The organism is Nocardia brasiliensis, from assembly GCF_011801125.1.
Classification (GTDB): Bacteria; Actinomycetota; Actinomycetes; order Mycobacteriales; family Mycobacteriaceae; genus Nocardia; species Nocardia brasiliensis_C.
In genome coordinates, this window is the sequence record NZ_CP046171.1 from 3,890,466 (window position 1) to 4,813,211 (window position 922,746).

Sequence of the window (922,746 nt, forward strand, 5' to 3'; positions counted from 1 at the left end):
GGGCACACCCAGTGCGGCGGCGACGGCTTCGATCTGCGGGCCGACCCCGTCCATGGTGCGCTTCGGATCGAAGAAGACCACGTTCACCCCGGCCGCGCGCAACTGATCCCGCAGCTGCGGCGTCACCGTGACGTCGTCGGTGAGGAACACCGAAGGACGAAGCGCCAGTACGCCTTCCAGGTTCAGCGACCCGTTGCCGCCTGCCACGATCGGCACGTCGTGGATCGCGGGGTTGGCCACGGTGCCGCGCCCGATCAGCTTGGGCCCCAAGCCGAGTGCGTACACGACCTGGGCCAGCGTGCCGTAGCGGTCGACGGCGATGATGCGGCTCGCGTCGGTGATGGTGACGTCGGTGCCGTCGAACGAGCGCACCGTCACCGGCAGGGCGGGTGTCGGCTCCGGCCCGATCGGCACCGGATCGAGGTCGGTGAGCTTCGCCGTCGCGGGCCCGCGCTGACCGGAGTTCGTTGCGGCACTGTCGGTACCGCACGCCGCGGTGCACACCACCAGGGTGAGCGCGAGCAGCGCGAGCGCCCACCGGACCAGCCCGCCGCCGCGCCGTGCCCGGACCGACCGCTGTGCCGACGTCGCATGCCTCATGAAGGCAAGCCTAAGACGTGCCGCGCGAGGGCAGGCAGGCGGCACACGCGCGGTTGATCATTCGGTGCGAGCGCTCACGTCGTCCAGCGCGGCCGCGATCGCGCGGGGCAGCTCGAGCGCCTCGGCGGCGAGCACGCCGGTGAGCTGGCCGATATCGCGGGCCCCGACGATCATGCTCGCCACACCGGGACGATCCCTGATCCAGGCCAGCGCCACGGCGAGCGGCGAGGTGCCGAGCCCGTCCGCGGCGGTGACCAGCGCGTCGACCACGCGGGTCGCCCGCTCGTCGAGACTGTCGCGGATATCGGCGGCGGTCGACTCGTCGGCACCACGCGAATCCGCGGGCACCCCGTCGCGGTACTTGCCGGTGAGGATGCCGCCCGCGAGCGGAGCCGAGGCGATCACCCCGACCCCGTGGTGCTGGGCGGCGGGCACGAAATCGGTTTCCGCGCCCCGCGCGAGCAGCGAGTACGGCGTCTGCGCTGCGCTGGTCGGGGCGAGCGCGGCGAGGCTGGCCAGCTGCCAGGCGTTGAAACCGCGCACCCCGGCGTAGCGGACCTTCCCGGACCGGACCGCGAACTCGAGCGTCGCGGCGACCTCCTCGAGCGGCGTCCGCGGATCCCACACCCCGACACTCCAGATGTCGAGGTGGTCGGTGCCCAGCTCGAGCAGCGTCCGGTCGAGCTGACGCAGTAACGCGCGCCGGGAGGTGTCGACGTCGGTGTGCGTGGCGTCCGGCACGGCGGGGCCGACCGGGGCGGGCGTGACCCGCGGGGCGATGCCCGCGCAACCACTGAGCACCAGATCGTCACGGGAGACCAGATCGCCGAGCAACTCGGCCAGGATCCGCTGTGCGCCACCACCGGTATAGGCCGGGGAGGTGTCGACGAGGGTGCCGCCCGCTTCGACGAACGCCACCAGCTGTACCCCGGCGTCGTCGGTATCGGTGTGCGTACCCCAGGTATGGGTCGCCAATCCGATCCTGGACACTCGTAGGCCACTGCGGCCGACCGTCCGTTGTTCCATCACCGTGCCCACGCAATCGTCACGGCGCCAAGCCTAGAGCGTGCGCGGGCCTGCGGTCGCCCACCGCGCAGTGGGGTCGCGCGTCGTGGCAGTCGTGCGCGGCGTCCGGGCATGGCAGCGGCGGGCATGCCCCCGGCGCGCCGACACTGTACTGTCGCTGCGGGATTGCGGCCGAGATCACGGCACCGCGACCCACCTGTTGACCAATTGCCCAGTCGGAACGAATCTTTCGGGCAGCACGGATGGAGGCGGAATGAGTGACCGGGAGGCTGCATGACCGGCGAATCGATGACCTGGTTGCAGGCGCTGGTGCTCGGCCTGGTGCAGGGACTGACAGAGTTCCTGCCGATTTCCTCGTCCGCGCATCTGCGCATCGTGTCGGGGGTGTTCTTCGGTGACGACGCGGGCGCCTCGTTCACCGCGGTCACCCAGCTTGGCACCGAGGCCGCCGTGCTGGTGTATTTCGCCAAGGACATCTGGCGGATCGTGCAGGCCTGGTTCACCGTGCTGGCCCGCAAGCTGTCCGCGGCACGGGAGACGGTTCCGATCACCGACCAGGTGACGACGCGACTGCCCACCGTGACGGACGCGGCGGCCGAACGCTATTTCGACGAGGAACGCCAGCGCGAACTCGACTACCGCATCGGCTGGTATGTGATCATCGCCACCATCCCGATCGGCGTGCTCGGGTTCCTGTTCAAGGACGTGATCCGCACGGCGGCGCGCAACCTGTGGCTGATCTCGTTCATGCTCATCGCCTTCGCCCTGGTGATCGCCGCGGCCGAGTACTACGGACGCAAACAGCGCCCGATCGAGCGGCTGACCACCCGCGACGGCCTGGTCATGGGTTTCGCGCAGTGCCTCGCCCTGATCCCCGGTGTGTCGCGCTCGGGCGCCACCTCCTCGGCGGGCTTGTTCCTGGGGCTGACTCGCGAAGCGTCCGTGCGCTTTTCGTTCCTGCTCGCGATTCCCGCGGTGACCGCCTCCGGTCTGTTCAGCATCCCGGACGCGTTCAAACCCGCTGGTGAGGGGCTCAACGCGAGTGGACCGCAGCTGCTGGTGGCGACCATCCTGGCGTTCGCCGTCGGGTACGCGTCGGTGGCGTGGCTGCTGAAGTTCGTGGCGAAGCATTCGCTGGACTGGTTCGTGGGATACCGCATCCTGCTCGGGCTGACCGTGATGGGCTTGCTCGCCACGGGGGTCGTGTCGGCCACGTGAGCGATCGCATCGGCCTGCCCGTGCGCGGCGGCCACACGACCGGCCGGGCCGTGCGCGGCGGCGCTCCGGTGACGAATACGCTTAGGCTGACTACATGACGGTGATTCTGCTGCGACACGGTGTGTCGACCTCGAACACCGCCCGCACCCTGGCCGGTCGAAGTACCGGCGTCGAGCTGACCGAGCGCGGCGAAGAGCAGGCAAGGGCCGTCGCCGAACGGCTCGCCGGGCTGCCGATCGAGCGGATCGTGCATTCGCCGCTGCTGCGCTGTCAGCGCACGGTGGCACCGCTGGCGGAGAAATTCGGGCTGGAACCGGTATTCGACGATCGACTCATCGAGGTCGACTACGGCGACTGGACCGGGCGCCCGATCAGCGAACTGCTGGAGGAGCCGCTGTGGAAGGTGGTGCAGCGGCACGCCTCCGGCGCGGTGTTCCCCGGTGGGGAGGGCCTGGCCCAGGTGCAGAGCCGCGCGGTCGCCGCGTTGCGCGAGCACGACCGGGCCCTGGCCGAACTGCACGGCGGTGACGCGCTGTGGGTGGCCTGCACGCACGGTGACGTCATCAAATCGGTGCTGGCCGACGCGCTGGGCATCCATTTGGACGGGTTCCAGCGGATCATGGTCGAGCCCGCCTCGATCAGCGTGATCCGCTATACCCCGACCTCGCCGTACGTGTGGCGGTTCAACGACACCGGCGCCGATCTGTCGGCGTTGTCGAATCAGCAACGACCTGTTGCCGATTCACGCTCCGCGGGACAGCAACCCGCGGCGGATCCGGACGGCCCGGTGCCCGGCGGCGAGCTGGGTGGGGCGGGGAGTGCGGATAATGGGAATGCGGAGCGTTGAGATTCCTTGTACACGGATAGTCGGCGGCGCCGCGCCGCGGATAGTCGATCAGGGCCACGTATCAGGAGGTGCATGTGTCACGCGCAATCCATGTATTTCGCACCCCCGATCGTTTCGTCGCCGGGACTGTCGGTGAGCCGGGCGATCGCGCGTTCTATCTGCAGGCCGTCCAGGAGCCGAGAGTAGTCAGCGTGCTGCTGGAAAAGCAGCAGGTGAAGGTGCTCGCCGACCGGATGGGCCTGCTGCTGGACGAGGTGGCCCGCCGCTTCGGCGCCGAGGTGCCGCCGCAGGCCGAGGACATCAGCGACAGCGCCCCGCTGCTTATGCCGGTCGACGCCGAGTTCCGGGTCGGCACGATGGGGCTCGGCTGGGACGCCGACGCGAACGCCGTGGTGGTGGAGTTACTCGCGATCACCGAAACCGAGGTGGACGAGTCGGTGGTGCTCGACGACACCGAGGAGGGGCCGGACGCGGTGCGCGTGTTCCTGACCCCGATTCAGGCGCGCGAGTTCGCGTTGCGCTCGACTCGGGTGATCGCGGCGGGGCGTCCGCCGTGCCCGCTGTGCGGTGAGCCGCTGTCGTCGCGGGGGCATATGTGTGTGCGGACCAACGGTTACAAGCGCGGAGACATCTTCGGCGCGGCCGAGCTAGAGGAGTGAACGGTGACGCGGGCCGGGGATCGGTTCCACAGTGGTGAGTTGACGGTGATCGGGCGGATCAGTACCGCCAGCAACGTGACCCTGGTCTGCGACATCCTCGACGACGGCGAGCCACCGCTGCGGGTGGTGTACAAACCGGTGCGCGGTGAGCGTTCGCTGTGGGACTTTCCCGATGGCACGCTCGCCGGCCGGGAGGTGGCCTCCTATCGGATCTCGGCGGCTGTCGGCTGGGGCGTGATCCCCGAGACGATCCTGCGCGATGGCCCCTACGGGGTCGGCATGGTGCAGCGGTGGGTGGACGGCGTGGACAACCACACAGAGCGCGGGAATCGACTCGACCTGGTGGACCTGGTGCCGCAGGGTTCGGTGCCCTCCGGGTTCTGCGAGGTGCTGCGCGCGCAGGACCCCGCGGGCAACGAGGTCTCGCTCATCCACGCCGACGATCCACGACTACAGCGCATGGCCGTGCTGGACGTGTTGCTGAACAACGCCGACCGCAAGGGCGGGCACGCGCTGGAAGGCACCGATGGACAGGTCTACGGGGTCGATCACGGCATCTGCCTGCACAGCGAGCACAAGCTGCGCACGGTGCTGTGGGGGTGGGCGGGTCAGCCGTTGAGCGAGGCGCTCGTCGCCGACATCACCGCCTTCGCCAAGGAACTGCCCGGCACGGTCGCCGACGAGCTGGCCGAGCACATCACCGACGCCGAGATCGAAGCGCTGATCGATCGCACCCAGGAACTCGTGGACGACCCGGTGATGCCGGCACCGCGCACCGCACGCCCGATTCCCTGGCCCGCGTTCTGAGCACGGCGTGCAGGTTTGCGTGCAGTGCCGAATTCGATTGAGGCGCTTGCGGTTCGGCGGGTAGGGCGCCCGGTCGGGTGAGTCGGTGCCGGTTTCGACGCGCACCCGCTGCCCGGCGGGCAGGGCGTGCGAGTTCGCATCCCGTGCCGATCGCCGCGTGTGACCCGGGTATTGCCCTCGACGGGCGCACGCGCTAGCGTCGCGCGCAGCCGGTGCGCGGACGATCGACATCGGCGCCGCGGGCACCCGGTGACAAGGGACTCTGCGAGAGCGAAAACCTTGACATCCCATGATTCGGCGATTTCCGCAGGTCGCGCGCGGCGTATCAGAGTCCTTCGGCGGGGGATCGGCCGGGGCGGACGGCGCGGATCTCGACCCCACCTTTACCCTCGAATTATGCAGTCCTGGTCCGATATCGCCCTACCCACCATCCCCGGAGCAGGGCCACCGTTGCGGTTGTTCGACACCGCCGACCGTCAGGTGCGGCCGGTCACACCCGGCGCCACCGCCACCATGTACGTCTGCGGGATCACCCCCTACGACGCCACCCACCTCGGTCACGCCGCCACCTATCTGACCTTCGATCTGGTGAACCGCGTGCTGCGCGACTCCGGGCATGAGGTGCACTACGTACAGAACGTGACCGACGTGGACGACCCGCTGTTCGAGCGTGCCGAACGCGACGGCGTCGATTGGCGCGACCTCGGCACGCGCGAGATCGAACTGTTCCGCGAGGACATGTCCGCGCTGCGCATCGTGCCGCCGCGCGAATACGTCGGCGCGATCGAATCCGTCGACGAGGTCGTCGAATTCGTGCAGAAGCTGCTGGCCTCCGGCGCCGCGTACGTGGTCGACGACGCCGAATACCCCGACGTGTACTTCCGGGCCGACGCCACCGAACAGTTCGGTTACGAATCCGGCTACGACCGCGAAACCATGGAGCGCCTGTTCGCCGAGCGTGGCGGCGACCCCGATCGGGCGGGCAAGCGCGACACCATCGACGCCCTGCTGTGGCGGGCCGCGCGTCCCGGCGAACCGTCGTGGCCCGCGCCGTTCGGTGCGGGGCGGCCCGGCTGGCACATCGAGTGTTCGGCGATCGCGCTGAACCGGATCGGCCCCGAGTTCGACATCCAGGGCGGCGGTAGCGATCTGATCTACCCGCACCACGAGTACTCCGCCGCGCACGCCGAATCCCTCATCGCGGGTCGCCGTTTCGCCCGGCACTATGTGCACGCCGGCCTGATCGGGTTGGACGGCGAGAAAATGTCGAAGTCCAAGGGCAACCTGGTGCTGGTCTCCACGCTGCGCCGCGGCGGTGTCGACCCGTCGGCCATCCGGTTGGGTCTGCTCGCCGGTCACTACCGTCAGGACCGCATGTGGACCGACGCGGTGCTCGACGCGGCCAAGGCTCGCCTCGACCTGTGGCGGCGCGCCACCGCGCTGTCCAGCGGCCCCGACGCCGCCGACACCATCGCCCGCCTGCGCCAGCACCTCTCCGACGACCTGGACACCCCCAAAGCCCTGGACGCCGTGGACAACTGGGCCCGCCAAGCCCTCGACTACGGCGGCCCCGACCAGACCGCCCCCACCTCCCTCCGCACCGCCATCGACGCCTTACTCGGCATCACCGTCTGACCCCGGGGAAGCGGGGACCACCCCACCCCGCCTCCTCCGGCCGACACCCAGGCGGCGACACGCCGCTGGAAACCTGGTCGCCTGATCACCAGGTAATGGTGGCGGCATCGCCCGAGAGCCCTCCGCCACCATTACCTGGTGATCAAATGTCCAACACCTGCCCGTTGCCGGGGAGTGGTCGCGCGCTCGCCGACCTGAGTGGAGCGCTCCAATTCCCGAGCCACCTCATGCGGGACGTCGGCTCGGGACGGCGCCGCGCCTTGCTCCACCTGCACGGCTACCGGCGCGAATGGGTCAAGCCGCGCTTCATCGAAGTGTCCGCGCGCGACCTCGACCCCGAAGTACGGGCGACGACCGCACACGTCATCGCGACACGCGGCGCACGCACCCACCGCACAGTGCTCGACCAACTCCGCGACGACCCGGCTCCCCACGTGCGCAAGACGGCCGCGCAAGCGTTCGGTCGCCTCTCACCCCGACACGGCCCTGCGCTCCAACAGCACACCTTCGGCTTGCGTCGATCCTCGGCAAGGGCAACGGTTCCGCGCAGTCCGAGCGGTTCCAAAACCCTGGACGCCGTGCACAATTGAGCGCGGCTCGGTCAGTCGCGCGCAACAGCTCGCCGAGCCCTTGACCACGGCGGCCACGATGCCACTTTCCCCGCCTCGATCCGAACCGCCAGGGATGCCCGCCCTGCGTCACCGTGCGACGGGAGGTACGGGCCACGCCGCGCACCGCCAGTCCGCACCGTCCCACGTCAGCAGAAACGGCGCCGCATGATCGAGCGGCCTGCCCCACACCGAACTCCCGAGCCCGCACAGCCGCGATACCGTCACGCTGAGCGCGGCCACGTGACCGACAACGACGATCGTCTCCCGGGGATGCGCGTCCGCGATCGACGTGAAGGCGCTACTCATCCGAGCCACCACCTCGAACCCGGACTCACCGTCGCTGACCCGCCGCGCCAACTCGCGCGCGACGATCCAGTCGCGCAGAACCTCGGCGGTCCGGCGGCGGGCCGCGGGATCCGTCGACCGCCTCGTCGGTGCTGATCCCGACCTCGTCCAGTTCGGGCAGCGATCCGGAGCCCTCGCTCCGCTGCGAAGGGAACGGCGGAGCAAGGCCGGTTCGTAGGCTGCGCCCGTCAGAGCCCGGCCAGTACTCGATCGAGGGTTGCCTGGCCCAGAGGTCCCCAGGATGGCTGGCCGCGATCTCCGTTCTGTCCCAGGAGCATCCGCAACAGGCATTTCAGGCGGTTTGGCGCGTGCGTAATGCCGTGCTGCAGTAGATCGCCGAGATCGGCTCCGCACGCAGTGCGTGGGCGGCTTGGTCTTGGCCGTGGGGGTGAGCGGTGCGGCGGGGACGGCGCCAGCGATCTGGGCGACGACGTTGTCGGACTCGGCGTGCCGTAGGCACCAGATTCGGCTGCCGGTCACGGCTCGCGTCTCGGGTTCCGGAGCGGTCGGGAGGAGCGATTTCAAAACAGTTCGGAAATTTCTGTCGGGGGATGTCGAGAATGCTGGGGTGGCTCCGTCCCCGGGGCACGAGCAGCCGAACGGCAGCGCTGAGACGAAGGAACCGACCATGCACGCCAACGAGATCACCGAGATTCTGACCAAGCCGCTGAGCCAGGAACTGCTGGCCCGCGACCTGCTGCGCATGGCTTACGTCGCCAAGGACGGCACGCCGCGCAACATCCCGATCGCCTTCACCTGGAACGGCGAGCAGATCGTCGTGTGCACCACGAAGAACGCGGCGAAGGTGCCCGCGCTGCGGCACGCGCCCGAGGTGGCATTGACCATCGACACCGAGGTGCACCCGCCCAAGATCCTGCTGCTGCGCGGCCGCGCCGAACTGGACGAGGTCGACGGCATCCCAGAGGAGTACCTGCAGATGAACGGCACCTACGAGATGACCGCCGAGCAGCGCGTCGAATGGGAGGCCGAGGTGCGCTCGCTGTACGACGGCATGGTCCGCATCGTCATCACCCCCACCTGGGCCAAACTCATCGACTTCGAGAACACCCTCCCGTCCGCCGTCGAAGAACTGGTCCAGCAACGCGCCGAACGCCAGAACGCCTGAGCACACGCCGCATGGAGAGCGGCACGGCGGGTGCCGCGGAGCTGAGGAGTCCATGGCACTTCAGCACGGGGAGCGCACGGCTGGTGCGGAACAGTGGAGGAGGCTATGGCACTTCAGCACGGGGAGCGCACAGCCGGTGCTGAACAGTGGAGGAGCCCATGGCGATCGGTACGGCCGGTGCCGAACGGAGGCGGAGAGCCCATGGCATGGCGATTGGGCTGGACCATACGGGGATCGTGGTCGAGGACCTCGTGCCGCTGTCGGTTCTTCGTCGAACTCGGTCTGGAGCTGGAAGGCGAAACCGTTGTGGTCGGCCAGTGGGTGGATCAGCTCGTCGGCTTGGGGGAGTGGCGGGCGAATGTCGCGTTCTTGCGCGTCCCCGACGGCAGCGGTCGGATCGAGCTGCCGACCTTCCAACACCCGTGCGGCACGCCGTGAGTCGGTCAACGACCCGTGCGGCACGCCGCGACCCGGTCAACCACCCGCACCGCACGCCACGAGCCAGTCAACACCCCGGGCATCCCGCGCCTCACTTTCGTGGTCGAGTCTGCCGCCGACACCTTCGACCGCCTGCGCCCCCACAGTGCCGAACGCGATCGCGCAATACGAGGACATCTACCGTTACTGCTACGCCCGCAGCCCGGGCGGCGTGATCATCGGCCTCGCCGAGGAACTCACCCGACCGCGTCCACCCCTCCAGGAACGCACCCAACTCAGCCGCGCCCGCGTCCTTCGGCCGACACACAGGCGGCGACACGCCGATGGGAACCTGGTCGCCTGATCACCAGGTAATGGTGGCGGCATCGCCCGAGAGCCCTCCGCCACCATTACCTGGTGATCAATTGACCAACTGAATACCTCACCCGTTGACCTTGGCGATCACCCGCTCCGCGAACCGGGACAGGTTGGTGATCTTGGTGTCGAGGGGCTCGGTGTCCTGCTCGAGGGTGTAGGGGAGGCGGAAGCCGACGATGACGTCGGTGACGCCCTTATCCTCGAGCCGTTTGACGCCGTCGACGGTGAACCCGTCGAGGGAGATCACGTGGATCTCGAAGTCCTCGCGGGTGCCGTATTCGGCACGCAGCGTGTCCAATTCGACCAGGAGACGGTCGAGTTCGTCGCCGTCGCCGCCGGCGTGCATCCAGCCGTCGCCGCGTTGCGCCGCGCGCCGCAGGGCGGGCTTGCTGTGGCCGCCGACGAGGATCGGAACGGGCTCGCTCGGCACCGGACTGATCTTGATCGGCGGAATGTCGTAGAACTCGCCGTGGAACTCGAAGTAGCCGCCCGCGGTGAGCCCGCGCACGATGTCGATGCACTCGTCCATGCGTGCGCCGCGCTTCTCGAACGGCACGTCCATGATCTCGAAGTCGTCGGGCCACGGGCTGATGCCGACCCCGAGCCCGAAGCGGTTGCCGCTCAACGCCGCCACCGACGCGGTCTGCTTGGCGACCAGGACCGGCGGCCGGATGGGCAGCTTCAATACGAACGGCGTGAACCGCAACGTGGTGGTGGCCGCCGCCATCGCCGCGCTGAGCACGAACGCCTCGATGAACGGCTTGTCCTCCAAGAACTCTCGATTCCCGTCCGGCGTGTACGGGTATTTGGCATCGGAGTCGCGCGGATAGGCGATGCTGTCCGCGACCGCCATGGAGGTGTACCCCGCCGCCTCCGCGGCGCGGGCCAGCGGGATGTAGTACGCCGGGTCGGTCATCGTCTCGGCATAGGTGAAGCGCATGTCTATCGCCTTCCTGGCACCACGGGTGCGGCACCGCGTGCGTCCCGGCGCGGCGCCCGAAGCACGAGCCTCCCCGAGACAGGTTCCACTCGGGATGCAGGCCGACCTATTCGAGATGCTCGGCATTCAGGTTCGCCCCGCCGTCGGCGCCGAATCCTGCAACCCCACCCGCCCAACTAAACACGAGTGCTTAACACAGTCAAGGTGTGTGTTTAGTAGAGTCTGGCTATGCACATCGCCGATTCGCGTGCGGCACTGCTCGACGCGGGGGAGCGGCTCATCGCCGAACGCGGGGTCGAGGTACCGCTGCGCGATATCGCCGCGGCCGCGGGCAACCGCAACAACTCCGCCGTGCACTACTACTTCGACTCACGCACCGGCTTGATCGAAGCCATCGTCGACCGCCGCATGAACTGGCTCGAGGACCGGCGCATGCAGCTGCTCGCCCACTACGAGGCCCAGGGCAGCGCACACGACCTCGACACCCTCGTCACCATGCTCGCCGCCCCGATCCTCGAACTCGTCGCCGCCGACGGCGTCACCCACTTCGGGCGCTTCCTGGAAGTCGTGCGCGCCCACCCCGTCATCGCCGATCCCCGCCGCCTCGCGGGCGCCGACCGTGCCGCCGTCCGCATCATCGCCACCCGGCTCAGCGCCGCCCTGCCAGACCTCACCCCGCGCAAACGCAGGCAACGCCTCGAAACCATGGCCACGGTCATGTTCGCGCTCATCGCCGACTACGAACGCGCCCTCGAAGCCGGCGTCCGCACACCCCACCCCGACGACACCGCGGAGATCACCGCCATGATCGTCGCCATGCTCACCGTGACCCGCTGAAAACCGCCGCCGAATGCCCGATCGCGGCGAACCCGTACCCGATGTGATCTACGCCCGACCCGAACCCGGCCTACCGGAAACGACCACACCCCTGGGATACGGTCGCGGAGTGGAACTCCTAGGCATTCACCACGTGGCGATCATCGCGTCCGACTATGTGCGCTCCAAGCGGTTCTACACCGAGACACTCGGGCTCGCCGTGATCGCCGAGCACTACCGGGCCGAGCGCCGCTCCTACAAACTCGACCTCGCCATCCCCGGCGGCAGCCGGATCGAGCTGTTCTCCTTCCCCGAACCACCCCAGCGGGTGAGCCGACCGGAAGCCGCCGGGCTACGCCACCTCGCGTTCGCCGTGCGCGACGTCGCCGCCACCCTCGACGCGCTCACCGCCAAAGGCGTACGCACCGAAGAACTCCGCGTCGACGAGATCACCGGACAACGGATGGCGTTCTTCTTCGACCCCGACGACCTGCCGCTCGAACTCTACGAAGTCTGATTCATCCCGCGCGCCCGCCGCGCCAATTCGACTGTCGCCGCCCGCAACTCATCGATCGCCCCGATCGGCTCCGCGTAACCCACCCGGGTCCGCGCCACCCCGCGCGGCGTCACCACCCGCAGATCCAGTCCATACCGGTCCGCGCGCTCACAACTGGCCTCCGTCGCGTCCGGATACCCGCCCAGCGCCTGCGCCATCGCCAGCAACGCGGGCGCGTGATCATCGTTGAGATGCGCGATCGCCCCCGCCGCCACCGGCACGATCGGATCCGCCGACACCGCGGCGTACTGCTCGGCGCTCGCCGAATCCATCCGCCCATACCCGCCGACCCAGCGCACCCGGCGCACCCGCAACACCCACAGCGAGAAATCGCTGTAATCGATGTAGTGCTTCGCCGCGGGCACCGCCGCAAGATGCGCCTCCCGCGCCGCCTCGGCCTCCGCGCCCGTCGGCCGCTCCACCACACCGGCGAGGGTGATCCTGGTCCCCGCCAACGGATCCGCGGGCATATCCGGCGCCACGATCGCCACACTCGCCCGCGGATCGGCGGCCAGATTCCGGCCGTGCTCGGCCAGGCGCGACACACACAGCACCGGCTGCCCGTCCAGCAGCCCATACGTCACGAACGACGCCCACGGCGTGCCGTCCTCGCTCAAACTGGCCAGCGTCGCGGTATTCGTCGCGGCGGCAACCGTTCTCGCCTCCTCCGCCGCCGAAGGCCGAGCCGAATTCGCCACCGGCCCCGTGGGCTGCGGAATCGAGGGCGCGTCGCCGGGGTCACCATGGTCGAGAGTCATGCCGTTCATCCTCTCCTGCCCGCCCGACACGCGGACGACGGGTCTGTCTCCGAGCTGCCGTCTTTCAGCCTGCCACGTCGAATCCCCCTGCACGGCGGAGTCGGTGGACCGGATTGGGCGCGCGAATCGCGCGCGAATAGACCAGACTTGCCGGGTGACCCGATACGCATTCGACGCCGACCGCAACGTACTAGTCGCCACCTGGGCGACCGGACGCGGCGACCTCGCGCAGACGGTAGCCGTGCTGTCCAGGCAGGTGACCCACGATCAGGCAACCAATCTGGCGTCGAACCTGACCACGCTGTCCCGGTTCCACTGGCGCACCTACACCCACCCCGCCAGCGCGGCAGGCGACCCCGACATCCCCAACAGCGAAGCCTGGCGCCGCGCCGAAGAACGCCGCAACTTCAAAGAGGTCGAAGCAGGCCTGCGCAACCCCAACCTGCCCTCCGCGGAAGGGCTCGTCGTCTCCTACAGCGGCGTCGTCGAATCCGCGCACCGCGTCGGTCGCACCCTGCACGACATCGACGACCCGGTCCTGCGCGACACCATCGCCGCCGAAGTCAGCGCCGAACAGGCCGCCATCGAATCCGCCGAACGCGGTGACCTCTCCGGCCGCGCCCGCCAAGCCGTCGAACTGTCCCGCCCCGACGTCTCCCCAGCCCAGGTGCAGGCCGCCGACGACCTGCTGCGCGCCGACCCGCTCGGTTCCATCGAGCTGTTCACCGAACTCGACCCCGCCTCCGCCGCCGTGGCCGCCGCACACTGGCTGCTCGCCGCCGCCGAAGTCGCGGGCGAGATGGCAGGCGTACCCGCCACCGATGTCGTCGTCGAGGCCGACGACATCGAGGCACTCCAGGTCGAGACCCCCACCCTGGTGCTCGAGCGTCTCGACGCGGGGGAGAGCCCCACCGAGGTCGTGGTCGACCTCATCGCCGAGGCGATGGCCGTGCACGAAGGCCGCGTCCCCGCGCCGTGGGCGGTCGTCGGCCGGGTCGCCGAGATCGAGGAACAGGCCCGTACCTTCGAGGTCGACGCCGACACCCGCGAAGCCATGCTCGCGAGCTTCCGGATCAGCCGCCTCGACCCCGCCCGCCCCGCCCTCGACCTGCTCGAAGACCTGCTCGACGGCATCCGCGGCTGTCTGCTGCTCTATGCGGCCCACGCCGAGGACGAGGACGACGTCGAAGCCCTCTTCGCCGCCGACGTACGCATCGAAGCCGACTCCGACCCCGAGCACCTGCTCTAGCGGCAACCGCGATGTCGGCACGGTGTGCGTAACGGCATGCCGTGCCGACCTATCGTGGTCAGCTCAGCGCCTCCTCGACCGCGCATTCCGGCGCCGTGCTCAACCAGCGGACCAGACTCTCGTACACCGCGTAGTGGTTGAGCAGGGAGAAATGATTGGCCGCCGGAACGTGCAACCCGTTCGCGTCGTCGAAACCGATCCGCCGCGTCCGGTTGCGCCCCGCCGCACTGGTCGTGAGCACCAGGCCGTCGCCGATGATCCGCCCCAGCGGATGTCGATACCGACACGTCACGCACGCGGTCACGAAGTAGTGCGCCGCCCCCTCCAGCAGCGGGACCTCCTGAATCGCTCTGCGCCGCAACGTGTCGGTATCGACATCACGCCAATCCGCGTCGACCAGCGAACCCTGTCGCAGATCGCGGATCCCCGCACTCCGCCGCCGCAGCAACCGCCCGAACGGGCGCGTCTCCGGCACCCGCACCAACGCCGCGGACCCGACATGCGCCAACTGCTCCAACGGCGCCCCGAGATGCGGCGAACCGAGACAGACCAGATGTCGCACCCGCCGCACCCACGCCTGCCCGGACTCACTCGCGTCGAAACACGCCCCGCGCGCGACCAGCCCACCCATCGAATGCCCCACCAGCGACACCTGCTCGATCCGCACCGGCCAATGCGCCACCACCCGCCCCAGCAACTCGCTCAGCTGCCGCGCGTTCTCCGAGATGTGCAGGCCACTGTTGTAGCGGACCTGCAGCGTGCTGTACCCGAGATCCTGCTCGATTCCCTCGGCGTAGCTCGTCCGTCCGCCCAACCGCCACGCGTGCTCGGTCTCCACCAGCCCGTGCAGGAACACCACCACATGGGAACTCGGCCTTGTCACAGACTGGCCGATCCGCTCGGGCGCCACCGGCTGCCCGTCCACCCGCAACGTCATCGGCCCGGCGAGGATCGGTCGGGACTGTTCCAGGTCGTCACCGATGAATCCCTGTAGCGCCCCGAGGAATCCCGCCCCGAACACTGTGCGCGACGGCGGCTGCGCGCCGGGCAGATCCGCCGTCCGCTCGGCCAGCCTGCCCGCCGCCACCGCCGAACCACGCACGATCCGATACACCCCATCGGCGATCGCATCGTGGAGCACCGCGACCGGCTCGACGGCCGGACCGACCCCCAGCCGCACCGTCGCGAACACCCGGCCCGCGATCGCTCGATGCACCGCCGCGACCCCCGCGACCGCGCCGCCGAGCTCATCGCCCGCCAACCGGGCGAGGGCACGCACCTCGGCCTGTCGCTGCGCCGTCTGCTCACTCATGATTTCAGTGTACGGTCGTGCACTGAAATCGTCGCAGTGAAGCGGCTACGGCACCCGCGTCACGCCCACCGCGGACTCGGTGAGGCTGCCCAGATACAGCGTGCCCTCGTGCTCGACCACACCGGTCACCATCGCGAAGTTCGTGCCCTCGGTCTGCAGGTCGTGCACCACATTGCCGGCGAAGTCGATCGCAAGCACCCAGATCGTCTTCGCCGGCTTGGGCTGCAACCGGTCCGGCAGCAGCCACGCGATGCGGCGCAGAATGCCGGGCAGCGGCAGCAGCCGGTCCAGGATCGGGTTACGCGCGGCGGGCAGCGTGATCCAGATCAGCCCGTCGCTGCCGAGGCCGAGATTGTCCGGGAAGCCGGGCAGATTCTCGATCAGCAGATCTCGGGTGCCCGCTTTCGGCCCGGTCAGCCAGTGCCGCGTCAGCCGGTAACCGCCGGTCTCAGCGACCACCACGCACGACCTGTCGGGTGCGAGCACCACCCCGTTCGCGAAATGCAGCCCGTCGAGCAGGACGTCGACCTTGCCGGACGGATCACGCCGGAACAGTCGACCCGTCCCGGAATGCTCCATCAGGTCGCCCATGTACTGATCGAGCGGAAACCGACTGCTCGACGAGGAGAAGTAGATGGTGCCGTCCGGGTCGCGAACGACGTTGCTGGCGAAGGGGAGTGGCGCGCCCTCGAACTCGTCGACCAGTACCTCGAGCGTGCCGTCCGGCCGTAGTTCCAACAGTCCGCGTTCGAAATCGCAGATCAACACGGTGCCCTCTGGGTCGGCGTGCAGGCCGAGCGGTCGTCCACCGGTGTGCACGAGCAACCGGACGTCGCCGGTCACCGGGTCGATGCTGTGGATCGCGCCGTCCCCCGTTCCGGCGAGTATTCGTCCGTCCGGCGCGCGCACCACGTCCTCCGGACCGGCCGCGGGCAGCTCCAATCGGCGGACCGTGGGAAGCGGTGGGGTGCTACGGGTTTCGCGCGCTCGCCGCGGAGCGGGGGGAGGGGTCCAGCGTTGCGGAGTCATCGTGGATGCGAGCACGTCTCAGGGTAGCGCCGGGGTAGGGGCTACCTGGTGGATTCGGGAATCGGCAGGAGGGGCCACGTTCGGTCGAACACTGTACAAGGCCTCAGTCGATTGACTATTGAATTAACATGTCCATACGTAGATATGCGCATTTAACTATGAGAGTCCGTATTTACAAATCCTGCGGTAGGAGAGTGCGCACGATCAAAAGAACTGCCTAGACGACAGGGGCACACTCTCCAGACGACCGCTACGGCTGGTGCGTGATCGCGTACCAGAGCACCGCCATGGTGCCGACCACGAAGAGCGGGGACAGGATCCACGTCTCCAGCTTGTTTCCGGTGCGCTCGATGACGGGCAGGCTGGTACGCAGCTTGAACGGCCAGAACAGGCGGCAGCCGCGGTCGGTGAGGCAGTCGCCGAGCAGGTGGGTGAGGGCGCCGAGGCCGACGCAGAACGGCAGCCAGACGGGTTTGTCGGCGATCCAGTGGTCCATCGCGAATGTCCCGGCCACGGCGAGCACGACGACGGTGCCCCACGCGGAGAAGCCGTCGCCGGGCGGGCAGAGATGCAGCGCGCGCACGGCCAAGGCCAGCAGGAAGAACACCAGCCCCAGGGTGAACCAGCGACCGATCCAGTGCTCGCCTGCCCACGTCCCGTAGGTCACCGCGGCTACGAAGGCCAGGGAATGCGTGGCGTGGCGATGTCCGCCCGACACCCACGAGATGATCTTGCAGAGCGAATAGGAGAGCGGGCCGAGCACATGCGCGATCGTTCCGTTCGGGTGGTCGGCGTCCGGCAGCAGGGCGGCGCCGGCCGTGAGAAACGTGCCGAGCAACAGATCGACGGGGCCGAGATGTCCGGTGGCGCCTTGAATCGCGGGGTAGGTCAAGATCGCGACGGGCAGCGTCGCTGCCGCCGCCGACCAGGCCAAAGCGCCACTGGTCGCATGAGAATGTCCAAGCACCGATTGAACGTTAGTTCACCTCACGAGTATTCGGCGAATGCCGGTTCAGTGATCTTGGTAGCCAAGAACATCCAGCTGGGGGAGGTGGGGTTCGCCTCAGGCGGAAGGGGGTGTGGGCGCAGGTCGTGCGCATCGGAGGGGCTAGGGTGGGTGTCTCATATGACGGAAGAACAAGCGAAAGGCGCACGCGCAGCGATCCTTTGAGGTCGTCTTTAAATCCCATGCCGGTACGCTCCTGTGCGCATATATGCATATAAATCTCTACCTTGCCGATCCGACATCTCGAACGCTCTCCATAAAAGACTGCACGGGCAGGGGAGACCTGCACCTCTCACGGTCGAGCGAAGGGATCCACGATCCGGTGTAGCGCATGCAGATCCGACTCCAGGGTGTAGAACACCCGCAGTGCGCCCACGAACGCGAACAGCCCGCATACGCACAGCGCGACGATCGAGGCGATCACCGTCTGCTGCTGGGTCGGATCGAGGAACGCCACGCCCGCGGCCACCCCGAATAGCGGCACGGAGGCGGCGATGCCGAGGTAGATCCGGCTACGCCGCGCCAGCCGATGCAGCTGCACCGCCTCGCCGGGGAACCCGTGGCCCGCGGCGACCAAACCGGGGTAGTACCAACGGAGTACGAAGAAGGTCACCGGGAAGTAGGTGTACACCACCGCGACGGCGGCCGCGACCAGGTGTGAGGCGATCAGGTTGATCAGCAGCCCGGGGGAGAGGTCGCCGATCTGCTGGAGCTTGACCAGGAAGACCCCGAGCGCGAGCACCCACCCCGTGAACGCGACGGTGGCGATGCGGTCGCTACAGGCGAGGGTGTCCGCGCGCGCTTTGGCCAGGGTCTTGTCGTCGTAGCGTTTGCCGCGGCGCAGGCCTTCGGGCACGAGGAAGACCAACCGGCACCAGTACAGCAGTAGCCCGATGCCGATCGGGTAGCCGATGGCGGCGGTGATCAACGCGAGCCGGGTGAGCTCGGTGCGCCCGTCGACGCTGAGTTCGAGGTCGAGCAGCTGGGTGTTGTGTCCGGCGAGGTACATGCCGCCGAGCAGTTGACCGAGCGCGCTGGACAGCGTGACGACCGGCATCGGACGCATCCGCAACCGCCCGCGCAGGCTGTGCGATGGCGGGTCGATGAGGTCGCGGGCGGTGCGGTCCAGGGCTAGGTTCAGTTGCTCGGCTAGTTCGGCGCCGGTGCGGTAGCGGTCCTCGCGGTCCGGGGAGAGGCAGGTGAGCAGCGCGTGGCGCAGGATCTGCGGGCAGTCGGCGGGTGTGCCGTTGCGGTGCTCGTCGATCGGCCGCCTACGCAGCTCGATCATCCGGGTCAGTGAGGTGTCGGATTCGCCGATGCCGATCTCGTCGGCGAAGGGGAGTCGTCCGGTCAGGAGCTCCCACAGGACCACCGCGAGGGCGTAGAGGTCGCTGCGGGTGTCCAGATCGGCGGCGGTGGTGGGCAGCGTCGGGTGACAGGCCTCGAGCTGTTCGGGCGACATGTACGCCAGCGAACCACCGAAGTACGCCACGGGACTCGCGCCCGGAATGTGGGTGCTGAAGCTGATATTGAAGTCGGCGAGCTTGGGTTGACCTTCGACGGTGAGCAGCACGTTGGCGGGTTTGATGTCGCGGTGCAGCACCCCGGCGCGGTTGGCGTAATCCAGTGCGGTGGCGAGCCTGCGGCCGAGCCAGGCGACGGCCTCGGGCCAGGTGAGGTTCGCGATCTCGGTGCGGGTGGTGGACGGTTGGGGCGTGAGGACGCCGCCCGCGCTGACCGCGGTGTCGACCGCGTCGAGCAGCAGTTGTCCGGTGCGCTTGTCGATCGGTGTCGTGCGGAGCAGTCGCAGCACGCCGAGCAGGGTGCCGCCCGGCACGTACTGCATGTACATCAGCTTGAGGTGCTGTTCGGTGATCTGCTGCTGGTCGAACACGCGCACGATGTGTTCGTGGTCGAGTTGGGCGAGGGTCTGCGGTTCGCTGCCGCGGTCGCGGGAGATCTTCACGGCGACAAGGCGTTGCATCGATCGCTGCCTTGCGAGGAAGACGCGCGCGAACGCGCCCTGTCCGAGCCCGATGAGCAGGTCGAAGTCGCCGATGGTCGCGCCGGGCGCGATGGTGTCGAGTGCGTTGGCGGTGGTGGCGTCGGCGAGCAGCGTGGTGCGGAAGTTCTCGCCGGTGTCGAGGCGTTCGGCGATCTGCGCCATCTGCGTGGCGAAGTCGTGTTCGTATTCGGTGAGGTCGAGGTCGTCGCCGCCGCGGCTGCGCGCGGTGATCTCCTCGTAGATGAGGTCCGGTGGCAGCGGGGCTGTGTCGAGTTCGGGGAACTGGGCCCGGTAGTCCGCGAGGCGTTTGCCGATGCCGGAGACGCGCCAGCGGTGCTGGAGGTCGACCTTGATCAGTTCGATGAGGGCGGATCGGCGAAGTGCGGCCTCGGCCGGCAGGTGTGCGGCCAGGTCCGGCGGTTCGTCGGCGCCCTCCCAAGCGCTGTCGAATCCGACGACCAGTTGCGTCAACGCGCTTTGCGTCGCTGTCACCCGGTCGCCACCATAGTGCGTTTCCATGTGGCCCACCCGATCGAAATGGCTTCCCGAGCCCCTCACCGAGCTTAAACGATCACCTCGGTCGGGACCTTCGAATTATCCGCCACCGCGGCCTCATGCAACAAACTATTGCGCATCGACCGATGGTGGCCTACCGTAACGTGCAACATAATGTTGCATATTGAAAGGCTTGGAGATGGAGTACGGACGCATCGAACGGTCCCTGTACATCGACGCCGCCCCGGAGGTGGTCTACGAGGTCGTCAGCAGTCCGGAGCACCTGCGCGAGTGGTGGTCCGACGACGCTTCGCTCGCTCCAGCACCCGGCGCGGTCGGCGAATTGGTGTGGGGAGACCGCGACGGACCGGATGCCTTCATCGCCCCGCTGACCGTCGTCGACGCCCGCCCGCCCGAGCTGTTCTCCTTTCGCTGGGGCCATCCGGCCGACGAACCCGCCGACAGTGGCAACTCGCTGTTCGTCACCTTCGAGCTGACCCCGTCCGGAACGGGAACGACCCTGCGGATGACCGAGGTGGGTTTCCGGGAACGGGGTTGGGGGATCGCCGAACTGGAGCAGGCGTACAACGACCACATTGCCGGCTGGAACCGGCACCTGCCCGACCTGGCCGAGTATGCCGCGAAGGTGGGTGCGGCCCGATGAGCGCCGCGGTCGACGACGAGCTGTGGTCCGCGATAGGGGACCCGACCCGGCGCCGCATGCTCGACCTGCTGCTCGCCGAGGGCGCCGGAACCGCCACCTCGTTGAGCGCGCACCTACCCGTGACCAGGCAGGCGATCGCCCGCCATCTCAGCGTGCTCGACCGCGTCGGCCTGGTGCACGGCACGCCGTCCGGTCGCGAACACCGGTACCGCGTCGACGACGCCCAATTGGCGCGCGCCGTCGCTCAACTCGAAGCGGTCGGTTCCGCATGGGACGCGCGACTGCGGCGCATCAAGAAGATCGCCGAAGCGATCCAACGCGACAAGGACAACTGACAAATGCTCGACCGGGTCGGGATCGAATCCTCGACCGACGTCTACGCCGCGCTGACCACGATCGACGGCCTGGCCAACTGGGTGGACCACCAACACCCTCGGCGACGGGTAGGCGAGGTGGTCAGGCGTTCGGCTGCATAGGGCAGTCAGTTACTTGACATAATGTTGATTATCGGCACAAGAACGCAGGCGCAGGAAGGGGTGCTTTGGCGACCGTATGTCGCTGGTGCATACGGTGTTTCGTGTGACGGCTCTCCGGCGTCGGCCCGATGGCTCGGGATTTCCTCGTGGGCTCTGCGTCTTTGTGTCGGTTCGTTGCGGCTTGAATGTCCCCTGAGTGATTCATGGCCTGTGGAAATATTCCGGCGGCTTGGCGGATTGGTCGTAAAGTATTGGATCGGGCCTAGATTGGGATACCCACGGCTCCTCCCCTTGGTCCACCCACCTACCTTCAAAACGTCACTGTGACGTTTTGAAGGTAGGTGAGTGACCTATCACCTTGCGGGCCAATGACTCTGAGTCCGAACTTCTCGCGGGTACCTATCGGTTCGCCTCAGCGGAGCATCGGATAGCAGAACCGCTCCAGCTCCACGCGGGACAGCACACCGAAACGCCCATAACCGGACGAACCCTCATCAGTCACGCCGACATGAAATCGCCAGCACAACACCAAGATTCACCCCGTCGGCTTAGCGTGACTCCCGGATGCTCCTCAACCCCCTGAGCGTCGACGTGCGCGCGACCGCCGGGCGGGCGTCGATCGAGGAAGTCGAAGACCTCCTGGAGCCCTCCCGCGGCACGCTGGAAGATGGTCGCCTGATCAGGAGGAACTGGTGGCGGCATCGGCCGAGAGGCTCCCGCCACCAGTTCCTCCTGATCAAACGACCGGGACCTGGCCGTCCCCCCTGGGCTTGAAAGGCGCTATGCGCTGCGAACTTTGGGCGAGGCTGTCGGGCTATTCGCTCGACGGCGTGGATGGTCGAGGTTTCCTCATTGGCTGTCTATTGCCAGTCCAGCAGTTCTTGATTGGCTCTGTTCTGGATGGCCAGTTGTCGGCGATCCTGGGTCGGTGTTGATTCGTCGGTTGGTTGCGTTGTATGTCGGGCTGTGGTTGTACGGGTTCTCGATGGCGGTGATGGTGCGGGCCGGGCTCGGATTGGACCCGTGGGATGTGTTCCATCAGGGCGTGGCGGGTCATGTACCGCTCAGCTTCGGCGCGGTGACGGCGGTGACCGGAATCGTGGTGCTCTTGGCCTGGATTCCGTTGCGGCAGTGGCCTGGCCTGGGCACGGTGAGCAATGTGCTGGTGATCGCGGTGTCCGTCGATGCGGGGCTCTGGTTGCTTCCGGCTTGGGAGTCGATTCCGGCGCGAGCGGCCGCCATGGGTGCCGCGGTGTTCTTGAACGCGGTCGCGACGGTCCTGTACATCGGCGCCGGCATGGGGCCTGGTCCGCGTGATGGACTGATGACTGGACTGGTCGGGCGGACGGGCATCTCGGTCTGGAAGGTGCGCACCACCATCGAAGTCACCGTCCTGGTAACCGGCTGGATCCTCGGCGGCAGCGTGGGCGTCGGCACCCTCGTCTACGCCTTCGGCATCGGTCCCCTGATCCAACTCTTGATCCCCACGGCCTCCCGGTTCCTCCCGGGGTTCGACCCACATCCCAAACCGCAACCGGCCCCGGCCATCGCAGCCTGAATGCGCTCACCCAGTCAGGATTGAACGGTCCACGCTCCGGGCCGGATTCGATCCGCTCGTCACCCAATTGGTCGGCCGCCGGTTCGGCGGGCGACCACGCGGTCTTGCGGATGTCTGCCACGGTCAGCGTGTCGAAGTATCCCGTCGGTGGTCGAGCCGGGCGCGGACCCGACTCCCCCGCCACTATCGCGCCACTTCCCCACTGCCTCAAGAATTGTCACTGTGACGATATGGGCCTGCCTTCGCGGCTCTGACCTCTACAGTTACTCGGAATCGTCACAGCATCGCGTGAGCGCGCCCTCGTAGCCACCGAAGATCGACGTCACCATGGATCGGCGTGGAAAGCGCGAACTTCACCACCTTGCCCCACATCGGCAGGCCGGTGAGGGCCCGTTCGTCGACGATCATCGCTCCGATGCCGAAGACGGTGAGCAAGGGCCATCGCGGCGGCAGCAAGAGCATCCAGCGATGCCCGTACGGGAAGGCGAGTCGTCCGGCCGGTGCACGGTGCCGCATCGGTTCACTGCGGCCTGAGGTCCTCTGAGCGATCCACGGTCATGTGAAGGCCGGACCTGGGTTCCAGCGGGCTACCCAACCTCGTCAACAACCCGCCCAGGCCTCCACCGGGACAGCCGTGCCACGCCGAGTACCACGATTACGAGAGCACCGTGGAGGCCCCAGAGTGCGAGCCAGGGACGAAGGAAGCCGACTTCGGTGTACTGCCCCCGGTCGCCGACGCAGTAGAGGGAGTAGTTGGTGCTCTGGCCTTCGGCGTCGTGGTAGGTGTCGGAGACGACGATCGGTTCGTTGTAGGGTTCGGCGCAGAACAAGGGGGCGGTGAGTTTCGCTTCGCCGGGCCAGATGGCAATGGGCAGTACGCATCCCAGGATGGCGGTGCCCGCGAGGACGGCGGCGAGGGTGGCCAGGAGTTTCGGGGTGCGGCGTGGTGGTCGGGCGGCGTGGTCGTTCATGCCTGTCGCATTCGGAGCATGTTTCCGGCTTGGTCGAATTGGGCGATCATGGTGGTGCGGGCCGAGGCGACGTTGACGGTGATGATGATCTCGGTGCCGATGCGGTTGACCACGATGGCCGAGACGTAGCCGTGCTCGACGTCGGTTCGGTCGAGTGCGGTGTCGACGATCTGTTCGAGCGCGTTCAGGCCGGAAACGTCTCGGACGGCGAAGGATTCGCGGTCGAGGTCGGCGCGCACGGAGACGTGGACGGGCTCGGGTCCGTGCAGGGCGCCGTCGATGTAGGTGTAGTCGTCTTGTTGGTCAGGACGGCTGGGAACGCGGATGCGCAGGCGTACGGCGGTGTCTTGTCCCACCAGGTCGTGATGGTCGCTGAAGTAGCGACTGAGCTGGGGTGGTTGGTCGATCAGGGTGAGCCGGGCCTGGCTGGAGTCGGGGGTGGTGAACAGGATGACCGAGGCTTGGATGTCGTCGACGCCGAGACGCCGGTGCAGTGCGTCGAAGGCGGCGGCGGGCAGAGCGGAGACGAGCCCGCCACCGCGGGTGCGCAGGGTGCGTTCGAAGTCGGCGCGGTCGACGGCGCCGATGCAGCCGGTGGTGGTCGCGGCGATCAGGAGCGCTAGGAGTGCTGCCGTCGGGCGGAAGCGGCGCGGTGACATGGTCGCATCGTATAGCGCTGGGGCTCCGGGAGATTGCGGATAGATGGCCGGATGCTAGGTTTCCGCTGTGCTGGACAATTGTCCGGTTGTGGGAATCGGGTCGGGGTGTCAGGAGACATGGTGCGCGGATTGTCGCGAGTGCTGTCGGTGGGTGTGGCGCTGGGAACGGTGTCGGCGTGGGGTGGCGTGCCGGTCGCGTCGGCGGCGCCGGCGTTCGGTGAGTATGTGGCGCTGGGTGATTCGTGGGCGGCGGACGCGTCGTTGAGTCAGCCGACGGATGAGTTCGTGCCGTTGGCGTGTGGGCAGAGTCGGGGCAACTACGCCAAACAGGTGGCGGCGGCGCTGGCGGTTCCGGTGTTCCGGGACGCGACGTGTGGTGCGGCGACGACGGCGAATATGACGGCGCCGCAGCGTCTCCCGCTGGGGGTCAATCCCCCGCAGTTCGATCGGCTGAGCGCGTCGACGGATCTGGTGACGCTCGAGATCGGCGGTAACGACGCGGGGTTGGCGGCGACGGTGCAGACCTGTCTGACCTCGGACCCGGCGGTGTCGCCGTGCCTGGATTCGCTGGTGTCGGGCGGGGTCGATCAGATGTCGGTGAATATCGAGGCGGCCGAGCGCAGGGTGACGGACGTGGTGACCGGGATTCGGGCGCGGTCGCCGCGGGCGCGGATTCTGCTGCTGGACTACTTCCAGGGGGTGCGCACCGGTGCGGGGTGTTTTCCGCTGGTGCCGATCTCGGATGCTGACGCGGATTGGTTGGGGCGCAAGCTGATCGAGTTGAACGCGATGTTGGCGCGGGTGGCGCGGGCGACGCGGATCGAGTTCGTGGACACCTACCGCACCAGTGGTGGTCATGATGCCTGCCAGCCGCCCGGTGTGCGCTGGGTGGAGGGATTGGTGCCGTTCTCGTCCGATCCACTGGGGCCCGCGGTGCCGTTCCATCCGAATCAGCTCGGCGCCGACCATCAGGCGCGCAGTGTGCTGGCCGCGTTGGCCGAGTGAGCGGCTCGATATCCGCCCCAGGAACGTAGAGACACTTACGGTTCGTTGGTAGCCTGGGCGAAACCGGCAGAAGGTGAAAACCGATGGGTGCTACCACGATCGCCCGGCAGTGCACGTTGTGCGAGGCACATTGCGGAATTCTGGTCACCACCGAGAACGAGCGGGTGACCCGGATCGAGGGCAATCCCGACGACGTCCTCTCGCGGGGATACATCTGTCCCAAGGCGACCGCGATGGGCGGGCTGCACCACGATCCCGATCGGCTGCGGACCCCGGTGAAACGGGTCGGTTCGCGTTTCGAGCCGATCGGGTGGGACGAGGCGTTCCGGGAGATCGGGCAGCGGCTGCGCGCGGTGCGCCACGAGCACGGGCCCAGCGCGATCGGGATGTACCTGGGCAATCCGGCCGCGCACAGTTCCTCGGTGATCTACGGGGCGCTGCTGCGCGCGGTGCTGTTGACCAGGAACTTCTATTCGGCGTCGTCGATCGACCAGTTCCCGCAGGAGTTCGTGGCGTGGCGGATGTTCGGGTCGAACGTGCTGATGCCGGTGGTCGATATCGATCGGACCGAGCGGCTGGTGATTCTCGGCGCCAATCCGGCGGTGTCGAACGGGTCGATCACCACGATGCCCAACGCCAAACAGCGGATTCGGGAGGTGCGCAGGCGCGGCGGAAAGGTGGTGGTCATTGACCCGCGCCGGACCGAGACCGCCCGCCTGGCCGACCAGCATGTGGCGGTGAGTCCCGGCGGCGACGTGTATCTGCTGTTGGCGATGCTGCATGTGCTGGTGCGCGAGAACCTGTGCGACGAGCGCGCGATTCGGGCCCAGTGCACCGGCTGGGACGAGCTGCGCGGGTTGGTCGCCGAGGCGACGCCGGAGCTGCTGGCGCCGCACGCGGGTGTGGACGCGCGGATCATTCGTGAGCTGGCGCGCGAGCACGCCGCGGCGGGTTCGGCGGTGCTGTACGCGCGCATCGGGGTCTGCCAGCAGGTGACGGGCACGCTCACGCACTGGCTGGTGAACGCGATCAACGCGGTCACCGGGAATCTGGACCGTGCGGGCGGGCAGATGTTCGCGACCCCGCCGATCGATGCGGCACGGTTCGCGAAGTATCTGCCCGTCGGGTACGGAGCGTGGACCGACCGGTCCGGGACCTACAAGTCGTTCCGCACCGAGTTGCCGGTCGCGGCGCTGGCCGACGAGATCCTCGACCCTGGTGCCGGGCAGATCCGCGCGATGATCACCTACGCGGGTAACCCGGTGCTGTCGACACCGCAGCGGGGCAGGCTCGGCGCCGCGCTGGACTCGCTGGAGTTCTATGTCGCCATCGACATGTACATCACCGAGACGACCAAACATGCCGACATCATCCTGCCGCCGATCTCGCCGCTGGAACGCGAGGACGTCAACATCCTGTTCCCGGTGTTCAGTGTGCGTAACAACCTGCGCTATGACGCGCGGGTGTTCGAGCCGCCCGCCGAGGGGTTGGAGGATTGGCAGATCTTGGCGCGGATGATCACCGAGGTGGTCCCGTTGCCCGCGCGCCGGTTCACCGGGCGAGTGCTCACCGGTGTGTTCGAGCAGTTCAGTCCGTTGCGCATCGCGACCGTCGGTGTCGCGACCGGCCCGTACGGTGTGCTGCGGCGTGGGCGCAAGGGGTTGACCGTCGGGAAGGCGCGGGCGGCGGTGGGCGGGATCGACCTGGGTCCGTTGACGCCGCGGTTGCGTACGTTGATCGGGACCAGGGACCGCAAGGTGCGTCTCGCGCCCGCGGATTTCCTTACCGCGGCCGGTGCTCTGCTCGCCGACGCGCGGCGCGGTCACACCTTGACCAGTCCGGCCGACGGCTACGACCTCAAGCTGATCGGGCGCAGGCATCTGCGCAGCAACAACTCCTGGCTGCACAACGTGCCTGCCATGGTGAAGGGCCGCGACCGCTGCACCGCGCTCATGCATCCCGATGACGCGACCGCGCGCGGCCTGGTCGACGGCGCGCCGGTCACGGTCAGCTCACCCACTGGCGCCATCGTGGTGCCGCTCGAGGTCAGCGACGACATTCGGGCGGGCACGATCGCCATCCCGCACGGGTGGGGTCACGGCGAGCCCGGTGTCGGCTGGACGGTCGCGGCGTCCTCCCCCGGCGCCAACGTCAACCTACTGCACGATCCCGCCCTCACCGATCCGTTCTCCGGCACCTCCGCGGTCAACAACACCTGGGTGACCGTCACGGCGGCGAGCCAGGATGCTGCGGGCGCGGTCGAGAAGGCGGACGTCGCGTCCGCGTGATCCGGCGGACTCGCCCAGGTCTTACGCGCGGGCTGCCGCCGGACCAGTCGAGCGCCGCCGTCACCCCCGGTGCGGGTCCGCTGCTCGGCATGAATCGCACTGCCCGTGCGGCACCGCGCTCATCGTCACCGACGCCGCGGACCGCCGGACCGTATGCGACACAACACCATCTGCCCGACGCCTCGGGCCGCGCATCCCGATGTCATCGCCGCGCACAGCGCAACAATATTCAGCTACACACCGTGACGCGGTAGCCGATGCGGATCTCGCGGCCGATATACGCGGCGCCGCTGAGGTATAGCCAGCGGTCGGTGCCGCCACGGGGATCGGGCGCGTAGGCGGCTTGCGCGTACTCGACGCCGAACGGGAAGTTGCCCGACGTCGAGGTGGCGATGCCGGTCATCAGATACGCCTCGGCGAGCAGCCGCGGTTCCGGCGCACCCGCGGGCAGCGCGGGCGCCGTCGGGACGAAGAAGCCGAACTGCTCCGGTGGTGCGCCGGAACCTTGAACGAGCATGCCGGTGACGAACAACCGGGCTATTCCGGTGTGTACCAAGCATTCCGGGGTCAGCGGCAAGGGCGGTGCGGGCCGCAGCTCGAGTTGGAACGCCATGCGCCGAACTTTACGTTCACCCCCGCCCCCTGTCCCCGCGACGACATCACCATCCCGTCCCGATCAGCACACGAAAAAGTCAGCATCGTGCGCGACGAACTCGCCGCACTCACTTCAGGCGTCAGGCGCCGAGGGGCGGATGCTCACCAGCAGGGCGTGGAGTTCTTCGACGATGTCGTCGAGCGGGGTCAGGCTGTGGCGGGCCCGGCAGAGGGCGATCGCGCCTTCGAACGAGGTGACGGTGAGGGTGGCGAGGCGGGCGGCGCGCGCTTCGGGGATGCCGTCGCGCACGAGCATGCCGGCCAGGGCACGTTGCCAGCGGTCGAAGGATTCGGCGGCGGCGCGGGCGAATTCCGGTGCGTCGTCGTTGGTTTCGACGGCGGCCGCGAAGACCGGGCAGCCGGCGCGGAAGTCGCTGTCGAGCAGGGTGTGCCGCCACATGTCGGCGAACTGGGCGAGCGCGGAGGTGGGGTCGTGGTCGAGGGTCAGGCGTTCGATGTACTCCGACATCACCGTGCCCGCCGCCACCACCGCCTCGTTGATCAGTTCGGTGCGTCCGCCGGGAAAGTGGTGATACACCGACCCACGCGGCGCGCCCGTGCTCGCGAGCACCCGATCCACACTCGTCGCACTGGCCCCGTGCACCCGCAGCGAGTCGATCGCCCCTTCGACCATCCGCCGTCGCGCATCCCCCGGACGCGGCCGTACGGAACCATCACCTCGAGCTCGGCGTGTCGCTGCCATACCGCCATGTTATGGGACCTGCCATAAAACCCACACATCCCCAGCACCCAGACGTGCCAGGCCGACGACCTCATCGCGTCGGCAAGTCGATTCGAGCCCCGGGCGCGTGCGTTTCCAGGCCCTAGTCTCGTGACCGCACCGCGCCGCCGAATCCAGTAGTCCACCAACCGCTGGTGGACGTGCTCGTGCGCGGCGTGGTCGGCGCGCTGGCTCTCGCGGGTGGCAGCGGATTCGTACCCGACGGGGCACCCGGGTCTACCGCTACCGACATCGAGCCCGACGGCGCCGTGCTGAGCGACGACCACCGGATATGGCTGGCGGCAGCCGAACTGGACGGTACCCCGGCGGCTGGAAGGCCGCGGACACCGAAGCCTACGGACTACACACAGCGGAAATGGCATGGCATGCCATGGTGCAGTCGATGCCGGGGGCTATTTCGTTGCGTGGGTGTGGAAGTCGAGGAAGGCGGTGAGGGTCTCGGTGGGGGCCTCGAGCTGGGGGTAGTGGCCCACGTCGAGTTCGACGACGTCGGGGTTCGGGAGGAGTTCGCGGTAGCGGTGGACCATGTGGGCGCCGGAGACGGGGTCGCGCACGCCGTCGATGAGCCGGGTCGGGGCCGGGGTGCCGCGCAGCGCGCCGACCCAGCGTTCCCGATGTCTGCGCCGCTCACCCATGTACCGGATCAGTTTGTGTCCGTTGCGTTTGCCGTGCTTGCTGCACCACAGCAACCAGAACTGGTTCATTTCCGCCTCGCTGGGGCGGGTGTCGGGGCCGAACACCGCGGCGAGACTGGCGGTGAAGACCCGTTCGGTGCCGAAGACGCCGGCCAGCGGTCCGAGTGGTCCGGCGAGCAGGCGTTGCGCGGGGCGGGCGCGATGGGTTTCGGGGAACAGTCCCCCGTTGAGCAGGCACACCGATTCGATGAGCAGTGAATCGTCCCCGGCGGCACGGCGCTCGATGTCGCGGGCCAGTAGCTCCTGGGTTACGGTGTCGCCGTAGTCGTGGGCCAGGATGTGGAAACGGTCGACGCCTTGTTCGCGCAGCAGGTGTTCGTGCAGATCGGCCTGGTCGGCGATCGTGTAGGTGTAGTTGCGCGGTTTGGCCGACCAGCCGAAGCCGATCATGTCCGGTGCGAGCACGCGGGTGAACCGGTCGCAGAGCCCTGACCAGAGCCGATGCCAGTCCCAGGACGCGGTCGGGAAACCGTGGACGCAGAGCAGTGTGCCGTCGGTCCCCGTGCCGCCGTCGCGATAGAAGATCTGGTGGCCGCAGTGGGTGAACCGGCGACCGTTGGCCCGCCAGAACGCGAATTCCTCCATGCCTACCTCCTTGTCGCCGACAAGCATGGCCCGTCGACCGGTCCGGCACAGGAAATCCGTCGACGCCGGACACGTCATCTACCGCGCTCGGGGTTGCCGCGGATGCGCTCTGCGAGAATGCCACGGTGCATGTCGCGATCGGTTTGGTGGTTCTCGTGGCGTCGGCGGCAGCGCTGGCGGCCTTGGCGCGCAGGTTCGGCGTGTCCGAACCGTTGGTCTTGACGCTGGCCGGAGTGGCGGCCTCGTATCTGCCGTTCGTGCCCGAGATCCATCCGGACCCGGAGATCATTCTGCTCGGCCTGCTGCCGCCGCTGCTGTACACGGCCGCGATCCGTACCTCGCTGGTCGACTTCCGCGCGAACGTGCGAGCGATCGTATCGCTGTCGGTGGGTCTGGTGCTGTTCACGACGTTCGCGGTGGCCACGGTGGTGTGGTGGCTGCTGCCGGTGCCGTTCGCGGTGGCGGTGGCCGTGGGCGCGGTGGTCGCCCCGCCGGACGCGGTCGCGGCCACCGCGGTGGCGCGCCGGATCGGGATGCCGCGTCAGATCGTCACCCTGCTGGAGGCGGAGTCGCTGTTCAACGACGCGACCGCGCTGGTGGCGTTGCGGACCGCGATCGCGGCGTCGGCGGGCGCGGTGTCGGTGTGGACCGCGGGCGGTGACTTCCTGCTCGCCGCCGGTGGTGGCGCGGCGGTGGGTGTGGCGGTCGCGTATCTGCTCGCACTGCTGCGCCGCCGGATCACCGACCCGGTACTGGACACCACGTTGTCGTTCCTCGCGCCGTTCGCCGCCTATCTGCCCGCCGAGGGCATCCACGCCTCCGGGGTGATCGCGGTCGTCACCTGCGGGATGATCCTGGGCCACGGCGCGCCGGTGTGGCAGAGCGCCGCCTCCCGGATCGCCGAACGCATCAATTGGCGCACCATCCAGTTCATTCTGGAGAGTTCGGTGTTCGTCATCATCGGCTTGCAGGTGCGCGCGATCCTCGAGGGCGCGTGGAGCAGCGGGCTCGATCACCGCACCCTGGTGATCACGGCGCTCGCCGTGCTGGTGACCACGATGCTGGCGCGGCCGCTGTGGATCTTCCCGTGGTCGTTGCTGGTTCGCCGGCTCGGCCGTTCCGGCGCGGTCCCGCTGCGGCATTCGGCGGTCGTGTCCTGGGCGGGCATGCGCGGGGTGGTCACTCTCGCCGCGGTGCTGTTGCTGCCCGAGGACACCCCGCAACTACCGGTGCTGAAGTTGCTCGCGCTGGTGGTGGTCGCGGGAACCCTGCTGCTGCAAGGTACTTCGCTGCCGTGGCTGGTGCGGCTGATCCGGTTGCGCGGTCCCAGCCACGCCGAGGACGCGCTGCGCAAAGCGAGTCTGCTGCAACAGGCCACCTCGGCGGGCCTGGCCGCGCTCGACCGCGCGGTCACCGCGGACACGCCGCCCGAGGTCGTGCAGCAGTTGCGTGATCGCGTCGCGTGGAAGGCCAACGCGGCGTGGGAGCGGTTGGGGCGCGCGGAATCCGAGTCGGCGACGCCCACCGCCGAATACCGCAGACTGCGCCTGGCGATGCTCGCCGCGGAACGCGAAACCGTCCTGCGCGTGCGCGATTCGGGCACCGTGGACTACGAGATCCTGCAGCACGTGCTGGCCCGGCTCGATCTGGAGGAGTCGATCATCGACCGGTACGACGAGGCCGACGACGACCGGGTCGAACCGCTCGCCGTCGCGCTGTCGGAGGACAGTTGCGCGCATCTGCGCGCCGCGCCGCTGGTGCTGAACCCAGACAAGCCCGACGAGTGCGCCGAATGCCGTGCCGAGGGATCGACCTGGGTGCATTTGCGAATGTGCCTGGCGTGCGGGCACATCGGCTGCTGCGACTCCTCGCCGGGCAACCACGCGACCAAGCATTACACCGGCAGCGGGCATCCGGTGATCCGTAGCGTGGAACCCGGCGAGGCGTGGCGCTGGTGTTATGTCGACGAGCTGCTGGGTTAGCGGCGCGCGTGGGAATAGATCAGCCGCGCGTACTCGGCGAGCAGCTTGTCCAGCGAGACGTCCTCACCACCCGCGGCGATCTGCTGGTACCCGATGAGCATCGACATCCCCAGGGAGGTGACGGTGGCGGCGGTCTCCGCGTCACCGACCACACCCATGATCGCCTTGTGCACGGTGCGCCTGCGGGATTCGTCGACCCGTTTGAGGGCCAGGTTCACCGACTCGTCGTTGGCGGCCCACGCGCGGATCGCCGCCTCGGCGGCGTGATGCAGGCCCGCGGCGAGATCGGACATGGCACGGATGTCATCGTCGGGGTTGCCCTGATTGAACTTCAGCGTGCGCAGGATCAGCACCTGCCGGTTCTCCCAATGCTCTAGCAGCGCGTCGACGAAACCCTGCCAGCTGCCGAAATGGTGATAGAACGAGCCGCTGGTGACACCGAGCCGCCGGCACAGCACGCCGATGTTGAGCCCCTTGAACCCCAGTTCGGCGAGCACCTCCAGAGCGCTGTCGAAGTACTGCTCCTTGGTGACCACACGTGACATGCCGGGCGCCGTTCTGTTCGTTCGGGCAGGGGTGGGAGGACCGAACAGTACCCCATCGCCGGGTCGGTGCGTACGCGGATATCCCAGGCCGGGCCACTCTTTTCCGGCAACCATCAGTAGCAGTTACCTTGCGAAATATGTAGTGCGCGTGTGCAATCGGGCCTGATTGATGCCGCCGAACTCTACGTCGCCCACCCGCGGGGTGCCGGTCGGCGGTCGTGACACGCCGCATCAGCACGGCGGCGGCCTTCGGTCGAAATCCCAACGCCGCTGGCGCTCGCGCTCTGCGGTGCCCAGCTCTATACGGCCCCGAGTAACAGAGCGGACGCTCTGTTATCATGGGCGCATGCCCCGGCCGCGGACACACGATCCCGACGCCGCGCTCGATGCCGCGGAATCGCTGGCAGTGGGTTCAGGTCCGGCCGCGGTGACCACGCGCGCGGTCGCCGCCGCCACCGGAATCTCCAACGGCGCGATCTATCACACCTTCGGCTCCCGCGCCGAACTGCTCGCCCGCACCTGGCTGCGTGCCGCGCACCGCTTCCAAGCTCTGCAAACCGGACTGGTCGACGCCGCGCTGAGCGGTCCGGCTCCCGACGCCGTCGCCGCGGTCCTGGCCGCCGCCGAAGCCCCCTCGAGCTTCGCCGAACAGTTCCCGACCTCGGCGCGGCTGCTGCTGGTCGTTCCCCGCGACGAACTGCTCGCCGACGCCCCCGGCACCGTCGCCGCCGAACTCGCCGCCACCGACAAGACCCTGGTGGACCTGCTCATCCGGCTCACCCGCCTGCTCTGGGGCCGCCGCGACCGGCGAGCTGTCGACGTGCTCACCCTGTGTCTGGTCGACCTGCCCACCGCCATCCTGCTGCGCCGGGACCGGCTCGCCAATCCTCTTGCCCGCGAACAACTTCGTGCGGCGGTACAGGCCGTCCTCGCGCTCGGCCCACCGCCGTGACCCTGACGAATCACCCGATCATCAGCACCTCGAGTTAGGAATCTCGATGCCCACCCTGAGCTTTCACGACAAGATCGCCGTCCTCGACCTCGGCGACCACGAGAACCGTTTCACCCCGGAGTTCCTCGGCGAGGTGAACGCCCACATCGACGCCGCTCTCGACGCCGACGCGCAAGGGCTGGTCACCACCGCGAGCGGCAAGTTCTACTCCAACGGACTCGACCTGGAGTGGTTGAGCGCCAACAGCGATCGCGGCGACTGGTACGTCGCCCAGGTGCAGGCCCTGTTCACCCGCGTGCTCACCCTGTCGGTGCCGACCGCCGCCGCGCTGCCCGGGCACGCCTTCGGCGCGGGCGCCATGCTCGCCATCGCGCACGACTACCGAGCCATGCGCGCCGACCGCGGCTACTTCTGCTTCCCCGAAGCCGATATCCGCATCCCGTTCACCCCGGGCATGGCCGCGCTCATCCAAGCCAAACTCACGCCCAAGGCCGCGATCGCCGCGATGACCACCGCCCGCCGCTTCGGCGGCACCGACGCCCTCGCCTACGACATCGTCGACGCCACCGCTGACGAAGGGGAAGTCACCGCCGCCGCCCTGGCCATGCTCGCCCCGCTCGGCGGCAAAGACCGCGGCACCCTCACCGCCATCAAGAACACCATGTTCGCCCCCGCCATCGCCGCCCTGGCCACCGGCCGCGGCTGACGCGCGGCCGGTGCTACTCGCTGACCGGAGCCACCTTGTCGTCGGGTTCGGATTCGGTGTCCGGCGGTAGCGCGGTCACCGCGTCGATCTGTTCGCCGATGTAGCGGACGACGACGGCGACGACCGCGGTGACGGGCACGGCGAGGAAGGCGCCGACGATGCCGTACAGCGAACCGCCCGCCGTCACCGCGAGCAGGACGACCACCGCGTGCAACTGCATGCTGCGGCTCTGCAATACCGGTTGCAGCACATTGCCTTCCAGTTGCTGCACCGCGAGCACGATGCCGAGCACGATCAACGCCGTGGTCAACCCGTTGCCGACCAACGCGACCAGCACCGCGAGCGCGCCGGCCACGAACGCGCCGACGATCGGCACGAACCCGCCGATGAAGGTGATCACCGCCAGCACCATCGCCAGCGGCACCCCGAGGATCACCAGTCCGGCGCCGATGAACACCGCGTCGATCAGGCTCACCAGCGCCTGCGTGCGAATGAACCCGCCGAGGGTGGCCCAGACCCGGTTGAGCACCTCCTCGATGTGGCGTCCGCTGCGGCTGCCGAGCACCGCGTGCAACCAGGGCAGCAATCGCGGCCCGTCCTTGACGAAGAAGAACGCCAGCACCAGCACCAGGAACAGGGTGACCAGCGCGGAGGTCGCGGTGCTCACCCCGGAGAACACGCCGGTCGCGATCTGCTCGGCGCTGGACTGCAACCGGGTCACGATCGCATCGACCGCGGAGCTGAGCTGTTCGTCGCGGATGCGCAGCGGCGGGCCCTGCAACCAGTCACGCACCTTGTTCACGCCCGCGGTCGACTTGTCGGCCAGCTCCGGTGCCTGATCCACCACCGAGGGCACGATCAACGCGACCACGCCGGCGAGCACGGCCAGGAAACCGACCACGGTGATCGTCGCCGCCAACCCCGCCTTCAACCCGTGCCGCACCAGCCACCGCGTCGGCGGCCACAACACCGTGGCGACCACGATCGCCAACGCCACCGGCAGGATGACCACCCACAGCTTGCCGATCAGATACAGCAGCACCCAACTGCCGCCCGCGATCGCGACCACGCACAGCCCCCACTTCGCCAGCCACAGCAGCCCCGACCCGATCACCTCACCGCGATCACGGACCGCACGCGCACCGTGCTCCTCCGGCTCGCTGTCCGCCGTTTCCTTCGGCTCACTCATGCCCGCGCCTCCCTCGACTCCAGCACCGGTGCGCCGTTACTTGACGCTCGACCCGGCCACAGTCTCGCATGCCGACCCGCCCACAACGCACGCACAACGCGCCGATCCGCTGGACCCACACCCGGTTACGGTCTCGCAGGTGATCACGCGCTGGGCCCTGCTACGCGTACCTGCCCGCGGTCATACGTCGTCCCTGACTGATCGCAGCGGTGGTGCGCGGCGGGTATCGGCACCCGCCACGCACGCCGAGAACCGGTGCCGATCTACGCCCGAAACACCGGCCCGCCCCTCGCGATCCAGGCCAGGCGGACCGGGGCGGCGGGTAGTGCGTTACGAGGACTCCGCGACCGGCGGTTCTGCGGCCGACAGGTGGGTCTCGAAGAAGGCGAAGATGCGTTCCCAGGCGTCGCCTGCGGCGTCCTCGCTGTAGCCGAGGCCGGTGACGCGCAGGACCGGGTCGGCCGGGGTGAGGTTGGCGAAGGAGTGGGTGACCCGCGGATAGACCTTGACGTCGTGCTCTACACCGAACTCGGTCAGGGTCTGTTCCAGTTTGGCGGGTTTGCCGATCAGCATCGGGTCACGCGCGCCGAAGCTGGCGACCACCGGGCAGGCGCCGTCGAGCACCGACCGGTAGTCGGCGAACAGCGACGGATAGAACGGCGCCGACGCGTCGAACCCCTTGGGCGCCACCAGCAGCGCGAACCCGCCACCCATGCAGAACCCGACCACGGCAGTGCGACCGGTGCAATCGGGCTGGGCGACCAGGTGATCACGCGCGGCCAGCACGTCACGCACCGCGGGACCGTCACCGGTGGACACCAGCGCCCGGTAGATCGAGCGCACGCAGCGGACCCGCCCGCGGGAGAACAGGTTCGGCGCGACCACCAGGTAGCCCTTGCCGGTGAGCAGCTCCATCGTGCGCCGCAGATCGGCACTGAACCCCATGGCGTCGTGCACCACCACGACCCCGGGCCATGGCCCCGGGCCCGACGGCCGCGCGATCATCGCCTCCAGCCGTCCGTCCGGGGTCGCAAGCTCAATCGTGTCCATGCCCCCAGAATCTAGGCCAGTGTCTCAGACATGTACAGGCCGGTCCGTACGTTGGTCCGGCGATCAGGAGGAACTGGTGGCGGCATCGGCCGAGAGGCTCCCGCCACCGGTTCCTCCTGATCAATCGACCAGCATCAACGGGGCGTCTGGCTGGGGAGGCGAAGGCCCTTGAGCGACACCGCGTTCAAGGCCACGATGATGCTCGAACCCGACATCGACATGGCGGCGATCTCCGGGCGCAGGGTGAACCCGAACGCCGGAACGAATACGCCGGCCGCGATCGGCAACGCGATTGTGTTGTAGCCGACCGCCCACGCCAGGTTCTGATGCATCTTGCGCAACGTGGCGCGCCCGATGCGCAGCGCGGTCGGCACATCGAGCGGGTCCGACCGCATCAGCACGACATCGGCGGTCTCGATCGCGACATCGGTGCCCGCGCCGATCGCGATACCCAGATCGGCCCCGGCCAGTGCGGGCGCGTCGTTCACCCCGTCGCCGACCATCGCGACCTTGCGCCCACCACGTTGCAACTCGGCGATCTTCGCCGCCTTGTCGCCGGGCAGCACCTCCGCGATCACCGTGTCGATACCCAGCCCCGCCGCGATCCGTTCCGCCGTGGCCCGGTTGTCGCCGGTCAGCATCACCACCTCGACACCGAGCTCGTGCAAGGCGGCGACCGCGGCCGCCGAGGTCTCCCGCGGCGCGTCGGCCAACCCGATCACCGCGGCCGCGACCCCGTCGATCGCGACCAGCACTGCGGTGTGACCCGACTCGGCCAGCCGATCACGGTGCGCGTCAAGGGAACCCAGATCGATCCCGGCACGGTCGAACAGCCGCCGATTCCCGACCGCCACGCGCCGCCCGTCCACGACGGCCACCGCACCGTGCCCGGGAATGTTCTCGAACTTGCCGGCGGACAACAAGACCCCGCCCTCGGCACGGCGAACGATCGCGGCGGCCAAGGGATGCTCGGATTCGCGTTCCACCGCGGCGACCAACGCCAGCACCGTGTCCTCGGTGAACCCGTCGGCGGTGTACACCTCGGTGACCTCGGGTTCGCCCTTGGTCAGGGTGCCGGTCTTGTCCAGCACCACCGTCTGGATGCGCGCGGCCGCCTCGAGCGCGAGCGCGTTCTTGAACAGCACACCGCGTTTCGCGCCGAGGCCGGTGCCGACCATGATCGCGGTCGGCGTCGCGAGACCCAGCGCGTCCGGGCAGGTGATCACCACGACCGTGATCGCGAACAGCATCGCCGTCGCGAACGACGCACCCACCAGCAGCCACACCGCCAGCGTCAACGCGCCGCCGAACAAGGCGACCAGCACCAGCCAGAACGCCGCCCGATCGGCCAGCTGCTGCCCCGGCGCCTTCGAATTCTGCGCCTGCTGCACGAGATCCACGATCTGCGCCAGCGCGGTATCCGCGCCGACCTTCGTGGCTTCCACCCGCAACGTGCCGTTGGTGTTCAACGACCCGCCGATCACCGCGGCGCCCGGTTCCTTGTGCACCGGCAGGCTCTCCCCGGTCACCATCGACTCGTCGACGTCGCTGTCGCCCTCGCGCACCACCCCGTCCACCGCGATCTTCGCGCCCGGCCGCACCAGCAGCACGTCACCCACCAGCACCTCGGCGGTCGGCACCTCGACGGGCACACCGTCGCGGAGCACCTCCGCCTTGGGCGGGGCCAGATCCAGCAGCGTGCGGATCGCGTCGTTCGCGCCGCCGCGGGCCCGCATCTCGAACCAATGTCCCAGCAGCACAAAGGTCGCCAGCATCGTCGAGGCCTCGTAGAACACCTCGCCGCCGCCGGTCAGCGTGATCGCAAGCGAATACAGCCAGCCCGCCCCGATCCCCACCGCGACCAGCACCATCATGTCCAACGTGCGCGCACGCAACGCCGCCACCGCGCCGGTGAAGAAGATCGCCGACGAGTAGAAGATCACCGGCACGCTCAACAACAGCGCCCACACATCCTGCCGCCACCCGAACGGCACCGGCAGATGCAGCCCGAACATGTCCGTGGCCATCGGCGACCACAACATCACCGCCACCGAGAAAACCGCCGCCACCACAAACCGATTCCGCATATCCGCCGCCATATCGGCCATGGACATCCCCGCGTGCCCCCCATGCGCCGCATGCCCTGCGTGGGTGGTGCCGTGGTCACCGCGGTCGGCCTCTGCGGGACCGCCGTCACCCGCCCGGCCACGGTGCGCCGCGTGGGTGCCATGTTCGGTGTGACCGTCGTGCTCAGCGGCCGGTCCGGAAACGCTCTCGTGCGCGGCGGATCGGTCTGCCACAGCCGATGTTTCGTGCGGAACCCGGCTCGATTGGTCGGCGGGTTCGAGGAGGGGGTCGCAGAGATGGGTGGGGACCGAGCGGCCCGCGCAGTGGTAGCCGCAGTCGCGGATCCACTGTGCGAGTTCGGCTACCGAGGTGCGGGCCGGGTCGTAGGTGACGGTGGCGGTGTGCGCGGCCGGGTTGGCGGCGACGTCGAGCACGCCGGGCCTGCGCCGCAACACCGCGGTGACCACGTTGGCCTGGCTGGCCCAGCGCACCGCACGCACGTCGAGGACCGCGGTGCGGTATCGCGTTGTCGTGCCCTGCGTATCGTCGTTCACGGCGTCACTCCTAGCGTCGTTCCAGGCCCGATAGCCCCACCGACCATATACCCCTACGGGGTAGGTGTCTATCCGGCACGCTGTGCCGTGCCCGGGTGCGGCGACCGCGTACCGCTACGACGCCGCCGAGATGACCACACCAGACCTGCCACGTTCGCCAGGCGCTCCGCTGCGGTCACGACGGGCCGCTGGCGTCGAGGTCACCGTCCCGGTAACGGCTGGATCCTTGGAACCGAAGTCCTGCTGGACGCGATGAAGGTTCCACCCCCTCGAGCGCCGAGCTCGCGCAATGCCACCTCGATCACCCCGGGATCCCGTTGCTCGACGAGGAATCGAGGAGCGAACGCCGATCGAACGGGCGTGGCCGGCCTGGTGCGCCCTGGGGTATCACCGCCGGTGCGCCGGCCACCAACGCGCCATCGATCATCACCACCCTGTCGAATTCCCCAGCGCGAGAAGGCAAATGGCACGAAACGGTCCGGGCGGCGATGCGTGACACTTACCGTCTCAGGTAGATCTTCGGCAGGAGCGGGGTTTGGGTGATGGATGAACCTACAACGTGTTGTGCGGCGTTTCAGCGGGTGGCCGCGATCGACCCGGACGCGATCGCCGTCCGGTCGATCGGCGGCGAACAGAGTCTGACCTGGCGGGAGTATGCCGCGCAGGTCCGCGAGATCGCGGCGGGGCTCAGCGCGCTCGGGGTGGGGCACGGTGACACGATCGCGCTGATGATGGCCAATCGGGTGGAGTTCTACCCGCTCGAGGTCGGCGCGCAGCACACCGGAGCCACCTCGTTCTCGGTGTACAACACCCTCGCGCCCGAGCAGTTGAACTATGTGTTCGGCAACGCGGGCAACCGGGTGGTGATCTGCGAAGCCCAGTACGTCGACCGCGTCCGCGCGTGCGGCGTGCCGATCGAACATGTGGTCTGCCTCGACGGCGCACCAGCGGGCACGATCGGCGTCGAGGAACTGAAAACGCTGGGCCACGCCGACTTCGACTTCGAGGCGAGCTGGCGTGCGGTGCGCCCCGACGACGTGCTCACCCTCTGCTATACCTCGGGCACCACCGGCAATCCCAAAGGCGTGGAACTCACCCATGCCAACCTGCTGTTCGACGCGCACGCGTTCAACACCGTGCTGCCGGTCGAGTTCGGTGACCGCCAAACCTCCTACCTGCCGACCGCGCACATGGCCGACCGGTTCACCGCGCTCTACCTGCAAGAGGTGTTCGGCACCCAGATCACCGTCGTACCCGACCGCACACAACTGCCCGCCGCCTTGCTCGACGCGCGCCCGACCATCTGGGGCGGCGTGCCGCGGGTGTGGGAAAAGTTCAAGGCCGCCATCGAATTCGCGGTCGCCAACGAACCCGACGACACCGCGCGCGCGGGCCTGAACTGGGCACTCGGCGTGGCCGCCCGCAAGGCCGACGCGCAATTGGCGGGCCAGCCGATCGAGGAGGAACTGGCCGCCGAATGGGCGAAGGCCGATGCCGCCGTGCTGTCCGCCTTGCGCGCGAAACTCGGCCTGGACCAGGTGAAATGGGCGATGTCGGGCGCGGCGCCGATCCCTGCGGAGACGCTCGGGTTCTTCTTCGGCCTCGGCATCCCGATCTCCGAGGTCTGGGGCATGTCGGAGGTGACCTGCATCGCCAGCGTCGCCGCGCCGGAGGACGCCCGCCTCGGCACCGTCGGCCGACTGCTGCCCGGACTCGAATGCGCCTTTGCCGGCGACGGCGAATTCCTCATCCGCGGCCCCTCGATCATGCGCGCCTACCGCGACGAACCGGCCAAGACCGCCGAGGCGCTCGACGCGCAGGGCTGGCTGCACACCGGCGACATCCTCACCCGGGACGCCGACGGCTACCTGCGCGTGGTGGACCGCAAGAAGGAACTCATCATCAACTCCGCCGGAAAGAACATGTCACCGGCCAACATCGAGAACGCCATCAAGGCGGCCACCCCGCTGATCGGGTCCATCGCCACCATCGGTGACCGTCGCCCGTTCAACACCGCCCTCATCGTCATCGACGCCGAGACCGCCGGACCCTATGCGGCACAACACCAGCTGCCCGACGCCTCGGCGGCAGGCCTGGCCGCCCATCCCGATGTCATCGCCGCGATCGCGCGCGGCGTCGCGGCGGGCAACACGAAACTGTCACGGGTGGAACAGATCAAACGCTTCACCGTCCTGCCGACGTTCTGGGAACCCGGCGGCGACGAGATCACCCTCACCATGAAGCTGCGCCGCAAACCCATCGCCGCGAAATACGCCCACCAGATCGAGCGGCTCTACGCCCCCGACTGTCCGCCCGAGGTGCACGAGCCCGCCTGAACGGGGACTGGACAGATGATCACCAGGTAATGGTGGCGGCATCGCGCGAGAGGCTGCCGCCACCATTACCTGGTGATCGCCTGACCAATTCGGCACGCGCGTCCTAGAGCGCGAAGGTGAGCAGTTCGGGGCGGAGGTAGTCGGCGGGGTCGTGCAGGGAACGGAGTTCGGGCCGGGCCGTGGCCGGGATGCGAGCCAGCTCGCCGAGCAGGGGCGGATCGTAGGCGGCGGCGCCCGCGGTGACACCGGGCAACCAGTTGTCGTGGTGGGACGGGACGAACATCGTGGGCGCCACCGCCTCGATGTAGCGGCGCGGGTCGCGCAGCCCGTTGGTGAGCTGGTTGAACCCCTGCACCGCCCCGATGTGCAGGTCAGTCGGGGGCAGGCTCGCGAACACGTCGAACACGCGCGGCGCTTTCTCGGTGAGCGGACCGGTCGAGTCGTGCCAAGCCAGCGAAAACCCGGGTACCCGGAATTGATAGAACAGCGACCCGCCTTCGGGGTCGTTCAACCGCGGCACGTTCTGCAAGACGCCCGCGACCGTCGGTGGATGCTGCACCAGCGCACACAATTCCGGCAGCGGGAAGAACGGCGCCGACCCGCCGGGCCGCTCGGGCGCGGTCGGTGCGGAATGCAGGTGCCGGATCGCGGTCACCTCGACGGCGCCGACCGTGAAATCGTGCCGCTCCCCCGGCAGCGACTGCGCGTCACCCAGCGCGACCGTCTCGAAACCGGGATCGGGGGCCTGCGCGCGGATGGTGCTCCCGTGCTCGGCCGTGCCGTACACCACCGCGCCGCACGCCTGCGCGATCCGTCCCGCGTCACCCGCGTGGTCGAAATGCCCGTGGCCGATGAAGATCGCCTCCGGCGCCAGATCGGCCAGGTCCTGCGGGGTCGCGGGCACGTATCCGGTGCTGGTCAGCCGGGGCACCCACGCGTCGAGCAGGAACACCGATCCGCCGATGGCCAGTGCGTAGGTCGTGCAGCCCACCCACGCCAGCACCACCCGATCCGCCGCGACCGCACCGGTCCGCGCGTCCACCGTCTCGACCCCGAAGAACCGTTGCCGCGCCGATACCGTCCGCGGCGCACCGGGATCGGCGGACGCCGTCAACCGGCCCGCCGCCAGCAGCGCGCCCGCGCCGAGCACACCGCCCAGCATCGTCCGTCGCCCGATCAACCGGCCCGCGAAGTTGCACATCGCAGTACCCCATCACGGAACCCGCCCCGCGGCAACCATTCCCACCGCCGTCGGGCAGAGGTGGTTCTCACTGGCCCGCCGACGTGCTCGAGGCAGGCACACGCCCAGAGTTCGAGCGCAACCATCACGCGCGATCAACGCGTTGATGTGCCGACCGCCGGTCCCGGAACCGGCGGCGCGAGGCCCGAGTCCCGGAGCGTGCGATGCCACCCCGAGAACTCACCGATCTTCTTGTGACGCTTCAGAACCCGGCTTGCGCAAGGGCGCTCCGACGTGGTGCAGGTGGGTGAGTGCTTCGCGGTAGGAGCGGATCAGGCCGGTTTCGTGGTAGGGCACGGCGATCTCGGCGCAGTAGTCGCGCACGATCACCTGGGCGCGACGCAGGTGCGGCGTCGGCATGCTCGGGAACAGATGGTGTTCGATCTGATAGTTGAGCCCACCGAGAGCCAGGTCGGTGCACACACCGCCGCGCACATTGCGCGAGGTCAGCACCTGACGGCGCAGGTAGTCGGGGCGGTCGTCACCGGTGAGCGTCGGCATGCCCTTGTGGTTCGGGGCGAAGATGCAACCCATGTAGAGGCCGAAAAGTCCCTGGTGCACCGCGAAGAACACGAGCGCCTTGTCCGCGGGCAACACCGTGCCCAGGGCGATCGCGTACGCGGCGAAATGACCCAACAGCAGCGCGCCCTCGAGCCCACGATGTTTCAGCGACCGGTTCTGCAACGCCCGCACCCCGGCCACGTGCAGGTTCAACCCTTCCAGCAGCAGCATCGGAAAGAACAGGTAGGCCTGCGCACGCCCGATGAGCCGGGGCAGGCCGCGGCTGGCTCGGGCCTGCCGCTGGGACCAGACCAGGATGTCGGGCACCACGTCGGGGTCGAGGTCCTCGTGGTTCGGGTTGGCGTGATGACGCGTGTGCTTGTCCTGCCACCAGCCGTAACCCAAACCGATACCGGCATTGCCGACGATCCGTCCCACCAGCTCGGTCGGGCGGCGCAACCGAAAGACCTGACGGTGCGCCACATCGTGCATGAGCAGCGCGACCTGGGCGAACGTCACCGCGAGAAACGCCGCGACCAGCACCGTCCACCACGAGTCGCCGACGAGCGCGAACGCCGTCCACCCGCCCACGAACGCGCCGCCCACCAGGCCGAACCGGACCGCGTAGTAGCCGGGACGCCGGTTCATCAACCCCGCCTCGGTGATCCGGCGCAGCAGCCGGGCATAGTCGCCGTCGGCGCCGCGACGTGGTCTCGATTCGGGTGTAAGGGCAGCTGTCGTCATGCCGACCGACGCTATCGGCGAGATTGTCGTCGCCTGTAATCCCTTGGTATGACACGGAATCGGACCGCGGAGTGAGATCCGGCGCGGCCCGCACTCGAACGCGGTGCCGCAGCGCGGCTTCACTCCGCCCCGCAAGAACAGAGCGCCACGAATGCTGTTCACGCACATCGGCTTCGACCACGATCGGATCTCGCAGCGGTCGCGCGCCACACCGGCATCCAGCGCTGCCGTGCGTTGCTGATGTCCCGCGCATGTGTCCGTCGAGCGACACACGTGCCCGGGACACGAAAGTATGCGCTCCTCAGCGCAGGTGCCCGGCCTCGACCAGATCGTCGAACAGCATCTGGTCGACGGGCGGCACCAGCGCGCGGTCGGCGTAACCGAACCACGCCATCTCCTCGATCTCGCTGCTGACCGCCAGGGTGCCGCGATAGTCGGCGGTGTAGCAGCTCATCCGGACGACCAGGCCCGTCTCGGGTCCATGCACCGCTTCGTAGGTGCCGACGTGCGCGACCGTCTCCGGCAGCAACGCCACCGTGAGTTCCTCTTCGATCTCACGCAGCAGCGTCTGCAGATCCGACTCCCCGGATTCGCGTTTGCCGCCCGGGATGTAGAAGACGTCCTTGCCGCGTGGCCGGGCGCACAGGATCCGCCCGTCCTCGATCCGCACCCACGCCACCGTGTCGATCAGCCGCCCGTCCGTCACCCACGCACCCTAACCACCAGCCGCCACCCGCACCGCACCGACTCGGTAGGCGGAGGGAAGGGGGCTCCGACAGTACCCGTACCACCAGGATCTCCCGGACGCCCGAAACGCCTGTCACCGTGTTCGAGTCGGCTCCCAGCATCTGGGCCGGGTCGGCACATTCTTCCATGACAGAAGGGACCCGAGACCAATGTCGGACAACCAATTCACCACGCACACAGAACTTTTCGATCTGAGCGGAAAGCACGCCCTCGTTACCGGCGGCACCAGGGGTATCGGGCTGATGATCGCGCGCGGCCTCCTGCAGGCGGGCGCCCGAGTCGTCATCAGCGCGCGCACAGCAGATACGTGCGCGCAGGCACAGCGTCTACTGTCCGAATTCGGTGACGTTCGAGCGATCCCCGCCGACCTGTCCAGGCACGACGAGTGCCTGCGCCTCGCCGACCTTGTCGAGGCCGACTCCGAACGCCTGGACATCCTCGTCAACAACGCGGGCGCGATGTGGCGCGAGCCGCTGGCGACGTTCCCGGACGAGGCCTGGGACGCGGTGCTCGACCTCAACCTCAAGTCGCCGTTCTGGCTGGTGCAGGCGCTGCTGCCCGCACTGCGCAAGGCGGGCGCCGCCGATGATCCCGCGCGGATCATCAACATCGGCAGTATCGCCGCCATCCATGTCGCCGAGTCACCCAATTACTCCTACGCCGGCAGCAAAGCCGCACTCCACCAACTCACCAGGGTGCTCGCCAGAGAACTGGGCCCACAGCACGTCACGGTGAACGCGGTCGCCCCGGGAGTGTTCCCGTCGCAGATGATGGCGCCCGCGCTCGATGCGATCGGCGACACGATCGCGGCGGCGGCCCCGCTGCGCCGGCTCGGCCGTGCCGACGACATGGCCGGTGTCGCCGTATTTCTCGCCAGCCGAGCCGGGGCCTACCTCACGGGCGCCATCATCCCGGTCGACGGCGGCATCGCGACGACCGCGACGGGTACCCCCTAGATGGCCGCGCGAGGCTTTGCGGGCAGCTGACGTGTCCTCGGCGAACACCTCCAAAGCGGGTTCTCCCGCATAGCCGTCGGGGTACTCGCAGTACCTCCCTGGGCCTGCGGAACGCGCATACCGTGGGGGGATGGCCACGAGGGATCTACGCACCGATATCCGGGAGTTTCTCAGCTCGCGTCGTGCCCGCATCGCACCCGAGCAGGCGGGCCTGCCCGCTTACGGCGGTAACCGTCGGGCCAAAGGTCTGCGTCGCGAGGAAGTGGCGCTCTTGGCGGGCGTCTCGGTCGACTACTACGTGCGCATGGAGCGCGGCAGCCTCGCCGGTGCCTCCGATGGCGTGCTCGCCGCGTTGGCCGCCGCCTTGCAACTCGACGAGGCCGAGCGCGACCACCTGTTCCACCTCGCGCGCCGATCCACGGCACCCGGCGGCCTGCGCCGGCGCAGGCCTGCCGTTGCGGTGCGCTCTACGCTGCAGCAGGTGCTCGACGCCATCGCCGACGCGCCCGCCTGGATCTGCAACGGTCGCTATGACGTGCTCGCCACGAACCACCTTGCCCGCGCGCTGTATTCACCGTTGCTGGCTGACCCGCGACGGCCGGCGAACACTGCGCGGTTCGTCTATCTGACTCCCGAGGCGGCCAGAGATTTCTTTGTCGACTACGACCGGGTCGCCGGTGACGTGGCCGCGAAGCTACGCATGGAAGCCGGCCGCGATCCGCACGACGAGGAGCTGATCGCCCTGGTCGGCGAACTGTCGACGTGCAGCGAGCTGTTCCGGCAGCGGTGGGCGTCTCAGGATGTGCGGCTGCACCGATCCGGACGCAAGCGGCTGCACCATCCGATCGTCGGCCGGCTCGACTTGGACGTCGAGTCCCTGGAACTGCCCGCCGAACCCGGCCTGTACCTCACCGTCTACACCGCCCCCGCGGGCACGCCGACCGCTGACAACCTCGCGCTGCTGGCGTCGTGGGCGGCCACCCAACCGACACATCCCTGAACTCCCGCACCGGAATCGAGCACCGAACTCGGCGAATGTGACGGCCGTCGCACCCCGGGCGCAGTCTTTACTTCTGCTTTACCATGAGCTGGCAGGAAGATTACATCGATCGAAGGGTGCTCCAATGAACGATCTGATCAAGACCCTCGCACAGGATGCCAACTGGGAGAAGTGGGTGGCCGTCAACTCCGACTCCGGAGCCAAGGACGGGTGCATCTCCAAGGCGGGTTGTATTTGCAAGACGGGCTGCATCTCCTAGTCGCGGCCCCGGGGCCGAGCCGGGCTCGGCCCCGTCCGCCAGGATCCCTATGACCGATACCGCACTTACCCGCCCCCTGCCGAGCGCGTTCGTCGACGCGGCCCGCGACATCCCGTTCTATCGGGAATCCGCGGCGGCCAACGCCTTTCCGATCATCACCAAAGCCGAACTCGCCGAATCGTTCCCGGATTCGTTCCGCACGCCGCGGGTCGATGCCGCGCTGAAAAACGGCGCCGCCCAGTATGTCTGGTCGACCGGCACCAATCACGCCAGGATGCCGCTCATCCGCCCGCCGCTGTTCCTGCTGAAGACCTACTACGCGGTGTGGCGCTCTCATCCCGAGATCGGCGAGACCTTCGCCGCGGGCGTGCCCCGGGTCTCGCTCACCACCCGGCTGGCAACCGAGCATGTCGCGCGGGTCAACGAGGCCGAAGGCGGTGCGCCGCAGGACCTGGCGCGGCGCTGGCTCGACGAACGCACCGTCTACGTCAACCAGGAACTCGACCCCGCGACCTGGTCCGCTGCGGCGCTGGCGCGCATGCTCGCCGAAATCGACGCCGTGCGAACCGAAATCGGCGGCGGCCGTTACCATCTCGACTGCTCCTCCTATCATGCCGCGCATCTGCTGCTGGCCGCCGGTGCCCGCTTTCCACGTCCGGTCAGCGCGATCCACGGCTACGAGTTCACCCCGCGCAACGTGCGCCGATTCCTCACCGAACGCCTCGACTGCCCGGTCGTGGAGCTGTTCGGCAGCACCGAACTCGGCTACCTCTACTACGGCGACACCCAGGGCCGCTACCATCCGCACCTGGTCGACATGGAGGTCGAGCTACAGCCGATTCCCGGCACGCGCGGCATCCACAGCCTGGTCGTGTCGAGCATCCGCAACCCGTTCATGCCGCTGCTGCGCTACAACACCGGCGACTGCGTGCACACCACCGACGGATCGCCCGACCCGGCGCGCATCGCGCGGTTCTGCGGACGCGAGAAGGAACTGCTCTACACCGACACCGCGATCACCTCCCAGGCCGAACTCGACGACGTCGTCGCCGCGGTCAGCCCGCGCGTGTTCGTCTACCAGTTGTCGGTCCCGCGCGCCGAACTGACCTACACCACCTTCGACGGTGCCGCACTGGAACCCGCACTCGAAGCCGAACTGGCCGCAGCGACAACGACATTGACCGGTATGCCGGTCACGGTCGCACACCGAACCCACATTCCGATCGGTAAGTCCGGCAAGTACGCCTGGCTGGTCCGATGAAGGAGCAGGCGATGACCGAGCAGGAAATCCTCGGCGACCTCTATCAGGAGACGGTCGACTACACCCGCGAACACAACCAGGTCGACGAACCCACCGCGCGGATCCAGGTCCGCGAGGCCGTGCGCTACCTGACGCTGGTCTCCGCGCACCGCGAGCAGCTCAGCGGTCTGTTCCTGCCGGTCGAGCAGGCGATCGACGAGGTGTGGCACTACCTCATCCTGCAGACCCGCGAATACCTCGAACTGTGCGAGAATCGGCTGCCCGGCGGCTATTTCATCCACCACCGCTCGATCTCCTACGGCGACTACGGGCAGCGCCAGCCCTCCCGCGAGGTGATGATCGAGCAGTTCCTGCGCTGGATTCCGCTGTACTGCGGGCAATTCGGCGGTTTCGACGCCGATGGCGGGCGCTGGTGGACGATGGTGCGCTTCCTGCACGAGGAGCTGGGCTACAGCCTCGCCGACATTTCGGCGCTAGCGCCCGCCGCCGCGCCGCGCTGACCGCAACGCGGCGGCGATCACCAGCGCCGCCAGCACGAGCTGCACCAGCAGCACCGTGACCATCGCGCTCTGCTGACCCGAGGACCGCACCACCACACCGAACACCGAGCCCAGCACCGCGGCGCCCGTGGCGATCGAGACCTGCTGCGCGGTGAGCAGCACGCCGCCGCCCATGCCTGCCAGCTCGGCGGGCACGAGCGAGAGCAGGTGGGCGTTCATGGTGCCGAGCGTTATGCCCTGCCCGGTGCCGATGACCAGCATCGCCACACAGATCGGCGGCGTGCTCGGCACGCCGACCCCCACCGCCATCGCGGCCAGGCCAAGGCCCTGCACCGTCGCGCCCAACGCGATCGCGCCGACACCGAGGCGCGCGCGCAGCCGCGGCACCGTGAACGAGGACACCAGGAAGCCCAACGCCATCGGCGCGGTCAACAGTCCCGCGATCAGCGGCGCGTGTCCGAGACCCTCCTGCAAGGTTTGAGGCAGCGCGTAGAGGAACCCACCCGCGCCGGCGAAGAACGGCAGCATCAAGACCAGCGCCCACCGCAACTCGGCACTGCCGAACAGTCCCGCGGGCACCAGAACCGGCTTGCCCGCGCCGGCATTGCCACGCTGGTGCGCCAGCCACGCGACGCCCAACGCCGCCGTCACCACTGCGAGCGCCACGGTGCGTGGGCCCAGCGTGGTCGACAACGCCGCGGTGAGCAGGAACGACAGCACCGTCAACGACAACAGCGCACCGCCGCGCCCGTCGACGCGCTGTTCGATGTTCGGCGCGGTGTCGGGCACCATGCGCGGCAACAGGAGCACCGCGACCAGCCCCAGCGGAATATTGATCAGGAACAACCACCGCCACGCCCCGCTGCCGCCCACCAGGTCGAGCAGCGCGCTCCCGCCGATCAAGCCGACCAGCGCCGAAACCCCGCTCATCGAGGAATACCAGCTGATCGCCCGTTCCCGGCGATCCCCGGCGTGCGCGGTGACCAGACCGAGCACCTGCGGCAGCACGAACCCGGCCGTGATCCCCTGCACGACGCGCCCACCCACGAGCACACCGAAACTCGGCGCGGCCCCGCACAGCGCCGAGGCGAGCAGGAATCCCACGGTCGCCGACCACAGCACCCGCCGCCGCCCGAACCGGTCACCGACCCGGCCGCCGACGATCAGCAGCGACCCGAACCCGGCCAGATAACCGACCAGCACCAGACTCAACAGCGCCGAGCCCTCGGCGAGCCCGAAATCGCGCCGGATACCCGGCAACGCGACACCCGCGAGGAACGTGTCCATCATCGGCACGAACGCGCAGGACAGCACCAAAGCGATGCCCGGCGTACGCAATACGCGTGCTTCGGTCAGCGCACCCCCGTGCCCGCTCATCACTTACCCGGCACGTACCGGCACCGTGTCGCGGCCCAGTGCGAGGGCCAACCGCGCCACCGCCGCGTCGAGTCCCCGCTTCGGCAAGGGTGCGCCGTCGAACATCGAGATCACCGCGGTGTCCTCGACCCATTCCCAGGTCCCGGTGATGCGCCCGCCCACAACGACGATCGGCGAGATCCAGCCCGCCGTGCGGCTCACCTTCGCGCGATGATCGCCCGGCAGCAGCACGGTGTCACCGGTGCCCGGCCCGAGCACGTACTGATCGAAACCGCCGAGCAGGTGCACCGAGCCGCTCGGGCGCGTGTCGGCGAGTTCGTCGGCGTCCACGCTGCGCACGTAGCCGCGCCTGCCCTCCACCTCGACCTCGGTGATGGCCGCGCCCAGCTCCGAGAACCACCGGCGCAGGACGGTTTTGCGTAGGCTGCCGCGGCTGAGCCACGCGTCGAACGCCTCCGGCGTGGCCGGCCCGTAGGCGCCGAGGTAGGCCGTGATCGCCTGCGGGGCCGCGACATCCGGCTCGGGCAGGCCGGGCCAGTCCTTGATGATCTGGGCCGGATCGGCGAAGGTGATCTTGTTGCCCTGCGCCGGTCCGTGACAGATCGCGCCCTGCCAGGCAAGCGGTTTGAGTAGCGCGCCCCAGCCGGAACGCAACTGTTCACCGAGGTCCGCGAAGCCCGGTTCGGCGACGATCGCGGCGACCAGTTCCTCCCGGGTGAGTGTCTTACCGTCCAGCACCCGGCGTACCTGTTCGGTCAAGGCCGCGACCTGGGCGGGCGACGCACCGAAGTTACGCTCCCAGGCCGGCTTCTCCCAGGTGCGGGCCGAGGCGATCAGCGCGAGACCGGCCGCGGCCGTCGCCGGGGTCAACGCGTGCAGTGTGCCGCGCATCGCCCACGTCTTGACCAGGGTGCCTTCCGCCAACGCGCGCACCAGCGCATCCGGCTCGGGTGTCGCGGCGCGCAATGCGACCGCCAACTCCGCCGACGAGGTGACCTGGGCCTGCACCCCCGCCAGCCGCGCGACGATCTCGGGCACAGAGTCGGCGGGCGCGGACACGTACTGCCGCCGCAACCGCCACGCGAAAACCTGATCCCACGTGAGTCGCACGGGTCTCCTAAAAAACTCAGCCAAGAAAGGTACTACAGAATGCCACGGTAGCGGCCACCACGCCGAAACCGGTGACCGTGGCGGCGATCACGCCGAGCAGCGCGGTGCGGGTGGTCGCCCGCCGGATCGCGCTCACCGGGTCGAGCAGTCGTTCGGCGCGAACCAGCACGGCCGTGCCCGCCGCGGCCAGCGCACCCGACGGAACCGGTTCGGTGACACCGAGGATCGCGAGCAGGCCGCCGAGCAACGGCTCGGAACCGTATTTGCCCGCCGCCTTGTCGTCGGCGCACATCTCGAGCAGACGGCCGATCTCGGTCGCGCCCATGGTGACCAGGCGCAGACCGGGCAGGGTGGTCGCGATGCCGCGCAGCACCGCGGTCAACGGTGCGTGCCTGCCCGCCAGGTGTGCTTGCTCGTGCGCGAGAACCGCGTCGAGCTGGTCGGGGGTCAGCGCGTCGAGCGCGCCGCTGGTGACGACGATGGTGTCCGGCTTGCCCGGCACGCAATAGGCTTGGCGCTGCGGCGAATCCAGCACCAGCGCGTCGATGCCGGGCACCTGGCGCCCGACCAGTCGCAACGCCTTCGCGTGCGCCCTGGTGCGCCTGCGCATGTCCTTGACCACCGACACCGCCCGCGCCACCACCGCGATCGTGCACGCGGCGACCAGCGCGCCGACCGCGAAGGTCGCGGCCTTGGTGGCGCCGCTGCCGTCCTCGTGCAACGGGGTCCACATGATCGCGAAGCAGGCACGCAACGCTTCGTGCGGATGTCCCCAGTAGGTGGCGAACTCGACCGTGAGCATGGTCGCCGCCGCGGCCCACGCGCCGAGCGTGCCGGTGATCGCCACGACCCACGCGACGATGCCAAGGCGCGGTGCGTTGCCACGCCGGGTCAACCGGGTCAGCACCGGCGGGCCGAGCACGGCCACCACGATGCCGTAGAGCATCAGAGCTACGGCCAGGGTCATGGGGCGGCGCCTTCGGCGCCCGGCGGTGCGTCCGGGGTCTTGCGGGCGGTGAGCCTGCGTAGCGCGGCACGCAGGCCCGCCGATTCCTCGGCGGTGATCCGGTCGACGAAATGACTCAGCACCAGATCGGAGCGCCCGCCCGAGCCGAGCGCCTCCAGCATCAGCCTGGCGCTGTGTTCCTCGCGGGTCAGGGTGGGCCAGTACTTGTAGGCCTTACCGGAGCGCTCGCGCGCGAGCCAGCCCTTGCGATGCAGGTTGTCCATCGTGGACATGACGGTGGTGTACGCGATGTCGCGCTGTGCGGCCAGTTCGTCGAATATCTCGCGAACCGTGGTGTCCTCCGCGTCCCGATCCCAGATGCGGTCCATGATCACCGCCTCCAGGTCTCCAAATCCGCGCACTGTACCGACTCCCTCATCCAAAAGTGCCCTGCTGTCGGGCCAGAATACCGGTTCCTGCGGATTACTACGTAGTTGAATCGTAGATTCACCGGGTTGGTGGCCACGCACGGGGTTCCGGTCGTCGGCGGTCTATGCGAACATATGTTCGTGTCCGACGCGCCCGCCTCCCGTTCGCGGATCGCCGCGCGCGCCGACGCGTCGATCCTGCACGCCGACCTCGACTCCTTCTATGCCTCGGTCGAACAGCGCGACAACCCGCGCCTGCGCGGCAAGCCGGTGATCGTCGGCGGCGGGGTCGTACTCGCGGCGAGCTACGAGGCGAAAGCGTTCGGGGTGCGCACGCCGATGAACGGCGGGCAGGCGCGGCGGCTGTGCCCGCACGCCATCGTGGTGCCGCCGCGCATGTCGGCCTACGCCGAGGCGAGCAAAGCCGTGTTCGAGGTCTTCCACGACACCACCCCGGTGGTCGAGGGCATTTCCATCGACGAGGCGTTCCTCGACGTGGGCGGACTGCGGCGCATCGCGGGTGCGCCCGTCGACATCGCCGAGCGGTTACGCGCGCGGGTGCGCGCACAGGTCGGCCTGCCGATCTCGGTCGGCATCGCGCGCACCAAGTTCCTGGCCAAGGTCGCCAGTGCGGTCGCCAAACCGGACGGGCTGCGCGTCGTCGCGCCGGACGGCGAACTCGACTTCTTGCATCCGCTGCCGGTCGAAAGGCTGTGGGGCGTCGGCGATGTCACCGCGCGTGCCTTGCATGAACACGGCATCACCCGGGTCGGCCAGCTCGCCGAGCTCGGGGAGAGTCCGTTGCGCGCCATCCTCGGTCCCGGCGCGGCGCGACATCTCTACGCGTTGGCGTGGGCTCGGGATCCGCGCCGGGTCGAGACGGGCGTGCGCCGTCGCTCGATCGGCGCGCAACGCGCCCTCGGACGCGTCCCGCATCCGCCCGATGAGATCGAGGCCTACCTACACGGTCTCACCGACCGGCTCGGGCGGCGGTTGCGCGCGGCCGAGCGCATCGCGCGAACCGTGGTGCTGCGCCTGCGCTTCGACGATTTCGCCCGCGCCACCCGCTCGCACACCCTCGCCGAGGCCACCGATCACACCGAGACCCTGCTCGGCGCGGCCCGCACGCTGCTCGCGGCGGCCACCCCGATGATCGAGGAGCGCGGCCTCACCCTGATCGGCCTGGCCTTCACCAACCTCGAGCACGCCGACCCCTATCAACTTCCCCTCCCCTTCGACCATCGCCCCGGCAACACCCTCGACGCCACCCTGGACAGCCTGCGCCACCGCTTCGGCTCCACCGCGATCACCCGCGCCGCCCTGCTCACCCGCGGCGAAGGCCTCTCCGTCCCGCTCCTACCCGACTGACCCCGTTACCCGTCGAGCTCCCCGAACAAGATCGTCGCCGGGAACGGGCTTTCCAGCGTCACGGCCTCCTGGTGGGTGTCGACCAGGCGGTACACCCGGGTCGCCCAGTCGAGGCGATACTCCTGAATCATCTTCACGTACAAACTCGCATCCAGATGGACGACGAGGTAGACGGGAATGCCCTCGTAGGCGTATTCCGCCAGTTTGTCGACGGTGTCGGTGTAGCCGGAACCGGGCGACACCACCTCGACGACCAGCAGGGCATCGCCGGTGGTCAGCTTCGTTCCGCGCTCGACACACCGATAGACGGTGACGTCTGGTCGACGAAACGAGAACGCGCCGTCGCGATTCTGCCGCCGGGTGAAGCGAACGTCGACATCGGTCGACACTCGCGTGCACGGGTCCTGCGGTTTCACCGCTTCCAGATGGTTGGCCAACCGGCGAGCGACGTCACTGTGCTCAGGAGAGCCGCTCTGACAACGAATGATGTTGCCGTCGATGACCTCGATGAGTTTGCGCAGCTCGTCCGGCAGCACGTCGTAGTCGGCCTCGGTCATTTCCAAGGCGCCCGGATCGTCGGCCCATACCGGAAGAACGCTCACTGACTGCCTCGCTCGGAGTAGGGCTATCGGTCGATGGTCATGCTACGCGGGCCGGTGGCACGGGCTGGTGATCGTTGAGAGGCCGTGGCGGGTTCAGGGGGTGGGTTGGGGGCGGGTGGCGGCGAGGGCTTCTTCTTGGATGCGGGGGAATTGGGCGGCCATGGCTTCGGCGAGGGTTTGCGCGGCCGAGAGGGGGCGGACCATGACCGTGAGGGCGTCGATCTTGCCGGTCTCGTCGTAGTGCAGGAAGTCGCAGCCGTTGACGGTCTTGCCGTTGACGGTGGCCTCGAAGACGAGGGCGTGGTCGCGCCCGTCGGCATCGCCGATCTCGCGCAGGTAGCGGAAGTCCTCGAAGACGCGCAGCACACCGCGCAGGATCGCGGTGGTGATCGCCTTGCCCGGGTAGGGCTTGAAGGCGACCGGGCTGGTGAAGACGACATCGTCGGCGAACAGCGCTTCCATCGCCTCGACGTCGCGGGCCTCGACCGCCTCGCGGAACGTGGTCATATCCCACCTCGCATATGCAACTCGTTGAATAGGATCGGCTCGACACTAACCCAGCAACCGGCCCTTTCACCAGGGGTGCATCCGATGCGGGTCGGCAGCGCGTGCCGAAACCGGCCCGCTCAGTGAGAACGCTTGGGGCGCTTGTCCATCAACCGCAGGATCAACGGCGTGAAGATCAACTGCATGGCCAGATCCATCTTGCCGCCGGGCACCACGATGCAGTTGGGCCGCGACATGAACGAGTCGTGCAGCATCGAGAGCAGATACGGGAAGTCGATCACCTTCGGATCGGCGAAGCGGATCACCACGAAGCTCTCGTCGGCGGTGGGGATGCTGCGCGCGATGAACGGATTGGAGGTGTCCACGGTCGGCACCCGCTGGAAGTTGACGTAGGTGTGGGAGAACTGCGGGCAGATGTATTTCACGTAGTCGGGCATCCGGCGCAGGATCGTGTCGATCACCGCCTCGCTGGAATAGCCGCGTTCGGTCTTGTCCCGGATGACCTTCTGAATCCATTCCAGATTGACGATGGGCACCACCCCGACCAGCAGATCCGCGTACTGCGCGACATTCACGCTGTCGGTGATCGCGGCGCCGTGCAGCCCCTCGTAGAACAGCAGGTCGCTGCCGGGCGCCAGGTCTTCCCACGGGGTGAACGTGCCCGCGGGCTGCCCGTAGGGTTCGGCCTCGCGCTCGTCGTGCAGATACTTTCGCACCTGCCCGACCCCCGTCTCGCCGTAGTCGCGAAACAACTGCTCGAGCTCCTTCAGCAGATTCGCCTCCTCCCCGAAATGCGAGAAGGTCAGATTGCGACTCTGCTCGGCCTCGGCCATCGCCAGCTTCATCTCGTTGCGGTCGTAGCGGTGGAACGAGTCGCCCTCCACCACAACGGCGTTGATCCCTTCGCGGCGGAAGATCTCTTGGAAGGTCCGCGTGACGCTGGTCGTGCCCGCACCGGATGATCCGGTGATGGCGACGACGGGGTGTTTGACCGACATGGCACCTCCTCGATGGCCGGACAGAACTCAATGCGGCGCGGGCCGGAACAGGGAGCGCGTCCCGAACAGTGAGCTGTCGAAGCTGGGCCCCGCGTCGGGCTCGCTGTGATAGCGCTCGATCCGCTCCACCTCGTTGCGCGAGCCGAAGATCAGCGGCACCTGGTGATGCACGTCCTCCGGTGGCACCTCGAGCACCCGTTCCCCGCCGGTGGTCGCCCACCCGCCCGCCTGTTCGACGATGAACGCGATCGGATTGGCGCCGTAGAGCAGCGAGACCCGGCCCGGACGCCGCGGGGGCCGGTTGTCGTGCGGATAGAGATAGACCCCGCCGCGGGTCAGGATGTGGAAGGTGTCGGCGACCAACGAGGCGACCCAGCGCATGTTGAAGTCGCGCCCGCGCGGCCCCTCCACGCCGTCGAGACACTCGTGCACGTACCGGCGCACCGGACGTTCCCAGAACCGCTCATTGGCGGCGTTGATCGCGAAACCTGAGGTGTCCTCGGGGATGCGCATGCGCGGGTGGGTCAGCACGAACGCGCCGATCTCGCGATCGAGGGTGAACCCGTCCACCCCACGGCCCGTGGTGAGCACCAGCATCGTCGCCGGGCCGTACAGGGTGAAGCCCGCGCACACCTGATGCACCCCGGCCTGCAGGAAATCGGCTGCCGCCGGCCCGGTTTCGCGCGGCTCGGGGGCGCGCAGCACGCTGAAGATGGTCCCGACGGGCAGATTCACGTCGATGTTGGACGACCCGTCGAGCGGATCGAACGCCAGCAGATACTTGCCGCGCCGATGCGCGTCGGGCACCGGATGAATCGCCGACATCTGTTCGGAGAGCAGCGCGGCCAGATGCCCCGTCCACTGCGTCTCGGCGACCATGATGTCGTTGGCGATCGCGTCGAGCTTGCGATGCACCGTCGGCGGCAGATTGTCCGGCTCCGCCGCGCCCAGCGAGCCGACAATGGCTCCCCTGGTCACCTGATTGGCGATGATCTTCGTCGCCGTCGCCACGACATTGACCAGGGCGGAGAATTCACCGGACGAGCCGGGATGGCGATGCTCCTCCTCGATCGTATAGCGGGTGAGCGTCTTCAGTCCTTCTGGCATGGGCGCCTCTCCTCACGCCGGAGCCCGCGCGGTCGGCCCGTCCGGCGGGTCGGTGGTCACTCGGCCGTGCTCGAACACGCTGCTGCCGTAGACATCCCGGTCGGTCAGCGTGATCAGATCGGACTTGCCGAGCGGGCGATGCAGCTCGACAAGCCGTTTCGCCTGCCGCAGGCGGCAGCGGTCCAGGGCGTTGCGCACGCTGCGCGCGTTGGAGAACCGCGGCCGGGCCATCCGCAGCGTCAGATACTCCGCGAACGCGGCGTGCGCGGCCGCGTCGAACCGGAAGTTCTCCCGCGCCACCATCAATTCGGCGATGCCGAGCAGTTCCGCGTGGGTGTAGTCGGCGAACTCCAGGTGGTGGGCGACCCGCGAGGACAGGCCGGGATTGGCGGAGAAGAAGCGCTCCATCCGATCCGGATAGCCGGCGAAGATCACCACCAGGTTGGCGCGCTCGCTTTCCATCTCCTGCAACAGGATCTCGATGACCTCCTGCCCGTAGTCGCGCTCGTTCTCCGGGCGGAACAGGTAGTAGGCCTCGTCGATGAACAGCACCCCGCCCGCCGCCTTGGCCAGCGCCTCCTTGGTCTTGGGCGCGGTGTGGCCGATGAACTGGCCCACCAGATCGTCGCGGGTGACGGTGTGCACCTTGGGTTTACGGATGTAACCCAGCGCGTGCAGCATCTCGGCCATGCGCAGCGCGACGGTGGTCTTGCCGGTGCCGGGACCGCCCGTGAAGCTCATGTGCATGGTGGGCCGCGACGCACTCAACCCGAAGCGCTGCCTGGCCCGATCGACCAGCAGCAGCGCCGCGATCTCGCGCACCCGGCCCTTCACGTTCGCCAGGCCGACGAGCTCGGCGTCGAGCCTGCGCAACGTCTCCTCGACGTCGTTACCCGCGATATCGGTCGAAAGGTCGAGCAGCGCATCGGCATCCAGCGGTTCCGGCTCGGCCTCGACGGCAGGCTCGGGGCGCACCGGCCTGCCGTCACCGGCGCCGGGGCGGTGCAGCCGGAAACCGTTCTGCTCAGCCGCCATACCGCCGCCCCTGGCGGTCGTCGGTGGCGTAGGAGTGGAACCCGTACTGCTGGCGGCGATCCGAGCCTTCCGCGCGGGTCAGCACGAAGCCGGGTTCGTCGGCCGGACGCTGCACCAGAAAGCTCAGCGCGGTGGTCTGCCTGCCGTAGCGGGCATCATAGGCCAGCACCCGGACGTAGTGGTGCGGGAAAGTCGCACGGCAGGCGTTGATCTCGGCGAGCACACCGTCGGGCTCGTCCAGATCGAACAGCGGCAGACCCCACATCTCCCAGTAGGCGTTACGCGGATGCGGATCGTCGGTGTACTCGATCGACACCGGCCAGCTGTTGAGCAGCGCGTACCGCACCTGCGCGGCGATCTCGGCATCGGTGAATTCCGGCAGGTAGGAAAAGGTTCCGTGACGCAGATACATGAGCGGGCTCCTGGGCGGTCAGCGGGTCGCCGTCGGCACCGCGTCGGGTGCGTCGGTGGCGGCATAGTCGAAGGTGACATCGCCCCAGGTCGCCAGCGCGACCTCGAGCGGACGGCAGATCTCGGCCGCCTTACGCAGCACGTCGGGCCCCTCCTTCAGCAGATCGCGGCCCTCATTGCGCGCCTTGACCACCGCCTCGAGCGCCACCCGGTTCGCCTCGGCGCCGGCCGCGATGCCCAGCGGATGGCCGATGGTGCCGCCGCCGAACTGCAGGATCACGTCGTCGGCGAACAGATCGAGCAGCTGATGCATCTGCCCGGCGTGGATACCGCCGGAAGCCACCGGCAGCACCCCGGGCAGGCTCGCCCAATGCTGGTCGAAGAAGATCCCGTTGGCCGGGTTGGCGGGAATATGGTTCTCCCGCAACGTGTCATAGAACCCCTTGGTCGTCGCCGGATCGCCCTCCAGCTTCCCGACGACGGTGCCCGCGTGCAGGTGGTCGACACCGATCAACCGGCACCACTTGGCCAGCACCCGGAAGCTCACCCCGTGCGTCTTCTGCCGCGTGAACGTCGAATGCCCGGCCCGGTGCAGGTGCAGCAGCACACCGTTGCGCCGCGCCCAGTGCGACATCGACTGCATCGCCGTGTAACCCACGGTCAGATCCATCATGATCACGACGCTGCCCAGCTCCTTCGCGAACTCGGCCCGCTCGTACATGTCCTCCATGGTCGCCGCGGTGACATTGAGGTAGTGGCCCTTGAGTTCGCCGGTGTCGGCGATCGCGCGGTTCACGCCCTCCATCGCGTACAGGTAGCGATCCCGCCACCGCATGAACGGCTGGGAATTGATGTTCTCGTCGTCCTTGGTGAAATCCAGTCCGCCCTTGCACGCCTCGTACACCACGCGGCCGTAATTGCGCGCCGACAGACCGAGTTTCGGTTTCACCGTGGCGCCGAGCAACGGCCTGCCGTACTTGTTCAGATACTCCCGCTCCATCACGACACCGTGCGGCGGGCCCTGGAAAGTCTTCACATACGCCACCGGAATACGCATGTCCTCGAGCCGCAGCGCCAGCAAAGGCTTGAAGCCGAACACATTACCGATGACCGAGGAGGTCAGGTTGGTGATCGAACCTTCTTCGAAAAGGTCGAGATCGTAGGCGATATACGCGAAATACTCACCCGGGCGGCCGGGCACCTCGTCGATCCGATAGCACTTGGCCTGATACTTCGTGTGCGCGGTGAGCCGGTCGGTCCACACCACCGTCCAAGTGGCCGTCGAGGATTCACCGGCGACCGCGGCCGCCGCCTCGATCGGATCGACGCCCGGCTGCGGGGTGACCCGGAACGCGGCCAGCACATCGGTATCGGAGGGCTGATAGTCCGGCGCGTAATACCCCATCGAGGCATACGACTGCACACCCGGATCCCACCGGTCCCGCTCGCTTGCTTCGGCCATCGTTCCTCCCGGGGTCGGTGATCGGCAGGCGCTTTCCGGTGATTCAGGTTGTGCGCCTTGCGAATTCCAGGATGACGGCAGCGTCGACAACAAACAATTTGATTGTTCCTGCGTAAACTCAACCGAAAAGTCAGGTTTCGGCGCGCACGGGATCGGGAAAACGGCGCGCGGCAGGGCGGAAAACTTCCACCGGCCGCTGCGAACACCCCGGAGCGCGCACCACTCCGGGGTGTTCGAGCGCGGCGCGGCAGGGGAGACACGCGCCGCGGTCGGGTTGACCCTGACAGCTCCGATGTTTCCACAGATCACCGCTCCCCCGACGCCGTCAATTCCTCTGGCACCAGAGTCACCGTCGATCTCTGCTACCGTCGGCGGATGGCAGCGGTCAGTGCAGCCAGGATGGAAACCTTCCTGGTCGTGGCCAGATTGAGCAGCATCCGGCGCGCCGCCGCCCAGCTGCACATCACCGAGGCCGCGGTCTCCGCCGCCGTCGCGCACGTCGAGAAACAGTTGGGCGCCAAGCTCATCGCCAAATCCGGGCGCGGGATCACGCTCACCGAGGCCGGACGGATCTACGCCGAATACTGCCGCAGCATCCTCGGTTTGATGAACGAGGCGCACGCCGCGGTCCAGCAGGCCGAAACCGGGCGACTACGCATCGGCGTCGTCGCCACCGCGGGCGAGTACGTGCTACTCGGCCCGCTCGCGTCGTTTCGTCACCGCTTCCCCGATATCGAACTCAGCCTCTCGGTCCACCCGCGCGACGTGCTGTTCCTCGAATTGCAGCACCACGAAACCGATCTCGTCATCGCGGGCCGCCCGCCCCGCAACACCGGCCTGGTCATCCGCGCGCGCCGGGCCAGCCGCCTCGTCGTCGTCGGCACACCGAATCAGGATCCCGCACACGCCACCTGGCTCTTACGCGGCCGCGGCTCCGGCACCCGCGACGCCACCCTGGCCCTGCTGGACCAACTCGATCTCGCCCCACCGACCCTGACCCTCGGCAGCCACGGCACCGTGCTCGCCGCGGCCCGCGCCGGGCTCGGCGTCACCCTCATCCACAGCGACGCCGTCTCCCAGGACCTCGACTCCGGTGCCCTGCACATCCTTCCGGTCACCGGCACCCCCATGGACCGCCCCTGGCACGCGATCACCACCCGCACCCCCACCCCCACCACCCGCCTTTTCCTCACCCACATCTGCGCCCCCACCGAAGTAGGCCCCGACGCCTTCGATCCCGCTTGAGGATTCGCGGTCCGGACCGGGCAGCTGGTCAGATCTCGCGGACGCCGGTGGGCGGCATCGGGATAGCTCGCCCCGCATACCGGGCGCGCCGAACTCCGGCCTCCGCAATGGCCGAGCAAGGCCGGGACCGCCGACAGTAGGGTTTCAGTCACCCAGGAAGCGTTGGAGTTCGGTGGTGACGAACTGAGGGTTCTCTTCGACGAGCCAGTGGCCCGCGTGCGGGACATCGGCGGCCTGGACGATGTTGGTCATCCGGGTCGCGGTGGTGGCGCGGACGGGGTCGAGCTGGCCCTGTGCGGTCAAGAGCAGGGTGGGAGCGGTCACCGGGGCCGCGGCTACGGTGTCGCGAACATCCTGGTCCAGCGCGCGGTAGAGCTCGAAACCGGCGGACAGGACCTCGGGCTTGCGGTAGGTCCGCGCGAACTCGTCGATCTCGGCGGGGGTGAACGGTGAACGGTCCGCGGTGCCACCGAAAGCCGTTCCGCCGAAGGACACCTGCGGGTAGAACAGGGCGAGGTATTCGCGCACGTCGTCGCCCACCACGGCTTCGGGCACGCGCCGCTGCGCGTGGAAGGCGATGTGCCAGCTCAGGGAGCGGTAGGTGGGTCCGTCGATCGCGGGACCGGGCAACGGCAGATCGAGATACCCGAGGCGTGCGGTGTCGGCCGGAAACAGGCTCGCGTACTGGAACGCGACCGCCGCCCCGAAGTTATGGCCGATCACCTGTGCGTCGCGCACCCCGAGCCGGTCGGCGATGAGCGTGTGCACGTACCGCGCCAAGGTGGCCTTGTCGTATCCGCTCGGCGAGCCCGTACTATCCCCCAGACCGGGCAGGTCGACGGCATAGACGGTGTGCTTCTCCGCCAGCGCGGGCATGATCGGCCACCATCCGAACCAGGTCTGCGGCCACCCGTGGATCAACACCACCGGCGACCCGCTACCGCCCTTCACGTAGTGCATGCGCACGCCGTCCACGTTCGCGAACTCGTGCCGGAAGGTGCTCTCGAACACCGAATCACCTTGCGTGGCACTGGCATACGGGGGCGCCGCGTCGGCAGCAGTCGTCGCGCATGCGGTGGTACCGGTGGCCAGCAGCAACGTGAACACGAGAGCCGCCACCGCGCGCGCGGAAAGCCTCGGCCGGGAGATGGATTTCATGGGTTTCCTGTTCGAAGTAGTCGAGTTGAATGAACGGGACTCGGCCGCGTCGCGACTGCATCCGGTTGCCCGCGTTGGCAGGCGAGTTGGTGTGCGAGCGGATAACCGCCTCAGCGACCGGTCGCCCCATCGATCAGTTCGCGAAGGATGTCGGCGTGGCCCGCGTGTCGCCCGGTCTCCTCGATCATGTGCACCAGCGCCCAGCGAACACTGGGCGCCGGACGTCCCGGGCGCGGGATAGGCGCGGCGAGATCCCCACAGCCGTCGAGGATTTCGTTCGACCGCTCGACGGCCGCCCGATAGCCCGCGACCACCTCGGCGACGGAGTCGTGCGGCGCCGCATGGAAGGTCGCCTGCCAGTCGGTCACGGTATCGCCGAGGAACATCGAGCGTTCGACGGCGGTCAGGTGGGTGAGCAGGCCGAGCAGATTCGTGCCCGATGGCACCGCGGCTCGCACCTGTGGTTCCGGTGCGCCGTCGACCTTCGCGGCAATCGAGTCGCGCAGATAGTCCAGGAACCCGCGCAACGTCTCAGCCTCGCTGTTGCCGGTTCGTGGCGGCGGAACGTCCTTACGGCGCTTGATGGTCGGCATGCCGGTCTCCTTTCGATGGTCAGGCGATGCGGCGAACGAGCAGCAGGCGGTCGATCACCTCGGCGGTGCGGCCGTCCGGCCCGCGCGCAACCCGCGCGGACGCGACCGCTCGGTCGAGTCGGCGACTGTTTCGACCAGCCGATCGTTCGGTGTCGGGTCGCCGGCCGGACGTGTCGCATAGACGCCGTCCCAGAACGTGACCGCCTCGGTGGTGCTCATCGGGGGCTCCTTTTGTCGATACGCGCCCAGTCTCGCCAGCGACACCAGGACTTGGCACGAAAACTTGCGGTTCCGGCAAGATGTGCGGCATGGACCGCGAAACCGAAGAAGTGCTCGGCGTGGTCGGCCCCCGCCTGCGCGCCCTGCGCCGCGAGCGCGGCATCACCCTCGCCGACCTCGCCGCGCGCACCGGCGTCTCCGAGAGCACCCTGTCCCGGCTGGAAAGCGGACAGCGCCGCGCCACCCTGGAATTGCTGCTGCCCCTGGCCCGCACCTACGACGTTCCGCTCGACGATCTCGTCGGCGCGCCGAGGACCGGCGACCCCCGCATCCACCTCAAGCCGATCCGCCGCTACGGCATGATCTTCGTGCCGCTGTCCCGGCGGCCGGGCGGAATCCAAGCCTTCAAGATGATCATCCCCGGCACGCCCGAACCGCTCGAGCCGACGCCCCAGACCCACGAGGGCTTCGAATGGCTCTACGTGCTCAACGGACACCTACGCCTGGTCCTCGGCGACCGCGACTACACCCTGCCCCCAGGCGAGGCCGCCGAATTCGACACTGCCGTCCCCCACTGGCTGGGCAGCGCCGACGCCGCCACCGTCGAACTCCTCATCCTCTTCGGCCCCCAGGGCCTGCGAGCCCACGTCCGCGCCGAACCACCCCAGCCGAAAGAGCATTAGCGATAGAGACCTTCGCCTCTCACATCAGTTGCCCCCGCATCGAGGCAAACTGGTCCGCCGCGTTCGGGGTCGGACACCTGGGTCACTTGAGTCGTATCGGTTTGTCGCCGAGGATGGTCGGATGTCGGCAGTGCGGTTCGTGCGGCGCGGGGATGGGCTCAGCTATGAGTTCGTCCGCGACGGGGAAGCTCATGGATTTCCGGCCTATCGACGGGTCGACCTCGGCATCTGGTGCCTGCGAATGCCGGACTTCGGCTGGGCGGTGTGCGCGCGGGACGGCACGGTGTCCAGTCGTCCATTCGACGACCCGGGCCAAGGCGAACTCCCGCCCGAGGGCGCGTGGGTCAGCCGTAAGGGCGACCGCTCGTATGTCTACGACCTCAGCCGTGTCGATGCTCCTGCCGTGACGGGACACGAATAGCGGAGGGCGGTGGCTTCGATCCGGAGGGTCCTGCTCTGGCACGGACAGCAGGCCCAAGTCCCGTCGATGCGACCGGCTACGCGATGTGGCTGCGGTACAAGGTATGCCGAAGGTTGGGCGCGGGTTATAGCTGGCCGTGTTGGGAGTCGAAAGTTACTGTACGGCTGCCTAGTTGGACTTGGGCGCCGGGGATGAGTTTTACCGGGTGGCCGGGGATGGCGCGGGACCAGTCCTGGTGGCCGGGTTGGCGGATGTGGGTGCCGTTGGTGGAGCCGCCGTCGACGACGGTGACATCCCAGTCGACGAGACGGATCTCGGCGTGTGCACGCGACATTCCACCGGAACGATCCTCGAGCCGCACCGGGTGCGCCCCGCGTGCCACCGCGGGTGCGTGTTCGGGTTCGCGTCCCAGCACGCAGTCGCTGTCGAGCACGAACGAGGTGCCGTCGTCGAGCAGCAGCAGACCGAGCGGCGGGCGCACGCCGTCGGTGAGCACACAGGTCAGCTGATCCATCCGGATACCGCACACCGCGCAGAACGACACCCGAGGATCGTTGAGATGGTCACGGGCACACTTGAATCCCTTCACCACCACACCCGGGCCGCGAGACTCCACTTCGGCGCGATGCGGCGTCCGCGCCGAAGTCGGCACCACGGTCTCCTGCAGGTCGATCTCCGACACCGCGCCGCCGAAGCGCACCGGCCCCGAACCGAGTTGGTCCTGCGGTCCGGTCTGCGATTGCGCCGAGGGTTTCACCAGACGCGGCGGCGTCACACTTGCCGACGGCCGCTGCGACACCGGCTCATCGGCCGCCACCGAGTCCTGCGGACCACCACTATCGCCGCGCTCCCCGCCACCCGCCGACGGCGGATACGAGGTCGGCCCCTCATCGGCCGCCACTGCATCCTGCGGACCACTATCGCCCTGCACACCGCGCTCCCCGCCACCCGCCGACGGCGGATACGAGGTCGGCCGCTCATCGGCCGCGACGATATCCTGCGGCGCACCGCCCTGCGCACTACCATCTCCGCCGCCCGCAGGCGGCATATACGCCGTAGGGCGCTCATCCGCTCCGCTCACCGCCCCCGCGACAGCCGCAACGTATTCGGTCGGCGCGTCACTGCCCGCGGGCGAGATCGGCGTGACGTGCCCCGCACGCGAACCACCCTCGTGCGACCCGCCTCCGGGCCACTTTTCGGCGGAGCTCGCACGATGCCGCACGACTCCGGCCGAATCGTCCGCAACCGAACCAGGCCGGGCACCGCCAGCCGGTTCACCACTGGCGGCTGAGCCGTGCGCGGTCGGCGAGGCGCCGGTGCTCGCACCCGAATGCCCTTCTCCCGCAGCTGGTTCGACCGCGTCGCCGGATACCGCCGCGTGTTCCGTCGAAACGGCACCGTCCGGCACGATATCCGGCGCCGCGAATTCCGCGGCCGCACCGCGTTGCGCGGGGCTCTCGTTCGCACCCGGCGCTTGACCACTGCCAGCGTCGGCCAGGGCCCGGCGGCCGAACGCCGGGCGGTGCGAGGCATCTCGTGAACCGCCGCCATCAGCGGGGTGCTCCGCCAACCCGGCCGACGAGGAATCTTGCGCCGCAACCCGGTCATCAAAGGGCGAGTCGGGCAAGGCATCTCGTCGGTGACCGGCAGCGGTCCCCGAACGCGAGGCCGACGAGTCATCCGGCGGAGTGCGTTGCCCGTGCGCCGAGCCGGGCGCATCTCCCTGCGGCGTGCCGCGTCCCACTGCCGGACCATGCGCCGACCCGCCGACAGACGACGGACCTGCCGCGCCACTATTCGGTGCCGCACCCTCGACCGGCGCAGCCGCCGTCCCATGCGCCTGCGCAATTCCGCTCACGCGACGTTGCCCACTGTACAAGGGTGAAACCTGCTGCGCGCCTGAGGAAGCCGCGTCCGGATCGACCGACGCACACTTGCGTAGATCAGCACTCCCCGCACCTGAGCCCTGCGAGAGGCCGGGTGTCGCGTGCGGCTGCCCACCGGCTCCGCGGATACCTCCGCCGGTAGGCACGGCATCAGACGACCACCCGCGCTCGCCCCCAGCAGTGCGCGCAACGCCCTCGGGTTCCGCACCGAACCACAGCACCGCCCCCGACCCCGGTGTCGTTCCCTCCGTCAACGCGAACACCCCACGCGCAGGCAAGCTTTCGATATCGAGACCGCTCTCGTCGACGAACAGGCCGACGCCCACCGCCGGGGCGGGCGTCACGACCCGGTCGACGGTGAATCCGGCTTCTCTGCCGCGCAACACTTCCGGCCGGGCGCCCCGGTCGAGGACCGCGCTCACTCCGCCGTGCAGGAATACCGCGATCCCGGTGTCGGTCGGGGTGAGCACGCCGAATTCGACTTCGTCCTCGTCGCCGCCGGCCAGGCTCATCAGCCAATTGGTGGCCAACCGCGCGACGGTGCGCCCACTGCGGCGTGGTTCGTCGATGGTGACCTGCCGGACGATCCCGAGCAGCGCGGTCATGGTGCGTCCCGCGATCGATGCGTAGGTGACGGGCGCCGCCGAACGGTGCGCGACGACGACGAGCACGCCGCCGGCGCTCGCGACGAGGTGGGCGCCGGGAAGGACCTCGATCTGCCTGTTCACAGGAACCTGCCACCTTGGAATCGCCAGCGATGGAACGGCACCCGCATCGGCCCGTTCACGACGAGCCAGAACACCAGCCAGGTCACGAGGAACTGGATGAGGAACGCGGCGAGCGGGGGGTGCAGGTGCTCGGGAAGCACCATGGTGGTGTTGTGCACGAGCACCCACATGAGTGCCCCCTCGTTGAGCACGGTCAGGAAGCCGAACAGCGTCGGCCAGTCCTTTTCCCAGCGGAACTGTTGCAAGAAATGGTAGAGCAACTCCCACAGCACGCCGACCAGAACGGTGGCCAGCAGCACCGACAGCGTCACTCGATAGGCCTGGCCGAGGCTCAGCGAACCGGTCGGCAGCAACGGCGTGATGACCAGCGCGACGAAGGCGCCGAGCACACTCAGCGCGAGCACCCGGGTTTGGATACGCCCGTTCAACGTTGGCAGCATCAGCTCAGATCTTCTTGTTCGTGACCCATGACCACCACTGGCTCGTCGAGCGCAGCGGACCCATCCTGCGGCAGAACCCCAACGCCGCGAGATCGTCGGCGATCTCCTGCGCCGCGATCTGCAACCCGAGGAACGTGTCGACGCCGATGAACGGCCCGCCGAGCGTCGCGCTACCGGATGCATAGATGCGTCCGGTGCCACTTCGGGTGCCGATCAATTCGAAGGTGGTGTCGACGTCGAGCCGACCGACCGGATTGCGCCCGGCCCCGGCATGATCGAGCAGATCGGCCAGCAGGCGGTGTTCGCGGATGTCGGCCTCGAGTCCGGTGCAGTCGATGATGTAGTCGACCGTGGTGTCGAACGGCTGGGTCGGCGGCGGCACCGGCAGTTCGGCGGTGCGGTCCGGCAGGATCGTGGCGACCACACCCTGGCGCCCCACGGCGGGCCGCGGCGCGCGCATGGTCCCGGCCATCACCTGATACCACCCTTCGGCTCGTCCGCGCCGCAACTGCTTCTGCCACGAGTTCCGGATCGGTGTGTTGGTGCCGGAGATCTCCCGGTACGCTTCGGCGCGCTGTTCACCCTGCAGGTTGCGGATCTTCTGTTTGAGCTGTCCGCCCCACACCGATTTCGGGTAGTTGAACCCTTGATACGCCCAGCCGTGCGCGCCCGGTCGCCGGTTGAACACATTCTTGCCGTGCGCCTTGGCGACATAGGTGCGGAACAGATGCAGGATCTGCGTGTTCAGGTGCAGCCGGTGCCGATCGTCGATGAGCCGCTGCAGCACCCGGCTCGCGACGATCCCGCTGCCGCGGATCATCACCGTCCCCGCTTTGCGCTGCAACGCTTGGTAGACGTGCTCGTGCGGCTCGTAGGCATTGACCACGCGGGTGGGATCGCGATGGGTCTCGCGGTACTCCTGCAGATCGGGCAGCAGCTTGAGTCCGGGATAGCCCACCGCCACATGCACATACGTGCTGCGGAACGCGACCCGCTTGGTCGGCGTGGAATCGGCGGGCGGGGTCAGGATGGTGAAGTAGCCGCCGCCCTCGCGCTTGCGCACCATGCGAACATGCCCGCGATGCAACGAGTTCGCGTACCCGATGCGGTGGAATTCGCGTTCCATCCCGACGAACGCCTGCCCGGCGCGCGGGGTGTAGTAGTTCGCGAAGATGGGTTCCACGAACACATTCCACAGCGGTTTGATCGACTTGTCGGCGATCGCCTCGCGCACCGCGTACGAGGGAAAGCCCCACATGTTGTCCGGCTCGGACGCGGAATCGCTGCGCAGTCGCTCGCCGCGCGGGATCTGCGAGACCCTGGTCAGATATTCGTACGACGACCACGGGTGCTGTTGCGGACCGAGCACCGCCATCGCCTGGGCGGGCACCCCGTAGATGCGCAGGGTGTCATAGGTGACGAACGAGCCGATCCCGCTGCCGATCGTCACGAACGGCACGTCGATCACCGGGATCCCCGCACCGTGCACCATGTCGTCGGTCCAGACGTCGGTATCGACGAGGACCTGTGTGAGATCACCCCGCATTACGGGGATGCTACCGGCGGATTCTTATGGATAACTTGCGATTACCCTGCAGATCGCGGGCGCCCGCGCCGACGCGCGGCGCGACCCGCACGACGCGCGAGAAACCATGGATCTGATCGAAGATGCCACGGGGTCGGGCGCCACGGAAGTAGCATGCGGTCGTGGCCGACTCACTGCGGGTCCTCGTGTACAGCAATGACGCCGATACTCGGCGCCAGGTCATCGTGGCGTTGGGTAAGCGCCCCCATCCGGAGCTACCCGCGCTGGACTACCTGGAGGTAGCCACCGGGCCGGTGGTGATCCAGCACATGGACGCGGGCGGGATAGATCTCGTCATCCTCGACGGCGAATCCGCCCCGACCGGCGGGCTCGGCATCGCCAAGCAACTCAAGGACGAAATCGAGCACTGCCCACCGGTACTCGTGCTCACCGGCCGGCCCGACGACGCCTGGCTGGCCAAGTGGTCACGCGCGGAGGCGGCGGTCTCGCATCCCATAGATCCGATCCGGCTCACCGAGGCCGTGGTCGGGTTGCTACGCAACCGTTCGGCAGCCTGAACGGTTCCGCCGTACCACTTTTGTCGGACGCAGTCATGCAGAGTGTGCATTGATCGAAACCTCGTTCGTAGCCACTCAACTCGTCACCCGTTTGCGAATTGATCGCCGCGCGCTGTGCGCCGAGCGGTCGCCGAGGCGGGCCGATGCGGTGAGGCTCACCTAACAGCAAAAGCCTGGCCATCGACCGAAACCCGCTCCGAGGAGCGGTTTTTCACGACACCGACTGACCGGTCGACCAACGTCACGTGACAGCCCTTGCGATTACCACCGTTTCAGTCATAAATCGGCGTCACGAATTAGATCAAACGCAGCAGTCAAAGCCACGGCACCCAGACATATCGGTTGTAGGCTGTGCCCTAGCTCACAGGTGCGCGGGCACAGCCATCACCCCGCGCCGAGCAGGCCATGGGGCGAGTCTGGCCGAGGCGGACAACGACGTCAGCCCGCCTCGGAAGCTGCCGTCCGGCTAACGGGCGGCCCACCCGCAGGCTCCCGCCCACAAGGAGGGGCCGGCTCACACCAAGGGAGAGGGCAGTCGTGAATATCGAAATGCCGACTCTTGTACTAGGCGCGGTCGCCGCGGCGTTCGCGGTGTTCACCGTCATCATGGCGGCCCTCGTCGGCCCCAAGCGGTACAACCGGGCCAAGCTCGAGGCCTACGAGTGCGGCATCGAGCCCACTCCGCATGCCGTGGCCGGCGGCCCGGGAAATGTTACGGGTCAACGCTTTCCGGTGAAGTACTACCTCACCGCCATGCTGTTCATCATCTTCGACATCGAGATCGTGTTCCTCTACCCGTGGGCAGTCCACTTCGATGCACTCGGTCTCTTCGGTCTCGCCGCGATGGCGCTGTTCATCTTCAACGTCTCCGTGGCCTACGCCTATGAATGGCGCCGCGGCGGACTCAGTTGGGACTGACTGCCGCACAGCGTGTTCGGGCGACGAGTGGAAGTGAAGGTTAGTCGGATATGGGTCTCGAGGAAAAACTGCCCAGCGGCTTGCTGCTGAGCACGGTCGAAGATTTCGCCGGATATCTGCGTAAGGGCTCACTGTGGCCCGCCACCTTCGGTCTGGCCTGCTGCGCCATCGAGATGATGGCCACGGGCGCAGGCCGTTTCGACATTGCCCGCTTCGGCATGGAGGCGTTCCGCGCCTCGCCGCGGCAGGCGGATCTGATGATCGTCGCGGGCCGGGTCAGCAACAAGATGGCACCGGTGCTGCGACAGGTCTACGACCAGATGACCGAGCCGAAATGGGTTCTCGCCATGGGTGTTTGCGCGTCATCGGGCGGGATGTTCAACAACTACGCGATTGTGCAGGGCGTCGACCACGTGGTGCCGGTGGACATCTACCTGCCCGGCTGTCCGCCGCGGCCGGAGATGCTGCTGAACGCGATCCTGACGCTGCACGCCAAGATTCAGGAGATGCCGCTCGGGGTCAATCGGGAGGAGGCCGTGCGCGCCGCCGAGCAGGCGGCCCTGGCCGCGACGCCCACCATCCGGATGGAGGGGCTGTTGCGATGACGTTCGACTCCCCCGACAACAACACCACCACCGCCGCGCACGACGAGATCGACGCCGCCGCGACGGCGGGACCGGAAGGCACACGGCCCATTCCGGAACAGCCGGACGAGGTGATCGGTACCCGGCACGGCATGTTCGGCGTGCGCGGCAGCGGCGACACCTCCGGCTACGGCGGGCTGGTGCGCCCGGTCCGCCTGCCGGGCAGCTCACCGCAGCCCTACGGCGGCTACTTCGACGAGATCGTCGCCGCGTTGCGCGCCGCGCTCGAGCAGACGGGCATCCCGCTGGAGACGGCGCTGGAGAAGGTGGTCGTCTTCCGCGGCGAACTCACCCTGCACGTGCGACGCGAACATCTGGTCGCGGTCGCGCGCGCGTTGCGGGACACGGCCACACTGCGTTTCGAGCTGTGCCTGGGCGTGAGCGGGGTGCACTACCCGGAGGACACCGAGCGCGAACTGCACGCGGTGTATCCGCTCATGTCGATCACGCACAACCGGCGGCTGCGGCTCGAAGTCGCGGCGCCCGACGCCGATCCGCACATCCCGTCGCTGTACGAGGTGTATCCGACGACGGACTGGCACGAGCGGGAAACCTACGACTTCTTCGGCATCCTCTTCGATGGGCATCCCTCGCTCACCCGAATCCTGATGCCGGACGACTGGCGCGGTCACCCCCAGCGCAAGGACTACCCGCTGGGCGGGATCCCGGTCGAGTACAAGGGCGCGCGGATACCGCCGCCCGACGAGCGGAGGGCATACAACTGATGACCACATCACGCAGTGAGCCTGCCTCACACAGCGATTCCGTACGGGGTGACCGGGTGAGCGGTGTGCCGAACGAAGCCGAGACCGGCGCCACCGCCGCGGAACCCACCGTCGTCACCGTCGCCGGGCAGGACTGGGAAGAGGTCGCCGAGTCGCTGCGCGGCGCGGGCGAGGAACGCATCGTCGTCAACATGGGCCCGCAGCACCCGTCCACGCACGGTGTGCTGCGGCTGATCCTGGAGATCGAGGGCGAAACCGTCACCGAGGCCCGCTGCGGCATCGGCTACCTGCACACCGGGATCGAGAAGAACCTCGAGTTCCGCAACTGGACCCAGGGCGTCACCTTCGTCACCCGGATGGACTACCTGTCCCCGTTCTTCAACGAGACGGCCTACTGCCTCGGCGTGGAGAAGCTGCTCGACATCACCGACGCGATCCCCGAGCGGGTCAACATCATTCGCGTCATGCTGATGGAGCTCAACCGGATCTCCTCGCACCTGGTGGCGCTGGCCACCGGCGGCATGGAACTCGGCGCGCTGACCCCGATGCTGTTCGGTTTCCGCGAACGCGAGCTCATCCTCGACGTCTTCGAGACGATCACCGGCCTGCGGATGAACCACGCCTACATCCGGCCCGGCGGCCTGGCCCAGGACCTGCCCGACGACGGTGTGCGCAAGGTCAGGGAACTGCTGGCGCTCATGCCGAAACGGCTGCGCGACATGGAGCAGCTGCTCACCGCCAACCCGATCTGGAAGGCCCGCACCCAGGACATCGGCTACCTCGACCTGCAGGGCTGCATGGCACTCGGCGTCACCGGTCCGGTGTTGCGCGCCACCGGCCTGCCGCACGATCTGCGCAAGGCACAGCCCTACTGCGGTTACGAGAACTACGAATTCGACATCCCCACCACCACCGGCTGTGACTGCTACGGCCGCTACGTGATCCGGGTGGAGGAGATGAAGGAGTCGTTGAAGATCGTCGAGCAGTGCCTGGACAAGCTGCGGCCCGGCCCGGTGATGGTGGACGACAAGAAGATCGCCTGGCCCGCCGACCTGCAGATCGGCCCGGACGGACTCGGCAACTCCCCCAAGCACATCAGCAAGATCATGGGCAGCTCGATGGAGGGCCTGATCCATCACTTCAAGTTGGTCACCGAGGGCATCCGGGTGCCCGCGGGCCAGGTGTACACCGCGGTCGAATCGCCGCGCGGCGAGCTCGGCGTGCACACGGTCAGCGACGGCGGCACCCGGCCGTTCCGGGTGCACTACCGCGACCCCTCGTTCACCAATCTGCAAGCGGTGGCGGCGACCTGTGAGGGCGGCATGGTCGCCGACGTCATCGCATCGGTCGCCAGCATCGACCCCGTGATGGGCGGAGTGGACCGGTGAGCACGTCCGCCACCGGGGCCGCGGCGCGGCCCCGGTCGACCCATACCTGTTCGGAGGCGCACCGATGACCGAAATCATGTTGAAGCTCAGCACGCGGCCCGAACCGTTCCAGCCGTTCGTCCGCGAGCGGCTCGAACTCGACGCCAAGCAGATCATCGCCCGCTACCCCGAGCCGCGCTCGGCCCTGCTGCCGCTGCTGCACCTGGTGCAGGCCGAGGAAGGCTGCGTCACCGGGACGGGCATCGACTTCTGCGCCGACCAGCTCGGCCTGACCGGCGCCGAGGTCACCGCGGTCGCCACCTTCTACTCGATGTACCGGCGCACCCCGACCGGCGACTATCACGTGGGCGTGTGCACCAACACGCTGTGCGCCGTGATGGGCGGCGACGCCATCCTCGCCGCGCTCGAACGACACCTCGGCATCACGCACGGCGACACCACCGCCGACGGCAAGATCACCCTCGAGCACGTCGAATGCAACGCGGCCTGCGATTTCGCCCCGGTGATCATGATCAACTGGGAGTTCTTCGACAACCAGACCCCCGAATCGGCGCAGGCCCTGGTGGACGCGCTGCGGGCCGGGCAGACGGTGACGCCGACCCGGGGCGCGCCGCTGTGCACGTTCAAGGAGACCGCGCGCATTCTCGCCGGGTTCCCGGACGAGCGGCCCGGGGTGCTCGACGGCGCGGCGGGCCCGGCCACGTTGGCCGGGCTCGAGGTCGCCCGCGAGCGGGGCCTGCGGGCGCCCGATCCCGCGCAAACCTCGGTGCTGCCACAGGATTCGGAGGACTGACATGACGTTGACCCCCGTCCTCACCCGGTACTGGGACGACCCGCAGTCCTGGACGCTCGACACCTACCGCCGCCACGACGGCTACCAGGCGCTGCGCAAGGCACTGACGATGCAGCCGGACAACGTCATTCAGACCGTCAAGGACGCCGGACTGCGCGGCCGTGGCGGCGCCGGCTTCCCCACCGGCATGAAGTGGAGCTTCATCCCGCAGGGGCCCGGACCCGACGGCGTCACCAAGCCGCACTACCTGGTGGTCAACGCCGACGAGTCCGAACCCGGTACGTGCAAAGACATCCCGCTCATGCTGTCGAGTCCGCACGCGCTGATCGAGGGCGTCGTCATCGCCGCCTACGCGATCCGCGCCGCGCACGCGTTCATCTACCTGCGCGGTGAGGTGGTGCCGGTGCTGCGCAGGCTGCAGGCCGCCGTCGCCCAGGCCTACGAGGCAGGCTTCCTGGGCAACGACATCCTCGGCTCCGGCTACGACCTCGAGCTCATCGTGCACGCGGGCGCGGGCGCCTACATCTGCGGTGAGGAGACCGCGCTGCTCGACTCGCTGGAGGGCAGGCGCGGCCAGCCCCGGTTGCGGCCGCCGTTCCCCGCCGTCGCCGGGCTCTACGCCTGCCCGACCGTGGTGAACAACGTCGAATCCATTGCCAGCGTGCCCTCGATCATCCAGTACGGCACCGAATGGTTCCGGGCCATGGGCTCGGAGAAGTCGCCCGGCTTCACGCTCTACTCGCTGTCGGGACATGTGCACCGGCCCGGCCAGTACGAGGCGCCGCTCGGGGTCACCCTGCGCGAGCTGCTCGACTACGCGGGCGGCGTGCGGCACGGACACAAGGTGAAGTTCTGGACTCCGGGCGGTTCGTCGACCCCGCTGTTCACCGCCGCCCACCTCGACGTGCCGCTGGACTACGAGGGCGTCGCCACGGCCGGATCCATGTTGGGCACCAAGGCTTTGCAGATCTTCGACGAAACCACCTGCGTGGTGCGCGCGGTGCTGCGCTGGACCGAGTTCTACGCGCACGAGTCGTGCGGCAAGTGCACGCCGTGCCGCGAGGGCACCTACTGGCTCGTGCAGCTGCTCGCCCGGATCGAACAGGGCCGCGGCACCGAGGCGGACCTGGACAAGCTGCTCGACATCAGCGACACCATCAACGGCAAGTCGTTCTGCGCGCTCGGCGACGGCGCGGCGAGCCCGATCGTCTCCTCGCTGAAGTACTTCCGCGACGAATACGTCGACCATCTGCGGCTCGGCGGTTGCCCGTTCGACCCGGCGCGGTCCACCGCATGGGCAAAGGAGGCAAAATGACTGCATCACGCAGTGATTCGATGAGGGGTGGCGGCCGGGAGACGGGCGGGCCGGCATCACGCAGTGATTCGATGAGGGGTGGCGGCCGGGAGACCGATCGGCCCGCCACGGCGCATCCGAGCCCGCGCGAGGCCGCGCCCGCCGATCTGGTGTCGGTCACCATCGATGACACCACCGTGAGCGTGCCCGCGGGCACCCTGGTGATCCGGGCGGCCGAGCTGATCGGCATCCAGATCCCGCGCTTCTGCGATCATCCGCTACTCGACCCGGTCGGTGCCTGCCGCCAGTGCATCGTCGAGGTCGAGGGGCAGCGCAAGCCGGTCGCCTCCTGCACCATGACCGTCACCGACGGCATGGTGGTGCGCACCCAGCTCACCTCGCCGGTCGCGGACAAGGCCCAAGAGGGCGTGATGGAGCTGCTGCTCATCAATCATCCGCTCGACTGCCCCGTCTGCGACAAGGGCGGGGAATGCCCGCTGCAGAACCAGGCGATGTCCACCGGCCGGGTCGAGAGCCGCTTCGAGGGCGAGAAGCGCACGTATCCCAAGCCGATTCCGCTGTCGTCCGCGGTGCTGCTGGACCGGGAACGCTGCGTGCTGTGCGCGCGGTGCACCCGCTTCTCCCAGCAGGTGGCCGGCGATCCGTTCATCGAACTGCTGGAACGTGGTGCGCTGCAACAGGTCGGCACCGCGCAGGCCGAGCCGCTGGATTCCTACTTCTCCGGCAACACCGTGCAGATCTGCCCGGTGGGTGCCCTCACCGGCACCAGCTACCGGTTCCGGGCCCGGCCGTTCGATCTGGTGTCGAGCCCGAACGTCTGTGAACACTGCGCCTCCGGCTGCGCCCAGCGCACCGACCACCGGCGCGGCAAGGTGCTGCGCCGCCTCGCCGGGGACGACCCGCAGGTCAACGAGGAATGGAACTGCGACAAGGGGCGCTGGGCCTTCGCCTACGCCACCGAACGCGACCGCCTCACCACCCCGCTGGTGCGCGGCTGGGACGGGAACCTCGCCCCGGCGTCGTGGTCCGAGGCGCTGGCCGCGGCCGCGGAAGGCCTGGCGGCGGCCAACGGCACCGCGGGCGTGCTGGTCGGCGGCCGGGTCACCCAGGAAGACGCCTACGCGTACGCCAAGTTCGCGCGAATCGCCCTGAGTACCAACGATATCGACTTCCGGGCGCGGGCTCACTCGGCCGAGGAGGCGGACTTCCTCGCCGCCCGGGTCGCCGGGCAGGGCATGACGGTGAGCTACGCCGACCTCGAGACCGCGCCGGTCGTGCTGCTCGTCGGGTTCGAACCCGAGGAGGAATCGCCGATCGTCTATCTGCGGTTGCGCAAAGCCGCACGGAAGCGGCGCCTGCCGATCTACTCCCTGGCCCCCTTCGCCTCGCGCGGCCTGGACCGGATGGCGGGCACGCTGCTTCGGGCCATGCCCGGTGCCGAACCGCATCTGCTCGACGCCCTCCGCGATGGCGAAACCGCGACGCCGGGAATCGATCCCGCGCACTGCGCCGAGCTCGCCCGACTGCTGCGCGCACCCGGCGCGGTGATCATGGTCGGCGAGCGGATGGCGGGCATCGCCGGTGCGCTCTCCGCCGTGGTCCGCCTCGCCGACGAGACCGGGGCCGCGCTGGCCTGGGTGCCGCGGCGCGCCGGCGAACGCGGCGCTGTGGAGGCGGGCGCGCTGCCCGGCCTGCTGCCTGGTGGTCGCCCGGTAGTCGATCCGCTTGCCCGGCAACAGGTTCGGGCCGTCTGGAACGTCGCGGACCTGCCCGCCACGCCGGGCCGGGACACCGCGGCGATCCTGGAGGCCGCCCCCGGACTCGGCGCGCTGGTGATCGGCGGCGTCGACGTCACCGACCTGCCGGACCCGACCGGCGCGCTGGCCGCCATCGACGCGGCCCGCTTCGTGGTCAGCCTCGAACAGCGGCACAGCGCGGTCACCGAGCGCGCCGACGTGGTGTTCCCGGTGGCCACCGCGATGGAGAAGTCCGGCACCTTCCTCACCTGGGAGGGCAGGGCGCGTCCGTTCGCGGCGGCACTCGGCGACGACATGGTGCGCAGGCAATCCGCGCCGCTGTCGGATCAGCGGGTGCTGCAGGCCATCGCCGAGGAGATGAAGGTCGGCCTCGACCTGCCCGACACCGAGGCCGCGCGCGCCGAGCTCGCCGAACTCGGCGCGTGGGACGGTGCGCCCGTCGCGGCGCCCGCGCATCGGCCGCACCCGCTCACCCAGCCGGCGCCGGGCACCGCGGTGCTGGCCAGCTGGCGGATGCTGCTGGACGAGGGCCGGATGCAGGACGGCGAACCCAACCTCGCCGGCATCGCCAGGCCTGCGGTGCTGCGGCTGTCCCCCACCACCGCGGCCGAAATCGGCGCGGTCACCGACGATCTGGTGACCGTCGCGGGCGAGCGCGGCAGCATCACGCTGCCGCTGATGATCAGCGACCTGCCCGACCGGGTGGTCTGGGTGCCGCAACACTCCCCGGGCAGCTCGATCGCCGAACAATTGGCCACCCAGCCCGGCGGCCTCGTCACCCTCCGACGCGCCGACGAGCGGATGAAGGAGCACAGGCATGAGTGAGCGCAGCGAACGAATCGACCACACAGCGTGCTTCGCTCATGCCGGAGCCGAGCGTAGCGAGGTGCGGGCATGAGTGATCTGAGTCTTTTCGGCCACGATCCGTTGTGGCTGGTGATCGCGAAGTCGCTGGCCATCTTCGTGTTCCTGCTGCTCACCCCGATGATCGCGGTGGTCGCGGAGCGAAAGATCGTGGCGCGCATGCAGATGCGCATCGGCCCGAACCGGATCGGCCCGTACGGCATGCTGCAGAGCATCGCCGACGGCGTGAAGATGGCGCTCAAGGAAGACATCGTCCCGGCCATCGTGGACAAGCCGATCTACATTCTGGCACCGGTCATTTCGCTGATCCCGTCGGTGATGGCGTTCGCGGTGATCCCGTTCGGGCCCGAGGTGTCGGTGCTCGGCCATCGCACCGCGTTGCAGCTGACCGACCTGCCGGTGGCGGTGCTCTACATCCTGGCGATCACCTCGATCGGGGTGTACGGGATCGTGCTCGCCGGCTGGTCGTCGGGTTCGACCTATCCGCTGCTGGGCGGGTTGCGCTCGACCGCGCAGGTGATCTCCTACGAGATCGCGATGGCACTGTGCTTCGCCACCGTATTCCTGCTCGGCGGCACCATGGCCACCTCCGGCATCGTCGAGGCGCAGGAGGGCACCTGGTATGTCTTCCTGCTGCTGCCCTCGTTCCTCATCTACTGCGTCTCGATGGTCGGTGAGACCAACCGGGCGCCGTTCGACCTGCCCGAGGCCGAGGGCGAACTCGTCGGCGGCTTCCACACCGAGTACTCCTCGCTCAAGTTCGCCATGTTCATGATGGCCGAATACATCAACATGGCAACGGTTTCCGCGCTGGCGACCACCCTGTTCCTGGGTGGCTGGCACGCGCCGTGGCCGCTGAACATGTGGGACGGCGCGAACAGCGGCTGGTGGCCGGTGCTCTGGTTCACCGCCAAGGTGTGGATGTTCCTGTTCGTGTTCATCTGGCTGCGCGGCACGCTGCCGCGCCTGCGCTACGACCAGTTCATGAATCTGGGCTGGAAGCTGCTGATCCCGACCTCGCTGCTGTGGGTGATGCTGGTGGCCACCGCGCGGGTGCTGCAGGCCGAGGGCTATCACGTGCAGACGCCGTTCCTGGTGATCGGTGGCCTGCTGCTCTCGGGCCTGATGATCGGGATGTTCCTGCGGGCCGGCCGCAGGGCGGGCGCGGCACCGCCCGCCGAGCCGGAACCCGCTGTGCCCACCGCGGATTCGGCGGTGTTCCTCGGCTTCCCGACCCCGCCACTGCCCGAACGTCCGCGCGCGGCGGCCACGCCGGGCCTGCTCGATCCGCTGGCCGGGTTCGCGGTCACCGCGGCGACCATGTTCAAGAAGCCGAACACCGAGTTCTATCCGGAGCAGAAGGTCCCGACGGCGCCGCGCTATCACGGGCGACACCAGCTCAACCGGCACCCGGACGGACTGGAGAAGTGCATCGGCTGCGAACTGTGCGCCTGGGCCTGCCCCGCCGACGCCATCTTCGTCGAGGGCGCGGACAACACCGAGACGGCCCGGTTCTCGCCCGGTGAACGCTACGGGCAGGTCTATCAGATCAACTACCTGCGCTGCATCGGCTGCGGACTCTGCATCGAGGCGTGCCCGACCCGCGCGTTGACGATGACCAACGACTACGAGATGACCGACGACAACCGCGCCGACCTCATCTACGAGAAGGACCGCCTGCTCGCGCCGCTGCAGCCCGGCATGACCGCGCCGCCGCACGCGATGTACCCGGGCACCGACGAGGGCGACTACTACCGCGGCAACGTGCCGGGCGGGGCGTCCGACACCAACGGGGCGCACGCGGTGAACGGCTCCGACGATTCCAAACAGCCCGCCGTGGCGGGCGTGGAAGGAGGGGCGCGGTGAACGAATTCATCCTTGCCGCAGAGCCGCTCACCCGCACCTCCACCGGCGAGGCGGTGAACTTCTGGGTGCTCGCCCCGTTGGCCACGATGGGCGCGCTCGGCATGGTCTTCGCCCGCAAGGCGGTGCACTCGGCGATCTGCCTGGCCGCGACGATGGTGATCCTGGCGGTGTTCTACATGGCCCAGGACGCCCTGTTCCTCGGCGTGGTGCAGATCGTGGTGTACACCGGCGCGGTCATGATGCTGTTCCTGTTCGTGCTCATGCTGGTCGGCGTCGACTCCGCGGAATCGCTGCGGGAGAACCTGCGCGGGCAGCGGTTCGCGGCGGCTGCGGTGGGTCTCGGTTTCGGCCTGCTGCTGATCAGCGGCATCGCCCGCGGCATCCGCGAGTCCGGCATCGCCTTCCCGGCAACCGGTTTCGCCGGGCGCGACGTGATCGGCGAGCTCGCCGAGCTGATCTTCGTGCGCTACGTGTGGGCCTTCGAACTCACCGGCGCGCTGCTCATCACCGCCACCATCGGCGCGATGGTGCTGGCGCACCGTGAACAGTTCGGGCCGCGCATCGGACAGCGGGAGATGTCGATCCGCCGCTTCCGCCAGGCCGGGCACCGGCCCACCCCGCTGCCCACCCCCGGCGTGTACGCCAGGCACAACGCGGTCGACATCCCGGCCAGGCTGCCCGACGGCTCCTTCGAGGAACTCTCGGTCAGCACCATCCTGCGGCACCGCCGCACCCGGGCGCTGACCGAGGCGGCCGTCATCTCGGTCGGTACCGAGACCACGAGCGACGAGGAAGGCAAGCGGTGAATCCCGAGAACTATCTGTTCCTGTCGGCCCTGCTGTTCACCATCGGCGCGGCGGGTGTGCTGCTGCGGCGCAACGCGATCGTGGTGTTCATGTGCATCGAGTTGATGCTCAACGCGGTGAACCTCGCGTTCGTCACCTTCGCCCGGTTGCACGCGAACCTGGACGGTCAGGTGTTCGCGTTCTTCACCATGGTGGTGGCGGCGGCCGAGGTCGTGGTCGGCCTGGCCATCATCATGACCATCTTCCGTGCCCGCCGCTCGACCTCGGTCGACGACGCCAACCTGCTGAAGTTCTGACATGGACACCACAGCACTCTGGCTGCTGCCAGCACTGCCGCTCGTCGGCGCGGTCGTCCTGCTGCTGAGCGGACGGTTCAGCGACAAATGGGGTCATCTGCTCGGCACCGCGATGGCGCTCGGGTCGTTCGTGGTCGCGGGAATCGCGTTCTTCGACATGCTCGGGCGCGACGGCGACCAGCGCGCGGTACACACCGAGCTGTTCCAGTGGGCGCCGGTCGCGGGACTGCAGGTCGACTTCGGGCTGCAACTCGACCAGTTGTCGATGTGTTTCGCGTTGCTGATCACCGGTGTCGGCTCGCTGATCCACATCTACTCCATCGGGTACATGAGCCACGATCCAGCACGACGCCGGTTCTTCGCCTACCTCAACCTGTTCCTCGCGGCGATGCTGCTGCTGGTACTGGCGAACAACTACCTGGTGCTCTACCTCGGCTGGGAAGGCGTCGGCCTGGCGTCCTACCTGCTGATCGGGTTCTGGCACGAAAAGCCCTCGGCGGCAACGGCGGCCAAGAAGGCCTTCGTCGTCAACCGGGTCGGTGACATGGGGCTGGCCATCGCGATGTTCGTCATGTTCGCGACCTTCGGCTCGATCGATTTCGGCACGGTGTTCGCCGCGGCGCCGCAGGCGGGCGAGGGCACGCTCACCGCGATCGGGTTGCTGCTGCTGCTCGCCGCGTGCGGCAAGTCCGCACAGGTGCCGCTGCAATCCTGGCTTGGTGACGCGATGGAGGGCCCCACCCCGGTGTCAGCGCTCATCCACGCCGCGACCATGGTGACGGCCGGTGTCTACCTGATCACCCGTTCCGGACCGATCTTCGACCTGTCCCCGGACGCGCGGCTCGGCGTGGTGCTCGTCGGCGCGGTGACGCTGCTGTTCGGCGCGATCATCGGTTGCGCCAAGGACGACATCAAGAAGGCGCTCGCCGCGTCCACCATGAGCCAGATCGGTTACATGATGCTGGCCGCCGGCCTCGGCCCGGCCGGATACGCGTTCGCCATCATGCACCTGCTCACGCACGGCTTCTTCAAGGCCGGGCTGTTCCTCGGCGCGGGTTCGGTGATGCACGCTATGGACGACGAGACCGACATGCGCCGCTACGGCGGATTGCGCACCCTGCTTCCGGTCACCTACGTCACCTTCGGGCTCGGTTATCTGGCGATCATCGGGGTGCCGCCGTTCGCCGGCTTCTTCTCCAAGGACAAGATCATCGAGGCGGCGTTCAACCAGGGCGGCACAAGCGGTTTGGTGCTCGGCACGGTGACGCTGCTCGGCGCGGGCCTCACCGCGTTCTACATGACGCGGGTGATGCTGATGACGTTCTTCGGCGAACGGCGCTGGAAACCCGACACCCATCCGCACGAGTCACCGGCCGTGATGACCGGACCGATGGTGCTGCTGGCGTTCGGCTCGGTCGCCGCGGGCGCGCTGTTCGTCTTCGGTTCCGCACTGCAGAACTGGCTGGCGCCGGTGGTCGGCGCGCATCATGGTGAGGAGACCGTCCCGGCGGCCGTCGTCACCGCGCTCGCGCTGGTCGTGGTCGCCGCGGGCGTCGGCTTCGCCTACTACCAGTACGCGCAGCGCACCATCCCCGAAACCGCGCCGCAGGCGGTGTCCGCGCTGACCGTCGCGGCCCGCAAGGACCTCTACGGTGACGCGTTCAACGAGGCCACGTTCATGCGACCGGGTGGCTACCTGACCCGCGCGCTGGTCTTCCTCGACAACCGCGGCATCGACGGAATCGTCAACGGCACAGCGGCTTTGATCGGCGGACTGTCCGCACGCATCCGCCGGGTGCAGTCCGGGTTCGTTCGCTCCTATGCCCTTTCCATGTTCACCGGCGCGGCCCTGGTGGCTGCCGCCCTGCTGGCGGTGAGGTTGTGGTGACGGACTTTCCCTGGTTGACCATCCTGTGGGCGGCGCCCGTGCTCGGCGCCGTGATCGTGCTGCTGTTGCCCGCGGGGCAGCGGTTGCTCGCGCGAGTGCTCGCGTTGAGCGTCTCGGTCGCGGTGCTCATCTTCGCGGTGGTGCTCGCGGTGCGCTTCGATCCCGGTGGGGCGCAATACCAGTTCGTCGAGGACCACGAGTGGATCCCGGCGTTCGGCGCGGGCTACACCGTCGGCCTCGACGGGATCGCGTTGGTGCTGGTGCTGCTCACCACCGCACTCGTGCCGCTGCTGATCCTGGCGGGCTGGCACGACGACCGGGAGGTCGGCAGCGGCCGCCGGGTCTCGCACACCTACGTCGCGCTCACCCTGCTGGTCGAGGCGATGGTGCTGATCTCGTTCGTCTCGCTGGACATCCTGCTGTTCTACGTCTTCTTCGAGGCGATGCTCATCCCGATGTACTTCCTGATCGGCGGCTTCGGGCCACGGTCGGCGGACGCGCAGTTGCGCGCGCAGCGATCGCGGGCCGCGGTGAAGTTCCTGCTGTACAACCTGTTCGGCGGGCTGATCATGCTGGCCGCGGTGATCGGGTTGTACGTGGTGACCGCGCGCGACGGGCTCGGCGCGGGCGGCTCGGGCACCTTCGACTTCCGGGTCGTAGTGGCGGCCGCGAACTCCGGCCAGCTCGGCGCGGCGCCCGCGGTGCTCAACGCGCTGTTCCTCGGGTTCATGTTCGCGTTCGCGGTGAAGGCGCCGCTGTGGCCGCTGCACACCTGGCTGCCGGACGCCGCCGTGGCCGCGACGCCGTCGAGCGCGGTGCTCATGATGGCGGTAGTCGACAAGGTCGGCACCTTCGGCATGCTGCGCTACTGCCTGATGCTGTTCCCCAGCGCCTCGGATACCTATGCGCCGCTGGTGATCACGCTCGCGGTGATCGGCATCCTCTACGGTGCGCTGCTGGCGATCGGCCAGACCGACGTGATGCGGTTGATCGCCTACACCTCGATCTCGCACTTCGGCTTCATCATCCTCGGCATCTTCGCGATGACCAGCCAGGGCCAGACCGGGGCGACGCTGTACATGGTCAACCACGGCATCTCCACCGCGGCACTGTTCTTGATCGCCGGATTCCTGGTCTCCCGCAAGGGTTCCCGGCTCATCGCAGAGTTCGGCGGGGTGCAGAAGGTGGCGCCGGTGCTGGCCGGCACGTTCTTCATCTCGGGCCTGGCCACCCTCTCGCTGCCCGGCCTCGCGCCGTTCGTCAGTGAATTCCTGGTGCTGATCGGCACCTTCGGCCGCTACCAGTTCGCCGCCGTCGTCGCGACCGGCGCGCTGGTGCTGGCCGCGGTGTATGTGCTCTGGCTCTACCAGCGGATGATGACCGGGCCGGTCAAGGAGGGTAACGAGCGCCTCTACGACCTGGTGCCGCGTGAACTCGCGGTGGTGGTGCCGCTGATCGCGGCCCTGCTGTTCCTGGGCGTCTATCCGAAACCGATGCTGAACTTCATCAATCCCGCGGTGAGTCAGACGTTGACGACCATCGGCAAACACGATCCCGCACCGGCGGTTCCGGAGGCGGGCAAGGCCGATCAGCCTGGAGGTGTTCACAAGTGAGTCACATGGCCTCCTACGAAACCTCGCTCGCCGCCGCGATACCGGCGCCGAGCATCGAATACGGCTATTTGTCACCGATGCTCATCGTGTTCGGCGTCGCGGTGCTCAGCGTGCTGGTCGAGGCGTTCGCCGGTCGGCGCTACCGGTTCGGCGGGCAGGCGCTGCTGAGCCTGGCCGGACTCATCGTCGCGCTCGTCGCGGTGGTGCTGCTGGCCGGCACCGACGCCACCGCCGTCGGCGGGGCCGTCGCGGTCGACGGCGTGACGCTGTTCCTGCAGGGCACCATCCTCGTGGTGGCGATTCTCGGCGTGCTGTTCATGGCCGAGCGGGGTGCCGACCGTCCTGTGCGGCCGCGCAGCGGGCCAGGCACGTGGAGCGCGGCCGCGGCCACCCTCGGGCGCGGCGTGGACGCGTTCACCCCGCAGGCATCGTCGGTGCCGGGCAGCGCCAGCGAAAAGGTCGCGCTGCGTGCGGGTATCGCGACCACCGAGGTCTTCCCGCTGACCTTGCTCGCCGTCGGCGGCCTGCTGCTGTTCCCGGCCGCCAACGATCTGCTCACCATGTTCGTCGCGCTCGAGGTGCTCTCGCTGCCGCTGTACCTGCTGTGCGGGCTCGCCCGGCGCAAACGATTGCTGTCCCAGGAAGCGGCGCTGAAGTATTTCCTGCTCGGCGCCTTCTCCTCGGCGTTCTTCCTCTACGGCGTCGCGCTGCTGTACGGGCAGGCCGGGACGGTGCGGCTGGCCGGGATCGCCGACGCCATCGCCGCGCATCCGGACAACGCGATGCTCGCGCTGCTCGGGGTGGCGATGCTCGCCGTCGGGCTGCTGTTCAAAATCGGCACGGTGCCGTTCCAGTCGTGGGTGCCCGACGTGTATCAGGGTGCGCCGACACCGGTTACCGCGTTCATGGCGGCCGCCACCAAGATCGCGGCAGTCGGTGCGCTGTTGCGCGTGCTGCAGATCGCGGTGCCCGGCCTGCGCGACGACTGGCGGCCGGTGCTCGGCGCCATCGCCATCGCCACCATGGCCGTCGGTGCGGTCATGGCGATCACTCAGACCGACGTCAAACGGATGCTCGCGTATTCCGCTGTCGCCCATGCCGGTTTCATCCTCACCGGCTTGGTCGCCGCCAACACCAAGGGCGTCGCCGGGGTGCTGTTCTATCTGGTGGCCTACGGCGTCGGCACGCTGGGCGCGTTCGCGCTCGTCAGCCTGGTGCGCGACGCCGCGGGCGACGAAGCAACCTCGTTGAGCCAGTGGGCCGGGCTCGGCCGCCGCTCCCCCTGGCTGGCCAGCGTCTTCGCCCTGTTCCTGCTCTCCTTCGCCGGCATCCCGCTCACCAGCGGATTCGTCAGCAAGTTCGCGGTATTCGAGGCCGCGGCCGCGGGCGACGCCACCACCTTGGTGATCGTCGGCGTCATCTGCAGCGCGATCGCCGCGTTCTTCTACGTCCGCGTGATCGTGCTGATGTTCTTCACCGACCCACCCACCGACGCCCCCGTCATCGTCACCCCGTTCCTCACCACCGCGGTCGTTACCTTCGGCGCCGGCGCCACCATCATCCTCGGCCTCTTCCCTCAGGTGCTGCTGGACCTCGCCGACCGCGCCGCCACCTTCGCCCGCTGACCAACCCCACTGAGCCGCACACCCACCCAGGGTGTGCGGCTCAGTCCTTCCCACCCCGGATTCCCGCCACCCCACTTCTGGTCATCCGATCACCAGGTAATGGTGGCGTTGAGCTCTCGACCGATGCCGCCACCATTACCTGGTGATCAACCGACCAACAACTCGAAACCCTTTGGCTTCCATTACGCCGGACCTCGTTGCGCCGCTACAACAGTCACCCACGCTCGAGGCCGTGCGACGCGTTGCGGGTGTGGACACGGACTATAGGTCCGTGGGCCATCCCGGACCGACACGCACCCGAGCGCGTGCCGTATCGAGTCGACACATGCTCAAGCCCTTGCCATCCCGGACCGACACGCGCTCGAGCGATTGCCAAATCGGACCCACACGCGCTCGAGCCTTTTGCCATGTCGGGTCGGGCACGCGCTCGAGCGATTGCCATATCGGACCCACACGCGCTCAAGTCCTTTGCCATTTCGGTCGGGCACGCGCTCGAGCCCGTGCGGTGTGCGGGGCCCCCACACCGCCCGCGCCATGCGCGCCGCGCGGCGAGCAACACGGTTCGACTCGCAGGTCGGCCGATCAGGAGGAACTGGTGGCGCAAGCCTCTCGGCCGATACCGCCACCGGTCCCCCTGATCAGCCGACCGACTCGGCACCGCTGCGCTTCCATTGCGCGGCGCGGCGCGCCGGTATTCATCCCGCACGCCGCGCGAGGTCGGGCACGTGCCCGTGCGCCATGCGAGGTCTCCCGCTCGCCAACCGATCCAATGCGCGCCGCGCGGCGCGCGACACGCCCGGCGACGCGCTGGAGGGCCGTTCAGGGGGAACTGGTGGCGGAGCCCTCTCGGCCGATGCCGCCGCCAGTTCCTCCTGATCGGCCGACCATTTCCGTGCCGCGGCCCGAGTCGAGTGCCGGGGCGCTAGCGCGCCGTGCTCGGTGAGGAAGCGGGTCGTCGGATCGGGTTCCGTCATGGGCATCGCGCAGGGTCGGCAGTGCGTACCAGTACGACACTGGGCGGGTCAGTGCAGGTACGAGGCGCCGTTTACGTTCAGGACCGAGCCTGAGGTCCAGGTTGCTTCCGGCGAGGCGAGATACCTGACCGCGGAGGCGATCTCGGCGGGTTCGGCGACTCGGCCGAATGGGCTTTGGGCGCGCACGTCGTCGGTGACGCGGTGCGCGACGCGTTCGGTGGCGACGAAGCCCGGGGCGACCGAGGCGACGGCGATCCCGTGCGGCGCCAATTCCACGGCCAGCGACTGGCCCAGCGCGTGCACGCCTGCTTTTGTCGCGCCGTAGGCGGTGTATTCGGGTTCGCCACGGAAGGCGCCGCGCGAGCCGATGTTCACGATGCGGCCCGCGATCCCTTTGTCGATCATGTGCCTCGCTACGAGATACGACACATTGGCCGTGCCGAACAGGTTGACGTCCAACGTTTCCCGCCAGGCCCGCTGCCACTCGGCATAGTCGGTATCGAGCACCGGCTGCGCGATGTTCACCGCCGCATTGTTGACCAGCACGTCGATCGCCCCGAGCCCCTCGATGGCCGCGTCGACGAACCCCGCCACCGCCTCCGGCGAACGCACATCCCCGCCGACAAGCACGTGTCCGCTCCCCGGCAACTGTTCCAGCGTCTCCGCCGCATCGTCACGCCTGGACGAATAGTGCACCGCCACCCGGTCGCCGCCCGCCGCGAACGCCACCGCGACAGCCCGCCCGATCCCCCGCGAAGCCCCCGTAACCAACACACCTCTACTCACCACCCCACCAAGCCTGCCATCCCGCCGCACAGTGGTCCCCACGGAGTGGTGCATCTCCTCGGCGCTCTGGCACGGCGAATGCCGCGCGAACGGTGCCCAGCGTTGACGCCTCGGCGTAACAGATCCGCCGGGCGAGACGGCGTGCACCGAACCCGAGGACTGCCGGTTGCCCACGCACGCAAAGAGTGACCCACCAGGCCGTCTCAGCCGCAGTCCGCGTCCAGGAGAAGATCATTGGTGAAATGCACTAGTGGAGCGGGGATCTCCTGGCAAATGCGCTAGTGACGTAGGACACGTTGGGTGGCAACGTGACTTAGCGTGGCAAGAGCGACACGGCGTCTCGGACAGTCGAAACAGCAGGGGCGGGGGCGCGGTACGCGCCGAAATGGTTGGGCCGCAATGGTCGTGATGACGGTAGTCGCCGCCGGTCTGCTCCCGGCGGGTTCGGCGACGGCTGAGCAGCCGCCCGCGTCGGCGGCTACCGATCGGCAGGAACAGCCTGTCGCGACTCGCGACGGCATCGCCGTATCCTACGTCAGCTTTCTGCTGCCGCTACCGGCGAGTGCCGCACCGCATCCGGCGTCGTGTGAACGCACCGGGTACCTGCGCTACCGCGCCGTCGGCAGCCCGCAGGACGCGCGGGACGCGGATGCCGTCGTGGTGCAGCAGGCCGGAATGATCGGCGGCGCAGTCAATTCCGACGGTGTCGCGGCGAATACCGTGCGTTCGGCCAAGTCACTCGGTCGCAACGTCGAATTCTGGGCGCTGGCCCGGCGCGGGTCCTGTTTGGATGAGACAGTCGGTTTCGATTACGCGCTCGAGACCGGCAACTACTTGGACGCGGTCGACTACTACTTCAACGGCAAGCCGATCGAGGGCCGCACTTTCCCCGGCTTCAAGACCTCGGCCGAGCTGCCGATCCTGGACGCGTTCGGCGTGGAGCGAGTGGTTCGCGACCAGTACGAGATCATGCTGCACGAATTGCCGGATCAGGCTGAGCGGCAACGTAAATACGTGTGCACCGGCATCTCGATGGGCGGGCTCGTCACCGGGTTCTTCTCGGACTGGGACTTCGACGGCAACCCGGCCACGCAGGCCGACGCGGGTTACAACCAGTGCGCCGCCTTCGCCGCACAGGATTCCATGGTGTCCTCCGACCCGGCCGCGATCCAGAACACTCCGTTCTTCCGCGACGTCACCGAGGCCATCACCGGCCCGGCGAACGGAGTTCTCAAAGCCGGTTTCGACAGCGGTGTGCTGCCGATGCGCACGCTCGGGCCGATGCCGGTGATCGGCACCAAAGCGATGCTGCTCTATCGATTGGCCGGACTCGCCGCGCATTTGGAGCCGGACGCGGAAAGCCAACTGCTGGCCCACATCCACGATCCCGAGCTCGAGGCGACGCTCACCACGCTGTTCAGCCCGAGCTGGGCGGCCACCGTCACGGGCGGGGCGAGCGGTGAGGGCACCATCCGGGACTACCGGTTCACCAACGCGGCGTTGCTCGGCACCCTGATCGACAACAACTCCGGCAATTTCGCGCTGCTGCAGCAGGGGCTCGGCGCACTGTCCGGCGGACCGGTGGCCGAGAAGACGTTCCCGAATCACGGTGGTCTGACCCAGGTTCCGGTGCTCGGCAACTACCTGCGGATGAGCGCCGGACCGCAGACCAGGATGGGGCCGACCGACCGCACCGCGCTGTATACGTGGCGCAACTACAACGACGTCGTCGGTGTCCCGTGGACCGCCCCGAATCGGGAGACCGCCGACATCCACGAGGTGGCACGGCAATTGGGCACCGGCTGGCCGAGCGCTTACTGGGAGACCTACTTCCCGTTGCGGATCATCGTCGACATCGCCGCCGGGTTCGGCGGCGCACGCACCGGCGACATGGTGAACCTGCGCTACCACAACATGAGTCGCACCAAACCGAACTTCATCGCCTACGCCGGCGACAGCGTCGTCCAATACGGTGTCGGCACTTGGCTGCCCGCCCCGCCGACGGCCCAGGTCGAACAACTCCCCGGCTACACCCACGTGGACACGATCGGCGCCGCGGCCGTGCAGAACAACGGAAAACCGGACTACAGCGGGCAATATCTCGCCGAGTTCATCCGGGGTTTGACCCCGTAGTCGTCGGTGACCGGGCGCCGGACCGCCCTGGTCACCGACGCCGGGCGCGCCTTCGTCTCGGGCTGCCCGGTGCTCGTCCTGGGCGGCGGTGTGGGCAGCGCCGCCGCCCAGGCCACGGCGGCCGCTTCGAGCAGTCCCGCCGATGACACAATCTTCGGATGGCCGCCCCCAGAACTGTCTCACCCCAACGAATCTCGGCGATGCTGGCGTCCTGCGGCGACTTCGAACTGGTCGAACTGGTCGACACCGGTCGTGTCATCAACGTGGGCGTGGGCGGCGGCGCGACGCTTATCGAGGTCGACGGGGTGCCGGTCTTCGCCAAGCGTATCCCGTTGACCGACCGGGAACTGGCCGAGCCCGGTTCCACCGCGAACCTATTCGATCTACCGATGTTCTGCCAGTACGGAATCGGCGGCCCAGGCTTCAACGCCTGGCGCGAACTGGCTGCCAACATCATCGTCACCGACGCCGTGCTGGCCGGCGAGACGCGCTCGTTTCCGATCCTCTACCACTGGCGGGTCCTGCCCGGCCGCGCACCGATCGCCGACGAGCACGCCGATATAGACGCGGTGGTCACTGCGCAGGGCAACAGTCCGGCCGTGCGTGCCCGCCTCGAGGCGCTGGCCGCCGCACCGAGCAGCCTGGTGTTGTTCTCCGAGTACATTCCACATCCGATAACCGACTGGCTGCGCGAAGACCCCGCCGGTAAAGCGGCCGCGGTCGAGGAGCAGTTCTCCGAGATTGTGACGTTCCTGCGCGATCGCGGGTTGCTGCACATGGACGGACATTTCGGCAACATGCGCACCGATACCGAGCGGATCTATCTGACCGACTTCGGGCTGGCTCTCTCGGCGGACTTCGACCTGTCCGACAGCGAACGTCTCTTCGTCGAACAACACGCCTGCTACGACGCCGATTACGCCGCGATGCGTCTCGTCAACTGGCTGGTGACCGATATCCCGATGCTGCCCAGCGGCAGTCCGATCACCCGCAACGAGTACGTACTCCAGTGCGCCGGTGGGCATATCCCGCCGGACGTGCCACCGGCGATCGCCGCGATCGTGGCCCGCCACGCGCCCGCCGCCGCGAAGATGAACGCCTTCATCTGGAAGCTATTCGACGGCGAGGTCCACGCCGGGTACCACGAGATGTAAAGGCCATCGCCCCAACACAACTCGCGGCAGCTCGTAGCTCAGCGGGTTGAGCTCGAGCGTTCGGCGGCGGCCAGTGTGGCGGCGTGTGCGCGCAGGATGCGGCGGTGCTCGGGGCAATAGTCGAGCTGCTCGTGTCGGCAGTCGAGCAGGTGTCGCAAGACCACTTGCGCCTGCTGGATCTGCTCGATCTGCTCGTCGAGTTGGCGCACCTTGCCCGAGGTCATTGCCCGCCAACTTGATTCGTCACCATCGGACTGAGCGACAAACCGCGCGATCTCGGCGAGCGTGAAGCCGGCCGACTTGAGTAGATCGATGAAGGCGACCTGTTCGACCGCGCGTTCGTCGAAGCACCGTTTGCCACCCGCGCGTCCTGATGTTTGCAGCAGACCCTTGCGCTCGTAGAAGCGCAGCGCCGACGAAGCGAGTCCGGTGCGTTCGCGGAGTTCGGATATCGATAGTTCACCCATTGACTTGAACCGTAGTTCAACGTGAAGGGTTGACGGAAGCACGCCGTGCCCGCGGCGATAGACACCGGATTCGTGAGGAGTGGCAGTGGCTGACACAGCAGGTGTGGCGGTGGTGACCGGAGCCGGGCGAGGGATCGGGCTGGCGATCGTGCGCGCACTGGTCGACAACGGATTCACCGTGGTCGCCGGCAGTCGCACGATCACCCCACAGCTGCGCGCGGCGACTCCGGACGCGGTCGAGGTGGATCTGACCGGCGCGGACGGCTCGGTCCGCCTGATCCGCCACACGATGGACCGGCACGGCGGTATCGACCTGCTCGTCAACAATGTCGCAGGTACCTCGACCCCGGCCGGTGGCTTTCTCGCGCTCGGCGACGACTCGTGGCAGCACACCTTTGACGCGACGCTCATGTCAACCGTTCGCACGACCAGGGCAGCGTTGCCGAGTCTGCTGCATCGGCAGGGCACGATCGTCAACATCGGCTCGATCAACGCCAGACTGCCGCAGGCGCGGTTGGTCGCCCAGTCCGCCGCGAAGGCCGCGGTGTCGAATCTCGGCAAAGCGCTCGCCGAAGAGTTCGGCGGACAAGGTCTGCGCGTGAACACGATCTCCCCCGGCCCGGTGCTCACCGACCTGTGGACGACCCCCGGCGGCCCCGGCGACACCCTCGCCCGAAAAGCGGGCGTTCCGCTCAGCGACGTCGCGGCGCAACTACCCGCGATACTGGGCATGTCCACCGGCCGATTCACCAGCCCCGAGGAGATCGCGGCCCTCGTCGTGTTCCTCGCATCCGGCCACGCGCCGAACATCAGTGGCGCGGAACTGATCATCGACGGCGGCATGCTCAAGACCCTCTAGCTCGGAACCTCGGCGATCCTGCCGCGCCCCGACCTGGACGGTCGATCACCAGGTAATGGTGGCGGCGGCCTCTCGGCCGATACCGCCACCATTACCTGGTGATCAAGCGACCAAGATGCGCCACGCGCCGTACAGGCGGGGACCGGTTGCGAGATAACCGGTTCCGTCCGGTATCGCCGACCTGCGGGAGGATGCTGCCCATGGATCGCCTCATCGACCTGGACCTGGCCGCCGCCGAGATCCTCTCGCGCTTACCCGCGTGGACCGCGTCGGGACTGGTTCCCGGCCCGCTCACCTGGCGCGACGGGACGGCGCGCTGGCCTCGGCCACTCGAGACCGAGCGAACCCTCGTCACCGATCCCGACTCGGTCGGAGTGCAGATCGAGGATGGCGACGAACGAAATATCGTGCGCATCGTCCTCTTTCGTGGCGGGTGGGCCGATGTCGACGCCCTGGCCGGCGGCGAAGGCATAACGGAGAACCCGGACGTCAGCAGCGTGGCGGAATTCGGCGCCCTCCTCGACTCGGCGATCACACGGTTCATGAACGTCCGACGGCCACCGGCGATCTGAGCACACCCACTCGGCCGCCAAGACACCGGCTTTCCCGGCGACGCCAAAGCCAGCACGATGAGGCCTGATGCCAACGCGGAACCTCAACCGTTCGAAGCACTCTGCGAACTCGTTCCAGCTGCCACACCTGACCGCAACGGCTCGCGACGCCTCCGAACAACCGTGACATCGAACCCGATCGGGGACGGACCACACCTCTCGGAGACTGCGCCACGACGTGAAGCCAGGTCGCCCTGACCGGCAACCCGATCGACACCGCGCGCACCTTCGCCGGCCTCGCGGGCAAGTGCCCGCGCGTCGATGAGACGTGCACCCCTGACTCTGACTACGCAGCCGCGGCGCTGCTGGCCGCATTGCCAAACCTAGTACCTCTAGGTTATAAACTAGGGGCACAAGCAAAGGAGGGTCGACGTTGATGGCACGGGCGGGGCTCACCGCGGAGCGGATCACGCGGGCGGCGGCCGATCTCGCGGACGCGATCGGGTTCGACGGCGTCACGATGTCGGCGCTGGCCAAGCAGTTCGGGGTCAAGGACGCGAGCCTGTACTCCCACGTCAAGAACCTGCAGGAGCTGCGGGCGCGGGTGACGATGCTGGCGGCGGTGGAGAAGACCGAACTCATCGCGACCGCCGTCGCGGGGCGCGCGGGCCGTGACGCCCTCGCGGCGTTCGCGCACACCTGGCGCGATTACGCCCTGCGCCACCCGGGTCGCTACGCCGCGACTCAAGCGCCGGTGCCGCCCGGACTGGTGAATCCCGACCCCGCCCTCGCCCGCGGCATCGAACTCACCTACGGCATGCTGCGCGCCTACGGGCTGGCCGAGCCGGACCTCACCGACGCGGTCCGACTGCTGCGCAGCACTTTTCACGGCTATGCCGCATTGGAGGCCGGCGGCGGGTTCAACCATTCCCGCGACACGGCGGCCTCCTGGGAACGCATCATCGACGCCCTGCACGTCACGCTCGAGCAGTGGCCCCGCGAGAAGAAGGATGAATCATGAAGTCCGGCACGCTGCAAGTCCCTGGCGCAACGCTGTTCTATGAGGAACGCGGCAGCGGCCCGCTGCTTGTTCTGCTGCCGGGCAGTGGCGCCGACGCCGCGATGTTCGATCATGTCGCACAGGTGCTGGTGCCGCACTTCACGGTGCTGGCCGCCGACCCGCGCGGCTATTCGCGCAGCCCGCTCGACGGCCCGCCGGTGGATCAACGGGTCGAGGTGATGAGCGACGACATCCATCGCCTCATTGAAGACCGCGCTCCCGCAGGCGAATCCGTCTACGTCTTCGGGGCCAGCGGCGGTGCGGTGGTCGCGCTGGATCTGCTCGCTCGCCACCCCGAGCGGCTGGCCCTCGTCGTCGCCCACGAACCGCCGTCGTTCGGCGTGCTGCCCGACGCGGCGGACCATCGCGCGTTCGTCGACGAGGTCTACGCCCTGTTCCACCGCGAAGGCGCGGCCGTCGCCGGCGCCCATTTCGCGGCCGGTGTCGGCGCGCAACTGCGCGGCATGCCGGACCCGGCGACGCTGCCGCCGCGCGCCGCCGACATGGTCGCCCGGGTCATGGCCAACCTCCCGATCATGCTGGAACACGAACTGCGGCAGATCACTTCGTATCTACCCGACGAAACCGCGCTCACCGAGCACGCCGACCGACTCGTGCTCGCCGTCGGCGCCGAGTCCCCCGGCACCCTTCCCTACCGACCGGCCACCACCCTCGCCGAACGCCTCGGCGCCCGGCTGGTCGAATTCCCCGGCGGCCACGGCGGCCTCAACCAACACCCCGGACCCTTCGCCCAAAAACTCCTGGACCTCCTTCTCTCCGCCCGCACCGGCCCAAGCGCCACATAGAACACTCGTCGAAATCGGTCATATCAGGCTGGGTCAGTCGGGCGCTGCGCGGCAATCGACGGCGGTCCCGCGAGTGCCGCCAGCCGGTCGACTACCTCGGCCAACGGTTTGCTCGTATCGATCTCGACAGTCGCCACCGAGCGCAGCAATGGTTCGATTTCGGCGATATCGGCCATGATTCGTTCGCGTTCTGCGGCGGTCTTGCCGAAGGGGTTGGTGTCGCGATGCGCTATGCGGTCGAGGATGACCGGCACCGGGGCGCTGAGCAGGACGATCTCGTCGAATCGAGGATAGAACCGGACCTGGTTGCTTACGGCGCCTCCGATGAACAGTGGTTGGCCGGACCGTTCGTGGTGTGCGAGCAGTGCTTCGACGCGCGCTTCGCGCCACTGTGGCTCCGAGCCGGTGCCGTCGGCGTGTGGAAGTTCCTCGATCCAGTCGCCGTAATCGGTGTCCACCACCGGGAATCCCCGGTGCGCCAGCGCGATCAGCGCCGTGGATTTCCCGGTGCCGGACATGCCTGTCACCAAAATAGCCGCCACCGGTGGATCGTATGGGAGACCACGTCACTGCGCTCGAGGCGTACAGGCGTTGCGGCGCAACGTATATGCCGCTTGCTAATTGTCAGATCCGAACGATGCCGCAAGCTCAACAACTCTGCGCCGGGACCTGCTGTACGCCCACAAGGGGCATAATCCGCGCTCGCCTGCTCGACGCCTAGTCCGAGCAATCCTGGCTGTGAACGCGATAATCGCTTGAACCGCAGAGTATTACGAGGTTCGTCGCCGAGCAGGCTCGCGCCGATGACGGCGTCGGGATCGAGCGGGGCCGCCCGCGGCAGGTTCAGCGTGCGCGGTCGAAGACCAAGGCCATCTCACCCGATTCGCCGCTCTCCTGGTGAGTGAGCGTCCACTTCGAACCAGGCAGGCCGTCGTCGAACAACCGCTGTCCGCCCCCGGCGATCTCGGGGGTGATCATGAGGTATAGCCGGTCGATCAGGTCCGCGGCGAGCAGTGCCTTGACCACGGTCGGGCTGGTGTTGACGAGTATCTCGCCCTCGCCGGTCGTTCGGAGGTCGGTGATGACGTCGGCGGCCGGCGCGTCGACCACACGGGCGCGTTCCCACGGCGCTTCGGCCAAGGTGCTCGACAGGATCACCTTGTCGGTATCCACCAGCCACTTCGCGTACCCACGTTCGCGCGGATCGGCGTTTTCGTCTGTGGCGACTGTCGGCCAATATCCCAGGAATCCTTCGGCGCTGTTGCGGCCGAGTACCGCGATCGTCGCGTTCTCCCAGATGCGAGTGAGGTAGTTGCGCGCGACCTCGGTGCTGGCGTATGGGACGATCGCGCTGAGATCGCCGGGTCCGCCGGGTCCGTTGTAGCGCCCGTCGAGGGTGAGGCTGATGTTCGCGGTGACCCTGCGTGTGGTCGAGTTCGTCATGGCTGTACTTCCTTCTTCTTGTTGGTGATGACGTTGGCGAGATTGTCGAGTACCTGGCCCCAACCGGTTTCGATCCCGGCGATGTAAGAAACGGCCTCCACCGTCGTTTCAGCAATGCTCAGATCAAGATGCAGGAGGGTGCCCTCCGGGACGGCCGTGAGCCTCAGGTCGTAGTTGCTGGTGAACGCGACCGCCCCTGCCTCGTCGAGCACCGAGAGGTCGAAGACGAGCTGCTCCGGTTCGCTCGCGGCCTGGACTGATCCCACAGAGCGATACCGCCGCCCCTCGGGATCGAGGTAGTCCAGAACGGCGCGACCGCCCGGCTTCGCCTCAACGACGCAGTCGGTGACCTTCAATGAAGCCGGGGCCCACCAGGATTGGAGCAGACTCGGATCGGTCCAGTACTGCCATGCGAGCTCCTGGGGCGCGGCGAGTATGCGCTCGAAGGAGAAGGCGCGCCCGTCCGCCCACCTATCCCGGTCCGCGACCGCGGTCTCGACTTCGATGGCGGTGCGATAGCGCGCGAGCACATCCCGCTCGTCGGCGTGCGCCGCGATGGTCTCGTTCAGTGACCGCAGGCGACGTTCGAGGTTCTGTAGCGGCGCGGCTTCTATTGCGTACACGCGACGCTGCCCGAGTGGGAAGACCGTGACGAGGCCGGCTCGAGCCAGGGTCTGTAGGTGCTTAGTGGTCTGCGGCTGCCGGAGTCCGGTCAGTTCGGCAAGTTCACCGACAGATCGGGGCCGCACGGCAAGAAGTTCGACCATGCGCCACCGGGCGCCGTCTCCCAGTGCTGATGCGATCTCATCCACGACTCAAAGTATTCACTTTGTAGAATATTCTTGTCAAGGAATATTTGCGTTCTCCTCGACGCCGCCGCGGCGGCAGATCCCGGCTTCTATCGCGTAATCGACCCCGCCGGAACCCGAAACACCGATGCGCTCGCGTTTCAGGTGCGGCGGACGCCGGTGACGTCGGCGGGTGGGAACCGGCCGGTCACGCAGGTGCCGCTCATCTGGTCGCCCGTGGTGGTCATTTCGAAGGTCAGGCCGAGGCGCATCAGGCTCCGGGTGAGGGTTTGCCGCCAGCGCAGCGAGGTGCCGTCGAGCGTGATGTCCTCGAGCGCCATCTTCTTGCCTTTGCCGCGCGCGGTTCCGGTGAGAACTCCGTTGTCCAGCTGGAGTTCCAGGACGACGGGGATGTCGCCGAGCGGGGTGGCGACGGTCAGATCCCAGATCCCTGCTACCGACATGCTGCGCTCATCCTTCCGGTGGTCCGGCACCGCCCCACGGTATCGGCTGAATGATCATGGCCGCCAGTGGCTTCCGGTGTCGTCGGAAGGTCGCGTGAGTCGTTCCTGATGTGCCGGAAGGGTTTCCGGGGCGCGCCGCCAGGCGGGAATCGACAGATAGGTGACCGCCCGGAGCAACCATTCGACCGGACCGTAGCGGTGACCGCGCAACCACCAGTCACTTGCCACCACCTGCACGGCGTAGGTGAGCAGGCCGATGCCGAGGACACCGGCGGGCGGCACCGTGTCGACCAGCCCGAACCCGTAACCGGTGTAGACGACCATCAACACGACGGACTGGAAGATGTAGTTCGAGGCCGCCATGCGTCCGGCCGGTGCGAGCCATCGCAGCATCGGCGCGGTGCGCGCCGACTGGGTGAGGCAGATGATGCCCGCGACGTAGGCGAAGGTCATCAGCGGATTGACGAGTTCTTGCAGCCCGGCCCAGTAGAACCCGGGGTCGAACCAGTTCTGTCCGGCGCCGAAGTTCACCACCGTGATCGGCAACCCGATCGCTAGGCCGCCGATCAACACCCGAGGCGCCCAACGCCGCAAGACGTCTCGATTCTCGAACAGTTGCCGTTTGCCCGCCGCCATACCGATCAAGAACATGCCGAGACTGGTCACGCCCTGGGTGAACCAGATCAGCACGAGGAAGACCGGCGCGGTCCCCGTCTGGATGGCGAAGGTGTCGGCGAACGATCCCGAGTATCCGTCGTGCATTCGCCGCAGGTCGAAGAAGACGCCGAGCTCCGAGAGGTCATCACCGCCACTGCCGGGAATGAACATCCACCCGCACCACACGATGTAGAGCACGACGCCGGTGATCACCGCCGTGCGCGGCCGCAGTTTCTTCAACGTGATCAGGACCAGGCACAGCATCGCGTACAGGGTGAGGATGTCGCCGATCCACAGCAGGAACACGTGCGCGAGACCGACGGTCAGCAGGGCCGCACAGCGCCGCAGCAGTCGCGCGTTCGCCGACACCCCGGCCCGCTGCGCCGCGGCGATCTGCAACGTGAACGAATAGCCGAACAGGAACGCGAACAGCAGGTAGAACCGGCCGACGAAGAAGGCGTCGACGAATCCGCCGACCACATGGTCGATCGGTCCGTCCCAGTGCGGTCGCAACTGGTCGTCCGGTCCGCTGAACGACCACAGCGTGGTCGCGACAATCGCGTTGGTGATCAGGATGCCGAACAGCGCGAAGCCTCGCAGAATATCGACTTCGGCGATCCGGCGACCCGAGATCCCGTCAGGGACAACCGATTCGGACATGGGATGAAAGTAGGCGTCCGCGCCGATCCGCCGCATCGGCCATCGGACTGACCCCGATACTGAAACGGACATATCGCAACCGCGACCTGCGGGGTATTGACAACCACCGTCGGTCGGTCACACCAGGTCGCCGACCTCCAGATAGATCTGGCGTCGCACCGCGATCTCGGCCAGGAATCCTTGCGCGCCATCGCGGAACGCCGCGACGGTCAGCTCGCCGGCCCGCAACCGTGGCCCGGTGAAGTCGCGCTGCCCGAGCAGGATCGGCTGGGCCCGTTCGAAACCGCGCCGCGCGACGTGGTCCGGCAGCGCGCCGCCGAGCAGGTCGGTCACGGAGCCGGGCACCAGCTCGGCCGAGACGATCTGATCGAAGCTGGGCCGCCGGACGATCCGGTGCGCAAGATACAGCCGATCCGGCCGGCCGAAACACAGGTGGGTCGGGGTGCCGCAGTCGCCGTCGCGATCGAGTTCCGCGAAATGCAGGACCCGGCTGACGGTGGCCCGCACCTGCTCGGCGATCACGAGGCCGCCACGTTCGCGTCGTCCCCGGATCAGCGCGCCGTGGAAGGAGCGCCGTGGGCCGGGGCGTTGCGGGTCGAGTTCGGCGATCGGCAGGTCCCCGGGGTCGAAGGTATGGATATCGGTGTATCCCACGCGCCGGTCCGCCCCGATGGCCCGGCGGCCACGCTCGTCGAATTCGACGGCGAGCAGCACCTGATAGTTGTGCGGCACATCGAACGTGGGCCGGTAGGACAGGTAGCAGTCGAGTCCGGTACCGAAAACCACCATGCTGTGCATGCCTGCGCCGCCTGCCATTTCGGGCCGATGGTGTGCCCCCGGCCTGCGCAGGTGCGCGACGTTCACGACCTCGCTCCGCTCGTACGCCGGTGCGGCTCGGCCGTGTCGTAGGTTCGCTCATACATCTCGAGCTCCTTTCTAGCCACTCACAGAGTGACCAGAACGGCGCCGGATGCCACGAGTGCCCGGCTACTCGAATCCGGCCGGACCGCCTACTCGCGCGTCGCGCGTGTGCTGCGCGATGCCCGTGATCAGGGGTCGAGCCGCACCGGCCGTGGCCGTGACAGCCCCGACAGATCGAGCACGCCCTGCCGGACCGCGGCGACGCTGAGCACTTCCATCGTCGAGATCACGATCACCAGCAGGCCTATCACCAGTGCGAGCACGTCCAGTGAATCGAACGGCAGCACCCCGACGACGATGCCGAGCACGACGGTGCCCAGACCGAACACCTCCTGCCTGCCGCTGCCGTGCAACTCCGGGGACCACACCGCGACCGTCGCGTGGCAGATGCCGCGCACCGACCAGCCCAGCCCGACCCAGAACGAGAGCAGCAGGGGCGAGTTGCCGCCGCTGAAACACAGCACAGCGAGCAACGTCGAGGTCAGACCGCTGACGAAGATCAGCACGCGCAGGGCGGGCGCCACCCGCGCGCTGAACGCGATGATCACCTGCAACGCGGCATTGACCAGCAAATACGCACCGAGCAGCAGTTCCGCGGTCGGCAACGTCTTGTGTGGCCATACGGCTATGACCACACCCAAAATCATCGAACAGGCACCGGACACAAGGATCGCGTACCGGGCTGTCCCGGCCAATGGGTCCGCACGCCCTTGGAGCTCGCCTTCGGGCATAGCCCCCATAATATGGGCGTTCGCCTAAGTTAGCCGCGTGTTTGCTTTCACTCGGTGCGGCGGGCAGGCATGGACGAACAGAATTTGCCGACTAGCCCACCCCGGGCCGCGTCGACAGCGCAACGCTGCGCACCCGCACCCCGTCCGCGAGCTGCCACGGCACGCTCACCTGTCCCGCGGTCGACACCGCCTCCGGCCGCAGCACGCGATGCACCCGGACCACGTCCCCGATATCGGTATGACCGTCACCGTCGACCGCCGGTGCGGGCGCGGGCAGCACGAGCTCGACGGGCGTGACACGGATCGACGGATCCGGCTTGCCGCTGTCGTGCTGGGCCTGCGGCTCGGCGGTTCCCGCCACCAGCGCCGCGATCTGCGCCTGCACCACCGGGTCGCGGGTGCCGTCGTAGAGCCAGCGCTGACCGAGCACACCGTGCATCGACGTGCCGACGAGTGCTTCCTCGGCGTCGTCGAGCGGTGCGCCACGGTAGGCGAACGGCACCAGGTACCCGACCGGCTCCACGCCCGCGCCGTCCACGATCACCAGGAACTCGATGCCGACCGCCCCCGCGGGATCGTCGAGTCGGAAGCCTCCGGCCCGCCGCAACACCGGCCGCCCCGTGCCCCGATACCACGGGCGGGTCGGCAGCCAGGTGGTCAGTAGTTCCAGCTTCGTCGGCACCATCGTCGTCTGGTGGATGACAGCCATCCGCGCGTCCTCCTTCGCCCGCCCCGCTCGACTGCCGGACGTTCGGCTCGAGCATAAGCGACCGAAAACGCCCACGGCTGTGGGCAATCCGAGTGTGTCCGGGCGATCATGCCGCTCGGCACACCGGCCATCTGGTGGTTGGCGTTCCCGGTGCTGGGGTGGGCGATCTGGCAGTCGGCGACCGGCGGGACTGGCGCTACCTCGCCGTACTCACCGCGTACGGCGCCGCGTGGCTGCCGTGGTTCGCCACCCTGGACCGGCAGATGTACTACTTCTACGCCAGCGCGATGGCGCCGTTCCTCGTCATGCCGCTGGCCCTGACGCTCGGTCAAATGCTCGGTCGCGCCGCGCAATCCAGAGAACGCCGCGGCACCGGGTTGCGCGCGGTCTGTCTGTATCTGGGCTTGGTGGTGGCCGACTTCATCTGCCTGCACCCGATTCTGACCGGGCTGCCGATTACCGCCGCCAGCTGGCAAGACCATCTCTGGTTGCCGAGCCGGCGCTGACCACGTCCGTGTCCCCCGGTACCGAACATACGCTCAGTCCAGACAGAACTCGTTGCCTTCGACGTCCTGCATCGTCAGACACGACTCGTTCTCCTCGTCGGCCTCCAGCAGCCGCACCCGGACCGCGCCGAGCGGAATCAGCCGGGCGCATTCGGCTTCCAGCGCGGCCACGCGTTCGGCGCCGACAAGACCGGTCCCGACCCGAACATCGAGGTGCACCCGGTTCTTCACCACCTTGCCTTCCGGCACGCGCTGGAAGTACAGACGGGGGCCGACACCCGTGGGATCCTTCGCCGCGAACCAGGCATTCCGTTGCTCCGGTGGCAGCGTGCCGTTGTACTCGTCCCAGCTGGCGAACCCGTCCGGCGGTGGCGGCGCGACATACCCCAGTACCTCGCACCAGAAGCGCGCGACACGTTCGGGATCCGCGCAGTCGAAGGTGACCTGGACCTGTCTCACCGATGTCATGGGATCACTTTAGGGGCGCGGGCCGCCATCACGCACATCCTTTACGCACCGAACGCCCCTTGTCCCACAAGGAAACTGATCCGATAGGCCCGCGCATGCGGACCATTGGCGACTCGCGCATCGACGCCTCCGTCGAGCGTGAAATAACGGCGCGTCGAATTGGTCGATTGATCAGGAGGAAATGGTGGCGGCAGCCTCTCGGACGATGCCGCCACCATTTCCTCCTGATCGGCCGACCACTTTCACCCAGCACCCAATTCGCTGAGATATCTCTCTTATTGTGCCGAGCGGGAATTCGTGGCTTCCAGGGCGTCGTTAGGCTGCGGGTAGCGCCTTGACCTGCGGGTTGTCAAAGTTGTACGGCCGCAGCGACGTACGAAGTTCGTGACGGCGGCCGTCGTGCGTGGAATGGGACATCGACGCGACATCGGTATGGTCGCGTTCATGGAGCGAAGTTTTCATTCGGCCGAACAACTTTTGACTGCACTGCGCGCGGGTGAGGTGACCTCGGTAGAGCTGACCGACGAGGCGATTACCCGGATCGAACGCGAAGACAAAACAATCAACGCGATCTGCGTGCCCGATTTCGACCGGGCCCGCGCGGCCGCGCGCCGCGCCGACGAGGCGCGGGCACGCGGCGAGTATCGACCACTGCTCGGTCTCCCGATAACGGTGAAGGAGTGCTACAACATCGCGGGACTGCCCACCACCTGGGGCGTGCCGGAGCATCGCGACTACGTGCCCGACGAGGACGCGCTGTCGGTGTCGCGGGTCGAGGCGGCGGGCGCGGTCGTGCTCGGAAAGACCAACGTGCCGTTCATGTTGAACGACATCCAGAGCTTCAACGACATCTACGGCACCACCAACAACCCGTGGGATCTCACTCGCACGCCGGGCGGTTCGTCCGGCGGGTCGGCGGCGGCGTTGGCGGCCGGATTCGGCGCGCTCTCCCTCGGCTCCGATATCGCCGGTTCACTGCGCACGCCCGCGCACTTCTGCGGCATCTTCGCGCACAAACCGACGCTCGGGCTGGTGGCGACCCGCGGCATGGTCCCGCCCGGCGTGCCCGCGCTGCCCGCCGATCGCGATCTCGCGGTGCTCGGCCCGATGGCGCGCACCGCCCGCGACCTCACCCTGCTGCTCGACATCATGGCCGGGCCCGATCCGCTCACCCAGGGCATCAGCTACCAGCTGGCGCTGCCGCCGACCCGCCATGAGCGCCTGGCCGACTTCCGCGTCCTGGTGCTCGACGAACATCCCGTGGTGCCGACCGGGTCCGCGGTGCGAGCCGCGCTGAACCGCGTCGCCGACGCGCTGACCGCCGCGGGGGCGCACGTGGCCCGGCACAGTCCCCTGCTGCCCGACCTCGCCGAATCCGCGACCATCTACACCCAGCTGATGGTCTCCGATGTCGCCGCCCGATATCCCGCGGACAGGTTCGAAGCGATGCGCGCCACCGCGGCCGCGCTCGACGCGCAGGACGACAGCTTTCAAGCCGTCTGGCTGCGCAGCGCGATCCTCGACCATCGCGGCTGGGTCGAGGCGAACAGCCGACGCGAACTACACCGTCAAGGGTGGCGAAACCTGTTCGCCGAGTTCGACATCGTCGTGTGCCCGATCACCCCGACCCCCGCGTTCCCGCACGACCACACCGAACTCGACGAGCGCCGCATCACCATCGACGGCACCGACCACTCCTTCAGCGACCAGTTCGCCTGGGTCGGCGTGGCCACCATGCCCGGCCTGCCCGCCACCGCCATCCCCGCGGATCACACCCCCGACGGCCTGCCGGTCGGCGTGCAACTCATCGGCCCGATGTTCGAGGACCGCACCCCGCTACGCCTGGCCGAACTGCTCGAGCAGGAACTCGGCGGCTTCCGCGTCCCGCCGGGGCTGCAGCTGAACGGATAAGCGGCTTCGGGCTGGGCGCGAGTCTTGGCCGATCTCGCCATCGAGACCACCGACGAAATCCAACTGCGTCGCTGGATCGACGAGGTCGTCCCGGACACCCGACACTGCGCGGCTGAACGCTCGTGCTCGGTCAGGGGTGTAGCCGCCCCCGACCGAGCACGACTCCGCTCCGCTCGCTCACGAGGCCCCTGCCCGCGCCGGTCGATCCGCGGCCGGGCGGCGGGCCTCGGCCAGCAGCTCGTCCAGTTGCGCTTCGGCGCGTTCGGCGCGGGCGAGGGTTTGCGCGCGGGCCTCGTCGAGCGCGTCTATGCGGTGGGCCGCCTCGGCGCGCGCCTTCTCCACCGCCGCAGCCGATTCCGCACGTGCCGCCGCGATATCGGCGGCCGCGGTGCGGCGGGTTTCGGTGAGTTCGGTGCGGGCGTTGTCGAGCTCGACGCGGACCCGGCGCCATTCCTCGCGCGCCTCGTTGGCGGCTTCGATCCGTTCCATCGCAGCCTGCTCGGCACGTTCGGTCGCGCGCTCGGCGTCGGCGGCACGCTGCACCGCGAGGTCGCGTTCGGATTGCGCCGCCGCCACTTTGGCCGCCGACTCACGTTCCGCGTGCGCGATCTCGGTGGCGGCCCGCCGTTCGGCGCGCTCGACCTGCTCGGCTGCCTCCTTGCGGATCCGCTCGATCTCCTCGGCGGCTTCGCGCCGGGCTGTGCGGATCTCGGCTTCGGCCTCGCTGCGCGCGGCGAACACGTCGTCGGCGGCCTGACGGGTGGCACGTTCGACCTCCCGCAGCGCGTCGTCGCGGGTGCTTTGCGCGTCGGCGATCGCGGCCTCGGCTCGCTCGGCCGCGCCGGCCGCGTCATCGGCCGCAGCCTCCGCCAATGCCCGCGCCTCCTCGGCCTCACGACGCGCCTGTTCGGCCGCGACAGTGGCCATTTCAGCCTCGGCGATCCGCCGTGCCGCATCGGCCTGCACCGCCTGGACCTGCGCCTCCGCCACCGACGGATCACCGAGCGTGGACAGCTCCGCGACCGCCGCGTTCAGCGTGTTCCCGAGTTGATCTGCCAGACCACGGAACTGAATCAGCAGCTCATCCGCACGTAGCCGAGCCGCCGTGACCGGCCCCTGCGGCGTCACAGTGACGGAACCCTCCGCACCCTCCGACTCCTGTTGTAGCCGTTGCCTTTCCCGCCACGCACGCCATCTCGTGTGATCCGGGTGATCACAGTATTCCGAAGGGCGACCAGGCCCTCCACCACGCGTGATGGGACGAGCACAGCCCGGGTAGTTGCAGACGTTGGACACCCGAATATCGTAGCGTTGGTTTCGTCAATAATGACGTATTCACACGAAACGAAACCTGTCGTGTCGCAACATGGTTCGCCGACTGACCCCCTCATCCTGACCTCCGATAAGTGAACATTATCGGGGGTCAGCCCTTGGGTCAGCTACCCAATCTCGCTGCTGCTATTACGTTTACGTTTGGTTGGTACATACGAAACGAAACTGCTACGCAACGTCCTGAAAACTGTGCACCCTCTCCTCCCGAACGACACTCCCTGCGCGACCAGGCAAAGGGGTCGGGGTCACCTTCTTGATGGTGGTGCCGGTGACCACCGAACTATTCGCCTCGAGCGGGGGAATCCGCGGCGTCACACAGCCCCTGGCCGAGGCTCTGTCCGCCACCGATTTCACCGGCTACCGCCTGGTACCGGCCACCGGCGAAGCCTCCGAATTCGCGGAAGATCCCAAGGCCCTCGCCATCCCCACCCTTTACGCGCTCGACATCCACGGTCGTCCAGGTATTGACGACTTCGCGTTCACTCGCAGACTCATCGTGTCCGAACGCGCCGCCGACTTCCTGTGCGCACGCGACCCTGCACTGTCGAAGACGCGATGGGAAGTAGACCAGAACGGCCGAATGACCCGCCGCAGCGTATTCGACTGAACACGGGCATAACGCATGCCGGCCCAGCGAGAAGGGCACGACGCTGACCGGTCCAGGTTTAGTCGGTGCGACCGAAGTATTTCGGCGCAGTGCGGGTGGACCTGGTGTTTGGGTGCCTTCGTGCCAAAGCGCACCTCGCCGGGCGTTTCGTCCGCGGCCGATGCAACAGCTCTGAAACCAGCGCGAGAACGTCCGGTGTAGGCGACTTGGACCCTGCGCCCAGGCGGCCCCGGCGGGGCCCCGAGTCCTCGACGTGGTAGCCCACGGGCGCCGGCACCGACCACACCGGGATAATCATCTCGCCGATACTGCCTTGCACCGCAACACATTTCGAACCGTATAGGCACTCCCTATGGCACCTGCTGCTATTTGGTCTTTGCCGGTCGTCGTTTCCCCGGCATACGGTGAAACGGTTCGACGAGGTGCGCTCCGCACGGTTCAGCGATAAATGCGCACCGCTTCAATTCTCGTCGATCGAATACCCATGCGATCGAAAGGGCACATGGCATGACCATGTTCGAAAACAACTCGGCGACGGGCGAACTCGTGGGACGGCGGGCGTTGGTCACGGGTGGTTCGCGCGGTATCGGGGCGGCGGTGGTGCGCCAGCTGCTGGCGGCGGGGGCGCAGGTGGTCGCCACCGCCAGGTCCGCGACGAGCACCGTGCCGGACGGCGCTGCCTTCGTCGCCGCGGACGTGCGGACCCGAGCGGGGACCGAGGCGTTGGCGGGGGCCGCGCAGGAGATGTTCGGCGAGATCGACATCGTGGTGCACAACGCGGGCGGGGCGCGACCGTTCGAGCGCAGCTCGGCCATCCCGGACGAGCAGTGGCAGGAGGCGTTGGACCTGAACCTGCTGGCGGCGGTGCGGCTGGACGCCCTGCTCACACCCGCGATGCGGGAACGGCGTACCGGCGCGATCGTGCACATTTCCTCGGCCGCGGTCCCCGCGGCGGTGGGTCCGTTCCTGCACTACACGGCGGCAAAAGCGGCACTGGAGAACTACAGCCGTGGGCTCGCGGCCGAACTCGCGCCGTTCGGCATCCGGGTCAACACCGTCCTGCCCGGCCGCACCGCGACCCCGGGCGGCGAGGCCACCCGGAAGCTGTGGGCAGAGCTGGTCCCGTCCGAAGAAAACGGTGTCGGCGCGCTGCCGCCGCTGGGGCGTGATGGGCAGCCCGACGATATCGCCCATGCGGTGTCGTTCCTGCTCTCCGAGCGGGCGGGCTGGTTGACGGGGAGCAGCCTCGTCGTCGACGGCGGCGAATTCCCCCGGGGATGAAGCGAATACGAAGGAGAAGGGCATGTACAGCGACAAGACCGCGGTGATCACCGGCGGTAGCACCGGCATGGGATTCGAGATGGCGCGTCAGTTGGTGGACGGCGGCGCCCGAGTGGTGATCACCGGACGCTCGCGGGAATCGCTCGACGCCGCGCAGGAAAAGCTCGGCACAAACGCGCTCACCGTTCGAGGCGATGTGTCGGCATTGGCCGACCTGGATGCGCTCACCGAGCGGGTGCGGAGCGAATTCGGCACGCTCGACGCGCTTTTCGTGAACGCGGGGATAGCCCGCGCCATACCGTTCGAGGAGACGACCGAGCAGTTCTACGACGAACTGTTCGCAATCAACGTCAAGGGCGCGTGGTTCACCGTGCAGAAGCTGGCCCCGCTCTTGCGCTCGTCCGCAGGGGTGGTGCTCACCACCTCGAACGCGAATGTCATGGGCATGCCGAGCGCCGGTGTCTACTCGGCAGGCAAGGCGGCGTTGCGTTCGATGGCCCGTACTCTCGCCAGTGAGCTGCTCCCCCGTGGCATTCGGGTCAACGCGGTCAGCCCCGGCCCGATCGATACGGGCATCCTCGACAGCGGCATGACCGAGGCAGCCGCCGCACAGTTCAAAGCCGAGCGGACCGCGGAGAACCCCATGCGGCGGTTCGGCACCGTGGACGAGATAGCAAGAGCAGCACTGTTTCTCGCCTTCGATGCCACCTACACCACCGGTGCCGAACTGGTCGTGGACGGCGGCGCTACCCAGCTCTGAGTTCGTCGGCCCGCACCGGGGTGAACGACGCGGACCGGTGCCACGTTTCCTGCCGCAACAGCTCGAGCAGGGCCGTCTCGGCCGGGCCCGCGTTGTGCCGGATCGCGGCCAGGATCGGTTGCGAGACCACCGGAAACACCGGGCGGGCCAGGTGCTCGTACCCCTGGGGCACCGCGGAGGCGGGCACGAGCGTGACGCCGAGCCCGTGCGAGGCCCAGCGCACCGCCGTCGCCGCCTGGGATACCCGAGCGGCGGTGCTCGGGGTGAGTCCGTTGTCCCGCAGGACTTCTCGGAGCACGCCGTCGAGGGCGCTGTCCCGGTCGAACCGCACCCAGGGTTCGTCGGCCAGCTCGCGCAGTTCGACCCGGTCCCCCGCGAGCAGGCGGTGTCCGTCGCTGAGCACCACGACGAATTCCTCGTCGCCGAGGTGATGGGCGTCGGCCGAGCGTTCGTCGCAGGGCGCGGTCACCAGCACGAGGTCGAGCACACCTTGACGGCCCATCCGTTCCAGCTCGGCCGGATTGGGCTCCTCGAAGACGGTCACCTCGAGGCGGGGAAAGCGGCGGCGCAGCGCGGCCAGCGCACTCGGCAACTGCCGCGTGCCGAGACCGAGCTGCGCCGCCACCAGCAACTCACCCACCAGCTCCGCGCCGGACGCGCGCGCCGCCGCCCGCGCCCGCCGCGACGCGCTCACCGCGACCTGAGCCTCGCGCAGGAACGCGCGACCGACGACGGTGGGCACCAACCCGGTCGGGGTGCGCGCGAAGAGCGTCACGCCGAGCTCGCGCTCCAGGGCACGGATCTGCTGGGACATCGAGGGTTGCGCCACGTGCAGCAACTCCGCCGCCGCCGTCACCGAGCCCGCCTCGGCGACGGCCAAGGCGTATTCGTACTGCCGAAGGGTCATCGGTGACTGTCCCTCTCTACCGTGGATCGCGGTCCGCCTCGCGGTGTTCCTCCGCAATCCTAGGTTCGGGCGGTCAACACGCCTTGTCGAGCTGTTCTCGCAGGATGTCGCCGTGGCCCGCGTGCCTGGCGAACTCTTCGATCATGGCGAGCAGGGTCCAGCGCATGCTGACCGTGCCTTCGAGGGGATTGTCCTTGGTCTCGTCGAGGTCGAAGCGGGCCGCGATCTCCCGGGAACGCGCGCTCGCCCGCTCGAATTCGGCGATGACATCGGCCAGCGACTCGTCCTCGGCGACGGCGAAGGTTCCTTCGTCGCGCCGCGAGTAGCCGTCGCATTCGGCCTCGTCCAGCTCGGCCCAGAACCGCTGGAACCAGATCCGTTCCGCGCCCGCGGCATGCTTGATCAACGAGATCGGCGTGGTCAGCGACGCGACCAGCTTGCGGCGCGCGTCGTCCTCCGACAGTCCGCGCACGGTCTCGATGAGCGCCTCCCGGTTGCGGTCGAGCATGTTCTCGATGAGTGCGCGTTCGCCACCGACGGTGATTCGGTTGGTATTCATGGGCTTTCACTCCTTCTGTCATGTGCTCGCGGGAAGTGCGAGCTGATCGCAGGGGTGCACAAAGCGTCCGGTGTCAGAACATCCGGGAAACGCGAATCGCTCGCCGCTGAGAATGCGGACACAGCATGATGCGGGCCTTCGGCGCCGCAGGCGAGGCCTGTGCGAAGACCTACCGCCGAAAGTCAGTATGTCGCAGATTCCGATCTCCGGCTACTCGTTATCCGGGACCAACCCGAATCGAACCGGCCGTCGACGCGAAGCATATGGCTGAACCCGTTGCCGAGCAGCACTATTCGCGATGCCGCCTGCTTCGAGCAGTTGCGCGGCGACCGAGTGCACCCGACCGGCGGAACCTACTCATGCCACGATGGGCCGATGACTCCGGCTCCACACGACCGCGCATCCACCGCCGGCTCGGCGCGGCCCAGCGCCTACGACAGCTTCGCGCAGGGCTACACCGCGGAGAGCGAGACCAGCCTGCTGACCGCGTATTACAACCGTCCAGCGCTGCTCGAACTCGCGGGCGACATCCACGGTCGGCGGGTTCTCGACGCCGGCTGCGGCGCCGGTCCACTGTTCGACGCACTGCGCGCGCGAGGCGCCGACGTGACCGGCATCGACGCCAGTGCGGGCATGCTGGAACTGGCCCGGCGGCGCCTCGGCCCCGAGGCGGACCTGCGGGTGGCCGACCTCGCCGACCCACTCCCCTTCTCCGACAACACCTTCGACGATGTCGTCGCCTCCCTGGTCCTGCACTACCTCGAGGATTGGGGCCCGACGTTGGCGGAGTTCCGTCGCGTGCTTGCCCCCGGCGGCCGCCTCATCGCCTCGGTCGAGCACCCGTTCGCCAACTTCCTGGCGCAGCGCCTGAACGGGAACGAGACCAACTACTTCCGCACCCGCAACCGGACCGAAGAGTGGACCATGGGCGGACAGACCGCCCACCTGAGCTTCTGGGATCGCCCCTTGCACGCCATGACCGACGCCTTCACCGCCGCCGGCTTCCACATCGACGTCATCAGCGAACCGCCCGCCGCCCCCGCCGCCCGCGACCTGGCCCCCGACCTCTTCGACGAAGCCACAGGCACCCGCTTCCTCTGCTTCCTGTTCTTCGTCCTACACACCAACTGACCCGTACCGGGGCCGCGCGAGGAAGGGGTTCGTATGCGTGATCGACCTGAGGTTCGGACAGCTTCGGGAGTGGTGCGGGGCGAGTGGACGGGTGGGGTCGCGGTGTTCCGTGGCATTCCGTATGCGCGTCCGCCTGTCGGCGCGCGACGATTCGCAGCGCCGGTTCCGGCATTGTCGTGGGACGGGGTCAGGGAGGCAGCGGAGTTCGGTCCTTCGGTGCCGCAAGCCGGTTGTGCCGGTGCGGATTCCGGGGACTGTCTGACGTTGAACGTGTGGTCACCGGATCTCGGTCCCGCTCGACTCCCGGTGCTGGTGTGGATTCATGGGGGCGCATATCGGGAGGGCGGGTCCAGCAACCCGCACCACGACGGCACGCTGCTGGCCGCGGCGGGTGCGGTGATGGTAACGCTGAACTACCGCACGGGATTCGAGGGCTTCGCGCACATCACTGGTGCACCGGACAACCGTGGGATTCTCGATCAGGCGGCCGCGTTGCGGTGGGTACAGGACCAGGTGGCCGTGTTCGGCGGTGACCCGGGCACCGTCACGGTGTTCGGTCAGTCCGCGGGCGCGGGTTCGGTGGCGGCACTGCTCGCCATGCCGATGGCGGCCGGATTGTTTCGGCGGGCGATCGCTCAGAGTGTTCCCGGCACCTACTTCACACCGGATCTGGCCGCGGCGGTATCGGCATCGATCGCCGCGGAAGTCGGTGTGCGGGCCGACGTCGACGAACTGACCCGAATCACGCCGCGCGCCTTGGTCGATGCGACAGACGCGATGGTGCGGCGGATGCCCGAGTTCGTCGATTCCTGGGGTCCCATGGCGCTCACGCCGACCCCGTTCTCCCCGGTCGTCGACGGCGACGTACTGCCCGATACGCCGTGGCGGGCGCTCGCCCACGGGACCGCGCACGATATCGATCTGCTGGTCGGTCACACACGAGATGAGTACCGGCTCTTCAATACTCGCCGCGGCGACACGGTGTCGGATGCGGAGCTGGCGACCACCTTCGGCCGCCTGGCACCCGGTATCGACTACCGCACAGCCTTTCCCGGCGCCACGAACGCCGAGTTGTACGAAACGGTCAACGCCGACTGGCTCTTTCGCATGCCCAGTGTGCGGCTGGCCGACGCACACTCCGTCGGCGGTGGGCGGACTCGGCTCTATGAGCTCTGCTGGAGTTTCCGTCAGGACCAGGGCGCCTCGCACAGCCTCGATGTCTTGCTCGTGTTCGGCACACTCGGCGTGACGGAGGTCCGTGCGCATCCCCGCGCGCACCCGGACGCCGCAGAAGAACTCACCGCCGTAGGCGACGCCATGCGGGCCGATTGGCTGGCCTTCGCCACCACCGGCGACCCGGGCTGGGCCCCATATGATTCGCGGTCCCGCACAACTCGCGTCTACACCGGGGTACCCGAGACCCAGCCGTATCCCGAGGAACCTTCCCGTCGGATCTGGGCCCTGCATCCCTTCGCGCCCCTCGATCTGAGGAGCAGCTGATCGTGGCGGTGGTTATCGGGGTGGGGGCTGCGGGGTGCGGCCTGGTGGCGCCGGGACCGGTTCTCGAGGGGGCGGGGGCGGTGGGGGTGAATAGGGTTCCACCACAATGGCTTTCGGCGGGTTCTCTACTGGTCCCGCGTCTGTCGGCGTGTATGGGGCTGGGTGTTTGGGGCTGCTGTCGGTGGGCTGGGCCGGGTAGGACGACATCGGGGTGGATTCCATAGTGCCGACCTGGGTCCTCGGGCCAGGCAGATCTGTGGCCGCCGCCCAGGGGTCGGTGGACGCGCGCCGGTCGATGAGGGTGGTCGTCGAACCGTCGGACCGGTACTGATAGGCCTCGGTGCTCGGGTACTGGGTGATCTGCCCGCCCGCGACGACCTCGCCGCCTTTACGGGTGATCGTCATGTCACCGTCGACGTGTGCCACCGGTTTGGCGATCTCCGGGGCGTAGGGGTCGACCGCGGAGTACTGCACCTTCAATGAACCGTCCGCGCCTTGAGCCACCCGGACGTCGGGCACTCCGGCACCGGCTTGCCTGCCGTCGACCGACACCGTCGGGTTCTGCCGGGCGATCAGCAGGCCGTTCTCCATGTCGACATACAGCGACACCCGCGACGCCTCGGCCGCCGCGTCGGCGGAGGGGCCGCGGTTGTCTCCGCGCATCGGATAGACCAGGCGGCCCTCGAGCCAGTCATTGATATTGAGGGCGATATTGTTCACCTCGTCCGTCGGGATGTACATGTTCTGCCGGTACAGACCGGCACCGGTGACCGGGTCGAACCGCACCGCCACGATATTGGCGTCAACGCCTTGGTATTTGGGGTCGTAGGTGTGCCGATCGAGGGCTTCGGCCATCCGCCAGTCGTTCTCCGACACCGGATCTCGGTGGTAGACGGCACGGAACGCGGCGATCTGGTTGGCGCGTTTCTGTTCGTCCGTGCGTTGTATCGGCGCGACCGCGGCGAACTCGACGTTCAACGTGATGCGAATACCTGCCAGCTCCTGCTGGATTCGGCTATCGGCGGCCGAGACGGCATCGGCGGCCGCGACGATCCGCCGTTCCCAGTCGGCGCGGGTGAGCTCTCGATCCGGCGCGGGCACGATGCCCGCTGGGTGATAGACCGAAATCGGGACTGCGACGAACATGCCGCCCCCGCTCGGCACCACGAAGCCCGCGCTCTCCGCGCCGGAGATCAGACCGCGCGCGGAGTTCAACGGCGCGTGGATATCCCAGTAGCCCTGTTCGAGCCGGCGCGCCGCGTCTTCCAAGGCATCGACAAGTGAGAATGCCTTCTTACGGTCGCCGACAGCGCGGTCGTGCGCTGCCTCGGCCGCCTTACCCCGCCAGTCGACATCGGTGACGGAGGTGACGTAGCGGTCGAACAATCCCTCGATCTTCGCGCCGCATTCCCGGAACTCGCGTGCGATGGTCAGCAGCGGCTGCGGGTCGTATTCGTCGAGTTGCCGCCTGGACGGGGTCAGCCTCACCTTGGTGCCCCCCATTCGCCGGATTCCTTGGTGTACGTCGCGGCCAGGATGTCCGCCGCGTTGTCCCCCTCGGCATCCCGGAACGTGACCGTGGCATCGTGCATGAGACCGCTGATCTCGCGCAGCCGCCCCGCCACGGCCGGGATCAAGGCCGTTTCGACATCACCGGCCAGCCCGGTCGCCTCGCCGACCGCGCGCAGCATCTCACCCGAGGAAAACAGCGGCAGCATGCCGTCGTAGATCGCCAGCCCGGCGGCCTCCTCGCTCAATCCGTATAGCAGATTCGACTTCACACGGAGCTTTTCCAGGTCGGCTTCCAACGTCATCGACAACCCCCTTGCGACTCGGGGGACGCGACGCCGGCCGCCCCCCGCTGATATCGAACACGCCGAACGGTATTCACCACGTCGTCCGGCTCGGTCGCCATGCTATCCACGCACACGCCGCTGGTCGGAAATATCTTCCGGATATGTCAATTCGGCCACCCCCTATTTATAAGGTCTTGATCACTATCCGGAGTGCGATGGAAGGGGTTGTGGCGCAGGCGGACCCACATACCGTGCGGACGGGCGGATCATCTTCGCCGCCTCGGCCTGTTCGAGAATATTGGCGCTCCAGCCGACCACCCGACTGGCGGCGAAGGTAGGTGTGAACATCGCGCGGGGAATGCCGCACAGCTCCATCACGACCCCGGCATAGAATTCCACATTCGCGTACAGATGGCGTCCAGGTTTGAGTTCGGCGAGCAATTCGGTGACGCGCCGCTCCACGCTCGTCGCGAATTCGACCAGATCCCCGCCCATCTCGACGGCGATCGACCGGAGCAACCGCGCCCGCGGATCCTCCGTGCGATACACCGCGTGCCCGAAACCCATGATGCGCGCACCACCGGCGATCTTGCCGGTCACCCACTCATCGATCCGCTCAACCCGCCCGATCTCGTCCAACCCCTCGAGCGCCCGATCCGGCGCGCCACCGTGCAGGGGTCCGGAGAACGCCCCGATGCCGGCGATGACAGCCGAAGCGATGTCGGCCCCGGTCGCGGCCACGACCCTGGCCGCGAAAGTGGACGCGTTGAAGCCGTGGTCGATGGTGGCGATCAGATACTGTTCGATCGCCCGTGCCGCTTGGCTTTTCGGCTCCTCGCCGGTCAACAGGTACAGCCAGTTCGCGGCCGCGGACAGGTCCGCGCGAGGCGCCAGCGGCGTGAGCCCGCGGCGTAGCCGGTGCAGAGCCGCCAGCATCGTCGGCGTCACCGCGCAGATCAACAGCGCGTGTTGCTTACGCAGCGCGGGGTCGCAGTCCCACAGCGGCGGCAACTCGCGGATACCCGCCAGCAGCGACAGCGCCGTACGCAACCCAACCATCGGATCGAACCCGGCTGGGGGCGACAACATCGGCAGCAGGTCCGCGGGCAACGCGCGCAGCCGCGCCGTCTCGGCGGTGAACGCGGCCAGTTCCGCGTGCTCGGGCAATCGCCCCTCGAAGAGCAGAAACCACACTTGCTCGAAGGTGCACGCGGTCGCCAGCTCGATCGCGGAGTACTGACGGTAGTGGTAGAAGCCCTCTCGACCGCGCACGTCGCCGAGCCGGGTCTCGGCAGCCACCACGTGGCGCAAACCGGCGGGTACCTCGATCAATTCGTCGTGTGCGTGGATGGCGTTGCTCGTCATGTTCAGACCTCCTCTTGACTGAACTGTGCGAGCATGATGCATTACAGTCAATATTGATCGAGTCAATATAAGCGGGGAAGGGCCAGGTCGTGGCCGAGAAAAGTGACGCACGTTACCTGAGCACCGCCGAGGTGGCGAGCCGGCTCGAGATCAAACCCGCGACGGTATACGCATACGTCAGCCGGGGATTGCTGACCAAGCTCCCGGCGGCGGACCGGCGCGGCAGCCTGTTCCGCGAGGACGAAGTGGCGCGCCTGGCCCGCGGTCGCCGCCGCGGCACGGGCCACCGCAGCACGATCGACGATGTCACGACAGCGATCTCCGCCATCGACGACGACCGCCTCTACTACCGGGACCACGACGTCGCCGAGCTGGTCGCCGTGCACTCGGCAGAATCGGTGGCCGGCCTGTTGTGGACCGGCGAGGCGGTGCCGCAGGAATTCGCCGCGCCCGCACCCATGCTTGCCACCGTGCGCGCCGCGGTGGACGCACTCGACCCCGGGGTGCGGTCGACAGATCGGATGCGGGTCGCGGTCACGGTCGCCAGCGCGAGTGACCCGCTGCGCTTCGACTTGTCCACGCCGGGTGTACTGCGCACCGCACGCATACTCCTCGCGGTCGAGGCGGCCGGTCTCGGTGCCGCCCAACATGATTCGGGCACGCTCGCCGAACGAATCGCGCCGATCCTGACCGAGGAGCCCGTGCCGGCCGAATTGCTCGATACGGCACTGACTTTGCTGGCCGAGCACGGGCTGGCCGTCTCCACCGTCGCCGCTCGGGTCGCGGCGAGTGCGCGTGTGCATCCCTACGCGGTGGTCTCCGCCGGGCTCGGCGCCCTGGACAGCCAATACCACGGCACCGCAAGCACTCTCGCCTACCGGTTCCTGAGCGAGGCAATCGGCGACCCGCTCGGCGCGGCGTCCGAACGGCTCCGTCTGGGCGGCGGGCTGCCGGGTTTCGGGCATCTCGTCTATCGCTCGACCGACCCGCGCGCCGAAATACTGTTGGAGAAGCTCCGCGCAGTGCCGGCAGCCGCTCCCGCGTTCGCCGCGGTCGACACCATCGCCGACCAGCTCGGCGCACCGCACGCCGCGGTCGCGAACATCGACCTCGCACTCGCGGTACTCATGCACGCCTATCGCATGCGTCCCGATGCCGGCGAAACGCTCTTCGCTCTCGCACGCACCATCGGGTGGGTCGCGCACACGCTCGAGGAATACACCGAGCCTCCGCTGCGCTTTCGTCCCACCCGCCGTGGCGGCGCCTATGCGGAGACCGGGAGCATCGCTACTACGTAGGCGACGGGGCGGCCGTCTTGGATGCAGGAGTGTTCGGCGCACTCGGCGAAGCCGAGTTGGCGCACCAGCTGCCTGCTGCGCGCGTTCCATGCCTGGATGACCGCGCGGACCGGGGTCGAGGGGTGGTCGCGGCGCAGTTCGGTCAGCACGGCGCTGCCGAATTGTTTGCCGTGGCCCTTGCCGACCCAGCGCGGGTCCATGCCGACGCCGAGATCGATGATGCCGGGGTCGGCGGCGATGCCGGGCACCCGCGCTTCGGGGCCGGTGCAGAAGAATCCGACGAGGCGGCCGTTACTGGCGTCGGCCACCGCCCGGTAGCCGTCGACGGCGCTGGGTAGCTCGTCGTCACCGGTCAGGTTGTAGATCTGCCACGGTCCGCCGTACTGCCACCCGACCACCTCGCGGGCATCGTCGACGGTCAAGGGACGCACCACCAGGTGATCGGACCATCCAGCGCTCATGTCACGATCGTCTCGCAAACTCGCGGCACATTCGACGCGTTTGCGTTTTCCGGCAGACTCGAGCCCATGCCGGTTCCACCATTAGTAGCACGAACCACCGCCAGGTATCTCGCGTTGGCCGACGCCGAGGCGCCGGGACTGGTCGCAGGTCTGTATCTGGAAGGCTCTGTCGCACTGGACGATTACCGCCCCGACGTGAGTGACATCGATTTCGTCGCCGTCACCGCCGAGCCGCCGGATCCCGCGACGCTCGCCGCACTCGGCCGGGTCCATGCTCGACTCGCCGACCAGCAGCCTCGCCCGTTCTTCGACGGCACCTACCTCACCTGGGACGACCTCGCCGCAGGCCCGGCAACCACTACCGGGCGCCCGGTCATCCTCGAGGGACGCTTCGAGCCGGCGGGCGGGGACCAGAGCCCGGTCACCTGGCACACCCTCGCCCAGAGTGGCGGGCCCGACATAGCGACGATCGATGTGTGGACCGACGCGGCCGCGCTGGCGGCCTGGCAGAACACCAACCTCGACGACTACTGGGCGCGCGGTCTCACCGCCGCGACTCGGTTGCTCAGCAAGAACGGTCTCGGTCTGCTCACCGATTACGGCACGGTCTGGACCGTCACGGGGATCGCGCGGCTGCACTACTCGATCATCACCGACGAGATCACGTCCAAGGACGGTGCGGCGATGTATGCCCGCGAGCACTTCCCGCAGCGGTGGCATAAGCTCATCGATGAAGCACTTCGGTTGCGTCGCAACAGCTCTCAAAGGTCCAGTTACTGGACGCGGTTCGCGCGCCGCCGCGATATCCTCGAGTTCGGGCGCACTGTGATCGCCGATGCGCATGCGGCGTATGCGAGGCGTTACTCAGGCGGGTAGTCGATAACTGTGCGACTCGCACTCGAGTTTCCATGCGGCTCACCGATACCGCAGCGAGTCGATGTGGAAGTCCGTCGAAACCCGGCCGCCCGCAACGCCCTATCCACTGACCGGCGCGACCACCGGGTCCGGATGGGCGGCTCGCGGACCGAATTGCGCTGCCAGAGCGGCCTGTTCGTGCCGGAGCACCGACCAGTTGTGCAAGTAGCCGGGATGGTCGGCTACTTCGAGCAGCACCGCGGCACCGAAAACGCGGTAGGTTCGTGCGGCGCGAACGGTGGTGCGCCCGCCGTGCAGGTTGGCCTGCCCGCGCAGAACGAAAAGGTGAGAGTCGACGTAGACCTGCGTGCCGGGCGCCGGATCGGCCGCGGCAGTCCACCCGTCACGTAACTCCCGTGCCGCGTGTTCCCCTTCGCCGCCGACACGGAAGCGAACCTCCAGCCCGCGCCCGCCCTCCGGCACCGACCAGGACACGTTCAGTCCCGCACCGGACGGGTCCTCCGCGCGGCCCGCCGCGCCGACCGCGATCAACACATAGCCCTGCCCGGCCAGTTCCGCGCACGCCTGGGCGACGTCGTCGAGGTAGGTCTCGCCGGGAAAGGTGAAGTCGTAGTGGTGCATGTCGTTGATGGTGGACAGCACCGCCTCGACCGGAACGCCCTTGGCGACCTCGCGTTCGACCAGCCGCTGCATATCGCCCACGTCGAGCAGGGAATCGGGGGCCTCGGCGGGCTCCTCGAAGAGCCGGTCGGTGTCGCCACGCGCGATCATCACCGATTTCGCCAGGAACCGCGCGGCTCGGGAGCTGACTTGATAGACCGCCTGCACCGGATCGGGATCGTCGCCGCGGCCGAACGTCTCAGCGATCACCCGGCACAGCTCGTCCTCGGCCGGCACGCAGCGCGCGGCGATGTCGTGGGTCTGGTCGCGCAGGGCTTGCACGTCGTCGCTGAAAGGCACCCGCGTCTCCGCGAGAAACAGGTCGATCACCCGGTCGAGCACCATCAGCCCCTCGGCGCCGTGGATCGCGATGTCGAGCACATACGCCAATCGATACGCCCGGACCGCCGCCTCCTGCGCACGTAGCACCGCCGCGCTCGGATAACCCAGTACCGCCGCGACCACATCCGCGTTGTCCATACCCACCTCAGCTCCGCGCGGCCAGGATCGCCGCGAACCCCGACACCGTATCCGGGTGGGTGGTCCGGATCGGAATCCACGACCGATTTCGGGTTTCCGCCGCACCTCTCGAATGCGACACCGCACCCGCGAATCGGGGCATGCTCGACGCGCAGGATGGTGCTACCGCGAATTCGACTGTGGCGGCGGCAGAATGAGAACCGGCGTCGAACAGGGAGTTGATCGATGGAAGAGCGGTCCGCGGTGGTCGCCGTGCCGGAGTCAGTACGTGACGAGCTACGCCGTGGTGTGCGCAGCGTGCTGGTGGACGCGGCGGCGTTGCGGTTGGTGCGCGAACGGTTCGACGACGTGCAGGCCGGGTCGCTGCGGCGATATCTCGAGGCCTCACAGTCGGCGAACACGTTGCGCGCGTATCGAACCGATTGGATCGCCTGGTCGGCGTGGTGTCTGGCCGAGACGAGGCAGGCGATGCCCGCCGACCCGCTCGATGTGGCGGTGTATCTCGCGGCCGCGGCCGACGCGCGCCGCGACACCGGCGGCTGGGCGTTCAGCGCCGCGACGCTGGAACGGAAGTCGGCCGCCATCGCGGCCGTGCACGCCGCCAACGGGCTGCCCTCGCCGACCCGATCCGATGTCGTCCGCCTGACCCTGCGCGGCATCCGGCGCACCCGCCGCACCCAGCCGACCCGCAAACGCCCGGTCCTGTTGCACACTCTCGACCAACTGCTGGCAGGCCTGCCCGAACCCGGCTGGCCCACCGAACCGGCCCGCCGCCGTGACGCGCTCATGCTGCTGGTCGGCTTCGCGGGCGCGCTGCGCCGCAGTGAGCTGGCGGGCCTGCGGGTCGCCGACGTGGAGGTCCGCGTCGATCACGCCACCGGCGAACCGGTGCTGCTTGTGCGCTTGCCGTCGACGAAAACCGACCCCACCGGCGTTGCCGAACAGCGGGTCGCGTTGCCGCGCGGTCAGCGCCCGCACACCTGCCCCGTATGCGCCTTCGCCGATTGGGTGCGGTTGCTCGAAATACACACCGCCGAAGGCACTTCGGGCCTGCGCGCATGGCTCGCCGACGGCGCGGGCACCGATCCGGCACTGCACCGCTGCCACGGCTTCACCGGCACCGCAATGGCCGCCGACCCCGACCTTCCGTTGTGCCCCACCATCAATCGGCACGGCACGATCGCCACGACGCCGATGTCGGGCCGCGCCGTCGCCGAACTCGTCAAACGCTACGCCGCCCGCGCCGGCCTGGACCCCGACCTGTTCTCCGGCCACTCCCTGCGCGCCGGTTTCGCCACCCAGGCCGCCCTCGGCGGCGCCAGCGACCGCGAGATCATGCGCCAGGGCCGCTGGTCCAACCCGCGCACCGTACACGGCTACATCCGCACAGCGAATCCGTTGGAAGACAACGCGGTAACCAAACTCGGGCTGTAGGCGGCATTGTGCGCCCGCGCACCAGATCCGGCCAGATCGGACACCGTGAGCGATATCGACGCCGAGCGCACCATGCTGGAAAGCTGCGCAAGGGCGCCCCGTACGGCAGCGGCCCATCGCGAGTGTGCAGCCACTGGGCACCGGGAAGCGGTCCCACACTCACACCCGAAGAAGCCCCCCGCGCCCGGGGCGAGTCGGTGCCGGTTCGACCGGCCACAGCGGTGCCGTGCCGCGATCTCAGGACGCGTCGCGTGACCGCTGCGCCGGGCGAGCGGCGGTTATGCGACGCAGAACTCGTTGCCTTCCGGGTCGGCCATCGTCACCCACTCGGAGGGGCCTTGTCTGCCCTCGTACAGCACCTTCGCGCCCATGGCGGTCAATCGCTGGACTTCCTCGGCACGCTCGGCGGGATCGACGCGGATGTCGAGGTGCAGGCGGTTCTTCACCGATTTGGCTTCGGGAACCAGCTGGAACAGCACGCGCGGACGGTCCGGGTGCCGGATCGCCGCGCCGACCTTCCATTTCAATTCACCGTTGTGCGTGGTGGTCTGGTCTTCGGTGGCGTGTCCCTGCGCCACCATGCTCCGGATGAAGTCCGCGTCCTGCGGCTCGACCTCCCACCGCAGCGCCTCCGCCCACCAGTCGGCCAGAGTGTGCGGGTCGGCGCTGTCGACGACGACCTGAAATTTGTAACCCATGCCCCGAACCCTAGCCATAGGGTCCGACATGTCCGCTATGCGTCACTCTGGGGGTATGGAGAGAATTGACCGAGCCCACCCAGAAGATCACCGAACGTCATTGGCCCAGATGGCGTTTCGCTCCTATCGGCAAGGCCGTGGCCGGCTATCCGATGGCCATCTCGGAACGCTGGATGCGCCCCATATCGCTGGACGAGATTGCCGCAGAGCCGCACCGCCGAAAGCGAGAAGCGGACATCACCTCACCCAGTGAGACACGGCCGCGCCTGTAGCGTCGTGTAGTGACCACTCCAAAGGCTCGGTCGAGTACCAACAGCGCTGCCGCATACGACACGATCGCGGAGGCGTACGCGGCCGAGAACGCAACCAGCCTCTTGAACGAGTACTACAACCGGCCCGCGATCCGCGAGCTGCTCGGCGATGTACACGGAAAGCATGTATTGGATGCCGGATGCGGTTCCGGTCCGACGCTGGTCGATCTCATCGAAGGCGGAGCCACGGCGGTCGGCCTCGACGGCAGCAGCGCCTTGATCGACATCGCCCGAGATCGCGTCGGGGCGGACACCGAACTGCTCGTCGCTGATCTAGGCGATCCGTTGCCATTCGACGACGAGACTTTCGACGACGTAGTTTGCTCGCTGGCTTTGCACTATCTCGAAGACTGGCACCGACCGCTCGCCGAGATGCGCCGCGTGCTCAAACCAGGCGGTCGCGTGATCCTCTCGATCGAGCATCCGCTCGTGATCTGGTTCACCGAGCGCCAGGATGGAAACAAGACGAACTACTTCACCACCCGCCCTCGGCACGTGACCGACATGGCCGGCGCGGAGGCGGACCTCGTGTTCTGGGACCGCTCACTGTCGACGATGTTCAAGACATTCCTCGAATGCGGATTCCGCGTGACGCATCTCGATGAACCGGGACCGTCTCCCGAAGCGGTCGAACGCTTTCCCGACGTCTTCAAGGATGGAGGCGACCCACGATTCCTCGCGTTTCTGTTCGTAGTCCTGGAAGCATGACCTCCGTCGCCGCGCTGCCAAGACCACGCGCGTATCGCGCCTCCAGCGAGGAACGTCGGCTGCCTGCCGCGGATGGGCGCTCAGACGGGAATGGTTTGTTTGATGAGGAGGGCGCCTGATTGTCGGGTCGTCGGCACCGGGCCTCCGGTGTACATCGCGACGGGGGTGCCGGAACTGTCCACGGCCGTGATCGCCGCGGGCGCGAGCGTTCCGCCGCTGACGACGAGTGTGGGCACTCCGTCCACGTATCGGAGGCTCAGCATGGCCACCTGCTCGGGCTCGATCTCGATCTCGGTGGCCGGGTTCTCGCTCGATTCGGTGTTCTCGCGGTTCGCTTCGTCGGACATGGGGCGATGCCTCCTCCTGGCCGGGCGAGCGCCGACCGATACCCATGGTCCCATGCATGATCGCGCGAGGTTCCGGATCGATTGTGTCCCACGCAAACCGCGCCTCCAGTGGGGCCCGGCAGGCGTCGGGTCGGGTCGAAGCAAGTTGTATCCGAGCCGTCGGTCGCGACTACGAAGGCATTGTGACCTCGCGTGGCGCTTTGTCGAAGCGCAGGCCGCGCCATGAGGGATGTCGTAGTCGTCCGTCGCCGGTCCATTCGGTGAAGCTCACCTCGCCGACGAGTTGGGGTTCGACCCATACAGCATCCGGGACGGGGGCTTCGACTACGGGGGTGTCGCGTTGCAGCAGTTGGAGTTTCGCGCGCAGGTCGGCCAGGATGGCTTGGGTGAATCCGGTTCCGACGTTGCCGATGTAGACCAGTTCGCCGCGGTCGTTGTTGACGGCCATCAGCAGCGAGCCGATCTGGCCCGTGCGTCGGCCTGCGCCCGGCTTCCAGCCGACGACAATGACCTCTTGCTCGCGAATGTTCTTGGCTTTGAGCCACAGTGGGCTGCGGCGCCCGGGTTGGTAGGGGCTGTCGAGGCGTTTACAGACGATGCCCTCGAGGCCGAGGCGGCGCGATTCGTCGAGGACGGCGCCACCCGGACCGGACAGGCGGGGCGGAGTTTGCCAGTGCCGACCGTGGAGGTCGAGTTGTTCCAGTAGTTCGCGTCGCTGCTGATACGGCAGATCGATCAGGGAGCGATCGCCGATGTGGAGCAGGTCGAAAATCATGTAGGTGATCGGAGTGGTGTTTGCCAGGGCACTGACAATGGCGGGGTTGCGTTGATGCATTCGCGGCTGGAGGGCCTCGAACGAGGAGCGTCCGTCGTCGGTCAACGCGACGATTTCACCGTCGATGACGAAGGGCAGATCCGAAGGCGCCAAGGCGGCGAGTTCAGGCCAGGCCGCGGTGATGTCATTGTCGTTGCGCGAGCGAATGCGCAGCTCTTCGGCAATGTAGCTGATGGCGCGGATGCCGTCGAACTTCACCTCATAGTTCCAGCGCGCGTCGTCGTGGGGCACGAGGCCGGCCGTAGCCAGCATCGGCGCATAATGCGGTAGCCCCGCCACTACCGCCTCGTCGCCATCGCCGGTCCTCTCACGAACAGTAACGTTGCTAGACTATTGCTAGAATGATACCGACCGGTCCAACCGACGGTTGTTGTCTGCGCACCGAATTTCGCGAGTTCGAGTGAAGCCGCTATTGAACCCCGGCGTGACGGGCCCGGACTTGACGCAGGAGGTCAGATGACGCCACGAAAGCCGGACATCCTCGCCGACCCGCCTGTCGAACTCACTCGTGAGCAGAAGCAACGCGGGCTGACCAGCGCCCGTAGGGCAGCACGCGAAGCGCAGCAATCCCTCACATTGACGAAGAAGAAGCAATATCGGCGTTATCGCGCGATCGTTGGCGACGCCTATCTCGACTGGCCGCGCTGGAAAGCCGCCTACCTTCGCGAATACAACCGACGGATCAGACTCGAACCCGCGTCGATGAGTCATTACCTGGGCAGCAGCATGGGAAGCCCTTGATCGCGAATCAGGACACCGGCCCATCGACACGGCAAAGGCTCGAGCTACAGCACTCAGGACGATCCCGACGATCAGCGTTTTCGCCGGGCCCGGACATCGCTGGTATCAATGCCGATCGTGGGGTCAGTACCGGAGTTCGCCGGTGTAGTCGCTGGGGTGAACGACGATGTAGTGGGAGTCCCCGATGGACCGGTCTCGGTACGCGATGACCTTGTCCTGCAACCGATTTCATTGCGTGAGCTGCTTCTCGATCAGCTCGGGAGCCTGGGTCCATCGACTCGGGCGGGCGAATCTGAACACGTTCACCACCATGTAGCCGATCTCGTTGCCGTCGATCACGCCGATATCCGCTTACGCCACCATGCACCCATTCGACCGTCCGTCGGGTGTCGGCCTCGTGGACTCTGCGGGAGGCAAGCCACATACTGCTCGGGTGAGCGATCTTGTGGTGCGGACCGAGGGAGCTGGGCCGCCGGTGGCGCTGGTGCACGGCGGCGCGGGCCCGAAATCGACTTGGGCAGGGCTGGATTCACTCGCCGACCGCTGGACGGTGCTGCAGGTGTACCGGCGCGGCTACGACCCGAGCCCGCCCCCGCCCAACGGTCACCAAGACTTCCTGGTCGACGCCGCCGACCTCACCGCGCTCTTCCGCACCCACCGCCCACACGTGGTCGCTCACTCCTACGGGACGCTGGGCGCGGTACTGGCCGCGGCGGCCGACCCGCGTACCGTCCGTTCCCTGACCCTCATCGAACCACCGCTGTATGTCGTCGCCCCCGACGATCCCGAGGTGGTTCATCTCGAACGCCTCGGCGACGCGGTCCTCACCCACGGCCTCGACGCCGACCCGGAGGTGCTGCGCGAATTTCTCGCACTCTCGGGCGCACCCGGCGTCGACGCGGCCCAACTCCCGGACCCGGTGGTCGCCTCCGTCCGTCGCGCATTGGGCGCCCGCCTGCCCGGCGAAGCCCATCCCGACTGGTCCGCGTTGCGCGCCGCCGAAATACCCACCCTGGTAGCTTCCGGCGGGCACACCCCCGCGCTCGAGCGAATCTGCGACGCACTCGCCGAGGTAACACACGCTCAGCGCCTCATCGCCCCCGGCGCAGGCCACTTCGTCGCCGCCGCCCCCGGTTTCGCCGACCAACTCGCCCACTTCCTCGCCGCACACGACGCCCGATAGGAGCCCGACCCGCGACGCGAGCCCCAGCACCGAGCCGGTCACCCGATCAGGAGGAAACTACGGCGGCATCCGCCGAGAAGCCCCCGCCACCAGTTCCCCCTGATCAACCGCCCAGCGCGTCGAGCGCGCGTGTCGCGCCACACGAGCGAGTAGACGCCCGCCGCGTGCCGCAGAGCGCGCGGCACGAACGCGCGGCGGGCGCGCCGCGTACCGCGAAGAGGGCGGAGCGCAAGAGGGCACGGCGCTGTGCGGCGCACCGAGCGTCTGATGCAGAGCGCACGCCCAATAAGGCCCGGAGCCTATGGCACAGGGGCGGGCACGCGCCTCGACAATGGCCCCCTGGCGCGAGGCGCGCATGCCCCCGGGGCAGGGCGCGCATGCCCCCTGGCGCGAGGCGCGCATGCCCCCTGGCGCGAGGCGCGCATGCCCCGGGGCAGGGCGCGCATGGCCCATGGGGCGAGGCGCGCATCACCCACGGGGCAAGGCACAGAATGCATGACGATGTGCAGAGCACGGGTATACCGCGAGACGAAACGTGCGTGGCACCACCGCAACGGAGAACGCGCGCCGCATACGGCGCACGACGCCGCCCCGAAGCACCGCCCCGAAGCACCGCCCACGGTATCGACACCAGGCTTCGCCGACAGCGACCCCACATCCCCGCAGCCCAATCCCCTGCGCCCCAACCCCTCCCACGTCACCCGCAAGGGCGGGAACCGGCACCAACCGGCAAAGACTGAAGCAGAAAGAACGGGATCATCGGCCCACCAAGGGCCGGAAGCGAAAGGGATTCTTCCCTTTCCGGTATCTATTTTATATCGCACCCCCGGTCTTGCGGCAAGGCCGGGGTAAGGGTGCACAATCGTCGGCCTGAGCTGGAATCCCATTCGAATCGGGGGTGTCGAATTGTGTCGTGATCCGCGGCCTGGGCATGCCGCCGGTGGCGGAGTGAGCCAGGTTATGTTTTCGATCCGGAAAAAGTTAGGGGCACATGTCAACCGAGGGCTATGACGCGGAACTGGCGGCCGAGCGCGGCTATATCGCCGATCTCTACGCACGTCTCGACGCTGAGCGCGCACGGGTCAAGGGCCAGTACGGTGCGGCGTTGCGGGGCCGGGAGGTGAGCGCGATGGAACGCGAGGATCAGGTGCGTGCGCTGGCCAAATCGGTGCAACGCTATGACGTGGCCGACAACGGATTGTGTTTCGGCCGGCTCGACACCGTCGCAGGCGAACGGTCCTATATCGGCCGGATCGGGTTGTTCGACGAGACGAACGAGTTCGAACCGCTGCTGCTGGATTGGCGGGCGCCCGCGGCGCGCGCGTTCTATGTGGCGACGGCGGCGAATCCGGAGAACATGCGCAGGCGCCGACAGTTCCATACGCGCGGGCGGCAGGTCGTCGATTTCACCGACGAGGTGCTGGGGCGTCCGGAGGGCGCCGAGCGGGGTGACGCGGCCTTGCTGGCGGCGGTGAACGCGCCGCGCGGGCCGGGCATGCGTGACATCGTGGCGACGATCCAGGCCGAACAGGACGAGATCATCCGGCACGAGCATCAGGGCGTGCTGGTGATCGAGGGTGGTCCGGGCACCGGTAAGACCGTGGTGGCGTTGCATCGGGTCGCCTACCTGCTCTACACGCAGCGTGAGCGGATGGAACGGCAGGGCGTGCTCGTGGTCGGGCCCAATCCGGCGTTCCTCGACCACATCGCGCACGTGCTGCCGTCACTGGGCGAGACCAATGTGGTGTTCACGACCACCGGCGATCTCGTGCCGGGACTGCGCGTGACGGCCGAGGACGGTCCGGAGGCCGCGCGGCTCAAGGGCGCGTTGCCGATCTTGGACGTGCTCGCCGCCGCGGTGGCCGACTGCCAGCGCATCCCCGCGGCACCGGTGCCGATCGAACTGGCCGACGTGACGGTCCGCATCGACGCCGAGATCGCGCAGTGGGCCAGGGAAGAGGCGCGCGCGAGCGGGCTCCCGCACAACGAGGCGCGCAAGGTGTTCTACGACGTCCTCACGTGGGCACTCACCGAACGCGCCATCGCCCGCATCGGCAAGGGCTGGCTGACTCGCGCCGACAAGCAGGCCTGGGAGGACCTGCGCGAGGACCTGCTCACGGAACTGGCCACGCACGCGGCGTTCACCGCGGCACTGGATGCGTGCTGGCCGATCATGACACCGGAAAAGCTGCTGGCTCAGTTGTATTCGTCACGAGATCGGCTGCGTGCGGTGGGCGCCGACGCGGCATTGTGGCGCGCGGACGGGTCGGCGTGGACGGTCTCGGACGTGCCGTTGCTCGACGAGCTGCACGATCTGCTCGGTCCCGACAAGCCCGCCGACGACAGCGCCGAGCGGGAACGCCGGGAGGAAGCCGAGTACGCCGCGGGCGTCCTGGATGTCATGGTCAGCCGCGAGGACATGATGGACGACGAGGATCACCTGTTCGCCCAAGACCTGCTCTACGCCGAGGATCTGGCCGACCGGTTCCTCGAACGCGACACCCGTGATCTCGCCGAACGCGCTGCGGCGGACCGCGATTGGACCTACCGGCATGTGGTGGTCGACGAGGCCCAGGAGTTGTCGGCGATGGATTGGCGGGTGCTGATGCGTCGCTGCCCCGGCAAATCGTTCACGGTGGTCGGCGATCTCGCGCAACGTCGCTCGGCGGCGGGCGCGAGTTCGTGGGCGGCGATGCTGGAACCGTATGTGCCGGGTCGCTGGGTCTACCGGTCGCTGACGGTGAACTACCGCACCCCGGCGGAGATCATGGCGGTCGCGGCCGCGCTGCTCGCCGAGTTCGCACCCGCGGTGAAGGCTCCGGAATCGGTGCGCGCCTGCGGGGTGCGGCCGTGGTCAAGGCTCGTCACCGAGGACGAATTGCCTTCGGCCATCGAAGCGTTCGTGCGCGACGAGGCAGACCGGGCGGGAACCAGCGTGGTGATCGGGCCGCCGGACGTGCCGGGCACGGTGACCGCCGCGGCGACCAAAGGCCTCGAATACGATGCCGTGCTGGTCGTTTCACCGGAGCGGATCCTCGCCGACGGACCGCGCGGTGCCGCCGAGCTCTACGTCGCACTCACCCGCGCCACCCAGCGCCTGGGCGTCCTGCACGAGGGGCCACTACCCCGGTCCCTGTCCGGGCTGGCTGAACTCGACATGGACACGGCCAGCCCTACACCCACACAAAAAGTGTTGTCGCCCTGATCTTTACGTGCCCCACCCGATGCCCGCCCCCATCATGGGCGGCGGGCATCGGCCACACCCCCGCCGCCGGTCACCGTGTCTGGACGACCTCGGTCAGCGGGAGGGCGCCCGTGGCGACGGCAATGGCGGTGTCGAGGTCGAGGTGGAGCTCACGGCCGGGAATGGGCGCGGGACCGTCGCGATGGGTGACGTTGCCCGCGTCGTCGACGGTGACATGGAAGATGGTCTCGCCGATCTGAATGGTGACGGTCTCGCCCGAGAAGTGTTGCGCGACAGCCCGTCCCAGCGGTAGCGCGAACCAGTGGGCGCGCACGGCGTCGGTGGCGCGGCGTTCGCCGAGCAGCGGTGTGCCCCAGACCGACAGCGCGTCGAGCACCGGGCGCAGGGCGGCTCCGGCGGCGGTGAGCTCGTAGCGCGCGGTGCTCGCGCGCGGGCCGACCCGCTGGCGGGTGAGGATGCCGTCGCGCTCGAGGTCCTTGAGCCGGGCCGCGAGGATGTCGGTGCTGATGCCGGGCAGGTCGGCGAACAGGTCGCTGTATCGGCGTGGGCCCGAGGACAATTCGCGCACCACCAGCAGGCTCCAGCGGTCCCCGACGACATCGAGGGCACGGCCGACGCCGCAGTAGTGATCGTAGCTTCGGTGTGGCACGCCACCCACTGTAGCTTGCTACTTGGAAAATCCAAGTGCAGACTTGGATTTTCCAAGTAGAGTGGGGCGCAGTCGCCGCGAGAAGGGAAGTTCATGCAGGTCAAGCAGTCCAGCAAGCTGTCAGGGGTGTCCTACGAGATCCGCGGACCCGTGGCCGAGCAGGCGGCACGACTCGAGGCCGAGGGCCACCACGTGGTGAAGCTCAACACCGGCAACCCGCTGCTGTTCGGGTTCGAGGCGCCCCCGGAGATCCTGCAGGACATCGTGCGTACGCTGCCCGCCTCGAGCGGCTACTCCAGCTCGAAAGGACTGCTGCCCGCGCGCCGTGCGGTGGTGCAGTACTACCAGACCCTCGGTCTCACCGAGGTCGACGTCGAGGAGGTGTTCCTCGGCAACGGCGTCTCCGAACTGGTGATGATGGCGATGACCGCGCTGATCGAGAACGGCGACGAAGTCCTCGTGCCCGCACCGGATTTCCCACTGTGGACCGCGGCGACGACGCTCAACGGCGGGCGCGCGGTGCACTACATCTGCGACGAGGCCGCCGACTGGTATCCCGACCTGGCCGATATCGAAGCCAAGATCACCGACCGCACCCGCGCCCTGGTGATCATCAACCCCAACAACCCCACCGGGGCGGTCTATCCCCCGGAGGTACTGCGCGAGCTGCTCGAGATCGCCCGCCGACATCAGCTGGTCGTGTTCGCCGACGAGGTCTACGACAAGATCCGCTACGACGGCTCCACCCACACCGCGGCCGCCGCCCTGGCCCCCGACCTGCTGTGCCTGACCTTCTCCGGACTCTCGAAGTCCTACCGCTGCGCGGGATTTCGCTCCGGCTGGCTAGTGGTCTCCGGGCCAACCCAGCACGCGGCCAGCTACCTGGAGGGGCTGACCATGCTGGCCGGAATGCGCCTGTGCGCGAATGTTCCCGCCCAGCAAGCGATTCAAGCAGCACTCGGTGGCCATCAGAGCATCTTCGATCTCACCATGCCCACCGGGCGGCTGCGCGAGCAACGCGACCGGGCCTGGGAGGCGCTCAACGCGATCCCCGGCATCAGCTGCGTCAAGCCACAGGGCGCGATCTACGCGTTCCCGCGCATCGACCTGCACATGTACCGGATCAACGACGACGAACAGTTCGTGCTGGATCTGTTGCTGCAGGAGAAGATTCACATCGTGCAGGGCACCGGGTTCAACTGGCCGCACCCCGACCACTTCCGCATCCTCACCCTCCCGCACGCCGACGACCTGGAGGCGATCATCGAACGCATCGGCCGGTTCCTGGCCGGCTATCGGCAGTACTGAGCAGGGTTCGGGCGAGGGCGGGCAGCACCTCGGAGCATCCGGCGTCGACGATGCGGGTCGCCAGCTCGTCACCGCGGGTCGCGCCGCGGTTCACGATCACCACGGGCTTGCCGTGTTTGGCGGCGTGCCGCACGAAACGCAGCCCCGACATGACCGTGAGCGAGGAACCCGCGACCAACAGCGCGTCCGCTTCGTCGACGAGGGCGAAGGAGGCGGCGACCCGATCCTTGGGCACGTTCTCGCCGAAGTACACGATGTCGGGTTTCAACATGCCGCCGCAGCGCGCGCAGTCGAGCATCCGGAAGCCCGCGGTATCGGCGACCACCGCGTCCGCGTCCGGGGCCACCTCCACCCCGTCGGTGGCGACGCCCTCGGCGAAACCCGGATTCGCCGCCTCCAACTGCTCGGCCAGCGCCATGCGCGAGATCCGGGCCGCACAGCCCAGACAACACACCTGCGCGTAGGTGCCGTGCAGATCGATCACCCGGCGCTGCCCGGCCTTGGTGTGCAGCAGATCGACGTTCTGGGTGATCAACCCGCTCACCACACCCATCCGCTCCAGCCGGGCCAGCGCGGCGTGCCCGGCGTTCGGCCGCGAAGCGTCCATCCGGCGCCAGCCGACATGGTTACGCGCCCAATACCGCTGCCGGAAGACCGGATCACCGACGAACTGCTGATAGGTCATCGGGTTGCGGGGCGGCGAAGCCGGACCGCGGTAGTCGGGGATGCCGCTGTCGGTGGAGACACCGGCACCGGTGAGCACCGCGACACGGCGCCCGGCCAGCACCTCGGCCAGCGCTTCGACGTCCGCGTCGAGCCGCGGCGTGGTGATCTCCGGCATGCCGTCCAGGGTACGTCGGCTGCTCAGACCCGCCGCATCACCGAGACCACCTTGCCGAGCACGACCGCCTCGTCACCGTCGATCACCTGGTAGGCCGGATTGCGCGGCTCGAGGTAGACGTGCCCGTTGCGCCGCCGATACACCTTCACCGTGGCCTCGCCCTCGATCATCGCGGCCACGATCTCCCCCGAATGGGCCTCGTTCTGCTTGCGCACCACGACGATGTCACCGTCGCAGATCGCCGCGTCGATCATCGAGTCACCGCGCACCCGCAGACCGAACACGGTGCCGCGGCCGACGAGCTGGCGCGACATGGTGACCATGTCGTCGGTGTGCTCCTCGGCGAGGATCGGCGTGCCCGCCGCGATGTCGCCGACCACCGGCACCGCCACCGAGTCCTCGTTCGTTTCCCGGGGCGCGCTCGCCTGCAGGAACATCCGCACGTCGATCGGGCGCGACATCGTCTCGCTGCGCCGCAGGAAACCCTGCTCCTCGAGACTGTTCAGATGCTTCGACACCGACGACGAGGAACGCAAACCCACCGCGTCCCCGATCTGGCGGGAGTTCGGCGCGTACCCGTGGCGCACCACCCAATCCCGGATGGTGGCAAGGATCCGCTGCTGGCGCTCCGGCAGCCGGGAGGTGTCGAGATGCTCGAGGTCGTCGTAGGTCACGCGGGCATCCTAGAGGTCACCGCCGATCTCCGTGCCGCACAGGCCATCGCAGGGAGTGTCGCCCCGCCGCACGCTCAACCGTTGCGGCCACGCTCGGATGCGCTTCGCTCGACACAGAATTCGTTGCCCTCGAGGTCGAGCAGCGTCACCCGACCGTTAACCCAGCACCGTCCCTAGCGGAGGATTTCGGGGGCTCGGGTGACGGTCAAGGGTGGCGGTGTGCCTTCGTAGCGTTCGATCTCCACCAAGGACAGTTGACCGGTGCAGCCCTGGGACAGGCGGGAGGAGGGGCGGTCAGGAGTGAGGGCGTTCGGGTTGCCGTGGCGGCAGAAAGTCGGGTCGGCGGGGTCGGGGTCGTACCAGGCGCCCGTCGACAACTGCGCCACCCCGGGACGGACCGCGTCGTCGACGATCAGCCCGGCCAGGCAGCTGCCGCGCGGGCTGAGCAGGCGCACCACATCGCCGGAACGCAGGCCACGCGCGTCCGCGTCCTCGGGATGCAACCGGACCGGTTCGCGTCCAGCGACTTTCGTGGACTGACTGAACGCACCGACATCGAGTTGGCTGTGCAGCTTCGAACGCGGCTGATTCGCCACCAGCTGCAACGGGAACCGCGCCGCCTCCGGCGCACCCAACCACTCGTCGGGCTCGAGCCACACCGGATGCCCCGGGCAGTCTGCGTAACCGAACCCGTCGATGGTCTCGGAGAAGATCTCGATCTTGCCGGTGGGGGTGCCCAGCGGATACCGCTGCGGGTCGGCCCGGAACCGCGCGCCGAGCACCTGGTCCGGGTCCGGGACCGGCAGCTCCAATTCACCACTGGCCCAGAACGTGTCGAAATCGGGCAGCGCGTGCTCGGTGAAACGCGACCGCCACCCCGTATAGAGGTGGCGCAGCCACTCCCGCACGGTGCGCCCCTCCCCGAACTCCTTACCCACCCCGAGCCGTTCGGCCAGCTCCACGAAAACGGCGTAGTCGTCGCGTGACTGACCGTGCGGCCGGGTGATCGCCTTCATCGCGAAGAAGACCCGGTCGTTCTCACCGGCCCCGTAGTCGTCGCGTTCGATCGACATGGTCGAGGGCAGCACGATATCGGCGTGCCGGGCCGTGGCCGACCAGAAAGGATCGTGCACCACCACCGTCTCCGGCCGGGCGAACGCCGCACGCAACCGGGCCAGATCCTGATGATGGTGAAACGGATTCCCGCCGCACCAATACACCAGCCGGATATCCGGATACACCAACTCCTGCCCGTTGTAGTCGAACGACCGACCCGGATTGAGCAGCATGTCGGCGATCCTGGCCACCGGAATGAACGTCGCCACCGGATTGTGCCCCTGCGGCAGCCGCGGCGGCGAGAACGCGCGCGCCGGCTCCCCCAAACTCGCCGCCGAACCATAGCCGTGCCCGAAACCGCCACCGGGCAAACCGATTTGGCCGAGCATCGCCGCGAGCACCACACCCAGCCACAACGGCTGCTCCCCGTACTGCGCGCGTTGCAGCGACCAGCTGACCGTCACCACGGTCCGCGCCGCCGCCATCTCCCGCGCCAGCGAGTGGATCCGCGCGGCGGGCAGGCCGGTGATCGGCGCGGCCCACTCCGGCGATTTCGCCACGCCGTCCACCTCCCCGCGCACATAGCCGAGGAAACGGTCGTAGCCGACGGTGTACTTGTCCAGGAACGCACGATCGGCCAGCCCGTCCGCGTCCAGCACCTGCGCCAACGCCAGCATCAGCGCCGCGTCGCTCCCGGGCCGGGCCGCGAGCCACTCCGCGTGCGCCGCGGCGGGGATATCGTCGCGCAAGGGCGAGACCGACACAAAACGGCAGCCCCGGGCTCGCGCGGCCGCGATCCAGCCCGTCGTATTGTGCCGGGACACGCCGCCCGGCGCGACCGCCGCGTTCTTCGGCGACAACCCACCGAAGGCCACCACCAGCTCCGTGTGCTCGGCCAGCACCGATTTCGAGGTCGCCTGCTGCATCACCCAGCCCAGCTCACCGATCACATGCGGCAACAACACCTGCGACACACCGAGGCTGTAGCTGTTGACGTGATACACGTACCCGCCGAGGCAGTTCAGGAACCGATGCAACTGACTCTGCGCATGATGAAACCGGCCCGCGCTCGCCCACCCGTAGGACCCGCCGTACACCGACTCGGCCCCATGCTCGCGATACACCCGGCCCAGCTCCCCGGACAACAGATCGAGCGCCGTCTCCCAGGACACCGGAACGAACGGCTCCTCGCCCCGGCCCGGCGCGCCCGGACCGTGCTCGAGCCAGCCCCGCCGCACATACGGTTGATCGATCCGCGTCGGATGATGCTGGGCGGAGGCCACATTGTCGATCAGCGCCATCGGCTCCGGATCCGCGCCCCACGGCCGCACCGCCGTCAGCCGCTCACCGTCGCTGTCCGCCTCGAAAGCTCCCCAGTGCGTCAAATGCGTGGTCACCAACCCACCGTAACCGGGGCCGCCGACAAACGGTGTGCCACCAAAACCACCGGCGGCGCACGCCTTTGCGCTACCTCAGCGGCGCCGCAACAAGAACATCCGGAACTGCCTGCCGCCCGAGAGCTCGTACTCCATCTCGTAGCCGGGCCAGAACTCCACCGCGAGATCCCACGCCGCTTTGCGCTGCACCCCGGTGAGTTCGACGACCTCGACCTCGAACCGCTCCCCCTGGTGCCGAACGGTCGCCGTCGCCGCGGCCCGCAGATTGGCCGACCACGACGGGTGCCGCGCACTCCCCCAATTCGAGCCGATCACCAGGAAGTCCTCGCCCCGCGGTACATACAGCAGCGACGTCGTGCGCGGCGTCCCGGTCTTGCGACCCGCGACGGTGATCTCGATCGAGGGCAGCCCGGCCAGATCGAGCACACCCTTGCGTCCACCGCTCCAGCGCCGAATCGTCCGCTCCAGCGGTAGCACCACCGGCGCGCCCCGCATCACCCAGCGCTGACGGGCCAGCTGTCGCGCGAACGACGGCAACGGATTCGACACCATCCTCGAATCCTGACACGTCCGGCCCCCACCTCCGCCTCGGCAGGCCCGGACGAGGGCGATCTCACAGCCGGGCGGGCCCGCCGCACCGCAAAGTCGTTGACGGACAACACCGCACGCGTCGACATCGCAACCCACCGTGCAACCCCTGGCACACCCCTACCCGGTCAGATCAATGCGATCGCCGCGCCCAAGCCGGCGAGCGTGACGGCCTGCAGCGCGACACGCACATGAATGACACTGTCCCACTTATCCTGCAGCGCACGCGCATTCGGTGGAGTGGCGCCGGCCTGGGCCGCGGCGGTCTGCACCGTGTTGATCGGCTTCGCGACACGCACGTACACCACCAACCAGATCGCCAGGGCCGCCACCGCGACGCCCGCGGCGATGGCGGCCGCGACCTGACCACCGACGGCCGCCAGCACAACCGTCAGCACCGCGGTGATCACCCCGCCGGCACCGAACACCGGCATCCGGCGGTCACCGTAATAGTGACCCCAGCCCGCCGAGAACGTCAGGGTGCTGTCGTCCAGGCGCGCGTACACCGACCGGGTGATCAGCGCGTAGCAGGCGTCCGTGCCGTAGATGATCGCGTTCGCGAGGACCGCGACGATGGCGACGATCTGGGCGGCTGAGCTGAGCATGAGTGGAACTCCATTTCATCAATCTAGCGTTGCTACTCAACCTAGCATGACTAGCTTCGATCGTCGCAAGACATCGCCGATCATCGACGCACATAGCGGGGAGCTATTGACCGACAACCGCTTTCCCAGGAGCACTGCACCGACGCCGGTACTTTGGAGAACGCGCACATTGGGCGCGACCTACCGGAAAGGACACAGACACTTGACGATCGGTGCCTCGGGGCCGCAGCCCACCCACCCCTCCCGCAGGCACCGCTGATGTTCGCGCGCTGGGGCGAGCTCGTCCACCGATTCCGATTCGTCGTGCTCACCGTCGTCGGCGCGGGCATGCTCGCCCTCGGCGGGTACGGCTACGACCTCGGAAACCACCTCGGCACCGGCGGATTCGAAGACCCGACCTCCGAATCCGCACAAGCCGCCCGGTTAGCCGACGCGGCCTTCGGACGCGACCACAACGCCGACGTCATCGTGCTCTACACCGCACCGCCCGGCGTGGCCCTCGACGATCCCGCGTTCAGCGCCGCGATCATCGACAACCTCAACCGCCTCCCGCGCAAACACCCGCAGATCGACAAGATCAACGGCGCCTACTGGCCCACCGAGCACGCCCCCGGCCAACCCAGCTACTTCGGCAAGCCCGACCAGAACCGCGCCTTCGCCTCGATCGCCATCAAAGGCGACAACGACACCGACATCGTCAACAACTTCCGCGCCGTCAAAGACGCCTTCTACATTCCCGGCGTCGACGTCCAAGTAGCAGGCCTGCAACCGATCGCGGGCGCGCTCATCGACACCCTCGCCGACGACCTCCAGCGCATGGAGCTGCTCGCGCTGCCCGCCGTCGCCGTCCTGCTGTTCTTCATCTTCGGCGGCCTCGTCGCCGCGGCACTGCCGCTGATCCTCGGTGGCCTCACCATCATCAGCGCCAACGGCATCGTCCGCCTCGTCACCGAATTCACCCCGGTCAACTCGTTCGTCTCCAGCGTCGTCACGATGATCGGCCTCGGCCTCGCCATCGACTACGGCCTGTTCATCGTCAGCCGCTTCCGCGAAGAACTCGCCGAAGGCTACGACACCCCCACCGCGGTCCGGCGCACCGTCATGACCGCGGGCCGCACCGTCGTGTTCTCCGCCACCATGATCGTCACCAGCCTCGGCGGCATGCTCTTCTTCCCCCAGGGCTTCCTGCGCTCACTCGCCTACGGCTCCATCGCGACGGTCTCGCTGGCCGCACTCTCCGCGATCACCATCCTGCCCGCGATCCTCGGTATCCTCGGACCCCGCGTAGATCTGCTCGGCGTCAAACGCTTCAGCCGCACCAAAACCGCCGACGAGGTCGAGAACGGGCTCTGGGGTCGCAGCACCCGGTGGGTGATGAAACACCCCACCAAGATCGCCATCCCGCTCACCATCGGGCTGCTCATCCTGATCGTCCCGGTCAAGAACATCGCCTTCGGCACCTTCAGCGAAACCTACCTGCCGCCAGACCATTCCACGCGCACCGCGCAGCACAGCTTCGACACCACATTCCCCCTGCGCAAACCTGACGCACTGCAACTCGTCTTCGTCACCGACGACACCGACGCCACCCGCCAAGCCAACCGCAACGCCATCGGGGCACTGCTGAAACGAGCCGACCAGGCACCCGGGCTCGCCGAGCAAAAGCCTGGCGTACCAGGCCAATTCGCCGTCCCGACCGCCTCGACCAGCCAACCTGGCATCTACCGCACCGAAGCGCCACTGGCCGACTCCACCGACACCGCGGCGGCCGACGCCACCATCGACTACCTCCGGACGATGGACGTGCCCGACAACATCACCATGCTCGTCGGCGGCCAACCCGCGATCAAGAAAGACACCATCGACGGCATGCTCGGCCGCATCCCGTTCATGGTCGCCGTGGTGTTGTTGCTCACCACCCTGCTGATGTTCCTGACCTTCGGCTCCCTCGTACTGCCGATCAAGGCCGCGCTCATGAGCGTGCTCGGCCTCGGCTCCACCCTCGGCATCCTCACGCTGATCTTCGTCGACGGCCACGGCGCGAACCTGCTCAACTTCACCCCGCAACCGATCCAAGCCAACGTGCTCATCCTGATCATCGCGATCATCTACGGGCTCTCCACCGACTACGAAGTATTCCTGTTGTCCCGCATGGTCGAAGCGCGTGCCAAAGGCGCGACGACCACCGACGCCATCCGCATCGGCACCGCGCACACCGGCGGCATCATCACCGCCGCCGCGCTCATCCTGCTCGTCGTCACCGGCGCGTTCGCCTTCTCCGACCTGGTGATGATGCAGTACATCGCCTACGGCATGATCGCGGCGCTGTTCATCGACGCCACCATCCTGCGCATGCTGCTCGTCCCCGCCGTCATGAAGTTGCTCGGCGACGACTGCTGGTGGGCGCCTGCCTGGATGAAACGACTGCAGCAGCGCGCGGGCCTCGGCGAACCCGCCCTCGATGACGAGCACCCCGCTACCCCCGGTAAGTCGGAGATCGTCGAAACCACACCGGCCACCGTCCGGCTCGCCGAATTCGAGCCGCAACAGCCTCGGCACTGACAACCGAATCCGCTGTCAGCAGACACGCATTCGGCGCGACCGCCCGTCGAACTAGCCTCGAGTGCTCCGAGAGGGAGGTCGAAAAATGCCAACGCCGATCAAGTTCTCCATGGCCGCCGACGTGATCGCGGTCGGGTCGTTGCCGGAGTTCGCCCTCGGCTGCGAAGCCGACGGATTCGACACGCTGATGGTCCCCGACCATCCCGGCGCGTGCGCCGCGCCGTTCGTGGCCCTGGCCGCCGCCGCGACCGCCACCGAGACGATCAAACTCGGGACCAACGTCGTCAACGCGGGCATGTGGGAGCCCTTCCTGCTTGCCGGCGAGGTCGCGACGCTCGATCTGCTGTCCGGCGGACGGGCGGTGTTTGGGATCGGCGCCGGGCACACACCGGCGGAGTGGACCATGCAGGGACGCGAGCAGCCATCGGCCGCAACACGGGTAGCCCGGATGATCGAGGTCGGCGACACGACCCGGCGGCTGCTCGCCGGTGAGAAAGTCACCTTCACCGGCAAGCACGTCCGGCTACAGGAAGCGCTGCTCGACCGGCCGCGACCGATCCAGGAACCGATCCCGTTCCTCGTGGGCGGCAACGGGAACCGCGTCCTGCGCTATGCCGCGGAGACCGCCGACATCGTCGGATTCTCCGGCCTGGGCCGTACCCTGCCCGACGGTCACAACCACGAAACCCGCTGGAGTCGCGCAGAAATCGACGAACAGGTCGCGAAGGTACACCGCACCGCGGCGGGACGCACACCAGTCCTCGAAGCCCTCGTCCAGCACGTGGAGATCACCGATGACGCCGAGGCCGCCTGCGCGCGGTTCGCCGCCGACGTACCGACCACCAATGTCGCCGAACTGCTCAGCGCACCGTACGTCCTGATCGGCACCGTGGACGAGCTGGTCACCGAACTGCGCGAGCACCAGCGGCGCTGGGGCTTCGACCGATTCGTCATCCGGTCCGCCGCCCGATCGGCCGGTGCAGAGCTATTGCGGGCGCTCCGCACCGCAGGCTAGCCGAACGAACACGCACTCCCTCTTCGGTGCTGGTGACTTAGTTGGGGGTGTGTGTTCGGTGTTAGGTGATGCGTGCCGGTGGTTGAGGTGAGATGTATACATGTTCCGATGCGCATATCTACGTATGACTATGTCTTTTCTAGGGTCAGAACCACCGGTGATCGCCGGCGCTCCCCTCGATCGACCTTCCACACCCAGCGCCGCCCCTACCCTGGCCGACACTCTCAGTGAGACAACCGCACTCCCCCAGTGCGCAACCGCGGCCCGGCGGACATTCGACCAGATACGCTGTCCCCCACGCTCCCCCAGCGCCGTCTCGTCGTGTCGAACAGGAGTCCGGATGCGAGCCCAGCGTCGTAACCTCCCGATCACCCTCCCCCGATGAACGAAACCCCGGATCCCACAGCGACTCTGCGCCGATGGGAGGACTCCGGCGCCATCTGGCGGGTGCTCGCCCGCACCACCGCCCGGGTGACCATCGGACTGTTCGAATGCACCGGCGGCCAGGAGGTGGACCGCTTCACCTCCACCGATCCCGCCTTGCTGCGGTTCATCGGCGATCGTTGGAGCAACGAGGACTGACCGCTCAGCGCCGCCACCCGAGCATGGCGAGCAACGCGTCCACCTGGAGATCGAACAGTTCGGTGCGGTCGGTGAAGGTGTCCGGGCCGTACATGTCGAAGATGTCGGCACTCACCGCGCCGACGAAGCTCGCCCAGAAGGTGATCCCGCGCGCGTACAGCCAATCGGGCATGGACAGGCCGAATTCGGCCCGGATGCGCTCGAAATCGGCTGCCAGGACGGCCGATACGGCGGGCTCGGGATCGGGCGCGTGCAGCAGGCCCGCTTGGTATGCCTCGGCGAACAGGGTCTGCAAGCTGACGATCACCCGGGTGCCAGGCGTCGTGGTCTGCTCGACGGGGGCGTCGTAGCCGGGGACGGGCGTGCCGAATAGCAGTCCGTAGCGGGCCGGCTCGGCGTGCGCCCAGCGGCGGACCGAGTGACAGAGGGTGCGGATCCGCGCGATGGGATCGTCCGGCGCACTGGCCAGGTCGGCGTCGACCGCGTCACCGAGCGCGTTGTAGCCGTCGACGACCAGTAGCGTGAGCAGTTCGTCGCGGCTGCGCACGTATCGATACACCGCCGAGGACACCACGCCGAGGTCGCGGGCGACCGCGCGCAGCGACAACGCCGCGGCGCCGTCCGAGGCGAGATGCTCGCGGCCGATACGGACGATGTCGTTCATGGTCTGCGCCCTGGCACGGGCGCGCGGGGTGGTCGGCATACCCCACCGTGCAATATTAAGAGAGCGCTGTCAACAACAGTGAGCGCCGCTCTTTGAGCTGGGCATCGGGACAGCTCGAGCAGGCCAGCCCTGGTTCGGCAGACAAGCTACTCGGTAGTAGTGTTAGCCGAGTCACTGGCGACACGATCGAGGAGTTCACCATGGACCAGCGGACGACGGATTTCGACGTCCTCATCGTCGGCTCCGGCTTCGGTGGCAGCGTCACCGCATTGCGACTGGTCGAGAAGGGGTACAAGGTCGGCGTGCTCGAGGCGGGACAGCGCTTCGCCGACGACGAATTGCCCAAGACCAGCTGGGAACTGAGGAAGTTCCTCTGGGCGCCCAAGCTCGGCTGCTACGGCATCCAGCGCATCCACCTGCTGCGCGATGTCCTGATCCTCGGTGGCGCCGGTGTCGGCGGTGGCTCGCTGAACTATGCCAACACGCTGTACGTGCCGCCGGAGCCGTTCTTCAAGGACGCGCAGTGGCGCGACATCACCGACTGGCAGGCCGAGCTCGCGCCTTACTACGAGCAGGCGCAGAAGATGCTCGGGGTGGTGCGCAATCCACACATGACCCCCGCCGACGAGGTGTTCAAGCAGGTAGCCGACGACCTCGGGGTCGGCGACACGTTCGTGCAGACGCCGGTCGGTGTGTTCTTCGGTGAGGCGGGAAAGACCGTCACCGACCCGTATTTCGGCGGCGTCGGGCCCGAGCGCACCGGCTGCGTCGAGTGCGGCGACTGCATGGTCGGGTGCAAATACGGCGCCAAGAACACCTTGGTCAAGAACTACCTCTACCTCGCGGAAAAGGCAGGCGCGCAAGTCGTTCCGATGACGACGGTGACCGATCTGCGGCCGCATCCGGACGGCACATGGGACGTGTCCACCGCACGCACCGGCGCTTGGCTGCGCAAGCAGCCCAAGACCTATACCGCCGCCAATGTGGTGCTCGCCGCGGGCACCCGCGGCACCCAGAAGCTGCTGTTCGAGATGCAGGACAAGGGCGCGCTGCCGAACCTGTCCCCCCGCCTCGGCCAGCTGACGCGGACCAACTCCGAGTCGATCGTCGGCGCCGCGACCAAGAAGGTCACGCCCGGTGTCGATTTCACCAAGGGTGTCGCGATCACCTCGTCCATCCATCCGACGCCGGACACCCATATCGAGCCCGTTCGCTACGGCAAGGGCTCCAATGCCATGGGCCTGTTGCAGACGCTGATGGTCGACGGCGGCGGCCGGGTGCCGCGCTGGCTGCGCTTCCTCGGCCTGGTGCTGCGGCATCCGATGAACCTGCTCAGCTTCCTGAGCACCAAGAACTGGAGCGAGCGCACCATCATCTCGCTCGTCATGCAGCACCTGGACAATTCGATCACCACCTACACCAAGCGGGGCTTGTTCGGCCGCAAGATGACCAGCAAGCAGGGCCATGGCGAGCCGAACCCGACCTGGATTCCGGTGGGCAACGACGTGACCCGGCGGGTGGCCGACAAGATCGGCGGGATCGCGGGCGGCAGCTGGGGCGAGATCTTCAACATCCCGCTCACCGCGCATTTCCTCGGCGGTGCCGTGATCGGCGCCGACGCCGAACGCGGCGTGATCGATGGCTACCACCGGGTTTTCGGCTACCCGACGCTGAGTGTCGTGGACGGCGCGGCGGTTTCGGCGAATCTCGGCGTCAATCCGTCACTGACCATCACCGCCCAGGCCGAGCGCGCGGCCGCGTACTGGCCGAACAAGGGCGAGGCCGACACCAGGCCGCCGCTCGGCGCCGGCTACCAGCAGATATCACCGGTCGCGCCGGTGCGCCCGGTGGTGCCCGCGAACGCGCCTGCCGCACTGGTCCTTCCGATCGTGCAGGTCAAGCAGACCCCGGCCGCGGGCTGAGATTTCACCCGGCGGCGGCCGTGGCGTGGTAGCGCGCGCGATGTTCGAGCCACGGTCGCCGCTGTTCCTCTTCGCTCATCGCGAGCAGGGCATGCAGCTGCGCCCACTGGGTTTCGTCGGTGGGCGTGTAGATCTGCACCCACGCGCCGTGCACGGCCGGCAGTGACATGCTCGTGATGAACATCTCCAGGTCACCGATCGCCAGATGCCGGATCTGCTTGATCCGTTTGCTCGGCGTCGCGACGTCGTTGCGGGCCCACAGGGTGGCGAAATCGGTGCTCTCCGTGCACATCTCCTCGATGAACTGCTGCCAGCTCGGATCGTCGAGGTTCTTCGCGTACGCCCCGCGCAGGTAGGCGACCATGCGGCGCAGATCGTCCCAGCTGTGCTGATAGGTGTTGCAGCACGACGGCGTCAGGAACACCCGGCGCGCGACATTGCGCTCCTCCAGCAGGAAACCGGGGCACAACGCCTCGTACGAGCTGTTGAAGGCCAGTACGTCGTAGCGCGCGCTGAGCAGGGCGGCGGGCAGCGGCACTAGGTGGTCGAGGATGGTCTGCATCTCCTCGGGCAGTGCGCTGTTCGTGTGCCCACTCGGCACGGTGGGCACGTCGGCCAAGCGATACAGGTGGGCCCGTTCGGCGTCGTCGAGGGCCAGGGTCCGCGCGACCGCGTCGAGCACCTGCACGCTGACGTTGATCTGCCTGCCCTGTTCGAGCCAGGTGTACCAGGTGACCCCGATACCGGACAGCTGCGCGACCTCTTCCCGACGCAGGCCGGGAGTGCGCCGCCGCGGTCCGGGCGGCAGCCCGACGTCGCTGGGCGAGATCTTCGCCCGGCGCGACTTGAGGAAGGTTCCGAGCTCCGCGCGGCGCGCTTTGCGCACCGCGCGAACGTCCAGCACATCGGTCATCGTTAGATCGTGCCCTATTCGGCTAGGGGTATCCAGGTGCTGCTGGTACCCGTTTCAGCGGCCGCACCGGACGAATCGGACCGCCGCATTCCCCGGCATGTCGCCCGAAAAACCACTACTACCAGGGGGAATACCGCGCCGAACACGCCCCCGACAGTTCGGGTCATGCTCCCCGCTGACTTATTCTGTAAGTTACTCGCTTGTGCGCAAATCCCGGCAGCTGGACTTTCCACGCACGGGCCCAACGCTTTTCATACTGACCGCAACCGCGGTACTAGCGGTGATCCTGCTGTTCGCCACGGTCGATCCGTGGCTGGATCGGGCGGGCATCCTGGCCGGTGGGCTCGATGTACATGTGTATAGGGATGGCGCGTGGCGCATCCTGCACGGTCTCCCGCTCTACACGGAACCGACAGTGGCGGGGCTGCTCTATACCTATACGCCCTTCTCCACGCTCGCCTTCATCCCGATCGTGGCGGTGCCATGGGCGGCGGTCAACTACACCGGCATGGTCTTCAACCTGCTGGTCCTGTTCGGCTGCATCCTGCTGAGCTGGCGCCTGCTGGGGTATCGGAGCAGCGCAAGGGTCGCCGTCGTCAGTGCGCTACTGACCCTCACCTGCGCGTTTCTCGAGCCGGTGCGGACCACTCTGTTCTACGGACAGATCAACCTGCTGCTGATGCTGCTCGTGCTGTGGGACTTCACCCGGACCGAGCGGAGCAAGCTGCGCGGCATCGGGGTCGGCCTCGCCGCGGGCATCAAGCTGGTCCCGATCTATTTCATCGCGCAGTTCATCGCGCTGCGGCAGTGGCGCTCGGCGGTGACCGCGGGCGCGACATTGTTCGCCACCATCGCCGTGGCCTGGATCGTGCTGCCCGCTGATTCGCGCGAATACTGGACCTCCACCTTCTTCCAGTCCAATCGCATCGCCGACGACATGCACCCGTCCAATCAGTCCGTGCGGGGCGTGATCGCGCATCTGACCCACCACCCGGCGCCCATGTGGCTGTGGTTGCTCATCGCCGTGCCGCTCGCGCTGATCAGCCTCGTGCTCGTCGCGGGGCTCTACCGGCACGGTGAATACCTGCCTGCGGTCACGCTGGCCGGGCTCACCGCGTCCGCGGTGTCGCCGTTCTCCTGGGACCACCACTGGGTCTGGTACGTCCCGCTGCTGGTCTACCTGGTGCATCGCGCGCAGACCCGCCCGCTCTGGTGGCTCGCCGCGGCAGCGCTTTTCGTCTCGGTCGGCGCGTGGACCTGGGAGTACGACCCGAACTACGTTGTGGTGGGCCTGTTCCTGTTCCCGCCGTGGTGGCCGCTGGCGCAGGTGCTGATCAACAGCTTCGTCGTCGTGTACGCCGTGGTGCTGGTCGGCATGGGCGTGCTGCTGCTTCGCTTGCGCCGCACCGAAACCGAACGCACCGACGCCGAGCCCGCCCTCCCCTGACGGAGCCCAGGCTCGGCGCGCGGTGCAGGTTCAGAGCAGTCCGAGGTGCCGCAGGTCGGTGACGTACTTGTCGATCAACGCCGGGGACAGGTGCGGGATGTCGTTGTCGGGGCCGATGCGGGCCGCCTGCACCGCCGCCTGGAAGTTCTTGGCGGGCAACGCCGAACCCCGCACCGCGCGCAGCGGACGCCGGTACGCGTCGAGCAGCGGGAGCAGTGACGCGTCGCGCTGCTTCTCCGGCAGCGCGCGGATCGCGGTCTCCATCCGCCGGAACCACTCGCCGTGATCCTCGATCCGCTGGATCGGCACGCCGAAATCGGCCAGCCAGTCGACGAACTCGTCCAGCGAGATGCCGTCGTCGTACGGGTTCCACACGTCGTAGGTGTGGAACCCGGCGTCGGTCCGAGCGCCGAGGGTGGTGATCGCCTCGGCGACGAAATCGGCGGGCAGCCCGTCGTAATGGGCGCGCTGGCGCCGGCCCGCACTGTCGGTCACATAGAACGAGTACGGCGCGATGCCGGTGAGCACCAGGCTCAGGATGAGCCGGGTGAACACGTCGGGCACATTGAGCTGACCGACGTAAGTGCTGTGCGCCAGGATCATGTCCGAGCGGAACACCGCGACCGGAAGCCCGCACAGGTCGTGGGCTTGGCGCAGCAGGACCTCGCCCGCCCACTTGCTGTTGCTGTAGCCGTTGGCGTATCCGGCATCGATGGTGCGCACCGCGCTCATCTCCCGGATATCGAGATCCTCGTCGAAGACCGCGGGATCGACCTGAGTGGCCACCCCCACCGTCGACAGGTAGGTGACCGGCTTACGCCGCTCGGTGAGCGCCAGCCGGATGATCTCGGCGGTGCCAACCACGTTCGGCCCGAACAGCTGGTTGTACGGCAGCACGTGGTTGACCAGCGCGGCCGGATGCACGATCAGATCGACGGTCGCGGCCAGTCGCCGCCAATTCGCCTCGTCCAGGCCGAGATTCGGGTCACCGATATCGCCGGCGAGCACCTCGAGGTGTTCGGCCGCGAGTTCGCGGTAGTGCGCGAGCAGCGCGGGATCGCCGCTGTCGAACACCGCGTCCAACCGCTTGCGCGCCGCGGCGGCGTCACTACCGCGTACGAGGCACACGAGCGTGCCGCCGGTCTCGTGCAATCGCTGCAGCCATTCCAGGCACAGGAACCGGCCCAGATAACCGTTCGCGCCGGTGAGCAGCACGGTCCGCGCCTGTTCCGGTGCGGGCGCAACGGTTTTCGCGGCGGACAGGGTGTGCGCGTCGATGAACTTGTCCAGCGTCAGGTCCGCGGCCCGCACCTCGGTACCCGGCCCGTGCACCGACAGCAGGGTCGGCCGCAAGGACCCCGACTCTCGTTGCGCCTCGATGTATTTCGCCAGATCGCCGAGCGTGTTGGCCGGGCTGACGATCACCCCGACCGGCACCTCGACGTCCAGCATGTCCTGGAGCAGGGTCGAGTACGACAGCGCGGTCAGCGAATCGCCGCCCAGGTCGGTGAAGTGCGCGTCCGGCCGCAGTTCCGTCGCGGCCGCGCCGAGCAGTGAGCGGGCCACCCGCGTCACGGTGTCGAGTACCGGGCGGTCGGCGGCCGTGCGGCGCAGCTCGGTAAGTTCGGCGGCACGATCCTGCTCGATATCGCGGTAGAGCTGCTCGAGCCGGTCGCCGTAGTGCGCTTTCAACTTGGGCCGCAACAGTTTCGCGATGCCGGAGAGCAGGCCGTTCTCGACGGTGAACGGCTCGGTCTCGATCAGGAACTCGCGCGGCAGCTCGTAGGATTGCAGCTCGGCTTCCTTGGCGATCTGCTGCAGCGAATCGGTCAGCGCGGACTTCAGTGCGTCGGTGACGCCGTCGGCGAGCGCCGCCGCGGTCGGCACGATCACGGCGAGCAGGAATGACCGCTCGCTGTTGCCGTAGATGAAGATCTGGCGGATCAGCGGACTGGTCGCGAAGACGGACTCCAGATGCGCGACCGCGACGAACTCGCCCTGGGCGAGTTTCAGGACGTTGTTGCGCCGGTCCAGGTAGACCAATCGATCCGGCTCTAGTTCGGCGACGATGTCACCGGTCTTGTAGAAACCGTCGGCGTCGAATATTTCCGCCGTCACCTCGGGCCGCCGGAAATAGCCCTGGATCATCGACTCGGTCTTCAACAGGAGCTCGCCGCGCGGATGCGGACGATCGGTCAGGAAGTAGCCCAGTTCCGGTACGTCGACGAGCTTGTAATCGAGCACCGGCGGGCGCTGCACGACGTTGTCCTGCAGCACACCGACGCCCGCCTCGGTCGAGCCGTAGCCGTCGTGCAGTTCCAGATCGAGCAGCGATTCCATGAACGCGCGCATCTCCGCCGAGAGCGGCGCGCTGCCCGCGATCGCCCCGAGCAGCCGATCACCGACGTAGTTCAGGCGCAGCTCCGCCAGTAGGTCCTCTTCGAGTTCCGGGCTCGCGTCACCTTGCGGCGCGCGCCGCGAAAGCTCCGCCTGATAGCGCTGGAAGAGCATGTCGCAGACGCGCGGGACCAGGAACATCTCGGTCGGCCGGACTATGCCGAGGTCCTCGAACAGCGTCGACATATCGCTTTTCGCGGTGAAGTACGCGGTGCCGCCGCGGGCCAACACACCGGAGAAGGCGAACCGTCCCGCGATATGACTCATCGGCATGTAGCACAGCGTGATCCCGACGCCCTTCGGCCCGCCCAGCCAAGCCCTGCGGTTCAACGCCTCGGTGTACATGGCGCCCTTGGGCGTGCCGGTGCTGCCGGAGGTATAGATGAGCAGCGACAGCGGGTCCTCGTCGGGCTCGGGCACGTAGAGCGGCGCCGGCGGCAGCGCGCTGCCCCGGGCACGCACCGCGTCCAACGTCTCGACCACGACCGAACTGCCCGCCTCGGCCAACCGCCTGCGCGCGGACTCGAGCGCCTCGCGGTGGTCGTCGTCGGCGGGACGGTAATCGAACACCACCAGCCGTCGCGGCGCGGCGCCCGCGGTCAGCAACTCGACGGCGACATCGAGGTGATCGGGGGTCGCGGCCAGCACCCGTGGTGCGGTCTCGTCCAGGATCGCGGCCAGCTGCGCGACCGCGGCCCCGGATTGAAGCGGCACCGTGACGAGGCCGAGGTGGACGTTCGCCAGATCGAGGGTGCCGTAGTCGATGCTGGTGAAACCGAGCAGGGCAACGAAATCTCCTGCGCGCAAGGGATGTTCGGGGTCGCCGTGCCAAGCTGCGGCCACCTCGCCGACGCGCGCCCACAGCTCGCGATAGGTCAGTGTCTCGAATTCCGGCAGCAGCCGGAACGTAGTGCGCGCGGTCCTACTGTCGGTGACCGCTTCGACCGCCCGCTGCCCCACCGCCGGACGGTCCGCATAGCGCTGCATGACGGTGGCCACGATCTGTGGCAGCCGCAGGCCCGACCCCTTGATCGCCGCGGTCACCTCCTCGTCGGGCACCGCGGCCTTCACCTGCTCGTCCTCGCTGAAAAGCTGTGCGATCCGACGCCGTAGCCGATCGCTTCGCGAATCAGTCGTCATGTCGCAAGTCTCCCTCGTTCGCAAGTAGGAAAGCCCTGTGCCCGCAAAACACGTTAGCCTATCTAATTATTCCATTGAACCCCTCGAATCACCGATAGGCCGAGTGGCATTTCCCACAGCAACCGAAATAATGTAGCGAAATGCGGACCATTCGGACCGAACGGTTATCCAGGTGTTGCGGATACCCGTTTTATTGGGCTCCTGTCACCCGTGCCGCCGGGGCACCAAGATCGAAGACATGACCCAGATCTTGTCGCAGCCGGTGGCCGCACCGGCGGCGTATGGCGCGCGGCGCGCCCTCCCCATCCTCGCCGTGATCCTGACCGGACAGTTCATGGCGGTGCTCGACGCCTCCATCGTCAATGTCGCGATTCCGTCTATTCGCAGTTCGCTGCACACCTCCGGCGCCGCCCTGCAACTGATCGTCGCGGGGTACGTGATCGCGTACGCCGTCCTGCTGGTGACCGGAGCCCGCCTCGGCGATCGATTCAGCCAGCGCCACATGTTCATCGCCGGACTCGCGGTGTTCACCCTCGCCTCCCTGCTCTGCGGGTCGGCGTGGAACGAGGTGTCGCTCATCGTGTTCCGGTTCGCGCAGGGCGTCGGCGCGGCGGCGATGGTGCCGCAGATCATGACCCTCATCCAGCGCAACTTCACCGGCAATGCCCGCGCCAAGGCACTCAGCGTGTACTCGGCGATCATCTCCGGCGGCATGGTCGCCGGCCAGGTACTCGGCGGGCTCATCGTGACCGCCGATGTGCTCGGCACCAGTTGGCGCGGCGTGTTCCTGGTGAACGTGCCCATCGGGGTGGTGCTGCTGGCGGTGGCGCCGCGCATCCTGCCGACCGCGACCGAGCGCTTCGACCGCAAGCTCGATCTCGCCGGGCTCGGTGTGCTCACCGCCTCGGTGCTCGCCCTGGTGCTGCCCTTGGTGCTCGGTCGCGAATTGGATTGGCCGCTGTGGTCCTGGTTCTCGCTTGGCGCCTGCGTGGTCGGCTTCGCCGCCTTCGTCGGTATCGAGCGCGCCGTCGCGCGCCGCGGCGCCGAACCCCTGTTCTCGCACCGGGTGCTCGCCGCGCCGGGGCTGTTGCTCGCCGCCGCGACCCTGTTCGTCGTCATGGCGACCTTCGGCGGCTGGATGTTCGTCATGGCCATCCACCTGCAGACCACGCTCGGCTACAGCGCGCTGCACGCCGGACTGCTGTTCATTCCCATGGGGGTGACCTTCGCGATCACCGGCCTCAACTGGGAACGCATCCCGAACCGACTGCACGCGAAGATGATTCCGTTCGGCCTCGTGCTGGCCGCGGCGAGCATGGTCGCGGTGGGCGCGCTGCTGCGCGACGGCGCCGAGGTCGGGGCGCTCGCACTGGTGCTGCTCGGGGTGTGCGGCGTCGGCAACGGTCTCGCCTTCAGTCCCTTGATGACCAAGACCCTGGCCAAGGTGCCCACGCACCTGGCCGCGGATGCCAGCGGCATCCTGGTGACCAACGTCCAGCTCGGCATCGTGGTCGGCATCGCCACCTTCGGCACATTGTTCCTCGGCCTGGCAGGCGCCACCACGCTCAGCGCCGCGCACGCGCTCGGCGGCACCGCCATCGCCGAGGGTGTCACGGTGCTCGTCGCCGCGGCACTGTCGGTCCGCGCCGCGAAGTAGTGCCCCGCGCGAATCCCGGGATCCGCACCGCGGGCCCGGGATTCGCGCGTCCGCGTTCGAATCAGCGCGAGGCAAACCGTCGCGCCCGGCCGCCACCGGCAGCAAGCTCGAGGGGGCTGCCTCGCCCGGAAACGGGGCGGGCGCACGATTCTCACAGCGGAAGTAGGTGTCGGATGGGCGTTTTCGCGCTCGGCATAGAACTCGACGGCGAAGGCTTCCATCCCGAGGCATGGCGGCGCGCCGCCCACGCACCGGAGCGCCTGCTCACCGGCGAGACGGTCCGCGACCGCGTCGCCGCGGCCGAGAACGCCGGCTTCACCTTCGCGACGTTCGCCGATTCCCTGCTGCCGCCGCGGGAGATCGCGGGCCGGATCGACGCGGTCACGCGCGCGTCGTTCGTCGCGGCGACCACCAGCACGATCGGGCTGGTACCCACCGTAGCCACCACCTACGCCGAGCCGTTCCACACGTCCTCGCAGATCGCCACCCTCGATTACGCCTCGCGCGGCCGGGCCGGCTGGATCGCCGAAGGCATCGACGATCCGCTGGTCGCGCACGCATGGGGCCGCCCGCCCGTGCTCGGCGCCGACGAAGTGGCAAGGGAGCAACGCGATTCCATCGAGGTCGTGCGGCGGCTCTGGGACTCCTGGGACGACGACGCGGTGATCCGCGACTACCCGAACGGCCGCTTCCTTGATCGGAACCGGCTGCACTACATCGACTTCCAGGGCGAACGGTTCTCAGTGAGGGGCCGGCGATCGTGCCGCGGCCGCCGCAGGGCCAGCCGGTGATCTTCGGCGCGGACGGCGACGTGGACGTGCGGCTCGTCGCCGCCGACTCGGTGTCGAGCGCCATCGATGCGGCGCGGCAGGCCCGCGCGTCGGGCACGCCGCTGGCCTTCGCCGAGATCGACGTCACCTTGGACACCCCGGCCTCGACCGCGGCCGAACGACTGGGTGCCGCACCGTCCAATTACCCTGCCCGACTGGCCTTTTCGGGACCAGCGGTGGCGCTGGTCGAGCTGCTCACCCACCTCAGCGAACATCTGGACGGGGTGCGACTGCACCCGGCGGTGCTCGACGAAGACCTGCCGGTGCTCGTCCGGCAGGTGCTGCCCGCGCTGCTGCGCACCGGCGTCGCCCGTCGGCCGGTGCCCGGCTCGACGCTGCGCACCGGCCTCGGCCTCAGCCGCCCCGTGAACCGTTACGCCGCAACGCATCAGACAGGAACGGCCCGATGACCGACCAGCCACGCCCGGATGCCCAAGTCCATTTCGGTGTGTTCTTCCAGGGCGTCAACCACACCACCATCTGGTCCGATCCGGCGAGCGGTTCGCAGATCGACTTCGAGACCTTCCGCCGGGTCGCGCAGACCGCCGAACGCGGCCTCTTCGACGCGTTCTTCCTCGGCGAGGGGCTGCGCTTGCGCGAACAGGACGGCCGGATCCTCGAACTCGACATCGCGGGCAGGCCGGACGCGATCGCGCAGCTGGCCGCGCTGGCGGGCGTCACCCGGCACATCGGCCTGGTCGCCACTCAGAACACCACCTACAACGAACCCGCCGACCTGGCCAGGCGGCTCAGCGGGCTCGACCTGATCTCCGGCGGCCGCGCCGGCTGGAACGCCGTCACCACCGACAACGCCTGGACCGGGGAGAACTTCCGGCGCGGTGGGTTTCTCGACCACGCGCTGCGCTACGAGCGGGCCGGTGAGTTCCTCGCCACGGCCCGAGCGATCTGGGACTCCTGGCGCGACAACGCGATCGCCTCCTCGCCGCAAAGTCCTGGATGGGTGACCGAAGACGCCGTACGGCCGGTCGAACGGTCCACCGACCACTTCCGTGTCAGGATCACCCCTACCCTGCCGCGCAGCCCGCAGGGGCACCCCGTCATCTTCCAGGCCGGCGATTCCGCCGCGGGGCGCGACTTCGCCGCCGCCAATGCCGAGGTCATCTTCTCCAGGCACGGAACGCATTTCGACGACGCGCTCGCGTTCGCCACCGACATCAGAGCCCGATTGCGCGCCGCGGGGCGCCCCGAAGACGACATCAAGATCCTGCCCGGCACCCAGATCGTGCTGGCGGAGAAGGAATCCGAGGTCGAGGAAAAGGTTCGCTGGGTCAAGCAGGGGCAGTACACCGGACAGACGGCGCTCTCGCTGGCCGGTCAGGTGTGGGGACGGGACTTATCTCAGCTCGACCCCGACGGCCCGCTGCCCCAGGAGGACCCGCTGCCGCGACCCATCGCCGAGACGCGCGGCTCACCGCGGCACGGCCAGGACCCGGTGCACATCGCCCGCGAGTGGCGCGCTCGCGCGGAGGCCGAGAATCTTTCGCTGCGCGAGGTCGTCATCGCCGCCACCGAGCGTTCCGGTTTCGCGGGCACGCCCGCGCAGGTCGCCGACGAACTGGCGCACTGGGTCCGCCAAGGCGCCGTGGACGGTTTCAACATCTCGCCCTACCTGGTGCCGAGCGGACTCGACGAAATCGTCGACCTGCTGGTGCCGGAACTCCAGGACCGCGGCGTCTACCGCACCGAATACACCGGCAACACCCTGCGCCACCATCTCGGACTCCGCCCACCCCTCACCCACCGCGGTTAAGCCATGCCGCGCAGGCCCGGCCGGTGTTCGGTGTCGCGATCGAACGCCGCAAGCGGATGTGGCACGACCGGCGCTGCGGGGCGTGTAGGTGTGTGGCAGGCCGACGGCATCGCCGGTGGGGTGCACCGGATCATGGCCGATTGGGGCGCGTCCGGCGCGATCGTGCGGTGACCGCGGCAGGATGGTGGTGCAGTTGCCGCAATCATGCACCGTGCGCTGTCGCCGCTGGTACCGCTGAAACAACTCTCTCGGAACATGATTCGAGGCCCGGTCGCGCGGGACGCGACCGGGCCTCGAACAGTGCGCTCAGAGCAGCGATTCGATCTCGGCGACGAGCGCGGCGGCATCCGGGGCGACGGTCGGCCGGAACCGGCCTGCCACCTTGCCGTCCCGGTCGATCAGGAACTTCTCGAAGTTCCACTGCACCTCGCCCGCCGATCCGTCGGCGTCGGCGGTCTGCACCAGCGTCTCGTAGAGCGGGTGCTGCTGCTCGCCCTTCACATCGGCCTTCGCCAGCAGCGGGAAGTCGACCCCGTAGGTGGTCGAGCAGAATTCCTGGATTTCCTCGGCCGTGCCGGGTTCCTGGCCCATGAACTGATTGCACGGCACGCCGATCACGGTGAATCCGCGCGGCCCGTAGGTCTGCTGCAGCTGCACCAACCCGGAATACTGCGGCGTCAGTCCGCATTTGGAAGCCACGTTGACCAGCAGCACGACTTTGTCGCCGGCCAGCTCGGCCAATGTGGTCGCCTCGCCGCTCAGCGTCTGTAGCGGTACGTCTCGAAGAGTCATTCGTATCGGACCTGCCAATTCTTGATTCCGTTGATCCACCCCGACCGCAACCGTACCGGATCGGCCACCTGGGCGATCTCGGGCATGGCGTCGGCAATGGCGTTGAACATCAGGTCGATTTCCAAGCGGGCCAGGTTCGCGCCCACGCAATAGTGGGCGCCGGTGCCGCCGAAACCGACATGCGGATTCGGGTCGCGCAGCACATCGAAGGTGAACGGATCGGTGAACGCCGCCTCGTCGAAGTTGGCCGAGCCATAGAACAATCCGAGACGCGCACCGCGCCGGATCGGCTGCCCGCCGACCTCGGCATCGGCCGTCGCGGTGCGCTGGAACGCGCTGACCGGGGTGGCCCAGCGGACGATCTCGTCGGGCGCGGTGCGCGGCCGCTGTTCCCGATACAGCTCCCATTGCTCCGGATTGTCCACGAACGCTTTCATGCCGTGCGTGATCGCATTGCGTGTCGTTTCATTGCCCGCCACCGACAGCAGGATGACGAAGAAGCCGAATTCGTCGGAGCCGAGGCCGGCGCCGTCGACATCGGCGTGCACGAGTTCGGACACGATATCCCCCGCCGGGACCGCGCGCCGTTGTTCGGCCAGCTGCCAGGCGTAGCCCAGAATTTCGGCCGAGGCCAGCGCGGGATCGCCGTAATCGGGGTCGTCGTAGCTGAGCATCTGATTGGACCAGTCGAAGAGTTTGCGACGGTCGGCCTGCGGTACGCCGAGCAACTCGGCGATCGCCTGCAGCGGCAGCTCGCAGGCGACCTGTTCGACGAAATCGCCGCCGCCCGTCTTCTTCGCCGCGTGCACGATGGCGTGCGCGCGTTCGGTCAATGCCGCGCGCAAGCTCTCGACCGCGCGCGGGGTGAATCCCTTGGTGATGATCCTGCGGAACTTCGAATGCTTCGGCGGGCCCATATTGATCAGCAGCACGCCGTTCGCGGCCTGCTGTTCGGGCGTGATGTCGTCACGCAGCCGGATGATCGAGCCGTTGCGTTCGGAGGAGAACAGCTCGGCATTGCGCGAGATCTCTTTGACGTCGTGCAGGGTGCTCACCACCCAGTAGCCACCATCGCGGAACCCGCCGGAACGATCGTCCGGTTGCGGGTTCCACCACACCGGCGCGGTGCGGCGGAGCAGGGCGAATTCCTCGACGGGCCTTCGCGTCTCCCACAGCCCGGGGTCGGTGAAGTCGAATCCGGCGGGCAGTGACGGGGTCGCCATGAGTGCCTCCTCAGCGCGGCGGACCGCGCGCGACCGCCACCGGCGCGGCCGAACGCGAATGCCGTCGACCGCGCCGGAATGCGGCTCAGCGCAGCCTGGTTCGGCGCATCAGCCGCAGGGACATCAGCGTCGTCTTGACCTGCTTCTCGTAGGGCTGCCCCGACCTGGCGGCGAGCACCTGACGTTTGAGCACACCGACATTCACCGTGTCGGTGTACTTGAGCAGTCCTTGATCGCCGTGCCTGGCGCCGACACCGGACTGCTTGATGCCACCCGACGGGGTCGCCTTGGCCGCATAGGTCGCCACGAAACCGTCGTTGATGTTGATGTTGCCCGATTCCAACTGTGCGGCGATTCGGTTGGCGCGCGCCAGGTCCCGGGTCCACACGCTGGCGTTCAGGCCGTAGTCGGTGGCGTTGGCGAGCCGGACCGCCTCCCGTTCGTCGTCGAAGGGATAGACGCTGACCACCGGACCGAAGGTCTCCTGCGTCGCGTGCACCATGTCCGAGGTGACGCCCGTGAGTACCGTCGCCTCGTAGAACGCCGGGCCGACGTCCGGGCGCGCCTTGCCGCCGACCAGCACCGTCGCGCCCTTAACACGGGCATCATCGACGTGCGCCGCGACCCGGTCACGGTGCTGCACCGACACCAGCGAGCCGAATTCGGGCCGGTAGTCGTAGGCGGCCCCGATCCCCTCGTTCAGCCGCCGCGCCGCGGCGACCAGCCCGCGCACGAACTCGTCGTACCGGCTGCGGTGCACGTAGATCCGCTCGATGTGCATGCACGCCTGGCCGGAGTTCGCGAAGACCGCGAACGCCGCGCCCGCGACAGCCTCGTCGAGGTTCGCGTCCTCGAGCACCAGCATCGGGTTCTTGCCGCCGAGTTCGAGACTGCACCCGATGAGGTTGCGCCCGGCGCGCTCGCCGACCACCCGCCCCGTCGCGGTGGAGCCGGTGAACATGACGAAATCCACGGCGTCGATCAGGCCGGGTCCGATATCGGGGCCCTCGCCGCAGACCACCTGGACCAGCCCGCGCGGCAGACCGGCCCGGTGCAGCAACTCGACGCCGAACAGCACGCAGAGCGCGGTCTTGTTGTCCGGCTTGAGGATCACGCCGTTGCCGGCCATCAGCGCGGGCATCGCGTCCGACAGCGCGATCGCGAACGGGAAGTTCCACGGCGCGATCACCGCAACCAGTCCCTTGGGCCGATGCTCGGCGGTCGAGGTGGTCAGCAGTGGAAGCGCGCCCCCGCGCCGCTTCGGCCGCAGTACCCGGCGCGCGGTCTTCAAGTAGTGACTGATGACCATCGGCACGTCACAGGACTCGTCGACGGCCATCCTGCGCGTCTTGCCGCAGCCGAGCTGGATGAGGTCGGCGATGGTCTCGACCTCGGTCAGGATCAGCTCGTGCGCGCGTTCGAACACCCGCAGCCGTGCACGCAGCGGCAGCGCGGCCCATTCCCGTTGCGCGGCACGGGCACTCACCCCGGCGACCCGGACATCGTCGGGCGTGGACTGCGGCAGCTCGCCGAGCACGGCGCCGGTGTAGACCTCCGTCATCGGATACGGCGCGGCGGTGCCGTCCGCCGCGACCAGGCCGGACAGGCGCTCGATCAGCGCCCCCGTGATCCTGGCGGGCAGCGCGGCCGCTTGCGTGCTGGTGGTCTCAGTGGTCATCGGGATTTCTCCATGACGTGCGGGTACGGCGCAGTTGTAGGGTCTGGCGCGTTCCTCGAATTAGAACACGTTCTCATTGTCTGGCGTGGCGGTTCCGGCACCCGATTCAGTCGGCTCGATGGTCCGGCCGGTGCGCCGCCGCGTGCTCGAGCGCCCAGCGATAGTCCGGCTTACCGCTCGGCGTCCGGCCGACCACGTCGACGAGCCAGATCTGCTTGGGCACCTTGTAGCCGGCCAGATGACGGCGCATATGGGCATCCAGCGCCACGAAGTCCAACGATCCGGTCACCGAAACGACCGCGGCGACCTGGTGTCCCCACCGCTCGTGCGGCACGCCGATGACCACCGCGTCATAAATCGCCTCATGCGCTTTCAGTACGCCCTCTACCTCTTCGACGAACACCTTCTCACCGCCGGTATTGACCACGGTGTTGCCCCGACCGAGCAGCGTGACCGTCCCGTCCTGCTCCACCACGGCCCGGTCGTCGGTCACCACGATGCGCGCGCCGTCGACCGTCTTGAACAGCTTCGCGGATCTGACCGGGTCCTTGTAGTAGCCCAGGGGCACCGCGCCGGTCTTGGCCAGCCAGCCCTGCTCCCCCGGCCGCACCGGTCGTCCGTCGTCGTCCACCACGACCGAGCCGCGTCCGGTCCGCACGCGAGGGCCCTGCCCCGGGTTGTCGTCCTTCTGCGCGAAACCGATGCCACCGAAGCCGGTTTCGGACGAACCGATGGAGTCGGTCACGACCAGCGACGGAAACAGCTCCAGGAGAGCGTTTTTCACCGGTTGCGAGAGCAGCGCCGCACCGGAACCGACCGCGAGCAGGCTCGACGCGTCGACCGGCGCGGCCCGATACGCGTCGAGCAGGGGCCGCGCCATCGCGTCACCGGTGATCACCATGACCTGCGGCCGGTGCCGGACCACCGTCCGCCACACCTGCCGCGGGTCGAACCGCGGCGCGAGCACGACGGCATTGCCCGACCACAGCGCCGCGAACGTCGGCATCATGGCGGCCGCGTGGATCAGGGGCGGCAGCACCAGCCACCTACTCTGCTCCCCCTGCGCACCGGCCCTGGACTGCTCGAACTCGTCGGCGACCGGGACGCCGGTGTGGAAGTCGATGCCGCCGCCGAGCACCCGCCACATGTCCTCCTGCCGCCACAGCACGCCCTTCGGCAGGCCGGTGGTGCCGCCGGTGTACATCATGAACAGGTCGTCGGCGCTGCGCTCGACCTCGATTCGGGCGGGCGCACCCCCGGCGAGCGCGTCGGCGTAGTGCACGGCGTCCACCGGCGGATCGGTGTCGGCGCGGTCGTCAGGGACCACGATCCGATGCCGCAGCAACGGAACTCGGGCCGCCGCCTGATGCACCGCCTGGGCGTACCCCGCGTTATAGACCAGGGCTTGCAGGTCGGCATTGCGGTAGACGTAGCGCAGTTCCTCGACGCCGTAGCGATAGTTGATGTTGATCGGCACGGCCCGGATCTTGAAACAGGCCAGCAGGGTTTCCACGGTCTCGATGCCGTTGTGCATCTGGAAGCCGACGTGGGTGCCCTTCCCGATGTCAACCGAGGACAGGTACGCGGCGAGCCGGTTCGCGCGGGCGTCCAACTCGGCGAAGGTACGGCGTCGCGCGCCCTCCAGCAGGGCGACGCGGCCAGGCATCGCGTCGACGGCGTGTTCGAACAGGTCGGCGAAGTTACGGGCCACGGCAATTCACTTTCTCGATACCGGCTACACCGCCGTCAGCGGCGGGGGGATGCCGCTCGGCGAAGACGAAGGCCGCTGCTCGTCTTGCGCGCGGACCGGTTCCTCCGGCTGCACCTCGACGAGCACCAGGTGCGCACCGCGCGGCGCCGAGACCACCGCGGCCACCGCCGCGGCCAGATGCCGCGGGCGCAGCATGTTGGGATGACGCGCGAAACCCCAGTCCTGCCAGGACTCGAGCAGCGGACCGATGACCTCCGGCGTCGAATCCATGCCCATCCCGGTCAGTGTCGGCCCCGGCCGCACCAGGCAGGCCCGAACCCCGGTGCCCGACAACTCCATTCGCAGCTGCGTGACCATTGCCTCCAGCCCCGCCTTCGCCGCGCTGTAGGCGCCCGTGCGCGGGCGGGGATCGGGTGCGCAGTCCGAGCTGATCACGACGATGTCACCGCGACGGCGGGCCAGCATGCCCGGTAGCAGCCGATGCACCAACCGGTGCGCCCCGCCCAGATGCACCTGCACCTGCCGCAGGAATCGCTCCGGGTCCATCTCGTGCACCGGCGCGAACTCGATGTCGCCCGCACCGGAGACCAGGATCTCGATGGGACCCAACGCTTCTTCCGCGGCGCGGGCGAACGCGTCGACCGAGGCGGTGTCGGTGACATCGAGCCGGTGGGCGAACGCCTCGCCACCATCGGCCCGAATCCGCTCCGCCAATTCCGCGCACCGCTCGGCGCGACGCGCGCCGAGCGCCACCGGGTGCCCCAACTCGGCCAGCGCGACGGCGGTGGCCGCGCCTATCCCCGAGGACGCCCCAGCGACCAGCACCGGACGCCGCGCGGGGTGGGATTCGAAGCGCGCCACTACTTCACCTCCACGGCGATCGGGAGCTGGGCGAAACCGCGCACGTTCGACGAGTGCACCCGCCGCACGCCCGACTCGACGACCGCGTACGAGCGCACCCGGGAGACGAACTCGCGCAACGCGACCGACGCCTCCAGCCGGGCCAGGTGTGCGCCGAGGCAGTAGTGCACGCCCGCACCGAAACTCGCCACTGCGGACTTGTCGGTGCGGTCGAGGCGATAGCTGTCGCCGTCGGCGAACACCGCGGGATCCCGGTTGGCCGAGCCGATGAGCAGCAGCACCTTGGCCCCGGCGGGCACCGTCGCGCCGTGATAGTCCAGGTCCACGGTCGCGGTCCGCGCGATCACCTGGGTGGAGGTGTCGTAGCGCAGGGTTTCCTCCACCCAGTCCGGCACCAGTGCGGGCGCGGCGGCTACCTTCGCGTACTCCCCGGGATAGCGCGCGCCCCAATACAGCGCGTTCCCCAGCAGTTTCGTCGTGGTCTCGTTGCCTGCCACCACCATCAGGAAAAGGAAACCGATGATCTCCGCGTCCGACAGAGTGTCACCGTCGATTTCGGCATCCAGCAGCGCCGAGGTGAGATCGCCGGTCGGCTTGCGCCTGCGCTCGGCGACCATCTCGCTGTAGTAGGTGAGCATCTTGATCGACGCCTCGATCGCTGCCTGCGGAAGGTCGAAGGTGCCGTCCTCGCGGTGGACCACCAGGTCGGCGAGCCCGCGGATGTCGGCGCGGTCGCACTCCGGCACGCCCATCAGCTCGGAGATGACGTCCATCGGCAGCTTGCCCGCGACCTCGTCGATCCAGTCGAACGCACCGCGGGCGAGCGCGGGCTCCAGATACGACAGCGTCAATTCCTCGATCCGGCCGCGCATTTCGGCCACCCGCTTCGGGGTGAAGCCCTTGTACACCAGCCTGCGCATGCGCAGGTGCCGGGGATCGTCCATGGCCAGAAACGACATCACCCGGTGCGCGTGCGGACCCCACGCGGCCGGATCGAGCGTCACCCCGTTCGCACTGGAAAGCCTTGCGCTGTCCCGGAATCCGGCGACGACGTCGGCGTGCCTGGACAACGCCCAGAAATCCAGTTCGGCGTTGTGGTGGAGCGGCGCTTCGGTGCGCAGCCGCCGATAGGTGGGGTACGGGTCTTCGTGCCAGCGGTAGTCGTACGGATCGAACGTCAAGGGTTCCACGCCGGCCGTCATCGCAACCCTCGCAGGTTCGAGAACAAGTTCTCCCGACCATACCCGCGCGGCACCGCCGCGGGCGACACATAACTGGACATGTGTCTGGACAGTACCATCGGCCCCCACCTTCGACCACGGTTCCGCTGGATTGACACCACCATCGCGCACCGGGGCGGCGACGCGCCCGGGAACGACAGAGATTTCTCGACACCGAGGCGAGCGAACGCGACGAATGATGGAATTAGAACGCGTTCTTGCGATGATTCGCGCGGTACGCCTATATTCCGTACACCTGTCCAGACAGCATCGGAGCAACGGATGAACAGCCTCGTGCCCGCGACCGGTGCGCGCCAGCTGATCGGCGGCGAACTCGTCGCCGGCGGCGACGGGGTTTTCCGCACCGTCAACCCGGCGACCGAGGAGGTGCTCGGGCACGCCGCCAACGCGAACGCCGCCGACCTGGACGCCGCGGTCACCGCGGCACGCAAGGCGTTCGACGAGACAGCGTGGTCGCGAGACCACGGCTTTCGTGCGCATTGCCTCGAACAATTGCGTACGGCACTGCGCTCCCGGATCGAGGAGTTGCGCGAACTCACCATCGCCGAGGCGGGCGCGCCCGCGATGTTCACCAAGGGGCCGCAGCTGGACGGCCCCATCGCGGACCTGGCGTATCCGGCGTCGCTGGCCGAAAACTACTCCTGGGAAACCGATCTCGGTACCGCGACGCCGATGGGCATCAAGACCCGCAGGCGGCTGCGGCGCGAACCGGTCGGCGTGGTCGGCGCGATCACGCCGTGGAACTTCCCGCACCAGATCACCTTCGCCAAGCTCGGTCCCGCCCTCGCCGCCGGAAACACGGTGGTGCTCAAGCCCGCTCCCGACACCCCGTGGTGCGCCGCGGCGCTCGGCACCGTCATCGCCGAGCAGACCGATATCCCCGCGGGCGTGGTGAACATCGTGACCTCGGCCGACCACGGCATCGGCGCGCGGCTCGCCGAGCACCCGCTGGTGGACCTGATCAGCTTCACCGGCTCCACCCGGACCGGCCGTGCGGTGCTGCGCGGCGCGGCCGCGACGGTGAAGCGGACGTTTCTGGAGTTGGGCGGCAAGTCGGCGTGCATCGTGCTCGACGACGCCGATATCGCGGCAGCCTGTGCGGTGGCGGCCTTTTCGGTCTGCGTGCACGCCGGACAGGGTTGCGCCCTGGCCACCCGCCTACTGGTGCCGCGCGCCGCCTATGCCGTGGCGGTGGACGCCGCGGCCGCGACGCTCGCCGGGATCGCACCGGGCGATCCGGCCGATCCCCGCACCGTCTGCGGTCCGCTCATCTCCGCGCGGCAGCGCGACCGCGTGCAGCACTATCTGGACATCGCCCGCGCCGAGGGCGGCCGGGTGGTGGTGGGCGGCGGCAGGCCCCGCCGCCGCCGGGACCGCGGCTTCTTCTTCGAACCGACACTCATTGCGGACGTACCGAATTCGGCCACCGTGGCACAGGAGGAGATTTTCGGACCGGTGCTGGTGGTGCTCCCCTACGACGGCGACGAGGACGCGATCCGGATCGCCAACGACTCCCCCTACGGGCTGTCCGGTTCGGTGTGGGGCACCGACCCCGCCCGGATTCGTCGCGTCACCGAGGGTGTGCGCACCGGGACATTGAGCGTGAACGGCGGCGTCTGGCACAGCGCCGACGCGCCGTTCGGTGGCTACAAGCAGTCCGGCATCGGCCGCGAGATGGGCGTGGCCGGGTTCGAGGAATACCTGGAGACCAAGCTCATCGCGACCGCCGGATGAAGGAGCACACAGCCATGGCACGGGTCGGATTCATCGGGCTCGGCGTGCTCGGCGCGCCGATGGCCAAGCGGCTGTTGGAATGGCCCAGCGGGCTGACGGTTTGCGATGTCCGTGCGGCGGCGGTTCAACCGTACGCAGCGGCGGGCGCGGCCGTCGCCCGGACCCCGGCCGCACTCGCCGAGCAAGCCGCCGTGATCTCGGTGGCGGTCGTCGACGATGACCAGGTGCGCACGGTGCTCACCGGGCCCGACGGGGTACTGCGCACCGCGGCGCCCGGCACGGTCGTGGCGGTGCACTCCACGATCAGCGACCACACGGCCGAACAGCTCGCCGCCGAATGTGGCGCCCGCGGTGTCGAATTCGTCGACGCACCGGTCAGCGGCGGCACCCCCGGCGCGAAGCAGGGCAGGCTCGCGGTGCTCATCGGCGGCAGCGAGACGGCCTATGCCACCGTGCGCGCGCCGTTCGGCTGCTTCGCCGACCTCATCGTGCACGCCGGGCCGGTGGGCGCGGGCACACGGATGAAGCTGGCGCGCAACCTGATCCACTTCATCGCCTTCACCGCGGCCACCGAGGCGCAACGTCTCGCCGAGGCAGCCGGGCTCGATCTCACCGTGCTGGGCAAGGTGGTTCGCCACTCCGACGCTGTCGCAGGCGGTCCCGGCGCCATCATGCTGCGCGACCGCACGGGCCCGATCGCCGACGGCGACTTCTGGTCGCCGATCCTGCGGCACGTGCGGGATCTCGGCGAGAAGGACCTCTCGCTCGCGCTCGACCTCGGTGCCAGGCTCGACGTGTCGCTCCCGCTGACCGAACTCGCGCTGGCCCGCCTCGGCACCGGACTCGGTGTCGGCGCATCGACCTCCGAAGGGGAAACCGCATGACCGACCACGGTTGCGCCGAGACCACGCGAGCGCGTGGCCTCGCCAAGATGGCCGAGGTGTACGGCACCGAATTCCAGGACTATCCCGGCAGCCACTTCGCCGTCACCGCCGACCATCTCTTCGCCGACATCTGGTCGCGCACCGAACTGTCGGTGCGCGATCGCAGGCTGTTGCTGCTCGGCGCGCTCACCGCGCAGGGCGCCATCGACACCGCGGGCATCCAGATCGGCGCCGCGCTGCGCAACGACGAGCTCACCGAGGAGCAACTGCACGAGATCGCGGTCTTCCTCTGCCACTACGTCGGTTGGCCGAACGGCACCAAACTCGACCTACTGGTGGGCACCATTGTGGCGCAACAGAAGAAGGCCGCCCGCGCCGAGCACGACGACCGCGCCGAGTGAAGGAACCGAACATGTCCGATGCCAATACCCTTCGCCCCCTGCGTGCGAGCGCCATCACCGACTGGGACCTGCGGGCCGACGTGGTCGTCGCCGGCTACGGCATCGCCGGGGTCTGCGCGGCCATCGAGGCGGCCCGCGCGGGCGCCGAGGTGCTGATCCTGGAGCGGACCGGCGGCTGGGGTGGCGCGGCCGCGATGGCGGGCGGGTTCATCTACCTCGGCGGCGGCACACCGCTGCAGCAGGCGCTCGGCTTCGAGGACACCCCGGAGAACATGGAGACCTTCCTGCTCGCGGCCCTCGGGCCGGGCGTGGACCGGGCCAAGGTCGCCGATTATTGTCGCGGCAGCGTCGAGCACTACAACTGGCTGGTGGCCAACGGGGTGCCGTTCCGCGAGGCGTTCTGGGGCGAGCCTGGCTGGGAACCGCCACACGACGAGGGCCTGATGTACTCCGGCGGCGAGAACGCCGCGCCGTTCAACGCGCTCGCGAAACCCGCTCCGCGCGGGCATGTTCCGCGATTCGCGGACAAGAAGATCGGCCGCCGCAGCGGCGGCTACATGCTGATGAAGCCGCTCGCGGAAACCGCGGAATCCCTCGGGGTCGGTGTCGAATACGACATGCGCCTCGGCCGGCTCGTGGTCGACGACGACGATCGGGTGGTCGGGGTGATCGCCCGGCGCTACGGCACCGAGGTGGCGATCCGCGCCGAACGCGGCATCGTGCTCGCCACCGGCAGTTTCGCCTATCACCAGCAGATGGTCGAGGGCTACGCGCCGCGCCTGATCGGCAGGCCCGCGGCGGCGATCGAGGAACACGACGGCATCGGCATCCGCGTCGCCCAGGCGCTCGGCGCGGAGCTGGCCCACATGGACGCGACCGAAGTGGCGTTCTTCGGCGACCCGCAGCTGCTCGCCCGCGGCATCCTCGTCAACGGGCGCGGGCAACGGTTCATCGCCGAGGACACCTATCCTGGCCGGATCGGGCAGGCGACACTGATTCAGCAGGACAACCAGGCGTTCCTTGTCATCGACGAGACCGCCTACGAGGCAGGCCTGGCCACCGAGACCGCCACCCCGTTCTTCCGGCAACCCCCGACCTGGGCGGCCGAGACCGTCGCCGAGCTCGAGGCGGAGATGGGGCTGCCCGAGCTGGCGTTGCGGTCCACCGTCGACTGTTACAACCTGCACGCCGCCGCAGGCAAGGACCCCTTGCTCGGCAAGAAGCCGGAATGGCTACGGCCGCTGCGTGGTTCGCTGGCCGCCTTCGACATGCGCGGTTTCACCGCGGGTTTCACCCTCGGCGGGCTGCGCACCGACCTGGATTCGCGGGTGCTGCACGTCTCCGGTGCGCCGATCGCCGGGCTGTTCGCGGCCGGACGCTGCACCTCGGGACTCTGCGCGGGCGGGTACGTCAGCGGCGCTTCGCTGGGTGACGGCAGCTTCTACGGGCGCAGAGCGGGTCTCGCCGCGGCCAAGAGCTGACCCGGCCGTAGTAGGATCCGGTCACATGTCCGAACCCGAGTCCATCGCGCTCGAGGCGACCCGGCGCAGGTTGTCCGGGAAGCAGGCCGACACCGTCGACAAGCTCACCAGGGCGGCGGTGGAAGTCCTTGCCCGCGAAGGATTCGCGGGCATGACCATCCGGATGGTCGCGGCGGCGGCTGGGGTCGGGGCCGCGACCGCCTACACCTACTTCTCCTCCAAGGAACACCTCGTCGCCGAGATCTTCTGGCGGCGCTTGATGGCGGCGCCCTCGCCCGCCAGCACGGACCAGGACCCGGTGGTCCGGGTCGTCGCCGAACTGCGCGCGATCGCGATGCTGGTCGCCGACGAGCAAGAGCTCTCCGGTGCGGTCACCAGCGCGCTGCTCGGCCGCGACCCCGACGTCGAGCATCTGCGCGGGCGCGTCGGCGCCGAGATCCGCGCCAGGATCATCCGCGCACTCGACCCCGACCCGGACCCCGATGTGGTGGAATCGCTGGAACTGCTCTACGCGGGCGCACTGGTGCGCGCGGGCATGGGCTACGGCTCCTACGCCGAGATCGCCGACCGCATCGAGAAATCCGCGCTGCTCATCCTGCGCTGAATTCGCGACAGAACCCAGGCCCGCCCCGGTGTGACTTGGCTCCGGTTATAGCGAAATCGAACCCCGGTTCCCGCGTTGCTCGTATCTTGCTCATAGGCAGCGCGGATCGGAGTGGACAGTGCAACTAGGTGGGCTTACCGCGGACTACGTCATCGTCGGTGCCGGCTCCGCGGGCGCGGTGCTGGCGAACCGGCTCAGCGCCGACCCCGGCACCTCGGTGGTGCTGCTGGAGGCGGGCCCGCGGGACACGAACCGGTTCGTGCATATCCCGGCCGGTTTCGCGAAGTTGTTTCGCTCCGAGGTGGATTGGGACTATCTCACCGAACCGCAGCCGGAGCTGAAGAATCGGCAGATCTACTGGCCGCGCGGCAAGATGTTCGGCGGGTCGTCGTCGATGAACGCGATGATGTGGGTGCGCGGTTTCCGCGCCGACTACGACGAGTGGGCGTTGCTGGCCGGTGCGGAGTGGGGGTTCGCCGCCGCGGTCGATCAGTTCCGGCGGATCGAAAAGGTCGAGAACGCACAGTATCCCGACGAGGGCACCGACGGCCCGATGTTCGTCTCGCGCCAGCGCAGCCCCCGCGCCTCCACCGCGGCCTTCCTGACGGCGGTGCAGGAGGCCGGGTTCGGGGTCGAACCGGCGAATCGACCTGAGCCGGAAGGCTTCACCCAGACCATGGTCTGCCAGCACGGCGGCCGACGCTGGAGCACCGCCGACGGCTACCTGCGCCCCGCGCTGCGCCGGCCCAACCTCACGGTGCGTTCCGAGGCGCCCGCCACCAGGGTGCTGTTCGACGGAACCCGTGCGGTCGGGGTCGAGTACCACCAGGGTGGCGGCCCGCACACGGTGACCGCGCGCCGCGAGGTGATCCTCTGCGGCGGCGCGGTCAACAGCCCGCAGCTGCTGATGCTTTCGGGCATCGGCGACCGGGACGAGTTGGCGCGCCTGGGTATTCGCGCGCTGCACCATGCCCCGGAGGTGGGCGCCAACCTGCAGGATCATCTCGTCGCCGGCATCGGCTACGGCACCGACGGCGACACCCTGTTCGGTGCGGAGAAGCCGCGCCAGCTGCTCGACTACTTCCTCCGGCACCGCGGCATGCTCACCTCCAATGTCGCCGAGGCTTACGGATTCGTCCGCAGCAGCCCCGATCTCGACATCCCGGACCTCGAACTGCTCTACGCGCCCGCGCCCTTCTATCATGAGGGTCTCGTCGATCCGACCGAGCACGGCGTCATACTCGCGACGGTGCTGCTGCGCCCGCACAGCCGCGGCCGCATCACGCTCGCCGCACCCGATCCGGCCGCAAAGCCGGTGATCGACCCACGCTATCTGTCCGACCGCGCGGGCACCGACCGGGCCGCGATCATGGCGGGCCTGCGCATCTGCGCCGATATCGCCGCGACACCCGCGATGCGGGCGGTGCTCGGCCCGCTGATCTATCCGCCGCAGGCGCCGAACGACCTCGAGGCCACCCTCGAGCTGACCCTGAACGGCTACTCGCACACGCTGTACCACCCGGTCGGCACCTGCCGGATGGGCACCGACGCGGGCAGCGTCGTCACGCCGCAGCTGCAAGTGCGTGGCGTGCAAGGACTTCGCGTGGCCGACGCCTCGGTCATGCCGATGCTGATCCGCGGGCACACGCACGCACCCGCCGTCTTCATCGGCGAACAAGCGGCCCGCTTCATCCGCAACGGCTGAGCCCGCCGCTCAGGTCAGCACGCACAGCGCGACCGAACCGGCGGCGAGCAGCAGATACGGCAACGGGTAGCCGAGGTCGGTGTACGCGCGGGCGCGTAGCACCGTGGCGAGCGCGCCGAGGAAATAGAGGACAAGGCAGATCCCGGACGCCAGCCCGAGCGGCCGGTAGACGAGCCCGGCCAGCAGGCCGAGCGCACCCGCCAGCTTGATCGCCGCGAGCGGATAGAGCGTCCACTCCGGTAGCCCGTAGCCGCGCATGTTGGCGCGCACCCACTGCGCGCGGAACACATCTATTCCGCTCGCGACGAGCGTGGCCGCCGCGGCGGCCACGGTGACGAGAACATAGGCAGTGGACATGGTGCACCCTCCTTATTCGACTCGGGATCGGTCTGCGATCGTGGATCCCTCGACCATCTGACGAGTGCCGGAGCGGAAAGGTGACCGATGCCGAATCAGGAGGTGCTGGCGCGACGCTTCGAGTCCCACCGCACCCACCTCGGCGCGCTCGCCTACCGCATGCTCGGCTCGGTCGCCGAGGCCGACGACGCGGTGCAGGAAGCCTGGCTGCGGCTGGCCCGGCACGAGGGCGCGGCGCCGGACAATCTGATCGCCTGGCTCACCACCGTGGTCTCGCGAATCTGCCTGGACATGCTGCGAGCGCGAGCGGCGCGCCGCGAGGAGCCGCTCGAGCCGCAGGCCGAGCTGGGCGAGGCGGCCTACGACAGCGACCCGGAACACGAAGCGATATTGATCGATTCGGTGGGTCGGGCGCTGCTGGTAGTACTCGACACGCTCGGTCCCGACGAGCGGGTGGCGTTCGTGCTGCACGATCTGTTCGCGGTGCCGTTCGAGCAGATCGCGCCGATCGTGGGCCGCACGCCCGCGACGACGAAAAAGCTGGCCAGCCGGGCGCGGCGGCGGACCCGCGGGGAGACCGGAACCACGACAACCGAACTCGCCGAGCAACGCCGGGTAGTCGAGGCCTTCTTGGCCGCCGCGCGTGGCGGTGATCTGAACGCCCTGCTGGCGGTGCTCGCTCCCGATGTCGTACGGGTGGCCGACCCGGCCGCACTGCTCGCGGGCATGGCGGAGATCGTGCGCGGCGCGCAGGCGGTGGCCCGCGAAACCGTGCTGCTGCAACGCCGTTCCCAGGTTGCGACACTCGCTGTGGTCGACGGAGCCGTCGGCATTCTGGTCGCCCCGCGCGGCAAACTGCTGCTCGCGCTGACCGTCACGGTGCGCGCCGGGCGGGTCGCGGGCTACACGGTGATCGCCGATCCGGCCCGGCTGCGCGCGCTCGACCTGGCCGTCCTGCCCGACTTGTGACGCGTCACAAACACCAACCGACCAGTCTCTGTAGGTCGCCGAGAAGATCGCGATTCGTTCCACCACCAGCACCGACCTATTAGTGTGAATGCGCCGCACAGCTAAATTCCGGGGGCGGAAGGAGTCGTCAATGTCGATCGACAGTTCGGCCAGGCAGAGTCTCACGCTTGCCGGGAAGCCGATGTCGTCCCCGCTCAAGGACGTTCGGGCGTTATCGCGCCAGATGGTCGGGCACTTCGTTGCCAATGTCATCCCCTGCGGCACGTTGCCCGCCGACGCCATCTCCGGCGATGTCACCACCATCACCCGGGTCTGCCTGGAGTTCGCGGTCAGCGTGCTCGACGGCCAGGACATCCCGGAGAAGCTGCAGCGCATCCGCGACGCCGCGGCGGCGTGGGCGCGCGAGGGCGTGCCGATCGATACCATCCACCACGCCATCCACGAGGGCTTCAAGATGGGCCTGGACCTGGTGGTCTCCGACGCCTCGATCAAGGACTACGACAGCCTGGTCGACGGCGCCAAGATGGTCCTGGAGATCCTGGACATGATCAGCTCAGCGATCTCGGTCGCTTATATCAAGGAGCTGCGCTCGGTGGTCAGCGAGCACCACACCGCGGTGCACACCCTGACCTCCGCGCTGCTCGGCGGGCACAGCACCTCCACCATGGCCCGCGAGTGCGGCATCGCCATCGCGCCCTCGTATGCCGTGCTGGCCGTGGCGATCCCGCCGCATCGCGAGGAACAGAACCCGATGATCGACCACAAGGTCGTCGCCCGGCGCAAGCTGCGCCGGGTGCAGGCCGAGCTGGCGACCCGCTGCGGTGAGAGCGCGCTGTCGCTGCTGAGCGTGGACGGCGGCACGGTGCTGATCCCCTCGTCCACCTTCGACAACGAGGGCTATGACGCCCTGGTGAACCAGCTGACGCTCGCGGCGCAGGTCGGCATCACCGCCACCATGGTCGAGGCCACGCCCGAGCAGATCCCCAACGCCGCCGACCAGGCACACGAGTTGCTGGACATGGTGCAGCGCCTGGAGGCGGTCGCCGGCTTGTACCGGTTCGACGAGCTCGCGCTCGAGTATCAGCTCACCCGCCCCGGACCCGGCCGCGAGTACCTGGGCCAATTGCTCGACCCGCTCGACGAGCACCCCGAACTGCTGGAGACGTTGCAGCGCCACATCGGCAACAACCTCAACCGGCAGCGCACGGCCCGGGTGCTACACGTGCACACCAACACGGTCGACTACCGGCTCAAGCGGATCGGTCAGCTCACCGGCTTCGACCCGTCCCAACCCTCCGGGCTCTGGTATCTGCGCTCGGCACTGGTGGCCCGCACCTACCGGGCCAGCTGAGCCTGCGCCACACCGCCACCCGGCCGCTGCGGCCGGATAGTGCTCGATCGCTCGCGACTTCTCGGCGTGTGCCGCGTGTCATGTCGCGTTCTGCCTGGTCGGCCTCGCTGTCCGCTGTTCGGCGGACAGCGAGCGCGGGTATCGCCACCCGATAATCGGCAGGACAACTCGACAGTGTCCGCGCATCCGGACCCGCGCAGAAGGAGTCACGATGAGTTCCGTTCAGGCGAACCCGGATTCGCTCCAACAGCTCAAGGGCGACATCGATCGATCACAGCGGGAGATCGAGCGGGCGTTCACCAGGGTACGGTCCTCGCTGCGCGGCGCCGAGTGGCGCGACAGCGTGAAGGACCAGTTCGAGCGCGATCTCGACTACGTGCTGCGTTCGATCGCCGCGTTCGACGACAACGCCAATCAGCTGAAGCGATACCTGGACAAGAAGACCCAGATCCTACAGAACTACCAGGAGCGGTGAACGATGGCGCTGTTCGGTGACCGGCCGCGCTCCGCGCACTCGAGCCTCGGCCCCGGGCGGGTCGCGCTGCTCGATCCCCGTGACGAAGGAAATCCCAAGCAGTCCACCTTCATCGGGCTCGACCAGGCCGGACTCAGCCTGTTGATCTACGGCCCCGGCGACATCCGCCGCTGCTTCACCGCGCTCACCGATGCGGCGCCCGCGTTCCGCAGGGCCGAACTCGCCTCGGAGTCACCGTATGTCGGCTGCTTTCCCGGGCACAGCGCGATCCTGTGGATGGCGTTGGACGGACCGGACGGCTCGGCGATCGCCGTGCATTGCTTCCCGCACTGCGACACCGACTTCACCACCGCGCAGATCGCGAAACGGGTCAGCGGACCGCAGGGCACACTGCGGCCACCGTGGCAGTTCGGCATCGGCACGGTCGGCGCCAGGGTTCCGGTGGGCTTCGCCGACATCTTCGTTGCCGCACAAGCGATCCCGCTCGGCATGCTGCCCGGCCTTGAGCGGTTGCCGACGCCGGTGACCGAGGGACGCGGCAGGCTCTGACCCACCCACCCGTCGTGTCGGACATTCGACCGACAGACAATGTTGCCGAATCGTGACAACGTCAAGGGTTAGCGGACGAAACGGAACGGGCATCCGGCGAGGACCGCACCGTCGTTGCAGACCAACGGCGCCCAAGGAACTTCCAGGGCATTGTTTTCTCTGAACTCGGTCGCCGGGCCACTTTGCAGCGCGACCGCAGGCGGAAGGTTTGGGCACCGATCGTGAACCGTCGACAAACGTATGAGGTGACAGTCGCCGCCGCGGCGCTCAGCGAACTCATTCTCGCGGTGCACGCGGCCGCCGGGCAGGCGGGCGGACAGTCCGGCCGCCGTTGGCATTACGGCAACGTCGTCGGGATCAGCACGCCACGGGTCCGTGATCTCACCCTGGCGAAGGTGCACGCCAAACACGTGATCGGCCGCCGCGCGATCGCCGCGATCACCGTCGCCGCGCAGCGCGAGGTGGCCGTCGACGTCGTCTTCGGACTCGACGACAAGGTGGCCTCGGCACAGTTCTTCTGTGCGACAACACAGTCCGAGAGCTTCCTGGAGCAGGAGACGTCGTGGGCGGAGTATCTGGCCGCCTGCACCTGCGCGACGCTCACCGCGACCGACGTCGCCGCGACGATGTCGGCGCAGTACGCCACGGCCGCCGAGTGAAACCCCGTGGCGCGTGCCGCGGTCAGAGGCCGCCGCCACCGCCGATCAACCACGGGTTGAAGGTGCAGACCAGATCGGGATGACCGGCCGGATCGAGCGCGCGCAGCGCGATCGACAGCGCGCGCGGGGAATACATGATCGTCTGGTGATCCGACAGGTCCTGCTCGCAGCCGTCCTGCAGGGTGATGTTCTCGACCGAGGCGCCCGCGCCGGGACGCAGGAAGGTCGAATGGTACGGCGTCACGATCTCGTCGTACCGGGTGCCGACCACGGTGTAGTCGATGCCGGGCACCGTGTCGCCCTCGGCGTTCAACTGCCCGACGAAGTTCGAGCCGACCGTCTGCTGCACCGCCGCGTCACCCACCAGGACACCGGCCGCGCCGATCACGTTCAGCCCGACATTGTTGATCATCCGGCCGAGCAGGCCGATGCCGTCGAGGGTCGTCCCGTGATGGGTGCCACCGAAGCTGACCAGATGGCCCACCTTGTCCGCGCCGCCCTCGAACTTGGTGTACCAGTTGGCCATTGCCGCACCCTGCGAGTAGCCGATGAGGTCGACCTGCCCCGCGCCGGTGGCCGTGCGCACCCGGTCCACGAAATCGGCCAGCTGCCGGGCCGAGTCGGCGATGTCACCGGTGCCCATCAGACCGGGCAGCAACGGCGGTAACCCGCCGCCCTGGGCCGGACCGGAGCGGCCGTAGTTGAAGGCGAAGGTGCACAGGCCCGCGTCGCGCAGCGGTCCGCTCATGTAGGCGAAGCTGTTGTAGGCGTTCATCCAGGTGCCGTGCAGCAGCACGACCGGACGCGGATGCGCCGCGCTCGGCCTGCAGTCCCAGTCGTTGCTGCCTGCGGGCCCGGCGTCCGGATGCCCGAGGCCGTAACCGAAGGCCGCCAGGAACGACCGCTGCGGCGGACCGTAACCGACTGTGTCACTGGCGAATCCGCCGGACAGGCCGGATATGCTGTCGGACGCGGCGATCGGCGCCGGCCGCCCGCGCACCCCGATCAACTCGGCTAGCCGTTGCGGCACCGATGATTCCGGCGGCGCGGCGTTCGCCTGCGTGCTCGTCGCCCCGAGCACGAGGAGCACCACCCCCAGCAACACCGCGACGATCGGCAACCGACCGGCGGACCTCAGTTTCATCACACGCCTTCCCGCTTCGCACACCATGACCGAACCACCCGCGCAACAACACGATCCGATGCGGGAAGGCCCGGATCCCCTGCACGTGGTCCCGGACCTTCCCGCACCGGATCGGCGCGTCTTCGAGCAAAACAGCGTCCGATGGAGGCAAGGAGAAGGATTGGCCAACAGCCGGTGAACCTGGTTCAGCACGCCTTCAGCGAGTACAGACCGAGCCGTGCGCGCGCCCGCCGCGCGGTCGATGACGCCCTCGGACTCACAGCGATCCGCCGCCGCCGACCGCCCACGGATTGAAGGTACATGTCAGGTCCGGGTGTCCGGCCGGGTCGAGCGCACGCAGCGCGATCGACAGCGCGCGTGGCGAGGCGCCCGGCGGTGCGGCGTCGGGATGGGTGAGGCCGTAACCGAAGGCCGCCAGCCACGAGGTCATCGGCGGGCCGTAACCGACTGTGTCACTGGCGTATCCGCCGGACAGCCCGCAGCTGCTGCCCGAGCCGCCGTAGCAGTCGCCGGACCCGCTACCCGAACCCGTGCCGCTGCCCGAGTTACAGGCGGAGCCCGACGAACTCCCGGAGTTCGCGACCGGCGCGGCCTTACGCCCCGCGGCGATGTAGTCGGCCAGGTCCTGCTCGGTCGGCGCCGGCGCGGGCTCAGCCTGCGCGTCGACGCCACCGACACCGAGCACCAGCACCGCCACACCGGCCAGCACCGCCGCTGCCGACCGTCGCGTGGTCGTTCGTTTCATTGCACGCCTTCCTATTTCGCACGAAGAGTTCACCCGCGCCGGGCACAATGCCGATCCACGGCGCGCGGCTGCGCCACACGCTAAATCCGCCGGAATGCGCCGCCCAGCGCCGACCGCGTTATCTGGACAGGTCACCAATGGCGTTGTCGCGCTTAGGTAAACGGCACAGTTCCGGAACTCCTCCCAAAGCGGGCGCGCCCGAAGCCGTGAATTCTCCAGAAAGCGCCGGGTCGCCTGTTGCCGCGCCACGCGGTGGTCGAGGATGAGCCGATGGCCGAGGTCAATACGTGGACGCTGGCCGACCAGCGGTGCCGGGCGCGCGCCCCCTATCTGGTCGACCCCACCCGGATTCGCGAATTCGCGCGCGCCGTGCGGGATTTCCATCCGGCGCACTGGAGCGTCACTGCCGCCGCCGATCTCGGTTACCGCGGCCTGCTCGCCCCCGTGCCGTTCGCCTGCGCCATTCTCGGCGATGTCCAGCGCGAATTACTCGATACGATCCGCGCCGACTACCCGGCTGCTCGAATTCTGCACGCGGATCAGGTGATCGACACGGTGCGCCCGCTGGTCGCGGGCGATCGGCTGACCGGCGACCTCGCCGTCGAATCCACGCGCCAGTTCGCGGACTACGACGTGCTCACGATCAGGAGCGTGCTCACAGATCAGCACGCCGCGGTGGTCCAGACGGGTTCGACCGCCCTGCTGGCCCGCACCGGACCGGCCGGTGCGCGCATGGCCGAGACGATCCGCGCGATCGGGACCGGCGATCCACGCCCGCCGCGACCGAGCACGGTCGAGCACCGCGGGCCACTGCCGCGACCGCCGGTTCCGGTGCGGCACAGCACTGCCCGCGCACTCACGGTGGGCGAGGAACTCGCCCCGCACCGGATTCGGCTCTGCTTCGACGACGTGCTGCACTACGCCGCGATCGTCGGACACCACGGCCCAGACTCCCCCGACGCGGCCACCGCGACCGACACCATGAAACTCGGCCTCGCCGCGGCCTTCCTCAGTACTCGCCTCGGCGACCCGGCCGTGATCACCCGCCTGCGCGCCCAATTCGCGCACTTCACGCACGCGCTGCGGATCGCGCCGGGCGCCACCCGGGAGCTCGAATTCCGCGGCCGCGTCGCCGCGCTGGACGCACGGCGCCACCGCGCGACCATCGCGCTCGACGCCCGCTGCGACGGACGCCCGGTGTTCGGTTACGCCGCCGCCGAAGTCGCGCTGCCCCGGCGCGATCGAGTGCTCACGCGGCCGATCTCGCTCGCGCGGCGGACAACCCGGTGAGCAGGGCCAGCCGCCGGTGCGACTCCAGCCGCGCCGCACGGTCGAAGGTGCTGGTGTGCACCAGGATCTCGTCGGCGCCGGTGGCCGTCACCAGCTGCTCGAGTTGTTCGGCGACCTCGTCCTCGGTGCCGTGCACGTGCCCGGTCATCGACTCCTCGAAGATCCGGCGTTCCCGCTCGGTCATGGTCATCGCCTCGATCTCCGCGGGCGGGATCAGGCTCGGGAACTCGCCTCGGGTACGCGAGTACGCGGCCGACCAGGCCTCCGGCAGCAGCAGCCGACGCGCCTGCACGGTGGTGTCGGCGATGACGACCGAGCCCGAGACGATCACGTACGGTGCGGCGCCCCACGCCGTCGCGCGGAAACCGTCTCGGTAGCGCGCGATCGCCTCGATCATCCGATCCCGGCCGCCGATCGCCGCGATCACCAGCGGCAGGCCGAACCGGGCCGCCCGCTCCGCCCCCGATCCGGTGGCCAGCAGATACGCCGGAACCCGCAGACCCTCGGCGGGCCAGCCGTGCACGCCGTCCCGGCCGTGGGTGAAATAGTCGAGCAGCTCGCTCAGTTGGGCGTCGAAATCCTCGGCGTCGCGCTTGTCGTGCCCCAGCGCCCGGCGCACGCCGTCGGTGAAACCGACCGAGCGGCCGAGGCCCATGTCGATCCGGCCCGGATACAACGAGTCCAGCACGCCGAACTGTTCGGCGACGACCAGCGGCTGATGGTTGGGCAGCATGACCCCGCCGGTGCCGATCCGGATGCGCTCGGTCGCCGCCGCGGCGGCCGCGGCCAGCACGGTCGGCGCCGAACCCGCGACGCCGGGCACGCCGTGATGCTCCGAAACCCAGAAGCGGTGGTAGCCCCATTCCTCGGCGAGCCGGGCGAACTCGACCGTGTCCCGCAGCGCCGCGGGATGGCTCTGGCCGCGCCGGACGCGGGAGCGGTCCAGGATGGAGAACCGGACGGAGGGAAGTGCCGAGGTCATATCTGGAGTCAACGCGATCGTGGCGCCGTGATTCCCGCTCACTTCGGCGACGGCGGCGCCAAGGTCGGCGCCAGCGCCCGCCACATGCGGGGCAGCTGGGCTTCGAAATCGGGCCAGGTGTGCATGCCTGCGGGCGTGTACTCGACGGCGGCGGGGATCCGCAGTTCCCCCAGGCGCGCGGCGAAGCGTTCGGTGCAGGTGCGCGCGCCCGCTTCGAGCGCGGCACCGCCGCCGGCCAGCCGCAGCGCGTCGACGACCGAGGGCGCCCGGGCGATCGCGACCAGATCGGCGTCGGTCGGGGTACCGTTCGCGGCCGCGAGATAGATCGCGGTGCCGCGCAGCGCCGCGGCGCCGAGCAGGCTGTCGTGCGCCGCCCACTCCGGTGAAGACGGTGGGCCCCACAGATTTTCGACGTTGCCGCCGCGCGAGGCCACGGTGATCGTGGTGACCGCGTGGCCGAGCGGGTCGGCGGTGGAATAGCAGCCGCTCAGGCCCGCGACGGCACGGTAGCGGCCGGGGTGGCGCTGGGCCAGCATCATCGCCGCCTGCGCACCCATGGAGACGCCCGCGATGGCGCGCTGCCCGTCGGCTTTCAGCAGCGATTCCACGATCGGCGGCAATTCCTCGGTCAGGAACGTCTCCCACCGGTTGAGCCCGAGCGCGGCGTCGTGCCGGACCCAGTCGCTGTACATGCTGCCGGTGCCGCCGCTGGGCAGCACCACGTCCACCGGTTTGTCCGCGAAGAACTCCGCCGCCCCGCCCTTGCTCAGCCAGCCCGAGGTGGCCTCGCCGTCGACACCGTCGAGCAGATACAGCGTCGGGCGTGCGGCCGCGCCCGTGCCGCGCAGCACGTCCACCTCGATCACCCGGCGCATCGCCGCGGACGCGATCCGCAACTGGTCGCGGTGCGGGCCGATGCTCTCGATGGACAGCAGTCCGGTCCGCGTCATGGCGGGATCGATCGCGGGCGGCGGAGCGCTCGGGACACCGGGCACCTCGTCCGCGTGCGCGGGCACGACGCCCAGCACGGTGATCGCGGCCAGCGCCGCCGCGGTGATCGGCCCTCGGCTGCTCATCGCGGCGCGGCGCGGCGTTCTGTTCCGGCCGCTACCCGATGGTCGTCACCGCGTCCGAGGACGAGACCGGTGCCGCCAGACGGCATCTCGATATTCCGATCGACCATTTCGGCGGCGTTTTCCAGCGGTGTCACCGAGATCATCCGGTGATAGGAGCGTGGATTTGTCCGACGCGGTTCATCATTGAGCAGGCGGTCGGTTTCAGTCGGCGCGGTGATCACTCGAACTCCTCTGCTCGGCGTGGTGCGCACGCCGAATTCGACGGTATCGCTGAATAATCAGGCGGAACGACCGATTTCGTGATTCTTGGTGTGGGTGACGACCGGAACCGGACCCTCCTGTTCGCCGTCACAACGGGGCGCCACCGCCGGATCACAGACCCGATAGAGGCCGGGCGGACGCCCGGCCGCCCGCATCCGGTCCAGCAGATCGTGGGTGTGCGCGGCCAATTCGGGGATGTGCGCGGTCTCGCCGGTCGCGACCACCGCGGTCAACGACACCTCCGCGGCCTCGCTCAGCAGGGTGAGCACGTCGGCGGTCAGCGCGGGTGCGCCGACCCGCGCGTGCGGGGCATCGACCGGAACCAATATGGTGCCGCCCGCCGCGGAGAGCAGCGGCAACGCGCGCGAGCCGAGCGGATCGGCCAGCGCGGCCTGCAACCTGCGGAGTTTGCGCCGGGCGGCCAGGGTGCCCGCACCGGGTCTTCGCTCGTCCGGATGGGCCGGAATGTTCAGCGCCACCACCTGATAGCGGGTGGCGACCGCGATGCCGGTCTGTGTCGCCAACTCCCCCACCGCGTGCCCGCCGAGCAGCGCGGAGACCAAAGTCTGTGCGGCCGTTTGATGTTCGCGGGCGACCACCCGATGCTCGTCCACGTAGGCCGTCGCCGCACTCAGCGTGACCAGCTCCAGCACCCGCAGGATCAATCGCGCACCCGCGATCAGCTCGTCGTTGTCGGTGCTCGCCGCCACGAAGTCGAGGCCGGAACGGATTTCGTCGTGATACGCGCCGAGCACCGTTTCCAGCGCCACCCCTTCGCGCGCCGATCGCGCCGCGACGCCGGCGATCTCGGGCGGCGCGCCTACCGGAGTCTGCCAGTGTGGCGTCCGCCGGTCCGCGGCCGCCAGCACACAGCCGCGCATGGTGCGCACGACCTCGCCACGCTGACCACGGCCGGTGTGCTGCGCCAAGTAGTCCAGCAGTTCCGACGCCAGACCCTCGGTGCCCGAACTCATCCGTATAGCCGTCATGACTCACGAAGGCTAGCGGCGAATTGTGTTCGAATCGGGAGACGACGGCGGAATCGGGTAAGTCATCAGTCCGCGCCGCGCTAATTGGGTGAAATCACAAGTCCGCGAGCCTATTTGGACGTACCGGTCGCCTCGAAAGATTGCTTTCGCTTACCCGCAACACATTACCGCCGCCGAATTGTCGGCCACCTACCGACCCCTGGACACACGGAAAACGACGCAGCGCCGACCGCGCATTCCGGCGCTGCGTCGGGCTCACCCTAGAACGCGCGGTACACACTTCAACAGGTGAAGCCACTGCTGTCATGAACACTCACCGCGCCCGCGCGCCCCGGGTTGGTAGTCCACCCAAACTCGCCGGTCAGGCAGCTCGCGGCGGGTACTGGCGCGCAGACCACACCCGGGGCGGCCGCATCGGTAACGACGAACAGGTGTGCAGCGACACGGTGCACGGATACCATCGAGCGCTGCGCCCCGTCCGGCGACGCGGCTGAGGCAAAGTTAGTTTCGAAGGGCTACAACCACAGATGAGCGGTACGCGAGAGAAGCTGGAAGAGCTGCGGGGCATCCTGGAGCTCGCCGAGGAGCCCGCCGGCGAGGTCGGCATCGCCAAACGCAAGGCGAAAGGCATACCCAGCGCCCGCGCCCGCGTCCGCGCCCTGCTCGATCCCGGCAGCTTCGTGGAGATGGGCAAGCTGGTCCGCCAACCGGGCGCCAACAACGCCATGTACGGCGACGGCGTGGTCACCGGCCGGGGGTCCATCGACGGACGCCCCGTTGTGGTGATCGCGCACGATCAGACCGTGCACGGCGGCTCGGTCGGCGAGATGTTCGGCCGTAAGGTCGCCGCCGCGATGGAGTTCGCCTACGAGAAGGCCTGCCCGGTGGTGGCGATCAACGACTCCGGCGGCGCGCGCATCCAGGACGCCGTCACCTCGCTGGCCTGGTACGCGCTGATGTGCCGACGGCAGGAAGAGCTGTCCGGCTACGTGCCGATGGTGGCGATCATGCTCGGCAAGTGCGCCGCCGGTTCGGTGTACGGACCGGTCAACATGGACGTGCTGGTAGCCACCGAGAAGTCCTACATGTTCGTCACCGGGCCCGAGGTGATCAAGGCCGTCACCGGCGAAGTGGTCAGCGCCGAAGAACTCGGCGGCGCCGCGGTCCAGGCCGTGAACGGCACCCTGCACCACGTCGCGCCCGACGAGCAGGCGGCCTTCGACTGGGTGCGCAACTACCTGAGCTACCTGCCGACCAGCTGCCTGGAACAGCCGCCGCTGGTGAATCCGGGGCTGGAACCGGAACTCACCGCGCACGACCTCGAGTTGAACTCGATCATTCCGGACTCGGACAAGGTCGGCTACGACATGTACGAGATCCTGCTGCGAATCTTCGACGACGGCGAGTTCCACGAGATGGCCGCGGCGACCGCACGGAATCTGATCACCGGCTTCGCCAGGGTCGACGGCCGCAGCGTCGGCGTGATCGCCAACCAGCCGCAGGTGCTCGGCGGCGCGCTGGACGCCCAATGCTCGGACAAGGCAACCCATTTCATCCGGCTGTGCGACGCCTTCGGTCTGCCGCTGATCTTCGTCGTCGACACCCCCGGCGTGCTGCCCGGTGTCGAGGAGGAACGCAACGGGGTCATCAAGCGCGGCGGACGGTTCTTCCGCGCGGTGATCGAGGCGACCGTGCCGATCGTGACGGTGGTGACCCGCAAGGCCTACGGCGGCGGCTACGCGGTGATGGGCTGCAAGCAGCTCGGCGCCGATATCAGTCTGGCCTGGCCGACCGCGCGGATCGCGGTGATGGGCGCGGAGAGCATGGTCGGCATCATCGGCCGCAAGCAGCTCGAGGCCACCCCGCCCGCGCAGCGCGCGGCCGCGCGCGAGCAGATGATCGAGTTCTACAACGCCACGATCGCGACCCCGTGGATCGCGGCCGAGCGCGGCTACGTGGACGCGGTCATCGAACCAGCGCAGACCCGCTTGGAGATTCGCAAGGCACTGCGGCTGCTGCGCGAAAAGGACACCACCAAGCCGAATCCGCGCAAGCACAGCCTGATGCCGGTGTAAGCAGGGCGCCTCGGTTGTGTTGTCTCACAACACAACCGGGTACTCGATCATGAGGTCTCCGGACACCGGTCGCGGGTAGCCCTCGCGACCCCTCGATCCGCTAGTCTCGGTCCCATGCCCACGCGTCGTTTCGCCGCGACACCGTTGGGCACGCAGCGTGCCCGCCGCCTGCACCCTACTGGTTGCGGAAGAACCCTACCCTCCGTCGGCGGGCGCGCCGCACTCTCGTTCAGCTGTGGCTGCCCCAGCGCAGATCGGCTGTGGCCCATTCCATTTCCCACATCCGCAGGCGCTTGCGGTCGAGGCTGTGCCGCAGCGCGAAATAGCATGCCGCCAGTACCGCCGTGACGCCGACGAGCGCGCCGCCGGTGAGCAGCACCGCCTTGCTCAGTGCCTGGCTCTGCGACGGCGGCTCGACGATCCGGCCGGCCTCGTCGAGCCAAATCGTCACGTCCTGACCGGGTTCGACGACCGTGGTCGATTGGTAGTCCTCGGTGTGACTGGTGCCGTCGGGATCGGTCCAGGCCACCTTGGCGGGCATGATCGGCGCGTACAGCGGCGCCTTGCCTGTCGCGGTCACCACCGCGTCCACCTGGTGCAGCTCGGCCATTTCGGCGTGCACCGCGGCGGTCTCGGTGCGGTACACCGAGGCGCCGATCGTGAGCACAAGCAGCGGCACGAGCAGAGCGAACAGCAGCATCAATCCGGCGGCGACCAGGGTTTGCACGCGATCTTCTCTGCGGCGCATCGGATTTCGATCCAGCCCGACGCGGCGGCAGGTCCTGCGGTACATATTCACCGACCCTGTTGTCATGACGGTGACTCCTCGCTCCGGAATTCGGTGGTGAGTGCGACCAGGGTGTCGAAATACCCTTCGATCAAAGCGGGCAAACGGTCCGGATCGTCGCCTGCGGCCCACGTCTGCAACGCCGCCAGCAACAAACCCGCGCCCACGGCGACCGCGGCGGCCGGACGCAGGTCGAGCGCCGGGTCGACACCGAGCCGATCGGCGATGATCCGCACCGATTCTCGCTGACCATCGACCCGAATTCGCTGATATCCGGCGAACAATTCGGGCTCGTCTTCGAATCGCTGGAATAACGTCCACCGCCTGGCCAAAAGCACCGACCGGGTGCCCCCGTATTCGGCGTCGAACCAGTCGTGGACGGCGTTGCGATAGGCCAGCAGGGGCGGCTCGCCGAGCGGCCGCCTGCCCAGCGCCGCGTTGAAGAGGTGGACGTCTTGGTCGACCTCGCCCAGCACCGCCTCGGTGATGGAGGTGAAATGCCTGCTGAAGGTGCGCCGGGTGACGCCGGCCCGTACCGCGATGTCCTCGACGGCGACGGCGTCCAGGCCCCGCTCGGTCAGCAGGTCGAACGCGGCCCGCGACAGCGCTTCCCTACTGCGCCGGGTGCGCAGCCTTCGGCCATCCAGATCGACACCGATGTCGCTCATAACCGCAGCGTACCACCATATTGTCCCATCGGGACAATACCTCGCCGCCGGATACCGGTCAGGCGTGACCCGAGGGCTGATCCAGAATGCGCGGCTGGCGCCTGCGCAGCGCCTCCAGCAGGCCGACGGTGTATTCCGGCGGCGCGGCGTGCACCGAAAGTTGGTTCGCCACAGCGCGATACGCGTCCAGATCGGCCTGCTTCTCCAAATAGAGCGCGCTGGTGAGCTGCTGTAGATAGACGACGTCGGGCAGGTCCGACTCAGCGAAGCGGAGCATGGTGAACGCACCGTCGGCCAGCGCCGGACCGCCGACGTGGTCGGCGAGCACCTGCATCGTGACGTTCTGCCGGGTCACCGCGCGCAGCAGGTACTCGATCTGGGCGTTCCACACCGCGGAGCCGCCGATCGGGCGGCGCAGCGCGGCCTCCTCCACGACCACCCACAGTTGCGGCGGATTCTTGCGTTCCAGGATCTCCTGCCGTCCCATGCGCAGCGCGACCCGCCGTTCGATCGCGGCCTGCGGTTCGGCCGAGTGCGCCAGCGAGAGCAGGGCCCGCGCGTATTCCGGCGTCTGCAGCAGTTCCGGCACCGCCCGCGGTTCGTACGAACGGACCAGTGTGGCGGCCTGTTCCAAGCCGAGATAGGTGTCGTACCACTTGGGTAGCCAGTCGCTGTCGCGATGCCACCAGCCCGACGCGTTCGCCTGCCGCGCCAGCGCCAGATACTCCTCGACCTCGGCCGGATCGGTGACCTGGTAGAGATTCAGCAGGTCGATCAGGTCCCGTTCACGGAAACCGGTGCGGCCCAATTCGAGCCTGCTGATCTTCGAGTGCGAGCCGCGAATCGCCTCGCCCGCGTCCTCCCTGCTGATGCCCGCCGCCTCGCGGAGCTTGCGCAACCGACCGCCGAGCACCATACGCAACACGGTGGGTCCGCCCGCCGGTGTCGCGCCGGCGCGCGACGAATCGGTCGACTGTCGTACCTCCGCAGCACGCATACCCCGAGTCTGCCATGTGAAGCTTGTCAGTTTCTACTGACGAAAGACCCTGTCGCGGTCGTGTCCGGCTGGTGCCGGACCCGCACTGGGCCCAGCACCAGCCGCCGTCGGCCCGGCACCAGCCGCTCTTAACCCGGCACCAGCCGCTATCGACCTGGCACCAGCCACCTTTGGCCCGGCACCAACTGCTGTCGGCCCCGGCACCAGCCGCTATCGACTCAGCGCAGCGCGATGTCGGCTATCGCGCGCCCGAACAGCTTGCGGCCGTCGCAGGTCGCGGTGAGCGTGACGGTGGCGGTGCGCCGCTCGGCATCGAGATCCTTGATCTTGCCCCGGAATTCGAGCACGCTCGCCTTGGTCGCGGCGACCGGGGCGAAGCCCGCGAACCGCACGCCGTAGCCGGTGACCGCGGCCGGATCACCCAGCCACGAGGTCAGGTATCCGGCGCCGAGCCCCATCGTCAACAGACCGTGCGCCACCACATCAGGCAGGCCCGCGCTGCGCGCGACCGCGTCGCTGAAGTGGATCGGGTTCGAATCACCGGACACCCCTGCGTAATTCACCAGATCACCGCGCGAGAGCAGCATCGAACGGGTGGGCAGGGCCATCCCGACCGACAGGTCCTCGAAGCGGGGCAGGGTGTGCGGGGTCCTGGCGCGGTCGCGCGGATCGGCGACGGGCGCCTCGTCGAAGCATTCGACGAGACCGGATTCCTCGCCGAGGCTCGTCCGCCGCGCGGCGGCGTCGATCCGGTCGGCGCCCGACTGACCGCTCATGATCACACCGTCGACCGTGGTGCGCAGTTCGGTGGCGATCTCGACGCCGGTCTGCGCCACGGCGGTCGAGGTCGCGGTCTGCAGCAGTTCCTTGTGCTGGTTGGTCAGCACGTTCTTGGTCACCATGAAGTCTTTGTCGCCGAACTGCCGAAACGACTCGATATAGGAGACGCACTCGAGCCGATCGCCCGCCAGTACCGGCCGATGCACCTGGATCGACTGCTCGGTCTGCAGCACCTGACCGATGTCGTAGGCGGTGAGCACGGTCTCGAACATCTTGCGCTGCATCAACATCAGCATGATCGAGGTGAAGGTCATCGGCGCGAGCAGTCCGTCGTAGCCGAGTTCGGCAGCGGCGTCCTCGTGCCAGTGCGCCGGGTGCTGTTCCTGCACCGCTCGCGCGAACTCCCGGATCTTCTCGCGGCCCACCTCGTAGGGCTCGGTCATCCGGTAATGGCGCCCCACCAAGGCCTGTGCCTGTTCGGACGCGCTGATCGTGATGTCGTTCATGTGCCTCTTTCGCGAATCCGAGACGTCTAGCTCGCCCGGACCGGCCAACACTACCGAAGCGGCGGTCGGGTCGCACAGCGCGGCCGGTGGGGACCGACGCCGCCCCGGCCGCCCGCGGGCGAAGGGGCTATCGCTCCTACATCGCGGCTTTCACCGGGCTCGGTAACAGCATCCGTTCAGGGGGCTGGACAGCTTGCGCGTCGGCAGCAAACGCTCAGCACTCATCGGGTGCGGCGACGCCTCGCAAACGTTGATCGAGCCAGTGCATCGCCTCCGGATAGCCGAGACCACCCGCGATGATGTGCTCGCCCGGCACACCGCGATACACCGCGGGCACGCCGAGCGCACACTGTTCGCGATAGAGGTTGCGGGCGCCCTCGGCGGGGATCCAGAACTCCTGGTCCCCGTTGTAGATGTAGAGCGGTGTCGCAGCAGGCATTCCGGCCATCCTGGTCACCCGGTAGATATCCGTGGCCACCGCCGAACGCAACGGGTCGGGGATGTTGGCGGCGATGTCTATCGGCAGCATCAGCACGCCGATCGCCCCATAGGTACTGCCGCAGGCGTTCTTCAGCGGTGAGGTCGCCACCCACTGCGCCAAATTGTTCATCCTGGCCAGGATTTCCGGCCGCTCCCTGCCGATCCCGAACACCGCGGCCATGAAAACCGCCGAGGCGAGATTGCCGTTCATACTGCGCGACAGGATCTCGAAGTCCGCGGGCACGCCGCCCAGCGCCGCACCGACGATGCGGTCGGTCAGCTCCGGCGCGTAGCCCGCGATCAGCTTCACCGCGCCATGGGTCGCGATCGCGCCGCCCGAGTAGCCGGTGAGGCCGAACCGGCTGGCGCCGAACTCATCCGGCGACAGCGCGCGCACCGCCCTGATCGCGTCCAGCACGGCGTGGCCCGCGGTGAACGGCTCGGCGTAGGCCATCCACGGCCCCTCGTGATCGGGGATCAGCACCGCGTAGCCGCGCAAGGCCGCGACATGGGTGGTGGGCGGGATGAAGTCGGTGACGTTGGTGTCCGGGTGCAGTCCGTGCGCCAGCGTGTATCCGGGCGTGCACGCGCGCCCGAGCGCGTCGATCGGCAGGTTGTTCACCACCACCGGTCGCGGGCCGGGCCCCGGCCATGCCGCCGCGGGCACCACGAGGGTCGCGGTGGCGAAGGAGGGATGGCCGTTGGCGTCGGTGGTCCGATACTTGAGCAGCCGCGCCTGCCGGATCGGCAGCACCAGCAGCGGTGCCGTAGTCGCGGTGACATCCCTGACCTCGATGAGCTCGCCGGGCACTAGATCGGCGAGGCCGGCGGGCCAGGCGTCGAAGATCGGGTCGCCCACGTCGTCGGGCCGCACCGCGGCCCGCAACGCGACCACCGCAGGCGCGGCACCGGTCGCCTCCCACACCGGTGACGGTTCGACCGGCGCGGGCGCGATCGGCGGCGGCGGAATCACCTGGTCGATCAATTCGTGCAAGGGCGGGAGCGCATTCGGCGGCGGGAATTGCGCGAAAAGTTCCGGCAGCGACGGCAACTGGGGCAGTGCGGGCGGGGCAGGCGGCGGCTCGGCGGCCGCCTGCCCCGTCATCGCCGGGTACACGAGCAGAAGTGCCACGGCAATGGCAGGCAAGCATCTCATGGCACACGCCTTTGGGTGCGGACATCGGACTGTCTGGCGCCCGGAGACGCGACCTTCGGCCGTCGGAGAGTCCCCTGTGCTACCGAGGCCAGACCGTCAGGCTAACCCGCCCGGTCGGCGCGGCTCACGCGCTGCCGCCGAGTCGTAGGAGACACGTGGCCGAACCGCAACAACCGAGCCGCACACCCGGTTCGGCACGGGGCATGCGGCTCGGTCGCGGTCGCCGGTTCAGCAGTTGCTCGGGGCAGGCTCCCCACGCAAACGCGCGTCCAGCCAACTCAGCGCCGCCGGGATGCCGAGCACCGCCGCGGTCAGGTGATCGGGGACCGGAATCTGCTCGGACTGCACCTTCGCACCCGCTGCACACCAGCGCTGGATGGTGTTGACCACCGCGTCCACCGGGATCAGCCCGTCGATCGGCGAATGCCACTCGAACACCGGCGTTCTCGGCACCCCGGCGTAGAGCTCCAGGCTGTTCTCCTCGACCACGGCGCGGGCGGTGCGGTCGTTGATCATCGAGGTGGTCTTCGCGAAGTCCAGCGCGCCGCGACCGGCACCCGCTGCCAAGATGTCGTTGGTGCAGCTATTGGCGATCTGCGCCCGCGCGGCGAGTCCGCGCTCGTTCAGCTGGTCGCTGAGCGGAAAGCGCTCGGGATACTCCCGTTCCAGCCCCAGGCCGGCCGCCAGCGCCAGGCCGAACACGGGATGCGCGCTGAGGCCGAGCGCTTCGAGCATCTTGACCAGGTTCATCGGCACCCCACCCATGGCGGCGCCGGCGAGCTCCAATTCGGGCGCGTAGGTCGGCGCCAACGCCGAGGCCCACGCGGTGGCCATGCCGCCGCCGGAGTAGCCGACCAGCGCCGTCTTGCTGTGCCGCACCCGCAGTTCGTCGACCTGCTTGACGGCGCGAATTCCGTCCAGGGTGATCTGACCGCCGAGTTTCGCGGCGCCGTAGGCGAAGTTCGGCCCGAGGTGATCCGGCAGCGCGACCGTCCAGCCGCGCTGCAGCAGCACATTCCAGCCCGGGGCCTCCCGCACGACCAGGTTCGGATCACCGGTGTAGAGGACCTTCGACACCGAGCACTCGGCGCCGAGCCCGTTGATGATGTGCTGGAACGACAGCAGTGGCCCGTCTTGGACATGCGCGCGCGGCGTGAGCACCGTCGTGGTCGCGGCGATGGGCTTGCCGGTGGAGCTGGTGGAACGGAACCGCACCAGCGTAACCGTGGTGTCGGGGAAGATCGGCAGCGGCGGCATCGGTTTGGTGGCGAGCACATCGCCGGGCTGCTTGTCCGCGATGTCGGCCGGTGTCGCGTAGAAGGGGTCGGGGTCGGGCGCCGGATAGAGCGGCGCGCTGTGGCCCGCGCCCGCCATGGTGGCCACCAGCATCATGCCCGCTGCCATGGCACCGAATATCCGCCCTGATCGGGCGCGGGAAGATCTGCTTGCCGTTGATAGAACCTGGCTCATCGATAGGCACCTCTCGAATGATCCAACGTTGTGATCATCCTCGACAAACTCCGCGCCGAACGGCAGCGGCCGCGGCGATCGTGTTGAGAATTCACAAGTTTGGAGCGACCGGTCTGTGCCGGGGCGGAGCATTGGCTGGTGCGGAAGCCCCGTCAACCCCTATCGTCGCTGTGACATATCCAGCCAATGGGACCGAACATGTGCTGAACCATGGTGTTCGCCTTACCTTCACACATACCGGTGCGTTACCCGACCGGCGGGAAGGAGACCGCGGCATGGACAGCGGCGCGCATAGGCTCGCTCACGACACGCAGGCCGAGGAGACGCCGACCCGGCGCGTCACCGTCTATTTCGACGGACCCACACCCGAGGACGCGCTGATTCTCGAATACGCCGCGAGCAACACCGAGGCCTGGGAGTTCACCTCGGCGGCCCTGTACGCCGGGCTCACCGTCACCGTGGACGGCAAGGTACGCCCCGGATTACGCCGACTCCCCTGCCGATCGCTCTGGCACTGAACAATTTCCGCCGCCGGACGGCCGGAAGTTCCACATTCTCGGCACATTCTGCATATTTGCATCGCATGCGTGTTCACATCATGCGCAGTTATCGCCCGCTTTTCCGCGAAAACCGTTCATCGAACCGCGTTCCGACCGGGCACATTTCGACAGCACGCCCCGCTCCGGCACACTGTGCGGGTACTAGACCGGATCGAGCACGCGATGCAGGAACGCCACCGAATCGGGTAACGAGGTCCGCGCGGCGCCGAGATGGTCGCCGGCATAGACACGCGTCTCGAGATCGGCACCGGAGCGATACAGCTCGGCGATCAGCTTCGCGGTCATCGGGGCGGGCACCTCCAGATCGGCCAACCCCTGACCGATGAACAGCGGGACCGTGTAACCCGAGGTGGGAATCTGCAACATCGCCCTGGCCGCCGACCACAGTGCCGGATCGTCGAGCGGTTTGGCGAGCATCGCACCGATCGGCACGTCGGCCAGCCGGGCGTTGGCGTCGGCGATGCATTCGGTCTCGACGACCCGCAGTGCCGCCAGACCGGTCGGTGTCAGGTAGTCGTCGACGTCGAGTTCCGGTGCACTGGCCCGCAATCCGGCCAGCAGCATCGCGACGTAAGCGGGCGTCTTTTCCAACGGCAGACGCGGAATCCACGGACCCGCGATCGCGATCGCCAGCTCGAGGTTCGACGGCGGGCCGGTGGCCGCGGCACCGCGCAATTGCAGTTCCGGCGCGTCGGCGGGCGCGATCGAGGCGGTGAACAGCGCCGCCTGCGCGCCCTGCGACTGGCCGAGCACCGCCCACTTGGTGCCGAGGTCCCGCTCGACCGACCGCGCGGCGCGGACCGCATCGATCACGCTGCGCGCCTGCGACGGACCATCCAGATAGGGGTGCGTGCCCGGCGTACCGAGCCCGACGTAGTCGGTGATCACCACCGCGTAGCCGGCCCGCAGCAGCTCCGGATACAACGTGTCGAGATAGTGGGCGCGTGGTTCGAGGGTGAACGCGCACTGGTCGGCGATGCCGGTAGTGCCGTGCGCGTAGGCGACGATCGGCCAGCCGCCCTCCGGCGGCGTCCCGGGCGGCACATAGACCACCCCCGTGCTCTGCATCGGTCCGCGTGGTCCGCGCGACCAATAGGTCAGTCGCTCGGCGGTCGCCGCGCCGTCCACCCGAAATCGCCCGGTGAGTTCCGCCAGATTCGTCACCGTTCCCGGCGTCTCACCCGCCCCCGCCGTCGCAGGCGTTGCCAGCGCGACCGCCACCGAGACCACGACTCCGACCGCCCCAGCCATGATCCGTGTACACATCATCGACCGACTATCCCCAGCGGGTCGAGCGACGGCAAGCCACCACAATCAGTGGCGCACGCAGGGTCTCGACCTCGGAAACTGTCGAGGATACCGGGTGGTCGCTAGGCTCGGGTGGTCAAATTCAGCGGCGCGACGGCCCCGGCCTCGACGCGGAAGGAGTCCGAATGTCACGCCAGGACCGGTCGGTTCGCGGTCGGCGCCACACCGACTCGACACCTCGGGCCCGCACCGTCGCGGCGCTCTACGGAGCACTGTCCTGCGTCGCGCTGTTGCCCTCGCTCACGGCATGCGGGGCCGACGCCCCCGTCGCACGCCCCGGGGTATCCCCTCCTACTACCGCAACAACTCCCCCACCCGGCCCGCCCAGCGTGACCCGGGCGCCGACCACGACACCCACCGTCGACCCGTACGCCGGTCTGCCGTTGATCGATCACCTGACGTGGACCGACACGATCGACGGGTCCAGGCTGCTCGTCTTCCCCACCGAGGCCGGACGCAAGACCACCGCGGGCGACGCCGGTGATCGGGCCTGGCAAGAGGTGCTTACCCGCGACCCCGCGGCGGGTACCCCCGGAATGGCCGACCAGTTCCGCTGCCACTGGGTCTGGGCCCGGCTGATCCGACCGGATAAACCCAGCTGGAATCTGGAACCGTGGCGCCCGGCGGTCGGCTATCAGGCCACCGTCGACGCCCAATGCAACCCCGGCGGCCCTGAACGCTGACCGGGCCGCAACTCGCTATCGAAAGGACGCAGGCATGCGCGTTGTCATCGCAGGCGGACACGGCAAGATCGCCATGAAACTCGCCGAGTTGCTCACCGGCCGCGGCGACGAGGTCGCGGCGCTGATCCGCAATCCGGACCACGCGGCCGATATCACCGCCATCGGCGCCGAGCCCGTGCTGCTCGACCTGGAGCAGGCCGCACCCGAGGACGTACTCGCCGTCGTGACCGGTTCGGACGCAGTGGTTTTCGCCGCGGGCGCCGGGCCGGGCAGCGGCGTGGCGCGCAAGTACACCGTCGACCGCGACGGCTCCATCCGGCTCGCCGAGGCGGCCGAACAGGCGCGAGTGCGCCGTTTCGTGCAGATCTCCAGCATCAACGCCGGCCAACCACCGGCGGCGGGCACCGACGAGGTCTGGGCCGCCTATCTCGACGCGAAGACACAGGCGGAGGACGACCTGCGCAAGCGCGATCTGGACTGGACGATTCTGCGCCCCGGCCTTCTCGTGGACACCCCGGGTAACGGATCGGTCACCCTGACCGTACCGCCGGTTCCGCGTGGCGACATCCCCAGAGCCGACGTCGCGCAGGTCATCGCCGCGCTACTGGCCGCGACACACACCGTGCACCTGACACTCGAACTCGTCGCGGGCAACACACCAGTTGCCCAGGCGGTGGCCGCGCTCGCGACGGGCGCGAACGATGGTGCCGCCCTTACCGATTGATGTTGCCGTCGATGTTCTGAACAGGAGTTGAACCGTGTTCAGCCCGGCGCGACCCGCACCGCTGTTTCAATATCAGCTCTATACCGACGATGAGGCCGCGTCGGCGCATCGATTCACCGAACATTTCCTGGCCGTGCACGACGCGGCCGCTCGATTCGCGCAGCCGAGCGCGCACGTCGATTTAGACATCGATGACTTATTCGGAACGAGGTGAAACACCGCCTACCGGAGCCCGCTTCAGCAAACTTTCAGACGCTAAACCCGCACGTGCGCTTGCAAATCGATCGTGCAGATGTACTTGCATATGAAAGGTACAGCGACCTAAACTCAGTCCCGCAACGCTTTACAGGGGACAACCAGGGGAGGCCGCATGGGCGAGCCGAAGGCCGAAGCCGCCGTGGGTCCGCTGCCGCCAAACGTCAGGGGCGTTCGAATGAACCAACCACTTTCCGGCGTCCGGTTCGGCATAGCCGATGCCGCACTGGTCGACCAGCCAGCGAACGGTACACAAATGATGAGCACACCGTCGGCCCGGAGCGGCCACAGAACCAGCGCGTACTCCCGGGAGACCGCCGTCGCGTTCGTCATCGACGCGGTCGAGTCCACCGGCGCGGCCACTCGGCACGATTTCGACATCGACCGAATCGTCACCACCGCACACGATGTCGTCGACGACTGGGACTTCCACGCCATGCAGCCGGCGACCTTCTGGCGCATCGCATCCAGTTTCATCCGGCAGTAGCCCACCGGGCGGCTCGGCATGGATACCGTAATGCCTTGTCCCGCAAGCCCTGAGCCATCTTGCTCCACTGGCGATGATTCAACCTCAGGCACAGGGATTGCGGCGCAAGGCATTACGGGTTCCACACTCGCCGAATCGGCCGATGCAGTTCGGACCGAGTAACCCCTCGCTCGCGCCGAACTACCGACAGGCGCTCGCACCGATCCCCTCGGTGCGGGCGCCCCGTCGTCTGATGCCCGTGTCGAATCTCGCGGCGCCCGAGCACCGTAGGCGGGTCCGGCCGCGATCGGCGAGGTCACCGATCGACCGTCACGTGACAACATTTCCGCCGTAGTAGACGCACGCTCGGTGCCGTCACACCGGCCCCGAAAACCGGAAAACCACGCCCGTCCTCGTGGCGGTGCGTGGCGTTCTGGGAGCCCCGTAGCGGGGCGACTCATAGCTCGGCGGCGTATCCGGCGAGGATCTCCATCGACTTCTCCGGCCGCTCGGCCTGGACGCTCAGCCGGTCCATCACCGACAGATACAGCGCGAGATCCTGCCTGCGGTCCAGGTACAGGGCGCTGGTCAAGTGCTCGAGATACACGATGTCGGGCAGTTCGGCCTCGGCAAAACGCAGAATGCTGAACGAGCTACCGGCGGCGGCGTGCTCGCCTGCCGAATAGGGCAACACCTGGATGGTCACGTTGGGCAGCTGGGCCAGCTCGATCAGATGCTCGAGCTGCTCGCGTTGCACGCGGGGGCCGCCCACGGGCCGATGCAGCGCCGCTTCGTCGATCACTGCCCACACGACCGGCGGATCGGTCCGGTGCAGAATCTCTTGCCTGCGTTGGCGAACCTGAACCCGCCGATCGGTGTCGGCGTCCTCATACCCGAGCGCCACCACTGCCCTGGCGTAGTCGGGGGTTTGCAGGAGTCCCGGAACAAGATGCGCCTCGTACGTGCGGATCTTGCTCGCGGCTTGTTCGAGGCCCAGGTAGGTACCGAACCACTGCGGCAGCAGGTCGCTGTAGCGATGCCACCAACCAGGTTCGTTCGCCTGCCTGGCCAACTCGAGGAACCGCTGGCGCTCCTCGACGTCGTCGACGCCGTAGAGGGTCAGCAGATCCCGGATATCACGTTCCTTGAAACCGGTGCGGCCCAACTCGAGACGGCTGATCTTCGCGTGCGAACCGCGGATCGCATCGCCTGCCGCCTCGCGGGTGATGTTCTTGCTCTCCCGCAGTTTTCGCAGCTGGCCACCCAGGGCGATGCGGAGCACCGTCGGGCCTCGTTCTGCGACAACGGCATCGACATGTCCATCGTCACTGGGTTCAGCGATCATCGAGTTCGTCTCCGATACTCCGGGTTGCCCTCAGTGTGTCACAACCACCTGTCGCGAAACACACCGCACCGATCGCTAATGTTACCGCTCAGCTCGTCAAATAGTCGAACTCCCCCGCCTTCGCGCCGCGCACGAACGCGTCGATCTCCGGACGGGTGTAGAACAGGGTTCCGCTCTCCGGATCACGCGAGTTACGCACTGCGACCTGGCCGTTGGTCGCCTCGGCGACCTCGACGCAGTTGCCGCTGGGGTTGCTGAACGAACTCTTACGCCAGGTTCCGATGACCTTGTTCATGGATGTATCCGACATGTTCCCCACTCCTCAGTATCGCCAGTTGTTGCAAATCGGTTCGTGCATCTGCACTCTCAAACGTTCTTGCATTTGCACCAACAGTTTGGACGATAGCACGATGTTCGCCGCTACGCCTCTACTAATTCGGACCACTTGGTCCGAGTTCTGACGCACGCCCGTTTCGACCAACGGGTACGGACCGGACGCCCTCGACCTAAGCCCCCTGACCTGCACGAATACCGCAGGGGTGCACCATCGCTCGGCCGGTCGCGGCACGTCCGCCGAGGGCCGAACTCAGCCTTGCCGAGGTGCCGCCAGCCGCGTGCCAGGGCACCGCGACCGCCCATCGGAGCCATCGCCGGGCCACCGGGCCGCCGCCCGCCCGCTGCCACGTGGGGCACATCCGGAGCTATCGGACAGACGCCCAAGACCGTTTCGTGACTAACAAGATCACGAGAGCGCACCGGCGCACGGCGCGACCGCATCGATCGAAGACATCACCGCAAACTCCCGCGTCAAGCCGAATAACGCGCAGCCGGGCGGCATCGGAACCATGGCGCTGTGCGGAACGCACGCCGACAGCCCGGCCCACCCCGAGCGCCACCGAACAGCTATCGGAACCCCGCACATCCCTGGGTTCGGCCGCATAGTTCGCAACACCGCGTCGCGAAGGACGTAACAGGCACGTTCCCCCTAGTTCATTGACGCCGTCCGTGCAGATGTACTTGCATCTGTAAGCGACGGCGGCCTAAACTCGGTGCCATATCGGGGAGGTACGCAGGGAGTTCGAGCCGGCGGCGCCTACACAGCAACCTCCCCACACGCCACACGCGAGGGGCGGTCGAATGAGCCAGCCATTCCGGACTCCCCGTCGGGTCGCCGTCATCGGCGGCACCGGCGTCGAGCTGCCGCGGCAATGTCCTGCGCCGGAATACCCAGTGTCCGACTGCGGTGTCGAACCGCCGGGCCTTACCTATCGAATGGCGCGCGACATTTTGTCGGCCCACGAAGTCCACGGACCGCAATGCAGGCAGTGGCTCGCTGCCGCCGCTTACCTTTCGGCCGGCCTGGACGACGAGTAGTCTCCCGATTCGCTTGGCGCCCATCGATGTTCGAACGGGGCCAATTGCGACCCAGCGTAGCGTCGCGCCGGACAAATGTCTTGTGCACTGTGTCAGGTCACGTCCAGATCACTCGATGATGTCGTAGGCTCCCAATAGATCTCATCGATAAGCCACCACGCGCAGCACCCTTTCGTATAGTGAGCCGAACGATTCGGGCCCAGGTCTATTAGCCCGACGTGGCAATGGAGCGACCCGAATGACCTTCTCCGCGCTGGATATTTCCGCTGATCCGTCCGACACAGCGCTCGAAATCGGTGGCCGCCCGGCCTCGATGCCGCTACAAAATACCGACCGGGTTGCTTCGCGAATGGTGGGATATTTCGCCACCTGCATGGCACCGTGTCGCACCCTGCCCGGCGAGCAATTACGCGGGGACGTCACCAAACTCACCCGCAGCTGCCTCGGCCTGGTCGCCGAGATGTTCGATCGCCGTGCCGTGCCCGGCGACGAACGCCTCGGCGAGGTCCGCGAGGCGGCCACCCAGTGGGCGCGCGAAGGCGTACCGCTCAGCACCATCCTGCGCGGCTACCACGAGGGCGTGCGCATCGCGTTCGGTCTGGTCACCGCGCCCGCCAAGGCCGACGACGTGCGCGAGTTACTCGTCGCCAGCGACCTCATGCTGGAACTGCTGGAGGCGGTTACGGCGGCGGTGGCCGACGCCTACATCGAGGAACAGCACCTCGTGGCCAAGGAGCACCAGACCGCAACGCAGACCCTGGCCTCGGCGCTGCTCAGCGGCCGTGGCAGCTCCGCGCTGGCCAGGCAGGCGGGCATTCCCATCGCCGACGCGTATCAGGTTGTCGCCCTGTCGCTTTCCGAACACGCCGACGAGCGCGACCCACGGGTGGACGCGCACGTCGCCGCCCGGCGCAAGCTACGCAGGTTGCAGTCGGCGCTGGCGACCGCATTCGCCTCGCGGGCACTGGCATTGCTCAGCACCAAGGGCGGTACCATGCTGGTCCCGATCGGTGACGACGGCGAAACCGCCATGACCACAGAGACATTGGCGCGCCTGGCCGAGGCCGCCGAGGTGCCGCTGACCGCGACGGTCGTCGCCAGCGATACCGACGAGATACCCGAATCCGCCGACCAGGCACACGAATTGCTCAATCTGGTCCGGGTCGGCGGCAAGCCCCCCGGCCTCTATCAGATGGCCGATCTCGCGGTGGAGTATCAGCTCACCCGCGGCGGTCCCGCCACCCGGCGCATCGCCACCGTGCTCGCCCCGCTCGACGCGCACCCCGAGTTGTTCGAGACCATGCGCGCCTACCTCGGTAACGATATGAACCGGCAGCTCACCGCGCGGCAACTGTACGTCCACCCGAACACCGTCGACTACCGGCTGCGCCGAATCGCCCAGCTCACCTCGATAGATCTGGCCACCTCCGCCGGGATCTCGCAGGCGGCCATCGCCCTGCTCGCGCGCGATCTGGACCGCAGCGTCACTCGCAGGCTGTGACCCCGACGTGACCTGTAACGGATTCGTGCTGGTCACCGGGACGCCGAATTGAGATCCTGAAACTGCCGCTGACATCTGGATGGTGAAGCATGCGAATAGCCGAGATCCTGCGCAGAAAAGGTTGCGACGTCGCCACGGTCGCACCGGATACTCCGGTACGGAGCTTGTTGGCCACGCTGGCCGAGCACAACATCGGCGCGGTGGTGGTGACTCCGGACGGTGACGGCATCGTCGGCATCGTCTCCGAACGCGACGTGGTGCGCACGCTGCACGCGCGGGGCGCGGAGCTGCTCGACACCCCGGTCGCGGAGATCATGACCACCGACGTGCGCACCTGCGCGCCGGACGACGAGATCAACAGCCTGCGAAACACCATGACCGAGCACCGGATTCGGCACCTGCCGGTGGTCGGCGAGGGCAGGCTGGTCGGCATCGTCAGCATCGGCGACGTGGTCAAGAGCGCGATCTCGGAGCTGGCCACCGAACGCCAGCACCTCGTCGAGTACCTGCAGGGCAAGTACTGACCCGAACGCGCTGGTGCCGCGTCGAGAAACGTACCGAAGTTCTTGGACGGGGCGCTAGATGCTGCCGAGATCCTTCGACAGCCAGTGCTCCGGTCGCAGGTGCACCACCACCTGCTCACCGAACTCCTCGGCCTGCTTCAGATACGCGTCGATCGCGTCGCCACTGAGATAACGCTCGACCATCTCGCGATGCTGTTCGTCGGTGAGCGCAGTGACCGAGGAGACCGGGCCCTCCACCGTCACGTACCGCACGCTCGGCGCGAGGTGCTGCACCATCAGGGTGAACCGCCCTGCGGCGTCGATGGCCTTCAGCTTGCGCGAATCCGCCCCGGTGATCACCCACGGCTCGCCGCCGGGCCGGTACTGATACCAGACGGGCACGCTGAGCGGGCCGCGATCGGCGCCCGCCGCCACCGACAACGCGGCGATATGCGGCTGGGCGAGGAACTCTTGACGCTCTTTCAAGGTCAAAGCCATGACCCCCAGACTAGCCGGAAACCGGTGGTGTGAAAGGCGTTGCCCACGAGAAACCTTCGAAGAGCTCAGCAAAAGTGCGTATCGTTGGGGGCGTCCCAGCGCATCCGGCTCAGCGCGTTTTCGGAGGGAGCGTCACGTTGCGATCCCACGCCTCGCGGTCGCACGTCGTGCGACCACCGGCTGAGCGGTCCTCCCCTGCGCCCGACCAGGCCGCGGTACGCAAGCTGTTCCCCGCACTGGCCGAATCCACCGAGGTGTACCTCGACAGCGCGGCGACCACGCAGAAGCCGCGACCGGTCATCGACGTGATCACGCAGTACCACAGCTCGCGCACCGCCAACGCCGGGCGCGGCACCTACCCGTGGGCCACCAGCCTGACCGGGCGGCTGGCCCGCATCCGGGAGCGCGCCGCCGCCTTCATCGGCGCCGAACACGCCGACGAGGTGGTGTTCACCGGCGGTGCGACGGCCGCGCTCAACGCCGTCGCCCTGTCCTGGGGCCTGGCGGTGCTCGACGACGGCGACGAAATCCTGTACAGCCCAGACGATCACGCGTCCAACGTGCACCCGTGGCAGCACCTGCGCGGGCTGCTCGCGCGATTCGGGCGCAGGCTCGAGCTGGTGCCGTACCGGGTGACCAGGACCGGGCAGGCCGACACCGCCGACATCCTGGCCAAGGTCGGCCCGCGCACCCGGCTGATCACCACCAGTCATCTGCATCACGTGTACGGCGGGCTCACCACCTTGGCGCAGCTGCGCGGCCTGCTCGATCCCGAGATCCTGCTGTGTTTCGACTGCAGCCAGAGCGGTGGGCACCTTCCGGTCGATGTGACCGAGCTCGGCGCGGATTTCGCGATCTTCGCCGCGCACAAGATGTTCGGCACTCCGGGCACCGGAGTCCTGTACTGCCGCAGGCGCGTCCACGATCGGCTGGTGCCGTTCCTGCCCGGTGGCAATTCCGGGGTGCGGGTGGGCGCGGACGGCCTGGTGCCCGAGGCGATGCCCGCGCTGCTCGAGGGCGGCACGCACAATATTCCCGGCATCCTCGCGCTCGGCAGCGCGCTGGAGGTGCTCGAGTCATTCGACGTCGCGGCCATCGCCGCGCACAATCGCCTGCTGACACTGCGCCTGATCGACGGGCTGCGACCCATCCGCGGGCTCGAGTTCCGACCGGGGCCCGCCTACGCGCCCGGCCCGGTCGGTTACGGCATCCTGTCGTTCACGCTGGAGGGGATCTCGGCGGCGGATCTCGGGTTCGTCCTGAGCGAATTGGGTTTCCTGGTCCGGACCGGCCTGCACTGCACCGTCGCGCCCGAGGAGCATGCCGCGGGCAACGACGACTCGGTCCGGGTCAGCACGCACATCTACAACACCGCCGACGAGATCGACCGGTTCACCAAGTGCGTCATGACGATTGCCGAGGAGGTCACATGACCATGGACACCCCGCGTTACGACCGCAGGGCCGCATCCCGGGTGCTGGCGGGGCTGGCCCAGCCCGGACTGTTCGGCACCGAACTCACGCTCCCGCGACACCGCCGCGTCGAATACACCTGCACCGCACTGCGTACCGAGCCGAACAGCCATCTCACCTACTCCCAGCGGCTGTACCTGGAACGGTTCATGCGGCCGTGCCGTCCGTACCAGGTGACCAGCGCGACGCACCGGATCACCTGGACCGACAGCGACGGCATCCCCAACACCGGGCACTTCCGCGCGGACGGGCTCGGCCCGCTGGTGCCGATCGCTATGCGCGAGACGGTACTCACGCTGTGGCACGGGCTCGAGGCCAATACCGCGCTCGCCGAACGGATCTCGGCGCTCGCACCGCGCGAGCACGCGGTATTGGACGGGACGACGACCGACCACGACCCGCACGACATCTTCCGGGTCGGCATCGAGGCAGCGGGCCGCGCCCTCGCCCAGCACGCCCTGCTCGCCAGGCAGACCCCCTATCGCGGCGCCGCCGAATTCGCCAGGGGCATCCACGAATCCGGCTTGTTCGCGGCCGTCGCGACGCGATGGTACTGGGAGCTACAGGCTTCCACGTATCGGCGTGGCATGATCCCGGTGACCCTGATCGCCCAGCCCGACGGCACGGTGCGCTACTCCGCGGAGACCGTGGCGACGCTGCGGGCGATGAAGGACGCCACCATCTCCGACGCGCACACGGTGATGCGGCGCGCCACCCACGTCGAAGGCCTGTCGGTGGCCGAGGCGATCGCCAAATACCACGACGATCTCGACCTGATCTCCCGCCAGTACGCCCTACTACCCGCGGGGACCAGACCCGCTTGCCTGGCCGCGATGCCGCACCATCTCGGCGGCGGGCACTACAGCATCCTGCCGGTGGTGGTCGATCGTTTCGTCGCGGTGTTCGACAAGCTCGTCGGGCGCTGCGAGCCGGTCGAGGTGAGCGCCGAGCCGGCCGACGCGCACGCCGATCGCGCGGCCACCGCCGAGGATCAGGTGTTCTACGTCCCCGACATGACCTGCAAGCACTGCGTGCGCACGATCGGCGGCGTGCTCGAGTCGATGGACATCCGGGTGGTCGAGATCGACCTGATCAGCAAGCGCGTGATCGCCGAGTTCCGCAGCCCGCGCAACCGGGCGCGGGCGTTCGAGGCGATCCGCGACGGCGGCTACAACCCGGTCGCCGAGCAACCGGAGGCGCCCGCCGCGGACGCCGTCGCGGCTCAGCCGTCGGAATCCGCGGTATGACGGCAGCGCCTCCGGCGCTACCGGCGAAGATCCATCCGCTGGTGCGCGCCTATCTCGATACCCCCGGCGCGGTGGCCGATGCCGTGCGCCGCTTCGGTGCGCCGGTGCACCTGCTGTTCCCCCAGGTGTTCGCCGAGAATCTGGCCCGGTTCCGCGCGCTGCTCGAGCGCCGGCTGCCCACGCACCGAATCTGCTACGCGCACAAGGTCAACCAGTCGGCGGCCTTCGTCCGAACCGCCGAGCGGGCCGGCATCGCGATCGACGTCGCCTCGCCGCAGGAGCTGGCCAGCGCACTCGGTGCCGGGTTCGCGCCGCCACGCATCGAGGTCACCGGCCCGAAAGGCGAAGCGTTCCTGCGTGATCTGATCGCCGAGGGCGTGACCATCAACGTGGACAACCTGTGGGAGTTACAGCGGATCACCGAACTCGCCCCTGCGGCCGCCGAGGTCCCGGTGCTGCTGCGCGTGTGCGGCTTCCGTGCCACTCAGGTGAGCCGGTTCGGCGTGCCGCTGCGCGAGGTCGGCGCCGCGCTGGACCTGCTGTGCGCGCACCTGGATCGAATCACGTTCCTCGGCTTCGCTTTTCACCTGGATTCCGGGGACGCGGGTGAGCGTGTCCGCGCGGTCGAGGCCTGTCTGGCGCTGGTCGAGGAGAGCTACACGCGCGGGCTCACGCCCTCGGTACTCGATATCGGCGGCGGGTTCCGGCAGGTCTTCACCGCCGACGCCGCGCGTTTCGACGAGTACGTGCAGGCGCTGCGCAGCGCTCTGCTCGGCCTGCGGCCGCCGATGAGCTGGGGCAACAACACATTCGGGTACCAGGTGGCCGACGGTGCGGTGCACGGCATTCCGGTGTTCCACAAGTACGCCAACACGGTCGCGGCCACCGACATGCTCGACGACGTGCTCGCCGCACCGCTGGAGCGCCACGGCGGACGGACCGTCGCCGCGGTGCTGTCGGACAATCTGCTGGACCTGTGGCTGGAGCCGGGCAAGGCGCTGGCCGATCACGCGGGGGTGACCGTGGCCGAGGTGGAGTTCGTCAAGGAGATCGCCGATGGTCGAGTGCTGGTCAACATCGACCTCAGCCGAGACTGTGTGACACCGGCCGATCAGGAGGTGATGGTCGATCCCGTCATCCTGCCGCGGGCCGGGCGGCGCGCGGCCGAAAACGAGCCTGTCGGTGTGTATTTCGCCGGACGACTCTGCCTGGAGCGCGACCTGATCACCAATCACATCGTGTGGCCCGCCGAGCTGCCACGCCCCGGCGACCTGGTGGTGTTCCCGAACACCGCCGCCTATCACATGGACCTGTCCGCGGCGAGCGCCTCGATGCGCCCGCCGCCGCGCAAGCTCGCCGTCGTCGATACCGGTGCCGGCTTCCGGGTCTGCCACGACGCCGAGTACCGCCACGAAGTCGGGCCGACCCCACCGCACGTCCGCAGGCAGCTGTCGGCGCCGCGCACGCACACCGAGGCGCGCTGATGCGCTACGACCACATCACCGAACTCATCGGCAACACGCCCCTGCTGCGGCTGGACCCGGCTGTGCACGGTCTGCCCCAGGTCGAGTTGTACGCGAAACTGGAGTCGCACAACCCCTTCGGCTCGGTCAAGGATCGGGTCGCGTGGGGCATGATCCGCGACGAACTCGATGCCATCGCCGCGCGCGGGCAGACCTTCATCGAGGCGTCGAGCGGCAACACCGCCAAGGCGCTGCGGCTCCTCGGCGCGGTCCACGGCGTCGGGCTGCGCGCGGTGACCAACCGGATCAAGGTCGCCGAGGTGCGCGAGCTGCTGCAGGTGTTCGGTACCGAGATCGTCGAACTGCCAGGGCTTTCCGAGTGTCCCGATCCGACGACACCCAATGACGTCTACGCGGTGATCGAGGCGACGATGGCCCAGCATCCTGGCAAGTATCACCATGCCTCGCAGTACACCAACGAGAAGAACATCGAGGCGCACCACCACGGCACCGGCCGGGAGATCCACGAGGACCTCGCCGCCGACGGGATCACCAGGATCGACTATCTGATCGGCGGTCTCGGCACCACCGGGTCGACCAGGGGCACCGCCACCTATCTGCGCAAGCACAACCCCGAATTGCGCACCGTCGCCGTGGTTTCCGAACGCGCCGACTTCATCCCCGGAATCCGCTCGGAGAGCGAGATGTGGGAGGTCGGCCTGTTCCAGCCCGACTTCTACGACAGCATCGTGACCGTCGAGGCCGCCCGCGCGGTCGACGCCACGCTGCGCCTGGCCACCGGCTACGGCATCCTGGCCGGGCCGACCAGCGGCGCGAGCTACGTGGCCGCGCTGGACACCCTTGCCGCCGAGGCGAATTCGCCGCGCGACACCGATGATCCGATCGTCGCGGTGTTCATCGTCTGCGATCGCTTCGAGCCGTACCTGTCCTACATCAAGAAGCGGCGGCCCGACCTCTTCGCCGCCGCCACCCGCGCGTCGGCGCCCACCGCCGCCGAAGTGGCCGCGGCGCCGACCCTTTCGCCTGCCGAACTCGCCGAACTCGACCGCACGGGCAAGCCGACCATCGTCGACACCCGCGGCGCGATGGCCTACCGGATCGGGCATGTGCCCGGCGCGCTCAACATTCGCGACGATCAACTCGAGGACATGTTCGCCCAGGGCATTCCGTTCTCCCGGTCGCGGCCACTGGTGTTCGTCTGCCCGGTGGGCGAGCTCTCGCTGCGGTTCGCGGCGCGGGCCGGGCAAGCCGGATACGACGCCGCCGGGCTGGCGGGCGGGGTGGCCGCCTGGCGGGCCGCGGGTCTGCCGCTCGAACGCGGCTGACCCATCACCGCATTCCGGGCGTGTCCCGCGGCCATCGCGGGCAGACTACCCGTGAGCGCAGCGCGTGCTGCGGTACCGCCAATGCCCGAAAGAGATGGTTCATCATGTTCGGCTCGCACCCCTCCCTCGCCGCCGCGGCGACCTCGTTCGGCGCCGTCGCCGCCGCGCTGGTGATCACCGCGCCCGCCGCGCCCGCGACGGTCAATGCCGTCGGCGTGGCACCCGGACTCAGCTTCGGCAGCTCCACCGCGTTCGGCACCGGTTGCAGCTACATCGCCACGGCCACCGCCGCACCCGGCGACGTGGTCGGCTTCTTCGATCCCCTCGCCACCTTCGATCCCGGCGGCTGGATCACCGTGCCCAGCTCCGGCACGGTGACCGCGAAGTGGACGCCGCTGGTCCCCGGCGAGCACACCATCTTCGCGGTGGGCAACGACGCCGCGTTCGTCTCGACGAAGGCGACCGTGGGCGCGGGCGTCAACCTGGGCTTCGTGTGCCTGGTGCTGCCCTGACGACGACATGCGCGGTCCGACGACCGAGGCACCACTGAGAACTGGCCCGGCGACCGCCGGTGGGCCGGTGGTCGCGGGTCGGCCTTGCCGGGGCCGACCAGGCACTAGTGTGGTGCCGTGCAATCAGGCGAGGAATCAGACGACGAGGCGGGCCCACGGATCTGGGGCGGCACAACCCTCACCGAGCGCCGCGAGGCCCGGCGCACCGCGCTGCTCGAGGCCGCGCTCGATCTGATCGGCGAGGCGGGCGCGAGCGGGGTGACCATGCGCGCGGTCTGTCGCAAGGCCAATCTCACCGATCGCTACTTCTACGAGAGCTTCAGCAGCCGCGACGAACTGCTCGACGTGCTCTACCGGCAGGTCGCCATCGAATTCCTGCACCCGATGACCGCGTTCGCCGCGGCCGACGAGCCGTCGCGGGACCGTGAGCTGGCCGCGATCCTGGTCGACAAGGTGCTCGCCGACCCGCGCAAATCCCGGCTGTTCCTGGTCGAGCCGTACTCCAGCACCGGCCTCGGGCAGACCACCATCTCGGTGATGCCCGAGTTCACCCGGTTGATGCAGGACCATCTGTTCGCCCACATCGATGACCCGGTCAAACGCAGGCTCGCGGCCGTCACCATGGCCAGCGGCAACGCGGGCATGTTCTCCGCGTGGCTCAACGGCTCGCTGCGCGCGACCCGCGACGAGATCGTCGATCACTGCGTCGCGGTGCTCACCGCGTACCGCTCGATGTATCGCGACTGACCGGTATCGCGGCCGACCGGTATCGCGACCGACCCGGCGGGGCTCGGACACCACGTGCGCGGCTCAGGCACAACGGGATTGGGTGCTGCGACCGCGATCACACCGGGTTGCCAATGCTTCCATTCGGGTGTTTACTGGCCAGCGCAAGGTGCCGATCGTTCGCTGAGGCTCCTTCACGGAAACAGGCCAGCGACCCCGAACGTCGAGAGACGCCCCGGGTCAGGACAGGTCTCCCCGGCTTAAGGGGTGATCCCGATTGGCTCCCGGCGCGCCGGGTTCACGCCGTGAAGTGCCAAAGGTCTTACGAGGAGGGGTGCCCACCGGCGTTTTTGCCGGGTTCCCCTGCTGCGCTCTGCCACGATCAGATCACGACGCCCGGTGGATGCCGTGCGCCCGAGCGGCGAGGGAGGTGAGCCGGATGCCCGGCGGTAACAGTCCGACTACCAGTTTGCCAATTATTCACCCAGCGACACCCCCGCCCATCACCCGAAGGCGAACACCGCGACATACCCTCGCGCGGTGTCCGGCGCACGCGCGCCGGCGAGTAGACCCCGGGGCGATGGCAGGCTCGTGACCCGGCCCAGCGTCGGCTCGGCGTAGTCACCGGCGGGCTGCGCTGATCTGTTCAGGAGTGCGGTCATGACGACACTGGAAATGATCCTCCGGCTGCTCACCGGCGTCGGCCTCGGCGCGGCCATCGGCTTCGAGCGGCAATATCGGGCCCGGATGGCGGGCCTGCGTACCAACGCGCTCGTCGCCGCGGGGGCCACCCTGTTCGTGCTGCTCTCCGCGCACGGCTTCGCCGGTGCCACGGCGGATCCGACCCGGGTCGCGGCGCAGATCGTGTCCGGCATCGGCTTCCTCGGTGCGGGCGTCATCATCCGCGACGGGCTCAACGTGCGCGGCCTCAACACCGCGGCCACGCTGTGGTGCGCGGCCGCCGTCGGCGCGCTCGCCGGCGCCGGGATGTACAGCACCGCCCTCGCGGGCACCGTCGCGGTCGTCGCGGTCAACATCGCGTTGCGGGCCGCCGGACGCGCGGTCGACCGGCAGCCCGAGTCGGGCAACGAGCAACCAGCGGCGTACGCGTTCGCCGCCGTCACCAACGACGAGAACGAGGCGCACGTGCGGGCGCTGCTCGTACAAGCGTTGACCCGCACCGACTTTCAGCTCGTCTCGATCTCGAGCGCGAACACCGGGACACCGGGGCGGGTCGAGGTGCGCGCCGAGCTGTTCGGCGATCAGCGCGACGACCGGCAGATGGAGTCGGCGGTCAGCAGGCTGAGCCTGGAGCCATCGGTGACCAGCGTCGGCTGGCACATCGCCGGGTCCACCGAGGCGAAGGGACCGCGGGCATGACCCTGTTTCGCGCCTATGCCGCGGGCACGGCGCTCGACCGGCCCCGCAATCGGTACGCCGACGTCGTCGTCTTCGTCGGCGCGGCCGTGCTGGTCTGGCTGATCGTGCGGGTGTCGGCGAGCGCGAACGTGCCGTTCGACCAGGCGCACGCGCCCGCCGCGGTCTCCACCGACCCGGATCGGCTCCCCTACTACGCGGCGCGCTCGCTGCTGCGCATGTTCGCCGCGCTCGGGCTCTCGATCGTGTTCACCTTCGCCTACGCCACCGCGGCCGCCCGGCTGCGGCGGGCCCGCACGGTGCTGCTGCCGCTGCTCGACATCCTGCAGTCGGTGCCGATCCTCGGGTTCCTATCGATCACCGTGGCCGGGTTCATCGCGCTGTTCCCCGGGTCGCAGCTCGGCCTCGAAAGTGCTTCCATCTTCGCCATTTTCACTTCGCAGGCGTGGAACATGGCGTTCGCGTTCTACCACAGCCTGGCCGCCCAGCCGCGCGAGCTAGACGAGGCAGCGCGCAATCTGCGCCTGTCGCGCTGGCAGCGGTTCTGGCGGGTCGACGCGCCGAGCGGGATGATCCCGCTGGTCTGGAACGGGATGATGAGTTTCGGCGGCGGGTGGTTCTTCCTGGTCGCCTCCGAGGCGATCAGCGTCAACAATCACGAGTACGCGCTGCCCGGCATCGGTTCCTACGTCGCGACCGCGACCTCGGACGGCGATCTCGGCAAGGTGTTCATCGCGATCGGCGTGATGGTGCTGATGGTGGTCGGGGTGAACTTCCTGTTCTGGCGACCGCTCACCGCGTGGGCCGAACGGTTCCGGGTCGAAGACACCGGCGCGGCCGACGCGCCGCGCAGCATCGTGCTGAACCTGTTGCGCCGCTCCCACATTCCGCTACTGCTCGGCAAGGTGTGCGGTCCGCTGATCGCGCCGCTGGATCGGGTCATGAGCGTGTTCGGGCTCGCGGAGTACCCGCTGCATCGCTCACCGCTGCGGCAGCGCGCCGGTGATCTGGTGTTCGCCGCCGTGATCACGGTCGCCGTCGCCTACGGGGCGTACCGGGTGGCCGGCTACATCGACTCGACCGCGGGCTTCGGCGAGGTCTGGCACGCGTTCGGGCTCGGGTCCCTGACCCTGCTGCGGGTGGTGGTGCTGCTGGTGCTGGCGACCGTGGTGTGGGTGCCCGTCGGCGTGTGGATCGGGTTGAACCCCAAGGTGTCCCGGCTCGCGCAGCCGGTGGTGCAGGTGCTGGCCAGCTTCCCGGCCAACTTCCTGTTCCCGTTCATCACCGCCGTACTCGTCTGGAGCGGCGCCAGCCTGAACTGGGCGGGCACGGTGCTGATGGCGCTGGGGGCGCAGTGGTACATCCTGTTCAACGTCATCGCGGGCGCCAGCGCGGTGCCGACCGACCTGCGCGAGGCCGCCGCCAACCTGCAACTACCGCGAAACCTGTGGTGGCGCAGGCTGATTCTGCCAGCCATCTTCCCCAGCTATGTCACCGGCGGGATCACCGCGGCCGGTGGCGCGTGGAACGCCTCCATCGTCTCGGAGGTGGTCGACTACGGCTCGACCACCCTTGTCGCGGCCGGGCTCGGCTCCTACATCCACGAGGCGACCAAAGTCGGTGATTCGCCGCGGATTCTGATCGGTGTGCTGGTCATGAGCAGCTACGTGGTCGGCATCAACCGGGTGTTCTGGCGGCGGTTCTACGCGCTCGCGCAGCGGAGGTACTCGCTGTGAGCGCCGTCGCGTCCGCTCGGACGTCCGCCGCACCCTCGGCCTGCCCGCGAGATCACCTGGGCCGGTTCATTCTTCGCTCGACAGGAGGTCGATCATGACCACGTCCACCACTTCGGAGGTATTGCTCGACATCACCGCGGTCGGCAAGCGTTTCACCGGCGCCGCCGGCGACGAGCTGCGGGTGCTCGACGGCATCGACCTGCAACTGCGCAGCGGGGAAATCGTCGCGCTGCTCGGCCGTTCGGGCTCAGGCAAGTCCACGCTGCTGCGCATCATCGCCGGACTCATCGCGCCGTCCGACGGCGCGGTCCGCTACCGTGGCACGCCGCTCAACGGCAGCAATCCCGGTGCCGCACTGGTCTTCCAGTCGTTCGCGCTGATGCCATGGCTCACCGTGCAGGACAATGTCGAGCTCGGTCTCGCCGCGCGGAACGTGGCGCCCGCCGAACGCAGGCAGCGCGCGCTCGCCGCGATCGACATGATCGGGCTCGACGGCTTCGAATCCGCCTATCCCAAGGAGCTTTCCGGCGGCATGCGCCAGCGCGTCGGGTTCGCCCGCGCGCTGGTGCTCGAGCCGGACCTGCTGCTGATGGACGAGCCGTTCTCCGCGCTCGACGTGCTGACCGCGGAGAACCTGCGCACCGAGCTGGTCAACCTGTGGGCCACCGAGGACTTCCCCACCAAGGCGATCTGCGTGGTCACCCACAACATCGAGGAGGCGGTGCAGCTGGCCGACCGGGTGCTGGTGCTCGGTTCGAATCCGGGTCGGATCATCGCCGAGATCGCCGTGCCGCAGCAGCGCCCGCGGGATCGGCGGGCCCCGTGGTTCGAGGCCATGGTCGACCAGATCTACGGGCTGCTGACCGGCCGGGACACCGAACCCGTTGTCGCGGGGCCGGATAAGGCCACGCCGACGGCCCAGCCGCTGCCCGACGCCTCGGTCGGTGGCCTGGCCGGTCTGGTCGAGCTGGTCTACGCCGGCGGCGGGCGCGCCGATCTGCCCGACATCGCCGACGAGCTGAACTTCGAGATCGACGATCTGCTCCCCCTCGTCGACGCCGCCGAGATGCTCGGTTTCAGCACCGTCGCCGACGGCGATGTTCTGCTCACCGACATCGGCACCGAGTTCACCACGGCCGACATCCAGGAGAGCAAGCGCATCTTCGCCGAGCAGGCCCGCCACCGCGCGCCGCTGGTGCGCACCATCTGCAAGGGTCTGGCGGGCAGCTCCGACGGCAGCCTGCGCGCCGGCTTCTTCCTCGACCTGCTCCGGCGCGGCTTCGGCCCCGACGACGCCCGCCGCCAACTCGACATCGCCATCGACTGGGGCCGCTACGCCGAGCTATACGACTACGACACCGACTCCGACAAGATCACCGCCGACCCGGCCGCCAAGGTCTTCGCCGGCGTGCGCGGACGCTGGACGGCGTAGCCGTCTTACCTCGCGGGGTAATCGACTGACCGGCGACGGGCGAGCACGCTCGAAGCATGGCATCCAACACTGTGACCACCCCTGGCCCGGCATCGGCCGGACCGCTGCGCGGCCTCGCGGTGGGCCGGATCGTCCTCGGGGCCGTGTAAGAGTCCGTGCGCCGCACGAGCCACCGTGATGCCGCGACCTCCGTGTCGACCGCCACCGGCTCCGGGCATGAACCATCGCGAACTGTGCGCTACCCCGCGAGGCGGCCGCGCCAGTGCGCGAGGGTGGTTTGGGTGCGGATAGTGGCGGCGTGGGTCGGTCCGAGGGCGCGTAGTTCAGCCACCAGCAGGACCTCCAATTCGGCGATGGCTTCGCGCACTTCGCCGTGCTCGGCCTGCCGGGAGGCCAGATCGTTGCGGGTGGCGAAGGTGTCGGGATGGTCGGGGCCGAGCACCCGCAGCCGATCGACCAGCAACTGTTCGAGTTCGGCGATGGCGCGCGACAATTCGCCCGCGTCGGCCAGGTAGGCGGCCAGTGTGCTTCTGGTGGTGAGTGTGTCGGGATGGTCGGCGCCGAGCACCCGGCGCCGGTCGTCGAGTAGACGCGTGAATTCTGCTCGGGCACCGGCAATATCGCCACTGCGGGCGCGAAACGCCGCTAGGTTGTTGCGGGCGCTGAGGGTCGCTGGATGATCCGGCCCGAAGATGCGCAGGCAGTCCGCGAGCAGCTGTTCGAACTCGCGCAGCGCCGCCGCCACGTCACCGTGTTCGCCGTGCCAGTACGCGAGGCTGTTGCGGGTGCGCAGCGTCTGCGGGTCGTCCGGGCCGAGTACCCGGGCGCGATCGGCGCGCAGCGACTCGAAATCGAGGATCGCGCCGACCAGGTCGCCCTGGTCCGCGCGATTGGACGCCAAATCGTTGCGGGTGCGCAGAGTGTCGGGATGATCAGGACCGAGCAGCCGGATCTGATCGGCGAACAGGCGCTGATAGTCCGCCCGCGCCCCCGGATAGTCACCGCAGCGCGCCCGATAGGTGGCCAGATTGGTGCGCGTGCCAAGAGTTTTCGGGTGATCGGGGCCGAGCACACGCAGCCGGTCGTCGAGCAGCCGCTCGAACGCGGTGATGGCGCCGAGATAGTCACCGCTCTCGGCCCGGTGATAGGCCTCGCGGCTGCGGGTGGTCAGCGTGTCGGCATGATCCGGGCCCAGCGCTTGCACGAACGCGGGCACCCACGCGCCCCACAGGTCCCGGTTGTCGGCGGCCCGCGCCGTCTGCAACATCTCCAGGAAATGCAGTGCACTGCCCGAATCCCCGTACGCCAGGCAGTGCCGCACCGCCGAGCCGCGCGCGTAATCGGCGGCGCGGTCGCTCTGACTGCGCTTGATCGCCGCGACGATGGCCCGGTGGGTGTCCTCAAGCCGCACACCGAGTTTCGCGCATTCGGCACGCAGGCCGGGCAGCAGCGCGCCGTGCGTCACGCCGATCGATTCCCGCAGTGTGCCGGGGTGGCTGCGGGTCACCAGCGTGCCGAGCGCCACCGTGATATCGCGCAGCCGGGCGATGTGCAGGTCGCTGCCGAGTGCGGCCAGCGCCGCGTCGGCGAGTTCGAGCGGCAGTACCGGCCCGACGCCCGCCGCGACGAGCAGACCGAGGAATTCGCCTGCGGCGTGCCCTGTTTCGGCGGGCAGACCGCGCAGTGCCGCCGCGACCCGCAGCGCTACGATCCGGTCCAGACCGATGCCAGCGGCCACGGCGCCGTCGGTGATGCTCGGCGCCACCTCGAGCAGCATGCGCGCGAGCAGCCAGCCACCGGAGACCACGTGGCTGTCGCTCGCTTCGGCGGTCGGCGTTTCCGAGAGCAGACCCTGGATCCAGCGCACCCAGTCCGCCGGATCGGCCGGCGCGCCGGTACCGCGCGCCGAACCGACCACGGTGGCGATATCGTCGGCGGCGGGCTCACCGACCTCGATGCGATGCATGTGCGCGAGCGTGGGCTCGTACTCGACGCCGGTGCCGTCACGAACCCCAGCGATCACCCGAACATGGCGCAGCTCTTCGCGTTTGGTCAGATCGCGGATGGCGGCGCAGAGCAATCGCCTGGTGCCCTCCTGCGGCTGATTCAGCCCGTCGAGCACCAGCGTCACCCGCCGGCCGACGGTGGAAAGCCGCGCCAGCGGGTGGCGCACCGCGAGGTCGAAGATGTCGAACTCGTCGCGGGAGCGGTGCGCGCGCACCGCACGCGCCGCATCGGCGAAACCGGGTAGCCGCGCGCTCAATTGCGCGGACAGCTCGGCCGCGACCGCCTCGATCGAGCTGCCCGCGGTGAGAAAGACTGCCGCGGTGATGTATTCGGGGGTCACCGCCAACCCCTCGACCAGGCTCGGCCGAATCAGCATGGCCAGCAACGTCGATTTGCCCGCACCGGCCGGGCCGATCACCACGCGCAGCCGATGCGCGCCCGCGTCGACGATGGCGTCGAGCTGCTCGCGCACGTCGGGGGTCACCAGCAGGCCGCGGGTGAGCTGATCGACGAAACCCGCCGCGGAGCGTCCGCTCACAGCGTCGCGATGCCGTGCGGTGTTGGGCACCAACCACAGTCCGGGGTCACCGCCGTGCACCGCGCCCGAGGTGAACGAAAGGTACTGCGGCTGTTGATGCACGCACTCCCCGGCGATCGGGTCCACCAGGTCCGCGGGCAGCAGATTCTCCCCGCGCAGCGGCAGCCCCGAGCCGAACGTGGACAGCATGGTCCTGGTGAAACACCCGGAGAACGCCGGGCCGTCGCCCGCCGCGACCAGCATCTCCATCCGCCCGGACGCCTGCGCGAGCAGATCGGTCCACCGCCGCGCCGCGCCGAGCACCCCCTGTCCGGTCTCGCAGGCGTCGACCAGCACAACCAACCCGTCGAGTGCCGACTCGTTCAACCGTTCCCTGATCTCCTGGGTCAGATGAAAGGCGTTGTGCGAGTTAGGGATAGCGGGCGAATCATGGCCAAGCAGATAGAAATCCTCGGCATTGGTCGCGACGCCGTGGCCGATGAAGGCGAGCAGCAACGTCGCCTGCCGCCGCGCGGCCGCCGCGAACGCCTCGTCCACCGCCGTGACCAGTTGCGCCGCTGTCGGATTCAGCACCGGGCCGTCCCGGTCCGTGGCCGCGCGCCACCCGCCCACCTCGGTCAAGCTCGCATACAAACCCGTGGCGAGCTCGCCGGTGAATCCCAACTCCCCCAGCGCCACACATTCGGACCCGACCACCAACGCGAGCCGTCCTCCCATGCAAGCAACATACCCGCGCCCGACTCGGCGCAATGACACACCCACGGCCTGGGCATTCAACCCCCTAGCGCCCTGCGGCGCACCCCGACCGGCCGGACTCGGCACCGACGCGCGACCCGACCGCCATGGTCACAAACCGGATTCACCCCGCCCGGTTGCTTGGGAATCGCACGGGCCGGGCCGTAGGGTGTCCACTCGAAGTGTCAGTGGGAGGAGATCGGTGCGATGGGCGACCCCGTGGTCGGTTTGACGGGTACGCTCACTACACCTATCCGGGGCGCGGGCATGCTCGGGGAGGTCTTGGTGGCGATACGCGGGGGCACAGAGCTGTATATCGCCCGTGCGGCAGAGCCGATTTCGGCCGGAACGGCCGTATTGGTCATCGACGCCCATCCCGGCCGCATCGTCGATGTGGTGCCCTGGATCCCGTTGACGCCGGATCCGGCCGAAGAGGATTGAAACAGTAAGGGAGGGACCCGTGCTGGGTTACCACGTACCAGACCCGGACGAGGCGATGCTGATCAGCGGCGCCAAGACCAAGGATGATGCGCCGTTCAAGGTGGTGATCGGGCGCGGCAGCTGGGTGGTCCCGCTGTTCCGCAAGGTCAGCTACCTCTCGCTGGCCATGTTCGAGGCCGAGATCAAGGAGCGGCTCGTCACCAAGCAGGCGATCCAGCTCGAGGTCCGCGCGGTGATCGCGTTCAAGGTCGCCAACGACACGCAATCCATCGTGAATGCGGCGCAGCGCTTCCTGTCCGAACAGGAAAAAGAGATGTCGGTGCTCACCGGCCGCATCTTCTCCGGCCATCTCCGCTCGATCATCGGGTCCATGACCGTCGAGGAGATTATCCGCGAACGGCAGAAGCTCGCCGACGAAGTGCTCGTCGCCTCCAAAGTCGAGATGAGCAACATCGGGCTCTGGGTCGATTCGTTCCAGATCCAGTCCATCGATGACGGCAACCTCGGCTACATTCAGGCGCTGGCCGCACCGCACAACGCCACGGTGCAACGGGACGCGCAGATCGCGCAATCGCAGGCCGCACAGCTCGCGGCGCAGGCCGAGCAGGAATCACTGCGCAGGCAGGCCGAATACGAACGAGAAACCGCGATTCTGCGCGCGCAGTACCAGCACGATATCGACAAGGCGAATGCCGAAGCCGCACAGGCCGGTCCGCTCGCCGAGGCGAACGCGCTGCAGGAGGTGCTCGCGGCGCAGGCGGTCCAGGCGCGCAAGGAGGCCGAGCTGCGCGAGCAGCAACTGCAGACCGAGGTCGTGAAACCCGCTCAGGCCGAAGCGGATCGGGTGCGCATCCTGGCTGAGGCCGAGGCCGACCGCACCAGGATCCAGGCCGCCGCTGCCGCCTCCAACAACCGGATCGCGTTGGACCAGTTGCTGATCGAGCAACTGCCGGAAATCGTCAAGCAGGCCTCGAACGGGCTGGCGAACGCGAATCTGACCGTACTCAACGGTCCGGACGGAGTCGGCGAACTGGTGAACGGAATGGTCGGTCAGGGACTCACCGTTTTCAATTCATTGCAAAAAGCGCTTTCGTCCAACGACGAGGATAAGGCGGGATAAGGTGACCGGGTAGTGACCGCGTGGCGAGGAGTGGGTGTTGGTGTCCATCGGGAAATTGGTCTCGTTCGACAGCTCTCGGGGATTCGGTTTCATTCGACCGGAGGACGGCGGTCCGGACGTATTCGTGCACGTCAACGACATCGGGCTGGATGAGGACGAGTTACGCCAGGGCCGGGTTTTCGAATTCGACATGACCGAGGGCGACCGCGGTCCCAAGGCGGTGAACCTGACCGTGGTCGGCGGCCAGCCGAACCCGCCGGTGCCCGTCCACAAATCGAAACACCGGGCCAACTCCGGCCACCTCACGGTCGCCGAGCACAAACGCCTCATCACCGAGCTGCTCCTGGACGCGAGCCCCGCGCTGACCGCGGGGGAGATCCTCACCATCCGCGACCGCCTCACCGCGTTCGCCGAACAACACGGGTGGCTCGACAGCTGACCCGGCCGTTTCGCCGCGGCCGTCAATTCCCGATCTTGTCGGCCGCGGCGCATACGATCTTCGGCAAGTGCCGATGAATTCTGCTCGAACATGCCGTCTGCATCGGTAAGGAACACGAACCGAGGAGGGTAGCTCGCGTGGACTTACCGGTGATGCCACCTGTCCGGCCGATGCTGGCCAAAACCGCGCCGGGCGTGCCCCGCGAATTCGGGCTGAGCTACGAGCCGAAATGGGACGGCTTCCGCTGCATCGTCTTCCGCGACGGTGCCGAGGTGGAACTCGGCTCGCGCAATGATCGCCCGTTGACCAGGTATTTCCCCGAGGTCGCCGAGCTGCTGCGTGCGGCGCTGCCGGACCGGTGCGTTGTCGACGGGGAGATCGTCGTGGTCACCGAGGGTGGCCTGGACTTCGACACCCTGCAGAACCGGCTGCATCCGGCCGCGTCCCGGGTGAACAAGCTGGCGGTGCAGACGCCGGCCAGCTTCGTCGCGTTCGATCTGCTCGCCCTCGGCGACCGGGATCTCACCGAGGAGCCGTTCGCCGAGCGCAGGCGACTGCTCGAGACCATCCTCGACACCAAACCCGCGCGGGTGCATCTGACCCCGATCACCCGGGACCCCGATGTCGCCGAGGACTGGTTCACCCGGTTCGAGGGCGCGGGTTTCGACGGCGTCATGGTCAAGGCCGACGGCCTGGCCTACCTGCAGGACAAACGGGTGATGCTGAAGGTCAAGCACGAGCGCACCGCCGACTGCGTGGTCGCGGGCTTCCGCTGGCACAAGGACGGTCAGGGGGTGGGATCGCTGCTGCTCGGACTCTTCGACGACGACGGCAACCTGCATCACGTCGGGGTGGCCAGCAGCTTCACCGCCGCCCGGCGCAAGGAACTGGTCGACGAGCTCGCGCCGCTGCGGGTCGACGCGCTGGCCGATCATCCGTGGCGCGAATGGGCGGACGCGGGCGCGCAGGCCAAAGCCGACGGCAAGATGCCAGGCGGGGTGAGCCGCTGGACCGGCGGCAAGGACCTCTCGTGGGAGGCGCTGCGCACCGAGCTGGTCGCCGAGGTCCGCTACGAGCACGTGCAGTCCGGCCGGCTCCGGCACGGCGGCAGGCTGGTCCGTTTCCGCACCGACCGCACCCCCGAGTCGTGCACCTACGCGCAGCTGGACGAGGCGCCGCCCGCCGAGCTGAGCGAGATCTTCAGCGAGGCGAAACCATGAGTGCGTCGGTCGATATCGAGGTCGACGGCCGCACCGTCACCATCAGCAACCCGGACAAGGTCTACTTCACCAGGCGCGGCGAGACCAAGCTCGACCTGGTCCGCTACTACCAGGCGGTGGCCGAGCCGTTCCTGAACGTGGTCGGCGGGCGGCCGCTGCTGCTGGAGCGCTATCCCGATGGCGCGTCCGGGAAGTCGTGGTTCCAGAAGCGGGTGCCCAAGTCGGCGCCGGACTGGCTGCACACCGTCGAGGTGTCCACGCCGAACGGCACTACCAGCGACGCGCTGGTCGCGCACGACCTCGCGCACATCCTGTGGGCGGTGAACCAGGGCTGCCTCGGCTTCCACGTGTGGCCCAACCGCGCCGACAACCTGAAGATCGCCGACGAGTTGCGCATCGACCTCGATCCCTCCCCCGGCATCACCCTCGACGACCTCAAACAGGCCGCCGTGCTGACCCGCGAGCTGTGCACCGAGCTCGGCATCGAATCCAGGATCAAGACCTCCGGTTCGCGCGGCCTGCACATCTACGTGGCGCTGGCACCGAATTGGGACGGCTACCAGGTGCGCGCGGCAGCCGTCGCGCTGGCCAGGGAGCTCGAGCGCAGGCATCCGGACGAGATCACCGCGCAGTGGTGGAAGGAAGAACGCGGCCATCGCGTATTCGTCGACTTCAACCAGAACGCCCCGCACAAAACGGTTTTCGGGGCGTGGTGCGTGCGGCCGAAGGTCGGCGCCCAGGTCTCCACGCCGATCAGCTGGTCCGCGCTGGCCGATGTGGTGCCCGACGAACTCACCATCGCCACCGTGCCCGCCCGGCTGGCCGAGCTCGGCGATCCGTGGGCCGATCGGGTGCCGCAGTCCATCGCGCCGCTGCTGGAGATGTCGGAACGCGATATGGCGTCGGGCCTGTTGGACGCGCCGTGGCCGCCGCAATATCCGAAGATGCCGAACGAGCCGCCGCGCGTGCAGCCGAGCCGGGCCAAGAAGGAGGAGTAGGCCGCCAGGCCACTCTTTTGTTGTCCCCCGCTACTCCGTCGTCCCCCGCTACTCCGTTGTCCACAGCGCCCAGGTGCCGCTGCGGCCGGGGTTCTCGCAGATCAAGGCCCGCCCGTCGGCGGTGCGGGCGGTCTTGCCCGTGGTCCCATCGCATTTCGCGCCGGGCTGCTGGGTCGTCGTGGCGATGCTGACCGGACCCGACCACAGGTAGCTGCTCGAGCCCTGCAGGCAGAGCAGCGTGGTGCCGTCCGCGCCGGTGCCGATCTGCCCGACCTGCGCTTCGGTGCAGGCCGAACCCTTCTTCAGATTGCTCTGCGGCACGGAGGTCGCGGTCAGGCTCGGTGCCGCCGACGGCGGCACCACCGTGGTGATCACCGTCGTCGGTGGCCGCTCCGCGCTCGCCTGCGCGGAGAGGTTCATCGTCGGTTTTGCGGCGCGGGTCACGCTGTCCGGCAACACATTTCCGGCCAGAACGAAGAACCCGACCAGCGCGGTCACCTCGGCGACGCCGATCAGCAGGGCGAACAGCGCCATCACCCGGCCCCGGGGATGGGAGAACGCGATGAAGCCGAATACGATCGCGACCGGGAACAGGCCGAGCAACGCCGCGACCAGCGCCACGATCGCGTACGGGTTCACGATCGGCGGGATCTCCACCCGCAGCCGCCCGGTCCGACGCCGGCTCGGCGCGGGATCCTGCCAGCGTTCGTCCGGCTCCGGCTCGCCCCAGCGCTCCTCCTCCGCCTCCGACCACCGATCGTCCTGCTGCGCTGTCGCAGGCCAGCGTTCCGTTTCACGGCGTTCTGCCCGTGCCATGCCAGGTTCCCTCTCCACACCACACACCGCGCAGGAACCTCGGACACTCCGGACCCGCCCCGATATCCCGACCCACAATAAGGGGCCGACGGCGACTGGAACATCCGAAAGGTCGAAATACGGTGACGCGACCGTAATAACGAACCAACAACGTTGCGCGCGAATTCGTGCGCGGAGGTTCATGCTGAGCACATCGTGCGCCCGCGCACGCACCCCGTGGCACTGACCTTGCGCTGACTCCTAGGAGGATCCAATGTTCGGTAGCACCACACCCGAAGGTCACGGCAATCGGCCGTGGCATGCGCAAGCCGGCGATCTGCTCGGCGACAACTACAACGTGCCGGGCCTGATCCTGTGCGCGCTCGGCATCGTCGCGATGGCGTGCACGCTCACCGCGGCGGGATACGGGTTCGGCGAGTGGGTTCAGATCGGCGCGATCGCGACGGCCGCGCTGTGGATTCTCGGTGTCGGCGCGCTGCTGGTCGAGCACCGGCGCGAGGAGGTCATCGAGTTGAAGTACGGACGGCAGGGCCACGCGCCGGGTACCCGCCGTCCGGTCCGCTACAGCGCGGCGCCGCGGCCCGCCGAGACGGACCTGGCGCAGGGCGGCTGACCCCGGCGACCGCGGGCACGCTCAGTGCCTGCGGTCCACCCGGGGCAGCGACTCGGTGACCAGGGTCATCAGCATGTCGACGAGCAGCTCGTGCACCTGCGGCCTGGTCAGCGTGCCGCGGGTGATCCATTCGCGCCCTGCCACTTTCACCAGCCCGCCGTAGGCACGGACCATCGCGCGCAATGCCGCACTGCGTGCGGAATCGGCGAGGCCGATCATCAGCAGCAGGCGTTCGGCCGCGGCGTCGTCGGCCTGATCGAGGATCTGCTGCACCTCGGGGTCGTCCCCGACGCCCTCGTGACTGGTCACCTTCACCCAGGTACTGCCGTGTTCGGCGATGGTATCCAGCAGCCAGTGCACACTCGCATCGACGCGCTCGCGCTCGGTGCCGGTGGGCACGATCATGTCGTCGAGCTTGGGCAGCGTCACCATCCGGCGGACGACCGCGAGATACAGATCGCGCTTGTTGCCGAAGTAGTGATTGATCAGACCGCGGGCGACGCCGGCGCGCTGGGCCAGCTCGGCGGTCGAGACCGCGGCGTAGGGCCGCTCGCCGAACATGTCGATCGCGCACGCGAGGATCTGCGCCCGCCGTTCGTCGGGTTCGAGCCTGCGGCGGCGCGGCGACACAGCACCGTCCGCGGTCGCCCTCGTGGTATCAGAGAGACCGGGCAATGAGATCCTTCATCACCTCGTTGCTACCCGCCAGGATGCGCAGGACGCGGGCGCCGGTGTAGAGCTGCGAAATCGGATACTCCGTCATGTAGCCGTAGCCGCCGAACAGTTGCAGGCAGCGGTCAACCACGATACCCAGCTGGTCGGTGAGCCAGTACTTCGACATCGCCGCGGTGGGGATATCCAGCTCGCCGCGCAGATGCTTGACGATGCAGTCGTCGAGGAACGTGCGGCCGACCTTGGCGATGGTCGCGCACTCGGCGAGCTCGAACTTGGTGTTCTGCATCGCGAACAGCGGCTTGCCGAATGCCTCGCGGCCCTTGGTGTAATCGATCGTGAGCTGGACCGCCTGCTCCATCATCGCGACCGCGATGATGCCGGTGACCAGGCGTTCCTGCGCCAGCATCTGCATCATCTGATAGAAGCCGAGGCCCTCGGTCTCGCCGAGCAGGTTCGTCACGGGCACGCGCAGGCCGTCGAAGAACAGCTCGGCGGTGTCCTGCGCCTTGCCACCGATCTTGTTCAGGATGCGACCGCGTTTGAAACCGGGGGTGTCGTCGGACACGTCGGCGTAGATCAACGAGACCCCGGCCGCGCCCTTGGTCGGATCGGTCTTGGCGGCGATGATGATGCCATCGCACAGCCAGCCGTTGGTGATGAAGATCTTCGAGCCGGTGATGACGTACTCGTCGCCCTCGCGCACCGCGCGGGTCTTGATGTTCTGCAAGTCCGAGCCGGTGCTCGGCTCGGTCATGCCGATGGAAAGCACGATCTCGCCCGCGGCGGCCTTGGGCAGCACCCTCCGCTTGAGCTCCTCGGTGCCGAACTCCTTGATGTAGGGCGCGATGATCGAGGTGTGCACGGGCATGCCGAGCGCACCGTCACCGGCGCGGGTCTGCTCCTCGATGATCGCCGCCTCGTGCGCGAAAGTGCCGCCGCCACCGCCGTATTCGGCGGGGATCGCGGTGCACAGCAGGCCGAGCTCGCCCGCGCGGTTGTACAGCCCGCGGTCCGGGTGACCCTGCGCGACGAACTTCTCCTCGTGCGGAACCACGTCCTTTTCGAAGAAAGCCTTCGCCAGGTCGCGAACCGCCTCGACCTCGTCGTCACTCCATGCGGCGCGTGCCATCTCAGATCCTTTGCTCGCTCTGTCCTTGCGCACCAGATTTACGCACTATTGGCGCTGTGTCAACAAGCCTGGCCCGCGACCGCGCCGCGACGAACGAAACCGCTGGTGAGTGGTCAGCCCGTGGGCTGTTGCGTCTGATTGACGGCGGCGAGCGAGGTCAGGATCGGGATCTCCGGATCGGCGGAAATGCCCTGCCTGCGCAGGAACCCATCGATCAGACCCCACACGAATTCGGTGGCCTGGTCGACGAACTCGACGGTGCGGGCGGCAGGCGTCGGATCGGCCAGCCACAGGTCGGTGATCGAGACCACCACGCCGACCACCGCGCGCGAGAGATAGTCGATGCCCGCGGTGTCGATCGGAATGGACTCGGCGATCTCGCGCGCCTGGCGGGCGAAGCGATCCGACGCGGCACGGCCGAGATCGAATTGCAGCACGGTGTCGTCGGAGCGCTGGGTCACCTGCGCCTGACCGAGGAAGCGAAAGACATTGGGATGCTGCAGAATACTGTCGGCATACCCGGTCAGCACCCGGCGCAGCGCGGCGCGGGGTGGTTGCAGCATGAGCGTCAGATCGTTGCCCGCGGCGGCCGCGGCGGACTTCGCCATCCGGTTGCCGATCTCGGTGTAGAGATCGGCCTTGTCGGCGAACTGCCGATACAGCCGCGGCTTGGTCATCGCCGCCTCGCGCGCGATGTCGTCCATGCTCGGGCGCGGCCCGGCCCGATCGATCACCCGAATCGCGGCATCGACGATCTCCGCGCGGGAGCTCGCCGATTGGCGGGAACTGGGACGGGGCACGACCGCAGCATACACGTACCGCCAGTACGTTTATGAGCGTGAGGTACGCCATAGTCTGGGCGTAGCACTCGCGCTGGTCGGCTTTACTTCGTACTGTCGGTATCGGAAAACGTACTGGCGGTACGGCTCGTGGCCGACCGGCAGCTCGCCCCCGAACGAGGCTGACAACATGACCAACCTGATCGACACCGATACGCCCCGCCCGGACCGACAGTGGACGGTGACCGCCGACGGCGCCGATCTCGCCGTCTTCGAATGGGGCGACCCCGCCGCCGAACCGCTGGTGCTGGTGCACGGCCTCACCGATACCCATCGGGTCTGGGCCACCGTCGCCGCCCTGCTGAGCGACGGATTCCGGGTGATCACCTACGACGTGCGCGGACACGGCAGGTCGGACAGCCCGCCCCTGCTCGCGGACTTCCGGCTGGACCGGCTGGCCGCGGACTTCTTCGCCGTGATCGATGCCGCGAGCCCGAAGCAGCCGGTGCACGCCTGCGGGCACGGCTGGGGTGCGGTGCAGCTGTGGGAGGCGGTGTGTGATCCGCGGGCGAACACCCGTATCGCCTCGTTCACCGCCATTTCCGGCCCCAACCTCGATCACCTCGGGCTGTGGCTGCGCGCGGTCGTCCCGCACGCCAAGGGCATCCTCGGCGATCTCGGCTGGTGGCTGCACGGCGCGCGCTGGACGCTGCGCCCGATCCCGGTCGCGCGCAGGCTGTATCCCCCGCGGGTGCGCGCACTGCTGGTCGAGCGGCTCGGCGGGCTCTCACCGATACCCGCGCGGATCGCCCGCACCTGGCGCACCGACCTCGTCGCCGGCGGCCGGATCGCCCAGGCCAACCTGCTGCACCACCTGCGTCGCCCCCGGCTGCGGCGCACCGCGGTGCCCGTGCAACTGCTGGTCGACACCACCGATCCGTTCGTGCCCGCCGCCATCTACGACACCTCGATTCGCTGGGTGGACCGGCTGTGGCGCTGCGCCGTGCCCGCCGACCATTGGCTGCCGGTCACCGAGCCGCTGCTGGTCGCCGAGGCGATCGCCAACTTCGTCGACGACCTGCGCGCCGACCGGGCCGCGATCACCCCGCGCAGCAGCTGACCCACCGCGATCCGGCTGCGCGCCCGCACAATTCGACACCGATTACGGAGATCTCATGCCGCACCCGCTGGCCCAGACCCTCGGCGCACCGCTGCCCGACGAGTTCGAGCGGCTGACCGAGGCCGACCTCGCCGCACTGGACCACCTGCTGCGCACCGCCGTCAGCGCGCGCGGCGAACGCCTCGGCGCGGCGGTCGAATCCTCGTTGCAGCTGATCCCCCGGCTCATGCGCCCGGCCGTGAAGAAGGCGCTCGGCCTGTGAGCGCGCGACTGATGGTGCGCGCGGAGACGACGAAGCTCGCGCGCCTGCTCGATCTCGCCGATCCGGCCGAACTCGCGTTCCTGCACGATCTTTCGCCCGAGGCGATCCGCGCGTTCCGGGAGCGCGCCACCGATCTGCTCTTCGATCGCGACGCCGCGCGCATGCGGCGGGTCGCCGCGGCGACGAAACTGGTGCCGACCGTGATCAGTGCCAAGGCGGCGGAGCGCGCGTTCGGCCCGGTGCTGTGCGCGGCCGTCGCGGGGTCGGTCGAGCCCGCCCGCGCGATCGATATCGCGAAGGCGCTGCCCGCCCGCTTTCTCGCCGAGACCGCCGTCCAGTTGGACCCGCGGCGTACCGCGGACATCATCGCCGCGGTGCCCACCCCGTTGGTCGTCGAGGTGGCCGGGGAGCTGTCGCGGCGCGACGACCATGTGACCATGAGCCGGTTCGTCGGCGTCGTGCCCGAGGACGCGATGCGCGCCGCGGCGCCCGTGCTCAGCGACGCCGATCTGTTGCGGGTCGGGTTCCTCATGGAGGACAAGTCCGCGCTGGACCGGCTGATCGCATTGTTCACCGACCGGCTTGCCGGGGTCATCCGGGCCGCGCACGAGCAAGGCCTTTGGGCCGAGGGTATCGATCTGCTCGACAGCGTCGGACCGCAGACCCGGGCGGCGCTCGGCGATATCGCGGCCGAGCTCGGTGGCGCCGTGCTCGACGGCCTGATCGAGGCCGTGCGCGAGCTGGACGCCTGGGCCTCGCTGCTGCCGGTGACGAGCGCGATGAGCCAGGACAGCCTGCGGGCCTTCGCCGAAAGGCCCGCGGTACAGGAGGAATCGGTGCTCGCCTCGATCATGGACGTCGCGCTGCGACACGGCTATTGGCTGGATCTGCTCCCGCTGGCGACCCAGCTGCGGCCCGAACAGCTGGCCCTGCTCGCCGCGCGCCTGGCCGAGAAGCCGGACGACGAGCTCGGCGAACTGGTCGCCCAGGCCGACGCGGCCGGCCTGTGGAACGCCATGCTCCCGATCGCCCTCGCGATGACCGACGACGAGCGGCGGCGCATGGCGGGCCTGCCCGTCATGGCCGACCCCGCGGTGTTGCGGGCGGTGATCGGCACCACCGCCGAGCACGAACTCTGGTCTCAGGCATTGCCTTTGGTGGACGCGCTGCCCGCGACCGCGACGCCGATCCTCGCCTCCTACCTCGCCGAACTCGATCGCGCGCAGTTGCTCGCCGCCCTGCTGGTCGCGGTGCGCTGCGACACCATCGACACCCTCGTCGAGATCGCGCTGGCGCAGGACGCGGCAGGCCGGGCCAGGGTGCTCGAACTCATCGACGGCTTGGACGAGCTCGACGAGTTCCTCGCCGCGCTCACCGCGGACACCCCGAAGGTGGTGTGGGACGGACTGATCGAGGTCCGCACCGAAATCCCCCCGACCTTGCGCGAGCGCGTCGCGGCACGAGCCGAGCATCTCGGCCGCGTCACCGAGGCAACGGATCTGCGCGCCGGGTAGCCCGATTCGAACGCCCTACAGAACATCGGATGAGGTGATATTTTCGGGGCGATGACGGGATCGGGGGGTTCGGGGCCCTCGCGCCCCGACGAGAAGGGCTGGCTCGACCAGCCGCTGACGCCCACCGCGCCGCCGCAGGTCTATCCGGACGGAACGGTGCCGCCGCGGCGCGCGGTGGCCTGGCGTGCACCCGGCCACGGGAAGCGCCACTGGGCGCTGATGGCCGTGGCGGCGGTGGCCGTGGTCGGAGTCACCGCCGCGCTCAACACTTCCCGTACCGATCGCGCCACGGCGCCCGCGCCCGATCTCCAGGGCTTTCACCATGTCGACGATCTCTGCGCGATCACCGACACCGCCCCCTATCTGAGTGCCGGGTTGAAGCTGACGCCGACCGCCGCGGCGGGTCCGAAATACCCGCTGCACCAAACCCAGCTGCACCCCGCCGTCGACACGATGGAGTGCACGATCCGGTTCAGCACCGCGGGAGCACTCGATCGTGCCGCGGACAGCACGGTGCGGGCACGGGCGGTGGTGCACAAGAAGTCCGATCCCCGCCCCGAGTTCACCGCCCGGTTCGAGACCTGGACGCAGTCCCCGCTGCTGGCGCACGACGAGATCACCGCGGTGCGCGGCCTCGGCGAAGAGGCGTATCTGGTCCGGCGCAAGGACGACCGCGATGCCCGGCCGCACACCGTCAGCCTCGCGGTGCGCCACGGGTGGACCACCTACGAGATCAGCTGGTCGCGACTGTCTTCGCTGCCCGCCACGTCCGCCGCCAAACCGCCGACCACCGAGGCGGCGATCGCGCTGCTGCGCCGGACCGCGGCGACGACCCTGCGCGTACTGCGCGCCTGACCGGGCGCCGCGGACACAGCGCAAGGCAACCGGGCGGCAACCCGCCGCGCGCGTTTGCGACAATGAGTGGGTCGATTTCCCAGCTCAGCAAAAGGATGCCTGTACCACCGATGGCCGAAACCACGATTGATCCGGACGAGCTCGCGACCTGTCTGCGCGTACTGGACCAGGCCGGGCGGCTGGAGAAGGACCATCCCGACTCGGTGGCGGTGCAGCGCGCGGTCGGCCACATGTTCAAGAAGCTCAAGCAGCGCCGCCGCATCGAGGCCAGGGCGGCGGTGTCGGCGGCCGATCGCGAGGTCGTCGCCGCGACCGCGACCGGCTCGCCGCAGCGCATCGACGACGAGACCGCGGGGATCCCCTTGGCCTCCAGTGCGGCCGGGGCCACCGCGGGCACCCTGATCCGGCCGCGCCCCTGCTACATCTGCAAGCAGAAGTACACGCAGGTCGACGCGTTCTATCACCAGCTCTGCCCGGAATGCGCCGCGCGCAGCCACAGCAAACGAGACGCCCGTACCGATCTGACCGGGCGGCGGGCCCTGCTCACCGGCGGCCGCGCCAAGATCGGCATGTACATCGCGCTGCGGCTGCTGCGCGACGGCGCGCACACCACGATCACCACCCGCTTCCCCAACGACGCGGTCCGCCGCTTCGCCGCGATGGAGGACAGCGCCGACTGGCTGCACCGGCTGCGCGTGGTCGGCATCGACCTGCGCGATCCCGCCCAGGTCGTCGCGCTCGCCGACGATGTCGCCGCGCAGGGGCCGCTGGACATCCTGATCAACAACGCGGCCCAGACCGTGCGCCGCTCCCCCGGCGCCTACAGCGCACTGGTCGACGCCGAAGCCGGGCCGCTGCCCGCCGGCGCGCTGCCCGAGCTGGTCAGTTTCGGCAAGACGATGCAGGCCCACCCCACCGCGCTCACCGCCTCGCTCACCCCGTCGCTGTCCGCCGCCGATATCGCCGAGCTCGCGCTCGTCGCGGGATCGGCCACCCCCGAACGCATTTCGCGTGGCGTCGCGATCGACGCGGGCGGCTTGGTGCCCGACCTCGCGCACACCAACAGCTGGGTGCAGACCGTGGCCGAGGTCGACCCGACCGAACTGCTCGAGGTGCAGCTGTGCAACTCGGTCGCGCCGTTCATCCTGGTGTCCCGGCTGCGCCCCGCCATGGCCGCGGCCGCCGCGCGACGCAAATACATCGTCAACGTGTCCGCGATGGAGGGCCAGTTCTCCCGGGCTTACAAGGGCCCGGGGCATCCGCACACCAACATGGCCAAGGCGGCGCTGAACATGTTGACCCGCACCAGCGCGCGCGAGATGCTCGAGACCGACGGCATCCTGATGACGGCGGTGGACACCGGCTGGATCACCGACGAGCGCCCGCACTACACGAAGATGCGCCTGGCCGACGAGGGTTTCCACGCACCCCTGGACCTGGTCGACGGCGCGGCCCGGGTCTACGACCCGATCGTGCAGGGCGAGCAGGGCACCGATCTCTACGGTTGCTTCCTCAAGGACTACCAGCCCTCGCCGTGGTGAGGCGGCCGCGACCAGCGCGCCGCTAAGCTGGTGAGGTGCTGTATCGGCTGCTCGCCGATGCCACCGCCGCCGTGCATTTCGCGTTCGTGGCGTATGTGGTGATCGGCGGATTCCTGGCGTGGCGGTGGCCGCGCGGTATCTGGACGCACCTGCTCGCCTTCGGCTGGGGATTCGCCACCGTACTGTTCGGATTCGAGTGCCCGCTCACCCATTTGGAGAACTGGGCGCGGCACCGGGCGGGCGAGGCCGGGCTGCCGCCGAGCGGTTTCATCGACCACTACCTCACCGGGGTGATCTATCCCGACAGTGCGCTCGGCGCGGTCCGGGTGTTGGTCGCGGTGTGCGTCGTGCTGTCCTGGGTGGGTTATGCCGTGCTGCGACGGCGGGCAGCCGGACCGACCACCCGCCTACCTGCGGCTCGCTAACTCTTTGCGCGGCAATACTTCTCGGCGATCACGCGGGCGCGCGTCGCTCGCCAAGCCGGGCCGCGACGATGCGAGCCACCGCGGCGGGGTCTTCGTCGACGAAGAAGTGACCGCCGGGAAAGGTTGTGCGCTCGAAGCTTCCGCCGGTGAACTCGCGCCACTGCTCGGCCTGCTCCGGTCGCATCGTCGGGTCCTCGGCGCCGACCAGCGCGTCGATCGCGGTGGTGAGCGGCGCACCCGGCTGATATCGGTAGGTCTCCACCGCCTGATAGTCGCCGCGCACGGCGGGCAGCACGAGTTCGGCGAGACTCGGTTCGTCACGCAGCATTTGGATCGGCGCCGGGTCGGCGGCCAAGCGCTCCAGGTCCGCGATCAAATCCGCGTCGGCGCCCAGGTGCAGCCGCTGGGTCTCCACGAAAGTCGGTGCGGGACGGCCGGACACGAACAGACCCGTCAGCGCCTGCCCGTCGCGCTCCAGTCGCCGCGCCGTCTCGAACGCCACGGTCGCCCCCATGCTGTGGCCGAACAACGCGAGCCCGTCGAGGTTTCCGAGGCGCAGTATCTGTTCGGCAATCCGATCGGCGAGCACCGCCAGCTCGGTGATCGGCGCCTCGCCGAGCCGGTCCTGCCGACCCGGATACTGCACCGCGACGACCGCGGTGCTTGCGCCGAAACATTGTGCGAATTCACGATATGCGGTCGCGGGACCACCACCCGGCGGGAAACACAGCAGGTAGCGGCGGGGAGCCGGGTCGGCGCGCAGCACCCGTAGCCACTGGCCCGACTCGATCTTCATGCCCACGTAGATCTCCTTCTCAGCTGGAACTATTACGCTCGTTCGGGTGAACGCGCACACACGGCTGGTCCATGACTACGAAGCCGGAATCGGTGTCACCCCCTCCGCCATTACGCCTGCCCCCGACCCCGGCAGCAATCTCGCTGCGACACTACCGGTCTGGGCGCTGGCCGCCGGATCGGTCGCCGCGCTCACCGCCGCGGCGAACCGGCTGCGCGCGGCCCGCGGCCTCGATCCGGTGGCGCACCGCATCGACCCGGCCCGGATTACCGCCGCGTTCTCCAGCGAGCGGCTGCTGCGCTTCCACGGCGCGCCCGCCGCGATGTTCGCCGACCTGTCCGGCTTCTTCCCCACCTACGACGGATGGGTTCGCACCCACGCCAACTACCGCCATCATCGCGAGCGGCTGCTCACCGCGCTCGGCCTGCCCGACGACGCGCCCGTCGATCTCGCGGTCGCGCAGATGGCGATGAGTCGCGCCGCCGACATCGAGGAGCACGCCGCGGCGCACGGCGCCATCGCGGTGCGGGTGCGCACCGAACAGGAGTGGGCACAGAGTCCGCAGGGACGCTCCGCGGCGGCCGGGCCGATCGTCGCGATCGAGCGCCGCCCCGATCGCGGCGAGCCCGGATTGCCCATGGGCGCAGCGCCTTTCCAGCCGCTGCGCGGCCTGCGGGTGCTCGATCTGACCCGGGTGATCGCCGGCCCGGTGGCGACCAGGACCCTCGCCCTGCTCGGCGCGGACGTGCTGCGGGTCGATCCGCCACACCTGCCCGAGATCCCGTGGCAGTACGCCGACACCGGGCAGGGCAAGCGCTCCACACTGCTGGATCTGCGCGAGCGCCTGCCGCAGTTCAACGAGCTCCTCGCCGCCGCCGACGTGCTGGTCACCGGCTATCGACCGGGGGCGCTCGCGCATGCGGGGATCACCGCGCGGACCCGCCCTGGACTCGTACACGGCCGGGTCTCGGCGTGGGGTGAGCTCGGACCGTGGGGCGGTAGGCGCGGTTTCGACAGCATCGTGCAGGCGGCCTCCGGGATCGCGATCGCCGAGGGCGCGCCCGCGGTGCCCGGCACCCTGCCCGCCCAGGCGCTCGATCACGCGTCCGGCTATCTCCTCGCGGCGGGCGTGATCGACGCGCTCACCGCACGAGCCACCGACGGGATCGGCCGTGACGTGCGAGTCGCGTTGGCACGCACGGCTTCCTGGCTGCTCAACGCCCCGGAGCGGACGCCACGGCACCCGCAGGCCGCCGCACCCGATCCGGCGATGGCGGTTTACCACGGCGAAGCCTGCACCGCCGCGCCCGCGATCGCGGAGTATCCCGCCTACACCTGGCCGGCGCCCGCCTTCGGCAACGATCGTCCCGCCTGGCCGTTGCGGACGCACTAGCGCGGGCTGGCGCCGGTGTTCGGCATCACCACCGAGCTGATCGTCGGCTCCGCGCCGCCCGAGCAGGCGGGCGCGGCCTCCGGCGTGTCCGAGACCGGCGCGGAACTCGGTGGCGCGCTGGGCATCTCGATCCTCGGCAGCATCAGTATCGCCCTGTACCGAGGCGATCTGGCCACGACTCTGCCCGCAGGGTTGCCCGAGCAGGCCGGTCAGTCGGTGCGTGACACCCTCGGCGCCGCGGTGCAGACGAGCGCGGCGCTGCCGGGTGAGCTGGGCGCGGCGGTGCTGCGGGCGGCACGCGAGGCATTCCTGCACGGTGTGCACGTCACGGCGGGGATCACCGCCGTTGCCGCCGTGGCTATTTCGGTGATCGCGGTGTTGCGGCTGCGGCACATCCCCGCGGGCGTGCTGAACGAGGAGGATTGAGCGGCGGGGTCATCGATCCGCGACGGTGTCGCCGGTGATCGCCGTCAGCGCCTCGGCCAGCCGGTTGCCGTCGGGCAGCTTGCCGTCGGGCGCGATGACCCACAGCACGCCGAGGCCTTGCACCAGCACGAAATACAGCTGGGCGATCGCCTCGGCCTGCTCCTCGGTCAGGTTCGGGTGGGCCTCGCGCAGCGCTGCACCCATCTCGCCGTACACCGTCGGCAGGTTCTCCGCGTAGAACTCGCGCGCCTCGCTCGACCGCGCGACGCGCACGATGTTCTCCAGGCTCGCGACCATGCTGTCGCGGTTGCGCGCGAACACCTCGGGCATCGCGTTCCACAGCTGCGCGAATCCGGCGAGCAGCGAGACATCACCCGCGTCGCGGATCAGCGACTCCATGCTGTCGCCGATGGCCGTGCCGAGTGCGTCGGCGAGCGCCTCGGTGATCAGCTGCTCCTTCGAGCCGAAGTGGTAGCCGATCGCGGCCAGGCTCACGCCCGCGGCGGCCGCGATATCCCTGGCCGTGGTCTTGGCGACGCCGCGCTCGACGATGGCCTTGCGCGCACCCGCCAGCAGGTCTTCCCGGTTCCCCATGTGGCCAGGCTACAACGTGCTGAGACAAATGTGCCAGACGCTTGTTTCAGACAGGTCCCGCGCGATGGGCGTCGGGGGCGTGGTTAGTCTCGTGGGGTGCGGCAGAAGATCATCATGGATGTCGATACCGGGGTCGACGATTCCCTCGCGCTGCTCTACCTGCTCGGCTCGCCGGAGGCAGAGATCGTCGGCATCGCGTCGACCGCGGGCAACGTCCCCGCGCCGCAGGTCGCGGCGAACAACCTGGCCTGGCTGGATGTGTGCCGTGCCCCCGAGATCGAGGTCGCGCTCGGCGCGCTCGAACCGTTGGCCGTCCCGCTGCGCACCACCGAGGACACGCACGGCCCGCAGGGCGTCGGTTATGCCGAACTACCCGTGTCGGAGCGCCCGCTGTCCGCGCGCACCGCCGCCCAGATGTGGGTCGATCTGGTGCGCGCCCACCCCGGCGAAATCGTCGGCCTCTGCACCGGGCCGCTCACCAATCTCGCGCTCGCGCTGCGGCTCGAACCCGAGCTGCCGACCCTGTTGCGGCGCCTGGTGATCATGGGCGGCGCGTTCAATCATCCCGGCAACACCACGCCGACCAACGAATGGAACGTGCACGTCGACCCCGAGGCCGCCAAGGAGGTGTTCGACGCGTTCTCCGCCGCGCCACCCGAGCGCAGGCCGATCGTGTGCGGGCTCGACATCACCGAGACCATCGAGATGCGGCCCAAGCACCTGGCCTTGCTCGCCGAACGCGCGGGCAGCCTTCCCGTCGAGGCGGTTTCGGAGACCGACCCGGCCGGGGTCAGGTCGGCGGCGAGCAACCCGATCATCCGGCACGTCACCGACGCGGTGCGGTTCTACTTCGACTTCCATCAGCTGCACGGCCTCGGCTACCTCGCGCACATGCACGACCCGTTCGCGGCGGCGGTGGCGCTGGACCCCACTGTGGCCGTCACCCGACCGGCCACCGTCGACGTCGAGCTCGCCGGGACACTGACCCGCGCGACCACGGTCGCCGACTGGGCCGGCATGTGGGGCCGGGAACCCAACGCCGACATCGTGATCGGTACCGACCAGGAGTTGTTCTTCGATCGCCTGATCAGCCGAATCGGGGACTTCGCCCGCGCGGTGCACCCGGGCGCGTCATGAGCGGCGACCAGGACGACACCGCCTACCTCGCCGCGTTCCGCGCCAGGCTCGGGCTGCCCGGAATCATCGACGTGCACACCCATTTCATGCCGGAACCGGTGCTGCGCAAGGTGTGGGCCTACTTCGACTCGGCCGGACCGCTCACCGCACGCCCCTGGCCCATCGCCTACCGGGACGACGAGCAGGTGCGGTTGAAGACATTGCGCGGGTTCGGCGTTCGCGCGTTCAGTGCGCTGGTCTACCCGCACAAGCCGCGGATGGCGGCCTGGCTCAACGAGTGGACCGCCGAATTCGCCGAGCGCACACCGGATTGCCTGCACACCTCCACGTTCTATCCGGAGCCGGGCGTCGAGACCTACGTTCGCGCCGCGCTCGAACGCGGGACGCGCCTGTTCAAGGTACATATCCAGGTCGGCCGCTTCGATCCGGGCGATCCGCTGCTCGATCCGGTGTGGGCGCTGCTGCAGGAGTCCGCGACGCCGGTGCTGATCCACTGCGGATCCGGGCCCGTCCCCGGCGAATTCACCGGCCCCGCGCCCATTGCCGCACTGCTGCGCCGCTTTCCGCGGCTGCACCTCGTCATCGCGCACATGGGCGCGCCCGAGTACACCGAATTCTTCGATCTGGCCGAGCGATACCCGCGGCTGCGGCTGGACACGACCATGACCTTCACCGACTTCTTCGAAGAGGTCGATCCGTTCCCGCACGCGGAACACGGCAGGATGCAGGCACTCGGGGATCGGATTCTGTTCGGCAGCGATTTCCCGAACATCCCCTACACCTACGACCATGCCGTGTTCGCGCTCGAACGCCTCGAGCTGGGCGATGATTGGCTGCGCCGGGTCTGCTATCACAACGCCGCGGCGCTGTTCGACCTCGCGTAGCCTTCAGACCGCCGCCACGGTGAACCGGGTGCGCCGGTGCGCGGGCTCCTGGGCCTCGTCGAGCAGCGCGACCGCGAAGTCCTCCATCGAGATGACGCAACCTGATTCGCCTCCGCCGCCCAGCCCTCGATACTCGCGGGGACGGCGGTCGACAAGGGGTCGGAAATCTGTCTAGACTGTCTAGATGGAGCCGCTGTCGAGTGAGACGGGAGATGTCGTGACGCAATGGCAGGTCCAGGAGGCGAAGCAGCGATTTTCCGAGGTGCTACGGGCGGCGGAGAGCACGCCGCAGACCATCACGCGCCACGGTGACGCGGTCGCTGTGGTCATCGATATCAACGAGTACCGCAGGCTCACCCGGCCGGATATCAGCTTCGTCGACCATCTGCTCGCCACGTTCACCGGTCTCGGCGACGAGGTCGCCGAGGTGGTCGACGAGGTCACGGCGGAACGGAAGCTCAGCAAGCCGCGCGAGGTCGACCTGTTCGACGCGTCCGCCGCCGAGCCGTCGGCCGGGTGATCGTCCCGTGAGCTACCTGCTCGACACCAACGTCCTGTCCGAACTGATGCGCCCGAAACCCGCACCCGCGGTGCTCGATTGGTTCCGTGCGGCACGCGAGGCCGACCAGTGGTTCAGTGTCATCACCCTCGGCGAACTACGCCGCGGCGTCGCGCTGCTACGCCGGCGCGACCAGCACACCCGCGCGGATAAATTCAACGCCGCCATCTCCGGCATCGAGTCCCGCTACGGCGACCGCATCCTCCCCGTCACCGCCGACATCGCCCGCACCTGGGCCCGCCTCGACTCCCCCACCCTCGACATGGCCGACGGCCTCATAGCCGCCACCGCCCTAACCCACGGCCTCACCGTAGTAACGCGAAACACCAAGGATTTCGAAGAAACCACCGCGGTCCTCATCAACCCGTTCGTGGCACGGTCAGTGTTCGTCGAAGGCTCGTAGGAGTTCTTCGGCGGCTAGGGCGGCGGTCAGGGTGCCTTCGCGGACTTGGGATTCGATTGTGGGGCGGATGGCTTTTACGTGGGGGTTGTCGGTCAGGCGGCGCAGGAGTTGGTCGTGCACCATGGTCCAGGTCCAGTCGATCTGCTGGCGGCGGCGCTTCTCGTCGAACTCGCCAGCGTCGGTGAGGACGCGGCGATGCTCGAGCACGGTGTCCCAGAACTTGTCCAGGCCAATGCCTTCCAGGCCGCTCATGGTGAGCACCGGTGGGCGCCAGAGGGCGTCGTGCGGGTGGATCAGGCGCAGTGCGCCGGTGAGCTCGCGCGCGGCGGCCTTGGCCTCCATCTCGTGCTTGCCGTCGGCCTTGTTCACCGCGACCAGGTCGGCGAGCTCCAGCACGCCTTTCTTGATGCCCTGCAACTGATCTCCGGTGCGGGCCAGGGTGAGGAAGCAGAACACGTCGACCATATTGGCGACGGTCACCTCGGACTGGCCGACACCGACGGTCTCGACGAGGATCACATCGTAGCCCGCGGCCTCGAGCAGCACGATGGTCTCGCGGGTCGCCTTGGCCACGCCGCCCAGGGTGCCCGCGGTGGGCGAGGGCCGAATATAAGCGTTGCGCTCCACCGACAGTCGCGCCATCCGGGTCTTGTCGCCCAGGATGGAACCGCCGGTGCGAGTGGAGGACGGGTCGACCGCGAGCACCGCGACACGGTGCCCCTTACCGATCAGTTCCATGCCGAGCGCGTCGATGAACGTCGACTTGCCGACGCCGGGCACACCGGTGATGCCGACCCGATTCGACACGTTCGCGGTCGCCGAACTGTGCGGGTCCGGGGTCAGCCGTAACAGCAACTGCTGGGCCAGCTCCCGGTGATCCGAACGCGTCGATTCGACCAGCGTGATCGCCCGCGCCAGCGCGGCCCGCTCCCCCGCCTGGATCCCCTGCGCCAACGCCTCGACATCGATCGGCCTGCCACGGGACGGGCGAGCCCCTGGCGCATCCGCCCGACGCTCGCCCGTGCTCGCGGGAGTCTCCCGACCGGTCATTCGGTGGCGGCGGAAGTGTCGGCGCCGCTGCCGATTTCGTGACCGAGCTGGTGCGCCAGCTTCTTCAGCAGGTCGATCGCGGCGTCGGCGATCACGGTGCCGGGCGGGAAGATCGCCGCGGCCCCCGCCTCGTACAGCGCGGCGAAGTCGTCCGGCGGGATCACGCCGCCGACGATCACCATGATGTCGGGTCGCCCCGCCTCGGCCAGTGCCTGCCGCAACGCGGGCACCAGCGTGAGGTGGCCCGCCGCCAGCGACGACACACCGACGACGTGCACGTCGTTGTCGGCCGCCTGCTGCGCCACCTCTTCCGGGGTCTGGAACAGCGGGCCCACGTCGACGTCGAAACCGAGGTCGGCGAAGGCAGTCGCGATCACCTTCTGTCCTCGGTCGTGGCCGTCCTGGCCCATCTTCGCGACCAGGATGCGCGGACGACGACCTTCCGCCTCGGCGAATTCCTCGACCAGTTCGCTCGCGGTGGTGATGTTGGTGACCTTGCCTGCCTCGTCGCGGTACACACCGGAAAGCGTACGGATCTCGGCCTGATGCCTGCCGTAGACCTGCTCGAGCGCGTCGGAGATCTCACCGACGGTCGCCTTGGCGCGGGCCGCGTCGATGGCCAGGGCGAGCAGGTTGTTGGCCATGCCGCCCTCCGTCGAGGCCGCGGCCCTGGTCAGGGCGGCCAGCGTGCGCTCGACCTCGCTCGAATCCCGTTCGGCGCGAAGGCGGCGCAGCTTCTCGATCTGCTCGGCCCGCACGCGGGAGTTCTCCACCTTGAGGACCTCGACCTGCTGATCCTCTTCGGCCTGATACTTGTTGACCCCGATCACCGGTTGCTGACCGGTGTCGATCCTGGCCTGGGTGCGGGCCGCGGCCTCCTCGATGCGCAGCTTCGGGATGCCCTCGCCGATCGCCTGCGCCATGCCGCCGTGGGCTTCCACCTCTTCGATGTGCGCGCGGGCCCGGTTCGCCAGCTGGTGGGTCAGCCATTCGACGTAATACGAACCGCCCCAGGGGTCGACCGGCCGGGTGGTGTTGGACTCCTGCTGGATCAGCAGCTGGGTGTTGCGCGCGATGCGGGCGGAGAAGTCCGTCGGCAGGGCCAGCGCCTCGTCCAGCGCGTTGGTGTGCAGCGACTGGGTGTGGCCCTGGGTCGCGGCCATCGCCTCGATGCAGGTGCGCGCGACGTTGTTGTAGGCGTCCTGCGCGGTCAGCGACCAGCCCGAGGTCTGCGAATGCGTGCGCAGCGACAGCGATTTCGCGCTCTTCGGCTCGAACTTCGCGACCAGCTCGCTCCACAGCAGGCGTCCGGCGCGCAGCTTGGCGACCTCCATGAAGAAGTTCATGCCGATCGCCCAGAAGAACGACAGCCGCGGCGCGAACTTGTCCACCTCCATGCCCGCGTCGATGCCGGCGCGGATGTATTCCACACCGTCGGCGAGGGTGTAGGCCAGCTCCAGATCCGCGGTCGCTCCCGCCTCCTGAATGTGGTATCCGGAGATGGAGATCGAATTGAACTTCGGCATCTTCGCGCTGGTGTAGGCGAAGATGTCGGAGATGATCCGCATCGAGGGCTTCGGCGGATAGATGTAGGTGTTGCGGACCATGAACTCCTTCAGAATGTCGTTCTGAATGGTTCCGGCCAGCTGCTCCGGCGCGACGCCCTGCTCTTCGGCCGCAACGACATACAGCGCCAGGATGGGCAACACCGCGCCGTTCATCGTCATCGACACACTGACCTGATCCAGCGGGATGTGGTCGAAGAGCTGGCGCATGTCGAGGATGGAGTCGATGGCGACACCGGCCATGCCGACGTCACCCTGCACGCGCGGGTGATCGGAGTCGTACCCGCGGTGGGTGGCCAGGTCGAAGGCGACCGAGAGTCCCTTCTGCCCCGCTTGCAGGTTGCGGCGGTAGAAGGCGTTCGAGTCCGCCGCGGTGGAGAAGCCGGCGTACTGGCGGATGGTCCACGGCTGGTTGACGTACATCGTCGGGTAGGGCCCGCGCACGAACGGCGCGACGCCGGGGACGCTGTCGAGTGGATACCCCTCGGCCACCACGGCATCGCGGTCGGCCTTGGTGAACACCGGTGGCACGTCGATGCCTTCGGGCGTCGCCCAGGTCAGCTGCTCGGGCGCGTAGTGGTTGGCGGTGGCGGCCGCGCGCACATAGGCGTCGACCTGCGCGGCATCCACCGCCGCGGGCGCGGCGGCCGGGTCGGTCAGCGCCACGTCGGCGAAACTGCCGACCACGTGTTTGATTTCCCTGGTCGTCATCAGGCTCCCACCTTCTCCAACAGGCCGGACAGCGCCGCGACCGCATCGATCTTCGCCGCGAGGAATCCGTCGGGTCGTTGTGCCTCACCGAGTTCGGCGACCGCCTTGGCGGCACCGGCCAGCAGCACCGTCTCGACGCCCGCCGCGCGCAACTGTGCCACCGCCGCCCCGGCTTCGGCGCCATAGCGTTTGTCCGAGCCGCACAGCACCGCGATCGGCGCGCCGGCTTCGGTTGCCGCCGCGGCGATTCCGTCGATCGCCAGCGGCCCCGGGTTGATGGATTCGATCCCGCCGGAGGCCAGCAGGTTCGCGATGAACGTCACCCGCACGTTGTGCTCGGCCACCGAACCAAGGGGCACCAGCAGCGCTTTCGGTCGCGCGCCGTGCGCGGCGAGGTAGGCGTCGGACCGGTTGCGCAGTTCCTCGAACACCGCGCCGTAGCGGGCGACGCGACCCGGCAGCCGTGCGGCCTCCGACAGCGGCTGCTCGGCCAGGTTCGGGAATTCGTTGACGCCGGTGACGGCCGTCTTGCGGTGTGCGACATCGGCATCGCGGGCCGTCCTGGTCGCGCCGATGCGCTCGGTGAGCAGCCCGGAGTCCAGCGCGGCGAGATAGCCGCCCGCGGCCTCGATCTCCTGCATGAACTCCCACGCCTTCGCGGCGAGCTCGCTCGTGTAGTCCTCGACGTACCAGGAGCCCGCCCCCGGGTCCTGCACGAAACCGAGCCGGGACTCCTCGAGCAGCAGCAGCTGCGTGTTGCGAGCCATGCGATCCGCGAACGACTTCGAGACGCCGAGCTCGCCGTCGGGCAGGGCCGAGTCGAACGGCAGCACGGTCACCGTGTCCGCGCCGCCGACCCCGGCGCCGAACGCGGCCAGGGTGGTGCGCAGCAGGTTCACCCACGGATCGCGCTGGGTCATCATGGCCGCGGAGGTCACCGCGTGCTGGGGTGCGCCGCCCAAGTCCGGCGCACCGCACACCTGCGCGACGCGAGCCCATAGTCGGCGCGCCGCACGGAATTTCACGATGGTGGCGAACTGGTCGTCGGTCGCCGCGAACCGGAACTCCAGCTGCGCCAACGCGTCCGCGATGTCGAGCCGTTCGGTGAGCGCGCGCAGATACGCCAGACCCGCCGCGATCGCGGCACCGAGCTCCTGCGCGTCCGAGGCGCCTGCGTCGTGGAAGGCGGTGCCGTCCACCGTGATCGCACGCACGGTCTCGGCGCGGCCGGCCGCCGACTCGGCCAGCGCGATCGCCTCGGGCAGCCCGAGATCGGCCCGGTCGGCGAAGCGGCTGGTCAGCGGGGCGGCACCGAGCGAGACCCGGATGTCGGCCCTGGTACCGGCGTCGTAGCCGTCGAGCGTGGTGAACACCTGGGCGGCGGCCGCCGCGGTCGCGGGGCCCGCGTCCAGGGTCAGCGGTGCGAGATCGAACAGCACACCGGTCAGGGCGGCGGGCAGCTGCGCGACCGGCACGCCACGCTCACCAACGCCGAGCCACAGCGCGCTGATTCCGCTCTCCAGCCCAGCCATGATCTCGCGGTGCACCGCTGCCGCATCGGATCCGCCGAAATATGCGCTCACGTGCCACCCGCGATGCACATCGCGGGTGGCGTCACCGCCGCGCACGAACGGAAAGGTGCCGGGCAGCGACTGCTCCGGCAGTTCGTTCCGCCGCGTGTACAACGGCGCGATAGTCAGCCCGTCGTAGGTGGTTTCGTCGAGGAGATGCTCGGCCTCCTCGGGCAGTTCGGCGATTTCGACGCGCCGGACCTTCGCCAGCACCCCCGCCACACCCTTGCGCCACGCGGCATACTCGGGCACCGGTTCCGTCCCGGGCTCTGAAGCAATCGGCATAGCTTGCTGTTCCTCTTCCACTCGACTGCAGGCGCACCCGTGGTTTGTCCCGAAAACCTCCGCATTCGCCCAGTTCAGCGACCACTTAGGTTAACGAGCATTCGTCCCGTTTCCTCTGATGCTAGCGGCACCCGCCGCACACGTTGCTCCCTAGTACCACTACCACCCGGTAATCTGGCCCCGGTGACCAGGCTGATCCGTGACCCCCGCGTGCTCGCGCTGCTCGTCGGCGTTGCCGCGCTTTTCGTCGCGGCGCTGCTGGTCCCGCTGCCGAGTCCGCAGCAGATCCAGCAGTGGGCGAGCTCGGTCGGGCCGGTCTTCCCGTTGGTCTTCTTCGTGGTGCACGCGCTGGTGACGGTCGCGCCGATTCCGCGCACCGTGTTCACGGTCAGCGCCGGGCTGCTGTTCGGCCCGGTGCTCGGCATCGCGCTCGCGGTCGGCGCGACGACGGTCAGTGCGGCACTGGCCATCCTGCTGGTGCGGGCGCTGGACCGCGAGCAGGTCGCGTCCCGGCTGACCCATCCCGCGGTCCGCGCGGTAGACGAGCGCCTGCGCCGCAGGGGCTGGCTCGCGGTCGGTTCGCTGCGGTTGATCGCGGCCGTGCCGTTCTCGGTGCTCAACTACTGCGCCGCGCTGTCCTCGATCCGCTTCTGGCCGTACATGATCGCCACGGTGCTCGGCGTGCTGCCCGGCACGGTCGGCACGGTGATTCTCAGCGACGCGCTCACCGGCGACACCCATCCGGCGATGATCGTGTTCTCCTGCGTGCTGATCGCGATCGGTGTCGCGGGCTTGATCATCGACGCCCGGATGACCACCGCACCCGAGCGGGAGCTCGAACCCGAGCCGGTCGCCGTAGCCGACCAGCCGGACGCGCAGCGCTTGCTCAGTCGACGGTGAGCTCGATCGGCACCGCGATCACGTCGACCATCGCGCCGTTGCGCAGCACTGTCACGGGCAGCTCGGCGCCGATCGCATCCGCGAACAGCTGCCGCTGAATGCCTTGCGCGTCACGAACTTCCGCTCGGGCGACGCTCAGCACCAGATCCCCGCGCCGCAATCCGGCGGCATCGGCGGGACCGCCGCGGACCACCTCCATGATGCGCACCCCGGCGGCCTGGCCGGTTCGCTCCGCCACCGTCGCGGGCAAGGGCGCGGGCATGCCGACCAGACCGAGGTAGGCACGCCGCACCCGCCCCTCGGTGTGCAGCGTATCGATGATGCGCAGGGTGGTCGCGTTGATCGGAATGGCAAGGCCCAGACCGATACCGGCGACCGCCGTATTGATGCCAACCACCCGCCCGGCCGAATCCGACAGCGCACCACCGGAATTGCCGGGGTTAAGGGCGGCGTCGGTTTGAATGACATCCTCGATCACCCGCCCGGCGCGACGCGAGGCGACCGGCACAGCGCGACCGAGCGCGCTGACCACACCGGCCGTGACCGAACCCGCCAGTCCGAGCGGACTGCCCACCGCGACAACGAGTTGACCGACGACAAGGGTGTCCGCGTCGCCGAGCGACACCGCGCCCGGTGCGCCGTCGCGTGAGCGCAGCACGGCCAGATCCGACAGCGGATCGATGCCGACCACCTCGAATTTCGCTTCGACGCCGTCGGCGAAGACCACCTCGCCGCCGCGCGCCGATCCGACCACATGCGCGTTGGTGAGCAGAGATCCATCGTCGGTGAACACCACAGCCGATCCGCTCCCCCGGCGCGTGCGCACGCTCGCCACGTGCGGCGTGACCGACGCGGCCACCGAGATCACCGTGCGTGAATAGGCATCCATCGCGGCATCGTCGTCCACGGCAGCCACTCCTGTTCGGGTCGGCACCAACCCTTACAGAATGCCCGCGGAATTCGGCGGACGCAGCCGAGACGGCGCCTAAGTCCGCGGAGCTACCGTGGCGCCTTCGAAGAACTCGTCGCGGGTCATGGTGAGCCGGTTGGTCACCAGCTCGAGGGCCAGCTCCAGGACCTCGTGTGCGGTGGGCGCGACCACCTGGGACTGTTCGAGACGGCTCGTTCCGCATTCGACGCGGACCCGGCAGCGCCAGCCCGCACCGGCGGGATAGGGCTGCGGCCGACCGATCGTCACGCCGAAACGCACACCGTCGCGCAGGAATTCGTTGGTGGCCAGCAGGTCGTCCTGCGGCGCGATCATCATGGTCATGACAGTCACGCCCTGAGACGGAGCAATGTTGCAGCTACAAGTTGGTTCCTCATCAGATGCTCCCCAGGACTGCTCGAAAAGTAAGGGCACTTGCGACCATCGGTCCTTAGCGAAGGTAATCCCTTTTTCCGATCTCCGCAACCTTTCAGCAAACACTGAGCGAGTGGCCGCGCCGCTCGGCGTTTCCGAGCGGCCGAACGCCAATCTCGAACGCCCCTTGCCCAAACCGTCTGAGACGGTATCGTACTAGTAGTACCGCATACTGACGGTACCGAGCCCAACGAGGTGCGAAATGACCGAGCAACGGGTGCGCACAGCGCCACGCACAGGCAGCGGCTATCCGAAGGCACGGCGGATCAGATTCCGTTTCGGCGACCCGGTTCCCATGGACAAGTACTACGCGGGCGGGGACATGGTATTCAGCCATTTCATCGCCGGACTCTCCGCAGGCTTCCCGCCCGGCGAGGAGTCGTTCATCCGCTCGGTACGCCGGTTCGCCGATCAGATCACCGATCCGGTGCTCAAAGAGCGGGTGGCCGGATTCATCGGCCAGGAGGCGACCCACGGCCGGGAGCATCGGCGGCTCAACGACCGGCTCATCGAAATGGGTTATCCCATCGAATGGTTGGACGCGCCGAGCGTGACCGAGCGGCAGAAGCGCCTGGAGCAGCGCATCCCCGCACGGTTGCACCTGGCGGCCACCGCGGCGGCCGAGCACTACACCGCCGTGCTGGCAGAGCGCGTGCTGTCCAGCCCGGAGATCCAGGCGCTCGCCGGCGACGAGGAGGTGCGAAACCTGTTGAACTGGCATGCCTTCGAGGAACTGGAGCACAAGTCGGTGGCCTTCGACGTCTACCGCGCGGTGGGTGGCACCGAGACGATGCGCATCCTCACCATGGCCACGCTGGTCGCGCTGACCGTCCCGCTCACCGCCGTCAGCCTGACCGTCTCGCTCAGCCGCGACCCGGACGCCCGGCGCTATCCGCTGAGCCTGGCCAGGGAGGCGTTCACGCTGTTCCGCGGCCCGGTGTTCCGCGGCCTCGGCCGCGAACTCGTGCTGTACCTGCGACCCGGTTTCCATCCCGACGACATCGACTCGCGCGAGCTGTTGCGGCGCTGGCAGCAGGAGCTGTTCGGCGCCGAAGGCTCCCTCGTCGGGCACCTGCGATGAACGCGGGGGCTCCCGACCACGAGGTGATCGTGGTCGGCGCGGGCTTCGGCGGTATCGGCGCCGCTATCGCGCTGCAGCGCAAGGGCATCCACGACATCCTCGTGGTGGACAAATGGGACCGGGTCGGCGGCACCTGGCACGCCAACACCTATCCGGGTGTCGCGGTCGATATTCCGTCGTTCATCTACAGCTTCTCCTATGAGCAGCGGGGCGACTGGTCGCGGATCTTCGCGCCCGGCACCGAGTTACGCGAGTACGCGGAGTCGATGGTCGACAAGTACGGGCTGCGGCCCAAGCTGCGGCTGAACACCACCATCGTCTCGGCCACCTACGACCAACAGGAGCGCCGCTGGCTGCTCGGCACCGACGGCGGGCCAACCCTCACCGCCCGCTACGTGGTGATGGCGATCGGCGGGCTGGAACGCCCGAAGCTGCCCGACATTCCGGGCCTGCACGACTTCGGCGGCACGCTGATGCACACGGCGCTCTGGGACGACGACGTGGCGCTGGCGGGCAAGCGCGTCGCGGTGATCGGCACCGGCGCCACCGCGCTGCAACTGGTGCCCGCGGTCGCCGACCAGGTCGCCCACCTGAGCGTGTTCCAGCGCACGCCGATCTGGGTCTTCCCGAAAACCGATGCGGCGGTGGGCCGGATCGGCCGCGCGATCCTCGGGCGGCCGTGGCTGCGCTCGGGCATCCGGATGCTGGGGACGGTCGCCACCGAGGTGGGCATGGGCGGCATGGTGGTCGGCCCGACCTGGCTCTCGGACGCCGGACGCCGGATGGCCGAGATCCCGGTCCGGCGCTGGATGCGCGCCCAGGTGCACGATCCGGTCGTGCGGGAGAAGCTGATTCCGGCCTACGGCCTCGGCTGCAAGCGCCCGTCGATGTCGAACGACTATCTCGCGACATTCAATCGCCCCGACGTCAGCCTGGTCACCGAGCCGATCGCATTCGTCGGCGAGCACGGCATCACCACCGTCGACGGCAGCGAACACGCCGTCGATGTGCTGATCTGCGCCACGGGATTCAAACTGTGGGAAAAGGATTCGATCCCGCCGTTCCCGGTGACCGGGCGCGACGGATGCGATCTCGGCGAATTCTGGGACCGGCACCGGTTCCAGGCCTACCAGGGCGTGTCGGTGCCCGGTTTCCCGAACATGTTCACCATCACCGGCCCTTACGGTTTCGTGCTCGGCTCGTATATCTGGATGATCGAGGCCACCGCGGCGCATCTGAGCCGCGCCATCGCCGAGACCAAACGGCGGGGCGCGACCGAGTGCGAGATCAGCCGCGAGGCCCACGACGAGTACTTCGCCGAGTGCCTGCGCCGCCAGGAGAAGAACTTCCTGTTCACCTCCGCCTGCGCGGGATCGAACACCTATTACCTCAACAGCCACGGCGATTCACCGTTCCGTCCGTCCACGCACGGCGAGATGTATTGGCACAACCGCCATTTCGACCTCGACAACTATCACTACCGGCACCCCGTCCCCGCCCGCACGGCAGCAGGCGCGGTGCTCGAGGAGTCCGCATGAAGCGCACCGGAATACATCCCGAACTGGTCGTGGTGACCGGCGCGGGCAGCGGCATCGGCAGGGCGATCGCCCTGCGCTTCGCCAAGGCGGGCGCCCACGTCGTGGCCTCCGACCTGGACAAGGACGCGGCCCTGGCCACCGCCGCCATGATCCACGCGCGCGGCCAGCGCGCCGACGCGGCCGAGTTGGACGTCACCGATCCGGACGCCTGGGTGCGGTTCGCCCGTGACGTGCTCGCCGCGCACGGTGTGCCCGACGTGCTGGTCAACAATGCGGGCATGCTGGTCAGCGGCGCGTTCGTGGACCTGTCCCCCGCCGACTGGGAGCGCCAGCTGAGCGTGAACCTGCTCGGCGTGGTGCACGGGTGCCGGGTATTCGGCGCACAGATGATCGACAACGGCAAACGCGGCCACATCGTGAACATCGCGTCCGCGGCCGCGTTCACCCCGACGCCGGTGATGTCGGCCTACTCGGTGTCCAAGGCCGGGGTGAAGATGCTCACCGAGTGTCTACGACTCGAGTTCGGGCCCAAGGGCATCGGTGTCAGCGCGATCTGCCCCGGCGTGATCAACACCAAGATCGGCGAGCACGCCGTCGCCGTCGGCGTGGATCAGGAACTGCTCGCGCGCGGCAAGGAACTGGCCAGGCGAGTGCAGGACGCGGCAGCGAAACTGCCGTTCGCGCCGCTGAGTCCGGATCTGGTGGCGCGGGCGGCGCAGCGGGCGGTCCGCTACGATCTCGCGGTCGTTCCGGTGCGGGCCGAGGCCTGGCTGGGCTATTTCCTGCTGCGGCTCGCACCGGGGGTGAACCGGCGCATCGCCCAGCCCCTCGATCTCGCGCGGATGGAACGGATCGGGCGGCGAGCGCTGCGCGTGCTCGATCCGTCCCACTCGATTCCGCCTGCCCCGCAGCCGGTTTCGGCGCAAGCCGAGGTGCGCTGACTCACTCGGTGCGCAACGCAAGGTGCACCGGCAGATCGACGTCGATCGGTAGATCGTTCAGCTTGGCGACGCCGTGCAGCATGCCCTCGGCGATCACGCTGACATGCTCGGCGAACCGTTCGGTGGACATCACCTCGGCGCGAGCCCGGTTGGCGCCGAGCCACCAGTCGGTGGCCGAGCCCACCGCGCCGAAAATGGCGTACGCGGTCAATTCCAGGCTGCCGGTGTCGACGTCCTGACCGGCGAGCCGCTCCTCGATCAGCTGCGCCGCCAGCAGCGCCGAGCGCCGGGCCACCTCGATCGCCCGTTCGGGCTGTTCGGCCTGCTGGGCCATCCTGCTGTGCACCAGGAAGCGGAAGACGTCGGGCTGTTCCTCGACCACCGCGACGTACTCGGCGATGGCGGTGTGCAGCAGGTCGGCCAGCGAATCGGTGGTCAGGCTGATCCGGGTCAGCACGCGCTCCCACAGCGTGCGCTGCACCCGGTCCAGGATCGCCAGGTACAGATCGGTCTTGTCGGCGAAATGCCGGTACAGCTTCGGTTTGGCGCAGCCTGCGGCCCGCGCGATGTCGTCCATGCTCACGTCGGGCCCGTGCTCGGCGAGCGCGCGGAACGCGGCATCGACGAACTCACCGCGCACCTGCTCCCGGTGCGCACGCCAGCGTTCGGTCCTGGCGTCCGGGCGCGGTGCCGCGGGCGAGCTGCTACCGGCGGCCGTCATGACTGTCATGATATTGAACCGCGCGCCCGATCACCCCGGCGCGCCCGCACGCCCGCTCAGCGCAGCCAGCCCTTGCGCTTGATGTAGGCCAGCGGAATCACGGCCGCGACCAGGGTCATCAGCGTGGTCGCGACGAAACCGTGCTGCCACTGCAGCTCCGGCATCCAGGTGAAGTTCATGCCGTAGAAGGTGGCGATCAAGGTCGGCGGCAGGAAGACCGCGGTGATGATGGTGAACACCTTGACGATCTGATTCTGTTTGACGTCGAGCCAGGTCATCACCGACTGCTGCAGGTAGCGCACCTTGTCGTGTTCGAAGCCCGCGTGCTGTTTCACCCCGTCGATGTCGGCGATCAGGATGGCGATCAGACTCTCCAGTTCCTGGCTGCGCACGGCGACGTCGGCCATCAGATGCCGTGCCGCACGGGCCAATTGGAGCTGGGTCTCCTGGGTGCGCGAGACGATCTCCTCGGCCGCGTTCATCCGGGACATGATGCCGCGCATGTCGGCGACGCCGATTTCGCGGCCGCGGCGGTCGTAACCGTTGGTGGCCATCTCGATCTCGTCGTTCATCGCCTCCAGCGCGTCGCTGGCGTAGTAGATCACCCGCTCGGAGGCCTCGTTGAGCGCCCACAGCAGCGCGTACATCACCCCGTGCGCGGAACCGGTGAGCGCCGGATTGCGCCGCATCTTCGCGATCGCCTTGTCGAACGGGACGAAATGCTCGACCGGCTGACAGGTCACCAGGAATTCGGCGCCGAGCGCGAACACGATCGTCTCGCGTTCGATGGCGTCGCCGCGCTTGTAGTTGGCCACCACCGGCAGGTAGAGGAAATTGTCGGTCTCCCAGACCCGTTGGCGCGCGGCCGCGAAATCGACGCCGAGCCGCTCGCGCAGCGCCGCCGCGGTCTCCGCGTCATCCGCCCCGAGCGGAATCCAATGTCGTTGCAGGACTTCGGTATCGAACCGACCGGTGGCCACGGCGTCACCGATGGACGGCATCGGTCAGCGCTCGTAGGAGGAGTGGGCAGGCGACACCGACGACGAGCCGACCGGCTGCTGCGGATGCGCGTAGTGCATGGTCAGCAGTCCGGCGCTGATCAGCAGGTAGAGCACGGTCGTGAACCAGATGGCCTGACGCTCCAGATTCGGTGCGCGGTGCGGTGTTTCGGCCCTGTTGAACATGGTCGCCATGGCTCACCCCGCCGAGTTGGTCGGTCGATCACGGTTGGATCGGTTACGCACGCGGAATCGCGTACTCATTATTAGAAACCCGCCGGCGCGCGTTCGTCAATCAATTGCGCAAGTATTCGGTGCACCGTCACGCTACGCTCGGGTGGGAGGCGGATGTGACCGAGCACGGCGAGCCGGACCTCATCCCGGCGGCTGAACTACACGACGCGGCAGCGGTTTTCGGGATGCTCGCGGCCACCGCCCGGCTACAGATCCTCTGGCTGCTCAGCCGCGGCGAGCGCGATGTCGGCACCCTGGCCGCCGAAATCGGTCAATCCGTACCGGCGGTCAGCCAGCATCTCGCGAAACTCCGACTGGCCGGTTTGGTGAATATGCGCAAAGCGGGCAGGCGCAATGTGTACTCGATCGCCGATTCCGGCATCGCCGATATCGTGCGGCTCGCGTTCCGGCACCATCGGCGCCGCGGCGGATCGATGCCGGGCGCGTCGCCGCAGGGCTGACCTGGCACGGGCACAGTGACCAAGATCGCCCCTGCTCAGGTGGCCGCTCCCGGCGGGTCTGGGTACCGTCGCCTGATCCCACCCGAGATCGATGCAGAAAAGGGGGCGGTGATGAGGTCGTTCGCTGCCCGCACCGGCGGAATCGCCGCGCTCGCGCTCCTGGCCGCCGGTTGTGCCACCGCCGCACCCGAGGCCGTACCGCCGCGCGCCGCGCACCCCTACGCCGACTGCGCTCCGGTGTCGGCCGATCAGATCCGCGACGCCGTGCACGCCACCGCCCTGCTCGCCCACCACACGCCGCAGGCCTGCCGCTGGGACGCCCAGATCGGCGCGGGCGACGCGAGCGTCAGCTTCGTCTTCTCGGCAGAGGACTCGCTGCAGCAGATCTGGGACCGCGCCCGCGCCGACGGCTTCCGGACCGAGCACCTGGTGATCGCCGAACACACCTTCGGCACGGTTACCGCCGCCGCCTTCTACCTCCGCAACCCGCACGACCTCGGCGACTGCGGGGTCGCCGCCGCCGCGCACGGCTCGATCATCTGGCGCGTCCAGAATCGCACGGACGCAACCACACTCGACCCGTGCGCTGCCGCACGCCAACTCGCCACCCTGATGGTCGACCTGTCGCCCTGACGCGGCGCCGGCCCGCCTCAGAACAGGAAGTAGCGCTGGGCCATGGGGAGTTCGGTGGCGGGTTGCTCGGTCCAGACCTCGCCGTCGATGCGGACGGTGAAGGTGTCGGGGTCCACCTCGATGCGCGGCATGGCGTCGTTGTGCGGCATGTCGGCCTTGGTGCGGGCGCGAACATTCTTGACGGGCACCAGCTTTCGATGCACACGCAGCCGATCGGCGAGGCCGTCCTCGATCGCCTGCTCGGCCACGAAATGCAGGGAGGTGGCGGCGGCGACAACCGGGGCGGCGCCGAACATCGGGCGCGGCAGCACCGGCTGCGGGGTCGGGATGGAGGCGTTGGCGTCGCCCATCGCGGCCCAGGCGATCGCGCCGCCCTTCAGCACGGCATGCGGGCGCACCCCGAAGAACGCGGGCTCCCACAGCACCAGATCGGCCAGCTTGCCGACCTCCACCGAACCGATCTCGTGATCGAGACCGTGCGCGACCGCCGGGCAGATGGTGTATTTCGCGATGTAGCGCCGCACCCTGGCGTTGTCGGCGGCGCCGTCGCCGGGCAGCGCGCCGCGGCGGCGCTTCATCACGTGCGCGGTCTGCCAGGTGCGCATCACCACCTCGCCGATGCGTCCCATGGCCTGGGAATCGCTGCCGATCATGGAGATCGCCCCGAGATCGTGCAGCAGGTCCTCGGCCGCGATGGTGGACGGCCGGATCCGGCTCTCCGCGAACGCCAGATCCTCCGGGATGGACGCGCTGAGATGGTGACACACCATGAGCATGTCGAGATGCTCGTCGAGGGTATTGACCGTGTGCGGCCGGGTCGGGTTGGTGGAACTGGGCAGCACGTTGAGATGCGCTGCGACCGTGATGATGTCGGGCGCGTGCCCGCCGCCCGCACCCTCGGTGTGGTACGCGTGGATGGCGCGGCCCGCGATGGCGGCGAGGGTGTCCTCGACGAAACCGGCCTCGTTCAGGGTGTCCGAGTGCAACGCCACCTGCACCCCGGCCGCGTCCGCCACGGTCAGGCAGGCGTCGATCGCGGCGGGGGTGGAACCCCAGTCCTCGTGCAGCTTGAAACCGGCCGCGCCGCCGCGCAATTGCTCCCACATGGCCTCGGCGCTGACCGTATTGCCCTTGCCGAGCAGCACGATGTTCAGCGGCCAGCCGTCGGTCGCCTCCAGCATGCGGGCCAGGTGCCAGTCGCCCGGCGTCACGGTGGTCGCCTTGCTCCCCTCGGCCGGGCCGGTGCCGCCGCCGATCAGGGTGGTGATGCCGCCACCGAGCGCCTCGTCCATCAGCTGCGGACAGATGAAGTGCACGTGACAGTCGATCGCGCCCGCGGTGAGGATGCGGCCGTTGCCCGCGATGATCTCGGTGGACGGACCGACCACCAGGTCGGGATGCACGCCGGTCATCGTGTCGGGGTTGCCCGCCTTGCCGATGCCGCAAATGCGTCCGTCCCGGATGCCGATGTCGGCCTTGATGATTCCCCAGTGGTCGATGATGACCGCGCCGGTGATCACGGTGTCCGGGGTGCCCTCGGCGCGGGTCGCGCGCGACTGTCCCATCGACTCGCGCAGCACCTTGCCGCCGCCGAAGACGGCCTCGTCCCCCGCGAGTCCCGGCCCGCCGCTGCGGTCTTCGGTGATCTCGATCAGCAGATCGGTGTCGGCCAGCCGAATCCGGTCACCGGTGGTCGGGCCGAACAGCTCGGCGTACCGGGCGCGGCTCAACTCGGTCACGATGCCTCCATGGTCCGGTGCGCACCCCGGCCGACGGGCGAATCCTGGTGCGGCAGATCAGATAACGGGTGGTTCACCGCTCGTCCAGGCGTCCGGGCGGGGTCAGGCCGATGCCGTGGACCTCGCGGGTGCCGCCCAGCGGCACCAGCGAGACACGCTGCCCGAGACCGGGTTCGAAGCGGATCGCGGTGCCTGCCGGAATGTCGAGCCGGTGGCCGTGCGCCGCGTCCCGATCGAACCGCAGCGCGGCGTTGGCCTGTGGGAAGTGCACGTGGCTGCCGACCTGCACCGGCCGGTCGCCGGTGTTGACCACGTCGAGTTCGAGCCGCGGCGCGCCCGCGTTCAACGCGATGGTGCCCTGCGCGCAGAGGTATTCACCGGGAATCATGCCGCGCGTCCTTCTAGGCGATCGGGTGGTGGACGGTGACGAGCTTGGTGCCGTCCGGGAAGGTGGCCTCGACCTGCACGTCGTGGATCATCTCCGGCACGCCGTCCATCACGTCGGCGCGGGCGAGCACGGTGCGCCCGGACGACATCAGCTCGGCGACCGAGCGACCGTCGCGCGCGCCCTCGAGCACGTGGTCAGTGATCAGCGCGATGGCCTCGGGATGATTGAGCTTGAGGCCACGAGCCTGTCTGCGCCGGGCCAGCTCGGCCGCATAGCTCAGCAGCAGCCGTTCCTGCTCGTGCGGCGACAGGCGCATCCGGGCTCCTCACCGGGTCGGGTTGTATGGGTGAGCGACATTCTGGCACGCCGTTCCGGCCGCGCGGCGCGAGCGCCCCGCTCAGCGCTCGGCGGGCAGGTTCTGCAGCCGGACCTGACCGCGCGCCACGATCCGCTGCTGCTCGTCGGTGATCACCACGACCCACAGCTGTTGCAGCCTGCCGCGATGGATCGGCGTCGCCTCGCCGTAGAGCACGCCATCGCGCACCGCGCGCAGGAAATCGGTGTTGTTGTTCACGCCGACGACCGTGCCGCGCGCGCCGTACCAGATGCCGCCGCCGACGCTGGCGAGCGTCTCGATGATCGTGCAGTACACGCCGCCGTTCTGGATGCCAGCGGGCTGGTAGAGCCGCGAAGTGACCGGCCACTCGCCGCGCACCCGGTCCGGAGACGTCTCGGTGTAGCGCAGGCCGATGAGGTCGGTGAAGGTCCCCTCGCTCGCCTTCGTCATCGACTCGGGGGTGACCTCCGCCATGAATTCGCCCATGGTGGTCTGCTGCTCTGTCATGTCGTCCACTTTCGCACAGCGGTTGCCACCGATTTCCGCTGGCTCAGTTGCCCGCCAGCGTGACAGCGCGCCCGTAGAGCGGCTGGGTCGGACGATTGCTGTGCGGGAACAGCGTCCGATAGCGCTCGGCACTCGCCGGCCCCACGGTGCTCGGATGTTCGAGCACGGTCCACGCGACACCCTCGCTACACGGTGGCGTGGTGAGCGACCCGCGGTAGCGGAACTGGTCGAGATCGGCGGGCAGCAGTGCCCGCAGATCGAGGCCGCCCACCGCGGCCGTGGCACCCGGCGTCGCCGGCGCGGCCGCGAGAATCGGGTCCAGGGGCGATGATTCGGCCGCGGCCCGCAACAGCACGCCGAGCACCGCGAGCGCCCCAGCGGCGTCGCGGTGCACGAGGTGCAGCTCCATCGCCGCGCCGGCGCCGTCGACGGTGTGTTCGCTGGGCAGGTGGAAGTGGAACTGGGTCAGCTCGTAGTCCACGCCGTCGACGACGAGCCGATTCCCGTTGCCCGCCGCGACATTCGCCTGCACGGTGTGCCCGTTGTGCAGCAGGTCGAGCCCGGGCACGGACCCGTAATCGATATCGATGTGCTCCTGCGGCGCGAGCCGGGTGTGGCTCGGCAGGTCCACCGGTGATTGTTCGTGACCGCTGCGACAGGTCAGGTAGGCGCGATCGAGTTCGGCCCAGCGCTCGGGGCCTGCGGCGGCGTAGTCCCAGTGCGGCGCGCCCGGCGGCGCCACGTGACCGCGCAACCGCGGCCCGGCACCGCCGCACCCCGCGACGAGCACGAGCACCGCCGCGACGGCCGCGCCAACGAAACAACGACGACGTGCGAATCCACGGACGAGCACCCGGCACACTCCTCGGCCCACGATGAGTAGCCGAGAAGGCCCGCAGCACAGCTGCGAACACACGGTCAGCCACTCGAAATCGGACGAATCCCCCAGGGGTTCAGGGGAATTCACGTCCGCGACGGCGTCAGACATTAGACCCGGCGACGCGCGCCACGCCAGAAGACGACAGAGCGACTTGGGTCACACCCGGACAGAGCTGAGGGCCCCACCCGGAAGTGGGGCCCTCAGCGGCAATGGATCGGGGGTCACCGCAGCCCTCGGGACTCTCGCTCAATCCTTACGCCGGTTATGAGTATAGGCGAGGCTTACCTAACTAAGCAAGCCCGTCGTGCGACGCACCGGCAATCCCCTGCGCTCCAGCGCGGCCAACAGGCCCTGACCTCGACGGGTGCCGACCACCGCGTCGGTGCGCGCCAGGTCGGGCACGTAAGTCGAAGCGCCCGCGATGGATTCGCCGACGAGCTGCCAGAACCGCCGCGGGCTCAGACCCGAGTACCGCCCGAGGCTCGACTGGATGAGCGTCAACGACGGTTCACACCGATGCGCGAGCCAGACATACATCGCGCCCTCGCACGGCAGCGCCACCACACCGGGTTCACCGGCCAGCGTGTCGCCGTCGACCACGCGAATCGTCGTGTCGCCCAGGCCCGCCCAGTCGATACCCCCGTCGTTGTCGGTGTGGATCCACAGATTCTCCAGTCCGGGATCCCAGGCCCGCCCCGCCGAGACCAGCAGCGCGGTCACCCGGCCGACCACCGCGTGAATCAATGCCGTGGCAACAACTTCCGCCGCGACGTCGGCACGGATCATCTCCGCCGCGTGCCTGCGATACATCAGCTCGATGCGCCCCTCGCGCACCCCGTCGGCCAACCGCCACCACCGCCGCTTGCCCTGCTCAGCCATCGCCGCCACCGCATACACGCGCGGATGTTCCGGCTGCAACGCGCGCAAGCCGGCACAGGCGTGATCGAACGCCATGGTGGTATGGCGTGGCGGGCAGGTGGTCATGAGCTCGGGCATTGAACGAACCTCCTGAGGGGTTGGCCGTCGCGGCGGGCACAACAAGATAGGTTAGGCTTACCAGACCAACCAGTACTGTGCTAGACCGAATCAGGAGTAGTTCGTCACCGTGACCACGCTTGGGACCGCACGGCGGCGGCGACTGACCGGACTGCTCGTCCTGGCCGCCCTGCTCCTGCTCACCACGATCGCGAGCATCGCGATCGGAACCAGGTCGCTCGCGCCGGGCACCGTGTACGAATCCGTGCACCACGCGCTCACCTGCGCGGGCGGCCCGTTCGACTGCCCCGCCGAATCCACCGCTGAGGAAATCGTACGGGGACTCCGGCTGCCACGCACGGTACTGGCGCTGGCCACCGGCCTGGCCCTCGGCATGGCGGGTGCGCTGATCCAGGGCTACACCCGCAACCCGCTCGCCGACGCGGGCCTGCTCGGATTGAACGCGGGCGCGGGCTTTTTCGCGGCGTTGAGCATCTACCTCTTCGGCCTCACCACGCCCAACCAGTACATCTGGTTCGCGTTTCTCGGCGCGCTGGTGGCCGGCGTCGCGGTGTTCGGCGCCTCGGCGGTGGGCGGCGGCAAAGCCAGCCCGCTGAGCCTGGTGCTGGCCGGCGCGGCCGTCACCGCGTTCCTGCAGGCCATGACCCAAGCCGTGGTGCTGCTCGACGCCACCGCGCTCGACACCTACCGCTTCTGGGTGGTCGGCACCATCGCGGGCCGCGATGCCACGGTGCTGTGGCAGGTGCTGCCGTTCCTGGCGTTCGGCGTCCTGCTGGCCGTGACCGCCGCACCCGGCCTCAATCTGCTGAGCCTCGGCGACGAGGTGGCCCGCGGGCTCGGGGTGAACATCGGCCGCAGCCGCGCCCTCGGACTCGCCGCGGTGGTGCTGCTGTCCGGCGCGGCCACCGCGGCGGTCGGGCCGATCGCCTTTCTCGGGTTGATCGTGCCGCACATCGCCCGCGTCGTGACCGGGCCCGACTTCCGCTGGATGATCCCCTATTCCGGGTTGATCGGCGCGATCCTGCTGATGGTCGCCGATATCGTCGGCCGGGTGGTCGCCCGGCCCGGCGAACTCCAGGTCGGCGTCATGCTCGCCGTGATCGGCGCGCCCTGCTTCATCGCGTTCGTGCGCCGTCGAAAGCTGGTGAGCCTGTGAGTATCTCGCTCAAAGCCCGGGGCCCCCGGCCCGCACTGCGGGTCGGCCCCGTCTCGCTGGTGCTGCGCCCGACCATGGTGTTGATCGTCGCCGCCCTGGCCGCGGCGATGCTGCTGCTGTTCTGCCTGGACATCGCCACCGGCGACTCGCACATCCCGCTCGGCCGGGTGATCGACGTCCTGTCCGGCGGTGGCACCAGGGCGCAGCGGTTCATCGTGCTCGACTCGCGCCTGCCCCGGGCGCTGACCGCGCTAGTCGTCGGTGCGGCACTTGGTCTTTCGGGCGCGATCACGCAGTCGATCCTGCACAATCCGCTCGCCGCGCCGGACATGCTCGGCATCACCACCGGCGCGAGCCTCGGCGCGGTGATCGTGCTCGTCGGCGCGGGCGGCACCGGCCTCGCGGCAACCCTCGGGGCGCCGCTGGCCGCCCTGACCGGCGGGCTGCTCACGGCCGCGGCGATCTACCTGCTCGCCTGGGGGCGCAGTCCGACCGGCGAACAAGGCGTGACCGGGCTGCGACTGGTCCTGATCGGCGTCGGCATGAATGCCGTGCTGCTGGCCGGCATCAGCTGGCTGATCACCCGAGCCACCCTGCAGGACGCGCAACTGGTGCAGTTGTGGCTCAACGGATCGCTGAACAACGCCGACCGATCTCGTTTGCTCCCAGCGGCATTCGCGCTCGCCGTGGTGAGCGTCGTCGCGCTCGGCTCGGCGCGCACCCTGGCGGCGCTGCGGCTCGGCGCCGAGACCACCCGCTCGCTCGGCGTGCGCATCCAGACCCAGCAGGCGATCCTGATCGGCGCGGCGGTGGTCAGCTCCTCGGTGGCGACCGCGGCGGTCGGGCCGGTGACCTTCGTCGCGCTGGCCGCGCCGCAGATCGCGCGCCGGCTGCTGCGCACCCCCGGCGAACCGCTGATCGGATCCGCGCTCCTCGGTGCCATCCTGGTGGTCGGTGCGGATATCGCGTCACGCTCGGTGTTTCCCGCCGACCTGCCGGTCGGCATCGTCACCGCCGCGATCGGCGGTCCGTTCCTGCTCTACCTGCTCATGCGAATGAATCGGAAGGCGACGCTGTCATGACCACAGATGCCGTGCGGGGCGCCGAGCCGACGCCGACCCGCCTCGCCGCCGACGACGTCAGCCTCGGCTACGGCGACCGGGTGATCGTCGACGGGCTCACCCTCGACATCGCCCCCGGCGTGATCACCACCGTGATCGGCCCGAACGGCTGTGGCAAATCCACCCTGCTGCGCTCGCTCGGCCGACTGCTGCGCCCGCGCCAGGGCCGAGTGCTGTTGGACGGCAAGGCCATTTCGACGATGAAGACCAAGGATGTGGCCAGGGTGATCGGCATGCTGCCGCAGTCGCCGGTCGCGCCGGAGGGCCTGACCGTCGCCGATCTCGTCGCGCGCGGCCGTCATCCGCACCAGTCCTGGTTCCGGCAGTGGTCGGTGGACGACGAGGCCGAGGTGCGCACCGCGCTGGAGCAAACCGGCATCGCGGATCTGGCCGAGCGCGCGCTCGACGAACTGTCCGGCGGCCAGCGCCAGCGCGCGTGGATCTCGATGGCGCTCGCGCAGGGCACCGATATCCTGCTGCTCGACGAGCCGACCACCTACCTCGATCTCGCGCACGCGGTCGACGTGCTCGACCTGGTCGACCGGCTGCACGCCGAGCTCGGCCGCACGGTGGTGATGGTGCTGCACGATCTCAACCTGGCGATCCGCTACAGCGACGAGCTGATCGTCATGCGCGAGGGCCGGATCGTCGCGCAGGGCCGTCCCGCCGACATCATCGACGTGCGGTTGCTGCGTGAAGTCTTCGATCTGGATGCCTCGGTGCTGCAGGATCCGGTGTCCGGTCGGCCGATGATCGTGCCGATCGGCACCCGGCACGTGATGGGCAAAGCAGGTGGGCCCGTGATGTCCAAATCCGCCGCGTATGACAAATGACACACCAGCTATTCCATAGTTACGACACCGTGTAGTACGCATCGGCGTCGTTGAGTACCTAAAATTGTGGAATGGCAGGACTTGGTGAACTCGAGAAAGCGGTCATGGACCAGTTGTGGTCAACCGACGAACCGCAAACCGTCCGGCAGGTGCACGAGGCCTTGGCCGCACGCCGCGAGCTCGCGTACACCACGGTGATGACAGTGCTACAACGCCTCGCGAAGAAGAACCTCGTGGTCCAGCAGCGCGACGACCGTGCGCACCGCTACGCGCCGGTGCACACCCGCGACGAACTCGTGGCCAGTTTGATGGTGGACGCACTGCAGCAGGCCGACGCCGCGGGCAGCCGCGCCGCGGCCCTGGTGCACTTCGTAGAACAGGTCGGCAAGGATGAGGCTGCCGCGCTGCGCGAGGCACTCGCTAAGCTCGAAGCATCCGAGGACACACCGCCACCGCAGTAGACTCCTCGCGACCTTGCCCCCAACGCAGTGAGCTGAGTCGATGAACGCAACCGCGCCGGTATTCGCCGGTCTCGCATTGCTTCTCGCGGGGCCGGCCCCGGCCCTGCTCAGCCGGGCGACCTGGACTTACCGGACGCCCCGCGCAGCACTCGTGCTCTGGCAGGCGATCGCGCTGGCCGCCGTGCTCAGCGCGTTCGGCTCCGGACTCGCCATCGCGGCCGAGCTGCTCGTGCCCGGTTCGGACGGTCGCCCGACCACGGCGCCCACCAGGGAGATCGACGCGCTCGGTCTGCCGCTGTGGCTCGCCTACGTTTTCGTGTTCATGCTCACACTGCTGGTCGGTGCGCGGCTCATCTACGCGATCGTGCGGGTCGGGGTGCACACCCGCAGGCGCCGCGCGCGCCATCGCATGCTCGTCGACCTGCTCGACCAGAGCGGCCCGCACCGGCGCGCCGCCGACATCCGGGTGCTCGCCGCCACCGAACCCATCGCCTACTGCCTGCCCGGCCTACGCCAGCGCGTGGTGATCAGCGAGGGCACGCTGACCAACCTCGACGACGCCGAGATCACCGCGATAGTCAGCCACGAGCGCTCGCACCTGCGCGCCCGCCACGACCTGGTGCTCGAGGCGTTCACCGCGGTGCACGAAGCGTTTCCGCGGGTGGTGCGCAGCAAGGCCGCGCTCGGTTCGGTGAAGCTGCTGATCGAACTGCTCGCCGACGATTCGGCGGTCAAGGTGACCGGCCCCAAGCCGCTGGCCCGCGCCCTGGTCGCCTGCTCCAAGTCGACCGCCCCGCAGGGCGCGCTGGCCGCGGGCGGACCCACCACGCTCATCCGCATCCAGCGCCTCACCGGCCGGATCGGGGACGTGCGCGTGGCCACCGCCGCATACCTGGGTTCGGCGGCCATTCTGGTCGTGCCGACCATGGCCGTCGCGGTACCTTGGCTGGTCGAATTGAGTCGGCTGTTCCGCGGCTGAACTCATAGGACGTATCCTGGACACTTGGCCTACCGCATGGTCGGCCGCATCGCTGCTTCGCGCTGCGCCCCGAAACCACCTGTCCGCAGCGCGCGGTGCACCGTGACGGTCACCGCTCCGACCCACTCTGAACAGCACGTTCCGCTGTGCGAACGTGCCGTCGCTACGAAAGGCACACACCACTCGTGACCCCCTCGACCACCGTCGCCGCGGCGCCCACCGTGTCATTTACGGACCTGGGCCTGCCCGCCGTGCTCGTGCAGGCACTGCGGCGCGACGGCATCGAGGCACCGTTCCCCATTCAGGCCGCAACGGTGCCGGACGCCCTGGCGGGCAAGGATGTGCTCGGCCGCGGCCCGACCGGATCCGGCAAGACCCTCGCCTTCGGATTGCCCATGCTGGCCCGGCTCGCCGGCGCCGCCTCGCAGCCGGGCCGCCCGCGCGGCCTGGTCCTGGTGCCCACCCGCGAACTGGCCGCGCAGATCGAACGCTCGCTCGACGCACCGGCGCTGGCGCTCGGCCTGCGGGTCGCCTCGGTCGTCGGCGGCGCGCCGATCAAGCGCCAGGCCGACCGCCTGGCCCGCGGCGTCGATCTGCTCATCGCCACCCCCGGCCGCCTCGCCGACCTGGTGCTGCAGCGCTCCGCCTCGCTGGCCGACGTGCGGATCACCGCGCTCGACGAGGCCGACCACATGGCCGACATGGGCTTCCTGCCGCAGGTCACCAAGCTGCTCGATCAGACCCCGAAAGACGGTCAGCGCCTGCTGTTCTCGGCGACGCTCGACGGCGAGGTGGACAAGCTCGTCAAGCGCTACCTGAACTCCCCCGTCACCCATTCGACCGCACCGCCCGCCGCGTCGGTCGCGACGATGACCCACCACCTGCTGTTCGTCCGGGACAAGATCGCCAAGCGCGGTGTCGCCGCCGAGATCGCCGCGCGTGACGGCCTGACCATCATGTTCGTCCGCACCAAGCACGGCGCGGACCGGCTGGCCAAGCAGCTGCGCGGTGTCGGCATCCCGGCGGGCGCGCTGCACGGCGGCAAGGCGCAGAACAACCGCACCCGCACGCTCGCGGCCTTCGCCGACGGTTCGGTGCCGGTGCTGGTCACCACCGACGTGGCCGCGCGCGGTATCCACGTGGACGGCATTTCCCTTGTGGTGCATGTCGATCCGCCCGCCGAGTCGAAGGCCTACCTGCACCGCGCGGGCCGTACCGCGCGCGCGGGCGAGGACGGCGTTGTCGTCACGCTGGTCATGGACGAGGAACGGCGCGACGTCGAATCGATGACCCGCAAGGCGGGCGTCGAGGTCAAGGGCATCGCGGTGCGTCCCGGCGACCGCACCCTGATCGCGATCACCGGCGCCCGCCAGCCCTCCGGCATTCCGGTCGCGGCGCCGACGCCGCCCAAGCAGGTTGCGGCCGAGGGCGGTTCGGGCACCGGACGACGCCGTTCCGGCGCCGCTGGCCGCCGTTCCGGCGCGGCCGACACCGAGGCCCGTCCGGCGCGTGCCGGACGCTCAGCGGGCGGCACAGGGCGCGGCGCGGGCCGCCGGAGTGCCGGTGCCGCCAAGGGATTCGGCGACGACGGCACGACCGGACGGACCACCGGCGCCCGCGCCGATGGCTCCGGCAAGAACCGTTCCGGTGCGGGGTCCGCTGCCGGTCGCGGCGACAGCGCGGCCAGATCCGGCGCGGCGGGTCGCGGTGGACGTGGCGCGGCCGCGCCCAAGATCGGCGCGGGTCGCGGCGCCGCGGCGACCGGCGGGAGCCGCACCGCCGCCGGCGGATTCGTGGGTACCGGTGCCCGATCCGGCGGCAGCGGCACGGGCGACACGCCCGGCAAGGCCCGGCGACGCGCCGTGCGCCCGCAGCACGCGCCGAGCACCCGCAACCACGGGGCAAATTAGCGATCGGACCGGGCATCCGCGGGTCGCCGCCGCTTACGCACTGCTCGTCGCGCTGTTGTCCGCTGTGCAGCGGTCACGCGGCCGAGCGGGCAGCGGCGGCGGCGCCCGCGCGGGAATCGCGACGCGCGGAGCCCGACACGCCCGGTAGACACGCTGTGAGGTTCGTCTCCACCGGATGCCGCGGAATTGCGCACCACCACCGGGACTTGGTTATCATCGGTTAAGTGCAGTTTCTCCCTGGCCATCAGCCGCCGTATGACCTGACCTACGACGACATCTTCCTCGTCCCCAACCGGACCGATGTCGCCTCCAGGTTCGATGTCGACCTCTCCACCGTCGACGGCACCGGCACCACCATTCCCATCGTCGTGGCCAACATGACCGCGGTCGCGGGACGTCGCATGGCCGAGACCGTCGCCCGTCGCGGCGGCATCGTCGTATTGCCGCAGGATCTGCCGATCAGCGCGGCCGCAGACACCATCGCCTTCGTCAAGAGCCGCTCGCTCACCGCCGATACGCCCGTCACCCTCGACCCGGAGCGTTCGGTCTCCGAGGCCGTCGCCCTGATGCACAAGCGTGCGCACGGCGCGGTCGTGGTGGTCGACGCGGGCCGCCCGGTCGGCGTCGTCACCGAGGCCTCGTGCACCGATGTCGACCGCTTCGCCCGACTGCGTGACGTCGCGATCACCGACTTCGCGCAGGCCCCGGTCAGCACCTCGCCGCGCGAGATCTTCGAACTGCTCGACCGCGCGCACGCGCACCTCGCGGTGCTCACCGCCGCCGACGGCACCCTGGCCGGCGTGATGACCCGCACCGGCGCCGTGCGCGCCGGCATCTACCAGCCCGCCGTCGACGAGCGCGACCAGTTGCGGGTCGCCGCCGCGGTCGGCATCAACGGCGACGTGGTCGCCAAGGCCAAGGCCCTGGCCGACGCGGGCGCCGACGTGCTGGTGATGGACACCGCACACGGCCACCAGGCCAAGATGCTCGAATCCCTCAGCGCCGTGCGCGATCTCGGCCTCGGCGTGCCGCTGGTAGCGGGCAACGTGGTCTCCGCGCAGGGCACCCGCGACCTGGCCGCCGCGGGCGCCGACATCATCAAGGTCGGTGTCGGACCCGGCGCCATGTGCACCACCAGGATGATGACCGGCGTCGGCCGCCCGCAGTTCTCCGCAGTCGCCGAATGTGCCGCCGCCGCAAAGGAACTCGGCGTGCACATCTGGGCCGACGGCGGCGTGCGGCACCCCCGCGACGTCGCGCTCGCGCTGGCCGCGGGCGCGTCCAACGTGATGATCGGCTCCTGGTTCGCCGGCACCTACGAATCCCCCGGCGACCTGCGCGTCGACCGCGACGGCAATGCCTACAAGGAAAGCTTCGGCATGGCCTCCAAGCGTGCCGTCGCGGCCCGCACCGCCTCCGACAGCGGCTTCGACCGGGCCCGCAAAGCCCTGTTCGAGGAAGGCATTTCGAGCTCGCGCATGCGGCTGGACCCCGAGCGCCCCGGCGTCGAGGACCTCATCGACCACATCTGCTCCGGCGTGCGCAGCGCCTGCACCTACGCGGGTGCGCGCAGCCTCGCCGAGCTGCACGACAAGGCGGTGCTCGGCGTGCAGTCGGCCGCCGGCTTCGCCGAGGGACGGCCGCTGCCCAGCGGTTGGTGAGCACCGTCCACTGATCCACCTACCCGGCACGGCGTCCGACACGCTCGTGCCGGGACACCCACCGGCCCACGCGTTCGCTCGTGTGGGCCGGTAACATGGGGTTGCCGGCTCCCGGCAGCACATCACCGGCTTCGCGAAAGGATCCAGTTGTCACCCGCGTCCAAGGGCGCAGCACAGGAGGGCTCCTCTACCGAGCCGGGTGACAAACCCGGCGTCCTCCTACTCCCCAGCGTCCTCCGAGTTCGAGCCCCATTCCCGAGCGGCGGGTTTCCGGCCCTCAGGTGGTGCCGGCGATGACCGTCGCATTCACCGTGCTCAGCTTGCTCGGCTTCATCGCGCTCACCGCAGGCACCGCGCTGTTCGTGGCCGCCGAATTCTCCCTCACCGCCCTGGAACGCAGCACCGTCGAGGCGCACGCGCGCGAGGGTGACGTCCGGGCCAGGATGGTTCGCCAGGCGCATCGCACCCTGTCGTTCCAGTTGTCCGGCGCCCAGCTCGGCATCACGATCACCACGCTGATCACCGGCTATATCGCCGAGCCCGTGCTCGCGCGACTGCTCGATCCGGTGTTCACCGGCCTCGGGCTCAGCGACGGCGCCGCCGCCGGTGTCTCGCTCGCGCTCGCGCTGGTGCTGGCCACCTCGCTGTCGATGATCTACGGCGAGCTGGTGCCCAAGAACATCGCCATCTCCAAACCGCTGGCCACCGCGCGCGTCACCGCCGCGCCCATGGTCGCGTTCTCCGTGGTGTTCAAGTGGCTGATCCATTTCCTCAACAACACCGCCAACTGGGTGGTGCGCCGCTTCGGCGTCGAACCCGCCGAAGAATTGCGTTCCGCGCGTTCCCCGCAGGAGCTCGGCTCGCTGGTGCGCACCTCCGCGCTGCGCGGCGCGCTGGATTCGCGCACGGCACAGGTCATCGACCGGTCGCTGCAGTTCGGTGCGCGCAGCGCCGAGGAACTGATGACGCCGCGGGTGAAGATCGAGTCGCTGGACAAGCTCGACACCATCGCCGACCTGATCGAGGCCGCGGGCCGCACCGGCTATTCGCGTTTCCCGGTGATCGACGGCGACCTCGACAACACCCTCGGCGTGGTGCACATCAAGCAGGCGTTCACCCATCCCGCGGGCGTGCGCCGCACCATCCCCCTGCAGATGCTCGCCCATCCGGTGCCGATCGTGCCCGCGAGCCTGGACGGCGACGAGGTGCTCGAGCGGATCCGGGCCGACGGCATGCAGGTCGCGCTGGTCGTCGACGAATACGGCGGCACCGCGGGCATCGTCACCATGGAGGACATCATCGAGGAGATCCTCGGTGACGTGCGCGACGAGCACGACGAGGAAGAGCTCGACGTGCGCCGCGTCTCCGACGGCTGGGACTGCTCGGGCCTGCTGCGCATCGACGAGGTGTCCAGGGCCACCGGCTACGACGCGCCGGAGGGCGAATACGAGACGCTCGGCGGCCTGGTGCTCACCCGCCTCGGCCGCATCCCGGAACCGGGCGACGAGGTGCTGCTGCCGAATCCCCGTTCCCAGCAATGGTCTTCAGAGGATTCCCCGGCCTCCGGCGGCTGGATCGCCCGGGTAGAACGGATGGACGGCCGCCGCATCGACCGGGTCCGGTTGATCCCGGTCGCCCCGGACGAACTCGCGCTGCGGCGCTTCCAGCACCAGGAGCCGAACCCGGACGAGTCCGGCACGGCGGCCGATCGCGAACAGGAGCACAGTCATGGGTGACCTGTTCGGTGTGGCCCTCACCGTGGTGCTGCTGGCAGGCAACGCCTTCTTCGTCGCGGCCGAGTTCGCGCTGATCTCGGCGCGCCGGGACCGGCTGGAGGCACTGGCCGCGCAGGGAAAGCGCAACGCCGACACCGTGATTCGCGCGGGCGAGAACCTGTCGATGATGCTCGCCGCCGCCCAGCTCGGCATCACCATCTGCTCGATCCTGCTCGGCCGGGTGGGCGAACCCGCGGTGGCGCATCTGTTGCAGGGACCGTTCGAGTTCCTCGGCTTGCCCGAACAGCTGCTGCACCCGGTGGCATTCGCCGTCGCGCTCGCCATCGTGGTGATCCTGCACATCCTGTTCGGCGAGATGATCCCGAAGAACATCGCCCTGGCGGGCCCGGAACGCAGTGCGCTGCTGCTGGTTCCGGTGCACCTGCTGTGGTTGCGGCTGGCGCGTCCGCTCATCGCGTTCTACAACCTCGCCGCGAACCTGACGCTGCGCATGGTCCGGATCGAGCCCAAGGACGAACTCGACGCCACCGTCTCCTCGGTCGAGCTGGCCGAGATGATCGGCGAATCCCGTTCCGAGGGACTGCTCGACGAGGAGGAGCACCGCAGGCTCACCCAGGCGCTCGGCACCAGCGACCGCGTCGTCGCCGACGTGATGGTCGCGCTCGACACCACTCGCACGGTGCCGTTGCGCGGCAACGGAACCACGCTCGGCGACATCGAATCCGCCGTCGCCGAAACCGGATTCTCCCGCTATCCGGTACAGGCAGGCGACGGTTCGCTGGTCGGCTATCTGCACGTCAAGGACGTGCTGGACAAGGTCGCCGACGAGACGGCGGGCCCGGAAACGCCCATCCCCCGCACCGACATCCGACCGCTGCCGACCGTCAGCATGCACACGCCGCTGTACGAGGCGCTGGCCCGGTTGCGGCGCACCAACAGCCACCTCGGTCGCGTCGTGGACACCCGCGGCAATACCACGGGCATCGTGGCGCTGGAGGACCTGGTGGAGGAGTTCGTCGGCACCGTCCGCGACGGGACGCACCGGATCATCGAATGAGCGCGGCCACCACCACGGTGCTCACCGAGCCGCAGTGGCGGGCGGAGGCCGCCACGCACCTCGACCGGCTCGACGCGCTCGTCGGCCCGTATCTCGAACGGCGCGCCGCCGGTTCGACGCATCCGGTGATCGACTTCCTGTTCACCTACTACGGGCACAAACCCGCGCAGTTGCGCCGCTGGCATCCCGGCTTCGGCGTCGCGCTCACAGGCGCCAGTGAATACGACGGCGCGCGCGGCTATCACCGGGTCGACGGGGTGTACACCGCCGACCCCGCGTACCTCACGCGCCGTCGCGACACCCTCGAGTTCATCGCGAAGTTGTTGCGCGCCACCGCGGCTCGCCCCACTCAGCTGTCCTGCTTCGGGCTGCACGAGTGGGCGATGGTCTACCGCACCGACGACATCCGCCACCAGCAGGTGCCGCTGCGCCTCGGCCGCTCCGGCACCGACGCGGTGGTCGAATCGATGTCGCTGCGCTGCACCCACTATGACGCGTTCCGCTTCTTCACCCCCGAGGCGATCGGCCGCAACGCCGAACCGCTCACCCGCGCCGACCAGGTGCTGCGCGAACAGCCTGGCTGCCTGCACGCGAACATGGACCTCTACAAGTGGAGTTTCAAGCTCGCCCCGCTGGTCTCGTCCCGGCTGATGCTGGACTGCTTCGAACTGGCCTGCGCCGCGCGCGAACTCGACATGCGAGCCAGCCCCTACGATCTGTCCGACTACGGGTACACGCCGGTGCGCATCGAGACGGCGGCCGGACGCGCGGAATATGTCAGAACGCAGTCGGCACTGGCCGAACGCTCCGGCGAGTTGCGCGGGATTCTGCTGACGGCGTGCGAGCGGCTGCTGAGCCAGGAATCGCGGCTGACCAGCGACTGAACGCCCAGCACAGCGCGCGATCAGGAACCGCGCGCCGGTCGGCAGTGCCAATTTCGGCCGAACCCTTCCTTAAGTTAACAGTAGTTACTACTATTCAGTCAGTTCGACGACTGTCCCAGTCAGTTTGGGGCGGTCGGGTAAACCTGCTGAAGCTTGGGGAGTTCGACGATGCGCTCACTGGCACGCCTGCGCGACACGAAGCCGATGGTCCTGGTCATGGTCGGCCTCGCGGCCGCGCTCATGGTGCCGAGCAGTGCTTCGGCCGACCTACAGTCCGATATCCAGAACGCCGTGCAGGAGTTCCTCGACGTCGGCCGCACCGCCGTACCACGCGCCGAGTGCGGACCGGGCGCCGCGCCGGAGAACGGCATGCAGGGCGATGTCACCGCCGCCGACCGAGACAGTGGACGCAGCACCCAGGGCTATCGCTGCAACATGTCCTTCGTCGGCGGCTTCGCCGGGCGCGGCGCAGGCATTACCTCGACCAGCTTCGAGCACTGCGCCTACATGGGCTCCTTCTTCCCCGGCGACCTGATCAGCGAGGGTCGCGGCGTCCAGGTGCTCGACGTCTCCGATCCGGCGAACCCCCGCCCCACCGGCACGCTGACCGAACCCGCCATGCTGGCGGGCACTTGGGAGAGCCTGAAGGTCAACACCGCACGAAAGCTGCTGGTGGGCACCGGCGTTCCGGTCGGCACCGGCGTCGGCTACCTCTCGGTCTACGACATCTCCGACTGCGCGCACCCACGCCTGCTCAACCCGGGCCCCGGCACGAACATGCTGATGCCGCTGCCCATCACGACCCACGAGGGCGGCTTCTCCCCCGACGGCAACACCTACTGGGCCTCCGGCATCGCCCCCGGCTTCGTCAGCGCGGTCGACCTGACCGATCCGGCGAACCCGCGGGTCATCTGGCAGGGACTCACCGGCATCGAGGCGCACGGCTTCGGGATCAGCGCCGATGGCAATCGGATGTACCTGTCCGCGCTCGGCGGCTTCACCGTGCTCGACATCAGCGCCGTGCAACGCCGCGACCCGAACCCGCAGGTACACCACATCGGGCGGGTGTTCTGGACCGACGGCTGGGCCACCCAGCACAGCGTCCCGGTGACCTATGACGGCAAGCCCTATCTCTACACCGTCGACGAGGGCGGTTCCGGCGGTGTGAAACTCATCGATATCTCCGACGACACCGCACCCAAGGTCGCCGCGAAGATCAAGCTGGAGATCAACCTGCCGCAAAACCAAGATGCCAATATCGGTTCGTCCATGGGCGGTTCGGCCTTCGCCTACGAATCGCACTACTGCGCCGCCGACCGCAGGGACAATCCGACCGCGCTCGCCTGCGGCTGGATCTCCTCTGGTATCCGCGTTTTCGATATCCGCGACCCGCGCGCCATCCGCGAGATCGCCTACTACAACCCGCCCGCCCGCACCGGACAGAACCTCAGCCTCTGGAACTCGCCGCACGCGCTGGCCTCGATCATCGGTGTGCCGCTGATGAATACGCCGAGCGCGGCACGCGCCGTGCTGGAAGGGCAGTTCAATCCGCTCGACGCGCTGACCCCGCGCACCGGCAAGCTGGCCTTCGGCGACGTGTCCACCGACTGGTGCTTCTCACCGCCGGAATGGCGTGGCTCGCAACTCTATGTCGCTTGCTCCGACAACGGATTCATGGTGTTGCAACTCGACAACGACGTGTATTCGCCGCCGGCGGACCAAGAATCGATCGTCGGGTCCTAGCCATGCCGCGTTGGATCCGCACTGCCGCCCTCGTCTCGGCCGTCTTCGCCCTGCTCGTGCTCGGCGCCGCCTTGCGTCCCCTGGCGCTGCCCGAGAAGCACACGGCGACACCGATTCTCAGCTCCGTGGAGATCGGCTTCAGCCAGGACATGACCGCCCACCACCAGCAGGCGCTGCTCATGGTGCAACGCCTCGACCCCGGCGTCGATCTCACGGTGCTGCGCCTGGCCCAGCAGCTCGACAGCACCCAGCGCCTCGAGCTCGGCACCATGCTCGGCTGGCTGCGGCTGGCGAACGCCGCGCCGCTGTCGCCACGGCCAATGGCGTGGATGCCTGCGGACGAGTCCGCGCCGCACCAGCATTCGATGCCGGTCGCGCAGGCCGAGCCGAAGGCGCCGCCCGGCACCGTCATGCCGGGCATGGCAACGACCGCAGAGCTCGACGCCCTCGCCGCCGCCCGCGGCCGTGACGCCGAAATCCTGTTCCTGCAATTGATGTATCGCCACCACCGCGGCGGTATCGCGATGGCGCAGGCGGCCGACCAGCTGATCGCCGCGGGCCCGGTGAAGGAAACCGCGCGATCGATGATCCATGCGCAAGCCCAGGAGACCGGGCTGATGGGGATGCTGCTCACTGAGCGTGGCGCAGCTCCCCTGCCCTGATCGGTAGATCCGGCTCATCGCCCCTGCAGCGACTTGACGTTGTCACCGAAGGTCCAGCCGCGCGAACCGTCCCAGTTGAGCGACCAGGTCATCAAGCCCTTCAGGCTGTTCGCCGCGCCGGTACCGTAGTGGTTCCACGCCTGAGCCACCAGGCCCGGTGACATGTAGCCGCCACCCGCACCGGGTTGCGCGGGCAAACCGGGGACCTGCTTGTCGTACGGCACCTTGATGGTGGTGCCCTGAATCGTCAAACCGTTGGCCAGACAATCGGTTTGCGCGACAAAGCCCTGCACCGTCCCGGCCTGATACGAGTCGCCGGAGCAGCCGTACATGCTGCCGTTGTAATACTGCATGTTCAACCACCACAGGCGGCCGTTGTCCGCGTACTTCTTGATGATCGGCAGGTAGGCGCCCCAGATCGAGCCGTACGTGACGCTCCCCCCGGTGACATACGCCGTCTCGGGCGCCATGGTCAGACCGAAGCCCGCCGGCATCTGCGCCAGCACGCCGTCGATGATCCGGATCAGGTTCGACTGCGAGGCCGAGAGGGTCTTGATGTTGCCGGAGCCAGTGAGTCCCGTCTCCAGGTCGATGTCGATGCCGTCGAAGTTGTACCGCTTCAGGATCGGCACGATCGTCGCGACGAATCGGTCCGCGACCGCACTCGAACTCAGGTCGATGCCCGCCGCCGCGCCGCCGATGGACATCAGAATGGTCGCACCCGCGGCTTTGGCCTCACACATCTGCGCGGGCGTCGCCACCTTCACGGTGCTGTCCATGCCGTCTTCCCAGCGAGCCGTGCCGTTGGACTCGATCACCGGGAACGCCGCGTTGATCACGTTGTGGCCGTGCGCCGCGATGCGCGCATCGGTGATCGGAATCCAGCCCATCCCCGGGTGCACACCGTTGGACGCGCCGTCCCAGTTCTCCCAATACCCTTGCAGCACTTTTCCGGTCGGCTTCGGCTTGGTCGCACACGTGTCTCCCTGCGCCGCGTGCGCCCCCGGCACGACCCCGACGACCAGCGCGCCCACCACGCCCGCGACCGTCACCAAACTCCGCACCAATATCGAGCGCCGCCCCCCACCCGGGCCATTTGTCCTTTTCATAACCAAGTAGAACCACAGCACCGAGATCAAACTCGACCGTCACCAACTGGGGACCGATCCTTTTCTCCCCGACCGCCTCCTGAACTGCCACGGCGGCGCACCCGAAGGCGCGATGGGGAGATCGAATGCCCCACCCGGCCCTCGAGCGAACGAGTCCACTCGGCCGTCCTTGCTGTTTTTGGACCGTGGCTGGTTGTGGACTTCGAGAAACACCGGGTCAATACATAGCTAGATGCGCATATCGCAGTAAAAGTATGCTTCTGGCGATCTAATCGCCCTCGGCACCGGCGTCCTCGACGCGTCCGGTCAGGCGGCGGGCGAAGGTCGGATCCGCCGGGCAGGTCACCGCGAGGTCGTACCAACCGTCCTCGGTGGGCCAGTCGAGGGATTTCGTGGTGCCCGCGGGCAGGGTCACCTCGTGGGCGGTCGTGCCGAAACGGCGCGGCGTCACGACGAGCGCGACCTGCTCTCCCCCGCCGTTGGCCAGATCCAGTGCTAGCCGGCCGCGCCGGATCAGCTGGCGCACAACGATATCGGCGGCGGCACCCGCGGTATTGCCGCGCAGTTCGTGCCAGAAACGATTCGGGCCTTGCACCACGATGTCGTAATCGCCCGTGACCGTGCACAATTCGGTGATCTCGTCGACGACATCGTGGTGCACGGGGAAACCGGTCGCATCGGCGTAGTCGTAGACGGCGAAGTGAGCCGGACGCGCGCCGCTGTTGCGCAGGGTGAGCGCGAGTCGGGTCGGCGAGCGCAGCACCGCCGACACGGTGGGCTGATAGGGCAACGCCCGCGCCGGGCGAGCGCCGGGCTCCTGCGCCGGAACCGACTGCGCGGGTGGCGGATCCGGCATCCATCGCGGTACCGGCGCGGGCACCGGCCCCGGACGACGCAGACGAGGCGGCCTTCCTGCGACGTGGAAGTCGAACGCCGAGGTCAAGTCGCCGCAGACAGTGCGCCGCCAGTCGCTGATATTCGGCTCGGCCACACCGGTCCAGGCTTCCAGGAAACGCAGCACCGAGGTGTGGTCGAACACCTCGGAATCCACGAAACCACCGATGCTCCACGGCGATACCACCACCATCGGCACCCGCGGCCCGAGCCCGATCGCCTGCCCCTGGTACCAGTCGTCGCCTTCGCCGTGCGCGGGTCGCGGCGGCACAGGCGGCGGCACATGGTCGAAGAAGCCGTCGTTCTCGTCGAAGTTGATGAACAGTGCGGTCTTCGACCAGGTCTCGGTGTCCGCGGCGATGATGTCGAGCAGCTCGTAGATCAGGTTCGCGCTGACCACCGGGGTCGAACCGGACGGATGTTCGCTCAGCGCCTGCGGCGGCACCAGCCACGTCACGGCGGGCAGCGCGCCCGCCGTGACGTCGGCGCGGAAGCGTTGCAGCAGCGTCCCCGGCGCGCTGCGGTACATGGCACGGTCGAACAGACTGCGCTGCCCTGCGTCCAGGCCGTCGAGTGCCGCGTCGAGCTGGGCGAGCAGGCGCTGCCGATCTGCCTCGGGCAGCGTGAGCAACGCGGTGTAGAGCTGTTCGGTCGTCCGGTAGCCGCCGTCGACCTGCGCGAGCACCCGCGCGCCGATCCGCTTGAACGGCGCGAAATACTCGACCGGGTTGTCGGTGAAGTTGTCCCATTCCTGGTAGATCTGCCAGGACACGCCCGCGGCCTGCAACCGTTGCGGATAGGTGGTCCATTCGTAGCCGGGATGGTCCACCTCGTAGGCGTCGTTGGCCACGGCGCGATTTCGCGTTCCCGGCTCGAATCCGGTGGTGCCGGTGAAGAAGTAGTTCCGGTTCGGGTTGGTGCCGCCGAACATCGAGCAGTGGTAGGCGTCGCAAATGGTGAAGGTCTCGGCCAGTTCGTACTGAAGGGGAATGTCGCGCCGCTCGTAATAGGTCATCGTGGCAGGCGTTTTGGCGGGAACCCAGTTGTCGTACCAGCCCTGAGCCCACGCCGCGGTACTGCCGTGCCACTCGTGGTTCAGCGCGTCGAGGTACTGGATGTCGCTGTCCGGACGGCCCGCCCGCGCCGCCGCTTCGCGCAGCGAGAACGGCAGCACCTCCGCGGCCGGTGCGGGCGGCTGCCCCGGCGGCACCGGCCACGGTTGCCGGAAGACCGATCGCCCGTCGCGCAACCGCAGCGGCGACTCGTCCCCGAAGCCGCGCACCCCGCGCAACGTCCCGTAGTAGTGGTCGAACGAGCGGTTCTCCTGCATCAGCAGCACCACGTGCTCGATCCCGGCGAGCCCGCCGCGCCGCATCGGCGCGGCCATCGCGCGGTGCAGCGCGGGCGGCAGCAGCGAGGCGGCCGCGCCCGCCGCCACGGAGCCGAACAGGTGTCGACGCGACATTGAGACCATCCCGCGGATGCTAGAGCCTGCGGTTTGCCGGGGCGTGAACAGACGAAACGCTACCGCGATCCCCGGCTGAGTCGGTCCAGGCGCGCAGCTTCTCCGGGTTACGGATCACCCAGATGCGCGTGATCCGCCGATCCTCGACGTCGAAGGCGTAGACCGAGACGATGGTGCCGGCGAGCAGCGCCACCAGCCCGGGTTGGCCGTTCACCGTGCGTTCGGTCAGCGTCACCTCGGGCGCGCCGCTCGGCGAGCACGGGCTGGGCATCGACGTGTCCGCGGCCCGGCTCCAGGGCTGAGCCTCCGGTGGGGCCGATGCCGAACGGCAAGCGGCCCACCGGCGTTCAGCCGCGGCCCGCGTTGCGCGCGGTGCCACGGTGCGCCGGTACCGTGGCGGGATCCTCCGGCCACGCGTGTTTGGGGTAGCGCCCGCGCAGGTCCGCGCGTACCTGCGGCCAACCGGTCCGCCAGAACGACGCCAGGTCCGCGGTGACCGCGACGGGGCGCTGCGCTGGCGAGAGCAGGTGCAGCACAAGGGGAACGCGCCCGCCGGCCAGGCGTGGCGCTTCGGCCCAGCCGAACACCTCCTGCACCTTCACCGCGAGCACCGGCGAGTCGGTCGCGTAGTCGAGGCGGGGACGGCTACCGGAGGGCACCGTCAGCCTTTCCGGCGCCAATTCGTCCAGCTGGGCGGCCTCCGGCCAGGGCAGTAGGCGACGCAAAGCCGCCCCGGCGTCCACCCGGGCCAGGTCGGCGCGGTTGCGGGCGGTGGCCAGTTCCGGTCCGAGCCAGAGATCGGCGGTGCCGAGCAACGACTGGTCGTCGACCGCGGGCCACGGCGCCCCGAGGGTGCGGTGCAAGAAGTCGAGGCGGTGCCGCAACGCGACCGCCTCGCCGTCCCACCGCAGCAGTTCCAGTCCGGTCGTGTGCAGTCCGTCGCGCACGGCGGCGGCGAGCAGTGCGCGGTCCGGATCGCGAATCGGCCGCTCCGACAATACGATCGCGCCGAGGCGCTCGGTCCGCCTGGACACCACGTCGCCGTCCGACCAGGCCACCTCGTCCACGGTGGTCACCAGGCTCGCCGCCGCGCGCCGCGCGAGCTGTTCGTCGGCCGCGGCCGCCAGCCGGATCTGCCCCTCGGACCGCCCCGGATCACGCGTCGCCACACCGACCGCCAGCCACTGAGCCTCCCCCACACCGGAACCGGGCGGCAACGTCACCGCGGTGCCGCCCGCCATGAGGTAGCTCGCCGAGCCAGGCGCGCGCCGACGCGCGAGGCGTTCCGGATAGGCCAGCGCCACAACGAATGCCGGATCGTCGCGACCGTCGGCCGCCGCGACCGCGCGGGTCAGTCGGTCGACCTCGCGCTGCCAGCGCCCCGGCCGCTCCCGGCGCAGCGCGCGCAGGCCCGACACGAGATCGACGCCGTCGAGCAGGGTGTCGTCGTCGAGAACGGTCACCACCTCCGCCGCCGCCCGCGCGCCGACCACGGGGGCGCCGTCGAGCAACGCGCGCGCCAATCGCGGATGCAAGCCGAGCTGCGCGATCTGCCGCCCACGGTCGGTGACCGTGCCGTCGTCGTGCACCGCGCCCAAGGCGCGCAACACTTCTCGGCCCGCGGCCAGCCCACCGGTCGGCGGCGCGTCCCACCACGCGAGGCCGTGTCCGTCGGCCGTGCCCCAGCACGCGAGCTCCAACGCCAACCGGGTGAGGTCCGCCGTGCGGATCTCCGGCTCCGGGTAGGCGGGCAGCGTGGCGTGCTCGTACTCCGGCCAGCAGCGCCACACCGCGCCGGGCGCCTCGCGGCCGGCGCGGCCCGCGCGCTGCTCGGCCACCGCCGCCGAAACCCGCACCGTCGCAAGCCCGGACAGCCCGCGACCGCGATCGATGCGCGGCACCCTGGCCAGGCCCGAATCCACCACCGCCCGCACGCCAGGCACGGTCAGACTCGATTCGGCCACCGCCGTGGCGAGCACCACGCGCCGCCGGGCGCCCGGCCGCAGCGCCGCGTCCTGCCCGGCCGTGGCGAGCCTGCCGTGCAACGGAACGACATCGATACCGCTCAGGTCAGCGAGAAGTGCTGTCGTCCGGCGGATCTCACCGGCCCCCGGCAGGAAGACCAGCACGTCCCCGTCGGTCGCGGCGAGCGCGGCCCTGGTCGCACGAGCCACGTGTGCTTCGACCCGCTCGCGCGGGGCCTGCGGCACGTACGTCGTGCGCACCGGGTGGGTCCGCCCCTCGACCCGCAGCACCGGCGCACCGCGGTCCGCGTCCAGCAGCGCGGAAAGCCGCTCGGCCGCAACGGTTGCCGAGGTGGCCAGCACCCGCAGGTCCGGTCGCAGCCCGGCCCTGGCGTCGAGCAGCAACGCCAGCAGCAGGTCCGCGTCGAGGTGCCGCTCGTGACACTCGTCGAGCAGCACCACGGCCACCCCGGACAACTCGGGATCACCCTGTAGCCGCCGCACGAGCAGGCCGGAGGTGACCACCTCGATCCTGGTGTCCGGCCCGACGCGACGCTCCCCGCGCACCGAGTAGCCGACGGTCTCGCCCACCCGCTCCCCGAGCAATGCCGCCATCCGCGCGGCCGCGGCGCGCGCGGCGATCCGGCGCGGCTCGGCCACCAGCACCCGGCCGGTCGCCGCCGCCAAGGCCAGCGGCACCAGAGTCGTCTTCCCCGTGCCCGGCGGTGCGACCAGCACAGCGGTCCCCCGCTGCGCCAGGGTGGCGACGAGCTGATCGAGAGTGGCGCGGACCGGTAGGTCGGGCAGTTCGGGCAGTTTCATCGGCAACCAGTCTGCCGTCGCCCGGTCGCCCGCGGACAACCACCCACCGTTCCGGTCGGCGGGATCAGGGCTCGATCAACCCGGCGCGGATGGCGTAACGGGTCAACGCCAGTCGGTCGCGCAAACCCAGCTTCTGCATCACGTTGGCCCGGTGCCGGTCCACGGTCTTCACGCTGATGAACAGGTCACCGGCGATCTCCCGGGACGAGAAGCCCTCGGCGACGAGTTTGACCACCTCTTCCTCGCGCGGTGTGAGCAGGCTGCGGGGCAGCGACTCCCCGTCGCGCGCGCGGTGCAGCCAGTCCCGGATCAGCGAGTTCACCGCGCCCGGATACAGGTATGACTCGCCGCGCAGGGTGGCCCGGCAGGCCTCGAGCAGATCGCGGTCGGCCACGGACTTCAGCACGTAGCCGGACGCGCCGACGCGCAGCGATTCGAAGAAGTACTGCTCGTTGTCATACATCGACAGCATCAGAATCCGCACCTGCGGATGATTGTTCGCGATCTCGCGCGCGGCCTGGATCCCGGTCAGCCGCGGCATCGCGATATCGAGGATCGCCAGATCCACCGGCGTCGCGGCGATCTGCTGGATCGCGTCGTAGCCGTTGGCCGCCTCGGCGACCACGGTGAGGTCGGGTTCGGCGTCGAGGATCAGCCGCAGACCCGAACGCACCAGGGCGTGGTCGTCGGCGAGCAAGACCCGGGCCGGTGCCGCGGTTGTCACGAGCTACCTCCTGAATCGTGGTGCGGGATGCGCACGCACACCTCGGTGCCGTGTCCCGGCGCCGAATCGATGGTCAGCGTGGCGTTCACGAGCAGGGCGCGTTCGCGCATGCCGCGAATGCCCGCGCCGTCCTCGACCACGCCGCCACGTCCATTGTCGCGAACCCGCAGCACCAGATTGTCCGAGCGCACGGACAAGCTCAACCGCACCGCGGTGGCCTCGGCGTGCCTGGCGATATTGGTCAGACTCTCCTGCGCGATGCGGTAGCAGACGAGCTCGACCTCCTCGGCGAGCCGGGGAAGATCGCGATCCACCTTGCGCGCCACGGTGATCCCCGCGGTGTTCGCGAACTCACCGCACAGCGCCGCGAGCGCGCTGGCCAGGCCCAGGTCGTCGAGCACGTCGGGGCGCAGCCGCCGGGCGATGTTGCGTACCTCGTCGAGGCACCCGCGCACGGTTTCCTGCGCGTCGTGCAAGACCTCGGCCACGTCGGTGGGCGAGCGATCGGCCGCGCGTTTCATCGAAAGCAGTGCGACGGTGAGGCTCTGGCCGATCTCGTCGTGCAGCTCCCTGGCGATCCTGCGGCGTTCCCCCTCCTGCGCCGCCAGCGCGGACGCGCTCGCCGCGGTGCGCTCGGTGGCCAGCCGGTCCACCATCGCGTTGAACGTATCGATCAGGTGCGACAGATCGCCGTTGCCGCGCTCGTCGAAGCGGCCGCTGCGCCGCAGCGGGTCCACCCGACGCATCGAGGCGATCAGCCCGTCGAGCGGCGCCAGGCTCGTCCGCAGCAGCAGCGCGTTCGCGGCCAGGATCACCGCGAGACCGATCAGCAACACCGGGATCTCGGTCAACCGCACCCGCGCGGACACCGTCGCGGGCGAGACCGCGAGCACCAGCGTGCCGAGCGTGAACACCGCGCCGTTGATCAGGAAGATGCGCCGGAACAGTGCCCGACCCGGCGTCCACGGTCGCCGCCGGAACAAGCCACCTGCACTGTCCGGTCGGTCCATCCCTCCAGTCTGTCCATGCGCGCGCGAGGTGTCCATGGGGTCGGCCACCCATTCCGCGCCATCTCGACTACATAGCCGCTACCTGCGGAGATGAGTAACAGCACCGATGGTTCAACGGAGCGGCACCGACAACACTGGAAGTCGGAAATCACGGGACCACGGGAGGAACAGCCGGCATGGATGTCGACCGAACCACTGTGCCTGGACGAGGCACGGTGCACCATTTCCTGGCCCGCGGCGGCGCTCGGTTCGCCCTGCTCACCGCGTCCGACGGCGACAAGCACGTCCTCGTCTACGACGACACCGGTGACGAACCGGTGCAGATCGTCGCGCTCGAGCCCGACGAGGCCGACCAGTTCGCTCAGTTGCTGCACAGCGCCCCGCTCCCCGACCGGGTCGCCCGCCTCGAACGCCTGCTCGACACTCTCGCCGACGATCGGAACCGGTGATGCCCACCTTTCCCCCGCACGCGCAACGGGACCTAGCCATGCAAGCACGTGAGATCGCGATTCAGTTGCCCACCGTCCGGGTGGGCGACCCCGTCGCCAAGGCCATGCGGCTGATGGTGGTCAATCGACTACCCGGGATGATCGTCGTCGACGACGCGGACCGGCCGATCGCCGTGCTGCCCGGCACCCAGGTGCTGCGGCTGGCCATCCCGAGCTCGTACCAGAACGATCAGGCGCTGGTCCGCACGATCGACGAGCTGCACGCCGAACTGTTCTGGCAGGAGCCAGGCCGGTGGACCGTCGGCGACTGCCTGCCAGAGACCATCGCCAAACCGGCCACCGTCCGCCCCGGCGCCACCCTGCTCGAGGTCGCCTCGCTGATGGCGCAAAAGCACAGCCCGCTGGTCGCCGTCGTCGACCGCGATCGCACGCTGCTCGGCGCGGTGACCCTGGAACGCCTGCTGCTGAGCCTGGCCATCGCCGGACCCGAGGACTGAGCCCGCCGGGCCGCACGAGGTGATCGGCGTGAATCAACTACTGGCCCTGACCATTTTCGTCGGCGCGTTCTGGTGCATCGCCACCGAGCGCGCCGACAAAGTCAAGATCGTGCTCGTCGCGGCGGGCCTGATGACCGTGCTCGGCCTGGCGCCGGGCGAGCAGGTGTTCTACTCCGCGCACAACGGGATCGACTGGAACGTCATCTTCCTGCTGCTCGGCATGATGATCATCGTCGGCGTCGTCAAACACACCGGCCTGTTCGACTTCCTGGCTATCTGGGCGGCGAAACGCTCGCGCGGCAACCCGTTCCGGCTCATGGTGATGCTGATGGTGATCACCGCGGTGGCCTCGCCGCTGCTCGACAATGTCACCATCATCATGCTCGTCGCGCCGGTGACCATCGTCGTCTGCGACCGGTTGCGGCTGCCCGCGCAACCGTTTCTCATCGCCGAGATCCTCGCCGCCAACATCGGCGGCGCGGCGACCCTGATCGGCGACCCGCCTAACATCATCATCGGCAGCAGGGCGGGCTTGAGCTTCAACGACTTCCTGGTGCACATGGCGCCCGCCGTCACCGTGATCTTCGTGCTGTTCGTCTTGTTCACCCGGTGGTTGTTCCGCAAACATCTGCGCCAGGATTCGGCGCACGTCGATGTCGTGATGGCGCTGCACGAGCGGCGCGCCATCACCGACCCGAAGCTGCTCGCCCGTTCCCTGCTAGTGCTCGCCGCCGTCGTGGTCGGCTTCGGACTGCACTCGGTGTTGCACATCGCGCCCTCGATCATCGCGCTGCTCGGCGCCGGTGCGATGGTGTTGATCTCCGATCTCGACGTGGGCGAGATCCTGCGCGAAGTCGAGTGGGGCACACTGGTTTTCTTCATGGGATTGTTCGTGATGGTCGCCGGTCTCGTGCACACCGGCGTGATCGATCGCATCGGCGCGGCCGCCGTCAGCGCCTTCGGCGACAGCCCGCTGCTTGCCTCGGCCACACTGGTTTTCGGCTCCGCCGTGGTCGCCGCCTTCATCGACAACATCCCCTACACCACCACGATGGCGCCCGTGGTCGAGGGCTTGGTCACCGAAACGCCCAATCCCGTGCACGGACAGGCACTGTGGTGGTCGTTCGCCTTCGGCGCCGACTTCAGCGGCAACGGCACCGCGGTCGCCGCCAGCGCCAATGTCGTCGCCCTCGACATCGCCCGCCGCGCCGGCCACACCATCACCTTCTGGACCTTCACCAAATACGGCATCCTCGTCACCGCGCTCAGCACCATCCTGGCCTGGACCTACATCTGGGCGCGCTACTTCTGAATATCGCTGCGGCCCCGCGTGTTCCACTCAGTACAGATAGACCACGGCATCGTTGCCCCGCGGCAACCGACGAGTCCGGCCGCCACGGTGCACGTCATGGCACAGGTGCGTCCGGTGACCGCCTGCAGGCGACCACCACGCGCGGCCGAACCGAACTCGTTGATCGGCCGAGCCAGCGTGGCGTCGTCGGTCCCGCACCGAAGCGGCCGATTCTGGTCGCACCGCACGGCCGTCTCCCGCGTCGGCCTTGTCCAGCCGCGACGGGACCAACGCCGCACGCGGGCGAGCTCACCGGCGCTGGGACAGCGGTCCCGCGGCCGAGCAGCCCGCGCAATTCGTGATGGCCGAACCGACTTCCGACCCGCCCGTTCCCCGTCGATCGATCCACCGTGGGCTTACTTCGAATAGGCCACAGGGTCAACGCTTTTCGCGCTCTCCAGCGGAGTTCGCGGTCCGCGTGAGAGCATCGACGGCCATTGCGCGGCCCGCCGAGGGACGGAATGGACAGTGATACAACGTCATCCGGCCGACCCCGGCGTGGTTATCCATCGAACAGCCGGCATCGTTCCGCCGGGGGCGCATCGACAGGTCGCCGAACGTTGTACGGGCGCCCGCCTAACAGCGATACAGGCGGATCTTAAATATGTTGCGGTGGTGCTGTTTTCGCGTGTTTAGGTGCGTCTTACAGTTTGGGCGATCGGCGGATTCTCGCAGTATTGTCGACGGCGTCGAGCCGGGCGCTGGTGCCGGTTCATCGAGAACTCGGAGGTTTATAGTCCATGCCGAATGCGGGCAGTCGTCGTAGTTATCGCGGGAAGCATCGCCTCGCGCAATCATCCGGGAACGGCAGGCCCCGGCTATTCGCGACACTGCTCGCCGGTGCCCTGCTCACGCCCGCCGGATTGAGCCTGACGGTGGGGACCGCGGCGACCGCGCAGGCCGCGAGTTTCAATTTCCGGGTACCGACCCAGGGTTATGACAAAGACGGCCGCGCGATCATCCACTACAACAACACGATTCATGATCCCGCGATCGAGACCGCGGTCAAACACCTGAATGCGACGCCCGGCCTGAATTTCGTGCTGCAACCGGGAACGGGCAAGAACGCGATCAATATCAGCAACGAACACTTCCAGGGTGACGTCGCCGGACTCGGCGGCTGGGACAACGGCCCGTTCGTCAAACTCGACCCCAAGAACGCCAATTTCGACCCCGACGACCGCACCGAGATCGCCGCGCACGAACTGCTGCACGCCATCGGCCTCGACCACAACGACAGCGGTTGCAGCATCATGGCGAGCACGGTCAACCGCTGCGGTGACGGACCGAGCCCGCTCGGCAAGAACGAAGTCAACGAACTCAACCAGATGTACAAACGCGGCAAGCCGAGCGCGAATTCACCGTCCGACAGCACCCCGCAGAAAGGCGACCCCGGAGAATCCGGGGACCCGGGAGATTTTGGTGATCGCCCGACCCTGCCCAACGCACCGGGTCCGAAACCGCAGCAGCAATCCGGTGACGATCAGCAGTCCACGCCGGGCGACTGGCCCGATTGGTTCGGCGACGACCAGGGCGGCGACCAGCCGGGCGGCGACGAATCGTTCGGCGATCCCTTCGATATGTTCGGTGATCCCTCCGATATGTTCGGCGATCCCTCCGGCGGCGACCAGACCTTCGGTGACGACTACGGCGATCCGTTCTCGAACCCGGACAGCAATTCGTTCGGGGTGGACGATTTCGACGACGGATTCGACTGGCAGGGCGGTGACGACGCGAGCCCGTTCGGTGACGGCGACCTTTTCGGCGGCGACTACGGCGACCCGTACGACATCGATACGAACTTCGATTGGTTCGGCGATACCGGCGCGAATCAGACGTTCGATATCGCCGATATGTTCGGCGGCGACAACGACAACACCTTCGATTGGTACGGCGGCGACGGCGGCGGCTTCGATTGGTTCGGCAACAGCAACCAGAACGACTACTTCGGCAACCTGGCCGGTCTGTTCTAGCCCCCACCCCGGCGTGTGCACACGAGTCACGCAAGTCGATGTTTGACCCTCACGCAACAGGGAACGCAGTTATACATCACGCCGATTACCGGAGGACAGTCTCATGGCAGTATCGCGCATCGACCGCAAAGAACCGGCCCTCATCGACAATGTGCCCGGACTGCTGCTGGCGCTGCTGCTCGTGGCCGTGCTCGCCGCGATCGTGCTGAGTTACACGCTGACCGCGGCGATCCCCGCCTGACCACGAGCTCGCGCGCCCGCTAGGCCGGCTCGGCCGTGGCCAGCTCGACCTCGGGTGTGTCGATAGGGTCGTCGATCCGCACGGGATAGCGGTAGCTGTAGTCCTCTCGATCGAAACGGGTCGCTTTGCGGTAGGTCTTGAACAACGACCACGGCCGCAGATACGGCGACTTGCCCTGCGAGTTGATGAAGTAGCTGTTGGATCCTTCGCACCGAGTTTCCAAGTAGTAGGACAGGTTACGGCCGCTGCGCAGCATCTGCCGATGGAAGCGCTCCTGCGCCTGCGGCCGCACCTCCACCGCCACGGCCCCACGCCCGCGGGTCTCGGCGATGACGGTGGCGATGTGGCGCATCGCGTTCTCCACGAAATAGTGGAACGCGGTGCCCGTCCACGAGTACGGACCGATCATGATGAAGCGGTTCGGCACGCCATGCACGGAGGTGCTGTAGTACGCCTTGAGCTCCTCGGTGTTGTAGAACACGCCGAGGTCGAAACCGTCGCGGCCGAGCACGGTTCCGGGCTTGTAGCTTTCCGGATCGGAGAACACCTCGTAGCCGGTGGCGAGCACGAGTGCGTCGATCTCGCGTTCGACACCGCCCGCGTCTCGGATCGCGTGCGGCGTGATCTCGCCGATGCCCGCGGTGATCAGTTCGACGTTGTCGCGGTTGAGCGTGGGCAGGTAGTCACCACCCGCACCGCCGCGGATGCACACGATGCCGAACCCGGGCCGTAGCTGCTCGCGGATCCGCTTGTCCTTCACCTTGATTCGCACCCAACCGGCGTAGGCGCTACGCCCGACTGCATCGACGAGCCGGGCCCCGAGCCGCCACAGCGGCGCGGGCGTGAACACCGCCACCCGCAGCATCGAGTCGACCGCGGCCTGGGCGAGCCCGTTCACGAGCGCCGAACCGCCGGGCAGCGCGAGCATTCGCTGCATCCACGGCCGCAGCACGAAATCCGGCTTCGGCAGATAGACCTGCGGAGTGCGCTGATAGATGTCGAGTCGCTGCACCTGAGCGGCCAGCTTGGGCGCGATCTGCATCGTGCTCGCGCCGACACCGATGATGGCGACGCGCTTTCCGGTGAAGTCGTAGTCGTGGTTCCAGCCCGCCGGGTGCATGCGCACCCCGGCGTAGGAGCCGAGCCCGGGGATATCGGGGTCGGTCTTCGGGTTGATGTAGGCGCCGACGGCGCTGATCACGAACCGGGCGGTGATCATCTCGCCGGTGTCGACGTGCAGCCGCCACAGCGCGTTGTCATCGTCCCATTCCTCGCGAACGATGGTGGTGTGGAACCGCATTCGGCGCGGCAGATCGTAGTCGGCGGCCACCTCGCGCAGGTACTCGAGTATCTGGTCGCGTTTGGCGAAGAGCCGGTCCCAGTCGGGCTTGCGGGCGAACGAGAACTGGTAGGTGGTGCTGGGGATGTCGCAGCCCGCGTCGGGATAGCTGTGGCTGTACCAGGTCCCGCCGAGACCGCCGATCCGGTCGACGATCAGGAAATCGTCGATGCCGATCTCCTGTAGCTTCACCCCGGCGCAGATCCCCCCGATGCCCGCGCCGATCACGACTACTTCGTATTGCGGTGCCAGGGTACCGGTTTCGCTCATTTGACGCCCTCCTCAGCGCGAGGCACGCGCGCTTCGGCGACGGGCCCGCCGTTGGTGTCGATCAGGCCCGGCCGCGGCTGCCCCGTCCGGGCGATCTCCGCGACGCGACGACGGAACACCGGCCCCACTCCGGCGAGCCGATAGGCGGCGCGCCACACCGGCGGGAACCAGACCGAGAAGCGCAGCGGCAGGCGCGGAGTCACCGCGACCGTCCAGACCAGCCGCGTGCGATCGGGCCCGAGCTCGGTGAAGGTCATGTCCTCGGCGTACTGCCGGACCAGCAGGTACTGCATCCAGTTTCCGCTCACCACACCGAAGGTGATGCGCTCGTTCGGCTCGTACCGCCAGAACCGTTCGCGCTCCACCCACAGCACGCGCAGCGGTGCGAACACCGATCCCATCTCACGGATCACGCCGGCGCCGCGTTCGGGCGAGTCATAGCGCACGCCCGTGCACGGAATCGGCAGCCAGCGCCACGCCTGGTCGTCGTCCAGCGCGGTCCACACCGCCCACCGTGGCGCGTCCAGGGTCTGTTCGACGGTGAAGACCAGTGCGGCCGTGTCGAACACCGAATCGTCGACCGGCGTCACCGCCGCGTGTTGGGTATGCAGGAAGGAAGTGATACTCATGGTTGGCTCCGATGCTGGATGTGGTCAGTGCGCGGCGACGGCCCGGCGGGCCGGATCGTCGCCGACCGGCCGTAGCGTGGTGTACCGGTAGTGGTCGAGCGGGAAATGCCGGTTGCTCCAATACATTCCGAGCTGTGTGCTCGCCCGGAAGGCTGGCCCGTCACCCTGGTAGTTGATGTAGTACGTGCGCGATTGTGCGCAACCCTGCTTGAAGAGGTAGGTGTTCTTGTTGCGGGCGTACATGCGGGCGAAGTACTCCTCGTGCGGCTCCCTGCGGATCTCGGCCCGGGTGGCGCCGCGGCGCAAGGCCTCGGCGATCACCCTGCTGCTGTGTGCGGCGGTGGCCTCGATGAGCGGGATCACTGACCCTGGCGCGTAGCCGTAGGGCCCGAAGATGTGGAACATGTTGGGGAAGCCGGGCACCGAAACGCCCTCGTAGGCCTGATACTTGTTGGTGTCCCAGTACTCCCCCAGTTCGACTCCCCCGCAGCCGAATACGGGGTAGGGCGGGGTGGCGCCCTTGTCCATCACCTGGAATCCGGTCGCGGTCACCACCATGTCGAACTCACGGTGCACGCCGTCGACGGTGACGATGCCGCCCGCGGTGCCGCGTTCGATCGCGGTCGTGACCAGCTCGACGTTGGGCCGGGTATAGGTCTTGAAATAGTTGTTGGAGATCGATGGGCGTTTGCAGCCCAGGCGGTAGGTCGGGGTGAGCGCACGGCGCAGCCCGCGATCGCGCACCTGGGTGAACAGGTAGGCCTTCAGCGCCGCCTCCCCGATGCCGAGCGCACCCGAGGTCAGACGCGGATAGTCCGAGAGCGCGAAGCCGATCCCGAGGAACGCGTTGACGACCACATTGCCGATCAGTCGCACGGCCTGCTGCGCCGGCGGGAAGTCGAGCACCCGATGCCCGAGCCCGCCCAACGCGAAGTCGGGCTTGGGCGCCACCCAGATGGCAGTGCGCTGAAAGACCGTTAGTTGCTCGACGGCCGCGGCCAGGCGCGGAATCACCTGCAGCGCGGTCGCTCCGGTGCCGATCACCGCGACCCGTTTGCCGCTGTAGTCGTAGGAGTGGTCCCAGCGCGCGGTGTGCATGAGGGTGCCCTCGTACCGGTCGAGCCCCGGAATGTCCGGCGGCTTCGGCTGTTCCAGGACGCCGACGGCGCTCACCAGGAACCGGGCGGTGATCTCGTCCCCGTCGGTGCTCAGCACCCGCCAGTGATCGGCGGCCTCGTCGAACCGTGCGTGCACCGCCCCGCACCCGAGGCGCAGCTTGTCCCGCAGGCCCTGCTTGTCCACCACTTCCTCGGCGTAACGCTGGATCTCCGCGCCCGGTGCGAAGAACCGGGACCAGCGCGACCGCTGCTGGAACGAGAAGTTGTAGATCGGCGACGGAACATCCACGGCCACACCGGGATAGGTGTTGGCGTTCCAGGTGCCGCCGACCCGCGGCCACTTGTCGATGATCACGAAGTTGTCGACGCCCGCGCGCCGCAGCGCGGCACCGGCGCCGATGCCGCCGAAGCCCGCACCGATGACGAGCACGTCGAACTCTGGTGTGCTGGTGGTGTTCATGGGAAACCTGTCCGTGGTCGTGCGGCGGTTCACGCCGCGGTGGTCTGGTCGGTGGCGCGGCCGCCCGCAGCGTCGTCGAGCGCGCGCCGCAGGAAGGCGCCGAGCGCGGCGATCGCGGCGCGCGCGTCGGGCAGCAGGTCGGCGCCCGCATGGAAGACGTGAATCGCGTTGTCCCAGATCTGCAATGTGTGCGGCACCCCGGCCGCGGCGCAGCGACGGGCCAGTGCCTCGGCGTCGGGCAGCAGTACTTCTCGATCACTCACCTGGATCAGGGTCGGTGGCATCCCGGTGAAGTCGTGGTTGACCGGCGACCAGCTCGGATCGAGCACGCCGTCGCGGGCGAAGCCGACCAGCGCGGGCACCGCCAGCGAGCGCGCCGACAGCACCGCGTCGCGGCGATCGTTCGGATGCCCCCGTCGGCTCTCCGGGTCGAGGTCGGCGAACGGCGCGATCGCCGCGATGGCCGCAGGAAGCGGCAACGCCCGCGTTCGCGCGGCCAGGGCGGCGGCGAAGGTCAATCCCCCGCCCGCCGAATCACCGGCGAAGACCACGCGTTGCGGGGCGAAGCCGCGGTCGAGCAGGTAGCGGTACGCGGTGACCGCGTCGTCGACGGTGTCGGTGAGATGGCCCTTGGGCAGCTGCCGATAGTCCACGTTCAGCAGCGCGGCACCGGTGGCCCGTGCAATGCGCGCGGCCAGCCGCCGGTGGCTGTGCAACCCGCCTGCCAGGAAGCCGCCGCCGTGGAAGTAGAGGATCACCGCCGCCCGTGCGGTGTCCTCCGGCCCGGGATCGGCGCGGTGCCAGAGCCATTCGGCACGGAAACCGGGGAACAGGACCGCCCGGCGCCTGGTACCGCGCGGCGCTCGCAGCGGAATCGCAAGCAGATCAGCGAGATTGGCGATCCGGAAGGCCGCGGCGCCGCGCAGCGGGGCATGCTCGGCCAGCACACTCAGCCCGTCCAGCGCGGGACGCACGGTGACCCGCAGCAGCGCGTGCGCGACCCGCAGCCGCAGTCCGGCCCGGCCGGCGAACTCGACGTGCACCGCCACACCCCCGGTCATGCCGGAGCTCCCGCGGGGACGCGCAGTTCGTACCGGTAGTCGTCGAGCGGGAACCGGCGGTTACCACGTCGTGCCTCGAAGAATCCCGAGGGCCGCACATAGGTGGTGTCCCCCTGCGAGTTCCGGTAATAGGTCGGCACGTGACCGTTGAGCTCGGACAGGTAGTAGCGCAGCGACTCGCCCCTGCGATGCACCGCGCGGTGATACGCGTCCGCGGCCTCCTTGCGCACCTCGCACCAGAGCGCACCGCGCCGGCGCGTCTCCCCGATCGCGCGCACCGCGTGATCGGCGGTCATCTCGACGAACGCGTGCCAGCCCGAACCGGTCCAGGAGTACGGGCCGACGAGCGTCCACCGATTCGGCAGACCGTGCACCGAGACGCTCTGATACGCCTGCAAACCCTCCTCGCGGTAGAACTTGGCGAGGTCGAACCCGTTGCGGCCCACTATCGTTCCGGGCCGGTAGGTCTCCGGGTCCGAGAAGACCTCGTACCCGGTGGCGAGAATGAGCGCGTCCAACCGATGCAGTGCCTTGTCCCCGGTGCGAACCCCCGTGCGGGTGATCTTCTCGATGGGCGCCGTCACCAGGGCGACGTTGTCCCGGTTGTAGGCCCGCAGATAGCTGTTCGACAGCGTCGGCCGCTTCGCGAGCACACCGAAGTTCGGCGTCAACGCCGCCCTGGTCGCCGCGTCGCTGACCACCCACCGCAGATAGCGCCGGTACAACGCCTGGCAGACGGCGTCGAAGCGGTCCATCACCGGATGTACCACACCGCCCGGTAGCCCGACCACCGTGCGCAGCGCGAGATCGACCACCACCAGCGCACCGCCGTGCAGCAACGGCTGGATCCCCGGCACCGCGAGCACCCGTTGCAGCGCGACCGGAATGCGGAAGTCCGGCTTCGGCAACGACCACACCGGCGTGCGCTGGAACACGGTCAGCGTGGCGACCTCGGGCGCGATCGACGGGATGATCTGCACCGCGCTGGCGCCCGTGCCGATGATGCCGACCGCCTTACCGGACAGGTCGTAGTCGTGGTCCCAGCTGCTGGGCCGCAACACCTTTCCCCGGAAGGAGTCGGCGCCCGCGATGCCCACCTCGGCCTTGGGCCGGACGAACGCGCCCACCGCGCTGATCACGAACCGCGCGCTGACGACGGAGCCGTCGGTCAGCGTCAGCCGCCAGTAGCCCGCGTCGTCGTCCCATTCCTCCCGCTCGACCTCGGCGCCGAAACGCACCCTGGCGCGCACGCCGAATCGCCGTGCCACCTCGATGTGGTACTGCTCGACCTCCGCACCGAGCGGAAAGACCCGGCTCCAATTCGCCTTGCGGGCAAAGGAGTACTGATAGGCCAGCGCCGGAACGTCCACGCCGAGCCCGGGATAGTGGTTCTCGTGCCAGCTGCCGCCGACCTCGTCGGCGCGTTCGAGCACGATGAAGTCGTCGATGCCCGCCCGGCGCAACTTCACGCCCGCCGCGATGCCGCCGGGGCCCGCGCCGATCACGGCGACCTCGTACCGCGGCACTGCCGTTTCGTTCATGTCTTGCCTCACTTCGTGATTCGGTTCAGCACGGGCCGTACCCTGGGCAGCAGTGTGTCGGCGAGCGCCAAGGACCCGACACTGCCCACCGCGCGCACCAGACCCGGCGCGAGGCGAAACGTGAGGTAGCCCAGCCACGCCTCGGGATTCACCGGCACGATCGCGTGATCGCGGCGGATCGCCCGCACGATCGCCCGCGCGACCTTGTCCGGTCCGGCGAAGGCCAATCCTTGGACGCGTCCGATGTCCGCGCGCCATGCCGCCTGCTGGGTCTCGTCGAGACCGGCGCGCTCACCATGCGCGAGCAGGTCCGTTCGGATGGCGCCGGGACAGATCGCGGACACACCGATTCCCTTGGGCCGCAGCTCGACTCGCAGACATTGACTGGCCATCAGCACGGCCGCCTTGGCACTCGAGTAGGCCGGGATGTATTTGGCGGGGAAGAACGCCGCGGCCGAAGAGACGTTCACGATATGGCCACGGACGCCCGCGTCGATCATCTGCCGGGCGAACACCCGAGCGCCGTAGATCACGCCCATCAGGTCGATGTCGACCGTGCGTTGCCATTGCGCCGCACTGGTTTCGCAGAATCCGCCAGTGTCCATCACGCCCGCGTTGTTCACCAGCACATCCGCCGCGCCGAATTCGGCGCGAACCCATTCCGCGCACCTGCCCCATTGGGCCGCGTCCGCCACGTCGAGCCGATACGGATGGGCCCGCCCGCCCGCGGCCAGAATCTCCTCGGCCACCGCGTGCGCGCCGTCCTCCTCGATATCGGCGATCACGACCCGATATCCGTCGCGCGCGAGCAACAGCGCGGTCTCGCGGCCGATGCCCGCGCCACCGCCGGTGACGATCGCCGTCCTCATCGGCCACCGCCGAGCACCCGTCGCGACACGTCGAGCGCCTGCTCCGCCAACCGCATTCGCAGCAGGCCCGAGAGCCCGCGCAGTGCCGCGGGCGACAGCCGCGCCAGGTACCAACCGGCCCAGGCCTCGATGCCGACCGGCACGGTAGCGAGATTCCAGCGCACCGCGCGCTCCACCGCGGCGGCGACCCGATCCGGGGAGCGTCCGAAAACCGCCTGTCCCCGTGCGAGTTTCGCGCGCCAGTCGGCGCTCGCCTCGGCATCCGCGCCCGCCCGCGTGCCGCGCGCGGACAACTCGGTGGCGATCAGACCGGGACAGACCGCGCTCACCCGGATGCCGTGCCCGGCGAATTCGGCGCGCAACGCCTGGGTACCTTGCCACGCGCCCGCCTTGGCGGTGACATAGGAGGGGGCGAGCGAGGTCGGCAGAAATGAGCCGACCGAACAGATATTGACGATGGCGCCCCGTTTGCCCGCCTCGACCATCTGCCGCACGAACAGCCGCGAGCCGAGCAGCGGGCCCATCATGTTGATCGCGATCATGCGCCGCCAGTCGTCCTCGGTTTGCTCGAGGAACCCGCCGGAGATCAGGATGCCCGCGTTGTTGACCACCACATCCGGCACGCCGTGTTCCTGGGCGACCTGCGCGGCGAACGCCTCGAGGGCCGCCGGATCGGCGACATCGAGCGGGTAGAACTCCGCCCGGCCCCCCGCCGCCCGCACCAGCGTGACGGTCTCCTTTGCGCCGAGCTCGTCGATGTCGGCGACGAGCACGGTGGCGCCGCGCTCGGCGAATCGCAGGGTGGTCGCCCGGCCGATCCCGCTGGCCGCGCCGGTCACCACCGCCACGGTCATGACCGACGACCCGATCGACGTATTTCGGGTGCAGGTGACTGGATCATGGCGCGACTCCTCTGTCGTCCGATGCCGGAAGAGTGGATCAACCAGGACTCAATTAAGCGACTGGCGTGTCACCAAAATAAACTGTCTGGGACGGCAAGGCAACCCCTCGACCGCACCTCGGCGCGCTCGACCGCGCGCGGCACCGGGGCGCATACGATGTGCTGGATGACCGAACCAGCCAAGCGCGGCCGCGGCCCCGGCCGCCCGCGCGACGAACAGAACACCGAGCGACGCAGGCGTGAACTGATCGCCGCCGCCTACCACGTGTTCACCACGAAGGGCTATGCCGCGGCCTCGACCGCGGACATCACCGCCGAGGTCGGCATCGGTTACGGCACCTTCTACCGCTACTTCGACAGCAAGCGCGCGATCCTCGACGAGGTGGTCGATTTCGGCCTCGACCGGATACTCACCGAGATCGCGGGCGATGTCTTCGTGCCCGAGTCGATGCCGCACGAGATCACCGTCGACCAGCTCGTGCGGACCTGGTCGGACGCGGTCGAGCGGATGTGCCGGATCGCCGACTCCGAACCGGCCCTGATGCAGGCGCTGCTGTTCGAGCTGCCCGGCATCGACGACGAGCTCAACACCCGTCTGCTCGGACTCGGCGGGATTCTCGCCGCGACCGTGGACCGCTTCCTGACCAGGGCCGTCGACGTCGGCGTCGTCCGCGCCGACGTGCACACCACCGACGTCGCGTGGATGCTGATGGCGCTGACTATTCCGCCGGTGATGCGCACCCTGCGGGGCGGCGGCGAACAGGATCGGCGCGGCTACATCGACACCGTGCTCGCGGTGCTCACACCGGGCCTGAGTCCGGCCGACCCGCCGACGACCGGCGGACCCGCCGACAATTAGTCGACGCGAACGTCTGCTAATCTCGGTGCCCTCTCAGCTGGGAAGGTCGTGCGATGGCGAAGGACATACCCACCTCACGGATGCGCCGCGGCGCCACCTTCGGCAAACTCGTTGCCGGACAGGCGGTCCGGGGCGCGGGCGTGCGTTTGTCGATGGTCGGCGACACCGAGGCCGCGCGCATCGCCCGCACCGAACGGGCACTGGCCGACGCGGCCGAAGACATCGTGACCGTGCTCGGCAGCATGAAAGGCCTGGCCATGAAGGCCGGGCAATTGCTGTCGATGTTCGATCTGCTCGCCGCGTTCGGCATCGAGACGATGCCGCCACCCCAGCGCGAACGGTTCCAACGCAAGCTGGCCGCCCTCTACGACCAGGCCCCGAGCCTGCCGTTCGACCGGATGCGCGCCGTCGTCGAGCAGGATTACGGCCGCCCGTTCACGGAGGTGTTCGAGGAGTTCGAGGCCACCCCGATCGGGACAGCGTCGATCGGCCAGGTCTATCGGGCACGCCTGCACGACGGTCGCATGGTCGCGGTCAAGGTGCAGTATCCCGGGATCGATGTCGCGGTCCGGGCCGATCTGAAGAACCTCGGCCTGGTGCTGCGCATGCTGCGCACCGTCGCGCCCGCGATCGCGGACCACGCGATGTTTCGTGAGCTCACCACGCATTTCGCCGACGAGACCGACTATCGGGCCGAGGCCGCGCATCATCGGGTGGTCGCCGAGCACTATCGCGAGCACCCTTTCATCCGCGTGCCCGCGGTGCTCGACGACCTGTGCACGGCGCGGGTGCTGGTCACCGAGTTGGTCGAGGGCCTGCGGTTCGAGGAGATCGTCGCGCTGCCCGCCGCGGCTCGCGACCGCGTCGGCGAGATCGTGCACCGCTTCTACGTCGGCACGATGGCGCGCGAGCACTGGTTCTCCGGCGACCCGCATCCGGGCAACATTCTGCTCACCGCCGACGGCAAGGTCGCCTTCCTCGACTTCGGCCTGTTCAAACACATGGATGACGCCGCGGTCGAATTCGAACTGGACTGTGTGCGCGCCGCCGCCGAGTACCGCGGCGCCGATCTGCGCACGTTGCTGCTGGAATACGGTGTGCTCGACGATGATTCGCCGGCCACCGCGGAAGAATGCCTGCGCCTGTTCTACGAGGTCTCCGGGTGGCTGCTCACCGACGCCGAGATCCGGATCGCCGAGGATGCCGCGCCGCACGCCCTGCTCGCGTTCGTCGACCCGCGCCGCGGCTATTTCGACCGCTGGCGGCGCGAATACGCGCCCGCCGAACACGCTTTCGCGCGCCGCGTCGAATACGGCACCCTGGCCTTGCTCGGCAAGCTGCGCGCCAGCGGCAACTGGCACCGGATCACCCGGGAGTGGTGCTACGGCGAACCACCGCGCACCGAACTCGGTGCGCTGGAACACGACTGGCTCGCGACCCACCGCAAGGACGAACCGCCCATCCCGCTCATCCGCCCCTGAGCGACGGCCCGGCACCGGTCCGTGTCCTCGGATCGCGCGGTACCGGGCCGAGCTCGCTAGGCGGGCTCGGGCGGCTCCAGCTGCCCCCAGGGCTGGGCCGTTTCGAGTTGCGCGGCCAGTTGCAGGAGCAGGAACTCGCTGCCGAGCCCGCCGACGAACTGACTGCCGAGCGGCAGGCCGTTCGCGGTGCGATGCAGCGGCACACTCATCGCGGGACGGCCGGTGACGTTGGCCAACGGGGTGAACGGCACCGGAGCCAGATTGGCGCGAACGATCTTCCGGTAGCCCGGGCTGCGCGTAATGGCCGGGCCCGCACCGACAGCCAGCAGCACCTCGAGAACGCGCGCGAGTGCCGCGGGCGGCTTCGTCTGACCGATGCGCAGCGGCGGCCCGGCGATCGTGGGCGTGAGCCACAGGTCGTGGGTCTCGTGGAACTCGGCCAGGGCACGCGTGTGGGTGTGCCAGCGCTCGTGCGCCTCGAACAACGCCGTCGCGCTCAGCGCGCGCCCGGCCGCCGCGACCGCCCGCGTGGTGAGGTCGAACTCGGTTTCGCGGGCGCCGGTGACCCGCCTGGCCTTTGCCAGTCTGGTCGCGAGATTGGCGGTCCACACGGCCATGAAGTCGTCGGCCAGCTGGGCGCCGTCGAGGCGCGGCGTGGCGGGCTCCACGTGATGGCCCAGTCGCTCCAGCAGCGCGGCGGTCGCCTCGACCGCGCGGACCGCCTCGGCGTCGACCGGTGTGCCCAACGGGGATTCGGTGGTGAACCCGATGCGCAGCGGTCGCGGCGACGTGCTGACCGCCTCGGCATAGGGCCGCGGTGGACGCGCCGAGAGGTAGGGGCCGCTGGGATCGGGCGCGCTGAGCACATCGAGCATGACCGCCGAGTCGCGGACACTGCGCGACAGCACACCGGCGGTGGCCGCGCCGAAGATGTTCTCCCCGAAGTCCGGACCCGCCGGAACCAGCCCGCGCCCCGGCTTCAGGCCGAACAATCCGGTGCAGGCCGCCGGAACCCGGATCGACCCGCCGCCGTCGCTGGCGCCCGCCATCGGCACGATTCCCGCCGCGACCGCGGCCGCCGAGCCGCCGGACGAACCACCCGGGGTCCGCTCCGTATTCCAGGGATTCCTTGTCGCGCCGAAGGTTCCGGTCTCGGTGATCGCCACGGCGCCGAATTCGGGCGTTGTGGTCTTGCCGAAGATCACCAGCCCGGCGTCGATCCAGCGCCGCACCACGGTGCTGTGGTGGGCGGCCTTCACCTTGCGCAGCGGGCCGGTGCCCGCGGACGTCGGATAACCGGCGAAATCCTGACCGAGGTCCTTGAGCAGGAACGGCACACCGGCGAACGGGCCCGTCGGCTGCGCTGCCGCGGCCGCGCGCCCGGCCTCGGCCATCAACAGGCTCACCGCGTTGATGCCGGGATCGACCCGGGCGCAGCGCTCGAGCGCGACCTCGAGCAGTTCGCTCGGCAGCACCTCGCCCTTGGCCACCAGCTCCGCGAGCCCGACCGCGTCATATGTCCGATATTCGCTGTACCGCATACGTTTTCCCTTCCGCCCTGACGCACTGTCGGCGACCGAACACCACCGCGACCGTACGCCTCACCCGGCATTCAGGTGCGCGAGCGCGGCCACCAGACGTTCCGCGATATCCGCGGGCCACGGGAACGAGGGCGCCACCACCCGCTGGTGCGCGAGCCCGTGCAACCCGAGCCACAGCGCCACAGCGTCCGCGCCCGGCTCGGTGCTGGACGACACTCCGGCGCGCACACAGTCCTCCAGCGCAGCGGCGAGCAGCCGCAGCGTCTCCTGTCCGAGCACCGCCATCTCGTCCGCGGTCACCGAACTGTCGCCGAGGTCGGGCACCCAGACACCGCCGAACATGGTGCGGTACCGGCCCGGCCGAGCCCGCGCGAAGTCCAGATAACCGGTACAGACCGCCGTGAGCCGCGCCTTCGGCGACTCCCCCGCGTCCCGCACAGCGACACTCAGCTGCTGTGCCAATTCCGCGAAGGCGTTCTGCACGACCGCCAGCATGATCGCGGGTTGATCCGGGAAATGCCGGTAGATCGAGGGCGCGGCAATACCCGCGCGCCGCGCGACCGAACGCAGCGTGACCGCGCTCGCGTCACCCGCCTCGTCGAGCAGCGCGACCGCCGCGGCCACGATCTCGTCGCGCAATCGCGCGCCCTCACCGCGCGGATTGCGGGATCGGACGGGTGGCACGGTCTCGTTCTTCCCCATACCGGTCACCTTACATCACAAAACTTACACGCGTTAGCCCTTGCCTCTAGTAAATTAACAGTCGTAGCCTTACGGCCGCTACCTCTACGTGTTGGAGATTCAGATGGGCGCTCGAGGGCCTGTCCCAGTCGCTGGCGGCTTCGCGAGTTCCGAATACGCGGCGCGACTTGACCTCTGGCGCGAGTGGGCGGCAGTCACCGAAGCGGCGCAGGGCGATTGACCACGGCCCGCACCGGCACCGTCGCGCGGCGGAACCGCTCCGAGGCTACGGGACAAGCACGAGTTTGCCCGGTCCATGCCCGGCGAGCCCGGCCCGGTGCGCCCGCGCGGCCTCCGCGAGCGGATACACGCCATCGATGACGATCTCCAGATCGCGTGCGCGCGCGACCAACTCACCTCGGGCGGCCTGCCGGAACACGGTGCCCGCATCCTGCCCAGGCCCGTAGCCGAGCACCTTGATACCGGCGGCCAGGTGCCGCTCGTCCCCGACGATCGACGACCGTCAGGCGACACTCGGGTCCACGTCCGTCGCCAGCGCACCGTCCAGCGTGCCGAACACGGCGAGCACCTCGTCGAGCCCGGTCACCTCGATCGGACGCCGCACCTGGGGCGACGCGACCACCCGCAGCACACCCGGTGACATCGCCTCCGCCGCGGACAGCAGCACGCTCAGACCCGCTGAGCCGAAGAACGCCACGTCCGAGAGATCCAGGACGAGCAGCGGCGGTTCGGCGCCGAGCGCCCGCTCGACCCCGGCGCGCAATTGCGGCGCGGACGCCGCGTCGACTTCACCGCCGACGGTCAGCACCGACGCCACGGTGCACTGGTCCAACCGCATTCGCAATACGCGAGACTCGGTGCTCATCGCACAACCGCCGTCGCGATGGCGGCACTCCCGGCCATGAGAAACCTCCTCGCTCAAAGTTTTTCGAATTCAGTAGCGAGGGCGGGCCAGGGGCGCCGGGCCCGCCCTCCGCGAAATGCCGTGCTGCCGCGCAGCTCAGGCGTCGATCGCCTGCCGCCGCTCGCCGTGCTCGATCTCGATCTTGCGCGGCTTGGCCTTCTCCGCGACCGGAATAGACAGGCGCAGCACACCATCGGTGTAGTCGGCGCGGATGTGGTCGGTATCGAGCCCCTCGCCGAGGAACAGCTGACGGCTGAAGACGCCGCGCGGACGTTCGGCCGCGATCATCGACCGGCCCGGGTCCAGTTCCTGACGAGCCGCTTTCACGGTTACCACATTGCGTTCGATGTCCAGGTCCAGCGATTTCGGATCGATCCCCGGCAGATCGAACTCCACCAGGAACTCGTCGCCGTCACGCCAGGCGTCCATCGGCATCACCGCGGGCCGCGCCGCTGTGCCGAACACCTGCTGCGTGAATCGGTCCAGATCACGGAACGGATCGGTACGCATCAGCATGGTCGCCACCTCCAACACACTCCATTCTTTCTCGTCGGTTCAGATAACCTATGCCATCTGACATAGATTTGTTTTAGCACTCTCGACAGATGAGTGCAAGTGGTTAGAATAGAAAACCTGACGAACGCCAAGAGATTAGGAGCACGATGCCACAGGAGCCTCAGCAGGAATCACATCTGCCCGCTCCGAGCCAGGCCGTGTACGGGATTTCGGTGGCCGCCGACCTGGCCGGGATCGGCGTGCAGACCCTACGGCTCTATGAACGCCACGGCCTGCTCACTCCCGCCCGCAGCGAGGGCGGTACCCGCCGCTACAGCAGCGACGACATCGCCCGCCTGCGGCGGATCACCACGCTGGCCGCCGCCGGCGTGAACCTCGCGGGCATCGGCCGCATCCTCGACCTCGAGGACGCCAACGCCACCCTGCACAGCGATAACGATCGCCTCCGCGACGACAACACCGCGCTGCGCGACGACAACGACGCCCTGCGCGACGACAACACCGCCTTACGCGAGTCCGGCGGATTTCGCACCGAGGCCGCCGGATAGCACCGGAACGTGCCGAGCCGCAGCCTCGGTACACTGAATCCATATGGCCGACAGTGCGATCGAGATCACCGCGGACCTCGTCCGCAGCCTGTTGCGCGAACAGCACCCGGACCTCGCCGACCTATCTCTGCGCGAAGTGGCTGGCGGATGGGGCAATCAGATGTGGCGGCTCGGCGACGCATTGGCCGTGCGCGTGCAGCGCATGGATGCCACCGGCGAGTCCCAGCTCAAAGAGCGGCGGTGGCTACCGGCGCTGGCCCCGCGACTGCCGCTGCCGGTGCCGATCCCGGTGCGCTGCGGCGTACCGTGCGGGCGCTTCCCCAAACTCTGGACCGTGCTGACCTGGGTACCGGGCGAGCCGCTCGACCACGCCGCGATCGAGCACGGCGACCACGCGGCCCAGACACTCGCCGAGTTCCTGCTGGCGCTGCATGTGACCGCACCGGCAGACGCGCCTGTCGCAAAAGACCGTGGCGCCCACCCGAGGAGCTACACCGAGGGCTTCGAAACGTTCACCCGGTCCGTGCCTCTCGACGACGTCGCCGACGTGCGAGCGGTATGGGACGACGCCGTGACTGCTCCCGACTGGACCGGACCGCCGGTCTGGGTGCACGGCGACCTGCATCCGGCGAATGTCGTCGTCGCGGACGGAACACTGTCGGGCATAGTCGATTTCGGTGACATGTTCGCCGGCGATCCGGCCTGGGATCTCGCCGCGGCCTGGGTATTGCTGCCCTCGGGCACGGCCGCGCGGTTCTTCGACAAGTACGCACGGGCGGACGCGGGGACGATCCGGCGCGCCCACGGGCTGGCTGCCCTGAAGTGCTTGTTCCTGATGCTCATGGGGCAGAACGGAGACCGCGGCCTGCCCGGCGGAAAATCACATTGGGGGCCCGCGGGCCGGGCGGCGCTCGATCGGGTGCTGGCCGGGGTCTGATTGGGCGCGGCGTGCGGATCGGCAGTGTTCCCGCGCGCCGATGCCGTTCGCGCTCAACCGATTCGGACCACGCGGGCCCAGTCGGGTGGGGCGTCGGGAACGTAGTCGGCGTCGTGTTCGCGGTAGGAGGCGCTGGGGTGGCGGCCGAAGAGTCCGATGATGGTGTGGCACGGTGGGCGGCTTGTGGGCCAGGGGGTTTGGCCGTCGGTGAGGACGACGAGGACATCGGGGCGCGGGTTGGCGCGCAGGGCGGCGGTGAAGCCGGTGCGCAGGTCGGTGCCCCCACCGCCGAGCAGCGGTATCTGTTCGGCGGCGCAGAGCGGATGCACGATGCGCGCGGCGGCGTCACAGGGCAGCACGCTCACCAGGTCGCGGCGCCCGCCGAGGGCGCGCGCGATGGCGGCGACTTCCAGTAGGGCACTGCCCAATTCGGCATCGCTGACCGAACCCGAGGTGTCGATGAGCACCGAGACGCGGGGCGGGGTGCGCCGCAGGCTCGGCAGCACCACGCCGGGTAGCGCGGCACACCGCCGCGCCGGGCGGCCATAGGTGTAGTCCTCGCCGACCCCGGCCGCGCTGACCGCGGAGCGCAGGGCCGCACTCAGCAGGTCGCGCCACGGCTGCGGTGGATGGAAGGCCTCCGCGGCCCAGCGCCGCCAACCCGCGGGGGTGTCGCCGGGCTGACCGATGATGCCCTGCGCCACCTTGAATCGGATTGCGTCCCTTTCCTGTTCACTCAGCCCGTCCGCGCCGTCGGGCCCTATCTCCCACTCGCGCGCCGAGCCGTCCGCCCCGCTGCCGCAGTCGAGCCAGGCGATGCCGTCGGTCAATCCCCCGAGCCGGATGCGTCCGAGGTACTCCTCCATGAGTTCCCCCTCGGGCAATCCCAGGGTCGCGGGCAGTACCGCGTCCTCGGGCTGGACCAACCCGTCACCGAAGGCGTCGTCGTTGATCTCGCAGTCCGCGGCGATGTTCATCCGTAACCGTTCGCCGGGCCCGGCGAGTTGATGACGCCGGGCGTATCGGTCACTGCGGCCGTGATGGTCGCGCAGCAGATGCGACACCTCGTGCACCCACACGGCCGCCAACTTCTGGATGGATGTCTGCACCACGAAAGCCGGTGCGACATAACACCGCCAGTACCGATCGACCGCCATCGTCGGCACCGCACGCGACTCCACCACGTGCAGCGCGAACAACGCGGTGGCCAGATAGGGCCGCACGCGCGCGGCGTACAGGCGTGCGGCGAAGAGCTTCTCCCGGTCCAACGACGCTGTCATCGCACCACCGCGGCGGTGCGATCGGCGGCCCGCGACACCGCGAGGACTCCGGCCAGCTCCTCGATCGCCGCCGGTACCGTCCAGTCGTCGCGCCGCTGCGCGGCCAGGGTCGTCGCGGGCACCACGACCAGATCGGGTGCACCGGTTTCCAAGGCGCGCACCAGGATTGCCCACGCGGCGTCCCAGCGCGACTGCTCCGGCCGCTTGCGCACCGCCGCGACCACCCCGTCCAGCACCGCCTGGCGCAGGTCGCCGCGCTCGGGCAACTCGGCGCTCCAGGGATCGGCGAGCAGCGTTTCCGGGTCGGGCAGGTCCATCCGGTCCAGGCTGGCCAGCAGCTCGAAGCCCGGCCCGTCCCCGACAGTGCCGCGCACAAGCAGCGACAGCACGTCCCGCGACGAACCCGCGGCCGTGGCGAAAGCGATAAGCCGCAGGGTCATTTCCCAGCTGCGCGGCGAGGGCCACGGGCCACCGCGACGCGCCTCGCTGCTCGGCAGCTGATGCACGAGCGCGGGCCGCGCCGCCAACAGTACGCAGACCGCGCGCCGGGCGAAGGCCACCGCCTCGGTCAGCCGCGCAGGCGCCAGCCTGGGCAGCGTCGCGTGCGGCCAGACACCGCCGAGGCCGCGCACCACCACGTCGTGGTCGTGCGTCCATTGCAGGTGCACGAAGCGGTTCGCCAGGGGCGGACTCAGTTCCCAGCCGTCGGCCGCGCAGGAGCGCGGATTGGCCGCGGCCACGATCCGGACACCGGGCGGCAGCCGCAGGGTGCCGATGCGCCGTTCCAGCACCAACCGCAGCAACGCGGCCTGCACCGCGGGCGGTGCGGTGGACAGCTCGTCCAGGAACAGCAGACCGCGCCCGGCCCGCACCAACTGGACGGCCCAGTCCGGCGGCGCCATCGGCACCCCGTGCGCCGCGGGATCGTCGCCGATGATGGGCAGACCCGAAAAGTCCGACGGCTCATGGACACTCGCGATCACGGTGGTCAACGGCAGGTCGAGGTCGGCGGCCAGCTGAGTCAGCGCGGCGGTCTTGCCGATTCCCGGTTCGCCCCACAGCAGAACCGGTAGGTCGGCGGCCACGGCCAGCGCCAGTGCCGCCAATTGATGGTCGGCGCGCGGCTCGGTGGTCGCTTCGCCCAGCAGGGCCAGCAGGTCTGCGGCGACGTCGAGTTGCGGGAGTGTATGGGCAGCAGAAGACATGGGTGATCACCTCGGGGGTCGGTAAGGAAGAAACGAAGGACGGTTCAGCGCGTGGTCGCGTTGCGTGGATGCCCGCGGTGGTCTCCGCGACGGTCCCGGTTCGGCGGGACGCGCCGCGGGGCCACCGACGACAGTCCGGATCGATAGAGCCCGTATGCGATTCGCCGCTGCGCCGCGGCCTCGAGTTCGTCGAGCAGCGCGCCCGGACGCAGCCGCGTCTGCGGGCCGAGCAGGCCCTCGACCACGGCCAGCGCGCCCGCGGCGTCGCCGTGGTGCAGGCGCTCCTGGACGCCGGGCAGACAGTCCGGCGCACGGTGTGCCGCATCGATGGCCCGCAGGCAGGGCACGGGGGTTCCGGACAGGGCCGCCAGCAGCTCCTCCCGCCGCAGTTCGGCCGGATCGTGGTCCAGCGCGGACAGGACACCGTCGACCAAACCGATGCGGTGCCGCGCGCCGCGGCAGTCCACGAGATGTGTTGCGCTCAGCGAATATTCGCGCCGCTGCCCGGCCACTTCAGGCCCGCCTGACACCAGGGCGGACGCGACCAGCGGGTGCAACCGGCCCGCCGTGATCGCGCCCGCGCGCAGCAGCACCAGATCGGGCAGCGTCCAGGTCGCCGCGTCGGGCAGCACCGGCAACGCGGATACCGCACCTGCGGGATACTCCGGCGCGAGCCGTACGGAGGGCGGGTCGACGCCGTCACCGATCACCTCGAGCACCAGCCGTCGCCTGCCCCCGAGCCGCACGGCGAACGCACTGGCACAACGTTTCTCGGCGGCCAGCAGCAGCCGCGCCTCGGTGGCCCAGCACGCGACGGCGTATCGATCGGGCTCCGGCAGCAGCGCGACCACCTCTGGATCGGGCTCGGGCAGCCGCACCCCGGCCCCGGAACGAATGCGCAGTTCGTCGGTCCTGCGCGCGTCCCAGAGGTGACGGTGCAGGTCGAGCCGATAGCGGCGATCCGGTCTTGGATGCGGATGCAGTTGCGCCGCAACGCTTTCAGCGGATCCGTCGCACAGCGCCAGACTGATCCGCTGCCCCGCGTCCGCCCAAGCGGGAGCGGTCCGCACCACCAGCTCGACGGCGTTCGCTCCCCCGGGCCGCGGCCCAGCCCGCTCATAGCGCGCGAGGGTGAGGGTCAGCCCGGGGCGCAGCAAACCGTCCGGCGCGATCCGCGGCAGGTGCCACCGGAGCAGATCCGGGACCAGATGCCGCAGGTCGGAACGGATTTCTGCGGCGAGTTCGCGCCCGTGTGCCCGAGCGGTCGAGCGCAGATCGAGGTCGACATCGAATCCTGCGGCAGCGCACGCGCCTGCCCAATCGCCGGCGAGGCGTCGAGCGGTAGCGGTCTCGATCATGCCCGGCGGCACGGCGAATTCACGCACACGCGGCCAGAAGGAGAGGTGGGAATGGTCCACATTCGTATCGGTACGCATCAGCGCTCACCGTGTACGAATGGGGCCCCCGATCTGTCAACAGTAGGAGTAGTCATCACGATGAGCATATCCCGCGCCGAAGCGTCCGGCCAGCCGAGGGGCAGGACACCGCTACACGCCGCTAACGATGCAACACCGGGGCAGACACCGAACCTATTGCATAGCAACCGTTTTCGAAATAGCCACGGCCGTAACCCGTACCGTCGTCACGCGCGGATCAGGTGCGCGAGCGTGCCGACCAGCCGCTCGGCGGTCTCGGCGGGCCACGGAAACGACGGCGCGACCGCGCGTTGATGCGCGAGCCCGTGCAGGCCGAGCCACAACGCCACCGCGTCCAGCGCCGGGTCCTCGCTGCGCGCTTCACCCGCGGCGACACAGTCCGCGAGCGCCGCGGCGAGCAGTCGCAGACTCGACCGGCCCAGCTCCCCAATCTCCCGCTCCGAGACCGAGCCGTCGTCACGATCGGGCACCCACCCGCCGCCGAACATGGTGCGGTAGCGCCCCGGACGAGCGCGCGCGAACTCCAGATAGCCGACGCATACCGCGATCAAACGCGCCCTCGGCGACTCCCCCGCGGCCCGCACCGCCGCACACAGTTCGGCGTCCAGCCGCGCGAACGCGTCGTGCACGACCGCGGGCATGATCGCCGATTGCTGCGGGAAGTGCCGATAGATGGACGGGGCGGCGATCCCGACCCGCCGCGCCACCGACCGCAGGGTGACGGCGCTGCCATCACCGGTCTCGTCGAGCAGCGCGACGGCCGCCGCCACGATCTCCTCGCGCAGCCGAGCGCCCGCACCCCGCGGGTTGCGCGAGCGGATGGGCGGCGCGGTGTCGTTCTCCTTCATGAACAAAAACTTACAGATAAAAACTTACAGCTGTTAGCCCTTGCGCAATATCGCCTAACAGTCGTAGCCTTACGTCCGTTAGCTCAAACGGATCGGATCGGACCACACGATGAACAACAGCACCGCCACCATCACCGCGATCGTCCTGCCGGGCAGGGTCGAGCCGGACGGCCTGCAGGTCACCACCCGCGGTCTCCCGGCGCCCGGCGCGGGACAGGTCGTTCTCGGCATGGAGGCGACCGGCGTCTCGTTCGCCGAGCAGCAGATGCGCCGCGGCAAGTACTTCGACCAACCACCCTTCCCCTTCGTGCCCGGCTACGACGTGGTCGGCACCGTCACCGCGACCGGTCCCGGGGTCGATCCCGCGATGATCGGCCGCCGGTTCGCCGCCGTCACCAAGGTCGGCGCCTGGGCCGGCGCCCTGGTGCTCGACGCCGCCGATCTGGTGGCAGTGCCCGACGGCGTGACACCGGCGGCCGCGGAAACCGTGGTCGTCAACGGCCTGACGGCCTGGCAGCTGCTGCACCGAACGGCCCGAGTCGCTTCCGGCGCGACCATTGTGGTGCTCGGCGCGAACGGTGGTGTCGGCTCCACCCTCGTGCAGCTGGCCCGGCAGGCCGGGATCACCGTGATCGGCACCGCCGCACCACGCCACCACGAGGCGCTACGAGCGCAGGGCGTCTCCCCGGTCGACTACCGCGACCCGGACATGTACTCCCGAATCAGGGAGCTCGCACCGGAGGGCGTCGACGCGGTCTTCGATCACGTCGGCGGTGCCACGGTGGTCGATTCGTGGCGGCTGCTGCGCCGCGGCGGCACCCTCGTCTCCTACGGCAGCGCCGCCACGAAGGACGCGGACGGCAACGCGAAAATGCCGGTGCTCAAGCTGTTTGCGCGCCTGCTGTGGTGGAACCTGCTGCCCAACGGCAAGAGCGCGCACTTCTACAACCTCTGGGCGGGTCAGCGGCGCATCGACATCTTCCGCAGGCAGCTGCGCGAGGACCTCACCCAGGTGTTCCGCCTACTCGCCGAGGGCGCGCTGATCCCGCAGATCGCCGCGGAATTCCCGCTGTCCGAGGCGGCCTCGGCGCTGGCCATGGCCGAATCACGCACCGTCGCGGGCAAAGTCGTCATCGTCGCGGACGCGCACCACTGACCTCTCCCGACTCCCCACCACTTCCTCGGAGGCTCCCGCCATGACCACCGCACAATTCGCCGCCCCGCTCGCTCCCGCACCAGTCCTGCCCCGCGTCGGCGGGGTCGACAATCGGTCCACCTACGCCAGTTTCGGGCTCGCTTACCTCCTCGGGCACGGTGCCGCCGCCCTCTCCCGCGGTGCCGATCCGCTGCTGTCCCTGCCCGGGTGGCTGCCACTCGCGCTGCTGGGCATGGGCTTCGCGGTCGGCACCGTCTGCGCCACCCGCGCCGCCCTGCGCGCCCAGCGTGGCGCCGCCGAACCCGACGTGCTGACCGGACAGCTCCTCGGACTGTCCTGGGCGGTGGGTTTCGGCGCACTGTTCGTGGCCATCACCGGACTGACCACCACGGCGGGCCTGCCCGAGCTACAGACCGTGCTGTGGCCCGCGGGCTCCGGGCTCGTCGTCGGACTGCTGTACCTGGGCGAGGGCGCCGCCCGCCGCAACGTCCTGCACTACTGCCTCGGCGCCTGGCTCGCGCTGATCTCCACCGCCGCACTCTTCGTCGGCCTGCCCGGCTTCTTCGCCATCCTCGCGCTCGCGGGCGGCGGTGCATACGCGGTGGCGACGGTGCTGGAACATCGCCGCCTCGCCCTTCGCTGAGCCACCGCCGAAACACCCTCGCCCGCTGCCGAATACGCTCGGCGGCGGGCAGCGGCGTCCGATGCGGATCCGAACCGTCCGGCAACGGCGCCGAGCTCACCGACGCGAGTTGACCACCGCCACATACATTTTCACACCAGCGAGCCCGAGTCGTCGGCCCGCGCACCGCGCGGTGTGCGGGCGGTGGCCCGCATACGCAGTCGGCGCGGTTCCGGGACCACCGCGAGCGTGGGCCTGGTGTCGGTGCCGCGCAGGCTGTGCAACCGCCAGCGCGCGGCGATCGTAGCCAAGGCGAGCGTGGCCTCGGTGAGCGCGTAACTGTCGCCGATGCATTTGCGCGCGCCCGCGGCGAACGCCAGCGGCGCGCCGGCCGAGGACCCGCCGCGGGCCGGATCGAAGCGGTCTGGATCGAAACGTTCGGGGTCCGGATAGAGATCGGCGCGGTGCTGGATCAGGTACGCGCTGAAGATCACCGTGCTGCCCACCGGCAGCCGGTGCCCGCCGAGCTCGGTGTCCTCGGTGACCGTGCGGGTCGACAGCCACGCGGGCGGACGCAGTCGCAGGGTCTCGGCGATGACCTGTCCGGTGAACGGCAGCCGTGGCAGATCCCCGTGCCGGGCGGCGGCCCCGCCCAGCACCGCATCGACCTCGGCGTGCAGCCGGTCGGCGATCTCGGGCTGCCGGTCGAGCTGGATCAGCGCCCACGCCAATGCCGTCGCGGTGGTGTCGGTGCCCGCGAAGAAGAAGGTCAGCACCTGGTCGACGATCTCGGTATCGCTCAGCTGCCCGCCGTCGCTGTCCCTGGCCAAGACCAGGGCCGAGAAGAGGTCGCCGTGGTCGGCGCCGTCGGCGCGGCGCGCGGCGACCAACTCGCCGAGGATGGTGCGCGCCTCCGCGGCCGCGCGCAGACACCCGCGGTTGCCGAGGACCGGCCAGCGCCGCAGCCAGTCGGGCATCAGTGCCTGCCGGATCACGCCGGCGAACACGGCTTCCACATCGCGGAGCAGCCGCTGCCGATCCGATTCCGGCATCGCCTGGCCGAACAGGGTCGCCGCGGTCACCTTGGCGGCGAGGGTGTGCAGTTCGGCTTTGACATCGATCGCGTCGCCGTCGCGCCAGGAGTCGACCATCTCGGTGATCTGGTAGGTCATCATGGGCGCGTAACCGATGATGCGGTCGGGATGGAACGCGGGCTGCAACAGCCGCCGCTGCCGCCGGTGCTTCGCGTACGGGCAGGTGGCCAGCCCTTCGCCGACCAGCTCACGGCCCCGGTCGAACTGCGGCCCGCCCTTGTCGAAGATCCGGTCCTGCCGCAGTATCCGCTGGGTCAGGTCGGGATCGCAGACCACCACGGCGGTGACCGGTCCGAGACCGATCCGCACCAGGTCGCCGTGGGCGGGCAGGGACGCCATGAAGCCGAGTGGGTCGCGCAGCAGCGACAGCAGGTGCCCGAGCACCGGCAGGCGATGCGGCGCCGTCGCGACCCGTGCGCTCGCGCCCTGCTCGCCCATGACCTCTCCCTCCCGTACGACCACGACCTCCCTCCAGTGTCCGTCACACCGGCCGCCGTCGCTGCCGCTTCGACCAGTTGGCCGAGACGAGATGTCATGTCGCACAGCGGAACATCACACCGCCGCGAGTTTTGTGATCACCTCCAGGAGTTCCTGCAGCGTCTGCCGGTCCGTGGTCGGCGACATGAGCGAGGCCCGCAGGTACGGCCGCCCCTCCAGTTGGAACGAGGAGAGATAGAACCGGCCGTCCTGGATCAGCCGCGAACGCAGGTCGAGTTGCCGGTCGCCGCACGGCTCGTAACGGAAGCAGAGGATATTGCTCTGCGGTCGATACGGCGCGGTGAAATCGGGCCGTTCCTGGATCAGCTCCCACAGCTCGGTGGCCAGCCCGTACTGGCGCTCGATGTAGGAGCGCAACGACGACTCTCCTCGATAGGCCAGCGTCAGCAGGATTTTGAGACCGAGCGGCGCCTTGGAGGTCTCGAAGGTGTACTGTCCGGGGTCGACGTCCTCGGCCTCCGGGCGGTACAGATAGCTCGCGTCCTGCTTGAACATCGTGTCGAGATAATGCTTTTCGCGGAACAGCACCCCCGTGCACAGGGCCGAGGTGCGTAGCATCTTGTGCCCGTCCCACACCGTGGAGTCCGCCCGTTCGATACCGGCCAGCAGCGCGCGCAGCCGGGGCGAGAGCAGCGCGGACGCACCGTGCGCGCCGTCCACGTGTAGCCACAGCCCGTTGGCCGCGCAGAACTCGGCCACCTCGGCGATCGGGTCGTACAGGCCCGTCCCCGTGGCGCAGGCGTTGGCCACGACCGCGATCGGACGCAACCCCTGGGCCCGCACGTCGGCGAGCGCGGGAGCGAGCCCCGCCGGGTCGATGCGGCCCAACGCGTCGGTGCGCAGCCCATATACCCCGCCCACGCCCAACCCCATGACAGCGGCCGCTTTTCGCACCGAGTAGTGACTCGTCGCCGGAGCCAGGATGACCAGATCGCCCGGCGTGCCCTGCTGCCAGGCGGTCGAATCGGCGTGCGAGCGGGCCGCCAGCAACGCGGTCAGGTTGCCGAGCGTGCCGCCGTTGGTGATGGCGCCGAGGCCGGCATCGCCCCAGCCCACGTGGTCCAGCATCCAGCGGCACACCGAGCGGTCCACGGCGGCCGCGGCCGGGGCGAGCTCGTAGACCAGGGGGATGTTGTTGGTCACCGCCTGCAGCAGGTCGGCAACCACCCCGGGGGTATCCGACGGCGCGATCTGATGGCCCATGTACCCCGGATGGTGGTGGCTGGCCGAGATATCGCTGTAGGTGGTGACGAACGAGAGCAGTTCGGGCAGCGACATTCCCCCTTCCTCGATCCACCGGCGCAGCTCGAGCCGTTTGGCGACGGTGTCGATATCGGCCGCGGACACGACCTCCCCCGCTCCGGCCCGCACGGATTCGACATGGGCGACAAGGGTTTCCAGGACCGCCGCCCCGACCTCTCGCACGTCGTCGACCAGGTCGACATGGGACATGATGGATCCTCTCTTGGCTGGCGTCAGCGCGCGGCCGTGCCCACCGGGTCGTGGTCCCCGTCGATGTCGCGCATCATGATTCGATCGATGTCGACCTCGGGCACCTGGAAGTCGTTGATCAGGAATTCCTCCATCAGCAGCAGGCTGAGCAGATGCACATAGGCGTCACCGAACGGATACGGCACCCGCGGCGCCTCCGCCGCCCGCACCCGTGCCACCAACTGGTCCACCGCGTCGGTCCGCAGGAAGCCGACCCGGCGGATCACGGCCGGATCCAGCACGGCCGACACCCAGTCGTCACCGTCGGGCAACAGCGCCTCGGCTCCGGGCAGCCGCATGCCGAACTTCGGCCTGTTCACGATCCCGTGCGGCAGGCGATCGGCATAGGCCTCGCGCAGAATGTGTTTGGTCCGCCCGTTGTGCAGTTTCCACTCCAGCGGCAGCGACGCCGCGTACTCGACCACGTTCGAATCCATGTAGGGATACCGGCCTTCGACGCCGTATCCCGTACCGGCTCGGTCACCGAGACAGGTCATCCCGTACCCGATGAGGAACGTGTACATGTCCACCAGCATCGATCGGTCGACGGCGGGCCGCTGATCGAAGTCGGGGAAGTCCGCGCGCAGCCTGCCCAGCATGACCGCGTGGTCGTCGAAAACGTCGCCCGCGGCGTCGATCAGCTCGTCGACGGGTTCGCTCTCGAAACGGCGCACGTGCGCCCCGAGGGTGAAATCGCGGTCGGCTCGGTCGGCATAGAAGCGCAGAATCCTGGCGGCGTCGGTGGCATCGCTGTAGCGCAGATCGGTCAGCGCCAGTTCGAGTTCCTCGGCCGCGCCCGCGAAAGAACCGGTGCGCAGGCAACGTTCGAGAATCGTCGCCTCTTTGGCCATGTCGTATCCGGCGAACAGCTCGTCGGAACCCTCACCGCCCAGGATGATCCGGACCCCGGCCAGGCCGACCTGCTCGGCCATCACGCCGTAGGCGACCGGCGCGGTGAAGTGCAGCGGCTGCTCGCACTGCCGCACCACGTGCGGGAACCGTTCCCGGATCTGCGCGCGGGACACCGGGATACGCGTGTGCCTGCTGCCGAGGCGTGCCACCATCGCTTGCTGATACGGCGTCTCGTCCACCGGACTGTCCGCGGCCTCGATGGAGAACGTGGTGAGCGGCTCGCCGATCAGCTCGCTCATCACCGAGGAGATGACCGCGGAGTCGATGCCGCCACTGATGTATGTGCCGAGCGGGTAGTCCGCGCGCAGGCGCAGCCGGACCGACTCCCGGATGACCTCCCGCAGCCCGCTCTTGGCTTCCTCGAAGGAGTTCGGCGGTGCGATCAGGCCTTGCCGCGCGATCCCCTGGTAGTACTTCGACAGCTCGGCGTTGCCGTCGCGCACGATCAGGACGTGTCCGGGCGGGATCGCGTCGATGCCGGTGAAGCAGGTCTCGCCCGCGATCGGGCTCCAGTACCGCATCGCGCGGCGCACCTTGTCCGCGGCCAGCTCCCGCGGCACCCGCGGAAACGCGAACAGCCCCTTGATCTCCGAGGCGAAATAGAAGGTGCCGTCCTGCTCGGTGTAGAACATCGGCCGCTCGCCGAAACGGTCGCGGCCCAGGATCAGCGTCCGTTCCCACTTGTCGTAGAACACGAACCCGAACTGGCCGTTCAATCGGGAGAGCGCGTCCAGTCCCCAGTAGGCGAAGGAGTGCAGCAGCACCTCGGTGTCGGAGTTCGTCCGGAAGCGGACGCCGTAACCCTCCAGCTCGCTGCGCAATTCGAGATAGTTGAACACCTCGCCGTTGAACCCGGCGATGTATCGCTGATCCGGCGTGACCATGGGCTGCTGCCCGAGTCGGGGGTCGATGACCGAGAGCCGGACGGTGCCGAGGGTGAATTCGGCGCTGTCGTAGAGCCCGACTTCGTCCGGGCCGCGATGCGCGATCGCCCGAATTCCCCGCCGTACCAGGTCCAGTCGCTGGTCTTTCCGTAATCCGCTGTCAATGAATCCGACCACACCACACACGGGTATCTCCTAATTTCCTGCCGATCGAAAGGTCGGAGCAACGTCGCCTACACCGAGTCCAGATACCGCGCGCGCTCCCATTCGGTCACTTCTCGCTGGCCCGCCGCCGCCTCGTTCAACGCCACCTGGCACAGGTTCTGCACGGCGCCCGCGCCCAGAGCCTGCTTCGCGAACTCGCTCTCGCCGAAAAGCGTTGCCGCCGACCAGATATTCGTCGGCAGCGGCGGATAGTCGGTCGAGAGATAGGAGTTCGCGGCGGGTGCGGCCGGGGTCAGCTCCTCGCTGACGCCGGCCGCACCCGCCGCGAGCTGGGCCGCGGCGAGGAGGTAGGGGTTGGCGTCGGCGGCGGCGATGCGTGTCTCCGCCCGGGTGCCCTTGGCGTCCCTGACGAGCACGCGCACCGCCGCGCAGCGGTTGTCCAAGCCCCAGGACAGGTTGGTCGGCGCGAACGAATGGTCGGCTACCCGCTTGTAGCCGTTGGGGGTCGGCACGGCGACCAGTTGCAGCTCGGCCGCGTACTTCAGCAGTCCAGCGACATAGTTGCCGCCGACAGTGCTCAACCCACCGGTTCGCGCGTCCCAGAACACGTTGCGCTTGTCCGGCCCCCACATGCTCTGGTGGATGTGCAAGCCGCTGCCGGACAGGTCGCCGAAGGGCTTGGCCATGAACGTCGCGCGAAACCCGTGCCGCGGCGCGAGCTGCTTGACCGCGTACCGGAAGAACAGCAGGCTGTCCGCGGCGGTGACGGGATCGGACGGCGTCAGGTTGATCTCGACCTGACCGGGCGCGTATTCGGCGCCGCACGCTTCCACCTCGACGTCGGCGCTGAGCAGCATCGCGCAGATCTCGTCGAGAAACGGCTCCAGGTAATGGTTGTCGTGCAGGCTGTAGACGGGATTGCGCGCACCGCGGGCGCGCAGCGACTCCCCGTCCAGCGCGTAGAACTCGGTCTCCATCGCGATATACGGTGCGAGACCGATCTTTTCGACATCAGCGAGGACACGGCGCAGCACGGTGCGCGGCGCGATCGCGGCGAGCTCGCCCGCGCCGTCCACCACGTCGCAGAAGACCAGCGCGGTCTTCGGTTTCCACGGCACCAGCCGCAGCGTCGCCACATCCGGGCGCAGGAAGATGTCCGGATACCCGTTGGACCAGCTGTAGTCGGCGGTCTCGATGACCTCCATCGAGTAGTCCCACGCCAATACCGCCGAGGACAGACCTACCCCGTCCGACATACCGTTGGCCAGAAAGGATTCGACCGGGATGCGCTTTCCGCGCAGTGCGCCGGTCATGTCGGGGGTGGCGAGCTCGACCGTCGTGATCGAATTCTCTTTCAGGAATTGCTCTACCGCTTCCATCTGGATCCTCTCACTCCCCACGAGCCGTCGCACGGCCCAGCCCATGCGGATGCGGGCCTGTTCCGGAAAGGCAGGCTTCGACAGTCGTTGTCGCCCATCGAGCCAGTCTCGCAGAGCAACTCGTGGTCCGGGATGCCCCGGATGGGGGGTTGAATTCCGGGCGAACGCCCCTGATCTTGGACAAACAACCAAGCGCAATACGGGAAGCGACGATCGTGACCGAAGCCCCACCCCGCATCGATACCGTGACCGAGCCGAGGCAAGCCCCGGGGCCCACCGGCCTGGACGCCTTCCGGGTGATGACCGACATCCGCCGCGACCCGTGCACGGCGTTCCAAGACCTCGTCCAGCGGTACGGCGACGTCGTCCGCATAGCCGCCTCGGGGCAGCAGTTCTTTCTCGTGAACGACCCCGATCTCGTCGAGGACGTCTTCGTCGCGCGGCAGAGCAACTACGGCAAGACCCTCAACGCCAAGGTCGCGGCGATGGCGCTGGGTAATGGGCTGCTCACCAACGAGGGCGAGGCGTGGACCCGGCAGCGCCGGATCATCCAACCGCTGTTCGCCCGCAGACAACTGGATCGCTTCGCGGAGTACATGATCGACGCCGCCGAACGCACCCTGGCCCGCTGGGCGACCCGGCCCGACGGCGACCGGCTCGACGTGTCCGTGGCCATGAACGCGCTCTCGCTCGACGTGACCGGTCCCGCGCTGTTCGGCGGCGACCTCTCCGACGACGCGGCGCGGGTGCACGAGGCGCTCGTGGAGATCCTGCGTTGCGTCGGTAAGGCGATGACCTCGCTGCTCACCTGGCTGCCGCTCCGAATCCCCGGTGTCACACCCGATCTCGCGCTGCGGATGCAGGCGCCGCGCTGGCGCAAGCTGGACGCGGCGGTCGCCGTGCTCGACGACGTCGTCACCCGCCTCATCCGGGAACGACAGGACGACCGCAAAGACGACCGGCACGATCTGCTCGGCCTGCTCCTCGACGCCCGCGACGAGGCGGGCGCCTCGGCGATGAGCCCGGGGCAGGTCCGCGACGAGCTGAAGACCTTCCTGCTGGTGGGGCACGACACCACGGCCTACTCACTGGCGTGGACGCTACTGCTGCTTTCGAACAATCCCGAGGCGCGCGAGCGGCTGATCACCGAGGTCGACACCGTGCTCGGCGACCGCAGGCCAACGCCCGCCGACCTGGATCGGCTGCCGTGGACCACGGCGGTCATCGAGGAGGCGATGCGGCTGTATCCGCCCTCCTGGTTGATCGAACGGCAGGCCGTCGCCGACGACGTGCTCGGCGGCTACCACATCCCGGCGGGCGCGACCGTGTACGTGGCCTCCTATCTGCTGCACCACGATCCGCGGTCGTGGCCGAATCCCGAGGGCTTCGATCCGCGCCGCTTCCTGCCCGAGCACCGGCAGTTCGTCTTCCCTCCCGCCGACCCGGGATCGAATCCGGTAGCGCGCCCGCGCTATTCGTACCTGCCCTTCGGCGCGGGCCACCGGCAGTGCATCGGCCTCGGGTTCGCCCGCGTCCAGGCCAAGCTCATACTCGCCATGCTCACCCAGCGCTACACCTTCGACCTCGCCGCGGGCACCCGGGTGCACCCCGAGCACACTTTGACGTTGCGCCCCAAGGACGGACTACCAATGATCCTGCGCCGCCGGGTCCGGCAGGCCGATCGGGAGCTCACCTAGGCTGAGGAGCATGACTGCTTCTACGAGCAACGAGTCCCAGTTCGATCGTGCGCGGCAGGTCATTCCGGGCGGGGTGAACTCACCGGTGCGCGCCTTCGGTTCGGTCGGCGGCGCGCCCCGGTTCATCGTCTCGGCCGCGGGCCCGTACGTCACCGACGTCGAGGGCCGAGACTATGTCGATCTCGTGGCCTCGTGGGGCCCAGCGATTCTCGGGCACGCCCATCCGGAAGTCGTTGCCGCCGTACAGGATGCGGCCGCACGCGGCCTGTCGTTCGGCGCGACGACACCCGCCGAGACCGAGTTGGCCGAGCTCGTCGTCGCTCGGCTCGGCGGAAAGCGAGCCGAGGGCGGCCTGATCGACGAGCTGCGCCTGGTGTCCACCGGCACCGAGGCGACGATGACCGCGATCCGGTTGGCGCGCGGGTACACCGGAAAATCGTTGGTGGTGAAGTTCGCCGGCCACTACCACGGCCATTCCGACGGCCTGCTCGCCGCCGCGGGCTCCGGCGTGGCGACCTTCGGGCTGCCCGCCTCGGCCGGAGTGCCCGAACCGATCGCCGCGCAGACGATCGTGCTGCCCTACAACGACATCGACGCGGTCCGTGCGGCTTTCGCCGCGCACCCCGGCCAGATCGCGGCCGTCATCGTCGAGGCCGCCGCCGCGAACATGGGTGTCGTCGCCCCCGACGACGGCTACAACGCCGCCCTGGCGACGCTGACCCACGAGCACGACGCCCTGTTGATCCTCGACGAGGTGCTCACCGGTTTCCGGGTCGCGCCCGACGGCTACTGGGGCCTGGAAAACTCGCGCGCCACCGCGCCTTACACGCCCGACCTGGTCGCCTTCGGCAAGGTGGTCGGCGGTGGCGTGCCGCTGGCCGCGGTCGGTGGCCGCCGCGACATCATGGACCATCTCGCCCCGGACGGGCCGGTCTATCAGGCGGGCACGCTGTCCGGGAACCCGCTCGCCGTCGCCGCGGGCCTGGCCACCCTGCGGCTCGCGGACCAGAAGACCTACGACGTGCTGGACCAGACGAGCGAGACGATCAGGGTCGCGACCGCCGAAGCGCTCACGCGAGCCGGTGTGGCGCACACGATTCAGTCCGCGGGCAACCTGTTCTCGGTGCTGTTCTCCCCCACCCCGGCCCGCGACTACGCGGCGGTCCAGGCGCAGGAGGCCTTCCGGTTCCCGCCGTTCTTCCACGCCATGCTCGAACACGGCGTCGCCCTGCCGCCGAGCGTCTACGAGGCCTGGTTCGTCACCGCCGCCCACGACGACCGCGCGCTCACCACCATCCTCGACGCACTGCCGCACGCCGCCAAGGCCGCCGCGGCCGCACGCCCCGAATAGTGCTGCGGCCCTTGATGACGACGGGAACCGGCGGATCACGTGCGCGCGGACACCCGAACCCTGGCCGCGAGGTCGCCGACACCGGTGCGAGATCGCCTGCTCGAGCTCATGGAACCCGGTTCGCCCTAAGCCCCGATCCGGTAGTAGGTGAGGTCGAAGTCGTGTTCCCAGGCGAGGCCGTCGGCCGACTTCTGCCACGCACCGGTGATCTGGTTCCCGTCGGCGCTGAAGGTACCCGAATACTGTTGCGAGAAGCCGGGTTCCATCCGCCATGTACGCAACACGCCATGATCCAGGGTCATCTGGTAGGTGCGGCTGACACCGCGCGAATCGTAGTGGTGCCGGACGAATGTCGCGTTCTGACCGAGCCCGATGATCACGATCGTGTCCGGCGCGGCCGGGTGCTCGATGACCGAGCGCTCGATGACGAACCGCTTCGTCTTCATCCATTCGAAGGTGGTCGTGCCGCTGCGGTCGGTGACGGCCGGGGTGCCGGGCCCGAAGAATCCCGCCGCGAACGAGACCTCCACCTGCCATCGACCGACCAGCGGCTCGAGCCGGTCGAGCGCCGCGTCCCGGCTGTCCGGGATATCCGCGGGCGGGGGTCCTGTTTAGTGGCCATAACGCCTCCTCGTCGGTGTCCTCACCGATGTAGACGCGGTGGCCCGCCGGAATTCATCGCCGCCCCGCGGATCTCCGTGTCGCCCAGGACGGGCGCCACGCCGCCCCGCTGCTCGCGGTCCTGCTGCTCGGCGAATACCGTTTTCCCGCTTGGCAATACGGTCTGGGCCTCAGGCTTCCCGCGGTCGGCGGCCTCCTCGGCGCCCGCCTGTCCGCTCCGCTGGCGCGCCGCTACGGCGAGTACCGGGTACCGCGGGTTTCCGGCTGGTCGCGGGCGCTGTTCCCGCTCGGTCTCGCCTGCGTGCAGCCGGGAATCCCGGGTGCGCTGCTGCTGGCCACCCCGCTGCTGCTGCCGTGCGCCGACGACTAACCGACGAAGCTGCCGAGCGCGAGAAACACGCAGATCAGCACCGCCAAGATGCCGAGCAGCGGTGCGACGAACCGGACGTAGCGGTCATAGCGCACCTTCGCCAACGCGAGCCCGCCGGTCACCACGGCCGTGGTCGGAGTGACCAGGTTGGCCAAGCCCGAGGCCGACTGCCACGCGGTAACCACCAGCGAACGCGGCACATTCGCGAAATCGGCGAGCGGCGCCATGATCGGCATGACCAGCGTGGCGTGCCCTGAGCTGGACGGAATCAGGAATCCCAACGGAACATTGACCAGGAACACCGCGACGGCGAACACCACCGACGACGTGCCGGTGACCAATCCCTCCAGGGCATGCAGTGCGGTGCTGGTGATCTCGGTGTTGTTCATGATCACGGTCACCCCGCGGGCCAGCACGATCACCATGCCCGCCCCGGCGAAATCGCCGAAGCCCTTGCCGACGGCCTCGGCGACCCGGCTCTCCCCCAATCCGCCGACCACGCCGATCACCACCGCACCGACCAGGAACAGCGCGGTGAGTTCCGGGAAGTACCAACCCAATTGCCAGCGGTACCGTTCGGCACCGGTGCCCTCGATCACTTCCGCCCACGGGATGACCGCGAAGATCATGACCGCGAAGGTCGTCGCCACCAGCCACAGCACCAGTCGCTGGCGTCGCGTCATCGGGTCGGGCCGCTGCGCACTCCGCCCGTCCCGGTCACCGGGTTGCCAACCGGACCATGACTTCTCCGGATCTCGCTTGACCCGCGCCGCGTACCAGAGCACGTATGCGACCGTGACCGCGGTGAGCACCACCAGCATCGCGAGCCGGAGCCCGATGCCGTCGCCGAGCGGCACGTCCGCGGCCGCGGACGCGGTCCCGGTGGCGAACGGATTCACGGTCGAGCACAGCATGCCGACCCCGGCGCCGCAGATGATCGCGCCGACCGCCGTCATCCGGTCGTAGCCGAGCGCGAGCAGCAGCGGCACCAGCACCGCGTAGCAACCGAGGGTCTCCTCCGCGAAGCCCTCCACCGTGCCCGCGATCGCGAACACCAGCATGACCCCGGCGATCAGCAACCCGGACCGGCCACGCAGCCGATACGCCAGCTGGCCGATCCCGCTGTCGAGCGCGCCGGTGGCGAAGGCGACGGTGATGAACGCTCCGACCGCCAGCACGAACAGGAACACCGCCGCCGCGCCGTAGAGGTGTCCGGTCAGATCGGGACCGACGTGGCCCGACGCCTCGTCCCGCACGCCGTAGAGACCGTTGACGGGGGCGAGGAACAACTCCCGCAGCCGCGCGCCGAATCCTTGGCCGTCGACGACGCGATGGTATGTCCCGGCGATCGGACGGCCACGGTCGTCGATGTCGTAGGCCCCCGGCGGAATCACGAACGCCGCCAGCCACACCAGCACCGCGACGCCGGCGAGGATCGTATAGGTCGAGGGAAACGACCACCGCCGCCGGACCCGAGCCTCACGCATCGCCACACCGCGCTGGATTCATGGCCGACATGGAACCATCCACCGCGCCCCGTGCCCGGACGCCGCGCCGCCGCACGCGCGACACGTCGCACCGGCCCGGCTACCGTGAGCCGGGCCGGTGCGACGAACGGGGTCAGGAGGTCGGGCCGCTCGACTGCTTGTAGGGCGCGTCGGCCAGTTGGGCCGCGGTGCTGAACGCCCGCTTCATCTGCGGCCAGAAGGTGCTCTCCACGCAGGAGTAGCGCGGCATGAACCCACCGCACGACGAGGAGTTGTTCGGTCCGATCTCGATGGTGATCGCGGCCAGGCCCAAGGCACCGTGGGCTTGGTCGTCAGTCGTTCCGGTGGTCGAGTATCCGACGGTCTCCTCGGAGGTGCCGACGATGAATCCGGCGGGCACGATCTTCTTCGTCAAGGCCCGCAACTCGGTCGCGTTGCGCCGGGTGGCGTTGCTCGGAATGATCCCGTAGTTGCCGTAGGCGTGCAGATCGATCACGATTCCGGTCGCGGTCTGCGGCACGTCACCGCCGCCGCCGGGGCGCTGGTTGGCGAACAGACTCGCGTAAAGCTTCTGAATCGCTTGGGTTTCCGGCTCCGACGCGGCACGCGGGCCCTGGTAGGTCTGCGAGCACGGATTCCGGGAATCGCCGCCCCAGCGGGCGGTGAAATTGCGGTTCAGGTCGATGCCGGGGCCTTGGCCGGACCCGTCGACCACCGAACACGACGGCGGGGTCGCGCTGTTGTCGACGTTCTTCCGCTGCATCTTGGGGCGGTTACCGCCGCTGGCGGTGACGTCGACACCGTCCGGATTGGTCACCGGGACAACCCACACCTCGGTCTTGTCCAGGATCGCGGTCACCGCGGGGTCGGTGCCGTAGCCGGTGGCGAGATAGTCGATCCATTTCCACGCCAGTTCACCCGTGGCCAACTCGCGCGCGTGAATTTGCGCCGTCAGCAGAAAGCGCGGTTTGCGGGTGGTGGGCGCCAGATCGCAGCCGACCGGTTTCATCGTGGTTTTCGCCGCGGCCTTCTCCGCGTCGGTCCCGCCCGCCGTTCCGGTCAAGCAGATCACGTTCATCGTGTGCCCCCCTCGGCCCCGATCCGCCAACCAGGATTTGCCGATGTTGTGCACCTGCGCGATTCCGGGATATTTGGCCGCGGTATCGGAGGCATGCCGCAGCAGATCGGCCGCCGTGTGATACCCGCCGTAATACGTGCTGTCGGGCATGCGCCGTTCGGCAGGATCGGACTTGTAGACCGGCGCCCGCTTGGTCAGGGTCAATCCCTTCTCGCGCAGCGCCTTGGCACCTGCTTCGTCGACCGCGATGGTCACCTTGCCGGGCCCGGCGGGCACCATTTCGATGCCCGCGTTCTCGATGATCTCCACCTGTGCCCGCGACGGCACCGGGACATCCCAGTAATAGGGTGAATCATCGGCGGCGTTGGCCGTCACCGGACAGAGAAACAACGTCGAAAATCCACCGACCGCCGCCACGGTGATAGACGCAAGAATAGTGCGAAAGCTGCTCATGGACTTTCCTAGTCTTGGGCGGCGACCACGGCCACCGCGAGCCATGTCGTTCTTCTGAGCGGAGATTAAGCCGGTGTACCGATGCGGTGAAACCCCAGATGACGAGTGGGGAGCGGCCGACGGTGGCGGCATACTCGCAGCACCCCGCAGGGTGTCGCACAACGGCTTTCACCGATTCGCGCATCTTTTGCCCCGGCACGGGTAAAGCGCTGGCAACAGCGGATCGGCGAGGAGTTCGATCGAATGCAGGCACGCACGGTAGGTCTCGAGGAAGAATTTCTGCTGGTCGACCAGGAAGGCAGGCCGGTACCCGAATTCGATGCGCTCTGCGGCTGGCTGACGGACAAACTCGACGCGGCCGACAGCGCTCGTTTCAAGCAGCAGCCACACCCGATCCAGATCGAGGCGATCAGCGGTGTGCACACCGGCATGGCCGCGCTCACCGCCGAATTGCTCGCCGCCAGAACCACATTGGCCGCAGCGGGCGATGCGTGCGGCGTCACCGTGCTACCGGTCGGCGCCGCGCCGCGGGCGACCGACGACGACGCCCCCTTGCCGTGCGCGGACCGGTATACCCGAATCCACGATCGGTACCGCGGCCTGTTACATGATTACACCGGGTGCGACACACGCGTGCACGTCGGCGTCGCCGACCCCGACCGTGCCGTGGCGGTGGTGAACCACCTGCGGCCGTGGTTGCCGACATTGCTTGCGGTCGGCGCGAATTCACCGTTTCATCGCGGCCGCGACTCCGGCTACAGTTCGTGGCGCGGCGCCACGCGGGCCCGGTTCCCCGGCTCCGGTCTGCCACCGTACGCGCGCTCCGCCGACGACTACGACGCACGGATCGCCACCCTCATCGAATGCGGCACGCTCGTCGACGAGCACACGTCGTTCTGGCTGGCGCGCCCGTCGAAGCTGTACCCCACCGTGGAGGTACGCGCCGCCGACACCGCTGCCACGGTCGACGACGCGCTCCTGCAGGCGGTGCTCACCCGCGGCCTGGTCCAGACCGCCCTGCATCGGCTGGACGAAGGCGTGGAGGGGCCGCGGATCGATGAACAGGTTGGCGCGGCGGCCATTTGGGCCGCGGCACGGTACGGATTGGCGGGCCCCGCGGTAGACCCCATCGAAGAGATCCGGGTGCCCGCGATCCTCATGCTGCGGTCACTGGTCGCCTGGATCGCCGACGCGCTCGCCGATGCCGGCGACACCGCGCTGGCGAAACGACTGTTACGCACCGTGGAACGTCACGGCACCGGCGCGGCGCGACAGCGCGCCGCCGCCGCACCCGGCCTGGCGCATCTCGTCGCGGAGTTCCGACTGACCAACTGGCACTGAACCGGCCCGCACGAACAGTGTTGCCGGTCAGCGTGATCCGCTGACCGGCAACTCGACACGCGGTGCCTAGTTCTGCTGATGACCGGCTTGACGTGCCTCGTTCACATCGGCCTCCGCGCGCGCCTTCTCCGCCGCGGCTTCCTTGCGCGCGGCCTCGCGCTCGGATTCGGCCTTGTCCTGCTGAGCTTTTCCCTCCCCTTTGAGGTTCTCGTCACCGGTGACGACACCGGCCGCCTCCTTGGCCTTGCCCTTCACGTCCTCGACGACGCCTTCGACGCCCTCGCGGGGCCCACTTCCATGTTCTGACACAGCAATTCACCTTTCGCGCTGCGACTTGCGGCTGACGTTCGGCGCTTACCCACGCCGCCCCGGCTCAATCCGGCGCGCTCACAGGATCGGTCGGCCACCGGTGACGGCGATCCTCGCTCCGGAGATGTAGCTCCCGTCGTCCGAGGCGAGCAGCACATACGCGGGCGCCAGCTCGGCGGGCTGTCCCGCGCGCCCGAGCGGCACGTCGTCACCGAAGCCCGCCACCTTCTTCGGCGGCATGGTCGAGGGGATCAACGGCGTCCAGATCGGTCCCGGCGCAACGCTGTTCACGCGGATTCCGCGCGCACCGAGCAGCTGGGCCAGACTCGCGGAGAAGTTCGCGATCGCCGCCTTCGTCGCCGCATAGGGCGCGAGCGTCGGCGAGGGCATATCGGAGTTCACCGACGAGCTCCCGATGATGGACGCACCCTCGGGCAGGTGCGGCAGCGCGGCCTTCACCAAGCGGAAGTAGGCGCTGACGTTCACCTGGAAGGTGTGGTCGAACTCCTCGTCGCTGATTTCCTCCAGCGTCTCGTGTGTCATCTGATAGGCCGCGTTGCTCACCAGCACATCGATCTTCCCGAACTCCCGCACGGCTCGATCGATCACGCTCCGGCACTGTCCCGGCTCGGCCAGGTCGCCCGGCACCAGCACCGCCTTGCGTCCGGCCCGCTCGACCAGTTCGGCAACTTCCTTGGCGTCTTCGTCCTCATTGAGATAGGAAAGCAGCACGTCGGCGCCCTCGCGCGCGAAGGCGATCGCGACCGCGCGCCCGATGCCGCTGTCGGCACCGGTGATCACGGCCGCCTTGCCGGTCAGCTTGCCCGAACCCCGGTAGCTGTCCTCCCCGCAATCGGGCACCGGATCCATCCGCGCCTGTACGCCGGGAACCGGCTGCTGTTGTTCGGGAAATCCCATGACCGCTCCTCTCGTTGCACTATCGCCACGTACCGGCCGACTACCGCGATTCCGCGGCGGCAAACAACGGGCGCCGAGCAGGCGTTCACTGTTCGAGCAGGAACCCGCGCAGAATCGGCAGCAATGCCTTGGTGCTGACCATGTACGAGGCGTCGTAGACGACCGCGCGATCGATCTTGTGCGGCAGTCGCAGCGCCGCTTCGAGCGTGAGCACCGCGCCGGAGGAATGGCCGTACACGAAGGCGCTGCCGCCCGCCGCGTCGATGATCGTCTCGATGTCGTCGACCTCGCGCTGCACGTCGTAGGGCGCAGTGTCGGTGCTGTCGCCGCGGCCCCTGCGGTCGTAGGTGTAGACGGTGAATTCCTTCGCCATCGCCTTGACATCGGCCGCGACGGGCCGGAACTTGCGGAAACAGATCGCACCCGTGACGTAGACGAGTGTGGGGCCCGCGCCCACCACGTCGTAGGCCAAACGCGTCCCGTCCGCCGATACTGCCGTCTTCATCGATGTTTTCCTTCGCGTCGAGGTCTGTCACCCATATCGACGGTGCGGGCCGCCCGAACTCATCGGTGCGCGATGACCGACCCGGCCGGGGTGACGCGCGCCGTTCCCTGGCGCGGCCGCGCACCGCCGCCCTACCATGCGAAGACGGGCGCCGACCCCCAGGGCGGCCCAGAGGGAGGACCTACGATGACCACCGCGTTCGACGGCCCGCCCCTCGAGATCGATACGCGCCCTGCGGTTCTCGACCAATTCACCATCGACGAGACCGGACGCGCCGGCCTACGGCCCCGCGGGGTCGTGTCGCCCACCGATGCCGACGAGGTGGCCGCGCTGGTCCGGTGGGCGCACGCGACGCGCACCCCGCTCATCCCCCGAGGCGCGGGCACCAGCCTGGAAGGACACCTGCTCGCCCAGCACGACGAGCTGATCGTCGATCTGTCGCAGGCGAATTCGATTCTGGCGATCTCCCCCACCGATTTCACCGCCACCGTGCAACCCGGCGTCACCCGAACGCGATTGAACGCGGCGACGGCGGAGTACGGCCTGCAGTTCACCGTGGATCCCGGCGCCGACGCCTCGCTCGGCGGCATGGCCGCGACCAACGCCAGCGGCACCACCACGGTCCGCTACGGCGGGATGCGCGCCAATGTCCTGGCCTTGCAGGCGGTACTCGCCGACGGATCGGTGGCGCGGCTGGGTCGTGCGGTCCGCAAGTCGTCGAGCGGATACGACCTCAAGGATCTGCTGATCGGCTCCGCGGGCACGCTCGGCATCATTACCGAGCTCACTGTTCGTCTGCATCCGATCCCGGAATGGCTACGCTCGCTGCGCGTTTCCTTCCCGACGGTGTCCGACGCGGTCGACGCCGCCGTGGCGATGCTCGGCGCGGCGCTCCCGGTGAGCAGGCTCGAACTCGTCGATGCGTTGAGCATGGTCGCGACCAACGCCTATCGCGGCACCGATTATGCCGAGACCCCCGCACTGTTCATCGACGTCGAATCGTCATCGGAGGCCGCGGCACTCGCCGAGGAGCACGAGATCACCCGGATCGTGCGGGACCACCATGCCATCGACGTCGCCACCGCCCGCACCCACACCGAGCGCTACGCGCTCTGGGAAGACCGGCACAACCTCTTCTTCGCGCTGAAATCACTGCATCCGGGACGGGAGTTCCTGGTCACCGACACCGCCGTCCCGTATTCCGCGCTCGCGGCGGCGGTGGACACCGCGCTGCGACTCGGCGAGGAACTCGGCTTGGCGGTCAGCGTGTGCGGGCACATCGGGGACGGCAACGTGCACACCATCGTGCCCTACGACGACCGCAATCATGCTGCGGTGCAGCAGTTCTCCGACCGGCTGGTGCGCCACGCCCTCGACGTCGGCGGCACCGCGACGGGCGAGCACGGGATCGGTATCACCAAGAAGAAGTACCTGCGCGCCGAACACGGCGCCGCCGTCGACCTGATGGTCGCGATCAAACGCACCCTCGATCCCCTGAATCTGTTCAACCCGGGCAAGGTCTTCGACACCTGAGCGTGCTCATTCGGCCTCTTCCATGTCGTTCAGCACGGTGCGCCCGATCGTGAAGGCGGCGTTGGCGGCCGGTACACCGGCGTAGGCGCCGGTGTGCAGGAAGACCTCGGCGATCTCGGCGGGGGTGAGTCCGTGTTTGCGGGCCGCGCGCACATGCATCGCGATCTCGTCGTGGCGACCGAGCGCGGTGAGCACCGCGAGGGTGAGACAGCTGCGGGTGCGGCGGTCCAGACCGGGACGGGTCCAGATCGAGCCCCACACCGATTCGGTGATGTACTCCTGGAAGGGACGGGTGAATTCGGTGGTCTCGGCCTCGGCGCGGTCGACGTGGGCGTCGCCGAGCACTTCCCGCCGAACCTGCGCGCCCCGCTCGGCTCGTTCGTTCACGGATTCTCCTTCAGGTGACCGAGGATCAGCTCGGTGACGGTTTCCGGTTGTTCGACGTTGGCCAGATGTGCGGCGGGCTCGATGATTTCGAGCCGGGACAGCGGGATCGCGGCGGCGATGCGACGGCCGTGTTCGGGTGGCGTCGCGGGATCGTCGCGGCCCGCGACGACCAGGGTCGGCGCACTGATCGTGGTCAGGCCCGTCGCGATGTCCATCGTCTCGATCGCCGCGCAGCACGCGGCGTACCCCTCGGCGGGCGTTGCGGCAATCATGCTCTCGTAGTAGCGCGTTCGCTCGGGATGCGCGGCCCGCCACCCGGGGGTGAACCACCGCTGCACGGCCGCGCTCGCGACCGCCCCCGTCCCCTCCGCCCGGACGACGGCGGCCCGCTCGGCCCAGCCCGTGGGCGGGCCCAGTTCCGCGCTGGTGCAGCACAGTGTCAAGGTGCGCAGCCGATGGCGCGCGTGCGCACCGAGCCACATCCCGACCATGCCGCCGAGCGAGAGTCCCACGAAGTGCACGCGGCGCAGCCCGAGCCGGTCGAGCAGGGCGAGCGCATCCGCCCCCAGCTCCGCGAGCGAATACGGTCCCGCGGGCACCGGCGAATCCCCGTGGCCGCGTATGTCGTAGCGCACCACCCGGTAGCCCGCCGCGCTCAGCGCCGCGGCCTGCGGCTCCCACATGCGCAGGTCACTGCCGAGCGAACCGCTCAACAGCACCGCCGCCCCGTCCTGGGGCCCGTCGACGCGCGCGCGCACCGCGACCGTACTCATCGCCGCGTCCCCCGCCACCGCGCCACCGCACGCGTCCGGAACTCGCGCGCCGAGCCAAGATAGCCGGACGGCTCGAGGAGTTCGTCGATCCTGCCGCGGTCCAAGTACTTTCCGATCACCGGATCGGCAGTCAGTGCAAGCGCGAGGTCCTCCGACTGCGCCTGCGCACAACAAGCTGCGACGCGGTCCCCGGCCTCCTGCCTGCCCACCGCCCCGCCGCTCACCGAAACCAGCTCGACCGCGACATGTTCGGCCACGAGCAGGCCACCGGAGGCCGTCAGGTTGGCGCGCATACGCGCGGGGTCGACGCGCAGGCGCGACAGGCAAACACGCAGCCAGTGCACCGCGGATCCGGTGCTACGCAGCAGTTCGGTCAACGACCGCCATTCCGCGTGCCACGCGCCCGCCGCGCGCTGATGTTCGTGGGCACCGGCACTCAGCAGCGTGGCGACCAGCCCCGGCGCCTGGGCCGCCGCACCGGCGGCGAGCACCGCGGCGACCGGATTGCGCTTGTGCGGCATGGTCGATGAGCCGCCGCTGCCCGGCGGCCCCACTTCGGCCACCTCCGCGATCTCGGTCTGCGCGAGCAGCGTGATGTCGCGGGCGATCTTCGCGACCGCACCGCAGGTCTGCCCCGACGCGCCCGCGATCTCGGCGATGCGGCTGCGTTCGGTATGCCACGGTAAGGCGGGCTCCGCGAGCCCGAGGCGCTGGGCGAGCTCGCCGAGCACGGCAATGCCGTTCGCGCCCAAGGCCGCCGAGGTCCCGACGGCACCGCCGAACTGCACGGCCAGGCGGCAGGCGCGGACCCGGTCGAGCTGATCCAGCGCCGCCACCACGCCGCTCAGCCAGCCCGCCGCGGTGAGTCCGAACATCACCGGGGGCGCCTGCTGGAGCAGGCTGCGCCCGGCGAGCACGGTCTCGGCGTGGTCGTCGCTCAGTCGCGCGAGCAGCTCAGCACAGGCGGTCAGGTCCGCGTCGAGCAGGGCCAGCGCACGGGCGGTGACCAGCATCGCGGCGGTATCGAGCACATCCTGACTGGTCGCGCCCAGGTGCACGTAGGCCGCCGCGGCGGGCGCGACCCTGGCGGTCAACGCGCGCACCAGCGGGCCCGCCGGGTTGCCGATCCGCACCGCGTCCGCGCCCAGGGCGGCGATGTCGTATTCCTCGGCCCGGCATCGCTTCTCGATCTCGGCCGCAGCCGCCGCCGGGATCACCCCGGCCGTCGCCGAAGCCCGCGCGAGCGCCGCCTCGAAATCGAGCATCGCCTGCACCCAGGCCCGATCGCCGACCGCCGCCGCGACCGGCCCCGCCGCGAGCACTCCGCCGAACAACTCAGACATCGAAGAACACCGTCTCGTCCGCCCCTTGCAGGCGAATGTCGAAAACGTAACCGTCCCCCTCGCGTTGGGCGATCAGGGTGTGCCTGCGGGCCGGTGGCACCGTCGCCAGCACCGGGTCGGCCGGATGCCGGTCGGCGTGCTCGGGAAAGTAGACCCGGGTGACGACCCGGTGCAGCAGCCCACGGGCGAACACCGACATGTCCAGGTGCGGCGCCTGCAGTCCGCCCGCACCGTCGCACACCGCCTCCGGCACGAGGGTGTGTATCGCGTAGGCACCGCGCCGAGTGTCGCTGCGCGCGAAGCCGGTTCGCTCCGTGCCCGGTGCGTTACCGATCGCCTGCCAGGTCTCCACCATGGCGTCATCGATGGCGGTGCCCGCGCCGTCGCGCACCCGGCCGGTGAGCCACACCGCACCCGGCGTGCCCGGTGGCACCGCGAATTGCCCGTCCGCCCAGGTCAGTCCGATGTGCAGATAGGGGCCGACGGTTTGCGAGGGGGTGCTCGGCAGGCTAGTCATCCTCGTCCTCCTCGTCTTCGAAGGGCGTCGCGGCAGGGCCGCGCAGCACGATGTCGAACTCGAAGGCCAGCGCCTGCTCCGGCTCGCTGCGCGCGTAATCGAATCGGCTGACCAGCAATTCGCGCGCGTGCGCGGGCACCGAGTTGTAGACGGGATCTTGGAAGAACAGCGGATCGTCGGGAAAGTACATCTGCGTCACCAACCGCTGGGTGAAGGCCCGCCCGAACAGCGAGAAGTGGATGTGCGCGGGCCGCCACGCGTTGTGATGGTTACGCCACGGGTACGCACCGGGTTTGACAGTCGTGAACTCGTATCGCCCCGCGCTGTCGGTGTAGGTGCGCCCGGCGCCGTCGAAGTTGGGGTCCAGCGCGCAGTTCCAGCGGTCCCGGTCGTGTCGATAGCGACCGCCCGCGTTGGCCTGCCAGATCTCCACCAGCGAGTGTGGGATGGGCTTGCCGTCGCCGTCGAGCAGCCGCCCGTGCACGATGATCCGCTGCCCGATCGGCTGGCCGTCATGCTGCGCGGTCAGGTCGTTGTCGGTGGGCTCCACCCGATCCGAGCCGAAGACCGGACCGGTCAGCTCGGTCAGCCGCTGCGGCAGCACGATCAGCGATTCCCGCGGGTGCCGCAGCACGGTGGAGGTGTAGTCCGGGTAGTCCAGCGGTGGGTGCGTGCCCGCCGGGTCGCGCCGATGCCCGGTCGAAGCCGTTGCCGCGCAATGCCGTGCACTCATGACGTCGCCTCCAGAACGATCGCGAGACCTTGCCCGACACCGATGCACAGGGCCGCGAGCCCCCACCGGCTGCCCCGGCGCCGCATCTCCTTGGCCAGCTGCAGGACGATCCGGCCGCCGGACGCACCGAGCGGGTGCCCGAGCGCGATCGCGCCGCCGTTGACGTTGACGAGCTCCGCGTCCAGTTCCGGCCACCCGGCCAGGCACGCGATCGACTGCGCCGCGAACGCCTCGTTCAACTCCACCACCCCCAGGTCGCCCCAGTCGATTCCGGCGCGCGCCAACGCGATACGCGCCGCTGCCACCGGGCCGATGCCGAACACGTCGGGATCGACACCGGCCGCCCCGCGCCCGGCGATCCGGGCCAGCGGTGCGCGGCCGATCCGCTCCGCCGCGGTCTCGTCGCCGAGCAGCAGCGCGCACGCGCCGTCGCTGAGCGGGGAGGAGTTCCCGGCGGTCACCGTCCCGTCCGGCCGGAACGCGGGTCGCAACCCGGACAGCGTGGTCACGCTCGTGCCGGGCCGGATCGCTTCGTCCCGAACGAGATCGGTCCCCGGTACGGCCACGACGTGATCGGCGTAGAACCCCTCGTCCCAGGCGCGCGCGGCCGATCGGTGACTGCGCGCGGCGAATTCGTCCTGCGCCGCGCGATCGATGCCGTACCGCTCGGCGAGCGCCTCGGTGCTCTCCCCCAGCGAGACCGTCCACCGGTCGGGCATCGCCGGGTTCACCATGCGCCAGCCAAGCGTGGTCGAGTGCAGCACCGCGTCCGCGGCGGGAAATCCCTTGGGCGGTTTGGGCACGACCCACGGGGCACGGCTCATCGATTCGACCCCGCCCGCCACGACCATGGCCGCGTCGCCGGTCTCGAGCATGCGTACCCCGTGCAGCACGGCATCCAAGCTCGAGCCGCACAACCGATTCACCGTCGTCCCCGGCACCGCGGTCGGCCAGCCCGCGAGCAGCGCGGCCATCCTGGCCACGTTGCGGTTGTCCTCGCCCGCCTGGTTGGCCGCGCCGAAGACGACATCGTCGACGCCGCCGGGATCGAACTCGGTGCGCGCGGCCAGGGTGCGCAACACGTGCGCGCCGAGATCGTCGGGCCGGATGCCCGCCAGCGCACCGCCGTAGCGGCCGAACGGCGTCCGCACCCCGTCGTAGACGAACGCGCCGTTCATGACGCCGCCTGCAGCGCGTGCAGCGCCGCGAGCTCGGCGGCGCTCGGTGGCTCCGTAACCTGCAGTTCCGCAGCGACTTTCAGCTCCCACCCGGTCGCCGCGCGCACCTGCTCGACGCGCACCCCTGGATGCACCGCGACCAGTACCAGTTCGCCGGTGTGATCCGGACACATGATGCCGAGGTCGGTGATGATCCGGGTGGGCCCGGCGCCACACAGGCCGAGCCGGTCGCGTTCACCGTCCCCGCGGCCGTGCCCGAACGAGGTGACGAAATCGACGCGCTCGACGAAAGACTTGCGCGACTGCCGCACCACCACGAACACCTCGCCGCAGGACGCGGCGATCTCGGGCGCACCACCCGCACCCGGCAGCCGCACCTTCGGGTGCCGATAGTCGCCGATGACGGTGGTGTTGATGTTGGCGAACCGGTCAAGTTGCGCCGCTCCGAGAAAGCCGATGTCGATGCGTCCAGGCTGCAGCCAGTAGTTGAACACCTCGGGCACGCTGATCACCGCGTCTGCGGTCTCGGCCAGGATGCCGTCGCCGATCGAGGCGGGCAACCTGCCCGGCTTGGACCCGAGCGTGCCGGATTCGTAGATCAGCACCAGGTCCGGCGCGTGCGTCGTGCGGGCCAAATTCGCCGCGGTGGACGGCAATCCGATGCCGACGAAGCAGCGTTTGCCGCCGGTCAGCGCTCGCGCGGCGGCGATGGTCATCATCTCGTCGGCGCTGGCCGGCGCCGGCGCGGCGTCGGCCGCGACAGCCGGCCGGTTCATGCGGCGCTCCCGGCGAAGACGTGGTCGTCGAGCCACGCGGTGAACCGGTCGCGATCGCGGCTGATCGGATCCCACGCGGCGTAGAAGGCGTTGTCGCGCTCGGAATATCCCTGCGCGTAGGACGGATGCGCGCCCCCGGGCACCTCGGCGATCGCGGTGATCGCCCACGCGGGCAGTACGATCGCGCCGGGCACCGGGGTGAGCTCGTCGACGATCTCCTCCACGGTGACCAGGCTTTGCCGCGCGGCGAGCACGGCCTCCTTCTGCACCCCGAGCAGACCCCAGAGCTGGACGTTCCCGGCCCGGTCCGCGCGCTGTGCGTGGATTACCGTGACGTCAGGATTCAGTGCGGGCACCGCGGTCAGCCGCTCGCCGGTGAAGGGGCAGACGATCGGCTTGATGGTCTCGGTGACGACCGGCAGGTCGGTGCCGACGTAGCCGCGCAGCACCGCGAACGGCAGACCGGACGCACCGGCGACGTAGCGGTTGGCCATGCCCGCGTGGCTGTGCTCCTCGATCGCCAGCGCGTTCGGCCAGGCGTGCTCGACCGCGTCCCGGAACCGGTGCAGCGACCCGACACCGGGATTGCCACCCCACGAGAACACCAGCTTGGCGGCGCAGCCCGCGCCGATCAGCTGGTCGTAGACGATGTCAGGGGTCATCCGCACCAGGGTCAGTTCGCGTACCCGCCGGCGGATGATCTCCTGCCCGGCCGCCACCGGGATCAGATGCGTGAAGCCCTCCAGGGCGACGGTGTCGCCGTCGTGCACCAGGTCGGCCACCGCACTGGACAGGGACGAAATCCTCGCCACGATCACACCTTTCGTCGTTCGGTCGGTTTCTGGTGTTGCCAGCCGGTATAGGCCTCGGCGAAATACGTCGCACCGTGGCGTGATCCGGTGATCAACGCGAGCTCACCCCGTTGGCGCTCCAGATCGAAGGGCGAAGCCCCCTCGATCGAATGCAGCATCGTGGTGGCCCAATACGAGAAGTGCTGGGCGCGCCATACCCGGTCCAATGCCCGCTCGGTGTAGCGGTCGAGCACGTCGGGGTCGCGCCGGGCATAGAACTCGGTGAGCACCTCCGCCAGCACCGCCACGTCCGCGAGCGCGAGATTCAGGCCTTTCGCGCCGGTCGGCGGCACCGTGTGCGCGGCGTCGCCGGCCAGCAGCAGGTTCCCGTACCGCATCGGGGCGGTGACGAACGAGCGGAACGGCAGCACCGTCTTCGCCGTGATCGGCCCTTCCCGCAGCGTGAAGCCGTTGCCGTTGACGCGGCGGCGCAGCTGCGCCCAGATCCGGTCGTCGTCCCATTCCTCGGGCCGGGTACCGGGTGCGCATTGGAAATACATCCGCTGCAGCGTCTCGGTGCGCCTGCTGATCAGCGCGAAGCCGAATTCGGAACGGGTATAGATCAATTCGTCGTGCGACGGCGGCGCCTCGGTGAGCACGCCGAACCAGGCGAAGGGGTACTCGCGAAACCATTCGGTGCGGGTGCCCGCCGGGTAGGCGCGGCGGCAGATCGAATGCGACCCGTCGGCGCCGACCAGCAGGTCGGCCTCGACACGCACCGTCGTACCGCACGATTCGGTGAACATGACGCTCGGGCGCGCGCCGGAGATGTCGACGGCGGTGCCGGTGACGCCGAAACGCACATCGCCGCCATCGGCTTTACGCCGCGCCGCCAGGTCCAGGAAGACCTCGGTTTGCGGGTAGAGCCAGACGGATTCGCCGAGCAGCTCCTGGAAGTCGATCCGATGGTTCTCCCCGTCGAACCGCAGCACCACGCCGTCGTGCCGGTCACCCGCGGTCAGCACCCGATCCGAGACCCCCGAATCCACCAGCAGGCGTACCGATCCCGCCTCGAGAATGCCCGCGCGGATGGTGCTCGCGATCTCGGCGTACCCGCGGTGATCGACGACCACGCTGTCGATCCCGGCCCGCGAGAGCAGGTGCGAGAGCAGCAGACCGGCCGGGCCTGCCCCGACGATCGCCACCTGCGTTCGCATATCGGTCATGCCGGTCGCACCTTCGACTCGGCCCGCACCACCGGGTCGGCGGGGACCAGCCCGTCCACGGTGGTGCGCGGCGCGGCGGCCATGGCGAGCAGGCCGATCCCCGCGACCACAGCGAAGAGATAGAAGCTCCAGACGTTCGCCGCGCCGACGACGATAAGCCAGCCGGTGATCGTCGGACCGAAGATCGCGCCGAGCCTGCCGACCCCGGCGGCGAATCCCATAGCGGTGGCGCGGATCTCGGCCGGGTACGCCTGGGTCACGTAGGCGTAGATCAGCACCTGCGCGGAGAACACGAACACGCCGGTGACGAGCACCAGTGCGTTGAGCAGCAACGTGCTCGGGATCCGCACGCTCAGTGCCGCCAGGAACAACGCCGCGGCGGCGAACCACACCAGCACGGTCGGTTTGATGCCACGCCGGTCGGCGAGCGTTCCCGCCGCGAGCAGGCCGATGACGGCGCCGATGTTCAGCATCAGCAACACGGTCAACGAGGTCGACATGTTGTATCCGGCGTCGCGCATCAGCTTCGGCAGCCAGGTGTTGAGTCCGTACACCAGGAGCAGGCCCATGAACGAGCCGACCCAAACCCCCAGCGTCGCACGCAGATACGCCGGGCGAAGCAGCACCGCGGGCCGCGACCGGGTGGGCGCGGACCTGACCGCGAGGTAGGCCTGCGACTCGGGCAGTTTGGCCCACAGCAGCGGCAGCAGCAGGAGACCGGCCGCGCCACCGGCATAGAACAGCGGCTGCCAGTGCGGAATCACCCGCAGCGCGAGCAACGCGGTCAGCACCGCGCCGGTGTGATAGCCGGTCATCGTGATCGTGCTCGCGAACGCCCGGCGCGACGGTGGCATGTGTTCGGCCATGAACGTCAGCGCCGTCGGCAGGCACGCGCCGAGCCCGCTGCCCGCGATCAGTCGCATCGCGGCGAACACGCCCACCGAACCGGCGATCGGTATCGCGGCGGTGCACAGCGAGAACACCGCGATCGAGCCGAGCAGCATCTTGCGCCTGCCATACCGATCGGCTATCGGGCCCGAGGTCGTCGCGCCGATAGCGACACCGACGAGGGAGATGGTGGCGGCGAAGGTGGTACTCGCCGCGGTGAATCCGAGATGGTGCTGGTCGATCAGGGTCGGAATGACCGCGCCGAGCACGACGAGGTCGTAACCCTCCAGCAGCACGGTCAGCCAGCAGAGCACCGCCGGCCAGGACAACAACTTCTTCATGGGAGATCGTTTCTGATATGCCGTTGTGAGTGCCATCACGCTACGATCGGCCTCGCCAGAAATCCAATAGATGTTTTTCCCCATTCGCATAGAGGAGATCTATGGGCGCGGAGTTCGATCTCAACCTCGTCCGGACCTTCGTCCTGCTCTACGAGACGCGAAGCGTCACCGCGACGGCCGACGTCCTCGGGGTCACCCAGCCCACCGTCAGCTACGGTCTCGGCAAGCTGCGCCGAAGGCTGGGCGACGAGTTGTTCGTGCGCGGCCCTGGCGGGCTGGTGCCGAGCTCGGAGGCCGAGCGGCTCTATCCGCCGCTGCGCACCGCCATCGAGCAGATGGACGTAACCATCGGCGCGACAAAGGAATTCGATGTCACCGGGCCGATCAGCTTCGCCATCGGACTCACCGATCTCGGCGAGGTCAACTCGCTACCTCGGGTGCTCGCCGAGCTCACCGCCCGCGCGCCCGCCGCGAGCCTGCAGGTGCACGCGTTCGACATCGACACCGCGACCGATGAACTCACCCGTGGCCGGGTCGACGCGATCGTGGCCACCCCGATCCTCGATTCGGCCCGGCTCAGCCGTCTGCCGCTGTTCACCGAGGGCTACGCGGGCATGGTCGCCGCCGATCATCCGCGCCTGCGGAGCGCGGCACCCACCGATGCCGAACTGCGGGCCGAGCGCCACATCGTCGTCGACGGCGCCACCGGCCATCCCGCGCCCCGGCACGCACTGCGCGCCAACGGCCTGGAACGGCGCATCGCGGTGCGGGTGACCCGGTTCGCCACATTGCCCTACGTGGTGCAGGACAGCGAGCTCGTCGCGATCGTCCCGCAGCGCGTCGCCCGCGCGCTCGCCAGGACCCATCCCGTGCGCACCTTCACCCTGCCCTGGCCCATCGAACCCGCCGAGGTCGCCGCCTACACCCGCCGTCCGCCGGGCCGCAGCCCCGCCCAGACCTGGTTCCTGTATGTCATCCGCGCGGCGCTGTGGGACCTGCCGTAGTCGGCGAATCAGGCACCGCCGCACGGTGATACGGCGCACGTCCGGGCGGCGGTTCGGCCTTGGACACGCTCGGCGCCGCCGGAATCGACAGCAGCAACGGTTCTTCACCCACAACGTGCGGCGCGCCGTGGTGCCGAAGCTCGATGCGCTCGCCGGACAGCAGCCGATACACCACGGTGTCACGGGTGATCTCGACCGCCAACCGGCTGCCACGCCACAGAATTCGGAAGGCCAGCCGCCGGATGCGCTCCGGAATCCTTGGCGCGAACCGCAATTCGCCGTCACACACCCGCATGCCGCCGAACCCGGCGACGCAGCAGCTCCACGCACCGGCGAGCGCGGCGATATGCAGCCCGCTGGCCACGTTGTGGTGCAGATCGTGCAGGTCGGTCAGCGCGGACTCGACGAAATAGTCGAAGGCCAACCCTGAATTGCCGACCTCGGCCGCCAGAATCGACTGCGCGCACGCCGACAGCGAAGAGTCGCGCACGGTCAGCGCCTCGTAGTAGTCGAAGTTGCGCACCTTCTGTTCCGGCGTGAAAGCGTTGGGGCACAGGTACATCGCCAGCACCAGATCCGCCTGTTTGATCACCTGCTTCCGGTTCAGGTCGAAGTACGGATAGTGCAGCAGCAATGGGTAGCGCTCGGGCGGGGTCGCGGCGAAGTCCCAGCGCATGTAGCGGGTGAATCCCTCCGCTTGCTCGTGCACCTCGAGCTCGTCGTTATAGGGCATGGCCGGGTGCCGCGCGTCGGCACGCCAGCCGTCGAGTTCGGCCGCCGAGACGCCGAGCCGCCGCGCCTGCTCCGGATGCCGTTCGCACGCCGCCACCGCGCCGAGCAGGTTCCGCTGCGCCAGCAGGTTCGTATAGATGTTGTTGTCGGCCAACGCCGAATACTCGTCCGGACCGGTGACGCCGTCGATCCGGAAGGTACCGGCCGCGTCGCGATGGCCGAGCCCGCTCCACATGCGCGCGGTCTCCACCAGGAGTTCGACCCCGCACTCCCGTTCGAAGACCTCGTCGCCGGTCGCGGTGACGTAGCGGATGGTCGCGTCCGCGATGTCGGCGTTGACATGCACCGCCGCGGTACCGGTCGGCCAGTAGCCGGATCCTTCCTCGCCGTTGATCGAGCGCCACGGGAACATCGCGCCGGGCTGGCCGAGTTCGCGCGCCCGCTGCCGCGCCGGGTCGAGGGTCGAATGGCGCCAGCGCAGCGCGTCGGCCGCGGCGGCGGGCATGGTGTGGGTCAGCACCGGGAGCACGAAAGTCTCGGTGTCCCAGAACGCATGACCGTCGTAACCGGGGCCGGTCAACCCCTTCGACGGGATCGCGCGGGTCTCCCCGCGCGCGCCGGCCTGCAGCACATGGAACAGCGCGAAGCGCACCGCCTGCTGCATCTCGGGGTCGCCGTCGATCTCGACATCGGCGCTCGACCAGAACTCGTCCAGATAGGCACGCTGGCGTTCGAGCAGCTCGTCCCATCCGGTCTCCATACCGGCGGCCAACGCCGCCTCCACCTGGGCACGCAAGGCAGGGGTCGAGCGCTGACTCGACCAGCCGTAGGCGAGGTATTTGGTCAGGCACACCGTGTCACCGCGCGCCGCGTCGACCGCGATCGTCAAGCGGGCCAGGTCGGCTTCGGCATGGATCGCGCAGCGCGGCGCGGCGGTCGCGGTCAACTCGTGGTCCATCGCGGCCGCCATCCGTAACGCCGATCGGTCGGTGTGGTGGGCGAGCACCGCCTGGAAGTCGCGGGCGGCGGCGAAGTCGGATACCAGCGGCCGCTCGAGCCGTGCCGCGACCCGGGGATCGCCGTACTGGACCGCGAGGGGCTCGTTGGTGAGCAGATCCGATTGGATCACCAGGTCCAGATCGTCGTCGAGCGGCTCGACCGCGTAGCGGATCGCGACCAGCGCCCGTTCGGTGAACGACACGAGCCGCTGCGAGCGCACCCGGACGGAATGCCCCGTCGGCGAGGTCCACACGGTGCTGCGACACAGTGTGCCGGAGCGGAAGTCGAGCACGCGTTCGTGTTCCTCGGTGTACCCGTAGCGCAGGTCCATCGGTTCGTCGCCGACAAGCAGGCGGATGATCTTCCCGTCGGTGACGTTGACGATCGTCTGCCCCTGCTCCGGATACCCGTATCCCACTTCGGCGTACGGCAGTCGGCGCTTCTCGTAGAAGCCGTTGAGATAGGTGCCCGGCTCGCCGACCGGCTCGCCCTCGTCGAGCGTGCCGCGCACCCCGATGTGACCGTTCGACAGCGCGAAGATCGACTCCGCGCGCCGCAGCGCCGCCAGATCCAGTCCACACCACCGCAATTGCCATGGATCGACCTCGAAATCACGACACCGCAATGTCATTCGTCACGCCTTCCGCTCAACTCGGCCAAGTCCGCCACGACGAGGTCCGCGCCTGCCGCGCCGAGTTCCTGTCGGTGCGTACCATCGCCGATACGGTCGACACCGACGACGAACCCGAAGCCGCCCTGGTGTCCGGCCGCCACCCCGGCGACCGCGTCCTCGAAGACCGCTGCGGTGTCCGGTGCTACGGCCAGCCGCCGGGCCGCCTCCAGAAAGCTGTCCGGGGCGGGCTTGCCGCGCAGGCCGAGCCGAACGACGTCGTTACCGTCGACCCGGACCTCGATGCGGTCCGCGAGCCCGGTCGCCGCCAGCACCGCGGCCGCGTTGGCCGAGGCGGTCACCACGGCGACCCGCAGGCCCGCGGCGCGCACCGCGGCCAGATACTCGACCGAACTCGGATAGACCGCGACACCGTCGCGCTCGATGAGCGAGAGCAACAGACTGTTCTTGCGATTGCCGATGGCGTGGATCGTCTCCGTCCCCGGCTCGGCGTCCGGTTCGCCCTCCGGCAATGTCAGGTCCCGCGAACGCAGGAACTCCCGAACGCCGTCCGCCCGCGGCCTGCCGTCGACGTAGCGCAGGTAATCGTCAGCGGAGAACGGGACGAAATCGGGGCCACAGCGACGCACGAGAAAGTCGTCGAACACCTCCCGCCACGCCCGCTGATGCACCGCCGCGGTGTCGGTCAGGACGCCGTCGAGATCGAACAGGGCCGCCGCGATCGAGCTGGGCAACCCCAGGTCGATACCTCGGCCGTCGTTTCCAGCGGTCATGCCGGGGCGATACCCGGTCGGGCCGCCGGGAAACGGCGCGGCATACCCCACGATAGCTCGCATAGTCGAGCGCCCACCGGGTATCGCCCTCGCATGGCCCCCACCATCGACGAATTGCTGCACGCACTGACCCGCGCGGTCAACGCGCTGACCGCGGCGGGGGTCGAATTCGCGGTGGCCGGTGGTTGCGCGGTCTACGCGCGGGGCGGGCCCGCTTCGCAGCACGATGTCGATATCTTCGTCAAACCGCGGGACTGCGCCTCGGCGGTGCGAACGCTGGCCGAATCCGGCCTGCGGGTGTGCGATCCACCCGAGGACTGGCTGCGCAAGGTCTACGCGGGCGAGGTCCTGATCGACCTGATCTACCGGCCGAACAATCGCGACGTCACCGACGAACTGCTCGGCCGCGCCACCCCGATGCGGATCGGACCCACCACCGCGCCGGTGGTCAGCGGCACCGACCTCATGGTGGACAAGCTGCTGGTCTTCGACGCGCACCGGCTCGATTTCGCGCCGCTGCTGCACATCGCGCGCGACCTACGCGAGCAGGTCGACTGGCCTGCGGCCCGGAAGCAGACCGAAAGCTCGCCCTACGCAAGGGCATTCCTGGGTCTGATCGACGAGCTCGGCATCACCGACACCGGAAAGCTGGTTTAGATGGAGCAGCCGCAATACCTGGTGGCGCACCTACGGCGCGCCCTGGCCGAGGACCCGCGCACGGCGGAACTCGGTGTGCACGTGACGATCCGCGGCGAGGTGGTGGCACTCGACGGCGAGGTGGCCACCGAGGAGCGTAAGCGACAGCTGGAAACCGTGGTCCGCGAACAGCTTCCGCGGGCACGCATCCACAATGACGTCCGTGTCATGCCACCGAGCGCCCCCGGCGCCAGCGAGGCACTCGGCACGGTCGACCCCGGAGGGAGTTGAGCCGCATGCGCATAGCCGCCGTCGGCGACGTCCATCTCGGTGCCGATTCGCATGGGCTGTGGCGCCCCGCGGTGCGCGAACTGCCCGAGCACGCCGACATCCTGCTACTCGCCGGCGATCTCACCCGCCACGGCACCGTCGAGGAGGCCAAGGTGGTCGCCACCGAATTCGCCGAACTCGGCGTACCGGTCGTCGCGGTGCTGGGAAACCACGACTATCACAGCGACGCCGAGGACGAGATCACCGCGCTGCTGGTCGAGCACGGGATCACCGTGCTCGAAGGCAGCTCCGTCAGCTTCTCGATCAACGGCCGGACCCTCGGCGTCGCCGGGACGAAAGGCTTCGGCGGCGGCTTCGCGGGCAAGTGCGCGAGCATCTTCGGCGAGCGGCAGATGCGCGACTTCTCGCGCCACACAGTGACATTGGCCGACTCGCTGGCGACCGCCCTGGCCGAACTCGACACCGACGTCACGGTCGCGCTCACCCACTACTCACCCGTCAGCGACACCCTGCACGGCGAACCCAGGGAGATCTACCCGTTCCTCGGTTCCTACCTGCTCGGTGCGGCCATCGACGAACACGCCGCCGATCTCGCCCTGCACGGCCATGCCCACGCGGGCGCCGAACGCGGCACGACGCCCGGCGGAATCCGCGTGCGCAACGTGGCCCAACCGGTCCTGCGCGCCGCCTACGCCGTCTACGAGATCGGCTGACGAGCCACGCACCCGGTCAACCGATCCCTCGCGGCGGCAGCGAACACTACCAACCGTCCAGTCTTCGGCGGTCGACGTCAGACGGCGAAACGCGTGGACCACCGTGGCGATGCGGCACTCGTCGCCGGTTGCCGCACTGGGGAGCCGCCCGTCCCGGCATCGCGCCGGGTTCGGCTATGGTTGGCGCTTGTGACCGTGCGAGTCGAGGCACCACGCAGGCGAGGGATCGCCTGCGTGGTCGCGGCGTCGGCTCTGCTGCTCGCCCACGCGCTGTTCATGTGCGTGCTCGGTTTGCCGGGGGTGTCCGCCGCCGCGCCACCGGCGCAGGCGCAGTTCGCCGCCGAAAAATCGCATGGCGCACCCCATCACGCGCAGGCGCCCGGCGCCGCGCACGAGCAGGGCTGCGTGATGAGCGTCCCGCCGCGTACCGCCGAGCCCACCGTCACGACCATCGCCGTCGACCTCGACGTCGCTGACGCGCAATCGGATCCGAGCCCGCCGTGGCTCGCCGGATGGGGGCCATGGCGTATCGCGGCCCCCGACGGACGGGCAATTCTGCGCACGCACTGTATCGATCGCTGCTGACGGTCACCGGCCGGCCGCCGAGTCCCGGCACGCCGGCCCGCGGGTCCGTCCGATACAGCACGGCATCTCCGATGCCGATCGACTCCAGGAGTTCGCTCATGTGCAGTGCCCTTGTCGACCGTGTCGTCTTGTCCGCCAATCATCTTCACCCCCAGGAGCACGGCCGCCGTCGGCCTGCGACCCTCGTCGGAGACACCCCGGTGCTCTGGATCGGGGAACCATTCGCCACCGGCGGCCACGGCTTCTGGGCCAAACTCGAAGCCCACAATCCCGGTGGCATGAAGGATCGCCCCGCGCTGCACATGGTCGAACGTGCCAGCGCGCGCGGCACGCTGCGCCCGGGCGCCGGCATCGTCGAATCCACCAGCGGCACCCTCGGTTTGGGGCTCGCGCTCGCGGGGATCGTGCATCACCACCCGGTCACCCTGGTCACCGATCCTGGGATGGAACCGATGCTGCGGCGGATGCTCGCCGCCTACGGCGCCACCATCGACGTGGTCACCGAGCCGAGCCCCGTCGGCGGCTGGCAGCAGGCCCGGCGGGACCGGGTCGCGCAATTGCTTGCCGCCCAACCCGGCTCGTGGTGCCCCGACCAGTACAACAATCCCGACAATGTCGATGGCTACCAGTCGTTGGCATTGGAGTTGCTCGCCCAGCTCGGGCACATCGATGTCCTGGTGTGCTCCGTCGGCACCGGCGGCCATTCGGCCGGTGTCGCGCGGGTGCTGCGCCGCTTCCACCCCGACCTACGCCTGGTCGGCGTCGACACGATCGGGTCGACCATCTTCGGGCAACCCGCCGCGAGCAGGTTGATGCGCGGCCTCGGCTCGAGCATCCATCCGGCCAATGTCGACTATCCGGCCTTCAGCGAGGTGCACTGGGTGGCCCCGCACGAAGCGGTATGGGCGGCACGGACATTGGCATCGACGCACTATTGCAGCGGCGGCTGGAGCGTCGGCGCGGTGGCACTGGTCGCCGGCTGGCTGGCCCGCACCGAATCCGCGGGCACCCGGATCGCGGCGGTGTTCCCGGACGGACCGCACCGCTACGCCGACACCGTCTACAACGACGACTACTGCGCCGAGCACGGTCTCTTCGACCGGGCCGTGCCGAGCGAACCCACGCTGATCGACGCCCCGCACGCGCAGGTGATACGGCACTGGACCCGGTGCACCACCGTCGTCGCGCCGACCGCGGTGGCGGCCCGATGAGCCGGACGTGGCGCCGCTGGGCCGCATTCGACCGGCCGAGCCAGGTGCTCATGATCAATCAGTTCGGCATCAACCTCGGCTTCTACATGCTGATGCCCTACCTCGCCGCGCACCTGTCCAGCGGGCTCGGGATGGCGGCCTGGACGGTCGGGCTGGTGCTCGGCGTGCGGAACTTCGCCCAGCAGGGCATGTTCCTGGTGGGCGGCACACTCGCCGACCGACTGGGTTACAAGCCACTGATCGTCGCCGGATGTGCCTTGCGCACCGCGGGTTTCGCGTTGCTTGCCCTGGCCGACACATTGCCCGCCGTGTTCATCGCCATCGCGGCGACCGGATTCGCGGGTGCGCTGTTCAATCCGGCCGTGCGCGCCTATCTCGCCGCCGACGCCGGAGAACAACGCCGCGTGGCGGCCTTCGCGATGTTCAACATCTTCTATCAGGCGGGCATGCTCGCCGGACCGCTGGCGGGTTTGGCGTTGACGGCGTGGGACTTTCGCGCCACGGCCGGGGTGGCCGCGGTGGTCTTCGCCGTGCTCACCGCCGTGCAGCTCGGCTGGCTGCCGACCCGCGACATCGACCGCGATACCGGGCAGGAATCGGTGCTCGCCAATTGGCGAGCGGTACTGCGCAATCGACCGTTTCTGCTGTTCGCGGTGGTGATGATCGGCGGCTACGTGCTCTCGTTCCAGGTGTATCTGGCGTTGCCGTTGCAAGCCGGAATCGTCGGCGGCCCAGGGTCGGCAGGCACCGGGCTGGTCGCGGCGATCTTCGCGGTCAGCGGCGTCGTCGCGCTCGCGAGCCAGCTGCCGGTGACGAGCTGGCTCGCGCGGCGCGGCGACTCCGGGCGCGGTCTCGTCGTCGCCATGACGACCATGGCCGCCGCCTTCCTGCCGCTGCTCTGCGTGCCGAACGCGCTTGGGCCCGGCGGCAAACCGGTCGCCGTGGCCGCCCTGCTGCTCAGCGCCGCACTGCTCGCGCTCGCGACCGCCGCCTTGTTTCCCTGCGAGATGGACACCGTCGTCACGCTGGCGCGCGGCAGGCTCGTCGCCACGCACTACGGCTTCTACAACACCGTGGTCGGCATCGGCATCCTGCTCGGCAACCTCGGCACCGGCGCCCTCTTCGACGCACTCACCGAATCCGGCCGTCCGGCACTCATCTGGGCCACGCTCACGCTGATCGGTACGGCCTGCGCCGCGGCGTTGTGGGCGCTGCACCGGTCGGTGCCGCCCGCGCGAGTCGAATCCGAACCGGAGGAGGTCACCGCAGGCCGCTGAAAGTCTTCGCACCGCCGACCCTTCTCCGCCGGCGTGCGGGACGCGGAGGCGATCGGGTCGCGGGTGTGCGCAACGGCCACCCGCGGCCATGCTTCGCCAAAGACCGGCCCATGCGGCTGTGATCATGCTGTCGGCCACACAGGCCGCCGCCCGCGCGATGGGCAACCCGCATGCCCATCCTCACCGGCACGGGACGACGCCGTCGTGGGCGGCAGTGGACGGCGGATGTATGACGACCGGCAGGCACATCCGCGCCTTCACGGGTTCAGAACCAGGGCCGAAGACGATCACCCCACCGCCGACCAGGACAAGGGCCAGGGCGGCGGCAGCGCCCAGGATGGGCCGCAGCAGCCGCAGCCGCGATGACGGTCCGAGATCCCGCGCGTGGCGGTGCCGGCGCTGTCGACACCACCACCAGATCAATAGGAGTTCCCGCATCGCCCTGCCCTCGTCCGGTACGAATTGAATCGCACTGGCGAGCAACATGTTACGGATCCGGCCCCACTCCGCGTGGCGCGAACTACGCCGTATCCGAACAGGCGCGGGCTTTCGTTTTCCGGCTCCCCGCCGACGGCCCGCTTTCGCATTCCGGGCTGACACCCGGCCTACCCGTCTGGGACGCTGTGATGAGCGACGTGTCGAATGAGGGCGTTCAGCCAGGAGCAGAACCTCATGGAGCACCCGTCGCGTTCGGAAGGTTTCTCATGACCGTCCTGCCCACCTCCACCCCCGCCACCCGCCGGATTCGCGCAGGTCACGGCCGGGGAAAAGACTCATACGACGGGATCGAACCGATCCTGGCAGAACTGGCGGACCTGCCAAGCGGCTCGCCTGAACGGGCGCGACTGCGCGCGGACATCCTGCGGCGGTGCCTACCGCTGGCCGAGCATATCGCCCGGCGCTACACCGGTCGCGGGGAAAATTACGAGGACCTGTTCCAGGTCGCGAGCCTCGGGCTCGTCGCGGCCGTGGATCGCTACGACCCGGCGCGCGAGACACCGTTTCTCGCCTTCGCCGTGCCGACGATCATGGGTGAAGTCCGCCGCCACTTCCGTGATTTCGGCTGGTCGGTGCGAGTTCCGCGGCGCACCAAGGAAATTCAGCTGATGCTCGCACCCGCCGTGGAGCGGCTCTGCCACCGGCTGTCCCGGATGCCCACCGCCATGGAGATCGCCGTCGAACTCGGCGTCGACCTGCTGGAGGTCACCCAGGCGATGCTTGCCGCCAACGCCTACACCAGCGACCCGCTCGACACCTCCGCCCACGACAACGACAACGACTACGCCCCCAGTGCCGCCGACATGCTCGGCGCGGAAGATCCCGGCTATCAGCTGACCGACGAAGCGCTCGCCGTCGCACCGCTGCTGGACGAACTCCCGGACCGCGAACGGCTCGTCCTGCACCTGCGGTTCTTTCGCGGCCAGACCCAGATCCAGATCGCCGAACAGCTCGGCGTCTCGCAGATGCAGGTCTCCCGCATCCTCACCAAGACGCTCACTCACCTTCGGGAAAGCGCTCTCCCGAACGATAATTGACGGCAACCGACACTGATACCGCTGTGTCGCAATCGGTTTGGGCATATCAGGCCAGTGCAACGGCGGGATACAAAGACGCAGAGCAGGAGCGACCCCGCGACAGTCACCTGTCGCGGGGTCGCTGGTGTCATGGGTCAGTGCCGATTGAAACCGGGCGTGGGGTCCGTGCCGAACGACCCGCCCGTCTGGTTCGCGCCGACGCGCGGCAGCAGCAGGCCGAGCGCGACCATGCCGACGCCGAGACCGAAGTGCAGCCAGTTGTCGGCGGTGTTGACCGGGACGAAGTTGGCACTGCTGGCTTCGTCGATGATCAAGCCGTACAACCACAGCACCAGATAGATCACGCCACCACCGATCAGGAAACCGCGCGAGGCGGCGGCGGTGCGCGCCGCCGCGATCCCGGCGACGCCGAAGAGCAGGTGCACGATGTTGTGTAGCACCGAAACCTGGAACAGGCCGAGCAGTTTCGCCTCGGTGTGATGTCCGGCGAAGGTCAGCGTGTCGAAGCCGGTGGTGATGCCGGGGATGAATCCGAGCACGCCCACGAGCAGAAATACCGCGCCGACGACCAAGGACCCGAGCTGGACCAGCGTACGTGCCCGCGGTCCGGAATGGGCGACGGGTTGTTGGCTGTATGTCATGGTGATGCCATCTCTTTCGCAATCCGGGGCACGGCGACGCCCGCCGCACCCGGTCCGACGGCCACATTCAGCAGTGAACGGCCGAGCGCCCGGCACGCCCCATCGGCGTACCCGTCGGCGCAGTGCACGACCGATTTACCCGGCGTCACCCGCCCGAAACGGATTGCGCGCGAAGTGACTTGCGAACACCGGGCTCAGTTGTTGCGTGTGGTGTTCGGGGATTGGCCGTAGAGTCGGCGATAGGCGACCGCGAATCGGCCCGAGTTCCCGAACCCCCAGCCCACGGCGATACCGCTGACCGTCGTTCCATCGCCCGCGACGCGCTGTTCGAGTTCCCGATGGGCCTCGCGCATCCGCAGCCTGCGCAGGAAGCCCATGGGGGTGGTCTGCAACTCCTGCTGAAAGGCCAGCTGCATGGAGCGCACCGATACGAATCCGGCGGCGGCGATATCGGCGATCGAGACGTCCTCCCGCAGATTCGCCTTGATGAACGCCACGCCGAGCCGCACCGAATCAGCCGCGGCGCTCGGGGCCGCGGGCTCAACTTCAGGTTCGGGTTCGAGCAGTTCGACGTCCGGCAGGACGGCATCCACGCACGCGGCCAGATACTGCGCGGCGGCGTCGGTCAGGCCCAGTGCCGAGGTCGTCTCCGCGACATCACGCTGATGCTCGAGCACCGCACGCACCAGCCGGACGGCGTCCATATCCGGCGGTGGCCCCGCGTAGTCCGCCGCGGTCACCACCCGCAGGAATTCCTCGATCGCCGCTACATCCCGGCCGTCGAACTTCGTCATCATCACCACCACACCATCCGATCCGCCCCCCGAACGGTAGAGATCGTTTCCGACCCGGCACTGCACTGTGCCGAATACCCAGCCCGGGCATCGCCCAACCGAGCCACCGAACGACGCCGACCAGCGCACCGGGGCCGATCAGGCCCGGTCTACGCAGGTCGCGCTGGGGTTGGGTCAGGTGCCGACGCGCTCGTCCTCGAGCATCTCCCGGATCTGCGCGCGCAACTCAGGGCCGTCTTCGTGCTGGTGGACCGAGACCGCGTGCTCACTGGCGGCCCGCACGACCTCGTCCTCTTCGCCGGAGATGGTGAGCGTGCAGTTCGTCTCGCTGGGGAACCTGCGACAGTCGGCTACTTTTCTCGTCATCGGACGAGCCTCCTGAGAGATCAACAGTGCTGCTCTCCACGGTAGACCTCCCAGGTCAGCGCGGTCGCGAAAGCACGAATCAGACACGTCGCGGCCGGGCGAGCTTGGCGTGGCCCGAGGTCGTCGCCTATATTCGCGTGCACAACTGGTTCGCCGGAGGTGGAGTCGAGGAGCCCCTGATCCATCGGATGGCGTCGAGTTCGCCCGCGTGTTCGCGCGTGGGCGGGCGAGAGGGAACCCGGTGCGAGTCCGGGACTGTCCCGCAACGGTGAGTGGGCGCGCCCACGAGTCCGAAGACCTGCCGGTTGTGCCGGGTACGCCGTATCCGGCGGTCGTCGCCTCGTGGATTGGGCGTCACGCCGAGTGGACCCGGGCACGGGATTGATGCTTCCAGGGCTCCGTCAGCGTTTCGCTCCTTGTGGGTGGTGACCACTGGGCGCGACCACGGAGTTCGTCAATGCTGAACCCTCACAGGAGTTTCCCCGCACGCATCGGGCCGACGGTCCGGGGCGTGCCGTCGGTGGTGCAGAGCCTGCGGCTGCATTCGCGCCAGCGGGTGCCGTTCTCGGTGGAGTTCAATCCGCCGCGCGACGCGGCGGGCGAGGCGCGACTGTGGCGTGCGGTGCGCGAGTTCGAGCGCATGCACCCGGCGTTCGTCTCGATGACCTACGGCGCGGGCGGTTCGACCAAGGATCGCACCGCACGGATCACCGGCGCGCTCGCGCAGGAGACCACGCTGCTGCCGGTGGCGCACCTGACCGCGGTCGGCCACAGCATCGCCGAGCTGCGCGCGCTGGTCGGCTCCTACGCCGACTACGGCATTCGCAACATCCTCGTGCTGCGCGGTGACCCGCCGGGCGATCCGCTCGGCGACTGGCACAAGCACCCCGATGGCGTCGAGTACGCCGAGGAACTGGTGCGGATCGTGCGAGATCTCGGCGATTTCAACGTGGGGGTCGCCTCGTTCCCGCAGATGCACCACCGCTCCCCCGACCTCGACACCGATACCGCGTTCCTGGCCGCGAAACTGCGCGCCGGCGCGGATTATTCGATCACACAGATGTTCTTCGAGGTCGAGCACTACCTGCGCCTGCGCGACCGGCTCGCGGCCGCCGATCCCGAGCAGGGCGCGAAGCCGATCATCCCCGAGCTGATGCCCATCACCTCGCTGCGCACGGTGGCGCGCGCGGAGGAACTCAGTGGCCGCGCGCTGCCCGCCCCGCTCATGGCGCGGCTGCGTCGCGCGGCCGGTACCGGGCCCGAGGAGGATCGTGCCGCGGTGCGCGAGGTCGGGATCGAACTGGCCACCGAGCTGGCCCAGCGCCTCATCGACGAGGGCGCGCCCTGCCTGCACTTCATCACGCTGAACTTCGCCAAGGCGACCACCGAGGTGCTCACCAACCTCGGCTACGAGGTCACCGCCGCGCCGCTCAGCGCCTGATCGCCGGGTCGAGCCGGGTTCGCCACGCCGGACGTGGCGAAACGCCGAATACGCGAGGACACTGAAGGCCGACACCGAATTCGTCCCGAGGAGCGACGTGATGGCAGCCGAGAGGCCTTTTGGGATCGATCCGGAGGATTTCGAACGCGCGCTGCGGGAGGCGGGCATCGAGATCCGCGACCTGCTCGGCAAGGCGGGTCAGTACGTCGACCGCGCGGGCGTGAACACCCTGGCGTCGCTGCTCGGCCAGTTCGTCCAGCCGGAGCGGGCGCGCCCGCCGAAGCCGGAGGCCGAGGCGACCACCGGCGAGACCGGCAGCGGCGTCTGGGTCATCTACAGCATCAACGACGCGGGCGAGGCCAGGGTCGAGCAGGTGTTCCCGAGCGAGCTCGAGGCCTTGCGCGCCCATCGCGACAACACCGACGAACGCCGCCGCGTCCGCTTCCTCCCCTACGGCGTCCCCGCCACCGCGCTGGACTCCCTGTAACCGCGGCCGCCATCGGGGAACAGGCGCGCCGCTTCATCGGCGGCCGCCCGCCCACGAGGCCGCCCGCGACCGAACCGTCGCGCGATCGGAGAGCGGCGGACCGCGCGCGAGGTCGCGTCAGCCGGTGGCGCGGGGCGGGTGGGTGGACTTCATGACGGTGGTCCACCACGACTCCAACGGGCTCGGCTCGGGCCAGTAGACCACCGGGGCTTCTTCGGGACCGCTTGCGGCCGTGGAGATCTGGTGCGGCTTCTCGACAGTGGTACTCGTAGTCATGCGGCTGGATCATCCCTCGAAGATCATCGCGAACGGGTTGCGCGAAGGGGCCGGGTGGGCCCGGCGCGGCGGCCGGGCCCACCCGTCGACGGAAAGAATCTGACGGTTGGATACAACGAGAATCTCGGTACGGACCGGCATCACCTCGCTCTCGACGGTCAACGGGCCACCCGCGGCGGCCGGGACGGATGTCAGGCGTCGATGGCTACTTATCTGTGCCATCAGGCATAGATAAGTTTTAGCTCGCGGCACAGAAGGGCGCAAGTGGTTCGCTCGACTGTTGCGTGCATCGGACCCGCGATCCTGGGTACGTCCAGCTCATGACTTCCCCTTCTGTCACCGAGGTCGGCGTTCTACCCGCACCCCGCGGCGAGTTGTCCGCCGGGGTGATCGACACGTTGACGCGAGAACCGGGCAGCCTCGTGCCCGCACTCCCCGAGCTCGACCCCTACGGCGACGACTTCCAGCTAGCCCTGCACACCTGCTACGAGCTGCACTACCACGGCTTCGGCGCGGTCGACCCCGGCTGGGAATGGGATCCCGGGCTGCTCACCCTGCGCGCGGACATGGAACAGCACTATCTGCGCGCCCTGCGCGGCGACGTCCCCGGCGGCACCGACCTCGAAGCCGAACTCGAGGCCCTGCTGGCCACCCCGGCCGAGGAGACCGGCGTCAGCGCCTTCTTGCGCGATGAGGGCGAACCGTGGCAGCTGCGCGAATACTTCGTGCACCGCTCGATCTACCACCACAAAGAGGCCGATCCCTATGCGTGGGCGATCCCGTGCCTGCGCGGTCAGGCCAAGGCTTCGCTGGTCGCGGTGGAGTTCGACGAGTTCGGCGGCGGACGCGGCGAGCGGGTGCATGCCCGGCTCTACGCCGACCTCCTGGCGGGCGCCGGGCTGGACCCGCGCTATCTGCACTACCTCGACATCGTGCCCGCGCCGATGTTCGCCCTGGTCGACATGATGTCGCTGTTCGGACTGCATCGGGCCTGGCGTGGCGCGCTGATGGGCCACTTCGCCACCGTGGAGATCACCTCCCCGCCCGGCGCCCGCCGGATGTCCCAGGCGCTGGGCCGCTGGGACAGCGATCCCGCCTGCGCCCTGTTCTACGACGAACACGTCGAGGCAGACGCGGTACACGAGCAGGTGATGCGCGAGGCGATCACCGATCTGCTCGCGCAGGAACCGGACCTGCGGGCCTCGGTGGTGCTCGGCATTCAAGTAACGAACCTGCTCGAGGACCGTTTCGGCGAGCAGGTGCTCGGCGCCTGGCGCGCGGGGCGGACTTCGCTGCGGGAACCGCTTTAGTCGCGCTGATCATGATTGACTCGGCGACGAGCGGGCATCGCCTACCAGTGATGTTGATACGGACCCCCGGTGTCTACCGGCCACAGACCGATACCTGGCTGCTCGCCGCCGCGCTGGCCGAGGCCGCGCTACCGCCGGGCGGCCGGGTCGTAGATGTCTGCAGCGGGACCGGCGCGCTGGCGCTGCGCGCCGGCCTATGCGGCGCGGCCTCGGTCACCGCGATCGATATCTCCCGTGCGGCGAGCGTGTCCACCTGGCTCAACTGCCGCTTGCGCGGCGTCGACGTGGAGGTGCTGCGCGGTGATTTCGAAACCGCCGTGGCGGACCGGGAATTCGATGTGCTGCTGGCCAATCCCCCGTATGTCCCCGCGCGCTGCGATCGACGCGTGCGCGGCCGGGCGCGGGCCTGGCACGCGGGCAGCGACGGGCGGGCGTTCCTCGATCGCCTCTGTGCCCGCACCCCGGACCTGCTCGCGCGCGACGGCACCGCGCTGATCGTGCACTCGGTGGTCGCCGATCCGGACCTGACCATGACCCAGCTGCGCCGCGGCGGCTTGAAGGCCGCCGTCGTCGCGCGCACGACGGTCCCGTTCGGGCCGGTGATGCGCCGGTGCGCCGCGCATCTGGTCGAGCAGGGATTGATCCAGCCGGGACAACAGGACGAGGAATTGGTGGTGATCCGTGCCGACAAGACCCGAAAGTGACCGCCGCCGCATAACTTTCACCGAAGACGGGCCCGCGCTGATCGAGGGCCCGGTCGAGATCGTCACGACCGACGGCACGCGCATCGAGTGCGACCGCTTCCAGGTCGCGCTGTGCCTGTGCAAGCGTTCGAAGAACTACCCCCTGTGCGACACCAGTCACCGCAGGCGACTGCGCGGCACCCGATGAATCCCCGCGACGGCGTGGGTGTTTCGACGGGTCGGGGGCGGGCATTCGGCCGACGTGACCTCCTTGTGGCTAGACAATGTGCCCGCCAGAACGTATCCGCCGCTCGAACCGGGACGGCGGTTCGATCACGTGGTGGTCGGTGGCGGCCTCACCGGCGTGAGCACCGCACTGCTGCTCGCGCGCGGGGGTGACTCGGTCGCCTTGGTCGAGGCGCGCACGCTCGGCGCGGCCGCGACCGGCAACACCACCGCCAAACTGAGCCTGCTCCAGGGCACCCACCTGTCCAGCATCGCGAGCAAGCATGCCCCGGATACGTTGCGCGCCTATGTCGAGGCAAACCGGCAGGGCCAGCGGTGGCTGCTCGAGTTCTGCGCCGAGCACGACATCGCCACCCAGCGCGCGCCCGCGTTCACCTACGCGAGCACCCGAGCGGGCACCGCGCGGGTCGAGGCGGAACTCGCCGCGTGCCGCACGGCCGGGCTCGACGCGCACTGGACCGAACAGCTCGAGCTGCCTTTCCCCACCTACGGCGCCGTTCGCGTCGACGACCAAGCCCAGTTCGACCCGATGGCGGTGTTGTACGGACTCGCCGACGAGGCCGAGCGACAGGGCGTCGTGATCGTGGAGCACACGCGGGTACGAACGGTCCACGGTGACACCGTCAAGACCGATCGCGGTGAAATCAAGGCCGGGACAGTCGTTCTCGCGACCGGGACCCCGATTCTGGATCGCGGCGGATTCTTCGCCCGGCTCGAACCGAATCGCTCCTACGCACTCGCGTTCCGGGTGCCGGGGCCGCTGCCGCACGGCATGTATCTGTCCGCCGACGCGCCGACCCGCTCGCTGCGCACCGCGCCGCGTCCCGACGGCGAACTGCTGCTGGTCGGCGGCAACGGGCACGTCGTCGGCCGCGACACCCCGACCGGCGCCAAGCTCGACGATCTCGTATCGTGGACGCGAACCCATTGGCCCGCAGCGGAATTGACCCACACCTGGTCGGCGCAGGACTACTCGCCGATGGACGGGCTGCCCTACGTCGGGCCGCTGCTCCCCGGCAGCGACCGCGTGCTCGTGGCCACCGGCTACTCGAAATGGGGTATGACGAACGCCATCGCGGCGGCGCTGGCGATCGCCGGTCGGGTATCCGGCCGGGCGCCGGAGTGGGCGCGCGACCTCGAAGCCTGGCGGCCACGGGAACTTTCGGGGCTGACGACGGCGATCAAGACCAACGGCGGCGTCGGCCTGGCCATGGCGGGCGGCTGGGCACGCGCGGAATCGCACGGTGACGGCGACACGCCCCCGGAGGGCACAGGCCGGGTCCGGCGCGAAGGTCTGAGTCCGATCGCCACCTGCACCGTCGAGGGAAAAACCACGGCCGTGTCGGCGATCTGCCCGCACCTATACGGCATCGTGCGCTGGAACGACGCCGAGAAGTCTTGGGACTGCCCGCTGCACGGCTCCCGCTTCGCCCCAGACGGCAGCGTCCTGGAAGGCCCCGCGACGCGCCCCCTGTCCCCGAGCGAGTGATACCCGAGCGACTCAGGCCGCGTCGGCGATTCGGCGCAGTTCCTCCTCGGTGCACAGCACCGTCACCGCGGCCTCGAGCACGGCGGCCACATTGACGCCCGCCGCGCGCGCGTTCGCGACCGCGTGCCGCAACTCCCGCAGGCTCGTCGCCGTTCGATCGGTGTCGTATCCGATGATCGCCGCCTGCAGGGCGATCACCGCCTCGGACTGGCACTTGCTCATGTCGTGTCCCGGTTGTTCTCGATGTCCGCTACGCGGCCTCGGGCGCGAGATCGCTTGCGGGGACGGCGAATCGAGCAGGGGACGGCGAGAGGTCGGGTCGTCCGATCGGCGCCGCCCAAGCCGATTCGGGTCATAGGTCCAGATTAGCGCCCGCCGCCGCATCGGCCGCGCGATCTTCCCCACTCCGACACGCCTGTTTGCTTCCTGATCAACCGGGCATTGCGGTCGCGAGAGCTCTCATCCGTCCGATCGCAGGAGGTGTCGCCGAATGCCTGGATCCGCCCGACGTTCGAAGTCGAAAACCCAGCCCGTCGCGCCGGGTGCACCGGCCAGTACGCCAGCTACGGTGGCCGAACCGACACGGCCGCGCGCGCCACTGCCCCCGAAATCCGACCAGGCGAGGCCACGCCCCAGTAGCCCGACCGGAGTAGCGGTCGACGAGCCGAGCGGCGCCGCGGGCCAGCAAGGGTCCTTTCTGACCACCGCGCAGGGCGCCCGGTTGACCGACACGGATCACTCGCTCAAGGCGGGCCCGCGCGGGCCCGTACTGCTGCAGGACCACCATCTGCGCGAGAAGATCACCCACTTCGACCACGAGCGCATCCCGGAGCGGGTCGTGCACGCCAGGGGCGCGGCCGCACACGGCGTGTTCACCGCCAACGGTGCCGCGGCTGCGATCTGCTGCGCCTCGCTGTTCGAAAAAGGTAAGCAGACACCGGTTTTCGTGCGCTTCTCGACCGTGCTCGGATCGCGCGGCTCGGCCGACACCGTGCGCGACACCCGCGGCTTCGCCACCAAGTTCTATACCGACGAAGGCGTATTCGACTTGGTGGGCAACAACATTCCGGTGTTCTTCATCCAGGACGGGATCAAGTTCCCCGACATCATCCACGCGGGCAAGCCGCACCCGGACCGGGAGATCCCGCAGGCGCAGAGCGCGCACGACACGTTCTGGGACTTCGTCACCCTGCACACCGAGGCCACCGCGCACACGCTGTGGAACATGTCCGACCGCGGCATCCCGCGCTCGTACCGGATGATGGAGGGCTTCGGCGTCCACACCTTCCGGCTCGTCAACGCCCGTGGCAAAACGGTGCTGGTGAAGTTCCACTGGAAGCCCGAGCTAGGGGTGCACTCACTGCTGTGGGAGGAGGCGCAGATCGCCGCGGGCGTCGATCCCGACATGCATCGCCGCGATCTCGCCGACGCCATCGAGTCCGGCGCGTATCCGCGGTGGGATCTCGGGGTGCAGGTCTTCCCGGACACCGAGGACCAGACCTTCGAGGGCATCGACCTGCTCGATCCCACCAAGCTGGTGCCCGAGGAACTCGCGCCGGTGCGGATCATCGGCACGATGACGCTCGACGCGAATCCCACCAACTACTTCGCGCAGACCGAGCAGGTCGCTTTCCATCCCGGCCACCTCGTGCGCGGCATCGACCACACCGACGACCCACTGTTGCAGGGCAGGCTGTTCTCCTACCTGGACACCCAGATCTCCCGCCTCGGCGGACCCAATTTCGCGCAGCTGCCGATCAATCGGCCGCATATCGGCACGAACGACATGTTCCGCGACGGAGTGCACCAGAGCGCAATACATTCCGGCGTGGCACCGTACCGGCCGAACAGCCTCGACGGCGGCTGCCCGTTCCTGGCGGGGAACAGCGACGCCGCCTTGATCGACTACCCCGAAGCCGTTGCGGGAAAGAAGGTTCGGCAGGCGCCCAAGAGCTTCGACGACCACTTCAGCTCGGCCCGGCTGTTCTACGCCAGTCTCACCCCGATCGAACAAGCGCACGTCGCCAAGGCGTACACCTTCGAACTCGGCAAATGCTACGAGAAGGCGATCAAACAGCGTGCCGTGGCGGTGCTGCGCCGGATCGATGAGCAGCTGGCCAAGACGGTGGCGCAGGGGCTCGGACTGCCGCTCGACGGAAAGCCGGGCAAGAAGGTCGAAGTGACCGTCTCGCCCGCACTCTCCCAACTCGGCCGCACCTGGCCGACCGACGGACGAATCATCGGTCTGTTCGCCGATGACGCGACCGATCCGGCGGAGCTGGCCGACACGGTCGCCGCGATCGCGGACCGGTCGATGACACCGTTGGTCATCGCGCCGCACGGCGGCGAATTCGGTAAAGGCGCACGGCAGGTGGCGATTTCGCGCACCCTGGACACCGCGCGCTCCATCGAGTTCGACGCCCTGCTCATCGCGGGTTCGTCCACGGATCCGCGATTGGCGCTGCTCGTACAAGAGGCACACCGTCACCTCAAGGCCATCGCCTACACCTCGGCCGGGGCCGCGGCGATCCGATCCGCGGGCATCGCCGACGACTCAGCCGGTGTCGACAGCGCGGCCGGTCTCGCCACGGCTTTCGACGCGCTCGCCGCGCTCCTCCCGACCCACCGGGTGTGGGCGCGGGCCGGGGAGTTCCCGCAGTGACGACCCCTCGCACGCTCAGCCAGGCTGTGCCACAGCGGTATTCGAGCGTGACGTCGCCTCGTCGGCCACCTGCCCGAGGGCGACCGGTAGCCGCGCGTGCCCGTTGGAGATGAAGCTGCTCACCGGAGCCGGCTCGGCGGGCCCGGCGGCCAGGCGCAGGTCGGGAAAGCGAGCGAACAAGGCGGGCAACGCGACCTGCGCCTCCAGCCTGGCCAGGGGTGCGCCGAGGCAGTGGTGCACACCGTGCCCGAACGCGAGGTGGCGATCTTTGGTGGCACGATGCACGTCGAACTCGTCGGCGGTGGGACCGTGCACCTTCGGGTCGCGGCCGATCGCGGCATAGGAGGCCAGAATCGCCTCGCCCCGCGGAATCCGGACTCCCGCGACATCGAGGTCCTCGACCGCGTAGCGCAGCGGCAGATGTGCCAGCGGCGCCTGGTAGCGCAAGGTCTCCTCCACCACGTCGGCCCAGCTCGCCCGTCCCGCACGCACGTCGGCGAGCTGCTGTCGCCGGGTGAGCAAGGCGAAGATCGCCTGGTCGAGCAGGTTTACGGTGGTCTCGTGCCCGGCGGTGATGATCAGCATGAGCGTGTCGACGAGTTCCTTCTCGCTCAGCCGGGTGCCCTCCTCGTCGTAGCTGGCGGTCAACACGCTGGTGACGTCGTCGCCGGGCTGATCTCTGCGGTAGGCGACGAGTTCGCCCACCAGCCCATACATTTCGAGGTAGTCGGCGGGCGGATCCTTCAGCGTGTCCGAAGTGTCGAAGAAGCGGTCCACACAGGTATGCATCGGTGACTTCAAATGCTCTGGGACACCGATCAATTCGCTGATCACCCGAATCGGCACCGGGTAGGCGAACAGCTGCCGCAGATCGACCTCGGCGCCGGCCGGGAGCGCCGCCAGCTCGCCCAGTAGCTCGGCGACGATCGCTTCGATCCGCGGCCGCATCGCCGTGGTCCTGCGGTGCGTGAAGGCCGCGGAGATCAGCCTGCGCAGGCGCCGGTGGTCGGACCCGTAGGCGGTGAACATGTTGTCCACGGCGACCCAGGACCGCAGCGGCCACTCGGCCGGAATCTCGCCCCGGCCGAAGGCCGCCCAGTGTTGCCGCGCGTCCTTCGACACCCGGGCATCGGTCAACAGGCCACGCATCACGGAGGCGTCGGTCACCGACCACGCCGGTACGTCACCGGGTAGCACGACCCGCGAAACAGGGCCATTGGCCCGGATCCGCGCCGACTCCCCTTGGATGTCGGCCCCGGTGGCGTCCAGCACGATTGCGTCGAATTCCATAGCGTCGCAGCCTATGTACCGGAACACCCCGCGCGCTTGCACCCGCGCGCCACCTCCGATGGAACATTCGCGCCACCGAAGACGCGCGGGCGGGCTAGACGATCTTGGCGTCGATCAGCATCGTCCAGATCTCGCCCTGGTCGATCACCTCGACGCCGAGTTTCTCCGCCTTGGTCAGCTTGCTGTCGCCGACGCCCGCTCCGGTGATGAGCAGATCGGTGTTCGCCGAGACCGAGGACGCGGCCGTCGCACCCGCCTGTTCGCACAGGCGTTGGAAGGTGGGCCGGGCGACCTTCTCACCGGAGCGCGGGTCGCTGATCGCGCCGGTGATCACCACCGTCTTGCCCGCCAGCGGCGCGCCCGCCGCGACGACCGGTGGCAGATCCTCGGCGCGCACGTCCAGCGAAACCCCTGCCGCGCGCAGCCGCTCGAGCTCCGGGCGCAGCCGGGTGAGGTGCGCGACCAGGGACGCGGCGACCTTCGGCCCGATGTCCTCCACCGCGACGAGCCGTTCCTCGCCCGCGTCGGCGACCTCCTCCAGCGAGCCGAAGCCCGCCCGCGCCAGCCGCGCGGCCGTGCCGTCGGAGGCCATCGGGATCGCCAGCCCGATCAGCGCGCGGCGCAGGCCGACCTGACGGCTGGCATCGATCGAGTCGATCATGCGCTGCGCCGAGACCTCGCCGATGCGGTCGAACTCGAGCAGGCGCTCCTTGGTCAGGGTGTAGAAGTCCGACGGGTTGTCCAGGATGCCCGCCTCGGCGAGGCGCTCGATCCACACCCCGCCGATGGCATCGATGTCGGCCGCGGCCCGCGAGGCCCAGTGGATCAGCCTGCGTACCGTCTGCGCCGGACAGGAAACGTTGGTGCAGAACAGTTCTCGACTGTTGCCCTGTTCGGTCACCGGCTGCCCGCAGGACGGACAGGTGCTGGGCGGCACGATCTCGACTTCCTCGCCCGTGCGTTCGGCGGCGTCGAGCACGCCCGCCACGAACGGGATCACATCGCCCGCGCGGCGCACCAGCACCGTGTCACCGACCTTGATGTCGCGGGCCCGGATCACCTCCTGGTTGGCCAGCGTCGCCTTGGTGACCGTGGTGCCGCCGACGAACACCGGCTCCAGCCAGGCGACCGGGACGATCTTGCCCGTCTTGCCGACGTCCCAGATCACCTCCCGCAGCAACGTGGTCTTCTCCTCCGCGGCGAACTTGAACGCCAGCGCGCCGCGCGGTGAATTGGATCGAGTTCCGGCCGCCGCGTACGCGTCTCGGTCGGCCAGGCGCAGCACCGCGCCGTCGATGTCGTAGTCCAGATCGTTACGGCCCTGCTCGATCGCGGTGATCGCCGCCTGCGCCTGCTCGGCGTCGGCGCACAGGCGCATCGCCGCGCCCGCGACACCGAGCGCGCGCAACCCGTCGCCGAGATCGACCGCGGCGCCACCCTCGGAGGTGTCCAGGTCGAAGCCGAAGAAGCGCAGGCGTCGCTCGGCGACGGTGGCCGGATCCTTGGCCCGCAGGGTGCCCGCCGCCGCGTTGCGCGGATTGATCAGCGGCTTGTCCGGATGGGCGGTGTTGTAGGCGAGGAACGTCGAACGCAGCATCACCGCCTCGCCGCGCACCTCCACCCGGCCGGACACCTCGATGCGCTCGGGCACCCCGTCGACCAGCGCACGCACCAGCATGGTTACGTCGTCACCGGTGGTGCCGTCACCCCGGGTGACCGCGCGCAGCAGTCGTCCGTCCTCGTAGACCAGCGCCAGCGACAAACCGTCGAGCTTGGGCATCACCACCACCGACTGGCCGGGGAACCGGTTGAAGAACGCCACCACCTGCTCGGGCTTGGTCGCCTTCTCCAGCGAGAGCATCGGGCGCGAATGCCGGACCGGCGCGTGCAACACCGCGGGCGCGCCGACCTGCTCCAGCGGATTCGGCTCGGGCGCCAGCTCCGGATGCGCCTCGATCAGGGCGCGCAGCTCGTCCTCGATCGCGTCGTAGTCGGCATCCGCGACCAGCGGCGCGCCCTGGTAGTAGGCGTCGCGCAGCGCCACGATGCGGTCCGCGAGCTCTTGGATGTGTTCCCCAGTTTCCACAGCACCAGACGCTACCCACTACCACCGACAACACCGCCCAACGCCACGGCCGACACCGCGTTCGAACTGTTCGCGAGGCCATAGGAATTGGCCGGGAACTGTGACCTGTCCCGCATCTGGGGCCCGATGGTCCACGCTGGTGTCCACACCGCTTAACGTCGCGTCTGCACGACAGCACGACAGTTGGTGAGGAAGGTGGCGGCGAGCGTGGTGGACACCCAGGCGAAGCTGGATGAATTGGTCAAGATCCTGGCGATCGCCGCGGAGCCGGCGGGTGAGGCCGGTATCGCCAAGCGGGCGAAGAAGAATATTCCGAGCGTCCGGCAGCGGGTGCACATGCTGCTCGACCCCGGCACCTTCATCGAGACCAGCGCCCTGGCGCGCCAGCCCGAGCAGAAGGACGCGCTCTACGGCGACGGGCTGGTCACCGGCCGTGGCTTGATCGGCGGGCGGCCGGTGGTGGTGATCGCGCACGATCAGACCGTCTACGGCGGCTCGGTCGGCATCACCTCCGCGCGAAAGTTCATGCGGGCCTTGCAATTCGCGTTCGACAACGCGTGCCCGGTGGTGACGATCAACGATTCCGGCGGTGCGCGGATCCAGGACGCGGTCGGCTCGATCGCGTCGTTCGGTGATATCTCCCGGGTGCTGGAGAAGCTGTCCGGCTATGTCCCGCAGGTGTCGATCATCCTCGGCAAGTGCGCGGCGGGGTCGGTGTACGGGCCGATCAACACCGACGTGCTGATCGGCACCAAGGATTCCTACATGTTCGTCACCGGCCCCGAGGTGATCAAGGCCGTCAACGGCGAGGACATCACCGCCGAGCAGCTGGGTGGCGCGCAGGTGCAGGCCGAACGCGGCACGCTGCACCACGTGGCCGACAGCGAGGAGGATGCCTACGCCTGGGCCCGGCAGTACCTGAGCTACATGCCGACCAGCTGCCTCGAGCAACCGGTGATCGTGAATCCGGGCCTGGAGCCGGAGCTCACCGCCACCGATCGGGAACTCGACACGATCATCCCGGACTCCGATCGCACCGGCTACGACATGCACGAGATCCTGCTGCGGATCTTCGACGACGGCGAATTCCACGAGATCCGTGCGGCATTCGCGCCCAACCTGATCACCGGTTTCGCGCGGGTCGACGGCGTTCCGGTCGGCGTGATCGCCAATCAGCCGCTGGTACTGGGTGGTTCGATCGATGCGGCCTGCTCGGACAAGTCGACCTACTTCATCCGGCTCTGCGACGCGTTCAACATTCCGCTGGTGTTCGTCGTCGATACCCCCGGCGTGCTGCCCGGCCTCGACCAGGAGGCCAACGGCGTGATCATCCGCGGCGGCCGGGTGCCGCGCGCGATCATCGAGGCCACGGTACCGATCATCAACCTGGTGGTGCGCAAATCCTACGGCGGCGCCTACGGCATGATGGCGGCCCGGCAGGTGGGCGCCGACATCAGCTTCGCCTGGCCGACGGCCCGGATCGCGGTGATCGGCGCGGAGAGCGCGGTCGATCTCATCGGCAAGCGGCAACTGGCGGCGGTTCCGGAGGAACAGCGCGCCGCCGCACGCGATTTCATGATCAACCACTACAACGAGACGATCGCCACCCCGTGGATCGCCGCCGAGCGCGGGTACATCGACGCCGTCATCGAACCGGCACGCACCCGCCTGGAGATCCGGCACGCGCTGCGCCTGCTGCGCGAAAAGCCCACCGTCAAGCCGGAATTCAACCCGCGTAAGCACGCCGTGTACCCGATGTGACCGATCCGCACCGCGGGCTCGCGACGAGACCCGCGGTGCGCAGCCCGCATTCGGTCCACCCACCCGGGCTGGACAGTCGCGGCGCCAACCGGAATGATCGCCCGATACTCAATGTTCGACTTCGGGGGCTGTCCGCATGTCATTGTTACGAAAGCCTGTGCTGGCCCTGGCTGTTCCATTGGCAGGCGCGCTCGCCGGCGCGAGACCGATGACGCTCGCGCCGGTGCCGTACACCGCTCGGCACCATGATGGGCCTCGCACTGGGCAGTTCGATGCGCCTGCCTCCCTCCATCCAGGCCACCGTGTGCACCTCGAACGCGCGATGAGGCCGCGCCAATGACCGTATCGAGTAAATTCGCCGCCGCCGTCGTCGCCACCGTCACCGCACTGACACTCGTGGGCACCGGCGCCGGACCTGCCGCCGCGACCGAGGATCTGTACGGCGCCATCGCCATCACCGGCATGAAAGTTGGTGAGGCCACGGACTATCCGACCCGGTACGAGGCCGACCAGGCGGCGCTGGCCGCCTGCGGTGCCGGGGTGTGCCACATCGTGGCGCGCGTCCACAACGAATGCGGCGCCGTCGTCGAGCTGGACGGCCGCACGCCGTTCCAGACCTCGCCGAGCTACTTCTCCGCCACGGGGCGCACGGCCGCCGAGGCGGAGGCCAACGCGCTGCGGCTCGCGCCGAACACCGGCACCGGCACCGGCACCGGACTGATGGAGATCGTGCAGCCGCCGTTCGTCCTCGGCACCGTCTGCACGTCGAACGCGGGTTGGGTTCCTGCCGCATAAGTCCGGCCGAGTGCCGCCGCGGTTCCCGGTAGGGCGGAGATCGGGCCGGCTCTCCGCGCCGTGACGGGGTCACGAACCTGATCTCCGACCGATTCGGCTGTAGGAGCCGGCACCGGGGATCGCCTCGGTGCCGACGACAACGTGGCCAGGCGGCGAGCTGGGCGCCCCACCGGCACGCTCCCCCGCCACCCGCCGGGTGGTTCCGGCCGACCGGAGGGTTTATTCGGCTTTCCGGCCGATCTCCGAAACGGTTGTGCCGCAATACCGTTGCTGACGACCAGTTGGTTTCGTGCCGCCGGCAGGACGGCACCCGGCGCGACGAACGGGAACGGAAACGAGCTCGAATGAGCAGTGATGCATCAATGATCGAACGCACCGACAGCGCGGTGGTGATCGGCGCGAGTATCGCGGGACTCGCTGCCGCGCGGGCACTGTCGGAAAGCTTCGCGAAGGTCACCGTGGTAGAGCGGGACGCGCTCCCGACCGGCGCCGCGCACCGGCGGGCGGTGCCGCAGGGCAAGCATGTCCACTCCTTGCTCGCGGGCGGCGCGGCCACGCTCGAAACCCTGTTTCCCGGCTTCGGCGACGACATGGTGGCCGCCGGCGCCGTTTCGTTCCGGTCAAATGTCGATTGGTACCTCGACGGTCACCTGGTCAAACCGCCGCCGCAGCGCCGCCGTGGTGTGGTGTCGAGCCGTCCGCTGCTGGAATCGGTGCTGCGCGCACGGGTTACCGGGCTGCCGAACGTGACCGTCGTCAGCGAATGTGACGTGCTGAAGCCGATCGTGGCACCGGACCGGCGCAGGGTCACCGGCGTGCGCGTCCAGGGACGCGAATCAGGGTCGCGGCCCACCGATCTCGCGGCCGATCTGGTGGTGGACGCGAGCGGGCGCGCGTCCCGTTCCTCGATCTGGTTGACCGAGTATGGCTTCCGGCCGCCCCGCGAAACCAGGATGTCCGTCGACACCACCTACGTGACGCGGTCGTATCGACGCGAGCCACACCACCTGGACGGACGGCCGGGCACCATCATCAGTCCGTTTCCGGGGTCGCCGCGCGGCGGATTCTTGCTCGCCCAGGAGAACGACGAGTTCATCTTCACCCTCGGCGGCCTCTTCGGCGAACAACCACCCATGGACGACGACGCGCTCCTGCGCTTCGCCGAGTCGCTGCCCGTCGACGACTTCGCGAACTTCCTGCGCACCGCCACCCGCATCACCGAGCCGGTGAAGATGCGTTACCCGTCCAGCGTCCGCAGGCACTACGAAGAACTCGACGAGTTCCCGGCCGGATACCTCGTGGTCGGCGACGCGGTGTGCAGTTTCAACCCGGTCTACGGGCACGGGATGACAATCGCCGCCCTGTCGGCCGCGCTCCTGCGCGATCTACTGGAAACGGGCCTAGAAGACTTGGCGCAGCGGTTCTTTCAGGCGGTCACCGGGCCGATCGATACCGCATGGACGGTCGCGACCAGGTCGGACGCCCGCTTCGCCGAGTCGGGCATCCCGCCGACCCTGGAGGGCAGACTGCTCGACCGCTACATCTCCCGTATGGCGCATGCCGCCGAAACCGATGACGTGGTCGCCGCGGCCGTGCACGGCATGCTGCACCTGACCGCGTCTTTGGACACCATCCTCGCGCCCACGGTGCTCGGGCGGGTGCTGCGCCACATGAGCGAAGCCGTGCGAGTCTGTTGAAACCACGGTAAGTCCTCGTCCAGGAAGGTGGGTGCGTTTATCGGCGATCTGAGGTGTCCGCCGGTGCGGCGAAGGACGAGCCGATACCGAGGTTGTGCCGACGACGACAACGCGGCGGGCGGGCGTCCCGCGCAGTCGAGAAACGTGACGAAGTTCTGGACGGGGCACTAGCTAGTTGGCCGAGAACCCTCCTGTATTACCGGCTTCCATCGCGTCCAGATCATCGGCGGCCTTGCGCTGGCCGGTGCCGTAGTCGCCGATGGTCGTCGCCATCTGGTCGATGGCGGCCAGTAGGTTCACGCGGGCGGCGAGGTAACCCTTTTCCCCTTGCGCGAACTTGCTGCCGAAACTGTCGTTGCCCCAGGGGGTGCCGGAGCCGCCGACCGTCGCGCGAAGTGTCCCGAGTGTGCGTGTGATGCTGTCATGGATTCGATCGCAGTCCCCTGCGGCCCGGCGCAATTGCTGCGTGTCGACCTCGACCTTGTCGGCCACCGTCTCGCCTCTCTCGAAGTGCGTACAGATACGTTCAAAGCCTGAAAGGAACATCCACCGAAGGGGTTTCAGCGTCGTCCACCAGGTCGGCACCGTCCTCGAGCATCCACACGGACTCATCCGGCGCCCCTGGCGCGTGGAACCGCCCCGGCAACGGCTCCCACCGCGGCAACCGCTTCGGCCGCGTCTTGCTCTTCATGTCCTTACCCGCCCCAAGAAACGGCTCCTGCTGCCCCACCCCCTGATTCCCCTGCGACCCAACACCATTCACACCCCCGCCCGAATGCGCGGAACCACCCGGCGACTGCCCACCCGAACCGGTGGGCGGGTTGGCAACCGAAGACCCACCCCCGGGCGACCCACTTGGTACTTGGCCCGCAGACCCACCCGACGCCTGCCCGCCTGAACCGCTGGGCGGGCCGGTCAGCGACGACCCGCCGCCGGTCGATCCACTTGGCACCTGCCTCGCAGATCCACCCGGCGACTGCGCGCCCGAAGTGCTGAGCGGGTTGGTGGCGGGCGTTGCGGGCCCGGACGGTCCGTTCGGTGACTGGCCAGGCGAACCGTTCGGTGGCTGCGCGGGCGATCCGCCGTGTGTCGGGCCGCCTGGAATCGGGCTTCCCACAGGGGTTCCGGTGGCCGTGGTGGTGGCGCGGCCGGGACCGGACGGCGCGACGCCGTCGGCTGGCGAGCCGTAACCGCTGGGCGGCCGCCAGCCGCCGTCGATCGAGGACTGCCACGAGGTGGGCGGCACGAATCCGTCGCGTCCCGGGGATCCGGTGGTCTGGCCGTGCGCCGAGGACTGAGCACCGCCGCCCGAGACCGCCGCACCACCCGGCGACCCGTGCGCCGACGACTGCCCGCTCCCCAGCGACTCCCGCGCTGAAGGGAACGAATCCCGCGCGGTGTGGAACGACTGACCTTCGCTGTCGACCGTCCCCCGCGCGGTGTGGAAGGAGCGCCCGTCACTGTCGAGCGTGCCCCGCCCCACGGAACGTACAGAGCCGCCATCGCCACCAACCGCGCCACGACCGTTCGCCTCCCCACGCGCCGAACCCCCCTCCGCCGCCTGCGCCCCGGACGACCCGCCTTGCGCTCCCCGCACCCCCACCGGTGAATGCTGCCCGCCACCAACACTTTCCACGAGCGACCGGCCCGAACCCCCTACATGCGAACCCCCACCGCCAGACCCACCCACCCCATGCGAAGCCCCATGGCCCGAACCCGATGCGGCGAGCGAACCAGGAGGACCAACCACGGCAGGCGAGCCTCCACCACCAGAGGAACCCGCCGGCGTCGAACCAGCATGGCCAGCGGCAGGCGAGCCGCCATGGCCGGAACCAGTCGTCACGTGCGAACCGCCCTGACCAGACCCGCCAACCCCGTGGGGCCCACCGCCACCCGAGCCACCCGCCAGCGACGAACCACCGTGGCCAGCGACCGGCGTCGAAACGCTATGGCCGGAACCGACCGCCGCGGTTGAACCACCATGGCCAGGCCCGCCCACCATGTGCGAGCCACCGCTCCCGGAGGCGCCCGCGACGTGCGTGCCGGGGCTGCCCGACGCACTCGTCGCATGCGAACTGCTACTACTCGGCGGACCGCTGGGCCGCGAACTGCCCTGTGCGCCTTGGATTCCAGTGCCAGTGGGTCCGCCCGCAGGGGCACCGGTTCGGCCGCCTCCGGCTCCGGTCAACGGCTGCAACGGGATCGAGGACCTGCGGCTCGATCCGTCGTGTGCGGGTGAGCCGGAGGGGGTTGAGGTGCGGGGTGCTCCTGGCTTGTGCATCCAGAGCGGGTATCGGATGTCCGAGGTCGAGATCGGGGTCGATTTGGCGAAAGCGCCGCGGGCGCCGCCGACCATGGCGCCGCGGGCGATACCGCCTCCCCATCCGGTCGGCGAGGTGAACGACGACCAGTCCCCGGTCGCCGCGCCCACCGCGAGGTTGCCTGTCGCGGAGCTCACCACCGCGGAGGCGGCGCCGATGAACGCGCCGCGTCCGGTGCGGCCCCACACAGTGTCGAGCGATCGGGCGCCGAATCTGTCGATGCCCCGGCCCAGGTAGCGGGCGAACTCCCGCGACGGCAGCGTGCCCGCGACCGACGCGAACATCGATACCCCGAACTCCTTGCCGTCGAAGTGCCGCCGTTTTCCGTCCGCCATCTGCCCCAGCTGCACCGCGGCGTTCAATCCCCCTGAGGTGAGCGCGGTTTCGCCGAACTTGACGCCGTAGACGCCCCACCCCTTCGCGGTCGGCAGCACGAACCGACCACCCGCCAACGACTTCCAGAAGTATCGCTTCTCCGCCGAGGCGCCCAGCTTGCGCGCCAGATTGGTGATCGCCTTCTGCACCGTGTCCTCGGCAACCCGCAGAAACGAGCGGGTGGTGGAGATCGCGGCGGCTTCGACGGCGGGCGCGGTCGGCGGAAACAGCCACGCCCACAGGATTTCGATGGCCAGCCAGCACAGCGAGATGATGATGGTGAGTTTGGTCGCCTGCAGTTGGGTGCCCAGATCGAAGGTCGAGTCCGAGACCTGCTGCAGCAATTCGGCCAGCGACTCCACCGACTGGTCGCCGCTGCGAAGGCCGTCGAAGAGCTTGCCCATCGCCTCCGCCGCGCTACCTTGCGGGTAGGCGAGCATCGTGTCCCGCTTCGCGGTCTCGATGGCGGAAAGTTGGCCGCGCAGTTCCTCGCTCGCGCTCTGCCAGGCCGCGGCGAGCGCCCACATCCCGTCCTCGTCACCGTCCGGCCAGCTCGATCCGGCGATCCAGCCGAGCCAGCGCAGCTCCTCCGGGAGATACAAACTCATCGGACCCGCTCGCCCCGTCCACGCTATGCACCATCAAACCCACAGCGCCCCAGCCTCTTTGACCGGCCACCAGGGACGGCGAACAGTCGGCTGGAGCCACCGCAGTCCACGATGACGCACACCGCACCCCGACCACCAGACCCGGCCCCACCTCGTCTCCACGATTTCATCCTGCGGTCACCGCCTGGTGTCCAGGATGTTCCGGGCGGGCCGGGCGTAACCTCTGGCGCGCGTGCCTATTTCACAGGTGGCGCGGCACGCATCGCCCAGGTGCGCGGCCCGCCCCCTGGCAGCTCGAGCTCGCCGGTCACTTCGAAGCCGAGCTTGCGATAGAACGCCAGATTGGTTTCGAGCGAGGTTTCCAGGTAGGCCTCGACACCCGCTTCGGCGGCCGCGCGCAGACCCGGTTCGATGATAGCCCGGCCGAGCCCTCGGCCCTGCGCGTCGGGCCGGACACCGACGACGCCGAGAAACCAGGCCGGCCCGGTCGGCCGCAGCGGCGCCAGGGCGGCCTCTGCGGCGGCAGCCGCCTCTGCGCGGTCGCCCGCCGCTTCGGCCAGCTCCGGGCCGAGTTCGGCGAAGACCTCGGTGAGATCGGTGGTGGTCGGCGTGGTCCAGACGGCCACCGCTGCCACGTCGTCACTGACCCACACCCGGCCGTGCGGCAGTCCGATCCGGGAGAGGAAGAGATGTTGGACGCGCTCGACGCGCGCCGCGTGGTCGTCGGCGGCGACGGTGTGCCTGCTGAAGGGGTAGTCGGTGAACGCTTCGCGGAGGGTGACGGCGGCCGCGTCGATGTCGGCGGCGGTAGCGGGTCGAATACTCATAACGACCCCAGCCTAGCGAAAAGCCAAGGGCGGCTGCCGAACCGCGAGAGCCGCGCGCAGAACCTACAGTTTCGCGGCGGCGGCCACCATCAGCTCCCGCGACGCCTCGGGGGTCTCCGCCTGGACGGCCAGCCGGTCCATCACTTCGCGGTAGTGCCGGACTTCGTCCGGGCGATCCAGGTAGAGGGCGGTGGTCAACTGTTCCAGGTAGACGATGTCGGGCAGCTCACGCTCGACGAAGCGCAGCATCGTGAACGAGCTGCCCGCCGCCGCGTTCGCGCCGGTCCGGTAGGACAGCACCTGGATCGTCACGCTCGGCTTGGCCGACATCTCGATGAGGTGTTCGATCTGCTGGCGCTGCACCCGAGCGCCGCCGACCGGGCGGTGCAGTACCGCCTCGTCCAGTACGGCCCACAGCGTCGGCCCGCCGGGAACGTCGAGTATCTCCTGCCGCTTGGTGCGTAGTTCCACGCGGCGTGCCGCCTGCACGTCGATGGTCTGGCCCCGGCCGCCCTGCTCGGACCGCCGCACCGCTTCGCTGTTCTCGTGCCCCACCGCCACCACGGCGGCGGCGTAGTCCTCGGTTTGCAGCAGGCCCGGAACCAACTGGCCCTCAAAAGTTCTGATCGTGCGCGCCGCGCCTTCGAGTCCGATGTAGGTCTCGAACCATTGCGGCAGCAGGTCGTTGTATCGATGCCACCAACCCGGCTGGTTGGCTTTGCGCGCCAGATCGAGGAATTTCGCGCACTCGTCGGGATCGGTGACCCCGTACAGGTCAAGCAGATCCACGATGTCGCGTTCCTTGAAACCGGTCCGGCCGAGCTCGAGCCGACTGATCTTGGCGTACGAGCCGCGGATGCGGTCGGCGGCGACCTGGGGCGTGATGCCACGGGCTTCGCGCAATTTGCGCAGTTGGCCGCCGACCGCAATCCGCAAAGCGATCGGACCCCGTTCAGCGACACTGGACTCGACGCCGATCCGGATCGGTTCTGCGGCCATGAGTTTCTACTCCGATATTCGGGAATCACCGACGGCGCGCCCGTCCGTTACCGTCGCAAGCAACACCGCTGCCATGCCGATCATATCCCTCGGATACGACGGAACCATCCGCAGCGTCTATTTTTTACCACCCCGACTGCTACTTTCCGGCAGTTCCGTGCTGGAACCCGCCGCCGTCACTAGGGGCACAGCGCCGAGGCCGGGGAGTCCGCCGCAGAATTGCCCCTTTGCGCACCGACTGCGGATTTGGGAGTTATCGCGTGACCGACCTCGATGTGATCATCGTGGGCGCCGACCCGGCCGGCCTGACGCTGGCCGCCGAATTGAGCCTGGCGGGTGTCCGCCCCCTGGTGCTCGAGCAGTATCCGGCCCCGCGCGACGTGCCGAAGGCCAGCGGTATCGCCGGTCGGATCCGTCGAGGACGACACCACCGACTACGACGACGATGAGCCGCTGACCATCGCCGAGCTCGCCGACAGCGTGCGGCGCGTGCTCGGGGCCGAGCTGCCGATGTCGGACCCGAAGCGCCTGTCGCGCTTCACCTTCAAGGACCGGCAGGCCGAAACCTACCGCGCCGGAAGAATTCTGCTCGCCGGGGACGCGGCGCATCTGCTGCCCGCCACCGGCACCGCACTCAATGTCGACATGGTCGACGCGGTCCATCTGGGCTGGAAGCTGGCCGCCGAGGTGCAGGGCTGGGCGCCGGGCGGGCGCGCCGACGCCTTGCTGATCCGGCCGGACGGCCATATCGCCTGGGCCGCAGAGGTGGGCGAGCCCACCGGCACCGCGGCACCGGCCCTGCGCGACGCGCTGGCGCACTGGTTCGGCGCACCGCTCGACGCCTGATCGGCACGGCAGCCGAGCCGACGCCCTGCCGTCGCGGGCAGGGCCCACTCCGCCTCAAGTGAGGCGGTGGGCGGCAAGGAGTTCGGTGTCGGCGAGCATGGTGTCGATCGGCCCGTCGGCGACGATGCGGCCGCCGTCGAGCAGCACCGCACGATCGCAGACGCGCTGCGCGTAGGGCAGATCGTGGGTGACCATGAGCAACGTCGTCGGCAGGCCGAGCAGGATTTCGGCGAGTTCGCGGCGCGCGACCGGGTCGAGATTGGCCGCGGGCTCGTCGAGCACGAGAACCTCGGGGCGGCAGGCCAATACGGTGGCCAGAGCGGCGCGGCGGCGTTCGCCGAGCGAGAGTCGCGCGGGCGAGCGATCGGCCCGATCGGTCATCCCGACGGCGTCGAGCGCGCCGCGCACCCGCTCGGCCAACGCCGCACCGCGCACGCCGAAATTGGCGGGCCCGAATGCGATATCCTGCGCGACCGTCGGCATGAACAGTTGGTCGTCCGGGTCCTGGAAGACCACGCCCACCCGCTCCCTGATCGCGCGCACGGTGGTGCGGCCCACGCGGGTGCCGCCGATGTGGACCGCACCGGACGCGGCGCGGAGCACGCCGTTGAGGTGCAGCATCAGGGTCGACTTCCCGGCGCCGTTGGGCCCGAGCACCGCGACCCGCTCGCCGTGGGCGACTTCGAGATTCACCCCGTGCAAGGCGCCGGTGCCGTCCGGGTACGCGAAGCTCAGCTCATCCAGCCGCACCGCGGGTTCCGGTGCCCAGGTCACCGCACCGCCCAGGCGCCGAGGCAGATTGCGACGGCCACGCCCGCGGGCAGGCACCCGAGCACCCACTGCCGCGCCGTGGCCGCCCGCTCGCCGAGATCCGGTACGGCACCGGTGAACCCTCGCGACAGCATCGCCAGATGCACGCGCTCACCCCTCTCATAGGAACGCAGGAACAGACTGCCCGCACCGCGCGCGGTCGCGCCGACCTGACGCAGCGTTCGCGGGTCGTCGCCGCGGGAGATCCGAGCCAGCCGCATCCGTGCCGCCTCGTCGGCCAGCACGTCGACATAGCGCAGCATCAGCACCACGATGGTGACGATCAGACCCGGCACCCGCAGCCGGGTCAGCCCGCCGGGCAGCTCCCTGACCGCGGTGGTCGCCGCGAGGGTCAGCGAAACACCGACGCCCAGCGTGCCTTTCGCGATGATGCCCCATGCCGCGTACAGCCCCGGCGTGGACAGCGAGAGCCCGAGCACCGAGACCCGCGGCTGGCCCGCCGCGAACGGCAGCAGCACGGCGAGCACCACGAAGGGCAGTTCGATGAGCAGGCGCGGCGCGAGCCACCGGGCGGGGACGCCGATCCACCACCACAGCGCGAGCAGGCCGAGCGCATAGCAGCCGAACGGCCACAACAGCTCTCGTGGCGTCGCGACGACGGCGAACACGGCTACTACCGCGCAGACGATCTTCACCTCGACCGGCGCGCGATGGGCGGGCGAATCGCCGGGCAGAAACAGGCGGTTGCCGATACCGGACACCTACGGCGTTCCCGGTGTCGCCGGCTCATCGGGCGCCGCCCTGTGCCTGAGCGCCTTTCGCGCCCCGGCACGACCGACCAGCACCATCCGGAGCACGGCGACCAACGCGGCGAACGCGGCGGCGACGCCGAGCACCCCGGCCACTCCGGTCAATGTGTCGTCACCGTCGATCGTGTAGCCCGCCAGCGGTGCGTTCGCGAAGCGATGCGGTGTGGCGTTCTGCGCGATGCAATCCCCTTGGAGCTCTTCGGCACCCGCCGTTTCCACCACGGTGCAGCCGCGCTGGGTGGTCGCGTCGAGTCCGTCGGGCTGCGAACTGGCCACGTAGGACAGCAATCCCGCGATCAGCACCGCGACCGCCGCGAAAGCCCAGAGGAATCCGGTCGTCGAGAGCCGTGCGCGCACCCGCGGCGTCTCACTTCGCGTCCGGCGCAACAGGTAGACCAGATCGGGACGCGCGCCGACCACGGCGGCCACGGTGATCGCCGTGATGATCCCCTCGCCGACCCCGATCAGCGCGTGGGTGATCAGCATGTACCCCGCCACCGCGCCGACGGTCGAACCGGCCGCCCCGCCGAGCGCGTATTCCACCACGAATCCCATTGCGGCGCACACAGTCGCGACGAGCGCCGCGAGAAACGCGACGACGCCGATGCCCGACCGAACGCGCTCGGCCAGGACCGGCAGCGTCCAGCGCGCCACCAGATACCCGACCGCGACGCCGATGAGGGCCATATTCGTGATGTTGGCGCCCAGCGCGGTCAACCCGCCGTCGGCGAACAGCAGCGCCTGCACGACAAGCACGATCGCGACGCACAGCGCACCGACGTAGGGCCCCACCAGAATCGCGGCCAGCGCGCCGCCGAGCAGGTGGCCGCTCACGCCGGGCAGGATCGGGAAGTTGACCATCTGCACAGCGAAGATGAACGCGGCCACCAAGCCCGCCATCGGCGCGGCCCGCTCGTCGAGTTCGGCGCGCGCTCGCCAGGCCGCGACGCCGAGTCCGACGAGGGCGATGACCGCGAAGAGGCCACTGGTCGGGGCATCGACGATGCCGTCGCTCATATGCATAGCCAACGTACTGCTCACCTAGCGAGACGATACGCGCATACCTGTTCAGGTGAACAGATGTGTACCTGTCCACCGTCCGTTCGGTCCCCGGCCCTGGGCGAACAGGAAGGTGGCAGAGTAGAAGCGTGGCAATCAGTCCCCCGTTGGATCCCGAGCACGCCCGCCGCGCGGCGTCGGGCCTGGACATCATGGCGATCGAACACTGGGCGGGCCGGTTCGATCTGCTCTCCGACGCCAATCGCCTGCGTCTGCTCGTCTGCCTGCACTACGCGCCCGACATCAGCGTCAGCGATCTGGCCGCCGCCGTCGGAATGTCGGCCACCGCCGCGTCCCAGGCGCTGCGCATCCTGCGCCATCAGGGCTGGGTCGCCAGCAGTAAAGAAGGACGAATCGTGCGATACCGTCTAGCCGACGACACGATCCACCAACTCCTGCACTGGATCGGCGCCACGCACGCGAGCGAGGCGCTCGATCACGATGCGGGCTGAGCACCTGCTCCAGCACGCACTGCGGCGTCCCATACCTGCCGAAACCCCTGACGCACAAAGATTTCCGAACCAGAGCAGCCGAAACTCAGTGCTATGACGTGTGTCACGTCGCCGCGAGCATGTGCCGGGGTCAGCGCCAAGGAACCCGACGACGACATCGGCATCGTCGCGACGCTCAACTCGCTCCCTCGCGAGGTCCTCGCCGCCTCGTTCGGTATTCCGGTCTCGGCGTTCGCCGGCGTGCCCACCGAGCTCAAGCCCGTGGTGATCACCCGCCACAAGTAGCGGCACACCCGGGCGGCCGGCCAGACCACCGGCCGCCCGGGAAACCACGTGCGATCGAATTCGCGGGCGGGGACTCAGGCGTGCCCGCCGCCCAGCCCCGGCTTGTGCAGACGCGGCTGGGTTTCGTAAGTGGGCCGGTCCGTGGTGCGCACCGGTTCCGGCGCAACCACCGCACCCCGGGTATCCGTGCGCGCGGCCCTGGCGTCGACCTCGCGGCGGGCGAAGGCGATATCACGGGCGCTGCGCACCGACAGCCGACCGAGCGAGCTGGCGGCGAAGAACAGGATCAGCGCGCCGAGGCCGTAAAAGAAGGTCAACTGCAGCACTGTGCGTTTGAGATCGGAGGTGGCGACCGGGTCGCCGACCGCGCCGAGGCGCAGCAGGTCCGCCACGAACGGACCGATGACGAACCACACCCCCGCCGCAGCGGCGAGCCAGCCACCGAACCCGGCGACGAGTCGATTGCGGCTGGTGAGCATCAGGAACCCACCGACGATCGCGCACCCGCCGGGCAACACCTCGAGCCAGCCGCGCGCCGAGGTCCACACCCATGCCTCGTCCGGGGTGAACGCGAAATCGAAGTACGGCCCGAGGAACGGAATCAGCGCACCCCAGATCCCCAGCAGCAGCACCGCCAGCCCGCCGAGCGCACCGCGGCTGCGGGGAATCCTGAGCGCGGGGCCGCGGTCCCCGGAAACGTTGTCATCGACGTTCATCAGAGCCTCCATTCGTCGAAGTACCTGCCCCTACCGCCTACCCGCGACCCGTTGACATATGCATGACCTGCATGAACAGGCCCCAGAGCGGGCCGTGCGTAGCCTGAACGAGTGAGCGTTGCGCACCTCGATCGCGGGCCTGAACCGAAGTGGGACGTCGCGAGTTCGGCGGCCCCACGGGGGGCCGCACTCATCGGCTATCGCGATCTGGACGGCGCCGGGTTGGATCTGCGCGTCGCCGGGACGACGGCGATCACCGTGCTCGTCGGGTTCGGGACGCGGGAGGTGCACGTCGAGGACGCGACCGGGCAGCGCGCCCTCGGCGGCTTCGTCGCCGGGCTCGCGCTCGACCCGATGCGGCTCCGCAGCGCACGGGCCGAGTGCGTCGAGATTCGCCTGCCCCCGGCGCGGGCATACTCCCTGCTCGGCGCATCCCCCGCAGAATTGGGCCAGGGCGCGGTCGCACTCGACGACCTGTGGGGGCGGCGGGCCGAGGACCTCCGGGCACGCCTGGCGTCTGCCCGCGACTGGGACGAGCGCTTCACAGTGACGAAAGCGTTTCTGGCACAGCAGGATCGGGCGTCGCACCGCGTCGATCCGGAGGTACTGGCCTGCTGGCAGCGCATCCTCGCCGCGCATGGTCAGGTGCGGATCGGCGCGCTCGCCGCGTCGCTCGGCTGGAGCCATAAGCGGCTGTGCACGCGCTTCGAATCGCAGATCGGGTTGACACCCAAGCGCGCGGCCATGCTGGCCCGGTTCCGGTATGCCGTCGACGGGCTGCTCGCCGGTCGTGCCGCGGCCGACGTCGCGGTGGACTCCGGCTACAGCGATCAGGCCCACCTGTGCCGCGACGTGTCGATCTTCGCCGACGACACGCCAGGGAGGTTGAAGACGCGGTATCTGCCCGCCATCGCCCGGCACCGGTATCAGGCGTGGGGAAAATTCTTCCAATACCGCACGGCACCTCTCGATCGATAGTGATGTGCGTCCCGGGGGCGGTCGACCGACCGGCACTCGGGGCCGCACCCATCGATCCCGAGAGGACAGCCGTCGTGAACAACGCCCTCGAGTCCGCGAAACTGCAAGCGGCACTGGACAACATCCATGCCGCGGGACTGCCCGGCGTCTTCGCCGAGGTACGCGCGGACGAGCAGACCTGGTGCGGCGCGGCCGGAGTCGCCGATCTCGGCACCGGCCGTCCGGTCACCACCGATATGCGGCACCGGGTCGGCAGCATCACCAAGACCTGCACCGCCGCCGCGGTGCTGCGCCAGGTCGAGCGCGGCGAGATCGCGCTCGACACCCCGATCGGCCGCTACCTGCCGCACCTGGTGCCCGGTGCCCGAGGCACGGCGATCACGGTCCGGATGCTGCTCAATCACACCAGCGGTCTCGCCGAATACCTTCCGCACGCGTATCCATCACTGGCCGGCTTCCCCGCCGTCGGTGCGACGACACCGCAGAGCCTCGAAGACCACCGTTTGACCCGCTTCGACCCGGTCGAGTTGATCACCATGGGCGTCGCGGCGCCCGCGGTCGGCGCCCCCGGCGGCACGCCCGGGGTGTACTCGAACACGAATTACCTTCTCCTGTGCCAACTTCTGGAATCGGTGAGCGGGTTGTCCGCAGACAAGTGCATCACCAGCGACGTGCTCGAGCGCGCGGGACTGCCGGACACCGAGTTGCCCACCGGGCCGTACCTCACCGGACCGCACGCACTGCACTACGAGGCGTGGTTCGGCATGTTCGACCCGCCCCGCGACTTCAGTGTCTGCGACATGTCTTTTGTCGGGCCCGCGGCCTCGCTGATCTCGACCGTCGGCGACTTGAACCGTTTCTATCGGCTCCTGCTCGCCGGAGAAATCGTCGATCCGGCGTCGCTGGCGCAAATGCAACAGACCGTGCCAGTCATCTCGTTCGAGGGCAAGACGATTACCTATGGTCTCGGTCTGCACAAGATGGAGGTGCCCGGTCACGGCGTTTTCTGGGGCCACGACGGCTCCGCCTGGGGCAGTGGCGCGATGGCCATGATCAGCGCCGACGGCACACGGCAAATGGCATTCGCGGTGAACATGCAACGGTGGAATCGGCTCGACGCCGCGCGCACGCCGCAGCCGCACCCGATCGACTTCGCGCTGCAGGAGTTCATCCAGCTCGCGCTCTGTGACTGAAACGCCGACCGAGGACACACATGGCGCAGGTCACGCGGGATTTCCGGGGCGCGGCCGATACGATGAGCCATAGCGAGCTGATCGAACTCACGATATTCGGCATCACCCGGTCTTCGGCACCATCCGAGCCCGTCCGCGTTCCCATCCTTCTTGTGCTGATCCGGCGAAGGGAGTGCCATCTTGAATGTCCTCGGCGGCGCGATAATGATCAATGTTCCCGACCCGGACGCCTCGGCGAAATTCATGATCGAGCATCTGGATTTCACCGAGACGATCACCGACGACGGGCTCGCGGTGATTTTCTCGAACGCCGCGGATTTGCACCTGGCGTTTCTGCGCGTGGGCGCGCCCGACTTCCGGCCGGAATCGGTGGCGGGCGCTTTAGACAAAGGGATGATCATCGTGCTCGTCGTCACCGACGTCGACGCCGAGCACGCCCGGTTGCAGGAGGCCGGGGTCGAGATCGTCACCCCACTCGGCTTCTCGAAATGGGAGGGCAGCTCGGGCGAGCGGTACTTCCAGATGCGAGATCCCAACGGCCTCATCGTGCGGCTGACCGAGTGGGTGTGATCCGCCCCGGCCTGCGGGCCTGCCTGTGCCAAAACACCCGACCAGCCGATAGACGGGAGCCGAACCCCGTGCGCCGGACCGGACGCCGACCGTCCGTGCGGCGCCGACTGGGCGCACTCGAGCGCTCGTGCACCCCTACAGTTGAACTCTGCGCCGTGCCGACCGCCGACGAGCAGAGAGGGCTTGCATGGGGTTCGAGGGAGAACGGATGGGCCTGCTCGGGTTGTGGGCGGTGGCGGCTTGGGGCCTGATCACCGCGGTGCTGTCGGCTCCGCCGGCGGCGGCCCTGGTCGGCGCGGTCTACCGGTTTCCGATCCCGTTCGGCGATCACGCGCAGGGTGTCGGCGAGCTCGGTAACGCGGCCATGGCCTCGGTGTTCTACCTGGTCAAGGGCGAAGGGTTCGTGCTCGCCGCGCTCGGCGCCGGGGCGGGCTATCTCATCGCCCGAACCGTCGGCCCGGCGTTGTTGCGCGCACTGAGCCTGTCCATCCTTGCTGCCTTCGGCATCGCCGTACTGGCGGCGCTGGTGCTCGCCGCGCTGTAACCCGCACCAAGGACGCGCGAGCCCGCGCTCAGGACGCGCACACCCGGCTGCCCGAGCAACCACCCGCGGCGCTCAGCGAGCGGGTGGCCGCCTGGGTGCGGTCGAGGCGGTCGGCGAGCGAACTGCGCCGGTGCGCGGACGCGCGCAGATACGCGGTGACCCAGCGGCGCGGCGGTGAATTGCGCCCGGGCGCGTCATCGCCGACCGGGGCCGAGGGTAGCGCCGAATCTGCTTGCGCACGTACAGCTTTGACGGCCATGACGGCCGCGACAGGATTCATCTTCGTTCCCTTCTCCCCGGGTCAGGTGGGCACCGGCCCGGTGCTGGCGCGCACGATCAACTCCGTGGGCAGCACGACCCGTTCTTCGGTGTAGGTGGGATCGAGCAGCATGCGCCCGAGCAGTTGTCCCTTGGTCCGGATCGGCTGCCGGACAGTGGTCAGACCCGCCGATTCCGCGGCGGCGATGTCGTCGAAGCCGGTGACCGAGATATCGCGCCCCGGTGTCAACCCGCGGCGCCGCATGGCCTCGAGCACTCCCAGCGCGAGCACGTCACCCATGGCGGCGATCGCGGTGGGACGGTCGCGGCGATCCAGCACGAGTTCGGCGGCGGCGATGCCGGAGTCGATCGAGTTGTGGCCGCCGGAGACGACGGTGATCTCGGCCTCGGCGCCGAGGCCGGCACGCAGGCCGCCGATCCGCTGCCGCGCGTTGTTGTACAGCACCGACAGGTCGGCGATCACGCGCGAGCCCGGCGCGTCGCGGCCGCAGTCGACGACTGCGGCCACCCTGGTGTGACCGAGCTTCGCGAGGTGCGCGCCGACCGCCCTGGTGGCGGCGACCTCGTCGATCACCACCCGACGACCGGGATACTCGTCGTCGGAATGCGCGAACGGCAGGCCACGGGCGGCGATCACGTCGAGCGCGGGATGGTCCGGGTCGACGCAATAGGCCGCGACGCCGTCGACCACCGCGTTGCGCACCGCTTCCACCGACGCCAGGATCGCGGCCGGATCGGCGCCGAACTCGTAGCGCGGCAACGGGATCAACAACAGGCCGGTGCTGGTGCGCTCGGCGACCTCGGTCAGCCCGGCGAGCAGCCCGACCGCGAACGGGTCGGAGAACGCGTAGGACAACTCCTCGGTGAGGATCAGCCCGATCGCACCGGCCCGCCGCCCGCGCAAAGTGCGCGCGGCCGCGTCGGGACCGGAGTAACCGAGCTCGCGGGCGGCGGCGAAGATGCGCTCGCGCATGGCGACCGAGAGCTGTTCGGGCCGGTTGTAGGCGTTCGACACCGTCGACAGCGAGACGCCGACCGCCGCCGCGACGGACTTCATGGTCGCTTTGGGTGGCATGCCGGGCTACTCTCCTACATTCTACTGAAACGTTCTACTAGAACGATACAGAAGATCGAGCCGGATTGCTATACCACCCCTCCTCTTCCAGATGTGCACGCGAAAACGTCTGCACCGCAATGGGTATGAATTTCCGCGCCCGACCAAGGGCCGAAAAGCGTGGTACACCGGTTATGCGGCCTTGATCAAAGACGATTCATCGCCGATACGCGGGGTACGGCGCAGAGACGCGGGGATCATGCGCCGCGTCGGCACCCGCACAGCTCCAAGAGTTGATCCCCAGGGGAAGGGAACATTGCGATGACAGACACTCTCGTCGATCTGACGACGGACCGCGTCGGCCTCGCCCAACCGGTCCACCGACCCCGACCGGTGCGCCACACCGCCGCGGCCGCCGTGTGGCGGGACGCCAAAACCGTACTGGTGACCCGGGTTACGGGGCCGCGGCAACTGACCACGGTGCCGCGACTGGTGGTACCCGTCGGTGATACCCAACTGGCCTTCCGGGTGTCGTCGAAATCCGCGGAGGCCGCGGATCTGGCGCGCGACGGCCGCGTGCTCGTCCAGCCGGGCGACCGGCGCGGCACGCCCGCGCTCGGTTCCCATCAACGCCAGGGCCTGGCCCAGCTGGTGACCGCGGGCACCCTGCTCGCCTACGTCGACGCCGAGATCGCCGCCAAGTACCGGTGGCGAATTCCCGTGGCCCGCTTCGCTCATCGACTCGGGCACCGCGACGCGCCCTACGCCGACATCGTCGTGCTGGTCTCCGTCGCCGAACCCAGCCCGATTCCCATGCTGACGCAGTAGCGCGCCGACCTCACCCGCCTGCCAGTTCGCGCAGGTGCGCACCGAGGATCCGGGCCGCTTCGTCGGAGTCCGCCTTGGTGTCCACGGTGAGCCGGCCGCGGTAGGTCGTGATGATGTGCGGCGCGACGGCAAGCAACGGCGAATCCGGCAGGTCGGGAACGAAGTCCTCGATCTCGAGGTCGGCCGGGGTGGGCAAGGGCGGAATCACACCCCAATTGGTCGACACCACCACCTGGGAAAAGCCGTCCGCGGTGGCCACGGCCATCAGTTCGTCGTTGGGCGTGCGGAGCGCGCCGCTCGCCAGTCCCGTGCGAAAGCTCGTGGTGATCGCGTCGGCCAGCGCGAGCAGGTCACGATCGCTGTGCGGCTCGGCGGCGAAGTACGCCAGTCCCAACACGTTGGTGCCCTCCGGATACCCGATCTCCGGTGTGAGCCGCCTGCGCAGATCGACCGGATAGGTGTAGTGCAGCGTCTCGATGCCCACGCCACGCACCTGCGCGGTGGTGGCGAGCAGCGCCGCGGAAACCAAACCGTTGATGGTCGTGCCGTGCTTGCGCCCGACGGCGAGCAGTGCCCGGGTCTGCTCGACCGACAGGCGCGTGCGCACGCGCTCCCGCACGCGCGGTCGGTCTCGGGCGAACGGGGCGAAGAGCTCCGGGTCCGGCAGCTCCGGCGCGGGCCCGGCATCGAGTCCGCGCTGCACGAGCAGCTGTTCGAGGGAAAGCGGATACTCGTGCGGCACGGCGCCGGTCGGCGTGCCCGCGGCGTGCGCGGTGTAGTACGTCCACAGTTCGGACAGCAGATGGAGCGAATGGTGACCGTCGGCTATGGCGTGATGGGTCAGCAGCGTCACCGCCACCGCACCGTCGCGGTCGCGCACCAGATGGATGGCCGCCGCGCGCCCATCCAGATCGGGCAGGGCGAACAGGGGGTCCGCGACCTGGCCCGCCCCCTCGGAGATCAGGGCGGGCTCCGGGGCGGCCGCGATGACCGGACCACCGTCGTCGTCGAGCACCAGCCGGGTGGACAGCACCGGATACGCCTCGCGCAGGGTCTCGAAGGCCGCGGCCAGGGTGTCGGTGTCGAGGGCGCCGCGCACCCGAGTGGAATATCCCACGTAGACACCGAACCGAAAATGGATGAGTTCGCTGGGGTCGAGCGAGCGAACCAAGAGCTGAGACGACGTCATGGCATGGACTCCTTCGACTTGCAGGGGGTCGAGAAGCACGAATCGGACCTTCGACGCTGGTCCGGGAGGTCGGCTACCGAAAGGCTAACCAGTTATGGCAGACTCTGCCATAGTGGCTAACACCGCCATTTAGGTAACTTCTGCCACATTGTTAAGGTGGAGTGATGCAGCGCACAGAGGTAGCGGTGGCACCGATCCCGGATCTGCGGGCCCGGCGGCGGCGGCAGACCGAGCTGGAGATTCATACCGCCGCGATCACGCTCGCCGCCGAACGCGGCGCGGACCGCGTCACCGTGGACGACATCGCCGCACTCGCCGGCGTCTCCGCGCGCACGTTCTTCCGCTACTTTCCGACCAGGGACCGCGCGCTCGTCTATGACCGTTGGGGCTTCGACGACGCCGTGGACGCATTGTTCGCGCGCCACGATCCTCGCGAGGTGCGCATGCGCGATGTCGAGACCGTCTACGAGCACGGCCTCGCCCGCATCAAGGCCGACCCGGACCCCGACGCCGCCACTACGATATACCGAACCCTCAGCGCCTCAACGCAATTGATGGCCGCGGCGACAGCCGCCGCAAACGAGCGCACCGCCGCGTTGCTCGACACGATCCCCGCCGCCGAACGCATCCGGGTCCGCCTGCTGCTCGGCGTCGCGCGCACGGTCCTGTTCACCGCCTTCGCCGAGTGGGTCGAATCCGGTTCCCCGACAGCGAGCTCCGATTCCTCGCCATTGCTGGAGGTGTATCGACGCCTCTGCCGCGAAGTCCGTTCCCTCTGAGCACATCTGCTCGATTTGTTTTCACGTGCCGTGCCCGCGGCCCGTGAGCAAGCGTTGATCTTGCGGTCATTGCGCGCATCATGACCGCAATACCGGCTGCCTACCTTGGGTTCAACCGAATATGGGAGGCCTGAGTTGAGCGTGCTGACGCGTAACCGTGACATCGAGAATTGGGATGCCGAGGATGTCGCGGCCTGGGAAGCCGGCGGAAAGACCATCGCCAGACGAAATCTGATCTGGTCGGTCGTCGCCGAACACGTCGGATTCTCGGTGTGGTCGATCTGGTCGGTGATGGTGCTGTTCATGCCGGCCGAGACCTACGGCATCGACCCGGCGGGCAAGTTCTTCCTGGTCGCGGTACCGACGCTGGTCGGCGCGATCCTGCGCATTCCCTACACCGTCGCCACCGCGAGGTTCGGCGGCCGCAATTGGACCATTCTCAGCGCGGTGCTGCTGCTGATTCCGACACTGCTCACGCTGTATTTCATCAATCAGCCCGGCACCTCGTACACGACCTTTCTGATCGTGGCCGCGTTCGCCGGTGTCGGCGGCGGCAACTTCGCCTCATCGATGACGAATATCAATGCCTTCTACCCGCAGCGACTCAAAGGCTGGGCGCTCGGGCTCAACGCGGGTGGCGGCAATATCGGAGTTCCGGCGATCCAGCTGCTCGGTTTGCTGATCATCGCGACGCTCGGCAACGACTACGCGTCCTTGATCTGCGCGATCTACCTGGTGCTTGTCGCGATCGCGGCGCTCGGCGCCGCCCTGTACATGGACAACCTGCGCAACCAGAAGGCCGACCTCTCAGACATGGCCGCAGCCCTGAAAGTGCCGCAGTCCTGGGCGATCGCGTTCCTCTACATCGGCACGTTCGGCTCGTTCATCGGTTACAGCTTCGCCTTCGGCCAGGTGCTGCAGATCAGCTTCAAGGCCGGTGGCGACACCGCCGCGCAGGCGGCACTGCACGCCGCGCAGATCGCGTTCCTCGGCCCGCTGCTCGGCTCGCTGGCCCGCCCGTACGGCGGCAAGTGGGCCGACCGCATCGGCGGCAGCAAGGTGACGCTGTGCGTCTTCGGCGCGATGATGCTGGCCGCCGTGCTGGTCGTCGCGGCCAGCACGCTCGGTGATCGCAACGGTGGCGTGCCGAGCGGCGCGGCGATGGTGACGCTGGTCGTCGGGTTCATCGCGCTGTTCATTCTGTCCGGCATCGGCAACGGGTCGGTCACCAAGATCATCCCGTCGGTGTTCGAGGCGAAGTCCAAGAGCCTGGCGCTGCCCCCGGCCGAACAGGCCGCGTGGGCCCGCAACACCGGTGGCGCGCTCATCGGCTTCGTCGGTGCGATCGGCGCGCTCGGCGGTGTCGGCATCAACCTGATGCTGCGCTCCTCCTACGCCGCCACCCAGTCCGCGACGACGGCATTCTGGGTCTTCATGGGCTTCTACGTCGCCTGCGTCGTGGTCGTGTGGGCGGTCTTCCTGCGCCGGCCGCGCGCCACCGCCGACCCCGACGTCGTGGTCGAGGCGGAAACATTCGTCCTGGAGGCCGAGGCCGCCGCACACAGCGGCCGCTGATCGTCCGCGGAAGCGCACTAACGGATACGCCCCGACCTCGAAAGGTCGGGGCGTATCCGGTTTTTCGGATTGTTCGCGCGTTCAGCGCCAGCGTTCGGGCGTGACGGGAGCGTCCCAGGCCCGCGCGTAGCGCCGGGTGTCCGGCGCGCTGGACTCCTTGCGCCGGTAGACGACGTAGGGGCGGGTGAGGTAGCCGATGGGCGCGCTGAACATGTGGACCAGACGGGTATAGGGCCAGATGCCGATCAGGACGAGCACGATCAGGCCGTGCAGCTGGAAGGTCCACGGCGTACCGACCATCAGTTCCGGTTCCGGATGCGGCGTGAAAAGGCTACGGAACCAAGGGGAAACGGTTTCGCGATAGTTGTAGGTGCCCCACACGAGGTTGCTGCCCCACGTATTGAGCAAGCCGGTGATCAGCGCACCGGCCAGCAAGGTGTACATCACCTTGTCATTGGCGGTGGTCGCCTTGCGCACCGCGGGCACGGTGACCCGGCGATAGAGCAGAATGGCGACGCCCACGAGCACCGCGACGCCCGCGAGGGAACCCGCCGAGACCGCGATCAGGTGATAGGCGTGCTCCGAGATCCCGACGGCGGCGGTCCACGACTGCGGGATCAGGACGCCGAGGACGTGCCCGCCGATCACGCCGAGCATGCCGAAGTGGAACAGCGGGCTGCCCAGGCGCAGTAGGCGGCTCTCGTAGATCTGGGAAGATCGTGTCGTCCAACCGAATTGGTCGTTCCGATAGCGCCACAGGTGGCCGAGAACGAACGAGGTGAACGCCACATACGGCAGGGTCAACCATAGCGTGCTGGTCATCGGCGGCCTTCTCCTTGCGCGAACATCGAGGGGTCCATGGCGAACGGTTCGAGCCCCACTTCTTCTTCCGGTGGTCCCTGTGCGGCCAGTTCGGCGATGCGTCGCCGGTCCGCGGTGGTCGGCGGCGGCAGCGTGGCGACCACCGCGGCGAGCACGGCCGCATAGGGAGAAGCGCTGTCGGCCAGGGAGAGTCGCAGTAGTTCGAGTACTGGTACGTGTTCGCCGAGCAGGCGTTCGCCGCCGATCGGGTCGATGGTCGCGGCGAATTCCAGGACCACAGGCAGGTGGTCGGGCAGTTCCTCGTCGCCGAGTTCGACGCCCGCGTGACGGTAGGCGTGTTTGAAGCGCAGCAGCGCCATGCCGCGTTTACGGGTGTCGCCGTACGCATAGAACGTCAGGTGCATGCTGGACCGGCGGCGCATGTCGAAGGTGCGGACATACTCGGCCGCGAGATCCAGCGGGGCGCCCGCCCGCAAGTGCGCCAGGAACTCGCGCAGCGGATCCCGCACCGACGGCGGCAATTCCGTTGCGGCATCGGACAACTCGCCGACCAATGCGAGAAGTTTTTCGTTCGGATAGTCGAGCAGCAGTGCGGCGATCCGCCACACCAGGCGGCGGTCGCGCTCGGCCATCGGCACCGCGGGCTCGGGTCTGCGGCGTAGCTTCAGCAGTGCCATGGTCAGCTCTTTCTCATTGCGGCGCGCCGGTGGGGGTCGGCGTGGCCAGCGGCGGTTCGCCCGGCACCGTCCCGTTACCGTTCGGCGGCGCGCCGTTTCCGTTGGTGCCATTGGGTTCTTCCGCACCGGTGGTGCCGTTCTTGGCCGAAGGCAGTAATCCACTGGTGCTCTTGCCGTCCCAGTTGAGCAGGTTGATCCGTGTCGTTTTCTCTTGTGGTGTGGCGTTGTTGGTGTCGGTGAGGTGGAATTTGGTGTTGATGGTGTCGTAGGCGGTCATGCCGGGTCCGCCGGTGTTGTCGAGGCTGCATCCGGTGGCGAGGGCGTCGAGTTGGTGGGCTTGGGTGGTGGCGCCGGTGGGGATGACGTAGCGGTGTTCGTATTTGGCGATGGCGAGGAGTCGGTAGAGGGCTTCGATTTGTTCGGGTGGGAGTCCGATGTTGTGGGCGATGGCGGGGTCGGGTTCTTGGCCGAGGTTGATCGAGCGCATGAACGCGCGCATGCCGGCGAGGCGTTGTAGTGCCGCGCGTACGGGGCCGGTGTCTCCGGCGGTGAAGAGTTCGGCGAGGTATTGCACGGGGATGCGTAGGGCGTCGATGGCGCCGAAGAGGTTGGCGGGGTTTTCGCCGTCGTGTCCGGTTTCGGTGAGGACGTCGACGACGGGGGACAGGGGTGGGACGTACCAGACCATGGGCATGGTGCGGTATTCCGGGTGCAGGGGTAGCGCGATTTGGTAGTCGACGATGAGTTGGTAGACCGGGGAGTCCTGGGCGGCGGTGATCCATTCCGGGGAGATGCCGGCGCGTTCGGCTTCGGCGATGACGCGGGGGTCGTGGGGGTTGAGGAAGACCTCGAGTTGGGCGGGGTAGAGGTCTGTGTCGTCGGTGACCGAGGCGGCGTCGCCGACGCGGTCGGCGTCATAGAGCATGACCCCGATGTAGCGCAGGCGTCCGACGCAGGTTTCCGAGCACACGGTGGGGATCCCGACTTCGACGCGGGGGTAGCAGAAGGTGCATTTCTCGGCTTTGCCGGTGTGGTGGTTGAAGTAGATCTTCTTGTAGGGGCATGCGGTGACGCATTGCCGCCAGCCCCGGCATTTGTCTTGGTCGACGAGCACGATGCCGTCCTCGGCGCGTTTGTAGATCGCCCCGGACGGGCACGCCGCCGCGCACGCGGGGTGCAGGCAGTGTTCACAGATCCGCGGCAGATAGAACATGAACGTCTGCTCGAACTCGAGTTTGACTTGTTCTGACAGCCGTGCCAGGACGGGGTCTCGGCTGATCTGTTCGGGCCCCGAGCCCAGGTCGTCGTCCCAGTTCGCGCCCCAGGTGATGGCGGTGTCGGCGCCGGTGATCACCGATTTCGGGCGCGCGACCGGGGTGGTGTCCATCGCCGGCGCCGACAGCAGGGTGTCGTAGTCATAGCTCCACGGCTCGTAATAGTCCGCGACGGTGGGCAGATCGGGGTTGGCGAAAATGTTGAGCAGCCGGGACAACCGGGACCCCGACCGCAATCGCAGCCGCCCGCGCCGGTCCAGCCGCCACCCGCCTTTCCATCGGTCCTGGTCCTGATAGCGGCGTGGATATCCTTGCCCGGGACGGGTTTCGACGTTGTTGAACCACATGTACTCGGTGCCACCACGATTGGTCCACGCCTGCTTACAGGTGACACTGCAGGTGTGACAGCCGATGCACTTGTCCAGATTCATCACCATCGCCAACTGGGCCATGACACGCATCTCTAATACTCCACTTCCTGGGCCCGGCGACGAATCGTGGTCACCTCATCACGCTGATTCCCGGTCGGCCCGTGATAATTCAACGCGAACGACTGCTGGGCATACCCGCCGATCAAATGCGACGGCTTGATCATGATCCGGGTCAACGCGTTATGAATCCCGCCCCGCTTCCCCCGCGCGTCATCGACCTCCGCGCGATCCTCGATCCGGGGCACTCCCACCGCCCGATCCTGCGCGTGATACATGAACACCGTGCCCTCGGGCATCCGATGCGACACCACCACCCGCGCGACCACCACCCCGTTCCGGTTGACCGCCTCCACCCACTCGTTATCGGTCACCCCGATCTTCGCCGCGTCCGGCACCGACATCCAAATCGACTGCCCACCCCGCGACAACGTCAACATATGCAAATTATCCTGATACGCCGAATGAATCGACCACTTCGAATGCGGCGTCAAATACCGCACCGTCACACCCTCCGCACCGACCGCACCCACCCGCGGTTCACGAAACAACGCCGACATATCCAACGGCGGCCGGAACACCGGCAACTGCTCCCCCAACTCGATCATCCAATCATGATCCAAATAGAAATGCTGCCGCCCCGTCAACGTATGCCACGGCTTACCCCGCTCCACATTGATCGTGAACGGCGAATACCGCCGCCCACCCGACTCACTGCCCGACCACTCCGGCGAAGTGATCACCGGCACCGGCCGCGCCTGCGTATCAGCAAACCCCACCCGCTTCCCCTCATGCTCCGCCGCCAAATCCACCAACACCGCACCCGTCCGACGCTCCAACGCCGCGAAACCCTGCACCGCCAACCGACCGTTGGTAGTGCCCGACAGCGCGAGAATCGCTTCCGCGGCATGGGTGTCCTTGGCCAGCGACGGACGCCCCTGCGCCACACCGGAAACCACGGTCCCGTTGACACCGGCGAGGTATTTCACCTCCTCCTCCGGATAGGTCGTCACCCCCTTGGTGGTCACCCCCAACGTCTCGACCAGCGGCCCCAACGCCGCCATCTTCTCCGCGATCTTCGGGTAGTCCCGTTCCACCACAACCAGTTTCGGCATGGTCCTACCAGGAATCGGTTCGCACTCACCGGCTTTCCAGTCCAGTACCCGCCCACCGGGTTGCACCAGCGCGTCCGGCGAATCGTGCTGCAACGGCACGGCGACGACATCCTTGCGGACACCCAGATGTTTCTCCGCCATCCACGAGAACCCACGCGCGATCCGGTGGAATGCCTCGAAGTCGGTCTTGGCCTCCCACGGCGGCGAGATCGCCGGGGAGAACGCGTGCACGAACGGATGCATATCCGTCGAGGACAGATCATGCTTCTCATACCAGGTCGCCGCCGGCAGCACGATATCGGAGAACAACGTCGTGCTCGTCATCCGGAAATCCAACGACAACAACAGATCCAGCTTCCCCGACGGCGCCTGCTCCCGCCACACCAACTCCTGCGGACGCACCCCACCCACATCGGTGGTCTGCAAGTTCGAATCCGCGCCGAGCAGATGTTTGTGGAAGTACTCGTTGCCCTTACCGGAGGAACCCAGCAGGTTCGCCCGCCACACAGTCAGGCACCGCGGGAAGTTCTCCGGCGCGTCCGGGTCCTCACACGCGAACCGCAGGTCACCGGACTTCAACTCGTCGACGATGTGCTCCGGCGCGGACTTGCCCGACTGCTCCGCCTCATCCACCAGATCCAGCGGATTACGGTCGAACGTCGGATAACTCGGCATCCAACCCAGCCTGCTCGCCAGCGCGATATTGTCCGCGGCCGTGCGTCCGGTGAAGCGCCCCTCCCCCAGCGGCGACGCGAACGCCTCGGCGGTGAACGGGTCGTAGCGCCATTGATCATTGGTGAGATACCAGAACACCGTGCCCTGCATCTGGCGCGGCGGCCGTTGCCAGTCCGCGCCGAAAGCCAGTGTCGACCAACCGGTTACCGGCCTGCACTTCTCCTGCCCGACGTAGTGCGCCCACCCGCCGCCGTTCACGCCCTGGCAGCCGGTCAGCAGGGTCAGGGTGAAAAACGCCCGATAGATCTGATCGGAGTGGAACCAGTGATTGGTGCCAGCGCCCATCAAAATCATCGAGCGACCACCCGAACGCATCGCGTTGTCGGCGAACTCGCGGGCGATCCGGGTCGCCTGCACCGCGGGCACACCGGTGATCGCCTCCTGCCAAGCGGGCGTATACGGCTCGGCCGCATCGTCATACCCGGTCGGCCACGTCCCGGGCAGCCCGTCACGACCGACGCCGTACTGCGCAAGCAACAGATCGAACACAGTGGTGACCCGCTTATCCCCGACGACCATCGTCGGTACCCCGCGGGTCAGCACCCCGGGCACATCTGTGTCGAAGCGGGGAAACCGCACGGCCGCAGCATCATCGGTACGGCCGTGCAGCGTCAATAGCGGATCGACGTCCGCCAGGTCGAGGTTCCACCGTCCGGTGCCGGAGTCACCGAATCGATCGCCGAGAGATCCGTTGGGCACCACCGGATTCGCGTTCGCGTCCAGCAGCACGGTGCGGAACTCGTCCCCCTCGCCCGGTGCGGTGGTCCCCTGCGCCACCGCACCGGACGCCGCCAAATCGGCCGCGGTGAGGAACTTTCCCGGCACGTAGGCACCGTCGCGCTCGTCGAGGGTGATCAGAAACGGCAGGTCGGTGAAGCGCTTGACGTAGTCGTCGAACCGGGCGGTCGACTTGTCGACGAAGAACTCCTTGAGCACCACGTGGCCCATCGACATGGCAAGCGCCGCATCGGTTCCCGGCCGCGCCGCCACCCACTCATCGGCGAACTTGGTGTTGTCGGCATAGTCGGGCGAGACCACGACCACCTTCTGCCCCCGATACCGCGCCTCGGTCATGTAATGCGCGTCCGGCGTCCGCGTCACCGGCACATTCGAACCCCACATGATCAAATACCCGGCATCGAACCAATCCGCCGACTCCGGCACATCGGTCTGATCACCGAACACCTGCGGCGACGCCACCGGCAGATCCGCATACCAGTCATAAAACGACAGCATCGAACCACCCAGCAGCGAAATGAACCGCGCACCCACCGCATGACTGACCATCGACATCGCCGGAATCGGAGAGAACCCCGCCACCCGATCCGGACCATACCGCTTGATCGTGTAAACATGCGCCGCAGCGGCGATCTCGGCCGCCTCCCACCACTCGGCACGGACGAACCCACCCTTACCCCGAGCGGACTTGTAACGCCCGGCCCGCACCGGATCCTCGACCACCGCACCCCACGCCAGCACCGGATCCTTCAGCCGAGCCTTCGCCTCCCGATACAACTCCAGCAACACCCCGCGCACATACGGATAACGCACCCGCGCAGGCGAATACGTGTACCACGAGAACGACGCACCACGCGGACACCCACGCGGCTCATACTCCGGCTTGTCCGACCCGACCGAGGGATAATCGGTCTGCTGCGACTCCCACGTGATCACACCATCTTTCACGTAGATCTTCCACGAACACGACCCCGTGCAGTTCACCCCATGCGTCGACCGCACCACCTTGTCATGCGACCACCGGTCGCGGTAGAACTCGTCCGCGCCGCGCCCACCGGTCTTGTGCAGAGTGCGCTGGTCCGCCGACATCTCGCCGCGGTGAAAATACTTGCCCAACCGCAGCAGTGCCTCACCGGCGTCAGCGTTTGATCGGTCGGTCGGTCGGTGCGCCACGACGCCCCCTTCGAGCTGTGAAAATCGGGCTGGTGCTCAGACTGTAAGGACCACGGGACGCGCGTCCAAACAATTCCCTCACACCCCGCCGTACCCCGCTGTGCGCTGTGAGATCACGGCAACCTGCCGGTCACGGCGCGTCACCCGCACCGGCCCTCGCACAGCCGTTCGACCTGCGCTCGAGCTCGTGGACCGGCCGAAACACCGTGCCGTTCGCCCGTTTCGACGCCGAGCATGTGATTGTTCGGAAACAACGGGTTCTCGGGCGGTTTACATTTGTTAACAGGTCATCGATCAGCGGAATCGACGCCCGCGCCGCCCCCGCGCCATCGCCGGGCAGACCGCTCGAGCGTTGCACCACCCATCGCGCGCACGACCATCCGACACCTTCCCCTGCGTCAACCCGGATTACCCCCGGTGCATCGGATGTCTTGCGCACCATCGCAACACAGCACGACCCGCCCGCGCTACCGAACGCGCACTTCGATCTGTCGGCCGAACGGCGGATATCGGCGGACCGGCGCCGGTGGCATCGTGGTCAGCGCGCTCGAAACCACTATCTGATGGAGGAAACGTGTTGAGCCATAATATGATTCGTCGCCCCGGCCTGCGCGAGGCGGCTGCGGCCACGGTACTGGCCGCCGCGTTGACCGTTGCCGCCACCGCCGGTGTCGCCGCGGCGCCGGGCACCGGCAGCTCGGGCAGCTCCGACTCCGGCAGCGGCACCGGCAGCAGTGGCACCGGCAGCGGCCCCCGCGCCCAGCAACCGCCCACCCAGCGCTGCAACCAGTCGACCAAATCCGGCGGCGCCGGCGTCACCGACACCCTGCACGAGATCGGCCGCAGCGGTCCGGTCTCGTTCGTCGTGTCCTACGAGACCTACAACATCCCGGACAAGATCGACGTCTTCTACCAGGGTGCACTCGTTCGCACCACCGGCTACGTCGGCGACGACACCAACGAGGGCACCGGCTCCATCACCGTCGGTCTGCCCGCGGGCACCGCCACCGCCGTCCTGGTCCGCGTGACCGGACCGAACGGCACCAAGTGGGACTACACCGTCAGGTGCCCCTGATCCACCCGCAGCAGTTCGATCAGGGCGGTGATGCTCTGCGCGCTCCGGCCATCGGCCACCGCGCGGCGCAGCAGCTCGTGCATCGGAGCGTGCCAGGACATGTCCACCCCGGATTCCCGGCCGATCCGCACGTCGTCGTCGATGGCGGTGTGGAACAGCGCGATCGAGGAGCCGAGACGGGTGTAGTCCTTGCTGTCGATCTCGTCGGCGACGACCGGCAGGATCGACGCGATCATCGCTAGCCATTTGACCGAGTACGGCACCATCGACTGAGCCGGGAGGCCGCGCCCGGCCAGTATCGCCGCGCCTTCGAAGAAGCCGAGCAGCGCGGGCAGCAGGGTCGCGCCGACCGCGGACTCGAACAGTGCCGCCAGATCCGGCTCGGCGCCCAGATGAACGACTTCGCCACCCAGCACCCGCAGGGTCCGCACGTGCTCGTCGAATACGGCGCGGGCACCGCCGAAATACAGCAGCGTGTCCGGCTCCCCGATCGCCGACGGCACGTTCTTGATCGCACCGCCGAGGAAGCGCGCGCCGCGCTCGCCGACCCATTGCGCGAACTCCCTTGCCTCGGGAGGGATGCCACTGTTCATCGTGACCACGGTGCGCCCGGCCAGCTCGCTCTCGGCCGCCGCGAGCACCTCCCGGGTGGCCGCGAACGTCGTCATCGCGCAGATGATCAACGGACTCGCGGCCACCGCGTCGGCCGGTACCAGGTGTTGCCGCGCGCCGACGGCCACGAGCGCGGCCGCCCGCCGCGGGCTCCGATTCCACACCGTGGTCGGATGTTTCGCCGCGACGAAGGCGGCGGCGAGGGCCGCGCCCATCGATCCCGTGCCGAGCACGGTCACCGGCATTCTGTGTTCGATCATCGCGACTCCCAATTGCGTTACGTACCACGCAGGCTCACGGCCGCGTGCCCCGCAAGTGTCGACGCACCCGGCAGGCGCCGACAAGTACGCACTTTTCCCGGGAGTTGCGCACGTCCAGGTAAGTAACCAGCTCGGCTACAGTGCATGGTCCTTGGTCTCGACCAACGCCTTCGCACAGCAGAAGCTCAATACCGCCAGACCGGCCAGCATGACGCCGATCGCGTTGCTGCCGTACTGCGACGCCAGCGGCGTGGCGATCAGGGGCGGAATCGCGCCACCGAGCACCCCGGCGAGGTTGTAGCCGAGGCCTGCCCCGGTGTACCGGTAGCGGGTCCGGAACATCTCAGGAAGGAGCGCACCGCACGGCCCGTACGCGACTCCGAAGATCGCCAGGGTCGTCAGCACACTGATCACGAAGGCGAGCCGAGATCCGGTGTCGAGCAACGGAAACAGCGCCAGCGACCAGAAGACCGCCAGCGCGGACGACACCATGATGACCCTGCGACGGCCGAGCCGATCTGAGTAGATCGCCGAAAAGACCGTCGCCGCACCGAATATCACGGCGGCGCCGATGCCGACGGTCAACACGAAGGGCCGACTGAAGCCGAGCGTCTTGGTGCCGTAGCTCGTGAGGAACGCGGTCCCCATGTAGAAGAAGGCGAACAAGGTCGCCAAAGCGCCTGCGGAGAGCAGGATTTCCTTGGTCTGATGCCGCCAGGCCTCCAGAAAGGGCAGCCGCGACTGCTCGGTGTCGAGCGCGCGCCGGGTCGCGTTCGCGCGGAAGACCGGTGTCTCATCGATCACCAGGCGCACATACAATCCGACGCCGACCAGGACGATCGAGAATACGAACGGGATGCGCCAGCCCCAGGTGAGGAAGGCTTCGTTCGTATCACCCAGAAGGGTGCCGGTGATCAGAAAAGTACTGCTGGACAACGCGAACGCGAAAGCGGGACCGATCTGCGGGAACATCGCGTAGAGCCCGCGCTTGCCCGGCGGTGCGTACTCGGCGGTGAGCAGGGTCGCACCCGCCCATTCGCCGCCGACCGCGAAACCTTGGCCGAAGCGCAGCAGCACAAGCAGCAACGGCGCCGCGACACCGATCGTCGCCGCGCCCGGCAGCAGTCCGATCAGCAGGGTGGACACGCCCATCAGCAGCAGGGTCGAGACCAGGGTCTTCTTCCGCCCGATCCGGTCGCCGAAATGCCCGAAGAGCATGGCGCCCACCGGACGTGCGACGAACGCGACGGCGAAGGTCGCGAACGACGCGACAGTACCCGCTGTCGCCCCGAGCGCCGGGAAGAAGACCTTCGGAAAGACGAGCGCCGCCGCGGTCCCGTAGATGAAGAAATCGTAGAATTCGATGGTGGTGCCGATACAGCTCGCGACGGCCACCCGGCGCATACTCGTACCGGTCGTCGTCATCGTTGCCTGTTGTGGCGACAGTCTTTTCATGCGGTCCTCATTTCATCCCCCGCGCCGCCATTCCTGGCGCGGGGTGAGAGGACCATAGTGATGTGGGTCACTCTGCGGTAACCCCCGAACGGGGGTAGTACCGGTCGAGCACCTGCGGTTCAGCGCGCGAACGCGGCGTGGTGCGCGGCGGTGAGCAACGTGGTGAGTTCCTGCCGCTCGGCCTCGTCGAGCACCTCGAAGTACGGCTGAATCAGCTTGTCGGTCAACTCTTCCGCTGCCTGCCAGCGTTCCCGCTGCGCCGCGGTCGGCGCCGCGAACGGCTCCGGCCAGCCGAGCAGCCGCGCCTGATCGCCACCGTCGAGCACCGGCGAGCCGGAGACGAGAATCGCCTCCAGCGGCGTGAGTCCGTGCGCCGTCACCGCGATGAAATGCAGCCCACCCCGCAATTCGCGCACCACGTGCGCCAGCTGCGCCACCCGGGCCCGTCCGTCCGCGGGCAGCGGCAGCGCACGCCAGCCCGCGAACAAGGCCAACCCGGCCGGGGAAGCCGCGTTCGCCACCCGCCCCAGCAGTTCAGCAAGCCGATCCGCGTCATCGAACGAGGCGAGCTTGCGGCGACCGAACTCCTGACAGGCGTGCAGATACCGTTGCGCGCCTTCGGCCGCGGCGATCGGAGTGGATTCCCACGCCGAGCGCACCCGGTCCGGCGCGAAGAAGCCGAAGGCCGCGGTGACCACATCGGCGTCCACCTCGCCGAGCACGCCACCGCGGCCGCGGGTGTACGGGCCATGGAACCCGGGCACTCCGATCGAGCTACCGAACGCCTTGACCTCCCTGGAGAGCATGAAGGCTCCACCCAGCTCCGAGATCTGTCGCTTCACCGCGGCCGCCGTAGTCGTCTCCGCCATCCCCGACTCCTCACCGGCCGGGGTCTACCACCCGTGCCGCACATCGATTCCTCCAGTCGCCGAACGGCTTTCGCCGCTCCGGCCGAACAAGAGGAATACTATACATACGGACGTACGCTTTACAAGGCCGCCCGCGCCCGGATCGGCGTCACGCGTCGACGCGCGCGGACCGGAACCGCTGCGCGTGCTCGTCCACCCGCTGCGCGAACGTCCGTGCCGGACGACCGGTCACCCGCGCGACGGTGTCGACCACGATGGTCGAGGCCGCATCCGCCGCGGCGTACCAGCCGATCACGTACTCGGCGTCCGCGCGCGGAACTCCGGTCGCGGTCAGCCGTTCGATCGCCTGCTCGTGACTGATCGGCACGAACGCGATCTCCCGTCCGATCGCCTTGGACAGCACCGTGATTCGTTCCCGCGGCGTCAGCGACTCCACGCCGCGCCCGAGTCCGCGACCGCCTGCTCGACCGGCCCCACCGCGCGGCCCCACAGCATGGTGATCCGGCGCACACCCGCCGCCACCGCCTTGCGCACCAGTTCCGGGCCGACTTCGGCCAGACCCGCCGTCACCGTGATGTGCAGACGCTCGACGCCGTCGAGCGCGGCGTCGAGCGTCTCTGGCGCGGTGTGCGCGCCGGTAGCCACCTGACGGCGGGTGAGAACAGCTGTGCCGCATCGGGATTGCGTGACAGCGCGCGCACCCTGCTCGCCGCGGCGCACCAATTCGGCCACCACGTGCTTGCCAGTGTTCCCGGTCGCGCCGGTTACCAGTGTCGTCATTGTCGAACTCCGCACGTCGGCACCGACGCTAAAAGCTCAACCGCCGTTCAGGTCAAGCGACGGTCCACCGTAGTGGGCGGCGAGTTCGGCGGCGCGATTACGCAGCACGGTGCGCAACCGTTGCGGGGCAAGGATTTCCGCGTCCTTCGCCAGCTGCCACAGCGCCCATTCGGCATGTCTGGCGTCCTGGAAGCTCGCCTCGAGACGTACCCAATCGTCCGGGTCCACCGTTTCGGTGTGCACCACCAGCGCGGTGCCGACCAGCTCGGCGCGGCGGGACGGGTGCACCCGGGCGAGCACCCGCACCTGGTCGCCGCCGGCGCGAAAGCGCGCGCCGCGTTCCTGCCAGGCGCGATCCAGATCGACCCGGTCCGGTCGCTGTGCGAGTTCGGGCAGCTGCTCGGCGGCCGAGATCCTGGACAGTCGATAGGTGCGGTCCGCACCGGAACGCGTGGCCAGCAGGTAGGCCTGTTCCCGCACGGTGACCAGGCCGATCGGGTCCACGGTGCGCCAAGCCGGGTCCTGTCCCACCGCCGCGTAGCGAATGCGCAGCTTGCGTCCGGCGACTACCGCCCGCCGCACCTCGGCCAGCACCGCGTCGGGCACCGCCTCGGGCACCGTCCGCCGCGAGAGCAGGTCGGTCGCGGGATCGATGAGCACACGTTCGGCCGCGTCCGCCGCGCTCGCCCTCGAGGTCTCCGGTAGTGCGTCGACCACCTTGCGCATGGCTGCGGCGAGCGCCGAGCCGAGGCCGAAAGCCTGTGCGCCGGGCCGTGATCCGGCCACCAGCAGGGCCAGCGCCTCGTCGTGGTTGAGTCCGGTGAGTTCGGTATGGAAACCGGGCAGCAGGGCGAACCCGCCATGTCTGCCGCGCTCGGCGTACACCGGGACACCCGCCGCGGACAGCGCCTCGATATCGCGCAACACGGTCCGGGTGGAGACCTCGAGCTCGCGGGCGAGCGCGGTGGCCGACAGTCTGCCGTGCCTGCGCAGCAGCAGTACCAGGGAGACCAGCCGATCGGCACGCATGAAAGAACCTTCGCAGAAATACATGACACAAGGTGTCGTGATTCGCTGGAAGTGTAGTCCGCATGACGAACAACGAAGTGGCCACCGAGCCGAACGACCTGGGCAAATACTTCATCGAACGCGCCAACGCGGGCGACGTCGACGGACTGGTGGCACTCTACGAACCGGACGCGGTGCTGGAGTTCCCGCCGGGCAACCTGGCGACCGGCCACGCGGAGATCCGCAAGGTGTACGAGCAGTTGGTGGCGGCGGCCCCGGCGCTCGTCCCGGGTCGGCAGCATCCGGCCATGGTCAGCGGCGACCTGGCGTTCACCGCCGCGACCCTGACCACCGGCGAGATCACCGCCGAGGTGGCCCGCCGCCAGCCGGACGGGTCCTGGCTCTGGGTCCTGGACCAGCCGAATCTGCGACCCTGACGGCCCCGCGGTGGGCGGGCCGAACCCGCTCACCACCTTCGACCGTTGCCGACAGGGCGCGATGACGCCCTCGGACCTGCCACCGCGCACTCGTGGTCGCCCGCCCGCGCACCGGCTCGCGGTCACCCATCTGTAGCCGGATCGCGCGGCAGCAGGCGGGAGCGCACCGCGTAGCCGAGCACGCCCAGCACGATGAGGGCCGCCGCCGTGGCGATGGACGTGACCGGCAGGGTGCACGCCAGCACCAGGCAGCCGAGCAATCCCGCGGCGGGAATCGCACGGGGCGGCCGGTTTTCGGCACGGGTCAGGGTCAAGGCCGCGGCATTGGCGATCGCGTAGTAGAGCAGCACGCCGAACGAGGAGAACCCGATCACGGCGCGCAGGTCGGTCGTGGCCGCCGCGAGGGCGACGACCACGCCGACGACCACCTCGGCACGGTGCGGCACCCCGAATCGCGGGTGCACGGCGGCGAGGCCGCGCGGCAGGTGGTGATCGCGGGCCATGGCCAACGTGGTCCGAGAGACGCCGAGGATCAGCGTCAACAGCGCACCGAGCGCCGCGACCGCCGCACCGGCGCGCACCACCGGCGCCAGCCACCCGGCGCCAGCGGCGTGTGCCACCGCGACGAGCGGCGCGGCGGCCGCCGCCAGCCGATCCGGCCCGAGCACGCCGAGCGCGGCCACCCCGACGGCGGCATAGACGACGAGCGTGCCGCCGAGCGCCAGCGGTATCGCGCGCGGGATGGTCCTGGCCGGATCGCGGACCTCCTCGCCGAGGGTGGCGACGCGCGCGTACCCGGCGAACGCGAAGAACAGCAGGCCGGCCGCCTGCAGCACCCCGGCAACGGTGACCGATGCATCGAACCCCATGTACTGCACAGCGATTCGCCCCGAGCCAACCGAGAAGGCCACCACCGCGCCGAGCACGAGCAGCACCACGGCGACGATCACCCGGGTGAGCCGGGCCGACTTGCGCACCCCGCGATAGTTGACCGCCGTCAGCACCGCCACGGCGAGGACCGCGACCACGCGGGCATGCTCGGGCCACACGTAGGTGCCGACCGTCAGCGCCATCGCCGCGCAGGAGGCAGTCTTGCCCACCACAAAGCTCCAGCCGGCGAGATAGCCCCAGAATGGCCCCAGCCGCTCCCGCCCGTACACATAGGTCCCCCCGGAGGCCGGGTACCGCACGGCCAGGCGCGCCGAGGAGATCGCGTTGCAGCACGCGAGCGCCGCCGCGATCGCGAGGCCGAGCAACAGTCCCGCGCCCGCGGCCCGCGCCGCGGGGCCAAGCGCGGCGAAGATCCCCGCACCGATCATCGCGCCGAGCCCGATCACCACCGCGTCGCCCAGCCCCAGGCGGCGCACCAGCGCCGACTCCGATCCCGTTCCCGCCGCGCCGTTTTCGGCCATCAGAGCTCCTCGGGCGTCGCATCGAGCACCGATCGCCGGTTTGCCGATGCATCAATCCTATTTGATGTATCCTAGGGCAATGGCGTCGCCAGAGCGACCGGAACTTCCGGCGTTGTTCCGCACTGCCGCCCATCCGCTGCGCTGGGCGTTGTTGACCGCTCTCGCGCGGGGGGACCACCGGGTCCGCGAGCTCGTCGCCCTCGTCGAGGAACCACAGAATCTCGTGTCCTATCACCTGCGATTGCTGCGCTCGGCCGGTCTCGTGGGCACCCACCGCAGCACCTTCGACGGTCGCGACACCTACTACCGCCTCGACCTGTCCCGCTGTGCCGCGGCGTTCGGCGACGCGGCGGCGGCGCTGCATCCCGCACTGGCCGCCCCCGCGACGCGCCACCGGCCGACGACCGGATCGGTGCTGTTCGTCTGCACCGGCAACAGCGCACGCTCCCCCATCGCCGCCGCGCTGCTACGGCGGCACTGCCATCGACAGTTCCGGATCGCCTCGGCCGGCAGCCACCCCGGGTCCGAGCTGCACCCCTTCGCAAGCCGGGTCCTGCACGAGGACTACGGCATCGGCACCGCCGGGCAGCGGCCGCGGCCCCTCGCCGACCTGGCGGGCAGCCGGTTCGACCACGTCATCACGCTGTGCGACAAGGTCCGCGAATATCCGCACGGTATTCCCGCGACTACGTACACGCACTGGAGCACCCCGCACCCCGCCGCCGCCGACTACCCCGAATTCCGCCGTATCACCGCAGAACTCGACACCCGCGTCCGCTACCTGCTGCCCACCCTCGTCCTCGGATCGGAGCAACCATGACCACCCCGACCACCCTCGCCGGCGTTCGCTACATCGTCGACGATGTACGCGCGGCCACCGAGTTCTACACCACCCATCTCGGTTTCACCGTCAACCACGACGCCGCGCCCGCGTTCACCGACGTGATCCGCGGCCCACTGCGGCTATTGCTGTCCGGACCGACCAGCTCGGGCGCCCGCCCGATGCCCGATGGCGAGCAGCCGGTGCCCGGCGGATGGAACCGAATTCATTTGGCCGTAGACGACCTCGAGGCCGAGGTGGCCCGCCTGCGCGCCGCGGGCGTCCCGTTCCGCAACGACATCATCAGCGGGCCCGGTGGTCGCCAGGTCCTCGTCCAGGACCCGGCGGGCAACTTCGTCGAGTTGTTCCAGCCCGCCGCGCGCTGATCGGGCGGCGCTACCGGTAGTAGACCTCCAGCTCCGCGATCGAGGTGAAATAGGCACTGCCGCCGGGCTTTCCGATGATGCGCACGCCGTCGCCCGCGATGCTGGCGAAGGTGAAGGTATAGGTGGTGAACGCGCCGGTCGATGCGGTGAAGGGATACCGCGGTTCGATCTTGGTGTTCGACACATCGAGCCAGCGGAAGTCCTGGCGCACCTGGACGCGCAGTCCCGCCGCGAACCACCCGCCGTCGTCGAACATTTCACCGGTCGTGTAGACGACCTGGTTCATCAGGTACGGCTTCGACCAGGTGAAACCCCAGAAGTCCAGGTCCTTGTTCTCCTGGTCGAAACTGTTCTCGCTCTTGGTGAAGTCGCCGTCGTTGTAGTACTCGCAGTGGCCGAAGTGCGCGGACTTCTCGATGGGTGTGACGTCGGCACCGCTGTAGGCGAGGTTGTCGCGCGGGTCCGGCTGATTGGCCGGCGACTGCGCACTGAACGGCCGCAACGTCAACTCACGCAGGTTGAAGCTGTAGGCGGTATCGCCGCCCGCGCTGCCGACCCACCAGTTCGACTGCACCCACATCGACATCCCGTCGGCCGCGATGAACTTGGACGGGATCGTGGTGGCGTATCCACCGTTCTTCGGCCCCGGACAGCCCGGCTCGCGACCGAACCACGGATAGCCGCCGAAATCCTTGGTGAAGAACAGTTTCCACGGACCCCACGGCGTCGGCGCCTCATAGAACTCATAGGTGTACTCGGTCCACGACGTGTACAGATAGCGTCGCAGCGCCTTGACGTACACCACACCGCCCTGCGAGAGCACCGAGAGGTTGTGCGGATACTCCCGGTAGTTGCGCAGTGTCGAATACTGCCTTCTGGTGTCGCGCAGCACCGCGCGCCGGTCGTTCAGCTGCTTGCTCCACCGCGGCTCGTCACCGTCGAGTCCGGCGAAGAACTCCCAGCGGTTGCGCTGCTCGACCGCGTCCTTCGGCGCCCGCGCCAGATACAGGTCGAACGGATCGGCCACGGTGGCGGTGAACGACCCGCGCCAATTGCCGTCCAGGCCATAGGCGTAGACGTAGCGCGCCGCCTCCGCCCCCAATGCCGTCACCGCGTCGCCGGAGTCGCGCCCGAAGTCGAGAAAGAAGATGGTGGTGAACACCCCGTCGGCGAACATCGGCTGCTGGGTCTTGTGCCAGGTCTGCCCGTGATCGTCGGACCACGAGACGCTGGCGGCGGGCGCGTCGTTGAACGCGATATCTTCTTGCCCCAGGCGCAGATCCTGAATCGCGAGGTAGAGCCGCCCGTCCACCGAGACGATCCCGGTCGGCTTGCGGTTGTACTGCGCGGGATCGCCCCAGATCACCCCGACCTCGTCGGCAACGGCCAGCACCGTCCCGGTGAAGCCGCTCTTCGGATCACCGGTGATCCGATTGACCACGATGTCGTGGCGCGGCCCGTCCGCGAATCCGCTGCCGTCACCGTTGACCGAGTACAGGTTGTCGTCGTCGGACCAGCAGGTCACCCACAGGTCCCCGTCGCTGTCGCTGTCGACCTCGAGCGCGCTGCCCACCATCGCGGTCGCGAAAAAAGTGCTCAGTTCGGTGCTGGGAGTCGCTGGCCCGCCAGGGTTTTCGCCGCGATCACCGGCTGGCGGCGCGGACGAGCGCGACGCACCGGCCCCGGCGACACCGAGCCCGGCGGCCAGCACGCCCGCTGCCCCGCAGACCCCGACCATGAACCGGCGTCGCCCGATACCGCTCACTCCATGACCCCTCGGCCACCGACCGACCGCCCCATCGAACCACCTACCGGGCAACACCTTTCACCACGACAGGCCGACACGCTGACAACGCTGTTCACGCAGACCATCTTTCGAGCAGAATCCATCCCGCACCCGACACTAGCCGTTACCTCCCGCACCGGCATGGCGAGCCGCCCACCACCACTCCCGCTCAGCGAGAACACCTGTTGACACCCCGAACGACGCGACCGATGGTTGGCGCAGCCCCACACCGTCGTCAGGAGTGGCCGATGTCCTCATCCCAGCCCGAGTCGGGTATGCGGCTGCAACGCAGTAGCCGCGACGCCACCGCGTTGCTCCCGCGGCTCACCGACTGGCTTGCCACGCGACTGCCCGAGGGTGCGCGACCGCGACTCACCCTGCGTTCCGGCATCGACAGCAACGGCATGTCGGCGGAAACGTTGGTACTCAACGCGACCTGGACCGAAGCCGGGGTCGCGGGGACCGTCGATCTGATCGCCCGGATGGCGCCCGCCCCTGGCGACTTCCCCATACTCGAACACTACGATCTGCGCGCCCAGTTCGACACGATGCGGCTCGTCGCCGAGACGAGCGGCGTGCCGGTGCCGCGGGTGCGATTCCTCGAACCGACGGGTGCGGTGCTCGGCACACCGTTCCTGTTGATGGATCGGGTGGACGGCGTGGTGCCACCCGACGTCATGCCCTACACCTTCGGCGGCAACTGGTTGTTCGACGCGCACCCAGAACAACGACAGCGGTTGCAGCACAGCACGATCGAGACGCTCGCCGCGCTGCACGCGATTCCGGACGCCCCCGAGCTGTTCGCCTTCCTCGAGCCAGCACAACCCGGTGCCCGCGCGCTCGAACGAACACTGAACCGGGCGCGCGCGTGGTACGAGTTCGCGGCGCGCGACATCGGAGCATCGCCGCTGGTCGAGCGAATCCTGGTGTGGCTCACGGCGAACCTGCCCGAGACAGCGCCCGGTACCGACGTCCTGTCTTGGGGCGACGCCCGCATCGGTAACTGTCTGTACCGGGATTTCGTCCCTGTCGCGGTACTGGACTGGGAACTGGCGACGCTCGGTCCGCGGGAACTCGACGTGGCCTGGCTCGTGTTCGCGCACCGCGTCTTTCAGACGATCGCACAGACCTTCGGCCTCCCCGGCATGCCCGAGTTCCTGCGCGAGGCCGACGTCACGGCGACCTACGCCGAGTGCGCGGGCAAGCCGCTCGACGACCTCACCTGGTACACCATGTTCGCCGCGCTCAACTACTGCGTCGTCTTCCTGCGCTCCGGCGCTCGCCAGATCCACTTCGGCGAGATGGCCCGACCCGACGACATCGAGTCGCTGTTGCACCATCGATCACTGGTCGAGGAACTGCTCGCCGAGCTCGGCGCCTGAACGCCGCCGCACGCCGGTCTCGGCGCGCTGCGCGCGGCGCGGGATGACCGATGCCCGCCTTGCCCAGCATGATGGTGGGATGAGCGAACGAGTGAGCGCATGCGCGGACTACTGATTCTGATCGTGCTGCTGACGATCGCGCTGCTGATCGGCGACCGGGTCGCGGTCACCATGGCGCAGCGCGAGATCGGCCGCAAGATCGCCGCCGACTACCAGCTGCCCCGGCAACCACGGGTCACCATCGGCGGCTTCCCGTTCCTCACTCAGGCTGTCGACGGCACCTATCGTGACATCGACCTCGAGGTCGGCGAGTGGAGCGGCGATGGCCTCTCGGTGCGCGATCTCGCGATCGACCTGACCGAGGTGTCCGCGCCGCTGTCCGACGTTCTGCACAACCGCACCTCGAGTTTCGTGGCCGCGCGGGCGAACGCGACAGCGGTCGTCCCCTACGACGCGGTGCGTGGCTTCGCGCCTCCGGGTGTGGAGTCGATCTCCTACAGTCCGGACGGGCTGCGCGTCACCGGAACGTTCTTGGTGGAGGGCATACCGGTGCCGGGGACGGTCATCGTCACGGTCGCGCCGACCGAGCGCGGTATCGAGGTCACGCCGGTGGCGGTGCAGGCCGCGGCGGGCGGTCCGACGATCTCCCTCGCCATGCTGCGCAGCGCCCTGACCTTCACCGTGCCGCTGCGGCAGCTGCCGCTCGGCGCGCGGCTCACGGCCATCGCGCCCGGCCCCGGCGGCCTCGACGTCACCGCGGTGGCCGACGACGTCCGATTCGCCGACCTGCCCTGATCACGGTTGCGCCCACTGCCGCTCATCGCGCCGGCGCACGGTGCGCAGCCCGCACGCCTGGCCCACGCTCGCGCCCTCCAACAGGAACTGGGCCACGATCACGAAATAGCCGAACAGCCATCGCAGCAGCGTCTGCCACGGTCGCGGCCGGCGGCCGTCCTTCCAGCGCAGCACCCGCATGCCGAAGAGCAGCTTGGCGAGACTGCCGCGAAAGACCAGTGTGCCGACCACGTGGTTGGCGAACGACACCCCGAGCAGACACGGAACGAACACCGGCGCGAACTCCGCGATACCCGCCGACGCGTGAAAGACGCGCTGCGCCAACGCCAAAGCCACGAAGAAGGCAAGCAGTCCATCGGCGATGGCCGCGAGCGCGAGCCGGTTCTCCCCGGCCTCCGCAGGCACCCACACCCGCGGTGTTCGGCCGGGCCCCGCCGCGGCGGCGGAATCTATATAAGGTGCGTTCACGGCCGACATTCTCACTCGAGATCACCGGCCCTGCCCAGCACCGGTAATTGGGGGCTACCCGGCCAGTAGTACCACGATGGATTATGGAGCCGGATTCTTTTCGAGGCTATCGGGGGTTGCGCACGTCGCGACCAGTTACTACACGTTCATGGTGAACGGCAAGTCGTACTACACCGGAGGTTCCGTCGGAGGATTCAATCCGCCGGCGCGCGAACTCAGCGAGGGAAGTACCGTTCAGATCGTCTACGACCCGCGCGATCCGAAGGTTACGTGCACCTGCGACCCGTCGACCCTCGTGCAGTCCAGCACTTCCTACGCACTGTCGGCAGCGACCGGAGTCGCCGCGTTGAGCATCGCGGCCGCGGTGTACTGGTGGTTCGTCCACCGCCGCCGGCCCGCTGCGCCACCGCACGCGCCCTGAGCCGTCGTTGCGACCTTGACACCGGACACCGCCGGATCTCGCTGCGCATCACCGGGCTACCCCGCGCCGGAAACTGTTCGCGGAATGTTCTTTCCGGCCACACCGTGCGCGGGTGGTCGCTCTGCTCTCATGATTCGGAAGAGTTCAGGCGTAGGGCGCGGTGGGTTGTGGCCGCGGCGATCGTGGTCGAGGAGTGCGAGCGGGATGGATCGCCGAAGTGCGGGGATCAGCAGGCGCCGCGTGCTGCTGGTGGCGGGCGCCTCGATCGCGCTGACCACCGTCACCCCGCCGACCAGGGCGGTGGCGATCACCGGCAGCGTGTCCACCCGTCCGGAAGCGCCGGCCGGGCGCGCCGATCTCGCGGAGCAGGCGATCGCCTCGCGCCACGTACGCGCCCTCTGGGGGCACCCGCACCTGCGGCTCGGCACGCTCGTGTGGCCGTCGTCGCTGCTCGATCAGTCGTTCGCGCGCTGGTGCTACTGGTGGCAGGCGCACCTGTTGGACTGTGCGGTCGACGCTGCGGCGCGCGCTCGCACCCCCGAACGCGTCGAACGGGTCCTCGCCCTCGCTCGCGGCATCCGGACCCGCAATATCACCGGCTGGACCAACCGTTACTACGACGACATGTCCTGGCTGGCACTGGCTCTCGAACGCGCCGAGCGCCTGCTCGGTCTCCGGTTCGACGAGGCGATCGGCGAATTGACGGCCGACCTCATCGGCGGCTGGAATCCGGCGGTCGGCGCGCTGCCCTGGCGTTCGGGCGACGAGTACTACAACACGCCCGCGATAGGTCCGGCCGGCATCGCGCTGGCTCGAACGGGCGAGCTGACGCGCGCCACGCGGCTCGCCGAGTTCCTGCACACCCGGCTGCGCGACAGCGCCACCGGACTGATCCTGGACGGTGTGCACGAGCCGGGCGGCCGGGTCGAGCGCACGCCGCACACCTACTGCCAGGGTGTAGCGATCGGCCTGGACACCGAATTGGCAACGCGCACCGGAGAATCCAAGTACCACCGACGCGCAACCACGCTCATCGACGCGGTCGCGGACCGGCTCACCGACGAGGGGGTGATCGCCGCCTCCGCCGCCGACGACTCCGGCCTGTTCATGGGCATCCTGGCCCGCTACCTCGCCGAAGCCGCACTCGCACTGAATGATTCGACCGCCGCACAGATCGTGCACGCCTCGGCGCAGGCGGCCTGGCGCCATCGCGCCGAAGTCGACGGACTCCCACTCTTCGGCGTCGACTGGACCCGCCCCGTACCGGAACCCACGCACCCACCGACGCTGCCGCAACTGATGTCCACCCCGGCCGACACCCCCGCGAACCTCAGCCGGGACCTCTCGGTCCAGCTCAGCGCCTGGATGCTCTTGGAAGCCGATCACCGCCTCAGCGCCGCCGGTCGCTGACCGGGCGACCGGCCACCTTGCGCCCGATCCAGCCGATCGGCGGTCCAAGAGCCGCCGTTCGGCGGCTGGGGGCGACCGCGAGGCGGCGGTAGCTTCTGAATTCCATTGCTTTCTAGGAGGTTTGGTGCTCGATTTGCAGGAGATCTCAGACCGGTTGGAGATTCAGCAGCTGTTGGTGGCGTACGCGACCGCGGTCGACAGCGGGAATTTCGACGCGTTCGACGAGGTGTTCGTCGAGGATGCCGACATCGATCTGACGGCGTTCGGCGCTAGGTCATGTCTCCCAATAGTCTGAGCCACTCGACCACCAGCGCGATGACGAAGCCCGCACGGTAGGTCATGGCGAGTTTGTCGTATCGGGTGGCGACGCCACGCCAGTGTTTGGCCTTGTTGAAGGCGCGTTCGACGACGTTGCGACCCTTGTAGGCCATCGGGTCGAACCCCGGCGGTCGCCCACCGGTACGACCACGCCGCTTACGGTGGGCGATCTGATCGCTGCGTTCCGGAATAACCGAGCGAATACCTCTGCTGCGCAGGAACTTCCGGTTGCTTGCCGCGGAGTACGCCTTGTCGGCGAGCACCTGGTCCGGGTTGCGTCGTGGCGGGCCACCGGCCAGGCGCGGCACCGCGACCGCCTCGAGCACGGCAGGCATCATCGGTGAATCACCGGCTTGGCCCGCTGTCAGCAACACCGCCAAACCTCGGCCGTGGCCGTCGGTGGCCAGATGTGCTTTCGTGGTCAGCCCACCTCGGGACCGGCCGATGGCGTGATCAGCGGGCTCGTAAATCCGAGTCCGGGCCGCCGGCTTCCTCGCCGCCACGAGAGGTGTTCGCGCCGTGTTGATGAACTCGCATGATCGAAGAATCCACCGACACGACCCAATCCAGATTCCCGGTCGCGTCCGCGAGCGCGGTCAACGCGACCAGCACTCGATCCCAGGTCCCGTCACCGGCATAGCGGCGATGCCGCTTCCACACCGTCTGCCACGGACCGAACGCCTCCGGCAAGTCCCTCCACGGCACCCCCGTCCGCAACCGGAACAGCATCCCCTCCACCACCAGCCGATTGTTGGCGAAGTTACGGCCTACCTGGCCATCGGATTTCGGCAACAACAGCTCCAGCAGTTCCCACTGCTTATCCGTCAGAACCCGATACCGATCACCAACCACCGTCGCCACGGCGACCATGATGCCCGACCAACCGGCCCACCGGGCGTGATCCGAAAAGGTCGATTGGGAGACATGCCCTAGCGCCGGCAAGCCGGCCGAGATGAAGAAGTGGCTGGCCGAGGGGATGGCGCCACTCTCGGCGTCGCAGCATCTGATCGCGAACACCGACATCCGCATCGACGGTGACCGGGCGACGGGACGGGTCATGTGCTACAACGCGCTCGTGCTGCCGCCCGAGACAGGCGCGCCACCGGTGACCCTGCTCGGCATGTGGTACATCGACGAATACGTGCGCACCGCAGACGGCTGGCGCATCGCCAAGCGCGGTCAACAGCGCAGCTGGGCACAGGGCCTGCCGACGGCCGCCCTCGCCGCCGACTGATCCGATCGCCGCCACGCCGGACGGTGTCAGCGCGCCGCCACGTCACGTCGCCGCCGGGTACTGCCGCATACCTGCGTTAGGGTACGGATTCATGGAGGTGTTGTCGGGCGGTGGTGGGCACGAGCCCGCTCGGCGACGCACGGGCGGAGAGCCGGCGTGAGCGGGACCGCGAAGAAGCCGAGGCAGCCCAGGATGGACCTGGCCGTGCGCCGCACGCAGGTGCTCGACGCCGCGCTGGGACTGGTTGTCCGGCAAGGGTATTCGGCGGTAACCATGGAGGCGGTGGCCCGGGCCGCCGAACTGGCGAAACCCCGGGTGTACGCCGCCTATCCCGGGCGCGGCCCGCTGCTGGCCGCCTTGTTCGAACGGGAACAACAGCGCGCGATCGACGCACTCGGCGCCGCGATGCCCGAATTCACCGAGGACGCCGACTTCGCGGGGACGCTCGCCGCGGCGGCGCACAACATGCTGCATGCGGCGGCCGAGCATCCGGACGGCGTGCGCCTGCTACTGGCCGCCGCCGACGACGCGCCGCCGGAGGTGCGCGCGCACGCGGCACAGGCGCGTCAGGTGGCGTTGGACAATCTGCGCGCGCTCATCGCGTGGAGCCGGGCGCGCGAGGGCGGGGTCGCGGAGCTCGACGACGATCTGCTCGCCGAATCCCTGCTCGCGACCGGCGAGCACCTGGTCCGCCAGGCCGTGACGAATCCCGACGAGTACGGGGCAGAACGGTTGAGCCGGTTCGTGGCCCAGGCGGTCGAGATACTCGCGGCCGGTCGGCGCGCCGTCGGCTGACCCACCGCTGCCGCTGCGCCTTTGTGCGATTCCCTCTTGTTACGGACACGTACTTATGCCACCGTAAGTACGGGTCCGTACTTATGTGGGAGTGGATATGTGGCACGAAAATCACCGGCAGCCGGTTGTCGTCGTCGGAGCGGGCCCGGTCGGCCTGACCGCCGCCCTGGCGCTGCGCCGCCTCGGCATGGAAGTACTCGTACTGGAGGCCGAGCCCGCGGGCCGTCCGCGCCCCGGCAGCCGGGCCATCTACCTGATGCCGTGGACACTGGGCCGATTCAGCGAGGTACTGCCCGGCCTCGGCGAGCGGATCGGCGAGGCGGGCATCCAAGTGCGCGGTGGCGACTGCTACTACGCGGGCAGGCGCATCTTCGACTTCCACTCCCCCGCCCTGCCCGCCATGACACGCGGCACGAGCTTGCCACAAACCGAGACCGAGGCGATCCTGTACGCCGACTGCGTGGCGCACGGCGTCGAATTCCGCTGGGATGCAACGGTTCAGAGCGTGCACACCGACCCCGACGGTGTCGTTCTGACCTTGCGTGACTGCGCGAAAGTGCGCGCGCCCTATGTGATCGCCGCCGACGGCGCACGTTCCGCCGTCCGCAAGAGCCTGGGTCTGCGCATGTGGGGCCATACCGACGACGTGCCGTTCATCATCGTCGACGTCACCGAGCGACCGGACGGATCCACGGCGACCGCACCGGCGCTGTTCCATTACCGCACACCGGAACTGGGCGGCCGCAACGTCATGCACATGCCCTTCCGCGGCGGCCTGCGCGTCGACCTGCAATGCAAGCGCGGCGACGACGTCGCCCAGCTGTCCGACCCGGCGGGCGTGCGCGAATGGCTGCCGAAGATCCTCGACCCGTGGTACGCCGATCACATCCGCTGGATCTCCACCTACCGTTTCCAGCAGGTGGTCGCCGAGACCTACACCGACCCGCACCGCCGCGTCCTGCTCGCCGGTGAGGCCGCCCATTTGTTCGCGCCCTTCGGCGGTGGCCGCGGTTTGAATTCCGGCGTGATCGACGCGACCGACGCGGCCACCGCCATCGCCAAAGCGCTGGCCGCGGAGGACGGTTCGGCCGCCGCGGCACTCATCGATGCGTGCGCGACCGACCGGCGGGACGCGGGGCGCTACAACCGGGACGCGGCGGCCGCCGCGCTCCGGTTGATGCGGGCGAGCGATCCGCTCACCTTCGCCACCCGGGAGATCGCCGCCCGGGTGGCGCCCTACTTCCCGCTGGCCGGCGCCTGGCTGGCCATGGTCCCGCCGATGGGCCGCCTCGGCATGCGCCCCGGCGCTACCTCGATCTACTGACGGCCACGGAGTTCCGCGCGCACGCCCTACGAACGGTTCTGCTGACCCGCCAGATCGATCAGCAGCTTCGCCGCGACCGTCGCGCCGTCACCACGGATATCCGCGGCGACGGCGGCGGCACGGGTTCGCATGCCGGGGTCCAACGCGGTGGCCAGCGCGGCGGACAGCGAGTCCACCGTCGGCGTCGAACCGTCGTGCGCCACACCGATGCCGAGTTCGGCCATCCGCGCGCCCCAGAACGGCTGGTCGGCGATGTGCGGCACGATCACCTGGGGCGCACCCGCGCGGGCCGCCGTCGTGGTGGTACCCGCGCCGCCGTGATGGACGACGGCGGCCACCCGGGGAAACAGCGCCTGCTGGTTGACATCATCGAGCACGAAGCAGTCGCCGTCGTCGTCGATCGGGGCGAGCTTCGCCCATCCGCGGGCCAACAGGATTCGACGGCCCTGCGCGCGCACCGCCTCGATGCCGACCCGGGCGACATCGGCCGCGGTGTGCGACGCCATGCTGCCGAAGCCCACGTACACCGGCGGCGCACCGGCATTCAGGAATGCTTCCAATTCGGCCGGGAGCGGGCGATTGTCGGGCAGAATCCAGGCTCCGGTCTGCACGACGTCGAGTTCGGTCCGGCCCGCCGAGGGACACAGCGTCTCGTCGGCCGCGAGCCACGGCCGGTCGGTGAACACGTAGTCGCGGACGTTGTCCACCGGCGCCATTCCGAGCGCCGCGCGATGCTCGTTGAGCGCGGGACCGTAGAGCGCGTTCACCCGCTCCGCGTCCTGGCGCCACAGCACCCGAATATCGGTCTCTCCCTCTGGAGATGGCGTGCCGGGCCGCCGCCCCGGCGGGAACTGCCTCGACGGCAGTCCGATCAGGTGGAAGCACGCGAGAACATAAGGGATGCCCAGCTTTTCGGCCACGTCCCGCGCACCCGCCGGCATCAGGCCGGTCGCCAGCAGCGCGTCACACTCCGCACCCGCCGCCATGAGCGTCTCGAATCGCGCGGCCACCAGCGCGGGCGCAAGCTGGAACGCGTCCTGCGCGGTCGGCGGCTTCGGATTGGCGACGATCGAGTGCACCGTCGGGCCCAGCGGTACCAGCGGGACACCCGCCCGGTCGAGCAGTCTCGCGAACTCCTCGTCCGGCGGCGCGCAGACAATCGCCTCCGCCCCGAGTTCCCGCAACGCGACGGCCAGCCCCGCCAGCGGTTCGACGTCCCCGCGCGATCCCCACGTCGTCAGCAGCACACGCACTTCGCAATACCCCATTTCCGCAGGTCGTTAGTTCCGGCCGGTCATTGTGCGGCATCACCCGGGTCTTGCCGCAAGCCCCCCGGTGCGATATATGTTGAAGTGGGAGGGAATTATCCGGCGCACGAATCAGCGGACGAGCGGGAGAAAGATCGTATCGACGATCTCCTCGATCACCTCCGCCGCAACCGGACGCAAGGTCATCATCGTCTCGGCCCGGAGCAGGTCGAAAGGCAGTGCGGCGATGCGCGGCGTCAGCTTGGCCGGATCGATCTCGCCGCGCTCGATCGCGCGCCGCATGATCTCGTCGCGACCCGAGCGGCTGGGGTCCTCGGTTTCGGGTCACGACATCTGGGCGGGTTCTTCTATGTCGAAGCCGAGACGGACGTCGTGGTCGACCTGGCTGCCGGTGATCGTGACCTGGCCGGTGACCAAGGGGTAGCCGCGGGCTTCAACGGTGTATTCGCCCTCCGGGAGATCGGCGACCGCGTAGCGGCCGTCCTCGTCGGTGTGGGCGACGCCGACCACCGCGCCGGACCAGTCGAGCACCGTAATCCTGGCGTCGTACACCGCGCGCCCGCCCGCACGGACCGTGCCCCACAGCATCGCCATCGGCGCGAGCTCGACGTCGAAACGCAAACGGCCGCTTTCCGGTACGGTCAGCGTCGTCGCGGTGGGCCGCATCCGCGCAGCGACCGCCACCAGGGTGTAGGTGCCGGGTTGCACGCCCTTGCAGGCGTATCCGCCATCCGCCGCGCTGACCGCCACCCCGACCACCTCGCCGTGCGGATCGGTCACGGTGATCGTGGCCTGCGCCACCGGCTCCCGTGCCGCGGTGCGCACCACACCCGACAACTCCCCTGACCCTCGCAGCGCGACCTCGACGTGCTGTGCGCCGCCCGCCACCACCGTGACGTTCACCGCGGCAGGCTGGTGCCGGTGCGCGGAGACGATCAGCACGTAGCCGCCCGGCGCGGGCGGTTCGATCGCATAGTTGCCGTCGCTGTCGGCAGTCGCCCGCGAAACCTGGTGTCCGCGTTGGTCGATCAGCGTCAGCGCCGCGTCCGGCACCGGGTGCCCGTCGTCGCGGTACACCCGGCCGAAGATCGTGCGGCCGCTCGCGGCGCCGACCGGCTCCGGAATCTGCTCCACCGCAACGGTATCCGGGACATCCGCGGCGACCTGTGCGGCACGGGCGGATTCAACCCGCCGCGCCGCCGCGCGCAGCTTCGCGCCCTCCACGTCGATGTCCGGCAGCACGCGATCGAGCCATTTCGGCATCCACCACGCGAGCCTTCCCATGATCACCAGCAGCGCCGGAACCAGCACCATGCGCACGACGAAGGCATCGATGGCGACACCGGCGGCCAGCGCGAAACCCATGGATTTCGCGGTCACGTCGGACTCCAGCAGGAAGGAACCGAAGACCGAGATCATGATGATCGCCGCGGAGGTCACCACCCGGGCGCCGTGGTGATATCCGGCGATCATCGCCTCGCGCGGCGATCTGCCGTGCACGAACTCCTCGCGCATGCGCGTCACCAGGAACACCTGATAATCCATCGCGAGGCCGAACACCAAGCCGATCAACATGATCGGCAGAAAGCTGACGATCGGCTGCGGATCGGCGATCAGGCCGAACCTGCCCTGCTGGAAGATCAGCACGGTGGCGCCGAAGGTGGCCGCCATGGAGAGCAGGAAGCCGAGCGCCGCGGTCAGCGGCACCAGGATCGAGCGGAACACCAGGATCAACAGCACGAAAGCCGCGCCCGCGACGATCGCCAGATAGGGCACGATCTTGCCGAGCAGCACGTGGTCCATGTCGGCGTAGATGGCGGTGGTCCCGGTGATGCCGTATTCGATGCCGTAGCGCTCGGTGAGTTCGGCCTCGGCGGCTCGGGCATCGCGCACCAGATCCTTGGTGTCCTGGTTGTTCGGGCCCGATTTCGGCACGCCGCTGAACATCGCGCCGAGCCCGTTCGCACTGAACTGGGGCGTGGTGAGGTAGTCCATCTCGGGGAACGCCGCGAGCCGATCGCGCAGCGCGGTCACCGCGGCCGCGCGGTCACCTTCGGGCACGCGTTCCAGGTCGGCGGCCACGGTCAGAACGCCATTGCTGCCTTCGCCGAAGCCACTGGTCCGAATGTCGTAGGCCTGCCGCGCCGTGGACTCGGCCGGCAGGCTGTCCTCGCCGGGCAAGCCCAGCTGCAACTGGAGCGCGGGGGTGGCCATGGCCGCCAGTGCGGCCACCGCGACGATCAGGGCGAGCCAGGGGCGCTTGCCGATCAGGCGGCCGACGCGCATGCCGTTGGTGACGGAGGTGTCGTCCTCGGGATCATGGCGCGCCACCAGCGGCAGCCTCGGTGTGAAGAGGAAACGGCCGAAAGCACCGAGCAGCGCGGGCATCAGCGTGATCGCGGTGAGCACGGCGAAGAACGCGGCCACCGCGCCGCCGAGGCCCATGAACGTCAGGAAGTTCACCCCGACGATGCTCAGCGCCCCGAGCGCGACGATGACGGTGAGCCCTGCGAACACCACCGCCGAGCCCGCGGTGCCGACCGAAATACCCGCCGCCTCTTCAGGATTCGCCGCGATCCGCAGTTCGTGCTTGTAACGCGAGACGATGAACAACGCGTAGTCGATCGAGAGCGCGATACCGATCATCGACGCCAGGAACGTCGTGAAACTCGGCACCTCGACGAACGCCGTGCCGAGCGAGATCCCCAACATGGCGGCGCCGAGGCCGACGAGGGCGGTGATGATCGGCACGAAGGCCGCCACGATGGCGCCGAACGCGATCACCATGACGACAAGCGCCACCCCCATGCCGATCATTTCGGCCTGTCCGCTCGGCTGTTCCATCTCCCGCGCGATGGATCCGCCGAGTTCGACGACCAGGCCGCGCTCGCGGGCCGGGTCGGCCACCGCGTAGGCGGCGGTGCGCTGCTCGTCGGTGATGTCCATCGCGGAGGCGATGTCGAACGGCACCGTCAGCACGGCGACCGTGGCCGGGGCGTCCTTGCTCAGGACGTTGAGCGGCGCGCCTGCGCACGCGGCGGGGTCAGCGGCGCGCAGACAACCCATCGCCTCGGTCGCCGCGACCGGATTCCGCAGCGCCGTACCGTCTTTTTCGGCGACGAGCCGGTGTCCGTCCGCGCCGACCACCAGCGCCCGCAGCTCGGTGATCAGCGCGTCGATCGCGGCGCTGTTCTGTTTGTCGGTCAGCTTCGTGCCGTCGGGCGCCTTGATCACATAGGTGCCGCTGACGGCGTCGATGCCGAATTGCGCGGACATACCGGGAAACTGCCTGTCCAGGATCTCGGTCGCGCGTTCCGACGGCAGCGCGGGCATGCTGAACTCGTCGCTCATCGACTTGCTCAGCTGGTGCGAACCGGCGCCGAGCGCGCCGAGCAGTAACAGCCACAGCGGCAGCACGATCCACTTGCGGCGGAACGCGAACTTTCCCCATTTATAGAGGTACACGGACACGAACGGGCTCTCCTCGAGGTCACCGGGTTGTGCTGGGTTCTGGGCCCGTTACAGCACCTGCGCGGCCCGCTTACATGCGAACGGCTCCCCTGCGCTGTCCTTCTCACCACCGCACGGTGAGCGCGGCACGGACGTAAGCGGAGGAGCAACCTCTAGTACGGCCGATGTTTTATCAGATCTCGCCGCGAATATCAGCTTTTCGCGGCATTTCGTCGAATTCCCCCGCGTGTCATATGTTCCCGGCGCGCCGCCCGGACCGCACCGCTCCCCCGTCCGCCGGCGCGCGTTCGGCCGCGGGCAACAGTGCCGACAACGCGAGCGACAGATGCGCCCGCGCCTGCTCCGTGCTGAGTTCACCGGAGAGCCAGCGCGCGGACAGACCGTCGGTCAACGCGGTGACGATGAGGCCCATGGCTTTCGGATCGATGCCGCCCGCCAAGTCTCCGGCGGCCTGGGCCACCCGGATCGCGTCGGCGATCTCCGCGTCCCACTGCCGCGAGGTCGCGGCGAGCGGCTCGCGCAGCGGCGCCTCGAAGACCGCCGACGCCCGTAATTCGTGCCAGACCAACGCGTTCTCGAACACCTCGGGCACGTCCTGGATATCGGCCAGCGCGTGCGCGTGCAGCCGCTCCAGCGGCGAATCCGATCCCTCACTGGCGGTGCCGGATTCGCGCGCCCGGTCGTTGATGTAGGTCAGCGCGGCGGCGAGCAGACCGTCGCGATCCTTGAAGTAGTAATAGAGCAGACCGGGCGAGACGCCCGCGACCTCGGCGACATCGTGCACGCGCAACCCGCGCACGCCGCGCTCGGCGATCGCCTTGGCGCTGGCCCGCAGGATCGCTTCGCGTCGGCTCGCCATCGCAGTTGCTCCAGTCGGTCGGCTCCGGTTCCCGAACCAACATATCCCACCTGATTTTTCAGCCGAACCCCCTCGGCTGCTGCTGGGTGATGCAGTGGATGCCACCGCCGCGGGCGAAGATCTCCCTGGCGTCCACGGTGCGCACCTGGCGGCCCGGATACACCTCGGCGAGAATGGCGGCGGCCACGCTGTCGTTGGGATCGCCGAAGCCGCAGGCGATTACGCCGTCGTTGACGACGAGGTGATTGATGTAGCTGTAGTCGACCCAGTCGTCGGCATCGCGAAGCACCTGCGGCGCGGGCACTTCGACGATATCCCAGGAGCGGCCGTCCGCGTCGGTGGTCTCCCGCAGCAGACCCAGCAGTTCCCGGGTCACCGCCCAGTCCGGATGCGCGGTGTCGAGCTGGGCGTGCACGAGCAGCACGCCCGGCGCCGGAATCGCGGCGACGATGTCGACGTGGCCTCGGGTGCCGTGCTGAGCGTTGTCCCTGGTCAGGCCGCGCGGTAACCAAATGACGTGCCGGGCGCCGATGGTGCGCGCCAGTTCGGCCTCCACCGCGGCCTTGTCGAGTCCCGGATTACGCATCGGGTCGAGTTGCACTGTCTCGGTGACCAGTACGGTACCGAGTCCGTCGACCTGGATGCCGCCGCCCTCGTTGACCAGCTTCGAGTCCACGATTCGCGCGCCCGCCGCCCGGCCGACCGTCGCGCCGATCGCACTGTCGCGCGCCCACTTCGCCCAGTCCTGCTGCCCCCACCCGTTGAATACCCAGTCCACCGCGCCAAGCGCGCCGGTGTCCGCGTCGTGCACGAAGGAGGGGCCGATATCGCGCATCCACGCGTCGTCGAGCGGCGCCTCGAACACCTCGACCATGTCGGACAGATATTTTCGAGCCGCCTGCCGATCGGCGGGGTCAACGACCATCGTGACGGGTTCGAACTCGAGAATCTCGTGCGCCACCCGGGCCCAGGCCTCCCGCGCCTCGTGCGCGGACTCCGCCGTGGCGAACACGCTCGCGCCCAGCGGCGGGAACGCCATCCAAATACGCTCCTGCGGTGCCGTTTCCGCCGGCATCATCCAGCTCATGACGCCCTGCTCTCGACGTGACTCGCACCGTAGGCATTCTCCGGATCGACCGGGTCGGTGAGGCGGTCGTAGGTATCGGGGCGCCGCGTGGTGAGGAACGGGAACAGGTCGAGCCAATCCTTGCGCTGGTCCAGATCCAGATCGGCGACCAAGACCGCGGCCCGGTCCCGCGGCGCTTGGACGAGCACTCGCCCGTACGGGTCGGCGATGAACGATGACCCGTAGAAGGTGACGCCGCCCTCGTCGCCGAACCGATTCGGCACGATCATGAAAGTGCCCGCGGTGATGGCGTTTCCGATGATCACCTGCTGCCACAGCGGTTGGGTGTCGAAGCCGGGGAACGAGGGTTCGGACCCGATCGCGGTGGGGTACACCAGGATTTCCGCACCGCCGAGCGAATACATCCGGGCCAGTTCGGGAAACCACTGGTCCCAGCAGGTCGGCAGGCCGACGGCGGCGCCGTCCAACGCGGCGGGGCGATAGATCGGGTAGGCATCCTCGGCCGGACCGGGGCGAAAGTAGGTGTCCTCGTAGTAGCCGTCGCTGATCGGGATGTGCAGCTTGCGGGTCCGGCCGATCAGTTCGCCTTCCGGGGAAACCAGGATCGCGGTGTTGAAGCCGAGTCCATCCGGGCCGGTCGCCTTCTCGTACAGCGAGGCGTGCACCGCGACGCCGTGTGCGCGGGCCGCGGCGGCGGCGAAGGTGAACGTCGGCCCCGTCGTCAGATCCTCGGCCGCCGCACCGGGATTCGCCGCCGCCCGCACGTCGGCGGGATAGCGCGACAGCGTCAGTTCCGGTAGGAACACCGCCCGCGCGCCCTCGGCGGCGGCCAGGCCGATGCCCTCGTGCAGTGCGGCGCGCAGCGCCGCCGCGTCCGGAAGCCACCGGTGCTGCACCACTGCGACCCGCACCGGCGGGCGACTGCTCGGCGCGACGCGCGCGTAGGACAGCGGCGGTGTCGGCGCGGTCGTTACCTCGAATGTCTGCTCGGTCATGACAACCTGCCTTCTCGATGATCGAAAACTGAATATTCAGTCAAGATTGGTGGGACAAAAAATCAAGCCTCGTTGAGTTCGGAAACCACCGGTGGCAGCGATACCGTCGAATTTTCCCAAAGGCGTACCGCGACAAGGTAAACCGCCGCCGCGACCAGACCGGAACCGAACATGCTGATGTCGATGCCGTCCGCGATCGAGGCGATCGGGCCGGTGTACACCGTGGTGTGGATCGCGAGTACGCCGACGACCGCACCCGCCGCCCAGGCCACCACCGCGGCGAGATGCCAGCCACCGGTGTACCAGTAGCGGCCGCCGGTTCGCCCCTGCGCGAAGGTCTGCAGATCCAGCACGTCGTAGCCGCCGACGCGACGACGCAACGCGCCGATCACCATGATCACCACCCAGGGGGTGACCACGGCGTTCAGGATCACCGCGACCGCGCTCACCGAATCGACCGCGTCGAAGACGAAGACCCCGACATAGAGCAGCGCGATGACCAACGCGGCGGTCATCATCGTGGTCTGCACGCGCAGCAACCGGGGGAACACGCCCTCCAGATCGAGACCGCTCCCGTAGATGCACAGCACGCCCTGCCCGAGGCCGCCGAGGATCGAGATCACCACGATCCCGAAGGTGAACCACAGCGGCGCCGCCGCGACGAGATCGCTGGCGTAGGAACCGGTGTCGGTCGACAGCGCCGACGCGGTGAACGCGCCGAAGCTCGCCGGGATGACGCCGCCGAAGTACAGCCCGAGCCCGAGCGCGCCCGCGATATGGCGGTCGCGGTAGCGCCGGTGCGACACCCTTCGGGTGTAGTCACCGATGGTGGTCGCATAGGAGATCGGCCCGGACGCGGAGATCACCACGGCCAGCACCCAGGTCTGGGCGAAGCCGCCGAGGGCGTACTCCCCCGATCCCACGCCCCCGTCGAATCGTCCCGCGAAGGCGAAGACCCCGGCGAGCATCAACACGCCGACCACCGGAACGATGATCTTTTGCGCCGCAACGATTGTGGCGTGCCCGAACAGGGCGATGGCGACCATCGCGGCGCCGATCACACCGTAGGCGATGCCGCGCACCCATCCCGCCTCTGACGTCCCGAACATCCGGGCGCCCGCGGCGACCAGGGCGTCCCCGCTGGTCCACACCGTGATCGCGCCGAAGACGACGGCGGTCGCCAGCGCCAGCCCCGAGCCGATGAAGCGCCCGCGGATGCCGAATTCGGCGCCGCTGGCCACCGTCATGTTCGTCCCGGTGCGCGGCCCGATCAGCGCGGTCGGCAGCACCACGAGGACACCGAGGAGACCACCGATCAGCAACGCCGGTAGCGCCTGCCAGAACGAGAGTCCGAGTTGAATCGCCAGCCAACCATAGATCACCGCGGTCCAGGTGAATCCGCTCCCCAGGAATACCGCCGCCACATTCCACGGCGACGAATCACGCGCCGCCTCAGGCAGATATTCGACGCCCGCTTGCTCGATCCGACCGACCCGATCACTGGTCAGGTCCACATGCTCTTTCATGGTGTGACGGTAATCTCAACTGAATATTCAGTCAATACCGGGCAGCTGGCTTTCATCGTTCGTTACTCCCTTGTCACACAACGAGATCAAGCGTCGGCGGCACGGTGCCCGACCACGCCGTCGACCACGGTCAACGCGATAGGCGCACAGGCCAATTCGTCGGGCGCGACGATAAGCGGATCGACCGTGAACGCCGTCAGATCGGCGCGGCAGCCGATCGCCACCCGCCCTGCCGTGTCCGCGCGACCGGCCGCCCGCGCGGCATGGGAGGTATAGCCCTCCAATGCCATTGCCGCGGTGAGCGATTGCGCCGGCGAAACCGGCTCGACATCTGAACGCCCTGCCGGACGGCGCAATTGCGCGTCGGCGAGAATGGCGCGCGCGTCATAGGGTCCGATCGGCCAGTCCGAGCCGAGCGCGACGGTGGCCCCGGAATCGCGCAGATCCCGGGTGCGGAACCCGCGTCCGGCGCGCTCGTCGCCCAGCCGCGAGGACCAGTTGTCGGTGTGATCGGCGCGCGTGAAGTGACTGCAATGGGTCGGCTGCATGCTCGCGACCACACCGTTGGCCCGGAATTTCGGCACGAGTTCGGTCGGGATGGTCTCGATGTGCTCGATCCGATGCAGTACGCCCGAGGCGGGCCGCTCGGCCTGCGCGAGCGTCTCCAGCGCGTACCGCACTCCGGCGTCGCCGATCGCGTGGGTCACCGTCGGTACGCCGCGAGCGGCCAAGTAGCGCACGGCTTCTCGATACTGCGCCGGGTCCGGCCAGAACGGGACCGTCGATTCGCCGAGACTGTCGGGCTCGTCGAGCCAGGCGGTCCCGCCGTCGATGGTGCCGTCGATGACGAACTTCACCCCGTCGACCTGCCACCGGCGACCGCCGCGGCGCTGCAGGTCCACGATGTGGTCGAGGCCGGCCCGCCCGGTACCGGGATGGCAGCGCGGCGCGAAGCGCAACCGCACGGGTAGTTCGAGCTCCGCGGCCAGTCCGGTGATCAATTCCTCGCTGTCGCCGTCGAAGTCCATCACGTTCGCGGCGGTCAGGCCGGTCGCGGCCATGCCACGCAGCACGTCGGCGACGCGTCGGCGCCGCACGCTCATCGGCGCCACCGGGGCGACCGCGAGCACCAGGTCCATCGCCGCGGGCTCGAGCAGATGTCCGGTCGGGCGGCCGTCGGCGTCGCACACGACGCGCGCGCCCTGATCGAACTCACGATGCCCGCTCACTCCGGCCGCGCGCAGCGCGGCCGGATTCACCAGGGCCGAGTGCCCGTCGTTCAGGTCGAGGTACACCGGAATCGTCTCGGCCACTGCCTGGATCAGCGGATCGAAGGTGATCGGCCTTCCCGCGAAGGCATTCGGGTCCAGTCCCCAGCCGCGGATCCAGCCGTCGACGGGTGCCACGTCCTCGGCCCGCAGGGCCGCGATCAGCTCGTCGACACTGGACACCGCCGACAGATCGACGCCGTTGGTCATGTCCGCGCCGACCAGTGGATGGGCGTGTCCGTCCACCAGGCCCGGCGTGACGGTCGCGGCGCCGAGGTCGATCACCTCGGTGCCCGCACCGCGCCAGTCGCGGACGTCGGCCAGAGTGCCGACCCCGATGACGCGCCCGCCCTTGATCGCGATCGACCGCGCGTGCGGCCGCGCCGGATCGAGCGTGTGCACCCGCTCGGCGAGCAGGATCAGATCGGCACATTCGATGTTCGTCATGTGGTCTCCCTTCGTTCAGGCGACCCGAGTGCTCAGATCAGTTTCCATGCGCCGGTGAGTGTTTCGCGCAAGATCTGCTCCATCTCGTCGAACTGGGCCTGCTCGCAGATCAGCGGCGGGGCCAGCTGGATGACCGGCTCGGCGCGGTCGTCGGCCCGGCAGTGCAGGCCGGCTTCGAACAGCGACTTGGACACGTAGCCCTTGAGGATGCGGGTCGCTTCCTCATCGGTGAAGCGCTCCTTGGTATTTCGATCCTTGACCAGCTCCACCGCGTAGAAGTAGCCTGCGCCGCGCACCTCGCCGACGATGGGCAGATCGGTGAGCTTGTCCAGGGTGGACTTGAAGCGGGACTCGTTGGCCAGCACGTGCTCGTAGATTCCGTCGCGCTCGATCAGATCGAGGTTTGCCATGGCCACCGCGCAGGCGACCGGGTGGCCGCCGTAGGTCGAGCCGTGCATGAACGTCGCGCCGTGCCGGAACGGCTCGGCGATCCGATCACTGACCAGCACCGCGCCGAGCGCGGCATAGCCGGAGGTGAGCCCTTTGGCGGTGGTGAGGATGTCGGGCTGGTAGCCGAAACGCTTTGCGCCGAAATCATATCCGAGGCGACCGAAGGCGCAGATCACCTCGTCGGAGACGAGCAGCACATCGTGGCGATCGCAGATCTCGCGCACGCGCTGGAAATAGCCCGGCGGCGGCACGAAACAGCCGCCGGTGTTCTGCACCGGCTCGAGGAATACCGCGGCGACGGTCTCGGGGCCCTCGAACAGGATCGCCTCTTCGATCCGGTCGGCGGCCCAGCGCCCGTACGCGTCGTAGTCGTCGGCGTGTTCGGTGGCGCGGAAGAAATTCGTGTTCGGCACCCGCATGGTGCTCGGCACCAGCGGCTCGAAATCGGCCTTCGCACCGGGGATTCCGGTGATCGACAGCGCGCCCATCGAGGTGCCGTGGTAGGCCATCGAGCGGCTGATCACCTTGTGTTTGGTCGGCTTGCCGGTCAGCTTGAAGTACTGCCGCGCGAGTTTCCATGCGGTTTCGACGGATTCGCCGCCGCTGACGGTGAAGAACACCCGATTCAGGTCGCCGGGGGCAGCCACCGCCAGGCGCTCGGCGAGCTCGATCGCCGTCGGGTGCGCGTAGCCCCACAGCGGGAAGTAGGCGAGTTCGCGGGTCTGCCGCGCCGCCGCCTCGGCGAGTTCGGCGCGGCCGTGACCGACCTGCACCGCGAACAGACCGGCGAGCCCGTCGAGGTAGCGCTTTCCCGCGGCATCCCAGATGTAGGCGCCTTCACCGCGCACGATCACCGGCGTCTCGGCATCGGTGTCCTCGGATTGCTGGGTGAAGTGCATCCAGAGATGGTCGCGGACGACGCGGGCCTGGTCGCTGGTGCCGGCGGCGGGCAGATCGGTGATAGCGCTCATGGTTTCGGTTATCCCACATCACACCAGCACCTGCAACTGGATCCGTTGCAAAACGGGCGGCAGTCAAGCGATAAGGCCGAAATTGATCTCATGGGCTACGGATTTCGTTGTCCAACTCAGCGTGTGCCCCACTGATAGGTCTGCTTGCGCAGCTTCAGGTAGATCATGATCTCGGCGTGCCGCACACCGGGCAGCGTGCGCAACCGGTTCGACACGAGATCCAGCAGGGCCGCGTCGTCGGCACAGACCGCCTCGCACAGCACGTCGTAGCGGCCCGCGCACTCGACCACGTAACTGATCTCGTCCATCGCCGTGAGCGCGTCGGACACCGGCCGCAGCGGACCGTCGACCGTGATCGCGACCATCGCCTGCCGAAACAACCCGACCTGCAACGGATCCGACACCGCGACGATCTGGATGACGCCCGCGTCGGAGAGCTTCTGCACCCGCTGCCGTACCGCGGCCTCCGACAGCCCGACCGCCTTCCCGATCGTCGCGTAGGCACGGCGCCCGTCCTCCTGGAGCTGGGCGATGATCTTCTTCGAGGTCTCGTCGAGCACCGGCGCCGTCCGGTTCGATTCTTGGTCGCTCACGCTCGGCATCCTGCCCGAACACCAGGACCCCGACAAGCATCGGAGGCGGTGTCGACGGCCGGATCCGGCACTCCCCCGGCCGCTCGGCAACGAAATCCGTCGAATTTCCGCTCGACCCGATTCAGCCACGGCGGGCCAGGATGGCGAGCAGTAGCTCCGCGCGCACCCTGGCGTTGTCGAGATCGCAAGCCAGCAGGTCTTCGACGAGGGCAATGCGCTTGCGCAGCGTGTGCCGATGCACGCTGAGCGCCGCCGCGGCCGACTCCCACTGGCCATTCGCCTCCAGGAAGGCGTGCAACGCGGAAAGCAGGTCGGTGTCATTGCTCCGGTCGTGCTCGGCGAGCGGGGCGAGCACGGTCTCGGCCATCGCGTCGAGCACCTGCCTGCTCGCCTCGAACGCCAGCAGCGAACGACCGGTCATGGCGTCGAATTCCACTGGGGCACCGCCGTGTTCGGCCGCAGAGGCGGCCAGTGCCGCATTGGCGGCGGCCATGGCGAGTTCACGCAACCGGTGCGCGCCGCTCAGTCCGATCCGGCTGAGCGTGCGCGCCGGGGAACCGATGTCGATCGCGAGCCCGCGCGTGAACGCGACACCGTCGGCACCAGGCAGCACCACGGTGATCCGCTGCGCGCACTCGTGCAGGAACACCGGCGTGCCCGCGGCATGCAGCGCGGCGGTCACCGCCGCACGCACCTCGGCCAGCGCACCGGGCGAATCGCACACGGCGACGAGCACGCGGATGCGGCCGTCGACATCGGCGGCGGGCCTCAGTTGTGCCCACGCGGGCGCGAGATCGGCTTCCGCGCTCAGTACCAGGGCCAGCGCCTGACTGTTGAGCTGCTGCTGCGCGGCTTGGAGGCGAACCGGTTTCGCGAAGTCCAGGGCGAGCAGGGAGTTGGCGTGGCCGAGCAGGATCTGGTCGACGCCGCTCAGCGGCACCGGGCTGACCACCACCAGCTCGCCGAACGCGCGCCGGTCGACACCGATGCGCTGGTGGGTGATCGACGCCCCGGACGTCTCGGTCCGCACGCTGCTCGCCGCGCCGGTCGGATCGGTCGCGAGGGCGGCCCGCACGGCACGCAGCAGCTCGGCCGATGGCGCCTGCGGATGGCATTCGACGACCTTGCCCGTCGCGTCGACGATCAGCACCGTCGCCGCCAGCGAGCCGGCCAATTCCCGCACGATCGCCCGCGCGCCGGACTTGAGCAGCGCCTTGGTCATGCGCGGTTGCGCGCGCGAGGCCCGCAGCAGCGCATCGTACTGGAGTTCGGCGACCCGCGCCGTGACTTTCTTCACCACCGCCGCGAACGGCGTCGGCAGCGGCACCTCGATCAGCGGGATGCGGATGGCATCGGCCGCGGCGATCAGATCCGCGGGCACCTCGGCGTAGCTGAGACCGGTGCCGAAGCCGACCGCCGCCACCCCGCACTCGTCGAACGCGCGCAGATAGGCCGCGCGCTCCCGGCTGGTGCGCGGCAACCGCATACCGGTGGTGAGCACCAGCTCACCGCGCGAAAGCCACGGGAACGGATCTTCCAGTTCGGTGGTGAGCACGAGGTCGACCTCGCGTCCGATACCGGCGGCGCCGCCCCGGAGCCGGAGTGCGAGATCCGCTTGGGACAACACCCAGCTAATCGGTACAGCCATCGCGTGCAGTGTACAGAACGTCGAAGAACCACCCCATGATTCGCCGTCTTGTCGAGAGGCGCTCGAATGTGTCTCAGGGCACACTGATCCAGGGCGACCCCCGAAGACCACGCCCAAGAGATGGACGGTGAACAATGTCATTACCGGTATTCGAGAACTTCATCGACGGCGAATTCGTGGCTTCCAGCGCCGCCGAAACACTCGATCTGGTGAATCCGGTGGACGAGACCGTGGTGGGTCGGGCGCCGATCTCCAACCGGTCCGACATCGATGCCGCCATGGCCGCGGCCGCCAGGGCCTTCGAATCCTGGGGCAGGACAACGCCGAGCGCACGCCAGTCCGCGCTGCTGAAGCTGGCGGACGCGATCGAGGCGCACTCCGACGAACTCGTCGAGGCCCAGTGCCGCAACACCGGTCAGCCCAAAGCGGTGATCGCCGCGGAGGAGATCGCGGTCAGCGCCGATCAGATCCGCTTCTTCGCCGGTGCGGCCAGAATGCTGGAGGGCCGCCCCGCCGGAGAGTACATGGCGGGCTTCACCTCCTACGTGCGGCGCGAACCGATCGGTGTGGTCGGGCAGGTGACGCCGTGGAACTACCCGTTCATGATGGCGATCTGGAAGATCGGCCCCGCACTGGCCGCGGGCAATACGATCGTGCTCAAGCCGAGCGATACCACGCCGGAGAGCACGCTGGTGCTGGCGCGACTGACGAAAGGCATTCTGCCGGACGGGGTTTTCAATGTCGTGCTCGGCGACGCGAGCACCGGAACGGAGCTGGTGAGCCACCCGACCCCCGGGCTGGTATCGATTACCGGCTCGGTGCGCGCCGGCATCGCGGTGGCCGGATCGGCCGCACAGCAGCTCAAGCGCACCCACCTCGAGCTCGGCGGCAAGGCGCCCGCCATCGTCTTCGGTGACGTCGATATCGACAGGGCCGCAAGCGGTATCGCGGAGGCGGCGTTCTTCAACGCCGGTCAGGACTGCACCGCGGCGACCAGGGTGCTGGTGCACGAGTCGATCCACGATCAGCTCGTCGACGCGCTGGTGCGTAAGGCGCAGACACTGAAACCTGGCCTGCCCGACGACCCGGAGACCTTCTACGGTCCGCTCAACAACGCCCGCCACTTCGCCGCGGTCCTCGGCAAGCTCGCCGCGCTGCCCGCGCACGTCAAGGTCGTCCTCGGCGGAAAACGACTGGGCGAGAAGGGCTTTTTCGTCGAGCCCACGATCGTCACGCAGGTGCGCCAGCACGACGACATCGTCCAGGAAGAGACCTTCGGCCCGGTGCTGACGGTGCAGCCGTTCCGCGACGAGGCGCAGGCCATCGACTACGCCAACGGCGTCCGCTACGGCTTGGCCGCCAGCGTCTGGACCAAGGACCACGCCACCGTCGAACGCTGCACCCGCGCTTTGGATTTCGGCGCAGTCTGGGTGAACTGTCATATCCCGCTGGTGGCCGAGATGCCGCACGGCGGGTTCAAGTACTCCGGCTACGGTAAGGACCTTTCCGCCTACAGCGTCGAGGAATACACGCGCGTCAAGCACGTGATGAGCGCACACGACTAGGCGGACGAGCACATGAGCAGAACCAACGCCCCTGGTCCGGAGTTGGTCGACAAAGGACTGGCGTCGGGGCAGGTCGGCGCGTTCGCCGGTGCGGTACTCGGTGTCTCGACCGTCGCGCCCGGCTACACACTCACCGCCAGCCTCGGGTTGATCGTGGCCGCGGTGGGCTTGAAACTGCCCGCCATCCTGATCGCCGGCTTCATTCCGATGTTCCTCACCGCCTACGCCTACCGCGAGCTGAACTCGCGCATGCCCGACTGCGGTGCCTCGTTCACCTGGTCCACCAAGGCCTTCGGGCCCTACGTGGGCTGGATGTGCGGCTGGGGCATGGTGATGGCGACGATCATCGTGCTGTCCAACCTGGCCTCGATCGGCGTGGAGTTCCTTTATCTGTTCCTCGCGCGGATCTCCGGCAACGCGGGCCTTGCCGACCTGGCGGGCAACAAGGCGGTCGACATCGCCACCACACTGCTGTTCATCGCGATCGCCACGGTGGTCGCGGGGCGCGGGGTCACCACCAGTGAACGGGTGCAGTACGTGCTCGTCGGGTTCCAGATGGTCGTGCTGCTCGCGTTCGCGGTGGTCGCGCTGGTCCGGGTCGGCACCGGCGACGCGCCCGGCGGGCTGAGCTTCGAACTCGACTGGTTCAACCCCTTCGCCGGAATCACGGTGACCGCGTTCGCGATCGGCGTCACCGGATCGATCTTCGCGTTCTGGGGCTGGGACACCTGCCTGACCCTCGGCGAGGAGTCCAAGGATCCGGACAAGGTGCCGGGCCGCGCCGGATTGCTGTGCGTGCTCTCGATTCTGCTGACGTACCTGCTCGTCGCGGTGGCGGTGATGATGTACGCCGGTGTCGGCGAGAGCGGACTCGGCCTCGGCAACGCGGCGAACGCGGACAACGTCTTCGGCGCGCTGGCCGATCCGGTGCTCGGCTGGGCAGGCCCGCTGCTGCTGCTCGGGGTGCTCGCCTCCTCGGTGGCCAGCCTGCAGACGACCTTCCTGCCCGCCGCGCGCACCCTGCTGGCGATGGGCGCCTACGGCGCGTTCCCGAAGAGGTTCGCCGCCGTGAGCCCCCGCTTCCGGGTGCCCGCGTTCAGCACCGTCGTCGCGGGCATCGTCACCGGGATCTTCTACACCTTGGTGACACTGCTTTCCGAACACACGCTGATGGATACCGTTGCCGCACTCGGCATCATGATCTGCTGGTACTACGGCATCACCGCGTTCGCCTGCGTATGGCACTTCCGCGCCGAATTGTTCAGCAGCGCACGCAATATCGTGTTCAAGTTCACGTTCCCGCTGCTCGGTGGACTGTTGCTGCTCGCGGTGTTCGGGGTCTCGGTACGCGAGAGCATGGACCCCGACAACGGCAGCGGCGCCTCGATCGGCGGCATCGGCCTGGTGTTCTTCATGGGGTTCGGGATGCTGTGCCTCGGTGCGGTCCTGATGCTGGTGGCGCGGTGGTGGAGTCCCGGGTTCTTCCGCGACGGCCTGGCCGTGCCCGAGACGCCGGTGCCCGCCGAACCCATTGTCCCGGCCTTGGTTCCGGCCGAACTGCGTTGAGACCACCTATTCCCCGCGCGGACCGATGCCCGCGCACACTTCGACCCGTTAGGAAGTTCCGATGATCGACAGCGCCCACCGTTTGGCGCAGCAGCGCAAGCTCGTCACGGCACTGCCGGGCCCGCGTTCGGCGGCGCTGGCCGCCCGCCGGGCGGCCGTGGTGGCCGCCGGCGTCGGCTCGTCGGTACCGGTCTACGCGGCCGACGCCGACGGCGGCGTCATCGTCGACGTCGACGGAAACTCACTGATCGACCTCGGTTCCGGGATCGCGGTGACCAGCGTCGGCGCCGCGCACCACGCCGTCACCGCCGCGATCGCCGACCAGGCCGCGCGGTTCACCCACACCTGCTTCATGGTCACGCCGTACGAGGGCTACATCCAGGTGGCCGAGGAACTCGCCGCGCTCACCCCGGGCCGCCACGAGAAGCGCACGGTGCTGTTCAACTCCGGCGCCGAGGCCGTCGAGAACGCGATCAAGGTGGCACGCTTGGCCACCGGGCGCAGCGCGGTCGTCGCCTTCGATCACGCCTACCACGGCCGCACCAACCTGACGATGGCGCTGACCGCGAAAAACAAGCCCTACAAAGCGAAATTCGGTCCGTTCGCGCCCGAGATCTACCGGATGCCGATGTCCTACCCCTACCGCGACGGCGACTCGTCGGGCGTGGCGGCGGCCAGGCGCGCGATCTCGCGCATCGAGGTGCAACTCGGCGCCGAGGCGTTGGCCGCGCTGATCATCGAACCGATCCAGGGCGAGGGCGGTTTCATCGTGCCCGCTCCGGGTTTCCTTCCGACACTGGCGGAGTGGGCGGCACGCCGGGGCATCGTGTTCATCGCCGACGAGGTGCAGACCGGCTTCGCCCGCACCGGAGCCTGGTTCGCCAGCGAGCACGAGGGCGTGGTGCCCGACCTCGTCACCATGGCCAAGGGGATCGCGGGCGGCATGCCGCTCGCCGCCGTCACCGGGCGGGCCGCGTTGCTCGATGCCGTCCACCCCGGCGGGCTCGGCGGCACCTACGGCGGCAATCCGGTGGCCTGTGCCGCCGCGCTGGCCACCATCGCGACCATGCGCGAACTGGATCTGCCCGCACGCGCACGGGCCATCGAGGCCGCGGTGCTGCCGCGGCTGCGCGCGCTGGCCGCGGCGGTCGACGTCATCGGCGACGTGCGCGGGCGTGGCGCGATGCTGGCCATCGAGATCGTGCGGCCGGGCAGCACCGAGCCCGATCCCGATCTGACCAGACAGATTGTCGCCGAGGCGCTTTCGCGCGGCGTGGTGCTGCTCGCCTGCGGCACCTACGGCAATGTCGTCCGACTGCTGCCGCCGTTGGTCATCGACGACGAGCTGCTCGCCGACGGCATCGAGGTGCTCACCGACGTGGTGCGCACGCTGGCCGGCCGAAACTCCCCCGCCCCCATCGAATTCCGGAGGAACAACTGATGCGTAGGCGCACCGCTCTGCTCGACGAGGTGCCGACCGGGCTGTGGCTGGGCGGGCACCAGGTGGAGGCCGGCGACGCGGCCACCTTCCCGGTCCATGATCCGGCCACCGGCGCGGTGCTCACCGAGGTGGCCGACGCCACGGTCGCCGACGGGACGGCCGCGCTGGACGCCGCGGTCGCCGCCCAGCCGGAGTGGGCGGCGCGACCGTCCCGCGAGCGCGCCGAAATCCTGACGCGCACCTGGGAACTCGTCCTGCGCAGGCGCGACGACTTCGCGGCGCTGATGACCGCCGAGATGGGAAAGCCGTTGGCCGAGAGCCACGGTGAACTCACCTACGGCGCCGAGTTCCTGCGCTGGTTCGCCGAGGAGGCGGTGCGGGTGCACGGCCGCTACACCCATTCGCCCTCCGGCAACGGCAGGATCCTGGTGACCAAGCAACCCGTCGGTCCGACGCTGGCCATCACGCCGTGGAACTTTCCGCTCGCGATGGGCACCCGCAAGATCGCGCCCGCACTCGCCGCCGGCTGCACCATGGTGGTCAAGCCCGCCCCCGAAACGCCGCTCACCATGCTGCTGCTCGGCCGGATGTTCGCCGAGGCCGGCCTGCCGCCGGGCGTGCTCTCGATCCTGCCGACCACCCGCGCGGCCGAGCTGACCGGACCCCTGCTCGCCGATCCACGCCTGCGCAAGGTCACCTTCACCGGCTCCACGGCGGTCGGCAAGCTGCTGCTCGCGCAGTCCGCCGATCGGCTGCTGCGCACGTCCATGGAACTCGGCGGCAACGCGCCGTTCGTGGTGTTCGCCGACGCGGATCTCGACGCCGCGGTGGACGGCGCGATGGCCGCCAAGATGCGCAACATCGGCGAGGCCTGCACCGCCGCGAACCGCTTCCACGTCGACAACGCGGTGCGCGCGGAGTTCACCGCGCGACTCACCGCCCGCATGGCCGCGTTGAAGATCGGCCCCGGCCACCTCGACGGCGTCCAGGTGGGGCCGCTGATCAACGAGCGACAGCGAAACACCGTCGCGGAGTTGGTATCCGACGCCGTGACCAAGGGCGCGGTCGTCACTACCGGTGGCGACCGCGTGGCAGGCGAGGGCTACTTCTACGCGCCGACCGTGCTGGCGGATGTCCCGGCCGACGCGCGCATCCTGCGCGAGGAGGTCTTCGGCCCGGTCGCCGCGATCACCGGATTCGACGGCGAAGCCGAGGGTGTCGCGGTGGCCAACAACACCGAATTCGGCTTGGCCGCCTACATCTACACCACCGATCTGGACCGCGCGCTGCGCGTCGCCGAGGCCGTCGAGTCCGGGATGGTCGGCATCAACCGCGGCATCATCTCCGATGTCGCGGCCCCCTTCGGCGGCATGAAGCAGTCCGGACTCGGCCGCGAAGCGGGCACCGAGGGCATCGAGGAATACCTCGAAACCAAATACATTGCGCTGACCTGAGATCCGGGCGGGCCGTCAGCCGCAGTTCAGGAATTTCAGGCGGCCCGCGTAGTCCACGGGCAGGTAGCGCTCCGGGCCGGTGGTCCATGGCTGGGCGGATTCGGGGTCGTAGCGGTCGGGCATCGCGACGCCGTCCGGCGCTGCCGCGACGAAACCCGCCGCCGCCGTGGTCTGGGTCGCGCGCCAGAGGTGATCTTGGAAGGCGACCACGCCCGCGACATCGGAATCGCGGGCGCTGCCCCGTGATTCGGCCACCTTCGTGGCGACGCCCTCGGTGGACAGATAGATCGGCGAGCCGTCCGGACGCACGTCGCCGTCGATGCTGATCACGTCGTCCATGGCGTAGCGGGACCGCAGCACCGAGGCGATCTCGGACTGCGCGAACACCAGGATGTCGCGCGCACCGCGCGCGGCGACGACCGCCTCGGCCAGCGCCTCGTTCACCGGCCCCGGCTCGTGCTCGGTCCGCGACGGATCGGCGGGCTCACGATACCCGAAGCTGTAGGCCACGATCAGCGTCAGCGCGTCCGCGGGCCGGGTGGGCACCGTCGACAGGTCCGGCAGCGCGCAACCGGCGACGTCAGGTGCCGCGGCCGCGGTGTAGGACACCCCGCCAACCAGCGCGACCGCGGCGGCCACGACCGATACGGCACGACGCCGTCGGGAACTTCTCATATCCATGTATCACTCCGGTCCGGGTCGGGTCGAGGCCTCGATGATCGGGGGAAAGTAGGTGCGGGCGAACCAGCGCGCCTGTTCATCGGTTTCGACGGGCAGCGCGTCGCTGGGCACCATGAGCAGCGAGGCCGTCACCCGGATGAACATTTCGGCGGCGCGCAAGGCCGCGTCGAGCGGGAGGGTGTCGGCGACGATGGACACCGCGACCGCGGCCCGCACCGGTTCCATCGCCGCGACATTGTCGGCCAGGAACGAGGTCAGGGTCTCGGGCTCGAACTGGCGCAGCGCCACCACCAGCGGATGGCGCCGTGACTCGCGGATGCCGACCACGAAGGTCTCGATCGCCTTCTCCGCCGGCGTCGGCTTGGTCAGCACACGGTCGCTGATCGAGACGAAGAACGCGACCACCTCCCGTACCACGACCTGACGCACGATCTCGTCCTTGTCGCCGAGGCGGCGGTACAGGGTCGGCCGGGACACCTTCGCGCGACGGGCGATATCGCCGACCGAGGTGCGCCGGAACCCGTGCTCGATGAACTCGGCCCGCGCGGCGTCCAGTAGCCGAACCTGCTCAGCGTCCGTGGCCGGCAACGCCGACCCGAACAGCTGATCTACCTCGATGCCTGCGGGGGTCATGCCTGCGAGGTTATCGCTTGACCCGAACCAAGTGGTATCGACGCAGGTGAATCAGCGAAAGAATTTCGTCTCATCGTTCGTCAGCGACCGGTCGGCACGTAATACTCGACGCATGACGAGGATGCCGCGGTCCCGCGCCGGCCGAGCCGCCGCCCTTGGCGGGGTGCTCGGCGCCGAGACAGCCAAGCGTGCCGCGCGAAAGGCGACCGACCTGGTGCGCACCGACACCGCCGCCGAGAAGAGCCGCGACACGCTGTTCGCCGAGCAACTCGTCACCGTCCTCGGCTCGATGCGCGGGCTCGCCATGAAGGTGGGGCAGTTGCTGTCGCTGATCGATCCCGGGATATTGACGCCCGATCAGCGCGAGCTGTTCCAGTCCGCCCTGGCGAAGCTGCAAGACGACGGCCCGTGCGTGCCGTGGGAGCGGATGCGCGGCAGGCTCGAGACCGCACTCGGCGGCGCGGTGACCGCGGTGTTCGCCGAATTCGACACCGAGCCGGTCGCGGCCGCCTCGATCGGGCAGGTCTACCGGGCCAGGCTCACCGACGGTCGGGCGGTCGCGGTGAAGGTGCAATATCCCGGGATCGAGGCGGCGGTCACGGCGGACCTGAAGAATCTGCGCACGCTGCTCAGCGCGTATCGATTCCTGCGCCCCGAACTGGACACCGGCGCACTCGCCGACGAATTGGCGGCCAGGATGACGGAGGAACTGGACTACCGCATCGAAGCCCGCAACACCGCGTACCTGGCCGAGCGGTACGCCGGGCACCCGTTCATCCGGATCCCGGAGGTCGTCGCCGAGCTGTCGGGCCAGCACGTGATCGTCACCGAATGGCTTGCGGGACAACCATTGCGGTCCGCGTATACGGCGTCGACCGCCGAACGCAATCGCCTCGCCGAGATCTTGTTCCGGTTCTACGGCGCGACGCCCTACCTGCTGGGTCAATACAACGCCGATCCGCATCCGGGCAATGTCGTGCTGCTCGATGACGGCAGCGTCGGCTTCCTGGATTTCGGGCTGTGCAAGACGGTCGACGCGGCTACCGCCGCGGCCGAGCTCGCCGCACTGCGCGCCGGAATCGACGGCGATGTCGACCGCGTCGTGGAGTTGATGGAGACGCGCGGCTTCGCCCGGCGCGCCGATGTCGGCCCGGCTGCGGCCTTCGCGGTCTTCCTCCAGGTGTTCGGCTGGTACCTGCGCGACGAAGAAGCCGCGATCACCCCCGAGATCGCGAACGATCTCGTCGGCCTCTTCGGCGCCAAGTCCGGAGTGTCGTTGCGGCCGTTCAATCTTCCGGCGGCGCACGCCCTGCGCGGTCGAGCCGAGTTGCAGCTCGCCGCGGTACTCGGCCAGCTGCGCCCGCGGCTGAACCTGCACCGGATCGCCAGGGAGTGGATCTTCGGCGATGAACCAGTCACCGAACTCGGTCGCGCCCATCGCGCATGGCAGGACGCCGCGCGGCATCGCGAGCGAGCCACAGAGAAACATATCGACTGAATTGTAAACACCGCATCTGCCACGCCAGCGCGTGTCGACAGCCCTGTCGCCCTGCGAATATTGCCTGTTAAAACGGCTCTTTTCGGCCAGAACATCGAACTGCACGTCACCGATCACACGCACAAAGATTGCCGAATCCCTTGACGTCTGTGTTACATCAACATACTTTTGTTTCACTGTCACATCGGCAGCGTGGCTGAGCCGGATCTCGGCCGCCGCAGTGCGAGAAAGGCAACCGATGAGGACCTTGCATCATCTCGGCCCGTCCCCGGAGCACCGCCGTTACCAGGCGCTGTTGCCGCAGTTCTGGGCGCGGGTCGAACAGCAGGAGGCCGAGGCACTCGAGCGTGGCTATCCAATCCAGGGCGCCACGGAGTTCGGCCGGGCCTGGTTCGACGCGTGGGCCACCCAGAGCGTGCCAAAACTGCGCGAATGCCTCTCCCCCAGTTGCGACTTCATCGACAGCTCGACCTTTCAGCAGGTCCGGATCGGCCGCGAGGAGACGCTGGCCAACTGCCAGGCCTGTTTCGACGCGTTTCCGGATATGGCGTTCTACCCGCAGGACGACAGCCTGCGATCGCTGCCGTACAGCGACTACTCGCACCAGCAGCTGCGCATGACCTTCCCCTGGCGCGGTATCGCGCGCTGGACCGGGCCGCTGCGCCTGCCCGGCACCGACATCGTCTTCCCGCCGACGGGTCGCTGCCTCAACTTCATCGGGGTCGACCGCTACCTGCTCACCGACGATTTCCGGATCACCCACATCGATACCGACTGGGACCTGCTGTATATGGGAATCCAGTTGTCCCCGCTCGGTATTCGCAGCCCCAAGCTCGGCTATCTGAAGATTGCCGCATTCGCCGCACGCACCCTCGTCCCGCTGCTGCGCCGAGCGGGGCGTGGCGGCATCGCGGGCCATCGCGACTTCGATCTGCCCATGCCCGCCATCACGCGGGCCGAGCAATGGCAGCCCGAGAACGCCGGAAAGGTGCCAGCATGACCGCCCAGCACCACGCCCGCTCAGCGGAAACCGGCAGCGACACAACGCCATCCGGGAGAACGGTCCCCTTTCCCGGAATCAGCCCGCACCCGAGTGCGACGCCACGGCGCCGACGCCGGATCAGCACGCTCGGGCGCACCGTCGATCCCGCGCTGCCCGGCCCCAAGGGGCGGCCCGTCGTTGGCGTCCTTCCCGAATTCCGCCGCGACCCTTTCGAATCCGTGCGCGGCTGGGCCCGCACCTACGGCGATGTGTTCCACGTGCCGCTGCCGCTGTGGAACCTCGTCATGGTCAACCATCCCGACCTGGTCAACCAGGTGATGAACGACCGTGACGGCCGGTTCAGCATGGTCGGCCCCGGTGAACAGCCCATCGCCAGGACCATCGGGTCCGCGCTGCCGATGATGGAGGGCGACCGGTTCCGCCGCAGGCGGCGCATGCTGACGCCGATGTTCGGCCGCCGCCACCTGGCGCGCATCGCCGACACCATCGTCGACGAGTTCGTCCAGCGGATCGAACGATGGGATCACTTCGCCGACACCGGCACGGTTGTCGACCTGCAGCACGAGATCGCCCAGGTCACCCTGCCCGCGTTCCTGCGCGCGATGTACTCCACCAAGCTGAGCGATGATCGACTCGCACAGGTGGATGTCGATATGCGGCTGCTCATGCGCGCCGTCGCGGCCGCCGCGCTGCTGTCGAATCCACCCAATCCCCTGCCGATTCCGGGCACGAACAATCTCCCGATGTCGGTCTATCGGCTGTCCCGATTGGTCAGCGGGCTGATCGACGACCGGCTCGCGCATCCGTCGGAGCAGACCGACCTACTCGGCCTGTTGCTGGACAGCCGCTACGACGACGGCACCGGTTTGTCCCGGCGCGACCTACGGGCCGAACTGATCGCGCTGATGGGCGGTGGCTACGAGACCGTGGTCGCGTCGCTGTCGCATACCCTCGCCCACCTGTGCACGAACCCGGAACCGGCCCAACGGCTCTTCGACGAGATCGACGAACTCGACGGCGCCACCCCGACGCTCGACGATCTGTCCCGCCTCACCTGGGCGAAGGCCTGCTTCGACGAGGGCCAGCGGTTGCAGGGGCATCCGATGAATCCGCGACTGGCCGTGCGCGACAGCGAGATCGCCGGATTCCATATCCCGCGGGGAACATTGGTCGGCACGCCGGTGTACACGGTGCACCGGGACGAGCGCTGGTGGCGCGCGCCCGACAGCTACGACCCGACCCGGTTCACCGCCTCGGACCACCCCGCCCGGCCGAACAACGCCTTCATCCCGTTCGGCGCGGGACCGCATCACTGCATCGGCTCGGGCATGGCCTACATGAACGCGCAGTTCCTGCTCACCCTGATCTTCCAGCGCTATCGGCTGCACACCGAACCGGGGTGGCGGCCGCGGCACGCCTCCACCTTCTCGATCACCCTCGACGGTGGCCTGCCGGTGCGCCTCAGCCGCGTCCGAAAGCGGTGAGCGGGTGCGCAATCCGACTTTCGAGAGAGGTATGGCGATGACAACGACCCGGGTCGAGGTCGATCAGGACCGCTGCCAATCGGCGGGGTACTGCGTGCGCACGGCGCCGGAGATCTTCGCGCTCGACGACGACGGCATCGTCGCGATCCGGGCCGCGGGCCGGTTGTCGGCGGGACCGGTCGTGGTCGCCCCGGCAGACCTCGACCAGGTCGATCGCGCGGCATGGGACTGCCCGGCCGCCGCGATCACCGTCACTCAGCAGACGCAGGAGAGCAGTTCATGAGCGAAATGCCCACTACACCAATGCTCCTCGCCGGTACATGGACACCCCCGCCGGTCACCGAGGCCGGACCGCTCGCAGCCTGGCTGCTGCTCGGCGTCGGGCTCGCCTCCGTGCTGGCCAGCCTGGTCTACGCCGCCGGGCTCGCCCTGGCCCGGGACCGCGAGAACGCGAAACTGTTCTGGCTCATCACCCTCGGCGCACTCGTCGTCTTCTCGTTCTACGTCGAGCCGTGGATGGACGTGATCGGCGCGACCACCTACATGACCAACGTCTTCGACCCGGTCGTCACGATCGTCGACCGACCGATTCCGTGGCATGTCGTGGTGGCCTACACCGGCGGCATCGGCGTCGCGACGATGGGCGCCTACCTGCTCATCCGCAACGGTCGTCCGGCGCGCGAGCTGTTCGGCTGGGCCGCTTTCATTTCCGTCACCGAATGCCTCGGCGAAATGATCAGCTGCCACTACGGCGTGATGCTGTACTACGACAACAAGGCGCTGGTCTTCGGCGTGCCCATGCCGAGCCTCATCCAGAACGGCGGCATGTTCGTGCTCATCGGCGCGACACTGGCGGCGCTGCTGCCGCGGCTGCACGGCTGGCGGCGGGCCGTGGTGGTGCCGTTCGTCGCACCGGCGGTGTATCTGGCCTACACCCTGCTGTGCACGTTGCCCAGCTACTACGCCATCCACAACGACGCCTCGACCGCGGTGTCCTGGGGGCTGTCCATCGTCTCGACCGCGCTGAACCTCGGTGCGGTGATCGCGGCGGCGTACGCGCCCACCGTGGTCCGGCTCCGCACCGAAGCGGCACGCAGTGTCCCGAGACCGCGCACACCGGTCGTCGCCTGAATCGGTCCCGCCGGTGCCGACAGACGCAGTCGAGCAGAAGAGAAGGTGATGTGGATGACCACGGATATCGAGGCGGCAGTAGCCGTTGCCGACGAATCGAGCGCCGAGGCACGTAACGGTGCCACGGGGCGCCGCAGGCGACCGGCGCTCCCGCGGGCGCGGCAAACGGTTTCCGTGCGGCTCAGCACGGCGATCCTGCTAGGCGTCGTGGTAGTGCTCGTGCTCGTCGTCGCCGCGCTCGGGTGGGGAATGCTCAGCGCCGGCGATGACGCGGCGGCCGCACGCGCGGAGGTGAGCGCCCTGCGGGCGGCCGCCGACGACCGCCGGCACGCCGAACAGGTGGCCACTCAGTACGCGGTCGGCGCGGCGGAGATGAATTTCGCGCAGCTCGGCGACTGGTCGACCCGGTTGACCGCGAACACCTCCCCCGAGCTGGCCGCAAAACTGCGTCAGGCCGCGGCCTCCATGGAACAGATCATCGTTCCGCTGCAATGGGTTTCGACACCCACCCCGATCGCGGCCGTGGTCCGCTCCGAGCAGAACGGCACCTACATCGTGCACTGTTTTGTCAGCGTGCTGACCAAGAACACACAGGCCGCCAACGGCATGCAGTCGACCGCGACCTACACGGTCACCGTGGACAAGGGCTCGGGTTGGCAGGTCACCGATGTGGGCGGCATCGATTCCGCCCTGGGCGGCAAGTAGGCCGTCGTGGAAAACTCGTACAGCCCAAGGGAATTGCCGGCGCAAGTGACGGCACAGGCCAATCGCGTGGTGGATCACCTCGCGGCCACCGCGCGAACCAGCACCGCGACGGTCGGGCGCTCGGTGGCGCTGGCGGCCGCGATACTCGGCCACCTCGGCAACGACATCCGGCGCGGGCGCCTGCCTTTCGGCGAATGCGTGCAGCAGGCCTGGCAGCTGCTGAAAGTCACCGCGATACCGGCGATATTGATGGCCGTCCCGTTCGGCGCGGTGGTGTCGGTGCAGGTCGGCGGGCTGGTCCAGCAGGTCGGGGCGACCTCGCTGACCGGCGCGGCCAGCGGACTCGGCGTCATCCGCGAGGGCGCGCCGCTCGCGGCCGGGCTGCTGCTCGGCGGCGCCGCCGCCGCGGCGATCGCCGCCGACCTCGGCGCGCGCGCCATCCGGGAAGAACTGGACGCGATGCGGGTCATGGGCGTGGATCCCGTGCAGCGGTTGGTCGTCCCGCGAATGCTGGCCCTGCTCGCGATCGCGCCCGTGCTGCTGATCGTGATCGTCACCGTCGGGGTCGGCTCGGCCTACGCCGTGGCCGTCGCGGTGAGCGGGGTCAGCAGCGGGAGCTTCTGGGCGTCGTTCGGGGCGTTCGCCACCACCGGCGATCTCGTCATGGCGGTGGTCAAGACGCTCACCGCGGCGGTGCTGGTGGCGATCATCGGCGGATTGCGCGGGCTGGAGGCACACGGCGGCCCGCGCGGCGTAGCCGACGCGGTGAATTCCGCCGTCGTCCTGAGCGTCACGATGATCATCTTCTCGGCGCTGCTGCTCACCCAGGCGCAGACCATGTTCCTGCCGAGCCGGATCGCGTGATGACCACGGTTCCCGCCCGATACAGCCCCGTCCCGCGCCTCGATCGGCTCGCCAGGCGCGCCACCCGCGCGGCGGGCAACGCGTTCGCCGAGGTCGGCCGGGTGGTCGTATTCGTCTCGCGCACACTGTGGTTGCTCCCGATCACGCTGCGGCACTACCGCGCGCAGACCTTCCGGACCCTGAACAACCTCGCGTGGGGCCGCGGGTCGCTGATCGTCGACGGCGGTGTGGTGTCGACGATGCTCATCCTGGGCGTGGCGATCGGCGCGGTGGTGTCCATCGAGGCGTTCGCCGGCCTGGATCTGATCGGCTTCGGCGCCCTGTCCGGCGTCATCGGCGGCATGGCCAATATTCGGGAGATGGCCCCGATCGTCGCGGGGGTCGGTTTCGCCGCCCAGGCGGGCTGCCGGATGACCGCGGAGATCGGCGCGATGCGGATCGCGGAGGAGATCGACGCCATCGAAGCCCTTGGTGTGCGGGTGATCCCGTTCGTGGTCGGCACGAGACTGCTCGGCGGCATGCTGTGCGTCGTTCCGGCGTATCTGGCGACGCTGCTGCTGAGTTTTCTCACCTGCCGCACCGTCGTGACGGTCTTTCACGCGCAGTCGAGCGGCACCTACAACCACTACTTCGAGCAGTTCCTCGACCCCGCCGACGTGATCCTGTCCACCGCGAAGGCGGTGTTGTTCTGTGCGGCAGTCACATTCATCCACTGCTACTTCGGCTTCTTCGCCGCGGGCGGGCCCGCCGGGGTCGGCATCGCCGCCGGGCGCGCCATCCGCGCGAGCCTGGTGGTGATCATCGTGCTCGATCTGGCACTGACCGTTCTGCTGTGGGGGCTGACCCCGGAATTCGTGTTCAAGGGGTAGGGATGTCGGATCTGTTGGCAGGCTCGGACCGACGGCAGCGCCGGATCATGGTGCTGGCCGGGGTGCTGACCGTGAGCGTCATCCTCGCCTGCCTGCTGGTCGTGGTGCGAAAGCCCACTTCCGTTGCCGCCGATTCCATCCGGATCACCGTGCGGACCACCTATCTCGGCCCGGGCGTGCGCCCCGACACCCAGGTCCTGTTGCGCGGGGTCGAGGTAGGCCGGGTGGAATCGGTCCGGCCCCGCGCCGCGGGCGGTATCGATATGGCGATCCGCTTGCGGCGCAGCGGCATCGCCGGGCTCACCGACACCTTCGACTTCGACTATCGCCCGCAGAACTACTTCGGCGTGACCGGGGTGCATCTGATGCCCGGACCGGGCGGCGAACCACTGTCCGACGGAACCCGACTCACCCGCGCACCACGGGGCGACCACACGATGTCGGCGCTGCTGCGGCGCGCCGGGCAGCTGGCAGGCGGTACTCACACCGGCGAGCTCGTCGAGGTGGTCCGCCGCGTTGCCGACTACACGACCGCGCTGGCCCCGCTGCTCGAAACCGGAATCCTGGTGACGGGGCTGCTCGCCGAAACCCAGCGCGGCACCCCCATCGAACTGCTGGATCGGCTGCACGCGATCAACGGCCCGCTGCCCGATTTCATCGATCACGCCATCAGCGCGGAAACCGCGCTCCGGCAGATCCCTTCGGCACGCGCCGTGCTCGACGACTTCGCACCGATGGACGTCACCATGCAGCTGATCGCGACCGGCTTCTTCGGTCCCGTTGGCGCGCTGCTCGGTTCGCATGCCACCGACTTCACCCCGCTCACCGAGATCGTCCGGACCCTCTCCGACGTCGTCACCGCGACCCTGCGCAAGGCGCGCGCCGCCGTGCCGCTGGACACCGTGCTGTCCGGCATCGACTCGGCGTATACGGGTCCGGACGGTGACAAATCGCTGAAACTGCGTATCGCGCTGCAGGCGTTGCCATTTCTGGACGGCGCGCTGCCCGGTCCAGGGGGTCGATGATGGTGACACCGCGCAAGGCCCTGTGGCGGATGATCGTCGTCGCGGTGCTCACCACGGCGCTGTTCATCGGCGTCGCCAACGCGTTGCGCAACCCGGTCGAGGGCGACACCGCCACCTACACCGCGGAGTTCACCGACGTGTCCGGCTTGCGACCCGGCGCCGACGTGCGGCGGCAAGGCGTGCAGATCGGAAAGGTCACCGGCATCGACCTCCAGCGCACCGAGACCACCACGATCGCCGTCGTCGAGTTCGAACTGCGCGAAGACGAACCGCTCACCGCGGCCAGCCGAATGGCCGTCAAATACCAGAACCTCAGCGGCCTGCGCTATCTCGACCTCACCACCGACGACACACAACCCGACCGGACGCCGCGCAGGCGGGTACCGCTGGCCGCGACCACCGGCTCTTTCGACATCACCGCCCTGTTCCACGGTTTGGAGCCGGTGCTGGCGACGCTGGCACCCGAGCAGGTCAACCGGCTCGCCGCCGGTGTGCTCGCACTGCTCAACGGTGCAGGCGGCGTCGAGGAACTCACCGCCGGCGTGCGCGCGATCGCCGACTACGCGACCGACCGGCAGCACACCGTCTCGGTCCTGGTCGCGAACATCGGCAAGGTCGCGCAGACCATGCGCGGCCGGTCGCCGCAGGTGCTCGAGTTCATCCGGGACTTCCAACTGGCGATCGATCGGACCATGACCGTGCTCGACGAGTTCTACAAGACCGCGCAGTACGGCCCGCCGTTCGTCGACGCGGTGAACCGCCTGCTGACCGGACTCGGCTTGCACGAGGGCGGCGACCTCGACGGATTGTTGCGCACCGCGCTGTCCGCCATGACCGACGCACCCGCCCTGTTGCGCCTGCTGCCGACGGTTTCGGCCGGACTGGAACAGCTCGACGGCGCGCGTGTGGTCGACATGCATTGCGGCACGGGCGAAGCCGAGCTGCCTCCCGCGATCACGGTGTTGCTCGGCGGACAGCGGGTGGTGTTGTGCCGACGATGACATCGTTGATCGCGCGGACGCCGGAGGGCAGGCAGATAGCGCTCGGCGCGCTCGCCTACCTGCTCGCCGTGCTCGTGGCCGTGTCCGCCGGCGTGCTGTATCTGCATCCGCCACAGCAACAGTCGGTGACCTTCGAGATCACCGATGCCGCCGCGGTGCGTGCCGGGCAGGACGTCCGCGTCGCCGGCGTCCCGGTCGGCAAGGTGGAATCGGTATCGCTGCGGCCCGATCGGGTCCGGGTGACCGCGCGCATCCGGCGTGACGTATTCCTGGGCACGGACACCACGGTCGACATCAGAATGCTCACCGCCGTCGGCGGGTACTACGTGGCATTGCACGCCGCGGGCACCGAATCCCTTGGCAACGGCGTCATTTCCGCCGATCGGGTGACGCCGCCCTACCGCCTGCCCGATCTCCTGCACGACGCGCCGCCGAAGATCCGCGAGCTGAACGCGCCGGACATCGGGGCGAGCCTCGATCGCGTCGCCGCCGGGCTGCAAGCCAACCCGGGCTCGGTGCGCTCGATCATCGACGGTATCCAAGCACTGGCCGAGATCCTGTCACGCCAACGCGACCAGCTCGAAACGACGGTGTCAGTGTCCCGGGAGTACCTGAGCGCGTTCGACACCGACCGTGCCGCCCTGTTCGACATGCTCCGCAAGACCGCGATCATCCTGCAGGTATTGCGGGATACCCGAGCCGGTTTCACCGCCGCCTACCAGGGACTGGCGCAGCTGTTCGGCAAGGTCGACGTGCTGAGCCGGTTCTACGCGGGCCACCGTGCGGAGGTACTCGCGGCGGTGACCGGTCTCGATACCGCCCTGCGCGCGATGGGCACTGACATGCCGACGCTGATCGGCGATCTCGAGCAGTTCGTCGATCAGCTGAACTCGCTGCTCGGTCCCGACGGCGTCCGTCTGGTCGGTGCCGGACAGGTGCTCGCCACCGATCTGTGCGTCCCGATTCCCGGGAGGAGCTGCTGATGTGGCGACGCTTACGCGGACCGCTGGTGCTGACCGGCGCGGCGATCGTGCTCGCCGTCGCCGCCGGGGCGGCCGTGCGACCGAATTTCGCTGACACCCAGAACTTCTGCGCGATGATGCCGGACTCCATCGGCCTCTATCCTGGCAACTTCGTCACCCAGATGGGGGTGCGGGTCGGCACGGTCGAGCACGTCGAAGCCGCGGGGACCGCGGTGCGCGTCGAATTCTCCGTCGATGCCGCCCGTCCGCTCCCGGCGCAGGTGCGTGCGGTGAGCCGCGCCAGCTCGATTCTGGCCGACCGCAACCTCGAACTCGTGGGCAATTACACCGCCGGGCCGCGCCTGTCGCCGGGACAGTGCATCGACATCTCCGCCACCGCGACCGCCAAGAGCATCTCCGAGATCACCGGCGCGACAGCGGGTCTGCTCGACGGGCTCGGCGGCGCCGGAAACGGAAACGCCCTCGGCTCGACGCTCGCCGCGCTCGGTGCCCAGCTGTCGGGTAACGGCGCCGCCGCCGGCGCGGCGCTCACGAACGCGGGACAGGCGGCGGCGGGTTCGGACGCGATGATCAGTACGCTCGGCCAGCTGCTCGCCAACGCGGCACCGCTGGTCACCGCCGCAGATCAGCACTGGAGCGAGATCGACGCCGCGCTCGCCAGCGCCCCTGCGGCCTTGAACGAGCTGGCGCACCAGGTTTTTCCGGCGATCACCCAGATCTTCCACTACCTGCCGAACGCGATGAACCTGATCCTGGACGTCCAGCAGCGCCTCGGCCATATCCTGTGGCCGGGTTTGGACGTGGTGGCGACCACGCTGCGCGTGGCGGCGACCCGCGCCGCCGACATCGAGCGACTCGTCGCCACATTGCCCGTGCTGTCCGACTCGGTACGCGGGCTCCTCTCCGATCCAGGCCGACCCGAGATCGCCCTGATACCACCGCGATTCCGCGTGACGGTGGCCGACCCGCAGGCGCTCTGCGCGTTTCTCGGCGCCGGCTGCACCGTGGCGGCCGAGCAGGCCCAGCTCGCCGACGTGGACCTGCTGCAATTGGTCCTGCGCGGAGGTATACCCCGATGACCCCGCGCCTCCGTTCGTGGACAACAGCTTTGGTGATCACCGCGGCCGCGTTGACCGGCTGCTCATACAACCCGGCAAAGCTCGCGCTGCTCGATCGCCATGCCGCACCCGGCTATTCGATCACCGTCGAGTTCGACAACGCGCTCAATCTGCCGATCGGCGCGCGGCTGGTCCTCGACGGCGCGGCGATCGGCACGGTCGTGGCGATCGGACTGACCGAAACGGTGGTCGCCGTCCGCGCCGATATCGACGACGGAGTTCGCATTCCCGCCGACAGCACAGCCACCATCACCCAGGACACCGTGCTCGGCGATCCATACGTGAAACTCGATCGCCCGCAGCAGGATTCCGGCATTGTCCTAGCGGCGGGCGCGAGGATCGACGCCGCGCACACCACCGCCGCGACGAGCCTCGAAGACACCCTCGCCGCACTGTCGAACTTCTTCGGCAGCGGATCCCTTGCCCAACTCCAGCGCGCCGTCGCGAGACTCGATACCGCGCTGCCCCCGTCGCTCGACGACGTGCGCGGCCTCGCCGAGGTCCTCGCCACCGACATCCGGTCCCTGGCCGGTGGCACAGCCCAATTGGACCAGACACTCGCCGACGCTTCGGCCACCGTCACCGCGATCGATCGGCGCACCGCCGACATCGTCGCCACCTTCACCCCGGAGGCGATGCGGATGTGGGGAAATCTGCGCATCCTGCTCGGCCACATCGGCGTGCTGCTGCCCTCCGTGGGCAGCGTCTACAACGGCGGCTATTGGCTCGTGCCCATGATCGATTCGCTGGCGGGCACCGTCGAAACCGTCGGCGGCGCGGCGGGCACCGCGGCGGCGCTCGACCGGTTCCTGCGCACCACCCTGCTGCCGCTCTCGCGCGATCCGAAGGTCGAGGTCACCTCCTTGGTCACCGACGACGGCACCGAGCACATCGACGCCGTCGCCGACCTACTGCGCATGCTGGGAGCGGTCCGATGAACCTCAGGAACACCCTGTCGATCGGCGCGCTGACGGGACTGCTCGTGGCGTCCTGCGTCGCGATCGGGCACCAGGGCGTCGCCTGGCTCCCGGCCACCGACCAGCGGCACGCCAGCCTGTCCGTCGCCGACGCGAACGGCTTGGTGCGCGGCGCCAAGGTGCTGCTGCGCGGCGTGCCGATCGGCGAGATCACCGACGTCGTCGCGGCCGCCGACGCGGTCCGCGTCGACCTGCGCTATGCCGCGCGACGGCGCATCCCCGTCGACAGCAGCTTCCGCATCGAGAGCCTGTCGGCGCTCGGGGAGAGCTATCTGTCGGTGCTCCCGAACACCACCGAGGGACCGTACCTCGACGACAACCAGCGCATCGACGTGCGTTCCGTGGCGACCCCCGCCACGTTCGGCGAACTGTCGGCGGCGCTGACCCGACTGCTGGACGGCATCGAACCCGGCACCGTCAACACTCTCATCGATGAACTGGGCTCGGCCCTGCCCACCGATCCCGCTGTGGCACAGCAACTCGCACGGGCAGGCAGCTTGCTCACCACCACGCTGCTGATGAGCCGGGCACCGATCCGTGATCTGCTCGTCAGCGGCCAGAACCTGCTCGACCATGGGCCGCGGATCGGACCGGCGCTCGCCGCGGCCGGTATTCCGGTGCGCGACACCGGAACCAGTTTCGCCACCCTCGCCCAAACCGCGATCGAGATGATGCAGTCCAACGACTACCCGCGCGTCGTCGAGATCGGCCCCCTCGACTTCTTCCGCCGGCTGCGCGAGTTCGAGGACCGGATCGGCGGCGACACCGCGCAGCTGACCACCCGGCTGCTCCCCGGCATCCAGGCCGCGGCCGCCGCCATGGGCTCCATCGATATCAGCCGCCTGCTCGACTCCGCCGTGGCCGCTGTCGCGACACCGGGAGCGGTCACCCTGCGCGTCGGTCCACCGAAGTAGCCAGGTCACGCGCGTTGCACCGAGTGCGGCAGGTTCGCGCCGAGAGTGACGGTCGACACCTGTTGTCCGAGGGCGTCCGTATCGGTCGCCCACGGACAGTAGGGTGGCGGCGATGCGCCAGGGAAGAGGAGGTGGCCGGCCGTCATGGTGCCCGGTCCGCGGCGGCTGCGCCGAATAGTCGTTGCGGTGCTGGCCGCACTGCTGACCCTCGCGGTCGGGTACGGACCACGCGAGCCCATCGCACCGGCCATGGTCAGCTCCGGCATGCTGCCAGCCTCGCCGGACAAGCCGCTGCGTATCCCGTACGGCACCGACCCCGACTGCTTCGGCGACCTCTATTTGCCGAAGACCGGCCAGGGGCCCTATCCCGTCGTGGTCCTCATCCACGGCGGCGGTTGGGCGCAGAATCGCACCCTCACGCAGTTCAACGCGCAGTCCGCGGCATTGGCGGAGAACGGCGTCGCGGTGTGGAACATCGAATACCGGCGGGTCAACGGTACCGGCGGCTGGCCGGTCACCCTCACCGATGTCGCGGACGCGGTCCTGGCGCTCAGCACGAGCGTGCAGCGGCGATCGGGTAATGCGCTGGACCTGCAGCGGGTTCAAGTCGCGGGCCACTCGGCCGGCGGTCACCTGGCCGCGTGGGTCGCGGGTCGCTTCCAACGGTCGACGGAGCCGAAGGCGTTGCGCATCCGCAGCGCCACCCTCATGTCCGCGGTGCTCGACCCCGAGTACGCCGTCACCCGCGGCCGTGACGGATACGTCCGGAAACTGCTGGGCGGCTCGCCCAGCGAGGTCCCCGAACGCTATCGCTACGCCTCCCCCATCGCCCACCTTCCGACCGCCATGCGGATCACCGCGATTCACGGCGATGCCGACAACGTCGTCTCCCCAGAACAGAGCCGCCGCTACATCACCGCGGCCAGGCGTGCCCGCAACAGCGCCGACCTGCGCTTGCTCCCCGGAACCGGTCACGGCGAATTCGCCGACCCCACCTCCACGGCCTGGGCCACCACCCAGCAGGTCATCCTCGAACACGCCGACACAGTGCGCTGAGCCGATGCCGCACGGCAGCGAGCTCTGAAACCGGAAAGTGGGCGAACAACCCCCATTACGTCGAGATCCGACGCAACCAAAGCGCCCACGCAGTGGTGTATCCCGATAGGGAGAGCTGGGAAGGGAACAGCTGGCAATGACCGCCGACAACGATACCCAGGACCACTCGACGCCCGGCCGGTGGCGAGCGGCGATCGACTCCTTCGTGACCGGCCTGGGAGTGCATCTCGGCGAGCCGGTGAGCGTGGTCAAGTCGAACGAGTTCGAGGAAGGCTTCTCCTGTCTCGTGCGGGGCCCGGCCCCGTCCCGGCCGCTCCAAGTGGCGTGGGAGGGCGTTCTCGGCATGGCCTACGACAGCGGGAGGCCCGACATCAGCGCGTCCCTTTTTCTGTATAGCCGAGGCCGTCGTCTGCGACTTGACGACCAGTCCGGCAGCTATCTCGAAATCGTCTATGAGGGACCGCTCGACGGGTCGGGCACGTGGCGCGATCTCGGCTGGTTCGAGGACGACTTCGGCGAGTTCGAGGCGTACGACGAATATGGCGACTGAACTCCGATGACGTCACCGGTGACAATGTAAACCATCGAGGACACGCTCGGCCTGATCGCGGGCGATCGCGCCGACTGCTGCCGAGTCCACCGGCGGTTCGCCGTGTTGCCGCAGAATGGGGATTCGGACGCGTACCGACACGTTGCTGTCCTGCGCGCCGACGACGTAGTCCGTTCCGGTCGTGCTACTCGAATCCGCTACCGCGGTGTGCCAATACGCTTGCGTGCCGAGGCCCGTCAGCTCGCCGGAATTCACACCCGGCCGGGGCGCGGTGTCCTTTTGCTTCCACTCGTCATAGACGGGCGCGGCGCCGGGCGCGGTGAATTCGACGTGCAGGTCGATGGCGGCCTGATTCCAATGCACGCCGTCACCCGACTGGCTCTGGTAACCGAGCTGACAGGACAAACTGCCGGAGTTGTCCGCGCTCGGCGGCCTTTCGTCATGGACAGGCGGCCGATCCGGCGTGGCCGACCACCGCAGCAGTGGTGTCGGATCGATCAGATCGCAGGCATTCGCTACGCCGTTCATGGAATAGTCTCCTGGCGCCGGCGCCTGGGCCGTCGCGGTGCCGGCCGCGGACGACCGCACGACGGAGCTGGAAGTGGCTGCGGCAGAGGTGGATTCACCGTTGTTCTGCCGCAGTCCGTCGAGCACCTTGCGGGCCTGGGATCGTGCGACCGCGTCGAGCTCGTCCCTGCCGATCACCGGGGCCGCCTTCTCCCGGGACAGCGCGATCCGCACCTGCACCGCGGCACCGGCATCCCACACGCACACCACATATTCGGCGTCGACGATGCCGCCGAAGTTGTCGGCCTCGAATTGCCAGTAGCCCTTGGTGCCGATGCCGGTGAACTCACCCGAGCTCACCTGCGACCCGGGATCGACGAGCTCGGCGGCGCTACGCGTCCAGTGCGCGTAGACGCGTTCGGCCGATCCGTCCACCACGTCGGCCCGCACCCGCAGCGAGGCGGTGTTCATCGGAAACCCCTCGCCCGGCTTATTGGCATAGCGCACAACGCAGCTCAGGGTGCCGGAGTCACCGGAGACCTGGGTTCGCGTGTCGTCGGGTGTCGACGCCCACTTCGTCAACGGGGTGCGATCGACGAGGTCGCACGCATTCGTCACCGCCGCCGTCGAATACCGCGCGGGCGCGGGCAAGGGCGTGCCCGAAGCGCCCGCGCCGACCCGATCGCGCACGACGAACCCGATCACCACTCCGACCACCAGCAGCAGCACCACCCCGACCGCACCGGCGACGATCGACAACGCCTTACCGCCCGGGCCCGGCCGCGAATCGGTCATGGCTCTACCTCCCCGCCGTGGACGGCGCACCCGCCCAAGTCATCGACACGCGTCAGAGCCTAACCGCGCGTTCGATCACCAGCAGACCGGTCCGCGTGCGAGCCCTGGCCAACAGCTCACCGGCCGGGGGTATTGCGCTGCCGCGCGACCTATCGTTGGTGGACTTCGAGGGCGGTGCGGACCCCGCTCTCCAGCGCGCCTTCGATCCAGGCCGGTTTGAGGGTGGTGTGGTCGCCGGCCAAATGGATTCTGCCCTCGATGTTGCGAGTGGCCGCGTGGTGTTCATGCAGCTGGCCCGGGGTGGGAATGACGGCCTCGCCGAGCGCGTATCGGGCCCGCTGCCAGGACTGCGAGACGCCGACACCGGTGAATTCGGCGTCCACGCGGGGACCGAACATGCGACGCATTCCCGCGAGCGCGAAATGCACCCGCTCGCCCTCGGTGAGCGAATCCCAGCGCATGGCGTCGTCGGACCAGGTGTAGCTGGCCAGCACGACGCCGCCCTCGGATTCCGGTACGTGCGAGGGGAAATAGGTGAAGCGGTTCGGGCAGTCCGACACGCACCCGCCACCACGGAAGCCGTTCGGCCCCTGCTCCCAGAACCGGGTCTTGAACTCCAGCAACACCTTTGTGGCCGCATCATGATGCAGTTCGGTGATGGCGCGCCGGGTCGGATAGGACAGCGGCGGGTCGAAGGTGCAGAACCGGGTGGCGGTCAAAGGAATAGCGAGGATGGCGTAATCGCCCTCGAACGATTCGACCGGGTCCACCGGCGCGCCGTCGGTGTGCTCGTTGCCGGATTCGGCTGTGGTCCACACCTTTACCCCATGCTCGTGCTGCTCCATGTGCGTCATGCGCTTGCCCTGGTGCACAGCGGGACCGAGCTTGCTGGTGAGCGCGTCGGTCAGTGTCGCGGTGCCGCCCTCCAGCTCCCAGTAGCTCGCGTCGGGGCGGATCAGGGCATGGTCGACCATCGCGGAGATGACGCCGTAGTGCAGCCGGGAGGTCAGGTTCTCCAGGGTGCCCACCGCGGCCAGGTGCGCCAGACTCCAGCCGTGCTCGGTCAGATAGCGGTGCGTGGAATAGTCCTCGTAGGTATTGAAAATCTTTGCCCAGCCCTCGATTCGGCGCTCGATCGGCCAGCCGTCGGGCACCCCCACCTTGTGCAGTGCCGAGTCGAGCGCGCCTCGGGCCGGAGTGGCCAGGTCAACGCCGAACGCACGATGCAAGGCCGCGGGATCGCGCGCGTAGTCGGCGCGCGTAACGATCCGCCCGTTGGTGTTGATCAGCGTGCGTCCCGCCGCGGGCGGTGGCTGGAACTCGGCGGCGGGACCGTTGCTCCACTGCTCGCCCGTGAAAGAGCGATACACGACGGGAGTGACCGCGGCGGACCGCGCCTCCGGGGCGACATCGGCATTGTGGAACTGCCGCCGCCGCAGGCCGAGTTTGTCGGCGAGGGCGAGCACCATGGGATGGGCGCTCGGTAATCGCATGGCGCCGGCCTCCGCATAGAGCGCCGGATCGGTGAAGATCCCGCGAAAGGTCTTGACACGCCCACCGGTTCGGTTGCCGTTGGCCTCGATGACCGTGACCTGGTGCCCGGCATCGGCGAGCAGGCTCGCCGCGGTCAGCCCGGCCGGGCCCGCGCCGATCACCAGAACCCGTTTGGGCGCAGTGGTTTTGGTCAGCCCGGTATCGATCAGTGTGCGCAGGTAGGCCAGCCGCAGATCATTGCCCGCGGCGTCGATGCCCAGCATCTCTCTGGCCAGTTCTACGCTTCGATCCATCGACCGCGCGAAATCGGTCCGAGCGGCAGGCGCGCCACAGGCGACTGTCGTCGCTCCCGCGGCCAGTGCTCCCGCCGCGACCGCAGTGGTCAACAACGCACGACGTCCGATCACAGTTTCCGACACGACCCGACCGATCCTCTCTTGTGGACCTCGAACCGACTGCTCACGCGATGTTTGCCGGACAGTAGCAGGAATTCCGGATCGGCCTCGGAGCCGCGCGATCGGCACGCCGGAGCAGTTCGCTACACCGCGCTCAGCGGTATCGAGCGCGGTGATTTCTCGCTGATCTCGCCATCGGTCGCGCGTCGGTAGGGTCGGTGCCATGCGGTTTCGAGGACGCCGGTTGACGGGCGCGGCGCCCGCTTTACCTGGCTGCCGGGAGCGATCGAGGCCAAGGTGCCGGGGCGGCCACCTCGGCCGGCTATCGCGGAGCAGGGCCGATGCGCAGCACGCAGATCCATATTCCGCGCGCCACCGTCGACGCGACCGCGGCCCAGTTGGACGGCAGCGCTGCGGATTTCGAGGCGATGTCGGCCGCGCTCGCGCACGGTGACCCGTTGCTGGAGGAAGTCATGCGCACCCTGGCCGTACCCGGTGCCGCGGACGATCTCTACGCCGAGTCCGCCGCGGCGTTCCTGAGCACCCACCTGCTCGTCCGGCATACCGCAAGCACTGATCGCTACTCCGCAATCGTGTGCCTGGCCCCAGCGACGGACGCTGACGTGTACTGAACTCCTGAACATGACCGCGCCGATTTCGTCGAATTCGGCTGTGCGAGAGGGGTAACGACACGTTCAGGTGATCGAGCCTCCGCACGGGTTTCGCGCCGCCGCCGCGGATCGGCGGCGGCGCGAAACCGTGGCGAGGCACCGATTCTCACGGTCGGCGGGCCGACTCCACCTCCCGGAGCAAGGTGTTCAGGCGCGGGCCGATCACGGCGGCGGCTTCCGGGTTCATCATCCCGGTGTGCCATTCATCGATCGGGATCTCGTGGATGGTGCCGGTGATATGCCCACGCCAGGTTGCCGCGATCTGATCTCGATAGGACTCGCGGGCGGCGACGAACAGCACGGCGTCACCGTCGAAACGGCCCGGTGCGTGCGGCACCGGCAGCGTGAAGCTCTCCGTCACGCGCCGCACCTGCTGCGGGGTGAGGATGCCTTCGCTGCTGAGCCGCTCCGCGATCAGCGGGAGCAACCGCGCCGGATCGTCGATCTGTGCCGCGTCGTCCATGCCGAGGAATTCCCGCCAGCCGCGCAGGAATTCGGTCAATGCCCGACGACTCTGTGCCGCATCGGCTTCGGTGTCGGGTACCTGTTCGAGGTTCTCCGCGACGCCGGTGTCGACCAGCGCGAGCAGGCCGACCGAGTGCCCCAGGCGACGCAGCCGCGCCGCCATCGCGTGGGCGATCTTTCCGCCGAGCGACCAACCGAGCAGGTGGAACGTGGTTTCCGGGAACGACTTCAGGAGTTCCTCGACGTAACGCTCGGCATAGGCCTCGACTGATTCGAGTCGCGCGCCGTCTTCGACGATGTACGGGTCCTGCAGGCCGTACACGGGCCGGTCCGGGTCCAGGTGTCCCGCGAGCGCCCCGTACACCCAGGCCAGGCCACCGCCGGGATGGACGCAGAACAGCGGGGTGCCCTTGCCCGCGGCGCGCAGCGGCGTCAGCACGCCGAGCGAGACGCCCAGCTCCGACTGCGGCGCCGCCAGATACCGCGCGAGCGAGGCGGGCGTCGAGTCGGCGAAGAGCAGCCGGTAGGGCACCGCGATCCCGGTGCGGGAACGCAAGCGCGACACCAACTTCATGGCCACCACCGAGGTGCCGCCCAGCGTGAAGAAGTCGTCGTCGACACCGACCCGATCGACACCGAGCACCTCGGCGAACACCGCGACCACGGTTTCCTCGAGCGCGGTCGAGGGCGCTCGATACGGCCGCACCGCACCCTCCGGTGCGGGCAGCGCGCGGCGATCGACCTTTCCGTTCGCGGTCAGCGGCAAGGCGTCGAGCACGGTGACGGTGTCGGGCACCATGAACGACGGCAACCGTCGCGCCACCGCCTGCCGGATCGCCGCCGGATCGAGTCGGCTCCCCTGCCCCGCGACCACATAGGCGGCCAACCGCGCACCGCCGGAGTCGACAGCGACTACCGCGTGCCGCACATCGTCCAGATCCGCCATGGCCGCTTCGATCTCGCCGAGTTCCAAGCGTTGTCCGCGAATCTTGATCTGATGGTCGGCGCGGCCGACGAACACCAGTTCGGCCGCGCCGGCACCGACGACCCGCCACCGCACCACATCTCCCGTGCGGTACAGCACCGAGCCAGGCGCCCCGAAGGGATCGGCAACGAAGGAGGCCGCGGACATACCAGCCCGGTTCAGATATCCGCGGGCCACACCCGGACCGGCCACGTACAGCTCACCCGCGGTCCCCGGCGCGACCGAACGCAGCGACGAATCCAGCACCAGCACACGGGCTCCCGGAATCGGGGCACCCACCGACACCGGATCACCGGCACGCAACCGCGCACCGGCGAGCCAGATGGTCGATTCGGTCGGCCCATAGAGGTTGTGCACCTCGCGGACACCGGCGGCATCCGTGCCCGCCCAGAGCCGCACCAGCTCCGGCGGGCATGCCTCGGCGCCGGTCAACAGCATCCGCAGCTCGTCGAGCCCGCCCGGGTCGACCGAAAGAGCGACCGCGGGTGCGAGGAAGGCGTGCGTGATGCGCTCGGTGCGCAGCAGTTCGGCCAGCGGCTCCCCGGCGAAGACATCGTCCCCGGCGACGACCAAGGCCGCGCCGGCCGGTACCGCGAGCAGCAACTCCAACATCGCCGCATCGAAAGTCCGTGCGGCCACGGCCAATACCCTGGACGCGGCGCCGACCCGGAAGCGCGAACGCTGCACCGCCGCGACGGCGGCCAGGCCCGCATGGGTCACGGACACGCCCTTGGGCGTCCCCGTCGACCCCGACGTGTACACGACGTAGGCCGTGTTGCCGGGACGCACCGTCGCTCTCCGGTCGATATCGCTCACCGGTGCACTGCCGCACCGCGAAAGGTCGAGCCGGTCCAGGTCGATCATCCGAACCTCGGCGTCACCCGCGGCGGAACCAGTACCCACCAGGCCCGAACCTATTGCCGAGAAACCACTTTCACCGCCGAACAGGACGATCTCCGCAGCGCAGTCGGCGAGAATGACGCGGTTGCGTTCGACCGGATGCGCGGGATCGAGGCAGACGAACGCCGCACCGGACTTGGCGACGGCCCACACCGCGCGCAGCCACGTCGCCGACCGCGGGACCGCGAGCGCGACCACGGATTCCGGCCCCGCACCGGCATCGATGAGCATGCGGGCACAGCGATTCGACCACTCGTCCAGCTCGCGATACGTCCACGCCTGTCCGCCGTCGACCACCGCCACCTGATCCGCGTGCTCGGCGGCCGCGTGATCGAGTATCGCGGACAAGGTGACCGGCTCGGGGCCCGCGCCACTGACACCCCACGCGGACACCATCGTTCGCTCGCTCGAGTCGAGCACCTCGATCTCGCGCAGCCGCACCGCGGGATCGCCGACCACCGCGTCGATCACGCGCACCAGCCGCTGCCCCAGCGTGGCGATGGTCCGCTCATCGAAAAGATCAAGGGCGTAGCTCATCCCGATCAGCAGTCCACCATCGGCGGCCGGAGCCTCGGACACGGTGACGGTCAGATCGAATCGTTCCACCTCGATGCCGAGATCCACCGGTGTGCAGCGGATTCCCGGCAACTGCGCGTCGATCAGGTCGAGGTCGAGATGCTGCGCGGCCAGCATCACCTGGAACAGCGGATGATGCGCCTGACTGCGCGGCGGATCGATCGCCTCCACCACCCGTTCGAACGGAACGTCGGCATGGGCGAACGCCGCCAGATCGACGCGGCGGCACTGGTCGAGCAGATCGCCGAACGTCTCGGCCGCGTCGACTCGGGTGCGCAACACCAGCGTGTTGACGAACATGCCGACCAGACCGTCGAGTGCGGCCGCGCCGCGCCCCGCGATCGGCGTACCGATCGCGATATCGCCGCTGCCCGACACTCGCGACAGCAGTGCCGCAAGCGCCGCGTGCAGCACCATGAACACCGTCGAGTGCCGCGCACGCGCGACTCGGTCCACGCCGGCCGCCGTAGCAGGCTCCAGCACAAAGGAATACGTGCCGCCACGCTGCGAGGCCACGGCGGGCCGGACGCGGTCGGCGGGCACGTCCAGCCGATCCGGCAAGCCCGCCAATTGCTTCGTCCAGTACCCGAGTTGCCGTGCCGAGACGCTGTCCGGATCGGTTTCCGTGCCGAGCATTTCCCGCTGCCACAGCGTGTAATCCGCGTACTGCACCGGCAACGCGGCCCACTCCGGTGTCTGCCCTGCCTGGCGCGCGGCGTATGCCTGCGACAGATCGCGCGCCAACGGCCCCAGCGACCATCCGTCCGCCGCGATGTGATGCAGCACCAGCACGAGCACATGCTCGCCGGAACCGCTGTCCAGCAGGGTGACCCGCACCGGGAACTCGGTCGACAGTTCGAATCCACGCCGCGCCAACGGCACTACCGCGTCCACGAGTTCGCCCGCGGCGACGGTGCGCACCTCGACCGGGACGTCGACCTCGTCCGCGGGCACGATCCGCTGACACGGGCTGCCGTCGCGGTCCGGGAACACCGTGCGCAGCGCTTCATGCCGCGCCAGCACATCGCCGATGGCCGCGGTCAGCGCCGCGACATCGAGGGCACCGGTCAACCGCAGTACGAGCGGAATGTTGTAGGCCGGTGAGTCCGGCGCCAACCGGTTGAGGAACCACATCCGCCACTGCGCGAACGACAATGGCAGCCGTTCGGGCCGCTCGCGAGCCGACAACCGCATCCGCACCGGTTCCACCGCGCCGGCCGCGCGCACGGCGAGCGTGCGTGCCAGACCGGCGACGGTCGGTGTATCGAACACCTCCCGCACGCTCACCTCGGTACCCGCCACCGTGCCGAGGCGGGCCGCCACCCGCGTCGCGGACAGCGAATGCCCGCCGAGCGCGAAGAAATCGTCGTCGGCGCCCACCCGGTCGATGCCCAACACCTCCGCGAACGCCGCGGCCACGAGCTCCTCGAACGGTGTCGCGGCGGCCCGATACGGCACGACCGCCCACTCCGGGGCAGGCAGTGCGCGCGGATCCACCTTGCCGTTCGAGGTCAACGGCAGTTCCGCGAGCACCGTGACGACGTCGGGCACCATGAACGACGGCAGGCGGTCCGCCAGTGCCGCCCGGACCGTGTCCGGGTCAGGCGCGTGTCCCGGACCCGGTGTGACGTAGGCGGCCAAGCGCACCGTGCCGCTGCCGTTCTCGGCATCGTCACCGGTGGTGTGCGGGACGACCACCGCCTGGCGCACCTCGGCCAATCCGGCGAGCACGCCCTCGATCTCGCCGAGTTCCAGGCGCTGGGCGCGGATCTTGACCTGCCGGTCGGCGCGGCCGACGAACATCAGTACGCGCCGCTCGCCCGCGGGCACCCAGCGCACCAGGTCGCCCGTGCGATACATCCGGGAACCGGGCGGCCCGAAGGGATCGGCGACGAACGACGACGCCGTCAACGCGCTCCGATCGAGATACCCACGCGCCACACCGCAACCGGCCGTGTACAACTCCCCCACGACGCCCGGTGGCACCGGGCGCAGGCTCGCGTCCAAGACCACCACTCTGACACCGATAATCGGCTCGCCGAGCGAAACCGGTAGGCCTGACCGCAATTCGGCCGCGGTGACCCAGATCGTCGCCTCGCTCGGCCCATACAGGTTGTACAGGGCGCGCACCCCGTCGGCGTCGGTGCCGGACCATTGCCGCACCAGGGCGGGCGGGCACGCCTCGCCTGCGACCATCAGCACCCGCAGCCCATCGAGCCGCTCGGTCGCCAGCGTGGCCGCCACCGCGGGGGTCAGGCACGCGTGCGTCACGCCTTCGGCAGCGATCAACTCGGTCAATGGCGCACCGGCGAAGGCGTCACCGGCGGCGACGACCAATGTCGCACCGGCGCAGGCGACCGCGGTCAACTCGAACACCGCCGCATCGAAAGTCCTTGCGGCGACGGCCAGCATCCGGGCGTCCGGGCCGAGGTCGAACCGCTCCCACTGGGCGGCGGCGACCGCGGCCAAGCCGGAGTTGGTGACCGCGACGCCCTTCGGTTTACCGGTGGTTCCCGAGGTGTATACGACGTATGCGGTGTTCTCGGGCCGTACCGGAGCACGCCGGTCATCGTCGGTCACCGGTATGTCGCTGTAGTCGAGCAGATCGAGCCGAGCCACATCGAGCACCGGAGTTCCGTCGCGATGCAGCTGAGCCCGATCCAATCCGGCGGTGTCGCCGTCGGATTCGCCGTCGACGAGCACCACCGTCGCGGCGACGTCGCCGAGAACGAACCGATTGCGCTCCCACAGTTGTGCGGGATCGACGGAGACGAAGGCGGCACCGGTCTTCGCGACCGCCCACACCGCACGCACCCAGGCCGACGAGCGCGGCACCGCGATCGCCACCACGGTTTCCGGCCCCGCGCCCTGATCGATCAGCGCTCGCGCGAATCGGTTCGACCAGCGATCCAATCCCCGATAGGTCAGGCGGTGCCGGGCATCCACCACCGCGTGCCGATCCGGGTGCGCCGCGGCCACCGCGGAAAGCATCTCGCCCAGGGTGCGCGGATCCGGTGCGGTGCCACCATCGCCCCACGCCCGCAACAATTCTCGCTCGCCGGTATCGAGCACTTCGAGATCACGCAGCACGGCGGTGGGATCGGCCACCACCGCGCGCAGTATCCGCACGAGTCGATGTGCCAGGTCCGCGACCGTCGAGCGGTCGAAAAGGTCTGTCGCGTAACCGATGGTGATCGGGATCGCGCCGGTCGAATCCGGCAGGTCGGCGACAGTGAAGGACAGGTCGAAGCGTTCGACGCCGGTGTCGAGCCGCATCGGCGCGACCCGGATGCCGGGCAGTTGCGCCGAGGCCGGATCCAGGTCGAGGTTCTGGAATGCCAGCATCACCTGGAACAGCGGGTGGTGCGCCTGCGAGCGGGGCACATCGATGGCCTCCACCACGCGCTCGAACGGAATGTCGGCGTTGGCGAAGGCCTCGAGATCCACCCGGCGCACCTCGTCCAGCAGGGCGGTGTACGAGCGGGTTTCGTCGATCCGGGTCCGCAACACCAGGGTGTTGACGAACATGCCGATCACATCGTCGAGCGCGGCCGCGCCCCTACCCGCGATCGGCGTGCCGACGGTGATGTCGTCGCTGCCGGACATCCTGGACAGCACCAGCGCCAGCGCCGAATGGAACACCATGAACACCGTCGTCTCGCTCGCGTTCGCCAGTGCGCCGATGCCCGCGAACAATTCGGCGTCCAGCACGAACGAGTAGCTGCCGCCTGCCTGCGAGGCGACCGATGGTCGCGGCCGGTCGGCAGGCAGCTCCAGCCGGTCCGGTGCACCCGCCAAATGCGCTGTCCAATAGGACAGCTGGCGTGCCGCCAGGGACCCGGGATCGGTTTCCGAACCCAGCACGCGACGTTGCCACAGCGCGTAATCCACGTACTGGACCGGCAACGGGCTCCATTCCGGAGCCAGCCCGGACCGGCGCGCGGTGTACGCGGCGGACAGGTCGCGCGCCAACGGCGCCAGCGACCACCCGTCCGCGGCAATGTGATGGATCGCCATGGCCAGCACGTACTCCCCCGCACCACAGTCCAGCAGCGTGACACGCAGCGGAAGCTCGTGCGAGAGGTCGAAACCGTGCCGCACGGCGTCGGCGGCCGCTGCGGTGAGTTCCGCGGGCGCCACCGACCGCACCTCGATGGGCACCGTGGTGTGGTCGGCAGGCAGTACCCGCTGCGACGGTGTCCCCTCGTCGTCGGGGAAGACGGTGCGCAGGCTCTCGTGCCTGCGCACCACGTCGCCGAGCGCGGCGCTCAGCGCCGCGGTGTCCAACTCGCCGGTCAACCGCAGCACCAGCGGGATCGTGTAACCCGCTGCGGCGCCATGGAATCGGTTGATGAACCACATCCGCAGCTGCGCGAACGACAGCGGCACCCGCTCGGGCCGCTCCTGTGCCACCAGCTCGGGCTGGGCCGCCGCGACGCCACCGGCCGCCGCCAACACCAGCGCCAGCCGCGCGGGGGTCGGCGCCTCGAAGACCTCGCGCACACCGATCCGCACACCCGCGCTCGCGGACAACCGCGACGCCGCCCGCATCGCCGAGAGCGAATGCCCGCCGAGTGCGAAGAAGTCGTCGTCCGCGCCGATCCGGTCCACCCCGAGCAGCTCGGCGAACGCCTCCGCGACCAACCGCTCGGCCGGGGTCTCCGGTTTCCGGTAGGTCCGCGTGCGCTGTTGCGGTTCCGGCAGTGCCGCGCGGTCCAATTTGCCGCTGACCGTGAGCGGCAGCTCGGTCAGCACCACGCACGCGTCAGGCACCATGTGCGCGGGCAGTTGCTGCCCGGCGGCCGCGAGCACTCGATCCGGCTCGATATCGGCGCCGACGAGGTAGGCGATGAGCCGTTCGGATTCCGCGCGGTGCACCACTACGGCGCGCGTCACCCCGTCCTGTCGCGCGAGCACCGCTTCGATCTCACCGAGTTCGATCCGCTGCCCACGCACCTTGACCTGGAAGTCGTTGCGACCCAGGAACTCCAGCTCGCCGTCCGCGGTCCAGCACACCAGGTCACCGGTCCGGTACAGCCGAGAGCCCTGGCACCCATACGGATTCGCCACGAAGGTCGCGGCACTCAGTGCGGGCCGGTTCAGGTAGCCCCTCGCCTGCTGGATACCACCGAGATACAGCTCACCACGCACGCCGACCGGCACCGGCCGCAGCAGCGCGTCCAGCACGACCGCCTCGACACCGCGGATCGGCCTGCCCAGTGTCACCGGCGCATCGGGAGCCATCGGCTCGCTGATGGTCGTGACTATGACCGTCTCGGTCGGCCCGTACGCGACATAGAGCTGCCGCCCCGGTGCCCAGGCCGCGACCAGTTCCGCGGGCACCCGTTCGCCACCGGTGACGAGCACCCGCAGCGACGGCAAGTCGGCGGGCGACATGGTCGCCAGCACGCTCGTCGTCACGAACGCGTGCGAAACCCGTTGCGTGCGAATAATCTCCGTGAGTTGCGCGCCACCGAAGATGTCCGGCGGCGAGACGACCAGCGCCGCGCCGTTCGGGTGCGCCATCAGCAGTTCCATCATGACGGCGTCGAAACCCGGTGCCGAGACCGCGAGTACGCGAGCGCTCGCGTCCACGCGGTACCGCGCACGCTGCTCGGCGGTGAAGTTCGCCAGGCCCTCGTGCGTGACCACCACACCCTTCGGCGTACCCGTAGACCCGGAGGTATAGACCACGTAGGCAACGTGTCCCGGGTGGAGCGGGCCGGTCCGGTCCGCGTCGGTCACCGCGTCGGCGGGGAACTGCGCGAGCCGCGCGGGCAGGTCCGGGGCGTCGAGCAGCACTCGCTCCAGCGCGCCGGGCACCGTGGCGGCGGTCTCGGTCACCGACATCGCCAGGCGCACACCGGCGTCGGCGGTCATGCCGGTGACCCGATCCAACGGATGGCGCGGGTCGATCGGCACGAAGGCGGCACCGGCCTTGGTCACCGCCCACAGTCCGGCGAGGAACTCGACGCCACGCGGCATCGCCAGCGCGACCGCGTCACCCGGACCGACGCCGCGGCCGATCAGCAACCGCGCCAACCGGTTCGAGTAGCTCTCCAACTCGCCGAAGCTCAGCGTCACCGGGCCCGACACCACCGCGGGCGCGGCGGGATCGACGGCGGAGCCTGCCGCGAGCAGGTCAGCGAGTACCCGCGGCGGCTGCGCGGCACCGCCGCGCACCGGGACGAGCCGAGCCCGCTCAGCTGAGGTCAACAGATCGATCGATTCCGCCGCGACCGAGGCATCGGCCGCGATCGCCGCCAGCACACGCACCAGCCGATCGGCGCAGGCCTGAACCTGCGCGTGCGCGAAAATGCCCGGCCGGTACTGCATGTGCGCCCGGAAGCGCTGCCCCTTGGCCACCACCAGCGCGAGGGGATAGTGCGCTGAGTCGTTCGAACGCAGCCCTTCGACCCGCATACCGTCGACCGCCGCGGCCTGCGCCGCGAGCGCGGCCTCGTCGACCGGGTAGGACTCGAACACCAGCACCGTGTCGAACAGAGTCGAAACACCCAGTGCGGCGTGGATATCCGTCAACCCGACATGGTGGTGCTCCAGCAGTGCCGACTGTTCGGACTGCACCCGACGCAGCAGCGCGCCGAGCGTTTCACCCGAACCGCGGCGGACTCGCACGGGAATGGTGTTGATAAACAAGCCGACCGCGGATTCGATGCCGGGCAGCTCGGCGGGCCGTCCGGACACCGTCGTCCCGAATACGACATCGTCGCGACCGGCCAGATAGCCGACGACAATGGCCCACGCCACCTGGAACACGGTGTTCACCGTGACCCCGGCGGCCGCCGCCGCGGCGACCAGCCGGTCGATACCCACCTCGTCGAATTCCACCGCGACAGAGTTCGTTCGCGCCGCCGGGTCCGATGCCGCGCCACGTGGGCTCAACAGCGTCGCCTCGGCGCCGTCCAGCGCGTGCCGCCACGTCCGCAGCGAGGCGTCCGAATCCTGTCTGGCCAGCCAGTCGAGGTAGGACCGGTAAGCCGCCTGCGGCTCCGCGAGCGCCACGTCGTCCGGATTCGCGTACGCGGCCAGCAGCGTCCGCAGCAGCGTCGGCATCGACCAGCCGTCGAACAGCACGTGATGGTACGAGAGCACCAGCGTGTACCGGCCCGCGCCGGTCGCGATCAGTGTGCACCGCATCAGCGGCGCCGTGGCGAGATCGAACGGCTCCGCCTTGTCCCGATCCAGCACGTCCGCCAGCGCGGCTTCGGCTTCCGCCTCCGCCACGGCACGCAGATCCACCTCGCGCCACGGCAGGCGCGCCTCGTCGAGGACGAATTGCACGCCGACACCCGCGATGTCGGCGCCGAACGCCACTCGCAGATTCGGGTACCGCCGCAACAGGACCCCGGTCGCATGCCGCAGACGTGCGGCGTCCACATCGCCGGAGAGCGTGATCGCGAGCTGTACCGCGTACACATCCACCGCCGACTCGGCCAGCTGCGCGTGGAACAGCAGGCCGGTCTGCAATGGCGAGAGCGGCCACACGTCGGCCAGGCTCGGGTACCGCGTCTCCCACGTCGCGATATCGGCCTGTGTCGCCCGCACCAGCGGGAAGTCGGACGGCGTGTACCCACCGGCTTGCGGCCTGGCCGCGATGGCGTGCAGCGCGTCGACCCAGAATCGCGACAGCTCAGCGACTTCCGCGTCGTCGAGCACGGCCTCGCGATAGCCGAAGGTGGCCGACAACCGTCCCTCGGTCACCACCGCGGTGATGTCGACCGTGGCCGTCGCCATGGCGTACAGATCCGCGTCCGCGACCGGAGCGCCGAGTTCGTCGGTAACGGCGAACTCAGCGGTCGTCGCGACGCCGGATGATCCGCTCGACGGCAGCTGCCCGAGGTAGTTGAAGGCGATCTGCGCCGGCAGCGCGGCAGGCAGTGTCCGCGCGGCCTCGGGGTTGAGATAGCGCAGCAGTCCGTAGCCGATGCCGTGATCCGGGATCGCACGCAACTGTTCTTTCGTGCTCTTCACCGCCGCCTCGACCGCCGCACCACCGGCGAAGGCCGCTTCGAGATCGATTCCCGCCAGGTCGATTCGCACCGGATACACGGTCGTGAACCAGCCGACCGTCGCGGTCAGGTCCGCGCCCGCGACGACCTGCTCCTCACGCCCGTGCCCCTCGAGGCGCACCAGTGTCGACGCCTCGGACCCGCCTCGACCGGCCCGCCAGCGCGTCACGGCCAGCGCGAGCGCGGCGACCAGCACATCCTGTACGTCGCCGTGGAAGGCCGCGGGCACCCGCGTCAGCAGTGCCTCGGTGACCCCGGCTGAGACCTCCACTCGCCGAACGCCGATCGTGTCGGCGGCGGATTCGACCGCACGCACGCCGAGGGCCGGGTCCGGCCCGTCGACGATCCCCTGCCACAGCGCGAGCTCCGCCACCCGCCGCGGTGCCCGCGCCGCCTCGGCCAGGCCGTGCGCCCAGCGCCGCATCGAGGTGCCCACCGGCGGCAGCGCGACCGCCGCGCCCGCGCGATACTGCTGCCACGCCGACCGCAGATCCGGCAGCAGGATGCGCCACGAAACTCCGTCCACCACCAGATGATGGCCGACGACGATCAGCTGACCGCCGCGCGAACCGTCGCCGTGCGACACCCAAAGCGCCTGCCACACAACGCCTTCGGCCGGGTTGAGCCGCCCGAGCGCGGCTGCTACCTCGGTCCGCACCAGCTGCCGGCATTGCGCGGGAGCACAGTTCGAGTCCAGTACCACTTGATGCACCAGCGATTCCGCGTCCACCGACCCGCTCGGGCGCGCCTCGAGCTGCCAGTCGTGGCCGTCGTGCCACAGCCGAGCCCGCAGCATGTCATGGCGGTCGAGCACCGCCCGCACGATCGCGACCAGCCCGGCCCGGTCCAGTCCGGCCGGGGCGTTGAGCACGAGCGTCTGGTTGAAGCGCTCGAACCCGCCGCGCTCCACCATCCACCGGACGATCGGCGGGAGCGGCAGCCGCCCGACGCCGCCGCCCGGCAATTCGGCCAGAACGGGTGCGGGATCGACCGATTCGGCGACCCGTGCCAATGCGGCGACCGTGCGTGCCTCGAACACCTGGCGCGGGGTGAACACGACGCCGCGGTCTTTCGCGCGGGCCACCAGCTGGATCGAGACGATGCTGTCGCCACCCATGGCGAAGAAGTCGTCGTCGGCGCCCACCCGATCGACGCCGAGCACTTCGGCGAACACCGTGGCCACCACCTCTTCGGTGGCGTTCGCCGGTGCCCGGTACGTCGTTGTCGCCCACTGCGGTTCCGGCAGCGCGCGCCGATCGATCTTCCCGCTCGTGGTGAGCGGCAGCTCGTCCAGGACGGTGACGGTGTCGGGGATCATGTAGGACGGGAGCTTTCGGGCGGCCGCCTCCCGGAGGGTCGCCGGATCGGGCAACCGGCCCGGCGCGGCGGTGACGTACGCGGCGAGGCGTGCGGTCGCACCCTGGGTGACCTGGGTGACGACGGCGCGCTGCACGTCGTCGAATGCGGCGAGCACACTCTCGATTTCGCCGAGTTCCAGGCGCTGACCACGCAGCTTGACCTGATGATCGGCGCGGCCGACGACCACCAGGGTGCCGCCGTCGGCTTCGGTCGGCAGCCACCGCACCAGATCTCCGGTGCGGTACATGCGCGACCCGGCGGGCCCGAACGGGTCCGCCACGAACGCGGCGCAGGTGGCACCGACCCGGTCGAGATAGCCGCGGGCGACACCGGGACCGGCGACGTACAGCTCGCCGACCACGCCGGGCGGGACCTCGTTCAGCCAGGCATCCAGGACCGTCGCACGGAAGCCGGGAATCGGCGCACCGACCGAGATCGGGTCACCGGCACGCAATCGCGTACCCGACACCCAGACCGTGGCCTCGCTGGGGCCGTAGAGGTTGTGCACAGTGCGCACGCCCGCGGTATCGGTGCCGGACCAGCGTTCCACCAGCGCGGGCGGGCATGCCTCCGCGCCGGTCAGCAGCACCCGGAGATCGTCGAGCCCGGTCGGCTCGACCGACAGCGCCACCATCGGCGACAGGAAGCAGTGTGTGATGCGTTGCGCGCGCAGCAATTGCGCCAGCGGCGGCCCGGCGACGACCTCCTCGGGTGCGACGATCAACGCGGCGCCCGCGGGTATCGCGAGCAACAGCTCGAAGATCGCCGCGTCGAAAGTGCGTGCGGCGACCGCCAATACCCGGGATTGCGACGTCACCCCATGGTCTCGATGGGTGGCCGACCCGATCGCGGACAACCCCGCGTGGGTCACCGCGACGCCCTTCGGGGCGCCTGTCGAGCCCGAGGTGTAGACGATGTAGGCGATGTTGTCCGGCCGTACCGCCGCGCGCCGATCCGCGTCCCCGATCGGGCCCGCGTCCCGCGTCGCCACCTCGACTCCGTCCAGATCGAGCACGGTGGTCCCGGGCAATTCCCACTCCCCGGTTGTCGCGCTGGCCTGTTCGCCACAGGTGAGCACCACGACCGCCGCGCAGTCGGCGAGAATGGCCCGGTTGCGCTCGCGCGGCTGGGCCGGATCGAGGGACACGAAGGCGGCCCCGGTCTTCGCGACCGCCCAGACCGCCCGCAGCCATGCCGCGGAGCGCGGAACAGCAAGCGCGACCACCGTTTCCGGGCCCGCGCCGTGTTCGATCAGCACCCGAGCGCACCGATTCGACCAGTCGTCGAGATCCCGGTAGGTCCATTCCTCCCCCGCGGCCACCACGGCGGGCCGCGCCGGGAATTGCCCGGCGGCATGCCCGAATATCTCGGCCAGTAGCCCCGGCGCCGGGGAGTGCCCACCGTCGGCCCACTCGCGCAACAGCATTCGCTCGTCCACCGCGAGCAGATCCAGAGTGTGCAGACGCAGTGCCGGCTCGGCCGTGACGGCACGCATGATGTGCTGGAAGCGCCGGGCGAACGCGGCGATCGTCGGCCGGTCGAACAGATCCAGCGCGTAACCGATGGTGACCGGCACGGCGCTGGCGAAATCGGTGGCGCCGGAGGGGATGTCGGCGATCGTCACGGTCATGTCGAAGCGCTCGACCCCGATGTCGAGACTCCGCAGCGGCTCGACCCGCAGGCCGGGCAGCCGTGCCAGCTCCAGGTCCAGGTCGAGGTTCTGGAACGCCAGCATCACCTGGAACAACGGGTGGTGCGCCTGGCTACGGGGTGGGTCGACGGCCTCGACCACGCGCTCGAACGGAATGTCGGCGTGCGCGAAAGCATCCAGGTCCACCTGGCGGCACCGGTCGAGCAGATCGGCGAACGACCCCCCGTGATCGACCGTGGTGCGCAGCACCAGCGTGTTTACGAACATGCCGACCAGACCGTCCAGCGCGGACGCACCGCGGCCCGCGATCGGCGTGCCCACCGCGACATCGGCGCTGCCGGACAGGCGGGCCAGCAGCACCGCCAACGCGGCATGCACCACCATGAACACCGTGACCTGCTGATCACGCGCCACCGCGGCGAGGCCGGCGACCGTCGCGGCGTCCAAACCGAACGAATAGGTACCACCGCGCTGCGTGGCCACCACGGGTCGCGGCCGATCGGCGGGCAGTTCCAGACGTTGCGGCAGGTCAGCCAAATGCGCTGTCCAGTAAGCGAGTTGGCGGGCCGCGACACTGTCCTGATCTGTCTGCGCACCGAGCTGCGCGTGCTGCCACAGCGTGTAGTCCGCGTACTGCACCGGCAACGGCGTCCATTTCGGCAGCCCGCCCACGCGCCGCGCGGTGTACGCCAGCGACAGGTCGCGCACCAACGGCGCGATCGACCACCCGTCGGCAACGATGTGATGCAGCACCACGACCAGCAGGTGCTCCTCGGAAGCACTGCGCAGCAGAGCGACTCGCCACGGCGGCCGCGCCGACACGTCGAAGCCCTGTCGCACGATGGCGGCCACCCGGTGGGTGAGCTCGAGCGGATCGACCGGCTCCACGGGCACTGCGACGGGACCGTCGAACGGCAGAATCCGTTGGCACGGTACGCCCCGCTCGTCCGGGAACACCGTGCGCAAGCTCTCGTGTCGCGCCGCGACGTCGCCGAACGCGGCGGACAACGCGGCCGTGTCCAGTGGCCCGCGCAGGCGCAACACCATGGCGACGTTGTAGGCGGGCGACTCGGGCTCGAAGCGGTTGATGAACCACATCCGAGACTGCGCGAACGACAACGGTATTCGATCGGGCCGAGGCTGTGGCACCGGCGCCGAGCTCGGCCCCGCGGAGCGCGCGGCCAAGACCGCGGCCAACCCGGCGGCGGTGGGCGCGTCGAACACGTCGCGCACCTCGACCGTCAGGCCCGTCGCCGCGGCAACCCGGGCCGCCACCCGCGTGGCCGACAGCGAATGCCCGCCCAGCGCGAAGAAGTCGTCCTCGGTACCGACCCGGTCGGCGCCGAGCACCTCGGCGAACACCGCGACGATGATCTCCTCCACCGGCGTCGACGGCGCCCGATAGGTGCGGGTGCGCAGCTGCGGGGCGGGCAGGGCGCGGCGGTCGACTTTCCCGTTCGGTGTCAACGGGAACTCGTCGAGCACGACGACGGCCGCGGGCACCATGAACTCCGGCAGGCGCCGCGCGCTGAACTCCCGGATCTCGGCGACCAGGTCGGCGACGCCGGGGTCGTTGACGTAGCTGCCCAGCGCGGCCAATGGCCCGGTGCTCGGATAGATCTCGTCGAACACGGTGGTCTCGTCGGCACCGTCGACGAACACCGCGTCCATCCGGCCTGCCACCGACGACCAGGTCACCGCGACGGCGAAGCCCAATTCCGCGCCGAGTGCCCGGATCTCGTGCGGCAGCAGGGTGGCGGCCGCATCGTCCAGATCGAGATCGGCGACCCGCTCGTGTTCGGCCGCGCCATCGATGGCGCGCGTCGCCGCGACGTCCAGTGCCGTACCGGTGTGCGGTATGCCGAGCACGCGCAGGGTCGCGGGCCGCTCGGCCAGCAGATGGGCACGAAGACCGTGCAGGTCGACGATTTCGGACCAGGCGCACTGCGGTGCGTCGGCCACCGAGCGCACCCGCGCCGGTGACTTTTGCAGGACCACGTCATAGCGGTAGCGCGTCAGTTCGTTGTCGACGGGTGCGTATTTCAGCTCGATGTCCACCGCGGCCACATCGGCGAGGCGCTCTCGCACCGCGAGGAAGAACTCCGGAGCCACCAGCAATTCCTGTTCGGCCAGCAGCGCGCGCCGCGCCCGCTCACGCACGGCCGCCACGGTGTCCGCGTCGGCGCCCCGGCCGAGCTGGGTGCCGGTGGCGAACTCCCGCAGCAGGGCCAGATTCCGGAGATCGCCGAGGAACAGCGCGCCGCCGGGCAGCAGTAGACCCATGGCCTTCTCGATCACATCGATCAGGTACGCGGCGTTCGGAAAGTACTGCGCTACCGAATTCACCACCACCAGATCGAAGCGGTCCACCGGCAGGTCCGAGACGTCGTCGGCGGACTGCACGCGCAGGCGCACCCGCTCCGCCCAGTCCACCGCCGATTCGGACAGCCGCGCGCGCAGGTTGCCGATGGTCGCCGCCGAGAAGTCGGTGCACCAGTATTCGGCGCACTGCGGGGCCAACCGGGACATCAGCAGGCCCGACCCGACACCGATCTCGAGCACCCGCACCGGCCGCAGCGCGAGAATCCGCGCCACGACCGCGTCCCGCCATTCCCGCATCTGCGCCACCGGAATCGGCTGTCCGGTGTAGCTGCTGTGCCAGCCACCGAAATCCGCGTCCAAGGCCATCGGCTCGGCGACCGCGCGCTCGGTGTCGAGGTAGCTTTCCTTGCCCGCGTACAGATTGTCGTAGACCTGTCGCCAGTGTCCGACAAGCTCGGCGGCCCGATCTCCGTTGTCGGACACCGCGGTTTCCCGGTCGAGCACCACATAGGCGACCAATTGCTTGTCGGCCACGGCCGCGTCGGTCGCCGCGGACCCGGTGTCGCGGGCCAGGACCACGGCTCGCGACACCGCCGGGTGCGCTACCAGGGCCGCCTCGACCTCGCCGGGTTCGATGCGATAGCCGCGCACCTTGACCTGGTCGTCGGCGCGGCCCGCGAATTCCAGTATTCCGTCGCGGGTCCAGCGCACCACGTCGCCGGTACGGTACATGCGTGCGCCGGTACCGTACGGGCAGGCCACGAACCGCTGGGCGGTCAGGCCGTGCCTTCCCGCGTAACCGCGCGCCAATTGCATTCCTGCGACATACAACTCGCCCGCCACGCCCACCGGTACCGGCCGCAGGCGCGAATCCAGCACGAACACCCGCACATTCGGCACCGGCGCGCCGATCGGCACCCGCGCCGCGCCGCTCCACCCGTGCGCGGCACGGATCTCGTGGGTCGACACACAGACCGTGTTCTCGGTCGGCCCATACGCATTGGCGATATCGACGCCCGGCCAGCGGTCCCGGAATCGCGTCACCGCGGCCGGACTCAGCGCATCACCACCGGTGACGACCTGACGCACCGAACCGGCATCGAGACCGGGCTCCGCCGTCGCGAGCAATTCGAACAGGGCGGTCGTCACGAACATCGTGGTCACCCGATCACGCCGCACAGTGCGCAACAGGGCGGCCAGATCGAGCCGATCCGGTGGCGCGACAACGAGCGTCGACCCACCCAGCAGTACGGGCCACAGCTCGTACGCCGACGCGTCGAACGCCATCGACGAATGCAACAACACCCGCCCACCCACACCACCAGGCCACCCATACACCGCCATATTCACCACACCCCGGTGCTCGACCACCACACCCTTAGGCCGCCCCGTCGAACCCGACGTATAAATCACATACGCACCATCACCCCCACACACCACCGGAAGACTTACCGCCACAACACCATCCACGTCAGCGGCGTCCACGCACAGTGCAGACCGGCCGTTCAGGGGCAGCGTGGCCGCCGTGGCGACCGTCGTCACGACGAGGACCGGGTCGGCGTCGGCGAGCACGAATTCGAGCCGGTCACTCGGATACGTCGCGTCGATCGGCAGATACATGCCCCCGGCCGTCACCACGGCCAACACCGCGGCCACCAGGTCCACCGAACGCGGCAACGCGACCGCCACCACCGACCCGCGACGCACGCCACGAGCGACGAGCACCCGCGCCAGATCATCGACCCGCGCGGACAATTCGCGGTAGGTGATCTCCCCGTCCGCGTGCACGACGGCGACGGCCTCGGGCGCGGCCGCGACCTGTCGAGTGAACAGCCGCGGCAGCGACAACGACTCCGGCAGCGGTGCCGCGGTGTCGTTCCAGACCCGCAGCACCCGTTCGCGTTCCGCGGGCGTCAGCACATCCAGCTCGCCGATGGACGTCTCGGGGTGCGTGCTGACCGCGTCGAGCAAACGCAGATAGCGCTCGGCGAGCTCGGCGACGGTGCCGCGGTCGAACAGGTCGGTGGCGTACTCGATGCGCCCGTCCAACAACGGAACCGCGGTCCGGTCCAGCGGATCCACGCGCTCGACCACGTCGACGTGCAGATCGAATTTCGCGGTGCCGGTGATCGCCGGAACGATCTCCACCGCGAGCTCCGGCAGGCGCAGCTCGGGCAGCAGGTTGTTCTGCAGCGCGAACGACACCTGGAACAGCGAGTGATACGCCGGTGAGCGCGTCGGTTGCAGCAGCTCCACCAGCCGTTCGAACGGGGCGTCCTGATTCTCGTAGGCGGTCAACGCCTTTCGGCGAACCTGGTCGAGCACCTGCGCGAAACGCGGGTTGCCGGACAGGTCCACCCGCAGCACCCAGGTATTGACGAAAAAGCCGATCAGATCGTGTGTGGCCTCGTGATTGCGCCCGGCCACCGGCCCACCGATGCAGATGTCCTCGCCCGCACCGACTTGCGCCAGCAGCACCGCGAGCGTGCTCTGCAACAGCATCGACACCGTCACCTGTCGGTCGTGGGCGAACCGGTACAGCCGCTCGCACAGCTCGGCCGAGAAGGCGAACTCGAGGACGTCACCGCAGTTGCTCGCGACCGGCGGGCGCGGGCGGTCGGTCGGCAACGCGATCGGCTGCGGCGCGTCCGCCAGTTCGCGTTCCCAATAGCGGAACTGGGTGGCCAGGACGCTGTCCGGGTCCGACTCCACCCCTAGCGTGTCCCGCTGCCACAGCGCGAAGTCCGCGTACTGCACCGGCAGCGGCGCCCACCCGGGCGCCCGCCCCTGGCCGCGGGCGACATAGGCGGCGGACAGGTCGCGCACGAAGGGCGCGATCGACCAGCCGTCGGCGGCGATGTGGTGCAGGACCAGCACCACGATGTGATCGTCGATATCGTTGCGCAACACCGACACTCGCAGTGGCATCGCGGTCGACACATCGAAGCCGCGCCGCACCAGCCGCCGCAGGGTCGGCTCGAGCGCGCCCGGCTGGACCGTTCGCGTCTCGATCGACACCGCGGCCTGCTCGGGCGGGAGGATCCGCTGGAACGGCACCCCGTCCTCGTCCGGGAATATCGTGCGCAGACTCTCGTGCCGCGCCACCACGTCGGTCAACGCCGCCGACAGCGCGTCCTGATCCAGCGGTCCGCGCAACCGCAGCACCATCGGGATGTTGTAGGCCGGTGAGTCCGATTCGAATCGGTTGATGAACCACAGACGGGACTGGGCATACGACAGTGGCATCCGGTCCGGTCGCGGGCGGGCCGCCAGTACCGGCCGCGCCGAACCGACCGCGGCGTCGCGTTCGGTGAGCGCCTGTGCCAACCGGGCCGGAGTGGGCGCCTCGAACACCTCCCGCACGCCCACCTCGGCCCCGAGCACCGAGGTCAACCGGGCGGCCACCCGCATCGCCGAGAGCGAGTGCCCGCCAAGGGCGAAGAAGTCGTCCTCCGCGCCGACCCGGTCGAGGCCGAGCACCTCGGTGAACACATCGACGATGTGCTGCTCGACCGGTGTCGCCGCGGCGCGGCCCACGGCAATGGCGAATTCCGGCGCGGGCAACGCGCGCCGGTCCACCTTTCCGTTGGGCGTCAACGGCAGTCGGTCGAGAACGACGACCGCCGCCGGGACCATGTACTCCGGCAGCCGCTGCGCCGCGAAGCGCCGCAGTTCGTCGGCCGCGACGGTCTCGGGCCGAGCCCCTGCGGTGCGATCGAGCACGATGTAGCCGATCAGCCGTTTGTCCAGGCCCACAGAATCGACTGCCCGCGTGCCTATCTCGCGGACGACCACCACCGCCTGCGACACCGCCGGGTGCGCGGTCAGCGCGTTCTCCACCTCGCCGGGTTCGATCCGATACCCGCGCACCTTGACCTGTTCATCGGCACGGGTAACGAATTCCAACACCCCGGCACGGGTCCAGCGCACGACGTCACCGGTCCGGTACATGCGCGCGCCGGTCCCGAACGGACAGGCGGCGAATCGCTCCGCGGTCGCGCCCGGTCGATTCCGGTAGCCACGGGCCAATTGCACTCCGGCCACGTACAATTCGCCCGCCACACCGACCGGTACCGGCCGCAGACGCGAATCCAGCACGTACACCCGCATATTCCCCACGGGCCCGCCGATCGGCACACTGCCCGCGTCCGCCCACTCCCGCGACTCGGCGAGCTCGTAGGTCGACACGCACACCGTGTTCTCGGTCGGCCCATAAGCATTGACCACATCGATGCCCGGCCACCGGTCCCGGAATCGGGCTGCCGCGGCCGACCGCAGCGCGTCACCGGCGGTGACCACCCGGCGGACCGCGCCGAGCCGCACCTGCGGCTCCGCGCTCGCCAGGATCTCGAACAGCGGTGTCGTCACGTACAGATCCGTCACGCCATGGCGGGTCACCGTCCGGCTCAGCTGCGCGACATCGGCACGACCGGGCGGTGCGATCACGAGTGTCGCCCCCGACAACAACGCGGGCCACAGCTCATACGCCGACGCGTCGAACGCCATCGACGAATGCAACAACACCCGACCACCCACACCACCAGGCCACCCATACACCGCCATATTCACCACACCACGGTGCTCGACCACCACCCCCTTAGGCCGCCCCGTCGAACCCGACGTATAAATCACATACGCACCATCACCCCCACCAACCACCGGAAGACCCACCGCCACACCACCATCCACGTCAGCCAAGCGCAGCACGGGCCGCTCCCCCAGCGGCAGACCGTCCGCCACGCCGGCGGTCGTGACCACGAGCGCCGGATCGGCGTCGGCGAAGATGAACTCCAGCCGCTCACTCGGGTACTCCGGATCGATGGGCAGGTAGACACCGCCGGCGACCACCACGGCCAAGATCGCCGTCACCAGGTCCACCGAACGCGGCAACGCGACCGCCACCACCGACCCGCGACGCACGCCACGAGCGACGAGCACCCGCGCCAGATCATCGACCCGCGCGGACAATTCCGCGTAGGTCAGCTCGTCGTCCCCGCAGCACAGCGCGACCGCCGTCGGAGCCGCGGCGACCCGCTCCCGGAACGCGGCCACGATCGTGGTCGCCGGGGTCTGCGCCGCCACCGGCGAGTTCCAGTGCGTCAGCAGCTGTTCGCGCTCGGCGTCGTCCAGGAGATCGATATCGGCGATCGCGGCGGTGGGGTCCGTGCTCACCGCCCGCAGGACGCGGGTGAAGCGCTCGGCGATGCCGGTCACCGTGCACCGGTCGAACAGGTCGGTGGCGTACTCGACCCGGCCCGCCAACACCGCGGGCGCGTCCACGGTGCCGGGCATCTCGATCAGATCGATGTGCAGATCGTTCTTGGCGCTCGCGGTCGAGCAGGACAGGAATTCGGCGGCCAGGCCCGGCAGTTCGAGCGTGGGCAGGCCGTCGTTCTGCAATTCCAGCGACACCTGGAACAGCGGGTGATAGGCCGTCGACCGGACCGGATTGAGCAGCTCGACCAGTCGCTCGAAGGGCGCGTCCTGATTCTCGTAGGCCGACAGCGCTTTACAGCGGACCTGGTCGAGCACCTGCTCGAAGCACGGTGCGCCGGACAGATCGACCCGCAGCACCCAGGTATTGACGAAGAATCCCACCAGGTCCCGCAGCGCGGGATCGGTGCGCCCGGCGACCGGCGCGCCGATCGAGACGTCCGTGCCCGCGCCGAGCCGCGAGAGCAGCACCGCCAGCGCCGCCTGCAACACCATCGACGCACTGACCCGACGCTCCCGGGCCAGGCGATACAGGGCCTCGCGCAGGGGCGCGTCGACGGTGAATTCGACTACGTCACCGCGATTGCTCACCACCGGGGGGCGCGGCCGATCGATGGGCAGCGCGAGCGGTTGCGGCGCGTCGGCCAATTCCGCTGTCCAATAACGATATTGGCCTGCAAGCATACTGTGTTCGACGGTTTCGGTGCCGAGCAGTTCGCGCTGCCACAGCGCGTAATCGGGATACTGCACCGGCAGCGGGGCCCACTGCGGCTCCCGGCCCGCGCACAGATCCGCGTATGCCATGGCGAGGTCGCGCACCAGCGGGGCCATCGACAGACCGTCCGCGGCGATATGGTGCAACACCAGCACCAGGACCTGCTCGCCGGCGCCGCACCGCAGTACCGACGCCCGCAACGGCAGTTCGACGCCCAGATCGAAGCCGCGCCGCACCCGCTGGGCCACCGCCGCGTCCCGCTCCGCCGGATCGATGACGCTCACCTCGAGTTCGGGCACGGCCAGCGCGCTCGGCAGCACCTCCTGACAGGGCACGCCGTCCAGGTCCGGGTAACGCGTGCGCAGCGCTTCGTGGCGCGCGAGCACGGCACCGAGCGCCGCACGCAACGCCGCGGTGTCCAGCGCACCGATGAGCCGGAAGACCAATGGCACGTTGTATGTCGGCGACTGGGGTTCGAATCGGTTGATGAACCACATGCGTGCCTGCGCGAACGACAACGGAATTCGCGCGGGCCGCTTCCGCGCGACGAGCTCGGGCCGCGCCGGTCCCGCCTCGGTATCGCGCTCGCTGAGCAGGACGGCAAGCCCGACGGCGGTCGGTGCGTCGAAGACATCGCGCACGCCGACCGCGCGGCCGGTCAGCTCGGTGAGCTGGGCGGCCACCCGCGTCGCCGAGATCGAGTGCCCGCCACGGGCGAAGAAGTCGTCGTCGGCGCCGACGCGGTCCACCCCGAGCGCCTCGGCGAACGCGACGGCGACGAGCTCCTCGAACGGCGACGCCGGGGCGCGGTACGCGGCGACCGACCGGCGCGGTGCGGGCAGCGCGCGGCGATCCAGCTTTCCGCTCGAGGTCATCGGCAATTCGTCGAGCACCGTGACGATGTCGGGGACCATGTACGAGGGCAGTCGGCGCGCGGTCTCCCGACGAACGGATTCGACATCGATGACCTGACCCGGCACTGCCGTCAAATAGGCTGCCACACCGATGCTTTCGTGCCCATCGGCGCCGAACGTGGTGACCACGGCGTGGCGGACCTCGTCCAGCCGGGCCAGCGCGGCTTCGATCTCACCGAGTTCGATGCGCTGGCCCCGAATCTTGATCTGCGCGTCGGCTCGGCCGACGAATATCAGTGCCGCACGCTCGGAGTCGCTCCGTTCCCAGCGCACCATGTCACCGGTGCGGTACATCCGCGTCCCCGCCGGTCCGTGCGGATCGGCCACGAACGACGCCGCGGTCAACGCGGCCCGGCCGAGGTAGCCGCGGGCCACCCCCGGACCGCTGACATACAACTCCCCCGCCGCACCGAACGGCACCGGCCGCAGCCACACGTCCAGAACCGCGATCCGAACCCCGGGTATCGGACTCCCCAGCGACACCGCGTCCCCGGGACGCAACGCCGCGCCGGTGACCCAGATGGTGGCCTCACTGGGCCCATACAGGTTGTAGAGCAACCGATCTCCGGCGGCGTCGCCCGCCGACCATTGCCGTACCAGCGCGGGCGGGCAGGCCTCACCGGCGATCATGAGCACGCGCAGCCGGTCGAGGCGCCCAGCGTCGAGTGTCGCCGCGACGGCGGGTGTCAAACATGCATGCGTCACTTCCTCGGCACGCAACAGCTCCGTCAATGCCGCGCCCGCGAAGACGTCGACGGGGGCGAGCACCAGTGCCGCCCCGACCGACAGCACCGACAGCAGTTCGAACACCGCCGCGTCGAAAGTGCGTGCCGCCACTGCCGATACCCGCGAATCGGCATCCATCCGATACCGCTGCCCGAGGGTGGTCGAGATCGCGGACAACCCGGCATGGGTGACGGCAACACCTTTCGGGGTCCCCGTCGAACCCGAGGTGTAGACGATGTACGCGGTATTGCCGAGCCGCACCGCACCCCGTCGGTCCGCGTCGGTGAGCGGCGCCGCCTCGAACGCGCCGAGCTCGAGGCGGTCTAGGTCGCACACCCGCGACACGTCGTCGACCAATTCGGCTGCACCCTCGGCCGTTTCACCGCCGGTAAGCACCATCGAGGCGCGGCAGTCGGCCAGGATGGTCCGGTTACGCTCGACCGGATGGGCCGGGTCAAGGGCCACGAACGCGGCACCGGTCTTGGCGAGCGCCCATACCGCCCGCACCCACGCCCCCGAGCGCGCGAGCGCCACCGCGACCGTGGTCTCCGGCCCGGCACCGGCGGCGATCAACGCCCTCGCACAGCGATTCGACCACTCGTCCAGCTCGTGATAGGTCCAGGTGCGCGTCGCCTCCCGGACCGCGATTCGCTCCCCGTGCGCACGGGCCGCGCGAGAAAGCATGTCGGGCAACGTGATCGGCTCGGGCCCCAGCCCACCGTCGCCCAGCTCCCGCAGCGACCGGCGTTCGCCGGAGTCGAGCAGGTCGACCGCGCGCACCGGAACCTCGGGCGCCGTGCGCAGGAAGCTGTCCAGGAACCCCAGGAAACGCCGGTGCTGAGCGGCGACCTGGTCCCGGGTGTACACAGCGGGATTGGCGAAGAAGTCGACCCGGGTACTTTCGCCGCCTACCGCCGGATAGACGTTCACCGACAGGTCGGAGATCAGGCCGGGGCTCAGTACCCGCAGTCGCCCGGTGATATCGCCGAGGACGATCTTCGTGTCCAGGATCATCAGGTCGACCATCGGCCCGGCCGCCTGCGGAAGGTGGCGCGCGGCAACCGATTCCGAGTCCTGCAGCATGTCCTCGTGCCGGTACCGCTGTGCGCGCAGCACCTCCATGAGCGTGCGCTGGGTCTGCGCGAGCAGTGCGCCCGTGCTCATCCCGGGGGTCACGGTGATCCGGAACGGCACCACATTCGCGGTCATCCCCCCGGAGCGGCTCATCGATGCGGTGACCCGGGCGGACACCGGCAGGCTCAGCACCACGTCATCAGTGCCGGTCATACGCGCCAGATACAGCCCGAACGCCGCGAGGACGAACACCGCCGGTCCGGCCGCACGGGTCTCGACGGCGCTACGCAGCGCGCGGTCGGTGTCCACCGGCAGCAACGCGCTCACCGCCAGCGGGTGCGCTTCGGCGAGCGCGACCCGATCACCCAGCGTGACCGGCTCGGGAAGCTCGGCCACGTACTTGGACCAGAACACGCGATCGTCGTCGAAACGTTGCGAGGCACGGTATTGCTCGTCGGCCGCGACGATGTCGCCGAGCAGTCGAATCTTCGGCGCCTCCGGCTCGATGCCCTCGACCGCGGCGGTGTAGAGCCGCGCGCTGCGGGTGAGGATGTTCAGCGCGGCGATGCCGTCCAACACGATGTGGTGGGCGCGCAGATACCAGAACCACCGATGCTCGGCGACCCGCACCAGCGCACCGAGCACCACCGGCCCCTGCCGCAGATCGATAGGTGTGCGATAGTCGCGGTCCATCCAATCTCGCGCCGCGGCAACCGGATCGGACGCCGCGGTGTAGTCCACGTGCCGGACCACGCTGTCGGCGGTCTCGGCCACCAGCTGGCGCTGCTGTCCGTCCACCTCCACCACGCGCATGCGGCTGACTTCGAATTCGTCGAGTGCGCGCTGGAACGACTCGATGAGCAGCGCGGGATCGAGCGCACCGTCGAGTTCGAGATACAGCGCGTTGGTCAACGGCGTCGCGCCTGCCATCTGCTGCAACAGCTGGATCGCGCGCTGCGCCGCGGTCAGCGGATACGTCGTCGCCCGACGGGCATGGGCATGCAGGGGTGATTCGTGGTCGAGCATCCCGCCTCCTGAAGATATGCAGCTCAAAGCGAACGCGCGTGGTGCGCGAGAGTGGCCAGCGACTCGAGACCGGTGCGCACGCTCGATTCGGCGACACCGAAGTCGATGAGGCAGGCGATCTCGTCGGCGCCCGCGCGGTACAGGCGCTCCACCATCGGCAACGCCGTCTCGGGCGTGCCGAACAGCCCGTTGGTGCGGTAGTACCGCTCGAAGGCGAAGTCCAGCACCTTGTCTCGCGTTCGATCGTCCAACTCGTCGAGGGCCTGCGCGCCGCGCCGCCACAGGTCGACGGAGTCGGCGAGGTAGTTCTTGAACGGACCGTGCACGGTCTCGCGCACGATCGCGTCGTCGTCGCCGACGAAGGTGTGCAGCATGACCGTGACCCGTCCGCCCGCGGCGTCGTGGCCGTGCCGGGCGCGCGCCTTGCGATAGGCGGTGATCTTGTCCGCCAGCTCGTCGACGTCCTGAAAGAGCAGGGCGGTCAGCACATTCGCGCCGAGCTCGCCCGCCATCTCGAAGCGCTGCACGCCTCCGCTACAGGTCACCCAGGTGGTCAGGTCGGGCTGGATCGGGGTGGGAAAGATGCGCACGGAACGCGATTCACCCACACCGTTGAGCAGCGCGATGGACTCACCGCGCCACAGCTGCCGCACGGTCTGGATGCCCGAGCGCATCACGTCCACCCGGTCGCGGTAGTGATCCGGCGCCAGCACGAAATCGTCGGGGTTCCAACCGGTGGCGAACGCGACATCGACTCGGCCGTCGGACAGGTTGTCGACCACCGACCAGTCCTCGGCGACGCGCACCGGATTGTGCAGCGGCAGTACAACACTGCCCGCCCGCAGCCGCACCCGATCCGTGATCGGGGCGAGCGCCGCCGCCAGCACCGCCGGATTCGGATACAGGCCGCCGAACTTGTGAAAGTGCCGTTCCGGCAACCAGATCGAGGAGAAACCGTGGGTATCGGCGAAGCGGGCGCTGTCGAGCAGCAGTTGATAGCGCTGCGCACTGCGGTGCTGAGCGTCACTGGCGAAGAAGAACAGACCGAACTCGATCGCCGCGCTGACCCGGCACTCCGGCACCGACGTGGCCACCGCGGTGGCGACGGCACCGGCGCACGCGCCCGCGTCGCCGTGCTCGACCACCTGGGCCACCAGATCCGCGATGCACATGTCGCCGTAGATGTCTTCGGCGGAGACCTCGACGCCGTACCGGTCCTCGAGGATCGTCAACAGCTCCGCGGCCTTGATCGAGTCGAGACCGAGCGCCGTCAGCGGTGTCCGCGGGTCTGGCTGCTCGAGTCCCAGGCGCTGCCTCGCCCAGCCCAGAAAGAAGGTCGTGGGGTCCGCATCGCCCTGCGGCTCGGTCATATGGCGCTCGCTCCGATCTTGTTGGCGTACAGGTGACGAAGATGCGATCGGCGAATCTTGCCGCTGGTCGTTTTCAGGACTTGACCCTTGTCGACGAAGATCACGCGATACAGCGCCACGGCGTGGTCCCGGCTGACCGCGGACCTGATCGATTGTTCGAGCGCGGCGACCGTGTCCTCGGCCAGTTCGTCGTCGAGTTCCTGCACGACGATCAGCCGCTCTTCACCGTCCACCTCGGTCGACAGCGCGGCGCAGCCGCCACGACGCAATCGCGGGTGCGTTGATTCGATACTCCACTCGATGTCCTGCGGGAATAGATTGCGCCCGTTGATGATCATCACTTCTTTGAGACGGCCGCAGACGAACAGGTGACCGTCGGCCAGGAAGCCGAGATCGCCGGTGCGCAGATATAGTGCGGTACCTTCGCCGGTGATTTCCGCGGCGAAAGTCCGCGCACTCTCCTCGGCTTTGTTCCAGTAGCCCGCGGTCACACTTTCTCCGGACAGCCATATTTCACCGACCCGGCCGGGCTCGGCACGCCGCAGCGTTTCCGGATCGATCACGGCCGCCGTCGCGGCTGCCACCGGTCCGAGATCGACGAGTTCTCGGCCGTCCGGTCGCGCCACGGCGAAACCCTGTTCCAATTCCTCGCTCGCGAACGAGCGCGTGCGCAGACCCGAACCGATGGGACCGCCGCTGACGTAGAGGGTCGCCTCGGCCAATCCGTAACCGGGAAAGAAACTCTCCGGGCGAAATCCGCTCCGCGCGAATTTCTCGGCGAACTTGCGCAGGATGATCGGATTGACCGGCTCAGCGCCGACAAACGCGACGTCCCAGTGCGACAGATCCAACTCCTCGGCCGCCGCGTCCGAAACGCGCTCGGTGCAGATGCCGAACGCCAGATTCGGCCCGCCCGCGGTGGTATTCACGGTCGCGGCCACCTCGCGCAGCCAGATCATCGGATTACGCAGAAACGTGAACGGCGCCATCAGGGTTGCCGGGTACCCGACATAAAGGGGCGAAAGGATTCCCAGCACCAAACCCATATCGTGCGACGGGGGCAACCAGTGCACCGCCGAGCTCTGCTCGCTGTGCCCGAAGGCGTGCCGCTGGCATTCCAGGTTGTGCATGAGGTTGCGGTGGCGCACCACGACGCCCTTCGGGCTGCCGGTGGACCCGGAGGTGTATTGCAGATGCGCCACGTCCTCGCCGGTGGGCAACGCGGCGTCGAGCAGTGCACGGGAGTTGCCGGTCTCGATCGCGGTGCTGTCGAGGATCTGCTCGGCGGGCCAGCCGAGCAGCTCACGGGCCACCGCGGCGGCCGAGCTCGGCGCGATGACGGCCACCGCGCCACTGTCGCGGGCGATCGCGGCCACGGTATCGGAATGGCGCTGGGCGGTGGGCACGTACAGCGGCACGGCGACGCGACGGCTGAGCAGACAGGCGAAGTACGCGTGCACCATGTCCAGCCCCGGCGGGCACAGCAGCAGGACGCGATCGCCCGGCGCACTGATTTCCCGCAACCGGATCGCCATGCCGATCACACGATCCAGCAGCTGCCCGTAATTCTCGACCTCGCGGTCTCCGTGCGCGCCGAGAAACGTGTAGCCGACTCGCTCCGATTCTTCTACGCCGCGACGCACCAAGATATCCGCCAGGGTCGACGGACCCACCGACATTTGTTCAGAACCCAACGACCTTCGACCTCCCGAGTCAGCTACAGCCACACTGGACGAACGATATTCAGGCCTGCCGAAACCACTCCCGGCACCGAGTACGGACACGCTGCGCGCGCAGCACATCCTTACACAGTTTCGATCGGCCGATCGGCGCGCTGAGCCGTACCCGCCTCGAACACCGAGCCGGGCCGGTCAGCCGCCGAATGTCGCCATCACCGACGGCGAAAGGTACTACACCACCGCTGGTTACACACGCTGCGCGCACTCGCCTCGGTTCAGTCGAGAGTTCCGGGACCAATTCGTCAGTGGGACGGGGGGTCGTATCGGACTGACGCGTATCACTGATCTCCTTCCAGGGCGAAGCGCAACGGCAGCGGTCGAGTGTTCCTCCTAGTTCGTTACCGCCCGTGTCCCGGATGGGTAAGAGGTTCCGGACAATTCCATCGCGGCACCGACCCGGCCGTGCAGCACCACACGACGGAGAAAATGTCTCGCCATACCGAACGTGTCGCGATCGTTGTTATCCGATCGTGTCCGCCGAAACGTACCGGTCGATCGGTGGGCTTCCCGCGCGCCGAAGGTCCGAACGCGGCGACGGCGACGCCACGCCGCGCACGCGCGAGGACGGCGCCGTCGGTACACCCGGTCGCCCAGCCCCGCACGATACTGGGATGCATCGCGCGGGTCGGCGCCCCATTGCCCGCACAGAATCCGCTCGCACCTCGTGCACACCGAGTTGTGTTCGTAATCAATTGCTTCGGCCTTCCCGGGTTTACCATCACAACCGTGGGGAGACGGCTTGCGCTTGTTATCGGCTCCGAATGCGATGCGCTCCCCCGCCTGGAATTTCCGCCGCGCCTCGCCACGGAAGTCGCTGCGGTCCTTGCCGATTCGGGCCGGTGGCGACCCGCCCTGCCCGGCGGTGCGACGCTGATCGATCCGACCGTTCGGGATCTGCACTCGGCATTGCGGTCGGCATTCGCGGCCGCGGCACGCCAGCAGGCGACACTGCTGCTGTGGTTTATCGGGCACGGACTCAGCAGCAATGGCGACTATTACTTCCTGGCCCGTGACTCGCTCGAATCGGACGCGGCCGGCGCGCCGATGCTGGACTCGCAGTACGCCGTCAACCTCGCTCAGACCCTCAAGGAACGGATCAGCGGGGTGTCCGGGGTGGACGGACTCGTGGTCGTGGTGGACACCTGCGCGGCGGCCCCGGTCGGCGATGCGGGGGCACGCAGTTGGCCCGCGCTGGTCCGCCAGACATCCGGCCGCGTAGACCTGCTGGTGGCCAGCGACGAGGGCAACGCCTACGACGGCTGCTTCACCGAAACCCTACTGGCGACCTTCCGCAGCGGCATACCGGCCAGCGGCGAGAACCTGCTCGCCGCGGATCTGCTCGCGCCGGTCGCGCACGCGTGCAGTCGGCAGCAGCCCCAGCATTTCTCGTTCGCCGCCGGGTCGCCCGCCGCGGGCGCCGACCACGGATTGTGGTTGGTACCCAACGTGAGCCGGGCCCGCGACGCCGTCCGCGAGCGCCCCGACGCGGGCACCGTCGACGAGCTCGTGCGCGGACTACAGGTCACCAAGACGCTGCGCGGCCAGGTGAACACCGTGGCCGAGCACGGGCACGAGCGGCTGCGTATGATCCTCGGGCCGGGTGGCAGCGGCAAGTCCACCGCGGTCGCCCTGCTGGTCCGCCCCGACCTGCTCGGCCTCGAAACCGCGCTCAGCGCAGCGCATATCGGCGCGGCCGTGTTCCTGACCGGCACCAGCACGCTGCGGTCGGTGTCGGACGAACTCGCCGTCCAGCTCGAACGCCGGATCGCAGTGCTGGTCGCGGCGGGCGAACTCGAACCCGCCCAGGGCTCCCCACCTGCCCGTGCCGAGTATCCCAAGATAACCGCCGGATTGGCGCGGACGCTCACGACGTTGGGTGAGACAGGACGCACCACCACGCTCGTCCTCGATGGCCTCGACCTGCCGACCGAGCACGGTCACCGCGACGAACTCTGGTCCGCGATCGAAACATTGACCGGCCATGCCGACTTCGCACACGTCCGGGTGATCGGCACCGCCCGCACCGATGACGACGCCCCCGCACCGCCACCGGCCCTGCGTATGCGGCGCTTCGTACTCCCCATGCCCGAGGTCGACGACGTCGGCAACTACCTGCTCCAGCACGCGCGCGACGAGCACGAGCGGCCGTGGCCGAGAGAGCGCGTCACCCGCGCGCTCACCGCCGTCGACGTTTCCCTCCGGGCCGACGCCCCCTGGCCGCATCGGCCGTGGCGCGCGGTGGGTGGCTGGCTGCACGCCCGCTTGATCCTGCAGGTCGACCGCTATCTCGTGGCGGCCGACTTCGCGGCCGGTCTGCCGGTCGCCACCCTGGTCCGGCACCGGCTCGGCCACGCGCAGTGGTCGTTGACCGGGGCCCGTGCCGACGCGCTCGGGCTGCTGGTCACCGTGGTGGTCGCCGCCGAGACCGGGCCGGTACTCCCGATCGACGTGATCCGGTTGGCCCTGCACGATCTCGGCGCGCGCACCATCGACGACACGCACATCCGGGACCTGGCGGTCAGCCTCGGAGCACTGATCGCCCGGCGGCGCCCCGGGTCCGACGGCGAACACCTCGGAGTGGCCCATACCGCGTTGAAAGCTCCACTGCGCAAGGCGAATACGCGCAAGGACATCTCAATTGTGCGGGCGCACCGGGCGATCCTCGCCGCACTCGCGCGCAGCGGCACCGCCCAGGCCGCCGCGTATCGGGAGGTCGCGGCCATCCGGCACCATCTCGGCGCGGGCGACCCGGTCGGCGCGGTCGGCGCGCTGTACGCGTTGCCCTCGGTGTCGCGGGCGCGGCGGATCGAGTTGTGGGAGGCGTGGCTACCCAACTTCACCGCGCGCCTCGGACCCGAGCACCCCGAGACACGGCGCGTGCGCGACACCATCGCTCAGTGGCGCAACCCACCGGACCTACCCGCGGACGATGGCGGACGTCGGGTGCCACGAACCTTGATCGGTGCGCTCATCCTCGCCCTCGTGCTCGCCTTGGGTGGCACCTGTGCGCGTCCGGCCCCACCGCCCGCCGAGATCGTCGCCACCGACACGGTCCTGTCCACCACCGCACCGCCGGAATCGGCCACCCCGGAGCCCGAACAGATTCCGCCGCTCCCCGAGCCGACGCCGACCCGCGCCGGGCAGCCACGGTCGAATGTCCCGCCCACGCCCACCACCGCACCGACCACCGGCCTGCCCGACTCCGCCGAGGTCACCACGAAGGTCATCCCGATACCACTCGTCACCTCGACCACCAAGCCGAAGCCGCCGTGCACCCCGTACAACACCGCCGTCTACTACAACGCCACCCAGGTCGGGAAGGCGATCAAGCAGTACATCTATTTCGCCTACATGGAGTGCGACAACCTCACCGAGGTGAAGCTCGAAGACGGGACGGGCGGTAAGGCGTTCACCATCCTCGACGGGAAATGCCCACCGCCGCAAGGAAAGACCGACTGCCTTCTACGGGTGGCGTTCCATCCCCCCGCCGTCGGCCCGTTCGACGCCACGATCAAGATAAATCAGAAGGACGCGAGCCCGCGCCTGAAGATCACGCTGTACGGCAGCGGGACGCCCTGACATTACGCGCGAACTGCTGAGCGCTCACGGCGTCCGTGTGCGGGTGGTGGTGAAACGGCGTTTGAAGTCGGTGGGCGTGACGCCCAGGTGGCGGGCGAAGGCGCGACGCAGGGTCTCGTCGCTGCCGAGGCCGCTGTGCCGGGCGGCGGCGGTGATGGTGTGCCCTTCGAGCAGCAATTGCTTGGCGCGGTCGAGGCGGGCGCGTTCGATCCAGCGGGCGGGAGTGGTGCCCAGCTCGGCATGGAACAACCGCGTGAGCTGCCGGGTACTCACCGCGACGGCGGCGGCGATGGTGTCGATGGAGTGGTCCGCCGCGGGGTCGGCCAGGACGGCGTCGAGGGCGCCGCGCAGCGCCTCGGTGCGCGGGCGCGGGGTGGCCACGGCCGCGGAGAACTGCGACTGCCCGCCCGGCCGTTGCAGGAACACGACCAGTTCACGCGCGATCGCACGCGCGACGTCGGGTCCGTGATCGTGTTCGACGAGCGCGAGCGCCATGTCGATGCCCGCGCTGATACCGGCCGAGGTCAGGTAGCGGCCGTCCCGGACGTGCAGTGCGTCGGGCACGACCTCGATGCGCGGATAGCGGCGCGCGAGGACGGCGGCCTGCCGCCAGTGCGTGGTGGCGCGGCACCCGTCCAGCAGGCCGAGCTCGGCCAGCACGAACGCGCCGGTGCACACCGCGGCGACCCGCGTCGCGGTCGCGGCGAGAGTGGCTGTGGCGCGCAGTATTTCCGCATCGATCGGTGCGTCGGCGAAGCTGCCGGCACCCGGCACGATGAGGGTGTCGACCGCCCCCACCGCGCCGACGGCGGTCGTGGCCAGCGCGATGCGCGCGGAGCTGGCAACCAGGCCGCCGTGCGCGGAGATCAGCACCGATTCGTAGCGCGGGTCCACGTCGGCGGTGTGCAGGACCTCGACCGGCCCCGCGACGTCGAGCAGGGTGACCTGGTCGAAGACGAGGACGCCGACCCGATGCGTCATGTCCGAATCTGTGGTTCGGCTGTCCCGAATGACATGGCGGCAGTGTAGCGCGACGCGGCATCGTGAGGTGCGCACGAGACGAGGAGGTACCGCAGTGACCACGGACTTCGATGCGGGCACGGTGACCGCGATCGAGTTGCCCACCGTCGAGACGGCAACGGCACGCGCCGCGCGGGAGGTGGCGCGGCAGTACTGCACGCCGTCGCTGTTCCATCATTGCGCGCGATCGTTCGTCTGGGCGGCGTTGCTCGCGCAGGCCGAATCCATCACGATCGACGCCGAGTTGCTCTATGTGGCCGCGATGTTCCACGACATCGGGCTGGTACCCGAATTCGACAGCCACACCGTGGATTTCGAGGACGCGGGCGGACATGTCGCCGCCGTGTTCGCCGCGGGCGCCGGCTGGCAGGCCCGGCGCGGGCAACGGCTGCACGAGATCATCGTGCGCCACATGTGGGACCACGTCGACGTGGCACTGGATCCCGAAGGACACCTGCTCGCCCGCTCGACGGGGCTCGATATCACCGGACGCGACGCCGAGCTGATCCCGCCCGCGGTGCGCGCGCTGGTCACGACGCGCTGGCCCAGACTGGAGCTGGCCGACGAATTCACCGCCTGCTTCGACCGTCAGGCCGCACGAAAGCCGCACAGCTCGGCCGCGGCGGCCATGCGAAACGGGTTGGCGCGCAAGCTGTCCGACAACCCGCTCGGCCGGGTGTCCGGAGCGCCGGGCGCGCGCTGACCGAGGGCCCCGACCACCGGTCGGGGCCCTCGCCCTACGCGCCGATCACCGGCAGCCGCGCCGGGTCACCGCCGTTTGACCTCCAGCAGCCAGACCGGCAGCAGCATGCCGTCCTCGCCCTCGAACTCCGGGAACAGCTCGCTCCCGAGCAGATCCCAAAATGCTTGCGGCGGTTTGAGAGCGGAAATCTTGTCCCGCCGCAGCTCGAGAATCTCCCAGGTCGGCGCGCAGAACACCGACCGATATTCCGCCTCGCCGAGGGTGTACGGGGCATAGGTCTCGCTGCCCGGTGATTTGGCGAAGCAGAACTGAATCAACCGGCCACCCGGCCGCAGAACGCGCGCGAGCGCTTCCCAATGCGCCTTGCGCTGTTGCTCATCGAGACAGTGCACGAGCGCGCTGCTCACGACCGTGTCGAACGAGGCCTCGTACCCGTCGAGCACGGTCACGTCGGCCACCTCGAACGTGGCGGCCACATCGCGCTCGGCCGCCAGGTCGCGAGCCTTGCCGATGACCGTCGGCGAGATGTCGACGCCCGTCACCCGATAGCCGAGTCCGGCCAGATAGACCGCGGTATCGCCACGGCCGCAACCGACGTCGAGCACGTCACCCCGCACGTGCCCGGCACGCTCGAGCTCGACGAGAATCGGTTGCGGCCGGTCGATCTCCCACGGCATCTTCGCCATGACAACGCCGGGGCCGAGCACCCCGGTGGAGTAGGCCTCCTCGAAATCAACCTTTGTCGGATCCATAGCCAGTTTTGCGTTACCTTCGGTCACGACGACCACCCCTTCACCTAGTTACGAATTCAACACCCGAACCCTATCCAGACGGCCGTGTTTCCGAATGCGACTACTGCGGACTATGTCACGTCGCGAAAATTGGGTGCGCCAATTCGTCACTACACGAAACATCAAGTGGCACAGATCATCTGCGCTTCCACCTGCATATTCATCCAGCGGGGTTGACAAAGTGTGATTCAGCTGCACCCTTTTCGCGAGCAATTCCAAAGGCGAAACGCACGGGATAGCCACCGCCGCAACTCGTTCGAAACACCGAGACGACACGGGCGACCGTGCATGTCACCGAGCTCAGTGCGACGGCGAGTAACCGAAGGGCCGAGTCCGGGTGACGAGCCGGAAGCCCAATCGACGCAGGATGGGTTCCGAGGTGGGCAGGGCGTCCACATAGACGTGGCCGCGGCCGGCCGAAAATGATTGGGCCAGCCGGGAGTTCACCAGGTCGGTGTAGAGTCCGCGCCTGCGGAACTCGGGCTTGCTGCGCCCGCCTGCCAGCTCGGCGAGGCCCGGTGTCGCGCCGAAATGCAAGCGCCCGCAGGAGGCGGGGACGTCGCCCAGATAGGCGATGTGGACGAACACGCTGCCGTCGAGTTGCGCGCGCAGCTGCTCGATCTGCCGCTCGACGTGGGAACGCCCTGTCGCACGCAGGATTTCGGCCACATCGGCGAGCTCGTCGGCCGCGGAGTCGGCCACCCTGATACGCCGGTCGTCCGCGAGGGCCACCGGATCGTCCGGCGGGTCGACGCGCACGAGCACCGACTCGACCGGCTCCGGTTCGAAACCTGCCTGCTCGAGCGCCCGTTCAAGCCCAGGCACCGCGTCGTGTTCGTAGGTCTTCCATTCCAGTTCGTAGCCCGCGCGGTCGGCGGCGGCGACCTCGCGGGCGACCAGCGCGGTGGGATCGTCTGAGGTCTCGTACACGTAGCTGATCCGGCACTCGGACCGGTCGCGCGACCACTCCCGGACCACATCACCGGTTTCGTCGCGCTCCCCGGCAGTGCGCCGCTCGGCGTCGAGGCGCCGCAGAGCGTCGCTCACAGCCGCGCCCCCTCGGTGGCGAGCGCGGCGGTGACCTCGGCGGGCGGGACCTCGTCGATCAGCAGGTCGATGCCGGCGCACAGGCGGTCGGCCAGCGCCTCTACGGTGCGAGCCGCGAACAATTCGGTGTTGTAGGTGATGACGATCTCCAGAGTGTCGGGGGTCCGGCCGAAGGTGATCTGCAGCTCGGCTTCCTTGGCGCGGCGGGGGAGTTCGCGCGGCAGCAGTGTGAACGACCGGCCGTGCGTGGCGGGGTCGGCGGCCCATTCGTCGAACGCGATCATCACATCGAACAGCGGGCTGCGATCGGCGCCGCGACGCCACCCGAGGTCGCGCATGATCGAGCCGTACGGGTACTCCTGATAGGCGAACGCGCGCAACACCTCGCGTTGCGCCTCCCGCAGCACCTCCCCGACCGACGCATCGGCCGCGTGACGCAGCCGCATGGGCACGATGCTCAGATAGTTGCCGATCTGGTCCTCGAACTCGACCCGGTCTCGCCCGCGCGCATAGGTGCCGATCACCAGATCGGTGCGCCCGGTCTCGGCGAAAAGCAGCAGTGCGACGGCCGTTCGAGCCACCACGAAGCCGGTCGCGCCGTGCCGCCTGGCGAGTTCGTCGAACGCGGCCGCACGCTCGGCGGGCAGCGTCCGGTAGCACCGGGCGCCGGGCAGCGTCGTCGTTTCCGGACGCGGGTAGTCGGTCCGCAGTGCGAGATCAACGCTCGCGCCCGCCAATTCCGCTTGCCAGAAGGCGCGGGCGCGCGCCGCGTCCGCTTCCGCCGACCGCCGGGCCGCGGCGAATTCCTTGTACTGGATCGGCAAGGCGGGCAGTTCGGCCGCTTCGGTGGACAGCCCGTCGTAGATCGTGACGAGCTCGTCCTTCAGCACCTCGACCGAACGACCGTCCGAGGCCAATTGGTGCATCGAAATCAGCAGCGACGCATCGCCGGAGCCGGTGTGCAGCAGGTCGACACGAATCGGCGCCTCCTTGGTCAAGTCGAACGGTGTGTCGATTCGCCCCGCGACGAACGCGGAAACGGCCTGTTCGTCGGCCAATTCGTGCGAGTCGACCGGGGTGGCGAGCGCGCCGGCCGGATGCACGATCAGCCGGGCGGCCGCGAGATCGTAGGTCGTGCGCAGGCTCTCGTGCCGGGACAGCAGCATCGCCACAGTCTGCCGCAGCCGCGGCAGGTCGATCGCGCCGACCACGTCGAACAGGTCGTTGCGGTGGAACGCGGCCGGAACCGCACTCGACGACTCGAGGTCGAGCAGCAGCCGCTGACCGGGCGCGACCGGATAGCTGCCCGGCCCGCCGAGGGATGTCAGCACCGCCGACGCGCTTCCCGGCGCGATCACCGCGGCCAGACCGGCGATCGTCGGATGGGTGAAGATGTCGGCGAGGGTGAGTTCCGCGGCCAGCTCGGCGCGCACCCGCGACAACAGCCGGATCGCGCTCAGCGAGTTCCCGCCGAGGTCGAGAAAGCGGTCGTGCACGCCGACCGGCCGCTGCAACACCTCTTCCCAGAGGCGCACCAGCTCGTATTCGACCGCCGACGCGGGCGCGCGGTCGTGTGCCGCCGCGGACTCGGTGGTCGAGCCAAGTCGTTCGAGCGCCTTGCGGTCGGTTTTTCCGTTGGGTGTCAACGGGATTCGCGGAATTTCGATCAGCTCCGGCACCATGTAGTGCGGCAACTGGGCAGTCAGGTACGCGGCGCACTCGTCGAGCGGCGCGCCCGGATCCTCGCGCACGACGAAGGCGACGAGACGGTCGCGCTCGTCCGTGGTCACGACCGCGCAGGCGCGCACCGACGGCGCGACCGAGACGCGATGCTCGATCGCCCCGAGATCGACCCGGAAGCCGCGGACCTTCACCTGATTGTCCTTGCGGCCGATCAGTTCCAGAGTACCGTCGCCACGCCAGCGGCCGAGATCACCCGTCCGGTACATCCGCCGGTCCGCATCGAACGGGTCCGGCCCGAAGACTCTGGCGGTCTGCTCGGGGGCGTGCAGGTAGCCGCGACCGACCGCGACACCGGAGACACAGATCTCCCCCGGCTCGCCGCGCGGCACCAGGCGGCCGCGGCCGTCGAGGATGTAGATCGCGGTGTTGCGGATCGGGCGGCCGAGCGGCACCGAGCCGGAGTCGACGGGCGCGGTGATGATGTGGTGGGTGATGTCGTCGGATGCCTCGGTCGGCCCGTAGGCATTGACGACCGGAACGGCGGGAAAGGCCCGTAGCCAATCGTTCACGATCTTCGGCTGCACCACCTCGCCGGTGACGAGCAGCCATTCGAGCGTGCGGATCTCGTGCTCGCGCCAGCTGTCGAGCACCGCGGCGAGATACGACGGCACGACCTCGAGTACTGTCACACCATCGCACTCGAGCCGGTCGCGCAGCGAAATCGGTTCGAGCTGTAGCGATTCCGGATAGATCACGGTGCGTCCGCCAACGAACGGGGCGGCGAACATCTGCCAGACCGAGATGTCGAAGCTGTTCGACGCGGTCTGCGCGACTACGCTGTTTTCGTTCAGCCGCAGATCATCGATCTTGGCGTGCAAGTGGTTGAGCATCCCGGCGTGCTCGACCATCGCGCCCTTGGGCGCACCGGTGGACCCCGAGGTGTAGATGACGTAGGCCAGACCGGAGGCTTCGGGATCGGGCCGGGGTAGCTCGGCGCCGGACTCGGTATCGGCGGCGCCCTCGGCGAGATCCAGCAGCGTCGCGGTCGTCGGCGCCAGCCCCGCGGGCATATTCGCGCGATCGACCAGCGCCAGCTTCGCGCCCGACGCCTCGATCACCGAGGCCGCGTACGCGGCAGGATGTTTGGGATCGATCGGCAGATAGGCGGCGCCGCACTTCCAGATCGCGAGGATCGACTCGACCACCGCGACCGCGCGGTCCAGCACCACGGCGACGATATCGCCCGCGCCGATTCCGTTGCGGCCCAACAGCCGTGCCATCTGGTTCGCCCGGTGATCCAGCTCGGCGAAGCTGCGCTGCCCCTGCGGTCCGATCAGGCAGACGCGATCGGGGGCGGTCGCCGCGAAACGTTCGATAGCATGGTGGATCCGGACCGACGCGTCGAACGGCACCGAGCGATACCCGACGGCCAGCAGGTCCTGGTGGGTGCGCGGACCCACCAGCGGCAGGTCCGCGAGCGGGTCGTCCGGCGCGGCGAGCAGCACCTCCAGCAGGCCGACATAGCCGTCCCACAGCAGGCCGATCGCTTCCTCGTCGAAAAGGCCGGTGTCGTAACGGATTACCGCGTTCAGGCCGTCGGCGTGTTCGGACAGCATGATGTTGATCGGGAAAACGCTGGTTTCCAACGTGACCGGCAGCGCCGTCGCCGTCGGACCCGCGTCCGGTGCCGCGGCGCCCTCGGCGAACTGTTCGAACTCGATCAGCACGTCGAAAAGGTGGGGGGCGCTCAGTCGCTCGCTCCGCCGCAGTTCCGCGACCAACTCCTCGTAGGTGAACGCGCCGTGCCCGGCGGCCAGGCGCAGCTCCGCCCGCACCGCCGCGTCCAGATCCTTCAGGCTGTGCCGCTGCTGCACCGCCACTCGCAGCGCGACCGTGCGCACGAACATTCCGACGGTGTGCTCCACCGACTCTCGGTTGCGGCCCGACAGCGAGGTCCCGAGCACGACCTCGCCGCTGTCGGTGTGCCGGGCGAAGTACGCCGCGAACACGGCGCAGGTCGCGACGAACGTGCTCGTCGACTGGGCCCGGGTGAACCGCTGCAGCCGCTCCCACACACCGTCGGTCAAACCGTATGTCCGATAGGCGCCGCGGAAATCGCGGGCCGCGCCCGCGCGGGCGGGCAGCCGGATCGGCGCGGGCACCTCCGCGAAGCGCCGCAGCCAATACTCCTGGGCGGCCGTCTTCGACCGGCCGGACTGCTCGAGTTCGACCAGCAGCTCTTCGCGATAGTCACCGGCGTCCGGCAGGACCGCCTGCGTCCCGGTGGCATTCGCGCGGTAGAGGGCGAACAGATCACGCACCAGGATGTCCAGCGACCAACCGTCGGCGACGAGATGGTGCGTGCTCACGGTCAGCACCGACTGGTCGTCGAGGAAGGTGGCCAGGTGCGCGCGGAACAGCTGTCCCTGTGCCAGATCGAACGGGCGCTCGGCGATCGCACGGCTCTCGGCGATCACCACCGCGGCCTCCGGCAGCGCTCGCGCCTCGACCGTGGTCGTGAACGGCGCCGCCGGACGCACTCGCGGAAACTCCTGCCGGACAACGTCGTCGTGGTGGGTGAACGCCACCCGCAATGCGGCATGGCGGTGCAGCAGCTGATCGACCGCCGCGCGCATCGCCTCGGTGTCGACCGGCCCGTCGAGCTGGAAGCTGCGGGTCAGGTTGAATGCGACCGAGCCGCCCTCGAATTGGGCGGCCACCCAGATCTGTTGCTGGGCCGAGCTCAACGCGAACGGCCCGTGCGTGTCCGTGACGACGACCTCGGGTGCGGGCGCACCTGCCTGCGCCCGCACCTCGTCGATATGCTGTGCGAGGGCGCGCGGCGTCTCATGATCGAAGATCGCGAACTGGTCGAGGGCGATGCCGTACTCGCTCTGGATGCGGTTGAGCACCTGCAGACCGCTGATCGAATCCCCGCCGATGTCGAAAAACGACTCGTCGGGATCGACGGTGTCCAGGCCGAGGACACGCTTCCACGCGTCTTCGACCGCGGCGTGCGAGTCACGCACCGGCGCGTCCGCCGTCGCTCGCTCGGTGCGTTCCGTGGCCACCGCGATCCGCTCGATCCAGCACCTGATGCGCTGGAACTGGTAGGGCGGCAGCTCGATTCGCCGTCCGTCCCCCGCGGTCGCGGCCCAGTCCCACGCCACCCCGAGCGTGTACAGCCGGGCGAGGACGTCGAGATAGCCGCGCTCGCCGTCGCCGAACGCGACCACGGGATAGTCGCTGAGACCGCGCGCGGCCAGCTGCCGGGACACCGTCGACAGCGGGCCCGCCTCGACGAAGACGACCCGCTCGCCCGCGAGCTTGCCGAGCAGCCGATCGACCCGATCCGCCAGTTCTCCGGCCACCTCCGGTGCCGGCGCGGCGGCGAGTTCGACTGCCTCGGCGAGCCCGACCCGGCCGCGGCAGGCATCGAGCACCAGCTTGCCCGCGCCCTCGCCGACCACGTGCTGGAAGCTCAGCCCGATCGCCTCGAAGTGGCCGTACAGCGCGTACTGGAAGGCGAAGCCGCGGTTGTGCCCGACACCCGCCTCGGCCGCCGCCGCGGCGCAGTCGGCGTAGCGGCGCTCGAACACCGGGCTCATCCGCCGCAATGCGGTGACGAGCGCGTCGGAGGCGTGGCACTCGCCCGAAACGATCAGTCCGACAGCGGTTTCCGGTGGCTCCACCGCGGCGTCCGAAATTGATGGCAGCAGTGCCCCACGCAACTCCGCGAGATCGGTCGCGGTGAGCGCGTACCGATACCGGTAGTGGTCACGACCGCCGACGAGGGTCGCCTGCAGGTCGGCCAACCGCGTGCCGGGATGGGCGTCCAGCCAGCGACGCAGCGCGTCGAGGTTCGCTCGCAGCGACTCGATGCTCTTGGCCGACACCGGAATCCAGGCCGCGTCGGCGGTAACCGGGCGGTCCGCCACGACCGGCGCCTGTTCGAGCACCGCGTGCGCGTTGGTGCCCATCACGCCGAACGAACTGACCCCGGCCCGGTGCGGATGGCCGTCGACGACCCAGGGCGTGAACTCGCGGGTTACCACGACGGCCGAGTTCTCGAAGTCGATGAGCGGACTCAGCTCCGAGGTGTGCACGTTCGGAAAGAGCACCTCGTTACGTAATGCCAAGGTCGCCTTGACGATACCGACCAAGCCCGAAGCACTCCAGGTGTGGCCGATATTGCTCTTCGCCGAGGAGATCGCGCAGAACCGCTTGCGGTCGGTGGCGCGCGCGAACGCCCGGTCGATCGCCGCCACCTCGATCGGATCGCCCAGCCGGGTCGCGGTGCCGTGTGCCTCGATGTAGGTGATCGTCGCCGGATCGATCCGCGCTTTGCGCCAAGCCCGTTCCAGGACTTCGGCTTCGGCGTCCGCGTCGGGCGCGGTCAGCATGCTCGACCGGCCACCGACGTTGTTGACCGCGACGCCCTTGAGCACCGAGTGGATGATGTCGTTGTCGCGCAACGCGTCGGCGAGCCGTTTGAGGACGAGCACCACGACGGCCTCGCCGGATCCGGTGCCGTCGGCATCGGCGGAAAAGCACCGCGTCCGGCCGTCGGCCGAGCGAATGCCGATGTCCGGACCGGTGTCGTCGCCGAGGCGGTCGGGAAACAGATTCAGACCGGCCGCGCAGCTCAGCGCGATGTCGGCGTCGCCGGTGAGCAGATCGTTGACGGCGAAATGCACCGCGACCAGGCCCGACGAGCAGGACGAGTCGATCATCGCCGAGGGTCCGCGCAGGCCGAGGAAGCGCGACACCCGACCGGCCGTCGCCGCCGCGTGACTGCCCATCACCAGGGTGGGCTCCGGCTCGGCGGCCAGCAGATCGTAGGCGATCTTGGTGTCCGCGACATACACCGAACCGCGTTGCCCGGACAGTGAACTCAGCGGATAGCCGGCGTTGTCGACGGCCTGGCAGGCGGTCTGCAGCAGCAGCCGGTGCTGGGGCGCCATATTGTTCGCCTCGCCCTTGGCGAAGCCGAAGAAGGCGTGATCGAAGGTGTCGATATCGTCGAGATAGCCGAATTCCTGGTAACTCTCGTCCTCCGGCAGCGACGTGCGCCGCATCCGCTCGGCGGAGACCGGCCGGACACTGTCGCGCCCGGCGGCGAGATTGTCGAAGAACGCACCCAGATCATCGGCTTGCGGCAACCGCGCCGCCATGCCGACGATCGCGATGTCGTGCGGGACGTCAGAAGTCATGCTCAACCGGCTCTCTGGTGGTCGCGGCGGCGGGCGCCAGGTACTCGGCCTGGCCCGCGATCGTCGGATGGGAGAACAGATGCGGCACGCGGAAAGTGCCGGGGAACCGCTCGTCGAGCAGGTGATAGAGCCGCAGCAGCTTCAACGAGGTGCCGCCGAGTTCGAAGAAGTTGTCCCGGATGCCCGGATCGGGCTGCTGCAGCACCTCTTTCCACACGTCCTGAATCGCCTGCTGGGTCGCGGTCCGCGGTTGCTTGTGCGGCCTGGGCGCCGGATTCGCGGTGGGGTCGGGCAGCGCCGCGCGATCCGGCTTGCCGTTCGGCGTGGTCGGAATGCGATCGATCGACACGAAGGCGCGCGGCACCATCGCGCTCGGCAGCCGTTCGGTGAGGTAGTCGCGCAGGATGTCGCCGAGCTCGGCGGCGGCCGCCGCGGCCACGACGTAGGCCGTCAGTGTGGGCTGCCCATCGAGGTAATCGGTTCGGACGAGGCAGGTTTCGACCAGCGCATGCCCGGCCACCGCGGCCTCGACCTCGGCGGGCTGGATCCGGATGCCATTGATCTTGACCTGGCTGTCGATCCGGCCGATGAGCTCGAGCGTGCCGTCGGGCCGCAGCCGCCCGAGATCGCCGGTGCGGTAGAGCAGGTCGTCCGGATCGGCGCGCCGCGGGTTCGGCACGAACGCCGGGGCCGCGTCCGGTTCGTTGTAATAGCCGTGGGTGCGCAACGGTGTGCGGATCACCACTTCCCCTGGTTCGCCGACGCCGCACTCGGTCTCGTCGCGCAGCACGGCGATCTGGCAGTGCGGCAACGGAGTTCCCACCGGCACCAGAGCCGGCATGGTGGTCTCGTCCACCACGTGGGCGAGCTTGGCCAGCGTTGTCTCGGTGGGGCCGTACAGGTTGACGAATCGGACGGTGCTGTCGCACCGGGACCGGAAGTTGGCGATCAGTTCGGCCTTGAGCGGCTCGCCGGCCAGGAACAGCCAGCGCAGCGCCGAGAGCGGCGTGCCGGTCCTGACATCGAGCAGCCACGATTGCAGCACCGTCGGCACCGTGTGCGCGACGGTGATGCGCTCCCGCTCGAACCACTCGAAAACCGAGCGGCCGCTGTAGCGGTCCGACCGGCGCGGGACGACCAGGGTGGCGCCGCTGACCAAGGGCAGCAACGTATCTCGCAGCATGACATCGAACGACGGGCTGGTCAGCTGCGCGCACCGATCGTCGGGACCGATGCCGAAGGTCGAACGCTGCCAGGCGAGGAAGTGGTCCAGGCCGCTGCGTCGGCCGAGCAAGCCGCGGGGGCGACCGGTCGTGCCCGAGGTGAAGAACAGGTAGGCCGGTGTATCGGAACCGATGTGGGGCAGCTCGGCCCATTCCGGATCGGCGACCAGCCCGGAATCCGCGTCCACGCGATGCACGGTCGGTATCTCGGGGATGTCGCCGCCACCGGCCGCCACGACCGTGCTCGGGCGGGCGATGGACAGCAGCTGGGTACGCCGTGCCGTGGGCAGCGCCGGGTCGAGCGGAAACACCGCGGCGCCGCTGCGCATCGTGGCGAGCAGGGCTACCACGAAGCCGATGCCGGGTGGGCCGGTGACCGCGACGATTTCGCCCGCGGCGACGCCACGCGCGGCCAGGTGCCCGGCCAGGCACAGCGTGCGCTCGTCGAGTTCCTGATAGGTCAGGGTCAGCTCGCCGTGGGACACGGCGACCTGATCGGGCCGCAACCGGGCCTGCGCGCTGATCTCGTCGAGCAGCGACGGCGGCGTCGGCGCCTCGAGCGCGGCGGCGAATTCTGCGTTGGCTCGCGCCAGCCCGGGTGCGCACAGCGAGTACTCGGCGAGCGGCCGGTCGGGCGCGCCAGCGACCTGGTCGAAAACGTAACTCGTCTGCGCGACAATGGCTTCGGCTCGTTCGGCGGCGAACAGGTCACGCCGGTACGCCAATTCGAGCTGCAGCTGGGTGCCGTCGTCGAAGAGGTAGAACGACAGCGCGAACTTGGCCTCGACCTCGAACTGGTCGCTGCGGAACTCGACATCGATGCCGTCGATGTCGAGCTCGGCCCGCATATCGTTCTGGAAGTTCACGAGCACGTCGAAAATCGGTGTGCGCTCGACATTCCGCGGCGGATTGAGCCGTTCCACGACGAGTTCGAACGGTGCGCTCTGATGGTCGTACGCCTCCCTGATGCCCGCGCTGACGCGCGTGATCAGATCGGCGAAGGACAGCTCGCCGGACAGATCGGTACGCAAGACCAAGGTGTTGAGGAACAGACCGGCCACCGAATCCAGCCCCGGCCCCTGCCTGCTGCTCACCGGGAACCCGACGGCCACATCGTCTTGCCCGCTCAGCCGCGACAGCACCAGATCGATGGCCGCCACCACGACCTCGAACACCGTGACGGCCCGCGCGGTAGCCAGCTCACGCAGGGCCGCCGTGGTTTCCGCGCTGATCGAGGCGAAGCAGCGCCCGGCCGTGGCCGCCGCGTCGAGATGCCGGTCCGTGGCGAGTTCCAGCGGCGGCGTCCCGGCCAGCCGGGCCACCCAGTAGTCGAGATCGCGCTCGATGGCGTCGGAGTCGCGCGCGGCGCGCTGTGATTCGGCGTAATCGATGTACTGCCAGGCTGGTTCGGCGGGCAGCGCGACGGCCGCGCCGGTCTCGTGCCGGTACAGCGTCGCGAGTTCGCGGGTGAGCAGCTGCATCGACCACCCGTCACCCGCGACATGGTGCAGCACGACGAGCAGGTGATGCTCCGTCGGAGCCACCCGGAACAGCACGACGCGCACCGGCGGTGCCGCCGCGAGATCGAACGGCGTGGCGGCGATCTCGCGGGCTTCCCGCGCCACCGCCGAGAAATCCTGGCCGAGACGGTCATACCGCGTGAACGGGAGCGGGTACTGCGCACGCACCTGCTGGAAGACCTCGTCGCCGACACTGGTGTAGGTGGTGCGCAGAATCTCGTGGCGCCGCACCAGCCAGGCCACCGCACGCTCGAAGGCGTCCAGATCCAGGGGACCGCTCAGACGGGCCAGCAGCTGGATGTTGTAGGCGGCGCTGGCGGGATCGAGCTGCTGCAGGAACCACATTCGCTCCTGCGCGTAGGAGAGCCGGTGCCGCGCTCGGCGCGGATGCCGCCGCAACAGGCCGGCGGCCGATGCCGCGGTGCCACCGAACCGGTCGATATGAGCGGCCTGCGCCGCGATCGTCCGGAACTTGAAGATCGTCGCCAGCCGGACCTCGATATCGAAGCGCTCGCTGATTCGGGAGCTGAGCTGCAGAGCGCTCAGCGAATTGCCGCCGAGGGCGAAGAAGTCGTCGGTCACGCCGATCGCGCCGGTCGGCAGCAGGGGCTGCCAAAGTTCCAGCAGCGCGAGTTCGGTCGCCGACTCGGGGGCGGTGCGGACCGGCGTCGGCGCCGACTCGATGGCGGCCAGCCTGCGCCGGTCCACCTTGCCGTTCGCGGTGACCGGAATGGCGTCGACCGGCACGATGTGCGTTGGCACCATGTGATCGGGCAGCTGCCGTACACAGGCCGCGTGCACCTGGTCGATCTCGGTCTCGGCGATCCCGGTGACGAACGCCCGCAGATAGGCCACGCCCGCCGCGGTGCGTTCGAGCAGCACCACGACGGCATCGACGGCGGGCACCCGGCGGATCGCGTGCTCGATCTCGCCGAGCTCGACGCGCAGCCCGCGCAGCTTGACCTGATCGTCGCGGCGCCCGAGATAGACGATCTCACCGTGCTCGGTCCAGCGCGCCAGATCTCCTGTGCGATAGAGCGACTCCCCCGGCGCGTACGGGTTCGCCACGAAACTCCGCGCGGTCAGATCGGGACGGCCGAGATAACCGCGCGCGAGTTGCACACCGGCGATGCACAGTTCGCCCGCGACGCCGAGGGGCGTGAGCTCGGCGTTGTCGTCCAGGATGAACAGGCGGTTGTTGGGTGCGGGCCTGCCGATGGTCACCGGACGGGCGGCATCGACCTTGGTCGCGCTGACATCGATGGCTGCCTCGGTGGGGCCGTAATAGTTGTGCAGCTCGGTCGATTCCGCCACCGACCGCATACGCCGGGCCAGGTCATCGCTCAGTGCCTCGCCGCTGGTCACACAGTGCCGGACGCCGTCGAATCCGGCGCCCACCGGTGCGCTCAGGTACTGCTCGAGCATCGAGGGCACGAAATGCACCACGGTGACCGCGTTTTCCTCGATCGCCGCGCGAATCACCGCCGGGTCCTTCTCCCCGCCGGGTGCGAGCACGACCTGGCGCGCGCCGAGCACGCCGGGCAACAAGATCTCCCACACCGAGACGTCGAACACATACGGCGTCTTGTGCAGGAATACGTCGGCGTCGGACAGGCCCAGATCGTCGATCATCCAGGACAGCCGGTTGAACAGGGCACCGTGCTCGACCAACACGCCTTTGGGGCGACCGGTCGAGCCGGAGGTGTAGATGCAGTAGGCGGCATCGTGCGGCGAAACCTCCTGCCGCTCACCCGCATCCGGGTCGAGCGGCGCCCGCACGTCGAGCACGGCCGCCGTGATGGCGCCGAGCCGGGACGCGGTCGTCGGATCGTCGACCACGAGCACGCGCGCCGCGCTGTCGTCCAGCAACGACCGCAGCCGTGGCGCCGGGTCGTTGGTATTGAGTGGCAGATAGGCCGCGCCGGACTTCAATACGCCGAGGATCGTGGCGACCATCGCGGTCGAACGGTCCATCAGCAGTGCCACCAGGTCGCCGCGCCCGACCCCGTGCCGCCGCCGCAAGGTTGCGGCCACCGCGTTCGCCTGTGCGTCGAGTTCGGCGAAAGTCAGTGCGCCGCACTGATCCACGGTGGCGATCCGATCCGGGAACAGGCGTGCCCGGCGCTCGAAGAGTTGCTGCACCGGAACGGGCGCACCGTAATCCACCGCCGTGTCGTTGAACGTGGTGAGCAGCCGATGCCGTTCGGCCGCGGAAAGCATCGTCAGCGTCGCGACGGGTACGTCGGGCGTCGCGACCGCGCCGCGCAGCAGTGTCTCGAAATGGTCGAGCAGCCGCTCGATGCGGACCACATCGAACATCTCGGTGGAGAACTCGGCGAGCACGGCCAAACCGTGCGGGGTGTCGCGAAGGAACAGGGTCAGATCCAGTTTGCTGTGCGCGTTCGGTGCGACGACCCGCGCCACCTCGACGCCGTCGAGCGACGTGGTCGGTTCGCCCCAGCCGGGGTCGATCATCACCATCACGTCGAAGAACGGGTTGCGATCGAGATTCGACACGTCGCCGCGGTCGCTGACCACCCGGTCGAACGGATAGTCGCCGTGCTGCAACGCCTCTGCGATCGTCGTCTTGGCCGCACGCAACAGGTCACGGAAGCTCGATGCGGGAAACACGGTGTCGCGCAGGGCCACCGCGTTGACGTAGTAACCGACCTGCTGTTCCAGCTCGGCGAGCGGCCGACCGAGCACCGAGGTGCCGATGGCGAAATCGCGCTGCCGGGTATAGCGGTGGAACAACACCCGCATGGCGGTGATCAGTCCGGCGAACAGGGTCGCGTTCTCGGTGCCGCACAGCGTGCGCAGCCGCTCGGCGACCGCGGCGGGGACGGTCCGCTCGACGGTCATCCCGCGGAAAGTCCGTTCAGCGGGGCGCGGCCGATCCGTTGGCAGATCGAGATGATCGATCTCGCCGCTCAGCTTGTCCAGCCAGTACTGCTTCGCCGCCACGGCGGCCGGGGCGTCGAGCGCACTCTGCTGCCAGACCGCGAAATCCTTGTACTGCAGCGAAAGCCGATGGGGATCAGGTGCCTTACCCGCGCGCGACTCGCAGTAGCGGCTGAATATCTCGTTGATGAGCACGGTGAGCGACCAGCCGTCGGTGGCGATGTGGTGCATCGCCACCGCGAAGATCCGCGTGTTCGGTGCGCGACGGATGACGGCGGCACGGAACAACCGGCCCGTCGTGAGATCGAAGTCGCGCGCGACGAATTCGGCGAGGAAGGCCTCGCATTCCGAGTCTGAGTCGATGGCCACCGCCGACCAATCGAGTTCGGCGTCCTCGACGACATGCTGGCGGGGCAGCCCGTCGACGGTCGTGATGGCGGTGCGCAGCGCCTCGTGGCGCCGCAGTACGTGCTCGACGGCGTCGCGCAGCAGGTCCACGTCGACATCGCCGGTCAAGCGGTAGACGAGCGGCTCGACGAAGGCCGCGTGCGGCGCACCCGCCTGCTCGAGCAACCACAGCGACTGTTGCCCGGCGGTCAGCGGATACGAGGAGGCGGCCGGTGCTACGGCGATCTCGGTCCGCTCTGCCCCCGCCGTGCCGAGGTAGTCGGCGAGCAGCTCGACCGAGCAGTTGCCGAGCAGCCGGGAAACCTCTACCGCACAGCCGAGTTCACTGCGGATACGGCGGGCGACCCGTGCCGCCTTCAAGCTGTCGCCACCCAGGTCGAGAAAACCGTCGGTGATGCCGACCCGCGCCCAGCCGAGGCTGTCCTGGAAGATGGCGCACAGGCGGGCGTCGGTGTCGTCACGGGGCGCGACGTAGCGGGTCGCCGGCGCCGACTCCGTGCTCGGCATCGGCAACGCGTTGCGATCGATCTTGCCGCTACCCGTCAACGGGAACACGTCCATCGGCACGTACCGGGTGGGAATCATGTAGTCCGGCAACGTCCGTCGCAGATTCTCGGCGAGTCGCCGCGCGTCGCACGCACCCACCCAGTACGCGGCCAGCTCCGGCTGTCCGGTCAGGTCGACCACGGTGACAACGCCGTCATCGACACCCGCGGTGTTCGACAGCGCGTTCTCGATCTCCCCGAGTTCGATGCGGAAACCCCGGATCTTGACCTGGTGATCGCGGCGCCCGCGCAGATCGATCTCACCGTTCGGCAACCGGACGCCCAGGTCGCCCGAGCGGAACGCGCCCGCCACGAACCGTTCGCCGGTGAGCTCCGGCTTGTTCAGGTAGCCGCGGGCGACACCGGTGCCGCCGATCCACAGCTCGCCGAGCACCCCTGGCGCGCACACGATCCCGTCGTCGTCCCGGATCTCGATCCAGGTGTTCGGCAGTGGGTTGCCGACGGTGATCGGCCCCGTCCGCGGCACTTCGGTGGCGGTCGCGTAGATCGTCGTCTCGGTCGGGCCGTACAGGTTGTAGAGCGTGCAGTCGGTGGTGACCGCGTAGAACTCGTCGCGCAGTGCCGGTTTGAGCGGCTCGCCGGCGACCAGGCACCGGGTGACGCCCGGCAGTGGCTCGCCGTCCACGGTCGCCAGATGCGTGGCCAGTCCCGACGGCGTGAACTGCACGATATCGACGTGATGATCGATGATCGCGCGCCGCACCACATCCGGTGACCGCTGCGCCGCGGGCGGCAAGAGCACCACGGCGGCGCCGTTGAGCAACGGCACGAAGAGCTCGAGCAGCGAGATATCGAAGGTGAACGTCGTCCGCTGCAGGACCACGTCCGCCGGACCGATGTCGAGGTAGGTCCCCGCCCACTCCAGCACGTTCAGCACGCCGCGCTGGGTGAGCATCACCCCCTTGGGCTTTCCGGTCGAACCGGAGGTGTACAGGTAATACGCCAACGGATCTCCGACGTCGGCCACGACCGGCGGCGCAGGCGAATTGACCGGCGGCACAACATCTCTGATATCGATGACCCGCAGACCGGACGAGTCGAGCTCGGCGACCTCGACATTCGTGACCAGGAACTCGGCGCCGCAGTCGGCGAGGATGAATCGGGTGCGCTCGGCGGGATGCGCGGGATCGAGCGGCACGCACACGCCGCCCGCCGCGAGGATGCCCAGCAGGCACACCGGCAGCTCGATGCCGCGCTCGAGCAGTACCGGGACCGGCATCCCGGGCCGCACGCCGTGCCGGTGCAGCAGATCGGCGAACTCGGCAACCCGGTGTGTCAGCGCGCGGTAGCTGAGCCGTTGATCCCCGCAGATCAACGCGGTGCGGTCCGGATAGGTGGCGGCGGCGACCGCGACGAACTCCGGCAGCGATCGCGGCCGTGTCGGCAGAAAAGTGTCTTCGCTCATGGCGTTTCGAGGCCTTTGCGATCGTAGGGCGCCGTGCGGTGCGAGCCGGCGGAGAGTTCGGCGGTCGCGACGGGAAACCACCCGGCGGTGGTCAAGCAGGCCAGCTGAATCCGGCGATAGCGCGACGGATCCGGCAGCGCGGCATCGACGAACGGAACAAGGTCGGCGAGGAACCGCGCGGCGGGGAACTCCACCCCGGGCGCGTCGGGCCGAGCCGGGTCCTTGACGGCCAGATCGGCGATGGCGAGGTCACGGACCACCTTCGCGAACTGGGACCAGCGGACGAAGCGCACGTCCTGCGCGGACACGACATCGAACAGCGAGACCGCCGCGTCGCCGTTCGCCGGGACGATCTCGATGTCCTCCAACGCCTCGGCCGGCACCCATGGCCGATGCCATGCGGACAGGTCACCGCTCGCCGCTTTCCTTGCGCGGATGGGCAATTCGGCCGGGGACGGCAGCTTGTATTCGTCGGGCACGGTGCCGTTGGAATACATGGGCACGCTGGTGCACGGCCACTGTTCCGAGCGGCGGAGCAAGGCGAGGAGCAGCACCACGCCGATCCCCGAGCCGAGCACCGCCAACGCGGTCGCACCGGGCCGCTGCGCCGCAGCCGCGGCGCCGAAGGTGTCCGAGGCGAGCACACCGCGCAGCGGCGTCCAGTCGACCACCAGCAGGTAGCACCACATCTGGATCCAATAGGCGGGCATCATCACCAACAAGATGCCGATGTGCAGCGCGATCCAGGCGAGCACGAACTCGGTACGCCAGGCGGGAAAGACCAGTGCCGCCGGTGCCGCGAGCTCGATCACGACGGTCGCGCAGGCGAGCACACGCAGGACCGCGAGCCGCCGCAGCAATGCCCGCGACAGCCACGGCGCGCGGGCGAACGGGGCCGATCGATCGATGTAGAACCACAGCGACTTACCGGTCAGCCACCCGGTTCCGCCGTGGCGCACCTTCGAGACACCGCCCGCGAACATGATGTAGGCCAGGAACACCAGCAGCAGTTGCGGCGCGAATCCCGAGGTGAGCACCGAGTCGGGGCCGACGAGCAGCGGCATGCCGACATGATCGGACAGATACGCGTCGAGCGACGCCGCGTCGTGCGACACCGAGAACGACATGCTGAACAGGGCGAACAGGGCGGCGTGCGTCGAGTGGTTGGAGCCGAGCGCCCCCGCGTTCACCGCGTGCAGGAAGGCGAAACCGACGAATGTCAGTGCGCCGGAGACCGGTTGGGCGAAACCCGCGGCCGCGGCCACCCAGCAGACGATCGTCGCCCATCGGATCACGCGCAGTACCCGCGGGTCGACCCAGCTCAGACCGAGCACCCGCAGCGCGCCCACCGGGGTGTAGAACTCACGCCCCGTCTTGGCCATCAGCTTCGGCGCGTCGAGCGGTGACGGATGATCGAGCAGGCAGGCGATCAGCAGCCCGCCGTAGAACACCGCGCGCAGGATGCCGGGAACAGGCGGTACCGTGTCCAGCCACCAGGTGGTCATCGCGGTCCGCTCACCATCGGCTGGTCTCGGCGAAGAACTCCGGCACCGCGAGCGCGGTGCCCGCCGCGCGGGCGCGCTTGTGCACGTACGCCCCCACCGCGAGATCGAGCACGCCCATCCCGAACGGCGAGAAGACCACCGGGCCCGCGCCGGGCACATCGAGCGCCCCGGTGAGGATGTCGGCGAGCGTGCCGGTGACGAAATCCCGTGACCCGCTGAGCTGTTCGGCGAGATGCGGCGAGGTGTCGGCCTTGAGGCAGTGGTCGACGTCGTCGACGATATTGGTCGCCGCGAGCACCACCTCGGGGGCCAGGTCCCGCAGCGAGATGTTGAGCACCAGCTGACCTGGCGCGAATTTCGCGTCGATGTAGGGCTTCGCGGCTGTCGTCGCCAGCACCACCGTCTCGGCGCTCAACGCGTCCGCGAGGCCGGCCGCGATGCTCGCCTGCTGGCCGAGCTCTTGACTCAGGTAGTCGGCGAGCGCCCGGCTCGACGCCTCGTGCAGGTCGTAGATGACGAATTCGCTTGGGCGGCAGCCGATCGCGAGCAGGTAGTCACAGATGTTGCGCGCGATGACGCCGGCGCCGAGCACCGCGATCGCGGTGCTCGCGTAGCCCTCGGGTCGCAACGTGCGCGCGGCGAGCGCGGCGGAGGCAGCGGTGCGGGCGGCGCTGATCGTCGCGGCCTCCAGACACGCGATCGGGTAGCCGGTGGCGTAGTCGTTGAGCACCAGCACCGCCGAGGCGCGCGGGGCGCCCCTGGTGATGTTCTCCGGGAAGCTGGAGATCCACTTGATCCCGGCGAGCCCGACGTCGCCGCCGAGGAACGCGGGCAGCGCGATGATCCGCGCGGCGGGTTTGTCCGGGAATCGCAGGAAATAGCTGTCCGGGTTGACCGTGCTTCCCGCACGATGCGCGACGTAGGCGTCGCGCACGATATCTATGACGGCAGTTCGATTGTTCCGCAGAATGTCATTGACCACCGGGCCGGTCACGAGATCGAAGTCGAACACAACACTCTTCCTCTTTCGTGCTCTGTAGCAAAAGCTCAGCAAACAGAAGGTGAATGAACCGTTAACGGACACAAGGCCGCCGGTCCGTAGTTCTCGTCCACCCAGGCGTCGTTGTAGATGGTGCTCAGATAGCGATCTCCGAAGTCCGGCGATATCGCCAGCGCCGTGCAGCGCCGTGCCGGATCGTGCTCGGCCAGCCAGGACCGCGCGCCGTGCACCACCGTTCCGGTCGATCCGCCGAACAGAAAGCCCGCGCCCGCCAGGGTCCGGCACATCCTGATCGTGTCGATCTCCGAGACCCGGACCACGTCGTGCACCAGCGTGGTGTCGAGCAGCGGCGGGACGACGCCCGCGCCGAGCCCGGGGATCAGCCTGCGTTCGGACGGATGCCCGAAGCTCACCGACCCGATCGGGTCCACCGCGACAATCCGCAGGTCACTACCGATGTCGGCGAAATAGCGTGCACAGCCCATCGCGGTGCCGCCGGTGCCGACACCGACGAACAACACGTCCAGATCGGGGAACCGCGCGTGGATCTCCGGCGCGGTACCGCGGTAGTGCGCCTGCCAATTGGCGTCGTTGGAGTATTGGTCGAGCCAGACGTAGCGGCTGTCGCCGGCCAGCCGGTCCCGAATCCAGTTCAGCCGGGCGAGCAGCAGACCGCCGACCGGATCGGGTTCGTCGAGCACCACGACGTGCGCTCCGAAGGCCCGCATGGCGGCGATGGCCGTCTCGTTGCAGCGGGAGTCGGTGACGCAGACGAAGCGCACCCCCATGCTCGCCGCCGTCGCGCTCAACGCGACGCCCATGTTTCCCGAGGACGATTCGATGAGGATCGAGTCAGCGCCGAACGCGGCATCGGCGACCGCCGCCCGCATCATCGACGCGGCCGCGCGCATTTTGATGGATCCGCCGAAATTCAAGCCCTCGCATTTGAGGACGAGCGCATGCCCGAGTATCGATCCGACGTCTATATACAATCCAGAATTGATGTCGTCATACGGTCTGGAAACGACATTCATCCGAGCCGGTCCCCCTCATCGATCAGTACCACCGACGATCACTTCACCCGCCAATATCCCCGCAGACTGGCTCCCAGTGCGACGCTAAGGTAACCGCGAAGCAATTGTCCAGCGACACTTGACGTGACGCATATCACCACGGCCTCGTACGGTCCTGCTGCTAGCCTGACCCGGTCGAGGGTGACGCACTGCTCGACATTCCTGGCGAGTGTCACACGAGCTGATGTAGACACCATTTCTGCGCGTGCACACCCAGTGGGCCGAGGGGGCTGAACGTTGGTTTCGTTGTCTGGTCGGGCGGGGACTCGCTTGCTCGCGCGCGAATTCGCGCCATTGAAGTGGGCGGCGGGCGCCGCGCTCGCAGTCCTGCTCGTCAGTGTCGTCGCGACACTGATCGGCCCGCTCGTCGTCAAGCGGTTCGTGGATCAAGCCATCGCGGGCAGCGGCCAGGGCACTCTCGTCGAGATCGCACTGCTCTATCTGGCGATCGCGCTGGTGGGCGGTACCACCCGGGTGGCGGCCAGCTATCTCGGCGTACGGTTCGCCTGGCGCGCGGCAGACAGCCTGCGCGAAAAGTTGTTGCGGCGCTTCACGATCGATACGCCCGTGTTGGAGGTCGAGCGGACACCGGTCGGCGCGGCGCTGGAGCGGATCGAGGGCGCCGCGGACGTGGTCGGACGATCCATCGCCGACGCGGGCCTGCGCCTGATCGGCAACATCGCGATCACCGCGGGCGCACTGTTCGTGCTGTTCCTCCAGGTTCCTGCTGCCGGGCTCGGCATCGCGGTCCTCGTCGTCCTCGTCTGCGCGGTACTGGGCCGCCTCGCCCGAATCGCCGTGGCCCGTTGGGAACTCGCGCGCGATCAGCAGGCCGAACTGTTCGGCTTCGTCGGCGACACCGTCGCCGCACGCGCCGACCTGCAGTCCCTCGGCCGCGGGCACTGGGCCACCGGCCGCGTCGCGCACGACCTCGATCGCCTCTATCGCACCGAGGGCCGCGCCTACATCGGTGGCCGTGCGTTCTGGCCGGTGACCCAGCTGTTCGTCGCGCTGGCCTTCGGCCTCGGTTTCGGGTTCGGGTTGCACCAGCTCGGCCACGGCGGCATCACCGTCGGCACGCTCACCGTGATCTACCTCTACGTCGACCTCATGCAGAAGCCGATGGAGGAAATGTCCTCGCAGGCCGGGCAGTTGCAGGAAATGTTCGCCGTGACCGCCATCGCCGCACGCACGCTCGACCAGCCGCGTACCGAGGGCACCGCGGCGAACGCGCGCAAGCCGTTGCCCGCCGGACCGCTCGCCGTCCGATTCGACGAGGTGAGCTTCGGCTACGGCGCGCAGACCGTGCTCACCGACGTCTCGTTCGAGGTGCCCGCCGCGGGCAGCCTCGGCATCGTGGGCCGCACGGGCGCGGGCAAGAGCACCGTCGTCAATCTGCTGTGCGGCCTGGCCGTCCCGCAGTCGGGTCGCGTCACCATCGGCGGCGTCGACGTGCACGACATCGATCCGGCCGACTTCGCCCGCCGCGTGACCGTCATGAGTCAGCGCGCGCACGTCTTCGCCGCGACGGTGCGCGAGAATGTGACACTGTTCGATCCCGAGATCGACGCCGCCCAGATCTGGCAGGTTCTCGAACGGCTGCGCGCGGCCGAATGGGTCCGCGCGCTACCCAAGGGTCTCGACACCCGCATCGGCGCGGGCGGGCGGGCACTGTCGGCGGGCGAACTCCAGCTCATCGCCGGAGCACGCGCGTTGATCCGGCCTTACAGCCTGCTGATCGTCGACGAAGGCACCTCCCGGCTGGACCCGGACACCGAACGGCACTGGGCCGAACTCATCGACGAGGTCCGCCGCGACCGGACCGTCGTGCTGGTCGAGCATCGCAAGCTCGCGCTCGCGACCGTGGACGCGGTGCTGACCATGGACCACGGACGGGTGGTCTCGATGGTCGAGGGCGCCGCAGTGGCCGAAACGGGCGGGACACAGCGATGACCGCGACAGACTCCACCCTCGCCATCGTTCTCGCGCGCGGCACCGGCCGCATCAAGGGTCTCTACGCCGGCGCGATGACCGCGTGGACAACGATTTACGCGCTGCCGCTCGTCATCGGCGCGCTGGTGGCCCGGCTGCTCGACCGCGCGGGCTCCGAAACCGTCGACGCGCGAACCTGGTGGCTGCTGGCCGCCATCGTCGCCGCGATGGCGTTGCGGGCCCTGGTGCTGTTCATCGGCCTGCAACTGACCTTCAAGCTGATCTTCCGGACCAGCGCGTGGCTCAAGATCGTCGTGCTCGGCAAGCTGCTCGACGCGCCGTCGCCCACTGCGCGCGGCCTCGGCGACGGGGAAACGCTCAACCGGCTGCGCGACGACACCGACGAGATCGGCGGCCTGCTCGAGTGGACCACCGACCTGATCTATCGTTCGGTGCTGACAGTGCTGGCGATCGCGATGCTCGCGGTCACCGATGTCGTGATGACCTTGCCGCTGCTGTTGCTGCTCGGCGGACTCCTGGCCTCGGTGGCGCTCAAGAAGCGGGTGGCCGAGTACCAGGTGCAGACCAGGCAGCGTCAGGGCCGCATCGGCGCCACGATCGCCGACACCATCACCGGCATTCGCGACCTGCGCCTGTCCGGCACGGTGGAACAGCGGATGCGCCTGTTACAGAACAGCTTCGACGATCGTCGTCACTATCAGCTGCGCCAGCAGGTCTTCACCGATCTGCTCTCGGACCTGTTCCGGAATCTGGTCACCTTCGGCACCGCGATCGTATTGCTGAGCATGACCTTCCAGATCCGCTCCGGCGGGTTCGAGGTCGGCAAGCTGGCGCTGTTCATCACGTACTCGGGGTGGCTCGGCCAGCAGATGTATTTCTTCGGCAAGATTCTGGCCCGCTACCAGCGCGGCAAGGTTTCCCTGAGCCGCCTCGACGAACTCGGCGTCGCGGACCGGCAAGCATCGGACCCCGCTGAAGCCCTGCCGCCGCTGCACGAGTTGCGCTGGCGCACAAGCTCATCGGCCGCGATGGTCGCGCTGGACTTCTCGGTGCGACCGGGCCAACTCCTCGTGCTCACCGGCGAGGTCGGCTCCGGCAAGAGCACGCTGGTCCGGGAGATCGCGGCGCTGCAGCCCCCGGTGTCGGGCACCCTGAGCTGGAACGGCGTCGATGTCACCGGCGACGGCGCGCGACTGCGGCCGCCACGGATCGCCTACGCCGGTCAGTTCCCGAAGTTCCTGCGCGGCACGATCGCCGACAATCTCGCGCTCGGGACGACCGTCGCGCCGGATCGCATCGACGAGGTGCTCGCGGCCGTGCACCTGCGCCCCGGCTCGGCCGAACTGCCGCAGGGCGCGCACACCCGGCTCGATTCCGGCGACGCGAGCCAACTCTCCGGCGGGCAACGTCAGCGCCTGGCCCTGGCCAGGATGCTGTTGCAGCCCGCCGACCTCTACCTCATCGACGACTGCGACTCCTCGATCGACCCCGCCACCGTTCGCGCGCTCTGGGCGAACATGCCGCGGCGCGACACCGCGGCATGGATCGTGGTGTCGCACAACCCCGATGTGATCGCGGCCGCCGACAAGGTCATATACCTGGAACGCACGTCATCCGCCGCCGACGCGTCGTGAAGTCCGCGGTTTCCGCCGCCGCGCCCCGTCGCACCCGGGACCGGTGCCGCGTAGACCTTCGCGCATGCTGCACGATGACGGCGTGAACGCTCCCGCCCCCGGACCCATCTTCGATGTCGTCGCCGTGTTGAACGGCGTCGTCGATCTACGGTCCTACCCACGGAAATATCTCGTTTTGAGTTCGCCCCAAACCGGCGGCTTCGTATTCGGCGCGGACGGTTATCAACGTGCGATCTTCGAGCCGGTCGTGCACCTCGTCAACGGCATCGAATTCCTCGAATCGCAGGGCTGGGAGCTCGTCAGCGTGCTCGAGCGCAACATCCAAAACGTCTACTACACCATCGCTTTCATGCGTCGCACCTGAAGTCGGCGCACCGCGCCACGACGCCGCTACCACCGACGTTCGCCCCCACCGACACCACTCGCCCACCATTTCTGGAATGCGATCGGGTCGCTTATGAACCGGCGTCGGCTGTGAGAACGACGGCGCCACAGGCGGATCGGCACGTAGACTCGAGGCAGGGTCGCGGAGTCTATAGCTGGATTCTGCCCTTTCAGAGGTTGGTTACGGTATGTCCGATACGCCACACAAGAGAATTGTGGTCATCGCCGATCCCGGTGAAACTCCCGCCGGCGCACGGGGCATCCTGAACTTCCAGCTACCCTCGCCCTACATGCGGAACCCGCCGCCGTCGAGATACTGTTTCTGGAAAGACATCCGGCTCGCGGCCGAGGACTCCCCGGACTCACTCCCCGACCCGGAGATCTACACGGTGACGACCTTTCCGACGTCCACCGAGTTGTACTCCGGCACCAAGCTGTTCGTCATCAGCTGGGACTCGGCCAATGGCGACCCGCTCTACAAGTCCGATGCCACCCTGACCTACCTGCGCACGCAGGCGCGAGTTCATGTGGGCGAGTTGATGAAAGAACAGGCGATAGTCTTCATCGAATCGCAGACCGCGCAGTCACGTCCCGTACAGGAGTCCTACGACGCCGTGCTCGGCGCCGGTGAACTGCGCGTGGTCACCGACTGGCCGAGCCGGGCCACCGCACACGGGACGAGAGCACGCCGGGCGCGGGCGCGCAAGAACCATCCGATCCTGCGCGGCCTCGCCGACCCGCTCGATCCGGAACCGAACCTGTGCAAGGAACGGCCGCACGAGATATTCCTCAATGTCCCTGATGAATTCATACCGAAGACCCCCGGCGGCCAAGCCAAGCCCGGTATACGCTACGGCCCGCGCCGTGGCATTTCCACCTCCATTTGGTTCGGTTGGTTCACCTGGTGGGGATCGGACTGGATACCGCTGCTCTATAACGACGGTCCCGACAGCGACCGCGGCCCGGTGCTGTTGGCGAAGGTGCGCGGCAAGGGCCTGATTCTCGCGTCGACGATGTGGATTTCGGCCTCGCAGATCAAACTCGCCTCCCGCATCGCCGAAACCGCACTCTCGGACGCGTTGATGGACGAGGTCCGCACGCACCACCGGCACGCGAAGATTCGGCGCCGCCTGGTGGACATCCTCGTCGGCCTGGGCTTCCTCAGCGCACTGGTGCTCGCGCTGATGGGTTTGATCGCACTGGCGCGCAGTCACGATCAAGAGTGGATCCTCTCGGTCACCGGAATCGGCATGGTCGGATTGACGGTGGCGGCGTGGCAGTTCTTCGTGCAGAAGATCTGGTATCGACCGTTCGGTATCCCCTTCTACGCGGCGTGGCTCCGGTCGCGCGGGACGGGGCGACCCGGCTGATTCCCACGCCCGTGATGCCCTGACGAGCACCCGAAAACACCCGCGATCCGGACATGGCGACTCACCTCTGGGATCGGACCGACGGGCGTATCGCGTCGAGTACACTCCCTCCCGCTGGCCGTCATCCGACGCACATCCAGCATTGGTCGCTTTCGGGCAATGGAAGGGTATGGGCGTTGTCGGAGCGTGCCTGGCGAGACCTGGAATACGACCTCCAGAAGTACCCCTTCGACCAGATCGTGCGCACGCACCTGGGCGTCGAAAGATTGGAGGACCTACACCGCCACCACGTGGTCCCGCGGCTGACGACCGAGAACGAGCAATCCACCGAGTTGCATCGGCTGATGTATACGATCGGCCAGGACTTCTATGACGTCTACACCCGATTCGTGGCCGAGTGGGTTCAGCCGTTGTTCGGCGCAGAGGTCGTATTTCAGGAACGACCCAACTTTCGCTTCCAGACGCCCGGCAATGTCGCGGTCGCCCGGTGGCATCGGGACAGCGACGCCGGGCATCACCGCCGGGAGACGAACATCTGGGTTCCGTTGACGGCCGTCAACGAGTGCAATTGCGTCTGGCTGGAATCGAGAAGCGGTTCCGAAGAATTCCAGCCCGCGGTGGTGTCGGTCGGCTCCGCGCTGATCTTCAACGCCTGCGAGCTCAAACACGGCAACGTACGCAATACCTCCGGCCAGACCCGAGTCAGTTTCGAATTCCGGGTCATCCTGGCCGCGGAATACCAAGACAGCGAAAAGGTTTCGGTCAACCTCGGCAGGCGATTCGCGCTCGGCGAATACTTTCGCCGTCTGCCGTAACCCCTCGGCTGCGCACGGGCGGGCAACATCGGTGCGATCGCGCTCGAATTGCGTTGGGGCGTAGCTGATCACCACACCAGCCAGGGATCATGCACCGCGGGGCGTAGGCGTCGAGCGACGATGGACGGCGCGAGCAGCCCTGTCAAGAGGCCGTGCTCGCGCGGATCGAATCCCCAGTCAGATCCCCAGACGGTCCGCTTCTACTCGGCTGTGCATCCTGCACATAATCGGTGTATCAATCAGAAGCATTCGCATTTCGGATGAGCGTCTGCCTTGCACGACCGGCTCATTGCGGTCGGCCGCGCACTCGAAAAAGATTCGCGAGGAAAGACCATGAAAACACGAACGGCCAATTTCGTTCGCATATCCACGATCTCGGCTCTCGCCTCCCTGGCACTTGCGCCCGCCGCGCTCCTGGCCGGGCCTGCCGCGGCCGACCCGGTGACGGTCAATTTCAAGTGTCAGGCCAAACCGCCGCTCAGCGCGCCGCAGGAATCCACGATGACCATGCAGGTCAACGGCACGGCACCGGCCACAGCGGCACCCGGCGCCGCGGTGGGCATCAATATCGTTGCCGGACAAGGCCAGATCCCTGCGGAGCAGGGTGGATACAAGATCAATTATGTCCGTGATCTGAAGCTGGTCGCGCCGTTCCCGACCAATTCCACCTACGTGTCCTCATCCCTGTCCGGCGGCACCGTCAACGCCACGATCGACACCAGCGGCGGCAAGGCGGCGATCAAGGTGACCGACCGGCTGGCCGGCGGCTCGACCTTCACCCTGCCCGCGCTCACCGTGAACGTGACGGCGGGCAATTCCGGCTCGATCACGACCACCCTGGCGGGCACCAGCTACACCGACCCCGGCTTGACCATGGTGGTGAACGCACAGGCCGGACCCTTCGCGGTGAACGTTCCGGTGTCGTGCTACCCGGACCCCGCGCCGATCTTCACCACGACCGTCATCGGATCCGGCCGCACGACGCCGGCACCGCAGCAAATCGCGCCCGGCTCGCCCGGTGTCTTCACACTGCTGCCCGAACTCGGCCTGGGCAGAGATCAGTAACAGCCACAGAAATCCCCTGCACCGCAGGGGATTTCGTCTGTCCGGCCACGGCGGATCAGGCCGGACCACCCACCGTCGCACCGCGGCCCACCGGACTGCGCAAGCCGGTCGCGGTCAGGGTGAGATGGTGCACCAGAATCTCGGCGGCGGCCTCGCCGTCGCGAGCCAGCGCGGCCTCCTCCAGACGGCGATGCTCCTCGACGCCGTCGCGGTCGGGGTTGCGGTGTGCCGACCAGCGCCGGGGCAATTCACTCGCGGTCCACATCCGATCGAAGGTCTCCAGCAGCACGGCGTTGCCGCAGCCCGCCAGCAGCGTCCGATGAAACAGACGATGTGCCTCGGCCCACGCCGCGGTGTAGTTCGTGCGATCGGCGGGCGAATAGGGCGGCGTCCGAGCCAGGCGGTGGTGGGCGGCAGATGGGCGTAGACCTGTTCGGAGAGCATCACCTTCCCTCTTCTAGGAGAAACGCAATGAGCAGCAACGATCCCCGCACCGAGGACTGGTCGCCCCTTCGATTGCGCACCTACCAGCGGCGCCCCCTCCGCCACCCGGACCCGACCGCCACCACCGAGACGATCGGCTGAAAGGGCGCGTCATGAGCACCGAACAGTGGCAGATCGGCAAGATCTCGATCACGAAAATCGAAGAGTCCCAAGGCTGGACGCCGATGGACTTCCTGCTCGACGTCTTCCCGACGCTGACCCGGGCCGACATCGAGGGCATCGACTGGTTGCGTCCGACCTACTTCGACGGCGACAAGCTCAACGGGATGATCCACTCCCTGCTTGTGGAAACCCCCTCCCACAAGATCGTGGTCGACACCGGGATCGGCAACGGGAAAAAGCGCATCGCGCACGCCTTCGATAATCTCGACACCGACTTCCTGACGCGATTCGAACAGGTGTGGCGGCGCGACGAGGTCGACGGTGTGCTCGCGACCCACCTGCACATCGATCATGTCGGCTGGAACACGATGCGCGAGAACGACCGCTGGCAGCCGACGTTCCCCAACGCCGAGTACTTCTTCGTGCGCGAGGAGTACGAACACTGGGCGGCCTTCGCCCAGGACCCGCGTGCCTGCGAGGCGTACTCGGAGTTCGGCTACAGCATGGTCGACGGCGCCGCCGTTTTCGCGGATTCCCTCGCGCCCATCGCGGACGCGGGCCTGATCACCTGGGTCGAGCCAGGCCAGACCATCGTGCCGGGTGTCTCGCTGCTCAGCACGGCGGGTCACACACCGGGTCATGTCTCTGTCCTCATCGAGGACGGTGGCGAAAGTGCCGTCATCACCGGCGATTTGATGCATTGCCAGTTCCAGGTCGCCCATCCCGAGTGGTCGGTGGCGATGGACACCGACAGCGCGGCGGCCGCGCGCACCAGACGGGGGTTCATCGAGCGGTTCGCCGACACGCGGACCCTGGTGCTCGGCACGCACTTCGGCACGCCCACCGGTGGTCGCATCGTCCGCGACGGCGCCACCTTCCGACTGATTCCCGAGTACGGTCGGATCCCACAGCACCACTGAGGTTTTGACACCATTGTGCGCGTTCACGTTGTGTGACTGAGGAATAGCGGCCGGTTTCGGCTCGGATAGACAGGTCGGGCCCGATGCCACATCGGGCCCGACTTCGATGGCGCCCGTGTGTAATCCCTCAGCGTCCGGCAAGTTCGGCGACGACCGGCGCGAACCGTTCGGCGAAGTCGGCGCCGAAGATGAAGTAGGAAAAGCCGTTCTCCTCGCGGCGACGCTGGATTTCCTCGATGGCGGCGGCCGGGTCGTCCGGGAGCACGGTCAGCGCGTCCACCGCGCGCAGTGCGGCGGGGTCGGTGGTCGGGGGCGCCATGTGGGGCGCGACGGCATCACCGATGACCGGAACCGCGAGCGCCAGTTCCACGTCGCCACGGGCGCGGACGTCACGCGCCAGCCGCTCGATCTCGGCGCGGGGTTGCGGTCCCAACGCGAAGGTCACCGTGTCGGCGATCTCGGCCGCCAGCGCCCTGGCCTTCGGGCCCAGTACCGCCATCCCGACCGGGGTGTGCAGGTCGGGGCCGTCGAGCTCGCGCAAGGCCCGTACGGTGTCCCGGATCTGGTCCAGTCGCTCGGTGGGCGGCACGACGGGCAGCCCCTTCGCACGGAGTTCGTCCTCGATGCCCGGTCTGCCGGTGCCGATACCCATCTCGAAGCGGCCCTCGGTCAGCAGCGACAGCGAGTGCGCCTCCCATGCGGTCAGCCAGGCCGGGCGAAACGGGGAGGCATACACCCAGGTGCCCACCCGCAGGTCGGTCAGGGCCGCGACGGTGGCGAGCATCGGCGCGGGGGCCGGTTGGGTCTGCGGAAAGTCGGCGACCAACAGTGTCGAATAGCCGCAGTCGGCGATCCGGCGCGCACGGTCGCGCCACTGCGGCACCTCGGTCAGGAGCGGGGCGACGACCCCGAATCGGAACGGCTTGGTCATGCCTGGATTTCCTCTCTGGTCGTCGAGATCAGATCCTCGATCACATCCCTGATACAGCCATACCGACGATCGAGCCGCTGGGAAATCATCGGTGCGCCCGGCATCGGTATCCCGTGTCGGTCGTATTAGGGTTCGATGATGTGAGGCAGGCCGGTACATCACACGAGCTGTCGTCGACTCCCCTGCGCGCGGTGACGTGCCAGGTCCGCGACGGTGGCCGATGCATTTCCTGGTAGTTGTCGTCGGCGCCGACGTGGAACGGCAATTGTCGCTCTACGGCGAGCGAACCCGGCTTTCGCCGTACCGCCGCCACGTATCCGCGGCCGAGCTCGAGGTCGACCGGCGGGTGCTGCGCGAGCATCCGGTCGACGGGCTCGACCCAGACGACATCCCCGCGGTATTACGGTGGGGAGCAGGCGATCTCATGGCGGAGGAGGGCGTTGGGCAGGATGAGCATGGTTGGTACTACTGGGATACCGAGAATTGGAAGGCCCGGTGGGACTACTGGACGCTCGGCGGTCGCTGGGCGCAGTACCTGACCGTCCGCGCGGGCGGCGCCGCGGTACGCCCCGACTTCTGGTGCCGCACAGGCGAACCGGACCCGCACCGCGCCGAATACTGGGAAACCGCCAGCGCCGGCACATCCCTGCACACCGCGCAAACGCGCAAACGCGATATCGACTTCGACGCGATGCGGCGCCATGCGCACGAAAGCGCGGCCCGACAGTGGGACGAATACCGAGCCGGACACCACGATCCCCTGCTCGACACCTACATCGGCGGCTTCACCCGTGCGCAGTATCTGGCCCGCAATACCTGGCACCCGGCCGTTCTCGTCATCGATGGCCTCTGGTATGAACGCGGTGACCGGGGTCTACGCGCGGACGTCAGCGACGAACGAGCCGCGGAGTGGACCGCGTTCGTCAGCGATCAGTTCGCCCGGTTGCCCGAGCACACACTGATCAGCTGCGTCGATTGCCACACCTGACGCCGATCACTCGGTACCGCGGATGACGCGGGTCGCGTCCTCGAGGATCTGGGCGCCGTTGCCGCCGGTCATGGCATTGAAGTGGTTGCCGTGCAACGTGTGCAGCTCCAAGCGCGGGGTGCGTTCGGCGAGGCCGTCGATCAGGATCGGGGTCTCCAGGAAGTCGTCGTCCATCTGAAAGACCTGCAGGACAGGAACATCCACGTAGTCAAAGGTGGGCTGGGTTAGGTGCGGCCAGTTCGCCTGGCGATACCGTTGCAGCCCGTCGACATCGTCACGCGGGTCGGTGGGCGGCACGGGGGTGGACGGATCGGTCATGGCCCGCGCGACGATGCCCAGCAGCGCCACGGGGATACCGGTGCGCACGGCCAACTCCGGCAACTCCGGGACCTGGATGCCCGCAAGGTAGGTCAGCGCGGCCATCTGCTGGGCCCACTGCCCGACGAGTTGCGGCTTCTCCCGCGGCACGCGGCGTAATGCGTTGCCCGCCAGATCGAGTGCGGGAAAGCCCACCGAGGAGATGGAGGCGATCCGGCCCGGGTGGTCGTTCGCGCTCTGACTCGCGATGAACGCGGGCCAGCCCTCGCCGACCACGTGCACCGGCCGACTGGGGGCGACCCGCTCGACGACGGCGTCGAAGTCGGCCACCAGATTCTCCATCGAATAGGCGTTCGGCCCCGTCGGGTGATCGGTGGCGCCCGCACCGCGCATATCCCAGCGGATCACGTGCATACCACGCTCGGCGAGCGCTTCGGCCAGCGGCGCGACAAGGGTGGAGTCACCCGGCCAGCCGCCGGTCGTCAGCACCACCGGGCCGTCGGCGGGCCCGTACTCGAAATACCCGACCCGTACGCCGTCATTGCTGACGAAACCCGGCTTCCCGATCGCGAATTCGGTGGCGGGTGCGGCGAAAGCCATTGTGGCGCAGCCGGTGCTGGCGACGACCGCCGCGGCGAGCATCGTGGCGAACATGCGCATCGACTCGACTCCTCTCGATCGGTCTCCGGGACACCGCGTTTCGTCGGGAGCGGGTACACCCACCCGTCGGCGGCAGCCCAGCTAATGCGGAGATGTCACCTCCATATCTTCAAGCTAGCCCTAGGGTAGCGAGTTCGCGCTGTGATGCCGCTCTCACGCGCCTTAGCGAACCACCACGGGTCGGACACCGCAGCGCCCGGCCCGCGGATCGATCAGGACGGATTGATCCAGGAACCGATCGGGGTCGGCGGCAGCGCGCGAACGACGGCCATCAGCGGTGGACACCAGAAGGCCGAGGACATGCAGACGAACGCGCCGGTCTTGTCGTAATTCCAGGCGTCACCGTGCCAGGACCAGGTCAGGCCGTCTTCCGATGGACTCAGTGGGCACTGTTCCGGCGCTTTGCCGCCACACCCGTCGACACCCCATGGACCGACCGGATAGGCCGCGGCGGTCGGCGTCAGACTCGCTCCCCCGGCCATCGACACCACGGGGACGGAAATGCCCGCCACGGCGGCGAGCAGCATTGCGGCACGTTTCATCAGAACTCCTCGGTCGGTCTCCATTCGAGTGATCAGCGATCACAACGCACTCATCGTCTACACAGAGTGCGATGTTAGCAATCCTGCGGCTACCGGATTGCGCTGGAGTTCCTCCCGCGATTCAGGCCGACCCAGCCGGTGCGCGACAACCCCAGGGACGTCGCACTCGGTCAGCCGATATTGGCCGACAACGCCGGAATCATCTGTTTCGTCTCCTGCTGCCAGGTGTTCCATGCGTGGATGCCGAAGGCGGGGAACGAATAGGTGACGTTGTCGGCGCCGAGGGAGGCCATGCGCACCTGGAAGGAGCGGGTGTTGACCAGCGCCATCGCCTCGAGCGCCATGCCGTAGAGCGTGGGCATGCTGGGACGGTCATCGGCCGTGGGTCGCCCGCTGCCCGCCGACACCCAGATGGGCGTGCGGTTGGCGATCAGAGTGGGCGCGAATACGAACGGATCCATCCGCAGCCACTGCGAACCCCACGGCGGGGCCATGGAATCGACGTTGTAGCCGCCCGCATCGAGCATCGCCAGCCGGATTCCCTCCCGCATGCCCGGCGCGGAGATGTTCAGGTAACCGGAAAACGCCCCAGCGAAACTGAATTGATCGGGGTAGTACGCGGCAAGCGCCAGTGCCGCACTCGCGCCCATCGACAGTCCGAACACGCCGTTGCGATTCGGGTTGAAGCCCAAACGATCCCGCAGGGCCCACCGCAGATCGCGAGATAGGAAGCTCTCCCAGTCGTAGCGATAGCTCTTGCCAGGACCGGCCCCCAGCGAGTCGGTCACGCCGGAACCGGTGCTCGCCGAACCGGTGCCGGCCGGGATGCCGAAGAACTCGCTCGGCGCGTTCCAGTTCGCATAGAAGCTGGACTGGCCGCCGACGGGCATGACCACATTGATGTTCCAATTCGCCAGGGTCTCGGCGATGTCCGTCTCGATCTCCCAGCCGCTGATGTCCTCCCGTGCCCGCATACCGTCGAGCACGTAGACGACCCGATTCGTATTCCCGTCGGCGGCACGCAGCACCCGGGTCTTGATCGGCCCCATCACCGGTGAGTCGACCCAGAAGTCGAACGCCGCCGGATTGAACGCCGCCGAGGCCCTACCCGGCCATCCGGCCGTGGCGACCAGCATGGTCAGCAGCGAAACAACCACCAGCACAACACTGTTCATCTTCGGTACTGATCGTCGTGCCGAATTCGGCTGAGCAGGAACCCTTCGCAACAAGATCGAACCCTTCGTTCGGTGACGGTCGCTGAGACCGCCGGGCACACAGACAATCCGGTCCCCGAGCCGGACGAACGCGAGCGCCACGTTGCACTCGCAGGCCTATCGGCGAAGCAGAAAGATATGTTGCCGAAAACTAGCCAAGACTTCTGTAACCTCAGTCACATATAGCCACGCTTATACTTCCGGCCATACTCGTTAGACATAACCCGCTCTAGAACGTTGTCGACGTGTATATATTCGCACGTGTCCATGTGCGGCCACACCACCGGCGAAGTCCAACCACCGGATCAGCCGAGTTGCTCCAGCGTTGCCGGATTCGCACCGCCACCGCACTTCGCCCCGGCAGGTCGGCATACCACCGTTGTTCAGCCGTGCGCGCAGTGCGCGCACATTCAGAGGGCGGCGGCCGCGGCGGTCAGTAGCTCTCTCGACCGCTCGGGCGATTCGGCTTGGACCGACAGGCGGTCCATCACGCCGCGATAGAGCTGGACCTCGTCGCTGCCGTCGAGATAGAGGGCGGTGGACAGTTGTTCGAGGTAGACGATGTCGGGGATGTCACGTTCGGCGAAGCGCAGCATCGTGAAGGAACCGCCCGCCGCGGCGTTGCCGCCGGACCCGTACGACAGCACTTGGATCGTCACACCGGGTTTGGCCGACATAGTCACCAGATGCTCGATCTGCGCGCGTTGCACGTCGACACCGCCAACCGGGCGGCGCAGCACCGCCTCGTCCAAGACCGCCCACAGCACCGGCCCGCCCTGCGCGTCGAGGACCTCCTGACGTTTGGTCCGCAGCTCGACCCGTCGCGTCGCGTCGCCGTCGGCGTGCCCTTCTGAAACCACCGCCGCGGCATAGTCCTCGGTCTGCAGCAGGCCCGGAACCAATTGGCCCTCAAAGGTTCTGATCGTACAGGCCGCGCCTTCCAGCCCGACGTAGGTCTCGAACCACTGAGGCAGCAGGTCGCTGTAGCGCTGCCACCACCCCGGCTCGTTGGCCTTGAGCGCGAGGTCGACGAACATCGCCCGCTGTTCGGTGTCGGCGACCCCGTACAGGTCGAGCAGGTCGACGATGTCACGTTCCTTGAACCCGTGGCGGCCCAACTCGAGTCGGCTGATCTTGGCGTAGGAACCACGAATGTGATCACCCGCCACCTGCGGCGTGATGCCGCACGCTTCGCGCAGTCGGCGCAACTGGCCGCCGACCGCGATCCGCAACGCCGTCGGACCCCGTTCTGCGACAGCGGGATCGATCGCAATCCGTTGCGGTGGTGCGGTCATGCGCTTCGACTCCGTTGTTGGAAGGGCATTCGGCGACGCGGCCCGGCCCCTCGCGATCCGCGGCGCGCCAACGCAGATGATAGCGGCCGAGATCACCGCGATGATCGACCACGCGTGAGTCAGATCAGGGCCGTCTCCTCGTTGATCGCCTCGGCGATGGCTCGGGCATACGGCGCCCGGACGATGCCGTGATGGGTGGTGTCCAGCCGATGCCACCGGGTGGCCGTGGTCAAGTGCGCGGTCCAATCCTGTTGTCGCGCAGCGGTGGTCGGGCTCTCCGTGGTGGCGAGCCAGAGCTCGCCCGGCGTGCGGGTCAGACGCGGAAGCCGGTGCTCGACCATGCTGTCGAGGTTCGCGCGGCAACACCGGGCCAGGCGTTCGGCGTACGCGGTGGCCGCCGCGGCACCGGCATAGTCGAGTTCCCTGGCGAAGACGTCGTCGAGCCGAGCTCGATCGTAGGCGCGCACCAGCGGACCTGCTCCCGGCGGTGGCGGATCGATCAGGTGCAGCCCCCGCGCCGGATGTCCGGCGTGCTCGGCCTCGGCGGCCATCCCGAGCGCGACCCAGGCCCCGAAGGACCACCCGGCCAGCTGCCACCGCCACTCCTCGGCCGGGAAGCGGGTGCGCAGCGCGCCGTAGTAGTGCCGGGCCCGCTCCGTCAGCGTCCAGGACGGCGCGTTGGCCTGCCGCAGCGCCGGGTCGGCGATCAGGCACACGGTCAGCTCCGGCGCCAAGGCCGAGACCAACTCCCGGTAGGCCTGAATGTCGCCGCCGACCGGATGCACCAGGCACACGATGTCGCGGCCGCTGCCCGCCTGCCATATGTCGAGCACAACATCCTCCGGCCCGGCTGTTCCGGCCGATTCGACCAGCCTGCAGACGATCTCGTCGAGGCTGACCCGATGGCTGAATCGGGCCAGCTCGAGTTCGACACCGAAATGCTGCTTGATCGTGTCCAGCAGGTCGAGCATGGTCAGCGAGTCGGCGCCCAGGTCGTACAGCGAGGCGAGCCGATCGAGTTCGTCCAGCCCGAGCACGTCGCAGAGTTCGGCACGCAGCACCGCCTCCGCCGACTCGATCCCCACCGCGCCCGCCACCGCTGTCTCGCCGGTGGGCGCGGCGTAGAACGCGCGGGCCTCGTCCAGCTCGGTGGTGCAGACCAGCAGCTGCGGCAATCGCGCGCCGAGGGCGCGCGCGAACACCCGCTGCCCCTCCACGACACTGAGGCCGACGCCAAGACCGGGCTCCCCGGTGCCCGAATAGGATTCGTCGTCGCCGATCAGCCGGTGACGGCCGACGGGCAGGCCGCGGGCATATTCGCCCCCGGCGTGGTCGCGACGGTGCGCGACGAAGCAGGCAACGCGCTGACCGACGGTACCGATGGCAGGCTGCACATCGCGGGCCCCACCGTGGCCATGGGCTATCTGAATCGCCCTGACGCGCAACGGAACACCTTCGCCGACGGCGGCGTCTACACCGGCGACATCGCGCGCGTGGCCGACGGCACGGTGCACTATCTCGCGCGCGCCGACGACATGCTCAATCTCGGCGGCCACAAGGTCGCACCGGGCGAGATCGAGCGCGTCATCCAGGGTGTCGCCGGGGTGATCGACTGCGCCGTGGTCTCCGGCCGCAACGCGGACGGGCTGGACGACGCCATCGCCTACATCGTCGCCACCGGATCGGACCCCGCCATCGTCCGCCGTGCCGTCCTTGCCGCCCTGCGCACCGACCTGGCACCGTTCAAGCGCCCCAGCAGAATCGAGCTGGTCGATGCCCTCCCGACCACGTCGACCGGCAAGCTCGCGCGCTTCCAACTCCGCACGGCCGGCGCACGCTGAGCACGGGACGCCCGCCGAACTCGGCGCGCGGCCCGTGTCACGGAACGGTGCCGGGCAAGCGGGCCCGGCACACCTCTGCGTGATCGGTTCGTCAGGACGGGTCGGTGCACGTGGCGATGTAGCCGTCAAGTCTGATGAGGATGCGGGTGCCGGGGCGGGCGTGATAGCAGAACACGGCCGGACCGAAATCGCCTGGCCAGGGTCAGGCCGGTGGGTCCGGCACCGCTGATGAGGGTGTGGGTAGACAGGGGCACTGCTCTCCAGGAAGGAGTCAGCCGGGCCAACGAGGCCGGTCTCGCAGGCGCCGTTGAGCTGGTGCAGTCGCCCGACGGCCATCGCTGAGCGACACCCCCGCTACCACTGCGCCGTGCAACGTTCCGGGAGCAGTCCCTCCGCACAGCGCAGATGGTCGGCCACCTCGATCAGGATGTCGATCGAGTCCGGTGACAGCGTCGTGCACAGCCGGACGAGGCGGTCCATGGCCGGGTTGGTCAAGCCCTCGCCGAGCACGCCGTCCGGTGCGACCGCGATGTCCGGCAGTGCGACCGGAGCGGTCAGGTCTCCCGCCCGCACCCCGAAGTAGTCGGCCAACACCGAAAGCAGCGCGTCGGACGGATTGGTCCTGATGCCGTTGCGCAGCTGCGAAAGGTACGGCACCGACACGGGGTACCCGCGTTGCCGCAGCGCCTGTGCGAGCGCCCGGTTCGTCAATTGCCTGCCGTTGGCCCGGTGCCACCGGTCGAACAGCTGATTCAGCTGCACGGCAACGGGGTTGGGTGCAGCGACTGCCACTTTGCCTCGGGTGTCTCCCATAGCGCGTCCTTCGTCTACTGAGCCAATCCACCGAATTGGGCGCGGAGTTCGCGTTTGACGATCTTTCCGCTCGGATTCTTGGGCAGCGCGTCCACGAACACGACGTACTTCGGCCGTTTGTACGGCGCCAGCACCGCCTTCGCGTGGTCGAGGACCGCGTCCACAGTGACCGCACGATCGTCTCTGGCGACGATCACCGCGGTCACCGCCTCGATCCAATGCGGATGCGGGATACCGAACACCGCGACCTCGGCGACGCCGTCGACCCCGTACAGCGCCTCCTCGACCTCACGGGAAGCGACGTTCTCGCCCCCGGTCTTGATCATGTCCTTCTTGCGGTCGACGACGCTCAGGTATCCGTCCGGGCTCAGCACGCCCAGATCACCCGAATGGAACCAGCCGCCCCGGAACGCCTCGGCGGTCTTGTCCGCGTCGTTGTAATAGCCCGCCGTGACGTGCGGGCTGCGGTGCACGATCTCGCCGACCACGCCCGCGGGCACCGGTTCGCCGTCGTCGTCCACCACCGCGGTCTCGACATTGATCGCCGGCCTGCCCGCGCTGCCCGCATGGTCGACCTGCTCGTCCGGCCGCAGGATGGTGGCCATCGGTGCGAGTTCGGTCTGCCCGTAGAAGTTCCACAACCGCACGCCGGGCAGGCGGCGCCGCATCTCGTGCAACACCTCCACCGGCATCGGCGAGGCACCGTAATACCCTTTGCGCAGGCTCGACAGATCCGTGGTGTCGAACTCGGGACAGCGCAGCAGCGAGATCCACACCGTGGGCGGCGCGAACAACTTGGTGATGCGATGGCTCTCGATGGTCGCCAGCAACACCCGCGGGTTTGGCTGGGGCAGGATGACGCTGGTCGCCCCGAGATAGACGTCCACCGCGAAGAAGCAGTCCAGCTGCGCGCAGTGATACATCGGCAGGGCGTGCACCTCCACGTCGTCGGCGCTCATCTCACCGTCCACCGCACAGCTGACATACTGGCTGATCAGCGAGCGGCTGGTGTGAATGACGCCCTTCGGGCTCGACTCGGTGCCCGAGGTGTACATCAGCCGGATCGGATCGTCGTCGGCGATCGGGATGTCGATCGGGGCCGCGGACTCGCTCAGGCACCATCGGCCCACGTCCGACCACCCCGCGGCCGGCTCCCCGCCGATCTGGCCGAGCACGGCGATCGACAGCCCGGCCCGCGTTATCGCCTCGGCCGCGGTCGGCACCAGCGCGTCTTCGGCGACCAATCCCGAAGCTCGCGAGTCGGTCAGGATGTAGGCGACTTCCCGGCTCGTCAGCATGAAGTTGATCGGCACCAGCACCACGCCCAATCGGGCCGTCGCGAAGGTGAGCACCGCGAATTCCCACCGGTTGTGGCTCAGCAGGGCCAGCCGATCACCCTTCGCGATGCCGCGTTCGTCGAGCGCGTGCGCCGCCCGGTTCACCGCCGCGTCGAACTCGGCATAGGTGAAGCGCCGGTCCCCGTCGACGACGGCGAGCTTGCCCGGATACCGGCGCGCGGTGCGATGCAACAGGTCGCCGACGCCGTGCCGCCGCGCACGGGCGAGGTCGGTCGCTGTCGTGTCCGCCGCTGCGGCCGATGCTTCAGAGCGCAACGTTCACCGCTTTGGTCTGCAGGTAGAGATCGAGCGCGCCGCCGAGTTCGCGTCCCCACCCCGACTGTTTGAACCCGCCGAACGGTAACGCGCTGTCGAAGGCGTTGTACTGGTTGACCCAGACCGAACCCGCCTTCAACGCTTTGGCGGTGCGGTGCGCCTTGGACAGGTCACGGGTGAAGACGCCGGCGGCCAGCCCGTAGATCGAATCGTTGGCCGCGGCGATCGGGCCGTCCTCGGCACTGAATCGCTGGGCCACCACGACCGGGCCGAAGATCTCCTCACGCACGATGCTCTGCTGCGGGTGCACGTCCACGAAGACCGTGGGTTCGACGTAGTAACCCGTGTCGCCCCAGCGCTTTCCGCCGGTCAACGCCCGCGCACCGTCGGCGTGGCCCTGCGCCATGTACCCGACGACCCGATCGAGCTGCTCCTGCGAAACCAACGGACCGAGCTGAGTGGCGGGATCGAGACCGGGTCCGATCTTCACCGCCGCGACGGCGTCGGACACCGCGCGGGTGAACTCGTCGAAGATCGAGTCCTGCACGAAGAGCCTGGTTCCGGCCACACACGACTGACCGTGGTTGAACAGCAGTCCGTTGACCGCGCCGGGCACCGCCACCTCGGGGTCCGCGTCGGCGAACACGATGACGGGGCTCTTGCCGCCGAGCTCGAGCGAGACCTTCTTGAGGTTGCCGCCTGCCGCGGCGAGCACCCGCTTGCCGACCTCCGTCGATCCGGTGAACGCGATCTTGTCCACGTCGTGGTGGGCGGCCAGCGCGGCGCCGGCATCGCCGAAGCCGGGCACCACGTTCACCACGCCCGGCGGAAAGCCTGCCTCCTCGAACAGGCTGCCCAGCAGCAGCGAGGTCAGCGGGGTCTGCTCGGCGGGCTTGAGCACCACCGTGTTTCCGGCCGCCAGTGCGGGCGCGATCTTCATGGTGGCCATCAGCAGCGGAAAGTTCCACGGGGTGATCTGCCCGCATACGCCCAGCGGCTCGCGCAGGGTGTAGGCGTGGAACTCACCGCCCGGCGCGAACGGCATCGACACCGAGACCGTCGCACCCTGGATCTTGCTGGCCCAGCCCGCACAGTAGCGGAAGATGTCCCCGGACCAGCCCGCGTCCACCACCTGCGCGATGCCCGCCGACTTGCCGTTGTCGAGTGACTCCAGCTGTCCGAAGATCTCGGCCCGCTCGGTGAGCAGATCGCCGACGCGCCAGATCAGGCGTTCGCGCTCGTTCGGCTTCATCCGCGCCCACGGACCGTCCTCGAACGCCGCTCGCGCCGCCCTGACCGCGCGGTCGATGTCCTCGCGCTCACCGTGAGCGACGGTGGTCAGGATCTCGCCGGTAGCCGGATCGTGGGTCGCGAACACCTTGCCCGACGCCGCGGGCACCCACTCGCCCCCGATCAGCATGTTCCGGGAGGTACGCACAAACTCGCTGACCGCGGGCAGCACCGGGAATTCAACGGCGATGGTCACATTCGTCTCCTCGACAGTCGGGGCGAGCTTGCGCTCGCTCGATCGCTCCGAGTGCAGAATGCGACTTCGACAGGGGTGCGCGGTGACCCAATTCTGGACACGTCCCGCCGATGTTCACATCTGCGACACCGCATCCCGCGAGTTCGGACCAAGCTTCGAACTGGACCACATCAGCGAGGAGGCCTCATGTACCGATTGACCGTGCTCTATCCGCCCCCAGCCGACACCGACCACTTCCGCAGCTACTACCTGTCCACGCATCTGCCGCTGACCGCGAAACTGCCGGGCCTGCAATCAATGCGGTACAGCCTCGACGTAGCGGCGGTGGACGGCGCGAGCCCGTACTTCGCGATCTGGGAGGCGGAGTTCGATTCGGTGGAGGCGATGGGCGCGGCGATCGCCTCGCCGCAGGGGCAGGCCGTGGTCGCCGACGTGGCGAACTACGCCACCGGCGGCGCGCAGATCATCCACTATCCGGTGACCGCGGCCGAACCCGCGCGTCCCGTCGCCTGACCGGCGCGGTGGGCGGGATCCGGGCGGGCCCGCTCACCGCGCCGCGGCGGGCGGCGCGATGCCGTAGCGACGGATGGCGCGATACAGCGTGGTGCGGCTGATGCCCAACTGCCTGGCGGCGACCAGCTTGTTGCCCTCCGCGGCGCGCAGTGCGTCGACGATGGCATCGTGTTCGGCGCGTTCGATCGGCGTCAGCTTCCGGATCGGGGCTCGACCGCGATAGCGCTCCGGCAGGTCGTGCACGGTCACATCGCCGACCCGCCTGGTGGTCACCACATGCCGCACGACCGCGTGCAATTCGGTGAGGTTCCCCGGCCAGTCCTGCGCTGCGAGCGACTCCAATGCCCCGGTCGTCCACCGCAATTCCCGCGGCGCGCCGAGCTCGGCCGTCATCGACAACACCAGGCCGGGGACATCGCTCGATCGGGCGCGCAAGGGCAGCAGGTCGATCTGGTGCACACAGTGGGCCCGCATGACGCGGTGATGCGCGTCGAGTCCGTTCTCGGCCCCGCTGGTCAGCACCACCCGCGCCCGGCTGCCGACCAGTGCGCGCGCGAGATAGCGCGCCACCGACTCGGGCAGCAGCTCGGTCGCCTCGATCACCACGACGTCGGTGTTCGACAGGGCATCGGATACCTGACCGAGCCACGGGGCATGGCCGAGCGCGACGGTGTCGCTCGCGTCGAACCAGGTCGTCGCCGCGGGGCCGGCGATCTCCCGTGCGGTGCGGGTGCGTCCGGTCCCCGGCTCGCCGCAGATGGCGACGTGCCCGTCCTGCAGCGGATCCGAGGCCGGCGGCTCGGCCGCACCGCGTTCGAAGACGAACAGCACACCGTCGCCGACCGGACGCACCGCGACGCGCACCGTGCGCCCGGAGCTGAGGTTCAGCATCATCCGTGTCTGGGCGCGCGGCGCATCGCCCGCGATCCCGCGCAGCACCGCGTGGTCGGCCGGGCCGAGGGTTTCGATCGCGATCTTGTTGGCCACGAACACGTCGCCGCGCACCGCGGCGACCGCGACCGTGCGATCCCGCAGCACCGCCGACTGGAAGGTGCCGAAAAGTTGTTGCTCGGCGGCCTTGGTGTCGGAGGTCAGGCGCTCCTCGATCCGCCGCACCGCCGACAGCACGAACGGCGCGAGCAGCTGATTGGATTCGTTCGCCGCACAGGTGATGTCGAGGACACCCTCGAGTCTGCGGGTCACCGGATGGATGATCGGGTGGCCGTAACAGTTGAACTGCTTGAGTTCCTCGATGTAGTGCTCACTACCCTGCACCGCAACGCCGACACCGGCCTCGGCGGCGGTGGCCAGCGAATTGGTCCCGATAGCCGCCTCGTCCAGGCGGCGGCCACGGATGAGCCCCATCCGTTCGAGCCGGGTCCGGGCGTTGGCGTCGCCGCTGGCCAGCTCGACCAGCCGCAGATCCCGATCGGCCAGTACGACGGCGACCTCGGTGCCGCGCAGCACCACGCCGAGATCCTCCAGGACCGGCGCGGCGGCGCGAACCAGCCGGCTCTGCGGATCCAACTCGTCGACCCCGGCGCTGCGCACGGGGACCGCTGGGTCGAGGCCCGCCAGCTCGGCACGCCGCCATGATGCGGCGATCACCGGCCGCAATAGGGATTGCTGGCTACTCATCAGACCTCCTCTGACACCTCACGAGCCCACCGCGATCGGTCGACCGGAATCCGAGTGAGACATAGTGTATCGGTAACATATTCCGAAAGCGCGTGACTTCAGAATGACGATCAGGGAGAAACGGCTATGGTCACCAAGATCGCCCTCGAAGAACATTTCGGCGCTACCGATCCCGACATCGTCGAACAATCCGCCGAACATTTCGACGCCGACGCCTGGCCCGCACACCGCGCCATGCTGCTCGATATCCAGGAGCGCAGGCTGCGGCACATGGACGAAACCGGCATCGAAAAGGCGGTGCTCTCTTTGCTTTCGCCGGGGATCCAGTCGATTCACGAACCGGACAAAGCGGTGAATTGGGCGCGCAGGCTGAATGACTACGCCGCCGATCAGGCCGCTGTTCGTCCGGACCGGTTCGCCGCGTTCGCCGCGGTGCCGATGCAGGATCCCGCGGCGGCCGAGGTGGAGCTGCGCCGGGCCGTCACCGAATTGGGCCTGGTCGGCGCGCTCATCAATGGTTTCTCGCAGGTCGGCGACGAATCCACGGTGGTATACCTCGACGACATCCGTTATGCCGGGTTCTGGCGCACGGTCGCCGAACTGCGCGTACCCGTCTATTTGCATCCGCGCGATCCACTGCCGAGCATGAGCACGCAATACGACGGCCATCCGTGGCTGTACGGCTCCGCGTGGGCCTTCTCGGTGGAGACCGCGACCCACGCGTTGCGGCTGATGGGCAGCGGACTCTTCGATCGTCATCCCGGCCTCACCATCATTCTCGGGCACCTCGGCGAACTGCTGCCCTTCAACATCTGGCGCACCGATCACCGCACGGCGGTGGCACCGCGCGGGCTCGCCGTCGAGAAGTCGTTCGGCTATTACCTGCGAAACAATTTCTACCTCACCACCAGTGGAAACTTCCGTACGCCCGCGCTGCTCGACACCATTCAGGAGGTGGGTGCGGACCGCCTGCTCTTCTCGGTCGACTACCCGTTCGAGGACATGCACGAGGCCGCGGCCTGGTTCGATCGACTCGAGCTCAACGAGCGCGACCATCACAAGATCGCCTACGGCAACGCCGCCGAGTTGTTCGGCTTCGCCGGCAAACAGGCGTGAGTGTGGTGCCGATGCCGGCACCACACTCACCTCCCTCGCGGCGGACTAATTGCCCTGTGGCCGCATCTTGTAGTACGCCCACCGGAAGTGCTCATAGGTGCCGAAGGAACCCGGCACGGTGTGCACCGGCATTTCCGTGCCGTCGAGCCAGCCGGCCGAGACGTAATCCGTCGAGTCGGTGTAGAACGTCTTCTCCATCTGAACCTCCTGTCCGGGTGCGCATTTCACCTTTATCCACCCCGGAATGGTGTGCAGTGTGAACGGCGGGGTCAGCTGGCCGACCATCGGCCGTCCCGGTTTGTAATCACCGAATTCCAGCGTTGTCTTCGAGCAGATTCGCGTCCCGGACGGCCGCGCGTCGATCAGCGGGCCCGAGTAGCGTCCGTCGTTGCGCATGATGCCGTAGAACTCGCTCGCACCGCCGTCGGGCTCCATCACCGGCGCGTACTCCCAGCCCGCCCAGGACTTGTTCGGGTCGAGAATGGAATCGACCACGCTGCCGAACATGCGCATGCGCCAATAGCCCGCGCGCCAGCCGGTGATGTCGATCTGGCGGCCCGCGATGGTGACCGAGCCGGTCGCCCTGCTGTTGAGCACGATCTCGTCCATCAGCGAATCGGTGCCGGGGTCGCCGCCGACCTTGATCAGTCCGTGCGGTCCGGCCACCGGTTCGGTGGCGGTGAAGTCGGCGGCGGCCAGCGGCGAGAATCCCTTCACCTGCCAGCTGTTGGTGTCGGCCGCGTAGTTGATGCTGTAGTTGGAACCGCGCATTCCCGGCTTGCCGTCGGCGGTCGCCCAATCCGCCCAACCACCGGCGGGCAGCCCGTCCTTGAACGACAGGATCCCGTTCATGAAGGGCAGCTGTGGCGCCTTCTCATAGGACAGCTGCCCGACCGCCCACATGAACGGACCGCCCTTGCCGATCGCCCGTTGCCCCCAGAACGGCTCGGCCTCGACCACGACGATCATCCGTTGCGGGTTCTGCGGATCCTTGAGCCACCACCAGGAGATGCCGACGTCGCCGAACTCGTTGCGCTCGAGCTGCGAATCCTCCGGGGTCGCGACCCGGACGGGATAGTCGTTCGGATCGAGGTCGTAGGAGGTGGGCTCCCACTCCGGCGGCACCGCGACCGCGGTGCCTGGCGAGCCGACGATCGCGCCGGTGACGGCGAACAGGACGATCGACGATCGCGCCAGGCTCGCCAACCAGCCACGACGCCGCCGTGACCCGGCCGCGGGTCGAGAAGCTCTTTCGTTGCCGGGCAACAGGTTACGATCTCGAGCAGATCTGATGACACCGAACATATCCGACCACTTTCTCTCCGGAAGCCTCGACTTCCAGGACTGGTTGAGCGGGTCAGACCGCGCGCTTCGGCTGACCCGCATGGTGAACGATTTCGCGCCCGATGCCGGCTAACCGCCGTTCGGCATCGGTGCGGGGGCGATGACGTCGAAGACATTGGGCAGGCCTGCGGCATAGCGCCGGTCATCCTCGGCGCGGATGCCCTCGAGCAGCTTCGGCGGCGAGTAATCCGGCAACCAGCAGCGCCCCTCGCTGGCGCCCGCCTGGTCGAGAATGCCGTTGACCGCGATGCGGGCGGTCTCCATCGCGCTCTCCTGCGAGTCGACCGCGGTGGAATTACGGACCGCGCCACCGGCGAGGAACAGGTTGGGAATCGCGCTGATCGGGGCGGGCCGCGGACTGCGTCCCGCGTTCCCGAGCGCGTCGCCGGCCCGGGTATCGGTCACCTGCCAGCCCGAATCCGCCCACCGCAGTGTGGTGTGCGGGGTCCAGCCCACGAAATTGCCCGGCCGGAACGCATCCGCCATGCCCGCGTACCTGATCAGGAACTCCCGGAGTTCGACCAGGGTCTCCTCCTGCGTCAGTTCCAGCATCGGCTTGCCGTACACGAGGCCTGGCACCGAGAACAGCGAGGTGGAGAAGATCTCGATATCGAGCGCGGCCGCGGCCTCGCCGTTTCCGTACCGGCGCAGATCCCGCTGCCAGATGGCGTTGACACCGCCGAGGAACATGTACCACTGGTCCTGCGGCGCGATGAAGCCGAGCGTGACGTCGAGTTCGCGAAAGAACAGCTGGAAGCCGGTCTCGTAGGCGGGCACCACATTCCACGCGTCCCGGAGTCCGTTGTCGGCGGCCAGCAGGTCGGGGGTGAATACACTCTGCATCCGGTCGCCCGGTATCGCGACGACGAAAAAGTCCGCCTGCACCTCGATCGCCCGGCCCGCCGGATCCCGTACCGTGGCACCGACGATCCGCCCGTTGTCGATGGCGAGCTTGGTCAGCGTGTGCCGCAGGTTGAACGAGGCGCCGTGCGATTCCAGGTACCGGGCCCACGGGTCGAACCACACCTCGGTCTCCGGCCCGTCGAAGCAGATGCCGGCCGGAAGGGCCGACGAGGCAGCGGGATTCAGGCCCCAGTAGTAACCCGGCCGTCCCTCCGCGGTGCGGAATATCGGATCGATGAAGAAGTCCTTCAGCGCATTCGCCGATCCGCCTTGGTCTTTCGCGTCGCTGCCGAGGGAATGTTCTATGCCCCACGGGATCCACGCGGCATTCGGCGACATCTGGTCGGTCCGGAAGAATTCGCGCAAGGTCATGCTGTCGAGCTGGCCGCGACACCTGGCCGGTCCCGAGGTGATCCAGGCGGCGGTCTTACTGGCCAGCAATGCCACGTCGGCCGGGGTGTAGCCACCGAGCTGCGCGAAAGCCTCCAGGAAGTACTGCGGATATTTCTCGACCGGCATGCTGCGGATCGCCGCCGCCGTCAGCGGAAGCGGGACGTTCAGCCTGGTCTGGCCGATGGCGACCGGAACACGCTGTCCCTGACTGCCCGCCGGAACTCCGGGATTGTCCGGAATGAACGCGGCGCGATCGAACACGCTGCCGCCCCGGCCGTCGGGAATGCGCTTGAGCGTTTCGGGCAGGATCGCGTAACTCGGCAGGATGAAATGCTGGGCACTCATCTCGAACGGATACGGAGAGGTGCCGGGCGGGTTGGTGTAAGCCCGGACCATTCCGCCGAGTCGCTCATTCTTGTCGTACAGCGTGACCTGGAAACCGCGCTCGGCCAATTCGTGTGCCGCCGCCATTCCGCCCGGCCCGCCGCCAAAGACCGCGACGCGCCGCCCGCGCGCCGGGTCCGCGCCCGAGCGACCTGGTCCGAGCAACGTCGAGACCGGGCCGAGCAGCGCCGCGGCCGCGATCCCGGTCAACACCTGCCGTCGCGGCACCACCGCGGGCCGCGAGGCACCGGCGACCGCCGTGCTTGCTGGCAGCTCACCATGTTCTTCCATGCAGTGCTGGCCTTTCCTGTGCAGCCGTCATGTTCTGACCGAAGCCGTCCCGTCCCGGGCACCGCCCGCCGCACAAGCAATCGGCGCTGGCCCGGTATGTGTCCGGTGACACAATTCGACCACCGGACGTTCGACGCTTTGTGTTCAGAATCAGGACACTTCAATTCGGCGCAAAGATCGGTTTCGCACTGATCGTGACCAGGGGCTATTGCAGGCCGAGGAACCGCTCGGCATTACCGCCGCAGATAAGCGCCCGCTGGGCGGGAGTGAGAAAGTCGCTCTTTCCGACGACCGCACCGGCCGGGCGCTCCCCCAATGGATACGGATAGTCGCTGCCCAGCATCACCCGCTCGGGCCCGACGGTATCGACGAGCATGCGCAGTGCGCGCTCGTCGAAGACGACCGAGTCCACGTGGAATCGCCCCAGGTAATGCGAGGGTGGATAGCGGGAATTGCTGCCGACCACGTCATGACGCTGATGCCAGGCGTTTTCGACACGGCCGAGCCAAAAGGCGAAAGAACCGCCGCCGTGAGCGAAACAGATCTTCAGCCGGTCATCGATCTGATCGAAGACGCCGCCGAGCACGAGCGCGAGCAGGGACAAATGGGTCTCCGCCGGCATGCCGGTCAGCCATTGGGCCATCCAGCGGTCCAGCCGTGGCGCGTGCGGCATGTCCCACGGGTGCACGAAGACGGGAACGTCCAGCGCCCGGCAATGCTGCAGGAAGGTCACCACACCGGCGTGGTCGAGATCGCGGTCACCGATGTGGTTGCCGATCTCGACGCCCCGATGTCCTTGCGCGACACAGCGTTCCAGCTCCCGGCAGGCCGCGTCGGTGTCCTGTAGCGGTACCTGGCAGAAGGGGATGAGCCGATCCGGCGCGGGCGCCACGATCGAGAGCGCGAGATCGTTGAAGATCCGGCTGATCCGGGCGGCCTCGGCGCCGTTTCTGCCGTAGTGGAAGAACACCGGGGTCGGCGAGACGACCTGGATGTCGATCCCGTCCGCGTCCATGTCGCGCAGGCGCGCCTCACTGTTCCAGCAGGTGTCATCGATCCGGCGGAACTCGGTGGACCCGAGCATGATCATCGCCTCGGATTCGGACTCGACCCGCAGCCACAGCTTATCCGCGTCCGCGTCGCCGCCGAGATCCGGCCAGGAACGCGGCACGTAGTGGGTATGAATATCGATGGCCCGCACCATTTTTCAGCCCTCGTTCCGCGACGATTCCGCACGCCGGGGTAGCCGCGCGATCGCCTGTATCTCGATGAGCAGGTGCGGATGCGGCAGCTGGTGCACCGCGACGGTCGTGCGCGCGGGACCGTCCTCGTCGAAGTATTCGGCGTAGACCTCGTTGTAGCCGCCGAAGTCGTTCATCGACACCAGGAAGGTGGTGACCTGCGCCAGGTCACTCAGGTCGGCACCGACGTCGGCGAGGATGGCCCGGATGTTCTCCAGCACGGCGCGGGTCTGCGCCCTGATGTCGAGATTCGTCACGCCCAGTTCGTCGACCTGCACACCGGCGAAGCTGTTGTCGGCGCGCCGGGAACTGGTACCCGAGACGAAGGCGAACTCCCCCACCACCTTGAGGTGGGGAAACCGGCCGCGTGGGCGCGCGAGGCCCGAGACCGTCCGCGCGCCGCTCACCGCGCACGCCCCGTGAACGACACCGAGCCGAGCCCTTCCACGCTGCCGACGACCCGACCGGGCACCAGCGGCACCGCCGCGGTGGCGGCGCCGGCGAGCACAACGTATCCCGCGCGCAACGCGATGCCGCGGCGCGTGACGACGGTACGCAACGCCGACAGCGCGCGAACCGGGTCGCCGAGAATGGCCGAGGTGGAGCCCACGGTTTCGGAGCCGTCCACCGTCAAGCGCACGGCCCGGTCCCGAATGCTCTGCATCGGTTGCCACGGACCGACCACATAGCCAGCCGCGGAAGTGTTGTCCGCCACCACATCCTGCACCGTGAACCGGAAGTCCCGGTACCGGGAGTCGATGATCTCGAGCGCCGGAGCCACCGCGTCGACGCACGCTTCGAACTCGGCGAGATCAGCGTCAGCTGTCACATCACGCGCCAGCCGATAGGCGATCTCGGGCTCGACTTTGGGATGAATGTAGCCGCTCAGATCCACCACCCCGCCGTCGGCGATCCGCGTGGCCGCGGTGAGCCGGCCGACGATCACCTCCGACACACCCATCTGCTCCATCTTCGCGACGCTGGTGAAGCCGAGTTTCACCCCGGAGACCAGATCACCGCGTTGCTGTCGTAAGTCGATGAGCGCCGCTTGAATGGCGTAGGCGTCGTCGAGGTCGAACCGGTAGGAGTCCGCGAGGCTGGCGATATCCGCGCCGTCGACCTGTGCGTCGTCCAGACGCAGGGCCAGCTCCGCGATCTCGGTCTGCGCGAGAGTCATTGTGTGAGTTCCTGTCTGGTGATATCGAGGGCGATGTCGGTGAGCATGTCCTCCTGCCCGCCGACCAGTCCGCGCCGCCCCGCCTCGGCCAGGAGGCGCCTGGTGTCGAGGCCGTGGCTCGCGGCGACGCGCTCGGCGTGCAGCAGGAAGCTGCTGTAGACCCCGGCGTAGCCCAGGGTCAGCGTTTCCCGGTCGACCTGGACCGGGCGCGTCCGCAAGGGCCGCACGAGGTCGTCCGCCGCGTCCTGCAGCGCGTAGAGGTCGCAGCCGGTTTCCCAGCCCTGCAGTGCGGCGACCGCCACGAACGCCTCGGCCGGGCAGTTGCCTGCCCCGGCCCCCTGGCCGGCCAGCGCGACATCCACCCGATAGGCGCCGTGTTCGACGGCGGTCACACTGTTCGCGACCGACAGCGAGAGGTTCTCGTGCGCGTGGATACCGATCTGCGTTGCCGGGTCCAGGATTTCGCGATACGCGTCGATGCGCTCGGCGACGTCACGCATGGTCAGCCGGCCGCCGGAGTCGGTGACGTAAACGCAGTGCGCGCCATAGGATTCCATCGACTTCGCCTGCCGGGCCAGCTCGTCGGGGGCGGCGAGATGGCTCATCATCAGGAAGCCGGACACATCCATCTCGTGCTCGCGCGCCCACTCGATATGCTGTGCGCTGATGTCGGCCTCGGTGCTGTGCGTGGCGATGCGCACGCTGCGCACGCCGAGATCCCTTGCGCGCCGCAGATGTTCGACGGTGCCGATGCCGGGCAGCAGCAGCGTGGTCAGCACGGCGTGCTCGAGCACCTCGGCGGCGGCCGCGATCCACTCCTCGTCGGTGTGCGCGCCGAACCCGTAGGTCAGGCACGAGCCGCCGAGCCCGTCGCCGTGCGCCACCTCGATGGCGTCAACGCCCGCCCGATCGAGAGCGGCCGCGATGGCACGCACATCGTCGAGCGAGTAGCCGTGTGCCACGGCGTGCATGCCGTCGCGCAAGGTCACGTCCTGCACGTAGATCCTCATGTGCGCACCCACCCCCGCAGTTCGGCGACGCGCTCTGCGGTGCGCAGCGCGGCCGAGGTCATGATGTCCAGATTTCCCGCATAGGTCGGCAGGTAGTGGCCGGCGCCGCTGACCTCGAGAAACACCGATACCTTGACCCCGCTGACCCGACGCCCCAGCGTGGGCACTAAGACATCGGTGACCGTGTCGAACTGGACCTCCCGTTTGACGCGATACCCGGGCGCGTACGCCGCGACGGCCCGCGCCATCCGCGCGACCGCGGCGGTGATCGCGTCGCGATCGATCCCGGTATCGGCGATCAGACAGAACACGGTGTCGCGCATGACAATCGGCGGCTCGGCCGGATTGATCACGATGATCGCCTTACCCGCCTCGGCCCCGCCGACGCGGCGCAGCGCCGCGGCGGTGGTCTCGGTGAACTCGTCGATATTGGCGCGCGTGCCTGGGCCCGCGGAGCGCGCCGAGATCGAGGCGACGATCTCGGCGTAGGCCACCGGTGCCACCCGGGAGACCGCGGCGACGATCGGGACGGTCGCCTGGCCGCCACAGGTGACCATGTTGAGGTTCGGTTGCGCGAGATGCTCGTGCACGTCGAGGGCGGGCACGACGAACGGCCCGAGCGCGGCCGGAGTCAGGTCGATCATCAATTTGCCCTGTGCGGCCGCCAGTTTCGCGTGCCGGGCATGCGCGTGGGCGGAGGTCGCGTCGAAGATGATCCGCACGTCTTCGAAACCGGGCATGGCGAGCAACCCGTCGATGCCCGCGGCGGTGACCGCGACATTCATCCGAGCCGCACGCGCCAGTCCCGGCGAGGCGGGGTCGATGCCCGCCATCGCCGCCACGCGCAGGGTCGGCGACAGGCGCTTGATCTTGATCATGAGATCGGTGGCGATATTGCCGGAGCCGAGAATCGCGACCCCGACACCGCCGGACTGATCCGCCGTCATGCGTCCGCCTCCTCGAGCACGGCATCGACCTCGGCCATGCCATCGATCCGCAGCCGGAACGTGCCGGGGCCAGTGATCGGCACCATCGGGCCGAGCGCTCCCGACATCACGATCTCCCCGGCGCGCAGGGCACGCCCGCGCCGCACCAGTTCACGCGCGAGCCAGGCGACCGCGACGACCGGCGAGCCGAGACAGGCTTTGCCGATACCGGTGGAAAGCTGAGTCCCGTTGTAGTCCAGGCCCATTCCTAGGGCGGACAGATCCAGCCCGCACGGCGAGTACGGTGTCGTGCCGAGGACCACCGCGCCGCTGGACGCGTTGTCGGCCACGGTGTCGGCGATGCTCAGATCCCACCCCGCGATCCGGGAGTCCACGATCTCGATGGCGGGCAGCACGAAGTCCGTCGAGCGCAGCACATCGGCCACGGAGGCGCCCGGGTAATCGATGTCGCGGTCGAGCACGAACGCCAACTCCCCCTCGGCCCTCGGCTGCAACAGCGAGTTCAGCGGGATCGGCTGGCAGTGCGCAAAGACCATGTCGTCTAGCAGAATCCCGAAATCCGGTTCATAGACGCCGAACTGGTGCTGGACCACGGGTGCGGTCAAGCCGATCTTCGCGCCGACGACCCGTGCACCGCCCGCGATCCGCTCGTCGACCAGCAGTTGCTGTGTCGCATAGGCGGCGTCGATACCGTTCGCGCCCAACAGCTCTCGCACCGGCGCACAGGGGACAGCGGACGCTCGCGCCGTGCGCAGGCGCGCGGCGGCGGTCTCGATCGCGGTACTCGTCTCGACCGAACTCATAGCTGCACACAGACGTTCGTCGGTTCGGTGTAGAAGTGCAGCGACGCGGCGCCGCCTTCGCGGCCGATGCCGGACAACCCCATCCCGCCGAACGGCGAGCGCAGATCGCGCAGGAACCAGGTATTCAGCCACGCCATGCCGACGTGCATGGCCTGGGCCACGCGATGCCCGCGGCGCAGGTCGTTGGTCCACACCGCGGCCGCAAGGCCGTAGTCGGAGTCGTTGGCCAAGGCGATCACCTCCTCCTCGGTATCGAACGGAATCAGCGCGGCGACGGGTCCGAAGATCTCCTCGCGCACCGCGCGATCGCTGTTGGTCAGCCCGGTCCACAGGGTCGGCTCCAGCCACGCGCCGCCGTCCAGATCCGCACCGAGCGTGGGTATTCCGCCACCGACGACCGCCCTCGCGCCCTCCTGCTCGGCCAGCGCGAGATAGTCGAGCACCTTCTGCCGATGCGTGCGCGAGATCAGCGGACCGGTCGTGGTCGCCTCGTCGGTGGGGCTGCCGAGCCGCAACGCGCGGGCACTGTCGGCCAAACCCGCCACCACGTCGGCGAATATCCGACGGTGCACGTAGACGCGCTCGGTGCACAGACAAACCTGTCCGGTGTTGGTGAACACCGACCGGCTCAGCCCGGCCACCGCCTCCGCGAGATCCACGTCGTCGAAAACGATCGCCGCGTTCTTGCCGCCCAGTTCGAACGACACCGGGCGCACCCGCGGCGCGACATTCGCCATCACCTTCGTGCCGGTCGCCGAGGAACCGGTGAAGGTCACGCCGTCGATCCCGGGGTGGGCGGTGAGCCGGTCCCCGGTCGCGCCCGCACCGTGGATCACGTTGTACACGCCCGCGGGTAGGCCGACCTCGGCGAGCACCTCGGCGAGCAGCACCGCGGTCGACGGCGTCAGCTCACTGGGTTTCACCACCACCGCGTTGCCGCAGCCGAGGGCAGGAGCCACCTTCCAGGTCAGCAACAGCAGCGGCAGATTCCACGGCACGATCACCGCGACGACACCCAACGGCTTGCGCACGGTGTAGTTCAACGCGCGCCGCCCACCGGGCAGGTCGGTGAAGAACGCGTCTTCGCCCGTCGCGACGACGAGATCGGCGAAGGCACGGAAGTTCGCGATGGCCCGCGGCACATCCAGTTCCCGAGCCAGCCGGATCGGCTTTCCGGTATCGGCGACCTCCGCCGCGACGAACTCCTCGAACCGTTCCTCGATCCGGCGCGCCGTACGGCGCAGTAGCTCGGCCCGCTCCCCCGGCGGCGTATGTGACCAGCCGCCAACAGCTTCGGCGGCCGACTCGACCGCGCGGTCCACCAGATCGGCACCGGCGACATCGACCCGCGCCAGCACCGCGCCCGTCGCCGGATCCCGTTTTTCCAGCCCGTCGTCGCCGATCGGCTCGACGAATTTCCCGTCGACAAAATTGCGAATCCAGCTGTCGTTCCCAGTCACAGGACCAGCCTGCACCGCATTGCCGACCCCAACAAATACCTTGATTCGGTCCTCCTATACCGGAGCTGCTATGCCTGCCGATATAGACGTTCCGCTATAGGTGTACGGGCGTAGAGTATTTGCCTGCGCCGATTTTCGGTTCCAAGCTGTTCATACCTGGGCACCATGTCGCACGAGCGGTGCCGAAATCCGATCGATCCGGCAGGAGGAATGTGCTGTGGTGTCCAAAAGGAGTTTGCGGTCGTTCAACCTTCAGGGGTGGATCGACGAGCACCAGCATCTGCTGCGGCCGCCGGTCGGGAACGCCCAGATCTGGGAAGACGTCGACCTCATGGTCACCGTCGTCGGCGGGCCGAACCAGCGCACCGATTTTCACGACGACCCGGTCGAAGAGTTCTTCTATCAGCTCGAGGGAAACATGGTGCTGCGGGTGATCGACGAGGAGGGCAAGCCCCCGGTCGACATCCAGATCCGCAAGGGAGACGTGTTCCTCGCCCCCGCCCACCTGCGCCACTCGCCGCAGCGCCCCGAACCGGGCAGCATCGGGCTCGTCGTGGAATTCGCCCGCCCGGCAGGCGCATTGGACGGATTCGAGTGGTTCTGTACCAACTGCTACCGCCTTGTCCACCGCACCGAGGTCCAACTCGCCTCCATCGTGCGGGATCTGCCGCCGGTGTTCGACGCCTTCTATGCCGATGAGCAGGTCCGCACGTGCGCGCACTGCGGTCACCTGCACCCGGGACGGCACTGGCCGAGTGGCCTCGAACCGGTCACCGTCCCGTAGCGCCCGCCGGTCCGGTCAGTTGCCGATCAGCGGCAACACCGGCACGCACGGCACCGCGGGCGCGCGGTCCGGATCGAGCGCCGCCAGCGCGTGTCCCGCGGTCACCGGGTCGACCACCAGGGCGAGGTGGTCGGCCAGGTCTTGTTCGCACCCGTCCTGTACCACGATGTTCCGCACGTTCGGTGCGTCGACGATGCTGCTGGTGAACGGCACCACCACCTCGTCGTAGCGACTGATGAGATTGGTGTAGGCCACCCCGGGCACGGTGGGGCCCCCGTCCGAACGCATCCGGCTCATGAACGCCGAACTGGTCAGCACCTGCGGCAACGGACCACTCATGTCACCGAGCGCCGCTTCGGCCGCCGTCCGCAGGCTCGTGCCGGGCGCACCGAGCAACTGCATGCCGCTGCTCATGGCGAAATGATCCGAGCCGTTCCACGGCGCGGCGATGGCCACGAATCTGGCCACCCGGTCGGCCCCGCCCAGGAACTTCACGTAATAGCCGCCGACCAGCCCGCCCATCGAGTGGGTGAGAAAGTCGACCCGGTCGGCACCGGTGGCTGCGCGGACCCGCTCGACGAAGTCCGCGACCTCCGCGGCGCCGTGCTCGATCGGCAGCCGTCCCTTGACCGCGACAGCCGGCCACGTGTCGGAGCTGCGCTCGCCCCAATTCATCGAGAAGACGCAGTAGCCCGCGTGGTGCAGCATCGGCGCCATGGCCTGCCAAGCGATCGTCTGGTTCTCGAACTGCCCGTGCAGCAACACCACTGGATTCGGATGCTCGGCCGACGGCCGGCAGGACCAGTCGTTCGCACCGGGCGGTGGCGCGTCGCCACGGGGGCTCGCCGCCATCGCGGCCATGCCGGCCGCCAGCCGGAAGTCGGCGGGCGGGACGTCCGGGACGGCGGCCGCGCGCTGCGCGCCGCACAGCAGCACGACGGGCATGCCGATCCCGACAATCAACGATCGAAGACATCTCGCCTTACGCGGACTTCCCATGTGCCGATACCTTTCATCGCTCCGGGCGAGCATTCGGCCCGCAGGCAATCAGATTAACGGCGGGTTCCGCGGCGGCGGGAATATACATCTCGTTGTGCCGCATAGCCGTTTGGGTATGCCTCGACGACTACCACGAGCGCCACATCGAATAAATGGTATCCAGTAAAAAGCGTGTTACACCCTGCGTTACTTCTCGCGAATGTCGGCCATCTCCGCCGCGGTCTCGGTCAGGCATTCGAGCAACGCGTTGGCGGCCGGACTCAGCGTGCGGGCCGACAATGTGACCCCCACGCTGTGACCGATCGGCTCGAGCGATACCGCGAGGCAGGCGAGACCGGGGTCGTCGCGCACCAGCAGATTCGGCAGCGCGGCGATGACATCGTCACTCAGCAACAGTTGCCGCACCGTGAGAAAGGAGGTCGCCTCGACCAGGTTGGTAGGCAACGGAATCGAGTTGCGCGCGAAGAATTCCTCCAGCTCACGCCGGAGCGCGGTTTCCTGACCCGGCAATATCCAGGGGAACTCGGCGAGGTCGGCGAGGTCGATATCGGTGGTCGCGGCCAGCGGGTGATCGGTGCGGACCACCAACTCGATGAATTCGTCATACAGCTTGCGCCGCTCGACCTGACCGTCCGACGGTGCGGTGATCCGCCCGACGATCATGTCGACCCGCCCCGCGGCCAACTCGACCAGCAGCGGCTGGGGCGCCGCCTCCCGGACCACCACCGTCACCTGCGGGCGCTGCCGCTTGAGTGCCGCTATCGCGCGCGGCAGCAGCACGTTCGATCCGGCGAGATGGGTACCCACAAGCACGGTTCCGCGCTCGGCCGCGGCGAGTTCGACCATGTGCCTGCCCGCTTCGGTCAGCTGCGCCAGCACCGCGCGACCGTGCTCGGCGAACGCGGAACCGTACACGGTGGGACTGATACCGCGCGGCCCGCGGTCGAACAGCGGCACCCCGACGATGTCTTCCAACTCCTGCAGCCCGCGCGTCGCGACCGGTTGCGCCACATGTAACTCCGCCGCCGCGCCGATCACGCTGCCCTGCCGGATGAGCGCGTCGAGCAGCACCAGATGGCGGAGTTTCAACCGCCCGTCGAGCAACCGCGGAGTCTTCATATTGCGACTCTAACCATGGCGGAGGCTAACCAGCGGCAACTATCCGGCATCGGCAAGCAGGGGCGGGGTGGTGCCGAGTCACCAGGGGGTCTGCGGGAAACCGTCACATTCTCAACCATCTCGGCGAGATCTACGACGCGCTGTAGCCGGCACTTCCCGCCGCGGGCCCGAGCGCCGAGATCCCGGTTTCGTTGACCTACCCCTGAAAGAATGAGACGATCGCCATATAATCATCTCATCACGGGCGGGTTCACGCGCCCGAGAAGGAGTACTCATGTCTTCGGTCATCGACGCCCGAACGGCGGACACCCAGCGCGTGTTCGAGCCCGCCCAGGAAACTCCCGCCGAGATCACGCTGCCCGTCACCGGCACGATCCCGCAGGAACTTCGCGGCACCCTCTACCGCAACGGACCGGCGCGCTGGGAAGCCGGCGGATTCCGTGCCGGGCACCCCTTCGACGGCGACGGACTGGTGTCGAAGTTCGTCATCGATGCCGGTCAGATCCGATTCCGCTCCCGTTACGTCCGCACCCCGAAATACCTTGCCGCACAAGATGGTCGCGGCGCACGCGTGCGCGGGCTCTACAGTCAGGCCAGAGGCCTGACCAACCCAGGACGCCCGCCCGCCGACAGCGCCAACACCCACGCCGTACCGCACGGGCAGCGCCTGCTCGCCCTCAGCGACGCGGGCCGGCCCTGGGAACTCGACCCCGAGGACCTGCGCACCCACGGCCCCTGCGACTTCGACGGACAACTACCCCGGCTGAGCCGCTTCTCGCCGCACCCCAAGATCGACCCGGTCACCGGTGAACTGTTCAACTTCGGCCTCGACATCGCCCTCGGCCACAAGGTCCCCGCCGGGCTACGCTGCTACCGCGTCGATCCCCAGGGCCGCATGCACCGCGCCGGACTCGTCCGCCTCGACGCCGCGCTCATCCAGCACGACTTCGCCATCACCGAACGCTATCTCGTCTTCGCCCTCGCCCCGATCACCGTCGACCCCGCCCGAGCCGCACTGGCCGCCCTCGGCATCGGCACCTACGGCGACTCCGCCGACTACCGTCCCGAACGCGGCATGCGTATCGTCCTGGTCCCCCGCGACGGCAGCGAACAGCGCGTCATCGAATGCGACCCCTTCGTCTACATCCACGTCGACAACGCCTACGACGACGGCACCGACGTCGTACTCGACGTCGTCCGCTACGACGCCTTCGACTTCATCAGCACCGGACTCAAGAACTTCCGTTCCGGCCTTCCCGGTTTCGGCGTCCCCACCCGAGTACGAATCACGCGGTCCGGTCGCGTAACCCGCGAGGACATCGGCGAGCTCGCATCGCTCGAGTTCCCCATGCACGACGACCGCCGCACCGGCCGCACCCACCGCTTCAGCTACTACGCCGCCCACCACCCCGACCGCGACGCCGCCCTCGTCAAGTACGACCACCAGACCGGCACCGAACGCCGGCACACCTTCACCGACGGCGAATTCCCCGGCGAACCCGTCTTCGTCCCCCGCGCCACCAAAGCCGCCGAAGACGAAGGCTGGATCCTCTCGGTCACCTACCTCGCCGCCGAACACCGAACCGCCCTCATCATTCTCGACGCCCGAAACCTCGAAGCCCCACCCCTGGCCACCGCCCGCCTCGACCACCACATCTTCCCCGGCTTCCACGGCAGCTTCACTCCCGAAGTGACCACCCGTAAATAGCCGAGCCCGCCCAACCGCAGCCGCCAGCGTAAACCCGGTAGACCATCACACGTCGCGCAACCAGCTGCGCTGACACCAACACAGTTGCCCCGCACGCACTCTTCTGGCGTGCGGGGCAACGCGCGCATGGGGCGATCGCATCGAGACGAAACACCTTCGGCGCAACCGCTGTTCAGTTGCCGGTACCTGGAAAACACTTAATTGCAACTGATTTCGAACACAATGCGCCAGCGGGCGCCCCCTGCCGTCGAGAAACGTACCGAAGTATTGAACGGGGCACTAGCATCGCGCAGTGACGAAAGAACGCCGCAGCCGACTGCTTACCGTGGGTGAGTTGCAGTACCGATGGAAGACCTACCACCATCATGTGGATGGCTGCGAAGAAGTCCTGCGACTGCGGCAGATCGGTTCGGCAGCAGGGCTGACACTGGTTTTCGCCCCGATGGAGAGCGCCGAGTCCCGGACGGCGGATTCTCCGCGGCCGGCGACATCCGAATCGGCGACCGCTCACTGAATCTCAACCTGCCCAGCGTGGTCCGCGCCTTTGTCGACGCGGCTACCGAAGCGGGCTGGACGACCGAGACGCGCACCATCACCCGCCGCAACGGCTGGGACCTGTTCGATGACGCCTACACCCGAATCGCCAACCACTGACCCCCTCGGCACACCGAACCAGACCTGCCCCGCCGAGACCGCACAAAGCGTCCATATGTTTCGGTGTGAAACATATGGACGCTCTGGGGAACTCGTTTCGAGGGGGCGCTCAGACCAGGGGCTTGCCCTGTTGGATGCGGCGGCGCAGGTCCCACATGTAGTAGTTGATCGGGAAGGAGCGCAGGACGGTGGGCAAGCGGCGGTAGATCAGGCCGAGGGTGCGCATGATGATCGTGAGGGTGCGCTCTTGGCGCGGTGTCCAGCTCATGCGCATCTGCGCGCGCAGGGGCGGCGGGAGCGTGCCGGTGACGAAGAACCGGTGCACGGGCGCGGCGAGCACCCGCACCGGCCACGGCATCATCGTCAAATCGATCAGACCGTCGAAGTACTCGCGGATCGTGTCGTCGATGACGCGCGTGGCGAGCTCGGTCTGTATGTAGTCCTCGAACGCCTCGCCGTCGGCCGGCCAGAGAGACTCAGGCATCTGCAAGGTAGTGCCCAGGCGCGCGGTTTCGGCGTACACCTTCGCCCCCAACTCCGCATCGATCGGCCCGTGCATCCGCCGGTGCAGATCGAGACCACCCCAGGCGATACACGCCGCCACCCACAACTGCAGCCGAGGATCGAAGGCGTTGTACTTCACCGGACTGTCCGGCGACGAGCGCACCTGCCGATGCGAGCCGTTGACGGCCTGCCGGTACGCCGCCCGCTCTTCCTCGGTACCCAGCAGTGCCACACCGATGTAGGTCAACGTGGTGCGCAACCGTTTCACCGGATGCTTGTCGATCCGACCCGACTCCACCGGGCTCTCGTACACCCCATAACCCACGGCCGGATGACTCAATTGCATGATCACATTGGCCATCCCGCCGAGAAACAGTGGCGCGCCCTCGAGAAACGGCGTCAGATCAACCTCCTCCACGGCATCGGCGGACATGTTTGCCGTGACGGTGTGCGGCGCATCCTCGATCGCGGTCATCACCACTCCTTTGAGACGATGTTGCACAAACCTTCTCACTATTTCAGCCCGCGGTCAAGGAGTCCCCCTCCCTATTGTGGACAGTGATGACCGAGTCAGAACCACGTCGCGGATGGCTGTCAAGGGCTACGCGCGCAGCCGGGAGCACAGGCCCGATCACGTCGATCCGCGAATCGATAGCCAGGGGCGAGGACTCGGAGGTCGGCGCAGAGCGGCGCGCACGGCGCCACTGGCCCACCGAGATTCGCAGCGTGCGCGGACGGGTGGTGCTGGCTTTCGCCCTCAGCGCGAGCCTCGTCTCGCTCTTCCTGGTGCTGTCGGTGTTCACCATCGGCCGCGGTTATATGCAGGCCCAACGCGAGCGCACGGTCGAGCGGATCGCGGGCGCGCACGCCCAACTGCTGCATGCCCGGCTGGCAGTCCCAGGAACCTCTGCGCCACAGGCATTGTCGACGCTCACGCCGACACCCGACACCGTGCTGGCGCTGCGCTGGAACTCCGAATGGCACGTCACCGATTCCGGCGCCGAGCCGGAGCTGCTCCCCCTCGTTCAGACCTCGGGCACCGAACCGCTTCCGGCGGAACGGATTCGGCTGCACGGCAACCCGTACCTGCGGGCAGGCGCGCAACTCGACGAGTCGGGCGGCATCCTCTACGAATTCGCGCCGCTCACCGAACTGGAGGCGACCTTGCGCGCACTGCGCACGCTGCTCATCCTCTGCGCCATCGCCGCCACCGCCATCGGCGCGGCACTCGGCGTGTGGGCCAGCCGGCGCGCGTTGAAACCGCTACACCAGGTGGCGGGCGCGGCGGCCAGAATCTCCTCCGGCGAACTCGGCCTGCGGCTGCCACGTACGCACGATCGCGACTTGGCCACAACCGTCGACGCTTTCAACGGCATGCTCGATTCGTTGCAGCAGCGGATCGATCGTGAGCGTCGGCTGGTCGCCGATATCGGCCACGAACTACGGACCCCGCTGACCACCTTGACCACCAGCGTCGGCGTCATGGCTCGGCACCGCGACGAGCTACCGGAGCGACCGCGCATGGCGTTCGGTCTGATCAGTGCCGAGCTCGAGCACCTGCGTCGACTGCTCGACGACCTCTTGGCCCTCGCCAGGGCCGAGGCGGGGATCCATCGTTCGCAACCCGAACCGCTTTCGCTACGCGAACTGGTGACCTACACCCTCGCCGGACGCAAGTTCGCGCCCGAGCTGCTCACCGTCGCCGAGGATGTCTCGATCGACGGACGCAAGATCGAACTCGAACGCGCCATCGCCAATCTGCTCGACAACGCCGATCGGCACGGCGGCGGCCTCACCGAGGTGACCGTCGCCCGCGACGGCCGGGACGCGCTGATCCACATCGACGACGCGGGACCGGGAGTGCCCGAGGGCGACCGCGAGCGGATATTCGAGCGTTTCGTCACGGCCAAGATCGGCCGTCGCACCGGTACCGGCACCGGCATCGGTCTCGCGCTCGTCGCCGAAACGGTTGCCGCACACCACGGTTCGGTCACCTGCACGGACCGACCCGGTGGTGGTGCCCGCTTCGTCGTTCGGCTGCCCGTCACCGGCACCCACCCGTCACACGACGACAAAGCAGCCGACGAAGCGCCGCGAAATCATCGAGCGGAACAGGCTCGGTGACCGGGACTCGATTCCGTGGCGGGGCCCGAAGGCCGGGCCGCCGCAGCACGTACCGCTCCCACCGAACGGAAGTCGGATTCTAGGCGATGGCCTTTTCGTAGGCTTCTACGACGTCGGCGGCGATCCGGCCGCGGCTGGACACCGAGATCCCCTTCTTGCGCGCCCACTCGCGGATCGCGGCGGTCTGCTCACGATCGCGCACCGACCGCCCCTTGGCGCCTTTGGTCCGCGGCGCCTTGCCGATCCGGCGCGCGGACTCGGTCCATGGCTCGAGCGCCGCACGCAGTTTGCCCGCGTTCTTCCGCGACAGGTCGATCTCGTACTCGACCCCGTCGATGCCGAACCGGACGGTTTCTTCGGCTTTCGATTCGCCGTCGAAGTCGTCCACAAGTTCGACAGTGACCTTGCGCGCCACAACAACTCCTTCTGATCAATCGGAAACTGGGAGATGCCAGCGTAATCCGATTTCGAACGGAATCCAGTTTCGCCGCGCGACGAGCGCGTTGACCATATGCCGGCCGGCGTCGCCGTCCTCGGGTTCGAGTTCGCGGGATATCCGGCGCACCAAGCGACCAGAACTGTCGATCACCTGGTAAACGCACTATGAGGCCGGGCAGCCGGACGGCGCGCACCGACCTGGCCGTCCGCCGAGAAGGGGCGTCCGCTCGCGGCGACGAAACCGGCAGCACCGGTGCTCAGGCCGCTATTGCGCCGACGGCGACGACCGACCCCAGGCGCGGGTCAATCCGAAGAACTCCGAAATCACCTCGGCCGCGACCAACCCGCCGCCGACCGCGTCGTCTCGGCGCAGCCGACGCCGGCGCGGGCCAGGGATCTCGTGCCCGCCCCCGAGCACGGTGTACCCGGTCACCGGCGGACGGCCGGGCTGCGCGTAATCGGTGCGGGCGACCCAACCGGTACCGGTGTCGATCCAGCGCGTCGACGGCGCCCGATCGATCCCGTTGCGCGCGGCGAACCACGCGAGCGTGTCCGGGAAGGATTCATGCGCCCCTTTGCCGAATAGTGGACGCCGCTGCCGGGGTGTGCGACGCAACCCCACCGCGCCGCCGCCCCACGGCGCGAGCGTGTCGGCGGTGCCGTGCAATGCCACGACCGGCAACGGCCGCGCCGCCAGGTCGGCGCACGTTCGATTGTCCGGTGCGGGCAGGGTACTCGAAATCAACGCCGCGCCCGCGAGCAGCTCGGGCGCGTCGCAGAGCAACCGAATTGCCATTTGCCCGCCGAGGGAGAATCCGACGACGAATGGTTGTGGGTCCAATGTCCAAGTAGTGCTGAGATGTTCCGACAGCGCCCGCAGAAATCCGACATCGTCGACATCCTTGACCCGCCGGGACAACATCACCGCTTTGCGCGCGGAATTCCATTCCCGATCGACACCGTCGGGATATGCCACCACCGCACCGTCACGTGCCGCGAACACATCGAACGATCCCCCGGTATACCGCCGCATCGACTCGTAGGTATCGCGCAGCCCATGCAACACGATGATCAGCGGCGCACCCGCCCGCACCGCCTCGGGCCGCACGATCCGATAAGTCCGGTGCCGCTCGTGCACCAGGACTTCCTCGGTGACGACGACGTTCGGCGAGCCCCCATGCATCATCCCAAGATAGCGAAAAAGCCCGCCTCGTCACCTACCGGCAGACCGGTCCGTACTCGACCCGACCGCACCGACAGGCCGATGACCGGGGGTTCCTCCGCTATTTCGGAGCGAACCGCGGGCCAGGTCCGCGCACAACGGCACCGGCGTTCCCCTGTGCCGACTAACTGTGACCGGCGGTTAGGGCTGCGGACGCTGCCCGAGATCAGTATGCTCGAACGCGCTTCATCGAAACATGCTGTAGTCGAACCTATTTGGATGTACCGGTCGGTTTGTCTAGCGGGCCGGGCGGCCACGGGCGCACGAGCAGGGAGGCACAACGTGTCACGGTCTCGCCGACCACGCGAATCGGATCGAGCGCTACCCCCGCTGCGACTGCGCCTACTATCCGTGCGCTGACCCTGTCCCCGCTACCATGCCGGTCCGGCGTCGGGTAGTCGCTCCGGTCTCGTTCACGAACGACTTTCCGACTCGAAAGACCCTGCTGTCGCGTGGATCTCGTCAACTGATACTTTCCAAGGAGTAATCGTCATGGCCATGTTATCTGCTCCGGCACGACCGACGTCCGAGCGCGATCGCCCGCTAGGCGATCCCTCGGCGCCGCCCTCCGACGGCCATCGCGAGTGACGCTCCATACGCCGGAGTTCGCGGCGGATCCACACAGTGCCTATCAAGTCATGCGTGACCAGCACGGATCGGTGGTACCGCTGGAACTGGCTCCGGGGGTACCCGCGACGCTGATCATCGGCTACCGGGAAGCGTTGCAAATCCTGAGCGATCCCCTGCACTTTCCCGCCGATCCCCGGGCATGGCAATCGGGTCACATCTCGGGTTGTCCGGTCCTGCCCACGATGGGGTGGCGCCCCGGCGCACCACGCAGCTCCGAGCTGGAATACGCGCGATTCCGCAGTGCCACCACGGCCTGCCTGAATCAGCTCGATCTGTACGCGTTGCGCACCGCGGTCGAACGCGTCGCCTCGCGGCTGATCAACAGCTTCTGCGAGGCCGGATCGGCCGATCTGCTCAGCCAGTACGCCATTCCACTGACCGTCGAGGTGCTCCACGACGTACTGGGATTCGGGCCGGACAGCGGCCGCAAGGCGTTCTCGGCGCTGGTCGCCCTGCGCAACGCCGCCGACGCGGTGTCGGCGGAATCGGGCGACGAGTTGCTGACCGCGGCGATCGCGGAGACGGTGGCCGCGAAACAGGTCGATCCGGGTCCGGACGTCATCTCGTGGCTGCTGCAGCGCTGCGCGGGTGCCGATGAGAAGGATCTGATCGATCAGGTGGCCACGCTGTATGTCACCGGCACCGAACCGACCTGGAATCTGATCGCGAACACGGTGCTGCTGCTGTCGACCGATGACCGGTTCGGCGGCGAGCTACTGGGCGGGGCACTGTCCATCCGCGACGCGATCGACGAGGTGCTCTTCACCGACCCGCCGGTGGCGAACTCGTGCTTCAGCTATCCGCGGCAACCGCAGATCGTGGGGAACACCTGGCTGCCGGTGGATCAACCGGTGCTGGTCAGCCTGGCCGCCTGTAACGCCGATCCGGCCGCGGCCGACGGTGACCGCACGGGCAACCGTTCGCATCTGTCCTGGGGCGCTGGCGCGCATTCCTGCCCGGCCCAATCGGTGGCGATGGTCATCGTCCAGGAGGCGCTCGACCAGTTGCTCGACGCGCTACCCGACGTCGAGCTCGCCGTGCCGGAAACTCAATTACAGTGGCGGACAGGCGGTTTCCACCGCGCGCTGGCCGCACTTCCGGTGCGGTTCCCGGCGTCGCCGCCGCTGAATCTCGGCTGAGACACCCCGACGCAAGCGCCTCGCTGAGCCGGACTTCGACCGGCTCAGCGAGCTTTCATCCAGCACCCCAACGGTTTCCCCGTGGCGAGCATCAGCCCACCGGCAGCGGCGCGGTCGGCGGAAACACCACCGGCAGGGTGGTCAGGGCCCGGTGGAACGGGCCGGGGCGCCACACGAGTTCCTCCTTCGGGACCGCCAGCTTCAACTCCGGCAGTACGTCCAGGAGTTGATCGATGACCTCCTGGGCGAGCAGCAGGCCGTACGGCCTGGCGTGCGCGGGGCAGGCATGCGGTCCGGTGCTGAACGCCAGATTCCAGCCGTTGTCGAGGAATTCCCCGGTGTTCATCTCCGGGTCGGTGTTGCACGCGGCCATGCTCACGATGACCGGCTGATTCGCGGGCAGCCACACCCCTTCGATGATGATCGGCTGACGCGGATAGGTGATGCAGTAGTTCGCCATCGGCGGGTCGGTGGCCAGCCGTTCGTCGAGCGCGGTCTTGGTCGAGAGCGGGCAGCCGTTGTCCACCGTGGTGAACCGGGGATCGGTCAGCATCAGCAACAGCGTGTTGGCGACGAGGTTCAGCGGCGGTTCGACGCCCGCCGCGAACAGCAGGACCAACTGGTGCACCATCTCCTCGTCGGTCAGTCCGGCGGGATGCTGGACCAGCCGCGTGGTGACATCGTCGGCGGGGTGCGTGCGCTTCAACGTGGTGAGGTCGAGCAACGCGCCGCCCATGATCGCGTTCACCGTGTCGGTGTCCACGCCGTCGAACATCGCCGCGCTGGCCTTCGCGACGCGCTCACCGATTTCGGGCGGGCAGCCCAGAACCTGGCAGAAGACCGAAAAGACCAGCGGGAGAACATACTGGCTCAGCACGTCGGCGTTCCCGTCACGACAGAACGTGTTGATGATCGGCGCCGCGGATCGCTCGACTATGGATCGCAGGAAGTTCAGATCCATTCCGGCCAACGCGTCGTTCAGCGCGGCACGGTAACGCGCGTGCTCGGCGCCGCTGGTCCGGATCGCGTTGGGACGGTACTCGATCATCGGCATGATCGGGATATCGGCGGGCACGGTCTTCTGCCAGATGCTCGGATCGGCGGGAAAATGCTCGGAGTCGTTGAGGATTCGGACGGCGGTGCGATATTTGATGACCAGGGTCGCTGGCACCCCGGGCCACATCTCGACCGGGACCAAGGGTCCGTAGTCCTTACGCATCCGACGGTAGAACTTGTGCGGATCGGCGGCAAACTCTTCGCTGCAAATCGCGATTCGAGGACCTGCGAACTCGATCGACGGGGTCGAGGCGGTGGTGGAGCCCTGATGCGTGTGCTGCGGATGCACTGACGTCTCCTTGGTGTCGGTTTCGCCAGCATCGTACCCGCGACGCGCCAGGAAAATCACCGCTATCTTGTTCCCTGTCAACAAGATTGCGGGCATCGCGGCGGATCCGGACATACCTCGCCGGATAGACGCAGCTACGGCGCCCCTGCCGGGCGCCGTAGCCGTTTCCGATGTTGCTGATGGACGCTTGATCAGTGCCGTCGGGTGCTCGCGCAGCGCGAGTCCCACGCGGCGGGCAGATCCTGGGACAACACCGGAGCGCCGAGCGTCTCGTCGTCGAGCTCGAACGCGTCCAGCACCGCGGGTAGCCGCTCGGCCAGTTCATCGATGGCCCGAGCGAGCCGCCGCTTCGTGGCGTCGATCGCGGTGATGTCGATCAGTCCGTGCACCAGATACCAGGTGGCATGTTCCATCACGTGATGCAGCGCGAAAACATCACGGATGGCGGCTATTTCGGGAAGATCGGCCTGCTCGTCGAGCAACCGCAGCGCCGCCTCGGTGCAGTACGCCTCGGCGAGATCGAGCGCCTCGGGGATGACCGCCAGCCGATCCGCGAGCGCCGGTGTCGCCAGATGCCGTTGCGCCTCCTGCGCGATCGTGAGCGTCCGCGCGCCGACCAACCGCATGAGGTCGTCGGAATCGGCGGTATCGTGCGCACGAACCTTCGGCGGCAACGTACCGGCTAGTTGCTTGGCAAGCACCCGTCCGGCGACCGAACCCAGGACGTGGCAGTCACCTTCGCCGGTGATGGCGGCATGGCAGACACCGAGGTAGTCGGCGACCCGGTTGGCGCTGAACATGCCCTGCGCGCCCATCTTGATCCGGCAGTGCGTGACCGTTTCCAGCGCGTGCAACTGGATGAAGTGCTTGGCCAGCATCACCGACACCACTGTGTCCCGATCGGTGAGATCGCTTCCGGCAAGGGCGGTTTTGATCGAGTTGCCGTACACGGTTCGAGCCACGGTGCCCGCCAGATCGGTGAGCAAGGTGTCGCGCACGTGCGGGATGTCGACCATCAGCGGGGTGTCGACCGCGGTCAAGGGGACTACCCGCTTTCCCGCGTACCGCAGCGCGATGTACAGCGCCGCGCGTGCCGAGGCATTCAAGCACGACGAGAGCGCCAGCCGCCCGACCGTCAACTGACTGATCGCCGAGGCGAACGCCCGCCGCCTGCTGGTCGCGTCGCGCCACGTCAGCACACCCCGGTCATCGATCGTCGCCAGGTCATTGCTCAACCAGGCGCTGCGCTCGACCCGCAGATTGTCGAAACTGATCACCGAGTTGTCCATGATGACCAGCGGCTGATGGTCGAGCTGGGTGATCCGCACGCCGGCACACGGTTCACCGTTGGCGTCGCGCAGCCGCGCGGTGAACAGGTGCACGCCCTGATCGACGCCCGCCGCGTCGATGAACCGCGCGCCGATGACACAAACCCGGGCGACCGGTATGCCCACGCTGGGCATGAACTTTCGCGCCCGCGGGTGCGGGGTGTTGAGCACGAACCCGTCACCATCCCACGTCGCGGTGGTCTGCATGAAACCGATGTTCGAACCGCACCCGTACTCGGTCAGCAGCATCACGCCGATGCTGGACGCGTCATCCAGATCGTGCAGATACGGTGCGGCGGAATCGGAATCGGTCAGGGTGGCCAGGCTGCCGGAGGCCAGATTGTAGTGACCGGAGATCAGCGGGATCAGGTCCGTCGCCAGCACCGCGGACCAGTCGAACACCGCGAAAAGCTCGGGCAGGTCCGTGGCGACAGCACGGGTGCTGCCGATCCGCTTGACCAGATCCCGCAGCTGATCGTATGCGTTCTGGCGCCGCTGTTCCTGACTCTGCCGCTCCGTGACGGCGAAGTCCGGGTTGCGCAGCACCCGCTGCAGTCGTAAATGGAACTCTCGGTCGCCGTGCCGAAGCAGCCCAGCTAGCGAGGTATTCTCCCGGAGCATTTGTGTGACCACTACCGCCTCCTACTTCGTTCGATCCCAGCGGTTGCTCGTCCACCGTCGGGCATACCCGGGCCATCGCCGCCGAGCTACACCGCTCCGGTACGGTCGCTACCGCGCAGCTACGCGAAACCACCGAGGACCGGGTCAGCCGCAACGATCACCTGTCAAAGTTCAATGCGCCACATACCTTCTCGTAAGGTTTTGTTCACTTGACCACCGAATTCACTTGCAGCAACGCGAACTCGACGTACCGATCCGACTCCCGTCGACAGATGCGGGGCCACCGGAAATGGTCGCGACCGGATCGGGATTGACATGACTACAAGTGTAGAGTGCTGGTGCGTGAGTTATCAATGGGGAGAACGCATTTCGGCGTTTCAGTGAAAACCCGGTCGCAGGGTCGGCGAAATAGCCCCACTCAGTTGTACCGGGCGGTCACACCTGAAAACATTGAGATGCCATAGGTTGTGATCATCACCGGCGCAGAACTCGGTGCGGAAGAACGTATTCAGCCGAGCGTGCTCGCCTCGGCTCCGGATGCAGCCCACCTGCGGCTGGCAGAATTTGGTCGGTGTCGTACAGGCATCACCCACCTCTCACAACAGATCCAGGGTACGGTCGCTCGCCCGAGAAATGGTGTTGTTCAGCCGGAGTTTTCCCACACCGTCGCAAGAACCGACTCACGTCCGGCCTGTCACCACCGATCGTGATCGATCGTCACGCACGATCACAGTGGTCCCCACGCGCCTATTACGCCCCCCGACATCCATGCGTTGCAGTGTAATCCGCGGGGCGCGGAATCGCGCGGCACGAGCGGCCGCGGGCGGATCAGCCGCGGCCGTGGCGCCGTTCGTAGGCCTCGCGCTCGGCCGCGCTTCGTTCGCGGTCTCGCGCGTCGGCCAGCGCGGGGTCGAGGCCGTGCTTGGCCAGCCGGGCCCGGCGGAAGACATACATCAGCGCCGCGGTGAAGTAGATCAGCGGCAGATACAGCAGGGCCATCATGGCCAGACTCATCCACAGCGGGCCGGGGATGAGCAGGAACAGACACAGCGGCGCGATGATCGGCACCAGTATCCGCAGCAGGTAGCGGCGGGTGGCGCCGGGGCCGGTGAGATCGTTGATCACCCACTCCGACATCGACTCCGGCAGCACCCCGCCGCAGATGTAGCGCAGCCGCTGCAGCGGGTTCGGTGTCGTGGCGGTGCTCATCGGCCCTTCTCTCCTGCCAGGTCGGGCATGTACGTGCGTGCGTAGGCGATCGCGTCGGGGGTGTGTTCGAAGATCTGCTCGTCACCTCCGGCAGGCAATGCGCCGATCGCCGCGAGCCTGCGACGGTGGTCCGCACGCAGGCCGGACATGAGTACGGTGATGTGGCGGTGTTCGAGTTTACCGATCGCGTCCCGGAGCACGAGCGCGCCGGTGGTGTCGAGCGCGGTGATGTGCGACATCCGCAGGATGACCACCCGGACGTCGGCGACCTCGGTGAGCTCGAGCAGGAACCGGTGTGCGGCGCCGAAGAACAGCGCGCCGTCGAGCCGGTACGCGACGATGTGCTCGTGCAGCAGCTCGTGCTCTTCGGCTAGGTGATCGGTATCGTCGAGCGGGATCTGTTGCAGCCGTGCCTCTTTCGCCACGGCACGGACCGCGAGCAGCACCGCGACGCCGACGCCGACGGCGACCGCGGCCACCAGGTCCAGCGCGACGGTCACCGCGAAGGTGACGACCATGATCAGCGCGTCACCGCGCGAGGCGCGCGCGAGCGCGGCCAGCGAGGCGGCCTCGACCATTCGCACGGTGGTGGCCAGCAGCACCCCGGCGAGTGCGGCCACGGGAATGTCGGCGACCAGCGGCGCGGCCAAGTAGATGATCGCGGCGAGCACCAGCGCGTGGGTGAGCGCGGCCAGCCGGGTGCGCGCGCCCGAGCGCACGTTCACCGCGGTGCGCGCGATCGCACCGGTCGCGGGGACGCCGCCGAATAACGGCGCGGCGATATTGGCCAGGCCCTGACCGAACAGCTCCCGATCCGGGTCGTGCCGGGTGCCGACGGCCATGGCGTCGGCCGCGCTCGCCGAAAGCAGCGATTCCAGAGCCGCGAGCGCGGCCACCGCGAGCGCAGGCGCAAGCAGCGTGCCGAGCTGGTCGAGGTGCACGAATTCCAATGTGGGGCTTTGTAATCCGGATGGAATGGCACCGATACTGGCAAGCTCCATACCGAACAGGCGAGCCACGACCGTCGCGGCGGCGACCGCGAACAGCGCGGCGGGCAGCTTCGGCAGATACCGCCCGCTGGCGAGCACGACCGCGGCCACCGCCAGGGCCGTGCCGAGCGCCGGGAGATGCGGGTGCCCCGCGAACTGGCGCACCGAGTCGAACGCGGACTGCCAGACCTTCTCCCCGCTCGGGTGCGCGACGCCGAGCGCGGCCGGGAACTGTTGCAGCGCAATCACGACCGCGATCCCCGCGGTGAACCCCTCGATCACCGGGGCGGGCATGTAGCGCACCGCGCGCCCGACCCCGGCAACGGCGAGCACCACCAGCACGATGCCGGCCAGCAGTCCGACGGCCAGCACGCCGCCCGCCCCGAACTCGTGCACTATGGGCACGAGCACCACGGTCATCGCGCCGGTCGGACCGGACACCTGGAAGCGGGAACCGCCGAACACCGCGGCCACCGCACCGGCGACGACCGCGGTCGCCAGGCCCGCCTCGGCGCCGAGCCCGGAGGAGATCCCGAAACCCAGCGCCAGCGGCAACGCCACCAGGGCGACGATCAGACCCGAGAGCAGATCCGCACCGGGCGCGCGGACCGCGGGCTTCCAGTCCGACCAGGCCGGTAACAGCGCCCGCACACTCACCTTGACGTCGTGGCGTCGGCGTCGCGCCGCGCTTCGGCCAGTCGCACCTTCAGCGCGGCAAGCTGCTGACGCAGCGGCTCGGGCAGCCGGTTGCCGCCGATGGTGGCGTACCACTCGTCGATGCCGGCGGTTTCGGTGATCCATTCGTCGATGTCGACGGCGAGGGCGGCGGGCACCAGGGCGCGGTACCGCTCGGCCAGCCCGGACAGGTCCAGCGCGTCGGCGGTCGGTACGTATCCGATCGGCGTCGCCACGGCGTCCGCGGTTCCGTCGAGCCGGTCGAGCGCCCACTTCAGCACGCGCACATTGTCACCGAAGCCGGGCCACAGGAACCTGCCGTCCGCGCCGCGGCGGAACCAGTTGACCTGGAAGATCTTCGGCAGTCGCGCGCCGTCGCGTTCGGCCATCGACAGCCAGTGCGCGAAGTAGTCCCCGACGTGGTAGCCCAGGAACGGCAGCATCGCCATCGGATCGCGGCGCACCACACCGACCTTGCCCGCCGCGGCGGCGGTGGTCTCCGAGGACAGCACCGAGGCGGTGAACACCCCGTGCGCCCAGTCGAAGGACTCGGCGACCAGCGGGATGGTGCTCGCGCGCCGGCCGCCGAAGAAGATCGCCGAGATCGGCACGCCGGTCGGGTCGTCCCATTCGGGTGCGACCGAAGGGCACTGCGCGATGGGCGTGCAGTAGCGTGAGTTCGGGTGCGCGGCAGGCGTTCCCGACTCGGGCGTCCAGTCCTTGCCGTGCCAGTCGATCAGATGGGCCGGGGCCTTGTCGGTGAGCCCCTCCCACCACACGTCACCGTCGTCGGTGCGGGCGGTGTTGGTGAAGATCGAGTTGCCGACCTCGATGGTGGCGATCGCGTTCGGGTTGGTCTCGGCGCCGGTTCCCGGTGCGACACCGAAGAATCCGGCCTCCGGATTCACCGCGTAGAGCCGCCCGTCCGCGCCGAACCGCATCCAGGCGATGTCGTCGCCGACCGTTTCGGCCTGCCAGCCGGGCAGCGCGGGTTCGAGCATGGCCAGGTTGGTCTTGCCGCACGAGGACGGGAACGCCGCGGCGATGTAGTGCCGCTTGCCCTGCGGGGAAGTCAGTTTCAGGATGAGCATGTGCTCGGCCAGCCAGCCCTCGTCGCGTCCGAGCACCGAGGCAATGCGCAGCGCGAAGCACTTCTTGCCGAGCAGGGCGTTGCCGCCGTAGCCCGAGCCGTAGCTCCAAATGGTGCGGTCCTGCGGGAAGTGGGCGATGTATTTGGTGTGATCGCACGGCCACGGCACATCCTGCTGACCCGGGCTCAGCGGCGCGCCGACCGAGTGCAGGCACCGCACGAAATCCTTTCCGGCGCTGAGCGCTTCCCACACCGGAGTACCGGATCGGGTCATGATCTGCATGGACACCGCCACGTACTCCGAATCGGTGATCTGCACACCGTATTTCGGGTCGGCCGCGTCCAACGGCCCCATGCAGAACGCGATCACGTACATGGTCCGCCCCGCCATGGCGCCGCGGTAGTGCTCGGTCATGACGGTGCGCATGTCGACGGGGTCGACCCAGTTGTTGGTGGGTCCGGCATCGGCTTGCTCGTCCGAGCAGATGAAGGTGCGGTCCTCCACCCGTGCCACGTCGTCCGGATCCGATACGCACCAGAACGAGTTCGGCTTCGCCGCCAGCGGGACGAAGGTGCCCTTGGCCACGAGCACCTCGGTGAGCCGGTCCCACTCCGCGCGGGAACCGTCGCAGAACACGATCCGCTCCGGGGCGGTCAGCTCGGCGACCTCGGCCACCCAGGCCAGGACGGCTTCGTGGTCGGTGGGCGCCTGCACGGTCGCGGCGGCGGTGGGGCGGTCGGTCACGGCGATTCTCCTTCTAGACTTCGCTAGGTATGTAGTTTAGAAACTCTGCAATCAAAGCGTGCCGGCGGGGCCTCGACGATTACTTCCGACAGGGCCTAGGCGGGCTCTTCGAGTGCTTCGACCTGGCCGGCGACCACGCCGGTGAGAATAGCGCGCGCGGTCGCCAACAGCGCCGCGACCTGGGGAGACGTCAGTTCGTAGGTCACCGACAAGCCCTCGCGGCGAGCGACGACGAGACCGGCCCTGCGCAGAATGGCCAGCTGCTGGGACAGGTTCGCGGCTTCCACGCCGATCTCGGTGAGCATCTCGGAGACCGCGTGTTCCCGGACGCTGAGCAGTTCCAGGACGCGAATGCGCACGGGATGACCGAGGGTCTTGAAGAACTCCGCCTTCATTTGGTAGAGCGGTCGCTGCAGTCCCGGCATCTCCGAGCCGCTCCTTCCGTGCGTGCTTACCGCGAGGCTACTTGATGTCTTGCCAATGTTCGCAATCAGATACAGTACTCCCGCTTCGGCACCGAGGACACCACCGTTGGAAAGAAGGACCATGCCCGTCGTCACCCGCAATGGGATCCGGATCAATTACGACGTCACCGGCGCGGGACCGCTCGTGGTGCTGGTCATGGGCACCGGCAGCCCGGGCCGGGTGTGGCGCACCTACCAGGTGCCCGCACTGGTCAAGGCCGGCTTTCGGGTCGCGACCATCGACAACCGCGGCATCGCGCCCTCGGACGAATGCGCGGGCGGCATGCGGATCGAGGACCTGGTCGCCGACACCGCCGCCGTGATCGAGCAGCTCGGCGGCCCGGCCCACGTGGTCGGCACCTCGATGGGCGCCAGAGTCGTTGCCGAACTAGCCCTTTCGCGCCCCGAACTGCTCACCAAGGCGGTCATGATGGCCGCGACCGGACGCCCGCATCCGCTCTCGGCCACCCTCAACCGAGGCGAACAGGCGTTGTACGACAAGGGAATCTCACTGCCCCCGGAGTACGCGGCCGCGATCAAGGCGATGCTGAACCTGTCCCCGAGCACCCTCGAAGACCCGGCCAAGGCCCAGGAATGGCTCGACATCTTCGAATACACCGCGAGCACTCCCTCCCCCGGCGTCCGCGCCCAACTCGGGATGGACCGCTCGCACGACCGTCTCGCCGCCTACGCGCGGATCACCGTGCCCAGCCTCGTGATCGGCTTCGCCGACGACCAGATGGTCCCGGCCCGCTTCGGCAAAGAGGTGGCCGCCGCCGTCCCCGGCGCGCGCTACGTAGAAATCGAACGCTGTGGCCACTACGGCTATCTCGAACGCCCCGACGAGGTGAACCGGGCCCTCGTCGACTTCCTCACCCGCTGACCGATCACGAACGCACAGATAGGGAATCCCCGTGCACGACACGCTGCCCCCGTGCCCCGAATGCACCAGCGAATACACCTATGAAGTCGGTGGACTGCTCACCTGCCCCGAATGCGCCCACGAATGGACGGCGGCCACCGAGACCACCGATGACGACGTCATCAGGGACGCGGTAGGAAACGTGCTCGCCGACGGCGACACCGTCACCGTCATCAAAACCCTGAAGGTCAAAGGCAGCCCCACCGGCATCAAAGCAGGCACCAAGGTCCGAAACATCCGCCTGGTCAACGGAATCGGCGACCACGACATCGACTGCAAGGTAGACGGCATCGGCCCCGTGCAACTCAAGTCCAGCGTCGTGAAGAAGGTGTAGACGACCTGGCGGTTCCGCACCGCCTTCGAATGGCCCGAAACGGCAGCAGATCACGTCGCCGTCTGCCCTGCAGTAGGCGAACTGTTTTACGGAATAGCCTGGGGCCATGGCAGTTACGGTCGCCCCCGCACCCGCAAGCCCGGACTAGGTGGTGGTGGCCACGCAGGACATCAGGGAGGTCAGGACCGCGACCACCATGGTGACCTCGGCGCTGCGAGCAGCTGGAATCAGCATTGCGATCGCGACGATCCGCACGGAAGGGGTCAGCTCATCGGAGTGGTGACGAGGGGCGCGATCACGCGGCGGGCGAGGTCGCGGGCCGCGGTGTCGTCGTCGAGATCGAGCCCGGCGGGCGGCAGCAGCAGATAGCCCATGGTGATCCGAATGATGGCGTCGGCCTGCAGATCCGGGTCACCGGGCGGCAGGGCGCCCTCGGACTGACCAGCCCGGATGCGGGCGGCGATGAAGCGGTGGCCGATGGTCAAGGGCGTGGGATCGCCGACGGTGAGCATCGCGAGCAGTTCGGCGCTATGCGGCGCGGAGGTGTTGTCGGACAACAGTTGTCGACGCAGGCGCAGGCAGGCGACGAAGGCTTCGGCGATCCGCTCGGTCGGGTCCGTGACGGTGAGATACCGCGAGGTGATCTCGGCGAGAAAGCCGCGCAACGTGTGCGCGACGGCCGCTTCGAAGAGGGCGTCGCGTCCACCGAAGCGCCGGAACAGCGTGGCGCGGCTCATTCCGGCACCGGCCGCGACATCGTCCATGGTCGCCGCGTCGGCGCCGCGTTCGGCGAGCACCCGAATCGCCGTCTCGTACACCCGTACCAGCTCTGGCCCGGCGGGGGTGAAGGTGACGACCTTGCTGACGGCCCGGCCGAACAGGTTCACCAGCGGAACGGAAGTACGAGGCATGCACCCATTGTCGCAGCTGAGACTTTTATGCTAGACAAAGTCTCATGCATGAGGCGATGACCGCTCCGGAGCAACACCTGATCGCGGCCGACGAGCCCGCGCCGCTCGGCCCGGATTCGGTGGCCTGGTCGGTCTTCGGGGAGCTGACGTTCGTCCTCGGCGCCTCGCGCCGGCTGCTCATCGATGTGGCGCACCCGGTGGTCGCCACCGGTGTCCGGGAATTCTCGGTGTTCGAGTCGGACCCGTACGGACGCGCCGAACGCACCCTGGACATGATCATGGGCGTGGTCTACGGGCAGGACGAGGCCATGGCCACCGCACGCAGACTCCGCGACCTGCACCGAAACATCAAGGGGCGCAATTCCGATGGCTCCCGTTGGAGCGCACTCAGCCCGGAGGCGTTCCACTGGGTGCACGCCAGTTTGGTGCACGGCGTGTACACACAGCAGGCCGTGCTCGGGCGGGGCTGGCGGCCCGGTGAGGTCGAGCGGTTCTATCTGGAGATGCGCCGAGTGGGTCGCCTCTACGGCGTGCGCGAACAGGACATGCCGCCGGACTGGGCGACGTTCACCACCTGGTTCGACCAGATGACGACCACTCGACTGGAACGCTCCGACATCACCGACCGGGTACTGGCTGTGGTCGGCAGCCCGAAGCCACCGCCGATGATCCCGCTGCTGCGCCACCCGGTCGTCTGGAACCACACCGTGCGCCCGATCGCGGGCCGGGCACTGACCCTGGTCACGGCCGGGCTGCTGACACCGGAGCTGCGCGAGTTACTCGGGGTGCGGTGGCACGGCCGCGATCGTCTGCTGTTCGGCATGCTGGCCGCGTTCTCGCGCACCGTCGTGCCGCGGCTGCCACGGACCGTCCGGCAGGTTCCGCAGGCGCGACGCGCCGTGCGGCGGGTAGCGCGGGTGAAGCATGCGGCCGCCGCGTAACCGGCGCGGGCTCGTCCAGCGGCAGCCCGTACCCGCCGACCGCTCGACCGTGCGCGAGCACGTGATCCGCAGCGCGGACGGCACCGGCCTGCATGTGGAGATCCACGGGCCCGCGGACGCGCCGACGATCGTGCTGGTGCACGGCGTGCTGTGCGCACTCGGCTTCTGGCACAACCAGATCGCGGCCCTGTCCGGCGAATACCGGGTGGTGGCCTTCGACCATCGCGGCCACGGCCGCAGCGATGCGCCGCGACGCGGCAGCTACACCCTCGACCACCTCGCCGACGACCTACACGCCGTGCTCGCCGCGACGGTGCCCGAGGGCCAGCCCGCGATCGTCGCCGGGCACTCGCTGGGCGGAATCGCGGTGCAGGCGTGGGCAAATCGGTATCCCGGGGAGATCGCCGTCCGCGCCCGCGCGGTTGCGCTGGTGAACACCACGCCGGGCCAGATCCTCGACCACGTTCGGTTCCTGCGCGGCCCGCGCCGACTACTCGCCGCCAGGGGACGGCTGGCCCGCGCGGTGGTGCCGCTCGCCGGTCTTCCGCTGCCACGGCGGCTGCCGGTGCGGCGCCTGCTGCTGTCGCATGTCGCGCTCGGGCCGGTCGCCGACCGGTTGCTCGGCGTCGAACTGGACCGGATCGCCGCCGCGACCTCCGCCCGTGGGCGCGGGGGTTACGGGGGCATGCTGGTGCGCATGGTCGATACGCTCGACCCGGCCGCGATCACGGTCCCCACCCTGGTGATCGCGGGCCGCACCGACAAGATCGCCCCGCTGGCACGCGCGGAGCTGATCGCCGCCGCCCTCCCTCAATTGCTCGAACTACGCGTGCTCGACAGCGGTGGAGCGTTCCCGGTTCGGTGGACACGGAGGAGATAGCCGCCTGGTAGCACGGGAGTTTGGTGTTGGGTTCGACGCGGCGTAGTTTCACCGAGGAGTACAAGGCCCAGGCGGTAGGTTTCGTCCTGGATCAGGGTCGGCCGGTGGCCGAGGTGGCGCGCAATATCGGCGTGCACGAGATGACGTTGAGGAAATGGGTGAAGAGGGCGAAGGAATCCGGGGTTTCCGGTGACCGGGAGAAGGGACTGACCGACTCGGAACAGGCCGAGTTGGAACGGTTGCGTGCGGAGAACGCGGAGTTGAAGATGCAGGTCGCGTTCGCAAAAAAAGTTGCGACCTGGTTCGCGAAAGACCAGCGGTGAAATTCGCCGCGATCGCGGACTGGGCTGCGTCGGGGGAATTCGACATCGAGTTCATGTGCCGGGAACTGGACGTGTCTCGGTCGGGCTACTACAAGTGGAAAGGCCGCGGTCGCAGCGACCGGGAGCGCGACGATCGCATGCTGACGCTGCTGATCGAGGCGATCCACGCGAAACTGCGTGGCAATCCGGGTGTTCGGCGTGTGCACGCGGCGCTGGCGGCGGCCGGGCGGCGGGTCTCGCGTAAGCGGGTGTGGCGGTTGATGCGGGCGGCCGGTCTGCAAGGCCGGTTTCCGAAACCGTTCCGGCGCACCACGATCCGGGGATCCAAGCCGGTGGACGCCGCGGATCGGATCGGGCGTGATTTCACTGCCGCGCAGCCGAACCAACGCTGGTGCGGTGACATCACCTACGTCAAGACCTGGACCGGGTGGGCGTATCTGGCCACCGTGATCGATCTGCACGATCGGGCCGTGGTCGGCTGGGCGATCGCTGATCACATGCGCACGTCGCTGGTCACCGACGCCCTCGATATGGCCATCGCGCGCCGACGCCCGGCGAAAGGTGTTGTTTTCCATAGCGATCGCGGAACCCAGTACACCTCGAAGGAATTCGCGAAATATTGTGCAAAGAATGGTGTCCTACGGTCCCTCGGCCGGACGGGATCGTGCTTCGACAACGCGGTCGCGGAATCGTTCTTCGCGACCTACAAAAAGGAGCTGGTACACGCTCGTCCGTGGCCGACGGTGAAGTCGCTGCAGAAGGAGACGTTCGACTGGATTGAGTTCTACTACAACACCGTTCGTCCGCATTCGGCGCTCGGCTATTTGACACCACGGCAATACGAGTTAGGGTACAGAGAAATCAGTCAGATCGCGGCTTGATCCCGAGTCCACAAAACCGGGAACACTCCACGGCCACTGCGGCCCGCTCGAGCGCGCCGACGAGATCACCGCCGCGCTCCGCGAACTGGCCACTCGCTCATCGAACACTCTTGCGGGGTAAGGAAATCGCCCCATTCCACGCCGCGCGTGCGAGGAGTCGGTGTCGAGTTCGATCTCCCCCGGCCAGCCGAGGCGGTGGACCGGCACGTAGTCACGGGCGCCTTCAGTGCCGGTGAGCGGTGGACGGTCGATCTACCGTGTCAACCGACGGCTCACAACGCCGCGGCGGCGGCGATCATCAGCTCCCGCGAACGTTCCGGTGTCTCCGCCTGTACGGCCACGCGGTCCATGACGCCGCGATAGACGCGGACGTCCTCCTGGCGGTCCAGGTACATCGCGGTGGTCAGCTGCTCCAGGTAGACGATGTCGGGCAGGTCCTCTTCGGCGAAGCGCAGCATCGTGAACGAACTCCCCGCGGCCGCGCTGCCGCCGGAGCTGGAGGGCAGCACCTGGATCGTGACGCTGGGCTCGGCCGACATATTCACGAGATGCTCGATCTGTTCACGCTGGACCGCCGTGCCGCCGACCGGCCGGTGCAGGACCGCCTCGTCGAGAATCGCCCACAGCGTCGGCCCACCCGGGGCGTCCAGGATCCGTTGCCGGTCGGTACGCAACGCCACCCGCCGCGCCGCCTCGCTGATCTCCTCCCCCATCTCGACGACCGCGGCGGCATAGTCCCCGGTCTGCAGGAGACCCGGAACCAGTTGTCCCTCATAGGTTCTGATCATCCGTGCCGCACCCTCGAGCCCGACATAGGTCTCGAACCACTGTGGGAGCAGGTCGCTGTACCGATGCCACCAGCCCGGCTCGTTGGCCTTGCGTGCCAGATCGAGGAACATCTCCCGCTGCTCGGCGTCCACCACCCCGTACAGATCCAGCAGATCCGCGACGTCACGCTCTTTGAACCCGGTGCGCCCGAGCTCGAGCCGGCTGATCTTGGCATACGAGCCACGGATATGGTCACCCGCCATTTGCGGTGTGATGCCACATTGTTCGCGCAGCTTGCGCAGTTGACCACCGACCGCGATCCGCAGCGCCGTCGGGCCTCGTTCTGCGACACCGGGATCGATGACGATCCGGGCAGGTTCTGCGGTCATGGGTTCTCCGATGTTGGAATCCACCAGCAGTCACGCCACCGCCCGCACCCGCACGAGCCGCACGCGCAGCGCTGATGATATCCCCCGCCGAGCCAACCCCGACGCACCCGCCCGCCTTGCGCCCGGACACACCGACAAAATCTCGCCGTCGACCGGAGTGGCGTATGGCGCCACGGTGTTCGACTACTCCGCCGAGGCGTTCACAGCGGCTCGTCGGGCATGGAGTCGAGGTGGCGATCCAACGCGTCGAACCTGCCCGCCCACTCGTGGCGGTTAGAGGCCTGAGAACCGGCGCGGCCGCCCTGGTAGTGCATCGGTTCAGCACGGAAGCCGTAAGCTGCCTTGCGCCGTTCAGTTGTTCCTGCCGCGTGCCACGACCTTCCAACGGTCCTCTATCATGCCGCCCGCGACGACCGTGACCTCGTCGACGAGGTTCATGGTCAACAGACGCGGTTGGGGATCACGCGTAAGCGGGTTCCTACTTTCAACCCTGCGCTCGAGTCCATGCGCCGAAGCCGCGGACCAACTCCGCGTAGAACTGTTCATTCGGCACTGCGCCTGGATTCTTGCCGGTGTTGTAGAAGGCGACGTTGCGGAATGTGGCGGAGGTCGAGGTGTTGAGATTCTTGTAGAACACCATCTTTCCGCGGCCGAACCCGATGAAGATCCAGAACATCCCTAGCGTCGCGGAGTTCTGCAGCAGCGTTCGCACGGCCGCTTTCTCATCGGGCTCGTCTCCCACCTGGACTATGACCAACGCGGGATCAGCTGCCCCCGACTCCTGGTAGTGATTGATCACGCAACGCATCGCGTCATCGACTTGCTGCCAGCCCCAGTCGACCTGGGTATGCAATTGACCGATCCTGCCCCGGTAGTTCCGCAGACTCAGGTCTTCGACGAACGGTTCGTGCTGACCCGAGAAGACCACAGGGACGGTGCCGTCGTCGTCGAGGTTCGCCGCCAACGCCAGAATTCGCTCAGCGAACGCTTGAACCGTGAAGGACTCGTAGAGTTCTCGCATATCGTAGCTGTGGTCGAGAACCAGGTATACCGCAGCGCGTCGGCTGCCCATTCCCGCGTCCGCCAGAGCCCGGTTCGCTTCGGTCGCCACCGGCAACAACCCGGGCGCGATGTCGGTGACCTTCGCGAGCCGTGTCGGTGTCGTCGAACCCGCCGATGGACTCGTATGCACCTGGGCGGGTGTCTCGTCGCTCTCGATATCGACCCCGTAGTCCGTGGCCAAGCCACCCAGACCCGAATCATAGCCCTGGCCCACTGCCCGTACCTTCCAGGCATCGTTGCGCCGGTAGGCCTCGGCGATGACGACGACCGTCTCCCGGTTGGTGAAGTTCGGGGCGGTGTATTCGACTGTCGGTCCGGCGTTTTGGGTGACGACCAGCCGCGGGGCGCGACTGAAGACCGCCCCCGGACTCAATGGATCGATGCTCGCTACGATCACCACGGCGGCAACGTCCCGGGGCACACGCGTGAAGTCGACTCTCACCGTCGTGCCATCCACCTCGACTCCGTGGCGCGTCGGGTTGTTGTAGAACACGAGGTCACTGTCGTCCCGCACCTTGCTGTCGGGGCCGAGCAGCAACGCCGAAACATCGATGGGCGTCTGATCCGATGTGAGGGAGAAGGACACACGCCCTCCGTTGAGGGCAGTATTCTCGCCCTTGCGCAACGCGGTGCTCGACATTCGCTTCCTAAGCTGTCGTGGTTGAGCTCACGGCTCTCCGAGAGCTACACCGCGACAGGCAATTTCGGCACAGGGCTCCCGTAAACCGGGGCGAGCCCGGAGACCGGCAGCTACGGAGGTCACCCACTCTGTAGTGCGACCAATTTCGCTGTGGCCGACGCTGATCCGGTAGTCTGCCGATTCGCGGTCATCACATTCCATCAACCGCGAGGAGCAGCGTCAATGCGACGAACGTACGTCAGTCGTTCGACCGACATCGCCATACAGACGGGATGACACCGCCGCCATCATGACCCCGTGGCAGCGAGGAACTCGCCGATGAGCTCGGTGAGCCGCTCCGGCTGATCCTCGGCCAGCAGCGTATAGCTGTCCTCGATCTCCACCAACCTGGCGTCGGGATAGAGTTCGGCGAGACGACGAGCGTGCGCGATCGGCATCATCTTGTCCTCGACCGCCCAGGCGATCAGCACCGGCCCGGTGAAGGCCGCGTTGCGCTGCGCGATCTCGCGCAGCGTCGCGCGCGGCGGCACCGATTTCAGGTACTTGGCCAGATCTCGCCGAATATCGCGATCGACCGTCGCCGGGCGGAACCAGCTGTCGATCACCTCTTTCGGCACCGGACGCTTGCACATCCACCCCCAGGTAGCGGGGCCGCGCCGCCCCAGCGGACTATTGAGCAGTGCCATCGCGGTGCGCAACCCGCCGGGCACCTTCGCGGCCGCGACGATGAGGCGCGCGGGCTTGGGCGGATAGTTGTCGAATGCCTCGCACGAGGTCAGCACGAGCCGGCCGACGCGATCGCTGCCCCGTGTCCCGAGCAGCACCTGCGCACCGCCCCAATCGTTTTGGATCAACGTGACATTCCGCAGATCGAGTGCGTCGAGGAAGTCCCCGACCATGCCTGCCATACCGAGGAGGGACAAATCCCCGTCTTCGTTCATGGGTTTGCGATGTCCGCCGAGCGGCCAAGTCGGGACGATACAGCGGTACTCGGTGCGCAGCTTGCCCACCACATGCCGCCAACCCGAACCGTCCATCAGCAGACCGTGAATGAACACCAGCACCGGTCCGTCGCCACCGGTGTCCTCGTACTCGACGGTGCCCGCTGGAAGTTGCACTTCGAACATTTCGTTGCCTCCTGTGTTCATTCCTCAGGCGGACCGAAATCGGCCCGCCGCGGCCCGCCACCACTCGTGCGGTTGAATCGTCTACGCACCCCGCACACCCCCGTCTCTACGTCCGCCGCCAGAGTCGCGCAATGATCGGCAGCCACGGCGGCGATTTCCTCGGTGATCTTCCCAAGTGCCGCCCCGTGCCGTCTCCGTTCCGTAGGTGTAGTCACCGAAAGCTGTTGGGTGGATGAGCGTTTCGGTTCGCGGGCGGATAGTGCCGAGACGGTGCGGAAGCCGGCGTTGCCCATGGTCGCATCGGGGATGTTCGAGGATCGAGCGGCAGTGCGGTATCTGGAGCAGTAGCTGTCGTGGCACAGATACGAGCCGCCGCGCAGCACCCGCGACGCCCCGGCCACGGCGCCTTGTGGATCACGCACGTGCCCTGATCGAGCGTCGTGACTGTAGGTGTGCGGAGAGAATCGGTCGTAGCACCACTCCCAGACATTGCCTACGGTCTGCCAGAGTCCGTACCCGTTGGGCCGGTAGGAGCGCACCGGTGCGGTGGTCAGAAATCCGTCCTCCCGGGTGTTCACTTTCGGGAAGCTGCCCTGCCAGATGTTGGCCCGCCACTGGCCGCCGGCATTTGGTGCGTCGTCACCCCAGGGGTAGCGGGTTCCGGAAAGGCCTCCGCGCGCGGCGAATTCCCACTGCGCTTCGGTCGGAAGCCGACGGCCTGCCCAGTCGCAGTAGGCGGTGGCGTCGTGCCAGGACACCTGCACGACCGGGTGGTCGGCGCGGTCGTCGATGCTGGAATGCCGTCCTTCGGGGTGCCGCCAGCTCGCTCCCTTGACCTCTACCCACCAGGGACTCGGGGAAGGCCGTCCGATGAGATCGTGCTCTTCGGCGGCCAGCACGAGGTGGAATACGGCGGAGAAGCCGAGCTTTTCGGCCTCGGTTTCGTATCCGGTCTGCGCGACGAACATCGCGAAGGCGGCGTTGGTGACGGTCGTCGTGTCGATGGAGAAGGGCGAGAGTTCCACGGTGTGCACCGGCGTCTCGCCGTCGGCGTGAAACCCGTCGCGGTGCGGATCCCCCATCGCGAAGGTCCCGCCGGGCAGGTGTGCCTGTTCGATCGGGTGGCGGTCGCAGTTCATCGAGTTGCCTTGGCCAGACGGATGCGTTGCCGTTCGACGTCACGGGGATAGGTGCGATAAAGAATGGTGCAGAACGCGGCGTTGACGAGCATGAGAATGCCTGGGATCCAGAGCATTACGCCGCGTAGGCCGATCACGTCGGCCAGTAGCCCGGCGGCGAGATTGAACAGGGCGTACGCGAGGGCTTCGAATACCGAGAGCAGGAGAGCGAAGGCGGCGCCGCGCATTTCGGGTGGTACGACGGCCGCGACAATGGGCCGGTTGACGCCAGGGTTGAGGCCTTGCATGAACCCGAGCACCGCCCAGAATCCGGCGAAGACCTCGATGCCGCCCCAATCGTGTTGAGTGCCGGCTATTGCGACGACACCGAAGCCGAGTTGGGCGAACTGCAGGATGATGATGCGTCCGGTCTCGGGGAGCCGGGTCAGCAGGAAGTCGGTGGCCAAACTGCCGCCGAAGGTGCCGAACAGGTAGCCGATGCCGAAGGGCAGGGTGACGATCGACGCGACGGCGGTGGTGAAGCCATAGGTGTGGACGAGGAAGATGACGCCGAAGCTCATGATCAGCAGGTGGCCGGAAATGAGCCGCTGGATCAGCATGAGGACGAACGTGGGGATTCGGAGCATCTGTTGCACTGCGGCCCAGGTGATCCGGTCGTTCTGAGCATGCCGCTGCCGGGTGGTTTCGCTGGCTCCGACGCCGGGGTCGGTGAAGAACACGGCCAGCAGCACGGCGGTGAGCACGGTGATGGCGCCCCACACGAAGAATCCGTACCGCCAGCCGTCTGGCACGCGGGACAACTGCCCGATGAGCGGTCCGAGTACCGAGCCGAGCAGTGAGATCGCGCCCCAGGTGTAGCCGTTGGCGCGGCCGCGGGCTGTGTCGTCGAACAGGTCGGCAGTAATTTGGCTGGCGATCGGTAGTGCCGAGGCGATGAACACGGCCGAGATCCCGTACAGGACGATCAGCTGGACGTAGTTCTGCGCGCATCCTGTTGCGGCGGTGGTAATTCCGGTGCATCCGGTGGCGATGGCGAAGGTGATCTTGCGGTTTGTCTTGTGCGCCACCCATGCCCACAGCGGTCCGAAGACGATGCTGATGAACTTCGCGAGGGAGGTCAGGTAGCCGACCGCAGCCGCGGGTGCCGCCACGGCTTGGACGATGACCGGGGCGAGGGTGCTGAGCACGCTGGATTCGTTGTTGTCGGCCCACAGCGGAGCGACGACGAGGGCGAGTTTGCGCCAGCGGCCGGGGACGATCACCGGCGCGGCGTCGGTGGGTGGCGAGAATACCGGTGTTGCAGTGTCTTTCACGGGAATGCCTCACTGAGGGTGGCGGGAGATCGGACGGCTCTCGGCCAGTGCCCGATCGAGGCGGTGCAGGGTTCGCCCGGTCAGGGCGGGGCTGAAGGCGGCCAGGTCGAGGAGGGTGGCCGACGCGGTCTGCTCGGCTATCCGGGCGACCGCGGGCCCGAGTGCCGCCTCTACGATCGCGCGGGTGTCGGCCGTGGCGAGCAGATCGGTGATCGCCATGCGCACGCCAGGACGCCCGGTCGGAAAGTCTTCCGGAATCGGGAGCGGCTCGACAGCTTCCCGGTAGGTCGCAAGCTGGGTCCTGGCCAGCAGGTGCCGGGAATCGGCCTTCCCCACTGGCGGCAGGCCGAGGCGGCGGAACTGGGAATCCGGCGCGTCGTTGGCGCGCATGAGGTCGAGCAGCAGGTCGATCATTCGCAGTTCGAGGTCATCGTCGACGATCGGATTCTCCTGGTGGGGATCGCTGTCCAGGTCGAAAAGCACTGTGCCGAAAGCGAACGGGTCCCCGACGGCGAAGCCGGGTATGCGTAGCACCGGGACGTTCTTGGTGAACGACAGCGGGCCGACCAACTGCGCGTCCTCCAGTTCGCCCGGGGTGAAGCGGGTGGCCATGTGCGTGGGCATCAACGTGTGTTCGAACAACGGGGCATTTCCCGGCGCGGCGGGGGCGCGCAGATACACGTACCGCCCGTCGGTGACATTCACGTGCCCGCCGAAGACTCCGAACAGCGCGCCCGCCCGCAGCGGGTTCGGTGCTGGATCGCGCAGCAGCGGCAGCAGAGACCGCCCCTGCATATCCGCGGTGGGCTGGAGGCCGAAGAAATCCAGCAGGGTAGGGCCGAAGTCGATGGTCTGCACCAACTCTCGGCAGGTGTCCGCTCGCGTCCCCGCTATCGGATCCCACAGGAACAGCGGCGTGTGGATGTTTTCGTCGTACCAGGGCTGCACGTTCTTGCCCCACCAGCCGTGCTCGCCGAGCAGGAACCCGTGGTCGGTGCACACGATCAACAACGTGTCGTCCCACAGGCTCAGCTCGTCGAAGACATCGAGGACGCGACCGAGCGACGCGTCGCACATCGTCAGCAGCGCGGCGTACTCGGCCCGCATGCGTCGCACGGTGTCGGAATCTTCTTCCACCCGTTTGTAATCGGGCCACGCCATGGACTCGCTCGGCGCGTCCAGCGCGGAATAGTGGCGTTGGTGGTCGCGGTGGGAGAAGTACGGTTCGTGTGGGTCGAAGCACTCGATCTGCACGAACCACGCGTCCTCGGCGTGATTGGTCCTGATGAACTCGAGACCGGCGTTCACCGTTCGAACCTGCGGGTGATCAGCCGGTTCGGTCAGGTACTTCCGGTTGATCAGGTCCTGCCGCCACAGGTGGTGGCGCACCCGGCGCCCGCTCTGCGGCTGCGGCGGATCGGCGACCTGCCCCTTCCACGCGTCGCCCTCCTGGCCACGGAAGAACTCGAAGGTACGGAATCGATTGTGGTACGTCGCGCCGCCGTCCTCCCAATAGTGCGGATGGTCGGTGACCAGATGCGGATAAATTCCCGCCGCGGACAGCATCTCTGGCACAGAATCGTCGAAAGGCTCCAAGGGACCCCAGGAACGGTGCAGAAAATTGTGGCGGCCGGTGTGCATTTCCCGGCGGGCGGGCATGCATGGCATCGAGCCGCCGTAGCAATTGTCGAACCGCACGGTGTGCGCGGCGAGCCGGATGAAGTTCGGCGCGTGCACCCACTCGGCGCCGTACGGCGGCAGTAACCGGCGGTTGAGACTGTCGAACAACATCAGGACCGCGCGCATCAGTTGCCCGCCTTGCGAATCCCGGCCTGCCCTGCCTCGGCGATGTCCGCGCGGGCCGCCAATTTCTCCAGCAACTCCTCGAGCCACGCGATCCAGCCGTCGATCTGCCGCTCGCCATGACGGCGGATCTGTCGTGCGATGAAATCCAAGGCCTCGGCATCGATTTCGGCCCGATCGTCGTCGGTCTCGGTGTCGTACGGTCGGTTTCGGTTGAGTCGCACCTGCTCGCGCCGGGCCGCCAGCTCTGCCTGCACGAGATCGAGCGTGCCCGGCTCGCCGAGCATCATGCTGACGCGCAGCCGGAAGGCGAACTCCGGATCCTGGAACCGCCGCGGCGGCAGGTACGCCGAGCGCACCCAGCGCCGTAGCCGCGCCATCCCGGCCTCGGTGACGGAGTAGATCTTCGCGTCCGGTCCGCCGTCGCGGGGATCGGTCCGCCACACCACGGAACCCTCGACCTGCATGCGGTTCAGCTCGCGGTAGATCTGGCTGGCATGGCGGTCCAGGCCGACGAACTTGCCCTCGATCTGGCACCACCGCTTGATGTCGTAACCGCTCATCGCCCGGGCAGCCAGGAGGCCGAGCAGCGGATATTCGAGCTTCATCGAGCCCTTCCTGATAGGTGCAAAAACACTAGATGCAAAAGCATATAGCTCAGGTGCCGGCTTCGCCCGCAGTTCGGTGCGAAATCCCTTACTGCCCAATCCATCAGCCAAACCCGAGCGCTGGTTTGTCACCATGCCGCGAAGGCGGTGTCGGGAGTCCAGGACAGTGCGTCGTCCATCGCACTGAGGTACAGCGAACGCGGAGTCAGCCAGACGAGGTTGTTGCGGAACGCGACCTTCACCAGATTGCGCCACTGCGCAACCTGTTCCGACGAGGCCGCGACCCGAGCCAGTTCCTGGGTCCGCGGGCGCCGCGCCAGGTCGCAGTCAGCTGCCAGGGATTCCACGGTCGACGCTTTCGCGTCGAGCCAACTGAATGTCGCGGCGCCCTCCAGTATCTGTGCCGCGGCCTGCCGAGATCGGGTGTGCTCACGTTCGCGGCGCACCGAGCAGGACCCACCCTGCCGCGGGCATAGATGGGTAACTCCGTCTGCACCGAATAGATGTCGTGGCGTAGTAAGGATCTCGGCGGGGTGGCGGCGAGCAGCCGCGCGATAGGGTCGTGCCAGCCGCGGAAACGGTCGATCATCTCGTCGATGAGTACGCGGCCGTCGCGCTGAACCGCGACTCCGGGTTGTCCGTTTCGAGTGGTCGTTGACAGATCGGCTGTGTCTTGAACGCGCTGAGCAGGCCCTCGCATTTGCCGCTGCGGCATCGGCGGACTGCACGACCTGACCCGACCCGATGGTCTCCGGCTCCGTCCAGGCGCGAGGCTAGAGCGGCCGTCGCCCAGAGCGCGCTGTGATCACTTACCCGATGCGCGAGATCGGGGCGTTGCGTACATCCGCAGGTTCTGTGGCCGCAGTGTCGCGCTGAGGCCAGCGCGTACTTTCTGGTTGGGTTCGTGCTCTAGGCGCCAACGGGTGGCGATGGATGCCAGGGCCAGAATGGCTTCGGTCATGCCGAATGTGTCGCCTATACATTTTCTGGCGCCTGCGGAAAAGGGAAGTAGTGCGTGTCCGGGCGGTTGGGGACGTTGCGGTTCCCAACGGCCGGGATCGAAGGTTTCCGGATCGGTGTAGAGGTCGGGTCTGTGGTGAATGAGGTAGGGGCTGTAGGCGATTGTTGTTCCGGCGGGTAGTAGGTGGCCACCGAGGTTGGTGTCGGTGGTGACTATTCGGGTGAGAAACCATGCGGGAGAGTAGAGCCGGAGCGTTTCCGTGATGATTCGCGCGGTCAGTGAGAGTTGTGGAAGATCCGCGTGGGTCGCTGTTCTGCCGCCGAGGACGGTGTCCGCCTCGGCATGCAGCTGCTGTTCGATCTCGGGGTGCCGGGCGAGCAGGTGCAGCGCCCAGGCAAGCGTGGCGGCGGTGGTCTCCGTGCCGCCGAGCAGGAAGGCTATGAGGGTCCCGCATATCTCGGACGCGTCCATACTCTGACCTAGGTGAGCCGCGGCATGGGTCGAGAGCAGCGCGGAGAGTAGATCGCCGTGGTCGGCGTCGTCGGCGCGGCGCCGGGCGATGATCTGACCGCAGGTCTGGAAGAGCCGGGAGCGGGCGCGCTCCCAGGAACGGGCTTTCGGTATAGGGAGCGGGTCCAGGAACGCGGCCATCAGTGTTCGCCGATAGACCCAGTCGAAGAAGGTTTTTACGTCCTCGATGATCTGTTCGTGTTCAGGTGGGGTCAGTGCGTCCGAGAACAGGGCAGTCACACTGACTGTCGCAGTAATCTTCATCATTTCGGTCGGCACATCAAGCTTTTGTCCGGCGTGCCAGGAGTTGACAATCGAGTCGATGCAGCTACTCATGTTCAGGGCATAGCCGGGCAGTCGGGACGGATGGAACGCAGGTTGGGCGAGGTGGCGTAGTCGGCGGTGCCTGTCGTGGGGGGCGTTGAGGATTGAGTTTCCACCCATGAACTCCCGTGTCCGCTCCCAGATAGGCCCGCCCTTGTCGAATATCTTGTCTCTGACGATCGCTTGTCTGGTCATCTCCGGGGTGCAGATGACAACCATGGGGTGCGAGCCGAGTCGGATACGTACGAGATCTCCGTGCGTGGGCAGTGAGTTCATGAATTTCAGGGGATCGACACATAGCGGAACCAGATGGCCGATCAATGGTAGTGCTCCGGGGGCAGACGGAATCGAGACCGAGTTCTTCACGGCGTCTCCGAACCTAAATATAATTCCACCACCAGCGGATGGATTCAGGTGGTGCGATATGCGGAAAGAGGCGCGTAGGTGAGACATCGTGTATGGCGTTATCGGATAGCCGGCCGGTAGAGATGGGCTGACCGGCGCCATCGAGCGATGCATAGTATCGGGGAAGTCGCCGCTGCCACTCCAAGGTTCCCCTGATCATATTGGACAGGTGCTCGAGGTAATCACGGAGTGCGGGGGTGCCGTCTTTGGCCAGTTTATGTTTGAGTGTGACGAATAGTTCCGTGATTTCCTCGACGAGAGCACAGGCCCGGTAGATCGCTTCTTGCCGAGAGCATCGATTCTCGGTTGCTATTATCCCGACTACATTGGATTCGAGGCTGTGTTCGTCACATTCGCGCGCGTAGGACGGGATGTCTGTGGAAAGGGCGAACAGCAACCCGGTAGCGGCGGTCATCGCCCGTACCTCAGGTGTGTTCCTCGTGACGAAGTCCAAGCAGGTTCTGTCAAGAGTTTCGACAAGGAGGACCAAAGGTGGCCCCCCGCCATCGGGGCCACGGGCGATCATGTGCTCGTCCAAGCTGCGCATATAGTTGCCGGAACGGTCGGAGACACCACAGCTGGCGCCCAGTGCCCACCGGAAATGAGCCATCGAGATCATCGCGGCATGTTCGGCCGGTGTGCGGGCACGCACTCTGGCCATGATATCCGCCAAAGCGGCGGCAAGACCGTCGAAGACATGATCGCCGATCGGTCCGCGCTCCGGATCGATCGCGTACTGCATGAGATTCAATGCCGCGTGGTTATACGCGGTAGGGTCCCTCGTATAGGGGCCGGAATCGCAGTAATAGTCGTCGAACAATAGCGCCCACATCAACCAGTCCGACATGAGCTGCACACCCTCGTCATCGCTCTTGGACCCGTACATGCACGCCAGATCCCCCGTACACATACTCCGAGCCGATTTCAGCAGATCGTCACCGAGTCCCATCTTGCGGAAGAACTCCTCTGAACCGAGCTGAAAAATCAGTCCATCCCCATAAGAAAACAACTCTAACGGACACCAAATAGGCGGGATATCCAGCGCACCTCCTGCGCCACTACCGGTCAGCCGTTCGCGAGTAAACACCTCCTCCAAGAACTCGACCAAATCAGATGAACGAGGAAGGGCAGGCGCATGGGACGAGCTCGCGAGACCACCACGGCGGCCGTTCGACAGGGACGCCGCGCGGCGCATCCGATCGCTGAAGTCATCGGCCGTCCCGCCGCTGGGCCCGCTCGGATAGCTTCCCGCCTGCGAGTCGGGTACAGCAGAACGGTCAGACGACCTCGGTGCAGCGGAGCGAAGCAGACGGCGGCGTGACTGATCGAGGTGGACACTCTCACTCGCGGCGACTTGGTCACCGGCGCCGTCCATTCGCTCGACAGCAGCCGTGGCGTCGATGCCGTCCGACACGGCCGCGAAGTCTTCTGCTCCGGACTCACCCATCTTCGACACTGCTGGGTCGATTCCGAGTAGCCGCCGCACATCCGCGGCGGCAGTGCCGATCCCGGTGAAACCATGGACAACCGGAAGCAACGGTGTAGACATGTGTTCTCCTAAACGATTCCTACGTCGACGTGTTCGAGCATCGCGATAGCGTCGGGCACGAGTACCGCGACAGAGAAGTAGCCGGTCACCAAATAGCTCGCTATAGCGTGGTCATCGACACCCATGAATCGCACTGCGATGCCGTCATCGTATTCGTCGGGCATACCCGTCTGATGGAGCCCGACGACGCCCTGGTCATCGGCACCGGCACGGAATGCGATGATCGAAGTACTTTGGGAGTCTGTAATCGGCATATGCGGGCACGGGAAAAACGGGATGCCAGCCCAAGCCGTTACCGGGCGATCGTGTACGCGGATAACGTCTGGCACGAGCCCACAGCGATTGCACTCGCGACGGAACGCGGAGATGGCTTTCGGATGGCCGAACATATGGCTGGCGTCTCGGCAGATTTCCAGAATCGAATCGATGTCACCGGGAGTCGGCGGCCCAGACCCTGTCGAGATGCGTTGATTATGCTCCACGTTGTGCAGCAAACCGAAATCCCGATTATTGATCAACTCCCACTCGCCACGCTCCCGTATTTCCTCCACGACCAGCCTCAGTTGCTCATCGAATTGGTTCATCGGATCGTTGTACAGGTCCTGAACCCGGGTGTGAACACGCAGAACAGATTGCGCCAAAGACAGTTCGTATTCACGTGGAGCCACTTCGTATTCGACATATGTCTGCGAAATCAGCGGTTCACCTTCGTGCCCGGAGGTGACATCTATGACAGCTTCGCCCTTGGCATTGACACGTAGCGAAGAGTTGGTCATGAACGTAGTTATATGTTGACGGAGGTCCGCATGGTCCTGAAATACGTCCAGGAATTCATCCCACGGGATGACGACGACCGTGGACTCGGTAGTGGCACGGACCGTGGCCGACCAGATCGGCTCATCTTGAAGTAGTGCCTCGTCGCCGAGATGGTCGCCGTCGGTAAGGATCCCCACCAATTGAGGGATGCCGTAGGAATCGGTGACGGTCCGTTCGAGACGGCCATGAACAACCGCAAGAGCAAACCGCACCTCTTGACCCTGTTCTACGATCACTTCACCGCTTGGCACAGCGCGAGGGCGGCACCGGCCCGCGAGCATCCGGAGTACATCGAGATCGCCGTATCCATGCAGTACCGGTATTTCGGTCAAAGACTCCGGTACGACCTGAATATCTCCAGCGGGGGCCTCGACGAAGGCGACGCGGCCGCGGCTACGACGGAGAGTTCGCCGCCGGTTGACCCGGTAGACTCCGCCGACAGCCTCCACCCACGGCAACTGGTCGAGTAGCCATCGGTCGGTGATGCCGGCCATCTGCGGCGCTGTTTTAGTGGTATCGGCCAGAGCGCGTGCCCCGAGAGTACTCAAGGCCTGGGCGTCAGTTCGGGGAATGTAGACCCGATCGCTATCGCGCACCGTTGTCATGGCAGCCTCGCTGTTCTGAGTGTGGATTCATAGCCAGAACCCGGTATATCGGCGGCTTTCGGACCAGGGCGGTCCGGATCGATGGTCAAGATTCCGCTTCGCAGGCCGTTCCATCCGAACCCTGGGCCGTGGTACCGCGTGGTCTCCAGAGACCACCGGAGATTGCCTGAACACAGCGATTCGAGAGCGCTCACATAGATTTGAATCTGAGGAATGTGACAGTAGCGACGACGCAGGACCCCATAGATCCTCGAAAGTTCGGCGTCGACGTCCCGGATCAGCGTGCCGGTGATATCCAAGGCCTCCTGTAGTGGACAGTGGTGCACGTATGCCAAGATGGCTACGACGTTGAACAGGTCGCCGTGGTCGAATTCTTTCCGGAAGGAGAGAAGGTCATTCACCAAAAGGGCATGCATGCACACGGCACGCTGCGCTCGCATTATATCGGGATCGACGTCTACAACCTCGGACAGGTCGATTCCGTGGACATATTCCGCGCACACCACCAGGGGCTGAAATCCAAAACTTAGTTGACGTATCGCAAGGTATCTTTCGAAGTCCGGCAAGATGCCGCGGCCGGTGTACTCGCGCTCGGCAAGTATCCCACGGAAGCAGTTCTCCCATCCATCTCGGTAGCGTCGGAAGACCCGTTTCGACATGTGCCCTTCGACTGTCTGCCAGATGTCGGAGAAAGCGGGTCCGTAGGGATGGCCCGCGGTCCGATCCGAGACGATCTCATTGAATGCCGCATGCTGCCGCAACGCCAGGTCGTCCACCTCGAACATCAAGGAGTTCATGCAGGCAGAGTGCACGACGCGCTGAGGAAGTCCCGCAGGAAATATCAGCGCGTCGAACATAGGATAGCGTCGTTCGAAAAATTGCATCATTGCCGCCGCATCAACGAAAGGCAGTAGTCGACGAGACCAAGCGGCGTGATGTTCATATATCATGGGATATTCCGGATTTATGCGAGATTTGGTGTGGCAAGTCGGTTCCGGAATTCGAAAGGAGCTCGTGCCGCTAGTCGTATGCGCATTTGTGGTCATGGCGCGCTTCCGTTGAAGAAAGCGCCCACGACCGCATCGGCCGAACCATCGAGAGCGGTGGTACCGGTCGTCTGGTATAGACGACGACACTTCGAACAGTCGGCGCCTCGACATCTCCGTCTGGCGATCGCCTGAACCACGACCCTCTCCTTACTCGGCCGCATCAGATTCGGAGCGTAGCTCGAAATATGTCTTCTCCGAGGCCACAGCAATCAGTGATTCGGTTTCCGGCCATACTCACCCTCGCGGCGCGGCGACGCTGACATGTTCCATGATGCCGATCGCGTCTGGCACCAGGATCGCGACCGAGAAGTACGCAGTCACCAAATATGACATGATCGCGTGCGGGTCCACTCCCATGAAGCGCACGTTCAGCCCGGCCTCTACCTGGTCAGGAATTGAGTCCGGTCGCAACCCGACCACCCCCTGCCTGCTCTCGCCGATTCGCATCGCAATGATCGAAGTCAGCTGTGCGTCATTGACCGGAATCTTCGGTAGGGGGAACAATGGCACACCTCGCCATGTCGGTATCTTCCGCCTTCCGACGTCCGTTGTTTCCATGACCAGACCGCGATGGTTACATTCCCGGGCGAAGGCAGCGATGGCCTTGGGATGGGCGAAGAGGAGATCGGTTCCACGCCGCATGGCGAGCAGCTCGTCCATATCGTCCGGAGTCGGCGGACCGGAGTGTGTGGCGCAGCGCTGATCGTAATCCGCGTTATACAGAAGGCCGAACTCGCGGTTGTTGACCATCTCCCATTCCTGCTGTTCACGTATTTCCTCGACTGTCAGCCTGAGCTGCTGCTCTACCTGATTCATCGGCGTGTTGAACAGGTCTGCCACGCGAGTATGGACTCGCAGCACGGTCTGAGCCAACGACAGCTCGTATTCTCGAGGTGACAGCTCGTATTCGACGAATGTACTCGGAATTTCCGGCTCACCCTGATGGCCGGAAGCCAGGTCGATGACGGCCTCACCTTTGGAGTTCACTCGGCGATTTGCCAGCGAGAGTGTAGTGGCGAGGTGCTCGCGCAGACTGGGCGATTGATCGCGCAATTGAAGAAATTCCTGCCATGGCAAGGACATCAACGTCCCAGAAGTGACGGCACGGACGCTGGCAGTCCACAGCGGATCTGTTTGCATGAGCGCCTCCTCACCGAGATGGTCGCCGTCGGTCAACATTCCGAGAAGTTCGGTATCGCCGTAGCTGCCGGTCGTCGTCCGTTCGAGCCGGCCGTGAGCCAGGAGGAATACTTCCTGTACCGGCTGCCCCTCTTCGACGATGACGTCGCCGGGACGGAATTTTCGCGTCACGAACAGCTGCGCCGCTCGATTCAGCACCTCCAAATCCTCATAGCCACGCAAGATCGGTATTTCAGTAAGCGTCTCGGGAACGACCTGGATCTGGTTCGCGCCGGCCTGAACGAACGAGACGCGACCACGTCCGCGGCGCACCGTGAGACGACGATTGACGCGATACGTGCCGCCGGCGACAGAGACCCATGGCAACTGTCGCAACAACCAGCGTGACGTGACCCCAGCCATTTGGGGGGGCGTTTTTGTCGTCGTCGCAAGGTTGCGTGCCGCGCTCGTGCTGAGGGACAGTGGAACTGCCTGCGCTTCGGGGAGGTCAGGCTGCTCGAAAGAAGTGTCAGGCTGCGTGGTCATTTCGGTAGTCTCCTCGAATCATGGATAGGTGTTCTGTGGTCGATTGCCCAGTCACGGACTGCGCGATGGTAGTGACCACTCAATTCTTTCGATGAGTCATGAGTTTGGATAGCGTGTCCAGTTCGGGCGATACGAAGCGCGCCGGAAGACAACTGAAAGCGTTCACTATCAGTCGGTCGACTTCCTTTTGTGCCCACTGCCTTCCGCCCGCTTCCTCGATTAGTTCAGCGGCGAGTGCCACCTCTCGAGCTGATAGCGGACCAGTTCGGCGATAAAGCATTTTCAGTTTCGCTGCGGCTTCAGTGCCCGACTGCATGGCCGCCACAACCGGTAAGGTATAACGCTGCCTGGCCAGGTCCTCAGCGGGTTTGCCAGTGACAGCCGGATCACCCCAGATGCCGATCAGATCGTCGACGATCTGGAATGCCACACCGAGTTCACGCCCGAATCGATCCATCATTGCGACGGTGGCTTCATCGGCATCTGCGCACAAGGCACCCAATGCACACGCGCAGCCCATCAAGGCGGCTGTCTTTCCTCGTGCGATAGCCTCGCAATCCTCGATTGTAGGCAGAGGTTCGGGTGCTGTCCGACAATCCTCATGCTGTGCCCTGCACAATTCGATCACTGTTGATTCCAGTCGGCACAGTGCCGATCCCGCTATCGCGACGGGCAGTTGTGCCGCGAGTACTTGTGCCGCAAGTGCGTGCAGACCATCACCGAGCAGAATCGCGTCCGATACGCCCCACACCGACCATACCGTTGGTCGATTTCGACGCATGGCGTCACAATCCATCACATCGTCGTGAACCAATGTGAAGTTGTGGATCAGTTCCACTGCCACCGCGGCGCTCGACGCCGAGTCGCGCTCGCCCCCGCAGGCGGTGCAGCTGCATACCGCGAGTGCGGGCCGCACGAGTTTTCCCGCACCGCCCCCGCCGCTGAGCTCGCCAGGTGATTCTGACCAACCGAAGTGATACTCGGCCATCTGCTTCAACGGTGCCGGCAACGAGCTCACCGCCCTGCGTAATTTCGGCTCCACGATCGTTCGGACCTGAGTGACGACCGCAGCGGGCCGGCCCGAGGACGAATCCGAGGCAGTGCCGGTAGTCAAATTCATTGAACACCCAACCTGTCGCAATAGATAACGCGGAGATAAGTCGAGAAAGTTCCAGTCGTGTATCGGTAGATCGTCCTTCCACGGGTCGACTATCTTGACGGCTCCTTACCCAAGGCTCCTCCAAACACCGCCGAGTAGCGCCGCGCCCGACGCATGACGGTTATGCGTCCACTACATTGCCGGGCATTCCGGGTTTGCAGCCGACCGCGACAGAAGCCGTCGAACCCCTCGTCCATGCAACGTACCGTCGAGTCTTATATGCGTATAGAGCATTTCCATGATGCGTGGTAGGTACTTCTGTCCCGGTGACGATGAGCGCAGAGTTGGTTGCACAGCTTTGGATCTGTGGAACGGCGGCATCGCCGGTCCACCGAGCAGTCCGACACAGCGATGTCCAGACGACGCAACATCGCCTCTGTGAATGAGAGCGTTTATGGATTTGACCGAGCCCGTCCCTGGCACCTTGATCGGTGCCGGTACCGCATGCGGCAAAGCCATCTTGATCGGCGAGCACACCGTCGTATACGGACTGCCTGCTATCGCGATCCCGTTGGCGTCTTTACATATCAAGGCCACAGCCCATATCTCGACCGCCACCACATCCCGACTCACTATTTCCACACGGCACGCCGACGGCGGAAGAGTTGATGGGTTTTTCACCTGCCGATCCGATGCGTTGTCAGCAGGCTCGGACGGTGCCGTCGTCGCTGTCGTGGCGGCACTGCGCAAATGGGGTCTCCACCACGAAGCGGCAGCGGTGAGACTCACCGGCGACTTACCGCCGGCGCGTGGGTTGGGGGCGAGCGCGGCCTGCGCAACTGCCGCTGTGCGCGCAGTCGCGGACGCGGTCGGCACAACTGTCGGCAGGCGAGCGCTTTACGAACTGGTACAGGTCGGTGAACAGCAAGCGCACGGCCGTGCCAGCGGGATCGACGCCGCAGCGGTGATCGCTGCACAGCCGATCCGATTTCAGGATGGAGCAGCACGTGTACTGCCCGCGCGCTCAGACGCGGTGACAGTGCTCGCCGACACCGGCATGCCGAGTGTTACCCGGCGAGCGGTGGCGGCGGTCCAGTCCATCGTGCACCGCAACCCAGCGCGCGCTCGCGGACTGCTCGACGAGGCCGATTGCCTCATCGATGATGCCCTGGCGGCCCTGGACGCCTCCGACGTCGTGACTTTGGGGGCGCGGATGAATGGCTTCCATTCTCTGCTGATGGAATTCGGCGTCAGCACCGAGGCGCTGAACAGGTTGGTGGACGCTGCTTCGAGAGCCGGGGCACTGGGCGCCAAGCTCACCGGCGGTGGGCTCGGCGGTTGCGTGCTCGCGTTGACCCAACCGCACGATGCCGCAGTGGTGCAGCAGGCGCTGATGTCGGCGGGCGCACGCCGAACATGGACGATACCGTTCGGGGGGCCGTCCTCGTGAAACCAGCGATACGTTCGGTAGCTCATGAAACAGGCTCTGGCACAGCCATTCTCGAAGGCTGCCAGCAGAATCGCCAGCACGCCGGAGTCGATTTCACGCACCGGTGGTTGACGCACTATTCGCTGAAACCTGGTGGAGACAGTGTCGCTGAACCTTCCGGCGCCAGCGGTTTGCAACTGCGGAACAACGAGCGTCACGACCGCGTGGCCCAAGTGGTGGCGATGGCCCACCCCCGGCACAAGACCGGAATCCCATCACAGTCGCTACGGCGACTACCGAACCCCGGAGCCACCCGATGACCGCGCGCGATGAGATCGGTAATCGCAAAGTCGACCACATCCGGTTGGCGATCGACCAACTGGACCACTCAGCGCCCGTCGGCAGCGACTTCGACTCGGCGCGTTTCATCCGCCACGCCCTGGGGTGTTGCTTTTCGGGCTCGCCACCGTCACCCGCCCGACATCCCCGAACGGCCGCACTCGACATCACGAATCGCGGACAGGAGGCTCTACCGTGACCACGCTCCACGCCCCAGTGCCGTTGGTTTGGCAAGGCCCGATTCGTATCACAGGCAACACCGTCCACGACGAGATCGAGGTACCGCTGGCCACCTTCGAAACCCCGTTGTGGGCCTCGGTACGCCGCGGCGCCCGCCTGTCGATGTCGATCGACAGCGGAATACTCGCCACCGTTATCGATGACCGGATGACTCGCTCGGTCCTGCTCGAGGCCGATGACGCGAGCGCCGCACTCGCCGCGGTACGACGCATACACGACCAGTTCACACAGGCCCGCACGGTCGCGGCCGAGGGCAGCCGGCACACCGAGCTGATCGATGTGCACCACCAGATCACGGGAAATCTGCTGTTCCTGCGCTTCGAGTACCGCACCGGCGACGCCGCCGGGCACAACATGACCACCGACGCAGGCGATCGACTCATCGCCTGGCTCTTGGCCACCGTCGAAGGCCTGCGCTATATCTCGGTATCCGGCAACTACTGCACGGACAAGAAGGCGAGCGCAGTCAACGGCATCCTCGGACGGGGCAAGAACGTCGTTACCGAAATCACTGTTCCCGCAAGGCTGGTCGCCCAACGCCTGCACACCACCGCTGCCCGCGTCGCCGACCTCAACGTCCGCAAGAACCTCATCGGGACCGTCCTCGCCGGCGGAATACGCACCGCCAACGCCCATTACGCCAACATGCTCCTGGCCCTCTACCTCGCCACCGGACAGGACGCCGCCAATATCGTCGAAGGCTCACAGGGAATTACTCACGCCGAGAACCGCGGCGGAGACCTGTATTTCTCCTGCACCATGCCCAACCTCATAGTCGGCACCACGGGCAACGGCAAGCAGCTCGGGTTCGCGGAAAACAATCTGGACCGGCTCGGCTGCCGCGACCCCCGCGCCCCGGGTGATAACGCTCGTCGCCTCGCGGTCATCGTCGCCGCGACGGTGCTGTGCGGTGAGCTCTCGCTGATGGCCGCACAAACCAACCCGGGCGAACTGATGCGCGCCCACACCCGACTCGAACGCGCTCCCCACCGAACCGAACCGAGGTAACCGCATGTCCGCCCCATCCATCGGAATCCACGACCTGTCGATCGCCACCACGCACTACGTCATCGACCAGGCCACCCTCGCCCGCTACCATGGCGTCCCGATCGATAAGTACCACCGCGGTCTCGGCCAAGAAGCCATGAGCGTCGCCGCCGCGGACGAGGACATCGTCACACTCGCCGCCACCGCCGCGAGGCCCATCCTCGACCGTCACGGCACCGACAGCATACGAACGGTGTTGCTGGCCACCGAATCCTCTGTCGACCAAGCCAAAGCCGCAGGGCTGTACCTGCACTCGCTGATCGGCCTGCCACACACCTGCCGCGTCGTCGAACTCAAACAAGCCTGCTATTCCGCCACCGCCGCCCTGCAACTCGCCACCGGGCTCATCACCCACGATCCCACCGAACACGTCTTGATCATCGCCACCGACATCGCACGCTACGACCTCGATACACCCGCGGAAGCCACCCAAGGAGCCGCGGCAACTGCCATTCTCGTCACCGCTGACCCTGCACTGGCCGAACTGCATCCCGTCACCGGCATCTACTCCACCGATATCAACGACTTCTGGCGCCCCAACTACCGCACCACCGCGATCGTCGACGGCAAGCTGTCCATCAACGCATACCTCAACGCCATCCACCACGCCTACACCGATTACCGCCACCGCGGCGGTCGCGCCCTCGACGAGTTCGCCGCCTTCTGCTACCACCAGCCATTCACCACCATGGCCTACAAGGCTCACCGGCACCTGCTGCAGGCCCACGACTTCTCCCCCACCACAAGCGATCTCGATCACGCCCTGGCCGCCACCACCCACTACAACCGAATGATCGGCAACAGCTACACCGCCTCGGTCTATCTCGCCCTGGCCTCGCTGCTCGACCACGGCGACGACCTCACCGGCAAACCCATCGCCATGCTCAGCTACGGATCCGGATGCGTCGCCGAGTTCTTCACCGTCACACCGGTCGGCGGCTACCGCACAGCCCTGCGCACCGACACCAACCGCGAAACGATCCACGCGCGCAAACCAATCGACTACCACCGCTACCGCGCGTTGCTCACCGAACCACCCCACACAAAGGGAAACCATGTGCTCCCCCGGACAACCAACGCGCCCTACCGACTCGCCGCAATCGACGACCACACCAGAGTCTACGAAACAGTCCGTCGAGCAGAGACAGCCTGAAACCGACCGGGTAGAGACCCACCGGCCTGGAGTGTTCCCGGTTTTGTGGACTCGGGATCAAGCCGCGATCTGACTGATTTCTCTGTACCCTAACTCGTATTGCCGTGGTGTCAAATAGCCGAGCGCCGAATGCGGACGAACGGTGTTGTAGTAGAACTCAATCCAGTCGAACGTCTCCTTCTGCAGCGACTTCACCGTCGGCCACGGACGAGCGTGTACCAGCTCCTTTTTGTAGGTCGCGAAGAACGATTCCGCGACCGCGTTGTCGAAGCACGATCCCGTCCGGCCGAGGGACCGTAGGACACCATTCTTTGCACAATATTTCGCGAATTCCTTCGAGGTGTACTGGGTTCCGCGATCGCTATGGAAAACAACACCTTTCGCCGGGCGTCGGCGCGCGATGGCCATATCGAGGGCGTCGGTGACCAGCGACGTGCGCATGTGATCAGCGATCGCCCAGCCGACCACGGCCCGATCGTGCAGATCGATCACGGTGGCCAGATACGCCCACCCGGTCCAGGTCTTGACGTAGGTGATGTCACCGCACCAGCGTTGGTTCGGCTGCGCGGCAGTGAAATCACGCCCGATCCGATCCGCGGCGTCCACCGGCTTGGATCCCCGGATCGTGGTGCGCCGGAACGGTTTCGGAAACCGGCCTTGCAGACCGGCCGCCCGCATCAACCGCCACACCCGCTTACGCGAGACCCGCCGCCCGGCCGCCGCCAGCGCCGCGTGCACACGCCGAACACCCGGATTGCCACGCAGTTTCGCGTGGATCGCCTCGATCAGCAGCGTCAGCATGCGATCGTCGCGCTCCCGGTCGCTGCGACCGCGGCCTTTCCACTTGTAGTAGCCCGACCGAGACACGTCCAGTTCCCGGCACATGAACTCGATGTCGAATTCCCCCGACGCAGCCCAGTCCGCGATCGCGGCGAATTTCACCGCTGGTCTTTCGCGAACCAGGTCGCAACTTTTTTTGCGAACGCGACCTGCATCTTCAACTCCGCGTTCTCCGCACGCAACCGTTCCAACTCGGCCTGTTCCGAGTCGGTCAGTCCCTTCTCCCGGTCACCGGAAACCCCGGATTCCTTCGCCCTCTTCACCCATTTCCTCAACGTCATCTCGTGCACGCCGATATTGCGCGCCACCTCGGCCACCGGCCGACCCTGATCCAGGACGAAACCTACCGCCTGGGCCTTGTACTCCTCGGTGAAACTACGCCGCGTCGAACCCAACACCAAACTCCCGTGCTACCAGGCGGCTATCTCCTCCGTGTCCACCGAACCGGGAACGCTCCAGCCTTCTGTCCGTCTGGCGAGATAAAGGCTGCCCCTTGGGATAACTCTCAATATATTGCCCGAAGGAAAGACGACGAAAGCCGTGCCGCATATGCTCAGCATCGGGGTAGCGGACTAGCAGTCAAGGCGTAGCGGGGATCTCGTGCTGTATCGAGGATACTGCATACGGCGAGCCTGCCTCGCGTGGATCACTTTGGAGTGTTCCCGGTTTTGTGGACTCGGGATCAAGCCGCGATCTGACTGATTTCTCTGTACCCTAACTCGTATTGCCGTGGTGTCAAATAGCCGAGCGCCGAATGCGGACGAACGGTGTTGTAGTAGAACTCAATCCAGTCGAACGTCTCCTTCTGCAGCGACTTCACCGTCGGCCACGGACGAGCGTGTACCAGCTCCTTTTTGTAGGTCGCGAAGAACGATTCCGCGACCGCGTTGTCGAAGCACGATCCCGTCCGGCCGAGGGACCGTAGGACACCATTCTTTGCACAATATTTCGCGAATTCCTTCGAGGTGTACTGGGTTCCGCGATCGCTATGGAAAACAACACCTTTCGCCGGGCGTCGGCGCGCGATGGCCATATCGAGGGCGTCGGTGACCAGCGACGTGCGCATGTGATCAGCGATCGCCCAGCCGACCACGGCCCGATCGTGCAGATCGATCACGGTGGCCAGATACGCCCACCCGGTCCAGGTCTTGACGTAGGTGATGTCACCGCACCAGCGTTGGTTCGGCTGCGCGGCAGTGAAATCACGCCCGATCCGATCCGCGGCGTCCACCGGCTTGGATCCCCGGATCGTGGTGCGCCGGAACGGTTTCGGAAACCGGCCTTGCAGACCGGCCGCCCGCATCAACCGCCACACCCGCTTACGCGAGACCCGCCGCCCGGCCGCCGCCAGCGCCGCGTGCACACGCCGAACACCCGGATTGCCACGCAGTTTCGCGTGGATCGCCTCGATCAGCAGCGTCAGCATGCGATCGTCGCGCTCCCGGTCGCTGCGACCGCGGCCTTTCCACTTGTAGTAGCCCGACCGAGACACGTCCAGTTCCCGGCACATGAACTCGATGTCGAATTCCCCCGACGCAGCCCAGTCCGCGATCGCGGCGAATTTCACCGCTGGTCTTTCGCGAACCAGGTCGCAACTTTTTTTGCGAACGCGACCTGCATCTTCAACTCCGCGTTCTCCGCACGCAACCGTTCCAACTCGGCCTGTTCCGAGTCGGTCAGTCCCTTCTCCCGGTCACCGGAAACCCCGGATTCCTTCGCCCTCTTCACCCATTTCCTCAACGTCATCTCGTGCACGCCGATATTGCGCGCCACCTCGGCCACCGGCCGACCCTGATCCAGGACGAAACCTACCGCCTGGGCCTTGTACTCCTCGGTGAAACTACGCCGCGTCGAACCCAACACCAAACTCCCGTGCTACCAGGCGGCTATCTCCTCCGTGTCCACCGAACCGGGAACGCTCCACTTGCGGCTATTAGCGAACGGGAACAAATGAATATGCCGTCAGGCCGGATTCCTGCGCGGACGACGCGACAGTTCCATTCATCCCAACGTGTTTCGGATAACGAGACGTAGGTGCCTCGCGTGATCGGGCGCTTGCTGCGCGTGTAGCTGCCGGACTACGCGGTTCAACTGTTCCTCAGCCCGGACGGAACGGGTTTCGGCGATGATACGCAGGGCATGCCGGGCAACGTCGATCGCTTCGTCAGGCCTTGATGTCCCCGCCAGGGCGACAGCCAGCAGCGCCAAGCCGCGGCCGAGGTCGCGCCGATTCTCCGTCTTCCAAGCAGATATCTGCGGCTCCAGGACCGCTAGGGCTTCATCGGGACGCCCCAATTCGAGGAAGCACTCCGCGGATTCCATTCCGATGTATTCAGGCGTGCAGTAACTCGCCAAGTCGCACTCGCCGCCGTTCGACGACGAAGCTTGCTGCCGGGCCTGTTCGAGAGCTCGAGTAGCGTCCTTTGCGTGGCCGAGGCGGGCGTAACCCTGGGCAAGTTGTCGTAGCGCCGCAGCACGATGGCGAGGAGTGAGGCGGGCGGTCGTATTCAATGCGGTCCGAGCGAGGGCGATGGTGGCATGTGCCTTACCAGCATCAGCGGCAAGGTTGCTCTGCCTCATGGTGACGTACGACAGCAGTTGCCGCTCCCCCGTCTCGCGAGCCAGGTCGGCGGCAATAGTGGTGAACTTGACTGCTGCGCGCAAATCCCCGGCATCTTGGTGCAGCCAGCCTAGAAATTCAGCGAATCGAGCATGAACGACATTTATTCGCTTCTGGGTTTGACCGTAACTGGTACGTCCAAGGCCCTCCACGAACTGCAGTTGCTGGGTCACGAGCGGAACCAAGGATTGCGGACCGGCCAGACTGTCAGTGCGGACGTACGCTTCCAGTGTGGACAGCAGCGAATCGATGATCAGTGTGTCGGCAGCCGAGCTAGTGGGTACCGTGCCGCCGCTGAGCCGCAAAGGGGGCAACGCGGACGGCCTTCCCGGGTTATCGTCGATATCGAACCAGAGCAGCTCAGGCGGAATTCCGAGCGCACGGGCGTAGCGGACCAGTTTGTCAAGATCTCGTACCTTATTGCGGCCGTTCTCGATTCGACTCAGCTGCCCCTGGGTGATGCCCAGCCATCGGGCCAACTGAGCTTGCGAAACCGGGTGCTCGCCATGGTGGGGATGATGCCGCCATGTATTGAGCACCGCGCCGATATCCTTACTCCGCAACGCCGTTCGCAGGCCACTTGTACGCCAGTCCGTGGCACTCAACCGGGGCGGCCTGCCCACCTTCCGACTGCAGGGACCGCACGTCGTTGCTTTATTGTCGCGCGCCAAGCCTGCCCCGCACCGGGGGCAATTCCGGCGTTGCTTGTCCAGCATAACCGTCTCGCTTCCGTCGAAAACCGTTGTGGGGCAGCTATTGTGAACGACCAACTGTGCACGGCCTTCGACCCGGTCAGCGGCATCACGGAACCATCCGAACGGCTCAGGCAGACAGTGTGACGGATTCGTCGAATCCTGCGATGCAGCGTTCAACCTTCAATGATAGTCGAGACCGCTTCGGCCGAGCCACGAATGCCCACTACGCATGAATCCCATTCTGCCGACGCATATCCCAGCTCGCCGAGAAGGACAACGATATACTTTACGTCAGCTCATATCGCCTGCCCGCGAGGGACCCACGGCTCCGTGGCCTGGACACACAGGGAGTGATCACCGTGACCTTCGCATTCTGCACGTCCACCTCACACGATGCATCAGTCCGACGTGCCCGGATCGCGACCCTTCCGGTCGGAAGCTTTGAACAGCACGGCGATCACCTGCCATTGGCGACCGATACGCTGATCGCGTGTGAGATCGCGAGGCGAGTCGCGGCAACCTACGAGCTGTTTCTGCTACCTCCGGTCGCGGTAACGTGCTCGCAAGAACACGCCAAATTTCCTGGCACGGTATCAATCAGAGCGGTGACGCTGGTTGCCGTGGTGGACGATATCGCGCAGTCGCTGAACAGATCAGGCATCCCCAGCCTGATACTGGTAAACGGGCATGGCGGTAACCACGTGCTTGCGAACGTCGTATGCGAGCACAACGCGGCCGGTCGGCCGATGATGTTGTTTCCGACAATGGAGGACTGGTGTTCCGCCCGAATCCACGCGGAGATAGAAACGACCGACCACGACGATATGCACGGCGGCGAACTGGAGACCTCGATCCTGCTCCATGCCTACCCCGAACTTGTCAGCGATAGCTACAAAGAGGCCGACCACGAGGCGCGAGACCGTCCGCATCTACTCATGACCGGAATGGCCGGCTACACCACCAGCGGAATCATCGGCCGCCCGTCCCTCGCTACCGCAGCCAAAGGCCAAGCCGCGCTTGACAGCCTCAATGCATCCTTCGCTTACCATCTAAAGCAACTGACCGGCAAGAGCCTTTAGAGCTCCTATCGGGTTCGGTTGCTGAGTCGTCGCCAGTAGATCAGGGCAGCGGCGAGGTCGAGGAATCCGTGATGGATATCAGTGCGTCGTTCCCATTGGATGGCCAGCCGCCGGTACTGGTGCGGCAGGGCGAAAGTCTGCTCGACGATCCAGCGGCTAGCGGTGGCCTTGTCTCGGGTACCGCGGCGAGTGAGGTTCCAGCTTATATGAATGGCACCGGTTGGGCGTGCTGGATGATCACCAGTCGTAGCCTGCTGGAGGTGCAGAGTCGGGGCTGGCTCGTGAGATTCCTGCCGCCCGATGTGGCTGGCTCGCCGGGGTTCGCGTCCCGGCTCGGCACCGGCCGCGGGTTTGACTCAACACAGGTGCGAGATACACAGGCCGAAAGCCGGAATGTCGCCTGCGGCTTCTTCATCCGAAACGAGTTGAAGGGTAACGCGGTTGATGGTCGTGATCGGGGTTGACCCGCACAAATCCACGCATACAGCGGCGGCGCTGGACAGCGGCGACCACAAGACGCTCGAGACAATCCGCCTCGACGCGACACTGCCGGAGTATCGGCGGCTTCTGTTGTGGTCGAAGCGATTTCAAGAGCGCAGGTGGGCGGCGGAGAACGCGTGGGCTTGGGCCGGCATCTGTCCCAGTGGCTGATGGCCCAGGGCGAGACGGTGACCGACGTGCCAGCAACGGCGACCGCGCGCGTGCGGGAGCTGTCGCGAGGACGCCGGCGCAAGAACGACAAACTCGATGCCGCCGCAGCGGCGAGCGTCGCCGCGTTGCAGGGCGACGCCGTCCCGGTGGAGGCCGAAGGAGCAGCCACCGTACTGCGGATGCTCGACGAGCGCCGCACCAACCTGACCAGGCAACCCACCCGCACCGTCAACCAGCCGCACGCCGTGATGCGTGAACTGCTGCCCGGCGGCGTATCCACCGCTTTGACCGCCAACCAGGCTGCCGACGCCCTGCGTCGAATCCGGCCGGCCTCGCCGGTCGAGCGCGTCCGCAAGGAGCTGGCCCGGGAACTGGTCGCCGAGATCCGGACCCTGGACACCAGGCTGAAGGCCAACCAGCAACGCATGCAGGACACGGTCGTCGAATCCGGCACCAGCCTGCTCGACGTCGTCGGCGTCGGCCCGGTCGTGGCCACTCGCCTGCTGGGCCGCACCGGCCGCGCATCGAGATTCCGCACGTCGGGCGCATTCGCCGTGCATGCCGGTGTCGCGCCGATCCAGATCGCCAGCGCCGACAAGGAGCGGCATCGCCTCTCTCGTGAAGGTGACCGTCAACTCAACAACGCTTTGCACACCATCGCCCTGGTCCAAGTCCGCATGCCCTGCAGTAGAGGCCGGGCGTACTACGACAAGAAGATCGCCGAGGGCAAGAGCCACAGGGAAGCGATGCGATGCCTCAAACGCCGTCTCTGCGACCATGTTTGGCGCATCACGATCGCCGACGAGCGGCTCCAGGCACCTGGGGCGGGTCCCGGAGGACACTCGGGGGCGACTACAGAACCCTGCGCGACCGGTACAACCCCGTGGACCGGCTCTTCGGATAAGTCACTTCCGGAACCCGCCGCACTCCAGACTACGACGATGCCAGTTCCGGCAGCTTGACAAATACAGAGGAACCCCTGAAGTAGTGGACATCCGAAATAGCGGGACCGATTGTCCCTGGAAGGATGTTCCTCATGCCTCGTCCGCGTCGATCGTATTCGCCTGAGTATCGGGTGGAGGCGGCGCATCGGGTGATCGATTCCGGTCCTCCGGTTCGTGATGTCGCTCGCGAGCTGGATGTGCACGAGAACCTGCTGCACAAGTGGGTGCGTGACGAGCGGCGGCGGATGGCTTCGGCTGGGCAGGCTGGCCGTGGTGGAACCCAATACCAAAGGTGCTCAACCACTTTCCGAGGACGAGTGTGCGGAACTGGCCCGGTTGCGGGCCACGGTGACCGCGCAGGCGGCGAAGATGGCCGAACAAGCCAAGGACATCGCCCTTCTGGAAAAGCCTCGGCGTACCTTGCGGCACGGCATCCAAAATGAGCAGGTTCGAGCTCATGGCGGCAGAGTGCGCCGACCACGATGTGTACCGCATGGCCGGATTGCTCGGCGTCTCGACCTCGGGCTACTACCGGTTCCTGCAGGTCCGTGCCGATCCGCAACCCTCACCGCGACTGCAGCGGCGCCTGGGTCTGGAAGTGAAAATTCTTGCCCACCACCGTGCCTCGCGCGGTACCTACGGTTCGCCGCGCATCACCGCCGACCTGCACGCCGAGGGCGAGCGGGTCTCGAAGAACACCGTCGCGGCGATCATGGCCGATCTCGGGATCGAGGGCATCAGCCCGCGTTCGTTCAAGCCCACTACCGTGGTCGATCCGGTGGCCGATTTCCCGCCGGATCTGGTCGGCCACCGATTCGATCGCGGCCGTCCCGATCTCGTCTGGTCTTCGGATATCACCTATCTGGCCTGCGGCGAAGGTGACATGTTCTTGTGCGCCATCCGCGATGAGCATTCCCGACGGGCGCTGGGCTGGGCCGTGGCCGACCATATGCGCGCCGAGCTGGTCATCACCGCTGTCGACCGGGCGGTGTTCGTGCGCGGCGGCCGCTGCCGGTCGACGATCGCTGCACAGCGACCGCGGCGCCCAGGGCGGACTCAATCGATCGTCGCAACGCTCCTGATCATGGAGGGTGTTGGCGGTGGGAGTTGTTCAGCGGTGGAAGACTGTTCGGGAGTATCGGGGGCAGATGCCCTCGCCGGGCCGGCCGACGGTGGCGTGGTGTGAGGATCGGGTCCGGTTCTGGGCCGCGATTGCGCGTGGGGTGATGACCGAGGACGCTGCGGTCGAGGCGGGGGTGTCCTCACCGGTCGGGTTCCGCTGGTTCCGTCATGCTGGCGGGGTGAATCCGCGTTTGCCCCAGTCCGTTTCGGGTCGGTATCTGTCGTCGGCCGAGCGTGAGGACATCGCGTTGTGGCGTGCTCAGGGCGCTGGAGTTCGCGAGATGGCTCGCCGACTCGGACGGAATCCGTCGACGGTCTCGCGGGAATTGCGCCGCAACGCGTCCACTCGTACCTATCGGCTGGATTACAAGGCGTCGACGGCGCAGTGGCATGCCGAGCGCCGCGCCAAACGCCCCAAGACCGCCGAACTGGTCCTCAACGACCGACTGCGAGAATACGTGCAAGACAAGCTGTCCGGGGTCGTGCGAGGCGCTGACGGGCGCGTGGTAGCTGGTCCTGCCGGTCCGGAGTGGAAGGGCCGCAACAAGCCGCATCGTGGCGATCGGGCGTGGGTGACCGCGTGGAGCCCGGAGCAGATCTCCCACCGGCTGAAGTTCGAATTTCCCGACGACGAGTCCATGCGCATCAGCCACGAGGCGATCTACCAGGCGTTGTATGTCGAATCCCGCGGCGGGCTCGACCGTGAACTCGTCGGCTGCCTGCGCAGGGGCCGGGCACTACGAGTCCCGCGCGCACGCGCCAAGCAGAAAGCCTGGGCGCATGTCACCACCGAAACGTTGATCAGGAATCGGCCCGGCGAGGTCGACGATCGGCTGGTTGCCGGGCACTGGGAAGGTGATCTGGTGATCGGGCTGCAGCGTTCGGCGATCGGCACCCTGGTCGAGCGCACCACCCGGTTCACGATGCTGGTTCACCTGCCCCGCGAGGACGGTTACGGCGTCATCGCCCGCGTCAAGAACGGCCCCGCTCTGGCCGGCTACGGCGCGGTGACCATGACCGATGCGCTCACCAGGACGATGCGCCCGCTGCCACCCCCGCTACGCCGGTCGCTGACCTGGGACCGAGGCAAGGAGTTATCCGACCACGCCAGGTTCACCGCCCGCACGGGCGTGCAGATATTCTTCGCCGACCCGAAAAGCCCCTGGCGGCGCGGCACCAACGAGAACACGAATGGTCTTCTACGCCAATACTTTCCGAAAGGCACGGACCTGTCCCGATGGTCCGCGCGCGAGATCGCGGCCATCGCGCACACCCTCAACACCCGACCCCGCAAAACCCTCGGCTGGAAGACACCCGCCGAAGCCTTCACCGAGCAGCTACGATCGCTCCAATAAACCAGTATTGCGACGATCGATTGAGTCCGCCCAGTATCTTAGGGTGTCAGTTCGGTGTCAGACGGGAAGCAGCTGCCGGATGAGCTTCCAGCGTAGTGGGATCACGCCCTCGGTCCGGAAGGCACGCAGCAGCGACACCGCCGCATGGTGGGGAGCCGGGCTGATCGGAATGCCCGCGTCAGCTACCTGCCACGGCAGCGGACTTCGCGGGCTGGGCAGTGCCATCGCCCGCATCCCGAGGGCGCGGGCGTCCATCAGGCCCTCGGCGGAATTGAGCAGCGCCACTACGTTTCCCGCTGCCATGCCCAGCGATTCGAGAGTGATTTCCAGCAGGTCGGCGGGATCGCCGACGACGATGCTGGACACCGGGTCGAACAGGTCGGGCAGCTGATCGGTCAGCGCGGCGACGTAGCCTGCGGGTGCGGTGGTGGCGATCACCACCGGAACATAACCGGCGAGGACTCGCACCAGCGCGTCCGCGTCGTCGATCGCCCGGACTTGCCGTACATGGTCGGTGCCTCGCCACAGGGGCGCGGATTCGATGATCCCGTCGAGATCCATGACGACCGCAGCGATCATGGCGAGCTCCTCACCTCGTATCAGGACTGATCACTGATCAGCGTAGGTGAGGAACGCACCGCGAGGGGTGCGTAGCCGCCGCGCGAGGAGAGATATCTTCCGGGGCCAGCGGTAACCCCCTGGCGAAGCAGGTGACTGCGCGGAGCACGGTCGGCGCCGGAGTGGAGTTGTCCGCCGCGTTCGCCGAAATACTCAACCGCGAAAGCGAAGGTGACGACGTTGAGGTCGGGTTGTGTCCGGGGGCGAGTTTCTGGGGCGGCCGATAGCTCGGGATCGGGATGGCGATACTGCCCGCCACACGGTGGTTCGGCGTGCGGCGCCGGGGACCGGCACGCACGATCGATCTGGTCGAGGGCGTGGGTGTCGTCGGTCCAGGGTGGGAATTCGGGTTGGTTGCGGGTCCAGCGTTGGCGGCGGTCGAGGACCTTGCAGCGCGCGCTGGGTATGCACCACATGGCTTTGTTGATGGGGTGCCGGTGAGGTCGTGGCGGATGAACCAGAGCGTGTCGGCGCCCTTGGCGGTGCCGGCTTTGGTGCTGGCGGCGAATTGGGTGGGCGTAGGTGGACTTCGAAGGCGTAGGAAGGGTCGGGGATGTAGACGTCGGCGCGGGTGTGGGGATTCTCGGGCGAACGCGGAGCCGGGCCCGCGCGTCGTTGGTGATCTGGGCGGACGGTTCCCGGATGATCGTGCGAAGCTCTTCTGCACCCGCAGTGTCCGGTTCGACGCTGAAAGAATGCCCGTGCCGCTGACGGTTTGTCCGAGGTCGTGGTATCGCTGCATAGGCGGGGCACCGCACGGGCCCCCGGGCAGCCTCGACGAGCTCGAACAGGTCAGCCCGGCGGACCGGGGTAGAGCCACGTCCCGACCGCGCCCGGCCACCCTTGATCAACCGGCGACGTCGCCGTGACAGCCGCTTCCGACAATCAGTCCTTGTTGATCACCCTCTTCCGTATTTTCGCAGCTTCCAATAATGTCACCCTTCTCTATTGTTTCTCCACGTCGATTAAGCACTTCCCCACGTTTGGCATGGAACACCGATACTTTCTCGCCCCCTTCGCCTGGCTGACCTTCGCGCGATTTGCACCCAGTAGCGAGCAGGCTGTAAAGCGGTTTGCCATCCACGTTACGTTCTTCAGTCTCCTGAAGACTGACATGCTCACATTCGTAGCTCGTGACGTTTTCCCGCGCTTGTGCAGGTTGCATTATTATTGCGGAGAAGCCCATGATCGAGACAACAACAGCTGCAGTTTTCAACACCTTCACCGCGCAACCCTCCTGATAAGTTCAGCACTTATTCGGAACGATCGACGCATCGTACGAGCCGATCGATTTCTATAGCGCGATATGCCAGCCACACAACGTTGCGACCAACCTTGATAATCTCCCACATCCTTGCCGCAGCCCTGATTCACTATGGCTGGAATCAGGAAAACGGACTCCGAACCCACTTGAGTAGGGCCGACATATCGCTGAGACGTTCAGTTCCTTTGGCCTATCTGCACATAATCGGTATGATCTAAATTCAACTCCAGGTCACGTCGTCACTGTCAGACTAGCCCCACCAACCCCATCCGCCTCGCTGGCAATCTCGTAGAGAATCTTCTTTACGACGTCGCCTCCGATACCGATTTTCCTTTCGAGCCAGCAGGTATCGAAAGCTGCAGCCCAGAGGCGACTTGGCCTAGAATCCAGAAAATGAACCGCCCTGCCCCTTCTCGCATACCGCAATGCGTACGGCCGCAGGGCCCGCCGACCTTAACATGGCCAGAGGGAGCGTCATAATAGCAGCAACGACCACTACCGCCGAACACATTGTTCGTGTGGAATCACCCACCATTCCCCCATACGTTCTGTCGCATTGAAACCATTCAATACCAGTACCAACACACATGCCCACAGCATAATTGTTGAGCGATGGATCTATGGCGTGGCGCGTCAGCACCTTCGCGTGAAGTCCTCCTGCTCGACAACCTTGCCAGAACATCTTTGCGACGCCATTCCCCTCTCATCGTCATCCACCACCATAACTACGCAAACACCCGGGGGAATGTAACAACATACTCAATGTAGCATGTGAGATCCGAGAACCGCTGTAACACAGCGCGGCTGACTGGAGCCCGCTGAGCAGGTCCAGCTGATGTGGCCCCCTGGACCCGGTCCACGGTTGTGAGAGTTCCGATATACCACAATGGGTGCGGAAGGAGACGATCACACCATGGCACGACGTCGGCATACGCCCGAGCGGATCATCCGCAAGCTGAGTGAGGGCGAGAAGCTGCTGGGGCAGAACTTCTCGGTCGAGGACGTGTGCAAGCACCTCGAGATCGCCGAGGCGACCCGGCATCGCGGGCAGAATCAGTACGGCGGCATGAAGTCCGACGACGCCAAACGCCTCAAAGAACTCGAGCGCGAGGATGCCCGGTTGAAGAAGATGGTCGCCGAGCAGGCCCTCGACATCGACATGCTCAAGGAGATCGGCCGGGGAAACTTCTGAGCCCGGACCGTCGCCGCAAGCCGTGGCGGAATTTTTCCAAGCCGAACTCGGGGCACTCCCGATCTCGTCGTGCGTAAGTTCATCGCTGAGTCACCGAAGAAGGCCGAATCCACCCGACCGGGAACTAACCCACACCGAGACCGGATCCACCGTTAATCCGAAACTCCCCACCAGGAATGTCAGCCAGTCCCTGATATGCGGTGATCACCGCGTTCTGCAGATTTCTTACGGCGCCAATCGATTCGGCGTCCGCCGTGAAGCCCGACATCGATCCCGGCATCAGCACAGGGGCGTAGCGGGGGTCGTCGAATGCCATTACGAAATCCCGCACGACGGTGAGGTGATCGTCCTTGACATTCCCACCGCGGGCGGTGGGAATGCGCTGCATCGTATCCGGGACATGCTGATAAATGGCGGGGAAGAACCGAAAACCGTGCTCCCCCGGAAGATCCCGACGTCCACCGGTCCCGGTGCCCGGAACTGGCATACTGCGCGCTTTGCCACCCAGGAACGCCGGTTCGTACACCGTCACCGAATAGCCGCGTACAATCAGTTCGTGCGCTGCGGCGAGTCCGGCCATCCCACCACCGAAAATCGCCACATCGCGACCGGCACCCGGCGTCGCGTGCGCGGTCACGGCTCCGGTCGTGACAGCCAACGTGGCCGCGACCGTGCCCTTCAATACCGTTCTACGCGAACGCTGCAACGACATATCTGAGTTTCCTCCAACAGTGGACCGCGAGTCCACCTGGCTTCAGGCGGCGCGAGTTTGTATCCCGCTTACGTCCAAAGCGCGCGTGGACGTGCCGCACCTTCCCTCGACCATCGGTAGAGCTCGGCGCGGCAGTCGAGCCAGGTGCGTACGGCGCGCCCGCCCCTTCAGGATGCCCAGGTGGGCGTACTCGCGCTTGTGATCATCAGTTCAGACGGCCGCAAGGCTGCTGCCGACCGGCTGGGCATGGTCGAGATACCAGTCGATCAGCGCTTGGAGATAGTGCACGTCCATGGGTGCATCGATGGGGGATCCGTATCGTTCGGCGATGTCTTGGGCGAAGTGCTTGGTACCCCTTCCCTGGGGCACGAAGAAGTGCATCGCACTGTGCATGCCTCGTTCGAGAAGGCCGAGTTCTGCTCGGGAGGAGACGAATTCGAAGTCGTGTATCCCGATGCGGAGTGCCAAGGCGGCCGCGATATCACCGATAGTCGGTGCTGATCGGTTCGTCAGGTGCACGATGCGAGCGTCGAAGCCGGGCTGGGTCGACAGCCAAACCGCTTGGCGCACTACAGAATCGACAGGTACGAGGTTGATCTCAGCTGTGGGGTCGGCCATGAAGCGCAATCGTCGCGTCGAGCCGCCGTTGCCCTGTTGCAGTCGGCGTGCCAACAGCACGACCCCGCGTACGAAGCCGTAGAACCCGGTGAAGCCGGTGGCGGCGAAAGTCCGGCTGTGCCCGACGACGATGCTGGGCCGCCAGATACAGGTGGGCAGACTGGTACGGGTCAACAGCATCGTTTCCGCGGCCACCTTGCTCCGCTCATACTGATTGTTGACCGAGATATCGTGCGGCACCGGCGATTCGGCGAGCCGACCCGTCGCGGCTCCGGTCACGTACGCGGTGCTCATATAGTTGAATCGCCGGGCACCGATCCGCTCGGCCAGATCTGCGAGCCGCGCGGAGCCGGACACATTGACCGCGAAGATCTCGCGGCGGCTCCGGTCGTCGAACTTCAGCGAGGCCGCGCAGTGCCACACTTCATCGATACCGCCGGCCGGCAACCGGCGGGCCAGATCGTCGTCGGTCAAGTCGCCGGTGATCACTCGCACGCGGTCTCGGTTGCGAACCAGAAGTTCATGGTCGAGCCCGTATCGCTGGACGGCCGTGCCCAGCGCGGACCAGACGCGCTCGTCGGCCGCCGCCGCGGAACCGCGCACCAGCACATGAATCGGCGCGGCGGTGCTCCGAAGTAGTTCCAAAGTCAGTGCGCCGCCGACGAAGCCGGTCGCGCCGGTGATCAGGTATCCGCTCACATCACTCCTTCACGAGTTGGGCTTTGCCGTGGTCGGTCGGTAGCGGGAACCACCAGTTCCAGCGACCCATGAGCTGCATCAGCGCCGGCACCAAGGCGAGCCGGAGCACAGTGGCATCGATGATCAGGCCGGCGGCGACAGCGAATCCGAAGGCACGCACGCTTTCGATCGAGGACACCAGCAGGCTGCCGAAGGCGACGGCGATGATGGCGGCGGCCAGCGAGATCGGACGAGCCGTGGCACACAGTCCGGCAACGATCGAGTGGCCGTTGTCGGCGGTGCGCCGGTACTCCTCTTGGATCCGGCGTACCAGGAAAAGCTCGTAATCGGTGGTCAGTCCGAACAACACCGCGAAGACGATCAGCGGCACCTGCGGCCATATCGCGCTCGAGCCCAGCGAATGATCCTCGGCGGCCATATCGCGTGGGAAAGCGAGTGCCATCAGCCCGAACGCCGCTCCGGTGGCCAGCAGACTCATGACCAACGCCTTCAGCGGTAGCAGCAGACTACGCAGCGCCCAGGTCAGCACGAGAAACATCACACCAAGCACGCAGCCGATGACCTGCCACAACTTCGTCGAGGTCTCGGTCAGGACATCGGCGGTCAACGCGCTGGCACCACCGACCAGGACGGTACTACCGGGCGGCAGCGTGGCGGGCACGATGGTTTCCCGAATACGTTGTACCAGTTGAATACTCGCGGGTGAGTTCACCGTCGAGCCGGGTACCGCGAGGATCGCGGTACCCCCTTCCCCGGTGCTGAGGTGACCGACGGCCGCGACCCCCGGATCAGCGCGCAGCGCCGCCAGCAACGGGGTCACGCCGAGTTCGGCCGCTCCGTCGGCGGGCTGCGCCACGATGTAGACGATGCTGGACAGGCCTGGCACATCACGATCACTAATGGTGCGCCCCACAATGAACGGGGTACCGGCCAGCGCGCGCTCTTCCATATCGGTCCCCGGCCGCAGATCCATTGCGGGCATCGCGAGCACACCCATCCCGACGGTGATGCCGATGACATACGGCCACGGCCGTCTCATGAGATGAGCAGCCCAGCGCGGCAACAACTTCCGTGACCCCGGCACCGGATCAGTGTTCGCCGACGGGTGCGGCATCCAGCGGGGTCGCCAGCCCAGCCACGGAGTCGCCGACACCAGCAGTGCCGGAAGCAGCGTCAGCGCGGCGACCAAGGTCACGACGACGACCGCGATCGTGCCGAACGCCGCTTGAGCGAAGACATTCCACCGCACCAGAAACAGGCTTCCGCAGGCCAGCAGCAACAGCACGCCGGAATACAGCGCCGTACGCCCTGTGGTCGCCATCGATGTCGCCACCGCGTCCTCCGGCTTCGCGCCCGCCGCGAGCTCGTCGCGATACCGGGTCACCACGAACAATGCGTAGTCGACGCCGATGCCCAGTCCGATGGCGTTGACCCCGACCAACAGCATTCCGTCCAGGGGCACCGCGTGCACCAGCAGCGAAAAGAAGCCGAGGGTACCGACTACCGACGCGCCGGCGACGGCGAGCGGTATCGCCGCCGCGGCCGGTGCGGCCAGCACCAGGAACAACAAGAGCGCGGCGAGCGGGATGGCGACTAAGTCGATCCGCAGCAGGTCGCTGATCTCGGCGCGCTGCACGGCCTCGCCGAAGACCGAAACCCCGACCAGGTAGGGACGAACGGCGTCCCCCACGCGCTCGCTGACCGCACGATCCAACCCAGCCTGAATCCTTGGCGCCTGTCGCTGTCGTTCCCGATCGTCACCGGACACTCCGACGAGCACGTACGCGGTGTGCTCGTCGCGCAACAAGGCATGCACCGGTTCCAGGAGTTCCGGCATCGCCAGGGCCGGCGTCCGATCACCGGCCCGCGGCAACGGTATCGCTCCGCTGACGATGTCTCGAGCACCCAACTCCGTGACCACCGCTGCGACGGCCGAATCGAGTTCGGCGCCGGTCGGGTTCGCCGTCACGGAGTTGAGCACCACGACCATCTGCTCGTTTCCGAGCGTAGGCACCACGGCACCGAGCAACTTCCCCGCACGCTCCGACTCGGAGCCGTCGACAGTTATGGCGGGCGAGGCAAGCGAATTCAGCAGATGCGGCAAGCCGAGCAATCCGGCACAGACAACCAACAGCCAGACGATATACACGCGACGCCGGTTCCGAGCCATCGTGAGGGCCCAACGGCGCAGACCCTCACCACGTGCCGCCCGATGCATGACTCATCCCTTCGACTGCTCGAACCGTCCGTATTTCAGCCGGTTGGTTTACCGAAGCCGGGCACTTCTGGTTTGCCGAGGCCAGGTACGTCAGGCAGCGACGGCAATTCCGCAGTTGTGGAAACATCCGACACAGTGAACTTGCCGGTCGGGATTTCGTTGCAGGACGAGACGGTCAATCCCTTGATGATCCCGGTGCCCCGCAAGCCTCCGCCGGACGACAGGATCGGCACGGCGTCGCCGGTGAGGCCGAAATCCGAGCCCGTCACCCGCACCGGTTCGTCGCCACCGAGCGGAATCGTCGCCGTCAGCTTCCCGCCGCTGACCGTGATCGTCCCACCACCGGGAGCCGACTCCGTTCCCTCCGCCTTCGAGGACGTCAGCACGCACGCCTTGCCCTCTTGGTCCTCGGTGATGGTCAGCTTCTCGGCAATGCCCGAGAACGGGGAAGCCGCACCACCGCACAGGATCTTCTGCGCCTGCTGCACCACCTTCTGCACACTCACCCCACCGGATTGCGCCGGGAACGAGCCCGCACCCTCGGCGATATAGTCCGAGCCCTTTTGGGAAATGGTGAAAGTGCCCTTACCGCCGGTACAGGGCACCGTAATCCCCGACGCCGAGTCCTCGCTCTTGCCGGTGGGTTCGGCGCGCACCGCTCCCGCCATGCAGAACAGACCGACGCTTACCGCGGCGGCCGTGAAAGACCTTGCGACACTCGACCTACGAGACCATGCTCGTCCTCGGCCAGCTACCGGCACAGTCGATCTTGTTCCACCCAATCGTCGCATTCCCAGCACTCCCTTCCGTACATTCGATCCACCGATGAAAGCGCCGGACGGCCGAACGCACTCGACCACGGCTCGAGATGGCGCGCTGAGCATTCCCGACTGCATCGGCCAGCAAACGAAGCGAGCCGGACCATCCCGATAGCCGGGGGTGCGCCACTAGAAATTCGTTGCCATCGGAAGGGCGGATGGGTACAGGATTATCCGGAGCTGTTGGCCGCATGATCACGCGCTGACAGCCCATTCTATAACGGCGGATCGGGTCCGCCGGATCCAACTGGGCTGCGGCGAGTCGCGCCTTCAGCACATTGATGTTGTTGTTGAATGGCTGCCATGACAGCTCATCGGTTACGGCTGGGTTGGATTTGCTTGATCGTGGCGGGTGTCGCGATCGCTGTCTGCGCGGGCAACGCGCACGCTGAACCATCCTCTGAGGGGAAATGGTCCGCCGCAGACCCGAACAGCGACGGGGTAGCGTCCGCGACGGCGTTCGCGGTTAGCAAGTTCAACGATCAGAGCAACACGCTTCACTACCGCAAGTTGATTCGCATCGTCGATGCCAAACAGCGAGTCCAGGCCGGCATTCTATACCGGGTCGCCTTCGAAATGGCCGATACGGTCTGCCGCAAATCCCAAGCCGCGGACGCGAACTGCGCAGTCGATCCACACGGGCACCGACACCGCTGCACAGCAGAAGTCTGGGTGAAACCATGGGAGGACTTCGCCCAACTGCGGGAATTAGAATGCGAAGCCATGCCATGATCGCCTTCGCCCACCGGGTCGCACATTTCACCGAAGTGATCAAAGCGTCGGAGTCCGACGCGGACGGCCACATCGACACCCGCGTCTACAAGGGTACGCGGAGAGTTGTTCTTCGCCTCCAGCAATTATCTGGTCTACCAATTCGACTATCTCGGTGACCCGCGCAATGTCGTGATCGACATCGGATTGAGTCCGGCCTCCGACGCGCGGCACGAACGGTTGTCCGTGCACCTGTCCGGCGCGCCCTGAGGTAGGCATTCACCGACGGCTACCTGCAAATCGGGCAGGTAGCCGAGCGAACCCAGTTGTCGTTGAAGACGATTCGCCACTACGACGAAGTCGGCCTGGTTCAGCCTTCGGCACGCTCGACCGGCAGGTTCCGGCTCTACACCGAAGCCGATGTGGCCCGGTTACTGGTGATCCGGCGGATGAAACCGCTCGGATTCACGCGCGCGGAAATGAAACAGCTCCTGCGCAGTCGCCGTGCTCGACAACGGACACCACCACCGGTGATCAACGCACCTTCGCAGCCCTTACCTACTCGCGCGCCGGGACAAAGCCCGCGACAGCGCCGAGCGGCTGCGGCGACAGCTGAGCTACGCCGAGGAGTGCACCGAACTACTCGCCGCACGAACCACCACACCGTTCGGACTGACCGGCGGGGTCATCGACGATCCCGAGCACCGTATTCGCTTGAGGCCACGAATGGCGCAGAGGAGATAGCAAAGGTCAAGCGCCGATGGTCGGGGCGAACACCAGATCATCACGTTTGACGCTGGGACCTGATCAGCGACAGTCTTCACGTTCCAGGGGCCCGTCGCTCCGAGGACCGCAACCTCGACGTGATATCGTCGCTATCGAGAAAACGTTACCGTCGATAGGGGCGAGTGATGACAGCCAACGCCACCCGTGAACGCATCTTGGCCGCGGCCGCCGACCTGCTGGCCAACGGCGGCACCGAAGCAGTGTCCACGCGCGCGGTCGCTGCGGCCGCCAATGTGCAAGCGCCCACCCTGTACCGACTGTTCGGCGATAAGCAGCGATTACTCGACGCAGTCACCGCGCACGGATTCGAGCAATACCTGGCGCAGAAGAAGAGCTTGACCCCCACCAACGATCCGGTGGAAGACCTGAGACGCGGATGGGACAGTCACGTCGAGTTCGGCCTGACCCATCCCGCCTTCTACGTACTCATGTACGGCGTACCCCAGCCCGAACGCCGACCTGCCACCGCCGCCGAGACCAACCGCCTGCTTCGCGCCGTGCTCGAACGCATCGCCGTCGCAGGCAGATTGCGGATGCCCGCCGAGGCCGCCGCAGGCCTCATCCACGCCACCAACACCGGGGTCACCCTCTCACTCATCGCCACCCCCAGCGGTGACCGAGATCCCGAACTCTCCGCACGCACGCGTGAGATCATCCTCGCCGCCGTCACCACCGGACCCGACAGCGACCACCGAAATGCCGCATTAGCTACCCGCGCCCTGAGCCTCGAGGCAATGCTCACCGACCAGGCTCGCCCCTTGAGCGCAGCCGAAACCGCCCTCCTGCACGAATGGCTGCTGCGCATCGCCAATAAGTAGGCCCTAGTGGCTTCGTCCGCGAATTGTGACGTCACCTGTCCGCCAATCCTGTGGCGTGTCGTTACCTACACCGGTCGAAGATGTTCACGAATCATGACGGCAGGAGACCACGGTGCCGGGGCTTCCACCTCTTCCGCACACACCCTCATGCCGATGTGCGACCGTACGGCCGACCCTGAACAAGCGGTCGGCCGGCGCTCGGCGAATATCCGGATCTGCCGAATATCGCGTCTAAATTGGCGACGCTACTTGGCCGGGTGTTCGAAACCGTCGATCCGAACATCTAACACGCGTCGAACCGACCGGGTAACCGCAGCCGCTGATTGTGGCCGCCCAACTAGTAGCGGTCTTCGACAAATACGTTTGTACGGGCCTGCGTTTCGGCGTAAATTGTGCCGTTTATCCACACTGCGGCCTCAAGAGTGTGCGTACCGGTCCTGAGACCGGTCAGCCCACGTGGGATGAGGGCGGAGCGTTTAGCCACGGACCAGTGGCGCACTTTTCCGTCACATTTCAGTTCGGCTCGCCATGGAATCGTCCAGCTCTTATACCCGTACCCTACTTTTATTGATGCGTCGTTCCCGTGCGGGGACGAGCACGAGGCGGTGCCGGAGATCATGTCTTTCAAGGTGTAGCGCGTGCCGTCGACCTCGATGTGCACGGGCGGAAGCCTATCCAGCGTGATCGTCGCCCAGGTCTCGCTTTCGGCGTACGCCACCGTCGGGGGCATAACGGAGCCCCCTACTGCGACAACAGCTGCTGCAATCAGCGAAGCGGTGCACGCGCGGTTCATTGGCATCTTGGTTTCCTGTCTTTGAAGGCGAGCTCGTGAGTCCAATCCGCCGTACTTCTGAATATTCGGACCCGCGACCAGCCTGGATGGGTCCCCCGGCCGGACCGCTGAGGCGCGACTCGAGGTGTCTGCGTCAAGCGGGTGGCAGGGCCTCCGCGGCCGGTTGTAATGTCAGCAGAGGCGAGAATCAGGGCCGCGCGAATGCCCGGTAAAGTCGCTGAGCGCTCGCTTGCCGGAGCCGCCAAACACTGTCGTTATTGTCCTGTCTCAGCTGGCATGGGGTGGGTGTAGGCGATTGGCCTGGGCTGCTTCGGATCGAGTGAGACGGCCGTGGGTTGCGGGTCTCAGTTGATCTGGTGCAGATCGGGATGGGTTGCGGCTCTGATGAGTTCGACGGCGAGCCAGTGTCCGAGGTCGGCTGCGTGCGCAATGGGACTTGGGAATCGGGGTGTGGGCCGGTGGCCGTTGGCGCCGCGGGCGAGGAGGAATGCGGTAATGGTGGCGTTGAGCGGTTCGCCGCTGCTGTGACGGGCGTGTTCGATGTCGATGGCGTGGTGGAGCAGTGTTCGGCCGTGGTGCTGGGTGTCGACGTTGTCGCCGAGGTCGAGGTGGATGCGCAGCCGGTCGAGGTCGTAGGCTTCGACGGCCTGGTGGGCCGGTGGAAGCAGGCTGTGGGCTGTGGTCCTGCGGCGATGCGCGACGTAGGTGCGGACGATGCTGTAGGACACGTCGGCTGCGTGTTCGGTCACGAGCCGGTCGTAGATCGATTGGATCGTTCCGCGTCTCGGTCCGGTCGCGGTGTGTTCCTGTTCGAGTATCGCGTCGATGACGGGGATGAACGGGTCGAGCCGGGACGTGCGCTGCGGGTATTGCTTGCGGGGCTGCGGGTTCGGTGATTTCAGTGCTTGGTGGACGGTGCGTTCGCCGACGCCGTATCGGTCGGCGAGCGCGTTGATGCTCATGCCGAGGCGGGCGTCGCGGCGGATCAGCCGGAACACTTCGGTTCGTGGAAGGGGGGACCGTGACCGGCGGTTGGCCGGGCTGGCCTTTGCCGGGTCGGGGTGCAGGTCGGTGAGGGCGTATTGCAGCGCGGTTGGTGAGCGGCCCGATAGGGCCGCGAGCCGGTCGAGCCGGATGTGGTTGCCGTCGTGAGGGTCCTGCAGATATCGGCGCAGGTGGGCGGGGCGCATGTGGTTGGCGACCGCGAGGCGCCGGATGTAGGCCAGGCAGTCGTCGCCGGGTTGCGGTCTGGGACGGATCGGCAACGGGCGCAGCGGATCCGGGGTGTCAGTTGTGGTTGTGGTCATCGGGTCGGGCTGGGTTTGCGGCTGGGGTTGGTTTGTGCGGCGTGGTCGAGATCGACCGCGTCCAATAGTGGTTTGGTGATTGCTTCGCTGCCGTCGAGCAGCGCTTCCAGGGCGCCGCCGCGGATCAGGTGTGAGAGGCTGCCGATCATTCCGCCGGTGCGTTGGTGCAGGTAACGGGCCAGATCAGGCAGGGTTCCGGGTGCGTGGTGGTGCAGGCGCAGGGCGTCTTCGAGGGTGGAGACGATCTGGTGCCATTCGTCGGTGAATCCGAATGCGAGGGTGGGGATGAGGGTGAAGCGGCCGGCGATCTGCCGTCCGCGGGTGCCGTTGAACAGCCCTTGGTGTTCGACGTCGATGCCCGAGTAGACGAAGGTGGCGTTGATGCGCTCGGAAAAGTATTTGAGCGTGTCGGAAACCTCGGCGCCGCTGCGTGTCGCGAGCTGCATGTTGTGTATTTCGTCCACGAGTACCAGGCTGACGCGCATGTCGGCGCTGACACCGCAGACGGCTTCGATGACGTCGGTGATGTTGGCGCGCGCGGGAATCGGCAGTCCGAGGAATCGGGCGAACTCGATGGCCAGCATGCGTGAGGTCGCTGCGGGCGGGACCGTGACGTAGATGACCGGAATCCGGTCGTGGCCGGGATGACGGGCCCGGTCGATCGCCTGGTATGCCTTGCCGAACTGAGTGATCGCGGTCGTTTTGCCGGTGCCGGCCGCGCCGGACACGACCATCCCGCGTCGCGCGCTGATCGCGTGCCGGTTGAGCAGTGTCAACCGCCGCCCGGTGTTGACCACCCGCCGCAACGTGGACGTGGCCACGACCCCGAGCCGGGTGTGGTAGTCCAACCGCAGGTCGTCATAGATTTCACGCTCGACGCGGCCGAGTTCCCGAAGCCGCTCCGGCGGATGTAGTTCCGGTGGTTTCACCGCGGAGTCGGTGAACCGGTTCCATCCCTGCAGGGTGGTCAGATGCCCGGCCGCATCGTCGCTGTCGGACGGTGCCGGGATCACCACCGTTTCTTCGCCTCCTCGAAGGGATCGAAAATTCCCAGCGGAATCACCTTCGCCAGACGGGTCTCGCCCGACGGCTCGCCGTCGAGCTCGCCGCCCTCGGGCTCGCCGCCCTCGGGCTCAGGCGAGCTGGTCAGCGAAGCCGGATGTGGCGAAGCGGTCGTGGCTCTGGTTCGGCCCGTGACTCGGCGTTCTCGTGTGGTTGGCTTCTGCGGAGCATCGACGGTGGGGCCGCGCTCGGCGCGGTTGAGCAGATCGGTTGCAGCCTGCGCGATTTCGGCTTCGGTAGCGGTGTCGTTTCCTCGGGCAGTCAAGGTGGTGCGGGCGTGCTGCCAGGCCAGTTCGCCGAACGGGGCCGGTGTGGTCTTCAGATGTGTCCAATACGCGGTGATCCAGCGGCTGCTGGTGTGGTCGCGCACCCATATTCGTGAAATGTCGTAGGGGTCGTGGTGCACTTCCCAGCGTCCGTTGCGGTGTTCGACGCCGGAGTGCTGGCGGCGCAGCGGGTTCAGTGCCTTCGCATCGTAAGTGCGGTTGTTGAGCTTGACGCCGTAGGAGTTGATCGTGCGCCAGGTGGCGGGCAGCAGTTCGATGTAGTCGTCGGCGGTCAGCGGGACCGGGAGATAGCCGGTGATCTCGACCATCGCGGAATACATTTCGTTGGGCGTCAACACGTTTCCCGGTGTGATCGGGTCACGAAGCCCGTCGTGAGGGCGGTTCTGCCAGACCGCGACAATCCACTCGTCGAGCAGTTCCTGCAACTCCAGCATCGACCAAACCGCCTGCCGGTCAGCGTCTTTGCCGCGCCGCTCGACCGAGGACCCGACGTATCCGGCGACATGTTGAGCGAACAGGGTGCCCACCGATTGCAGGGTCCGCTCCACCTTGCCTTTGTCGGTCGGGGTGTCCGGGTGAGCGGGCTGCAAGCTGACGCCCAACGCCAAGCACGCCGATCGGAACGTCTGCGACAGATAGGCTTTGCCGTGGTCGAACACGATGGTCTCCGGCACGATCACCGGCCGGGCCGCCGCGTCGGACAGCCGCCGGTCGATTTCGGTCAACCGCCGGTGTGGCAGCACCGACCGCGACATTCGCAATGCATCCGACCAGCCCGGCCGCATCGGTTCCGGAGTCAGCGCTCTGGCCAGCAGCAGCGCCGCATCGACCGCCTTGGTGGTCGGCCGCAGCACCGCTGCGGCGATCGTGCGAGTCCGGACATCGACCAGTGCGGTCAGCTCGGCCCGGTCGACGGTGCCGTCGTCCAGGACGACCCGGACGTCGATCGGTGTGGAGTCGATCTCGGTGATCTCGCCGGGCCGGGCCGCGGTGACGGTGCCGAAAGGCCCGTCCGGCTGTTTGGCCAGCGATCGGCGGGTGCGGGCCGATCCCAGAGTGTGTTTGCCCGCGGCGATGCGATCGACCAGCCGGTAGAACGTCGCTCGCGACGGCATTGCGGGCGACTGGTCGCCGTAGGCTTCGCGCAGCGCATTCTCCGTGCGGCGCATCAGCCGGCTGCCGGTGCCGGTCGAGCGATCGGTCTCCTCGTCGATGAGCCTGCGCAGCACTTCCACTACCCGTTCGTCGACCCGGCCGGTCGTCGAACGACGGGGAAGGAAACGGCGATCGACCACCCCGAGCAGCCCGTCACGCTGGTAGGCCAGCCGATGCCGCTGCAGCGTGCCCAGACTGACCGCATGCCCGGCGGCCCGTAACTGGTCGACCTTGGCAAGCTCTCGCTGCCGCAACGAACGCCGAACCGCAGCGCCAGCCGCCCCGCCGGACGGCTCGCCGGTCAGGACCTCGATCACCTGCGCCTCCCACCATCTGGCCCGCTCCATCACCTCCGCAGGGACCGCATCGAATACCTCCTCGGAGATCAACCGTGGTCGTGACGCCGACACCAGCTCCAATCCGGCGGCGCCCAGCAGCTCGCTCGCCGCGATCGTGACCGGCGTCCCGACCGGGTCGACCAGATCGACCGAATCACCGGCAACTGAGACCACGGTGTATTCACTACCCTCCAGCCGGATCTCGTCTCCGGCCCGCAACACCGCCTGCCTCACGCGGCCCGCCTCGACGTCACAACCGCTGACCCGTCCAACCGGACGGTCATGTCGGTGACCAGTTCGCTTGTCCACAACAGATGGAACAACGTCGGCAGCACCGCAATTCGGTCCCCAACCGCCGCTGCCCCGTCGAACATCGCTCGCGGGGAAGCGAATACCCGCAACAACTCCGCTGCGGCGGGCTCGACCCGGTTGCGTGGATGCCGAAACCCGGCCAGCCACCGCAGATTCGCGGCCAGCACCGGATCGACCTCGCCGACCCGGCGATACTCCCAGCCCACCGCCCGGCACGCGACCCCGGTCGCGGCGAACAACGCCGCGTCGTCGTCCTCGATGCGGTCGTCGGCACGAACATCGATGACCACAACGCCGCCATCGGCCCGACGGACGAAATAGTCGGGCACATGCCGGCGTGGACGCGGCTTGACCCCATCGCTCCACCACAACCGGAAAGGCTGCGAAACCACCGCGGCGACATCGGGATCGGCATCCAGGACCATCACGTTGTCCCGCTCCAGCCACGACTCGTAGCCGACATGCCGTGCCGAACTCGCCATCCACCACCAACCCGAATAACTCCGCTGCCCCCGATACGAACGAAACGACCGCACCGGCCGGTCCACCACCTCGAACGGCACATCCCACACCGCCGACAGATCCCGCCGAACCAGCATGCCGCCCACGGTCACGAACTCCACCTCGAAGCCCGCAGCCCCAACCGGACCCAACACTGGCGACGCACCCATCACCCGCGAAATACTATGCGCTGCTGCAGATCACGCGAGACAAACCGCGAAATGCCTCAGATCGATGAGACTGCCTCAGCCCAACCGAGACGAGACAGTTATTCGTGAACATTGCTTTCCGCAGACTGGCGGCGCCGCCGAGATTCGTGGATAACTGCCGTCAGAGATGGCGGGCAAAGCCACCCTAGTGACGCGCCCGAGAGTCGGGCGATGGTGACTGTGCGGCCGGAGGGGGTGCCGCGCGGCATCGACTGTCAGCCCCCGTTCGATGCCCGGTGCGATCGTCGACCCCCAGAGTGATCACTGCGCGGAAATCCTCGATTCGGCCCCTACGTCCGCCAGGCCGGATAGTCGCTCAAGACAAACGCCCAGACGTGTCAGTGCCAAATCCACGTGTCGCCCGCCTCAGTTCGGGATGTGGAAACCGCAACCGCCACAACGGTTCCTGGGGCACATCACGTTAGCCCATTGGCCCCCGCCATGGGCTGAATCATCCCAAGGCGGAATTCTGACGAACTCCTGAAGAGCGCCGTGGTCGCCCTGCTCTCCAGCCCGAGCAAGCCAATTGCCGTGCCGCGGCGCGGGGTGATCGGGCTTCGGCTGACTGAGCAACGCCCGCAACCATGAACGCCGCCTCCGCGACCCGACCGCAGCGGCGTGGAACCGTGCGACAACGATGATGTAACGACGATAACAGTCGTTTGGTAGCGTCGATAGTTAGCGCTAGTATCATGTAATCGTTAGCGGCGATACCACCTCGTGGGAGCATCTTCACGGCGATCGGCCGAGCACCTGACGATGTGTCGCTAGCGACTCCACAACACGCCAAACCCCCACAACACAAGGGAGTACGACTGTGAGCACCTCCACCATGCACGCGATGCAGGTAGTCACCGCAGGCGCGGAATTCGTTTCGGCCGAAATCCCGATCCCCGAACCCGCAGCGGGTCAAGTCCGCGTCAAGGTCCACGCCTGCGGCGTGTGCGGCGGGGAGAACCTGGCCCGGCTCGGCCTGCTCGGCGTCTCCTTGCCACGTGTGCCCGGCCATGAGATCGCCGGTGAGATCGACGCCGTCGGATCGGGCGTCACCGCCTGGCAGGTCGGCGACCGGGTCGGCATCGGCTGGCACGGCGGCAGCTGCATGACATGCGCCTACTGCCGTCAGGGCGAGTTCGCGCTCTGCGTGGACCGCAAGGTCGTCGGCCTGTCCTACGACGGCGGTTACGCCGAATACACGATCGCACCACAAGACGCACTCGCCCGCATCCCGGCCGCGCTGTCGTTCTCCGACGCCGCGCCCCTGATGTGCGCGGGCATCACCACCTTCAACGCCTTGCGTCACTCCGAGGCAGGTCCTGGCGAAACGGTCGCCGTGCACGGCGTGGGCGGCCTGGGCCACCTCGCCATCCAGTTCGCCAACAAGATGGGCTTCCGTACGATTGCCATCAACCGCGGACGCGCCAAAGAAGGCATCGCCCGGGAACTGGGCGCCGACGACTACATCGACAGCACCGAGGGCAGTGTCGGCGAAGCGCTCACCCGCCTCGGTGGCGCCAAGGTTGCGCTGTCCACCGTCGGTTCCAGTCCCGCCCAAGCCGATCTGCTCGCGGGTCTGCGTCCCGGTGGGCGTTTGGTGGTGATCGCCGCGGACCACCAATCTCTCGACCTCAACCCTGAGCTGCTGGTATTCGGCCGGCGCACCGTCACCGGCTGGTACAGCGGACATGCCAAGGACTCCGAAGACACCCTCGAGTTCGCCGCACTCAAGAACATCCGCCCCTTGGTGGAGACCTACCCCCTCAAAGACGCCGAAGCCGCCTTCCAGAACATGCCCAACGCGCGCTATCGCTCAGTTCTGCTCCCCGAACACCGCTGATATCACCCGGCCACGCGTTACCACTGACCCCCGCAACGGCCGGAGTCAGCGACAACCGTGTTCCACCACCACGACAGTAAGGAATCCGTTATGTCGTTTCGCGGAAAAGTGGCCGTGATTACCGGCTCGTCCCGTGGCATCGGCCGCGCCATCGCGTTGCGCTACGCCGAATTGGGTGCCGACATCGTCATCAACTACACCAACGACACGGCCGCGGCCGAAGAGGTCAAGAAAGCCGTGGCCGCAGCCGGTGCGAAAGCGATCATCGTGCGGGCAGACGTGTCCAAGGTTTCCGAGATCGAGCGTTTGTTCGATGCAGCGCTGGATGCGTTCGGGAAGGTTGACATCGTGGTAGCCAACGCGGGCATCGAAAAAGTCAACATCCCCGTCACCGACGTCACCGAAGACGACTTCGACCTGTTGTTCCGCGTCAACACCAAAGGCCCGTTCTTCGTGCTGCAGGCCGCCGCCCGCCACATCGCCGACGGCGGCCGGATCATCAACATCGCCTCCAGCTCCACCTCCCGCCCGCATCCCGGACTCGGGCTCTACGGCACCAGCAAAACCGCACCCAAATACCTCGTCAAAGTCTTGGCCCAGGAAATCGGCCACCGCAAGGTAACCGTCAACTCCTTGGTTCCCGGCCCCATCGAGGGTGCCGGAATTTTCGCCGGTGTCAGCGACGACGACCCCTACAAGAAGCAACTCCTGAACTCGGTGCCGATCGGAGCTTTGGCCACCGCCGACGACGTTGCAGACGTCGCCGAATTCCTGGGCAGCGACGCCTCGTTCTTCATCACCGGCGAAGAAATCCTCATGAACGGTGGCTCCAGCAACTAGATATCGACTCACACGAGATCCCGTCTGAAAGGACACCTGACATGGACACCACCACACTGCCCGCCCCCGTCCGCCGCGCCCTCACCGCCGCCAACTCCGGCGACACCAATGCCTTCCTTGCCACTTTCACCGACCACGGCACGGTCGACGATTGGGGCCGGGAATTCCGTGGACACGAGGCCATCCGACGGTGGAGCGACAACGAGTTCATCGGCAAGCAGATCACCCTCGAAATAACCAGCACCACACAGACCAGAGACACCGTCACCGTCAGCGCCCAAGTAGGCGGCAACGGCTTCAACGGACCTTCGGACTTCACCTTCACCCTCAACGGTGACCACCTCGACCTGATGCGCATCACAGGCTGAACGACACCACACAATCCTGCGGGAAGGTAACTCGCACAACGCAACCCAGACGCGAAAGGTTCGATCATGGCGCAGGAGAAGACCGTAGACGTCCTGATCGTCGGAGGCGGCTCAGCCGGTGCCGTGCTCGCCGCCCGATTGAGCGAAAACCCGGCACGGCGGGTGACCCTGTTGGAGGCGGGCCCGGTATACCAGCCCGATCGTTACCCGCCCTCAATCTCCTCCAGCACTGTGCTGGGCGGCGCGACCGGCCACGACTGGGGCACGATGTCCGAACCAGGGGGCATCGGTCACCCGATAGCCCTCTACCGAGGCAAAGTCCTCGGCGGCGGTTCCGCCGTCAACGGGGCGATCGCGGTACGGGCGACGCAGGCGGATTTCGCCCGTTGGAATGTCGCGGGCTGGTCGTTCGACGAGATCCTGCCCGCGTTCAGAGCGCTGGAAAACGCCGACGGGGGCAGTGATCAGTGGCATGGCCGCAGTGGCCCGCTGCCGGTGCACCAACTGGACCGCACCGAGCTGAGCACCATGCAGCGCGCGTTCGTCGATGCCGCGCTCGCTACCGGGATTCCGGCCGTCGAGGACTTCAACGGGCCCAAGCCTGCAGGCGTCGGCCCGTATCCGATGAACATCGTAGACGGCGTACGGGTCAATACCGGTATGGCGTATTTGACGGAGTCTGTCCGCTCCCGCCCCAACCTGACCATCCTCGGCGATCAGTTGGTCGATCGAGTATTGATCGAAGGCGGCCGCGCCGTCGGCGTCCTACTCGCTGGCGGCACCCACCTGAGAGCTGCGGAGGTGGTGCTCAGTGCGGGTGCCATCGGCAGCGCCGCGATCCTGCTTCGGTCCGGTATCGGCCCTGCCGCCCAGCTCGCCGCATTGGGTGTCGGAGTGGTCGCCGACCTCCCGGTCGGTCAGACCCTGTACGACCACCCGTTCTACCACAACGTCTACGCCGCGAAACCAGAGTTGATCGGCGAACCGATACCGGTGCTCGGCGCGAAAGCCTGGACCGCCAGTTCCGAAGCCGTCGGCGACGAACTGGATCTACACATCGTCGCCTCACACGTGGGAGATCACAGCGGAAGCCCCACCGGCGCAGCGTTTTTGCTCTCGGTCGGACTGGTCCGACCGGTTTCCGTCGGCACACTGACGCTGACCAGCATCGACCCGCACATCGACCCCCGCGTTGACCTCAACCTGCTCGCGGAGCCCACCGACTGGCGCAGGGTGGCCGAGGGCATCGCACTGGCCAGGCACATCGCGGCCACCAGCCCATTGGCCGACGTCATCGACCACGAACTCAACCCCGGCTCGATGGACGTCGACGCCTCCATCGAATCCACGGTGAACAGTTATCACCACTATTCATCGACCACCCCGATGGGCGCCGTCGTCGACCCGCTCGGAGCGGTCTTCGGAGTCGAAGGACTGCGGGTGGTCGACGCCTCGATCTTCCCCGACATCCCTTCTGCCGCAATCCACCTCACCGTGCTCATGGCCGCCGAACACATCGCCGCCGAACTCGCACACGCCTGACTGCTCCATCGGAATCATCCTGGGAGGATCACGTGAAAATTATCGCCTTGGAAGAGCACTTCACCACTCGGGCGCTACGCGAGGCGAACGCGGATCATCCGCTCGCGAAAATGTACGACTTACTCGCCGATGCCGGTCAATGGCAGAAAGGCGCCGAGGTCCCGGCGGGCATTTCCGGTCTCGGCGACGGACGGCTGGCCGATATGGACGCCGCGGGCATCGACATGCAACTGCTGTCGCAGACCGTTCCGGCCACCGAGTCCCTTGCCTCCATGACGGCGATCCGGCTGGCAACGGAGGCCAATGACGTTGTCGCCGAAGCCGTCTCGGCCCACCCTGATCGCTTCGGCGGATTTGCCACACTGCCCATGTCGGAGCCCAGGGCCGCCGCCGACGAACTCGACCGCGCGGTCTTACAACTGGGTTTCCGCGGAGCTATGGTCAACGGCCACGTCGGTGGCAGGTACCTCGACGACGAGTTCTTCTGGCCGGTCTTCGAGCGGGCCGCGGTGCTGGGGGTGCCGATTTATCTGCATCCCACCCGCCCGCCACAGGCTGTTTTCGATGCCTGCTATGCCGGGTTCTCCCCAGTGGTCACCGAGATCCTCGGTACCGCCGCCTGGGGTTGGCACGTCGACACCGGACTGCACGCCCTCCGGCTGATCATCGCCGGTGTCTTCGACCGATTCCCGAACCTGCAGATCATCATCGGTCACATGGGGGAAACCCTGCCGTCGATGATCTGGCGCGTCCAGGACCGGATGGGCAAGCTCGTGCAACTGGCCAGACCTATCCCCGACTACTTCACCCAGAACTTTCACATCACCATCAGCGGCGTATTCGATTACGCCCCCTTCGCCGGCGCGGTCCACGCCATCGGCATCGACCGAATCCTGTTCGCCGTCGACTACCCGTACAGCACCAATAGCGCGGCAAGGCAGTTCCTCGACAACCTCCCCATCAGCCCCGGCGACAAAGAAAAGATCGCCCATCTCAACGCCGAGCGACTGCTCGATCTAGCCCGGTAACCGTCGAACGAACACACAGCCGGTCCACATCAGCCGAGCGAGCACCGCCACCCTGTTCAATCCCTGGCTCTCTGGACCACACGACGGCAAACGTTCCCAGACAACGCAACTCATCAAATCCGGGGACCTTCCGTGCGAGCCACAGCCAATCCGTCAGATCAAGGAGATAGGAGCGCACTCATGGTGTCTTCGGACCTAGGCAGATTGAACGAGCAGTCAGCGGTGCGGTCACTGCAACTCGGTGACGTGCGGCTGACGTATGTCGTCGATGGCGCCATGGGACTCACGCCGGCAGGATTCTTCCCCGATATCCCCGCCGAGTATTGGGCCGACCATCCCGAACTGCTCGACGCGCACGGATTCGTCGCACTGTCCGCGGGCGGCCTGCTCGTCGAGCGAGACCACAAACGGCTGCTGATCGACACCGGCATGGGCCCCTACACAGGTGATGTGTCACTCGGGCAGACCTACATCGGCCCTGTCAACTGCGGAGCGCTCCCGGAAGTGCTCGCCAAGTTGGGGTACGCCCCCTCCGACATCGAGACCGTGGCATTCACCCACCTGCACATCGACCACACCGGATGGGCCTTCGGCCCCGACGGCCACAAATTCTTCCCGAACGCCCGCTATCTCGTCGCCGCACAGGAATGGGCGCCACACGGACGCGGCGAAATCATCCCCGGCGCACCACCGCGCCGCACAGTGATCGACCCCATGGCAGGCACCCACACCCGCGTCACCGACGGCGAGGAAATCTTCCCCGGCGTCCACGCCCTCGTCACCCCGGGGCACAGCCCAGGCCACACCTCCTACATCATCTCCACAACCACCGCTCGGGTCATCGTCTTCGGCGACGGATTCCACATCCCAGCACAACTCACCCATCCGGACTGGCCATCCAAACCCGACGTCGACTACACCGCGGTAGGCGCCGCACGCCAGCGCCTGAGCACCGAACTCGAGCAACCCGGCACGATCGGGTTCGCATTCCACTTCGGCGACCAGGCATTCGGCCGCCTCAGGCGCGACCAGGACGGGCTCGCCCGCTGGGAACCGGTCCCCGCAACCGCCGTGCTGCCAACCCCCCGCCGCCTGCCTTGACACAGTGACGGAACACCGACCAACACAACACGGTGCAAGGTCTCGGTTCGCTGGCGCGGGCTCGGCCCGGTCGAATTCGACACTCCAACCACGGTGGTCGAGGTCGTGGAGTAACCTGTGAGCGCGCCGATGTTGACAATTCGATAAAGAACACTTCGTGCGAATATCGCTCTGGTGCGGAGATCTGTAGGTGCGGCAGCTCAGCGAGTCGCTGCGCTGGTTGCTGAGCGTGACCGCTGCTTGTCTATGACATTATCGGCCCCGAAACCCGATGGGTGCCAAGGCCGCTCCGAGGTCTTCCGGGAACGATCCGATTATCGGGCGTCACGAGTGCTTCTCGAAACTGTTGCAGCATCAATGGCCCGAGGTCGGCGGCTCGCATCCGCTCAGCGGGAGCTCGCCTTCACCAAGCGTGCCTGTCGCTGGCCCTCACGGGCCGAAGACGCCGGGGGCTCCTGAGTTTATCGAAGGTGGAGCGGATAACACACAGGCGAACCGTCGACCACTCCTGTTGGGGTCGCCTGTGTACTCCCATTGAAGCTGGGCCGCCCGTCGGTGAGCCATATTGCGGGCTCCCGACGGGCCAGAATTCACTGTTGGAGAAGACCGCTAACGTACGCCTTGCTCCGGGAATACCTGCGGTACATCAACCGGCTGATACGCACAGACGTTGACGACATATACGTCATGCTGCGGTTCGATACGTAGGCCAACCCCGGGAGGGTTATGGTTGTCCTGCGTCACGACCGGAACCGAAGTCCCCGGTTCTGGGATTCCCGCACATAGCTCGGTTGCCTGAGCTCCTCCTGTCGCAGCGGCGATCGAGGCGACAGCGCCGACGGCAGCAAAGCGGCGGCGTAGAATTTCCTGACTACACTCATCGTGACCATCTCCTTGATGGGGTGAGTCGACTACACGTCGACTTGTTTTCAGATAATTCATCTATCGCAATACCGGGAGGTTCTATTACACACTCTTCAATCGGTCACCTCACTCTCGGTATCGCACCCATAACCCAATTGCGTCGTGAACGGAGCGTGTGGTCGAGCCTTCGATCGACCATCCACTTGGCTGTCCTCACGTAAGTGAGATTCTTCATCCACAGTGCGAGATTCTTTCATAGCATTCTTTTCGATATCTGGGACGCCGCAGCGGCGTTTCGCGGTCGAGTGCTCGATATCGGATGCGGCTTGGGCGGGCCTGCACTCTATCGGGCTCAACGCTTCGGCGTCGAAGTCACCGGCCTCACCACCGAACCAGCGCAAGCGCGACTGGCAGCACAGTTGGCTGACGACGCCGACATGGGCCACCTGGTCTCGACGATGGTCGGGGACTTCACTGCCGCGCATCCGCCAGGAAAGTTCGACGTGCCGGTATCCAAGGCGCCGGCAGATCGATACTGGACAATCGACATCGGTCCGCTGGCGGAGTACATCGCGGCCGCGAAAGTAAGCGGATTCAACTTGGATCGTAACGTCGACCTTACCGCCGAAGGCGCTGACTACTGGTTGTGGAGTATCGCGTGGGCGGATTCGCAACTGGCACAGCTCGAATCGAGGAATACGCTCACCGAGGCAGCCGAATCGCGGCTACTGCGGTCGATCCGAGAGCATGCACGCATGCACCGATGCATCACGAACAATGTCTACGAGTTCCACGCTCAGGTCCGCAAAGTGCGGAACCTGGCGAGCGATCGCAGCTGAACCGAATGGCTCCTGCAGTGTAGGCTGACAGGTCTCGTGTTCCTGTCATCCGGAGCGGTCTGGCCGTAGCTCCGTGAAAGGTACGGCGCGCCTTGAGATCACATGGATTTGGGTGTGAGAGCTCAGCGGTCGACGCGGGCACGGACGACGTCCACCCAACGTTGCGGGATACGGGTCGACACGGCGGCCACTGCTTGTTCCACTCGCCGAGGAGCGAGTAGGGCGGCGCCGCCGCGCAACAGGCCCGGCGAAAGGCGATGCAGGGCGAACATGAGCCAGGATTCCGGCCGCACCGGTACGACGGCCCAGTTGTGCTGTCCCGCGCGCACGATCCCGCGCGCCACATAGTCTGGTGAGCTGAACTTTGATCCGAACTTCTCCACGAGAAAACCTGCGACACGCTGAAATTCGCCCTTTTCGATACTTTCCATGTCATCGAGCGACGCCACCATTCGCGCATTGGAGACGATGGCGGTTCCGCCGACCACACCCGGGCAGATGACTGTGACGCCGACCCGCTTCGGGGCCAGTTCCACGCGCAGGCATTCGCTGAACATTCGGACCGCGGCCTTGGAGGTGCAGTACGACGGTGTCATGGCCCAGGGGATGTAGCCGAGGCCGGAGGCGATGTTGATGATCTGCCCGCTGCCGCGCTCGGCCATGCGGGGGGCGTACGCTCGGCAGCCGTTGACCACGCCGTCGAGATTGACCGCGAGCAGACGGTCCCAGTCGGACTTGGTGTGCTCGAGGAACCCGCCTGCGATGCCGAACCCGGCGTTGTTGACCAGGATGTCGGGCACACCGTGCTGTTCGGATACTTCGGCGGCGAGCTGTTGCCAGGCGTTGTCGTCGGTGACGTCGAGGACATAGACCACCGCGCTGCCACCTCGCGCACGGATCATCTGTGCGGTGGCCGAGGCCGTGTCACCGTCGATGTCGGTGACCACGACGGTCGCACCCCGTTCGGCGTATCGCAGGGCGGTTGCTCTGCCGATGCCACTGCCCGCGCCGGTAATGAGCACAAGTCGCGGATCCGGTTTCGCGCGCAGCATCACACGCCTGCTTTCTGATCGATCGAGATCGTATCGGCCACAACAGGATCGAGAGTGTTCCTGGTGTACCGGTAGACGTTGAGCGGGAAGAAGCGGCTCTGCCACCACATGGTCAGATGGCTCTGCGGCCGGATCAGCGCCACATCGCCCTGATAGTTGATGTAGTAGGTGTTGGACCCGGTGCACAGGTCCACGTAGCCGATCTTGTCGATCTGATCGCGGCACTTCTGGGTGAAGTCGTCGTGTGCTTGCTGGGTGACCTCGCAGGTCGTTGCGCCCCGGCGCAGGGTTTCCTTGATGACGCGTGCGGCGTGTGCGGCGGTGGCCTCGACGAAGCAGTGATAGGAGCTGGGCGCGTAACCGTAGGGGCCGACGATCATGAGCAGATTGGGGAACCCGGGCACGCTGACGCCCTGATAGGACGAGAACCGGTTTTCGTGCCAGAACTTTCCGAGCTCGACACCGTCGCGTCCGAAGGTCGGAAAGCCCGGGGTCGTGCCCTGGCCCATAACCGCGAAACCGGTGGCACAGACGATGGCGTCGAATTCGTGTGCGGTGCCGTCTTTGGTGACCAGTCCGCGCTCGGTGCCGTGGTCGATCAGGTCGGTCACCAGCGTGACGTCGTCACGGGTGAAGGTCTTGAAATACTCGTTGGACATCGAGGGCCGTTTGCAGCCGAACGGGTAGTCGGGGGTGAGCTTTTCGCGCAGTTCACGGTCGTGGATCTGGGTACGCATCCATAACCGCAGCGTGGCCTCGGCGACTTTGAGCGCGGGCAGCGCCCGTTTGCCCGCCAGCAACGCCGCCCCGGTGCCCACCGAGACTCCGCCACCGATCAGCGCCCGCACCGGAGCACGGAATGCCTTGCGGCGCAACAGGAATCGCGTGAAAGCACCGGCCTTCCAGTCTGGCTTCGGCGCAATCCAGATCGCTCGCCGCTGGAATACCGTCAGATGCTCGACGGTGTCGGCGATAGCCGGAATCAACTGCAATGCCGAGGCTCCGGTGCCGATGACCGCGACGTGTTTGCCGCGCAGATCGTAGTCGTGATCCCAGCGGGAGGTGTGCATGATCTGGCCCGCGAAGGAGTCGATGCCCGTAATGTCCGGCAGCTTGGGCACCTCGATGCCACCGAGGGCAGGCACCAGGAATCGTGCGGTGTAGACCTCACCAGCGTCGGTATGCACGCGCCAGAGCTGGTTGTCCTCATCCCACTCGCCCTGGGTGACCGTCCGACTCAATCGCACCTTGGGGCGCAGACCGTGTCGATCCACCACGTCGTTGGCGTACTTGCACAGATCCGCCCCCGGCGCGAACACCCGCGACCAGTCCGAGCGCTGATCGAAGGAGTAGCTGTACACCATCGACGGGATGTCGACCTGCACACCAGGATAGGTGTTCACATGCCAGGTACCGCCGACGCCATCGTGCTTGTCGAGGATCACGACGTTGTCGACGCCGACCTTCTGCAAGGCAATGGCCGCCGCGATGCCGCCGAACCCCGCACCGACGATCACCACCTCATGGTCGGGTGTGACCGTGCCGCTGCCCGCGGACTCACGCAAAACCGCCTCTGCCATCACGAATCCTCATTCCTCCGCACTGAGGTGACCTCATCGCCGAAGTTCGGCGAACTCCTCGAATATATAGTGACGCAATCCAGATTGCAATACTTTTTGAAATGCCCGTAGAGCGCCCCGACAACTCGCGCGGCCACAACGGCGGGGACATTAAAATGACTGTGCAACAGTATATTTGGGAGCATTCTGGCAGTCGGCTACTTGATGTCGAGCTGTAGGCGGATGGTGCCGTCAGGGCTCACCGAGGCAAGGGCCTGAGCGATGAGTGCGGACAGGTCGATGCCGGGGACGGCGGTAGCGGCGCGGGTCAGCAGTGGTCCGATCACCGGGTAGAGGCGCTGCGCGTCGGGACCGATGCGGTCGAGGTGGTCGGTGAGCTTGGACACGAACGGGATCAAGCCGTTTCCTTCGGTATACGCATCAGGAACGGGGCGAGCGTCGAGGAGTCGCTGGAGAGACTTCACGACTTCGTTGACCTTGACGCCGAACTCGCCGAACTGCACCCCACCCTCGGCCATCTGGGCACCCGCGAGCGCGAGGTCGGGTCCGGGGGCCTGGGCGTTGGTGAGGATGTCCCGGATCTGCGGAGAGCGACTGATCAAGGTGGCGGCCAGCAAGTCCGAGGCGTGGGTGAGTTGCGGTATCACCGTTTCGGTGCCGTCGAGCGCCTGGGAGAAGGTCTGGACCAGCGAGGCGATGGCGCCTGGGTCGAGCTCGGCGAGCAGTGCGGTGACAGTGCGGGCGACTTCGGGAATGGATTTCGGCGTGCGGACTGCCTGGGTGTGGATGAGCTGGCCGTCTGCGAGGTATGGGCCGTCGCCACTGGCAGACCGGAAGTCGATATACGGTTCGCCCAGTGCCGAGAGGGTTTCGATCACAACCGTGCTGTCGGCAGGGATGCGCCGACCGGAGTCGATATCGAAGCGCACTTCGACACCACCGGCGGTATTGCGAACCGAGGTCACCTGCCCGACCCGCATTCCAGCCAACAGTATCGGTGAGCGCTGCGCCAGGTTGGCGGCATCGGGGATCAACAGGGTGGCCGAGGATCGTTGGGCGAACCAGTCGACCCTGGCGACACCGAACAACAGATAGGCACTGGAGACGAGGGCGATAACGGCGATCGCAGTCAATGAGAGAACGGAGCCTGGTTTGGGTGCTCTCATCTGACCATTCCGATCATGCGCAAGGTGGCCACGATCCGGTCGATCTGGTCCCCGGCGGGTATCGACTGCACCGGGTCGGCGGGATCGATGTGCACGCCGAGGACGTTCACCGCCGGCCGTTGCGACCAGGGAATGAGTTTGTCGCGCAGGAAGGCCACCAGGGCGTTCAGGTTCGAGGGCGCCGAAAGGTTCAACGGGCGTGCGGTGTTCAGCAGCATGGGCACGAAGGCGCGCGCGGCGGCGTCGCCCTGGGTGGCGAGTGGGGCGATCCATGCCAGTGCGTGCGCCAGCCCGCCCAGCGCGCCGATGACCCCGACGACGCCGATGAGTGATCGGGCGATCTCGGTGATGTCGACGACGCCGTGCGGGGTCAGGATCTCGTCGAGTCGATCCCGGTTGTCGAGGATGAGCCGGGCGTTGGTGTCGATCGAATCCAGGAAGGCGGTGATGGCGTCCTGGTCGGCGGCGATGTCGATGAGGTCGTTCTTCAGCACGTCTGCGATGCGCGCGGTCTCGGCCGGATCCGCGGGCAGCACCGTGTTGACTCGATTGACGATGTCCTGAGCCGCGTGCAGCGCGCCGCCGGAGACGAAGGTCGCCATTGCGGACAGGACGTCTTCGATCTGCAATGCCGGTTTGGTCTGCGCGATCGGGATGGTGTCTCCGGGCTCGAGCGTGGGAGTGGTTGTGCCGGTGGGGATGTCGAGGCCGATGTAGACGTCGCCGAGGATGGTGTCCTGTCGCAGCTGCGCGATCGTGGCGGCGGGCAAGGGCACCGCGCGCTCGATGTCCACCTCGGCGAGCACCGACCCGGGGCCGGTCGCGGTCGGGTCGGCGACTGTCACCGACCGCAACCGCCCGACCTGCGCGCCGTTGGCCATCACCCGGGCGTTCGAGGGCAGGTTGAGCGCGTCGGCGAACTGGATGTGGACCCGGTAGGTCGGTCCGTGCACTCCCGTGCCGGGCAGTGCCAGGTGCGACGCATCGATACCGCAACTCGATACCGGCAGTATCGTCGCCATGGCCACTGCGGCGATGACCAGTGTGCGCCGAATGATCCGGTATTCGGTCATCGCCCACCTCCCGTCAGGCCTAGCACCAGAGTGCTCAGATCGATCGATGCGAGACCGCCCGCGGCAGTGGCGCATTTGCCGGGAGCCAGGGCGTTCACCGCCGCACACACTTGATCAGCGTCCGACTGGACGAGTGCGGCCCTCGGTGCGGCGTAGGACACTGTCACGCGTCCGGTCTGTGGATCTGCGACATCCCGGAACCCCTGGGCGACAACGGGAATCATATCGATCAGCTTCTCGATGCTGCCGACGTGTGCGGCAACGAGATCCAGGAACGGCACGGATGCGTCCACCAGCGCAAGGATCGAGTCCCCGTACTTGGTGGTGATGTCGTTGAACCACGGCAGGATCACCACGAACGAGTTCACGATCTGCACCACCTGAGCCCACACTTGGTTCACCAGTTGCAGCACCGGGGACAGCCCGGACAGCATCTGCCGCAGGTCCCCCCACCCCTCGGCGACGCTTTTCGACAGCGAGGCCACGGTATCGATGAGTGAGCCCAAACGCGCGATCGAGGCATCCGGGGAGCGCAGTGCTGCGGCGAGTTGGGTGATCACCTTGTTGAGTTGCGGTCCGGTGCCCGCGGTGGCCCGATCGAATTCCGCTACCGCGGAACCGATCCGGTCACGCTCGGCCGGATCGCCGCCACCGTCGAGCTGATCGGCCAGTGCGGCAAGCGCGTCGAGGGTCTGGGTGATGCTCTTGGGCGTGGCGGTCTTGGTGACGCAGTCACGGGGTTTCCAGTCCGCTCCTTTGCCGCTGTGCACGGCCAGTCGACGATCGGCGACGATGGTGTCGGAAACCGTTGCGGCAGTGACTTCTCCGCGCAGCGGGCGGTCGGCGTCGACTCGGAAGTCGACACGGATCCCGCTGCCCTGGGCGCGGATCGCGGTGACTTCACCGACTTTGATGCCACGCAGGGTCACGTCGTTGCCGACGTAGAGTCCGATGGCATCGGGCATGATCGCGCAGTATTCGATGCGTTTCTTCAACGGCTCGGTGACAACGACACCGACCGCGGCGACAGCGAAGGCCAGGACTACCGCGCCGAGGAGGGACACGAATCCTCGCGAAGCGAACAGGCGACGCAGCATCAACACCCCTTTCCTGGGACCGGCACGCACACCGGCCGGGAGGTGATGGTCTGATCCGACTGATCCACCGCGACACCCTGCGGTGTGATCAGCGCGCGTAGGCGGTCGCCGGCCTGTGCGAGCTGATCGGCCACGCCACCGAGCTGCCGACCCAGTTGTTCCAGCTGTGGCCTGGCGGCCAAGATCCGGTCCGCGAGCGGCTCGAGTTGTTCGCGCCAGGCAGGCTCGACCGCGGCGATGCGCGCGAACAATTGCGAGGCAACCCGCAGCGCCTCGTTCACATCGGCGCGGCGGTTCAAGAGCTGGGTTTCCATCAACCCGATCCTGGACAGCATCGCGCCGATCACCGTGCGAGAGTCGCTGAGCATGCCCAGATACTCGTCGGCGATATCCAAGGCGCGGACGACGTCGTGATGCTGCTTGTCGAGTAATTCGGTCATCCTCGACAGCGCGTCGGTCAAGGTCACGATCGAAGTCGGGCTGCGTTGCAAGGACGCCGTGAGATCGGCCAGCGTGCGGCGCAGGGTGTCGCCATCGACGCCGGACAGTGGCCGCTGCGCGTCCTGGATGGCCTGCACGAGGCTGTAGGGCAGCCGGACCCGTTCGGCCGGAATCGCTGTCGAGCCGAGTGCGGCTCGACCCGCCGGGAACACCGCGAGGTAATGCCCGCCGATCGGGGTGAGCATGCGGATCTCGAGGCTGGTGTCGGCGCCGACGAACACGCTGTCGCGGACCGTGAAACTCATCCGCACGGCATCCTCGGTGAGATCCAGCGATTTCACCGCACCGACCGAGATACCGGCGATCCGGACATCGTCGCCGACTTTGACCGATCCGGCATCATCGAGCAACGCGGTATAGGTGTGTTTGCCGATCGGCAGGACGTAGAACACGGCACTCGCGACGAGCACGATCACCAACGCCACGAGTCCGGCGACGCCGAGCAGCCGCTGGGTGCGCCGGTCGGTATCGGTACCGTAGCGCACCTCACGCAGCCAGTGCGCCGCGGACTTCAGCCGTTGCATATCGATACCCTTTGCCCGGCAATAAGTACGGCTAGTGGAGCCGGTACCTCGGCCTTGCCGCCTGCGCAGGTCATATCGACGTGATTGTCGCGCGACGGAATGGTCGCGATCAGCGACTGCAACAACCCCGGCAGCATGTTCAGAAAGTCCACGGTCGCCTGCGGGTCTGGAAACAGCCGTCGCAGCGCGTCTTGCAGGTCCGGATTCTCGGGTTCGGTGAATCCGAGCCTGGCGAGCAGGCTGTTGAGCGGACCAAGCACCGAGGGTGCGACATCGACGAAATCCATCAGTCCTTCGAGCTGTTTCTGCAGGTTCACGAATACCTCGGAGATGCCCTTGATCAGCGTGGCAGTTTCGGGCGACTTGCCGCCGAGCTGGTCGGCGACGCGTTCGAAATTGCGCAGCAGTACCGAGATCACGGCCTGACGATCGGTCACGTAGCCCGACAGCTTCTGGATCGCGTCGAGGGTAACGCCGACCTTGGTGCCGTCGCCCTCGATGACGGCAATCGCGTTGCGCATGAACTGGTTCAGCGCGTCCGGCGAAAATTCCGCGAGCACCGGTTCCATCCCGTTGAACAGCGCAGTGATGTCGAACGACGGAATCGTCTGCTCCACACCGATAGTCGCGCCTGGCCTAACCCGCGTCCCGGCGGCACCGGGTTGCCTGATGTCGAGATACCGCTGGCCTGTGAGGTTCTGGTAGCGGATGGCCAATGTGCTGCTCCGATACAACGGCCGGTCCTTGTGCAGGCTGAACCGCACCCTGGCCTGCACACCGTCCAGCTCGATGCCGGTCACTTTGCCCACGGCGACGCCGAACATGCGCACATCGTCGTTCTGGCGCAGTCCGCTGGCATCGGTGAACACCGCATCGAAGCTATCGGTGCGACCGTTGACGGGACGTTGGATCACCAACACGATCCCGGCCAGCAGCGCCCCGATCAGCGCCGTGAACAATGCCAGCCGAATAACAACCGCGCGTGGCGATTTCGCTGCCCTCATCGTCCACCGCCAACCGACGTGGGGATCGCTCCCCCGAGCAGCGGCACCGCGATGCCGGGCACGGCGCGCATCAGGATGTCCACACCGACCTGCGGGCCGTCCGGTGTCGAGCCGAACGTGCGGTCGAGCCGATCGATCAGTTCGGACAGCTCGGCGTGGGAGCGATCCGGATCGGGCACGGTGCGCGCCAACTGGCCGAGCAGCACCGCGACTGCGTCCGAGTAGCCGCCCAGATATCGGTCCGCGGTCCCGAACAGCCGGCTCAGCTCGGGGAACAGCTGATCCACGACCAGCCCGACGCCGACATCGAATCGCGCGCGATCGTTACGCAGGACGTCGATGTGATAGACCTCGTTGATCAGTTTCACGAACCCGTCCCCGAAATTCGCGACCCCGTCGAGGAACGCCGCGTACTGCTCGGTGAGGAACGATGCGGGGTAACGCTGGGTATCGGCGACCGCGCGACTCACCCCGACCATCGCCTCGATCAGTGGGGCGAACGCCTGAAGGTCGGTGCCCAAGCGGGTCAGCATGTCGGTCAACTGCGGAGTCAGTACGGTCAGCGAGTTCTGGGACAGCAACCGCAGCAGACTGCCCATGGTGACGTCGTTGACGCGCCCGGCCGCAGTGAGGTCGACGACCGCTCCCTCGTGCAGCTCGGCCCCGCCCGGCCTGCGCCGGAGCACGATCTCGCTGATGCCGAACAGATTCGCCGGCGCGTACTCCACCTGCACGCTGTCGCTGAGCCCGAACAGCTGCGACCGATCCACCGCGAGGGTGATCAGTTGAGTACCGCCAGGGGTGCTGTCGACGTCGGTGATCCGGCCGACCACGACGCCATTGAGCCGTACCCCGGCACCGGCGACGATACCCTCACCGATGTGGCTGGTGCGCAGCTGCATTCGCATCAGACCGTCGTCTCGTTTTGCGGCGCAACCGTGCAATACCACCCCCGCCGCCACGACGAGGACCAACACGAGCACCCCCGCTCGCAGCGCGCCGCGTCGACTCGTCGATACCCCTGACAGTGCGTGGAAAGGCAAACCCCTCACCCCGAGAACGTGATCGGCGTGTTGATCCCCCACAACACGATGGTCAGCACCATGTTGAGCGAGATGATGGCGATGAAACTGGCGCGCACGGCCCGGCCACTGGCGACACCGACACCCTCCGGCCCGCCGGTAGCGAAAAAGCCCTGGTAGCAGTGGATCAGGATGACCGCGACTGTGAACACCAGCATCTTGATCGTCGCCGCCACGATGTCGTGCAGGTTCACGAACTGGAAGAAGTAATGGTCATACACCCCCGAGGACTGCCCATGCATGACGAGAACCACTGCCGCACTGGCGAAGTAGCTCAGCAGCAGGGCTACGAGAAAAGTCGGCACCGCACTGATCGCACCCGCGATGATCCGGGTCGTGACCACGAACGGCACCGATTTCAAGCCGAGCGATTCCAGCGCGTCGATCTCCTCGGAGATCCGCATGGACCCGATCTCGGCGGTCATTCGGCAGCCCGCCTGCGCGGCGAACCCGATGGCGGCGGCGATCGGCGCCAGTTCCCGAGTATTCGCGAACGCCGACACAATGCCCGTGAGCGGCCCGAGGCCGACCAGATTCAGCGCCGTGTGGCCTTGGATCCCCACGCCCGCACCGATCGCGATACCAAGTATCACCAGGACCGGCACAGTGCCGCCGCCGACGATGACCGAGCCGCGGCCCCAAGTCATGTCGGTAATCATGCGCATGGTCTGTGCGCGATAGCGGTGCAGGGTCAGGGGAATCGAGGCGAATGCCTGCCACACGAAAACGGCCGCGAAGCCCACCGTTTCGATCGAGGCCAGCACCCGGTGAGTCGACTGGTTGATACTGCGTAGCAGCCAGGGTGCATAGGGCGCGGCCATCATGCCACCTTCGTCGGTGAGAACATCGAAACCAGCTGTGTGATAGCGACATTCACGACCACGATGGCGACCACCGACAGCACCACCGATGCGTTCACACCGTCCGCGACCCCGCGCGGGCCGCCCTTGGCTTCCAGCCCGCGCTGGCAGCCGACGATGACGACCAGGAATCCGAAGATGACGGCTTTGCTCATCGAGATGGCGACGTCGGTCAAGGTGGCGAAGGCTCCGAAAGTCGCCCAATAGCTGCCCGGTGTCACTCCCTGCAGGCCAGTGGCCACCGCGTATCCGGCGAGCACACCGACAAAGATGATCAGTACGTTCAGCAGCGGCGCCACGACGAGCATCGCCACCAGCCGGGGAATGACCAGACGGTGCACCGGGCTGATACCCATCACCCGCAGCGCGTCGATCTCCTCGCGGACCGATCTCGCCCCGAGATCCGCGGCGATGGTCGCGGTGCCCGCACCGCCTAGCAGCAGCCCGGTCGCCAGCGGTGCGCCCTGCTGGATGACCGCGAGCCCACCGGCCGCGCCCAGCAACGAATCAGCGCCCAGTTGATGAATGAGATTGCCGACCTGCACCGACACCACCACACCGAACGGCACCGCCATCAGCACGGCCGGAATCGCGGTGACAGTGACCAGATACCACGCTTGCCGCGCGGTTTCGGTCCACTGGAAACGGCGAGCGATGACATCTCCGACTGCACCGCGCAGCGATTCGACGGCCAAGGCCACCAGGCGTCCGAATGTCTCGAGGCCGGACAGTGCGGTGGCGCGCAGATTGTCGCGTAGCACCGCGGCCACACCGCCATCCGACCGAGTTGCTTCCCCTCGCCGGCCAGGTGGGCGAATGCGACTGCGGGTGGTGCGTCCGCTCACCCTCACGCCGGTCACGCCGCCGGCATGTCGGCGACAGGGCGGCGCTCGAACTGGCTGGAATCGAGGACGTTTCGAATGAATCGCCCGATCTCCACAACGGCCGCGCGAGCATCCGGCAGCACGTCCGCCCCTGCCTGAAAGACGTGGATGGCACGGTCCCAGATCTGCAGGGTGCACGGCACAGCCGCTTCCCCACAGCGCCGGGCCAGCGATTCGGCATCGGTCAACAACACCTCGGTCGAGCCGACCTGGATCAATGTCGGTGGCAGGCCGGTGAAATCGTGGTTGACCGGTGACCAAGACGGGTCGAGCGCACCGTCGCGCCCCAACCCGACCAGCGCAGGAACCGATAGCGAGTAGGCCGACAACATGGCATCGGTGCGATCGTTCGGATGTCCTTGCCGCGCAGTGGGATCGAAATCCGCCCACGGCGAGATAGCCACGATGGCACCAGGGACCGGCAAACCGCCATCGCGCGCGGCCAGCGCCGCGGCGAACGATAGCCCACCGCCCGCGGAATCACCTACGAACACGATTCGATCTGGACTGAATCCCCGATCGAGCAGGCTGCGGTACGCCTGCACGGCGTCCTGGACCGACATGGTGACATGGGCTTTGGGCAGCTGCCGGTAATCGACGACCAGGGCGGGCAGTCCGGCGGCTCGTGCGATCCGCGCGGCCAGCCGCCGGTGACTGTGCAGGCCACCGGTGATGAAGCCGCCGCCGTGGAGGTAGAGGATCGCACCACGTCCTGCATCATCCGGTCCGGGGATATCTTTGTGCCACAGCCATTCCGCCCGGAAATCGGGGTACAGCATCGCTCGCCTGCGGGTGCCTCGGGCAGGGCGCAGTGGCAACACGATCAGTTCCGCGACATTGGCGATCCGGAACGCCGGTGCCCCGCGCAGCGGTCCGCGTTCGCCGAGGATCGCGATCATGTCCAGCCCGGGGCGGATGGTGACCCGGAACAGCGCGTGTGCTGCCCGCAGCAGCAGGCTCGCCCGACTGGCCAGTTCGATCTCGACTGACGCGACACGATGTGCCGCGGGTGTGGTGGCAGAGGTGCTCATGCCGAAACCTCCTGCGGGAGTTGGCCTTCGTAGCGGTAGTCGTCGAGCGGGAATTTGCGGTTGCCGCGCGCGGCTTCGAAGAAGCCCGACGGGCGCACATAAGTGGTGTCACCCTGGGAGTTTCGGTAATAGGTCGGCACATGCCCGTTGAGCTCGGACAGGTAGTAGCGCAGTGGCTCGGCGCGCTCGTAGACCTTGCGATGGTAGGCCTCGGCTGCCTCCTTACGGATCTCGCAGACCTGCGCCTGGCGCCGGTGGGTCTCGCTGATCGCCCGGATCGCGTGGTCCGCGGTCATCTCCACGAAGGCGTGCCAGCCCGAACCGGTCCACGAGTACGGTCCGCACAGCGTCCACCGATTGGGCAGCCCGGGGACCGAGACGCTCTCATACGCCTGCAATCCTTCCTCGTTGTAGAACTTGGCGAGGTCGAAACCGTGACGGCCCACCACGGTTCCCGGCCGATAGGTTTCCGGGTCGGAGAACACCTCGTAGCCGGTGGCCAGGATCAGCACATCGAGTTTGTGCAGCCCTCCGTCGCGGGTCTTGATGCCGGTCGGGGTGATCTTCTCGATCGGATCGGTCACCAGCGACACGTTGGCACGGTTGAACGTCTTCAGGTAGTGATTGGACATGGTGGGTCGCTTGGCGAGCAGCCCGAAATTCGGTGTCAGTTTCGCGCTGGTCTCGGAGTCGTGCACGACTCTGGCCACATACCTGCGGTAAGCGCGGATGCAGAACGCATCAGCCCGAGCCAGCGCCGAATGCGAAGTCCGCAATACTGCGCGCAGCACCAGATCGACCGCGACGAGGACGCCCCCGTGAATGGTCGCCTGCAGACCTGGCGTGCCGAGCACCTTCTTCATCACCGCGGGCACCCGGAAATCCGGCTTGGGCACCGACCACACCGGTGTGCGCTGATACACGGTCAGATGACCGACCTGCGGCGCGATGGCGGGAACGATCTGCACCGCACTGGCGCCGGTGCCGATGATGCCGACGCTCTTGCCGCTCATGTCGTAGTCATGGTCCCAGTCGGCCGGGCGCTGTACCTTGCCCTTGAACGACCGCGCGCCCGGAATCCCGATGTCCTGCTTCGGCCGCACGAACGCACCCACCGCGCTGATCACGAACCGGGCGGTGATGATGGACCCGTCACCGGTGTGCAGCTTCCACACGCCAGCCGTGTCGTCCCACTCCTCGCGCCCGACGGTGGTGTTGAACCGCAGCCGCGGGTACAGCCCGAACTTGTGGGCGACATCGACGTGGTATTGCTTGACCTCCTCGCCTTGGGCGAAGAAGCGGCTCCACTTCGCGTTGCGCGCGAACGAGTACTGATAAGCAAGCGTCGGAATGTCGACCCCGATACCCGGATAGTGGTTCTCGTGCCAGCTGCCACCGACATCGGCGGCACGCTCGATGATCACGAAATCGTCGATTCCCGCCTTGCGCAGCTTCACGCCCGCAGCGATCCCGCCGGGCCCCGCGCCGATGACGGCGACCTCGAATTGCGGTGTGCTGGAAGTCACGGCGATGCTCCTATTTCCCGGTCAGGCGAGTGAGCGCCTTCGTTGCCAGGGGGATGACAGATTCGATCCGCTCGAACGACGCGCGTGCGAGTAACTCGCGAGCCAGGCTCGGCGAGAGCCGGAACAGGCCGTACATCACCCAGGACTCCGGCGCGACCGGCACGACGGCCCAATTCCGGCGCACCGACCGTTCGATCACCCTGGCCACCTTCTGCGGCGAGGTATACGCGTAGCGCTGCATCCCACCCGCGGTAGCCCGCCAGGCTGCCTGCTGTTCCTCCGAGAGCCCGGCGCGCTCACCGTTGGCGAGCAAGTTCGTGCGGATGGCACCCGGGCAGATCGCGGTGACACCGATTCCCTTGCCGCGCAATTCCACTCGCAATGCCTGCGAGGCCATCAGCACCGCCGATTTGGCGACTCCGTAGGCGGGCTCAAGCTTGGACGGGAAGTACGCGGCGGCCGAGGAGAGGTTCACGATATGACCGCGCACCCCGGCGTCGACCATCTGCTGTGCGAAGACGCGCGATCCGTAGACCACGCTCATCAGGTCGATGTCGATCTCCCGTTGCCACTGCGCCGCAGCCATTTCGACGAACCCGCCCAGGTCCATGACACCCGCGTTGTTGATCAGCACCTGCGGCACACCGAATTCGACACGCACCCATTCACCGAAGAGCTCCCACTCGTCCTCGCTGGACACATCCAACCGGTAGGCCACGGCCGAGCCACCCGCAGCGGTGATCTCCTCGACGGTCTCGTCCGCACCCTTGGTATCGATGTCGGCAACGATGATCCGAGCGCCCTTGGCGGCGAACACTTTCGCTGTCTCCCGCCCGATACCCGCGCCCGCGCCGGTGATGATCACGGTCTTCATCGCTTGCCTCCGAACAACCTGCCGGACAGCTCGACGACCTTGTCCGACAGCGACATGGTCACCAGCCCGCACGCACCGCGCATCAGGCTCGGCGAGAGTCGGTACAGGAACCAGCCGAACCACGCTTCGATGCCGACCGGAACGGTAGACAGGTTCCGCCGCACCCCGCGCTCGATGGCGGCGGCGACCTTCTCTGGGGAATGGCCGAAGTGCTTGTGCCCGGCGGCGAGCTTCGAGGTCCACGCCGAGCTGTCGCGTTCGCTGACGCCGCCGCGCGTTCCGTTGGCCGCGAGGCTGGTCCGGATCAGGCCAGGACAGATCGCGGTGACGCCGATGCCCTGCTGACCGAACTCGGCACGCAGCGCTTGGGTGCCGAACCAGGCACCGGCTTTCGCCGTCACATAGGACGGTCCCAGCGGTGTCGGCAGGAACGCGCCGACGGAACAGACGTTGACGATGTGTCCGCGCACACCGGAGTCGGTCATGCGCTGCACGAACAATCGCGACCCCACCAGCGGGCTCATCATGTTGATCTGGATCATCCGCCGCCAGTCGGCGTTGGTCTGGTCCAGAAACCCGCCGGCGATCAGGATGCCCGCGTTGTTGATCACGACCTGCGGCACGCCGTACTCCGCACACACCCAGTCTGTAAAGCTCTCCCACTCGGCCACATCTGCCACATCCAAACGGCGGAAAACCGCACGGCCGCCGTCTTTTTCGATGAGGTCGACTGTCTCGGAGCCGGTCTGGACGTTGATGTCGGCGACGATCACCGTCGAACCTTTGCTCGCGAATCGCCGCGCAGTTGCCCGTCCGATGCCGCTGCCGGCGCCAGTTACCACCGTCACCCCGCTGTCCGTCGCCTCCTTGCGGCGCCGGTCGGTGTGTACATCGGCCATACAGCGACTCCTTTGTCGGCCATCAAGACTTGCCAGATTTGAATAGTAAGACATTTCAGATTGCGTTGCAATCCTAAAGATGGCAAAAGAAATCCCGTCCGCCCCACAACCCCGGGCCGACGGGAGTCGCGAACCATGAAGTCCGCCGATGCGCTTACGCCTTCGTGGCGTCACCTCGTTCGAAATCGGTTGCCCACAGCCGGATCGTCCGGATCAGCAGGTCGACCAGCTGCTCGTCGTCGATCGCGCCGAGCGTCCGCCCCAGCGCCAGACCCGTGCCGGTCGCGAGAATCGCGTTGACAGCGATGTCCTTGGACGTCTGATCGACGCTGAACGGCAGCGCCGTGGCCAGCACCGTGCCGAGCATGTTGCGGCCCATCTCGATATGCCCGATCGACACCGCCAGCTGTTCGGAATTCTTATGGACCGCAAGGGCATACTCGGCAGCCAACGCCACCAGGCCCTCCGCCGCCACCAGGTGCTTGAACCAGTCGGCAAGAGACTCGAGCTGCGCGTCGAACGGCCCGCCGGATTCGGCCACCTTCGCGATCAGCTCAGCGAAAGTCCGCATGTAGCACCGCAGCAGCACCTCGGCGCAGAGATTCTCCTTGCTGGAGAAATTGGCATAGATCGCCCCTTGTGTGCGCCCTGCGGCCTCGGCGATCTTGGCCACCGTGGTGGCGTGGAATCCGAGTTCGAAGAACAGTTCCTCGGCCGCGTCGAGAACCTCCTCGCGCGTGCGCTGCTGAGACTCCGCGCGAGTCATCCGCCTGCGCTCGGCTGGCATTCCCTATCCCTTCGTCAGTGCTGATCGCCTCTGATTCTATGCGCCCGACCTACCGCCGGCGCCACGGCCGCGTTGCGTCCCCAACAAAGATTGCATTACTATCTGAAAACTATCGCCATCTGAAAAAGGCGGCATCGACGACGATGTGGAGGTTTCGATGACCGACGGCCCAGACCTCGCCGCCCATCACTCGCATGAGCCGACGACAATCGCCTCCGCGCACGAACGAACCCGAGTTCTGCTGGATCCGACACGTTGCCGGTACACGGCGACCAGCGTCGACGGGTATCTCGATGTCCTCGGGCCGCGGCCGCCCGCCGCTCGAGGCGTGGGCCAGCGGCTCATGCGGACCCGCCTGTATGCCGGCGTCTATCAATGTGGGCGACCGCTGGGATTGCGGGTGGCAAGCCTGCTCGAGGCGCCAGGCCGCGATGCCGACCGTCACCGGATGGCTACTCGGCTCGGATTGCGAGCGGATGCGACCGTGCTGGACATCGCCTGCGGGCCAGGCAATTTCACCGGATGGTTCGGTTCTCGAGTAGGCCCGCAGGGTCTGGCCGTCGGCCTGGACGCCTCGCGCACGATGCTGGCCAGGGCGGTCGCCGACAATTCGGGCCCGGCCGTCGCCTACCTGCACGGCGATGCCGAACAACTGCCGTTCGCCGACGGGGTCGCCGACGCTGTCAGCTGTCTGGCCGCCCTTTACCTGATCAATGAACCGTTCCAGGCCATCGACGAGATGTGGCGGGTGTTGAAGCCGGGCGGGCGGCTCGTGATCCTCACCAGCCTCGCGCCCGGCGGGCGCCGCGATCGGGCACCTATCGCCGCAATGGAGAAGGTGTCCGGCGTGCGCATGTTCGGACGTGACGACATCACCGGCCACCTAAGCGGCCTCGGCTTCACCGATATCGAACAGCTCACAGCCGGTCTCGCGCAGACCGTCATGGCTACCAAACCAGCAAGGGAACCATCATGATTCGAGCCACCGTCGAGCGCATCATCCCAGCCCCTCCGGAGGTGGTGTTCGCCGCCGTCGCGGATCGGGAGAACCACCACAGAATCGTGCCCGGCGTTCGGGGACGGGTACTGCGAGAGGGATTCACCCAGCGGCAAGGGCTCGGCACCCTGCATCGGATCGGGTTGTTCGGGCGTGTTGGTGTTGTCGAGCAGGTCGTGGAATTCGATGCGCCGAACCGCTTCACCTATCGGCTGGTCAGTGGTGTGCCGTTGGAGAATCATTTCGGCGAGTTCGAGTTCGATCCGGTCCAGGAGGGCACGCTGGTCACAATGACCATGCGCACCGAGCCGCCGGTCCCGCTGCCCACCGTGCCGGCAGGGCGGGCGTTGGCGGTAGGTCTGCGCCTGTTCCTCTTCGGGTTGCAACGCGCGGCTCTGCAACGGATGTGAGCGCGCATGGCCGGTATCGCACGTGTTGGTCGACTGAATATTATTGTCCGGCAACGACATTCCAGGAGAATCTCCGATGACGACCGATAAAGTCTTGACACCGGGCGGAACAAGTAGAGCCGCCCGTTCGGTGGCGATTCCGCTCTCTACCATGGCGTGGTCCGCGGCCACGATCGCGCTGGTCGCTGTCGCCGTCACCTTGGCGGGGTTGCTTTTCAGCGCTCGAGGTGAGCTGTCGGATCGCGCTGCCATCGTCGCCGCTGACAAGCGGGCCGAGCAGGTGGCCAGCGACTACGCCGTCGGTGCGGCGACAGTGAACTTCGCCGACTTCAACACCTGGGTGGGCAAACTCAAGGCCAACACCACTCCGGCGCTGGCAGGCAAGTTCGAGGCCACCGCACCCAAACTGCAGGACATCCTCAGCCCGCTCAAATGGACCTCCACCGCCACCCCCATCACGGCAAAGGTGATGTCGGAGTCCGGTGGCGTCTACAAGGTGAACGTCTTCGTCAACGTCACCTCCACCAATGCCCAGCAACCCGAAGGCACACAGACCACGGTCACCTACAACGTGAGCGTCGACCGCAACGCCGACTGGAAGATCACCGACGTCGGCGGCATGGATGGGGCTCTGCCGCTCAAGTGAGCCGCCACTCGGCGATCACCTTGCCCAGCTCCGTTTCGGGAGGCTCGTTGTAGAGCCACTCTCTGGCGATGCGATGCCAATTGGCCGTGGCCCGCAACTGCCCGAGGACAGCCATGGCCATGAAATCGGCCCGACGGGAGAAGAAGTGATCGGCCGGCCAATGGTCGATAGTGTTCACCGCCGGTCGCACTCCCCGGGGATCGAAGGTAGCCACCATCGCGGCCGTCGCTAATTCTGTTGTCACCGTGATCTTTTCGTCGATCAAACACAATTGCGCGGCGGTATCGACGTAGTCGAGGCAGTCCACTACGGTCAGCCCGGAGTCCGGCTGCACAATCCCGCGCCCGACGAACAAGTCGTACAGGTCCGCGGCGCGCCCCTCGGCGGCGGCGCGCAGACATTGCCGCTCGAACTCGACATGGCTCGGCTGCATCACCTTGTACAGCCCGAAGTCGACGAAACCGACCCGCCCATCCCGGCCGAGCAGCACATTGCCCAGATGGGGATCCCCACAGAACTCGTTGTCGCGAAACAACGAGCCGATATAGAAGCGGTAGACCAGCTCGCCGATGCGATCGCGCTCCTCGTCGGGTAATCCACGCACCGTCTCGAAAGACACGCCCTCGAAAAACTCGCTGACCAACACCCGCCGAGACGAGTGCGCCACGATCGCGTCCGGCACCACGATAAAAGGATGTCCGCGAAACCGTTGCGCCAGTCGATGTTGCACTCGCGCCTCGGCGAGATAGTCCAGCTCGTTCGTCACACTGAGCTGTACCTCGTCGACAAGAGCATTGTGCGCGAACGCCGGCAGATGGGCACTCAACGCCTTGGCGAACATCGCCATCAATCGCAGATCGGACTGTACCGCCTTGTCGATTCCCGGATACTGCACCTTCACCGCGACATCGCGGCCATCGAGCAGGCGTGCGCGATGCACCTGCCCGATCGATGCCGATGCGATGGCGCACTCGTCGAATTCGCTGAACACCGTCTCCAGCGGTCCCAGATCAGCCTCGATTACCTGACGAATAGCCGAGAACGGCAGCTGTGGCGCGTCGTCTCGCAAACTGGCCAACCGAGCCTGCACCCGCTCCCGCTGTACTGGCGGCAACATCTCCAACTCCAGCATCGACAGCGTCTGTCCTAGTTTCATGGCAGCGCCCTTCATCCCCCCGAGCACCACCACCAGCTGATCGATCGCCGACACCATCAGACGCTCGTTGAGCAACTCCTTCGCGCGCTCCGACCGGCCGATCACCGACAAACGGCTACCAGCGGCCCGCAACGCCTGCCCCGCAGCGACTTTCCCCAAGGCCCGGCCCCGAGCCACCCGCCCGGACGGAATCTTGGGGACCGCGCTGTCCCCGCCGGATCTGCGGGCCATCAATCCGCACACCATCCCACCGCAGACCTCGACCCACAGCTGCACGCACAACAGTCGATTCCGCTCATATCCCCAACCCTAACCGCCAGCTGCGCTGCCGAGACGCACTCGCCAACAGCTCGACATAGTCGCCAGCGCTTCGGCCTCACCGGCCCTTTCAGACCTTCCCGGACTGACTGGTTCGATGGCGCTGATGGGTGTCCGGTGTCACATCTCGGATGCTTGACCTTGATATCGGTCTCGAGGTTTAGCGTCGTTGTCGGGAGTTCTGGCCAATGCTCTACCAGCGCATTAATCCGGACAAGGAAGTGTGATGAAAGATCAGCCCTCGTTTCTGTTCGAACCGGTGACGCTGGGTGCCCTGCGGCTGGCCAATCGGATGGTGATGGCCCCCATGACTCGCTCCCGTGCGCTGCCCGACGGGCAGCCACACCCAGCGGCCGCGACGTATTACGCACAGCGCGCGTCCGCGGGTTTGGTTGTCTCGGAAGGTATTGCGATCTCCCCACAGGGCATCGGAAATCCGTCGGTTCCAGGCCTTTGGACCAACGCTCAGGCTCAGGCATGGCAGACAGTCACCAAGGCAGTGCACCAGGCAGGCGGGCTGATCGTGGCCCAACTCTGGCACACCGGGCGGGCCTCGCATTCCAGCCTGCAACCTGACAATGAATCTCCGGTAGGACCGTCGGCAATCGCGATCAATGGCATGACGTTTGCCCGCCACGGGCGGGTTCGGTACGAGACACCGCGGGCACTACGCACCGAGGAGATACCCGGCATCGTCGAGCAGTATCGTCAGGCCGCTGGCCACGCGCTCACCGCCGGCTTCGACGGGGTGGAATTGCATGGTGCCAACGGCTATTTGATCGACCAGTTTCTGCAGAACAGCGCCAACCAGCGCGGCGACCGCTACGGCGGGCCGGTGATCAATCGGACCCGGCTGCTGCGGGAGACCCTGCACGCATTGGTTTCGATATTCGGCCCGGATCGGGTCGGGGTGCGACTCTCGCCTGCCAGCACGTTCCAGGACATGACCGACTCCGATCCAATCGGGCTGTTCACTCATGTCTTCACTCAGCTCACACCGTTGAATCTGGCCTATGTGCACGTGGTCGAACCCGGTGTGATCGGGGCGGATTCGGCGCCACGCCCGGCTGATGCCATCGATAGCCGGTGGGTAGTTCAGCATTATCCGCATACCGTGATCGCCGCTGGCAATTACGACAAGGCCAGTGCCGAACAGGCGCTGTCTGCGGGTGTTTCCGCAGTGGCCTTCGGGCGGAGTTTCCTGGCCAACCCGGACCTGCCTCGACGTTTCGCCCTCGACGCCGCACTGAACTCACCGGATCGGGAGACCTTTTACCAAGGAGGTGAACGTGGCTACATCGACTACCCGTCACTGGCGGCCGAGAATCACTAACGCGGCACGGCAGAGTGCCTGCGGGTCAATCAACTGTGGTGGGCGGGGTCTTCATCTGCTCGAGAAAGGCTCGGATGGCTCGGCGATTGCTGGTCAAATAGACGATCTGATCGTCGATTCGATCTAGTTCTTCCTCGAGTGCGGCCTCCAACTGTTGGTCGACCACCCCGCAGGCGTATATATGCGGCTCCGGGCCGCGTACACAGGGAAGAATCTGACCGATGAGCTGCGTTGACAGACCTGCCTCCAACAACCCGCGTATCTGGCGCACCCGCTCTACGGCGTGTTCGGGATAAATACGGTACCCATTGGACTGCCGCTGCGGGTGTAACAGATTCTGCTGCTCGTAATACCGGAGCAGGTGGGCCGCTACGCCTGTCCGGTGGGCCAGTTCCCCGATATGGATCCCCGCCATCGCATGTACCGCCTTCCCGATCTCGTCTCGTCCCAAATCACATTGGTCAACGAACCACGAAGAGTTCGGATTCCCCGCCGACGGCGGCCGACCGTCCGACGACAAGGAGAAACACGATGTCAAGCACCACCGCTCTGGCGGCCTCGACGGCTGGGTCCGCGCTGGAGGTCACCACGATTCATCGGCGCACACCGGGCGAGCACGACGTGGTCATCGCAATAGCGTACTGCGGGATCTGCCACACCGATCTCCACGAGGTCACCGGTGAATGGGGACCCGGGATCTTCCCCATGGTTCCGGGGCACGAAATCACCGGCATCGTCACCGCGGTCGGATCGAGCGTCACCCGCTTCGCTCCCGGCGACCGGGTCGGGGTGGGGCCATACGTCGACTCGTGTGGTGTCTGCGAATACTGCCGCGCCGATGCCGAACACCTGTGCGCGACGGTGGTACACACCTACAACGCGCGCGGCTACGACGGCGAACCCGTTCACGGCGGGTACAGCCAAGCCATCGTGGTCAACGACCGGTTCGTTCTCGCCATCCCCGACAACCTCGCTCTGGATGCGGCCGCGCCCTTGCTCTGCGCCGGAATCACCGTCTACACCCCACTCACCCGCTACCAGGTTGCCGGGAAAAAGATCGCCGTTCTCGGCGTGGGGGGGCTTGGCCACATCGCAATTAAGATCGCGCACGCCATGGGTGCCGAGGTCACCGCGCTCGGGCGTGGAAACGCCAAGAAATCCGACGCCTTGCGGTTCGGTGCGGACCACTACTTCGCCGCCGACGACTCCGCCACCTTCACCGACCTTGCAGGACATTTCGACCTCATCCTCAACACCCTGTCCGCGCCTTTGGACCTCAACAGCTTCCTGGCTCTGCTGCGCCTGAACGGCACCCTGGTCTACCTCGGCATCCCGGGTCAGCCAGCGCACTTCCACGCCGCATCGATCGTCCCTGCCCAACGCAGCATCACCGGCTCGAACTCCGGCGGCATCCGGGCCACCCAAGCGATGCTGGATTTTTGTGCAGCCCACGCCATTACCGCCGACGTCGAACACGTCGATGCCCACCACATAGCCGATGCCTACGCCCGCCTCGCCCGCGGCGATGTCCGCTACCGCTTCGTCCTCGACACCACCACCCTCGACAACTGAACATTCGACTGCGCCACGAAAACCGCTGCACTGACTCGATCGATGTCAACCGTGCGATTAGGGCGTAGCGACTCGGCGCGACGATAACCCGGGTGTTCGACCTCTACGATCCCCGCCCGCCGACGTGCAGGCGATCTGTGTTGACGAGTTCGGGCGGTGAAACTTACCACCCCGATCCTGCCGCGACCGACGAGATCCACGCCACGGAAATCGGCGGTGTCACAACATATTTGACCGAGGACGGGCATTGAAAGGGCCGACATCGGTAAGACCGCGCGGCGGCCACACTGCCGATCCTACTACGCAGGTGGAATGAAATCGTCAGTTGTGCAGCCGAAGTTGCAGCACTTGCAAAGGAGGGAGTCAAGCGAGACAGGAGAGCTTACATCGATGCCAGCTCGAATGAGAAACTCGACTAGTTCTCAATGGGTGCAAAGCCTGTATCTCGGCTGACTCGCTCCCGCGACGAAGGAAGGGGTCGAAAGTGCAACCAAAGCCACAGAAGCGGCTACCAACAACATCCGCGAAGGAATTCTCATTTTTATATTAGGCAGCCGAATTTCGAGTCGCGGCAGCCAGTCACGGGGATTGCGACCGTCCTGTGGCCGATTCGATAAAAGTTCGCAATTCGTGCGAAGTACGGGGAGGTTCACTCGTGAAGCCTTGCGGACAACGATGGTTGTCGTCATCACTGCAGTATGCCTTCGGGTGACACGGATAGCATCTACACCAGAGCCGAGCACGGGGCCCGGCGCGCGTGACCGTCGGCGACGCTGTGGTGATTGCGAGAGGACGTTCGCGCGCTCGCCGTACCGAACCACGTGTTGCTCGTAATATCACCCAGGCCCAGGCCCAGGTCATGGGAGACGGCCTCGATATCGCCGTCGAACGCCTTCAGCGCCGACGGCAACACCGACGAGCCCGCTACCCTAATCCCCCGACGATCGACGGCAAGACGCGATCCGTGGACCGGATGCACACGACGCACGACGTCGAAAGCGTCTGACAACGCCGTGATGTCCAACGCGCCCGGACTCGGACCGAGAATCCGACGAATACTCCGCGATTGCAAAAGCCGCCCCGGCGCCAGCAATCGAAGAGCATCGGCGACTGTCGTACCTTCGTTGATTCGCCCTCGCGCGAAGCGGGAGGCGTCAGAGGCCGAAGACGCCTTGCCTGTTGTTCTCATAGCCGCCCTTGGAAACGCACATAAAGGTGCCGCGGAAACTCTCCTCACAGGATGCCCCCGCATACGAGATCCGCGCACCGAACGTACCCTGATCGTTGGCGACTTGATAGAAGTCGGAGTTGCCACCCGGTTGGGTATAGGGCTTGCTGAGGTCATAGCCCGGGCGCGTTCGTGGATCGGCGACGATTTGCGGAGCCGGAACCGGAATCGAGAAATCACCGACGATAGTTAGACCAACGGGACGAATATTTGGCAGGTCACATCCGATCGCGCCGTCCGGAGTGATCGCGCAGTTCGTGCCCTTGTAGTTGAAGTAAACGGAGCCAGGGGGTGCCGCGTGCGCCGTCGCGGCGAAAACGATCGGCAGCGCGGCAGCGACTGAGAACAACCCTGCGCATGTCTTCGCGATTCGTTTCATTACGTCTCCACTCTCTCGGCGAACCGGAGCGATTGCTCCGGAAGAACCCGCGTCAATGAACTCCGTTACCCGGTCATCGACTTCTCACGTCGATCACGATTGCCGAGTGACGGACCGAAGTCCCTGCACTCGACCGTCATCGTGCCCGACGTCCTGCATCCGATCACACAGATCGTGCAGCAACTATGTAGCTATCCCCCATATCGAAGCCCGGGGTCGTGGCGTTAGAGCTAAGAGATACAGATCACATACTGCCACTAGGTGTGGCATCTCGCATGGTGGTGGCGGTAATCGGGGACTTCGCAGTCGGGCAACTATTCCTCAGCAACGCGGTTGGACCCACGCCTGCAGGCCCTCCTCAGACCAAAGCTGGTGGGCCTTCTTGTTCACCAGGTGCCCTGCTGGCGGACAGGCAATAATCCGGCGGTGCGGACATGTGGCTCCGGTTCGGTGGACATGATTTCTCCGCGTGGACGGACATCTGGGCCTCCGGGACACGCCCGAGCAAATGCGAAACGGGATCCCTTCGGGCGAGTTGGCTCGCGTGTGTGTTGATCTGCGCGACCAACTGCGTCGAAGGAATCCCGGTGACCAGGTCGGACAGGAGAGCGTGCACATGACAGTTCCGAAGACGCCGGCGAATCTCACCGGGTTCGTCGCTTTCACCGCTGCCACGTTGGCAGGCACACTGAGCAGCGACGTCGGCGCAGCCACGACCAATTCCCCGGTGCCTTGGGTCAGCTCCGTCGCTTGGGGGCCGGACCGGCGATGCCTTGTCGACCAGAGCTCGGAGCCGCTCGAGTGCGGCAAGAACGAGTCCTACTCGACGTGCGGCAACCCGTGCGAGCCGACAGTCGAGAATCCGAATCCGGACGTGTAGCCAGATGTGCGTGAAGGGCGGCTGCTTCTGCCAGGATGGTTTCCTGCGAGACAGAAATGGGGAGTGCGTTCCAGCCAATTGACGGAGCAACTCTAGCCGGCCTCCACACGGGAGGGTGATGGCCGCGCGGCAATCTCGGAAGCCCATCGCGGAATTGAACCAAAGCCGAGCTGTCGGTGATCACGGTGTCCGCTCGTCTATCGACCGAACCCTTCAGTGCGAGCCGACTATCGCCGCAATCTTGGCAAAGCTCGCACCCGGTCAGAGTTCGTGTTCAGGGACTCCGGGATTGCACAAGGCAGCTACGGTTGCGGGGTAAGCGACAGCGGGCCGCCACGGCTCGATGTTCCAGCTCGGCTTGTCTGGCATGGCGATTCGTGCCCAGTCCCAGTGGCAGATAAACTGATCGCGCATGCCGGGAGTATCAGCAGTACTGGCGTAGTGAAGTACTTCCTGCCAGGCGCGCTCGGCGGCGGGTGGGAAGGGGTTCTGGCGTCCGGCATCGGTCGGATAGATCATCAGGCTGACGCCATCGGCGCTGTCGGTCCAGACAACGTGGTCGATGAGGGGGCGGCCCGCGAACGAATCGAGAGCCTCGTCGCTGGACAGGGTTGAAACTGGCGCAGCAGCAACGACATTCGGGAGCGGAGGTCCGGATTCGGCCGTGGCGCTGGCGCCGCCGCTTGTGAAGGAAGCCAGCAAAGCCACCGTACCGATTGCCGGAATTCTGTAGCGTCGCATTGATATGTCCTTTCGAAACCGAATGTAGGTTATCCGGTATCGCGTAATGGCTCAGGCGTGTGCGCGACCACCAGGGCGATCTGGCTGGGAGCAGCGGAGGTGCCAGCGGTCGACGCTGTGTCGCCACTCGATCTGTGCAGGGCTTCCTCGAGGACTGACCTACTCCGGTGCCTGATCGGTATCAGCAGTCGCGGACCGCCTACAACGCGCGCAGCATCCGGCCAGCCGCGTTGACCGCGGGGCCGGAGCTGTTTGCGTCGTAGACGAAGACCGCGAAGGCGAGATCGGCGTCGATCCCAACGAACCATCCGTGCGCGCGGGTGTCGTCGATGAATTCGGCAGTACCGGTCTTACCGAGGAGGCCGGGAATGTCGCGTAATTGGGTGGCGGTGCCGTTGGTGATCGTCTCGCGCATCATGGATTTCACTTGGTCGGCGACAGTGGTCGGCGGTGGAGGCGGGGTACGGCCGGGTTTTCCGGGGGCTCCGGCGACCAAGGTCGGATTCGGCGCTGAGCCGCGGGCCAGGGAGGCGGCGACCATGGCCATACCGAACGGTGAGGCCGTCACCGTGCCTTGACCGATGCCTCCTTCCACGCGCAGGGCGGAAGTGTCCGCAGGGGGAACTGTGCCGGTGACGGTGGTCAGGCCCGGGGTGAGGTAGTCGATTCCCAATCCGAGTTGCGCGGCCGCGTCGGTGAGCGCTGTCGCGGGTAGTTCCACCGCGAGTTGGCCCATGGTGGTGTTGCAGGATTGCGCGAATGCGGTGCGCAAAGGCACGTTGCCGAGGTCGAAGTTGTTGTCGTTAGGGATGCGACGGCCTTCGATGTTCGCCGAGGCGGGGCAGGCCACGATGCTGTCCGGGGTCACTGCTCCAGCCTGCAAGGCCGCTGACACCGTGACCGTTTTGAAGGTCGATCCCGGCGGGTAGAGCCCGGTTAACGCGATCGGGCCCTGGGTATCGGCGGCCGCGTTCTGGGCCATCGCCAAGATGTTGCCCGTCGATGGCTGCAGGGCGACGATGGCGGCCGGTTTGGCGATCGGGTCGAGTGCGGCCTCGGCGGCCCGCTGGACTCGTATGTCCAGGGTGGTGCGGATATCGGTGGTCGTGGCCGGATCCTGCCAGGCAATACGCTGTGTTCCGGCGGGGGTATGGGCGCGCACCGCCCATCCGGCTGCGGTATCGGCCTGGGACTGCCACAGCTGCGACAACCCGGACAGGGTGGGGGAAGCGAGGTCTTTGTCGGTGGTGAGCAGCCGGGTCTGGGGAACCAAAGTGAGACGCGGTATGGCCGACAGCGCGACCTTGATCGGGTCGATATCGCTGGGACGCAAGGTGATCACGGTAATCGCCTTACCTTGGGCGGCCTCGAGTTCAAGACGCAGCGACTGCGCGGTAATGGTCGGCGCGATCGGGGACAGCAGTGCCGCCACCGCCGTGGTGTCCACACCCGGAGCCAGCTTTACCAATGTCACGACCTGTTGGGACATGAGTTCTCCGCCGGCATTGTCGAGCACCCGCGCCGGAGTCGGATAGACCAGGCGGTAGGTGAGCGGCCCGGAATCCAGTCCGGGTGCTACCGTTCTCGGATCCCATCCGACCCGCCATCCGTCATCGGTCTTCTTGGCGGTCCCGCTGGTGGTGTAGGTCCACTCGTGCTTGCCGTCCTTACCCAGCTTCCAGGTCGCGGCGAGGGTGAAGGTGCGTTCGTCGTCGTCGACCTCACGCACCTCGAACCGCGCCTCCTTGCCGAGCCCCTCGTAGAGAGCGGCAATGACCGCGGAGGCCTGGGTCGGATCGGTGGTGACCGCTGCGGCTGCGGCCGAGTCGTCGTTGTTGAGAGCATCGGCAAAATCGGTTGCGACAGAGGTAATCTGCTGCTCGTTCGTCCGCTCGACGAACCCACAGCCGGTCAGTGTGAGGGTTCCGACAGCGAACACGGCGGGGATTTTCGTGGCGAGAGAGCAGACGCCCGCGCGTGCTCTGTCCGAACGTGTCGCCTCGGTCATCGCGGAACCTCGGACGGGAACGCCGTGAGTGCTGCTTTCGCGGCGCGTGCGATCAACGCATTGTCGTAGGTGGCATCGGCCTGCAGACGGGTGGACAGCACCGAGAGCACGATCGGGGCGCGGTTGGGCGGCCACACGACAGCGATATCGTTGCGAGTGCCGTGTTCGCCGCCGCCGGTTTTGTCACCGACGAGCCAGTCCGAGGGGGCACCGGCTCGGATCAGTTCGCCACCGGTGGTATTCGTGCGCAGCATCTCGACGAACAACGCGCGATCGTCGGCCGGCAACACGTTGCCCAGTGCGTAGGACCGCAGGTCTGTGGCCAGCGCACGGGGGGTGCTGGTGTCGCGGGTATCACCGGGGACCGCAGTGTTGAGTTCGGGCTCGGTGCGGTCCATCTGGGTAACCTGGTCACCGATACCACGCAATTTCTGCTCGAGTCCCTTCGGTCCTCCCAACTGGTCGAACAGCAGGTTGCCGGCCGTGTTGTCGCTGTAGCGCACTGCCGCGTCGAGCAGGTCCCGCAGCGTCATACCCCGATCCACGTTCTGTTCGGTGACCGGCGAATTACGTACGAGGTCAGCGCGGATGTAGCTGATCCGGTGATCGAGGTCAGCCGGTGTCGTCGCCTCCAGTACAGCGGCGGCGGCGAGAGCCTTGAAGGTCGAGGTATATGGGAATCTCTCGTCGGCGCGATACTCGACCGTACGACCGGTCTCGGTGTCGATGGCATAGACGCCCAGACGGGCGTCGAAGGCCTTCTCGAGATCGGCGAATTCGTCGACGGCTTCGAGACTCATCGGGACCGTCGATTTCGGCAGCGGGCTCGGTAGCTGTTCGGTGGCGCAGGCGGCGAGCGGTGCGAGGAGTACCGCGGCTGCAAGGGCGAGCATGGTGCGGCGAGGCCGGGATCGTCCAGAGGTGAGGGTCGTCGTCATGGTTTCCATTCGTCGGTCGACCGCCGTTCCGAACGGCGTCGTGGTGGCGGGACCGAGCCTGACATTCGGATATGGATGCTGTCCAAGACAAGAATGAGGTTATTGATGCTGTTTTGGCATAGACTGTCTGTGTGGATGTCTTGGCCGCCTGTAGGGCGTTCGTGGCGGTCAGCCGACACGGAAATTTCACGGTCGGGGCTGCGGCTATCGGGATCCCGCAGTCCGTCGCATCGCGGCGCATCGCGGCGCTCGAGCGCCATTACGGGTCTCGCTTGCTCGAGCGAACCTCACGCAGCGCCACGTTGACCGCAGTCGGCAAAGTGATGCTGCCCTCGGCGAGGCGCCTGGTCGAGCTGGCAGAGACAATGGAGCAGGAGGCTGAACGCGCCAAGTTGAGGCCTTTTCGCGTGGCGGTGCCAACCACGTCCGCGCCGCTGCCTCTAGCGCAGCTCGTCGCCGATGCCCACCATCACCAACTGAACCTCGACCTGCACCTGGCCGGCCCGAGCGAGCGGGCCGAGCTGGGCCGCACGGGGGAAGTGCGCGCCGCGTTCGTCGCAGTAGCCTCCGACCAGGGCAAGTGGCAGGTTCCCCTGGGGCTGGCCGACACCGGTGGCCCGCACTTCGGGCCCATCTACCTGCAGACCCTGCGGGCCGCGCGTGCCGACCAGCACTCTCGCCGACGCCGAGTCTGGATTCAGCCGGAGGACGACGTCCCGCATATCCGCGAGCACCTCACCCGGATGCGTGACGCCCTCGGCCTTCAGCCCACCCAGGTGGCCGTAGGGACCTCACTGGTCGCCGCCGTCGCCGAGGTCCTCGGAACGAATGATTTGCTGCTGTGTGCGCAGAGCCAGGCCGTCGACTTAGGTCTGCACTGGCGGCCGATCGGTGAACTGGAGCTGTCGCGTGGCTACGCTTTAGCAGCCGCGCAACTCGAAGACGCGGAACGCATCGGGTCCCTGTCCTCGGCGGCAATCGCACGCTGTCTCGGTCAACTGAGCTAATGAGCCGGGAGACGGTGTGCCCGGAGAGCGGAGGTGAACGTTGGGAATGACCAAAGCGCTACAGGAGGCGCGGAAAGAACTGCAGGATGCCGGACTGCGTGGCTCCTATCTGGTGCGCGACCTCGACAGCGGCGAGGAACTCGGCCTCGACGCAGAGCTCGAGCTCCCGATCGCGTCGCTGGTGAAGATACCGCTCGCGGTGGCGACCCTCGAACGCATCACTCGCGGTGAGATCGACCCGGCCACGCCCATTCTCGTGCAGCCCGGCCGAACCACCACGCCGGGCTCGACCGGTCTGACCAAATTCCGCCACCCTTCCACCGTCGCCCTCGACGACCTGCTGTACCTGAGCGTCGCGGTCAGCGACGGGACCGCCGCCGATGCGCTCTTCGCACTTACGCCACCGACGAGTGTTGCCGAGGAACTACGACGACTTGGATTCGAGGGGATCGCGGTCCGGCATCTCATGGACGAGCTCCACTTCGATCGGGCCCAAAGCTATCTTGCCCATGCTCTCGCCGTCGAAGTCTCTAACACCGGAGGCGGACACCCGGTGCCCCAGCTCGATATCGGGCAGGCGAATACCGGGTCAGCACGAGCGTTCGTCAATCTGTTGCAGGGACTGTGGCACCCTGAGCCGATCCACCCATACGCGGCACAAAGGGTCCGAGAGTTGATGGCGGACAACGTAATTCGACATCGCATGGCACCCGACTTCAGTTCCGACGCCGCACGCTGGTCCTCGAAAACCGGAAGCCTGCTCAATCTTCGGCACGAGATCGGGGTCGTCGAGCATGCAGACGGGCAGGTGCTAGCGGTCGCCGCGCTCACCGAGTCCCGGGTGGCCGCCTCCGTGCAATCGGGCGCCGAAGCGACAATGGCGAGGGTGGCTCGGATTCTTCACGACGAACTCCGAGCTTGACCGTTACGTGTAAGCGCCTGGCTCGTCGCGTACGTTACGGTGTTGCTGAGGGCCACACCTACGAGAGCGGCGCAGGCAACTCCGAAGTTCCCGTTCCGGGACTATCCCATGAGCGCCAGTGGCTGATCTTTGCCGACCAGGCGGTGCACGATCGGTTTGGAACAGCGTGCCGCGTGCTGACCGAGGGAGCAACACAGCATATCGTTGCCGCGAATTCGATATGCTGGGTCAGCAGACGGCTTCCCAGGCCGAAGCCGCCCCGTCAAGAAGGGTGGTTGATCATAAAAGTAGCGATCCGCAGTCTCCTTGCGTTCGGTGTTTCCGTTACGCTTTTCGGAGGTATTCTCACGGCAGGGATTGGGCCTGCTCGAGCTGGCGAGCTCGATTTCGACTCCTGTCCCCCGTTCGATGCGGGAAGCGGGACCGTGCTGTCCTTCAGTAGCCCGCAATTCGCAGACTTTGCGGACGTCGCCTTCGTGCAAGGGCAGACCTACACCTTTACGACCACGTTTCGGAGCGGCATCACCAGTCCGTACAGCCGATACACCATCCACGCGATCATCGGTAATATCCCCATTCCGTTCGAAGGCGCGGAGACTCCTGCCGGTGCCGTGAGTCATGGCTCCACATACACCAATTCGATCAATTTGCCTATTCTGTCGAGCTACCCAGCTGTACGTGCGACGTTTCAGGTCAAAGTCAACAGTGGGCTGCAAACGAACGTCTGCCTCAGATTCCCGGCTCAAATCGTAAGCGGTTGACCACCGTAAACAAGACAACACGCTCAAACCTAGTCGCCGGGCGAGTTCGGAAGATTATTGATGTTGACCATCAATGCCCGATCGGGGGCGATCGCGTAATCTCGCTGGGATCATGTTCGCGCGGCCGGGCGGGTGCGGACTTCCTCGGAGTGCATCGCCACCGCCCGGTTCGAGCCGCGCACTCCACGCGGCATCGCAACCCGTCGCAATCACGTACCCCGGGCACATACGTACGCGCCCTTCTGGCAAATCTTGCGGCACAGGCACCCTGAGGCCCAGCTCTGGCGCAATGATGCCCTATGGCTATAGTTCCCACCCGAGCCGGCGAGGTTGGCGCCGGGCGAGTAAGCGCCTCACCACTTCTCGTCACCGTGTTGGTCCCATCAATGTGCGCAGGAAGGTGTTCTCATGACCGCTCGAAGGGAGGCGCTGCGCCTGCTCGCGGGGGCGATCAGCGGCGGGCTGTTCCATAATGGCTGCGGCTACGGCCTGGTCGCCGCCGCCGACGTCATTCCGCTTCCGCCGGGGCCGTTCCCGTTGCCTGGTCTGCCGCCACCGCCGGTCAGTGCGATCGGACTGCGCACACCGCCGCTACAACCTTTTCTCGACTCGCTCCCGGTTCCGGAATCCATCGCCGCCGACGGAGCGTTGGCGGTGCAATCCGGGCTGCACCGCTTCCACATCGAGTTGGCGCCGGCACGCACTCTTGGTTATGGGCGGGATTACCTCGGTCCGGTTCTGGAGGCGATCGCCGGTGAAGAGGCTTCGTTGAGTTTCTCCAATGAGATCGGTCCGCACCCGCTCGCGGCCGATGTCGACACCACGATGCAGCACGCCACCGAGCACGATCGGACCAACCCTCGGATGACGGTGCATCTCCACGGTGCGCCGACAGAACCAGCTTCTGACGGTCATCCGTTGGTGGACTGGCGCAATGGCGGAACTCAGAAAAACACGTACGGCAATCGGCAAGAAGCCGCGACATTGTGGTATCACGATCACGCGATGGGTATGACCAGACTCAACGTCTACGCAGGACTCGCCGGCGCCTACCTGATTCGAGATCGATGGGATACCGGAAGGTTTGGCAATCCACTCGGGCTACCCGCGGGCGAGTTCGAAGTGCCTCTAGTGATACAGGATCGAACATTCAATCCTGATGGTACATTGCAAGCCCGCTCGACTTTCCTACTGCCCCAGGGCTACAACCAAGCGGCGATGTTCGGCGACGTGGCGTGTGTAAACGGCATCGTGTGGCCGATGATGAAGGTCGCACGGGGTCTGTACCGGTTCCGGATCGTGCAGGCTTCCAACTCGCGCACGTACCGTTTCCACTTCAGTAACGGGATGCGGTTCTGGGTAGTCGGCGGTGACCAGGGATTGCTGGATGCTCCGGTGCCGACGAAGTCGATTCGCCTGGGGGTAGGCGAGCGTGCCGATATCCTGGTCGATTTCGGCGATCTGCGGCCCGGAGAGTCGGTTGACCTGTGCAATGACGAAGCCAACTCCTTCGGTGATGCCGTCTTCTTGGTGCCTGCATTGCCGACGATCATGCGATTCGTCGCAGACTCGAGCAGGGGCCATGCCGGACCAGTGCCCAAGCTGCTCCGTGGCGCTGCGGGATTGCCGCCTCGACTGCCGGGACTGCGCACGCCTGATCGGGTGCGGACTATGACCTTGTTGAGCCATCTCGATACCGCACGACCCGGCGCGGTGATCCCAGCGATGCTGAGTCAGAACAATCTGCCGTTCACTACCGACGACGTGGAGATGATCCGGCCAGGGACTGTCGAGCAATGGGATATCGTCAACGTTACCTCCATCGGACATCCCGTCCACCTGCATCTGGCACGGTTTCGGATCATCGGCAGGCAACAATTTTGGGCTGCGGCCTATTTGGGTGCACACCTGCCGCTGCCCGCGTTCGGCAAGCGGTGGAACCCATCCGCCGACAGATTCGTCGTGGCTCCGCAACAACCACCGGCACCGTGGGAGGAGGGCTGGAAGGACACGGTATGGGTGCCCACTGACACAATCACACGCATTCTGGTGTATTGGCCCAGTGCCGAAGAGCTGGGATTCGATCCGGACGCGCCGTTCCTTGCGACCGCCGACATTGAATTCAGCAAGCACACAATGGAACATATCCGCCACCCGACACCGCATCATCATCGATCACCAGGCAAATTGATACGTGGGTATGTCTGGCATTGCCACAACCTCGATCACGAAGACCACGACATGATGCTGCCTTTCCGAGTCACCAACGACTGACATCGAGACGCTTGCACCACGGCGCCTCGTAGCGACGCCGACAGGGAGCTCGAAGACCGTCTCGGTACTGTTCCAGGTAATCGCTGCAGGCCACAGGAAGGTCAGCGTCGGTGCCGCGGGAATGGAGTCTTCTGGGCCGATGGCGTCGCGTAGAATTTCGGGGCGTCTAGGTGTATGAGGCCATGACGTTGGTGACGCCGGTTCGGAGGCGGCTCGCTGGTGGCCGGTTTCCAGCGGCCGAGTGTGGTCGATGATAGTTGTAGTGGATGTTCCAGATCTGCAGCGCCTGCTGGCGCTGCAGATCTGAAGTCCACTCGCGGGCGTAGAGGAATTCCTCGGCCAGGATCCGGTTGTAACGCTCGACCTTGCCGTTGTGCCGCGGTGTGTAGGGCGTGATCCGCTGATGGCGGGCACCGAGGAGCACCTTCGCGAAGTCGCGGGCTTTGTAGCAGGCACCGTTGTCGGTGACGATCCGTTCGATGCTGGTGATGCCGTGAGCGGCGAAAAATGCCCGGGCCCGGAACACGAAACCGATTGCCGTGACTGCTTTCTCGTCCGGCAAGGCTTCTGTGTAGGCCAGCCTCGAGTAGCCGTCGACAGCGGTGTGAAGGAACACGTAACCGGGCCTGCAACGTTTGTTCGCCGCGCGGGCGGCTTTGTCCTGGGCCGATCCTCGACCGTGGATGCGCCAGCCGCCGCCGTCGGGGATCTTTCCGACCTTCTTGATATCGATGTGGACCATATGGCCTGGTCGGCGGGCGATGATCCGGCGCGGGGCCCGGTTCGGTTCACCGTTGGGGTCCAGAAACCGGCGTCGGTTCAGCCCGAGCCGGACCAGGTGCCGGCCCACGGTCCGCACCGAGATCCGGGTGCCTTCGGCTGCCAGTTCAAGTGAGATCCGGCGAGCGGACCATTTCCTGGTCCGGCGCAACAGTTCGATCCGGGCCACCACCTGCACTGGCGTGGCCGATGGTGACAGATGCGGGGCGCTGGACCGGTCGAGGAGCCCGAGCTCGCCGTGCTGACGAAATCTGTTGACCCACTTCGACGCACATCGGCGGGAGATGCCCATCTCGGCGGCGACATGGGCGATCGGGCGGGTCCGGCAGCGGTCCACGAGCCGGTGGCGGCCCTCGACAGTCAACGGGGCATTACGGTGAGACACGGCGGTTCTTTCGGTCGCGTGGCGGATGTGTGAGTTGGCGCTTCACATCCTGCCGCCGGAAGAACCGCCCCCTTTCAGCCCACCCCACGCCCCGCGTCACCAACGTCACGACCCACAACAGCTAGGAGCAAGCGGATGTCAACGGCGAACGTTCGGCAGGTCCTGCGCCTCGCGGACCCGTAGAGTGCAGAACTCGTAGACATTATTGGCAATACATCGACGCATACGTGCGTGTTCTCGGATCGACCGAAGCAGCCTCAGTTCGGCTGCTTGGGTGAGTGCGTCCTCGGATTCGAGTTGTGCTAGTTGCGAATCTGCCCATGCGATACTCCACAACCAGTAGTCGAGACCTTCGGCGGTGATGTCGACATTGCGGTCCAGGATGAATCCGCTGGCCTCCGCGGCCGCGATCTATTCGGCTAGCGGACCGATGTTGATTGTCCAGTACCGATCTGCGGGTGCTTTGCCCTCGGGCTTGATCAGTAGGACGTCCTCGAGACACAGGTAGCCTCCTATCGGCAGGCTTCGTGATGCATTGGCGAAAGCTGCGTGTCGGTCCATGTGGACGAAGGCTTCGTTGGATACCGCCGTGTCGAACCTTCCTGGCGTGGGGTGGCTGTAAAATCCCCGACCGTGGTCGAGACCAGGTGGCCCATACCGGCGTCGCCGGCCAACTGCGCCGCGAACTGAGCTTGTGCTGGATGATCTGCTCGGGGCGTATGCAGACGTCGTGCCATGGCGTGATCGTCTCCTTCCGCACCCATTGTGGTACATCAGAACCTCACAACCGCTGGACCTGCTCAGCGGGCTCCAGTCAAACCGGACATAAAGACCACGAACCGCTGTCAGGTGACCAGGCTCAACTGCTGGTTCGACCGGGGTGGATGTTCAATGATTTGCCGCACGCGAGTAGGCAATGGACACGAGGGCGAAGATCAGGTTTCATGGAGGGTGGATGGGAATCAGCGGGACGGGTCAGAGAGTGACTTGCCATGCCTCCGGTTTCCCTTCATTTGCCCGACCGTCCGCTACCGCCGAAGCTCGTAAAAGGTTCGCGCAGGTACGAATTGCAGTATCGCAGCAAGCGGCGGCGGACTCTTGATCTGGATCGATCGTGAGCGGCGGCGAGCGCCGAGGCGCTGCAGGCGGATCCGACAAGAGTAATGACGACGTCACAGTCGTCTGCCCAGACAGCGCGCCTGTGCTGGATTCAACGGCAGCCAAGGCACTCATGCAGCTGATCCTCCGCCACGCCCGCGCCCGCGGCGGCACAACGAATAGGATCGATCGAGCTCAACGCATCGATCTCGAATCTCTGCCCGACACTACAGACTCGAGCGCGCAGCAAACTGCTCGCGCTGCGACGGGGCCTGGCCGAACGCATGTATCGGGCACGTCCCCGAGAACCGGAAGGCGGCGTAGCAATGATCCGATTCGCATTCGCAGGACGGGTATCGACCGAAGATCAACAGGACCCCAACGCCTCGCGCAACTGGCAGCTCGGCCGGGCCAAGGCTCTTATCGACCATCACGGACACATCGTCGCCGAGTTCTTCGATGTCGGACAGTCCCGGTCGATCCCGTGGAAGCGCCGCCCGCAAGCCGCACGGTTGCTCGACATGCTCGCACGCCCCGACCGCGGGTTCGACGCGGTCGTCATCGGCGAACCCCAACGCGCCTTCTACGGCAACCAATTCGGGCTCACCTTCCCCGTCTTCGTCCACTACGGCGTGGCACTGTGGGTCCCCGAAGTCGGCGGCCCCATCGACCCCGAGTCCGAAGCACACGATCTGATCATGTCGGTCTTCGGCGGCATGTCCAAAGGCGAACGCAACCGCATCAAAATCCGCGTCCGCGCCGCCATGGCCGCCCAAGCCCAAGTCGAAGGCCGCTACCTCGGCGGCCGACCACCCTACGGATACCGGCTTGCTGACGCCGGCCCACACCCCAACCCCAGCAAAGCCGCCGACGGCAAACGCCTCCACATCCTCGAACCCGACCCGACCACAGCGCCAGTCGTTCAGCGGATCTTCCGTGACTACCTCAACGGATTCGGCATCTTCGCGATCGCTCAACGCCTCACCGCCGATGACATCCCCTGCCCCTCGGCTTACGACCGCAAACGCAACCAGCACCGTTCTGGGATCGCGTGGTCCAAAAGCGCTGTACGCGTGATACTCACTGGAGTGTTCCCGGTTTTGTGGACTCGGGATCAAGCCGCGATCTGACTGATTTCTCTGTACCCTAACTCGTATTGCCGTGGTGTCAAATAGCCGAGCGCCGAATGCGGACGAACGGTGTTGTAGTAGAACTCAATCCAGTCGAACGTCTCCTTCTGCAGCGACTTCACCGTCGGCCACGGACGAGCGTGTACCAGCTCCTTTTTGTAGGTCGCGAAGAACGATTCCGCGACCGCGTTGTCGAAGCACGATCCCGTCCGGCCGAGGGACCGTAGGACACCATTCTTTGCACAATATTTCGCGAATTCCTTCGAGGTGTACTGGGTTCCGCGATCGCTATGGAAAACAACACCTTTCGCCGGGCGTCGGCGCGCGATGGCCATATCGAGGGCGTCGGTGACCAGCGACGTGCGCATGTGATCAGCGATCGCCCAGCCGACCACGGCCCGATCGTGCAGATCGATCACGGTGGCCAGATACGCCCACCCGGTCCAGGTCTTGACGTAGGTGATGTCACCGCACCAGCGTTGGTTCGGCTGCGCGGCAGTGAAATCACGCCCGATCCGATCCGCGGCGTCCACCGGCTTGGATCCCCGGATCGTGGTGCGCCGGAACGGTTTCGGAAACCGGCCTTGCAGACCGGCCGCCCGCATCAACCGCCACACCCGCTTACGCGAGACCCGCCGCCCGGCCGCCGCCAGCGCCGCGTGCACACGCCGAACACCCGGATTGCCACGCAGTTTCGCGTGGATCGCCTCGATCAGCAGCGTCAGCATGCGATCGTCGCGCTCCCGGTCGCTGCGACCGCGGCCTTTCCACTTGTAGTAGCCCGACCGAGACACGTCCAGTTCCCGGCACATGAACTCGATGTCGAATTCCCCCGACGCAGCCCAGTCCGCGATCGCGGCGAATTTCACCGCTGGTCTTTCGCGAACCAGGTCGCAACTTTTTTTGCGAACGCGACCTGCATCTTCAACTCCGCGTTCTCCGCACGCAACCGTTCCAACTCGGCCTGTTCCGAGTCGGTCAGTCCCTTCTCCCGGTCACCGGAAACCCCGGATTCCTTCGCCCTCTTCACCCATTTCCTCAACGTCATCTCGTGCACGCCGATATTGCGCGCCACCTCGGCCACCGGCCGACCCTGATCCAGGACGAAACCTACCGCCTGGGCCTTGTACTCCTCGGTGAAACTACGCCGCGTCGAACCCAACACCAAACTCCCGTGCTACCAGGCGGCTATCTCCTCCGTGTCCACCGAACCGGGAACGCTCCACACCAATGCGCGCTACACCGGGCACGAAGTGTGGAACAAACAGCGCAAACAAGAATCCCTCATCGACGTCAACGACGTCGCCCTCGGTCATCAAACCCGACTCACCTGGAACCCCACCAAAGATTGGGTCCGCTCCGACCAACCCTCACACGATGCGCTAATCAGCACAGAGACCTTCGAACAAGCCCAACTACGACTCGCCGCCCGAAACCAACGATCAGTCCGCAGCAAGGTACGCATTCAGCACCCCTACGCCTTCAAAGGACTGCTGATCCACGAAAAATGCGGACGCCGGATGCAAGGCAACTGGAACCACGACAAAGCCCACTACCGATGCCGCTTCCCCGCCGAGTACGCCATCGCCAACAAGATCGACCACCCGACAGTGGTTTACCTCCGCGAAGAACAAATCATCGACCCGATCGACACCTGGCTCGCCCAAGTCTTTCGCCGCGATCAGATCGAGCAATCCCTCACCATGCTCGAAAGCGCTCACCCCACCAGCAGCGCGGCAGACGCCTCCATCCGCGCTATCCGGCAGTCACTGACCGACTACGACCGCAAACTCACCAGCTACCGCGCCGCGCTCGAGGCTGACACCGACCCTCAACTGATCGCGACCTGGACCCGACAAGCCCAATCCGAACGGGAGGCGGCTGCCGCACAGCTCACAGCGATGGAGGCAGAAGCCAAGGCCCGTCCTACATTGAGCCGCAATGAGATTCGCCAACTAGTCAAGTCCTTCGGCGGCCTCATCAAGATCCTGCGCGCCGCCGACCCGGCCGACAAACTCGAGGTCTACCGACAACTGGGCCTCAAGATGACCTACAACCACGAAACACGGGTGGTGGTGGCTGAAGTTCAGCCACCACCACCCGTGTGCGTAATGGTCGTGTCCGGAGGGGGACTTGAACCCCCACGCCCGATAAAGGGCACTAGCACCTCAAGCTAGCGCGTCTGCCATTCCGCCACCCGGACCGGTGGTGCTCAAGAAGATTATCGGATGTGGGTGCGTGGTACCAAATCGCGGTTCTACCTCGCGTTTTAGGCGGGGTTTGGGGTCAGTGGAGCTCTTTTACGGTGCGGGCCAGGTCGGCGGCGCCGTGGCCGTCGGCCACTTGGCGGTCGATAAGGGTTTTGAGGGGTGCGATGAAGTCGGTGGTGACGCCGGCGTCGCGGGTGGCTCGGGTGATGGCGTCGATGGCGGCCTTGTGGAAGGAGATGGTTTGGGTGGGGTCGGTGTAGTCGCCCGCGTCGATGAGGGCGCCGAAGGCGGGCAGGGATTGGGTCATGGCGCTGACCCAGCGCGCGGCGCGGTCGGCGAAGTCTGTCGCGGAGACGCCGACGGATCGCATCATGGCCGCGCCGTGCAGGAAGCCGCCGAACATGGTGTACATGCCGGCGAGCAGGGCGAAGTCGTAGGTCGAGGCGAGGCCGGCGTCGGCACCGAAATATTCTGCGGTGGCGAACAATTGGAGGGTGGTGAGGTTGGCATCGTAGACGGTGCGGGAGCCGCTGTAGAGGATGGACGCGCCAGGCAGGCCGATCATCTGGGGCACGGCCATGATGCCGCCGTCGAGGTAGTCGATGCCGTGTTCGGCGGCCCATGCGGCCAGTTCGCGAGCCTCGTCGGGGGCGGTGCTGGTCAGATTGATGAGTTGTTTGCCGTGGAGTTCGGCGGCGACGGGGTCGAGGGTTTCGTGCACGGAGGCGTGGTCGAGCAAGACTGCGATGATCGGGCCTTCGGTTTCGATCGCTTCGGCGACGGTGGCGGCGCGTTCGGCGCCCGCGGCGACGAGGTCGGCGTCCTTGCCGGGGGTCCGATTCCACACCACGGTGGGCCGGTCACCCTTGCGCAGGGCGGCGGCCAGGGCCTGGCCCATCGCGCCGAGGCCGAGGACTGTCACGGGGGTGTTCGTGGGTTCCGCCATTGCGGGGTCAACTCCTTGGAAGTTCGTGAACTGAGTGGTCAGCGCGCCGAAACCAAGGTTGCTCGTTGCCTGCGATAGCGACAAGTACCTACTATTTTGTCAGGTACTTACCATTCGGTATGTGAACAGGTAGCGAGGTCGGACGATGGGCGAGAAGAGGTCGGGGCCATACTTCTGCGGCATCGACGCCGCGATGGACGTGGTCGGCGGCAAATGGAAGTCGCTGATCCTGTGGGAGTTGGAGAACCACGAGGTCCGGCGCTTCGGCGAACTGCGCCGCGGGCTGCCCGGGGTCTCGGAGAAGATGTTGATCCAGCAGCTGCGCGAGCTGGAACAGGACGCGATCGTGAGTCGCGAGGTCTATCGCGAAGTGCCCCCGCGTGTCGAATATCGGCTCACGGAGCTCGGTGCGGCGCTCAACCGCGCACTCGAGCCGCTCGGCGAATGGGGTAAGCAGCGGATCGATCGGATCGGGGCGGAGCGCGTGCATCCGGTGCGTGCCTGACCGAGGGTGCCGATGAAACCCTCGGCAGGGCAACGTCATTCAACTACCGCGCTACGGGGTCAGTCTCCTTCCGGAATGTCGGTGTAGCGCTGCAGATACAGCTGCTCGCCGAGCGTCTGCAGCAGGGCGAGTTCGGTTTCGAGATAGTCGACGTGGTGCTCTTCGTCCTCGAGGATCGCCTCGAAGATGCGCGCGGAGGTCACGTCGCCGCGGGAGCGCATCAGCTCGATGCCGCCGCGCAGCCGCGCGACGGCTTCGAGCTCGATCTGCAGGTCGGCCTTCATTTGTTCCGGCACGGTCTGGCCGATGCGCAGCGGATTCAGCTTCTGATAGTTGGGCAGGCCATCGAGGAAGAGAATGCGGTCGGTGAGGATTTCCGCGTGCTTCATCTCATCGATGGACTCGTAGCGGGTGTGCTTGGCGAGCTTGGTGAAACCCCAGTTCTCCTGCATTTTGGCGTGTAGGAAGTACTGGTTGATCGCGGTGAGTTCGGCGGTCAGTTGCTCGTTGAGCACATTGATGATGTCCTTGTCGCCTTCCATGGCCACGGATGGTGTCACACGTCACACCTGGGACGTCCAGGAAGGATTGCCTATCTCGTTCAGGCGGCGGGCGCCTCGGCCGAACCGTTCGTGCGAGCCTGTCCGATCGCATCGACGAGTCGTCGAGTGCAGCTGCCGCAGCCGGGCTTCCAGCCGCAGACCGCTTTCACCTGCTTTACGGTCACAGCACCAGCAGCGACGCAGCTGTGCACGTCCGCCTCGGAGACGGCGTTGCAGATACAGACGTACACGGTCGACCTCGCGGGTAGGCTCCAGCTAGTAAGCGAGGCTAACCTAACTAAGCCTCACCTAATTGGTAACACTTTTTGTCCGCAAGGTCCAGTTGCCGGCCCATCCTGTGACGCGGACGCCACCAAGTGCCGGGCGAGCCCTGCGGCTTCCACGGCGAGGCCCGGCGGATTGGTGGCGATGAACATCGAGTCGGCGGCCAGGTTGCCCAGGACGTGCCAGGTCGGGTCGGGGCGGCCCGCGACGAGCAGGCGTCGGGTACCGGATTCCGCACGCACTCCCCCGGCGACAGCCGATTCGGCTGCGCCACCGGCCAATAGCGCGCTGATCAGTGGTTCGGTCTCCTGCGGTGTGGTGTAGGCAGGCGGGTTGACGGCGTTGAACACGGCGTCCGCGTGCCATTCGGCGCCGTCGTGCACGGTGAAGCCGCCGCCTGCGCGCGCCTCGATCTTGCCGAGTCCGGCGCGAAGCTTCAGCTGGCCCGAATCGATCAGCCGCAGCACGATTTTCGCGTTGTGCGGCACCATCGGTGAGCTCAGACTGCTGATGGTGCGGAAGTATTCGGTGCGCAGCATGGTCCGATCCGGCTCTGCCAGCACGGGCCAGACGATCGGACCGAGCAGCCGGATCGCCATGGTGAGCAGCCGGCGGCCCAGGTGCGGGCTGTCGAGCTCGGTCAACTGGCGGCGCAACCGGGTGACGGGGTCCTCGGTGCCGCGGATCTCCGCGGCGAACGAATCGAAATCCTGTCCCAGATCGGCTAGTTCGGCCCGCATGAGGTCGGCCAACTCACGCAGTGACACCACGCCGGCCGCGGCCATCCGCGCTCCGTTCGCCGCGGTGAGGTGTTGCGGCGCGAGCGGTAGCGGCCGCTGCTGGACGAACGGGAGCATGCCGGTGCGGGAAAGCAGGCTGATCGGGCCGGTATGACCGTTGGCCGCGAGGGCCACCGCAGTGTCGACGGCCGTCAATCCGCTGCCGATGACCGCGACGTGCGCATCGGCCGGTATCCCGGAAACGCTGTCGCCCATCGGATATGGCTCGTTGACGTACCCCGGCGCACCGGTCAGGCCATAATGGTCGCGGGGACGGCCACTTCCGACACTGAGCACCGCGCGGTCCACCCTGTGATCGCCGTCGGCGGCGGTGTGCAATACCGCGTGGCCGTCGGCGCGGGAGAACCCGACCACCCGTGAGTTCACCACGCTGACCTGCCAGCCGAGGCGGCGCAGCCGGTCGATCGCGGTCCTGGCGGTCTGCTCCAGATACTCCCCGTACACGCCGCGCGGGACCAGCGGCTGCCCGAGCCCCTCATCGAGATACCGGGACGCGTCGGGGCGGTTCTGCAGCCACCGTTCGTAATGCGCGCGGTCGTTGGCGCGCACCGACATCAGCGCCGGCGGGGCGTTCACCCGGACCGCCTCGATGTCGGCCTGATACGCCCTGCCGCGCCACACCGCGGCCGAGCCATCGAACACCGTGATCCGGCCGGGCGTACCCGGTGTTTCCGCGAGCGCGTCGAGCAGTCCGACGGCCGCCGCGCCCGCCCCGATGATGCCGAGATCCATGCTGTTTCCTTCCGATAGCTGAGACCCGACCAACCTCACCTGAGGCTGCTCACCAGGGACATCCCCCGTTTGCGGGGTTCTCGCGCCGGGGAATTTCCCGTGCCGCGAACAGTTACCCCTCATATGAGGGATGGTGGCGCGGGTGCTCGACGCGGCAAGGTTGCGGGCATGAATGTGTCGTCGCTCGGGATGCGTCTGCTGCTGGCCGGAATCGAAGAGGCCGCCGACGCGCACGAGCTGTTCGCGCAAACCTCGGCGCGACTGCGCCGGATCGCGCCGTTCGACGCGGCAGTGTGGGTGGCGACCGATCCGATCAACGGGCTCACCACCGCACCGGTGCGCGTGGAGAACCTGCACGAGGGCGGATGCGGAACCTATTGGGAGTCAGAGCTTTTCTCCGAACACGTCAACCTGTTCCGCGAACTGGCGCAGGCGCCGGTCCCGGTCGCCGGTCTGCGCGCGGCGACCGGCGACGAACCGGGCATGAGCCCGCTGTATCGAAACTTCATGTGTCCGCGCGGGTTCGACGATGAGCTGCGGGCGGTGCTGCGGGTCGACGGGCAGCCGTGGGGACAACTGAGCCTGTTCCGCGAGCGCGGTCGAAAACCATTCCAGGACAAAGACGTAGCACTGGTGAGCAGTCTGTCCTCCCCGATGGCACGGCGACTGCGCAGTTTTGCCCAACCGCTCGCCGCCACCGCAACAGGCAGCGGGGGCGAAGCACCGGGCATGCTGCTGTTCGACCAGCAAGGCGGTCTCGTCTCGATCAACGACGAAGCACAGCACCTGCTCTCCGAGATGCCGCCGGGCCCCGCGACCACCACCCCGAACGGCATCGAAATACCGCTACCCGTCTGGATTCTCAGCACCGCGGGGCGCGCCCGCAGCACCGGCGAGAACTCCCGCATCCGCATCCGCACCACCACCGGACGCTGGCTGGTCTGCCACGCCTCCTGCCTCCGCGACCTCACCGGCGCACCGGGCATGACCGCACTCGTGATCGAACCCGCCACCCCCGCCGAGGTAGCGTCACTGGTGGTAGCCGCCTACGAACTGACCCGCCGCGAACTAGACGTCACCGAACTCATCGCCCGCGGCCGATCGACCAGCGAAATCGCCGCCACCCTGTTCCTGTCCACCCACACCGTGCGCGACCACGTGAAAGCGATCTTCGACAAGGTCGGCGTCACCAGCCGCGGCGAACTGATCGCCAAGTTGTTCACCGACCACTACGAGCCGCTGGCGGGCGCTCAGACGGTGCGGGTGTTCGACGGGGAAAAGCTTGCTTAGATCCGGTGGCCCCACCTCGATATTGCCGTTCAGAACAGACAAGAGCCGGTCAGTCCTGAATCACCCCTACCCAGACGAAGTGTCGGGCTCGGGTCAGCGCCACCATGGTCTGGCGGGCGGCGAGTCGGCACGGTCGCGGGCGCCGCCAATGAGTTCGTTGAGCGGAGCGCCCGGCTTCTCGGTAATGTGGAAGTCGGCAGCGAAGTCCATTCCCTTGGCTCGGTGGACCGTGCCGACCTTGATGGCCTCGTGCTGGGTGCCGCCATAACCGTCGAGTGACAGTACCGCCAGACCGGCACGTTCGAGAGCGTGCTGGTAACGGCCGGGTCTCGCCGACTGCCCACGATCACGGCGGTATCGGAAGCGGCGTAGCCGAATTCGTCGAGCGCGCGGACGAGCTCGTCGACCGCCTTGGCGCGCCGCACCGCCTTCTCGACCGCTCGACCGCCCGGAAGTACGGTCTCGCTGTCACGGAGGACGAATCCGGGACCGCCATCGAGGTCGTCGACGGTGTTGGCGGCCTCGATACGTTGCGCCGAACGCAGGACGGCTTCGCGATTTCGGTAGTTCTTCCGCAGAACTCGCCCTCGCCCACCGGGCAGTGGAATACCGGCGTCGGACAGCTTCCAGCCGCCGGCGTACACCTGCTGCTGGCCATCACCGACGAGTAGGAGCTGAGCATTCTGCCCGCCGCCGGCGATCTGGTGGACCAGCATCAGCTGCATGAGGGCAAGTCGCTGAAAGGCTGACTCATGGTATTTGGATAGCGTTTTCACGAAGCTGGTGAACATCACCCGGCCGAGGCTCTCCTTGAGGAATCTCGCCATTCGGTGCAGGGCCACCACCGTCTTCCCCGTGCCTGCCGGTCCGCTGAACCGGGCCGGTCCCGTGAAATTGATGTTCACCAAACCGATCTGATCCGGATCCAGGAAAGTCATCCAATCCTTGAAGGGTCGGCCCAGCACCTTGCCGCGCTCATCCTGCCGCAGTTCAGTAGCGCCGAAAAGGGATTCGGCGACAATGGATTCCGCGACCGGCGCTTCGTCACCGTTGAGCCACTCGAAGCGGGTGTTCCGGCTCGCGACGGTCGCGGCCAGATCACGAATCAACGTGCGTGGCACCATGTTATCGCCGCCGAGCAGCGTCTTCCGGAACGTGGACTCGTCCGCGGAGACGAACTGGACGTGCGCCTCGGCAGCCACCGATCTCGGCGAAAGATCAGGGTTAACCGCCTGTAGCCCGAGCTGAATTATCCCGCCCAAGAGTTGCTGATACGCGAAACCGAGCCCTATTCTCCTTGGCGAAGATATGTTCACGGTCCGATGACGTTCGATAGTTACAGGAGATACGTTGTATCGCCCGCCGGGGATACCGGCAGTATGCGAATGATTCGCCGTAATCGAATCTTCGGTACTCAGTCGGGATATTAACGCAGACCGGACGAAACGCTTGCAACACCAGCGATTCGTTCAGTGAATGAACAAAGAAGGATCCCTTCGCAACAGTCCTGACTGGTTCGCATGCTCGGAAAAATGTGCGGTCGCCAGGGCGAAACGGCTCGTTTAGGAGAGTGGATGCACCACGACAGTGTGGCCGTTGAGGCGGGAAACGCGTTCGCGGTCGACCAGGTTTCGAAGCTGTTCTTCTGCGGCGAAAGGCCGCTGTGGGCGCTGCGGGCGGTGTCGCTGAGCATAGAAAGGGGCACTGTCACCGCCGTCGTCGGTCCTTCCGGCTGTGGTAAGTCGACGTTGCTTCGGATCTTCGGCGGTCTGGACAGGCCGAGTTCGGGGACGGTGGTCCGGCAAGGCGACGAGAGCGATCGACCTGCCACTGCGTTCGTGTTCCAGACCTCGGGGGTGCTCCCCTGGCTCACCGTACTCGAGAACGTACTATTCGGGCTGTCCACGAGGTATGGCAGGAACGAACGTCTAGATATAGCCCGGGAATGGATCGCACGCACTGCGTTGTCCGGCTTCGAGGACGCCTATCCATATCAGTTGTCGGGTGGAATGCGACAACGTGTGGGAATCGCACGCGCATTCGCGACGGGGTCGCCGTGCCTATTGATGGACGAACCATTGGGGGCGCTAGACGCGCAAACCCGTCAGTTGATGCAGGAAGAGCTGCTGACGTTATGCGAGGCGGAGAATAAGACGGTTGTTCTGGTAACCCATGCGCTGGAGGAGGCACTGCTGCTCGGCGATCGTGTGGTGCTGATGTCGGCACGACCCGGTCGGGTGTGCGCAGAGATCGACGTACCGTTCGGACGGCCCCGTTGCCCGGATGTGCAGCGCACGAAGGAGTTCGCAGAGCTTAAGGGGCAGCTATGGGACCTCCTGCGCCGCGAGGTCGACGCGAAGCCTGCACGGTCATGAGCTGGACCGCGGAATCTGACGGTTCGGCGCAGGTGGTAATACTCGCCGAGGCGCGCCGTCGGCGCCGGCTTCGCCGCCGCGAGATCACGTTGGCTTTTCTGACTCCAGCGCTCGCCCTGACCGCCTGGCAGTTGGCCGCGCGTGCCGACCTGATTGACGCTGTGATCTTTCCGCCACCGAGTCGTATCCTCGCCCGGGCGACCGACATGATCGCCTCTGGCGAGTTGCTGGGTGATCTGTCCGCAACCGTGATCCGGTTGCTCAGCGGCTACGTCCCGGCTGCCGTGGCCGGCACCCTGGTCGGGTTGGGAATGGGGGCCTGGCGTCTGTTGGGTGCCGCGCTCACGCCGTTGTTCACCGCACTGTATGCCTTGCCCAAGATCGCCGTATTACCGTTGCTGCTGCTGGTATTCGGGTTAGGGAATACTCCGAAAATTCTTGCGGTGGCGATCACGGTCTTCTTCGTCACCCAGATCAATGCGCAGGCAGCCATGCGAGAGGTCGACACTGGCGCGCTGGAGTTGGCCGAGTGCTACCGGGTGCGGGGGTGGCGGCGTTTTCGGCTGGTTGTCATGCCCGCGTGCCTGCCCCAGATCTGCACTGGACTTCGGGTCGCCGTTGGGCTCGGCGTGGTTGTCGCGATCGCTGTCGAGTTCGTCGCCTCTGACGGAGGAGTTGGCTACCTGATTTGGAACAGCTGGCAGCTGTTCCAGCCGGAACGAATGTATGTGGGGTTGCTGACCGCTGCGGTGCTTGGCGCAACGCTGACCGGAATCGTCTCGGTGGGCGGGTGGCTGGCGATGCCGTGGCGGCGTGCGTCCACCGCCAGGTCAGTGGAAACAGATCCGATCGAGAGTAAGGAAACACCGCTATGAGAGAACAACTACGTCGCGCTCTCTACGTTGTTGTCGTATCCATTTTCGGCGTATCCCTCATTCTCACCGCGTGCGGAGGCCGAAGCACAGTTACGGGAGGTAACAGGGTCACCGTCGCCGTTGTACCGGCGACTATTTTCGCTCCATTATATGTGGCGCGAGCAAAGGGCTACTTCGAAGCCGAAGGCATCACCGTCGACTTGCAGAAAGTGAAGACCGGTCAGGACGCGGTCGGGCCAGCCGCGAGCGGCAAGGTGGACGTCGTCGTGGCCGGGTTCTCAGCCGGCATGTTCAGTGCGATCGCAAGCGGCCTCGACCTGAAGGTCGTCGGCTCCATGGGCATAGCCCCCGGCGACGCGACGGCTTCCCCAAGCGCGCTGGAAGCGTCTACGAGGCTGCGCGATGTGGTGACCACGCCCGCCGATCTTCGAGGGAGAAAAGTCGCGATCGCGGGCGGGCCGGGGTCCGCGGGTGGATTCCATCTCGCAACAATGTTGCAGTCGTCCGGATTATCGTTGAACGATGTCCAGATTGTGAACCTGGGCATCCCGGATATGCAGGCTGCGCTGGCCAGTGGCAGCGTCGATGCTGCACTCGTAGCCGCCCCGTTTACCACACGAATGGAGAACGAGGATGTGGCCAACCCGCTTGCGGTTCCGCCGAAGGGCTCATCGGCCAGCGGCGTGATCTACAGCGGCGCGTTCGCCCATCGTTCTGCGTCTCAGCGATTCTTCAACGCGCTGGTTCGCGCCAGCCGGGACCTCCAAGATGATGGGGCTCAGTCTGAAGAGGTTTTACAGATTCTCGCCGAGGCGACAGGTCAGGACATCGCTGTACTTCGAGCCACTCCCCCCTACAGCTGGCTGCCCGACCTCGCTCCACTACTCGACCAACTCGACAGACAGCAGCAGGTGTATCGGTCGGCCGGACTCATGCACATTGACACACCGCTGAGCCCGGAAGCCTTGGTGGATTTCTCGTTTGCTCGGGAAGCAGCCAGAAGATGACGTTCAACGGCGACGTGACCACGCCCGAACCACCCGCACGCGTAGATCGCATACCAGCCGAGCATGAAGTCGGACCTCCGATCTAGCCGAAACAGGTCGATCCCCCAACGCTGACAGTGATGTTCCAGCCCTGCACCGATGTATCGCTGTCAAGGAGCCCGCGTTGGAGTACACATTCGCGATCTCGAGTCGTGCGCGGCCGACGAGACGGGCTGTTCGTGATTGCGCGCCGAGCTAGGCGGAAGGACAGACACGATGGACGTCAGCACCTCGCGGACCGATTCCGGGGAAGTAGCCGAATCATCTGAACCAGAACAGTTTCTGCGATCCGATGGTCGCGTGGAGCTGGCCGATTGGGCGGTTCTCGATGATCCAGCGGTCGTCAACGACGACCTACGTCCAGTCCCACTCGCACGACGACGCTGGACCACCTACGACTTCATGGCGTTGTGGGTAGGTATGGCTCACAATGTTGCGTCTTGGACGCTGGCCTCCGGCTTGATCGCAGTCGGCATGAACTGGGTGCAGGCGGTTGGGACCATCGCATTCGCCAATATTCTTGTCTTAGTGCCTATGCTGCTTACTGGGCATGCCGGAACGAAGTACGGGATCCCATTCCCGGTTTTTGCGCGGGCGAGTTTCGGGGTGCGCGGGGCTAACCTGCCTGCGTTGGTTCGCGCGGCGGTGGCGTGCGCCTGGTTCGGCATCCAGTCCTGGATCGGCGGCGAGGCGATCTTTGTACTTACTGGGAAGCTCTTCGGCGACAGCTGGTTACACGCTGGTCTATTCGGCGGATACCCGTGGACGCAGTGGATGTCTTTCGCGCTGTTCTGGGTGCTCGAGGTGGCCATCGTAATGCGCGGAATGGAGGCCCTACGGCGTTTCGAAAGTTGGGCGGCACCGCTGGTGGTCGTCGGTGCGGCGGTGTTGCTGATATGGATCGCGGTGCGGGCCGGCGGATTCGGTCCGCTGGTGCGTGAACCGTCTGAACTGGGGTGGGGCCGAGAGTTCTGGAAAGTGTTGTGTCCGTCGCTGATGGCTGTAGTGGGATCGTGGTCCACGTTGTCGCTCAATATGCCCGACTTCACGCGGTTCGGTGACAGCCAACGCGCTCAGATGCGCGGGCAGGCGTTGGGACTGCCGACCACCATGACGCTGTTCGCGGTTCTAGCAGTGTTGGTGACCTCCGGCACTCAGGTCGTATATGGCGAACCGATCTGGGATCCGGTTCAGGTATCGGCGAAGATGGACTCGGCTGTCGGCACCCTGTTTGCTTTGACGGTCGTGCTGATAGCAACACTGTCGGTGAATATCCCCGCTAATATCATCAGTTCGGCCTACGACCTCGCCAACCTGGCGCCGAAGGCCATCGGCTTCCGTACCGGAGCGCTCATAACCTCTATAGCCGGTGTGCTGATCATGCCATGGAAACTCATCGCCGATCCGCATACCTACATCTACACTTGGCTCCACGTTGTCGGCAGTCTGCTGGGTACGGTCGCGGGTGTCCTGATCGCTGACTACTGGCTCGTCCGCCGCACGCGCCTCGTCGTCGCCGACCTGTATCGCCGCCGCGGCCGCTATTGGTATGTGGGCGGCTGGAATTGGCGTGCCACACTGGCCTTTGCGCTCGGCGGCCTGCTCGCCATCGGCGGCTCCTATTCGACGATCATTGACGATGTCGCACAAGGCCCATTCCCCTCAGATGGGTTCATACCCGCCCTGCGGCCCCTCGCCGACTATGGCTGGGCCGTCGGTCTCGGCTCTGCCCTGCTGATCTATCTCCTTCTGGCCCGGCCGGGGCGTCGACATTCGGCTCCGGCCCGCCGCGCGAATGGGCGAGCGGGCAAATAAGCACTCCGGGGCCTGAATCCTGTTGGTCCGACCGACAACTGCACCGCTCCATGAGTCTGATAGCGCAAACCTCTTGCGGAGAGCATCGAACCGGTGCGGAGCGGGCCCGTCTGCGGCGAATAATGTAGTGGCCCTTGACAACTATGAACTAGTCCTGAGCAGAACATTGTCGAAGCATTCCTAACCGCATGGCTAGCGGCAGGCCAGAGTGCGTTCACTCCACGTCTTCTGACCGTTCTCCGATACTGCCTTTCAAGGTCCGTTTCGAATGTTCGGCCCGCAAACAACGCGCGAACAGCTTCCGTGGTGGGCAGGCGGATCGGCCCGGATGATGAGCTATGAGCCCGCGGATCACGCGGGTCGGCTGGTCGAGAGTCGGTTGATCGCGAAAGCGCATCTGACCGCTTACGCCAACCGCCGTAGCCTGGCGGTGACGCTGAGCGCGGGGCAAGCCGGGGATGCGCCGCTGCAGCCCGCGGTGCTCGACACGATCGTGGTGCGGTATGGGACCGCAGCCCCACCGCCGCAATCCCGATCGGGGTGTTGGGCAACATCGTGGGACGCACGCTCAACAGGGTCACGCATCGGCGTGGTGGCGCGACCCGCTACGACGAGCCCGAGCTCGCCCTATCGAGCCGGCTTCGCGATGGCACTTATCGTCGAATGACCGAGGTCGTTGGGAGACATGATCGAGTCGCCGGGCGTGCCGCTCGGGCCCTCGGCGGCGTCATCGTGAGTTGAATTATGAATTACTATTGCATCCACCCTTTGAAGTGGATCTCCGCAGGTCCGAGAGGTACAGCACCGGACAGATTTATTTTTGCATCAATTCCGAACAATGGACAACGCCATAAGACACGCTCACTTCGGTGCATGAACCGTAAAGAAGTTGAAATACGTAGCATCGAGGCCCGAACACATAGTGATATACATCACCGGAGCTGAGGGTGATATACATTGACACGATCTCTGCCTCTGCATAGCATCAGCGCATCTTGAGTAAACATCCGCGGGCTGCAATATAAATTTGCGAGTGCGCATGAAGAAATAGGGAACCACTGGTGCTCGATCTCGCGTCACTTACCTCGAATCCGATCACACTCAGGCAGATGGAATACTTTGTGTGGTCAGTGCGGCTGGGCTCCAAGACTCTTGCTGCGAAAAAGTTCGGCGTCACCCCGTCGGCCATGTCACAGCAGATAGGCTCCCTCGAGTCGGTACTGGACAGGAAGCTATACGATCGAGCGTCGGGCCGAACCGCTTTGACCAGATTCGGAAGCATATTCTTTCAGCATGCTTCCAGGGTTATCGACACTTTCTACGAAACGCTATCGATATGCCGGACATTCCACGATGATTTAGTAACCGTTGGAACCACAGCCACCTTGGCTACGCAGCTTATCCCTCCAATAGTTTACCGGATGCACCGAGAGCGGCAGATCAAAAGAGTCTCGGTCGAGTCCTATCCCGATATCCGATCACTTTGCGCTGCACTCGATCGCGGTGCGGTGGATCTCGCCGTCGGACCGCTGGAGTCGCCGCCCACTGGCAGAAATGTCCGCACAATTGGCGAAGAGGAGCTTGTTATCGCCTGCCATCGAAACCGGGCGGCAAGCCTGGAGGGGTCGTGGCCAGAGCTTGCGCGAGAGGCATGGGTGGGATATCGCGCCGAATCGGATATCGACAAGATAATAAGAAGGGAGTCCGGGCGCGCAGGGGTGGCGGTACGATACGTCGCTACGGGGGGAGATGTCCCTACGGCCCTGAGTTTAGTGGCACACGGGATCGGGGTAACGCTGGTACCGAAGATGGCGCTCCGGGGTGCTTGGCCGATGATTTCAGCTGTCGAATTGGAAATCCCAATTCGCCGGACGATATCGATACAGGCACGAGATGAATCACCGCTGGTGGACAGGTTCCTAGAAATTGCCGGAAATGGGAATCTCGCTCGTAAACTCGTCGCGATCGGGCTACTGAAGGACTCCTGCGCCTATCCCGACCGCTCGACGTCGGTAGCACGATAATACCGTTCGTCACTATGGGTAATGAAGGCGGAAAACATGGCTGAGGATTGGTTCGCTGTCCAGCGACTGCGTGACGGAATCTACCTGATTGCCGAACCTGTGCACGTCAACAGCTACCTGATAGTCGGGTCACGTCGTGCGGTCCTGTTCGATAGCGGGCTAGGCGTGGCCAGCATACGGCGATGCATCGAGACAATCACCGATCTTCCAGTGCTCGTTGTCAACAGCCATCATCATTTCGACCATGTAGGAGGCAATCGAGAATTTTCGGAGTTGGCCTTCCACTTCTCCGGTACCGAGCTGCATCGAACCGGACCGCCAGAGCATTGGCTGTCGCAGTACCTCATCGCTGTCGATGTCGTTCAAGCGCAGTATAAGAAGTTTGCGGAGATCGATAGGGCCTGGTTCAATATTCTCGCCCCGGAGATGCGCATGCGTCAATTTCCTGAATATTTCGACCCGATGCACTGGGAGATAGCGTACGTGGAGCCTACACATCTTCTTCGGGACGGCGAAGAAATCGACCTTGGCGACCGGATATTACGGGTGGTCTATACACCGGGCCATTCAGTGGATTCGATCTGCCTGATAGACGAGAGTAATAGAATTCTTTTCTCGGGCGACACAATCGGCACCGGATCCATGTATGCCCATCTGGACACGGCCGACATCGAGACGTATGCGCTCACGACAGCGATGCTGGCGACGGATATCTCCCCATGCGTAGACGAGATTCTATGCGCCCATGGGGCACGATATCGCGCCTACCCGGAAATCTTGGGGCGTGCTGCCGCAGCTTTCGAGAGATTACTGACCGGTGCGGTATCTCTCGAGGATCGGTTCGACTGCTTCCTCGACCCGGTGCGGGCGGCAAACTTCGAAGAATTCAGTATCTTCTTGCCACCGTCGTTCAGCTCGTTTGACTGCGCGGCTCGCCGTGAAGCCGGCCGCGTACATGGCGGCCCGTAGGCCTCGCATCTCGCATTACCCGCATTGCGTGAGAGCGCCTCTGCACTTTCTTTGACCATCTTCGTCAAGCACGAGTAGCGGGTGACGGAGGCTGCCGAGATGTGGTGAAACGATATGAAGAATAGCAATCGATTATTTCTATCATGGTGGCGCGACCGGTTGAACTATTCCCGGCTGACGCACACGACTGACGTTCATCTGGTGCAGGGTTGGCTGAAGGCCGCAATCGGAGCGGTAGGAATCGTGGCGTTGTCGGCAACCGGGTTCGCCTTGATCGTCGCGACAGGTCGAGGCGCCCCGGCAGGCATTGCTCAGATCTGCATTCTCGCTGGCCCGTCGGGACTTTGGGTGTTGCGCTGGTGGCTACTGCCATGGCCGAGTGAAATCGAGTCCCTTGCGTGGGTCGTCCTCATGGATGTCGCTATCGGGGTCCACAACGTGATGGTTCAAGACGCCGAGCTCGGTGCGACGGGGAATGCTTTCCTGGTGGCGACGGGAGGATACATCGCAGTTTTTCACGGTCCACGGGTTTTGTTCGCACATGCAGGCTGGTCCCTGCTGTCGATCGGCGCGTTGTCGATGCTTGTGGCATTCCGTGGAGATTTCCGATCCAGAGACGCCGGAGCGGTTCTCGCGATCGGATCGGCCTCTCTGGCAGTGGTTTGCTTTGTGCTGCCGATAGTGCAGTTCTGTTGCTGGCTTTTCTGGCACCAGGCGCTTATGGATCCGCTGACCGGACTTACGAACCGACGCGGCCTGGATTTTCACCTGATCAGGTATCTGGGCAGCGAGCGAGGCTGGCCTCGGTGGTTGGTGCCCTGCCGTCAGCGCCGCCAACAGATCTATTTCGCCACTGTGGATATAGACAGATTCAAAGCTGTGAACGACGCTTACGGACATCCCGTGGGCGACGAAGTGCTGATTCAAGCCGCCAGGCGACTTCGGGCGGCGGTAGACTCCGACGCGTTGGTAGCGCGCACCGGCGGCGACGAATTCGTGATCATCGGCTACGTCGGCGACAACGGAGATTCGTTGGGAGAGCGCCTACGCACGGCCATCGAGAACACGGACGACCTGCCCGTTGCAGTCACAGCCAGTATCGGAGTCGCGTTTTGCGACGGCGGGCCGACGGGCGCGCAAGGTGATGCTGCGAGCTGCCGCCGACGCTTGCGCGTATCCGACGAGGCGATGTATGCGGCGAAACGTCTCGGAGGCAACAGGGCAATCGTCGTTGCGTAGTCTCCGGCGGTGCCGGCGCGATCACGTCTTCGGCGGCATCGGTGAGAAATGCCTCGGCAATCGTTCGTCGCGGCGAGCCATGTCGAAGCGAGTTGGCCTGCGGGATCTTGGAAGCGTTACTGCTCAATAGCGGCTGTCGCGGTTATCGATCTCCTTGCCGACCCGCTCGAAGGCGTCACCAATGACCTGCAGTTGTTCAGGGGTGAGCAGGTCGATGAAGTCGCGACGGACGGCATTGACATGGTCACGCGCCGCTTCGCGGAGGCGGCGCATGCCCTCCTCAGTGAGATGGGCACGCACGCCGCGGCCGTCTTCCTCACAGCTGGTCCGGCGCACCATATGCAGCTTCTCCATACGCCGAATCTGATGTGTCAGACGACTTCTCGACGAGAGCACACCGTCGGCGAGATCACTCATCCGCATCGAACGGTCAGGAGCCTCTGACAGCCAGACGAGAATTCGGTAGTCCGCGAGAGTGAGGTTACTGTCACGCACCAGGCGCCGATTCAGTTCTCCCATGAGACGCTGATGTCCATCCATAAAGGCGCGCCAAGCACGCTGTTCAACCGGGCTGAGCCACCGCGGCTCCGGAGCTGCGCAACCGCCGTGTTCGAAAGCCATGCCCTGAACAATATTACCAAATGGCAGCATCCAGGGGCGCTTTACCAGATGTTCACAACCTGGGATAGGCGCGATTGCGATCGCTGTCGGAGCCGCAATCCACCGACGGGCTCTTACGGGCCCGTCCCTCACCAACCCGCACAGTTACGGCCCCCTGGCATCGGGTCCGGACAATTACCCCGACCAGAGTTAGACTCGGCCGCTGTGACGACGCCCGGCTTTCCGCCGAATACGCTTGATGCTGAAGGAGTGCCGCTGTGGATCAGCGGGCTGGCGAATGAGGATCCCAATCATTGTGTCCATGTGGTGAAGGGGCTCGGGCCTGCCGACGCCCTGCGGACCCTGGGAGCCGAGCCGCGGCTGGTGCGGCCGTGCACGCTGCCCGAACGCAGGTCCGATGCGCGGATGTCGCTTCCGGCGGCCGCGCTCGGCGCCGAGCGCGGTGACGACGCGACGCTGCTGGCCGGACAGTTCGGTGAATGGACCTTCGTCTACGACGATTTCGGGGCCACCGAAGACCCGGCGGGCTTGTCTGCCGCCGGGCGGGTTGCCGCGACGAGCTATTTCTCTATCAACGCCGACGCGAGCCTGACCTACTGTGCCGACGGGGAGCAACTCAGCTGGATCAACGTCGACGATCTCGAACTGGACACGGACCTGGCCGAACTTCCCGACGAATTGCGCGCGGCCTTCGAAGCTGCTGGTATCGTCCATTTCGATTACCTTGAGCCCGGCGCGGCCGATTTCGCCGTCTGCATGCGCGCGGTCAGCGCGCTGGCCGGCATGCGCTGCACCCTGGACGAGCTGCGCCGAATCCCCTTGTTGGTCACGTCGTTCGGATGATCTCAACCTCTCGATCGACCGAGAGATTCAGGATGTCGATGAGCATCTGCGACCTTGCCGCGGGCACAGCGAGGCGAAGAGAGGTTCGGGCTAGGATCTGGATCCAGAAGGGGCGTCAAGAATGAGTGAGTCAATTCGAACAGACGATTTCCTGGAAATATTGAGGGAGATGCTGGATCGGAAGGCGGAGGTTCGCGCCAGGGCGTGTGATGGCGTGACCGACTTGATCCGTGGATATTCTGATCGCCAGGCGGAAGTGTTGGTCACCGTTTTGCTGTGGCTGGCCTGTCACGAGTCGGATGAAATTGCGCTCGAAGCCGAGCTGAATGCTGCTGCGGAGCTCGCCGCGAACAGGGACGTCGACCCGAAGGCACTGCAGGAAGTGCGGATGCTGGATCCGGGCAAGCTCACCCTTGCCACGAGCGAGCACTACACCGATCTTGTTTCTTTGATCGAGTCTCCGTAGCGGAGCAAAGGCCAGGCGCCCTCGCTCAGCATCATCAGCTCCGCGCTGGTCAAGGGCGGCTCGAGCAGCACAGCCCCGGCAGCACCACCTCCCGGGAAGATAGTTTGCCTGGCGAACGTTATTGTCGGTTGTGTTCACTGCGATGACCTCTCCCCTGTCTTGGCCGGTTCGATGCTGATCGGGTTGGTGGCGGCGTTGCTGGCTTGCCTTGGGTATGGGGTGGCCTCGGTGTTGCAGGCTTATGCGGCGCGGCGGTCGGCGGCGGAGGCGGCGGCACGTGGGGTGGGTGGACAGGTCACGGAGACGGGGGCGCCTACGGTGGCTTCGACGGTGGCGGCGGTGTTGACGGTGACGTTCATTCTGGGGAGCGCGCTCGATGTGGTGGGGTTCGCGGGTAACGCGGTGTCGGCGCGGCTGATTCCGTTGTTTCTGTCGCAGACGATCATGAGCGCGAATCTGATCGTGACGGCGGTGCTGGGCATTTTCGTGCTGGGTATCCGGTTGCGGCCGCGGGATTGGGTGGCGATCGGGGCGGTGATTCTCGCGCTGGCCGCGCTCGGCGCCGCGGCGGGGCGCGAGGGTGGTGGCAGTGATGATCCGGTGCTGCACTGGAGTGTGCTGATCGTGTCGGTGTTGTTGTTCGCGGCCAGTCAACTGGTGGTGCGGCGGTTGGGGTCGCGTGGCGCGGTGGCGGCGGGGCTGGCGGCCGGAATGTTGTTCGGGGCGTTGGCGATCGCGGTTCGGATCGTGCACGGGATCGACGGGCTGGATGTGGCCGCGCTGCTCGCCGACCCGGCGGCCTGGACGATCGCGATCGCGGGGATCGGCGGGTTCTATCTGCATACTGTCGCGCTGCAGCTCGGTTCGGTGAACGGTGCGACCGCGGCGCTGGTGGTCGGCGAGACGGTGGTGCCGGGGATCGTTGGCGTGCTGATGCTCGGCGACACGTCGCGGCCCGGGTTGGAATGGCTTGCGGTACTGGGCTTCTTCCTCGCGATCGGGGGCGCGGTGGCGGTGGCGGTGTTCGGCAATCTGTCGCAACAGGCTGCCGAACCCGAACCCGAACCCGACCCCGAGCCGATGCCCGTCAGGAGTCGATAGTCACCGACCCGTCGTGGACGCGTCAAAAGCCGGTGCGGCAGGACGTATTCCGCTCACCTGAACCGGGAACGTCCGCGGGCGTCGCTGCTTCGGTTCGGGCTTGCGCAGAATGTTGATCGGCCACCAGAACCAGCGCCCGGTGAGTGCGGCGATGCTGGGGACGACGAACGAGCGCACGATCAGGGTGTCGAGGAACAGCCCGATGCCGACGGTGGTGCCGATCTGGGCGATGTTGTGCGCGTAGCTCACCAGCATCGCGAACATGGTCACGCCGAAGACGAGGCCCGCGGTGGTGACCACCCCGCCGGTGTTGACCATCGAGCGGATGATCCCGGTGTTGATGCCCGCCCGCAGCTCTTCCTTGAATCTGCTGACCAGCAACATGTTGTAGTCCGCGCCCACGGCTACCAAGAACGTGAACGAGACCGGAGCCACCGACCAGTGCAGCGGGTTGCCGACGAGGTGCTGCCAGATGAACACGGTCAAGCCCAGGGCGGACAGGTACGACAGGGCGACGGTGCCGATCACCGCGATGGCGGCGACCAGGCTGCGCAGCAGGATCAGCACGACGCAGAAGACGAAGGCGAACGCGGCGACCACGCTGGTGACGAAGTCCTCGTGCACGAAGGCCTCGATGTTGAGCAGCGTGCCGCCCGGCCCGCCGATGCTCACGGTGCTGCCCGCCAGCGAGGTGCCCTTCATCGCCTGCAGTGCCGTGGGAATGATCTGGGCGCTCAGGTCCATCGCCTCGCGGCTGAAGCCCTCCATCTGCGGCGTGACGATCATGCGGGTCACCTTGCCGTCGGCGGAGAAGAAGTACGGCAGCGCGCTTTTGAACAACGGACTGTCGAAGGCCTGGCTCGGCAGGAAGAAGAACTCGCTGGGATCGGCTGCGGTGAAACTGCTTGCGACCTCGTCGAGGAACCGGGTGATATCGGAGATCTGCGGGAGCAGGATGTCGAGGGTGCCCCGCAGCGGCGCCACCACGGATTGGACCTGCGCGATGAAGCCTTTGAGGCTGTCCACCTGGGTGGCGAGTTGCGGAAGTGCTTGCGCGGCGGTGTGCATGCCGTCGACGAGCCCGCTGACGGCGCCGTCGAGCTGGGCGGTGTCGTCGAACAGTGAGAAGCCGGTCTGTGCGGCTCGGCACGCTTGACTGTCTTGGCAATTCGGGATCGAGTTCACGAACTCCCGTGCCGGGCCCGCGGTGTCACGCAGGCTGTTGAGCTTCTCGACCACGCCGGTGACCGCGTTCTGCATGGCGGTGGCGCTGCTGTTCACCTGGTCGAATCCCTGTTGCCCGGTGGCGAGGGCGGTTTCGAGCCCCTTGATGGTGAGATTCAACTGGTCGATACGTCCGGCCAGGCCGGTCAGGTCATCGAGACGCGGGGTGAGCATGTCTTTCATCTGGGTGAACCGGCTGCTGATGTAGCCGGCCTGGCCGGTGAGCGTGCCGAGTTCCAGCGGCGTGGTCAACGGTCGCGTAATCCCCTGCACCGCACTGACTCCCGGCACCTTCACCACCGCGTTGGTCAGCTTCGCGAGTGCCACCAGATCGGCGGGATTGCGCAGATCGTGGTCGGACTGCACCAGCAGGATGCTGGGGGCCATGATGTTCGGCGGCAGGTGCCGATCCGCGGCCGCGATCCCGAGGTTCGCGGGCGAGTCGCTCGGCTGGGCGATCCGCTCGTTGAAGCTCGGGCTGAAGGTCGGCAGCACGAGGATGGCGAGCACGAGCACGGCCAGGCTGGCGACCAGCACCGGGCCCGGCCAGCGGACGACGGCGGTCGCGATCCGGCGCCAGCGGCGCTGCGAGGACTGCGCGCGCGGTTCGAGGAAACCGAGCCTGCTGCCCAGCGCGAGCAGCGCGGGCCCCAGGGTCAACGCGGCGGCGAGGGTGACCACCACCGCGATGGTGCACGGCAAGCCGGAGGTGCTGAAGATCGCCAACCGGGTGAACGACATGCACGCGGTCGCACCGGCGACGGTCAGCCCGGACGCGATGATGATGTGCAGAACCCCGTGCAGCGCGGTGTAATACGCCGTTTCCGGATCCTCACCCGCACGCCGGGCCTCTTGGTATCGCCCGAGCAGGAAGATGCCGTAGTTGGTACCCGCGCCGAGCACGATCACCGCGAGCAGCGCCGAGGCGAAGATCGAAACGCCGATCACCTCGTGTTCGCCGAGATACGCGACCACGGGCCGGGCCACCGCCAAGCCCATGCCGACGGTCAGCAGCGGCATGGCGACGGTGATCGGCGAACGGTAGACGCACAGCATCACGCCACCGACCAGCAGGGCACACATGATGATCAGCAGCAGAATCGAATCGTTGATCGAGACGAGTTCGTCGTTCACCACCGCCGACGGACCGGTCAGGTGGACCGTGACCCCCGCGGGCGGCGGAGTGTCGGCGATGATGTTCCTGGCCGCCTCGGTGGATTCCATGGCCAGCGCGGTGCCCATGTTTCCGGCCAGGTTGAGCAGCACGTAGGCGGCCTTGCCGTCCGAACTCTCGCTGGCGGGTGCGAAGTCGGGGTCCGACCACAGATCCATGGCGGAGTTGACGTGCTTCTTGTCCTGCGTCAACCGATCCAGCAGCGTCAGGTAGTACCGGTGGGCCTCGCCGTCGAGCGGCGCGTCCCCCTCGAGCAGAACGTAGACGAAATTGTTCGTGCCCGCTCCGCCGAACGAGTCGCCCATCTTGACGATCGCCTGCACCGACGACGCCTCGTCCGGCAGGAAGGAGCGCGCGTGTCCGTTGACGACCGTCTCGAGCTGGGGGACAAAGAGATTCAGCCCGCCCGCGAGCAGCAGCCAGATCGCGATGATCGGCAGGGAGAACATGTAGAGCAGGCGCGCGTACAGCGGACGACCGGGCGTGCGGCGCAGCAGCGTGCGATCGAAAGGCACCGAGAACTCATGGCGCAGTTTGGGACGCAGCGCGCGCAGCCGGTCCCGCAGGGGCTCGCGCGGCTCGGTTTCGCGCCGCCGCGGCAACGTCCTCATGACACCGGCACCGTGCAGTTGACCGCGGCGAACGGGCCGTTGGCCGCCTGGGTGTCACGCGCCTGACCGTTGATCAAAATCCGGCACGAGAGCTGGTCGGAATCGGCTTGTGCGACAACGCCGGTCGGCAGGGCGATCTCGCGGGTGCGCAGCGAGGTGCGCCACGGGAGTTCCGCCGACACATCTTTGACCTTGCCCCGTTCGTCCAGATAGGACAGCCGCACGGGAGCGCCTGGCGGGCCGTCGATCTCGTAGTCGATGACCTTCTCTCGCAGCTGCCCGAGCACCGGCTGCGGGCTGGAATGCCCGATCGCCAAGTCCTCGATCTCGCTCAGCCGCAGCCGCGCGATGAAGATCGCCGTCAGGCCAAGAACCAGGAATACCACGCCGTACACCCAGGCACCCTTCATGACTTTCCCCGCTATCCGTTCGAGCCTCGAGCTTCTTCTCCGCTAATTCGCGGCACCTCTGCGCCGGTCGCGTCACCCAACCGCCGAGGTGACCGGATGCGACGGTCGCGGGTCGGCGGACGTTTACCGTGACGGACGGTAACAGAAAGCATCCGCGCTCGGCAATATGCCATACGACATATTCCTGGCACGCTTGCTACCACTGGTTTCAACCGTGCGTTCAGATCGCGCGACCACTCGACGCCGTCGGGCCCGACGAGCGCCGCGGTCGGCTCGATGCGCCTCCCCCGCGGCGGTCAGGACTCAGGCGCGGGCGGTGTGCGCACCGCGATTTCGCCGCCCAGCGTGTAACCACCGGAAAGCTGCAGGTTGTCTCCGCTCCAGAAGCGGCCCGGGTCATACCAATTGGGGCTGCGATGCGCAGGCAGCAATCCCATCGCCTGGTAGGTGGCGGCGACGATCTCCGCGCAGTACGCGCTCTCCAGCTCCCGGGCCGCGGACCTGCGCGATTTCCGCAGCGGCAGGCTCGCCCGGCCGCGCAACCAGCGGCCGGCGAGGCCGGCGGTCGAAGGGAACGGGGTGCCGTCGAGCCGGGCGATGGTGCGCAGCAGGCTGTCTTCCATCTCCCTGGTCGCGGGCTGATTCAACTGCCGCAACCAGGCCTGTTGCCCGTAGCGATGCGCCCACACCAGCACGGCGTCGCGCAGATTGTGCAACTGGACGCCGCGGTGGGCACCACCCGACCACATGTCCGGCAGCGAACGGCCGAGCTCGGCATGCCAGATCAGCGCGGGCAGATCATCGAGTACCACCGACATGCCGACATGGTTCACCGGACTGTTCGTCGTCAGCCGAATCGCCCGGTCAGCGGCCGAATGACCGCGGAACAGCCAGATGTCGCCCGTCCTGGTCAGCTCGAGTGCCCGATCCAGACTGATGCCCGTCCCCGTCATGGCCGTAGCCTATGCGCTATGCGGTGGTGGAAGGCAGTGGGATTGGCGGGTGCGGCCGGTGTGGTCGCCACCGGCGTGGTGATCGCGCGGGCCGAGCGACGTCGTCGCGCCTACACGCCCGAACAGGTCCGCGAACAGCTGCACGTGCGCTTCGCCCAGGCGACCGCGGCTCAGTCCGCCGCCGAAACCGCCGCCCCCGCAACCGAACCCGACACCGGTATACGCGCGCGCCTACGCCGCCTCTTCCGTCGCTGATCATCGCCAGGTGCCGTTGCGGCACAGCATGTTCCGTCAGGCATGCGCACGGCACGCAAGGCCGGTGACCGCCGTGCACCACATCCCGACCCGGTAGCAGCCCCACCTGTCCGCGCCCAGCCGCGCGATGGACCGCACCGACGACGCCTCCCACGTCCGGCGCCGGTCAGATGAGCAGCATGCGACCCGACACGTTGGCCGACGGCCGAACCTCCCGACATCCGACCCCAAAAACTACTTCACAGCTAAAGCTTTAGTTGTAAAGTACTGCTACCGCGACTTCAGAGGAGAGCACATGAAGGTCGTGTGCATCGGCGGCGGACCCGCCGGCTTGTACTTCGGGTTGCTGATGAAGCAGCTCAACGCCGAGCACGAGATCACCGTCATCGAGCGGAACCGGCCATATGACACGTTCGGCTGGGGCGTGGTGTTCTCCGACGCCACGATGGAGACCATGCGCGAGTGGGATCGGCCGACGGCGGACCGGATCCAGTCGGCGTTCAATCACTGGGACGATATCGAGCTGCGGTTCAAGGGCCGGGTATTGCGCTCGGGCGGGCACGGTTTCGTCGGCATCGGCCGCAAGAAGCTGCTCAACATCCTGCAGCAGCGATGCGAAGAGGTCGGGGTGCGGCTGGAATTCGACCGGGAGGTCGACTCGGATCGCGAGTTTGCGGACGCGGACCTGATCGTCGCGGCGGACGGCATCAACTCCAAGATCCGCGGCAGGCATCGCGACGTCTTCGCGCCCGACCTGGTGACCAGGCCGAACCGCTACATCTGGCTGGGCACCGAGAAACTGTACGACGCTTTCACTTTCGATTTCGTCGAGACCGAACACGGGTGGGTGCAGGCGCACATCTACAAGTTCGACGACAACACCAGCACCTTCATCGTCGAATGCCCCGAACACGTGTGGCGCGCACACGGACTCGACCAGGCCCGCCCCGACGAATCGGTGGCCTTCTGCGAGCGGCTGTTCGCCGACAACCTGCGGGGCGAGAAGCTGATGACGAACTCACGTCACCTGCCGGGATCGGGGTGGCAGAACTTCCAACGGGTCAAATGCGAACAGTGGTGGCTGCACAACGGGGACAGCCACGTCGTGCTGATGGGCGACGCGGTGCACACCGCGCATTTCGCGATCGGCTCGGGCACCAAACTGGCGCTGGAGGATGCCATCGAGCTGGTGCGCCAGTTCGGCGCGCACGGCGACTCCCCCGCCGACCTGCCCACCGTGCTCACCCGGTACCAAGAGGTGCGGTCGATCGACGCGCTGCGCCTGCAGAACGCGGCGTGGAACGCCATGGAGTGGTTCGAGGTGTGCGGCGAACGCTACTGCGACCAACTCGAACCCGAGCAGTTCATGTACTCGATGCTCACCCGCAGCCAGCGGATCAGCCACGAGAACCTGCGTTTACGCGACAAGGGCTGGCTAGAGGACTACGAACGCTGGTTCGACGCGCGGGCCGGCGTGCGCCGCTCCGCCGAAGAGCCTTCCGTCCCACCGATGTTCACGCCGTACACGGTGCGCTCGGTGACGGTGAAGAATCGCGTGATCGTCTCGCCGATGGCGCAGTATTCGGCCGTGCACGGGGTACCGGGCGACTTTCATCTGGTCCATCTCGGCGCGCGCGCCGCGGGCGGGGCCGGACTGGTCTTCGCCGAGATGACCTGCGTGAGCCCCACGGCCCGGATCACGCCCGGCTGTCCTGGGCTCTATACCGACGAACAGCGGCGGGCGTGGCAGCGCATCGTCGACTGGGTGCACACCAACACCGATGCCAAGATCGGGATACAGCTCGGCCATTCCGGCGCCAAGGGTTCCACGCGCCGGATGTGGGACGGCACCGACCAACCGCTGACCGCGGACGACGACGAACCGAACTGGCCGTTGATCTCGGCCTCGCCCCAGCAGTACCTGCCCGGGGTGAGTCAGTGGTCCCGCGCGATGACCCGCACCGACATGGACGAGGTGACCAGCCAGTTCGTCGAGGCGACCCGGCGGGCGGCGCGGGCGGGCTTCGACTGGCTCGAATTGCATTGCGCGCACGGCTATCTGCTGTCGAGCTTCATCTCGCCGCTGACCAACCAGCGCACCGACGACTACGGCGGCACACTACGGAACCGGCTGCGCTATCCGCTGGAGGTCTTCGCGGCGGTGCGTGCCGCGTGGCCCGCCGAATTGCCTGTGTCGGTGCGTATTTCGGCGCACGACTGGGTCGACGGCGGCATCACACCGGCCGATGCCGTCGAGATCGCCAAGCAGTTCAAGCAGGCGGGCGCCGATCTGATCGACTGCTCGTCGGGGCAGGTGTCCAAGCAGGAGCAGCCGACCTTCGGACGGATGTGGCAGACGCCCTTCGCCGACCGGGTGCGCCAGGAGGCGGGCATCGCCACGATCGCGGTCGGGGCGATCTCCGAGGCCGACCATGTGAACAGCATCGTGGCGGCGGGACGCGCCGACCTGTGCGCCATCGCGCGCCCGCACCTGGCGAACCCCGCGTGGACCCTCACCGAGGCGGCCAAGATCGGCTTCACCGAACTCACCTGGCCGAAGCAATATCGAGCGGGCAAGCGGCAATTCGAGGCGAACATCCAGCGCCAGCAGGCCGCCGCGGCGGCGAAGGGGTGACCGGCGTGACCGAACCGACCCGCGGCAGACACGCGCTGATCACCGGTGGATCGCGCGGGATCGGGGCGGCGATCGCGAGCAGGCTGGCCACGGACGGCGCCCGCCTCACGCTGCTCGCCCGTGATCTGACCCGCGCCACCGACACCGTCGCCAGGCTTCCGAACTCCGCTGCCGCGCACGCCGTCTCGTGCGACATCACGGACCCGACGGCGGTCACCGCGGCGCTCGCACAAGCCCGCGCACGGCACGGCGCGATCGACATCCTGATCAACAACGCCGGACAGGCCGCCAGCGCACCGCTGCGGCACACCAGCGACGAACTCTGGCAGCGCATGCTCGCGGTCAACCTCACCGGCACCTTCCTGTGCACCAGAAACGCTGTCCCGGACATGCTCGCCCGCGGGCGCGGGCGGGTGGTCAACATCGCCAGTACCGCGGGGCTGCGCGGTTATCCCTACGTCAGCGCCTATGCGGCGGCCAAGCACGGTGTCGTCGGGCTGACTCGCGCACTGGCGCTGGAACTCTCGGGCACACCGATCACCGTGAACGCGGTCTGCCCCGGCTTCACCGATACCGATCTGCTCCAGGAAAGCGTGGCACACGTGACCGAAACGACCGGGCGCAGCACCGACGAGGCGCGGGCCGCGTTCGTCCGACACAACCCGCAGGGACGACTGATCGAGCCCGCGGAGGTCGCCGCGACCGTAGCCTGGCTCTGTTCGGACGCGGCCGATTCGCTGACCGGGCAGTCGATCTCGGTCAGCGGCGGAGAGGTGATGTGAGATGACCATCCAGCCGGACGCGGTGCCGGTGCTCGGCGACGAACGGATCGGAATGGAGGCGCGCGCCGGCTCCGGCGACCATCTCGAGGTACGGCTGTGGTTGCGGCTCTTGGCCACCGCCAACGAGATCGAGCAGGAGATCCGGACGCGGCTGCGCCTGCGGTTCGCGACCTCGCTCCCCCGCTTCGACTACCTGGCGCAGCTCGCTCGCCACCATGACGGCCTGCGCATGAGCGCGCTGTCGCGCTACTTGATGGTCACCGGCGGCAACGTCACCGGTTTGACCGACCAGCTGGTCGCCGAGGGATGGGTGGACCGGCTGCCGGACCCGGTCGACAAGCGGGCGACGCTGGTCCGCCTGACCGCGTTGGGCCGCACCCGATTCGAAGAGATGGCCGCCGAGCACGAGGGCTGGCTCACCGAGATGTTCGCCGGATTCGGCCGCGACAACGAGCAGGCGCTGTTCGAATTGCTCGGCAAGCTCCGCATCCACCTCGCCACCGACCCAGCTACCCCACGGGACCCCGCATGAACGAGTCAGGGCCCGCAGGAGGAAGTCTGCGTAACCACGTCGGGCCCCTCGGGCATGCGAAAGGAGACACAGCATGACCCAGCACATCGATCCCGCTCTGCGCGCGGCCAACCGCACGACGCTCGCCGACTACCCGGGCAAACACTTCCGCTGGCAGGTCGACGCCGGTGTCGGCACGATCGTGCTCGACCGACCGGAACGAAAGAATCCGCTGACCTTCGACTCCTACGCGGAGCTGCGAGATCTGTTCCGCCGCTTGGCCTATGCCGAGGACGTCGCGGTCGTCGTGCTCTCCGGCGCCGGGGCGAACTTCTGCTCGGGTGGCGACGTGCACGACATCATCGGGCCGTTGATCGCGCTGCCCGCGCCCGAGCTGCTGAAATTCACCAGGATGACCGGGGATTTGGTCAAGGCGATGCGCGCGTGCCCGCAGCCGATCGTCGCCGCCGTCGACGGCGTGTGCGCGGGCGCGGGCGCGATCCTGGCGATGGCCGCGGACCTGCGCGTCGGCACCGCGCGCAGCAGGACCGCGTTCTTGTTCACCCGGGTCGGCCTCGCCGGCTGCGATATGGGGGCCTGCGCGATCCTGCCGCGGATCATCGGGCAGGGCCGCGCCGCCGAATTGCTGTACACCGGCCGGACGATGACCGGCGACGAGGCGTACGCGTGGGGATTCCTCAATCAGCTCGCCGAGCCCGAGCAGGTCCTCGACGCCGCCCGTGCGCTGGCGCGCCGCCTGGCCGAGGGGCCGACCTTCGCCCAGGGCATCACCAAAACCATGCTGCACCAGGAATGGTCGATGACGGTGGACCAGGCCATCGAGGCCGAGGCGCAGGCACAGGCCCTCTGCATGCTGACCGAGGATTTCGGACGCGCGTATCGCGCCTTCCGGGACAAGCAGCGCCCCCGGTTCGAAGGGAATTGATACCCGTGCACGCCGACCACTGGGACTGGCCGTTCTTCGCCGACGAACACCGTAAACATGCTGCCGCGCTGCATGATTGGGCCGCCGACCGACTGGGGTGCGACACCGGGCCCGACCTCGACGACCGGTGTCGCAGGCTGGTCGGGGAACTCGGCGCCGCGGGCTGGCTGCGGCCCGCGGTCGCCGGTACCGAATTCGGCGGCAGCCAGGACCGGATCGACACGCGCGCACTGTGTCTCACCCGCGAGCTGCTGGCCGAGCACGACGCGCTCGCCGACTTCGCGTTCGCGATGCAGGGACTCGGCTCCGGCGCGATCAGCCTGGCGGGCACCGACGAGCAGAAGCGCCGCTATCTGCCACGCGTGGCGAGCGGCGCGGCGATCGCGGCCTTCGCGCTCTCGGAATCCGAGGCCGGATCCGATGCCGCCGCGCTGGCCTGTGCCGCACGGGCCGACGGCGACTGTTTCGTGCTCGACGGCGAGAAGACCTGGATCTCCAACGGCGGCATCGCCGATTTCTACGTCGTGTTCGCACGCACCGGCGAAGCCGCTGGCGCCAAAGGGATTTCGGCGTTCATCGTCGATGCCGACAATCCGGGCCTGCGCATCGCCGAGCGCATCGAGGTGATCTCCCCGCATCCGCTCGCGCGCCTGCGCTTCGACGGCTGCCTGGTGCCCGCGACGGCGCGCATCGGGGCGGCGGGGGCAGGTTTCGGTATCGCGATGCGCACCCTCGATATCTTCCGCACCTCGGTGGCCGCCGCCGCGCTCGGATTCGCCAGGCGCGCACTGGCCGAAGCGGTGCGCCGAGCCACCGGACGCCGGATGTTCGGCGGCGTGCTGGCCGACTTCCAGCTCACCCGAGCCGAACTCGCGCGCATGGCGACCACCATCGACGCCAGCGCGCTGCTCACCTATCGCGCCGCGTGGCAACGCGATCAGGGCCGCACCGTCACCAGAGAGGCGGCCATGGCGAAGATGGCCGCCACCGAGGGCGCCCAACAGGTGATCGACGCCGCCGTTCAGATGTGGGGCGCGCTCGGCGTGGTCCATGACCAGCCCGTCGAACGGCTCTACCGCGATATCCGCGCCTTGCGCATCTACGAAGGGGCCACCGAAGTGCAGCAGCTGATCATCGCCCGGGAACTGCTGCGCGGCGTGCCACCCGATCCGTCCTGATCTCCGATCACCCTCTCCCCCACAAGGTTCGACCATGACAAGTGCCCACATCGACACCTTCGCCCGCGACCATCTGCCGCCGCTGGACCAGTGGCCCGACCTCGTATTCGACCGCCCCGAACTCCGCTTTCCCAGCCGACTCAATTGCGCGACCGAACTACTCGACCGGCACGTGCTCGACGGCAACGGCGACCGCCTCTGTGTGCAGGCGCCGGGCGGGCCCCGCTGGACCTATGCCGAACTGCACGACCAAGCCAATCGGATCGCCGCCGTGCTGGTGCACGACATGGGACTGGTGCCGGGCAATCGGGTACTGCTCGACGCCCCGAACAATCCGATGCTCGCGGCCTGCTGGTTCGCGGTGATGAAGGCCGGCGGTATCGCCGTGACCGCCATGCCGCTGCTGCGGGTCAAGGAACTCACCCAGATCGTCGACAAGGCCAAGATCACGCACGCGCTCTGCGACGTCGCGCTGGCCGGTCAGCTCTCGGCGGTCGCGGCCGCCTGCCCCAGCCTCGATCGCATCCGCTACTTCCACAGCGACTCCGGTGACGGGCTGGAAGCCCTGATGGCCCGTCACGACGGCTGGTTCGACACCGTCGCCACCGCGGCCGACGACGTCTGTCTCATCGCCTTCACCTCGGGCACCACCGGAATACCGAAGGCCACCGCGCACTTTCACCGCGACGTCATGGCGATCTGCCAGAGCTTCCCGCGCCACATCCTGCGGCCCGAGCCCGACGACGTGTTCATCGGCAGTCCGCCACTGGCTTTCACGTTCGGGCTCGGCGGCCTGCTGCTGTTCCCGATGACGGTCGGCGCGTCGACGGTGCTGCTCGAGCAGGCGAGCCCGGCCCGATTACTCGACGCCATCACCGAATTCGGCGCGACGGTGCTGTTCACCGCGCCCACCTCGTATCGGATCCTGGCCCGCCACGGCACCGGGCTGCGCGAGACCACGCTGCGCAAATGCGTGTCCGCGGGCGAAGCGTTGCCGCCGTCGACCCGCGCCCGATGGCGCGAGGCCACCGGCATCGAACTGATCGACGGCATCGGCGCCACCGAGCTGCTGCACATCTTCATCTCCGCCGACGAGGAGCACGCGCGGCCGGGCGCGACGGGATTGCCGGTGCCCGGATATCAGGCCAGGGTCGTGGACGCCGACGGAAACACCTTGCCGCCCGGCGAGGTCGGGCTGCTCGCGGTCCGCGGGCCGACGGGGTGCCGCTATCTCGCCGACGAGCGCCAGCAGGCCTACGTGCGCGACGGGTGGAACTACACCGGCGACGCCTACTGGGTCGACGCCGACGGCTACTTCCACTATCAGGCACGCTCCGACGACATGATCGTGTCGTCCGGGTACAACATCGCCGCCCCCGAAGTGGAGGATGCCCTGGCCGGACATGCCGCCGTGGCCGACTGCGCGGTGGTCGGTGTGCCCGATGAGGATCGGGGTCAGATCGTCAAAGCCTATGTGGTGCTTCGCCCCGAGATCGACGCGACCGACGGGATGGTGGAGGAATTGCAAGACTTCGTGAAACGCACTGTGGCCCCGTACAAGTATCCGCGGGCCATCGCCTTCGTCGCGGATCTGCCGCGCACCCCGACCGGCAAGCTGCAACGCTTCCGCCTGCGCGAAATCGGTGCGCGGCACGGTGATTCGGCGGCCACGGCATGAGGGTCCTGCAACCGCCGGGCTGGCCGCGCCCGCGCGGCTACGCCAACGGTGTCCAGACCCGCGGCGAGCTCGTGTTCGTCGCGGGCATGGTGGGCTGGGACAGCGACGGCGTCTTCCGCGCCGACGACCTGCCCGGCCAGGTCCGGCAGGCGCTGCACAACGTCGTCGCCGTACTGGCCGAGGCGGGCGCCGAGCCCGCGCACATCGCCAGGATGACGTGGTACGTCACCGACGCCGACGCCTACGTCGCGGCCCAGCGCGAGATCGGCGCGGCGTTCCGGGAAATCATCGGCACCTTCGACGCCGCGATGACCGCCATCGAGGTCACCCGCCTGGTGGAGCAGCAAGCCCTGGTGGAAATCGAGGTCACCGCCGTCATCCCGGACCGCCCGCGGCAGAACGACTGAAACCGCAGGCAGAGACGATGTCCGGCGCCGAAGAGCCGGGCGGCGCACCCATTCGGCGCCGCGGCGCGGTGGAATTTCCGGACCAAGTCGCCGAACCGGCTGGCGTCCGGCGAACATTCTGGAGACACTGTTCGCACCTCCGGAAAATTCTGGAGGAGGGGGAACAGCTGAAGAGAGACAGTCATCGGCGCTCAAAACGGACACCGAGCGCCTTCGCCGACCGGGCCGCGCCCCGGCAGTGCACACGGAGTACACGATGTTTTCGCGATGGAAGAACACCGCCGCCTGCGCGGCCGCCATGGTCACCGCCGTCCTGCCGGTCGGCGCGGCCACGACCGCACACGCCGCCCCGCAGCACTGCCCCGAGATGTACGTGGTCGCGGTTCCCGGTACCTGGGAGACATCGAACGCCGAACCGGGCAAGGGGATGCTCGCGGCCGTCGCCGACAACCTGCCCGGCGACGTGGCCACCGACTACGTCGCGTACCCGGCGACCGCGTTCCCGTGGGAGGGCGAGGTCTACGGACGATCCAAGCAGGAAGCCATCAACGGCACCCGTGCACTGCTGACCAACATGGCCCAGCGCTGCGATTCGACCCGTTTCGCACTGCTCGGCTACAGCCAGGGCGCGGACGCGGCCGGTGACGTCGCCGCCGAGATCGGGACCGGGCTCGGCGTGGTGCGGCCCGAGCGCGTCGCCCTGGTCGGCCTCATCTCCGATCCGCGGCGCTCCCCCACCGACACGCTGATCGGCCCGCCTGTCCTCGGCGCGGGCGCGGGCGGCCCGCGGCTGGGCGGCTTCGGCTGGCTCACCCCGCAGACGTACACCTTCTGTGCGGCGGGCGATCTGTACTGCGCGATCCCCGATGGTGACTTCGCGGCCCGTATCGCGGGCTTCTTCGCCCAGGTCTCCAACCCCAACCCCGCGCTGTTCGGCGCCTACCAGCAGCAGGCCAACGCGCTCATCGCCGACGCGCTCGCCGCCGGTGGTCTCGGGTTGCTCTCGGATCAGCTGAACAACTCCGCGTACGAGGAGCGCAAGCAGCAGATCGATGACTTCCTGAAGTCGGGCATCCACCAGAGCTACCCGCACTACGCGATCGGCGGCGGAGACACCCCGCTGACCTGGCTGCGTGCGCGGCTCATCGAGGTGTCCAGGGGCTGAGCCCGCTACAGCGGTCCGGCCGCGAGTGCCGGACCGCTGACTCTTCTCGCGAAATCCTCACCAGCACGGAGCTATTCGGCGCGCCGTCCGTGCACGATCCGGCAGAGCTCGGCGACCTCGGCGGGGTCGGTGTCGAAGCGGTCGAAGCCTTGCGGCACACCGGCTCCCGCGAACAACACCGCGCTCCCCGCTGCGCCCGGCACCGCCGTGCGCACGGCCGCGTGCAGGTCGGCCACCCCCGTCGCCGCCAGCGCCGCGAGGGCGTTGGACGGTCGCACACCGCCGCAGGCCATCACGTCGAGCGCGCCACCGGCCCGCGCCACCAGATCCTTGATCACCGCCGCGCCGTCGAGAACCGCGCGCTGCCTGCCCGCGGTGAGCACCCTGGCGCAGCCGAGCTCGATCACCTGATCCAGGGTCCGCTGCGAGGACGCGCTGACATCGATCGCCCGATGAAAGGTGACCTCCAGGTGTTCGGCCGCCGCCACCATGGCCGCGCAGGCCGGATCGACCGCACCGGTCGCATCGAGCGCGCCGATGACGACACCGTCGGCACCGGCCGCCCGCGCCGCGGCGATATCGCGGAGCATCAGCTCGATCTCGTCCGGCGAGTACACGAAATCGCCCGGCCGGGGCCTGATGAGCACGTGCACTTGGGTTTTCGTGGTCCGCGCGATCGCGTACTCGAGCAGGCCGATGCTCGGCGTCAGCCCGCCGTCGGACAGGCCGGCGCACAACTCGATTCGATCCGCGCCCGCCTGCTCGGCGATGCGCACCCCGTCAACCGACTCCACACAGATCTCTACTCGCACAGCAGCGAGTATCCACCGCCGAGCCGCCTACCCGGAGCGCAGCACCCGATAGATCGTCTCGGATTTCGGACTCGGCCGTGCCACCTCGTGCCAGCCGATCTCCTCGGCGCGGTGCGCGATCGCCGCGCGCACCCGCGCCGGATCGACATCGTCGTCGAAGAACGCGACCGACAGTCCGTTACCGGTCTGCTCGTCGACGAGATGATAGGCGTGCAACACCCCTGGAACGGTTTTCGCGGCGTCGATCACCCACTGCCGATCGTCGTCGGGCATCGGTTCCCACACGGCTACTCGAGCGAACATGTCTCTCCCTTCCGCGGTGATGAGAGGACGGTACCGCCGGCTCGCCGAGCCCGGAGCGGATCGACATCGCTGATTCGTGGTTCCGTTCGCCGACGCGCGCTCCCGCGCCTGCGACCGGCCCCATCGCGCCGGTCGCGGCACCGGGCAACTCCGGGGTGAACATTACCGTCGGCCGTATCAACGCATTCGAAATCCGTTCGGCACCGGCGAAACCGATGCACCGGACCAGGCCATTCAGCTCGATATGGCTGCGACGGTTGGTAACTCAGGGTATACTGCGGTTACGCGGATGATTGTGCGAGACGAAACCCGTTGCGGCGCAAACACGGTGCGTCACGGGTGGTATCGAGATCGAATCCAGTCGCAGCGAAGTTGTTCGGCCATCAGTCGAATTCTGCTGCCAGCACACCACACTGGCTGTTTGAAGCGAACTGCTCACCGCATCGGGGCCGGAGTCGGCACGCGGAGAAGAGGAGTTGCCCATGCAGCGAATGATCAACGATTCAACCACCCGTATGATGCATGACCACGGCGTCCGAATCGAACGCACCGCCCCACGGCAGCAACGGATTTCGCGCATCGCGCACACCGGCGCCTATGCGTCCGGGTCGGCGCCGATCCGGCACATCACACCGCCCGTGGGCCGCAGCGCCACATTGCGTTACGTGCGCATGGGCCTCGGCTGGGCCCCCTTCGACAACACCGGCGCCCGGCCCGCCGCCGACCTCGACGCCACCGCCCTGCTCTTCGACGGTCACCGCCTGCTCGACGCCGTCTATTTCGCCCAGCTGAGCTCCGGCGACAACTCGGTGCGCCACCACGGCACCGGTCACCTCGGTGACGGCCTCGGCGAAAGCGAGATCATCACCGTCGACCTCTCGCGCGCCCATCCGCGCGTCACAACGGTCCTGTTTCTCGTCACCGCCTACGACCGGCACACCCTCGACCGTGTCCCCGGCGCCTGCTGCCGCCTCGTGGACGGTGTCAGCAGTGCCGAACTGGCCTACCTCGACCTCACCCGTACCGCTCGCACCGGCATGGTGGTCGCCGCGTTGCACCGCGGCCGCGGCGGCTGGCAGCTGCGCCGCATCGCCCGTCCCATCTCCGCCACCCATCCGCTCGAGGCCGTCCCGCTGATCGCCGACCATCTGGTGTGAGCGCGGGCGGGCTCACCACCAGCCGAGGATCGGTTGCAGCCTGCGGGCGAGTTCCGGTGCCAGCGAACGGGAGTAGCTGGCCGTGAGGTGGTGTTCGTCGTGGTAGATCAGGATGTTGCCCTCCACGATCGGGCAGACCTCCGGCTCGCACACCGCGTCGGTGAGGTCGAGCGGGAACACATGGGGAAACGAGGCGGCGGGCGCGGCGGCCGGGTCGACCGCGTCCAGCGCGTCCGACCGCTTCATGCCACAGCTGATCCGGTCGCCGCCGTGCGCGAGGCAGTCGATGCCGCGGTAGCGAATCCCGTTGCGCCGCAACCATGGTGTGTCCCGCATCGCGAGCAGCTTCAGGTTGCGATCGGACAGCGCCGACCACACGTCGAGGTATTCGGGCGGGGTCTCGTCGCCGGCGCCGTCACGCGGGCGGGTGCTCGTGGTGAACACCCAGTCGGGGCGGTCCTCGCCGAGCCGGTCGATCACGTCTCGCGACCAGTCGCGGCAGTCCGGATTCGGTTCGCCCTTGTAGCTCACCTCTTCGGCGATCGTGAGCGGGCAGCCCATCTTCAAATACACCTCGACGCGGAACTGATGCTCCTTGCCGAGCAGGTCGAGCGCGGGCACCCAATGCTCGGCATGCGAGCTGCCGGTCACCGCGATGGTTCTGGACGCGGTGACATCGCCGTAGCTACAGGTGATCACGTCCCTGGTCAGCCAGTCCGCGATGCACCCGTCGACGCTGGGATAGGCCGCCTCGGCGGGAGCCTCGAACACGGTCGGGCGCATCCGTGCCTCGGGGACCTCGGCGCCGGAGGCCAGCGCCTCCGCCCCGGGATAGTGGGCGGCGTCGAGCACGCCGACCGGCCTCGGCGGGTTCGCGCGGACGACGACATGCCAGCCGAAGCCGACGCCCACCACGCCGAGACCGACCAGCGCGACGGCGACACCGGCGCCGCGGCGATACACCAGCGCGGCGCGGGGCACCGGCTCCCGGGCGGTCCGCGTACGCAACGGCTCCTCGACCAGGTGATGGGTGAGATAGGCGAGGACCAGCGAGACTCCGATCACCACCGTGCCGTCGGCGAGCCCGATATCGCTGGTGCCGCGCTCGGTGAGCACGAAAATCAGGATCGGCCAATGCCACAGGTACAGCGGGTAGGCGAGCTCGCCGAGCACCACCATGGGCCGGGAGCCGAGCAGCCTGCTCGGCAACGGACGCGCCGCGGGTTCGAGTCCGTTGCCCGCCACGATCAACGCGGCGGCTGCCGCGACCGGGAACAAGGCGGCGGGGCCGGGGAAGGAATTCGCACCGTCGAAGAAGACGCCGCACAGCAACACCGCGGCCGTGCCGAACACCGCGAGCACCCACCGCAGCGCGCGGTGCGGGCGCAGCCACGGCACCGCGATCGCCAGCAGCGCACCCACCAGCAGTTCCCATGCCCGTGCGCCGCTGTCGTAGTAGTTCCAGCCCTGCCGGTGCGCGACGCCGAGGGTCGCGTAGACCAGGGACATGGCCGCGAGACCGCCGAGCACCGACGCGAGCACCAGACGCAGATGCGCGCGATACCCCAGTGATCGGCACACCGCGGCCACCATCGCGATCATCAGCAGGATCGCCAGATAGAACTGGGTCTGCACCGACATCGACCACAGATGCTGCAGCGGACTCACCGAGGGATCGGCGGCAAGATAGTCCGCCCAGGACAGCGCCAGGTTCCAATTCTGGTAGTACAGCACCGAAGCCAGCGCCTGATCGACGATGTCGGACCACTGGGTGTAGGGCCGCATCACGGCGGTGGCCACCAGAACCGCCGCCAGCACCACCAGCAGCGCGGGATACAACCGGCGTGCGGTCCGGCGCACCGTCCACACCACCCCGGTGGCGCCGGACTCCGCGCGGCGCAACACCATTCCGGTGAAGAAGAAGCCCGACAGCACCAGGAATACGTCGACCCCGCCCGACACCTTTCCGAACCACACGTGGAACACCACGACCAGCGCGATCGCCACACCACGCAGCCCGTCGAGATCGCGACGGTAGCGCGCGGTATCGGACGGCGCCCGCACCGTGTCGGCAGGAGCGGGCACCGGATCGGCGGGGGCGATGGTGCGCGGCGGCGCGACCCGTGAATCGCCGGTGACCGTGGCGGCCGCGTCGGAATCGGTCATGAGCGCCGCGCGCCTCGCTGCGAGGTCAGCGCGGCCGGTCCGGGCGAATCAGGTATGCGACGCACCCTATTCTCCTATCACGTCGGTCGGCTGCGGTCATATCCGCGATAGCGACGAGTGTGCCCATCGTCTCATTCGCATGCCGCCAAACGTAGCCTGACGGAATCCCGGATTTGCGAGTTGTTAACGCTGGATCCGTATGGTTCGCACACATGAGTCGTCGACAGTGGTGCACCTGGCTGGCCCTCACCGCGGTAACCGTCGGCGCCGCATGGTTTTTGGACAAGGTGGGCTTTCCGGCGCCGCAGATGATCTTGGCGATGCTGGTCGGCGCGGTACTGGCGCTGGTCGGCAGATTGCCCGCGCCGTTGCCCGCCGATGTGTCGCTCGGCACACAGGCGATGCTCGGCGTGCTGATGGGCAGCTACCTCCAGGTGAAGCTGCTCACCCGGATCGGCTGGGCGATCGTGCCGGTCACGGCGGTCGCCGCGGGCAGCCTGATCGCCAGTTGCGCGGCGGCCTACGTGTTCTCGCGGGTGACCAAGATCGATCTCGCCACCTCGACACTGGGCATGATCGCCGGCGGTTCGGCGGCGGTGGTGGCGGCCGCGGACGAGGCGGGCGCCGACGCGAGGATCGTCGCGTTCATGCAGTACCTGCGGGTCGGCATCGTCGTGCTCACCGCGCCGCTGGTCGCCACGCTGATCCGGGACGGGGATCGCGCCGCCGACGGTCCGCTCCTAGACGCGCACGCCGCGGCCGACGCCGCACTGCCGGGCTGGGTGGCCGTGGGGCGCGGTGACCAGGTGGCCGGGCTATCGATCGCGATCGTGCTCGCCATCGCGGGGATCTGGCTCGGCCGCCGACTGCGCCTGCCCAACGCGCCGCTGATCGGGCCGATGCTGATCACGGCGGTGCTCACCACCACCGGATTGACCCATGGTTTCGCGCCGACCAACCTGTTCCGGGACGTGCTGTTCGTGCTGATCGGCTTCGAGGTCGGCGCGCGCTTCACCAAACCGGTGGTGCGCCAGATGTTCCGGCTGATCCCGGCGATGGTGGCCGCCATCGTCGCGCTGTGCGCGTCGGTCGGCGGGGTCGCCGCGGCGGTCGCGGTCCTGGCCGGACTCGAGTACTCCGACGTCTATCTCGCCACCACACCGGGCGGCATCAACGCGGTGCTCGGCATCGCGGAATCGTTGAACGGCAACCTCACCCTGATCGCGGGCGCGCAAAGCCTGCGCCTGTTCGTCATGGTGCTGGCGCTGCCGGTGGTGCTGCGAGTGCTGCGCGAGCGGGAGCCGCGCGCCGAGGCGGACCCCGAATGTCCGGCCACCGCCGCGTCGGTCCCGGACGCGACGGCAGGTAACCAGCGCTGAGCGGTCAGCTGACCTTGTCGGCGCGACCGAGCGCGGCGGCCAGATCCTCCAGCAGCGGCGCGGCCCCCGCATGCGAGAACCGGAACACCGGCTGCCAGTCGGCGACCTGCCCCGCGCGCACCGCGGGCAGGCCGCGCCACACCGGATTGGCGTCGAGCGCCTCCAGCGACATCGCGGCGGCGCGACGGTCGAGCAGGATCAGATCGGCGTGATATTTGTCGGTGTGCTCCCAGCTGAGTTCCTCGAAGAAGCCGTCGGCCGCGACGGTGTCGGGCACCACCAACTCGACGCCGAGTTCGGCGAAGTAGCTCAGATCGGCGGACATCCTCGGGTCGGACACGTAGAAGATGCCCGGTGCGGCCGAGGCCGCCATCACGCGCAGGCCCGGACGCCGGGCCACCGCCTCGCGCACCGACCGCACGGCGGCGTCGAAGCGCTGCTCGGCCCGCGCCGGACCGGGCGCGCGCAGGTCCGCGCCGAGCGCGACGGCCAGCTCCCCGTAGCGGGTGATCAGCTGCGGCACCGTTTTCCGAGCGATCCGCACCGCGACGACGTTGGGGTTGATGGCCAGGATCTTGTCCTTGCTCGAATCCGGGACGTACCAGAGCCGATCCGGCACGTATTCGTCGGTGATGAGCAGGTCGGGTTCGAGGCTCGCGTACTTCTCCAGATTGAACTCGCCCCAGTTGTTGCCGAGCACGCTCACCCGCGTGACGTCCAGGTCGCCCGCGAGCGGGGAGGCCGCGCCGGCGGGGGTGAGCGCTTCGCCGAACACACCGACGAGGCGATCCTGGAGACCGTAGTCGGCGAGCAGGCCGGCCGAGCCCCCGAAGGCGACGATCCGGCTCGGGATCCCGTCGGTGTGCACCGTGCTGCCGCGATCATCGGTGAAGCTCCAGCTACCGGACCCCGCGGACGGATCGTCCGCGGGCGACCGGCCGGTGCACGCGGCCGCGAGGGCGCCGAGGCCGACTGCGCAGGTGGTGGCGAGCAGACGACGGCGGGATAGCTGGATTGTGTCCATGACCGCCATTAGAACACATCAGTTAGGCAAGCCTTACCTCGATGCGACGCCGAATCGATCGATCCCCACTGCGCAACTGGGGACGCCGAACCTGGAGCCGATCGAACTGGACATGTGACCATTAAGTATGCGTATCGGGATGAAACGGACAGTGGCCACGGCTCGTACCCGCGGCCGACGATGGGTGGCCGGCGCCGTCGCGATGATCGGATGTTCGATGCTGATCGCCACTCCCGCCCAGGCCGCACCACCCCAGCCCGCGCAGGCGCTGAGTCGGATCCAGGCCGAGGGCGCCTATCTCGTGGACGCCCATGGCCGGAAGATGTTGCTGCACGGCGTCAACAACGTCGACAAGGACGCGCCCTACGTCGAGCCCGGCGACGGCTTCACGGTCACCGACGAGGATGCCGCGCTGCTCGCCGGGCACGGGTTCAACACGGTGCGCCTCGGCGTGAACTTCGCCGGGCTCATGCCCACCCGGGGCGTCGTCGACACCGCCTACCTGGACCGGGTCGCGAAGGTCGTCGATACCCTTGCGGCACACGGCATCTACACCTTGCTCGACAACCATCAGGACGGCCTGTCGAAGATCTGGGGCGGCAACGGTTTCCCGGAATGGTCACTGCGCGCCCGGCCGGGCAAGCTGGAACCGAACCCGGGCTTCCCGCTGTACTACCTGATGCCGAGCATGAACCGCGGCTGGGACGAGGTGTGGGACAACAGCAATGGCGTGCTCGACCACCTCGGCACGGCGCTGGCCGCGTTGGCCGAGAAGGTCAAAGGCCGCACCGGCGTGCTCGGCCTCGAATTGCTGAACGAGCCGTGGCCCGGATCGGCGTTCCTCAGCTGCTTTCCCGACGGCTGCCCGCGCTTCGACGCCAAATACCAGGCGGCGATGCAGAAGCTGACCGATGCGGTGCGCGCCGCCGACGCGAAGCTGCCGATCTTCTGGGAGCCCAACGTGACCTGGAACGAGACGATGCCCTCGCATCTGGGGAAGAATCCGCCGATCACCTCCCCCGATATCGTGTTCGCCCCGCACGACTACTGCATTCCGAGCCAGCTGGCGATCTACCTCGGACTGCCCGAGGAACTGCGCGGGGTGTGCCCGGTACAGCAGGACAAGACCTGGGGCAATATCGACTCCTTCGCCCGGCGCACCGGAATCCCCACGCTGGTCACCGAATTCGGCGACGGGGACGCCACCGTGCTGCGCAACACGCTGACCCGTGCCGACGAACGCTTCATCGGCTGGCACTACTGGCACTACACGTCGCGCTTCGGGCCGGGCGGCCCCAAGCCGGACCCGTTCCTCGGCGCCATCGGACAAGACCTGGTGCGCACCTATCCCCGCGCGACGGCGGGCACTCCGGGGCGGCCGATATTCGACCCGGCCACAGGAGATTTCGCATACCGATACACACCGCAGCCCGCCTCGGCGCCCACCGAGATCTACGTGTCCGACCTGCACTACCCGAACGGCTACGAGATTCGCGTCGAGGGCGGCAAGGTGACCGCCGCGGCCGGTGCCCGGATCGTCACGGTCGAGGCGACCGGCTCGGCACCGGTGACGATCCAGATCCATCGGCCCGGATCGAAGGGGACGACAGTGCCCACCGAGCCGATCAGCGGCGGTCGCTGATCGGCCCCCGCGGCAACGCCGTCCGGTCGCGGCCGGACGGCGTTGCCGCGCAGGTCATTTGAAGCGGGCCTCGAGCAGGTCGAGGGTGTGCATGGCGTTGCGGTAGTCCGGGCGCTGGCTGGTCGGCGGCAACTCGTAGAGCTGGCCCGACTGGAACGACGGCAGCTTGGCCAGCAACGGATCCTGCTTCAGCTGTTCGACCGTGCGGCCGCCGTCGAGTTGCACGACGAACAGCGCGGGCGCGTCGACCACCGTGGTCAGCAGTTCCTGGCTGAACGCGACCCAGTCCGCGGCCGCGGCGCGAGTCGGGTTGCCCGCCTTGGCCTCCACCTGGGTGTCGATGGTGAAGCCGACATCGGTGAGCAGCGTGGCCAGCGGCGTGCCGGGGGCGATCACCGACGGCTTAAGGTCCTTGCGCGACTGGAAGACCGAGACCGCGCCCTGCGGCGGCTTGATCGCGGACCTGACCTTCGCGACCTTGTCCCGGTACGCGGTGATCAGCGCGTCCACCTTGTCGGTGCGACCGATGGTCTCGGCCACCACTCTCAGCTGATCCTGCCAATTGTCGAGCGTGGTCGGCACCAGCACGGTCGGCGCGATGGCCGACAACTGGTCGTAGGCCTGCAGCGACTGCTGACCCGGGTAGCCCTGGCCGCCGCCGATGATCAGATCCGGCTGCTGGGCGGCGATGAACTCGAGGTTGATGTCGTCGCCGGACGGAAGTAGCGCGGTCCCTTGCTTTTTGGCGTCCGCGTCCCAGGCGGCCGGGAACTCGCCCGGTCGCAGCGTAACGCCGAGCACCCGCGGATCGGCGGCCTTGACGTTGGCGCCGAGGTCGAACAGATAGCCGGCGAGCGCGCCGTTGACGACGGCGATGCGCTGTGGTTCGGCGGGCACCGTCACCGCGCCGCGCTCGGTCCGCACCTGCCGGGTGGCGCCGTTGTCCGGTGCGTCCGAGCCGGAACTGCTGCAACCGGCCACCGCGACGAGCGCGAGGATCAGTAGGGCGACGGCGGCGCGCAGCCGGGCCGTCATGCGGGACAACGTCATGGATCGGTGTTCCTTCTTCTCTTGGTAGTGGGCAAGCTCATTCGCGGCTCAGCCGACGCGCGCGGCGTTCTCCGCCAGCGGAATAACCAGGGGTGCACCGGTTTCCGGGTCGTCGATGATCCGGCACCCGAGATCGAAGACCTCGCGCACCAATTCGGCGGTCACGATCTGCCCGGGCGGGCCCGCGGCGACCACCTTGCCGTCCTTCATCGCGATGAGATGACCCGCGTAACGGAAGGCGTGGTTGAGGTCGTGCAGGACGGCGACCACGGTGCGGCCGGAATCACGATGGAGCGCGCGGCACAGATCGAGCAGGTGGATCTGGTGGGCGATGTCGAGGTAGGTGGTCGGTTCGTCGAGCAGGATCACCGGGGTGTCCTGGGCGAGCACCATGGCGATCCACACGCGCTGGCGCTGGCCGCCGGACAGCTCGTCGACCGGGCGCGCCGACAGCTGCGTGACACCGGTCGCGGCCATCGCCGCGGCCACCGCCGCCGCGTCGGCCTGCGACCACTGCCGCAGCAGCGACTGATGCGGATACCGGCCGCGGGCGACCAGATCGGCGACCCGGATGCCGTCCGGGGCGATCGAGGACTGCGGCAGCAGGCCGATCCGGCGGGCCACCTCCTTGGCCGGATAGGTGGCGATGGACTTGCCGTCCAACAGCACCGCACCGGATTCGGGGGCGAGCAGGCGCGCCAGCGCGCGCAGCAGGGTCGACTTTCCGCACGCGTTCGGGCCGATGACGACGGTGAACTCACCGTCGGGCACCTCGACCGACAGCTGCTCGCTGATGGTGCGGCCGCGGTAGCCCAGCCGGACCCGATCGGCCCGCAGCGCCGCCGGTTTCGGGTCGCCGGCGCCGGGTGCCACCGGGGCGTCGTTGTTTTCGCTCATCTTCGTTTCCTCAGTTCCTGCACCTAGGTCCGCCGCGCCTCGGTCACCAACAGATAGGCCAGGTACACGCCGCCGATCGATACGGTGACCACGCCGACCGGCAATTGCGTCGGCGCGAACGCGCGCTGGGCTACCCAATCGCCGGTGATCAACAGCAGCGCGCCCATCGCCGCGGCGGGCGCGAGCGCGGTCGACGGACTGCGCGCCACTCTGCGGCCCAATTGCGGTGCGGCGAGGGCGACGAACGCGATCGGCCCGGCGACGGCGGTGGCGACCGCGGTCAGCGCGACGCTCAACACGATCAGCAGCAACCGGGCCCGGCCCACCCGCACGCCGAACGAGCTCGCCACGTCGTCACCGAGTTCCAGGACGTGCAGGCGCGGCGCGGCCGGGATCACCAGCAGCGCGAGCACGCCGAGCAGGATGAGCGCGGGTCCCACCTGCGGCCAGGACAATCCGTTGAGCGAACCCGCGCCCCAGGCCGCCGCCGACATCGCCGAGTTCAGATCGGCCCGCAGGATGAGCCAGGTGTTCACCGAGGCCAGCATCGCGCTGACGCCGATGCCGATGATGATCAACCGGAATCCGGTGACGTTGTTGCGGAATGCGAGCAGCTGAATCACCATCGCGGCGGCGAGCCCACCGATCAGCGCGCCGAGCGCGGTCTGGAAGTGACCCCCGCCCGCGGCGAGCAGCACGAGCAGCGCGCCGGTGTAGGCGCCGGTGTTGAAGCCGACGATATCGGGGCTGCCCAGCGGGTTTCGGGTCACCGACTGCAGGATCGCGCCGCTGAGGCCGAGCGCCGCGCCGAGGGCGAGCGCGAGCACCACGCGCGGAAAACGCCACTGCCACACCACGAGCCGATCGAAGCGGTTGTCCCCGATCGCCAGCGCCCGCAGCACCCGGTCCGGCGGAATTACGTAATCGCCGGTGCCGAGGGCGACTACGGCCACCGCGAGCGCCGCGATCAGCAGTACCGCACACACCACCGTGGTACGCACGCCGACGCGAGCGCCGAACCCACCGTGCGGCGCACGCAGCACCAGAATCGCACGGCCGAAATCGATACCGGCGCTCACGCGGCGCTCACCCGATCGCGCCGGGCCAGCCAGATCAGCACCGGCGCCCCGAGGAACGCCGTGACCAGGCCGGCGGGCACCTCGTCAGGCCGAATGATGATGCGGCCGAGCACATCCGAGCCGAGCACCAGGATCGGGGCGAGCAGCATCGAGTAGGCGATGATCCAGCGCTGGTCCGGGCCGACGATCCAGCGCGCTACATGCGGCACCGCCAACCCGACGAAGGTGATCGGGCCGACCGCGGCGGTCGCCGTGCCGCAGAGCAGTGCCAGCGCGACCGCGGTGAGCAGTCTGGAGCGCCCGACGTGTACGCCGAGCGAGCGGGCCAGGTCGTCACCGAGCGCGAGCGCGTTGAGGGAGCGGGCGGCGAACACCGCGGCGAACAAGCCCGCGACGATGAACGGCGCCGCGCCCGCGATGATGTCGTAGCCGCGGCCGGTCAGCGCGCCCGAGTCCCACTGCCGCCACTCCTCGAAGGCCTTGGGATTCAACAGGATCAGGCCCTTGGTCAGGCCGGACAGCACCGCGGTCACCGCGACGCCCGCCAGGGTCAGCCGGATCGGATCCGACCCCTGTCTGCCCGCGGTGCCGAGCCGGTAGACCACCAGCGACACCAGCGCGGCGCCGGCGAAGCCGAACCACACGTACACCGTGAGCTGGGTGACGCCGAGGAACGCCACGGCGAGGGTGATCGCGAAGGCGGCCCCGGCGTTGATGCCGAGCAGCCCGGGATCGGCCAGCGGATTGCGGGTCAGGCCCTGCATCAGGCAGCCCGCGACGCCGAGCGCGAGCCCCGCGAGCAGGCCGAGCAGCGTGCGCGGCAGGCGGTATTCGGTCACGATCAGGTGATCCGGGGTGCTGTCGCCGGACCAGAGCGCGGCCCAGACTTCGCCGAGCGGAATGGCTTTCGCTCCGACGATCAGGCTCAGCAGGCATGCGGCAGCCAGCACCGCCGCCGCCAACAACCACCCTGACCAGCGCAGGGGCTGGTTAGTCGGCAGGTCCATCGGGTTCTATCTCCAGTGCGGCTCGGCGGCGATCAATGCAGCTTAGCCTTACCTACCTGACCGAATGGAAATTGTGCGAATGAGACCTTCGCAACGCGGTCCCCTCGGCTAGGCGACGAGACTCACGTGCATGCGAGTCCGGCCGATTCCGCCCGCCCGGGTCAGCAGTCGCCCGAGCGCCGCGGCGACCTGGTGCGGCTGCTCCAGGATCACCGAGTGCCCGGCGCCCTCGACCAGCACCAGATCCGAGTACTCGACGGCCGCGGCCATGGCCACCGAATGCGCGGGCGGCGTCATCAGATCGGCGGTACCGCACAGCACCAGGGTGGGAATTTTCGACAGCAGCGCGAGCGCGTCGGTCTGGTCGTAGACCATGAAGGCGCTCAGGAAGCCGGCCATCGTCACGATCGGCGTCTGATTGTGCATCGCGTTGGCCAGGGCGAGCACCCGCGGGCTCACCGCGCGATCGCCGAACTCGGCGGCGCGGACCACCGGCGCGAACACCTTGCAGGCCACCAGCTTCGCGCGCTGCATCAGCCGCGGCGCCCGCCGCACCGCGGCCTGGAAGACCGAGATGACCGGGTTGCGCAGCAGGCGGCCGAAGCCTGCGTCGGCGAGCCCGGCGGCCGCCGTCGCGACGAGCGCGACCCCCGCGACGCGGGTGCCCACCGCCCCCGGCCGCTGGCTGAGGTAGGTCAGGACGGTCATGCCGCCCATCGAATGGCCGACCAGGACGACCGGCCCGTACGGTGCCACGACGTCGAGCACGCGGGCCAGATCGCGGCCGAGCTGCTCGAGGTTGTAGGTCTGCCGGGGCGCGGTCGCCGAGTCACCGTGCCCGCGATGGTCGTAGCAGACCACCTTGGCGTCCGGGTACCGCCGCAGCAGCGCGTCGCGCACGTCGGTCCAGGACTGCGAACGCAGGCAGTGCCCGTGCACCAGCACCACGGTGAGCTCCGCCCGCCGCGGGCCGTACTCGCGAACCGCAAGGGCCACACCGTCTTCGGCCACCACGGTGCCGCGGCGCGCGGCGGTGGTGGCGCTGGGGCTCATGGTCGGCATCGGGGGCTCCGGTTCGGGTAGGAGTGACATCTCCTACTCTGCGCCGCCCGCGCCCCCGCCCCCAGAACCCCGAGTGCTGGGGTCGGTTCCCCAAGGTGGACCAGACCCACACCCAGGGTGTGCGCTCATGCGTCGGTCGACGCGAGCCCCCGTTTGACCTCCGCCAGGTACGCGGACCCGCGCGGTCCTGTCCTCAGGGCACTCGAACTCAGGTCAGATGGTCGTAATCGCCGCGGACCCAGGAGATGTAGCGCGTCGCGGAGGCCCGGATGGTGGCGCGCGCGTCGGTGTCGAGCGTCTTGCCGAAATTGTCGTAGAGGCGGGTGAACTCGAACTCCTCGACCACCTGGGTGACGCGCTCTACCACGTTGGGCGACAACGGAATCCGATTCGGATAACTGCGCATGAAGGCGACCGACTCACGATCCGGATTGGCCTGAATGGTGTCCGCGCTGAACAACACGCCCGTGCCGCCCGCACCGGCCGCCCAGTGCGCGACGGCGCTGCCCGCGAAGTGGCCGCCGAGCTGTCGCAGGGTCACCCCGGGCAGCACTTCCCGGCGGCCGGACCACGGCTCGATCACCGGGTCCGGGCGCCCGATCCACTCGAGGTCGGCCGCGGCGACCAGCACCGGCACCCCGCCAAGCGCTCGGCTCCACTCCACCTGCACGCCGTAATGGTGCGGATGACTCGGCACGATGGCCACCACCTCGCCGAGCTCGCGCACTTGACGCACGGCGTCCTCGTCGACGTAACCGGTCACGTCCCACAGCAGGTTGCCCGCGGGCGTGCGCACCAGGTGAGATTCCTGGCCGATGCCTACCCGCGGCTCGGTCGTCACGGCGAACAGATCCGGTTCGAGCTCACGCAGTGCCACCTTGTGGCCCGCCGCGGCGAGTTCGTCCAGCGTCGTCCACTGCTGGCCGTCGGCGGGCATCCACTGCCGCTCGTCCGCGCAGATACGACAGACCTCGGCCGCGGCATCGTGCTCCACCGCACAGGTCTGACAGATCTTCCACATATCGCCCTCACAATCCGGTACACCCACCCCTTGTTCTACACAGAAAACCTGTGCCGTGCGGTGAGTCCGGTGATCGCGCAGGCGTGCTCGGGTGCGGCAGCGCGCCTGCCGCACCCGAGCGGGGCTTACGTGGAACCCGCCTCGACCGGCACGGGCGCGGCCGGCTCGGCGGGCGCGGCAGGTTCGGGCGCAGCCGCGCGCCCGCGGGTCAGCACCAGTACCGCGATCGCCGCCACCGCACTGGTGACGGCGATCAACGCCGCGACGCGTCCGGTCGCGTCGCCGACCGCGTCGGACCGGTCCAGGGCGACGCCGCCGAAGGCCACCGTGGCCACCGCCGCGCCGAGTGCACCGCCCAGGTTGTGGAACGTCCACGAGGCGCCCACCGCGAATCCGGTGCGGGTCGGCTCGACCGAGGAGATCGCGAGCACGGTCGCCGGGCCGAGCACCAGCGCCCAGCCCGCACCGAACAGCACGAGCGCGACCAAAAGCAGGGCCACCTGATCGTCGAAGGCCGCCAATGCGATGCCGAGCCCCGCCAGGGTCAGCAGCCCGAATCCCCACGGCAGCAACGCGTGTGCGCCGAACCGATCGACGAACCTGCCCGCCACCGGGGACGTGAGCGCGAGCGTCCCACTGACGAGCAGCAGCAGGAAACCTGCCTGCCGCACATCGAAATCCCGTCCTTCGGTGAGGTAGGTCGGGATCACGAGCAACGCGGACGCGTAGAACAGACCCAGCGAGAAGTCCGACACGATCGCGGCGACGAACCTGCGCTTGCCGAACAGCGCCGGATCGATCAACGGGTTGCGTGCCCGCCGCTCCACGACGATCCCGCTGCCCACCGCCGCGACGAGCACGAGGGCGGCGGCGAGCACCCACGGCGAGGTGAACCCGCGCAGATCGCCGAGCACGAAGATGCCGACCGCCGCGACCACCGCGAAGGCGACGGCCACCTGTCCCGGCCAATCGGTACCGCCGGTCCTGTCCGGGACGCTCGGCGGCACCGCGACCGCGATCGCGGCGAGCGCGGCGAGCCCCAGCGGTAGATTGATCCAGAAGATCGACTGCCAACCCAGGCTCGGCACCAGCAGCCCGCCGAGCACCGGGCCGATCGCAAGGCCGAGACCGTTCACCGCGTACAGCCAGCCGATCGCCTTGCCCCGATCACCTTGCGGGAACAGCGATTCCACCAGGGTCGAGGTGCTCGTGTACAGCACCGCGCAGGCCGCGCCCTGGACGAACCGCGCAACGAGCAGCGCCCCGATCGACCAGGCCGCGGCCGCGCCCACCGACGCGAGCACGAACAGCGCGAGCCCGGCCAACAGCACCCGGCGCCGCCCGAACCGGTCGGCGATCCGGCCCACGGTCACCATGAACATCGACAACGCCATCAGGAAGACGCCGAGCGTCAGTTCGGTGTTCGACGCGCCCGCCCGCAGGTCGTCCCCGATCGCGGGCAGCGCGGTGGTCACGATCGTCAGATCGATGCACCCGAGGAATGACGCCACCGCGAGTCCACCGAACCCGATGACCCGGCGCCGCGCGGGCAGCTCGATGGTCGTCACTGTGCCTCCCCGTGCAATGCCGACTTGCGTTTCTTGAAACGCAATGGGAGCCAAGCGACTCGGTCCGGATTCTCCGGCACGACGAACAGCTCCCTGGTCCGGCCCATCGCCGCCGTGATCCGTTGCGGATAGATCACGAAGTCGTAGCCCTCGTGCGCCCACAGCGGCATGATGATCGGGCACTCCTCCAAAAGGTAGGCGCGGCAGGCTTTCCGAACCGATTCCTGGTCGACGTCCGGCTCGCGACTGAGCCTGCGCTCCAGGAAGCGATCGATGGTGCTGTCGATCGCGTGCCGGTACGGTTCGTCGGTGCGGTAGGCGTGCTCGACGGCGTCGTACAGATCGCCGTAGCGCGGATGCGACAGCGCGAAGTCCCAGCGCAAAACGTTGGTGGGGCAATCGATCCGACCCAGCACGGCACTGTTGCGGGCGATCCATTCGTCACCGGCGATACGGGCGCGGGCGTGCCGGTCGATATCGGTGCCACCGGTGAGATTGTGCCGCTGCAACGTGTCGGCCACCGCGATCGAGACCCGGCCGAAGTTCGACCGGTTGATCAGATCGATGGTCGCCGCGAGCTTTTCGCCCTCGTGATAGTCGGCGCCGACACTGACCAGCAGCACCGTGGAGCGACCGTCGGTGGTGATGCCGTCGGAGCGCAGATCGTAGGCGGCCTTGTGTGAAGCGGAGAGCAGCGTGGAGGTGGTCGTTATCATCGTCAGCTCCAAACCTTCAGCGCGGCAGCGGGATCGCCGACACCGATGAACAACCCGATGGTGATGCGCGGACGGTCCTGCGACGGCGCGACCGCGTGCACCCGGCGCGGATCGATGAAGATCGCGTCGCCGATGCGCGGGGTGACGACCAGCGTGGGAGCGCCGACCTGCGCGCGGTCGATGCCGTACACCCGGTCACCGGAGCGATCGCGATACTCGCGCTCGTCGGGGTAGTCGTCCCAGATCTCCAGTTCTCCGCCGCGGTCCGGGACATCCAGGTAGACGTTGACCGAAAGCTGACGGGTTATCCGAACCCCGAAGTCCTGCGGGAGATTTCGGCTCACATTGTCGGTGTGCGGCTCGAGATCCACCCCCGCGAGCTGATACCGCGCGACACCGGCGAAGAAGGCCTGCCCGTCCTGGCGCAGCAGGCTCGCACCGGAGGGCCAGATCTCGTCGAGCAGCAGCCGAAGGTCGTCCGCTGGATAGGAATACGGCGCGGCGATCTCGCGCAGGCGCTCGATGTTCGCGCGGGCATGCGCGAAATATTGGTCCCGGCCACTGTCGGTGCTGGTTTCCGAGAAGGCGTGACCGATCCGGCGGAACTGCGGGTCGGTGGCGAGCGGACCGTGATCCTGCCTACCCACGAACGCCTTTCGCAGATGTTCGAGCGCGTCCGGCCGGACGAAATCGGCCAGTCGCACTGCGTGCACGTCTCCGTTCAGCAACGCGATCAGCGACGTTCGGTCGAATTCCTGCCTGGTGGTGTCCAACACGCGTGCTCCGAGAGATGGCGTGGCCGTAGTCATGTCTTTCCCCTCTGGTTGTCGCTAGATGGACCGGGCACAGGCCCAGGCAAGAGAGAAGAGTGCTGCCGACAGACATGGTTCGACCCCCGTTTCTCTCGAGAGGGCCCCAGTTCGCCACGGAGCCCGCGCTTGCCCGGGCCGCGATGAGCGGCTCGGCCTGGTCTTGACCCGGGGCACCCCGCCGCGGATGGAGGGTTGCCGGCCAGCTAGCCGGGGACTTGACGCTGGCACTCTTGACCTGTCACCAGCATCCGGCACGGCAGAAGCGTTGTCACGCTTTAGAATCGCGCTGAGTTTCAGGATCCCGCGGCGGGCGTTCGGTCAGGTATTCAGGCCTGATCGGCGGGCGCGGTCAAGACGAAGAAGAGGAACTGCGGCTGCCTGGTGAGCTGCCGATAGCACTCCGGTTCGGTGGCCGCCACATACTCTTGCGGTTCGGGTTCGGCGATCTCGGTGACCGTGAAGCCCGCCGCACGGAAGGCCGCCAGCATGGCGCGCAGCGGACGATGCCAGAACCGCATCCGCATGGTCCGGCCGTCACGGAGCCAGTCGTCGGTGTAGGTATAGGTGCCGAAATAGTCGTCGCTGCCGCTGATCCGCATGTCCATGAACGGATGATGCGTCGACAGCACCACCCGCCCGTGCGGGACGAGCACCCGGCGGAATTCCTCCAGCGTTGGCGCCCAATCCCGCAGATAGTGCAGCACCAGCGCGGACAGGACCAGGTCGAACGAGTCGTCCGGGAACGGGAGCGGCCGGCTCAGATCGGCCTGAGCCAGCGGCACATCCGGTCCAAGCCGCCGCCGCGCGACCTCGAGCAGCGCGGCACTGGCATCGATCCCGGTGACCTCGGCGCCCCGCTCGGTCAGGGCCGCGGCGTGTGCCCCGCCGCCACATCCGGCATCGAGCACCCGAAGCCCACGCACCTCCCCCGCCAGCGCCAGGATCGCTGGGCGCTCGTACCCCGCGTTGAACGCGTTCGCCTCGTTGTCTTGGGCGTAGGCCGCCGCGAAACCCTCGTAATCGTTGTAAACACAGTCCCCGTCGCCCATGCGAAGACATCCTTCCCACCCGCACTCGCCGCCACAAGGGCCGTGGCGGGTGCACGGCGTCAGGGTGTCGCGGTCCAGGAATGGATCCAGCTACGAGCTATGCGGCGGGCCCGCCCCGCTGGCATGCGGGCGGGCTCGGTGACCGTGGCGATGGTCAGGCCGTCGAGGAGGGCGAGGAGTTCGGCTGCGGCATCGGCGGATTCGGCGGTGCGGGCGGGGTCGACGCGGGCGAGCACACCGGCGAGCAGTTCCTCGGTGTCGCGCCACTGCGCGCGATGCAGGGCGGCGATCTCGGGGTCGTGCGTGGCGCGGGCGACCAGGGCCAGCCACACCCTGGTGAGCCGGTCGTCGGGCGCCGGGCTGAGCAGCAGTTCGGTCAGTTCGAACAGTTGCTCCGCCGGGGCCAGTTCGGGCGCGCCGGACTGCCGGAAACGCTCGGCCGCCTGGGCGCGCACGTGGTGCCACGCGGAGAGCAGCAGCTCGGTCTTCGTCGCGAAGTGATACTGCACGGTGCCGACCGAGACCTCCGCGCGGGCGGCGAGATCGCGGATGCTGACGCCCTCGATGCCGCCCTCGGCGATCGCGTCGGCCAGCCGCTCCAGCAGCTGAGCGCGCCGGTCCGTGCCGTCGACGGCGGTTCGGCTCTCGACCATCTCGACCCCTCTCGTTCCGGCGGGGAGCAGACCCGTCTCAGTGAACACCCTCGCCGGCCACCGCCGCCCCCGAAACACGAGAATGCGGGCGTACGCGGACCGGGTACCGTCCCCCACCCGCAGCCGACCGCTGCTCACCGCGAACCGATGGAGATCGCGTCGTCCGCACGCTCAGCACGACGACGGTGGCGGCCGAGATGGTCGCACGCCAAGCGCTTGTCGCATGCTCAGGACCCGCAAGCCCGGCCGCCGCACGCTCGGCACCGATGCTGGTCGCCGTGATCGAGAACGCCCGCCGGGCGCTGCCGCGTGATCCGGCGATCAGTGTCCGTGATTGCCGTGCGGAGGAGACGGTGGCTAGTGGCGGGCCGGGGTGGAAGTCGGGGCGGTACTCACCGGCAGCTGCCCGACGACCGCGGTGAGCGGTGTCGAGACCGGGGGCAGCGGTTCCATCTGCCGGTTGTCCCAGTGCACGACGAACAATGCGACGTAGATGAGCAGACAGGCCGCGAACCCACCGAGAACGGGTCGCAGGTACGGGCGCACAAGCCGTCTATCGACACCGGGCGCCGCTACGTTACGTCACCGTAGGTTCAGGGTGCGCGCTTGCGCGCGGCGGCCACCGCCGACGGCGCGGCGGACACGAAGACGATCACCACGAGGAAGGTGACCAGCTCGAGGGTGTCCCAGCTGAACGGGTCGGGAATGATCTCGGCCGGTATGAACGGGAGCCCCGCGACCGGAACCGCCGGCGCCGCGAGCGGCGCGGCCACCTCCGCGGCCACCGGTACGGGTGCGGGCGCGCCCGCCACGCTCGGCGTCAGGGCCAGCGGGATGAGCAGCGGCGGAAAGGCCGGGATGGGCGGTGAACCGGCCGGGATAGCGAGCAGACAGCTCGTCGCCGCACTACCGCTGAGCAGCGCACCGACCACGCTGCCGCCGAGCGCCGATCCGCTGGAACCGAGGGCAGCGCTGCCGAGTCCGGTCGCGCTGGAACCTACGACGGCGCTGCCGATCGCGGACCCGCTCGAACCGGGCCCGATCATGCCCGGCCCGATCAACGCCGACCCCGTCGCCAGCCCGAGCACGGTCGCGCCGCTGCTCACCGTCGAACTGCCCGCGCACGGCGCGGCGCTACCCGCCTCCAAACCGAGCAGCACCGGGGTCGCGGCCTCCGCCGGGTCGGCGCTGACCTCGATGCCCGCTTCGGTGTCCACCTCCGCGACGGTTTCGAGCTGGAGCGGGCGGCCGACCGAGGGCAGCGGTGGCGGCTCCAGTGCGAGCTCGATTCCGGTTGCGGCACTTCCGGAATCGGCCAGGACGGGGTCCGCGCTGCCGGTCCCGACCTCCTGCGACGGCAGGTCCGCGGTTTCCCGCGGCGGCGCGACCGGCGCGGCGGCGGCACCGGCCGCACTGCCCGTGTTCACGTCGCCGAGCACCGGCGGCAGATCGTCGGCTACGGCGGGCCCACCGCACAGCAGCGCGGCGGGCAGGAGCACCCCCAGCACGACGAAAGCCTTTGTACCGCATCGCCTTCGCGGAGCGCGGCGACCCCGGCCCGCCGCACCACCGCTCACGGCTGTTCGGGCCCGCGAACGGCGCCCTCGTAGTGCGACTGGACATAGGTGAACGCGTCCTGCGGAATCCTGATCGCGCCGGAGAACGGGCGCTCCAGATCGTGGATGGCGAGCATGACCCCGCCGATCACCAGACCGAGCAGCGCCGTCATCGCGATGCTGCGCCGGGTGACCTGCATGCCGGACAGCACCGGGTTCAGCATCACCATGCCCGCACCGAGAAGCAAGGTGATGTAGAGGAATTCGGGTATCCCGCGCTCCGCGTCGATGGCTCGGTCATGCCTGGCCTGGGTGACCCGATCGATGCCGGCGAGCGCGCGCGACCTGGCCTCGGACACCGCCGGATCGGTCGAGCGCATCGACACCACGTCGGCGCGCAGCGCGTTGAGCGTCGCGCCGGTGGCCGGGCTGAGCCGGTTCTCGTGCTCGAGCATGGGCCACTCCTCGGCGATGACCTGATCGGTGTAGGCGCGCAGCCGCGTCTCCACCAGCGCCTGCTCGGGCTCCGGCATAGCCCTCGATGCCCAATAGGTATCGACGAGCCCCTTCGACTCGGTGATGGTGTGGGCATACGCGTTCTGGTTCTGCTGCCAGCACGTCACGAAGACGAACGCGACGACCGCGGTGAAGAACGTCTTTGCCAGGTCGAGCGCGAGCGTGCTCGCGGATTCGTCACTGACATGCCGCCATGAGTTCGGGCGCAACATATCGCCGACGACGAATATCGATACGGCAATGGTCGCGGCACCGGCGGCGACGAGCAATTCCTGAGCCATCTCGCTTCACTTTCCCGGTCAGAGTCGGTGACAACATAATTCCGAGCGATGTTCGAGCGGCCGGAGACTCACGGCACTGGCACTTTAGCAAGAGCTAGGGTGGAACATTAGACCTGGCCAGGCAGCCACAGATCGTGCCGTTACCGAACTGTTACCATGATGGCGGGCGCAGCGATTTATCGGCAAATGCCCGGCCCCGCGCCGTTTCGAGAATTGCCATCGGGCGCGCATCGGGCGCATTCGCGAGGCGCGACCACCGCACCGTTACCGTCGCGATACCGCCGACTCGCCACGCAATAGCGGCGACCCCACCCGAGAAACTCACCACAACAATCGACGCACCGAGAATCGCGCGAATCCACGACGGCGGTACAACACCACGTACGCACCCCCCACCGCCGTTGCCCCGCTTTCACACCCACTTCGGACCCTGCGACCCGGATCACACCAAACCCTTGAATGTGCCCCCACGTTGATGCTAAACATTGTGGCACACAACGCAATATATGTTGCGTATATTGCAACGCAAGCAAGTGGCTCTGCGAGGGAAGTCGATGGCGCACCGTAGGTTCCGGCCCAAACCCGTTGGCGGGCAAGTAAAACGAGCATTCATCGGCGCGGCCGCCCTGCTGCTGCTCGCGGGATGCGCACCAGTACAGTCCGATCCGGCCGGGATCGGCGGCGACGAGCAGACCGGAACCGTGCGGGTATGGCTCTTCGACGAGGCCACCCGCGCCCCGAAAGAAGCCGTGATCAACGAGGCGATCGCGGAATTCACCGCTACCCGTCCCGACGTGCGCGTCGACGTGCAGTGGGTTCCGGTCGCGGCCCGCGCGGAGAAGTTCGCAGGCGCGTTCAACGATCCGTCCAGCGCGCCCGATGTCGCCGAGTTCGGCAACACCGATCTCGCGAGCTACGCCGTCAGCGGCGCGTTCGCCGATCTCACCACCGATATCGCGGCCTGGCCGGAGGGCAAGGACCTGGTTCCCTCGGTGCTGGACACCGCGAAATCGGGCGGGAAGATCTACGGCCTGCCGTGGTACACGGGTATTCGCGCGCTGTACTACCGCACCGACATCTTCGCCGAACTCGGCCTGCGCCCGCCGAGCACGCTGGCCGAACTCGCTGAGACGGCCCGGCGCATCCGCGCGGCGAAGCCCGAGCTGTACGGCATTTCGGTGGGCGGCAAGTACACCTACGCGATGCTGCCGTTCCTGTGGGCCTACGGCGGCGAGATCGCCGAACACGATGGCACGATGTGGAATTCGACGATCAACACCGACCGGGCGAAGGAGGGCATCACCCGCTACGCCGAGCTGATCCAGGACGACATCTGCCCGCCCGCCCAGTGCGTCGACTTCACCGGCACCCAGAGCGTGCAGGCGTTCGCCGGCGGCAAGGCCGCGATGACCGTCGGCGGTGACTTCAGCCGCAAGGCGATGGATCAGGGCGCGTCCAAGGACAAGTACGCGGTGGTTCCGCTTCCCGGTGCCCGAACCGGTTCGGTCGCACCGGCGTTCGCCGGCGGCAACCTGCTCGGCGTCTTCCGCGCCAGCATGCACCGTGGCCTGGCCCGCGACTTCGTCGAACTGCTCGGCGGGGCCAGATACCAGGAGAAGATGTACCGCGCGATGGGCAACCTGCCGACCCTGGCAGGCGTGCAGCGGCAACTCGCGGCGAACGACCCGTTCCTCGCCCCGTTCGTCGAGTCACTCGGCGCCGGAACGAAATTCGTGCCGAGCACCCCGGCGTGGTCCAAGATCGACAGCCAGAACGTGCTGCCGACCGCGATACAGCAGATCGCCACCGGAACCAAGACGCCGGAGGCGGCACTCAACGCGGCCGCCGCCGTGATGAACAAGGCATTCAGGTAGGCACCCATGGCTATTCGCGAACTACCGATCACCGAACCCGCGCCGCGGACCGTGCCGCGACCACGCAGGCTGCGCAGGGACACGATCGCCGCCTGGCTCTACCTCGCCCCGGCCGGTCTGTTGCTCGCCGCGGTGCTGGTGTATCCGATCTATCAGATCGTGCTCATCTCGTTCTACGACTACGGGCAGGCGCAGGCGACCGGCGCCGAAGCGCTGGAGTTCATCGGGTTCGACAACTATCGAGAACTGCTCTCCGACAGTCAGTTCTGGCTGGTGCTCGCCAACACCTTCGTCTTCGGCGGGGTCTGCGTGATCGGCGGGCTGGTGGTCGGCACGGGGCTGGCGGTGCTCGCCACCCGGGTCCGGCCACTGCCCCGGATGCTGCTGTTCCTCGCGGCGCTCGGCGCGTGGGCGACACCGGCGATGGCGGGCTCCTACGTCTGGCTCTTCCTGTTCGACACCGACTTCGGCGTGGTGAACGAGGCACTCTCGGGGCTCGGCCTCCGCTCGATGGCGGGACACTCGTGGACCTTCGGCACCCTCAGCGCGTTCGGTGTGGTTGCCGCCGAGGTGATCTGGTGCTCGTTCCCGTTCGTCATGGTGACGATGTACGCGGGCATCAAGGCCATCCCCGAGGAGGTGCTCGAGGCCGCCGCGCTCGACGGCGCCTCCGCATGGCGCTCGGCCCGCTCGGTGATCCTGCCGATGCTGCGACCGCTACTGCTGATCGCGACCGTGCAATCGATCATCTGGGACTTCAAGGTGTTCACCCAGATCTATGTGATGACCAATGGCGGCGGCGTCGCCGGGCGGAACCTGGTGCTCAACGTCTACGCCTACCAAAAAGCTTTCGCCGGGCAGGAATACGGGCTCGGCTCCGCGATCGGAGTCCTGATGACGCTGTTGCTGTTGTCGATCACCGGCCTCTACGTCCGGTCCCAGCGCAGGAGCACCAAGTGGGTGTGACGACGGCGGTGCGCCGTACCCCACGCAAACCGGGCCGCCTGATCGCCGAGATCGTCACGGTGGTGATCGCCGGACTGGTGGCCTTCCCGCTGTACTGGATGGTGCTCTCGGCGATCAAACCGCCGGGCGAGATCCAATCGGCCGATCCGAAACCGTGGACCCTCGCGCCGAGCCTGGACAGCTTCAGCCGGGTGCTGTCGATGAACGGATTCGGCCGCTACTTCCTGAACAGTTTGCTGATCGCCGTTGTGGTGGTGCTGTTCTCGCTGCTGCTGTCGTTCCTTTCCGCGGTGGCGCTGACTCGATTCCGCTTCCGCGGGCGCACCGTGTTGCTGGTGATGATCCTGGTCGCGCAGATGGTTCCGGTCGAGGCGCTGACCATCCCGCTGTTCTTCCTGATGCGCGAGATCGGCGGCACCGTGCCCGCGCTCGGGCTCAACGAACTCGGCTCGATCATGCTGGTGGACCTGGTGTTCAGTCTGCCGCTGGCGATCTGGCTGCTGCGCGGCTTTGTCGCCGCGATACCGGACGAGCTGGAGGAGGCCGCCAAACTCGATGGGGCGAGCAGGCTTCGGTTCGCCTGGCAGATCCTGCTGCCGCTGGTGGCGCCGGGGCTGGTCTCGGTGAGCGTGCTCTCGTTCATCCACGCCTGGAACGACTTCCTGTTCGCGAAGACGTTCATCATCTCCAAGACCGAGAATCAGACACTGCCGCAGGCGATCCTGGTCTTCTTCAAGCCGGAGGACACCGATTGGGGCGCGGTCATGGCCGCGTCCACGTTGATGACGATTCCGGCCCTGATCCTGTTCATCCTGGTGCAGCGCAAGCTGGTTTCGGGACTGGGCGGGGCGGTGAAAGGCTGACATGCCCGATTTCGACACGCTGCTGCCGAGGCCCGTCTCGGCGACCTCGCTGCCTGGTGCCTGCGCGTGGCCCGCCACGGTCGACATCCGCACCGACACAGACCTTCCCGCCGAGGGCTACCGGCTCAAGATCACGCCCGAGGGCGTCACGCTCACGGCCGCCGATCAGGCAGGCCAGGTGTACGGACAGCAGACGCTGCGCCAGCTCGTCGGTCCCGAAGCCTTCCGTGCCGCCCCGATCGGCGGCCGGGAACTGTCGGTGCCGTGCGGCGTGCTCGAGGACCATCCCCGATTCGGCTGGCGCGGTTGCCTGCTCGACGTGGCACGCCACTTCCGGACCAAGGCCGAGGTGCTGCGCTTTCTCGATCTGCTCGCGGCGCACAAGCTCAACGTGCTGCATCTGCACCTGACCGACGACCAGGGCTGGCGCTTCGCGGTGCCGGGCTATCCGAGGTTGGCCGAGATCGCCTCGTGGCGGCGCGGATCGATGGTCGGCAGGCACGACGGGCCGCAGCGGGACGGGCGTCCGCACGGCGGCTACTACACCGACGACGACCTGCGGGAGATCGTCGCCTACGCCGCGGAGCGCGCGATCATCGTAGTGCCGGAGATCGACGTGCCCGGTCACGCCCGAGCCGTACTGGCCGCCTATCCCGAACTCGGGCCGGACCCCGAAAAGCAGTGGGAGGTATGGACTTCGTGGGGCGTCAGCACCCCGCTGCTCGATCCGACGCCGGCGACCATGGCGTTCTTCCGGCGCGTCTTCGACCACGTGCTGACCATCTTCCCCGCGCCGGTGATCGGCGTCGGCGGCGACGAGGTGCCCGGCGCGACCCCGGCGCACGGCCGTTTCGTCGCCGAGCTGGCCGCCTATCTGGCGACCAAGGGGCGCCGAGCGCTCGGCTGGGACGAGGTGCTCGACGCGGGCGGCCTACCGCCGATGGTGATCGGGGCCTGGCGGGACGAGGCGGCGGCCGAGCGCGCCGTGCAAGCGGGCCACGAGGTGGTGCTGTGCCCGGAAGATCGGGTCTACCTCGATCACCGGCAGTCCGACCATCCCGACGAGCCGATCCCGGTCGGCTACCTGCGCACCCTCGAGGACATGTACGGCTACGAGCCCGCCCATACCGGGCCCGGCGTCATCGGCCTGCAGGCCCAGATCTGGAGCGAACACCTCGACACCGTGCGGCGGGTCGACTACGCGGCCTTCCCGCGACTCTGCGCGATCGCCGAGATCGCTTGGAGCACACCGGAACGTGACTATGTCGAGTTCCTTTCGCGGCTGCGCGACCACCATCTCCCCCGCCTCGACGCCCTCGGCGTGGAATACCGCCCGCTCGACGGGCCACACCCGTGGCAGACCCGGCCGGACGTGCTCCCTTCCGCCCACCGGCCGCGCTGAGGCACTACGGGCGGAGCCGATGGAAGGCGGCCATCCGCTCGCGGTGGTATTCCAGGTCGTCCTCGTCGTGGCGCACGCCGCGGGCGACAGCGATGTCGAAATAGACCGCCTCCCTGCGCAACCGGTGCCGCATCAACTGCGCCAGGGCGAGATCGTCCAACGCGACGGCGGTGCCACCCGCCGCGTGATAGACGTCGGCAAAAGCACGGACAGCGCTCAAATCAGTACCGTACTCGTCTCCGAATTCCATTGCGGCGGAGGCAAGTTCGACCTCGGGCGAGGCGACCAGCGCCTCGTCCCAGTCCAATACGGCGATGACGTGCCCGGCGCGCGCGAGCAGGTTGCCCTCGTAGTAGTCGCCGTGCAGCGGCTGCGGACGCGCGGCACGGGAGAACTCGGCGAGCCAGTGGTCCAGGTCGGGGTCCGGCAACTCCGCCGACGACGCGCCGTCCAACCCGATCTCCAGGAACGAACGCGTCGGCCGGGCCGGCGGACGATGCTCGGCCAACGCGCGGTGCACGCGGGCCAGCAGCACGGCCGCCTCGTCCCGCTGCACCGGGTCCACACCGCTGGCCCACTCACCTTCGACGAAGGGCCACACCGTGATCGGACGACCCGCCACCACCAGCACCGTCGAACCATCGATCCGCGCCAGCGGCGCCACGACCTCCGGGACCTCGCGCGCCGCGGCCGACGCGATGTCGTTACACCACCGCACCTGAGCCGGATCCCGATCCCGCGGGCCGATTCGCACCACCACCTCGCCCACCCGGTAGGCCGCGGACTCCTCACCACCGAAAAGCCGCTCCCCGTCACCTTTGTGTCCCCATTCGGCCGCGACGGCGGCCCTGATGTCCTCGGTCAGCGGGATCTCGGTGTAAATCACGCGACCAGTTCTACCAGCGCCCGCGCACCGAACGCAGGCGGACTTCCGCGCCGCCGACCGATGCTCGGCGGACCGGCGCGGGAACCGAACCGAGTGGTGCGATATTTCCATTCGGGAGGTACTTTGGCGTTCGTGCGTACCGAGGGAGATACCTGGGACATCACCACCAGCGTCGGGTCCACCGCCTTGTTCGTCGCCGCGGCCCGCGCACTCGCCGGACGTCGGCCCGATCCATTGGCCGTCGACCCGTACGCCGAACTCTTCGTGCGTGCCGCCGGACCTGACTGGGCGGACCTGCTCGACGGGCGCGCGCCGGAGCACCCGCTGACCGGGCCCGGTTTCGGCTCGGTCTTCCTGACCTTCCTGGAAGCCAGGACCAGGTATTTCGACGACTACTTCACCGCGGCGGTCGCGGCGGGCGTGCGGCAGGTCGTCATCCTGGCCGCCGGACTCGATGCCCGCGCTTACCGGCTGCCGTGGCCCGAGGGCACCGTCGTCTACGAACTGGACCAGCCCAGGGTGCTGGAGTTCAAGCGTCAGACGCTGGCCGAGCACGGTGCTCAGCCGCGCGCGCAGCGGCGCGAGGTGCCGGTCGACCTGCGCGAGGATTGGCCGCGAGCATTGCGCGCGAAAGGTTTCGACGCGACCGCGCCGACCGCGTGGCTGGTCGAGGGACTGCTGCCGTATCTGCCCGCCGCCGCGGTGGATCAGCTCTTCGGGCACATCGCGACACTCAGCGCGCCCGGCAGCCGAGTCGCCATCGAGGAACTGGACGTCGTTCCCGAAGCGACCCGCGCCGCGCTCGATCAGCAACCCGAGGGACAACCGAACAGCGGCGCCGACTGGGTGCACCTGATCTACAACGAGCAGCGCCCCGACGCAGCGCGGTGGTTCAGCACGCGCGGCTGGCAGACCGAGAGCCAACCCCTGTTGGAGTACGTGGCCGCGATGGGCCGGGAGATCGACGCTGTCACCGAGGACGGACAGCAGGTGCCTTCGCTGGTTCGCCTGATTACCGCGACCCGACCCTGAATCTCGTCCGCAGGCTCTTGCGCGGCGAGCTGATGGGACGGCCTCGTGTGCGACGACCAGCCCGTCACCGACGTACCGCGCCCGCTGGCACCCGGCGCGGACACCGTGGTGGTCGGCTCGCCGCGCATCCCGCTCGACATGGACCAATCCATCGAGGCCGAGGCCCGCAGCCACGGTGTCACATGAGCGAACTCATCCGCGACTGGCTCTCCGTGGAACGGGCCGCCCTCGCCGACGATCGGCCCATATCCCGCCCCCATGCCCTGCGCCCTCGCCGGTGTCCGCTCCTGATCGAGCTGAGCGGCACCGCAACCTAGGCGGGGTCGTAGGGTCTGGGGGTGGAACTGCGTCAACTTCGGTACTTCGTGACGGTCGCGGAGGAGCTGCATTTCGGGCGGGCGGCACAGCGGCTGCACATCGTGCAGTCGGCGGTGAGCCAGCAGGTACGGCAGTTGGAACGGGAGCTGGGCGTCGAGCTGTTCGATCGGTCGCCGCGCCGGGTAGCGCTGACCGAGGCGGGCGCCCAATTCCTGCCCGGCGCACGCGAGGCGCTGGCGGCAGCCGCCCGCGCGAAAGCCTCGATTACCGGGTTCGTCGCCGGGACGACGCTGCGACTGGGCACCGGCACCGGGCTCGGCGACCACCTCGACCGCGTAGTGGAGCGGTTGGTGCCGCAGATCCGCGTCGAGCCGGTGGCCGCGCCCACCCGTGCCAGGGTCGAGCAGGTGCTCGACGGCAGCCTCGACGCCGCGTTCGTCCGCGGCCCGCTCGAACATCCCGGCCTGCGCCGCATCCCGGTCTGGGACGACCCACTGCTGGTGGCGATCTCGGCGCGACACCCGCTCGCCGCCGCCCCGGAGATCGCGCTGGCCGACCTCGCGCCCTACCCGCTGCGGATCACCGAGCGACGGATCAATCCCCCGCTGGTCGACCTCGTCGTCGGCGCCTGTCACGACGCCGGATTCGAGCCGGTGCCAGGACCGCTCAGCGCCGCGCTCTCGGACACCTTGACGATGATCGGCTCCGACACCAGCTGGACGGTGGTGTACGCGGCGCACGCGCGCCAGCTGCGCAGCACCAGGGTGGTGTTCAGTTCCATTGCCGCACCGGGGCTTTCGTTGGAGACGGCGCTCGTTGTGCGCGCCGCCGACGCACCGCCCGCGGTGGAGATCCTGCGCGCCGCCTGCGAATTCGACGATCACGATCGGTGATCGCAGCGTGCGCGAACTGCCTGTTGGCCGGCCAACGCGCCAGGCAGCAGAGTGATCGGTAGGCCCGCTCGATACCGCGAGCAGGCACCGAGGAAAGGACTCACACCATGCCGACTGTCGTCGTCCAGCAGCTGCCCAAGAGCGACGAGGCCAAGCGCGAGTTGGTCCGCCGGATCACCGAGGCCTTCGTCGACGCCTACAACTCGCCCGCGGAGTCGGTGCACGTCTGGATCGAGGAGTACCCGGCCGACAGCTACGCGGTCGGCGGCAAGTTCATCGCCGACAGGTAGCCCGCCGCGACCGGACCCGCCGCGACCCGGCGGGTCTGTCGCGATGAATGCGCTGATCAGCGGCGTGTCGGTGATCGCGGTGGCGGGCGTGGTGCCAGGATGAGCACGCAGTGGGCAACGTTGTCGCCAAGGCTCGTCGAGGGAGCATGCATGTCGCGTCGCCGTCTGATCTGCCTCGTCGTCCCGCTGCTGCTTCCCCTCGTGCCCGCGAGCGCGCACGCGGAAACGGCGGCCGATTCCAGCGGCTACGTCAATCCCTTCGTCGGCACCCAGGACGGCGGACGCGATTTCGGGCACGGCGGCGGCGCGGGCATGACCTTCCCCGGCGCGGTCGCGCCGTTCGGCATGATGCAGTGGAGCCCGGATACCGTGCGCACCGCGGGCGGCGGCTACAAGTACGAGGACAACCGGCTCTACGGATTCTCGATGACCCACATATCCGGACCGGGATGCACTGGAGCGCAAGACTTTCCGGTGTTGCCGATCAGCGGGACGATCGGCCGGTCACCGGCCGTCGACGGCGCGGGCTATCTGCAGACCTTCGACCACGCGAACGAGCGGGCCGCGCCCGGCTACTACCGCGTCACCACCGATTCCGGGGTGCGCACCGAGCTGACCACCACCACCCGTGCGGGCATCGCCCGATTCACCTTTCCCACCGGCGAACCGGGCACCGTGCTGCTCGACGTCACCGGTTCGGTCAACGGTGTCGAGGACGCCGAGATCAGCCTCGACGGCAACACCGTGTCCGGCTGGGCGCTCACCGGCGGGTTCTGCGGCGCGAAAAGCCGCTACCGCGTGCACTTCCAGGCCGAGTTCGACCGCCCGATCACCGCGTCGGGCACCTGGCGCGACGACGTCGTCTCCCCTGGGGCGCGCACCGTGACGGGTCACGCGCAGACCCGCCGTGCCCGCTCCGGCGAGATCGCCAGCAACGGCCAGGGCATCGGACTGTTCCTGCAATTCGATTCCGGCGAGCCGGTGCAGATGCGCGCCGCCCTCTCCTATGTCAGTGTCGACGGCGCCAGTCGCAACCTCGCCGCCGAGATCGGCGGACAGGATTTCGACACCGTGCGCGCGCGTGCGCACGCGGAATGGCAGCGCAGGCTGGACCAGATCGTGGTGACCGGCGGTGATCCGAATCGGTTGCGCACCTTCTATTCCGCGCTCTATCACGTGTTCTTGCAGCCGTACATCTTCGAGGATGTCGACGGCGACTACACCGGCTTCGACGGTCGCGTCCATCGGGTGCGACCGGGGCATCACCACTACGCCACCTTCTCCGGGTGGGACATCTATCGCAGCGAGGCGCAACTGCTCGCCTGGCTCGCGCCCGATGTCGCCTCCGACATCGCGCAATCCATGTACGACAACGCCCATGTGCTCGGCGACGTCTGGGATCGCTGGTCGCATCAGAACACCGTCACCGGCGTCATGAACGGCGACCCGTACCACTCGATCATCGCCAGCGCCTACGCTTTCGGGGCCCGCGAGTTCGCCGCCGAGGACGCCTTGGCCTCGATGATCGCAGGCGCCGAGCGCATCGGCGAATTGTCCGGCTACACCGAGCGTCCCGGCAACCAGCAGTATCTGCGGCTCGGCTGGGTACCTGGCCAGGTTTCGGACACCCTCGAGTACAACATCGCCGACTTCGGCATCGCCCAATTCGCCGCGCGACTCGGCCATTTCGAGCAGCACGACGTCTTCCTGCGGCGCGCCCACGGCTGGCAGCATCTGTTCAATCCGCTCACCGGCTGGCTGCAGCCACGCTCGGCGGAAGGCTTCTTCGGGCTGCTCTTCGATCCGACGGCCACCGAGGGCTACGTGGAAGGCAATGGCGCACAATATCATTGGATGGTCTTCCACAATGTGCGTGCGCTCTTCACGATGATGGGCGGCCAGGACCGCGCCGCCGCCCGGCTCGACGAATTCTTCCAGCAGCTCAACGCTGGACCCCACGCGCGCCACGCCTATCTGGGCAACGAACCGTCGCTGCAGACGCCGTGGCTCTACGCGTGGGCCGGGCGCGCGCACCGCACCCAGGATGTGGTGCACCGAACCCGCACCGAGCTCTTCGGTCCGGACGCCGACGGGCTGGCAGGCAACGACGACCTCGGCACGATGTCGGCCTGGTACGTCTGGGCCGCGCTCGGTCTGTATCCGGTGATCCCAGGCCGGGCAGAGCTTTTCGTGCACGGGCCCGTGTTCGAATCCGCCGTGGTGCGCCGCTCGACCGGCGCGGAGTTCACCATCACCGCGCCCGAGACCTCCGACACCAACCGCTACATCCAGTCCTTGCGGGTCGACGGCGCGGACACCACGCGCGCGTGGCTGCCGGAGTCGTTCGCGCTCTCCGGCGGGCGCCTCGACTTCATCATGGGCCCGCGCCCCGAACCGCGGTTCGGCGCCACGGACGCCGACGCGCCGCCCTCGTTCGACGTGCCGCGGTAGCCACCGAGCACAGCACAGTAACCACCGGGCGCGGCGCAGGACGCGCCGCAGCGGCCGAACCGACCCGAACGCCCGACATCGATCTCACTATTGACTATGGACACAGACGAAGTGGCGGCCGACGAAGTAGGCAGACTCGTCGGCGCGGTCGCACCGATCGACGCGTTCCCGACGGTAGACGACTTGAACGGCTTCGCCGACGCGCTGGCCCGCACGGCACCCGATCGGGTGCGCGTCACCGAGCTCGGCCGATCACGCGGGGGCAGACCGATCCGGTGCGTGCGGGTCGGTTCCGGAGTCCGGCAGGTGGTTGTGGTCGGCAACCCGCATCCGAACGAGCCGATCGGCATGGCGACGATCCGGCACCTGCTGGGCAGGCTAGCCGACGCGGATGACCGAAGCGTGGGCGCCACTTGGCATTTCGTGCTCTGCCTGGACCCCGACGGCACCAGCCTCAACGAGGCATGGTTCGCCGGGGAGCGCACGCGAACCGCTGTCGCACAACGCTTCTACCGCCCACCGGCGGCCGAACAGCCGGAGTGGTGCTTCCCGACCAGGTGGCAGGGAACGGCGGTGGGCGCGCCGCTGCCCGAGACGCGGGCGCTGATGGATCTGATCGATCGCACCCGCCCCGCGCTGATCGCGTCACTGCACAACGCCGATTTCGGCGGCGGGTTCTTCTATACGACCGGCGGCGATCCCGAGTACTGGTCGGCACTGACGAGCCAACTCGTCGCCGCCGGGGTGCCGATCCACACCGGCGAACCCGACCTGCCCGGCGCGGCGACCTGGCAGCCCGGCGTGTTCGAGCTGCCGCCGTTCCAGCGCATCGCCGAGACGCTGGCCGGTGACGGCGTCGAGCCGCTGGGGATGATGTACGGCGGCGGCATCCGTGACTATGCCGCGCCGTACGGGACCGCCATCCTGGTGTGCGAGCTGCCGCTGTGGGTGGACGCGCGGGTCGCCGACGCGACGCCGAGCCGGTATCGACGCACCGACGTCCTGCGCGCCACCGCGGCCGAGTACGAGGAGATCGCCGACCTGGTGGGCGGGGTGCTCGAACGCCTCACGACGCACTTGGACGGCAGCAGCCCTTTCCAGCGCGCCCTGACCGACACGGTACGCGCCCTGCGCGGGAACGCCGCCGTCAAACGATCGGCCGCCGCTACCCGCCATGCCACCCTCGGCGAGATCTTCGTCGAGAAGTACGTGTGGGCGGGAGTCACCCGGTTGCGGGCGGGCGGCATGCTGCTGCGCCTGCTCGATTCGGGGGCGCATCCGGACAATAGATCGCCGGATGTGGTCGCCGAACGCATGCGCTTCGCGCCGATCTTCGACAAGTGGTGTGCCGACATCGAGGCCAACGCCCCCGGGCGGGCCGTGCCGATCGAGCACCTGGTCGCCATCCAGTCCGCCGCCATCCTCACCGCCGCCGCCCGCCTGCGCGACGAACGCCCGATCTGACCTCGACCGCGCCCGCCCGCAGGTCGGGTCCTCGCCTGCCGCACAATGCCTGACACCACACCCGCGCGCGACCGGGACTTGTCTTGCGCGCGCAACCCTGATGGCATTGCGCCGAACCGTTCGACGCACCTCGGAGGCGAGTATGCTGTCCCTGCAAGAGATTTCCGACCGCATGGAGATCCAGGACCTGATGGTCCGATATTCGCACGCGGTCGACACCGGACAGTGGGACCTGCTCAACGACATCTTCACCGCCGACGCGCACATCGACTACACCGCGATGGGCGGACCCGCGGGCGACGTGGCGGCGACCAAGCAGTTCCTCGCCGCCATGCTGCCCAATTTCCCGGCGTTCCAACACCTGATCAGCAATTCCTCGATCACCGTCGACGGTGACACGGCCACCGGCCGCACCATGTGCCACAACCCCATGCTGGTCGCCGACGGGGACGGTCCACCCAGCCTCATGCTCTGCGGACTGTGGTACCTCGACACCTTCGCCCGGGTCGACGGGCACTGGCGCATCGCACGCCGAGTCGAGGAGAAGAGCTACCTGTTCCTCGCGCAGACGGTGCCGGGCACCGCCTAACCGATGATCGGCAGCCTGCGCTCTGCGCACAGCCGCGTCAGCGCCTCCTGCATCCGGCCGGTGACGAGGTCGTAGGCGGCCTCGACATCGAGCTCGGGACCGAACTCGGCGCGCGGATCGATCGGCGGGAGGAACTGGATCGTGACCTTGCTCGGCAGTGGGATATGCCCGGCCAGGTCGCCGATGTTGAGTCCCCACGGCAGCGCCAACGAGATCGGAAAGACCTTCAGTCGCAGCACCCGATCCAGCCGCAGCAACCGCGCCAGCCGGTCCCCCCGGCTGAGCATCAGCGCGGTCTGCTGCGCCCCGCCATTGACGAAGGGGATGATGGGAACGCCTGCGTCCCAGGCCAATCGGAGGAAGCCGGTCCGGCCGCGAAATCGATCCGGTCTTCCTCCCAGGTCGGTCGATGCACCTCCCAGTCGCCGCCGGGATAGACGAGCACCGCCGCACCGTCGCGCAGCGCCCGGCGCGCGCTGTCCGGGTCCGCGCTGACCGTGCCGAAGCGCCGCAGCAGCGCGCCGAGCACCGGATACGCCATCACCAGGTCGTGGGCGAGTTGAAAGAACGGGCGCTGCGGGCCGAATCGGCGAACGAACGCCAGGGTGGTGACGAGCACCTCCGGCGACACATTGCCCCCGGAGTGGTTGCCGACCAACAGAATCGGCCCCTTGTCCGGGATCAGCTCGAGACCACGGACCTCGGCCCGGAAGTACGTCCGCGCGAACAGCCATGCGGGACCTACGGTGTCGATGATGAACTCGGGATCCCGATCGGCCGGATCGGGCGCCGGCACGCGCGCCTTCACCTGGTGGGCGACCCATTCGGCGAGCCGGTCGATCCGGTCGGTCGGCAGTCCTGGCACCTTCATGGACGTCGCTTCCCGTCGACCAGGTCTAGGACTCGATGCTCAGCAACCGCCGGAAGAAGCCGCGATAACCGCGCAGCGCCTGACGCAGCTCCTCGGTGTCAGCGTCCCGCAAGCCCGAACTGTGCTCTTCCAGCACACGTTTGCGTTCGGCGTACGCGGTGGTCAGCTGGTAGATGACCGAGCCGACGATCCGATCCGCCTGGCTCACCGCCTCGCGTGGGTTGTCGACGAAGGCGCCCTGCACCTCACGCCACTGGGTACGCAGTCGATCAAGGTCGGGGTCGTCGAACAGTACCGCGTCGACGCCATCGAGTGAACTACGCTGCCGCTCCGCCGTATTCACCGTCGATCCGTCCCGCGTCGCCGGCGCCTGCGTAGCCTCGGTCTCGACGGTCGGCGCGGTGGGGTGTTCCGCGTCGGGGCGCGAGTCCGCCGCGGGATCGGCGGCGCTCGCCGCGGCGTGCGGGTCGACATCGGCTGCGGTGAGCGGCTCTGGATGCTGCTCCGCGGCGGGCGTTCTTGCGCCGGAGCCGGTTTCGCCGAGCGAATCGGCATGCCGCGGGCCCGGCACGGCTTCGGCACGGTCCCGGTGCGCGGCCGCTTGCTCGTGCTCGTGCTCGTCCGCGTATGACGCGGATTCGGCTGTCGCCCAATTGCTCTCACGCTCGGACGGCTCTGTGGTGGCAGGCCGCCCGGACTGCACGGTTCGGTCGTATTCGGTGCTCATGACAGTGCCTTCTTTTCGTGCGAGGTCCGCTGGTCGTTGTTCGTCTCGTGCGGTGCGTGCCGTTCGGCGGTGTCTCGACCCACCGGATCGGCCGGAGCGGACTTCTCGTCGTTAGAAGTGCTGTTCAGCAAGTCCTGGAACAGATTCCGGTAGTGCACGATCGCGGTGCGCAGGTCTTCGGTGGACACCGCGGTTCCGCTCGGCCGCGTGGCGATCTCGTGCGCGGCCCGGTAGTGTTCCAGCGGCTCCGCGTGCTCCACCGACAGGTCGGCCACCTGCTGAGCGAAATTCTCGGTGGGATAACCGCGTTCGGCCATCACCGTGGTCAGCAGCCGATCCGCGGCCACCAGGGCCGCCGCCGGATCGTCGATGAACTGCTCCTGCACCTCGACCCAGCGCGCCGTGTACAGCCGCTTCTGCTCCTCGGTCAGGCTGCGCAACTCGAGCTCGGCGTGCCTGCGTTCCCGTTCGGCCAGTTCACGTTCCGCGGCGCGGCGGTCGTCGTGCTCCTGAACCGTCCGGTCGTATTCCGGCCCGAATCGGTTGCGTAGCCGTTGCCTGCGCACCATCGGCCACACCAGCAAGGCGATGACCACCGCGGCGAGGACGACCAGAACGATCACTGTGATCAACACTCCAGACGACACTTGAACCTCCTTGCCGAGCCTGTCGTATCGGACAGGTAATGCCTCGACGCGGCGGTTCCAAACTCTTGATCTCCCCGCGAATGCGCAGGGTCAAGAGGTGATGCGCAGTGCTTCCACCGGGCAGCTGTCCACAACGAGGTGGACGAGGTCGGCGTCCGGCTCATCCGGCTCGGCGCCGAGCGATTCGACGACGCCGTCGGCACCGACTCGGAACAGGTTGGGGGCCACGGCTTCACACATGCCGTGACCGGCACAGCGGGAGCGGTCGGCGACGATCTTCACGACAGCCGCTCCAGTCGGATGGGCAGGCCGTCGGCGGGCATCGGCCCGGTGCCTGCGACGAGCGGCACCGTGTAGCCGGGCCGCAGCGACCACCGGTAACGCAACAGCATCTGGTGCAGCACGGCTTTCACGGTCATGCCGCCGAAGTAGAGACCGATGCACTTGTGCGCGCCGCCGCCGAACGGCGCCCAGGCCAGGCGGTGCGATTTGTCCTCGCGCCGATCGTCGGCGAACCGCTCGGGATCGAAAATATCGGGATCATGCCAATAGGCGTCGGTGCGCATCATCGGATACGCGCCGACCACCACGAGCGTGCCGCGCGGCAGGTAGTGGCCGAGAATGTCGGTGTCCTCGGTTGTTTCCCGCACCTGCTGGGCCACCGGCGCATACAGACGCAGAGACTCCTTGAAGGCGAGATCGAGGCTCGGCAGGCGGTCGAGGTCGGCGTAGTCGAGCGTGGGTTTGCCGAGCGCCATGGACTCGGCCCGCAGCCGGTCCTGCCACTGCGGATGCCGGGCCAGCTCATAGGCCAGCATGGTCGCGGCGATCGTGCTCGTGTCGTGCGCGGCCATCATCACGAAGATCATGTGCTCGATCACCTCGCGGTCGGAGAAGGCGTGCCCCTCTTCGGTTTCCGCGGTGCTGAGCACGCTGAACAGATCCTTGCCCGCACCCGCGCGCTTGGCGGGCAGTTCGCGCCGGAAGTAGTCGGCCAGGACGCGCCTGCCCCGGATCCCGCGCGCCCACACGCCGCCGGGCACGTTGGTCCGCAGCAGCGCGGTCGCGCCGTGCACCGCGTCCTCGAAAGCCCGGCTGAGCACGGCGCTTTCGGGCCCGAGCTCGGCGCCGGCGAAGACCTCGGTGGCCTGCGCGAGCAGAATCTTCTTGATCTCGTCGTAGAGCGCGAAGTGCGCACCGGGCTGCCACGCCGCGATGCCCCTGGTGATCCGCGGTGTCGTCAGATCCAGATAGCCGACCAGCCGCGGCCTGGTGAAGGCCTGCTGCATGATCCGGCGATGGAACAGATGCTCGTCGAAATCTCGCAGCAACAACCCGCCGCGGAAGAACGGGCCGATCACGAACTCCCAGCCACGCTGGGCAGAGAACACCTTGTTCCGGTCGAGCAGCACCACTTCTACCGCCGCGGGACTGAACACGCCGACCGTCCTGCGACCGAGCAGACCCATCCAGCTCACCGGGCCGTAGCGATCGAAACGGTTGCGTGCCAGCCCAATCGGATCACTGAGCGCGTGCAGCGTGTAGCCGACGCCCGGCGCGCCGAAGTCGCCGAGGACCGGCCGCAGGCCACTGCCCGCGGGCGGTAGCGCCAGCGGTTGCGCGGCGGAGGGGTAGTGATCGGCGACGCGGGCACCGAGCGTCTGCGCGTGTTTGGCGAGCCGCGCACGCAGGTGCCGGACATCCCCCGGCACATCGGTAATTCTCTGGGGCACAAGAAGACTCATTGCGGCGGTCCCTTCGCGACGCTGCGATGATCCGACCATACCGGAAACGTCCGTTTCCGTAAACACTTGTTTCCCGACTTCCCCTGTGCGAGGCTCCCCAGGTGACCCGAGCATTCAGCGGCACCTACCGCGGCACCTCCACCGCCGAGCGCCGGGAAGATAGGCGCAGGCGGCTGATCGATGCGGCCCTCGACATCGTCGGCACGCAGGGCGTGTCGGCGCTGACTGTGCGCGGGGTCTGCGAGCAGGCCAAGGTCGGGCCCCGCTTCTTCTACGAGGCGTTTCCCGACCTCGACGTGCTCGCCGCCGAACTGCTGCTCGAGGTCCAGGAGGCCGCGCTCGGCCGGGCACGCGACGCGATCACCGACACGCCAGGCTCGCCCGCCGACAAGATCCGCGCGGGCGTGGCCGCGCTGATCATCGAGGTCACCGACGACCCCCGCCGCGCTCAGATCATCTTCGCGCAGGCCTACAGCAGCGAGGCGCTCATGCGCTCGCGGTTCGCGGGCATGCGCCGGGTCGCCGAGGTCATCATCGAACAGACCAGGCTGGTGCTCGCACTGCCCGCAGGGCAGGACACGGCCGTCGCGGCCACCTCGCAGCTGATCACCGGTGGCGCCGCCGAACTCGTCCTGGTGTGGCTCGACGGCGGCCTCGATGTCGACCGCGACGGGTTGATCGACCTGGTGGCCGACTTCGCCATCGCCATGGTCATGCGGCTACCCGATGTCGCCCAGCGCCTCTACGGCGACTCCCCCGCGTCGCCCTGAACCGGGCTAGGCCGCCTACGGTGCGAAGAAGGCGATCAGCTCACGCACCATCCGCTCGGGCTGCTCCTCGGGGATGTAGTGCCCGCTGCCGCGCACCTCGACCACCCTGATGTCAGTCCCCTTCGCCGGTGACATCTGTTGGCGCAGTGCGGGATAGGATTCCTCGCCCGCCAAGGTCAGGATGGGCACGGTCACCGGCGCGTAGGTGGCGAGGTCGGCGATGTCCTGGCGCATCGTGCGATACCAGCCGTTGCCCGCCCTGATCGCCTCCGGGGAGTCGTAGGCGTTGGCGTAGACGCGCCGCGCCTGTTCCTCGACCGCGGCCTGATCGAGCAGCATGTGCCCGTAGAGCCAGTCGATCACGAGCCGGAAACGTTGTGCCAGTAGCTGTTCGGGCAAACCGTGCAGCTGATTGAACGCGAACCACCACGGATAGGCGCCACGGCCACCGACCAGCGCCGCGACCTGCTCGTCGCGCTCCGGCAGCATCGGAATGGCTTGCCAGGACTCGTCGGGCACCCCCAGATCCGCGGTGACCAGTCGGCGCACCGACGCGGGGAAGTTCGCGGCCAGGTGGTAGCCGACGGCAGCTCCGATGTCATGGCCTGCGACGAACGCGGACCGATGCCCGAGGTGAGCGATCAGCTCGTGAATGTCGCGCGCCATGGTCTTCTTGTCATAGCCGGTCTCCGGTTTGGCCGAGCCGCCCATGCCGCGCAGGTCCACCGCGGTGACCTCGAAGTGAAGTGCCAATTCCGGCAGCACTTTCCGGAACTGCCACCAGGTCTGCGGCCAGCCACCGAGCAGGAGCAACGGCGCACCGCGGCCGCCGGTGACGTAGTGCAGGCGGGTGCCGTTGACCTCGGCGTGCGCACTGGTGAACGCACCGGGCAGCGAGGCGGCGAGTTCGGCGTCGGTGGGGACGGTCGGAGTCACAGATCTACTCTTTTCTTTACCGATCAGTCCAGAAAATGGACCCGAAGAAGCCGCTCGGGCGCGAGTGCCCGAACGGGTGGACGGTGCGAACGAAGGGTCAGCGCAGCATGCGCAGCGCCTGCTCGACAGTGTCGTCGAGGTAGCGCTCCCGGACCGGCGTCTTGCCGATCACCCGAATCCCCTGCAGCAGGGTGACGAGATAGCGCGCCAGCGCGACCGGATCCCGGTCCGCGGCGAGTTCCCCCTGCGCGCGTGCCCGCAGCAACGCACTGGTGAGCACCGTTTCCAAAGTGTCGAGCCCGGCCGTCACCAACCGGCCCGCCGCCTCGTCGCCCGGCAGCTCGACCGCGGTATTGGTCATCAGACAACCCTTTCGGGCCGAGTCGGCGAGCGAGCTCTCCGCATACCAGCGCACCATGGCGTGCACGGCCGCCAACGCCGAACCGGGGACCGAGAGTTGGCCGAGTAACCCAGCCCTGGTGTCCTCGACATAGCGTTCCACCGCTTTGAGATACAGCTCGCGCTTACCACCGAAGGCGCCGTAGATACTGCCGCGACCCAGCTTCAGGTGATCGACCAGATCCTGCATCGAGGTGGCCTCGTAGCCCTGTCGCCAGAACAGCTCCATGGCCGTGCGTAACGCCGCGTCCGGATCGAATTCCTTCGTTCTGCCCACGTCCGTCACGCTACCCCAACTGGACCGATCATTCAAAAATAAGTGAATCCGCTGGTCACACGGCAAACGAATCGTCTACCCTCGGACTCATGAACGCAGGCAGGCGATTTCCTTGCCCCGGGCCGACAGTCGGCCACGGGGGCAGCCGCGTGCGTCGCCGCGCGTAGTTCCTGTGGCCGCCGCCGGTTCGGGGGTTGAACCGAAACCGACCGGCTACCAAGGAATTACCGATGCCCGCCTATCTCACCACCCAGGACCTCACGCGCGCGCTGACCGTGCGCGACCTCAGCGATCCGGCCCAGGGCGCCCACGGCATGCAGCAATTGCTCGACGCGCTCGTCGCGGCGCTCACCGCGGCGGACGGGCCGAGCGTGCGCGTCGTGCGCAACCCGCCGATCGTCGCGGTCGCCGACAACTACGACAAGCTCGGCTACGACCCGACCGACGTCACCCGCGACGCGCGCTACACCCGATATCTCAGCCCGAGCGCCATGCTGCGCAGCCACACCACCGCCGACATCCCGGCCACGCTGCGTAGCTACGCCGAAATAGACACCGCGGTAGACGAATTGATCGTCGTACCGGGACTCGCCTACCGCCGCGATGTCGTGGATCGCATCCACGTCGGCGAACCGCACCAGGTGGATCTGTGGCGCCTGCGCTCCAGCCCGGACACCGGCGAAACCGAGCTGATGGCGACGATCGACCGCGTGGTGACGGCGGTGCTGCCCGGTGCGCCATGGCGCACGACCCCCGCGATCCACCCCTACACCGCACTCGGCCGCCAAGTGGACGTGCGACTCGACGGCGAGTGGCTCGAGCTCGCCGAGTGCGGACTGATCGCCGCGCACATCCTGGCCGGCGCCGGACTCGATCCGAACCGCTGGTCCGGCACCGCACTCGGCCTGGGGTTGGACCGAGCGCTCATGCTACGCAAGGGAATTCCCGATATACGCTACCTGCGATCGACGCACCCGCGCATCGCCGAGCAACTCCAAGACCTGTCGCCGTGGCGGCCGGTTTCGATGCTGCCGCCCATCCGGCGCGACCTGTCGGTGGTGATCGCGGACCGGACCGACGACGAGACCCTGGGCGACACGGTGCGAAAAGTGTTGCGCGACAATCTCGACGACATCGAATCGGTGCTCGTCACGGCGCGCACCCCGTGGGCGGAGCTGCCCGCCGCCGCACGCGAACGCCTCGGCATCCGACCGGGGCAGGCCAACGCGGTGGTGCGACTGACGCTTCGGCCGCTGCACCGCACGCTGACCGACGCGCAGGCCAACGCCATCCGCAACGAGGTCTATCGCGCGATCCATATCGGACCGCGTCTCGAACTCGCTTGAACAATAAAGAACCGTCCGGCCCGATCGCCAAACCCGAACGGAAGCAAACCATTCCACCTCGTCCCCACTTCACTGGGGAGTATCGAGCAGGCGGCACCGACTTAAAGTGAGATTTGTCCGCAACCGGAACATTCCGAGGAATTCCAATGTACAAGAAATTTGCCGTCGTCGGCGCCGCCCTATTTGCGTTCGCTTTGCCGATGTCCGGTTCCCCTGTTTCTGGGCAGCCCGGATCCGACTGGCCGGGCGCCCCACCGGACAAGATCGTCATCGACGTCGTGACCGTCAATGGCACCGGTTGCCCCAAGGATACTGCGGCAGTGGCGGTTTCGCCCGACAACACCGCGTTCACCGTGACCTACAGCGCCTACACCGCCCAGGTCGGCCCAGGCGCTGGCCCGACCGACTTCCGCAAGAATTGCCAGCTCAACCTGAAGGTGCATGTCCCGCAGGGCTTCACCTACGGAATCGCGCAAGCGGATTACCGCGGTTTCGCGAGTTTGGCAAAGGGCGCGACCGCGCTGGAACGGGCTCGCTACTATTTCCAGGGTAATTCGCCCACCGACTTCGTCGATCACACATTCAAGGGACCGTTCAACGACGACTGGCAGAAGACCGATACCACCGAGGTAGGGGCAATCGTCTATCTGCCCTGCGGTGAAACCCGGAACTTCAACATCAATACCCAGTTGCGGGTGGACGCGGGCTCCTCCGATCCGAAGAAAACCAGCTTCATCACGATGGACTCGACGGACGGCGCCATCAACACCACCTACCACTTCGCGTGGAAGCAGTGCCCGAGCTCCTGACGCCCTCTGCCACATGACGCTGGAATCCCGTTGGCGACAACGGGATTCCAGCCATGTCGAAAGGACGGGTCAGGCGCGGGGTCAGCGGTTGCGGTGGCTGTGCGCGCCGCCGAGGCGTTTGGCCTCGGTCGGTTGCGCCGCCGCACCCTTCTTGCCCGCCGCACTGGCCCGCTCGGGGTCGTTGTCGAAGCTGCCGCTGCTCGCCTTGCCGCCCAGGCTGGCGATCTTGCGCTGCTGTGCTGCGTCCATGGCGGCAAAGCCGCGTGGGGCGTCGGCCATGCGTATCTCTCCTTGCCTCGGGTGTTCTTACCGGCGACGGCCGGGGCCGTCTTTCTGCGCCTACCCGAGGCAGCGGCGAGCAAACACCCGTCGCTCAGGATTGATGCTGTGCCACCAGAACCGGCGCGGGCTCGGCCCTGGCCACGACTCTGCGGCCGGACAGGAAGAACAAGGCGACGAGCAGCACGCTGAACCAGACATAGGTGTTGCCGACCACGTGTTGCCAAGCGGTCCATCGGGTTTCCCGATGCTCGCCGTCGGGCAGCCAGTTCTGCGGACCGTACACGAAGACCGCGGTGATGACCGCGATCGTCACCCACCAGCCGATGGCCTGGCGGCGTGGCAGCCGGGTCGCGGCATAGCCGACCGCACCGAACAGGGCGGGCGCGATCCAGACCCAGTGATGCGACCAGGAGATCGGCGAGAGCAACAGGGTGAACACCGCGTTGCACCCCAGCGCCAGCGGCGCGAACTCGGCCGCGCGCCGCATCGCCGCGACCACCAGCACCAGCAGCGCGGCGCCGAGCACCAGCCAGAGCACGGTGAACGCGGGCTCCGGCACCTGCAACCGAGCCAGCACGGCCTGGATCGACTGATTGGTGTGGAACGCGGAGCCGCTCAATCCCGACACGTTGCCGAGTCCGCCGAACCAGTACTTGGTCGACTCGTGCGGCAGCAGCACGAAGCCGAGACCGGTCGCCGCGGCGCCGGTGATCGCCGCCGTCGCCGCCGACCGGTAGTCCCGGCGCACCAGGAAATAGATGACGAACGCGGCCGGGGTCAGCTTGATCGCGGCCGCGATGCCGATCAGCATGCCGCGACGCCAGCGCGGCTTGTGGGCCAGGCAGTCGGCCGCGACCAGCGCCATGAGCAGCAGGTTCACCTGGCCGAAGTCCAGCGTGGCGTGCACCGGTTCCAACAGCAGGGCCAGCGGGGTGGCGCACAGCGTCGCGAGCAGCGCGAGCTTGCGCTGTCCTTGCTCGGGCCAGATCCGACGCGCGACCAGGTACAGCGTCAGACCCAGCGCGGCCACCGAGGACACGAAGAAGGTGAACGCGGCGGCCTGCCAGGGCAGCACCGCGAACGGGCTCAATGCCAGCGCGGCGAACGGCGGATAGATGAACGGCAGTCCCGCGCCGATCGTGGTCTGCGGCAGTTGGCCGTACATGTCCTTGCCGTGGCGCAGCGCGTCCACGCCAAGGCGATAGACCTGCAGGTCGATGAAGCCGCCGGTGATCTTGTGGAACGGCCACACCGGCAGCAGCAGACAGAACACGGAGAACCCGATGGCCAGGACCGGTGCCAGCCACACCACGACCCCGAGTCGACGGTGCTGTGCTTCCGGCTCAACGCGGGTGGTGACACTACTCATCCGCGGCGACTATACCGACCCGTGCGGCCCGGTACACCAGGTGGGAGTGGCTACCGGCGAGTATTCGACCAGGAGCGGCGCGGCGCCGCGCGCGAGCGGCAGCCCGGGCGTGCGGTGGTAGTAATGAGCCCATGGGCGCTGACATGGATCCGGAACTCGTCGAGCTCGCGACCAAAGTGTTCGATTTCGCCCGGCAAGGCGATGCGACGGCGCTGGCGACGTACATAGACGCGGGAGTACCCGCGAACCTCACCAACGAAGCAGGCGACACGTTGCTCATGCTCGCCACCTACCACGGACACCGCGACGCCGTCGCGGCGTTGCTCGACCGCGACGCCGACCCGACCCGGGCCAACGACAAGGGCCAGACCCCACTGGCGGGCGCGGTGTTCAAGGGAGAGACCGAGATCGTGCGGCTGCTGCTCGAATCCGGGGCCGACCCGGACGCGGGCACCCCCTCGGCCCGCGACGCCGCGGTGATGTTCGGCAAGGCGGACCTGATCGAGTTGTTCCGCGACTATTGAGCACGCCGGAATTTCGCGGTGCGTGGCCCTGTTGTCAGGAACCGAACCGACGAACCGGAGGGCGAGAACGTGGCAGAGAAGAGCTTCAACGAGCAGGTCATCGACGAATTCCGCGCGAACGCGGGCAAGGTCGGCGGCATGTTCGAAGGCGCGCACATGGTGCTGATCACCACGACGGGCGCGAAGTCCGGCAGGCAGATCACCAACCCGCTGGTCTACCTGCCCGACGGCGACCGGGTGGTGCTCATCGCCTCCAACGGCGGCGCGGACAAGCACCCGAGCTGGTATTTCAACCTGCGCGCGAATCCCGAGCTGATCGTGGAGATCGGCACCGAGCGCTACCCGGCCAAGGCCGAGGAGGTCACCGGCGCCGAACGCGACGCGCTGTTCGCCAGGATGGTCGAGATCATGCCAGGCTTCGGCGACTACGAGGCGAAGACCTCGCGGCGCATCCCGGTGTTCGCGGTCTACCGCGAGCAGGCCTAGCCGCGGGCGCGCACCGCCCCGACCGCTTTACGCGCCGCCACCAGGACCGGATCCCACACCGGGGAGAACGGCGGCGCGTAGCCGAGGTCGAGGGCGGTCATCTGCTCCACGGTCATCCGGGCGGTGAGCGCGACGGCGGCGATGTCGACACGCTTGCCCGCGCCCTCCCTGCCGACGATCTGCACGCCGAGCAGCCTGCCGGTGTGCCGCTCGGCGAGCATCTTCACCGTCATCGCCGCGGCGTCGGGGTAATAGCCGGCGCGGCTGGTGGATTCGATGGCGACCGTGACGTATTGCAACCCGGCGGCCCGAGCGTCCTTCTCGCGCAACCCCGTTCGGGCCACCTCGAGATCACATACCTTGCTCACCGCGGTACCGACGACACCGGGGAAGGTCGCGTATCCCCCGCCGACGCCCGCGCCGATGATCTGACCGTGCTTGTTGGCGTGGGTGCCCAGTGCGACGTGGCGCTCGCGGCCCGACACCAGGTCGAGCACCTCGACGCAATCGCCGCCCGCCCAGATGTTCTCGTGACCGCGCACCCGCATGGCCAGGTCGGTCAGCAGGCCGCCGTGCGCACCGAGCGGTAGGCCCGCCGCGCGCGCGATCTCGGTGTCGGGGCGCACCCCTATCCCGAGTACGACTACATCGGCCGGGTATTCGGTATTCGCGGCCACCACCGCGCGAGCGCGGCCGTGCTCATCGGCGCGCACCTCGGTCACCTCGGCCTCGCTGACCACCGTGATTCCCATGCCGCTCATGGCTTCTCGCACCAGCGCGCCCATGTCCGGGTCCATGGTCGCCATCGGCTCCGGCCCGCGGTGCAGCATCGTCACCTCGTAGCCGCGCTGGATCAGCGCCTCGGCCATCTCGACGCCGATATAGCCCGCGCCGACCACCACGGCGCGGGTGCCGCTCGTGGACTCGAGGGTATCGATGAGCGCCTGCCCGTCGTCGAGCGTCTGTACGCCGTGCACGCCGGTGGCGTCGATGCCCGGCATCGGCGGGCGGATCGGACGGGCGCCGGTGGCGATCACCAATTTGTCGTAGCCGGTCCAGGATTCGGCACCGGTGTCGAGCGCACGGGCCTTGACCCGGCGGCCCGTGACGTCGAGCTCGATCACCTCGGTGCGCAGCCGCAGATCGATGTCGCGGGCCCGATGCTCTTCGGGCGTGCGGGCGATCAGGTCGTCCCGGTCGCGCACGTCGCCGCCCACCCAGTACGGGATACCGCAGGCGGAGTAGGAGGTGAACCTGCCCCGTTCGAAGACGACGATCTCCAGTTCGTCCGACGGCCGCAGCCTGCGGGCCTGCGACGCCGCCGACATGCCCGCCGCGTCGGCGCCGATGACCACCAGACGTTCACTCATGGGTTTCACGCTACGGCGGTGCACCGCCGGGCCGATGGCAGGGGTCGGCGCGATTTGCCGCGGAATTCCTGGATGGCGTGCGGGCTGACCCACGACTACTTCACACTGATCTTCTGGCAAACGCTGTGTGAGGGCAGCGTTTACACCCTGGAGCAGTGCATGACCGATAACCCGCCGCCACCTTCCGACGACGAACGCCGGCTCGCCGAGCTCGGCTACAAACAGGAATTGGCGCGATCCTGGTCCGGATTCTCGAACTTCGCCATCAGCTTCACCATCGTCTCCATCCTGACCGGCGGATTGGCCAGTTACGGAATAGGTTTGGCCAACGGCGGGCCGATCACCATGGCCTGGGGCTGGCCGCTGGTCTCGATCATGGTGTTGTTCGTCGGCATGGCGATGGCGGAACTGGCCTCGGCCTATCCCACCTCCGGTGGCCTGTACTGGTGGGCGGCTCAGCTCGGCGGGCCGGTCTGGGGCTGGTTCACCGGCTGGTTCAACCTGATCGGCCAGATCGCGGTGACCGCGGCGATCGATTACGGCGCGGCGATATTCACCACCGTGGTGCTGAACGTGATCGGCATCGATATCGGCACCGACCGCACCGCGATTTTCCTGGTCTTCCTGGTGATCCTGGTGCTGCACGCGGTGCTCAACGCGATCGGGCCGCACCTGTCTGCGGTGATCAACAATATCTCCGCGTGGTGGCACGTCGGCGGTGTCGCGATCTTCGTGCTTGTGCTCGCCTTCGGGGCCGAACAGCATCAGAGCGTCGGCTTCGTGTTCACCGAAACGGTGGACAACAGCGCGGTCGGCTTCGGCGGCGTGGCGTTCAGCTTCCTGCTCGGCCTGCTGCACGCTCAATACACCTTCACCGGCTACGACGCCTCCGCGCACATGTCCGAGGAAACCCACGATGCCTCGCGCATGGCGGCCAAGGGCATCATCAACACCATCGTGGTGTCCGCGGTCGCCGGATATCTGCTGATCATGGCGGTGACCTTCGCGATCCCGAACCTGGACGACGCCCTCGATCCGGCGAAGAACAGCGGCTACCCGGTGATCTATATCCTGGAGAACTCGCTCAACTCCTTCTGGTCCGGATTGCTGTTGATCATCGCGGCGATCGCCCAGTTGTTCTGCGGCTACGCCTCGGTCACCTCGGCCTCGCGCATGCTGTTCGCGTTCGCCCGCGACGGCGCGGTCCCGGGTTCGGCGCTGTGGTCGAAGCTCTCGGCCAGAAAAGTGCCGGTGAACGCGGTGCTGTTCATTTCCGTGTTCGCCTTCGTGCTGTTGATTCCCTCGATGCTGGTCCCCGCCGAGAACGCGCCGACCGCGTATGCGGCGGCCACCTCGGTCGCGACCATCGGGCTCTACATCGCCTACGGCATTCCGATCCTGCTCCGCCAATTGCACGGCGCCCGATTCCGCACCGGTCCATGGCAACTCGGCCGCTGGTATCGACCGGTCGGCATCGTCGCGCTGGTCTGGATCGTCGTCATCAGCGTGCTGTTCGTGCTGCCGATGGACGACCGGGGCTATCCGTGGAACGGCGAGTTCACCTGGAACACCGTCAATTACGCGCCGATCGCGTTGGCCGGCGTGGTCGGCGCCATCGGGATCTGGTGGCTCGTCTCGGCCCGTACCTGGTTCACCGGTCCGAAACGCACGGTGGAGGGCGCGCCCGACGACGAGGCGCCCGTCACCGCCTGATCTGTCGGTGCCCGGCGATCTGTCGGTGCCCGGCGCTAAGTTCGTCGGCATGGAAGGGATCGACCTGGAGTTCGGGGCTGCGAACGGTCGGATCGTGTTTCCGGGTAACCCGTGGCCGGCTGGACATGCCATCGAGGAGTTCGCGTGGACCGGGCGGCTCGACCGCGTCGGCAATCTGTGGTTCGACCTGCATCTGCGGTCGGCCGACTATGCGGCGGACGGACTACCCGACGCCCCGGCGGAGGAGGCGCCGGACTGGTCGGCACCGGCGGTGTGGACCAATTACCACCGATGCACCCTGTCGTCCACGTATTGGGGCGAGGACGACGGCACCGGCTTTCTCGCGGCGACGCCGGGCAAACTCTTCCAATTGAAAGCCGCCGCGCCGCAACGCCTCACCGCCGACCCGCTGCCCATCACCGAGCCCGACGACCTCGAGTATCTCGCTTTCAACATCTACCTGCTCGGCCACGATTCGGTGGCCGACCAGCAGGTGCTGTTCACCCGCCGCCCGGACGGCGCCCACGATATCGACTGGCATGGCCGCATCGCGCTGAGCTACGCGGGCGACCACGATTTCCGCCACCGCTTCCAGGTGCGCACGAGCGCGCGGCTCGACTACATCCGCTATCCGAAAGCCCTTACGGCAGAGCAGGCATATCAGCGACTACGGGCGGTGCTGGACGCGCCGGAACTGTTCGAGCCCGGACTGATCGACGGTCAGCCCGCGTGGGTGCCGAAGCGGCGCTGACCTACTGCGTCGCCGTGTGATTCGGCAGCACGCAGGCGGTATCGAGACCGAGCACCCGGTTCAGGCGACCGAAGGCCAGCCAGGAACCGATGCTCATGCTGAGCTCCACCACCTCGGCCTGGCTGTACTCGGCCAACATGCGCACCCAGAACTCGTCGTCGATGCTGTGGTGATCGAGGGCGTAGCGCTCGGCGTATTCGGCGGCGAGCCTGGTGCGTTCGTCGAATGCCTCGGTGGTGCGCCACTCGGTGACCGCCTCGGCGAACTCCGGTTCCACCTTCTCGCCGTCCCGTTCGGTGCGCCAGTCCTGACAGAACAGGCAGCCGTTGATCTGGGCGATGCGCAGCCGGGCGGCCTCGAATTCCCGCAGCCCGAGGGTGCTGTGCGAGTACACCGCCAGCGAGAACTGCGACGCGGCGACCCCGATACCGGGCACCATCTCCCCCCAGACGTAACCGATAGGGTCCTTGCCCTCGGGGATATCGACGATCATGGGTGTTTCCTTCCGAGTTTGCCGACCGCGGGACGCAGTGGGACGTCGAGTGCGTCGTAGAGTCCGGGGTCCGCTGCGGCGAGCCAATCGATCGCGCTCACCAAACGTCCTACGGCCGTGGCATTTCCGCCCGCCGAACGGTTGCCGTCCTCGTCGGTCGCCGCGACGGTGACCTCGATGCGGGGCTGCCCCTCGATGATCACCCGGTGCGCGCCGTCACCGTCGGCCGGAGCGGGCCAGTCCGGCGCGCAGGACGGATGGATGCGCGTGACGTGCTCGACGACGATCCGGGGCGCACCACCGACAATGCCCTGCACCTCGAATCGCACCGCGCCCTGCGTGCCCGCCGCGAACTCGCCCATCGACCGGGTGGTGATCGTGGCGTCCAGCGCCCGGCGATCCAGGGTCTCGCGGATCTCGTCGAGTTCGACGCCGAGTGCGCGGGCCATCAGCCGAATCTGCCCGCCCCACACCATGGTCGGCACGGTCGGCGCGAGCATCGGCGGTTGATAGTCCATCGGCTGGCCCATGCCGACCAGGTAGCGGACCGAGTCCGGCTGGTCGTAGGTGGAGTAGTCGAAGAGCTCCTGACATCGGATCACCTCGACGGTGCTGCCCAGCCCGCTGAGCAGCAACGGCAGCACGTCATTACCCCAGCCCGGGTCGACGCCGGACACGAACAGCGAGCCGCCGCCCGCCGCGATCGCGGCCAGCACCGGCTCGCGCACCTCTGCCGGCGCGTTGCGCGGATCGTAGAGCGCGTATAGCGCGGGCGTGACGACGATCGCGCCCGCGCGCAGCGCACGCACGATATCGGCGAGCGCCGCGTCGGGCCGGATGTCACCGGACGCCGCGTACACCACCGCGCGCGGACTCGCGGCCAGCACCGCGTCGACGTCATCGGTCGCGGCGACACCGATCCGGTGCTCGAGACCACTCAACTCCCCGGCGTCGCGCCCGACCTTGTCTGGATCGTGGACGAGCACACTCGTGAGTTTCAGCGCCGGATGTGCCTCGACGGCCCGAATCGCCGCCCGGCCGACATTGCCGGTGCCCCACACCGCCGTGGAGATCATGCGGCGAGCGTAGCAAGCGCTTGGTCGGTTCACATCGATATCGCGGAGCTGGTAGGCTGTCGTCATCTTCGGAGCAGTCGTGACGTTTCCGCGCTCCACCTCCACTTTTGATGCAGAGCAGAGTTATCTGTAACCGACGGTTACAGATAACTCTGTCGCAGGCTTCAGGACTGTGGCGGGCAGTCGGTGGCGAGCGGTCCGCCGCGCAACGCGGCAGCGATCAGCTGCTGCATCGCCGCGTCGATCGGCTCGTCCGCGTGCGACACCGCACGACCGGGACAGAACGTTTGCACCGCCGCGTTCATCGCGCCGGGCAGCGGCTCACGCTCCTCCCCCGCGTCCGTGCTGAAGAAGTGATAGGCGGGCAAGCCCGGCGGCACCGCCGGTTCGGCATTGAGCAGGGTGAGGAACTCCGATCCCGGCACGAGATCCCGGCACCCCGCCGCCCACGCGCACGCCACAGCCAGTGACGTGCCGTGCTCCGGCGTGCCGTAGTCGATATAGGTGCCGACCTGTTCGCGTCCACCGAGAAACTTGACGTAGTGGCGTTGTGCCAGACCGCCCATCGAATGCCCGACCAGATCCACCCGGGCGGCACCGGTCTCGCGGCGGATCTCGGCGACCCGGTCCGCGACCGCCCGCGCGGAATCCGCGATCGCGGCCGTGCCGGTCGGATCACCCGGCAGCAGCATTGAATACGCGGCGTAGCCACGCGCACCCAGCCAGGCTCGCAATGTCTCCACCTTGGCCTGATCGGCGGCGAAACCGCCGAGGACCAGGACCGGCGCGGCGGGCGGCGCCGTCGCGGCCGCCGGGCGCACGCCGAGCCCCATTGCCACACAACACAACACCACGCCCCACCGGATCACCCGGACCAGCATGCGCACTCCATTCGGTCGGAAAAGCCCAGGACTTTCGCCTGCACCTTACGTCGAGGTTCCAGCCGCACACCCGCCCCGAGTTCCAATGGCGCAATCTTGTCTTTTCGGCCCGAACACCCCCGTGAATCCCTGGGAATACCCGCCAAGGCCCAGGTAGCGTGGGCTCTGCCGCCAAAACAATTCCTCCCGAGCGAGAGGGCTGGCCATGGGGTCCGAACCAACTGCACTCGGCTATCTGCGCCGCGACGTCTCCGGCGTCCAGCAGACGTGGGATGCGCTCCAGATCCGTAGCCTTGCCGAGCGTCTCGGCTACGAGCTGCTGACCACCGTGGAATACGACGCAAGCACCGAGGACCGGGTCGAGCGGCTGCTCACGCTGGTCCGCGCGTACGACCTCGAGGCACTTATCACGCCCACGCTGGACCACCTCGACGGCACCGCCGAACCGCTGGTCAACAGCTGCGACATCATCACGGCGCGGCCCGAACAGACCTACGCCCGCTGGGGGTTCCCGCAGACCGGGACCGGCGCGTGAGCTGCCGTCACCCCGCGGCGCGGGCCACTCCGGCACGCACATGCAGGATGGCCGCCGCCTGCTCGACCAGCGGCCGGTCCAGCGGAAAGTAACCCTGCCGCGGTTCGGTGTCGGTGCGCGAGTGCGCGGTCTCGGGGGTGGCAGGGGGTAGCAGATCCCAGGTGGAAGTCCGGCCCTGCAGGAAACTCTCGTGCGTGCCCGGCGCCGGTTCCGCGAGGCCGAGAACCGCACTGCTGCCCAGACTGCCGACGACGCAGGCGTATTGATCATCGTCGAGCAGTGCGCCGACGATCGCTCCGGCACATTCGTAACCAGGCAGTTCGTCGCGCGCGGCGGCACCGGACGGGTGCCTGCGCAGGTGCAGGTTGTGGGCGAAGACGAGCGTCGGCCCCCGGCGGGCCTCGACACCGCGAATATCGAGCAGGTTGCGGGCCATCAGCGCGTCCCGGGTGGCGAGCAACAGCGTCATCCGTTCCCGCGCCGCCAGCGGGCGGGCCGCCGCGCGGTGATAGCGCAGCAGACCGATTCCGGCATCGAGATATGCTGCGGCCCTGCGCCATTCGGCGCGTGACGAGGTCGCGATGAGTTCCGCCGCGCGGGTGTCGAGCGCGAGCGCCACATCGTCGGCGAGCACGCGCAGCCGCTCGGCCGCCGCACCGGCACCGGGCGATTCGGCCGGATCCAGCACCGCCGCCGCGCGACTCCAGCGCTCGTCCGGACCGAGCAGCTCGGCGAGGTCCAGCTCCAGACCCGCATAGCCCCTTGCGAATTCGAGGTAGCGGCGCGGGCTCGGCGCACTGTAGTTCTCGCCCGGCATATCGAAACCGTGGAACGCGACCTGCTGTGCGGGCGGGCGGTCCCGGTTGTAGTCACGCAGCCACCCGACCAACTGGCGGTTGGCTTCCAGTGCGCCGAAGCCGTGTGAGAAACCCTCGCGCATCGCGGAGTCCAGGGTGCCGCGGCCGGCTCGGACGAAATCGTCGACCGCGAAGGCGGCCACCCGATCCGTTTCCAGCACGATCGAACGGAAACCGAGCTCGACCAGTCGCGCGAACAACTCGTTGCGGATCAGCGCGAAGGCCGGTTCCTGATGGGTCGGCTCACCGAGGCCGAGCAGCTCGCATCCCGGCGGCACGAAGTCACGAATTTCCTGCGTCATGTAGGTAAATCGTATCCTTGAAACAACAGTATAAGGTTTGGTGCGATCTGGCCGAATGACTCCGGGTAAAGTCCAAAACCCCATGAAGACCTTGCGCCCCGCCGACCTCGCTCGCGAGCACGGACTGTCCACCCAGGCGATCCGCAACTACGAACGCGACGGGTTCCTCCCGCCCGCCGCGCGCAGCCCCAGCGGCTACCGGATCTACACCGAGGTGCACGCGGCCGCCCTGCGCGCCTACCTGGCGCTGCTGCCCGCCTACGGGCACGCGCTAGGCGGGCGGATCATGCGCGCACTGCACGACGGAGAGCTGGAGAAGGTCCTGGTCGCCATCGACCGCGGTCACGAACAGTTGCTCCGCGACCGCGAAACCCTCGACGTGGTACGGAAATCCAGCGCGCACCTGACGGCGGCCGACGCTCCCGCGCCACGCGACGACCGCGATTCGCGCACCATCGGCGAACTCGCACACCGCATCCGGGTCACCCCCGCGACCCTGCGCAAATGGGAGAACGCCGGAATTCTCGTCCCGGGCCGCGACCGCGTCACGGGGTATCGCCGCTATCACGCGGGCGATACCCGCGACGCCGAACTCGCCCATCTCCTGCGCCGCGGTGGTTACCCGTTGCACCAGATCGCCGCCGTGCTGCGCCAGGTCCGAACCGTGGGCGGCACAACGGCTTTGGCCGCCGCCCTCGACGATTGGCAGCACAAGCTCACCGCCCAGGGCCTGGCCATGCTCGACGCGGCCGCCCAACTCGGTCACTACCGGCAACTGCTCGAACAGGCGGGGAGCTCGTCGGGCGCGCCCCAGACGCGTGTCTCGTAAGCCCGGCCGGGTACATCCGCGGTTCAGCCCACCGGGGTTGCCTCGGTGACAACAACGCGGGCAGGCGGCGAGCTGGTTTCCGGCGGCGAATGCCACTGCGACCGGGTCGCGCCGGTGATCGACGGCGACACGGCAGGCCCCGCTCGGCCGAACGGATGCGCAAGGCAGGCTTCGGTGATCTTTCCTGGGCAAACGTCCGGTTTTCGCCGGAGTGCGGGGATACCATGCGCAGATGGCGCACCCCGCCCCGCCGGTCTCGGGGGCGACGGTCGCATCGGACCGTCGGCCCGACGACTCGCGCGGTAGCGGGGTGGCCGAGGTGGTGGCGCGTTTCGCCGAGGCGTGGCGCGCGGACGACGAACCGCCGGACCTGCGGGCCTACCTGCCCGACTCCCCCGCCATGCGACGGGTCGCGCTGATCGAGCTGATCAAGGTCGACCTCGCCCAGCGCTGGGGCCGCGGCACCGCGCCGAAGCGGCTCGCGGAATACGTCGACGAATTGCCGGAGTTGCGCACCTGGCCGCTGCCGCCCGACCTGATCTACGAGGAGTTCCACTTGCGGCGCCGTGCGGGCGCCGCGGTGCCGGTCGCCGAGTACACCGCGGCGTATCCCGAACAGGCCGAACAACTCTCAGAGCTGCTCGCGACCGATGACTATCACAGCACCATGCTGTCGGCGGCCGAGCCGGTGCGCCTGGACGAGCTGGCGGCCGGGCAGCAGATCGACGATTTCGACCTGATGACCTCGCTCGGCCGTGGCGCGTTCGCCCGGGTCTTCCTGGCCAGGCAGCGATCGATGCAGCGACTGGTCGCGGTGAAGATCTCCCGCGACAAGGGCACCGAGCCACAGACTTTGGCGCAGCTGGACCACGACTACATCGTGCGGGTGTTCGACCAGCGCGTGCTGACCAGCCGCAAACTGCGACTGCTGTACATGCAGTACGTGCCCGGCGGCACCCTGTTCACCGTGCTGGAACGAGTGCGCGCGACCGCACCCGAGCACCGCACCGGGGCGCTGCTCGTGGACGTGGTCGACGCGGTACTGGCGGGCAAGGGTGAGATCAGACCGAGCGAATCGTCGTTACGTGCGCAGCTGAACGCGCTGTCTTGGCCGGAGACCATCGCGTGGCTCGGCCGCCGGTTGGCCGAGGCGCTCGACTATGCGGGCAAAGCCGGTGTGCTGCACCGCGATATCAAGCCCGCGAACGTGCTGCTCACCGCGGACGGCGTGCCCAAACTCGCCGATTTCAACATCAGTTTCAGCGGCAACGTCTCCGGCGCCAGCCCGGTCGCGTACTTCGGCGGTTCGCTCGCCTACATGTCGCCCGAGCAGCTCGCCGCCGTGCACCCAGACCGGCCGGGCACCGCCGAAGACCTCGACACCAGAAGCGATCTCTACGCGCTGGCCGTGATGCTGTGGGAATTGCTCACCGGGCGAAAGCCTTTCGATGACGAGGGGGTGAGCGGCGGCGACCGAACCGCGCTGGACGGGATGCTCGAACGCCGGTCGGGCAGCCCGAAAGTGTTGCCGTATCAGGATCTTCCCGCCGACTGCCCGGCCGCGTTGCGCCGCGTGCTGGTGCGCGCGCTCGACCCCGATCCGGACAAACGCTGGCCCAGCGGCGCGGAGATGGCCCAGCAGCTGGAGGTCTGTCTGGACGCGCGGGCCCGCGACCTCGTCGACCCGCCGCCCGGCAGCTGGCGGCTGCGGTCACGGCTGCTCATGCACCCGATCATGGCGCTGGCCATCGCCGTGCCGAACGCGCTGGCCATCTGGTACAGCTACCACCACAATCGCACGCTCATCATCAGCAAGCTGGACGCGCCGGCCCAGCAGCGCTTCGATCAGATCGCGGTGAGCACCTACGTTTTGTGTTTCCTGATCGGTTTCGTCGTCACCAATGTCTTGACAGCCGGACTGTGGCGGGTCTCGCGCGGCTTAAGCAAGGGACGCGACTACGACACGCGCACCCTCGCCCGCGCGCGCTCGGACACACTGCTGCTGGGCAAGCGCAATGTGCTGACCTGTTTCGCGCTGTGGGTGATCGCGGGCGTCGTCGTCCCGGTTTCGGTGCGCGCCACCGGTAATCACCTCGCGGCACAGTCGTATCTGCACTTCTTCCTCACCCAGATCGTCTGCGGCGCCATCGCCATGGCCTATCCGTATTTCCTGGTCAACTTCTACGCGGTGCGCTCGCTGTACCCGATGTTCCTGCCCCACGGCGGGCTCGGCGGCACGGACGCGCGCCGGCTGCGCCAACTCGACCGGCGCAGCACCTATTTCCTGGCCATCGCCGCCGCGGTGCCGCTGCTCGGCGTCGCGGGCGCGACTTTCATTCCCGGCGAAGACATTCCGTCGGTCATCGTCCCCCTGCGGGTGCTGTGCGTCGGCAGCGCACTGGCCTTCATCGGCGTCTATTGGTTGTTCCGCATGCTCGAAAAAGACCTGGCCGCACTGGAACGCATCGTCGCCCACCAGAATTGACACCCCGGTCGCGCACCGCACCCTCGCCAAGTCGACACCACACTCCAGACCTCACGTCCCGCGCCCCACTCCGCGCATCCTCCACGCCACGCGGCAGGGGCAGGAGCAGGAGCAGGAGCAGGAGCAGGAGCAGGAGCAGGAGCAGGGGTGATGATCAATGACACTGGTGCGCCAATGCACGATAGGGGACATTTGAGGTGGGGGTCGCCTACCGCAAAATCTTGGATACTCGCGTCGGTGGGCTTGGAGCCGCGCGCGGTGTATTGGCTCGGGGACGATGCTGGGCGCACGCTCGGCGGCGTGCCGAGCTATCGCGGGCCGGTGCGGCACCGGGTGCCGTGAGCTGGAGGGACTTGCCGCGGGTGCGGGATACCACCGCCACCGCTCGGCATGCGGACGGGCCGAGGCGCTGGGCGGACGCGGTCAGAGCAGTCGAACGGCCGATGAACTGCTCGGTAGCGCCGTACCCCGGTGACGTTGCGGGCGGGCATCAGATCGGTGGGCCATTCCCGGCCGGTCCGGGTACGGTATACCCGCCGCAACAGCACAGCGACGGCACGGCCGCATCAGGCGGAAAGGCGGACAGCACATGCACGAGTCTTATTCGTCATGGGCCGGCCGGAATTCACCCGAGGATCTACCGCTGGCCGATCGCTATCAGAGCGCGGAACCGATCGTATTGCGCGGCAGCAAGATCTACCCGATGTACACCGAGCAGGTCGGGCCCGCGCCGACCGCGGTCACGCTGACCCTGCTCTCAGCCGCACCGCCGCCGGGATTGCGCGGGCTCGGGATGGGTGTCTCGGTCGTCGACGGATACGTCGCGCTGAACGGCCGCCGGCTCGCGGGCGTCGACGTCTGGTCCGATGCGCTCGTCGGGGGGATCACCTTCGATATCGTCGGCACCGGTCCCGGCACGCTGGTCACGCTGACCCCGGTCTGGGTGGACGCGTTCGGCGAGCAGAAGTCCTGGGTCGGTAATTACGGCATCGTCATCGAGACCACGCCGGACGGTCGCATCGTGCTGTGGTGCAGTGTCGGCGAGGGGCCCGCCAACTTCGCCAACCTCGTGCTCGAGGTGCAGAGCGCGCCGATCGCCCAGTTCGGCGGCGACTCGGTGCCCGCCTCGCCGACCGATACCGCGCCCACCCGCCCGCTGCGGTCGATGCCGACACCGCCCTCCGGCGACTTCCCCGCCATCCCACCGCACACCCCCGAGCCTGGGTCCATCCAGTCGGTCCGTCCCACCCCCGCCGACAACCAGACCCGCAACCAGCCCGCGGCGGAGACCCCACAGCCCCGCACCGACCACCCCGACGCCCAAACCCGGCCCCCGCGCGCGACCCCGACCCCACCGCCCCTCGCAGAACCCACCGCCCTCGCACCCCCACCGCACGCCGAGGCCGCCACCCACCAACCGCACGCCGAACCACCGGCCAATGCCACCGCCGCACAACCACTCCGCTCCGAGCCTTGGGCCAATGGCATCGCCCAACCACCGCACGTCGAGCCATCAGCCGACGGCACCGCACAGCCACCCCTGAAGTCGCCGACCCCGCCGAGCAGCTGCGCGCCCAGGGATTCGCGGGCAGCAGATCACTCGCTGAACAACTCCACGCCGAAGGGTTGGCCGCAGCCGCAGCCAACCACGCACCCGCCGAGCAGCTGGCCGCGCCCATTCACCAACGGGACACCGACGGCGACACCGCGCACAACTCTCGCGGCTGGCGAGAAGCCCCGGCGACGCCCACACCGAACACCCCACAGGCACCGGGCGACCTCGCCACCAACACTCCTCCCGCCGACCCCCGCGACTCCAACGGCTGGCCGGCCAACGACGGCTTCGCGACCAGCACTGGACAGCGTGCGCACGGAAGCTCGGCACCGCACACCCGACAGCCACGAACCGACAACCACGCCGCAAGCAATTCTTTTGCCCCGCAAGAACACCCGATCGGACACGTCGGGAACGGCGGCCGTTCCCAGCAGGCAGACGGCCTCGCCGGGAACATCCCGCACGGTGCGGGGTCGGCTGGGCACGGTTTGCCAGCGCGGCAACCGCATTCGGACGGCCCGTTGCGGAACGGGCAGTTGCCGCCGAGTCCGCCGCTGTCCCGGGCGGCGCAGGCGCATCGGGATGGGCAGGCGCGCAACGCCGCGGCGGGAAGTCCGCCGCAGTCGGCAACCGACGGCCCGGGGTCGCACAGTCCGGCATCTGCGTCCTCGGCGCAAGCGGCCGTCCCCCCTCCGCCGCCGGACGAGGCGGACACCGTGGATACCGGGTTCCGCACCGCGCTCTATGACCTCGGCGTCGCCATGTACAGCCGCGGCGAGGAGGATCAGGCGTGCGGACTGTGGGCGCAGGCAGCAGCGGCCGGTCACCCGGGTGCCGCCTACGACCTGGGTGTCGTCCGGTTCCGGCGCGGCGATCTCGAAGATGCCGAGCGGTGGTGGCGCACGGCGGCGGACCGGCGTGAACCGCGCGCGATGGCCGGACTGGCCGAATTGCTCGACCGGCAGGGCAATTACGCGGAGGCCCGGGTCTGGCGGACCTGTGCCGAAGAAGAACGCGCGACGAACGCCTGATCAGTCGACGGTCCGACCGGCCCGCAGTGCCGCCCGCGCCCCCATCAGCGCGAAGCCGAGCAGGTTGAGCCCACGCCACTGCGCGGGGTCCGCGGCCCGCGGATCGTCGGCGGTGAAACCGATCCCCCACACCAGGTCCACCGGACTGGCCTCGACCAGTACCCGGTCCCCGGTGCCGAGCAGATAGTCGGTGAGCGCGGCGTCCTGGCCGAATTTCGCGATGTTCCCGCGCAGCACCGTCTCGAAGCGGTGGGCGCGCCACACGCCGCTGTCGAATCCGCGCACCTGCCTGCCGAATTCTTTTGCCTCCCGCGGGGTGCGGGCGGCGAGCACCCGGGTGGCGTTCTCGGTGTCCCCGAACAGCATCGCCTTGCCCCACATCATGTAGTGCTCGGCGGACTCGAACCGCGCGCCCGCGACGGTGAAGCGGGCCGGCCACCATTGACTCAGGCAGCCGGGCCCGAGCCGGCCGTCGCGCTCCGGCTGATGTCCCCAGAACCGCAGGTAGTCCACCTGTTGCCCGGCCGCGATGGCGCTGACCAGGTCGTCCACCGATCGCAAATCCATGATCGAAAGTGTGCCCTACCCACTAGGTTCGAGTAGTGAACAGACACATCTCATTCGTGCGACTGCACAATTTCCGCGATCTCGGCGGCTACCCGACCCGCGACGGCCGGGTCGTGCGTACACGGCGTCTGTTCCGCTCCGACTCGCTCGGCAAACTGCGGGGCACGGACTGGGATCGGTTTCTGGAGCTCGGCATCGGCACCGTCATCGATCTGCGCTATCCCTGGGAGATCGAGTGCAAAGGCCGTATCCCCGACCATGATTCGTTCCGGTACCACAATCTCAGCATCGAGCACCGCCCCTACGATCAGGCGGCGCTCGGCCCCGAGATCGAGGTGGGGCCATATCTCGCGGAGCGATTCCTGGAGGTCGCCTACGACGGTGTCGCGGAGATCCGCCAGGCCCTGACCGTGATCGCCGCCACCGAAGCACCGCTGGTCTTCCACTGCGCCTCGGGCAAGGACCGCACCGGCCTGCTGGCCGCGCTGGTGCTGGCCCTGCTCGACGTGCCGGAGGACCAGATCGTCGCGGACTTCGCGCGCACCGGCCTGGCCACCGAACGGCTCGTCGCGGACTGGCGGGCCGCCCGCGGCGGCGCGACGCCGCGCTGGCCCGGCTTCGGCCAGGCGCCGCCGGAGGTGATGCGACTGTTCCTGGCCGCGGTGGCCGCCGACCACGGGTCGCTGCGTGGATACGCGGTGCGCCTACTCGGCGTCGACGACGCGCTGATCGCCGGCCTGCGCCGAAGCCTGCTAGAGACGCCCGCCGCGGCGGGTGCGCTCGCGCTCGATTAAATCGGTCGCGCGCCCGCGTGACCGTGCGGTAGCTTGCGCACGTGGACACAGCATCAATGAACGGAGCATGCGCGGTAGGCGCGTATTTCATCCGGCCGCGCGCGGAGGCCTGGGCTCCGCCGGCGCACCGTACCGCTCCGATGTCCCGACTGTCCTGATCGGGACCTGCGCCGACGGCCGCTGACGGCCGTCGGATCTCTGTGCCCCGGCATGGGTCCGGGCGAATCACCTTTCCCTGATTCGACCACTCCGTTCGGAGGACACCCATGTCCCGCCATCGTTCGCTGCCGCGCGCCCGTAGCGCGCGCACCCGCCAACGCCTGTCCCAGAATTTCCTCACCGATGCCGGCGCCGCGCGGCGCATCGTGCGTTCGGCCGAATTGCGCGCCGGCGACCTGGTGCTGGAGATCGGGCCGGGTGACGGCATGCTCACCCGGCACCTGCTCGACGTCGCCGGGCAGATCCGCGCCTACGAGAAAGACCCCTTCTACGTGGCCAAGCTGCGCGGTCGTTTTGCGGGCGAGCCGCGAATCCGGCTGTTCCACACGGACTTCCGCGCCGTACGTGCCCCGGCCGAGCCCTTCGCCGTGGTGGCCAACATCCCCTTCGGCATTACCACCGACATCGTGCGGTGGTGCCTGAAGGCACCGGCGCTCACCTCGGCGACCCTGCTCACCCAATACGAGTTCGCCCGTAAGCATTCCGGCGACTACGGCCGCTGGAGCAAGCTCACGATCACCCATTGGCCCACTGTCGGCATGGAATTGGGCGCGCGCGTGCGCCGCGACAGTTTCCATCCGGTGCCGCGGGTCGACGCCGCCGTCTTGCGGCTGCGACGACGGCCGAGCCCGCTGCTGCCCGCCGCCGCTCTGGCCGACTACCGCCGGATCGTCGAGCTCGGCTTCTCCGGGGTGGGCGGCTCGGTGGCGAGCTCCCTGCGGACCCGCTTTCCCGCCCGCACGGTGCGGGCGGCCTGTCGCGGCGCGGGCATCGCCCTCGACGAGCCGGTCGGGACGGTCGAGCCGCACCGCTGGCTCACCCTCTACCGCGGCTTGCGCGACAACTGTCTCCGCGACAGAAACGTATCGGATACATTTGTGTATCCGACAAGGAAGGGCGGCCGGTGACCAGCAACTTCGGTGACTATCAGTTCGAGATCTACCTGCAGGGGCTCAGCGGGATACAGCCCAGCTTCCCGATGACCCACAGCGAACTGGAGGCCAGGGCGCAGGCCGCGCTGCCGCCCGGGATCTGGTCGTATGTGGCGGGCGGCGCCGGCGACGAACTGACCCAGCGGGTCAATGTGACCGCCTTCGAGAAGTACGGCATCGTGCCGCGGATGCTGCGTGCCACCAAGGTCCGCGACCTCTCGATCGACCTGTTCGGCATGCGGCTGCCCGCGCCGGTGTTCATGTCCCCGATCGGCGTGGTCGGGCTCTGCGCCCAGGACGGGCACGGCGACATCGCGACCGCGAAAGCTGCGGCGCGTACGGGCGTGCCGATGGTGGCGTCCACGCTTTCGGTCGACCCGCTGGAGCAGGTGGCCGAACACTTCGGCGACACCCCAGGCATGTTCCAGCTCTACACGCCGACCAACCGCGACCTGGCCGAGAGCCTGATCCGGCGCGCGGAGCAGGCCGGGTTCAAAGCCATTGTGGTGACGTTGGATACGTGGGTGACCGGGTGGCGCCCGCGCGATCTGAGCACGTCGAACTTCCCGCAATTGCGCGGGCACTGCCTGGCGAACTACTTCACCGATCCGGTGTTCCGCGGCCTGCTGGCGAAGAGCCCCGAGGAGGACCCGAAGACCGCGATCCTCACCTGGGTCGCGCTGTTCGGCGGCGCGCCCACCTGGGAGGATCTGCCCTGGCTGCGCTCGCTCACGAAGCTGCCCCTGATCCTCAAGGGCATTTGCCATCCCGACGATGCCAGGCGCGCCAAGGACGCGGGTATCGACGGCATCTACTGCTCGAATCACGGTGGCAGGCAAGCCAATGGCGGGATTCCGGCGATCGAGCACCTGCCCGAGATCGTCGAGGCCGTGGACGGCCTGCCGGTGCTGTTCGACTCCGGCGTCCGATCCGGCGCCGACATCATCAAGGCGCTCGCGCTCGGGGCGAGCGCCGTCGGCATCGGCCGCCCGTACTCCTACGGCCTCGCACTCGGCGGGGTGGACGGCGTCGTGCACGTGCTGCGCACCCTGCTCGCGGAGGCGGATCTGATCATGGCGGTGGACGGTTACCCGACCATCGCCGACCTGGCCAACGACGCCATCCGGCGACTGCACTGACCGATCCGGCCGAGTCGCGCCGCGGTGCGGCGCGACTCGGCCCACTCGGACCTCAGCTCGGCTGAATCAGCGTGCGCTTGAGGATCTTTCCCGTCGCGTTGCGCGGCAGCGCGTCCAAGAAGGTCACGTCGCGCGGGACGGAGAATCGGCTCAGCCGGTGCCTGATGTAGTTGCACACCATGTCGCGGTCCAGCCCGAAGCCCTCCCTGGTCACCACGAACGCGGCCAGGCGCTGCCCGTACTCCTTGTCCGGCACGCCGACCACCGCCACCTCGCTGACCTGGGGCAGATGCGACAGCGCCTCCTCGACCGGGCGCGGGAAGACGTTCTCACCGCCGGAGATGATCATCTCGTCGTCGCGGCCCGCGACGAACAGCAGCCCGTCGGCGTCGAGATAGCCGAGGTCACCGGTGTCGAGCATGCCACCCCACTCGGTGGGCGGCTTCGCGTCGGTGTAGCCGTCGAAGAGCATGTGGTTGAGCACGAAGATACGCCCGGTCACCCCGCGCGGCACCGGCCGCAGGTCCTGGTCGAGCACCGCGACTTTGGTGCCGAGCGGCGGACGCCCCGCGGTGGTCGGCGCGGCCCGCAGATCGGCCGGATCGGCGATGGTCGCCCATGACACCTCCGTCGAGCCGTAGACGTTGTAGAGCACGTCGCCGAACGCGTCGAGAAACTTCAGCACGGTCGGACCGGCCAGCGGCGCACCGCAACTGGCGACCACGCGCAGGCTCGACGTGTCGTAACGGTCGCGCACGTGCGCGGGCAGGTCGAGGATCCGATTCACCATCACCGGTACCACGATCATCACGGTGACCCGATGCTCCTCGATCAGCCGCAGACAGTCTTCGGCGTCGAACCGCTCCGGCAGCACCACGCTCGCCCGGATCGGCGTGCTGATCTGCAAGGCCGCCAGCCCCCAGGTGTGGAACAGCGGCGCCGGGATGAGCATCGTCTCGTCCATCCGCATCGGGATGCGCGACAGCAGCGCCGCCACGGTGCCGAACCCCTTGGGCTGCGGTCGCTGCGCGCTCTTCGGCGTGCCGCTGGTGCCGGAGGTCAGCACGATCAGCCTGCCAGGATGGCTGGGCCGGGCGAACGTCGGCGCGTCTAGCGCGATCAGGTCCTCGACGGTGTTGCGGTCGTATCGGGTCAGCTGCCCGGTGGCGAAGCGCGGCACCGACGCGGCCAGATACTTGGCCAGCGGCTCGAATTCGTCGTCGAGGAACAGCGCGGACAGGCCGTGCCGGGCCGCGACGTCCTCGATCTGCCTGGCGGACAGGCCGGTGTTCAACAGCACGGTATCGACGCCGAGTTTGCCGGTGGCGACCATGCATTCGACCATCGCCACCCGATTGCGCGAGAGTAGCCCGACTTTATCTCGCGCCCCGATGCCGAGCATCGCCAGCGCGGAAGCGAATTTGTGCGTGCGATCGTGCATTTGTCCGAATGTCAGTGCACAGACACCGTCCACGACGGCCAGCCGATTAGGCGAATGTCCCGCGGCGGCCGCGTAACCACCCGCCAGCGTGAATCCCCACCGGGCCAGGCCGCCGACCTGCTTGAGCGCGCGGTCGGGCCGGTAGGTGCGCACGACACCGGTGGTCACCATCTGCCTCAGGGTGCCCACCTGCTGTTTCGTCGGCGATTCTTCGCCGTTGACCAGCACCGAGGTCGGTTCGCCCAGCACGGCGTCGGCGATCCGGGTCAGACCGGCCATGGTCCACGCGATCACGGCGGCGTTGTCCTGTTCGGCGATCCAGGGATGGATGCGCCCGGCACCGAAGTAGGTGACGGTAACCCGCGTCGGATCGCTATCACGGTCGCCGCGCAGCCGCACGGCGGCGAAACTGCCCAGGCCAGGGCATTGCAGTTCGAAGGTTTCCGGTTCCTTGCCGATCACCAGCCGCAGCGCGGGCACGGTGAGTTCGGTTTCCGCGTGGCGCGCGCGGATCAGGAGCACCGGGTGGGTATCCGAGGTTTCCGCGCGCTCGCAGTCGCCGATTCCCTGGAACATGCGGGCGTAGGTCTGCGGGTCCATGAAAAAGTCCCACAGCGCTTTTCGTGCGGCTGCGAACTCCGCGTCTATTGTGATGACATCCGTAACCAACTGCGTGCTTTTCTGCATGGGCCGACCGAGCGGTCTGCGTCGGCATGGTCACGTAGTTGTACCCATCGGTAACAATTAGGTCAAGTACATCGCGCATTGCCATCGATTAGCCAATTACCTGGACAAATGCCCATTTTTGGCGCAATCGCCTATCGGCCACAGCAGAGTGCACAATTTGCGCGAAATGCCTGGCGGGATTGCCGATTACCCGCTATGGGTCGAGAAGACTTCGCGCGCACCGCCCGTCGGCGCGACATTCGCTGTGCGTCACTCGATCAGTGCGCACCGAGGTAACCCGCGGCGTTGTGGGGCACGCCAAGACAGCGGAGTTGGCCGAGATTTTGCTGGGCCACGAAGATCTTTCGGCGCGTCCGTACCCGACACGAGACAGATCGCCGTACCGAGAACCTCCGCGGCGGCCACTTTCCGGACACGGCAACGAACGGCTCGATCACCTGAGTAACCACCGGCCCCCGCATCGAAACACGCTTGCGCAGCGGATCGTACCGCCGATCCGGAAACCGCGCGCGGCGAGCCGACACAGCGCGAGGGCGCACTTCGCACTGCCGGATGATCCGGCGGCGAAGCGCGCCCTCGCTCTTGCGGTCGGTGCCTCAGACCGACAGCGGCGTGAAGTCGCGGCTGCCGATGTAGCCTGGTCGCGGCGCGGGCGCGGCGAACGGCTCGACCAGGGCGTTCTCCACGCTGTTGAAGACCAGGAAGATGTTCGAGCGCGGGAACGGCGTGATGTTGTTCGATGAACCGTGCATCAGGTTCGAGTCGAACAGCAGCGCCGAACCGGCCCGCCCGGTGAACTGGCTGATCCCGTACTGGTTCGCCAGCGTGGTGATGTCCTCCTGGGTCGGCACGCCGATCTCCTGCTCCTGCAGGGATTCCCGGTAGTGCTCGGCGGGCGTGCTGCCCAGGCAGGGCACGAACGTCCGGTGCGAGCCGGGCATCACCATCAGGCTGCCGTTGATCGGGTAGTTGTCGGTGAGCGCGATGGACAGGCTCACCGCCCGCGGCGCAGGCATGCCGTCCTCGGCGTGCCAGGTCTCGAAATCGGAATGCCAGTAGAACCCGGTGCCGCGAAAGCCCGGCATGTAGTTGACCCGGCTCTGGTGGATGTACACCTCGGAGCCGAGCACCTGCCTGGCCAGCCCGGCCACCCGCGATTCCCGGACGAGGTCCGCGATCGCGGCGCTGAGCCGGTGCACCTCGAAGACCGACCGCACCCGGTTCGACGACTTCTCCACGATCACCCGGTCGTCGTCGCGCAACGCGGGATCGCCTGCCAGCCTGCCGATCTCGGCGCTGAAGTCGGCGACCTCGGTGGGTGTGAGCAGTTCGTCGATGCTGGCGAAGCCGTCGGTGTCGAAGGCGGCGAGCGCCGGGCTCTCGACCGTGCCCCACACCGTCGGATCGGTGCGATCCAGGTGCGTTGCCGGTGCGTCTATCCGGGTCGGGTAGCGATCGATCCGGTCGGTCGAGGGTCGAGTTTCAGTGTGCTGCAAAACCATTACCGCCTATCCCCCGATCGTCGAGGCAACGAGCGGGTACGCGCCGGTGCTGTCGTGGACCTCCTGCCCGGTGACCGGAGGATTGAACACGCACATCATCCGCATCCGGGTGCGCGCCGAGAGCTGGTGCCGCTCGTTCCCGTCCAGCAGGTACATCGAGCCGGGACCGAGCTCATAGGTCACGTCGTTGTCGAGATCGGTGAGTGTGCCCTCACCCTCGATCAACCATACCGCTTCCACGTGGTAGCGATAGTGGAACTCGTGCGTGCTGCCCGCATCGATGGTGGTTTCGTGGAAGGAGAAACCGACGCCGTCGCCGCCGAGGATGATGCGCTTGCTGCGCCAACCCTCCCCTGCCACATCGCGTTCGGTGCCGGTGATCTCGGCGGTGGTCCGTACGATCATGCGATCGCCCCTACTCCATTGCAGACGGTGTCCACGGCGCTGGTCAGGATCTGCAGGCCGTGATCCAATTCCTGATCGGTAATCGTCAACGCGGGCAACAACTTCACCACCTCGTCGGTGGAACCCGAGGTCTCCACCAGCAAGCCGCGCTCGAACGCGATCTGGCAGACCTTGCTCGCCTGCGACGGGTCATCGAACACCACGCCGTGCACCAGGCCGCGACCGCGGGTCGATACGCCGGAGACGTTGCCCGCCAATTCCGTCAGCGTACGCGCGATGTGCTCACCCTTGGCCAGCGTCGCGTTCTGCAGGGTGTCATCGGACCAGTAGTGCCGCAGCGCGACATCGGCCGTGACGAAGGCGGGGTTGTTGCCGCGAAAGGTGCCGTTGTGCTCACCCGGCGACCACTGGTCGAGCTCGGACTTGAACAGCACCAAGGCCATCGGCAGACCGTAGCCGCCGATCGACTTCGACAGCGTGACGATGTCGGGAGTGATGCCCGCGAGTTCGAAGGAGAAGAACGGGCCGGTGCGGCCGCAGCCCATCTGCACGTCGTCGACGATCAGCAGGATGTCGCGCGCGGCGCAGAGCCCGGCGAGGTGGCGCAGCCATTCCGCGCGAGCGACATTCACCCCGCCCTCGCCCTGCACCGTCTCGACGATCACCGCGGCCGGACGGTCGAAGCCCGACGAGGTGTCGTCGAGCACCTTCTCCATCCACTGGAAGTCGGCGGTGGTGCCGTCGAAGTAGCCGTCGTAGGGCATGTGCGCCGCGTGCACCAGCGGCACACCGGCGCCCGCGCGCTTGGCCGCGTTGCCGGTAACCGACAGTGCGCCGAGCGTCATGCCGTGGAAGGCGTTGGTGAAGCTGACGATCGTCTCCCGGCCGGTGACCTTGCGGGCCAGCTTGAGCGCGGCCTCGACGGCGTTGGCGCCGGTCGGGCCGGGGAACTGGACCTTGTAGTCCAGCCCGCGCGGCGCGAACACGGTGTCGCGCAGGGTTTCGAGCAGACTGCGCTTGGCCGAGGTGGACATGTCGAGCCCGTGCGTGATGCCGTCGCTGGCGATGTAGTCCAGCAGCGGCTGCTTGAGCACGTCGTTGTTGTGGCCGTAGTTCAGCGCGCCCGCGCCCGCGAAGAAGTCGAGGTAGTCCTTGCCGTCCTCGTCTCGCAGCCAGCTGCCCTTCGCCTTGGCGAAGACCGCGGGCCAGGCGCGGCAGTAGCCGCGCACGTTCGATTCCAGACTTTCGAATATGCTCGTGTCGGCGGTGATCATCGGTGGTCCTCCTGCGTTGTGCGAGCGATCGGTGCGATGAGGTAGAGGTCCTCGGACTCATGGCTGTCCGGGAAGACGCCCGTATCGAACAAGGGGCGCTTGGTCATTCGGGCCTCGCGCTGACGGGCGAGCGAGCCGAACAGCGCGATGGACGCGGCGTTGTCGGGCGAGATCGTCGTCTCCAGCGTCGTAACGCCCTGCGGGACAACGGCGTCCAGCAAAGCGTGCAGCAGTTTGGCGCCGGTGCCCCTGCCGCGCTGGGCCCGGTCCACCGCCACCTGCCAGACGAACACCGTGTCCGGGGCCTGCGGGCGGATGTAGCCGATCACGTAACCGACCACTCGGCCGCGCACTTCGGCGACCACCGTGGTCTGCGCGAAGTCACGGCACCACAGCAGGTAGGCGTAGCTCGAATTGACGTCGAGGACCTCGGAGTTCTTCGCGATTCGCCACAGCTCGGCGCCGTCGTCGACGCGTGGCGCGCGCAGAACCAACTCGGCCTGGGGGCGGCCGGGGTCAGGTCCCAGCGCGGCCGCGGCCTGCTCGACACGGGATCGCTCGATCTCCGCGGTGTTAAAAGTTGGCACTGACATACAACTCCCTGGTCGGGCCTGTAGTACTTATCCAGGCTTACGAATCAACTTTGAGCTGACCTGGTCGAGTTCATTACGGTTGTGTTACGGCTCGATTGCGCGGACGCCGGGCAGGGTGGCCACGAACCGGGCGCCGCCACCTGGTCGGCCCACGCATTCGACGTGGCCACCGTGCTTGGCGACGGTCTCGGCGACCAGCGCGAGACCGATCCCGGTCCCGGTCGCCGAGCGACGGCCCGAGCGCGCGGTCGCGAAACGTTCGAAGATGCGCACCCGGTCCGCGGGTGGTACGCCCGGGCCCGCGTCGTCCACGACGATCACCGCCGCGTCACCCACCCGGTCCACGGCGACCGCGACCACGCCGCCACCGTGCAGATCCGCGTTCTGCAGCAGATTCAGTACCGCCCGCTCCAACTCGAGCTTGCGGCCGAGCACCACGACGTCCTCGTGCACGGTCAGTAGATCGAGCGGGTAGCGACGCTCGGCGAGGGTGTGCCGCAACAGATCTCGCACCGACAGCGGTTCCTGGTCGCCGCGGTGCATGCCCGCCTCGACCCGCGCGAGCGCGAGCAGATCGTCGAGCAGCCTGCGCAGATGGTCCACCTCGTCGGTGACCAGCGCAAGCGCCCGCTGGGAGCGGTCCGGCAGGTCGGCGCGATGCCGGTTGAGCACGTCCACACTGGCCACCAAAGTGGTGAGCGGAGTACGCAATTCGTGACTGACATCGCCGAACAGCCGATGCTCGCGCTCGATGCGCCGTTGCAGCGAGTCGACCATCGAGTTGAACGACTCGACGGTGGTCGCGAGATCCTGGTCGTGAGTGCTGGACAGGCGCAGATCGAGATCACCGGAGGCGATCCTGGCCGCGGTGGCGGCCAGCTGGTGCAGCGGCGTGAGCACCCGCCTGCTCGCCCACCAGCCGACGGCCGCACCGATCGCGGTGACCGCGACCGCGCAGGCGACCAGTACATTGCGCAGCAGGTCCAGATTCGCCTGCAGGTCGGTGGCACCGGCCTGCGCGTGTTCGAGATAGCTGCGACTGATGGTGAACACCGAGACCACGAGCACCAGCGACATCAGCGCGCTGATCGCGGTGAACACGGCGGTCACCCGGCCGCGCAGACTCCAGCGTTTCGGATCGAGCCAGCGTTCAGCGCTGGACATCGAGGCGGTAGCCGAGCCCGCGCACCGTCACCACGACGCGCGGGTCCGAAGCGTCCCGTTCGATCTTCGTGCGCAGCCTGCGCATGTGCACGTCGACGATCCGCTCATCGCCGAAAAAGCCTTGGTCCCATACTCGTTCGAGCAAGACGGTGCGACTGAGCACCCGGCCAGGGGTCTCGGCGAGCTCACACAGCAGGCGGAACTCGGTCAGCGTCAGCCGGATCTCCTCCTCGCCGCGACGCACCACGCCCGCGTCCTGCGCGAGCACCAGCGGCGCCTCGGGGTCCGCGTCGAGCACCACCTCCTGTGGCGGCGCCTCACGTTCGGCGGTGAGCCGCGCCCGGCGACGCACCGCCCGCATCCGCGCGGTGATCTCCTTGATCTCGAACGGCTTGGCCACGAAATCGTCGGCGCCTGCCTCCAGCGCGGCCACCACGTCGTGGGTGTCGTCGCGCGCGCTGACCACGATGATCGGCACGTCGTGCTCGCGGCGGATCTCTCGGATGCAGTCGAAGCCGTCCATGTCGCCGAGCATCAGATCGACGATCATCACATCGGGGACGCCGTTGCTGCGCAGATGGGTGAGCGCGTCCTCGGCCTCCTCGGCCTCCGCGACGTCGTAGCCTTCGTCCTCCATGGCGAGCCGCAGCGCACCCCGGACCCGGTCGTCGTCCTCGACGATCATCAGGTTCGTCATCGTCGCACCTCGCCGACGCTCGGCTCCACGACGACCGTGAAGGCGGCTGTGCCCCTGGTTCGCTCGCTACGTTCGCTCAAATACCTATCCTTTGCAGACACGCGGGACGCCTGCCGGTGCGGAGAATCGCATCCCCATACCGACGCGACATTCCGCTTGTTCGAGCCACCTTGCCGATCTATCGGGTACCCGAACGCCTCGTCCGGTAAACGCCGCGTGGGCGCTTGATCAGCGGTTGTACCGGCCCGCACCAGCCGCAACGGTTGCGGTACGCGGGACGGTGACGGGCGGCGCACGCCTGTCTGGTTATCCATCCACCCTTGCCGCATGAGCGTCGTTATGCAACCGTTACGTGATGCCCCACACACGACTGCCCCGGATCCGCCCCCCGCACGCACGGCTCAGCGATCGTCGCGGTTCGACCGTTCCAGCCGGTTGAAATTGCTCGGCGTCCCATCCGGGAGCTGTTCCTGGTAGCGAAAGTGCAGGTGCCGTTCCTCAAAGGTGGCGAACCACTCGTCCCAATCCACCGGCCGCAGCACGGCGCCGCCGTAGCCGGGGAAATCCAGCCGCAGCGAACCCATCGGCCCGCCGTAGGCGATGCCGGGCATGGTTGCCGGCGTGGCGCCACGCCGCTCCGCCCACTGCCGGATGGTGTCGTGATCCCTGGTGACCCGAGTGCTTTCCACACTCCCGGCGCGCGTGCGCTCGCGCCGCTCGGGTGCGGGGTTGTCCTGCTGGTACTTGGTCGACCTCGAGGTCCCCGGCCCGCCGTACGGATTCCGGGTGCCTAGTCGGTGGTCGTTCATGACGATCTCCCTGAGCCATCGGCATCGTAAGTCCGGTTCCTTTTCACGTACCCGACGCCAACTTCACGCAAACCGGCACTGCGGCACAAAGGCCCCGGAATGCAGCTGAAACGCGCCGAAACCGCTGATCGACAGCGGCTCTGTGAGGGGAGTCACGGGTGGCTACCAGGTGGTTGGGGCCGTCCCCGCTGGGTACCGCTGCCTCGAGGAGGCAATCCCATGACCACGCCAGAACCGCACGAACCGAGCCCGATTCCCCCTGTACCGGAACCCGATCCGGTGCCACCGGTCCCGGGCCCCGATCCCGCGCCCGCACCGCCGCAACCCGGTCCCGATCCCCTGCCGCCGGTCCCCGAACCCAGGCCGGCGCCGGACCCCGGCAGGCCGCTGCCGCCGGTGCCGGAGCCGGGCGGCCCGCTCTCCCCGCCGACCGACCCCGTGCCGCCGAATCCGCTCTGAGCGCAGCGGAATTCGGGCTCTCAGTCGCGTAGCGCGTCCTCGCGCAGCTGATGCAGGGTTCTCGACAGGATGCGCGAGACGTGCATCTGCGAGACGCCGAGCACCTCGGCGATCTGGGACTGGGTCTTCGATTCGAAGAACCGCATGATCAACACCCGGCGCTCGCGCTCGGGCAGTTCCTCGATCAGCGGGCGCACCGCGAGGTAGTCCTCCACGAGATGATAGGAGGGCTCCTCGGCGCCAAGGCTTTCCAGCAGCGGCAACGGCGCGTTGTCGATGTCGTCGCCGACCACGGCATCGATCGAGGCGGACTGATAGGCATTGCCCGCGATCAACGCCTGGGTCACCTCCACCAGGTCGACCTCCAATTCCGCGGCGATCTCCCGCGCGCGCGGCATCCGGCCGAGCCGCTGCGACAGCTCCTCCACGGTGGCGCCGATTGTGAGTTGAATCTCCTTGGTGCGCCGGGGAACTCGCACCGACCAGGTGTTGTCCCGGAAATGCCTGCGCACCTCGCCCATGATGGTCGGCACGGCGAAGGACAGAAAGGACGAGCCCCGGGCCACCTCGAAGCGATCGGCGGCCTGCACCAACCCCAGCCGCGCCACCTGGAGCAGGTCGTCGAAATTCTCACCGCGCCCGGCGAATTTGCGTGCGATGTGCTCGGCCAGCGGCAGGCAGCGTTCGATGAGTTCGGCGCGCATCGGTTCCCGGCGCGGGTCGCCCTCGGCCAGCGCGGCGATCTTCTCGAAGAGCGGCTCGATGTTGTCGTAGCTGTCGCCGCCGCTGGCCGTCCTACCCGCCATCGGATGCCCTTCGCACCCAACTGAAGTCGACGACGGTGGGATATCCGGCCACGGCGCCGTCGAAGGGCGCCTGCGACGCGGCGATCGAATGCGTCAGGGTGCGCACGATATGCCAGCCGAAACCGGCCTGACCGACCACCTGTTCGGACGTGGTCGCCGCGGCGACGTGCACGAACATCTGATCGGTGTCGTAGGTGAACTCGCACTCGAGCTGCGAGCCGGGCACCGCGTCCAGCACCAGCGAGGTGGCCACCTCGTCCAGGGCCAGCCGGATGTCGGTGACCTCGTCGAGCGCGAAATCGGCGATGAGGGCGACGGTCTCGGCGAGCGCGCGCAGCATCGTCAACTGCTCCAGCCGCGCGGGGATACGGACGCCGATTGTCGTTGTTTCCGTAGAGGATCGGGAAGACCACTCCCCCATGCCCATCACCACCTTGCTCTCGCAGCCGACCCGGAGCCGCCAGGTTGTCGGGATCCGGTTCTCGCGGGCCGCCCATTCGCCCACCACCGCGGTCGGACACGCACCACAGCCGAACCCAGCGCCAGGAGACTGAAAATCGCTCCGCGGCGCTGTGTTCCCTACCGTCGTACCCGGCGCGATCGGCCTGAAACGTGGGTCGCGGCTCAGTCCGCGACGATCCTTTCATGCGCGGTGAGCAGCAGATGGTCGAACTGGGTGCGCAGGCCGGTCGTCGAACTCGTCAGCGACGCCAGGTCGTCCACCAGACGGGCGGCCAGGGTGCGCAACTTGATATTGGTCTCCTGCGAGCGCCAGCTGAGCACCCGGAACGCCTGTTCCGCACTGACGCCGTACACCAGCATCAGCGCACCCTTGGCCTGTTCGATCACCGCACGGGAAGCCCACAGTTCCGGCAGGGCGTCGTCGAGGGCCTCCTGTCGATGTTCGGCGAGCGCCTCGGTGACGTCGATGTAGTACCCGGTCGTGCCGACGACCGCGCCGTCCTCGAACATATGGTCGGCCACCACGATGACGTGATGGACCCGCCCCGTTGTGTCGAGGATGCGGTGGCGGCTGGAGAACGGCTCGCCCTCCTCGATGGACTTGGCCAGTGCGCTGGCCACCTGAGCCCGATCGTCGGGGTGTTTGTGGGTCAGCAGCAACTCGGTCGTCGGCTTGACGGTGCCCGGCGCGTAGCCGTGGATCACGGCTACCTCGTCCGACCATTCCCAGCGCTCGCCGACGAACCAGAAACGAAAACTACCGACACTCTGGCGTGTCCCGGCCCCGATCACCCGGTCCAGCGCGAGTGCGTTCTCGGGCTCGACCGGCCCCATGTCAGTCACGGTGCAATTATCCGCCGAACAGCCATGCCATGCGAACAGGTCGGGTCGCGCCACGCCGAAATCGGCGTGGCGTACCAGATTGCCCCGTCTCACCCGTCGAGTGCGGCGCGCACCGAGGGATAGGCGCTGAACAGCGACCTGACCCCGGAGACCTCGAGCGAACGCTCGACCTCGCGCCCTGCGCCGACCAGCCGGATATCCACGCCGTCGCACGCGGCGCGCTGCCGGGCGGTGGCCAGCGTCGCGGCGGCCCGGATACTGAGGAACCGCGCGGCGCGCAGATCTATCACCACCGTCCGGCGGTCGGCGCGGATCGCCCGTTCGACGGCCGCGGCGAACTGTGGACAGGCGATGGCATCCACTTCGCCTTCGACCCGGACCACCATGCCTTCGTGCCTGCGATCCACGCGCTGGACGCAGGCACGGCTGTCGGTCCGGCGGTGGCGCGGCGCGGAACCGTTGCGGTGCACACCTTCGGCGTACTCGTGTAGTGCGGAGTTAGCGGACATATGCGGCCTCCCGTTGCGGGGGGTGTCCGATTCGACGCCACTGGCTGAAGCGATGGGAGGGGTCCTGGGCACCGTCGCACGAGGAGCGAATCGGTTGTCGCCACGATCCCATCGGCCGGTATGTGGTGGGTGCGGACGCCTGCGTCGAACCGGGGTCGGCTGTCGTCTCAACCTCAGTACAGTGTGGCACGCCACGCCGCCGCTGTCACACGTTCGGCGGGCACGCTGACCAGCACAAGGGTTACGAAACCGGCCAGCGGGTACGCCATCTCTCATGAAGGCCACGAACACACCGGGCCCGGCTACCCGTCCGCAGCCCACACCCCCGCACTTCCCCGGCACCGGCACCGTCGCGCTCGTCGCGACGGCGGTACTGGTGGCACTGCTGTCCGTGGTCGCACTCGGCATCGTCGTCTCGACCATGTGACGTCGTCTCGACCATGTGACGGCGCGGGCGTAACGCCGGGCAGGCCGGCTGGTTTCGTTCCCCGGCACTCGGGCATTCCAGGCAGGTATCCGAAAAGCATTGGGTCGCGCGATATCTGGTCGCGGGTGACGCCGCCGCATGCCCCGCGGCTGTGAGAGAACGGAGCACGTCGTGAAGATTGCCATGGTTTCCGAGCACACCTCCCCGCTCGGCGAGCCCGGCGGCGCCCATTCGAGCGGTCAGAGCGTCCATGTCGGTGAGCTGGCCGCAGCCTACGTCCAGCGGGGACACGAGGTCTCGGTCTATGTGCGACGAACCGACCCGACCAGCCCGGTGGAGGTGGCGACGGCGGCGGGTTACCGGCTCGTCCGCGTGCCCGCCGGGCCGCCGCGGGCGCTCCCGTTGAACGAAAGCCTGCCGCATCTGGGCGATTTCGGCAGTTTTCTGCAGCGGCACTGGGCCAAGGACAAGCCCGATATCGTGCACGCGCACTTCTGGATGTCCGGGCTCGCCGCGGAATTGGCCGCACGCACCCACGGCATCCCGGTGGTGGTGACCTTTCACGCCCTCGGCACCGTTCGCCGCCGTCACCAGGGTCTGGCCGACACCAGCCCGCGCTCGCGCATCCGTTTCGAGCGCCTCATCGCCGGGCGCGCCGCGCACATCGTCGCGACCTCCGCGGACGAGGTGGTCGAGCTGACCAGGATGGGGGTGCCCCGGTTCCGGATCTCGGTCGTGCCGTCCGGCATCGACCTGGCCTCGTTCACCCCCGAGGGCGCGCGCGCCGAACGCGGGCAGCGATTGCGGCCGCACCGGCTGCTCTCGGTAGGAAAGCTGGTGCAACGCAAGGGTTTCGACGTGGCGATCAAGGCACTTCAGGAGCTGCCCGATACCGAGTTGGTGATCGCGGGCGGACCGGTCGGCGACGACGTCGAGGACGACAGCGAAGGCAGGCGATTACGCAGGCTCGCGATGGAATACGGTGTGCAGGAACGGCTTCGCATGCTGGGACCGCTGCCGCGGGCCGAGCTGCCGCGCTGGTATCGATCCGCCGACGTGGTGCTGTGCACCCCGACGTACGAGCCATTCGGCCGCACCGCACTGGAGGCCATGGCGTGCCGGAAACCGGTGGTGGCCACCGCGGTCGGCGGCCTGCTCGACACCGTGGTCGACGGCGTGACCGGCCGGCTCATCGCACCGCCGGACCCGCTCGCGCTCGCCCGCGCGGTGCGCCCGCTGCTCGACGACAAGACCCTGCGCGAAACCTGGGGCGCCGCCGGATATCAGCGCGCCGCTGGTCGCTACGCCTGGGATCAGGTGGCCTTGGAGACGTTGTCCGCCTACCACCGTGCCGCGCCCGCGCACGCGGGCGAGGTCGTCTCCTCGGTCCGCTGAGCCGGACCCCGATCGAATTCAACTCTGCGCCGACGCATCCCCGCCGCGCGGGGTCCGCCACCACCACGGCACGATCCACCAGGCCGCGAGAAACAGGATCGCGACGACCACCCCGGCGAGCACGCCGCCGGTCGTCCCCGTGACCAGCTCGAAGACCAGGATCATGGCGCCGGTCAACGAGACACCGAGCAGGCCGATCCCGAGCATCGCGCAGCGGTGCGCCGCGGCGACGACGTTGCCGAGCCGGTGGCGCCGGAACAGGATGCGATGCCAGGAGATCGGCGCGACGAGAAAGACGGTCGCGCCGATGGCGGCGGCCAGGGTGATCAAATACAGCAGCCGCAGCGGCGGGGACAAGGTCGCGAACGAGGCCTGGAACGGCACGATCAACAGGGCCGAGATGAGAAACTGCACACCGGTCTGCACCACGCGCAACTCCTGGATGAGGGTGCTCCAATTGCGGTCCATCCGTTCGGTCTCGGTCTCCCCGCGCGCGTCCCGGTTCCACTCGTCGTCCGCGCGCGGCCGCTCGGACGCGGGGTCGCGCTGTGCCACCGGGTCACTGTGCTGTTCGACCATTTCGCTCGTCCCTTGCCGGCTCGACGCCCTTCCTCGGCCGCAGCGCGGCGCCACGGCGACTCCGGCACCTGACCGCTTACCCGGCCCCGCGCAAACGAATCACAAAGTCGGACACTCGACCAGGGCGAATGCCGGACTGGACCGGATCGGGCGTTTCGGATCACCGGCCCCGGGCACACGGCCGGTATGAAAACCGCGCATCGAAAGCTGCCGAGCCCATGACCGGCCACGTGCTGGTGGCCCGGTTGGACAGCGCGGGTGATGTGCTGCTGGCCGGTCCCGCAGTGCGCGCCGTCGCGCGCAAAGCCGACACCCTCACCTTTCTCGCCGGGCCGCGCGGCAGTTCGGCCGCCGCCCTGCTGCCCGGGGTGGATCGCGTGCTCGAGTTCGAGGCCGCCTGGGTCGGCGCCGATCCGCCGCCGCTCACCCACGCCGGCGTGCGTGCGCTCATCGAATGCCTGCGTCTGCTCGCCCCCGACGAGGCCATCATCGCGACCTCGATGCGGCAATCGCCGCTGCCGCTGGCCCTGCTGCTGCGGATGGCGGGCGTGCCACGGATCAGCGCCATCAGCCCCGAGCACGCGGGCACACTGCTCGACGTCCGCCATCGCGTAGACGACGCACTGCCGGAACAGATTCGGACCCTCTCGCTGGCGGCCGCCGCGGGCTACCCGCCGGGCGATCATCGGCTGCGGGTACGCCGGGATCTGCCCCAGGTCGACGAATTGACCGGCGGCCCAGGCTATATCGTGCTGCACCCGGGTGCCGCGGTACCGGCGCGCCGGATGTCGGCGACGCGCAGTCGCGAGGTCGCGGCGGCGCTCGTCGACGCGGGGCACCGGGTGGTGGTGACCGGCAGCCCCGCCGAGCAAACCCTCACCGGGACAGTCGCATACGGCCTTGCCCGCGACCTCGGCGGCGCCACCGATCTCGCCGGTCTGGCCGCCGTGCTGCGCGATGCCGACGCGGTGGTCGCCCCGAATACCACCGCCGCACCGCTGGCCGCAGCGGTGGACACCCCGGTGGTTTCGCTGTTCGCACCGGTGATCCCGGATCGATGCTGGGCGCCCTACGGTGTGCCGACCGTCGTGCTCGGCAACCGCGACCGTCCGTGCGGCACGCACTGTCTGGACGCGATACCGGATACCGCGATCGTCTCCGCGACCGAACTGCTGCTCCGCAGCGCCGGTTGAGCGCCGCTCGCCGGGGTATCCGCCCGAATATCCCCCATGGGTGATGTGGATCAGAAAGGACGCTTCATGATTCCCGGACCGAACGAATCGACCACGGGACACAGCGGTGCCGAGCACCACGGACATCCCGTAGAGAACTTCCCGGACTACAACCGGACCGCACGCACCCACGTCGGCGAGTCCATCGCCGACACCCGCAACTGGCCGGGCATCGTGCTCGTCGCGCTCGGACTGGTCGGGCTCGGGCTCACGCTGACCGCGGCAGGCTACGGCTTCGAAGGCTGGGCCGTCATCGGCGCCATCGCCACGGTGCTGTGCTTCGCCGCCGGCATCCTGCTGGTGGTCGCCGAGCACCGCAGGCTCAAGGCCAAGGAGGGCAGGCAGCTCAGCGACCAGGCGGGGCACTGATTGCCGCTCGCGCACCCGGGTATTGCGCAGGAGACGCCGTCATCAACGGTTCCTGTACCGAGGAGAACGACATGACCCATCATCGCCGCCGGTCCGGGTTGCGCGCCCTGCTGGTCGCGGGCGCGCTCGGCGCGACCGCACTGGTCGCCGCGTGCTCGGACGCCGACAACAGGGAGCCCGCCCCCGCGACGCCCACCGACTCGTCGATCACGCTGTCCATGCCGTCGGCCACCGCGCAGGTGCCCGACCCGGATGAAGTCGGCCCGGCGGCCGGAAAACAGCTGTGCGACATGATGAGTCCCGAAATCGACAAGTGGCGCGCCGCGGGCGCCGCCGTCGCACGGGTGAGCTTCAACGGCACCGTGCACAACTGGGCCGTGCGCAACGGCGGACTCAACGACACCGTGCTGAAGGACCGAAGTGTCATCGACAAGATCACAACCGAGAACTGCCCCGACGTTCGCGAGCAAGCACTCGAGGCCCTCGACGCGTCCGATCTCGCCGCCGCCCTGGTCGGGTTCGGCGGGTGAGCGGCGACGGACCGGGCCGATGACCGAACGACATCACCGCACCGTCGTCGAACTTCTTGTGCTGCAACATAAGCGAATGCGCGAACTGCTCGAGGAAATGCTCGCCTCGGTGGGCCAGGAGCGCCGGGCCTCGTTCGAGGAATTCGTGCGCTGGCTCGCGGTGCACGAGGCCACCGAGGCGGAGTTGATGCACGCCACCATCGGGCCCTAGTTGTATGAGGCCATGACGTTGGTGACGCCGGTTCGGAGGCGGCTCGCTGGTGGCCGGTTTCCAGCGGCCGAGTGTGGTCGATGATAGTTGTAGTGGATGTTCCAGATCTGCAGCGCCTGCTGGCGCTGCAGATCTGAAGTCCACTCGCGGGCGTAGAGGAATTCCTCGGCCAGGATCCGGTTGTAACGCTCGACCTTGCCGTTGTGCCGCGGTGTGTAGGGCGTGATCCGCTGATGGCGGGCACCGAGGAGCACCTTCGCGAAGTCGCGGGCTTTGTAGCAGGCACCGTTGTCGGTGACGATCCGTTCGATGCTGGTGATGCCGTGAGCGGCGAAAAATGCCCGGGCCCGGAACACGAAACCGATTGCCGTGACTGCTTTCTCGTCCGGCAAGGCTTCTGTGTAGGCCAGCCTCGAGTAGCCGTCGACAGCGGTGTGAAGGAACACGTAACCGGGCCTGCAACGTTTGTTCGCCGCGCGGGCGGCTTTGTCCTGGGCCGATCCTCGACCGTGGATGCGCCAGCCGCCGCCGTCGGGGATCTTTCCGACCTTCTTGATATCGATGTGGACCATATGGCCTGGTCGGCGGGCGATGATCCGGCGCGGGGCCCGGTTCGGTTCACCGTTGGGGTCCAGAAACCGGCGTCGGTTCAGCCCGAGCCGGACCAGGTGCCGGCCCACGGTCCGCACCGAGATCCGGGTGCCTTCGGCTGCCAGTTCAAGTGAGATCCGGCGAGCGGACCATTTCCTGGTCCGGCGCAACAGTTCGATCCGGGCCACCACCTGCACTGGCGTGGCCGATGGTGACAGATGCGGGGCGCTGGACCGGTCGAGGAGCCCGAGCTCGCCGTGCTGACGAAATCTGTTGACCCACTTCGACGCACATCGGCGGGAGATGCCCATCTCGGCGGCGACATGGGCGATCGGGCGGGTCCGGCAGCGGTCCACGAGCCGGTGGCGGCCCTCGACAGTCAACGGGGCATTACGGTGAGACACGGCGGTTCTTTCGGTCGCGTGGCGGATGTGTGAGTTGGCGCTTCACATCCTGCCGCCGGAAGAACCGCCCCCTTTCAGCTCACCCCACGCCCCGCGTCACCAACGTCACGACCCACAACACCTAGTGCTTCGTCCACAAGAGCAAGGCCGTCGAGCAACGTGCCGAACCTCCCGGACGAGCGCTATGTCTGGACCGGGCGCTACGTCCGCGAGACCTCGTCGCGACCGAGCAGCCGCAGCACCGCCTGCACCGGCAGGCCGGGCGAGCGATGTCCGTTGCGGCCCACCATGGTCCGGCCCGCGAACAGCGCGTTGAGCACCGCCTCCTCAACCGCCTCCACCGCCGCCTCGTAGAACGGATTCAGCTGCCCCCAGGGAATGAATCTCAGTTGTTCATACGGGGTTTCGCCGTCCGGGTAGGAACTGGTCAGCGCGCCCTCGTTGGCTGTGGAGAAGGCAAGGAAGATGTCGCCGGAGAAGTGCGAGCCCGTGGTGCCGGTCCGCGCCAGACCGAGCGGCACCCGCCGTGCCAACGCGGTCAGCTGGCCGGGTAGCAGCGGCGCGTCGATGGCGAGGACCACGATGACCGAGCCCGAACCCGCAGGCGCGGACCAGGTTCCGAGCGGGTTGTCGTCCTGCAGGCGCGCCCCGACCGGCACACCGCGGATCACGAGTTCCCGGCGGGCACCGAAGTTCGCCTGCACGAACGCGCCCACTGTGTACGTGTCCACGCCGTAGCCGACCCGGCGCGAGGCGGTGCCGTTGCCGCCTTTGAAGCCATAGCAATTCATGCCGGTGCCACCCCCGACACTGCCCTCGGCCACTGGCCCGCCCGTCGCGGCGTCGATCGCCGCGACGGCATCGGCGGTGCTGACGTGCGCGCCGTTGATGTCGTTCAGGTAGCCGTCCCAGGTCTCGGCGACCACCGGTAGCGCCCAGTCGTCCGGCAGGTCCGGGAACGCGCCGACCAGCCAGTCGACGATGCCGCGGTGGCAGGTGCCGACCGCGTGGGTGTTGGTGAGGAGCACCGGCAGCGACAGCGCGCCGGTCTCGGTGAGCCAGGTGGTGCCGGTCATCTCGCCGTTGCCGTTGAGCGCGTACCACCCCGCGGCGCACGGCAGGAACACACCGTCGCGCCCGCGCGGCAGGATCGCGGTGACGCCGGTGCGCACGTTCTCGTCCCGGATCAACGTGGTGTAACCGATCTGCACGCCTGGCACGTCGGTGATCGCGTTGAACTGTCCCGGTACACCGGTGAATTCGAGTCCGTGCTCTCGTGCGCGCAACGTCATACGCTGAGGCTAGTTCCTGGACTGGGGCACTGGGGAACAAACTCTCCTGCCGCTCGGCGTTTTCGGCGGAGATCCTCCGGTGCGCGCTCGGCTGTCGCGGACCTCGACCGGCCGCGTTTGCGCTGCTTCGGGCCGCTGCTCCCCGGACAGGACAGCATCCTGCTCGGCACGGGATACGCGAAGTGGGGACTCACCAACGGCGTCGCCGCCGCCATGGCACTGGCCGGGCGGATCACCGGCAAGTCGCCGAGCTGGGCGCAGGCGTTTTCGAGCTGGCGGCCCCGCGAACTCGAGTCGCTGGGCGCCATCGTGGCGGCGAATACCGCGGTGGCCCAGCAACTCACCACCGGTTGGCTACGTACCGCCACGCACCGCCCGCACACGATCCCCGCCGAAGGATGCGGCACCGTGCACCGCCATGGCCTGCCCCCGCCACCAGCACGGTCGACGGCGTCACCACCAGCGTCTCCGCCATCTGCCCGCACCTCAACGGCATAGTCGGCTGGAACGACGCCGAACAGTCCTGGGATTGTCCCCTGCACGGCTCCCGCTTCGCCGCCGACGGAACACTGTTGGAGGGCCCGGCAACCGGATCACTGCGTCCGCGATAGCAATCCCTGCTACCCCGCGGTTCTCGGCGCATAGCAAGTTCCTGTGTGCAGGCCGCGGGACCGGTGCGGGCACGGCTGGGTCTGTCGGAGTTGTCGGTGTGGTCCCGCCCCCGAGGTCCAGGGTCGCACCACTATCGAGCGGCGGGGCGTCCGCGCGGAGTCGTCAGCGCGGACTCCGCGCGGGCAAGGATCTCGGCCACGGTCTGGTCGACGGTGAGATCCGAGGTGTCCAGCCACAATCCGATGCGGGGCGTCTCGTCGCGCAGCACGGTGTCGAGGTCCTCGACAGTGAACGCACCGTAGGCCACCTTGCCGCGACCGGCCTCCCGTGCGGCGACCGCGGCAAATCGCGGAGCGAGCACCACCACGTACAGCGGGCGGGCCCGGAACTGCTCGATGGTCTACGGCACCATCATCCGGGGGTGCCACCAGCAGAACCTGCGGGGAGTCGCCGCGACGAGGCAGGTCGACACCACGGCGACCTGTGGTCCGCTCACCCCACCGAAGTCAGGGCCGGTCGCGCCGGAGACCGGACCTACTGTGGCATTCTGTCCTGCGCAGGGTGGTCGGGATGAGCAAGGTGGGTTGTGGTGTCGAGTCGAGATGTGGAGTTGGCCGCGCGGTGGTGGCAGTGGGCGATGTCGATACCCACCGAACGCAGCCCGGTCTGCGACGAGACCGGGCGATTCGCCGGAGAGGCTCAGCCCACCGATGTCTGGTTCCTCGCGGGCACGTTCGGCGGCAAAGCGAGCAGGCGTTGCGAGATCCCGTACGGCAGGCCGATCTTCTTCCCGCTGTTCAACGTGATGCAGAAACTCACCCTGCGCAACCGGCGCATCCCCTACGTCGCGACCGCCAGCGGTCACGCCGAATTGAACGGCGTCACACTGCCGGTCCGTGAGGTCGCCAACCGCAAGCCGTTCCCGGTGGCGGCCGCCCCCGGCGGCCCGTTCGGCGAGCACGGCCACTACCGGGCGACCGCCTGGGGTCTCTGGGCGGGCCTCGAAGACCTCGCCTACGGCAACTACATCCTCACCTTCGGCGGCGAATACGAACCCGGCGGCTTCTGGGTAGAAGCCACCTACGACCTCGAAATCGTCTGACCGGCATCGCGAGTCGTCACTATCGAACCCGTGCGCCGGCTACTCCGCCGCACGGGCGAGAAATGTCAGGTAACTCGGGTCTCGGGGGTCGAGGACGATGGTTTGACCGATGATGCGACGTCGGCGCCAAGGAGCCAGGAAGTGGCGCGGGGTGCTGGTGCGACTCACGGCGACGCGGAGGCGATGGCCGGCCCGGAGCAGGGCTTCGGTCGGATTGATTTCGATGTCGAGGGTGAACGGTGTGCCGGGTTCGACGGGAAGTACCGCGTCGGCGGTAAGGGGGTGCAGCGGGAACAGGAGTTCACCGTCGCGGTAATCGCTTGCGGCGGTGTCGATCGCACGATGGGTGGACAGCAGGGCACCACGGGTCAGCGGGACCGACGCGCCGTCGGGTTCGACATCGCAGACGGTGACCGACCAGAAGGCGTCGGTGCCTGCGGCTTCGGCACGAAGACGCAGGTTCATCGTTCCCGACACGACGGTGTCGACGGTGAACGGCGCGCTGGTGAAGGTGACCGCGCCTGCCTCGGCGTGCCGGTCGTCGGTGCCGAACCGACTGCCGAACAGCAGGGCGATGCCCATGCTCATGACGCCGGTGTTGTTGGAGGACAGGCGCGCCCGTCCGGTGGGCAGCGGTAGTCGCGATTCGACCTCGTTCGGTGCGGCGGTGAGCGCGGCGTCGGTGCCCGCGTGCGGTGCCGTGCCACTGTGCGCCGGGTCGAGATAGAGTTTGGTCACCTGCACCGCCGGGTCGGGAAACCGGCTGTGCCGCATCCACTTCCCGTCACCCTGCCGGCGCACGGTCACCGGCCCGTAGCGATCGATGCCGTTGTCGATGCCCTTGACCCAGCGGTCGAACCACGCGCACTGCAGCTCGTCGATCGGCTGCGGGCTGTCGGCGGCGCCGAATCCCGAGCCCGCGGTCAGGTGGTACGAGTCGTCGACCAGTACCTGTTTCGCTCCGCCGGACAACGGGATCCGGTCGAACATCCGGAAGTTGGACCGGTTGTAGACGTCGTGCCAGCCGCCGTGGATCCAGGTCGGCACGGCGATGTCCTCGAAGCGCGCGAGTTTGCTCGCCCACATCGGGTTGAGGAAGCTGTCGGGGTGGTTCTCGGTCAGCCCGATCTCGACCGCGTGCCGCACCCAGCTGGCCGGGTCTGCGCATCGGTCGCGCAGGAACTGCCTGGTGATGCCCGCCTTGCGCAGCCCCGACACGGACGGCAGCCATTTGAAGCCGTTGACGGCCAATATCCACACCAGCATGCCGGGGGTGGGCACACCGCCGGTCAGTCCCAGCTCGCGCACCTGGTCTTCGCCCGCCTCGATGGCGAACACCGCCCGCAACCCTTCCGGCCGCAGCCCGGCGGTGATCAGCGCCGAGATAGCCCCGTAGGAGATGCCGGTGACCGCGAATTCGCCGTTACACCATGGCTGTTCGCGTACCCACGCGACGGCCTCCAGATAGTCCCGCTGTTCGCGGGGCTGGAAGAAGTCCCAGCTGCCGGTCGAGGTGCCGGTGCCGCGGACGTCGATCATCAACCCGACGTACCCGCGCAGGACCGCGGTGCGGTTGATCACGAACGGCTCGAGGATGCCGCCCGCCGGGGTGTGCAGCACGTCGCGCGCCGTGAACCGCCGCCGGTCCGAGCCGCCCACCTGCGCGCTGAGCCTGCGTAAGGTGTTGTGCCAGCGCATTGCCCGGCGGTTGAGCATCTTGTTGTAGGCGGTGAAGTTGATGATCGCGGGCAGCGGTTCGCGGGCGGGCCCGGCACCGTCGCCGGGGCGCAGGATGTCGGCGGTGAGGACGGCGCCGTCGGACATCGGGATGGGAACGGTATTGGCGCCGAACAGTTTCGGGTATCGCACCGGGCCGATCTCGAATCGGTGGTTCGGCGCTACCGTGGTCGCCGCGGTGATGCTTGGCTGGGCCGTCATAGTGCACGACGATAGGCGCAAAAGAGCACCGCCGTCCCCTAATTCGACACTACTGTCCCAGACGCGAAGATCCCGACGGGTTTTCAGGCCGGTTCGGCACTGAACACGATCGTGGTCCACCCCCCGAGGTGGATCCGGTCTCCGCTGCGCAGCCGCACCGGCACCCGGGCCGGGATGAGCTCGTCACTGCCGTTGACGCTGGTGCCGTTGGTGGAGCCGAGGTCGGTGACGGTGAGCCCGTCGGTATCGAGGTGCAGGGTGGCGTGCGCCCGCGAGACGCCGACATCGGCGGGCGCGATGCCGAGATCGATGCCGGGGCTGAGTCCCTGTGAGACACTGCGCTTGCCGATCAGGATGTCGTTGCCGTACAGCACGATTCGACGTTCCGGATAGAACGCCGGAAACCCGACCTGGTCGGCGTCGGGCCCCTTGCGGGCGAGCACCCGATCGTAGAACTCCCGATCGGCGGTGACGGTGGCGACCCAGACGACCGCGGCCACGGTTTCGGCGGCCGGTCGCGGCGCGGGCAACGCCGAGTCGTGTCCGCACTGCTCACAGAAGCGCCCGCGCGACGGCGCGCCACACGCCGGGCACAGCGCGTCCGGCTCGGCTCCCGCACCGATCGGCGCACCACAGCTGTCGCAGTAGTCGGTCGCGCTCGATTCGTGCCCGTCCGGGCAGATGACGGTCATCTACCCCTCCTTCCGCACCCTCGCCGTCTTGGTCGATCGAGCGTCGAGAGCCATCTCCGCCGCGGCCGCGACGCCGGCGCGCAACCGCACCGTCCCGTTCTGCTCGTCCACCTCGACCACGCCGCGCAGCAGCTTCGCCGTGCCCTCGTTCCCTGATTCCGCGGCGAGTTCGACCGCCCTGCGCAGCTTCGCCGTCGCGGTCTCGGTGTCGCCGCTCTTGCGCGCCGCCAAACCCTCCTGCACGGCCTGGGCCAGCTCGGCCTGACCGGTGTAATGCGCTACGCGCCTGCTGATCCGGGCCGACAGTTCGGTGTCGGTCGTCCAGACCGCCTTCACCAGCCCCTGGCCGAGCACCGCGTCGTTGCTGACGACGCTCACCCGCGCGGCGAGCTTCTCCCGCCCCGGCGCTCCCGGTTCCACCTCGACCTGCACGTGGTAGTCGCGATCCTCGGCGCCCCAGGCCCCGAGCGGATACTCGCCCACTTGCGCGCCGGTGTCGACCCGGCGGGCGGTGAGATCCTCGATGGCAGGGGCCACCTGCTTGACGAACCGGACCCGCGCCCCGGCAGGCGTCCACACCCGCAGCGTCAGTTCCGGAATCGCCTTCGCCATCGAGCCACGCATCATGGCGGTGAAGTCGGCGGCCAGCTCGGCCGGGTCGGCCACGATGTCGACGGTGCCGTGCAGCGCCGAGGCGATCGCCCGCAATTCGTCCACCCGCCAGTCGGTGCCGACGCCGCGACAGTCACAGGTGAACACGCCCTGGGACTGCTCGATCTCCGCGGCGAGCGCGGCGGGCTGCTCGTGCTCGTTCTTGCCGTCGGTGAGCAGGATGGCGTGCACCATGGCGCCGGGATGCTTCTTGGCCAGCTGCCTGGTCAGACCGAGCCAGGTGCCCATCGCGGTGCCGCCGCCCGCCTTCAGCTTGTCGAGTTTGCGCCGCGCGGCGGCCCGGGATTCCCGGTTGGCGGCCAGCGACGGTACCTCGGTGGGGAAGGCCAGCCGGGCGATATGCGTGCCATCGACGATGGCGAACCTGGTCCCGTCGGGCATCGCGTCCAGCGCGGCCGTAGTGGCCTGGCGGGCGCCAGCGAATTTGTGCCCGGTCGCCATCGACCCCGAGCAGTCGATGATGAGCACCTCGAGCCGCTCTTGCGGTGGTGCCGCGACCACCAGATCGGCCGCAGTCTCCACCGTGACCACGGCGTCGACCGTGCCGACCCCGTCGGCGAGGTATTCGTTCTGATCTACGGCGACCGAAATGCCGTTTTCTGCCGCGGAATTCACTGCGTTGCTCCTGACTCGCCGGACCACGGGACGGGGACGAGGGCGACGGTGATGTTGTCGCCGCCGCCGCAGCGCAGCGCGAACTCGACGAGTTCGCGCGCGGCGCGCGCCGGGGGATGTTTGGTGGCGACCTCGGCGAGCGCGGTCGCGTCCGACAGGTAGTTCCACAGGCCGTCGCTGCACAGCAGCAGCACACCGGGGCCGGTGGTACGTAGCGTGCGAACGCAGTTGTCGGACCACGGTTTCACGGGTCCGTCCGCGCCGAGCCAGCGGATGAGGGTGTGCGCGCGCGGATCGTTCATCGCCGCCCGCTCGTCCATCGCGCCCGCGTCGACCAGGGCCTGCGCCCACGAGTCGTCCACCGTCAGCCGCTGCGAGGGCGGGTTGGCCGCATCGTCGGGCGCGTCCCCGTGCAGCCAATAGGCCCGGCTGTCACCGACATTGGCGACGGTCAGCTCGACACCGTCCGCTTCGGCCCGCACCACCGCCGACACATACGTGCACGAGGGCGCGTGCCCCTCGGTGATCGCGATCGCGCGCACGGCGGCGGCCGCCGCCTCGAGCCCGGCCATCACCGCCTCGCCGGCCGAACGTCCGGCCAGCAGGGCCGCCCGGCACGCGGCGACGCCCGTTCCGGCCGCGGTCCCCGACGCCACCTGTGGGTCTTCGGAGGTCGATACCCCATCGGCCACCGCGATCACGACGGTGTTGTCGTCGACCACCGCGGCGGCCACCGCGTCCTCGTTGCGCGCGTGCGCGATACCCCGATCGGTGATCACCGCGACGGCGTCGAGGTCGGCGGCGAATCGGTCCGGCGCCCCGCGCAATTGCCCGCAGCCGGTGCAGTATCCGTCGGGGTCGTAGCGGGTACCGCCGCAGCCGTCGCAGGCGCCAGGCGGGCCTGGCTCGTTGTTCGGCAGCAGCACCTGCTTGCCGCCCAACGCGTGACCGCAATTCTCGCAGAAGCGATCCCCCGCGTGTACCGTGCACGCGCAGCCGGGACACCGTGATTCGGCCGCGACCGGCGGCGCGGCGGAGACCACCGCGGCCGGCAGCGTGGCCTCCGGATCGGCGTCGGTCATAACGTCGTCCTCGGGCGGATGGTGTTCGCCTGCTCTACCAATGCGAATCGCTCCCACATGTCGTCGGTTTCATGGGCAAGGTCCCGGTAGCAGCGCTCCAATCCGGCCCGGACACCGTCTTGTTCGAACGGCACTCCGAGCAGCGGTGTGTGCGCGGCGGGCACGCCTCCGGCCCGCAGCCAGTCGAACGCGGCGCTCAGCACGCGCAACCGGATCTCGGCGGAGCGGCGCTTGGAGTCCAGCCGCAGCCGACTGACCCGCTCCCCCGCGTTGCGCAGGATCGCCTCGGTGAGTTCGGCGGGCGCGAGGTCGTGCAGCACCGTGCGCACGGCCGCGATCCCGGCCTCGGCGAACAGCACCGAGCCCGCGTCGACCTGATCCAGCGCCGCCACCGCGCCGTCCCGATCCCCCGCGCCGGTGCGCAGCCGCGCCAGCCCGAACACCGCGCTGAGGTAGCCCCGGTCCGTCCGCCAGACCGTCTCGTAATACCGTGCGGCCCTGCGCCTGTGCTGTGCGGCGGCGAAGTCGGTGCCCGCCGCCGCGGACAGCTCCGCGACCGCGGCCAGCGCGAGCTTGGGCGCGGCCTCACCGGGCAGCCCGGCGTACACGGCATCGAACTCGGTCGCCGCCTCGGACAGCTCGCCCGCGAGCAAACGGGATTGGCCGCGATACCAGCTCAGCCGCCAGTCGCCCCACAGGGTCGCGGACGCCGCGGTGAGCCGCCGGTCGGCCTCGGCGCTGTCGCCGATCTCGAGCGCGGCCCGGATCAATCGCAGCGGGATCTCGGTCGACTCCCCGTGCCCGGTGACCACCGCACGCAGCCCCGCCTCGAACGCGTGCTCCAGTTCGGCCGGGGTGGTGCCGCTGGTCGTCGCCAGCAGCGCGGCCGCGCTGTCCGTCGGATCGACGAGCGGAACGGGCAGAGCGGCAATAATTTTGGGCGCGTCCACCGCCGCGTCGACACCGAAGACACCGCGCGGTGGCCCGAAGTAGGTCGACATGCCTGGCCGGGGCACCCCGTCGTCGATGGCGAGTACCTCGCGCAGCACGCCGGTCAGTTGGTCGGCCATCTCCTCCATCGAGGCGAACCGGGCCGCAGGCGCGTCGTCGGTGGCCCGCAGCAGGAACCGGTGCAGCGAATCGTAGGTGGCGAGCAGCGGTTCACTATCCGGGCCCGGCAAGGCGCCGAAATGACCGTTGTGCTGCGGCACGTGCATCAGCAGCACGGCGAGGGTGCGACCGACGGTGTACACGTCGGTGGCGACGGTCGGCCCGGTCTTGGCGATCTCGGGCGCGCGGTAGCCGGTGGTGCCGTAGATCGGACTGTCCTCGTCGTCCATCGCGATCACCGCGCCGAGATCGATGAGCTTGAGTTGCTCGTCGGTCTGCATCACGTTGTCCGGCTTGAAATCACAGTAGGCCAGGCCGAGGGAATGCAGATAGCCGAGCGCGGGCAGCATCTCCAGGATGTAGGCGATCGCCTGTGCCACGGGCAGGTAGCCGCCCGTGCTCTCGCGGCGACCGCGCAGGATCTGTTTCAGCGAGGTGCCGCCGACGTACTCCATCACGATGTAGCCGACCGGAACCCCGTCCGCGCCGGCGTGTTCGACGAAGTTGTGGATCTTGACGATGCTGGGATGCTCGACCTCGGCGAGGAAGCGCTTCTCCGCGACCGCGGCCAGCATGGCATCGGCATCGCCCGCGTTGAGCAGACCCTTCAACACCACCCAGCGGTCGCTGACGTTGCGATCGGTCGCGAGGTAGATCCAGCCGAGACCGCCGTGCGCCAGGCACCCGGCCACCTCGTACTGACCGGCGACCAGATCACCCTTGCCCAGTTTGGGGGTGAACGAGAAACGGGTGCCACAGTTCGGGCAGAACCCTTCGGTCCGGCCGGGTCTGCCGTCGCGGCCCCGGCCGACCGGCTTCTCGCATTTGCCGCAGAACCGTTTGTTCTCCGCCACTTCGGGATCGCGCAGGATCGCGGTGGCCGGATCGATCCGCGGCGCCCGCGGCACGTCGACCATGCCCGCGCCCAGCCTGCCGCGCCTGCTGGATCTGGACGAGGACCGGCCGGTGCGCACCGAGCGTGAACTGCCGCGGGCACTCGGGGTGGAGGCGATCGCGGCCGTCGGCGGCGCGGGCGCGGTGCCGCACACCTCGCAGTACCCGTCGATCACCGTTCCGGCGCAACCGGATTCGGCGCAGTGCTCGGGCGTCGCCGGCGCGGTGGTCGCCTCGGCGATCGATACCTCGTGCGATGTCGCGGTCGAGCGGATCGTGGTGGCTTCGGCCGGGGCGGTCCCACACACGGTGCAGTAGCCGTCCTCGATCGTGCCCGTGCACCCGGGTTCGGCACAGCCCTGGGTATTCATGATCGCCTCCCCGATCTCGCCGCGACGAGTTGCTGATAGCCGGCGACCGCGCGGGTGGCCGCCGCCAGATCGCAGGGCTTGCCGGACAACAGCGCCGCCGCGCTCGCGTGCGCGGCGAGCAGCTCCCGGTCCTCGCTGACGCCGAGTCGCGCCGCCTTGGCGTGATAGGCCGCGAGCCTGCCGCGCAATTCGGCCCGCCGGTCAAGCAGCCCTTGGGCCAGGCTCAGCGCCTCGGTCGCCGCCGAGATCGCGCTGTCGATCCGACCGCGCAATGCCAGCAGTGCCGCTGCCGCACCGGTTTCGACCGCGATGGCGTCGAGTTCGGCACGCAGCCGGGCGAATTCGTCGGCCGGTCGGGGCAGCGGGCCCGACCGGATGGTGCGCTCGACCTCCGCCTTGGCCAGCGCGGCACGGTCGGTGAGCGACGCGAGCTCGGTCAATCGGGCGCGCAGGTGTGCCACAGCGGCAGGACGATCCGCGGCCAGCGCGGCGAGTTCGGCGAGGACCGCGGCCTCGCGCCGCACCGCGGCGCCGAGTTCGGCGAGCCGGGCGTCGATCTCGGCGCTCGTCAGCGCGAGTGGATCGGTGGCCGAGCGGCTGAGCAGTTCGGCGATGTCCGCACCGATCGCGCGCAACCGCGGCGTCGCCGCCGCACCGGCCCGGTCCAGCGTCTCCTGTAGCGGGGCAAGGCCCGCCAGCACGCGGGTGTTCACCCTGTCCACCGCGTCGAGGAACTCGGCGATCGTCGGGAACGTCGCCCGCATGCGCTCCAGCGTATCGGCGAGGCCGACGAACAGCACGTGTTCGCTCGGGCCGGTCAGCGAGCGCTCGGCCAGCGGAATCGGGGTACGCGACGCCTCGTACGGCCGCCCGCGCAGCAATTCGGTGAGCTCGGCGCGCTGCGCGTGGTCCAGTTTGGCGCGGGTGCCGCGCACGGTGCGCGCGGAGTCCAGGATCGCGCGCATCCGCCCCAGGTCCTCCCACATCAGGGCCAGCGCGTCCCGCACCGGCAGCCAGCGGGCCGCGGTCACGCCGGACGGCGGATACCGGCGGACCAGGGTGAGCCCGGGATGCTTGTCCAGCTCCAGCATGGTATTCGTGATCGCGTCGAGTTCGGTTGTCCGACGGGTCAATTCGAGGTCGATCTCGATCAGGGCGAGCGGCTGCACGGTCCGGCTCATCCCACGTACCTGGCGACCGGCTGACCGGGCGGCGGGCCGAGCACGGCAAGGCGGTCGGCGTAGATCCGCTGCCAGGTGCCGTCGGTGCGCATCCGTTCCAGGACCCCGTTGACGAACCGGACCAGCTCGTCGCTGCCCTTGGCCACGCCGACCGCGTACGCGTCGGTGCCGAGGGCCGCGCCGACCACATGGAGGTTGCGGTCCTGCTCGGCCAGGCCGAACAGGATCGGATCGTCACCGCTGATCGCGTCCACGTGTCCCTGTTGCAGCGCGACCAGGCAATCGGTCCAGTTGGTGACGCCGAGGACGACGGGGCGCTGGGGCAGAGCGAACAACGGTGCCGCCGCGGTGGTCCCGTTCGCGACACAGACGCGTTTGTCCGCCAGGTCGGCCCCAGAGCCGATGCCGGACTCGCGCGGCGCCAGGATGCGCTGGGCCGAGCGGTAGTAAACGGCGGAGAAGTCCACCTCCTTGCGCCGCTCGCACGTCGCGGAGAAGGTGCGCACGATCAGGTCGACTTTCTTGTCCCGCAGGGCGGAGATGCGCTCTGCGGCAGTCACCGAGCGCAGCTCGATTTTGTCCGGGTCGCCCAGGATGTCCTTGGCGATCTCGCGCGCGATATCGATGTCGAAGCCCCGCAACTGCCCGGTGCCCGGATCGCGGAAGCCGAACAGGTAGGTGTTCTGGTCGACGCCGACCCGCAGCCTGCCGTTCGCGGCGATCGCCGCCATCGGCGAACCTGGCGGCATCGCACCGGGTCCCGGCTGTTGCGCGGGCGGCCGCAAAGTCGCCTCGGAGTCACAGCCGCTCTCGCCGGCGGGCTGCGGCGACGCCGCGATCTCGGTGGCGCCCGCGGGGAGCGGGTTCACCGCGTCCATGGTGCTCGGTGCGGGCAGGTCACCGGAACCACACCCGGCCACCAGAACCGTTGCGCCTGCCAGTAATCCGGCCAGGATCAGCCGTGTTTTCACAGGAACTCCTTCAACCGTGGCCACAGGCCGGCCACCACCGCGGCGGCGGCGAACACCAGCAGAGTCAGCGTGCCGTACGGGCTCAGGGTCAATGCCGCACCCGCGGTGGACAGGTCGTCGCGCAGGGCGCGGCGTTCCTGCGCGAGGTTGTCGTTCATCGCGCGATCCAGCGCGGCGAACCTGGTGGCCGAGGACTGCGCCGCGGTGCCGATCGCCTGGTCGACCGCCGCACGATAGTCGGCGGCCGCATAGGCGGCCACCTGGGCGCGGTGACCCGAGACCCAGTTCGCGAGTTCCTGTGCCGCAACGGAATCGGGGGCGACGACGGTCGCGAGGCGCTCGCGCACTTCGAGCGAGTGCCTGGTGTACTGCGCCTCACCGGCCGCGATATCGCCGCGGGTGATCAGCTGCAGCGTCTCGTCGGTGCGCGCCTGCTGTGCCGCGATCCGCGCTTTAGCAAGGGTTTCGAAGCGGCTGCTGGCGCCGGCGGCGCTGGTGTCCAACACCTTCGACGCTACGGCGGGCGCGGCGAGCAACCACAGCAGCGCCAGCACGCTCGCGCAGGCCGCCAGCACGACGCCGAGGTTGGCCCGGCGGTTGGTGCGCCGCAACAGCATCCAGGACGCCACCGCACAGGTGAGCAGCACCAGCAGCACCGCGACGATGCTGAGCAGCGGCCTGGCGCCGATGGCCCGCTCGTCCGCGCGCACCGCCGCGAATCGGGCGGTGGTGAGCTGTTCGGCATTGGGCAGCAGCGAATTCTGCATCAGGGCCGAGGCCTCGCTCAGGTACGACGAACCGACCGGGAAGCCCTGCCGGTTGTTCGACCGCGCGGCCTCGACCAGCCCGGTATAGGCGGGCAGGTCGGCCACGATCCTGGCGACGATCCGGCGGGTTTGCTCGTCGGATGCCCCGACCGTGGTGTCGGCCAGCGCGGCCGCGGCGTCGGCGAGCGACTGCTGATACTGCTGACGCACCGCGGGCGCCTCGATGCCGCCGGACAGGAACGCGCTCGCCGCGGTCGCGTCCGCCGCCGAGAGCGCCACATACAGCCGCTGGGCGGCAAAGGCGAGCGGCTCGGTGCGCTCCAGCGCGCCGAGCTGCCGCGCGGACTTGCCGCTCATCTGATTCATCGCGGTGAACCCGGCGAGCAGGCACAGCACGACCGACGCCACGATGACGCCGACGATCACCCCCGGCGTCGTGCCGGCGAAGCGTCGCAACCACAGGGTTCCGTTGCGGATGCGAGGTCCCACACCGTCCTCCTTCATCTCCCCGGCCGGTGCCTTCGATCGCGATAGTACGGGAGCAGGATTCGGTGCGCCGACCGATTGCCCCGTCCGGCGCGAACGGCGCTGACCAGGCAACTCGGGGCTTGTTCGGCAACGATCATGCTGCTCGTCCCACGCGGCGGCCGCCGCGGCGGTCCGCTCGCGGGGCGAATTGCCTTGGGCGCGATGCTGATTCGAGCACGATAGGCGCCGTGACGCGCCTGACGATGCTGGTGAGCGACCCGAGCCGGTAGCCGGAACACCCGGTCGTAGTCGGCGCGGCCTGATGGCCTGCGGGAACGGAGCCGATCAGCGCGACGCCGAGCGGCTGCCCGATCCGGCGCGAGGCAGGCGGCGACCACCGGACGCGGCGACAGCTCCGGTCAGTGCGCGCCCGCCGCCACCGCGAGCTCACGCGGTAGCGATCGTCCCTCGTGCAGCCGGAACTCCTGCGGCGGGCAGCCCTTCCAGCGCCGGAACGCCCGGATGAACGAGGCGGCTTCGGCGTAGCCGAGGCGCGCCGCGACCTGCTCGGTGCTCATGTCGGTGTAGGCGAGCAGCTGCTCGGACAACATCTGACGCACCTCGTCGAGCAGTGCCCGAAACGAGGTGCCCTCCTCGTGCAACCGGCGCGAGAGCGTGCGCGGGCTCATGAACAATTCGTTCGCGACGGCGATCTGATCGGGCAGCTCGCCCGGATTGCGGACGAGCAGATCACGGACACCACCCGCGACGCCGGCCCGAGGCTGCCTGCGGCGCAGCAGGTCACGACAGAGCTGCGCGCACTCGGCGCGGGCGCGCTCGTGATTTCGCGGCATCGGCGCGCCCAGGGCGCGGCTGTGAAATGTCACGATGTCGGCGCGCGCGCCGAAAAGCGGTGTCACACCGCAGCTCTCCCGGTATCGACGGATATCCGGCGGCGCCGCGTGCCGGAATTCGAGCCGGACCTGCGCAATTTCCCCGTCGAACAGCTGCCCGCACACGGTGGCCGCACCGGTGAGAATACGTTCGGCGAGAAAGGCGCGTATGTGCGGCGGGTTCTCTGAATCATCGAAGCGTAACCGGATCTCACCGCCGCTTTCCTCGGCGGCGAGCCTGCCCGAGACGAATACGCGGTCGAGATAACGGGTCACCACGTCGAATCCGTCACGCAGGGTGCGACTGCTGAGCAGCGCCAGACCCCATGGCCCGGCCAGCGGCAGGCCGGTCCTGCTGCCCGCCGCCACGCCGAGCGCCGCCTCGGTACCGAAGCGGGCCAGCAGATTACGGATCACCACCAATTCCTGGTGCGCCGTGCACTCGGCGGCGCCACGCGGGAGCATGGTGCCCGCCAGCGCGTCGGCCGCGGCCGTTCCGCGCTCCTCGGCGAGCGCGAGCAGCACGCGCACACCGGCGGTGGTCGTCCGGCGCAGATCCCGATCGAACATTCGCTCGCATTCCTCATCGAATTCGCCATGCCAGCTGGCTTGGCGAAATGTATCAATGCGCGCGCTCGCTTATGGGCCGAATTGCCGAAGTTCCGCACCGAGCCCCGGTACACCACCCACCCTCGTTGGGAAGGAACACAATTGGTACTACCGTTCCGGCTCGGCCGGACAAACCGTGCGGCGTGCCGCTTCCGGGTCGTCGAAGTAACCCACCACGAGGTCGTCGATGCATTTGTTGACCTCGCCGAAGACGAAGGTGTGCCCGTCGCCCTCGCGGGTCAGCAGCGGGCTGTCCAGGTACTCGGCCATCCGTTCGGCGTTGCCGAGCGGCGTGGTCGGATCGTGCTCGGTGCCGATGAACAGCACGGGCGCCGAGCCCGCCGCGCGGCGCGGCTGAAAGCCCCGTGCGGTGCCCGGTGTCGGCCACAGATCGCAGGCTTCGAGCGGGAATTCGGCCGGGCGCGGCTTGTAGTCGTCGTAGGTGGCCGCGTCGTAAAGTGCCGCTTCGTCGGCCTGCTTGGCCGCGCGGTCCTCGGTCGGGACGGCGACATCGGCGCACGTGATCACGGTCAGCGCATTGCCTTTGGTTTCCGTCGACGAGGGGCTGCGGTGCGGCGGCTCGGTGGTCTCGTCGTTGGCGAGCCTGCGCATCGCGGTGCCGTCACCGCGCCGCAGCGCCGTCAGCGCGTCCAGGAACGGCACCCAGCCGGTAGGCCACAGAAAGCTCGCACCCACCGCCTGCAGGATGTCGTTCGGCTCCACCGGAGCGGCCTCGTCCGCGGGGACCGGCTGCTGCTCGGCGGAACGAAGAATGTCCCGAAAGACGTTCTCGGCCTCGCTCGGATCGGTCCCGAGCGGACACCCGGCATGCAGCCGCTCGGCACAGAATGCCGCGACCCGGTCGAAGGTGTCCTGGTAACCCTTGTTCTGGCCGATGCGCATCCGCGTGTAGTCCTCGGTGACATCGACGACACCGTCCAGCGCCGCGGCCCGGTACCCCTGCGGATAGCGGTCGACGTACATGGCGGCGACCTGCGTACCATAGGACGCCGCAAGGATATTCAGCTGCCGCTCCCCCAAGACCCCACGCAGGATGTCCAAGTCGTCGGTGGCCTCGTCGGAACCGATGTGCCGCAAGACATTCGCACCGGTACCGGTGACGCACGACTCGACGAACCGGCGGCGCGCGTCCTCGGTGGCGGTCACCGAGTCCTGTTCCTCCACGAGGTCCTCGCCGTTCGGATCACACACGATGGCGGGCAGTGAACGGCCGACACCACGCGGGTCGTAGGCGACGATGTCATATTGCTCGCGGATCCGCGCGGGGAACGGCATGTCCAGCATGCCGAGTCCGGGTTCGCCGGGGCCGCCGCTGATCAGCACGAGCGTGCCGCGCTTGGTCGCTGTGGCGGGCAGCCGCGCCACCGCGAGCGACACCGTGTCGGCCGATTCCGGGGTCACCGCGCCGGAGACGCGATAGTCGAGCGGCGCCAGCACCCGGGCGCAGACGCGCTCGTCCACGATGTCGGAGAACCAGGTTCCGGTCTCGCCGCCCGCACACGGGCCCCAGGCCACCCGCTGGCCGTAGAACGCCGCGCGGGAGCTCCCCGCGCTCGCCGCCGACTCGTCCTTCGCGCATCCCCCTATCAGCACCGCCGCGGCCCCGAACGGCACGACCCCCAAGGCCAGAACCCGCAGTGCCCGCATTGATCGTCTCCTCGCTGCCGCTGGCCTCAAGATCGAAAATGCCGAAGGCAACACGCTAGCAAACCGACAGCACCGGACCCGGTCAAGAATCGCGGACGATGATGCCGAGGTGCTGGGCCAGGGCGGGGGCCAGTTCCATCAGTTGCCCGTTGTCGATGGTCGCGCCACGCAGGGCATCGAGGCCCTCGGTGATGTCGAGTGCGCGGGCGCCGCGCAGATCGACCTTGGTCAGGGTGGCGCGGCGCAGGACCGTGCTGTGCAGGGTCGAGCCGGGAAAGGTCACGGTGTGCAGCGCGGCGTCGCCGAAATCGCAGTCCCGCAGCACGCATTCGACGAAGGAGACCTCACGCAGCTGCGCGGTGCGGAAGTTGACCGCGTCGAACTTGCAGCCCTCGAACCGGACGCGGCGCAGCCGCGCGCCCGCGAAGTCGACGCCCGAGAGCGCGCCCGCGATCAGTTCTCCGTCCAGCCAGCTGGTGTCGGCCAGCTCGGTGCCCACCCACCGCACGTTACGCAGCCACACATCGGCAAACCTGGTGTGACGCATGCTGCCCCGGTGGAACGCCACCGAGGTGAACGCCGACTCCCCGAAGCGCGCGTGCCGCACGTCGGCGTCCTCTAGCTCGAGCCCGTCGACGTGCACACAGTCGTAGTCACCCTCCGGTTCGAGCTCACCCGCCAACGCCGTCAGATACCGCGCGTACGACAGCTCCCCGAGTTCCCGAGCCATGCACCTGCCTCCGATCCGCCCGACGTCCACCTGCCAGCGCCCGAGTATTCCCGTTCGCACCGACAAGGGGACCACCCGCCGTGCCACCGAACAGGAACTACCACGACGCACACCGCGGCCGATCCGTCCCGGCCTGGACGACAACCGCGGGACGGAGGGGGCTGCCATGCTGGTGGCATGGTGATCGACGGTGTAGTGGCGCCCGGGTACGAGGCGGTTCGCGACGCGTTCGTGGCGAACTTCGCCGAGCAGGGTGAGATCGGCGCCGCGGTGTGCGTGTACCGCGACGGTGAACCGGTGGTCGATCTGTGGGGCGGCACCGCCGACCCGGAGACGGGCAGGCCGTGGCAGCGCGACACACTGCAGCTGGTCTATTCGGCGACCAAAGGCGTGACGACCACCCTGGCGCACCTGCTCGTCGAGCGCGGTCTGCTCGATCTCGACGCACCCGTCGCCCGGTACTGGCCGGAGTTCGCCGCGGCGGGCAAAGCCGGGATTCCGGTGCGCTGGTTGCTGACCCACCAGGCGGGCCTGGCCGCGCTCGACAAGCCGGTGCCGCTAGCCGACGCGCTGGCCTGGACGCCGATGGTCGAGGCACTCGCGGCGCAGGCGCCGAACTGGCCGCCGGGGACCGCGCACGGCTACCACGGTCGCACCTTCGGCTGGCTGGTCGGTGCGGTCATCCGCCGGATCACCGGCCGCACCGTCGGACAGTTCCTCGCCGAGGAGGTCGCCGGACCGTTCGGCGTCGAGTTCTTCATCGGCCTGCCGCCCGTTGAGCAGCATCGGGTGAGCCGGTTGGTGTTCGCGCCGAAACCGGACCTCAGCGCGGTGCCCATGGAGTCGATCCCGGCGCCGATGCGGGCGATGATCGCGGCGCTGCGCGACCCGGAATCGTTGAGCAACCGCGCCTTTCAGGTCACCGACCCGGCAGAGATCGACTTCAACGCCCCCGAGGTGCACGCCGCTGAGCTGCCCGCGAGCAACGGCATCGGCACCGCACGCGGCCTGGCCCGGCTCTACGCCGCACTCGTCGGCGAGGTGGACGGCCGCCGCCTGCTGAGCGCGGACACCCTCGCCGCCGCAGTGCGCGAACAGGTCAGCGGCACCGACGAAGTCATCATGCTCCCCAACCGCTACGCCACCGGCTACATGCTCCCGAGCGACGAGATCCCACTCGGCGGGCCGGGATCGTTCGGCCATCCCGGCCGCGGCGGGTCCCTCGCCTATGCCGATCCAGCCCGTAACCTCGCCTTCGCCTACACCCCCAACCACATCATCGAGCAAGCCCTCGACCTTCGCTCCCGCAATCTGGTCGACGCACTCGAGACCGCCTTGAACTGACGCCACCCACCAACTGCATTGCCCCGCGACAATCGCCACGACGCACACCGATCACACCGGGCACCGAAGCGTGCGCGTCACGTGAGGGTGCGGATCCAATGGCGGGTGGCGGCGGGGTCGATCACGTCGTCGAGTTCGAGGACGGTGGCGGCGGTCAGGGCGCGGCCGTTGGCGTAGGCGAGGGCGACGAGGTTGTCGAAGGCCTGCTGTCGTTCGGTCGGGTCCTCGATGGCCGCCAGCTCTTTGGCGAAGCCTAGGCGCACCGCGCCTTCCAAGCCCATGCCGCCGATTTCGCCGGTGGGCCAGGCGATGACGAAGCGCGGTGCGCGAAAAGACCCGGCTGCCATGGCTTGTGCGCCCAGCCCGTAGCCCTTGCGGACGATGACGGTGCCCCACGGCACGGACATGCCCGCAGCGTCGATGAAAAGGCGGCTGAACTTGGTGACGGTGGCGTCGCGTTCGGCATCCGGCCCGACCATGAAACCCGGTGTGTCGCACAGGGAGACGATGGGCAGCCCGTGGGCGTCGCATAGCCGGAGGAAGGCGCTGAGTTTGTCGGCGGCGGGTGCGTCGATGGCCCCGCCGAGATGGTGGCAGTTGTTGGCGATCAGTCCGTAGGGGCGCCCTTCGACGCGGATGAGCGCGGTGACGATGCCGACGGCCCAGTCCGCGCGCAGCTCTAGCACGGAGTCCACGTCGGCGATCGAGGCGATGGCGTCCCGGATATCGAAGGCGCGCAGGCGATTATCCGGCACCACGTGCCGGGACAGCCGGTGGTCGGGTGCGGTCCACTCCGGCGTCGACCCTTGGAAGTAGGACAGATACCGCTGGGCGATTCGGGTCGCCTCGGCCTCGTCGGCGGCGACGATGTGCACCACGCCGTTGCGCCGCTGCACCTCGACCGGGCCGATGTCCTCCGGCGCGTAGACGCCGAGGCCACCACCCTCGATCATGGCCGGGCCACCCATGCCGATATTGGCGTCGGGCGTGGCGATCACGACATCGCACATGCCGAGCAGCGCGGCGTTGCCCGCGAAACAGCGACCGGAGACCACGCCGACCAGCGGCACCCGCCCCGACAGCGCGCCCATGGCGCGGAAGGTGGTGACGTCGAGGCCGGAGATGCCGCCGTGGTCCGTATCGCCGGGCCTGCCACCGCCGCCCTCGGTGTAGAAGATCACCGGAAGTTCTTGGGCGCGAGCCAGTTCCAGCAGACGATCGGTCTTGGCGTGATTGCGCATGCCCTGGGTTCCCGCCAGCACCGTGTAGTCGTAGGACATGACGACCACCCTGGTGCGGTCCGCGCCGAACCGATCGGCGTTGACGGTGGCCACTCCCCCGACCAGACCGTCCGCCGGGGTGTTCGCGATCAGATCCTCCGCACTGCGACGCAACCGCTGCGCGGCGACCGCGAGCGCGCCGTACTCGACGAAGCTGCCGTCGTCGACCAGATCCGCGATGTTCTCGCGGGCGGTGCGCCTGCCGAGCCGGTGCCGTTTGGCGACGGCCTCGGGCCGCGCCTCGTCCAGGCCGACCCGGTGCCGGTCGTCGACCTCGGCGAGATCGGGGCGGATCGCATCGAGAGCGATCACCGCGTCGGCGGCGACCGGCCCGTCGTGGTCGGCCGGCGTCCAGATCAGCAGCGGCGCATGCGGATCCACCGTCGCACCGGGCTCGACCAGGTGCCGCCGCACCCGCAACGCCTGCTCGGCGCGCAGCACGTGCTGCATCTTCATCGCCTCGAGCACCGCGACCTCGGCGCCCGCAGGCACGACCGCGCCCGGTTCGACCAGGCTGACCAGCGTGCCGCCCATCGGCGAGCGCACCACGGACTCGTCGTCGCCGAGCGCGACCGACTCGACCGCCGCGACCGCGTCCGAATGCGTCACCGGCACATAGTCACTCGCCTTCCCGATCAGACCGGCCAGGTTCTCCTCGAACCACGAGGTGGACACCGGCGCGCCGTCGGCGAGAACGTCGAGTGCCGCGCGCAGCAGCGCCAGATTCGTATCGATGCCGCGCACCACGGCTTCGGCCAGCGCGTCCGAACACCGCCGCACCGCGGCGGGATAGGTCGCGCCCCGGGTGATCACCTTGGCGACCAGCGAATCGAATTGCGCCCCTTGCCGCATCCCGGTGTAGGCGGCCGTGTCGACCCGCACCCCCGAGCCGGTCGGCGCGGCGAACTCGGTCACGGTGCCGGTGCTCGGCAGCACTTCCCCACCCGCCGTGACGATCTCGGCGTTCACCCGGGCCTGCACCGCGTAGCCACGCGGCCCGAGGCCCGGATCGGCGGCACCGACCGGCAGGTCGGCGAGGGTGCGGCCGAGCGCCAGATCCAGTTGGAGTGCGACCAGGTCGACACCCGTGACCTCCTCGGTCACCGTGTGCTCGACCTGCAGTCGCGGGTTGACCTCGAGGAACCACGCCTCGGCACCGCGCACCAGGAATTCGACCGTGAGCACGCCGCGGCCGCCGACCGACTCGGCCAGGCGGACGGCGTCGCGGTGCAGCCGTTCCCGCAGCGCCGCATCGAGATTCGGGGCGGGCGCGATCTCGATCAGTTTCTGGTGGCGGCGCTGGACGCTGCAGTCGCGGTCGCCGAGCGCGACCGCGCGCACACCGTCGGCGACCACCTGCACCTCGATATGCCGGGCGGCCGTGATCAACGCTTCGGCGTACACCGCGGCGTCGCCGAACCCGGCGGCCGCTTCCGCGCGGCATCGCGCGTACGTCTCGTCCAGCAGTGCCGGATCACGCACCGCGCGCATGCCACGCCCGCCGCCGCCGGCCACGGCCTTCACCATCACCCCGTCCGGGTGCGCCGCGAGCAGTGCGGCGATCGCCGTGACACCGTCCGCGGCCGCGGTGGCGGGCAGCACCGGCACGCCCGCGCGCTCGGCCGCCGCCCGCGCGGCCACCTTGTCCCCGAAGATCCTGAGCACCTCGGGCGAGGGACCGACGAAGATCAGTTCCGCCGCGGCGCACGCGGCCGCGAGTTCCGCACTCTCGCTGAGGAATCCGTAGCCCGGATGCACCAGCGCGCCCGGCCCGGCCTGCCGCGCCGCCGCCACCACCGCCGCCACGTCCAGGTACGCGGCCGCTCCGGTGCCCGGCAGGGGCACCGCCTCGTCCGCGAGTCGCACAGGCAGCGCCGCGGCCTCCTCGGCGGTGTGCACCGCGACCGTGCCCCACTCCCGCTCGCGAGCCGTCCGCACCACGCGAACCGCCACCTCACCCCGATTCACCACCGCCACGCGCATCCGGTCAGTCTCCCTGATCCCGCTGCCCGGCCTGCACCGCACCGCCCAGCGTGTTCCGGGCTCCGGTGTATCGCGACGTGATCGACGACCGGCCACACCCGACGACGCCGAGCCAGTTACGCGGTACGCGGCCGTCAGTGGCCGCACCCCGCGACGCCGGGCCGATTACCACGGCGCGAAGAGCCGCCGGTTCGACGCACCTCGGCGGCCACGGCACGCAACTCGATTCGGCCACCGGCAGCACCTGGCGACGCCGCCAGCTACCCGGTGCGAGTAGCCGCCAGTCCATGCGCCACAGCGGCCACGGCACGCAACTCGATTCGACGACCGGGCAGTGCCGGAGGGCTCCCGGAGTGTTACGCGGTGCGGGTGGCCACCAGTGGACGCGCTTCGGCGGCGTGCGACGCGCGGGTGAAGGTGAGGACGCCGTCGTCCAGGGGCGCCTTGCGCAGCATCTTGCGGTCACGGAAGTAGCTGTTGATGACCTGCCAGGGGCCGCGGGTGCCCTGGCGCGGCATGACCGCGTCGCCGCGCTGGATGTATCCCGAGGTGAGGGCGCCGCCCATGACCGAATCGGGGGAACGGTCGCCCTCCTCGGCGATCGCCTCCATCCTGGTGTAGCCGTGCTCGCGCATGTGGTTGAGCACCCGGCAGAAGTACTCGGCGGCCAGGTCGGCCTTCAGGGTCCAGGACGCGTTGGTGTAGCCGAGCACCATCATCGCGTTCGGGACGCCGTCGAGCATCGTGCCCTTGTAAACGACCCGGTCACGGGTGACGACGGGCTCGCCATCGATCTCCAGGGTCGCCCCGCCCAGCATCTGCACCCGCAGCCCGGTCGCGCTCACCACGATGTCGGCGGCCAGTTCTTCCCCGGACGCGAGCCGGATACCGCGCTCGGTGAAGGTCTCGATGCGATCGGTGACGATGGACGCCTTACTGCTGCGCAACACCCGGAACAGATCACCGTTGGGCACGACGCACAGGCGCTGATCCCACGGGTTGTAGGACGGCGTGAAGTGCCGCATATCGATCTTGTTGCCGATCTGGGCCCGCACCGCGGCGAGCAGCACCCGGCGCGAGGCGGCTGGATTGGTGCGCGAGAGTTCGAAACTGGCGCGCTGCAAGGCGATATTGCGGGCCCGTCCGATCCGGTAGGCCACCTTGTCGGGCACCTTGGCCAGCTTCATGCCGACCGCGACCGGGTCGTTGGCCGGCAGCGTGGTGATGTAGGTGGGCGAGCGCTGCAGCATGGTGACGTGCGCGGCGTCGTCGCTCATCGCGGGGATCAGGGTAATCGCGGTCGCGCCGCTGCCGATCACCACGACCTTCTTGCCCCGGTAGTCGAGGTCCTCCGGCCAGTGCTGCGGGTGCACGATCTGCCCGCCGAAGTCCGCCGCACCGGGGAACTCGGGGAGGTAGCCGTTGTCGTAGTCGTAGTAGCCGGTGCAGCCGACCAGGAAATTGCTGGTGAAGGTCTCGACCGCGCCGGTCTGCTCGTCGAGCGCCTCGACCGTCCAGGTCTCGGTCGCGCTGGACCAGCGGGCGGTGGTCACCTTGCGACCGAAGTGGATGTGCTCGGTGACGCCGTATTCGGCGGCCGTGTCCTCGACGTACTGCCGGATGTGCGGCCCGTCGGCGAGCACCTTGGTGCCGTTCCACGGGCGGAAGCCGTAGCCGAAGGTGTACATGTCCGAGTCGGACCTGATGCCCGGGTACTTGAACAGGTCCCAGGTGCCACCGATCGCGGTGCGGCGCTCCAGGATGGCGTAGCTGCGTCCGGTCTGCTCGCGCGTCAGGTGGCAGGCCATACCGATTCCGGAAAGCCCGGCACCGATGATCAGTACGTCGACATGCCGCGTCATTGGGGAACTCGTTTCGTCTGGTCGGTCGCGCTCTGGACTCCGTCGCCCAGAGTTGACGCCAGGTTACGTGTTATCAACAGTTACGTCTAGCCGGGTGAGCGCCGTGGCGGGCCGTAATTAAAACCTGGCTGGTTGCAAACGCTGACTCCGCGCCGCCGGGCGCTCAGCATGGATGACTGCGGCGCGCCCTGGTGCGCGGCGTGCTTCTTGTCCCCTACCCGAGGTGTCGCGTGTCATCAATTGCCTTGGAGCCGACAGCGATTCGGGTTCGGTCGGCCGCCCGGTGGCGGCCGCGCAAGTCCTGGCTGCGGGTGCTCAGCCCGCTCGTGCTGGTGCTCGCCTGGCAGCTCGCCAGCGCCACCGGCGCCCTCCCGGAACGGCTGCTCGCCTCGCCGATAACAATCGTGCACACCACCGGCGAGTTGCTCGGCGCGGGCACCCTGCAGGAGGCGGTCGCGGTCTCGCTCGGGCGCGCGACGACCGGTTTCGCCGTCGGCGCGGCGCTCGGCATCGGCCTTGCCGTGCTGGCCGGGCTGAGCACGGTCGGCGAATACGTGGTCGATCCGCCGATGCAGATGCTGCGCACGGTGCCCTTCTACGGGTTGATCCCGCTGCTCATCCTGTGGTTCGGCATCGGCGAGCTGCCCAAGGTGGTGCTGGTTGCCTTCGGCGCGGCGATTCCGTTGTACCTCAACACCTTCGCGGGCATCCGCGGCGTGGACGGCAAGCTGGCCGAGCTCGCCAGGGTGCAGCGGCTCAGCCGCCTCGCCCTGCTCGGGCACATCGTGCTGCCCGGTGCGCTGCCGCAGACCCTGGTCGGCCTGCGGCAGTCCCTCGGTGTGGCGTGGCTGGCCCTGATCGTGGCCGAACAGGTGAACGCCGACGCCGGGCTCGGCTTCCTGATCAACGACGCCCGCGAATTCCTGCGGACCGACGTGATCGTCGTCGGCCTGCTGGTGTACTGCGTGCTCGGTCTGCTGACCGACGCGCTGGTCCGATTGATCGAGCGGAAGGCGCTGGCATGGCGACGCGGATTTCTGGGGCAGTGATCACCGACGAGTCGGTCCGCACGCCCGCCTCGGCCGAGCGGGAAGCGGCTGCCGTGGCCGCGCCCGCGGCGCCCGTCGCCCAGGTGCGCGGCCTGGTCCGCGACTTCGACGGCAGGCGCGTGCTCGACGGTCTCGAGCTCGAGCTCGCCCCCGGCGAGTTCGTCGCGCTGCTCGGCCGCAGCGGATCGGGCAAGTCCACCCTGCTGCGCGCCTTGGCGGGCCTCGATGAGGGGGTGCGGGGTGAGTTGCACACGCGAGGCACGATCGCCGTCGCCTTCCAGGAACCGCGCCTGGTGCCCTGGAAGCGCGTGCTGGCGAACGTGTATCTCGGTCTGCGACAGCGGGATCCGAAGCGGGCGGCGCGGGCCGCCCTGGCCGAGGTCGGCTTGGCCGAGCGGGCCGAGGCGTGGCCGCTGACCCTCTCCGGCGGTGAGGCCCAACGCGTCAGCCTGGCCCGTGCGCTGGTGCGGGAACCGGATCTGCTGCTGCTCGACGAGCCGTTCAGCGCCTTGGACGCGCTCACCCGGATCACCATCCACCGGCTCGTCATCGAGCTGTGGCAGCGCCGCAAGCCCGCCGTCCTGCTGGTCACCCACGACGTGGAAGAGGCGTTGCGACTGGCCGATCGGGTGCTGGTGCTCGGCGCAGGCCGGATCGCCCACGAGTCCCGCATCGAGCTGCCGCGGCCGCGCCGCAGCGAACATCCCCAACTGCTCACCCTGCGCAACACACTGCTCGCCCAGCTGGGCGTGGCACCGGAAGGAACCGCATGAAAGCCGCGAGGCTGCTGCTCGCAACGACACTCGCCCTGGTGGCCGCGCTCGGCACGGCCTGCGGGTCCGACCAGGCCGACGATACGGCGCTGCGGCCGGACGGCTCGGTCGATCTGGCCAAGGTGACGCTGCGCCTGGGCGATCAGAAGGGCATCGGGCTGCAGGCGCTGCTGACCGCCGCTGGCGAGCTGGACCAAACCCCGTACCGGATCGAATGGTCGCAGTACCAGGCCGGCCCGCCGATGCTGGAGGCGATCAATTCCGGCGCGGTCGATTTCGGCGGCGTCGGCAACTCGCCGCCGGTCTTCGCGGCGGCCGCCAAATCGGCGATCAAGATCGTCGGTGCGTATCAGTCCGGCAAAGAGGGCCAGGGCATCGTCGTGCCCAAGGACTCGCCGCTGCGTACCCCGCAAGACCTGCGCGGCAAGAAAATCGCGGTCACCAAGGGCAGCTCCGCGCATCATCACCTGCTCACCGTGCTGAACAAGGCGGGGATCGAGTGGGGCCAGATCGAGCCGCAATACCTGCAACCGCCGGACGCGCTGGCCGCGCTGTCCACCGGCCGGGTGGACGCCTGGGCCATCTGGGATCCGTACACCGCGCAGGCCGAGCAGCAGTCGAACGCGCGAATCCTGGTGGACGGCAACGGTTACATCACCGGCGACGCCTTCTTCGTCGCGGGCGCCAAGACGCTGGACCGCAAAGGGACCACCGCCGCGCTGCGCGATCTGCTCGCCCGCATCGCACGGGCGCACACCTGGGTCAACGAGCATCCCGAGCAGTGGGCGAAGACCTACGCCGAACTCACCGGCCTGCCCTATGACGTGATCATCGCCGTCGTCAAGCGGGGTCGCTACGTCGACCATCAGCTCGACGCGTCCACCATCGCCGCCGAACAGGGCGTGGCCGACGCCTTCGCCGACGCCGGGCTCATTCCGCGCAAGGTCACCATCGCCGACTACATCGACACCCGCTTCAACGACCTGTTCCCCGCTTCCTGAGGAGTTGGCCCACCATGACTTTGTCGTTCCACTGGTTCCTGCCCACCTACGGTGATTCCCGCGGCCTGGTCGCGGGCGGGCACGGCACCTTCATGTCCGGCGACCGCCCGGCCACCCTGCGCTATCTGAACCAGATCGGCGCCGCGGCCGAGGACAACGGCTTCGAGGCGGTGCTCACCCCGACCGGCGCCTGGTGCGAGGACGCCTGGCTCACCACGGCGATGCTGGTCGACACCACCGAAACGCTGAAGTTCCTCGTGGCGTTCCGGCCCGGTCTGGTGAGCCCGACGCTGGCCGCGCAGATGGCTGGCACCTTCCAGCGGCACTCGCGGGGCAGGCTGCTGCTGAACGTGGTGACCGGCGGCGAACCGCACGAGCAGCAGGCCTACGGCGACTTCCTGGACAAGGACCAGCGCTACGCGCGCACCGGCGAATTCCTGCACGTCGTCCGCGAGCTGTGGACCGCGCAGGAGCCGATCTCGTTCGAGGGCGAGCACGTGAAGGTCCGTGACGCGCTGCTGAGCAACCGGCCCGATCCGATCCCGCCGATCTTCTTCGGCGGATCCTCCGCGCCCGCGGGACCGGTCGCGGCCCGCTATGCCGACACCTATCTCACCTGGGGTGAACCGCTGCTCGCGGTCAGCAGGAAACTGGAATGGATCCGCCGCCTGGCCGTCGACGCGGGCCGGGTGCTCGACTACGGCCTGCGCATCCACGTGATCAGCCGCGACACCTCCGAGCAGGCCTGGGCCGAGGCCGATCGGCTGTTGCAGGGCATCGACCCCGCCGACATCGAGCGCGTGCAGGCCAGCCTGGCGCGCAGCGAGTCCGAGGGCCAGCGCCGGATGTCGGAACTGCACGGCGGCAGCACCGACCGGCTCGAGATCGCGCCCAACCTATGGGCTGGCGTCGGGCTGGTCCGCGGCGGCGCGGGAACCGCGCTGGTCGGCTCGCACGCCGAGGTCGCCGAGCGCCTGATCGAGTACTCGAAGCTGGGCATCAGCCATTTCATCCTCTCCGGCTACCCGCACCTCGAGGAGGCGTACTGGTTCGGCGAGGGCGTGCTGCCGATCCTCGAGCGCAAGGGCCTGTGGCGGCATCCGACGCGCGGGACCGCCCCGCGCGCGGCCACGCCGTTCGCCGCGTCCGCCAGCAGCTGACCTGACAAAGTCGCAGGCAAAACGGGGCGCGGATGATCGAATGGGGATCCCCAGTTAACGATCACTGACTGACTTCGATGAGAATGTCCCTCGGTCCGGCTTACCGGCGGGACCGAGGGACTAGCTCATAAGGGAGTCATGACCACCGCACCCGCTCAGCGCTGGCGCCGCCGCGTCCCCGATACCGCCACCACCGACGGCGCGCCGAAGCTGGCGCGCAAGCTCGGGCGCATCGACCTCACGGCGATGGGCGTCGGCACCATCGTGGGTGCGGGCATCTTCGTGATCACCGGTGTCGCCGCCGCGGAGAAGGCCGGACCGTCCATCGTGCTGTCGTTCATGCTGGCGGGCACGGTCTGTGTGCTCGTCGCGCTGTGCTACAGCGAACTCGCGGCGATGGTGCCGGTGTCCGGCAGTGCCTACACCTACACCTATGCCACGCTCGGTGAAGGACCCGCGTTCCTGGTCGGCTGGAATCTGCTGCTCGAATTCGTCATCGCGGGCGCGGCCGTGGCGATCGGCTGGTCGGGTACCACGGTGTCGGCGCTGGATTCGATGTTCGGCATCACCGTGCCGCACGCCATCGCGGCGGGCCCCGGTGAGGGCGGAATCGTGAACCTGCCCGCGGTGCTGATCATCGGCGTGATCGTCGCGGTGCTGGTCGGTGAGGTGTCGCTGACCGCGAAGATCACCAAGGCGCTGGTCGGGGTGACCATCGGCGTGCTGGTGCTGGTGGTCGCCGTCGGCGCGCCGCACATCGAGGTGGACAACTGGGCCCCGTTCGCGCCCTTCGGTTTCGTCGGCATCATCGGCGGCGCGGCGATCGCCTTCTTCGCGTTCCTCGGCTTCGACGTCGTCGCCGCCTCGGCCGAGGAGGCCCGCAACCCGCGCCGCGACGTGCCGTTCGCGATCATCGGCACCGTGCTCATCGCCACCCTGCTGTACGCGCTGGTGAGCGCGGTGCTCACCGGGATCGCGCCGTTCGCCACGCTGAACAACGGCGCGCCGATCGCCACCGCGTTCAGCGGGCTGCGCATCGGCTGGATCGGCAACGTCATCGTGATCGCCTCGGTCATCGCGCTGACCAAGGGCCTGCTGCTGATCGTGTACGCCCAGGTGCGCCTGAGTTTCGCGATGTGCCGAGATCGGTTGCTGCCCTTCGGTCTCGCGCGGACCGGCAAGCGCGCCACGCCCGTGCGACTCACCCTGCTGCTCGGCGTGTGCTGCGCGGCCATCGCCGGACTGCTGCCCATCGATATCGTGGTCGAACTGGTGAACATCGGCGCGCTGTCCGCGTTCGCGGTGGTGTGCGTCGGGGTGCTGGTGCTGCGGCGGGCCGAACCCGAGCGGGAACGCCCCTTCCGCACCCCGCTCGTTCCGCTGGTGCCGATCCTCGCGCTCGTCGGTTGCGTACTGCTCGCCACCACGCTGGACGGTCTGACCTGGGTGCGGTTCGCGGTCTGGGTGATCATCGGCCTCGCGGTGTACCTGGGCTACAGCCGCAAGCGCTCCACCCTCGCCTGACCGCCTCGGGAAATATCACATATCTCCCGTAATCCATTGCGTCCCATGCTCGATTTCGGCAGGCTCACAGGTGCCGAGCAGTACCGGTGCGGCCTGACGAAGGGACGACTGACGTGTCGGAGGACGAGAAGCAGATCCGGGTCTTGATCGAGCGGTGGGCCGCGGCCGTGCACGCGGGCGATCTCGACACCGTCCTCGCCGATCACGCGCCCGACATCGTCATGTTCGACGTCCCGCCGCCGGATGAGGGGCTGCGCGGTATCGACGCCTACCGCGCGGCCTGGCCCGGGTTCTTCGAATGGCAGGCCAAGGGCGCGAGTTTCGACATCGTCTCCCTCGACATCACCGCGGGCGCCGATGTCGCGTTCGCGCACGCCCTGCTGCTGTGCGGCACGCCAGAGGATTTCGACGCGAATCCCGGCCGCCGCCTCCGGCTCACCCTCGGCCTGCGCAAGCAGAACGGCCGCTGGAGCGTGACCCACGAGCATCACTCGTTCCCCGACACCTCGCTGCCCCCGATCTGAGGCTGCTTCCGCCGTACCGGAGTCCGTGCGGCACCACGGAGGTGCACCCGTTGCGAACTCGCACTCGATGCATTCTTGCGGTCACTGAACGACATTGGGACGCTTCGTCTTACCGCGACCGCACGCGTCGTTCCACGTGAATCAATGGAATCTCGCGGTCATTCCGGACGCCGTCCGGACTCCCGGTAGCTGGTCTCGATCTGCTCGCGGAGGTGCTTCTCGGTGTGCCGGATGGCGGGGCCGATGAAGGCCTGGATCACTCGATCGAGCACCCGGCCCGCGAGTCCGCCGGGGACTCGATAGTCCGCGGTGGCACCGACGTTCGTCGTATCAGGGTCGATGGCCTCGAAATCCCATCGGATCGATCCTTCGATGCCCTTGATGGCCCGCATGGTGATCCGGGCGCCCTCGAGCCATTCGATGGTGTCGGCGCGCAGGTGCAAGGTGGTAGGGCCCAGGTGCAGCGCAGTGTCGAAAACCGCTCCGACACCGGAGGTTTGCTCGCCGACGGGGGTGAAGTGCCGGATGCCGAACATCCACCGCGGCACGTTGCGATAGTCGGCGACGTAGCCGAATGCGAAGTCCGCCGGCGCTTTACACGCCGCGCTGTGCTCGACATGGCCCATGCCGTCCTCCTGCCGCGCCCCGACATCCGAACAGAGACTCGTCCGGACTCCGACCCTAGAGCACCGCGCCGCGCTTCGCCCGCGAACTCACTTGCCCGCCATCCGATCACCTTGCGCACTGACCCGAGAACCAGCGTGCCCGAACACAATTCGCGTCAGTACACGAACACGACTGCACCCCAGCCATTTACCTGCCAACGATGGCCACCTCCCACGGTCAGTCCTCGTCGACCAGCGGCTCCCCCGCCGCGGCGCGGCGCACGTTCTCGCGGCCGTTGTCCTCCTCGGTGCGACCCACCCGCCAATAGCCGGTGAAGGTGATCGAGTGCTTATCGATGCCGCGCTCACGGACCAGATGCCTGCGAGTGAGCTTGACGAGGTTCGCCTCGCCGGAGATCCACGCGTACGGCGCGCCGGCGGGAAACTCGGCCGCCTGCACGGCCGCCACGACGGCGTCGCCGGGGCGCCGGTCGCCGCGGTGGATCCATTCGATCCGCACGTCACCCGCCGTGTCGAACCGCTGCTCCTCCGCAGGACCCGACACCTCGATGAACGCGCGCAGCACCGCCCCCGGCTCGAGCCCTTCGATGATCGAACCGATCGCCGGGATCGCGGTCTCGTCGCCGACCGCCAGCTGCCATGCCACCCCGGGTTGCGGGCAGTACAGCGCGAATGGTGGGCACAGCATGCCGATTTCGGCGCCGGGCACCGCCTTGGCCGCCCAATCCGACGCGGGCCCGGCGTGTTCGGTGTGCAGGACGAAGTCGATGTCGAGCTCGCCGAGTTCGGGACGTTGCGCGCGCACGGTGTAGGTGCGCATCGGCGGGCGGATCGCATCGGGCATGGCGAGGTACTGGTGGTACCAGCTCATCGCCTGATCCCCCGCGTCGAGCGGCGGCGGGACGACGGGCCGCCGCTGCCCCGGCAACGGGAAGAAAACCTTGGTGTATTGATCGGGTCCGGCATTGCTCAGCGCGGCCGGGTCCTGCCCGGTCAACGTGATGCGAACCATGTGCGGTGTCAGTCGCGCCACCCGGCTGACCTGGAGCGTCGCGTAGGCCATGGTCGGGCGGTTCGTGCGCGTCGTGGTTGCCATAAGGGTAGGCTAACCTGCCTAGCGGCCTCGGCGCGAGGGGGCTGCCCGCGCCGCACTCCCCGTTTCGCCCGCGGCACCGCAGAGACCGACTGCCCGGCCCGCGACCCGCCCCGGCCGTTAGGGTCGGGTGGTGACCTGGACGGTGGGCTTCGACCTCGATATGACGCTGATCGACTCGCGACCGGGGGTTGGCCGGGCCGTCGACATTCTCGCGGCGGAATTCGAGGTGCCGCTGCGCGGTGCGGATTTCGCGGATCGACTCGGACCGCCACTGGCCACCCTGCTGGTCGAGGCCGGTGCGCCGGAGGAACTCGTCCCGGCCCTGGTGACCAGGTATCGCGAGCTGTATCCCTCGGTCGTGTCCAGCATTCCGGCGATGCCGGGCGCCGAGGCCGCACTGGCCGCGGTCGACGCGCGCGGCGGGCGGGTGCTCGTCGTCACCGGCAAGCACGGACCGCTCGCCCAGCTGCACATCGACGAACTCGGTTGGCGCATCGACCATCTCGCGGGCGACCTATGGTCGGCGGGCAAGGCGAGCGTGCTGCGCGAGGAGGGCGCGCACCTGTTCGTCGGCGATCACGCCGGCGATATGCGCGGGGCGCGAGCGGCGGGCGTGCTCGCGGTCGGGGTCACCACGGGGCCATGCGATGCCACCGAGCTGCGCGCGGCAGGGGCCGATGTCGTGCTCGCCGACCTCACCGAGTTTCCCGAATGGCTTGCCGAACAGGCATTTTGAGAGGAGAACACGCAATGGACCGGTTCACCGAGAAGGTCGCCGTCGTGACGGGTGCGGCGCAGGGCATCGGCGCGGCCACCGCGCTGCGGCTCGCGGTCGAGGGCGCCACGGTCGCCGTGCTCGATCGCCAGGCGCCGGAGGACACCCTGGCACAGATCACCCGCGCGGGCGGCAAGGCCGTCGGCTACGTCTGCGACGTCACCGACCGCGCCTCGGTGCAGGGTGCTTTCGAGCAGGTCGCCACCGACCTCGGTGCGCCGCAGATCCTGATCAACAACGCCGGCATCACCCGTGACGACCTGTTCTTCCGGCTGAGCGAGGACGACTGGAACGCCGTGCTCTCGGTGAACCTGACCGGCGCGTACCACTGCGCGCAGGTCGCGCAGAAATACATGGTGGCCCAGCGCTACGGCAAGATCGTCTCGCTGTCGAGCCGGTCCGCCCTCGGCAATCGCGGCCAAGCCAACTACGCGGCGGCCAAGGCGGGCATCCAGGGCCTGACCGCCACCCTCGCCATCGAACTCGGCCCGTACAACATCAACGTCAACGCCGTCGCGCCCGGCTACATCGCGACCGCGATGACCGCGGCCACCGCCGAGCGCGTCGGCATGTCGGCCGAGCAGCATCAGCGCACGGTCGCCGAACGCACCCCGCTCGGGCGGGTCGGGCAGCCCGCCGAGGTCGCCGCGGTCATCGCGTTCCTCGCCAGCGACGAGGCGTCCTACGTCAGCGGCCAGACGCTCTACGTCAACGGCGGCGCGCGGTAGGACGTCCGGGACCGCGGCGATCATGGGTTCGCCGCCGCACGGTCACCAGGGCAGCGCACCCGCTCGGTCGAAGTACCCGCCGGTGGGGCCGTCCGGTCCCGCGGTGGCCAGCCCGACGATGGCGTCGGTGCCCTCGGTGACGGTTTGATATCCGCCGTGGTTGTTGAAATCCGTTGCGGTGTAACCAGGGTCGGCCGCGTTGAACCGGATCTCCGGCAGCGCGCGCGAGTACTGCGACATGATCATGTTCAACGCCGCCTTCGACGGGCTGTAGCCAAGGTTCGGCAGCGTCGACTCGAGCCGCTGGGGGTCGGCGGTGATGGTCAGTGAGCCCATGCCGCTCGACACCATCACCACGCGCGGGTGCGCCGCCGCGCGCAGCAACGGCAGGAACGCGTTGGTCACCTGAACCGGGGCGAACACGTTGGTCTCGAAGACCGGGCGCAGGTCCTCGGCCCGCGTCTGCTCCGGTGCGCGGAACTCGCCGGGAATGCCCGCGTTGTTGATCAGCACGTCCAGCGCGGCGGTCCGCGCGCGCACCGTGGCGACCGCCGCCGCGACGGACGCTGCGGACGTGACGTCCAGGTGCACGAACTCGACGTGCAGCCCTTGTTCGGCCAACTCGGCCGCCGCCTGCTTCCCGCGATCGGCATCGCGCGCACCGAGGAACACCTGCCAGCCCAATTCGCCGAGCCTGCGCACCGTTTCGCGGCCGAGCCCCTTGTTCGCACCGGTCACCAGTGCCGTTGTCGTTGTCGTCATGGGTCCAGCCTCGGCGCGCGCAGCACGCCTGAACAGGGCCGCCGTGTCATGGGAGCAGCGGTACCACCCCGGGCCGGGCCTGCTGCGGGATGATCGAAGGATGGACCGCACCGAACTCGCCGCGCTGCTGCGGCAGGCCCGCAGCCGGACACAGCCGCGCGAGGTCGGCCTGCCCGCGGGTGTGCGGCGGCAGGTGCCCGGCCTGCGCCGCGAGGAAGTGGCGCAGTTGGCGGGCATCAGCGTCGATTACGTGGTGCGCCTCGAACAGGGCAGGGGCCCGCGCCCGTCGACCGCCGTGCTCACCGCGCTGGCACGCGCCCTGCGGCTCAACGACAACGACCGCGCCCTGCTGTTCCAGCTCGGCGGCGCCGCACCGCCACAACCGGGTCACATCGCGATGGTGGTGCGGCCCAGCGTCTTACGGCTGCTCGACCGGATGGCCGACCTGCCCGCGCTGGTGATGTCCGCGAAAGGCGATGTGCTGGCCTGGAATCCGATGGCCACCGCGCTGCTCGGCGACTTCTCCGCCTTGCCTGCCGCGCACCGCAACATGATCTGGCAGTGCTTCCTGGGGACCGAGACGGGCCGGATCCGGCACACGCCAGAAGAGTTCCGGATCCTCGGCGTGTACGGCGTAGGCACCCTGCGCAGCGCGAAAGCCCGCTACCCGACCGATCCGGAACTCGATCGCCTGATCAACGAACTGCGCACGCACAGCACACAGTTCGAACAGCTCTGGCGCGAACGACCGTCCGGCCTGTGGCGCGACGCCACCAAAATCATCGAGCACCCCGAACTCGGCCGCCTCGTCGTCGAATGCGACACCCTGCTCATCCCCGACACCGACCAAACCCTCGTCGTCTACTCCGCCGAACCGAACACCCCCGCCGCCTCCACCCTCGACCTCCTCCGCGTAACCGGCGCCCAGCAGTTCAGCGAACGCCACTGAACCGCTGGGTCTCCCGGGCTACGCGGCCTTGTAGCGGCGGAGGTATTCGCCGGTGAGGGAGTGGGGGTCGGTGAGCAGGGCGGCGGGGGTGCCGGTGAAGACGATCTCGCCGCCCGCTTTGCCGCCGTCGGGGCCCAGGTCGATCACCCAGTCGGAGTGGGCTACGACGTCGAGGTTGTGTTCGATGACGACGACGGTGTTGCCGCGCTCGACCAGGCGGTCGAGCAGGGCGAGCAGGGTGTCGACATCGGACATGTGCAGGCCGGTGGTCGGCTCGTCGAGGACGTAGACGCTGCCGGTATTGCCCAGCTGGGTGGCGAGTTTGATGCGTTGCCGTTCGCCACCGGAGAGCGTGCTCATGGCTTGACCGAGGCTCAGATAGTCCAGGCCGACCTCGTTCATGGTGCGCAGCTTGGTGTGCAAGGCCTTCTCCGGGAAGAACTCCAGCGCCTCCTCGGCCGTCAGCTCCAGCACATCGGCGATCGACTTGCCGCGCAGGGTGAGTGCGAGCACATCGTCGGAGAAGCGCTTGCCGTCGCAGGCGTCGCAGTGCGTGGTCACCGGGTCCATGTAGGCGATCTCGGTGATGAGCACGCCGCGCCCCTCGCATTGTTCGCACGCACCGGACGAATTGAAGCTGAACAGTCCCGGCGCCTGCCCCGTCGCTTTGGCGAACAGCTTGCGGATCGGGTCCATCAAGCCCAGATATGTCGCGGGCGTCGACCGCGACGACGCGCCGATGGCGGACTGGTCGACGAAGATCACCTCCGGATGCTCGACCACGAAGACGTCCCGGATCAGGCTGCTCTTGCCGGACCCCGCCACACCGGTGATCGAGGTCAGGACGCCGGTCGGGATGCCGACGGTCACGTCCTTCAGGTTGTGCACGGTGGCATGCTCGATCAGCAACTCCCCCTTGGCCTTCCGGAAAGCGTCCTTCACCGTGAACGGCCTGCGCAGGCCCGCGCCGGTCGGTGTGTCGGCCGCGCGCAGCTCTTCGAAGCCGCCCTCGAACACCACCCGGCCGCCGTGCAGGCCGGCCCGCGGCCCGACATCGACGATGTGGTCGGCGATTTGGATGACGTCGGGATCGTGCTCGACCACGAGCACCGTGTTCCCCTTGTCCCGCAAGGCCTTCAGCAGATCGTTCAATCGACCGACATCGCGCGGATGCAGCCCGACGCTCGGCTCGTCGAAGATGTAGGTCATGCCGATCAAAGTGCTGGACAGGTGCTTGATCATCTTCAACCGCTGCCCCTCACCACCGGACAGGGTCGAGGTCGGCCGAGCCAGACTCAGGTAGCCGAGCCCGATATCGGCCACGCGCCGCAACGCGGTCCGGATCGCGGCGACCAGCCCGAGCGCGGCCGGGTCGGTGATCTCGTCGAGCACCGCCAGCAAATCGGTGATCTGCAGCGCGGCCCAGTCGGCGATGTTGCGGCCGTTGATCTTTGTGGCGAGCGCCGCCGCGTTCAAGCGCGCGCCGTGACAGGTCGAGCAGACGCCCTCGGTGAGGAACCGCTGGATCTGGGCCCGGGTCTTCTCGCTGAGGCCGGAGGTGTCGCGTTGCAGCCTGGTGCGGGTGAACTTGGCGGCGATGCCCTCGTAGTCCGCCTTCCACGTGCCCTTGGCGAAGGTGAGCTCCACCTTGCCGCCGCTGCCGTGCAACAGATCCGCGAACTCGGCCTCGGTGTAGTCGGCGATCTTCTTGTCCGGATCGAACCGCCCCGAATTGCCGTACAGCTGCCAGTCGCCGCTGCCGACGCCGTAGCCAGGCAACAGGATCGCGCCTTCGTTGAGCGACTTGGTGCGGTCGAGCAACCGGTCCGGATCGACCCGCACCGAGACGCCGAGACCGTCGCAGTCCGGGCACATGCCCTGCGGCACATTGAACGAGTAGTGGTAGACGAATCCGGCCGAGGGCGCACCGAAGCGGGCGAACATGGCCCGCACCATGGAGAAGATGTCGGTCATCGTGCCGACAGTCGAGCGCGGGCCGCCGCCGACCGGCTGCTGATCGATGATGACCGGCGCGGTCAGGTTCTCCATCGCCTCCGCGTGCGGACGTTCGTAGCGCGGTAGGAAATTGAGAATGAACGCGGGGAACGTCGCGTAGAGCTGGCGTTGGGCTTCCACGGCGATCGTGTCGAACACGATCGAGGACTTGCCGGAACCGGAGACCCCGGTGAAAACGGTGATCTTGTTCTTGGGGATGTCCAGCGACACGTCGCGCAGGTTGTGCTCACTGGCTCCGAGCAGCCGGATGACGTCGGAGGTGACAGCGGTTTCGGCGAAAGGCATACCGACACCATGCCACCCGGCACCGACAAATCACCCACGGCAATGTGACGCAGATCACATCGATTCGCGGCCCCGATCCGACTGGATATGATCGTCGCCGGAAGATGAAAGACGCTCGCGCGCGCGAACTTCCGCCCCGCCGCCGCACCCGGCCCCTCCCCACGGAGGGCGGTCTCGGGATAAGGTGCCACCATGGGCCAGCCTCGCGCGCATCGCACTCGGAAGGTGACCGTCACGTTGCCCGCGGAACTGGTCGGCACGCTCGAACGCTGGCGTGCCGAGGGGCGCATCGAGTCGGTGGCGGCGTTCGTCGCCGAATCGGTGTTCGCGCGCCTCGGCACCGCCGAGTCACTGGCCAAACTCGAAGAGGTTTTCGGCGGCAGACCGCCGCTGGACCTGATCAATCGAGCCCGCGCCATCCAGGGTTTACCGCCGTTATCCGAGGAGGAGGCAGGCGGGCCACACGCCGGCGCCGCGTGAAGACCCCAGCCCTCGGCGGTGTCGTCTTCGATACCGCCGCCGTCGTCAGCTGGGCCAACCAAGCCAACTACGCGCAGGCCGTGGTCTGGGCGACGGTCGGCGCGAACAACACCATCGTCGTACCCGCCACCGCGCTCGCGGCGGCTCGCGCGCACATCCCGCCGCACCGTCTCGACATCCTCGACGTGCTGCTGGAACTGCCGCACACCATCATCACCGCGCTGGACCGCGGCGCGTCGGAGCGCCTCGGCGCCGCCTTCGCCGGCCACCCAGAGGCCGAGTTGCTACTACCCGCGGGCCACGCCGCCGCCGAGGCCGTCGCCCGCGACTGGCCTTGTCTCACAGCGCGTCCCAAGAAGCTGCGCCAGCTCGACCCGCGCGTGATCATCGACCTGCTGCCCTGAGCCGGGCACGCGGCGCCGAGCCACCCGCACCCGCTACCTGAACCGCTCAGTCTCCGGCCCGGCGCAGCAATTCGAGCACCGGCGCGAACTGCTCCATGCTGTGTTCGAGCACGGTGATGTAGCTGAAGCCGTAACGGTCGCGGTGGGCGCGGAGCCGATCGGCGATCTCGTCGGGGGCGCCGAACAGCAAGGTGGGCAGGTCTTCTGGAGAATCGGCGACATCTTCGGGCAGCGCGGGGCCGAACAGTTCGAGCACGGCGGCGCGCTCCCGCGGTGGCACGACGCGCTGCACGAGCAGATTGAATTCCACGCTGTCCGAACGTTTCCCGAGTAACTCCCGGACATAGTCGACCCGCTCGCCGATCTCGGCCAACCCGGCCAGATGCAGCGGCCCGCCGTTCTCGGTCGCCGAGGCGCACGGAAAGGCGATGATGTCGGCGTTGTCGGCGGCCACGCGCAGCAACCGGTCACCCCAGCCCGCGATCAACACGGGCGGCCCGGCCGGCTGCGCCGGGCGCGGCTGGTATTCCGGATCGCAGAACAGGGTGCGCAAGGTGCCCACCGTCCGCTCCAGATGCGCTACCCGCTTGCCGCCGGATTCGAAAGGGATTCCCGCGGTATCGAATTCGGAGCGCACATACCCCGCGCCGAGCCCGATCTCCACCCGGCCCCCGGTCAGCTGATCCGCGCCCGCGATATCGCGCGCGAGCAGGACCGGATTGTAGAACGCGGTGTTCAATACGAAGGTGTTCAGCCGCACCCGTTCGGTCGATTCGGCGGCCAGGATCATCGAGGGAAACGGCGCGGGACAGCCGAGATGATCGGCCACCCCGATCACGTCGAAGCCCAGTTCCTCGGCCCTGCGGCATTTCTCGATCCACCTGGCCCGCGAATCCGGAGCCACCATGTTCACACCGAATCGGAATGCCCGCCGCGCTGTCACGATCCTTGTCTACCAGCCGCGCACATCCCCCGGTCAACGGGCTCCGGCCCCGCGTCGCGAGCGCCGTCCCGGCGCGCGGGCGGGTTCGGCACTAGAGTGGACGCCGGAGGTTTGCTGCTCTATCGCTGACGGCTGTCACCTGATCCGAGAGGGGTAACCGGATGACTCAGCTAGATCCCGTGGTGCAGGAATTCGTGGACGCGCTCAACGCCAACGACAAGGAGCGGTTCTTCGCGGCGCTCACCGACGACGCGACGATGTCCGACGACGGCGTCGAACGCAATATCGCCCAGTGGACCGACTCGGAGGTGTTCGGCAGCAACGCCAGGATGCGGGTCGAGTCGGTGGCCGACGGCGGCACCGAACTGGTCGCCGACTACACCAATTCGCGGTGGGGTTCGATGCGCACCAGCTGGCGCTTCACCGTCCGCGACGGCAAGGTCGGCCGGTTCGAGACGGGCCAGGCCTGAGCGCGCCCTTGTCCGGACGGCACCGGAGTTGACATCCTGGCAAGCGTGTTCGCCGCGCCCCGTTACGGTACGGGCTCCCTCGCCGACCTGATCCCTTCGCTGCTCGCCGGTTTCGGCGTGCCGGGCGAACGAGACCGGCTCGGCCTCGACCTCGCCGCCGACCGGGTGTGCGTGCTGCTGATCGACGGGCTCGGCGCCGCCGCGCTTGCCGCGCATCCCGATGTGGCGCCGTTCCTGTCCAGCCTGCCGTCGCTGCCGCTCACGGCCGGGTTCCCGAGCACGACGGCGACCAGCCTGAGTTCGCTCGGCGTCGGCGTGCCGCCCGGCGAGCACGGCATCGTCGGTTATCTGATGCGGGTGCCCGAGCAGGAGCGGCTGGTGAACTCGCTGCGCTGGCAGCTGCACGGCGAGGGCGCCCGCGTGGATCTGCTGAGCGAGCTGGTGCCGGAGCAATTCCAGCCCACCGCAACGGTTTTCGAACGTGCCGCGGCGCACGGCATCACCGTGACGCAGGTCGCCCCGAACTATCAGAACGGATCGGGCCTGACCCGAGCGGTGTTGCGCGGGTGCGCGTTTCGCCCCGCGGTCTCGGTCGGCGACCTGGTGGACGGGGTCGGCGTCGGCCTGCGCGCCGGTGCGCGCTCGCTGGTCTACGCCTACTACGCCGATCTGGACACCACCGGGCACGTGCGCGGTCCGTCCGCCGAGGCGTGGCTGCTGGAGCTCGCCCATGTCGACCGGATCGCCGCGGATATCGCCGAGCGGCTGCCGCCGGGCGCCGCGCTGTGCGTCACCGCCGATCACGGCATGGTCGAACTCGACGAGCGCATCGATTTCGACGAGCACGACGGCCTGCGCGCCGCCGTGCGGCAACTGGGCGGAGAGCCGCGCGCCCGGCACGTGTACACCGAACCGGGCGCCGCGGACGATGTCATGGCGGCGTGGACGCAGCTGCTCGGCCCGGACTACGCCGTGCTCTCGCGCGCCGAGGTGATCGACCGCGGCTGGCTCGGCCCGGTCGTGGCGCCGCGGGTCGCCGCACGCGTCGGCGATGTCGTCGTGGCCGCGCGCGGCACCGGCGGCATCATCCGCAGCGGCGCCGAACCCTTGCAGTCGATGATGGCCGGTCACCACGGTTCGCTCACCCCGGCCGAACTCGATATCCCCCTGCGCATCTTTCGCGCCTGAGCGGGTATCGCGGTGACGGGGAGCCGGTACCGCCGCCGGTTCCTCCGCCGCCGCCCGCGCGTCCGTCCTGCGCGGCGCGGTGTGGGCTCAGTGCCTGGACACGGCACTAAGGTGGTGACGATCGGCGCGGACGGCCGCGGCGACGAAGTATTCAGGAGGAGCACATGAACGGCACGCTGTCCCGGACCGGACAGGCCGGCCTCGCGATCACGGCGGTCGCCCTGATGCTCGCCGGTTGCAGCGACGTCGAACGCGCCATCAACAAGGGTGGCGACACCAAGTGCAGCGACTACATCAAGCAGGATCAGGACCAGAAGCGCGTGACGATCACCAAATTCGTCAAACAGCAGACCAATGACGACCACGAGCCAGCGGGCACCGCGGTGGACGCGACGATGGTCTCGGTCGATCTGCTGTGCGGCGGTCAGCGCAATGCCGATACCCCGATCAAGAACGCCGATGTCGCGGGGATCTTCTTCAACAAGTGAGTAGAGCTCAGCCGGGCGGGTTGGCGGCCAGCCAGTCGGCCGCCCGCCTGCCCGAGGCGCGGGCTAGCCAGGCGTCCTGGACCGCCTCCGCCAGTTCCTGATAGGTGAGTTCGCCGATCCGGCTGCCGCGCAACAGCACCGAGGGGTGACCGTTGAAGTGCGCGGTGGTGAAGAACGGCAACCGTGGGTCCTGCACCAGCGCCTGTTTCTCCGATTCCGAGGACACCCAGAAGACGATCACATCGGTATAGCGTTCGCCGGTGTCCGGGTCGCGGGCATCGGGACGCGGTGTCCGGAAGAACACGAACGATTTCCCGCCCACCTGATAGATCGGATTGCCACGCGGGCCATCCACTCGAGTGACATCCGGCATGCCGGAAGCCAGTTCGTGCACGTCGGCCAACTGGGCCCGTCGTGAAACGGTCGCCATCCTCCGAGGGTAGTCCGCCACGCACGGTGCGACACGGAGATACGCCGCGAGGACCGTTCGCTATGTCGGCAAACCCTCCCGCCGCTGTCTTGCATACGCCAGAATGAGAGAGCGAATGTGAGCTCACACGACGATGGAGTTCTTCGAGGTGGCACAGTTCCGCACCCTGACCCAGCGGCGGGCCGAACTGGAAAAGGAATGGGAGCGCTGGGCTACGGCTCCGAATACCACCGCGCCACCGCCCCGACCCACCCTGCTGCGCACCGACGTCGCGCGATCCTGGCAGCGTTCACTACCGACGGTGGACCCCGGCCGCACGGTCGCGCCCGGCCTCGACGATGTCGCCGACCTCTGGTCGGAATCGCCGCTGCGCACGCCCATCACCGAGCTGTCCGGTGAACTGCGCGGAATCACCGAGGACGCAGGCTATCTCGCGGTGGTCACCGACGAGGCGGGCACGATCCTGTGGTCCGCGGGCGACCGGTCGTTGCGCAGGCAGGCCGAGCAGGTGAACTTCGCCCCTGGCGGATGCTGGAACGAAAGCAATATGGGCACCAACGGTTTGTCGCTCGCCCTGCACGACGACCGTCCCTGTTCGGTGTTCTCCGCCGAGCACCTGATCGCCGCGCTGCACGGGTGGGTGTGCTATTCGGCGCCGATCCACGCACCCGACGGCAGGCAGCTCGGCGTGCTCGACCTGTCCAGTTCCTGGGACCGCTCGCATCCGCTGGTATTGACCTCGGTCCGGGCGCTGGTCACCGCCGTGGAGACGATGCTGCGCGCCGCCGAGCCAGCGCCGACGCCCGGCGTGCGGCTCGAATGTCTCGGCACCGCACGGCTGATGCGCGACGGCAGGCCGGTGCCGCTGCCGCCACGGCAGCTGGAGATCCTGGCGCTGCTCGCCCTCGAGCCCGACGGGTTCACACCCGAGCAGCTGCACGCGGCCGTGTACGGCGACCGTGCGGTCTCCACCAGCACACTCAAGGCCGATGTCTCGCATCTGCGCCGCGCCACCGGCGGTGAGATCACCAACCGCCGCTATCTGCTGACCGGGCCGGTGGCCTGCGATGCCGTCGACTTGCTGGCCGCCGTCGCCGCGGGCGACACCACCTCGGCGGTGTGGCTCTACCGCGGCCCGCTGCTGCCCGGTTCGGACACCCCCGGCGTGGTGCAGTGGCGCTCCTATCTCGATGTCGGCGTGCGCAATGCGGTGCTGGCCAGCGATCGCGCCGAACACGCCGTCACGTTCGGCGAACGCGCGCCAGGCGATATCGCGGTGCACGAGCACGCGCTGCGCCTGCTGCCGCTCGACGACGTGCGCCGCGCCGTGGTCGCGGCGCGGTTGCACACCGCACTGCGCGCCTGACTGCGCGTGCAGTTGCACGCGCGTCGGTCACACCAACCTCGCACCAACCTTGGCGGGTCATAGTGGCCCGACCACAGTGATTCGGCGAGGAGCGGCGGCATGATCTACGCGAGACCGGGGCCATCAAGAGCGGCGACCCGCTCGACGACAGCACCATGATCGGAGCACAGGCCGGACCAGACCAATACGAAAAGATCCTGTCCTACATCGACATCGGAGGACAGGGAAGGCGCTCGGGTACGCGCGGGCGGAGCGGCACGCAAGGTGGCCGGGCTGCCGGGCGGGTACTACATCCAACCCACGATCTTGGAGGGTAGCAACACCATGCGCGTGTTCCAGGAGGAGATCTTCGGACCCGTGGTCTCGGTGACCCGGTTCGACACCGTCGATGAGGCGGTACGCATCGCCAACGACACCAAGAACTTGCTGGTCAGTCACCCACCCCGCGGACGGGGGTTGTTCTGATGCAGCAGCGCGCACAGCGGGTCGCCATCACCGACAGGGCACGAAATGTGTTGCGTCAGTTGATCGATTACCACGGCGCTGTGCTGCTGCACCAGTGCGACGCCTACGCCGATCCCGCCTCGCCGCGCTGGTTCCCGGCGCGCGAATGCCCGGTCGGCAGCGCCGACGTGCTGCTCGGCTATCTGCCGTGGCATACCGAATTCTGGATGTGCGCGGAGCAATTCGAGTTGTGGAAGCACACGCACCTGACGGTGGACGTGGCGAGCGCCCGCGGCGGCGACCCGGTGACGGCACCCGAGCGGGTGCGCTTTCGCATCCGCTCCCGGCTGCTCACCGATGCCGAGGTGGCGACCCTGCCGCCGCCACGCACCGGCGCGGATCGGATGACCTAGTAGGTCTCGGGAACTCAGCACGTCCGGACCTGAGGGCCGCGCGGACGCCGCGGCGTCGGCGCGGCCCGGCGGCAGTGTCCGCCAGGTGGCGCACGACCACCTGGCGGGCGCTGATCACCGTCCGGGCAGGAAACGCAGACTGCGCGCTACCGACATCAGGAACCGCTGCCAGCGGTCCTGCGAAACCAGCGGGGGCGCATCGAGATTCAGGAACCGGGTGACCACGACCGTCTGCGGCTCGGTGAACTTGAGCAGTCCGTCGGGGCCGTGCCTGCGGCCGACACCGGAGATGCCCATGCCGCCCATCGGCGCGGCGGTGCTGCCCCAGGCGGGCGCGTAGCCCTCGTCCACGCAGACGGTGCCCGCGTGCAGCTGCTCGGCGATCCGTTCGCCCTCGGACTTGCTGGCCGCCCAGACGCTGGCGTTCAGGCCGTACTCGGTGTCGTTGGCCAGCCGGACGGCCTCGGCGACGCTGTCCACCGGATAGATCGACACCAGCGGGCCGAAGGTCTCGTTGCGGCCGCACTCCATCTCGTCGGTGACCTCGGCGAGCACGGTCGGCTCGTAGAACAGCGGGCCGAGGTCGGGCCGCGCCTTGCCGCCTGCGAGCACCTTCGCGCCCTTCGAGGTGGCATCGGCGACGTGCTTGGTCACCGTCTCCAGCTGGGCCTCGGAGATGAGCGAGCCGATATCGGTCGAATAGTCGTAGGCCGCACCGAGTTTCGCGGCCTCGACGGCGGCGACGAACTTCGCGGTGAACTCCTCGGCGATCGAGCGCTCGACGTAGAGCCGTTCGATCGAGATGCACAGCTGGCCCGCGTTGGAGAAACAGGCGCGCACCGCGGCCTTGGCGACCTTGTCCAGGTTCGCGCCCCGCGCCACGATCATCGGGTTCTTGCCGCCGAGTTCGGCGGAGAACCCGATCAGCCTGCGGCCGCACTGTTCGGCCAGCGTGCGGCCGGTCGCGGAGGATCCGGTGAACATCAGGTAGTCGCAGCTGTCCACGATCGCGGTGCCGACCACGGTGCCGGGCCCGGGAACCACCGCAAGCAAATCACGCGGCAGGCCCGCGCGGTAGAGCAGTTCGGCGTTGGCCAGCGAGGAGAACGGGGTCTGACTGTCCGGCTTGACCACCACGGCGTTGCCCGCGATGAGCGCGGGGATCGAGTCACCGATGGACAGCAGCATCGGATAGTTCCACGGCGCGACCACACCCACGACGCCCTTGGGCTGGTGCCGCACCGACGTACGGTTCAGCACCGGGAACGCCCCCCGCACGCTGTGCGCGCCGAGCAGGCCGGGCGCGGCCTTGGCGAAGTAGCGGGCCGCGAACATCAGGCCCATGATCTCTTCCTGCGCCGCCCAGCGCGCCTTGCCGGTCTCGGCCTGCACCACGTCCATCAGGAATTCCCGGTGCTCCACCACCAACGCGCGGTAGCGTTCGAGCACCGCGGCCCGATCGGCGACCGAGCGCGCGGCCCAGCGCGCCTGCGCGGACCTGGCCTTCTCGAAGGCCGCGGCCACGTCGGCCGCGGTGCCGACCGGGACGCTGCCGAGTGGCTTACCGCTGAACGTCTCGGCGATCGTCTTGCGCGAACGGTCGTCCGGGTTGTCGATCGCGGCGAGCCCGCTCAGACGGTCGAAGACGGCGGCTTCCGGCGCGGGCATCGTGGCCTCCTACGTAGTCGATGCGATCTCGTGTTACCGCGAGGTACACACAATCTACGCCGTGGCACGCCTCCGTAGTACCACGACAGCGCCCATTGCTCCCGAACCGCGCCCGCCGCCTGCCCCGAAACCGCCGTCAGCGCCACATCCGCCGGTCACCGCGTAGACCCTCCTCGGTGACCGAGAAGTCAACTCGAGTCCCACTCAGCGGGACACTAGTCTCGGCTGGTCCGTTTTGTGGTTTAGGTTGTGCCGATGTTCAGAGCGAGGCTCGGGGTTCGTACGCGGATCCTGGCAATCGCGCTCATTCCGAGCCTGACTCTGCTTGTGGTCGGCGTGGGCGCAGCGGGTTATCTGGTAGCCGAGGGAACCAAGGCGAAAGAGTGGGCGGTACAGAATCAGAACGCCATCCCGCAGACCAGAGAGCTCATGGAGGCGGTGCAGCAGGAACGCCGCCTGACCCTGGCCCAGCTCGCCGGTGACGACACCGTCCCGCCCGCACTCGCCGCCGCCCGCATCCGCCTCGACGGCGCGATGCGCGGGCTGGTCGAGGTCTCCAACGGCCTTCGCGAAGTGGATGATTCGAAGATCGGCGACGATGTCGCAGGCTTCAACACGCTGCTCAGCCAAATGGCGCAGGTGCGGTTGGCCACCGACGCGGGCCAGCTCCCCGCCTCGGACGCCTATATGTTCTACAACCGGCTGCTCGATGTGATCTCGGTCGGTACCGGCATCGCCGAGCAGACCGCGCCGGACGCCGAGATCGCCGTCGCGATCGCCGACGGCATGCGGTTTCTCAATGCGGCCGAGGCGATGTCGCGCAGCAACGCGCTCGGCGTCATGCTCGCCGCCAGCGACGGCGCCACACCTATCCCGGTCGAGGAGTACCTGCGTCAGGTCGGCTTCTACCACACCGAGATCGGCAACCTGACCACCGAGCTCAGCGGCGACAAGGCCCAGCACGACCGGCTGCAGCAGCTCACCGGCAGCAATGCCTGGCAGCAGCTGTCATTGATGGAAACCGCTGTCGTACAACGGCATCTGACCGCACACCTGACCAACAGCACCGGCAGTTCGAGCAGCTCGAGTAGTTCCAGCAGTTCGAAGCAGGCCGCGCTGCCGCTGTCGACCACCGAGTGGCAGAACGCAGCCTCCGAGGTGAACCGCGGCCTGATCGATGTCTGGATCACGCAGAACCGGCACTCGCAGGAGCTCGCCGAGCAGCGAGCGAACGACTCCGCGGCCAACTCGCTGTACGCGGGTGGCGGCGTGCTCGTGGTCAGCATCCTCGCCTTCCTCATCGCGCTGGTGCTTGCCAACCGAATCATCCGCAGGCTCAAGCGTTTGCGCAGGCAGACCTTCGCGATGGCCGATGAGCGGCTTCCCGAGACGATGCGCAGGCTCAACGCGGGCGAGACGATCGACCCCGCCGCCGAGACGCCGGTGCTCGACTTCGGTCACGACGAAATCGGCCAGGTGGCCAAGGCTTTCCAGCACGCGCACGCCGCGGCCATCGGCGCCGCGGTCACCGAGGCCCGCACCCGCGAGGGCGTGAAGTCGGTCTTCCTCAACATCGCGCACCGCAGCCAGATCGTGGTGCACCGTCAGCTCGAGATCCTCGACGAAGCCGAACAGCGGCAAGAGGATCCGGTGTTGCTCGACACGCTGTTCCGGCTCGACCACCTGGCCACCCGGGAACGCCGCAACGCGGAGAACCTGACCATCCTCGGCGGCGGCCAGCCCGGCAGGCAGTGGCGCAACCCGGTGCCGCTGCTGGATCTGGTGCGCAGCGCGGTCGGCGAAACACTGGACTACGCCAGGGTCAGGGTGGCCAGGCTGCCCGAGGTATACGTCGTCGGCACCGTGGTCGCCGACCTCATCCATCTGCTCGCCGAACTCGTCGACAACGCCACCGCGTTCTCCCCGCCGCAGTCTCGGGTCGAGGTCAACGGCAACGTGGTGGGCAAGGGCGTGGTCGCCGAGATCTGCGACCAGGGCATGGGCATGTCCGAGGGTGAGCTCGCCCGGTTGAACGACATGCTGCGCACCCCACCCGATTTCGGTGTCGCGGCGCTGTCGGCGGACTCGCGCCTCGGCCTGTTCGTCGTCGCGCAACTGGCGGTGCGCCACGGTGTCACGGTGCGGCTCTCGGAATCCGACTACGGCGGTATCAAGGCCATCGTGCTCATTCCGTCCGCGCTCATCGTCACCGATGCCGTGCCGCCGCAGACCCCGGCGGAACTGACCGACCCAGGTCGGCGCAGGCGTCTGCCCGCCGCGCCCGTCGTCGAGCCGGCGGCCGCGCCACAGCCCGCCGCCGGTGCCGTCGCCACCTTGGCACTCGAGCCGACCGCCCCGCCGCGGCCCGGCAACGCCGCGCCGGCGCCGAACGGCGACACCAGGCCCGCGCTGCCGCGGCGCAACCGGCAGGCCAATCTCGCACCGCCGCTGACGGAATCGGCCCCCACCCCGCCCGCCGCGCCCGTGCCGCAAGCGCGTTCGGCCGAGCAGGCTCGTGATCTCATGTCCGCCATCGAGAACGGGACAAGGCAGGGCCGCCGCTCCGCTATCATCCCGGACGAACAGGAAGGGTAGGAGTGTCCGCTACTCCCACAGGTGATCTCAATTGGCTACTCGACGATCTCGTCGATCGGCTGGCCGGGGTACGGCACGCGGTGGTGCTGTCCACCGATGGACTGCTGCTCGGCCGATCCAGCGCGATGAGCAGGGAGGACGCCGAACATTTCGGCGCGATGTCCTCGGCGCTGTACGGTCTGGCCCGCAGCGCGGGTAACCGATTCGACGGCGGCGGCGTCCGGCAGGCCGTCATCGAGCTGGACCGGGCGGTGCTGTTCGTCACCTCGGCGGGCGACAACGCCTGTCTCGCACTGCAAGCGATCGAGTCCGCGAACCTCGGCATGGTCGCCTACGAGATGAATCTGACCGTGCAACGGGTCGGCACCTATCTGTCCACCACGCCGAGACACGATCTCGTCGGGCAGGGAGAACCGAATCTGCCATGACCCAACCGCGTGAGCCCTGGTTCGACGAGGCGGCAGGCCCGCTGGTCCGCCCCTACGCGCTCACGCGCGGGCGCACCACCGGAGCCGGTCCCGAGCTGGACATGCTCACGTCGGTCGTCGCCGACGACGCGGCGGGCCCACTGCGCCGGACCGAACCCGAATACGCCGATATCCTTCGGCTGTGCCGAGTTTCGCAATCGGTGGCGGAGGTCTCGGCACAGTTGCGTTTACCGCTCGCGGTGACGAAGATCCTCGTCGGCGATCTGATCGGCGACGGACAACTCATATTCCGTGCTCCCGTCCCGACGGAAGCCGGGCCCGAAGACCTCAACATATTGCGAGCGGTACTGGATGGAATCCGAAAAATTTGACCCGAGCGGCACGCCGCACCTGGCCGCCTCGGTCAAGATCCTCGTCGCCGGCGGGTTCGGCGTCGGCAAGACGACCATGGTCTCGGCCATCAGCGAGGTAGCCCCGCTGCGCACCGAGGAACTCATCACCGAGGTCAGCACCGGTGTCGACGATCTGTCGGGGGTGGAGTCGAAGACCACGACCACGGTCGCGCTCGACTTCGGCAGACTCACCATCGACCGGGACCTGGTGCTGTATCTGTTCGGCACGCCGGGACAGGACCGCTTCTGGTTCCTGTGGGACGAGCTGGCGCGCGGCGCGCTCGGCGCCGTGGTGCTCGCCGATACCCGAAGGCTCGGCAATTCCTTTGCCGCCGTTGACTTCTTCGAACGGCGGCGGCTGCCGTTCATGGTCGGCGTGAACTGCTTCGACGGCGCGCCGGTGTACACCGTCGACGAGGTGCGCGACGCGCTCGACCTCGATCCGCACACCCCCGTGCAGCTGTGCGATGCCAGGGACCGGAGCTCGTGCAAGATGGTGCTGACCACGCTGGTGGAGCATCTGATCGCGCGGGTACAGCAGCCGATCGTCACCAGCTGAGCGGCCGGTCGAATCAGGCCGCCAGCGCGGCGGTCGCCGCGGCGAGGGTCTGCGCGCGGTAACCGTCGCCGAACAGCACCACGTGAATCAGCAAGTGGTGCAACTGATGCAGCGGGATCCGCGCGCGCCAGCCGTCGGCCAGCGGGTGGACCTCGTGGTAGGCGGCACGGATTCGATCCAGGTACGGGGCGCCGAACAGCGCCAGCACGGCCAGGTCGGTTTCGCGGTGCCCGCCGTGCGCGGCGGGATCGATGAGCACGGCGCGCTCGGCGGTCCAGATCAGGTTGCCCGACCAGAGATCGCCGTGGATGCGCGCCGGTGGCTCCGCCGGGCCCGCCAGTGTGTCGATGCGCTCGATCACCCGCTCCAGCAGGCGGATTCCGTCCGGCCCGAGGTGCGCGGCCGCTCGCGGCAGGTACGGCGCGAGCCGGTATTCGGCGTACCAGCTCCCCCACGGCCCGGACGAGGCCGTGTTGTCCAAGGGCAGCTCGGCGATCCACCCCGGCCACGGGGCGCCGAAGCACCGCGGTGAATTCGCGTGCAGGGCAGCGAGTTCGCGCCCGAAGCGCGCCGCGGTGGCCCTGGTCGGGCCCGCATCGTCCAACCAGGGCAGCACGATCAGCCGCTCGTCGACGGCGAGCACGTCGGGCACCGGGCCGCCGAGCCAGCGCAGTCCGGCCGCCTCGGCGGTGAAGACCGTGCTCGGCGCCGCCCCCGCCTTCACGAAAACGCCGCGCCCGTCGGCCAGTTCGGCACGGTGCAACGTCCACGCGTGCCGCGCGCCGAGATCGGTCACGGCGCGCACCGGGACGCCCAGCAGCCCGCCGACGTGCGCTGCCACCGTCATCCGGTGAGCCGCTTGCGCGTCTGTTCGTCGGCGGGAAAGAAGGATTCGATGGCGAGTTCGGCGACGGTGACGTTCATCGGCGTGCCGAACACGGTGGTGACGCTCAGGAACGACAGTTCCTCGCCCTCGTGTCGCAGCCGCAGCGGCACGACGGATTGATCGGGCTCGGGCAGCATCGGGTCCAGCTCACCCCCTGGATAGGCGCGCAGTTCCGCGAACAGGTCGGCGAGCTGGGACGAACCGGTCACCTCGACCTGCCTGGCCAGCCGCGCGAACAGATGACCGCGCCACTGCGCCAGGTTGACGATACGGCCGGCCAACCCGTCCGGGTGCAGGCTCAGTCGCAGCGCGTTCACCGGCGGCTCGAGCAAGGCCGGATCGATATCGGTGAGCAGCAGGGCCACACCGGAATTCGCGCTGATCATGGTCCAGTTCTGGTCGATCGCGAGCGCGGGATACGGCTCGTGACCGATCAGGATCTGTTCCATCGCACCGCGAATCGCGTCCATCGCGGGCGTGTTCAGCGCGGGCTCCGCGTAGGCGGGCGCGTACCCGGCCGCCAGCAGCAACCGATTGCGTTCGCGCAGCGGGATCTCCAGGTGCTCGCTCAGATGCACCAGCATGGTCCGGCTCGGCGTGGACCGCCCCGTCTCGATGAAACTGAGATGCCGGGCCGAGGTCTGCGCCCGCCCCGCCAACTCCAACTGACTCAGCCTCCGCTCGAGCCGCCAATGCCGTAGCAGGTCGCCCGCCGTCCGCACACTCACCCCTCGATCCTACGAACATTCCCGCCCCCGCACGATTACCTCCGGGGTAATGCTCAGAGCGGTCCCGCGGACCGCGATCCCGCCGCAGTGGGCGTGCGAACCGGCGACGCGCCCGGCCTGTGAGGTGGGCTACGGGTTAGCTGATGCGTCGCGGAATGCGGTTAGGCTGGTTGGGCATGCTTGTGCAAACCGGGACTTCGTTCGGGATCAGGTGCGGGCGTCGTTCCACTGCCGATGTGAGGCGGTGTCGAAACTGAGCTGGCAGCACCGGATCGATTACAACTGGGTCGTCGAGTTTCTCGAGTCGCATTCGGTACTCGAGCGGGTGAAGCTCGTGCTGGGCGCGGGCGGACTGCTGATGCTGGTCAACGCGGTCCTGATGGCGGTGTCCCCGGCGGGGGTCGACGGGCCCTTCGCGACCACGGTGAATACGATCGCGGCCGTGCTGGGCGGCGCGTGGGCCCTGCGCTGGTGGTTGCTGCCGTGGCCGCGCAGGGTCGAGGCGCTCACCTGGGTCGCGACGATCGACGTGGTGGTCACCCTCGACAGCATGCTGGTGCGCGACCGGGTGCTCGGCGCCATGGGCGTGCTGATGCTCGTGGCCACCGGCACGTACGTGGCGGTTTTCCACAGTCGGCGCGCGCTGGTGCTGAGCGTCAGTTGGTCGGTGTTGTCGATCCTGGTGCTGGCCGGGCTCGCGGTGCTCGGCGATGGCCGCTGGCACGGGGACGTCGCACTCGGCATCGCGCTGGTCGTGGCCAACATCGCGCTCATCGGCGTGGTGCTGCCCACGGTGCAGTTCTCGCACTGGCTGCTGCGCATGGACGCCATGTCCGACCCGCTGACCAGGCTGCTGAACCGGCGCGGGCTGGACGCGCACTGGTCACGCTGCGTCGGCTGGCTCTCGGCGGGCCACGGCTACGCCATCACCCTGGACCTGGACCGATTCAAGGCCGTGAACGACACCTTCGGTCACGCGTTCGGCGACGAGGTGCTGAAGCGGGCGGCCGATCGCCTGCGCACCGCCGCCGACACCGACACCCTCATCGCCCGCACCGGCGGCGAGGAGTTCGTCCTCGTCGGCCGCGAGCACGACGCCACCGCGCGGGCGGTCGCCGAACGCCTGCGCCATGCCATCGAGACGACGCCCGACCTGCCGCTGACGGTCACCGTCAGCGTGGGCGTCGCGCTGTTCAGCGGGCGGCACACCGCCGATCCGACCCTGCGCCAAGAGATCCTGCGCGCCTCCGACACCGCGATGTACGAGGCGAAACACCTGGGCGGCAACACCGTTGTCGTCGTCGATTCCACCGAACAGCGCGCGGCCGCCGTCCCGGGGTGACGGGCACGCCGGATCGAGCGCGGGCACAGCGAGGGTATGGCGAGTTCGCTGCGGCCACAGATCGACCCGCGCGGCACACCGCGGAAACGCGTCCGGCCCGGCGGAGTGGACTCCGCCGGGCCGGACGCGATCGTTGTGCTGGAACCCGATTCAGCTCGGCTGCGCCTCGACCACCTTGGCGCTCAGGTGCGCCTCGATCGCCTCGAAGATGCGCGGGCGCAGTTCCGCGGCGCTGATCACCGCGTCCACCGAGCCGACCTCCACGGCACGCCGAATGTTGTGCACCCGGTCGAATTCCGCGGCGACCTGGCCGAGCTTCTCGGTACGCACCGAGGAGCGCAGCTCGTCGAGTTCGGCTTTGAGCGGACCGCGCTCGGCGACCGGGGCGGCCACGACCCGTGCCTCGAGCTCGCGGACCCGCTCGTCGGCGGCGGTGCGGGCGTTCACGTCACCGGCGAACACCACCGCCGCGGCGGGCGCGCCGCCGAGCACCGAGGCGAACGAGCCGTCGATGGCGAGCGCGGTCATGTTCGGGTTCAGCGTCTTGGAGAAGACGACGAACGCGCCGCCGTGATACCGCGAGATCACGCAGAACACAATGGGCCCACGGAAATTGACGATCGCGCGACCGATCTCGGCGCCGTACTCGAGCTGCAGCTTGCGCATCGACTCCGGCGAGCCGTCGAAGCCGGACAGGTTCGCCAGCACCACCAGCGGCCGGTTGCCGCTTGCCGCGTTGATCGCGCGCGCCGCCTTCTTCGACGACCGCGGGAACAGGGTGCCCGCGGTGTAGGTGTCGGGGCCGTCGGTGGGCGGGAAGCCGCGGCGCGGCACCGACTGCGACTCGATGCCGAGCAGGCACACCGGGATGCCGCCGAGGTGCGCGTCCTGCACGACCGCGGTCTCCGCGTCGGCCATGCCGGCCCACCGTTCCAGCACCGGGTGGTCCTGGTCGGACACGGCACGCATGACGGTGCGAATATCGAAGGGCTTCTTGCGATCCGGGTTCGCCTTGGCCGAGAAGATCTCGCCGACCGTGCTGAAATCGCTGCCCGCGAGCAGGTGCGGGAAGTCCGAGACGTCGCGGTCGATCGGGTCGGAGGTCTCCGCGCGCCGCGGGTGCAGCTCGCCCGGTGCGATGTAGGTGTGGTCGTAGTGCGACATCAGCACCTCGCGCGCCGCGATCAGGTTCGGCGCCCAGTACTGCGCCTGCCCGTTCGGGCCCATCACGCGGTCGTAGCCGCCGATACCGAAGTTGTCCTCGGCCGAGACACCGCCGGAGAAGTCCAGCGCCTGCTTACCGGTGAGCACCATCGCCGAGTCCGGCGTCATCACCAGGATGCCCTTGGTGTGCATGAGCATGGTCGCCTCGGCGTTCCAGTACGGCTGGGCGCCGACGTTGATGCCGGAGACCACGATGTTGATCTCGCCGCCGTCCTGGGTGAACTCGACGATCCGCTTGAGCGCGGCCGCGACCCAGTCCATGTTCTCGGTGCCGGAGGTCATCGAGATGCGCGCGCCCGAGGACAGCGCGTACCACTCCAGCGGCACCCGCAGCTGCTCGGCCAGATCCAGCGCGGCGATCACGCGCCGGCATTCCGGCTCCGACAGCGCGCCGAGCGACTTGGTCGGATCGCCGAGCAGCACGACCCGGGTGACGCCCTCGGGATGACGGGTGGTCGGGGTGCTGACCACACCCGCGACCATCGCCGCGGAGTTGAGCCCCTTCGGCCGGTCGACCGGAACCAGCCGGTGCGTGTCGTCGAGGTCGTACTCGCGGAACGAGCCGAGCAGACCGGTCAATTCGTACGGGTAGACGGTGTTGCGACTGCTGGCGCGCAGCACCTTGAGCCGGTAGTCGTCGAGCGGCTCGACCGGGGCGGTGGAGGGTTCCTCCACGATCAGCTCGTGACCGCCGGTGGCATCGAAAGAGATGCGCATCGAGGTCTTGTTGAGTTCACCGGTCTGCGGGTCGCGCTGACGCGCGATGAACAGCATCTCCTCCAGGCCGGCGCCCGCCGCGGTCGGCAGCACCCGGTCGGCGATCACCAGCAATTCGGTGCGGCTGAGGCTGCTCGGCGGCCACACGTAGATCACGATCCGGTTGGTGTTGAAGCGGTTCTTCGACGGCCGCAGCGACTGGGCCCGCCGGATCGAGTCCAGGCAGGTGGCGATGGTGTTCTCCGCTGTCGGCAGCGCGATCAACCGGCCCTCGTGCTCACGCAGCTCGGTCAGGTCGCGCACCTGGGCGAACGCGACCAGGCGATCGTCGGACGGATTCTCCTGCGCGACACAGCGGAAGAGGTAGACCTCCTCGTCCGAGGACGGCAGGCGGGTCAGGTCGAACTTGCTGAGCCGCTCCATCTGCATCCGCTGCGCGATGTAGGGGTGCAGACCGCGGATCAGGCGCTGCTCGACCATGCCGCTCGGCGAGGGCTGGAAGGTGAAGTGGTGGTGCATGATGTTGGCGCCGCTGCCCGCGACCGTAGCGGTGAGCCTGCGCACCTGCTGCGGCAGCGGGTACTGCCGCACCACCTCGTGCAGCAGCTGCGCCATCACGGCGAAGTCCTCCGGCTGCTGCGGCCACGCGAGGTAGATGTCGGCGTCGACGGCGTCTTCCTCACCGGCCAGCTCGGCGAGTCCGCGCAGCGCGTCGCCCAGCGCGTCGAAGCTCACCGCGGCCGAGGCCACCGACGAGTCCGCCCGCTCGGCGACCACGAACGTGCAGCCCGCGGCCACGGTGGTGCGGACACCGAGCAGTTCCTTGTTGCCGTAGTAGCGGCGGGTCAGCACCTCGAGCATGATCGCGTTGTCGAGGTCGTCGCGGTTGAGCCGCTGACCGAGGATGCGGACCAGCGGCTCGGTGCTGCGCACCATCTCGGCGATCCGCTCGGCGCGATCCGGAGCGTCCGCGTGGGTGTCCAGGTAGCGCAGGTGGTTGCGGATGTCGGCGTAGACGCGCGCGCGGTTGCGGCGCAGCAGCGGCTGACCGAACCAGGAGAAGACCAGCCCGCGTGCGAGGTCGGCGACCACCGGGAAGCGGACCTGTGTCGCGGCGATCAGCCGTTCCAGGGTGCGCGCCGCCGGCTCGTGCTGCGCCTCGTCCGGCGGCGCCTCGCCGAGCCAGGTGCGCACCAGCGCGGTGACGATCGAGGCGGCGATCGAAGCGCGCTGCTGGGCGAGGAAGATGCGGAACACCGCGGACTCGAGTTCCGGGGTGCGGTCCAGCTCGGTCACGTCGTAGTGCGAGAGCGCGCGAGAAAGCTTGGCCTGGAACGCTTCCGGCAGCCCGGCACGTTCGACGTCGAGGCTCTGCAGGTAGGTGTGGAAGCGTTCGCGGGCGCTGTGCACGTGACCGCCGATCTCGTCACCGGCCTGCCGGTTGCGGCTCAGCTCGGCGAGATCGGCGAAGACCTCGATCAGATCGAGTTCCTCGGTGAGCGGACGCTGGCCGTCCTCGACCGAGGAGCGCCGCGCGGCCAGGTAGTCGTCGAGCACCCGGCCTTCGTCGTGCGGATCGACGTCGAAGCCGAGCAGCAGGCTGCGCAGGTCCTCGAGGCCGCGGCGGGTGCGCTCGCGGGCGGGCAGCGCAGCGGGCGCGGCGGGCAGATCCAGCTCCACCGTCGCCGCGGGGCCCTCGTCCTCGGCGTCGGCCTCGTCGCTGAGCGGCTCCAGCCACAGCATCGGCGCGCCGGTCTCCACCTGAGTGCCGACCGAGACCACGCACTGCTTGAGCCGGGCGTTGAACGGCGCGCGCAGCACCGTCTCCATCTTCATGCTCTCCAGCACCAGCACCGGAGCGCCCGCCTCGACCTCGGCGCCGATCTCCAGTGGCAGGGCGACGACCAGCGCGGGCGCGGGCGAGCGGACCACGCCGCCCTCGTCGCGGCTGACCCGGTGCGTCACGCCGTCCACCTCGACCAGGTGCACGGTGCCGTGCGAGCCGGTGAGCAGGCGGTAGCGGGTGCCGTTGACGACGATCTGCCCGGTGTGCTCGTCGAAGCGGTCCAGCTCGACATCGGCGGTGCGGATGTCGTCGCCCGCCTCGATGCCGACGCGGAACCGGTTCGCGCCGACCCGCGCGACGCGCGCGCGGTAGCTCACGCCGCGCAGCGCGAGATCCAGCGCGCGCCCGCTCTCGTGCTGCACCTGCGGACGGCCACCGGCCGCGGTGGACAGCAGCCGTTCCTGTTCGGCGTGCTCCTCCTCCTCGTACGCGCCGATGGCCGCGGCGGCGAGCGCGACCGCGGAGTGGCGGTGCGAAACGAGCCGGCCCTCGGCGCGGACCCGGTCGATCCAGCCGGTGTCGGCGCTGGCGTCGATCACCTCGGGCTGGTCGAGCAGGTCGATGACGAAGCTCTTGTTGGTCGCACCACCCTCGATGATCACGGTGGTGTCGGCCATCGCCCGGCGCAACCGGCCCAGCGCCTCGTCGCGGTCGCGGCCGTAGGCGATGATCTTCGCGATCATCGAGTCGAAGTCGGCCGGGATGGAGTCGCCCTCGCTGACGCCGGTGTCGACCCGGATGCCGGGGCCCGCGGGCAGGTCGAGGCGGGCGATGCGGCCCGGCGACGGGGCGAAATCGCGGTCGGGGTCTTCGGCGTTGAGCCTGGCCTCGACGGCGTGGCCGCGCTCGATCGGGGCCTGCCCTTCGAGCTTGCCGCCGGATGCCACGTGCAGCTGCGCCTTGACCAGGTCGAAGCCGGTGGTGGACTCGGTGATCGGGTGCTCGACCTGCAGGCGGGTGTTCACCTCGAGGAAGGCGAAGATCCGCTCGCCCGCGTGGTAGAGGAATTCGACGGTCGCCGCGCCGCGGTAGCCGACCTTGACCGCGAGGCGCTCGGCGGCGGCCTTCAGCTCGCCGACCTGCTCGGCGTCCAGCAGCGGCGAGGCCGACTCCTCGATGACCTTCTGGTTGCGCCGCTGCACCGAGCAGTCGCGCACGCCCAGCGCCCACGCGGTGCCCTGACCGTCGGCGATCACCTGCACCTCGACGTGCCTGGCACCGGTGATCAGCCGTTCCAGGAACACGATGCCGCTGCCGAACGAGCGCGCGGCCTCCTGGCTGGTGCGCTCGTAGGCCTCGGTGAGCTCGTCGGCGCTGTTGACCATGCGGATACCGCGACCGCCGCCGCCCGCGGTGGCCTTGAGCATCAGCGGGTAGCCGATCTCGGCGGCCGCGGCCAGCGCGGCGTCCAGGCTCTCGACCGCGCCGCGGCTCCACGGCGCGACCGGCACGCCGACCTCCTCGGCGATCAGCTTGGCGCCGATCTTGTCGCCGAGTTTGCGCATCGCCTCGGCGCTGGGGCCGATGAAGGTGACGCCGATCTTGTCGCACAGCTCGGCGAAGGCGGGATCCTCGGCGACGAAGCCCCAGCCGACCCAGGCGGCGTCGGCCTTGGTCTCGACCAGTGCGCGCTCGAGCACCTTCAGGTCCAGGTACGGCCGTGCGGCGGCGGGGCCGAGATCGTAAGCCGTGTCGGCCTCCCGCACAAAGGTGGCGTTGCGATCCACGTCGGTGTGTAGGGCGATGGTTTCGATCGATGTCGCGGTCTCCGCGGCCAGCTCCCGCACGGCGTGGATCAGCCGCATCGCAGCCTCACCTCGGTTGACGATTGCGATACGCCTGAACACTCGTCAGTCCCTTCCTCTTCGTAGCGCCGGCACGGTCGGCCAACGGTCTTCGCGGCTCGGATCCCCGTGCTGTGCAGCTTATTCTGCGCCGCGTACGCACGGCTTGCCGTGTCTGTTCACATGCGCGATCGGTCGATGCAAGAAACGCAGGGGTGCAAAGGTTTCGGACCATAACATGCGAAGACACCACCAAACCCCCCTTGATTCTTATTACCCGCTGGTACGCGCGCGTTACAGGATCAGGTGGGTGGCGCGATCTTCGCGATCGAGACGGCGCCCGCCCCGGTCGTCACGGTGACGAACTGGCGATACGTGCGCACCGCGGCGTCGGGGCGGACCTCGGTGATCACCACGTCGAAGCGGCCGTCGGCCATCGGCGTGATCATCACGCAGTGCTGTGTACCCGCCGGTACAGATCTGATGCCCGCGCTGATCACCTCCACCGGCGGCACCGCGGCGTCCGGCGCGGTCACCGCCCGCGCGTCGGCGCCGGAGCGAGCCACGTAGTAGGCGTACTGGAAGGCCAGGATCACGTCCGGGCCGGACGCGGTCGACCCGCTGCCGTTGCCGCGCACCAGTTGGTCGTTGCGCGTCGGCTGGCAACCGGGGCCACCGCCGAGCACCGGATCGGCGTAGGTGGCCGATTGGCGCGGCGCGCCCGCCTGCGCGGAGTACGCCAGCACCACCGCGACCGTGGCCATCGATCCGGCCAGCGCCACCGTGGCCACCAGCCAGGGCCTGCGCGCCCGGTCCGCGTGCCAGCGCTGGGGCCGCGGCGGGGGAATCATCCCCGGCCACAACGGCACGCCGACGCGACCTCTGCCGCGACGTGCGGCGATATGCCCCCCGGATATGTTCGACGACGACATGCTCCGCCGCACCCCCTTACCGGTGCCTTTCCGAGCGCAGCCGGGCACCCCTCAATGCCGTTGCGCAGTAACAACATTGCACACTCGACCGGGTCGTGACCGGCGAATCGTCAAGAGACCGTACGGTCCGCGTGCGGGCGGCCGGGCGCACGGGGAGCAACCGCTTTCGCGTGGTCGGGCGCGCGCGGCCGGGCGGTGGCGCTCTATGGTGGGGCGCGAGACGCGAGGCGAGGTCCGACGGTGCCGGCGGCAGGAGCGAAATGAGCGCGACGCACGACGATAGCGGGACAGGTGTCACGGCCTGGCGCGGCAAGCGCTATGTGGCGCTGGGCAGTTCGTATGCGTCCGGACCGGGGATCACCCCTCGGGTGCCGGGCACGCCGCGACTGGCCGGGCGATCCCGGCGCGACTACCCGCACCTCGTCGCCGCGGCCGCGGGCCTGGCGCTGACCGATGTCACCAGCAGCGGGGCGACCTGTGACCATCTCCTACACGCCCGGCAATTCGGGCAACCGCCGCAACTCACCGCGGTCACACCGGAGACGGACCTGGTCACCGTGACGATCGGCGGCAACGACATCGGGCTCACGCCGTACCTGATCGCCGGCCGCCTGCCGCGCCCGCTACTGGTGCTCCCGCCGCTGGCCCGCATGGGCGACCCGAGCGCCGTCCGGCAGCGGTTGCCCTTGGTCGAGGACCGAATCGCCGCGGTGCTGCGGGCGATTCGGGAGCGCGCACCCGGCGCCGGGATCCTGGTGGTCAACTATCTTTCGGTGCTCGGGCCACCCGCGGACACCGACTCGACGGTCGATCGGCACTATCGCGCGTTCGCCGAATCCCTTGCCGCGCATACCGCCGCGGCGGCCGAACGCGGCGGCGCCGAGCTGATCGACGTACGGACGCCGAGCCTGGACCACGCCGCCGGCTCGCCCGACCCGTGGACCGTCGACTTCTATTTCCCTTGGCCGGGAAGGACTTACGACGGCGCCCCGTGCCACCCGACCGCGGCGGGCATGGCGGCGGCGGCCGAGCTCGTGCTCGACCGCCTCGCCGTGCTGTCCCCCACCGATCCGGCGCGGCCCTGAGCGCGGACCGCGACCGGATTCACCCGGCCGCGACAGCCTGCGGTCGCGGCGCCCGCAACGCGCGCACGGCCAGGTAGACCAGCACACCGAGCGGGGCGAGCATGATCGTGAAGACCAGCAGCGGGCTGACCACCAGCGCGGGAATGCCGCGCTCGCGGCTGTCCAGGAAGATCCATCGCCCGAGGAACAGGTCGAACGCGATGAAATGCGCCCAGGCGGCCGCCGCGCCCGTGCCGCTACCGAGCAGCGCCTGCATGCTGGCCAGATCGGCACCGGACACCGCCGACCACACCGTCGCGAAATCCGGCAGCACCACGATCGCGTAGATCAGCATCGGCGGCACGCAGATCAGCGGCGAGGCGACGATGGCTGCGGTCCGCCGCCACCACGGGGCCAGGATCAGCAACGCCCAGAACGGCGCCGCGGTGTAGAACGTCGCGTCGAACAGGAAGCTGGTCATCGCACACCGCCCGTCGTGGCAACGGCCGGTGCGGCCGGTTTCCGCGGTGCGGCACCGCGCAGGACAGAGACGATCGAAGTGGTTGCGGCCAGGGCGATTACGCCGAAGGCGAGCAGGGTCAACGCGTCGGGGTGCACCACCGATTGGCCGCGCAGCGCCTGCCAGGTCAGGACCGCGAGCACCGCCGCGTAGGCCACGCTCATCACCACCATGACGCCACGGCGCGCCGACGTCGCGCGCAGCGCGGGGAACCGCCGCGCCGCCCGTTCCACCGCGAGCAGCACGAGCGGAATCACTTGCAGCGCATGCATACCGAGAAAGTGCGGGATGCGCAGGTCCCCGCCGACGGTGCTCCAGCCCAGCAGTGGCAGCCCGGGTCCGCCGTCGGCGAGGCCGACGGTGTGCGCGCCGCGAATGGTGCCGCCGCTGTCGAGCTGGGCCTTGCTCGGCATGGTCATGAGCATGCCGAGCGCCGCGCCGAGCACGGACAGCACTGCGCCGGAACGGATCGCGAAGTCACGGGCCCGATCGCGGGCGGGGCTGCGGAACAGCGCGGCGGCGGCAAGCACGGTGGCCAGCCAGACCGCGACGATGGTCGAGCCCATCGCGTTCCACAGCGCGCCGTTGAGCGGGGTGGTGTAGTTGAAGTGGCTGGTGGTGCCCCGCACGATCTGGATCACGATGATGATCAACTCGATTCCGAGGCCGACCGCGACGACCGCGCCCGCCCACCACGCGACCCGCCGCCAGGCGGTGAGCTGGTCGATCAGCCAGGCCCAGGTGACGGCGTAGATCAGCGTGGACAGCGCGAACTTCACCGCCTTGGCCCAGATCGGCAGGCCGGTGAGGACCCGGTCGTCGACGATCAGCGCGCCGATGCCGAAGACGGTGAGCAGGGCCATCGCGGCGGCGAGCAGGAGCAACGGGCGATGCCGGTACAGGAAGGCGAGTCGTCCGGCCGCGGGCCGGTGTGCGGTTGTCATGAGAGGCAGCTTTCGACTTTCGACGAGCGAGGCGGACAGCATTAAGTGTCACTATCGATAGTTGTACTATCAGTAGTGATTATGGATAGCTGTACTTCGCACTGTCAATAGCCCGACGAGAGCAGGGAGTCGCGCATGCGGATCGCCGAACTCAGTCGCACCAGTGGCGTGCCACCCGCGACGATCAAGTACTACCTGCGCGAAGGCCTGCTCCAGCCCGGCCTGCGCACCCACCGCAACCAGGTGGAATACGGCGACGAGCACGTCAACCGGCTGCGGCTGGTGCGCGCGCTTGTCGACATCGGCGGCATCTCGATCAGCGCGGCGAGCGAGCTGATCACCGTGCTCGACACCGGCGACCTGCCCGCGCGCAAAGCACTCGGCGAGGCCATGTTCGCGCTGGGCGCCCGCCGCTCACCGGTCGGCGCCGATCAGCAGGCCGCCGCCGAGGCCGACGTGGCGGGGTTGCTGGCCCGGCGCGCCTGGTCGGTCGACGAGCAGAACCCCGCACGGCACACCCTCACCGACGTGTGCGCCGCGCTACGTCAGCTCGGGCACACCGACGTGCTCGCGAAGATCGACGACTACGCGGCGGCCGCCGAAGCCGTGGCCGCCGTCGACATCGATCTGGTCCGCGCCGTCCCCAGCGTCGAGCGGATGACCGAAACCGCCATTGTCGGAACGATTCTCGGCGACACCATGCTCTCCGCCCTGCGCAGGCTGGCACAGGAACACGTGTCGGGACTGATGCTGCCCGACGACGACTGAGCACGCCACGCTCACCGGGCGGCGTTCGAACGCGACCGGTTCCAGCTGTTCCACGAATCGGAATTCATTCGCGCGAGGATGATCTCGCGCGCCTTGGTACGCATCGGCTCCGGTAGCCGATCGATCGCGGGCAGGCTATCCGCGGACAACTCCGTGAGGTAGTCGAAGTCGAACGTCTTACCGCGCTCCCATCGATCGATGTTCCGGTCGGCGACGAGCCGCTCCGGATTCACCACCGCCAGCGCCAGCAGCGCCGCCAGCGCGGTGCCGAACACCGCACGGCCCCACCACAATCGCCGCAGACTGAGCACCGACACGAGCACCAGCAGATACACCAGCCCGAGCCAGAGCTCGCAGACCTCGACCAGCACGCGGAGCACGGTGAACCCGTAGGCCTGCTGATAGGTCCACATCCGGCCGAGCGCCGAGGCAACGATGATCAGCGAGAGCACGACCACGGCACTGAACAAGGCGCGCAACCACATCCGGTCGCCCGCGGTGTCCTGGCGGGCCCACCGCAGCACCAGCAGGAGCACGGCCAAGGTCAGGACGCTCACCGTCGACAACTGCCAGAAGCCGGTGCGCGCGTACTCGGCGTAGGTCAACCCCGCCGTGCGCTGGACATAGTCGTCACCGCCGAACAGCGCCATGAACTGCGCGCCGACGAACACCGTGAACAGGGCCGTGAGCGTGCCGACCGGCAGCACCCATTCGATCCGGCGCAACTGCCGAACCCGCAGTCCCCCTGCGCCTTCCGAAGCGGGCATGGGCGGCGCGGCCAATACGAACAGCGCACCGGCCGCGACCAGTCCGGCCACGACGAACAGTGCGAGCCACTGGAATCCGAGCGCGCCGTCGAAGCGCGGCAGCGCGGCGTCGAACAGCGCGGCGAAGGTCGCGTCGGCGCCACCGAGCAACGGAACGAACACCGCGAGCAGCGCGACGGTGGCCACCACCGACAGCGTGATCCCCCACGCCTGCCGCCGCATCGAGTCCGACCGCCGCCGCTCGACCCCGGCATAGAGCCACCGCGCACCCGGCAGCGCCGCCAGCGGCACCGCGAACACGTCGGCCCAGGTCCCGTTCACCGACCGCCGACCGACCACGGCCAACGACGCCGCGGCAGCCGCCCCCGCCAGGCAGCACACGAACAGCCACTCGGACGCCCGGAAGGCACCCACCGCGGTAAGCGCCAAAACCATTACCACCCAATAGATCCGCGCCACCTTGTGCGGAACGCGGGCGCCCTCGGGTGACACAGGTGCGGACGCCCGCGCCTGACCATCAGCTGCCGACGCGACAGAGAGCGTCGCAGGGGGCTGCGGTGTCGAACCCACCCCTCCAGGGTTCGACACCGTCCCCTGGACAACCGCCGAAACCCGCGCTTCACCGGTCGGCGCGGGCTCATCCGCCGCCACGACTACCGACGACTCCTGTTCCCCGCCAGTCGATCCGGGCCCTGTCCTCATCCCGACCGTCGCCGAGGCCTGCGCCTCACCGGCCGACCCGGGCTGCGACGCCACCGGAACCACTGCCGGAACCTGCTCTATGTCAACCGGTTCCGGGCTCAACGCCACCGCCCCGGCAACGGCCGGAACCACATCGTCGCCAGCCGGTCCCGACCTCGCCCCTGCTCCGGCCGCCGCCGAGGGTTGCGCTTCACCGGCTGATCCGAGCTTCATCGCCGCGGCTGCGGGGGCCTGCGTTTCACCGGTCGGCGCGGGCGACGGCGGCACGGTTTTGCGTGCGTTGCGGTCGACCGCGTGCACGAGACCGACCGCCACGGCGGCCGTCAGGAACCACCCGATCCCGGGACCGTCCAGCGGAATCAGTACCGCACCGGCAATGCCGATGAGCAGCGTCGCGGCCAGTGCCCCGGGTGGACAGGTCACCCGCTGCCAGCGCGGCACATACGCAACACCCGCGCGCGTCAGACCGTGGACGCCCGAGGGACTTTGCCGCCCATCGACGATGCCCTGCTGCGCCACGCTCCCGACCTGTTCCGGTTCACTCCCCACCGGCTGCGGCTGGCTCCCGCTCGCCTGCGGCACGCTCCCGACCTGCTCCAGCGCACTCCCCGCCTGCCGCCGCTCGGGCTCGATCTGTTGCGGCACTCCACCATTCGGTTGCGGGACGTTGTCGCCCGGCGGCGGGTCGGATTCGCTTCGTCGGGGGTCGGGCGTTGGGGTGTTCGAAGGTGTTGGGGCGTCGGGTCTTTCGGACATGGTTACCCTCCTGAGGGTGTGCGGGACCGCCCCGGGACCGGTAGGAAGGTCCGGGGTGCGGGGGAAGGGGGATTCAGTCGGGCAGAACCACGCGGATGCGGGAGCCCGGATCGGTGACGGCGATGGTGCCGCCGTGCAGGTCGACCACCCAGCGGGAGATGGCCAGGCCGAGGCCGGTGCCGCCGCCGTCGGCGCGACCGCCGCGGGTGAAACGGTCGAAGACGCGCGCGCGGTCGGCGCGCGGTATGCCAGGCCCGTCGTCGGCGACCTCGATCACGAGTTCCCCGGGCTGCCGGCGCGCGGTCAGGCGCACCTCGCCGCCAGCGGGACCGTGCCTGGCGGCGTTGTCGAGCAGATTGAGCAGCACCTGGTGCAGCCTGGCACGATCGGCGAATACCGTTGCGGCACTTGGCTGCACCCGGCTGGCAAAACGCACGCCGCGACCGAGCGCGGCCGCCGCCACCTCCGCCTCCGCCACCACCTCGGCGAACAGCGGTGCGACGTCGAGCTTTTCCCGGTCCATCGGAATGGCGCCCGCCTCGATGCTGGACAGGTCGAGCAGTTCGCACACCAACCTGCTCAGCCGCTCGGTCTGCGCGAGCGCGGTGCGCAAGGTCTTCGGATCCGGTTCGGAGACACCGTCGACCAGATTCTCCAGCACGGCGCTCAACGCGGTGATCGGCGTGCGCAGCTCGTGGGAGACGTTCGCGATCAGGTCACGCCGCTGTTGGTCGGCGGCCGCGAGGTCGGCGGCCATCTGGTTGAACGCTTCGGCAAGCTGGCCCACCTCGTCGCGAGAACTCGCGCGCACCCGCCGGGTGTAGTCGCCGTGCGCCATCCGCTTGGCCGCCGCGGTCATCTCCCGCAGCGGCCTTGTGATGCCGTGCGCGAGAAATTGCGAGGTGACCAACGCGATCACCATCGCGGCGACGGTCGTCCTCGGCGGCAACCAGCCGATCTTGAATCGGAAGAATCCGAACGCGATACCGCCTGCGCACAGCATGAGGATGGCCAGCTTCAGCTTGATCGACCGCACCGGATCCAACGGCCGCGGCAGCACCTCGGCCACCCAGTCCGAGGTCAGCCGCAGCCGCCGCCTGAGCGCGCCTCCGGGCAGCGGATCGACGCCGGTCGAGTCCGCGCTCATCGCGCCTCCAGGGCGTAGCCGACGCCGTGCACGGTCCGGATGAGGTCGGCACCGAGCTTGCGGCGCAACGCCTTGATGTGGCTGTCCACCGCGCGGGTGCCCGCGGCGTCGGCCCAGTCCCACACCTCCTCTAGCAGCCGTTCGCGGGCAAGCACCACCCGCGGGCGGCGCGCCAGCCGGGCCAGCAGATCGAACTCGAGCGGCGTGAGCTGGGCTTCGACCTCCGCCCGCCACACGCGGCGCTGGTCTATGTCGATGCGCAGGTCGCCGACTGCGATCACGGTGCCTTCGCGCTCGGCGGCCCGCTCCACCCGGCGCAGCAGCGCGTGCACCCGCGCGGTCAGCACCCGCAGCGAGAAGGGCTTGGTCAGATAGTCGTCGGCGCCGACACCGAGGCCGATCAGCTGGTCGGTCTCGTCCGTTCGCGCGGTGAGCATCAGCACCGGTACCGGGCGCTCCGCCTGGATCCGGCGGCACACCTCCAGCCCATCGAACCCGGGCAGCATCACGTCCAGTACGACCAGGTCGGGCGTCAGCGCGGCGGCCGCGGCGACCGCGCCAGGTCCGTCGTGCGCCAGATCAACGGTGAAACCCTCGGCGCGCAACCGGGCGGCGACCGACTCCGCGATGGTCACCTCGTCATCGACCACCAGAATCCGCCGCAGCACCTGTCCCCCACCCGCTCCGTTCTGCTCCATGCTGGCAAACCCTAGCCACCGCCTGTGGAGAGCAGCGGCATCAAATGTGGAGATTTGGTGTGCGGTCGAGTGGGTGCGCGGCGTGCTCGGCTTCGGTACGGCGCGCGAAGCCGGACGGTGTTCTAGGCTGCGGAGATGAATCCTCGCCTGCGATACAGGGATTGGCCTGGTGAGGCCGAGGGGCGGCTGGAGTGGTTGCGGGCCGACCTTTGCGACGAGGTCCGGCTGGATTTCAGCGACGGGGCCGCGCTGGACGAACTGGAGGCCCAGGTACTGCACCGATTCGATGAGGTCGCGGCGCTGGACACCGCGGAGGCCGCGCCGTTCGTCGCAGGCGTGGCGACCTATCTCGGCGAGCTGCTCATCCGGCGCACCGGCGCCCGGTGGAGCTGGCCCGCCCGCCCAACCGCGGAGGATCCACCGGCGCTGATGCTCACCGCGGCGTTCGACTTCGCGGTGGTCTCGCCGTGGGACGCGATCACCGCGGCCGTGCGGGACCGCACCGGCACCGCGTTCGCCGCGTTCGTGCACCGGTGCGATCCCGTCGAGGGAGCAGCCGACCCGCACTGACTCCCACGGGCTACGGCCGTACCACCGGCCGCGGCTCGTGCTCGATGCCCGCGTGTTCGGCGCCGCGGCCGAAGCGCAGCAGGCGCAGCGCGTTCGCGACGACCAGCAGGGTCGAGCCCTCGTGGATGAAGACCGCGGGGCCGATCGGCAGCCCGATGAGCGTCGCAGGCACCAGCGCGGCCACGATGAGCAGCGAGAAGGTCAGGTTCTGCCGGATGATGCTCGCGGTCCGGCGACTCAGCGCCACCGCGAACGGCAGCCTGCCGATGTCGTCAACCATCAGCGCGACGTCGGCGGTCTCGAGCGCGACGGCCGAACCGCTCGCCCCCATCGCGATGCCGACCGAGGAGTTCACCATCGCGGGTGCGTCGTTCACGCCGTCGCCGACCATCGCCGTGCCGTTGCGTCCGCCAAGGCGTTTGACCATGGTGACCTTGTCCTCGGGCAGCAGCCCGCCGTGCGCGGCGTCGAGCCCCATGTCCGCGGCGACCGCGTCGGCGACGCGCTGGTTGTCGCCGGAGATCAGGACGATGTCGTCGATGCCGAGTTCCCGGAGCCGGGCGACGACGGGCGCCGCCTCGGCCCGCGGTTGGTCCATCACGCCGACCACACCCAGGTAGTCACCCGCGTGCCGCACGATCATGGTGGTGCGGCCCCGGTCGTGCAGATCGTCCACGATCCGGACGATGTCGGCGGGCAGGCCCTCGGGGTCGAGCTCGGTGAACATCGTGCGGTTGCCGACCTCGGTGGCGCGACCGTCGACCAGCGCGGTCACGCCGCGGCCGGTCACCGAATTCACCTCGCGCGCAGTGCGTTCGGCACCGGCGGGGACCAGTAGCGCGAGGTCGCGGGTGATCGCGCCGGCCAGCGGATGGTCGCTGTAGGACTCCACGGCGAACAGGGTGGCGATCAACTCGTCGCGCCGGTCGGCGCGGGCCGGGACGATATCGGTGACCCGGGGCAGGCCCCAGGTGAGCGTGCCGGTCTTGTCGAACGCCATCGACCGCACCCGGCCCAGCGTCTCCAGCGGACCTCCGCCCTTGGCGAGCGCTCCGGCCTGCGCGGCCCGCGCGATCCCGGCCAGCACCGCGCTCGGGGTGGCGATCGCCAGCGCACACGGGCTCGCCGCGACCAGCACCACCATCGCACGGTAGAAGCTGTCCGCGAAGGGTTCGGCGGCCGCGAACACCCCGTAGGCCAGCACGCCGAGCACACCGGCCAGCACCGCGGGCACATAGAAGAGCTGGAAGCGGTCGATGAAGCGCTGGGTGGGCGACTGCTGCGTATCGGCCTCGCGCACCATGGTGATGACCCTGGCCAGCATGCTGTCGGCGGCACGGCTGGTCACCCGGACGTCCATCGCACCGGAACCGTTCATCGTCCCCGCGAACACCCGATGCGCTTCCGGTACCGGAGTACCACTCTTCGGTGCGACGGCGACCGGCGACTTCTCCACCGGGATGCTCTCCCCGGTCACCGAGGATTCGTCGACGCTGCTCACGCCCGCGACCACGACACCGTCGGCGGCGAGCCGGGAATTCGGCAGCACCACCACGACATCACCGATCGACAGCTCGTCGACCGACACCTCGCGTACCGCGCCGTCCGGCCCGCGGACCAGCGCGGTGTCCGGCGCGAGCTCGGCCAGTGCCTCGATCGAACGCTGCGCGCGACCCATCGCGTACTCCTCGAGCGCGTGCCCGAGACTGAACAGGAACAGCAGCACCGAACCCTCGGCCCACTTGCCGACCATGGCCGCGCCCACCGCCGCGACCAGCATCAGGAAGTCGACCTCGAACCGGCCGCGGCGCACCGTCGCGACGGCGGTGCGGATCGTGAAGAAGCCGCCGAAGAAGTAGGTGGCGGCGAACAGCACGATCGCCAGCCACTCGGGTGCGGACAGCAGGTACTTGGCCGTCATGCCCGCGGCGTAGGCGATGCCGGAAGCGATGGCGAAGATCAACTCCGATCGCTCCCCCATCCATGCGTTTTTGTGGTTGTGCGTGGCCGCTCGTCCGTCGCTGCTCATATGGCCATCATATGCATAAATCGCTATATCTGCATAGCTTGATCTCCTCGCGTTCCCGACCGCATGACATGCCCCGGGGCACTGGACGTCGCTCCGCCGGGCGCGCTCGGGCGCGCGTCGCCTAGCATCGCGACATGTGATCACCGTTGCCACCTGGAATGTCCTGCACCGCATTCATGCCGAGAACTGGTACGAGGACGTCTCCAGCAGATGGCCGGACGAGGCGGCGCGGATCGACGCGGTCACCGCGCGGATCGCGGCACGCACCGAACAGGTGATCGCGTTGCAGGAGGTCAGCGGCGATCAGCTGATCAGCCTGCGGGCCGGATTGCCCGACCGCACAGTGCATTTCATGCAGTATCAGCGGCTGCCCACGGCGCGCAGGCACGCCAGCAGCCTGCGCGATCCGAGCGAACACCTGGTCCTCGTCGTCACCGGGCCGAGCCGGGCGATCGCGGCCGAGTCCTTCGCCGACGACCCCGGCAAGGGTGCGCTGGCGATCACCGCCGCGGGCGTGCTCGTCATCGCCACCCACGTGACCGGCGACCGGCGGCGCGCGAACCAGCTCCGCCGACTGACCGAATTGGCCTATGCCACACCGGAATACCCTGCGGTGCTGCTCGGCGACTACAACGTCGATCACGCGACGGTCGCCGCCGAGCTCGGCGTGGGCTTCACCGTGGCCGACCCCTCCCCCGGCGCACTACCTACCCGGCCCCGGTCCTCGGGGGCGAAGTCGCAGTACATCGATCACATCGCGGTGCGCGGCGCGACGGTGCACGAGGTGACGGTCGAAGACGTCGAGGGACTCTCGGACCACAATCTGGTCCGGGCGGCCATCACGCTCTGAACCGGCGGGCGGATGCCGCGAATCCCCCACCGGCGCACTCCGGTCGGGCCGAGAATGCTCGTATGGTCGAGATCACCCGCGGGGTCGCCACGGTCAACGGCATCCATATGCACTATCGCCGCGCGGGGTCCGGCTCGGCGCTGGTGCTGCTGCACGGCTGGCCGCAAACCGGCTATTGCTGGCGGCGGGTGCTGCCCGCACTGGCCGAGCGGCACACCGTAATCGCCCCCGACCTAAGGGGTTACGGCCACACCGACAAGCCGACCACCGGCTACGACAAGCGGACGATGGCATCCGATGTCGCGGCGCTGCTCGAGTCCCTAGGCTTCGACACCGCCGCCGTGGTCGGCCACGATCGGGGCGCGCGCGTGGCCCACCGCTGGGCGCTGGACCGCCCCGACCAGATCACGAAACTCGCTGTGCTCGACATCATTCCGACCCGGGAGACCTGGCGGCGGATGGACGCCGCGCTGGGCCGCCGCTGCTTCCACTGGTTCTTCCATCTGCAACCCGATCTGCCCGAACGCCTTGTCGGGCATGATATTCCCGGGTACCTGCGGTACTTCTTCGAGACCTGGACGGTCAACCGGCACGGCCTGCCCGCCGAGGCCATCGACGAGTACATCCGCGCCTTCAGCACGCCGGGCGCGCTGCGCGCCGGTTTCGACGACTATCGCGCCGCCGAGCTCGACACCGAGCACGACGATGCCGACGCGGGCCACCGCCTGCGCATGCCGGTGCTCGTGCTGTGGGGCGCGGCCAGCTTCCTCGAAGAGATTCCGGCCCTGGAGATCTGGCGCGCGTACGCCGAAACCGTCACCGGCGCCGCGATTCCCGAGTGCGGCCATTTTCTCGCCGAGGAGAGGCCGGAGGTGTTGCTCGCACACCTGGCGGAGTTCCTGCGCACCGCCTGATCGCGCTTGCACCGAGATCTGGTCACGGAACGGTCATCGCCCCCGCCACAGACCGGCTGGTCTGGGAGAATTACGAGTGGCTCGTGACGCGTGTCCGCGGACGAAGGGTGCGACATGGTTGCGCTGGGACGGTTCGGCAGGCAGCTCGCGGTCGGCGCGCTCACCCTGGTCTGCGCCGCCGGCGCGCACGGCCTCGCGGCCGCGGTCGAGCCGGCCACCAGCCTCGGCGGCGGTTCCGGGATTCTGCTCGGACGCGGCGCGTGCACGCTGACCACCATCGGCTACGACCGCGCCGGTCGGCTGGTCGGGCTCACCGCGGGGCACTGCGCCGAACTCGGCATGGCGGTGCGGGCCGAGCAGACACCGGCCGCGGGCGTGATCGGCGCCGTCGCGGTGGTGGATCACCAGAACGACTACGCGGTAGTGGAATTCGACCGCGCCAAGGTAGTGCCGAGCAGGCAGGTGGCGGCGACCGTGATCGACGGCGTCGGCGCACCGCCGCGCCCCGGGGACGTGGTGTGCAAACACGGGCGGACCAGCGGCCACAACTGCGGCGTGGTCTGGGATACGCACCGGTGGTGGTTCCAGAACCAGTCCTGCTCGCAACCCGGTGACTCCGGCGGCCCCGTCACCCTCGGCGACCGCCTCATCGGCATGAACGTCGGCCACATCGGCATTCCCGCGGTGGACCTCCCCGCAGTCGGCCTACTGTGCAAGTCCGTCGCAGGCCCCCTATACGACATCGCCGTCGCCACCCAGATCGGCATGATCCTGGCCGACCTCGACCGCACCGGCGGCACCGGGTCCGGCTTCCGCCCCCGCTGAATCCCCCGTGCTCCGCGCACCTCGAGCGCCATCGCGGGCACTGGGCGAGGGCAGTGGGAGCGGTCCGTAAGATGGGCCGGTGCGAAATCCGACGGTGACCGTGGCGCGAGTGCGCGGTGCGTTCGTCGGCTCCGCGTCCGGTGCGGTGAGCATCGCGGCCCATGCGGTCGGCGGGGGCACCGTCTCGTCGGCGCAGTCGCCCATCGCCGTGCTGATCGCGGCGTGCACGATGACCGGTGTGGTCGTCGGTGTGCGACGGTCCAGCTACGGGGTCGCCGAGATCATGGTGTTGCTGGCGATCGGGCAGACGATCGGCCACCTCGCCTTGACCACCGCGCCCGGACACCAGCACAGCGGCGGCATGTCCGCGGTGATGCTCGCGGCCCACCTCGCCGCGATCCCGCTGGGCGCCCTGCTCATCCACGGCGCCGAACGCGCTGTCCGCCAGGCGATTTCCGCGGCGAACCAGGCCGTGCGCGCACTCTGCGCCGCCCCCACCGCCCCCTTCGAACTCGCCTACTCGGTCCCGGTCGGTGCACTGACCGCCCCGCGACGTCTGCTGCGCAGCTCAGGCTTCGGCCGCCGCGGACCACCTCCACTTCGCTGACCCGAAGCAGTACAACAGCCAGCGCACCAACCGAACCGTGTTCCCCACAACACGATTCGCCTGGCCCACGCTGCCAGCACTGCCTCCGCCCCACCCCGGCCCGGCGGCCCTGCCACCCAGGCAGCGCCACGAGCCGGAATCCTCGAGGGAAGCGCGGCTGGTCCGGCTGAGCAGCCAACAGCGGCGCCCACCGGACACGGCAGTTGGCAGTTCCAAGCGAAACTGCCGACCCCAGCGAGCCGCGGCCTGACAGGCCGACAACTCGGCGGCGCAGCCACTCCGGCGGCACCACGAGAGGTACCCGGTCAGCTATCGGCCCCGAGCGAAGCAGCCAGCTCCGCAGGTGAACCGGCCCGACAGGCGAGCCAAGCGACAGCACCGACCTGGCGAAGCCGCGAAGCTCCGAATCAGACGCCCTGCCAACCCGGCAGAGCGGGCGGGCCGAAGCGCAGCAGCCAACCTCGGCGGGCCACCGGCCCGGCGACCGTGCCGGGGCTCGGCGAAGGCCGCCAGTCTGTGGCACGCTGCGCGGGGCTCGGCGACGTGCGCAAGGCAGGTATCGGACGGCGCAACCGCTTCACCGGGCTGGCGGAGTTCACGCACAGCCTGCGACGGCGGACGGCGCGAACGGGCAACCGTGCGAACGAGCGGCGTGCACGCGGACAGAGAGCGGCATACGCGGGCGACCTGTCGCGTGCGGCATGCGCGGGCGACCTGTCGCGTGCGGCATGCGCGATGTGCGGCATCCGGCGAAGGCTCGGCGTGCGGCATCCGGCGGAGGCGCAGCATGCTCACGGCACGCGGACGGACTCCGCTGCGACGCACCTGCGGCATGCGACGGACGCGTAGCACGCACACGGCACGCGGACGGACCCCACGGCGACGCACGTGCGGCGTGCGGCGTGCGGCGTGCGGCGTGCGGACCAACCTCGGGCGGATGGGCGCGGACGGCTGACTCATATTTCTTTTCTTGATCGGAGATTTCTATGCGTACACTCACAACGATTTCCGTGGCGCACGGACTGCGGGGGCTGGCGGTGGCTGCCGCTGTTCCGCTGCTGCTGGCCGGATGTTCCTCGAAGGACGCGGCCGGAGGTAAGGCGGCGGAGGTGGTTTCGATCACCGATCAGTGGGTGAAGGCGGCGGACGGCGGGATGTCCGCGGCGTTCGGTCAGCTCAGCAACGCTGGTGACCAGCCGCGCACGGTGGTGTCGGCGTCGAGTCCGGCGTCGAGCAGGGTGGAGTTGCACGAGGTGGTCGCGGACGGGAGCGGGACCAAGACGATGCGGCCGAAGCAGGGCGGTTTCGTGATTCCGGCGCACGGTCGCGCCGAATTGCGCCCGGGCGGGGACCATCTCATGTTCATGGGGCTCACCGGCCCGCTGCGCACCGGCACCGAGACGCCGATCACCCTCACCTTCGATGACGGCTCGAGCACCACGTTCACCGCGCAGGTGCGCGACTTCTCCGGCAACCAGGAGAACTACGCGCCCGACCACGCGGACGGCGCGCAGGCCCCGACGCACGGTGGCTGAGCGGACCGGCGCGCGGCCGGGCCTGAACCGCCGCCGCCTGCTCGGTGGCGGCGCCGCCGCGGCGGGCGCGGCGGGACTCGGGTGGGGCGCGCTCGCGTCGACCGGTCGTGACGAGCCGGAACCCGCCGCGATCGAACCGTTCTATGGACCGCACCAGGCCGGTGTCGCGACCGCGCCGCAGGCGCAGGCGACGTTCGTCGGGTTCGAGATGCGGCCGGGCGTCACCCGCGACGACATCATCGGCATCTTGAAGATCTGGACCGGTGATGCGGCCCGCCTCACTCAGGGCCGCCCGGCCTTGGCGGACACCGAACCCGAACTCGCGCAACGTCCGTCCCGGCTCACCGTCACCATCGGACTGGGGCCCGCGGTGTTCGCGGGCCTGCCGCAGCGTCGTCCGGGTTGGTTGCGCCCGTTGCCGCCGTTCGCGATCGATCGCCTCGAACCGGCCTGGTCCGATGGCGATCTGCTGCTACAGGTGTGCGCGGACGAGGCGACGACCGTGTCGCACGCGGTGCGCGTGCTGTGCCGCAGTGTGGCGTCGCTGGTGCGGGTGCGCTGGGTGCAGCGCGGTTTCCGCGATGCCGCGCCGGGTCGCACCCCGCGCAACCTGATGGGTCAGGTGGACGGGACCGTGAACATCGCCCCGGGCACGCCCGATTTCGATCGGCTGGTGTGGGACGACGGCGCCGCGCAACCCTGGCTGGCCGGCGGCACCTCGCTGGTGCTGCGCCGGATCGCGATGACGCTGGACACCTGGGACGAAATCGACCAGGAGGGAAGGGAACTCACCGTCGGCCGGACCGTCGCGACGGGCGCGCCGCTCACCGGCACCGACGAGTTCGACGAGCCGGATTTCGCCGCGGTCGACGCGAACGGCATTGCGGTCATCCCGCCGTCCTCGCATATCGCCCGTGCGCATCACACGCATGACGGGGAACGGTTCCTGCGCCGCGGCTACAACTACGACGACGCCCCGGCACCCGGCCAGATCTCGAACTCGGGCCTGCTGTTCGCCGCGTACCAGCGCGACGTGGACGCGCAGTTCCTGCCGGTGCAGCAGCGGCTCGCTGAGTTCGACGCGCTCAATGTGTGGACTACGCCCGTGGGTTCGGCGGTGTTCGTCATTCCGCCGGGGGTCGCCGAGCCGGGCGGGTATGTCGGGCAGTCGTTGTTCGAGTCGTGACGCACGGGTCCGCTGTCGGCGCGCGGCCGACAGCGGACCGAGCCGTCAGTCGACGTAGACGCTGCCGCCCTTGGGCAGGTAACCCATGGTCGCTGGCGGGACCTCACCGAAGGAGGCGCCCGAGCAGTCACCGCTCGCGTAGGCCTTGAGCGGCCGGTCGGTCGCGTTGCCGACGGTGATCTGCAGTGTCGTGTAGAAGTTGTCCTCGGCCTTGATGCAGCCGACCGGGTTGTCGTGCGCGGTGTTGTTGATGGTCACCGTGCCCGCCGCGGCCTGCGCCGTGCCCGGTGCCAGAAAACCGACCGCACCCGCGAGGGTGATCGCACCGACAAACCCAGCAGTACGAAACATTCGTGCCTCCAGTTCATTTCGATGTCGACCAACCCCGATGCCGACCTCGGTGTCTATTGCGACTGCATTCTGACACGAGCGCGGTCCCGGCGGAAAGAGTGCTGGTGAACGCACCGCGGCCGCCGTGCCCGAAGGACACGGCGGCCGCGACGACGAACGAAACCGTCCGGTTCGATCAGAGACCGGAATGCTGAAGCCGCTTGGCGTCCTTACGAACTCCGAGCGCCGTGATGATCTCCATGATGCCGAGCACGACCAGCCACACCCCCACCACGACGGCCAGCGTGGCCACCGACGACAGCGGCCACGCGATCAATACGATGCCCGCGATAACGGTGAGCACACCGAAGAACACGCTCAGCCAGCGGCCGGGCACGTCCGGTTCGGACAGCGCGATCATCACCGCCGCGACGCCGCGGAACAACCAGCCGATCCCGATCCAGATCGCAAGCAGCAGAATCGAAGTCAGCTCGTCCCGGAAGCAGAACACGCCGATCGCGATGGACAGCACGCCGCTGACGAAGGCGAGCACCCGCAACCCGGTACCGGTCGGCGCGCCGAAGGCGGCCATCAGCTGCAGAAAGCCGCTGACCACCAGGTAGATCCCGAACAGCACCCCCGCGGCGAGCAGGGTGACGCCGGGCCAGGCGAGAATGATCACACCGAGGATCACCGAGAGGATGCCGGTGACCAGAATTGTTTGCCACGCACTGCGGGCAAGAGACTGCAGAGGACCCTCGAGCACGCTGTTTGTCGTCATGATCAGATGCTAGGCCCTGTTGTGCGGGTTTCCTGGACATTTGCTCACCGAGCTCGGCGGCGTCGCGCCGACGCGAAGCGATCGCGCTAGCGCGAAGTGTCGGCCACCGCGTCCGCCGCGGCGACGATGTTCACCATCCAGCCGATACCGAAGCGGTCCTGGCACATGCCGAACTCGTCACCCCACATCTGCTTCTCCAGCGGCACCGAGACCGTGCCCGCGGTCGAGAGTCGCTCCCAGTAGCCGCGCAGCTCCGCGGCGTCGGAACCGCTCAGGCTGATCGAAATGCTGCTTCCCGGTTTGTATTCCATGCCGGGCGGGGTGTCGGCCGCCATCAGGGTGAACCCGCTCGGGGTCTCCAGGACGCCGTGCATGACCAGCTCGGCGCCGGGCGCCTGCTGGTCGCTGAATTCGCCGAAGGTGCTGATGGTCAGAGTGCCGCCGAACACGTCGCGATAGAACTCCAGGGCTGCGCGGGCCGTGTCGCCGAAACTGAGGTACGGGTTGAGCCGGGAGGTCATGTCACGAGGTTAGTTGTCCATAGGAAAGGGCGCGATAGGTAACGCCTGACACGGCGGGGTTTATGGCCGCTGGGGCTCGGGTAGTTATCTGTCAATGGCTCTCGTCGGGTGCACCCCCGGGTGAAACGGATGCGGGTCGCGTTTTCGTGGGTTCCGGGTGGCTAGGAGAAGAGGGTGGCGGTTGTACTCGTGCTGCAGGCACGTGGGCTCGGTGATCTGCTCACCGCGGTCCCGGCGCTTCGTGCGCTGCGTCGTGCCAGGCCGCACGACCGCATCGTGCTCGCCGCGCCGCCTCGCCTGAAGCCCATCGTCGATCTCATCGCCTCCGTCGACGCGATGGTGCCGACCGCCGACGCGGGTGCCCTGCGCTGGGACGCCCCAGGGCCGCAGCTGGCCGTGAACCTACACGGACCGAGCACGGAAAGCATTGTCGCACTGGAGAAGACCGACCCGGGGCGCATTCTGAGCTACCGCAATCCCGCCTTCCCGGAACTGTCCGGCCCGCAATGGCAGCCGGACCTGCACAACGTGGACCGCTGGTGCCACCTGCTGGAGTCCGACGGGATCGTCGCGGATCGGCGCAACCTCGGCCTGGTCCCGCCGGTCTCCACCACCAGCCACCGGGATTGCGTCGTCGTGCACGTGGGCGCGGGGGCGCCCGCCCGACGCTGGCCGCCCGACCGGTTCGCCGCCGTCGTCCGGCACCTGCTGGTGCTCGGCCGCGACGTGGTGCTCACCGGTGACGAATACGAACGCGAGATCGCGCTGAACATCGCCGCGCGCGCCGGACTGCCGATCGGCCGGGTACTGGCCGGGGAACAAAATCTGACCGAGCTGGCCGCCACCGTCGCGGAGGCGAGCCTGGTGGTCTGCGGCGACACCGGGGTCGCGCATCTGGCCACCGCCTTCGGCACCCGGACCGTCCTGCTCTTCGGCCCGACCCCGCCCCGCTGGGGCGGACCGCCGCCGCACCTGCTCAACCGCCACGCCGTGCTCTGGGCCGGGCAACTCGGCGACCCCTACGCCGACACCCCCGACCCCGGCCTGCTCCGCATCGGCGTCACCGAGGTGATCGGCGCGGTGGATAAACAACTCAGCAAGCGCAACTGGCCGGGCACCGGCACCCAGCAGTCCCGCCGCACCCCTTTTCGCCGCGTCGGCTGAGCTGATCCCTCGACGCCCGCCCCCGTGCGCACCGCCCCGCAGCCGAGAGAAGTGGCGGGTCAGGGCGTAGTGCGGGCCGTTTGCAACGCGGCGGAGTAGGCGGCCATGGCGCTGGGCCAGAACTGGTCCAAATAGTCGCGGGCGTCGCTGAGGCCGCGCGGGTCCAGGGAGTAGAGGCGGCGGGTGCCATCGGGACGCATCAACACGAGGCGGGCCTCGCGCAGCACGCGTAGGTGCTGCGAGACCGCCGAGCTGGTCACGCCGGTGAGTTCGGCGAGTTCGCCGACCGACCGAGGCGCCTGCGGGAGCGCCTCGAAGATGGCCCGTCGAGTCGGGTCGGATAACGCCACAAGCGCACGAACTCCTTTAGTTGCCACTTAAACAGTGTGATCAACTGGCGAACGCACGCGCAACTCGGCGCATTACGGAATTCCCCAAGGTGAACACGCGAGGCGCGCCGTGTCGTTACCTATTCGTGACCGCCGAACTGGGCTTTCGCACCCTTGTGACGGTTGCCACAGGATTGCGGAGTCATTGTTCACCTCCCGTACGTTCTTCTCATGCCCGTGACCGTTCCGTTATCTTCACGTCGGGGCGCGACCCGGACCCGACGCCGCCGCGCCGCCACCCGCGCGGTGGCCGTGTCCGCCGTCGTCAGTGCCTCGCTCGGGGTGCTCGCCGCCGCCGATCCGACCGGTGCCGCAGGTCAGCTGACCGCAGGCGCCCGCGCCGCCGCCGACACCGAGGTGGCCACCCAGGCCGCGTTCACCGCCTTCACCCCGCGCGAGGCCCAGATGCCGCAGACCGTCCCGGAAAGCGTCGTGTGGGAGCAGCACCGGATGGCCGTCGAGGCCGCGCGCCCCAAGACCGTCCGCCCCATCGCCGGCATCCTCACCTCCACCTTCGGCGTGCGCTGGGGCGCGCTGCACGCGGGCCTGGATCTTGCCGACGCGATCGGCACGCCCATCGCCGCGGTCACCGACGGCGTCGTGATCGAGGCAGGCCCGGCCAGCGGCTTCGGCATGTGGGTGCGGGTGCGGCAGGACGACGGAACCATCGGCATCTACGGCCACGTCAACGAGATCCTGGCCACCGTCGGCCAGCAGGTCCGCGCAGGCGACATCATCGCCACCGTCGGCAACCGCGGCTTCTCCACCGGCCCGCACCTGCACTACGAGATCCACACCGCGAGCGGCGAGCCGATCGACCCGCTGCCCTGGCTCGCGGGCCGCGGCATCGACGTCCTGCACAACACCCCGTAGTCCCTCCTCTTTCGCGAGTCGATGAGGGGCTGGCGAAACCAGGGCGTACAGCCGCGATCGCGTCAACGGTGACGCGATCGCGGCCGCACCGCCTCCTGGCCAGTACCCCGGTATGAGACGCGAATAGCGCTGCGGCGGGACGCTTTCCGCCGGTCCGGATTCCTACCGTCGAGGCATGGCTACGACAGATCTGCCCGCCGGGCCCGGCGCTACGGCGCCCCGGCACCGGGCGCGCCCGAGCCGCGTCGCCGTGCTCGCCCGCACCACCGCCCGCGCGCATCGTCCGCTCACGGTGTCGGTCGTGTTCATGGCCGCCCTCACGCTGGTCTCCGCGATCGGCATGCTGATCGACGACCGGCAGTTGCTCGGCGAGTCGGTCTGGCTCAAGCCGTTCAAGTTCGGCTTCGCCTTCACCCTCTACAGCGCCACCCTCGCGGTCCTGTTGTCGTTGCCGCACAAGGGCGCTCGCGCCACCTGGTGGCTCGGCACGGTCTTCGCGATCTGCGGCGTGCTCGACGTCGGATTCATCGCGATACAGAGCGCACGCGGCACGTTCAGCCACTTCAACAACGGCGACACCGACCCGATCAACCAGGTCGGCCAGCAAATCTTCTCCTCCGGTGTGCCGGGCCTGTTCCTGGCGAACCTGCTGATCGCGCTGATCCTGTGCCGGCAGCGGTTGGTCGACCGCCCGATCGCGATCGCGATCCGGTTCGGGCTGCTCACCGCCGTGGCGGGCATGGCGATGGGCTATCTGATGGGGTTCACCGGCAAACAACTGGTGCGCGACGCCGACGGCAAGGTCGTCGAATTGATCGCGGGCCACACCGTGATCGATCCCGCGCTGCGCGACCTGTCCCCGCGCGACGCGGCACCGGGCATGCCGATCACGCACTGGAGCACGATCGGCGGCGACCTGCGCGTCCCGCACTTCGTCGGGTTGCACGGCATCCAGGTGCTGCTGCTCACGGCGCTCGTGCTCGCCTGGCTGGCGCCGCGCTACCGGTGGCTGCGGACCGAGCGCGCCCGGTCGGCGGTGATCGGCGTCCTCGGCCTCGGCTACACCGGGCTGCTGGTCATCGTGTTCGCCCAGGCGATGTGCGCCCAGTCGCTGATCCACCCGGACGGCACCACGATGCTGGCCTTCGGCGGCCTGGTCGCGGGTGTCGCGGCAATGCTCGGCGGGATCTACCTGCGGCACCGGCGCGCCGCGGGTGAGGCGACCCGCTCAGCGCAGCCGTTCGGCGTCGCGGGCCAGCTCGACCAGGGTTTTGCCGAGGGTGGCCAGTTCCTCGTGCGAGGCGCCCTCCTCGATGGCGATCGCGACGTCCTCGGCCGCGCAGCGGGCGGCGAACCAGCGATCGGCCAGATCGGTCGCCTCCTGCGCGCTGAGCACCACCGAATCGTCGGGGATCCCGGTGCCCTTCAGGCTGTTGCGATGCTCGTAGGCCCGCTGGCGACACGACTGGCGGCAGTACCGGCGACGACGGCCTGCCTCCGACTCCACGATCTCTCGCCCACACCACAGGCAGGACAGTTGACGAGAGTGACGACGATCAGAGATTGAACACACCCCCCTATCGAGAAGTCCGGCAGGACAGCACGCGGCGCGACATGACGCAGAACCTTAACGGTTCGGCGGGCGCGCGGCGGTCAGCGACCCTCGCCGAACCGGCCCGCGACGGGCGTGGCGAGGCGAGCTCGTCCGTCCGACTACAATGGAACGGTTCCGCGGCCGCGACGGGAACTATCGGCGCAGGCCCGTACGTTGTACCTGAGGTCAAGCACGAGAACGTTCGTCCGGACCCGGTCGCAGCGACAAGACTCGAGCACACAGGGAGAGGCACACCATGGCAGATCGCGTACTCCGGGGCAGTCGGCTCGGAGCGGTGAGCTACGAGACCGACCGCGACCACGACCTGGCGCCGCGTCGGATCGCCCGGTACCGCACCGACAACGGGGAAGAGTTCGACGTCCCCTTCGCCGACGACGCCGAGATCCCGCCGACCTGGCTGTGCCGCAACGGTCAGGAAGGCAACCTGATCGAGGGCACCACGGTCGAGACCAAGAAGGTCAAGCCGCCCCGCACCCACTGGGACATGCTGCTGGAACGCCGCAGCAAGGAAGAGCTCGAGGAACTCCTCAAGGAGCGCCTCGACCTGCTCAAGACCCGCCGTCGGGTGTAATCGACACCGAAAGGCCGCCCCGTCTCCGATAGGGGCGGCCTTTCGCATGCCCGCACCAACCACCCTGCAGCGCATTACCGTTCAGGCCGAGCGCCAGGGGTGGTGCAGGAGTGAGTGCCAGGCGGCGGACCAAGGGAAGCCGGCGGCGGCTTGGGCGCCGGTGGCCGGTTCGTGGGGTGGGTCCTCGGCCAGCACGGTGACACCCCATTCGCACAGTTTGCGGATGGCGTCGCCGATGGGTGGAAAGCTGATCAGCGCGCGATTGGCGAAGGGCACCGCGACCACCGGCAGCCGCAGGCCGACGGCCTCGACCAGCAGGCCGAGCGGCAGCGTGTCGGAGATCCCGGCGGCCCACTTGGCCAGCGAGTTCGCGGTGATCGGCGCGACGATCAGACCGTCGGCCGGTGGCAGCGCGTCCGGCGCGTCCGGTTCCTTGTAGCCGCTGCGCACGACGTGTCCCGTCCGCGCGGCCAGATCGTCGGCGTCGATGAACCGCAGCCCATCCGGCGAGGCGATCACACAGACCTCCCAGCCGTCGCGCTTGGCCAAATCCACCAGCGTCCCGACCTCGCGCGCCACCGACGACCCTGTCACCAACGCGTACAGAACCGGGCGCCCCTGTTCGTTCATCCCCCCATCGTGTCAGCATTCGCACGCGCGAGCGCGACGGCGTCGCACCGCAGCGGCCGCGCACCTGGTCACCCGGTAGGTGAAAGGCGCACGGCGGCTGGGCGATTCGACTCAGGACTGAATCAGGAAGTTCGCGATCAGGCTGCTCGCCATCTCGGGCATTCCGTTGTTCTGCTTCTCCGCGGCGGTCACCACGTCGTAATGCCGGTAGCCGGGAATGATTTTGGCGTTGGCGGGCAGGATGCCGCCCCAGCCCGCGTTCTGCAGCGGCGAATCACCCGACAGCAGAGTGAGATTGCGCCGCCCCGCCGGGGTGCTCTGCCAACGATCGCCGTGCAGCAGGAAATTCAGCACACCGCCGCTGCGGTTCTGCAACTGCTGGAGTTCACCGTCGCGGCCGAGCCCGAGCGCGAACACCGTGTCGGTGATGATGCGCAGGGGCGTGTACTCCTCGAAGAAGTCCGCGGGCTGGCGGCCCGGATTCATTGCCCGCGCGAACTCCCGGATATCGGTGACCTCGTGGTCCCGGTCGGTCGGCTGACCGTGCACCGGATTGATGCCGTCGATGGTGGCCTCGGGCATCTGGTCGTAGTTCTTCCAGCCGCACAAACGGTTTCGGTCGGCCGGGGTGTAGTTCTGGCCGTATCCGACCCGCAGCGGGATGACGAACAGGTTCGGCCCGAGGATCGGCACCGAGGCAAGGCCGTTGGGCACCGGATAGGTCTTACCCGTGGTCGGGCAGTCGTAGTAGCCGAGCCCGGCCTGCATGACGTACTCCGCAGAGTTCTGGTCGAACATCATGCCCAGCGCCGCGGTGTTGGTGAGCCGGAAATCGCGGGGCAGATTGTTGCCGGTGAACAGGTCGAGGTAATCCTTGCCGTACATGAGCCGCATCCACGGTTCGGTCCGCAGGTCGGCGGGCACCAGGCTCTTCAGCTCGCTTTCGGCGTCCGGCTGCTGGTCGGCGGCCATCCCGGCCAGATAGTAGGTATTCATCAGCTCGCTGGCCGCGAGCACCGGCAGCTGGGCAACGCCGAGGCCGTTGCGCATCAACCAGTCGACGCCGTTCTTGACGGCCCCGCCCACCGCGGCGAAGAACGCGTCCAGTGGGGGCGCCCCCGCGAAGCCCGCCGGATCGGTCATCGCGAACCCGTCCTCGGGCACGATGCCGCGCCCGCACAGACTGTAGCCCGCGTCCTCGGTGGTGGCCGGATTGCGATCGAAGTCCCACGCCATCATCGGGCCGGTGAGGAACGCGCCCAAAGAGTGTCCGCCACAGGCCATCTTGTGCCGGTCCGCCGGATCGGGCAGCAGGTACTCGATGACAACGCGCCAGTCGTCCATGGTCAGCGCCAGACCGTACTCGCCGAGATAGTTCAGGTCCTGCGGCGTCTGATAGCGGTAGGTCTTGCCGTCGATCGGCTTGCCGTGGAAGTAGTAGTCGGCCGCGACGTGGTAGTCCCCGGCCTGCTGCGCGGCGACCCACCCGGTGCGGTCCTCGGCGCAGTTGGCCCGGCGATCCAGCGAGATGTACTCCACGAATTTGCCGTTCGCCGCGGCCTTGCGCACGACCTGCGGTCCTTGCGGATTGTTGTTCGCCGCACCGGAATAGGTGCCGGGCTGCACGCTCAGCAGTGCGTCCGCGTCGGCCGACCGCTCGGGCCCCCGCTTCGCGCGAAAGCGCACGAACGAGATCCAGTCGCAGGCCTCGGGATGGGCCATCGTGGAGTACGGGCTCGGGTAGTGCAGCCGGACGTAGGTCGCCTCGACGTCGTCGCCGAGACTCGGATCGGTCATCGGGGTGACCACCTCGCTGTCGGCGACCCGCGAAACATCGGGGGCGGCAACCGAAGACGGAACCGGCAGGCCCACGACGAGCAGGACCGCCGTGATCGCCAGCGGAATCCCCACGGACAGCGACACTCTGATACGACTGGTGAGCTTCATGACTCCGCTTTCGGTGAAATGTTGTCAGCCAAGGGTTTTGATGAAGTCCGCCAGGGTCTGTGCGCTGGCGTCGGTCTTGCCGTCGTTCTGCACCCTGGCCGCGCCGATGGTGTCGACGTGGCTGTATCCGGGCAGCGTGACCACCTGCGCGGTCGGTGGCGGCGGTACCACGATGCCGACACCCTGCTGCACGAAACCGTCACCCGCGTAGGCGATATAGCTCGGCTTGGTGCGCGCCATGTTGTGGTAGTGCAGGTTTGCCATGTCACCGCTGCGGGCGCCGCCGTAGCCCGCGCCTATGTCGAGGAACAGCCGCGCGGGAAAGTAGCTCTCCCAGTACGCGTAGGGCGCGCCGGTGCCGAGTTGCCGTGCGGCGTCCCGGATATCGGAGGCTTCGTGATTGGGCGAGGTGTAGGGCACGCCCTGCACGTCGTCGTAGTTGCGCCAGGTGTAGAGCACGGTGCGATCGGTGGGCCGCACGCGCGGTTGCGGACCGGCGACGGCGCGCAGGAACCCGCCGAGCAACGGAACCTGGGTGACCGAGCCCGGCACCGGGAAGGTCTTCTCCGCCACGGGTCCGCCCGCGAGCGCACCGACCCCCTGCTCCCACAGCGCGAAGTTGGCCGAGTTGTTGTCGATCAGCTCGCCGAGCAGCGCGGTGTTGGTGAACCGGTAGTCCCGGATGGTGCCCGAACCGTCCGCGCCGTTGGTGACGAAGGACCCGGGCGAGCCGGAGAACAGGTAGTCGAGGGTGACATCGAGATCGATGTCGTGCGGCAGATGCGCCATCAACTGGCTCTCGGCGTCCGGTTCCAGGTAGGCGGCGAGGCCGGCCAGGCGCAAGATCATGAACGTGCGGCCGCCGATGACGGGCACCGAGACGAGCGAACGGGGCAGCACACCGACGTTCGCGACGGCCTTGACCACGTCGTTGGTCGGACCGACGATCGCGTTGGTGATGTCGTGCAGCAGCGGCGTGTTCTGGATCGCCACCGGGTCGGAGGTGATCATCGTGTCCTGCGCGGCGAACGCGGCGCACTGCTGGTACCCGGCGTCGTTGGTGGTGGCCGGATCGCCGTCGAAGTCCCAGTCCGCGAAGAAGCCGGTGACCAGCCCGCCGAGCGAGATACCGGTGCACACGTACTTGCGCTGCCGGTCGGCCTGCTCGGGGATCTCGGCGAGCATCAGTTCGTACTGATCGCGGATGAACCGTTCCATGCCCATGGCGTCGAGCACCGCGAGCTCCGGTGAGTCCTTGAAGCCGGGGAACACCTGACCGTCGAGCGGTTTGCCGTTGAAGTAGTAGTCGACCGCGTCGAGGTAGTTGCCCGACCGCAGCGCGTAGTCGAACCCGAAGGTCTCGTCGAGGCAGGCGCTGCGGCGCGCCAAGGCCCAGAACTCCACGTACTGCCCGTTCGCCCGCGCGGCGAGCACGGAATTGGCGGCGACGCTGTCGGAGTTCACCGCGCCGCCGTTCGCGCCGGGCTGCTGCACGATCACGTGATCGGCGTCGGCGGCGCGCTCCGGACTGCCGACCGCCCGATAGCGCAGGTAGCCGGTCCGATCGCACGCGGCGGGATGCGGGGCCGTACCGGCGGGCAGCGGCAGCGCGTAACTGACCTGCGAGACGATCACGCCGTCGCGAACCGCGAGCACCTGCTCCTGACGGTCGGCGGCCACACTGACTGGGACGGAATCGTCCGCGAGCGCCGACGCCGGCCATACCAGCCCGGCCACCGCCGTGACCACCCCGACGAGCACCGACCAGCGCAGGGCGGCACCGCCCGGACCACTGCGGTGGATATGCGCAAACCATGCCACTGACCGGCTCCTTTCACGGATTCGCTGAGGACGAGCGCAGCCGGGGACAGTCGACCACTTCGTCGACGAAGAGCACATCACCTGTGCCAGACAGATGACTATTGACATCCGCCCAGAATAATCCGATCGGTACTAGTGCAGATGCAAGAACCACGCCCGCCGCCTGCGGCTACCCGCCCCCGAACATGCCGAAGGCTCCGCCCTTCCGGATCGGAAGAACGGAGCCTCGGTCGAACCGCGGGACCGCGCTAGTGGCTGGCGACCTTGCGATAGCGCAGCAGCGCCAGCGGCATCGCCACCGCGAGGATGACGAGCGAGCAGGCGATCGCATATCCGACGCAATGATCGGCGGCCCACCCGGTGGCGGGCGCGAACGACGGCGGGGCGTCGTTGTCGAAGAGCTTGCGGCCCGCGGCGGAGACCGCCGTGATGGGGTTCCACTCGGCGACGGTGCGCAACGGGCCGGGCAGCGTCTCGGCGGAGATGAAGGCCGAGGAGATGAACGACAGCGGGAACATCCAGATCAGCCCGGCGCTCTGGGCCACCTCGACCGTGGGTGAGATCAGGCCGGTGAGCGCGCCGACCCAGGACATGGCGAAGGCGAAGAGCAGGATGATGCCGAAAGCGAGTGCGGCATCGACGATCCCGCCGTTGATCCGCCAGCCCACCAGATAGCCGCAGCCGACCATGACGGCGACGCTGAGGATGTTGACCACCAGGTCGGACAGGGTGCGTCCCATCAGCACGGCCAGCCGGGACATGGGCAGGGTGCGCATCCGGTCGATGATGCCCTTCTGCAGGTCACCCGCGAGCCCGACGGTGGTGAAGGCCGCGTTGAAAGCCACTGTCTGGGTGAAGATTCCGGCGAGCAGGAATTCCCGGTACTGGTCACCGCCCAGCGAGGCGCCGAAGATGTAGGCGAACAGGAACACGAACATCAACGGCTGGATGGTGGCGGTCACCAGCAGGGTCGGCACCCGCAGAATGGTCAGCAGGTTGCGGTAGGCGACGATCGCGCTGTCGCGGAAGATTCGCAGCCGCGGCCCCGAATCCACCGGCACCGCCTGCACTTTCGGACTTTCCACGACCGCGGTCACGACAGGATCTCCTCTTGTACGTCATCGGTTTCGGACTTCCGGTCGGCCGGGGTGCTGGCCGATTTTCCGGTGAGAGAAAGGAATACGTCGTCCAGGCTGGGCCGGTGCACGTCGGCGTCCACCACGCAGACACCCGCGTCGTCGAGCCTGCGCAGCGCCTCGACCATGGTGCGCGAGCCGTCGCCGACCACGATCGAGGCCTGGTCGGTGCCCGCCTCGTGGCTCGGTTCGCCGATGCCGACCTGCGCGAGCACCGACAGCGCGGGCTGCACGTCCTGGCCGGGGGCCAGCGTGACGGTGAGCCGGTCACCGCCGATGGAGGTCTTCAGCTCGTCGGCCGAGCCGCGCGCGATCACCCGCCCCCGGTCGATCACGGTGATCCGGTCCGCGAGCAGATCGGCCTCTTCCAGATACTGCGTGGTGAGCAGCACGGTGGTGCCGTCGTCGACGAGTTCGCCGATGACGCGCCACATGTCGAGCCTGCCGCGCGGGTCGAGCCCGGTGGTCGGCTCGTCGAGCACCACCACCGCGGGCTTGGCCACCAGCGCCCCGGCCAGGTCGAGCCGGCGCGCCATACCGCCGGAGTACGTGCCCGCCCTGCGGTCGGCGGCGTGCTCGAGCCCGAACGCGTCGAGCAGCTCGGCCGCCCGCGCACTGGCCTGGCGCGGCGACATCCCGTACAGCCGGGCCACCATGCGCAGGTTCTCGAACCCGGACAGGTTCGCGTCGACCGCGGCGTACTGCCCGGACAACCCGATCCGCCGCCGCGCCGCGCCCGGATTGCGCAGCACATCGACACCGGCCACCCGGACCGAACCGGTGTCCGGGCGCAGCAGGGTGGTCACGATGCGCACGGTCGTGGTCTTGCCCGCGCCGTTGGGACCGAGCAGCCCCATCACGGTCCCGCTCGGTATCTGCAGATCGATGTTGTCCAGCACCCGGATTCGGCCGTAGTGCTTGACCAGTCCGACTACCTCCACCGCCAAACTCATTGCGCTGCCTCCCCCGTCGTCGTAGACCGACCCGCCACGGGCGAACAGTGCTTGCGCGCTTCGTCGGCCGCCCTCGCCTCGGTAGTGCGCCGGGCGGAGCGAGCGACGGCCCGAAACGGCCGCAGCATGGACAGATCGAGCCCGTCCACCTCGCAGTCACCGGCCGTGGCCGGCCCCACCGTGGGCACCGCCGCTCGCTCCTGGCGCATCGACTGGCGCGTGGCCGGGTATTGCCCGTTCACCTCTGCTTCTCCTTCCGTGCGCCGTTCTTGGCTCGGCGCACCCCGTTCTTCGCTGGTTGCGCGCCGGCGGGCAGTAGCACCGGATCGCCGTCCAGTGCGCCGCGCAGCACCTGCCCGATCGCGGCGAGCGATTCGGGCGCGGTCATCGCCGAATGCCGGCACGGCAGTTCGTGATCGCGGATATCACCGGTGACGAACGGCTGCCAGGCCGCCGCGGTGCGTTCCGGATCGGCCCGGTTGATCTCGTCCGCGGCGGCGGTGAAGAACAGCAGATCGCCGTCGAAGACGCGGGGACGGAAGCCGTGCGCGAGCAGGGTGCCGTTGGTATAGCCGGCGTAGAGCCGTTCGAGGTGCTCCACGGTGAGCGCCGCGAACGGCCCCGGACGCGCGCGCAGCAGCTCTGCCGCGTCGCGCAGGTTCATCGCGGGGTCGAGCGGCGCGTCGAGCTGGTCGCTGCCGAACTCCTCGATGATCTCGGCCACGCTCGGGATCGCGTGCTCGAGCCAGGCGTCGGAGAGGCGGTAGCTGTCCATCATCGACAGCAGCGCCACCTCCTCGCCCGCGTCTTGCAACTGCACGGCCACCTCGTGCGCGATCAGGCCGCCGAGCGACCAGCCGAGCAGGTGGTAGGGACCGCTGGGTTGGATCGACTTGATATGGGCCACATACTGTTCGGCCGCCTCGGCGATCGAGGCGAACCCGTCCTCGCCGACGATGTGCGGTGCCTGCAACCCATAGACCGGACGGTCCGGCGCGAGGTGCGCGAGCAGGCCCGCGTAGCACCAGGCCAACCCGATCGCGGGATGGACGCAGAACAGCGGCGCCGCCTTGCCGTTGGGCCGGATCGGCAGCACCGGGCCGAGCGCCGCCGCGATGCCTGCGCCCGCCCCGTCGAGCCGGGCGGCGATGGCGGCCGGGGTCGCCTCGCCGAACATCGCCTGCACCGGCAGATCGAGGCCGTTGGCCCGCACCTGCGCAACGACTTTCGTGGCCAGCAGCGAGTTGCCGCCGAGCTCGAAGAACCCGTCGTCGGCGCCCACCGTCTCGACCCCGAGCACCGCCGCGAAGGCCGCGCACAGGGCGACCTCGGTCGGCGTCGCGGGCGCGCGATAACCGTCGGCCGCCGCGAACACCGGTTCCGGCAGGGCTTTTCGATCCAGCTTGCCGACCGGGCTGAGCGGCACCTGGTCGAGCAGCATGATCGACTGCGGCACCATGTAGTTCGGCACCAGCCCGGCCACGTGCTCGGTGAGTTCGGCCGCGGTGAGGCCGATACCGTCGCGCGCCTTGACATACGACACCAGCGCGGTACTGCCCGCCGGCGTGCGATGCCCGATGGTTGTGGCGAACTCCACCCCGGCGTGCTTGGCCAGCGCCGCGTCGATCTCGCCGAGTTCGATGCGGAAGCCGCGGATCTTGACCTGATGGTCGGTGCGTCCGACGTACTCGATCTCCCGGCCGTTGTCACGGCCCGCGGCCACCGCGCCCGCGCCCGACCACCAGCGCACCAGGTCGCCGGTGCGGTACATGCGCTCGCCCGGCTTGCCGAACGGATTCGCGACGAACTTCTGCGCCGTCAGACCGGGACGGTTCAGGTAGCCGCGCGCCAGCGCCGAGCCGGACAGGTGCAGTTCGCCGGTGACCCCGACCGGAGCCGGATGCAGGCGGCCGTCCAGGATGGTCGCGCTGACCCCGCGGATCGGGCCGCCGATGGTGATCGGGCCGCCCGGCGTCATCGGCTGGGAGATCACCGTGACGATGGTGGTCTCGGTGGGCCCGTACACGTTGTACAGGTTGCGGTTCGGCGCCCACCGGGTCACCAGATCCGGCGGCAGCGCCTCACCGCCGACCAGCACATGCCGCAGCGCGGTGACGCCGGTGGGATCCACCGTGCCGAGCGCGGAGGTGGTGATGAACGCGTGCGTGATCGCCTCGTCGATGAACAGCCGCGCCAGATCCGCGCCGCCGACCACGCCGGCCGGCGCGATCACCAGGGTGGCCGCGCCGCCGAGCGCGAGCAGCAGGTCGAGCATGGCCGCGTCGAAGCTCGGCGTGGCGAAATGCAGCACCCGGCATCCGGAGCGCACGTCGAAGCGCTGCGCGGTCTCCGCGGCGAAGTTGGACAGGCCGCCATGGGTGACCACGACGCCCTTGGGCGTGCCGGTGGAACCGGAGGTGTAGATCACGTACGCGGGGTTGTCCATCCGCAGCGGCGCGGTGCGCTCTGTCGCGGCGATCGGCCCGTCCGGCGAATCCAGCACCAGCCCACGGAAGTCCGGATCGTCGAGCACGATCCACTCCACCTCCCCGGGCAGCTCGCCGCGATGCGCGCCGAGCGTGATGCCAAGTGCCGCACCCGAATCGGCGAGCATGTGCGCGATGCGCTGGGCCGGATAGTTCGGGTCGACCGGCACGAACGCCGCCCCGGCCTTGGCCACCGCGAGCACCGTGGCCACCGACTCCACCGAACGCGGAATACCGAGTGCCACCAGCGTTTCCGGGCCGACCCCGCGACCGATCAGCACCCTGGCGAGCCGGTTGGTCCAGCGGTCCAGCGCGTCGTAGCTGACCTGCGTGCCGTCCGCGCGCAACGCGATCGCGGCGCGGTCCACCGCCGCCGCTGCCGCGAACACCTCGGGGAAGGTGACCGGACGATCCGGCTCCGCGCCGCGCACCGGGGCCAGCCCGGACCACTCGGCGGGATCGAGCAGTTCCAGATCCCCCACGGCGGTGGTCGGATTGGCCACGACCGCGGCGAGCAGGCGTACCAGGCGGTTGCCGAGCCGCAGCGCGGTCTGCTCGTCGAACAGGTCGCTCGCATAGTTGACCGACAGCGTGATACCGGCCGGATCCCGTTCCGGCGTCTGCGCTTCGGTGAGGGTGAACTGCAGATCGAACTTGGCGATGCCGGTGTCGACATCGGCCGCCTCGATCCGCAGATCGGGCAGTTCCACCCCGCCGACCGGCTGGTTCTGCACCGAGAGCATCACCTGGAACAGCGGGTGATGGGCCTGCGACCGTGCCGGATTCAGCACCTCGACGAGGCGCTCGAACGGCACCTCGGCGTGTGCGAACGCGTCCAGGTCGATGTCGCGCACGGTGTGCAGCAGATCGGTGAACCGTGCGTCCGGATCGATCCGGGTGCGCAGCACAAGCGTATTGACGAACATGCCGATCAACGGGTCGAGCGCGGGATGACCGCGCCCGGCGATCGGTGTGCCGACGCAGATGTCCTCGGTCGCCGACATCCGGTGCAGCAGCACCGCGAGCGCGGCGTGCAGCACCATGAACATGCTGACGTTGTTGCTGGCCGCGACCCGGTGCAGGGCGCGGTGGGTGAACGCGTCGATCTCGCACTCGACCAGCCCGCCGCGATAGGACGGCACCGGCGGCCTGCGCCGGTCGGCGGGCAGGGTGAGCAGCTCGGGCAGGCCGTCCAGGTGGGCACGCCAGTAGTCGAGCTGGCCGCGGATCACCGAGTCCGGGTCGTCCTCGGTGCCGAGCGTGTCCTGTTGCCACAGCGTGTAATCCACGTACTGCACCGCAGGCTCGTCCCACTCCGGCGACCTGCCCGCGCACGCGGCCCGGTACGCGGTGGCCACGTCGAGCGCCAGCGGCGCGAGCGACTGCCCGTCCATCGCGATGTGGTGCACCACGAGCACGAGCACGTGCTCGTCGGACACCTCGGCCGGATTGCGCACGCCACGATCGCCCTGCGGCGACACCGAGATCAGCGCGGCCCGCATCGGCACCACCGCGGCGAGGTCGAATCCCGGTGCGGCGAAACGCCGTACCGCGTCGTCGACCTCGTCCGGGCGGACCGTGGCGACGAACAGCGTGATCGCCGCGGTGACCAGATCGAGCACCTGCTGGGTCGGTTCACCGCCGATCTCCGGGAACACCGTCCGCAACGTCTCGTGCCTGCCCTGCACCTCGTGCAGCGCGACGACCAGCGCGTCGACGTTCAGCGCGCCGTTCATCCGCAGCACCACCGGGATGTTGTACGCGCCCGCGGACAGGTCGGCCCCGTCGGCCGCGTCGCCGATGCCGTTGAAGCGGTTGAGGAACCACAGCCTGCGCTGCGCCGCCGAGAGCGGGATCCGCTCCGGGCGATCCCGCCGCACCAGCGCCGGGCGCGATCCGGTGCCCGCCGGCCCCGAGTCGAGCAGCGCGGCCAGCTCGGCGACCCGCGGCGCGGCGAACACGGTGCGCACCTCGAGCCTGGTGTTCGTCGCCGCCGCCAGCCGCGCGACGAGTTGGGTTGCCAGCAGCGAGTTTCCGCCGATATCGAAGAAGCTGTCGTCGGCGTACACCGTCTCGACTCCCACCAGCTCCCCCATCACCCGCGCGACCAGGCACTCCGACGGGGTCGCAGGCTCGCGGGTCGCCGCGGCGACGGCCAGCCTCGGCTCGGGCAGCGCGGCGCTGTCCAGCTTGCCAACGGGCGTGAGCGGAATCCGGTCCAGCACAGTGATGCTCGCGGGCACCATGTGCGCGGGCAGCTGGGTGCCCAGATGCGCGCGCAGCTCCTCCACGTCCACACCGGCCTGCTCGTCGGCGGGCTGCACGAACGCCACGATCCGGTCGGCGCCCGCGATCCGCCGAACCTCGGTGTGCGCGAACCGCACCGCGGGATGCTCGCCGAGCGCGGCGGTGATCTCGCCGAGCTCGATCCGGAAGCCGCGCACCTTCACCTGATGGTCGCTGCGCCCGAGGTAGCACAGCTCACCGGCGTCGTTCCAGCGCACCACGTCGCCGGTACGGTACAGCCGCGCGCCGGCCGGGCCGAACGGGTCGGCCACGAAACGCAGCGCGGTGAGCCCGAATCGATCGAAATAGCCACGCGCGACACCGTGCCCACCGAGGTACAGATCGCCGGGCACGCCCACCGGCACCGGGCGCAGCCGCTCGTCGAGCACCAGCGCCCGCACGCCGCGCACCAGCGTGCCGATGGTGACCGGACGGTCCGGGGTGAGCGTGGCGATGGTGGCGACGATCGTCGTCTCGGTGGGTCCGTAACCGTTGAGCATGGTCCGGCCCGGCGCCCACCGCGCCACCAGATCCGGAGCGCAGGCCTCGCCACCGACCATCAGCGCGCGCAGGTGCGGCAGCGGCCACCGCTCGTGGTCGATGGTGGCCAGCGCGGCCGGGGTCATGAAGGTGTGCGTGATCCGTTCCCGCTCCATCAGCGCGGCCAGCTCGTCACCGCCGTACACCTCGGGCGGGCAAAGCACCATGGCGGCACCGGAGCCGACCGCGAGCAGCAGATCCAGCACCGCCGCGTCGAAACTCGGCGAGGCGAAATGCAGTGTCCGCGACTCGCGGTCGACCCGCATCCGATCGCGGAGTTCGTCCGCGAAATTGGACAGTCCGGCATGGGTGACCGCGACGCCCTTGGGTTTTCCGGTGGAGCCGGAGGTGTAGATGAGGTAGGCCAGGTCGCCCGCCTCGATGGTGCACATGCGGTCGAGATCGTCGACCAGTGCGTCGTCATAGGTTTCCAGCTCGGCGCGCACGGCCGGGTCGTCGAGCAGCAGCCAGTCCGTCGCCGCGCCGTCCATGCCCGCCGCGTACAGCCGCTCGGCGTACGCGCCGACGGTGACGCCGACCCAGCAGCCCGCGTCGGCGAGCATGTGGCGCACCCGATCCGCCGGGTAGTTCGGGTCGACCGGCACGAACGCGGCGCCGGTCTTCACCACCGCGAGCACGGTGAGCACCGACTCGACCGAGCGGGTGAGCCCGAGCGCCACCCGGTCCCCGGCGCCGATGTCCCGCGCGATCAGCGCGCGGGCCAGCCGATTCGAGCGCCGGTCGAGCTCGGCGTAGGTGAGCGTGGCCGCGCCGGAGCGCACCGCGGTGCGATGCGGGTGCATGTGCGCGGTCGCGGTGAAGTACGCGGCAAGGGTGCACTGCGGCGTGGTCGGCCCGCCGGTCGCCGGGGCGAACAGCCGACGTTCCCGTTCGGTACGGGTGTCGATGTCGCGCACCAGCACTCGCGGATCGGCCGTGACCGCGGCCAGCACCCGCAGGAACCGGTCGGCCAGGGTGTGGATCGTCGCCTCGTCGAAAAGCTCCGCGGCATAGACGAACTCGAACGCGCGACCGGGCTCGCCCGGTCCGGCGTCGCAGCCGATGTGGGCGACCCGCAGTTCCAGATCGAACTTGGCCAGCGCGATGTCGAGTTCCTCCGCGCGCAGGGCGAGGCCGGGCAGCTCCAGCATCGGCACCGGCCCGTCCTGCACGGTCAGCGCCACCTGGAACAGCGGGTGCCTGCCCCGGGTCGAGGTCGAGGCCAGCTCCTCCACCACCCGCTCGAACGGGATGTCGGCGTGCGCCATCGCGGCCAGCTCGGTATCGCGGTCGGCCCGCAGCAGACCGGCGAACGGGCGGTCCGGGTCCACGTCGGAGCGCAACACCAGGGTGTTGACGAACATGCCGACCAGCTCGTCGAGCTTGGTGTCGGTACGCCCGGCCACCGGGGTGCCGATCACGATGTCGCGCCCGCCGGTCACGCCGCGCAGCAGCACCGCCAGCGCGGAGCGCAACACCATGAACATGCTGACGCCCTGCTCCTTGGCGAGCTCGGCGAGTGCCCGCTGCACCGGCTCCGGCACCGTGAACGGCACGCTGCCCGCGTGCTGGTTCGGCTCGGCGGGGCGCGGCCGGTCATACGGCAGCGGCAGTTCCGCGGGCAGGTCGGCCAGGGCCTCCCGCCAGTAGGCGAGCTGGCCTGCCGCGAGGCTGCCCGGCTCGTTCTCGTCGCCGAGGCAGGCACGCTGCCACAGCCCGAAGTCCGCGTATTGCACCGGAAGTGGGGTCCAGGCCGGTGCCGCCCCCTCGTGCCGCGCCACGTAGGCGGCGGCCAGGTCTCGGGTCAGCGGGCCGAGCGACCAGCCGTCGGCGGCGATGTGGTGCACCACGATGCCGAGCAGGTAGCGCTCGGCGTCGGTGCGCAGCAACGTCATTCGCAGCGGCGTGGCACGGGTCAGGTCGAAGCCGCGATGCGCGAGCGCGCCGAGCGCGGCCGCCGCGCCCGCCTCGTCGGTGTCGATCGGCTCGACCACGGGCAACGCGCGCGCGGTGGGCAACACCACCTGCTGGGCGCCCGCGCTGTCCTCCGGGAAGATCGTGCGCAGCACCTCGTGCCGCTCGACCAGGTCGGTGAGCGCCGCGCGCAACGCGGCCACATCGAGATCACCCGAGATCCGGATAACGAAAGCGATGTTATATGCGCTCGATTCGGGAGAATATCGGTTGAGGAACCACAGGCGCTGCTGCGGCAGCGACAATGGAATGCGTCCCGGACGCGTGGTCTGCACAGCCAGCGCCAACCGCTGCGTCCGGGGCGCTTCCGTGAGCCGCTCGGCGACCCCGGCGACGGTCGGCGCCTCGAAGATCACCCGCACCGGCAGGTCGACGCCGAACTCCGCGTGCAGCGCGGCCGCGAGCCGGGTGGCCAGCAGCGAGTTGCCGCCGACATCGAAGAAGCTGTCCTCGGCGCCGGTGACGGGACGGCCGAGGATCTCCCCGAACACGCCCGCGACCCGCAGCTCCAGCTCCGTGGCAGGCGCCCGCGACGTGCCGCCCGCCGCGAAAACGGGCTCCGGCAAGGCTTTCCGATCCAGTTTGCCCGCCGGGGTGACCGGCAGCTCGTCCAGCACGGTGACCGAGGCGGGCACCATGTAGCCGGGCAGCCGCTGCCGCGCGGTCTCGGTGAGGTCGGCTGCTGTAACCGGCTCGTCCGCGGTGACGTAGGAGGCCAGTCGCGGCTGGCCGTGCTCGTCGGTATGGACCACGGTGAGCGCGAAATTCACGCCGGGGTGCGCGCGCAGCACGTGATCGATCTCGCTGAGCTCGATCCGGAAGCCGCGGATCTTGATCTGGTCGTCGGCGCGCCCGAGGAAGCGCACGGCGCCGCCGGTCTCGACCACCACGAGATCGCCGGTGCGGTACATCCGTTCGCCGCGCCTGCCATGCGGGTTGGCCACGAACCGTTGCGCGGTGAGGCCGTAACGGCCGTGGTAGCCGCGCGCCAGACCGGGACCGGACAGGTACAGCTCGCCGGGGGTGCCCGGCGGCACCGGGTGCAGCCGTCCGTCGAGCACGAACAGGCGCATGCCGCGAATGGGCTGGCCGAGCGGCACCGGGCGGCCCGGCACCATCGGCCCGGTCGCGGTGGCGGCGACGGTCGCCTCCGACGGACCGTACATGTTGTGCATGCGGTGCTCGGCCGACCAGGTCTCGACCAATTCCTCCGAGCAGGCCTCGCCACCGACGATGACCGCCTCGAGCTCGTCGAGGCCCTCGGTCGGCACCGTGGCCAGGGCTGCGGGCGTGACGAACGCGTGGGTGACCCGTTCGGTGCGCAGCAGCCCGGCCAGTTCCGCGCCGCCGTACATGCCGGCAGGCGCCACGACGATGGTCGCGCCCGCGGCGAAACCGAGCAGCAGCTCCAGCACCGACGCGTCGAAGCTCGGCGACGAGAAGTGCAGCGTCCGAGCCGAATCGGTGACCCCGAACAGGTGGATCTGCTCGTTGGCCAGCGAGGCGAGTCCGGCGTGGGTGAGCACAACGGCCTTGGGCTTGCCGGTCGAGCCGGAGGTGTAGATCAGATAGGCGGGGTGCACCGTGCACAGCGAATGATGCCGGTCCGCGTCGGTGATCGGGGCGATCGAGCACTGCGCCGCCTCCGCGGCGAGTTCGGCCGAACCGAGCACCAGCCAGTCGACATAGATCTTGCGGTGTTTGCCGCGCGGCGCGGGCCACTCCGGCATGGCCGCAAGGCATTCGGCGTCGGTCAGGCCGAGGATGGCGCCGGAGTCGCCGATCATGTGCGCGATGCGTTCGCCCGGATAGCTCGGATCGATCGGCACATACGCCGCACCGGTTTTCGCGACCGCCCACACGGCGGTGATCGCGTCCAGCCCACGCGGCAGCGCGATCGCGACGACCACCTCGGGGCCTGCGCCGTGCTCGATCAGCACGCGCGCCAGCCGATTCGAGGACTCGTCGAGTTCCCGATAGGTGGTGTCCACGCCGAGGTAGCGCACGGCCACCGCGTCCGGCAACCGCTCCGCGGTGTCGCTGAGCAGGCGGGCCAGGGTGGTGAACGGTTCGGCGGGCGCGCCCGCGATGGGCACCAGATTGGCGATCTCGCGCCGATCGAGAATGCTCAGATCGCCGATCGGCATGCTGGGCGCGGCGACGACGGCGTTCAGCACCGCGACGAACCGCCGAGCGAACGACTCGACCGTGGCACGATCGAAAATATCGGTGGCATAACCGAACTCGGCGCTCAGCGGCCCCTCGGTGACGTCGTCGTGCACCACCAGCTGCAGATCGAACTTCGCGATATCGGAGACGATCGGCAGCACCTCGGCCCGCACACCGGGCAGCTCGATGCGCAGATCCGGATCGCGGTCGTAGGACAGCATCACCTGGAACAGCGGGTGCCTGGCGGCGGAGCGCTCGGGGTTGACCACCTCGACCAGCCGCTCGAACGGCACGTCGGCGTTGGCGAAGGCGTTGAGGTCGGTCTCGCGCACCACGTCGAGCATCCGGTCGAAGCCCGCGGCGGGGTCGATCTCGGTGCGCAGCACCAGCGTGTTGACGAACATGCCGACCAGCTCGTCCAGCGCCGGATCGGAGCGGCCCGCGATCGGGGTGCCGATGGCGATATCGGTGCTCGCGCACAGCCGCGAGAGCAGCGTGGCCAGCGCGGCGTGCAGCACCATGAACATGCTGACGCCGCGGGCGGCGGCCAGTTCGCTTGCGGCGCGGCGGATCTCGGGGGCGATGGTGAACTCGACCCGGCCGCCGGTGGTGGACCTGCGCAGCGGGCGCGGCCGGTCCAGCGGCAGATCGAGCTGATCGGGCAGCCCCGCCAGGGCCGAACGCCAGTGCGTCAGCTGACCGCTCAGTGCGCTCGCCGGATCGGACTCGTTGCCGAGCAGTTCGCGCTGCCACAGCGCGAAGTCGGCGTACTGCACCGGCAGCGGCGCCCACTGCGGCGCGGCGCCGGTGCCGCGCGCGGTGACCGCGGTCATCAGATCCCTGGCCAGCGGCGCGATCGACCACCCGTCACCGCAGATGTGGTGCAGCACCACCAGGAACACCCACTGGTCCGGCCCGGTCGTGTAGAGCGCCACCCGGATCGGCGCCTGGCTGCGCAGATCGAAGCCGTAACCGGCGAACTCGGTGGCCAGATCCGCCACCTCCGCGCCCGCGGCGTCGATCGGGTCCAGGGTGAGCGGGATCTCCGCGGCCGGATGGATCCGCTGCACCGGCCCCTCGGCGGTCTCGGGGAAGGTGGTGCGCAGGCTCTCGTGCCGTTCGATCACGTCGACCAGCCCGGCGCGCAGTGCCTCGACGTCGAGAGCGCCCTCGATTCGCACGGCCAGCGGCATGTTGTAGGCCGCCGCGTGTTCGGCGAAGCGGTTGAGGATCCACAGCCGCTGCTGGGCCAGTGACAGCGGGATCCGATCGGGACGTTGCGCCGCAACGAGTTTCGGCGAGGACACGTCGGCGGTGTGGGTGGCGAAGCGCTGGGTGAGCGCGGCGATGGTGGACGCCTCGAACAGGTCGCGAATGGTCAGGCCGGTGCCGAGCGCGGCATTGATCCTGGCCACCGCGCGGGCGGCGACCAGCGAGTTGCCGCCCAGATCGAAGAAGCTGTCCTCGACGCCGACCTCGGTGCCGAGCATCTCGGTGAACACCCGCGCCAGCACCCGCTCCACCTCGGTGCGCGGTTCGGCGGTGGAGCGACCGGCGGCACGGACCGCGACCGGTGCGGGCAGGGCCTTGCGGTCGATCTTGCCGTTGGCGCTGAGCGGGAGCTCGTCGAGTTCCATCAGCGCCGAGGGCACCATGTAGCCGGGTAGCGTCCGGCGCAGCTCGGTGAGCAGCGCCGCGGTGTCCAGCCTGCCTGCGGCGGGGGCCGCGACCACGTACCCGACGAGTTCGTCGCCGTTGCGCCCCGCGTGCGCCACACACACCGCCCTGGCCACCCGCGCATCGTCGAGCAGCGCGGCCTCGATCTCGCCGAGCTCGATCCGCAGACCGCGGATCTTGACCTGGAAATCGCTGCGGCCCATGTATTCCAGGACGCCGGGCCCGTCGGTGCCGAGCTGCCAGCGGGCCAGGTCGCCGGTGCGGTACATGCGCACACCGGTCCCGAACGGGTTGGCCACGAAGCGATCCGCGGTGAGCCGTGGCTGCCCGAGATAGCCGCGGGCCAGCTGCACACCGGCCAGATACAGCTCGCCGACCACGCCGGGCGGTACCGGCCGCAACCGCGAATCCAGCACGTAGGTCTGGGTGTTCCAGACCGGCGAGCCGATCGGCACGGTCGCCGGGTCGGCCGGGCACGGCCAGTAGGTGACGTCGACGGCGGCCTCGGTCGGTCCGTACAGGTTGTGCAGCGCGGGACGCGGCGCGCCGGGCTGGGTGTGCAGCGCGGCGTGGAAATCCCGGACGGTGGCCGCGGGCAGCGCCTCGCCGCTGCAGAACACCTGACGCAACGCCGTGCAGCCGCGCACGTCGGTGTCGGTGACGAACACCGAGAGCATGGACGGCACGAAATGCGCCGTGGTGATGCCCCTTTCGGCGATCAGCCGGGCCAGGTAGCCGGGGTCGCGGTGCCCGTCGTGCGCCGCGACGACCAGCCGCGCACCGATTTGCAAGGGCCAGAAGAACTCCCACACCGACACGTCGAAGGTGGCAGGCGTCTTCTGCAACACCACATCGGCGGGCTCGAGCGGGTACTCGTGCTGCATCCAGCGCAACCGGTTCACGATCGCGGCATGGCTCACGCCGACGCCCTTGGGCTTGCCGGTCGAGCCGGAGGTGAAGATGACGTAGGCGAGGTGGTCCGGACGCAGGGCGGCGGTGCGGTCGGCGTCGGTGATCGGCGCGGCCGCGTAACCGGACAGCTCGACGGTGTCGATGGCAAGCGCGGCAGCGGATTCGGGCATCGCCAGTCCGTCACGCGCGACAGTCAGCACACAGACCGGGGACGCCTGCCGCACGATCTGATCGAGCCGTTCGGCCGGATGCTCCGGATCCAGCGGCAGATAGGCCGCGCCCGTCTTGACGACGGCGTACATGCCGACCACGAGATCGATGCTGCGGCGCAGGCACAGCGCGACCGCGGTCTCCGGCCCCGCGCCGCGCTCGATGAGCAGACGGGCCAGGCGATTGGCGCGCTCGTCGAGTTCGCGATAGGTGAGCGTCTCGGCCGGGTCCGAGCCGGACTCCAGCGCGATCGCGTCGGGGCACGCGGCCGCGCGCTCGGCGAACAGCTCGGCGAGGGTGCCCGGCTGCCGCGGCGTCTCGGTGGCGTTCCACGCGTGCAGCACGCGCTCGTGCTCGGCGGCGGTGATCGCGGTGAGCGTCTGCGCCGGGGTCTCCGGTGCGGCGCCGAGGAATCGGGTGAGGAAATCGAGGAAGCGCTCGTGGTGCACCGCCACCTCGGCCTCGCCGTAGAGCCGCGGGTTGGCCTCGAAGTCGACGTGGATGCGGCCGCCGACACCGTTGTACAGGTTCACCGACAGGTCCTCGACCGGACCGGTGGCCAGCACGTTCAACGAGCCGACCAGGCTGCCGAAGGTCAGCTCGTCGTGGAAGAGCATGATGTTGACCATCGGCCCGAAGAACCCGCGCGCGTCCCGGGAGTAGCCGCAGTCGCGGCGGATGTCGTCGTGCCGGTAGCGCTGATGCCGCAGCGCGCCGGTGATCTGGAGTTCGGTCGCCTTCACCACATCGGCGACGGTCGTCTCGGCGCCGAACCGCAACCGGATGGGGACCACGTTGGACACCACACCGGCCGAGCGGCGCAGCGACACCGTGGTGCGCGCGGACACCGGCAGGCTCAGCACCACATCCGGATTACCGGTCACCGAACGCACATACGCGGCGAGCGCGGCGACGAACAGCGCCGAGTTGGCGGTGCCGAAGGTGGTGACTGCCGCGTCCATCGCCTCCTGGGCCGGGTCGTCGAGCACGCCGGCGGCGATGCGGCGGCCCGCGTCGTTGGCGGCGGCGGTGACGGTGGCGCCGCCGAGGCTCATCGGCTCGCCCGCGCCGGCCAGCTGCTCGAGCCAGTAGTCGCGATCGGCGCGGAACCTGCTGGTCTCGCGGTAGCGGACCTCGTCGGCGTAGATCTCGGCCAGCGGCGCGGCGCGCGAGACCACCGGCTCGGTCTGGTTCTCCAGCGCGGTGTAGATCTCGGCGGTGCGGGTGAGCGCGTTCATCGCGCCGTAGCCGTCGATCACGATGTGATGGGCACGGGAGTACCAGATGTAATCCGAATCCCCGATGCGCAGTACCACATTCGCGGTGAGCGGGTCGCGCTCGAGATCGATCGGCGAGCCGGTGTACTCGTGCATCCAGCGCAGCGCCGCCGCCTTCGGGTCGGCCTCGCCGCGCAGATCCACCCTGGCCCAGCCGGGCCTGCGCGCGGGATCGACTATCTGGTGCGGGATTCCGTCGATTTCCGCCAGGCGCAGCCTGCCGACCTCCGCCTCCGCTCCGAAGCGCTCGATCGCGTACAACAGGCGGCCGACATCCAGATCACCGTGGATCTCGACATACTGGGCGATCGTCAACGGCACATCCGGACGAATCCGCTGTGCGTACCAGAGCGCCGTTTGAGCTGGCGACAAGACGAATGGCTGTGCCGAGGATTCGCCCGATGAACATTGGTCGACGCTGTCCGTGGCCAATGAACTCATCAATCACTCCGTTCTGCCGCTGTTCGACGCAACTTCCAGAACACTGACCACAGCAAGGCACGCGAGGCCGACCGTGAAAAGTGATCCACGCCCTATGATTCGGAGCGTCTGATCGGCCGGATTGCCAGCGTGGCGGATTTGTTTCACATCGCAGGCTAGCTATCCCAGCCGAACTTGCATAGCAAACTTTTGGCTAACACGACAATTCGCCCAGTTCGGCCAGTTAAAAGCCCAGGAAAAACCACTGCTGACAAGCGAATACAACATCAACAATGCGTATGTGCGAATAGTTCGCTACATCACGGTTCGGCTACAGCAATCACAGAAGATACCGAGGGTCCGGTTAGTCCCCGAGATCACTTTTCGTCGGATAATGTGACCCGCGGCACGTCGGTGGTGATCATGCTCGCCCGCCGCGAACGACGTTGACGGATCAACCCGGCGACCACGGCCGCGACCGTCAGCGCGACGAACACCCGCTCCGGCAGCGGCCCAACGAAAGTAGCGATGGTGTTGCTGCTGCGCAGCGGCAGCTCGGCCACCAGCGCGGCCGGCACGAATTGCGGACTCTCTTGTCGCACAGTGCCATCCGCCGCGATGATCGCGCTGACCCCGGAGGTCGCCGCGACCACGAGCGCCCTGCCGTGCTCGACCGCCCTGATCCGCGACATCGCCAGCTGCTGATAGGTCATCTCGCTGTCGCCGAAGGTCGCGTTGTTCGTCGGCACGGTGAGCAGTTGCGCGCCCGCGCGCATCGCGTCCTCGAAGGCGCGGTCGAAGGCGACCTCGTAGCAGGTCGCCACGCCGATATCGATGCCTGCCGCGCGAACCACGCCGTCGCCGTTGCCCGGCACGAAATACCCGGCGCGATCGGCATATTCGGAGAACAGCCGGAAGAACGAGCGCATCGGCAGGTACTCGCCGAAGGGCTGGATGATCTTCTTGTCGTGTCGCTCCCCCGGGCCCGCGGCGCCGTTCCACACGATCACCGAGTTCGTCGTGGTCCGATCGCCGTTCACCAGCACCGCGCCCACCAGGATCGGCGCGCCGATCCGCTCGGAGGCGCCGGTGATCAGCGCTGCCGCGTCCGCGTTGCGCAGCGGATCGATATCGGACGAATTCTCCGGCCAGATCACCACATCCGGCCGTTTCGCCCGTCCCGCCGCGACCGCCCGCGCCAGCTCCTCGGTGCGCCGCACGTGGTTGTCGAGCACCGCGCGCCGCTGCGCGTTGAAATCGAGCCCGAGGCGCGGCACGCTGCCCTGGATCGCCGCCACGGTGATCGTCCGATCCCCCTGATCGGGCGCGGGCAGCGCGGCGCCGAGCAGCAGCCCGGCCAGCGGCAGCACCGCGAGAGTCGCGGTGGCGGCGGCGAATCCGCGCCAGGCGGCCCGACCTGCGACGCTCACAGGCGCACCGGGGTCGACGTCGTGCGCTGCCTTGGCGGTACCGCTTTCGCGGTCCGGCCGGGGCTCAGCGGCCTGCCGCGCGGTGGCGAACAGCGCGCGCAGTCGCAGGACCAACGCCGCGGCGCCGGTACCGGTGAGCGCCACGGCGAAGCTGACGAATGGCGCGCCGCCGAGCGCGGCGAGCGCGAGGAACCAGCCGTCGGCCTGTCCGAAGGCCAAACGGCCCCAGGGGAATCCGCCGAACGGGAAGCTGGAGCGGGCCCACTCCGCGCTCGCCCAGGCCAGCGCCACCCACAGCGGCCACCCCGGAATTCGTCCCACCACACGCGCCAGCACGCCGAACAGTCCGATATACAGCGCGCACACCATGGACAGCGCCAACCACGGCACCGGACCGACGTAGATGCCGGTCCACGGCAGCAACGGCACGAAGAACGCCAGGCCCGCCAGGAATCCGTACCCGAATCCGGCCCGCACCCGCCCCGCGTCGCGCACCACGAGGGTGAGCACCGCGAGGCCGAGCGGGGCGAGGAACCACCACGGCCGCGGCGGGAAGCTCCCGAAGATCAACAGCCCCGCGCAGATCGCCGCCACCGACCGCGACAGCACCGGAAACCGGTTCAGCACACCCGTCATTCGCTCACGCACCCGCGTCGCCTTCCCGCGCACGGCGGCGCGACCTCGATGATCCGCCGCGATACTCACGCGGCATAGATCGTGACCCCGCGGTGCACGGTGCGCAGGCACCTGGGCAACGCCGAACCCGGTTGCAGCGGTGGCAATCCCGGCACCCGCGAGCGCGGGTCGGTGGACCAGCGCTGCACCGAGTCGGCCGCCGCGGCCACCACCAGCTCGTCGGCCTCCCACACCGCGTAGGACGCGGGCGCCCCGGGCACCAGGGTGCCCGCGATGCCGTCCCTGACCCCGCCCGCGCGCCACGCGCCCCTGGTCGCCGCGGCGAACGCGGCCCGCGGCGAGAGCCCGTGGCCGGGGGTGCGATGGTGGACGGCCGCGCGCACCGCCGCCCAGGGGTCCAGCGCGGTGACCGGCGCGTCCGAGCCGACGGCCAGCGCGATGCCCGACGAGGCCATCGCCGCGAACGGGTTCAACGCGGCGGCCCTGGTCACGCCGAGGCGCGCCGCGTACATGCCGTCCTCGCCGCCCCAGGCCGCGTCGAATCCCGGTTGCACACTGGCGATCACACCCCAGGCGGCGAGCTTGCCGATCTGTTCGGCATCGAGAAGCTCGGCGTGCTCCACCCGGTGCCCGCGCGCCGCGACCGCCGGACCGCCGAATTCGCCGACCACGCGTTCGAATCCGGCGACCACCGCGTCCATCGCGGCGTCGCCGATCACGTGGAAGCCCGCCTGGATGCCCGCCTCGGTGCAGGCGGCGACATGCGCGGCGATCGCCTCGGCGTCGAGATACGAGCGGCCGGTACCTGGTTCGTCGGCGTAGTCGTCGCGCAGCCAGGCGGTGTGCGAGCCGAAGGAGCCGTCGACGAACAGGTCGCCGCCGAGCGCGTGCACGCCGAGTTCGGCGACCAGTGCGCGCGCCTGCTCGGCGCTGCGCACCGCCTCGCCCCAGTAGGCCCGCACCTCGACGCCGTGCCGGAAATCGAGGAGTTCGCGCACATCGGTGCGACCGGAGATCTCCGGGCCCGCGCACTCGTGCACCGCGACGATGCCGTGCGCGGCCGCGTGGTCCAGCGCCGCCGCTCGCGCCCGATCCCGTTGTGCCCGATCGAGTTCCGCGAGCACCCTGGCCCGCACCAGGTGGTGTGCTCGCGCCCGGACCGGCGCACCGCGGGTGAAGCCCTCGGCCGCGCGCACCTCGGGCAGCGCGTCCAGCAGCGTGGACGATACGACGGCCGAGTGCGCGTCCACCCGGGACAGGTAGACGTGCCGGGCACCCGCGGCCTGATCGATCTCCTCGACCGTGGGCGGCCTGCCCTCCGGCCAGGTGGTCTCGTCCCAGCCGTCACCGAGGATCGCGCCCTCGGGCCGGGCCGCGGCGAACTCGCGCAGCAAGGTCAGGCAGTGCGCCAGCGACCGGGCGGCGGACAGGTCGAGTCCGGTGAGCTTCAGTCCCAGCGCGGTGACGTGCACGTGCGGGTCGACGAACGCCGGGGCGACGAACGCGCCGTCCAGATCGATGATCTCGGCGTCGGGATGCAGTGCCCGACCGGGTTGTTCGGCGCCGAGCCACACCACGGTGCCGTCGGCCACCGCCATCGCCGTCGCGTCCGGAGAACTGGAGCTGTAGATACGACCGCCGATCAGCAACTGGGTATTCACGAGGCCCCAGTCTGCCGTATGCCCGATTCGGGCCTGCGGGTCAGCCGTTCAATACGGGTTGACGCACATCCTCGGCGTGCGCCAGCACCGTCATCACGTCGGCGAAGCGCGGCGGGGCGGCGTCGGGAGCGCACGGCGAGCCGGAGCGGCAGCCCGCTTCGACGGCGATCAGCTCCAGCCGCAACGCGGCGGCGGCGAATCCGGAGATCGACTGTCCCGCAGCCGCGGCCGCGCGCTTCACCGCGACGGCCAGCTCTTCGCTCACCGTGATGGTGAGTTGCTCGGTGGTCATCGCGTCACCATAGTCCCTCGGCGCCGCGATCCCCTAGCGGCCTGGAGTGTCTTTACTACTCGTTGGTAATAGCGCTACCACCCTTTGGTACTTCCGCGGCTACAGGTTGGTGATCGCGCGGCGGGCGTTGCCCTGCCCGTCGTCGTAGTACTGGTGCACCACGGTGCCGTCGATCACCTCGCCGCCGTCGATCACCACGCCGCGGTAGGGCATGGCCGCTTGAAACTTCGCCACCCGGCGCGCGGCGAACGCGGCCGCCAGCGGCCGCACCAGGAATCGGGTCGGCGGCAACAGCAAAAACAGCCCGATCAACGACGTGACCAGGCCGGGCACGAACATCAGGACCCCGCCGGTCGCGACGAGGGCGCCGTCGGCGACCGCGGTCCCCGGCGCGAGTTCGCCGCGCCCGACCCGGCGGAACTGCTCGAACACCCGCCGTCCCTGCGAGCCGACCAGCAGCATGCCCGCCGCCGAACCGGCGATGAGCAGCAGGATGGCCGGGACCACGCCGAGCCACTGGCCGACGGCGACCAGGGCGGCGATCTCGGTGATCACATAGAGCACGAATACCAGGGCGGGCATGGCGTTCCTTTCGGACGATCTACTCAGTGCAACGTCCGGCCGGCCCGATTTTCTCCCGGATTCGCCTGAGAGTCCGATGAGATCGCGGTTTCCTGGACGCGGCACCAGCCAGGGCCTAGCCGCCCGGCCGGACCAGCCCGGTCTCGTAGGCCAGCACCACGGCCTGCACCCGGTCGCGCAGGCCGAGTTTGGTGAGCACGCGACCGACGTGGGTCTTCACGGTGGCCTCGGACAGATACAGCTGTTCGGCGATCTCGGCATTGGATCGGCCCGCCGCGATCTGCTCGAGCACCTCCCGCTCCCTGGCGGTGAGCACCTCGAGCACACCGGGGTCGCGCATCCGCGCGGGATCCTCGGCGATGAGCCGGTCCAGCAGGCGCTTGGTCACCTTCGGCGAGACGACCGCGTCACCGGCGGCGACGCTGCGGATCGCCGAGATCAGATCCTCCGGCGGCGTGTCCTTGAGCAGGAAGCCGCTCGCGCCCGCGCGCAGCGCGCCGAGCGCGTGCTCGTCCAGATCGAAGGTGGTCATCACCAGCACGCGGCAGCCGTGTCCGGCCTCGACGATCCGGGAGGTCGCGGTGACACCGTCGACCACCGGCATCCGCACATCCATGAGCACCACATCGGGCACCAGTTCCGCGGCCCGGCTCACCGCCGCCGCCCCGTTGGCCGCCTCCCCGATCACCTCGATGTCGGGGTGCGCGCCGAGCACCATCTTCAACCCCATTCGCATGAGTTCCTGGTCATCGACAACGAGAACGGTGATCGGCACGCACCTAATCTAACGTGCGAGCGGCCGCGAACGGTCTGCCAACCTATTCCGGCAAGCCGGGCGCGAGCGGGATGGTGGCCCGCACTCGCCATGCCCCGTCCGCGGCGCGGCCGGTCTCCAGCGTGCCGCCGAGCACCGCGATGCGCTCGCGCATGCCGACCAAACCCATTCCGCCGCCTTTGATCCGGACCGCGGGCTCGTCCAGGGGAACGCCGCCGGTGTCGGAGATCTCGATCGTCACGTCGGTGTCGCGGCGGCGCACGCGCACCCACGCCTTGGGGTGCGGGCCCGCGTGCCGCAGCGTGTTCGTCAGCGACTCCTGCACGATGCGATGCACGCCGAGGCTGACCTCGGGCGCGACATCGTCGAGTTCGCCGGTCATTTCGAGTTCCACGGCGAGCCCGGCGCCACGCATCATGTCCACCACCCGCGCGAGCCCGGCGGTGCCGTGCTGAGGCAGCTGGTCGGGGGCGTGTTCGGTGCGCAGCAGCGCGACGGTTCTGCGCAGTTCGCGCAGTGCCTCGCGCCCGGTGCCCGCGATGGTGGTGAGCGCCTGCTCGGCGGCGTCGGGGTCGCGGCGCAGCGCGTACTTCGCCCCGTCGGCCTGCACGATGATCACGCTCACCGCGTGCGCGACCACATCGTGCAGTTCGCGGGCAATACGGGTGCGTTCGGCCGAGACCGCGTCGTGTGCCCGGCGCTCCTTGTCGTAGTCGGCGACCGCGAGCCGCGCCGCCACCTCGGTGTCATAGGCGTGCCGCGCGCCGATGAACTCCGCGAGCGTCCAGCACAGCGCGAAGAACATGACGGTGAAGATGGCCTCGCCACCCGCTGGCTTGTCGATGGCCAGATTCGACAGCGCCGAGTCGAGCACCACGCCGAGCCCGAACCACAGGCCCTCTCGCCTGCCCACATAGGCGACCAGCGTGTACAGCATGAGCCCGAGGCTGAACAGCGTGATGTGATCGGCGTCGTCCCCGACCACGTAGCCGACCGCGGTCGCGACCAGCGACGAGACCAGCGTGGCCGCCGCCATCGCGCGCGGATACACCCGGCGCAACACGATCGGCAGCGGGAGGAACACCCCGACCGCGAGGAACGCGGCCTTGTGCGACGCGCTCCCGACGCTGAGCACCTCGAGCAGCAGAAGGAACGCCGCCAAGATCGAATCCGAGACGATGGGCTTCCCGCGAAGCCACAGACTGAACCGGCGCACCAGTCCACCCTAGGTCGGCACGGGCTCGACACCCGGCAGCCGCACCCGCGACGGGGAGCCGAACTGGACTGCTGACTGGCCCGCATTCGCCTGCCTGGTTGGCTTAGCCCGTGCAGATCGGTGATTGGGCGGTGTTGATCACCGCGGCGACGGCCGCGGGTTGGGTGGACGCGGTGGTCGGCGGCGGCGGGCTGATCATCCTGCCGACGTTGTTTCTCGTCGCGCCGAACATCGCGCCGCAGACCGCGCTCGGCACGAACAAGCTCGCCGCCGTCGCGGGTACCGGTGCGTCGGTGCTGACCTTCGCCAGGAAGGTGCCGATGCAGTGGCGGGTGCTGATTCCAGCGGCGGGTATCGCGGCGGTGACCGCGGGCGTCGGAGCCGCCGCGGTGTCGTTGATCGACCGCGACCTGTTCATTCCGATCGTGATGGTGGTGCTCGTCGGCGTCGCGCTGTTCGTCACGCTGCGCCCCTCGATCGGCGTCACGCTCGCCACGCACGCGCCGACCCGGCGCAAAGTGATCCTCACGGTCGCGCTCGCCGCCGGCCTCGTGGGGTTCTACGACGGACTGCTCGGCCCCGGCACCGGGACCTTCCTCATCATCACGTTCGCGACACTGCTCGGCACCGAGTTCGTGCGGGCGGCCGCGATGGCGAAGGTGATCAACTGCGGCTCCAACGTGGGCGCGCTGATCTTCTTCGGCCTCACCGGCCACATCATGTTCCTGCTCGGCGCCGCCATGGCGGTCGGCAACGTGGCGGGCGCGATCCTCGGCTCCCACATGGCATTGCGCAACGGCGCCAAGTTCGTTCGCGTTGTACTGCTCGTCGTGGTCGTCGCGATGGTGATCCGCCTGGGCTGGCAGCAGTTCGGCTGACTCAGCCGATGGGCTCGACCTGGGAGGCGAGCCAGGGCTTCAGTACCCGCGAGGTGGTCTCGTGGATCTGCCGGTGCAGCCGCTCGCCGTCGTCGGCGCCGTTGATCGGCTGCTGGAACAGCACGGTGAGCGCGCCGGACACCGCGCCGACGACCGCGCCGACCAGCGCTGCGGCGCCGACCTCGTCGAGTTCGGCGGGGAACGCGGCATGCAACTGCCGGGCGATCTCGCGCTGGGCCACCAGCTGCGCGTGCGCGGCCCGCCCGCTCACCGACGGCACCGTGCGCGACACCTGCGCGCGCAGCGCCGCGATCCGGGCGCTCAGATCGTCGACGAGATGTTCGCCGGGATTGTCACCGGCCGCGCGTAACGCGCGCAGTAACACCTCGACCGGACGCTCCCCCGGCCTGCGGCTGCCGATCGCGGCCACCGCGGCCCGCACCCGTTCGTCGGTCTCCGGGAAGAGCAGTTCTTCCTTGCTCGCGAAGTAGTTGAAGAAGGTGCGCGTGCCCACCTCGGCCGCCGCCGCGATGTCGGCCACCGTCGTCTCGTCGTAGCCTCTGGACTCGAAAAGCTCTACGGCTGCCTCGAGCAGAGCGCGGCGGGTACGTTCACGTTTGCGGTCACGGAGGGCGGATGGCGGCACGCGGGCACAGTACGGCATTTCCCGAGACAGGCGTGGTAGGTGCGAGTTTCGCGCGTGCCGTTCCGACCGTCCGGCCTTTGACATTGCGCCCCTGCACCTTTGACCCGCCCTCGGGCCCGCGCGAATCGGTGTCCCGGCGAGGCGACCCGGCCGAGGCCGCCAGCGAGGTTCGCCTGCGCACCGGTGGGGCAGCGACCCGCGCTCGGAGCCCGGAGCCCGGCATCGGCGAGGCAGGCAGCCAGGCAGGTAGGCAGCGGCCCGACAGGACACAGTGCGGGTCAACGCCAAGGCGCAGCGTCTGACGCCGCTCGTATCCAGCGATGGTGCGGTGCGGCGTGTCCGGCGCGCGGTCGGGTCGCTCGGCCCTACTCTATGGCGGGTTCGTTCGTATCCTGTGGGGGTTCGCCGAGAAGCATTGGTGCGGTCCCGCGCGCGACCACCGGAGTGGACCCGCGCGCGACCACCGGAGTGGACCCGCGCGCGACCACCGGAGTGGACCCGCACGCGACCACCGGAGTGGACCCGCACGCAACCGCCGAAGTGGACCCGCACGCGACCACCGAAGTGGACCCGCACGCAACCGCCGAAGTGGACCCGCACGCGACCACCGGCGCGGGCCGCCCTGCCGGGCCGGGGCCGGCCGGTCTTGGTGCGGTGCTGAATATTTCAGCCGGTGCCGGTCTGCGCGCCGTGCACGTCCGCAGTCGATGCATGTTGGCGTGGCGTGCCGGGTCGCGAACGCGCGGACGGGTGCGGGCGACTAGGTTGGTCTGGTGAGCATCGCGACTTCCAAGGATGTGGACGCAGAGTTCCTCGCCCTGCCGCTGGCCGCACTCGCCGACGCCGCGTTGAGCGCGGCGCGCGCGGCCGGCGCCCAGCACGCCGACCTGCGCGTGCACCGGTTGGTGACGCAGACGATCCGGCTGCGGGACGGGCGCGTCGAGGCGGTCACCGACGACATCGAACTCGGCTTCGCGGTCCGCGTGATCGTCGACGGCACGTGGGGTTTCGCCTCGCACGCCGCGCTGAGCACCGCGACCGCCGCCGAGGTCGCACGCACCGCGGTGACCGTCGCCACGACGTTGCGCGCGTTGAACCGCGAGCGGGTCGAACTCGCCGACGAGCCGATCTACTCCGACGTGCGCTGGGTCTCGGCCTACGACGTGGACCCGTTCACCGTGCCGACCACCGACAAGGTCGCGCTGCTGCAGGACTATTCGGAGCGACTGTCCGGCGCCGACGGCGTCGACCACGTCACCGCGTACGTATTGCAGGTGAAGGAGCAGACCTTCTACGCCGACACCGCGGGCTCCACGATCACCCAGCAGCGGGTCCGGCTGCATCCGCAGTTCGAGGCGACCACGGTCGATTCGGCGGCGGGCGTCTTCGAGACCATGCGCACGCTGGCGCCGCCGGTCGGCCGCGGCTGGGAGTACGTCACCGGCGCCGACGGCGCCTGGGACTGGTCGGGCGAACTGGCCGAGATCCCGTCCTGGCTGGCCGAGAAGGTGAAGGCGCCGACCGTCACGCCCGGCCCGACCGATCTGGTGATCGACCCGACCAACCTGTGGCTCACCATTCACGAGTCCATCGGCCACGCCACCGAGTACGACCGCGCGATCGGCTACGAATCCGCCTACGCGGGCACCTCGTTCGCCACCCCCGACAAGCTCGGCACCCTGAAATACGGCACCCCGATCATGCACGTCACCGGTGACCGCACCGAGGAGCACGGCCTGGCCAGCGTCGGCTACGACGACGAGGGCGTGGCCGGGCAGCGCTGGGATCTGGTCCGCGACGGCGTGCTCGTCGGCTACCAACTCGACCGCGTGTTCGCGCCGCGGCTCGGCCTGACCCGCTCCAACGGCTGCTCCTACGCGGACTCCGCGCACCATGTGCCGATCCAGCGGATGGCCAATGTCTCGTTGCAGCCGGACCCAGAGCGCGACACCAGCACCGAGGAGCTGATCTCGCGGGTGCGCGACGGCATCTACATCGTCGGCGACAAGTCGTGGTCGATCGACATGCAGCGCTACAACTTCCAGTTCACCGGTCAGCGGTTCTTCCGCATTCGCGACGGCAAGCTCGACGGCCAGCTCCGCGATGTCGCCTACCAGGCCACCACCACCGACTTCTGGGGTGCGATGGAGGCGGTCGGCGGACCGTCCACCTGGCGGCTCGGCGGCGCGTTCAACTGCGGCAAGGCCCAGCCCGGCCAGGTCGCCGCGGTGAGCCACGGCTGCCCGTCGGTCCTGGTGCGCGGCATCAACATTCTCAACACCCGGACGGAGGCGGGCCAGTGAGCCAGCAGACCGTGATCGCCGCGGGCGAGGTCGTCGAGCGCGCGCTCGCACTGTCCCGCGCCGACGAGGCGATGGTGATCGTCACCGACGCGCACGACGCGTCGCTGCGCTGGGCAGGCAATTCGATGACCACGAACGGGTCATCGATCTCCAGGAGCTGGGCGGTGATCTCGATCTTCCGCGACGGTCCCCGGTCCGCGCGGGTCGGCACCATCGGCTCGACCAGCGTCGACCCGGCCGAGCTCGAGTCCGTGGTGCGCCGCAGCGAGGAGGCGGCCCGCGCCGCCGCGCCCGCCGAAGACGCGATGCCGCTGCTGGATTCGGGCAAGCCGGCCGACGACTGGGCCGATCCGGCCGGGAGCACCGGCATCGAGGTGTTCACCGACCTGGCCCGCGACCTGTCCGTCGGCTTCGACGGCGCGGACCGGCTGTACGGCTTCGCGCACCACACCGTGCACACCACCTGGCTCGGCACCTCGACCGGGCTGCGGCGCCGGTTCACCCAGCCGACCGGTTCGGTGGAGATCAACGGAAAGCGCGGCACCGGTACCGATCTCGCCAGCGCCTGGGTCGGGGTCGGCACCGCGGACTTCACCGATGTCGACGTCCCCGGCCTGCTCGGCGAGTTGTCCCGCCGCCTCGGCTGGGCGGGACGCAAGGTCGAATTGCCCGCGGGCCGTTACGAAACCCTGATGCCACCCGCCACCGTCGCCGACATGATGATCTACCTGCACTGGGAGATGGAGGGCCGCGGCGCGCACGAGGGGCACACCGCGTTCTCCCGCGCGGGCGGCACCCGAATCGGCGAGCGGCTCACCGACATTCCGCTGACGCTCTACTCCGACCCGAGGGCGGCGGGGCTCGAATATCGTCCGTTCGTCGCGACTTCCGCGTCGTCGCAGGCGATGTCGGTGTTCGACAACGGACTGAGCGCCGAGCGGGTGGATTGGATCCGCGATGGCGTCATCGAATCGCTGATCTATCCGCGCGCCACCGCGGCCGAATTCGACGCCACCGCCACGGTTCCCGCGGGCAACCTGCTGCTCACCGGCGGTTCCGCGGCGACGCTGGACGAGATGATCGCGCGCACCGAACGCGGCCTGCTGCTCACCACGCTGTGGTACATCCGCGAGGTCGATCCGGCGAGTCTGCTACTCACCGGGCTCACCAGGGACGGTGTCTATCTCGTCGAGAACGGCGAGGTCACGGCCGCGGTCAACAACTTCCGGTTCAACGAGAGCCCGCTGGATCTGCTGCGCCGGGCCACCGAGGCGGGCGCCACTGAGATCACCCTGCCCAGGGAGTGGAAGGACTGGTTCACCCGAACGGCCATGCCGCCGTTGCGTATTCCCGACTTCCACATGTCCTCGGTAAGTCAGGCAACCTGACCGACCCGCTGTGCACGGCCGGGGCTGTCCCCCGGCCGTGGGCGCGGGACGCGTTCAGGGAAACGTGATCTCGATGCCGATGGTGCCCTTCTTGCCGCGGCGCAGGTTGCTGCCGAGGATGGTGATCGGGCCCATCAGCCAGTACTTGCGCATCAGGAGTTTGCGCACGCGCTCGGTGCCCTCCTGGTCGAGGACGCGCCCGGTGCCCTCGACGATCTCGCCCCGCGGCTTGCCCGCCACGCTGCACGGCTGCACGGTGACCGCCGGATTGCGCCGGAGCCGCTTCACCTTCCAGCTGTCGGTCACCGTCCACACGTAGAGTTTGTCCCCGTCCGCGACCGCCCACACCGCGGTGCCGACGGGCGTGCCGTCCTTGCGGAACGTGGTCAGCAGGACGTAATCGGCCTTGCCGACGGCCCCCAGCGTGTTCGTCATGAAGGGCAGCGTAATCCGATCCGGCTCAATCGGGCATTCGGTACTCGCCCGCCTCGATCCTGGCCACCAGCCCGTCGGTCCACCGCGCGAGGTTCCCGAAGACGCCGCTCCACAGTTCCAGCAGGTCGGTCGAGTGCGGCGGTTCGTGGCGGGTGGGAAAGTCCGGGATCATCGCGAGCAGGCCGGTGCGCACCTCCTCGCTGCGGCGGCGCTGTTCCCGCAGCTTCGCCAGGACGTGCTCCCGTGGCAGCGCGTCCATGAACGCGATGCCCGCGCCGAGTTCCTCCATGTCGACGCTGACCAGCGCCTCGTCCATCAGCTTGCGGAACTCCGCCTCGCCCGCGTCGGTCAGCTGGAACAGCGTGCGGCCCGGCCCTTCGCTGCTGTCCTCGGTGCCGTACGCGCTCAGCTTTCCCTCCTGGGTCAGCTGCTTCAGCGCGTGATAGATCGAGCCCGGCTTCACATTCGTCCAGGTCTCAGCGCGCCAGGACAGCAGTTCACGGCGCACGGCATAGCCGTACGTCGGCTGACGCAGCCGCATCACCCCCAGCACCAACAGCCGCACGGCCGACATCAGCGCACCTCCTTCAGATCGGAATTTCCCATAGTAGTCAAGTTTGACTTCCCTCGCGAAGCGGCCCTAACCTGGGCTAGTCAAAATTGATTACCAAGCTTGGAGGCTTTATGGGCGACACGGCCGTGCCGGTGCTGTGGGGCGGTAACTCCGCCGAAACGCTCGAGTTCTATCGCGCACTCGGCTACCAGGTGACCTGGGAGCAACACAGCCCGTACGTGTACCTCTCGGTGCAGCGCAACGGCTACGAGCTGCACTTCTATCGAGACAAGAAGGACAAGCGGGAGGTAGGCGAGTCCCAGATGGGCTGCCTGGTCATGGTCGACGAGGTGGCCGAGCTGCACGCCGCGTTCAGCAAAGCTCTGCGCGCGCACTACGGCCGGATTCCCGCGCGCGGCGTGCCCCGGATCAGCCGATTCCGTCCGGGGCAGACCAGATTCACCGTGCTCGACCCCGGCGGCAACAGCGTCACCTATATCCAGCGCGGCGAGCCCGAATTCGAGTACGGCGGCTCACGCGAACTCCAAGGGCTGCAACGAGTTCTGGACAACGCCCGCATCCTGCGCTTCTCCAAGGAGGACGACGAGGCCGCACGCAAGACGCTGGAGGCGGGGCTGCGCCGGTTCGACGCGACGGCATCGACGCTCGACAAGGCCCGCGCGCTGGCCGAACTCACCGAATTGGCGGTGGCCATGGGAGATCCGGCGCGCGCCGACGAGCTCCGCGCGCGGATCACCGCACTCGACCTCGCGGCCGAGGAACGCGCGGAGATCGCGGCGCAGCTGAAGATCGCCGATGAGCTCGCGGAGTGGCTGGACCAGGCGGACTAGGTCTCGACGGGGCGAGCGGTCCTGTGCCACTCGCCTTTTCGCGCGAACTCAGGCGGCAAGGGTGAGCACCTGCGGCCCGGTTTCGGTGATCGCGACAGTGTGTTCGGAGTGCGCGGTGCGCGAACCGTCGGCCGAGCGCAGCGTCCAGCCGTCGGGATCGGTGACGATGCGGTCGGTGGTGCGCGCGAACCAGGGTTCGATCGCGATGACGAGGCCGGGGCGCAGCCGATAGCCGCGACCCGCGCGACCGTGATTGGCCACGTGCGGGTCCTCGTGCATGGTGCGCCCGAGCCCGTGACCACCGAATTCGGTATTCACCGGGTAGCCGTAGTCGCGCGCCACCGCGGCGATGGCGGCGGAGATGTCGCCGATGCGATTGCCGGGCCGCGCGACCGCGATCGCGGCGACGAGGGCGTCCTCGGTGGCCCGGATCAGCCGCAGGTCTGCCTCGTCGGGCGTGCCGACCACGATCGTCGTCGCCGCGTCGGCCACCCAGCCGTCGATGCCGACGGCGAGGTCCATGGTCAGCACGTCTCCGTCCCGCAGCCGATAGTCGAACGGAAGTCCGTGCAGCACAGCGTCGTTCACCGACAGACAGACGGTATTGCGGAACGGCCCGCGACCGAAGGAGGGCGCGTAGTCCCAGTAGCAGGATTGCGCGCCGCGCCGCCGGATCTGCTCGCGCACGTGCGCCTCCAGCTCGAGCAGATTCACCCCGACCTCGGCCAGCGCCCGCAACTGCGCCAGCACTTCGGCGACGAACTGCCCGGTCACCCGCATCCGGGCGATTTCGTCCCGCGTCTTCAGCTCCACCATGAGAGAACCCTTTCGGTATTAAAATACCCATAGATCGACGGTATTTTAATACCACACACCGACGGGCTTGCGGTATTTAAATACCGAAGCTAGCCTGCCTTCCATGGTCCGCCTTCCGTTGACGCCCGCGCAGATCGACGCGGGCCGCCGCCTCGGCGCCGCCCTGCGCACCGCTCGCGCGTCCCGCGATCTCACCGAAGTCGCTCGGGCAGCGGGCATTTCGCCGGAAACCCTGCGCAAGATCGAGACCGGACGACTCCCCTCCCCCGCCTTCGGCACCGTCGTCGCGTTGAGCATGGTGCTCGAGCTGCCATTACAGGACCTCGCGGACACCTGGCGCGCCGCAGGTCTCGCCGAAACGGCCTGAGCAGTCCGCTGTTCCGCTGCCAACGGCCCGATGGTCACGGCGTGCGCGTGATCGCGAGGCCGACCGAGCCGTCCGCGCCGCGAAACAGCTTGTGCAGCGTGATGACCAGGGTGCCGATCACCCCGTACGCACGGCCGACGAGTTCGCGCACCCGCTGCGTGCCGTCCGCATCGAGCACCGTGGCGGTACCGGTGTACACCTCGTCGTCCGCAGGCCGTCCCCGCGCATCGCACCGCCGCAACGTCACCTCGGGATTGCGCCGAATCCGCTTGACCTTCCACGTCTTCGGATTCGTCCACACCACGAGACGATCCCCGTCCGCGGCGACCCACACCGGCGTGCCGACCGGCGTCCCGTCCTTCTTATAAGTGGTCAACAGCACGAATTTGCTCGTACCCAGCTCATTCCAAGTCATACGAAAAACGTAGATCGCCGACCCCACCCCGCCATCCGTCCCAGGACTCGCCCCCGCCTACGCCCCGAGACGTAGGCGGGGCGCGCTGGGTCGCCCCGCCTGCCGGTCAGCCGCGGCGTCTGCGGAAGAAGGCGCGGACGTCGTCGAGGAACAATTTGGGCTGTTCCAAGGCCGGGAAGTGGCCGCCCGCGGTGTATTCGGTGAAGTGCTCGAGGTGGCCGCCGGGGTTCATCACCCGGCGCATCAACGGGCTGGTGCCGAAGATCGCCCACCCCTGCGGCACATCGGAGGGCGCCGCCCACGCCATGCCCGAATGCGCCGATTCCCAAAGGAATTGGGCGGCCGATGCGCCACTGCGGGTGAACCAGTAGATGCTGATGTTGGTCAGCATCAGGTCACGGTCGACGCGTTCGCCGAGGGGCAGCGCCGGATCGGTCCACGTCTGGAGCTTCTCCGCGATCCATGCCAGCTGCGCGATCGGCGAATCCGTCAGCGCCGCCGCGATCGCGTTCGGCTGCGTGGATTGCAGGACCAGATATCCCTTCTGCTCCGCCCAGCTCGCCCGGGCCTGCTCGATCGCGGCGAGATCGTCCGCGCTCAGCCCGTCCGGCATCGGCAACTGCTCCCCGACCAGCCCCAGCATGCCCTGGTCGCTGTTCACGTGGGTCGCGATCACCCGCTCCGGATAGACGGCCGCCAGCCGGGAGGTCACGCCCGCGCCGACATCACCGCCCTGCGCCACGAACCTGTCGTACCCGAGCCGGGTCATCAGCTCGGCGAACGCGTCGGCCGTCCGGGCCAACTCCCACCCGGTCGAGGCCAGCGGCATGGAGAACCCGAACCCCGGCAGCGACGCAATCACGACATGGAACGCGTCCGCCGGGTCACCCCCGTGTGCCGCCGGATCCGTCAAAGGCCCCAGCACATCGAGGAATTCGACCACCGAACCGGGATACCCGTGCGTAATCAACAGCGGCACCGCCCCTTCCGCCGCCGAGCGCACATGGACGAAGTGAATCGTCTGCCCGTCGATCTCCGTCGTGAACTGATCGAACGCGTTCAGCTTCGCTTCCTGTGCCCGCCAATCGAATTCGTCGCGCCAATACGCCGCCAACTCCGCCAGATACCGCGGCGCGATCCCCCGCCCCCAATCGTCCTCGGTCCCCGCCACCACCTCCGGCACCCGCACCTCCCGCAACCGCCTGCGCAGCTCATCCACTTCGGTCTGCGGAATGTCGATACGGAAGGGATGGATCGCTGTGTTCGTCATGAGAACCACTCTCCAACCCCTTGCGGAAGAGTTTCTTCCGCGATCAAGCCCTCTTCTCGGATTCTTCGGAATTCTCAGCAAGGCGCCAACTCGTCGAATGTGTCCGGGCGTAACCAGCGATCTCGACGGGATATCTGCGGTGCGTGGATCCGGGGGAGCGGCGTACTGTGGTCAAGTCCCGCACGTGTGCGGGCGCGAACTTCTGTAGTGGAAACGAGGTGGTGACGTATATCCCAGGCCGAGTAGCCGTCCGTGTGCCCCCATGTCCTGAGTGCTGGACGTGTGCGGGGGCGGACGTCGCGCTGGTCTGAGTCGCGTCACCCAACTGTCATTCCCGGGTGCAGCTCTGCCGACTGCCCGGGTTTCGTGTTCATGCGAGTCCGGTGTGGCCGGCGGCGAGCTCCCCGATTCCCGCACCAGGAGTCCTGCCGTGAGTTCCTCCACGCTCGGCCACGAACCCGAGCACACCCCTGAGCCCTCGAACAACGCCTCATCGCCGATGTCGACGGCGGCCAAGATCGCCCTCGCGGTCCTGTTGACCGGCGAGCTCATGAACATCCTCGATGATTCGGTCGTCCTGACCGCGATGCCGACGCTGCAGCGGTCGCTCGGCGCCGGATCGGGCGTGCCGCAGTGGCTGACCGCGGGCACTGCTCGCCGTCGGTGAGGTGACGGGCGCGATGACCGCGACCAAGACCGCGGGACGTTTCGCGCGCCGCGTACCGCAGTTCGGCGCGCTGATCAGCCTTGCCGCGGTCACGGCCTACGGGTTCCAGATCGGCGGGCACCCCGAGGGGTCCTTGCTCGTCATGGCGGTTCCGGTGCTGCTGCTCGGGTTCGGTCTCGGCACGATCGGCGGCCCCGTCGCCGACCTGACCCTGGCCGAGGTCCCGAACGAGAGCGCAGGTGCGGCCTCGGGCCTGTTCAACACCGCGCTACAGCTCGGCTACGCCGTCGGCATCGCACTGACCGGCCCGCTGTTCTTCGCCACCGCCGACGGCGGCGCCACGCTCACCCGCGCCGCCTTCGCCGGCGTCCTGTGGTGGGTAGGCGGTGCCCTGATCCTGATGTGGGCCTTGATGTTCAGCCTGCCCGCACCAACCAAGGGCCGCACCGAAGATGTGCCGCTCTCGTGAATTGCGCTCGGACCGTTGAGGTTCGGGTTCCAAGAAATCCTGTCAGCTGGCTGAGATTCAGCAGAGGAGTCGGTGCCGCTCTCCTCGATGATCATTCAGGAGTTCGAGGGCGACGACCACCACTCAGCCGTAGAAGGTCACCAGATCTTGCCGCGGCCATGGCCTATCGAAGCTCAGGGCGAACGCGTTGAAGTGCAAGGTCTCGTCCGCAGCGTCGAGCAGGACGCTTACCAGAGCGGCCGTCTCCGTCCCGACAGTGACCGCGCCGTAGACCTCGCGCAACTCCGGCACTCGTTGGGCCGCCACATGCCCGACGACCGGCGCGTTGCCGGCCTGGGGCGCACTGAAGGGGTTGTCGAAGACGAAACTCAATGGCGTGAGTTCCCGGGGCACGCCGGCGGCCTCGAGCTCCGCACTCGCTTCTTCCAGATACCGCCAGCCCCACCGCAGCGGCCCGAGGTCGAAGCGGGTCGACTCGCCGTACTCGATCACGTCCTGCCACACCTGGGCGTAGGCGTCCCCGGCGCCCGGGTTCTTGGGGCGGTCACCGAAGATGTCGTCGACAGCCTCCACCACGGACGGCGATCCGATTCCCCTGTTCTGCGCGTCCATGGCGATCGCTCGCCGTCGGCTCTCCTCCAGCACGCCGGCTCCTGGCTGCCGAACCCACGTCCGCACGTTCTCGAGGCTCACGCTGTAGATGGTGAGCCGCGTACTCATCGGTTCTCCTCCACTCGGCGTTCCGGGACCCGCATCGCATCAACCGGTGCCGACCGCCCCAACCGTCAGCACCCTATAGCCCCCAGTAGGTCGGCGCATTCCGACTACGCCGCGGACACGCTCGCCGATGATGTCAAATCTCTTTGATGCCAGCAGATCTCGCACCACACCGCCGGACGCAGGAGTACGCCGATATCCGCCGTCAAGAGACACCAGCACCTGCCGCTCTCAGGGCCCACGCCTCCGAAAGTTCCGATGAACGTAGCCCCTGGACCGCCGAGCATCCGCTACTGCCCCGAACCGCGCGTTTCGAACCACCGTCGACCGCAAATATGTTGCGGGACTTGCGTGCATGATCGAGCATGCAGCGGTGACCGATACACGGCGGCTGGATGCCGCGGACTGGCGGCTCTTTCGTGACGTGCAGTTGGCCGGGCTGCTCGACGCGCCGTACTCCGCGAACCTCACGCACGCGCAGGCGGCGCGGCGCACCGAAATCGAGTGGCGGCACAAGCTTTCCGTGCAGGCGGTGTTCGCCACCGCGCGCGACGGCAAGGCGGTCGGGATCGCGGGTGGGCGGTTGGAGCCGGACGCCGAGACACCGACGCTGGTCTCGCTGTGGGTGGCGCCGGACGCCCGTGGGCTGGGTGTCGGGGACGAGCTGGTGCGCACCGTGCTCGAGTGGGCCCGCGGCGAGGGCCATCGCCGAATCACCCTCTGGGTGCTGGACAGCAACGCACCGGCCGAACGGCTCTACCGGCGACACGGCTTCCAGCGGACCGGACAGCGCAGGGCCATGCCGCGGGACGCGACCATGATCGAGGTAGAGATGGCGCTCGACCTGCACGAAGCCTAAGCTACCGAACGGTCGCCAAGGTCACAGAAATTCTAGGAAGCACCGAGCGGCATCATGCGGTAATTTACCTTTCCAAATGGCTGCGGGCATCCGAGGAGTCGACATGCATTTCGGCGGGTTGGCGTTGCTGGTAGATGACGTGGACGCGACGGTGGCCTTCTACGAGGCGGCCTTCGGTCTCGGACAGGTGTTCGCCGACGGCGACGGCTCCTTCGTGGTGCTCGGCCGCGGCGGCTGGTCGCAAGGGCCGAGCACGCCCTATCTCAGCGTCGAGCACCGGCGCAAGATCGACGACTACAGCGAACCCCGCCCCGCGGACGGGTTCCGGGTGCTGCTCGAAGCCGACGACGTGGACGAGGCCTACCGCCGGGCGGTCGACGCGGGCGCGCGCAGCGCGCTGGCTCCGACCACCCGCCCCTGGGGACAGCGGGTCGCCGCGGTCATCGACCTCAACGACGCCATCGTGGAGATCAATGGTCCGGTCGTCCCCGACTGACGCACCGAGACACCTTGGCGCACACCGAAATCGGCACAGCCCATCCGCCGGCACCGAACCGGAGCCGCACGCCGCTCATATCGCCCACCGATTCCGAGCAGCGCCGCGCGCCCGCCCCGAACCCGGAATCCTCGACCGACGCTTCGCCCGCCCAGCCGCGCGCCCGGTCGACATCGAGCACGATCTCGAATATCAGTGCGGCCCAACACCTCAGCACCCCTACTACACAACAAGGGGCCGCAGCCGCCAGCTGAGGCCCCTCGTGGTTGTGCCGACCGGTGTCCGAGCTACTTTCCTCTGGGCCCCGGCCTCGATACAAGACACTCTCACATTTGCGGGCATTCGGCGCACCGAGCGCGAGTGCGACTGTGACCAGCGGCGCATGTGCATCTGCATTGACGATGCAAACCGCCCTGACCAGGGAAAATAGCAAAGAGGCGCACGAGAGGATGTCACGGAAAGATAACGGCGAGGCGCGATCGTTTTCATACTGTGCCCCTCCGAAACACGAGATCCGTTCTACCGCAATCGCACTCACCTGAGAACCGAGAACCGGGCGGCGGTGACGGCGGCCCGCCCGCACTCGGCTAACCTGGCCCGATGTTCTTGGCCCAGATTGTCGCCGCCCGCGTGCCGAGCCGAATGCTGTCCGCGTTCGTGCGCAACGCCGAGCTGCTGAAGTTTCTGACCGTCGGAGCGATCGCCTTCGTCACCACCTCGGTGCTGTTCTTCGGGCTGAAATGGACCGTCCTACATGGGAAGCCGGTTACCGCCAACATGGTCGCGGTCCTGATCGCGACGGTAGTGTCCTATGTGCTGAACCGCGAGTGGGCGTTCACCGCACGCGGCGGCCACGAGCGACGGCACGAGGCGGCGCTGTTCTTCGTGGTCGCGGGCATCGGCATGGTGATCAACCAGCTGCCGCTCGCGGTGTCGAGCTACATCTTCCAGCTCCGGGCGCCGCACGTGTCGGTGGTCACCGAGAACATCGCCGACTTCATCAGCGCGACGATCATCGGCACCCTGCTCGCCACCGTGTTCCGCTGGTGGGCCATGCGCAAGTTCGTCTTCCCGCATCAGGTCGAGCCGGAGCTGGAACGCGACGCGGCGATCCCCGAGCTGCGTGCCTGACCTGCGGGTGGACCCGGACGCGCTGATCACGGTCCCCGCGGGCACGGTGCGGCTGGCCGATCGGCGCACCCAGCGCAGTTGGACCGTCGACATCGCGACTTTCCGGATCGGCGCGGTCCCGATCACCCAGGAACGGTATGCGCTGATCACCGGCGAGCGGCCGAGCAGCGCGCCGGGCGAGCGCAGGCCGGTCGACGGCGTCTCCTGGTGGGACGCCGTGCGCTGCTGCAACGCGATGTCCGAGCGCGCGGGCCTGCGACCCGCCTACCGCATCGGCGGGGACGACGACATCGAGTGGGACACCACCGCCGCGGGCTATCGGCTGCCGAGCGAGGCCGAATGGGAGTACGCCTGCCGCGCGGGCAGCACCGGCCCCCGGTACGGCCCGCTCGACGATATCGCTTGGTACCGCGGCAATTCCGATGACCGGATGCACGAGGTCGGCGGGAGACGCCCCAACGCGTTCGGTCTGTTCGACATGCTCGGCAACACCTGGGACTGGTGCTGGGACGTCTACGACGCCGAGGTCTACGGCGCCTACCGGGTGCTGCGCGGCGGCGGCTGGTTCGACGAGCACTGGAGCTGCCGGGCGGGCGTGCGCCGCCGCAGCCACCCGAGTCTGCGGCTCGACGATGTCGGTTTCCGGGTCGCTCGCTCCATAACGCCCTGATCGGACATTCCCGACAGGTTCCGCCGTACGCTCCACGAAATCGTCAGGGCCGCACATACTGTCCGGTACAAGCATGGCTATTCCCCAGACAACGCGCCCGTGCCACCGGATCCCGCTGGCACGTCGACCCGAAGCGAGCGTATTCATGGTCATCATCGCTGTGCACGACGCCCTCCTCGCCCAGATCGGCAATCCGACACCGGAAGCGCCGCCGGTCTCGGACAAGATCCTGCAGATGGTCCGCTACCTCACCTGGCTGGTGTTGCTGTCCGGTGTCTGCGGAATCACCTTCGCCGGTGGACGATTCGCCTGGGAGAAGTGGCAGGGCGGTGCGCTCGAGTCGCCGAAGATGATCGCGGGCGCGATGATCGGCGGGGTGGTCGCCACGAGCGCGGGCACGATCATGAACGCGGTCGTCGGCGCCTGATCGCGGAAGGCGGTCTTCCTCGATTACTGGGATGATCGACCGATGTTGGAGACCTCCGCACGCCTGCTCCGGCTGCTCTCGCTGCTGCAACTGCGTCGCGATTGGACCGGCCCCGCGCTCGCCGAGCGGCTCGGCGTGTCCACCCGCACCATCCGCACCGATGTCGAACGCCTGCGGACCCTCGGTTATCCGGTGCACGCGACGCCCGGTGTCGCGGGCGGATACCGGCTCGGCGCGGGTTCCGCGCTGCCGCCGCTGCTGCTCGACGACGAGGAGGCCGTCGCGGTCGCGGTCGGACTGGCCACCGCCGCCAACGGCGCGGTCACCGGCATCGAGGAGACCTCGGTCCGCGCGTTGGTGAAGCTGCAACAGGTGCTGCCCGCGCGGCTGCGAAACCGGGTCGCGACGCTCACCTCGGCCACCGTGCACGCGCCGGAGTTCCAGCGCGACACCGTCGACGCGGCGGTGCTCACCGCCGTGGCGGGCGCCATCCGCGCCGGTGAGCGGCTGCGCTTCGACTACGCGGCGTATTCCGGCGCGCTGTCGCGGCGCGAGGTGGAGCCGCATCGGTTGGTGCACTGGCGCGGGCGGTGGTATCTGGTCGCCTGGGATCCCGACCGCACCGACTGGCGCACCTTCCGGGTGGACCGGATCACGCCGAAGACGCCAAACGGTGCCCGGTTCACCGCGCGCGAGATGTCGGAGGCGGAACTGGCCGAACGGGTGCGGCGCGGCGTCGGGTCGGCCGCCTGGCGCTACCACGCGACCGTGCGGATGGCCGCGCCGGCGCCGGTGATCAGGGCGAAGCTGCCGCCCGCGGTGTCGGTCACCCCGGACGGGCCGGATCACTGTGTGCTGCGGGCGGGTTCGGACACCCCGCAGCTGCTGGCGCACTACCTCGGCTTGGCCGACGTGGATTTCGAGGTGCTCGACGGTCCCGAACTCGTCGAACAGCTGCTGGCGACCGCCGAGCGATTCCGCAGGGCGGCGCTGCCGAAGCAAACTCCGGCGCAGCGTGATTCGTAACTCGCCGAAAATGTGAAACCCGACCGCGCCGGCACGTTCTGCCGGGCGCGGCCGGGTTCGACCATACCGTCATTACCCGCTAGGGCTGGTTGGCTCCCGCGATACCGCCGATGATGCCACCGATAACGCAGCCCGGGATCGCACCGATAATCACGAAGATCAGCCCGATCAAAGCGCCGATCGCACAACCGATCAACACGCCTGCCACCGTGGTGCCCGCGTCACCGATGAACTGCGGCGCGCCCGGCTCCGGGACCGCGGCCCCGACCGGCGTCAGCGTCAAAGTGGTTGCACCGGCGTCGACTTGCGGCGCCACCCGAACCTGCTGCCCCGACACCGACTGCAGCGTGGTCGGCACGGTCGCCACGAGCGCGCCGTCCGGCGCCACGACGGAGATGCCCTGATCGGGCGTCAGCACGAACTTGCCGGAGGCGAGGGTGACCGTCGCGCTCGAGTGATCCGGCGCGACCGAGGCGGTGTACGCCACCCCGTGATCGACGCCGGTGATCGCGTCGGCCACCTGCACTTCACCGTGCGCGGTGGCCGCGGCGATACCGGTCGCGGCAATGGTGATGGCCGCGGTCGCTACGAATTTCCTGATATTCATAAGGCTTTCCAATCAGCTAGCCGGTTCGATTGGCGTTCCCCCGGAAAACCGCCGTGGAACACCATCGATCATGCGCCCTCGGCAATGACGTTGTCGAGAGCGGGCAGCCGATCGAATTACATTGCAAGATCAGCGATTTCGAATTCCCCCGAGAATTGGGGGGTTGATTTTCCCGCCTACTCCAATTCGCCTTCGGTCTCCAAATAGACCTGCCGCAACCGATCCAGTGTCGCCTGCTCCGGTCGCTCCCACAAGTCCCGTTCGGCCGCCTCCAGCAGCCGCTCGGCAATGCCGTGCAGCGCCCACGGGTTGGACTGCTCCATGAACTTGCGGTTCACGTCGTCGAAAACGTAGCTCTCCGCGAGCTTCTCGTACATCCAGTCGGCGACCACGTTCGTGGTGGCGTCGTAGCCGAACAGGTAGTCGACCGTGGCGGCCATCTCGAACGCGCCCTTGTAGCCGTGCCTGCGCATCGCCTCCAGCCAGCGCGGGTTGACCACGCGGGCGCGGAACACCCGGGAGGTCTCCTCGGACAGCGTGCGGGTGCGCACCGCGTCCGGGCGGGTGCTGTCACCGATGTAGGCCTCCGGGTTCTGCCCGGTCAGCGCGCGGACCGTGGCCACCATGCCGCCGTGGAACTGGAAGTAGTCGTCGGAATCGGCGATATCGTGCTCACGGGTGTCGGTGTTCTTGGCGGCCACCGCGATTCGGCGATACGCGGTGCGCATGTCGTCGGCGGCAGGCGCGCCGTCCAGATCGCGGCCGTAGGCGTAGCCGCCCCAGGTGGTGTAGACCTGCGCGAGATCGTCGTCGGTGCGCCAGCTCTTGGCATCGATCAGTTGCAGCAGGCCCGCGCCGTAGGTGCCCGGCTTGGAACCGAAGATGCGGGTGGTGGCGCGACGGGCGTCGCCGTGCTCGGCCAGATCCGCGGCGGCGTGGGCGCGCACGTAATTGGCGTCGGCGGGCTCGTCGAGCTCGGCGACCAGTCGCACCGCGTCGTCAAGCAGTGCCAGCACGTGCGGGAACGCGTCGCGGAAGAAGCCGCTGATGCGGACCGTGACATCGATACGCGGACGGGCCAATTCGTCGAGCGAGATCACCTCCAGGGTGGTGACCCGGCGACTCGCCTCGTCCCACACCGGCCGCACCCCCAGCAGCGCAAGGACTTCGGCGATATCGTCGCCGGAGGTGCGCATCGCGGAGGTGCCCCACACCGAAAGGCCCACCGAACGCGGGTACTCGCCGTGATCGGCCAGGTATCGGGCCAGCAGCGAATCCGCCATGGCCTGACCGGTTTCCCAAGCCAGCCGCGAGGGCACCGCCTTCGGGTCGACCGAGTAGAAGTTGCGGCCCGTCGGCAGCACGTTGATCAGGCCGCGCAGCGGCGATCCGCTGGGGCCGGCCGGGATGAAACCACCGTTCAACGCGTGCAGTACCCGCTCGACCTCCACGCCGGTCTGCCGCAGGCGCGGAACGACTTCGGTGGCGGCGAAACGCAATACCGCACGCACGGCGTTCAATTCGGTGTCGGCGCGCGGGCCTGCGGCCGCGAGCAGTGCCGCGCCGAACTCGTCGACGATCCGGTCGACCGCGTCCGGGGACCAGTCGGCGGCCTGCAGCGCGGCGACCAGGCCGCGGGCCTGCTCCTCCACCACATCGACGCGCACGCGCGCCTCGGTACCGGATTCGTCGAGCCCCAACGCTTCGCGCAGGCCGGGCACATTGCGCTCGCCGCCCCAGAGCTGGCGGGCGCGCAGCATGGCCAGCACCAGGTCCACTTCGCTCTCCCCCGCCGGCGCCTGACCGAGGATGTGCAGGCCGTCGCGGATCTGCACATCCTTGATCTCGCACAGCCAGCCGTCGACGTGCAGCAGCATGTCGTCGAAGACGTCCTCGTCCGGGCGTTCGGCCAGGCCGAGATCGTGGTCCATCTTCGCGGCGCGCATCAGTGTCCAGATCTGCTGGCGGATGGCGGGCAGCTTCGCCGGGTCGAGGGTGGAGATGTTGGCGTGCTCGTCGAGCAGCTGCTCCAAACGCGAGATGTCGCCGTAGCTTTCGGCCCGCGCCATCGGCGGGATCAGGTGGTCGACCAGCGTCGCGTGCGCCCGGCGCTTGGCCTGCGTGCCTTCGCCGGGATCGTTCACCAGGAACGGATAGATCAACGGCAGGTCGCCGAGCGCGGCATCGGTGCCGCAGGAGGCGGACATGCCGAGCGTCTTGCCCGGCAGCCACTCCAGGTTGCCGTGCTTGCCGAGGTGCACCATCGCGTCGGCGCCGAAACCCGTTTCCGCGCGCAGCCACTGGTAGGCCGCGAGATAGTGGTGGCTGGGCGGCAGGTCGGGGTCGTGATAGATGGCGACCGGATTCTCGCCGAAGCCGCGCGGCGGCTGCACCATCAGCGCCACGTTACCGAACCGCAATGCGGCGATGACGATCTCGCCGTTCGGGTCGGCCGAGCGGTCCACGTACAGCTCGCCCGGCGGCGGGCCCCACGCCTCGATCACCGCGGCGCGCAGATCGTCGGGCAGCGTGTCGAACCAGGTGGCGTAGGTGGCGGCACTGATCCGGATCGGGTTGCCCGCCAACTGTTCGGCAGTCAACCAGTCCGGATCCTGCCCGCCCGCGGCGATCAGCGCGTGGATGAGCGCGTCGCCGTCCTGCTCCTCGAGGCCGGGGATCTCCCCGGGTGCGCCGAGATCGTAACCGGCCGCGCGCATTTCGGTGAGCAGGCGGATGGCGCTGGCCGGGGTGTCCAGACCGACCGCGTTACCGATGCGAGCGTGCTTGGTCGGGTACGCGGAGAGCATCAGGGCGACGCGCTTGCGGGCGGCCGGAATGTGGCGCAGCCGCGCGTAACGCACCGCGATACCGGCGACCCTGGCCGCGCGCTCAGCGTCGGGGACGTAGGTGGACAGACCGTCGGCGTCGAACTCCTTGAACGAGAACGGAACCGTGATGATCCGCCCGTCGAACTCGGGCACCGCGACCTGGGTCGCGACATCCAGCGGGGAAAGACCGTCGTCGTTGGCCGCCCACTGCTCGCGTCCGCTGGTCAGGCACAAGCCCTGCAGGATGGGCACGTCCAGGTCGGCGAGCGCGCCCACATCCCAGGCCTCGTCCTCGCCGCCGGCCGAGGCGGTGGCCGGCTTGGTGCCGCCCGCGGCCAGCACCGTCACCACCAGGGCGTCGGCCTGCCGCAGGGTCGCGAGCAGCTCCGGTTCGGCGGTGCGCAGCGACGCGCAGTACAGCGGCAGCGGGCGCGCACCCGTGTTCTCGATCGCCTGGCACAGGGCATCGATATATCCGGTGTTCCCGGCCAGATGCTGTGCGCGGTAATAGATCACCGCGACGGTCGGCGCGTCCGCGGACAACGCGACGTACGGAGTCCGTTCCAGCACACCCCAACTCGGCAACTGCACCGGCGGCTCGAAGCCGTGACCGGTCAGCAGGACCGTGTCGGACAGGAAGTTGTGCAGCTGGCGCAGGTTGGCCGCACCGCCTGCGGCGAGGTAGTTGTGCGCGTCGGCGGCGACACCGCCGGGCACCGTCGAACATTCCATCAGCTCCGCGTCCGGCGCGATCTCGCCGCCGAGCGCCACCATCGGCACGCCGCTCTCGCGCAGCACCGCGAGCCCGTCCTCCCACGCGCGTTTGCCGCCGAGGATGCGCACGATCACCAGCTCGACGCCGTCGAGCAGCGCGGGCAGATCGTCCACCAGCAGCCGGGCGGGGTTGCCCCACCGATACTCCGCCCCGCTGGCGCGGGCACTGAGCAGATCGGTATCGGACGTGGACAGCAGCAGGATCACAGGTGGCAGCCTTCCTCGGGTGACGCGCCCATCGGGTGTTCGCTGCTCGCTGCCGGGGTCGGCAGCCAGCGGAGCCGGCGGAGTGGGCAAGCCCAGAGGGTCTGGCTTTCACAGTGGCGCGACCGCACCGGATTTCCACCGGTTTCCTCGTCACCCGCCGAGCCATGGGATGCTACCGCGCGCGGGAGCGCCCGACGCACCGAGGTTCATTCCCGTACACCCGCATTGAGCGCGGCAAACGTGCGCCTTCGCCGTCCCGGGCAACCGGTCGGCCGGATGCCGCCGCGGCCACGCCCGCCGAGTTCTGTCGCGAAGTCCGGCCAGCCACTTCATCACCTCCCCGGGCCGCCCCCGAACGAATTTCCACGCACCCGCGCCCGTCAGCGCCCGATTTCGAAATCGTCGAGCTGTGAGCCGTAGCACATCAATGCCTAACCGCTATGAATCAGCGACGCGCGTCGAACGTAGTCAGTACAGCTGTCGCAGGGGGCGACACCACTGCGACAATTTCGGAAGGAACCGCTTTGACCGCTCCACAAACACCCCAGCCGTGGCAGGGCGCCACGCCGCCGCCGTACGGACAACCGGGCTATGCGCCGCCGCGGCGGCGACGCGTGTGGCCGTGGGTATTACTAGGTGTATTCGTCCTGATCGCAGCGCTTTTCGTGGGCTGCTTCGCGTTGGTCGGCAATGAGATATCGAAGATCGATGACAAGCGCACGACCGCGGAACCCGCGGGCACGGAAGTGCGTGACGGCAAGTTCGCCTTCCTGGTCACCGGTGTCGATCCCCCGGTCACCTCCGTGGGTGACTCCGAGTTCTTGAAACAGGACGCACAAGGAGAGTTCATCCTGGTGCGCGTCGATGTCAGCAATATCGGCAACGCACCGCAGAGCTATTTCGCCGAGAATCAGAAACTGATCGACGACCAGGGGCGCTCGTTCACCAACGACACCGCCGCGGAACTGGTGGTGAACCCACAGTTGACCACAGAGATCAATCCCGGAAACAAAGTCGGGGTGATCGTTGTGTTCGATGTGCCGAAGGGCACCACGCCCGCCTCGATCGAATTCCACGATTCGATGTTCTCCGGGGGTGCCCGGGTGGCGTTGCGCTAGAGAGCCGGATCGACGGTGGCACCGGGCGGCGGGTTTCGTCGTCCGGTGCCGTCGTGTGGGGGTGGGGTGGTTTCGTAGGCTTGAGGGACTATGACGCGACGGGTTCCGGATTCATGTCCCGGGGTGCTGCGGCTGCATGCGGCGGCGGACGGGCCGCTGGCGCGGGTGCGGGTGCCCGGCGGGCGGGTGACGCCGGCGCAATTGCAGGCGCTGGCCGAGGCGGCGCACGACCTCGGCGACGGGAACATCGAGCTGACGTCACGGGGAAACGTGCAGCTGCGGCGGATTCAGGACGCGGCGGCGCTCACCGAACGGCTCGACGCGGCGGGGCTGCTGCCGAGCCGGACGCACGAGCGGGTGCGCAATATCGTCGCCTCCCCGCTGTCGGGCCGGATCGGCGGAATCGCCGAGGTGCACCGCTTCGTGCCCGCCCTCGATGCCGGGTTGCTCGCGGCGCCCAGGCTCGCCGACTTGCCCGGCCGGGTGCTGTTCACCCTCGATGACGGGCGCGGCGATGTCAGCCCGCTGCACGGCGATATCGGCGTCCATGCCACGGACGCGGACGAATTCGCGTTGCTCCTGGCGGGCGCGGACAGCGGCATCCGGCTGCACCCGGCCGACGCGGTGGATGTCATGCTCGCGGCGGCCAACGGCTTTCTCGAGCTGCACGGCGACGACGCCGGGCAGTGGCGGCTGCGCGACATCGTCGACGGCGCGGACCGGGTGGCCGAGCGGCTCGGCCTGCGCCGCGGCGCGGACCGGGTGGAATTCACCGCCGCCCAGGACATTCCGATCGGCTGGCTCGACCAGGACAACGGGCTGGTCGGTCTCGGCGCCGGGGTGCGGCTCGGCTCGCTGCCCGCCCGTACCGCCGAATTCCTCGCCGCCGTCGAACGTCCGGTGCTGCTCACCCCGTGGCGCAGCCTGGTACTCGCCGATCTCGACGAGTGGGCGGCCGAGCAGGTGGTCCGCGTGCTCGCCCCGATGGGCCTGATCTTCGACGCCAACTCCCCCTGGCTCGAGGTGAGCGCCTGCGCCGGTCGCCCCGGTTGCGCCAAGGCGCACACCGATGTCCGCGCGGACGTCACCGAGGCGGTGGCATCCGGTCGAGTGCTCCCGGCAGCGAGCACTCGACCGGCCGTGGCCGACCGAATACCGTCGGCCGACGACGCGTCGCCGGAATCCCCTGCGCGCCGCCCCCTTCCACTGCTGGACGCGACCGCCGTTGCGGTCACCGGACGCCAGCACTGGTCCGGCTGCGAGCGCCGCTGCGGACGTCCGCGCGGCGCGGTCACCGATATCGTCGCCACCGAATCCGGCTACCGCGTCGACTGAATCACCGCGTGCCCCAGCCACATCCGGCGCAGGCGACCCATGGCCGCGGTGGCGGCCGCGACCATGGGCCGTGCGATTCCGGTGGTCCTAGTGGATCTCGAGCGTGCAGCACTTGACGCTGCCGCCCGCCTTGAGCAGTTCGGACATGTCGATGCCGACCGGGTTGAAGCCGCGCTCGCGCAGCGACTCGATCAGCGTGACCGCCTTGTCGCTGAGGAACACGTTGAAACCGTCGCAGACACCGTTCAATCCGAGCACCTCGGCATCGGCGTCGGTGGCGACGATGGCGCCGGGGAAGAGTTCGGCGAGCACGGCCTGACTCGCGGCGCTGAACGCGGGCGGGAAGTAGGCGATGGTGGTGGCGTCGAGCGGCAGCAGCACGGTGTCGAGGTGATAGAAGCGCGGGTCGACCAGTTCGAGCGACACCACCTCGCGCGAGAAGTGCTGTGCCACTTCCTGATGCGCGGCGAGCGAGCTGCGAAAGCCCATACCGGCCAGCAGCTTGTCACCGACCAGCAGGAAGTCGCCCTCGCCCTCGTTGAGCTCCCCGGCCTCGACCAGTCCGGCCAGGCCGTGCTGGGCGAACCAGCGATGGTAGGCCGGACCCTCGGCGGCCCGCTCGGCGTGGGTGAACCGGGCCGACATCGCGCGGTCGCCGATCACCAGGCCACCGTTGGCGGCGAAGACCATGTCGGGCAGGCCCGGTACGCCGGGCACCACGTCGATCTTGTGCCCGTACTCCTGGTAGGTGGCGCGCAGGCGCTCCCACTGATCCAGCGCGAGCGCACGGTCGACCGGCGCGTCCGGATCCATCCACGGATTGATGCAGTAGGTGACCTCGAAGTGGTCCGGCCGGCACATGACGAACCGTCGCGGCGACGGCTGACGTGGGGTGGACTCGGCACGGAGGGTGGCTACAGAAGTCAACGTGTCTCCCGGTAGGTCGGCGCGATCTTGCGGCTCACATGACCGTAATTCGCCTACTATTGCGCCAGAAACAGCGATTCGTTGCGCATTTCGGCCCTAGAACGTCGAATAATTGTGCGGCGAGGAAACGGGTGTGGCATGGACGACATCGACCGGCGGATCCTGGAGCACCTGCTCCGACAGGCTCGCGCCTCGTTCCAGGAGATCGGCAGCGCGGTCGGCCTGACCGCACCCGCAGTGAAGCGCCGCGTCGACAAGATGGTGGCGAGCAAACAGATCACCGGCTTCACCGCGCTGGTGAACCCCGCGGCCCTCGGCTGGAAGACCGAGGCCTACGTGGAGGTCTACTACCGCGACAACATCTCGCCCGCCGAGCTGCGCCGCAGCCTGGAACCGATCCCGCAGGTGGTCGGCGTGTGGACGATCGCGGGCGAGGCCGACGCGCTGGTGCACGTGATGGCGACGGACATGGCCGAGATCGAGGTCACCGTCGAGCGGATCCGGGAGAACGCGCGCGTGGGTCGTACCCGCAGTTCCATCGTGATGTCCCGGCTGCTCGAACGTCCCCGCACCTGAGCGGACGGCTACCCGCGCCGAACTGGGCGCGAGCGCACGTCTTAGGGTGATGCGCATGTCCGACGTGCGTGCCAGCTACCTCACCGACGGGGCCGAGATCTATCGGCGCTCGTTCGCGATGATCCGCGACGAGGCCGACCTCAGCGGCTTCCCGCCGGAGGTGGCGCAGGTGGTGGTGCGGATGATCCACGGCTGCGGGCAGGTGGACCTGGCCGGGGACGTGGCGTTCTCGCCGGGCGTGGTGACCGCGGCGCGCGCCGCGTTGCGCGCCGGTGCGCCGATTCTGTGCGACGCGACCATGGTCGCCGCCGGCGTGACCCGCAAGCGCCTGCCCGCCGACAACGAGGTGATCTGCACGCTGGCCGATCCTCGGGTGCCGGAACTCGCTGCCGCCATGGGCAATACGCGGTCGGCGGCCGCTCTCGAGCTGTGGCGCGACCGGCTCGACGGCGCGGTGGTCGCCATCGGGAACGCGCCGACCGCGCTGTTCCACCTGCTCGACCTGCTCGACGCGGGCGCGCCGCGCCCCGCCGCGGTCCTGGGCATCCCGGTCGGCTTCATCGGCGCCGCCGAATCCAAGGACGCTCTGGCCGGCTACGGCGGGCTCGAATTCCTCACCGTGCGCGGCAGGCGCGGCGGCAGCGCGATCACCGCGTCGGCGCTGAACGCGATTGCGAGCGAACAGGAATGATCGAGCACACGGCGGCGGCCACGCCCGGCAAGCTGTGGGGTGTCGGGCTCGGTCCCGGCGATCCGGAACTGGTCACGGTGAAGGCCGCGCGGGTGATCGCCGCCGCCGACGTGATCGCGTTCCACAGCGCGCGGCACGGACGCAGCATCTCCCGCGGCATCGCCGCGCCGTACATGCGCGCCGACCAGCTCGAGGAACACCTCGTCTACCCGGTGACCACCGAGACCACCGACCACCCCGGCGGCTATCAGGGCGCGATCGAGGAGTTCTACGAGCAAGCCGCGCGGCGGCTGGCCACCCATCTGGCGGCGGGACGGTCGGTGGCGCTGCTCGCCGCGGGCGATCCGCTGTTCTACAGCTCCTACATGCACATGCACCGGCGGCTGGCCGATCGGTTCGAGGCCGAGATCATTCCGGGCATCACCTCGGTGAGCGCCGCCTCGGCCGCGCTCGGCACGCCGCTGGTCGAGGGCGAGCAGGTGCTGACCGTGCTGCCCGGGACCATGCCGGTCGACGAGCTCACCCGGCGGCTGCGCGATACCGAGGCCGCGGCCATCATGAAGCTGGGCCGCACGTATCCCGGTGTGCGCCGCGCGCTTTCCGAGGCCGGCCGCCTCGACGACGCGTACTACGTGGAACGGGCGAGCAGCGCCAGGCAGCGGGTCCTGCGGGCCGCCGACGTGGACGACGCCGAGGTCCCCTACTTCGCCATCACGGTGGTCCCCGGGCCGACGCCAACCACCGCCCTCCCCCTGGTCGCCGCGAATCCCGCCGCGGCGCAACCGGACGCGGCGGGGGTCGGCACCGAGCGGCCGCACCGGCCCGACCCGCAACGCGACACCGCACCCGGACTCGAAACGGAAGAAGCTGCCGCACAGGATGTCTCGCCGCAGGCAGCCGCCACCAGCAGCGCCCCGACCGCGTACGCCGGAGGCGGCGACCCACGCCGAACAGAACGCCACGACTCGGTCGGGCAGGTCACCGTCGTCGGGCTCGGCCCCGGCGCACCGGAGTGGACGACCAGCGAGGTCCTCGAAGCACTGTCGGACGCAACGGATCTCGTCGGCTACACCACCTACCTGAACCGGGTGCCGGTACAGGACGGACAGCGACGGCACGCCAGCGACAACCGGGTGGAGGCCGAACGCGCCACGATGGCACTGGATCTGGCGCGCCGGGGCGCTCGCGTCGTGGTGGTGTCCTCGGGCGATCCCGGGGTGTTCGCGATGGCGGCGGCCGTGCTGGAGGAGGCGGCCGACCCGCGCTGGACCGACGTGCCGGTGCGCGTGCTGCCCGGGCTCACCGCGGCCAACGCGGTCGCCAGCCGGGTCGGCGCGCCGCTCGGACACGACTACGCCATGATCTCCCTTTCCGACCGGCTCAAGCCGTGGGAGGTTGTCGCGCAACGCCTTTCCGCCGTGGCGGCGGCCGATATGGCGATCGCGATCTACAACCCGGCCTCCTCGCAGCGCACCTGGCAGGTCGGCGCGATGCGCGAGCTGCTGCTCGCCCATCGCGCGCCGCAGACGCCGGTGGTGCTCGGCCGCGATGTCGGCGGACCGACCGAGTCGGTGCGGGTGGTCACGCTGGGCGAACTCGACCCCGCACAGGTCGACATGCGCACGCTGTTGATCATCGGCGCGTCGACCACGGTGGCCACCGAAACCGACCGCGGGGTTCGCGTCTACACCTCGCGACGCTACGTCCGGACAGGCGACGCGGCGTCGTCGAACGCGTAGGATCTGCTGACGCACCGACGATTGGAGGGATCTTGGCCGCGACACTGTCGGAGCTGACGCTGCGCGCCCGAGCTCTCGAGGCTCGAGCCACCGCCGGCGAACAGGCACTCGAAGATCAGGGCGACCTGCTCAACGAACTCGCGGCACTCACCAGGAAGGCGCTCGACGGCATCCACCGCATCGACGAGCGTGCCGAACGGATCGAGGAAGATCTCGTCGAATTGCGCCGCGGCCAGATCCGTTTGGAAGCGGGCATGGCGCAGGTGCTCGCCCGGCTCGAGCTGCTGACCGGCGGCGACTAGCGCACCGCCGAAGAACCTGACACGCGTTTCGTATAACATTCCACTATGGAATGTTGAGAGCGAAGGGAGCAGTCGGTTGACCAACACCGCGACCAGCCGCAAGCCGTTGAACTCCACGGCCGCGTCGCTGCTCGGATTTCTGCACGAGGGCCCGATGTCCGGCTGGGACCTGGTGGCCAAGGCCCAGGACCGCATCGGCGACTTCTGGACCATCACGCAGAGCCAGGTCTATCGCGAGCTCGCCACGATGGACGCGGCGGGCCTGGTGGAGAAGGGCGTGCCGGGGGCGCGCGAGCGCACCCCCTACCTGATCACCGACGCGGGCCGGGAAGCGTTCCTGGAGTGGATCGCCCGCGATCCGGGCGGTGAGAACATCCGCTTTCCGCTGCTGCTCACGCTCTCGTTCGGCGACCACCTCGATCGCGCCCGCCTCGATCGCATCATCGCCGCCAACCGGGAGATCCATCAGGGCAGATTGAGCAGATATCTGGACGAGGATCCCACCGACCTACCGCCGTATGCCCGCGCCACCCTGGATTTCGGGATCGGCTACGAACGCGCCGTGCTCGACTGGTTCGACCGGCTACCCGAACTACTCGACCGCTGAGCGCCGCGCGCGCAGCCACTCCCAAACCTGCGCAACGGTTTCCAACGCCACGGCACCCTCCGGCAGCGGCGGCCGCTCGATCACGACCACCGGCACACCGGCCGCCCTGGCCGCAACCAGCTTGGCCGCGGTCGGCGCGCCGCCGCTGTCCTTGGTGACCAGCAGATCGATGCGGTGCCGCGCCAGCAGACGCGCCTCCTCGCCGAGGGTGAAAGGCCCACGCGCCAGCAATAATTCGTGTCGCGGCGGCAAGGCGTCGGCCGGCGGGTCGATGGCGCGGATCAGAAACCACGGCCGCCGCAGGTCGGCGAACGCGGCGACGCCCTGCCTGCCGATGGTCAAGAAGACGCGTTCGCCTTGCTCGGCAACGGTTTTCGCGGCCGCCGTCAGATCGGGTACCCGGATCCAGCGATCATCGGGCCCGGCGCGCCAGCCGGGCCGCCGCAGGTGCACCAGAGGCAGGCCGAGCGCCCGGGTCGCGACGGCGGCGTTGGCGCTGATCGTCCCCGCGAACGGATGGGTGGCGTCGACCACGGCCTCGATCCCGTTGGCCACCAGCCACTCCGACAAACCCGCGACCCCGCCGAACCCGCCGACACGCACCGCGCCGACCGGCAGCACCGGGTCGCGAACACGTCCGGCGAGCGAGGAGACGATGTCGAATCCCGGCGCGCCGGACGCGATGCGGGCGAGTTCCCGGGCTTCCCCGGTGCCGCCCAGAATCAGGGTCTTCAGGGCTGCCCGCTGAAGTAGGCGATGCCCGCGTTCAGCAGCGACGGCCCGCCCGCGACCGCGAGGCCGATGAGCGCGCCGATGAACTCGGCGGCGACCGGCGCGTTCGCCGACGGCTCGACCTTCGGGGTGAGCGTCAGCCGCTTCGCGTCGTCGGCGATGGCCGCGGCGATCCGCACCTGCTGCCCCTTGGCCGTCGCGGTGAGCGCAATGGTGGTGACGGTCTCCCCCGCGGCGTTGCGCAGCGACACCGACTGCTTGTCGGCGGCCAGGGTGAACGCACCGCCGGTGACGCTGGTGACGACGGACTTGCCCGCGTCGGCCAGGGTCAGCGCGTAGTCGACACCCTGGTCCCTACCCGTGACGGTGGGTGCGGCGGCTTGGTGCTGCGTCGCGGGCGCGGCGGGCGACGGCGCCGCGTAGGCGGTACCCGCGCTGACGCCGGTGGCGGCGATGGCAAGCAGTGCGGTCGCGGCGAACTTCTTGTACTTCATCTATCTCCCCGTCAGGAACCGGATTTCCGATCAAGATCGGATCTCGGGCACCGACCCTACCCGGCGAGGTGAACGCTTCTTATTCGTGGACCTCATTTCGCGGGCTCGCATTGTGCACCTTCACCACCGACCATTGCGTGACCGGCAGTTGCGGACGCCAGGCGGTGAACGATCCCAACGGCCGCGCGCGATAGATCTGGAACTTGCGCAGCGCACCGCCGTGCGTCGCGGCCCAGTTCAGCAGCAACGATTCGGATTCGGCCGTCACCGCGTTCGCGACGAGCCGCCCGCCGTGGCGCAGCTGCGCCCAACACGTCTCGAACAGGCCGTCCTGAGTAAGGCCGCCGCCGAGGAAAATCGCGTCCGGCGCGACGGATTCGCGCAGCAGCGCCGCGGGCGCGGCCCCGCCGACCCGCACCTGCGGGACACCGAGCGCCGCCGCGTTGTCGGCGATCTGCTGCCTGCGCGAGTCCAGTCGCTCGAAAGTGACCGCGCGACAGGCCGGATGCGTGCGACACCATTCGATCGCGATGCTGCCCGAGCCGCCGCCGACGTCCCACAGCAGCTCCCCTGGCGCCGGGGCGAGCGCGGCGAGGGTCAGCGCGCGCACCTCGTGCTTGGTGAGTTGGCCGTCGCCGCCGAACAGTTCGTCGGGCAGGCCGGGCACGCGCGTCGCCCGCGGCCGTGCCGGATCGGCCGCACAGTCGATCGCGACGATGTTCAGCGGATCGCCCGGCGGGTATCGCCAGTGCGTCGCGATGCCCGTCTCGATCCGCTCGTCCGGGCCGCCGAGCTGCGCGAGCACCGTCAGTTCCGAATCGCCGAAACCGTTGCCGACCAACAGTTCCGCCAGTCGACCGGGGGTGTGCTGGTCGGCGCTCAGCACGAGCACGCGCCTGCCGTGCGCCAGTTCCGGGAGCACCGTTTCCAGCGCCCGGCCCACCACACTCACCACGGGCGTCTCGGCCAGCGCCCAGCCGAGCCGCGCGCACGCCAGCGACGCAGACGAGGGCTGCGGCAGCACGCGCAACGCCGCCGGGCCGAGCAGCCGCGCCAGCGTCACCCCGATGCCGTAGAACATCGGATCCCCGCTGGCCAGCACGCAGATTCGCGCCCCGGCGTTGCGTTCGAACAGCGCGGGCAACGCGGGCACCAGCGGCGACGGCCAGGCGATCCGCGCGCAATCGCCTTCCGGCACAAGCGAAAGCTGCCGCGCCGAACCGAAGATCACCGCCGCGTCCAGCACGGCGGCGCGTGCCGTGGCACCGAGCCCGGCCCAGCCGTCGGCGCCGATCCCGACGACGGTCACCGGTGGTCCCGGCCAGGCCATGGTCATCGTGGCGGACCCGCGGTCACCGCCGCGCGGCCACCGGTCCGGATCGCGATCACCGGCGGTCTCACCGCGGCATCCGGCGCCAGACCGATTGGGGCAATAGGCGCATGGCGAAGAAGACGGGTCGCAGAATCCGGGGATACCAGACCAACCGGGTGCGCTTGTGCAGACCCTTGACCACGGCGTCGGCCACCCGGGACGGCGTGCTGGAGAACGGGGCCGGGGTCATGCCCTCGGTCATCCGGCCGATCACGAAGCCGGTGCGCACCAGCAGCAGGTGAACTCCGGTGTCGTGCAACGCGTCCGAGAGACCGCTGGCGAATCCGTCGAGCCCGGCCTTGGCCGAACCGTACACGTAGTTGGCCCGCCGGACCCGGATGCCCGCCACCGAACTGAACACCACGAGTTGCCCATCCCCTTGCGCGCGCAGCATATTCGCGAGCGTGGTGAGCGCGCTGACCTGGGCGAGGTAGTCGGTGTGCACCACGGCGAGCGCGTGCGCCGGATCTTGTTCGGCCCTGGCCTGATCGCCGAGCACGCCGAACGCGAGGATCGCGACCCCGATCTGTCCGTACTCGGCCGCCAGCTTCTCGAAAAGCGCGGGGTGGCCCGCCGTGTCGTCCGCGTCGAACTCCACGCAGTGCACTGCCTCCGCACCGGCGGCCATGACCTGCGCGACCTGCTCGCTCAGTGCACCGCTGCGCCGGGCCGCGAGAATCACGGTCTGTCCAGGCGCCAGGCGGCGCGCCACCTCCAGTCCGATCTCACTGCGCCCACCGAGCAACAACACCGTCCCGTCCGCAATCCCACGCGATCCCATGCGCCCAGTCTTACAGCACCATCGCACGCGACCCGACATCACCGAGCCATTTGGCGCGTACTGCCGCGCGCGCCCGGCCGACACCGCGGGTGCCCGCGTCCGGCCCCGCACGCGACCGCTACCGTCAGGGCATGCCGACCTCCACCATCGAGCTGTCCCCCGCCGCGCTCGAGTTCGTCGTCGAACGACACCTCGCGACCCTGACCACCCTGCGCGCCAACGGAACGCCGCACGTGGTCGCGGTGGGCTTCACCTGGGATCCGGCCGCCGGCGTGGTCCGGGTGATCACCGACGGCGCCTCGGCAAAGGTGCGCAACGTCCGGCGCGGCGGGTACGCGGCGGTGAGCCAGGTCGACGGCCGCCGCTGGCTCACGCTCGAGGGCCCGGCGACGGTCCTGGACTCCCCCGAGGACGTCGCCGAGGCCGAGCGCCGCTACGCCGAGCGCTACCGGGTGCCCCGGGAGAACCCCACCCGCGTCGTCATCGCCATCGAGGTCCGGCGCGCGCTCTCCAGCAGCACCCTGCTCGCCCCGGACCCCGGGCAGTAGAGCGCCGCTACAGGATGGTGAGTCCGTGCGGGCGCTGGTTCATCGACTCGCAACCGTCCGCGGTGACCACGACGATGTCCTCGATGCGGGCGCCCCACTCGCCGCGGAAGTAGATGCCGGGCTCGATGCTGAACGCCATGCCCGTCCGCAGGGTGAGATCGTTGCCCTCGATGATGTAGGGCTCCTCGTGCACCGACAGGCCGATACCGTGTCCGGTGCGATGCACGAAGTTCGGGCCGAAACCGGCTTCCACCAACAGATCTCGGCCCGCGGCGTCGACCGACGCGGCGGTCACGCCCGGCCGGACCGCGGCGACCGACGCGGCCTGGGCCTGTTCGAGGATCGCGATCCGGGCGGCGATCTCGGGGTCGGGTTCGCCGAGCGCGTAGGTACGGGTGGAGTCGGAGTAGTAGCCGGGCTCGACGGGACCGCCGATGTCGATGACCACTACGTCGCCCGCCTCGATCCGGCGCTCCGAGACGCCGTGGTGCGGGTCGGCGCCGTGCGGGCCGCTGCCGACGATGACGAACGCCGCGGCGGTGTGGCCCTCTTCCAGAATGGCGGCGGAGATATCGGCCCCGACCTCCGCCTCGGTCCGGCCGACCCGCAGGAACTCACCCATCCGCGCGTGCACCCGGTCGATCGCGGCCCCCGCGCGGCGCAGCGCGTCGATCTCCGCGGCGTCCTTGATCATGCGCATCTCGCGCAGCACCGGGGTGGCCGAGGAGGGCAGTCCGGTGAACGACTGGGCCAGCGGGATGAGGTGCAGCGCGGGCATAGCCTCGGCGACCGCGACCCGGGAACCGACGTGCAGCGCGGACTTCACCAGTCCGTACGGGTCGACGCCGTCGACCCAATCGAGCACCCGCAGATTCAGCTCGGCCGCCGCGGAACCTTCCAGCGCGGCCAGTTCCATCTTCGGGATGACCACCGACGGCGTCGCGCCGTCGGCCGGGATCACCAGGCAGGTCAACCGCTCGAACGAGTCGGCCGCCGAGCCGATCAGGTACCGCAGATCCGGACCCGGGGTGATCAACAAAGCGTCCAGATGAGCGGCGCGCATCAGCTCCACCGCTCGCTCCAACCGTTCACCGTAGACATCCGCCGCGAACCTGGAATCCGTATGCGAGCTCATTCGTCCGACGTTACCTGCCCGGCCCGTCCCGGCGAACCCGAACGCCCGCCGCCCGCGATCAACGTGCGGGCGGTGAATCGCACGGTGTCGTCCCAGTCGTGCGGGTGCAGATGGCGGCGCACGCTGGTGAAGTGATCGGCCAGACCGGTGATGACCGACCACAGGACCGTCACGGTCATGCCGGGGTCGTCGCCGAGGTCGAGCCGTTCGACGGTGTGCCGCATCAGGTCGTAGGCGCGCGCCGCCGCGGTGATCAGCTGACCGCCGGACTGCTCGCTCAGCTCGACCTCGCCGGCGAGCACCGCCCAGATGTTGAGTTCGCGCCCGTACACCCGATACATCTCCAGGTATTCGGTGGCGATGAGGACGAACAGCTCCTCGAGGTCTTCGGTGTCCGCGCAGCGTGGCTCGACGGTGGCGACGAATTCCTCGAGCCGCTCGGCGTACAAGGTCGCGTACAGCGCCTCTTTGGTGGCGAAGTAGGTGTAGACCGTGCCGGGGCTGATCCCGGCCCCCTTGGCGACGTCGCGCATCTGCAATGCCGCATATCCCTTTTCGGTCAGCAGCGCGCGCCCGGCGACGAGGATGTCGCGGCGCCGGTTCTCCCGATCGCCCCACTTGGTGGCCATACACCTACCGTCTCCGAACCGGGTTCAATTTGCCTGGTCCGAGGGTGGTCCACCGCGACGGCGAGTGTCAAGCGAGGCGCACCGTGGCGACCGGACCGATGCGCCGAGCAGGACCGGGGGCGCCGGTCGGTGCGCCCCTAGGTACCGACGTCGTATCCGAGTAGGGGGTTATCGGTGCGGCGGTGCCGGTGCGGCGCCAGGACGGTACCCATGACCTCGGTGTGGCCGCCGGTCGCGGTGGTCGAGGTGCAGCGAATCCGCCAGGCACGACCGGGCATTCGCAGACCGGGGAGCAGCTAGGCGATCATCGGTTCGGCGGTGAGCAATCGACCCGGACGATAGGCGGAATCGGCTGGGACATGTCATTCTTCCTTCTGATCCGGTGTGCCACGGCAATCGGGCTCATTCGGGTGGACAGCGCGGCAGGGCGTGCAGGGCACGGCGATCGATCTTGCCCGCTGGATTGCGCGGCAGTTCGGCGACGAGATGGATCTCGCGTGGCTGTTGGAAGCGGGAAACCTTGTGCCGCAGATAATCCCGGATTTCTTCCGCGGTGGGCGCACGGTCTGGCTCCGGCACCGCGAATGCCGCGAGACGCTGGCCGAACTCTTCGTCGTCGACGCCGACCACCGCGACATCGCGCAGCCGCGGATGGGCGGCGAGGATGTCCGCCGCCTCCTGCGGGTAGACGTTCTCGCCGCCGGAGACGATCATGTCGTCCGCGCGACCGGCGAGGAACAGGCGTCCCCGCGCGTCGAGCGAGCCGAGGTCACCGCTGTCGATCAGGCCGTCGACCCGGTCCTTGTCCCGGCCGTCGGTGTATCCGGCGAAACCCAGTGCGCTGCCCACGAACACCTGTCCGACCACGCCGGGCGCCACCGGCCTGCGCGCGTCGTCGAGGATGCGAACCTCGGTGCCGAGCACCGGCCTGCCGACCGTGCCCGGCGCGACGCGCAGGTCACGCGGGGTGGCCAGTGAACCGATCCCGACCTCGGAGGAGCCGTAACCGTTGTAGAGCACCTCGCCGAAGGACTCGATGAATTCGGTTGCCAGCAACGCACGCAACGGCGCCGCACCGCAGAGCACGACCGCCAGGGACGACAGGTCATGGCGCTCGCGCACCGCAGCGGGCACCGCGAGCAGGCGCTGCACCATCACCGGAACCACCGCCAGCATCCGCACCCGGTGCTCGGACACCGCCGCCAAGGTGGCCTCGGCGTCGAAGTGACGACGCAGGATCAGCTTGCCACCCAACGCGATACCGAGCAGCAGTACCCCGAGACCGAACCCGTGGAACAGCGGGATCTCCACGGCGATGCACGCGCCGGTGCGTAACCCGGTGCGCCGCAGCAGACTCGTCGCCGTGCCGAGGACCGCCGTCGCCGCGGGGTCGCGGGGCACCCCCCTTGGGCGCGCCCGTCGTGCCGGAGGTCAGAATCACCAAGCGCCCGGCCGGAATTCGTGCCGGCGCTCGCAATCCGCGGCGCGCCATGGCATCGACCGAGTCGCTGCCGTGCGCACCGTCGGCGAAGCAGCTCACCACCGGGCCGCGGTATCCCGCGGCACGCACCACCGGCACGAACTCCGCGTCGCAGAGCACCGCGGCGACGGATTGCCCTGCCAGCGAACGCGACAGCGTTTCCGTGGCGAAACCGGTGTTGAGCAGGACGACGTCCGCGCCGGTGGCCAGCACACCGAACAGCCCCGCCGCGAAATACCGACTGTTGCGGCACAGCACCGCCACCGCGGCGCCCGCGCCGATGCCGTGCTCGGCGCGCAGCCCGCCCGCGAGCGCGTCGGCCAGCTCGGCCAATTCGGCATAGGTGAGCGCGCCCCGCTCATCGACGACCGCCGTGCGCCGCGGCCAGCGGGCGGACGAAACCGCGAGCAGCACAGCGGGATTCAGCCCTTTGCGCGCGACCGCGACCAGCATTCTGGCCACGGAGAGCGGTCCGACCGGCCACACCACCCGCGCCCCGACGAACGCGGCGGCCACCGCCGCACCCGAGCGCAGCAGCGTCATGCTCGACCGCCGAGCGCCGCGTCGGTGTCGCGGGTGCAGCGCGCCCACGCCCGCATGAACAGCGCCGTCGCACCGGGCAGCACCGCCGCACCGACCTCGGCGGGCCGCACCCACCACGGCTGGATCGCCCGCGGCCGCCGCACGATCGCCCTGGCCACGATATCGGCCGCCTCGTCGGGATACAGACCGGGCAGCATGCGCATGATCGGCGTCGGCGCGCTCATCCTGGTGTAGATCAGCGCCATGTACACGGTGCTCACCCGCACCCCGTCGGCCGCCAATTCCGGTGCGACACTGCGTAACCAGATATCGAAGGCGCCCTTGGACGCCTGATACGCGCCCCAGCGCGGGCCGGGGGCGATCCGCACGCCGATGGTCGAGATGTTGACGATGTGACCGCTGCCCCGCGCCCGCATCAACGGCAGCAGACCCAACAGCAACCGCACCGGACCGAGGTAGTTCACCCCGATGGTGCGCTCGAAATCGTGGAACCGGTCGTATTGCAGGTGCAGCGACCGCCGCATCGACTTGCCCGCGCTGCTGACGATCACGTGTGGTGCGCCGTGCCGTTCGACGATCGTCTTGATCAATGCCGCGACGGCCGCCTCATCCGAGAGATCCGCCGCGTACGCGCGGGCTCGGCCACCGGCCGCCGCGATCTCCGCGACGAGCTCGTCGAGCCGCTCCCCGGTGCGCGCCACCAGCAGGACCAGCGCGCCCGCCTCGGCCATGCTGCGCGCGGTCGCCGCGCCGAGGCCGAACGAGGCGCCGGTGACCAGCACCGTTCTGCCCGCGACCGTCGCGCGCAGTTGCCGCCGGTCGGACAGCCGGGACGGATTGACCACGCGATCGAGGGCCACCCGCGTCACCCGGGCCACGGGACGCAGTTCGCTCATCGGTCCGCCTCCGGTACCGGCCTGGACCGGGTAGAACTCTGTGTCGCCATCGACTCACCAATCTGAACACGGTTCGAATTGAACTTCGTTCAGAATGCGGGTCACAGATAGATGCTGTCAATGCCCGGCGCGCAATCTGTCTGAGTCGGTGATGCGCGGCGATTTGTCGGGGTGGGCAGGTAGCGTGAGCGCGTGACTTCTGCTGCGCACTCCGGTGGACCGTTGTTGCTCCTGGACGGGGCGAGCCTGTGGTTCCGTGCTTTTCACGCGATCCCGGAGAAGATCACGGCCGCCGACGGCCGATCCGTGAACGCCCTGCGCGGATTCACCGACATGGTCGCCTCCCTGATCACCAAGCACTCCCCGAGCAGGCTGGTGGTGTGCCTGGACCTGAACTGGCGCCCCACGTTCCGGGTCGAGCTGGTGCCCTCGTACAAGGCGCATCGTCTCGACACCTCCGCCGACGCCGGTCCGGGCGCGGAACAGGTGCCCGACACGCTCACCCCGCAGGTGGAGATGATCCTCGAGGTACTCGCCGCGGCGGGCATCGCGACCGGCGGCGCGGACGGCCTCGAGGCCGACGACGTGCTCGGCACGCTGGCCACTCGGGAGCGCACCGATCCGGTCGTCGTGGTCAGCGGCGACCGCGACCTGCTGCAGCTCGTGCGCGATACTCCGCGGCCGCCCGTGCGCGTGCTCTACGCCGGGCGCGGCCTGGCCAAGGCGGAGCTGTTCGGGCCCGCCGAGGTCGCCGCGAAATACGGTGTGCCACTGGAGAACGCGGGCCGCGCCTACGCCGATCTCGCGACGCTGCGCGGCGACGCCTCCGACGGCCTGCCCGGCGTGGCGGGCATCGGCGAGAAGTCCGCGTCCATGTTGATCTCCCGGTTCGGCTCGCTGGAGGCGCTCGTCGCCGCTGTCGAAGACCCCGAAGCCGACCTGGCCCAGGGCGTGCGCGCCAAACTCCGTGGCGCGGCGGACTATTTGAAGGCCGCCGCCCCCGTCGTGCGCGTCGTCTGCGACGCCGAGGTCGAGCTCTCCCGCCCCGACACCCTCCCCACCGCTCCCGCCGACCCCGCCCGCCTGCGCGAGCTCGCCACCACCTACAACGCCGAAAGCCCCGTCACCCGGCTCATCACCGCCCTCACCCGCTCCGCCTGACCCCGGCGCACAACGCACACAACCCTCGGCCGCACAACGGGTTCGAGGTGCGTGCGTGCTCCATGGCGCCGGGTGCGAGTTACCCCGGAGACGACTCGGCCGCACGCTCGGCGGAGGGAGCGTGCGGCCGGGTGATGGAGGGAGTTAGTTGGGGCGGCCGACCTCGTAGGTGCCGTCCTCCTTGGTGATCTTGATGGTCACCTTCTTGGCCTCGCCGCTGACCTTGACGTCGCAGGCGAAGGTGGCGTCGACCTTGACCTCCTGGCCGGAGGGGCAGGCGACGTCGCTGACGTCCTGGATGCCGTAGGAGTCGGAGAGCACCTTCTTGACGCCGTCCTGCACCGCGGCCTGGTCCAGCTTGTCCTTGGCGGTGAGCACCAGGACGAGGGCGACGATGGCACCGATGACGAACAGACCGAGCACGGAAAGACCGATGATCAGGCCCTTGCCCTTACCACCCTGCGGCGGTTGCCCCGGCTGCTGACCCCACTGGGGCTGACCGGGCTGCTGGCCCCACTGGGGTTGCGGCTGCTGACCCTGCTGCCAATCCTGCGGCTGCCCCCACTGCTGAGCGGGCTGCGGCTGACCGGGCGGGCTCCACTGCTGCGCGGGCTGCTGCCCCCACTGCGGCTGACCCGGCTGCTGGCCCCACTGTTGTTGCGGCTGCTGGTCGCCCCAGTGCTGGGTCGGCTGCGCCGACGCGGGCGTCTGCGGCTGGCCACCCCACTGCTGTCCGGGTGGCTGCTGGCCGCCCCACTGCTGGGTGGGATCGTTGCGCCCCTCCCCGGGTTCGCTGGGTCCAAACGGGCCGCTCATCTGGTTGCCTCCACTCGCATCGTTGTACACACGGTAGCCCCCCGCGTGGGAACCGTCGTATAACTCGACTCCTCCGCCACGGTCGGTACGCGAAAGAAATCAAATCACAATCGAATCCGGTACGCGCAGCGCCCGCCGTCGCCTCGGCGCCGCGTTTTTTGTCGCTTCGCTCTGCGCAGTCTAGGGACCGTCTCGCCGGTTATGCGGCATCCACCGCGACGACACCCCGCCGGATCGCCCGCACCGCCTTCGCGGCGGTCGCGGCGACCTCGGGATCGTCGGCGTTGCCGTGGATCTGGTCGAGCAGATCGATGACCTGCCTGCACCAGCGCACGAAATCCCCCGCCGACAGCGGCGCGGCCTGATCGCCGCTGGCGAGCAACGACTCGGCCAACCCGTCGCCGCGCGCCCACTTGTAGACGCCGGTGACGAAGCCCAGATCGGGCTCCCTGGTGGGCGGCAACTTGTGCCTGGCCTCGTCGGAGCGTAGCTCGGTCCAGACCCGGATGGTCTCGCCGACAGCCCGCCGGATCGGCGCCGTGGGTCCGCTCGCGCCGAGATAGCCACCGTCTTGGCGCGATTCGAACACCAGGATGGACACGACGCCGGCCAGTTCGGCGGGACCGAGGCCACGCCACAGCCCCTGGCGCAGGCACTCGGCGACCAGCAGATCGCTCTCGGAGTAGATGCGGGCGAGCCTGCGCCCGTCCGCGGTGACCTCGGAGTCGTGCACGAACCCGCGCTCCTGCAGCAGACCGACGATCCGGTCGAAGGTGCGAGCGAGCGAGTTCGTCGTCGCGGCAACCTTCTGGCGCATGGTCTCGGTCTCCCGGAGCAGCCGGTTGTAGCGCTCGCCGACGCGGGCCATCTGCTCCCGGTCCGGGCGGGTGTGCGCGGGATGGGACCGCAGGCTGCGGCGCAGCGTGGCCAGTTCCCGGTCGTCGGCGGCCGCGGAACGCTTGCCACGGCGCGGCCGTCCCGGCGCGGAGATCCCGGTGCTGCGCAGCGCCGAGGCCAGATCGCGCCGGGCCTGCGCGGTGCGGTGATCGACCCGGCGCGGCAGCCGCATGTGGCCCAGCGGCTCGGCGGGCACCGGGAAGTCGGCGACCGAGATCCGGCCCGCCCACTTGTCCGCGGTGAGCACCAGCGGGCGCGGATCACCCGGTGTCGCATCGGGTTCCAGGATCACCGCCAGCCCGGCCCGCCGCCCGGACGGGATCGCGACCACGTCGCCGCGGCGCAGCGCGACCAGCGCGTCCACGGCGGCGCCGCGCCGATCGGACCGGCCCTGCTGTTCCAGTTGCCGTTCCCGCTGCTTGATCCGCTCGCGCAGCGAAATGTATTCCAGGAAGCCGCCTTCGGCGCCGCCGAGCTGGTCGCGCAGCTTGCGCAGCGCGGACTCGTTGCGTTCGATGCCGCGCACCAGTCCGACCACCGACCGGTCGGCCTGGAACTGCGCGAACGATCGCTCCAGCAGCGCCCGGGATTCGGCCGCGCCCATCCGGTCGATCAGGTTGATGGACATGTTGTAGCCGGGACGAAACGAGCTGCGCAGCGGATAGGTCCTGGTGGAGGCCAGACCGGCGACCGCGCTCGTGTCGACCTCGGGCTGCCACAGCACCACCGCGTGCCCCTCGACATCGATGCCGCGGCGGCCCGCGCGACCGGTCAGCTGGGTATATTCCCCAGGCGTGAGTTCGGCGTGCGACTCGCCGTTGAACTTGACCAACCGCTCCAGCACCACCGTGCGGGCGGGCATGTTGATGCCGAGAGCCAGTGTCTCCGTGGCGAATACGGCCCGCACCAGCCCGTTGACGAACAGTTCCTCGACGGTGTGCCGGAACGCGGGCAGCATGCCCGCGTGGTGGGCGGCCAGACCGCGGTGCAGCGATTCGCGCCATTCCCAGTAGCCGAGCACCTCGAGATCGGCCTTGGGCAGCTCGCCGGTGTGCTTGTCGATGATGGCGTCCACCTGGGCGCGGTCCTCGTCGCGGCCCAGGTCCAGCCGCGAGCGCAGGCACTGAGCCAGCGCGCCGTCGCAGCCGGCGCGGCTGAAGATGAAGGTGATCGCGGGCAGCAAGCCCTCTTCGTCCAGCTTGGCCAGCACCTCGGGGCGCGGCAGCGGCCGGAAGTCGCGTCGCGGCCCGCCGCGGCCGTTGCGCGGCCCGCCCCAGCTGTTCGCCCGGTCGGCGAGTTCGCGCTGTTTGATGAACCGCACCAGGTCCTCGTCGACTAGCACCTTCTGGTCGGTGGAGTCGGTGTCGAACAGGTCGAACATCCGCCTGCCGACCATGACGTGCTGCCACAGCGGCACCGGCCTGGTCTCGTCCACCACCACCGCGGTGTCCCCACGCACGGTCTCCATCCAGGCGCCGAATTCCTCGGCGTTGCTGACCGTCGCGGACAGGCTGACCAGGCGCACGTCCGGCGGCAGGTGCAGGATCACTTCCTCCCACACCGCGCCGCGGAAGCGATCGGCCAGATAGTGCACCTCGTCCATCACCACGTACGACAGCCCGCGCAGCGCGTCGGAGGACGCGTACAGCATGTTGCGCAGCACCTCGGTGGTCATCACGACCACCGGCGCGTCGGGGTTGATCGACTGGTCACCGGTGAGCAGCCCGACCATGCTCTTCCCACCCCCCGTCGTGTCGCGGCCGTAGCGCTCGGTCAGCTCGGCGAACTTCTGGTTCGACAGCGCCTTGATCGGCGTGGTGTAGAAGCATTTGCCGCCAGCGGCGAGCGCCAGGTGTACCGCGAACTCGCCGACGACGGTCTTGCCGGCGCCGGTCGGTGCGCAGACCAGCACGCCGTGGCCGGCTTCGAGTGCCGCACAGGCGGTGCGCTGGAAAGGATCGAGGCTGAATTTCAGCTCGGTGGAGAACTTCGCTAGCTCGCCCGTGTGCGACCGGTGATGTGTCACCGTCAGAGGGTATCGGAGTAGTCCGACATCGAGCGCGCGCTTTTGTCCGGGGGTGTCACGATCGACTCGGCGGGCGCGATCGGCTCCGGGCCGCTCAGCGCGGATGCTTCCTCGTCCGAGAGCGCGGCCAGGTTCTCGGCTTCCTTGCGCGCCTTGCGGATGTCGTTGATCCGGGAGAACTGGATCGCGACCTCGAACAGCACCGTCAGCGCGAACGCCAGCGCCAGCATGGAGAACGGATCCTGCGGCGTCACGATGGCCGCGAACACGAAGAGCCCGAACGTGATTCCGCGCCGCCACGCCTTCAGCCGCTGATAGGTGAGCACCCCGATCAGGTTCAATCCGATGATCAGCAGCGGGGTTTCGAAGCTCACGCCGAAGATCACCAGCAGCTGGATGATGAAGCCGAAGTACTGCGAACCGCTCAGCGCGGTGATCTGGACGTTGTTGCCGATCGAGAGCAGGAAGCTCAACGCGTGCGCGACGACCACGTAGGCCAGCACCGCACCGGTCAGGAACAACACCGTGCCGGTCGAGACGAAGCCGACCGCGTACTTGCGTTCCTTGGCGTAGAGGCCCGGGGTGATGAACGCCCAGAGCTGATACAGCCAGATGGGCGCGGCGAGCACGATGCCCGCCGTCATGCCCACCTTCAACCGCAGCGTGAACTGCTCGAACGGCGCGGTGGCGAGCAGCTTGCAGCTGCCGTCCGGGCTCAGGGCCGCGCGGGCCGAGTCCGGCAGCGAGCAGTAGGGGCCGCGGAGCACATCGCCCAGGCTGGGGACGCCGAGGAAGCCGTATTCGTACCAGATGAATCCCAGCACCGTGGTGACGACGACCGCGGCGATCGAGACCAACAGCCGGTACCGCAGTTCCTGCAGATGCTCGACCAACGACATGGTGCCGTCGGGGTTGGTCCTGCGCTTGCTGCGCCGGGGATCGAACGGGATTCGCATGGTTGGTGATTGCCCCTGGGTTCCAGTGCCGCGCTCAGCTCGGCAACACGAAGGCCCGGAGTGAGTTCCCCCACTCCGCCATGAGCGCGCCACGCCACCCGGGCCCGCTCCGCATAACTCGGTCTAACGGCTCAGAGCGACTTCGGCTCGGCGTGGGGCTGCTGCGCGACCGTCGGGGCGGCCTGCTGCGCAGGCGGCAGCTGCTGCGGCTGCGCGGGCTGCTGCGCCGGGGCGGCGGGCGCCTCGGCGTCCTTGCCCTCCTGCTGCATCTGGCTGACCTCGCTCTTGAAGATGCGCAGCGACCGACCCAGGCTGCGGGCCGCGTCGGGCATCCGCTTGGCACCGAAGAACATCACGAAAACGACCGCAATGATCAGCCAGTGCCAGATGCTCAGACTGCCCATGATTAATACCTCCCAAGACTGGTGATGGTTTTGATGCTACCGGAGGGTGACGTGCGCGAACGCCTCCGTCCGCCGCCTTTGTCCTGCGTTGCCCCCGGCTGCCCGGTCACCGGCTCGACGCGCCCGCCGTCCGCAGTTGCGCGAGCAGTTCCGGGCCGGTCCAGGTGCGCCGGTCCCCCTGCTCGGCCGCGACGATCAGTTCGATCAGCCGCTGGTTGACCGGGGTCGGCAGGTCGACCATGGCGCCGAGGCCGACGATTTCGCCACAGAGCCAAGAGATTTCGGTCTTGCGCCCGAGCGCCAGATCGTCGGCCATGGACGAGCGGGCCATCGGATCGACGGCGAGCACCCGGCCGAAAGCCCGCCGGAACACGCCGTCGGGCAGGGTCAGCAGCGCGGCCATGACGCGCGGCGGCACCGGGGTCAGCCGGGCGGGCTCGATGCGCGCCTTGTGCATCACCGCGAGCGCCTCCCGCTGGGTGAGCGCCAGGCAGCGGCGATAGTCGCGGTCGGCGAGCTGTTCGCGCAGCGGACGCCCGGACAGCGCGTTGATCGGGTTGTTCAGGTTCAGCAGCAGTTTGGCCCACTGCACCGAGCGCAGATCGGGGTAGCGCCGCAGCGCCAGTCCGGCCTGCGCGAAGACCCCGAGGAACGGCGCGAGCTCCGGATCGTCCTGCACCGCGAGGCTGCCCTCGGTGCCGCGATGGAACCGCCCGCCCGGATGCTGCACCACGTTGAACATCACCATGCCCGCGAGCACCACGCAGTGCGGCAGGATCTCCCGGATCACGGTGTCGTTGCCGATCCCGTTCTGCAGGCTCAGCACCACGGTGCCGGGACGGATCTTGCCCGCGAGCTCGCGCACGGCGTCCGCGGTCGCCGCCGACTTCACCGCGACGAGCACCAGCTCGGCCGAGCCGATGTCGTCCGGCTCGGTGGCCACCCGGAACCGGTCGCTGGGCAGCAGGTCATCGCCGCCGTCCAGGTCGGTGAGCCGGATACCGGACGCGGTGATCTCGTCGAGCACCCGCGGCCTGCCGACGAACGTGACGTCGGCGCCCGCGACGCCCAGTTTGCCGCCGACGAAGATGCCGATACAGCCCGCACCGATCACCATGACCCGGCTGCTCATGCCGGCTCGAATCCCGCCGCGGCGTACGCGGCCAGCGCCGCGTTGGACCGTTCGCGCACCGCGGCGACCAATTCCGGTGGGCCCAGCGCGGTCACGCCGGAGCCGAAGCCGAGCAGCAGCCGTGCCATCCAGTCCATGGTGGCGAAGCGCATGGTCGCCTCCAGGCTGCCGTCGGCGTGCACCGCGATCCGGTTCATCGGATACTGATCGAGCACCCAGGCGTAGTCGGGGTGAATACGCAGACGCGCCAAGGGAACCGCGGGGTCGTCCTGGAACAGGTCGAGCGCGGCGGATTCCTCGGTGGCGTGACTCGGCGGCCGCGCGGGCTCGTCGAGTTCGGTGGCGTCCTCGATCCGATCGAAGCGGAACAGCCGAACGCCCTCGGCCTGCCTGCACCAGGCCTGCAGGTAACTGTTGTTGTCCACCAGGACGATTCGGATCGGGTCGACGATCCGCTCGGACACCACGTCACGGCTGGCGGAGTAGTAGACCAGGCGCAGCGCGTGCCCGCGCGCCAGCGCCGAGCGCACCGTGGCGACGGCGGGCGCCTCCGCGGGCGGGGTGCGGGCCGGCACCGGCTCGGCGGCGGAACCGCCCGCGATCGCGGACTCGATCTTGGCGATGGCGGCGTGCGCGGCGGTCGGATCGACCATGCCCGGCATGTCCACGATCGACCGCAGCGCCACCAGCAGCGCGGTCGCCTCGGTCGAGGTCAGCCGCAGCGGGCGGTCGATGCCCGCCGAGAAGGTGACCTCGATGCTCTCCTCGGAGAACGAGAGATCGATCAGGTCACCGGGGCCGTAGCCGGGCAAACCACACATCCACAGCTGGTTGAGGTCGCTCATCAGCTGTTTCGAGGTGACGCCCAGGTCGGCGGCGGCCTCGGCGGCGCTGATGCCCGGGTGCGCGATGAAGTACGGGATCATGTTGAGCAGCCGCGAAAGTCGAACGGAAAGCCGGGAATTCACGCGGTGACCTCCGTGCGATCGAACACCGAGCGCAGTCGGTTGACCACATCGATGCGCAGTTCCTCCGGCGCGAGCACCACCGCGTCCGGACCGAGTCCGGTGATCAGGCGGGCGATCCAGTCGCGCGAGCGCACCGGTAACTCGACCACCGCACCCGCGCGGCCACCGATCGTGCGCTCGCCGGTGACCTGCCCGATCCGGCGCAGCTCACGGCCACGCCCCTCGGCCACCCACACCGTCGCGGTGCCGCTGACCGGCGCCGAACTGGTCACCTGAGCGACGATCCCGCGCAGATCGATGCCGTCGGGTTTGCGGACGGTGTTCACCGGGCCATAGGGCGTGACGTCGTCACCGATGCGCGACAGGCGGAAGCTGCGCACCGCGTCGCGATCCCGGTCGTGCCCGACGAGGTACCAGCGGCCGTGATGGGTGACCACACCCCACGGCTCGACATCGCGCATCAGGTAGGGGGCGTTGATCGCGCCGCGATGCTCGAAACGCACCGCCTGGCCGGCGTCGATGGCGGCGAGGAGTTTGCCGAGGACGGGTTCGGAGCCGCGGGTCCGCGCCGGGACCGCGGGCACCGCGGCCACCGTGGCGTCGGTCTCCACGTGCACGCCCGCCGCGCGGAGCTTGAGCAGCGCGCCGTCGGCGGCGGCGGCCAATTCCGGCGACTCCCACATCTGCACGGCCACCGCGACCGCCGCGGCCTCCTCGTCGGACAGATCGATCTCGGGCAGCTCGTAGGCGTCCCGGTTGATCCGATAGCCCTCCACCGAGGAGTACCGGCTCACCGGTCCGATCTCGAGGGGTATGCCCAGGTCACGCAGTTCGTTCTTGTCCCGCTCGAACATTCGGCTGAACGCCTCGTCGCTGACGGAATCCTCGTACCCCGCGACGCTGTCCCGAATCCGCTCCGCGGTCAGGAACTGCCGGGTCGACAGCAGCGCGATGACCAGATTCATCAGCCGCTCGACCTTGGATATCGCCACCCGATAGAGGGTAATGGGCGCCGCGCCCGCCGTGCGCGGCGGCGCGCGATTCCGCGCGCACAGATGCCCGAGGGCACTATGGAGGCCATGATCATCGCGTTTTCTGTGACACCCCTCGGGACCGGCGTCGACGTGGGCCGCGCCGTCGCCGAGGCGGTCCGCGTGGTGCGCGCCAGCGGCCTGCCCAACCGCACCGACGCCATGTTCACCACCGTCGAGGGCGAGTGGGACGAGGTGATGGCCGTCGTCAGGGCCGCCACCGACGCCGTGATCGCGGTCGCCCCTCGCTGCAGCCTGGTACTCAAGGCCGATATCCGCCCCGGCGTCACCGACGCCCTCACCGCCAAGATCGCAACCGTCGAACGCTACCTCGCCGAAGACGAAAGCAGCCGGTGATCCGCTGGGTCACCCAGCGCACCGGCCCGCCTGCGGATTTTCTCGGCACGCGGCAACGGCAGATCATGGCGGTAATCCGACGGCGACCGAGACCCGTCGGGTCTCGGTCGCCCCGTTCTACATGGAGGCGATGAGCCGGTCCACGCGTTCGTCGACCGAGCGGAACGGGTCCTTGCACAGGACCGTGCGCTGGGCCTGGTCGTTCAACTTCAGGTGCACCCAGTCGACGGTGAAGTCGCGACCCGCCTCCTGTGCGGCGGTGATGAAATCGCCGCGCAGCTTGGCCCTTGTGGTCTGCGGCGGGGTGTCCACCGCGGCGTCAACGGCCTCGTCCTCGGTGATCCGCTTGGCCAGCCCCTTGCGCTGCAGCAGGTCGAACACCCCGCGGCCGCGCTTGATGTCGTGGTAGGCCAGATCCAGCTGGGCGATCTTCGGATCGGACAGCTCCATGTTGTAGCGATCCTGGTAGCGCTGGAACAGCTTGCGCTTGATCACCCAGTCGATCTCGGTGTCCACCTTGGCGAAATCCTGCGCCTCGACCGCGTCCAGCGCCCGACCCCACAGGTCGACGACCTGGTCGATCTGCGGATCCCGGTCCCGGTTGCGCAGGTGCTCGACCGCGCGGGCGTAGTACTCGCGCTGGATGTCCAGGGCGCTGGCCTGGCGTCCGCCCGCCAGCCGCACCGGACGGCGACCGGTCAGATCGTGACTGACCTCGCGGATCGCGCGAATCGGGTTGTCCAGGGCGAAATCTCGGAACGAGACGCCCGCCTCGATCATCTCCAGCACCAGGGCTGCGGTGCCGACCTTGAGCATGGTTGTGGTCTCGGACATGTTCGAATCGCCCACGATCACATGCAGGCGGCGGTACTTCTCCGCGTCGGCGTGCGGCTCGTCACGGGTGTTGATGATCGGCCGCGAGCGCGTGGTCGCCGAGGAGACGCCCTCCCAGATATGCTCGGCACGCTGCGACAGACAGAACGTGGCCGCCTTCGGCGTCTGCAGGATCTTGCCCGCGCCACAGATCAACTGGCGGGTGACCAGGAACGGTAGCAATACATCGGAGATCCTGGAGAACTCCCCGGCGCGCACCACGAGGAAGTTCTCGTGGCAGCCGTAGGAGTTGCCCGCGGAATCGGTGTTGTTCTTGAACAAGTAGATGTCGCCGCCGATGCCTTCTTCGGCGAGCCGCTGCTCGGCATCGATCAACAACTCTTCGAGGACCCGCTCGCCTGCGCGGTCGTGGGTCACCAACTGGTGCAGGCTGTCGCATTCGGCAGTCGCGTACTCCGGATGGGACCCGACATCCAAATAGAGCCGAGCACCGTTGCGGAGGAACACGTTCGAGCTACGGCCCCAGGACACCACCCGGCGGAAAAGATACCGGGCCACCTCGTCGGGGGACAGCCGACGGTGACCGTGGAAGGTGCATGTCACACCGAACTCGGTCTCGATCCCCATGATTCGTCGCTGCACACTATCGACATTACAGCCATGTCATGCACTCGCGTGGGGCTGCGGACAACAGGAACGCATACGGGTTCACAACGATTCGGCCCGTTATGCCGGGTTTGCTCGACACCGGACCCGACTCGGGCCCGTAGCGGGTTCCTCCGCTACGGGCCCGTTCGTCGACGTCCGACTATTTCGCCTGCGGGGTCTCCCCGGCCGGCGGTTCCTCGGCCTTCTTGGTCTTCTTCGGCGGCTCGAGCAACTGCTCGAGCGCGGAGTTGGCGACCCGGCGGAACGCCCGCCGCGGCCGCGCCTGCTCCAGCGTGGCGACCTCGAGGGAGCTCACGCCGAGCACGCGCTTGTCCTTCTCCGCGCCCTCGGGCACCCCGGCCTGCAACGCCTGCACCGCGACCTTGATCGCGCTGGACAGGTCGAGACCCGGCTTGTAGGACGCCTTCAGCGCCGTGACGATCGGCTCGGTCGTGCCGCCCATCACCACGTATTCGCGCTCGTCCACGATCGAACCGTCGAAGGTGATCCGATACAGCACCGAGGCGGGCGGTTGCTCCGGATACCCCACCTCCGCGACACAGATCTCCACCTCGTACGGCTTGAGCTGGTCGGTGAAGATGGTGCCGAGCAGCTGCGCGTACCCGTTGGCCAGCGCCCGCCCGGTCACGTCCCGGCGGTCGTAGGAGTAGCCGCGCAAATCAGCGCGCAGAATGCCATCCCTGCGCAGATTCTCGAACTCGTTGTACTTGCCGACCGCGGCGAACCCGACCCGGTCGTAGAGCTCACTCACCTTGTGCAACGTCGCGGACGGGTTCTCCGCGACGAACAGCACACCCTTGTCGTACACCAGGACCACGACGCTGCGACCCCGAGCGATGCCCTTGCGGGCGAGCTCGGTCTTGTCGCGCATGATCTGCTCGGCCGACGCGTAGTACGGCAGTGTCATGCGCGAGCGCTCCCTTCTTCCGCATCCGCACGGTCGGTGACGATCGCCCGCGCGATCTGCGCCAGTCGTTCCTCGGTCACCTCGACCGCACCCTCCTCATCGATCACGATCGCCGTCGGGTAGATCCCGCGCAGCAGATCGGGACCACCGGTGGCGGTGTCGTCGTCGGCCGCGTCGAACAACGCCTCGACCGCGATCCGCAACGCCCGCTCCTGATCAATTCCCTTGGCGTACAGCTTCTTCAGCGATCCCTTGGCGAAGACCGAACCCGATCCGACCGCCGCGTAACCGAACCGCTCCTCACTGCGCCCGCCCACCACATCGAAGGACACGATGCGGCCCGACCGGTCGGGGTCGGTGGCGTTGTGGTCGTAACCGACCAGCATCGGCACCACCGCCAGACCCTGCAGGGCCGCAGGCAAGTTCTCCCGCACCATCTTCGACAGCTTGTTCGCCTTGCCGTCGAAGGTCAGCGGCACGCCCTCGAGCTTCTCGTAGTGCTCCAGCTCCACCGCGAAGATCCGCACCATCTCGACGGCCATGCCCGCGGTGCCGGCGATGCCGGCCGCGGAGAAGCTGTCGGTGATGTAGACCTTCTCGATGTCCCTGCTGGCCAACAGGTTTCCCTGGGTGGCCCGCCGGTCACCCGCGATGAGCACGCCACCGCGGTAGCTGATCGCGACGATGGTGGTCCCATGCGGCGCGAGGTCCTTCGCGGCGGCGCCGAGCCCGGCGCCGTCCATCGCGGCGAACTTGTTGGCGGGCAACAGGTCCGGCGCGTGCATGCGGAGGTATTCGGAGAAGGACGAGAGGGCGTACCCCAGGTGGAGACGCGAGGGGTCACCTACTGTCACTGGCCGCCTTTCTGAACGTACGCGCGGACGAAGTCTTCGGCGTTCTCCTCGAGCACATCATCGATCTCGTCGAGTAGGTCGTCGGTCTCCTCCGCGAGCTTTTCGCGGCGCTCCTGACCGGCGGCGTCCACACCGTCCGGGCCCTCATCCTCGTCGCCGCCCCCGGCGCGCTTGGTCTGCTCTTGTGCCATGGCAGCCGACCTCCTCTGTCCTCATCATGACCGGAGCTCACTTGCGAGCACGGCCCCGATCATGAGCAATGTCCGTGCCCGTCCTTCAACACTACTGTGTTGGTCGGCCGCGTGGCCGCAGCTTGCCCGCGGCCGTCTTGTGTCTCGCGTCCGAGCTCACCCCATCGAGGGCCGCTAGGTGGTGAGCTGTTCGACCAGGTCCGCCGCCGAGCTCACGCCGTCGAGCAGCTTGCCGACGTGCGCTTTCGTGCCGCGGCGCGGTTCGAGGGTGGGGATGCGGACCAGCGAGTCGCCGCCGAGGTCGAAGATCACCGAATCCCAGCTGGCCGCGGCGATGTCGGCGCCGAAACGACGCAGGCATTCGCCGCGGAAGTAGGCCCTGGTGTCGGTGGGCGGGTTGGTCATCGCGTCGAGCACCTGCTGCTCGGAGACCAGCCGCTTCATCGAGCCACGGGCCACCAGGCGGTTGTAGAGCCCCTTGTCCAGGCGCACGTCGGAGTACTGCAGGTCCATCAGGTGCAGCTTGGGCGCGGCCCAGTTCAGGCCCTCGCGCTGGCGCATGCCCTCCAGCAGGCGCAGCTTGGCGGGCCAGTCGAGCAGGCTCGCGCATTCCATCGGGTCGCGCTCGAGCAGGTCGAGCACCATGGCCCAGTTCTCGATGATGTCGTGCACGCGCTTGTCGTCGTTGCCGGTGCGGTCGACGAACTTGATCACCCGGTCCAGGTACATCCGCTGCAGCGCCAGGCCGGTCAGCTCGCGGCCGTCGGTGAGCGCGACGGTGGCGCGCAGGGTCGGGTCGTGGCTGATCGTGTGCACGGCGGTGACCGGGCGGGCCAGCTGCAGATCCGACAGGTCCTCGCCGGCCTCGATCAGGTCGAGCACCAGCGCGGTGGTGCCGACCTTGAGGTAGGTCGACATCTCGGCCAGGTTGGCGTCGCCGATGATGACGTGCAGCCTGCGGTACTTGTCCGCGTCGGCGTGCGGCTCGTCGCGGGTGTTGATGATGCCGCGCTTGAGCGTGGTCTCCAGGCCGACCTCGACCTCGATGTAGTCCGCGCGCTGGGACAGCTGGAAGCCGGCGTGGTCACCGGACTGCCCGATGCCGACCCGGCCGGACCCGGTGACCACCTGGCGGGACACGAAGAACGGGGTGAGGCCGAGGATGATCTGGTTGAACGGGGTGTCGCGGCTCATCAGGTAGTTCTCGTGGGTGCCGTAGGAGGCGCCCTTGCCGTCGACGTTGTTCTTGTACAGCTGCAACCGCGGCGCGCCCGGCACGCTGGAGGCGTGCCGCGCGGCCGCCTCCATCACCCGCTCACCGGCCTTGTCCCAGATCACCGCGTCCAGCGGGTCGGTGACCTCGGGCGCGGAGTATTCGGGGTGCGCGTGGTCGACGTAGAGCCGCGCGCCGTTGGTGAGGATCATGTTGGCCGCGCCGACCTCGTCGGCGTCGATCACCGGGGCCGGGCCGTTCATCCGGCTCAGGTCGAAGCCGCGCGCGTCGCGCAGCGGCGACTCCACCTCGTAGTCCCAGCGGGTGCGTTTCGCCCGCGGCACACCCTCGGCGGCGGCATAGGCGAGGACAGCCTGTGTGGAGGTGAGGATCGGGTTGGCCGACGGCTCGGTTGGGGTCGAAATCCCGTACTCGACCTCGATTCCGATGATGCGCTGCATGGGTCGAGCCTAGTCGCCGCCGTCGGGTGTGGTCCGTGCACGGCCCCGCCGGACGGTCGGCGCCGCGCCGGAGCGGCCGTGCCAGGTGCCCGATGACGCCGAAGGATGAGCCGGACGACCCGCGAATTCATCCTGCGAGTGGTACTTCCGGAGGATCTGCCGGCCCGGCCCGAGCACCGATTCTCGATGCATGACCGATTCTCTCGCTTCTCCGCGCACCGCGGGGCACGGCCCGGACCGCGCCGACGGCGCGGGCGCGACCGCGCGCACGCGACTGATCGCGCTGGATGTGTTGCGCGGCATCGCGATCCTCGGCACCCTCGGCACCAACATCTGGATCATGACCAACAGCCGGGGCCTGCTCGGCTATATCACCGACCTCAACGGTCAGGCCGCCGGCTGGGTCTGGACCGAGCGGGTGCTCCAGCAGCTGGCGCAGGGCAAGTTCCTCGGCCTGCTCACCATCATGTTCGGCATCGGCCTGGCCATCCAGCAGGCGTCCGCGCGACGCGGCGGGCGCAGGTGGCCGGGCACCTACCCGGTGCGCGCGGGCCTGCTGCTGCTCGACGGTCTGCTGAACTACCTGTTCGTCGCGGAGTTCGACGTGCTGATGGGTTACGCCGTCACCGGTCTCGTGGTCTCGTACCTGCTCGTGACCAGTGAACGCGCACAACGCCGTTGGCTGATCGGCACCGCGGCCATCCATGTCGCGATGCTCACCCTCATCGCGCTCGCCACCGTGCTCGCGCCCGACGACGGCGGCGGACCGGCGTTCCCGGAACCGACCGGCAATCCCTACGCGGACGGCTCGTTCTGGGATCTGGTGGTGTTCCGGGTGCAGCAGGCGGGCCCGTTCCGGGTGGAGACGCTGTTCGTCTTCGCGATGTCGATCGCGCTGTTCTTGCTTGGGGCCAAGCTGTTCCGGGCCGGGGTGTTCCTGCCGGAGGGCGCGCGGCTGCGCAAGCGGCTGATGGTGCTCGGTTTCGGTGTCGCGGCGCCGCTCGACCTGCTCGCGGGCATCTTCGG

At 68.2% G+C, this 922,746-nt stretch carries 822 protein-coding genes, 1 tRNA gene, 15 pseudogenes and 3 riboswitches (2 of these 841 running past the window's edge); of the genes and pseudogenes, 391 read left to right on the forward strand and 447 right to left on the reverse strand.

What is annotated here, in order from left to right; genetic code table 11:
- A protein-coding gene (locus tag F5X71_RS17540) for a heme/hemin ABC transporter substrate-binding protein (RefSeq protein ID WP_174817088.1) crosses the window boundary here: on the reverse strand, positions 1-600 show its 5' portion. The gene continues 456 nt to the left of window position 1, outside the view; 600 of the gene's 1,056 nt are visible here — the first part of the coding sequence; its start codon is at positions 598-600; its stop codon lies off the left edge, out of view.
- Positions 601-657: 57 nt separating this feature from the next.
- A complete protein-coding gene (locus tag F5X71_RS17545) occupies positions 658-1,626 on the reverse strand; it encodes an aldo/keto reductase (RefSeq protein ID WP_167466538.1) in 969 nt (322 codons plus the stop codon).
- A gap of 273 nt (positions 1,627-1,899) precedes the next feature.
- On the opposite strand from F5X71_RS17545, the gene F5X71_RS17550 reads away from it, so the two are divergent.
- From F5X71_RS17550 to F5X71_RS17575, 6 genes are all read left to right on the forward strand, one after another.
- Positions 1,900-2,844 (forward strand): undecaprenyl-diphosphate phosphatase, encoded by a 945-nt coding sequence (locus F5X71_RS17550; protein WP_174817089.1) that lies wholly within the window; start codon positions 1,900-1,902, stop codon positions 2,842-2,844.
- A gap of 94 nt (positions 2,845-2,938) precedes the next feature.
- Positions 2,939-3,691 (forward strand): histidine phosphatase family protein, encoded by a 753-nt coding sequence (locus F5X71_RS17555; RefSeq protein WP_167462992.1) that lies wholly within the window; start codon positions 2,939-2,941, stop codon positions 3,689-3,691.
- 74 nt (positions 3,692-3,765) lie between these two features.
- On the forward strand, positions 3,766-4,350 hold the full coding sequence (locus F5X71_RS17560; protein ID WP_167462993.1) for a DUF3090 domain-containing protein: 585 nt from the start codon (positions 3,766-3,768) through the stop codon (positions 4,348-4,350).
- A 3-nt stretch (positions 4,351-4,353) separates the two neighbouring features.
- Positions 4,354-5,157: an SCO1664 family protein gene (locus F5X71_RS17565; protein ID WP_167462995.1), complete on the forward strand. Its 804-nt coding sequence runs from the start codon at positions 4,354-4,356 to the stop codon at positions 5,155-5,157.
- Positions 5,158-5,553: 396 nt separating this feature from the next.
- Positions 5,554-6,792: a cysteine--1-D-myo-inosityl 2-amino-2-deoxy-alpha-D-glucopyranoside ligase gene (mshC, locus tag F5X71_RS17570; RefSeq protein WP_167462996.1), complete on the forward strand. Its 1,239-nt coding sequence runs from the start codon at positions 5,554-5,556 to the stop codon at positions 6,790-6,792.
- Between the two features lie 227 nt (positions 6,793-7,019).
- The gene (locus F5X71_RS17575) at positions 7,020-7,382 is read left to right on the forward strand and encodes a HEAT repeat domain-containing protein (RefSeq protein ID WP_167462998.1); all 363 of its coding nucleotides are present in this window, start codon (positions 7,020-7,022) and stop codon (positions 7,380-7,382) included.
- A gap of 108 nt (positions 7,383-7,490) precedes the next feature.
- Here the strand turns inward: F5X71_RS17575 and F5X71_RS37605 are convergent, their stop codons facing one another.
- A complete protein-coding gene (locus tag F5X71_RS37605) occupies positions 7,491-8,378 on the reverse strand; it encodes a histidine phosphatase family protein (protein ID WP_342803773.1) in 888 nt (295 codons plus the stop codon).
- On the opposite strand from F5X71_RS37605, the gene F5X71_RS17585 reads away from it, so the two are divergent.
- Both F5X71_RS17585 and F5X71_RS36990 read left to right on the forward strand, forming a co-directional pair.
- The gene (locus tag F5X71_RS17585; protein WP_238815947.1) at positions 8,317-8,874 is read left to right on the forward strand and encodes a pyridoxamine 5'-phosphate oxidase family protein; all 558 of its coding nucleotides are present in this window, start codon (positions 8,317-8,319) and stop codon (positions 8,872-8,874) included. The two genes, F5X71_RS37605 and F5X71_RS17585, sit on opposite strands and share 62 nt — an antisense overlap.
- Before the next feature lie 201 nt (positions 8,875-9,075).
- On the forward strand, positions 9,076-9,312 hold the full coding sequence (locus F5X71_RS36990; RefSeq protein WP_238815948.1) for a hypothetical protein: 237 nt from the start codon (positions 9,076-9,078) through the stop codon (positions 9,310-9,312).
- A 421-nt stretch (positions 9,313-9,733) separates the two neighbouring features.
- Here the strand turns inward: F5X71_RS36990 and F5X71_RS17595 are convergent, their stop codons facing one another.
- The gene (locus F5X71_RS17595; protein WP_167463001.1) at positions 9,734-10,609 is read right to left on the reverse strand and encodes a TIGR03619 family F420-dependent LLM class oxidoreductase; all 876 of its coding nucleotides are present in this window, start codon (positions 10,607-10,609) and stop codon (positions 9,734-9,736) included.
- 228 nt (positions 10,610-10,837) lie between these two features.
- Between F5X71_RS17595 and F5X71_RS17600 the strand changes: the two genes are divergently transcribed.
- Together F5X71_RS17600 and gloA2 are read left to right on the forward strand one after the other, a co-directional pair.
- Positions 10,838-11,446: a helix-turn-helix domain-containing protein gene (locus F5X71_RS17600; RefSeq protein WP_167463002.1), complete on the forward strand. Its 609-nt coding sequence runs from the start codon at positions 10,838-10,840 to the stop codon at positions 11,444-11,446.
- Positions 11,447-11,555: 109 nt separating this feature from the next.
- A complete protein-coding gene (gloA2, locus tag F5X71_RS17605) occupies positions 11,556-11,942 on the forward strand; it encodes an SMU1112c/YaeR family gloxylase I-like metalloprotein (protein WP_167463003.1) in 387 nt (128 codons plus the stop codon).
- Here gloA2 and F5X71_RS17610 read toward each other — a convergent pair.
- The gene (locus F5X71_RS17610; protein ID WP_167463004.1) at positions 11,930-12,739 is read right to left on the reverse strand and encodes a HugZ family protein; all 810 of its coding nucleotides are present in this window, start codon (positions 12,737-12,739) and stop codon (positions 11,930-11,932) included. The genes gloA2 and F5X71_RS17610 overlap by 13 nt on opposite strands.
- A gap of 154 nt (positions 12,740-12,893) precedes the next feature.
- Here F5X71_RS17610 and F5X71_RS17615 point away from each other — a divergent pair, with 154 nt between their 5' ends.
- A complete protein-coding gene (locus F5X71_RS17615; protein ID WP_203218316.1) occupies positions 12,894-13,988 on the forward strand; it encodes a hypothetical protein in 1,095 nt (364 codons plus the stop codon).
- A 58-nt stretch (positions 13,989-14,046) separates the two neighbouring features.
- On the opposite strand, the gene F5X71_RS17620 is transcribed toward F5X71_RS17615, so the two are convergent.
- The 4 genes from F5X71_RS17620 to F5X71_RS17635 form a co-directional block, all read right to left on the reverse strand.
- The gene (locus tag F5X71_RS17620) at positions 14,047-15,300 is read right to left on the reverse strand and encodes a lipase family alpha/beta hydrolase (protein WP_167463005.1); all 1,254 of its coding nucleotides are present in this window, start codon (positions 15,298-15,300) and stop codon (positions 14,047-14,049) included.
- A gap of 45 nt (positions 15,301-15,345) precedes the next feature.
- On the reverse strand, positions 15,346-16,242 hold the full coding sequence (locus F5X71_RS17625; RefSeq protein WP_238815949.1) for an SMP-30/gluconolactonase/LRE family protein: 897 nt from the start codon (positions 16,240-16,242) through the stop codon (positions 15,346-15,348).
- Between the two features lie 337 nt (positions 16,243-16,579).
- Entirely contained in the window at positions 16,580-17,296 is a 717-nt protein-coding gene (locus F5X71_RS17630; RefSeq protein WP_167463007.1) for a metal-dependent hydrolase, read from the reverse strand.
- A gap of 331 nt (positions 17,297-17,627) precedes the next feature.
- Positions 17,628-19,832, reverse strand: a complete 2,205-nt coding sequence (locus F5X71_RS17635) for a serine/threonine-protein kinase (RefSeq protein WP_238815950.1) — start codon at positions 19,830-19,832, stop codon at positions 17,628-17,630.
- Between the two features lie 187 nt (positions 19,833-20,019).
- Here F5X71_RS17635 and F5X71_RS17640 point away from each other — a divergent pair, with 187 nt between their 5' ends.
- The 3 genes from F5X71_RS17640 (at position 20,020) to F5X71_RS17650 (ending at position 22,533) form a co-directional block, all read left to right on the forward strand.
- Positions 20,020-20,499 (forward strand): SRPBCC family protein, encoded by a 480-nt coding sequence (locus tag F5X71_RS17640; RefSeq protein ID WP_238815951.1) that lies wholly within the window; start codon positions 20,020-20,022, stop codon positions 20,497-20,499.
- Positions 20,496-20,834: an ArsR/SmtB family transcription factor gene (locus F5X71_RS17645; RefSeq protein ID WP_167463010.1), complete on the forward strand. Its 339-nt coding sequence runs from the start codon at positions 20,496-20,498 to the stop codon at positions 20,832-20,834. Before F5X71_RS17640 ends, F5X71_RS17645 begins: the two co-directional genes overlap by 4 nt.
- A 1,069-nt stretch (positions 20,835-21,903) precedes the next feature.
- Complete coding sequence (locus tag F5X71_RS17650) at positions 21,904-22,533, forward strand: YczE/YyaS/YitT family protein (RefSeq protein ID WP_167463011.1); 630 nt, start codon at positions 21,904-21,906, stop codon at positions 22,531-22,533.
- A gap of 276 nt (positions 22,534-22,809) precedes the next feature.
- Here F5X71_RS17650 and F5X71_RS17655 read toward each other — a convergent pair whose 3' ends face one another.
- The 3 genes from F5X71_RS17655 to F5X71_RS17665 all read right to left on the reverse strand — a co-directional run bounded on the left by F5X71_RS17655 (position 22,810) and on the right by F5X71_RS17665 (position 24,163).
- Positions 22,810-22,995 (reverse strand): hypothetical protein, encoded by a 186-nt coding sequence (locus F5X71_RS17655; protein WP_167463012.1) that lies wholly within the window; start codon positions 22,993-22,995, stop codon positions 22,810-22,812.
- Between the two features lie 125 nt (positions 22,996-23,120).
- Positions 23,121-23,504, reverse strand: coding sequence for a hypothetical protein (locus F5X71_RS17660; RefSeq protein ID WP_167463013.1), 384 nt, complete (start codon positions 23,502-23,504; stop codon positions 23,121-23,123).
- Positions 23,501-24,163 carry a hypothetical protein gene (locus tag F5X71_RS17665; RefSeq protein ID WP_167463014.1) on the reverse strand — a complete coding sequence of 221 codons (663 nt, stop codon included), beginning with the start codon at positions 24,161-24,163 and terminating at the stop codon, positions 23,501-23,503. The genes F5X71_RS17660 and F5X71_RS17665 overlap by 4 nt, the downstream gene beginning before the upstream one ends.
- Before the next feature lie 120 nt (positions 24,164-24,283).
- Between F5X71_RS17665 and F5X71_RS17670 the strand changes: the two genes are divergently transcribed.
- Positions 24,284-25,168, forward strand: a complete 885-nt coding sequence (locus tag F5X71_RS17670) for an SGNH/GDSL hydrolase family protein (RefSeq protein ID WP_167463015.1) — start codon at positions 24,284-24,286, stop codon at positions 25,166-25,168.
- An 83-nt stretch (positions 25,169-25,251) separates the two neighbouring features.
- A complete protein-coding gene (locus tag F5X71_RS17675; protein ID WP_167463016.1) occupies positions 25,252-27,456 on the forward strand; it encodes a molybdopterin oxidoreductase family protein in 2,205 nt (734 codons plus the stop codon).
- A gap of 229 nt (positions 27,457-27,685) precedes the next feature.
- Here the strand turns inward: F5X71_RS17675 and F5X71_RS17680 are convergent, their stop codons facing one another.
- From F5X71_RS17680 to F5X71_RS17690, 3 genes are all read right to left on the reverse strand, one after another.
- Positions 27,686-28,069 carry a hypothetical protein gene (locus F5X71_RS17680; protein ID WP_167463017.1) on the reverse strand — a complete coding sequence of 128 codons (384 nt, stop codon included), beginning with the start codon at positions 28,067-28,069 and terminating at the stop codon, positions 27,686-27,688.
- Positions 28,070-28,183: 114 nt separating this feature from the next.
- On the reverse strand, positions 28,184-28,744 hold the full coding sequence (locus F5X71_RS17685) for a TetR/AcrR family transcriptional regulator (protein ID WP_167463018.1): 561 nt from the start codon (positions 28,742-28,744) through the stop codon (positions 28,184-28,186).
- 500 nt (positions 28,745-29,244) lie between these two features.
- The gene (locus F5X71_RS17690; RefSeq protein WP_167463019.1) at positions 29,245-30,132 is read right to left on the reverse strand and encodes an alpha/beta fold hydrolase; all 888 of its coding nucleotides are present in this window, start codon (positions 30,130-30,132) and stop codon (positions 29,245-29,247) included.
- A gap of 125 nt (positions 30,133-30,257) precedes the next feature.
- Here F5X71_RS17690 and F5X71_RS17695 point away from each other — a divergent pair, with 125 nt between their 5' ends.
- The gene (locus F5X71_RS17695) at positions 30,258-32,114 is read left to right on the forward strand and encodes a Na+/H+ antiporter (RefSeq protein ID WP_167463020.1); all 1,857 of its coding nucleotides are present in this window, start codon (positions 30,258-30,260) and stop codon (positions 32,112-32,114) included.
- Here F5X71_RS17695 and F5X71_RS17700 read toward each other — a convergent pair.
- Positions 32,111-32,659, reverse strand: a complete 549-nt coding sequence (locus F5X71_RS17700; protein ID WP_167463021.1) for a TetR/AcrR family transcriptional regulator — start codon at positions 32,657-32,659, stop codon at positions 32,111-32,113. The two genes, F5X71_RS17695 and F5X71_RS17700, sit on opposite strands and share 4 nt — an antisense overlap.
- A gap of 346 nt (positions 32,660-33,005) precedes the next feature.
- Between F5X71_RS17700 and F5X71_RS17705 the strand changes: the two genes are divergently transcribed.
- Positions 33,006-33,611 carry a TetR family transcriptional regulator gene (locus F5X71_RS17705; RefSeq protein ID WP_167463022.1) on the forward strand — a complete coding sequence of 202 codons (606 nt, stop codon included), beginning with the start codon at positions 33,006-33,008 and terminating at the stop codon, positions 33,609-33,611.
- Between the two features lie 46 nt (positions 33,612-33,657).
- Positions 33,658-34,317, forward strand: coding sequence for an enoyl-CoA hydratase-related protein (locus F5X71_RS17710; protein ID WP_167463023.1), 660 nt, complete (start codon positions 33,658-33,660; stop codon positions 34,315-34,317).
- Between the two features lie 13 nt (positions 34,318-34,330).
- Here the strand turns inward: F5X71_RS17710 and F5X71_RS17715 are convergent, their stop codons facing one another.
- From F5X71_RS17715 to F5X71_RS17725, 3 genes are all read right to left on the reverse strand, one after another.
- Positions 34,331-35,506 carry an AI-2E family transporter gene (locus tag F5X71_RS17715; protein ID WP_167463024.1) on the reverse strand — a complete coding sequence of 392 codons (1,176 nt, stop codon included), beginning with the start codon at positions 35,504-35,506 and terminating at the stop codon, positions 34,331-34,333.
- Between the two features lie 330 nt (positions 35,507-35,836).
- The gene (locus F5X71_RS17720; protein WP_167463025.1) at positions 35,837-36,556 is read right to left on the reverse strand and encodes a dienelactone hydrolase family protein; all 720 of its coding nucleotides are present in this window, start codon (positions 36,554-36,556) and stop codon (positions 35,837-35,839) included.
- 134 nt (positions 36,557-36,690) lie between these two features.
- The gene (locus F5X71_RS17725; RefSeq protein ID WP_167463026.1) at positions 36,691-39,177 is read right to left on the reverse strand and encodes a heavy metal translocating P-type ATPase; all 2,487 of its coding nucleotides are present in this window, start codon (positions 39,175-39,177) and stop codon (positions 36,691-36,693) included.
- 542 nt (positions 39,178-39,719) lie between these two features.
- Here F5X71_RS17725 and fadD11 point away from each other — a divergent pair.
- Positions 39,720-41,513 (forward strand): fatty acid--CoA ligase FadD11, encoded by a 1,794-nt coding sequence (gene fadD11, locus F5X71_RS17730; RefSeq protein ID WP_167463027.1) that lies wholly within the window; start codon positions 39,720-39,722, stop codon positions 41,511-41,513.
- Positions 41,514-41,616: 103 nt separating this feature from the next.
- On the opposite strand, the gene F5X71_RS17735 is transcribed toward fadD11, so the two are convergent.
- The 3 genes from F5X71_RS17735 to F5X71_RS17745 form a co-directional block, all read right to left on the reverse strand.
- Entirely contained in the window at positions 41,617-42,714 is a 1,098-nt protein-coding gene (locus F5X71_RS17735) for an MBL fold metallo-hydrolase (protein WP_167463028.1), read from the reverse strand.
- A 219-nt stretch (positions 42,715-42,933) separates the two neighbouring features.
- Positions 42,934-43,998, reverse strand: a complete 1,065-nt coding sequence (locus tag F5X71_RS17740; protein ID WP_167463029.1) for a fatty acid desaturase family protein — start codon at positions 43,996-43,998, stop codon at positions 42,934-42,936.
- 301 nt (positions 43,999-44,299) lie between these two features.
- Entirely contained in the window at positions 44,300-44,704 is a 405-nt protein-coding gene (locus tag F5X71_RS17745; protein WP_167463030.1) for an NUDIX hydrolase, read from the reverse strand.
- Between the two features lie 190 nt (positions 44,705-44,894).
- Here F5X71_RS17745 and F5X71_RS17750 point away from each other — a divergent pair, with 190 nt between their 5' ends.
- From F5X71_RS17750 to F5X71_RS17765, 5 genes are all read left to right on the forward strand, one after another.
- Complete coding sequence (locus F5X71_RS17750; protein WP_167463031.1) at positions 44,895-45,701, forward strand: SDR family oxidoreductase; 807 nt, start codon at positions 44,895-44,897, stop codon at positions 45,699-45,701.
- A gap of 130 nt (positions 45,702-45,831) precedes the next feature.
- Positions 45,832-46,701, forward strand: a complete 870-nt coding sequence (locus tag F5X71_RS17755; RefSeq protein WP_167463032.1) for a helix-turn-helix domain-containing protein — start codon at positions 45,832-45,834, stop codon at positions 46,699-46,701.
- Between the two features lie 124 nt (positions 46,702-46,825).
- A complete protein-coding gene (locus tag F5X71_RS37470) occupies positions 46,826-46,960 on the forward strand; it encodes a hypothetical protein (RefSeq protein ID WP_275106788.1) in 135 nt (44 codons plus the stop codon).
- Between the two features lie 49 nt (positions 46,961-47,009).
- On the forward strand, positions 47,010-48,221 hold the full coding sequence (locus tag F5X71_RS17760; protein ID WP_167463033.1) for a hypothetical protein: 1,212 nt from the start codon (positions 47,010-47,012) through the stop codon (positions 48,219-48,221).
- Positions 48,222-48,232: 11 nt separating this feature from the next.
- Positions 48,233-48,721 (forward strand): hypothetical protein, encoded by a 489-nt coding sequence (locus tag F5X71_RS17765; protein ID WP_203218317.1) that lies wholly within the window; start codon positions 48,233-48,235, stop codon positions 48,719-48,721.
- On the opposite strand, the gene F5X71_RS17770 is transcribed toward F5X71_RS17765, so the two are convergent.
- The 4 genes from F5X71_RS17770 to F5X71_RS17785 are packed head-to-tail and all read right to left on the reverse strand — an operon-like array spanning position 48,695 to position 52,576.
- Complete coding sequence (locus F5X71_RS17770; RefSeq protein ID WP_167463035.1) at positions 48,695-50,098, reverse strand: MFS transporter; 1,404 nt, start codon at positions 50,096-50,098, stop codon at positions 48,695-48,697. The genes F5X71_RS17765 and F5X71_RS17770 overlap by 27 nt on opposite strands.
- 3 nt (positions 50,099-50,101) lie before the next feature.
- Positions 50,102-51,208 (reverse strand): winged helix DNA-binding domain-containing protein, encoded by a 1,107-nt coding sequence (locus F5X71_RS17775; RefSeq protein ID WP_167463036.1) that lies wholly within the window; start codon positions 51,206-51,208, stop codon positions 50,102-50,104.
- A 16-nt stretch (positions 51,209-51,224) separates the two neighbouring features.
- A complete protein-coding gene (locus F5X71_RS17780; protein ID WP_167463037.1) occupies positions 51,225-52,175 on the reverse strand; it encodes a M56 family metallopeptidase in 951 nt (316 codons plus the stop codon).
- Complete coding sequence (locus F5X71_RS17785) at positions 52,172-52,576, reverse strand: BlaI/MecI/CopY family transcriptional regulator (RefSeq protein ID WP_275106789.1); 405 nt, start codon at positions 52,574-52,576, stop codon at positions 52,172-52,174. Before F5X71_RS17785 ends, F5X71_RS17780 begins: the two co-directional genes overlap by 4 nt.
- A gap of 141 nt (positions 52,577-52,717) precedes the next feature.
- Between F5X71_RS17785 and dinB the strand changes: the two genes are divergently transcribed.
- Positions 52,718-53,950, forward strand: a complete 1,233-nt coding sequence (gene dinB / locus F5X71_RS17790; RefSeq protein WP_167463038.1) for a DNA polymerase IV — start codon at positions 52,718-52,720, stop codon at positions 53,948-53,950.
- A gap of 5 nt (positions 53,951-53,955) precedes the next feature.
- On the opposite strand, the gene F5X71_RS17795 is transcribed toward dinB, so the two are convergent.
- The 7 genes from F5X71_RS17795 to F5X71_RS17825 all read right to left on the reverse strand — a co-directional run bounded on the left by F5X71_RS17795 (position 53,956) and on the right by F5X71_RS17825 (position 60,072).
- Positions 53,956-54,552 carry a Uma2 family endonuclease gene (locus F5X71_RS17795; protein WP_167463039.1) on the reverse strand — a complete coding sequence of 199 codons (597 nt, stop codon included), beginning with the start codon at positions 54,550-54,552 and terminating at the stop codon, positions 53,956-53,958.
- Between the two features lie 93 nt (positions 54,553-54,645).
- Entirely contained in the window at positions 54,646-55,059 is a 414-nt protein-coding gene (locus F5X71_RS17800; protein ID WP_167463040.1) for a nuclear transport factor 2 family protein, read from the reverse strand.
- Positions 55,060-55,178: 119 nt separating this feature from the next.
- Positions 55,179-56,057: a phosphoribulokinase gene (locus tag F5X71_RS17805; protein WP_167463041.1), complete on the reverse strand. Its 879-nt coding sequence runs from the start codon at positions 56,055-56,057 to the stop codon at positions 55,179-55,181.
- A 27-nt stretch (positions 56,058-56,084) separates the two neighbouring features.
- A complete protein-coding gene (locus tag F5X71_RS17810; protein WP_167463042.1) occupies positions 56,085-57,164 on the reverse strand; it encodes a class 1 fructose-bisphosphatase in 1,080 nt (359 codons plus the stop codon).
- A 12-nt stretch (positions 57,165-57,176) separates the two neighbouring features.
- Positions 57,177-58,199 (reverse strand): AAA family ATPase, encoded by a 1,023-nt coding sequence (locus F5X71_RS17815; protein WP_167463043.1) that lies wholly within the window; start codon positions 58,197-58,199, stop codon positions 57,177-57,179.
- The gene (locus tag F5X71_RS17820) at positions 58,189-58,611 is read right to left on the reverse strand and encodes a ribulose bisphosphate carboxylase small subunit (protein WP_167463044.1); all 423 of its coding nucleotides are present in this window, start codon (positions 58,609-58,611) and stop codon (positions 58,189-58,191) included. Before F5X71_RS17820 ends, F5X71_RS17815 begins: the two co-directional genes overlap by 11 nt.
- A gap of 18 nt (positions 58,612-58,629) precedes the next feature.
- Positions 58,630-60,072: a form I ribulose bisphosphate carboxylase large subunit gene (locus tag F5X71_RS17825; RefSeq protein WP_167463045.1), complete on the reverse strand. Its 1,443-nt coding sequence runs from the start codon at positions 60,070-60,072 to the stop codon at positions 58,630-58,632.
- A 375-nt stretch (positions 60,073-60,447) separates the two neighbouring features.
- On the opposite strand from F5X71_RS17825, the gene F5X71_RS17830 reads away from it, so the two are divergent.
- Entirely contained in the window at positions 60,448-61,317 is an 870-nt protein-coding gene (locus tag F5X71_RS17830; protein ID WP_238815952.1) for a LysR family transcriptional regulator, read from the forward strand.
- Between the two features lie 144 nt (positions 61,318-61,461).
- On the opposite strand, the gene F5X71_RS17835 is transcribed toward F5X71_RS17830, so the two are convergent.
- The 3 genes from F5X71_RS17835 to F5X71_RS36625 form a co-directional block, all read right to left on the reverse strand.
- Positions 61,462-62,475: an alpha/beta fold hydrolase gene (locus F5X71_RS17835; protein WP_167463046.1), complete on the reverse strand. Its 1,014-nt coding sequence runs from the start codon at positions 62,473-62,475 to the stop codon at positions 61,462-61,464.
- Positions 62,476-62,585: 110 nt separating this feature from the next.
- Positions 62,586-63,068 (reverse strand): DinB family protein, encoded by a 483-nt coding sequence (locus F5X71_RS17840; protein ID WP_167463047.1) that lies wholly within the window; start codon positions 63,066-63,068, stop codon positions 62,586-62,588.
- Between the two features lie 54 nt (positions 63,069-63,122).
- The gene (locus tag F5X71_RS36625) at positions 63,123-63,287 is read right to left on the reverse strand and encodes a hypothetical protein (RefSeq protein WP_203218318.1); all 165 of its coding nucleotides are present in this window, start codon (positions 63,285-63,287) and stop codon (positions 63,123-63,125) included.
- Between the two features lie 89 nt (positions 63,288-63,376).
- Between F5X71_RS36625 and F5X71_RS17850 the strand changes: the two genes are divergently transcribed.
- Positions 63,377-63,970: a helix-turn-helix domain-containing protein gene (locus tag F5X71_RS17850; RefSeq protein WP_167463048.1), complete on the forward strand. Its 594-nt coding sequence runs from the start codon at positions 63,377-63,379 to the stop codon at positions 63,968-63,970.
- A gap of 121 nt (positions 63,971-64,091) precedes the next feature.
- Entirely contained in the window at positions 64,092-64,391 is a 300-nt protein-coding gene (locus F5X71_RS17855; protein WP_167463049.1) for a hypothetical protein, read from the forward strand.
- 124 nt (positions 64,392-64,515) lie between these two features.
- Here F5X71_RS17855 and F5X71_RS36995 read toward each other — a convergent pair whose 3' ends face one another.
- The 3 genes from F5X71_RS36995 to F5X71_RS17870 are packed head-to-tail and all read right to left on the reverse strand — an operon-like array spanning position 64,516 to position 68,991.
- Complete coding sequence (locus F5X71_RS36995) at positions 64,516-67,005, reverse strand: FHA domain-containing protein (protein ID WP_238815953.1); 2,490 nt, start codon at positions 67,003-67,005, stop codon at positions 64,516-64,518.
- Positions 67,002-67,445, reverse strand: a complete 444-nt coding sequence (locus F5X71_RS17865; protein ID WP_167463050.1) for a hypothetical protein — start codon at positions 67,443-67,445, stop codon at positions 67,002-67,004. The genes F5X71_RS36995 and F5X71_RS17865 overlap by 4 nt, the downstream gene beginning before the upstream one ends.
- A 4-nt stretch (positions 67,446-67,449) precedes the next feature.
- Positions 67,450-68,991: a hypothetical protein gene (locus F5X71_RS17870; RefSeq protein ID WP_167463051.1), complete on the reverse strand. Its 1,542-nt coding sequence runs from the start codon at positions 68,989-68,991 to the stop codon at positions 67,450-67,452.
- Between the two features lie 161 nt (positions 68,992-69,152).
- Here F5X71_RS17870 and F5X71_RS17875 point away from each other — a divergent pair, with 161 nt between their 5' ends.
- From F5X71_RS17875 to nuoN, 14 genes are all read left to right on the forward strand, one after another.
- Positions 69,153-69,548: a hypothetical protein gene (locus F5X71_RS17875; RefSeq protein ID WP_167463052.1), complete on the forward strand. Its 396-nt coding sequence runs from the start codon at positions 69,153-69,155 to the stop codon at positions 69,546-69,548.
- A gap of 549 nt (positions 69,549-70,097) precedes the next feature.
- Positions 70,098-70,466, forward strand: coding sequence for an NADH-quinone oxidoreductase subunit A (locus F5X71_RS17880; RefSeq protein WP_428981474.1), 369 nt, complete (start codon positions 70,098-70,100; stop codon positions 70,464-70,466).
- 50 nt (positions 70,467-70,516) lie between these two features.
- Complete coding sequence (locus F5X71_RS17885; RefSeq protein WP_167463054.1) at positions 70,517-71,071, forward strand: NuoB/complex I 20 kDa subunit family protein; 555 nt, start codon at positions 70,517-70,519, stop codon at positions 71,069-71,071.
- Complete coding sequence (locus F5X71_RS17890; RefSeq protein WP_174817090.1) at positions 71,068-71,835, forward strand: NADH-quinone oxidoreductase subunit C; 768 nt, start codon at positions 71,068-71,070, stop codon at positions 71,833-71,835. The genes F5X71_RS17885 and F5X71_RS17890 overlap by 4 nt, the downstream gene beginning before the upstream one ends.
- Before the next feature lie 56 nt (positions 71,836-71,891).
- Positions 71,892-73,223: an NADH dehydrogenase (quinone) subunit D gene (gene nuoD, locus F5X71_RS17895; RefSeq protein ID WP_238815954.1), complete on the forward strand. Its 1,332-nt coding sequence runs from the start codon at positions 71,892-71,894 to the stop codon at positions 73,221-73,223.
- Positions 73,224-73,287: 64 nt separating this feature from the next.
- Positions 73,288-74,016, forward strand: coding sequence for an NADH-quinone oxidoreductase subunit NuoE (gene nuoE, locus F5X71_RS17900; RefSeq protein ID WP_167463055.1), 729 nt, complete (start codon positions 73,288-73,290; stop codon positions 74,014-74,016).
- A 1-nt stretch (position 74,017) separates the two neighbouring features.
- The gene (gene nuoF / locus F5X71_RS17905; RefSeq protein ID WP_167463056.1) at positions 74,018-75,331 is read left to right on the forward strand and encodes an NADH-quinone oxidoreductase subunit NuoF; all 1,314 of its coding nucleotides are present in this window, start codon (positions 74,018-74,020) and stop codon (positions 75,329-75,331) included.
- 71 nt (positions 75,332-75,402) lie between these two features.
- A complete protein-coding gene (locus tag F5X71_RS17910) occupies positions 75,403-77,913 on the forward strand; it encodes an NADH-quinone oxidoreductase subunit G (RefSeq protein WP_275106790.1) in 2,511 nt (836 codons plus the stop codon).
- A 69-nt stretch (positions 77,914-77,982) separates the two neighbouring features.
- Positions 77,983-79,818, forward strand: a complete 1,836-nt coding sequence (gene nuoH, locus F5X71_RS17915; RefSeq protein WP_167463057.1) for an NADH-quinone oxidoreductase subunit NuoH — start codon at positions 77,983-77,985, stop codon at positions 79,816-79,818.
- Entirely contained in the window at positions 79,815-80,624 is an 810-nt protein-coding gene (locus F5X71_RS17920; protein ID WP_167463058.1) for an NADH-quinone oxidoreductase subunit J, read from the forward strand. The genes nuoH and F5X71_RS17920 overlap by 4 nt, the downstream gene beginning before the upstream one ends.
- Positions 80,621-80,920, forward strand: a complete 300-nt coding sequence (nuoK, locus tag F5X71_RS17925; protein WP_029892786.1) for an NADH-quinone oxidoreductase subunit NuoK — start codon at positions 80,621-80,623, stop codon at positions 80,918-80,920. The genes F5X71_RS17920 and nuoK overlap by 4 nt, the downstream gene beginning before the upstream one ends.
- A 1-nt stretch (position 80,921) precedes the next feature.
- Positions 80,922-82,808, forward strand: a complete 1,887-nt coding sequence (gene nuoL, locus F5X71_RS17930) for an NADH-quinone oxidoreductase subunit L (protein WP_167463059.1) — start codon at positions 80,922-80,924, stop codon at positions 82,806-82,808.
- On the forward strand, positions 82,805-84,421 hold the full coding sequence (locus tag F5X71_RS17935; protein ID WP_174817091.1) for an NADH-quinone oxidoreductase subunit M: 1,617 nt from the start codon (positions 82,805-82,807) through the stop codon (positions 84,419-84,421). Before nuoL ends, F5X71_RS17935 begins: the two co-directional genes overlap by 4 nt.
- A 5-nt stretch (positions 84,422-84,426) precedes the next feature.
- Positions 84,427-86,046, forward strand: coding sequence for an NADH-quinone oxidoreductase subunit NuoN (nuoN, locus tag F5X71_RS17940; RefSeq protein ID WP_167466550.1), 1,620 nt, complete (start codon positions 84,427-84,429; stop codon positions 86,044-86,046).
- A 1,022-nt stretch (positions 86,047-87,068) separates the two neighbouring features.
- Here nuoN and F5X71_RS17945 read toward each other — a convergent pair.
- Complete coding sequence (locus tag F5X71_RS17945; RefSeq protein ID WP_238815301.1) at positions 87,069-87,806, reverse strand: SDR family NAD(P)-dependent oxidoreductase; 738 nt, start codon at positions 87,804-87,806, stop codon at positions 87,069-87,071.
- A gap of 408 nt (positions 87,807-88,214) precedes the next feature.
- On the opposite strand from F5X71_RS17945, the gene F5X71_RS17950 reads away from it, so the two are divergent.
- The gene (locus F5X71_RS17950; protein WP_167463062.1) at positions 88,215-89,939 is read left to right on the forward strand and encodes a hypothetical protein; all 1,725 of its coding nucleotides are present in this window, start codon (positions 88,215-88,217) and stop codon (positions 89,937-89,939) included.
- A gap of 158 nt (positions 89,940-90,097) precedes the next feature.
- The gene (locus F5X71_RS17955) at positions 90,098-91,093 is read left to right on the forward strand and encodes a serine/threonine protein phosphatase (protein WP_238815302.1); all 996 of its coding nucleotides are present in this window, start codon (positions 90,098-90,100) and stop codon (positions 91,091-91,093) included.
- A 38-nt stretch (positions 91,094-91,131) separates the two neighbouring features.
- On the opposite strand, the gene F5X71_RS17960 is transcribed toward F5X71_RS17955, so the two are convergent.
- On the reverse strand, positions 91,132-91,560 hold the full coding sequence (locus tag F5X71_RS17960; protein WP_167463063.1) for a MerR family transcriptional regulator: 429 nt from the start codon (positions 91,558-91,560) through the stop codon (positions 91,132-91,134).
- Between the two features lie 85 nt (positions 91,561-91,645).
- On the opposite strand from F5X71_RS17960, the gene F5X71_RS17965 reads away from it, so the two are divergent.
- From F5X71_RS17965 to F5X71_RS17980, 4 genes are all read left to right on the forward strand, one after another.
- The gene (locus tag F5X71_RS17965) at positions 91,646-92,419 is read left to right on the forward strand and encodes an SDR family NAD(P)-dependent oxidoreductase (RefSeq protein WP_238815303.1); all 774 of its coding nucleotides are present in this window, start codon (positions 91,646-91,648) and stop codon (positions 92,417-92,419) included.
- 98 nt (positions 92,420-92,517) lie between these two features.
- Positions 92,518-92,991: a hypothetical protein gene (locus F5X71_RS17970; RefSeq protein ID WP_203218180.1), complete on the forward strand. Its 474-nt coding sequence runs from the start codon at positions 92,518-92,520 to the stop codon at positions 92,989-92,991.
- Positions 92,992-93,406: 415 nt separating this feature from the next.
- On the forward strand, positions 93,407-93,991 hold the full coding sequence (locus tag F5X71_RS17975) for a TetR/AcrR family transcriptional regulator (RefSeq protein WP_167463064.1): 585 nt from the start codon (positions 93,407-93,409) through the stop codon (positions 93,989-93,991).
- Positions 93,988-94,836, forward strand: coding sequence for an alpha/beta fold hydrolase (locus tag F5X71_RS17980; RefSeq protein ID WP_167463065.1), 849 nt, complete (start codon positions 93,988-93,990; stop codon positions 94,834-94,836). The genes F5X71_RS17975 and F5X71_RS17980 overlap by 4 nt, the downstream gene beginning before the upstream one ends.
- Before the next feature lie 23 nt (positions 94,837-94,859).
- Here the strand turns inward: F5X71_RS17980 and F5X71_RS17985 are convergent, their stop codons facing one another.
- The 8 genes from F5X71_RS17985 to F5X71_RS18020 all read right to left on the reverse strand — a co-directional run bounded on the left by F5X71_RS17985 (position 94,860) and on the right by F5X71_RS18020 (position 101,209).
- A complete protein-coding gene (locus tag F5X71_RS17985) occupies positions 94,860-95,378 on the reverse strand; it encodes a shikimate kinase (RefSeq protein ID WP_203218181.1) in 519 nt (172 codons plus the stop codon).
- A 301-nt stretch (positions 95,379-95,679) separates the two neighbouring features.
- The gene (locus tag F5X71_RS17990; RefSeq protein ID WP_167463066.1) at positions 95,680-96,279 is read right to left on the reverse strand and encodes a dihydrofolate reductase family protein; all 600 of its coding nucleotides are present in this window, start codon (positions 96,277-96,279) and stop codon (positions 95,680-95,682) included.
- Complete coding sequence (locus F5X71_RS17995; protein WP_167463067.1) at positions 96,276-97,091, reverse strand: metalloregulator ArsR/SmtB family transcription factor; 816 nt, start codon at positions 97,089-97,091, stop codon at positions 96,276-96,278. Before F5X71_RS17995 ends, F5X71_RS17990 begins: the two co-directional genes overlap by 4 nt.
- Positions 97,092-97,228: 137 nt before the next feature.
- Complete coding sequence (locus F5X71_RS18000) at positions 97,229-97,531, reverse strand: hypothetical protein (RefSeq protein WP_167463068.1); 303 nt, start codon at positions 97,529-97,531, stop codon at positions 97,229-97,231.
- 54 nt (positions 97,532-97,585) lie between these two features.
- Entirely contained in the window at positions 97,586-98,848 is a 1,263-nt protein-coding gene (locus tag F5X71_RS18005; protein ID WP_167463069.1) for a DUF418 domain-containing protein, read from the reverse strand.
- A 117-nt stretch (positions 98,849-98,965) separates the two neighbouring features.
- Positions 98,966-99,712 (reverse strand): hypothetical protein, encoded by a 747-nt coding sequence (locus F5X71_RS18010; RefSeq protein WP_167463070.1) that lies wholly within the window; start codon positions 99,710-99,712, stop codon positions 98,966-98,968.
- Positions 99,713-99,897: 185 nt separating this feature from the next.
- Complete coding sequence (locus tag F5X71_RS18015; RefSeq protein WP_342803732.1) at positions 99,898-100,509, reverse strand: DUF308 domain-containing protein; 612 nt, start codon at positions 100,507-100,509, stop codon at positions 99,898-99,900.
- A gap of 82 nt (positions 100,510-100,591) precedes the next feature.
- Positions 100,592-101,209, reverse strand: coding sequence for a maltokinase N-terminal cap-like domain-containing protein (locus tag F5X71_RS18020; RefSeq protein WP_167463072.1), 618 nt, complete (start codon positions 101,207-101,209; stop codon positions 100,592-100,594).
- A gap of 63 nt (positions 101,210-101,272) precedes the next feature.
- Here F5X71_RS18020 and F5X71_RS18025 point away from each other — a divergent pair.
- Positions 101,273-101,715 (forward strand): annotated as a pseudogene (locus tag F5X71_RS18025) (dolichyl-phosphate-mannose--protein mannosyltransferase); the annotation flags it as partial.
- A 33-nt stretch (positions 101,716-101,748) separates the two neighbouring features.
- Here F5X71_RS18025 and F5X71_RS18030 read toward each other — a convergent pair.
- The gene (locus tag F5X71_RS18030) at positions 101,749-102,183 is read right to left on the reverse strand and encodes a VOC family protein (protein WP_167463073.1); all 435 of its coding nucleotides are present in this window, start codon (positions 102,181-102,183) and stop codon (positions 101,749-101,751) included.
- Positions 102,184-102,627: 444 nt separating this feature from the next.
- On the opposite strand from F5X71_RS18030, the gene F5X71_RS18035 reads away from it, so the two are divergent.
- Positions 102,628-104,094 carry an amidase gene (locus F5X71_RS18035; RefSeq protein ID WP_167463074.1) on the forward strand — a complete coding sequence of 489 codons (1,467 nt, stop codon included), beginning with the start codon at positions 102,628-102,630 and terminating at the stop codon, positions 104,092-104,094.
- A gap of 177 nt (positions 104,095-104,271) precedes the next feature.
- Here F5X71_RS18035 and F5X71_RS18040 read toward each other — a convergent pair whose 3' ends face one another.
- Positions 104,272-105,222, reverse strand: a complete 951-nt coding sequence (locus tag F5X71_RS18040) for a hypothetical protein (protein WP_167463075.1) — start codon at positions 105,220-105,222, stop codon at positions 104,272-104,274.
- A 472-nt stretch (positions 105,223-105,694) separates the two neighbouring features.
- Here F5X71_RS18040 and F5X71_RS18045 point away from each other — a divergent pair, with 472 nt between their 5' ends.
- From F5X71_RS18045 to F5X71_RS18055, 3 genes are all read left to right on the forward strand, one after another.
- Entirely contained in the window at positions 105,695-106,033 is a 339-nt protein-coding gene (locus F5X71_RS18045) for a hypothetical protein (RefSeq protein ID WP_167463076.1), read from the forward strand.
- A gap of 507 nt (positions 106,034-106,540) precedes the next feature.
- Positions 106,541-107,314, forward strand: coding sequence for an oxidoreductase (locus F5X71_RS18050; RefSeq protein WP_167463077.1), 774 nt, complete (start codon positions 106,541-106,543; stop codon positions 107,312-107,314).
- Between the two features lie 22 nt (positions 107,315-107,336).
- A complete protein-coding gene (locus F5X71_RS18055; protein ID WP_167463078.1) occupies positions 107,337-108,074 on the forward strand; it encodes an SDR family oxidoreductase in 738 nt (245 codons plus the stop codon).
- On the opposite strand, the gene F5X71_RS18060 is transcribed toward F5X71_RS18055, so the two are convergent.
- Together F5X71_RS18060 and F5X71_RS18065 are read right to left on the reverse strand one after the other, a co-directional pair.
- The gene (locus F5X71_RS18060; protein ID WP_167463079.1) at positions 108,061-108,981 is read right to left on the reverse strand and encodes a LysR family transcriptional regulator; all 921 of its coding nucleotides are present in this window, start codon (positions 108,979-108,981) and stop codon (positions 108,061-108,063) included. The two genes, F5X71_RS18055 and F5X71_RS18060, sit on opposite strands and share 14 nt — an antisense overlap.
- A 73-nt stretch (positions 108,982-109,054) precedes the next feature.
- Positions 109,055-109,540, reverse strand: a complete 486-nt coding sequence (locus F5X71_RS18065; protein ID WP_167463080.1) for a DinB family protein — start codon at positions 109,538-109,540, stop codon at positions 109,055-109,057.
- A 375-nt stretch (positions 109,541-109,915) separates the two neighbouring features.
- Here F5X71_RS18065 and F5X71_RS18070 point away from each other — a divergent pair, with 375 nt between their 5' ends.
- Both F5X71_RS18070 and F5X71_RS18075 read left to right on the forward strand, forming a co-directional pair.
- A complete protein-coding gene (locus F5X71_RS18070; RefSeq protein ID WP_167463081.1) occupies positions 109,916-110,671 on the forward strand; it encodes a class I SAM-dependent methyltransferase in 756 nt (251 codons plus the stop codon).
- 33 nt (positions 110,672-110,704) lie between these two features.
- The gene (locus tag F5X71_RS18075) at positions 110,705-112,171 is read left to right on the forward strand and encodes a carboxylesterase/lipase family protein (protein ID WP_167463082.1); all 1,467 of its coding nucleotides are present in this window, start codon (positions 110,705-110,707) and stop codon (positions 112,169-112,171) included.
- Between the two features lie 12 nt (positions 112,172-112,183).
- Here F5X71_RS18075 and F5X71_RS18080 read toward each other — a convergent pair whose 3' ends face one another.
- The 3 genes from F5X71_RS18080 to F5X71_RS18090 all read right to left on the reverse strand — a co-directional run bounded on the left by F5X71_RS18080 (position 112,184) and on the right by F5X71_RS18090 (position 115,332).
- Positions 112,184-113,674 carry a WXG100 family type VII secretion target gene (locus F5X71_RS18080; protein ID WP_167463083.1) on the reverse strand — a complete coding sequence of 497 codons (1,491 nt, stop codon included), beginning with the start codon at positions 113,672-113,674 and terminating at the stop codon, positions 112,184-112,186.
- Positions 113,656-113,985, reverse strand: coding sequence for a hypothetical protein (locus F5X71_RS18085; protein ID WP_167463084.1), 330 nt, complete (start codon positions 113,983-113,985; stop codon positions 113,656-113,658). The genes F5X71_RS18080 and F5X71_RS18085 overlap by 19 nt, the downstream gene beginning before the upstream one ends.
- Before the next feature lie 183 nt (positions 113,986-114,168).
- Positions 114,169-115,332 carry a citrate/2-methylcitrate synthase gene (locus F5X71_RS18090; protein ID WP_167463085.1) on the reverse strand — a complete coding sequence of 388 codons (1,164 nt, stop codon included), beginning with the start codon at positions 115,330-115,332 and terminating at the stop codon, positions 114,169-114,171.
- Between the two features lie 89 nt (positions 115,333-115,421).
- Here F5X71_RS18090 and F5X71_RS18095 point away from each other — a divergent pair, with 89 nt between their 5' ends.
- Complete coding sequence (locus F5X71_RS18095; protein ID WP_167463086.1) at positions 115,422-116,630, forward strand: citrate synthase; 1,209 nt, start codon at positions 115,422-115,424, stop codon at positions 116,628-116,630.
- Here the strand turns inward: F5X71_RS18095 and F5X71_RS18100 are convergent.
- The gene (locus F5X71_RS18100; protein WP_167463087.1) at positions 116,597-117,091 is read right to left on the reverse strand and encodes a GNAT family N-acetyltransferase; all 495 of its coding nucleotides are present in this window, start codon (positions 117,089-117,091) and stop codon (positions 116,597-116,599) included. The two genes, F5X71_RS18095 and F5X71_RS18100, sit on opposite strands and share 34 nt — an antisense overlap.
- A 66-nt stretch (positions 117,092-117,157) precedes the next feature.
- Between F5X71_RS18100 and F5X71_RS18105 the strand changes: the two genes are divergently transcribed.
- Complete coding sequence (locus tag F5X71_RS18105; RefSeq protein ID WP_167463088.1) at positions 117,158-117,967, forward strand: aminoglycoside adenylyltransferase domain-containing protein; 810 nt, start codon at positions 117,158-117,160, stop codon at positions 117,965-117,967.
- A gap of 99 nt (positions 117,968-118,066) precedes the next feature.
- Here the strand turns inward: F5X71_RS18105 and F5X71_RS18110 are convergent, their stop codons facing one another.
- A complete protein-coding gene (locus F5X71_RS18110) occupies positions 118,067-119,113 on the reverse strand; it encodes a hypothetical protein (protein WP_167463089.1) in 1,047 nt (348 codons plus the stop codon).
- Between the two features lie 219 nt (positions 119,114-119,332).
- Between F5X71_RS18110 and F5X71_RS18115 the strand changes: the two genes are divergently transcribed.
- A complete protein-coding gene (locus tag F5X71_RS18115) occupies positions 119,333-120,541 on the forward strand; it encodes a site-specific integrase (RefSeq protein WP_167463090.1) in 1,209 nt (402 codons plus the stop codon).
- 278 nt (positions 120,542-120,819) lie between these two features.
- Here the strand turns inward: F5X71_RS18115 and F5X71_RS18120 are convergent, their stop codons facing one another.
- A complete protein-coding gene (locus F5X71_RS18120) occupies positions 120,820-121,239 on the reverse strand; it encodes a VOC family protein (RefSeq protein ID WP_167463091.1) in 420 nt (139 codons plus the stop codon).
- A gap of 65 nt (positions 121,240-121,304) precedes the next feature.
- On the opposite strand from F5X71_RS18120, the gene F5X71_RS18125 reads away from it, so the two are divergent.
- Complete coding sequence (locus F5X71_RS18125) at positions 121,305-121,511, forward strand: hypothetical protein (protein WP_167463092.1); 207 nt, start codon at positions 121,305-121,307, stop codon at positions 121,509-121,511.
- Between the two features lie 9 nt (positions 121,512-121,520).
- Positions 121,521-122,258, forward strand: coding sequence for a class I SAM-dependent methyltransferase (locus tag F5X71_RS18130; RefSeq protein WP_167463093.1), 738 nt, complete (start codon positions 121,521-121,523; stop codon positions 122,256-122,258).
- 80 nt (positions 122,259-122,338) lie between these two features.
- Here F5X71_RS18130 and F5X71_RS18135 read toward each other — a convergent pair whose 3' ends face one another.
- Entirely contained in the window at positions 122,339-122,605 is a 267-nt protein-coding gene (locus tag F5X71_RS18135; RefSeq protein WP_167463094.1) for a hypothetical protein, read from the reverse strand.
- Positions 122,606-122,774: 169 nt separating this feature from the next.
- Entirely contained in the window at positions 122,775-123,692 is a 918-nt protein-coding gene (gene ligD / locus F5X71_RS18140; protein WP_167463095.1) for a non-homologous end-joining DNA ligase, read from the reverse strand.
- A gap of 204 nt (positions 123,693-123,896) precedes the next feature.
- On the opposite strand from ligD (F5X71_RS18140), the gene F5X71_RS18145 reads away from it, so the two are divergent.
- The 3 genes from F5X71_RS18145 (at position 123,897) to helR (ending at position 128,569) form a co-directional block, all read left to right on the forward strand.
- Positions 123,897-124,181, forward strand: coding sequence for a hypothetical protein (locus tag F5X71_RS18145; protein ID WP_167463096.1), 285 nt, complete (start codon positions 123,897-123,899; stop codon positions 124,179-124,181).
- Positions 124,182-124,614: 433 nt separating this feature from the next.
- A complete protein-coding gene (locus F5X71_RS18150) occupies positions 124,615-125,364 on the forward strand; it encodes an alpha/beta fold hydrolase (protein WP_238815305.1) in 750 nt (249 codons plus the stop codon).
- A gap of 991 nt (positions 125,365-126,355) precedes the next feature.
- Entirely contained in the window at positions 126,356-128,569 is a 2,214-nt protein-coding gene (gene helR, locus F5X71_RS18155) for an RNA polymerase recycling motor ATPase HelR (RefSeq protein WP_174817092.1), read from the forward strand.
- A gap of 70 nt (positions 128,570-128,639) precedes the next feature.
- On the opposite strand, the gene F5X71_RS18160 is transcribed toward helR, so the two are convergent.
- A complete protein-coding gene (locus tag F5X71_RS18160; RefSeq protein WP_167463098.1) occupies positions 128,640-129,218 on the reverse strand; it encodes a winged helix-turn-helix transcriptional regulator in 579 nt (192 codons plus the stop codon).
- A gap of 93 nt (positions 129,219-129,311) precedes the next feature.
- Here F5X71_RS18160 and F5X71_RS18165 point away from each other — a divergent pair, with 93 nt between their 5' ends.
- On the forward strand, positions 129,312-130,526 hold the full coding sequence (locus F5X71_RS18165; protein ID WP_167463099.1) for a pyridoxal phosphate-dependent aminotransferase: 1,215 nt from the start codon (positions 129,312-129,314) through the stop codon (positions 130,524-130,526).
- Here F5X71_RS18165 and F5X71_RS18170 read toward each other — a convergent pair.
- From F5X71_RS18170 to F5X71_RS18190, 5 genes are all read right to left on the reverse strand, one after another.
- Positions 130,480-131,367 carry an NAD-dependent protein deacetylase gene (locus tag F5X71_RS18170; protein ID WP_167463100.1) on the reverse strand — a complete coding sequence of 296 codons (888 nt, stop codon included), beginning with the start codon at positions 131,365-131,367 and terminating at the stop codon, positions 130,480-130,482. The genes F5X71_RS18165 and F5X71_RS18170 overlap by 47 nt on opposite strands.
- A 23-nt stretch (positions 131,368-131,390) precedes the next feature.
- Positions 131,391-132,041 (reverse strand): transcriptional repressor LexA, encoded by a 651-nt coding sequence (lexA, locus tag F5X71_RS18175; protein ID WP_167463101.1) that lies wholly within the window; start codon positions 132,039-132,041, stop codon positions 131,391-131,393.
- A gap of 173 nt (positions 132,042-132,214) precedes the next feature.
- Positions 132,215-134,494, reverse strand: coding sequence for a molybdopterin-dependent oxidoreductase (locus F5X71_RS18180; protein ID WP_167463102.1), 2,280 nt, complete (start codon positions 134,492-134,494; stop codon positions 132,215-132,217).
- Positions 134,495-134,569: 75 nt separating this feature from the next.
- On the reverse strand, positions 134,570-135,046 hold the full coding sequence (locus F5X71_RS18185) for a nitroreductase family deazaflavin-dependent oxidoreductase (protein WP_167463103.1): 477 nt from the start codon (positions 135,044-135,046) through the stop codon (positions 134,570-134,572).
- Positions 135,047-135,210: 164 nt separating this feature from the next.
- A complete protein-coding gene (locus F5X71_RS18190) occupies positions 135,211-135,687 on the reverse strand; it encodes a DUF1772 domain-containing protein (RefSeq protein ID WP_167463104.1) in 477 nt (158 codons plus the stop codon).
- 258 nt (positions 135,688-135,945) lie between these two features.
- Between F5X71_RS18190 and F5X71_RS18195 the strand changes: the two genes are divergently transcribed.
- From F5X71_RS18195 to F5X71_RS18205, 3 genes are all read left to right on the forward strand, one after another.
- A complete protein-coding gene (locus F5X71_RS18195) occupies positions 135,946-138,249 on the forward strand; it encodes an MMPL family transporter (protein WP_167463105.1) in 2,304 nt (767 codons plus the stop codon).
- An 85-nt stretch (positions 138,250-138,334) separates the two neighbouring features.
- A complete protein-coding gene (locus tag F5X71_RS18200) occupies positions 138,335-139,264 on the forward strand; it encodes a TIGR03621 family F420-dependent LLM class oxidoreductase (protein ID WP_167463106.1) in 930 nt (309 codons plus the stop codon).
- A gap of 381 nt (positions 139,265-139,645) precedes the next feature.
- Complete coding sequence (locus tag F5X71_RS18205) at positions 139,646-139,846, forward strand: hypothetical protein (RefSeq protein ID WP_167463107.1); 201 nt, start codon at positions 139,646-139,648, stop codon at positions 139,844-139,846.
- 4 nt (positions 139,847-139,850) lie between these two features.
- Here F5X71_RS18205 and F5X71_RS18210 read toward each other — a convergent pair whose 3' ends face one another.
- A complete protein-coding gene (locus tag F5X71_RS18210; protein ID WP_167463108.1) occupies positions 139,851-140,549 on the reverse strand; it encodes a TetR/AcrR family transcriptional regulator in 699 nt (232 codons plus the stop codon).
- A 161-nt stretch (positions 140,550-140,710) separates the two neighbouring features.
- Between F5X71_RS18210 and F5X71_RS18215 the strand changes: the two genes are divergently transcribed.
- Complete coding sequence (locus F5X71_RS18215) at positions 140,711-142,432, forward strand: GMC oxidoreductase (RefSeq protein ID WP_167463109.1); 1,722 nt, start codon at positions 140,711-140,713, stop codon at positions 142,430-142,432.
- A gap of 4 nt (positions 142,433-142,436) precedes the next feature.
- Here F5X71_RS18215 and F5X71_RS18220 read toward each other — a convergent pair whose 3' ends face one another.
- Complete coding sequence (locus tag F5X71_RS18220; RefSeq protein WP_167463110.1) at positions 142,437-143,345, reverse strand: helix-turn-helix transcriptional regulator; 909 nt, start codon at positions 143,343-143,345, stop codon at positions 142,437-142,439.
- Between the two features lie 280 nt (positions 143,346-143,625).
- Here F5X71_RS18220 and F5X71_RS18225 point away from each other — a divergent pair, with 280 nt between their 5' ends.
- Complete coding sequence (locus F5X71_RS18225; protein WP_167463111.1) at positions 143,626-144,792, forward strand: glycosyltransferase 87 family protein; 1,167 nt, start codon at positions 143,626-143,628, stop codon at positions 144,790-144,792.
- 30 nt (positions 144,793-144,822) lie between these two features.
- Here F5X71_RS18225 and car read toward each other — a convergent pair whose 3' ends face one another.
- Positions 144,823-148,329, reverse strand: coding sequence for a carboxylic acid reductase (car, locus tag F5X71_RS18230; RefSeq protein ID WP_167463112.1), 3,507 nt, complete (start codon positions 148,327-148,329; stop codon positions 144,823-144,825).
- Between the two features lie 238 nt (positions 148,330-148,567).
- Between car and F5X71_RS18235 the strand changes: the two genes are divergently transcribed.
- The 3 genes and pseudogenes from F5X71_RS18235 to F5X71_RS18245 all read left to right on the forward strand — a co-directional run bounded on the left by F5X71_RS18235 (position 148,568) and on the right by F5X71_RS18245 (position 152,587).
- Positions 148,568-149,986, forward strand: coding sequence for an MFS transporter (locus F5X71_RS18235; RefSeq protein ID WP_238815306.1), 1,419 nt, complete (start codon positions 148,568-148,570; stop codon positions 149,984-149,986).
- 173 nt (positions 149,987-150,159) lie between these two features.
- Positions 150,160-151,226, forward strand: a pseudogene (locus F5X71_RS18240) (LLM class flavin-dependent oxidoreductase).
- Positions 151,223-152,587 (forward strand): NtaA/DmoA family FMN-dependent monooxygenase, encoded by a 1,365-nt coding sequence (locus tag F5X71_RS18245; protein ID WP_167463113.1) that lies wholly within the window; start codon positions 151,223-151,225, stop codon positions 152,585-152,587. Before F5X71_RS18240 ends, F5X71_RS18245 begins: the two are co-directional and overlap by 4 nt.
- Positions 152,588-152,893: 306 nt before the next feature.
- Here the strand turns inward: F5X71_RS18245 and F5X71_RS18250 are convergent, their stop codons facing one another.
- From F5X71_RS18250 to F5X71_RS18275, 6 genes are all read right to left on the reverse strand, one after another.
- A complete protein-coding gene (locus tag F5X71_RS18250) occupies positions 152,894-153,379 on the reverse strand; it encodes a glutathione peroxidase (protein WP_167463114.1) in 486 nt (161 codons plus the stop codon).
- Positions 153,376-154,602, reverse strand: coding sequence for a cytochrome P450 (locus F5X71_RS18255; RefSeq protein WP_167463115.1), 1,227 nt, complete (start codon positions 154,600-154,602; stop codon positions 153,376-153,378). The genes F5X71_RS18250 and F5X71_RS18255 overlap by 4 nt, the downstream gene beginning before the upstream one ends.
- Before the next feature lie 85 nt (positions 154,603-154,687).
- On the reverse strand, positions 154,688-156,280 hold the full coding sequence (locus F5X71_RS18260; RefSeq protein ID WP_167463116.1) for a succinic semialdehyde dehydrogenase: 1,593 nt from the start codon (positions 156,278-156,280) through the stop codon (positions 154,688-154,690).
- Positions 156,281-156,386: 106 nt separating this feature from the next.
- Positions 156,387-157,991, reverse strand: a complete 1,605-nt coding sequence (locus tag F5X71_RS18265) for an acyl-CoA synthetase (protein ID WP_167463117.1) — start codon at positions 157,989-157,991, stop codon at positions 156,387-156,389.
- A gap of 24 nt (positions 157,992-158,015) precedes the next feature.
- Positions 158,016-158,852 carry an SDR family oxidoreductase gene (locus tag F5X71_RS18270; protein ID WP_167463118.1) on the reverse strand — a complete coding sequence of 279 codons (837 nt, stop codon included), beginning with the start codon at positions 158,850-158,852 and terminating at the stop codon, positions 158,016-158,018.
- Positions 158,852-160,054, reverse strand: coding sequence for a cytochrome P450 (locus F5X71_RS18275; RefSeq protein WP_167463119.1), 1,203 nt, complete (start codon positions 160,052-160,054; stop codon positions 158,852-158,854). The genes F5X71_RS18270 and F5X71_RS18275 overlap by 1 nt, the downstream gene beginning before the upstream one ends.
- Before the next feature lie 300 nt (positions 160,055-160,354).
- Between F5X71_RS18275 and F5X71_RS18280 the strand changes: the two genes are divergently transcribed.
- From F5X71_RS18280 to F5X71_RS18305, 6 genes are all read left to right on the forward strand, one after another.
- Complete coding sequence (locus F5X71_RS18280; RefSeq protein WP_167463120.1) at positions 160,355-161,827, forward strand: aldehyde dehydrogenase; 1,473 nt, start codon at positions 160,355-160,357, stop codon at positions 161,825-161,827.
- A 14-nt stretch (positions 161,828-161,841) separates the two neighbouring features.
- Positions 161,842-162,711: an NAD(P)-dependent oxidoreductase gene (locus tag F5X71_RS18285; RefSeq protein ID WP_167463121.1), complete on the forward strand. Its 870-nt coding sequence runs from the start codon at positions 161,842-161,844 to the stop codon at positions 162,709-162,711.
- Positions 162,708-163,112 carry a carboxymuconolactone decarboxylase family protein gene (locus tag F5X71_RS18290; RefSeq protein WP_167463122.1) on the forward strand — a complete coding sequence of 135 codons (405 nt, stop codon included), beginning with the start codon at positions 162,708-162,710 and terminating at the stop codon, positions 163,110-163,112. The genes F5X71_RS18285 and F5X71_RS18290 overlap by 4 nt, the downstream gene beginning before the upstream one ends.
- Before the next feature lie 11 nt (positions 163,113-163,123).
- Entirely contained in the window at positions 163,124-164,593 is a 1,470-nt protein-coding gene (locus F5X71_RS18295) for an FAD-dependent oxidoreductase (RefSeq protein WP_167463123.1), read from the forward strand.
- Between the two features lie 25 nt (positions 164,594-164,618).
- Positions 164,619-165,197 carry a TetR/AcrR family transcriptional regulator gene (locus F5X71_RS18300; RefSeq protein WP_167463124.1) on the forward strand — a complete coding sequence of 193 codons (579 nt, stop codon included), beginning with the start codon at positions 164,619-164,621 and terminating at the stop codon, positions 165,195-165,197.
- Positions 165,198-165,315: 118 nt separating this feature from the next.
- A complete protein-coding gene (locus F5X71_RS18305; protein ID WP_167463125.1) occupies positions 165,316-166,902 on the forward strand; it encodes a GMC family oxidoreductase in 1,587 nt (528 codons plus the stop codon).
- A 9-nt stretch (positions 166,903-166,911) separates the two neighbouring features.
- Here the strand turns inward: F5X71_RS18305 and F5X71_RS18310 are convergent, their stop codons facing one another.
- Positions 166,912-167,259 carry a DoxX family protein gene (locus F5X71_RS18310; protein ID WP_167463126.1) on the reverse strand — a complete coding sequence of 116 codons (348 nt, stop codon included), beginning with the start codon at positions 167,257-167,259 and terminating at the stop codon, positions 166,912-166,914.
- An 87-nt stretch (positions 167,260-167,346) separates the two neighbouring features.
- On the opposite strand from F5X71_RS18310, the gene F5X71_RS18315 reads away from it, so the two are divergent.
- From F5X71_RS18315 to F5X71_RS18335, 5 genes are all read left to right on the forward strand, one after another.
- Positions 167,347-168,228, forward strand: a complete 882-nt coding sequence (locus F5X71_RS18315) for a sigma-70 family RNA polymerase sigma factor (protein WP_167463127.1) — start codon at positions 167,347-167,349, stop codon at positions 168,226-168,228.
- A 130-nt stretch (positions 168,229-168,358) separates the two neighbouring features.
- Complete coding sequence (locus F5X71_RS18320) at positions 168,359-169,579, forward strand: PucR family transcriptional regulator (RefSeq protein WP_167463128.1); 1,221 nt, start codon at positions 168,359-168,361, stop codon at positions 169,577-169,579.
- Positions 169,580-169,790: 211 nt separating this feature from the next.
- Positions 169,791-170,054, forward strand: a complete 264-nt coding sequence (locus F5X71_RS18325; protein WP_167463129.1) for a hypothetical protein — start codon at positions 169,791-169,793, stop codon at positions 170,052-170,054.
- A gap of 3 nt (positions 170,055-170,057) precedes the next feature.
- The gene (locus F5X71_RS18330; protein ID WP_167463130.1) at positions 170,058-170,603 is read left to right on the forward strand and encodes a hypothetical protein; all 546 of its coding nucleotides are present in this window, start codon (positions 170,058-170,060) and stop codon (positions 170,601-170,603) included.
- A 221-nt stretch (positions 170,604-170,824) separates the two neighbouring features.
- Positions 170,825-171,262 carry a hypothetical protein gene (locus tag F5X71_RS18335; RefSeq protein WP_167463131.1) on the forward strand — a complete coding sequence of 146 codons (438 nt, stop codon included), beginning with the start codon at positions 170,825-170,827 and terminating at the stop codon, positions 171,260-171,262.
- A gap of 22 nt (positions 171,263-171,284) precedes the next feature.
- On the opposite strand, the gene F5X71_RS18340 is transcribed toward F5X71_RS18335, so the two are convergent.
- Together F5X71_RS18340 and F5X71_RS18345 are read right to left on the reverse strand one after the other, a co-directional pair.
- Positions 171,285-172,406, reverse strand: coding sequence for an esterase/lipase family protein (locus tag F5X71_RS18340; protein ID WP_167463132.1), 1,122 nt, complete (start codon positions 172,404-172,406; stop codon positions 171,285-171,287).
- A 256-nt stretch (positions 172,407-172,662) separates the two neighbouring features.
- The gene (locus tag F5X71_RS18345; protein ID WP_167463133.1) at positions 172,663-173,151 is read right to left on the reverse strand and encodes a hypothetical protein; all 489 of its coding nucleotides are present in this window, start codon (positions 173,149-173,151) and stop codon (positions 172,663-172,665) included.
- Positions 173,152-173,421: 270 nt separating this feature from the next.
- Here F5X71_RS18345 and F5X71_RS18350 point away from each other — a divergent pair, with 270 nt between their 5' ends.
- A complete protein-coding gene (locus F5X71_RS18350; RefSeq protein ID WP_167463134.1) occupies positions 173,422-174,441 on the forward strand; it encodes an FAS1-like dehydratase domain-containing protein in 1,020 nt (339 codons plus the stop codon).
- On the opposite strand, the gene F5X71_RS18355 is transcribed toward F5X71_RS18350, so the two are convergent.
- From F5X71_RS18355 to F5X71_RS18370, 4 genes are read right to left on the reverse strand one after another with little or no spacing between them, the layout of a single operon-like run.
- Positions 174,401-175,423, reverse strand: coding sequence for an LLM class flavin-dependent oxidoreductase (locus F5X71_RS18355; protein WP_167463135.1), 1,023 nt, complete (start codon positions 175,421-175,423; stop codon positions 174,401-174,403). The two genes, F5X71_RS18350 and F5X71_RS18355, sit on opposite strands and share 41 nt — an antisense overlap.
- A 38-nt stretch (positions 175,424-175,461) precedes the next feature.
- Entirely contained in the window at positions 175,462-176,499 is a 1,038-nt protein-coding gene (locus F5X71_RS18360; protein WP_167463136.1) for an alpha/beta hydrolase, read from the reverse strand.
- The gene (locus F5X71_RS18365) at positions 176,496-176,720 is read right to left on the reverse strand and encodes a hypothetical protein (protein WP_167463137.1); all 225 of its coding nucleotides are present in this window, start codon (positions 176,718-176,720) and stop codon (positions 176,496-176,498) included. Before F5X71_RS18365 ends, F5X71_RS18360 begins: the two co-directional genes overlap by 4 nt.
- Before the next feature lie 57 nt (positions 176,721-176,777).
- On the reverse strand, positions 176,778-177,749 hold the full coding sequence (locus F5X71_RS18370; protein ID WP_238815307.1) for a transcriptional regulator: 972 nt from the start codon (positions 177,747-177,749) through the stop codon (positions 176,778-176,780).
- A gap of 527 nt (positions 177,750-178,276) precedes the next feature.
- Between F5X71_RS18370 and F5X71_RS18375 the strand changes: the two genes are divergently transcribed.
- On the forward strand, positions 178,277-179,824 hold the full coding sequence (locus tag F5X71_RS18375; RefSeq protein WP_167463139.1) for an acyl-CoA carboxylase subunit beta: 1,548 nt from the start codon (positions 178,277-178,279) through the stop codon (positions 179,822-179,824).
- Positions 179,825-180,053: 229 nt separating this feature from the next.
- On the opposite strand, the gene F5X71_RS18380 is transcribed toward F5X71_RS18375, so the two are convergent.
- From F5X71_RS18380 to F5X71_RS18405, 6 genes are all read right to left on the reverse strand, one after another.
- A complete protein-coding gene (locus F5X71_RS18380) occupies positions 180,054-180,638 on the reverse strand; it encodes an Rv1733c family protein (protein WP_167463140.1) in 585 nt (194 codons plus the stop codon).
- Positions 180,635-181,279 carry a TetR/AcrR family transcriptional regulator gene (locus F5X71_RS18385; RefSeq protein WP_167463141.1) on the reverse strand — a complete coding sequence of 215 codons (645 nt, stop codon included), beginning with the start codon at positions 181,277-181,279 and terminating at the stop codon, positions 180,635-180,637. Before F5X71_RS18385 ends, F5X71_RS18380 begins: the two co-directional genes overlap by 4 nt.
- A gap of 58 nt (positions 181,280-181,337) precedes the next feature.
- Positions 181,338-182,276 (reverse strand): helix-turn-helix domain-containing protein, encoded by a 939-nt coding sequence (locus F5X71_RS18390; protein WP_167463142.1) that lies wholly within the window; start codon positions 182,274-182,276, stop codon positions 181,338-181,340.
- 218 nt (positions 182,277-182,494) lie between these two features.
- On the reverse strand, positions 182,495-183,562 hold the full coding sequence (locus F5X71_RS18395) for a fused (3R)-hydroxyacyl-ACP dehydratase subunits HadA/HadB (RefSeq protein WP_167463143.1): 1,068 nt from the start codon (positions 183,560-183,562) through the stop codon (positions 182,495-182,497).
- Positions 183,563-183,776: 214 nt separating this feature from the next.
- Positions 183,777-185,198, reverse strand: a complete 1,422-nt coding sequence (locus F5X71_RS18400; RefSeq protein ID WP_167463144.1) for a lipase family protein — start codon at positions 185,196-185,198, stop codon at positions 183,777-183,779.
- Between the two features lie 228 nt (positions 185,199-185,426).
- Positions 185,427-186,602 carry a lipase family protein gene (locus F5X71_RS18405; protein ID WP_167463145.1) on the reverse strand — a complete coding sequence of 392 codons (1,176 nt, stop codon included), beginning with the start codon at positions 186,600-186,602 and terminating at the stop codon, positions 185,427-185,429.
- A gap of 341 nt (positions 186,603-186,943) precedes the next feature.
- Between F5X71_RS18405 and F5X71_RS18410 the strand changes: the two genes are divergently transcribed.
- The gene (locus tag F5X71_RS18410; RefSeq protein ID WP_167463146.1) at positions 186,944-187,186 is read left to right on the forward strand and encodes a hypothetical protein; all 243 of its coding nucleotides are present in this window, start codon (positions 186,944-186,946) and stop codon (positions 187,184-187,186) included.
- A 183-nt stretch (positions 187,187-187,369) separates the two neighbouring features.
- On the opposite strand, the gene F5X71_RS18415 is transcribed toward F5X71_RS18410, so the two are convergent.
- Complete coding sequence (locus tag F5X71_RS18415) at positions 187,370-188,494, reverse strand: lipase family protein (RefSeq protein WP_167466557.1); 1,125 nt, start codon at positions 188,492-188,494, stop codon at positions 187,370-187,372.
- A gap of 167 nt (positions 188,495-188,661) precedes the next feature.
- Here F5X71_RS18415 and F5X71_RS18420 point away from each other — a divergent pair, with 167 nt between their 5' ends.
- The 4 genes from F5X71_RS18420 to F5X71_RS18435 all read left to right on the forward strand — a co-directional run bounded on the left by F5X71_RS18420 (position 188,662) and on the right by F5X71_RS18435 (position 190,685).
- Complete coding sequence (locus F5X71_RS18420) at positions 188,662-189,219, forward strand: DUF2599 domain-containing protein (RefSeq protein WP_167463147.1); 558 nt, start codon at positions 188,662-188,664, stop codon at positions 189,217-189,219.
- A 34-nt stretch (positions 189,220-189,253) separates the two neighbouring features.
- The gene (locus F5X71_RS18425) at positions 189,254-189,943 is read left to right on the forward strand and encodes an SDR family oxidoreductase (RefSeq protein ID WP_167463148.1); all 690 of its coding nucleotides are present in this window, start codon (positions 189,254-189,256) and stop codon (positions 189,941-189,943) included.
- A gap of 34 nt (positions 189,944-189,977) precedes the next feature.
- Positions 189,978-190,157, forward strand: coding sequence for a hypothetical protein (locus F5X71_RS18430; protein WP_174817093.1), 180 nt, complete (start codon positions 189,978-189,980; stop codon positions 190,155-190,157).
- 156 nt (positions 190,158-190,313) lie between these two features.
- Positions 190,314-190,685, forward strand: a complete 372-nt coding sequence (locus F5X71_RS18435) for a hypothetical protein (protein ID WP_167463149.1) — start codon at positions 190,314-190,316, stop codon at positions 190,683-190,685.
- Positions 190,686-191,121: 436 nt separating this feature from the next.
- Here F5X71_RS18435 and F5X71_RS18440 read toward each other — a convergent pair whose 3' ends face one another.
- Together F5X71_RS18440 and F5X71_RS18445 are read right to left on the reverse strand one after the other, a co-directional pair.
- Positions 191,122-192,009 (reverse strand): helix-turn-helix domain-containing protein, encoded by an 888-nt coding sequence (locus F5X71_RS18440; RefSeq protein ID WP_167463150.1) that lies wholly within the window; start codon positions 192,007-192,009, stop codon positions 191,122-191,124.
- A gap of 88 nt (positions 192,010-192,097) precedes the next feature.
- Positions 192,098-192,319, reverse strand: coding sequence for a DUF397 domain-containing protein (locus tag F5X71_RS18445; RefSeq protein ID WP_167463151.1), 222 nt, complete (start codon positions 192,317-192,319; stop codon positions 192,098-192,100).
- A gap of 1,437 nt (positions 192,320-193,756) precedes the next feature.
- Between F5X71_RS18445 and F5X71_RS18450 the strand changes: the two genes are divergently transcribed.
- The gene (locus tag F5X71_RS18450) at positions 193,757-194,884 is read left to right on the forward strand and encodes a PucR family transcriptional regulator (protein WP_238815309.1); all 1,128 of its coding nucleotides are present in this window, start codon (positions 193,757-193,759) and stop codon (positions 194,882-194,884) included.
- A gap of 89 nt (positions 194,885-194,973) precedes the next feature.
- Positions 194,974-195,408 (forward strand): CBS domain-containing protein, encoded by a 435-nt coding sequence (locus F5X71_RS18455; protein ID WP_167463153.1) that lies wholly within the window; start codon positions 194,974-194,976, stop codon positions 195,406-195,408.
- A 54-nt stretch (positions 195,409-195,462) separates the two neighbouring features.
- Here the strand turns inward: F5X71_RS18455 and F5X71_RS18460 are convergent, their stop codons facing one another.
- Positions 195,463-195,885: a pyridoxamine 5'-phosphate oxidase family protein gene (locus F5X71_RS18460; RefSeq protein ID WP_167463154.1), complete on the reverse strand. Its 423-nt coding sequence runs from the start codon at positions 195,883-195,885 to the stop codon at positions 195,463-195,465.
- Positions 195,886-196,052: 167 nt separating this feature from the next.
- On the opposite strand from F5X71_RS18460, the gene F5X71_RS18465 reads away from it, so the two are divergent.
- The 6 genes from F5X71_RS18465 to F5X71_RS18490 all read left to right on the forward strand — a co-directional run bounded on the left by F5X71_RS18465 (position 196,053) and on the right by F5X71_RS18490 (position 202,672).
- A complete protein-coding gene (locus F5X71_RS18465) occupies positions 196,053-197,318 on the forward strand; it encodes an aminotransferase class V-fold PLP-dependent enzyme (RefSeq protein WP_167463155.1) in 1,266 nt (421 codons plus the stop codon).
- Positions 197,315-198,604: a heavy-metal-associated domain-containing protein gene (locus F5X71_RS18470; RefSeq protein WP_167463156.1), complete on the forward strand. Its 1,290-nt coding sequence runs from the start codon at positions 197,315-197,317 to the stop codon at positions 198,602-198,604. Before F5X71_RS18465 ends, F5X71_RS18470 begins: the two co-directional genes overlap by 4 nt.
- A complete protein-coding gene (locus F5X71_RS18475; RefSeq protein WP_167463157.1) occupies positions 198,601-200,088 on the forward strand; it encodes an alanine racemase in 1,488 nt (495 codons plus the stop codon). Before F5X71_RS18470 ends, F5X71_RS18475 begins: the two co-directional genes overlap by 4 nt.
- Entirely contained in the window at positions 200,088-201,413 is a 1,326-nt protein-coding gene (locus F5X71_RS18480) for a pyridoxal-phosphate dependent enzyme (RefSeq protein ID WP_167463158.1), read from the forward strand. The genes F5X71_RS18475 and F5X71_RS18480 overlap by 1 nt, the downstream gene beginning before the upstream one ends.
- Positions 201,414-201,517: 104 nt before the next feature.
- Positions 201,518-201,925, forward strand: coding sequence for a hypothetical protein (locus F5X71_RS18485; protein ID WP_167463159.1), 408 nt, complete (start codon positions 201,518-201,520; stop codon positions 201,923-201,925).
- A 117-nt stretch (positions 201,926-202,042) separates the two neighbouring features.
- Positions 202,043-202,672, forward strand: coding sequence for a TetR/AcrR family transcriptional regulator (locus F5X71_RS18490; protein ID WP_167463160.1), 630 nt, complete (start codon positions 202,043-202,045; stop codon positions 202,670-202,672).
- A 147-nt stretch (positions 202,673-202,819) separates the two neighbouring features.
- Positions 202,820-202,990, forward strand: a riboswitch (M-box (ykoK) riboswitch).
- Between the two features lie 164 nt (positions 202,991-203,154).
- On the opposite strand, the gene F5X71_RS18495 is transcribed toward F5X71_RS18490, so the two are convergent.
- The gene (locus F5X71_RS18495) at positions 203,155-203,313 is read right to left on the reverse strand and encodes a hypothetical protein (protein ID WP_167463161.1); all 159 of its coding nucleotides are present in this window, start codon (positions 203,311-203,313) and stop codon (positions 203,155-203,157) included.
- Here F5X71_RS18495 and F5X71_RS18500 point away from each other — a divergent pair.
- The 3 genes from F5X71_RS18500 (at position 203,312) to F5X71_RS18510 (ending at position 207,196) form a co-directional block, all read left to right on the forward strand.
- Entirely contained in the window at positions 203,312-204,031 is a 720-nt protein-coding gene (locus F5X71_RS18500) for an MgtC/SapB family protein (RefSeq protein ID WP_167463162.1), read from the forward strand. The two genes, F5X71_RS18495 and F5X71_RS18500, sit on opposite strands and share 2 nt — an antisense overlap.
- Entirely contained in the window at positions 204,028-205,764 is a 1,737-nt protein-coding gene (locus tag F5X71_RS18505) for an ABC transporter permease (RefSeq protein WP_167463163.1), read from the forward strand. The genes F5X71_RS18500 and F5X71_RS18505 overlap by 4 nt, the downstream gene beginning before the upstream one ends.
- Positions 205,765-205,858: 94 nt before the next feature.
- The gene (locus F5X71_RS18510; protein WP_167463164.1) at positions 205,859-207,196 is read left to right on the forward strand and encodes an AAA-associated domain-containing protein; all 1,338 of its coding nucleotides are present in this window, start codon (positions 205,859-205,861) and stop codon (positions 207,194-207,196) included.
- Between the two features lie 238 nt (positions 207,197-207,434).
- Here F5X71_RS18510 and F5X71_RS18515 read toward each other — a convergent pair whose 3' ends face one another.
- Positions 207,435-210,458: a tetratricopeptide repeat protein gene (locus F5X71_RS18515; RefSeq protein WP_167463165.1), complete on the reverse strand. Its 3,024-nt coding sequence runs from the start codon at positions 210,456-210,458 to the stop codon at positions 207,435-207,437.
- A gap of 225 nt (positions 210,459-210,683) precedes the next feature.
- Here F5X71_RS18515 and F5X71_RS18520 point away from each other — a divergent pair, with 225 nt between their 5' ends.
- The 5 genes from F5X71_RS18520 (at position 210,684) to ligD (F5X71_RS18540) (ending at position 214,694) form a co-directional block, all read left to right on the forward strand.
- On the forward strand, positions 210,684-210,917 hold the full coding sequence (locus tag F5X71_RS18520; protein ID WP_167463166.1) for a hypothetical protein: 234 nt from the start codon (positions 210,684-210,686) through the stop codon (positions 210,915-210,917).
- Positions 210,918-210,936: 19 nt separating this feature from the next.
- Positions 210,937-212,037, forward strand: a complete 1,101-nt coding sequence (locus tag F5X71_RS18525) for an SPFH domain-containing protein (protein ID WP_167463167.1) — start codon at positions 210,937-210,939, stop codon at positions 212,035-212,037.
- A 34-nt stretch (positions 212,038-212,071) separates the two neighbouring features.
- A complete protein-coding gene (locus F5X71_RS18530; RefSeq protein ID WP_167463168.1) occupies positions 212,072-212,476 on the forward strand; it encodes a cold-shock protein in 405 nt (134 codons plus the stop codon).
- Between the two features lie 137 nt (positions 212,477-212,613).
- Complete coding sequence (locus F5X71_RS18535; RefSeq protein ID WP_203218183.1) at positions 212,614-213,696, forward strand: ATP-dependent DNA ligase; 1,083 nt, start codon at positions 212,614-212,616, stop codon at positions 213,694-213,696.
- A complete protein-coding gene (gene ligD / locus F5X71_RS18540; protein WP_167463169.1) occupies positions 213,693-214,694 on the forward strand; it encodes a non-homologous end-joining DNA ligase in 1,002 nt (333 codons plus the stop codon). Before F5X71_RS18535 ends, ligD (F5X71_RS18540) begins: the two co-directional genes overlap by 4 nt.
- 48 nt (positions 214,695-214,742) lie before the next feature.
- On the opposite strand, the gene F5X71_RS18545 is transcribed toward ligD (F5X71_RS18540), so the two are convergent.
- Positions 214,743-215,510 (reverse strand): DUF4190 domain-containing protein, encoded by a 768-nt coding sequence (locus F5X71_RS18545; protein WP_167463170.1) that lies wholly within the window; start codon positions 215,508-215,510, stop codon positions 214,743-214,745.
- A 253-nt stretch (positions 215,511-215,763) separates the two neighbouring features.
- Here F5X71_RS18545 and F5X71_RS18550 point away from each other — a divergent pair, with 253 nt between their 5' ends.
- A complete protein-coding gene (locus F5X71_RS18550; protein ID WP_167463171.1) occupies positions 215,764-216,123 on the forward strand; it encodes a hypothetical protein in 360 nt (119 codons plus the stop codon).
- 21 nt (positions 216,124-216,144) lie between these two features.
- Here the strand turns inward: F5X71_RS18550 and F5X71_RS18555 are convergent, their stop codons facing one another.
- The 3 genes from F5X71_RS18555 to F5X71_RS18565 form a co-directional block, all read right to left on the reverse strand.
- Complete coding sequence (locus F5X71_RS18555; RefSeq protein WP_167463172.1) at positions 216,145-216,798, reverse strand: TetR/AcrR family transcriptional regulator; 654 nt, start codon at positions 216,796-216,798, stop codon at positions 216,145-216,147.
- Positions 216,782-217,927: an acyl-CoA dehydrogenase family protein gene (locus tag F5X71_RS18560; RefSeq protein WP_167463173.1), complete on the reverse strand. Its 1,146-nt coding sequence runs from the start codon at positions 217,925-217,927 to the stop codon at positions 216,782-216,784. Before F5X71_RS18560 ends, F5X71_RS18555 begins: the two co-directional genes overlap by 17 nt.
- A gap of 113 nt (positions 217,928-218,040) precedes the next feature.
- Positions 218,041-218,727 (reverse strand): TetR/AcrR family transcriptional regulator, encoded by a 687-nt coding sequence (locus F5X71_RS18565; protein ID WP_238815310.1) that lies wholly within the window; start codon positions 218,725-218,727, stop codon positions 218,041-218,043.
- Between the two features lie 169 nt (positions 218,728-218,896).
- On the opposite strand from F5X71_RS18565, the gene F5X71_RS18570 reads away from it, so the two are divergent.
- The 6 genes from F5X71_RS18570 (at position 218,897) to F5X71_RS18595 (ending at position 224,423) form a co-directional block, all read left to right on the forward strand.
- The gene (locus F5X71_RS18570; protein WP_167463174.1) at positions 218,897-219,826 is read left to right on the forward strand and encodes an alpha/beta fold hydrolase; all 930 of its coding nucleotides are present in this window, start codon (positions 218,897-218,899) and stop codon (positions 219,824-219,826) included.
- 55 nt (positions 219,827-219,881) lie between these two features.
- Entirely contained in the window at positions 219,882-220,088 is a 207-nt protein-coding gene (locus tag F5X71_RS18575) for a hypothetical protein (protein ID WP_167463175.1), read from the forward strand.
- A complete protein-coding gene (locus F5X71_RS18580) occupies positions 220,085-221,602 on the forward strand; it encodes a hypothetical protein (RefSeq protein ID WP_167463176.1) in 1,518 nt (505 codons plus the stop codon). The genes F5X71_RS18575 and F5X71_RS18580 overlap by 4 nt, the downstream gene beginning before the upstream one ends.
- Positions 221,603-221,653: 51 nt before the next feature.
- The gene (locus tag F5X71_RS18585; protein ID WP_167463177.1) at positions 221,654-222,457 is read left to right on the forward strand and encodes a hypothetical protein; all 804 of its coding nucleotides are present in this window, start codon (positions 221,654-221,656) and stop codon (positions 222,455-222,457) included.
- Positions 222,458-222,567: 110 nt separating this feature from the next.
- A complete protein-coding gene (locus tag F5X71_RS18590) occupies positions 222,568-223,998 on the forward strand; it encodes an SDR family NAD(P)-dependent oxidoreductase (RefSeq protein ID WP_167463178.1) in 1,431 nt (476 codons plus the stop codon).
- A gap of 35 nt (positions 223,999-224,033) precedes the next feature.
- The gene (locus F5X71_RS18595; protein WP_167463179.1) at positions 224,034-224,423 is read left to right on the forward strand and encodes a DUF2784 domain-containing protein; all 390 of its coding nucleotides are present in this window, start codon (positions 224,034-224,036) and stop codon (positions 224,421-224,423) included.
- Between the two features lie 28 nt (positions 224,424-224,451).
- On the opposite strand, the gene F5X71_RS18600 is transcribed toward F5X71_RS18595, so the two are convergent.
- Entirely contained in the window at positions 224,452-225,219 is a 768-nt protein-coding gene (locus tag F5X71_RS18600) for a thioesterase II family protein (RefSeq protein WP_167466560.1), read from the reverse strand.
- A gap of 46 nt (positions 225,220-225,265) precedes the next feature.
- On the opposite strand from F5X71_RS18600, the gene F5X71_RS18605 reads away from it, so the two are divergent.
- Positions 225,266-226,612 (forward strand): CoA transferase, encoded by a 1,347-nt coding sequence (locus tag F5X71_RS18605; protein ID WP_174817094.1) that lies wholly within the window; start codon positions 225,266-225,268, stop codon positions 226,610-226,612.
- 15 nt (positions 226,613-226,627) lie between these two features.
- Positions 226,628-227,038, forward strand: a complete 411-nt coding sequence (locus F5X71_RS18610) for a hypothetical protein (RefSeq protein ID WP_174817095.1) — start codon at positions 226,628-226,630, stop codon at positions 227,036-227,038.
- Between the two features lie 9 nt (positions 227,039-227,047).
- Here F5X71_RS18610 and F5X71_RS18615 read toward each other — a convergent pair whose 3' ends face one another.
- Positions 227,048-227,632, reverse strand: a complete 585-nt coding sequence (locus F5X71_RS18615) for a TetR/AcrR family transcriptional regulator (protein WP_167463180.1) — start codon at positions 227,630-227,632, stop codon at positions 227,048-227,050.
- 96 nt (positions 227,633-227,728) lie between these two features.
- Between F5X71_RS18615 and F5X71_RS18620 the strand changes: the two genes are divergently transcribed.
- The 4 genes from F5X71_RS18620 to F5X71_RS18640 all read left to right on the forward strand — a co-directional run bounded on the left by F5X71_RS18620 (position 227,729) and on the right by F5X71_RS18640 (position 230,615).
- Positions 227,729-228,769, forward strand: a complete 1,041-nt coding sequence (locus F5X71_RS18620) for a nucleoside hydrolase (RefSeq protein ID WP_275106733.1) — start codon at positions 227,729-227,731, stop codon at positions 228,767-228,769.
- Positions 228,766-229,653, forward strand: coding sequence for an amidohydrolase family protein (locus F5X71_RS18625; protein ID WP_167463181.1), 888 nt, complete (start codon positions 228,766-228,768; stop codon positions 229,651-229,653). The genes F5X71_RS18620 and F5X71_RS18625 overlap by 4 nt, the downstream gene beginning before the upstream one ends.
- 184 nt (positions 229,654-229,837) lie before the next feature.
- Positions 229,838-230,173, forward strand: coding sequence for a type II toxin-antitoxin system Phd/YefM family antitoxin (locus tag F5X71_RS18635; RefSeq protein ID WP_167463182.1), 336 nt, complete (start codon positions 229,838-229,840; stop codon positions 230,171-230,173).
- A gap of 7 nt (positions 230,174-230,180) precedes the next feature.
- A complete protein-coding gene (locus F5X71_RS18640) occupies positions 230,181-230,615 on the forward strand; it encodes a type II toxin-antitoxin system VapC family toxin (protein ID WP_167463183.1) in 435 nt (144 codons plus the stop codon).
- Here F5X71_RS18640 and meaB read toward each other — a convergent pair.
- The 3 genes from meaB to F5X71_RS18655 are packed head-to-tail and all read right to left on the reverse strand — an operon-like array spanning position 230,592 to position 235,797.
- The gene (meaB, locus tag F5X71_RS18645; RefSeq protein ID WP_238815311.1) at positions 230,592-231,665 is read right to left on the reverse strand and encodes a methylmalonyl Co-A mutase-associated GTPase MeaB; all 1,074 of its coding nucleotides are present in this window, start codon (positions 231,663-231,665) and stop codon (positions 230,592-230,594) included. The two genes, F5X71_RS18640 and meaB, sit on opposite strands and share 24 nt — an antisense overlap.
- Positions 231,662-233,941: a methylmalonyl-CoA mutase gene (gene scpA / locus F5X71_RS18650; protein WP_167463184.1), complete on the reverse strand. Its 2,280-nt coding sequence runs from the start codon at positions 233,939-233,941 to the stop codon at positions 231,662-231,664. The genes meaB and scpA overlap by 4 nt, the downstream gene beginning before the upstream one ends.
- Positions 233,941-235,797, reverse strand: a complete 1,857-nt coding sequence (locus F5X71_RS18655) for a methylmalonyl-CoA mutase family protein (RefSeq protein WP_167463185.1) — start codon at positions 235,795-235,797, stop codon at positions 233,941-233,943. Before F5X71_RS18655 ends, scpA begins: the two co-directional genes overlap by 1 nt.
- 183 nt (positions 235,798-235,980) lie before the next feature.
- Here F5X71_RS18655 and F5X71_RS18660 point away from each other — a divergent pair, with 183 nt between their 5' ends.
- A complete protein-coding gene (locus tag F5X71_RS18660) occupies positions 235,981-236,697 on the forward strand; it encodes a TVP38/TMEM64 family protein (protein ID WP_167463186.1) in 717 nt (238 codons plus the stop codon).
- Here the strand turns inward: F5X71_RS18660 and F5X71_RS18665 are convergent.
- A complete protein-coding gene (locus tag F5X71_RS18665; RefSeq protein WP_167466564.1) occupies positions 236,684-237,586 on the reverse strand; it encodes a S1C family serine protease in 903 nt (300 codons plus the stop codon). The two genes, F5X71_RS18660 and F5X71_RS18665, sit on opposite strands and share 14 nt — an antisense overlap.
- A 96-nt stretch (positions 237,587-237,682) precedes the next feature.
- The gene (locus tag F5X71_RS18670; RefSeq protein ID WP_238815312.1) at positions 237,683-237,970 is read right to left on the reverse strand and encodes a hypothetical protein; all 288 of its coding nucleotides are present in this window, start codon (positions 237,968-237,970) and stop codon (positions 237,683-237,685) included.
- A gap of 292 nt (positions 237,971-238,262) precedes the next feature.
- Between F5X71_RS18670 and F5X71_RS18675 the strand changes: the two genes are divergently transcribed.
- Genes F5X71_RS18675 through F5X71_RS18685 form a run of 3 tightly spaced genes read left to right on the forward strand, consistent with a single transcriptional unit; the run spans position 238,263 to position 241,620 of the window.
- On the forward strand, positions 238,263-239,141 hold the full coding sequence (locus F5X71_RS18675) for a metal-dependent hydrolase (protein WP_167463188.1): 879 nt from the start codon (positions 238,263-238,265) through the stop codon (positions 239,139-239,141).
- Positions 239,138-240,679, forward strand: a complete 1,542-nt coding sequence (locus F5X71_RS18680) for a flavin-containing monooxygenase (protein ID WP_167463189.1) — start codon at positions 239,138-239,140, stop codon at positions 240,677-240,679. Before F5X71_RS18675 ends, F5X71_RS18680 begins: the two co-directional genes overlap by 4 nt.
- A complete protein-coding gene (locus F5X71_RS18685; RefSeq protein WP_167463190.1) occupies positions 240,676-241,620 on the forward strand; it encodes an SDR family NAD(P)-dependent oxidoreductase in 945 nt (314 codons plus the stop codon). The genes F5X71_RS18680 and F5X71_RS18685 overlap by 4 nt, the downstream gene beginning before the upstream one ends.
- 1 nt (position 241,621) lies before the next feature.
- On the opposite strand, the gene F5X71_RS18690 is transcribed toward F5X71_RS18685, so the two are convergent.
- From F5X71_RS18690 to F5X71_RS18700, 3 genes are read right to left on the reverse strand one after another with little or no spacing between them, the layout of a single operon-like run.
- Positions 241,622-242,341, reverse strand: a complete 720-nt coding sequence (locus F5X71_RS18690) for a TetR/AcrR family transcriptional regulator (protein WP_167463191.1) — start codon at positions 242,339-242,341, stop codon at positions 241,622-241,624.
- Positions 242,342-242,397: 56 nt separating this feature from the next.
- Positions 242,398-243,342 carry a CorA family divalent cation transporter gene (locus tag F5X71_RS18695; protein WP_167463192.1) on the reverse strand — a complete coding sequence of 315 codons (945 nt, stop codon included), beginning with the start codon at positions 243,340-243,342 and terminating at the stop codon, positions 242,398-242,400.
- Positions 243,343-243,345: 3 nt separating this feature from the next.
- Positions 243,346-243,534, reverse strand: coding sequence for a hypothetical protein (locus F5X71_RS18700; protein ID WP_167463193.1), 189 nt, complete (start codon positions 243,532-243,534; stop codon positions 243,346-243,348).
- Between the two features lie 155 nt (positions 243,535-243,689).
- Between F5X71_RS18700 and F5X71_RS18705 the strand changes: the two genes are divergently transcribed.
- Together F5X71_RS18705 and F5X71_RS18710 are read left to right on the forward strand one after the other, a co-directional pair.
- Positions 243,690-244,034, forward strand: coding sequence for an ArsR/SmtB family transcription factor (locus tag F5X71_RS18705; protein WP_238815313.1), 345 nt, complete (start codon positions 243,690-243,692; stop codon positions 244,032-244,034).
- A gap of 111 nt (positions 244,035-244,145) precedes the next feature.
- Positions 244,146-244,667, forward strand: a complete 522-nt coding sequence (locus F5X71_RS18710; protein ID WP_167463194.1) for a DUF3558 family protein — start codon at positions 244,146-244,148, stop codon at positions 244,665-244,667.
- Between the two features lie 17 nt (positions 244,668-244,684).
- Here the strand turns inward: F5X71_RS18710 and F5X71_RS18715 are convergent, their stop codons facing one another.
- From F5X71_RS18715 to F5X71_RS18740, 6 genes are all read right to left on the reverse strand, one after another.
- Entirely contained in the window at positions 244,685-246,406 is a 1,722-nt protein-coding gene (locus tag F5X71_RS18715; RefSeq protein ID WP_167463195.1) for an urease subunit alpha, read from the reverse strand.
- Positions 246,407-246,479: 73 nt separating this feature from the next.
- Positions 246,480-246,794 (reverse strand): urease subunit beta, encoded by a 315-nt coding sequence (locus tag F5X71_RS18720; RefSeq protein ID WP_167463196.1) that lies wholly within the window; start codon positions 246,792-246,794, stop codon positions 246,480-246,482.
- 13 nt (positions 246,795-246,807) lie between these two features.
- Complete coding sequence (locus F5X71_RS18725) at positions 246,808-247,110, reverse strand: urease subunit gamma (protein WP_167463197.1); 303 nt, start codon at positions 247,108-247,110, stop codon at positions 246,808-246,810.
- A gap of 81 nt (positions 247,111-247,191) precedes the next feature.
- Positions 247,192-247,638, reverse strand: a complete 447-nt coding sequence (locus F5X71_RS18730) for a PaaI family thioesterase (protein WP_167463198.1) — start codon at positions 247,636-247,638, stop codon at positions 247,192-247,194.
- Between the two features lie 43 nt (positions 247,639-247,681).
- Positions 247,682-248,491, reverse strand: coding sequence for a carbonic anhydrase (locus tag F5X71_RS18735; protein WP_238815314.1), 810 nt, complete (start codon positions 248,489-248,491; stop codon positions 247,682-247,684).
- Positions 248,492-248,803: 312 nt separating this feature from the next.
- Positions 248,804-249,514 carry a hypothetical protein gene (locus tag F5X71_RS18740; RefSeq protein ID WP_167463200.1) on the reverse strand — a complete coding sequence of 237 codons (711 nt, stop codon included), beginning with the start codon at positions 249,512-249,514 and terminating at the stop codon, positions 248,804-248,806.
- A 109-nt stretch (positions 249,515-249,623) separates the two neighbouring features.
- Between F5X71_RS18740 and F5X71_RS18745 the strand changes: the two genes are divergently transcribed.
- From F5X71_RS18745 to F5X71_RS18800, 12 genes and pseudogenes are all read left to right on the forward strand, one after another.
- Positions 249,624-250,670: a FecCD family ABC transporter permease gene (locus F5X71_RS18745; RefSeq protein ID WP_167463201.1), complete on the forward strand. Its 1,047-nt coding sequence runs from the start codon at positions 249,624-249,626 to the stop codon at positions 250,668-250,670.
- Positions 250,667-251,752, forward strand: a complete 1,086-nt coding sequence (locus tag F5X71_RS18750; protein ID WP_167463202.1) for a FecCD family ABC transporter permease — start codon at positions 250,667-250,669, stop codon at positions 251,750-251,752. Before F5X71_RS18745 ends, F5X71_RS18750 begins: the two co-directional genes overlap by 4 nt.
- Positions 251,749-252,624, forward strand: a complete 876-nt coding sequence (locus F5X71_RS18755) for an ABC transporter ATP-binding protein (RefSeq protein WP_167463203.1) — start codon at positions 251,749-251,751, stop codon at positions 252,622-252,624. The genes F5X71_RS18750 and F5X71_RS18755 overlap by 4 nt, the downstream gene beginning before the upstream one ends.
- Before the next feature lie 71 nt (positions 252,625-252,695).
- On the forward strand, positions 252,696-253,085 hold the full coding sequence (locus tag F5X71_RS18760) for a BlaI/MecI/CopY family transcriptional regulator (RefSeq protein ID WP_029899854.1): 390 nt from the start codon (positions 252,696-252,698) through the stop codon (positions 253,083-253,085).
- A gap of 40 nt (positions 253,086-253,125) precedes the next feature.
- Complete coding sequence (locus F5X71_RS18765) at positions 253,126-254,064, forward strand: M56 family metallopeptidase (protein ID WP_167463204.1); 939 nt, start codon at positions 253,126-253,128, stop codon at positions 254,062-254,064.
- 185 nt (positions 254,065-254,249) lie between these two features.
- Positions 254,250-255,632: pseudogene (locus F5X71_RS18770) on the forward strand (DEAD/DEAH box helicase); the annotation flags it as partial.
- A gap of 566 nt (positions 255,633-256,198) precedes the next feature.
- Complete coding sequence (locus F5X71_RS18775) at positions 256,199-257,635, forward strand: GuaB1 family IMP dehydrogenase-related protein (protein WP_167463206.1); 1,437 nt, start codon at positions 256,199-256,201, stop codon at positions 257,633-257,635.
- A 293-nt stretch (positions 257,636-257,928) separates the two neighbouring features.
- The gene (locus F5X71_RS18780; RefSeq protein ID WP_167463207.1) at positions 257,929-259,371 is read left to right on the forward strand and encodes a hemolysin family protein; all 1,443 of its coding nucleotides are present in this window, start codon (positions 257,929-257,931) and stop codon (positions 259,369-259,371) included.
- Complete coding sequence (locus F5X71_RS18785; RefSeq protein ID WP_167463208.1) at positions 259,364-260,428, forward strand: hemolysin family protein; 1,065 nt, start codon at positions 259,364-259,366, stop codon at positions 260,426-260,428. The genes F5X71_RS18780 and F5X71_RS18785 overlap by 8 nt, the downstream gene beginning before the upstream one ends.
- On the forward strand, positions 260,425-261,312 hold the full coding sequence (locus F5X71_RS18790; RefSeq protein WP_238815315.1) for a 3-methyladenine DNA glycosylase: 888 nt from the start codon (positions 260,425-260,427) through the stop codon (positions 261,310-261,312). Before F5X71_RS18785 ends, F5X71_RS18790 begins: the two co-directional genes overlap by 4 nt.
- Positions 261,313-261,480: 168 nt before the next feature.
- Positions 261,481-263,055 (forward strand): LVIVD repeat-containing protein, encoded by a 1,575-nt coding sequence (locus F5X71_RS18795; protein WP_167463209.1) that lies wholly within the window; start codon positions 261,481-261,483, stop codon positions 263,053-263,055.
- 2 nt (positions 263,056-263,057) lie between these two features.
- Positions 263,058-263,717 carry a DUF305 domain-containing protein gene (locus F5X71_RS18800; RefSeq protein ID WP_167463210.1) on the forward strand — a complete coding sequence of 220 codons (660 nt, stop codon included), beginning with the start codon at positions 263,058-263,060 and terminating at the stop codon, positions 263,715-263,717.
- Between the two features lie 14 nt (positions 263,718-263,731).
- Here F5X71_RS18800 and F5X71_RS18805 read toward each other — a convergent pair whose 3' ends face one another.
- The 6 genes from F5X71_RS18805 to F5X71_RS18830 form a co-directional block, all read right to left on the reverse strand.
- Positions 263,732-264,769, reverse strand: coding sequence for a chitinase (locus F5X71_RS18805; RefSeq protein WP_238815316.1), 1,038 nt, complete (start codon positions 264,767-264,769; stop codon positions 263,732-263,734).
- A gap of 325 nt (positions 264,770-265,094) precedes the next feature.
- Complete coding sequence (locus F5X71_RS18810; protein ID WP_203218184.1) at positions 265,095-267,185, reverse strand: phosphocholine-specific phospholipase C; 2,091 nt, start codon at positions 267,183-267,185, stop codon at positions 265,095-265,097.
- A gap of 19 nt (positions 267,186-267,204) precedes the next feature.
- Entirely contained in the window at positions 267,205-267,420 is a 216-nt protein-coding gene (locus F5X71_RS18815) for a hypothetical protein (protein ID WP_238815317.1), read from the reverse strand.
- 112 nt (positions 267,421-267,532) lie between these two features.
- The gene (gene hrpB, locus F5X71_RS18820; RefSeq protein ID WP_174817096.1) at positions 267,533-269,971 is read right to left on the reverse strand and encodes an ATP-dependent helicase HrpB; all 2,439 of its coding nucleotides are present in this window, start codon (positions 269,969-269,971) and stop codon (positions 267,533-267,535) included.
- Between the two features lie 64 nt (positions 269,972-270,035).
- A complete protein-coding gene (locus tag F5X71_RS18825; RefSeq protein ID WP_167463213.1) occupies positions 270,036-270,695 on the reverse strand; it encodes a response regulator in 660 nt (219 codons plus the stop codon).
- Positions 270,692-271,705: a sensor histidine kinase gene (locus F5X71_RS18830; RefSeq protein ID WP_167463214.1), complete on the reverse strand. Its 1,014-nt coding sequence runs from the start codon at positions 271,703-271,705 to the stop codon at positions 270,692-270,694. The genes F5X71_RS18825 and F5X71_RS18830 overlap by 4 nt, the downstream gene beginning before the upstream one ends.
- Positions 271,706-271,881: 176 nt before the next feature.
- On the opposite strand from F5X71_RS18830, the gene F5X71_RS18835 reads away from it, so the two are divergent.
- The 5 genes from F5X71_RS18835 to F5X71_RS18855 all read left to right on the forward strand — a co-directional run bounded on the left by F5X71_RS18835 (position 271,882) and on the right by F5X71_RS18855 (position 276,216).
- On the forward strand, positions 271,882-272,154 hold the full coding sequence (locus F5X71_RS18835; RefSeq protein ID WP_167463215.1) for a hypothetical protein: 273 nt from the start codon (positions 271,882-271,884) through the stop codon (positions 272,152-272,154).
- A gap of 38 nt (positions 272,155-272,192) precedes the next feature.
- On the forward strand, positions 272,193-272,651 hold the full coding sequence (locus tag F5X71_RS18840; RefSeq protein ID WP_167466568.1) for a CBS domain-containing protein: 459 nt from the start codon (positions 272,193-272,195) through the stop codon (positions 272,649-272,651).
- Between the two features lie 28 nt (positions 272,652-272,679).
- Entirely contained in the window at positions 272,680-273,963 is a 1,284-nt protein-coding gene (locus F5X71_RS18845) for an SLC13 family permease (RefSeq protein ID WP_167463216.1), read from the forward strand.
- A 779-nt stretch (positions 273,964-274,742) separates the two neighbouring features.
- A complete protein-coding gene (locus F5X71_RS18850; RefSeq protein WP_167463217.1) occupies positions 274,743-275,975 on the forward strand; it encodes a matrixin family metalloprotease in 1,233 nt (410 codons plus the stop codon).
- Positions 275,976-276,078: 103 nt separating this feature from the next.
- Positions 276,079-276,216: a hypothetical protein gene (locus tag F5X71_RS18855; RefSeq protein WP_167463218.1), complete on the forward strand. Its 138-nt coding sequence runs from the start codon at positions 276,079-276,081 to the stop codon at positions 276,214-276,216.
- 19 nt (positions 276,217-276,235) lie between these two features.
- Here the strand turns inward: F5X71_RS18855 and F5X71_RS18860 are convergent, their stop codons facing one another.
- From F5X71_RS18860 to F5X71_RS18890, 7 genes are read right to left on the reverse strand one after another with little or no spacing between them, the layout of a single operon-like run.
- Positions 276,236-277,825 (reverse strand): flavin-containing monooxygenase, encoded by a 1,590-nt coding sequence (locus tag F5X71_RS18860; RefSeq protein ID WP_167463219.1) that lies wholly within the window; start codon positions 277,823-277,825, stop codon positions 276,236-276,238.
- A complete protein-coding gene (locus F5X71_RS18865; RefSeq protein WP_167463220.1) occupies positions 277,822-278,454 on the reverse strand; it encodes an SRPBCC family protein in 633 nt (210 codons plus the stop codon). The genes F5X71_RS18860 and F5X71_RS18865 overlap by 4 nt, the downstream gene beginning before the upstream one ends.
- Positions 278,455-278,478: 24 nt before the next feature.
- A complete protein-coding gene (locus F5X71_RS18870; protein WP_167463221.1) occupies positions 278,479-280,032 on the reverse strand; it encodes a flavin-containing monooxygenase in 1,554 nt (517 codons plus the stop codon).
- 29 nt (positions 280,033-280,061) lie between these two features.
- Entirely contained in the window at positions 280,062-281,093 is a 1,032-nt protein-coding gene (locus F5X71_RS18875; RefSeq protein WP_167463222.1) for an alpha/beta hydrolase, read from the reverse strand.
- Complete coding sequence (locus F5X71_RS18880; RefSeq protein WP_167463223.1) at positions 281,090-282,634, reverse strand: flavin-containing monooxygenase; 1,545 nt, start codon at positions 282,632-282,634, stop codon at positions 281,090-281,092. The genes F5X71_RS18875 and F5X71_RS18880 overlap by 4 nt, the downstream gene beginning before the upstream one ends.
- 8 nt (positions 282,635-282,642) lie before the next feature.
- Positions 282,643-283,503, reverse strand: a complete 861-nt coding sequence (locus F5X71_RS18885) for an SDR family NAD(P)-dependent oxidoreductase (protein ID WP_167463224.1) — start codon at positions 283,501-283,503, stop codon at positions 282,643-282,645.
- On the reverse strand, positions 283,500-284,357 hold the full coding sequence (locus tag F5X71_RS18890) for an SDR family NAD(P)-dependent oxidoreductase (protein ID WP_167463225.1): 858 nt from the start codon (positions 284,355-284,357) through the stop codon (positions 283,500-283,502). The genes F5X71_RS18885 and F5X71_RS18890 overlap by 4 nt, the downstream gene beginning before the upstream one ends.
- A gap of 213 nt (positions 284,358-284,570) precedes the next feature.
- Between F5X71_RS18890 and F5X71_RS18895 the strand changes: the two genes are divergently transcribed.
- Both F5X71_RS18895 and F5X71_RS18900 read left to right on the forward strand, forming a co-directional pair.
- Entirely contained in the window at positions 284,571-285,263 is a 693-nt protein-coding gene (locus F5X71_RS18895; RefSeq protein WP_167463226.1) for a TetR/AcrR family transcriptional regulator, read from the forward strand.
- Between the two features lie 53 nt (positions 285,264-285,316).
- Entirely contained in the window at positions 285,317-286,744 is a 1,428-nt protein-coding gene (locus F5X71_RS18900; protein ID WP_167463227.1) for an AarF/UbiB family protein, read from the forward strand.
- A gap of 56 nt (positions 286,745-286,800) precedes the next feature.
- Here F5X71_RS18900 and F5X71_RS18905 read toward each other — a convergent pair whose 3' ends face one another.
- The 5 genes from F5X71_RS18905 to F5X71_RS18925 all read right to left on the reverse strand — a co-directional run bounded on the left by F5X71_RS18905 (position 286,801) and on the right by F5X71_RS18925 (position 290,407).
- The gene (locus F5X71_RS18905; protein ID WP_167463228.1) at positions 286,801-288,285 is read right to left on the reverse strand and encodes an amidase; all 1,485 of its coding nucleotides are present in this window, start codon (positions 288,283-288,285) and stop codon (positions 286,801-286,803) included.
- Positions 288,286-288,345: 60 nt separating this feature from the next.
- Positions 288,346-288,987 (reverse strand): TetR/AcrR family transcriptional regulator, encoded by a 642-nt coding sequence (locus F5X71_RS18910; RefSeq protein ID WP_167463229.1) that lies wholly within the window; start codon positions 288,985-288,987, stop codon positions 288,346-288,348.
- Between the two features lie 265 nt (positions 288,988-289,252).
- Positions 289,253-289,441, reverse strand: coding sequence for a zinc-binding dehydrogenase (locus tag F5X71_RS18915; RefSeq protein ID WP_238815318.1), 189 nt, complete (start codon positions 289,439-289,441; stop codon positions 289,253-289,255).
- Positions 289,442-289,489: 48 nt separating this feature from the next.
- Positions 289,490-289,852, reverse strand: coding sequence for an STAS domain-containing protein (locus F5X71_RS18920; protein WP_167463230.1), 363 nt, complete (start codon positions 289,850-289,852; stop codon positions 289,490-289,492).
- 135 nt (positions 289,853-289,987) lie between these two features.
- On the reverse strand, positions 289,988-290,407 hold the full coding sequence (locus F5X71_RS18925; RefSeq protein ID WP_194250722.1) for an Hsp20/alpha crystallin family protein: 420 nt from the start codon (positions 290,405-290,407) through the stop codon (positions 289,988-289,990).
- Positions 290,408-290,553: 146 nt separating this feature from the next.
- Between F5X71_RS18925 and F5X71_RS18930 the strand changes: the two genes are divergently transcribed.
- Positions 290,554-290,955, forward strand: a complete 402-nt coding sequence (locus F5X71_RS18930; RefSeq protein ID WP_167463232.1) for a MerR family transcriptional regulator — start codon at positions 290,554-290,556, stop codon at positions 290,953-290,955.
- A 43-nt stretch (positions 290,956-290,998) separates the two neighbouring features.
- Entirely contained in the window at positions 290,999-291,892 is an 894-nt protein-coding gene (locus tag F5X71_RS18935; RefSeq protein ID WP_167463233.1) for an aminoglycoside phosphotransferase family protein, read from the forward strand.
- Positions 291,893-291,945: 53 nt separating this feature from the next.
- On the opposite strand, the gene F5X71_RS18940 is transcribed toward F5X71_RS18935, so the two are convergent.
- From F5X71_RS18940 to F5X71_RS18955, 4 genes are all read right to left on the reverse strand, one after another.
- Positions 291,946-293,172: a vWA domain-containing protein gene (locus F5X71_RS18940; protein WP_167463234.1), complete on the reverse strand. Its 1,227-nt coding sequence runs from the start codon at positions 293,170-293,172 to the stop codon at positions 291,946-291,948.
- Positions 293,169-294,377 carry an AAA family ATPase gene (locus F5X71_RS18945; RefSeq protein ID WP_167463235.1) on the reverse strand — a complete coding sequence of 403 codons (1,209 nt, stop codon included), beginning with the start codon at positions 294,375-294,377 and terminating at the stop codon, positions 293,169-293,171. Before F5X71_RS18945 ends, F5X71_RS18940 begins: the two co-directional genes overlap by 4 nt.
- A 44-nt stretch (positions 294,378-294,421) precedes the next feature.
- Positions 294,422-295,813 (reverse strand): hypothetical protein, encoded by a 1,392-nt coding sequence (locus tag F5X71_RS18950; protein WP_167463236.1) that lies wholly within the window; start codon positions 295,811-295,813, stop codon positions 294,422-294,424.
- Positions 295,814-296,019: 206 nt separating this feature from the next.
- Positions 296,020-296,661, reverse strand: coding sequence for a TetR/AcrR family transcriptional regulator (locus F5X71_RS18955; protein ID WP_167463237.1), 642 nt, complete (start codon positions 296,659-296,661; stop codon positions 296,020-296,022).
- 109 nt (positions 296,662-296,770) lie between these two features.
- Between F5X71_RS18955 and F5X71_RS18960 the strand changes: the two genes are divergently transcribed.
- Both F5X71_RS18960 and F5X71_RS18965 read left to right on the forward strand, forming a co-directional pair.
- Positions 296,771-297,817, forward strand: a complete 1,047-nt coding sequence (locus F5X71_RS18960; RefSeq protein WP_167463238.1) for a medium chain dehydrogenase/reductase family protein — start codon at positions 296,771-296,773, stop codon at positions 297,815-297,817.
- Positions 297,818-297,857: 40 nt separating this feature from the next.
- A complete protein-coding gene (locus F5X71_RS18965; protein ID WP_167463239.1) occupies positions 297,858-298,460 on the forward strand; it encodes an ABC transporter permease in 603 nt (200 codons plus the stop codon).
- A 131-nt stretch (positions 298,461-298,591) separates the two neighbouring features.
- Here the strand turns inward: F5X71_RS18965 and F5X71_RS18970 are convergent, their stop codons facing one another.
- The 4 genes from F5X71_RS18970 to F5X71_RS18985 all read right to left on the reverse strand — a co-directional run bounded on the left by F5X71_RS18970 (position 298,592) and on the right by F5X71_RS18985 (position 304,862).
- Complete coding sequence (locus F5X71_RS18970) at positions 298,592-299,971, reverse strand: cytochrome P450 (RefSeq protein WP_167463240.1); 1,380 nt, start codon at positions 299,969-299,971, stop codon at positions 298,592-298,594.
- A 114-nt stretch (positions 299,972-300,085) separates the two neighbouring features.
- Entirely contained in the window at positions 300,086-301,483 is a 1,398-nt protein-coding gene (locus F5X71_RS18975; RefSeq protein WP_167463241.1) for a pyridoxal phosphate-dependent decarboxylase family protein, read from the reverse strand.
- 23 nt (positions 301,484-301,506) lie between these two features.
- Positions 301,507-303,495, reverse strand: a complete 1,989-nt coding sequence (asnB, locus tag F5X71_RS18980; protein WP_167463242.1) for an asparagine synthase (glutamine-hydrolyzing) — start codon at positions 303,493-303,495, stop codon at positions 301,507-301,509.
- Between the two features lie 56 nt (positions 303,496-303,551).
- Positions 303,552-304,862 (reverse strand): glutamine synthetase family protein, encoded by a 1,311-nt coding sequence (locus F5X71_RS18985; protein WP_167463243.1) that lies wholly within the window; start codon positions 304,860-304,862, stop codon positions 303,552-303,554.
- A 245-nt stretch (positions 304,863-305,107) separates the two neighbouring features.
- On the opposite strand from F5X71_RS18985, the gene F5X71_RS18990 reads away from it, so the two are divergent.
- A complete protein-coding gene (locus tag F5X71_RS18990) occupies positions 305,108-306,559 on the forward strand; it encodes a cytochrome P450 (RefSeq protein WP_167463244.1) in 1,452 nt (483 codons plus the stop codon).
- 10 nt (positions 306,560-306,569) lie between these two features.
- On the forward strand, positions 306,570-307,910 hold the full coding sequence (hemL, locus tag F5X71_RS18995; RefSeq protein WP_167463245.1) for a glutamate-1-semialdehyde 2,1-aminomutase: 1,341 nt from the start codon (positions 306,570-306,572) through the stop codon (positions 307,908-307,910).
- A 125-nt stretch (positions 307,911-308,035) separates the two neighbouring features.
- Here hemL and F5X71_RS19000 read toward each other — a convergent pair whose 3' ends face one another.
- The 3 genes from F5X71_RS19000 to F5X71_RS19010 form a co-directional block, all read right to left on the reverse strand.
- Positions 308,036-308,440, reverse strand: coding sequence for a hypothetical protein (locus F5X71_RS19000; protein WP_238815319.1), 405 nt, complete (start codon positions 308,438-308,440; stop codon positions 308,036-308,038).
- Positions 308,441-308,897: 457 nt separating this feature from the next.
- Positions 308,898-310,388 (reverse strand): YfcC family protein, encoded by a 1,491-nt coding sequence (locus F5X71_RS19005; RefSeq protein ID WP_167463246.1) that lies wholly within the window; start codon positions 310,386-310,388, stop codon positions 308,898-308,900.
- A 133-nt stretch (positions 310,389-310,521) separates the two neighbouring features.
- Positions 310,522-311,841, reverse strand: a complete 1,320-nt coding sequence (locus F5X71_RS19010; RefSeq protein ID WP_238815320.1) for a M14 family zinc carboxypeptidase — start codon at positions 311,839-311,841, stop codon at positions 310,522-310,524.
- A 321-nt stretch (positions 311,842-312,162) separates the two neighbouring features.
- On the opposite strand from F5X71_RS19010, the gene F5X71_RS19015 reads away from it, so the two are divergent.
- Positions 312,163-313,260, forward strand: a complete 1,098-nt coding sequence (locus F5X71_RS19015; protein WP_167463248.1) for a carboxylate-amine ligase — start codon at positions 312,163-312,165, stop codon at positions 313,258-313,260.
- Between the two features lie 66 nt (positions 313,261-313,326).
- On the opposite strand, the gene F5X71_RS19020 is transcribed toward F5X71_RS19015, so the two are convergent.
- The 3 genes from F5X71_RS19020 to F5X71_RS19030 form a co-directional block, all read right to left on the reverse strand.
- Positions 313,327-313,569 carry a microaggregate-binding protein 1 gene (locus F5X71_RS19020; RefSeq protein ID WP_167463249.1) on the reverse strand — a complete coding sequence of 81 codons (243 nt, stop codon included), beginning with the start codon at positions 313,567-313,569 and terminating at the stop codon, positions 313,327-313,329.
- Between the two features lie 78 nt (positions 313,570-313,647).
- Positions 313,648-314,487, reverse strand: coding sequence for an SDR family oxidoreductase (locus F5X71_RS19025; RefSeq protein ID WP_167463250.1), 840 nt, complete (start codon positions 314,485-314,487; stop codon positions 313,648-313,650).
- Positions 314,488-314,572: 85 nt separating this feature from the next.
- Complete coding sequence (locus F5X71_RS19030) at positions 314,573-314,992, reverse strand: alpha/beta fold hydrolase (protein WP_238815321.1); 420 nt, start codon at positions 314,990-314,992, stop codon at positions 314,573-314,575.
- 186 nt (positions 314,993-315,178) lie between these two features.
- On the opposite strand from F5X71_RS19030, the gene F5X71_RS19035 reads away from it, so the two are divergent.
- The gene (locus F5X71_RS19035; protein WP_167463251.1) at positions 315,179-316,525 is read left to right on the forward strand and encodes an FAD-binding oxidoreductase; all 1,347 of its coding nucleotides are present in this window, start codon (positions 315,179-315,181) and stop codon (positions 316,523-316,525) included.
- 6 nt (positions 316,526-316,531) lie between these two features.
- Here F5X71_RS19035 and pcaC read toward each other — a convergent pair whose 3' ends face one another.
- From pcaC to F5X71_RS19085, 10 genes are read right to left on the reverse strand one after another with little or no spacing between them, the layout of a single operon-like run.
- Positions 316,532-316,912, reverse strand: a complete 381-nt coding sequence (pcaC, locus tag F5X71_RS19040; RefSeq protein ID WP_167463252.1) for a 4-carboxymuconolactone decarboxylase — start codon at positions 316,910-316,912, stop codon at positions 316,532-316,534.
- The gene (pcaD, locus tag F5X71_RS19045; RefSeq protein ID WP_167463253.1) at positions 316,909-317,685 is read right to left on the reverse strand and encodes a 3-oxoadipate enol-lactonase; all 777 of its coding nucleotides are present in this window, start codon (positions 317,683-317,685) and stop codon (positions 316,909-316,911) included. The genes pcaC and pcaD overlap by 4 nt, the downstream gene beginning before the upstream one ends.
- Positions 317,682-319,028, reverse strand: coding sequence for a 3-carboxy-cis,cis-muconate cycloisomerase (pcaB, locus tag F5X71_RS19050; protein WP_167463254.1), 1,347 nt, complete (start codon positions 319,026-319,028; stop codon positions 317,682-317,684). Before pcaB ends, pcaD begins: the two co-directional genes overlap by 4 nt.
- A complete protein-coding gene (pcaG, locus tag F5X71_RS19055) occupies positions 319,021-319,545 on the reverse strand; it encodes a protocatechuate 3,4-dioxygenase subunit alpha (RefSeq protein ID WP_167463255.1) in 525 nt (174 codons plus the stop codon). The genes pcaB and pcaG overlap by 8 nt, the downstream gene beginning before the upstream one ends.
- Positions 319,538-320,278 (reverse strand): protocatechuate 3,4-dioxygenase subunit beta, encoded by a 741-nt coding sequence (pcaH, locus tag F5X71_RS19060; RefSeq protein ID WP_167463256.1) that lies wholly within the window; start codon positions 320,276-320,278, stop codon positions 319,538-319,540. Before pcaH ends, pcaG begins: the two co-directional genes overlap by 8 nt.
- Positions 320,275-321,456: a thiolase family protein gene (locus tag F5X71_RS19065; protein ID WP_167463257.1), complete on the reverse strand. Its 1,182-nt coding sequence runs from the start codon at positions 321,454-321,456 to the stop codon at positions 320,275-320,277. Before F5X71_RS19065 ends, pcaH begins: the two co-directional genes overlap by 4 nt.
- Positions 321,453-322,232, reverse strand: coding sequence for a CoA-transferase subunit beta (locus F5X71_RS19070; RefSeq protein WP_167463258.1), 780 nt, complete (start codon positions 322,230-322,232; stop codon positions 321,453-321,455). Before F5X71_RS19070 ends, F5X71_RS19065 begins: the two co-directional genes overlap by 4 nt.
- Positions 322,229-323,044 (reverse strand): CoA transferase subunit A, encoded by an 816-nt coding sequence (locus tag F5X71_RS19075; RefSeq protein WP_167463259.1) that lies wholly within the window; start codon positions 323,042-323,044, stop codon positions 322,229-322,231. The genes F5X71_RS19070 and F5X71_RS19075 overlap by 4 nt, the downstream gene beginning before the upstream one ends.
- 2 nt (positions 323,045-323,046) lie before the next feature.
- Positions 323,047-324,249: a 4-hydroxybenzoate 3-monooxygenase gene (locus tag F5X71_RS19080; protein ID WP_167463260.1), complete on the reverse strand. Its 1,203-nt coding sequence runs from the start codon at positions 324,247-324,249 to the stop codon at positions 323,047-323,049.
- Positions 324,246-325,478: an MFS transporter gene (locus F5X71_RS19085; protein WP_167463261.1), complete on the reverse strand. Its 1,233-nt coding sequence runs from the start codon at positions 325,476-325,478 to the stop codon at positions 324,246-324,248. The genes F5X71_RS19080 and F5X71_RS19085 overlap by 4 nt, the downstream gene beginning before the upstream one ends.
- 101 nt (positions 325,479-325,579) lie before the next feature.
- Here F5X71_RS19085 and F5X71_RS19090 point away from each other — a divergent pair, with 101 nt between their 5' ends.
- Positions 325,580-326,482, forward strand: coding sequence for a LysR family transcriptional regulator (locus F5X71_RS19090; protein ID WP_167463262.1), 903 nt, complete (start codon positions 325,580-325,582; stop codon positions 326,480-326,482).
- Here the strand turns inward: F5X71_RS19090 and F5X71_RS19095 are convergent.
- Positions 326,451-328,844 (reverse strand): glycoside hydrolase family 65 protein, encoded by a 2,394-nt coding sequence (locus tag F5X71_RS19095; RefSeq protein WP_167463263.1) that lies wholly within the window; start codon positions 328,842-328,844, stop codon positions 326,451-326,453. The two genes, F5X71_RS19090 and F5X71_RS19095, sit on opposite strands and share 32 nt — an antisense overlap.
- Positions 328,841-329,617: an HAD family hydrolase gene (locus F5X71_RS19100; RefSeq protein ID WP_174817097.1), complete on the reverse strand. Its 777-nt coding sequence runs from the start codon at positions 329,615-329,617 to the stop codon at positions 328,841-328,843. Before F5X71_RS19100 ends, F5X71_RS19095 begins: the two co-directional genes overlap by 4 nt.
- 93 nt (positions 329,618-329,710) lie before the next feature.
- Between F5X71_RS19100 and F5X71_RS19105 the strand changes: the two genes are divergently transcribed.
- The 6 genes from F5X71_RS19105 to F5X71_RS19130 all read left to right on the forward strand — a co-directional run bounded on the left by F5X71_RS19105 (position 329,711) and on the right by F5X71_RS19130 (position 334,330).
- Positions 329,711-330,274 carry a nucleotidyltransferase family protein gene (locus tag F5X71_RS19105; protein WP_167463264.1) on the forward strand — a complete coding sequence of 188 codons (564 nt, stop codon included), beginning with the start codon at positions 329,711-329,713 and terminating at the stop codon, positions 330,272-330,274.
- On the forward strand, positions 330,275-330,544 hold the full coding sequence (locus F5X71_RS19110) for a BON domain-containing protein (protein WP_167463265.1): 270 nt from the start codon (positions 330,275-330,277) through the stop codon (positions 330,542-330,544). It abuts the gene before it with no gap.
- A gap of 5 nt (positions 330,545-330,549) precedes the next feature.
- Positions 330,550-331,257 (forward strand): metallophosphoesterase family protein, encoded by a 708-nt coding sequence (locus tag F5X71_RS19115; RefSeq protein ID WP_167463266.1) that lies wholly within the window; start codon positions 330,550-330,552, stop codon positions 331,255-331,257.
- Between the two features lie 189 nt (positions 331,258-331,446).
- Complete coding sequence (locus F5X71_RS19120) at positions 331,447-331,842, forward strand: hypothetical protein (RefSeq protein ID WP_167463267.1); 396 nt, start codon at positions 331,447-331,449, stop codon at positions 331,840-331,842.
- Positions 331,843-331,940: 98 nt separating this feature from the next.
- Positions 331,941-333,053 carry a PLP-dependent cysteine synthase family protein gene (locus F5X71_RS19125; protein WP_174817098.1) on the forward strand — a complete coding sequence of 371 codons (1,113 nt, stop codon included), beginning with the start codon at positions 331,941-331,943 and terminating at the stop codon, positions 333,051-333,053.
- Entirely contained in the window at positions 333,050-334,330 is a 1,281-nt protein-coding gene (locus F5X71_RS19130; protein WP_167463268.1) for an MFS transporter, read from the forward strand. The genes F5X71_RS19125 and F5X71_RS19130 overlap by 4 nt, the downstream gene beginning before the upstream one ends.
- A gap of 180 nt (positions 334,331-334,510) precedes the next feature.
- Here the strand turns inward: F5X71_RS19130 and F5X71_RS19135 are convergent, their stop codons facing one another.
- Positions 334,511-334,816, reverse strand: coding sequence for a hypothetical protein (locus F5X71_RS19135; protein ID WP_167463269.1), 306 nt, complete (start codon positions 334,814-334,816; stop codon positions 334,511-334,513).
- Between the two features lie 218 nt (positions 334,817-335,034).
- Between F5X71_RS19135 and F5X71_RS19140 the strand changes: the two genes are divergently transcribed.
- Complete coding sequence (locus F5X71_RS19140; protein ID WP_238815322.1) at positions 335,035-335,865, forward strand: RNA polymerase sigma factor SigF; 831 nt, start codon at positions 335,035-335,037, stop codon at positions 335,863-335,865.
- Between the two features lie 134 nt (positions 335,866-335,999).
- Here the strand turns inward: F5X71_RS19140 and F5X71_RS19145 are convergent, their stop codons facing one another.
- The 3 genes from F5X71_RS19145 to F5X71_RS19155 all read right to left on the reverse strand — a co-directional run bounded on the left by F5X71_RS19145 (position 336,000) and on the right by F5X71_RS19155 (position 337,666).
- Entirely contained in the window at positions 336,000-336,506 is a 507-nt protein-coding gene (locus tag F5X71_RS19145; RefSeq protein WP_167463270.1) for a DUF4383 domain-containing protein, read from the reverse strand.
- 194 nt (positions 336,507-336,700) lie between these two features.
- A complete protein-coding gene (locus F5X71_RS19150) occupies positions 336,701-337,300 on the reverse strand; it encodes a helix-turn-helix transcriptional regulator (RefSeq protein ID WP_167463271.1) in 600 nt (199 codons plus the stop codon).
- Positions 337,301-337,474: 174 nt separating this feature from the next.
- Complete coding sequence (locus F5X71_RS19155) at positions 337,475-337,666, reverse strand: DUF1059 domain-containing protein (RefSeq protein WP_167463272.1); 192 nt, start codon at positions 337,664-337,666, stop codon at positions 337,475-337,477.
- 179 nt (positions 337,667-337,845) lie between these two features.
- Positions 337,846-337,986, forward strand: a riboswitch (cobalamin riboswitch).
- A 137-nt stretch (positions 337,987-338,123) separates the two neighbouring features.
- Here F5X71_RS19155 and F5X71_RS19160 point away from each other — a divergent pair.
- Positions 338,124-339,107 (forward strand): methylenetetrahydrofolate reductase, encoded by a 984-nt coding sequence (locus tag F5X71_RS19160; protein ID WP_238815323.1) that lies wholly within the window; start codon positions 338,124-338,126, stop codon positions 339,105-339,107.
- Positions 339,108-339,207: 100 nt separating this feature from the next.
- Positions 339,208-339,594 (forward strand): hypothetical protein, encoded by a 387-nt coding sequence (locus F5X71_RS19165; RefSeq protein ID WP_167463273.1) that lies wholly within the window; start codon positions 339,208-339,210, stop codon positions 339,592-339,594.
- A 117-nt stretch (positions 339,595-339,711) separates the two neighbouring features.
- On the opposite strand, the gene F5X71_RS19170 is transcribed toward F5X71_RS19165, so the two are convergent.
- Positions 339,712-339,870, reverse strand: coding sequence for a hypothetical protein (locus F5X71_RS19170; RefSeq protein ID WP_167463274.1), 159 nt, complete (start codon positions 339,868-339,870; stop codon positions 339,712-339,714).
- Between the two features lie 320 nt (positions 339,871-340,190).
- On the opposite strand from F5X71_RS19170, the gene F5X71_RS19175 reads away from it, so the two are divergent.
- The 4 genes from F5X71_RS19175 to F5X71_RS19190 all read left to right on the forward strand — a co-directional run bounded on the left by F5X71_RS19175 (position 340,191) and on the right by F5X71_RS19190 (position 343,598).
- The gene (locus tag F5X71_RS19175) at positions 340,191-341,180 is read left to right on the forward strand and encodes an iron-containing redox enzyme family protein (protein ID WP_167463275.1); all 990 of its coding nucleotides are present in this window, start codon (positions 340,191-340,193) and stop codon (positions 341,178-341,180) included.
- A 50-nt stretch (positions 341,181-341,230) separates the two neighbouring features.
- Positions 341,231-341,884 (forward strand): HemK2/MTQ2 family protein methyltransferase, encoded by a 654-nt coding sequence (locus F5X71_RS19180; protein WP_167463276.1) that lies wholly within the window; start codon positions 341,231-341,233, stop codon positions 341,882-341,884.
- Complete coding sequence (locus F5X71_RS19185; protein ID WP_167463277.1) at positions 341,862-342,071, forward strand: CDGSH iron-sulfur domain-containing protein; 210 nt, start codon at positions 341,862-341,864, stop codon at positions 342,069-342,071. Before F5X71_RS19180 ends, F5X71_RS19185 begins: the two co-directional genes overlap by 23 nt.
- Before the next feature lie 78 nt (positions 342,072-342,149).
- Positions 342,150-343,598 (forward strand): FAD-dependent oxidoreductase, encoded by a 1,449-nt coding sequence (locus tag F5X71_RS19190; RefSeq protein ID WP_167463278.1) that lies wholly within the window; start codon positions 342,150-342,152, stop codon positions 343,596-343,598.
- 12 nt (positions 343,599-343,610) lie between these two features.
- Here F5X71_RS19190 and F5X71_RS19195 read toward each other — a convergent pair whose 3' ends face one another.
- Positions 343,611-343,820 carry a hypothetical protein gene (locus tag F5X71_RS19195; RefSeq protein WP_167463279.1) on the reverse strand — a complete coding sequence of 70 codons (210 nt, stop codon included), beginning with the start codon at positions 343,818-343,820 and terminating at the stop codon, positions 343,611-343,613.
- A gap of 268 nt (positions 343,821-344,088) precedes the next feature.
- On the opposite strand from F5X71_RS19195, the gene F5X71_RS19200 reads away from it, so the two are divergent.
- Positions 344,089-346,260 (forward strand): catalase, encoded by a 2,172-nt coding sequence (locus F5X71_RS19200; RefSeq protein ID WP_167463280.1) that lies wholly within the window; start codon positions 344,089-344,091, stop codon positions 346,258-346,260.
- Positions 346,261-346,275: 15 nt separating this feature from the next.
- Here the strand turns inward: F5X71_RS19200 and F5X71_RS19205 are convergent, their stop codons facing one another.
- Positions 346,276-347,550, reverse strand: a complete 1,275-nt coding sequence (locus tag F5X71_RS19205) for a cytochrome P450 family protein (RefSeq protein ID WP_167463281.1) — start codon at positions 347,548-347,550, stop codon at positions 346,276-346,278.
- A 94-nt stretch (positions 347,551-347,644) separates the two neighbouring features.
- A complete protein-coding gene (ligA, locus tag F5X71_RS19210; protein ID WP_167463282.1) occupies positions 347,645-349,636 on the reverse strand; it encodes an NAD-dependent DNA ligase LigA in 1,992 nt (663 codons plus the stop codon).
- A 207-nt stretch (positions 349,637-349,843) separates the two neighbouring features.
- Here ligA and F5X71_RS19215 point away from each other — a divergent pair, with 207 nt between their 5' ends.
- The 3 genes from F5X71_RS19215 to F5X71_RS19225 all read left to right on the forward strand — a co-directional run bounded on the left by F5X71_RS19215 (position 349,844) and on the right by F5X71_RS19225 (position 353,889).
- Positions 349,844-351,397 (forward strand): acyl-CoA carboxylase subunit beta, encoded by a 1,554-nt coding sequence (locus F5X71_RS19215; protein ID WP_167463283.1) that lies wholly within the window; start codon positions 349,844-349,846, stop codon positions 351,395-351,397.
- Between the two features lie 336 nt (positions 351,398-351,733).
- Positions 351,734-352,192 carry a DUF4189 domain-containing protein gene (locus tag F5X71_RS19220; RefSeq protein ID WP_167463284.1) on the forward strand — a complete coding sequence of 153 codons (459 nt, stop codon included), beginning with the start codon at positions 351,734-351,736 and terminating at the stop codon, positions 352,190-352,192.
- 362 nt (positions 352,193-352,554) lie between these two features.
- A complete protein-coding gene (locus F5X71_RS19225) occupies positions 352,555-353,889 on the forward strand; it encodes an NAD(P)/FAD-dependent oxidoreductase (RefSeq protein WP_167463285.1) in 1,335 nt (444 codons plus the stop codon).
- Positions 353,890-354,060: 171 nt separating this feature from the next.
- Here F5X71_RS19225 and F5X71_RS19230 read toward each other — a convergent pair whose 3' ends face one another.
- The 4 genes from F5X71_RS19230 to F5X71_RS19245 form a co-directional block, all read right to left on the reverse strand.
- Positions 354,061-354,381, reverse strand: coding sequence for a WXG100 family type VII secretion target (locus F5X71_RS19230; protein WP_167463286.1), 321 nt, complete (start codon positions 354,379-354,381; stop codon positions 354,061-354,063).
- A 34-nt stretch (positions 354,382-354,415) separates the two neighbouring features.
- Positions 354,416-357,193, reverse strand: coding sequence for a hypothetical protein (locus F5X71_RS19235; protein ID WP_167463287.1), 2,778 nt, complete (start codon positions 357,191-357,193; stop codon positions 354,416-354,418).
- Positions 357,194-357,429: 236 nt separating this feature from the next.
- Positions 357,430-358,020, reverse strand: a complete 591-nt coding sequence (locus tag F5X71_RS19240) for a GNAT family N-acetyltransferase (RefSeq protein WP_167463288.1) — start codon at positions 358,018-358,020, stop codon at positions 357,430-357,432.
- Between the two features lie 63 nt (positions 358,021-358,083).
- Positions 358,084-359,019, reverse strand: coding sequence for a helix-turn-helix domain-containing protein (locus tag F5X71_RS19245; RefSeq protein ID WP_167463289.1), 936 nt, complete (start codon positions 359,017-359,019; stop codon positions 358,084-358,086).
- A 260-nt stretch (positions 359,020-359,279) separates the two neighbouring features.
- On the opposite strand from F5X71_RS19245, the gene F5X71_RS37005 reads away from it, so the two are divergent.
- Together F5X71_RS37005 and F5X71_RS37475 are read left to right on the forward strand one after the other, a co-directional pair.
- Entirely contained in the window at positions 359,280-359,468 is a 189-nt protein-coding gene (locus tag F5X71_RS37005; RefSeq protein WP_275106734.1) for an FAD-dependent oxidoreductase, read from the forward strand.
- Between the two features lie 10 nt (positions 359,469-359,478).
- A complete protein-coding gene (locus tag F5X71_RS37475; RefSeq protein ID WP_275106805.1) occupies positions 359,479-359,865 on the forward strand; it encodes an FAD-dependent monooxygenase in 387 nt (128 codons plus the stop codon).
- Positions 359,866-359,919: 54 nt separating this feature from the next.
- Here F5X71_RS37475 and F5X71_RS19255 read toward each other — a convergent pair whose 3' ends face one another.
- From F5X71_RS19255 to F5X71_RS36635, 4 genes and pseudogenes are all read right to left on the reverse strand, one after another.
- A complete protein-coding gene (locus tag F5X71_RS19255; RefSeq protein WP_167463291.1) occupies positions 359,920-360,639 on the reverse strand; it encodes an energy-coupling factor ABC transporter ATP-binding protein in 720 nt (239 codons plus the stop codon).
- The gene (cbiQ, locus tag F5X71_RS19260; protein ID WP_167463292.1) at positions 360,636-361,397 is read right to left on the reverse strand and encodes a cobalt ECF transporter T component CbiQ; all 762 of its coding nucleotides are present in this window, start codon (positions 361,395-361,397) and stop codon (positions 360,636-360,638) included. The genes F5X71_RS19255 and cbiQ overlap by 4 nt, the downstream gene beginning before the upstream one ends.
- The gene (locus F5X71_RS36630; RefSeq protein WP_203218358.1) at positions 361,398-361,802 is read right to left on the reverse strand and encodes a PDGLE domain-containing protein; all 405 of its coding nucleotides are present in this window, start codon (positions 361,800-361,802) and stop codon (positions 361,398-361,400) included.
- A pseudogene (locus F5X71_RS36635) lies at positions 361,803-362,468 on the reverse strand (energy-coupling factor ABC transporter permease); the annotation flags it as partial. It abuts the gene before it with no gap.
- 125 nt (positions 362,469-362,593) lie between these two features.
- On the opposite strand from F5X71_RS36635, the gene F5X71_RS19270 reads away from it, so the two are divergent.
- Together F5X71_RS19270 and F5X71_RS19275 are read left to right on the forward strand one after the other, a co-directional pair.
- Entirely contained in the window at positions 362,594-362,956 is a 363-nt protein-coding gene (locus F5X71_RS19270; RefSeq protein ID WP_167463294.1) for an ArsR/SmtB family transcription factor, read from the forward strand.
- Positions 362,957-363,049: 93 nt separating this feature from the next.
- Entirely contained in the window at positions 363,050-363,241 is a 192-nt protein-coding gene (locus tag F5X71_RS19275) for a hypothetical protein (RefSeq protein WP_203218185.1), read from the forward strand.
- Positions 363,242-363,315: 74 nt separating this feature from the next.
- On the opposite strand, the gene F5X71_RS19280 is transcribed toward F5X71_RS19275, so the two are convergent.
- Entirely contained in the window at positions 363,316-363,957 is a 642-nt protein-coding gene (locus tag F5X71_RS19280) for a hypothetical protein (RefSeq protein ID WP_238815324.1), read from the reverse strand.
- Positions 363,958-364,068: 111 nt separating this feature from the next.
- Here F5X71_RS19280 and F5X71_RS19285 point away from each other — a divergent pair, with 111 nt between their 5' ends.
- From F5X71_RS19285 to F5X71_RS19300, 4 genes are all read left to right on the forward strand, one after another.
- Complete coding sequence (locus F5X71_RS19285; protein ID WP_167463296.1) at positions 364,069-364,935, forward strand: helix-turn-helix domain-containing protein; 867 nt, start codon at positions 364,069-364,071, stop codon at positions 364,933-364,935.
- Positions 364,936-365,009: 74 nt separating this feature from the next.
- A complete protein-coding gene (locus tag F5X71_RS19290) occupies positions 365,010-366,128 on the forward strand; it encodes a serine hydrolase domain-containing protein (RefSeq protein WP_238815325.1) in 1,119 nt (372 codons plus the stop codon).
- 204 nt (positions 366,129-366,332) lie between these two features.
- Entirely contained in the window at positions 366,333-366,698 is a 366-nt protein-coding gene (locus F5X71_RS19295) for a VOC family protein (protein WP_167463298.1), read from the forward strand.
- A 187-nt stretch (positions 366,699-366,885) separates the two neighbouring features.
- Positions 366,886-367,242, forward strand: coding sequence for a hypothetical protein (locus F5X71_RS19300; protein ID WP_167463299.1), 357 nt, complete (start codon positions 366,886-366,888; stop codon positions 367,240-367,242).
- Positions 367,243-367,270: 28 nt separating this feature from the next.
- Here the strand turns inward: F5X71_RS19300 and F5X71_RS19305 are convergent, their stop codons facing one another.
- Together F5X71_RS19305 and F5X71_RS19310 are read right to left on the reverse strand one after the other, a co-directional pair.
- On the reverse strand, positions 367,271-367,522 hold the full coding sequence (locus F5X71_RS19305) for a hypothetical protein (protein WP_167463300.1): 252 nt from the start codon (positions 367,520-367,522) through the stop codon (positions 367,271-367,273).
- Positions 367,523-367,543: 21 nt separating this feature from the next.
- The gene (locus tag F5X71_RS19310) at positions 367,544-368,596 is read right to left on the reverse strand and encodes a LacI family DNA-binding transcriptional regulator (RefSeq protein WP_167463301.1); all 1,053 of its coding nucleotides are present in this window, start codon (positions 368,594-368,596) and stop codon (positions 367,544-367,546) included.
- Between the two features lie 300 nt (positions 368,597-368,896).
- Here F5X71_RS19310 and F5X71_RS19315 point away from each other — a divergent pair, with 300 nt between their 5' ends.
- Positions 368,897-369,403, forward strand: coding sequence for a hypothetical protein (locus F5X71_RS19315; protein ID WP_167463302.1), 507 nt, complete (start codon positions 368,897-368,899; stop codon positions 369,401-369,403).
- Between the two features lie 10 nt (positions 369,404-369,413).
- On the opposite strand, the gene F5X71_RS19320 is transcribed toward F5X71_RS19315, so the two are convergent.
- Entirely contained in the window at positions 369,414-370,592 is a 1,179-nt protein-coding gene (locus tag F5X71_RS19320) for a phthiocerol/phthiodiolone dimycocerosyl transferase family protein (protein WP_167463303.1), read from the reverse strand.
- Between the two features lie 164 nt (positions 370,593-370,756).
- On the opposite strand from F5X71_RS19320, the gene F5X71_RS19325 reads away from it, so the two are divergent.
- Positions 370,757-371,371, forward strand: a complete 615-nt coding sequence (locus F5X71_RS19325) for a TetR family transcriptional regulator (protein ID WP_167463304.1) — start codon at positions 370,757-370,759, stop codon at positions 371,369-371,371.
- Positions 371,372-371,506: 135 nt separating this feature from the next.
- A complete protein-coding gene (locus F5X71_RS19330; protein WP_174817099.1) occupies positions 371,507-372,946 on the forward strand; it encodes a nitrate/nitrite transporter in 1,440 nt (479 codons plus the stop codon).
- An 81-nt stretch (positions 372,947-373,027) separates the two neighbouring features.
- Here F5X71_RS19330 and narI read toward each other — a convergent pair whose 3' ends face one another.
- Genes narI through F5X71_RS19350 form a run of 4 tightly spaced genes read right to left on the reverse strand, consistent with a single transcriptional unit; the run spans position 373,028 to position 379,908 of the window.
- Positions 373,028-373,768 carry a respiratory nitrate reductase subunit gamma gene (gene narI / locus F5X71_RS19335; protein WP_167463306.1) on the reverse strand — a complete coding sequence of 247 codons (741 nt, stop codon included), beginning with the start codon at positions 373,766-373,768 and terminating at the stop codon, positions 373,028-373,030.
- Positions 373,765-374,445 carry a nitrate reductase molybdenum cofactor assembly chaperone gene (gene narJ / locus F5X71_RS19340; protein ID WP_167463307.1) on the reverse strand — a complete coding sequence of 227 codons (681 nt, stop codon included), beginning with the start codon at positions 374,443-374,445 and terminating at the stop codon, positions 373,765-373,767. Before narJ ends, narI begins: the two co-directional genes overlap by 4 nt.
- Before the next feature lie 13 nt (positions 374,446-374,458).
- Entirely contained in the window at positions 374,459-376,180 is a 1,722-nt protein-coding gene (gene narH, locus F5X71_RS19345) for a nitrate reductase subunit beta (protein WP_167463308.1), read from the reverse strand.
- 2 nt (positions 376,181-376,182) lie between these two features.
- Positions 376,183-379,908 carry a nitrate reductase subunit alpha gene (locus F5X71_RS19350; RefSeq protein WP_275106735.1) on the reverse strand — a complete coding sequence of 1,242 codons (3,726 nt, stop codon included), beginning with the start codon at positions 379,906-379,908 and terminating at the stop codon, positions 376,183-376,185.
- A gap of 574 nt (positions 379,909-380,482) precedes the next feature.
- Here F5X71_RS19350 and F5X71_RS19355 point away from each other — a divergent pair.
- Positions 380,483-380,983 carry a hypothetical protein gene (locus F5X71_RS19355; RefSeq protein ID WP_167463309.1) on the forward strand — a complete coding sequence of 167 codons (501 nt, stop codon included), beginning with the start codon at positions 380,483-380,485 and terminating at the stop codon, positions 380,981-380,983.
- Here F5X71_RS19355 and F5X71_RS19360 read toward each other — a convergent pair.
- The 6 genes from F5X71_RS19360 to F5X71_RS19380 form a co-directional block, all read right to left on the reverse strand.
- Positions 380,962-381,855 (reverse strand): NAD(P)-dependent oxidoreductase, encoded by an 894-nt coding sequence (locus F5X71_RS19360; protein ID WP_167463310.1) that lies wholly within the window; start codon positions 381,853-381,855, stop codon positions 380,962-380,964. The genes F5X71_RS19355 and F5X71_RS19360 overlap by 22 nt on opposite strands.
- A gap of 135 nt (positions 381,856-381,990) precedes the next feature.
- Positions 381,991-383,310, reverse strand: coding sequence for an MFS transporter (locus tag F5X71_RS19365; RefSeq protein WP_238815326.1), 1,320 nt, complete (start codon positions 383,308-383,310; stop codon positions 381,991-381,993).
- A 119-nt stretch (positions 383,311-383,429) separates the two neighbouring features.
- Entirely contained in the window at positions 383,430-384,179 is a 750-nt protein-coding gene (locus F5X71_RS19370; RefSeq protein ID WP_167463311.1) for an SCO6745 family protein, read from the reverse strand.
- A gap of 148 nt (positions 384,180-384,327) precedes the next feature.
- On the reverse strand, positions 384,328-384,615 hold the full coding sequence (locus F5X71_RS37015) for a hypothetical protein (RefSeq protein ID WP_238815327.1): 288 nt from the start codon (positions 384,613-384,615) through the stop codon (positions 384,328-384,330).
- On the reverse strand, positions 384,603-384,959 hold the full coding sequence (locus F5X71_RS37020) for an NAD(P)H-binding protein (protein WP_238815328.1): 357 nt from the start codon (positions 384,957-384,959) through the stop codon (positions 384,603-384,605). The genes F5X71_RS37015 and F5X71_RS37020 overlap by 13 nt, the downstream gene beginning before the upstream one ends.
- Positions 384,960-384,995: 36 nt before the next feature.
- A complete protein-coding gene (locus F5X71_RS19380; RefSeq protein WP_167463312.1) occupies positions 384,996-385,988 on the reverse strand; it encodes a helix-turn-helix transcriptional regulator in 993 nt (330 codons plus the stop codon).
- A 62-nt stretch (positions 385,989-386,050) separates the two neighbouring features.
- Between F5X71_RS19380 and F5X71_RS19385 the strand changes: the two genes are divergently transcribed.
- A complete protein-coding gene (locus F5X71_RS19385; protein WP_203218186.1) occupies positions 386,051-386,404 on the forward strand; it encodes a YybH family protein in 354 nt (117 codons plus the stop codon).
- Between the two features lie 122 nt (positions 386,405-386,526).
- On the opposite strand, the gene F5X71_RS19390 is transcribed toward F5X71_RS19385, so the two are convergent.
- Positions 386,527-387,816 (reverse strand): APC family permease, encoded by a 1,290-nt coding sequence (locus F5X71_RS19390; RefSeq protein WP_167463313.1) that lies wholly within the window; start codon positions 387,814-387,816, stop codon positions 386,527-386,529.
- Between the two features lie 79 nt (positions 387,817-387,895).
- Here F5X71_RS19390 and F5X71_RS19395 point away from each other — a divergent pair, with 79 nt between their 5' ends.
- Positions 387,896-388,636, forward strand: coding sequence for an ArsR family transcriptional regulator (locus F5X71_RS19395; RefSeq protein WP_167463314.1), 741 nt, complete (start codon positions 387,896-387,898; stop codon positions 388,634-388,636).
- Positions 388,633-389,022 carry a VOC family protein gene (locus F5X71_RS19400; RefSeq protein ID WP_167463315.1) on the forward strand — a complete coding sequence of 130 codons (390 nt, stop codon included), beginning with the start codon at positions 388,633-388,635 and terminating at the stop codon, positions 389,020-389,022. Before F5X71_RS19395 ends, F5X71_RS19400 begins: the two co-directional genes overlap by 4 nt.
- A 10-nt stretch (positions 389,023-389,032) precedes the next feature.
- Here the strand turns inward: F5X71_RS19400 and F5X71_RS19405 are convergent, their stop codons facing one another.
- Positions 389,033-390,787 (reverse strand): DUF4185 domain-containing protein, encoded by a 1,755-nt coding sequence (locus F5X71_RS19405; RefSeq protein WP_167463316.1) that lies wholly within the window; start codon positions 390,785-390,787, stop codon positions 389,033-389,035.
- Between the two features lie 269 nt (positions 390,788-391,056).
- Between F5X71_RS19405 and F5X71_RS19410 the strand changes: the two genes are divergently transcribed.
- Complete coding sequence (locus F5X71_RS19410; protein WP_167463317.1) at positions 391,057-392,190, forward strand: phosphotransferase family protein; 1,134 nt, start codon at positions 391,057-391,059, stop codon at positions 392,188-392,190.
- Between the two features lie 99 nt (positions 392,191-392,289).
- Complete coding sequence (locus tag F5X71_RS19415) at positions 392,290-392,985, forward strand: LmeA family phospholipid-binding protein (RefSeq protein ID WP_167463318.1); 696 nt, start codon at positions 392,290-392,292, stop codon at positions 392,983-392,985.
- On the opposite strand, the gene F5X71_RS19420 is transcribed toward F5X71_RS19415, so the two are convergent.
- Positions 392,986-393,453: an RDD family protein gene (locus F5X71_RS19420; RefSeq protein WP_167463319.1), complete on the reverse strand. Its 468-nt coding sequence runs from the start codon at positions 393,451-393,453 to the stop codon at positions 392,986-392,988.
- Positions 393,454-393,529: 76 nt separating this feature from the next.
- Here F5X71_RS19420 and F5X71_RS19425 point away from each other — a divergent pair, with 76 nt between their 5' ends.
- The 3 genes and pseudogenes from F5X71_RS19425 to F5X71_RS19435 form a co-directional block, all read left to right on the forward strand.
- On the forward strand, positions 393,530-393,874 hold the full coding sequence (locus F5X71_RS19425; RefSeq protein WP_428981380.1) for a DUF3592 domain-containing protein: 345 nt from the start codon (positions 393,530-393,532) through the stop codon (positions 393,872-393,874).
- 204 nt (positions 393,875-394,078) lie between these two features.
- Complete coding sequence (locus F5X71_RS19430; protein WP_167463321.1) at positions 394,079-395,284, forward strand: glycoside hydrolase family 76 protein; 1,206 nt, start codon at positions 394,079-394,081, stop codon at positions 395,282-395,284.
- A 124-nt stretch (positions 395,285-395,408) separates the two neighbouring features.
- Positions 395,409-395,552 (forward strand): annotated as a pseudogene (locus tag F5X71_RS19435) (nuclear transport factor 2 family protein); the annotation flags it as partial.
- Position 395,553: 1 nt separating this feature from the next.
- On the opposite strand, the gene F5X71_RS19440 reads toward F5X71_RS19435, so the two are convergent.
- A protein-coding gene (locus tag F5X71_RS19440; RefSeq protein WP_238815329.1) for an IS5 family transposase occupies positions 395,554-396,472 on the reverse strand; the annotation gives its coding sequence in 2 pieces (ribosomal slippage) (positions 395,554-396,103 and positions 396,102-396,472; 921 coding nt in all).
- A gap of 79 nt (positions 396,473-396,551) precedes the next feature.
- Between F5X71_RS19440 and F5X71_RS19445 the strand changes: the two are divergent.
- The 3 genes and pseudogenes from F5X71_RS19445 to F5X71_RS19455 form a co-directional block, all read left to right on the forward strand.
- A pseudogene (locus tag F5X71_RS19445) lies at positions 396,552-396,836 on the forward strand (nuclear transport factor 2 family protein); the annotation flags it as partial.
- 156 nt (positions 396,837-396,992) lie between these two features.
- Positions 396,993-397,631, forward strand: coding sequence for a TetR/AcrR family transcriptional regulator (locus F5X71_RS19450; protein ID WP_167463324.1), 639 nt, complete (start codon positions 396,993-396,995; stop codon positions 397,629-397,631).
- Positions 397,632-397,728: 97 nt separating this feature from the next.
- Positions 397,729-398,955 carry an FAD-dependent oxidoreductase gene (locus F5X71_RS19455; protein ID WP_167463325.1) on the forward strand — a complete coding sequence of 409 codons (1,227 nt, stop codon included), beginning with the start codon at positions 397,729-397,731 and terminating at the stop codon, positions 398,953-398,955.
- A 26-nt stretch (positions 398,956-398,981) separates the two neighbouring features.
- On the opposite strand, the gene F5X71_RS19460 is transcribed toward F5X71_RS19455, so the two are convergent.
- The 12 genes and pseudogenes from F5X71_RS19460 to F5X71_RS19510 all read right to left on the reverse strand — a co-directional run bounded on the left by F5X71_RS19460 (position 398,982) and on the right by F5X71_RS19510 (position 413,538).
- Positions 398,982-400,208 (reverse strand): glycosyltransferase, encoded by a 1,227-nt coding sequence (locus F5X71_RS19460; protein WP_167463326.1) that lies wholly within the window; start codon positions 400,206-400,208, stop codon positions 398,982-398,984.
- Between the two features lie 126 nt (positions 400,209-400,334).
- A pseudogene (locus F5X71_RS19465) lies at positions 400,335-400,523 on the reverse strand (TetR/AcrR family transcriptional regulator C-terminal ligand-binding domain-containing protein); the annotation flags it as partial.
- 24 nt (positions 400,524-400,547) lie between these two features.
- Entirely contained in the window at positions 400,548-401,357 is an 810-nt protein-coding gene (locus F5X71_RS37755; protein WP_428981494.1) for an MSCRAMM family protein, read from the reverse strand.
- A 30-nt stretch (positions 401,358-401,387) separates the two neighbouring features.
- Positions 401,388-403,694 (reverse strand): annotated as a pseudogene (locus F5X71_RS19470) (MMPL family transporter); the annotation flags it as partial.
- A gap of 229 nt (positions 403,695-403,923) precedes the next feature.
- The gene (locus tag F5X71_RS19475) at positions 403,924-404,553 is read right to left on the reverse strand and encodes a TetR/AcrR family transcriptional regulator (protein WP_167463328.1); all 630 of its coding nucleotides are present in this window, start codon (positions 404,551-404,553) and stop codon (positions 403,924-403,926) included.
- Between the two features lie 58 nt (positions 404,554-404,611).
- Positions 404,612-405,640, reverse strand: a complete 1,029-nt coding sequence (locus F5X71_RS19480; protein ID WP_167463329.1) for an agmatine deiminase family protein — start codon at positions 405,638-405,640, stop codon at positions 404,612-404,614.
- Positions 405,637-406,635, reverse strand: coding sequence for a nitrilase-related carbon-nitrogen hydrolase (locus F5X71_RS19485; RefSeq protein WP_167463330.1), 999 nt, complete (start codon positions 406,633-406,635; stop codon positions 405,637-405,639). The genes F5X71_RS19480 and F5X71_RS19485 overlap by 4 nt, the downstream gene beginning before the upstream one ends.
- Before the next feature lie 62 nt (positions 406,636-406,697).
- Positions 406,698-408,161: a purine-cytosine permease family protein gene (locus F5X71_RS19490; protein WP_167463331.1), complete on the reverse strand. Its 1,464-nt coding sequence runs from the start codon at positions 408,159-408,161 to the stop codon at positions 406,698-406,700.
- An 86-nt stretch (positions 408,162-408,247) separates the two neighbouring features.
- Positions 408,248-409,876 (reverse strand): amidohydrolase, encoded by a 1,629-nt coding sequence (locus F5X71_RS19495; RefSeq protein WP_174817101.1) that lies wholly within the window; start codon positions 409,874-409,876, stop codon positions 408,248-408,250.
- Between the two features lie 32 nt (positions 409,877-409,908).
- Positions 409,909-411,297: an aspartate aminotransferase family protein gene (locus F5X71_RS19500; protein ID WP_167463332.1), complete on the reverse strand. Its 1,389-nt coding sequence runs from the start codon at positions 411,295-411,297 to the stop codon at positions 409,909-409,911.
- Positions 411,298-411,413: 116 nt separating this feature from the next.
- Positions 411,414-411,899: an Lrp/AsnC family transcriptional regulator gene (locus F5X71_RS19505; RefSeq protein ID WP_167463333.1), complete on the reverse strand. Its 486-nt coding sequence runs from the start codon at positions 411,897-411,899 to the stop codon at positions 411,414-411,416.
- Positions 411,900-412,011: 112 nt separating this feature from the next.
- A complete protein-coding gene (locus F5X71_RS19510) occupies positions 412,012-413,538 on the reverse strand; it encodes a PucR family transcriptional regulator (protein WP_167463334.1) in 1,527 nt (508 codons plus the stop codon).
- A gap of 134 nt (positions 413,539-413,672) precedes the next feature.
- On the opposite strand from F5X71_RS19510, the gene F5X71_RS19515 reads away from it, so the two are divergent.
- The 4 genes from F5X71_RS19515 to F5X71_RS19530 all read left to right on the forward strand — a co-directional run bounded on the left by F5X71_RS19515 (position 413,673) and on the right by F5X71_RS19530 (position 419,564).
- Positions 413,673-415,103: a gamma-aminobutyraldehyde dehydrogenase gene (locus F5X71_RS19515; RefSeq protein WP_167463335.1), complete on the forward strand. Its 1,431-nt coding sequence runs from the start codon at positions 413,673-413,675 to the stop codon at positions 415,101-415,103.
- Positions 415,104-415,115: 12 nt separating this feature from the next.
- Complete coding sequence (locus F5X71_RS19520) at positions 415,116-416,669, forward strand: APC family permease (protein WP_167463336.1); 1,554 nt, start codon at positions 415,116-415,118, stop codon at positions 416,667-416,669.
- 61 nt (positions 416,670-416,730) lie between these two features.
- The gene (gabT, locus tag F5X71_RS19525) at positions 416,731-418,110 is read left to right on the forward strand and encodes a 4-aminobutyrate--2-oxoglutarate transaminase (RefSeq protein ID WP_167463337.1); all 1,380 of its coding nucleotides are present in this window, start codon (positions 416,731-416,733) and stop codon (positions 418,108-418,110) included.
- Positions 418,110-419,564, forward strand: a complete 1,455-nt coding sequence (locus tag F5X71_RS19530) for an NAD-dependent succinate-semialdehyde dehydrogenase (protein WP_167463338.1) — start codon at positions 418,110-418,112, stop codon at positions 419,562-419,564. Before gabT ends, F5X71_RS19530 begins: the two co-directional genes overlap by 1 nt.
- Before the next feature lie 15 nt (positions 419,565-419,579).
- On the opposite strand, the gene F5X71_RS19535 is transcribed toward F5X71_RS19530, so the two are convergent.
- Positions 419,580-420,203 carry a hypothetical protein gene (locus tag F5X71_RS19535; RefSeq protein WP_167463339.1) on the reverse strand — a complete coding sequence of 208 codons (624 nt, stop codon included), beginning with the start codon at positions 420,201-420,203 and terminating at the stop codon, positions 419,580-419,582.
- Positions 420,204-420,248: 45 nt separating this feature from the next.
- The gene (locus tag F5X71_RS19540) at positions 420,249-420,878 is read right to left on the reverse strand and encodes a TetR/AcrR family transcriptional regulator (protein WP_167463340.1); all 630 of its coding nucleotides are present in this window, start codon (positions 420,876-420,878) and stop codon (positions 420,249-420,251) included.
- Positions 420,879-420,990: 112 nt separating this feature from the next.
- On the opposite strand from F5X71_RS19540, the gene F5X71_RS19545 reads away from it, so the two are divergent.
- The 16 genes from F5X71_RS19545 (at position 420,991) to F5X71_RS19620 (ending at position 436,056) form a co-directional block, all read left to right on the forward strand.
- Complete coding sequence (locus tag F5X71_RS19545; protein ID WP_167463341.1) at positions 420,991-422,376, forward strand: ABC1 kinase family protein; 1,386 nt, start codon at positions 420,991-420,993, stop codon at positions 422,374-422,376.
- 238 nt (positions 422,377-422,614) lie between these two features.
- The gene (locus F5X71_RS19550; RefSeq protein ID WP_167463342.1) at positions 422,615-423,376 is read left to right on the forward strand and encodes a nuclear transport factor 2 family protein; all 762 of its coding nucleotides are present in this window, start codon (positions 422,615-422,617) and stop codon (positions 423,374-423,376) included.
- Positions 423,373-424,863: a cytochrome P450 gene (locus F5X71_RS19555; RefSeq protein ID WP_167463343.1), complete on the forward strand. Its 1,491-nt coding sequence runs from the start codon at positions 423,373-423,375 to the stop codon at positions 424,861-424,863. The genes F5X71_RS19550 and F5X71_RS19555 overlap by 4 nt, the downstream gene beginning before the upstream one ends.
- 37 nt (positions 424,864-424,900) lie before the next feature.
- A complete protein-coding gene (locus tag F5X71_RS19560) occupies positions 424,901-425,146 on the forward strand; it encodes a ferredoxin (protein ID WP_167463344.1) in 246 nt (81 codons plus the stop codon).
- Positions 425,143-425,994, forward strand: a complete 852-nt coding sequence (locus F5X71_RS19565) for a hypothetical protein (RefSeq protein WP_167463345.1) — start codon at positions 425,143-425,145, stop codon at positions 425,992-425,994. Before F5X71_RS19560 ends, F5X71_RS19565 begins: the two co-directional genes overlap by 4 nt.
- A gap of 54 nt (positions 425,995-426,048) precedes the next feature.
- A complete protein-coding gene (locus tag F5X71_RS19570) occupies positions 426,049-426,699 on the forward strand; it encodes a hypothetical protein (RefSeq protein WP_167463346.1) in 651 nt (216 codons plus the stop codon).
- A 45-nt stretch (positions 426,700-426,744) separates the two neighbouring features.
- Entirely contained in the window at positions 426,745-427,563 is an 819-nt protein-coding gene (locus tag F5X71_RS19575; RefSeq protein WP_238815332.1) for an ABC transporter permease, read from the forward strand.
- Positions 427,563-428,432, forward strand: a complete 870-nt coding sequence (locus F5X71_RS19580) for an MlaE family ABC transporter permease (protein WP_167463348.1) — start codon at positions 427,563-427,565, stop codon at positions 428,430-428,432. The genes F5X71_RS19575 and F5X71_RS19580 overlap by 1 nt, the downstream gene beginning before the upstream one ends.
- Positions 428,433-428,434: 2 nt before the next feature.
- A complete protein-coding gene (locus tag F5X71_RS19585; RefSeq protein WP_167463349.1) occupies positions 428,435-429,457 on the forward strand; it encodes a hypothetical protein in 1,023 nt (340 codons plus the stop codon).
- Positions 429,454-430,458, forward strand: a complete 1,005-nt coding sequence (locus F5X71_RS19590) for an MlaD family protein (protein ID WP_167463350.1) — start codon at positions 429,454-429,456, stop codon at positions 430,456-430,458. The genes F5X71_RS19585 and F5X71_RS19590 overlap by 4 nt, the downstream gene beginning before the upstream one ends.
- A complete protein-coding gene (locus F5X71_RS19595; protein ID WP_167463351.1) occupies positions 430,455-431,441 on the forward strand; it encodes an MlaD family protein in 987 nt (328 codons plus the stop codon). The genes F5X71_RS19590 and F5X71_RS19595 overlap by 4 nt, the downstream gene beginning before the upstream one ends.
- Complete coding sequence (locus tag F5X71_RS19600) at positions 431,441-432,520, forward strand: MlaD family protein (RefSeq protein ID WP_167463352.1); 1,080 nt, start codon at positions 431,441-431,443, stop codon at positions 432,518-432,520. The genes F5X71_RS19595 and F5X71_RS19600 overlap by 1 nt, the downstream gene beginning before the upstream one ends.
- On the forward strand, positions 432,517-433,497 hold the full coding sequence (locus F5X71_RS19605) for an MlaD family protein (RefSeq protein WP_167463353.1): 981 nt from the start codon (positions 432,517-432,519) through the stop codon (positions 433,495-433,497). Before F5X71_RS19600 ends, F5X71_RS19605 begins: the two co-directional genes overlap by 4 nt.
- The gene (locus F5X71_RS19610) at positions 433,494-434,450 is read left to right on the forward strand and encodes an MlaD family protein (RefSeq protein WP_167463354.1); all 957 of its coding nucleotides are present in this window, start codon (positions 433,494-433,496) and stop codon (positions 434,448-434,450) included. Before F5X71_RS19605 ends, F5X71_RS19610 begins: the two co-directional genes overlap by 4 nt.
- A gap of 144 nt (positions 434,451-434,594) precedes the next feature.
- A complete protein-coding gene (locus F5X71_RS19615; protein WP_167463355.1) occupies positions 434,595-435,506 on the forward strand; it encodes an alpha/beta hydrolase family protein in 912 nt (303 codons plus the stop codon).
- A 136-nt stretch (positions 435,507-435,642) separates the two neighbouring features.
- On the forward strand, positions 435,643-436,056 hold the full coding sequence (locus tag F5X71_RS19620) for a hypothetical protein (protein WP_167463356.1): 414 nt from the start codon (positions 435,643-435,645) through the stop codon (positions 436,054-436,056).
- Positions 436,057-436,068: 12 nt separating this feature from the next.
- Here F5X71_RS19620 and F5X71_RS19625 read toward each other — a convergent pair whose 3' ends face one another.
- Both F5X71_RS19625 and F5X71_RS19630 read right to left on the reverse strand, forming a co-directional pair.
- Positions 436,069-437,358, reverse strand: a complete 1,290-nt coding sequence (locus tag F5X71_RS19625) for a hypothetical protein (protein WP_167463357.1) — start codon at positions 437,356-437,358, stop codon at positions 436,069-436,071.
- Between the two features lie 149 nt (positions 437,359-437,507).
- Positions 437,508-439,145 carry a flavin monoamine oxidase family protein gene (locus F5X71_RS19630; protein ID WP_238815333.1) on the reverse strand — a complete coding sequence of 546 codons (1,638 nt, stop codon included), beginning with the start codon at positions 439,143-439,145 and terminating at the stop codon, positions 437,508-437,510.
- Between the two features lie 443 nt (positions 439,146-439,588).
- On the opposite strand from F5X71_RS19630, the gene F5X71_RS36475 reads away from it, so the two are divergent.
- Positions 439,589-439,879 (forward strand): hypothetical protein, encoded by a 291-nt coding sequence (locus tag F5X71_RS36475; RefSeq protein ID WP_174817102.1) that lies wholly within the window; start codon positions 439,589-439,591, stop codon positions 439,877-439,879.
- A 145-nt stretch (positions 439,880-440,024) separates the two neighbouring features.
- Here F5X71_RS36475 and F5X71_RS19640 read toward each other — a convergent pair whose 3' ends face one another.
- The 3 genes from F5X71_RS19640 to F5X71_RS19650 are packed head-to-tail and all read right to left on the reverse strand — an operon-like array spanning position 440,025 to position 468,939.
- Entirely contained in the window at positions 440,025-465,875 is a 25,851-nt protein-coding gene (locus F5X71_RS19640) for a non-ribosomal peptide synthase/polyketide synthase (protein WP_167463359.1), read from the reverse strand.
- A gap of 23 nt (positions 465,876-465,898) precedes the next feature.
- The gene (locus tag F5X71_RS19645) at positions 465,899-467,245 is read right to left on the reverse strand and encodes a MupA/Atu3671 family FMN-dependent luciferase-like monooxygenase (protein ID WP_167463360.1); all 1,347 of its coding nucleotides are present in this window, start codon (positions 467,243-467,245) and stop codon (positions 465,899-465,901) included.
- The gene (locus tag F5X71_RS19650) at positions 467,242-468,939 is read right to left on the reverse strand and encodes a fatty acyl-AMP ligase (RefSeq protein WP_167463361.1); all 1,698 of its coding nucleotides are present in this window, start codon (positions 468,937-468,939) and stop codon (positions 467,242-467,244) included. The genes F5X71_RS19645 and F5X71_RS19650 overlap by 4 nt, the downstream gene beginning before the upstream one ends.
- Positions 468,940-469,710: 771 nt before the next feature.
- On the opposite strand from F5X71_RS19650, the gene F5X71_RS19655 reads away from it, so the two are divergent.
- Complete coding sequence (locus tag F5X71_RS19655) at positions 469,711-472,563, forward strand: hypothetical protein (RefSeq protein WP_167463362.1); 2,853 nt, start codon at positions 469,711-469,713, stop codon at positions 472,561-472,563.
- Between the two features lie 24 nt (positions 472,564-472,587).
- Here F5X71_RS19655 and F5X71_RS19660 read toward each other — a convergent pair whose 3' ends face one another.
- Positions 472,588-473,544, reverse strand: a complete 957-nt coding sequence (locus F5X71_RS19660; protein ID WP_167463363.1) for a GlxA family transcriptional regulator — start codon at positions 473,542-473,544, stop codon at positions 472,588-472,590.
- Positions 473,545-473,638: 94 nt separating this feature from the next.
- Here F5X71_RS19660 and F5X71_RS19665 point away from each other — a divergent pair, with 94 nt between their 5' ends.
- Complete coding sequence (locus tag F5X71_RS19665; protein WP_238815334.1) at positions 473,639-474,286, forward strand: HD domain-containing protein; 648 nt, start codon at positions 473,639-473,641, stop codon at positions 474,284-474,286.
- 65 nt (positions 474,287-474,351) lie between these two features.
- Here the strand turns inward: F5X71_RS19665 and F5X71_RS19670 are convergent, their stop codons facing one another.
- From F5X71_RS19670 to F5X71_RS19700, 7 genes are all read right to left on the reverse strand, one after another.
- On the reverse strand, positions 474,352-475,038 hold the full coding sequence (locus F5X71_RS19670; protein ID WP_167466580.1) for a class I SAM-dependent methyltransferase: 687 nt from the start codon (positions 475,036-475,038) through the stop codon (positions 474,352-474,354).
- A gap of 339 nt (positions 475,039-475,377) precedes the next feature.
- Positions 475,378-476,124 (reverse strand): GNAT family N-acetyltransferase, encoded by a 747-nt coding sequence (locus F5X71_RS19675; protein ID WP_167463364.1) that lies wholly within the window; start codon positions 476,122-476,124, stop codon positions 475,378-475,380.
- Positions 476,121-483,020, reverse strand: a complete 6,900-nt coding sequence (locus tag F5X71_RS19680; RefSeq protein ID WP_167463365.1) for a non-ribosomal peptide synthetase — start codon at positions 483,018-483,020, stop codon at positions 476,121-476,123. Before F5X71_RS19680 ends, F5X71_RS19675 begins: the two co-directional genes overlap by 4 nt.
- Positions 483,010-491,043, reverse strand: a complete 8,034-nt coding sequence (locus F5X71_RS19685) for a non-ribosomal peptide synthetase (protein WP_167463366.1) — start codon at positions 491,041-491,043, stop codon at positions 483,010-483,012. Before F5X71_RS19685 ends, F5X71_RS19680 begins: the two co-directional genes overlap by 11 nt.
- Positions 491,040-492,548: a hypothetical protein gene (locus tag F5X71_RS19690; RefSeq protein ID WP_167463367.1), complete on the reverse strand. Its 1,509-nt coding sequence runs from the start codon at positions 492,546-492,548 to the stop codon at positions 491,040-491,042. The genes F5X71_RS19685 and F5X71_RS19690 overlap by 4 nt, the downstream gene beginning before the upstream one ends.
- A gap of 10 nt (positions 492,549-492,558) precedes the next feature.
- Positions 492,559-493,560: a 2,3-diaminopropionate biosynthesis protein SbnB gene (gene sbnB / locus F5X71_RS19695; protein WP_167463368.1), complete on the reverse strand. Its 1,002-nt coding sequence runs from the start codon at positions 493,558-493,560 to the stop codon at positions 492,559-492,561.
- Between the two features lie 35 nt (positions 493,561-493,595).
- Positions 493,596-494,582 (reverse strand): pyridoxal-phosphate dependent enzyme, encoded by a 987-nt coding sequence (locus F5X71_RS19700; RefSeq protein ID WP_167463369.1) that lies wholly within the window; start codon positions 494,580-494,582, stop codon positions 493,596-493,598.
- A 309-nt stretch (positions 494,583-494,891) separates the two neighbouring features.
- Here F5X71_RS19700 and F5X71_RS19705 point away from each other — a divergent pair, with 309 nt between their 5' ends.
- From F5X71_RS19705 to F5X71_RS19730, 6 genes are all read left to right on the forward strand, one after another.
- The gene (locus F5X71_RS19705; RefSeq protein WP_203218188.1) at positions 494,892-496,574 is read left to right on the forward strand and encodes an ABC transporter ATP-binding protein; all 1,683 of its coding nucleotides are present in this window, start codon (positions 494,892-494,894) and stop codon (positions 496,572-496,574) included.
- Positions 496,571-498,208 carry an ATP-binding cassette domain-containing protein gene (locus tag F5X71_RS19710; protein WP_167463371.1) on the forward strand — a complete coding sequence of 546 codons (1,638 nt, stop codon included), beginning with the start codon at positions 496,571-496,573 and terminating at the stop codon, positions 498,206-498,208. Before F5X71_RS19705 ends, F5X71_RS19710 begins: the two co-directional genes overlap by 4 nt.
- A 64-nt stretch (positions 498,209-498,272) precedes the next feature.
- Complete coding sequence (locus F5X71_RS19715) at positions 498,273-498,572, forward strand: hypothetical protein (protein ID WP_167463372.1); 300 nt, start codon at positions 498,273-498,275, stop codon at positions 498,570-498,572.
- Between the two features lie 208 nt (positions 498,573-498,780).
- Positions 498,781-499,962, forward strand: a complete 1,182-nt coding sequence (locus F5X71_RS19720) for a hypothetical protein (RefSeq protein WP_167463373.1) — start codon at positions 498,781-498,783, stop codon at positions 499,960-499,962.
- Between the two features lie 176 nt (positions 499,963-500,138).
- Entirely contained in the window at positions 500,139-500,777 is a 639-nt protein-coding gene (locus F5X71_RS19725; RefSeq protein ID WP_167463374.1) for a phytanoyl-CoA dioxygenase family protein, read from the forward strand.
- Positions 500,778-501,110: 333 nt separating this feature from the next.
- A complete protein-coding gene (locus F5X71_RS19730; RefSeq protein ID WP_167463375.1) occupies positions 501,111-501,842 on the forward strand; it encodes a cyclase in 732 nt (243 codons plus the stop codon).
- 55 nt (positions 501,843-501,897) lie between these two features.
- Here the strand turns inward: F5X71_RS19730 and F5X71_RS19735 are convergent, their stop codons facing one another.
- Positions 501,898-502,242 (reverse strand): FCD domain-containing protein, encoded by a 345-nt coding sequence (locus F5X71_RS19735; protein ID WP_275106806.1) that lies wholly within the window; start codon positions 502,240-502,242, stop codon positions 501,898-501,900.
- A 196-nt stretch (positions 502,243-502,438) separates the two neighbouring features.
- Between F5X71_RS19735 and F5X71_RS19740 the strand changes: the two genes are divergently transcribed.
- Complete coding sequence (locus F5X71_RS19740) at positions 502,439-503,368, forward strand: MBL fold metallo-hydrolase (RefSeq protein ID WP_167463376.1); 930 nt, start codon at positions 502,439-502,441, stop codon at positions 503,366-503,368.
- 127 nt (positions 503,369-503,495) lie between these two features.
- Here F5X71_RS19740 and F5X71_RS19745 read toward each other — a convergent pair whose 3' ends face one another.
- Positions 503,496-504,299 carry an LLM class flavin-dependent oxidoreductase gene (locus F5X71_RS19745; RefSeq protein ID WP_167463377.1) on the reverse strand — a complete coding sequence of 268 codons (804 nt, stop codon included), beginning with the start codon at positions 504,297-504,299 and terminating at the stop codon, positions 503,496-503,498.
- A 220-nt stretch (positions 504,300-504,519) separates the two neighbouring features.
- On the opposite strand from F5X71_RS19745, the gene F5X71_RS19750 reads away from it, so the two are divergent.
- Positions 504,520-505,287 carry a hypothetical protein gene (locus F5X71_RS19750; RefSeq protein ID WP_167463378.1) on the forward strand — a complete coding sequence of 256 codons (768 nt, stop codon included), beginning with the start codon at positions 504,520-504,522 and terminating at the stop codon, positions 505,285-505,287.
- A gap of 6 nt (positions 505,288-505,293) precedes the next feature.
- Here the strand turns inward: F5X71_RS19750 and F5X71_RS19755 are convergent, their stop codons facing one another.
- From F5X71_RS19755 to F5X71_RS19775, 5 genes are all read right to left on the reverse strand, one after another.
- Positions 505,294-506,265 (reverse strand): alpha/beta fold hydrolase, encoded by a 972-nt coding sequence (locus tag F5X71_RS19755; RefSeq protein ID WP_167463379.1) that lies wholly within the window; start codon positions 506,263-506,265, stop codon positions 505,294-505,296.
- A 212-nt stretch (positions 506,266-506,477) separates the two neighbouring features.
- A complete protein-coding gene (locus tag F5X71_RS19760) occupies positions 506,478-506,807 on the reverse strand; it encodes a hypothetical protein (RefSeq protein ID WP_238815336.1) in 330 nt (109 codons plus the stop codon).
- A gap of 170 nt (positions 506,808-506,977) precedes the next feature.
- A complete protein-coding gene (locus F5X71_RS19765; protein WP_167463380.1) occupies positions 506,978-507,982 on the reverse strand; it encodes an alpha/beta hydrolase in 1,005 nt (334 codons plus the stop codon).
- A gap of 449 nt (positions 507,983-508,431) precedes the next feature.
- Positions 508,432-509,316, reverse strand: coding sequence for a helix-turn-helix domain-containing protein (locus F5X71_RS19770; RefSeq protein ID WP_167463381.1), 885 nt, complete (start codon positions 509,314-509,316; stop codon positions 508,432-508,434).
- A 119-nt stretch (positions 509,317-509,435) separates the two neighbouring features.
- Positions 509,436-510,518, reverse strand: coding sequence for a thioesterase domain-containing protein (locus F5X71_RS19775; protein ID WP_203218189.1), 1,083 nt, complete (start codon positions 510,516-510,518; stop codon positions 509,436-509,438).
- 84 nt (positions 510,519-510,602) lie between these two features.
- Here F5X71_RS19775 and F5X71_RS36640 point away from each other — a divergent pair, with 84 nt between their 5' ends.
- On the forward strand, positions 510,603-511,157 hold the full coding sequence (locus tag F5X71_RS36640) for a class I adenylate-forming enzyme family protein (protein WP_203218190.1): 555 nt from the start codon (positions 510,603-510,605) through the stop codon (positions 511,155-511,157).
- A gap of 354 nt (positions 511,158-511,511) precedes the next feature.
- Here the strand turns inward: F5X71_RS36640 and F5X71_RS19785 are convergent, their stop codons facing one another.
- The 3 genes from F5X71_RS19785 to F5X71_RS19795 are packed head-to-tail and all read right to left on the reverse strand — an operon-like array spanning position 511,512 to position 515,003.
- On the reverse strand, positions 511,512-511,970 hold the full coding sequence (locus tag F5X71_RS19785) for a helix-turn-helix domain-containing protein (protein WP_167463383.1): 459 nt from the start codon (positions 511,968-511,970) through the stop codon (positions 511,512-511,514).
- 14 nt (positions 511,971-511,984) lie between these two features.
- Positions 511,985-513,583, reverse strand: coding sequence for an acyl-CoA synthetase (locus F5X71_RS19790; protein ID WP_167463384.1), 1,599 nt, complete (start codon positions 513,581-513,583; stop codon positions 511,985-511,987).
- A complete protein-coding gene (locus F5X71_RS19795; protein WP_167466583.1) occupies positions 513,573-515,003 on the reverse strand; it encodes an aldehyde dehydrogenase family protein in 1,431 nt (476 codons plus the stop codon). The genes F5X71_RS19790 and F5X71_RS19795 overlap by 11 nt, the downstream gene beginning before the upstream one ends.
- Before the next feature lie 252 nt (positions 515,004-515,255).
- Here F5X71_RS19795 and F5X71_RS19800 point away from each other — a divergent pair, with 252 nt between their 5' ends.
- A complete protein-coding gene (locus F5X71_RS19800; protein ID WP_167463385.1) occupies positions 515,256-515,582 on the forward strand; it encodes an EthD family reductase in 327 nt (108 codons plus the stop codon).
- Between the two features lie 33 nt (positions 515,583-515,615).
- Here the strand turns inward: F5X71_RS19800 and F5X71_RS19805 are convergent, their stop codons facing one another.
- Positions 515,616-517,220 (reverse strand): sigma-54-dependent Fis family transcriptional regulator, encoded by a 1,605-nt coding sequence (locus F5X71_RS19805; protein ID WP_167463386.1) that lies wholly within the window; start codon positions 517,218-517,220, stop codon positions 515,616-515,618.
- A gap of 126 nt (positions 517,221-517,346) precedes the next feature.
- Here F5X71_RS19805 and F5X71_RS19810 point away from each other — a divergent pair, with 126 nt between their 5' ends.
- A complete protein-coding gene (locus tag F5X71_RS19810; RefSeq protein ID WP_167463387.1) occupies positions 517,347-518,336 on the forward strand; it encodes an amidohydrolase family protein in 990 nt (329 codons plus the stop codon).
- Positions 518,337-518,381: 45 nt separating this feature from the next.
- Here F5X71_RS19810 and F5X71_RS19815 read toward each other — a convergent pair whose 3' ends face one another.
- The 9 genes from F5X71_RS19815 to F5X71_RS19855 all read right to left on the reverse strand — a co-directional run bounded on the left by F5X71_RS19815 (position 518,382) and on the right by F5X71_RS19855 (position 528,289).
- Entirely contained in the window at positions 518,382-519,542 is a 1,161-nt protein-coding gene (locus F5X71_RS19815; protein ID WP_167463388.1) for a hypothetical protein, read from the reverse strand.
- 207 nt (positions 519,543-519,749) lie between these two features.
- Complete coding sequence (locus tag F5X71_RS19820; protein WP_167463389.1) at positions 519,750-521,651, reverse strand: FAD-dependent oxidoreductase; 1,902 nt, start codon at positions 521,649-521,651, stop codon at positions 519,750-519,752.
- A gap of 205 nt (positions 521,652-521,856) precedes the next feature.
- Positions 521,857-522,855 carry an amidohydrolase family protein gene (locus tag F5X71_RS19825; protein WP_167463390.1) on the reverse strand — a complete coding sequence of 333 codons (999 nt, stop codon included), beginning with the start codon at positions 522,853-522,855 and terminating at the stop codon, positions 521,857-521,859.
- A 3-nt stretch (positions 522,856-522,858) separates the two neighbouring features.
- Entirely contained in the window at positions 522,859-523,299 is a 441-nt protein-coding gene (locus tag F5X71_RS19830) for a RidA family protein (RefSeq protein WP_167463391.1), read from the reverse strand.
- Positions 523,296-524,069 (reverse strand): 2-keto-4-pentenoate hydratase, encoded by a 774-nt coding sequence (locus F5X71_RS19835; RefSeq protein WP_167463392.1) that lies wholly within the window; start codon positions 524,067-524,069, stop codon positions 523,296-523,298. Before F5X71_RS19835 ends, F5X71_RS19830 begins: the two co-directional genes overlap by 4 nt.
- On the reverse strand, positions 524,066-525,079 hold the full coding sequence (gene dmpG, locus F5X71_RS19840) for a 4-hydroxy-2-oxovalerate aldolase (protein ID WP_167463393.1): 1,014 nt from the start codon (positions 525,077-525,079) through the stop codon (positions 524,066-524,068). The genes F5X71_RS19835 and dmpG overlap by 4 nt, the downstream gene beginning before the upstream one ends.
- Positions 525,076-526,026, reverse strand: a complete 951-nt coding sequence (locus F5X71_RS19845) for an acetaldehyde dehydrogenase (acetylating) (protein WP_167463394.1) — start codon at positions 526,024-526,026, stop codon at positions 525,076-525,078. Before F5X71_RS19845 ends, dmpG begins: the two co-directional genes overlap by 4 nt.
- Complete coding sequence (locus F5X71_RS19850) at positions 526,023-526,829, reverse strand: 2-keto-4-pentenoate hydratase (protein WP_167463395.1); 807 nt, start codon at positions 526,827-526,829, stop codon at positions 526,023-526,025. Before F5X71_RS19850 ends, F5X71_RS19845 begins: the two co-directional genes overlap by 4 nt.
- Positions 526,826-528,289 carry a 2-hydroxymuconic semialdehyde dehydrogenase gene (locus F5X71_RS19855; RefSeq protein WP_167463396.1) on the reverse strand — a complete coding sequence of 488 codons (1,464 nt, stop codon included), beginning with the start codon at positions 528,287-528,289 and terminating at the stop codon, positions 526,826-526,828. Before F5X71_RS19855 ends, F5X71_RS19850 begins: the two co-directional genes overlap by 4 nt.
- Before the next feature lie 217 nt (positions 528,290-528,506).
- Here F5X71_RS19855 and F5X71_RS19860 point away from each other — a divergent pair, with 217 nt between their 5' ends.
- On the forward strand, positions 528,507-529,073 hold the full coding sequence (locus tag F5X71_RS19860) for a 3-hydroxyanthranilate 3,4-dioxygenase (RefSeq protein ID WP_167463397.1): 567 nt from the start codon (positions 528,507-528,509) through the stop codon (positions 529,071-529,073).
- A gap of 15 nt (positions 529,074-529,088) precedes the next feature.
- On the opposite strand, the gene F5X71_RS19865 is transcribed toward F5X71_RS19860, so the two are convergent.
- Both F5X71_RS19865 and F5X71_RS19870 read right to left on the reverse strand, forming a co-directional pair.
- Complete coding sequence (locus tag F5X71_RS19865; RefSeq protein ID WP_167463398.1) at positions 529,089-530,018, reverse strand: esterase/lipase family protein; 930 nt, start codon at positions 530,016-530,018, stop codon at positions 529,089-529,091.
- 240 nt (positions 530,019-530,258) lie between these two features.
- Positions 530,259-531,191, reverse strand: coding sequence for a LysR substrate-binding domain-containing protein (locus tag F5X71_RS19870; protein WP_167463399.1), 933 nt, complete (start codon positions 531,189-531,191; stop codon positions 530,259-530,261).
- A 274-nt stretch (positions 531,192-531,465) separates the two neighbouring features.
- Here F5X71_RS19870 and F5X71_RS19875 point away from each other — a divergent pair, with 274 nt between their 5' ends.
- The 3 genes from F5X71_RS19875 to F5X71_RS37480 all read left to right on the forward strand — a co-directional run bounded on the left by F5X71_RS19875 (position 531,466) and on the right by F5X71_RS37480 (position 533,553).
- On the forward strand, positions 531,466-532,899 hold the full coding sequence (locus F5X71_RS19875) for a carotenoid oxygenase family protein (RefSeq protein ID WP_167463400.1): 1,434 nt from the start codon (positions 531,466-531,468) through the stop codon (positions 532,897-532,899).
- A gap of 292 nt (positions 532,900-533,191) precedes the next feature.
- Positions 533,192-533,413, forward strand: coding sequence for a hypothetical protein (locus tag F5X71_RS19880; protein WP_167463401.1), 222 nt, complete (start codon positions 533,192-533,194; stop codon positions 533,411-533,413).
- A 17-nt stretch (positions 533,414-533,430) separates the two neighbouring features.
- Positions 533,431-533,553 (forward strand): hypothetical protein, encoded by a 123-nt coding sequence (locus tag F5X71_RS37480; protein ID WP_275106736.1) that lies wholly within the window; start codon positions 533,431-533,433, stop codon positions 533,551-533,553.
- A gap of 109 nt (positions 533,554-533,662) precedes the next feature.
- On the opposite strand, the gene F5X71_RS19885 is transcribed toward F5X71_RS37480, so the two are convergent.
- A complete protein-coding gene (locus tag F5X71_RS19885; protein ID WP_167463402.1) occupies positions 533,663-534,532 on the reverse strand; it encodes an oxygenase MpaB family protein in 870 nt (289 codons plus the stop codon).
- Positions 534,533-534,783: 251 nt separating this feature from the next.
- On the opposite strand from F5X71_RS19885, the gene F5X71_RS19890 reads away from it, so the two are divergent.
- Positions 534,784-536,181, forward strand: coding sequence for a HAMP domain-containing sensor histidine kinase (locus F5X71_RS19890; protein ID WP_238815337.1), 1,398 nt, complete (start codon positions 534,784-534,786; stop codon positions 536,179-536,181).
- A gap of 79 nt (positions 536,182-536,260) precedes the next feature.
- On the opposite strand, the gene F5X71_RS19895 is transcribed toward F5X71_RS19890, so the two are convergent.
- Both F5X71_RS19895 and F5X71_RS19900 read right to left on the reverse strand, forming a co-directional pair.
- Complete coding sequence (locus tag F5X71_RS19895) at positions 536,261-536,596, reverse strand: histone-like nucleoid-structuring protein Lsr2 (RefSeq protein ID WP_167463404.1); 336 nt, start codon at positions 536,594-536,596, stop codon at positions 536,261-536,263.
- Positions 536,597-536,884: 288 nt separating this feature from the next.
- Complete coding sequence (locus F5X71_RS19900; RefSeq protein ID WP_167463405.1) at positions 536,885-537,802, reverse strand: alpha/beta hydrolase family esterase; 918 nt, start codon at positions 537,800-537,802, stop codon at positions 536,885-536,887.
- 677 nt (positions 537,803-538,479) lie between these two features.
- On the opposite strand from F5X71_RS19900, the gene F5X71_RS19905 reads away from it, so the two are divergent.
- The gene (locus tag F5X71_RS19905) at positions 538,480-539,610 is read left to right on the forward strand and encodes a cytochrome P450 (RefSeq protein ID WP_238815338.1); all 1,131 of its coding nucleotides are present in this window, start codon (positions 538,480-538,482) and stop codon (positions 539,608-539,610) included.
- 91 nt (positions 539,611-539,701) lie between these two features.
- On the opposite strand, the gene F5X71_RS19910 is transcribed toward F5X71_RS19905, so the two are convergent.
- The 6 genes from F5X71_RS19910 to F5X71_RS19935 all read right to left on the reverse strand — a co-directional run bounded on the left by F5X71_RS19910 (position 539,702) and on the right by F5X71_RS19935 (position 548,037).
- Positions 539,702-540,955, reverse strand: a complete 1,254-nt coding sequence (locus F5X71_RS19910; RefSeq protein WP_238815339.1) for a cytochrome P450 — start codon at positions 540,953-540,955, stop codon at positions 539,702-539,704.
- Between the two features lie 191 nt (positions 540,956-541,146).
- Complete coding sequence (locus tag F5X71_RS19915; RefSeq protein ID WP_167463407.1) at positions 541,147-542,916, reverse strand: hypothetical protein; 1,770 nt, start codon at positions 542,914-542,916, stop codon at positions 541,147-541,149.
- An 816-nt stretch (positions 542,917-543,732) separates the two neighbouring features.
- A complete protein-coding gene (locus F5X71_RS19920) occupies positions 543,733-544,113 on the reverse strand; it encodes a DUF5313 family protein (RefSeq protein WP_167463408.1) in 381 nt (126 codons plus the stop codon).
- Entirely contained in the window at positions 544,110-545,759 is a 1,650-nt protein-coding gene (locus F5X71_RS19925) for a SulP family inorganic anion transporter (protein WP_238815340.1), read from the reverse strand. The genes F5X71_RS19920 and F5X71_RS19925 overlap by 4 nt, the downstream gene beginning before the upstream one ends.
- Entirely contained in the window at positions 545,756-547,612 is a 1,857-nt protein-coding gene (locus F5X71_RS19930; RefSeq protein WP_167463409.1) for a phosphoenolpyruvate carboxykinase (GTP), read from the reverse strand. The genes F5X71_RS19925 and F5X71_RS19930 overlap by 4 nt, the downstream gene beginning before the upstream one ends.
- Positions 547,613-547,707: 95 nt before the next feature.
- The gene (locus F5X71_RS19935) at positions 547,708-548,037 is read right to left on the reverse strand and encodes an ArsR/SmtB family transcription factor (RefSeq protein WP_167463410.1); all 330 of its coding nucleotides are present in this window, start codon (positions 548,035-548,037) and stop codon (positions 547,708-547,710) included.
- A gap of 121 nt (positions 548,038-548,158) precedes the next feature.
- On the opposite strand from F5X71_RS19935, the gene F5X71_RS19940 reads away from it, so the two are divergent.
- Complete coding sequence (locus F5X71_RS19940) at positions 548,159-548,959, forward strand: alpha/beta fold hydrolase (RefSeq protein WP_167463411.1); 801 nt, start codon at positions 548,159-548,161, stop codon at positions 548,957-548,959.
- Positions 548,960-548,990: 31 nt separating this feature from the next.
- Positions 548,991-549,332 (forward strand): zinc ribbon domain-containing protein YjdM, encoded by a 342-nt coding sequence (locus tag F5X71_RS19945; RefSeq protein ID WP_167463412.1) that lies wholly within the window; start codon positions 548,991-548,993, stop codon positions 549,330-549,332.
- 263 nt (positions 549,333-549,595) lie between these two features.
- Here the strand turns inward: F5X71_RS19945 and F5X71_RS19950 are convergent, their stop codons facing one another.
- Positions 549,596-550,243: a TetR/AcrR family transcriptional regulator gene (locus tag F5X71_RS19950; protein ID WP_167463413.1), complete on the reverse strand. Its 648-nt coding sequence runs from the start codon at positions 550,241-550,243 to the stop codon at positions 549,596-549,598.
- A gap of 44 nt (positions 550,244-550,287) precedes the next feature.
- On the opposite strand from F5X71_RS19950, the gene F5X71_RS19955 reads away from it, so the two are divergent.
- Genes F5X71_RS19955 through F5X71_RS19965 form a run of 4 tightly spaced genes read left to right on the forward strand, consistent with a single transcriptional unit; the run spans position 550,288 to position 553,268 of the window.
- Positions 550,288-551,184 (forward strand): oxygenase MpaB family protein, encoded by an 897-nt coding sequence (locus tag F5X71_RS19955; protein ID WP_238815341.1) that lies wholly within the window; start codon positions 550,288-550,290, stop codon positions 551,182-551,184.
- Complete coding sequence (locus F5X71_RS19960; protein ID WP_167463414.1) at positions 551,168-552,064, forward strand: alpha/beta fold hydrolase; 897 nt, start codon at positions 551,168-551,170, stop codon at positions 552,062-552,064. Before F5X71_RS19955 ends, F5X71_RS19960 begins: the two co-directional genes overlap by 17 nt.
- A 26-nt stretch (positions 552,065-552,090) precedes the next feature.
- The gene (locus F5X71_RS36645; RefSeq protein ID WP_203218191.1) at positions 552,091-552,387 is read left to right on the forward strand and encodes a transposase; all 297 of its coding nucleotides are present in this window, start codon (positions 552,091-552,093) and stop codon (positions 552,385-552,387) included.
- The gene (locus F5X71_RS19965; protein WP_203218192.1) at positions 552,384-553,268 is read left to right on the forward strand and encodes an IS3 family transposase; all 885 of its coding nucleotides are present in this window, start codon (positions 552,384-552,386) and stop codon (positions 553,266-553,268) included. The genes F5X71_RS36645 and F5X71_RS19965 overlap by 4 nt, the downstream gene beginning before the upstream one ends.
- 272 nt (positions 553,269-553,540) lie before the next feature.
- Here F5X71_RS19965 and F5X71_RS19970 read toward each other — a convergent pair whose 3' ends face one another.
- The 14 genes from F5X71_RS19970 to F5X71_RS20035 form a co-directional block, all read right to left on the reverse strand.
- Complete coding sequence (locus F5X71_RS19970) at positions 553,541-554,425, reverse strand: helix-turn-helix domain-containing protein (RefSeq protein WP_167463415.1); 885 nt, start codon at positions 554,423-554,425, stop codon at positions 553,541-553,543.
- Positions 554,426-554,909: 484 nt separating this feature from the next.
- The gene (locus F5X71_RS19975; protein WP_167463416.1) at positions 554,910-556,127 is read right to left on the reverse strand and encodes a VWA domain-containing protein; all 1,218 of its coding nucleotides are present in this window, start codon (positions 556,125-556,127) and stop codon (positions 554,910-554,912) included.
- Positions 556,128-556,414: 287 nt separating this feature from the next.
- Complete coding sequence (locus F5X71_RS19980) at positions 556,415-557,254, reverse strand: alpha/beta fold hydrolase (RefSeq protein ID WP_167463417.1); 840 nt, start codon at positions 557,252-557,254, stop codon at positions 556,415-556,417.
- A 17-nt stretch (positions 557,255-557,271) separates the two neighbouring features.
- Positions 557,272-558,393: a formylglycine-generating enzyme family protein gene (locus F5X71_RS19985; RefSeq protein WP_342803734.1), complete on the reverse strand. Its 1,122-nt coding sequence runs from the start codon at positions 558,391-558,393 to the stop codon at positions 557,272-557,274.
- The gene (locus tag F5X71_RS19990; RefSeq protein WP_167463418.1) at positions 558,390-559,706 is read right to left on the reverse strand and encodes an MFS transporter; all 1,317 of its coding nucleotides are present in this window, start codon (positions 559,704-559,706) and stop codon (positions 558,390-558,392) included. Before F5X71_RS19990 ends, F5X71_RS19985 begins: the two co-directional genes overlap by 4 nt.
- A gap of 9 nt (positions 559,707-559,715) precedes the next feature.
- Positions 559,716-561,512, reverse strand: a complete 1,797-nt coding sequence (locus tag F5X71_RS19995) for a sulfatase (RefSeq protein ID WP_167463419.1) — start codon at positions 561,510-561,512, stop codon at positions 559,716-559,718.
- On the reverse strand, positions 561,512-562,252 hold the full coding sequence (locus F5X71_RS20000) for a PadR family transcriptional regulator (protein ID WP_167463420.1): 741 nt from the start codon (positions 562,250-562,252) through the stop codon (positions 561,512-561,514). Before F5X71_RS20000 ends, F5X71_RS19995 begins: the two co-directional genes overlap by 1 nt.
- Entirely contained in the window at positions 562,246-562,563 is a 318-nt protein-coding gene (locus F5X71_RS20005; RefSeq protein WP_167463421.1) for a hypothetical protein, read from the reverse strand. The genes F5X71_RS20000 and F5X71_RS20005 overlap by 7 nt, the downstream gene beginning before the upstream one ends.
- Positions 562,564-562,922: 359 nt before the next feature.
- Positions 562,923-564,278 carry a cytochrome P450 gene (locus F5X71_RS20010; RefSeq protein WP_238815342.1) on the reverse strand — a complete coding sequence of 452 codons (1,356 nt, stop codon included), beginning with the start codon at positions 564,276-564,278 and terminating at the stop codon, positions 562,923-562,925.
- Positions 564,279-564,291: 13 nt separating this feature from the next.
- Complete coding sequence (locus tag F5X71_RS20015; RefSeq protein WP_167463423.1) at positions 564,292-565,866, reverse strand: terpene synthase family protein; 1,575 nt, start codon at positions 565,864-565,866, stop codon at positions 564,292-564,294.
- A gap of 8 nt (positions 565,867-565,874) precedes the next feature.
- A complete protein-coding gene (locus F5X71_RS20020; protein ID WP_167463424.1) occupies positions 565,875-567,287 on the reverse strand; it encodes a family 2B encapsulin nanocompartment shell protein in 1,413 nt (470 codons plus the stop codon).
- Positions 567,284-568,084: a terpene synthase family protein gene (locus F5X71_RS20025; RefSeq protein ID WP_167463425.1), complete on the reverse strand. Its 801-nt coding sequence runs from the start codon at positions 568,082-568,084 to the stop codon at positions 567,284-567,286. Before F5X71_RS20025 ends, F5X71_RS20020 begins: the two co-directional genes overlap by 4 nt.
- A 486-nt stretch (positions 568,085-568,570) precedes the next feature.
- Positions 568,571-570,001, reverse strand: coding sequence for a family 2B encapsulin nanocompartment shell protein (locus F5X71_RS20030; RefSeq protein WP_167463426.1), 1,431 nt, complete (start codon positions 569,999-570,001; stop codon positions 568,571-568,573).
- A gap of 79 nt (positions 570,002-570,080) precedes the next feature.
- Positions 570,081-570,989, reverse strand: coding sequence for a polyprenyl synthetase family protein (locus tag F5X71_RS20035; protein ID WP_238815343.1), 909 nt, complete (start codon positions 570,987-570,989; stop codon positions 570,081-570,083).
- 565 nt (positions 570,990-571,554) lie between these two features.
- On the opposite strand from F5X71_RS20035, the gene mvk reads away from it, so the two are divergent.
- From mvk to F5X71_RS20050, 3 genes are all read left to right on the forward strand, one after another.
- Positions 571,555-572,550, forward strand: a complete 996-nt coding sequence (gene mvk / locus F5X71_RS20040) for a mevalonate kinase (protein ID WP_238815344.1) — start codon at positions 571,555-571,557, stop codon at positions 572,548-572,550.
- Positions 572,551-573,063: 513 nt separating this feature from the next.
- Positions 573,064-574,116, forward strand: coding sequence for a hydroxymethylglutaryl-CoA reductase (locus F5X71_RS20045; RefSeq protein ID WP_167466587.1), 1,053 nt, complete (start codon positions 573,064-573,066; stop codon positions 574,114-574,116).
- A gap of 4 nt (positions 574,117-574,120) precedes the next feature.
- Complete coding sequence (locus F5X71_RS20050) at positions 574,121-575,308, forward strand: hydroxymethylglutaryl-CoA synthase (protein WP_167463429.1); 1,188 nt, start codon at positions 574,121-574,123, stop codon at positions 575,306-575,308.
- A gap of 57 nt (positions 575,309-575,365) precedes the next feature.
- On the opposite strand, the gene F5X71_RS20055 is transcribed toward F5X71_RS20050, so the two are convergent.
- The 5 genes from F5X71_RS20055 to F5X71_RS20065 all read right to left on the reverse strand — a co-directional run bounded on the left by F5X71_RS20055 (position 575,366) and on the right by F5X71_RS20065 (position 579,307).
- Positions 575,366-576,250: an IS3 family transposase gene (locus tag F5X71_RS20055; protein ID WP_203218192.1), complete on the reverse strand. Its 885-nt coding sequence runs from the start codon at positions 576,248-576,250 to the stop codon at positions 575,366-575,368.
- On the reverse strand, positions 576,247-576,543 hold the full coding sequence (locus tag F5X71_RS36650; RefSeq protein WP_203218191.1) for a transposase: 297 nt from the start codon (positions 576,541-576,543) through the stop codon (positions 576,247-576,249). Before F5X71_RS36650 ends, F5X71_RS20055 begins: the two co-directional genes overlap by 4 nt.
- A 287-nt stretch (positions 576,544-576,830) precedes the next feature.
- The gene (locus F5X71_RS20060; RefSeq protein WP_203218192.1) at positions 576,831-577,715 is read right to left on the reverse strand and encodes an IS3 family transposase; all 885 of its coding nucleotides are present in this window, start codon (positions 577,713-577,715) and stop codon (positions 576,831-576,833) included.
- Positions 577,712-578,008, reverse strand: coding sequence for a transposase (locus tag F5X71_RS36655; protein WP_203218191.1), 297 nt, complete (start codon positions 578,006-578,008; stop codon positions 577,712-577,714). The genes F5X71_RS20060 and F5X71_RS36655 overlap by 4 nt, the downstream gene beginning before the upstream one ends.
- Before the next feature lie 141 nt (positions 578,009-578,149).
- A complete protein-coding gene (locus tag F5X71_RS20065) occupies positions 578,150-579,307 on the reverse strand; it encodes a helix-turn-helix domain-containing protein (RefSeq protein ID WP_167463430.1) in 1,158 nt (385 codons plus the stop codon).
- A gap of 515 nt (positions 579,308-579,822) precedes the next feature.
- Here F5X71_RS20065 and F5X71_RS20070 point away from each other — a divergent pair.
- The 6 genes and pseudogenes from F5X71_RS20070 (at position 579,823) to F5X71_RS20095 (ending at position 584,614) form a co-directional block, all read left to right on the forward strand.
- On the forward strand, positions 579,823-580,542 hold the full coding sequence (locus tag F5X71_RS20070; RefSeq protein ID WP_167466588.1) for a creatininase family protein: 720 nt from the start codon (positions 579,823-579,825) through the stop codon (positions 580,540-580,542).
- Positions 580,543-580,613: 71 nt separating this feature from the next.
- Entirely contained in the window at positions 580,614-581,006 is a 393-nt protein-coding gene (locus F5X71_RS37760) for a hypothetical protein (protein WP_167463431.1), read from the forward strand.
- Positions 580,987-582,002: pseudogene (locus tag F5X71_RS20080) on the forward strand (IS110 family transposase); the annotation flags it as partial. The gene F5X71_RS37760 and the pseudogene F5X71_RS20080, both read left to right, overlap by 20 nt.
- A 227-nt stretch (positions 582,003-582,229) precedes the next feature.
- Complete coding sequence (locus tag F5X71_RS37765) at positions 582,230-582,580, forward strand: transposase (protein WP_167463432.1); 351 nt, start codon at positions 582,230-582,232, stop codon at positions 582,578-582,580.
- A 50-nt stretch (positions 582,581-582,630) separates the two neighbouring features.
- Entirely contained in the window at positions 582,631-583,323 is a 693-nt protein-coding gene (locus F5X71_RS20090; RefSeq protein WP_167463433.1) for an IS3 family transposase, read from the forward strand.
- Positions 583,286-584,614, forward strand: a complete 1,329-nt coding sequence (locus F5X71_RS20095; protein ID WP_428981381.1) for an IS30 family transposase — start codon at positions 583,286-583,288, stop codon at positions 584,612-584,614. The genes F5X71_RS20090 and F5X71_RS20095 overlap by 38 nt, the downstream gene beginning before the upstream one ends.
- A gap of 57 nt (positions 584,615-584,671) precedes the next feature.
- Here F5X71_RS20095 and F5X71_RS20100 read toward each other — a convergent pair whose 3' ends face one another.
- Together F5X71_RS20100 and F5X71_RS20105 are read right to left on the reverse strand one after the other, a co-directional pair.
- The gene (locus F5X71_RS20100; protein WP_167463435.1) at positions 584,672-585,193 is read right to left on the reverse strand and encodes a hypothetical protein; all 522 of its coding nucleotides are present in this window, start codon (positions 585,191-585,193) and stop codon (positions 584,672-584,674) included.
- An 886-nt stretch (positions 585,194-586,079) separates the two neighbouring features.
- Positions 586,080-586,457, reverse strand: a complete 378-nt coding sequence (locus F5X71_RS20105; protein WP_167463436.1) for a hypothetical protein — start codon at positions 586,455-586,457, stop codon at positions 586,080-586,082.
- Positions 586,458-587,409: 952 nt separating this feature from the next.
- Between F5X71_RS20105 and F5X71_RS20110 the strand changes: the two are divergent.
- A pseudogene (locus tag F5X71_RS20110) lies at positions 587,410-587,708 on the forward strand (transposase); the annotation flags it as partial.
- Between the two features lie 104 nt (positions 587,709-587,812).
- Here F5X71_RS20110 and F5X71_RS20115 read toward each other — a convergent pair.
- The 4 genes from F5X71_RS20115 to F5X71_RS20130 all read right to left on the reverse strand — a co-directional run bounded on the left by F5X71_RS20115 (position 587,813) and on the right by F5X71_RS20130 (position 592,591).
- Complete coding sequence (locus F5X71_RS20115) at positions 587,813-588,400, reverse strand: FAD-dependent oxidoreductase (protein WP_167463438.1); 588 nt, start codon at positions 588,398-588,400, stop codon at positions 587,813-587,815.
- Positions 588,401-588,610: 210 nt separating this feature from the next.
- Positions 588,611-589,717, reverse strand: coding sequence for an SDR family oxidoreductase (locus tag F5X71_RS20120; RefSeq protein ID WP_167463439.1), 1,107 nt, complete (start codon positions 589,715-589,717; stop codon positions 588,611-588,613).
- Between the two features lies 1 nt (position 589,718).
- A complete protein-coding gene (locus F5X71_RS20125) occupies positions 589,719-591,848 on the reverse strand; it encodes an MMPL family transporter (protein ID WP_167463440.1) in 2,130 nt (709 codons plus the stop codon).
- Positions 591,849-591,970: 122 nt separating this feature from the next.
- Complete coding sequence (locus F5X71_RS20130; protein ID WP_167463441.1) at positions 591,971-592,591, reverse strand: hypothetical protein; 621 nt, start codon at positions 592,589-592,591, stop codon at positions 591,971-591,973.
- A gap of 465 nt (positions 592,592-593,056) precedes the next feature.
- On the opposite strand from F5X71_RS20130, the gene F5X71_RS20135 reads away from it, so the two are divergent.
- The 4 genes and pseudogenes from F5X71_RS20135 to F5X71_RS20150 all read left to right on the forward strand — a co-directional run bounded on the left by F5X71_RS20135 (position 593,057) and on the right by F5X71_RS20150 (position 595,068).
- Positions 593,057-593,485: a cystatin family protein gene (locus tag F5X71_RS20135; protein WP_238816016.1), complete on the forward strand. Its 429-nt coding sequence runs from the start codon at positions 593,057-593,059 to the stop codon at positions 593,483-593,485.
- Positions 593,479-593,734, forward strand: a pseudogene (locus tag F5X71_RS20140) (SulP family inorganic anion transporter); the annotation flags it as partial. The gene F5X71_RS20135 and the pseudogene F5X71_RS20140, both read left to right, overlap by 7 nt.
- Before the next feature lie 23 nt (positions 593,735-593,757).
- Positions 593,758-594,208: pseudogene (locus F5X71_RS37770) on the forward strand (MerR family transcriptional regulator).
- A gap of 167 nt (positions 594,209-594,375) precedes the next feature.
- Positions 594,376-595,068, forward strand: a complete 693-nt coding sequence (locus F5X71_RS20150) for a TetR/AcrR family transcriptional regulator (protein ID WP_167463443.1) — start codon at positions 594,376-594,378, stop codon at positions 595,066-595,068.
- Positions 595,069-595,405: 337 nt separating this feature from the next.
- On the opposite strand, the gene F5X71_RS20155 is transcribed toward F5X71_RS20150, so the two are convergent.
- The 5 genes from F5X71_RS20155 to F5X71_RS20175 all read right to left on the reverse strand — a co-directional run bounded on the left by F5X71_RS20155 (position 595,406) and on the right by F5X71_RS20175 (position 600,921).
- Complete coding sequence (locus F5X71_RS20155) at positions 595,406-595,786, reverse strand: hypothetical protein (RefSeq protein ID WP_167463444.1); 381 nt, start codon at positions 595,784-595,786, stop codon at positions 595,406-595,408.
- A 419-nt stretch (positions 595,787-596,205) separates the two neighbouring features.
- A complete protein-coding gene (locus F5X71_RS37045) occupies positions 596,206-597,168 on the reverse strand; it encodes a hypothetical protein (RefSeq protein WP_238815347.1) in 963 nt (320 codons plus the stop codon).
- Positions 597,165-598,184: a TniB family NTP-binding protein gene (locus tag F5X71_RS20165; protein WP_167463445.1), complete on the reverse strand. Its 1,020-nt coding sequence runs from the start codon at positions 598,182-598,184 to the stop codon at positions 597,165-597,167. Before F5X71_RS20165 ends, F5X71_RS37045 begins: the two co-directional genes overlap by 4 nt.
- A complete protein-coding gene (locus tag F5X71_RS20170; RefSeq protein WP_174817103.1) occupies positions 598,178-600,244 on the reverse strand; it encodes a Mu transposase C-terminal domain-containing protein in 2,067 nt (688 codons plus the stop codon). Before F5X71_RS20170 ends, F5X71_RS20165 begins: the two co-directional genes overlap by 7 nt.
- Complete coding sequence (locus F5X71_RS20175; protein ID WP_238815348.1) at positions 600,241-600,921, reverse strand: TnsA-like heteromeric transposase endonuclease subunit; 681 nt, start codon at positions 600,919-600,921, stop codon at positions 600,241-600,243. The genes F5X71_RS20170 and F5X71_RS20175 overlap by 4 nt, the downstream gene beginning before the upstream one ends.
- A gap of 928 nt (positions 600,922-601,849) precedes the next feature.
- Between F5X71_RS20175 and F5X71_RS20180 the strand changes: the two genes are divergently transcribed.
- The 7 genes from F5X71_RS20180 to F5X71_RS20210 all read left to right on the forward strand — a co-directional run bounded on the left by F5X71_RS20180 (position 601,850) and on the right by F5X71_RS20210 (position 609,451).
- A complete protein-coding gene (locus tag F5X71_RS20180; RefSeq protein ID WP_238815349.1) occupies positions 601,850-602,869 on the forward strand; it encodes an alcohol dehydrogenase catalytic domain-containing protein in 1,020 nt (339 codons plus the stop codon).
- 90 nt (positions 602,870-602,959) lie between these two features.
- On the forward strand, positions 602,960-603,709 hold the full coding sequence (locus tag F5X71_RS20185) for a glucose 1-dehydrogenase (protein ID WP_167463447.1): 750 nt from the start codon (positions 602,960-602,962) through the stop codon (positions 603,707-603,709).
- A gap of 41 nt (positions 603,710-603,750) precedes the next feature.
- Positions 603,751-604,077 (forward strand): nuclear transport factor 2 family protein, encoded by a 327-nt coding sequence (locus F5X71_RS20190; RefSeq protein WP_167463448.1) that lies wholly within the window; start codon positions 603,751-603,753, stop codon positions 604,075-604,077.
- Between the two features lie 66 nt (positions 604,078-604,143).
- Positions 604,144-605,619 carry a GMC family oxidoreductase gene (locus F5X71_RS20195; RefSeq protein ID WP_167463449.1) on the forward strand — a complete coding sequence of 492 codons (1,476 nt, stop codon included), beginning with the start codon at positions 604,144-604,146 and terminating at the stop codon, positions 605,617-605,619.
- 32 nt (positions 605,620-605,651) lie between these two features.
- Positions 605,652-606,647, forward strand: a complete 996-nt coding sequence (locus F5X71_RS20200; RefSeq protein WP_167463450.1) for an amidohydrolase family protein — start codon at positions 605,652-605,654, stop codon at positions 606,645-606,647.
- Between the two features lie 180 nt (positions 606,648-606,827).
- Entirely contained in the window at positions 606,828-607,748 is a 921-nt protein-coding gene (locus F5X71_RS20205; protein ID WP_167463451.1) for an MBL fold metallo-hydrolase, read from the forward strand.
- A gap of 1,085 nt (positions 607,749-608,833) precedes the next feature.
- On the forward strand, positions 608,834-609,451 hold the full coding sequence (locus F5X71_RS20210) for an SAM-dependent methyltransferase (RefSeq protein WP_167463452.1): 618 nt from the start codon (positions 608,834-608,836) through the stop codon (positions 609,449-609,451).
- Positions 609,452-609,573: 122 nt separating this feature from the next.
- Here the strand turns inward: F5X71_RS20210 and F5X71_RS20215 are convergent, their stop codons facing one another.
- From F5X71_RS20215 to F5X71_RS20285, 15 genes are all read right to left on the reverse strand, one after another.
- The gene (locus F5X71_RS20215; protein WP_167463453.1) at positions 609,574-610,503 is read right to left on the reverse strand and encodes an SDR family NAD(P)-dependent oxidoreductase; all 930 of its coding nucleotides are present in this window, start codon (positions 610,501-610,503) and stop codon (positions 609,574-609,576) included.
- Entirely contained in the window at positions 610,503-612,083 is a 1,581-nt protein-coding gene (locus tag F5X71_RS20220; protein ID WP_167463454.1) for a flavin-containing monooxygenase, read from the reverse strand. Before F5X71_RS20220 ends, F5X71_RS20215 begins: the two co-directional genes overlap by 1 nt.
- A gap of 197 nt (positions 612,084-612,280) precedes the next feature.
- Positions 612,281-613,171: an MlaD family protein gene (locus F5X71_RS20225; RefSeq protein ID WP_238815350.1), complete on the reverse strand. Its 891-nt coding sequence runs from the start codon at positions 613,169-613,171 to the stop codon at positions 612,281-612,283.
- 74 nt (positions 613,172-613,245) lie between these two features.
- Positions 613,246-614,322, reverse strand: coding sequence for an MlaD family protein (locus tag F5X71_RS20230; RefSeq protein ID WP_238815351.1), 1,077 nt, complete (start codon positions 614,320-614,322; stop codon positions 613,246-613,248).
- Entirely contained in the window at positions 614,319-615,386 is a 1,068-nt protein-coding gene (locus F5X71_RS20235) for an MlaD family protein (protein ID WP_238815352.1), read from the reverse strand. Before F5X71_RS20235 ends, F5X71_RS20230 begins: the two co-directional genes overlap by 4 nt.
- A 32-nt stretch (positions 615,387-615,418) precedes the next feature.
- Positions 615,419-616,444 (reverse strand): MlaD family protein, encoded by a 1,026-nt coding sequence (locus tag F5X71_RS20240; protein WP_167463457.1) that lies wholly within the window; start codon positions 616,442-616,444, stop codon positions 615,419-615,421.
- A complete protein-coding gene (locus tag F5X71_RS20245) occupies positions 616,432-617,448 on the reverse strand; it encodes an MlaD family protein (RefSeq protein ID WP_167463458.1) in 1,017 nt (338 codons plus the stop codon). Before F5X71_RS20245 ends, F5X71_RS20240 begins: the two co-directional genes overlap by 13 nt.
- On the reverse strand, positions 617,445-618,356 hold the full coding sequence (locus F5X71_RS20250; protein ID WP_167463459.1) for an MlaD family protein: 912 nt from the start codon (positions 618,354-618,356) through the stop codon (positions 617,445-617,447). Before F5X71_RS20250 ends, F5X71_RS20245 begins: the two co-directional genes overlap by 4 nt.
- A gap of 140 nt (positions 618,357-618,496) precedes the next feature.
- Positions 618,497-619,354, reverse strand: coding sequence for an ABC transporter permease (locus tag F5X71_RS20255; RefSeq protein ID WP_167463460.1), 858 nt, complete (start codon positions 619,352-619,354; stop codon positions 618,497-618,499).
- Entirely contained in the window at positions 619,351-620,160 is an 810-nt protein-coding gene (locus F5X71_RS20260; RefSeq protein WP_238815353.1) for an MlaE family ABC transporter permease, read from the reverse strand. The genes F5X71_RS20255 and F5X71_RS20260 overlap by 4 nt, the downstream gene beginning before the upstream one ends.
- A gap of 86 nt (positions 620,161-620,246) precedes the next feature.
- Complete coding sequence (locus tag F5X71_RS20265) at positions 620,247-621,305, reverse strand: alpha/beta hydrolase (RefSeq protein ID WP_167463461.1); 1,059 nt, start codon at positions 621,303-621,305, stop codon at positions 620,247-620,249.
- On the reverse strand, positions 621,302-622,831 hold the full coding sequence (locus tag F5X71_RS20270) for a flavin-containing monooxygenase (RefSeq protein ID WP_167463462.1): 1,530 nt from the start codon (positions 622,829-622,831) through the stop codon (positions 621,302-621,304). Before F5X71_RS20270 ends, F5X71_RS20265 begins: the two co-directional genes overlap by 4 nt.
- A 10-nt stretch (positions 622,832-622,841) precedes the next feature.
- On the reverse strand, positions 622,842-623,705 hold the full coding sequence (locus F5X71_RS20275; protein WP_167463463.1) for an SDR family NAD(P)-dependent oxidoreductase: 864 nt from the start codon (positions 623,703-623,705) through the stop codon (positions 622,842-622,844).
- Entirely contained in the window at positions 623,702-624,604 is a 903-nt protein-coding gene (locus F5X71_RS20280) for an SDR family NAD(P)-dependent oxidoreductase (protein WP_167463464.1), read from the reverse strand. Before F5X71_RS20280 ends, F5X71_RS20275 begins: the two co-directional genes overlap by 4 nt.
- Positions 624,605-624,758: 154 nt before the next feature.
- Positions 624,759-625,391, reverse strand: coding sequence for a TetR/AcrR family transcriptional regulator (locus F5X71_RS20285; protein ID WP_167463465.1), 633 nt, complete (start codon positions 625,389-625,391; stop codon positions 624,759-624,761).
- A 448-nt stretch (positions 625,392-625,839) separates the two neighbouring features.
- On the opposite strand from F5X71_RS20285, the gene F5X71_RS37050 reads away from it, so the two are divergent.
- From F5X71_RS37050 to F5X71_RS20300, 3 genes are all read left to right on the forward strand, one after another.
- Positions 625,840-626,367, forward strand: coding sequence for a class I SAM-dependent methyltransferase (locus F5X71_RS37050; protein ID WP_238815355.1), 528 nt, complete (start codon positions 625,840-625,842; stop codon positions 626,365-626,367).
- Positions 626,364-626,798 carry an SRPBCC family protein gene (locus F5X71_RS20295; protein WP_167463467.1) on the forward strand — a complete coding sequence of 145 codons (435 nt, stop codon included), beginning with the start codon at positions 626,364-626,366 and terminating at the stop codon, positions 626,796-626,798. The genes F5X71_RS37050 and F5X71_RS20295 overlap by 4 nt, the downstream gene beginning before the upstream one ends.
- Before the next feature lie 151 nt (positions 626,799-626,949).
- Complete coding sequence (locus F5X71_RS20300) at positions 626,950-627,444, forward strand: hypothetical protein (RefSeq protein ID WP_167463468.1); 495 nt, start codon at positions 626,950-626,952, stop codon at positions 627,442-627,444.
- Here the strand turns inward: F5X71_RS20300 and F5X71_RS20305 are convergent.
- Positions 627,437-628,831, reverse strand: a complete 1,395-nt coding sequence (locus F5X71_RS20305) for an ABC1 kinase family protein (RefSeq protein ID WP_167466594.1) — start codon at positions 628,829-628,831, stop codon at positions 627,437-627,439. The two genes, F5X71_RS20300 and F5X71_RS20305, sit on opposite strands and share 8 nt — an antisense overlap.
- A gap of 313 nt (positions 628,832-629,144) precedes the next feature.
- Here F5X71_RS20305 and F5X71_RS20310 point away from each other — a divergent pair, with 313 nt between their 5' ends.
- Positions 629,145-630,251: an alkene reductase gene (locus F5X71_RS20310; RefSeq protein ID WP_167463469.1), complete on the forward strand. Its 1,107-nt coding sequence runs from the start codon at positions 629,145-629,147 to the stop codon at positions 630,249-630,251.
- 25 nt (positions 630,252-630,276) lie between these two features.
- Here F5X71_RS20310 and F5X71_RS20315 read toward each other — a convergent pair whose 3' ends face one another.
- Positions 630,277-630,666 carry a MerR family transcriptional regulator gene (locus F5X71_RS20315; RefSeq protein ID WP_238815356.1) on the reverse strand — a complete coding sequence of 130 codons (390 nt, stop codon included), beginning with the start codon at positions 630,664-630,666 and terminating at the stop codon, positions 630,277-630,279.
- A 116-nt stretch (positions 630,667-630,782) separates the two neighbouring features.
- Between F5X71_RS20315 and F5X71_RS20320 the strand changes: the two genes are divergently transcribed.
- Complete coding sequence (locus F5X71_RS20320) at positions 630,783-631,823, forward strand: NAD(P)-dependent alcohol dehydrogenase (RefSeq protein WP_167463470.1); 1,041 nt, start codon at positions 630,783-630,785, stop codon at positions 631,821-631,823.
- A 1,154-nt stretch (positions 631,824-632,977) separates the two neighbouring features.
- Here F5X71_RS20320 and F5X71_RS20325 read toward each other — a convergent pair.
- The 4 genes from F5X71_RS20325 to bla all read right to left on the reverse strand — a co-directional run bounded on the left by F5X71_RS20325 (position 632,978) and on the right by bla (position 637,952).
- Complete coding sequence (locus F5X71_RS20325) at positions 632,978-633,430, reverse strand: hypothetical protein (RefSeq protein WP_167463471.1); 453 nt, start codon at positions 633,428-633,430, stop codon at positions 632,978-632,980.
- A gap of 1,141 nt (positions 633,431-634,571) precedes the next feature.
- Positions 634,572-635,051: a DUF2599 domain-containing protein gene (locus F5X71_RS20335; protein ID WP_167463473.1), complete on the reverse strand. Its 480-nt coding sequence runs from the start codon at positions 635,049-635,051 to the stop codon at positions 634,572-634,574.
- A 199-nt stretch (positions 635,052-635,250) separates the two neighbouring features.
- On the reverse strand, positions 635,251-637,059 hold the full coding sequence (locus tag F5X71_RS20340; protein WP_167466596.1) for a penicillin-binding transpeptidase domain-containing protein: 1,809 nt from the start codon (positions 637,057-637,059) through the stop codon (positions 635,251-635,253).
- Positions 637,056-637,952: a class A beta-lactamase gene (gene bla / locus F5X71_RS20345; RefSeq protein WP_428981495.1), complete on the reverse strand. Its 897-nt coding sequence runs from the start codon at positions 637,950-637,952 to the stop codon at positions 637,056-637,058. The genes F5X71_RS20340 and bla overlap by 4 nt, the downstream gene beginning before the upstream one ends.
- A gap of 176 nt (positions 637,953-638,128) precedes the next feature.
- Between bla and F5X71_RS20350 the strand changes: the two genes are divergently transcribed.
- The 4 genes from F5X71_RS20350 (at position 638,129) to F5X71_RS20365 (ending at position 642,961) form a co-directional block, all read left to right on the forward strand.
- Positions 638,129-639,004: a LysR family transcriptional regulator gene (locus tag F5X71_RS20350; RefSeq protein WP_167463475.1), complete on the forward strand. Its 876-nt coding sequence runs from the start codon at positions 638,129-638,131 to the stop codon at positions 639,002-639,004.
- 112 nt (positions 639,005-639,116) lie between these two features.
- Positions 639,117-639,926, forward strand: coding sequence for a serine hydrolase (locus F5X71_RS20355; RefSeq protein WP_238815357.1), 810 nt, complete (start codon positions 639,117-639,119; stop codon positions 639,924-639,926).
- A gap of 275 nt (positions 639,927-640,201) precedes the next feature.
- Positions 640,202-640,687, forward strand: a complete 486-nt coding sequence (locus tag F5X71_RS20360; protein WP_167463477.1) for an ML domain-containing protein — start codon at positions 640,202-640,204, stop codon at positions 640,685-640,687.
- 408 nt (positions 640,688-641,095) lie between these two features.
- Entirely contained in the window at positions 641,096-642,961 is a 1,866-nt protein-coding gene (locus F5X71_RS20365; protein ID WP_167463478.1) for a multicopper oxidase family protein, read from the forward strand.
- Positions 642,962-643,127: 166 nt separating this feature from the next.
- On the opposite strand, the gene F5X71_RS20370 is transcribed toward F5X71_RS20365, so the two are convergent.
- Positions 643,128-644,126, reverse strand: coding sequence for an IS481 family transposase (locus F5X71_RS20370; protein WP_167463479.1), 999 nt, complete (start codon positions 644,124-644,126; stop codon positions 643,128-643,130).
- A gap of 1,424 nt (positions 644,127-645,550) precedes the next feature.
- On the opposite strand from F5X71_RS20370, the gene F5X71_RS20375 reads away from it, so the two are divergent.
- Positions 645,551-646,354, forward strand: a complete 804-nt coding sequence (locus F5X71_RS20375; RefSeq protein ID WP_238815358.1) for a recombinase family protein — start codon at positions 645,551-645,553, stop codon at positions 646,352-646,354.
- Here F5X71_RS20375 and F5X71_RS20380 read toward each other — a convergent pair.
- A complete protein-coding gene (locus F5X71_RS20380) occupies positions 646,339-647,223 on the reverse strand; it encodes an IS3 family transposase (protein ID WP_203218192.1) in 885 nt (294 codons plus the stop codon). The two genes, F5X71_RS20375 and F5X71_RS20380, sit on opposite strands and share 16 nt — an antisense overlap.
- The gene (locus tag F5X71_RS36660) at positions 647,220-647,516 is read right to left on the reverse strand and encodes a transposase (protein WP_203218191.1); all 297 of its coding nucleotides are present in this window, start codon (positions 647,514-647,516) and stop codon (positions 647,220-647,222) included. Before F5X71_RS36660 ends, F5X71_RS20380 begins: the two co-directional genes overlap by 4 nt.
- A 37-nt stretch (positions 647,517-647,553) precedes the next feature.
- Here F5X71_RS36660 and F5X71_RS37485 point away from each other — a divergent pair.
- Positions 647,554-647,772, forward strand: a pseudogene (locus F5X71_RS37485) (recombinase family protein); the annotation flags it as partial.
- A gap of 24 nt (positions 647,773-647,796) precedes the next feature.
- Here F5X71_RS37485 and F5X71_RS20390 read toward each other — a convergent pair.
- The 3 genes from F5X71_RS20390 to F5X71_RS20400 form a co-directional block, all read right to left on the reverse strand.
- On the reverse strand, positions 647,797-648,075 hold the full coding sequence (locus F5X71_RS20390) for a hypothetical protein (RefSeq protein ID WP_167463480.1): 279 nt from the start codon (positions 648,073-648,075) through the stop codon (positions 647,797-647,799).
- Between the two features lie 397 nt (positions 648,076-648,472).
- Positions 648,473-648,557, reverse strand: a tRNA-Leu gene (locus tag F5X71_RS20395).
- A gap of 83 nt (positions 648,558-648,640) precedes the next feature.
- On the reverse strand, positions 648,641-649,510 hold the full coding sequence (locus F5X71_RS20400; RefSeq protein WP_167463481.1) for an NAD(P)-dependent oxidoreductase: 870 nt from the start codon (positions 649,508-649,510) through the stop codon (positions 648,641-648,643).
- 145 nt (positions 649,511-649,655) lie between these two features.
- Here F5X71_RS20400 and F5X71_RS20405 point away from each other — a divergent pair, with 145 nt between their 5' ends.
- A complete protein-coding gene (locus F5X71_RS20405; RefSeq protein ID WP_167463482.1) occupies positions 649,656-650,015 on the forward strand; it encodes a winged helix-turn-helix transcriptional regulator in 360 nt (119 codons plus the stop codon).
- Positions 650,016-650,074: 59 nt separating this feature from the next.
- On the opposite strand, the gene bfr is transcribed toward F5X71_RS20405, so the two are convergent.
- Genes bfr through F5X71_RS20420 form a run of 3 tightly spaced genes read right to left on the reverse strand, consistent with a single transcriptional unit; the run spans position 650,075 to position 652,374 of the window.
- Entirely contained in the window at positions 650,075-650,557 is a 483-nt protein-coding gene (bfr, locus tag F5X71_RS20410; RefSeq protein ID WP_167466597.1) for a bacterioferritin, read from the reverse strand.
- Between the two features lie 59 nt (positions 650,558-650,616).
- Complete coding sequence (locus F5X71_RS20415) at positions 650,617-650,808, reverse strand: (2Fe-2S)-binding protein (protein WP_167463483.1); 192 nt, start codon at positions 650,806-650,808, stop codon at positions 650,617-650,619.
- Positions 650,809-650,862: 54 nt separating this feature from the next.
- Complete coding sequence (locus F5X71_RS20420) at positions 650,863-652,374, reverse strand: FAD/NAD(P)-binding protein (protein ID WP_167463484.1); 1,512 nt, start codon at positions 652,372-652,374, stop codon at positions 650,863-650,865.
- A 168-nt stretch (positions 652,375-652,542) separates the two neighbouring features.
- On the opposite strand from F5X71_RS20420, the gene F5X71_RS37490 reads away from it, so the two are divergent.
- Positions 652,543-653,664 carry a helix-turn-helix domain-containing protein gene (locus F5X71_RS37490; RefSeq protein WP_167463485.1) on the forward strand — a complete coding sequence of 374 codons (1,122 nt, stop codon included), beginning with the start codon at positions 652,543-652,545 and terminating at the stop codon, positions 653,662-653,664.
- Positions 653,665-653,693: 29 nt separating this feature from the next.
- Here F5X71_RS37490 and F5X71_RS20430 read toward each other — a convergent pair whose 3' ends face one another.
- Positions 653,694-654,866, reverse strand: coding sequence for a hypothetical protein (locus F5X71_RS20430; RefSeq protein WP_167463486.1), 1,173 nt, complete (start codon positions 654,864-654,866; stop codon positions 653,694-653,696).
- A 372-nt stretch (positions 654,867-655,238) separates the two neighbouring features.
- Between F5X71_RS20430 and F5X71_RS20435 the strand changes: the two genes are divergently transcribed.
- From F5X71_RS20435 to F5X71_RS20465, 7 genes are all read left to right on the forward strand, one after another.
- Positions 655,239-656,039, forward strand: coding sequence for an ABC transporter ATP-binding protein (locus F5X71_RS20435; protein ID WP_167463487.1), 801 nt, complete (start codon positions 655,239-655,241; stop codon positions 656,037-656,039).
- Positions 656,036-656,914, forward strand: a complete 879-nt coding sequence (locus tag F5X71_RS20440; protein WP_167463488.1) for an ABC transporter permease — start codon at positions 656,036-656,038, stop codon at positions 656,912-656,914. The genes F5X71_RS20435 and F5X71_RS20440 overlap by 4 nt, the downstream gene beginning before the upstream one ends.
- A complete protein-coding gene (locus F5X71_RS20445; protein WP_167463489.1) occupies positions 656,911-657,921 on the forward strand; it encodes an ABC transporter substrate-binding protein in 1,011 nt (336 codons plus the stop codon). The genes F5X71_RS20440 and F5X71_RS20445 overlap by 4 nt, the downstream gene beginning before the upstream one ends.
- Before the next feature lie 255 nt (positions 657,922-658,176).
- Entirely contained in the window at positions 658,177-659,775 is a 1,599-nt protein-coding gene (locus F5X71_RS20450) for an NCS1 family nucleobase:cation symporter-1 (protein WP_167463490.1), read from the forward strand.
- Positions 659,776-660,884: 1,109 nt separating this feature from the next.
- Positions 660,885-661,799, forward strand: a complete 915-nt coding sequence (locus F5X71_RS20455) for a LysR family transcriptional regulator (protein ID WP_167463491.1) — start codon at positions 660,885-660,887, stop codon at positions 661,797-661,799.
- A gap of 36 nt (positions 661,800-661,835) precedes the next feature.
- The gene (locus tag F5X71_RS20460) at positions 661,836-662,768 is read left to right on the forward strand and encodes an MBL fold metallo-hydrolase (RefSeq protein ID WP_167463492.1); all 933 of its coding nucleotides are present in this window, start codon (positions 661,836-661,838) and stop codon (positions 662,766-662,768) included.
- A 114-nt stretch (positions 662,769-662,882) separates the two neighbouring features.
- A complete protein-coding gene (locus F5X71_RS20465) occupies positions 662,883-664,007 on the forward strand; it encodes a GGDEF domain-containing protein (protein WP_167463493.1) in 1,125 nt (374 codons plus the stop codon).
- Between the two features lie 123 nt (positions 664,008-664,130).
- Here F5X71_RS20465 and F5X71_RS20470 read toward each other — a convergent pair whose 3' ends face one another.
- Positions 664,131-664,628 carry a MarR family winged helix-turn-helix transcriptional regulator gene (locus tag F5X71_RS20470; protein ID WP_238815359.1) on the reverse strand — a complete coding sequence of 166 codons (498 nt, stop codon included), beginning with the start codon at positions 664,626-664,628 and terminating at the stop codon, positions 664,131-664,133.
- 204 nt (positions 664,629-664,832) lie between these two features.
- On the opposite strand from F5X71_RS20470, the gene F5X71_RS20475 reads away from it, so the two are divergent.
- The 3 genes from F5X71_RS20475 to F5X71_RS20485 all read left to right on the forward strand — a co-directional run bounded on the left by F5X71_RS20475 (position 664,833) and on the right by F5X71_RS20485 (position 667,038).
- Positions 664,833-665,471 carry a DUF6461 domain-containing protein gene (locus F5X71_RS20475; RefSeq protein WP_167463494.1) on the forward strand — a complete coding sequence of 213 codons (639 nt, stop codon included), beginning with the start codon at positions 664,833-664,835 and terminating at the stop codon, positions 665,469-665,471.
- A 121-nt stretch (positions 665,472-665,592) separates the two neighbouring features.
- A complete protein-coding gene (locus F5X71_RS20480) occupies positions 665,593-665,937 on the forward strand; it encodes a hypothetical protein (RefSeq protein WP_167463495.1) in 345 nt (114 codons plus the stop codon).
- 171 nt (positions 665,938-666,108) lie between these two features.
- Complete coding sequence (locus F5X71_RS20485; protein ID WP_167463496.1) at positions 666,109-667,038, forward strand: hypothetical protein; 930 nt, start codon at positions 666,109-666,111, stop codon at positions 667,036-667,038.
- On the opposite strand, the gene F5X71_RS20490 is transcribed toward F5X71_RS20485, so the two are convergent.
- The 3 genes from F5X71_RS20490 to F5X71_RS20500 all read right to left on the reverse strand — a co-directional run bounded on the left by F5X71_RS20490 (position 667,039) and on the right by F5X71_RS20500 (position 671,410).
- On the reverse strand, positions 667,039-670,047 hold the full coding sequence (locus F5X71_RS20490; RefSeq protein WP_167463497.1) for an RND family transporter: 3,009 nt from the start codon (positions 670,045-670,047) through the stop codon (positions 667,039-667,041). It lies immediately after the preceding gene.
- Positions 670,044-670,457 (reverse strand): MmpS family transport accessory protein, encoded by a 414-nt coding sequence (locus F5X71_RS20495; RefSeq protein WP_167463498.1) that lies wholly within the window; start codon positions 670,455-670,457, stop codon positions 670,044-670,046. Before F5X71_RS20495 ends, F5X71_RS20490 begins: the two co-directional genes overlap by 4 nt.
- Positions 670,458-670,753: 296 nt before the next feature.
- The gene (locus F5X71_RS20500; RefSeq protein WP_167463499.1) at positions 670,754-671,410 is read right to left on the reverse strand and encodes a hypothetical protein; all 657 of its coding nucleotides are present in this window, start codon (positions 671,408-671,410) and stop codon (positions 670,754-670,756) included.
- 18 nt (positions 671,411-671,428) lie between these two features.
- Between F5X71_RS20500 and F5X71_RS20505 the strand changes: the two genes are divergently transcribed.
- The 9 genes from F5X71_RS20505 (at position 671,429) to F5X71_RS20545 (ending at position 680,967) form a co-directional block, all read left to right on the forward strand.
- Complete coding sequence (locus F5X71_RS20505) at positions 671,429-671,665, forward strand: hypothetical protein (RefSeq protein WP_167463500.1); 237 nt, start codon at positions 671,429-671,431, stop codon at positions 671,663-671,665.
- Positions 671,666-671,792: 127 nt separating this feature from the next.
- Positions 671,793-674,300 (forward strand): bifunctional salicylyl-CoA 5-hydroxylase/oxidoreductase, encoded by a 2,508-nt coding sequence (locus tag F5X71_RS20510; protein WP_238815360.1) that lies wholly within the window; start codon positions 671,793-671,795, stop codon positions 674,298-674,300.
- A 5-nt stretch (positions 674,301-674,305) separates the two neighbouring features.
- Complete coding sequence (locus tag F5X71_RS20515; protein ID WP_167463502.1) at positions 674,306-675,082, forward strand: SDR family NAD(P)-dependent oxidoreductase; 777 nt, start codon at positions 674,306-674,308, stop codon at positions 675,080-675,082.
- A gap of 1 nt (position 675,083) precedes the next feature.
- A complete protein-coding gene (locus F5X71_RS20520; RefSeq protein WP_167463503.1) occupies positions 675,084-675,614 on the forward strand; it encodes a MarR family winged helix-turn-helix transcriptional regulator in 531 nt (176 codons plus the stop codon).
- A gap of 73 nt (positions 675,615-675,687) precedes the next feature.
- Positions 675,688-676,539 (forward strand): enoyl-CoA hydratase family protein, encoded by an 852-nt coding sequence (locus F5X71_RS20525; RefSeq protein WP_167463504.1) that lies wholly within the window; start codon positions 675,688-675,690, stop codon positions 676,537-676,539.
- A 5-nt stretch (positions 676,540-676,544) separates the two neighbouring features.
- Positions 676,545-677,717, forward strand: a complete 1,173-nt coding sequence (locus tag F5X71_RS20530; RefSeq protein WP_167463505.1) for an acyl-CoA dehydrogenase family protein — start codon at positions 676,545-676,547, stop codon at positions 677,715-677,717.
- Between the two features lie 34 nt (positions 677,718-677,751).
- A complete protein-coding gene (locus F5X71_RS20535) occupies positions 677,752-679,395 on the forward strand; it encodes an AMP-binding protein (protein ID WP_167463506.1) in 1,644 nt (547 codons plus the stop codon).
- On the forward strand, positions 679,392-679,802 hold the full coding sequence (locus tag F5X71_RS20540) for a RidA family protein (protein ID WP_167463507.1): 411 nt from the start codon (positions 679,392-679,394) through the stop codon (positions 679,800-679,802). Before F5X71_RS20535 ends, F5X71_RS20540 begins: the two co-directional genes overlap by 4 nt.
- Positions 679,803-680,058: 256 nt before the next feature.
- Complete coding sequence (locus F5X71_RS20545) at positions 680,059-680,967, forward strand: cutinase family protein (RefSeq protein WP_174817105.1); 909 nt, start codon at positions 680,059-680,061, stop codon at positions 680,965-680,967.
- A 71-nt stretch (positions 680,968-681,038) separates the two neighbouring features.
- On the opposite strand, the gene F5X71_RS20550 is transcribed toward F5X71_RS20545, so the two are convergent.
- Together F5X71_RS20550 and F5X71_RS20555 are read right to left on the reverse strand one after the other, a co-directional pair.
- Entirely contained in the window at positions 681,039-681,779 is a 741-nt protein-coding gene (locus F5X71_RS20550) for a copper homeostasis protein CutC (protein WP_275106737.1), read from the reverse strand.
- A gap of 27 nt (positions 681,780-681,806) precedes the next feature.
- Positions 681,807-682,082 carry a hypothetical protein gene (locus tag F5X71_RS20555; RefSeq protein WP_238815361.1) on the reverse strand — a complete coding sequence of 92 codons (276 nt, stop codon included), beginning with the start codon at positions 682,080-682,082 and terminating at the stop codon, positions 681,807-681,809.
- A 515-nt stretch (positions 682,083-682,597) separates the two neighbouring features.
- Between F5X71_RS20555 and F5X71_RS20560 the strand changes: the two genes are divergently transcribed.
- Complete coding sequence (locus tag F5X71_RS20560) at positions 682,598-683,239, forward strand: TerD family protein (RefSeq protein ID WP_167463509.1); 642 nt, start codon at positions 682,598-682,600, stop codon at positions 683,237-683,239.
- Positions 683,240-683,251: 12 nt separating this feature from the next.
- Here the strand turns inward: F5X71_RS20560 and F5X71_RS20565 are convergent, their stop codons facing one another.
- Positions 683,252-685,405: an acyltransferase family protein gene (locus F5X71_RS20565; RefSeq protein WP_167463510.1), complete on the reverse strand. Its 2,154-nt coding sequence runs from the start codon at positions 685,403-685,405 to the stop codon at positions 683,252-683,254.
- Between the two features lie 212 nt (positions 685,406-685,617).
- Here F5X71_RS20565 and F5X71_RS20570 point away from each other — a divergent pair, with 212 nt between their 5' ends.
- The gene (locus F5X71_RS20570) at positions 685,618-686,784 is read left to right on the forward strand and encodes an AbrB family transcriptional regulator (RefSeq protein WP_167463511.1); all 1,167 of its coding nucleotides are present in this window, start codon (positions 685,618-685,620) and stop codon (positions 686,782-686,784) included.
- Positions 686,785-686,788: 4 nt separating this feature from the next.
- Here the strand turns inward: F5X71_RS20570 and F5X71_RS20575 are convergent, their stop codons facing one another.
- Complete coding sequence (locus tag F5X71_RS20575; protein WP_238815362.1) at positions 686,789-687,808, reverse strand: ABC transporter substrate-binding protein; 1,020 nt, start codon at positions 687,806-687,808, stop codon at positions 686,789-686,791.
- Between the two features lie 217 nt (positions 687,809-688,025).
- Between F5X71_RS20575 and F5X71_RS20580 the strand changes: the two genes are divergently transcribed.
- Complete coding sequence (locus F5X71_RS20580; protein WP_238815363.1) at positions 688,026-689,450, forward strand: cellulase family glycosylhydrolase; 1,425 nt, start codon at positions 688,026-688,028, stop codon at positions 689,448-689,450.
- 54 nt (positions 689,451-689,504) lie between these two features.
- Here F5X71_RS20580 and F5X71_RS20585 read toward each other — a convergent pair whose 3' ends face one another.
- The 14 genes from F5X71_RS20585 to F5X71_RS20650 all read right to left on the reverse strand — a co-directional run bounded on the left by F5X71_RS20585 (position 689,505) and on the right by F5X71_RS20650 (position 702,717).
- On the reverse strand, positions 689,505-690,500 hold the full coding sequence (locus tag F5X71_RS20585; RefSeq protein ID WP_167463514.1) for a Fe2+-enterobactin ABC transporter substrate-binding protein: 996 nt from the start codon (positions 690,498-690,500) through the stop codon (positions 689,505-689,507).
- Positions 690,501-690,548: 48 nt separating this feature from the next.
- The gene (locus tag F5X71_RS20590) at positions 690,549-691,397 is read right to left on the reverse strand and encodes an ABC transporter ATP-binding protein (RefSeq protein WP_167463515.1); all 849 of its coding nucleotides are present in this window, start codon (positions 691,395-691,397) and stop codon (positions 690,549-690,551) included.
- A gap of 23 nt (positions 691,398-691,420) precedes the next feature.
- A complete protein-coding gene (locus F5X71_RS20595; protein WP_167463516.1) occupies positions 691,421-692,476 on the reverse strand; it encodes a FecCD family ABC transporter permease in 1,056 nt (351 codons plus the stop codon).
- Positions 692,473-693,483: a FecCD family ABC transporter permease gene (locus F5X71_RS20600; protein WP_167463517.1), complete on the reverse strand. Its 1,011-nt coding sequence runs from the start codon at positions 693,481-693,483 to the stop codon at positions 692,473-692,475. The genes F5X71_RS20595 and F5X71_RS20600 overlap by 4 nt, the downstream gene beginning before the upstream one ends.
- 108 nt (positions 693,484-693,591) lie before the next feature.
- Positions 693,592-694,545: an alpha/beta fold hydrolase gene (locus F5X71_RS20605; RefSeq protein WP_167463518.1), complete on the reverse strand. Its 954-nt coding sequence runs from the start codon at positions 694,543-694,545 to the stop codon at positions 693,592-693,594.
- Positions 694,546-694,753: 208 nt separating this feature from the next.
- Positions 694,754-695,566: a hydrolase gene (locus F5X71_RS20610; protein WP_167463519.1), complete on the reverse strand. Its 813-nt coding sequence runs from the start codon at positions 695,564-695,566 to the stop codon at positions 694,754-694,756.
- 125 nt (positions 695,567-695,691) lie between these two features.
- On the reverse strand, positions 695,692-697,134 hold the full coding sequence (locus F5X71_RS20615) for an MFS transporter (protein WP_167463520.1): 1,443 nt from the start codon (positions 697,132-697,134) through the stop codon (positions 695,692-695,694).
- Positions 697,131-697,850 (reverse strand): tRNA-dependent cyclodipeptide synthase, encoded by a 720-nt coding sequence (locus tag F5X71_RS20620; protein WP_167463521.1) that lies wholly within the window; start codon positions 697,848-697,850, stop codon positions 697,131-697,133. Before F5X71_RS20620 ends, F5X71_RS20615 begins: the two co-directional genes overlap by 4 nt.
- Before the next feature lie 2 nt (positions 697,851-697,852).
- Complete coding sequence (locus F5X71_RS20625) at positions 697,853-698,626, reverse strand: 2OG-Fe(II) oxygenase (protein WP_167463522.1); 774 nt, start codon at positions 698,624-698,626, stop codon at positions 697,853-697,855.
- A gap of 153 nt (positions 698,627-698,779) precedes the next feature.
- Positions 698,780-698,898, reverse strand: a riboswitch (SAM riboswitch).
- 90 nt (positions 698,899-698,988) lie between these two features.
- A complete protein-coding gene (locus F5X71_RS20630; protein WP_167463523.1) occupies positions 698,989-699,711 on the reverse strand; it encodes a class I SAM-dependent methyltransferase in 723 nt (240 codons plus the stop codon).
- A 59-nt stretch (positions 699,712-699,770) separates the two neighbouring features.
- A complete protein-coding gene (locus F5X71_RS20635; protein ID WP_167463524.1) occupies positions 699,771-700,364 on the reverse strand; it encodes a TetR/AcrR family transcriptional regulator in 594 nt (197 codons plus the stop codon).
- 357 nt (positions 700,365-700,721) lie between these two features.
- Positions 700,722-700,910, reverse strand: coding sequence for a hypothetical protein (locus F5X71_RS20640; protein WP_167463525.1), 189 nt, complete (start codon positions 700,908-700,910; stop codon positions 700,722-700,724).
- Positions 700,911-700,957: 47 nt separating this feature from the next.
- Positions 700,958-701,872 carry a hypothetical protein gene (locus F5X71_RS20645; RefSeq protein WP_167463526.1) on the reverse strand — a complete coding sequence of 305 codons (915 nt, stop codon included), beginning with the start codon at positions 701,870-701,872 and terminating at the stop codon, positions 700,958-700,960.
- 65 nt (positions 701,873-701,937) lie between these two features.
- A complete protein-coding gene (locus tag F5X71_RS20650; RefSeq protein WP_167463527.1) occupies positions 701,938-702,717 on the reverse strand; it encodes a DUF4239 domain-containing protein in 780 nt (259 codons plus the stop codon).
- Between the two features lie 554 nt (positions 702,718-703,271).
- On the opposite strand from F5X71_RS20650, the gene F5X71_RS20655 reads away from it, so the two are divergent.
- Genes F5X71_RS20655 through F5X71_RS20670 form a run of 4 tightly spaced genes read left to right on the forward strand, consistent with a single transcriptional unit; the run spans position 703,272 to position 707,822 of the window.
- Entirely contained in the window at positions 703,272-704,591 is a 1,320-nt protein-coding gene (locus F5X71_RS20655; RefSeq protein WP_174817106.1) for an extracellular solute-binding protein, read from the forward strand.
- A gap of 6 nt (positions 704,592-704,597) precedes the next feature.
- The gene (locus tag F5X71_RS20660; protein ID WP_167463528.1) at positions 704,598-705,557 is read left to right on the forward strand and encodes a carbohydrate ABC transporter permease; all 960 of its coding nucleotides are present in this window, start codon (positions 704,598-704,600) and stop codon (positions 705,555-705,557) included.
- Positions 705,548-706,420, forward strand: a complete 873-nt coding sequence (locus F5X71_RS20665) for a carbohydrate ABC transporter permease (protein ID WP_167463529.1) — start codon at positions 705,548-705,550, stop codon at positions 706,418-706,420. Before F5X71_RS20660 ends, F5X71_RS20665 begins: the two co-directional genes overlap by 10 nt.
- Position 706,421: 1 nt before the next feature.
- On the forward strand, positions 706,422-707,822 hold the full coding sequence (locus F5X71_RS20670; RefSeq protein ID WP_167463530.1) for a beta-N-acetylhexosaminidase: 1,401 nt from the start codon (positions 706,422-706,424) through the stop codon (positions 707,820-707,822).
- A 4-nt stretch (positions 707,823-707,826) separates the two neighbouring features.
- On the opposite strand, the gene F5X71_RS20675 is transcribed toward F5X71_RS20670, so the two are convergent.
- Positions 707,827-708,708 carry a phosphotransferase enzyme family protein gene (locus tag F5X71_RS20675; RefSeq protein WP_167463531.1) on the reverse strand — a complete coding sequence of 294 codons (882 nt, stop codon included), beginning with the start codon at positions 708,706-708,708 and terminating at the stop codon, positions 707,827-707,829.
- A 132-nt stretch (positions 708,709-708,840) separates the two neighbouring features.
- Between F5X71_RS20675 and F5X71_RS20680 the strand changes: the two genes are divergently transcribed.
- The 7 genes from F5X71_RS20680 (at position 708,841) to F5X71_RS20710 (ending at position 715,745) form a co-directional block, all read left to right on the forward strand.
- Positions 708,841-709,740: a class I SAM-dependent methyltransferase gene (locus F5X71_RS20680; protein WP_167463532.1), complete on the forward strand. Its 900-nt coding sequence runs from the start codon at positions 708,841-708,843 to the stop codon at positions 709,738-709,740.
- A 45-nt stretch (positions 709,741-709,785) separates the two neighbouring features.
- Positions 709,786-709,926 carry a hypothetical protein gene (locus tag F5X71_RS20685; RefSeq protein ID WP_167463533.1) on the forward strand — a complete coding sequence of 47 codons (141 nt, stop codon included), beginning with the start codon at positions 709,786-709,788 and terminating at the stop codon, positions 709,924-709,926.
- A gap of 152 nt (positions 709,927-710,078) precedes the next feature.
- Complete coding sequence (locus F5X71_RS20690; protein ID WP_167463534.1) at positions 710,079-710,951, forward strand: LysR family transcriptional regulator; 873 nt, start codon at positions 710,079-710,081, stop codon at positions 710,949-710,951.
- A gap of 107 nt (positions 710,952-711,058) precedes the next feature.
- The gene (gene dmpI / locus F5X71_RS20695; RefSeq protein ID WP_167463535.1) at positions 711,059-711,241 is read left to right on the forward strand and encodes a 4-oxalocrotonate tautomerase DmpI; all 183 of its coding nucleotides are present in this window, start codon (positions 711,059-711,061) and stop codon (positions 711,239-711,241) included.
- 150 nt (positions 711,242-711,391) lie between these two features.
- Entirely contained in the window at positions 711,392-713,692 is a 2,301-nt protein-coding gene (locus F5X71_RS20700; RefSeq protein ID WP_167463536.1) for a GH92 family glycosyl hydrolase, read from the forward strand.
- 96 nt (positions 713,693-713,788) lie between these two features.
- Positions 713,789-715,156, forward strand: coding sequence for a M14 family zinc carboxypeptidase (locus F5X71_RS20705; RefSeq protein WP_167463537.1), 1,368 nt, complete (start codon positions 713,789-713,791; stop codon positions 715,154-715,156).
- A gap of 142 nt (positions 715,157-715,298) precedes the next feature.
- On the forward strand, positions 715,299-715,745 hold the full coding sequence (locus F5X71_RS20710) for a nuclear transport factor 2 family protein (protein WP_167463538.1): 447 nt from the start codon (positions 715,299-715,301) through the stop codon (positions 715,743-715,745).
- Here F5X71_RS20710 and F5X71_RS37065 read toward each other — a convergent pair.
- From F5X71_RS37065 to F5X71_RS20735, 6 genes are all read right to left on the reverse strand, one after another.
- Positions 715,742-716,032, reverse strand: a complete 291-nt coding sequence (locus F5X71_RS37065) for a hypothetical protein (protein ID WP_238815364.1) — start codon at positions 716,030-716,032, stop codon at positions 715,742-715,744. The genes F5X71_RS20710 and F5X71_RS37065 overlap by 4 nt on opposite strands.
- On the reverse strand, positions 716,032-716,616 hold the full coding sequence (locus F5X71_RS20715) for a 1-acyl-sn-glycerol-3-phosphate acyltransferase (protein WP_238815365.1): 585 nt from the start codon (positions 716,614-716,616) through the stop codon (positions 716,032-716,034). Before F5X71_RS20715 ends, F5X71_RS37065 begins: the two co-directional genes overlap by 1 nt.
- A 25-nt stretch (positions 716,617-716,641) precedes the next feature.
- A complete protein-coding gene (locus tag F5X71_RS20720) occupies positions 716,642-717,343 on the reverse strand; it encodes a hypothetical protein (RefSeq protein WP_167463539.1) in 702 nt (233 codons plus the stop codon).
- Positions 717,340-717,990: a hypothetical protein gene (locus F5X71_RS20725; RefSeq protein ID WP_238815366.1), complete on the reverse strand. Its 651-nt coding sequence runs from the start codon at positions 717,988-717,990 to the stop codon at positions 717,340-717,342. The genes F5X71_RS20720 and F5X71_RS20725 overlap by 4 nt, the downstream gene beginning before the upstream one ends.
- Positions 717,991-718,080: 90 nt before the next feature.
- Positions 718,081-718,272, reverse strand: coding sequence for a ferredoxin (locus tag F5X71_RS20730; protein WP_167463540.1), 192 nt, complete (start codon positions 718,270-718,272; stop codon positions 718,081-718,083).
- Complete coding sequence (locus F5X71_RS20735) at positions 718,269-719,735, reverse strand: cytochrome P450 (protein WP_167463541.1); 1,467 nt, start codon at positions 719,733-719,735, stop codon at positions 718,269-718,271. Before F5X71_RS20735 ends, F5X71_RS20730 begins: the two co-directional genes overlap by 4 nt.
- A 101-nt stretch (positions 719,736-719,836) precedes the next feature.
- Between F5X71_RS20735 and F5X71_RS20740 the strand changes: the two genes are divergently transcribed.
- Positions 719,837-720,505 (forward strand): TetR/AcrR family transcriptional regulator, encoded by a 669-nt coding sequence (locus F5X71_RS20740; protein ID WP_167463542.1) that lies wholly within the window; start codon positions 719,837-719,839, stop codon positions 720,503-720,505.
- A 15-nt stretch (positions 720,506-720,520) separates the two neighbouring features.
- Here the strand turns inward: F5X71_RS20740 and F5X71_RS20745 are convergent, their stop codons facing one another.
- On the reverse strand, positions 720,521-721,441 hold the full coding sequence (locus F5X71_RS20745) for an alpha/beta fold hydrolase (RefSeq protein WP_167463543.1): 921 nt from the start codon (positions 721,439-721,441) through the stop codon (positions 720,521-720,523).
- A gap of 97 nt (positions 721,442-721,538) precedes the next feature.
- A complete protein-coding gene (locus tag F5X71_RS20750) occupies positions 721,539-722,117 on the reverse strand; it encodes a TetR/AcrR family transcriptional regulator (RefSeq protein ID WP_167463544.1) in 579 nt (192 codons plus the stop codon).
- A 230-nt stretch (positions 722,118-722,347) separates the two neighbouring features.
- Here F5X71_RS20750 and F5X71_RS20755 point away from each other — a divergent pair, with 230 nt between their 5' ends.
- Both F5X71_RS20755 and F5X71_RS20760 read left to right on the forward strand, forming a co-directional pair.
- The gene (locus F5X71_RS20755; RefSeq protein ID WP_167463545.1) at positions 722,348-723,463 is read left to right on the forward strand and encodes a hypothetical protein; all 1,116 of its coding nucleotides are present in this window, start codon (positions 722,348-722,350) and stop codon (positions 723,461-723,463) included.
- Between the two features lie 146 nt (positions 723,464-723,609).
- A complete protein-coding gene (locus F5X71_RS20760) occupies positions 723,610-724,272 on the forward strand; it encodes a DUF4360 domain-containing protein (RefSeq protein WP_203218195.1) in 663 nt (220 codons plus the stop codon).
- Between the two features lie 81 nt (positions 724,273-724,353).
- On the opposite strand, the gene F5X71_RS20765 is transcribed toward F5X71_RS20760, so the two are convergent.
- Together F5X71_RS20765 and F5X71_RS20770 are read right to left on the reverse strand one after the other, a co-directional pair.
- The gene (locus F5X71_RS20765) at positions 724,354-724,551 is read right to left on the reverse strand and encodes a KGG domain-containing protein (protein WP_167463546.1); all 198 of its coding nucleotides are present in this window, start codon (positions 724,549-724,551) and stop codon (positions 724,354-724,356) included.
- A gap of 94 nt (positions 724,552-724,645) precedes the next feature.
- Entirely contained in the window at positions 724,646-725,923 is a 1,278-nt protein-coding gene (locus F5X71_RS20770; RefSeq protein WP_167463547.1) for a glycosyltransferase 87 family protein, read from the reverse strand.
- Between the two features lie 131 nt (positions 725,924-726,054).
- Here F5X71_RS20770 and F5X71_RS20775 point away from each other — a divergent pair, with 131 nt between their 5' ends.
- Together F5X71_RS20775 and F5X71_RS20780 are read left to right on the forward strand one after the other, a co-directional pair.
- The gene (locus F5X71_RS20775; RefSeq protein ID WP_167463548.1) at positions 726,055-726,447 is read left to right on the forward strand and encodes an ankyrin repeat domain-containing protein; all 393 of its coding nucleotides are present in this window, start codon (positions 726,055-726,057) and stop codon (positions 726,445-726,447) included.
- A 69-nt stretch (positions 726,448-726,516) separates the two neighbouring features.
- Positions 726,517-726,933 (forward strand): nitroreductase family deazaflavin-dependent oxidoreductase, encoded by a 417-nt coding sequence (locus tag F5X71_RS20780; protein WP_275106738.1) that lies wholly within the window; start codon positions 726,517-726,519, stop codon positions 726,931-726,933.
- Here the strand turns inward: F5X71_RS20780 and F5X71_RS20785 are convergent.
- A complete protein-coding gene (locus tag F5X71_RS20785; protein ID WP_167463550.1) occupies positions 726,930-728,303 on the reverse strand; it encodes an FAD-dependent oxidoreductase in 1,374 nt (457 codons plus the stop codon). The genes F5X71_RS20780 and F5X71_RS20785 overlap by 4 nt on opposite strands.
- Before the next feature lie 159 nt (positions 728,304-728,462).
- On the opposite strand from F5X71_RS20785, the gene F5X71_RS20790 reads away from it, so the two are divergent.
- Entirely contained in the window at positions 728,463-730,016 is a 1,554-nt protein-coding gene (locus tag F5X71_RS20790) for an amino acid permease (RefSeq protein WP_167463551.1), read from the forward strand.
- Positions 730,017-730,065: 49 nt separating this feature from the next.
- Positions 730,066-730,767, forward strand: coding sequence for a hypothetical protein (locus F5X71_RS20795; RefSeq protein ID WP_167463552.1), 702 nt, complete (start codon positions 730,066-730,068; stop codon positions 730,765-730,767).
- A 1-nt stretch (position 730,768) separates the two neighbouring features.
- On the opposite strand, the gene F5X71_RS20800 is transcribed toward F5X71_RS20795, so the two are convergent.
- From F5X71_RS20800 to F5X71_RS20810, 3 genes are all read right to left on the reverse strand, one after another.
- On the reverse strand, positions 730,769-731,260 hold the full coding sequence (locus tag F5X71_RS20800) for a carboxymuconolactone decarboxylase family protein (RefSeq protein ID WP_167463553.1): 492 nt from the start codon (positions 731,258-731,260) through the stop codon (positions 730,769-730,771).
- A complete protein-coding gene (locus F5X71_RS20805) occupies positions 731,257-732,336 on the reverse strand; it encodes an NAD(P)H-dependent amine dehydrogenase family protein (RefSeq protein ID WP_167463554.1) in 1,080 nt (359 codons plus the stop codon). The genes F5X71_RS20800 and F5X71_RS20805 overlap by 4 nt, the downstream gene beginning before the upstream one ends.
- 164 nt (positions 732,337-732,500) lie before the next feature.
- Positions 732,501-733,217, reverse strand: coding sequence for an esterase/lipase family protein (locus tag F5X71_RS20810; RefSeq protein WP_167463555.1), 717 nt, complete (start codon positions 733,215-733,217; stop codon positions 732,501-732,503).
- 205 nt (positions 733,218-733,422) lie between these two features.
- Between F5X71_RS20810 and F5X71_RS20815 the strand changes: the two genes are divergently transcribed.
- Entirely contained in the window at positions 733,423-733,752 is a 330-nt protein-coding gene (locus tag F5X71_RS20815) for a hypothetical protein (RefSeq protein ID WP_167463556.1), read from the forward strand.
- Positions 733,753-733,759: 7 nt separating this feature from the next.
- Here the strand turns inward: F5X71_RS20815 and F5X71_RS20820 are convergent, their stop codons facing one another.
- Positions 733,760-734,911, reverse strand: a complete 1,152-nt coding sequence (locus F5X71_RS20820; protein ID WP_167463557.1) for an erythromycin esterase family protein — start codon at positions 734,909-734,911, stop codon at positions 733,760-733,762.
- Between the two features lie 82 nt (positions 734,912-734,993).
- On the opposite strand from F5X71_RS20820, the gene F5X71_RS20825 reads away from it, so the two are divergent.
- Entirely contained in the window at positions 734,994-735,740 is a 747-nt protein-coding gene (locus tag F5X71_RS20825; protein ID WP_167463558.1) for a TioE family transcriptional regulator, read from the forward strand.
- A 232-nt stretch (positions 735,741-735,972) separates the two neighbouring features.
- A complete protein-coding gene (locus F5X71_RS20830) occupies positions 735,973-738,225 on the forward strand; it encodes a serine/threonine-protein kinase (RefSeq protein ID WP_174817107.1) in 2,253 nt (750 codons plus the stop codon).
- A gap of 981 nt (positions 738,226-739,206) precedes the next feature.
- On the opposite strand, the gene F5X71_RS20835 is transcribed toward F5X71_RS20830, so the two are convergent.
- On the reverse strand, positions 739,207-739,425 hold the full coding sequence (locus F5X71_RS20835; protein WP_167463559.1) for a hypothetical protein: 219 nt from the start codon (positions 739,423-739,425) through the stop codon (positions 739,207-739,209).
- A gap of 1,071 nt (positions 739,426-740,496) precedes the next feature.
- Between F5X71_RS20835 and F5X71_RS20840 the strand changes: the two genes are divergently transcribed.
- The gene (locus F5X71_RS20840) at positions 740,497-740,811 is read left to right on the forward strand and encodes a tetratricopeptide repeat protein (RefSeq protein WP_167463560.1); all 315 of its coding nucleotides are present in this window, start codon (positions 740,497-740,499) and stop codon (positions 740,809-740,811) included.
- On the opposite strand, the gene F5X71_RS20845 is transcribed toward F5X71_RS20840, so the two are convergent.
- Entirely contained in the window at positions 740,812-741,378 is a 567-nt protein-coding gene (locus tag F5X71_RS20845; protein WP_167463561.1) for an NADAR family protein, read from the reverse strand.
- 35 nt (positions 741,379-741,413) lie between these two features.
- On the opposite strand from F5X71_RS20845, the gene F5X71_RS20850 reads away from it, so the two are divergent.
- The 3 genes from F5X71_RS20850 (at position 741,414) to F5X71_RS20860 (ending at position 744,462) form a co-directional block, all read left to right on the forward strand.
- Positions 741,414-742,172, forward strand: coding sequence for a tyrosine-protein phosphatase (locus tag F5X71_RS20850; RefSeq protein WP_167463562.1), 759 nt, complete (start codon positions 741,414-741,416; stop codon positions 742,170-742,172).
- 266 nt (positions 742,173-742,438) lie between these two features.
- On the forward strand, positions 742,439-743,299 hold the full coding sequence (gene erm / locus F5X71_RS20855) for an ErmE/ErmH/ErmO/ErmR family 23S rRNA (adenine(2058)-N(6))-methyltransferase (protein WP_167463563.1): 861 nt from the start codon (positions 742,439-742,441) through the stop codon (positions 743,297-743,299).
- Positions 743,296-744,462 (forward strand): lactate 2-monooxygenase, encoded by a 1,167-nt coding sequence (locus F5X71_RS20860; protein ID WP_167463564.1) that lies wholly within the window; start codon positions 743,296-743,298, stop codon positions 744,460-744,462. Before erm ends, F5X71_RS20860 begins: the two co-directional genes overlap by 4 nt.
- A 52-nt stretch (positions 744,463-744,514) precedes the next feature.
- Here F5X71_RS20860 and F5X71_RS20865 read toward each other — a convergent pair whose 3' ends face one another.
- The 8 genes from F5X71_RS20865 to F5X71_RS20900 all read right to left on the reverse strand — a co-directional run bounded on the left by F5X71_RS20865 (position 744,515) and on the right by F5X71_RS20900 (position 753,034).
- Positions 744,515-746,572 (reverse strand): AMP-binding protein, encoded by a 2,058-nt coding sequence (locus F5X71_RS20865; protein ID WP_428981496.1) that lies wholly within the window; start codon positions 746,570-746,572, stop codon positions 744,515-744,517.
- A 614-nt stretch (positions 746,573-747,186) separates the two neighbouring features.
- Positions 747,187-748,092 carry an ectoine hydroxylase gene (gene thpD / locus F5X71_RS20870; RefSeq protein ID WP_167463566.1) on the reverse strand — a complete coding sequence of 302 codons (906 nt, stop codon included), beginning with the start codon at positions 748,090-748,092 and terminating at the stop codon, positions 747,187-747,189.
- A 6-nt stretch (positions 748,093-748,098) separates the two neighbouring features.
- On the reverse strand, positions 748,099-748,497 hold the full coding sequence (locus tag F5X71_RS20875; RefSeq protein WP_167463567.1) for an ectoine synthase: 399 nt from the start codon (positions 748,495-748,497) through the stop codon (positions 748,099-748,101).
- On the reverse strand, positions 748,494-749,771 hold the full coding sequence (gene ectB / locus F5X71_RS20880) for a diaminobutyrate--2-oxoglutarate transaminase (RefSeq protein WP_167463568.1): 1,278 nt from the start codon (positions 749,769-749,771) through the stop codon (positions 748,494-748,496). Before ectB ends, F5X71_RS20875 begins: the two co-directional genes overlap by 4 nt.
- Positions 749,768-750,298, reverse strand: a complete 531-nt coding sequence (gene ectA, locus F5X71_RS20885; RefSeq protein WP_167466605.1) for a diaminobutyrate acetyltransferase — start codon at positions 750,296-750,298, stop codon at positions 749,768-749,770. Before ectA ends, ectB begins: the two co-directional genes overlap by 4 nt.
- A gap of 150 nt (positions 750,299-750,448) precedes the next feature.
- On the reverse strand, positions 750,449-751,528 hold the full coding sequence (locus tag F5X71_RS20890; protein ID WP_167463569.1) for a sensor histidine kinase: 1,080 nt from the start codon (positions 751,526-751,528) through the stop codon (positions 750,449-750,451).
- On the reverse strand, positions 751,515-752,225 hold the full coding sequence (locus F5X71_RS20895) for a response regulator transcription factor (protein WP_167463570.1): 711 nt from the start codon (positions 752,223-752,225) through the stop codon (positions 751,515-751,517). The genes F5X71_RS20890 and F5X71_RS20895 overlap by 14 nt, the downstream gene beginning before the upstream one ends.
- Positions 752,226-752,626: 401 nt before the next feature.
- Positions 752,627-753,034: a hypothetical protein gene (locus F5X71_RS20900; protein WP_238815367.1), complete on the reverse strand. Its 408-nt coding sequence runs from the start codon at positions 753,032-753,034 to the stop codon at positions 752,627-752,629.
- Positions 753,035-753,253: 219 nt separating this feature from the next.
- Here F5X71_RS20900 and F5X71_RS20905 point away from each other — a divergent pair, with 219 nt between their 5' ends.
- A complete protein-coding gene (locus tag F5X71_RS20905) occupies positions 753,254-753,493 on the forward strand; it encodes a hypothetical protein (RefSeq protein ID WP_167463571.1) in 240 nt (79 codons plus the stop codon).
- A 20-nt stretch (positions 753,494-753,513) separates the two neighbouring features.
- On the opposite strand, the gene F5X71_RS20910 is transcribed toward F5X71_RS20905, so the two are convergent.
- The 4 genes from F5X71_RS20910 to F5X71_RS20925 all read right to left on the reverse strand — a co-directional run bounded on the left by F5X71_RS20910 (position 753,514) and on the right by F5X71_RS20925 (position 756,113).
- Positions 753,514-754,299 carry an RNA polymerase sigma factor SigF gene (locus F5X71_RS20910; RefSeq protein ID WP_167463572.1) on the reverse strand — a complete coding sequence of 262 codons (786 nt, stop codon included), beginning with the start codon at positions 754,297-754,299 and terminating at the stop codon, positions 753,514-753,516.
- On the reverse strand, positions 754,289-754,720 hold the full coding sequence (locus tag F5X71_RS20915) for an ATP-binding protein (protein WP_238815368.1): 432 nt from the start codon (positions 754,718-754,720) through the stop codon (positions 754,289-754,291). The genes F5X71_RS20910 and F5X71_RS20915 overlap by 11 nt, the downstream gene beginning before the upstream one ends.
- 203 nt (positions 754,721-754,923) lie before the next feature.
- Positions 754,924-755,595: a PAS and ANTAR domain-containing protein gene (locus F5X71_RS20920; protein ID WP_167466608.1), complete on the reverse strand. Its 672-nt coding sequence runs from the start codon at positions 755,593-755,595 to the stop codon at positions 754,924-754,926.
- Between the two features lie 98 nt (positions 755,596-755,693).
- The gene (locus tag F5X71_RS20925; protein WP_167463573.1) at positions 755,694-756,113 is read right to left on the reverse strand and encodes an STAS domain-containing protein; all 420 of its coding nucleotides are present in this window, start codon (positions 756,111-756,113) and stop codon (positions 755,694-755,696) included.
- A 274-nt stretch (positions 756,114-756,387) separates the two neighbouring features.
- Here F5X71_RS20925 and F5X71_RS20930 point away from each other — a divergent pair, with 274 nt between their 5' ends.
- Positions 756,388-756,540 carry a hypothetical protein gene (locus tag F5X71_RS20930; RefSeq protein ID WP_167463574.1) on the forward strand — a complete coding sequence of 51 codons (153 nt, stop codon included), beginning with the start codon at positions 756,388-756,390 and terminating at the stop codon, positions 756,538-756,540.
- Between the two features lie 171 nt (positions 756,541-756,711).
- Positions 756,712-757,935, forward strand: coding sequence for a glycosyltransferase (locus F5X71_RS20935; RefSeq protein WP_167463575.1), 1,224 nt, complete (start codon positions 756,712-756,714; stop codon positions 757,933-757,935).
- An 18-nt stretch (positions 757,936-757,953) separates the two neighbouring features.
- On the opposite strand, the gene F5X71_RS20940 is transcribed toward F5X71_RS20935, so the two are convergent.
- Positions 757,954-758,490, reverse strand: a complete 537-nt coding sequence (locus F5X71_RS20940) for a DUF6328 family protein (protein WP_238815369.1) — start codon at positions 758,488-758,490, stop codon at positions 757,954-757,956.
- 242 nt (positions 758,491-758,732) lie between these two features.
- Between F5X71_RS20940 and F5X71_RS20945 the strand changes: the two genes are divergently transcribed.
- The 4 genes from F5X71_RS20945 to F5X71_RS20960 all read left to right on the forward strand — a co-directional run bounded on the left by F5X71_RS20945 (position 758,733) and on the right by F5X71_RS20960 (position 760,856).
- A complete protein-coding gene (locus F5X71_RS20945; RefSeq protein ID WP_167463577.1) occupies positions 758,733-759,707 on the forward strand; it encodes a glycosyltransferase family 9 protein in 975 nt (324 codons plus the stop codon).
- A gap of 66 nt (positions 759,708-759,773) precedes the next feature.
- Complete coding sequence (locus F5X71_RS20950; RefSeq protein ID WP_167463578.1) at positions 759,774-760,115, forward strand: hypothetical protein; 342 nt, start codon at positions 759,774-759,776, stop codon at positions 760,113-760,115.
- A 71-nt stretch (positions 760,116-760,186) separates the two neighbouring features.
- Positions 760,187-760,645, forward strand: a complete 459-nt coding sequence (locus F5X71_RS20955) for a hypothetical protein (RefSeq protein ID WP_167463579.1) — start codon at positions 760,187-760,189, stop codon at positions 760,643-760,645.
- A gap of 19 nt (positions 760,646-760,664) precedes the next feature.
- Entirely contained in the window at positions 760,665-760,856 is a 192-nt protein-coding gene (locus F5X71_RS20960) for a hemerythrin domain-containing protein (RefSeq protein WP_167463580.1), read from the forward strand.
- On the opposite strand, the gene F5X71_RS20965 is transcribed toward F5X71_RS20960, so the two are convergent.
- On the reverse strand, positions 760,853-761,851 hold the full coding sequence (locus tag F5X71_RS20965; protein WP_167463581.1) for an IS481 family transposase: 999 nt from the start codon (positions 761,849-761,851) through the stop codon (positions 760,853-760,855). The genes F5X71_RS20960 and F5X71_RS20965 overlap by 4 nt on opposite strands.
- Positions 761,852-762,051: 200 nt before the next feature.
- A complete protein-coding gene (locus F5X71_RS20970; protein WP_167463582.1) occupies positions 762,052-763,143 on the reverse strand; it encodes a P1 family peptidase in 1,092 nt (363 codons plus the stop codon).
- Positions 763,144-763,260: 117 nt separating this feature from the next.
- Here F5X71_RS20970 and F5X71_RS37070 point away from each other — a divergent pair, with 117 nt between their 5' ends.
- Complete coding sequence (locus F5X71_RS37070; RefSeq protein WP_238816095.1) at positions 763,261-763,641, forward strand: hypothetical protein; 381 nt, start codon at positions 763,261-763,263, stop codon at positions 763,639-763,641.
- Positions 763,542-763,754, forward strand: a complete 213-nt coding sequence (locus F5X71_RS37075) for a Rieske 2Fe-2S domain-containing protein (RefSeq protein ID WP_238815370.1) — start codon at positions 763,542-763,544, stop codon at positions 763,752-763,754. The genes F5X71_RS37070 and F5X71_RS37075 overlap by 100 nt, the downstream gene beginning before the upstream one ends.
- A gap of 131 nt (positions 763,755-763,885) precedes the next feature.
- On the opposite strand, the gene F5X71_RS20980 is transcribed toward F5X71_RS37075, so the two are convergent.
- Positions 763,886-764,119: a phosphotransferase gene (locus F5X71_RS20980; protein ID WP_203218197.1), complete on the reverse strand. Its 234-nt coding sequence runs from the start codon at positions 764,117-764,119 to the stop codon at positions 763,886-763,888.
- Between the two features lie 225 nt (positions 764,120-764,344).
- On the opposite strand from F5X71_RS20980, the gene F5X71_RS20985 reads away from it, so the two are divergent.
- The gene (locus tag F5X71_RS20985) at positions 764,345-764,857 is read left to right on the forward strand and encodes a hypothetical protein (RefSeq protein ID WP_167463583.1); all 513 of its coding nucleotides are present in this window, start codon (positions 764,345-764,347) and stop codon (positions 764,855-764,857) included.
- A gap of 39 nt (positions 764,858-764,896) precedes the next feature.
- Here F5X71_RS20985 and F5X71_RS20990 read toward each other — a convergent pair whose 3' ends face one another.
- The 5 genes from F5X71_RS20990 to F5X71_RS21010 form a co-directional block, all read right to left on the reverse strand.
- On the reverse strand, positions 764,897-766,795 hold the full coding sequence (locus tag F5X71_RS20990) for a CocE/NonD family hydrolase (RefSeq protein WP_167463584.1): 1,899 nt from the start codon (positions 766,793-766,795) through the stop codon (positions 764,897-764,899).
- A gap of 83 nt (positions 766,796-766,878) precedes the next feature.
- Positions 766,879-767,487: an FHA domain-containing protein gene (locus F5X71_RS20995; protein WP_167463585.1), complete on the reverse strand. Its 609-nt coding sequence runs from the start codon at positions 767,485-767,487 to the stop codon at positions 766,879-766,881.
- On the reverse strand, positions 767,488-768,774 hold the full coding sequence (locus F5X71_RS21000; RefSeq protein WP_167463586.1) for a VWA domain-containing protein: 1,287 nt from the start codon (positions 768,772-768,774) through the stop codon (positions 767,488-767,490). It lies immediately after the preceding gene.
- Positions 768,771-769,856 (reverse strand): PP2C family protein-serine/threonine phosphatase, encoded by a 1,086-nt coding sequence (locus F5X71_RS21005; RefSeq protein WP_167463587.1) that lies wholly within the window; start codon positions 769,854-769,856, stop codon positions 768,771-768,773. The genes F5X71_RS21000 and F5X71_RS21005 overlap by 4 nt, the downstream gene beginning before the upstream one ends.
- Positions 769,853-771,883, reverse strand: a complete 2,031-nt coding sequence (locus F5X71_RS21010; protein ID WP_428981382.1) for a tetratricopeptide repeat protein — start codon at positions 771,881-771,883, stop codon at positions 769,853-769,855. Before F5X71_RS21010 ends, F5X71_RS21005 begins: the two co-directional genes overlap by 4 nt.
- Here F5X71_RS21010 and F5X71_RS37080 point away from each other — a divergent pair.
- Positions 771,882-772,178, forward strand: coding sequence for a hypothetical protein (locus tag F5X71_RS37080; protein ID WP_238816096.1), 297 nt, complete (start codon positions 771,882-771,884; stop codon positions 772,176-772,178). The two genes, F5X71_RS21010 and F5X71_RS37080, sit on opposite strands and share 2 nt — an antisense overlap.
- Positions 772,179-772,227: 49 nt before the next feature.
- Here the strand turns inward: F5X71_RS37080 and F5X71_RS21015 are convergent, their stop codons facing one another.
- The 6 genes from F5X71_RS21015 to F5X71_RS21040 all read right to left on the reverse strand — a co-directional run bounded on the left by F5X71_RS21015 (position 772,228) and on the right by F5X71_RS21040 (position 779,518).
- On the reverse strand, positions 772,228-773,412 hold the full coding sequence (locus tag F5X71_RS21015; protein WP_167463589.1) for a hypothetical protein: 1,185 nt from the start codon (positions 773,410-773,412) through the stop codon (positions 772,228-772,230).
- Entirely contained in the window at positions 773,409-774,383 is a 975-nt protein-coding gene (locus F5X71_RS21020) for a glutamate ABC transporter substrate-binding protein (protein WP_167463590.1), read from the reverse strand. Before F5X71_RS21020 ends, F5X71_RS21015 begins: the two co-directional genes overlap by 4 nt.
- Positions 774,380-775,639, reverse strand: coding sequence for a hypothetical protein (locus F5X71_RS21025; RefSeq protein ID WP_238815372.1), 1,260 nt, complete (start codon positions 775,637-775,639; stop codon positions 774,380-774,382). The genes F5X71_RS21020 and F5X71_RS21025 overlap by 4 nt, the downstream gene beginning before the upstream one ends.
- A gap of 398 nt (positions 775,640-776,037) precedes the next feature.
- Positions 776,038-777,081, reverse strand: coding sequence for an AraC family transcriptional regulator (locus F5X71_RS21030; RefSeq protein WP_167463592.1), 1,044 nt, complete (start codon positions 777,079-777,081; stop codon positions 776,038-776,040).
- A gap of 147 nt (positions 777,082-777,228) precedes the next feature.
- Positions 777,229-778,788 carry an alpha/beta hydrolase gene (locus tag F5X71_RS21035; RefSeq protein WP_167463593.1) on the reverse strand — a complete coding sequence of 520 codons (1,560 nt, stop codon included), beginning with the start codon at positions 778,786-778,788 and terminating at the stop codon, positions 777,229-777,231.
- 82 nt (positions 778,789-778,870) lie between these two features.
- Positions 778,871-779,518 (reverse strand): pentapeptide repeat-containing protein, encoded by a 648-nt coding sequence (locus F5X71_RS21040; RefSeq protein ID WP_167463594.1) that lies wholly within the window; start codon positions 779,516-779,518, stop codon positions 778,871-778,873.
- A 177-nt stretch (positions 779,519-779,695) separates the two neighbouring features.
- Between F5X71_RS21040 and F5X71_RS21045 the strand changes: the two genes are divergently transcribed.
- Positions 779,696-780,862 (forward strand): serine hydrolase domain-containing protein, encoded by a 1,167-nt coding sequence (locus tag F5X71_RS21045; protein WP_167463595.1) that lies wholly within the window; start codon positions 779,696-779,698, stop codon positions 780,860-780,862.
- A gap of 77 nt (positions 780,863-780,939) precedes the next feature.
- Here the strand turns inward: F5X71_RS21045 and F5X71_RS21050 are convergent, their stop codons facing one another.
- Both F5X71_RS21050 and F5X71_RS21055 read right to left on the reverse strand, forming a co-directional pair.
- Positions 780,940-784,125 (reverse strand): acetyl-CoA carboxylase family protein, encoded by a 3,186-nt coding sequence (locus tag F5X71_RS21050; RefSeq protein WP_167463596.1) that lies wholly within the window; start codon positions 784,123-784,125, stop codon positions 780,940-780,942.
- 356 nt (positions 784,126-784,481) lie between these two features.
- Positions 784,482-785,987 carry a flavin-containing monooxygenase gene (locus F5X71_RS21055; protein ID WP_167463597.1) on the reverse strand — a complete coding sequence of 502 codons (1,506 nt, stop codon included), beginning with the start codon at positions 785,985-785,987 and terminating at the stop codon, positions 784,482-784,484.
- Between the two features lie 311 nt (positions 785,988-786,298).
- Here F5X71_RS21055 and F5X71_RS21060 point away from each other — a divergent pair, with 311 nt between their 5' ends.
- The 6 genes from F5X71_RS21060 (at position 786,299) to F5X71_RS21085 (ending at position 792,018) form a co-directional block, all read left to right on the forward strand.
- Positions 786,299-787,036, forward strand: coding sequence for an ABC transporter permease (locus tag F5X71_RS21060; RefSeq protein WP_167466609.1), 738 nt, complete (start codon positions 786,299-786,301; stop codon positions 787,034-787,036).
- Complete coding sequence (locus tag F5X71_RS21065) at positions 787,009-787,809, forward strand: ABC transporter ATP-binding protein (protein ID WP_167463598.1); 801 nt, start codon at positions 787,009-787,011, stop codon at positions 787,807-787,809. The genes F5X71_RS21060 and F5X71_RS21065 overlap by 28 nt, the downstream gene beginning before the upstream one ends.
- A complete protein-coding gene (locus F5X71_RS21070; RefSeq protein WP_167463599.1) occupies positions 787,806-788,810 on the forward strand; it encodes an ABC transporter substrate-binding protein in 1,005 nt (334 codons plus the stop codon). Before F5X71_RS21065 ends, F5X71_RS21070 begins: the two co-directional genes overlap by 4 nt.
- A 14-nt stretch (positions 788,811-788,824) precedes the next feature.
- Positions 788,825-789,970, forward strand: coding sequence for an LLM class flavin-dependent oxidoreductase (locus tag F5X71_RS21075; protein ID WP_167463600.1), 1,146 nt, complete (start codon positions 788,825-788,827; stop codon positions 789,968-789,970).
- Between the two features lie 138 nt (positions 789,971-790,108).
- Positions 790,109-791,494, forward strand: coding sequence for an APC family permease (locus tag F5X71_RS21080; RefSeq protein WP_167463601.1), 1,386 nt, complete (start codon positions 790,109-790,111; stop codon positions 791,492-791,494).
- 113 nt (positions 791,495-791,607) lie between these two features.
- A complete protein-coding gene (locus tag F5X71_RS21085; RefSeq protein WP_167463602.1) occupies positions 791,608-792,018 on the forward strand; it encodes a YybH family protein in 411 nt (136 codons plus the stop codon).
- Between the two features lie 158 nt (positions 792,019-792,176).
- Here the strand turns inward: F5X71_RS21085 and F5X71_RS21090 are convergent, their stop codons facing one another.
- Together F5X71_RS21090 and F5X71_RS21095 are read right to left on the reverse strand one after the other, a co-directional pair.
- The gene (locus tag F5X71_RS21090; protein WP_167463603.1) at positions 792,177-792,644 is read right to left on the reverse strand and encodes an SRPBCC family protein; all 468 of its coding nucleotides are present in this window, start codon (positions 792,642-792,644) and stop codon (positions 792,177-792,179) included.
- Positions 792,645-792,861: 217 nt separating this feature from the next.
- Positions 792,862-793,740, reverse strand: a complete 879-nt coding sequence (locus F5X71_RS21095) for a siderophore-interacting protein (protein ID WP_167463604.1) — start codon at positions 793,738-793,740, stop codon at positions 792,862-792,864.
- Positions 793,741-793,870: 130 nt separating this feature from the next.
- On the opposite strand from F5X71_RS21095, the gene F5X71_RS21100 reads away from it, so the two are divergent.
- Positions 793,871-794,476, forward strand: coding sequence for an HAD family hydrolase (locus F5X71_RS21100; protein WP_167463605.1), 606 nt, complete (start codon positions 793,871-793,873; stop codon positions 794,474-794,476).
- A gap of 14 nt (positions 794,477-794,490) precedes the next feature.
- On the forward strand, positions 794,491-795,243 hold the full coding sequence (fabG, locus tag F5X71_RS21105; protein WP_167463606.1) for a 3-oxoacyl-ACP reductase FabG: 753 nt from the start codon (positions 794,491-794,493) through the stop codon (positions 795,241-795,243).
- A gap of 42 nt (positions 795,244-795,285) precedes the next feature.
- Here the strand turns inward: fabG and F5X71_RS21110 are convergent, their stop codons facing one another.
- The gene (locus tag F5X71_RS21110) at positions 795,286-796,005 is read right to left on the reverse strand and encodes an SDR family NAD(P)-dependent oxidoreductase (RefSeq protein WP_167463607.1); all 720 of its coding nucleotides are present in this window, start codon (positions 796,003-796,005) and stop codon (positions 795,286-795,288) included.
- A gap of 100 nt (positions 796,006-796,105) precedes the next feature.
- Here F5X71_RS21110 and F5X71_RS21115 point away from each other — a divergent pair, with 100 nt between their 5' ends.
- Entirely contained in the window at positions 796,106-796,954 is an 849-nt protein-coding gene (locus F5X71_RS21115) for a helix-turn-helix transcriptional regulator (protein WP_167463608.1), read from the forward strand.
- 18 nt (positions 796,955-796,972) lie between these two features.
- On the opposite strand, the gene F5X71_RS21120 is transcribed toward F5X71_RS21115, so the two are convergent.
- Positions 796,973-799,255: an ATP-binding cassette domain-containing protein gene (locus tag F5X71_RS21120; RefSeq protein WP_167463609.1), complete on the reverse strand. Its 2,283-nt coding sequence runs from the start codon at positions 799,253-799,255 to the stop codon at positions 796,973-796,975.
- Positions 799,256-799,447: 192 nt separating this feature from the next.
- Between F5X71_RS21120 and F5X71_RS21125 the strand changes: the two genes are divergently transcribed.
- Positions 799,448-799,735, forward strand: coding sequence for a hypothetical protein (locus tag F5X71_RS21125; protein WP_167463610.1), 288 nt, complete (start codon positions 799,448-799,450; stop codon positions 799,733-799,735).
- Entirely contained in the window at positions 799,732-800,139 is a 408-nt protein-coding gene (locus tag F5X71_RS21130) for a glycoside hydrolase family 5 protein (RefSeq protein WP_167463611.1), read from the forward strand. Before F5X71_RS21125 ends, F5X71_RS21130 begins: the two co-directional genes overlap by 4 nt.
- 46 nt (positions 800,140-800,185) lie before the next feature.
- Here the strand turns inward: F5X71_RS21130 and F5X71_RS21135 are convergent, their stop codons facing one another.
- Positions 800,186-801,082: an LLM class F420-dependent oxidoreductase gene (locus F5X71_RS21135; RefSeq protein WP_174817108.1), complete on the reverse strand. Its 897-nt coding sequence runs from the start codon at positions 801,080-801,082 to the stop codon at positions 800,186-800,188.
- A gap of 161 nt (positions 801,083-801,243) precedes the next feature.
- Between F5X71_RS21135 and F5X71_RS21140 the strand changes: the two genes are divergently transcribed.
- The 3 genes from F5X71_RS21140 to F5X71_RS21150 all read left to right on the forward strand — a co-directional run bounded on the left by F5X71_RS21140 (position 801,244) and on the right by F5X71_RS21150 (position 803,228).
- Positions 801,244-801,552: a nuclear transport factor 2 family protein gene (locus tag F5X71_RS21140; protein WP_167463612.1), complete on the forward strand. Its 309-nt coding sequence runs from the start codon at positions 801,244-801,246 to the stop codon at positions 801,550-801,552.
- Between the two features lie 45 nt (positions 801,553-801,597).
- Positions 801,598-802,740: an alkaline phosphatase family protein gene (locus F5X71_RS21145; protein ID WP_167463613.1), complete on the forward strand. Its 1,143-nt coding sequence runs from the start codon at positions 801,598-801,600 to the stop codon at positions 802,738-802,740.
- Between the two features lie 164 nt (positions 802,741-802,904).
- Positions 802,905-803,228 (forward strand): hypothetical protein, encoded by a 324-nt coding sequence (locus F5X71_RS21150; RefSeq protein WP_167463614.1) that lies wholly within the window; start codon positions 802,905-802,907, stop codon positions 803,226-803,228.
- 7 nt (positions 803,229-803,235) lie between these two features.
- Here F5X71_RS21150 and F5X71_RS21155 read toward each other — a convergent pair whose 3' ends face one another.
- A complete protein-coding gene (locus F5X71_RS21155; RefSeq protein WP_167463615.1) occupies positions 803,236-803,658 on the reverse strand; it encodes an MmcQ/YjbR family DNA-binding protein in 423 nt (140 codons plus the stop codon).
- 133 nt (positions 803,659-803,791) lie between these two features.
- Here F5X71_RS21155 and F5X71_RS21160 point away from each other — a divergent pair, with 133 nt between their 5' ends.
- The 3 genes and pseudogenes from F5X71_RS21160 to F5X71_RS21170 all read left to right on the forward strand — a co-directional run bounded on the left by F5X71_RS21160 (position 803,792) and on the right by F5X71_RS21170 (position 805,881).
- The gene (locus tag F5X71_RS21160; RefSeq protein ID WP_167463616.1) at positions 803,792-805,024 is read left to right on the forward strand and encodes a transcriptional regulator; all 1,233 of its coding nucleotides are present in this window, start codon (positions 803,792-803,794) and stop codon (positions 805,022-805,024) included.
- A 119-nt stretch (positions 805,025-805,143) separates the two neighbouring features.
- Positions 805,144-805,441, forward strand: a pseudogene (locus F5X71_RS21165) (aldehyde dehydrogenase family protein); the annotation flags it as partial.
- A gap of 47 nt (positions 805,442-805,488) precedes the next feature.
- A complete protein-coding gene (locus F5X71_RS21170) occupies positions 805,489-805,881 on the forward strand; it encodes a DUF779 domain-containing protein (RefSeq protein ID WP_167463617.1) in 393 nt (130 codons plus the stop codon).
- A 114-nt stretch (positions 805,882-805,995) separates the two neighbouring features.
- On the opposite strand, the gene F5X71_RS21175 is transcribed toward F5X71_RS21170, so the two are convergent.
- Positions 805,996-807,549, reverse strand: a complete 1,554-nt coding sequence (locus F5X71_RS21175; protein WP_167463618.1) for a succinic semialdehyde dehydrogenase — start codon at positions 807,547-807,549, stop codon at positions 805,996-805,998.
- Between the two features lie 255 nt (positions 807,550-807,804).
- Between F5X71_RS21175 and F5X71_RS21180 the strand changes: the two genes are divergently transcribed.
- The 4 genes from F5X71_RS21180 to F5X71_RS21195 are packed head-to-tail and all read left to right on the forward strand — an operon-like array spanning position 807,805 to position 811,523.
- Positions 807,805-810,144, forward strand: coding sequence for a sensor histidine kinase (locus F5X71_RS21180; RefSeq protein WP_167463619.1), 2,340 nt, complete (start codon positions 807,805-807,807; stop codon positions 810,142-810,144).
- A 2-nt stretch (positions 810,145-810,146) separates the two neighbouring features.
- Positions 810,147-810,572, forward strand: coding sequence for a roadblock/LC7 domain-containing protein (locus F5X71_RS21185; protein WP_167463620.1), 426 nt, complete (start codon positions 810,147-810,149; stop codon positions 810,570-810,572).
- Positions 810,569-810,943: a DUF742 domain-containing protein gene (locus tag F5X71_RS21190; RefSeq protein ID WP_167463621.1), complete on the forward strand. Its 375-nt coding sequence runs from the start codon at positions 810,569-810,571 to the stop codon at positions 810,941-810,943. The genes F5X71_RS21185 and F5X71_RS21190 overlap by 4 nt, the downstream gene beginning before the upstream one ends.
- Positions 810,924-811,523 (forward strand): GTP-binding protein, encoded by a 600-nt coding sequence (locus tag F5X71_RS21195; RefSeq protein WP_167463622.1) that lies wholly within the window; start codon positions 810,924-810,926, stop codon positions 811,521-811,523. Before F5X71_RS21190 ends, F5X71_RS21195 begins: the two co-directional genes overlap by 20 nt.
- A 13-nt stretch (positions 811,524-811,536) precedes the next feature.
- Here F5X71_RS21195 and F5X71_RS21200 read toward each other — a convergent pair whose 3' ends face one another.
- Together F5X71_RS21200 and F5X71_RS21205 are read right to left on the reverse strand one after the other, a co-directional pair.
- Positions 811,537-812,370 (reverse strand): fructosamine kinase family protein, encoded by an 834-nt coding sequence (locus tag F5X71_RS21200; protein WP_167463623.1) that lies wholly within the window; start codon positions 812,368-812,370, stop codon positions 811,537-811,539.
- Positions 812,367-813,137, reverse strand: coding sequence for a helix-turn-helix domain-containing protein (locus tag F5X71_RS21205; RefSeq protein ID WP_167463624.1), 771 nt, complete (start codon positions 813,135-813,137; stop codon positions 812,367-812,369). The genes F5X71_RS21200 and F5X71_RS21205 overlap by 4 nt, the downstream gene beginning before the upstream one ends.
- Before the next feature lie 244 nt (positions 813,138-813,381).
- Here F5X71_RS21205 and F5X71_RS21210 point away from each other — a divergent pair, with 244 nt between their 5' ends.
- Positions 813,382-814,479: a GGDEF domain-containing protein gene (locus tag F5X71_RS21210; RefSeq protein ID WP_238815375.1), complete on the forward strand. Its 1,098-nt coding sequence runs from the start codon at positions 813,382-813,384 to the stop codon at positions 814,477-814,479.
- A gap of 150 nt (positions 814,480-814,629) precedes the next feature.
- Here F5X71_RS21210 and F5X71_RS21215 read toward each other — a convergent pair whose 3' ends face one another.
- Together F5X71_RS21215 and F5X71_RS21220 are read right to left on the reverse strand one after the other, a co-directional pair.
- The gene (locus F5X71_RS21215) at positions 814,630-820,071 is read right to left on the reverse strand and encodes a carboxyl transferase domain-containing protein (RefSeq protein ID WP_238815376.1); all 5,442 of its coding nucleotides are present in this window, start codon (positions 820,069-820,071) and stop codon (positions 814,630-814,632) included.
- 281 nt (positions 820,072-820,352) lie between these two features.
- On the reverse strand, positions 820,353-820,919 hold the full coding sequence (locus F5X71_RS21220; RefSeq protein WP_167463627.1) for a hypothetical protein: 567 nt from the start codon (positions 820,917-820,919) through the stop codon (positions 820,353-820,355).
- Between the two features lie 323 nt (positions 820,920-821,242).
- Between F5X71_RS21220 and F5X71_RS21225 the strand changes: the two genes are divergently transcribed.
- The gene (locus F5X71_RS21225) at positions 821,243-822,067 is read left to right on the forward strand and encodes an SGNH/GDSL hydrolase family protein (protein ID WP_174817109.1); all 825 of its coding nucleotides are present in this window, start codon (positions 821,243-821,245) and stop codon (positions 822,065-822,067) included.
- A 19-nt stretch (positions 822,068-822,086) separates the two neighbouring features.
- On the opposite strand, the gene F5X71_RS21230 is transcribed toward F5X71_RS21225, so the two are convergent.
- Together F5X71_RS21230 and F5X71_RS21235 are read right to left on the reverse strand one after the other, a co-directional pair.
- Entirely contained in the window at positions 822,087-822,527 is a 441-nt protein-coding gene (locus tag F5X71_RS21230) for an ABA4-like family protein (protein WP_167463628.1), read from the reverse strand.
- Positions 822,524-823,510 carry a hypothetical protein gene (locus tag F5X71_RS21235; protein ID WP_167463629.1) on the reverse strand — a complete coding sequence of 329 codons (987 nt, stop codon included), beginning with the start codon at positions 823,508-823,510 and terminating at the stop codon, positions 822,524-822,526. The genes F5X71_RS21230 and F5X71_RS21235 overlap by 4 nt, the downstream gene beginning before the upstream one ends.
- A gap of 135 nt (positions 823,511-823,645) precedes the next feature.
- On the opposite strand from F5X71_RS21235, the gene F5X71_RS21240 reads away from it, so the two are divergent.
- Entirely contained in the window at positions 823,646-824,278 is a 633-nt protein-coding gene (locus F5X71_RS21240; protein WP_167463630.1) for a MerR family transcriptional regulator, read from the forward strand.
- Positions 824,279-824,289: 11 nt separating this feature from the next.
- On the opposite strand, the gene F5X71_RS21245 is transcribed toward F5X71_RS21240, so the two are convergent.
- From F5X71_RS21245 to F5X71_RS21255, 3 genes are all read right to left on the reverse strand, one after another.
- The gene (locus F5X71_RS21245) at positions 824,290-825,480 is read right to left on the reverse strand and encodes a DUF4153 domain-containing protein (RefSeq protein WP_167463631.1); all 1,191 of its coding nucleotides are present in this window, start codon (positions 825,478-825,480) and stop codon (positions 824,290-824,292) included.
- Positions 825,481-826,576: 1,096 nt separating this feature from the next.
- Positions 826,577-827,506: a HAMP domain-containing sensor histidine kinase gene (locus tag F5X71_RS21250; RefSeq protein ID WP_428981497.1), complete on the reverse strand. Its 930-nt coding sequence runs from the start codon at positions 827,504-827,506 to the stop codon at positions 826,577-826,579.
- Between the two features lie 140 nt (positions 827,507-827,646).
- On the reverse strand, positions 827,647-828,348 hold the full coding sequence (locus F5X71_RS21255; RefSeq protein WP_174817110.1) for a response regulator transcription factor: 702 nt from the start codon (positions 828,346-828,348) through the stop codon (positions 827,647-827,649).
- Positions 828,349-828,483: 135 nt separating this feature from the next.
- Here F5X71_RS21255 and F5X71_RS21260 point away from each other — a divergent pair, with 135 nt between their 5' ends.
- Positions 828,484-828,918, forward strand: coding sequence for a hypothetical protein (locus F5X71_RS21260; RefSeq protein WP_167463632.1), 435 nt, complete (start codon positions 828,484-828,486; stop codon positions 828,916-828,918).
- A 10-nt stretch (positions 828,919-828,928) separates the two neighbouring features.
- Here F5X71_RS21260 and F5X71_RS21265 read toward each other — a convergent pair whose 3' ends face one another.
- On the reverse strand, positions 828,929-830,899 hold the full coding sequence (locus F5X71_RS21265; protein ID WP_167463633.1) for a heavy metal translocating P-type ATPase: 1,971 nt from the start codon (positions 830,897-830,899) through the stop codon (positions 828,929-828,931).
- 184 nt (positions 830,900-831,083) lie between these two features.
- On the opposite strand from F5X71_RS21265, the gene F5X71_RS21270 reads away from it, so the two are divergent.
- From F5X71_RS21270 to F5X71_RS21295, 6 genes are all read left to right on the forward strand, one after another.
- The gene (locus tag F5X71_RS21270; protein ID WP_167463634.1) at positions 831,084-831,797 is read left to right on the forward strand and encodes an endonuclease/exonuclease/phosphatase family protein; all 714 of its coding nucleotides are present in this window, start codon (positions 831,084-831,086) and stop codon (positions 831,795-831,797) included.
- A gap of 62 nt (positions 831,798-831,859) precedes the next feature.
- Entirely contained in the window at positions 831,860-832,711 is an 852-nt protein-coding gene (locus F5X71_RS21275) for an alpha/beta fold hydrolase (protein ID WP_167463635.1), read from the forward strand.
- Positions 832,712-832,825: 114 nt separating this feature from the next.
- Positions 832,826-833,536, forward strand: a complete 711-nt coding sequence (locus F5X71_RS21280; RefSeq protein ID WP_238815378.1) for a S1 family peptidase — start codon at positions 832,826-832,828, stop codon at positions 833,534-833,536.
- A 79-nt stretch (positions 833,537-833,615) separates the two neighbouring features.
- Positions 833,616-834,143, forward strand: coding sequence for a hypothetical protein (locus tag F5X71_RS21285; protein ID WP_167463636.1), 528 nt, complete (start codon positions 833,616-833,618; stop codon positions 834,141-834,143).
- A 986-nt stretch (positions 834,144-835,129) separates the two neighbouring features.
- Positions 835,130-835,678 (forward strand): copper chaperone PCu(A)C, encoded by a 549-nt coding sequence (locus tag F5X71_RS21290; RefSeq protein WP_167463637.1) that lies wholly within the window; start codon positions 835,130-835,132, stop codon positions 835,676-835,678.
- Positions 835,671-836,864, forward strand: a complete 1,194-nt coding sequence (locus F5X71_RS21295) for a Dyp-type peroxidase (RefSeq protein ID WP_167463638.1) — start codon at positions 835,671-835,673, stop codon at positions 836,862-836,864. The genes F5X71_RS21290 and F5X71_RS21295 overlap by 8 nt, the downstream gene beginning before the upstream one ends.
- Before the next feature lie 45 nt (positions 836,865-836,909).
- Here F5X71_RS21295 and F5X71_RS21300 read toward each other — a convergent pair whose 3' ends face one another.
- From F5X71_RS21300 to F5X71_RS21310, 3 genes are all read right to left on the reverse strand, one after another.
- Positions 836,910-837,215 (reverse strand): hypothetical protein, encoded by a 306-nt coding sequence (locus F5X71_RS21300; RefSeq protein WP_167463639.1) that lies wholly within the window; start codon positions 837,213-837,215, stop codon positions 836,910-836,912.
- A gap of 175 nt (positions 837,216-837,390) precedes the next feature.
- Positions 837,391-837,975 (reverse strand): HdeD family acid-resistance protein, encoded by a 585-nt coding sequence (locus tag F5X71_RS21305; RefSeq protein WP_167463640.1) that lies wholly within the window; start codon positions 837,973-837,975, stop codon positions 837,391-837,393.
- A gap of 86 nt (positions 837,976-838,061) precedes the next feature.
- Positions 838,062-838,496, reverse strand: a complete 435-nt coding sequence (locus F5X71_RS21310) for a VOC family protein (protein ID WP_167463641.1) — start codon at positions 838,494-838,496, stop codon at positions 838,062-838,064.
- Between the two features lie 174 nt (positions 838,497-838,670).
- Here F5X71_RS21310 and F5X71_RS21315 point away from each other — a divergent pair, with 174 nt between their 5' ends.
- Positions 838,671-839,660 (forward strand): glycosyltransferase family 9 protein, encoded by a 990-nt coding sequence (locus F5X71_RS21315; protein ID WP_167463642.1) that lies wholly within the window; start codon positions 838,671-838,673, stop codon positions 839,658-839,660.
- A gap of 59 nt (positions 839,661-839,719) precedes the next feature.
- On the opposite strand, the gene F5X71_RS21320 is transcribed toward F5X71_RS21315, so the two are convergent.
- Positions 839,720-840,037, reverse strand: coding sequence for an ArsR/SmtB family transcription factor (locus F5X71_RS21320; protein WP_167463643.1), 318 nt, complete (start codon positions 840,035-840,037; stop codon positions 839,720-839,722).
- Between the two features lie 183 nt (positions 840,038-840,220).
- On the opposite strand from F5X71_RS21320, the gene F5X71_RS21325 reads away from it, so the two are divergent.
- The gene (locus F5X71_RS21325) at positions 840,221-840,922 is read left to right on the forward strand and encodes a M23 family metallopeptidase (RefSeq protein ID WP_238815379.1); all 702 of its coding nucleotides are present in this window, start codon (positions 840,221-840,223) and stop codon (positions 840,920-840,922) included.
- Between the two features lie 1,228 nt (positions 840,923-842,150).
- On the opposite strand, the gene F5X71_RS37085 is transcribed toward F5X71_RS21325, so the two are convergent.
- Complete coding sequence (locus F5X71_RS37085) at positions 842,151-842,486, reverse strand: hypothetical protein (protein ID WP_167466616.1); 336 nt, start codon at positions 842,484-842,486, stop codon at positions 842,151-842,153.
- 286 nt (positions 842,487-842,772) lie between these two features.
- Between F5X71_RS37085 and F5X71_RS21340 the strand changes: the two genes are divergently transcribed.
- Positions 842,773-843,108, forward strand: coding sequence for an RNA polymerase-binding protein RbpA (locus tag F5X71_RS21340; RefSeq protein WP_167463644.1), 336 nt, complete (start codon positions 842,773-842,775; stop codon positions 843,106-843,108).
- Positions 843,109-843,189: 81 nt separating this feature from the next.
- On the opposite strand, the gene F5X71_RS21345 is transcribed toward F5X71_RS21340, so the two are convergent.
- The 12 genes from F5X71_RS21345 to F5X71_RS21400 form a co-directional block, all read right to left on the reverse strand.
- Complete coding sequence (locus tag F5X71_RS21345; protein ID WP_167463645.1) at positions 843,190-843,738, reverse strand: flavoprotein; 549 nt, start codon at positions 843,736-843,738, stop codon at positions 843,190-843,192.
- 111 nt (positions 843,739-843,849) lie between these two features.
- Positions 843,850-845,685 (reverse strand): hypothetical protein, encoded by a 1,836-nt coding sequence (locus F5X71_RS21350; RefSeq protein WP_167463646.1) that lies wholly within the window; start codon positions 845,683-845,685, stop codon positions 843,850-843,852.
- Between the two features lie 24 nt (positions 845,686-845,709).
- Positions 845,710-847,506 carry a hypothetical protein gene (locus tag F5X71_RS21355; protein WP_238815380.1) on the reverse strand — a complete coding sequence of 599 codons (1,797 nt, stop codon included), beginning with the start codon at positions 847,504-847,506 and terminating at the stop codon, positions 845,710-845,712.
- A gap of 248 nt (positions 847,507-847,754) precedes the next feature.
- On the reverse strand, positions 847,755-848,537 hold the full coding sequence (locus F5X71_RS21360; RefSeq protein ID WP_167466618.1) for an ABC transporter permease: 783 nt from the start codon (positions 848,535-848,537) through the stop codon (positions 847,755-847,757).
- Positions 848,538-848,599: 62 nt separating this feature from the next.
- Positions 848,600-849,595 carry an ATP-binding cassette domain-containing protein gene (locus F5X71_RS21365; protein ID WP_167463647.1) on the reverse strand — a complete coding sequence of 332 codons (996 nt, stop codon included), beginning with the start codon at positions 849,593-849,595 and terminating at the stop codon, positions 848,600-848,602.
- Between the two features lie 238 nt (positions 849,596-849,833).
- Complete coding sequence (locus F5X71_RS21370; protein ID WP_428981498.1) at positions 849,834-863,447, reverse strand: amino acid adenylation domain-containing protein; 13,614 nt, start codon at positions 863,445-863,447, stop codon at positions 849,834-849,836.
- 476 nt (positions 863,448-863,923) lie between these two features.
- The gene (lnt, locus tag F5X71_RS21375; protein WP_167466619.1) at positions 863,924-865,612 is read right to left on the reverse strand and encodes an apolipoprotein N-acyltransferase; all 1,689 of its coding nucleotides are present in this window, start codon (positions 865,610-865,612) and stop codon (positions 863,924-863,926) included.
- Positions 865,613-865,677: 65 nt separating this feature from the next.
- Positions 865,678-867,273 carry an amidohydrolase gene (locus tag F5X71_RS21380; protein WP_167463649.1) on the reverse strand — a complete coding sequence of 532 codons (1,596 nt, stop codon included), beginning with the start codon at positions 867,271-867,273 and terminating at the stop codon, positions 865,678-865,680.
- 40 nt (positions 867,274-867,313) lie between these two features.
- Positions 867,314-867,565, reverse strand: a complete 252-nt coding sequence (locus tag F5X71_RS21385; protein ID WP_167463650.1) for a hypothetical protein — start codon at positions 867,563-867,565, stop codon at positions 867,314-867,316.
- A gap of 99 nt (positions 867,566-867,664) precedes the next feature.
- Positions 867,665-868,147, reverse strand: a complete 483-nt coding sequence (locus F5X71_RS21390; RefSeq protein WP_167463651.1) for an FxsA family protein — start codon at positions 868,145-868,147, stop codon at positions 867,665-867,667.
- Between the two features lie 115 nt (positions 868,148-868,262).
- Positions 868,263-868,922, reverse strand: a complete 660-nt coding sequence (locus F5X71_RS21395; protein ID WP_167463652.1) for a response regulator — start codon at positions 868,920-868,922, stop codon at positions 868,263-868,265.
- 43 nt (positions 868,923-868,965) lie between these two features.
- Entirely contained in the window at positions 868,966-870,138 is a 1,173-nt protein-coding gene (locus F5X71_RS21400) for a sensor histidine kinase (RefSeq protein ID WP_167463653.1), read from the reverse strand.
- A 110-nt stretch (positions 870,139-870,248) separates the two neighbouring features.
- Here F5X71_RS21400 and F5X71_RS21405 point away from each other — a divergent pair, with 110 nt between their 5' ends.
- Positions 870,249-871,016, forward strand: a complete 768-nt coding sequence (locus F5X71_RS21405) for a TSUP family transporter (RefSeq protein ID WP_167463654.1) — start codon at positions 870,249-870,251, stop codon at positions 871,014-871,016.
- 1 nt (position 871,017) lies between these two features.
- On the opposite strand, the gene F5X71_RS21410 is transcribed toward F5X71_RS21405, so the two are convergent.
- Positions 871,018-871,662: a TetR/AcrR family transcriptional regulator gene (locus F5X71_RS21410; protein ID WP_238815382.1), complete on the reverse strand. Its 645-nt coding sequence runs from the start codon at positions 871,660-871,662 to the stop codon at positions 871,018-871,020.
- A 773-nt stretch (positions 871,663-872,435) separates the two neighbouring features.
- Here F5X71_RS21410 and F5X71_RS21415 point away from each other — a divergent pair.
- Both F5X71_RS21415 and F5X71_RS21420 read left to right on the forward strand, forming a co-directional pair.
- Entirely contained in the window at positions 872,436-873,965 is a 1,530-nt protein-coding gene (locus F5X71_RS21415) for a TldD/PmbA family protein (RefSeq protein WP_167463656.1), read from the forward strand.
- Positions 873,966-873,976: 11 nt separating this feature from the next.
- Positions 873,977-875,353: a metallopeptidase TldD-related protein gene (locus F5X71_RS21420; protein ID WP_167466620.1), complete on the forward strand. Its 1,377-nt coding sequence runs from the start codon at positions 873,977-873,979 to the stop codon at positions 875,351-875,353.
- 54 nt (positions 875,354-875,407) lie between these two features.
- On the opposite strand, the gene F5X71_RS21425 is transcribed toward F5X71_RS21420, so the two are convergent.
- The gene (locus F5X71_RS21425) at positions 875,408-875,788 is read right to left on the reverse strand and encodes a PPOX class F420-dependent oxidoreductase (RefSeq protein ID WP_167463657.1); all 381 of its coding nucleotides are present in this window, start codon (positions 875,786-875,788) and stop codon (positions 875,408-875,410) included.
- 25 nt (positions 875,789-875,813) lie between these two features.
- A complete protein-coding gene (locus F5X71_RS21430; protein WP_167463658.1) occupies positions 875,814-876,362 on the reverse strand; it encodes a PadR family transcriptional regulator in 549 nt (182 codons plus the stop codon).
- Positions 876,363-876,472: 110 nt separating this feature from the next.
- Between F5X71_RS21430 and F5X71_RS21435 the strand changes: the two genes are divergently transcribed.
- On the forward strand, positions 876,473-877,192 hold the full coding sequence (locus F5X71_RS21435; RefSeq protein ID WP_167463659.1) for a glyoxalase: 720 nt from the start codon (positions 876,473-876,475) through the stop codon (positions 877,190-877,192).
- A gap of 48 nt (positions 877,193-877,240) precedes the next feature.
- On the opposite strand, the gene map is transcribed toward F5X71_RS21435, so the two are convergent.
- Positions 877,241-878,008 carry a type I methionyl aminopeptidase gene (gene map, locus F5X71_RS21440; protein WP_167463660.1) on the reverse strand — a complete coding sequence of 256 codons (768 nt, stop codon included), beginning with the start codon at positions 878,006-878,008 and terminating at the stop codon, positions 877,241-877,243.
- A 103-nt stretch (positions 878,009-878,111) separates the two neighbouring features.
- Here map and F5X71_RS21445 point away from each other — a divergent pair, with 103 nt between their 5' ends.
- Complete coding sequence (locus F5X71_RS21445) at positions 878,112-878,375, forward strand: helix-turn-helix transcriptional regulator (RefSeq protein ID WP_167463661.1); 264 nt, start codon at positions 878,112-878,114, stop codon at positions 878,373-878,375.
- 34 nt (positions 878,376-878,409) lie between these two features.
- Here F5X71_RS21445 and F5X71_RS21450 read toward each other — a convergent pair whose 3' ends face one another.
- Together F5X71_RS21450 and F5X71_RS21455 are read right to left on the reverse strand one after the other, a co-directional pair.
- Positions 878,410-878,790 (reverse strand): PPOX class F420-dependent oxidoreductase, encoded by a 381-nt coding sequence (locus F5X71_RS21450; protein WP_167463662.1) that lies wholly within the window; start codon positions 878,788-878,790, stop codon positions 878,410-878,412.
- 106 nt (positions 878,791-878,896) lie between these two features.
- Positions 878,897-880,060, reverse strand: a complete 1,164-nt coding sequence (locus F5X71_RS21455) for an epoxide hydrolase family protein (protein WP_174817111.1) — start codon at positions 880,058-880,060, stop codon at positions 878,897-878,899.
- Between the two features lie 430 nt (positions 880,061-880,490).
- On the opposite strand from F5X71_RS21455, the gene F5X71_RS21460 reads away from it, so the two are divergent.
- Together F5X71_RS21460 and F5X71_RS21465 are read left to right on the forward strand one after the other, a co-directional pair.
- A complete protein-coding gene (locus F5X71_RS21460) occupies positions 880,491-880,727 on the forward strand; it encodes a multidrug efflux MFS transporter (protein ID WP_167463664.1) in 237 nt (78 codons plus the stop codon).
- Between the two features lie 13 nt (positions 880,728-880,740).
- Entirely contained in the window at positions 880,741-881,196 is a 456-nt protein-coding gene (locus F5X71_RS21465) for an MFS transporter (RefSeq protein WP_167463665.1), read from the forward strand.
- A 123-nt stretch (positions 881,197-881,319) separates the two neighbouring features.
- Here the strand turns inward: F5X71_RS21465 and F5X71_RS21470 are convergent, their stop codons facing one another.
- Complete coding sequence (locus F5X71_RS21470) at positions 881,320-881,916, reverse strand: DUF7691 family protein (protein WP_167463666.1); 597 nt, start codon at positions 881,914-881,916, stop codon at positions 881,320-881,322.
- 370 nt (positions 881,917-882,286) lie between these two features.
- Between F5X71_RS21470 and F5X71_RS21475 the strand changes: the two genes are divergently transcribed.
- The 6 genes from F5X71_RS21475 (at position 882,287) to F5X71_RS21500 (ending at position 886,522) form a co-directional block, all read left to right on the forward strand.
- Entirely contained in the window at positions 882,287-882,772 is a 486-nt protein-coding gene (locus F5X71_RS21475) for a GNAT family N-acetyltransferase (protein WP_167463667.1), read from the forward strand.
- Between the two features lie 103 nt (positions 882,773-882,875).
- Entirely contained in the window at positions 882,876-883,268 is a 393-nt protein-coding gene (locus F5X71_RS21480; RefSeq protein ID WP_167463668.1) for a VOC family protein, read from the forward strand.
- A 600-nt stretch (positions 883,269-883,868) separates the two neighbouring features.
- Complete coding sequence (locus F5X71_RS21485) at positions 883,869-884,399, forward strand: GtrA family protein (protein WP_167463669.1); 531 nt, start codon at positions 883,869-883,871, stop codon at positions 884,397-884,399.
- A gap of 22 nt (positions 884,400-884,421) precedes the next feature.
- Positions 884,422-885,069, forward strand: coding sequence for an SUMF1/EgtB/PvdO family nonheme iron enzyme (locus F5X71_RS21490; RefSeq protein WP_203218366.1), 648 nt, complete (start codon positions 884,422-884,424; stop codon positions 885,067-885,069).
- A 145-nt stretch (positions 885,070-885,214) separates the two neighbouring features.
- Positions 885,215-885,496, forward strand: coding sequence for a hypothetical protein (locus tag F5X71_RS21495; protein ID WP_167463671.1), 282 nt, complete (start codon positions 885,215-885,217; stop codon positions 885,494-885,496).
- 42 nt (positions 885,497-885,538) lie between these two features.
- Positions 885,539-886,522, forward strand: a complete 984-nt coding sequence (locus F5X71_RS21500; RefSeq protein ID WP_167463672.1) for a helix-turn-helix transcriptional regulator — start codon at positions 885,539-885,541, stop codon at positions 886,520-886,522.
- A 79-nt stretch (positions 886,523-886,601) separates the two neighbouring features.
- On the opposite strand, the gene F5X71_RS21505 is transcribed toward F5X71_RS21500, so the two are convergent.
- Complete coding sequence (locus tag F5X71_RS21505; RefSeq protein ID WP_167463673.1) at positions 886,602-887,129, reverse strand: hypothetical protein; 528 nt, start codon at positions 887,127-887,129, stop codon at positions 886,602-886,604.
- A 176-nt stretch (positions 887,130-887,305) separates the two neighbouring features.
- Positions 887,306-890,938 carry a cobaltochelatase subunit CobN gene (gene cobN / locus F5X71_RS21510; RefSeq protein ID WP_167463674.1) on the reverse strand — a complete coding sequence of 1,211 codons (3,633 nt, stop codon included), beginning with the start codon at positions 890,936-890,938 and terminating at the stop codon, positions 887,306-887,308.
- A gap of 440 nt (positions 890,939-891,378) precedes the next feature.
- On the opposite strand from cobN, the gene F5X71_RS21515 reads away from it, so the two are divergent.
- Entirely contained in the window at positions 891,379-892,056 is a 678-nt protein-coding gene (locus F5X71_RS21515) for a DUF4352 domain-containing protein (RefSeq protein WP_238815383.1), read from the forward strand.
- 90 nt (positions 892,057-892,146) lie between these two features.
- Positions 892,147-893,391, forward strand: coding sequence for a nitrite/sulfite reductase (locus F5X71_RS21520; RefSeq protein ID WP_167463675.1), 1,245 nt, complete (start codon positions 892,147-892,149; stop codon positions 893,389-893,391).
- 87 nt (positions 893,392-893,478) lie between these two features.
- Here the strand turns inward: F5X71_RS21520 and ddaH are convergent, their stop codons facing one another.
- Positions 893,479-894,318 (reverse strand): dimethylargininase, encoded by an 840-nt coding sequence (gene ddaH, locus F5X71_RS21525; protein ID WP_342803735.1) that lies wholly within the window; start codon positions 894,316-894,318, stop codon positions 893,479-893,481.
- Between the two features lie 138 nt (positions 894,319-894,456).
- Here ddaH and F5X71_RS21530 point away from each other — a divergent pair, with 138 nt between their 5' ends.
- From F5X71_RS21530 to F5X71_RS21550, 5 genes are all read left to right on the forward strand, one after another.
- On the forward strand, positions 894,457-894,894 hold the full coding sequence (locus tag F5X71_RS21530; protein ID WP_167463676.1) for an Lrp/AsnC family transcriptional regulator: 438 nt from the start codon (positions 894,457-894,459) through the stop codon (positions 894,892-894,894).
- A gap of 55 nt (positions 894,895-894,949) precedes the next feature.
- On the forward strand, positions 894,950-895,585 hold the full coding sequence (locus F5X71_RS21535; RefSeq protein ID WP_167463677.1) for a precorrin-8X methylmutase: 636 nt from the start codon (positions 894,950-894,952) through the stop codon (positions 895,583-895,585).
- Positions 895,582-897,324: a precorrin-2 C(20)-methyltransferase gene (locus tag F5X71_RS21540; protein ID WP_167463678.1), complete on the forward strand. Its 1,743-nt coding sequence runs from the start codon at positions 895,582-895,584 to the stop codon at positions 897,322-897,324. The genes F5X71_RS21535 and F5X71_RS21540 overlap by 4 nt, the downstream gene beginning before the upstream one ends.
- Positions 897,325-897,356: 32 nt before the next feature.
- Positions 897,357-897,626, forward strand: a complete 270-nt coding sequence (locus F5X71_RS21545) for a hypothetical protein (protein ID WP_167463679.1) — start codon at positions 897,357-897,359, stop codon at positions 897,624-897,626.
- A gap of 76 nt (positions 897,627-897,702) precedes the next feature.
- Positions 897,703-898,233 (forward strand): PadR family transcriptional regulator, encoded by a 531-nt coding sequence (locus tag F5X71_RS21550; protein ID WP_167463680.1) that lies wholly within the window; start codon positions 897,703-897,705, stop codon positions 898,231-898,233.
- Here F5X71_RS21550 and F5X71_RS21555 read toward each other — a convergent pair.
- The 4 genes from F5X71_RS21555 to F5X71_RS21570 all read right to left on the reverse strand — a co-directional run bounded on the left by F5X71_RS21555 (position 898,219) and on the right by F5X71_RS21570 (position 901,612).
- On the reverse strand, positions 898,219-898,968 hold the full coding sequence (locus F5X71_RS21555) for a cobalt-precorrin-6A reductase (protein ID WP_167466623.1): 750 nt from the start codon (positions 898,966-898,968) through the stop codon (positions 898,219-898,221). The two genes, F5X71_RS21550 and F5X71_RS21555, sit on opposite strands and share 15 nt — an antisense overlap.
- Complete coding sequence (locus tag F5X71_RS21560) at positions 898,965-899,459, reverse strand: hypothetical protein (RefSeq protein WP_167463681.1); 495 nt, start codon at positions 899,457-899,459, stop codon at positions 898,965-898,967. The genes F5X71_RS21555 and F5X71_RS21560 overlap by 4 nt, the downstream gene beginning before the upstream one ends.
- A 79-nt stretch (positions 899,460-899,538) precedes the next feature.
- The gene (cbiE, locus tag F5X71_RS21565; protein ID WP_167466624.1) at positions 899,539-900,789 is read right to left on the reverse strand and encodes a precorrin-6y C5,15-methyltransferase (decarboxylating) subunit CbiE; all 1,251 of its coding nucleotides are present in this window, start codon (positions 900,787-900,789) and stop codon (positions 899,539-899,541) included.
- Positions 900,790-900,856: 67 nt separating this feature from the next.
- Positions 900,857-901,612 carry an SDR family NAD(P)-dependent oxidoreductase gene (locus F5X71_RS21570; RefSeq protein WP_167463682.1) on the reverse strand — a complete coding sequence of 252 codons (756 nt, stop codon included), beginning with the start codon at positions 901,610-901,612 and terminating at the stop codon, positions 900,857-900,859.
- Between the two features lie 131 nt (positions 901,613-901,743).
- Between F5X71_RS21570 and F5X71_RS21575 the strand changes: the two genes are divergently transcribed.
- Positions 901,744-902,160, forward strand: a complete 417-nt coding sequence (locus F5X71_RS21575; RefSeq protein WP_167463683.1) for a pyridoxamine 5'-phosphate oxidase family protein — start codon at positions 901,744-901,746, stop codon at positions 902,158-902,160.
- 7 nt (positions 902,161-902,167) lie between these two features.
- Here F5X71_RS21575 and F5X71_RS21580 read toward each other — a convergent pair whose 3' ends face one another.
- The 5 genes and pseudogenes from F5X71_RS21580 to F5X71_RS21595 all read right to left on the reverse strand — a co-directional run bounded on the left by F5X71_RS21580 (position 902,168) and on the right by F5X71_RS21595 (position 906,843).
- Positions 902,168-903,295 (reverse strand): M24 family metallopeptidase, encoded by a 1,128-nt coding sequence (locus tag F5X71_RS21580; RefSeq protein WP_167463684.1) that lies wholly within the window; start codon positions 903,293-903,295, stop codon positions 902,168-902,170.
- A complete protein-coding gene (locus F5X71_RS21585; RefSeq protein WP_167463685.1) occupies positions 903,292-903,924 on the reverse strand; it encodes a TetR/AcrR family transcriptional regulator in 633 nt (210 codons plus the stop codon). Before F5X71_RS21585 ends, F5X71_RS21580 begins: the two co-directional genes overlap by 4 nt.
- Positions 903,925-904,326: 402 nt before the next feature.
- Positions 904,327-905,325 (reverse strand): AMP-binding protein, encoded by a 999-nt coding sequence (locus F5X71_RS37495; RefSeq protein ID WP_275106739.1) that lies wholly within the window; start codon positions 905,323-905,325, stop codon positions 904,327-904,329.
- A gap of 61 nt (positions 905,326-905,386) precedes the next feature.
- A pseudogene (locus tag F5X71_RS37500) lies at positions 905,387-905,947 on the reverse strand (AMP-binding protein); the annotation flags it as partial.
- Positions 905,944-906,843 carry an SDR family NAD(P)-dependent oxidoreductase gene (locus F5X71_RS21595; RefSeq protein ID WP_167463686.1) on the reverse strand — a complete coding sequence of 300 codons (900 nt, stop codon included), beginning with the start codon at positions 906,841-906,843 and terminating at the stop codon, positions 905,944-905,946. The gene F5X71_RS21595 and the pseudogene F5X71_RS37500, both read right to left, overlap by 4 nt.
- 192 nt (positions 906,844-907,035) lie before the next feature.
- Here F5X71_RS21595 and F5X71_RS21600 point away from each other — a divergent pair, with 192 nt between their 5' ends.
- Positions 907,036-908,004 (forward strand): 5'-3' exonuclease, encoded by a 969-nt coding sequence (locus tag F5X71_RS21600; RefSeq protein WP_167463687.1) that lies wholly within the window; start codon positions 907,036-907,038, stop codon positions 908,002-908,004.
- Between the two features lie 144 nt (positions 908,005-908,148).
- Here the strand turns inward: F5X71_RS21600 and F5X71_RS21605 are convergent, their stop codons facing one another.
- The 7 genes from F5X71_RS21605 to F5X71_RS21635 form a co-directional block, all read right to left on the reverse strand.
- Entirely contained in the window at positions 908,149-908,820 is a 672-nt protein-coding gene (locus F5X71_RS21605) for a DUF4333 domain-containing protein (protein WP_167463688.1), read from the reverse strand.
- A 199-nt stretch (positions 908,821-909,019) separates the two neighbouring features.
- Entirely contained in the window at positions 909,020-911,743 is a 2,724-nt protein-coding gene (locus F5X71_RS21610; protein WP_167463689.1) for a DEAD/DEAH box helicase, read from the reverse strand.
- A gap of 2 nt (positions 911,744-911,745) precedes the next feature.
- Positions 911,746-912,699 (reverse strand): twin-arginine translocase subunit TatC, encoded by a 954-nt coding sequence (gene tatC, locus F5X71_RS21615; protein ID WP_167463690.1) that lies wholly within the window; start codon positions 912,697-912,699, stop codon positions 911,746-911,748.
- A 131-nt stretch (positions 912,700-912,830) separates the two neighbouring features.
- The gene (gene tatA, locus F5X71_RS21620) at positions 912,831-913,103 is read right to left on the reverse strand and encodes a Sec-independent protein translocase subunit TatA (protein WP_167463691.1); all 273 of its coding nucleotides are present in this window, start codon (positions 913,101-913,103) and stop codon (positions 912,831-912,833) included.
- A 106-nt stretch (positions 913,104-913,209) separates the two neighbouring features.
- A complete protein-coding gene (locus F5X71_RS21625; RefSeq protein ID WP_167463692.1) occupies positions 913,210-914,235 on the reverse strand; it encodes a 2-dehydropantoate 2-reductase in 1,026 nt (341 codons plus the stop codon).
- Positions 914,232-915,203 carry a helix-turn-helix transcriptional regulator gene (locus F5X71_RS21630; protein WP_167463693.1) on the reverse strand — a complete coding sequence of 324 codons (972 nt, stop codon included), beginning with the start codon at positions 915,201-915,203 and terminating at the stop codon, positions 914,232-914,234. Before F5X71_RS21630 ends, F5X71_RS21625 begins: the two co-directional genes overlap by 4 nt.
- The gene (locus F5X71_RS21635; protein ID WP_167463694.1) at positions 915,200-916,195 is read right to left on the reverse strand and encodes a helix-turn-helix transcriptional regulator; all 996 of its coding nucleotides are present in this window, start codon (positions 916,193-916,195) and stop codon (positions 915,200-915,202) included. The genes F5X71_RS21630 and F5X71_RS21635 overlap by 4 nt, the downstream gene beginning before the upstream one ends.
- An 87-nt stretch (positions 916,196-916,282) precedes the next feature.
- Here F5X71_RS21635 and F5X71_RS21640 point away from each other — a divergent pair, with 87 nt between their 5' ends.
- Positions 916,283-916,591, forward strand: a complete 309-nt coding sequence (locus F5X71_RS21640) for a thiamine-binding protein (RefSeq protein WP_167463695.1) — start codon at positions 916,283-916,285, stop codon at positions 916,589-916,591.
- Positions 916,592-916,708: 117 nt separating this feature from the next.
- On the opposite strand, the gene pafA is transcribed toward F5X71_RS21640, so the two are convergent.
- The 5 genes from pafA to dop all read right to left on the reverse strand — a co-directional run bounded on the left by pafA (position 916,709) and on the right by dop (position 921,720).
- Positions 916,709-918,067 (reverse strand): Pup--protein ligase, encoded by a 1,359-nt coding sequence (gene pafA / locus F5X71_RS21645; protein ID WP_194250723.1) that lies wholly within the window; start codon positions 918,065-918,067, stop codon positions 916,709-916,711.
- 166 nt (positions 918,068-918,233) lie between these two features.
- Positions 918,234-919,001: a proteasome subunit alpha gene (gene prcA, locus F5X71_RS21650; RefSeq protein ID WP_167463697.1), complete on the reverse strand. Its 768-nt coding sequence runs from the start codon at positions 918,999-919,001 to the stop codon at positions 918,234-918,236.
- Positions 918,998-919,855: a proteasome subunit beta gene (prcB, locus tag F5X71_RS21655; RefSeq protein WP_167463698.1), complete on the reverse strand. Its 858-nt coding sequence runs from the start codon at positions 919,853-919,855 to the stop codon at positions 918,998-919,000. Before prcB ends, prcA begins: the two co-directional genes overlap by 4 nt.
- The gene (locus F5X71_RS21660; protein ID WP_014986166.1) at positions 919,852-920,046 is read right to left on the reverse strand and encodes a ubiquitin-like protein Pup; all 195 of its coding nucleotides are present in this window, start codon (positions 920,044-920,046) and stop codon (positions 919,852-919,854) included. Before F5X71_RS21660 ends, prcB begins: the two co-directional genes overlap by 4 nt.
- A 174-nt stretch (positions 920,047-920,220) precedes the next feature.
- The gene (gene dop, locus F5X71_RS21665) at positions 920,221-921,720 is read right to left on the reverse strand and encodes a depupylase/deamidase Dop (RefSeq protein ID WP_167463699.1); all 1,500 of its coding nucleotides are present in this window, start codon (positions 921,718-921,720) and stop codon (positions 920,221-920,223) included.
- Between the two features lie 190 nt (positions 921,721-921,910).
- On the opposite strand from dop, the gene F5X71_RS21670 reads away from it, so the two are divergent.
- Positions 921,911-922,746, forward strand: partial view of a DUF418 domain-containing protein gene (locus tag F5X71_RS21670; RefSeq protein ID WP_167463700.1) — the 5' portion only. 382 nt of this gene lie beyond the right edge of the window; 836 of the gene's 1,218 nt are visible here — the first part of the coding sequence; the start codon lies at positions 921,911-921,913; its stop codon lies beyond the right edge, outside the window.

Excerpts from the sequence above, each read along its gene's own strand:
- F5X71_RS17545 (WP_167466538.1), bottom strand. The coding sequence starts at position 1,626 with ATGGAACAACGGACGGTCGGCCGCAGTGGCCTACGAGTGTCCAGGATC.
- F5X71_RS17550 (WP_174817089.1), top strand. The coding sequence starts at position 1,900 with ATGACCGGCGAATCGATGACCTGGTTGCAGGCGCTGGTGCTCGGCCTG.
- F5X71_RS17555 (WP_167462992.1), top strand. The coding sequence starts at position 2,939 with ATGACGGTGATTCTGCTGCGACACGGTGTGTCGACCTCGAACACCGCC.
- mshC (WP_167462996.1), top strand. The coding sequence starts at position 5,554 with ATGCAGTCCTGGTCCGATATCGCCCTACCCACCATCCCCGGAGCAGGG.
- F5X71_RS17575 (WP_167462998.1), top strand. The coding sequence starts at position 7,020 with ATGCGGGACGTCGGCTCGGGACGGCGCCGCGCCTTGCTCCACCTGCAC.
- F5X71_RS37605 (WP_342803773.1), bottom strand. The coding sequence starts at position 8,378 with ATGGTCGGTTCCTTCGTCTCAGCGCTGCCGTTCGGCTGCTCGTGCCCC.
- F5X71_RS36990 (WP_238815948.1), top strand. The coding sequence starts at position 9,076 with ATGGCATGGCGATTGGGCTGGACCATACGGGGATCGTGGTCGAGGACC.
- F5X71_RS17595 (WP_167463001.1), bottom strand. The coding sequence starts at position 10,609 with ATGCGCTTCACCTATGCCGAGACGATGACCGACCCGGCGTACTACATC.
- F5X71_RS17600 (WP_167463002.1), top strand. The coding sequence starts at position 10,838 with ATGCACATCGCCGATTCGCGTGCGGCACTGCTCGACGCGGGGGAGCGG.
- F5X71_RS17610 (WP_167463004.1), bottom strand. The coding sequence starts at position 12,739 with ATGACTCTCGACCATGGTGACCCCGGCGACGCGCCCTCGATTCCGCAG.
- F5X71_RS17620 (WP_167463005.1), bottom strand. The coding sequence starts at position 15,300 with ATGAGTGAGCAGACGGCGCAGCGACAGGCCGAGGTGCGTGCCCTCGCC.
- F5X71_RS17645 (WP_167463010.1), top strand. The coding sequence starts at position 20,496 with ATGAGCGCCGCGGTCGACGACGAGCTGTGGTCCGCGATAGGGGACCCG.
- F5X71_RS17655 (WP_167463012.1), bottom strand. The coding sequence starts at position 22,995 with ATGCTCTTGCTGCCGCCGCGATGGCCCTTGCTCACCGTCTTCGGCATC.
- F5X71_RS17660 (WP_167463013.1), bottom strand. The coding sequence starts at position 23,504 with ATGAACGACCACGCCGCCCGACCACCACGCCGCACCCCGAAACTCCTG.
- F5X71_RS17665 (WP_167463014.1), bottom strand. The coding sequence starts at position 24,163 with ATGTCACCGCGCCGCTTCCGCCCGACGGCAGCACTCCTAGCGCTCCTG.
- F5X71_RS17675 (WP_167463016.1), top strand. The coding sequence starts at position 25,252 with ATGGGTGCTACCACGATCGCCCGGCAGTGCACGTTGTGCGAGGCACAT.
- F5X71_RS17680 (WP_167463017.1), bottom strand. The coding sequence starts at position 28,069 with ATGGCGTTCCAACTCGAGCTGCGGCCCGCACCGCCCTTGCCGCTGACC.
- F5X71_RS17685 (WP_167463018.1), bottom strand. The coding sequence starts at position 28,744 with ATGGTCGAAGGGGCGATCGACTCGCTGCGGGTGCACGGGGCCAGTGCG.
- F5X71_RS17690 (WP_167463019.1), bottom strand. The coding sequence starts at position 30,132 with ATGGAGGAATTCGCGTTCTGGCGGGCCAACGGTCGCCGGTTCACCCAC.
- F5X71_RS17700 (WP_167463021.1), bottom strand. The coding sequence starts at position 32,659 with ATGTCACGTGTGGTCACCAAGGAGCAGTACTTCGACAGCGCTCTGGAG.
- F5X71_RS17705 (WP_167463022.1), top strand. The coding sequence starts at position 33,006 with ATGCCCCGGCCGCGGACACACGATCCCGACGCCGCGCTCGATGCCGCG.
- F5X71_RS17710 (WP_167463023.1), top strand. The coding sequence starts at position 33,658 with ATGCCCACCCTGAGCTTTCACGACAAGATCGCCGTCCTCGACCTCGGC.
- F5X71_RS17715 (WP_167463024.1), bottom strand. The coding sequence starts at position 35,506 with ATGAGTGAGCCGAAGGAAACGGCGGACAGCGAGCCGGAGGAGCACGGT.
- F5X71_RS17720 (WP_167463025.1), bottom strand. The coding sequence starts at position 36,556 with ATGGACACGATTGAGCTTGCGACCCCGGACGGACGGCTGGAGGCGATG.
- fadD11 (WP_167463027.1), top strand. The coding sequence starts at position 39,720 with ATGGATGAACCTACAACGTGTTGTGCGGCGTTTCAGCGGGTGGCCGCG.
- F5X71_RS17735 (WP_167463028.1), bottom strand. The coding sequence starts at position 42,714 with ATGTGCAACTTCGCGGGCCGGTTGATCGGGCGACGGACGATGCTGGGC.
- F5X71_RS17740 (WP_167463029.1), bottom strand. The coding sequence starts at position 43,998 with ATGACGACAGCTGCCCTTACACCCGAATCGAGACCACGTCGCGGCGCC.
- F5X71_RS17750 (WP_167463031.1), top strand. The coding sequence starts at position 44,895 with ATGTCGGACAACCAATTCACCACGCACACAGAACTTTTCGATCTGAGC.
- F5X71_RS17755 (WP_167463032.1), top strand. The coding sequence starts at position 45,832 with ATGGCCACGAGGGATCTACGCACCGATATCCGGGAGTTTCTCAGCTCG.
- F5X71_RS37470 (WP_275106788.1), top strand. The coding sequence starts at position 46,826 with ATGAACGATCTGATCAAGACCCTCGCACAGGATGCCAACTGGGAGAAG.
- F5X71_RS17760 (WP_167463033.1), top strand. The coding sequence starts at position 47,010 with ATGACCGATACCGCACTTACCCGCCCCCTGCCGAGCGCGTTCGTCGAC.
- F5X71_RS17765 (WP_203218317.1), top strand. The coding sequence starts at position 48,233 with ATGACCGAGCAGGAAATCCTCGGCGACCTCTATCAGGAGACGGTCGAC.
- F5X71_RS17770 (WP_167463035.1), bottom strand. The coding sequence starts at position 50,098 with ATGAGCGGGCACGGGGGTGCGCTGACCGAAGCACGCGTATTGCGTACG.
- F5X71_RS17780 (WP_167463037.1), bottom strand. The coding sequence starts at position 52,175 with ATGACCCTGGCCGTAGCTCTGATGCTCTACGGCATCGTGGTGGCCGTG.
- dinB (WP_167463038.1), top strand. The coding sequence starts at position 52,718 with ATGTTCGTGTCCGACGCGCCCGCCTCCCGTTCGCGGATCGCCGCGCGC.
- F5X71_RS17800 (WP_167463040.1), bottom strand. The coding sequence starts at position 55,059 with ATGACCACGTTCCGCGAGGCGGTCGAGGCCCGCGACGTCGAGGCGATG.
- F5X71_RS17805 (WP_167463041.1), bottom strand. The coding sequence starts at position 56,057 with ATGTCGGTCAAACACCCCGTCGTCGCCATCACCGGATCATCCGGTGCG.
- F5X71_RS17810 (WP_167463042.1), bottom strand. The coding sequence starts at position 57,164 with ATGCCAGAAGGACTGAAGACGCTCACCCGCTATACGATCGAGGAGGAG.
- F5X71_RS17815 (WP_167463043.1), bottom strand. The coding sequence starts at position 58,199 with ATGGCGGCTGAGCAGAACGGTTTCCGGCTGCACCGCCCCGGCGCCGGT.
- F5X71_RS17820 (WP_167463044.1), bottom strand. The coding sequence starts at position 58,611 with ATGTATCTGCGTCACGGAACCTTTTCCTACCTGCCGGAATTCACCGAT.
- F5X71_RS17825 (WP_167463045.1), bottom strand. The coding sequence starts at position 60,072 with ATGGCCGAAGCAAGCGAGCGGGACCGGTGGGATCCGGGTGTGCAGTCG.
- F5X71_RS17830 (WP_238815952.1), top strand. The coding sequence starts at position 60,448 with ATGGCAGCGGTCAGTGCAGCCAGGATGGAAACCTTCCTGGTCGTGGCC.
- F5X71_RS17835 (WP_167463046.1), bottom strand. The coding sequence starts at position 62,475 with ATGAAATCCATCTCCCGGCCGAGGCTTTCCGCGCGCGCGGTGGCGGCT.
- F5X71_RS17840 (WP_167463047.1), bottom strand. The coding sequence starts at position 63,068 with ATGCCGACCATCAAGCGCCGTAAGGACGTTCCGCCGCCACGAACCGGC.
- F5X71_RS36625 (WP_203218318.1), bottom strand. The coding sequence starts at position 63,287 with ATGAGCACCACCGAGGCGGTCACGTTCTGGGACGGCGTCTATGCGACA.
- F5X71_RS17850 (WP_167463048.1), top strand. The coding sequence starts at position 63,377 with ATGGACCGCGAAACCGAAGAAGTGCTCGGCGTGGTCGGCCCCCGCCTG.
- F5X71_RS17855 (WP_167463049.1), top strand. The coding sequence starts at position 64,092 with ATGTCGGCAGTGCGGTTCGTGCGGCGCGGGGATGGGCTCAGCTATGAG.
- F5X71_RS17865 (WP_167463050.1), bottom strand. The coding sequence starts at position 67,445 with ATGCTGCCAACGTTGAACGGGCGTATCCAAACCCGGGTGCTCGCGCTG.
- F5X71_RS17870 (WP_167463051.1), bottom strand. The coding sequence starts at position 68,991 with ATGCGGGGTGATCTCACACAGGTCCTCGTCGATACCGACGTCTGGACC.
- F5X71_RS17880 (WP_428981474.1), top strand. The coding sequence starts at position 70,098 with ATGCCGACTCTTGTACTAGGCGCGGTCGCCGCGGCGTTCGCGGTGTTC.
- F5X71_RS17885 (WP_167463054.1), top strand. The coding sequence starts at position 70,517 with ATGGGTCTCGAGGAAAAACTGCCCAGCGGCTTGCTGCTGAGCACGGTC.
- F5X71_RS17890 (WP_174817090.1), top strand. The coding sequence starts at position 71,068 with ATGACGTTCGACTCCCCCGACAACAACACCACCACCGCCGCGCACGAC.
- nuoE (WP_167463055.1), top strand. The coding sequence starts at position 73,288 with ATGACCGAAATCATGTTGAAGCTCAGCACGCGGCCCGAACCGTTCCAG.
- nuoF (WP_167463056.1), top strand. The coding sequence starts at position 74,018 with ATGACGTTGACCCCCGTCCTCACCCGGTACTGGGACGACCCGCAGTCC.
- F5X71_RS17910 (WP_275106790.1), top strand. The coding sequence starts at position 75,403 with ATGAGGGGTGGCGGCCGGGAGACCGATCGGCCCGCCACGGCGCATCCG.
- nuoH (WP_167463057.1), top strand. The coding sequence starts at position 77,983 with ATGAGTGATCTGAGTCTTTTCGGCCACGATCCGTTGTGGCTGGTGATC.
- nuoL (WP_167463059.1), top strand. The coding sequence starts at position 80,922 with ATGGACACCACAGCACTCTGGCTGCTGCCAGCACTGCCGCTCGTCGGC.
- nuoN (WP_167466550.1), top strand. The coding sequence starts at position 84,427 with ATGGCCTCCTACGAAACCTCGCTCGCCGCCGCGATACCGGCGCCGAGC.
- F5X71_RS17950 (WP_167463062.1), top strand. The coding sequence starts at position 88,215 with ATGACGGTAGTCGCCGCCGGTCTGCTCCCGGCGGGTTCGGCGACGGCT.
- F5X71_RS17955 (WP_238815302.1), top strand. The coding sequence starts at position 90,098 with ATGGCCGCCCCCAGAACTGTCTCACCCCAACGAATCTCGGCGATGCTG.
- F5X71_RS17960 (WP_167463063.1), bottom strand. The coding sequence starts at position 91,560 with ATGGGTGAACTATCGATATCCGAACTCCGCGAACGCACCGGACTCGCT.
- F5X71_RS17975 (WP_167463064.1), top strand. The coding sequence starts at position 93,407 with ATGGCACGGGCGGGGCTCACCGCGGAGCGGATCACGCGGGCGGCGGCC.
- F5X71_RS17980 (WP_167463065.1), top strand. The coding sequence starts at position 93,988 with ATGAAGTCCGGCACGCTGCAAGTCCCTGGCGCAACGCTGTTCTATGAG.
- F5X71_RS17990 (WP_167463066.1), bottom strand. The coding sequence starts at position 96,279 with ATGACGAACTCGACCACACGCAGGGTCACCGCGAACATCAGCCTCACC.
- F5X71_RS18000 (WP_167463068.1), bottom strand. The coding sequence starts at position 97,531 with ATGTCGGTAGCAGGGATCTGGGATCTGACCGTCGCCACCCCGCTCGGC.
- F5X71_RS18005 (WP_167463069.1), bottom strand. The coding sequence starts at position 98,848 with ATGTCCGAATCGGTTGTCCCTGACGGGATCTCGGGTCGCCGGATCGCC.
- F5X71_RS18015 (WP_342803732.1), bottom strand. The coding sequence starts at position 100,509 with ATGGGGGCTATGCCCGAAGGCGAGCTCCAAGGGCGTGCGGACCCATTG.
- F5X71_RS18020 (WP_167463072.1), bottom strand. The coding sequence starts at position 101,209 with ATGGCTGTCATCCACCAGACGACGATGGTGCCGACGAAGCTGGAACTA.
- F5X71_RS18030 (WP_167463073.1), bottom strand. The coding sequence starts at position 102,183 with ATGACATCGGTGAGACAGGTCCAGGTCACCTTCGACTGCGCGGATCCC.
- F5X71_RS18035 (WP_167463074.1), top strand. The coding sequence starts at position 102,628 with ATGGAGCGAAGTTTTCATTCGGCCGAACAACTTTTGACTGCACTGCGC.
- F5X71_RS18050 (WP_167463077.1), top strand. The coding sequence starts at position 106,541 with ATGACCATGTTCGAAAACAACTCGGCGACGGGCGAACTCGTGGGACGG.
- F5X71_RS18055 (WP_167463078.1), top strand. The coding sequence starts at position 107,337 with ATGTACAGCGACAAGACCGCGGTGATCACCGGCGGTAGCACCGGCATG.
- F5X71_RS18060 (WP_167463079.1), bottom strand. The coding sequence starts at position 108,981 with ATGACCCTTCGGCAGTACGAATACGCCTTGGCCGTCGCCGAGGCGGGC.
- F5X71_RS18065 (WP_167463080.1), bottom strand. The coding sequence starts at position 109,540 with ATGAATACCAACCGAATCACCGTCGGTGGCGAACGCGCACTCATCGAG.
- F5X71_RS18070 (WP_167463081.1), top strand. The coding sequence starts at position 109,916 with ATGACTCCGGCTCCACACGACCGCGCATCCACCGCCGGCTCGGCGCGG.
- F5X71_RS18075 (WP_167463082.1), top strand. The coding sequence starts at position 110,705 with ATGCGTGATCGACCTGAGGTTCGGACAGCTTCGGGAGTGGTGCGGGGC.
- F5X71_RS18080 (WP_167463083.1), bottom strand. The coding sequence starts at position 113,674 with ATGGGGGGCACCAAGGTGAGGCTGACCCCGTCCAGGCGGCAACTCGAC.
- F5X71_RS18085 (WP_167463084.1), bottom strand. The coding sequence starts at position 113,985 with ATGACGTTGGAAGCCGACCTGGAAAAGCTCCGTGTGAAGTCGAATCTG.
- F5X71_RS18090 (WP_167463085.1), bottom strand. The coding sequence starts at position 115,332 with ATGACGAGCAACGCCATCCACGCACACGACGAATTGATCGAGGTACCC.
- F5X71_RS18100 (WP_167463087.1), bottom strand. The coding sequence starts at position 117,091 with ATGAGCGCTGGATGGTCCGATCACCTGGTGGTGCGTCCCTTGACCGTC.
- F5X71_RS18105 (WP_167463088.1), top strand. The coding sequence starts at position 117,158 with ATGCCGGTTCCACCATTAGTAGCACGAACCACCGCCAGGTATCTCGCG.
- F5X71_RS18115 (WP_167463090.1), top strand. The coding sequence starts at position 119,333 with ATGGAAGAGCGGTCCGCGGTGGTCGCCGTGCCGGAGTCAGTACGTGAC.
- F5X71_RS18120 (WP_167463091.1), bottom strand. The coding sequence starts at position 121,239 with ATGGGTTACAAATTTCAGGTCGTCGTCGACAGCGCCGACCCGCACACT.
- F5X71_RS18135 (WP_167463094.1), bottom strand. The coding sequence starts at position 122,605 with ATGTCCGACGAAGCGAACCGCGAGAACACCGAATCGAGCGAGAACCCG.
- ligD (WP_167463095.1), bottom strand. The coding sequence starts at position 123,692 with ATGCTGGCTACGGCCGGCCTCGTGCCCCACGACGACGCGCGCTGGAAC.
- F5X71_RS18145 (WP_167463096.1), top strand. The coding sequence starts at position 123,897 with ATGACGCCACGAAAGCCGGACATCCTCGCCGACCCGCCTGTCGAACTC.
- helR (WP_174817092.1), top strand. The coding sequence starts at position 126,356 with ATGTCAACCGAGGGCTATGACGCGGAACTGGCGGCCGAGCGCGGCTAT.
- F5X71_RS18165 (WP_167463099.1), top strand. The coding sequence starts at position 129,312 with ATGCAGGTCAAGCAGTCCAGCAAGCTGTCAGGGGTGTCCTACGAGATC.
- F5X71_RS18170 (WP_167463100.1), bottom strand. The coding sequence starts at position 131,367 with ATGCCGGAGATCACCACGCCGCGGCTCGACGCGGACGTCGAAGCGCTG.
- F5X71_RS18185 (WP_167463103.1), bottom strand. The coding sequence starts at position 135,046 with ATGGTGTCGAATCCGTTGCCGTCGTTCGCGCGACAGCTGGCCCGTCAG.
- F5X71_RS18190 (WP_167463104.1), bottom strand. The coding sequence starts at position 135,687 with ATGCTCAGCTCAGCCGCCCAGATCGTCGCCATCGTCGCGGTCCTCGCG.
- F5X71_RS18195 (WP_167463105.1), top strand. The coding sequence starts at position 135,946 with ATGTTCGCGCGCTGGGGCGAGCTCGTCCACCGATTCCGATTCGTCGTG.
- F5X71_RS18200 (WP_167463106.1), top strand. The coding sequence starts at position 138,335 with ATGCCAACGCCGATCAAGTTCTCCATGGCCGCCGACGTGATCGCGGTC.
- F5X71_RS18205 (WP_167463107.1), top strand. The coding sequence starts at position 139,646 with ATGAACGAAACCCCGGATCCCACAGCGACTCTGCGCCGATGGGAGGAC.
- F5X71_RS18210 (WP_167463108.1), bottom strand. The coding sequence starts at position 140,549 with ATGCCGACCACCCCGCGCGCCCGTGCCAGGGCGCAGACCATGAACGAC.
- F5X71_RS18215 (WP_167463109.1), top strand. The coding sequence starts at position 140,711 with ATGGACCAGCGGACGACGGATTTCGACGTCCTCATCGTCGGCTCCGGC.
- F5X71_RS18220 (WP_167463110.1), bottom strand. The coding sequence starts at position 143,345 with ATGACCGATGTGCTGGACGTTCGCGCGGTGCGCAAAGCGCGCCGCGCG.
- car (WP_167463112.1), bottom strand. The coding sequence starts at position 148,329 with ATGACGACTGATTCGCGAAGCGATCGGCTACGGCGTCGGATCGCACAG.
- F5X71_RS18235 (WP_238815306.1), top strand. The coding sequence starts at position 148,568 with ATGACCCAGATCTTGTCGCAGCCGGTGGCCGCACCGGCGGCGTATGGC.
- F5X71_RS18245 (WP_167463113.1), top strand. The coding sequence starts at position 151,223 with ATGACCGACCAGCCACGCCCGGATGCCCAAGTCCATTTCGGTGTGTTC.
- F5X71_RS18250 (WP_167463114.1), bottom strand. The coding sequence starts at position 153,379 with ATGACTCTTCGAGACGTACCGCTACAGACGCTGAGCGGCGAGGCGACC.
- F5X71_RS18255 (WP_167463115.1), bottom strand. The coding sequence starts at position 154,602 with ATGGCGACCCCGTCACTGCCCGCCGGATTCGACTTCACCGACCCCGGG.
- F5X71_RS18260 (WP_167463116.1), bottom strand. The coding sequence starts at position 156,280 with ATGACCACTGAGACCACCAGCACGCAAGCGGCCGCGCTGCCCGCCAGG.
- F5X71_RS18275 (WP_167463119.1), bottom strand. The coding sequence starts at position 160,054 with ATGACGGCCGGCGTGGAACCCTTGACGTTCGATCCGTACGACTACCGC.
- F5X71_RS18280 (WP_167463120.1), top strand. The coding sequence starts at position 160,355 with ATGAACAGCCTCGTGCCCGCGACCGGTGCGCGCCAGCTGATCGGCGGC.
- F5X71_RS18285 (WP_167463121.1), top strand. The coding sequence starts at position 161,842 with ATGGCACGGGTCGGATTCATCGGGCTCGGCGTGCTCGGCGCGCCGATG.
- F5X71_RS18290 (WP_167463122.1), top strand. The coding sequence starts at position 162,708 with ATGACCGACCACGGTTGCGCCGAGACCACGCGAGCGCGTGGCCTCGCC.
- F5X71_RS18295 (WP_167463123.1), top strand. The coding sequence starts at position 163,124 with ATGTCCGATGCCAATACCCTTCGCCCCCTGCGTGCGAGCGCCATCACC.
- F5X71_RS18300 (WP_167463124.1), top strand. The coding sequence starts at position 164,619 with ATGTCCGAACCCGAGTCCATCGCGCTCGAGGCGACCCGGCGCAGGTTG.
- F5X71_RS18310 (WP_167463126.1), bottom strand. The coding sequence starts at position 167,259 with ATGTCCACTGCCTATGTTCTCGTCACCGTGGCCGCCGCGGCGGCCACG.
- F5X71_RS18315 (WP_167463127.1), top strand. The coding sequence starts at position 167,347 with ATGCCGAATCAGGAGGTGCTGGCGCGACGCTTCGAGTCCCACCGCACC.
- F5X71_RS18320 (WP_167463128.1), top strand. The coding sequence starts at position 168,359 with ATGTCGATCGACAGTTCGGCCAGGCAGAGTCTCACGCTTGCCGGGAAG.
- F5X71_RS18325 (WP_167463129.1), top strand. The coding sequence starts at position 169,791 with ATGAGTTCCGTTCAGGCGAACCCGGATTCGCTCCAACAGCTCAAGGGC.
- F5X71_RS18330 (WP_167463130.1), top strand. The coding sequence starts at position 170,058 with ATGGCGCTGTTCGGTGACCGGCCGCGCTCCGCGCACTCGAGCCTCGGC.
- F5X71_RS18340 (WP_167463132.1), bottom strand. The coding sequence starts at position 172,406 with ATGAAACTGAGGTCCGCCGGTCGGTTGCCGATCGTCGCGGTGTTGCTG.
- F5X71_RS18345 (WP_167463133.1), bottom strand. The coding sequence starts at position 173,151 with ATGAAACGAACGACCACGCGACGGTCGGCAGCGGCGGTGCTGGCCGGT.
- F5X71_RS18350 (WP_167463134.1), top strand. The coding sequence starts at position 173,422 with ATGGCCGAGGTCAATACGTGGACGCTGGCCGACCAGCGGTGCCGGGCG.
- F5X71_RS18355 (WP_167463135.1), bottom strand. The coding sequence starts at position 175,423 with ATGACCTCGGCACTTCCCTCCGTCCGGTTCTCCATCCTGGACCGCTCC.
- F5X71_RS18360 (WP_167463136.1), bottom strand. The coding sequence starts at position 176,499 with ATGAGCAGCCGAGGGCCGATCACCGCGGCGGCGCTGGCCGCGATCACC.
- F5X71_RS18370 (WP_238815307.1), bottom strand. The coding sequence starts at position 177,749 with ATGACGGCTATACGGATGAGTTCGGGCACCGAGGGTCTGGCGTCGGAA.
- F5X71_RS18375 (WP_167463139.1), top strand. The coding sequence starts at position 178,277 with ATGAGCGGTACGCGAGAGAAGCTGGAAGAGCTGCGGGGCATCCTGGAG.
- F5X71_RS18380 (WP_167463140.1), bottom strand. The coding sequence starts at position 180,638 with ATGACAACAGGGTCGGTGAATATGTACCGCAGGACCTGCCGCCGCGTC.
- F5X71_RS18385 (WP_167463141.1), bottom strand. The coding sequence starts at position 181,279 with ATGAGCGACATCGGTGTCGATCTGGATGGCCGAAGGCTGCGCACCCGG.
- F5X71_RS18390 (WP_167463142.1), bottom strand. The coding sequence starts at position 182,276 with ATGCGTGCTGCGGAGGTACGACAGTCGACCGATTCGTCGCGCGCCGGC.
- F5X71_RS18395 (WP_167463143.1), bottom strand. The coding sequence starts at position 183,562 with ATGAACGACATCACGATCAGCGCGTCCGAACAGGCACAGGCCTTGGTG.
- F5X71_RS18400 (WP_167463144.1), bottom strand. The coding sequence starts at position 185,198 with ATGAGATGCTTGCCTGCCATTGCCGTGGCACTTCTGCTCGTGTACCCG.
- F5X71_RS18405 (WP_167463145.1), bottom strand. The coding sequence starts at position 186,602 with ATGGCAGCGGGCATGATGCTGGTGGCCACCATGGCGGGCGCGGGCCAC.
- F5X71_RS18410 (WP_167463146.1), top strand. The coding sequence starts at position 186,944 with ATGGACAGCGGCGCGCATAGGCTCGCTCACGACACGCAGGCCGAGGAG.
- F5X71_RS18415 (WP_167466557.1), bottom strand. The coding sequence starts at position 188,494 with ATGTGTACACGGATCATGGCTGGGGCGGTCGGAGTCGTGGTCTCGGTG.
- F5X71_RS18420 (WP_167463147.1), top strand. The coding sequence starts at position 188,662 with ATGTCACGCCAGGACCGGTCGGTTCGCGGTCGGCGCCACACCGACTCG.
- F5X71_RS18425 (WP_167463148.1), top strand. The coding sequence starts at position 189,254 with ATGCGCGTTGTCATCGCAGGCGGACACGGCAAGATCGCCATGAAACTC.
- F5X71_RS18435 (WP_167463149.1), top strand. The coding sequence starts at position 190,314 with ATGGGCGAGCCGAAGGCCGAAGCCGCCGTGGGTCCGCTGCCGCCAAAC.
- F5X71_RS18440 (WP_167463150.1), bottom strand. The coding sequence starts at position 192,009 with ATGATCGCTGAACCCAGTGACGATGGACATGTCGATGCCGTTGTCGCA.
- F5X71_RS18445 (WP_167463151.1), bottom strand. The coding sequence starts at position 192,319 with ATGTCGGATACATCCATGAACAAGGTCATCGGAACCTGGCGTAAGAGT.
- F5X71_RS18450 (WP_238815309.1), top strand. The coding sequence starts at position 193,757 with ATGGCACCGTGTCGCACCCTGCCCGGCGAGCAATTACGCGGGGACGTC.
- F5X71_RS18455 (WP_167463153.1), top strand. The coding sequence starts at position 194,974 with ATGCGAATAGCCGAGATCCTGCGCAGAAAAGGTTGCGACGTCGCCACG.
- F5X71_RS18460 (WP_167463154.1), bottom strand. The coding sequence starts at position 195,885 with ATGGCTTTGACCTTGAAAGAGCGTCAAGAGTTCCTCGCCCAGCCGCAT.
- F5X71_RS18470 (WP_167463156.1), top strand. The coding sequence starts at position 197,315 with ATGACCATGGACACCCCGCGTTACGACCGCAGGGCCGCATCCCGGGTG.
- F5X71_RS18475 (WP_167463157.1), top strand. The coding sequence starts at position 198,601 with ATGACGGCAGCGCCTCCGGCGCTACCGGCGAAGATCCATCCGCTGGTG.
- F5X71_RS18480 (WP_167463158.1), top strand. The coding sequence starts at position 200,088 with ATGCGCTACGACCACATCACCGAACTCATCGGCAACACGCCCCTGCTG.
- F5X71_RS18485 (WP_167463159.1), top strand. The coding sequence starts at position 201,518 with ATGTTCGGCTCGCACCCCTCCCTCGCCGCCGCGGCGACCTCGTTCGGC.
- F5X71_RS18500 (WP_167463162.1), top strand. The coding sequence starts at position 203,312 with ATGACGACACTGGAAATGATCCTCCGGCTGCTCACCGGCGTCGGCCTC.
- F5X71_RS18495 (WP_167463161.1), bottom strand. The coding sequence starts at position 203,313 with ATGACCGCACTCCTGAACAGATCAGCGCAGCCCGCCGGTGACTACGCC.
- F5X71_RS18505 (WP_167463163.1), top strand. The coding sequence starts at position 204,028 with ATGACCCTGTTTCGCGCCTATGCCGCGGGCACGGCGCTCGACCGGCCC.
- F5X71_RS18510 (WP_167463164.1), top strand. The coding sequence starts at position 205,859 with ATGACCACGTCCACCACTTCGGAGGTATTGCTCGACATCACCGCGGTC.
- F5X71_RS18515 (WP_167463165.1), bottom strand. The coding sequence starts at position 210,458 with ATGGGAGGACGGCTCGCGTTGGTGGTCGGGTCCGAATGTGTGGCGCTG.
- F5X71_RS18520 (WP_167463166.1), top strand. The coding sequence starts at position 210,684 with ATGGGCGACCCCGTGGTCGGTTTGACGGGTACGCTCACTACACCTATC.
- ligD (WP_167463169.1), top strand. The coding sequence starts at position 213,693 with ATGAGTGCGTCGGTCGATATCGAGGTCGACGGCCGCACCGTCACCATC.
- F5X71_RS18545 (WP_167463170.1), bottom strand. The coding sequence starts at position 215,510 with ATGGCACGGGCAGAACGCCGTGAAACGGAACGCTGGCCTGCGACAGCG.
- F5X71_RS18550 (WP_167463171.1), top strand. The coding sequence starts at position 215,764 with ATGTTCGGTAGCACCACACCCGAAGGTCACGGCAATCGGCCGTGGCAT.
- F5X71_RS18560 (WP_167463173.1), bottom strand. The coding sequence starts at position 217,927 with ATGGCACGCGCCGCATGGAGTGACGACGAGGTCGAGGCGGTTCGCGAC.
- F5X71_RS18570 (WP_167463174.1), top strand. The coding sequence starts at position 218,897 with ATGACCAACCTGATCGACACCGATACGCCCCGCCCGGACCGACAGTGG.
- F5X71_RS18575 (WP_167463175.1), top strand. The coding sequence starts at position 219,882 with ATGCCGCACCCGCTGGCCCAGACCCTCGGCGCACCGCTGCCCGACGAG.
- F5X71_RS18585 (WP_167463177.1), top strand. The coding sequence starts at position 221,654 with ATGACGGGATCGGGGGGTTCGGGGCCCTCGCGCCCCGACGAGAAGGGC.
- F5X71_RS18590 (WP_167463178.1), top strand. The coding sequence starts at position 222,568 with ATGGCCGAAACCACGATTGATCCGGACGAGCTCGCGACCTGTCTGCGC.
- F5X71_RS18600 (WP_167466560.1), bottom strand. The coding sequence starts at position 225,219 with ATGAAGATCGAGTCGGGCCAGTGGCTACGGGTGCTGCGCGCCGACCCG.
- F5X71_RS18615 (WP_167463180.1), bottom strand. The coding sequence starts at position 227,632 with ATGGGGAACCGGGAAGACCTGCTGGCGGGTGCGCGCAAGGCCATCGTC.
- F5X71_RS18625 (WP_167463181.1), top strand. The coding sequence starts at position 228,766 with ATGAGCGGCGACCAGGACGACACCGCCTACCTCGCCGCGTTCCGCGCC.
- F5X71_RS18635 (WP_167463182.1), top strand. The coding sequence starts at position 229,838 with ATGGAGCCGCTGTCGAGTGAGACGGGAGATGTCGTGACGCAATGGCAG.
- meaB (WP_238815311.1), bottom strand. The coding sequence starts at position 231,665 with ATGACCGGTCGGGAGACTCCCGCGAGCACGGGCGAGCGTCGGGCGGAT.
- scpA (WP_167463184.1), bottom strand. The coding sequence starts at position 233,941 with ATGACGACCAGGGAAATCAAACACGTGGTCGGCAGTTTCGCCGACGTG.
- F5X71_RS18655 (WP_167463185.1), bottom strand. The coding sequence starts at position 235,797 with ATGCCGATTGCTTCAGAGCCCGGGACGGAACCGGTGCCCGAGTATGCC.
- F5X71_RS18665 (WP_167466564.1), bottom strand. The coding sequence starts at position 237,586 with ATGGATGCCTATTCACGCACGGTGATCTCGGTGGCCGCGTCGGTCACG.
- F5X71_RS18670 (WP_238815312.1), bottom strand. The coding sequence starts at position 237,970 with ATGACCATGATGATCGCGCCGCAGGACGACCTGCTGGCCACCAACGAA.
- F5X71_RS18675 (WP_167463188.1), top strand. The coding sequence starts at position 238,263 with ATGACCGAGCAACGGGTGCGCACAGCGCCACGCACAGGCAGCGGCTAT.
- F5X71_RS18680 (WP_167463189.1), top strand. The coding sequence starts at position 239,138 with ATGAACGCGGGGGCTCCCGACCACGAGGTGATCGTGGTCGGCGCGGGC.
- F5X71_RS18685 (WP_167463190.1), top strand. The coding sequence starts at position 240,676 with ATGAAGCGCACCGGAATACATCCCGAACTGGTCGTGGTGACCGGCGCG.
- F5X71_RS18690 (WP_167463191.1), bottom strand. The coding sequence starts at position 242,341 with ATGACGGCCGCCGGTAGCAGCTCGCCCGCGGCACCGCGCCCGGACGCC.
- F5X71_RS18695 (WP_167463192.1), bottom strand. The coding sequence starts at position 243,342 with ATGCCGTCCATCGGTGACGCCGTGGCCACCGGTCGGTTCGATACCGAA.
- F5X71_RS18700 (WP_167463193.1), bottom strand. The coding sequence starts at position 243,534 with ATGGCGACCATGTTCAACAGGGCCGAAACACCGCACCGCGCACCGAAT.
- F5X71_RS18710 (WP_167463194.1), top strand. The coding sequence starts at position 244,146 with ATGAGGTCGTTCGCTGCCCGCACCGGCGGAATCGCCGCGCTCGCGCTC.
- F5X71_RS18720 (WP_167463196.1), bottom strand. The coding sequence starts at position 246,794 with ATGATTCCCGGTGAATACCTCTGCGCGCAGGGCACCATCGCGTTGAAC.
- F5X71_RS18725 (WP_167463197.1), bottom strand. The coding sequence starts at position 247,110 with ATGCGCCTGTCGCCGCACGAGCAGGAACGGCTGCTGCTGAGCTATGCG.
- F5X71_RS18730 (WP_167463198.1), bottom strand. The coding sequence starts at position 247,638 with ATGACAGAGCAGCAGACCACCATGGGCGAATTCATGGCGGAGGTCACC.
- F5X71_RS18740 (WP_167463200.1), bottom strand. The coding sequence starts at position 249,514 with ATGCCCGAGCTCATGACCACCTGCCCGCCACGCCATACCACCATGGCG.
- F5X71_RS18755 (WP_167463203.1), top strand. The coding sequence starts at position 251,749 with ATGACCACAGATGCCGTGCGGGGCGCCGAGCCGACGCCGACCCGCCTC.
- F5X71_RS18760 (WP_029899854.1), top strand. The coding sequence starts at position 252,696 with ATGGCAGGACTTGGTGAACTCGAGAAAGCGGTCATGGACCAGTTGTGG.
- F5X71_RS18765 (WP_167463204.1), top strand. The coding sequence starts at position 253,126 with ATGAACGCAACCGCGCCGGTATTCGCCGGTCTCGCATTGCTTCTCGCG.
- F5X71_RS18780 (WP_167463207.1), top strand. The coding sequence starts at position 257,929 with ATGACCGTCGCATTCACCGTGCTCAGCTTGCTCGGCTTCATCGCGCTC.
- F5X71_RS18785 (WP_167463208.1), top strand. The coding sequence starts at position 259,364 with ATGGGTGACCTGTTCGGTGTGGCCCTCACCGTGGTGCTGCTGGCAGGC.
- F5X71_RS18790 (WP_238815315.1), top strand. The coding sequence starts at position 260,425 with ATGAGCGCGGCCACCACCACGGTGCTCACCGAGCCGCAGTGGCGGGCG.
- F5X71_RS18795 (WP_167463209.1), top strand. The coding sequence starts at position 261,481 with ATGCGCTCACTGGCACGCCTGCGCGACACGAAGCCGATGGTCCTGGTC.
- F5X71_RS18800 (WP_167463210.1), top strand. The coding sequence starts at position 263,058 with ATGCCGCGTTGGATCCGCACTGCCGCCCTCGTCTCGGCCGTCTTCGCC.
- F5X71_RS18810 (WP_203218184.1), bottom strand. The coding sequence starts at position 267,185 with ATGTCGCGTCGACACCTGTTCGGCTCCGTGGCGGCGGGCGCGGCCGCC.
- hrpB (WP_174817096.1), bottom strand. The coding sequence starts at position 269,971 with ATGAAACTGCCCGAACTGCCCGACCTACCGGTCCGCGCCACTCTCGAT.
- F5X71_RS18830 (WP_167463214.1), bottom strand. The coding sequence starts at position 271,705 with ATGGACCGACCGGACAGTGCAGGTGGCTTGTTCCGGCGGCGACCGTGG.
- F5X71_RS18835 (WP_167463215.1), top strand. The coding sequence starts at position 271,882 with ATGGATGTCGACCGAACCACTGTGCCTGGACGAGGCACGGTGCACCAT.
- F5X71_RS18840 (WP_167466568.1), top strand. The coding sequence starts at position 272,193 with ATGCAAGCACGTGAGATCGCGATTCAGTTGCCCACCGTCCGGGTGGGC.
- F5X71_RS18850 (WP_167463217.1), top strand. The coding sequence starts at position 274,743 with ATGCCGAATGCGGGCAGTCGTCGTAGTTATCGCGGGAAGCATCGCCTC.
- F5X71_RS18855 (WP_167463218.1), top strand. The coding sequence starts at position 276,079 with ATGGCAGTATCGCGCATCGACCGCAAAGAACCGGCCCTCATCGACAAT.
- F5X71_RS18860 (WP_167463219.1), bottom strand. The coding sequence starts at position 277,825 with ATGAGCGAAACCGGTACCCTGGCACCGCAATACGAAGTAGTCGTGATC.
- F5X71_RS18865 (WP_167463220.1), bottom strand. The coding sequence starts at position 278,454 with ATGAGTATCACTTCCTTCCTGCATACCCAACACGCGGCGGTGACGCCG.
- F5X71_RS18870 (WP_167463221.1), bottom strand. The coding sequence starts at position 280,032 with ATGAACACCACCAGCACACCAGAGTTCGACGTGCTCGTCATCGGTGCG.
- F5X71_RS18875 (WP_167463222.1), bottom strand. The coding sequence starts at position 281,093 with ATGACCGGGGGTGTGGCGGTGCACGTCGAGTTCGCCGGCCGGGCCGGA.
- F5X71_RS18880 (WP_167463223.1), bottom strand. The coding sequence starts at position 282,634 with ATGAACGAAACGGCAGTGCCGCGGTACGAGGTCGCCGTGATCGGCGCG.
- F5X71_RS18885 (WP_167463224.1), bottom strand. The coding sequence starts at position 283,503 with ATGAGGACGGCGATCGTCACCGGCGGTGGCGCGGGCATCGGCCGCGAG.
- F5X71_RS18890 (WP_167463225.1), bottom strand. The coding sequence starts at position 284,357 with ATGACCGTGGCGGTGGTGACCGGCGCGGCCAGCGGGATCGGCCGGGCG.
- F5X71_RS18895 (WP_167463226.1), top strand. The coding sequence starts at position 284,571 with ATGACCGAACCAGCCAAGCGCGGCCGCGGCCCCGGCCGCCCGCGCGAC.
- F5X71_RS18900 (WP_167463227.1), top strand. The coding sequence starts at position 285,317 with ATGGCGAAGGACATACCCACCTCACGGATGCGCCGCGGCGCCACCTTC.
- F5X71_RS18905 (WP_167463228.1), bottom strand. The coding sequence starts at position 288,285 with ATGCGGTACAGCGAATATCGGACATATGACGCGGTCGGGCTCGCGGAG.
- F5X71_RS18910 (WP_167463229.1), bottom strand. The coding sequence starts at position 288,987 with ATGGGGAAGAACGAGACCGTGCCACCCGTCCGATCCCGCAATCCGCGC.
- F5X71_RS18920 (WP_167463230.1), bottom strand. The coding sequence starts at position 289,852 with ATGAGCACCGAGTCTCGCGTATTGCGAATGCGGTTGGACCAGTGCACC.
- F5X71_RS18925 (WP_194250722.1), bottom strand. The coding sequence starts at position 290,407 with ATGCTGATGCGTACCGATCCGTTCCGTGATCTGGACCGATTCACGCAG.
- F5X71_RS18930 (WP_167463232.1), top strand. The coding sequence starts at position 290,554 with ATGCCACAGGAGCCTCAGCAGGAATCACATCTGCCCGCTCCGAGCCAG.
- F5X71_RS18935 (WP_167463233.1), top strand. The coding sequence starts at position 290,999 with ATGGCCGACAGTGCGATCGAGATCACCGCGGACCTCGTCCGCAGCCTG.
- F5X71_RS18940 (WP_167463234.1), bottom strand. The coding sequence starts at position 293,172 with ATGACAGCGTCGTTGGACCGGGAGAAGCTCTTCGCCGCACGCCTGTAC.
- F5X71_RS18945 (WP_167463235.1), bottom strand. The coding sequence starts at position 294,377 with ATGTCTTCTGCTGCCCATACACTCCCGCAACTCGACGTCGCCGCAGAC.
- F5X71_RS18950 (WP_167463236.1), bottom strand. The coding sequence starts at position 295,813 with ATGCGTACCGATACGAATGTGGACCATTCCCACCTCTCCTTCTGGCCG.
- F5X71_RS18955 (WP_167463237.1), bottom strand. The coding sequence starts at position 296,661 with ATGAAGGAGAACGACACCGCGCCGCCCATCCGCTCGCGCAACCCGCGG.
- F5X71_RS18960 (WP_167463238.1), top strand. The coding sequence starts at position 296,771 with ATGAACAACAGCACCGCCACCATCACCGCGATCGTCCTGCCGGGCAGG.
- F5X71_RS18965 (WP_167463239.1), top strand. The coding sequence starts at position 297,858 with ATGACCACCGCACAATTCGCCGCCCCGCTCGCTCCCGCACCAGTCCTG.
- F5X71_RS18970 (WP_167463240.1), bottom strand. The coding sequence starts at position 299,971 with ATGGGCGAGCAGGGCGCGAGCGCACGGGTCGCGACGGCGCCGCATCGC.
- F5X71_RS18975 (WP_167463241.1), bottom strand. The coding sequence starts at position 301,483 with ATGTCCCATGTCGACCTGGTCGACGACGTGCGAGAGGTCGGGGCGGCG.
- F5X71_RS18985 (WP_167463243.1), bottom strand. The coding sequence starts at position 304,862 with ATGGAAGCGGTAGAGCAATTCCTGAAAGAGAATTCGATCACGACGGTC.
- hemL (WP_167463245.1), top strand. The coding sequence starts at position 306,570 with ATGACTGCTTCTACGAGCAACGAGTCCCAGTTCGATCGTGCGCGGCAG.
- F5X71_RS19005 (WP_167463246.1), bottom strand. The coding sequence starts at position 310,388 with ATGCGTGAGGCTCGGGTCCGGCGGCGGTGGTCGTTTCCCTCGACCTAT.
- F5X71_RS19015 (WP_167463248.1), top strand. The coding sequence starts at position 312,163 with ATGCAGGCACGCACGGTAGGTCTCGAGGAAGAATTTCTGCTGGTCGAC.
- F5X71_RS19025 (WP_167463250.1), bottom strand. The coding sequence starts at position 314,487 with ATGGGATTTCCCGAACAACAGCAGCCGGTTCCCGGCGTACAGGCGCGG.
- F5X71_RS19030 (WP_238815321.1), bottom strand. The coding sequence starts at position 314,992 with ATGAAGACGGCAGTATCGGCGGACGGGACGCGTTTGGCCTACGACGTG.
- F5X71_RS19035 (WP_167463251.1), top strand. The coding sequence starts at position 315,179 with ATGACCACCGCGTTCGACGGCCCGCCCCTCGAGATCGATACGCGCCCT.
- pcaD (WP_167463253.1), bottom strand. The coding sequence starts at position 317,685 with ATGAGTACGGTCGCGGTGCGCGCGCGCGTCGACGGGCCCCAGGACGGG.
- pcaB (WP_167463254.1), bottom strand. The coding sequence starts at position 319,028 with ATGTCTGAGTTGTTCGGCGGAGTGCTCGCGGCGGGGCCGGTCGCGGCG.
- pcaG (WP_167463255.1), bottom strand. The coding sequence starts at position 319,545 with ATGACTAGCCTGCCGAGCACCCCCTCGCAAACCGTCGGCCCCTATCTG.
- pcaH (WP_167463256.1), bottom strand. The coding sequence starts at position 320,278 with ATGAGTGCACGGCATTGCGCGGCAACGGCTTCGACCGGGCATCGGCGC.
- F5X71_RS19065 (WP_167463257.1), bottom strand. The coding sequence starts at position 321,456 with ATGAACGGCGCGTTCGTCTACGACGGGGTGCGGACGCCGTTCGGCCGC.
- F5X71_RS19070 (WP_167463258.1), bottom strand. The coding sequence starts at position 322,232 with ATGAACCGGCCGGCTGTCGCGGCCGACGCCGCGCCGGCGCCGGCCAGC.
- F5X71_RS19080 (WP_167463260.1), bottom strand. The coding sequence starts at position 324,249 with ATGACCGATATGCGAACGCAGGTGGCGATCGTCGGGGCAGGCCCGGCC.
- F5X71_RS19085 (WP_167463261.1), bottom strand. The coding sequence starts at position 325,478 with ATGAAGAAGTTGTTGTCCTGGCCGGCGGTGCTCTGCTGGCTGACCGTG.
- F5X71_RS19090 (WP_167463262.1), top strand. The coding sequence starts at position 325,580 with ATGGGCGCGGAGTTCGATCTCAACCTCGTCCGGACCTTCGTCCTGCTC.
- F5X71_RS19095 (WP_167463263.1), bottom strand. The coding sequence starts at position 328,844 with ATGACATTGCGGTGTCGTGATTTCGAGGTCGATCCATGGCAATTGCGG.
- F5X71_RS19100 (WP_174817097.1), bottom strand. The coding sequence starts at position 329,617 with ATGACCGCTGGAAACGACGGCCGAGGTATCGACCTGGGGTTGCCCAGC.
- F5X71_RS19105 (WP_167463264.1), top strand. The coding sequence starts at position 329,711 with ATGGCCCCCACCATCGACGAATTGCTGCACGCACTGACCCGCGCGGTC.
- F5X71_RS19110 (WP_167463265.1), top strand. The coding sequence starts at position 330,275 with ATGGAGCAGCCGCAATACCTGGTGGCGCACCTACGGCGCGCCCTGGCC.
- F5X71_RS19115 (WP_167463266.1), top strand. The coding sequence starts at position 330,550 with ATGCGCATAGCCGCCGTCGGCGACGTCCATCTCGGTGCCGATTCGCAT.
- F5X71_RS19125 (WP_174817098.1), top strand. The coding sequence starts at position 331,941 with ATGTGCAGTGCCCTTGTCGACCGTGTCGTCTTGTCCGCCAATCATCTT.
- F5X71_RS19130 (WP_167463268.1), top strand. The coding sequence starts at position 333,050 with ATGAGCCGGACGTGGCGCCGCTGGGCCGCATTCGACCGGCCGAGCCAG.
- F5X71_RS19135 (WP_167463269.1), bottom strand. The coding sequence starts at position 334,816 with ATGTTGCTCGCCAGTGCGATTCAATTCGTACCGGACGAGGGCAGGGCG.
- F5X71_RS19140 (WP_238815322.1), top strand. The coding sequence starts at position 335,035 with ATGACCGTCCTGCCCACCTCCACCCCCGCCACCCGCCGGATTCGCGCA.
- F5X71_RS19145 (WP_167463270.1), bottom strand. The coding sequence starts at position 336,506 with ATGACATACAGCCAACAACCCGTCGCCCATTCCGGACCGCGGGCACGT.
- F5X71_RS19150 (WP_167463271.1), bottom strand. The coding sequence starts at position 337,300 with ATGACGAAGTTCGACGGCCGGGATGTAGCGGCGATCGAGGAATTCCTG.
- F5X71_RS19155 (WP_167463272.1), bottom strand. The coding sequence starts at position 337,666 with ATGACGAGAAAAGTAGCCGACTGTCGCAGGTTCCCCAGCGAGACGAAC.
- F5X71_RS19160 (WP_238815323.1), top strand. The coding sequence starts at position 338,124 with ATGCTGAACCCTCACAGGAGTTTCCCCGCACGCATCGGGCCGACGGTC.
- F5X71_RS19165 (WP_167463273.1), top strand. The coding sequence starts at position 339,208 with ATGGCAGCCGAGAGGCCTTTTGGGATCGATCCGGAGGATTTCGAACGC.
- F5X71_RS19170 (WP_167463274.1), bottom strand. The coding sequence starts at position 339,870 with ATGACTACGAGTACCACTGTCGAGAAGCCGCACCAGATCTCCACGGCC.
- F5X71_RS19175 (WP_167463275.1), top strand. The coding sequence starts at position 340,191 with ATGACTTCCCCTTCTGTCACCGAGGTCGGCGTTCTACCCGCACCCCGC.
- F5X71_RS19180 (WP_167463276.1), top strand. The coding sequence starts at position 341,231 with ATGTTGATACGGACCCCCGGTGTCTACCGGCCACAGACCGATACCTGG.
- F5X71_RS19195 (WP_167463279.1), bottom strand. The coding sequence starts at position 343,820 with ATGAGCAAGTGCCAGTCCGAGGCGGTGATCGCCCTGCAGGCGGCGATC.
- F5X71_RS19200 (WP_167463280.1), top strand. The coding sequence starts at position 344,089 with ATGCCTGGATCCGCCCGACGTTCGAAGTCGAAAACCCAGCCCGTCGCG.
- F5X71_RS19205 (WP_167463281.1), bottom strand. The coding sequence starts at position 347,550 with ATGGAATTCGACGCAATCGTGCTGGACGCCACCGGGGCCGACATCCAA.
- F5X71_RS19220 (WP_167463284.1), top strand. The coding sequence starts at position 351,734 with ATGACCGTATCGAGTAAATTCGCCGCCGCCGTCGTCGCCACCGTCACC.
- F5X71_RS19225 (WP_167463285.1), top strand. The coding sequence starts at position 352,555 with ATGATCGAACGCACCGACAGCGCGGTGGTGATCGGCGCGAGTATCGCG.
- F5X71_RS19235 (WP_167463287.1), bottom strand. The coding sequence starts at position 357,193 with ATGAGTTTGTATCTCCCGGAGGAGCTGCGCTGGCTCGGCTGGATCGCC.
- F5X71_RS19240 (WP_167463288.1), bottom strand. The coding sequence starts at position 358,020 with ATGAGTATTCGACCCGCTACCGCCGCCGACATCGACGCGGCCGCCGTC.
- F5X71_RS19245 (WP_167463289.1), bottom strand. The coding sequence starts at position 359,019 with ATGGCCGCAGAACCGATCCGGATCGGCGTCGAGTCCAGTGTCGCTGAA.
- F5X71_RS19275 (WP_203218185.1), top strand. The coding sequence starts at position 363,050 with ATGACGTGTGTCACGTCGCCGCGAGCATGTGCCGGGGTCAGCGCCAAG.
- F5X71_RS19280 (WP_238815324.1), bottom strand. The coding sequence starts at position 363,957 with ATGAACGTCGATGACAACGTTTCCGGGGACCGCGGCCCCGCGCTCAGG.
- F5X71_RS19295 (WP_167463298.1), top strand. The coding sequence starts at position 366,333 with ATGATCAATGTTCCCGACCCGGACGCCTCGGCGAAATTCATGATCGAG.
- F5X71_RS19300 (WP_167463299.1), top strand. The coding sequence starts at position 366,886 with ATGGGGTTCGAGGGAGAACGGATGGGCCTGCTCGGGTTGTGGGCGGTG.
- F5X71_RS19305 (WP_167463300.1), bottom strand. The coding sequence starts at position 367,522 with ATGAATCCTGTCGCGGCCGTCATGGCCGTCAAAGCTGTACGTGCGCAA.
- F5X71_RS19310 (WP_167463301.1), bottom strand. The coding sequence starts at position 368,596 with ATGCCACCCAAAGCGACCATGAAGTCCGTCGCGGCGGCGGTCGGCGTC.
- F5X71_RS19315 (WP_167463302.1), top strand. The coding sequence starts at position 368,897 with ATGACAGACACTCTCGTCGATCTGACGACGGACCGCGTCGGCCTCGCC.
- F5X71_RS19320 (WP_167463303.1), bottom strand. The coding sequence starts at position 370,592 with ATGACGTCGTCTCAGCTCTTGGTTCGCTCGCTCGACCCCAGCGAACTC.
- F5X71_RS19325 (WP_167463304.1), top strand. The coding sequence starts at position 370,757 with ATGCAGCGCACAGAGGTAGCGGTGGCACCGATCCCGGATCTGCGGGCC.
- narI (WP_167463306.1), bottom strand. The coding sequence starts at position 373,768 with ATGACCAGCACGCTATGGTTGACCCTGCCGTATGTGGCGTTCACCTCG.
- narJ (WP_167463307.1), bottom strand. The coding sequence starts at position 374,445 with ATGGCACTGCTGAAGCTACGCCGCAGACCCGAGCCCGCGGTGCCGATG.
- narH (WP_167463308.1), bottom strand. The coding sequence starts at position 376,180 with ATGCGTGTCATGGCCCAGTTGGCGATGGTGATGAATCTGGACAAGTGC.
- F5X71_RS19360 (WP_167463310.1), bottom strand. The coding sequence starts at position 381,855 with ATGATCGAACACAGAATGCCGGTGACCGTGCTCGGCACGGGATCGATG.
- F5X71_RS19365 (WP_238815326.1), bottom strand. The coding sequence starts at position 383,310 with ATGAAAAGACTGTCGCCACAACAGGCAACGATGACGACGACCGGTACG.
- F5X71_RS19370 (WP_167463311.1), bottom strand. The coding sequence starts at position 384,179 with ATGGCGGAGACGACTACGGCGGCCGCGGTGAAGCGACAGATCTCGGAG.
- F5X71_RS37020 (WP_238815328.1), bottom strand. The coding sequence starts at position 384,959 with ATGACGACACTGGTAACCGGCGCGACCGGGAACACTGGCAAGCACGTG.
- F5X71_RS19380 (WP_167463312.1), bottom strand. The coding sequence starts at position 385,988 with ATGCGTGCCGATCGGCTGGTCTCCCTGGTACTGCTGCTGCGCAGGCAC.
- F5X71_RS19385 (WP_203218186.1), top strand. The coding sequence starts at position 386,051 with ATGACGAACAACGAAGTGGCCACCGAGCCGAACGACCTGGGCAAATAC.
- F5X71_RS19390 (WP_167463313.1), bottom strand. The coding sequence starts at position 387,816 with ATGGCCGAAAACGGCGCGGCGGGAACGGGATCGGAGTCGGCGCTGGTG.
- F5X71_RS19395 (WP_167463314.1), top strand. The coding sequence starts at position 387,896 with ATGGCGTCGCCAGAGCGACCGGAACTTCCGGCGTTGTTCCGCACTGCC.
- F5X71_RS19400 (WP_167463315.1), top strand. The coding sequence starts at position 388,633 with ATGACCACCCCGACCACCCTCGCCGGCGTTCGCTACATCGTCGACGAT.
- F5X71_RS19410 (WP_167463317.1), top strand. The coding sequence starts at position 391,057 with ATGTCCTCATCCCAGCCCGAGTCGGGTATGCGGCTGCAACGCAGTAGC.
- F5X71_RS19415 (WP_167463318.1), top strand. The coding sequence starts at position 392,290 with ATGCGCGGACTACTGATTCTGATCGTGCTGCTGACGATCGCGCTGCTG.
- F5X71_RS19425 (WP_428981380.1), top strand. The coding sequence starts at position 393,530 with ATGGATTATGGAGCCGGATTCTTTTCGAGGCTATCGGGGGTTGCGCAC.
- F5X71_RS19430 (WP_167463321.1), top strand. The coding sequence starts at position 394,079 with ATGGATCGCCGAAGTGCGGGGATCAGCAGGCGCCGCGTGCTGCTGGTG.
- F5X71_RS19455 (WP_167463325.1), top strand. The coding sequence starts at position 397,729 with ATGTGGCACGAAAATCACCGGCAGCCGGTTGTCGTCGTCGGAGCGGGC.
- F5X71_RS19475 (WP_167463328.1), bottom strand. The coding sequence starts at position 404,553 with ATGGCGAGCCGACGCGAAGCGATCCTGCGGGCCAGCGCCAAGGCGATC.
- F5X71_RS19480 (WP_167463329.1), bottom strand. The coding sequence starts at position 405,640 with ATGAGCTGGATGATGCCGGCGGAAACGGCACCGCAGGAGCGTATTTGG.
- F5X71_RS19485 (WP_167463330.1), bottom strand. The coding sequence starts at position 406,635 with ATGACCGAGCAGACATTCGAGGTAACGACCGCGCCGACACCGCCGCTG.
- F5X71_RS19490 (WP_167463331.1), bottom strand. The coding sequence starts at position 408,161 with ATGAAAGAGCATGTGGACCTGACCAGTGATCGGGTCGGTCGGATCGAG.
- F5X71_RS19495 (WP_174817101.1), bottom strand. The coding sequence starts at position 409,876 with ATGACGAACATCGAATGTGCCGATCTGATCCTGCTCGCCGAGCGGGTG.
- F5X71_RS19500 (WP_167463332.1), bottom strand. The coding sequence starts at position 411,297 with ATGAGCGCTATCACCGATCTGCCCGCCGCCGGCACCAGCGACCAGGCC.
- F5X71_RS19505 (WP_167463333.1), bottom strand. The coding sequence starts at position 411,899 with ATGCCGAGCGTGAGCGACCAAGAATCGAACCGGACGGCGCCGGTGCTC.
- F5X71_RS19510 (WP_167463334.1), bottom strand. The coding sequence starts at position 413,538 with ATGGCTGTACCGATTAGCTGGGTGTTGTCCCAAGCGGATCTCGCACTC.
- F5X71_RS19515 (WP_167463335.1), top strand. The coding sequence starts at position 413,673 with ATGTCATTACCGGTATTCGAGAACTTCATCGACGGCGAATTCGTGGCT.
- F5X71_RS19520 (WP_167463336.1), top strand. The coding sequence starts at position 415,116 with ATGAGCAGAACCAACGCCCCTGGTCCGGAGTTGGTCGACAAAGGACTG.
- gabT (WP_167463337.1), top strand. The coding sequence starts at position 416,731 with ATGATCGACAGCGCCCACCGTTTGGCGCAGCAGCGCAAGCTCGTCACG.
- F5X71_RS19530 (WP_167463338.1), top strand. The coding sequence starts at position 418,110 with ATGCGTAGGCGCACCGCTCTGCTCGACGAGGTGCCGACCGGGCTGTGG.
- F5X71_RS19540 (WP_167463340.1), bottom strand. The coding sequence starts at position 420,878 with ATGACCCCCGCAGGCATCGAGGTAGATCAGCTGTTCGGGTCGGCGTTG.
- F5X71_RS19545 (WP_167463341.1), top strand. The coding sequence starts at position 420,991 with ATGACGAGGATGCCGCGGTCCCGCGCCGGCCGAGCCGCCGCCCTTGGC.
- F5X71_RS19550 (WP_167463342.1), top strand. The coding sequence starts at position 422,615 with ATGAGGACCTTGCATCATCTCGGCCCGTCCCCGGAGCACCGCCGTTAC.
- F5X71_RS19555 (WP_167463343.1), top strand. The coding sequence starts at position 423,373 with ATGACCGCCCAGCACCACGCCCGCTCAGCGGAAACCGGCAGCGACACA.
- F5X71_RS19560 (WP_167463344.1), top strand. The coding sequence starts at position 424,901 with ATGACAACGACCCGGGTCGAGGTCGATCAGGACCGCTGCCAATCGGCG.
- F5X71_RS19565 (WP_167463345.1), top strand. The coding sequence starts at position 425,143 with ATGAGCGAAATGCCCACTACACCAATGCTCCTCGCCGGTACATGGACA.
- F5X71_RS19570 (WP_167463346.1), top strand. The coding sequence starts at position 426,049 with ATGACCACGGATATCGAGGCGGCAGTAGCCGTTGCCGACGAATCGAGC.
- F5X71_RS19580 (WP_167463348.1), top strand. The coding sequence starts at position 427,563 with ATGACCACGGTTCCCGCCCGATACAGCCCCGTCCCGCGCCTCGATCGG.
- F5X71_RS19585 (WP_167463349.1), top strand. The coding sequence starts at position 428,435 with ATGTCGGATCTGTTGGCAGGCTCGGACCGACGGCAGCGCCGGATCATG.
- F5X71_RS19590 (WP_167463350.1), top strand. The coding sequence starts at position 429,454 with ATGATGGTGACACCGCGCAAGGCCCTGTGGCGGATGATCGTCGTCGCG.
- F5X71_RS19595 (WP_167463351.1), top strand. The coding sequence starts at position 430,455 with ATGACATCGTTGATCGCGCGGACGCCGGAGGGCAGGCAGATAGCGCTC.
- F5X71_RS19600 (WP_167463352.1), top strand. The coding sequence starts at position 431,441 with ATGTGGCGACGCTTACGCGGACCGCTGGTGCTGACCGGCGCGGCGATC.
- F5X71_RS19605 (WP_167463353.1), top strand. The coding sequence starts at position 432,517 with ATGACCCCGCGCCTCCGTTCGTGGACAACAGCTTTGGTGATCACCGCG.
- F5X71_RS19610 (WP_167463354.1), top strand. The coding sequence starts at position 433,494 with ATGAACCTCAGGAACACCCTGTCGATCGGCGCGCTGACGGGACTGCTC.
- F5X71_RS19615 (WP_167463355.1), top strand. The coding sequence starts at position 434,595 with ATGGTGCCCGGTCCGCGGCGGCTGCGCCGAATAGTCGTTGCGGTGCTG.
- F5X71_RS19620 (WP_167463356.1), top strand. The coding sequence starts at position 435,643 with ATGACCGCCGACAACGATACCCAGGACCACTCGACGCCCGGCCGGTGG.
- F5X71_RS19625 (WP_167463357.1), bottom strand. The coding sequence starts at position 437,358 with ATGACCGATTCGCGGCCGGGCCCGGGCGGTAAGGCGTTGTCGATCGTC.
- F5X71_RS19630 (WP_238815333.1), bottom strand. The coding sequence starts at position 439,145 with ATGGATCGAAGCGTAGAACTGGCCAGAGAGATGCTGGGCATCGACGCC.
- F5X71_RS36475 (WP_174817102.1), top strand. The coding sequence starts at position 439,589 with ATGCGCAGCACGCAGATCCATATTCCGCGCGCCACCGTCGACGCGACC.
- F5X71_RS19640 (WP_167463359.1), bottom strand. The coding sequence starts at position 465,875 with ATGCTCGACCACGAATCACCCCTGCATGCCCATGCCCGTCGGGCGACG.
- F5X71_RS19645 (WP_167463360.1), bottom strand. The coding sequence starts at position 467,245 with ATGACCGAGCCGCAGGGCGATGCGGACCCCACGACCTTCTTTCTGGGC.
- F5X71_RS19660 (WP_167463363.1), bottom strand. The coding sequence starts at position 473,544 with ATGACGCATCGGGTCGGCGTCCTCGTCTTCGACCAGGTCACCCTGCTC.
- F5X71_RS19670 (WP_167466580.1), bottom strand. The coding sequence starts at position 475,038 with ATGGATCCGACAAAGGTTGATTTCGAGGAGGCCTACTCCACCGGGGTG.
- F5X71_RS19680 (WP_167463365.1), bottom strand. The coding sequence starts at position 483,020 with ATGACTTCTGACGTCCCGCACGACATCGCGATCGTCGGCATGGCGGCG.
- F5X71_RS19685 (WP_167463366.1), bottom strand. The coding sequence starts at position 491,043 with ATGAGCGAAGACACTTTTCTGCCGACACGGCCGCGATCGCTGCCGGAG.
- F5X71_RS19690 (WP_167463367.1), bottom strand. The coding sequence starts at position 492,548 with ATGACCACCTGGTGGCTGGACACGGTACCGCCTGTTCCCGGCATCCTG.
- F5X71_RS19700 (WP_167463369.1), bottom strand. The coding sequence starts at position 494,582 with ATGAATGTCGTTTCCAGACCGTATGACGACATCAATTCTGGATTGTAT.
- F5X71_RS19710 (WP_167463371.1), top strand. The coding sequence starts at position 496,571 with ATGACCGCGACAGACTCCACCCTCGCCATCGTTCTCGCGCGCGGCACC.
- F5X71_RS19715 (WP_167463372.1), top strand. The coding sequence starts at position 498,273 with ATGCTGCACGATGACGGCGTGAACGCTCCCGCCCCCGGACCCATCTTC.
- F5X71_RS19720 (WP_167463373.1), top strand. The coding sequence starts at position 498,781 with ATGTCCGATACGCCACACAAGAGAATTGTGGTCATCGCCGATCCCGGT.
- F5X71_RS19730 (WP_167463375.1), top strand. The coding sequence starts at position 501,111 with ATGAAAACACGAACGGCCAATTTCGTTCGCATATCCACGATCTCGGCT.
- F5X71_RS19740 (WP_167463376.1), top strand. The coding sequence starts at position 502,439 with ATGAGCACCGAACAGTGGCAGATCGGCAAGATCTCGATCACGAAAATC.
- F5X71_RS19745 (WP_167463377.1), bottom strand. The coding sequence starts at position 504,299 with ATGACCAAGCCGTTCCGATTCGGGGTCGTCGCCCCGCTCCTGACCGAG.
- F5X71_RS19750 (WP_167463378.1), top strand. The coding sequence starts at position 504,520 with ATGCATTTCCTGGTAGTTGTCGTCGGCGCCGACGTGGAACGGCAATTG.
- F5X71_RS19755 (WP_167463379.1), bottom strand. The coding sequence starts at position 506,265 with ATGCGCATGTTCGCCACGATGCTCGCCGCGGCGGTCGTCGCCAGCACC.
- F5X71_RS19760 (WP_238815336.1), bottom strand. The coding sequence starts at position 506,807 with ATGAAACGTGCCGCAATGCTGCTCGCCGCCGTGGCGGGCATTTCCGTC.
- F5X71_RS19765 (WP_167463380.1), bottom strand. The coding sequence starts at position 507,982 with ATGAACAGTGTTGTGCTGGTGGTTGTTTCGCTGCTGACCATGCTGGTC.
- F5X71_RS19770 (WP_167463381.1), bottom strand. The coding sequence starts at position 509,316 with ATGACCGCACCACCGCAACGGATTGCGATCGATCCCGCTGTCGCAGAA.
- F5X71_RS19785 (WP_167463383.1), bottom strand. The coding sequence starts at position 511,970 with ATGGGAGACACCCGAGGCAAAGTGGCAGTCGCTGCACCCAACCCCGTT.
- F5X71_RS19795 (WP_167466583.1), bottom strand. The coding sequence starts at position 515,003 with ATGCTGATCGGGGGCGAGTGGGTGCCCGCGGCGTCGGGCAAGGTGTTC.
- F5X71_RS19800 (WP_167463385.1), top strand. The coding sequence starts at position 515,256 with ATGTACCGATTGACCGTGCTCTATCCGCCCCCAGCCGACACCGACCAC.
- F5X71_RS19805 (WP_167463386.1), bottom strand. The coding sequence starts at position 517,220 with ATGAGTAGCCAGCAATCCCTATTGCGGCCGGTGATCGCCGCATCATGG.
- F5X71_RS19810 (WP_167463387.1), top strand. The coding sequence starts at position 517,347 with ATGGTCACCAAGATCGCCCTCGAAGAACATTTCGGCGCTACCGATCCC.
- F5X71_RS19820 (WP_167463389.1), bottom strand. The coding sequence starts at position 521,651 with ATGGAAGAACATGGTGAGCTGCCAGCAAGCACGGCGGTCGCCGGTGCC.
- F5X71_RS19825 (WP_167463390.1), bottom strand. The coding sequence starts at position 522,855 with ATGGTGCGGGCCATCGATATTCATACCCACTACGTGCCGCGTTCCTGG.
- F5X71_RS19835 (WP_167463392.1), bottom strand. The coding sequence starts at position 524,069 with ATGACTCTCGCGCAGACCGAGATCGCGGAGCTGGCCCTGCGTCTGGAC.
- dmpG (WP_167463393.1), bottom strand. The coding sequence starts at position 525,079 with ATGAGGATCTACGTGCAGGACGTGACCTTGCGCGACGGCATGCACGCC.
- F5X71_RS19845 (WP_167463394.1), bottom strand. The coding sequence starts at position 526,026 with ATGACGGCGGATCAGTCCGGCGGTGTCGGGGTCGCGATTCTCGGCTCC.
- F5X71_RS19850 (WP_167463395.1), bottom strand. The coding sequence starts at position 526,829 with ATGAGTTCGGTCGAGACGAGTACCGCGATCGAGACCGCCGCCGCGCGC.
- F5X71_RS19865 (WP_167463398.1), bottom strand. The coding sequence starts at position 530,018 with ATGCCCGTCGTGCTGCTGTGCGGCGCGCAGCGCGCGGCCGCCGTCCCG.
- F5X71_RS19870 (WP_167463399.1), bottom strand. The coding sequence starts at position 531,191 with ATGAAGACTCCGCGGTTGCTCGACGGGCGGTTGAAACTCCGCCATCTG.
- F5X71_RS19875 (WP_167463400.1), top strand. The coding sequence starts at position 531,466 with ATGTCTTCGGTCATCGACGCCCGAACGGCGGACACCCAGCGCGTGTTC.
- F5X71_RS19885 (WP_167463402.1), bottom strand. The coding sequence starts at position 534,532 with ATGACCGCGATCGAGGATGCGCCGCACACCGTCACGGCAAACATGTCC.
- F5X71_RS19900 (WP_167463405.1), bottom strand. The coding sequence starts at position 537,802 with ATGCATGGGGGCTCGCCGAACGTCGTCGTCACCGAGGAAGTCCTGGTG.
- F5X71_RS19905 (WP_238815338.1), top strand. The coding sequence starts at position 538,480 with ATGCGTGACCAGCACGGATCGGTGGTACCGCTGGAACTGGCTCCGGGG.
- F5X71_RS19920 (WP_167463408.1), bottom strand. The coding sequence starts at position 544,113 with ATGAGCACCGCCACGACACCGAACCCGCTGCAGCGGCTGCGCTACATC.
- F5X71_RS19935 (WP_167463410.1), bottom strand. The coding sequence starts at position 548,037 with ATGCCGGGACTGCAGCGACCGCTCTACCAAATGAAGGCGGAGTTCTTC.
- F5X71_RS19940 (WP_167463411.1), top strand. The coding sequence starts at position 548,159 with ATGCCCGTCGTCACCCGCAATGGGATCCGGATCAATTACGACGTCACC.
- F5X71_RS19950 (WP_167463413.1), bottom strand. The coding sequence starts at position 550,243 with ATGCCTCGTACTTCCGTTCCGCTGGTGAACCTGTTCGGCCGGGCCGTC.
- F5X71_RS19955 (WP_238815341.1), top strand. The coding sequence starts at position 550,288 with ATGCATGAGGCGATGACCGCTCCGGAGCAACACCTGATCGCGGCCGAC.
- F5X71_RS19960 (WP_167463414.1), top strand. The coding sequence starts at position 551,168 with ATGCGGCCGCCGCGTAACCGGCGCGGGCTCGTCCAGCGGCAGCCCGTA.
- F5X71_RS19970 (WP_167463415.1), bottom strand. The coding sequence starts at position 554,425 with ATGACCGCAGAACCTGCCCGGATCGTCATCGATCCCGGTGTCGCAGAA.
- F5X71_RS19975 (WP_167463416.1), bottom strand. The coding sequence starts at position 556,127 with ATGTCGAGCACCGCGTTGCGCAAGGGCGAGAATACTGCCCTCAACGGA.
- F5X71_RS19980 (WP_167463417.1), bottom strand. The coding sequence starts at position 557,254 with ATGTTCGAAGTGCAACTTCCAGCGGGCACCGTCGAGTACGAGGACACC.
- F5X71_RS19985 (WP_342803734.1), bottom strand. The coding sequence starts at position 558,393 with ATGAACTGCGACCGCCACCCGATCGAACAGGCACACCTGCCCGGCGGG.
- F5X71_RS19995 (WP_167463419.1), bottom strand. The coding sequence starts at position 561,512 with ATGCGCGCGGTCCTGATGTTGTTCGACAGTCTCAACCGCCGGTTACTG.
- F5X71_RS20000 (WP_167463420.1), bottom strand. The coding sequence starts at position 562,252 with ATGGTGACAAACCAGCGCTCGGGTTTGGCTGATGGATTGGGCAGTAAG.
- F5X71_RS20015 (WP_167463423.1), bottom strand. The coding sequence starts at position 565,866 with ATGTCTACACCGTTGCTTCCGGTTGTCCATGGTTTCACCGGGATCGGC.
- F5X71_RS20020 (WP_167463424.1), bottom strand. The coding sequence starts at position 567,287 with ATGACAACGGTGCGCGATAGCGATCGGGTCTACATTCCCCGAACTGAC.
- F5X71_RS20025 (WP_167463425.1), bottom strand. The coding sequence starts at position 568,084 with ATGAACTCCTTGATGTTCGAGGTGGACGACCTGGCGTTGCGGCAGCAT.
- F5X71_RS20030 (WP_167463426.1), bottom strand. The coding sequence starts at position 570,001 with ATGACCACGCAGCCTGACACTTCTTTCGAGCAGCCTGACCTCCCCGAA.
- F5X71_RS20035 (WP_238815343.1), bottom strand. The coding sequence starts at position 570,989 with ATGGCCGAGTATCACTTCGGTTGGTCAGAATCACCTGGCGAGCTCAGC.
- mvk (WP_238815344.1), top strand. The coding sequence starts at position 571,555 with ATGGATTTGACCGAGCCCGTCCCTGGCACCTTGATCGGTGCCGGTACC.
- F5X71_RS20050 (WP_167463429.1), top strand. The coding sequence starts at position 574,121 with ATGTCCGCCCCATCCATCGGAATCCACGACCTGTCGATCGCCACCACG.
- F5X71_RS37760 (WP_167463431.1), top strand. The coding sequence starts at position 580,614 with ATGGATATCAGTGCGTCGTTCCCATTGGATGGCCAGCCGCCGGTACTG.
- F5X71_RS37765 (WP_167463432.1), top strand. The coding sequence starts at position 582,230 with ATGCCTCGTCCGCGTCGATCGTATTCGCCTGAGTATCGGGTGGAGGCG.
- F5X71_RS20090 (WP_167463433.1), top strand. The coding sequence starts at position 582,631 with ATGGCCGGATTGCTCGGCGTCTCGACCTCGGGCTACTACCGGTTCCTG.
- F5X71_RS20095 (WP_428981381.1), top strand. The coding sequence starts at position 583,286 with ATGCCCTCGCCGGGCCGGCCGACGGTGGCGTGGTGTGAGGATCGGGTC.
- F5X71_RS20100 (WP_167463435.1), bottom strand. The coding sequence starts at position 585,193 with ATGATCGCTGCGGTCGTCATGGATCTCGACGGGATCATCGAATCCGCG.
- F5X71_RS20115 (WP_167463438.1), bottom strand. The coding sequence starts at position 588,400 with ATGTCGTTGCAGCGTTCGCGTAGAACGGTATTGAAGGGCACGGTCGCG.
- F5X71_RS20135 (WP_238816016.1), top strand. The coding sequence starts at position 593,057 with ATGACAGCTCATCGGTTACGGCTGGGTTGGATTTGCTTGATCGTGGCG.
- F5X71_RS20150 (WP_167463443.1), top strand. The coding sequence starts at position 594,376 with ATGACAGCCAACGCCACCCGTGAACGCATCTTGGCCGCGGCCGCCGAC.
- F5X71_RS37045 (WP_238815347.1), bottom strand. The coding sequence starts at position 597,168 with ATGACCACAACCACAACTGACACCCCGGATCCGCTGCGCCCGTTGCCG.
- F5X71_RS20175 (WP_238815348.1), bottom strand. The coding sequence starts at position 600,921 with ATGCTGGTTCGGCGGGATCTGTCGGCGGTGTGGGATGTGCCGTTCGAG.
- F5X71_RS20185 (WP_167463447.1), top strand. The coding sequence starts at position 602,960 with ATGTCGTTTCGCGGAAAAGTGGCCGTGATTACCGGCTCGTCCCGTGGC.
- F5X71_RS20190 (WP_167463448.1), top strand. The coding sequence starts at position 603,751 with ATGGACACCACCACACTGCCCGCCCCCGTCCGCCGCGCCCTCACCGCC.
- F5X71_RS20195 (WP_167463449.1), top strand. The coding sequence starts at position 604,144 with ATGGCGCAGGAGAAGACCGTAGACGTCCTGATCGTCGGAGGCGGCTCA.
- F5X71_RS20205 (WP_167463451.1), top strand. The coding sequence starts at position 606,828 with ATGGTGTCTTCGGACCTAGGCAGATTGAACGAGCAGTCAGCGGTGCGG.
- F5X71_RS20215 (WP_167463453.1), bottom strand. The coding sequence starts at position 610,503 with ATGCTGCGCGCGAAACCGGATCCGCGACTTGTGCTCATTACCGGCGCG.
- F5X71_RS20220 (WP_167463454.1), bottom strand. The coding sequence starts at position 612,083 with ATGGCAGAGGCGGTTTTGCGTGAGTCCGCGGGCAGCGGCACGGTCACA.
- F5X71_RS20230 (WP_238815351.1), bottom strand. The coding sequence starts at position 614,322 with ATGACCGAATACCGGATCATTCGGCGCACACTGGTCATCGCCGCAGTG.
- F5X71_RS20240 (WP_167463457.1), bottom strand. The coding sequence starts at position 616,444 with ATGCAACGGCTGAAGTCCGCGGCGCACTGGCTGCGTGAGGTGCGCTAC.
- F5X71_RS20245 (WP_167463458.1), bottom strand. The coding sequence starts at position 617,448 with ATGAGGGCAGCGAAATCGCCACGCGCGGTTGTTATTCGGCTGGCATTG.
- F5X71_RS20250 (WP_167463459.1), bottom strand. The coding sequence starts at position 618,356 with ATGCGAATGCAGCTGCGCACCAGCCACATCGGTGAGGGTATCGTCGCC.
- F5X71_RS20255 (WP_167463460.1), bottom strand. The coding sequence starts at position 619,354 with ATGATGGCCGCGCCCTATGCACCCTGGCTGCTACGCAGTATCAACCAG.
- F5X71_RS20265 (WP_167463461.1), bottom strand. The coding sequence starts at position 621,305 with ATGAGCACCTCTGCCACCACACCCGCGGCACATCGTGTCGCGTCAGTC.
- F5X71_RS20275 (WP_167463463.1), bottom strand. The coding sequence starts at position 623,705 with ATGAAGACCGTGATCATCACCGGCGCGGGCGCGGGTATCGGGCGGGAG.
- F5X71_RS20280 (WP_167463464.1), bottom strand. The coding sequence starts at position 624,604 with ATGGCCGATGTACACACCGACCGGCGCCGCAAGGAGGCGACGGACAGC.
- F5X71_RS20285 (WP_167463465.1), bottom strand. The coding sequence starts at position 625,391 with ATGCCAGCCGAGCGCAGGCGGATGACTCGCGCGGAGTCTCAGCAGCGC.
- F5X71_RS37050 (WP_238815355.1), top strand. The coding sequence starts at position 625,840 with ATGGCTACTCGGCTCGGATTGCGAGCGGATGCGACCGTGCTGGACATC.
- F5X71_RS20295 (WP_167463467.1), top strand. The coding sequence starts at position 626,364 with ATGATTCGAGCCACCGTCGAGCGCATCATCCCAGCCCCTCCGGAGGTG.
- F5X71_RS20300 (WP_167463468.1), top strand. The coding sequence starts at position 626,950 with ATGGCGTGGTCCGCGGCCACGATCGCGCTGGTCGCTGTCGCCGTCACC.
- F5X71_RS20305 (WP_167466594.1), bottom strand. The coding sequence starts at position 628,831 with ATGGCCCGCAGATCCGGCGGGGACAGCGCGGTCCCCAAGATTCCGTCC.
- F5X71_RS20310 (WP_167463469.1), top strand. The coding sequence starts at position 629,145 with ATGAAAGATCAGCCCTCGTTTCTGTTCGAACCGGTGACGCTGGGTGCC.
- F5X71_RS20315 (WP_238815356.1), bottom strand. The coding sequence starts at position 630,666 with ATGGCGGGGATCCATATCGGGGAACTGGCCCACCGGACAGGCGTAGCG.
- F5X71_RS20320 (WP_167463470.1), top strand. The coding sequence starts at position 630,783 with ATGTCAAGCACCACCGCTCTGGCGGCCTCGACGGCTGGGTCCGCGCTG.
- F5X71_RS20325 (WP_167463471.1), bottom strand. The coding sequence starts at position 633,430 with ATGAAACGAATCGCGAAGACATGCGCAGGGTTGTTCTCAGTCGCTGCC.
- F5X71_RS20335 (WP_167463473.1), bottom strand. The coding sequence starts at position 635,051 with ATGCGACGCTACAGAATTCCGGCAATCGGTACGGTGGCTTTGCTGGCT.
- F5X71_RS20340 (WP_167466596.1), bottom strand. The coding sequence starts at position 637,059 with ATGACCGAGGCGACACGTTCGGACAGAGCACGCGCGGGCGTCTGCTCT.
- bla (WP_428981495.1), bottom strand. The coding sequence starts at position 637,952 with ATGCTCGCCCTTGCAGCCGCGGTACTCCTCGCACCGCTCGCCGCCTGC.
- F5X71_RS20365 (WP_167463478.1), top strand. The coding sequence starts at position 641,096 with ATGACCGCTCGAAGGGAGGCGCTGCGCCTGCTCGCGGGGGCGATCAGC.
- F5X71_RS20375 (WP_238815358.1), top strand. The coding sequence starts at position 645,551 with ATGATCCGATTCGCATTCGCAGGACGGGTATCGACCGAAGATCAACAG.
- F5X71_RS20400 (WP_167463481.1), bottom strand. The coding sequence starts at position 649,510 with ATGGCGGAACCCACGAACACCCCCGTGACAGTCCTCGGCCTCGGCGCG.
- F5X71_RS20405 (WP_167463482.1), top strand. The coding sequence starts at position 649,656 with ATGGGCGAGAAGAGGTCGGGGCCATACTTCTGCGGCATCGACGCCGCG.
- bfr (WP_167466597.1), bottom strand. The coding sequence starts at position 650,557 with ATGGAAGGCGACAAGGACATCATCAATGTGCTCAACGAGCAACTGACC.
- F5X71_RS20420 (WP_167463484.1), bottom strand. The coding sequence starts at position 652,374 with ATGGATCTCGGCATCATCGGGGCGGGCGCGGCGGCCGTCGGACTGCTC.
- F5X71_RS37490 (WP_167463485.1), top strand. The coding sequence starts at position 652,543 with ATGAATGTGTCGTCGCTCGGGATGCGTCTGCTGCTGGCCGGAATCGAA.
- F5X71_RS20435 (WP_167463487.1), top strand. The coding sequence starts at position 655,239 with ATGCACCACGACAGTGTGGCCGTTGAGGCGGGAAACGCGTTCGCGGTC.
- F5X71_RS20440 (WP_167463488.1), top strand. The coding sequence starts at position 656,036 with ATGAGCTGGACCGCGGAATCTGACGGTTCGGCGCAGGTGGTAATACTC.
- F5X71_RS20445 (WP_167463489.1), top strand. The coding sequence starts at position 656,911 with ATGAGAGAACAACTACGTCGCGCTCTCTACGTTGTTGTCGTATCCATT.
- F5X71_RS20450 (WP_167463490.1), top strand. The coding sequence starts at position 658,177 with ATGGACGTCAGCACCTCGCGGACCGATTCCGGGGAAGTAGCCGAATCA.
- F5X71_RS20455 (WP_167463491.1), top strand. The coding sequence starts at position 660,885 with ATGGAATACTTTGTGTGGTCAGTGCGGCTGGGCTCCAAGACTCTTGCT.
- F5X71_RS20460 (WP_167463492.1), top strand. The coding sequence starts at position 661,836 with ATGGCTGAGGATTGGTTCGCTGTCCAGCGACTGCGTGACGGAATCTAC.
- F5X71_RS20465 (WP_167463493.1), top strand. The coding sequence starts at position 662,883 with ATGAAGAATAGCAATCGATTATTTCTATCATGGTGGCGCGACCGGTTG.
- F5X71_RS20470 (WP_238815359.1), bottom strand. The coding sequence starts at position 664,628 with ATGGCTTTCGAACACGGCGGTTGCGCAGCTCCGGAGCCGCGGTGGCTC.
- F5X71_RS20480 (WP_167463495.1), top strand. The coding sequence starts at position 665,593 with ATGAGTGAGTCAATTCGAACAGACGATTTCCTGGAAATATTGAGGGAG.
- F5X71_RS20485 (WP_167463496.1), top strand. The coding sequence starts at position 666,109 with ATGCTGATCGGGTTGGTGGCGGCGTTGCTGGCTTGCCTTGGGTATGGG.
- F5X71_RS20490 (WP_167463497.1), bottom strand. The coding sequence starts at position 670,047 with ATGAGGACGTTGCCGCGGCGGCGCGAAACCGAGCCGCGCGAGCCCCTG.
- F5X71_RS20495 (WP_167463498.1), bottom strand. The coding sequence starts at position 670,457 with ATGAAGGGTGCCTGGGTGTACGGCGTGGTATTCCTGGTTCTTGGCCTG.
- F5X71_RS20500 (WP_167463499.1), bottom strand. The coding sequence starts at position 671,410 with ATGACGGGGACGGGCATCAGTCTGGATCGGGCACTCGAGCTGACCAGG.
- F5X71_RS20505 (WP_167463500.1), top strand. The coding sequence starts at position 671,429 with ATGCGGTGGTGGAAGGCAGTGGGATTGGCGGGTGCGGCCGGTGTGGTC.
- F5X71_RS20510 (WP_238815360.1), top strand. The coding sequence starts at position 671,793 with ATGGACCGCACCGACGACGCCTCCCACGTCCGGCGCCGGTCAGATGAG.
- F5X71_RS20520 (WP_167463503.1), top strand. The coding sequence starts at position 675,084 with ATGACCATCCAGCCGGACGCGGTGCCGGTGCTCGGCGACGAACGGATC.
- F5X71_RS20525 (WP_167463504.1), top strand. The coding sequence starts at position 675,688 with ATGACCCAGCACATCGATCCCGCTCTGCGCGCGGCCAACCGCACGACG.
- F5X71_RS20535 (WP_167463506.1), top strand. The coding sequence starts at position 677,752 with ATGACAAGTGCCCACATCGACACCTTCGCCCGCGACCATCTGCCGCCG.
- F5X71_RS20540 (WP_167463507.1), top strand. The coding sequence starts at position 679,392 with ATGAGGGTCCTGCAACCGCCGGGCTGGCCGCGCCCGCGCGGCTACGCC.
- F5X71_RS20545 (WP_174817105.1), top strand. The coding sequence starts at position 680,059 with ATGTTTTCGCGATGGAAGAACACCGCCGCCTGCGCGGCCGCCATGGTC.
- F5X71_RS20555 (WP_238815361.1), bottom strand. The coding sequence starts at position 682,082 with ATGTTCGCTCGAGTAGCCGTGTGGGAACCGATGCCCGACGACGATCGG.
- F5X71_RS20560 (WP_167463509.1), top strand. The coding sequence starts at position 682,598 with ATGATGCATGACCACGGCGTCCGAATCGAACGCACCGCCCCACGGCAG.
- F5X71_RS20565 (WP_167463510.1), bottom strand. The coding sequence starts at position 685,405 with ATGACCGATTCCGACGCGGCCGCCACGGTCACCGGCGATTCACGGGTC.
- F5X71_RS20570 (WP_167463511.1), top strand. The coding sequence starts at position 685,618 with ATGAGTCGTCGACAGTGGTGCACCTGGCTGGCCCTCACCGCGGTAACC.
- F5X71_RS20575 (WP_238815362.1), bottom strand. The coding sequence starts at position 687,808 with ATGGACACAATCCAGCTATCCCGCCGTCGTCTGCTCGCCACCACCTGC.
- F5X71_RS20580 (WP_238815363.1), top strand. The coding sequence starts at position 688,026 with ATGCTGATCGCCACTCCCGCCCAGGCCGCACCACCCCAGCCCGCGCAG.
- F5X71_RS20585 (WP_167463514.1), bottom strand. The coding sequence starts at position 690,500 with ATGACGTTGTCCCGCATGACGGCCCGGCTGCGCGCCGCCGTCGCCCTA.
- F5X71_RS20590 (WP_167463515.1), bottom strand. The coding sequence starts at position 691,397 with ATGAGCGAAAACAACGACGCCCCGGTGGCACCCGGCGCCGGCGACCCG.
- F5X71_RS20600 (WP_167463517.1), bottom strand. The coding sequence starts at position 693,483 with ATGGACCTGCCGACTAACCAGCCCCTGCGCTGGTCAGGGTGGTTGTTG.
- F5X71_RS20605 (WP_167463518.1), bottom strand. The coding sequence starts at position 694,545 with ATGCCGACCATGAGCCCCAGCGCCACCACCGCCGCGCGCCGCGGCACC.
- F5X71_RS20610 (WP_167463519.1), bottom strand. The coding sequence starts at position 695,566 with ATGTGGAAGATCTGTCAGACCTGTGCGGTGGAGCACGATGCCGCGGCC.
- F5X71_RS20620 (WP_167463521.1), bottom strand. The coding sequence starts at position 697,850 with ATGATAACGACCACCTCCACGCTGCTCTCCGCTTCACACAAGGCCGCC.
- F5X71_RS20630 (WP_167463523.1), bottom strand. The coding sequence starts at position 699,711 with ATGGGCGACGGGGACTGTGTTTACAACGATTACGAGGGTTTCGCGGCG.
- F5X71_RS20635 (WP_167463524.1), bottom strand. The coding sequence starts at position 700,364 with ATGGTCGAGAGCCGAACCGCCGTCGACGGCACGGACCGGCGCGCTCAG.
- F5X71_RS20650 (WP_167463527.1), bottom strand. The coding sequence starts at position 702,717 with ATGGCTCAGGAATTGCTCGTCGCCGCCGGTGCCGCGACCATTGCCGTA.
- F5X71_RS20655 (WP_174817106.1), top strand. The coding sequence starts at position 703,272 with ATGGCGCACCGTAGGTTCCGGCCCAAACCCGTTGGCGGGCAAGTAAAA.
- F5X71_RS20660 (WP_167463528.1), top strand. The coding sequence starts at position 704,598 with ATGGCTATTCGCGAACTACCGATCACCGAACCCGCGCCGCGGACCGTG.
- F5X71_RS20670 (WP_167463530.1), top strand. The coding sequence starts at position 706,422 with ATGCCCGATTTCGACACGCTGCTGCCGAGGCCCGTCTCGGCGACCTCG.
- dmpI (WP_167463535.1), top strand. The coding sequence starts at position 711,059 with ATGCCGACTGTCGTCGTCCAGCAGCTGCCCAAGAGCGACGAGGCCAAG.
- F5X71_RS20700 (WP_167463536.1), top strand. The coding sequence starts at position 711,392 with ATGTCGCGTCGCCGTCTGATCTGCCTCGTCGTCCCGCTGCTGCTTCCC.
- F5X71_RS20705 (WP_167463537.1), top strand. The coding sequence starts at position 713,789 with ATGGACACAGACGAAGTGGCGGCCGACGAAGTAGGCAGACTCGTCGGC.
- F5X71_RS20710 (WP_167463538.1), top strand. The coding sequence starts at position 715,299 with ATGCTGTCCCTGCAAGAGATTTCCGACCGCATGGAGATCCAGGACCTG.
- F5X71_RS37065 (WP_238815364.1), bottom strand. The coding sequence starts at position 716,032 with ATGCTCAGCCGGGGGGACCGGCTGGCGCGGTTGCTGCGGCTGGATCGG.
- F5X71_RS20715 (WP_238815365.1), bottom strand. The coding sequence starts at position 716,616 with ATGAAGGTGCCAGGACTGCCGACCGACCGGATCGACCGGCTCGCCGAA.
- F5X71_RS20720 (WP_167463539.1), bottom strand. The coding sequence starts at position 717,343 with ATGAGCACCGAATACGACCGAACCGTGCAGTCCGGGCGGCCTGCCACC.
- F5X71_RS20735 (WP_167463541.1), bottom strand. The coding sequence starts at position 719,735 with ATGAGTCTTCTTGTGCCCCAGAGAATTACCGATGTGCCGGGGGATGTC.
- F5X71_RS20755 (WP_167463545.1), top strand. The coding sequence starts at position 722,348 with ATGCCCGCCTATCTCACCACCCAGGACCTCACGCGCGCGCTGACCGTG.
- F5X71_RS20760 (WP_203218195.1), top strand. The coding sequence starts at position 723,610 with ATGTACAAGAAATTTGCCGTCGTCGGCGCCGCCCTATTTGCGTTCGCT.
- F5X71_RS20765 (WP_167463546.1), bottom strand. The coding sequence starts at position 724,551 with ATGGCCGACGCCCCACGCGGCTTTGCCGCCATGGACGCAGCACAGCAG.
- F5X71_RS20770 (WP_167463547.1), bottom strand. The coding sequence starts at position 725,923 with ATGAGTAGTGTCACCACCCGCGTTGAGCCGGAAGCACAGCACCGTCGA.
- F5X71_RS20775 (WP_167463548.1), top strand. The coding sequence starts at position 726,055 with ATGGGCGCTGACATGGATCCGGAACTCGTCGAGCTCGCGACCAAAGTG.
- F5X71_RS20785 (WP_167463550.1), bottom strand. The coding sequence starts at position 728,303 with ATGAGTGAACGTCTGGTGGTCATCGGCGCCGACGCGGCGGGCATGTCG.
- F5X71_RS20790 (WP_167463551.1), top strand. The coding sequence starts at position 728,463 with ATGACCGATAACCCGCCGCCACCTTCCGACGACGAACGCCGGCTCGCC.
- F5X71_RS20795 (WP_167463552.1), top strand. The coding sequence starts at position 730,066 with ATGGAAGGGATCGACCTGGAGTTCGGGGCTGCGAACGGTCGGATCGTG.
- F5X71_RS20800 (WP_167463553.1), bottom strand. The coding sequence starts at position 731,260 with ATGATCGTCGATATCCCCGAGGGCAAGGACCCTATCGGTTACGTCTGG.
- F5X71_RS20805 (WP_167463554.1), bottom strand. The coding sequence starts at position 732,336 with ATGATCTCCACGGCGGTGTGGGGCACCGGCAATGTCGGCCGGGCGGCG.
- F5X71_RS20810 (WP_167463555.1), bottom strand. The coding sequence starts at position 733,217 with ATGCTGGTCCGGGTGATCCGGTGGGGCGTGGTGTTGTGTTGTGTGGCA.
- F5X71_RS20815 (WP_167463556.1), top strand. The coding sequence starts at position 733,423 with ATGGGGTCCGAACCAACTGCACTCGGCTATCTGCGCCGCGACGTCTCC.
- F5X71_RS20820 (WP_167463557.1), bottom strand. The coding sequence starts at position 734,911 with ATGACGCAGGAAATTCGTGACTTCGTGCCGCCGGGATGCGAGCTGCTC.
- F5X71_RS20825 (WP_167463558.1), top strand. The coding sequence starts at position 734,994 with ATGAAGACCTTGCGCCCCGCCGACCTCGCTCGCGAGCACGGACTGTCC.
- F5X71_RS20830 (WP_174817107.1), top strand. The coding sequence starts at position 735,973 with ATGGCGCACCCCGCCCCGCCGGTCTCGGGGGCGACGGTCGCATCGGAC.
- F5X71_RS20835 (WP_167463559.1), bottom strand. The coding sequence starts at position 739,425 with ATGGCGGGGAAGTCGCCGGAGGGCGGTGTCGGCATCGACCGCAGCGGG.
- F5X71_RS20845 (WP_167463561.1), bottom strand. The coding sequence starts at position 741,378 with ATGGATTTGCGATCGGTGGACGACCTGGTCAGCGCCATCGCGGCCGGG.
- erm (WP_167463563.1), top strand. The coding sequence starts at position 742,439 with ATGTCCCGCCATCGTTCGCTGCCGCGCGCCCGTAGCGCGCGCACCCGC.
- thpD (WP_167463566.1), bottom strand. The coding sequence starts at position 748,092 with ATGGTTTTGCAGCACACTGAAACTCGACCCTCGACCGACCGGATCGAT.
- F5X71_RS20875 (WP_167463567.1), bottom strand. The coding sequence starts at position 748,497 with ATGATCGTACGGACCACCGCCGAGATCACCGGCACCGAACGCGATGTG.
- ectB (WP_167463568.1), bottom strand. The coding sequence starts at position 749,771 with ATGATCACCGCCGACACGAGCATATTCGAAAGTCTGGAATCGAACGTG.
- F5X71_RS20890 (WP_167463569.1), bottom strand. The coding sequence starts at position 751,528 with ATGTCCAGCGCTGAACGCTGGCTCGATCCGAAACGCTGGAGTCTGCGC.
- F5X71_RS20895 (WP_167463570.1), bottom strand. The coding sequence starts at position 752,225 with ATGACGAACCTGATGATCGTCGAGGACGACGACCGGGTCCGGGGTGCG.
- F5X71_RS20900 (WP_238815367.1), bottom strand. The coding sequence starts at position 753,034 with ATGAACGACCACCGACTAGGCACCCGGAATCCGTACGGCGGGCCGGGG.
- F5X71_RS20905 (WP_167463571.1), top strand. The coding sequence starts at position 753,254 with ATGACCACGCCAGAACCGCACGAACCGAGCCCGATTCCCCCTGTACCG.
- F5X71_RS20910 (WP_167463572.1), bottom strand. The coding sequence starts at position 754,299 with ATGGCGGGTAGGACGGCCAGCGGCGGCGACAGCTACGACAACATCGAG.
- F5X71_RS20915 (WP_238815368.1), bottom strand. The coding sequence starts at position 754,720 with ATGGGGGAGTGGTCTTCCCGATCCTCTACGGAAACAACGACAATCGGC.
- F5X71_RS20920 (WP_167466608.1), bottom strand. The coding sequence starts at position 755,595 with ATGGGGCCGGTCGAGCCCGAGAACGCACTCGCGCTGGACCGGGTGATC.
- F5X71_RS20925 (WP_167463573.1), bottom strand. The coding sequence starts at position 756,113 with ATGTCCGCTAACTCCGCACTACACGAGTACGCCGAAGGTGTGCACCGC.
- F5X71_RS20930 (WP_167463574.1), top strand. The coding sequence starts at position 756,388 with ATGAAGGCCACGAACACACCGGGCCCGGCTACCCGTCCGCAGCCCACA.
- F5X71_RS20945 (WP_167463577.1), top strand. The coding sequence starts at position 758,733 with ATGACCGGCCACGTGCTGGTGGCCCGGTTGGACAGCGCGGGTGATGTG.
- F5X71_RS20950 (WP_167463578.1), top strand. The coding sequence starts at position 759,774 with ATGATTCCCGGACCGAACGAATCGACCACGGGACACAGCGGTGCCGAG.
- F5X71_RS20955 (WP_167463579.1), top strand. The coding sequence starts at position 760,187 with ATGACCCATCATCGCCGCCGGTCCGGGTTGCGCGCCCTGCTGGTCGCG.
- F5X71_RS20960 (WP_167463580.1), top strand. The coding sequence starts at position 760,665 with ATGACCGAACGACATCACCGCACCGTCGTCGAACTTCTTGTGCTGCAA.
- F5X71_RS20970 (WP_167463582.1), bottom strand. The coding sequence starts at position 763,143 with ATGACGTTGCGCGCACGAGAGCACGGACTCGAATTCACCGGTGTACCG.
- F5X71_RS37075 (WP_238815370.1), top strand. The coding sequence starts at position 763,542 with ATGCGGCACCGTGCACCGCCATGGCCTGCCCCCGCCACCAGCACGGTC.
- F5X71_RS20990 (WP_167463584.1), bottom strand. The coding sequence starts at position 766,795 with ATGACGGCCCAGCCAAGCATCACCGCGGCGACCACGGTAGCGCCGAAC.
- F5X71_RS20995 (WP_167463585.1), bottom strand. The coding sequence starts at position 767,487 with ATGACCGTCATCTGCCCGGACGGGCACGAATCGAGCGCGACCGACTAC.
- F5X71_RS21005 (WP_167463587.1), bottom strand. The coding sequence starts at position 769,856 with ATGACCGACGCCGATCCGGAGGCCACGCTGCCGGCCGCGGTGGTCTCC.
- F5X71_RS37080 (WP_238816096.1), top strand. The coding sequence starts at position 771,882 with ATGCCCGCGCCCAGCCTGCCGCGCCTGCTGGATCTGGACGAGGACCGG.
- F5X71_RS21010 (WP_428981382.1), bottom strand. The coding sequence starts at position 771,883 with ATGGTCGACGTGCCGCGGGCGCCGCGGATCGATCCGGCCACCGCGATC.
- F5X71_RS21015 (WP_167463589.1), bottom strand. The coding sequence starts at position 773,412 with ATGAGCCGGACCGTGCAGCCGCTCGCCCTGATCGAGATCGACCTCGAA.
- F5X71_RS21030 (WP_167463592.1), bottom strand. The coding sequence starts at position 777,081 with ATGTTCGATCGGGATCTGCGCCGGACGACCACCGCCGGTGTGCGCGTG.
- F5X71_RS21035 (WP_167463593.1), bottom strand. The coding sequence starts at position 778,788 with ATGCGGGCACTGCGGGTTCTGGCCTTGGGGGTCGTGCCGTTCGGGGCC.
- F5X71_RS21040 (WP_167463594.1), bottom strand. The coding sequence starts at position 779,518 with ATGGCTCGGGAACTCGGGGAGCTGTCGTACGCGCGGTATCTGACGGCG.
- F5X71_RS21045 (WP_167463595.1), top strand. The coding sequence starts at position 779,696 with ATGGTGATCGACGGTGTAGTGGCGCCCGGGTACGAGGCGGTTCGCGAC.
- F5X71_RS21050 (WP_167463596.1), bottom strand. The coding sequence starts at position 784,125 with ATGCGCGTGGCGGTGGTGAATCGGGGTGAGGTGGCGGTTCGCGTGGTG.
- F5X71_RS21055 (WP_167463597.1), bottom strand. The coding sequence starts at position 785,987 with ATGACGCGGCATGTCGACGTACTGATCATCGGTGCCGGGCTTTCCGGA.
- F5X71_RS21065 (WP_167463598.1), top strand. The coding sequence starts at position 787,009 with ATGGCGACGCGGATTTCTGGGGCAGTGATCACCGACGAGTCGGTCCGC.
- F5X71_RS21070 (WP_167463599.1), top strand. The coding sequence starts at position 787,806 with ATGAAAGCCGCGAGGCTGCTGCTCGCAACGACACTCGCCCTGGTGGCC.
- F5X71_RS21075 (WP_167463600.1), top strand. The coding sequence starts at position 788,825 with ATGACTTTGTCGTTCCACTGGTTCCTGCCCACCTACGGTGATTCCCGC.
- F5X71_RS21080 (WP_167463601.1), top strand. The coding sequence starts at position 790,109 with ATGACCACCGCACCCGCTCAGCGCTGGCGCCGCCGCGTCCCCGATACC.
- F5X71_RS21090 (WP_167463603.1), bottom strand. The coding sequence starts at position 792,644 with ATGGGCCATGTCGAGCACAGCGCGGCGTGTAAAGCGCCGGCGGACTTC.
- F5X71_RS21095 (WP_167463604.1), bottom strand. The coding sequence starts at position 793,740 with ATGGCAACCACGACGCGCACGAACCGCCCGACCATGGCCTACGCGACG.
- fabG (WP_167463606.1), top strand. The coding sequence starts at position 794,491 with ATGGACCGGTTCACCGAGAAGGTCGCCGTCGTGACGGGTGCGGCGCAG.
- F5X71_RS21110 (WP_167463607.1), bottom strand. The coding sequence starts at position 796,005 with ATGACGACAACGACAACGGCACTGGTGACCGGTGCGAACAAGGGGCTC.
- F5X71_RS21115 (WP_167463608.1), top strand. The coding sequence starts at position 796,106 with ATGGACCGCACCGAACTCGCCGCGCTGCTGCGGCAGGCCCGCAGCCGG.
- F5X71_RS21120 (WP_167463609.1), bottom strand. The coding sequence starts at position 799,255 with ATGCCTTTCGCCGAAACCGCTGTCACCTCCGACGTCATCCGGCTGCTC.
- F5X71_RS21125 (WP_167463610.1), top strand. The coding sequence starts at position 799,448 with ATGGGCCAGCCTCGCGCGCATCGCACTCGGAAGGTGACCGTCACGTTG.
- F5X71_RS21140 (WP_167463612.1), top strand. The coding sequence starts at position 801,244 with ATGACTCAGCTAGATCCCGTGGTGCAGGAATTCGTGGACGCGCTCAAC.
- F5X71_RS21150 (WP_167463614.1), top strand. The coding sequence starts at position 802,905 with ATGAACGGCACGCTGTCCCGGACCGGACAGGCCGGCCTCGCGATCACG.
- F5X71_RS21155 (WP_167463615.1), bottom strand. The coding sequence starts at position 803,658 with ATGGCGACCGTTTCACGACGGGCCCAGTTGGCCGACGTGCACGAACTG.
- F5X71_RS21160 (WP_167463616.1), top strand. The coding sequence starts at position 803,792 with ATGGAGTTCTTCGAGGTGGCACAGTTCCGCACCCTGACCCAGCGGCGG.
- F5X71_RS21170 (WP_167463617.1), top strand. The coding sequence starts at position 805,489 with ATGCAGCAGCGCGCACAGCGGGTCGCCATCACCGACAGGGCACGAAAT.
- F5X71_RS21175 (WP_167463618.1), bottom strand. The coding sequence starts at position 807,549 with ATGCCCGCGCCGGAAGCCGCCGTCTTCGACCGTCTGAGCGGGCTCGCC.
- F5X71_RS21180 (WP_167463619.1), top strand. The coding sequence starts at position 807,805 with ATGTTCAGAGCGAGGCTCGGGGTTCGTACGCGGATCCTGGCAATCGCG.
- F5X71_RS21190 (WP_167463621.1), top strand. The coding sequence starts at position 810,569 with ATGACCCAACCGCGTGAGCCCTGGTTCGACGAGGCGGCAGGCCCGCTG.
- F5X71_RS21195 (WP_167463622.1), top strand. The coding sequence starts at position 810,924 with ATGGAATCCGAAAAATTTGACCCGAGCGGCACGCCGCACCTGGCCGCC.
- F5X71_RS21200 (WP_167463623.1), bottom strand. The coding sequence starts at position 812,370 with ATGACGGTGGCAGCGCACGTCGGCGGGCTGCTGGGCGTCCCGGTGCGC.
- F5X71_RS21215 (WP_238815376.1), bottom strand. The coding sequence starts at position 820,071 with ATGCGGCTGATCCACGCCGTGCGGGAGCTGGCCGCGGAGACCGCGACA.
- F5X71_RS21225 (WP_174817109.1), top strand. The coding sequence starts at position 821,243 with ATGAGCGCGACGCACGACGATAGCGGGACAGGTGTCACGGCCTGGCGC.
- F5X71_RS21230 (WP_167463628.1), bottom strand. The coding sequence starts at position 822,527 with ATGACCAGCTTCCTGTTCGACGCGACGTTCTACACCGCGGCGCCGTTC.
- F5X71_RS21235 (WP_167463629.1), bottom strand. The coding sequence starts at position 823,510 with ATGACAACCGCACACCGGCCCGCGGCCGGACGACTCGCCTTCCTGTAC.
- F5X71_RS21240 (WP_167463630.1), top strand. The coding sequence starts at position 823,646 with ATGCGGATCGCCGAACTCAGTCGCACCAGTGGCGTGCCACCCGCGACG.
- F5X71_RS21245 (WP_167463631.1), bottom strand. The coding sequence starts at position 825,480 with ATGGTTTTGGCGCTTACCGCGGTGGGTGCCTTCCGGGCGTCCGAGTGG.
- F5X71_RS21250 (WP_428981497.1), bottom strand. The coding sequence starts at position 827,506 with ATGCTGTGCGCAGGCGGTATCGCGTTCGGATTCTTCCGATTCAAGATC.
- F5X71_RS21255 (WP_174817110.1), bottom strand. The coding sequence starts at position 828,348 with ATGGAGCAGAACGGAGCGGGTGGGGGACAGGTGCTGCGGCGGATTCTG.
- F5X71_RS21260 (WP_167463632.1), top strand. The coding sequence starts at position 828,484 with ATGAATCCTCGCCTGCGATACAGGGATTGGCCTGGTGAGGCCGAGGGG.
- F5X71_RS21265 (WP_167463633.1), bottom strand. The coding sequence starts at position 830,899 with ATGGGGGAGCGATCGGAGTTGATCTTCGCCATCGCTTCCGGCATCGCC.
- F5X71_RS21275 (WP_167463635.1), top strand. The coding sequence starts at position 831,860 with ATGGTCGAGATCACCCGCGGGGTCGCCACGGTCAACGGCATCCATATG.
- F5X71_RS21280 (WP_238815378.1), top strand. The coding sequence starts at position 832,826 with ATGGTTGCGCTGGGACGGTTCGGCAGGCAGCTCGCGGTCGGCGCGCTC.
- F5X71_RS21290 (WP_167463637.1), top strand. The coding sequence starts at position 835,130 with ATGCGTACACTCACAACGATTTCCGTGGCGCACGGACTGCGGGGGCTG.
- F5X71_RS21300 (WP_167463639.1), bottom strand. The coding sequence starts at position 837,215 with ATGTTTCGTACTGCTGGGTTTGTCGGTGCGATCACCCTCGCGGGTGCG.
- F5X71_RS21305 (WP_167463640.1), bottom strand. The coding sequence starts at position 837,975 with ATGACGACAAACAGCGTGCTCGAGGGTCCTCTGCAGTCTCTTGCCCGC.
- F5X71_RS21310 (WP_167463641.1), bottom strand. The coding sequence starts at position 838,496 with ATGACCTCCCGGCTCAACCCGTACCTCAGTTTCGGCGACACGGCCCGC.
- F5X71_RS21325 (WP_238815379.1), top strand. The coding sequence starts at position 840,221 with ATGCCCGTGACCGTTCCGTTATCTTCACGTCGGGGCGCGACCCGGACC.
- F5X71_RS21340 (WP_167463644.1), top strand. The coding sequence starts at position 842,773 with ATGGCAGATCGCGTACTCCGGGGCAGTCGGCTCGGAGCGGTGAGCTAC.
- F5X71_RS21345 (WP_167463645.1), bottom strand. The coding sequence starts at position 843,738 with ATGAACGAACAGGGGCGCCCGGTTCTGTACGCGTTGGTGACAGGGTCG.
- F5X71_RS21350 (WP_167463646.1), bottom strand. The coding sequence starts at position 845,685 with ATGAAGCTCACCAGTCGTATCAGAGTGTCGCTGTCCGTGGGGATTCCG.
- F5X71_RS21365 (WP_167463647.1), bottom strand. The coding sequence starts at position 849,595 with ATGAGTTTGGCGGTGGAGGTAGTCGGACTGGTCAAGCACTACGGCCGA.
- lnt (WP_167466619.1), bottom strand. The coding sequence starts at position 865,612 with ATGACGGGTGTGCTGAACCGGTTTCCGGTGCTGTCGCGGTCGGTGGCG.
- F5X71_RS21385 (WP_167463650.1), bottom strand. The coding sequence starts at position 867,565 with ATGACCACCGAGCAACTCACCATCACGGTGAGCGAAGAGCTGGCCGTC.
- F5X71_RS21390 (WP_167463651.1), bottom strand. The coding sequence starts at position 868,147 with ATGCCCGCCCTGGTATTCGTGCTCTATGTGATCACCGAGATCGCCGCC.
- F5X71_RS21425 (WP_167463657.1), bottom strand. The coding sequence starts at position 875,788 with ATGACGAACACGCTGGGGGCCGTCGGCAAGGCCGATTACGTCCTGCTG.
- F5X71_RS21430 (WP_167463658.1), bottom strand. The coding sequence starts at position 876,362 with ATGTCGGCCGTGCGGCTGTTGGTGCTGGGGGTGATGCGGCTGCGTCAG.
- F5X71_RS21435 (WP_167463659.1), top strand. The coding sequence starts at position 876,473 with ATGGGCGACACGGCCGTGCCGGTGCTGTGGGGCGGTAACTCCGCCGAA.
- map (WP_167463660.1), bottom strand. The coding sequence starts at position 878,008 with ATGGTGGAGCTGAAGACGCGGGACGAAATCGCCCGGATGCGGGTGACC.
- F5X71_RS21445 (WP_167463661.1), top strand. The coding sequence starts at position 878,112 with ATGGTCCGCCTTCCGTTGACGCCCGCGCAGATCGACGCGGGCCGCCGC.
- F5X71_RS21450 (WP_167463662.1), bottom strand. The coding sequence starts at position 878,790 with ATGACTTGGAATGAGCTGGGTACGAGCAAATTCGTGCTGTTGACCACT.
- F5X71_RS21455 (WP_174817111.1), bottom strand. The coding sequence starts at position 880,060 with ATGACGAACACAGCGATCCATCCCTTCCGTATCGACATTCCGCAGACC.
- F5X71_RS21465 (WP_167463665.1), top strand. The coding sequence starts at position 880,741 with ATGACCGCGACCAAGACCGCGGGACGTTTCGCGCGCCGCGTACCGCAG.
- F5X71_RS21470 (WP_167463666.1), bottom strand. The coding sequence starts at position 881,916 with ATGAGTACGCGGCTCACCATCTACAGCGTGAGCCTCGAGAACGTGCGG.
- F5X71_RS21480 (WP_167463668.1), top strand. The coding sequence starts at position 882,876 with ATGCATTTCGGCGGGTTGGCGTTGCTGGTAGATGACGTGGACGCGACG.
- F5X71_RS21485 (WP_167463669.1), top strand. The coding sequence starts at position 883,869 with ATGTTCTTGGCCCAGATTGTCGCCGCCCGCGTGCCGAGCCGAATGCTG.
- F5X71_RS21495 (WP_167463671.1), top strand. The coding sequence starts at position 885,215 with ATGGTCATCATCGCTGTGCACGACGCCCTCCTCGCCCAGATCGGCAAT.
- F5X71_RS21500 (WP_167463672.1), top strand. The coding sequence starts at position 885,539 with ATGTTGGAGACCTCCGCACGCCTGCTCCGGCTGCTCTCGCTGCTGCAA.
- F5X71_RS21505 (WP_167463673.1), bottom strand. The coding sequence starts at position 887,129 with ATGAATATCAGGAAATTCGTAGCGACCGCGGCCATCACCATTGCCGCG.
- F5X71_RS21515 (WP_238815383.1), top strand. The coding sequence starts at position 891,379 with ATGAATCAGCGACGCGCGTCGAACGTAGTCAGTACAGCTGTCGCAGGG.
- F5X71_RS21520 (WP_167463675.1), top strand. The coding sequence starts at position 892,147 with ATGACGCGACGGGTTCCGGATTCATGTCCCGGGGTGCTGCGGCTGCAT.
- F5X71_RS21530 (WP_167463676.1), top strand. The coding sequence starts at position 894,457 with ATGGACGACATCGACCGGCGGATCCTGGAGCACCTGCTCCGACAGGCT.
- F5X71_RS21535 (WP_167463677.1), top strand. The coding sequence starts at position 894,950 with ATGTCCGACGTGCGTGCCAGCTACCTCACCGACGGGGCCGAGATCTAT.
- F5X71_RS21540 (WP_167463678.1), top strand. The coding sequence starts at position 895,582 with ATGATCGAGCACACGGCGGCGGCCACGCCCGGCAAGCTGTGGGGTGTC.
- F5X71_RS21560 (WP_167463681.1), bottom strand. The coding sequence starts at position 899,459 with ATGAAGTACAAGAAGTTCGCCGCGACCGCACTGCTTGCCATCGCCGCC.
- cbiE (WP_167466624.1), bottom strand. The coding sequence starts at position 900,789 with ATGGCCTGGCCGGGACCACCGGTGACCGTCGTCGGGATCGGCGCCGAC.
- F5X71_RS21570 (WP_167463682.1), bottom strand. The coding sequence starts at position 901,612 with ATGGGATCGCGTGGGATTGCGGACGGGACGGTGTTGTTGCTCGGTGGG.
- F5X71_RS21575 (WP_167463683.1), top strand. The coding sequence starts at position 901,744 with ATGCCGACCTCCACCATCGAGCTGTCCCCCGCCGCGCTCGAGTTCGTC.
- F5X71_RS21580 (WP_167463684.1), bottom strand. The coding sequence starts at position 903,295 with ATGAGCTCGCATACGGATTCCAGGTTCGCGGCGGATGTCTACGGTGAA.
- F5X71_RS21585 (WP_167463685.1), bottom strand. The coding sequence starts at position 903,924 with ATGGCCACCAAGTGGGGCGATCGGGAGAACCGGCGCCGCGACATCCTC.
- F5X71_RS21595 (WP_167463686.1), bottom strand. The coding sequence starts at position 906,843 with ATGAGCGAACTGCGTCCCGTGGCCCGGGTGACGCGGGTGGCCCTCGAT.
- F5X71_RS21605 (WP_167463688.1), bottom strand. The coding sequence starts at position 908,820 with ATGAGCGGCCCGTTTGGACCCAGCGAACCCGGGGAGGGGCGCAACGAT.
- tatC (WP_167463690.1), bottom strand. The coding sequence starts at position 912,699 with ATGCGAATCCCGTTCGATCCCCGGCGCAGCAAGCGCAGGACCAACCCC.
- tatA (WP_167463691.1), bottom strand. The coding sequence starts at position 913,103 with ATGGGCAGTCTGAGCATCTGGCACTGGCTGATCATTGCGGTCGTTTTC.
- F5X71_RS21625 (WP_167463692.1), bottom strand. The coding sequence starts at position 914,235 with ATGAGCAGCCGGGTCATGGTGATCGGTGCGGGCTGTATCGGCATCTTC.
- F5X71_RS21640 (WP_167463695.1), top strand. The coding sequence starts at position 916,283 with ATGATCATCGCGTTTTCTGTGACACCCCTCGGGACCGGCGTCGACGTG.
- prcA (WP_167463697.1), bottom strand. The coding sequence starts at position 919,001 with ATGACACTGCCGTACTACGCGTCGGCCGAGCAGATCATGCGCGACAAG.
- F5X71_RS21660 (WP_014986166.1), bottom strand. The coding sequence starts at position 920,046 with ATGGCACAAGAGCAGACCAAGCGCGCCGGGGGCGGCGACGAGGATGAG.
- dop (WP_167463699.1), bottom strand. The coding sequence starts at position 921,720 with ATGCAGCGCATCATCGGAATCGAGGTCGAGTACGGGATTTCGACCCCA.